The 922,746-nt window shown below is 54.6% G+C and carries 811 protein-coding genes, 12 tRNA genes, 5 pseudogenes and 2 riboswitches (2 of these 830 running past the window's edge); of the genes and pseudogenes, 331 read left to right on the top strand and 497 right to left on the bottom strand.

Features of this window, described 5'->3' with window-relative positions; translation table 11 throughout:
* Together RO22_RS07130 and RO22_RS07125 are read right to left on the bottom strand one after the other, a co-directional pair.
* On the bottom strand, positions 1–1,562 hold the 5' portion of the coding sequence (locus tag RO22_RS07130; protein ID WP_041157921.1) for a Tex family protein. The gene continues 808 nt to the left of window position 1, outside the view; the window shows 1,562 of its 2,370 coding nt (coding positions 1–1,562); it begins with the start codon at positions 1,560–1,562; its stop codon lies beyond the left edge, outside the window.
* Between the two features lie 80 nt (positions 1,563–1,642).
* A complete protein-coding gene (locus tag RO22_RS07125; RefSeq protein ID WP_084625263.1) occupies positions 1,643–1,885 on the bottom strand; it encodes a DUF1127 domain-containing protein in 243 nt (80 codons plus the stop codon).
* A gap of 121 nt (positions 1,886–2,006) precedes the next feature.
* On the opposite strand from RO22_RS07125, the gene RO22_RS07120 reads away from it, so the two are divergent.
* Positions 2,007–2,867, top strand: a complete 861-nt coding sequence (locus tag RO22_RS07120) for a LysR substrate-binding domain-containing protein (RefSeq protein WP_041157920.1) — start codon at positions 2,007–2,009, stop codon at positions 2,865–2,867.
* 240 nt (positions 2,868–3,107) lie between these two features.
* Here RO22_RS07120 and RO22_RS07115 read toward each other — a convergent pair whose 3' ends face one another.
* From RO22_RS07115 to yrfG, 6 genes are all read right to left on the bottom strand, one after another.
* Entirely contained in the window at positions 3,108–4,295 is a 1,188-nt protein-coding gene (locus RO22_RS07115; RefSeq protein WP_041157919.1) for an alpha-hydroxy acid oxidase, read from the bottom strand.
* A gap of 44 nt (positions 4,296–4,339) precedes the next feature.
* Positions 4,340–4,846, bottom strand: a complete 507-nt coding sequence (gene msrB / locus RO22_RS07110) for a peptide-methionine (R)-S-oxide reductase MsrB (RefSeq protein ID WP_022519711.1) — start codon at positions 4,844–4,846, stop codon at positions 4,340–4,342.
* Positions 4,847–5,070: 224 nt separating this feature from the next.
* Entirely contained in the window at positions 5,071–6,627 is a 1,557-nt protein-coding gene (locus tag RO22_RS07105; RefSeq protein WP_027958817.1) for a phosphoenolpyruvate carboxykinase, read from the bottom strand.
* 301 nt (positions 6,628–6,928) lie between these two features.
* Positions 6,929–7,804, bottom strand: a complete 876-nt coding sequence (gene hslO / locus RO22_RS07100; protein ID WP_022519713.1) for an Hsp33 family molecular chaperone HslO — start codon at positions 7,802–7,804, stop codon at positions 6,929–6,931.
* A gap of 50 nt (positions 7,805–7,854) precedes the next feature.
* Positions 7,855–8,244 carry an RNA-binding S4 domain-containing protein gene (locus RO22_RS07095; RefSeq protein WP_041157918.1) on the bottom strand — a complete coding sequence of 130 codons (390 nt, stop codon included), beginning with the start codon at positions 8,242–8,244 and terminating at the stop codon, positions 7,855–7,857.
* Complete coding sequence (gene yrfG, locus RO22_RS07090) at positions 8,241–8,933, bottom strand: GMP/IMP nucleotidase (RefSeq protein WP_027958816.1); 693 nt, start codon at positions 8,931–8,933, stop codon at positions 8,241–8,243. Before yrfG ends, RO22_RS07095 begins: the two co-directional genes overlap by 4 nt.
* A 77-nt stretch (positions 8,934–9,010) precedes the next feature.
* On the opposite strand from yrfG, the gene nudE reads away from it, so the two are divergent.
* On the top strand, positions 9,011–9,652 hold the full coding sequence (nudE, locus tag RO22_RS07085; protein ID WP_022519716.1) for an ADP compounds hydrolase NudE: 642 nt from the start codon (positions 9,011–9,013) through the stop codon (positions 9,650–9,652).
* A 208-nt stretch (positions 9,653–9,860) separates the two neighbouring features.
* On the opposite strand, the gene RO22_RS07080 is transcribed toward nudE, so the two are convergent.
* The 13 genes from RO22_RS07080 to nrdR form a co-directional block, all read right to left on the bottom strand.
* Positions 9,861–10,919, bottom strand: coding sequence for an oxidoreductase (locus tag RO22_RS07080; protein WP_041157917.1), 1,059 nt, complete (start codon positions 10,917–10,919; stop codon positions 9,861–9,863).
* 56 nt (positions 10,920–10,975) lie between these two features.
* On the bottom strand, positions 10,976–12,820 hold the full coding sequence (gene ilvD, locus RO22_RS07075) for a dihydroxy-acid dehydratase (protein WP_041157916.1): 1,845 nt from the start codon (positions 12,818–12,820) through the stop codon (positions 10,976–10,978).
* 208 nt (positions 12,821–13,028) lie between these two features.
* On the bottom strand, positions 13,029–15,203 hold the full coding sequence (locus RO22_RS07070) for a methyl-accepting chemotaxis protein (protein WP_041157915.1): 2,175 nt from the start codon (positions 15,201–15,203) through the stop codon (positions 13,029–13,031).
* A gap of 249 nt (positions 15,204–15,452) precedes the next feature.
* Positions 15,453–17,618 (bottom strand): PAS domain-containing methyl-accepting chemotaxis protein, encoded by a 2,166-nt coding sequence (locus tag RO22_RS07065; RefSeq protein WP_041157914.1) that lies wholly within the window; start codon positions 17,616–17,618, stop codon positions 15,453–15,455.
* 162 nt (positions 17,619–17,780) lie between these two features.
* Positions 17,781–20,333: an endopeptidase La gene (gene lon / locus RO22_RS07060; protein ID WP_027958812.1), complete on the bottom strand. Its 2,553-nt coding sequence runs from the start codon at positions 20,331–20,333 to the stop codon at positions 17,781–17,783.
* Positions 20,334–20,482: 149 nt separating this feature from the next.
* A complete protein-coding gene (locus tag RO22_RS07055) occupies positions 20,483–21,739 on the bottom strand; it encodes a DUF945 family protein (protein WP_027958811.1) in 1,257 nt (418 codons plus the stop codon).
* 109 nt (positions 21,740–21,848) lie between these two features.
* The gene (locus RO22_RS07050; RefSeq protein WP_041157913.1) at positions 21,849–22,322 is read right to left on the bottom strand and encodes a phosphatidylglycerophosphatase A; all 474 of its coding nucleotides are present in this window, start codon (positions 22,320–22,322) and stop codon (positions 21,849–21,851) included.
* Positions 22,319–23,320 (bottom strand): thiamine-phosphate kinase, encoded by a 1,002-nt coding sequence (thiL, locus tag RO22_RS07045; protein ID WP_027958810.1) that lies wholly within the window; start codon positions 23,318–23,320, stop codon positions 22,319–22,321. Before thiL ends, RO22_RS07050 begins: the two co-directional genes overlap by 4 nt.
* 36 nt (positions 23,321–23,356) lie before the next feature.
* Positions 23,357–23,851 (bottom strand): transcription antitermination factor NusB, encoded by a 495-nt coding sequence (nusB, locus tag RO22_RS07040; protein ID WP_007114491.1) that lies wholly within the window; start codon positions 23,849–23,851, stop codon positions 23,357–23,359.
* Positions 23,848–24,336, bottom strand: a complete 489-nt coding sequence (ribE, locus tag RO22_RS07035) for a 6,7-dimethyl-8-ribityllumazine synthase (RefSeq protein WP_007114490.1) — start codon at positions 24,334–24,336, stop codon at positions 23,848–23,850. The genes nusB and ribE overlap by 4 nt, the downstream gene beginning before the upstream one ends.
* A gap of 18 nt (positions 24,337–24,354) precedes the next feature.
* Entirely contained in the window at positions 24,355–25,521 is a 1,167-nt protein-coding gene (gene ribBA, locus RO22_RS07030) for a bifunctional 3,4-dihydroxy-2-butanone-4-phosphate synthase/GTP cyclohydrolase II (protein ID WP_027958809.1), read from the bottom strand.
* An 87-nt stretch (positions 25,522–25,608) separates the two neighbouring features.
* Complete coding sequence (ribD, locus tag RO22_RS07025; protein WP_039860600.1) at positions 25,609–26,784, bottom strand: bifunctional diaminohydroxyphosphoribosylaminopyrimidine deaminase/5-amino-6-(5-phosphoribosylamino)uracil reductase RibD; 1,176 nt, start codon at positions 26,782–26,784, stop codon at positions 25,609–25,611.
* Positions 26,781–27,272: a transcriptional regulator NrdR gene (gene nrdR / locus RO22_RS07020; protein WP_022519727.1), complete on the bottom strand. Its 492-nt coding sequence runs from the start codon at positions 27,270–27,272 to the stop codon at positions 26,781–26,783. The genes ribD and nrdR overlap by 4 nt, the downstream gene beginning before the upstream one ends.
* A 211-nt stretch (positions 27,273–27,483) precedes the next feature.
* On the opposite strand from nrdR, the gene RO22_RS07015 reads away from it, so the two are divergent.
* The 3 genes from RO22_RS07015 to RO22_RS24090 all read left to right on the top strand — a co-directional run bounded on the left by RO22_RS07015 (position 27,484) and on the right by RO22_RS24090 (position 30,938).
* The gene (locus RO22_RS07015) at positions 27,484–29,250 is read left to right on the top strand and encodes a sugar phosphorylase (protein WP_041157912.1); all 1,767 of its coding nucleotides are present in this window, start codon (positions 27,484–27,486) and stop codon (positions 29,248–29,250) included.
* 219 nt (positions 29,251–29,469) lie between these two features.
* Complete coding sequence (dsbG, locus tag RO22_RS07010) at positions 29,470–30,252, top strand: thiol:disulfide interchange protein DsbG (RefSeq protein ID WP_041157911.1); 783 nt, start codon at positions 29,470–29,472, stop codon at positions 30,250–30,252.
* 392 nt (positions 30,253–30,644) lie between these two features.
* Positions 30,645–30,938 carry a GIY-YIG nuclease family protein gene (locus RO22_RS24090; RefSeq protein ID WP_084625262.1) on the top strand — a complete coding sequence of 98 codons (294 nt, stop codon included), beginning with the start codon at positions 30,645–30,647 and terminating at the stop codon, positions 30,936–30,938.
* 878 nt (positions 30,939–31,816) lie between these two features.
* Here the strand turns inward: RO22_RS24090 and RO22_RS07005 are convergent.
* The 7 genes from RO22_RS07005 to RO22_RS06975 form a co-directional block, all read right to left on the bottom strand.
* Positions 31,817–32,833 (bottom strand): c-type cytochrome, encoded by a 1,017-nt coding sequence (locus tag RO22_RS07005; protein ID WP_041157910.1) that lies wholly within the window; start codon positions 32,831–32,833, stop codon positions 31,817–31,819.
* The gene (locus RO22_RS07000) at positions 32,830–33,495 is read right to left on the bottom strand and encodes a c-type cytochrome (RefSeq protein ID WP_027959595.1); all 666 of its coding nucleotides are present in this window, start codon (positions 33,493–33,495) and stop codon (positions 32,830–32,832) included. The genes RO22_RS07005 and RO22_RS07000 overlap by 4 nt, the downstream gene beginning before the upstream one ends.
* A gap of 27 nt (positions 33,496–33,522) precedes the next feature.
* On the bottom strand, positions 33,523–34,842 hold the full coding sequence (locus RO22_RS06995; RefSeq protein ID WP_041157909.1) for an ATP-binding protein: 1,320 nt from the start codon (positions 34,840–34,842) through the stop codon (positions 33,523–33,525).
* Positions 34,839–35,540: a response regulator transcription factor gene (locus RO22_RS06990; protein ID WP_041157908.1), complete on the bottom strand. Its 702-nt coding sequence runs from the start codon at positions 35,538–35,540 to the stop codon at positions 34,839–34,841. Before RO22_RS06990 ends, RO22_RS06995 begins: the two co-directional genes overlap by 4 nt.
* 127 nt (positions 35,541–35,667) lie before the next feature.
* On the bottom strand, positions 35,668–36,072 hold the full coding sequence (locus tag RO22_RS06985) for a DUF6691 family protein (RefSeq protein ID WP_027959597.1): 405 nt from the start codon (positions 36,070–36,072) through the stop codon (positions 35,668–35,670).
* Positions 36,073–36,095: 23 nt separating this feature from the next.
* On the bottom strand, positions 36,096–36,563 hold the full coding sequence (locus RO22_RS06980) for a YeeE/YedE family protein (RefSeq protein WP_041157907.1): 468 nt from the start codon (positions 36,561–36,563) through the stop codon (positions 36,096–36,098).
* A 29-nt stretch (positions 36,564–36,592) separates the two neighbouring features.
* On the bottom strand, positions 36,593–37,459 hold the full coding sequence (locus RO22_RS06975; RefSeq protein ID WP_041157906.1) for an MBL fold metallo-hydrolase: 867 nt from the start codon (positions 37,457–37,459) through the stop codon (positions 36,593–36,595).
* A 199-nt stretch (positions 37,460–37,658) separates the two neighbouring features.
* On the opposite strand from RO22_RS06975, the gene htc2 reads away from it, so the two are divergent.
* Both htc2 and RO22_RS06965 read left to right on the top strand, forming a co-directional pair.
* Positions 37,659–39,275 carry a methyl-accepting chemotaxis protein Htc2 gene (gene htc2 / locus RO22_RS06970; RefSeq protein ID WP_022519604.1) on the top strand — a complete coding sequence of 539 codons (1,617 nt, stop codon included), beginning with the start codon at positions 37,659–37,661 and terminating at the stop codon, positions 39,273–39,275.
* A 275-nt stretch (positions 39,276–39,550) separates the two neighbouring features.
* Positions 39,551–41,167 carry a methyl-accepting chemotaxis protein gene (locus RO22_RS06965; RefSeq protein ID WP_009288459.1) on the top strand — a complete coding sequence of 539 codons (1,617 nt, stop codon included), beginning with the start codon at positions 39,551–39,553 and terminating at the stop codon, positions 41,165–41,167.
* Positions 41,168–41,374: 207 nt separating this feature from the next.
* Here RO22_RS06965 and RO22_RS06960 read toward each other — a convergent pair whose 3' ends face one another.
* The 3 genes from RO22_RS06960 to RO22_RS06950 form a co-directional block, all read right to left on the bottom strand.
* Positions 41,375–42,655, bottom strand: a complete 1,281-nt coding sequence (locus tag RO22_RS06960) for a glycosyl transferase (RefSeq protein WP_200890228.1) — start codon at positions 42,653–42,655, stop codon at positions 41,375–41,377.
* 60 nt (positions 42,656–42,715) lie between these two features.
* The gene (locus RO22_RS06955; protein WP_041157905.1) at positions 42,716–43,633 is read right to left on the bottom strand and encodes an HAD-IIB family hydrolase; all 918 of its coding nucleotides are present in this window, start codon (positions 43,631–43,633) and stop codon (positions 42,716–42,718) included.
* A 651-nt stretch (positions 43,634–44,284) separates the two neighbouring features.
* Positions 44,285–45,295, bottom strand: a complete 1,011-nt coding sequence (locus RO22_RS06950; protein ID WP_318025894.1) for an OmpA family protein — start codon at positions 45,293–45,295, stop codon at positions 44,285–44,287.
* A 210-nt stretch (positions 45,296–45,505) separates the two neighbouring features.
* On the opposite strand from RO22_RS06950, the gene RO22_RS06945 reads away from it, so the two are divergent.
* The 3 genes from RO22_RS06945 (at position 45,506) to RO22_RS06935 (ending at position 47,352) form a co-directional block, all read left to right on the top strand.
* On the top strand, positions 45,506–46,171 hold the full coding sequence (locus RO22_RS06945; protein ID WP_411906215.1) for a hypothetical protein: 666 nt from the start codon (positions 45,506–45,508) through the stop codon (positions 46,169–46,171).
* Between the two features lie 64 nt (positions 46,172–46,235).
* A complete protein-coding gene (locus tag RO22_RS06940) occupies positions 46,236–46,766 on the top strand; it encodes a FlgO family outer membrane protein (protein ID WP_035538611.1) in 531 nt (176 codons plus the stop codon).
* A gap of 85 nt (positions 46,767–46,851) precedes the next feature.
* On the top strand, positions 46,852–47,352 hold the full coding sequence (locus RO22_RS06935) for a GNAT family N-acetyltransferase (protein ID WP_027959605.1): 501 nt from the start codon (positions 46,852–46,854) through the stop codon (positions 47,350–47,352).
* 20 nt (positions 47,353–47,372) lie between these two features.
* Here the strand turns inward: RO22_RS06935 and RO22_RS06930 are convergent, their stop codons facing one another.
* Both RO22_RS06930 and RO22_RS06925 read right to left on the bottom strand, forming a co-directional pair.
* Complete coding sequence (locus tag RO22_RS06930; protein ID WP_027959606.1) at positions 47,373–47,693, bottom strand: DUF6916 family protein; 321 nt, start codon at positions 47,691–47,693, stop codon at positions 47,373–47,375.
* Positions 47,694–47,759: 66 nt separating this feature from the next.
* The gene (locus tag RO22_RS06925) at positions 47,760–48,305 is read right to left on the bottom strand and encodes a phage tail protein (RefSeq protein WP_041157904.1); all 546 of its coding nucleotides are present in this window, start codon (positions 48,303–48,305) and stop codon (positions 47,760–47,762) included.
* A gap of 917 nt (positions 48,306–49,222) precedes the next feature.
* On the opposite strand from RO22_RS06925, the gene RO22_RS06915 reads away from it, so the two are divergent.
* Positions 49,223–55,135 (top strand): DUF4347 domain-containing protein, encoded by a 5,913-nt coding sequence (locus RO22_RS06915; protein ID WP_052475548.1) that lies wholly within the window; start codon positions 49,223–49,225, stop codon positions 55,133–55,135.
* A gap of 19 nt (positions 55,136–55,154) precedes the next feature.
* Positions 55,155–55,862: an outer membrane protein gene (locus tag RO22_RS06910; RefSeq protein WP_027959609.1), complete on the top strand. Its 708-nt coding sequence runs from the start codon at positions 55,155–55,157 to the stop codon at positions 55,860–55,862.
* A gap of 125 nt (positions 55,863–55,987) precedes the next feature.
* Here RO22_RS06910 and RO22_RS06905 read toward each other — a convergent pair whose 3' ends face one another.
* The 8 genes from RO22_RS06905 to RO22_RS06870 form a co-directional block, all read right to left on the bottom strand.
* Positions 55,988–56,971, bottom strand: a complete 984-nt coding sequence (locus tag RO22_RS06905) for an acyltransferase family protein (protein ID WP_027959610.1) — start codon at positions 56,969–56,971, stop codon at positions 55,988–55,990.
* Positions 56,972–57,091: 120 nt separating this feature from the next.
* Positions 57,092–58,387, bottom strand: coding sequence for a DUF6056 family protein (locus tag RO22_RS06900; protein ID WP_041157902.1), 1,296 nt, complete (start codon positions 58,385–58,387; stop codon positions 57,092–57,094).
* On the bottom strand, positions 58,377–59,306 hold the full coding sequence (locus tag RO22_RS06895; RefSeq protein WP_051430573.1) for a glycosyltransferase family 2 protein: 930 nt from the start codon (positions 59,304–59,306) through the stop codon (positions 58,377–58,379). The genes RO22_RS06900 and RO22_RS06895 overlap by 11 nt, the downstream gene beginning before the upstream one ends.
* Positions 59,307–59,311: 5 nt before the next feature.
* Positions 59,312–59,710: a GtrA family protein gene (locus RO22_RS06890; protein ID WP_051430539.1), complete on the bottom strand. Its 399-nt coding sequence runs from the start codon at positions 59,708–59,710 to the stop codon at positions 59,312–59,314.
* Between the two features lie 119 nt (positions 59,711–59,829).
* Positions 59,830–60,042 (bottom strand): DUF6447 family protein, encoded by a 213-nt coding sequence (locus RO22_RS06885; RefSeq protein WP_027959613.1) that lies wholly within the window; start codon positions 60,040–60,042, stop codon positions 59,830–59,832.
* Between the two features lie 110 nt (positions 60,043–60,152).
* Positions 60,153–60,755: a hypothetical protein gene (locus RO22_RS06880; RefSeq protein WP_041157901.1), complete on the bottom strand. Its 603-nt coding sequence runs from the start codon at positions 60,753–60,755 to the stop codon at positions 60,153–60,155.
* A 213-nt stretch (positions 60,756–60,968) separates the two neighbouring features.
* The gene (locus RO22_RS23805; protein ID WP_152618896.1) at positions 60,969–61,772 is read right to left on the bottom strand and encodes a SapC family protein; all 804 of its coding nucleotides are present in this window, start codon (positions 61,770–61,772) and stop codon (positions 60,969–60,971) included.
* 165 nt (positions 61,773–61,937) lie between these two features.
* On the bottom strand, positions 61,938–65,054 hold the full coding sequence (locus RO22_RS06870) for a hypothetical protein (protein WP_041157900.1): 3,117 nt from the start codon (positions 65,052–65,054) through the stop codon (positions 61,938–61,940).
* Between the two features lie 452 nt (positions 65,055–65,506).
* Between RO22_RS06870 and RO22_RS06865 the strand changes: the two genes are divergently transcribed.
* The 6 genes from RO22_RS06865 (at position 65,507) to RO22_RS06840 (ending at position 73,869) form a co-directional block, all read left to right on the top strand.
* Entirely contained in the window at positions 65,507–66,301 is a 795-nt protein-coding gene (locus RO22_RS06865; protein ID WP_052475546.1) for an ABC transporter permease, read from the top strand.
* Complete coding sequence (locus RO22_RS06860; protein ID WP_051430542.1) at positions 66,291–67,571, top strand: ABC transporter ATP-binding protein; 1,281 nt, start codon at positions 66,291–66,293, stop codon at positions 67,569–67,571. The genes RO22_RS06865 and RO22_RS06860 overlap by 11 nt, the downstream gene beginning before the upstream one ends.
* Complete coding sequence (locus tag RO22_RS06855; RefSeq protein ID WP_041157899.1) at positions 67,564–68,523, top strand: GNAT family N-acetyltransferase; 960 nt, start codon at positions 67,564–67,566, stop codon at positions 68,521–68,523. Before RO22_RS06860 ends, RO22_RS06855 begins: the two co-directional genes overlap by 8 nt.
* Positions 68,524–68,610: 87 nt before the next feature.
* A complete protein-coding gene (locus RO22_RS06850; protein ID WP_052475545.1) occupies positions 68,611–69,459 on the top strand; it encodes a PIG-L deacetylase family protein in 849 nt (282 codons plus the stop codon).
* 24 nt (positions 69,460–69,483) lie between these two features.
* On the top strand, positions 69,484–72,930 hold the full coding sequence (locus tag RO22_RS06845; RefSeq protein ID WP_052475544.1) for a glycosyltransferase: 3,447 nt from the start codon (positions 69,484–69,486) through the stop codon (positions 72,928–72,930).
* Between the two features lie 6 nt (positions 72,931–72,936).
* The gene (locus RO22_RS06840) at positions 72,937–73,869 is read left to right on the top strand and encodes a glycosyltransferase (RefSeq protein ID WP_027959619.1); all 933 of its coding nucleotides are present in this window, start codon (positions 72,937–72,939) and stop codon (positions 73,867–73,869) included.
* Between the two features lie 174 nt (positions 73,870–74,043).
* On the opposite strand, the gene RO22_RS06835 is transcribed toward RO22_RS06840, so the two are convergent.
* The 5 genes from RO22_RS06835 to glyA all read right to left on the bottom strand — a co-directional run bounded on the left by RO22_RS06835 (position 74,044) and on the right by glyA (position 81,800).
* Entirely contained in the window at positions 74,044–75,423 is a 1,380-nt protein-coding gene (locus RO22_RS06835) for an undecaprenyl-phosphate glucose phosphotransferase (RefSeq protein WP_027959620.1), read from the bottom strand.
* 13 nt (positions 75,424–75,436) lie between these two features.
* The gene (locus tag RO22_RS06830) at positions 75,437–76,891 is read right to left on the bottom strand and encodes a TolC family outer membrane protein (protein WP_027959621.1); all 1,455 of its coding nucleotides are present in this window, start codon (positions 76,889–76,891) and stop codon (positions 75,437–75,439) included.
* On the bottom strand, positions 76,891–78,270 hold the full coding sequence (locus RO22_RS06825; protein ID WP_041157898.1) for an HlyD family type I secretion periplasmic adaptor subunit: 1,380 nt from the start codon (positions 78,268–78,270) through the stop codon (positions 76,891–76,893). Before RO22_RS06825 ends, RO22_RS06830 begins: the two co-directional genes overlap by 1 nt.
* A gap of 1 nt (position 78,271) precedes the next feature.
* A complete protein-coding gene (locus RO22_RS06820; RefSeq protein ID WP_041157897.1) occupies positions 78,272–80,038 on the bottom strand; it encodes a type I secretion system permease/ATPase in 1,767 nt (588 codons plus the stop codon).
* Positions 80,039–80,534: 496 nt separating this feature from the next.
* Entirely contained in the window at positions 80,535–81,800 is a 1,266-nt protein-coding gene (glyA, locus tag RO22_RS06815) for a serine hydroxymethyltransferase (protein WP_041157896.1), read from the bottom strand.
* Positions 81,801–82,043: 243 nt separating this feature from the next.
* Between glyA and RO22_RS06810 the strand changes: the two genes are divergently transcribed.
* Positions 82,044–82,475, top strand: coding sequence for a LexA family protein (locus tag RO22_RS06810; RefSeq protein WP_022520377.1), 432 nt, complete (start codon positions 82,044–82,046; stop codon positions 82,473–82,475).
* On the top strand, positions 82,472–83,836 hold the full coding sequence (locus tag RO22_RS06805) for a Y-family DNA polymerase (protein ID WP_035538499.1): 1,365 nt from the start codon (positions 82,472–82,474) through the stop codon (positions 83,834–83,836). Before RO22_RS06810 ends, RO22_RS06805 begins: the two co-directional genes overlap by 4 nt.
* On the opposite strand, the gene RO22_RS06800 is transcribed toward RO22_RS06805, so the two are convergent.
* From RO22_RS06800 to RO22_RS06775, 6 genes are all read right to left on the bottom strand, one after another.
* Positions 83,798–85,261, bottom strand: a complete 1,464-nt coding sequence (locus RO22_RS06800; protein WP_041157895.1) for a sodium-dependent transporter — start codon at positions 85,259–85,261, stop codon at positions 83,798–83,800. The two genes, RO22_RS06805 and RO22_RS06800, sit on opposite strands and share 39 nt — an antisense overlap.
* 72 nt (positions 85,262–85,333) lie before the next feature.
* Positions 85,334–86,557, bottom strand: a complete 1,224-nt coding sequence (locus RO22_RS06795) for a YbfB/YjiJ family MFS transporter (RefSeq protein WP_041157894.1) — start codon at positions 86,555–86,557, stop codon at positions 85,334–85,336.
* A gap of 137 nt (positions 86,558–86,694) precedes the next feature.
* Complete coding sequence (locus RO22_RS06790; RefSeq protein ID WP_027959626.1) at positions 86,695–87,051, bottom strand: hypothetical protein; 357 nt, start codon at positions 87,049–87,051, stop codon at positions 86,695–86,697.
* Positions 87,038–88,444 carry an acyclic terpene utilization AtuA family protein gene (locus RO22_RS06785; RefSeq protein ID WP_041157893.1) on the bottom strand — a complete coding sequence of 469 codons (1,407 nt, stop codon included), beginning with the start codon at positions 88,442–88,444 and terminating at the stop codon, positions 87,038–87,040. The genes RO22_RS06790 and RO22_RS06785 overlap by 14 nt, the downstream gene beginning before the upstream one ends.
* Positions 88,441–90,351: a TRAP transporter permease gene (locus RO22_RS06780; RefSeq protein WP_235270473.1), complete on the bottom strand. Its 1,911-nt coding sequence runs from the start codon at positions 90,349–90,351 to the stop codon at positions 88,441–88,443. The genes RO22_RS06785 and RO22_RS06780 overlap by 4 nt, the downstream gene beginning before the upstream one ends.
* Before the next feature lie 21 nt (positions 90,352–90,372).
* The gene (locus RO22_RS06775) at positions 90,373–91,338 is read right to left on the bottom strand and encodes a TAXI family TRAP transporter solute-binding subunit (protein WP_041157891.1); all 966 of its coding nucleotides are present in this window, start codon (positions 91,336–91,338) and stop codon (positions 90,373–90,375) included.
* 157 nt (positions 91,339–91,495) lie between these two features.
* Between RO22_RS06775 and RO22_RS06770 the strand changes: the two genes are divergently transcribed.
* Positions 91,496–92,380, top strand: coding sequence for a LysR family transcriptional regulator (locus tag RO22_RS06770; RefSeq protein WP_041157890.1), 885 nt, complete (start codon positions 91,496–91,498; stop codon positions 92,378–92,380).
* Between the two features lie 81 nt (positions 92,381–92,461).
* Positions 92,462–93,793 (top strand): M20/M25/M40 family metallo-hydrolase, encoded by a 1,332-nt coding sequence (locus RO22_RS06765; RefSeq protein ID WP_009288081.1) that lies wholly within the window; start codon positions 92,462–92,464, stop codon positions 93,791–93,793.
* Positions 93,794–94,790: 997 nt separating this feature from the next.
* Here the strand turns inward: RO22_RS06765 and RO22_RS06755 are convergent.
* Positions 94,791–95,528, bottom strand: a complete 738-nt coding sequence (locus tag RO22_RS06755) for a glutaredoxin (RefSeq protein ID WP_039860162.1) — start codon at positions 95,526–95,528, stop codon at positions 94,791–94,793.
* A 173-nt stretch (positions 95,529–95,701) separates the two neighbouring features.
* Complete coding sequence (locus RO22_RS06750; RefSeq protein WP_009288080.1) at positions 95,702–96,388, bottom strand: type 1 glutamine amidotransferase domain-containing protein; 687 nt, start codon at positions 96,386–96,388, stop codon at positions 95,702–95,704.
* 93 nt (positions 96,389–96,481) lie between these two features.
* On the opposite strand from RO22_RS06750, the gene RO22_RS06745 reads away from it, so the two are divergent.
* Positions 96,482–97,270 carry a CLCA_X family protein gene (locus tag RO22_RS06745; protein WP_039860160.1) on the top strand — a complete coding sequence of 263 codons (789 nt, stop codon included), beginning with the start codon at positions 96,482–96,484 and terminating at the stop codon, positions 97,268–97,270.
* Here the strand turns inward: RO22_RS06745 and RO22_RS06740 are convergent.
* The gene (locus tag RO22_RS06740) at positions 97,259–97,648 is read right to left on the bottom strand and encodes a DUF86 domain-containing protein (protein WP_039860158.1); all 390 of its coding nucleotides are present in this window, start codon (positions 97,646–97,648) and stop codon (positions 97,259–97,261) included. The genes RO22_RS06745 and RO22_RS06740 overlap by 12 nt on opposite strands.
* Complete coding sequence (locus RO22_RS06735; RefSeq protein ID WP_039860157.1) at positions 97,641–97,931, bottom strand: nucleotidyltransferase family protein; 291 nt, start codon at positions 97,929–97,931, stop codon at positions 97,641–97,643. The genes RO22_RS06740 and RO22_RS06735 overlap by 8 nt, the downstream gene beginning before the upstream one ends.
* Positions 97,932–98,255: 324 nt before the next feature.
* Between RO22_RS06735 and RO22_RS24085 the strand changes: the two genes are divergently transcribed.
* Entirely contained in the window at positions 98,256–98,411 is a 156-nt protein-coding gene (locus RO22_RS24085; protein WP_200890227.1) for a metallothionein, read from the top strand.
* A 114-nt stretch (positions 98,412–98,525) separates the two neighbouring features.
* On the top strand, positions 98,526–98,681 hold the full coding sequence (locus RO22_RS24660) for a hypothetical protein (protein ID WP_161575197.1): 156 nt from the start codon (positions 98,526–98,528) through the stop codon (positions 98,679–98,681).
* Positions 98,682–98,772: 91 nt separating this feature from the next.
* On the opposite strand, the gene RO22_RS06725 is transcribed toward RO22_RS24660, so the two are convergent.
* The 12 genes from RO22_RS06725 to RO22_RS06670 form a co-directional block, all read right to left on the bottom strand.
* Positions 98,773–98,860, bottom strand: a tRNA-Ser gene (locus RO22_RS06725).
* 123 nt (positions 98,861–98,983) lie between these two features.
* Positions 98,984–99,493 carry a YiiD C-terminal domain-containing protein gene (locus RO22_RS06720; protein WP_041157889.1) on the bottom strand — a complete coding sequence of 170 codons (510 nt, stop codon included), beginning with the start codon at positions 99,491–99,493 and terminating at the stop codon, positions 98,984–98,986.
* Positions 99,494–99,495: 2 nt separating this feature from the next.
* Entirely contained in the window at positions 99,496–100,056 is a 561-nt protein-coding gene (locus RO22_RS06715) for a nitroreductase family protein (RefSeq protein ID WP_041157888.1), read from the bottom strand.
* A gap of 76 nt (positions 100,057–100,132) precedes the next feature.
* Complete coding sequence (queF, locus tag RO22_RS06710) at positions 100,133–100,966, bottom strand: NADPH-dependent 7-cyano-7-deazaguanine reductase QueF (RefSeq protein ID WP_041157887.1); 834 nt, start codon at positions 100,964–100,966, stop codon at positions 100,133–100,135.
* Positions 100,967–101,004: 38 nt separating this feature from the next.
* Complete coding sequence (locus tag RO22_RS06705) at positions 101,005–101,778, bottom strand: ABC transporter permease (RefSeq protein WP_027959666.1); 774 nt, start codon at positions 101,776–101,778, stop codon at positions 101,005–101,007.
* The gene (locus RO22_RS06700) at positions 101,775–102,743 is read right to left on the bottom strand and encodes an ABC transporter ATP-binding protein (protein ID WP_022520404.1); all 969 of its coding nucleotides are present in this window, start codon (positions 102,741–102,743) and stop codon (positions 101,775–101,777) included. The genes RO22_RS06705 and RO22_RS06700 overlap by 4 nt, the downstream gene beginning before the upstream one ends.
* A 197-nt stretch (positions 102,744–102,940) precedes the next feature.
* Positions 102,941–103,015, bottom strand: a tRNA-Gly gene (locus RO22_RS06695).
* Positions 103,016–103,035: 20 nt separating this feature from the next.
* Positions 103,036–103,111: transfer RNA gene (locus tag RO22_RS06690), tRNA-Glu, on the bottom strand.
* An 88-nt stretch (positions 103,112–103,199) separates the two neighbouring features.
* Positions 103,200–103,274 (bottom strand) — tRNA-Gly (locus RO22_RS06685).
* 41 nt (positions 103,275–103,315) lie between these two features.
* A tRNA-Glu gene (locus RO22_RS06680) sits at positions 103,316–103,391 on the bottom strand.
* Between the two features lie 21 nt (positions 103,392–103,412).
* A tRNA-Gly gene (locus RO22_RS06675) sits at positions 103,413–103,487 on the bottom strand.
* 54 nt (positions 103,488–103,541) lie between these two features.
* Positions 103,542–103,617 (bottom strand) — tRNA-Glu (locus tag RO22_RS06670).
* 334 nt (positions 103,618–103,951) lie between these two features.
* On the opposite strand from RO22_RS06670, the gene RO22_RS06665 reads away from it, so the two are divergent.
* The 8 genes from RO22_RS06665 to htpX all read left to right on the top strand — a co-directional run bounded on the left by RO22_RS06665 (position 103,952) and on the right by htpX (position 112,502).
* Positions 103,952–105,055, top strand: a complete 1,104-nt coding sequence (locus RO22_RS06665; RefSeq protein WP_041157886.1) for a TRAP transporter substrate-binding protein — start codon at positions 103,952–103,954, stop codon at positions 105,053–105,055.
* A gap of 1 nt (position 105,056) precedes the next feature.
* On the top strand, positions 105,057–105,566 hold the full coding sequence (locus tag RO22_RS06660; RefSeq protein WP_041157885.1) for a TRAP transporter small permease subunit: 510 nt from the start codon (positions 105,057–105,059) through the stop codon (positions 105,564–105,566).
* Between the two features lie 3 nt (positions 105,567–105,569).
* The gene (locus tag RO22_RS06655; protein ID WP_009288054.1) at positions 105,570–106,895 is read left to right on the top strand and encodes a TRAP transporter large permease subunit; all 1,326 of its coding nucleotides are present in this window, start codon (positions 105,570–105,572) and stop codon (positions 106,893–106,895) included.
* A 70-nt stretch (positions 106,896–106,965) separates the two neighbouring features.
* Positions 106,966–108,552 (top strand): gamma-glutamyltransferase family protein, encoded by a 1,587-nt coding sequence (locus RO22_RS06650; protein ID WP_041157884.1) that lies wholly within the window; start codon positions 106,966–106,968, stop codon positions 108,550–108,552.
* A gap of 137 nt (positions 108,553–108,689) precedes the next feature.
* A complete protein-coding gene (gene msrB / locus RO22_RS06645; RefSeq protein ID WP_022520408.1) occupies positions 108,690–109,088 on the top strand; it encodes a peptide-methionine (R)-S-oxide reductase MsrB in 399 nt (132 codons plus the stop codon).
* 103 nt (positions 109,089–109,191) lie between these two features.
* Complete coding sequence (gene ylqF / locus RO22_RS06640) at positions 109,192–110,148, top strand: ribosome biogenesis GTPase YlqF (protein ID WP_022520409.1); 957 nt, start codon at positions 109,192–109,194, stop codon at positions 110,146–110,148.
* 105 nt (positions 110,149–110,253) lie between these two features.
* The gene (locus RO22_RS06635; protein ID WP_022520410.1) at positions 110,254–111,501 is read left to right on the top strand and encodes a pyridoxal phosphate-dependent aminotransferase; all 1,248 of its coding nucleotides are present in this window, start codon (positions 110,254–110,256) and stop codon (positions 111,499–111,501) included.
* Between the two features lie 95 nt (positions 111,502–111,596).
* The gene (gene htpX, locus RO22_RS06630) at positions 111,597–112,502 is read left to right on the top strand and encodes a protease HtpX (protein ID WP_022520411.1); all 906 of its coding nucleotides are present in this window, start codon (positions 111,597–111,599) and stop codon (positions 112,500–112,502) included.
* Positions 112,503–112,573: 71 nt separating this feature from the next.
* On the opposite strand, the gene pdxB is transcribed toward htpX, so the two are convergent.
* Positions 112,574–113,737, bottom strand: a complete 1,164-nt coding sequence (pdxB, locus tag RO22_RS06625) for a 4-phosphoerythronate dehydrogenase PdxB (RefSeq protein ID WP_041157883.1) — start codon at positions 113,735–113,737, stop codon at positions 112,574–112,576.
* Positions 113,738–113,821: 84 nt separating this feature from the next.
* Between pdxB and RO22_RS06620 the strand changes: the two genes are divergently transcribed.
* Positions 113,822–114,103, top strand: a complete 282-nt coding sequence (locus RO22_RS06620) for a hypothetical protein (RefSeq protein ID WP_022520413.1) — start codon at positions 113,822–113,824, stop codon at positions 114,101–114,103.
* A 41-nt stretch (positions 114,104–114,144) separates the two neighbouring features.
* On the opposite strand, the gene RO22_RS06615 is transcribed toward RO22_RS06620, so the two are convergent.
* Together RO22_RS06615 and rlmKL are read right to left on the bottom strand one after the other, a co-directional pair.
* Positions 114,145–114,480 (bottom strand): glutaredoxin family protein, encoded by a 336-nt coding sequence (locus tag RO22_RS06615; RefSeq protein ID WP_039860145.1) that lies wholly within the window; start codon positions 114,478–114,480, stop codon positions 114,145–114,147.
* Between the two features lie 12 nt (positions 114,481–114,492).
* On the bottom strand, positions 114,493–116,730 hold the full coding sequence (rlmKL, locus tag RO22_RS06610) for a bifunctional 23S rRNA (guanine(2069)-N(7))-methyltransferase RlmK/23S rRNA (guanine(2445)-N(2))-methyltransferase RlmL (protein ID WP_009288048.1): 2,238 nt from the start codon (positions 116,728–116,730) through the stop codon (positions 114,493–114,495).
* A gap of 351 nt (positions 116,731–117,081) precedes the next feature.
* Between rlmKL and rmf the strand changes: the two genes are divergently transcribed.
* Complete coding sequence (gene rmf, locus RO22_RS06605; RefSeq protein WP_007111057.1) at positions 117,082–117,291, top strand: ribosome modulation factor; 210 nt, start codon at positions 117,082–117,084, stop codon at positions 117,289–117,291.
* Positions 117,292–117,415: 124 nt separating this feature from the next.
* Here rmf and RO22_RS06600 read toward each other — a convergent pair whose 3' ends face one another.
* The 5 genes from RO22_RS06600 to RO22_RS06580 all read right to left on the bottom strand — a co-directional run bounded on the left by RO22_RS06600 (position 117,416) and on the right by RO22_RS06580 (position 126,176).
* Positions 117,416–118,432 carry a quinone-dependent dihydroorotate dehydrogenase gene (locus tag RO22_RS06600; protein ID WP_022520416.1) on the bottom strand — a complete coding sequence of 339 codons (1,017 nt, stop codon included), beginning with the start codon at positions 118,430–118,432 and terminating at the stop codon, positions 117,416–117,418.
* Between the two features lie 107 nt (positions 118,433–118,539).
* A complete protein-coding gene (locus tag RO22_RS06595) occupies positions 118,540–123,363 on the bottom strand; it encodes an NAD-glutamate dehydrogenase (RefSeq protein ID WP_041157882.1) in 4,824 nt (1,607 codons plus the stop codon).
* 158 nt (positions 123,364–123,521) lie between these two features.
* Positions 123,522–124,646 (bottom strand): tRNA (uridine(54)-C5)-methyltransferase TrmA, encoded by a 1,125-nt coding sequence (trmA, locus tag RO22_RS06590; protein WP_041158130.1) that lies wholly within the window; start codon positions 124,644–124,646, stop codon positions 123,522–123,524.
* A gap of 46 nt (positions 124,647–124,692) precedes the next feature.
* Positions 124,693–125,544, bottom strand: a complete 852-nt coding sequence (locus RO22_RS06585; RefSeq protein ID WP_041157881.1) for a glutamate racemase — start codon at positions 125,542–125,544, stop codon at positions 124,693–124,695.
* Positions 125,545–125,630: 86 nt separating this feature from the next.
* The gene (locus RO22_RS06580; RefSeq protein WP_009288045.1) at positions 125,631–126,176 is read right to left on the bottom strand and encodes a hemerythrin domain-containing protein; all 546 of its coding nucleotides are present in this window, start codon (positions 126,174–126,176) and stop codon (positions 125,631–125,633) included.
* Positions 126,177–126,473: 297 nt separating this feature from the next.
* On the opposite strand from RO22_RS06580, the gene RO22_RS06575 reads away from it, so the two are divergent.
* The gene (locus RO22_RS06575) at positions 126,474–127,808 is read left to right on the top strand and encodes a replication-associated recombination protein A (protein ID WP_027959677.1); all 1,335 of its coding nucleotides are present in this window, start codon (positions 126,474–126,476) and stop codon (positions 127,806–127,808) included.
* A 64-nt stretch (positions 127,809–127,872) separates the two neighbouring features.
* On the opposite strand, the gene lolA is transcribed toward RO22_RS06575, so the two are convergent.
* Positions 127,873–128,538 carry an outer membrane lipoprotein chaperone LolA gene (lolA, locus tag RO22_RS06570; RefSeq protein ID WP_009288044.1) on the bottom strand — a complete coding sequence of 222 codons (666 nt, stop codon included), beginning with the start codon at positions 128,536–128,538 and terminating at the stop codon, positions 127,873–127,875.
* 191 nt (positions 128,539–128,729) lie between these two features.
* A complete protein-coding gene (locus RO22_RS06565; RefSeq protein ID WP_009288043.1) occupies positions 128,730–131,990 on the bottom strand; it encodes a DNA translocase FtsK in 3,261 nt (1,086 codons plus the stop codon).
* 131 nt (positions 131,991–132,121) lie between these two features.
* On the opposite strand from RO22_RS06565, the gene aat reads away from it, so the two are divergent.
* The 3 genes from aat to infA all read left to right on the top strand — a co-directional run bounded on the left by aat (position 132,122) and on the right by infA (position 134,016).
* Positions 132,122–132,868, top strand: a complete 747-nt coding sequence (aat, locus tag RO22_RS06560) for a leucyl/phenylalanyl-tRNA--protein transferase (protein WP_009288042.1) — start codon at positions 132,122–132,124, stop codon at positions 132,866–132,868.
* Positions 132,869–132,931: 63 nt separating this feature from the next.
* Entirely contained in the window at positions 132,932–133,666 is a 735-nt protein-coding gene (locus RO22_RS06555) for an arginyltransferase (protein WP_022520421.1), read from the top strand.
* Between the two features lie 131 nt (positions 133,667–133,797).
* Positions 133,798–134,016: a translation initiation factor IF-1 gene (infA, locus tag RO22_RS06550; protein ID WP_007111068.1), complete on the top strand. Its 219-nt coding sequence runs from the start codon at positions 133,798–133,800 to the stop codon at positions 134,014–134,016.
* Between the two features lie 191 nt (positions 134,017–134,207).
* On the opposite strand, the gene clpA is transcribed toward infA, so the two are convergent.
* The 3 genes from clpA to RO22_RS06535 all read right to left on the bottom strand — a co-directional run bounded on the left by clpA (position 134,208) and on the right by RO22_RS06535 (position 139,505).
* Positions 134,208–136,484, bottom strand: coding sequence for an ATP-dependent Clp protease ATP-binding subunit ClpA (gene clpA, locus RO22_RS06545; protein WP_022520422.1), 2,277 nt, complete (start codon positions 136,482–136,484; stop codon positions 134,208–134,210).
* A gap of 139 nt (positions 136,485–136,623) precedes the next feature.
* Complete coding sequence (clpS, locus tag RO22_RS06540) at positions 136,624–136,932, bottom strand: ATP-dependent Clp protease adapter ClpS (protein WP_035538640.1); 309 nt, start codon at positions 136,930–136,932, stop codon at positions 136,624–136,626.
* 338 nt (positions 136,933–137,270) lie between these two features.
* Positions 137,271–139,505 (bottom strand): NADP-dependent isocitrate dehydrogenase, encoded by a 2,235-nt coding sequence (locus RO22_RS06535; protein WP_041157880.1) that lies wholly within the window; start codon positions 139,503–139,505, stop codon positions 137,271–137,273.
* Between the two features lie 175 nt (positions 139,506–139,680).
* Between RO22_RS06535 and RO22_RS06530 the strand changes: the two genes are divergently transcribed.
* From RO22_RS06530 to RO22_RS06490, 9 genes are all read left to right on the top strand, one after another.
* Complete coding sequence (locus RO22_RS06530) at positions 139,681–140,316, top strand: pseudouridine synthase (RefSeq protein WP_041157879.1); 636 nt, start codon at positions 139,681–139,683, stop codon at positions 140,314–140,316.
* On the top strand, positions 140,316–140,756 hold the full coding sequence (locus tag RO22_RS06525) for an NUDIX hydrolase (protein ID WP_039860137.1): 441 nt from the start codon (positions 140,316–140,318) through the stop codon (positions 140,754–140,756). The genes RO22_RS06530 and RO22_RS06525 overlap by 1 nt, the downstream gene beginning before the upstream one ends.
* 82 nt (positions 140,757–140,838) lie before the next feature.
* A complete protein-coding gene (mnmA, locus tag RO22_RS06520; RefSeq protein WP_041157878.1) occupies positions 140,839–142,026 on the top strand; it encodes a tRNA 2-thiouridine(34) synthase MnmA in 1,188 nt (395 codons plus the stop codon).
* On the top strand, positions 142,023–142,661 hold the full coding sequence (gene hflD, locus RO22_RS06515) for a high frequency lysogenization protein HflD (protein ID WP_039860134.1): 639 nt from the start codon (positions 142,023–142,025) through the stop codon (positions 142,659–142,661). Before mnmA ends, hflD begins: the two co-directional genes overlap by 4 nt.
* 83 nt (positions 142,662–142,744) lie before the next feature.
* Complete coding sequence (gene purB / locus RO22_RS06510) at positions 142,745–144,130, top strand: adenylosuccinate lyase (RefSeq protein ID WP_041157877.1); 1,386 nt, start codon at positions 142,745–142,747, stop codon at positions 144,128–144,130.
* Between the two features lie 63 nt (positions 144,131–144,193).
* Entirely contained in the window at positions 144,194–145,384 is a 1,191-nt protein-coding gene (locus RO22_RS06505; protein ID WP_022520430.1) for a cupin domain-containing protein, read from the top strand.
* On the top strand, positions 145,384–145,809 hold the full coding sequence (locus tag RO22_RS06500) for a GNAT family N-acetyltransferase (protein ID WP_041157876.1): 426 nt from the start codon (positions 145,384–145,386) through the stop codon (positions 145,807–145,809). Before RO22_RS06505 ends, RO22_RS06500 begins: the two co-directional genes overlap by 1 nt.
* Positions 145,810–146,209: 400 nt before the next feature.
* Positions 146,210–147,808 (top strand): isocitrate lyase, encoded by a 1,599-nt coding sequence (locus RO22_RS06495; protein ID WP_041157875.1) that lies wholly within the window; start codon positions 146,210–146,212, stop codon positions 147,806–147,808.
* Positions 147,809–148,126: 318 nt separating this feature from the next.
* Positions 148,127–148,597: a glycine zipper 2TM domain-containing protein gene (locus RO22_RS06490; RefSeq protein ID WP_022520434.1), complete on the top strand. Its 471-nt coding sequence runs from the start codon at positions 148,127–148,129 to the stop codon at positions 148,595–148,597.
* A gap of 86 nt (positions 148,598–148,683) precedes the next feature.
* Here the strand turns inward: RO22_RS06490 and RO22_RS06485 are convergent, their stop codons facing one another.
* Entirely contained in the window at positions 148,684–148,965 is a 282-nt protein-coding gene (locus RO22_RS06485) for a hypothetical protein (protein WP_027959688.1), read from the bottom strand.
* 176 nt (positions 148,966–149,141) lie between these two features.
* Here RO22_RS06485 and RO22_RS06480 point away from each other — a divergent pair, with 176 nt between their 5' ends.
* Complete coding sequence (locus RO22_RS06480) at positions 149,142–149,624, top strand: peptidylprolyl isomerase (protein ID WP_022520436.1); 483 nt, start codon at positions 149,142–149,144, stop codon at positions 149,622–149,624.
* Between the two features lie 53 nt (positions 149,625–149,677).
* Here RO22_RS06480 and nikR read toward each other — a convergent pair whose 3' ends face one another.
* On the bottom strand, positions 149,678–150,079 hold the full coding sequence (gene nikR, locus RO22_RS06475) for a nickel-responsive transcriptional regulator NikR (RefSeq protein ID WP_027959689.1): 402 nt from the start codon (positions 150,077–150,079) through the stop codon (positions 149,678–149,680).
* A 107-nt stretch (positions 150,080–150,186) separates the two neighbouring features.
* On the opposite strand from nikR, the gene RO22_RS06470 reads away from it, so the two are divergent.
* The 5 genes from RO22_RS06470 (at position 150,187) to RO22_RS06450 (ending at position 155,039) form a co-directional block, all read left to right on the top strand.
* Complete coding sequence (locus RO22_RS06470; protein ID WP_041157874.1) at positions 150,187–151,776, top strand: ABC transporter substrate-binding protein; 1,590 nt, start codon at positions 150,187–150,189, stop codon at positions 151,774–151,776.
* Positions 151,767–152,747 (top strand): ABC transporter permease, encoded by a 981-nt coding sequence (locus RO22_RS06465; RefSeq protein WP_039859319.1) that lies wholly within the window; start codon positions 151,767–151,769, stop codon positions 152,745–152,747. Before RO22_RS06470 ends, RO22_RS06465 begins: the two co-directional genes overlap by 10 nt.
* Positions 152,744–153,544 (top strand): ABC transporter permease, encoded by an 801-nt coding sequence (locus tag RO22_RS06460; protein WP_009287317.1) that lies wholly within the window; start codon positions 152,744–152,746, stop codon positions 153,542–153,544. The genes RO22_RS06465 and RO22_RS06460 overlap by 4 nt, the downstream gene beginning before the upstream one ends.
* A gap of 63 nt (positions 153,545–153,607) precedes the next feature.
* Complete coding sequence (locus RO22_RS06455; protein WP_041157873.1) at positions 153,608–154,432, top strand: ATP-binding cassette domain-containing protein; 825 nt, start codon at positions 153,608–153,610, stop codon at positions 154,430–154,432.
* Positions 154,425–155,039: an ABC transporter ATP-binding protein gene (locus RO22_RS06450; protein ID WP_041157872.1), complete on the top strand. Its 615-nt coding sequence runs from the start codon at positions 154,425–154,427 to the stop codon at positions 155,037–155,039. The genes RO22_RS06455 and RO22_RS06450 overlap by 8 nt, the downstream gene beginning before the upstream one ends.
* Before the next feature lie 125 nt (positions 155,040–155,164).
* On the opposite strand, the gene RO22_RS06445 is transcribed toward RO22_RS06450, so the two are convergent.
* From RO22_RS06445 to RO22_RS06430, 4 genes are all read right to left on the bottom strand, one after another.
* Positions 155,165–156,355: an MFS transporter gene (locus RO22_RS06445; RefSeq protein WP_041157871.1), complete on the bottom strand. Its 1,191-nt coding sequence runs from the start codon at positions 156,353–156,355 to the stop codon at positions 155,165–155,167.
* Positions 156,356–156,382: 27 nt separating this feature from the next.
* Complete coding sequence (locus RO22_RS06440) at positions 156,383–157,015, bottom strand: C40 family peptidase (RefSeq protein ID WP_041157870.1); 633 nt, start codon at positions 157,013–157,015, stop codon at positions 156,383–156,385.
* Between the two features lie 95 nt (positions 157,016–157,110).
* Positions 157,111–159,588 (bottom strand): YbeU/YbeR family protein, encoded by a 2,478-nt coding sequence (locus RO22_RS06435; protein WP_041157869.1) that lies wholly within the window; start codon positions 159,586–159,588, stop codon positions 157,111–157,113.
* Positions 159,589–159,753: 165 nt separating this feature from the next.
* Positions 159,754–159,996 carry a GlsB/YeaQ/YmgE family stress response membrane protein gene (locus RO22_RS06430; RefSeq protein WP_008958536.1) on the bottom strand — a complete coding sequence of 81 codons (243 nt, stop codon included), beginning with the start codon at positions 159,994–159,996 and terminating at the stop codon, positions 159,754–159,756.
* Positions 159,997–160,134: 138 nt separating this feature from the next.
* Here RO22_RS06430 and RO22_RS06425 point away from each other — a divergent pair, with 138 nt between their 5' ends.
* From RO22_RS06425 to RO22_RS06405, 5 genes are all read left to right on the top strand, one after another.
* Positions 160,135–161,004 carry a D-hexose-6-phosphate mutarotase gene (locus RO22_RS06425; RefSeq protein ID WP_041157868.1) on the top strand — a complete coding sequence of 290 codons (870 nt, stop codon included), beginning with the start codon at positions 160,135–160,137 and terminating at the stop codon, positions 161,002–161,004.
* 61 nt (positions 161,005–161,065) lie between these two features.
* The gene (locus RO22_RS06420) at positions 161,066–161,257 is read left to right on the top strand and encodes a hypothetical protein (RefSeq protein ID WP_022520445.1); all 192 of its coding nucleotides are present in this window, start codon (positions 161,066–161,068) and stop codon (positions 161,255–161,257) included.
* Between the two features lie 188 nt (positions 161,258–161,445).
* Positions 161,446–162,849 carry a YcjX family protein gene (locus RO22_RS06415; RefSeq protein ID WP_039859315.1) on the top strand — a complete coding sequence of 468 codons (1,404 nt, stop codon included), beginning with the start codon at positions 161,446–161,448 and terminating at the stop codon, positions 162,847–162,849.
* Positions 162,846–163,883, top strand: a complete 1,038-nt coding sequence (locus tag RO22_RS06410; protein WP_009287311.1) for a YcjF family protein — start codon at positions 162,846–162,848, stop codon at positions 163,881–163,883. Before RO22_RS06415 ends, RO22_RS06410 begins: the two co-directional genes overlap by 4 nt.
* A gap of 109 nt (positions 163,884–163,992) precedes the next feature.
* Entirely contained in the window at positions 163,993–165,633 is a 1,641-nt protein-coding gene (locus RO22_RS06405; protein ID WP_022520448.1) for a BCCT family transporter, read from the top strand.
* A gap of 96 nt (positions 165,634–165,729) precedes the next feature.
* Here RO22_RS06405 and RO22_RS06400 read toward each other — a convergent pair whose 3' ends face one another.
* The 6 genes from RO22_RS06400 to RO22_RS06375 all read right to left on the bottom strand — a co-directional run bounded on the left by RO22_RS06400 (position 165,730) and on the right by RO22_RS06375 (position 172,528).
* Positions 165,730–166,851 carry an ABC transporter ATP-binding protein gene (locus tag RO22_RS06400; protein ID WP_022520449.1) on the bottom strand — a complete coding sequence of 374 codons (1,122 nt, stop codon included), beginning with the start codon at positions 166,849–166,851 and terminating at the stop codon, positions 165,730–165,732.
* 181 nt (positions 166,852–167,032) lie between these two features.
* The gene (locus RO22_RS06395) at positions 167,033–167,911 is read right to left on the bottom strand and encodes a carbohydrate ABC transporter permease (RefSeq protein ID WP_009287309.1); all 879 of its coding nucleotides are present in this window, start codon (positions 167,909–167,911) and stop codon (positions 167,033–167,035) included.
* On the bottom strand, positions 167,904–168,830 hold the full coding sequence (locus tag RO22_RS06390; RefSeq protein WP_041157867.1) for a carbohydrate ABC transporter permease: 927 nt from the start codon (positions 168,828–168,830) through the stop codon (positions 167,904–167,906). The genes RO22_RS06395 and RO22_RS06390 overlap by 8 nt, the downstream gene beginning before the upstream one ends.
* Positions 168,831–168,923: 93 nt before the next feature.
* Positions 168,924–170,183, bottom strand: coding sequence for an ABC transporter substrate-binding protein (locus tag RO22_RS06385; RefSeq protein WP_022520451.1), 1,260 nt, complete (start codon positions 170,181–170,183; stop codon positions 168,924–168,926).
* Positions 170,184–170,294: 111 nt separating this feature from the next.
* Positions 170,295–171,806, bottom strand: coding sequence for an ATP-binding protein (locus RO22_RS06380; RefSeq protein ID WP_022520452.1), 1,512 nt, complete (start codon positions 171,804–171,806; stop codon positions 170,295–170,297).
* Complete coding sequence (locus RO22_RS06375; protein WP_009287305.1) at positions 171,803–172,528, bottom strand: response regulator; 726 nt, start codon at positions 172,526–172,528, stop codon at positions 171,803–171,805. Before RO22_RS06375 ends, RO22_RS06380 begins: the two co-directional genes overlap by 4 nt.
* A 280-nt stretch (positions 172,529–172,808) precedes the next feature.
* Here RO22_RS06375 and RO22_RS06370 point away from each other — a divergent pair, with 280 nt between their 5' ends.
* Positions 172,809–173,591 carry a hypothetical protein gene (locus tag RO22_RS06370; protein ID WP_022520453.1) on the top strand — a complete coding sequence of 261 codons (783 nt, stop codon included), beginning with the start codon at positions 172,809–172,811 and terminating at the stop codon, positions 173,589–173,591.
* 194 nt (positions 173,592–173,785) lie between these two features.
* On the opposite strand, the pseudogene RO22_RS06365 reads toward RO22_RS06370, so the two are convergent.
* Positions 173,786–175,086, bottom strand: a pseudogene (locus tag RO22_RS06365) (IS1380 family transposase).
* Positions 175,087–175,215: 129 nt separating this feature from the next.
* Here RO22_RS06365 and RO22_RS24655 point away from each other — a divergent pair.
* Positions 175,216–175,356: a hypothetical protein gene (locus tag RO22_RS24655; RefSeq protein ID WP_158414233.1), complete on the top strand. Its 141-nt coding sequence runs from the start codon at positions 175,216–175,218 to the stop codon at positions 175,354–175,356.
* Between the two features lie 221 nt (positions 175,357–175,577).
* On the opposite strand, the gene RO22_RS06360 is transcribed toward RO22_RS24655, so the two are convergent.
* Positions 175,578–176,375, bottom strand: coding sequence for a Cof-type HAD-IIB family hydrolase (locus tag RO22_RS06360; protein ID WP_022520455.1), 798 nt, complete (start codon positions 176,373–176,375; stop codon positions 175,578–175,580).
* Between the two features lie 173 nt (positions 176,376–176,548).
* Between RO22_RS06360 and RO22_RS06355 the strand changes: the two genes are divergently transcribed.
* Complete coding sequence (locus tag RO22_RS06355; RefSeq protein WP_041157866.1) at positions 176,549–178,489, top strand: exoribonuclease II; 1,941 nt, start codon at positions 176,549–176,551, stop codon at positions 178,487–178,489.
* A gap of 108 nt (positions 178,490–178,597) precedes the next feature.
* Here RO22_RS06355 and rfbC read toward each other — a convergent pair whose 3' ends face one another.
* The 6 genes from rfbC to RO22_RS06320 form a co-directional block, all read right to left on the bottom strand.
* Complete coding sequence (rfbC, locus tag RO22_RS06350; RefSeq protein WP_041157865.1) at positions 178,598–179,146, bottom strand: dTDP-4-dehydrorhamnose 3,5-epimerase; 549 nt, start codon at positions 179,144–179,146, stop codon at positions 178,598–178,600.
* A gap of 3 nt (positions 179,147–179,149) precedes the next feature.
* Complete coding sequence (locus RO22_RS06345; RefSeq protein ID WP_041157864.1) at positions 179,150–180,496, bottom strand: NAD(P)H-dependent oxidoreductase; 1,347 nt, start codon at positions 180,494–180,496, stop codon at positions 179,150–179,152.
* Between the two features lie 7 nt (positions 180,497–180,503).
* Positions 180,504–181,280, bottom strand: a complete 777-nt coding sequence (rfbF, locus tag RO22_RS06340; protein WP_009287302.1) for a glucose-1-phosphate cytidylyltransferase — start codon at positions 181,278–181,280, stop codon at positions 180,504–180,506.
* A 15-nt stretch (positions 181,281–181,295) separates the two neighbouring features.
* Positions 181,296–182,396, bottom strand: a complete 1,101-nt coding sequence (locus tag RO22_RS06335) for an NAD-dependent epimerase/dehydratase family protein (protein WP_039859311.1) — start codon at positions 182,394–182,396, stop codon at positions 181,296–181,298.
* Between the two features lie 813 nt (positions 182,397–183,209).
* Positions 183,210–184,835, bottom strand: a complete 1,626-nt coding sequence (locus tag RO22_RS06325) for a methyl-accepting chemotaxis protein (RefSeq protein WP_039859310.1) — start codon at positions 184,833–184,835, stop codon at positions 183,210–183,212.
* Positions 184,836–185,152: 317 nt separating this feature from the next.
* The gene (locus RO22_RS06320) at positions 185,153–185,509 is read right to left on the bottom strand and encodes a PHB depolymerase family esterase (RefSeq protein ID WP_027959714.1); all 357 of its coding nucleotides are present in this window, start codon (positions 185,507–185,509) and stop codon (positions 185,153–185,155) included.
* Between the two features lie 115 nt (positions 185,510–185,624).
* Here RO22_RS06320 and RO22_RS06315 point away from each other — a divergent pair, with 115 nt between their 5' ends.
* Together RO22_RS06315 and RO22_RS06310 are read left to right on the top strand one after the other, a co-directional pair.
* The gene (locus tag RO22_RS06315) at positions 185,625–186,743 is read left to right on the top strand and encodes a glycosyltransferase (protein WP_035538532.1); all 1,119 of its coding nucleotides are present in this window, start codon (positions 185,625–185,627) and stop codon (positions 186,741–186,743) included.
* Positions 186,721–187,743: a YbhN family protein gene (locus RO22_RS06310; RefSeq protein WP_051052016.1), complete on the top strand. Its 1,023-nt coding sequence runs from the start codon at positions 186,721–186,723 to the stop codon at positions 187,741–187,743. The genes RO22_RS06315 and RO22_RS06310 overlap by 23 nt, the downstream gene beginning before the upstream one ends.
* A gap of 90 nt (positions 187,744–187,833) precedes the next feature.
* On the opposite strand, the gene sucD is transcribed toward RO22_RS06310, so the two are convergent.
* The 9 genes from sucD to sdhC form a co-directional block, all read right to left on the bottom strand.
* On the bottom strand, positions 187,834–188,706 hold the full coding sequence (sucD, locus tag RO22_RS06305; RefSeq protein ID WP_009287300.1) for a succinate--CoA ligase subunit alpha: 873 nt from the start codon (positions 188,704–188,706) through the stop codon (positions 187,834–187,836).
* On the bottom strand, positions 188,706–189,872 hold the full coding sequence (gene sucC, locus RO22_RS06300) for an ADP-forming succinate--CoA ligase subunit beta (protein ID WP_009287299.1): 1,167 nt from the start codon (positions 189,870–189,872) through the stop codon (positions 188,706–188,708). Before sucC ends, sucD begins: the two co-directional genes overlap by 1 nt.
* A gap of 146 nt (positions 189,873–190,018) precedes the next feature.
* Positions 190,019–191,458: a dihydrolipoyl dehydrogenase gene (gene lpdA / locus RO22_RS06295; protein WP_009287298.1), complete on the bottom strand. Its 1,440-nt coding sequence runs from the start codon at positions 191,456–191,458 to the stop codon at positions 190,019–190,021.
* A gap of 126 nt (positions 191,459–191,584) precedes the next feature.
* Complete coding sequence (odhB, locus tag RO22_RS06290) at positions 191,585–193,159, bottom strand: 2-oxoglutarate dehydrogenase complex dihydrolipoyllysine-residue succinyltransferase (RefSeq protein ID WP_039859309.1); 1,575 nt, start codon at positions 193,157–193,159, stop codon at positions 191,585–191,587.
* A gap of 38 nt (positions 193,160–193,197) precedes the next feature.
* Positions 193,198–196,032 carry a 2-oxoglutarate dehydrogenase E1 component gene (locus tag RO22_RS06285; protein WP_027959716.1) on the bottom strand — a complete coding sequence of 945 codons (2,835 nt, stop codon included), beginning with the start codon at positions 196,030–196,032 and terminating at the stop codon, positions 193,198–193,200.
* 388 nt (positions 196,033–196,420) lie between these two features.
* A complete protein-coding gene (locus tag RO22_RS06280; protein WP_009287296.1) occupies positions 196,421–197,131 on the bottom strand; it encodes a succinate dehydrogenase iron-sulfur subunit in 711 nt (236 codons plus the stop codon).
* Between the two features lie 27 nt (positions 197,132–197,158).
* Positions 197,159–198,931, bottom strand: coding sequence for a succinate dehydrogenase flavoprotein subunit (gene sdhA, locus RO22_RS06275; protein WP_022520468.1), 1,773 nt, complete (start codon positions 198,929–198,931; stop codon positions 197,159–197,161).
* Positions 198,932–198,935: 4 nt separating this feature from the next.
* The gene (gene sdhD / locus RO22_RS06270) at positions 198,936–199,283 is read right to left on the bottom strand and encodes a succinate dehydrogenase, hydrophobic membrane anchor protein (protein ID WP_022520469.1); all 348 of its coding nucleotides are present in this window, start codon (positions 199,281–199,283) and stop codon (positions 198,936–198,938) included.
* Positions 199,277–199,654 carry a succinate dehydrogenase, cytochrome b556 subunit gene (gene sdhC / locus RO22_RS06265; protein WP_196518187.1) on the bottom strand — a complete coding sequence of 126 codons (378 nt, stop codon included), beginning with the start codon at positions 199,652–199,654 and terminating at the stop codon, positions 199,277–199,279. Before sdhC ends, sdhD begins: the two co-directional genes overlap by 7 nt.
* A gap of 501 nt (positions 199,655–200,155) precedes the next feature.
* Between sdhC and gltA the strand changes: the two genes are divergently transcribed.
* On the top strand, positions 200,156–201,442 hold the full coding sequence (gltA, locus tag RO22_RS06260; protein WP_009287293.1) for a citrate synthase: 1,287 nt from the start codon (positions 200,156–200,158) through the stop codon (positions 201,440–201,442).
* A 620-nt stretch (positions 201,443–202,062) separates the two neighbouring features.
* Here the strand turns inward: gltA and RO22_RS06255 are convergent.
* The 3 genes from RO22_RS06255 to gltX form a co-directional block, all read right to left on the bottom strand.
* Positions 202,063–202,138: transfer RNA gene (locus RO22_RS06255), tRNA-Glu, on the bottom strand.
* 48 nt (positions 202,139–202,186) lie between these two features.
* Positions 202,187–202,262 (bottom strand) — tRNA-Ala (locus RO22_RS06250).
* A gap of 134 nt (positions 202,263–202,396) precedes the next feature.
* On the bottom strand, positions 202,397–203,881 hold the full coding sequence (gene gltX / locus RO22_RS06245) for a glutamate--tRNA ligase (RefSeq protein WP_009287292.1): 1,485 nt from the start codon (positions 203,879–203,881) through the stop codon (positions 202,397–202,399).
* Positions 203,882–204,181: 300 nt separating this feature from the next.
* Here gltX and RO22_RS06240 point away from each other — a divergent pair, with 300 nt between their 5' ends.
* Complete coding sequence (locus RO22_RS06240; RefSeq protein ID WP_176316289.1) at positions 204,182–204,706, top strand: helix-turn-helix domain-containing protein; 525 nt, start codon at positions 204,182–204,184, stop codon at positions 204,704–204,706.
* Positions 204,707–204,711: 5 nt separating this feature from the next.
* Here the strand turns inward: RO22_RS06240 and RO22_RS06235 are convergent, their stop codons facing one another.
* Positions 204,712–205,308 (bottom strand): hypothetical protein, encoded by a 597-nt coding sequence (locus tag RO22_RS06235; protein WP_041157863.1) that lies wholly within the window; start codon positions 205,306–205,308, stop codon positions 204,712–204,714.
* A gap of 221 nt (positions 205,309–205,529) precedes the next feature.
* On the opposite strand from RO22_RS06235, the gene RO22_RS06230 reads away from it, so the two are divergent.
* Both RO22_RS06230 and dusA read left to right on the top strand, forming a co-directional pair.
* Entirely contained in the window at positions 205,530–206,336 is an 807-nt protein-coding gene (locus tag RO22_RS06230) for a sulfite exporter TauE/SafE family protein (RefSeq protein ID WP_039859307.1), read from the top strand.
* Positions 206,337–206,534: 198 nt separating this feature from the next.
* Positions 206,535–207,608, top strand: coding sequence for a tRNA dihydrouridine(20/20a) synthase DusA (dusA, locus tag RO22_RS06225; RefSeq protein ID WP_041157862.1), 1,074 nt, complete (start codon positions 206,535–206,537; stop codon positions 207,606–207,608).
* A gap of 46 nt (positions 207,609–207,654) precedes the next feature.
* Here the strand turns inward: dusA and RO22_RS06220 are convergent, their stop codons facing one another.
* Both RO22_RS06220 and RO22_RS06215 read right to left on the bottom strand, forming a co-directional pair.
* Positions 207,655–209,109 carry a catalase gene (locus RO22_RS06220; RefSeq protein ID WP_009287288.1) on the bottom strand — a complete coding sequence of 485 codons (1,455 nt, stop codon included), beginning with the start codon at positions 209,107–209,109 and terminating at the stop codon, positions 207,655–207,657.
* A 208-nt stretch (positions 209,110–209,317) separates the two neighbouring features.
* Positions 209,318–210,349, bottom strand: coding sequence for a succinylglutamate desuccinylase/aspartoacylase family protein (locus RO22_RS06215; protein ID WP_009287287.1), 1,032 nt, complete (start codon positions 210,347–210,349; stop codon positions 209,318–209,320).
* Between the two features lie 206 nt (positions 210,350–210,555).
* Here RO22_RS06215 and RO22_RS06210 point away from each other — a divergent pair, with 206 nt between their 5' ends.
* Together RO22_RS06210 and RO22_RS06205 are read left to right on the top strand one after the other, a co-directional pair.
* On the top strand, positions 210,556–211,167 hold the full coding sequence (locus RO22_RS06210; protein ID WP_039859306.1) for a TetR family transcriptional regulator: 612 nt from the start codon (positions 210,556–210,558) through the stop codon (positions 211,165–211,167).
* 76 nt (positions 211,168–211,243) lie between these two features.
* Complete coding sequence (locus RO22_RS06205) at positions 211,244–212,173, top strand: alpha/beta fold hydrolase (protein ID WP_009287286.1); 930 nt, start codon at positions 211,244–211,246, stop codon at positions 212,171–212,173.
* A gap of 55 nt (positions 212,174–212,228) precedes the next feature.
* Here RO22_RS06205 and RO22_RS06200 read toward each other — a convergent pair whose 3' ends face one another.
* From RO22_RS06200 to RO22_RS06180, 5 genes are all read right to left on the bottom strand, one after another.
* Positions 212,229–212,915, bottom strand: coding sequence for a hypothetical protein (locus RO22_RS06200; protein ID WP_041157861.1), 687 nt, complete (start codon positions 212,913–212,915; stop codon positions 212,229–212,231).
* Between the two features lie 186 nt (positions 212,916–213,101).
* Positions 213,102–216,290, bottom strand: coding sequence for an efflux RND transporter permease subunit (locus tag RO22_RS06195; protein WP_027959768.1), 3,189 nt, complete (start codon positions 216,288–216,290; stop codon positions 213,102–213,104).
* Positions 216,290–217,561 carry an efflux RND transporter periplasmic adaptor subunit gene (locus RO22_RS06190; protein WP_027959769.1) on the bottom strand — a complete coding sequence of 424 codons (1,272 nt, stop codon included), beginning with the start codon at positions 217,559–217,561 and terminating at the stop codon, positions 216,290–216,292. Before RO22_RS06190 ends, RO22_RS06195 begins: the two co-directional genes overlap by 1 nt.
* Positions 217,562–217,638: 77 nt before the next feature.
* On the bottom strand, positions 217,639–219,102 hold the full coding sequence (locus RO22_RS06185; protein WP_009287284.1) for a TolC family outer membrane protein: 1,464 nt from the start codon (positions 219,100–219,102) through the stop codon (positions 217,639–217,641).
* 225 nt (positions 219,103–219,327) lie between these two features.
* Positions 219,328–221,259: a sigma 54-interacting transcriptional regulator gene (locus RO22_RS06180; RefSeq protein WP_052475543.1), complete on the bottom strand. Its 1,932-nt coding sequence runs from the start codon at positions 221,257–221,259 to the stop codon at positions 219,328–219,330.
* Positions 221,260–221,623: 364 nt separating this feature from the next.
* Between RO22_RS06180 and RO22_RS06175 the strand changes: the two genes are divergently transcribed.
* Both RO22_RS06175 and cynS read left to right on the top strand, forming a co-directional pair.
* A complete protein-coding gene (locus tag RO22_RS06175; RefSeq protein ID WP_009287282.1) occupies positions 221,624–222,436 on the top strand; it encodes a formate/nitrite transporter family protein in 813 nt (270 codons plus the stop codon).
* A gap of 59 nt (positions 222,437–222,495) precedes the next feature.
* Positions 222,496–222,936 carry a cyanase gene (cynS, locus tag RO22_RS06170; protein ID WP_041157860.1) on the top strand — a complete coding sequence of 147 codons (441 nt, stop codon included), beginning with the start codon at positions 222,496–222,498 and terminating at the stop codon, positions 222,934–222,936.
* Between the two features lie 18 nt (positions 222,937–222,954).
* Here cynS and RO22_RS06165 read toward each other — a convergent pair whose 3' ends face one another.
* The 12 genes from RO22_RS06165 to RO22_RS06110 all read right to left on the bottom strand — a co-directional run bounded on the left by RO22_RS06165 (position 222,955) and on the right by RO22_RS06110 (position 235,553).
* On the bottom strand, positions 222,955–223,797 hold the full coding sequence (locus RO22_RS06165; RefSeq protein ID WP_041157859.1) for a fructosamine kinase family protein: 843 nt from the start codon (positions 223,795–223,797) through the stop codon (positions 222,955–222,957).
* Between the two features lie 91 nt (positions 223,798–223,888).
* Entirely contained in the window at positions 223,889–224,842 is a 954-nt protein-coding gene (gene tal / locus RO22_RS06160) for a transaldolase (protein WP_041157858.1), read from the bottom strand.
* 20 nt (positions 224,843–224,862) lie between these two features.
* Complete coding sequence (xylB, locus tag RO22_RS06155) at positions 224,863–226,350, bottom strand: xylulokinase (RefSeq protein WP_041157857.1); 1,488 nt, start codon at positions 226,348–226,350, stop codon at positions 224,863–224,865.
* The gene (locus tag RO22_RS06150; protein WP_041157856.1) at positions 226,350–227,855 is read right to left on the bottom strand and encodes a mannitol dehydrogenase family protein; all 1,506 of its coding nucleotides are present in this window, start codon (positions 227,853–227,855) and stop codon (positions 226,350–226,352) included. The genes xylB and RO22_RS06150 overlap by 1 nt, the downstream gene beginning before the upstream one ends.
* A 107-nt stretch (positions 227,856–227,962) precedes the next feature.
* On the bottom strand, positions 227,963–228,583 hold the full coding sequence (locus RO22_RS06145) for a nucleoside triphosphate hydrolase (protein WP_039859344.1): 621 nt from the start codon (positions 228,581–228,583) through the stop codon (positions 227,963–227,965).
* 7 nt (positions 228,584–228,590) lie between these two features.
* Positions 228,591–229,376, bottom strand: coding sequence for an L-iditol 2-dehydrogenase (locus RO22_RS06140; RefSeq protein ID WP_039859303.1), 786 nt, complete (start codon positions 229,374–229,376; stop codon positions 228,591–228,593).
* Positions 229,377–229,389: 13 nt separating this feature from the next.
* Complete coding sequence (locus tag RO22_RS06135; RefSeq protein WP_039859302.1) at positions 229,390–230,073, bottom strand: HAD family hydrolase; 684 nt, start codon at positions 230,071–230,073, stop codon at positions 229,390–229,392.
* Positions 230,070–231,221: an ABC transporter ATP-binding protein gene (locus RO22_RS06130; protein ID WP_022520497.1), complete on the bottom strand. Its 1,152-nt coding sequence runs from the start codon at positions 231,219–231,221 to the stop codon at positions 230,070–230,072. The genes RO22_RS06135 and RO22_RS06130 overlap by 4 nt, the downstream gene beginning before the upstream one ends.
* A 12-nt stretch (positions 231,222–231,233) precedes the next feature.
* Positions 231,234–232,100 carry a carbohydrate ABC transporter permease gene (locus RO22_RS06125; RefSeq protein WP_039859301.1) on the bottom strand — a complete coding sequence of 289 codons (867 nt, stop codon included), beginning with the start codon at positions 232,098–232,100 and terminating at the stop codon, positions 231,234–231,236.
* A 29-nt stretch (positions 232,101–232,129) separates the two neighbouring features.
* Positions 232,130–233,020 (bottom strand): carbohydrate ABC transporter permease, encoded by an 891-nt coding sequence (locus tag RO22_RS06120; protein WP_009287276.1) that lies wholly within the window; start codon positions 233,018–233,020, stop codon positions 232,130–232,132.
* 70 nt (positions 233,021–233,090) lie between these two features.
* Positions 233,091–234,410 (bottom strand): ABC transporter substrate-binding protein, encoded by a 1,320-nt coding sequence (locus tag RO22_RS06115; RefSeq protein WP_041157855.1) that lies wholly within the window; start codon positions 234,408–234,410, stop codon positions 233,091–233,093.
* A gap of 192 nt (positions 234,411–234,602) precedes the next feature.
* Complete coding sequence (locus RO22_RS06110) at positions 234,603–235,553, bottom strand: sugar-binding transcriptional regulator (protein WP_022520500.1); 951 nt, start codon at positions 235,551–235,553, stop codon at positions 234,603–234,605.
* Between the two features lie 141 nt (positions 235,554–235,694).
* On the opposite strand from RO22_RS06110, the gene RO22_RS06105 reads away from it, so the two are divergent.
* Complete coding sequence (locus tag RO22_RS06105; RefSeq protein ID WP_022520501.1) at positions 235,695–236,006, top strand: hypothetical protein; 312 nt, start codon at positions 235,695–235,697, stop codon at positions 236,004–236,006.
* Between the two features lie 20 nt (positions 236,007–236,026).
* Here the strand turns inward: RO22_RS06105 and RO22_RS06100 are convergent, their stop codons facing one another.
* Positions 236,027–236,584, bottom strand: a complete 558-nt coding sequence (locus RO22_RS06100; protein ID WP_041157854.1) for an NUDIX hydrolase — start codon at positions 236,582–236,584, stop codon at positions 236,027–236,029.
* A gap of 94 nt (positions 236,585–236,678) precedes the next feature.
* Between RO22_RS06100 and RO22_RS06095 the strand changes: the two genes are divergently transcribed.
* A complete protein-coding gene (locus RO22_RS06095) occupies positions 236,679–237,350 on the top strand; it encodes a CoA pyrophosphatase (RefSeq protein WP_200890226.1) in 672 nt (223 codons plus the stop codon).
* Positions 237,347–238,015 (top strand): 2OG-Fe(II) oxygenase, encoded by a 669-nt coding sequence (locus RO22_RS06090; RefSeq protein ID WP_022520504.1) that lies wholly within the window; start codon positions 237,347–237,349, stop codon positions 238,013–238,015. The genes RO22_RS06095 and RO22_RS06090 overlap by 4 nt, the downstream gene beginning before the upstream one ends.
* 14 nt (positions 238,016–238,029) lie before the next feature.
* Here the strand turns inward: RO22_RS06090 and RO22_RS06085 are convergent, their stop codons facing one another.
* Positions 238,030–238,986, bottom strand: a complete 957-nt coding sequence (locus RO22_RS06085; RefSeq protein ID WP_041157852.1) for a L,D-transpeptidase family protein — start codon at positions 238,984–238,986, stop codon at positions 238,030–238,032.
* A 419-nt stretch (positions 238,987–239,405) separates the two neighbouring features.
* Between RO22_RS06085 and RO22_RS06080 the strand changes: the two genes are divergently transcribed.
* Positions 239,406–239,834 (top strand): PRC-barrel domain-containing protein, encoded by a 429-nt coding sequence (locus RO22_RS06080; protein ID WP_022520507.1) that lies wholly within the window; start codon positions 239,406–239,408, stop codon positions 239,832–239,834.
* 182 nt (positions 239,835–240,016) lie between these two features.
* Here the strand turns inward: RO22_RS06080 and RO22_RS06075 are convergent, their stop codons facing one another.
* Positions 240,017–240,439, bottom strand: a complete 423-nt coding sequence (locus RO22_RS06075; RefSeq protein WP_022520508.1) for an OsmC family protein — start codon at positions 240,437–240,439, stop codon at positions 240,017–240,019.
* Between the two features lie 204 nt (positions 240,440–240,643).
* Between RO22_RS06075 and RO22_RS06070 the strand changes: the two genes are divergently transcribed.
* Positions 240,644–241,549 (top strand): DMT family transporter, encoded by a 906-nt coding sequence (locus tag RO22_RS06070; protein WP_041157851.1) that lies wholly within the window; start codon positions 240,644–240,646, stop codon positions 241,547–241,549.
* On the opposite strand, the gene RO22_RS06065 is transcribed toward RO22_RS06070, so the two are convergent.
* The 6 genes from RO22_RS06065 to RO22_RS06040 form a co-directional block, all read right to left on the bottom strand.
* The gene (locus tag RO22_RS06065; RefSeq protein ID WP_041158127.1) at positions 241,503–242,351 is read right to left on the bottom strand and encodes an MOSC domain-containing protein; all 849 of its coding nucleotides are present in this window, start codon (positions 242,349–242,351) and stop codon (positions 241,503–241,505) included. The genes RO22_RS06070 and RO22_RS06065 overlap by 47 nt on opposite strands.
* Before the next feature lie 71 nt (positions 242,352–242,422).
* The gene (gene gntR, locus RO22_RS06060) at positions 242,423–243,418 is read right to left on the bottom strand and encodes a gluconate operon transcriptional repressor GntR (protein ID WP_022520511.1); all 996 of its coding nucleotides are present in this window, start codon (positions 243,416–243,418) and stop codon (positions 242,423–242,425) included.
* 86 nt (positions 243,419–243,504) lie between these two features.
* A complete protein-coding gene (locus RO22_RS06055; protein ID WP_022520512.1) occupies positions 243,505–244,032 on the bottom strand; it encodes a gluconokinase in 528 nt (175 codons plus the stop codon).
* 29 nt (positions 244,033–244,061) lie between these two features.
* Complete coding sequence (locus RO22_RS06050) at positions 244,062–245,342, bottom strand: TRAP transporter large permease (protein WP_009287268.1); 1,281 nt, start codon at positions 245,340–245,342, stop codon at positions 244,062–244,064.
* Between the two features lie 2 nt (positions 245,343–245,344).
* Positions 245,345–245,938: a TRAP transporter small permease gene (locus RO22_RS06045; protein ID WP_009287267.1), complete on the bottom strand. Its 594-nt coding sequence runs from the start codon at positions 245,936–245,938 to the stop codon at positions 245,345–245,347.
* Between the two features lie 70 nt (positions 245,939–246,008).
* Positions 246,009–247,082 (bottom strand): TRAP transporter substrate-binding protein, encoded by a 1,074-nt coding sequence (locus tag RO22_RS06040; protein ID WP_009287266.1) that lies wholly within the window; start codon positions 247,080–247,082, stop codon positions 246,009–246,011.
* A gap of 250 nt (positions 247,083–247,332) precedes the next feature.
* Here RO22_RS06040 and RO22_RS06035 point away from each other — a divergent pair, with 250 nt between their 5' ends.
* Together RO22_RS06035 and RO22_RS06030 are read left to right on the top strand one after the other, a co-directional pair.
* Complete coding sequence (locus tag RO22_RS06035) at positions 247,333–247,776, top strand: MarR family winged helix-turn-helix transcriptional regulator (protein WP_022520513.1); 444 nt, start codon at positions 247,333–247,335, stop codon at positions 247,774–247,776.
* A 118-nt stretch (positions 247,777–247,894) separates the two neighbouring features.
* Positions 247,895–248,326 (top strand): organic hydroperoxide resistance protein, encoded by a 432-nt coding sequence (locus RO22_RS06030; protein WP_022520514.1) that lies wholly within the window; start codon positions 247,895–247,897, stop codon positions 248,324–248,326.
* A gap of 15 nt (positions 248,327–248,341) precedes the next feature.
* On the opposite strand, the gene RO22_RS06025 is transcribed toward RO22_RS06030, so the two are convergent.
* Positions 248,342–249,037, bottom strand: coding sequence for an aspartate/glutamate racemase family protein (locus tag RO22_RS06025; protein ID WP_041157850.1), 696 nt, complete (start codon positions 249,035–249,037; stop codon positions 248,342–248,344).
* A gap of 106 nt (positions 249,038–249,143) precedes the next feature.
* Between RO22_RS06025 and yghU the strand changes: the two genes are divergently transcribed.
* Entirely contained in the window at positions 249,144–250,016 is an 873-nt protein-coding gene (gene yghU, locus RO22_RS06020) for a glutathione-dependent disulfide-bond oxidoreductase (RefSeq protein ID WP_022520516.1), read from the top strand.
* A 94-nt stretch (positions 250,017–250,110) separates the two neighbouring features.
* Here the strand turns inward: yghU and RO22_RS06015 are convergent, their stop codons facing one another.
* The 12 genes from RO22_RS06015 to RO22_RS05960 all read right to left on the bottom strand — a co-directional run bounded on the left by RO22_RS06015 (position 250,111) and on the right by RO22_RS05960 (position 261,881).
* Positions 250,111–250,434: a DUF6693 family protein gene (locus RO22_RS06015; protein ID WP_022520517.1), complete on the bottom strand. Its 324-nt coding sequence runs from the start codon at positions 250,432–250,434 to the stop codon at positions 250,111–250,113.
* A gap of 78 nt (positions 250,435–250,512) precedes the next feature.
* Positions 250,513–250,842 carry a hypothetical protein gene (locus RO22_RS06010; protein ID WP_022520518.1) on the bottom strand — a complete coding sequence of 110 codons (330 nt, stop codon included), beginning with the start codon at positions 250,840–250,842 and terminating at the stop codon, positions 250,513–250,515.
* A gap of 55 nt (positions 250,843–250,897) precedes the next feature.
* A complete protein-coding gene (locus RO22_RS06005; protein WP_041157849.1) occupies positions 250,898–251,887 on the bottom strand; it encodes a lipid A deacylase LpxR family protein in 990 nt (329 codons plus the stop codon).
* 264 nt (positions 251,888–252,151) lie between these two features.
* Positions 252,152–252,691, bottom strand: a complete 540-nt coding sequence (locus tag RO22_RS06000) for a YaeQ family protein (protein ID WP_041157848.1) — start codon at positions 252,689–252,691, stop codon at positions 252,152–252,154.
* A 69-nt stretch (positions 252,692–252,760) separates the two neighbouring features.
* Positions 252,761–253,462, bottom strand: a complete 702-nt coding sequence (locus tag RO22_RS05995; protein WP_041157847.1) for a glutathione S-transferase family protein — start codon at positions 253,460–253,462, stop codon at positions 252,761–252,763.
* Positions 253,463–253,514: 52 nt separating this feature from the next.
* Positions 253,515–254,132: a LysE family translocator gene (locus RO22_RS05990; protein WP_022520523.1), complete on the bottom strand. Its 618-nt coding sequence runs from the start codon at positions 254,130–254,132 to the stop codon at positions 253,515–253,517.
* Between the two features lie 100 nt (positions 254,133–254,232).
* Entirely contained in the window at positions 254,233–255,006 is a 774-nt protein-coding gene (locus RO22_RS05985; protein WP_027959793.1) for an enoyl-CoA hydratase-related protein, read from the bottom strand.
* Positions 255,007–255,123: 117 nt separating this feature from the next.
* A complete protein-coding gene (locus tag RO22_RS05980) occupies positions 255,124–255,972 on the bottom strand; it encodes a 3-hydroxybutyryl-CoA dehydrogenase (protein WP_022520525.1) in 849 nt (282 codons plus the stop codon).
* 39 nt (positions 255,973–256,011) lie between these two features.
* Positions 256,012–257,640 (bottom strand): acyl-CoA synthetase, encoded by a 1,629-nt coding sequence (locus RO22_RS05975; protein WP_041157846.1) that lies wholly within the window; start codon positions 257,638–257,640, stop codon positions 256,012–256,014.
* A 131-nt stretch (positions 257,641–257,771) separates the two neighbouring features.
* The gene (locus RO22_RS05970; protein ID WP_022520527.1) at positions 257,772–259,559 is read right to left on the bottom strand and encodes an acyl-CoA dehydrogenase; all 1,788 of its coding nucleotides are present in this window, start codon (positions 259,557–259,559) and stop codon (positions 257,772–257,774) included.
* Between the two features lie 123 nt (positions 259,560–259,682).
* Positions 259,683–261,056, bottom strand: coding sequence for an MFS transporter (locus RO22_RS05965; RefSeq protein WP_009287257.1), 1,374 nt, complete (start codon positions 261,054–261,056; stop codon positions 259,683–259,685).
* A 180-nt stretch (positions 261,057–261,236) separates the two neighbouring features.
* Positions 261,237–261,881: a class I SAM-dependent methyltransferase gene (locus tag RO22_RS05960; protein ID WP_039859295.1), complete on the bottom strand. Its 645-nt coding sequence runs from the start codon at positions 261,879–261,881 to the stop codon at positions 261,237–261,239.
* 40 nt (positions 261,882–261,921) lie between these two features.
* Here RO22_RS05960 and RO22_RS05955 point away from each other — a divergent pair, with 40 nt between their 5' ends.
* From RO22_RS05955 to RO22_RS05940, 4 genes are all read left to right on the top strand, one after another.
* Complete coding sequence (locus tag RO22_RS05955) at positions 261,922–262,305, top strand: VOC family protein (protein WP_022520529.1); 384 nt, start codon at positions 261,922–261,924, stop codon at positions 262,303–262,305.
* Positions 262,306–262,417: 112 nt separating this feature from the next.
* Positions 262,418–262,807, top strand: coding sequence for a DUF4870 family protein (locus tag RO22_RS05950; RefSeq protein WP_022520530.1), 390 nt, complete (start codon positions 262,418–262,420; stop codon positions 262,805–262,807).
* Positions 262,808–262,809: 2 nt separating this feature from the next.
* Positions 262,810–263,745: a lysophospholipid acyltransferase family protein gene (locus tag RO22_RS05945; protein WP_022520531.1), complete on the top strand. Its 936-nt coding sequence runs from the start codon at positions 262,810–262,812 to the stop codon at positions 263,743–263,745.
* 19 nt (positions 263,746–263,764) lie between these two features.
* Positions 263,765–264,115, top strand: coding sequence for a DUF4870 family protein (locus RO22_RS05940; protein WP_041157845.1), 351 nt, complete (start codon positions 263,765–263,767; stop codon positions 264,113–264,115).
* A gap of 8 nt (positions 264,116–264,123) precedes the next feature.
* On the opposite strand, the gene RO22_RS05935 is transcribed toward RO22_RS05940, so the two are convergent.
* Together RO22_RS05935 and RO22_RS05930 are read right to left on the bottom strand one after the other, a co-directional pair.
* On the bottom strand, positions 264,124–265,533 hold the full coding sequence (locus tag RO22_RS05935) for a mannose-1-phosphate guanylyltransferase/mannose-6-phosphate isomerase (protein WP_027959800.1): 1,410 nt from the start codon (positions 265,531–265,533) through the stop codon (positions 264,124–264,126).
* A complete protein-coding gene (locus tag RO22_RS05930) occupies positions 265,530–267,212 on the bottom strand; it encodes a sulfatase-like hydrolase/transferase (protein ID WP_084625259.1) in 1,683 nt (560 codons plus the stop codon). The genes RO22_RS05935 and RO22_RS05930 overlap by 4 nt, the downstream gene beginning before the upstream one ends.
* Positions 267,213–267,450: 238 nt before the next feature.
* Here RO22_RS05930 and RO22_RS05925 point away from each other — a divergent pair, with 238 nt between their 5' ends.
* From RO22_RS05925 to RO22_RS05915, 3 genes are all read left to right on the top strand, one after another.
* Positions 267,451–269,013 carry a glucan biosynthesis protein gene (locus RO22_RS05925; RefSeq protein ID WP_052475542.1) on the top strand — a complete coding sequence of 521 codons (1,563 nt, stop codon included), beginning with the start codon at positions 267,451–267,453 and terminating at the stop codon, positions 269,011–269,013.
* A gap of 72 nt (positions 269,014–269,085) precedes the next feature.
* Positions 269,086–269,868: an FkbM family methyltransferase gene (locus RO22_RS05920; protein ID WP_035538567.1), complete on the top strand. Its 783-nt coding sequence runs from the start codon at positions 269,086–269,088 to the stop codon at positions 269,866–269,868.
* 21 nt (positions 269,869–269,889) lie between these two features.
* Positions 269,890–270,693, top strand: coding sequence for a creatininase family protein (locus RO22_RS05915; RefSeq protein WP_041157843.1), 804 nt, complete (start codon positions 269,890–269,892; stop codon positions 270,691–270,693).
* An 18-nt stretch (positions 270,694–270,711) separates the two neighbouring features.
* Here the strand turns inward: RO22_RS05915 and ribA are convergent, their stop codons facing one another.
* On the bottom strand, positions 270,712–271,815 hold the full coding sequence (ribA, locus tag RO22_RS05910; RefSeq protein WP_009287250.1) for a GTP cyclohydrolase II RibA: 1,104 nt from the start codon (positions 271,813–271,815) through the stop codon (positions 270,712–270,714).
* Positions 271,816–271,927: 112 nt separating this feature from the next.
* Between ribA and RO22_RS24975 the strand changes: the two genes are divergently transcribed.
* A complete protein-coding gene (locus RO22_RS24975; protein WP_161793654.1) occupies positions 271,928–272,770 on the top strand; it encodes a RibD family protein in 843 nt (280 codons plus the stop codon).
* Positions 272,771–272,827: 57 nt separating this feature from the next.
* Here the strand turns inward: RO22_RS24975 and RO22_RS24970 are convergent.
* The 4 genes and pseudogenes from RO22_RS24970 to RO22_RS05890 all read right to left on the bottom strand — a co-directional run.
* A pseudogene (locus tag RO22_RS24970) lies at positions 272,828–273,736 on the bottom strand (lysylphosphatidylglycerol synthase transmembrane domain-containing protein); the annotation flags it as partial.
* A gap of 22 nt (positions 273,737–273,758) precedes the next feature.
* On the bottom strand, positions 273,759–275,711 hold the full coding sequence (locus RO22_RS05900; protein ID WP_041157842.1) for a glycosyltransferase: 1,953 nt from the start codon (positions 275,709–275,711) through the stop codon (positions 273,759–273,761).
* Positions 275,708–276,106, bottom strand: a complete 399-nt coding sequence (locus RO22_RS05895; RefSeq protein WP_027959807.1) for a 6-pyruvoyl trahydropterin synthase family protein — start codon at positions 276,104–276,106, stop codon at positions 275,708–275,710. Before RO22_RS05895 ends, RO22_RS05900 begins: the two co-directional genes overlap by 4 nt.
* Positions 276,107–276,257: 151 nt before the next feature.
* Positions 276,258–277,277, bottom strand: coding sequence for a zinc-dependent alcohol dehydrogenase (locus tag RO22_RS05890; protein ID WP_041157841.1), 1,020 nt, complete (start codon positions 277,275–277,277; stop codon positions 276,258–276,260).
* 360 nt (positions 277,278–277,637) lie between these two features.
* On the opposite strand from RO22_RS05890, the gene RO22_RS05885 reads away from it, so the two are divergent.
* Positions 277,638–278,366, top strand: a complete 729-nt coding sequence (locus tag RO22_RS05885) for a CDP-alcohol phosphatidyltransferase family protein (RefSeq protein ID WP_041157840.1) — start codon at positions 277,638–277,640, stop codon at positions 278,364–278,366.
* A 266-nt stretch (positions 278,367–278,632) separates the two neighbouring features.
* Positions 278,633–279,286: a phosphoribosyltransferase gene (locus RO22_RS05880; RefSeq protein WP_041157839.1), complete on the top strand. Its 654-nt coding sequence runs from the start codon at positions 278,633–278,635 to the stop codon at positions 279,284–279,286.
* A 92-nt stretch (positions 279,287–279,378) separates the two neighbouring features.
* Here the strand turns inward: RO22_RS05880 and RO22_RS05875 are convergent, their stop codons facing one another.
* From RO22_RS05875 to RO22_RS05865, 3 genes are all read right to left on the bottom strand, one after another.
* Positions 279,379–279,708, bottom strand: a complete 330-nt coding sequence (locus RO22_RS05875; protein WP_041157838.1) for a four-helix bundle copper-binding protein — start codon at positions 279,706–279,708, stop codon at positions 279,379–279,381.
* A 146-nt stretch (positions 279,709–279,854) separates the two neighbouring features.
* Positions 279,855–280,325, bottom strand: coding sequence for a GFA family protein (locus tag RO22_RS05870; protein ID WP_041157837.1), 471 nt, complete (start codon positions 280,323–280,325; stop codon positions 279,855–279,857).
* 193 nt (positions 280,326–280,518) lie between these two features.
* The gene (locus tag RO22_RS05865; RefSeq protein ID WP_233973754.1) at positions 280,519–281,478 is read right to left on the bottom strand and encodes a LysR family transcriptional regulator; all 960 of its coding nucleotides are present in this window, start codon (positions 281,476–281,478) and stop codon (positions 280,519–280,521) included.
* Between the two features lie 108 nt (positions 281,479–281,586).
* Here RO22_RS05865 and RO22_RS05860 point away from each other — a divergent pair, with 108 nt between their 5' ends.
* Complete coding sequence (locus tag RO22_RS05860; protein WP_027959812.1) at positions 281,587–282,546, top strand: sodium-dependent bicarbonate transport family permease; 960 nt, start codon at positions 281,587–281,589, stop codon at positions 282,544–282,546.
* Here RO22_RS05860 and RO22_RS05855 read toward each other — a convergent pair.
* Together RO22_RS05855 and RO22_RS05850 are read right to left on the bottom strand one after the other, a co-directional pair.
* Complete coding sequence (locus tag RO22_RS05855; protein WP_041157835.1) at positions 282,519–285,701, bottom strand: efflux RND transporter permease subunit; 3,183 nt, start codon at positions 285,699–285,701, stop codon at positions 282,519–282,521. The genes RO22_RS05860 and RO22_RS05855 overlap by 28 nt on opposite strands.
* A gap of 6 nt (positions 285,702–285,707) precedes the next feature.
* A complete protein-coding gene (locus tag RO22_RS05850) occupies positions 285,708–286,895 on the bottom strand; it encodes an efflux RND transporter periplasmic adaptor subunit (RefSeq protein ID WP_041157834.1) in 1,188 nt (395 codons plus the stop codon).
* A gap of 499 nt (positions 286,896–287,394) precedes the next feature.
* Between RO22_RS05850 and RO22_RS05845 the strand changes: the two genes are divergently transcribed.
* Together RO22_RS05845 and RO22_RS05840 are read left to right on the top strand one after the other, a co-directional pair.
* Entirely contained in the window at positions 287,395–288,354 is a 960-nt protein-coding gene (locus RO22_RS05845) for an AraC family transcriptional regulator (RefSeq protein ID WP_022520552.1), read from the top strand.
* Between the two features lie 443 nt (positions 288,355–288,797).
* Positions 288,798–289,364 (top strand): manganese efflux pump MntP family protein, encoded by a 567-nt coding sequence (locus RO22_RS05840; RefSeq protein ID WP_039859291.1) that lies wholly within the window; start codon positions 288,798–288,800, stop codon positions 289,362–289,364.
* Positions 289,365–289,485: 121 nt separating this feature from the next.
* Here the strand turns inward: RO22_RS05840 and RO22_RS05835 are convergent, their stop codons facing one another.
* The 4 genes from RO22_RS05835 to RO22_RS05820 form a co-directional block, all read right to left on the bottom strand.
* Complete coding sequence (locus RO22_RS05835) at positions 289,486–290,373, bottom strand: sigma-70 family RNA polymerase sigma factor (RefSeq protein WP_022520554.1); 888 nt, start codon at positions 290,371–290,373, stop codon at positions 289,486–289,488.
* A 15-nt stretch (positions 290,374–290,388) separates the two neighbouring features.
* On the bottom strand, positions 290,389–290,817 hold the full coding sequence (locus tag RO22_RS05830) for a RidA family protein (RefSeq protein WP_041157833.1): 429 nt from the start codon (positions 290,815–290,817) through the stop codon (positions 290,389–290,391).
* Positions 290,818–290,883: 66 nt separating this feature from the next.
* Complete coding sequence (locus RO22_RS05825) at positions 290,884–291,342, bottom strand: carboxymuconolactone decarboxylase family protein (protein WP_039859289.1); 459 nt, start codon at positions 291,340–291,342, stop codon at positions 290,884–290,886.
* A 205-nt stretch (positions 291,343–291,547) separates the two neighbouring features.
* Positions 291,548–293,113, bottom strand: coding sequence for an MFS transporter (locus RO22_RS05820; protein ID WP_084625257.1), 1,566 nt, complete (start codon positions 293,111–293,113; stop codon positions 291,548–291,550).
* A gap of 93 nt (positions 293,114–293,206) precedes the next feature.
* Between RO22_RS05820 and RO22_RS05815 the strand changes: the two genes are divergently transcribed.
* Entirely contained in the window at positions 293,207–293,995 is a 789-nt protein-coding gene (locus tag RO22_RS05815) for a helix-turn-helix transcriptional regulator (protein ID WP_041157832.1), read from the top strand.
* Between the two features lie 52 nt (positions 293,996–294,047).
* Here the strand turns inward: RO22_RS05815 and RO22_RS05810 are convergent, their stop codons facing one another.
* Positions 294,048–294,980: an AraC family transcriptional regulator gene (locus RO22_RS05810; RefSeq protein WP_022520559.1), complete on the bottom strand. Its 933-nt coding sequence runs from the start codon at positions 294,978–294,980 to the stop codon at positions 294,048–294,050.
* A 112-nt stretch (positions 294,981–295,092) separates the two neighbouring features.
* Between RO22_RS05810 and RO22_RS05805 the strand changes: the two genes are divergently transcribed.
* Positions 295,093–296,310, top strand: coding sequence for an MFS transporter (locus tag RO22_RS05805; RefSeq protein WP_041157831.1), 1,218 nt, complete (start codon positions 295,093–295,095; stop codon positions 296,308–296,310).
* A gap of 118 nt (positions 296,311–296,428) precedes the next feature.
* On the opposite strand, the gene RO22_RS05800 is transcribed toward RO22_RS05805, so the two are convergent.
* Positions 296,429–296,779: a MerR family transcriptional regulator gene (locus RO22_RS05800; protein ID WP_022520562.1), complete on the bottom strand. Its 351-nt coding sequence runs from the start codon at positions 296,777–296,779 to the stop codon at positions 296,429–296,431.
* Between the two features lie 80 nt (positions 296,780–296,859).
* Between RO22_RS05800 and RO22_RS05795 the strand changes: the two genes are divergently transcribed.
* Positions 296,860–297,675, top strand: a complete 816-nt coding sequence (locus tag RO22_RS05795; protein WP_041157830.1) for an aminotransferase class IV family protein — start codon at positions 296,860–296,862, stop codon at positions 297,673–297,675.
* A gap of 295 nt (positions 297,676–297,970) precedes the next feature.
* Here RO22_RS05795 and RO22_RS05790 read toward each other — a convergent pair whose 3' ends face one another.
* Positions 297,971–298,819, bottom strand: coding sequence for a LysR family transcriptional regulator (locus tag RO22_RS05790; RefSeq protein ID WP_041157829.1), 849 nt, complete (start codon positions 298,817–298,819; stop codon positions 297,971–297,973).
* A gap of 139 nt (positions 298,820–298,958) precedes the next feature.
* On the opposite strand from RO22_RS05790, the gene RO22_RS05785 reads away from it, so the two are divergent.
* Positions 298,959–299,627, top strand: coding sequence for an FMN-dependent NADH-azoreductase (locus tag RO22_RS05785; RefSeq protein WP_027959821.1), 669 nt, complete (start codon positions 298,959–298,961; stop codon positions 299,625–299,627).
* 86 nt (positions 299,628–299,713) lie between these two features.
* Here the strand turns inward: RO22_RS05785 and RO22_RS05780 are convergent, their stop codons facing one another.
* From RO22_RS05780 to RO22_RS05760, 5 genes are all read right to left on the bottom strand, one after another.
* Entirely contained in the window at positions 299,714–300,250 is a 537-nt protein-coding gene (locus RO22_RS05780; protein ID WP_027959822.1) for a YdeI/OmpD-associated family protein, read from the bottom strand.
* Positions 300,251–300,397: 147 nt separating this feature from the next.
* A complete protein-coding gene (locus RO22_RS05775; RefSeq protein ID WP_027959823.1) occupies positions 300,398–301,162 on the bottom strand; it encodes an SDR family oxidoreductase in 765 nt (254 codons plus the stop codon).
* A gap of 282 nt (positions 301,163–301,444) precedes the next feature.
* Positions 301,445–301,810 carry a TfoX/Sxy family protein gene (locus RO22_RS05770; RefSeq protein WP_027959824.1) on the bottom strand — a complete coding sequence of 122 codons (366 nt, stop codon included), beginning with the start codon at positions 301,808–301,810 and terminating at the stop codon, positions 301,445–301,447.
* Positions 301,811–302,124: 314 nt separating this feature from the next.
* Complete coding sequence (locus RO22_RS05765) at positions 302,125–302,805, bottom strand: glutathione S-transferase family protein (RefSeq protein ID WP_027959825.1); 681 nt, start codon at positions 302,803–302,805, stop codon at positions 302,125–302,127.
* Complete coding sequence (locus RO22_RS05760) at positions 302,802–303,230, bottom strand: DoxX family protein (protein WP_035538570.1); 429 nt, start codon at positions 303,228–303,230, stop codon at positions 302,802–302,804. The genes RO22_RS05765 and RO22_RS05760 overlap by 4 nt, the downstream gene beginning before the upstream one ends.
* Before the next feature lie 114 nt (positions 303,231–303,344).
* Here RO22_RS05760 and RO22_RS05755 point away from each other — a divergent pair, with 114 nt between their 5' ends.
* Positions 303,345–304,214 carry a LysR family transcriptional regulator gene (locus RO22_RS05755; RefSeq protein WP_039859285.1) on the top strand — a complete coding sequence of 290 codons (870 nt, stop codon included), beginning with the start codon at positions 303,345–303,347 and terminating at the stop codon, positions 304,212–304,214.
* On the opposite strand, the gene RO22_RS25295 is transcribed toward RO22_RS05755, so the two are convergent.
* Complete coding sequence (locus tag RO22_RS25295; RefSeq protein WP_400668711.1) at positions 304,125–304,370, bottom strand: GNAT family N-acetyltransferase; 246 nt, start codon at positions 304,368–304,370, stop codon at positions 304,125–304,127. The two genes, RO22_RS05755 and RO22_RS25295, sit on opposite strands and share 90 nt — an antisense overlap.
* 445 nt (positions 304,371–304,815) lie before the next feature.
* Positions 304,816–305,694, bottom strand: a complete 879-nt coding sequence (gene ilvY / locus RO22_RS05750) for an HTH-type transcriptional activator IlvY (RefSeq protein ID WP_009287237.1) — start codon at positions 305,692–305,694, stop codon at positions 304,816–304,818.
* 243 nt (positions 305,695–305,937) lie between these two features.
* Here ilvY and ilvC point away from each other — a divergent pair, with 243 nt between their 5' ends.
* Both ilvC and RO22_RS05740 read left to right on the top strand, forming a co-directional pair.
* Positions 305,938–307,410 carry a ketol-acid reductoisomerase gene (gene ilvC, locus RO22_RS05745; protein WP_041157828.1) on the top strand — a complete coding sequence of 491 codons (1,473 nt, stop codon included), beginning with the start codon at positions 305,938–305,940 and terminating at the stop codon, positions 307,408–307,410.
* A 119-nt stretch (positions 307,411–307,529) separates the two neighbouring features.
* Complete coding sequence (locus RO22_RS05740) at positions 307,530–309,047, top strand: ATP-binding cassette domain-containing protein (protein ID WP_041157827.1); 1,518 nt, start codon at positions 307,530–307,532, stop codon at positions 309,045–309,047.
* A gap of 49 nt (positions 309,048–309,096) precedes the next feature.
* On the opposite strand, the gene RO22_RS24775 is transcribed toward RO22_RS05740, so the two are convergent.
* Positions 309,097–309,267, bottom strand: coding sequence for a hypothetical protein (locus tag RO22_RS24775; protein WP_162836261.1), 171 nt, complete (start codon positions 309,265–309,267; stop codon positions 309,097–309,099).
* 571 nt (positions 309,268–309,838) lie between these two features.
* Between RO22_RS24775 and RO22_RS25175 the strand changes: the two genes are divergently transcribed.
* Positions 309,839–310,438, top strand: a complete 600-nt coding sequence (locus RO22_RS25175) for an AGE family epimerase/isomerase (RefSeq protein ID WP_268747786.1) — start codon at positions 309,839–309,841, stop codon at positions 310,436–310,438.
* The gene (locus RO22_RS25170; protein WP_200890234.1) at positions 310,336–310,893 is read left to right on the top strand and encodes an AGE family epimerase/isomerase; all 558 of its coding nucleotides are present in this window, start codon (positions 310,336–310,338) and stop codon (positions 310,891–310,893) included. Before RO22_RS25175 ends, RO22_RS25170 begins: the two co-directional genes overlap by 103 nt.
* Before the next feature lie 78 nt (positions 310,894–310,971).
* On the opposite strand, the gene RO22_RS05730 is transcribed toward RO22_RS25170, so the two are convergent.
* Positions 310,972–312,003: an aldo/keto reductase gene (locus RO22_RS05730; protein ID WP_041157826.1), complete on the bottom strand. Its 1,032-nt coding sequence runs from the start codon at positions 312,001–312,003 to the stop codon at positions 310,972–310,974.
* Positions 312,004–312,008: 5 nt separating this feature from the next.
* Positions 312,009–313,223 (bottom strand): MFS transporter, encoded by a 1,215-nt coding sequence (locus RO22_RS05725; protein ID WP_041157825.1) that lies wholly within the window; start codon positions 313,221–313,223, stop codon positions 312,009–312,011.
* A 109-nt stretch (positions 313,224–313,332) separates the two neighbouring features.
* Between RO22_RS05725 and RO22_RS05720 the strand changes: the two genes are divergently transcribed.
* Positions 313,333–314,256 (top strand): LysR family transcriptional regulator, encoded by a 924-nt coding sequence (locus tag RO22_RS05720; RefSeq protein WP_041157824.1) that lies wholly within the window; start codon positions 313,333–313,335, stop codon positions 314,254–314,256.
* A 422-nt stretch (positions 314,257–314,678) separates the two neighbouring features.
* Here RO22_RS05720 and RO22_RS05715 read toward each other — a convergent pair whose 3' ends face one another.
* The 6 genes from RO22_RS05715 to RO22_RS05690 form a co-directional block, all read right to left on the bottom strand.
* Positions 314,679–315,206 (bottom strand): GNAT family N-acetyltransferase, encoded by a 528-nt coding sequence (locus tag RO22_RS05715; RefSeq protein ID WP_009287232.1) that lies wholly within the window; start codon positions 315,204–315,206, stop codon positions 314,679–314,681.
* 183 nt (positions 315,207–315,389) lie between these two features.
* Positions 315,390–316,073, bottom strand: coding sequence for a DUF899 domain-containing protein (locus RO22_RS05710; RefSeq protein WP_027959834.1), 684 nt, complete (start codon positions 316,071–316,073; stop codon positions 315,390–315,392).
* Between the two features lie 136 nt (positions 316,074–316,209).
* Positions 316,210–316,980 carry an aminoglycoside nucleotidyltransferase ANT9 gene (locus RO22_RS05705; RefSeq protein WP_041157823.1) on the bottom strand — a complete coding sequence of 257 codons (771 nt, stop codon included), beginning with the start codon at positions 316,978–316,980 and terminating at the stop codon, positions 316,210–316,212.
* A gap of 531 nt (positions 316,981–317,511) precedes the next feature.
* The gene (locus RO22_RS05700) at positions 317,512–317,898 is read right to left on the bottom strand and encodes a DUF6559 family protein (protein WP_027959836.1); all 387 of its coding nucleotides are present in this window, start codon (positions 317,896–317,898) and stop codon (positions 317,512–317,514) included.
* 274 nt (positions 317,899–318,172) lie between these two features.
* Positions 318,173–318,766, bottom strand: coding sequence for a hypothetical protein (locus tag RO22_RS05695; protein ID WP_041157822.1), 594 nt, complete (start codon positions 318,764–318,766; stop codon positions 318,173–318,175).
* A gap of 161 nt (positions 318,767–318,927) precedes the next feature.
* Positions 318,928–319,266: a low molecular weight protein tyrosine phosphatase family protein gene (locus RO22_RS05690; RefSeq protein WP_041158123.1), complete on the bottom strand. Its 339-nt coding sequence runs from the start codon at positions 319,264–319,266 to the stop codon at positions 318,928–318,930.
* 226 nt (positions 319,267–319,492) lie between these two features.
* Between RO22_RS05690 and RO22_RS05685 the strand changes: the two genes are divergently transcribed.
* Positions 319,493–321,304 carry a DUF4153 domain-containing protein gene (locus RO22_RS05685; protein WP_041157821.1) on the top strand — a complete coding sequence of 604 codons (1,812 nt, stop codon included), beginning with the start codon at positions 319,493–319,495 and terminating at the stop codon, positions 321,302–321,304.
* A gap of 39 nt (positions 321,305–321,343) precedes the next feature.
* Here the strand turns inward: RO22_RS05685 and RO22_RS05680 are convergent, their stop codons facing one another.
* Genes RO22_RS05680 through RO22_RS05655 form a run of 6 tightly spaced genes read right to left on the bottom strand, consistent with a single transcriptional unit; the run spans position 321,344 to position 327,582 of the window.
* Positions 321,344–322,357 (bottom strand): aromatic ring-hydroxylating oxygenase subunit alpha, encoded by a 1,014-nt coding sequence (locus RO22_RS05680; RefSeq protein WP_052475540.1) that lies wholly within the window; start codon positions 322,355–322,357, stop codon positions 321,344–321,346.
* Positions 322,357–323,517 carry an ATP-grasp domain-containing protein gene (locus RO22_RS05675; RefSeq protein WP_041157820.1) on the bottom strand — a complete coding sequence of 387 codons (1,161 nt, stop codon included), beginning with the start codon at positions 323,515–323,517 and terminating at the stop codon, positions 322,357–322,359. The genes RO22_RS05680 and RO22_RS05675 overlap by 1 nt, the downstream gene beginning before the upstream one ends.
* Complete coding sequence (locus RO22_RS05670; protein ID WP_152618893.1) at positions 323,510–324,808, bottom strand: hypothetical protein; 1,299 nt, start codon at positions 324,806–324,808, stop codon at positions 323,510–323,512. Before RO22_RS05670 ends, RO22_RS05675 begins: the two co-directional genes overlap by 8 nt.
* Positions 324,735–325,583 (bottom strand): MBL fold metallo-hydrolase, encoded by an 849-nt coding sequence (locus RO22_RS05665; protein ID WP_041157819.1) that lies wholly within the window; start codon positions 325,581–325,583, stop codon positions 324,735–324,737. Before RO22_RS05665 ends, RO22_RS05670 begins: the two co-directional genes overlap by 74 nt.
* Complete coding sequence (locus tag RO22_RS05660; RefSeq protein ID WP_041157818.1) at positions 325,580–326,590, bottom strand: NAD-dependent epimerase/dehydratase family protein; 1,011 nt, start codon at positions 326,588–326,590, stop codon at positions 325,580–325,582. Before RO22_RS05660 ends, RO22_RS05665 begins: the two co-directional genes overlap by 4 nt.
* A complete protein-coding gene (locus RO22_RS05655; protein ID WP_041157817.1) occupies positions 326,587–327,582 on the bottom strand; it encodes a 3-oxoacyl-[acyl-carrier-protein] synthase III C-terminal domain-containing protein in 996 nt (331 codons plus the stop codon). The genes RO22_RS05660 and RO22_RS05655 overlap by 4 nt, the downstream gene beginning before the upstream one ends.
* A 213-nt stretch (positions 327,583–327,795) precedes the next feature.
* Between RO22_RS05655 and RO22_RS05650 the strand changes: the two genes are divergently transcribed.
* The 4 genes from RO22_RS05650 to RO22_RS24640 all read left to right on the top strand — a co-directional run bounded on the left by RO22_RS05650 (position 327,796) and on the right by RO22_RS24640 (position 330,924).
* Positions 327,796–329,043, top strand: coding sequence for an AGE family epimerase/isomerase (locus RO22_RS05650; protein WP_041157816.1), 1,248 nt, complete (start codon positions 327,796–327,798; stop codon positions 329,041–329,043).
* 381 nt (positions 329,044–329,424) lie between these two features.
* A complete protein-coding gene (locus RO22_RS05645) occupies positions 329,425–330,246 on the top strand; it encodes an aldo/keto reductase (RefSeq protein ID WP_022520595.1) in 822 nt (273 codons plus the stop codon).
* A gap of 37 nt (positions 330,247–330,283) precedes the next feature.
* A complete protein-coding gene (locus RO22_RS05640; RefSeq protein ID WP_041157815.1) occupies positions 330,284–330,697 on the top strand; it encodes a hypothetical protein in 414 nt (137 codons plus the stop codon).
* Entirely contained in the window at positions 330,694–330,924 is a 231-nt protein-coding gene (locus RO22_RS24640) for a hypothetical protein (protein WP_039859276.1), read from the top strand. The genes RO22_RS05640 and RO22_RS24640 overlap by 4 nt, the downstream gene beginning before the upstream one ends.
* A 107-nt stretch (positions 330,925–331,031) precedes the next feature.
* On the opposite strand, the gene RO22_RS05630 is transcribed toward RO22_RS24640, so the two are convergent.
* On the bottom strand, positions 331,032–331,928 hold the full coding sequence (locus RO22_RS05630) for a DMT family transporter (protein ID WP_009287227.1): 897 nt from the start codon (positions 331,926–331,928) through the stop codon (positions 331,032–331,034).
* 168 nt (positions 331,929–332,096) lie between these two features.
* On the opposite strand from RO22_RS05630, the gene RO22_RS05625 reads away from it, so the two are divergent.
* Positions 332,097–332,978, top strand: coding sequence for a helix-turn-helix domain-containing protein (locus RO22_RS05625; RefSeq protein ID WP_022520598.1), 882 nt, complete (start codon positions 332,097–332,099; stop codon positions 332,976–332,978).
* Between the two features lie 444 nt (positions 332,979–333,422).
* Here RO22_RS05625 and RO22_RS05620 read toward each other — a convergent pair whose 3' ends face one another.
* The 5 genes from RO22_RS05620 to RO22_RS05600 form a co-directional block, all read right to left on the bottom strand.
* Positions 333,423–333,905 (bottom strand): GNAT family N-acetyltransferase, encoded by a 483-nt coding sequence (locus RO22_RS05620; RefSeq protein WP_041157814.1) that lies wholly within the window; start codon positions 333,903–333,905, stop codon positions 333,423–333,425.
* Between the two features lie 76 nt (positions 333,906–333,981).
* The gene (locus tag RO22_RS05615; RefSeq protein WP_022520600.1) at positions 333,982–334,452 is read right to left on the bottom strand and encodes a GNAT family N-acetyltransferase; all 471 of its coding nucleotides are present in this window, start codon (positions 334,450–334,452) and stop codon (positions 333,982–333,984) included.
* Positions 334,453–334,514: 62 nt separating this feature from the next.
* Positions 334,515–335,042 carry a GNAT family N-acetyltransferase gene (locus RO22_RS05610; RefSeq protein WP_035538687.1) on the bottom strand — a complete coding sequence of 176 codons (528 nt, stop codon included), beginning with the start codon at positions 335,040–335,042 and terminating at the stop codon, positions 334,515–334,517.
* A gap of 206 nt (positions 335,043–335,248) precedes the next feature.
* Positions 335,249–336,130 (bottom strand): DMT family transporter, encoded by an 882-nt coding sequence (locus RO22_RS05605; RefSeq protein WP_041157813.1) that lies wholly within the window; start codon positions 336,128–336,130, stop codon positions 335,249–335,251.
* Between the two features lie 88 nt (positions 336,131–336,218).
* A complete protein-coding gene (locus RO22_RS05600) occupies positions 336,219–336,950 on the bottom strand; it encodes an AraC family transcriptional regulator (RefSeq protein ID WP_022520602.1) in 732 nt (243 codons plus the stop codon).
* On the opposite strand from RO22_RS05600, the gene RO22_RS24635 reads away from it, so the two are divergent.
* Positions 336,949–337,125, top strand: coding sequence for a hypothetical protein (locus tag RO22_RS24635; protein WP_155705713.1), 177 nt, complete (start codon positions 336,949–336,951; stop codon positions 337,123–337,125). The two genes, RO22_RS05600 and RO22_RS24635, sit on opposite strands and share 2 nt — an antisense overlap.
* A gap of 36 nt (positions 337,126–337,161) precedes the next feature.
* On the opposite strand, the gene RO22_RS05595 is transcribed toward RO22_RS24635, so the two are convergent.
* The 4 genes from RO22_RS05595 to RO22_RS05580 form a co-directional block, all read right to left on the bottom strand.
* Entirely contained in the window at positions 337,162–337,695 is a 534-nt protein-coding gene (locus RO22_RS05595; protein WP_041157812.1) for an AAA family ATPase, read from the bottom strand.
* A gap of 347 nt (positions 337,696–338,042) precedes the next feature.
* Positions 338,043–339,254 (bottom strand): DcaP family trimeric outer membrane transporter, encoded by a 1,212-nt coding sequence (locus RO22_RS05590; RefSeq protein ID WP_041157811.1) that lies wholly within the window; start codon positions 339,252–339,254, stop codon positions 338,043–338,045.
* Between the two features lie 38 nt (positions 339,255–339,292).
* Entirely contained in the window at positions 339,293–340,564 is a 1,272-nt protein-coding gene (locus RO22_RS05585; RefSeq protein ID WP_022520605.1) for an Nramp family divalent metal transporter, read from the bottom strand.
* A 101-nt stretch (positions 340,565–340,665) separates the two neighbouring features.
* On the bottom strand, positions 340,666–341,583 hold the full coding sequence (locus tag RO22_RS05580; RefSeq protein WP_041157810.1) for a dihydrodipicolinate synthase family protein: 918 nt from the start codon (positions 341,581–341,583) through the stop codon (positions 340,666–340,668).
* A 269-nt stretch (positions 341,584–341,852) separates the two neighbouring features.
* Between RO22_RS05580 and RO22_RS05575 the strand changes: the two genes are divergently transcribed.
* Together RO22_RS05575 and RO22_RS24075 are read left to right on the top strand one after the other, a co-directional pair.
* Entirely contained in the window at positions 341,853–342,857 is a 1,005-nt protein-coding gene (locus RO22_RS05575) for a LacI family DNA-binding transcriptional regulator (protein WP_041157809.1), read from the top strand.
* Between the two features lie 298 nt (positions 342,858–343,155).
* Entirely contained in the window at positions 343,156–343,344 is a 189-nt protein-coding gene (locus tag RO22_RS24075) for a manganese efflux pump MntP family protein (protein WP_230804532.1), read from the top strand.
* Positions 343,345–343,687: 343 nt separating this feature from the next.
* Here RO22_RS24075 and RO22_RS05570 read toward each other — a convergent pair whose 3' ends face one another.
* Both RO22_RS05570 and RO22_RS24960 read right to left on the bottom strand, forming a co-directional pair.
* Positions 343,688–344,380, bottom strand: coding sequence for a substrate binding domain-containing protein (locus RO22_RS05570; protein ID WP_235270483.1), 693 nt, complete (start codon positions 344,378–344,380; stop codon positions 343,688–343,690).
* 15 nt (positions 344,381–344,395) lie between these two features.
* Positions 344,396–344,590: pseudogene (locus tag RO22_RS24960) on the bottom strand (LysR family transcriptional regulator); the annotation flags it as partial.
* 89 nt (positions 344,591–344,679) lie between these two features.
* Between RO22_RS24960 and RO22_RS05565 the strand changes: the two are divergent.
* Positions 344,680–345,699, top strand: a complete 1,020-nt coding sequence (locus RO22_RS05565) for an NADP-dependent oxidoreductase (RefSeq protein ID WP_041157807.1) — start codon at positions 344,680–344,682, stop codon at positions 345,697–345,699.
* Here RO22_RS05565 and RO22_RS05560 read toward each other — a convergent pair.
* A complete protein-coding gene (locus RO22_RS05560) occupies positions 345,666–346,601 on the bottom strand; it encodes a LysR family transcriptional regulator (RefSeq protein ID WP_041157806.1) in 936 nt (311 codons plus the stop codon). The two genes, RO22_RS05565 and RO22_RS05560, sit on opposite strands and share 34 nt — an antisense overlap.
* Positions 346,602–346,761: 160 nt before the next feature.
* On the opposite strand from RO22_RS05560, the gene RO22_RS05555 reads away from it, so the two are divergent.
* From RO22_RS05555 to RO22_RS05545, 3 genes are all read left to right on the top strand, one after another.
* Entirely contained in the window at positions 346,762–347,001 is a 240-nt protein-coding gene (locus RO22_RS05555) for a hypothetical protein (RefSeq protein WP_041157805.1), read from the top strand.
* Positions 347,002–347,157: 156 nt separating this feature from the next.
* Complete coding sequence (locus RO22_RS05550; RefSeq protein ID WP_022520613.1) at positions 347,158–347,409, top strand: type II toxin-antitoxin system Phd/YefM family antitoxin; 252 nt, start codon at positions 347,158–347,160, stop codon at positions 347,407–347,409.
* Positions 347,406–347,660 (top strand): Txe/YoeB family addiction module toxin, encoded by a 255-nt coding sequence (locus RO22_RS05545; RefSeq protein WP_022520614.1) that lies wholly within the window; start codon positions 347,406–347,408, stop codon positions 347,658–347,660. The genes RO22_RS05550 and RO22_RS05545 overlap by 4 nt, the downstream gene beginning before the upstream one ends.
* A gap of 255 nt (positions 347,661–347,915) precedes the next feature.
* On the opposite strand, the gene RO22_RS05540 is transcribed toward RO22_RS05545, so the two are convergent.
* From RO22_RS05540 to RO22_RS05515, 6 genes are all read right to left on the bottom strand, one after another.
* The gene (locus RO22_RS05540) at positions 347,916–348,371 is read right to left on the bottom strand and encodes a GNAT family N-acetyltransferase (protein ID WP_027959860.1); all 456 of its coding nucleotides are present in this window, start codon (positions 348,369–348,371) and stop codon (positions 347,916–347,918) included.
* An 89-nt stretch (positions 348,372–348,460) separates the two neighbouring features.
* Positions 348,461–349,045: an HD domain-containing protein gene (locus tag RO22_RS05535; protein ID WP_041157804.1), complete on the bottom strand. Its 585-nt coding sequence runs from the start codon at positions 349,043–349,045 to the stop codon at positions 348,461–348,463.
* Positions 349,046–349,164: 119 nt separating this feature from the next.
* On the bottom strand, positions 349,165–349,527 hold the full coding sequence (locus tag RO22_RS05530; protein ID WP_041157803.1) for a DUF1304 domain-containing protein: 363 nt from the start codon (positions 349,525–349,527) through the stop codon (positions 349,165–349,167).
* A gap of 290 nt (positions 349,528–349,817) precedes the next feature.
* Complete coding sequence (locus tag RO22_RS24070) at positions 349,818–350,006, bottom strand: 2-hydroxymuconate tautomerase (protein WP_022520619.1); 189 nt, start codon at positions 350,004–350,006, stop codon at positions 349,818–349,820.
* A 206-nt stretch (positions 350,007–350,212) separates the two neighbouring features.
* Positions 350,213–350,356: riboswitch (TPP riboswitch) on the top strand.
* A 22-nt stretch (positions 350,357–350,378) separates the two neighbouring features.
* Positions 350,379–351,566: a pyridoxal phosphate-dependent aminotransferase gene (locus tag RO22_RS05520; RefSeq protein WP_039859267.1), complete on the bottom strand. Its 1,188-nt coding sequence runs from the start codon at positions 351,564–351,566 to the stop codon at positions 350,379–350,381.
* A gap of 10 nt (positions 351,567–351,576) precedes the next feature.
* Positions 351,577–352,254, bottom strand: a complete 678-nt coding sequence (locus RO22_RS05515; protein ID WP_041157801.1) for a TetR family transcriptional regulator C-terminal domain-containing protein — start codon at positions 352,252–352,254, stop codon at positions 351,577–351,579.
* 324 nt (positions 352,255–352,578) lie between these two features.
* Here RO22_RS05515 and RO22_RS05510 point away from each other — a divergent pair, with 324 nt between their 5' ends.
* The 4 genes from RO22_RS05510 to RO22_RS05495 all read left to right on the top strand — a co-directional run bounded on the left by RO22_RS05510 (position 352,579) and on the right by RO22_RS05495 (position 355,823).
* On the top strand, positions 352,579–353,349 hold the full coding sequence (locus RO22_RS05510) for an ABC transporter ATP-binding protein (RefSeq protein ID WP_027959865.1): 771 nt from the start codon (positions 352,579–352,581) through the stop codon (positions 353,347–353,349).
* A gap of 71 nt (positions 353,350–353,420) precedes the next feature.
* Entirely contained in the window at positions 353,421–354,197 is a 777-nt protein-coding gene (locus RO22_RS05505) for a transporter substrate-binding domain-containing protein (RefSeq protein ID WP_009287214.1), read from the top strand.
* A gap of 66 nt (positions 354,198–354,263) precedes the next feature.
* Positions 354,264–354,983 (top strand): ABC transporter permease, encoded by a 720-nt coding sequence (locus RO22_RS05500; RefSeq protein WP_027959867.1) that lies wholly within the window; start codon positions 354,264–354,266, stop codon positions 354,981–354,983.
* A gap of 9 nt (positions 354,984–354,992) precedes the next feature.
* Positions 354,993–355,823, top strand: coding sequence for an ABC transporter permease (locus RO22_RS05495; protein WP_041157800.1), 831 nt, complete (start codon positions 354,993–354,995; stop codon positions 355,821–355,823).
* 153 nt (positions 355,824–355,976) lie between these two features.
* On the opposite strand, the gene RO22_RS05490 is transcribed toward RO22_RS05495, so the two are convergent.
* Positions 355,977–356,744, bottom strand: a complete 768-nt coding sequence (locus RO22_RS05490; protein WP_052475537.1) for a class II aldolase/adducin family protein — start codon at positions 356,742–356,744, stop codon at positions 355,977–355,979.
* 53 nt (positions 356,745–356,797) lie between these two features.
* On the bottom strand, positions 356,798–357,754 hold the full coding sequence (locus RO22_RS05485) for an NAD(P)-dependent oxidoreductase (protein WP_041157799.1): 957 nt from the start codon (positions 357,752–357,754) through the stop codon (positions 356,798–356,800).
* A 213-nt stretch (positions 357,755–357,967) separates the two neighbouring features.
* Positions 357,968–358,130: riboswitch (TPP riboswitch) on the top strand.
* Between the two features lie 89 nt (positions 358,131–358,219).
* Here RO22_RS05485 and tenA point away from each other — a divergent pair.
* The 11 genes from tenA (at position 358,220) to RO22_RS05430 (ending at position 372,951) form a co-directional block, all read left to right on the top strand.
* A complete protein-coding gene (tenA, locus tag RO22_RS05480; RefSeq protein WP_009287211.1) occupies positions 358,220–358,903 on the top strand; it encodes a thiaminase II in 684 nt (227 codons plus the stop codon).
* Positions 358,904–358,934: 31 nt separating this feature from the next.
* Positions 358,935–360,854: a phosphomethylpyrimidine synthase ThiC gene (gene thiC / locus RO22_RS05475; protein WP_041157798.1), complete on the top strand. Its 1,920-nt coding sequence runs from the start codon at positions 358,935–358,937 to the stop codon at positions 360,852–360,854.
* Positions 360,855–361,272: 418 nt separating this feature from the next.
* Positions 361,273–362,349 carry an HlyD family secretion protein gene (locus RO22_RS05470; protein WP_041157797.1) on the top strand — a complete coding sequence of 359 codons (1,077 nt, stop codon included), beginning with the start codon at positions 361,273–361,275 and terminating at the stop codon, positions 362,347–362,349.
* Positions 362,346–365,114, top strand: coding sequence for a ribosome-associated ATPase/putative transporter RbbA (gene rbbA, locus RO22_RS05465; RefSeq protein WP_041157796.1), 2,769 nt, complete (start codon positions 362,346–362,348; stop codon positions 365,112–365,114). The genes RO22_RS05470 and rbbA overlap by 4 nt, the downstream gene beginning before the upstream one ends.
* A gap of 1 nt (position 365,115) precedes the next feature.
* Positions 365,116–366,240, top strand: coding sequence for an ABC transporter permease (locus RO22_RS05460; protein WP_035559367.1), 1,125 nt, complete (start codon positions 365,116–365,118; stop codon positions 366,238–366,240).
* A gap of 46 nt (positions 366,241–366,286) precedes the next feature.
* Positions 366,287–366,604, top strand: coding sequence for a hypothetical protein (locus RO22_RS05455; protein ID WP_041157795.1), 318 nt, complete (start codon positions 366,287–366,289; stop codon positions 366,602–366,604).
* Positions 366,605–366,608: 4 nt separating this feature from the next.
* Complete coding sequence (phbB, locus tag RO22_RS05450) at positions 366,609–367,355, top strand: acetoacetyl-CoA reductase (RefSeq protein WP_035559361.1); 747 nt, start codon at positions 366,609–366,611, stop codon at positions 367,353–367,355.
* Between the two features lie 79 nt (positions 367,356–367,434).
* Positions 367,435–369,726, top strand: coding sequence for a DUF3141 domain-containing protein (locus RO22_RS05445; protein WP_052475536.1), 2,292 nt, complete (start codon positions 367,435–367,437; stop codon positions 369,724–369,726).
* Positions 369,727–369,779: 53 nt separating this feature from the next.
* Positions 369,780–370,301 carry a universal stress protein gene (locus tag RO22_RS05440; protein WP_041157794.1) on the top strand — a complete coding sequence of 174 codons (522 nt, stop codon included), beginning with the start codon at positions 369,780–369,782 and terminating at the stop codon, positions 370,299–370,301.
* A gap of 61 nt (positions 370,302–370,362) precedes the next feature.
* Complete coding sequence (locus tag RO22_RS05435; protein ID WP_035559681.1) at positions 370,363–370,941, top strand: TetR/AcrR family transcriptional regulator; 579 nt, start codon at positions 370,363–370,365, stop codon at positions 370,939–370,941.
* Positions 370,942–371,043: 102 nt separating this feature from the next.
* Positions 371,044–372,951: an esterase/lipase family protein gene (locus RO22_RS05430; RefSeq protein WP_052475535.1), complete on the top strand. Its 1,908-nt coding sequence runs from the start codon at positions 371,044–371,046 to the stop codon at positions 372,949–372,951.
* 189 nt (positions 372,952–373,140) lie between these two features.
* On the opposite strand, the gene RO22_RS05425 is transcribed toward RO22_RS05430, so the two are convergent.
* Positions 373,141–374,220, bottom strand: a complete 1,080-nt coding sequence (locus RO22_RS05425; RefSeq protein ID WP_035559355.1) for an NAD(P)-dependent alcohol dehydrogenase — start codon at positions 374,218–374,220, stop codon at positions 373,141–373,143.
* Between the two features lie 205 nt (positions 374,221–374,425).
* Here RO22_RS05425 and RO22_RS05420 point away from each other — a divergent pair, with 205 nt between their 5' ends.
* Entirely contained in the window at positions 374,426–375,892 is a 1,467-nt protein-coding gene (locus RO22_RS05420) for a DASS family sodium-coupled anion symporter (protein ID WP_041157793.1), read from the top strand.
* Positions 375,893–376,016: 124 nt separating this feature from the next.
* Here RO22_RS05420 and RO22_RS05415 read toward each other — a convergent pair whose 3' ends face one another.
* From RO22_RS05415 to RO22_RS05395, 5 genes are all read right to left on the bottom strand, one after another.
* Entirely contained in the window at positions 376,017–376,202 is a 186-nt protein-coding gene (locus RO22_RS05415) for a CsbD family protein (RefSeq protein WP_041157792.1), read from the bottom strand.
* 137 nt (positions 376,203–376,339) lie between these two features.
* Positions 376,340–377,386, bottom strand: a complete 1,047-nt coding sequence (locus tag RO22_RS05410; RefSeq protein ID WP_041158117.1) for a DUF2955 domain-containing protein — start codon at positions 377,384–377,386, stop codon at positions 376,340–376,342.
* 31 nt (positions 377,387–377,417) lie between these two features.
* Entirely contained in the window at positions 377,418–378,479 is a 1,062-nt protein-coding gene (locus tag RO22_RS05405) for an HlyD family secretion protein (protein WP_041157791.1), read from the bottom strand.
* Between the two features lie 246 nt (positions 378,480–378,725).
* Entirely contained in the window at positions 378,726–379,235 is a 510-nt protein-coding gene (locus RO22_RS05400) for a porin family protein (RefSeq protein ID WP_041157790.1), read from the bottom strand.
* A 76-nt stretch (positions 379,236–379,311) separates the two neighbouring features.
* Positions 379,312–380,232 (bottom strand): EamA family transporter, encoded by a 921-nt coding sequence (locus RO22_RS05395; RefSeq protein ID WP_041157789.1) that lies wholly within the window; start codon positions 380,230–380,232, stop codon positions 379,312–379,314.
* A gap of 190 nt (positions 380,233–380,422) precedes the next feature.
* Here RO22_RS05395 and RO22_RS05390 point away from each other — a divergent pair, with 190 nt between their 5' ends.
* Together RO22_RS05390 and pta are read left to right on the top strand one after the other, a co-directional pair.
* Positions 380,423–381,607 (top strand): acetate/propionate family kinase, encoded by a 1,185-nt coding sequence (locus RO22_RS05390; protein WP_041157788.1) that lies wholly within the window; start codon positions 380,423–380,425, stop codon positions 381,605–381,607.
* Positions 381,604–383,784: a phosphate acetyltransferase gene (gene pta, locus RO22_RS05385; RefSeq protein WP_041157787.1), complete on the top strand. Its 2,181-nt coding sequence runs from the start codon at positions 381,604–381,606 to the stop codon at positions 383,782–383,784. The genes RO22_RS05390 and pta overlap by 4 nt, the downstream gene beginning before the upstream one ends.
* 88 nt (positions 383,785–383,872) lie before the next feature.
* Here the strand turns inward: pta and cyoE are convergent, their stop codons facing one another.
* From cyoE to RO22_RS05355, 6 genes are all read right to left on the bottom strand, one after another.
* The gene (gene cyoE / locus RO22_RS05380; RefSeq protein ID WP_009287204.1) at positions 383,873–384,796 is read right to left on the bottom strand and encodes a heme o synthase; all 924 of its coding nucleotides are present in this window, start codon (positions 384,794–384,796) and stop codon (positions 383,873–383,875) included.
* Positions 384,754–385,074 (bottom strand): cytochrome o ubiquinol oxidase subunit IV, encoded by a 321-nt coding sequence (cyoD, locus tag RO22_RS05375; RefSeq protein WP_022520636.1) that lies wholly within the window; start codon positions 385,072–385,074, stop codon positions 384,754–384,756. The genes cyoE and cyoD overlap by 43 nt, the downstream gene beginning before the upstream one ends.
* A 1-nt stretch (position 385,075) precedes the next feature.
* Entirely contained in the window at positions 385,076–385,696 is a 621-nt protein-coding gene (gene cyoC / locus RO22_RS05370; RefSeq protein WP_009287203.1) for a cytochrome o ubiquinol oxidase subunit III, read from the bottom strand.
* On the bottom strand, positions 385,696–387,672 hold the full coding sequence (gene cyoB, locus RO22_RS05365) for a cytochrome o ubiquinol oxidase subunit I (RefSeq protein WP_041157786.1): 1,977 nt from the start codon (positions 387,670–387,672) through the stop codon (positions 385,696–385,698). Before cyoB ends, cyoC begins: the two co-directional genes overlap by 1 nt.
* A 3-nt stretch (positions 387,673–387,675) precedes the next feature.
* The gene (gene cyoA / locus RO22_RS05360) at positions 387,676–388,683 is read right to left on the bottom strand and encodes a ubiquinol oxidase subunit II (protein ID WP_027959877.1); all 1,008 of its coding nucleotides are present in this window, start codon (positions 388,681–388,683) and stop codon (positions 387,676–387,678) included.
* A gap of 345 nt (positions 388,684–389,028) precedes the next feature.
* The gene (locus tag RO22_RS05355; protein WP_022520638.1) at positions 389,029–389,811 is read right to left on the bottom strand and encodes a DeoR/GlpR family DNA-binding transcription regulator; all 783 of its coding nucleotides are present in this window, start codon (positions 389,809–389,811) and stop codon (positions 389,029–389,031) included.
* A 310-nt stretch (positions 389,812–390,121) separates the two neighbouring features.
* On the opposite strand from RO22_RS05355, the gene RO22_RS05350 reads away from it, so the two are divergent.
* The 7 genes from RO22_RS05350 to cdd all read left to right on the top strand — a co-directional run bounded on the left by RO22_RS05350 (position 390,122) and on the right by cdd (position 396,954).
* A complete protein-coding gene (locus RO22_RS05350; RefSeq protein WP_022520639.1) occupies positions 390,122–390,967 on the top strand; it encodes an outer membrane protein OmpK in 846 nt (281 codons plus the stop codon).
* A gap of 36 nt (positions 390,968–391,003) precedes the next feature.
* Positions 391,004–392,287 carry a NupC/NupG family nucleoside CNT transporter gene (locus tag RO22_RS05345; RefSeq protein ID WP_009287198.1) on the top strand — a complete coding sequence of 428 codons (1,284 nt, stop codon included), beginning with the start codon at positions 391,004–391,006 and terminating at the stop codon, positions 392,285–392,287.
* An 85-nt stretch (positions 392,288–392,372) separates the two neighbouring features.
* Positions 392,373–393,167, top strand: coding sequence for a deoxyribose-phosphate aldolase (deoC, locus tag RO22_RS05340; RefSeq protein WP_009287197.1), 795 nt, complete (start codon positions 392,373–392,375; stop codon positions 393,165–393,167).
* Positions 393,167–394,522, top strand: coding sequence for a thymidine phosphorylase (gene deoA, locus RO22_RS05335; RefSeq protein WP_027959879.1), 1,356 nt, complete (start codon positions 393,167–393,169; stop codon positions 394,520–394,522). Before deoC ends, deoA begins: the two co-directional genes overlap by 1 nt.
* Entirely contained in the window at positions 394,519–395,763 is a 1,245-nt protein-coding gene (locus RO22_RS05330) for a phosphopentomutase (RefSeq protein ID WP_027959880.1), read from the top strand. The genes deoA and RO22_RS05330 overlap by 4 nt, the downstream gene beginning before the upstream one ends.
* 29 nt (positions 395,764–395,792) lie before the next feature.
* Positions 395,793–396,518, top strand: a complete 726-nt coding sequence (deoD, locus tag RO22_RS05325; RefSeq protein ID WP_027959881.1) for a purine-nucleoside phosphorylase — start codon at positions 395,793–395,795, stop codon at positions 396,516–396,518.
* A gap of 28 nt (positions 396,519–396,546) precedes the next feature.
* Positions 396,547–396,954: a cytidine deaminase gene (gene cdd / locus RO22_RS05320; RefSeq protein WP_027959882.1), complete on the top strand. Its 408-nt coding sequence runs from the start codon at positions 396,547–396,549 to the stop codon at positions 396,952–396,954.
* Between the two features lie 29 nt (positions 396,955–396,983).
* Here cdd and RO22_RS05315 read toward each other — a convergent pair whose 3' ends face one another.
* From RO22_RS05315 to RO22_RS05295, 5 genes are all read right to left on the bottom strand, one after another.
* Positions 396,984–397,544, bottom strand: a complete 561-nt coding sequence (locus RO22_RS05315) for a thioesterase family protein (RefSeq protein ID WP_197029740.1) — start codon at positions 397,542–397,544, stop codon at positions 396,984–396,986.
* Positions 397,525–397,941 carry a type II toxin-antitoxin system VapC family toxin gene (locus RO22_RS05310; RefSeq protein ID WP_196518226.1) on the bottom strand — a complete coding sequence of 139 codons (417 nt, stop codon included), beginning with the start codon at positions 397,939–397,941 and terminating at the stop codon, positions 397,525–397,527. The genes RO22_RS05315 and RO22_RS05310 overlap by 20 nt, the downstream gene beginning before the upstream one ends.
* A 93-nt stretch (positions 397,942–398,034) precedes the next feature.
* Entirely contained in the window at positions 398,035–399,024 is a 990-nt protein-coding gene (locus RO22_RS05305) for a LacI family DNA-binding transcriptional regulator (protein WP_027959885.1), read from the bottom strand.
* An 86-nt stretch (positions 399,025–399,110) separates the two neighbouring features.
* Entirely contained in the window at positions 399,111–400,160 is a 1,050-nt protein-coding gene (locus RO22_RS05300) for a Gfo/Idh/MocA family protein (RefSeq protein ID WP_027959886.1), read from the bottom strand.
* Complete coding sequence (locus RO22_RS05295) at positions 400,157–400,936, bottom strand: ThuA domain-containing protein (RefSeq protein WP_027959887.1); 780 nt, start codon at positions 400,934–400,936, stop codon at positions 400,157–400,159. Before RO22_RS05295 ends, RO22_RS05300 begins: the two co-directional genes overlap by 4 nt.
* Before the next feature lie 272 nt (positions 400,937–401,208).
* On the opposite strand from RO22_RS05295, the gene RO22_RS05290 reads away from it, so the two are divergent.
* Positions 401,209–402,333, top strand: coding sequence for an aminotransferase class V-fold PLP-dependent enzyme (locus RO22_RS05290; protein ID WP_027959888.1), 1,125 nt, complete (start codon positions 401,209–401,211; stop codon positions 402,331–402,333).
* A gap of 43 nt (positions 402,334–402,376) precedes the next feature.
* Here RO22_RS05290 and RO22_RS05285 read toward each other — a convergent pair whose 3' ends face one another.
* Both RO22_RS05285 and RO22_RS05280 read right to left on the bottom strand, forming a co-directional pair.
* Positions 402,377–403,066 carry a CBS domain-containing protein gene (locus RO22_RS05285; protein WP_027959889.1) on the bottom strand — a complete coding sequence of 230 codons (690 nt, stop codon included), beginning with the start codon at positions 403,064–403,066 and terminating at the stop codon, positions 402,377–402,379.
* 165 nt (positions 403,067–403,231) lie between these two features.
* The gene (locus RO22_RS05280) at positions 403,232–404,662 is read right to left on the bottom strand and encodes a hypothetical protein (RefSeq protein WP_027959890.1); all 1,431 of its coding nucleotides are present in this window, start codon (positions 404,660–404,662) and stop codon (positions 403,232–403,234) included.
* A gap of 112 nt (positions 404,663–404,774) precedes the next feature.
* On the opposite strand from RO22_RS05280, the gene RO22_RS05275 reads away from it, so the two are divergent.
* Entirely contained in the window at positions 404,775–405,794 is a 1,020-nt protein-coding gene (locus RO22_RS05275; RefSeq protein ID WP_027959891.1) for a J domain-containing protein, read from the top strand.
* A gap of 59 nt (positions 405,795–405,853) precedes the next feature.
* Positions 405,854–406,285 (top strand): hypothetical protein, encoded by a 432-nt coding sequence (locus tag RO22_RS05270; protein ID WP_022520651.1) that lies wholly within the window; start codon positions 405,854–405,856, stop codon positions 406,283–406,285.
* Here RO22_RS05270 and RO22_RS05265 read toward each other — a convergent pair.
* Positions 406,202–408,736, bottom strand: coding sequence for a mechanosensitive ion channel family protein (locus RO22_RS05265; protein ID WP_027959892.1), 2,535 nt, complete (start codon positions 408,734–408,736; stop codon positions 406,202–406,204). The genes RO22_RS05270 and RO22_RS05265 overlap by 84 nt on opposite strands.
* A gap of 133 nt (positions 408,737–408,869) precedes the next feature.
* Here RO22_RS05265 and RO22_RS05260 point away from each other — a divergent pair, with 133 nt between their 5' ends.
* Both RO22_RS05260 and RO22_RS05255 read left to right on the top strand, forming a co-directional pair.
* Positions 408,870–409,880, top strand: a complete 1,011-nt coding sequence (locus RO22_RS05260; RefSeq protein WP_027959893.1) for an amidoligase family protein — start codon at positions 408,870–408,872, stop codon at positions 409,878–409,880.
* A 74-nt stretch (positions 409,881–409,954) separates the two neighbouring features.
* Positions 409,955–410,638, top strand: coding sequence for a gamma-glutamyl-gamma-aminobutyrate hydrolase family protein (locus RO22_RS05255; RefSeq protein WP_035538585.1), 684 nt, complete (start codon positions 409,955–409,957; stop codon positions 410,636–410,638).
* Here RO22_RS05255 and tpx read toward each other — a convergent pair.
* Positions 410,635–411,135: a thiol peroxidase gene (gene tpx, locus RO22_RS05250; protein WP_022520654.1), complete on the bottom strand. Its 501-nt coding sequence runs from the start codon at positions 411,133–411,135 to the stop codon at positions 410,635–410,637. The genes RO22_RS05255 and tpx overlap by 4 nt on opposite strands.
* 136 nt (positions 411,136–411,271) lie before the next feature.
* Here tpx and RO22_RS05245 point away from each other — a divergent pair, with 136 nt between their 5' ends.
* On the top strand, positions 411,272–411,988 hold the full coding sequence (locus RO22_RS05245) for a glutamine amidotransferase (protein WP_027959895.1): 717 nt from the start codon (positions 411,272–411,274) through the stop codon (positions 411,986–411,988).
* A gap of 24 nt (positions 411,989–412,012) precedes the next feature.
* On the opposite strand, the gene nfi is transcribed toward RO22_RS05245, so the two are convergent.
* The 3 genes from nfi to RO22_RS24065 all read right to left on the bottom strand — a co-directional run bounded on the left by nfi (position 412,013) and on the right by RO22_RS24065 (position 414,830).
* The gene (nfi, locus tag RO22_RS05240; RefSeq protein ID WP_027959896.1) at positions 412,013–412,699 is read right to left on the bottom strand and encodes a deoxyribonuclease V; all 687 of its coding nucleotides are present in this window, start codon (positions 412,697–412,699) and stop codon (positions 412,013–412,015) included.
* A 135-nt stretch (positions 412,700–412,834) separates the two neighbouring features.
* Positions 412,835–414,550: a DEAD/DEAH box helicase gene (locus RO22_RS05235; RefSeq protein ID WP_027959897.1), complete on the bottom strand. Its 1,716-nt coding sequence runs from the start codon at positions 414,548–414,550 to the stop codon at positions 412,835–412,837.
* Between the two features lie 91 nt (positions 414,551–414,641).
* Positions 414,642–414,830: a hypothetical protein gene (locus RO22_RS24065; RefSeq protein WP_039859330.1), complete on the bottom strand. Its 189-nt coding sequence runs from the start codon at positions 414,828–414,830 to the stop codon at positions 414,642–414,644.
* A 253-nt stretch (positions 414,831–415,083) separates the two neighbouring features.
* Here RO22_RS24065 and RO22_RS05230 point away from each other — a divergent pair, with 253 nt between their 5' ends.
* On the top strand, positions 415,084–415,281 hold the full coding sequence (locus RO22_RS05230; protein ID WP_027959898.1) for a CsbD family protein: 198 nt from the start codon (positions 415,084–415,086) through the stop codon (positions 415,279–415,281).
* Between the two features lie 157 nt (positions 415,282–415,438).
* On the top strand, positions 415,439–415,927 hold the full coding sequence (locus RO22_RS05225; protein ID WP_027959899.1) for a PRC-barrel domain-containing protein: 489 nt from the start codon (positions 415,439–415,441) through the stop codon (positions 415,925–415,927).
* A gap of 123 nt (positions 415,928–416,050) precedes the next feature.
* On the opposite strand, the gene RO22_RS05220 is transcribed toward RO22_RS05225, so the two are convergent.
* Positions 416,051–417,043, bottom strand: a complete 993-nt coding sequence (locus RO22_RS05220; protein WP_027959900.1) for a glutathione S-transferase family protein — start codon at positions 417,041–417,043, stop codon at positions 416,051–416,053.
* An 89-nt stretch (positions 417,044–417,132) separates the two neighbouring features.
* Positions 417,133–418,056 (bottom strand): LysR family transcriptional regulator, encoded by a 924-nt coding sequence (locus tag RO22_RS05215; protein WP_027959901.1) that lies wholly within the window; start codon positions 418,054–418,056, stop codon positions 417,133–417,135.
* Between the two features lie 386 nt (positions 418,057–418,442).
* On the opposite strand from RO22_RS05215, the gene RO22_RS05210 reads away from it, so the two are divergent.
* On the top strand, positions 418,443–420,140 hold the full coding sequence (locus tag RO22_RS05210; RefSeq protein ID WP_022520662.1) for a peptidoglycan DD-metalloendopeptidase family protein: 1,698 nt from the start codon (positions 418,443–418,445) through the stop codon (positions 420,138–420,140).
* An 85-nt stretch (positions 420,141–420,225) separates the two neighbouring features.
* On the opposite strand, the gene RO22_RS05205 is transcribed toward RO22_RS05210, so the two are convergent.
* Positions 420,226–421,860, bottom strand: a complete 1,635-nt coding sequence (locus tag RO22_RS05205; protein ID WP_027959902.1) for a murein L,D-transpeptidase — start codon at positions 421,858–421,860, stop codon at positions 420,226–420,228.
* 105 nt (positions 421,861–421,965) lie between these two features.
* Here RO22_RS05205 and RO22_RS05200 point away from each other — a divergent pair, with 105 nt between their 5' ends.
* The 9 genes from RO22_RS05200 to RO22_RS05160 all read left to right on the top strand — a co-directional run bounded on the left by RO22_RS05200 (position 421,966) and on the right by RO22_RS05160 (position 432,600).
* Positions 421,966–422,688: a murein L,D-transpeptidase catalytic domain family protein gene (locus tag RO22_RS05200; protein WP_027959903.1), complete on the top strand. Its 723-nt coding sequence runs from the start codon at positions 421,966–421,968 to the stop codon at positions 422,686–422,688.
* A gap of 170 nt (positions 422,689–422,858) precedes the next feature.
* Positions 422,859–423,983, top strand: a complete 1,125-nt coding sequence (locus RO22_RS05195; protein WP_035538589.1) for a CZB domain-containing protein — start codon at positions 422,859–422,861, stop codon at positions 423,981–423,983.
* 103 nt (positions 423,984–424,086) lie between these two features.
* Positions 424,087–425,106, top strand: a complete 1,020-nt coding sequence (locus RO22_RS05190) for a patatin-like phospholipase family protein (protein ID WP_009287178.1) — start codon at positions 424,087–424,089, stop codon at positions 425,104–425,106.
* Between the two features lie 342 nt (positions 425,107–425,448).
* Positions 425,449–426,801 (top strand): NarK family nitrate/nitrite MFS transporter, encoded by a 1,353-nt coding sequence (locus tag RO22_RS05185; RefSeq protein ID WP_009287177.1) that lies wholly within the window; start codon positions 425,449–425,451, stop codon positions 426,799–426,801.
* 125 nt (positions 426,802–426,926) lie between these two features.
* Complete coding sequence (locus RO22_RS05180; protein ID WP_027959905.1) at positions 426,927–428,204, top strand: nitrate regulatory protein; 1,278 nt, start codon at positions 426,927–426,929, stop codon at positions 428,202–428,204.
* 130 nt (positions 428,205–428,334) lie between these two features.
* Positions 428,335–429,027, top strand: a complete 693-nt coding sequence (locus RO22_RS05175; protein ID WP_027959906.1) for an SDR family oxidoreductase — start codon at positions 428,335–428,337, stop codon at positions 429,025–429,027.
* A 141-nt stretch (positions 429,028–429,168) separates the two neighbouring features.
* On the top strand, positions 429,169–430,161 hold the full coding sequence (locus RO22_RS05170; RefSeq protein WP_027959907.1) for an LLM class flavin-dependent oxidoreductase: 993 nt from the start codon (positions 429,169–429,171) through the stop codon (positions 430,159–430,161).
* Between the two features lie 23 nt (positions 430,162–430,184).
* The gene (locus RO22_RS05165; protein WP_027959908.1) at positions 430,185–430,679 is read left to right on the top strand and encodes a GNAT family N-acetyltransferase; all 495 of its coding nucleotides are present in this window, start codon (positions 430,185–430,187) and stop codon (positions 430,677–430,679) included.
* Positions 430,680–430,935: 256 nt separating this feature from the next.
* Complete coding sequence (locus RO22_RS05160) at positions 430,936–432,600, top strand: methyl-accepting chemotaxis protein (protein WP_041157785.1); 1,665 nt, start codon at positions 430,936–430,938, stop codon at positions 432,598–432,600.
* Positions 432,601–432,768: 168 nt separating this feature from the next.
* Here the strand turns inward: RO22_RS05160 and RO22_RS05155 are convergent, their stop codons facing one another.
* Both RO22_RS05155 and RO22_RS05150 read right to left on the bottom strand, forming a co-directional pair.
* Positions 432,769–433,338 carry a DUF1415 domain-containing protein gene (locus tag RO22_RS05155; RefSeq protein ID WP_027959910.1) on the bottom strand — a complete coding sequence of 190 codons (570 nt, stop codon included), beginning with the start codon at positions 433,336–433,338 and terminating at the stop codon, positions 432,769–432,771.
* A 77-nt stretch (positions 433,339–433,415) separates the two neighbouring features.
* Positions 433,416–434,111, bottom strand: coding sequence for a GntR family transcriptional regulator (locus RO22_RS05150; RefSeq protein ID WP_022520673.1), 696 nt, complete (start codon positions 434,109–434,111; stop codon positions 433,416–433,418).
* A 178-nt stretch (positions 434,112–434,289) separates the two neighbouring features.
* On the opposite strand from RO22_RS05150, the gene RO22_RS05145 reads away from it, so the two are divergent.
* From RO22_RS05145 to RO22_RS05105, 9 genes are all read left to right on the top strand, one after another.
* Positions 434,290–434,859 carry a chromate transporter gene (locus RO22_RS05145; protein WP_041157784.1) on the top strand — a complete coding sequence of 190 codons (570 nt, stop codon included), beginning with the start codon at positions 434,290–434,292 and terminating at the stop codon, positions 434,857–434,859.
* On the top strand, positions 434,856–435,386 hold the full coding sequence (locus RO22_RS05140; protein WP_041157783.1) for a chromate transporter: 531 nt from the start codon (positions 434,856–434,858) through the stop codon (positions 435,384–435,386). Before RO22_RS05145 ends, RO22_RS05140 begins: the two co-directional genes overlap by 4 nt.
* An 87-nt stretch (positions 435,387–435,473) precedes the next feature.
* On the top strand, positions 435,474–436,424 hold the full coding sequence (locus RO22_RS05135) for a Bug family tripartite tricarboxylate transporter substrate binding protein (protein ID WP_027959913.1): 951 nt from the start codon (positions 435,474–435,476) through the stop codon (positions 436,422–436,424).
* A 27-nt stretch (positions 436,425–436,451) separates the two neighbouring features.
* Complete coding sequence (locus RO22_RS05130) at positions 436,452–436,949, top strand: tripartite tricarboxylate transporter TctB family protein (RefSeq protein ID WP_027959914.1); 498 nt, start codon at positions 436,452–436,454, stop codon at positions 436,947–436,949.
* A gap of 8 nt (positions 436,950–436,957) precedes the next feature.
* Positions 436,958–438,484 (top strand): tripartite tricarboxylate transporter permease, encoded by a 1,527-nt coding sequence (locus tag RO22_RS05125; protein WP_041157782.1) that lies wholly within the window; start codon positions 436,958–436,960, stop codon positions 438,482–438,484.
* A gap of 8 nt (positions 438,485–438,492) precedes the next feature.
* On the top strand, positions 438,493–440,100 hold the full coding sequence (locus tag RO22_RS05120) for a gamma-glutamyltransferase family protein (RefSeq protein ID WP_041157781.1): 1,608 nt from the start codon (positions 438,493–438,495) through the stop codon (positions 440,098–440,100).
* Positions 440,101–440,229: 129 nt separating this feature from the next.
* Positions 440,230–442,092: an ABC transporter ATP-binding protein gene (locus tag RO22_RS05115; RefSeq protein ID WP_039859327.1), complete on the top strand. Its 1,863-nt coding sequence runs from the start codon at positions 440,230–440,232 to the stop codon at positions 442,090–442,092.
* Between the two features lie 165 nt (positions 442,093–442,257).
* Positions 442,258–443,934: a methyl-accepting chemotaxis protein gene (locus RO22_RS05110; protein WP_035538592.1), complete on the top strand. Its 1,677-nt coding sequence runs from the start codon at positions 442,258–442,260 to the stop codon at positions 443,932–443,934.
* A gap of 140 nt (positions 443,935–444,074) precedes the next feature.
* Complete coding sequence (locus RO22_RS05105) at positions 444,075–445,241, top strand: EAL domain-containing protein (protein ID WP_041157780.1); 1,167 nt, start codon at positions 444,075–444,077, stop codon at positions 445,239–445,241.
* Between the two features lie 7 nt (positions 445,242–445,248).
* On the opposite strand, the gene RO22_RS05100 is transcribed toward RO22_RS05105, so the two are convergent.
* Together RO22_RS05100 and RO22_RS05095 are read right to left on the bottom strand one after the other, a co-directional pair.
* Complete coding sequence (locus tag RO22_RS05100; protein WP_041157779.1) at positions 445,249–447,489, bottom strand: ATP-binding protein; 2,241 nt, start codon at positions 447,487–447,489, stop codon at positions 445,249–445,251.
* 18 nt (positions 447,490–447,507) lie between these two features.
* A complete protein-coding gene (locus tag RO22_RS05095; protein ID WP_223828005.1) occupies positions 447,508–448,026 on the bottom strand; it encodes a molybdopterin-dependent oxidoreductase in 519 nt (172 codons plus the stop codon).
* A gap of 166 nt (positions 448,027–448,192) precedes the next feature.
* Between RO22_RS05095 and RO22_RS05090 the strand changes: the two genes are divergently transcribed.
* Positions 448,193–448,906: a response regulator transcription factor gene (locus tag RO22_RS05090; RefSeq protein ID WP_009287164.1), complete on the top strand. Its 714-nt coding sequence runs from the start codon at positions 448,193–448,195 to the stop codon at positions 448,904–448,906.
* Positions 448,907–449,202: 296 nt separating this feature from the next.
* Positions 449,203–449,451, top strand: coding sequence for a hypothetical protein (locus RO22_RS05085; protein ID WP_008957723.1), 249 nt, complete (start codon positions 449,203–449,205; stop codon positions 449,449–449,451).
* A gap of 166 nt (positions 449,452–449,617) precedes the next feature.
* Here RO22_RS05085 and arfA read toward each other — a convergent pair whose 3' ends face one another.
* The 6 genes from arfA to RO22_RS05060 form a co-directional block, all read right to left on the bottom strand.
* Complete coding sequence (gene arfA, locus RO22_RS24060; RefSeq protein WP_008957724.1) at positions 449,618–449,767, bottom strand: alternative ribosome rescue factor ArfA; 150 nt, start codon at positions 449,765–449,767, stop codon at positions 449,618–449,620.
* Between the two features lie 110 nt (positions 449,768–449,877).
* Positions 449,878–450,696: a 2,5-didehydrogluconate reductase DkgB gene (dkgB, locus tag RO22_RS05080; RefSeq protein ID WP_041157778.1), complete on the bottom strand. Its 819-nt coding sequence runs from the start codon at positions 450,694–450,696 to the stop codon at positions 449,878–449,880.
* Positions 450,697–450,789: 93 nt separating this feature from the next.
* Complete coding sequence (locus tag RO22_RS05075) at positions 450,790–452,505, bottom strand: bifunctional protein-serine/threonine kinase/phosphatase (protein WP_041157777.1); 1,716 nt, start codon at positions 452,503–452,505, stop codon at positions 450,790–450,792.
* A gap of 68 nt (positions 452,506–452,573) precedes the next feature.
* Positions 452,574–453,383, bottom strand: coding sequence for a formate/nitrite transporter family protein (locus RO22_RS05070; RefSeq protein ID WP_008957727.1), 810 nt, complete (start codon positions 453,381–453,383; stop codon positions 452,574–452,576).
* 77 nt (positions 453,384–453,460) lie between these two features.
* Positions 453,461–454,360 (bottom strand): uroporphyrinogen-III C-methyltransferase, encoded by a 900-nt coding sequence (gene cobA / locus RO22_RS05065; protein ID WP_041157776.1) that lies wholly within the window; start codon positions 454,358–454,360, stop codon positions 453,461–453,463.
* Entirely contained in the window at positions 454,320–457,085 is a 2,766-nt protein-coding gene (locus RO22_RS05060) for a nitrate reductase (protein WP_041157775.1), read from the bottom strand. The genes cobA and RO22_RS05060 overlap by 41 nt, the downstream gene beginning before the upstream one ends.
* 758 nt (positions 457,086–457,843) lie before the next feature.
* Between RO22_RS05060 and RO22_RS05055 the strand changes: the two genes are divergently transcribed.
* Genes RO22_RS05055 through nirD form a run of 3 tightly spaced genes read left to right on the top strand, consistent with a single transcriptional unit; the run spans position 457,844 to position 462,186 of the window.
* Complete coding sequence (locus RO22_RS05055) at positions 457,844–459,184, top strand: NAD(P)/FAD-dependent oxidoreductase (protein ID WP_041157774.1); 1,341 nt, start codon at positions 457,844–457,846, stop codon at positions 459,182–459,184.
* A complete protein-coding gene (gene nirB, locus RO22_RS05050; RefSeq protein WP_041157773.1) occupies positions 459,185–461,692 on the top strand; it encodes a nitrite reductase large subunit NirB in 2,508 nt (835 codons plus the stop codon).
* A 59-nt stretch (positions 461,693–461,751) separates the two neighbouring features.
* The gene (gene nirD, locus RO22_RS05045; protein ID WP_041157772.1) at positions 461,752–462,186 is read left to right on the top strand and encodes a nitrite reductase small subunit NirD; all 435 of its coding nucleotides are present in this window, start codon (positions 461,752–461,754) and stop codon (positions 462,184–462,186) included.
* Positions 462,187–462,356: 170 nt separating this feature from the next.
* On the opposite strand, the gene RO22_RS05040 is transcribed toward nirD, so the two are convergent.
* The 7 genes from RO22_RS05040 to RO22_RS05010 form a co-directional block, all read right to left on the bottom strand.
* The gene (locus RO22_RS05040) at positions 462,357–463,976 is read right to left on the bottom strand and encodes a hypothetical protein (protein WP_041157771.1); all 1,620 of its coding nucleotides are present in this window, start codon (positions 463,974–463,976) and stop codon (positions 462,357–462,359) included.
* A gap of 192 nt (positions 463,977–464,168) precedes the next feature.
* A complete protein-coding gene (locus RO22_RS05035; RefSeq protein ID WP_039859246.1) occupies positions 464,169–464,567 on the bottom strand; it encodes a hypothetical protein in 399 nt (132 codons plus the stop codon).
* A 22-nt stretch (positions 464,568–464,589) separates the two neighbouring features.
* Positions 464,590–465,486, bottom strand: coding sequence for a hypothetical protein (locus RO22_RS24955; protein ID WP_235270471.1), 897 nt, complete (start codon positions 465,484–465,486; stop codon positions 464,590–464,592).
* 342 nt (positions 465,487–465,828) lie between these two features.
* Positions 465,829–466,962 (bottom strand): hypothetical protein, encoded by a 1,134-nt coding sequence (locus RO22_RS24950; protein ID WP_041157770.1) that lies wholly within the window; start codon positions 466,960–466,962, stop codon positions 465,829–465,831.
* Positions 466,963–466,980: 18 nt separating this feature from the next.
* Positions 466,981–470,463, bottom strand: coding sequence for a toxin VasX (locus tag RO22_RS05020; RefSeq protein WP_041157769.1), 3,483 nt, complete (start codon positions 470,461–470,463; stop codon positions 466,981–466,983).
* Positions 470,464–470,474: 11 nt separating this feature from the next.
* Positions 470,475–471,398, bottom strand: coding sequence for a DUF4123 domain-containing protein (locus RO22_RS23795; RefSeq protein WP_052475534.1), 924 nt, complete (start codon positions 471,396–471,398; stop codon positions 470,475–470,477).
* Positions 471,399–471,400: 2 nt separating this feature from the next.
* On the bottom strand, positions 471,401–473,503 hold the full coding sequence (locus RO22_RS05010) for a type VI secretion system Vgr family protein (protein ID WP_041157768.1): 2,103 nt from the start codon (positions 473,501–473,503) through the stop codon (positions 471,401–471,403).
* Positions 473,504–473,747: 244 nt separating this feature from the next.
* Between RO22_RS05010 and RO22_RS05005 the strand changes: the two genes are divergently transcribed.
* On the top strand, positions 473,748–474,680 hold the full coding sequence (locus RO22_RS05005; RefSeq protein ID WP_041157767.1) for a cation diffusion facilitator family transporter: 933 nt from the start codon (positions 473,748–473,750) through the stop codon (positions 474,678–474,680).
* Positions 474,681–474,694: 14 nt separating this feature from the next.
* On the opposite strand, the gene RO22_RS05000 is transcribed toward RO22_RS05005, so the two are convergent.
* Entirely contained in the window at positions 474,695–475,852 is a 1,158-nt protein-coding gene (locus tag RO22_RS05000) for an MFS transporter (RefSeq protein WP_041157766.1), read from the bottom strand.
* Positions 475,853–476,109: 257 nt separating this feature from the next.
* On the opposite strand from RO22_RS05000, the gene RO22_RS04995 reads away from it, so the two are divergent.
* Positions 476,110–477,498 carry a PLP-dependent aminotransferase family protein gene (locus tag RO22_RS04995; protein WP_041157765.1) on the top strand — a complete coding sequence of 463 codons (1,389 nt, stop codon included), beginning with the start codon at positions 476,110–476,112 and terminating at the stop codon, positions 477,496–477,498.
* A gap of 53 nt (positions 477,499–477,551) precedes the next feature.
* Here the strand turns inward: RO22_RS04995 and RO22_RS04990 are convergent, their stop codons facing one another.
* Together RO22_RS04990 and RO22_RS04985 are read right to left on the bottom strand one after the other, a co-directional pair.
* Positions 477,552–479,126: an aldehyde dehydrogenase (NADP(+)) gene (locus tag RO22_RS04990; RefSeq protein ID WP_041157764.1), complete on the bottom strand. Its 1,575-nt coding sequence runs from the start codon at positions 479,124–479,126 to the stop codon at positions 477,552–477,554.
* 28 nt (positions 479,127–479,154) lie between these two features.
* Complete coding sequence (locus RO22_RS04985) at positions 479,155–479,910, bottom strand: FadR/GntR family transcriptional regulator (protein ID WP_052475533.1); 756 nt, start codon at positions 479,908–479,910, stop codon at positions 479,155–479,157.
* 497 nt (positions 479,911–480,407) lie between these two features.
* On the opposite strand from RO22_RS04985, the gene RO22_RS04980 reads away from it, so the two are divergent.
* Complete coding sequence (locus RO22_RS04980; RefSeq protein ID WP_022521774.1) at positions 480,408–480,725, top strand: NIPSNAP family protein; 318 nt, start codon at positions 480,408–480,410, stop codon at positions 480,723–480,725.
* 37 nt (positions 480,726–480,762) lie between these two features.
* Here the strand turns inward: RO22_RS04980 and RO22_RS04975 are convergent, their stop codons facing one another.
* From RO22_RS04975 to RO22_RS04900, 16 genes are all read right to left on the bottom strand, one after another.
* The gene (locus tag RO22_RS04975) at positions 480,763–482,448 is read right to left on the bottom strand and encodes a thiamine pyrophosphate-binding protein (protein ID WP_041157763.1); all 1,686 of its coding nucleotides are present in this window, start codon (positions 482,446–482,448) and stop codon (positions 480,763–480,765) included.
* Between the two features lie 113 nt (positions 482,449–482,561).
* Positions 482,562–484,079: a tripartite tricarboxylate transporter permease gene (locus tag RO22_RS04970; RefSeq protein WP_041157762.1), complete on the bottom strand. Its 1,518-nt coding sequence runs from the start codon at positions 484,077–484,079 to the stop codon at positions 482,562–482,564.
* A complete protein-coding gene (locus tag RO22_RS04965; protein WP_041157761.1) occupies positions 484,079–484,549 on the bottom strand; it encodes a tripartite tricarboxylate transporter TctB family protein in 471 nt (156 codons plus the stop codon). The genes RO22_RS04970 and RO22_RS04965 overlap by 1 nt, the downstream gene beginning before the upstream one ends.
* Before the next feature lie 69 nt (positions 484,550–484,618).
* Positions 484,619–485,602, bottom strand: a complete 984-nt coding sequence (locus tag RO22_RS04960) for a Bug family tripartite tricarboxylate transporter substrate binding protein (RefSeq protein WP_041157760.1) — start codon at positions 485,600–485,602, stop codon at positions 484,619–484,621.
* A gap of 204 nt (positions 485,603–485,806) precedes the next feature.
* Positions 485,807–487,132, bottom strand: coding sequence for an enolase C-terminal domain-like protein (locus RO22_RS04955; protein WP_041157759.1), 1,326 nt, complete (start codon positions 487,130–487,132; stop codon positions 485,807–485,809).
* A 52-nt stretch (positions 487,133–487,184) separates the two neighbouring features.
* The gene (gene garD / locus RO22_RS04950; protein WP_041157758.1) at positions 487,185–488,747 is read right to left on the bottom strand and encodes a galactarate dehydratase; all 1,563 of its coding nucleotides are present in this window, start codon (positions 488,745–488,747) and stop codon (positions 487,185–487,187) included.
* Complete coding sequence (locus tag RO22_RS04945) at positions 488,734–490,290, bottom strand: tripartite tricarboxylate transporter permease (protein ID WP_052475532.1); 1,557 nt, start codon at positions 490,288–490,290, stop codon at positions 488,734–488,736. The genes garD and RO22_RS04945 overlap by 14 nt, the downstream gene beginning before the upstream one ends.
* Positions 490,291–490,307: 17 nt before the next feature.
* A complete protein-coding gene (locus RO22_RS04940; RefSeq protein ID WP_041157756.1) occupies positions 490,308–490,751 on the bottom strand; it encodes a hypothetical protein in 444 nt (147 codons plus the stop codon).
* 118 nt (positions 490,752–490,869) lie between these two features.
* Positions 490,870–491,925, bottom strand: a complete 1,056-nt coding sequence (locus tag RO22_RS04935) for an ABC transporter substrate-binding protein (RefSeq protein ID WP_041157755.1) — start codon at positions 491,923–491,925, stop codon at positions 490,870–490,872.
* Between the two features lie 76 nt (positions 491,926–492,001).
* Positions 492,002–492,913: a 5-dehydro-4-deoxyglucarate dehydratase gene (kdgD, locus tag RO22_RS04930; RefSeq protein WP_027959951.1), complete on the bottom strand. Its 912-nt coding sequence runs from the start codon at positions 492,911–492,913 to the stop codon at positions 492,002–492,004.
* A gap of 191 nt (positions 492,914–493,104) precedes the next feature.
* Positions 493,105–494,115 (bottom strand): 3-dehydro-L-gulonate 2-dehydrogenase, encoded by a 1,011-nt coding sequence (gene yiaK, locus RO22_RS04925; protein ID WP_041157754.1) that lies wholly within the window; start codon positions 494,113–494,115, stop codon positions 493,105–493,107.
* An 80-nt stretch (positions 494,116–494,195) separates the two neighbouring features.
* A complete protein-coding gene (locus RO22_RS04920; protein WP_041157753.1) occupies positions 494,196–495,704 on the bottom strand; it encodes a tripartite tricarboxylate transporter permease in 1,509 nt (502 codons plus the stop codon).
* A gap of 15 nt (positions 495,705–495,719) precedes the next feature.
* Positions 495,720–496,235, bottom strand: a complete 516-nt coding sequence (locus RO22_RS04915) for a tripartite tricarboxylate transporter TctB family protein (protein WP_041157752.1) — start codon at positions 496,233–496,235, stop codon at positions 495,720–495,722.
* Positions 496,236–496,254: 19 nt separating this feature from the next.
* On the bottom strand, positions 496,255–497,199 hold the full coding sequence (locus tag RO22_RS04910) for a Bug family tripartite tricarboxylate transporter substrate binding protein (protein WP_052475531.1): 945 nt from the start codon (positions 497,197–497,199) through the stop codon (positions 496,255–496,257).
* Positions 497,200–497,235: 36 nt separating this feature from the next.
* Entirely contained in the window at positions 497,236–498,576 is a 1,341-nt protein-coding gene (locus tag RO22_RS04905) for an enolase C-terminal domain-like protein (protein ID WP_041157751.1), read from the bottom strand.
* 325 nt (positions 498,577–498,901) lie between these two features.
* Positions 498,902–499,663: a metallophosphoesterase gene (locus tag RO22_RS04900; protein ID WP_022521786.1), complete on the bottom strand. Its 762-nt coding sequence runs from the start codon at positions 499,661–499,663 to the stop codon at positions 498,902–498,904.
* Between the two features lie 1,200 nt (positions 499,664–500,863).
* Here RO22_RS04900 and RO22_RS04895 point away from each other — a divergent pair.
* Positions 500,864–501,625 (top strand): M48 family metalloprotease, encoded by a 762-nt coding sequence (locus tag RO22_RS04895; RefSeq protein ID WP_022521788.1) that lies wholly within the window; start codon positions 500,864–500,866, stop codon positions 501,623–501,625.
* Positions 501,626–501,716: 91 nt separating this feature from the next.
* Here the strand turns inward: RO22_RS04895 and speG are convergent, their stop codons facing one another.
* Both speG and RO22_RS04885 read right to left on the bottom strand, forming a co-directional pair.
* Positions 501,717–502,268 (bottom strand): spermidine N1-acetyltransferase, encoded by a 552-nt coding sequence (gene speG, locus RO22_RS04890; protein ID WP_041157750.1) that lies wholly within the window; start codon positions 502,266–502,268, stop codon positions 501,717–501,719.
* A 75-nt stretch (positions 502,269–502,343) separates the two neighbouring features.
* On the bottom strand, positions 502,344–503,564 hold the full coding sequence (locus RO22_RS04885; protein WP_041157749.1) for an NAD(P)/FAD-dependent oxidoreductase: 1,221 nt from the start codon (positions 503,562–503,564) through the stop codon (positions 502,344–502,346).
* 114 nt (positions 503,565–503,678) lie between these two features.
* Here RO22_RS04885 and ltaE point away from each other — a divergent pair, with 114 nt between their 5' ends.
* Entirely contained in the window at positions 503,679–504,686 is a 1,008-nt protein-coding gene (gene ltaE / locus RO22_RS04880) for a low-specificity L-threonine aldolase (protein ID WP_041157748.1), read from the top strand.
* 29 nt (positions 504,687–504,715) lie between these two features.
* On the opposite strand, the gene RO22_RS04875 is transcribed toward ltaE, so the two are convergent.
* The 5 genes from RO22_RS04875 to RO22_RS04855 form a co-directional block, all read right to left on the bottom strand.
* A complete protein-coding gene (locus RO22_RS04875) occupies positions 504,716–505,330 on the bottom strand; it encodes a LysE/ArgO family amino acid transporter (protein WP_022521792.1) in 615 nt (204 codons plus the stop codon).
* Positions 505,331–505,485: 155 nt separating this feature from the next.
* Positions 505,486–506,658, bottom strand: coding sequence for a mannonate dehydratase (gene uxuA / locus RO22_RS04870; protein ID WP_041157747.1), 1,173 nt, complete (start codon positions 506,656–506,658; stop codon positions 505,486–505,488).
* Positions 506,659–506,700: 42 nt separating this feature from the next.
* Positions 506,701–507,429 carry an FCD domain-containing protein gene (locus RO22_RS04865; protein WP_027959959.1) on the bottom strand — a complete coding sequence of 243 codons (729 nt, stop codon included), beginning with the start codon at positions 507,427–507,429 and terminating at the stop codon, positions 506,701–506,703.
* Between the two features lie 18 nt (positions 507,430–507,447).
* Entirely contained in the window at positions 507,448–509,277 is a 1,830-nt protein-coding gene (locus RO22_RS04860) for a glycoside hydrolase family 2 protein (RefSeq protein ID WP_041157746.1), read from the bottom strand.
* A gap of 25 nt (positions 509,278–509,302) precedes the next feature.
* Positions 509,303–510,349, bottom strand: coding sequence for a TRAP transporter substrate-binding protein (locus RO22_RS04855; protein ID WP_200890223.1), 1,047 nt, complete (start codon positions 510,347–510,349; stop codon positions 509,303–509,305).
* A gap of 172 nt (positions 510,350–510,521) precedes the next feature.
* Between RO22_RS04855 and RO22_RS04850 the strand changes: the two genes are divergently transcribed.
* From RO22_RS04850 to uxaC, 4 genes are all read left to right on the top strand, one after another.
* Entirely contained in the window at positions 510,522–511,046 is a 525-nt protein-coding gene (locus RO22_RS04850; RefSeq protein ID WP_009287128.1) for a TRAP transporter small permease, read from the top strand.
* A 1-nt stretch (position 511,047) separates the two neighbouring features.
* The gene (locus tag RO22_RS04845) at positions 511,048–512,346 is read left to right on the top strand and encodes a TRAP transporter large permease (protein ID WP_009287127.1); all 1,299 of its coding nucleotides are present in this window, start codon (positions 511,048–511,050) and stop codon (positions 512,344–512,346) included.
* A gap of 61 nt (positions 512,347–512,407) precedes the next feature.
* A complete protein-coding gene (locus RO22_RS04840) occupies positions 512,408–514,783 on the top strand; it encodes a TIM-barrel domain-containing protein (RefSeq protein ID WP_041157745.1) in 2,376 nt (791 codons plus the stop codon).
* 74 nt (positions 514,784–514,857) lie between these two features.
* On the top strand, positions 514,858–516,267 hold the full coding sequence (gene uxaC / locus RO22_RS04835) for a glucuronate isomerase (protein WP_041157744.1): 1,410 nt from the start codon (positions 514,858–514,860) through the stop codon (positions 516,265–516,267).
* Positions 516,268–516,318: 51 nt separating this feature from the next.
* Here uxaC and fhuF (RO22_RS04830) read toward each other — a convergent pair whose 3' ends face one another.
* The 15 genes from fhuF (RO22_RS04830) to RO22_RS04765 form a co-directional block, all read right to left on the bottom strand.
* Positions 516,319–517,113, bottom strand: a complete 795-nt coding sequence (gene fhuF, locus RO22_RS04830) for a siderophore-iron reductase FhuF (RefSeq protein ID WP_052475530.1) — start codon at positions 517,111–517,113, stop codon at positions 516,319–516,321.
* 105 nt (positions 517,114–517,218) lie between these two features.
* Positions 517,219–518,121, bottom strand: coding sequence for an ABC transporter substrate-binding protein (locus RO22_RS04825; RefSeq protein WP_084625251.1), 903 nt, complete (start codon positions 518,119–518,121; stop codon positions 517,219–517,221).
* A gap of 103 nt (positions 518,122–518,224) precedes the next feature.
* Positions 518,225–520,705 carry a TonB-dependent siderophore receptor gene (locus RO22_RS04820; RefSeq protein WP_052475529.1) on the bottom strand — a complete coding sequence of 827 codons (2,481 nt, stop codon included), beginning with the start codon at positions 520,703–520,705 and terminating at the stop codon, positions 518,225–518,227.
* Positions 520,706–520,790: 85 nt separating this feature from the next.
* Positions 520,791–521,777 (bottom strand): FecR domain-containing protein, encoded by a 987-nt coding sequence (locus RO22_RS04815; RefSeq protein ID WP_235270470.1) that lies wholly within the window; start codon positions 521,775–521,777, stop codon positions 520,791–520,793.
* 9 nt (positions 521,778–521,786) lie between these two features.
* On the bottom strand, positions 521,787–522,311 hold the full coding sequence (locus RO22_RS04810) for a sigma-70 family RNA polymerase sigma factor (RefSeq protein ID WP_041157742.1): 525 nt from the start codon (positions 522,309–522,311) through the stop codon (positions 521,787–521,789).
* Between the two features lie 133 nt (positions 522,312–522,444).
* Positions 522,445–523,308, bottom strand: coding sequence for an ABC transporter substrate-binding protein (locus RO22_RS04805; RefSeq protein ID WP_041157741.1), 864 nt, complete (start codon positions 523,306–523,308; stop codon positions 522,445–522,447).
* A gap of 63 nt (positions 523,309–523,371) precedes the next feature.
* Complete coding sequence (locus tag RO22_RS04800; RefSeq protein WP_084625250.1) at positions 523,372–525,834, bottom strand: TonB-dependent siderophore receptor; 2,463 nt, start codon at positions 525,832–525,834, stop codon at positions 523,372–523,374.
* 94 nt (positions 525,835–525,928) lie between these two features.
* Positions 525,929–526,954 (bottom strand): FecR domain-containing protein, encoded by a 1,026-nt coding sequence (locus tag RO22_RS04795; RefSeq protein WP_041157740.1) that lies wholly within the window; start codon positions 526,952–526,954, stop codon positions 525,929–525,931.
* Positions 526,955–527,509, bottom strand: a complete 555-nt coding sequence (locus tag RO22_RS04790; protein WP_041157739.1) for a sigma-70 family RNA polymerase sigma factor — start codon at positions 527,507–527,509, stop codon at positions 526,955–526,957. It abuts the gene before it with no gap.
* Between the two features lie 181 nt (positions 527,510–527,690).
* Entirely contained in the window at positions 527,691–527,885 is a 195-nt protein-coding gene (locus RO22_RS24630) for a hypothetical protein (protein WP_161575194.1), read from the bottom strand.
* Between the two features lie 260 nt (positions 527,886–528,145).
* Complete coding sequence (locus RO22_RS04785) at positions 528,146–529,087, bottom strand: dihydrodipicolinate synthase family protein (RefSeq protein WP_041157738.1); 942 nt, start codon at positions 529,085–529,087, stop codon at positions 528,146–528,148.
* Positions 529,084–530,082, bottom strand: coding sequence for a phosphoglycerate dehydrogenase (locus RO22_RS04780; protein WP_041157737.1), 999 nt, complete (start codon positions 530,080–530,082; stop codon positions 529,084–529,086). The genes RO22_RS04785 and RO22_RS04780 overlap by 4 nt, the downstream gene beginning before the upstream one ends.
* 3 nt (positions 530,083–530,085) lie before the next feature.
* Positions 530,086–531,363, bottom strand: a complete 1,278-nt coding sequence (locus RO22_RS04775; protein WP_052475527.1) for a TRAP transporter large permease — start codon at positions 531,361–531,363, stop codon at positions 530,086–530,088.
* Positions 531,360–531,875 (bottom strand): TRAP transporter small permease, encoded by a 516-nt coding sequence (locus RO22_RS04770; RefSeq protein ID WP_041157736.1) that lies wholly within the window; start codon positions 531,873–531,875, stop codon positions 531,360–531,362. The genes RO22_RS04775 and RO22_RS04770 overlap by 4 nt, the downstream gene beginning before the upstream one ends.
* A gap of 45 nt (positions 531,876–531,920) precedes the next feature.
* Entirely contained in the window at positions 531,921–532,949 is a 1,029-nt protein-coding gene (locus RO22_RS04765) for a TRAP transporter substrate-binding protein (RefSeq protein ID WP_041157735.1), read from the bottom strand.
* 134 nt (positions 532,950–533,083) lie between these two features.
* Between RO22_RS04765 and RO22_RS04760 the strand changes: the two genes are divergently transcribed.
* Positions 533,084–533,779 carry a GntR family transcriptional regulator gene (locus tag RO22_RS04760; RefSeq protein WP_084625248.1) on the top strand — a complete coding sequence of 232 codons (696 nt, stop codon included), beginning with the start codon at positions 533,084–533,086 and terminating at the stop codon, positions 533,777–533,779.
* Positions 533,780–534,119: 340 nt separating this feature from the next.
* On the opposite strand, the gene RO22_RS04755 is transcribed toward RO22_RS04760, so the two are convergent.
* Complete coding sequence (locus tag RO22_RS04755) at positions 534,120–535,151, bottom strand: methyltransferase (RefSeq protein ID WP_041157734.1); 1,032 nt, start codon at positions 535,149–535,151, stop codon at positions 534,120–534,122.
* A complete protein-coding gene (locus RO22_RS24835) occupies positions 535,148–535,459 on the bottom strand; it encodes a hypothetical protein (RefSeq protein ID WP_041157733.1) in 312 nt (103 codons plus the stop codon). Before RO22_RS24835 ends, RO22_RS04755 begins: the two co-directional genes overlap by 4 nt.
* Positions 535,460–535,532: 73 nt before the next feature.
* On the opposite strand from RO22_RS24835, the gene RO22_RS04745 reads away from it, so the two are divergent.
* From RO22_RS04745 to RO22_RS04735, 3 genes are all read left to right on the top strand, one after another.
* Positions 535,533–536,462, top strand: a complete 930-nt coding sequence (locus RO22_RS04745; RefSeq protein WP_052475526.1) for an AraC family transcriptional regulator — start codon at positions 535,533–535,535, stop codon at positions 536,460–536,462.
* 116 nt (positions 536,463–536,578) lie between these two features.
* Positions 536,579–536,860, top strand: a complete 282-nt coding sequence (locus RO22_RS04740; protein ID WP_041157732.1) for a type II toxin-antitoxin system RelE/ParE family toxin — start codon at positions 536,579–536,581, stop codon at positions 536,858–536,860.
* Between the two features lie 27 nt (positions 536,861–536,887).
* Positions 536,888–537,163: a HigA family addiction module antitoxin gene (locus tag RO22_RS04735; RefSeq protein ID WP_039860845.1), complete on the top strand. Its 276-nt coding sequence runs from the start codon at positions 536,888–536,890 to the stop codon at positions 537,161–537,163.
* Between the two features lie 46 nt (positions 537,164–537,209).
* On the opposite strand, the gene RO22_RS04730 is transcribed toward RO22_RS04735, so the two are convergent.
* Together RO22_RS04730 and fhuB are read right to left on the bottom strand one after the other, a co-directional pair.
* Positions 537,210–538,871, bottom strand: a complete 1,662-nt coding sequence (locus RO22_RS04730; RefSeq protein WP_041157731.1) for a multidrug ABC transporter permease/ATP-binding protein — start codon at positions 538,869–538,871, stop codon at positions 537,210–537,212.
* Positions 538,872–538,923: 52 nt separating this feature from the next.
* The gene (gene fhuB / locus RO22_RS04725) at positions 538,924–540,924 is read right to left on the bottom strand and encodes a Fe(3+)-hydroxamate ABC transporter permease FhuB (RefSeq protein WP_041157730.1); all 2,001 of its coding nucleotides are present in this window, start codon (positions 540,922–540,924) and stop codon (positions 538,924–538,926) included.
* Between the two features lie 189 nt (positions 540,925–541,113).
* Here fhuB and RO22_RS04720 point away from each other — a divergent pair, with 189 nt between their 5' ends.
* Together RO22_RS04720 and RO22_RS04715 are read left to right on the top strand one after the other, a co-directional pair.
* Positions 541,114–542,070 (top strand): siderophore-interacting protein, encoded by a 957-nt coding sequence (locus RO22_RS04720; RefSeq protein ID WP_041157729.1) that lies wholly within the window; start codon positions 541,114–541,116, stop codon positions 542,068–542,070.
* Positions 542,063–542,686 (top strand): cytochrome b, encoded by a 624-nt coding sequence (locus RO22_RS04715; protein ID WP_041157728.1) that lies wholly within the window; start codon positions 542,063–542,065, stop codon positions 542,684–542,686. Before RO22_RS04720 ends, RO22_RS04715 begins: the two co-directional genes overlap by 8 nt.
* Here the strand turns inward: RO22_RS04715 and RO22_RS04710 are convergent.
* Complete coding sequence (locus RO22_RS04710) at positions 542,672–544,318, bottom strand: cyclic peptide export ABC transporter (RefSeq protein WP_041157727.1); 1,647 nt, start codon at positions 544,316–544,318, stop codon at positions 542,672–542,674. The genes RO22_RS04715 and RO22_RS04710 overlap by 15 nt on opposite strands.
* Before the next feature lie 211 nt (positions 544,319–544,529).
* Between RO22_RS04710 and RO22_RS04705 the strand changes: the two genes are divergently transcribed.
* From RO22_RS04705 to RO22_RS04695, 3 genes are all read left to right on the top strand, one after another.
* Complete coding sequence (locus RO22_RS04705) at positions 544,530–545,642, top strand: GNAT family N-acetyltransferase (protein WP_041157726.1); 1,113 nt, start codon at positions 544,530–544,532, stop codon at positions 545,640–545,642.
* 23 nt (positions 545,643–545,665) lie between these two features.
* Complete coding sequence (locus RO22_RS04700; RefSeq protein WP_041157725.1) at positions 545,666–546,958, top strand: lysine N(6)-hydroxylase/L-ornithine N(5)-oxygenase family protein; 1,293 nt, start codon at positions 545,666–545,668, stop codon at positions 546,956–546,958.
* 174 nt (positions 546,959–547,132) lie between these two features.
* Positions 547,133–547,969 carry a formyltransferase family protein gene (locus RO22_RS04695; RefSeq protein ID WP_041157724.1) on the top strand — a complete coding sequence of 279 codons (837 nt, stop codon included), beginning with the start codon at positions 547,133–547,135 and terminating at the stop codon, positions 547,967–547,969.
* A 304-nt stretch (positions 547,970–548,273) separates the two neighbouring features.
* On the opposite strand, the gene RO22_RS24830 is transcribed toward RO22_RS04695, so the two are convergent.
* Positions 548,274–548,441, bottom strand: coding sequence for a hypothetical protein (locus RO22_RS24830; protein ID WP_200890221.1), 168 nt, complete (start codon positions 548,439–548,441; stop codon positions 548,274–548,276).
* A 166-nt stretch (positions 548,442–548,607) separates the two neighbouring features.
* Between RO22_RS24830 and RO22_RS04690 the strand changes: the two genes are divergently transcribed.
* The 4 genes from RO22_RS04690 (at position 548,608) to RO22_RS04675 (ending at position 554,199) form a co-directional block, all read left to right on the top strand.
* On the top strand, positions 548,608–549,903 hold the full coding sequence (locus RO22_RS04690) for a lysine N(6)-hydroxylase/L-ornithine N(5)-oxygenase family protein (protein ID WP_041157723.1): 1,296 nt from the start codon (positions 548,608–548,610) through the stop codon (positions 549,901–549,903).
* 65 nt (positions 549,904–549,968) lie between these two features.
* Positions 549,969–550,901, top strand: a complete 933-nt coding sequence (locus RO22_RS04685; protein ID WP_041157722.1) for an alpha/beta hydrolase — start codon at positions 549,969–549,971, stop codon at positions 550,899–550,901.
* Between the two features lie 164 nt (positions 550,902–551,065).
* Positions 551,066–553,240: a TonB-dependent siderophore receptor gene (locus RO22_RS04680; RefSeq protein ID WP_041157721.1), complete on the top strand. Its 2,175-nt coding sequence runs from the start codon at positions 551,066–551,068 to the stop codon at positions 553,238–553,240.
* A gap of 20 nt (positions 553,241–553,260) precedes the next feature.
* Positions 553,261–554,199 (top strand): ABC transporter substrate-binding protein, encoded by a 939-nt coding sequence (locus RO22_RS04675; protein ID WP_052475525.1) that lies wholly within the window; start codon positions 553,261–553,263, stop codon positions 554,197–554,199.
* Between the two features lie 211 nt (positions 554,200–554,410).
* Here RO22_RS04675 and RO22_RS25165 read toward each other — a convergent pair whose 3' ends face one another.
* The 11 genes and pseudogenes from RO22_RS25165 to RO22_RS04630 all read right to left on the bottom strand — a co-directional run bounded on the left by RO22_RS25165 (position 554,411) and on the right by RO22_RS04630 (position 575,623).
* Positions 554,411–558,892: a non-ribosomal peptide synthetase gene (locus RO22_RS25165; RefSeq protein ID WP_161793652.1), complete on the bottom strand. Its 4,482-nt coding sequence runs from the start codon at positions 558,890–558,892 to the stop codon at positions 554,411–554,413.
* Positions 558,870–559,934 (bottom strand): amino acid adenylation domain-containing protein, encoded by a 1,065-nt coding sequence (locus RO22_RS25160; RefSeq protein ID WP_052475524.1) that lies wholly within the window; start codon positions 559,932–559,934, stop codon positions 558,870–558,872. The genes RO22_RS25165 and RO22_RS25160 overlap by 23 nt, the downstream gene beginning before the upstream one ends.
* A complete protein-coding gene (locus RO22_RS25290) occupies positions 559,882–560,136 on the bottom strand; it encodes an AMP-binding protein (protein WP_084625246.1) in 255 nt (84 codons plus the stop codon). The genes RO22_RS25160 and RO22_RS25290 overlap by 53 nt, the downstream gene beginning before the upstream one ends.
* A 167-nt stretch (positions 560,137–560,303) precedes the next feature.
* Positions 560,304–561,929 (bottom strand): annotated as a pseudogene (locus tag RO22_RS25155) (condensation domain-containing protein); the annotation flags it as partial.
* Positions 561,926–571,753 carry a non-ribosomal peptide synthetase gene (locus RO22_RS04660; RefSeq protein ID WP_084625245.1) on the bottom strand — a complete coding sequence of 3,276 codons (9,828 nt, stop codon included), beginning with the start codon at positions 571,751–571,753 and terminating at the stop codon, positions 561,926–561,928. The gene RO22_RS04660 and the pseudogene RO22_RS25155, both read right to left, overlap by 4 nt.
* Positions 571,754–571,804: 51 nt before the next feature.
* Complete coding sequence (locus tag RO22_RS04655) at positions 571,805–572,806, bottom strand: TauD/TfdA family dioxygenase (protein ID WP_052475522.1); 1,002 nt, start codon at positions 572,804–572,806, stop codon at positions 571,805–571,807.
* A 10-nt stretch (positions 572,807–572,816) separates the two neighbouring features.
* Positions 572,817–573,557: a 4'-phosphopantetheinyl transferase family protein gene (locus RO22_RS04650; protein WP_052475521.1), complete on the bottom strand. Its 741-nt coding sequence runs from the start codon at positions 573,555–573,557 to the stop codon at positions 572,817–572,819.
* Positions 573,535–574,275: a thioesterase II family protein gene (locus tag RO22_RS04645; protein ID WP_039858929.1), complete on the bottom strand. Its 741-nt coding sequence runs from the start codon at positions 574,273–574,275 to the stop codon at positions 573,535–573,537. Before RO22_RS04645 ends, RO22_RS04650 begins: the two co-directional genes overlap by 23 nt.
* A complete protein-coding gene (locus RO22_RS04640; RefSeq protein ID WP_022522944.1) occupies positions 574,265–574,510 on the bottom strand; it encodes an MbtH family protein in 246 nt (81 codons plus the stop codon). Before RO22_RS04640 ends, RO22_RS04645 begins: the two co-directional genes overlap by 11 nt.
* Positions 574,511–574,765: 255 nt before the next feature.
* A complete protein-coding gene (locus RO22_RS04635; protein ID WP_230804654.1) occupies positions 574,766–574,984 on the bottom strand; it encodes a FecR/PupR family sigma factor regulator in 219 nt (72 codons plus the stop codon).
* A gap of 111 nt (positions 574,985–575,095) precedes the next feature.
* A complete protein-coding gene (locus RO22_RS04630; protein WP_041157719.1) occupies positions 575,096–575,623 on the bottom strand; it encodes an RNA polymerase factor sigma-70 in 528 nt (175 codons plus the stop codon).
* 254 nt (positions 575,624–575,877) lie between these two features.
* On the opposite strand from RO22_RS04630, the gene RO22_RS04625 reads away from it, so the two are divergent.
* From RO22_RS04625 to fhuF (RO22_RS04610), 4 genes are all read left to right on the top strand, one after another.
* Entirely contained in the window at positions 575,878–577,500 is a 1,623-nt protein-coding gene (locus RO22_RS04625; protein WP_084625243.1) for an ATP-binding protein, read from the top strand.
* 110 nt (positions 577,501–577,610) lie between these two features.
* A complete protein-coding gene (locus tag RO22_RS04620) occupies positions 577,611–578,408 on the top strand; it encodes an inositol monophosphatase family protein (protein WP_041157717.1) in 798 nt (265 codons plus the stop codon).
* 203 nt (positions 578,409–578,611) lie between these two features.
* Positions 578,612–579,379, top strand: coding sequence for an ATP-binding cassette domain-containing protein (locus tag RO22_RS04615; protein WP_041157716.1), 768 nt, complete (start codon positions 578,612–578,614; stop codon positions 579,377–579,379).
* 148 nt (positions 579,380–579,527) lie between these two features.
* Complete coding sequence (fhuF, locus tag RO22_RS04610; protein ID WP_041157715.1) at positions 579,528–580,316, top strand: siderophore-iron reductase FhuF; 789 nt, start codon at positions 579,528–579,530, stop codon at positions 580,314–580,316.
* 24 nt (positions 580,317–580,340) lie between these two features.
* Here fhuF (RO22_RS04610) and RO22_RS04605 read toward each other — a convergent pair whose 3' ends face one another.
* The 5 genes from RO22_RS04605 to RO22_RS04585 all read right to left on the bottom strand — a co-directional run bounded on the left by RO22_RS04605 (position 580,341) and on the right by RO22_RS04585 (position 587,242).
* Complete coding sequence (locus tag RO22_RS04605; protein WP_041157714.1) at positions 580,341–581,993, bottom strand: multidrug ABC transporter permease/ATP-binding protein; 1,653 nt, start codon at positions 581,991–581,993, stop codon at positions 580,341–580,343.
* Positions 581,994–582,241: 248 nt separating this feature from the next.
* Positions 582,242–583,330, bottom strand: coding sequence for a DUF1513 domain-containing protein (locus RO22_RS04600; RefSeq protein WP_041157713.1), 1,089 nt, complete (start codon positions 583,328–583,330; stop codon positions 582,242–582,244).
* 3 nt (positions 583,331–583,333) lie between these two features.
* Positions 583,334–584,359 carry an imelysin family protein gene (locus RO22_RS04595; protein WP_041157712.1) on the bottom strand — a complete coding sequence of 342 codons (1,026 nt, stop codon included), beginning with the start codon at positions 584,357–584,359 and terminating at the stop codon, positions 583,334–583,336.
* A gap of 23 nt (positions 584,360–584,382) precedes the next feature.
* Positions 584,383–585,852, bottom strand: coding sequence for a di-heme oxidoredictase family protein (locus RO22_RS04590; protein ID WP_084625242.1), 1,470 nt, complete (start codon positions 585,850–585,852; stop codon positions 584,383–584,385).
* Positions 585,853–585,943: 91 nt separating this feature from the next.
* Positions 585,944–587,242, bottom strand: coding sequence for an imelysin family protein (locus RO22_RS04585; RefSeq protein ID WP_200890220.1), 1,299 nt, complete (start codon positions 587,240–587,242; stop codon positions 585,944–585,946).
* A 208-nt stretch (positions 587,243–587,450) separates the two neighbouring features.
* Between RO22_RS04585 and RO22_RS04580 the strand changes: the two genes are divergently transcribed.
* Complete coding sequence (locus RO22_RS04580) at positions 587,451–588,317, top strand: LysR family transcriptional regulator ArgP (RefSeq protein ID WP_027957195.1); 867 nt, start codon at positions 587,451–587,453, stop codon at positions 588,315–588,317.
* Between the two features lie 206 nt (positions 588,318–588,523).
* Positions 588,524–590,329 (top strand): diguanylate cyclase, encoded by a 1,806-nt coding sequence (locus RO22_RS04575; protein WP_027957196.1) that lies wholly within the window; start codon positions 588,524–588,526, stop codon positions 590,327–590,329.
* Positions 590,330–590,345: 16 nt separating this feature from the next.
* On the opposite strand, the gene RO22_RS04570 is transcribed toward RO22_RS04575, so the two are convergent.
* Together RO22_RS04570 and RO22_RS04565 are read right to left on the bottom strand one after the other, a co-directional pair.
* Entirely contained in the window at positions 590,346–590,903 is a 558-nt protein-coding gene (locus RO22_RS04570) for a cytochrome b (RefSeq protein ID WP_009286892.1), read from the bottom strand.
* A 129-nt stretch (positions 590,904–591,032) separates the two neighbouring features.
* Positions 591,033–591,905 carry a LysR substrate-binding domain-containing protein gene (locus RO22_RS04565; RefSeq protein ID WP_009286891.1) on the bottom strand — a complete coding sequence of 291 codons (873 nt, stop codon included), beginning with the start codon at positions 591,903–591,905 and terminating at the stop codon, positions 591,033–591,035.
* Positions 591,906–592,006: 101 nt separating this feature from the next.
* Between RO22_RS04565 and RO22_RS04560 the strand changes: the two genes are divergently transcribed.
* Positions 592,007–592,885, top strand: a complete 879-nt coding sequence (locus RO22_RS04560; RefSeq protein ID WP_041157711.1) for a DMT family transporter — start codon at positions 592,007–592,009, stop codon at positions 592,883–592,885.
* 125 nt (positions 592,886–593,010) lie between these two features.
* Here RO22_RS04560 and RO22_RS04555 read toward each other — a convergent pair whose 3' ends face one another.
* Positions 593,011–594,456 (bottom strand): hypothetical protein, encoded by a 1,446-nt coding sequence (locus RO22_RS04555; protein WP_041157710.1) that lies wholly within the window; start codon positions 594,454–594,456, stop codon positions 593,011–593,013.
* A gap of 325 nt (positions 594,457–594,781) precedes the next feature.
* Here RO22_RS04555 and RO22_RS04550 point away from each other — a divergent pair, with 325 nt between their 5' ends.
* The 3 genes from RO22_RS04550 to RO22_RS04540 all read left to right on the top strand — a co-directional run bounded on the left by RO22_RS04550 (position 594,782) and on the right by RO22_RS04540 (position 599,205).
* The gene (locus tag RO22_RS04550; RefSeq protein WP_027957199.1) at positions 594,782–595,162 is read left to right on the top strand and encodes a septal ring lytic transglycosylase RlpA family protein; all 381 of its coding nucleotides are present in this window, start codon (positions 594,782–594,784) and stop codon (positions 595,160–595,162) included.
* A 227-nt stretch (positions 595,163–595,389) separates the two neighbouring features.
* On the top strand, positions 595,390–596,388 hold the full coding sequence (locus tag RO22_RS04545) for an NADP-dependent oxidoreductase (protein ID WP_009286888.1): 999 nt from the start codon (positions 595,390–595,392) through the stop codon (positions 596,386–596,388).
* Positions 596,389–596,649: 261 nt separating this feature from the next.
* Positions 596,650–599,205 (top strand): glucose/quinate/shikimate family membrane-bound PQQ-dependent dehydrogenase, encoded by a 2,556-nt coding sequence (locus RO22_RS04540; RefSeq protein WP_041157709.1) that lies wholly within the window; start codon positions 596,650–596,652, stop codon positions 599,203–599,205.
* 93 nt (positions 599,206–599,298) lie between these two features.
* On the opposite strand, the gene RO22_RS04535 is transcribed toward RO22_RS04540, so the two are convergent.
* Complete coding sequence (locus RO22_RS04535) at positions 599,299–601,362, bottom strand: TonB-dependent receptor family protein (protein WP_041157708.1); 2,064 nt, start codon at positions 601,360–601,362, stop codon at positions 599,299–599,301.
* Positions 601,363–601,517: 155 nt separating this feature from the next.
* On the opposite strand from RO22_RS04535, the gene RO22_RS24035 reads away from it, so the two are divergent.
* From RO22_RS24035 to RO22_RS04505, 6 genes are all read left to right on the top strand, one after another.
* Positions 601,518–601,691 carry a YqaE/Pmp3 family membrane protein gene (locus tag RO22_RS24035; RefSeq protein ID WP_035538925.1) on the top strand — a complete coding sequence of 58 codons (174 nt, stop codon included), beginning with the start codon at positions 601,518–601,520 and terminating at the stop codon, positions 601,689–601,691.
* 192 nt (positions 601,692–601,883) lie between these two features.
* Positions 601,884–602,861 carry a GlxA family transcriptional regulator gene (locus RO22_RS04525; RefSeq protein WP_035538928.1) on the top strand — a complete coding sequence of 326 codons (978 nt, stop codon included), beginning with the start codon at positions 601,884–601,886 and terminating at the stop codon, positions 602,859–602,861.
* 183 nt (positions 602,862–603,044) lie between these two features.
* Positions 603,045–604,031, top strand: a complete 987-nt coding sequence (locus RO22_RS04520) for a TRAP transporter substrate-binding protein (protein WP_027957202.1) — start codon at positions 603,045–603,047, stop codon at positions 604,029–604,031.
* 60 nt (positions 604,032–604,091) lie between these two features.
* Positions 604,092–604,589 (top strand): TRAP transporter small permease, encoded by a 498-nt coding sequence (locus tag RO22_RS04515; protein ID WP_027957203.1) that lies wholly within the window; start codon positions 604,092–604,094, stop codon positions 604,587–604,589.
* The gene (locus tag RO22_RS04510) at positions 604,586–605,866 is read left to right on the top strand and encodes a TRAP transporter large permease (protein ID WP_027957204.1); all 1,281 of its coding nucleotides are present in this window, start codon (positions 604,586–604,588) and stop codon (positions 605,864–605,866) included. Before RO22_RS04515 ends, RO22_RS04510 begins: the two co-directional genes overlap by 4 nt.
* A 46-nt stretch (positions 605,867–605,912) precedes the next feature.
* Positions 605,913–606,929 carry a proline racemase family protein gene (locus tag RO22_RS04505; protein ID WP_022523626.1) on the top strand — a complete coding sequence of 339 codons (1,017 nt, stop codon included), beginning with the start codon at positions 605,913–605,915 and terminating at the stop codon, positions 606,927–606,929.
* A 44-nt stretch (positions 606,930–606,973) separates the two neighbouring features.
* Here the strand turns inward: RO22_RS04505 and RO22_RS04500 are convergent, their stop codons facing one another.
* Both RO22_RS04500 and RO22_RS04495 read right to left on the bottom strand, forming a co-directional pair.
* Entirely contained in the window at positions 606,974–608,236 is a 1,263-nt protein-coding gene (locus RO22_RS04500) for a dicarboxylate/amino acid:cation symporter (protein ID WP_035538931.1), read from the bottom strand.
* A gap of 63 nt (positions 608,237–608,299) precedes the next feature.
* Positions 608,300–609,244: an AraC family transcriptional regulator gene (locus RO22_RS04495; protein ID WP_027957206.1), complete on the bottom strand. Its 945-nt coding sequence runs from the start codon at positions 609,242–609,244 to the stop codon at positions 608,300–608,302.
* A gap of 210 nt (positions 609,245–609,454) precedes the next feature.
* Between RO22_RS04495 and RO22_RS04490 the strand changes: the two genes are divergently transcribed.
* Positions 609,455–610,195, top strand: a complete 741-nt coding sequence (locus tag RO22_RS04490) for an SDR family oxidoreductase (RefSeq protein WP_022523629.1) — start codon at positions 609,455–609,457, stop codon at positions 610,193–610,195.
* Between the two features lie 404 nt (positions 610,196–610,599).
* Complete coding sequence (locus RO22_RS04485; protein ID WP_007111402.1) at positions 610,600–610,806, top strand: cold-shock protein; 207 nt, start codon at positions 610,600–610,602, stop codon at positions 610,804–610,806.
* A gap of 158 nt (positions 610,807–610,964) precedes the next feature.
* On the opposite strand, the gene RO22_RS04480 is transcribed toward RO22_RS04485, so the two are convergent.
* Both RO22_RS04480 and RO22_RS04475 read right to left on the bottom strand, forming a co-directional pair.
* Complete coding sequence (locus RO22_RS04480; RefSeq protein WP_041157707.1) at positions 610,965–611,831, bottom strand: putative RNA methyltransferase; 867 nt, start codon at positions 611,829–611,831, stop codon at positions 610,965–610,967.
* Positions 611,832–611,867: 36 nt separating this feature from the next.
* Positions 611,868–612,797, bottom strand: coding sequence for a DMT family transporter (locus RO22_RS04475; RefSeq protein WP_052475520.1), 930 nt, complete (start codon positions 612,795–612,797; stop codon positions 611,868–611,870).
* Between the two features lie 97 nt (positions 612,798–612,894).
* Between RO22_RS04475 and RO22_RS04470 the strand changes: the two genes are divergently transcribed.
* Entirely contained in the window at positions 612,895–613,830 is a 936-nt protein-coding gene (locus RO22_RS04470; protein ID WP_041157706.1) for a LysR substrate-binding domain-containing protein, read from the top strand.
* Here the strand turns inward: RO22_RS04470 and RO22_RS04465 are convergent.
* A complete protein-coding gene (locus tag RO22_RS04465; RefSeq protein ID WP_041157705.1) occupies positions 613,823–614,581 on the bottom strand; it encodes a helix-turn-helix domain-containing protein in 759 nt (252 codons plus the stop codon). The two genes, RO22_RS04470 and RO22_RS04465, sit on opposite strands and share 8 nt — an antisense overlap.
* A gap of 159 nt (positions 614,582–614,740) precedes the next feature.
* Here RO22_RS04465 and RO22_RS04460 point away from each other — a divergent pair, with 159 nt between their 5' ends.
* Together RO22_RS04460 and RO22_RS04455 are read left to right on the top strand one after the other, a co-directional pair.
* A complete protein-coding gene (locus RO22_RS04460; protein ID WP_041157704.1) occupies positions 614,741–618,214 on the top strand; it encodes an acyl-[ACP]--phospholipid O-acyltransferase in 3,474 nt (1,157 codons plus the stop codon).
* A 232-nt stretch (positions 618,215–618,446) separates the two neighbouring features.
* A complete protein-coding gene (locus RO22_RS04455) occupies positions 618,447–618,794 on the top strand; it encodes a DUF952 domain-containing protein (RefSeq protein ID WP_039858901.1) in 348 nt (115 codons plus the stop codon).
* A 1-nt stretch (position 618,795) separates the two neighbouring features.
* On the opposite strand, the gene RO22_RS04450 is transcribed toward RO22_RS04455, so the two are convergent.
* The gene (locus tag RO22_RS04450) at positions 618,796–619,551 is read right to left on the bottom strand and encodes an alpha/beta hydrolase family protein (RefSeq protein ID WP_041157703.1); all 756 of its coding nucleotides are present in this window, start codon (positions 619,549–619,551) and stop codon (positions 618,796–618,798) included.
* Positions 619,552–619,733: 182 nt separating this feature from the next.
* Here RO22_RS04450 and RO22_RS04445 point away from each other — a divergent pair, with 182 nt between their 5' ends.
* On the top strand, positions 619,734–620,510 hold the full coding sequence (locus RO22_RS04445) for a glutamate racemase (RefSeq protein WP_009286877.1): 777 nt from the start codon (positions 619,734–619,736) through the stop codon (positions 620,508–620,510).
* A gap of 16 nt (positions 620,511–620,526) precedes the next feature.
* Here the strand turns inward: RO22_RS04445 and RO22_RS04440 are convergent, their stop codons facing one another.
* The 6 genes from RO22_RS04440 to RO22_RS04415 form a co-directional block, all read right to left on the bottom strand.
* A complete protein-coding gene (locus RO22_RS04440; protein WP_022519612.1) occupies positions 620,527–620,958 on the bottom strand; it encodes a type II toxin-antitoxin system HigA family antitoxin in 432 nt (143 codons plus the stop codon).
* Positions 620,959–621,050: 92 nt separating this feature from the next.
* Complete coding sequence (locus tag RO22_RS04435; RefSeq protein WP_027957216.1) at positions 621,051–622,778, bottom strand: mechanosensitive ion channel family protein; 1,728 nt, start codon at positions 622,776–622,778, stop codon at positions 621,051–621,053.
* Between the two features lie 189 nt (positions 622,779–622,967).
* Complete coding sequence (locus tag RO22_RS04430; RefSeq protein WP_035538943.1) at positions 622,968–623,501, bottom strand: GDYXXLXY domain-containing protein; 534 nt, start codon at positions 623,499–623,501, stop codon at positions 622,968–622,970.
* Complete coding sequence (locus RO22_RS04425; protein ID WP_051430596.1) at positions 623,498–624,568, bottom strand: DUF4401 domain-containing protein; 1,071 nt, start codon at positions 624,566–624,568, stop codon at positions 623,498–623,500. Before RO22_RS04425 ends, RO22_RS04430 begins: the two co-directional genes overlap by 4 nt.
* The gene (locus RO22_RS04420) at positions 624,565–625,536 is read right to left on the bottom strand and encodes a DUF2157 domain-containing protein (protein ID WP_052475519.1); all 972 of its coding nucleotides are present in this window, start codon (positions 625,534–625,536) and stop codon (positions 624,565–624,567) included. The genes RO22_RS04425 and RO22_RS04420 overlap by 4 nt, the downstream gene beginning before the upstream one ends.
* A gap of 58 nt (positions 625,537–625,594) precedes the next feature.
* Positions 625,595–627,250, bottom strand: coding sequence for an FMN-binding glutamate synthase family protein (locus tag RO22_RS04415; protein WP_041157702.1), 1,656 nt, complete (start codon positions 627,248–627,250; stop codon positions 625,595–625,597).
* Between the two features lie 174 nt (positions 627,251–627,424).
* Here RO22_RS04415 and msrP point away from each other — a divergent pair, with 174 nt between their 5' ends.
* Both msrP and msrQ read left to right on the top strand, forming a co-directional pair.
* The gene (gene msrP, locus RO22_RS04410) at positions 627,425–628,441 is read left to right on the top strand and encodes a protein-methionine-sulfoxide reductase catalytic subunit MsrP (RefSeq protein ID WP_027957220.1); all 1,017 of its coding nucleotides are present in this window, start codon (positions 627,425–627,427) and stop codon (positions 628,439–628,441) included.
* The gene (msrQ, locus tag RO22_RS04405) at positions 628,441–629,061 is read left to right on the top strand and encodes a protein-methionine-sulfoxide reductase heme-binding subunit MsrQ (protein ID WP_027957221.1); all 621 of its coding nucleotides are present in this window, start codon (positions 628,441–628,443) and stop codon (positions 629,059–629,061) included. The genes msrP and msrQ overlap by 1 nt, the downstream gene beginning before the upstream one ends.
* A 29-nt stretch (positions 629,062–629,090) precedes the next feature.
* On the opposite strand, the gene RO22_RS04400 is transcribed toward msrQ, so the two are convergent.
* Complete coding sequence (locus RO22_RS04400) at positions 629,091–629,669, bottom strand: NAD(P)H-dependent oxidoreductase (RefSeq protein ID WP_041157701.1); 579 nt, start codon at positions 629,667–629,669, stop codon at positions 629,091–629,093.
* Between the two features lie 172 nt (positions 629,670–629,841).
* Between RO22_RS04400 and RO22_RS04395 the strand changes: the two genes are divergently transcribed.
* From RO22_RS04395 to RO22_RS04385, 3 genes are all read left to right on the top strand, one after another.
* Positions 629,842–630,756 carry a LysR family transcriptional regulator gene (locus RO22_RS04395; RefSeq protein ID WP_039858884.1) on the top strand — a complete coding sequence of 305 codons (915 nt, stop codon included), beginning with the start codon at positions 629,842–629,844 and terminating at the stop codon, positions 630,754–630,756.
* 214 nt (positions 630,757–630,970) lie between these two features.
* On the top strand, positions 630,971–632,335 hold the full coding sequence (locus RO22_RS04390; protein ID WP_235270469.1) for a metal-dependent hydrolase family protein: 1,365 nt from the start codon (positions 630,971–630,973) through the stop codon (positions 632,333–632,335).
* Between the two features lie 8 nt (positions 632,336–632,343).
* Positions 632,344–633,087, top strand: a complete 744-nt coding sequence (locus RO22_RS04385; RefSeq protein WP_052475518.1) for a hypothetical protein — start codon at positions 632,344–632,346, stop codon at positions 633,085–633,087.
* Between the two features lie 200 nt (positions 633,088–633,287).
* On the opposite strand, the gene RO22_RS04380 is transcribed toward RO22_RS04385, so the two are convergent.
* Positions 633,288–633,947 carry an NADPH-dependent F420 reductase gene (locus RO22_RS04380; RefSeq protein ID WP_041157700.1) on the bottom strand — a complete coding sequence of 220 codons (660 nt, stop codon included), beginning with the start codon at positions 633,945–633,947 and terminating at the stop codon, positions 633,288–633,290.
* A 100-nt stretch (positions 633,948–634,047) separates the two neighbouring features.
* Here RO22_RS04380 and RO22_RS04375 point away from each other — a divergent pair, with 100 nt between their 5' ends.
* Positions 634,048–634,941 carry a LysR family transcriptional regulator gene (locus RO22_RS04375; protein WP_022519631.1) on the top strand — a complete coding sequence of 298 codons (894 nt, stop codon included), beginning with the start codon at positions 634,048–634,050 and terminating at the stop codon, positions 634,939–634,941.
* 9 nt (positions 634,942–634,950) lie between these two features.
* Here the strand turns inward: RO22_RS04375 and RO22_RS04370 are convergent, their stop codons facing one another.
* Positions 634,951–635,805, bottom strand: a complete 855-nt coding sequence (locus tag RO22_RS04370; RefSeq protein ID WP_009286867.1) for a helix-turn-helix transcriptional regulator — start codon at positions 635,803–635,805, stop codon at positions 634,951–634,953.
* A gap of 143 nt (positions 635,806–635,948) precedes the next feature.
* Here RO22_RS04370 and RO22_RS04365 point away from each other — a divergent pair, with 143 nt between their 5' ends.
* Positions 635,949–637,115: an MFS transporter gene (locus RO22_RS04365; RefSeq protein ID WP_009286866.1), complete on the top strand. Its 1,167-nt coding sequence runs from the start codon at positions 635,949–635,951 to the stop codon at positions 637,113–637,115.
* Between the two features lie 68 nt (positions 637,116–637,183).
* Here RO22_RS04365 and RO22_RS04360 read toward each other — a convergent pair whose 3' ends face one another.
* Together RO22_RS04360 and RO22_RS04355 are read right to left on the bottom strand one after the other, a co-directional pair.
* On the bottom strand, positions 637,184–638,080 hold the full coding sequence (locus tag RO22_RS04360; protein ID WP_027957228.1) for an NAD(P)/FAD-dependent oxidoreductase: 897 nt from the start codon (positions 638,078–638,080) through the stop codon (positions 637,184–637,186).
* A 147-nt stretch (positions 638,081–638,227) separates the two neighbouring features.
* Positions 638,228–638,677 carry an Rrf2 family transcriptional regulator gene (locus RO22_RS04355; RefSeq protein WP_027957229.1) on the bottom strand — a complete coding sequence of 150 codons (450 nt, stop codon included), beginning with the start codon at positions 638,675–638,677 and terminating at the stop codon, positions 638,228–638,230.
* Positions 638,678–638,942: 265 nt separating this feature from the next.
* On the opposite strand from RO22_RS04355, the gene RO22_RS04350 reads away from it, so the two are divergent.
* From RO22_RS04350 to RO22_RS04340, 3 genes are read left to right on the top strand one after another with little or no spacing between them, the layout of a single operon-like run.
* Positions 638,943–639,161 carry a DUF1656 domain-containing protein gene (locus RO22_RS04350; RefSeq protein ID WP_022519635.1) on the top strand — a complete coding sequence of 73 codons (219 nt, stop codon included), beginning with the start codon at positions 638,943–638,945 and terminating at the stop codon, positions 639,159–639,161.
* A gap of 23 nt (positions 639,162–639,184) precedes the next feature.
* Complete coding sequence (locus tag RO22_RS04345) at positions 639,185–640,069, top strand: HlyD family secretion protein (RefSeq protein ID WP_027957230.1); 885 nt, start codon at positions 639,185–639,187, stop codon at positions 640,067–640,069.
* Between the two features lie 3 nt (positions 640,070–640,072).
* On the top strand, positions 640,073–642,148 hold the full coding sequence (locus RO22_RS04340) for an FUSC family protein (protein ID WP_052475517.1): 2,076 nt from the start codon (positions 640,073–640,075) through the stop codon (positions 642,146–642,148).
* A 56-nt stretch (positions 642,149–642,204) separates the two neighbouring features.
* On the opposite strand, the gene RO22_RS04335 is transcribed toward RO22_RS04340, so the two are convergent.
* Positions 642,205–643,131 carry a LysR family transcriptional regulator gene (locus tag RO22_RS04335; protein ID WP_027957231.1) on the bottom strand — a complete coding sequence of 309 codons (927 nt, stop codon included), beginning with the start codon at positions 643,129–643,131 and terminating at the stop codon, positions 642,205–642,207.
* A gap of 140 nt (positions 643,132–643,271) precedes the next feature.
* Between RO22_RS04335 and RO22_RS04330 the strand changes: the two genes are divergently transcribed.
* Positions 643,272–643,664, top strand: a complete 393-nt coding sequence (locus RO22_RS04330; RefSeq protein WP_027957232.1) for a RidA family protein — start codon at positions 643,272–643,274, stop codon at positions 643,662–643,664.
* A 59-nt stretch (positions 643,665–643,723) separates the two neighbouring features.
* On the opposite strand, the gene RO22_RS04325 is transcribed toward RO22_RS04330, so the two are convergent.
* Both RO22_RS04325 and RO22_RS24625 read right to left on the bottom strand, forming a co-directional pair.
* Complete coding sequence (locus tag RO22_RS04325; protein ID WP_027957233.1) at positions 643,724–644,290, bottom strand: sugar O-acetyltransferase; 567 nt, start codon at positions 644,288–644,290, stop codon at positions 643,724–643,726.
* Positions 644,291–644,318: 28 nt separating this feature from the next.
* Positions 644,319–644,492 carry a hypothetical protein gene (locus RO22_RS24625; RefSeq protein ID WP_155705694.1) on the bottom strand — a complete coding sequence of 58 codons (174 nt, stop codon included), beginning with the start codon at positions 644,490–644,492 and terminating at the stop codon, positions 644,319–644,321.
* Positions 644,493–644,552: 60 nt separating this feature from the next.
* Here RO22_RS24625 and RO22_RS04320 point away from each other — a divergent pair, with 60 nt between their 5' ends.
* The 3 genes from RO22_RS04320 (at position 644,553) to RO22_RS24735 (ending at position 646,525) form a co-directional block, all read left to right on the top strand.
* Positions 644,553–645,080, top strand: coding sequence for a TetR/AcrR family transcriptional regulator (locus RO22_RS04320; protein ID WP_027957234.1), 528 nt, complete (start codon positions 644,553–644,555; stop codon positions 645,078–645,080).
* Complete coding sequence (locus tag RO22_RS04315; RefSeq protein ID WP_041157699.1) at positions 645,077–646,225, top strand: MFS transporter; 1,149 nt, start codon at positions 645,077–645,079, stop codon at positions 646,223–646,225. Before RO22_RS04320 ends, RO22_RS04315 begins: the two co-directional genes overlap by 4 nt.
* A gap of 132 nt (positions 646,226–646,357) precedes the next feature.
* Positions 646,358–646,525: a hypothetical protein gene (locus RO22_RS24735; protein ID WP_155705692.1), complete on the top strand. Its 168-nt coding sequence runs from the start codon at positions 646,358–646,360 to the stop codon at positions 646,523–646,525.
* On the opposite strand, the gene RO22_RS04310 is transcribed toward RO22_RS24735, so the two are convergent.
* Entirely contained in the window at positions 646,506–647,510 is a 1,005-nt protein-coding gene (locus RO22_RS04310) for a hypothetical protein (RefSeq protein WP_027957236.1), read from the bottom strand. The two genes, RO22_RS24735 and RO22_RS04310, sit on opposite strands and share 20 nt — an antisense overlap.
* 89 nt (positions 647,511–647,599) lie before the next feature.
* On the opposite strand from RO22_RS04310, the gene RO22_RS04305 reads away from it, so the two are divergent.
* Positions 647,600–648,193 carry a TetR/AcrR family transcriptional regulator gene (locus RO22_RS04305; protein ID WP_027957237.1) on the top strand — a complete coding sequence of 198 codons (594 nt, stop codon included), beginning with the start codon at positions 647,600–647,602 and terminating at the stop codon, positions 648,191–648,193.
* A 6-nt stretch (positions 648,194–648,199) separates the two neighbouring features.
* Here the strand turns inward: RO22_RS04305 and RO22_RS04300 are convergent, their stop codons facing one another.
* Positions 648,200–649,093: a LysR family transcriptional regulator gene (locus tag RO22_RS04300; RefSeq protein WP_035538949.1), complete on the bottom strand. Its 894-nt coding sequence runs from the start codon at positions 649,091–649,093 to the stop codon at positions 648,200–648,202.
* Between the two features lie 109 nt (positions 649,094–649,202).
* Between RO22_RS04300 and RO22_RS04295 the strand changes: the two genes are divergently transcribed.
* Positions 649,203–650,039: an SDR family oxidoreductase gene (locus RO22_RS04295; RefSeq protein WP_027957239.1), complete on the top strand. Its 837-nt coding sequence runs from the start codon at positions 649,203–649,205 to the stop codon at positions 650,037–650,039.
* Between the two features lie 76 nt (positions 650,040–650,115).
* On the opposite strand, the gene aroQ is transcribed toward RO22_RS04295, so the two are convergent.
* Both aroQ and RO22_RS04285 read right to left on the bottom strand, forming a co-directional pair.
* Complete coding sequence (gene aroQ / locus RO22_RS04290; protein WP_027957240.1) at positions 650,116–650,742, bottom strand: gamma subclass chorismate mutase AroQ; 627 nt, start codon at positions 650,740–650,742, stop codon at positions 650,116–650,118.
* A gap of 110 nt (positions 650,743–650,852) precedes the next feature.
* Entirely contained in the window at positions 650,853–651,776 is a 924-nt protein-coding gene (locus RO22_RS04285) for an AraC family transcriptional regulator (protein ID WP_041158096.1), read from the bottom strand.
* A 222-nt stretch (positions 651,777–651,998) separates the two neighbouring features.
* On the opposite strand from RO22_RS04285, the gene RO22_RS04280 reads away from it, so the two are divergent.
* The gene (locus RO22_RS04280; RefSeq protein WP_235270468.1) at positions 651,999–652,688 is read left to right on the top strand and encodes an SDR family oxidoreductase; all 690 of its coding nucleotides are present in this window, start codon (positions 651,999–652,001) and stop codon (positions 652,686–652,688) included.
* 200 nt (positions 652,689–652,888) lie between these two features.
* Here the strand turns inward: RO22_RS04280 and RO22_RS04275 are convergent, their stop codons facing one another.
* Positions 652,889–653,545: an O-methyltransferase gene (locus RO22_RS04275; RefSeq protein WP_027957243.1), complete on the bottom strand. Its 657-nt coding sequence runs from the start codon at positions 653,543–653,545 to the stop codon at positions 652,889–652,891.
* A gap of 125 nt (positions 653,546–653,670) precedes the next feature.
* On the opposite strand from RO22_RS04275, the gene RO22_RS04270 reads away from it, so the two are divergent.
* The 9 genes from RO22_RS04270 (at position 653,671) to RO22_RS04235 (ending at position 663,213) form a co-directional block, all read left to right on the top strand.
* Entirely contained in the window at positions 653,671–654,324 is a 654-nt protein-coding gene (locus RO22_RS04270; protein WP_027957244.1) for a TetR family transcriptional regulator, read from the top strand.
* Between the two features lie 370 nt (positions 654,325–654,694).
* On the top strand, positions 654,695–655,561 hold the full coding sequence (locus RO22_RS04265) for an SDR family oxidoreductase (protein WP_041157698.1): 867 nt from the start codon (positions 654,695–654,697) through the stop codon (positions 655,559–655,561).
* Between the two features lie 98 nt (positions 655,562–655,659).
* Positions 655,660–656,742, top strand: coding sequence for a DUF3500 domain-containing protein (locus RO22_RS04260; RefSeq protein WP_101148386.1), 1,083 nt, complete (start codon positions 655,660–655,662; stop codon positions 656,740–656,742).
* Positions 656,743–656,772: 30 nt separating this feature from the next.
* A complete protein-coding gene (locus RO22_RS04255) occupies positions 656,773–657,513 on the top strand; it encodes an SDR family oxidoreductase (RefSeq protein WP_027957246.1) in 741 nt (246 codons plus the stop codon).
* A gap of 6 nt (positions 657,514–657,519) precedes the next feature.
* A complete protein-coding gene (locus tag RO22_RS25150; protein ID WP_268747782.1) occupies positions 657,520–657,645 on the top strand; it encodes an SDR family NAD(P)-dependent oxidoreductase in 126 nt (41 codons plus the stop codon).
* Positions 657,646–657,667: 22 nt separating this feature from the next.
* A complete protein-coding gene (locus RO22_RS04250; RefSeq protein ID WP_196518208.1) occupies positions 657,668–658,270 on the top strand; it encodes an SDR family oxidoreductase in 603 nt (200 codons plus the stop codon).
* Positions 658,271–659,420: 1,150 nt separating this feature from the next.
* Positions 659,421–660,077 (top strand): (2Fe-2S)-binding protein, encoded by a 657-nt coding sequence (locus RO22_RS04245; RefSeq protein ID WP_231500595.1) that lies wholly within the window; start codon positions 659,421–659,423, stop codon positions 660,075–660,077.
* Between the two features lie 2 nt (positions 660,078–660,079).
* On the top strand, positions 660,080–661,096 hold the full coding sequence (locus tag RO22_RS04240) for an FAD binding domain-containing protein (RefSeq protein WP_027957248.1): 1,017 nt from the start codon (positions 660,080–660,082) through the stop codon (positions 661,094–661,096).
* Positions 661,096–663,213: a xanthine dehydrogenase family protein molybdopterin-binding subunit gene (locus RO22_RS04235; RefSeq protein ID WP_041157697.1), complete on the top strand. Its 2,118-nt coding sequence runs from the start codon at positions 661,096–661,098 to the stop codon at positions 663,211–663,213. The genes RO22_RS04240 and RO22_RS04235 overlap by 1 nt, the downstream gene beginning before the upstream one ends.
* A 49-nt stretch (positions 663,214–663,262) precedes the next feature.
* Here the strand turns inward: RO22_RS04235 and RO22_RS04230 are convergent, their stop codons facing one another.
* The 4 genes from RO22_RS04230 to RO22_RS04215 form a co-directional block, all read right to left on the bottom strand.
* A complete protein-coding gene (locus RO22_RS04230) occupies positions 663,263–664,171 on the bottom strand; it encodes an AraC family transcriptional regulator (RefSeq protein ID WP_027957250.1) in 909 nt (302 codons plus the stop codon).
* 73 nt (positions 664,172–664,244) lie between these two features.
* Positions 664,245–664,652: a DoxX family protein gene (locus RO22_RS04225; RefSeq protein ID WP_022519649.1), complete on the bottom strand. Its 408-nt coding sequence runs from the start codon at positions 664,650–664,652 to the stop codon at positions 664,245–664,247.
* A gap of 216 nt (positions 664,653–664,868) precedes the next feature.
* Entirely contained in the window at positions 664,869–666,353 is a 1,485-nt protein-coding gene (locus RO22_RS04220) for an ATP-binding protein (protein WP_231500596.1), read from the bottom strand.
* Positions 666,354–666,373: 20 nt separating this feature from the next.
* Positions 666,374–667,093: a response regulator gene (locus RO22_RS04215; protein WP_027957253.1), complete on the bottom strand. Its 720-nt coding sequence runs from the start codon at positions 667,091–667,093 to the stop codon at positions 666,374–666,376.
* A 463-nt stretch (positions 667,094–667,556) separates the two neighbouring features.
* On the opposite strand from RO22_RS04215, the gene RO22_RS04210 reads away from it, so the two are divergent.
* From RO22_RS04210 to RO22_RS04195, 5 genes and pseudogenes are all read left to right on the top strand, one after another.
* Positions 667,557–668,819 carry a PQQ-dependent sugar dehydrogenase gene (locus tag RO22_RS04210; RefSeq protein ID WP_051430598.1) on the top strand — a complete coding sequence of 421 codons (1,263 nt, stop codon included), beginning with the start codon at positions 667,557–667,559 and terminating at the stop codon, positions 668,817–668,819.
* 270 nt (positions 668,820–669,089) lie between these two features.
* Entirely contained in the window at positions 669,090–669,539 is a 450-nt protein-coding gene (locus RO22_RS04205) for a (2Fe-2S)-binding protein (protein ID WP_052475516.1), read from the top strand.
* A 45-nt stretch (positions 669,540–669,584) separates the two neighbouring features.
* Positions 669,585–671,753: a xanthine dehydrogenase family protein molybdopterin-binding subunit gene (locus tag RO22_RS04200; RefSeq protein WP_052475515.1), complete on the top strand. Its 2,169-nt coding sequence runs from the start codon at positions 669,585–669,587 to the stop codon at positions 671,751–671,753.
* Positions 671,740–671,970, top strand: a pseudogene (locus RO22_RS25285) (XdhC family protein); the annotation flags it as partial. The gene RO22_RS04200 and the pseudogene RO22_RS25285, both read left to right, overlap by 14 nt.
* An 81-nt stretch (positions 671,971–672,051) precedes the next feature.
* Positions 672,052–672,798, top strand: coding sequence for an XdhC family protein (locus tag RO22_RS04195; RefSeq protein ID WP_161793650.1), 747 nt, complete (start codon positions 672,052–672,054; stop codon positions 672,796–672,798).
* 172 nt (positions 672,799–672,970) lie between these two features.
* Here RO22_RS04195 and RO22_RS04190 read toward each other — a convergent pair whose 3' ends face one another.
* The gene (locus RO22_RS04190) at positions 672,971–673,930 is read right to left on the bottom strand and encodes an AraC family transcriptional regulator (RefSeq protein WP_411906013.1); all 960 of its coding nucleotides are present in this window, start codon (positions 673,928–673,930) and stop codon (positions 672,971–672,973) included.
* A gap of 167 nt (positions 673,931–674,097) precedes the next feature.
* On the opposite strand from RO22_RS04190, the gene RO22_RS04185 reads away from it, so the two are divergent.
* From RO22_RS04185 to RO22_RS25280, 3 genes are read left to right on the top strand one after another with little or no spacing between them, the layout of a single operon-like run.
* Positions 674,098–675,156 carry an aldo/keto reductase gene (locus tag RO22_RS04185; protein ID WP_027957256.1) on the top strand — a complete coding sequence of 353 codons (1,059 nt, stop codon included), beginning with the start codon at positions 674,098–674,100 and terminating at the stop codon, positions 675,154–675,156.
* Between the two features lie 53 nt (positions 675,157–675,209).
* Positions 675,210–676,082, top strand: a complete 873-nt coding sequence (locus RO22_RS04180; protein ID WP_027957257.1) for an aldo/keto reductase family oxidoreductase — start codon at positions 675,210–675,212, stop codon at positions 676,080–676,082.
* 55 nt (positions 676,083–676,137) lie between these two features.
* Complete coding sequence (locus RO22_RS25280; RefSeq protein WP_027957258.1) at positions 676,138–676,359, top strand: SDR family NAD(P)-dependent oxidoreductase; 222 nt, start codon at positions 676,138–676,140, stop codon at positions 676,357–676,359.
* On the opposite strand, the gene RO22_RS04170 is transcribed toward RO22_RS25280, so the two are convergent.
* Positions 676,346–677,269 (bottom strand): NADP-dependent oxidoreductase, encoded by a 924-nt coding sequence (locus RO22_RS04170; RefSeq protein WP_027957259.1) that lies wholly within the window; start codon positions 677,267–677,269, stop codon positions 676,346–676,348. The two genes, RO22_RS25280 and RO22_RS04170, sit on opposite strands and share 14 nt — an antisense overlap.
* Positions 677,266–677,736: an ester cyclase gene (locus RO22_RS04165; protein ID WP_035538954.1), complete on the bottom strand. Its 471-nt coding sequence runs from the start codon at positions 677,734–677,736 to the stop codon at positions 677,266–677,268. Before RO22_RS04165 ends, RO22_RS04170 begins: the two co-directional genes overlap by 4 nt.
* Positions 677,737–677,840: 104 nt before the next feature.
* Here RO22_RS04165 and RO22_RS04160 point away from each other — a divergent pair, with 104 nt between their 5' ends.
* Entirely contained in the window at positions 677,841–678,746 is a 906-nt protein-coding gene (locus tag RO22_RS04160) for a LysR family transcriptional regulator (protein ID WP_027957261.1), read from the top strand.
* A 152-nt stretch (positions 678,747–678,898) separates the two neighbouring features.
* On the opposite strand, the gene RO22_RS25275 is transcribed toward RO22_RS04160, so the two are convergent.
* From RO22_RS25275 to RO22_RS04150, 3 genes are all read right to left on the bottom strand, one after another.
* Positions 678,899–678,973 (bottom strand): hypothetical protein, encoded by a 75-nt coding sequence (locus RO22_RS25275; RefSeq protein ID WP_411906209.1) that lies wholly within the window; start codon positions 678,971–678,973, stop codon positions 678,899–678,901.
* Positions 678,974–679,052: 79 nt separating this feature from the next.
* On the bottom strand, positions 679,053–682,091 hold the full coding sequence (locus RO22_RS04155) for an efflux RND transporter permease subunit (protein ID WP_041157694.1): 3,039 nt from the start codon (positions 682,089–682,091) through the stop codon (positions 679,053–679,055).
* Positions 682,088–683,242, bottom strand: a complete 1,155-nt coding sequence (locus RO22_RS04150) for an efflux RND transporter periplasmic adaptor subunit (protein WP_035538958.1) — start codon at positions 683,240–683,242, stop codon at positions 682,088–682,090. Before RO22_RS04150 ends, RO22_RS04155 begins: the two co-directional genes overlap by 4 nt.
* A 213-nt stretch (positions 683,243–683,455) precedes the next feature.
* Here RO22_RS04150 and RO22_RS04145 point away from each other — a divergent pair, with 213 nt between their 5' ends.
* From RO22_RS04145 to RO22_RS24375, 6 genes are all read left to right on the top strand, one after another.
* Complete coding sequence (locus RO22_RS04145; protein WP_027957264.1) at positions 683,456–684,271, top strand: MipA/OmpV family protein; 816 nt, start codon at positions 683,456–683,458, stop codon at positions 684,269–684,271.
* On the top strand, positions 684,271–684,957 hold the full coding sequence (locus tag RO22_RS04140; RefSeq protein WP_027957265.1) for a response regulator transcription factor: 687 nt from the start codon (positions 684,271–684,273) through the stop codon (positions 684,955–684,957). Before RO22_RS04145 ends, RO22_RS04140 begins: the two co-directional genes overlap by 1 nt.
* Complete coding sequence (locus RO22_RS04135) at positions 684,926–686,290, top strand: ATP-binding protein (RefSeq protein ID WP_027957266.1); 1,365 nt, start codon at positions 684,926–684,928, stop codon at positions 686,288–686,290. The genes RO22_RS04140 and RO22_RS04135 overlap by 32 nt, the downstream gene beginning before the upstream one ends.
* 49 nt (positions 686,291–686,339) lie before the next feature.
* A complete protein-coding gene (locus RO22_RS04130) occupies positions 686,340–686,765 on the top strand; it encodes a Rid family hydrolase (protein WP_027957267.1) in 426 nt (141 codons plus the stop codon).
* A gap of 130 nt (positions 686,766–686,895) precedes the next feature.
* Complete coding sequence (locus tag RO22_RS04125) at positions 686,896–688,047, top strand: alpha/beta hydrolase (RefSeq protein WP_051430601.1); 1,152 nt, start codon at positions 686,896–686,898, stop codon at positions 688,045–688,047.
* Positions 688,048–688,154: 107 nt separating this feature from the next.
* A complete protein-coding gene (locus RO22_RS24375; RefSeq protein WP_152618890.1) occupies positions 688,155–688,484 on the top strand; it encodes a hypothetical protein in 330 nt (109 codons plus the stop codon).
* A gap of 95 nt (positions 688,485–688,579) precedes the next feature.
* Here RO22_RS24375 and RO22_RS04115 read toward each other — a convergent pair whose 3' ends face one another.
* Positions 688,580–689,530, bottom strand: a complete 951-nt coding sequence (locus RO22_RS04115; protein ID WP_035538961.1) for an AraC family transcriptional regulator — start codon at positions 689,528–689,530, stop codon at positions 688,580–688,582.
* 441 nt (positions 689,531–689,971) lie between these two features.
* Between RO22_RS04115 and RO22_RS04110 the strand changes: the two genes are divergently transcribed.
* From RO22_RS04110 to RO22_RS04100, 3 genes are all read left to right on the top strand, one after another.
* Positions 689,972–690,508, top strand: coding sequence for a class I SAM-dependent methyltransferase (locus RO22_RS04110; RefSeq protein WP_231500598.1), 537 nt, complete (start codon positions 689,972–689,974; stop codon positions 690,506–690,508).
* Between the two features lie 91 nt (positions 690,509–690,599).
* Positions 690,600–691,697, top strand: a complete 1,098-nt coding sequence (locus RO22_RS04105; RefSeq protein ID WP_231500599.1) for an efflux RND transporter periplasmic adaptor subunit — start codon at positions 690,600–690,602, stop codon at positions 691,695–691,697.
* 3 nt (positions 691,698–691,700) lie between these two features.
* Complete coding sequence (locus RO22_RS04100; protein ID WP_027957271.1) at positions 691,701–694,856, top strand: efflux RND transporter permease subunit; 3,156 nt, start codon at positions 691,701–691,703, stop codon at positions 694,854–694,856.
* A 513-nt stretch (positions 694,857–695,369) separates the two neighbouring features.
* Here RO22_RS04100 and RO22_RS24770 read toward each other — a convergent pair.
* A complete protein-coding gene (locus tag RO22_RS24770; protein ID WP_162836259.1) occupies positions 695,370–695,540 on the bottom strand; it encodes a hypothetical protein in 171 nt (56 codons plus the stop codon).
* Between the two features lie 457 nt (positions 695,541–695,997).
* Between RO22_RS24770 and RO22_RS04095 the strand changes: the two genes are divergently transcribed.
* Positions 695,998–697,179, top strand: a complete 1,182-nt coding sequence (locus RO22_RS04095; protein ID WP_027957272.1) for an AAA family ATPase — start codon at positions 695,998–696,000, stop codon at positions 697,177–697,179.
* Positions 697,180–697,250: 71 nt separating this feature from the next.
* On the opposite strand, the gene RO22_RS04090 is transcribed toward RO22_RS04095, so the two are convergent.
* A complete protein-coding gene (locus RO22_RS04090) occupies positions 697,251–698,363 on the bottom strand; it encodes an MFS transporter (RefSeq protein ID WP_231500600.1) in 1,113 nt (370 codons plus the stop codon).
* A 586-nt stretch (positions 698,364–698,949) separates the two neighbouring features.
* Here RO22_RS04090 and RO22_RS04085 point away from each other — a divergent pair.
* Positions 698,950–699,504, top strand: a complete 555-nt coding sequence (locus RO22_RS04085) for a hypothetical protein (protein ID WP_051430603.1) — start codon at positions 698,950–698,952, stop codon at positions 699,502–699,504.
* Positions 699,505–699,872: 368 nt separating this feature from the next.
* Here the strand turns inward: RO22_RS04085 and RO22_RS04080 are convergent, their stop codons facing one another.
* The 4 genes from RO22_RS04080 to RO22_RS04070 all read right to left on the bottom strand — a co-directional run bounded on the left by RO22_RS04080 (position 699,873) and on the right by RO22_RS04070 (position 704,516).
* The gene (locus RO22_RS04080) at positions 699,873–701,624 is read right to left on the bottom strand and encodes a glycosyl hydrolase family 28-related protein (RefSeq protein WP_027957273.1); all 1,752 of its coding nucleotides are present in this window, start codon (positions 701,622–701,624) and stop codon (positions 699,873–699,875) included.
* Positions 701,625–701,874: 250 nt separating this feature from the next.
* Positions 701,875–702,018, bottom strand: coding sequence for a hypothetical protein (locus RO22_RS24620; protein ID WP_155830870.1), 144 nt, complete (start codon positions 702,016–702,018; stop codon positions 701,875–701,877).
* 1 nt (position 702,019) lies between these two features.
* Positions 702,020–703,093: a hypothetical protein gene (locus tag RO22_RS04075; RefSeq protein WP_027957274.1), complete on the bottom strand. Its 1,074-nt coding sequence runs from the start codon at positions 703,091–703,093 to the stop codon at positions 702,020–702,022.
* A 727-nt stretch (positions 703,094–703,820) separates the two neighbouring features.
* A complete protein-coding gene (locus RO22_RS04070) occupies positions 703,821–704,516 on the bottom strand; it encodes an XRE family transcriptional regulator (protein ID WP_041157692.1) in 696 nt (231 codons plus the stop codon).
* 474 nt (positions 704,517–704,990) lie between these two features.
* Between RO22_RS04070 and RO22_RS04065 the strand changes: the two genes are divergently transcribed.
* The 3 genes from RO22_RS04065 to RO22_RS23780 are packed head-to-tail and all read left to right on the top strand — an operon-like array spanning position 704,991 to position 706,305.
* Positions 704,991–705,539 carry a glycoside hydrolase family 104 protein gene (locus tag RO22_RS04065; protein ID WP_035538965.1) on the top strand — a complete coding sequence of 183 codons (549 nt, stop codon included), beginning with the start codon at positions 704,991–704,993 and terminating at the stop codon, positions 705,537–705,539.
* 17 nt (positions 705,540–705,556) lie between these two features.
* Positions 705,557–705,844: a hypothetical protein gene (locus RO22_RS04060; protein ID WP_138801304.1), complete on the top strand. Its 288-nt coding sequence runs from the start codon at positions 705,557–705,559 to the stop codon at positions 705,842–705,844.
* Positions 705,841–706,305, top strand: a complete 465-nt coding sequence (locus RO22_RS23780; RefSeq protein WP_051430604.1) for a 3TM-type holin — start codon at positions 705,841–705,843, stop codon at positions 706,303–706,305. The genes RO22_RS04060 and RO22_RS23780 overlap by 4 nt, the downstream gene beginning before the upstream one ends.
* A 331-nt stretch (positions 706,306–706,636) precedes the next feature.
* On the opposite strand, the gene RO22_RS04050 is transcribed toward RO22_RS23780, so the two are convergent.
* Complete coding sequence (locus tag RO22_RS04050; RefSeq protein WP_041157691.1) at positions 706,637–707,437, bottom strand: PhzF family phenazine biosynthesis protein; 801 nt, start codon at positions 707,435–707,437, stop codon at positions 706,637–706,639.
* 231 nt (positions 707,438–707,668) lie between these two features.
* On the opposite strand from RO22_RS04050, the gene RO22_RS04045 reads away from it, so the two are divergent.
* Positions 707,669–707,965, top strand: a complete 297-nt coding sequence (locus RO22_RS04045) for a DUF1330 domain-containing protein (protein WP_041157690.1) — start codon at positions 707,669–707,671, stop codon at positions 707,963–707,965.
* 80 nt (positions 707,966–708,045) lie between these two features.
* On the opposite strand, the gene RO22_RS04040 is transcribed toward RO22_RS04045, so the two are convergent.
* From RO22_RS04040 to RO22_RS04025, 4 genes are all read right to left on the bottom strand, one after another.
* Positions 708,046–710,172: a TonB-dependent siderophore receptor gene (locus RO22_RS04040; RefSeq protein WP_041157689.1), complete on the bottom strand. Its 2,127-nt coding sequence runs from the start codon at positions 710,170–710,172 to the stop codon at positions 708,046–708,048.
* A 268-nt stretch (positions 710,173–710,440) separates the two neighbouring features.
* Positions 710,441–711,814 (bottom strand): amidase, encoded by a 1,374-nt coding sequence (locus RO22_RS04035; RefSeq protein ID WP_041157688.1) that lies wholly within the window; start codon positions 711,812–711,814, stop codon positions 710,441–710,443.
* The gene (locus RO22_RS04030; protein ID WP_041157687.1) at positions 711,808–712,023 is read right to left on the bottom strand and encodes a hypothetical protein; all 216 of its coding nucleotides are present in this window, start codon (positions 712,021–712,023) and stop codon (positions 711,808–711,810) included. The genes RO22_RS04035 and RO22_RS04030 overlap by 7 nt, the downstream gene beginning before the upstream one ends.
* Positions 712,020–713,249 (bottom strand): MFS transporter, encoded by a 1,230-nt coding sequence (locus RO22_RS04025; protein ID WP_084625240.1) that lies wholly within the window; start codon positions 713,247–713,249, stop codon positions 712,020–712,022. Before RO22_RS04025 ends, RO22_RS04030 begins: the two co-directional genes overlap by 4 nt.
* A 121-nt stretch (positions 713,250–713,370) precedes the next feature.
* Between RO22_RS04025 and RO22_RS04020 the strand changes: the two genes are divergently transcribed.
* Positions 713,371–713,934: a TetR/AcrR family transcriptional regulator gene (locus tag RO22_RS04020; protein WP_041157686.1), complete on the top strand. Its 564-nt coding sequence runs from the start codon at positions 713,371–713,373 to the stop codon at positions 713,932–713,934.
* A gap of 58 nt (positions 713,935–713,992) precedes the next feature.
* Here RO22_RS04020 and RO22_RS04015 read toward each other — a convergent pair whose 3' ends face one another.
* Positions 713,993–715,192 (bottom strand): multidrug effflux MFS transporter, encoded by a 1,200-nt coding sequence (locus RO22_RS04015; RefSeq protein ID WP_041157685.1) that lies wholly within the window; start codon positions 715,190–715,192, stop codon positions 713,993–713,995.
* A gap of 210 nt (positions 715,193–715,402) precedes the next feature.
* On the opposite strand from RO22_RS04015, the gene RO22_RS04010 reads away from it, so the two are divergent.
* Both RO22_RS04010 and RO22_RS04005 read left to right on the top strand, forming a co-directional pair.
* Positions 715,403–715,921 (top strand): cupin domain-containing protein, encoded by a 519-nt coding sequence (locus RO22_RS04010; RefSeq protein ID WP_041157684.1) that lies wholly within the window; start codon positions 715,403–715,405, stop codon positions 715,919–715,921.
* 316 nt (positions 715,922–716,237) lie between these two features.
* Positions 716,238–717,167, top strand: a complete 930-nt coding sequence (locus RO22_RS04005) for a LysR family transcriptional regulator (RefSeq protein WP_052475513.1) — start codon at positions 716,238–716,240, stop codon at positions 717,165–717,167.
* On the opposite strand, the gene RO22_RS04000 is transcribed toward RO22_RS04005, so the two are convergent.
* The 4 genes from RO22_RS04000 to RO22_RS03985 form a co-directional block, all read right to left on the bottom strand.
* Positions 717,164–718,579, bottom strand: coding sequence for a YfcC family protein (locus RO22_RS04000; RefSeq protein WP_041157683.1), 1,416 nt, complete (start codon positions 718,577–718,579; stop codon positions 717,164–717,166). The two genes, RO22_RS04005 and RO22_RS04000, sit on opposite strands and share 4 nt — an antisense overlap.
* Positions 718,580–718,634: 55 nt before the next feature.
* Positions 718,635–719,816 (bottom strand): M24 family metallopeptidase, encoded by a 1,182-nt coding sequence (locus RO22_RS03995; protein ID WP_041157682.1) that lies wholly within the window; start codon positions 719,814–719,816, stop codon positions 718,635–718,637.
* Between the two features lie 188 nt (positions 719,817–720,004).
* Entirely contained in the window at positions 720,005–721,399 is a 1,395-nt protein-coding gene (locus RO22_RS03990) for a YfcC family protein (RefSeq protein ID WP_200890219.1), read from the bottom strand.
* Positions 721,400–721,469: 70 nt separating this feature from the next.
* Complete coding sequence (locus RO22_RS03985; RefSeq protein WP_027957287.1) at positions 721,470–722,594, bottom strand: M20 family metallopeptidase; 1,125 nt, start codon at positions 722,592–722,594, stop codon at positions 721,470–721,472.
* Between the two features lie 172 nt (positions 722,595–722,766).
* On the opposite strand from RO22_RS03985, the gene RO22_RS03980 reads away from it, so the two are divergent.
* Positions 722,767–723,702, top strand: a complete 936-nt coding sequence (locus tag RO22_RS03980) for a LysR family transcriptional regulator (RefSeq protein ID WP_035538973.1) — start codon at positions 722,767–722,769, stop codon at positions 723,700–723,702.
* A gap of 155 nt (positions 723,703–723,857) precedes the next feature.
* Here the strand turns inward: RO22_RS03980 and RO22_RS03975 are convergent, their stop codons facing one another.
* From RO22_RS03975 to RO22_RS03965, 3 genes are all read right to left on the bottom strand, one after another.
* Positions 723,858–725,372 carry an MFS transporter gene (locus RO22_RS03975; protein ID WP_027957289.1) on the bottom strand — a complete coding sequence of 505 codons (1,515 nt, stop codon included), beginning with the start codon at positions 725,370–725,372 and terminating at the stop codon, positions 723,858–723,860.
* Positions 725,373–725,488: 116 nt separating this feature from the next.
* Positions 725,489–728,635, bottom strand: coding sequence for a multidrug efflux RND transporter permease subunit (locus RO22_RS03970; RefSeq protein ID WP_041157680.1), 3,147 nt, complete (start codon positions 728,633–728,635; stop codon positions 725,489–725,491).
* A gap of 18 nt (positions 728,636–728,653) precedes the next feature.
* A complete protein-coding gene (locus RO22_RS03965) occupies positions 728,654–729,814 on the bottom strand; it encodes an efflux RND transporter periplasmic adaptor subunit (protein WP_041157679.1) in 1,161 nt (386 codons plus the stop codon).
* A gap of 169 nt (positions 729,815–729,983) precedes the next feature.
* On the opposite strand from RO22_RS03965, the gene RO22_RS03960 reads away from it, so the two are divergent.
* Both RO22_RS03960 and RO22_RS03955 read left to right on the top strand, forming a co-directional pair.
* Complete coding sequence (locus RO22_RS03960; RefSeq protein WP_041157678.1) at positions 729,984–730,718, top strand: response regulator; 735 nt, start codon at positions 729,984–729,986, stop codon at positions 730,716–730,718.
* A complete protein-coding gene (locus tag RO22_RS03955; protein ID WP_041157677.1) occupies positions 730,715–731,794 on the top strand; it encodes an ATP-binding protein in 1,080 nt (359 codons plus the stop codon). The genes RO22_RS03960 and RO22_RS03955 overlap by 4 nt, the downstream gene beginning before the upstream one ends.
* Before the next feature lie 148 nt (positions 731,795–731,942).
* Here the strand turns inward: RO22_RS03955 and RO22_RS03950 are convergent, their stop codons facing one another.
* Positions 731,943–732,752, bottom strand: coding sequence for a sulfite exporter TauE/SafE family protein (locus RO22_RS03950; RefSeq protein ID WP_041157676.1), 810 nt, complete (start codon positions 732,750–732,752; stop codon positions 731,943–731,945).
* 107 nt (positions 732,753–732,859) lie between these two features.
* Here RO22_RS03950 and RO22_RS03945 point away from each other — a divergent pair, with 107 nt between their 5' ends.
* Positions 732,860–733,642 (top strand): AraC family transcriptional regulator, encoded by a 783-nt coding sequence (locus RO22_RS03945; protein ID WP_041157675.1) that lies wholly within the window; start codon positions 732,860–732,862, stop codon positions 733,640–733,642.
* A 24-nt stretch (positions 733,643–733,666) separates the two neighbouring features.
* Here the strand turns inward: RO22_RS03945 and RO22_RS03940 are convergent, their stop codons facing one another.
* From RO22_RS03940 to RO22_RS24015, 6 genes are all read right to left on the bottom strand, one after another.
* Positions 733,667–734,461: a PhzF family phenazine biosynthesis protein gene (locus tag RO22_RS03940; RefSeq protein WP_041157674.1), complete on the bottom strand. Its 795-nt coding sequence runs from the start codon at positions 734,459–734,461 to the stop codon at positions 733,667–733,669.
* A 77-nt stretch (positions 734,462–734,538) separates the two neighbouring features.
* The gene (gene rhuM, locus RO22_RS25270) at positions 734,539–734,769 is read right to left on the bottom strand and encodes a RhuM family protein (RefSeq protein ID WP_200890231.1); all 231 of its coding nucleotides are present in this window, start codon (positions 734,767–734,769) and stop codon (positions 734,539–734,541) included.
* Positions 734,770–734,836: 67 nt separating this feature from the next.
* Positions 734,837–735,403 (bottom strand): DUF6933 domain-containing protein, encoded by a 567-nt coding sequence (locus RO22_RS03935; protein ID WP_041157673.1) that lies wholly within the window; start codon positions 735,401–735,403, stop codon positions 734,837–734,839.
* A gap of 272 nt (positions 735,404–735,675) precedes the next feature.
* Complete coding sequence (locus tag RO22_RS03930; protein WP_041157672.1) at positions 735,676–735,882, bottom strand: hypothetical protein; 207 nt, start codon at positions 735,880–735,882, stop codon at positions 735,676–735,678.
* A 34-nt stretch (positions 735,883–735,916) separates the two neighbouring features.
* Positions 735,917–736,441, bottom strand: a complete 525-nt coding sequence (locus RO22_RS03925) for a helix-turn-helix transcriptional regulator (protein ID WP_041157671.1) — start codon at positions 736,439–736,441, stop codon at positions 735,917–735,919.
* Between the two features lie 3 nt (positions 736,442–736,444).
* Positions 736,445–736,714 (bottom strand): hypothetical protein, encoded by a 270-nt coding sequence (locus RO22_RS24015; protein ID WP_084625239.1) that lies wholly within the window; start codon positions 736,712–736,714, stop codon positions 736,445–736,447.
* Positions 736,715–737,100: 386 nt separating this feature from the next.
* Between RO22_RS24015 and RO22_RS03920 the strand changes: the two genes are divergently transcribed.
* Positions 737,101–737,406 carry a hypothetical protein gene (locus tag RO22_RS03920; protein ID WP_041157670.1) on the top strand — a complete coding sequence of 102 codons (306 nt, stop codon included), beginning with the start codon at positions 737,101–737,103 and terminating at the stop codon, positions 737,404–737,406.
* A 168-nt stretch (positions 737,407–737,574) separates the two neighbouring features.
* On the opposite strand, the gene RO22_RS03915 is transcribed toward RO22_RS03920, so the two are convergent.
* Positions 737,575–738,483, bottom strand: a complete 909-nt coding sequence (locus tag RO22_RS03915) for a LysR substrate-binding domain-containing protein (protein ID WP_041157669.1) — start codon at positions 738,481–738,483, stop codon at positions 737,575–737,577.
* A gap of 93 nt (positions 738,484–738,576) precedes the next feature.
* Here RO22_RS03915 and RO22_RS03910 point away from each other — a divergent pair, with 93 nt between their 5' ends.
* Positions 738,577–739,497 (top strand): DMT family transporter, encoded by a 921-nt coding sequence (locus tag RO22_RS03910; protein ID WP_041157668.1) that lies wholly within the window; start codon positions 738,577–738,579, stop codon positions 739,495–739,497.
* Positions 739,498–739,573: 76 nt separating this feature from the next.
* Here the strand turns inward: RO22_RS03910 and RO22_RS03905 are convergent, their stop codons facing one another.
* On the bottom strand, positions 739,574–740,455 hold the full coding sequence (locus tag RO22_RS03905) for an alpha/beta fold hydrolase (RefSeq protein WP_052475512.1): 882 nt from the start codon (positions 740,453–740,455) through the stop codon (positions 739,574–739,576).
* A 297-nt stretch (positions 740,456–740,752) separates the two neighbouring features.
* Positions 740,753–741,661, bottom strand: a complete 909-nt coding sequence (locus RO22_RS03900) for a LysR family transcriptional regulator (protein ID WP_235270467.1) — start codon at positions 741,659–741,661, stop codon at positions 740,753–740,755.
* 160 nt (positions 741,662–741,821) lie between these two features.
* Here RO22_RS03900 and RO22_RS03895 point away from each other — a divergent pair, with 160 nt between their 5' ends.
* Genes RO22_RS03895 through RO22_RS03885 form a run of 3 tightly spaced genes read left to right on the top strand, consistent with a single transcriptional unit; the run spans position 741,822 to position 745,709 of the window.
* On the top strand, positions 741,822–743,003 hold the full coding sequence (locus tag RO22_RS03895) for a M20 family metallopeptidase (protein WP_052475511.1): 1,182 nt from the start codon (positions 741,822–741,824) through the stop codon (positions 743,001–743,003).
* Between the two features lie 3 nt (positions 743,004–743,006).
* A complete protein-coding gene (locus tag RO22_RS03890; RefSeq protein ID WP_084625238.1) occupies positions 743,007–744,203 on the top strand; it encodes a M24 family metallopeptidase in 1,197 nt (398 codons plus the stop codon).
* 30 nt (positions 744,204–744,233) lie between these two features.
* Entirely contained in the window at positions 744,234–745,709 is a 1,476-nt protein-coding gene (locus RO22_RS03885; protein WP_052475510.1) for a BCCT family transporter, read from the top strand.
* Between the two features lie 384 nt (positions 745,710–746,093).
* On the opposite strand, the gene RO22_RS03880 is transcribed toward RO22_RS03885, so the two are convergent.
* The gene (locus tag RO22_RS03880) at positions 746,094–747,044 is read right to left on the bottom strand and encodes a DUF808 domain-containing protein (protein ID WP_041158088.1); all 951 of its coding nucleotides are present in this window, start codon (positions 747,042–747,044) and stop codon (positions 746,094–746,096) included.
* A 441-nt stretch (positions 747,045–747,485) separates the two neighbouring features.
* Between RO22_RS03880 and cml the strand changes: the two genes are divergently transcribed.
* Positions 747,486–748,679, top strand: coding sequence for a CmlA/FloR family chloramphenicol efflux MFS transporter (cml, locus tag RO22_RS03875; protein ID WP_268747795.1), 1,194 nt, complete (start codon positions 747,486–747,488; stop codon positions 748,677–748,679).
* Between the two features lie 57 nt (positions 748,680–748,736).
* On the opposite strand, the gene RO22_RS03870 is transcribed toward cml, so the two are convergent.
* Positions 748,737–749,909 (bottom strand): MFS transporter, encoded by a 1,173-nt coding sequence (locus RO22_RS03870; RefSeq protein WP_041157664.1) that lies wholly within the window; start codon positions 749,907–749,909, stop codon positions 748,737–748,739.
* The gene (locus tag RO22_RS03865; protein ID WP_041157663.1) at positions 749,906–750,445 is read right to left on the bottom strand and encodes an NAD(P)H-dependent oxidoreductase; all 540 of its coding nucleotides are present in this window, start codon (positions 750,443–750,445) and stop codon (positions 749,906–749,908) included. Before RO22_RS03865 ends, RO22_RS03870 begins: the two co-directional genes overlap by 4 nt.
* A gap of 79 nt (positions 750,446–750,524) precedes the next feature.
* Here RO22_RS03865 and RO22_RS24615 point away from each other — a divergent pair, with 79 nt between their 5' ends.
* Positions 750,525–750,686 carry a hypothetical protein gene (locus RO22_RS24615; protein ID WP_161793649.1) on the top strand — a complete coding sequence of 54 codons (162 nt, stop codon included), beginning with the start codon at positions 750,525–750,527 and terminating at the stop codon, positions 750,684–750,686.
* A gap of 120 nt (positions 750,687–750,806) precedes the next feature.
* On the top strand, positions 750,807–751,196 hold the full coding sequence (locus RO22_RS03860) for an ArsR/SmtB family transcription factor (RefSeq protein WP_052475502.1): 390 nt from the start codon (positions 750,807–750,809) through the stop codon (positions 751,194–751,196).
* A 338-nt stretch (positions 751,197–751,534) separates the two neighbouring features.
* Here RO22_RS03860 and RO22_RS03850 read toward each other — a convergent pair whose 3' ends face one another.
* Positions 751,535–752,752: an MFS transporter gene (locus RO22_RS03850; RefSeq protein ID WP_235270466.1), complete on the bottom strand. Its 1,218-nt coding sequence runs from the start codon at positions 752,750–752,752 to the stop codon at positions 751,535–751,537.
* 150 nt (positions 752,753–752,902) lie between these two features.
* On the opposite strand from RO22_RS03850, the gene RO22_RS03845 reads away from it, so the two are divergent.
* Positions 752,903–753,790, top strand: a complete 888-nt coding sequence (locus tag RO22_RS03845) for a LysR family transcriptional regulator (RefSeq protein WP_041157660.1) — start codon at positions 752,903–752,905, stop codon at positions 753,788–753,790.
* A gap of 47 nt (positions 753,791–753,837) precedes the next feature.
* Here the strand turns inward: RO22_RS03845 and RO22_RS03840 are convergent, their stop codons facing one another.
* The 11 genes from RO22_RS03840 to RO22_RS03790 form a co-directional block, all read right to left on the bottom strand.
* Complete coding sequence (locus RO22_RS03840) at positions 753,838–754,701, bottom strand: DUF6282 family protein (protein ID WP_041157659.1); 864 nt, start codon at positions 754,699–754,701, stop codon at positions 753,838–753,840.
* The gene (locus tag RO22_RS03835; protein WP_041157658.1) at positions 754,698–755,474 is read right to left on the bottom strand and encodes an alpha/beta fold hydrolase; all 777 of its coding nucleotides are present in this window, start codon (positions 755,472–755,474) and stop codon (positions 754,698–754,700) included. The genes RO22_RS03840 and RO22_RS03835 overlap by 4 nt, the downstream gene beginning before the upstream one ends.
* A 20-nt stretch (positions 755,475–755,494) precedes the next feature.
* Positions 755,495–756,484, bottom strand: coding sequence for an NAD(P)H-dependent flavin oxidoreductase (locus RO22_RS03830; RefSeq protein ID WP_041157657.1), 990 nt, complete (start codon positions 756,482–756,484; stop codon positions 755,495–755,497).
* Between the two features lie 65 nt (positions 756,485–756,549).
* Positions 756,550–756,921 carry an antibiotic biosynthesis monooxygenase family protein gene (locus tag RO22_RS03825; protein WP_041157656.1) on the bottom strand — a complete coding sequence of 124 codons (372 nt, stop codon included), beginning with the start codon at positions 756,919–756,921 and terminating at the stop codon, positions 756,550–756,552.
* A gap of 33 nt (positions 756,922–756,954) precedes the next feature.
* The gene (locus tag RO22_RS03820; RefSeq protein WP_084625236.1) at positions 756,955–757,515 is read right to left on the bottom strand and encodes a flavin reductase family protein; all 561 of its coding nucleotides are present in this window, start codon (positions 757,513–757,515) and stop codon (positions 756,955–756,957) included.
* Positions 757,512–758,684 (bottom strand): LLM class flavin-dependent oxidoreductase, encoded by a 1,173-nt coding sequence (locus RO22_RS03815; RefSeq protein WP_041157655.1) that lies wholly within the window; start codon positions 758,682–758,684, stop codon positions 757,512–757,514. The genes RO22_RS03820 and RO22_RS03815 overlap by 4 nt, the downstream gene beginning before the upstream one ends.
* Before the next feature lie 36 nt (positions 758,685–758,720).
* Positions 758,721–759,425 carry an RraA family protein gene (locus RO22_RS03810; protein WP_041157654.1) on the bottom strand — a complete coding sequence of 235 codons (705 nt, stop codon included), beginning with the start codon at positions 759,423–759,425 and terminating at the stop codon, positions 758,721–758,723.
* A gap of 37 nt (positions 759,426–759,462) precedes the next feature.
* On the bottom strand, positions 759,463–760,590 hold the full coding sequence (locus RO22_RS03805) for an isocitrate/isopropylmalate dehydrogenase family protein (RefSeq protein WP_041157653.1): 1,128 nt from the start codon (positions 760,588–760,590) through the stop codon (positions 759,463–759,465).
* Positions 760,583–761,611, bottom strand: a complete 1,029-nt coding sequence (locus RO22_RS03800) for an aldolase catalytic domain-containing protein (RefSeq protein ID WP_041157652.1) — start codon at positions 761,609–761,611, stop codon at positions 760,583–760,585. Before RO22_RS03800 ends, RO22_RS03805 begins: the two co-directional genes overlap by 8 nt.
* A gap of 943 nt (positions 761,612–762,554) precedes the next feature.
* Entirely contained in the window at positions 762,555–763,214 is a 660-nt protein-coding gene (locus tag RO22_RS03795; RefSeq protein WP_041157651.1) for a hypothetical protein, read from the bottom strand.
* A 91-nt stretch (positions 763,215–763,305) separates the two neighbouring features.
* Complete coding sequence (locus RO22_RS03790) at positions 763,306–764,196, bottom strand: GIY-YIG nuclease family protein (RefSeq protein ID WP_041157650.1); 891 nt, start codon at positions 764,194–764,196, stop codon at positions 763,306–763,308.
* Between the two features lie 84 nt (positions 764,197–764,280).
* On the opposite strand from RO22_RS03790, the gene RO22_RS03785 reads away from it, so the two are divergent.
* The 4 genes from RO22_RS03785 to RO22_RS03770 are packed head-to-tail and all read left to right on the top strand — an operon-like array spanning position 764,281 to position 773,367.
* Positions 764,281–767,124, top strand: a complete 2,844-nt coding sequence (locus tag RO22_RS03785; RefSeq protein ID WP_084625235.1) for an SNF2-related protein — start codon at positions 764,281–764,283, stop codon at positions 767,122–767,124.
* Entirely contained in the window at positions 767,124–768,824 is a 1,701-nt protein-coding gene (locus RO22_RS03780) for an AIPR family protein (protein ID WP_041157648.1), read from the top strand. Before RO22_RS03785 ends, RO22_RS03780 begins: the two co-directional genes overlap by 1 nt.
* 13 nt (positions 768,825–768,837) lie before the next feature.
* Positions 768,838–770,625: a site-specific DNA-methyltransferase gene (locus tag RO22_RS03775; protein ID WP_041157647.1), complete on the top strand. Its 1,788-nt coding sequence runs from the start codon at positions 768,838–768,840 to the stop codon at positions 770,623–770,625.
* 12 nt (positions 770,626–770,637) lie between these two features.
* The gene (locus RO22_RS03770; protein WP_041157646.1) at positions 770,638–773,367 is read left to right on the top strand and encodes a DEAD/DEAH box helicase family protein; all 2,730 of its coding nucleotides are present in this window, start codon (positions 770,638–770,640) and stop codon (positions 773,365–773,367) included.
* A gap of 97 nt (positions 773,368–773,464) precedes the next feature.
* Here the strand turns inward: RO22_RS03770 and guaA are convergent, their stop codons facing one another.
* The gene (gene guaA, locus RO22_RS03765; protein WP_041157645.1) at positions 773,465–775,042 is read right to left on the bottom strand and encodes a glutamine-hydrolyzing GMP synthase; all 1,578 of its coding nucleotides are present in this window, start codon (positions 775,040–775,042) and stop codon (positions 773,465–773,467) included.
* Between the two features lie 240 nt (positions 775,043–775,282).
* Positions 775,283–776,752 carry an IMP dehydrogenase gene (guaB, locus tag RO22_RS03760; protein WP_041157644.1) on the bottom strand — a complete coding sequence of 490 codons (1,470 nt, stop codon included), beginning with the start codon at positions 776,750–776,752 and terminating at the stop codon, positions 775,283–775,285.
* Between the two features lie 170 nt (positions 776,753–776,922).
* On the opposite strand from guaB, the gene RO22_RS24010 reads away from it, so the two are divergent.
* The gene (locus RO22_RS24010) at positions 776,923–777,078 is read left to right on the top strand and encodes a DsbA family protein (protein WP_235270465.1); all 156 of its coding nucleotides are present in this window, start codon (positions 776,923–776,925) and stop codon (positions 777,076–777,078) included.
* Positions 777,079–777,214: 136 nt separating this feature from the next.
* The gene (locus RO22_RS03755) at positions 777,215–777,967 is read left to right on the top strand and encodes a hypothetical protein (RefSeq protein ID WP_022519928.1); all 753 of its coding nucleotides are present in this window, start codon (positions 777,215–777,217) and stop codon (positions 777,965–777,967) included.
* A gap of 20 nt (positions 777,968–777,987) precedes the next feature.
* Here RO22_RS03755 and RO22_RS03750 read toward each other — a convergent pair whose 3' ends face one another.
* Positions 777,988–778,500, bottom strand: a complete 513-nt coding sequence (locus RO22_RS03750; protein ID WP_052475501.1) for an opioid growth factor receptor-related protein — start codon at positions 778,498–778,500, stop codon at positions 777,988–777,990.
* Between the two features lie 162 nt (positions 778,501–778,662).
* The gene (locus RO22_RS03745; RefSeq protein ID WP_041157643.1) at positions 778,663–779,439 is read right to left on the bottom strand and encodes a DeoR/GlpR family DNA-binding transcription regulator; all 777 of its coding nucleotides are present in this window, start codon (positions 779,437–779,439) and stop codon (positions 778,663–778,665) included.
* Positions 779,440–779,550: 111 nt separating this feature from the next.
* Between RO22_RS03745 and RO22_RS03740 the strand changes: the two genes are divergently transcribed.
* The 7 genes from RO22_RS03740 to RO22_RS03710 all read left to right on the top strand — a co-directional run bounded on the left by RO22_RS03740 (position 779,551) and on the right by RO22_RS03710 (position 786,445).
* Entirely contained in the window at positions 779,551–780,198 is a 648-nt protein-coding gene (locus RO22_RS03740; protein WP_200890218.1) for a DNA-processing protein DprA, read from the top strand.
* Between the two features lie 68 nt (positions 780,199–780,266).
* Positions 780,267–781,058 carry an ABC transporter permease gene (locus tag RO22_RS03735; RefSeq protein ID WP_041157642.1) on the top strand — a complete coding sequence of 264 codons (792 nt, stop codon included), beginning with the start codon at positions 780,267–780,269 and terminating at the stop codon, positions 781,056–781,058.
* On the top strand, positions 781,055–782,083 hold the full coding sequence (locus RO22_RS03730) for an ABC transporter ATP-binding protein (protein WP_041157641.1): 1,029 nt from the start codon (positions 781,055–781,057) through the stop codon (positions 782,081–782,083). Before RO22_RS03735 ends, RO22_RS03730 begins: the two co-directional genes overlap by 4 nt.
* Before the next feature lie 9 nt (positions 782,084–782,092).
* Positions 782,093–783,157, top strand: a complete 1,065-nt coding sequence (locus RO22_RS03725; protein WP_152618889.1) for an extracellular solute-binding protein — start codon at positions 782,093–782,095, stop codon at positions 783,155–783,157.
* Between the two features lie 9 nt (positions 783,158–783,166).
* Positions 783,167–783,991, top strand: coding sequence for an ABC transporter permease (locus RO22_RS03720; RefSeq protein WP_009286803.1), 825 nt, complete (start codon positions 783,167–783,169; stop codon positions 783,989–783,991).
* A gap of 92 nt (positions 783,992–784,083) precedes the next feature.
* Positions 784,084–785,433 carry an exodeoxyribonuclease VII large subunit gene (xseA, locus tag RO22_RS03715; protein ID WP_041157639.1) on the top strand — a complete coding sequence of 450 codons (1,350 nt, stop codon included), beginning with the start codon at positions 784,084–784,086 and terminating at the stop codon, positions 785,431–785,433.
* A gap of 52 nt (positions 785,434–785,485) precedes the next feature.
* Positions 785,486–786,445 (top strand): hypothetical protein, encoded by a 960-nt coding sequence (locus tag RO22_RS03710; protein ID WP_041157638.1) that lies wholly within the window; start codon positions 785,486–785,488, stop codon positions 786,443–786,445.
* Positions 786,446–786,533: 88 nt separating this feature from the next.
* Here the strand turns inward: RO22_RS03710 and RO22_RS24765 are convergent, their stop codons facing one another.
* Positions 786,534–786,677 carry a hypothetical protein gene (locus tag RO22_RS24765; RefSeq protein ID WP_022519932.1) on the bottom strand — a complete coding sequence of 48 codons (144 nt, stop codon included), beginning with the start codon at positions 786,675–786,677 and terminating at the stop codon, positions 786,534–786,536.
* 425 nt (positions 786,678–787,102) lie between these two features.
* Here RO22_RS24765 and RO22_RS03705 point away from each other — a divergent pair, with 425 nt between their 5' ends.
* From RO22_RS03705 to RO22_RS03695, 3 genes are all read left to right on the top strand, one after another.
* Complete coding sequence (locus tag RO22_RS03705; protein WP_041157637.1) at positions 787,103–787,957, top strand: SDR family oxidoreductase; 855 nt, start codon at positions 787,103–787,105, stop codon at positions 787,955–787,957.
* A 229-nt stretch (positions 787,958–788,186) separates the two neighbouring features.
* The gene (locus tag RO22_RS03700; protein WP_041157636.1) at positions 788,187–788,441 is read left to right on the top strand and encodes a helix-turn-helix transcriptional regulator; all 255 of its coding nucleotides are present in this window, start codon (positions 788,187–788,189) and stop codon (positions 788,439–788,441) included.
* Positions 788,428–789,687 carry a type II toxin-antitoxin system HipA family toxin gene (locus RO22_RS03695; RefSeq protein ID WP_041157635.1) on the top strand — a complete coding sequence of 420 codons (1,260 nt, stop codon included), beginning with the start codon at positions 788,428–788,430 and terminating at the stop codon, positions 789,685–789,687. The genes RO22_RS03700 and RO22_RS03695 overlap by 14 nt, the downstream gene beginning before the upstream one ends.
* Before the next feature lie 43 nt (positions 789,688–789,730).
* On the opposite strand, the gene RO22_RS03690 is transcribed toward RO22_RS03695, so the two are convergent.
* Entirely contained in the window at positions 789,731–790,618 is an 888-nt protein-coding gene (locus RO22_RS03690) for a MurR/RpiR family transcriptional regulator (RefSeq protein ID WP_041157634.1), read from the bottom strand.
* 141 nt (positions 790,619–790,759) lie between these two features.
* Between RO22_RS03690 and RO22_RS03685 the strand changes: the two genes are divergently transcribed.
* Positions 790,760–792,085 carry an aspartate aminotransferase family protein gene (locus RO22_RS03685; protein WP_041157633.1) on the top strand — a complete coding sequence of 442 codons (1,326 nt, stop codon included), beginning with the start codon at positions 790,760–790,762 and terminating at the stop codon, positions 792,083–792,085.
* Positions 792,086–792,145: 60 nt separating this feature from the next.
* Positions 792,146–792,712, top strand: coding sequence for a carboxymuconolactone decarboxylase family protein (locus RO22_RS03680; protein ID WP_041157632.1), 567 nt, complete (start codon positions 792,146–792,148; stop codon positions 792,710–792,712).
* Between the two features lie 38 nt (positions 792,713–792,750).
* Here the strand turns inward: RO22_RS03680 and argA are convergent, their stop codons facing one another.
* The 3 genes from argA to RO22_RS03665 form a co-directional block, all read right to left on the bottom strand.
* Positions 792,751–794,064, bottom strand: coding sequence for an amino-acid N-acetyltransferase (gene argA / locus RO22_RS03675; RefSeq protein WP_041157631.1), 1,314 nt, complete (start codon positions 794,062–794,064; stop codon positions 792,751–792,753).
* A gap of 225 nt (positions 794,065–794,289) precedes the next feature.
* On the bottom strand, positions 794,290–795,555 hold the full coding sequence (locus RO22_RS03670; protein WP_027957338.1) for an inorganic phosphate transporter: 1,266 nt from the start codon (positions 795,553–795,555) through the stop codon (positions 794,290–794,292).
* A gap of 10 nt (positions 795,556–795,565) precedes the next feature.
* Entirely contained in the window at positions 795,566–796,246 is a 681-nt protein-coding gene (locus RO22_RS03665) for a TIGR00153 family protein (RefSeq protein ID WP_009286796.1), read from the bottom strand.
* Between the two features lie 137 nt (positions 796,247–796,383).
* On the opposite strand from RO22_RS03665, the gene RO22_RS03660 reads away from it, so the two are divergent.
* Together RO22_RS03660 and RO22_RS03655 are read left to right on the top strand one after the other, a co-directional pair.
* Positions 796,384–797,283, top strand: coding sequence for a CYTH domain-containing protein (locus RO22_RS03660; protein WP_041157630.1), 900 nt, complete (start codon positions 796,384–796,386; stop codon positions 797,281–797,283).
* A 51-nt stretch (positions 797,284–797,334) separates the two neighbouring features.
* The gene (locus RO22_RS03655) at positions 797,335–798,222 is read left to right on the top strand and encodes an ion transporter (protein ID WP_041157629.1); all 888 of its coding nucleotides are present in this window, start codon (positions 797,335–797,337) and stop codon (positions 798,220–798,222) included.
* Positions 798,223–798,288: 66 nt separating this feature from the next.
* Here RO22_RS03655 and RO22_RS03650 read toward each other — a convergent pair whose 3' ends face one another.
* The 3 genes from RO22_RS03650 to RO22_RS03640 all read right to left on the bottom strand — a co-directional run bounded on the left by RO22_RS03650 (position 798,289) and on the right by RO22_RS03640 (position 800,885).
* Positions 798,289–799,065, bottom strand: a complete 777-nt coding sequence (locus RO22_RS03650) for a 5'-nucleotidase, lipoprotein e(P4) family (RefSeq protein ID WP_022519942.1) — start codon at positions 799,063–799,065, stop codon at positions 798,289–798,291.
* Between the two features lie 188 nt (positions 799,066–799,253).
* Positions 799,254–799,877, bottom strand: a complete 624-nt coding sequence (locus RO22_RS03645) for an L-threonylcarbamoyladenylate synthase (protein ID WP_022519943.1) — start codon at positions 799,875–799,877, stop codon at positions 799,254–799,256.
* Positions 799,878–799,964: 87 nt separating this feature from the next.
* Positions 799,965–800,885, bottom strand: a complete 921-nt coding sequence (locus RO22_RS03640; RefSeq protein WP_041157628.1) for a PHP domain-containing protein — start codon at positions 800,883–800,885, stop codon at positions 799,965–799,967.
* A 144-nt stretch (positions 800,886–801,029) separates the two neighbouring features.
* Here RO22_RS03640 and RO22_RS03635 point away from each other — a divergent pair, with 144 nt between their 5' ends.
* Positions 801,030–801,329: a YciI family protein gene (locus tag RO22_RS03635; RefSeq protein ID WP_022519945.1), complete on the top strand. Its 300-nt coding sequence runs from the start codon at positions 801,030–801,032 to the stop codon at positions 801,327–801,329.
* Between the two features lie 158 nt (positions 801,330–801,487).
* Complete coding sequence (mnmC, locus tag RO22_RS03630) at positions 801,488–803,497, top strand: bifunctional tRNA (5-methylaminomethyl-2-thiouridine)(34)-methyltransferase MnmD/FAD-dependent 5-carboxymethylaminomethyl-2-thiouridine(34) oxidoreductase MnmC (RefSeq protein WP_041157627.1); 2,010 nt, start codon at positions 801,488–801,490, stop codon at positions 803,495–803,497.
* A 788-nt stretch (positions 803,498–804,285) separates the two neighbouring features.
* Here the strand turns inward: mnmC and RO22_RS03625 are convergent.
* The 13 genes from RO22_RS03625 to ccmA all read right to left on the bottom strand — a co-directional run bounded on the left by RO22_RS03625 (position 804,286) and on the right by ccmA (position 819,909).
* Positions 804,286–804,561 carry a YheU family protein gene (locus RO22_RS03625; RefSeq protein WP_022519947.1) on the bottom strand — a complete coding sequence of 92 codons (276 nt, stop codon included), beginning with the start codon at positions 804,559–804,561 and terminating at the stop codon, positions 804,286–804,288.
* Positions 804,561–806,594 (bottom strand): NAD-dependent DNA ligase LigA, encoded by a 2,034-nt coding sequence (ligA, locus tag RO22_RS03620; RefSeq protein ID WP_041157626.1) that lies wholly within the window; start codon positions 806,592–806,594, stop codon positions 804,561–804,563. Before ligA ends, RO22_RS03625 begins: the two co-directional genes overlap by 1 nt.
* 168 nt (positions 806,595–806,762) lie before the next feature.
* A complete protein-coding gene (gene zipA / locus RO22_RS03615; protein WP_041157625.1) occupies positions 806,763–808,586 on the bottom strand; it encodes a cell division protein ZipA in 1,824 nt (607 codons plus the stop codon).
* 640 nt (positions 808,587–809,226) lie between these two features.
* Positions 809,227–812,721: a chromosome segregation protein SMC gene (smc, locus tag RO22_RS03610; RefSeq protein WP_041157624.1), complete on the bottom strand. Its 3,495-nt coding sequence runs from the start codon at positions 812,719–812,721 to the stop codon at positions 809,227–809,229.
* A 24-nt stretch (positions 812,722–812,745) separates the two neighbouring features.
* Complete coding sequence (gene ccmI, locus RO22_RS03605) at positions 812,746–813,984, bottom strand: c-type cytochrome biogenesis protein CcmI (protein WP_041157623.1); 1,239 nt, start codon at positions 813,982–813,984, stop codon at positions 812,746–812,748.
* Complete coding sequence (locus tag RO22_RS03600; protein ID WP_039858734.1) at positions 813,981–814,451, bottom strand: cytochrome c-type biogenesis protein; 471 nt, start codon at positions 814,449–814,451, stop codon at positions 813,981–813,983. Before RO22_RS03600 ends, ccmI begins: the two co-directional genes overlap by 4 nt.
* Positions 814,442–814,969: a DsbE family thiol:disulfide interchange protein gene (locus RO22_RS03595; RefSeq protein WP_041157622.1), complete on the bottom strand. Its 528-nt coding sequence runs from the start codon at positions 814,967–814,969 to the stop codon at positions 814,442–814,444. The genes RO22_RS03600 and RO22_RS03595 overlap by 10 nt, the downstream gene beginning before the upstream one ends.
* On the bottom strand, positions 814,966–816,999 hold the full coding sequence (locus RO22_RS03590) for a heme lyase CcmF/NrfE family subunit (protein ID WP_022519954.1): 2,034 nt from the start codon (positions 816,997–816,999) through the stop codon (positions 814,966–814,968). The genes RO22_RS03595 and RO22_RS03590 overlap by 4 nt, the downstream gene beginning before the upstream one ends.
* Before the next feature lie 52 nt (positions 817,000–817,051).
* Positions 817,052–817,561, bottom strand: a complete 510-nt coding sequence (ccmE, locus tag RO22_RS03585; RefSeq protein WP_027957351.1) for a cytochrome c maturation protein CcmE — start codon at positions 817,559–817,561, stop codon at positions 817,052–817,054.
* On the bottom strand, positions 817,558–817,749 hold the full coding sequence (gene ccmD / locus RO22_RS03580; protein WP_022519956.1) for a heme exporter protein CcmD: 192 nt from the start codon (positions 817,747–817,749) through the stop codon (positions 817,558–817,560). Before ccmD ends, ccmE begins: the two co-directional genes overlap by 4 nt.
* On the bottom strand, positions 817,749–818,516 hold the full coding sequence (locus tag RO22_RS03575; protein WP_041157621.1) for a heme ABC transporter permease: 768 nt from the start codon (positions 818,514–818,516) through the stop codon (positions 817,749–817,751). Before RO22_RS03575 ends, ccmD begins: the two co-directional genes overlap by 1 nt.
* A gap of 14 nt (positions 818,517–818,530) precedes the next feature.
* Positions 818,531–819,199 (bottom strand): heme exporter protein CcmB, encoded by a 669-nt coding sequence (gene ccmB, locus RO22_RS03570; protein WP_223828158.1) that lies wholly within the window; start codon positions 819,197–819,199, stop codon positions 818,531–818,533.
* 89 nt (positions 819,200–819,288) lie between these two features.
* On the bottom strand, positions 819,289–819,909 hold the full coding sequence (ccmA, locus tag RO22_RS03565; protein ID WP_041157619.1) for a cytochrome c biogenesis heme-transporting ATPase CcmA: 621 nt from the start codon (positions 819,907–819,909) through the stop codon (positions 819,289–819,291).
* Between the two features lie 197 nt (positions 819,910–820,106).
* Between ccmA and RO22_RS03560 the strand changes: the two genes are divergently transcribed.
* A complete protein-coding gene (locus RO22_RS03560) occupies positions 820,107–820,487 on the top strand; it encodes a LexA family protein (RefSeq protein WP_027957354.1) in 381 nt (126 codons plus the stop codon).
* Positions 820,487–821,113 (top strand): IMPACT family protein, encoded by a 627-nt coding sequence (locus RO22_RS03555; protein ID WP_022519960.1) that lies wholly within the window; start codon positions 820,487–820,489, stop codon positions 821,111–821,113. The genes RO22_RS03560 and RO22_RS03555 overlap by 1 nt, the downstream gene beginning before the upstream one ends.
* 230 nt (positions 821,114–821,343) lie before the next feature.
* Here the strand turns inward: RO22_RS03555 and RO22_RS03550 are convergent, their stop codons facing one another.
* From RO22_RS03550 to RO22_RS03540, 3 genes are all read right to left on the bottom strand, one after another.
* On the bottom strand, positions 821,344–822,666 hold the full coding sequence (locus RO22_RS03550; RefSeq protein WP_009286784.1) for a sodium ion-translocating decarboxylase subunit beta: 1,323 nt from the start codon (positions 822,664–822,666) through the stop codon (positions 821,344–821,346).
* 10 nt (positions 822,667–822,676) lie between these two features.
* Positions 822,677–824,491, bottom strand: a complete 1,815-nt coding sequence (gene oadA, locus RO22_RS03545) for a sodium-extruding oxaloacetate decarboxylase subunit alpha (RefSeq protein WP_041157618.1) — start codon at positions 824,489–824,491, stop codon at positions 822,677–822,679.
* 91 nt (positions 824,492–824,582) lie between these two features.
* Positions 824,583–824,840, bottom strand: coding sequence for an OadG family protein (locus RO22_RS03540; RefSeq protein ID WP_022519963.1), 258 nt, complete (start codon positions 824,838–824,840; stop codon positions 824,583–824,585).
* 159 nt (positions 824,841–824,999) lie between these two features.
* On the opposite strand from RO22_RS03540, the gene RO22_RS03535 reads away from it, so the two are divergent.
* Positions 825,000–825,995 carry a tRNA dihydrouridine synthase gene (locus RO22_RS03535; RefSeq protein WP_223828023.1) on the top strand — a complete coding sequence of 332 codons (996 nt, stop codon included), beginning with the start codon at positions 825,000–825,002 and terminating at the stop codon, positions 825,993–825,995.
* A gap of 173 nt (positions 825,996–826,168) precedes the next feature.
* Here the strand turns inward: RO22_RS03535 and RO22_RS03530 are convergent.
* From RO22_RS03530 to RO22_RS03490, 9 genes are all read right to left on the bottom strand, one after another.
* A tRNA-Arg gene (locus RO22_RS03530) sits at positions 826,169–826,245 on the bottom strand.
* Positions 826,246–826,387: 142 nt separating this feature from the next.
* Positions 826,388–826,464 (bottom strand) — tRNA-Arg (locus RO22_RS03525).
* A gap of 56 nt (positions 826,465–826,520) precedes the next feature.
* Positions 826,521–826,613, bottom strand: a tRNA-Ser gene (locus tag RO22_RS03520).
* A gap of 133 nt (positions 826,614–826,746) precedes the next feature.
* Positions 826,747–826,935 carry a carbon storage regulator CsrA gene (gene csrA / locus RO22_RS03515; protein ID WP_007111501.1) on the bottom strand — a complete coding sequence of 63 codons (189 nt, stop codon included), beginning with the start codon at positions 826,933–826,935 and terminating at the stop codon, positions 826,747–826,749.
* A 194-nt stretch (positions 826,936–827,129) separates the two neighbouring features.
* The gene (locus tag RO22_RS03510; protein ID WP_009286781.1) at positions 827,130–828,380 is read right to left on the bottom strand and encodes an aspartate kinase; all 1,251 of its coding nucleotides are present in this window, start codon (positions 828,378–828,380) and stop codon (positions 827,130–827,132) included.
* 99 nt (positions 828,381–828,479) lie between these two features.
* Entirely contained in the window at positions 828,480–831,089 is a 2,610-nt protein-coding gene (gene alaS, locus RO22_RS03505) for an alanine--tRNA ligase (RefSeq protein WP_041157617.1), read from the bottom strand.
* Positions 831,090–831,303: 214 nt separating this feature from the next.
* Positions 831,304–831,768: a regulatory protein RecX gene (locus tag RO22_RS03500; RefSeq protein ID WP_022519966.1), complete on the bottom strand. Its 465-nt coding sequence runs from the start codon at positions 831,766–831,768 to the stop codon at positions 831,304–831,306.
* 24 nt (positions 831,769–831,792) lie between these two features.
* Positions 831,793–832,866 (bottom strand): recombinase RecA, encoded by a 1,074-nt coding sequence (recA, locus tag RO22_RS03495; RefSeq protein WP_027957359.1) that lies wholly within the window; start codon positions 832,864–832,866, stop codon positions 831,793–831,795.
* Positions 832,867–832,995: 129 nt separating this feature from the next.
* On the bottom strand, positions 832,996–833,535 hold the full coding sequence (locus RO22_RS03490) for a CinA family protein (protein ID WP_035538996.1): 540 nt from the start codon (positions 833,533–833,535) through the stop codon (positions 832,996–832,998).
* A gap of 83 nt (positions 833,536–833,618) precedes the next feature.
* On the opposite strand from RO22_RS03490, the gene mutS reads away from it, so the two are divergent.
* Entirely contained in the window at positions 833,619–836,180 is a 2,562-nt protein-coding gene (gene mutS, locus RO22_RS03485) for a DNA mismatch repair protein MutS (protein ID WP_027957360.1), read from the top strand.
* A 290-nt stretch (positions 836,181–836,470) separates the two neighbouring features.
* Complete coding sequence (fdxA, locus tag RO22_RS03480; RefSeq protein WP_007111508.1) at positions 836,471–836,794, top strand: ferredoxin FdxA; 324 nt, start codon at positions 836,471–836,473, stop codon at positions 836,792–836,794.
* Between the two features lie 565 nt (positions 836,795–837,359).
* Here the strand turns inward: fdxA and eno are convergent.
* From eno to pilM, 12 genes are all read right to left on the bottom strand, one after another.
* Positions 837,360–838,649 carry a phosphopyruvate hydratase gene (gene eno / locus RO22_RS03475; RefSeq protein WP_041157616.1) on the bottom strand — a complete coding sequence of 430 codons (1,290 nt, stop codon included), beginning with the start codon at positions 838,647–838,649 and terminating at the stop codon, positions 837,360–837,362.
* A gap of 66 nt (positions 838,650–838,715) precedes the next feature.
* On the bottom strand, positions 838,716–839,579 hold the full coding sequence (gene kdsA, locus RO22_RS03470; protein WP_022519970.1) for a 3-deoxy-8-phosphooctulonate synthase: 864 nt from the start codon (positions 839,577–839,579) through the stop codon (positions 838,716–838,718).
* Positions 839,580–839,591: 12 nt separating this feature from the next.
* Entirely contained in the window at positions 839,592–841,247 is a 1,656-nt protein-coding gene (locus tag RO22_RS03465; protein WP_022519971.1) for a CTP synthase, read from the bottom strand.
* A 446-nt stretch (positions 841,248–841,693) separates the two neighbouring features.
* Complete coding sequence (locus tag RO22_RS03460; RefSeq protein WP_009286775.1) at positions 841,694–843,112, bottom strand: FAD-dependent oxidoreductase; 1,419 nt, start codon at positions 843,110–843,112, stop codon at positions 841,694–841,696.
* Positions 843,113–843,148: 36 nt separating this feature from the next.
* On the bottom strand, positions 843,149–847,591 hold the full coding sequence (gene gltB, locus RO22_RS03455; RefSeq protein WP_041157615.1) for a glutamate synthase large subunit: 4,443 nt from the start codon (positions 847,589–847,591) through the stop codon (positions 843,149–843,151).
* A gap of 527 nt (positions 847,592–848,118) precedes the next feature.
* Positions 848,119–849,237 carry a 3-dehydroquinate synthase gene (gene aroB, locus RO22_RS03450; RefSeq protein WP_041157614.1) on the bottom strand — a complete coding sequence of 373 codons (1,119 nt, stop codon included), beginning with the start codon at positions 849,235–849,237 and terminating at the stop codon, positions 848,119–848,121.
* Positions 849,234–849,812, bottom strand: a complete 579-nt coding sequence (gene aroK / locus RO22_RS03445) for a shikimate kinase AroK (protein WP_009286772.1) — start codon at positions 849,810–849,812, stop codon at positions 849,234–849,236. The genes aroB and aroK overlap by 4 nt, the downstream gene beginning before the upstream one ends.
* Complete coding sequence (pilQ, locus tag RO22_RS03440) at positions 849,812–851,872, bottom strand: type IV pilus secretin PilQ (RefSeq protein ID WP_041157613.1); 2,061 nt, start codon at positions 851,870–851,872, stop codon at positions 849,812–849,814. The genes aroK and pilQ overlap by 1 nt, the downstream gene beginning before the upstream one ends.
* 13 nt (positions 851,873–851,885) lie before the next feature.
* Positions 851,886–852,452 (bottom strand): pilus assembly protein PilP, encoded by a 567-nt coding sequence (locus RO22_RS03435; RefSeq protein WP_041157612.1) that lies wholly within the window; start codon positions 852,450–852,452, stop codon positions 851,886–851,888.
* Positions 852,449–853,108: a type 4a pilus biogenesis protein PilO gene (locus tag RO22_RS03430; RefSeq protein ID WP_027957366.1), complete on the bottom strand. Its 660-nt coding sequence runs from the start codon at positions 853,106–853,108 to the stop codon at positions 852,449–852,451. Before RO22_RS03430 ends, RO22_RS03435 begins: the two co-directional genes overlap by 4 nt.
* Positions 853,105–853,677 carry a PilN domain-containing protein gene (locus tag RO22_RS03425; RefSeq protein WP_041157611.1) on the bottom strand — a complete coding sequence of 191 codons (573 nt, stop codon included), beginning with the start codon at positions 853,675–853,677 and terminating at the stop codon, positions 853,105–853,107. Before RO22_RS03425 ends, RO22_RS03430 begins: the two co-directional genes overlap by 4 nt.
* 10 nt (positions 853,678–853,687) lie before the next feature.
* On the bottom strand, positions 853,688–854,749 hold the full coding sequence (pilM, locus tag RO22_RS03420; protein ID WP_041157610.1) for a type IV pilus assembly protein PilM: 1,062 nt from the start codon (positions 854,747–854,749) through the stop codon (positions 853,688–853,690).
* 202 nt (positions 854,750–854,951) lie between these two features.
* Here pilM and RO22_RS03415 point away from each other — a divergent pair, with 202 nt between their 5' ends.
* Positions 854,952–857,477: a penicillin-binding protein 1A gene (locus RO22_RS03415; protein WP_027957369.1), complete on the top strand. Its 2,526-nt coding sequence runs from the start codon at positions 854,952–854,954 to the stop codon at positions 857,475–857,477.
* A 118-nt stretch (positions 857,478–857,595) separates the two neighbouring features.
* Here the strand turns inward: RO22_RS03415 and RO22_RS03410 are convergent, their stop codons facing one another.
* Genes RO22_RS03410 through RO22_RS03400 form a run of 3 tightly spaced genes read right to left on the bottom strand, consistent with a single transcriptional unit; the run spans position 857,596 to position 861,177 of the window.
* Entirely contained in the window at positions 857,596–859,614 is a 2,019-nt protein-coding gene (locus tag RO22_RS03410) for a TRAP transporter permease (RefSeq protein ID WP_041157609.1), read from the bottom strand.
* Positions 859,615–859,646: 32 nt separating this feature from the next.
* The gene (locus RO22_RS03405) at positions 859,647–860,159 is read right to left on the bottom strand and encodes a DUF1850 domain-containing protein (protein ID WP_009286764.1); all 513 of its coding nucleotides are present in this window, start codon (positions 860,157–860,159) and stop codon (positions 859,647–859,649) included.
* 46 nt (positions 860,160–860,205) lie between these two features.
* Positions 860,206–861,177 carry a TAXI family TRAP transporter solute-binding subunit gene (locus RO22_RS03400; RefSeq protein ID WP_027957372.1) on the bottom strand — a complete coding sequence of 324 codons (972 nt, stop codon included), beginning with the start codon at positions 861,175–861,177 and terminating at the stop codon, positions 860,206–860,208.
* Positions 861,178–861,538: 361 nt separating this feature from the next.
* On the opposite strand from RO22_RS03400, the gene csiR reads away from it, so the two are divergent.
* From csiR to gabT, 6 genes are all read left to right on the top strand, one after another.
* Positions 861,539–862,258, top strand: a complete 720-nt coding sequence (gene csiR, locus RO22_RS03395; protein WP_022520012.1) for a DNA-binding transcriptional regulator CsiR — start codon at positions 861,539–861,541, stop codon at positions 862,256–862,258.
* Between the two features lie 136 nt (positions 862,259–862,394).
* Positions 862,395–863,573 carry an acyl-CoA dehydrogenase gene (locus RO22_RS03390; RefSeq protein ID WP_022520013.1) on the top strand — a complete coding sequence of 393 codons (1,179 nt, stop codon included), beginning with the start codon at positions 862,395–862,397 and terminating at the stop codon, positions 863,571–863,573.
* A gap of 42 nt (positions 863,574–863,615) precedes the next feature.
* Complete coding sequence (locus RO22_RS03385) at positions 863,616–864,830, top strand: CaiB/BaiF CoA transferase family protein (protein ID WP_041157608.1); 1,215 nt, start codon at positions 863,616–863,618, stop codon at positions 864,828–864,830.
* A gap of 265 nt (positions 864,831–865,095) precedes the next feature.
* Positions 865,096–865,905: an EAL domain-containing protein gene (locus RO22_RS03380; RefSeq protein ID WP_027957375.1), complete on the top strand. Its 810-nt coding sequence runs from the start codon at positions 865,096–865,098 to the stop codon at positions 865,903–865,905.
* Positions 865,892–866,830 (top strand): GGDEF domain-containing protein, encoded by a 939-nt coding sequence (locus RO22_RS03375; RefSeq protein ID WP_041157607.1) that lies wholly within the window; start codon positions 865,892–865,894, stop codon positions 866,828–866,830. The genes RO22_RS03380 and RO22_RS03375 overlap by 14 nt, the downstream gene beginning before the upstream one ends.
* A gap of 94 nt (positions 866,831–866,924) precedes the next feature.
* Complete coding sequence (gene gabT / locus RO22_RS03370; protein WP_041157606.1) at positions 866,925–868,202, top strand: 4-aminobutyrate--2-oxoglutarate transaminase; 1,278 nt, start codon at positions 866,925–866,927, stop codon at positions 868,200–868,202.
* Positions 868,203–868,280: 78 nt separating this feature from the next.
* On the opposite strand, the gene RO22_RS03365 is transcribed toward gabT, so the two are convergent.
* The 8 genes from RO22_RS03365 to RO22_RS03330 form a co-directional block, all read right to left on the bottom strand.
* On the bottom strand, positions 868,281–869,585 hold the full coding sequence (locus RO22_RS03365) for a TRAP transporter large permease (protein WP_041157605.1): 1,305 nt from the start codon (positions 869,583–869,585) through the stop codon (positions 868,281–868,283).
* 25 nt (positions 869,586–869,610) lie between these two features.
* Positions 869,611–870,123: a TRAP transporter small permease gene (locus RO22_RS03360; protein ID WP_027957378.1), complete on the bottom strand. Its 513-nt coding sequence runs from the start codon at positions 870,121–870,123 to the stop codon at positions 869,611–869,613.
* Positions 870,120–871,139, bottom strand: coding sequence for a TRAP transporter substrate-binding protein (locus RO22_RS03355; protein ID WP_052475500.1), 1,020 nt, complete (start codon positions 871,137–871,139; stop codon positions 870,120–870,122). The genes RO22_RS03360 and RO22_RS03355 overlap by 4 nt, the downstream gene beginning before the upstream one ends.
* 133 nt (positions 871,140–871,272) lie before the next feature.
* The gene (locus RO22_RS03350) at positions 871,273–871,521 is read right to left on the bottom strand and encodes a YkoF family thiamine/hydroxymethylpyrimidine-binding protein (RefSeq protein ID WP_027957380.1); all 249 of its coding nucleotides are present in this window, start codon (positions 871,519–871,521) and stop codon (positions 871,273–871,275) included.
* Positions 871,522–871,530: 9 nt separating this feature from the next.
* The gene (locus tag RO22_RS03345) at positions 871,531–872,358 is read right to left on the bottom strand and encodes an alpha/beta fold hydrolase (protein WP_022520022.1); all 828 of its coding nucleotides are present in this window, start codon (positions 872,356–872,358) and stop codon (positions 871,531–871,533) included.
* Between the two features lie 131 nt (positions 872,359–872,489).
* Positions 872,490–873,536 carry a DNA polymerase IV gene (dinB, locus tag RO22_RS03340; protein ID WP_041157604.1) on the bottom strand — a complete coding sequence of 349 codons (1,047 nt, stop codon included), beginning with the start codon at positions 873,534–873,536 and terminating at the stop codon, positions 872,490–872,492.
* Positions 873,537–873,580: 44 nt separating this feature from the next.
* Positions 873,581–875,044 (bottom strand): protein adenylyltransferase SelO, encoded by a 1,464-nt coding sequence (locus RO22_RS03335; protein ID WP_200890217.1) that lies wholly within the window; start codon positions 875,042–875,044, stop codon positions 873,581–873,583.
* Between the two features lie 47 nt (positions 875,045–875,091).
* Entirely contained in the window at positions 875,092–875,958 is an 867-nt protein-coding gene (locus RO22_RS03330) for an NAD-dependent protein deacetylase (RefSeq protein WP_041157602.1), read from the bottom strand.
* A 106-nt stretch (positions 875,959–876,064) separates the two neighbouring features.
* On the opposite strand from RO22_RS03330, the gene RO22_RS03325 reads away from it, so the two are divergent.
* Positions 876,065–877,237, top strand: coding sequence for a UbiH/UbiF/VisC/COQ6 family ubiquinone biosynthesis hydroxylase (locus tag RO22_RS03325; RefSeq protein ID WP_041157601.1), 1,173 nt, complete (start codon positions 876,065–876,067; stop codon positions 877,235–877,237).
* Positions 877,238–877,363: 126 nt separating this feature from the next.
* Here RO22_RS03325 and RO22_RS03320 read toward each other — a convergent pair whose 3' ends face one another.
* From RO22_RS03320 to RO22_RS03305, 4 genes are all read right to left on the bottom strand, one after another.
* A complete protein-coding gene (locus RO22_RS03320; protein ID WP_039858695.1) occupies positions 877,364–878,137 on the bottom strand; it encodes an SDR family NAD(P)-dependent oxidoreductase in 774 nt (257 codons plus the stop codon).
* A 24-nt stretch (positions 878,138–878,161) separates the two neighbouring features.
* Positions 878,162–879,505 carry a TRAP transporter large permease gene (locus RO22_RS03315; protein WP_041157600.1) on the bottom strand — a complete coding sequence of 448 codons (1,344 nt, stop codon included), beginning with the start codon at positions 879,503–879,505 and terminating at the stop codon, positions 878,162–878,164.
* Positions 879,498–879,989, bottom strand: coding sequence for a TRAP transporter small permease (locus tag RO22_RS03310; protein ID WP_039858690.1), 492 nt, complete (start codon positions 879,987–879,989; stop codon positions 879,498–879,500). The genes RO22_RS03315 and RO22_RS03310 overlap by 8 nt, the downstream gene beginning before the upstream one ends.
* An 83-nt stretch (positions 879,990–880,072) precedes the next feature.
* Positions 880,073–881,080: a DctP family TRAP transporter solute-binding subunit gene (locus RO22_RS03305; protein ID WP_041157599.1), complete on the bottom strand. Its 1,008-nt coding sequence runs from the start codon at positions 881,078–881,080 to the stop codon at positions 880,073–880,075.
* Between the two features lie 38 nt (positions 881,081–881,118).
* On the opposite strand from RO22_RS03305, the gene RO22_RS03300 reads away from it, so the two are divergent.
* The 5 genes from RO22_RS03300 to RO22_RS03280 all read left to right on the top strand — a co-directional run bounded on the left by RO22_RS03300 (position 881,119) and on the right by RO22_RS03280 (position 887,034).
* Positions 881,119–882,084, top strand: a complete 966-nt coding sequence (locus RO22_RS03300) for an IclR family transcriptional regulator (RefSeq protein WP_200890215.1) — start codon at positions 881,119–881,121, stop codon at positions 882,082–882,084.
* Between the two features lie 13 nt (positions 882,085–882,097).
* On the top strand, positions 882,098–883,267 hold the full coding sequence (locus tag RO22_RS03295) for an acetyl-CoA acetyltransferase (RefSeq protein WP_041157598.1): 1,170 nt from the start codon (positions 882,098–882,100) through the stop codon (positions 883,265–883,267).
* Positions 883,264–884,865 (top strand): acyl-CoA synthetase, encoded by a 1,602-nt coding sequence (locus RO22_RS03290; RefSeq protein ID WP_009286748.1) that lies wholly within the window; start codon positions 883,264–883,266, stop codon positions 884,863–884,865. Before RO22_RS03295 ends, RO22_RS03290 begins: the two co-directional genes overlap by 4 nt.
* The gene (locus tag RO22_RS23775) at positions 884,862–885,749 is read left to right on the top strand and encodes a hypothetical protein (protein ID WP_052475499.1); all 888 of its coding nucleotides are present in this window, start codon (positions 884,862–884,864) and stop codon (positions 885,747–885,749) included. The genes RO22_RS03290 and RO22_RS23775 overlap by 4 nt, the downstream gene beginning before the upstream one ends.
* Positions 885,750–885,840: 91 nt before the next feature.
* The gene (locus RO22_RS03280) at positions 885,841–887,034 is read left to right on the top strand and encodes an E22 family MetX-like putative esterase (protein WP_041157597.1); all 1,194 of its coding nucleotides are present in this window, start codon (positions 885,841–885,843) and stop codon (positions 887,032–887,034) included.
* Between the two features lie 99 nt (positions 887,035–887,133).
* Here the strand turns inward: RO22_RS03280 and RO22_RS03275 are convergent, their stop codons facing one another.
* On the bottom strand, positions 887,134–887,787 hold the full coding sequence (locus RO22_RS03275; protein WP_041157596.1) for a DsbA family oxidoreductase: 654 nt from the start codon (positions 887,785–887,787) through the stop codon (positions 887,134–887,136).
* 664 nt (positions 887,788–888,451) lie between these two features.
* Here RO22_RS03275 and RO22_RS03270 point away from each other — a divergent pair.
* Entirely contained in the window at positions 888,452–888,973 is a 522-nt protein-coding gene (locus RO22_RS03270; RefSeq protein ID WP_041157595.1) for an NADPH-dependent FMN reductase, read from the top strand.
* Positions 888,974–889,240: 267 nt separating this feature from the next.
* Here RO22_RS03270 and RO22_RS03265 read toward each other — a convergent pair whose 3' ends face one another.
* The gene (locus tag RO22_RS03265; RefSeq protein WP_041157594.1) at positions 889,241–889,819 is read right to left on the bottom strand and encodes a class I SAM-dependent methyltransferase; all 579 of its coding nucleotides are present in this window, start codon (positions 889,817–889,819) and stop codon (positions 889,241–889,243) included.
* 267 nt (positions 889,820–890,086) lie between these two features.
* Here RO22_RS03265 and RO22_RS03260 point away from each other — a divergent pair, with 267 nt between their 5' ends.
* The gene (locus RO22_RS03260; RefSeq protein ID WP_041157593.1) at positions 890,087–890,506 is read left to right on the top strand and encodes a hypothetical protein; all 420 of its coding nucleotides are present in this window, start codon (positions 890,087–890,089) and stop codon (positions 890,504–890,506) included.
* Positions 890,507–890,611: 105 nt separating this feature from the next.
* Here RO22_RS03260 and RO22_RS03255 read toward each other — a convergent pair whose 3' ends face one another.
* The 17 genes from RO22_RS03255 to RO22_RS03175 form a co-directional block, all read right to left on the bottom strand.
* On the bottom strand, positions 890,612–890,899 hold the full coding sequence (locus RO22_RS03255; protein WP_022520034.1) for a HigA family addiction module antitoxin: 288 nt from the start codon (positions 890,897–890,899) through the stop codon (positions 890,612–890,614).
* Positions 890,900–890,980: 81 nt separating this feature from the next.
* On the bottom strand, positions 890,981–891,937 hold the full coding sequence (locus RO22_RS03250; RefSeq protein WP_041157592.1) for a ribonuclease Z: 957 nt from the start codon (positions 891,935–891,937) through the stop codon (positions 890,981–890,983).
* A 125-nt stretch (positions 891,938–892,062) separates the two neighbouring features.
* Positions 892,063–893,403, bottom strand: coding sequence for a hypothetical protein (locus RO22_RS03245; RefSeq protein ID WP_041157591.1), 1,341 nt, complete (start codon positions 893,401–893,403; stop codon positions 892,063–892,065).
* 144 nt (positions 893,404–893,547) lie between these two features.
* The gene (locus tag RO22_RS03240; protein WP_041157590.1) at positions 893,548–894,219 is read right to left on the bottom strand and encodes a DUF5677 domain-containing protein; all 672 of its coding nucleotides are present in this window, start codon (positions 894,217–894,219) and stop codon (positions 893,548–893,550) included.
* Between the two features lie 78 nt (positions 894,220–894,297).
* A complete protein-coding gene (locus RO22_RS03235) occupies positions 894,298–895,077 on the bottom strand; it encodes a hypothetical protein (RefSeq protein WP_041157589.1) in 780 nt (259 codons plus the stop codon).
* A 77-nt stretch (positions 895,078–895,154) separates the two neighbouring features.
* Entirely contained in the window at positions 895,155–895,715 is a 561-nt protein-coding gene (locus RO22_RS03230) for a hypothetical protein (protein ID WP_041157588.1), read from the bottom strand.
* Positions 895,716–895,807: 92 nt separating this feature from the next.
* Positions 895,808–896,431, bottom strand: coding sequence for a peptidase E (locus RO22_RS03225; protein WP_041157587.1), 624 nt, complete (start codon positions 896,429–896,431; stop codon positions 895,808–895,810).
* A 324-nt stretch (positions 896,432–896,755) separates the two neighbouring features.
* On the bottom strand, positions 896,756–897,625 hold the full coding sequence (locus tag RO22_RS03220; RefSeq protein ID WP_041157586.1) for a hypothetical protein: 870 nt from the start codon (positions 897,623–897,625) through the stop codon (positions 896,756–896,758).
* Positions 897,622–898,863 (bottom strand): hypothetical protein, encoded by a 1,242-nt coding sequence (locus RO22_RS03215; RefSeq protein ID WP_041157585.1) that lies wholly within the window; start codon positions 898,861–898,863, stop codon positions 897,622–897,624. Before RO22_RS03215 ends, RO22_RS03220 begins: the two co-directional genes overlap by 4 nt.
* The gene (locus RO22_RS03210) at positions 898,860–899,495 is read right to left on the bottom strand and encodes a hypothetical protein (protein WP_041157584.1); all 636 of its coding nucleotides are present in this window, start codon (positions 899,493–899,495) and stop codon (positions 898,860–898,862) included. The genes RO22_RS03215 and RO22_RS03210 overlap by 4 nt, the downstream gene beginning before the upstream one ends.
* Positions 899,492–903,157: an ATP-binding protein gene (locus RO22_RS03205; RefSeq protein ID WP_041157583.1), complete on the bottom strand. Its 3,666-nt coding sequence runs from the start codon at positions 903,155–903,157 to the stop codon at positions 899,492–899,494. Before RO22_RS03205 ends, RO22_RS03210 begins: the two co-directional genes overlap by 4 nt.
* A gap of 344 nt (positions 903,158–903,501) precedes the next feature.
* A complete protein-coding gene (locus RO22_RS03200) occupies positions 903,502–904,356 on the bottom strand; it encodes a glycine betaine ABC transporter substrate-binding protein (RefSeq protein ID WP_041157582.1) in 855 nt (284 codons plus the stop codon).
* A 61-nt stretch (positions 904,357–904,417) separates the two neighbouring features.
* Positions 904,418–905,686, bottom strand: coding sequence for a M24 family metallopeptidase (locus tag RO22_RS03195; protein WP_041157581.1), 1,269 nt, complete (start codon positions 905,684–905,686; stop codon positions 904,418–904,420).
* Positions 905,687–905,738: 52 nt separating this feature from the next.
* Positions 905,739–906,635 carry a hypothetical protein gene (locus tag RO22_RS03190; RefSeq protein WP_041157580.1) on the bottom strand — a complete coding sequence of 299 codons (897 nt, stop codon included), beginning with the start codon at positions 906,633–906,635 and terminating at the stop codon, positions 905,739–905,741.
* A 170-nt stretch (positions 906,636–906,805) separates the two neighbouring features.
* Positions 906,806–907,690, bottom strand: a complete 885-nt coding sequence (locus tag RO22_RS03185) for a LysR family transcriptional regulator (RefSeq protein WP_041157579.1) — start codon at positions 907,688–907,690, stop codon at positions 906,806–906,808.
* A 135-nt stretch (positions 907,691–907,825) separates the two neighbouring features.
* Positions 907,826–908,854, bottom strand: a complete 1,029-nt coding sequence (locus RO22_RS03180; protein ID WP_041157578.1) for a histone deacetylase family protein — start codon at positions 908,852–908,854, stop codon at positions 907,826–907,828.
* Entirely contained in the window at positions 908,832–909,557 is a 726-nt protein-coding gene (locus RO22_RS03175; RefSeq protein WP_041157577.1) for a GntR family transcriptional regulator, read from the bottom strand. The genes RO22_RS03180 and RO22_RS03175 overlap by 23 nt, the downstream gene beginning before the upstream one ends.
* Positions 909,558–909,767: 210 nt before the next feature.
* Between RO22_RS03175 and RO22_RS03170 the strand changes: the two genes are divergently transcribed.
* The 6 genes from RO22_RS03170 (at position 909,768) to RO22_RS03145 (ending at position 917,412) form a co-directional block, all read left to right on the top strand.
* Positions 909,768–911,324, top strand: coding sequence for an ABC transporter substrate-binding protein (locus tag RO22_RS03170; protein WP_041157576.1), 1,557 nt, complete (start codon positions 909,768–909,770; stop codon positions 911,322–911,324).
* Between the two features lie 77 nt (positions 911,325–911,401).
* Positions 911,402–912,382 carry an ABC transporter permease gene (locus RO22_RS03165; protein WP_027957406.1) on the top strand — a complete coding sequence of 327 codons (981 nt, stop codon included), beginning with the start codon at positions 911,402–911,404 and terminating at the stop codon, positions 912,380–912,382.
* Complete coding sequence (locus RO22_RS03160; RefSeq protein WP_027957407.1) at positions 912,379–913,212, top strand: ABC transporter permease; 834 nt, start codon at positions 912,379–912,381, stop codon at positions 913,210–913,212. The genes RO22_RS03165 and RO22_RS03160 overlap by 4 nt, the downstream gene beginning before the upstream one ends.
* 9 nt (positions 913,213–913,221) lie before the next feature.
* Positions 913,222–914,862: an ABC transporter ATP-binding protein gene (locus RO22_RS03155; RefSeq protein WP_041157575.1), complete on the top strand. Its 1,641-nt coding sequence runs from the start codon at positions 913,222–913,224 to the stop codon at positions 914,860–914,862.
* Between the two features lie 35 nt (positions 914,863–914,897).
* Positions 914,898–916,280, top strand: coding sequence for an FAD-binding oxidoreductase (locus RO22_RS03150; RefSeq protein ID WP_041157574.1), 1,383 nt, complete (start codon positions 914,898–914,900; stop codon positions 916,278–916,280).
* Between the two features lie 22 nt (positions 916,281–916,302).
* Positions 916,303–917,412, top strand: a complete 1,110-nt coding sequence (locus RO22_RS03145; protein ID WP_041157573.1) for a pyridoxal phosphate-dependent aminotransferase — start codon at positions 916,303–916,305, stop codon at positions 917,410–917,412.
* A 206-nt stretch (positions 917,413–917,618) separates the two neighbouring features.
* Here RO22_RS03145 and RO22_RS03140 read toward each other — a convergent pair whose 3' ends face one another.
* The 6 genes from RO22_RS03140 to dctP form a co-directional block, all read right to left on the bottom strand.
* Complete coding sequence (locus RO22_RS03140; protein ID WP_041157572.1) at positions 917,619–918,572, bottom strand: branched-chain amino acid transaminase; 954 nt, start codon at positions 918,570–918,572, stop codon at positions 917,619–917,621.
* Positions 918,569–919,675, bottom strand: a complete 1,107-nt coding sequence (locus tag RO22_RS03135) for a class II histone deacetylase (RefSeq protein WP_041157571.1) — start codon at positions 919,673–919,675, stop codon at positions 918,569–918,571. Before RO22_RS03135 ends, RO22_RS03140 begins: the two co-directional genes overlap by 4 nt.
* Positions 919,672–920,703, bottom strand: a complete 1,032-nt coding sequence (locus tag RO22_RS03130; RefSeq protein ID WP_041157570.1) for a histone deacetylase family protein — start codon at positions 920,701–920,703, stop codon at positions 919,672–919,674. The genes RO22_RS03135 and RO22_RS03130 overlap by 4 nt, the downstream gene beginning before the upstream one ends.
* A 21-nt stretch (positions 920,704–920,724) precedes the next feature.
* On the bottom strand, positions 920,725–921,999 hold the full coding sequence (locus tag RO22_RS03125; RefSeq protein ID WP_041157569.1) for a TRAP transporter large permease: 1,275 nt from the start codon (positions 921,997–921,999) through the stop codon (positions 920,725–920,727).
* Complete coding sequence (locus tag RO22_RS03120) at positions 921,996–922,541, bottom strand: TRAP transporter small permease (protein ID WP_027957415.1); 546 nt, start codon at positions 922,539–922,541, stop codon at positions 921,996–921,998. The genes RO22_RS03125 and RO22_RS03120 overlap by 4 nt, the downstream gene beginning before the upstream one ends.
* A gap of 99 nt (positions 922,542–922,640) precedes the next feature.
* A protein-coding gene (dctP, locus tag RO22_RS03115) for a TRAP transporter substrate-binding protein DctP (protein WP_027957416.1) crosses the window boundary here: on the bottom strand, positions 922,641–922,746 show its final stretch. 968 nt of this gene lie beyond the right edge of the window; the window shows 106 of its 1,074 coding nt (coding positions 969–1,074); its start codon lies off the right edge, out of view; it ends in the stop codon at positions 922,641–922,643.

Genomic DNA, 922,746 nt, shown 5'->3' with positions numbered 1-922,746 from the left:
GCAGCGCTCAGACCGGCTACCCGTGAAAGCAGTGCGCTGGAAGCGGTATTCAAGTCGACGCCCACGGCGTTAACACAGTCCTCAATGACGACTTCCAGACTGCGCGACAGCTGCACCTGGGAGACATCGTGCTGGTATTGGCCTACGCCAATCGACTTGGGCTCAATTTTAACCAGTTCGGCCAGCGGATCCTGCAGGCGGCGACCAATAGAGACGGCACCGCGCACGGTGACATCGAGATCGGGCATTTCCCGCGAAGCGTATTCAGAGGCGGAGTAGACCGAGGCGCCCGCTTCAGAGACCATCACTTTGCTTAACCGATGCGCTGGTGCCAGCGCTTTTAGCAGCTCGCCCGCGAGCTTGTCAGTTTCACGGCTGGCGGTGCCATTGCCCACCGCAATCAGCTCGACGCCGTGCTGTTTCACCAGCTTAGCCAGCACGCTCAAGGCTTCATTCCACTGGTTTTGCGGCGCATGGGGATAGATAGTGGTGTGATCGACAAATTGCCCAGTGGCATCGATCACCGCGACCTTACAGCCGGTGCGCTGGCCGGGGTCGATAGCCAGCGTCACTTTTTGCCCCGCCGGCGCAGCCAGCAGCAGGTCTTTTAGGTTGGCCGCAAACACTTCAATGGCGGTAAGCTCAGCCTGTTCGCGCAGGCGGCCCAGCAGCTCGGTCTCCAGAGCTGTATAGAGCTTCACCCGCCAGGTCCAGCGCACCACTTCGGCTAACCACTTATCCGCCGGGCGGCCCTGGTCGCTGATACCAAACTGCTTGGCAATCGCCAGTTGGGCGGGGTGAATGGGGGCTTCGTCTTCGCCGGGCAGTCGAATCGACAGGCTCAACACGCCTTCGTTACGCGCCCGGAACATTGCCAAAGCGCGGTGTGATGGCGCTTTGGCGAGTTTCTCATCGTGTTCGAAATAGTCGGAGAACTTGGCGCCCTCCTGCTGCTTACCCTCCAGCACCCGGGCGCTAAGCTCGCCCTCTTGCCACAGCCGTTCGCGCAGTTGGCCGATGAGCTCGGGATCCTCGGCGAAGCGCTCCATCAAGATCTGCTTGGCGCCATCCAGAGCGGCCTTGGCATCTTCGATGGCAGGAATATCGCCTTCTGCTGGGCGCAGATAGTTTTCCGCTTCGCTTTCCGGATTAAGCGTTGGATCGGCAAGCAGCGCATCCGCCAGCGGCTCAAGCCCTGCTTCGCGAGCGATTTGCGCTTTGGTGCGGCGTTTTTTCTTAAACGGCAGGTATAAATCTTCCAAGCGTTGCTTGGTCTCGGCAGCGTCGATGCTGGCTTTCAGCGTAGCATCGAGCTTGCCCTGCTCATCAATGGCGACAAGTACCGCGGCGCGGCGCTCTTCCAACTCACGCAGATAGCGAAGCCGTTCATCCAACTGGCGTAGCTGGATATCGTCCAGCGCGCCGGTGACTTCTTTACGGTAACGGGCAATGAAGGGCACGGTGGCGCCGCCATCCAGCAGCTCCACCGTGGCGGACACTTGCTCGGGACGCACACCAAGCTCAGTGGCCAGGCGGGAAATAATACGCTGATTGACATCCATAAATTGCAACTAACTCATGCAGCATTTTTTAGTGCCAACAAGGTATCACAAACGCGCCACGGCTGGCATGACTTGCGGCTTCAGCGTCGCCACCCGTGGTCATCCCAGAACGGGCGGCGTGACTCGCGCTGTACGTCATCGCGGCTGATGCCAATATCTTTCAGCATGTCATCGCTCAAATGGCGCAAGGAATCCCGCTCGCGACGCAATTGGTACCAGCGATAAATTCTTTCCCGCCAGGTGATGCTGAGTTGCTTCTCAGCAGATTGGCACTGTTGGTTCTGCAAGCGTTGGTTTTGCAAGCAGTGTAGCGAGCGCTCCATTTCAACCTCCCTTCGCCGCCAGCAACGGCGTGGTGAATAAGTGTTGAAGGAAGTATTGAACAACGCCTAAAATCAATCAAACGAATACTCCTTATGTTCAACATCAAAAAGATTGATAGCCATGGCCACACTACCCACCATCGATCATGAGCTGCTGCGCACCTTTGTGGCCATTGTCGACCAGGGCGGCTTCACCCGCGCCGCTCAGACGGTAAACCGCACTCAATCAGCCGTCAGCATGCAAATCAAGCGGCTGGAAGAGGATGTTATTCAGCGCCCACTGTTTGTGCGCCAGAATCGCCAGCTGCTGTTAACCAGCGAAGGGCATACGCTGCTGGGTTATGCACGCAAAATTCTTTCATTGCAGGGAGAAGCGCTGACGCTGCTGCGCCAGCCGGATATGGTGGGCCGTGTGCGCCTGGGGGTGCCGGATGACTATGTGATGCGTTTTCTGCCCGGCATTCTGAAAACCTTCTCCCAAGCCTGGCCGCTGGTGGATGTGGATGTGCACTGCGCCCCCTCGTCGGTACTCTCTCAGCAGCCGCAAGGGAGCCTAGACCTGATTATTATGACGCGGGAGATAGGCGACGAAGTTGGCACCATTTTAAGGCGTGAGGCTACCGTGTGGGTCTCAGCTGAGAGCCATTGCACACATTTACAGACACCAGTACCCCTTGCCATGTTTGAGGCACCCTGCTTTTGTCGGCGTCATGCCTGCAATGCACTGGATCGCGCAGGCCGAGCCTATCGAGTCGCTTACAGCAGCCCGAGCCTGGCGACGTTACAGGCGGTTGTGGGGGCGGGCTTGGCAGTGTCTGCCTGGATGCGCAGTTTAGTCACCGCCGACATGCAGATATTGGATAAAAAAGAAGGGTTTCCCGAACTGCCGGAAGCGTCCATCGTTTTGCAGCACACCTCCGCCACTCAATCACCGATTATCGATAGCCTGGCCGAGCATATTGTTGAAGGGTTTAGGCTTTGATGAGACAGATGCACATCCCGTAGCGCGTGGTAACGAGAACGCGAGTTCAGCGAGCGTTCGTAGGCACCCGCGGGAGGCATCGGCACGACGCCCAGTGGCACTTCAGCCATACCCGGCACCGCTTCGCGCTGCTTCCGCGGGTGCGCCTTAGGCTTACCACGCGCTACTAAATCTCGCATGCACATGGATGTGGGGATTCCAAGGGGATGTGCACGTTATGCACATGGCCGAGGCACGTAATCACACTGTTGATAGGTAGAGGCAGGAGCGGTCTAGCTGTGAGAGACTGGTCAGCCCTAGCAAAGCCATATTGCGCTCAATTTCACGCTGTAAAAGATCGGCGACATGCTCTACCCCGGCCTGCCCCGCGCAGGCGGCGGCGTAGTTGAAGGGGCGCCCCACAAAGACAAAATCAGCCCCCAATGCCAGCGCCTTGATCACATCGGAGCCACGCCGGAAGCCGCTGTCGATCATAATGGGGATATCACTAACGCGACGCTTGATCTCGGGCAGCACCTGGAGCGGGGAAATGGTGCAATCCAACTGGCGTGCGCCATGGTTTGAAAGAATAATGCCATCAACCCCTGCCTGCTGAGCACGTACTGCGTCTTCCGGGTTTAATATCCCTTTGACGATCAAGGTGTCGGGCCAGAGGCGCCGTACAAGATCGAGATAACCCCAGTCAAAATGGCGTCGCCCCGAAAAGTCCCGCGCTGCTTGGCGGGAGATAACGGGAGCGCCCCGCTCGGCATAGTTGTTTTCGAAATGCGGCATGCCGTGCTTCCACAAGGTGCGCAGGAAGGTATTGCATAGCCAACCAGGTCGTATCAGACCGTCAAATGCTAGGCGAAGGGTTGGCTCGAGAGGGGATGAAAACCCCGAACGGCGGAAATTGTCGGGGTTGGGCGGCACCGGGTAATCAAGCGTTACCACCAGCTTCTTGAAGCCGGCTCGCTTGATCCGCTCGAGCAGAGCCTCAATACCTTCTGGGGTACCGGGCAGGTAGGCCTGGAACCAGTCGGCCCCCTCCACCTTAGCCACCTCCTCCATGGGCACCAGCGATGAACCACTCATAACCATGGGCAGGTTGCGCTTCGCTGCTGCCAGCGCCAGCACTAAGTCGCCCTGGTAAGTTGACAGCGCACTAATGCCCATGGGAGCGATACCGAAAGGAACGGTATAGCGCTTGCCATAAAGCTCGGTGTGCAGATCAATCTGCGAGACGTTGACAAACGCCTTGGGCAAAAAGTGGTAATCATCAAAAGCGGTGAGGTTGGCTCGCTGGGTTCGCCCATCCTCGGCCACATGGTCGATATAGCCAAAAATAGGCCTGGGCAACACTTTTCGGGCCAGCCGCTCAACATCATGCAGGTTATGGATGCTGGCGAGTTTCTTTCGAGTCCATCGTTGTTGGAGCCAACCTTTCACGCAACACTCCTAATGATTGTTCTATCCTCCCCCCGCTCGGCAGCCTAGCTCGATTCAGCAGGCACGAAGCGCAAGGCAACGCCATTGTTGCACCAGCGCAGGCCGGTGGGTTCGGGGCCATCTTCGAAGACGTGGCCCTGATGGCCACCGCAGCGGGCGCAGTGGTATTCGGTACGGGGCCAAACCAGCTTGAAGTCCAGCTCGGTCAGCATATGCCCTTCCACGTGTTCGAAAAAGCTTGGCCAACCGGTACCGGAATCATATTTCATTTCACTGGTGAAGAGTAACAGATCGCAGCCAGCGCAGCGGTATTCACCATCCCCCCACTCCTTGTCCAACGGGCTTGAAAAGGCGGGTTCAGTGCCTGCCTTTCGGAGTACATCAAAGGCTTCATCGGAGAGTCGTTCACGCCATTCGGCTTCACTAAGCTCCAGTGGCTCCAGGCCTGGTGCAGCCTCCAGGTCAAGCCGTGGAAAGCCAAATGACAGTCCAGGTATCACCCCGACCGCGCCGGTTAGTCCGGCCAGGCCTAAAAATTGACGTCTTTTCATGAGAATCACTCCCCAGAAATTGGCAAGAAAAATAATCGGCCAGCAAAAGAGCCAATAAAAATGGGACAGTGCCGTGGCACTGTCCCATTCTGAGGTCGATCATTTCTGTGTAGTTTAGTCGCTACCGGGTGCGACTTACTTACACTGGCACGCTACTTTTTTCTGCTACTTTTCCTAGCGGCCTGACACGCTGGTCAACTGACGTCCAAGTCATCAACTGATGCTCAGGTCAGTTGGGGGCCTGCCTGGATAATGGCCTCATTGACGCCTTCGAATTTCTTGAAGTTATCGACGAATTTGGTTGCCAGATCTTTGAGGTGGCGGTCGTAGGCGTCACGGTCTTGCCAAGTTTCACGCGGGTCGAGCAGGCTGGAATCAACGCCCGGCACGGCAAGCGGCACTTGCAGATTGAGCCCATCGATGTGCTTGGTCTCGATGTCGCGCAGCACGCCAGACTGAATCGCGCTGATGATGGCCCGCGTGGTCGGAATGGAGAAGCGTGCGCCACCTTCGCCGTAAGCGCCGCCAGTCCAGCCGGTATTAACCAGATACACCTGGGCGTCTTTTTTCTCGACACGCTTGATCAATAGATCAGCGTACTCACGGGCAGGACGCGGGAAGAACGGTGCGCCAAAGCAGGTAGAGAATGTGGCGGCCAAGCCTTCAGAGGAGCCCATTTCAGTGGAACCCACTTTAGCGGTGTAGCCAGACAGAAAGTGATACGCCGCGGCTTCTTTGGAAAGAATCGACACTGGGGGCAGCACGCCGGACATATCGCAGGTCAGGAACACGATGGCATTCGGCTCGCCAGCCAGGTTTTCCGCTACGCGCTTCTCAACGTGCTCTAACGGGTACGCGGCACGGGAGTTTTGGGTCAGGCTATCGTCGGCGTAATCAGGCTCACGACGGTCGTCCAGCACCACGTTTTCCAGTACGGTGCCAAACTTGATGGCGTTCCAGATGACCGGCTCGTTCTTCTCGGAAAGATCGATACACTTGGCGTAGCAGCCACCTTCCATATTGAAGACGACCCCATCCCCCCAAGCGTGTTCGTCATCGCCGATCAAGAAGCGCGCCTGATCCGCCGAGAGCGTGGTTTTACCGGTGCCAGAGAGACCGAAGAAGAGACAGGTTTCGCCATCTTCACCCACGTTCGCCGAGCAGTGCATGGGCAGTACGTCGGCAGCTGGCAGCAGGAAGTTCTGCACCGAGAACATGGCTTTCTTCATTTCACCGGCGTAGCGCATACCCGCGATAAGCACTTTTTTCTCGGCGAAGTTGATGATCACGCAGCCGTCAGAGTTGGTGCCATCACGAGTAGGGTCACACTCAAAGCCTGCGGCGTTAAGAATCGTCCACTCGTCTTTAACTGCTTGGTTGTAGGCCTGAGGGCGTACAAACATGGTGCGGCCAAACAGGTTTTGCCAAGCGGTTTCGGTGGTGACGCGCACCGGCAGGTAGTGAGTGGAATCACTGCCCACGTGCAGCTCAGAGACAAAATGCTCTTGGCTGACCAGGTGGTCATTGACTCGATCCCACAGGGCGTTGAACTTGCCGGCGTCGAAGGGCTGGTTAACGTTGCCCCAATCGATTTGGCTGCTAGTGGAGGGCTCATCAACGATATAGCGGTCTTTCGGTGAGCGACCGGTACGCAGGCCGGTCTTGACTACCAAGGCGCCGTTGGCTGAGAGGCGGCCTTCGCCACGTGCCACTGCGCGCTCGACTAGTTCGGCGCTGCTGAGATTAACGTGGGATTGGGGAGCGGCTTGAGTCGTGGTCATTTCGATTCCTGGGCTTCTCTCGGTTTACCGGGCGTCACCGACGCCTTGATGTTCATCCCAACCACTGTGAAACCGGCTGGGCGCGCTGAAGTTCGGCGCATTATGGCAAAAAGAAAGCCCCCAGGAAACGGGGGCGCAGATCAAATATCTTGTAGTTAAACTACTACAAAGGCACTACATTTTGTGTTGCAGCGCAGTAAAAATTCAAACATCCGTTTGCACGAAATACCAAATTCATTGAATCCATTGGCGCTCCTAGCACTGCTGGTAAACACCCTGATATACGCTTTCGACTACACACTTAGTGAATCGTGGGCGGTGGCGCGTCAGGGTCGTCCAACAAAGTTTCAATATCCGCTGCTGTGTAGTGATATTTCGTGTGGCAAAAGTGGCATTGGGTATCAATAGCCCCCTGCTCGTGCAAAATATCCCGCAGTTCCTCTTTACCCAGAGAGTGCAACGCGTAGCTCATACGCTCACGGGAGCAGGTGCAGCCAAAGCGCAGTGCTTTGGGTTCAAAAACACGCACGGTCTCTTCGTGATAGAGACGATGCAGCACCTCGCGCTGCTCAAGGCCGAGCAGTTCTTCCGTTTTGATCGTATCGGCTAGCTGTACGCTGCGATCCCAGGCATCGACATCCTGGTTTTGTGACTCTTCTGGTAGCCGCTGCAGCAGTAACCCGCCCGCACGCTTCTCATCGGCGGCCAGCCAGAGGCGGGTTGGCAACTGCTCAGATTGGCTGAAATAGGCTTCCAGGCAGCCGCCCAGGGTCTCTTGATCCAACGCCACAATACCTTGATAGCGGTGGCCCTCACGGGGATCAAGGGTAATCACGATCTGGCCTTCTCCCACCAGTTCGCGGAAGCTGGCGTGCTCGCTGGGCAGTGCGGCGTCTTCTGCTATGCGGGCAATCGCGCGCAGTTCACCACCGGGGTTGGACTCGGCCATTAACAGTGACAGAACGCCGCGTCCACGTACCTCGATACTCAACGTGCCATCCAACTTCACGGTATCGGTAAGCAACGCCACGGCGGCTAATAGCTCGCCCAGCAGCTCATTCACCGCCGGAGGGTAGGCATGACGATCCAGCACTTCGTGGTAGGCGGCCGCCAGGGTGACGATCTCGCCGCGGACATTGGTGTGATCGAACATAAAACGTTGAATTTGATCGGACATAATTTGGCAACCTAAGTATTTAAGGACGGCTAGCGTTTAACAGCGAGGATCTACTCGCCCTGATGGCGCTGGAAGCGCTGGATATCGCGGCGCTGCTTTTTGTCGGGGCGCTTGAGCGGATGCTGCATCGCTTCGTTAGTGAGGCGTCTTGCTTCGGCCTCTTTAGCACGACGCTGCACGCTCTCTTCGGTTTCCGCATAGAGCGTGCGCGCTTCTGGTGCCCCGCGGCGTTGATCCGAAAGCGATAAGACCTCTACCTCCAATATCTCCCAGCCTTGAGGCACGCGAATAAGCGCACCGACTTCCACCTGCTTGCTGGTTTTAGCGCGACCGCCGTCGTAATTCACTTTCCCGCCCTCGATAGCTTTTTTAGCCAGTGCGCGGGTCTTAAAAAAGCGGGCGGCCCACAGCCATTTATCCAAGCGTACGCTGTCACTCATTTAGGCACTCCTTGGGTTGCTGACACCTGTTCAGGAAGCTGTTCGGGTAGCAGGTGGGCAAAGCGATCGAGGGCAATAAATTCTTGCAGCTCTTTTTCAGGCCGCTGGCTGTCGGGCTGTTTAATGCCCAGTAAATGCTTAATGCCAAACTCACGAGCGCTCTCGAGTACACGGGCGTTGTCGTCGATAAACAGCGTACGCGTGGGATCAAAGGCTTCGATGTCTTGTAGTGCAAACCAAAACGCCTGCTCCTCTTTGGCGGCTCCTACGTCCTCGGAAGAGACGATCGCGTCCAGGTAACTTTCCAAACCGGTGAGCGGCAGCTTCAGGGCAAGACTCGCACGATCCGCGTTAGTGGCGAGCACGACCCTCGGGTGGGCCTGTTTGAGCCATTTGAGGAAATCCAGAGCATCGCTACGCAGGCCTATCAAGTGCTGGACTTCGCGCTTCAGAGCGACGATATCCACGCCCAGCTCGCGGCTCCAGTACGCCAGGCTGTACCAGTTTAAGGTGCCCTGCTCGCCGATAATACGCGCGCGCAGCGCCTCCTGGGAGGCTTCATCCAGTTGGTGCAGTTCGCGGTAGCGCCGCGGCAGGTGCTCGAGCCAAAAGTGGCTGTCGAAGTGTAAATCCAGCAGCGTGCCGTCCATATCCAAGAGGACGGTGTCTATCTCGCGCCAATCAATCATTGCCGCTCCAGTCACGTTAGGAGTAAGCGTGCTATTGTAGCTTAACCGCCTTTTACCAGCCATGGAGGCCCACTTTTATGTCTACGCCCCCCCCAACTCGCGACACCTTCAATCACCCTGAAGGTGCCAGTGCTAAGCGTTCGGGCTACCAGCAAAAGCCGCAAATTTTGGCTCGCAAGAGCGTGGCCCAGAGCCGTTTATTCCAGATTGAGTCGCTTGATTTGCGTTTTTCTAACGGAGAAGAGCGCCAATTTGAGCGCTTGACCGGCGCTGACCGCGGCGCAGTGATGATGGTGGCGATGCCCGACCCAGACCACGTGCTGCTGATACGTGAATACGCCGCTGGATTTGAAGATTATGTGCTCACCCTGCCAAAGGGATTAGTCGACCCTGGCGAAGATATCATTACCGCGGCTAACCGCGAGTTGATGGAGGAGTGTGGCGTTGGCGCTCACCGCATTGAACCGCTGGTCGAGCTTTCGCTGGCACCCAACTATATGCGCCACCGTATGCAGGTACTCCTCGCCACCGACCTGTACCCCAAGCGCCTGCCAGGGGATGAGCCAGAGCCATTGATTGTGGAAACCCACGCCATCGAGGAGCTACCCGCCCTACTACTGCGCGAGGATTTTCACGAAGCCCGCGCTATCGCCGCGCTCTATATCGCCCGGGATAGGTTGCGGGAAGAGAAACGCAATAGTGCGACGGATTTGCTTTGAAGTATCTAAGTAGGCAGTAGCTTCGCTCGAGGTGGGTCGATGTCATCGTGAGCGAAGCTACCTCATTTTTGTCATTGCGAGCGAAGCGAAGCAATCTCGGGGTTATACTGCCGCCGCTGGTTGAGATTGCCGCGTCGCTACGCTCCTCGCAATGACATAATAAGAAGGCTCCTCACACGCAAAAGCGACTAATCCCCCGCCCCTCTCTCTAAAGATGATTTTTCAATGCGATCCAGCGGCGCTGGCGGTGGCTATCCAGCCCGGCTTCCAGCAAGGACATTGAGCGCAGGGCATCATCGGCGCTGACCGGTAGTGGCTCCTTATCGCGGATAGCGGCGGCTATACCTTGGTAATAGGCCAGGTAGTCGCCCGGCAGGGTAGGAAGCTCACGACGCGTTAGCGGTGCGTTATCCCCCTCCCCTTCGCGCAGTGTCAGGGTGCCATGTTGAGTATCTTCGCCCCACTGGGGTGTCGGCACTTCGCCTGCTTTTAAGCGATCCTCCTGAGGGTCTAAGCCGTATTTTATGAAGCTGCCTTGGGTGCCATTAATCCGGAAGCGCGGTGTCGGTTCGGCCACCAACGTGCCCGCCGCCAAGGTAACGCGAAAGCTTTCGTAATCGAGCAGCGCGAGGAAGTCATCATCAGCCTGGGCGCCATCTCGCAGCGTGCCGAGTTCCAGCAGAATAGCCTGGGGCATGCCAAACAGCTCGCAGGCTTGATCTAGCAAATGCGGCCCCAGATCAAACCAGATGCCGCCACCAGGGGTAGCCTTCTCGCGCCAGCGATCGCGCACTTCCGGGCGGAAACGATCGAAATGGGATTCAAAATTGACCAGTCGCCCTAGCGTCCCCGCCTCAAGTAGGGCCTTAACGGTCAAGAAATCGCTGTCCCAACGACGGTTGTGAAACACCGACAATAGACGCTCTTTATCATCCGCCAATTTTTTGAGCAGCTTTGCTTCTGACAGGGTCACCGTGAACGGCTTATCGACCACTACGTGCTTACCCGCCGAGAGAGCGGCTTTGGCGAGGGAAAAGTGGGTATCGTTAGGAGTGGGAATAACGATCAGGTCAATATCACTTCGCTGGCAAAGTGCTAATGCCTGAGCCTCTACCTCAACATCCGGCAGTGACGCCTGCACCTTGGCGGCATCGCTTGAAGAGACCGCGACCAAATCCAGGCCTTCCGTGGCCTGGATCAGCGGTGCGTGGAAGGTTTGGCTAGCGAAACCGTAGCCGACTAATCCAACGTTTATAATCGCCTTCATTTGATTCCTTACTCGGGCTTATTGCATGTTTCAGCTGCATGTTTCAGCTGCGTATATCAGTCGAGTTTGCTTAGATCCCGAACAGCCCCTTTGTCAGCGGAGGTCGCCAACAGCGCATAGGCTTTAAGTGCCGGAGTGATCTTGCGGGGACGCTGCTCGGCAGGCTTCCAGGCAGCGGCACCCTTGGCGTCCATTGCCTCGCGGCGGGCCGCCAGCTCGGCATCGGTCAGTTTGACGTTAATCGCCCGACTGGGGATATCGATGCGGATCAGGTCACCCTGCTCGATCAATCCAATCGCGCCGCCCGCCGCTGCTTCAGGGGAAACATGGCCAATAGAGAGTCCTGAAGTGCCGCCAGAGAAGCGCCCGTCAGTCAGCAGCGCGCAAGCTTTACCCAATCCTTTGGATTTGAGGTAGGAGGTCGGGTAGAGCATTTCCTGCATGCCGGGGCCGCCTTTCGGGCCTTCGTAGCGAATCACGACGACATCACCCTCTTTGACCTTATCCGCCAACACATCGGCGACTGCCTGATCCTGAGACTCCACCACATGGGCGGGGCCTTCAAAGACCAGGATCGAGTCATCGACCCCGGCGGTTTTGACCACGCAGCCATCCAGCGCGATATTGCCATAGAGCACGGCTAAGCCGCCCTGCTGAGAGAAGGCATGCTCAAGGTCTCGAATACAGCCGGTGGCACGGTCACCATCCAAACTCGGCCAGCGGGCACTTTGGGAAAATGCCACTTGGGTAGGGATGCCACCCGGCCCGGCTTTAAAGAACTCAACCACTTCCGCGCTTGGCGAGCGCATGATATCCCACTCTTCCAGCGCCGCTTTCAGGCTGTCGCCATACACGGTGGGCACCGAGGTATCCAGCACTCCGGCACGATCCAGTTCCCCCAGGATGGCCATAATGCCACCTGCACGGTGGACGTCTTCGATATGGTACTTCTGGGTATTGGGCGCCACTTTACAGAGTTGGGGCACTTCACGGGAGAGGCGGTCGATATCGGCCATGGTGAAGTCCACCTCGGCTTCCTGGGCCGCCGCCAGGAAGTGAAGAATAGTGTTGGTAGAGCCGCCCATGGCGATATCCAGGGTCATGGCGTTTTTGAACGCCGCCTTGGAGGCAATGGCACGCGGCAGCAGGTGGGCTTCTTCGCCTTCGTAATAGCGCTTGGCCAGCTCGACAATGCGATGGCCAGCGGTTTCAAACAGGCGACGACGATCCGAGTGAGTCGCCAAGACGGTACCGTTGCCGGGCAAGGCCAGACCCAGCGCTTCGGTTAAGCAGTTCATGGAGTTGGCGGTAAACATGCCCGAACAACTGCCGCAGGTGGGGCAGGCGCTGCGCTCTACTTCCGCCAGGGTGTCATCATCCACGCTGTCGTCGGCGGCCATCACCATGGCATCGACGAGATCCAGCCCGTGGTTGAGAAGCTTGGTTTTACCCGCTTCCATGGGGCCGCCGGAAACAAAGATAACCGGAATATTGAGGCGTAGAGCGGCCATCAGCATTCCTGGGGTGATTTTGTCGCAGTTGGAAATACATACCAGCGCATCGGCGCAGTGGGCGTTGCACATATACTCAACGCTATCAGCGATCAGGTCGCGGCTGGGCAGCGAGTAGAGCATGCCGTCGTGGCCCATGGCGATACCATCGTCCACCGCAATGGTGTTGAACTCTTTGGCGACGCCCCCGGCTTTCTCAATCTCCCGCGCCACCAGTTGGCCCATATCCTTTAAATGCACATGGCCCGGCACAAACTGGGTAAAGGAGTTGGCTACCGCGATAATCGGCTTTTGAAAGTCGCCGTCCTGCATACCCGTGGCACGCCACAGGGCGCGGGCACCGGCCATATTGCGGCCAGCGGTGGTGGTACGTGAGCGATACTCTGGCATGGTGTCCTCTACTCTCTAATAAATAGCTAGGCTCTATTTTTTATTAGCCCACAGCACGCAAGGCTGCAGGCTAGACTAATTCTGAAAAATATCAGTGGCTTTTGATTGTGGCATGAGCAATGCGCAGAGACTAGATGTGGAGGCTGGATGTAGAGGCTAAATCACGAGACCCGATAGGAAGTAAAGCGCCCTCCATGGCGCCGATTCATCAGAAGGTCGCCCACGCCTCTTCGGCTGGCTGGGCTTGGGCAGTACGCTGAGTCGGGGAGTTTTGAGGCGAGGCTAATGCGGGAGACGACGTTAATGAGGGCGTGGAGCCAAGCCCGGCTTGTTTAAGCAAGCGCTTGCGGGCAGTCTCACTGCTCTCTTCGGCAGCACCCTCTAAGCGAAAGGCGGCGATAACGTTGGCCAGGCTCAGCGCTTCGCGGGTGAGGTCTTGAGCAGCGCTGGAAATCGACTGTACCTTGGAGGCGTTCTGCTGGGTAACGTGATCCATCTCCGCGACCGCGGTATTGATTTGCGCGATACCGTTGCTCTGCTCATCGGAGGCGGTGCTGATCTCTTCCATGATATCGCTGACTCTCATTACCTGAGTCACTACCTGATCGATAGCGGCTTCGGCCTCCTTCACCGCCTGGGCACCGCCGCTAATCTCCTGGGAGGAAGAGTCGATTAAACGACGAATATCGCCAGCCGCATCAGCGCTACGCCCGGCCAAGCTACGCACCTCATTTGCCACAACTGCAAAACCACGCCCCTGCTCGCCAGCCCGAGCAGCTTCCACTGAGGCATTCAGCGCCAGAATATTGGTTTGAAAAGCGATGCCGTCGATGACGCTAATAATGTCGGTCATCTTATCGGCGCTGGCAGCGATGCGCTCCATGCGTTCGACTAGCGCCTGCATGCGCTCGCCGGTTTCGCGGCTGGTGGTGGCATTTTGCATGGCCAGTTGATTGGCCTGACGGGCGTTTTCGCTGTTTTGCTGCACGGTCGCCGTCATCTGATCCATGCTAGAGGCAGTTTGCTGAAGCGAGGAGGCCTGCTGCTCAGTGCGCGATGCCAGGTCTTCATTCTGCTGTTTGATATGTTCGGACGCAGGTGTCACCACATCAACTTTGTTGCCCACCTCGGTAATCAGCCCCGATAAGCTAGCGCGCATGGTTTCCAGCGAACTCAGCAACTCGCCTAACTCGTCATTACGCTTTAAAGTCACTAGGTTGGCGAGGTTACCCGCGGCAATTTGGAACGTTACCCGGCGGGCCTCGTTGAGTGATTTAATCAGCGATTTGAGTACCGCCATGCTCAGCCCCACCATTAACACAATACCCAGCAGCAGCACGCCCAACTGACCGTACAATAATACCTGTTGCTGCTGTTCAGCATTGTCCATCAGCGTATGCGCAGCCATGCGTTCCTGTTCAACCAATACATTGATAGTGGCACTAATACTTTCAGAGGTGGGCTGCACGTTGTCATTAAAGGCTTCAAAAGCAGCAAAGCCGTTACCATCGCGGATAGCCGTCAGGGTGGTATCGGCACTTTCAATAAAAGTGGTGAGATGTGCCGCTAGGCCCTCTTGCACACCGCCGGTTTCGCGCTCTGCAGTATAGCCTTGCCACGACTGCTCAATGTCGGCACTCATGGTGGTTAACTGGCTTTCAAGAGCATCAAGATCCGCCCGCCTCGGGTTGCGCACCGCCGGTTCTAACGCCTGAATGGCTTGGCTAACCCGCTGGCCTATCTGCTGAAGGTCGGTAATGCCTTCAAGGCCCGTTTGATTGAGAGTGCGTAAGCGTTCAGCGGAACTGGTTAAGCCATACACCCCCGCCGCCCCTGCGATGACTAGTAAAACCACCGAAGCCAGCACCATGCCCATTAGTTTGGCCTGCATACTGCTGAAACTAAAACGCTTTACCCATCCACGCAGACCGGTGTGACGTATTGCACCATAATGCAGCTTGAAACCACGTGTTTTGCCCTGTTGCATTGCAGCGTATACCCGCTCTGCCCGGGCAATGGCTCTATCCGCCGCTTTACGCCGGATAGAGGTATAGCCCACCACGCGGTTACCATCGAGCAGCGGCGCGATGGTGGTATGCATCCAATACGCTTCTCCCGTTTGGCGGCGATTCTTGATCAGCCCCTGCCAGGTTTTACCGGCTTCAATGGTTTCCCACAGGTTCTGAAAAACCGCCTTGGGCATGCTGTGGTGGCGGAACAGACTATGGGGTTCACCCATGATCTCGTCCAGCGTGTAACCACTCACCTCCACGAAGGTTTGGTTGGCGTAGGTGATTCTGCCCTGCAGATCCGAGCGTGAGATCAACACTTCGTCATCGGCTAATTCATAAATAGTGGATGCTGCTTGTGCGGCATTATGCATTGAGACCCCCTACTTTTTTATTGAAGGCTTGTGCCATCTTTAGGATTAGCGGTTCCCTAGGAGCCTGTCCGACTTAACACTGATCTACTGCGAATCTATGCTTCTCGCGACGATCGGCCAAGCCAGACAGGCTCCTAACGCTAAGCCTTTTCAATTAGAGGTAATGCATGAAATATGCCACCGCGAAGGGTGGCATGTCATAAAACCGAATAAAGGGAAATCAAGCACCTAACAGTGTCGTCTACCGGGCTAAAACGCTTCCCACTGGTCAGCACGAGGCTGTGTTGCGGGTGTCTTAGCACGCTGCTCTGAAGGGGCTGTCAATTGCTGAGTTGCTTTACTGAGTGCCTGGTTGGCGCGCTGTAACTTCGCCCGCGCCTCTTTGATGTTCTCGTCTTGAGCGCCTTCCAAACGGAATGCATCGACCACGTTAGCGAGTTCAAAGGCTTCGAGGGAGAGATTGTCCGCTGACGCCGCAATCGACTGAACTTTTGAAGCGTTCTGCTGGGTCACAAGATCCATTTCGGCAATCGCCGAGTTAATTTGACCGATCCCACTGCTCTGCTCGCTGGACGCAGTGCTGATCGACTCCATCAGCTCACTGACTCGACTCACCTGCTGAGAGACTTCCTCAATCGCCCGCTCCGCCTGCTCTACCGCACTACGACCACCGCTGACTTCCTGAGTAGTGCTATCAATCATCTTGCGAATTTCCTGGGCGGCATCTGCGCTGCGACCAGCTAGATTGCGCACTTCGCTGGCGACTACCGCAAAGCCGCGTCCATGTTCACCAGCACGCGCAGCCTCAACCGAGGCGTTGAGTGCCAAAATATTAGTTTGAAAGGCAATGCCGTCGATCACGCTGATCATCTCGGTCATCTTTTCAGCACTCTGGGCGATACGCTGCATGCGCTCCACCAGCTTTTGCATTTGCTGACCGGTTTCCTTGGTGCTGGCAGCGTTCTGCACTGCCAGATCAGTCGCCTGGCGGGCATTATCGGTGTTCTGCTGAACCGTCGAGGTCATCTCCTCCATACTCGAAGCGGTCTGCTGAAGCGACGACGCCTGCTGCTCAGTGCGCGAAGAGAGTTCCTCATTTTCAGCGGCTATCTGCTGAATCGCCGGAGTAACCACTGAGACACGATTCTCTACATCGCCCACGATGCTGGAGAGGCTAAAACGCATGGTGTCCAGGGAGTAGAGCAGCTCGCCCAACTCGTCGTTAGTTTGACGACGTTCACGGGCGGCCAAGTTACCCGCGGCAATTTGGAAAGTGATATACCGCGCGCCCGACAAGCTGCGAAACACGGATTTCAGAATCATTACACTCAAGCCGATCATGACTAAAAAGCCTACCGCCAGTAGCACCAGCTGCGCTATCAGCATTTGCTGACGCCCGCTTTGTGCCTCGGTCACCAGCAATTCGGCATCGGCACGCACCTGCTCAACCAAGGTGCTGTTCATCTCGCGCAGCGACTCTGTGGTCGGCACCACCACGTCATTCAAGGCCTCAAAGGCCGCGAACCCATTACCCTCTTCAATCGCCACAAGGGCGGTTTGCACCGCATCAATCCAGGTATTCAGAGCACTATCAAAAGCCTGGGCGGTCTCATCAGTGACCGTCGCATCCGCATAGTAGCCCGCCCACAGCGTCTGCATGGCATCGGTATACTGGCCAATGTCTGCGTTGACGGCCTCCAGGTCAGCCCGACGAGGGCTTCGTACCGCAGGTTCCAGCGTGCCAACCGTTTGACCAATATAGCGTTCGATATTCTGCAGCGAGGCGACATCGCTCAACCCTGAGCGATTAATGGTTTCCAGCCGCTCGCCGGAGAGTAACAGCGCAGAGACTCCCAACCCACCCGAAAGACAGAGTAGCAGCAGCGACGCCACCACCATACTGATGAGCTTGGCTTTCAGGCTAGTGAACTGAAAGCGCGACAGCATTCCGGTCAAGCCTTTACGCCGCAGCGTGCCATGGGCTAGTGCGTAGTGGCGGGATTTACCTTTTTCGCGAATCTCGGCATAGATTTTTTCTGCCTGGTTAATGGCTTTTTCTGACGCTTTGCGGCGCACGGAAGTGTAGCCGACGATGCGCTCACCGTCCCGCAGCGGCGCCACGGTGGCATTCACCCAGTAGTGATCGCCATTTTTACGCCGATTTTTAACCACGCCTTGCCAGGTTGTCCCCGCTTGGATGGTTTTCCAGAAATCCTTGTAAGCAGCTTCAGGCATATCAGGGTGACGAAGGAGGTTATGGGGAGAGCCAATGAGTTCTTCACGGCTATAGCCACTGACCTCAACAAAAGTAGGGTTGGCGTAGGTCACATTGCCCTTTAAATCCGAGCGGGAAATAAGCACCGCTTCCTCACTCAGAACATACTCACGCTGCGTCACGGGCTGGTTATTGCGCATTAGTTCTCCAAGAATTAGATATTCTTAATTTTTATAAAAGCAGAGGTCATTATCGCTATAGATCATCTCGGCAAACCAGTGAACAAATGTAAAAAAAGCGCCTTACTCTCGTAAGACGCTTTAAAAGGTTAAATAGCCATTGCTGCAAATAAAATCAACGCTCTATTTTCGGCCAAACACGACATCTGCCACATCACGGTAGCGCTTGGCAAAGTGCACCGTCATGCCCTCTTTCAGGTAGTCCGGCAACTCTTCGTAATCGCGCTTGTTGGCGTCGGGCAAAATCAATTCAAAAATATCGCTGCGTCGCGCGGCAATGACTTTCTCACGAATACCGCCAACGGGGAGCACTTGGCCGGTTAACGTTAGTTCGCCGGTCATCGCCAAAGGCCTATCGATCGCATGGTGCTTGGCCAGCGAGAGCAGCGCCGTGGTCATGGTGACACCCGCCGAAGGGCCATCTTTCGGCGTGGCGCCCTCGGGTACGTGCAAGTGTACAAACGCCGAGTCAAAGAAGTCGGTATCGGCACCATACTCCTGCAGGTGGCCCAGGGTATAGCTGTAAGCGATATTGGCGGACTCCTGCATCACTTCGCCTAACTTACCGGTCAGTTTAAAACCACGATCCAGTGAGTGTACTTTGCCTGCTTCGATGGGCAATGTTGCCCCCCCCATGGAAGTCCACGCCAGGCCGGTCACTACCCCTTCGCCGGTGAGCACTTTCTCCTTACGGAAAATCGGCGCACCTAAGAACTCCTCCAGGTTTTTAACTGATATCTTGACCGTTTCAGACTCCTCTTCGAGCAGTTTAACGGCCGATTTACGCACAATGCGGTGCAGTTGCTTCTCCAGCTGGCGCACTCCGGCTTCCCGGGCGTAGCCTTCAATGACCTGCTTTAAAGCCGCATCGGAGAGGCTGATCCTCTTTTTCGTCAGGTTGTCGCGCTTGAGCAGCTTCGGCCACAGGTGGTGCTTGGCAATCGCCAGCTTCTCTTCAGCGATATAACCGGAGAGGCGGATCTGCTCCATACGGTCAAGCAGCGGCCCTGGAATCGAATCAAGCGTGTTGGCAGTGCAGATAAACAGCACCTTGGAGAGGTCCATGCGCACATCAAGATAGTGATCAAGGAAATCGACGTTCTGTTCGGGATCAAGTACTTCCAGCAGCGCCGATGCTGGATCGCCCTGAAAGGACTGCCCGAGCTTATCGATTTCATCCAGCATGATAACGGGGTTTTCGACCTCGACCTCTTTAAAGGCTTGCACCAGTTTGCCGGGCATAGCGCCCACATAGGTACGCCGATGGCCTTTAATTTCCGCTTCATCGCGCATACCACCGACTGAGAAACGGTAAAACTGGCGCCCTAAGGCTTCGGCGATCGAACGTCCGATGGAGGTTTTGCCTACCCCAGGAGGGCCTACCAACAATACAATCGAGCCGCCTACGTCGCCTTTGAAAGTACCCTCGGCCAGAAATTCGATAATACGCTCTTTAACGTCTTTCAAACCGTCGTGGTCGCGATCCAGCACCTGGCGGGCATGGGGTAGATCCAACTGATCCTGGCTGGTCACTCCCCAGGGCAGCGAGGTTAACCAATCCAGGTAGTTACGCGTGGTGCCATACTCCGGCGAACCGGTTTCCAACACGCTGAGCTTATTAAGCTCATCGTCAATACGCGATTGAACACGCTCGGGCACTACCAGTGACTCCAAACGCGCTCTAAAGGTATCTACATCGTTTTCTCGATCACCTTTGGAGATACCCAATTCACGCTGGATGACCTTGAGCTGCTCGCGCAGGAAGAACTCGCGCTGGCGATCCTGCATTTGCGCGTTTACCTGCTCGCTGATCTCGCCCTGTAGCAACGCAACATCGATCTCTTTCCGCAGCAGCGGCAGCACTTTCTGCATCCGCTCTTCTACCGAAAGTGTTGCCAGCACATCCTGAAGTTCGGGGCCTTTGGCGGAGGTAATAGCGGCGGCAAAATCGGTCAACGGCCCCGGCTGATGAGGACTAAAGCGGTTGAGGTAGTGCTTGAGTTCTTCACCGTACAGCGGGTTAATCGGCAGCAGCTCTTTAATGCCGTTGATGATCGCCATGGCGTAGGCGCGGGTCTCTTCGTTCTCCGCATCAACCGGCTCTTTAGGGTAGGTCACCTCGACGAGGTAAGGCGGCTCTTTGGAGAGCCAGCGGGTAATTTTAAAGCGCTGAAGCCCTTGAGCGATAAACTGAATCTGATCGTCTTCGCCCTTAAGTTTGTGCACTTTGACCGCAGTACCGATCTCCGGGAAACCTTCGTGATCCAGGGAGGTGACACCCTGCTCGCCCACAAAGGCAACACCCAATGTGTGGTGCGGCGTGTTACCCACACGGCGCATGGTCTCTTCCCAGCGCTCACGATTAATCACCAGCGGCTGTACCTGGGCGGGGAAGAACGGCCGGTTATGAATAGGCAGGAGGTAAATGCGTTCGGGCAGCATTTCGCTAGCGGGCACCAGAGAGTTTACCCGCTCGCCGTCTGAGCGGTACTCACTTCCTCCCTGCTTACTATCGGGCTCTTGAGAGCTTTTTTCAGTCTGTTCGTTAGAGTGGTTTGCACCACTGTCTTCACTACTCTCTTCACTACCGGGGGTGTCATCAGTAGTGGATGACTGCTCATCATCAAGTTGCCAATCAAGATGTTCAGCGTCGTGTTCGTAATCCTGGTCGCTCATGCGTCCTCCAATGAACCGATACCGGCGGTGAGAACCGCCTAGTGTTGTCCATGGAATGCGGGCAGTGGGCCAAAACTTCAACCCTTCGCGAGTAGAACAGTCAGTTTAGCGGCGCTCCCTGCGACCGTAGGTAAACTTTTCTTTTAAAATTATTGAGGCCAAAGCTCGGGCATCGGGCGCCCATTGATACGCCAAACGCCACGCACCACATCAAACTGCAGCTCCCGAGTACCCAGGGGCAGGCCTAACCATAATGCGGCGACGGTAGGCGCATCGTGCCAGGTAAAGTCGCCATCAATGCGCTCCAGCCATTTCGCCTGCTCTTTCTTTTTGTCGAGGTTAACCACACTCAGCTCATCCAACTGGCGGGCATCAAAAAACAGCGCGCCATCCGCATCCAGGCGAATACCCAACAGCGGACTGTCGATGGCGATGGTCATGACATCTAAACGTGGCGAGTCGCTAAGCACTTTGCGCAGATCCGGCTCCAACCGGGCCAGCAACCCTTCGGCCATAGGTAGACTAGCGTCTCCCCAGGCGGCTTCCTGGCGCAAACGGCGAATCAAGTGGCGAACCGCATCGGCATTCAAACGCGAAAGCTCCATCTCTATGCGGCCATTGAGCAGCGGCATATCAGGCGCTTGAGAAGGCACCATCACATCGCCCACTTCAAGCTCGCCTTTGATACGGAGTTCGCTCTCATCCAGCACCATATGGCTGTTTAGATCGAGAGGTGAAAACTGGATATCGTAGGAGGGGTAGCTGAGCGTCAGCGTTTCAATATGCAGGTGATCGCGTTGAGCAAAGTGGTAAGCATCATCAATATAAGTATAGCGGCTTTCGAGCACCGTGGGGCCTATCGCAAGCTGGGCCATACCGTCGGTCAGGGTAAGTTGATCAAATAACGCGCGTAGTCGCCAATCGCCAAACACGCCTTCCAAGCGCAGCCGACCACCGCGGACGGCTAAATCGCGGCCATTTTGTTGAATCACAAAGGGGGCAAGGGCAAGGCGCAATTCGCTATGACCGCTAAGGGTGTGATAGCGCCCCTGCCAACGCGGCACAGAGGGGGCGGTGACCTCACCCACGGCTTGCTGCAGAACGGTATCGAGACGTGGTAGTACGGTGCCTTCGACATCCGTGCTTAAAATACCGTGCCGCGCGCTATACGTGAGCTCAAGGCGCCAGGGTCGACCCAAAAGCGGTGACAGTATCACCCTGCCTTGGGAGCTTAACCACCCTTGATGACTCTCAGTACGATTGACGCGCCACTCGCCCCGCGCCTCCAGATCTTCGAGCGCTTGGCGTAGACTGCGCTCAAACAGCACACTGGAGAGTAGCTGCGCTGCCATCCACACTACGGCTATAATCGCCAGCGTGGGGACAATCAGACGTTCCTTGCGCATGCTACCTCCTTGAAGCCAACGCCTTGCAGCCAATGCACTCGAAAAAAGTTATCAACCGCTCCTGATCTCTATTTACCACTTACCACTTACCACTTACCACTTACCAAGTTTAGTGTAGCCAGAACCACAGGTGCATAGTACTCCAGGCGTAGGCCCCTGCCATCACGTCATCGATCATAATACCAAAGCCGCCCGCCACGCGGCGGTCAGCCCAGCGAATCGGCCAGGGCTTAAAGACATCGAAGATGCGAAATACCACAAATCCCCATAGCGCAGCCTCCCACGAAAAAGGCACCGCCGCCATGGTTAGCCAGTAACCCACAAACTCGTCCCACACGATACCCGAGTGATCGTGTACCCCTAAATCGTGGGACGTTTTATCACATAGCCAAACGCCGACAATAAAGGCAACAAAACAAACACTCAGGTACCACCCCAGGGGCAGTTCCGCCATCATCCAGTAGAACGGAATGGCCGCTAGCGTGCCAAAGGTACCCGGCGCCCAAGGGACAGCACCGCTACCCAAGCCGAAGGCAAAAAAATGTGTTGGGCGACGCCAGACACTTTTAGGTGCATGATTCATGGCGCTTCCCCACTAAAATGCTGCCAGCCGGCATAGCCGCTGACATAACGACTCAGTTCACTCTGGCCAGAGGCAGTAACGCCTAACGCTTCACTGCAGTGGCCGATGACGGTCAGCGAGAGACCCAATGGCGCTAAACGTTGTTGCGCCTCTGCGACGTCGTCAGCGCCGAGGGTAACAAGCAGTTCGTAATCATCCCCGCCGGAAAGTGCCGCCTTTAGTGCAGCTTCCCGACCTAGGGAGCTTTCCAGTTCGTCCGCCAGTGGTAAGGCGTCTAGCGCGATGACGGCTCCGACCTGCGAAGCGTCGCGAATATGCGCCAAGTCGGCCAGTAGCCCATCGGAGATATCCAGTGCAGCGGTGGCTAAATCGCGCAACGCCAGGCCCGCCGCTAAGCGCGGTTGTGGCAATAGGTAGCGACTTAACAATGGATGCGCCAGATCGCGCTCGCCCTGCTGCCAAAGCGCCAGCCCGCCTGCCCCACCACCTAGTGCACCGGTGACAGCGATCAGATCTCCCGCCTGGGCACCGCTACGGGTCAAGGCTTCGCCCACCGGGAGTTCACCCATCACAGTAACGCCTATGGAAAGCGCACCGGAAGTGACATCGCCCCCCACCAGCGTGGTGGCGTGCTGCTGACAAAGCGTATGAAAGCCTCGCGCATAGTCTGTAAGCCAAGCATGGGTGGCTTCATCATTGGTAAACTGGCGCTGATCAAGGGTTAACGCCATCAAACACCAACGCGAAGTCGCCCCCATGGCGGCCAGATCGCTCAGCGCAACGGCCAAGGCACGGTGACCCACCGCAAATGCTGATGCTTCGCGGGGAAAGTGTACATCCACCACCGAAGTATCAACGCTCACGACCAACTGTTGGCCTGCTTGCGGCAACAGCAGCGTGGCGTCGTCTCCACATCCCAGTGTGACGCCATTTGACGCAGCCGACGCCTCCTGCGACGACATAAAGTAGCGTCGAATCAAATCAAATTCGGCAAGCACAAAGGCCCCTTAAACGCATTGTCATACCGCTCGCGTTCAGAGACGACGAGCGCTGACCTCGGCACTGCGCAAGCGAATAGCCAGCTTGTCGAGAATGCCGTTCACGTATTTATGGCCATCGGTGGCGCCAAATGACTTAGCCAGCTCAACGCCTTCGTTAATGACGACACGATAAGGTACTTCCATGCGGCGGGAAAGCTCGTAAGCGCCCAACCGTAGGATGGCCAACTCTACCGCATCGAGATCTTCTAAGCGGCGGTCTAGCAGGGGAGAGATTTCACGATCCAGTTCCGCTTTGAACCGCACGGTATTATGGAGTAACTCGTGAAACAGCGCCTTGTCGGCGATCTCCATCACCTTGACCCAATTTTCGTGATCTTCCAGGTCATCGTCGGCGACCTGGCTACGAAACTCGGCTTCAATGGTGGTAATGGATTTACCCGTCATGTGCCATTGATAAAGCCCCTGCACCGTTAATTCCCGCGCCGCGTGGCGGCCCTGCTGAGCGGCAGAGGGTTTACGCTCGCTCATTGGGTATCTCCTGACGGTAGCGCACGGAGCAGAGAGACCATTTCCATCGCGGCCATGGCAGCTTCGGTGCCTTTGTTACCGGCCTTGGTGCCTGCACGCTCAATCGCTTGCTCAATGGTTTCAACGGTTAACACACCATTAGCCACCGGGGTATCAAACTCAAGCTGTAAGTGATTAATCGCCGTATTACAGCCGCCCGCCACGTATTCAAAATGCGGTGTGCCACCGCGAATGACCGCGCCCAGGGCAATCACTGCGTCGGGTTTCATTACCTTCAACACGCGCTTCACCGCCAGCGGGAGTTCCCAGGCGCCCGGCACGTGAACAATGTGGATATGCTCGGCGTCGACACCGTGACGGGTCAAGCTGTCGACGGCGCCTTCCACCAGGCTATCGACCACGTGATGGTTAAAACGGCCGACCACGATGACATAGCGGCCATCGACATCAACAAACGTACCTTCAACTTGAGTGAGGGAGTGCATCAATTTATTCCTGCTGAATTAGTTCTGCTGAGAAGTTGGTTCATACGCCGTGTCATTAGGGCCCAGACGCTCTACAACTTCGAGGTCAAAGCCGGACAGCGCCGAAAACTTCCACGGTGAACTAAGTAATCGCATTTTACCCACGCCTAAATAGCGCAGAATCTGAGAACCGGTGCCGATGGTCAAGTAGTTACCGGCACCGTCGGAGTCGCTGGTACGCGGCTGGCGCACGCGATCCAAAAAGATATCCAGCTGGTCTTTCAAATCCTGGTGCGGGCGGCCGTCGTCAATCAAAACAAACACGCCTGGCGCGGCACTGGCAATCTCTTCCAGCGCGCGATGGGCATCCCAGCGGCACTGTTCGTCTTTCATCAAGCCCATTACATCGCGCAGCGTATCAGTCAGATGCACGCGCACCGTGGTGGCCTGTTCCGGTGTGGGCTGACCGTTCACCAACGCCAAATGGTGAGCGCCCTGGATACGATCACGGAACACGTGCAGCTCAAGCTCGCCATGGGAGGTCATGACCGTTGACGCTTCCAGATGATCGATGGTCTGTTCGTTAACGATACGGTAGTGAATCAGATCCGCGATGGTACCGATCTTAATACCGTGCTCCTGGGCGAAGGCTTCAAGCTCGGGGCGGCGCGCCATGCTGCCATCATCATTCATAATCTCGCAGATTACACCGCTAGGGTCACAGCCCGCCAGTGCCGCCAAATCACACGAAGCTTCCGTATGCCCGGCACGGCGCAGCACGCCGCCCGGCTCGGCCATCAGCGGAAAGATATGGCCTGGCTGAACGATATCAGAGGGCTTTGCATTGGGTGCCACCGCGGCTTGCACGGTACGCGCACGATCTGCAGCTGAAATACCCGTCGTGACGCCTTCGGTTGCCTCAATGGAGAGAGTAAACTTGGTGCCAAAACCGGAACCGTTATCACGCACCATTAGCGGCAGATTAAGCTGCTCACAGCGGGCGCGAGTCATCGGCATGCAGATCAAGCCGCGGGCGAAACGGGCCATAAAGTTGATATGCTCGGCCTGCACTTTTTCGGCGGCCATGATGATATCACCTTCATTTTCGCGATCCTCATCGTCCATGAGAATCACCATTTTGCCCTGGCGGATATCGTCCACCAGCTCGGCGATAGGGGCTAAGCCTCTAGAGGAGGGGTGCGCCATGGAATCTCCAATAAGTGTTGTCACGATAGCTTGTCAGGATAGGTTATCGAGAAAGAGTGTCGCGAGAGTGAGTCACGATTTTGCGCGTCAGGGTACCTTGCTCTCGCAAAATTCGCCAGATGCGCTAGTCGCTAGAGGGGATGCAATAATGCGCCAATCGCGCCCTACTGCTCGCATATCGTGAATGGTTAACCGCCGCTGATCGGCCATACGTGAGAGCCCTGGCAACGCAAAAAGGGGCCGCGCTTCGCCGCCTAACAGTGTGGGGGCAACAAACAGCTGTAGCTCATCGACCAACGCCGCATCGAGCATAGCGCCCGCCAATGTCGCTCCGGTTTCCACTAGCAGTTCATTAACCTGTTCATTTTCGGCTAACCACTGCAGCATTGCCACTAAATCGATACGGCCATCGCTACCGGCGGGCAACACCTGTACTTCAGCGCCCGCCTGAGTTAACCGTTCCCGCTTCTCTTCCAAGTGGTCTGATGTGGTGATCACTAGCGTACGCCCAGGCTCGCTTAAACAGGCTGCCGCCAGAGGTAGGCGCAAGTGGGTATCTAAAATCACCCGCAGGGGCTGGCGGCGAACCACTTCGTCTGCGTTGTTAAGCTGTAACTGCTCTGCTCGTAACGTCAGCCGAGAGTCGTCCATAATGAGCGACTCAACGCCGCTTAATATCGCGCTGGAGCGTGCCCGTAGCCGCTGCACCTGGGTGCGTGCTTCAGGCCCGGTGATCCACTGAGACTCCCCCGACCCCATGGCGGTACGACCATCTAGACTCATCGCCATTTTCAGGCGCACAAAGGGACGCTGCTGGGTCATGCGAGCAATAAAGCCGGGATTCAGAGCGCGCGCGTCACTCTCTAATAACCCCACCGCCACCTCAACACCCGCCTCTTCAAGCAGACGAATACCGCGGCCACTCACCTGCGGGTTCGGATCCACCATGGCAACCACTACCCGCGACACCTTCGCTTCCTGGAGCGCCACCGCGCAGGGGCCAGTGCGGCCGGTGTGGGAACAAGGCTCCAGGGTGACGTACGCGGTCGCGCCCAGGGTTTGCTCACCAGCATCATTCAACGCGTGAATTTCGGCGTGGGGTTCACCGGCACACAGGTGAAAGCCTTCACCGACAATCTGCTCGTCACGCACAATCACACAGCCGACCCGCGGGTTGGGATCCGTGGTGTATAAGCCTTTTTGCGCCAGTTGCAGCGCCCGCGCCATATAGCGGTGGTCGGCTTGGCTAAAGACAGCACTCATTTTGACGACTCGCTGCCATGGCCCAGTCGGGAAGAGGGCTCTTGGGACAGCCGGTCAATCTCAGCGCGAAATTCATCCAGATCCTGGAACTTGCGATATACCGAAGCAAAGCGGATATAGGCTACGTGATCGAGGGTTTTAAGCGCTTGCATGACCGACTCGCCAATATCACGGGCGTTGATTTCGCGATCGCCCCGGGCACGTAAGGTTTGGCGGATGCGCTCTACCGCCGCTTCAATGGCTTCTGCACTGACCGGACGCTTTTCCAGCGCACGCAACATACCTGCCCGCAGTTTGGCTTCATTAAAGCTCTCGCGGGAGCCGTCGGACTTCACCACCCGCGGCATTACCAATTCTGCGGTTTCGTAGGTGGTAAAGCGCTCTTGGCAGCTCGCACACTGGCGTCGACGGCGTACCTGATCACCATCCGCTACCAGGCGCGAATCAGTCACTCGAGTATCGTTTGCACCACAAAAAGGGCAATGCATGGCGGTCAACCTGTTGTCAGCTCGTGTCGGCGTACCGCACGAGTTAGCGTGTTATAACCTGTCAATGTGTGTGCTATTAATAGCGTTTTAGCAGTAGTAACTGCCACAAGCTAATGTATCTTAGCGTTTAAACGCGGTATCAACCTCGTATTGTAACGATTTGGCACACAAGCTGCAGCGTTTGTGGCAGATTGTTTATCAGGAGCTACCCATGCCCCCCTTTGAGCAGACCGTTAACGACTACCTCAGCCACCTTTATGGCCCCAGGGCGGGGGAAGTGCAGCGCCGTTTAAACCAGCGTCTAGCGCATTTTCAGTCGCTTGCCCCATTTTCATCCAGCTCCGGTAGAACCAGCACTAAAAACGCACCCTCTTGGAGCGAAAAAGATCAGTGGGTGATCAGCTACGGTGACTCGATTATTGAAGATAGTGTGCCGCCGTTGGCAGTGCTTAGCGATTTTCTTCAAGCGCGGTTGGGCGATCGCATCAGCGGTGTACATGTACTGCCCTTCTTTCCCTGGAGCAGCGACGACGGCTTTTCGGTGATCCACTACCGTGAAGTGAACCCCGATCTTGGTGATTGGTCGCACATCCGCGAACTCGCCAGCCATTACGACTTAATGGCCGACCTGGTGCTCAATCACGTCTCACGGGAGTCTCTCTGGTTTGTGGATTACCTGAGCGGCAGCCTGCCCGGCCGCGACTACTTTATCGAAGTCGATCCAGAGACCGATGTCTCCCAGGTGGTGCGCCCACGCAGCAGCCCGCTGCTGGTGCCCATTTCCACCCGGCGCGGCACCCGCTACCTGTGGGCGACGTTCTCCGAAGACCAGCTTGACCTGAACTTTGAAAATCCGGATGTGCTGCTGGAGTTCGTGGGTATTTTGCTGTTCTACCTGGAGCAAGGAACGCGGATTGTACGTTTGGATGCGGTGGCCTTTCTGTGGAAGCGGCTGGGTACTGCCTGCATTCACCTGCCGGAAACCCACACTGTGGTGCGGCTGCTACGAGCGATTGTGGATCACGTGGCCCCAGGTACCCTGTTAATCACCGAAACCAATGTGCCCCACCAGGAAAATATCAGTTATTTTGGCTTGGATCGGTTGCCAGCGGGGGGCCCCGACGAAGCCCATATGGTGTATCAGTTTGCCCTCCCCCCGCTGCTATTGCACACCCTCACCCGGGGCGAAGCGAGCACCTTACAAACCTGGCTTGCCAGCCTTCCGGTACTGCCCGACCAATGCACCTACCTCAACTTTACGGCCAGCCACGACGGCATTGGCGTGCGCCCCTTGGAAGGTTTATTGCCCGATCACGAGCGGGATGCGCTGCTGGAGCTGATGCACCGTTTCGGAGGCTTTGTCAGCATGCGTAGCAACCCCGATGGAAGCGATACGCCCTATGAGATCAATATCACCTGGTTTGAAGCCATGCGCGGCACCCGCCGCGGCCCCGACCCGTGGCAGGTAGCGCGTTTTCTATGCAGCCAAGCAATTATGCTGAGTTTGCAAGGTATCCCCGCGCTGTATATTCACACCCTAACTGGCACACTCAATGACGTGGAAGGCGTTGAGCGCAGTGGGCGGCTACGTTCGATCAACCGCCGGCGCTGGCAGCGTAGCGAGCTAGACCTGCTGTTAGATAGCCCTTCAACGCCCACCCACGATGTTTTTCACGCCTTAAACCGGCTATTAGACCAGCGCCGTCAAGAGCCCTGCTTTCACCCCAATGCCGCCCAGCGGGCGTTAGTCTCGGCACCGGAACTGCTGGCGGTAGAGCGCGGCCCACTGCACGATGGCCGCCGATTACTGGCGCTGTACAACGTCACCGATCTGCCGCTTCCCTTAGAAAACGTGGGCGAGGCAGTTACCCAGGCACTTGAAAAACACGCCTGGCAAGCGCTGGATCCCGCTAACCCCTGGGTCGCAGAAGGAGCGCTGCCGCCCTACGCGGTGCGTTGGCTGGTAGCGGATAGTTAACACCATTTCGTTAATACCATTGAGAAATCTAAAGTTTCAAAAATCGTAAGTTTCAAAAACCGTAAGTTGCGACATATTGCCCCAGTTATAAAGCGCATAATCCCTAAATAATGTTGTGCTGCGATAATCGCAACACGGCATTATTTTAGGGATTACCAGCACTAAGGCGGCGGTTATTAAATCTCTAGCCTCTCACTCTTATTCAAACAAGGCGCTGCAATGCACTTAAAACGTCACGCTGGCATAAGTGGTTTTCTCCTGCTGGCAGGATTGGTCGGCACCTCTGCGAGCTATGCCGATGAGCTCCCCGCCCCTATTCAGGCACTTGCCGACCAAGGCTTGGAAATTCATGGTCAATTCGATGCCCCCGGAGGGTTGCGCGGCTACGGCGCCAGCGTGCAGGGCCAGGACATGGCGATTTACCTGACGCCGGATGGCGAGCACGCCGTGGTGGGTACGCTAATGGATAATGAGGGGAATGACCTTACCGAAGCGCAACTGGATGAGCATGTACGTGCACCGCTAGAGGCACAAACATGGCAGCTATTAAGCGAAAGCCACTGGGTACAGGACGGCAATATGGATGCCCCCCGGGTGATTTACACCTTCACGGATGCCAACTGCCCCTACTGCCGTCAAATGTGGCAAGACGTTCGCCCCTGGGTGGAAGCAGGTGAGGTGCAGCTACGCCATATCATGGTAGGTATCTTAGCACCCGACAGCCCTGGAAAAGCAGCCGCTATTCTCGGCGCCGACGATCCAGCGGCGACACTGCATGCCCATGAAAGCGGCCAGCAGGAAATCGAAGCTAGTGCCCAACCGAGAGAAATTGAAGAGCAGGTGTACGCCAATAACCAGTTGTTCGAAGAGCTGGGCCTATATGCAACCCCCACTTCCGTTTTTCAGCGTGAAACAGAGAACGGGGCCGTGCGTCTTGACCGTATTCAGGGTATGCCCAGTGATGAGCGGCTGATCGAGATGATGGGCAGTGAAACACCTTGATGAACTTAGCCTGCCACCGCTAGCTGAGATTGCCGCGTCGCTGCGCTCCTCGCAAATCCGCTACCTGTCATTGCGAACGTAGTGAAGCAATCTCGGGGTTAATCTGCCACCGCCGCCAAAGATTGCCGCGTCGCTGCGCTCCTCGCAATGACATGAATAGGGCTACTCGCAATAGCATCTAATTTGTTATTGCGAGCAACCCGACATTGTGAGCCCGCCCCCTGTCATTGCGAGCGCAAGCGGAGCAATCTCTAGGTTAATCTACCACTGCAAGCTAAGGTCGTTTCACTTTTCATAGTCAAAATAAGGATACTGACTGCAATGATGCGCCCCTACCATTGCTAATAAAATGAAGTTAGATTAATAAAAATCCATCACCGAAAGGTCGGTTCATGTCGACAACAAACAATCTTTATTATGTTTATATTCTGACTAACCGCACTCACCGCGTTCTTTACATAGGAGTTACAAACAACTTGGAGCGCAGGCTTTATGAACACCGCCAAGGTTTAATGCCAGGATTCACCAAAAAGTACCGTTGCCACAAACTTGTATGGCTAGAGGAGTCAAATAGTATAGAAGATGCCATCAGGCGCGAAAAACAGCTTAAAGCGGGTTCACGTCAACGTAAAAATGCTCTAATTGACTCCCTTAATCCTGATTGGGTTGAGCTTGCCCCATACTAATATCATTCTGAGTGCCACACCCCTTATTATCGTGAGCCTCTCTTTCATTGTGGGCCCTCCCTGTCATTGAAATCCGCTACCTGTCATTGCGAACGTAGTGAAGCAATCTCGRGGTTAATCTGCCACCGCCGCCAAAGATTGCCGCGTCGCTGCGCTCCTCGCAATGACGTAGGTGATGTCATTGAAATCCTTCACCTGTCATTGCGAACGTGGGTTAATCTGCCACCGCCGCCAAAGATTGCCGCGTCGCTGCGCTCCTCGCAATGACGTAGGTGATGTCATTGAAATCCTTCACCTGTCATTGCGAACGTAGTGCAGCAATCTCGGGGTTAATCTGCCACTGCCAAAGATTGCCGCGTCGCTGCGCTCCTCGCAATGACGTAGGTGATGTCATTGAAATCCGCTACCTGTCATTGCGAACGTAGTGAAGCAATCTCGGGGTTAATCTGCCACGCTGCGCTCCTCGCAATGACGTAGGTGATGTCATTGAAATCCTTCACCTGTCATTGCGAACGTAGTGCAGCAATCTCGGGGTTAATCTGCCACCGCCAAAGATTGCCGCGTCGCTGCGCTCCTCGCAATGACGTAGGTGATGTCATTGAAATCCTTCACCTGTCATTGCGAACGTAGTGAAGCAATCTCGAGGTTAATCTGCCACCGCCGCCAAAGATTGCCGCGTCGCTGCGCTCCTCCCAATGACGTAGGTGATGTCATTGAAATCCTCTACCTGTCATTGCGAACGTAGTGAAGCAATCTCGGGGTTAATCTGCCACCGCCGCCAAAGATTGCTTCGTCGCAAGTTCCTCGCAATGACATAAAGAGGACTCCTCTCAATGACAAAAAATGAAAGTTCCTCATAATCACATTTCGTGACGGTATTACTCCTCGGAAAGGTTTTCAAACCTCGGCATCCCGACGTTCCAGGGTTTAAGGTCGCCCTTCTCCCCGAAGTTGTCGTGATCACCGAGTACATGGCCGTCGTGTTCGCGGGTTTGCCCGTACAGTGAGCGGTTATGGAAGGTCGGGCCAAAACGCTCGGCTGTCTCGGCGACATCGCCCGTGTAGCGAGGGTCTTGGGGTCGCTCTTGGCTGCTTATGAAGTAAGCAATATCCCAGGCGTCTTGATCGCTGAGTGACCGCGGCTGACCAAGCGGCATATTTTGGTAAATAAAGCCCGCCATGGTTTCTACTCGCGCGATCCCCGCGCCCCAATTATTAGAGCCGTCGCCCCAAGGGGCTGGAAATACGTATTCGCCGTTTTCATAGTGGCCCGATCCATCCTTTTGGTGGCAAATCGAACAATTTTGCTGGTAAGCCGCTTCGCCTCTAGCGTAGTCGGGCTCTTCAGCTGGCTCATCCGGCGCGGGGAAGCCACGCCCATAGATCGGTTTGTCTGGATACATCGGCGCACCGGTGGCCAGCCACTGATGGTAGGCGCTCAGCGCCAGCATTTCATCGCTGCCATACTCCGGTGGCACGCCGTTCATGGAGTAAGCAAAGCAGCCTGCGATACGCTCTTCCAAGTTATTCACATGCTGGTTCTTACCACGGAAGTCCGGCAGCGTGATAGCCGCGGCCCACACTGGCGCACTGAACGGCACCCGCCCTTCGCCCAAATGACAGCTAGAGCAGTTCATATCATTGAACACGTTCTCACCACGCAACTGCTGCGTATTGGTGAATAGATCATGCCCATAGCGGATGACTTTCTTCAGCTCCGGATGAAGTTCGGAATTCTCAAGGTCTTCCATGGTGGGGGGCTCGTGTACCAGCATATTCAGCGCAGCATCTGGACGCTCTTCTGGCTGGGCAAAAACCGTGGCTGTATAAACGGTACCGAACGCAAGCGAGCAGCCGGTCAGCGTTATGACGAGGGAGCGACGACAGATGATCATTGTGCTGTCTCCTGTTCTTCTGAACCGGGTTGCGTGGCATACCAGGCAGACACCGCCTGAATGTCGTTATCGCTCATGCGCTTGGCAATGGCCCCCATGAGATTCTGTGGGTCGTTGATGCGTGTCTCGTTTTTCCACGCCCTCAACTGAGCGCTGATATAGCCAGCATGCTGGCTGGCGACACCTGGGAAGGTGCTGCCAACGCCCGTACCACCGGGCCCGTGGCAGCTTTGGCAGGAAACAATGTAGGCGTTCCAATCGCCGCGTTCGGCAAGCTGTTGACCCCGCGCCAGCAGCGCTTCGTCGGCCTCATCGCCGCCTTGCCCCGGCGTTACCGGCATTTGGCTATAGTATTCGGCAACATCGGCTATTTGCTGATCGTCGAGCATATTGGCAAACGTCATCATGGTCGCATTTTGACGCTGCCCGGCTTTAAAGTCGTGCAACTGCTTAGCGATATAGTCCGCATTCAGCCCCGCTAAGCGCGGCCATGACTCACCATTGGGCACATTCATACCGCTGCCATCGGCCTGATGACAGGCTGTGCAGGTAGCCGCTGCAGCCTGGCCTCGCTCCGCGTCACCCTGCTGCGCCAGCGCGCCTCCAGTGACTAAGCTAATCCCTATCAGCAGGCCAAACCTGCTTAAGTATTTTTTATTCATCTCGGTTTCTCCCTTGCGTTATCGTTGTTAGCTACCCGCCACTGGCACCACCAGACGGGCGGTAAAACCACCTCCAGCAGGGCTGACAAACGTCACTTCGCCACCAAAACGTTCGGCGATAGCAGCCACAATGGCTAACCCCAGTCCACTGCCTTGCTGTTTACTGGCGCGCCAGAATCGTTGAGTTAATTGTTCAAGCGTCGCGCCATCAACACCTGGGCCTTGGTCGCTAACGCTAAAGGTAAGATGGCGCTCCCCTGGCTCCCACTGCGCATCAAAGTTAACGGGGGCACCGGCGGGCCCATGGTTAATAGCGTTATCGAGCAAATTACGCAGCGCGGTGATAGCCAATTCGCGGGGCATCGCAAGGGCGACATCGGGCCAATGGGGCGACACTACAAAGCGGGCTGATTTGTTGTGCTGGCTATCCGCCAGGGCGTGTTCGGCCACATCTGCGACGCGACTAGCCTCACCATCATCAAAGCGCACACGCCCCTCTACGCGAGCCAGCGTGAGCAGTTGGTCAAGGGTTGAGCTCAACCGCACCACTCCCTCTTCAGCATAGTTGAGCGATGTTATTGCGGCCTGACCTTCGACCCGGCGAGCCACTTGCAGGTGGGTTTTGATCGCAGTAAGCGGCGTGCGCAGTTCGTGGGCAGCGTCGTTGGTAAAGCGCTGCTCGCGGATAATGGTTTGCTGTACGCGCGCTAGAAGCGCATTGAGGGTCTCAATCAGCGGACGAATCTCTTTAGGCAGGCCATAGGTAGCGACAGGGGCCAGTGCATCGGGGTGGCGATTGGCCAGCGATTCGCGCAGCCGTGTTAGCGGTGCTAAGCCACGCCAAACCCCCAGCCAAAGCGCAAACATGCTGCCTACCAGCGCTACGATAAAGGGCACCACGGTCATGCGTATAACGCCGCCGAGCAGCATATCGCGCTCATCCATACGATCAGCGGTGGTAATCACGATGCCACCGCGCTCGTAGGTAAATACCCGCCAAGTCACGTCGCCTGCCTGGCGATAAGTGTGGCCGCCCTCTCCCGGGGCGAGAATAGCGTCCATATCGGCATGGGTGCGCGCCATGATTTCGCCTTGGGGCGAGTGCACTTGGCAGGCCAGACCTTCAATGGGTGGAATAGACAGCACTGGATGCTCGGCATCCTCCCATACGTCAAACGGCAGCTGCAGGACTAACCCGGCCACCATTCTTGCCGACTGCGCTAAGCGCTGATCCAGGGTTTCCACAAACTTCTCTTCCAGGTCGCGCATCAGCCACGCCGCCGCCACACCCCAGAGCAGTGCCAGCGTTAATCCCAGAGTCAGCAGCAAGCGCGCACGTAAACTCATAGCTGCCCCTTATAGGGCGTACCGGCCGCATGTACCGCCTCGGGTTTGCCCAACCGATAGCCAAGCCCGCGCACTGTTTCAATCACGCCGCTACCCAACTTGCGGCGCAGGTGGTGGATATGCACATTCAGCGCATTGCTCTCAACATCGTCGTTCATACCGTAAAGGCTATCTTTGAGCTGGTCGGCTGACAGGACGCTGCGTGGCGATTGCAGGAAGGTTTCAAGCAGCACCAGCTCCCGGCGAGACAGCATAATCAGCTGTTCATCGACGTAGACCTCCCTAGCCGTTGGATCTAAGCAGAGTGCGCCATGGGCAATCAGGCCGCTGCTGCGCCCTGCTACTCGGCGTAACAAGGCGTGCAAACGCGCTACCAACTCATCTAAATCGAAAGGTTTCACCAGATAGTCGTCGGCGCCGCCCTGCAGTCCATCCACTCGGTCACGCACCGCATCCCTAGCGGTTAACACCAGCACGGGAACGTCATTGCCCTGCTCGCGCCACTCGGCCAGCAATTGAAGACCATCGCCATCGGGCAATCCGCGATCAAGAATGACCACATCACTGACCACCGTTCGCATCGCCTGACGGGCAGCGCTCCCCGTGGAGACGTGATCGACCACAAAGTCGAAGGTCATTAATCCAGCGCGAATACCCGAAGCAACCAGCGGGTCATCTTCAATCAACAAGACGTGCATAGCGGTTTCCTATTTATTACCCATCAGCATGGCGGACGGGCATTAACCCAGCGTTAAGACAAATAAAAACGCCCTTGCTTTGATGGCAAGGGCGCGGGCATGGCAATCGCCGAATAAGGACGAATGGCTAGGCGAGACGCTTAGCAGCAAACCACCCCAACACCATTGTCACCAGCATGGCCAATAGCGGTAAGGAAAGACCGCCAATGGAGGCAATCGCTGGCCCTGGGCAGTAGCCGGAAAGCCCCCAGCCGATGCCGAACAGGGCAGCGCCCCCTAATAACTTCGCGTCTAACTCTCGTTTGGTCGGTAACTGAAAGACGCCACCCAACAATGGTGCAGTACGCTTGAATACCAGCCGATAGCCAACAAAGGTGGTGATGACGGCCCCGCCCAATACGAACATCAGCGTTGGATCCCAGGCGCCCGCTACGTCTAGAAACCCCACTACTCGCGCGGGGTCGGTCATGCCTGAAACAGCTAAGCCGATACCGAAAAGTAGCCCCGCCGCATAGCCTGCCGCTGTTTTCATCCAATGACTCTTGTTTGACTGACTCATACTCCACCGCCTAGGCCTAGCATGTGGCGCGAGATATAAACGGTCACTAGCGCCGTCAGCAAAAACATACCGGTGGCCGCCATGGAGCGTGGTGCCAAGCGCGCCAGCCCGCATACCCCATGGCCGCTGGTACAGCCACTGCCCAGCCCCGTGCCTACGCCCACTAACAGCCCAGCCACCAGCATTAACCCTACGCCTCCCACCGGCGCGCCAATCACCTCACCAGGGCTTCCGGCAACGTTGCCCAAACCACCACCTAACGCCATAAGCAGAAGCGGGCCGCTAATCAGCCCTAACAGAAAAGCCACTCGCCAAGCGCTATCGCCCTTGGGGCGCTGGGTTATCAAGTTACCCACGATGCCACTGATACCGGCGATACGCCCCAGCGTTGCCATCAGCCAGGTAGCGGAAAGCCCAATTAATACACCCCCAACCAGCCCTTGTAAGCCTGCTGTCCAATCCACTGATCACTCCTCAGCTCGCACTTAAACCGTTAGAAAAAATTAAGCGGCACTTTGAGATAGACAGTGCCGTTCTCTTCCGCCGGAGGCAGCTCCCCCGCACGCATATTGACCTGCACCGAAGGAATAATGAGCCGTGGCATGCCTAAGGTGGCGTCGCGCTCAGTGCGCATCTTCACGAACTCGTCTTCGCTGATACCTTCATGAACATGGACGTTCTCACTGCGCTGTTCCGCAACGCTGGTTTCATGCTGAAAGGTATCGCGACCGGGAGCTTTATAGTCGTGGCATAAGAACAGCCGCGTCTGCTCGGGAAGCGCCAATACTTTTTGGATAGAGTGATAAAGAGTGCGCGCATCTCCACCGGGAAAGTCGCACCGCGCGGTGCCATAATCCGGCATAAATAGCGTATCGCCTACAAAGGCGGCATCGCCTATTACGTAGGTTAAACAAGCGGGCGTATGTCCTGGGGTATGCAGCACCTGGCCCTGTAATTGGCCAACGGCGAACGTATCCCCTTCTTCAAACAGCGCATCAAACTGGCTGCCATCCCGAGCAAACTCACTGCCCGCATTGAATGCCTTACCGAATATCTCCTGCACCTTCACTATGTTGGCACCAATGCCGGTTTTACCCCCTAACTGTTCATGTAGGTATGGCGCTGCCGAGAGGTGGTCTGCATGTACATGGGTCTCCAAAATCCAGACTACATCGAGATCGTGTTCGCGAATAAAAGCGATGATGGTGTTAGCAGATCGCACGTCGGTTCGCCCAGCGGCATAATCAAAATCGAGTACCGAATCTATAATTGCGCAGGCACGGCTATCAGGGTCTTGGACGACATAGCTAAAGGTGTTCGTAGGCTCATCAAAAAAGTGCGTAACGATTGGGCGTTGCATCGTTGCCTCCCATAGGGGTGGTGATCTCAATCTCATGCTATAAAGACAGCATAGTGCATTTTAAGTTCTATATTTAGATTATTTTAGAATATAAGGGTGCTATATATCCCAAAAGAGTGTTCAAGACTATTTTTGCTAAGGTCTGCTCCATTTAGGCCGATAATGAAGGAGTTACTCAATTACAAAAATTAGGAAGAACATGACTCACTTAACAACGACACAAAAACTCTGGGGAACGCTGGGTATTATCTGGGTTGCCATGCTGCTATTGGTTGGCTGGCTTGCCTGGGAGAACCGCCAGACGATTGAGAGCGAACGCCGCGATAGCATTCAATACGTAGTGGAAAGCGTGCAAAACCAAATTGAAGCCCTGCAAGAACGGGTAGCCTCCGGTGAACTTAGCCTGGAAGAAGCGCAGCAGCGTGCGATCGATAATATGTCTAGCGTTAGCTTTGGGGCGGGCGAGTATATCTTTTCATTCAACGATGACTTACTGATTATATCGCATCCTAGCCGCACACCCGGCACTGACATGACCAATTATGAAGACGCCAGCGGGATGGCGCTGTACCCCGAGTTGCTGCGTGTCGCGCAAGCAGGTGGTGGTCACGTCAATTACTATTCTACCCGCGCGGGTGGCGACGAGCAGCTGCCGAAAACCAGTTATGTAGCGCACCTTCCCGAATGGGACTGGTCACTGGCGACCGGCGTTTATGTCGATGATATTAATGCCGCCTTTATTGCCGGTTTGATTCGCTCGATCGTGATACTACTGATCATTGGCCTGCCGGTAACGCTGCTGATGGGATGGGTTATTCGTGATGTTTCTCGTCGTTTAGGTGGAGACCCACGCTATGCAGCCAACGTAGTACGTCATATTGCCGACGGCGACCTGACCCAGGTCACACGGCTTTCGCCGAAGGATCAACAGAGCTTACTTTTTAATATCAACCGGATGCGTGAAGCTCTTGCCGAGACGATTGGTGACATCCACCACGGCGCAAGCCAGGTCAACAGTGGCGTAGAGCAGATCGTGGGCGTAAACGAAGAGCTTTCGACCCGCACCGAAGAGCAGGCAGCATCACTAGCTGAAACCGCTTCCAGTATGGAACAGCTCACCGCGACTGTTAAGCAAAATGCTGAACACGCTGACCATGCGCGTAAGCTTGCCACCAGAGCGGCCGATAGCGCTCAGCGCGGCAGCGACTCGATGTCGTCCGTCACGACCACTATGGCGACGATTAACGAAAGCGCCACACAGATGAGCAGCATCGTTAACACCATTGACGGTATCGCTTTCCAAACCAATATTTTGGCACTGAACGCGTCAGTTGAAGCCGCCCGAGCAGGTGATCAAGGGCGCGGCTTTGCGGTTGTCGCCAATGAGGTTCGTCAACTTGCCAGCCGCTCAGCTGCTGCGGCACAGGAGATTAAAACGCTGATCGAAGCGTCGGACAGCAAAGTAGTTGAAGGCAGCCGCCAAGTACGCGACACCGGTGATGTGATTAACAGCATGGTCGATGATATCAAACAGCTCAGTACGCTGGTTCAGGAAATTTCTGCGGCTACCATTGAACAGAGCAGCGGCATTGAGCAGGTCAACCAAGCGGTAACGCAAATGGATCAAATGACCCAGCAAAATGCCAGCTTGGTGCAAGAAAGCACTCACGCGACTCAAGCCCTGGCCCAGCTCAGCGCCCAACTGCGCCAACTGGTTGCCCACTTCCGCATTCACCAGAGCACGGAGCATACACAGGCAAGCTTACCCGCCTCCTCACCCGCCCCGCAGACCGCTCATCAGCATAGCGATTTTTGATGTTTTGTCATTGCGAGCGCAGTGAAGCAATCTCAGGGTTACCTGCCACCGCAGATCGAGATTGCCTCGTCGCTGCGCTCCTCGCAATGACATATGAGTAGGCTCCTCACAATGATCAACTGGGTGTCATTGCAAGCGATGTGAAACACATCTCAGAATATGCTGCCTCGGCAAGCGAAATTGCCGCGGCAGCATTTACTTTAAATTTTGCTAAGGTATTGGTGCCTTAGGCCGATAGGGAACAACGTTGCTTACTTACATCGGCTAGGAAAAAAATGACACGCTTAACGACGACGCAAAAACTCTGGGGAACGCTGGGTATTATCTGGGTTGCCATGCTACTGCTGGTAGGCTGGTTGGCCTGGGAGAATCGCCAGACGATTGAGAGTGAACGCCGAGACAGTATTCAATACGTAGTGGAAAGCGTACAGAGCCAAATTGAAGCGCTACAAGAGCGGGTAGTTGCTGGAGAGCTCAGCCTTGAAGAAGCCCAACAGCGTGCCATCGACAATATGTCTAGCGTCAGTTTTGGCGGTGGAGAATATATCTTCTCCTTCGATGATGACCTAAAGATCGTTTCCCACCCCAAGCGCCCCCGCGGTGAAGACATGAGCGCTTACCAGGATGCCAGCGGCATGGATCTTTACGCTGCTTTTCGAGAAGCAGCTCAAGCTGGCGGTGGGCACGTTGACTACTACTCCCGTCGTATCACTGGTGATGAGCAGGTACCGAAAATCAGTTACGTGGCCTATCTTCCCGAATGGCAGTGGTCGCTGGCCACGGGTGTTTATGTAGATGATATAAACGAAGCTTTTATTACACGTTTAATTTACTCGGTAATGGTACTGCTGATTATAGGCCTTCCTGTAACGCTGCTAATGGGCTGGGTCATTCGTGATGTTGCTCGCAGGCTGGGGGGCGACCCACGCTATGCAGCTAGCGTAGTACGCCATATTGCTGATGGAGATTTGACCCAAACCACTCAGCTTTCGCCGAAGGATCAGCAGAGCTTACTATTTGATATCAACCGGATGCGTGAAACCCTGGCCAATACCATTGGCGATATTCACCACGGCGCAAACCAGGTTAACAGTGGCGTAGAGCAGATTGTGGGTGTTAATGAAGAGCTTTCCACACGCACCGAAGAGCAGGCAGCGTCGTTGGCCGAAACGGCCTCCAGCATGGAGCAGCTTACCGCCACGGTTAAACAAAATGCCGAACATGCGGATCACGCGCGAACACTTGCCACACGCACCGCTGACAGCGCTCAACGCGGCAGTGACTCAATGTCCACGGTGATCTCCACCATGGCGACGATTAACGAAAGCGCCACCCAAATGAGCAGCATCGTTAACACCATTGACGGCATCGCCTTCCAAACCAATATTTTGGCTCTTAACGCCTCGGTGGAAGCCGCCCGAGCCGGCGAGCAGGGGCGCGGTTTTGCCGTTGTCGCCAATGAAGTTCGCCAACTAGCCAGCCGTTCGGCTGCTGCCGCCCAAGAGATCAAAACGCTGATCGAAGCGTCGGATAGCAAAGTGGTGGAAGGCAGCCGTCAAGTGCATGACACCGGCGATGAGATCAATGGCATGGTCGATGACATTAAACAGCTCAGTACACTGGTTCAGGAAATCTCTGCAGCCACCATTGAGCAGAGCAGCGGCATTGAGCAGGTCAATCAGGCGGTAACGCAGATGGATCAAATGACCCAGCAAAATGCCGGCCTGGTGCAAGAGAGTAACCACGCCACCCAAACGCTCGCACAGCTCAGTGCTCAGCTGCGTCAACTGGTTGCCCACTTCCGCATTAACCAGAGCACGGGACATGCACAAGCAAATTTACCCGCCTCGTCATCGGCTCCGCGTGCAGCCCTCCAGCACAGCGATTTTTGATGTCTTGTCATTGSGARCGCAGTGAAGCAATCTCGRGGTTACCTGCCATCGCAGATCGAGATTGCCGCGTCGCTGCGCTCCTCGCAATGACATATGAGTAGGCTCCTTGCAATGACGAGGTTACCTGCCATCGCAGATCGAGATTGCCGCGTCGCTGCGCTCCTCGCAATGACATATGAGTAGGCTCCTTGCAATGACAAATGGGTGTCATCGCGAGCGAAGCGTGGCGATCTCGGTGTTGTCATTGGGAACGCAGTGAAGCAATCTCGAAACCTTACCTTGGTTATCCAGCTCTACCGCTTCGTGCATACGCGTGAGCAGATCTGGCACCGCGGCCTGAACACGGTTCCAGCTGGGGATAAAGGGTCGCTCACGTGGGTTATCCATAAAAAGATTGCCCGCTTCGAGCAGGTTACTGGCAAACAGCTCCACGGCCTGCTCTTCGCTGTGGCGATCAAGGCTTAGGCCGTTCATCGTCGCATCGTGGTCGTAGGCTTCGATCAAATCCAGCGCAAAGCGGTAGTAGGTAGCTTTAAGCGTGCGGAAGTCTTCGCTGCTAAAGGTAACCCCCTGGGTGGCTAGTTTGCGATAGAGCGCTTTTGAAATATCCAGGCTCATGCGGTTTAAGCCGCTATCAGGATCATCTTCGCTAACCGGCTGATGCTTGTGGTCGTAGGCATCGGCAATATCTACCTGGCAGAGCTGGCGCAGGGAGTAGTTGCGTTGTAACTCCGACAAAACGCCAATTTCCAGCCCCCAATCCGCAGGCATACGAATCCCCTCAAGCACTTCGCTGCGCATCGCAAACTCACCTGACAGTGGGTAGCGAAAGCTATCCAGGTAATCAAGGTAGGGCATCGGCCCACAGACAGTTTTAAGCGCCCGCAGCAGCGGTGTGACTAACAGCCGTGAGACGCGCCCATTCAGTTTACCCTCGGCAATACGGGGGTAATAACCTTTGCAGAAGCTGTAATTGAAATTGGGGTGCGCCACCGGATACATCAAGCGCGCAAGCAGCCCACGCTCATAGGTCAAAATATCGCAGTCGTGAAGCCCTACCACCGTCGAGCGCCCTGACGACAGCATATAGCCTGCGCAATACCATACATTGCGCCCTTTCCCAGGCTCTAAAGCGCCTAAACCGTGCTCTTCCAGCTCCGCATCCAGGGCGCGCAGCCGTGGGCCATCGTTCCATAAGATGCGCGTGTGTTGCGGCAGGCGTGAGAAAAACTCCCGAGCATATAAAAATTGCTCGCGATCGGCTCTATCCAGGCCAATGACAATCTCGTTGAGATAAGGGACTTTAACCAGCTCATCGACGATCGCCGACAGCGCTGGCCCTTCCAGCTCCGAAAACAGCGACGGTAGAATCAGCCCCATTGGACGTCGTCGAGCAAACTGGCACAGCTCTTGTTCAAGCGCCTCCACCGAGCGCCGGGTAAGGTTGTGAAAGTCGGTAATAATTCCGTTTTGATGAAAGTCACTCATTCACTTACCTCCCTGGATTCATAGAACTGGACTCAAATAACTGGACTCAAATAACTGTACTCAAAGGACAGCGGCATCGCCCTTTTCCGCCGTCGCTAAACGGCGGTCATCTCGCCCCCACCAGTAGGCCACTCCCTCAGACCAGCCGGTTGGCCCTGTGGCATCCGTGCGATAGAGCGAAGCGTTGCGGGGTTCTACGGCTAAGTCGTGACAACCTCGTATCACGACCGCTTGATCCACTGCTTCGAGCATAGTGATATCGTTTGGCCCATCTCCCAAACCCAATGAAAGAGGCATTCGCCCTCTTAATGCCGTGAAGCGTTTAACCAGCCACTCGACGGCATTGCCCTTATCGGCGGAGCGCCCCATTACATGCCAAAAGCGCCCACCTTGAGTAAGCTGTAAGCCATCCCCCTCTAAAGCGGCGCGAAACGTCTCAAGGGCCACGGCCGAGTCTTCCCACAACAACGGTTCGCTACCTTCCCGCTGCCGAGCATCCCGGGCGCGAACTGCGTCGAGCCCGGTAAGCTCCATCACCTCAGCTACGCTCATCTCTCCCATGCGGGTAAAGCGAATATCCAAGCGTTCACGCCACACCTTTAATCGGGCACGTATAAAGCCAATATCCACACCAGGATGTTTGATAACGACACCATCACGGCCACTGCCTGGACGGTCTAAGCGTGCATGACACCAGCCAGGGGGGAGACCAATAACCGCACCATTTTCAGCAATAAATGGGGTTGCCGTGAGGCCCAGCGCTTCGCGCAGCGGTATCAGTTCGGCACGGGTTTTACTGGTCACCGGAACCACCGGCACCCCCATTTGCTTTAAGCGGGCAAGCCAGGGAGCAGCAGGGCTGAAGTCATAACTGTGATGGTCGAGCAGTGAGCCATCTAAATCGGTCAAGACAAGCCGCGGCTGCAGAGCCGGATCAACCGAAGGGGTTGACGCTGAAAGACGAGCGGGTTCAGGCATAGCACTACCTCTCTTCGGCCTTAACGCTTCGTTAAGACGTCATGTCTAGAACGCCTAAATAGCTATGGCCAGCTATTAACTACTATGACCAGCTATTAATTGCTACGTAAAGCATAGCAATTAATAAGCCAAAACAGAGAAGTGTCTATTCAACAGAGGGTTACGTGGCATTTGACGGGATAAATAAATCAGAGTACTTGCAAGCACCAAAAAGAGGCAGTTAAAACGCACCACAAAAGTGCATGAAGCAGATCGGTGCGCTTTGTACAGCCCCTTTCAGAATAAGCATTAGCGATAACTAAGATGATAAAAAGTAAAAAAAGCTTTACCGCACTTGGCAACGCTTAATAAATAGCTATACTGATATTGTACCCACTGGCAATCCTGTACACCCCCTCACCTGATGCCAGTGGACTGCAGTGAGCCAAGCCCTTTAATGCCCGCCTCCCCCGGCGGGCTTTTTTCTATGTCATTGCCCCTCTTATGTCATCGCGAGCGAAGCGTGGCGATCATGTTGCCGTCATTGCAAACATAGAGAAGCAATCTCGGGGTTAGCTATCACTGACAAATCAGATTGCCGCGTCGCTGCGCTTCTCGCAATGACATTTTCCTTATAGCTGAGCAGCTATTTACTCCTCTATTAACTGCCCCTTACTCCACATGAATCACCACCTCAACCCGCCGATTACGTGCACGCCCTTCCGCGGTGGCGTTGCTCTCTAGCGGTTTTGTTGCTGCCAAGCCGACTGCGCGAAGGCGTTCAGCATCCACGCCCGCCGCTTCCAGCGCTTCCACAATGGCAATGGCACGAGCACTCGACAGCGCCCAGTTAGATGAGAACTCCTCGGTGCTAATGGTCTGGCTGTCCGAATGGCCCTCCACCCACACTTCGCCATCGTAGCGCTGAATAGTCTCGAGCAAACTGCTCACTAGTGACGACCCATCGTTGGTTAGCTCAGCCGTGGCAGAGGGAAACAGCAGTTGATCCTGTACACGCAGGCTAATCCCCTCAGCCACCCGCGATACTTCAACACCCTCCAGGTCGGGCAAATAGGTAGACTCTTCAACGCGTTCCGAAAGCGCCTGATTTAGCGCAGTCGCCCCCGCTACTGACTCATCGCTCACCGCTTGTACATTTGCCGGGGGGTGGTCGGTTAGCACCACCATGTAGTCAGCTAAGGGCGATGTAAAATCATCGCTGCCCGCGGGCATCAGTAGTTTTGGTAAAGAAATAACCGGCTCAGCAGGCGGCAATGGTGCTGCCAAAAGCGGTGGAACACCGAAGCTGACTCGTCGAGGAAGATCGGCCAGCTTGGGCAGCCCTGCCACGCCAAGTGCCGCACTAATCGCCATGGGGTTCAATCCTGCACTGCTCCACCGGGCGACACTCTCACGCTTATGGCTTACCTGGGCCAATGCTTCAGGCAGGGGGACTCCCAAAGTAGGCGAGGATGTGCCCGCGTCCTCGCTCACACTATCCTTCTGGTTCAATTGAGGAATAACCGGCCCTGCAGCGGCGATAATGACCACGAACAGAGCCACCAACAAGGTCATGATATCGAGATAACTGATCATCCAACCGCTACCGCTATCACTTTCATGATAGGCCGACATCAGCGAATCATGGCGCGGACCGCCGCGGTGATCTTCAAGCATTGGCATTATCGCTCATTCAAGTTTTTAACCTCGTGGCCGATCTTGCTAGGTATGATGAATTAGATACGTCGAATTAGGCATGGCAAACTAAGCAAAGCACATAGTCTATCAAAAGCCGTTTTGTAGCGAAAAAGGAACCAGCAGGTGCGCACCCGTCCCCGATTATTTCCATTACCCTATTTCATACGTCCTGTTAGTTTGGGGCTGGCAAGCTTAATGCTTAGCGGCTGCTTTTATGCCAATACATCTCAAGCGCCGATCGCCACTACCTACCCCTATACCGAACAGCAACGTATGCAGGCAGCTCACCACTGGGATGTGCTGGCCCGCCATGAAGCTACCAGCATTTTACAACGCGAGCGCGTCCGCAATCGCGATTTACACATCAGCGAGTCAGATAGCGAAGCACTGCACGCCTACAGTGGCGGTGAATTTGGGCGTGGCTTTCGCGCACTGCTGACCAGCGAACTGGTGTCACGGGGCGCTAACCTTACCACCGCCCCCACTGCAAACAGCGCCAATATCACTATCGACGTCGAAGTTGTCGAGCACCGTGACCGCGGCTTTATCCGCCCACCGGTTGGCGCTTTTACCGCACTCACCGCGGGCATTGCGGTAGCCACGATTCCGTTTAATCAGTGGAGCGAACCTGCGCTGGGATTAATCCCCGCCGGCATGCTTGCCGATACCACCAGCGGTAGTTGGACATACACCGGTGACGAAGAGATCATCGTGACCACGCAAATTATCGATGGCGAACGAATTCTCTACTCTTCGTCCAACATTTACTACATCAATGCCGGTGACCGTCGTCAATATGCCCCCCATCGCGTGCCTCAGGCACCTACCACACCCTCCGTTTCCCTTACTGATACGTGGTAATTTCATGCTGATGACACTTTTCACTACTTGGCGCGCTCGCTCTATCGGCCATGCTACCCGTGGGATGACCATGGGCATAACGCTACTGTTACTGGCTGGTTGCAGCGCGCTGGGCAATGCTAACAATACGCCCGCCGAACCGGAACCCGATCTCTCTGAATTGGTTCATGCCGCTGCCGAGCAGATGGTTGCCAGCAATCCAGAGCTCACGCGCTATAGCCCCATGATTGCCGCCACTTTTGTGAGCATCGACAATCTAAGCCAGTCATCCACACTGGGGCGTATTAGCTCTGAAATTATGGCCTCCGCACTGGCCCGCCAGGGTATGCAGGTACGCGAAGTCAAAATGCGCGACAGCATGTTTATCGAAGAGAGCGTGGGGGAATTGATTCTATCACGGCAAGTTCAGCGTTTAACCGCTCAGCACAACGCCCGTTCAATTTTAATGGGCACCTATGCACAGGGCCAGGACTACGTCTATGTAAGTGCTAGGGTCGTGCGAGCAGGTGATGCCATGGTACTCGGCAGCGCCGATTTCCGCTTACCACTCAATAACAACACCCGAAGCTTGTTAGAGGGCCAAGGGGGTTGGTGAGCACTCACAATTTTTGACAAGCTCACGCTTATCTTGTAGTGGTGGGCGATTCAATCAACTTATACCCTTGGGCAATGGCAAACGAATGGCAGGTATTGGCGGGCACTTAAACGATGGGTTGCAACTTCGGCCCTCTAGAGATTCAGATCATCTTTTTCTTGAAGCGCTTTATCGAGATATCCGGCAAGACCTGCAACTAGCGCTGGCTGATCAAGACATGATTGAGGCGCTGCTTGAGATGCAGGTTAAGGCCCAAGCAATCGGTTATGGAACCGCCTACCCCAATGCCTTGTATTATATTGTCGAGAAACAGGGTGAGCGGATCGGCCGTGTGACGGTGGATTTCGGTGCTAATGAAGTGCATATTCTCGACCTCGCGCTGATCAAGGGGGCACGTAACAAGGGTTATGGGGCTGTTGTTCTTAGGGCAGTCCAGTCAGCAGGGGCTCAAGTTATGAGCCCCGTTTCCCTCTCCGTCGATCCATTTAATGTTTATGCCAAACAGCTTTACCAGCAGCTAGGGTTCCGTTTTGAAGGATTAATGGGGGCAGTAGAGCGCTGGGTCTGGTATCCGCAAACGCCCTAGTCAACTATTAGTTAAAACTATTAGTTAAAAACCAGTTGATACCAGGGCCGTGGGTCACCACCCATTGGGGGTAACACACGGTTAATGTAGACGCCTTCCAGCGTTGCCCCGTCGCCTAAGCGCAAGACCCCGGTGGCGCTGGTAAAATCAACCTCGTCTTGCTGCCCAGACAGAAGAACACCGAAAGGCTCTCGCGCTTCGTCTGCCCCAGGCACTTGGCAGTCGGGGCGGCTTGTTATTTGCTCGACCGTTAACTTCACCGAAAGCGCAGAGGTCGCCTCAAAGGTACACTCTTTTCCCTGTAGCGGCTGAAAGTCCGCCGCCGTAATGGTGCCTAACATCGTGACTCCTACGATAAGAGGCCGAACCTCCAAACGTTCGGCCACCATCACTTGTTGCCCTACCTATTATTGGCGGGATGGATAGATACCCTGCAATGCAATACTGAAGTTCAGGGCGAGATAAGGGTTCATAACGTTAAACGGTTGGCTCCCTCCGCTAATGCCCGTTTGGCCATTGCCTAACTCAACCGTGCCAGAGGGGGTGCCACGGAAGTAATTGTTCACAGAGCCACTAAGGCCCGTTTTTCCGCTGGCTAAATAATCTCCTGTGGCAGGCGTGTCTTCATTGGCGTCATCCGGCGTAGTCATTGCCCCTGCGGCATGGGTATGTTGAGGCATTTGATTGATAGTCAGTGTGCGGTTTTCCGCTCCAGCCAGTTCCCCGATATCGACATTTGCCATGCCCGCTCCCTGACCTTGCCCTCTGGGCATTCGCCCTCTCAGATCTGGCAGGTTAAAGGTGGTTTGGCCGTTGCCACCGTAAACAGTGCCGAGCAAAGAGTAGAGAGCCTGATACTGTGCAATAGATAGCTGGGTACCATTGCACAGAGCCCAGTCCACCGGTGCCCATGCAAAGCCTAGCATTTTGATTTCCCCAACAAATGGATCCATAAAGCACTCCTTGTTACTGTTGTAATAAAAATGCCTTTAATAAGGCATCACTTAATGCCTACGCTGGCTAACATTGTCCACTCGCTACTAGGCCACTAACCGCTGCGCGTTAGTAGTGGGCAACCCTGCTGCACGCTCTAGTAACATAGCCTCATTGAACCTAGCAGTAAATCTTGCATACACTTAGGCCAGCGACCATAATCTTAGTACTTATTTGGTAATTTCCTCAATAAACTTCAATTTACTGCTTAAACTGTTTTTCCGTAGTAAGAAACCTAAAAACTGTATAAGTAGTGAGTAGTGAGAAAATCTAAATAAGCATAAGCTAAACAAAAAAAATTAAATAAAAATTTAGGACACTTCACAAAGCAGCGGGGCCCTTTTGGTGTAGCGAAGAGCGCGATCACGTGTTCCTGAACCTGGGAAGATGGGCCTAATCGAGCGACCAGATCATCCAGCAATGTTGAAATAGGGAAATCCAATGTATGCATCTTTCACCCTGTGAGCGTCTTTACATCAATCGCAGGCAGTGTCGCTTACTCAGTGACGGCTGTCATACTCAGCATTTCAGCTTAGATGCCGCAGAATCACAGTATCAGTTGGGTATCACCGAAATCACTAGAACGGTCACACATAGCACAACGGATCACTTCAGTATCAACTTCTCGCAACCCCTTGTCAGCGACGTGCTCTCGAAAGATCCTAGAGTAAAGAACTGCACAAGGAGCGTTAAGATAAGTATTACAGCGCTTCGGGTCGCTATCATTGGCGGCGGCGTCTCTGGCCTGCCACCCGCCTACTACCGGGTCGACGCCGTATAAGAAAAGCCGTCTAGAAAAGCGATATAAAAAAGACGTAGAAAAAACCTAGACAACCATATAACCAAATCTCTACACAACTTAAAGAGTGTACTCTTTATGAATACTCCCACTCACCAAACGCACCCAAGCCAATCGACTGGTCGTAACGAAGTTATCTTCGTCGACCCCCGAGTTGACGATTATCAAACACTGCTTAACGGCGTGACTGACGATACCGAGGTCATACTGTTAGACCCCAGCGCTAACGGCGTTGAACAAATCGCCCAAGCGTTGGCACAACGCAGCGGGGTTGATGCGATTCACCTCGTTTCCCACGGCAACGAAGGGCGCCTAGCGTTGGGCAATAGCACACTGGATAGCGAGACGCTGCCGAGTTATGCCAGCTTCCTGGAACAATGGGGCGATGCATTAGAGCCAGGCGGAGACATCCTTATTTATGGCTGTGATGTTGGCGGGGGCGAGCAAGGGCAGCGGTTTGTAGAGGCGCTAGCACGGGTAACCGGGGCGGACGTAGCAGCTTCCGATGATCTAACCGGGGCCAGCAACCTTGGCGGGGATTGGGATCTGGAACACCAAACAGGCCTGATAGAAACAGCCGTTTTTACACCCGCGCCGGGGCTATTTCAGTCGACCTTGGCAATATCCAATGAGAATTTTGATGATGTAGGCCTTATCAATGAAAGTCCTGTTACATCAATAAACATTGGAGATTGGACGTTTGCAATGGATGGTGCTGATAGGATAGCTACCCCCAACTCTTCAGACTTCACGCTCAACTTGAATAATTCAGGGGATCCTAATGACCGAGTAATTTGGATGAACTTTGAGAATCCAAATATTCGTCAATTCACCTTTTCTTCGACCGATGGGTCTGAATTCGATCTCGGCTCCGTTGCCATTGGCATATCTGAGACAACAACTGACACTAATCCCGTGGCAACTATTCAGGGGTTCCGTGACGGTGCCGCAGTAACTTCTGCGGAATCACTTGACTTTACAGCCTCCGATACACAGGGAGACGCTTACTACACCTTCAACGAAATTACGGCGGGTGGTGCTTATGGCGCTATAGATTTTCAGTCTGGCTACGACAACGTTGATGAAGTCAGGATTACATTTAGCGACGTCGCCGTGCTCGAAATGGATGACCTTGTCGCGTCACCTGCTGTCACGAATAATAATCCCGTTTTTGAAAATACGGATCCAGGCGGCCTGGTCGTCGACGAAACGTCCACTGATACCACCTCCGTCATCCACGATGTCAATGCCAACGATGGCGATAGCAGTGGAACCGACTCTGTCACCTACTCGATCACCGCTGGCAACGTCGACGGCGCGTTTGAGATCGATAGCAATAACGGCGAGATTCGTCTAGCGGATCCTGACGCACTCGACTATGAAGCCACCGCAAGCTACACCCTTACTATCCAGGCCGATGACGGTGAAAGCAGCAACAACACGGCTACTCAAGACATCACCATTTCCGTCAACGATATCGCCCCGGCCATCACCACCGGCCAAGTCTTTAGCGTTAAAGAGAGCGATGATAACAGCACGGTACTGGGCACTGTCGCTACCACGGGCGACGATCCAGTGAACTACTCCATCAAGTCCGGCAACACTGGCAACGCCTTCACTATCGATGACTCCACGGGCGAGATCACCCTGAGCGATACCAGCCAGCTCGACGCCAGTGTGACCGGTAGCTATACGCTCAGCGTACAAGCCACCGATGGTACGACCCCCTCGACGGAAAATATTACTATTAATGTGGTCGATGACGTGGCCCCTAGCGTTACCAGTATTGCCCCCAGCGGCTCGCCCGGTGCCAACGCGACCTCAATGGATTTCACCGTTACCTTTAGCGAAAGCGTCAACAATGTCTCTGCCGATGATTTCACCCTTACCTCCACCGGCACCGCCTCTGGCACTATTAGTGCGGTTGCTGGCAGCGGTGACAGCTATACGGTCAGCGTTACCGGTATTAGCGGTGAAGGCGACCTGCGCCTTGATCTTAACAGTGGCACCGATATCGACGATGGGGCCACCAATGCCCCGGCAGGCTACACCAGCGGTACGGCTCACAGCGTTGATCTGGTCAAGCCGAGCGTCACCAACGTCACTTCGCCGACGGCCGACGGGACTTATAAAGCGGGTGACACCGTTGATATTACGCTGACCTTTAGTGAAGTTGTGACCGTAACCGGGACGCCGCAGCTAACGCTGGAAACCGGGGCAACTGACCGAGTCATTGATTACACGGCGGGCTCCGGTACAAACACGCTGACGTTTGCGTATACCGTTCAAGCAGGCGATGAAACCAGCGATCTGGCGCTGGCGGGCAGCGAGATCCTGCTCAATGGCGGCTCTATAAAGGACTCGGCAGGTAACGACATGGTGTTGGCCCTGCCCGCCTCAGGCGATGCTAACTCTTTGAGTAGCAATAAAGATATTGTGATCGATGCCATCGCCCCTAGCATTACGAGTATTGCGCCCAGTGGTTCACCTGCAGCCAATGCTTCCTCAGTGGATTACACCGTTACCTTTAGCGAAGACGTCGACGGTGTTTCTATTGATGACTTCCTACTCAACACCACCGGCAACGCTTCGGGTAATATCGCCTCCATTTCAGGCTCCGGCAGTAGCTACACCGTCACTGTGGATACCATTACTGGCGAAGGCGACTTGCGCCTTGACCTGAATGACGGCACCGACATCAATGATGGTGCAGGCAATGCCTCGGAGGGCTTCTCCAGCGGCACTGCGCATACCGTTGACGTGATGAACCCGAGTGTAACCAATGTCACCTCGACGAATGCCAACGGTACTTATAAAGCGGGCGACACCGTTAACATCACCCTAGCGTTCAGCGAAGCCGTGACGGTCAGCGGTACACCGCAGTTGACGCTGGAAACCGGGGCAACGGATCGCACCATAGATTACGTGGCTGGCTCAGGTACCGACGAGCTGACGTTTGCGTATACCGTCCAGGCGGGGGATGAGTCCAGTGATCTGGCGCTGACCAACGCTGGAATCATCCTCAATGGCGGCTCAATTCGCGATGCAGCAGGCAACGACAGCGAGCTCACCCTGCCCACACCGGGGACTGCCAACTCGCTCAGCGCCAACAAAGACATCGTCATTGATGCCGTAGCGCCCGTCATCACCAGCGTTTCTATACCGGATAGCAGTCATAAAATCGGCGATACCGTGACCGTCGCTATTACCGCGGGAGAGCCAGGCTTGTCGCTGGACGCCGGTACGGTGAACGGGGTAGCGGTCAGCGATTTTACCGATCAGGGCGGCGGCAGCTATACCGCCACTTACACGGTACAGGAGGGGGATACCTCCCGCGCCCTCGGCGACGATATTCCCGTTAACTTTGTGCTATCCGATGCGGCAGGCAATAGCTCCACTGCTTACACCACTGCTATCAGCCAGAGTGATGATGTCATCGACGCTGCTCGCCCCACCCTGGATGGCGCTATTGTACCGTCGCTCACCACCATTACTGACGACCAGATCGGCAGTGGCGGTTTTACCCTGACGCTGAACTTCAACGAAGCGATGAATACTGGCGTCGCGCCCACGATCACCTTCCCAACGGAAGATCCCAGCAACACTCTTACCTTTAACACCGGCAGTTGGACGGATGCCACGACCTATATCGCCACCTTTGACACTGCCGATGCCAATGAAGTGATCAATAACGTGGATGTGCGAGTCAGCGATGCTCAGGATGCGGCGGGCAATACGCTTGCCGCCGTAACGCAAAACGACCTCTTCAGTGTGGTGACCGCCACCAGCCCGGCGATTCAGGCGATTACCTCGCCCACCGCCGATGGCACCTTTGCGGTGGGCAGCAGCATTGATATCACCGTGACGTTCGATAAAGCGGTCGACTTTACTGCCAACGGCGGCGCGCTAACGGCTACACTCAACACCGGCGCAACGATCCTTCTCACCAATAGCGACGCCGCTAACCAAACGCAGTTTAGTGGCCGTTATACGGTGCAAGAGGGTGAGACGGACACCGATGGGCTTAACGTCGCCTCGCTAACCCTGACCGGCGGTGCCACGCTGGTCGCCCACGATAACGGCGTAGCGGCGGACCTTGATACGCTGCCCGGCAGTCAAAATCTGGCCGACAGCGCTGAGTTGGTGGTTGATGCTAACTCGCCCGCGGCTACCCCAGCACCCACATTAGCGGCTGATTCCGATAGCGGTGTGAGCGATAACGACAATATCACCAATAACAATACACCCACCCTCATCGGCACCGGGGCCGAGGCAGGCGCTACCGTGACGGTACGTGTCGACGGCATCAGCGTGGGTAGCGCCACCGCCAATGGCAGCGGTGACTGGGCCTTCACCTTGGCCGAAGGCGACCTGAGCGAAGGCCTCAACACGATCGATACGCTGGTTGGCGATAGCGCAGGTAATACCAGCAGCGCATCAGCGGGTCTTGCGCTAACCCTGGATAACACCGCGCCCACCGCCAATGACGATACAACGGCCACGGTACGTGAAGACGCGGGGGAGGCCCTGCTGACCAACGTTAACGGAGCCGGCGATAAGCTCACCGATAACGACACAGGCGCAGACGACACGGCCCCTATCACCGCTGTGAATGACCGTGCCGATGCCCTGAGTAGCGCGGTGGCGGGCAGCAACGGCGGGCGCTTTATTATCGAAGCCGATGGCACGGCTAGCTTCGACCCCAATGGTGAGTTTGAAGGCCTTGCCCACGGTGACACGCTTACCACCGATGTCACCGTCGACATTCAAGACACCGCAGGCAATACCAGCACGTCCACCCTTAGCGTGACAGTGGAAGGCGTCAATAATGCACCTACCATCGCCACCAACGCGGGCCCCAGCGTAAAAGCCGGCCGTAGCGTCACATTAACGACGGCCAACCTGAATGAAGGCGATCCGGATGATGCTGGCGATGAGCTCACTTATACACTGAACACCCTGCCAACGTCCGGTACGTTATTGCTCGATGGTACCGCCTTAGCCGCGAGAGAGACGTTTACCCAACAAGACATCGACAATGGCTTGGTGACATTTACCGCGGGCAGCAGTGCGGGCAATGCCAGCTTTGACTTTACCCTGGCTGATGGCGGCGAGGATGGTGTGGAAAGTGTCTCCGGCACTTTGACCCTTACAGTGGAAGCAGCACCGGTGCCGGAGCCCGAACCTGAGCCAGAACCTGAGCCAGAACCTGAGCCTGAACCCGAGCCAGAACCTGAGCCTGAACCCGAGCCAGAACCTGAGCCTGAACCCGAGCCAGAACCTGAGCCTGAACCCGAGCCAGATAGCGATAATGACGGCGTGTCCGACAATGACGAAGCTCGCGTACCTTCTTTAGGCGAAGGAACTGGCGACGGCAATGGCGATAGCATCGCTGATGTTGAGCAGGATAACGTTTCCTCGCTACCGTTTTTAAATTCACCGACCGCGATCACGAATCCGGCCGGAGCCCCTGAAATATTTATCACACTGGCCGCCAATAATACGATTGATAGCACTAGTGAGCTGGTGTTACGCAATATTCGCCAGTTGGATGCGCCGGAAGATAGGCCAGACGACCTTGATATGCCGTTGGGGCTACTCTCGTTCGAGGCTGAAACTGACACTATCGGCGGCATCAGTGAGTTTAGCCTATTCGTAGATGGCGACCTGGAAATCAATGGCTACTGGAAACAAAATGCTGCCGGAGAATGGGTCAACCTCGCCAGTGAAGCCTTCGGGGGCGGCCTAGAGCAGCTAGATGGCAAACTGCGGCTCGACTTTATACTGCAAGATGGCGGCGAATTTGATAGTGACGGCATCGCCGATGGTGTGATCGTTGATCCAGGCGCCCTGGGGTTTCGCCAAACGGCAACGCCTCCACCGGAGCCGCCAACTGAACCTGAACCAGCCCCACCCGAACCAGCAGCGCCTTTCAACCCGCAAACCCCTGGCCTAGAAGATTTTTCTTGGATCTGGAACGAGCTGGGCTAACATGCTAAGGAAACCTCTCATGCAAAAAACGCTTACTTTGTTACGCAACCTACCTCGTATTACTTGGCTCGCAGGCATCACTTGTGGTGTAGCCGTTGGCCAAGCGCATGCCAGCGGCTACCTATTGCTGGAAGGCGGCAAAAGCTACGCAGACCTCTCCACTCAACCCTTTGACCGCGCCGCTACGGCCTGGCTGGCCTCCCCCACTGCCAGCAGCGCCCAAGTGAATAGCGACGACAGCGATACCCTGTGGCGACTGGGGGTAGGCTATGCGCTCAGCAAACAATTTGCCGTCGAGTTCTACTACGAAGACCTTGGTGACTACCAAGCTACCATGAACCTGAATGGCACCAACGGACAAGGTGCCTCCGCGCAGCTAAATGCCACCGAAGCCGTCAAACTGAGTGGCTTAGGAGCACAGCTAGTAGGCCAGTGGCCGCTAACGTCCCACGTATCGCTGCTCGGCACGGCAGGGGTTGCGTATTTAGAAAATGAACGGCGTTACGATGCCACCGTGACCAATTTTAACGCCCCGATCCAAACAACAAATATCAATGATGACCGCCACACATGGGCCCCCACCCTGGGCGCAGGGGTGCAGTTCAGCGTCACCGAGGAGCTCTCCCTGCGCGGACGCTACACCCGCTACTTTGATGCCGGTGAAACAGACAACCTACCCGCGTTTGATCTGGATCTTATCAGTGCTGGACTCACTTGGCATTGGTAACGACAAAGCGTCTAAACATCTGCAGAGGAAAATGCACCACCGACCTACTCTTTCTCTGAAAGAGTAAGCTCAACCGGCAACTAGGCTAACAGGGAGCCACTCAATGGCGATAATGCCGTTTTTACTTAACGGTGCATGCGCGCAAGACGTGGCTTGCACCAGCGTTGAAACGGCGTTTCTACGAAATACCACGACAGCCAAGCTAGCAAAATTGAAGCTCCAAGCGAGAAAACCACTGCCACCTCGGCTGAAAAATACGCTTTTACCCAATACACGGGCAAATTATGAAATAAATAAACCCCGAAGCTGATAGTACCCAAAAATGCCAATATAGATGAATCACGCACCGCTAACCTGCTATGAATGACCATCCAGAAAAGCGCACTATATAAAAGCACCATCATCCCGCGATAGGCAAAGCTCTCACCCCAAAATAGAGTTTGAGTGATGGTTTGATAATAAACCCCGCAGATGATGATGCTCAGCGCCAGACCGAATGCTCCCCATGTACACCAAGGCTGTGTCACGACTGTTCGCTTGTGGGCCTGGTGTCCCAGCCACCCGCCTAACCAGAAGGCGTACAAATGTAGCGGCATCACCCACAACTCCGCATACCCTTCCCGCCACTGAGTAACATTCAACATAACCGCCACCGCTGCCATCAACATGAACGCGGCTACATGCCATAAACGAGGTATAAAACTGGGTAAAAAAGCAAGCAGGGCAAAGAAAGTAAAAAAAACCGGTAGCGACCAAAAAGGAGGATTCAGTGCAAATGCCGTCGCGCGGTCTGGGGTAGCCAACAAAAAAATCAAATGATGTGCTATCAACTCTGGCCACTCTTCCAATGGCACCTGCCGAACCAATAAATAAGCCAACACCGCCACTAGAAAAGCCGGGTATAAACGCGTTAGCCGCTTTGCTAAATAGTACCATCCACGGCTACGCTCCCAATTAAGTGCGTAGTATCCCGATACAACAAAAAAACAGCCAGTACCATAGCTATAAAACGGTGTATTGAAATACTGGCTTGCGTAATGCGATGCCACTACCAGGGCAGCACCAAACACTTTTATTAAGTTTAACGCATTGAATAGAGAAGGTGACATTGAGCCTTTCGCTTGCGGAAAAATTTGTTAGTGTAGCGCAATCACTATGATTTAACACCTCCACCGCAGCTAGCAAAACCAAACGGCCCCCCTTAGTGTTAACCAAGGGAAAAGCACACTTTAAGAATAGGTAAAAAAAGCGACAACGCTTGTCGCAGCAAGCAAGTGCCAGCTATACCGTGTTTTACCGGCAATGATAGCTATCAATAACAAAATGATGGCCGCCGATGCAAAAAGCACTCTTTCTTGAGAAACATACATGGTGGGCGAAAACCCCAACATACATGACGGTATAAAAGAAAGCACAAATAGCAATGCCGTATATACTTTAGACTTATTAAACTTCAGATTCTCCAAAAGAGCAAAGGTAAGCGCACCAGAGAAAAAAATCCCAAAAACCATTGCTCTGATAAAGTCATGAGAAAATGCTTCACGATAAGGTACTTGATACACCCCCCCTATAAAATCAATATTACCTGTCAACTCGGAAAAGTCAGAACTTGTATAGCCAAGTATATAACCAGACGTTAACATAATAAAAAGCAAGCTAACTGTCGCTATATATTTAGACAGCCTTGCATTATATCTTAACACTATAATGGCACAAAAAATGATGCTAACCCAGCTACCAATATAGAAAAACTGGTACAAACCCAAACTTATACCAAAATATGCTTTCTCTAAAACACTCATGTCCAAAAATTCAGGAAAGTAGTTCCTAGCGGAAAAAACCATCCTTCCAGCATTTCCATCGCACAATATAAAAAATGCAAAGCCAATAAAATTGGCCAGCAAACCAAATCCAATCATTTTATTATAAAAATACTCACGTCTTAATATAAAAAAGAGGAAAAAATGAACTACAAAGTTCACAACCGTAACTTGTTCATTAAAAGAACTAAAAACAGCAAGAATAAGACCAAGAGCAATAGTAGAAACACTCAGTTTCTGACCGATTATGCCGTACTTAACAACAGCCCAATAACATAACGAAGCCGTAACAGGCCACAAATAATTAATGGAACCTGTTACCCACCAGACACTCCAATGCATCATGTTAGCAGGGATTAGCCAGAAGCAAGCCATCACCAAAGCAGATATATTTAAACAAATTCGACTATCTTTGCTAGCTAAGGAGGAAATAGCAAAGCACATACTTGCAATAACGATGGCATTCAACAGCATCCACAACGTTGTATGCGTTACCAGAAGAATCGTTACAAGGTCAATTAAAGACCGGGAAGACCACGTCGAGTAGCGGTCTACAAGCCACGCAAAGATGTCGCCACTATTAGCGACAGCTGCATACATTTCATCATCAGAATTCAATGCGGGGCCAGCAGCAACCTGTATAAACAAAGCCGTCAACAGAAGCACCAAGTAGAGACAGCCTCTGCGCGTAACATTAATCTTCATCGCTGTCATCCGTCAGATACACAGGTCTTTCCTTACTTTCGATATAAAGTCGACCAACATACTCACCTAAAACACCTATCGAGATAAGCTGAACTGAACCAAAGAATAATATAGCTGACATGATAGACGCGTAGCCAGGCCAGTCGACCCCAAACATCAATGTACGAGCGATAATAAAGGTCATATATACTAGGCTCAGTAGCGCAATGCATATTCCCACATAGGACCAAACACGCAACGGCCATGTAGAAAAGCTAGTAAGGCCGTCGAGCGCAAAGTTCCATAGCTTCCAGGCATTCCACTTTGTCTGGCCTAGATGCCTTGCTGGACGGCTGTATTCTACTCCAATAGAGCGATATCCGGGCCAGGCAAAAAGTCCTTTCATAAACCGATTGCGCTCGGGCAATTTTTTAAGCGCATCGACTACACGCCGATTCATCAGCCGATAATCTCCCGCATTGGCCGGGATTTCGGTATGGGAAAGCCAATTAAAGATGCGATAAAATAGACCTGCTGAAGCACGCTTACCTGGCGAATCTTCATTTCTCTCCCGGCGCATGCCATATACCGTATCGTACCCTTCTTGCCATAACCTGAAGAACTCGTGGATCAGTTCTGGAGGATCTTGAAGGTCAACGTCCATCGGTATGACGGCATCACCGCTAGCATGATCCAGGCCCGCCGTCATTGCCGCCTCTTTGCCAAAGTTACGCGATAATTTAATATACCGAACCCGTGGATCAACACGTTGTGCACGCTTGATCTCCGCAATAGTCCGATCTGATGAGCCATCGTCGATGAACAGGATTTCAAGGATTGCAGGAAGCTCTGCTAAATGCCGATCAATCGCTTCCAGAAATGGTGCGATTGATTCTTCTTCGTTAAACACAGGTACGATAAGGGAAAGAGTGCTTTCCATAGGAATCATTTCTCTTCTGTCTTAAAGGCCCAAAGCGATGAGGCGAGGTAAGTCAACACAGGCACGCAAGCTGTTGCGATAATCACTGCGACAAGGCCATCAATGCCGAGTGCAAGGCATCCCGTAAGGATGGCATTATTTACCAAGAACCCCCCTACGGCCACCAGCAGAAAGCGTCGCATAGAGCCACGTGTCTGGAAGGTAATATGGCGATGACCGTAAAAAGAGACCAAAAAAGCCACCAGAAACGCGACAACATTGATGCTATAGGGCGAGGGATTATGAACGTAAGCGAAAAGTAACGCGGCTACCAGCATGTGAGTCACGGTAGCCGCCCCACCAACAATGAGAAACCGAAACAACCGGAACACATCACGGTTGAACAGTCGGACGAGTCGTCGCATCAAGCTTCTTCCAAAACAGCGAAGCTAAGACAAAGGGCTATGAATTGAGAAAACTACACAGCATGTCAAAGATAAACTAGAGCCTCTAATAACGACATTAGAGGCTCAGCAATTCAATTTTAGTGGGTGTTCTGCACAGGCAGTTCTTGCTTGAGGGCATTTGCATAAGCCGTGCGTGCGGTTTGAGCAATTGCCAGCTGTTGGTTCAGCCGCTGAACTTCCTGATCGGTCACACGTAAATTAACCAACTGGTTACGTGCGTTCTCAGATAAGTCGGCAAGGTTATACTCATGACCATCGATTGTTACCGTTTTTGGATCTTCTTTCGCCATGTGATAATGCTCCATTTATGAATAGTCGAGAAAGATATAGCATTGTAACAGCTATGATGGAAGGCTTTCGCCTGACACTGCCATTGATGCCTTTGCTACAAGGGCAGTGATTACTCACTTTCTAAAGGGATAAACGCCAGCGCTTTCAATACCCCATCAACATTAGCACCCACTGGCAAGCGCTGGGTGACACGTGTTGGGTGCCGTAAAGCGTACGGCTTCAACGCGCTAGCAGGTAACGCAGCAGATAATGAAGGCACGCAGCGGCGTAGCAATAGATATTGCTGAACCGTCGAGGCATCATCCTGTACCTCGCCCCAGCCCACGGCCCCGTACCCTTTTACATACAGTAAAACACGATCGCCAGCACGATACAGGTTGCTTGCATTGATTGTGTGCAAGTCGAGCTTCGAGGGGTCGGAAGGGAGAGTAGCCTCAGCGAACGCCTTAGGTACAATATGCCAGAAATATCGAATGCGGAGTGTACTCTTTCCTTGCTTTGGGCAGCGTGCAACCGGTTGGGGTAAGGCTTCGCGCAGTTGCGCTTGGCACAACTGACGCACAGAGGATTGATAGGCAAGCCGAACCTTCAGTTCTTCTATGTGCGCCTCCACCTGATTTAAATTAATGAGCTGTTTACGCGCATTTGTACCTAACGCCCAGGTTGGGAATCGGCGGCCTTCAATAACAACGCTTTTGGGCAGTTTTGGCATTACGTTTCACGCTCGTCACCTAAAAATAAATGCAACATTCTACTGAACTCATAGTCATCGGTAAAAATATTTCTGGTCTGACTATTGCTCAGGCTTGGAGCGATCAATACCGCACGCTCATTTTTATAAAAAGTAGCTAATTAATAACGCCACCAAAGAGGGCTACGGTAGGTGGCAACTAACACTCAACCAGCCCTCATTTAGGGGCCATTATTAATCATCAAACTCAAAACTAATGCTGTCATCACCGCTATCAAATAGCGACTCCAAGTCGACTTTTGACGGATCCTGCTGAGTCCAGTTTTTATGAAGCCCGTATAGGCGAATAAGCACATCAAGCCGATGTTGAGAAAACAGCTGCCCGTAAATGATTGGGAAAGCACTGACTTGGCGTAGAGCATCCAACCTATCGACTGGCAATTCCCTTAACGCCTGTTCATCTATGCGGTAGAGCCCTTCTAGAGCCTGGAGTGGCGCCCCCTCTTGTGTGGCCATGTTTATCTTCCAGGGCATAATCAGCCCTAAACTCGATAGCATATTGACCGCATTTTGCGTGGTACGCCGCTGTTGCTCATACTTAGTTAAAAACTTAATAAGTTGACCAAGCTGCTCTGCTGGCCGGCCTTTTTCATCAAAAAAGGGGTGACCTTGGTCACCTACGTTGTCAAGCACCAGACCGCTATCTTCATCGATCCCCAGCACATATTGTTTCTGCTCTTGATTATGTAGCAGCTGGAAAGGGTAGGCTCGCACCGAAGCTGGGCGATAGCTACCTATCCACCGCCCATCGGGATGAACAAATAAATTGCGCTGCTCATCTAATGAGCAAACTGCTACTAACTCGTAACTACCGTCTTGCTGTTGACGAAAACCAGTGGGCATGGTGGATAGTGCGTGGGGCAGCTCTTCAGCCACCAAGGGAATAGCGCTTTGCCCGGCGATGTAGCTGTGGTCAGCCGGCTTAAGCCAACCTTTACCTTGGTGAAGGTCACTGGAAAGAGGAATAAAGCGAGACATAATATCCTTAATAAAAACGAACAAGCATTCGTAGCAACGGGGCCTCACTGGGCTCAGCCAAGCTACTTCCACAATGATAAAGACAAAGAAAGGAGGTATTAGTTCTTTAAAACGAAAAACCCCCGGCAAAGCCGGGGGTTCTTTCGAGTAGCTATCAGCTATGCATTAAGCAAAGTTGGCAGCGTCGAAGGTCTGAGTTTCACCGAAGTCCAGGATGCCCAGCAGCTCGACATTGAAGTCTTCGCTGTTGGCAGCCGAGGAAAGGTGGAACGCTTTGTACTGACCAGTACCACCGCCATCTTGTACCAACAAGACGCTATCAGTGTCTCCAGCAGCAGTTGATTCGCCAGCGTAGTCTGCAGCGACATCTGCAGCATTCAGGTTGGCCCAAGTAACGCCATCACGATCATAGTTACCCGCAGTGTAGTTCTCAACTACTACGGCCTGATCAGTAGCTGCGATGCTCGCACCTAGAGATGCGCTGCCACCAAGGATGCTAGTGAAGTCAAGGATATCGTAGCCAGTGTTAGTAGCTTCATCACCAGACTCGAAGTTCACAATGCTGTTGCGATCAAATACGCCGTCGATCTTAACAGTATCGTTGCTGAACTCACCTGTGCCGAGAACGATAACATCGTTACCAGTACCAGCATTGATAACGTTGTCGCTTTCAACTTGGCTTGCTTCACCAGCTACTTCACCAACAACGCTATCAGCAGTGCCGATGTCATCAGTGTTGTAGCGAGCTTGGATATCGCCAAGCCCAGGAGCAGTTTCCTCAGCAGTTAGCTGCGGACGACCTGTCGGGTTATTAGCGCCGGCTGCCAGAGGCGGACGGAAGTCAATAGACAGATCCTCTAGATTATTATCATCAATCAGAGAAACGATATCCAGGATGTTACCGTTGCCATCATTGGCTTCAATCAGGTTCTGAAGAACTGCGTCGTTGTTGACCGCATCTTTAATAGCCTGATTGACTTGTAAAGCAGTAGTTTGGGTCTCGGAATGCGGGACATCAACCCATACAGACTCAAAGCCTTTGAAGCTTACTTGCACCTGCAGCTTGAAGGCATTATTAAATGTCTGAGGAGCACCGTTGGCATCGTTAGACAGGCCAGCATCGCTGTTAGAGACGCCTGTCGGCAGAGCGCCATTAGCTGTGGAGTTAAACTCCCAGCGAGTGACTTGCTCGATAGCATTGCCATTAATATCTGTTGAACCAGTTAATGGCGTTGAGCCATCTTCCAGGCTGATCAAACCAGAGTTGTCGGCGTAAATAACGTCGTTACCAGCATTAGTGTTGATGGTGGCATCGCCAGCACCCCAAGTGCGTACAACGTCGTCACCGGTACCCGTGCTAATGGTTACCTGCTTTTGACCAAAGTCCTGGTTAAGCTGCTGGTTAACAATAGGAGTCGGTACACCATTTGTATCAACAATGACGGTCTCAACAACGTTGTTACCATTGCCTGCATTGATGTTCAGCAGAGCGTCTTCACGCTGAAGCACGTCTTCCTGGATAACCAAAGAGATTTGGTCATCGCCATCGGCAGTCCGGTAGCTGTAGTCAACGTTATCGTCAGCAGGATTAGCCTGATCGTCCTGGGAATTCAGATCACGGGCGATAACGTCTTCAGTGATGTAGGCATTTAGCTTAACGTCACCGTCGAAGTCTAGGGAGTTGAATTTCTCAACGTCGACCAGACCAGTGATGGATCCCAAACCATTAACGCCGCTTTCGACAGAGTTATTAGCATTAACAGTCCAGGCGTTTAGCAGTTCAGCAACACCACGAACGCCTTCACCAGTAGCAGCTTGCTGACCAACATTGAAGAAGCCGCTGCCTGTCAGGTTGATCTCTTTCAAGTGCTGACGGTACTGACCGTTGTTGTCAGTATCACGTGATGCCAGTTGAGACAGCCATACGCCGTTTTCAGCGTCGACGTTGAACTCTTCAACACCTTTGTTGGAGTTAGACTGACCCGCTAAGTTAATAGTGGCGCCTTGCGAACCGTAACCAACGTTATCAAGATCAAGGTTGGTAGAGATCAGATCGCGAACAGACTCAGGTGCTTCGGTAGACAGGTCACCGTAAAGGGTGAAGCCGCCAGTTTCCTGATCGCTGTAGGTGAAAGAACCACCGGAAATCTCACGACCTTGAGCATCAGTCAGGATAATGGTGCTACCTACTGCGCCTGGGATCGGCTGACCACCGTCGGTTGCGGTGAAGCTAGAACCGATTTCTGCGGTAAAACCAGCGAGATCGCTGTCATCCGCAATTGCTTCACGGATAGCAGACAGCAGCTCTGGGTAGGTTTTAGCTTCGAAGATAGCGTCGGAGCGCAGTACAGTCGCTTCACCGTCAACATTGAAACGAATACCGTCGATCGGCAGGTTACCCAGCGGCTCAGCAGTACCTGCAGCACGGATATCCAGCAGCTCGATGAACAGCTGTGAGTTGGTGTTGCGTGACTCGGAAGTCAGCAGCGGGCTCAGGAACAAGCCTTGGTAAGTTTCTTCTTCACCCAGCTGATTGCTCAGGTTGAAGGTGTAGTCAGCAGAATTAGTCACCGGGCGACCGGCAGCATCCCACTCAGCTTTACCAACATTGGCAATATTCTGGATGTTATTAGTGCCGCCTACTTGGGGCACTAGCTCGCCATCAGCACCCACTTCGAAGTTATTGCCAGTTTGCTCGGCGGAGCTGTCAAAATTAACGTTGATAGTATTGCTGGGAACGTCCGGGCCTTCGCCTGCTTCTGCTTCAATAGCTTCAATCGCATCGTCTACAGACTGCTGGTCAGCTGTAACGTTTGCTAAAAGAGTAGGCAGAGTATCGCTGCTGTAACCTTCTACGCCGCTTTCCAGATAAGCTTCACTCACTGCGATTTTGTTGCGAAGAACGGCTGCTGCGCCTTCCAGGCCTTCAGGCGGCGTCTCTTGAAGCAGTTTTTCGCCGATTTCCATCAGCACTTGGCCTTCAGGAATGCCGTCGTCCAGACGCTGATTGATGAAGTCGGAACCACGCGTGTAACCCGCGCTACCTTCTTCCAAGCCCAAGCGGCCTAGAATCACATCAATTTTTTCTGCACGAGTGGCGCCTTCAGAGAACTGGCTGGTGTACGCTTCGGTGCGTGCCAGGTCAGTGCCTAAAGCATAAAAACTGGGATCGGCATCGATAATTGCTTCAAAGCGATCGAAAGATGCTTGATCTGGGGCAAAGTTGAACATGAAAGATGTAACACCTAACAGGTTCGTTTTTTGCTGTTCAGTAATAGCCATTGAGATAGAACTCCTTGCATTCTTGACAACGTTGTCGGGCTTCAGTCCTGAGCCACGCGAATAGACGTTAGCACAAGCTCAGATACCTCACCACTTTGCTGCTTGCGGTTTTGCGATATCGCAAGGCGATAATAGCAGCTTTTTGCTATTAGCCAATATTAATTGGCTAAATTCCCCAAGCCAGCATTTCGGTAATATGCCTATTAAGTTTGCTGCATGCAAGCACCCCAAGGCATACAAGGTGGTTGAAAGCTTTAATTTTTCGGCCTGGCTCTCTCCCGAATATCGGTTTTTTGCAGTCATTAAAAAAACATTGTTCGCTAACTTATTGTTCTGGCGCAGGCCAAACAGCGCAACTCGAACGACCACTGCTTTTTGGTTCTACCTGGCCTGGTTGGCACCCAGTAGCGCTAAGGGTAAGATAGCGCCCTTTGTTCACCTTGGAGCATGCTTTGGCTGCCGACCTTTTTTCACGTCATCTGCATTTACTATGGCAGTTCACACGCCGCGATGTGGCCGGGCGTTACCGCGGCTCGCTATTGGGCTTAGGCTGGACTCTGCTTTCACCTCTTATGATGTTGGCTGCCTTCACCTTGGTGTTTTACGGCTTTTTTGAATTGAAATGGCCAGTTGAGGCAACAGGCACGCCACAAATGGATTTTGCTTTACAGGTCTTTGTCGGCCTCCTGGCCTTCAACTGGTTCGCAGAAGTGGTCAACCGTGGCCCAGTGTTGATAACAGGCCAACCCAATTTGGTTACCAAGGTAGTGTTCCCTTTATCATTGCTAGCGTTTTCATCAGTATTGGCGGCGAGCTTTCAGGCTTTGATCAGCCTTGTACTACTAATGCTCATTACCGCTTTCTTGGTTGGGGGCAATATAACCTGGCTAGCGCTTCCTTTGGTGCTATTACCCTTTATGGCCTTATTGGTGGGTATTTCGCTATGGCTAGCAGCACTAGGCGTCTATTTGCGCGACCTAGGTCCCTTCATGGCGCTAGCGACGTCGGTGCTGATGTTTCTTTCACCTGTTTTTTACCCTCTTTCCAATGTGCCACCCGAGTGGCAAAGCCTTTATTTGCTCAACCCTTTGGCGTTACTGATTACCCAATTACGTGATGTGCTATTTATGGGCGCCTGGCCCAGCCTTAAAGTGATTACCGGTTTGGGGGTAGTCGCCACACTACTATTGACTAGTGGCTTTTGGGTATTTAATAAGCTACGCGGGGGGTTTGCTGATGTACTCTGATACCCCCAGTGCGACCGTAGCCCGCGCTGAAACAGCTATTGCTTTGGAGGGCGTAAGTAAAACCTTTTACCGCTATCAACGACCATTAGACCGGCTATTGCTACAATTCAAGGGTCTCGCCCGGTTCGCAAGATACGACACCATTAGTGGCCTAAAGCCCCTAGACTTAACCATTCAGCGCGGAGAGGTCGTTGGCTTAGTGGGCCGCAATGGGGCAGGCAAGTCGACGTTATTACAGTTAGTGTGCAACACCCTTTCCCCTAGCGGAGGAAGGCTGCAGGTCAATGGTAAAATTGCAGCGTTACTTGAGCTGGGGTCTGGCTTTAATCCGGAGTTTACTGGTCGCGAAAATGTATTTATGTCGGCCGCTATTTCTGGTTTGAGCCGTGCAGAAGTGCAGGCCAAATTTGCAGAAATTCATCAATTTTCTGGCATTGGCGATTTTATAGACCAGCCAGTTAAAACCTATTCCAGTGGTATGTATGTGCGCTTGGCATTCGCCGTGGCTACCAGCGTGGAGCCTGATATTTTAGTCGTCGATGAAGCGCTCTCGGTAGGTGATGGTGCCTTTGCGCGCAAGTCGTTCGACCGTATTATGGCGCTGCGCGATACTGGGGCTACTATTTTATTTTGTTCGCATTCGCTCTATCAGGTGGAGGCATTGTGTGATCGCGCTTTATGGATAGAAGGCGGAGAGGTGATTGCCGACGATTCGCCTTCGCTGGTGGTGCCTCGGTACGAGCAATTTTTAGCCGGCGACGAGCAAAAAGAGCGTGGGGTTCGTCAAAGCGCTGCTCAAGACCAGCGACGCGTTTCACCGCAAGGTAGCGCGCGCCTAGTAAGCACGCAAGTATCCATTGACGGCCAAACTGCTAATGCTCGCAACGCAGTGATTAGCGGAGAAAGCCAGCTTAGCGTCAAGATTCGTTTTGCCAGCGACCCGTTACTCCCCTGCCCTGGTATTGCGGTAACCATTTCAACAACATCTGGACAAATTGTTACTAGCGCGGGTAGCTGGGAAGCCGGTGTTGAGGTTCAGCGCAACCATCAGGGCGAGGGAAGCGTCGTGCTTGATTTTCCTCAGCTAGCGCTATTAAAAGGTGAGTACCATGTAGGTGCTTACCTGTTTTGCGAGCGCGGGCTGCACAGCTACGAGTGGGTTGACCCGGTCAGTAGCTTCCATGTTACGCAGACTGGAATCGCGCGGGGCGTAGTTCGCTTGCCCCACCGTTGGCACTCTGTACCCAATAGTGCAGACGACCATGTTTAACAACGAATGGCAAACGCGCTGGGCTGAACCTAGCGATTTACCGGTTTTGTTGGCGCTTTTTGAACGCGTATTTGGCCATGCTATGCCGCTTGAGATGTGGCAGTGGAAGTACAGGTTTGCCTCCTCACCCGGCGTAGTATGTGTACATAAAGGTGACATCATCGCTTTCAATGGAGGCATGCCACGCAAGGCACTGGTGAAAGGTCACCCCTGCTCTATCGTGCAGATGGGCGATGTGATGGTTGACCCCGCTTACCGGGGTATCTTGACGCGCCGGGGCCCATTTTACCGGGTAGTGCAGGCTTTTTTTGCCGAGCAAGTGGGTATAGACCGCCCTTACCGCTATGCTTTTGGCTTCCCCCATGCCCGCCATGCCCGTCTGGGTAAGACATTAAAGCTTTACTGTGCCACGGATCGCATAGATGAAGCTCACTGGCCTGCACGCGTTATACGCCGCTTTCGCAGTACAGCCACCCCAATTCAAGCTCATCATGCGTCGGTAGTCGATGCCCTTTGGGCTGATATGGTAAAGGGGTTAGGGGCATGCGCCGTCGCTATTCGTGACTGGTCTTGGCTATCGCATCGCTATCTTGATGTTCCCGAGCGTGGGTATCTTTGCTGGCTAATCAAAGAACGAATAACACAGCGCGCTTTAGGTGTGTGTGTGGTTCGTCAACATACTGCGGATACCGTCGAACTACTGGATATCATTGCCCCTCTAAGGGCTATGCCAGAAGTTGTTAAATGTACCCAGCACATTATATCCCGGCTGGGCGCTAAACATTTAAGCGCATGGCTGACCCCTTCTGTAGCGCAGCATCTTACCGACACCCAGCCACAATTAACATCTACCGAGGTAGTAGTGCCGGGTAGCCAGGTGAATGGGCTGACGCAGGGAATGGAAGTAGCTGAGTGCTGGTGGTTAATGGGCGGAGATACGGATTTTCGCTAGCCCTGAAAAGTGAACAATAAGGATATAGCGATGAGAGAAGCTTGGTACGTTCCCTACCATGCAAGCGCTCTGGTAGGAGAACGCGTAATGGTACTTGCCCCTCATCCAGATGATGAGGTATTTGGGTGTGGCGGCGCTTTAGCTCAATTGGTAGCTCAAGGCTCTGAGATTCAAGTGATTATTGCTACACAGGGGCCTCAGGCGGCACTTCGTTTATGTGAGTCTAAGAAGGCCGCCCGACTACTGGGTTACCCAGCGCCGGTTAATTGGGCGTTCATCGACCGTGGATTAGAAGAGGCGCGAGAAGCGCTAACCCAACAATTACTCGATGCGCTATTAGATTTTCAACCTGACTTGCTGCTGGCGCCTTCTTGCTGGGAGATGCATCCAGACCACCGGGCCGCCTGTGACGCGGCACTCCAAGCTGGCACGCGTTTTGTAGAACACAGCGACACCTTGTTAAAGATTGCCTTATACGAAATTGGGGTTCCCTTAAGTGCGAACCAATTGGTAGATATTTCATCTGTTAGCGCTTTGAAAGCAGAGGCCATGCAGTGCTTTGAATCCCAGCTAGCAGAGCAACGTTATGCTGAGCAAATCGCCGGCCTAAATCAGTATCGTAGTTATACACTGGGTCTTGGCGTGACTGCGGCAGAAGCCTTCCATATAGTGCCCGCCGATGCGGTGTCAGCCACTGTGGCACTACCCTCAGTCCAAGATCAGGCGCTTTTACGTTGCGAAAAAGCACTGCAACAGTCTGAGCTAGAATATACGCATCGCATTGACTCACTACAGAACGAAAAAGCGGTGCTTCAAAAGATGTTTAAGGATTGCCAGCATGCTCGCCAGGAGGCAGAGGGAACCTTGCAGGCTATTTATGCAACTCGTAGTTGGCGGTGGCTTTCACGGTTGAAATATTTATTAGGACGCGGGTAACCGCGTCGTGCTTTTAGGAAGTTTATGTCAACGCTTAGTCTAAATACTCCTGCCGTTAGCGTGCTTATCCGCAGCATGGATCGCGACCACCTTATTTCTGCGCTGGTTTCAGCCAACGCTCAAGACTACGCGCCTCTTCATATTGTGGTAGTCAATGCATCAGGACAGCCGCACCGCCCCCTGCCCAATTTAAAGGTCAGTTGCGAGCTGATTGATCCAGGCGTACAGTTGTCGCGGCCCGACGCTGCAAATATGTGCTTGCAGGCGGTTCAAACGCCTTTGGCGTTATTTCTTGACGATGATGACTTAATTGATCCTCATCATATACGTCGCTTGGTGGAAGCGTTGAACGACTATCCTGCTGCTCCTGCCGCCTATGGCGGTGTGCGGTTAGAGTCATCCGGTGGTGAGTTGCTAACCAGCATGGATTCCCCCTGGGTACCTGGTGAGCTCTTGGTTCATAACACATTACCTATCCATGCGGTGCTGTTTCGGATGGATGCTGTTCAAGCAGGGAGTTGCCAGTTTGATAAGCGCTTCTCTCATCTTGAGGATTGGGATTTTTGGCTGCAGCTTTCTCAACAAGGTGACTTTATACACGTACCTGGCAACAGCGCGACATATTGCATGGCGCTAGGCAATTCTGGTTTATCTCAACAGCGTGATATTGCCACCTATCAAGATGCAAGAAGTGCTGTGTGGGGCAAGTGGTTACCCAAGGTTAACTCTGACCACCTGGCTAAAGGCCTCGCTTCACTCATAGACCGCCTTGAGCAATTGGAGTGGGATACTGAGCAACTGCATGCCAGCGAAGCAAAGTTGCATCAGCAAAATCATGAGCGACTAGGGCAACTACAGGAGCTGCGTGAGCATTATGAAAAGCTGCAAGAGTTACACTCTTCTTTGCATAAAGAGCATAGTGCCATATGGGAACGCTTTAATGCTTTGCAGCGTGAGCATAAACGCTATATTGAGCCAGAACCAATCGCCTCCGACGCTGGAAAGAAGCATCAGACTCCCCAGCAAGAACATAGTTCATTACAACAAGAGTATGCTGCGCTCAAGCAAGCGCATGTAAATACGTTAAACCGGCTCAATACGCTGCAGAATGAAGTTAACGCCCTGCTTAACTCACGTTCTATGCGTATGACAGCACCTCTGCGCTGGATAATAAACAAGCTGCGTCAGATGCGTTCAGATTTTTCTGGGCGATCACTGCTCTCAGCAACTAAAACTGCGTCTAGCGCCCAACTGCCTATCGCGAGTGCTAAGCAAAAGCAGCCCGCCGGGCCCGTGGACATTATTGTTCCTGTTTATAAAGGATTAGAGGAGACACGCGCCTGCCTGGAAAGCGTTTGGGCTAGTGAGCCTTCTCACGCTTATCGACTCATCGTGATTAACGATGCCAGCCCTGAAGCAGCACTCACTGAGTGGTTGCGAGAAGCCTCAAAGGCACGGCCTATGGTGCTGTTAGAAAATGAGCAAAACCTAGGTTTTGTGGGAACCGTCAATCGTGGCATGGCTTACTCACACAATGCCGATGTTGTATTACTCAATAGCGATGCTGAAGTTGCCAATGATTGGCTAGATCGCTTGATTAAAGCAGCCTACCTGCCCACGACCCGTCCCGCGGCTAGCGTTACACCTTTTTCGAATAACGCCACTATTTGTAGTTATCCACGTTTCTGCGAAGACAACCTTTTAATCGAGGGGTATACGCTACCGGAACTGGATCAGCTTTTCGCTCAAACCAATGCTGGCCAAACGGTTGAGATACCCACGGGCATTGGTTTTTGTATGTATATCCGACGCGAAGCATTAGACGCAGTAGGACTATTTGACGAAGATAATTTTGGTAAAGGCTACGGTGAAGAAAATGACTTCTGCATGCGCACTTTAAAAGCAGGATGGTGTCATCTGCATGCACTGGATGTTTTTGCTTGGCATAAGGGGAGCGTTAGTTTTGGCGATAGCCAACCTGAACGAGTCACTAACGCGCTAGAGGTACTCCATACCTTACACCCAGATTATGAGGCGCGCGTTCATCAGTTCATTCAGCAAGATCCTGCTCAACAAGCACGTCTTGCCATTGATGTTGCCCGCTTGCGCAATAGCACTAAGCCACGCGTATTGATGATTAATCATCAGCGGGGTGGGGGAACAGAACGCCATTGCCGGGAGCTTGCAGACACACTAGTGAATGAGGTGGAGTGGTTAATGCTTCGTCCAAGCCCAGTAGGCGGAGCTAGGCTTTCTCTGCTAGACGAAGCAGAAGCGATGACGCTTGATTATGTACTGCCCGATGCTTTCGATGAAATGGTCGAAATGCTTAAAGCACTTGGGGTCGTGAGGGTTCACGTACACCATTGGCTGGGCTTCAATGACAGTATTCTAGAACTCGCTAAACGGTTAGGGGTGCCGCAAGATGTGACGCTGCATGATTATTACTCAGTGTGTCCGCAAATATCACTAACACGCGATGATAACCGCTATTGTGGAGAAGAAGGAATTCAACAATGCCAGCGCTGCTTGGCTCAGCAGCCAGCTCCTGATGGCAGTAGTATTACTGAATGGCGCGAGCGACATGCTGAGTGGCTACTTGCGAGTGATCGTGTCATTACCCCCAGCCAAGATACTTCAGCGCGGATAAAGCGCTACATTCCAAACCTGGATATAAAGGTTGCAGTCCACCCTGATCAAGAAAACGATACGTATCCCCCCCCTGCTTGGCAACCACCTGAAATGCACGAGCCGCTGCGGGTGGCCGTCATCGGCGCTCTTTCGGCTATTAAAGGTGCGGATGTATTAGAGGATGTTGCCGCTCAAGCAGCCAAACTGGGCTTAAGCGTTGAGTTCCGGCTCTTTGGTTTTGCTTATCGTGCCTTTAAACCACTCAAAAACCTCTCAGTAACAGGCGCTTACCAAGACGATGAATTACCTACATTACTGAATGAGTGGCGGCCACATATTGCTTGGTTTCCGCCTTTATGGCCGGAAACTTATAGCTACACACTGAGTACCTGCTTGGCGCTCGGCTTGCCCATTGTGGCTACCAATATTGGCGCTTTACCAGAGCGTCTGAACGCGCGTCCGCACTCGTGGCTACTGGAGTGGGATAGCACCCCTAACCAGTGGTGTCATTGGTTCTCTTCTTTTGCACAACGCCCCGAATGTGCCGTTGGCTCAACGGCAGCCGAACATACATCATGGCCTACTATTCCTACCCCTTTTTATGCACAACAATATGCTGTTGATATAGATGCTGCTATTCCAAATAACAAACTGCCCAGTTTGCCCTCTCAATGGCAAGCTCATGCCTCTCATCCTGATACTAAGGCTATGCGAGCACGCAAAGCCTTAGTATCCATGCTCTATTGGCTTAGGGCACAACCATTTTTACGAGAACTATCTCGACATGTGCCAGCGGGCTTGCAGCGCAAAGTTAAAAGCCGTCTGCTGAAAGAGTCATAAACCATCATGGCGGAAAAAAATTTATCTTGGGGTGTATGTGTGCCTACTCTGAACGCTGGTAAAGATTGGCGTGACTGGTTGGCTAAGACGAATGCAGCCTGTGGAATGGCTTGCAGAAAGCTAGTAATTGATTCAAGCTCAATTGACGGCACGCCGGCACTTGCTCATGAATATGGCTGGGAAGTTGTTCCTATTCAGCGCTGTGACTTTGACCATGGCGGCACCCGTCAGTGGGCTCTTAGTTATTTACGTGATTGTGATATTATTATTTTCCTTACCCAGGATGCACTAGTCGACGACCCCAGTGCGCTCATTCAGTTAGTAAAAGCTTTTGAGGATCCTTGTATCGGAGCGGCGTTTGGCCGGCAGTTACCCCATTTAGAGGCCACACCAATTGCAGCACACGCCCGCTATTTTAATTACCCTGCCCAATCGCGTGTGGTAGATAAAGGGGACATCCCTAATTTAGGTATTAAAGCAGCATTTTTATCTAACTCCTTTACCGCCTACCGACGTGATGCCTTACTAGCTGTTGATGGTTTCCCTGAAAAGACCATTCTGAGTGAAGATATGATTGCCGGCGCAAGATTATTAAAAGGGGGGTGGAAACTGGCCTACTGCTCTCAGGCCTGTGTCCTTCATTCCCATAACTACTCGTTGCTCGAAGAATTTCGTCGCTACTTCGATATTGGCGTTCTTCATCATCGTGAGGCGTGGCTATTAGAGTGGCTAGGGAACGCTGAAGGAGAAGGCATACGCTTTGTGGTGTCCGAGCTAGGTTATACTGCTAAAAAAGCATTCCACAGGCTGCCAGAAGTGATAGTGCGCACAAGTTTGAAATATCTCGGTTATCGTTTAGGGCGTCTAGAAAAACACCTACCTGCTTGGATTAAACCGATACTTTCAATGCATACTTCTTATTGGAACCCTAGGAACTAATCATCAAGCAGCGTTATCTTCTACCCCATGACTGGGGTACACCTTACTGTGCCAAGAGATAATGAATTTACCTTATATTCAACAAGTCTGAAACAAGACAAGTTCACAGCTTTTGATATCACTTTTTGCCAAGAAAAATTCATTTATGAAACTCACTAGCAATGGGCATATACCCTATGGCTTTTGGTTCACGAAACCTTTCAAAATCGTCATAGCCAAAATCTTTATATCTAATCCTAACGACCAATTATCAATATAGTAAAGATCGTACTCTACTCGCTTTTTCATATCATTGAGTTTTTCCGTATTACCCCGCCAACCATGAACCTGTGCCCATCCTGTAATTCCGGGTTTTACCCGGTGACGTTGCATATAGTCTTCTATGACATCTTTGTAATATTCGTTGTGATCCATGGCATGAGGGCGAGGGCCCACCAGCGACATACGACCTTGGAGTACGTTATAAAGCTGAGGTAACTCATCTAGACTAGTACTTCGCAAAAAAGCTCCTAATGGAGTAATCCGTGGGTCGCCATAACGTGCTTGTTGGGTGTGTTTGGCATGATGCAAGCTCATAGTGCGAAATTTATAAATTCGAAAACGCTTTCCATCAATGCCATGTCGGTACTGCTTGAAGAGTACAGGCCCTCCCATTTTCCACTTCACCAGCCCAGCAACAGCTAAGATTACCGGTAAAAATACAATAAATATGAGAGCACCTAGGAGATAATCTTCTATAGATTTCAATAGCCGCAGTGGTGCACTATCAAGCGGGCTGTAATTTAGTTCTAGGGAGTAAAGACCTACAACTTGCGCCATACGGTGATTCAGCAGACGTATATCTGTTAAATCAGGAAAGTAACGCACATTAACGGGTATACCAATCAAGCTTGCAGAAAGTCGCCTGACCTTTTCGCCATCACTCAGTGGGTAGCTGAGCCAAATCTCATCAAAATCACGCTCAAAGGCATATTGAGCAGTTAACGCCGTAATTGTGTCTATGAATGTGCTGCTATTATCGTCTTCGTAGGCATCTTTGATGCCATAACCGGCATAGGGCATGCTATGCAAACGGCTTTCTATTCGTTTGATATTGCTTTGGTGCCCAATCAGCAATACGCGTTTAATATTGGCGCCACGCGCTCTTAAACTGCGTAGATAGATATAAAGTGCCATGCGTGTGGTCATGCCTGACACTAAAACGCCCAATGCTGAGTTTCCCATCCACAAACGAGAAAAATATTGAGTGCTTTGCGTGGCAACTAATAAAAGGCTAATTAGCGCGATAGTCACCACCCAGCTTAAAGAATAGACTCCCAACATGGTGTATAGGCTTCTGCCACGCCAGGGATGGTAGAGACCTAGCAGTTCCCCCACCGCAGGCAGTAAAAGGCTACCAATTAGAATAAGAAACAGATAATCATGCCCATCCACACGGACATTAGGCATTAACCAGAGCGTGGCAAGCGAAATAATAATCGCTACAGCTGCATCAAAGCATCGCATTCCACGCCGTAACCATTCACTGCCTTGGCTTGTTTTTATAGCGGCCATAATAGTTGCTTGACTACTGCGCTACCTGCGATGAAGTAGACAACGACGCTAGTAGCTCCATGATATGATCTAGGTCGTCGCTCTCTAAACTGCCTACAGCAGTATGGAGTGCGAGCATATCAAGAGCGTAGTCGCCGACTGTGTCGACATACTTAATCCGCTGATCATAAAGACTTGCTCGTGCATCAAGCACATCCACCAGGTCTCTCAGCCCTAATTGCTCGCCGCGTTCAGCGGCTTCCAGGAATAGCTGGCTGGACGAAATAGCTTGATTTAGTGCTTCCAGGCGGCGTTCACCGCCATTAAGCGACCTTATCCGTTGGCGTACCTCTTGGACAGCGAGATTGCGCTCATTGTCAATGGCAGCCAACCCAGCTTCAATACGCTTTTCGCCTTGTCGAACGCTGGCATTAGTATAGCCGCCCCGATAAATAGGCACGCTAAGTTCAACGTTTGCCCTATAGTCTTCACTTTCCCGCAGTTCATCGTCACTGGTTCGGTCTGAATAGCTCAGACTCAGATTTACCTCAGGATAGTAGCCTGAACGCCTTACGCTTGTATCAGCTTGCGCGATTTCCTGCTCTTGCTGGGCCAACAGAACATTTAAATTTTGGCCAGTACGGGATATCCACTCATCAGGCTCACCAATATCGCCATTGAGGGTTACAGTGGTCAGCTCACCAGGGGCAGTGCCTTGAAACCTTGGCGTCACTCCGGTAAGTCGTTCTAATTCGCTAAGCGCGTTATCTAACTCATTCTCAGCTTCAACCGCGTCAGATACCGCTTGGTCATATCTCGACTGGGCTTCGAGCAAATCAACACGATTGCCAACGCCTAAGTCGAATGCTCGACTTGCTTGACGTACTTGCAGGTCGAGAGAATCTTGCTGAGATTCTAAGAGTCCTAATCGCTGCGCCGCTAAATAGGCTTTAATATAGGCTTCGCTAACTTGAAGCGCCATCTCTTGCTCAAGAACGGCTAGCTGTAACTCAGCAGCACTTACTTGGGCATCAGCAACTCCCATTTTACGCCAGCGTTCTAGGCTAAATAGCGGTTGCTGTAGCTGAACTTGGTAGTAAGTTTCGTCAATCTCCCCCGGACGCTGCGCAGGCTGATCTAAACCAAAATCGTCCGGTGAAGTTTGTATATTCGTTGAATCTTGCCATAAGTAGCCGCCTGAAGCGCTAATTCGCGGTAGCAGTTGGGAACGTGCCATAGGTATTTCTTCGCGAGTGGCATCGAGCTCATACCGCTGGCGCGTCAGATCTGAATCGTGGCGTAATGCCCTAACAAATAGGCCTGGTAGTGATGGTAAAACGTGGGGCTGCGCTTCTGCATTTGCCAGCGCCTGCAGCTCGGTTAGAGCCTGCTGATCAGCAGGCACATCGTTTTGTGCTAACGCAGATTGGCTTAAAAGCAAGACTGCAAGTGCCAGTGTACTTAGGGTAAAACATGGCGTCCGTATCATTAGTCCTCCCTGATAGCGCGGGCTAACATGTCGGTAACAGGCTTGGCGATGTAGCTAGCAAAAGTGCGTTCACCGGTACGAATCATGACCTCGGCCGGCATACCTGAAAGCAGATGCATTTGCTCGGTCATGTCTTCTTGCCCTTGTTCTGTTACACGTATACGCGTTTTATAATAACGCTGACCTGTTGCCTCATCCTCAAAACTATCGGCACTGATATGAATAATTTCACCGTCAATAATGCTTGTTAACCGCTGATTAAAAGCGGAAAACCGAATTTCAGCGAGCTGACCAATAAACAGGTTGTCTATATCGCGCGTGGGTACTCGGGCTTCAATTACAAAGCCGTCGCCGGAAGGTACTATCTCCATAATAGGATCACCGGCGCGAATAACGGCGCCGACCGTATGCACTTGACGTCCAACTACAGTGCCTGACACTGGAGCACTCACAACAGTACGGTTGACTTGGTCAGTCAGCGCTATAATACGTTCTTCTGCCTCTGCTATTTGTGCTTGGGCATCGCGTAGTTTCTCACCTACTTCGGCTTGAAACTCTTGCAAAGTAGTTTCTTTTTGCATGCGGTTTTCGCTGATTTGCGAACGAAGCTGAGCAATATTAGATTGAAACTCTGCATTCTCGCCTTCGTACTGTAATACTTGGCGCTCCAGCTCACGCAGACGCTGATTATCACCCAGTCCTTCCCGGTAGAGGGAGCGAAAATCTTCTGCCTCAGAACGTAGTGAGCCAATACGCTGATTATTGACACTTATCCGTGATTCAAGACCATCGATCTGCTCTCGCATTTGAATGATCTGTTGATCCATGGCGTTTAAGCTGCTTTGCAGCGATTGACGTCGCGCGTGGAATAGGCTTTGTTGAACAGCCGTCACTTGCTGGACTCTGTCATCGTCAATTGACATAAGCTCTTCCGGCAGTTCCAGTGTTTCGGTTCCTTGCTGTTCTGCCAGTAGACGCGCTTCCATCGCACGGTTGATATAGTATTGCGACTGTGCAATCTCCAACTGCGAGCGCACTTGAGTGTCGCTCAATACCACCAGAGGCTGACCAGCTTCTACTTTATCACCATCTTGCACCAACAGTTCCCGAACAATACCGCCCTCAAGATGCTGAACCGTGCGTTTAAAAGACTCCATGGAGACATTACCAGGGGCCACAACAGCCACAGCTAATGAAGCTGTCACAGACCAGAGAATAAACCCGCCAAGCGCTATACCTAAAATAGCGTAACCGAGCTTACGGTAGCCTTTATCACTAGTAGGCAGCTTTTCTTGAGCTTCTCCGTCAATGGTGGTTGGCCCCTGCGGCGTTACGTCGATTTCTTGCTTGGCTGGGAGCTGGCCTTTTTGATTGCTCATATTACGACTCCTCATTGCCATTTCCAGCACCACGACCGCCTGCTATGGCAGAAAGACGGGCAGCGCTTTGCTGGTTCACCTGGGGGCGTGATTTTTTAGCGAACTGGGCAAGCACTTCATCTCGAGGGCCAAACATATTCATTTGACCTTCTTTCATGACCAGTAGCTTATCCATATTTTTTAGTACGCTGGTTCGATGACTTATTACAAACAACGTTGTGCCTTCAGCCTTTAATTGAGCGATTGCCTGGCTTAGCGCTCGCTCACCAGCATCATCTAAGTTTGCATTGGGTTCATCTAAAACCACGAAGACAGGATTACCGTATAAAGCACGTGCTAAACCTAGGCGCTGACGCTGACCACCAGAGAGCGCCCCGCTGTTAGAACCAATAATGGTGTCGTAACCATTAGAGAGCTCCAATACCATTTCATGAACGCCCGCTTTTTTAGCAGCTGTAACAACTTTTCCTGGATCGACATTGCCAAAGCGGGCGATATTTTCACTGATAGTGCCATCAAACAGCTCGATATCTTGTGGTAGGTAACCAATAAAGGGGCCGAGCTCATCACGGTTATATTGATTAATTTCCCCACCATCAAGCCGTACATCGCCCACTTGAGTCGGCCATATGCCCAGCAATACACGAGCGAGCGTTGATTTGCCTGCAGCGCTGGGGCCGATAATGCCGATATGCTCACCTTTCGCGACACTAAAATTAATACCACGAATGGTCGCCATACGGCTTCCGGGAGGAGCAGCAGCAACGTTTTCAACATCCACAACCCCTTGGGGAGGCGGCAATGACATGTGGCGCTGTTCATCGGGTATTTGCGTCAGTAGCTCATTTAACCTGCTATAGGCACCACGCGCGGATACAAACCCCTTCCATCCGCCTATCATTTGGTCAATTGGAGCCAACGCCCGCCCCATAAGGATAGAACCTGCAATCATCATACCTGGGGACATTTCACCTTCGAGTACTAATAAAGCACCTAGACCAAGAATTAATGACTGAAACAGTAAGCGCATTACTTTAGACGTATTCGTCAATGCGCCTGCACGATCACTAGCTTGTGACTGTTTAGCAAGAAATTCATGGTGGCGCTTTGACCAACGCCCCATAATCCCAGGGAGCATGCCCATAGCATGCAGCACTTCTGAATTCCTTAAATTAGAATTAGCCAGATTTTGCGCTTGAATCTGCTCGCTATTAGCTTCAGCTAGCAGGTTCTTAGTAGATTTTTCGTTAGCCACCGCCAGCGCGAATAAAATAATGCCAGCACAAGTAGCAAATACCCCAAGCCATGGATGGAAAATAAACAAAATACCCAAATAAATGGGCACCCATGGGGCGTCAAAGAAAGCAAATAAACCGTTACCAGTTAGAAATTGCCTCAAACTAGTCAAATCATTGAGAGGCTGAGCGCTTTGGGATCCCTGCGCGACTAAACTGCGTCGGAACATGGCACTATAAAGCCGCTGGTTGATAGTGGTATCTAAGCGGTTACCAATCCTAACCAACATCCTTGACCTAACAAGTTCGAGCCCCCCCATCACCAAAAATAAGAACACGACGACGAGCGTCAACATAATCAGAGTGTCGAGACTTTGCGTGCTGAGGACGCGATCGTACACCTGGAGCATATACATCGGAGGAACAAGCATCAGCAGGTTAACAAACATGCTAAAAAAGCCCACCGATACAAACGAACCTTTACAGGCGCTTAATGCACGCTGCAGATCCGTTGCTTCCTGTTGCTTTGCCATGGAAGGGTCACCGTTGAATCAAAGAAGTCACGCGAAGATTAATCGCGGCAGCATAACAGAAACGCCCCTGTCTAGGGTAGGGGCGTTGAGAGCACTGGTCATGGGGATCAGGTAAGTCCATGATTATCCAACTAGTTTAGACCATTTAGTTAGCCAAGCAGCATCATACTCCCCCTAACCCTGCTAAGCCAATCAGAATGACATCCCGTTCTGGATCGCTTACTAACTCATTGAGCTAGCACAATAGGCCAGCCGAGCCTGAAGACCATTCGAGCACATTTGCGTAAGTCAAGTTCAACCAAGATATCAGACTGACCTGTGCACTCACACTTCTACAGTTTGTCCACATTTCAAGTACTAACCTCGACGCAAGCAAAGATTGGCAGCTCTCGGAAACCCTAGCTAGCATTACCGTTAAGCCACAAAAAAACGGGCGACCCTAACGGCCGCCCGTTCTTTGTGGCTATCCTTTGCCAAGGAGAATGGTTACAGCTGCTTATTTATAAACCGGAAGCCGCGCACAAACCTCGGCCACTTTATCCAACACCTGGGTTTCGATGGCGCTGGTGTCTTCACCCTTGGCCAGTACGTCCAGAATGTCACAGATCCAACCTGCCAACGTACTACACTCTTGTTCACTGAAACCGCGCGTGGTCACTGCCGGGGTGCCAATACGCAGGCCAGAGGTGACAAACGGGCTTTGCGGGTCGTTAGGAACGGCGTTCTTGTTCACGGTGATGTGGGCACGACCCAAAGCAGCATCGGCATCTTTGCCCGTTACGCCCTGCTTGATCAGCGAAAGCAGGAAGAGGTGGTCTTCGGTACCACCAGAGACGATGTCGTAACCGCGATCAATAAACACCTTGGCCATTGCCTGAGCGTTCTTAACTACCTGCTGCTGATAGGTTTTGAACTCGGGTTCCATAGCCTCTTTGAAACAGATCGCTTTGGCGGCGATTACGTGCATCAAGGGGCCACCCTGGCCGCCGGGGAAAACCGCTGATTGCAGCTTTTTCTCGATATCAGCGTCGTTTTCCGCTGAGAGAATCACGCCACTACGTGGGCCGCGTAGGGTTTTGTGGGTAGTGGAGGTGACCACGTGGGCATGGGGCAAGGGGCTAGGGTAAACGCCCGCCGCAACCAGACCAGAGACGTGGGCCATATCAACGAGTAAGTAAGCGCCTACTTCATCGGCGATTTCACGGAACTTGGCCCAATCAACAATTTGTGAATAGGCTGAGAAGCCGGCGATGATCATTTTGGGCTTGTGCTCGCGAGCAAGCTGGGCCACTTGAGCGTAATCAATTAACCCCTGCTCATCCAGACCGTACTGAATGGCGTTGTAGTGCTTGCCGGAAAAATTAGGCTTGGCACCATGGGTCAGGTGGCCGCCCGCATCCAGGCTCATGCCTAAAATGGTATCGCCTGGCTTAACCAGCGCTTGGAACACCGCGCTGTTGGCTTGCGAGCCTGAGTGGGGCTGAACATTAACGTAGGTGGCGCCGAACAGCTCTTTGGCGTAATCAATGGCCAGGTTTTCAGCGATATCGACGAACTCACAGCCGCCGTAGTAGCGCTTACCGGGGTAGCCCTCAGCGTATTTATTGGTCAGTTGGCTGCCCTGAGCTTCGAGTACGCGGGGGCTGGCGTAGTTTTCGGAAGCGATCAGTTCGATGTGGGCCTCTTGGCGCTCCACTTCTTTCTGCATGGCATCAAACAGCACATCATCAAATCCGGCAATTGTCATATCGCGGCTGAACATCGGCGGGAACCTCGTAACGAGAAAGGGTCATCATGGAAGAAGCGAGGGCGCTATCATAACGCAGCCTGACGCGACTTTCATCGCATCCTCGTCAGGTCTTGCATGAGCGTGATTCATGTAATGACAGAGGGAGTATCATCGCGAACACCGTGAAGCGATCTCAGGGGGCGTCAATTTGCGTTTTCCTTCGCCATGCAAAATACTGTATATTTATACAATATTTTAAGCACCAGGATGCCGACGATGCCGGGCCAGTCTTCTCACTTTACCCCTGCCTTGCCGTTAACCTCTCAGCCGCAGCCTTGTGGCCGCGCTGGTTTTAGTGGCTTTCCTTCGCCAGCCCAGGATTACGAGCCATGCACGCTGGATCTCAACACACGGCTGGTTAAAAACCCTACTGAGACGTTTTATGTCACCGCCACCGGCGACAGCATGGAGGGTTGGGGAATTTTTGAGGGTGATTTGCTGGTGGTTGATCGCAGTATTGAACCGCAACTGGGACATATTCTGGTCGCTATGCTAGAGGGCGAGGCGCTAATTAAACGCTATGCGCTCTATCGGGGAACGCCGCACCTGTGCTCAACACATCCTAACTATCCGCCACTGCCACTTGAAGGCAGCGACTGCCAGCTATGGGGGGTAGTGCGCGCCGTCGTGCACGAGTACTTGCGATGATCGGTCTAGTCGATGCCAACAACTTCTACGTCAGCTGCGAGCGGGTTTTTCAGCCCAAGCTGGAAGGTAGGCCCGTGGGGGTAATGTCGAACAACGACGGCTGTGTCATCGCCCGCTCCGCCGAGTTAAAAGCGCTGGGTATCCCTATGGGTGCGCCTGCCTTCAAGCTTGAAGAAATGCGTCAGCGCGGCGAGATCCACCTGCTGTCGTCTAACTATGAACTCTACGGAGATATGTCGGCACGGCTGACCCAACTACTACGCGATGCCTGCCCTGCAATTGCGCCCTACTCAATAGATGAAATGTTCGTCTACCTGGAAGGATTAACCACAGAGCAGTGTGAGAGGCTGGGGCGAGAATTGCACCATCGTATTCGCCGCCATTTAGGGTTACCGGTGTGTGTTGGGCTGGCACCCACCCACACGCTCGCCAAATTAGCCAATCACCTTGCCAAGCAAGACCCACATTACCAAGGCGTTTGCCTGCTTAATGGACAAGATCACACGACGCAGGCGCTGCTCAAACGTACGCCGGTGGGCAGCGTGTGGGGCGTCGGCCATCGGCTTGCCGGGCGCTTAGCGATTGGCGGCGTGACCACCGCTTGGGACTTGCGTCAAAGCGACGACAAGCAGTTGCGCAAGCGCTTCTCTGTGGTGCTGGCGCGCACCGCGCTCGAGCTGCGTGGCACGCCTTGTATGGAGATGAACGCCCTGGATCAACCGCGCCAACGCATTATGACCTCGCGCTCTTTCGGCCAGCCCACCGGCGTTTTTGCAGAAGTACATAATGCACTGCGGCGCCACGCCCAGCGCAGCGCTGAAAAACTTCGCGAGCAACGTAGCTTAGCTCGTGCGGTGATGGTATTTCTCAACACTAACCGTCATCGCCGCGATCAGTTGCAATACTTCCCGCAGGCGCTGATCGCCCTGCCCTCACCCAGCGACGATACCCGGGTGATCCTTGATGCCGTACGCCAAGGCCTTGAGCAGATTCATCGCCCCCGCTACCAGTTCATGAAAGCTGGCGTGATGCTGCTGGATTTAGTGGATGCAGAGCAGCACCAGCTTTCGCTGCTGCATCCGCCAGTCCGTGATCGCCATCCGTTTTTAATGGCAACCGTGGATCAGATCAACCAGCGCATGGGGCAAGGCACTATCAGCTTTGGTATGACGGATGCCCCTGCTGCTTGGCAACTGCGCTGCGCCCACCGCTCAGACCGCTATACCACGCGCTGGGACGAGTTGATGAAAGTGGGCACTCACCCCGGCGCAGTCGCCGCCGCCGAGGCAAAGCAGAAAGAGAAGCAGAAAAAACAGCAGGCGTTAACCAGCGCTAAGCGCAGTACGCAGCCGCGGGCTTAAGGTTTCTCCAAGCGCGACCATGGCAAACAGAATCCCCAGCAACCAGGGCCAGTGAGCCGCAAACGAGACCTGATAAACGCCCAGCGCGTCGACAAAAATCACCACAATGCCCAGCGGGCTAACGTAGCGCACCATGGTCAGCCACAGCGCATAAGGCAAGGGGGCAAGCCCCAGCTCGTCGCGGAAGGTCTCGCTTTTCAGCACAAACCCCGCTACCACTACCGTGCCCAGACCACCCAACGGCATCATCCAGCGCGAGGTTAAATAATCCAGCCAGTCAAAGAAGTTCTTACCGGCCAGTGTCCAATCCGCGCCCAGGTTAAACGACAGCATCGCCAGTGTGCTAATCAACCACAGCACAATACCGGTGCCCCAGGCGGCTGCCGAACGCGAGATACCTTTGTTGTCGCACAGCCAGGAAACCGTGGCTTCGACCATAGAGATCGAAGAGGTCAGCGCTGCCATAGAGAGCATCAGGAAGAAGAGAATGCCAAACAGGGTGCCCAGCGGCATCGCCTGGAAGGCCAACGGCAGGCTCATAAAAATTAGCCCAGGGCCTTCGCCGGGGTTCATGCCATTGGCGAAAATAACCGGGAAGATCGCAAGCCCCGCCATCAAGGCAACAACGGTATCCGCCACCGCCACACTCACCGTGGTGCGGCCAATAGAAGCGTCTTTAGGCAAGTAGCTGCCATAGGTCAGAATCGCCCCAGAGGCCAGCGAGAGGGTGAAAAACGCATGACCCAGCGCTGCCAGAAGACCTTCGCTAGAGAGGCTGCCCGCATTGAAGGAGAACAGAAAGTTAACCGCAGCGCCAAAGCCACCGGAAAACATACCAAAGCCAATCAACACCACCAGCATGATCACCAGCCCCGGCATCATCCAGCTAACGCTCTTCTCGATTCCCTGCTGCACGCCTTTACCCACGATCAACATGGTGGCCAGCGTAACCAGGGTGCTCCAGAAACCGAGGTTCAGCGGATTGGCGTTATTGGCCCCGAACACAGCGGCCATCTCATCAACGCTGCTGCCCGCGAGCCCCCCGGTCAGCATCTTCCACAGATACGAGAACGACCAGCCCGCCACCACCACGTAAAACGACAGGATCATAAAGCCGCAGAGCATGGCCATCCAACCAATCAACGACCAGGCCGATGAACGGCCAGACTCATTGACCACGCGCCGTATGGCATCCACCGGGCTACCACGCCCCCGCCGACCAAACGCGATTTCGACCATCATCACCGGCACACCCACGGCAAAGATGCACGTTAGATAGACCAGCACGAAGGCGCCGCCGCCAAACTCCCCAGTCATGTAGGGGAATTTCCAGATATTGCCTAGCCCCACCGCCGAACCGGTGGCCGCCAACATAAACCCCCAGCGGCCTAGCCATTGGGTGCGAGGTTGCCTAGAAGAGGTCATTTGCCCATATCCCGTAGAAAAAGGCGCTCATCCTAAAGGATTTCGAGGGTAATGCCCACTAGGCCCCAGTTCCTAGGCGTACACCATGGCTTTTGCGGCGGCATCCAGGCGTTGAGCGGTTTGATCGACCCGGCGCAAACAGGCCAGCAGCACCGCGCCAAGCGTTACAAAACCGCCCGCCAACCACAGCCCAACACCATAGTGGCCAGAGGTTTCAGCCAACATACCGGTTAATGCCGGGGCGCATATCTGGGCGGCGCCGTATGCCAGAGTCATCTGCCCCATTAGCCGCGCGGGGCTGGAAGGATAGAGCCTACCTGCCATGGTCAGCACAAGGCTGACGCAACCAAGGAAGGTACCGCCATAGAGCACCGCACTGAGCAGTACCACTGCTGAGTTCGCGGTAATCGCAGGCAGTACGATCCCCACTACCTGAATCCCCATGGCGAGAATCAGCGCCCCTAAATAGCCCACTCGACGGGCGACCAGATCCCACAGCATCACCGCTGGGGCGGCGGCTAAACCGGCCAGAGCGAACGTCCAGTTGCCCATCCCCGCCAGCAGCGGCTCACGCTCAACGATGGCAACTAAGAAGGTAGCGCTGATCACATAGCCATAACCGGCGCAAAAGTAGGCGGCGAGCATCCAGCGCATAAAAGTACGTGTTGGCGGCGTAGCGGTTCGGCTACTCGCCACGTGAGCCCCTTCTAGCGGCCTTTCCGGCCGCGGCAGCCAGCGCCAGGCAGGCACCAGCAGCACGGCACCCAGCAGGCTAAAGCCCCACCATTGGGTCTGCCAGCTAAAGGAAAACTGGAGCATCATCTCCACTGCCACCGCCGCGACAATCATGCCTAGCCCCAAACCGGCAAAATGAATTCCCAGCTCGCCGCGCTGGCGATGTTGGATTAACCAGTGAAGAATCAGCCCTGACGCTAATAGCATTGCAGCGCTGCTTGAAAGACCCGCCAGAAAACGCAACCCCGCCCAAACCCAGAAGTGATCGGTAAGCGCCATACCCGCAGTCGTGATTACCGCCAGGATTAACCCGCAGCGAAATAGCGTGTCTTTGATATAAATACTGTGAATAGAGGCGGCCAGCACGGCCCCCAGCATATAGCCCGCGTAGTTAACCGCAGCCAGCCAGCCGCCATCGGCATCACCCATCCAGGTCTGCTGCTGCATGACCGGTAGCAATGGGGTATAGGCAAAGCGCGCGATGCCAACACATAATATTTGGCTAAAAACGCCCGCCAACAGCACTTTGAAGCGCTGGGCACCTAGCGTTGCGACGGTCATGGGGCTACTCCTGAACGGCTCTTTAACGACGACTGAGCGGACGTTATGTTAATTAGCGTGCGTATTTTATCGTCATAGTAAGGCCTTTCAGGCAGCGGGTCATGACCACCTAAGTCGAGGAGCGAGGTTAAAAAGGCCTAGCTCGCATCAACCTCCATGCTTAACAGCAAAAACGATAGCGTCTTGCCATGCCCATCCAAGTTGAGCGCGCCATTAACGCCGCCCTGCAGCACGTCATCGATCACGAAGTTCATGCCCGCCAAATTAGGCAAAGGGTAACGCCGCACTCGGCTGGCACCACGATGAGCAAACAGCGCCAGCACCCGCTCCTCGGTTACCTGCTCCAGTAAGGTGGTGTAGTGGTCTGGGTCATAGGCAAATAACGCCACATTGAGCCGCTCGCCCTTATCACCTGCACGGGCATGGGCGAGTTGATGAAGGGTGACCGAGGAATGCGGGTGCACCGCCGTTTGCGTGGGTTCAGCTTGCAGCATAACGTTCACTCCTACGTTCGCCGAGGGGCGACGCTTCAAACAGGCTGGCATGGGCATGAACGTCGCTACGTTTGACCAAATATGAGGCCGTAAACACTCGCCGTTGAAACTGACGCCGCACGCCGCCGCCGCCCGCAGGCCCGGCACAATAAAGCGCCAATAGCTCCTGGGTGGCGCGGGCTACCCAGCGCCGCTCGCTGTGCTCGGCCGCCAGTCGCAGCCGATAATCGCCGCTGGCAGACGCTGAAGCGCTACGCTGCAGCTCACCGCTATCGCTATCGAATACGCTGGCCAAGCCAATGATATCCAAGCGGGTACGCAGCTCGGCAGGGGCTCGAAACACCAATCGTTCACGCAGTACCTGCGCTGCAAGCTGGGCTCGTGCCAAGGCGTTCGGGCCGGCATAGGAGATTTCCGCCTCGCCCTGCCAACCGCCTTCATAGCACACGGTGGTTTTTAGCCGCTCAGGCGCAGGCTTGCCGCGAATTCCTGTCACCGCCACGCGATTGGGTGACAACTGACGCACCTCTGCGTGGGAAAGATCCACCGTGACATCCGGAGTCAGATAATTCGCCGGGTCATGCACTTCGTAAAGCAGCTGTTCTTTCACCGTTTGCTCGGTAACACAGCCGCCGGTATTGGCAGGCTTGGAAATAATAAGGCTGCCATCCTGCTCCACTTCAATAATCGGATAACCCACAGTGGCGAGACCCGGCACGTCTTTAAAACCCGGATCGGCAAAGTAGCCGCCGCTTACCTGGGCGCCACACTCAGCCAAATGCCCCGCCATCATGCCGCAAGCCAGGCGATCCCAGTCGTCCCAACGCCAATCGAAGTGGTGCATCAGCGGCGCTAAAAACAGCGCCGGGTCGGCAACACGGCCTGTAACCACCACATCCGCCTGCATGGCCAACGCCTCAGCCAGCGCCTTGGCTCCCAGGTAGACATTGGCTGAAATCAGGGCGTCATCGCTAGGCATATCCAGCCGCTCGGCCTCCCAGCGCTGTAGGTCCAAGCTATGTAGCTGCTGACGGATATCGTCACCATGCACCTGGGCAATGCAGACATCCCCGCGCCCAAGCTGTGTCGCCAAGTCAGCAATTACCTGACAAGCACCACTGGGGTTCGCCGCACCAAAGTTGCCTAAAATCTTAATGTCGTGATCCAGGCAGTCGCGCAGCACCGGCGCCAGCAGCTCGTCTAACAGCGGTTCAAACCCGCTTTTGGGATCATCACGCATCGCGTGGTGGGCTGCCGCTAATGTCCGTTCACCCAGGGTTTCAAATACTAAAGCGGAGGGCTGCTGTCGCTTGATCAACTCTGCCACCACCGCCACGGCCGCATCGGTACGGTCGCCGGAAAAACCCGCCCCGCTGCCTAATAAAAAGCTCATAACTGTGTCTCCTTGGCCTGAAGAGAGTGGTGGTCGCCCACGACAGGCTCCTGCTCGTCTCTCAACAGCGAGCGGCGGCGTATAAATAGCCCAATGATCAGGGCTAGCGCCGCCAGCGTGGTCAGCCATCCAGGCGTCAGCGCCAGCCCAATTACCGCGATCAGCCCCACGACATCGATAACGCGCTTACCTGTCATGGCTACCCGGGACATCAGCGCAGCAAACGCCATTACGAACACGACCCCTTGGCAACTAGACAAGACGATCTCCAGAGCAGAACCAAACCCCGCCAAGGCCGGGTAGATCAGCAGTAGGAAGGGAATGACATAGATAGCCGCCGCCAAGCGCACTGATTCAACCGCCGCAGGCAGCCAGTTGGTGTCGGCAATGCCTGAGGCCACGAACACCGCAATACATACGGGCGGTGTAATCACAGACAGGGTGGCGAAGTAGAAAACGAACAGGTGGGCAATCAACGGCTCAACGCCGATGGTGGTGAGCGCAGGCGCCAGGACTGATGCCACCAGAACATACGCTGCCGTGGTCGGGATCCCCATGCCCAAAATCAGACACACGCCGCCGACGATAAAGGCGACCAGGAACAGCGACTCTCCGCCCACCGTGACGATCAAGCTGGCTAAGGTCACACCGATGCCGGTCATACCAATCATCGCCACCAGAATCTGCGCCCCGGCCAGCAGCACGCCAATAATCACCATGCCCTTGCCTGCATCGACCAGACCAGCCACCAGTTTGCCGAGGATCTCGCGCAGCGGCATCTTGGCCATCAGCGCAAAAGGCACGAACGTTAGCACGGTCATCAAGATGCCGTAGAACGCCGACATTTGAATCGAGCGGCCGCTAAGCACGCCGTAAAACAGCCCGCCTAATGCAGCCAGAATGGGAATGATACGTTCAGGGCGTATCACGTCTGACCAGCTTGGCAGCTCATCGTCAGGCACTACCTGCAGTTGGCGGCGCTTGGCGACGAGATGAATGGTGACAAACACCCCCAGGTAGAAAAGGATCGCGGGCAACAAAGCCGCCAAGGCGATACGCAGGTAACTCTCACCGAGGATTTCCGCCATGATAAATGCCGCAGCGCCCAGGATCGGCGGTGCGATTTGGCCGCCGGTCGAGGCCACCGCTTCTACCCCAGCCGCGAAGGGACGTGGGTAGTTCAAGCGCTTCATCATGGGAATGGTGAAGTTGCCCGTGGTGGCGACATTGGCCACCGCACTGCCGCTGACCATGCCGAATAGCCCAGAGGCCACGGTGGCCACTTTGGCAGCACCGCCCGGCGAGCGGCCGCTAATACGCAGCGCCAGATCCATAAAGGTATTACCGCCCCCCGTGTGCAGCAGCAAACAGCCGAACAGTACGAAAGCGGCAATGGTAGTCGCGGCGACACCCACCAGCATGCCCCACACGCCTAAATCGCCGAGGTAGATGGTTTCGGTCATGTAATACAGATCAAAACCACGGTGGCCGAGCGGCCCTGGAATGGCTGCTCCAAACCACGCATAGGCCAATCCCACTAACACCAACAGTGGAAAGATCACGCCGATGGCACGGCGTGACAGTTCCAAAATAGCCACTAGCAGTACGCCGGTCAGCAACATATCCCGAGGCGTTGCCCAGGGTAGTTCGACCAGAATTTGTTCGTAGTTAAGCGCCACATAGCTGCAGGCAACTACCACACCCACTGCCAGCACCACATCAATAGCGATACCCAGCGGGCGCCAGCGCTTGCCTGCGCCTAACGGATAAACGGCAAGCCCTAGCAGGATGACCAGCGCGAGAAAAATGCTCCGCTGAATCAAACTCTCGAAAGGCCCAGTGGCGGAGGTATACAGGATTAGCCCGCCCAACAGGAGTGCCAAGCCTTTGGTGAGTATCTCACGCATGATCATCTTCTCCGATTGGCCTTACTGGACTGGCTGCAAGGCATCGGGGATGTCATACCCCTGCTCTTCGAAATAGCGCGCAGCGCCAGCATGCAGTGGCACGGTGCCAACCTCCAGGGTCATCTTCGCCATATCCGCATCCTGCATGGCAGCGAAGGCGTTAACCTGCGGCTCTGGGTTTTCCATCACCGCTTTGACGATTTGATAGGCGGTTTCTTCATCCATATCCGGATGGGCATGCACGGCCACACCAAAGGCCCAAGTGGTGTAGGCAGGAATCCCCTCCGCAGCACCTTCAGGTACATCGACAATCGCCACATCGGGCATTTCGCTGCGCAGTGTGTCGGCCTGCTCTTGGTCAAGCGACAGCACGCTAATCGGTGTGAAAGTGGCGATATCCATGGAGGAGCCATCCAGGCGTTCTCCGACACCCGATTTTACCGACCCCATCACTCGGCCATCTTTCATGGCGTCGACCATATCGGTGGTGGATCCACGTACATAATCCGGTTCGATGCCAAGTGCGCGCATTACCGCTTCGGTGGTTTTCTCGGTGGCTGACCCCGTAATGCCTGGATTGAAGCGCACACCATTTAAGTCAGCGAAGGTTTCCACCCCTGCATCCTGGCGCATTACGGTATTCTGCGGTGCCACGGTGTAGACCCAGAGCAGGCGGTTATCGACGGGGCGGCCTTCAAAATCCTCCTCGCCCGCGTAGGCGTGATAACCCGTATTGGTGGTCACCAGGCCCATATCGATTTGGTTGCGGCCTAAACGGCGCAGGTTATCCACAGTGGCACCGGTTTCGGCAACCGAAGAACTGATCCCTTCGACTTGATTATTAATAATCTGATTGACTGCCACAAAATAGCTGTAGTGGCTGGAGGAGCTTGAGGTAGAGCCAATCAACAGGCGCTCATCAGCGTGAGTAGCAGCAGCGGCCAGCACCGTGGCACTGGCCACCATGGCAGTAAGTAGCGTTTTCATTGTGTCTCCGAAGCTCGCAAAGCGAGCTATTGTTATTGTAGAGCGGTTTTTATCTAAAACGGTGATCGCGACGCTGTTTGCATGCGATACAGCAAGCATGGTCTGCCAGTTTAATTTTGTATATTGAATAGTTTTTAATTTATGTTTTACTTTCTAAATGAATCCAAGCATCCAGCAGTTGCGTGTTTTTGTTGCCGTCGCCCACTCGCGCAGCCTTGCAGAGGCCAGCGAGCGCGTGCACCTTTCCCAACCGGCGATTTCGATCGCCCTGCGTAAACTTGAGGAGAACGTCGGTGGTGCACTGTTTGCCCGTACCACGCGGCAGCTCGCGTTAACACCGGAAGGCGAAGCCTTTCTGCCCGTTGCCGTGCGGCTCCTGAATGATTGGAACGAAGCCTTTGAGGATCTCAACGACCAATTTTCCAAACAGCGCGGAAAGGTAACCGTGGCCGCCCTCCCCACTCTGGCGGCAGGACTATTCCCGCGGGTCATTAAGCTTTTTCATGAAGCCTACCCACGTATTAACCTCAGCCTGCACGATGTGCTGGCCGATCAGATCAATCAAATGGTGCGCGAAGGCCGCGCCGACCTGGGTCTTTCCGTGCCGCCAAGCGACGCAGACGACTTAACGTTTGAACCCGTCCTCGAAGACAGCTATGTGGTCGTTTGCCCCTGCGGGCATCCATTGCTGGCGCAATCAGCCGTCGCCTGGAGCCAACTTGCGGCTTATCCGTTTATTGGTATCAACCGTCTTTCCAGCTCACGCCAGGATATTGACCGCATTATGCAGAGCGTAGGAGAACGGCTGGATATCTTGTGCGATGCGCGCCAGATCGCCACGGTAGGCCGCATGGTAGCTGCGGGGTTAGGTATTAGCGTGCTGCCCTCGCTCAGTTTTCGGCAAATTGCCGCCGATGGTATTGAGTACCGCCCGCTGGTGGAGCCGACCATTCGCCGTGAGCTGGGCATTATATTGAGCCGCCGTCACCCTCCTTCCGCCGCCACCAGCGCCCTGCGCGAGCTAATTCATCACTATGAATAAGCGGCTTTCTCTACACACAGTGCGGGAATCTGGCAGACTAGAGGTGATTAACATCCACCTAAAAATGAGTGAGCGACAACGATGAGCGATAGTGCAAAACCCTGGACACAACCAATGCCCGACGCGCAGTTCAAACTAATGCGCGATATTCTTGCCGCCCCTAGCCCCGTAGGCCTGGAAGCTGCCATGACCTACGGCGTGCTCAAGCCGCATTTTGAGAGCTTCGCGCCTAAAAGCTGGCACCTTCACCAGTTTAAGGGCAACGCGGGCGTTGTGCTGGACACTCACCCCGGCCGCGACGACATGTTCAAGGTCATGCTGATCGGCCATGCGGATAAAATCCGCATGCAGGTGCGCTCGATTGGCGAAGACGGCAAGATCTGGATCAACACTGATTCGTTTCTGCCCACTGTGCTGATCGGCCATGAAGTGAAGCTGTTTAGCGAAGACCCGGACGCCCCCGGTAGCTACCGCTGCATTGAAGGCGGCACGGTCGAGGCCCTGGGCGCGATTCACTTCTCCGATCCTGCCCAGCGCGATGGTAGCAAAGGCCTGAAAAAAGAGCAGATCTACCTGGATCTACAGATCCACGGCGAGAATAAAAAGCAGCAGGTGCTGAACCTGGGCGTACGGCCCGGCGATTCGATTATTTTCGACCGCCCTATCCGCCCCGGCTTCAGTCCCAATACCTTCTACGGCGCTTACCTGGATAACGGCCTAGGCTGCTTTGTGGCCGCCGAAGTGGCGCGTTTGATCGCCGAAGCAGGTGGCACCCAAAATGTGCGCGTGCTGTTTGCGATTGCCAGCTATGAAGAGATTGGCCGTTTCGGCAGCCGCGTGATGGCGGGCGAAATGAAGCCAGATGCGCTCATTGGTGTCGATGTAAATCATGACTATGTGGCTGCGCCCGGCATCGGCGACAAGCGTATGCAGCCGCTAGAGATGGGCAAAGGCTTCACCATGGCGGTGGGCTCTATTGCCAGTGAACAGCTCAACCGCATTATCGCCACGGCCGCGAAAGAGCAGGACATTCCGCTGCAGCGCGATATTGTCGGTGTGGATACGGGTACCGATGGCATGGCAGGCGTATTGGCGTCTATCGACAGTGCCGCTACCTCGATTGGTTTCCCCATCCGTAATATGCACACCATCTCAGAAACCGGTCATACCCAGGACGTGCTGGCGGCTATTCACGCCCTCACCCATACCCTGCAAGCCTTGGATGCCATACCTGACCTGCAGCGTGAATTCCTGGATAACCACCCGCGCTTAGACCAAGCGAGCCCGCTCACCCATCAAGGCGGCGACAAGCCTGACAGTGAGAAGGATGACAGCAAAGACGAGAGCAGCGAAGGCAAAACAGTTAGCCAAGGCAACGACAGTAAGAAAAGTAAGAAAAAGGCGAAGAAATAAAACAAGCGTATAAAAAAGAAGCCCCGGCCACTCCCTGGCTGGGGCTTTATCAAACCTTCCTTGATTCGTCTTCACAAACATCCTGTTTGTGCTTCCATGAGCGTAAGCTTTCCTAGCTTTATCTTCCCTGTTGCCACTTCCTTGTGCTGTGTACTCACAGTGAACCTTAAAACACTCTATTTATCTAACCTATGTTATTAAACCGGAAAAAATTTATCTTTTTTATTCAGATTAACTGCACCTATTTAAAGCACGCTTTTTTATATGGCACATATGCCTTGCAGCGCTATACTATTAAAAGTATCGGCAACGATACCACTCTACACGGACGTTACCACGCCTGAACCATCATCTAACCTAATGGTAGGAGGTCAGCGTGCGAGACATTATTATTAGCAGCAAAGTCAACGGGCTGGATGTCATCTGTCGGCATTGTGGTAACTCAGAGTCACCCAAAGACCCGTTTTTGAACCGCTTCCGTTTAGAAGGCACCGGTAAAGACAGTACCACCGTACGCTGCCTGAACTGTCAAACAGCGGTTGAAATACCCTTGAGTGAATTAAGCTCGCTTTATTATCACTATGCTTGTTAAAACAATCGCTTACCAACTTGAGAAATTATTATAAAAAAGGCTTATCTTTGTGACCGCTGCCTTTTTACTAGCAATAGCAATACATTATTAACAAAAGCGTCATAAGAGCTTAATTAAATTTTTATTTATTCCAGGGTAAAAAAAACCCGGCCACTCCTTGGCCGGGTTTTCATCTGTTCTTCCCTGATCTTGCACCACAAACATCCTGTTTGTGCATCCTTGTGCTACACAAGCAATCCTTGCTTGTTCTTCCCTGTCGCGAGTTCCCTTCGCTGTGTGCACACAGTGCGCTTTATAACAGCGGGTTTATCTAACCTGTGATATGTAGCGGCAAATAAATTGTTTTTTAACGGATTTTTGGATTTTAAATAGCATTTTAGCCAAGCAAGTTTTTGACGACGATTGTTATAGCAACATTTTCAGCGGCATCCATAGCCCCATCAGCACCATGGCGATATTTTCTGTCAGCGATACAAACCCTAGTGGCACATTGCTGCTTCCGCCAACGCAGGCACATTTCAACTCACGCTTATCCACGTACACGGCTTTAAAAACCGACACCGCGCCCACCGTGCCGATAAACAGCGCCAGCGGTGCTGCCAGCCAAAGCATGGCACCGGCCAGCATTAGTATCCCTGCCAGGGTTTCTGCGTAGGGGTACACATAGCTGTAAGGGACATAGCGCTGAGCCAGTAAGTCGTAGTTAAGGAACATCGAGCTAAAGCTCTCTACATCCTGCAGCTTCTGCAAACCCAGCAGCACCATGGCCGTGGCCACCGCATACTCAGGCATTCGTGCTGCCACTAAGGTGCCATTGGCAACCCAGCTAATCGCCAGACCGATGAGCAAAGCGGTAACAAAAATCGCGATCACTGGCCGATATGCGGTCTCTTTTGCACTCGGCACGCTCATGCCTAAATGCTCACGAACCTCTTCATAGCCGCCAATACGTTTATCACCTATATAGGTTTGCGGAGTGGTATCGACATTCTCCTGGGCCTTGAACGCTTCAATTTCATCTCGGGATGTAAGCGGATGGTCATCAACCTGATAGCCTTTGCGTTTTAACAAATCGACTGTTTTCATACCGAATGGGCAGAGATGTTCCGCGGTTTTCATCCGATAGACGCGTGCTGTCTCCATGTTAGTCGCCTCCTTGTTGCGCTGCTGAGAACTGCGCTGTTGAGAACATAGCTAATTAAAAATAAATAACCTATCTCCCTATAAGCATAGTCAGAATCTAATCGGCACCCAAAAATACAAACGGCGAGGAGAGCCTCGCCGTCGTCACCAAACCCGGTATTAATACCGGCGGGTTATTTCGTCAGCCACGCCATTAGCGTTTCAGCCGTGAGCGCTGAGGAAGGCGGGTTTTGCCCTGTGATCAGTTGGCCATCTTCACGTACGTAAGGAGTGAAATCATCCGCTTTGCTATAAATCCCGCCGCACTTTTGCAAGGCATCTTCAACGAGATGCGGCACGATATTGGTCAAGCCCACAGCCTCCTCTTCGCCGTTAGTAAAGCCCGTTACTTGGCGGCCTTTTACTAGCGGTTCACCAGCGCTGTCTTTAGCATTTACCAACACTATCGGCGCGTGACAAACCGTGGCAACCGGCTTGCCTTGGGCGATAAAGGTTTCGATCAAGCGAATCGAGTCCGCGTCGTCAACGAGATCCCATAGCGGGCCATGGCCTCCGGGGTAGAATACCGCATCGAAATCATCAGCCTTCATGTCGCTCAAGCGATGGGTAGCGGCAAGCTCCGCGTTAGCTTTTTCATCTTGCTTAAAGCGGCGCGTTTCATCGGTTTGGCTATCGTCTGCGTCACTTTTTGGGTCAAGCGGCGGCTGCCCACCCTTGGGCGATGCCAACGTTACTTCAGCACCCGCGTCTTTAAAGACATAATAAGGGGCTGCCAGCTCTTCGAGCCAAAAACCGGTTTTATTACCGGTATCACCCAACTGATCGTGAGACGTCAGTACCACTAAAATACGCTTGCTCATATCTCTCTCCTGGCGGTGGAAAATGAGGCAATTAAAATGCGTTACGGTTAGTTAGTGGGGGTCTGGATGGCGGAATGCAAGGAGAAACGACAAGTGAACATCGAAGCGCGGGATTTTTATCGCAGTGGTCCTGACCATCGCCAGGGGCAAGCCAGCAGTTTTGCCCTGATCCGGCGTCAGTTTGATTTTCGCTCCATTGAGATTGGACGCTGGGTAACCAACGCTGAGCGCGACCGTGCCGCGGAGCTGTTTCATGATGCACTGTGCGATCTTATGTTGATTTTACAGGGAACAGAGGCGTTGATTTCCCTACGCGGCTCAATCGCGCTGCAGTACGGCAGCGGTGGTCGACCGGGTGTTTCTGCCCACTATGACCCCAGCCAGCGCAGTTTTGCGCTGGCTAAAAACGCTGGCCCCGGCAGCATTGCCCACGAGTGGTTTCATGCTTTTGATCACTACATCGTCAGCAAGTGTTTTCGCGGCACACCCGTCGGTATGTTCGCCTCTACCGCTTGGCTAGCTGATGCAACGCCCATTGCACACCCTCTGAATCAATTATTGATGGACTGCTTCAAAGCTATTCTGCTGCAGCCAGCAGGCGATCAGCCTAGCGAGCTGTTTCAGCACTCGGTGCAGGTGGACAAAAAACTTGGACAGCTCTATTACAGTAAACCCGAAGAGCTCTGCGCACGCGCTTTTGAAGCGTTTGTGCAGGATGCGGCCACCACCAATCACTTCCTGGTCAAAGGCACCAAGGCCTCTCCTGAAGCGGAAAGAGGTCTTTACCCACGGGGTGCACAGCGGGAACAGATCAATGCAGCGTTCAGCGACTACTTTGGCAGGCTGGGGAAAGCGTTGGGTAGTGAAAATTTAGTCAAATAAATCATTTTCAGTACTGATATCTACCTTACTTTCATTGCGAATCGTTTTCAGATACTCAAGAAGCTCAGGTACATTGTCTTGAATAATGCTCCATACAGTATCTTCGTCAATACCCAAATATGCATGGATAAGTCTATTGCGTGTCGCAATGATCAAGCGCCAGGGCACTTCTGGATACCGTTGGCGCACTTCATCTGGAATTCTGGTGGCTGCTTCACCGATAAGCTCTAAATTACGCAACGTAGCATCGTAGATGAGATCATCATTGAGGAAACCAATTTGATCTAACCCATCTGTGTAGGAAAGCACTTTTTCACCAAAACCGACCATATCATCAATATAGAAGCGCCATTCACGCTCCAGGCCTTTCTCAGACATGTAGCGCCTCGCTCTCGATGTATGGCCTCAATTCATTCCGAAGGGCTTTATCTGTCACTAAATCGACTGGAGACCCAAGCAGATCTTCTAAATAAAATTGAAGACCAAAATAGCGTGCGGAGGTTGCTGGGCCATCGAAACTGACAAGAATATCAATATCGCTTGTATCTTTAGCGCTCCCACGGGCCATAGAGCCAAAAAGAGCAAGCTTCTTCACATCGAACTGCGAAGCCAATATCGGCTTGTGCTCATGTAATAGGCGCAATGTTTCGTCTCTGTTCATTTTGATCCTCTCCTTGCCATGGGCACACCATATATGACGCAGCCATATGTGCGCCTGCTTCCGTCTTACTTCAGCAAATTTTATATCATCAAATCCAGTATGGCATGCTTACAAAGGTTCTGGTTCAACTACTCATCCATATATCCAATGTTGCACTCCTAACAGGCAACAGGAGCAGGTTAATGCCGCGTTTTGCGACTATTTTAATGGACTAGGTATAAAGCTCTGGATCGTGAAAATTAGTAGTTTTGAGTTGATAAAATGCAATGACATCACATCTGGGGGGCAGGCCTACACTTTCAGCTCTAGCACAGGAGATTCATCATGGCTCAGCAAGAGTGTGCATGTCCCAAGTGTAAGTGCGCGGTCGATAGCAAAGCCGTAAAGAAAGACGGCAAGCTTTATCGCTGCGAGTACTGCGCTACCGGCCATGCCAATGGCTCCAGCGACTGCGGCCACGACTGTCAATGTGGAAAATAAGTCCGTTACTGGGGGGTTCTGCTGTTTTGTTAACGCTCGACAGCTTTTGATTTCAAACCTCGTTGTCGGGCTTTCTGGCAGGAACTTTTCTGCCACCATGGAAAGGTTACTCAGTTGTCGCCTACGTGCGAAATAGCGCTTTCGCGACTACGCTATAGCAACGCTCACTACTCAAAGGAAGAGAATATGTCTACTACCACTATCGTCGTTATCGTTGTGGTTATCGTTGCCGTGCTGGGTATTGGCTTCGGCGGAGTGCTGCCTTTTTAAACAGCTTTCTTTATTTTTCCCAAGACAACCCCTGAGAGCCAAAAACAAAAAAGGCCGTCGAGCTAATTGCTTGACGGCCTTTAAAATTCTGTGGCGGAGGGGGAGGGATTCGAACCCTCGAAGCCTTGCGGCTTACACACTTTCCAGGCGTGCTCCTTCGACCACTCGGACACCCCTCCGCGTTTTGGCGCTGTTGAAAGGCTGAACCTTTCGCGACAGAACGGCGCATATACTATTGGCTAAGCCTCGAAATAGCAAGCCTTTTCCGGCTGACGAACCTTTAGGTTAGTGGCATACCCCGGTTATCGTTCAGACAATACAGCGTAGCTGCCGTTGGCTTCCAGGCAGAGCGTCTCGCCACAATAGAGCTGCTGGGTTAGCGCTATGCGGCCTTTTCCTCGCTCAGCGAGCTTGTTGGCAAGCTGAGTAGGGCCTTCTGACACGGCTGGCGTACATACCAAGCGGTAGTCACTTGTTACCGGCGCCAGAAAACGCTGACGGGCCTCAGCAACGACGACATCGCGCGCAATGCCCCGCTCACGTAGCCATAGCGTTACCCAGCACCAGCCTTGTAGCGTCGTCTGCGCTGTCAGTGCGCCACCAAAGCCCGTGCCCTTATCGTTAAGGTTGGGCTCCAGCGCTAACTGCCAGGCTAGTGAATCACCCTGACGCGTCATTTCGCTAATACCTAACGCGCCCACCATGGGTATGGCATCGCTCAGCCACTGCTGAAAAACGGCCAGATTTTCCGGCTGGCCTTTTGGCAATGGCAATCGTGGATGAGGGATGCCTGGCTGACGAGGGAGACTCATCGCTAGTCCCAACGCTCCACGAAGTCAGCAACATTATGCTGTGGTACCGGTTTATGGCGCCCCCCCAGGGTGCCCAGGTAGATAAACGCGACGACTTCGTCATCTTCATCCAGATTCAGCCCTTTGCGAACTACGGGGTCGAAAGCGTACTTGCCGCTGCGCCACATTGTTCCCAACCCTAGGGCGTGGGCGGCTAGCAGTATGCCGTGGGCGGCGCACCCGGCGGAGATCACCTGCTCCATTTTGGGTACTTTTTCAAGTTTGGGCGTGACCTTGGCGATCACGGCGATAATCATCGGCGCCCGCAGCGGCTTTTTGCGCGCCGAGTTGAGCGTTTCGTCATCGGCGCTAGGATCTTCCTGAAACTCCGCCTCGGCGAATAGCTCGCCCAAGCGTTCTCGCCCTTCCCCGCTAAACTCGATAAAGCGCCAGGGGCGCAGCTCTTTATGATCCGGGGCACGTAGCGCGGCCTGATAAATGGCGCTGAGCTGTTCGCCGCTGGGCGCTGGCTCCATCAGCTTGCCCATTGAGCTACGCTCGTGAAGCAGCGTGAGTGCGTCCATTGATGACTCCAAGTCCAATTGTGTGAGGCTACTTTAGCACCGTCATTTATAGCATTGTCATTTATAACATTGCCGCTTACTGCCTTGCTAGGCGCAGTGGCGTGGGGGGCGTTAACCCTGGGGTTGCGCGCCAGGGACTGATATCCAACCCGCCGCGCCGCACATAGCGCGCCAGTACTAGCAGCTGCGTAGGCTTTGCCTGGGCCATTAAATCGCAGAAAATATGCTCAACGCAGTGCTCGTGAAAATCCTGGTGCTGGCGAAACCCAATCAGGTAACGCAGCAGCCCTTCGCGGTCGATTTTCGGGCCTTTATAACGAATCAGCACGCTGCCCCAGTCTGGCTGGCCGGTAACCGGGCAGTTGGATTTGAGCAGGTGGGAGTAGAGCGTCTCCTCGACGACCTCTTCCCCTACCGTGAGGTGGTCACTGCTAGGCGTATAGTCGCTTACTGCGATATCTAAATCGTCCAGGCATTCGCCCGGCAAGAGCTGTGGTGAAAGCTCTGAAGCATCCACATCAAACAGCTCGACACTCACCTCAGCCCCTGCCGCAACAGCAAGGTCATGGGCAAGCGTTTCCATCACTTCCTGACGACTATAGAAACGGGTTTGGTTGAAGCTATTGAGGTAGAGCTTCCAGGATTTGGACTCAATCAGATTGGGTGAGGCTGCTGGCAAGCGAAAGCGCGCCACGGCCACAATAGGCTTACCGCGGCTGTTCAGCCAGGAGACTTCAAAGGCGTGCCACTCATCTTCCCCCACAAACGGCAGAGCCCCCTCTTCGATCCCCAGCGGCACTCGATTAGCCGCGCGGGGAATGGGATATAACAGCCCCGCGTCATACTGCTCAGGGTAAGCGGAATCGCGCCCTAACGGCGCGTGCTCTAACGTGTCTGGGCGGTGTGCCATTGTATAAAAGCTCTCTCTTCTCAATCGGATTGATGCGTCTAGCTGCGGATACCTTTGCCGCGCTCTAACATCGCCAGTGCAATACTAAACAACACAATGATAAAGGCAAAAATGGCAGCGAGCGCCCAGCCAACGGGAATATCCGACACACCTAAGAAGCCATAACGGAAAACGTTGACCATGTACAAAATTGGATTGAGCATGGAAACACCCTGCCAGAAGTCAGGCAACATTGAGATCGAGTAGAACACCCCACCCAAATAGGTCAGCGGCGTAAGGATAAACGTCGGCACGATAGAAATATCGTCGAACTTATTGGCCAGTAACGCATTAATAAAGCCGCCAATAGAGAACAGCGCAGACGTGAGCACTACGACTAATACCGTGAGCAGCGGGTGTTCCATGGTTAGGCGGGTAAAGAACAGTGAAACGACCGTCACAATCAGCCCGACGCCCAACCCACGTGCCATACCGCCTAAAATAAAGCCGGCCAGTATCACCCAATTGGGCATGGGCGAAACCATCATCTCTTCGATCGAACGCTGAAACTTATTGGAGAAGAAACTCGACGCCACGTTGGAGTAGCTGTTGGTAATCACCGACATCATGATCAGCCCTGGAACAATAAAGTCCATGTAGCTGAAGCCGTCCATGTCACCAATCCGCGAACCGATTAGGTTGCCGAAGATAATAAAGTACATCGCCATGGTGATAGAGGGAGGCAGCAGCGTTTGTGGCCAAATGCGGGTGAAACGTTTGATCTCTTTTAGCACCAGCGTCCACAGGGCAATCAATGTTTGCGTAGCATTCATACGCGTTCCTCCGTCTTCTCAACACGCTGGTCTATCGCCCCTAGCCCACTACCTTCCACCATCGACACAAACATCTCCTCTAAGCGGTTAGCACGATTACGCATGGAAACCACCTGGATGCCCTGCTCACTCAACGCCTTGAAGACATCGTTTAAACGTTGCCCGCGATGCACCACGAGTGATAGCTGAGTAGACTCCAGCTGTTTTATCTCAAACCCGTCTATCTTGGGTATGTCTGTAATGGCTTCGGAGGTATCAATTAGGAAGGTCTCGGTATTCAGCTCAGCCAGCAGGCCTCGCACGCTAGTGTTCCGCACAATGTCGCCATTATTGATAATCGCCACATTACGGCACAGGCTCTCAGCCTCTTCCAGGTAGTGCGTCGTCAGGATGATGGTGGTGCCTTCGTCTTGGTTAATCCGCCGCATGTACTCCCACATACTGCGCCGCAGTTCGATATCCACCCCGGCGGTTGGCTCATCCAGAATCAGCAGTTTGGGGCGATGCATCAGCGCTCGAGCGATCATCAGGCGGCGTTTCATTCCACCTGACAGCATGCGCGCGCTGCCGTTGCGCTTTTCCCATAGGCCCAGATCGGTCAGTAGCTGTTTAGCTCGGGGCAAAGCCTCGCGACTGGTCATGCCGTAGTAACCTGCCTGGGCCAGTACGATATCGAGCACTTTCTCAAATTGATTGAAGTTGAACTCTTGAGGCACTACGCCTAGCTGGTACTTGGCTTTAGCGAAGTCTTTATCCACATCAATGCCGAATATGGAGACCTTGCCCGCCGTCTTTTGCACCAGCGAGCAGACCACCCCCAAGGTGGTGGACTTGCCGGCGCCATTGGGGCCCAATAAAGCAAAAAAATCGCCCTGCTGGACGTCGAGATCAATACCTTTGAGCGCCTGAAAGCCGTTGCCATACACTTTGGTAAGGCCACGGATCGACAATGCCGGTTCGGCCATGAACATGTCCTGTCAGCAAAATAAGAAGAGAAGGAGAAACATTAGGGCGCAAACGACTTTTTTCAAGGCGGGCACGACCACCAAGCGTCAGACACGCAAATAGTGATGCCCAGCAATTAGCCGATACATCATGGAAACAAAGGGAGGCCTAAACTTTTGAAGCTGGGAAATTGCAGAACTATCTGATCTTGTTTACATGGAGCGGGAAAGGAGATTCGAACTCCCGACCCTCGCCTTGGCAAGGCGATGCTCTACCACTGAGCTATTCCCGCAACGCAAACAACATACTAGATGGCGTCCCATAGGGGGTTCGAACCCCTGTTACCGCCGTGAAAGGGCGGTGTCCTAGGCCACTAGACGAATGGGACTAAATCAAACCTGGAGCGGGAAAGTAAATCGACCGGGCTGGCGTTCCAGCTCCCGACCCATCGCTTACCGATCCGGTACTACTAAAACTGGAGCGGGAAAGGAGATTCGAACTCCCGACCCTCGCCTTGGCAAGGCGATGCTCTACCACTGAGCTATTCCCGCTTATAGAACACTTACTTAGCTTTTACCTAACTTACCGGAAGTGGCGTCCCATAGGGGGTTCGAACCCCTGTTACCGCCGTGAAAGGGCGGTGTCCTAGACCACTAGACGAATGGGACACTATTAAGCACTTTAATGCTTGGAGCGGGAAAGGAGATTCGAACTCCCGACCCTCGCCTTGGCAAGGCGATGCTCTACCACTGAGCTATTCCCGCATTCCGATAACCCTGACGACCGCTTACTCTAGCTCTAGAAAGAAAAAGAATAAGTGGCGTCCCATAGGGGGTTCGAACCCCTGTTACCGCCGTGAAAGGGCGGTGTCCTAGACCACTAGACGAATGGGACGTTGCATTGCCTCGTCGAGGTGGCGCGTATGTTACTCAGACCTTATTGAGCTGTCAAGCTCCCTGCCATCACCAAACTAACTGGCCCGCTTTCAATCACCTACCCTCTACGTCCAACTTTTGCGAAGTCAGTATGCACACCGAGGGTGCCCTGGGCACTCATTAGGCGCCATAACGGTGCAAATGTTTATTTTTCTTATACTTAACCTTTTCATTAGAGACCGACAAAACCCTTAAAAATCTTTTATTTAAAATAAAATCGATTTTTATGGCACACCCCTTGCTACCTCATTGTGTTCCCAGGCTGACCAATTCCACCATTAATGAGGTGTGCTATGTCCTTATCCCGTCGCAAGTTTCTCACCACAGCTGTCGTCTCCTCCACGGCAGGCCTTGTATTGGGCGCCCCGTCTATCGCCCGTGCGCAGTCCGCTGAGAGCTTCAACTGGCGTATGACCAATGCTTACCCGCCCGGATCGCCCTTTTACGTGGAAGGCCCTGGCAGCCCCACTGACGTGATCGCCAAAATCAACGCCATGTCCGGCGGACGACTCAATATTCAGCATTTTTCATCCGGCGAGCTGATCCCAGCCTTTGAAGGCTTTGAAGCCGTTCAAAGCGGCACCATCGAGATGAATGCCGCCAATAGTTACTTCTGGTCAGGCACCACCTTTGCCGCTCAGTACTTCACTACTGTTCCATTTGGTATGAGCTTTATGGGCCATATGGCGTGGCTTTACCACGGCGGCGGCTTGGAGCTTTGGCACGAAGTGTATGAGCCCTACGGCATGGTCGCCTTCCCGCTGAACAATACCGGCGTGCAAATGACCGGCTGGTTCCGCGAACCGATCGAGGATATTAGCCAGCTCAACGGGCTGCGCATGCGCGTTCCTGGCTTGGCGGGCCAGGTTTACTCTTCGCTTGGCGTGGATGCCCGTGTACTGCCCGGTGGTGAAATCTTCCCCGCGCTGGAGCGTGGCGTGATTGATGCAGCTGAATTCGTAGGCCCCTTCCAAGACCGTCGCATGGGCCTGCATAACGCCGCCAAGTTCTACCACACTACAGGCTGGCACGAACCCTCGACCACGGGCGAACTGCTTATCTCGAAAACCCACTGGGATAGTCTGCCAGAAGATCTGCAGATGATTGTCAAAACCGCCTGTATGGCCGCCTGCTTAGAGAGTGTGACTTGGTCTGAAGCGGTCAATGGCGAAGCCATGACAGATCTAGTGGAGAACGAAGGCGTCACTGCCAGCATGCTTCCCGCACCCGTTATCGATGCGCTGCACGAAGCCACTCAAGATACCCTGGCAACAGAGGCCAACGCCGACCCTCTGGTACGCAAAGTGCACGATAGCTACATGGCGTTTAAAGCCAATCATGACCGCTGGGCGGGCGCCAGTGAGCGTGCCTGGTTAAACGACATTATCGGAGTCTGATATGCGCGCCGTGGCATTTTTTGTCCACGGAGTTGAGGCGGTGGTTCGGCTATTTGGCTGGATCGCCGCCTGGACCTGCGTGGTTTTAGTCGGGCTCGTCGCTGGCGACGTATTGATGCGCTATGTGTTCAGCATTGGCGCGATATGGCTGCAGGATCTGCAGTGGCACTTGATCTCACCTATTGCACTGTTTGGCATGTCGTATTTGCTATTGATGGGCGAGCAGGTGCGCGTCGATGTTTTCTACGAGCGCTTCCCTGTAGGCCTGCAACGGGTGATTGAAGTGATCGGCGGACTCTTGCTGCTGGTGATGGGGCTGTATATCGCCTGGCTGACGCTGCCCTGGATCGCCCAGTCGTTCGCCCGCGGCGAGGCGTCGCCCAACCCCGGCGGCCTGCCTCTGCGCTGGCTGCTCAAGTCGCTCATTCCATTCGGCTTTGTCCTTCTCGCGCTGCAAGGGCTGGCCCACGCGTTGCGTCAGGCTTTCGCCCTACCCACACGAGGTGAATAACGCATGTCTCCCAATGAATGGCTCGCGATCGGCATGATCGTGGCTTTTTTTGTGTTCCTGCTGATAGGTATTCCGGTAGGCATCAGTATCGCGGCGACGGCCTTTTTCTTTGGCTACGTTGGCTTTGGGCCAATGCTGTTTAATCTGCTGCCATCGCGTATTTACGGCGTAGTGACCAATTACACCTTTATGGCCATACCGCTATTTGTGTTTATGGGGGTGATGCTGGAGAAGTCGAAGCTGGCAGAGGAGTTGATCGATGTCATCGGCCACTTGTTCGGCGGCATTTCAGGCGGCATGGGCGTGGCGATCATCCTCGTGGGAGTGCTGTTAGGCGCCGCCACAGGCATTGTGGGCGCCACTATCGTTACCCTTGGCCTGCTCACGCTACCGACGCTGCTACGCCGCGGTTACCCTAAAACCCTGGCCACCGGGATGATCTGCGCATCCGGCACCCTGGGGCAGATTATTCCGCCCAGCCTGGTGCTGATTCTGCTGGCGGAAATTCTGGGTGAATCAGTCGGTACGATGTTCGCCGCCGCCATGGTGCCGGGACTAACCCTGGCGGCGGTGTATATTATTGCCATTCTGGTGATCGCCAAGCTCTACCCCAACTTAATGCCGCCTATTCCTGCCGAGGAGCGTGCAGAAATGGGCCGGGGTCAGTTGATACGCAAAGTGATTACCGTGGTAGGCCCGCCAGTGGGGTTGGTGTTTGCGGTATTAGGGTCGATTATTGGCGGCATTGCCGCGCCTACTGAAGCAGCCTCAATGGGTGCGCTAGGAGCATTGCTAATTGTAGCCTGCTCGGGGCGGTTAACCTTTGCGCTACTCAAAGAAGTTGCCAAGGCCACGCTGGTGATCTCGGCCATGGTGTTCTTTATTTTGATCAGCGCCCAGGTATTTGGCCTGGCATTTCGCGGATTGGGCGGCGAGCATTTGGTTGCCCGTATGTTCGACTGGGTGCCCGGCGGCGAATTAGGCGCGATGCTATTCATGCTGCTGCTGATGTTTGTGCTGGGTTTCTTCCTGGAGTGGATTGAGATCAGCTATATTGCCCTACCGTTATTTTTACCCTTCTTTGTGCAGATGGGCGTCGATATGGTGTGGCTGGGCATTCTGGTGGGGCTGGTGCTACAAACGTCGTTTCTTACCCCACCCTTTGGCTGGTCGCTGTTTTTCCTCAAGGGTGTAGCGCCGAAAGAAGTCTCGACGCTGGATATTTATAAAGGCGCCCTACCGTTTATCGGCTTACAGTTTGTCGCCGTCGCGCTGGTATTTATCTTTCCCAGCATTGCTACCTGGTTGCCCGAAGCCATTGGCTGGTAACGATCTGCCTTAGCATTTATTTAACAAATATTTACTTAATAATTATTTACTTAAAAACAAGGATTCAAAGATGCTCCACACCCAACGTAGTTACGGCGGCAGCTGCGTCGCCCCTCATCACCTAGCTGCCAGCGCCGGGCGCGATGTACTTAAACAGGGTGGTAACGCGGTGGAAGCCATGGTCGCTGCCGCCGCGGCCATTGCGGTGGTCTACCCGCATATGAACGCCCTGGGTGGCGATGGCTTCTGGTTAATTCATGAACCGGGCAAAGCGCCCATTGCCATTGACGCCTGCGGCCCTGCGGCGGGGCTTGCCAGCACAGACTTCTACGCCGGTGAAACGCAGATTCCCGAGCGCGGCCCCAAAGCCGCCCTCACCATGGCCGGTACCATTGGCGGCTGGCATGAAGCGCTGAACGTGGCGTCGGCATGGGGCAAGCAGTTGCCTCTCACCACACTACTGGCTGACGCCATTCATCATGCCGAGGGGGGTATTGCGGTCTCCCAGAGCCAGGAAGCGCTTACCGCCAAACACCTTGAGCGTTTAACCCAAAGCCCAGGCTTTAGTGACACCCTGCTGCTTAACGGCCAGGTACCCCGTGAAGGCGAACGGCTGCGCCAGCCGCGTTTGGCCGCCACACTCAAGCGTTTGGCAGAAGCAGGATTAGATGACTTCTACCGCGGCGAGCTGGCCGCCAGTATGGCGCGGGATTTAGAGGCCGTCGGCAGCCCACTGCGCCTGGCAGACTTTCACGCCTACCGCGCCCAGCGAGTCACACCGCTGGAAGTAACGCTTCAGGATGCCACGCTCTATAACCTGCCTGCGCCGACCCAAGGCATGGCCTCGTTAATGATTTTAGGTATCTACGAGCGCCTAAAAGCCGCCGAGCCCAACGGTTTTGGCCACCTGCATGGCCTGATTGAGGCCACCAAACGCGCCTTTATCCTGCGCGACCAAAACATCACTGACCCCGGCCGTGTGCCAACACCGCTGCAAGATTTGCTCAGCGAAGAGAACATTGGCTTAGAAGCGGCTCAGATCGACCCGCAGCACGCCCTACCCTGGCCCCACGAACCAGCGCCAGGCGACACCATTTGGATGGGCACCGTGGATAGCGAAGGACGTTCGGTGAGCTTTATTCAGAGCATCTACTGGGAGTTTGGCAGCGGCGTGGTGTTACCGAAAAGCGGCGTGCTGTGGCAAAACCGCGGCATCAGCTTCTCGCTTAACCCCGACGACCTGCGCGGCTTAGCCCCTGGTCGCAAACCCTTCCACACGTTGAACCCGGCGCTGGCCAAATTTAACGATGGCCGCACCATGGTTTACGGCACTATGGGCGGTGAAGGCCAGCCGCAAACCCAGGCAGCGGTATTTTCGCGCTACGCGCTGCATGGCATGCCGCTGCAGCAGGCGATTACGGCCCCCCGCTGGCTGCTGGGGCGCACCTGGGGCGAAACCAGCACTAACTTGAAACTCGAAGCGCGTTTTGACGACACCCTAGTCACCGCCCTGGCAACGGCAGGCCACGATGTGGAAGTGCTGCCCGAGGCATTCAGTGACACCATGGGCCATGCAGGCGGTATTGTGCACCATCCGGATGGGTTGATAGAGAGCGCCCACGACCCGCGCAGTAACGGCGGCGCGGCTAGCGTATAGCGCTTACACTGGCACAGCGATGTATAATCGCCCATGCTGAAACTCATGATGATCAAGTGGTGTCACTAGGCTAGTGAGTCCAAACAACACTTGGCCTCAGCGATGTAAGCGCAATGCATAAGGGAGAGGAACAGAGCATGGCGAAAATAGAAAAATCCCCTGACGAGTGGCAACAGCAGCTAACCCCAGAGCAGTACCGCGTAGCACGTGAGAAAGGCACAGAACGCCCATTCACTGGCGATTATCAGGTGCGTGATGCGCAGGGTATTTACCACTGCGTCTGCTGTCATGCGCCGCTGTTTGAGAATGAGCACAAATTCGATGCTGGCTGCGGTTGGCCAAGCTTTGATCGGCCACTGGGTAGCCGCTGCGTTGAGGAGCATACGGATACCACTCACGGCATGCAGCGCACGGAGGTAGTTTGTTCCCACTGCGATGCTCATCTGGGCCATGTGTTCCCCGACGGCCCACCGGAGACTACTGGGTTGCGCTACTGCATTAACTCAGTGTCGTTGGAATTTCACCCCGACGAGTAATCGCTGATAAATCCTCTCAAGGAAACCCAGCAAGGCGGGCGCCATCTGCTAGAATGGCAGCCCGCTTTTTTGTGCCGCTATTTTGTACTTGCAGGAGAAACCCATGCTCGGCTGGTTCCCCGGACATATGAACAAGGCCCGCCGCCAGATTAAGGAGGTGCTGCCTGAAATTGACGTAGTCATCGAGGTACTCGATGCGCGTCTGCCCTACTCCAGCGCCAACCCAATGCTGGCCGAGCTAACCCGCCATAAGCCGGTGCTGAAAATTCTCTCCCGGGCAGATCTCGCTGACCCGGAGCGAACGGCCGAATGGGTGGCTTATTTCGATGCCCAAGAGAATATGCGTGCCTTGGCAGTCACGACGACCAACACCCGCGAGCTAAAGAAAATTCCCAAGCTGTGCCATGAGCTGGCCGGTGCCGTTCGTGCTGACCGGGATGTGCGCGTGATGGTGATGGGTATTCCCAACGTGGGAAAATCCACGCTGATTAACGGCCTGGCCGGGCGAAAAATCGCTAAAACCGGCAATGAGCCAGCAGTCACCAAGCGCCAGCAAAAGGTGCGTATCGATGGGCGTGTGGCACTCACCGACACCCCGGGAGTGCTGTGGCCGAAGATTGAGGACCAGGCCAGCGCCTATCGGCTTGCCGCCACCGGCGCCATTCGCGATACCGCTATCGAGTACGCCGATGTAGCCATTGTTACCAGCGCAGAGCTGGCCAAACGCTACCCCGAAGCGCTCACCGAGCGTTATAAGCTCAAAGAGCTGCCCTCTTACACCGCGCCGGATATCCCCCATGACATTGATGCGGATGGCCCGAAAAAGCCCGACTTTCTCGCTATTGCTGGCTTCGACGGTAACGCCATCTTAAAAGATATCGCTGCCCGCCGAGGCGGCCTGCGTCCCGGCGGCGCCGTTGATCTGCACCGCGGCGCGGAAGTGCTGCTTCACGAACTGCGTGATGGCAAGCTGGGCAGGCTAACGCTTGAAACCCCGGCAGACATTCCTCCGCCGCCCGTGCAAAACGACGAAGACAATCAAGCACTTTCCGACGCATAATGGCCTAATAGCTCTATAGCCGACGATGGCTTGTGGACGCTGTTTTTAGTCACTCATGCTTTTTGGACACTTTTGGGCCTCTAGCTACTTTTGGACAGACACCTCATGGATACCCCGCAGTCGCACGAATCACAACCGTTAAAGAAATCTCATAAGCTGCACAATGTCTGCTACGACATTCGCGGCCCGGTACTCGACCACGCCAAGCGCTTGGAAGAGGAAGGTCAACGAATTCTCAAGCTAAACATTGGCAACCCTGCGCCCTTTGGTTTTGAGGCGCCGGAAGAGATTCTCCAGGATGTGATGCGCAACCTGCCCACGGCCCAGGGCTACTGCGACTCCAAAGGCCTCTACTCTGCCCGTAAAGCGATTATGCAGGAGTGCCAGCGCAAACAGATTCCCGGCGTAGGTATCGAAGATATCTTCATCGGCAACGGCGTCTCTGAGCTGATCGTGATGACCATGCAGGCGCTGCTCAACGACGGCGATGAAGTACTCATTCCCGCGCCGGACTACCCGCTCTGGACCGCCGCCGCCCACCTTTCCGGTGGTCACGCGGTGCACTACCTATGCGACGAGCAGGCGGACTGGACGCCTGACACAGCGGATATTCGCGCCAAGATCACCAGCCACACACGTGCCATTGTGCTGATCAACCCCAACAACCCCACCGGCGCGGTGTATCCACCCGCCGTGGTGAAAGAGGTATTGGCGATCGCCAAACAGCACAACCTGGTGGTGTTCTCAGACGAAATCTACGACAAGATCCTTTATGACGGCGTCGAACATACTGCCACGGGCGCACTAGCGGACGATGACCAACTGGTCATCACCATGAACGGTCTCTCCAAAAGCTATCGCTGTGCAGGCTTTCGCTCGGGCTGGATGACTATCTCCGGCACCTTGGCCAAGCTAAACGCTCAGGACTATATCCAGGGGCTGAATATGCTGGCCTCTATGCGACTGTGTGCCAACGTACCCGCCCAGCACGCGATTCAAACCGCGCTGGGGGGCTACCAGTCGATCAATGATTTAATCCTGCCCGGCGGGCGGCTGTTGGCCCAGCGAGACATCACGGTGGAGAAACTGAACGCAATCCCCGGCGTCTCCTGCGTAAAACCTAAAGGCGCGCTGTACGCCTTTCCACGGCTCGACCCCAAGGTCTTCAATATCAAAGACGACCAGCAGATGGTGCTGGATCTGCTGCTACAGGAAAAAATCTTACTGGTACAAGGCACGGCCTTTAACTGGCCAGAGCCGGATCATGTGCGCATCGTCACGCTGCCCTGGGCCGACCAATTAGGCGATGCACTCGACCGTTTTGCCAACTTCTTGTCACGCTATCGGCAGTAGCTTTTGTAGCCATGACTTGAAACTGCCATGAACAGCACGTATCTAAGCCATTAATCTAGTAATGCTTCGATGAACTTTAGGGGAGAACCTGCACCATGATGCGAATTCTGCTGTTTTTAGGCACCAATATAGCGGTCTTGCTGGTCGCCAGCATTACCCTGCGCCTGCTAGGCGTAGAGGGTTACCTGCGCGGCCAGGGCATCAACTTCACCAGCCTGCTGATTTTCTGCTTTATTTTCGGTATGGCGGGCTCCATTATCTCGCTGTTTATCTCCAAATGGATGGCTAAACGCAGCACCGGCACGGTGATTATCGAAACGCCCTCCAACTCTACCGAACAGTGGCTGTTGGACACAGTGGCTGAGCTCTCCCGCGAGGCGGGTATCAAAACCCCGGAAGTGGGTATTTTCCCGGCTCAGCAGTCAAACGCCTTTGCCACGGGTTGGAACAAAGACGATGCGCTGGTAGCCGTCTCGGCAGGCTTAATGAATCGCATGCGTCCAGAAGAGGTGCGTGCAGTACTGGCTCACGAAATTGGTCACGTCGCTAACGGTGATATGGTAACGCTGGCGCTGATTCAGGGCGTGGTGAACACCTTTGTGATGTTCTTTGCCCGGGTCGTGGCGCATCTAGTCGATAACTTCCTGCGCAGCCGCAGCGATGGCGAAGGCGGCCTGGGCTTTATGGGCTACTTTGCGGTGGTCATGGTCGCTGAAATTGTGTTTGGTATTCTGGCCTCGGCTATCGTCGCCTGGTTCTCGCGCTACCGCGAATACCGCGCCGACGAAGCCGGTGCGCGCTTAGCGGGCACCAACGCGATGGTCAGCGCCCTGGCACGCTTGAAAACCGAAACCGAACTGCCCGACCAAATGCCGGATACGCTGCGTGCCATGGCGATCACCAAAGGCCAAACACGCTCGCTGGTGGAAAAGCTATTTGCCAGCCACCCGCCGCTGGATGAGCGCATCCGGGCATTAAAAGAAGCCGCTTATCGTCAGTAAGTTTTCTCTGCTGTTTATACATTTAAGGCCCGCATCTGCGGGCCTTACTGTTTTTCACTACTTTTTTTTCACTACTTAGCTAGCGTTACTACAAACCCTGCCCCACGCAGCATGCCCTCTAGCGCTACCGCCTCCCCTGATAACTGCACATTGAGCGTGGCGAATTCACGCCGCAGCGGGTAGTTGGCGCGGCAGTCATCAAAGCCTTTACGCACTCCATAATTCAGCGTTTGGCGCTGGAGAGCATCGTGATCACGACGCACGTCATATACCGCTCTCATACAGAGCCGCAGGGCGTCTTCCGGGGGAAGTGCGTGCTGCAGATGCAGGGACGCCAGCGCAGGCGGCGGGCAAATATCAGCAAACGTGAGATCGCTTGACTGGCCGCAGTAGCGGGCTAGCGCCTGCTCAATCATCCAGGTACCGCGCAGCTTGCCATCTAGGCTATGCCCGGCAATATGCGGCGTTGCCAGAGAGACCAAATCACGCAAGCCAGCGTCAATATCGGGCTCTTCCTCCCACACATCCAGTATGGCACTGATATCGCCCTTGCCCGCAAGACGACTACGCAGCGCTAAACCATCCACACAGTCCCCACGCCCCGCATTCAGCACTACGCTACCTGGCGCCAGCTCATCGATACGCTGGGCGTTGAGTAGCTGATAAGTCGCGTGCGGGCCTTCACGGGTTAGTGGTGTATGCAGGCAGAGCACGTCACAGCGCTCGATCAGGGCGCCCAAGGAGTGAAAGCCTTGCTCAGGCTCCTCTTCGGCCCTCTCTACAGCTGCCTTGGGCGGGTCACAGGCCAGCGTTGCCACGCCCATGGCGGTTAGCCGCGCCTGCAGCCGGCTGCCGACATTGCCCGCCCCCACAATACCCACGGTACGCTCGCTAAGTACCCAGCCATCGCGTTCCGCCAGCGTTAGCAGGCCGCTTAGTACGTAATCAACCACCGCTTCAGCGTTGCAGCCTGGCGCACTGGCGAAGGCAATATCGCGCTGAACGAGCGCTGCCTGATCGATATGATCGGTGCCGATGGTGCAAGTACCAACAAAGCGCACGGGGCTATCGGCAAGCAACTGATCGTTGACCTGGGTAATGGAGCGGACGATGAGCGCATCGGCGTCCTGCAGGTGGGCGGCGTTTATCTCCCGCCCTGGCACGCGGATGAGCTTACCGAAATGGCCGAAACAGCGTTCGGCAGCGGGGATATTGGCGTCGACGACAAGTTTCATAGGCGTTTTGGTATCCGGGCTTTACAATACGCCCGCGACGGCTTGATGGGCAGGCGTGTTTAAAGGGTATTTAAGGAGAGTGTTGTGATCGTACGCTGGGAAACCAACCACGACTATGTGTTGGTTCATATTCACCAGGATATGTTTGGTGACTGGATTTTCAGCCGCGCCTGGGGCCAAATCGGCACTCAGTTTGGCGGTCTGAAACATCAGCTAGCCGATACGCTGGATCAAGCCCATATGTGGCTGGAGGACGAGACCACTATCCAGTCCTCACGAGGCTTTCGCAAGGTGCTGGAAGTGGCCGACCATACCCCCGAAGGCCAAGAAGCCATGCGTCAACTATCGCTACTGGACGTGATGTAAACCACTCGAACCCAGCCATGCACTTGTTAACCACGCACTTGTTAACCTAAGAAACGCCGCCCATGACGCTTATGGGCGCCTTTCGGCGGCGTAGTGTCTGGCGGTGCTGTGAACCCCGCCAGCGCGTCTTCATCCAGCCAGCCGCGCTCGCGCAACCATGCACTTAATCGCTCCAGCTCAAAGCCACGATCCAGCTCATTGCCGTCACCATCCACCAGCACCGGTATCCGCAGGCCGTAGCGCTCAACCAGGGCGTCGTCGTCGCTAATCTCGATGTGGTGCAGCCACACCTTTTGATTCGCTAGTGCCGCCACCAAAGCCTCTAACTGGCTGCATAGGTGGCAGCCCATCGTTGTGTAAAGCGATAGCTGAATCATGCAAAAGCTCTCTTATGACGCCTTATGACGAAGTAAAAACACGTGGTGCAGGTTGGTGCGCCGCTGGAAATCGGGGTCGAAGCTACGCCCGGTGATATCCTCAACAGCGTAATGCTCGCTAAGCGCTTCATCGAGTTTAAAGCGCCGCTGGTTATTAGAAAACACCAAGGTTCCACCGGGTGCCAAGCGCGCCATGGCGAGCTCCACAAGCCGCGGATGATCACGCTGCACGTCGAGGGTATCGCGCATTTTCTTCGAGTTAGAGAACGTCGGCGGATCCATAAAGATCAGGTCAAACTCAGCATCGGCGGTTTCCAGCCAGCGGAAACAGTCGTCGCGCACCACTCGGTGCAGTCGTGTATCGAGCTTATTCAGCGCAAAGTTGTCCTTGGCCCACTCCAGGTAGGTGTTGGACATATCCACGCTCACACTGTCGCTGGCGCCGCCTAAGGCGGCCTGCACCGTTGCTGTGGCGGTGTAACAGAACAGGTTTAAAAAGCGCTTGCCGCTGGCCATTTCGCCCAGCATCCGACGTACCGGGCGGTGGTCAAGGAATAACCCGGTATCCAGGTAGTCGCGCAGATTGATCCAGAGCCGTGCCTTGCCCTCTTGCACCTCAAAACGCTCGCCACTAGCGGCACGCTTCTGATACTGGGCGCTGCCGGTTTGGCGCTCGCGGCGCTTGATATAGATTTTACTGGCGTCAACGTTAAGCGCCTCGGGCATGACTTCCAAGGCATCGTACAAACGCTTCTGCGCTTGAGCCGGATTGATCGAACTGGGCGCCGCGTACTCTTGCACGTGCACGCGGTCACCGTAGCGATCTACCGCTAGTGCATACTCGGGCATATCGGCATCATACACACGATAGCTGGTCTCACCGCTCTGCTTCAGCCATTTCTTCAAGCGCTTCTGATTTTTGATCAGCCGATTGGCAAACATCTGGGCATTGTCTTGGTTTTTGTGAACAGCTTGCTCTTCGCTAGCCTCTTCACTAGGCGTCGCTCCTGCACTGTTCTCGTTCTGAACGGGCTTTGTATCGCTCGCGGCAGGCGGATGCTCGGCGCCACCAATCTCCATAAGCAGCAGCTTGGCCTCCAGGGCACCGTTTTTGAGTGCGTACTGTTTGTGCGCACGCATACCCAGCCGGTGGCCTAAATCCGGGTTGCCGGTAAACACCGCCAGGGTCCAGCCGGGAAACAACGCTTTGGCTTTATCACCTAGCTGGGCGTAGAGACGCACCAGTTCGGGCAGCTCGCCCAGCCGCTCGCCGTAAGGGGGATTGGTGATCAGCAGGCCGCTCTCAGCAGTCAATGTTTCGGGACGCGTCAACTGGCCAAGGCTCTGCCCATGCAGGGTAATCAAGGCTGGGATGCCTGCCCGCATAGCATTGGACTTCGCCGCCGTAAGCGCCGCGGGACTCTGGTCGAAGCCTAATAGCTGGGCTTTGCAGCGCTTGCGACCAATCGACGCGCGCGCTTCGGCTTCACGCTTCTGTTCCCGCCACGCTTCGTCATCGTGCCCTGCCCAGCCGTGAAAGCCGAACCGCTCGCGGTTCAGGTTAGGTGCTTGGTCAGCGGCCATCATGGCGGCTTCGATCAGTAGCGTGCCTGCACCACAAAGCGGATCAATCAGCGGTTCACCGGCTTTGAGGCGCTCAGGCCAGCCTGCGCGCACCAGCAGCGCGGCGGCCAGATTCTCTTTTAGCGGCGCATGGCCCACATCCCGGCGATAACCGCGACGGTGCAGGCTTTCACCAGAGAGATCCAACCCAATAGTCAGGTTCATCCGGTGGAGGTGGGCGTATATGCGCAAATGTGGGGTTTTAGTATCAACGTTGGGACGTTCCTGCCCTGCCAGTTGAAGGGCATCAACTACGCCGTCCTTAACGGTCTGGGCACCAAAACGGGTGTGGCGAATATGTTCGCTGCGGCCGTGGAAATCGACCGCCAAGGTGTTACCCGGCGCCAGGTGCTGCGTCCAGGCAATACGGGCAACCACATCGCGCACTTGCTCAGCGGTATCGATCATCGATTCGCGTACCAGGGTCAAAATGACCCGGTTAGCTAACCGCGACCACAGGCAGACACGATAAGCGATCGCTTGGCTGGCAGTGAAATAGACGCCCGCCACAGTGGTTTTACCCGGCGTGGCGCCCAATGCCACTAGTTCATCGTGAAGCAAGCCTTCAATGCCTTTCGGGCAAGTGGCTAGCAGACTCAAGGGGGCGTTTTGATTCAACTCGGTCATGATAATAACGGCGCGTAAAGGCGCAATATTCCTGTATATAACAAATGAGTTTACGTTTTATGACAAATTGGTAGTCGACAGATGACCCCATCATGGTCTAACAATAAGAGAGTAGCTACTGAAAAACGCATGCGTTTCTTGTCAGGGTCGGTTCAAGACCAGACCTATGGCGTATAAGTGTTCTTTGTAAGAGATTGCCGCTCGGCTCGTTCCGCCCGTGAGTGCCAAACAACAGGGCTGAAGCGGCGTCTCGCTCTTGAAGCAAGCTCTCGGAATAGTGGTTGTTGTTGATAACATAAGTCGATAACACCCTATTTCTTATCAAAGGCTTTCGTGAAAAGAGGTTAGCCAATGAAACGGCAAAAACGTGATCGCTTCCAGCGGGCTTATGTCCACGGCTACAAAGCGGGTGTATCGGGTCGTTCTCGTGACGACTGTCCCAGTCAAGATATCAATTTACGCGAATACTGGATGAGCGGTTGGCGTGAAGGTCGCGGCGACCAGTGGGATGGGATGACCGGCATCTCGGGCATCCACAAAAATCCCTTAGTCATGGCCTAACGTTTTATTTTTCAAGGTTTTAAAAGAAAAATTTTAAGCGAGAGGTTTTCAATGAGCCCACTTTTTCAAGTGGGCTTTTTAGTGCCCCTTTATGCCCACACTGCTTCGCTAATCATCTTCGCGCTCAACCTTTAGCTTTCAGTGCCCTCGCGCATTCACCGACCAGTTTAGGACCTTGATAGATCAACCCCGAGTAGAGTTGCACTAAATCAGCTCCCGCCGCGATTTTGGCCTGAGCAGCAGCAGCACTATCGATCCCACCGACACCTATGATAGGTAACGATGGTAGATGCTCACGCAGTTGGCGAATGACGCGATTGGATGCCTCGAAGACCGGTTTCCCAGAGAGCCCTCCAGCCTCCTCCGCTTGTGAGTCACCCTCTACCCCCGCGCGGGAAACCGTTGTATTGGTGGCAATCACGCCATCAAGTGCATTGCGCTGAATACTTTCTGCCATCAAGGCTACTTCTTCAGCGCTCATATCCGGGGCTATCTTAATCAGCAATGGTACGTTGCGGCCCGTTTGGTCATTGAGCTCTGAGGCTCGTGCTCGAATCGGCCCCAACAGCGCATCCAGCTGTTCGCCGAACTGTAGGCTGCGCAGCCCAGGGGTATTCGGTGAAGAGACGTTAACGGCAATGTAATCCGCATAAGAGTGCACCGCGTCTAAGCATACCAAGTAGTCATCCAGCGCGTGTTCTACTGACGTCGTCAGGTTTTTACCAATATTAATGCCCACAATGCCGCCGTAGTGGCGCTGTTTGACCTGCTGGATCAGGTGCTCAACCCCTTTGTTGTTAAAGCCAAAGCGGTTGATGATCGCCTCATGCTGCGCTAAGCGAAATAGCCGAGGCTTAGGATTGCCTGGCTGCGGCTTAGGCGTGACGGTACCCACTTCGACAAACCCAAACCCCAACGCGCCAAGGGCATCCAGGTGGTCGGCGTTCTTGTCCAACCCAGCGGCAAGACCCACCCGATTGGCAAATCGCAGCCCCATCAGCTCGATAGGATCATTCACCTGCTGACCAAACAGGCGTGCTACCCCACCCACCCGATGCAGTGCATCCAGAGCGCTCAAGGCCATCCCGTGAGAGGTCTCTGGGTCAACGCGAAAAAACAGTGAGCGAGCGAGGTTGTACATAGCGGATCTCTTGAAGCGGGGGCTGAAAACGGGCATCAGTATAACGCAATAAAGCGCGCCCTGGTGGAGAACCAGGGCGCGCTTTAATTAAGTGGATTAGGGTACGTCTACGCTTCGCTATCGCTCTCGGCAAGATCTACTAGCTCGCGTACCGCCACGGCGAAGAGCGCAAAGCCTCCTTCACTACCGCCGCGCACCTCTTCAATAAGGCGGCACCAGCGGCGATGCAGATCGGCGTGCTGATCCAACCACTGCGCAACCCGCTCTTGGGTATCGCGGCTGCCGGCGTCGAGCTTCAACACGCTGGTGGTCAGTGCCAACTGCTGACGCTCAATGTCGTCGCGGAAAGTCTCACGAGCCTGAGCCTGCCAGGCGTCGCGCACTTCCAGCTGGGTTACCTGCTGAATCATCCACGGTAGCTCCAGGCGGCTGCCAATTTCGTACAGCACTTCCGCCACCCGCTGGGGTTTTTCATTGGTCAGGCGCGCCGCCTGGATAATACCTAGCCCCGCATAAAGGCTTGATGACGCCGCCACACTGGATGCCAGTGAATCTGGCACACCCGCCTCCAACAACTCGTCACGACGCGAGTTCCAGGTGCCAAGCTCTTCACCACTGAGTAGCTCACCAATACCTTCCTGCAACTGCGCCAAGCGAGGAGCGAAGTACTCGATGGTATCTTGTGTCGAAAGCCCTAAGTGCTGACGCACAAACCAGCGCGTGGCACGACGAATCAAGCGCATCAGGTCAAGCATCATCGAGTACTGAATGCGGTTGGGCACCTGATTATCGAGGGCTTCAATTTGCGCCCATAGACTGGGCAAGTTAAAGCTATCACGGGCCACGATGTAGGCTCGCGCAATATCGGCACGTCCCGCTCCAGTGGAGTCCATCAGGCGGCGTACAAAGACGACCCCCATATGATCGACCAAGTCGTTGGCGACCTGTGTCGCAACGATTTCACGCTTCAGACGGTGCTCGTACATTTCGTCTTTAAAGCGCTCGACCAGCACTGATGGGAACAGCCGCTCCAGGTGGCGGTGAATATATTGATCGTCCGGTACGTCAGAGGTGATCAAGTCGCCTTTCAGGGTGCTCTTGGCGTAGGAGATCAGTACCGACAGCTCCGGCAGGCGCATCCCTTGATTGTTGCTGGCCCGCTCTTTGAGCACATCATCGGTAGGCAGGAATTCCAGCTCGCGGTCAATCTGTCCGGCAGCCTCCAGCTCGCTGATAAAACGGCGGTAAGGGCCCATTGACTGGTCGGAAAGGGTAGCCGATAGATCCAGCGCCTGACTTTGGCGGTAATTATCCAGGATCACCAGATCCGCCACCTCATTGGTCATTTCCGCCAACAGCTGATTGCGCTGTTTCTCGGTCATGTCGCCGCGCTTGACCACTTCATCGATCAAAATCTTGATATTGACCTCGTGGTCGGAGCAGTTCACCCCACCGGCGTTGTCAATAAAGTCAGTGTAAACGCGCACGCCTTTGGCGGCGGCTTCCATTCGTCCGCGCTGGGTCAAGCCGAGATTACCGCCCTCGCCGACCACACGGCAATTCAGGTCATTGCCGTTGATGCGCAGGGTGTCGTTGGCTTTATCGCCCACATCCGCATCGGTTTCGTCGGAACCCTTCACGTAGGTACCGATACCGCCGTTCCAGATCAAGTCCACCTTGGATTTGAGCATGGCGCGGATCAGTTCATTAGGCGACAGGCGCTCTTCCTTGATACCAAATACCTGCTGCATCTCCGGCGTGATGCTAATCGACTTGGCGCTACGGCTAAAGATGCCGCCCCCAGCGGAGATCAGCTCCTGGCTGTAGTCTTCCCAGCTGGAGCGTGGCAGAGCGAACAACCGCTTGCGCTCGGCAAAGGACGCCTCGGCGTCCGGGTTGGGGTCTACAAAGATATGCAGGTGGTTGAAGGCACCCACCAGTTGGATCTTGTCGGAAAGCAGCATGCCGTTGCCGAAGACATCGCCGGCCATATCGCCGATTCCCACCACGCTAAACAGGTCGCGCTGGGTGTCGAGATCCAGATTTTTGAAGTGGCGCTTAACTGATTCCCAGGCACCGCGAGCGGTGATGCCCATTTTCTTGTGGTCGTAGCCGTTAGCACCGCCAGAGGCAAAGGCATCACCCAGCCAGTGGCCATACTCAATGGAAATTTCGTTGGCGATATCTGAGAAGGTAGCGGTGCCTTTGTCGGCAGCTACCACGAGATAAGCGTCGTTCTCATCGTGGCGGACAACATTTTCCGGCGGCACAACATCGCCGCCCACCAGGTTATCAGTGACATCCAGCAGCGCACGGATAAAGATTTGGTAACAGGCAATGCCCTCTTTCTGGGCGACATCGCGACTGGCATTTTCCGGCATGCGCTTACAGACAAAACCGCCTTTAGCGCCAACCGGCACGATAACGGCGTTCTTAACCTGCTGCGCTTTCACCAGCCCCAACACTTCGGTACGGTAATCTTCAAAGCGATCCGACCAGCGCAGGCCACCGCGGGCCACTTTGCCGCCCCGCAGGTGGACACCTTCCACCCGCGGCGAGCAGACAAAAATTTCAAACATTGGTCGCGGCTTGGGCATGCCGGTAACCTTGGAGGGCTCCAGCTTATAGGCGATGTAATCTTTAAAGCGCCCACCCTCAGCCAGTTGGTAGTAGTTGGTACGTAGGGTGGCGAGGATCAGCTCCATAAAGCGGCGCAGTAGCTGGTCATCGTTAAGGCTGGCAACTCCTTCCAAGCGCTCATTTAAGCTCGCGATGCACTCGTCGGTGGCGTGGCTCTGCTGCTCAGGATCAAAACGCAGGCGGAATAATTCAACTAACTCACGGGTAATGGCAGGATAGTTGGCCAGCGTAGCAGCGATGTAATCCTGGGACATGCCGAAGCGGATCTGTTTGAGGTAGCGGGCGTAGCCGCGCAGCATGGCCACTTCGCGCCAATCCAGCCCAGCGCCGATAATCAGGCGGTTAAACGCATCGTTATCGGCCTCGCCGGTCCAGATGCGCTTGAAGGCTTCCGTGAATACATCACGCATATCGCCCAGGCTGACATCCGCACCGCTGTGCTCAAGCTCAAAATCGTGAATCCAGTAGCGCTGTTCAGGGGCGTTAATATCGTAGGGGCGTTCACCAATTACGCGCAGGCCAAGGTTTTCCATCATCGGCAGCACGTCAGAGAGCGGAATCTGCGATTCACGGTGGAACAGTTTCAGGTTAACGCCACCACCCTGTTCTTCTAGTGGCCGATAGAGCGACAGCGAGAGGTCGTTCTCGCTATCCAGTGTCAGCAGGTGCTGAACATCAAACACCGCGGTGCGCGCAGAGAAGTCTTCACGGTAGCTGGCCGAGAACGCCTCGCGGAACCGATCCATCAGGTTGTTGGCGCGCTCTTCACCGAAGCCTTCGATCATGGCGTTCTGCAGCTCGTCACGCCAGCTGCGCGCCAGCCGTGACACTTTGCTTTCCAAACGCTTGAGGTCATAGTCGCTGGGCGCGTCGCCATTAAAGCGTAAAATCAATTGAATACGCGCCAGCACCGACTCAGATAAATAGGTATTGAAGTCGCCAAAGTGGGCGTCTAACTCGTCGCACAACACGTTTTGAATCCGCTGACGCAGATCCGTGGAGAACACGTCCCGGGGGACAAACACCAGGCAAGAGTAGAACTTGCCGCTGATATCGGCGCGGATAAACAGCCGCACCTGGCGGCGCTCGCGAATATTGAGGATGCCCAGCGCAGTGCTGGCCAGTGACTCGGTATCGATCTGAAAAAGATCATCCCGGGGGTAAACTTCCAGCACCTGGAGCAATTGCTTGCCGTTGTGACCCTGGGGATTGAATCCGGCAATATCCATCACCGCTTTTAGCTTACGGCGCAGCAGCGGGATATTGCGTGGCGATTCGTTATACACCGTAGAGGTAAACAAACCAAAGAAGCGCCGCTCACCAATTACATTGCCGTCGTCGTCGTAGCGATCAACGGTAATGTAGTCAGGGTAGGTAGGACGGTGCACCCGAGAGTGATGGGCGCTTTTGGCAAACGATAGTAGCTGCGGCACCAGCACATAATCATTGTGCTCATCCACCCCCTCTTCGGTGCGAATACGCTCGCAGTAGCGCGGCTGATCCAGGCGGAAGACGCCCAGCACGCTATCTGCGTCGCGCTTTAACTCGCTGCCTTCCAGCAGGTACTCGTCGTAGCCCAGGAAAGTAAAGTTATCTTTGAGCATCCACTCTAAAAAGGCAATCGCCTCTTCGTGGTCGTCAGGATCGATCTGCGGCGGGCAGTTTTTCTCGAGTTCTTGAATCGAGGCGGTGATTTGCGAACACATGGCGTCGAAATCGCCCACAGCGGTACGTACATCGCGAAGCACGTCATTTAGGTTGCTTTCGATTTTCTCAAGCAACGCTACGTCGGTGTGCCGGTCTACTTCGATGACAATTAGCGACTCGCGCGCTTCTGGCGCGTTTTCTGCCCTGGGCGAGGCCAGCGCCTGCAACTGATGGCGCTCATCACGGGCGACCGCCAGCACGGCGTTTTGAATGGCGTGTACCGTCAAACCGCGGCGGTTGAGCTCGATACGCACCGAGTCGACCAAAAACGGCATATCTTCATGGAGAACGGCGACAAAAGTATGCGTCGACTGCCAGCCGTGCTCTTCAAAATCAGGGTTAAATACTCTTACCTTGGGACTTTGTGGGTCGTGATGCTGCAAAAACTGCCAGACCGACAGCGTTGCGCCATACAGATCGTCCAGGCGACGATCCACTAGGTCTTCCACCGGCACGGTGGCATAAAAGTGCCGAGCAAAAGCGTCCACAGTGGCGGCGCGAGCGGGGTCTAACCGCGCGTGTAGCCGCTCCTGGAGCTGCTTCAAAAGATCTTGCCGACTCTCTTCAATCGCAACGTAGTGCATCCATCACCTCGACTGCCTAGGCCATTAAACGGCCAAAAAACGAAGGACAATAGGCCTTTAGGCCAACATAACGGCTAGCTTACGCTACCTATCGTCGCGTCCCTAATCACTTGACGTGTTGTTCATGGCACATACCGTTTACGCATTAGGTCGTATGCTTACTCGCCTGTCCGCCGCTTCAACAGCACTCCACACTCACAGTGGTCGGTAAACGGAAACTGGTCAAATAGCGCAAAGCGCTCTATCTCATGGGTGTTGGTCAGTATGGTCAAGTTTTCAGCTAACGTGGCTGGGTTGCATGAAATATAGACGATCTGAGCGTACTCGCTGAGTTGCTCACAGCTCTGCTCGTCTAAACCAGCACGGGGCGGGTCGACCAGCACGGTGGAAAAATCGTACTCTTCCAACGCCATTTCCGCCACGCGACGCCCGGCTTTTTCGCCCTTCAGCGCCAGCGAAAACTCCTCCGCTGACATACGACCAATCTGCGCGTTCGTTACCCTATTGGCTTCCAGGTTTACGTTGGCGCTAGCCACTGACGTGCGGGAAATTTCTGTGGCCAGCACGCGGCGGAAGTTATCCGCCAGGGCAATGGTAAAATTGCCATTACCGCAATAGAGTTCGACCAGATCTTTCTTCGCATTACTCTCCTGCTGGCCAGCGGTGACTTCTCGCGCCCAGCTAAGCATTTTCTGGCAGATATGCGCATTGGGTTGGGTAAAGCTGTTTTCGACCTGCTGGTAGTGCAGCGTGCGGCCATCCACCTCTAGCCGCTCCCATACGTGGTCTCGGGTAAGTACGATACGCTGCTTGCGGGAGCGGCCAATAATCATAATACCCAGCTCAGCCTCCAGAGCGCGGGCTTCGCGCTCCCACTCATCGCCTAACGGGCGGTGGTAAATCAGCGTTATCAGCGCCTCACCTGACAGCGTGGTTAGAAACTCTACCTGGAACAGCCGCCGACGCAGCTCATCACAGCGAAGGCAAGCTTCGCGTAGCTGCGGCATTAGCTGATTGATTCGCTCACTGGCGACTGCGTACTGATCTAACCGAATCACCCGCTTGTTCTTCGGATTCTCAGGGTCTACCTCGAACATGGCGTAGAAGAGGTCGTCCTCTTCGTGCCATATGCGAAACTCGCAGCGCTGACGGTAATAGCCTGGCGGCGATTCAAACACTTCTAATGCCGGTGGTTGAAAAGCGGCAAAGGTACTTTCCAGATAGTCGCGTTTGGCGGCTAGCTGCTCAGCGTAGCGTTCAGGTTCTACAACGGGGATAGCCAAGGCTGCTCCTTTGAACAATTCGATCAGCAATAGTAGTAAATAGTGCTCAGTCGCCCACATTAAGCAATTGGGACGCCTTAAACCCATAGCGGGCTAGACCAGCGGTCAGATTGGCAGCAGGGGCAGTGGTAAAGCAGCGGCCATCCTGCTGATCACTGTTTAGCTCAGAAACGACTTGCGAAACCCGTCGGGCTATCGCATCGCCGGAGTCGACCCAATGTAGCGGCACGGGGGCCAGCTGCATCAGCCAGGGCTTTAGCAGCGGGAAATGAGTGCAGCCCAGTACCACTGTATCTAGCTCTGGGGTATCCAGCGCTTGATGAGCAGACGATAAACAATGCGCAGACGATGGAGATGCAACGGCGTGCCATAACGGCGCCAGCGCCGCCTGCATGCGATCAATATTGGGGGTGACACCAGCCAGGTATGCTTCCGCCTCGACCACCAAGGCATCGGCGGCGACGCGAGTAATCACACAGTCGCTGGCAAAACTATCAATCAAGCGCTGGGTGTAGGGCCGCCCTACCGTGGCCTTGGTGGCTAACAGCCCAATATGGCGTGTCTGGCTAATCGCTGCGGCAGGTTTGATAGCAGGTACGGTGCCCACGACAGGGATCGCCAACTGCTCGCGCAAGTTTTCCAGCGCCAGAGTGCTCGCGGTATTGCAGGCGACAACCAAAACACTCGGCTGGCACGCTTCCACAGCGGAACGACATACCGCCACAATGCGGTCGGTCAGGGCTGCATCTTCGCGCAGCCCATAGGGCAACCAAGCATTGTCGCAGGCATAGCACAGGGCAGCATCAGGGTAGTGTTGGCGCAGCGACTGCGCCACCGACAGGCCGCCGACACCGGAATCAAAAATTAACACGGGGCCTTTCCTGACTCTGCCTATCATGGCTCTGCCTAAAAAAAACGGAGCCGCTATTTTAGCATGCTCCGTCATTTTATTGATGCCCCGTAGCGGCCACTTGTCCGCTAGCGCTATACCACAGGCACGTCAGCACCACGCAGTTCAGCATAGAGCTCGGGATAAGCGTCCTGTAGGCGCTCTAGCTCTTTCTCTGCGCCTTCGGGGAGCGCCTGACGCAGCTCGTCCATATCTTCCTCGCTAAAGTGCTCGTCAATCAGCGGGAACAGCCCCTCGCGTTCGTGACGCAAATAGGCACGATGCGCTTCCAAATAATCTTTCAGGTCGTCGGCAAAACGATCCATCGGAATGATGTTATCCATTAACACCATGTCAATGTCGTTGGAGAGGCGCTGTAAGCGCGGCTTTAACTCACGATAGTCATTCGCCATCTGTTCGGTCAGGGCAACGTGCTCTGGGGCCTGGGTTTGCAATCGCTCCACGCAGACGCGTTCCAGAGGGGCTGCAAAACCATCCATATAGGACAAAATATAGTCGACGACCTCGCGCATAAGCTGGAAGTTGGGCCGCTCACCTTGGGCAAGGGTTTTCTGCTTAAGCTGCAGCACATGGAGTAATCTCGCCATGTTGGCATGATCTAGACGCAGTTGGTTTAACATCGAACTGTCTCCTTTATTGTGTCATGCCTACCGTCGAGCCTTCGTGATTGACGGCATGCGATAATAAGCGCGAGGTAACAAACATGTTGTGTCGCTAAAACATATCGTAACCTGAGCGTGTCGTAACTAACGGGGGTTATCAACAACAGTTATCATAAACAATGCCCCTCTCAAGCTATCCTCGCAAGTGTATCTTTCTGATAGGTTACGTCTAAGGTAGTTCTCTAAGACGCAGTTTACCACCTATACTTGTTGGCAATTTGTTGCTCAACGTACTGATTTATAACGGAAGCTTACATGGATCTTTTTGATAGCGCTCAGGCGACACCGGCTGACGATGCTCCGTTAGCCTTTCGTATGCGGCCACGCCAACTGGACGATTACGTGGGCCAGCAAGCGCTGGTGGGGCCAGATAAACCCCTACGTCGCATGGCGGAGTCAGGCATTGTGCGCTCAATGATTTTATGGGGGCCGCCAGGGGTTGGCAAAACCACGCTGGCAGAGCTGTTGGCCCGAGCCTCCCAGGCCCATCTGGAGCACCTCAGCGCGGTGATGGCCGGAGTAAAAGAGATTCGCGCTGTGGTGGAGCGGGCCCAACAGATGTCCTCCACGGTTATCCTCTTTTTAGATGAGATTCATCGCCTCAACAAGAGCCAGCAGGACGCATTATTGCCCCACGTGGAGTCGGGCCTGTTAACGTTGATTGGTGCCACCACCGAAAACCCCTCCTTCGAAGTCAACTCGGCGTTGCTATCCCGTGCGCGGGTATATGTGCTGAAATCGCTTACCCATGAGGAACTGATCACGGTGATGCGCCAGGCACTCAGCGACGTAGAGCGAGGGCTGGGCAAGCGTGACATTCAGGTTGATGACGAAGTATTAACTGCTCTGGCCCACGCTAGCGCTGGCGACGCACGACGGGCGCTGGGATTACTGGAAACCGCTTGCGATTTCGCTACTCAGGAAGCAAACGGCGAAGTACTGCATAAAGAGGTACTCGCCGATGTGATCGGCCATCAGGCCAGCGCCTTCGATAAGCAGGGGGACGCTTATTATGATCTACTTTCGGCCATTCATAAGTCGATACGCTCTTCACGCCCTAACGCAGCATTGCTGTATATGGCCCGCTTTATGCAGGGCGGCGGTGACCCGTTGGACGTAGTGCGCAGACTGACCGCGATTGCCTCAGAAGACGTCGGCAATGCTGACCCTCGCGCGCTACCGCTGGTGATTGCCGCCTGGGATGCTTATTTACGCCTGGGCGATTACGAAGGCCAGCGGGCAATTGCCCACGCGGCAATTCATTTAGCAGTGGCGCCCAAGAGTAACCGCATTGACCGCGCCTGGAGTGAAGCCAAGCAGTACGTACGCCAGCAGCCCCAGGTTGAGGTACCGACGTACCTGCGCAACGCGCCCACTAAGCTGATGGAGCAGTTGGGTCATGGCGAAGGCTATCGCTATGCGCATAACGAACCAGACGGCTACCCGGCGGGAAGCGCCCACGACTGCTGGCCTGAAGAGCTGCCTAAAGCCACCTTCTTCAAGCCAAGCGCCTTTGGTCAGGAGAAGCGCTTTGGGGAAATCATGGCATGGCGGGAAAATCTTGACCAGGAAGCAGATCAGGCGCCCTAAGGCGCCTGATGGTTATTACCTAACTACGAATCTCTATCAACCACTTACCACTAACCCTTCACCATTAAAGCTCTTCACGAATAACATCGGTGCCTTCGGGAATTTCGAAATCAAACATGTCCTCAGCAATCTCGCCATTGAGGGTAATATTGCTAAAGGTGATGGCGGTGCGCTGGCCGGTACTGTCCATCATCCACAGCTCGGTTAGCGTATCGGCATCGAACACCATGCTTAGCTCTTCGAACAGCGTATCGGCCGAGATAGGCACTAGGGTAAAGACATCTTCTCCCCCGTCCTGCTCGTAGAACACCTCATAGCTTTCGGTTAAATCGTCCACGCTTCCCGACAGCAGTAACGCAGGGGTATGGGTTACTCGATCGTCCATCTCTTGAACGGTGACTTGTTCAAGGTCGGGATCGTACATATACACATCATCGCCGTCAGAGACCACGGTTTGAGAGTAAGGCGCTTCCACTTCCCAACGCAGCATACCGGGGCGAGACAGCCACATCTCACCACGCGCGCTTTGGAGGCGCTCCCCGCTGCCATCAAGAATTTGCTGCTCAAAATCCGCTTGATAACGCTCAAGCGGATCCAGCCGTTCAGTCAAACGCTCGGCAGCATCGTCTGCCCAAGCGGGAGCACCAAAGGTTAAACCCAAGGCACTTGCCGCAAATGCCAGTGGCGAAGCGCCCATTGCTGAAGTGCGTTTTGTTTGCGTATCGCGCATATAATCTCCCTAGGCAACCGTTGCCCGGTAACTGTTGCTCAAAACTGTTGCTTAAAAATCAAGCAGTGAGGTCGGCTTAACCGGCCATGGCTAACTCAAAAACGTAACAATCAGACGAGAAAAACGCCGCAGGGTTTCACCCGCGGCGCTACTTTCACGCTTATTGCATAATTGTGGCTTTCATCAAGCGGTTAGTGGCCCACCGGAGGCGGGGCAAGCACTTCCCGAGCACCGTTAGAGCCCATAGAGGTCACCACACCGGCGCCCTCCATTGCCTCAACTAAGCGAGCGGCCCGGTTATAGCCAATTTTAAAGCGACGCTGCACGGCGGAAATCGAGGCTTTGCGCGTTTCAGTGACAAACTGCACGGCTTCATCGTAGAGCGCATCCTGCTCCGCATCGTCGCCATCCCCCCCCTCAGCCTCAAGACCCGTTAAGGCATCGGCGGATACGCCACCAGAAAGGATCTCTTCGATATACTCGGGTGCTCCACGGCGCTTCCAGTCATCGACCACGCGGTGTACTTCGTCATCGTCCACAAAGGCACCGTGGATGCGGTTAGGTGGTCCGGAACCTGCAGGCAGATAGAGCATGTCACCATGCCCCAACAGACTTTCAGCGCCGCCCTGATCCAGAATGGTGCGCGAATCAATTCTGGATGAGACCTGAAACGCCATCCGCGAAGGAATGTTGGCTTTGATCAAGCCAGTCACAACATCCACCGAGGGGCGCTGGGTAGCCAGAATCAAATGGATACCTGCGGCGCGTGCCTTTTGCGCCAAGCGCGCAATCAGCTCTTCGACTTTTTTGCCGACGATCATAAACATATCGGCAAACTCGTCGATCACCACGACGATGTAGGGCAGTTTCTCCAGCACTGGATGCGGCTGATGCACTTCCCAGGGCTGCGGTTCCCAGAGCGGGTCTGCCACTTGGGCACCGGCGCGCTCCGCTTCATCCAAACGGCCATTGAAGCCCGCGATGTTGCGCACACCCATGGCCGCCATGAGCTTGTAGCGGCGCTCCATCTCGGCCACGCACCAGCGCAGGCTGTTGGCCGCTTCTTTCATATCGGTGACCACGGGCGCCAGCAGATGGGGAATGCCGTCATATACCGACAGCTCCAACATTTTCGGGTCGACCATGATCAGCTTTAGCTCACTAGGCTTCGCTTTAAGCAGCATTGAGATCAGCATGGCGTTAACGCCCACCGACTTACCCGACCCGGTGGTACCGGCTACTAGCAAGTGGGGCATCTTGCCCAGGTTGGCGACCACAGGGCTGCCACCAATATCTTGGCCTAACGCCATGGTGAGTGGTGACGTCTCCTGCTGGTAACGGTCGGAGTCGATAACTTCGCGCAGGCGGATCATGGCCCGGTTGGGATTAGGTATTTCAATCCCCACCGTGGGACGCCCTGGAATAACCTCGACCACTCGCACACTTTTCACCATCAGGGAGCGCGCCAGGTCTTTGGCAAGGTTACTGATTTTAGACACTTTGACGCCCGCGGCGGGCTTGATCTCAAAGCGGGTAATCACCGGCCCAGGCCAGGTATCCACCACTTCCGCTTTCACACCGTATTCGCGCAGCCGCACTTCAAGCAGCTCAGCCATATCAGCCAACTGCTCGTCACTATAATTGGGTTGATACGGTTCTGCAGGTGTCAACAGCTGCAAGCTCGGCACGTCGCCCTCAGGTTCGTCCAGAGTTTCAAAAGCAGGCCGCTGGCTCTGCAAATGCTCCACGGTCCACAGGGCGGGGCCTTCATCCGCCTCTGGCGTGCTCTCTTCGGGCGCAAAGCTGGGTTCTTGGCGAGCTGCTGGGGTGGGCGTGGACGGAGGAGTAGTCGTTGAGTGCGCTCCTCCATCGCGGCCTTGGGCATACAGCTCATCATCCATCTCTTCATCGTCCCACACCGGCTCAGGCACTACTTCCGCGACACGTTCAGGTTTACGTGCAGGCTCAGGCGCGGTGACGCGCTCAGGGCTCCAGGCAGCATCAGTGTCACCAATATGTGGCTCACCAACACGTGGTTCAGCTTGGCTGCTGCTGGGATCAGCGGTGAGTGATGGCTCACTGCGACGCTCAACGGGCGCGGCATGAACAGTCTCTTTCTCGGCGGGCGCCTCATCGCTGGCAAAGAAGTTACTCCTGGCAGGCGCCGGAGGCTCTTCTTGACGAGTAGCACGCAGCGGGAAGGAAGTCTCGGCTTCTTTGGGTTCATCACCGGGCGCAGGTGCTTGAGTCTCAGGCGCTGCTGACGTTACCTCTGCCTGGACAAAGGCATTTTCCCGCGGCGCTGGGGGTGCCGCTGCTCCCTCCTCTTCTGCCGTTTTAGCCGCTGGCGTCACTGACGGGGCTGCCCCAGGCGCTGAAACCGTCGGCTCCGCGGTAGGTGTCGAAGAGATAGGCGCGGGTGTTTTAGCAGGCACATGCTTATTACTTGAAAACGCTGCGGCCTCCCAGGGAATCGAAGTATCCGTGGTTTCGTTGCTATTTGAAGGACTCGCTTCTGACGCATTGCTCTCTGAAGAGCTGTTCGCCTCACGACTGGAAAGTGGTACAGAGAAGCCTGGCTCACGGCGTTCGCGGCCACTGGGGCTTTTGCCTACTGGCTCTGCCGCAGGCTTTATCTCAGCGGGTGCAGCTTCAGGTTTAGCTTCTTGAGACTGCGCTTCAGGCGCTGCTTGAGGCTTGGCCGCAGTTTTGGCAGTTTTAGCAGCCGCTCGCTGAGCAGCGCGCATACGACGCGCTTGGCGTCGTGCCGATAACCAGCTACCCAACCGACATATGCGCTTGCCGAGCTCATCAGCCACTTGCAGCCACGACATACCACTAAACAGCGGAAAGCCGCTTAAAATTAACGCCGCAGCGATTAAACCAACGCCACCACTTCCCACTAAAGGCCTTAACGCACCGACCAAACCTTCGCCCAAAATACCGCCTGAGGCATAGGGCAGCATGCTATCAGGGTGATAAAAGTGCAGCGCCCCCAACATGGTAGTACCGAAAATAAGTAGCACTAAGCCACCCGCATGGACAGCAATTGCCACGGGGTCGAGTTCAAAACGTACCTGGCGTGAGCGAATCAGCCACCAAGCGGCAAAGCCGAACATACCCGGCCACCACAAAGCGCTGGCGCCAAGCAGTGAGTAGAGAACATCGGCCAGCCAAGCGCCAACCTGCCCCATCCAGTTACCCACATCTGTCTCAGGGCCCTGATAAGACCAGCCTGGGTCAGAGGGTTGGTAACTAAATAGCGCTAATAATAAGAAAACACACAGCGCCAGCAGGATCACCACTACGCCTTCGCGCACGGAGCCTTGTAAGCGCAGGCCAAAACGACGAGCCTTATCCTTTGCGGCGTTAACGCGCGCAGCTGAAGCCGATGATGGTGTTTGACGCGCGCTACGCTGCGTTCGCTTGTTTACTGCTTTATTCACTTTCAAGCGACTCTCCCTTTACACCTCAATGGCGTCTTTAATCCACTTGCGAGTTTGCATGATACCGAGCATCCTTCCGCCGTCACAGAGGCTATCGTAAAGCGCTCAGTACAAGAACGTCGTAACAGGAGCAAGTAATGCTACCTTGGCTTTCCTCGCCACATCCTAATTTTCCAACTACCTCCCAAGCGCTGGCCTCCCCCAATGGCCTACTGGCCGCCGGAGGGGAGCTCTCGCCCGCTTGGCTGGTAGAAGCCTATCGGCAGGGCATATTTCCCTGGTTCAGCGACGACGACCCCATTTTGTGGTGGAGTCCAGACCCGCGCATGATACTCCTACCTGAGCAATTTAAGCAGCGTCGTAGCCTCACCAAACGATTACGCCATGGTGGCTTTCATATCACCCTGGATCAACACTTCGATCAGGTGATTCAGGCCTGCGCCGCCCCGCGTGGTGAAGAGGCGGGCACCTGGATTACAGACGAAATGCGCGAGGCCTACGGGCTGCTGCACGCTCTAGGCATTGCTCATAGCATCGAAGTCCATCAACACGGCCAATTGGTGGGCGGGCTGTATGGCATCGCCATGGGGCCGGTGTTTTTTGGCGAGTCGATGTTCTCCCACGCCCCGGATGCTTCGAAGGTAGCGCTGGCCCATCTCGCCAGGGCCATGCGCGAACATGGCGGAAAACTCATCGACTGCCAAATGCACACGCCTCATCTGGCAAGCCTGGGCGCTATTACAGTCGCTCGCGAGGCATTCATCAACTATCTTAAAAACTGGTTACCCGATAAGGCATTTACGTTTACCACGTCACCCACTGAAACACCCACTGTTCCTGCATCGCTCTGGCTTAAGGCGATTGCCACCGAGGGTAATGCGTAGTGATGAACCATCGTGACGAACTTATTCTGTTCCAACCATTTTTTTACAATGAGGAGGCAGGCCGTGAGTAGTAACACTCCGCGTCGGCCGGTGCGGGATTTGCGCTTTTTCCTTACCGTGCCGCATGCCTGTAGCTATTTACCCGGCAAGGAAGCGACAACGCTGTTTCTCGACCCGCAGGAGTCGCCCGTTCCAGGTGTCTATGACTCGCTGGCGCTGCTAGGGTTTCGTCGCAGTGGGCGCCATCTTTACCGCCCTCACTGTGAGGGCTGCAACGCCTGCCGCTCGGTGCGTATTCCGGTTGACCAGTTTGCGGCTAACCGCACACAACGAAAAATTTGGCGCCGCAATGCCGATATAAACGTCCGCATTGTACCTGCTCACTTTGCGTCTACTCACTACTCGCTTTACGCGAATTACATTCGTCAGCGCCATGCTGACGGCGATATGTTCCCGCCCAGCCGCGAGCAGTACCGCACCTTCCTTACCCTTGATGAGTCCTATGCTCACCTGATGGAGATGTACCTCGACGAAGAGCTGGTTGGTGTGGCTGCATTCGACCAGTTGGAGCATGGGCTCTCGGCAATCTACACCTTCTTTGCCGTTAGCGAGACTCTGGACAAGCGCTCACTAGGCACTTTTGCCATTCTTCAGCTCATCGAGCTCAGCCGCGAAAAAGCGCTGCCGCACCTTTATTTAGGGTATTGGATCGAAGAGTGCCGTAAGATGCGCTACAAGCAGGCTTTCGCGCCATTGGAAATACTCGATGGACGCCATTGGCGGCCGCTGATTCGCTAAAAATGCCAGCTTTTTTGCCTTGACGACGGGCTTACGGCACAATATAGCGCTGTTTCTTGAGTGCCCACCTAGCGGCACTCAAATTCTGACCGATAATGACATTACTAACTCATCAGTGAGGACATGCCTATATGGCACGCGAAGATCATATTGAAATGGAAGGCGTTATCGTCGATACCCTTCCGAATACCATGTTTCGGGTTGAGCTGGAAAACGGTCACGTTGTTACCGCTCATATCTCCGGCAAAATGCGCAAAAACTATATCCGCATTCTGACCGGCGACAAGGTAAAAGTTGAGCTGACACCTTACGACCTGTCTAAAGGCCGTATCGTTTACCGCTCGCGCTAAGTCGTTACACCATTAACGCGCTCGGCTGATTTTAACTGCTCCAGCTAGACTGTCCTTTAACGACAGCGCCGATCAGCGTCAATGGCGGTTCACTAAAAACGACAACGCCCCGTCGATGACAGGGCGCTGCGTTTTTATGCATATAGCATGAGTATTAGAAAGATAGCTTTTAGCACGGCTTAGCGCCCTTTTCAGGGCGCATCTGCCATCTCAGTCTCTGTGGAAAGGTGCAACTCGCCCTCCTCCAGGCTAACGTGGACAATACCGCCCTGATCCGCCAGTTCTCCGAACAGAATCATTTCGGCTAATGGCTTCTTCAGCTTCTCTTGTATGAGGCGCGCCATTGGGCGTGCACCCATGTCAGGATCGTAGCCTTTATCGGCCAGCCAATCACGCGCCATGTCGTCTACATCCAGCTGAACACGCTTCTCATCCAACTGCGCCTGTAGCTCGATCAAGAACTTGTCGACCACATTGCGCACCACCGAGACCGGCAGCGAGTGGAACTGAATAATACCGTCCAGGCGGTTGCGGAACTCCGGTGAGAAGGTACGGCGGATCACTTCCATGGCATCGGTGGAGTGATCCTGGTGCTGGAAGCCAATGGAGCGACGCGACGCCTGCTCCGCACCAGCGTTAGAGGTCATAATCACGATAACGTGACGGAAGTCCGCTTCACGCCCGTTGTTGTCCGTTAAGCGGCCATGATCCATGACCTGCAGCAGCAGGTTAAAGACTTCCGGGTGCGCTTTCTCAATCTCATCCAACAACAACACGCAATGCGGCTGCTTGGTCACCGCTTCAGTCAGTAGACCACCCTGGTCGTAACCGACATAGCCTGGAGGCGCACCAATCAGGCGCGATACGGTATGGCGCTCCATATACTCGGACATATCAAAGCGCACCAGTTCAATGCCCATGATATGCGCCAGCTGTTTGGCCACTTCGGTTTTACCCACACCGGTGGGACCTGCAAACAGGAAGCTACCAACGGGCTTATCGGGAGATTTAAGCCCGGCCCGGGACAGCTTAATAGCCGCAGAGAGACTATCAATCGCCTCATCCTGACCGAACACCAGCATCTTCAGGTCACGATCCAGCTTCTCGAGCAGCTTGCGGTCGGAGCTTGAAACACTCTTCGGTGGGATACGTGCAATGGACGCTACCACGGCTTCCACTTGCTCGACATCGATTGTCTTGGCGCGCACTTCTGGCGGCAATAGACGCTGGTGAGCCCCTGCCTCGTCAATCACGTCAATCGCTTTGTCGGGCAGGAAGCGGTCATTGATGTAGCGATCCGCTAAGCGTGCGGCACTTTCAAGCGCACCATCGGTGTACTTAAGTTCGTGGTGCTCTTCAAAACGTGAACGCAACCCTTTGAGGATTTTGATGGTGTCTTCCACCGACGGTGCCATCACATCCACCTTCTGGAAGCGCCGTGCCAGAGCACGATCTTTCTCAAAGATGCCGCGGAACTCCTGGAACGTAGTCGAACCAATGCAGCGCAATTCGCCCGAAGAGAGCAGCGGCTTGAGCAGATTGGACGCATCCATCACGCCACCAGAGGCGGCACCTGCACCAATCACCGTGTGAATCTCATCAATGAATAGCACAGCGTTAGGCTGCTTGCGTAGTTCGCTCAGCAGGCTTTTGAGGCGTTTTTCAAAATCACCACGGTACTTGGTACCGGCCAGTAGCGCGCCCATGTCCAGCGAGTAGACCACTGCATCGGCAATAACATCGGGAACGTCTTCTTCGACGATACGCTTGGCAAGGCCTTCGGCCACGGCGGTTTTACCTACACCCGCCTCACCGACTAACAACGGGTTGTTTTTGCGCCGACGGGCCAGAATTTGTACCACGCGCTCAAGCTCGTGGTCGCGGCCAATCAGCGGATCAATTTTACCCAGCCGTGCCTGTTCATTGAGATTGGTAGCGTAACCAGTGAGCGGATGCGCAGCGCCCTCACTGCCACCCTCCTCCGCGTCTTCACTCTCAGGTGAAGAAGGCGAGGGAGACGGCCCGTGACCGGCCACTTTGGAGATACCATGGGCGATGTAGTTGACTGCATCGACCCGCGCAACGTTCTGCTGCTTAAGGAAGTATACCGCCTGACTCTCCTGCTCGGAAAAGATCGCCACCAACACATTGGCACCGGACACTTCGCTTTTGCCAGATGACTGAACGTGGAAGACCGCCCGTTGTAAAACACGCTGAAAACCAAGCGTGGGCTGGGTCTCACGATCACCCTGGCCTTCTGGAATCAGTGGCGTAGTCGAGTTAATAAAATCCTGCAGATCGGACCGCAGCTTGTCGAGGTTAGCCCCGCAGGCCTTCAGTACGTCTACCGCTGAGGCATTATCTAGCAACGCTAGCAGCAGGTGCTCAACGGTCATAAACTCATGGCGCTTTGAGCGCGCCACGGTGAAGGCCGTGTTCAGGGTCATTTCAAGTTCTTTGCTCAGCATGGCAGTCCCCTTTTCGCTACTACCTAGGGCGTGTCGCCACCTAGGGCTTGCGTCGGATCAATTTAGTCGACCGGCACTCTCAACATCGGGTACAAATGGCACGGTTGCAAGCCTCACCACCAATTATTTCTCAACGCTTTTAATTGGCGGCCTCAATATCACTTATCAACGGGTGCTCACACTCACGGGCATATTCATTTACCTGATAGCTTTTTGTTTCGGCTATATCGCGCGTAAACACGCCACAAGTGCCCTTTCCTTGGGTATGTACGGCGAGCATGACCTGAACGGCCGTCTCGCTGTCCATGTTAAAAAAATCTTGCAGCACTTCAATGACAAATTCCATCGGCGTGTAATCGTCGTTGTGAAGCACTACCTTATAAAGCGGTGGTTGCGCCAGCGCCGGTTCTGCTGACTGTACCGCTATATCACCATCTTCATCGGGCATATCTGGCCGCGTCATCCCCGCTTTTACGGGTAACACGGTCAAGTATGAACTATCTTGGTTGGGCATAAGCTGCACGGTTGGTTGTCTCGACACTGACCGATGGAAGCGTTTATCAGACCTCACATCGCCAATTCACTAGTGTAGTTTCTTAACTGTAGCCTCTTAACTACTATAATTTCTTAACTACTATAGCTTATTAGCCTAAACGTAAGACGCTTTCGATCAGCAAGGGTTCATGGAAAACTTAAAATATTACAGAGCGCAATAGCGAGTGCAATGCAAAACCCCCGCCCGCCAAGCGGACGGGGGTCATTCAGCCTAATCACAGGCGGTCTCTATTAGCCTTTTGCGACCATGGCAAGCGTTTCGTTGAGAGTCTGGCTGGGGCGCATCACCTTAGCCGTCAGCTCGTGATCCGGGTGGAAGTAGCCACCAATATCCGCAGGCTGGCCCTGAACGCTGTTCAATTCATCGACAATGGTCGCTTCTTTGGCCGTTAGCGCGTCAGCCAGGCGTCCGAACAGCGTCTGCATTTCGCTATCTTCGCTCTGCTCTGCCAACGCTTCAGCCCAGTATAGCGCCAAATAAAAGTGGCTGCCGCGATTGTCCAGCTCACCCACTTTGCGCGACGGCGACTTGTTGCTATCCAGGAACTTGCCGTTCGCCTGATCGAGCGCTTTGGCCAGCATTTTTGCCCGAGCGTTATCGAAGGTGCTGCCCAGGTGTTCAAGGGATGCCGCCAGGGCCAAAAACTCGCCCAGCGAATCCCAGCGCAGATGGTTCTCTTCCAGCAACTGCTGAACGTGCTTGGGAGCAGAGCCGCCAGCGCCGGTCTCAAACAGGCCACCGCCATTCATCAACGGTACGATTGAGAGCATCTTGGCGCTGGTGCCGAGCTCCATAATCGGGAACAGGTCAGTCAGATAGTCGCGCAGTACGTTACCGGTGACGGAGATAGTGTCTTCGCCCTTGCGGATACGCTCCAGAGAGAAGCGCATGGCCTCTTCTGGCGTCATGATACGAATATCCAGGCCAGCGGTATCGTGCTCTTTTAAGTAGCTCTCGACTTTCTTGATCAGTTGAGCATCGTGGGCGCGCTGGGCGTCCAGCCAGAAGATAGCCGGCGTTCCGCTTTCGCGGGCACGATTAACCGCCAATTTCACCCAATCGCGAACCGGAGCATCCTTGGTCTGGCACATCCGCCAAATGTCGCCCTGCTCAACTCTGTGCTCAAGCACTACATTGCCGCTGGTATCGGTGACACGTACGGTACCGTCGGTAGGAATCTGGAAGGTCTTATCGTGGGAGCCGTATTCTTCGGCTTTCTGGGCCATCAAGCCTACGTTGGGTACGCTGCCCATAGTCGTCGGATCAAAGGCACCGTGCTGTTTGCAGTCGTCGATGACCGTTTGATAGATACCGGCGTAGCAACGATCAGGAATGACGGCTTTGACGTCGTGCAGTTGGTCGTCGGCGCCCCACATTTTACCGGAATCGCGGATCATCGCCGGCATGGAAGCATCGATAATCACATCGCTGGGCACGTGCAGGTTGGTGATCCCTTTATGGGAGTTCACCATCGCCAAACGCGGGCGCTCGGCATAAAGTGCTTGAACCTCATCCTCAATCTGGGTCTGACGCTCTTCCGGCAGTGACTTAATGGCCGAATAGAGATCGCCGATACCGTTATTGGGGTCGAAGCCCGCCTGCTGGAGTTCATCCGCGTGCTTACTCAGCACGTCCTGATAAAACTCGCTGACCACCATACCGAACATGATCGGGTCAGAGACCTTCATCATGGTCGCTTTAAGGTGCAGCGAGAACAGCACGTCTTTGGCTTTTGCGTCAGCGACTTCGTCGGCCACAAAACGACGCAGCGCGTTACGGCTCATGACCGCAGCGTCGACGACTTCGCCTTCCAGTACCGAGGTTTTCTGCTTGAGCACCGTGGTGCTGCCGTCGTTAGCGACCAGCTCGATCTTAAGATCGGTGGCTTTTTCAATCAGCGCGGACTTCTCGCTGCCGTAGAAATCGCCTCCACTCATATGCGCCACATGGGACTTGGAGTCGCTGCTCCACTCACCCATGCGGTGGGGATATTTGCGGGCGTAATTCTTGACCGACAGCGGAGCGCGGCGATCCGAGTTACCTTCACGCAGCACCGGGTTAACGGCGCTGCCTTTAGTTTTGTCGTAGCGCGCCTGAATGTCTTTCTCTTCATCGCTCTGGGGCGCTTCAGGGTAGTCAGGAAGTTTGTAACCCTGCTGCTGCAACTCTTTAATCACCGCCTTTAGCTGAGGCAGAGAGGCACTAATGTTGGGCAATTTGATAATGTTAGCTTCTGGGGTCTTGGTCAGCTCGCCAAGCTCCGCCAGGTGATCGCCGATCCGTTGCTCTTCGCTCAGATAGTCAGGGAACTGAGCAATGATGCGAGCGGCCAGAGAAATATCGCGGGTCTCTACCTGAATGCCGGCAGAATCGGTAAAGGCATCGATAATCGGCAGTAGGGAGTGCGTCGCGAGTGCGGGCGCTTCGTCAGTGAGCGTATAGATGATCTTCGGCGTTTTGGTCATTTTTGCGTTAACCTCTCTCTTTTCGCTGCGATGGCAAGAAATCTTGAGCGGAGCGCGAGCTCAACGATGGGCGCCCCATCAGGTAGCCGGAGTATACCAGCGCTGCCCGCCGTGCGCATTGTCGACATACCTATTCCTGAGAGCGAATAGAAAGTAAAAAGGGCAACGAGAAGTCATGAGCAACCTTTATTTACTGCATAAGCCTTTCCAGGTACTGAGCCAATTCAGCGACCGTGAGGGGCGGCAAACCCTGGCGCATTATGTCGATGTGAAAGATATTTACCCCGCAGGACGACTTGACTACGACTCTGAAGGCCTACTGCTGCTCAGCGATGATGGCGAGCTGATTCACCGCATTTCTCATCCGCGCCATAAGCAGCCCAAAACCTACTGGGCCCAGGTGGAAGGGCAAATCGATGACACGGCATTGAAGGCATTGCGCCAAGGCATTGCGCTGAAAGATGGCCCAACGCAGCCGGCCAAAGCGCACAGAATAGATCCGCCTACGACCGCACCACGCCACCCTCCCATCGACCCCAAACGCCACCCCTCGACTAGCTGGCTGGAGCTAACCATAAGCGAAGGCCGTAACCGCCAGGTTCGCCGTATGACTGCTCATGTCGGCTACCCCACCCTGCGCTTGATTCGCGTAGCGATCGGCCCCTGGCGGCTGGATGGTTTGGCACCTGGCGAATGGCGCAAAGAAGCCCTACACGCGCCCAGACCGACGAATACACCCCCAAGTCAGCGACGAATAGCTCCGCAAAAAGATCAGCGTAGGCGGCCCACCACAAAACGCAGGAAACCCTGATGAGCCTTATTCGCAGCACGGCTGCCTGCGTCATCCAGCAGGGCGAGCGCTTTTTGATGGTAGAAGAGCAGCGTGGCGGCCCGCAAAGTGTGTTTAACCAACCCGCTGGGCATATTGAACCCGGCGAAGGTCCCATAGCGGCCATTCTACGCGAAGTAGTGGAAGAGACTGCTTGGCAGGTATCGCTCACCGGATATTTGGGTTTATACGTATTTCATACCGACGAAGGGCAAACGTTTCACAGCCACGGTTTTATTGCTGCGCCGCTTCATCAACTCGACCTTCCCCTCGACCCGGATATCTTCGCCACCCACTGGCTTACCATTGAGCAAATACGGTCGTTAGATCAGCAGGCGCGCCTACGCAGCCCGCTGGTACTCAAACGTATCGAGGATGCACTCAGCGGGCCTGGCTATCCCCTGTCGGTGATTCGCGAGTGAAGCACTCGAAGCCATTACCCCCCATCGTGTATAATCCTCGCCCAACTGCACACTGCTTATTTGCACCCTACTTCAACTGAGGATGCCCATGTCATCCACTGAACCAACTACGCCAGGCTCATCCACCACTGAGTCATCCGCCACAGCCGCTAATGGCAAAGTGATTGTCGGTATGTCCGGCGGCGTCGACTCGTCCGTTTCGGCCCTTCTCCTCATGCAACAAGGCTATGAGGTCGAAGGCCTGTTTATGAAAAACTGGGATGAAGACGACGGAACCGAATATTGCACGGCCAAAGAGGATCTCGCCGACGCCGAGGCGGTCTGCGCCAAACTGGGCATTAAACTGCACACCGCTAACTTTGCCGCCGAGTATTGGGATAATGTATTCGAGCACTTTTTAGCCGAATACAAAGCGGGCCGCACGCCCAACCCGGATATTCTGTGTAACCGGGAGATCAAATTTAAGGTCTTCCTTGAGTACGCTGAAATGCTCGGAGCCGACAAAATCGCCACCGGGCACTATGTTCGTAAAGGGCATGTTAGCCAAGGCGATGGCGATGTTCGCCCGCGCCTGCTGAAAGGCCTGGATAGCAATAAAGATCAAAGCTACTTCCTGCATGCAGTGCCAGAAGCCGCCATTGCCCGTACTCTGTTTCCCGTAGGTGAGCTGGAAAAGCCCGCCGTACGCGCGCTTGCAGAACAGCACGATTTGATCACCGCTAAGAAAAAAGACTCCACCGGCATCTGCTTTATCGGCGAGCGCCGGTTTCGCGATTTCCTCCAGCAGTACCTGCCCGCCCAGCCCGGTATCATTGAAACGCCGGATGGCGATGTCATCGGCAAACATATGGGGCTGATGTACTACACCCTGGGCCAGCGCCAGGGTCTAGGCATTGGCGGGCTTGCCAACTACTCCGAAGACCCCTGGTACGTGGCGGCAAAAGATCTTGATCGCAATGTACTGATCGCGGTGCAGGGTAAGCATGACCAGTTGCTCTACTCCGATACCTTGGTCACAGAGGCCATGGATTGGGTGGCGGGTGAGCCGCCGGTTCAGCAGGGGCGCTTTACCGCCAAGACGCGCTATCGGCAAAGCGACTGCAGCTGTGAAATGCGCGCGCTGCCCGACGGTGGCGTTGAGGTCACGTTTGACGACCCGCAGTGGGCGGTCACCCCTGGCCAGTCGTTGGTGCTTTACGATGGCGACATATGCTTGGGCGGCGGCGTTATTCGCGCTACCTGGAAGAAAGCCGCGGAGGCTGCTGCATGAATCCTACCCCGATTCATCGCGCCCCCGATTCTCCGGCAGTCCGCCAAGCACTTGCCCTTGCTGGCGTCTTTCAAGCCGCCAGCCTGGTCGATGAGCTGGCTCGCACCGGGCAGGTCGACACCCGCGCCTGGGAAACGCTTATTGAGGCCACTGTGGATACTAACCCGGAAAGCTTCGAGGCGATTTATGGCGGGCACCCCAATAATCTGCGCCGCGGCCTGGATACCTTAGAAGCCCTGGTGGGGCGTAAGCAGGCGAACCCGGTGGTGTTGCGCTACGGTTTTTCGCTGCTGATGCTAATGAATAAGCTGCGTACCAATAACGACATGATGGATTCACTGGGCCAAAAATTAACCCGCATTCAGGGTCAAGCCGAGCACTTTGGCACTACCCATGAAAACGTGGTGGCCAGTCTTGGGGAAGCGTACCAAGAGACGATATCCACCTTTAAAACCCGCATTGTGGTGCAAGGGGATCCATCACTGCTGCAGAGCCGCATGATGCCTGAGCGTGTACGCGCTTGCTTAATGGCGGGGATTCGCTTTGGATTATTGTGGCACCAGCAAGGCGGGCGCCGCTGGAAACTGGTATTCCAGCGTAAAGCGCTACGCCGGGCACTGGATAGCCTCGACTAGACGGCTACTCTGTTCTCGATCGACGTCTTTTCAATTAACTTGCTCTCGACTAATTTTCTTTCGAACCTCCTGGAAACGATGCCATGCAACTCTCCGCTTTGACCGCCCTCTCCCCCGTCGACGGCCGCTACGCCTCTAAAGCCGCCGCCCTGCGCGAACACTTCAGTGAATTCGGCCTTATTCGCGCCCGTGTGATTGTGGAGGTTCGCTGGCTACAGCGCCTGGCTGAGCATGCTCAGATTACCGAGGTACCGCGCTTATCTGCTGAGGCTACCGCGTTCCTTGAGCAATTGATTCGTGAGTTTTCTATCGCGGATGCCGAACGCATCAAAGAGATCGAGCGCACCACCAATCACGACGTCAAAGCAGTGGAGTATTTCCTCAAAGAGAAGATCGCAGGTCAGGCCGAGCTACATGCAGTGACCGAGTTCATTCACTTTGCCTGCACCAGCGAAGATATCAACAACCTCTCTTACGGCGTAATGCTCAGCGACGGCCTGAACGCCATGCTGCCCACCATGCACGAGGTTGCCGATGACATTGCCAAGCTAGCCATTGCCCACGCCGCCCAGCCGATGCTGTCGCGTACTCACGGTCAAACCGCCACCCCGACCACGCTGGGCAAAGAGATGGCCAACGTGGCGTACCGCCTTAAGCGTCAGTTGAAGCAGATCGAAGCGGTGGAAGTGCTCGGCAAAATCAATGGCGCTGTGGGCAACTATAACGCCCACCTGACCACCTACCCGGAGATCGATTGGGAAGCCAATGCCCGCACCTTTGTGGAAGGCTTAGGGCTGACTTTTAACCCTTACACTACCCAGATCGAGCCCCACGACTATATCGCCGAACTGTTTGACGCCATTTGCCGCTTCAATACGATCCTGATCGACTTCGATCGCGACGTTTGGGGCTATATCTCACTGGGCTACTTTAAGCAGCGCACGGTTGAGGGCGAAATTGGCTCCTCGACCATGCCACATAAAGTTAACCCGATTGATTTTGAAAACTCCGAGGGCAACCTGGGCCTGGCCAACGCTGTGCTTAGCCACCTTGCGCAAAAGCTGCCGATCTCCCGCTGGCAGCGCGACCTGACTGACTCCACCGTGCTGCGTAACCTTGGCGTAGGCTTGGCATATGGGTTGATTGCTTACCACGCCAGCCTCAAAGGCATCAGCAAGCTTGAAGCCAACCCTGAGCGTTTAGATGCTGATCTGGATAACAGCTGGGAAGTGCTCGCCGAGCCGATTCAAACGGTGATGCGCCGTTACGGTATTGAAAAGCCCTATGAAAAACTCAAGCAACTGACTCGTGGCAAACGTATTGACCAAGCAGGCTTTGCGGCGTTTATTGATACCCTTGAACTGCCCAGCGAGGTCAAAACCGAATTGAAGGCGCTCTCACCGGCCAACTATATTGGTAATGCCCAGGCGCAAGCCGAAGCACTGACACATCAGTTAAACTCTCTGTAACCCATTTGTTGTGACCAACTTGCTGTGACCAACGTTGCTGCGACCACTACACCAGGACACGCCATGAACCATCACGATAAGCCGCTAACACTGCTGGGCGATCTTACCGCTGCAGACTTTCTGGCCAATTATTGGCAGCAAAAGCCGCTGCTGATTCGTGGCGCCATGCCCGACTTCATCAGCCCGATTGAAGCCGATGAACTGGCTGGACTCGCCTGCGAGCCTGGCGTAGAAGCGCGTTTGGTTGAAGAGGAGGGCCCGGATGGCCCTTGGCAGGTCTCCCACGGCCCCTTCGATGAAGCCACTTTTGAACGGCTCCCAGAAAAAAACTGGAGCCTTCTGGTGCAAGCGGTTGACCACTATGTTCCATCGGTGGCAGCGCTAATGAATGAGTTTGACTTCCTGCCTCGTTGGCGGCTCGATGACGTGATGATCAGCTACGCGCCTCCTGGCGGAAATGTGGGTGCACATATCGATCAGTACGATGTCTTTTTACTCCAAGCCAGCGGCCACCGCCGCTGGCAGTTGGGCGGCAAGCTCACGGAAGATGCGCCGATCATCCAAGGTATCGATCTCCGCATCCTGAAAGAATTCACCGTAGAGCCCGACTCCGACTGGGTGCTTGACCCCGGCGACATGCTTTATCTCCCTCCCGGCTGGGCGCATCACGGCGTTAGCCAGAGCGATGACTGCATGACCATTTCAGTTGGCTTTCGTGCTCCTTCTGCCGATGAAGCGATCACCTCCTACGCCGACTATTTGGGCGAGCAGTTGCCTGCCTCTCAGCGTTACAGCGATGCGGGCATGGCGCCTGCTCAGCAGGTCGGTGAACTGGACGACGCAGCCGTTGAGCGTATGCGTCAGCTGATTATGTCGACGCTGGATAACCCTACTCAGATTGCCCAGTGGTTTGGCCGGGTGATGACTCAGCCAAAATATGTCGATCAAGTGGTACCGCTTGAAACACCGTTGGACGAAGAGGCGCTTGTTGCTCAACTACAAGAGGGGGAGCCGCTCTACCATATGCCTGGCTCACGCTTTGCCTGGCGTCGCGATGCCAGCGGTACCACGCTATTTGTGGATGGTGACGGCCACGCCTGTTCAACTGAATTAGCCAAACGCCTAGCCGACACCACCCCTCTCTACGCCGAAGACCTTGAGCTTGACGGCGCAACTGCGCTCATCACCCAGTTGGTCAATACCGGCAGCCTCGGCTTTATGAGTGATGAAGGTGATGACGACGAGGAGTATTAATGGCGATTACCCACATTAGCACTGGCAGTTGGGAAACGCTGGGCCCAACGGCCAGCGAGATCCGCCGCAAGGTATTTATTGAAGAACAGAGCGTGCCCCAGGATGAGGAGTGGGATGGCCTGGATCCGGCGTGCCAGCACTTTCTCGCCATGCTTGATCAGCAGCCGGTAGGCACCGCACGACTGCTGCCCGACGGGCATATAGGCCGCGTCGCCGTACTCGCTAATGCCCGCGGCACCGGTATTGGTGTACTGCTGATGCAGGCCGCGATTGAAGCGGCACGCTATGCGGGCCACTCCCAAGTGGCCCTGAGTGCCCAGGTACACGCACTGGCGTTCTATGAGCGTCTAGGCTTTATCGCCCATGGCGATGAGTTTCTGGATGCAGGCATCCCTCATCGAGAAATGACGCTTTCGCTCGATTAACAAGCCCTCTTGATTGATCTCTAGCACTGCCTCGGCAGTGCTTTTTTATGCGCTCTTGCCGCCATCTTGACGAAAAACGACTACACAAACCCTCCCTTCCTCTACCTCCCTGTCGTCGGGTTACAACGGCCTCTGCCCCCAAGTGTCAATTGTTGAAGGCGCCATCCTCGTGGATAGTTATTGCATTGCAGCGTTAAGCGGATTGGGTCAATCCATCAAGCTCAACGCTGTAGCTGAGGTCTCTAGCGTTACTGCTTCCAGCTTTCAAGACGTTTGCATGAGAGACGATTGACCTAGAGACACAATCACGAAAATCAATAATGCTAAATACAACTTCGCAGGTGCAGCATAAGCAAAAGCTGATTTGCGAAACACTATCCAGCCCGAAGAGGATAAGCTCATGACAGGACTGCTCGACGATATCAAAGCCATGGCCCAACTACGCGAAGCTCAAGGCGGCAAGTGGGAAACCATCAAACCTGAGTATGCCGCTCGCATGCGTGCACAGAACCGCTTTCACACCGGCCTGGATATTGCGCGTTACACCGCCAAGATCATGCGCGAAGATATGGCCGCCTATGATGCCGATACCGCCCAGTACACCCAGTCGCTAGGTTGCTGGCACGGCTTCATTGGTCAACAGAAGCTAATCTCGATCAAGAAGCACTTTGGCACCACCAAACGTAGCTACCTCTACCTTTCCGGCTGGATGGTTGCCGCGCTACGCTCCGAGTTCGGCCCGCTGCCCGACCAGTCGATGCACGAAAAAACCTCCGTCGCGAACCTGATCGAAGAGCTCTATACCTTTCTAAAACAAGCCGATGCCTGGGAGCTTAACCACTTGTTCCGCGCCCTTGATGAAGCCAAAGAGGCTGGCGACAAATCAAAAGAGCAGGAACTGATCGGTAAAATCGATAACTACGAAACTCATATCGTACCGATTATTGCTGATATCGACGCTGGCTTTGGTAATGCAGAAGCCACCTACCTGTTAGCCAAGAAGTTTATTCAAGCGGGCGCCTGCTGCATCCAGTTGGAAAACCAGGTCTCTGATGAGAAGCAGTGTGGTCACCAGGACGGTAAAGTTACTGTGCCCCACGAGGACTTCCTGGCCAAAATCAACGCCGTGCGTTACGCCTTTTTGGAACTCGGCATTGAAGATGGCGTTATCGTCGCGCGTACCGACTCACTCGGCGCAGGTTTGACGCAAAAAATTGCCGTTACCAACGAGCCAGGCGATCTCGGCGACCAGTACAACAGCTTTTTGGACGGCGATGTGATTGAAAACGCCGCCGATATCAACAACGGCGATGTGGTCATCAAGCAGAACGGCAAACTGGTTAAACCCAAGCGCCTCGCTTCGGGCCTCTACCAGTTTAAACCCGGCACCGGCGAAGACCGCGTTATACTGGACTGCATCACCAGCTTGCAAAACGGCGCCGACCTACTGTGGATCGAAACCGAGAAGCCCCACGTTGGCCAGATCGCCAGCATGGTCAACCGCATTCGCCAGGTCGTGCCGGATGCCAAACTGGTCTATAACAACTCTCCGTCGTTCAACTGGACGCTCAACTTCCGCCAGCAGGTGTTCGATGCATGGCAGGAAGAGGGTAAAGACGTTTCCGCTTACCAGCGTGACAAGCTGATGAGCGCAGAGTACGACGAGACCGAACTTGGCCAGCTGGCCGATGAGTGGACACGCAATTTCCAGCGCGACTCGTCTCGCGAAGCGGGCATCTTCCACCACCTGATCACGCTGCCAACTTACCACACGGCTGCCCTGTCTACCGACAACTTAGCGAAAGGCTACTTCGGCGATGAAGGGATGCTGGCTTACGTGAAAGGCGTACAGCGTCAGGAAATTCGCCAAGGGATTGCAACCGTTCGCCACCAGGATATGGCAGGCTCCAATATCGGTGATGACCATAAAGAGTTCTTCCACGGCGATGCCGCGCTCAAAGCCGGTGGCAAAGACAACACCATGAACCAGTTTGGCTAATTAGCAGGTTTCAACGCCATAGTTCACTATGTCCCCCTGCAACAGGAGGCCTTCGGGTCTCCTGTTTTTGCTTGGTTATACGTATTTGCACACTGTTTTCTTAATACGCTGTTAAACTCTCGGTTAAGCTTTTTTTGGCGACTGCTCTACCAACTTTGATCTTTTTTCATGAACGCTGGTCAAAGCCGTTAGCATCGGCTATCTTTAACGAACACTGTTCTATAACTAAATCTACTCTGTGCCTGCCCAGTTATGAGCGCTATATGGATAACAGGCCAATGGATGACAGTTATAAAAATAGACACTCTGGAGGTTTTAATGAAACGTCTTCTTCTACCTGTTGTCGCACTGAGCATTCTCACGCTGGCAGGCTGTGCCAATACGTCTGGTTACTCTGGTGATGTCTATCGCGGCAGCCAAGCCAAAACCGGTCAAAGTGTTACTTACGGCACTATCGTGGCGGTTCGCCCGGTGCAGATCCAAGCGGAAAGCCGTGCCGGCGGCCTTTTAGGTAGCGGCGGTGGCGCGGTTATCGGCGGTCTTCTGGGTAGCCAGGTCGGCGGTGGCTCTGGTCGTCAGTTGGCGACTGTGGCAGGCGCCCTGGGCGGCGCTGTGGCAGGTACGGCCGCTGAAGATGCGACTAACCGCGTTAATGCGCTGGAGATGGAAATTCGTCGCGATGACGGTACCGACGTGGTTGTCGTTCAGCGTGCGGATCGCCAGTTCCAAGCCGGCCAGCGTGTGCGTTTGATTGGCAATGGCGCCAACATGAGCGTGGCACCCTATTAATCGAGAGCGTTAATCTAGCGCTTAAGTATCAAAAAAGCCCGGCCATCAAATGAGAGGGCCGGGCTTTTTATTTTATCGCGAACAGCTTAGTGATGGGTTTTATTCCCAGCCCATTTAGCCAGCGCCATGATTGCCCAGCCAATCAGGGCAAGCAGGATGACGACCAGCAGCATTTCAACCGGCTGCACCAGGGTGGTGGCCCCCAACACTGCCAGCGTAATCACCCATAGATAGCGATTGTCGCCATGGCTTTTCAAAAAACCGGGCAACACCTTATCTAACCCCTCGCTAACGCCGCTATTCCAGCGCTGATAGACAAAATAAGCAATCAGGCAAAAAGCGATAAGCCAAATAATCAAGATCGTCATTACATGCTCCAAAAGTGATAGGGCAAAGGAAAAAATGATGGTTGTAGGGTATCCCTGGTCACCCTGACGCGCAATACCGCCGAAAGTGGTGAGTAGGAAAAAGCGTCGCTACCCCCTGACAAGCCAGCGCACACGCGTTACCATATTGGGACATGCACTCACCGAAAGGTTATTCCATGCAAATTGCGCAAAACTCGGTTGTCGCGTTTCACTACACCCTGACCAACGATGCAGGTGAAGTGCTAGACAGTTCCGAAGGCCGTGAGCCGCTTACCTACCTCCACGGCGCTGGTAACATTATTCCGGGTCTTGAAAAAGAGCTGGAAGGTCGTGCAGCAGGCGAGAAGCTGAACGTTGCCGTATCCCCTGAAGAGGGTTATGGCGAGCTGCAAGAGCAGCTGATGCAAGAAGTACCCCGCGATGCGTTCCAAGGCGTTGAAAGCATTGAGCCGGGTATGCAGTTCCAAGCCCAGACTCAAGGCGGCCCTCTGATGGTTACCGTCAAGAAAGTCGAAGGCGATACGGTCGTTGTCGATGGCAACCACCCGCTGGCCGGCCAGCAGCTCAACTTTGATGTTGAGATCGCTGAAGTACGTGAAGCAAGTGCTGAAGAAGTTGAGCACGGCCACGTGCACGGCGAAGGCGGCGTTGAGCACTAAGACGCTCGCGCTACCGATCAGAAAAGGTGACCTCAGGGTCACCTTTTTTATGCCTACTCGTCAGGTATCAGCACTAACTGCCCATGACGCACGCTGCGCGACGAAGTGACTTCAGCAGCAAACTGCTTGAGCGCCCGCCCCTGGCCTTTGAGCAGCGCCACTTCCAGGCAACTGTCATGGTTGATGTGCACATGCAAGGTCGAAAGCGTCAGGTCATGATGGTCATGGGAGTGGCGTGTTAAGCGCTTGGACAGCTCCCGAGCGGCATGATCATAGACATACACCAGCGCGCCCATGCAGGGCGAGTCAGGTGCAGCCTCTTCTCTCGCCTGTTTTAAGCCGCTGCGGGTCAAATCGCGAATCGCCTCTGAGCGGTTTTGATAGCCGCGCTCGCGCATCAACGCATCCACTTCTGCCACCAGCTCCTCATCAAGCGTTACCGTTACACGCTGCATTCACGCCCCCTGTACTGATTAACTTTGCATGCGCTGCCACCACCGGTAGTATGATGTTATTGTAAAAACATCATACTAGTGACGCTAACAGCATAAAGGATAAAGCGATGACTAAACCAACTCGCCCCATCTTACTGGGTATTGCGCTAAGTTGTTTAGTCGTAGCCACCACTGTGCAGGCAAAAGAACAGCTGGTACTTGCCATTGGCGGCGAACCCGAGCAGGGTTTCGACCCACTGTTGGGCTGGGGGCAGTATGGCAATCCACTGTTTCAGTCGACGCTACTTTCACGGGGCAAGGATCTTGCGCCGCAGCCAGAGCTGGCCACTGAGTGGTGGCTTTCTGAAGACCGCCTGACCTGGACACTCACACTTCGCGAGGACGCCCGCTTTGCCGACGGCACGCCGCTGACCGCTGAAGATGTGGCTTATACTTTTAATGCGGCGGCCCAGGCGGGCGGACGGGCGGATCTTAGCGCCCTGGCTGAAGCAACCGCGCTGGATAAGCACACTGTTTCGCTCCGCCTGAAGGCCCCGCGCATTACCTTTATTGATCAGCTGTTGACACTGGGCATTGTGCCCCGCGCCGAGCGTGATAACGGCTACAGTGATCAGTATGGTCGCCATCCCCTGGGGTCTGGCCCCTATCAGTTGGTAGAGTGGCAGGAAGGCGAGCAGTTAATTGTCGAGCGCAATCCTTACTTCTACGGCCCTACGCCTGCTTTTGAACGGCTGGTATTTCTCTTTACCGGTGAAGACGCCACTCTAAGTGCCGCCCATGCTGGCCAAGTGGATATCGCCTCGACGCCCCCTGCACTGGCGGCCAATGTGCCAGCACATATGCAGCGGGTGATTATGGAGAGTGTCGATAATCGCGGCATTCTTTTTCCCATGCAGCCTGCCAATGGCGAACACGCCGCCTCCGGCGCGCCGATTGGTAACAATGTGACGGCAGATATTGCTATACGTCAGGCGATCAACCTTGCGGTTGACCGCGATACGCTGGTGGAAGTGGCACTGCACGGTTATGGGCGCCCCGCCTTTGGCCCGGCGGACGGCCTCCCCTGGAGCGATAGCAATGAGCGCCTTACCGCTCCCGACCTTGACCGGGCGGAGGAGATACTCGACGCCGCAGGCTGGCAGCTACGCGATGATGGCCTGCGCTATAAAGATGGCCTGCCCGCTAGCTTTCGACTTACCTACCCCTCCAGCGATACTACCCGACAGCTGCTTGCGGAAGTCAGTGCTGAGATGGTGCGCCCATTGGGAATTGAGATACAACCCACCGGCCGCCACTGGGACGAAATCCAGCGCGAAGCGCTGCACCAGGATGCCATTATGTTCGGCTTTGGCAGCCATAGTCCCCAGGAGATTTACTACCTCTTCCACAGTCAGCATGCGGGCAACGGTTTCTACAACAGCGGTTTCTACGCTAATCCAGAGGTCGACGCCCACTTGGATGCCGCCCAGGCGGCGCCTAGCTTTGAGCAAGCCAACCGCGAGTGGCAGGCAGCGCAGTGGGACGGCACCACCGGCTACGGAGTACGCGGCGATAGTAGCTGGGCCTGGCTGGTCAATCTTGAGCATGTCTATTTTACCAATACCTGCTTAGATGTCGGAGATCTAGGTGTAGCGCCCCACGGCCACGGCTGGCCAATCACTGCCAACCTGCTTGAGTGGCGCTGGACGTGCGACTAATTGCGCCTATCGCCAAGCGCGTGGCTCGCCTGGCGCTGGTATTAACCTGCGTCGCCCTAGTGTCGTATGGGCTTATGATGGCCTCCCCCATTGACCCCGTTGATGCCTACCTAGGCCCACAAATGGCCCAAGTGAGCCCAGAGCAGCGCGCACTGATTGCCCAACGCTGGGGGTTTGATGAGTCAGTTGCCGTTCAGTTTGGCCACTGGCTGCGCCAGTTAGTCAGTGGTGACTTAGGCTGGAGCCACGTATACAACCAGCCGGTCAGTGAGGTAATCGCTCAGCGCTTTCAGCGCTCCATTGCGCTACTGGGCAGCGCCTGGCTCATTTCAGCGCTGGTGGGGTTTAGCCTGGGTGTGGTGGCGGGTGCCAAAGAGGGCTCCAAGCTGGATAACATCATCAGCACCTACGCCTTTATTACCGCCTCCACGCCCGCCTTTTGGCTGGCGATACTTGCGGTGCTGCTATTTTCGGTAACCCTGGGGTGGACACCCACCTGCTGCGCAGGCCCCGCCGGGGCGTTAAACCAGGAAGTCACCCTCGCCACACGGTTGCACCATTTACTGCTGCCAGTGGCGACCCTGGCACTGCTGGGCATCGCCAGTATCACCCTGCACACCCGCACCCGCATGCTTGAGCTAATGCGCTCAGACGTTGCTACTCACGCCTTTGCTCAGGGCGCCAGCCGTCTTGATGTGGCTTGGCGCCACGGTCTTCGCCACGCCAGTGTACCGGCGATTACGCTAGCGTTTGCCTCACTGGGCGAACTGTTTGGCGGCTCCATTTTAATCGAGCAGGTATTTGCTTACCCCGGCTTAGGTCAGGCTACAGTGGCAGCGGGCCTGCGCAGTGACGTCCCACTGCTGCTGGGCATCGCACTCTTTACCGCCCTGTTTGTCAGCGTCGGCAATATGATCGCCGATAGCCTGTATGGCGTTATTGACCCGCGCATTAAGGCAAGTGGTTTATGAGTCAGGCTCAACCGCGCCTTCGTGCCGCCTTCAGCCTGGGTGTCACCGCCCTGCTGGTCATGGGACTAGTCGCTAGCCAGTGGCTGCTGGGTGATTCACCGCAACAGATGCAGTTTGACGCCCGCCTGGCACCGCCCAGCGTTGACCACTGGTTGGGCACCGACGCGCTGGGCCGTGAACTCTGGGCGCGCACTCTGGCGGGGCTGGCACTAAGCTTCTGGGTGGGCTGCTTGGCGGCGCTACTGAGCACGCTGATTGCCTTGAGCCTGGCAGCGATAGCCACGCTGTCAGCGCGGCTGGATGCGCTGGTGAGTCTGCTGATTGATACGCTGCTTAGCGTGCCTCATTTGATTTTATTAATGCTGATCGCTTTTGCCCTGGGTGGCGGTACCCAGGCAGTGATTATTGCCGTTGCGGTGACCCACTGGCCAAGCCTAGCCCGGGTGCTGCGCGCCGAACTATGGCAGTTACGGCAGGCGCCCTATGTGCGCATCTCCCGCGCTCTAGGTAAATCGCGCTGGTTTGTGCTCCACGGCCATCTGCTTCCCCATCTTATTCCCCACTGCCTGGTTGGCGCGTTACTGCTGTTTCCCCACGCCATTCTCCACGAAGCCGCATTGACCTTTTTGGGCTTTGGCTTAAGCCCCAGCCAGCCCGCTATTGGCGTATTACTGGCCGATGCCATGCGCTACTTAAGCGGCGGTTACTGGTGGCTGGGGGTATTTCCCGGCTTGGGGCTGTTACTGATGGTGCTGGGTTTCGAGCGCCTCTCAAGCCACCTACGCCGTGCGCTTTAGCGCTTTTCAGAAAAATTGGCTGTAAAAACCACTGGCTGTAAAACTATTAATGGGAGGCCTGCCGTGTTAACGATTGATCAATTATCGCTACAGCTACCTCTGTATGCCTCCTGGTGGAAGCGCGACTGGGCCACCTGCCTGGATGAATTTTCACTAACGGTGTTCCCTGGCGAGGTTCATGCGGTGGTAGGCGCCTCCGGTGCCGGAAAAAGCCTATTGGCTTATGCCATTATGGGTTTACTGCCAACACCTGCACGCTTAAACGGTCAGCTTTACTATCAAGGCAAACCGCTTAACGCGTCACGCCAACGCCAGCTTCGCGGCCGTGAGCTGGCGCTGATCCCCCAATCGCTAAGCGCCTTAGATCCGCTGGTGCGTACTCAGCGCCAGGTGACCTGGGCAGCCCAGCGCGCAGGCCAGCCATCAGCACATGCTTGGCACGCCTCCCAACAAGCCCTTGATCACTATCAGCTAGATGCCCGTGCACAGCAGGCCTATGCCCATGAGCTATCCGGCGGCATGGCCCGGCGCGTGTTGACGGCCATGGCCCATGTCAGCCAAGCCAAGCTGGTGATTGCCGATGAACCCAGCGTAGGCCTTGACCCCCACCAGCGTCAGCGGGTGCTGGATGCGCTGCGCGAACTGGCCAACCAGGGCAAAAGCGTGATTCTGATTACCCATGACCTGCGCCATGCGCTGCCAATCGCCGACCGCGTCACCATTATGCGTGACGGCAAGCTGGTCGAAACTGCGCCCGCCTGCGCCTTTCAGGACAGCGGCGCTTCGCTTACCAACGCTTATTCACAGGCATTGTGGCTGGCGCTGCCGGACAACGCTTTTGCAACGACTGCCATAAGCCGGCGTGAACAGGAGGCGCACGTTGCTTAAAGCACGCCAACTGAGTTTTCACTTTGCCCCCAAGGTACCGCTACTTCAGGACATTTCGCTAACGCTGTGCGCGGGTCAGTGGCTAGGGTTAAGCGGCGACTCGGGGGCGGGTAAATCGACGCTAGGCCAACTGCTGGCGGGCTACTTAGCGCCCCAGGCAGGTGATGTCACCCTGGATGGCGAGGCGCTACCGAAAAGCGGTGTGCAGCCCGTGCAGTGGCTACCGCAATCGCCGGAGCTAGCGGTGAATCCACGCTGGCGGGTAGGTAAGATACTGCGTGAAGCCTGGACGCCTTCTGACGCACAGTGCCAAGCGTTTGGCGTGCAAGCAAAATGGCTGTCGCGCTTCCCTCAGTCGTTATCAGGGGGAGAGCTGCAGCGGGTATGCGTGTTGCGGGCGCTCACGCTGGGAGTACGCTTTCTCGTCGCCGATGAGATCTCCACCATGCTCGATCCAATTACCCAGGTTGAGCTTTGGCAAGCATTAAAACGGGAGGCGGAACAACGCCAGCTTGGCGTGCTGGTGATTAGCCACGACACCGCCCTACTGGAACGGCTTTGCCCACAGCGCTTGCACTTAAGCGAAGGGCATCTGAAGCCATGGTAGTTGATGCCAGGGCAGGTTGAAGCGAGGGTCTTTCGACATGGATGTCGAAAGTAGCGCCCAGGGAGGGGTTCACAGCGCCCTCGCGGAAACCTGCGCTCGGCATCGATACGTGCAACTGGTGAAGGTTAGCCAACCACTTGGCGACGCTCAAAGCGCCATAAGCCGAAAGCAATTATCAGCGTGATACTCAGCAGTAGCCACGAACCGACGCTCACGCCCGACCACCCGGCCCAGCGCCAGAACGGCTCCAGCCAGAAGCCGCCCAAACTGGCTCCCACGTAATAAAACACCAGGTAGAGCGCCGAAGCGCTGCCCCGCGCGCCCTGGGCATAGCGCCCTACCCAGCTGGAGGCCAACGAATGAGCCAGGAAAAAGCCAAAGGCATTAACGGTTAAACCGACAATAATTATCAGCAGCGAATCCGCTAAGGTAATCGCCGTACCCAGCATTAAAATCACCCCCCCCACCATCATGCACGCTGCGGGAGAAAACCGCCCAGCCAGACGCCCGGAAATCATCGAACCGAAGGTGCCGCCGAGATAGGTCAAAAAAATCAGCCCCAGACCACTGGCGGCTAATTGATACGGCGCTGCCGCCAACCGAAAGGTGATATAGCTGTATTGATTGATAAAAATCAGGAAGTTGATACCCCCCAGGCAATAAGCAGCGAGTAGCACCGGGTTACGCAAATGATTGACTAAATCGCTTGCCGCTTTGCGCAGCTCAAAGCGCTGGGGAGTAAAGGCGCGGCTATTGGGCAACAGGCGCCAAAACACTCCACAGCCAATTAGCGTCATAATGCCGACCGCTAGAAATGCCGCCGTGGGGCCGCCAATTTCAGCGGCGCCGCCACCGACGATACGCCCACTGATTCCGCCAAGTGAATTAGCACCAATATAGAGTCCTACAGCGCTTAACAGCGCAGGCTTCTCAAACTCATCGCCCATCCAGGCGATCGCCACCGCTGGCAGCCCGCCCAGCACAAAGCCCTGCACCAGGCGCAAAAACAGCAAGCTTTCAAAGGTGGGGGCGAATGCCAAGGCAATAGAACAACCGCCTGCAAGCAGCAGAGTAATGCGCATTATGCCTTCGCGACCAATGGCATCCGAGAGTGGCCCAAAGACCAACAGCGCAATGGCTAAGGAGAGAGTTGACACCGACATGAGCAGGCTGACACCTAAGGTCGAGACCTGATAGGTCTCCTTTAACCCCGGCAGCAGCGGCTGTGGTGCGTATAAATTGATAAAAACAAGAAATGAGCCGAGGCAAAGCGCCAAGGTGGCGCGCCACCAGGCGCGCGATTTGGCTTCAATCATGCCGTTCCTAAAACGTGTTCGATCTGGCTACTGGAAAACGCTGCCACCCAGCTGGGCCAGATGCGTTGGCTCCAGCGCGCGACGTGACTGCCAGTAGTAGCGCTGCCAGTAACTATTATTCAGGCTGGAGATAATGACCCCTTTTGAGGTCGAGGCGTGGAGAAAATACCCATCGCCCACGTAGATACCCACATGGTTATAACGACCCGGCGGTCGGAAGAACACCAGATCGCCCGCCTGCAGCTCTTGGCGGTCGATCGGGCGTCCCTCGTGTACTTGACCACGGGTGGAGCGCGGAAGCTCTAAATTAAAGGTGTCACGGTAAACATTACGAACCAAGGCCGAACAGTCGATGCCTCTTTCTGAGGTGCCGCCAATTCGGTAAGGCGTTCCTGCCCAGCGCTGGTGTTGCGCCATCAGCGCCTCGCGAACCACTGTTGGCGGTGGTACTTGCAAGCTGCGCAAATGCGCATCGATGGGATCAACCGGGGACATTTGCGGGTTCGCCCCCATTCCCGGCAACGTCATTGAAAAGTAATTCTCGGGGGCCTGAATATTGTTTTGTCGCGCTGAACCTGCACAGCCAGCGACCAATGTAACTAAAAAACAGACACTTACGACACGGACAGCGGTCACAGCGGGGCGTGGCGACGCAACCATGCGATTAACCTCGTGACATTAATAAGAGGGCGGTATGACAAAACTCATTTTTTCTAAGCACGACTATAAGCTAATTATCATATGTTTGGCGAGCATCAATGTAATGTGCGCTGATCGCCCGGTAAGGTATCAATATGCAGTGGCGCAAAATGGCGTGGTTTATTGCCTGGAAAATCCAAGCTCACCCATGGGCCAGCCAAGACCGGTGCACCGCATATCCAGGCCACCAGCGCCTGACGAAAACCAGCTAAAAAGCTTTCTCGCTCCGGGGTTTCGCCCATAAAAAACGAGAAGCCTGCGTACATCCCCATGGCGTACTCCTGCCATCCGGCATAGTGATCTGCCGCCAGTTGGTAAGCACGATCCAACACCTTAGCGAAAGCAGCGCTATCCAGCCAGTTTAACTGCCGCGCGGCAATGGCCAAATCAACCAGCTGGGCAATATCCCAGGCCGCCATATCCACCTCATTACAGCCATCTTCGTTGTCGCGCACACGACGTAAGCGAAGCAGGTGGTGGCGTTCATCTTCAGCACAGTCGCCGGATTCAAGAATGGCGATCTCAGCGCTTAAGCGTTCAGCATTGAGGGTATAGGGCGCGTAGTTAATCTGATACTCCTGGCGATCCCCCGATTCGAGCATGTAGGTCAAAAACTCCTGCATATCGCCTGCGTTGCTCAAGTGGTAGTGGCTCTCCACCCACTCGCGAATCTCGGCACACTCACGGGCACTCTCAGGCTGGGGCTCACTCCATACCGCACTGTTCAACGGGCCCACCAGCGACATAGCGGTGAAGTGACTTAAGGTGGGGCGGCTACCCGGTTCGCGCCAGGCGTCGTGACGCCAATCCAACCAGTGAAACAGACTGCCAGGATCTTCAATGTGCCAAATAATTTCATTCACCAGCGAGGCGTGCTCAGGCTCGGGCAGACAGCTCTCCCAAGCGAACCAGGCTTCTAACAACCGTTTGGCATTGGGATAAAAACGGCACAGGCAGCTTCGCAGTGCGCTGGCATACTCCATTAACGGCGCGCGATCGAATAAGCCGCTGTCGAGGGACATATGCAGATAGAAGGCGAATTTTTCGGCCATATGGATCGTCGCCGCATGGCGGCTTACCCCTTTAACCGCGTTGCGCTGCTTAAGCTCTTCCGGGGTCGGCTGACCAAACCAGCTTTGCGAGGGAGGCAAAACGCCATGCACGGCGTCGGCCGCCAACTGATTAAGATGGTGCGCCTGAGCGGGTAACCAGTAGCGCGCCAGTGCATGAGCGCCTTCATCGGCATGTAAGCCAAGTGACTCCTGCAAATAGAGCGCCGCATCGGCACGCTGCTCTTCCGGCAGCGCCGCGGAGGGGGCTATCTGGCGCAGCATGGCATCCGGTTCGCGTACGCTGGCCAGCGCCAACAACCAGTGATGGGGCGTATTGCGCCACTGCCGAATGCGCGCTTGAGATGCCTTGCGTGTAGGCTCATCCAATAGCTCCCCTGGGGAGCATTTCCAGGGGCTATTCCAAGGGCTATGGGCGCTGTGCAGCAACAACTGATGCCGCTCGCTGGGTGTTTTACCCCGCCGGTCAATGCCATCAAACAGACTCTGCCCGCGCCCGTACGCATTCAGCACGGCATACCAGTCGTGGTAGCGCCGACTGAGTAAATCAGCGGCGTGCCCCGCTAAGTCATCAGCCTCTTCCTGGCTCAGCAAGCCACAGCAGGCGCCAGCCCAGGCAAGTTCCACAATCCGTAGCCAATCCCAAGCCGCCCACTCCAGGGGCTCGCCTTGAGTGACGAACTTATTCAGCACCGGCGCATAGGGCGAATCTTCCACAACGCTACGCTGCCACTCCATGCGTTGGGCGTTGTCCATACTGAGCAATTCGCGTGCTTCGATATCCCAGCGCTGGCGCTCGCCTTGAGCGCCTAGCCAAAGCATCACGCCTATTAGCGCGTCACGGTCATGGACATCCCACACGTGGGCCAGCCACTCGGTGGCCTCGGGCCAGTCGGTTTGGCTGGCAGGATAGACAATAACCGGCCGGAACAGCGCGCATAGCCGCCAGCTCTGCGCTTCGGGCTGCTGGGGCCATAGCGAAGCGGGAGCCGGCAGTTCAGCCAGGGCATTTTCAAGCGTATCCCAGGTAACCCCCTCGCCATCGGTTTCAAGCTTGGCCAGCGCTTGGCAAGCGTCAATAAAACGGTCATCGGCCCCCACTTCCCAGCCCCGCGCGCCTAACGCACGGCGCAGGTCTGCTAGCCAGGCACGTAGGTCGCTGTAATCACTGGTGATGCGGCGGGTTAGGTGGTGCGCCCAATGACGGGCTTGGTCAGCCTCTAACCAGCCAGCCGCTCCCGCCAACGCGGCCCATTCCAAAGCGCCTAGCAAACGGTCAGCGCTACCTGCGGGAGCCCCCAGCCCGTGGAAGAGCTGTTCGGCCAGCTCGCCTCGATTGGTAATGCCCAGTTGTAGCAGGCGCTGCTCTGCCGCCCCTGCATCGACCGCCAGCGGATGAGGAGTAAACGCCCAATCACACAGCACCAGCTGTTGGGCCCACCAGGCATTTAACACGTCGATCAAGAGGCACCTCGAAAAAGCACAATAACACCAGCCAATAGCCGGAAGTAAAACTGCCTAGTGTAACGGAAAGTGGTGCGAACACCGATAGCCTTAGGCCTCGGTATGCATAAAACGACACCGCCCGGCAAAAGGCCGGGCGGTGACATACAGGTAGCAACTCAATCGCTACGCTTTTTTAACCTTACTGATTACCCAAAGAAGCACCACGGCACCCACGATCGCGGTGACTAGCGAACCGATAAAGCCACCGGACGAGAGGCCCAGAAGGCTAAACAAAAAACCACCTATAACCGCACCAACGATACCGACACCGATGTTACCCAGGATGCCAAAACCGCCGCCGCGCATGATGTTGCCAGCAATCCAACCAGCCAGGCCACCAATGATTAACCATGCAATAAAGCCCATATAGTCTCCTTACTATCTCGATTACGGGTTGCAGTTACGCGTTTTACCTTAGAGTCACGCTTGTTCTACCATAGCACACAGCGTTAGTGTTCGGCGCCTATTCGGTATCGATGCTTGGCAACTCTTAAAGGAAAATTCATGATCCCCGACTCGCTCAATCAACTGATTAAAAGCACTCAAGGACAGCATACGACACCGTGGGAAGGCCGCGACGTGGTGCTTTTCAATATGCCTTGGGGCGAGTTGGTGGTTAGTCTCCAGGGCGCTCAAGTGCTGCACTTCTGCCCTGCTGGTGATACCGGCTGGTTATGGCTGACGCCTACGCCCCAGGCGCTGCCAGGCGCTATCCGGGGTGGTATTCCGCTCTGCTGGCCGTGGTTTGCCGACGAGCGCTATGCCGATGAGAGCCCCAACCACAACGGCCCTTTCCATGGCCTTGCCCGCCATGCTGAGTGGCGTCTAGACGCTGTTGATGAGCACGCCGAGGGAATTGAGCTCCACCTCTCTCCAGCACAGCCCCTACATACACTGCTTACCGCTCGCCTGGTGGTACAAGCCAACGCCCAGCGCTTGAACGTTGAGCTGATTAGCGAAAACATCGGCGAAACGCCGATTAAAACCAGCGGTGCGCTGCATACCTATTTAGCCGTTGCCGATACCCACCAGTGTCGTCTGGAAGGCCTTTCCGGCGCGCGCTATCTTGACAAACTGCGCGACTTTGCGGAGAGCGAACAGCAAGGCACGTTGGCCGTTCAAGGCGCCGTTGACCGCATTTATCACACCAATGAAGCCGTGCTGCTCAACGATGGTGAGCGCAGCCTGCGCATCGGCAAGCAGTCCAGCGACTCCACGGTAGTGTGGCACCCCAACAATGACCTTCCCAGCGACACGCCCGTCGACGTAGCACGACATTTTATCTGCGTTGAAGCCGCCAATACACGCCTAGACCCAGTCTGGCTAGTGCCTGGCGCCCAGCACCTGTTAGGCACCACCCTCAGCCGCAGTTAATCTTCGGTTCATCAATGCTTTGCTATCATGTGCTCAATGGCATTAGAGCTAGGGAGATCCAATGGATCCGCAACAATGGCTAGAAGCCGCCACGCTGGCGTTTAATTTAATCGGTATGGTGGTGTGCTTAGTGGGCCTAACCTTGGCGCAGAAGATGACTCGGCGCTGGCCAGGCTACACACTGGCGGGGGTTGGCTTTTTGATCGCCACCCTACCGATGCTTTCGCAACTGGTATTAATGTTTAGCCAGTAAAGGCTAAGAGAGCCTGCCTGGCTTGGCCGATCGTCGCGAGAAGCACGGATTTTGAGCCAAATTTATCGATCGATTGAGGCGAATAGCGTGCTATTTAACGAAATTGATCGAATAAAGTTGGCCAAAATACCGGGATTCGCAGTAGATCAGTGTTAAGTCAGACAGGCTCCTACAAAGGGATCGAAAGGATGCGCCAGCCGTTAAGTCGCGAACTGAGCAATTTATTAGAGCGTGGGCGAGATCGCCAGCTGCGCTTGGCGGTCACCGGCCTTTCCCAAGCGGGGAAAACCGCGTTTTTGACGTCGTTGGTCAATCAACTGCGTCATGCGGGCGTTGAGGCGCAGCTCGATTTGCTACCCGCTGCCCGGGAAGGCCGCTTGCTGGGTGCCCAGCGGCTTAACCAGCCCGACTTAGGCGTGCCACGGTTTCCCTACGACCCCGGCATGGCTGCACTACGCGATACGCCGCCGCGCTGGCCGGAGCCCACCCGCGGCATCAGCGAGTTACGCTTACAGCTGCGCTACCGCCCTGCCCGCAGCGGCTGGCTAACCCCTGAAATCGCCCACCTTACCCTGGATCTATTCGACTACCCCGGCGAGTGGCTGCTCGATTTGCCGCTGCTGCAGCACGACTTTTATAGCTGGAGCCAGGCCCAGGCGTTACACGAGGGCGAACAGCGCCGCAGCCTGTTTAGCGAATGGCTTGCCGCAGTAGAACAGCTCGACCCCGCTGGCGAAGCGGATGAAGCCCAGCTTGCTGCTCTTGCCGAGGAGTACGCTCAAGGCCTTCGTCGCGCCAAAAAGGCCGGTTTTTCCGACCTGCAGCCAGGGCGTTTTTTACTGCCCGGCGAACTGGAAGGTGCGCCGGTGCTGCAGTTTTTTCCGCTACCGCAGCTCGACGCCTCTCAACTCAACACCTCTAGAGAAACGCTGGAGGCACTGCCTGCCAATAGCCTTTACGCTACCCTGGCGGCGCGCTTTCGCTACTACCAGCAGCAAGTGGTCAAGCCCTTTTATCGCGATCACTTCCGCCGCTTTGACCGCCAGATTGTACTGGTGGACGTGCTTGGCGCGCTCAATGCCGGGCCAGAACGCTTTGAAGACCTTTCCAGCGCGCTACGCCAGTTAATGCACAGCTTCGATTATGGCCAACGCAGTCTACTTACGCGCCTGTTCGCACCTAAAATTGACCGCCTGGCGATTGCCGCCACCAAAGCCGATCACGTCACTCCCGATCAACACGGCCACTTGGTACAGCTGTTGGAGGCCCTGCTGGCAGAGCCTCTCAAAGACCTTCGCTTTGCCAACGTGCCGGTTAAAGCGCTCTCGCTGGCGGCCATTCGTGCCACTGAAGCCCGTGAGGTAACCCATGAGGGTAAGCGTTCACCTGCACTGCGAGGCACCACACTAGAGGGCGAAGAGGTGCTGGTTTACCCCGGCGATGTGCCCGCCCGGCTGCCCGCTGCCGATTTCTGGCAGCAGCAGGGCTTCGACTTCCCCGCCTTTCGCCCGATGCCAACCAGCTCAGAAGCGTTGGATCATATCCGCATGGACGCCGCCATCGACTGGCTGATTGGAGATAAACTGACATGACCACCCCACAGCCACGCCGCCACTTCACGCTGGATGACCAGCCTGAAAAGGCCGCTGATGCAGAGACAGTCCTACGTCAGCGCGAAGCCTTTGCTGGCGCCAGCGAGCATCATCCATTGGCGCCCCTTCCCGAAGATAAAGCGCTGCCTGCTGCCAGTTTAGGTGCGCCGCGTAAACGCCGCTGGGGGCTGCTATTTGCCCTGGTGGGTGGTGCCGGGCTAGGCACGGCAGAACTGGTCACCGGCATTCCTGATGCGATGGCTCAGTCGCAGTGGCTAGCCATGGCCTGGCAGCTGTTCGGGGTCAGCCTGATTGGCTTGGGCGGCCTCTCCCTGCTCAAAGAGGTGGGCCGTTTGCGCCGTCTCAAGCGCCACGACAAACTGCGCGGCGATCTGGCCGAGCTGCCGCTACGCTCGCCCAAGCAGGCCCGGGCCATGGCCGAGCAGTTGAGGCGCCAACTTAAGCTCGCCGACGATGACCCGCACTGGCTAGCCTTTCAGCGCGCCAGCCAACCCCACCATAGTGGTGAGGAGATCCAGACGCTGCTGCGTTACCACCTGCTAGCGCCGCGTGACCGGGAAGCCCAGCGCCTGATTACGCGTATGTCCGGTGAAACCGCCATCATGGTCGCCATCAGCCCGCTAACACTGGTGGATATGGCGCTGGTGGCCTGGCGCAGCCTGGCGATGGTGGATCGACTCTGCCGCCTTTATGGGCTTGAGCTGGGCTACGCCAGCCGCCTGCGGCTGTTTCGTAACGTGCTGCACAACATGGCTTTTGCCGGTGCCAGCGAACTGGCCACCGACGCCAGTATGGATATGCTCTCGCTGGATTTAGCCAGCCGCCTTTCCGCCCGTGCGGGTCAAGGCCTCGCCACCGGGCTGCTTAGCGCGCGCCTTGGGTTACGCGCCCAGCGGCTCTGTCGTCCGGTGCCCTTCACTGCCGATGAGCAGCCCAAAATCGCCGATCTACGCCAAGACCTGTGGCGGCAAATCAAACGGCTCGATAAAGAAAAGGTGCCGCAGAATCGCTAAAGGGTTAAACGGCGGCACCCCTCCTTTTCGGCCACAAAATGGGATTCAACGCTGTTTATCCTCATGATGGGGGTTTGACATGGCATCTTCCACTGAGGAGACGTAGTGTATGAACCATCCCAATGATCCTGAGTCGCCTTCGGTAACGAGCGACATGCAGACCGACTATGTCGTCGGCCAGGACAATATCAAGGGGCAGCTTGGCCCCATCGGTTTCGACATCCACAACCGCGTTTTTGTGGTATCCGCGCTTGCTTCCGCTATCTTCATCGTCCTCACCCTGCTGTTTCCAGAGCGAGCGGGGAGCACTTTTCAGTCCATTGTTGCCTTCTCGACGGGAACGTTGGACTGGTATTTCATGATTCTGGTCGACTTCTTTATTCTGTTCTGCTTAGCGCTGGTGGTTCTGCCTTATGGCTCAGTCAGGCTGGGCGGGGCCGATGCGCGACCGGATCACAGCTATCTCTCCTGGTTCGCCATGCTGTTCACCGCGGGAATCGGCATCGGCCTGCTGTTCTTCGGCGTACTAGAACCGGTTTATCACGCCAATGTCTCGCTGCCTCTGGGCATCGCATCCCCCTTCGGCGCCGATGGGGCGCTGAATCCAGCCGCTGTTGATAACGCCAGCGCCATGGGCCTGGCGGGTACCTATCTCCATTGGGGTATCCATGGCTGGGCGGTGTATATAGTCATGGCGCTGGCGCTGGGTCTGTTTACCTATAACAAAGGCTTGCCGTTCTCGATTCGCTCGGCGTTTTTTCCCATTCTCGGTGAGCGCGTCTGGGGCTGGTGGGGCCATGTGATCGATATCCTGGCGGTGTTTTCCACCCTCTTCGGGCTGGCAACGTCCCTTGGGCTTGGGGCACAGCAGGCTAATGCGGGGATGAACTTTGTCTTCGGCCTGGAAGTAAGCACCTTGACCCAGGTCATCGTCATCATTCTGGTGACGGCGGTGGCGCTGGTGTCGGTTTGGCGCGGTCTTGAGGGCGGCTTGAAGAAGCTCTCAGAGATCAACATGATCCTGGCCGTTCTGTTCTTCTTTTTTGTGCTTTTCGCTGGCCCTACTCTGCTGGCCATGGCGGGTTTCTGGTCGGGACTTACCACCTATGTCACGGACTTTATTCCTCTGTCCGCGCCCTTTGGTCGTGAGGATGATGCCTACCGCCAGTCCTGGACGATTTTCTACTGGGCTTGGTGGATTAGCTGGGCACCTTTTGTGGGGATGTTTATCGCTCGGGTATCCCGGGGCCGCACGGTGCGTGAGTTTATACTCTGCGTGTTGCTGGTTCCCAGTCTGTTTATCTTTATCTGGATGGGCGTCTTTGGCTCAACCGCCCTTGAACAGCTCTATGCTGACCCGGTGGGCAGCCTGGTTAAAGAGTATGTAATCGACAACTACAGACCCGAGCTTTCGCTGTTCGGCATGCTGAACGAACTACCGTTGACGGGCCTGATGTCGACCCTGGGTATCGTCCTGGCGCTGATCTTCTTTGTCACCTCCTCGGATTCCGGCTCCCTGGTCATCGATACCATCACCGCCGGTGGTAAAATCGATGCTCCGCGGCCACAGCGTATGTTCTGGGCAGTCGTCGAGGGCCTCATCGCGATTGTGCTGCTTATCGGTGGTGGTCTGACCGCCCTTCAGGCCGGTGTTACCGCCACCGCTATTCCGTTCTCGATTGTGATGCTGCTGATGTGCTACTCGATCATCAAGGCGCTCAATGGCGAGCTACGGCTTATTCGTAAGTAATACCTGCAGTTGAAACCTTTAGGTAACTACAAAAGAGGCCCCCTGCTGAAACCAGCAGGGGGCCTACTATTTCACAACAGGTTCAAGTCAAACCGCTTACGCAATACGCTGCTCGGTCTCGGCATCAAATAGAATCGCTCTGCCCATATCAACACGTAGCGATAAGCGCTCCCCTGCAACCACTGCGCATTTAGGCCCAACACGGGCGGTAACTTCCTGTTCGCCCAGGGGTAAACGCAGCAAGATATCCGCCCCGGTAGGTTCTACCACCGCCACACTGGCGCTCAGCAGCGTTCCTTCGGCTTGGGACGTTAACCGCTCATCCTCTTCGCTGAAGTGCTCCGGACGCAGGCCAAGAATCACCGGCTGATTCAACCGCTCGGCCATATCTGGTGCGATGCGCTCCTCCGGCCAGGGTAGCACCAGCTCATCCTCACCTGGCGTGGCAATCCTCAGTTGATACCCACCGTTATCGTCCTCCAGTGTGGCGCGAATGAAGTTCATCGACGGCGAGCCCATAAAGCCAGCCACAAACATATCCACCGGGTTGTTGTAGACCTCATCCGGCGAGCCGAGCTGCAGAATATGGCCGTCGCGCATCACCGCAATGCAGTCGGCCAGGGTCATGGCTTCGACCTGGTCGTGGGTGACGTAAACAATGGTGGTGCCCAGGCGCTGGTGGAGCTTTTTGATCTCGGTGCGCATATCCACGCGCAGTTTGGCATCCAGATTAGAGAGCGGTTCGTCAAACAGGTACACCTTTGGCTCCCGAGCCAACGCACGTCCCATGGCTACACGCTGACGCTGCCCGCCGGAGAGCTGTGCAGGCTTGCGTTCCAGCAGGTGGGTAATTTGCAGTAGATCGGCTACCCGCTCCACCGCGGCTTCCCGCTCGGCTTTGGGCACCTTGCGCATCTCCAGCCCGAAGCTGATGTTCTGGCGTACAGTCATGCTGGGGTAAAGCGCGTAGGACTGAAATACCATGGCGATATCCCGATCCGCGGGGGTGCGCCAGGTTACGTCTTCACCATCGATATAAATATTGCCGGACGTCACTGGCTCAAGCCCGGCAATGGCGTTCATCAGCGTGGACTTACCGCAGCCTGACGGCCCAACCAGAATCAAAAACTCGCCGGAATCGATGGAGATACTAACGTCTTTGAGCACCCGCTCGCTGCCAAACTCTTTACGCACGTTGTGGATTTCTAACGCTGCCATAATGAAAATCCTATTCTAAAGCGACTGACAAACTCCATTCATCTGGGTTGGCCAGAAGCAGCCCTCCGCGGGGGCGCTGTGAACCCATCCCTGGGCGCTACTTTCGCCATCCCTGGCGAAAGACCCCCGCTACGGGCTGCTTCTGACCTTCTAGAAATGGTTGCCACTCACCTAGTTGTTATTAGCCTTTAACGGAACCGGCTGTCAGCCCGCGTACGAAGTATTTTCCCGCCAGCACGTACACCACCAGAGTGGGCAGCGCGGCAATCATCGCCGCCGCCATATCCACGTTGTACTCGCGAACGCCGGTGGAGGTATTCACTAGGTTGTTTAGCGCCACGGTAACGGGCTGGGTGTTGTGGGCTGAAAACGCCACGCCAAACAGGAAGTCGTTCCAGATTTGGGTGAACTGCCAAATCACTGAGACGACAATAATCGGAGCCGAAACCGGTAGTAGAATGCGCCAGAAGATGCGGAAAAAGCCCGCGCCATCCAACTTCGCCGCCGATACCAGCTCGTTGGGGATACCCACGTAGAAGTTGCGGAAAAACAGCGTGGTGAAAGCGATGCCAAAGACCACGTGAACCAGAATCAACCCGGCGCGGGAGCTGGAGATCCCCAGCCAGCCGAGGGTTTGCGCCATGGGCAACAGCACCACCTGGAAAGGAATAAAACAGCCAAACAGCATTAGCGCGAAGACTAATTCAGAGCCTTTGAAGCGCCATTTGGTCAGCGCATAGCCGTTAAGGGCTCCGATAGTGGTTGAGATCAGCACCGCTGGAATCACAATCGCAAAGGAGTTCCAGAAGTAGCCGCCAACGCCATCGCAGCGCATGCCGGTACAGGCTTCACCCCAGGCTTTTGTCCACGGCGCGAAAGTGGGATTTTGCGGAAACGAGAGCAGCGACCCGGCACTGATTTCGCTCAGCGGCTTCACCGAGGTCATCAGCATGACCACCAGCGGTAGAATATAGAACAGCGCGGCGAGTATCAGCACGCCATAGAGCAGGCCACGGCCCAGCCGCGCAGCGGGCGTCTGACGACGAATCACATTAGCCATGCTTGCGGCTCCTTAATTCGGAGTAGAGATAAGGAATCAAAATCGCCAACACGCCGCCCAACATCAGCATGGCGCTGGCAGAGCCCAAACCTATCTGCGCCCGGGTAAAGGCGTGGGCGTACATAAAGGTGGCGGGTAAATCGGTGGCATAGCCAGGCCCACCGCCGGTGAGCGCAACGACCAGGTCAAAGCTCTTAATGGCAATATGGGCCAAAATCATCACCGCGCTAAACACGACTGGGCGCAGGCAGGGCATCACTACGCGCCAATAAATGCGCGGCAGGCTAGCGCCATCTAGTTGCGCCGCTTTGATAATGCTGTCATCGATACCCCGTAAGCCAGCTAAAAACAGCGCCATCACAAAGCCTGACGCCTGCCATACGGCGGCAATCACCAGGGTATAAATCGCCATATCAGGATCGACAATCCAGTCAAAGCGAAACGACTCAAAGCCCCAGCCTTGAACCATCGCTTGAATGCCCAGCTGCGGGTTGAGTAGCCACTTCCACACTACCCCGGTAACAATAAATGACAGCGCCATGGGGTAAAGATAGATCGTACGCAGCGCGCCCTCTTGGCGAATTTTCTGATCAAGCAGTATCGCCAGCAGCGAGCCAATCGCCAGGCAAATCACCACGAACAGCACGCCAAAAATCATCAGGTTGGTCGAGGCGACCCACCAGCGCTCATTGGCCATCAGGCGTGCGTACTGACCAAAGCCGACAAAGTCATAGCTGGGCAGCATGCGCGAGCTGGTTAGCGAGAGTACGAACGTCCACAGCATGAAGCCGTAAACAAAGAACAGCGAAATTGCCACCGACGGTGCCAGCACCAGGCGAGGCAGCCACGCCTGCAAACCGCCGGATGGCGTCGACCGCTTAGCGCCAGCCCCTAAAGGCGTCGCAGAGGTATTTTTCATGGGGAGGGAATCTCTCATGGAGAAGTATCCTTGCCAAGCAACGAAGGCGCCGCCGTTGCAGCGGCGCCTGAAGAACGCTAACGCTAGAAAAGCCTAGAAAGAGGCCGCTTCGGCAGCGCTCACCATACGTTCTGCCGCTTCTTCAGCAGGCATATCGGCGTCGTTGAAGTAGTTGGTAACCACATCAAAAATGGCACCCTGTATATCCGCACGTACGGCCATACCGTGAGCCATACTGGGCACTAGGCCACCCTCTTCAGCGGTGCGCTGGAAATCAGCCAACGACTGCTGGGCACAGCTATCGAATTCGCTCATGTCCAGATCAGGCCGCGCAGGAATCGAGCCTTTGGCAAGGTTAAACGCTTCCTGGAAAGTAGGCTCAAGCACCAGGCGGGCTAACGCTTGCTGCGCTTCGCGCTCCTCGTCGTCGCTGACCCGGAACATGGCCAGACTATCGATATTGAAGGTGAACGCATCTTCGGTGCCCGGCGCTGCGGCACAGAGGTAATCTTCCCCGGCGGTCAGTCCGGCCGCAGTGAACTCCCCTTTGGCCCAATCGCCCATCAGCTGAAACCCAGCCACTCCTTCAATCACCATTGCCGTGGCAACATTCCAGTCACGCCCGGGCATGCCTTCATCCATCAGCTCGCGGGTACGCTTGAAGTCCTCAAGGGCATCGATCATTTGTTCGCCGCCCAGGGCTTCAGGGTCTAGTTCTACCAATGCCTGCTGATAAAACTCGCTACCCTGACCACCTAACAGTACGCTTTCGAAGACCGTAGCGTCCTGCCAGGATTGGCCGCCATGAGCCAGCGGTACGAAGCCCGCTTCTCGGATAGCCTCACCTGCCTCGAATAGTTCATCCAGCGTGGTGGGCATCTCTACCCCTGCCGCTTCGAGCACTTCGGGGTTGGCCCACAGCCAGTTTACCCGGTGCACGTTGACGGGTACCGCCACGTATTTGCCGTCGTGACGCATGATATCGGCCACGACTTCCGGCAGCAGTTCATCCCAACCTTCCGCATCGGCAACGCCGTTCAGGTCACCGAGCAAGCCAAGCTCACCCCACTCCTGAATTTCGGGGCCTTTGATTTGAGCTGCAGAGGGTGGGTTGCCCGACATGGCACGAGATTTAAGCACCGTCATGGCGGTTTCACCGCCGCCGCCTGCCACTGCAAAGTCCTGCCAACCGTAGCCTTCAGCTTCCATTAACTCTTTAAGCACGTTGGCAGCGCGAGCTTCACCACCGGAAGTCCACCAGTGCAGCACTTCAACTTCATTCGCTTGAGCGGTGGTGGCTAGCGTGGCACCTGCCAGAGCAAGCGCGAGGGTCGTCTTCTTAAGCGTCGACATGGAGTAACTCCTTATATTGTTATTGTCCTCTCGGACGTTCGACATCCAAGAGGTTACGCCAAGGCAAGCGTCAACGGGAGTTACCGAGTACTGCATAGTGTTGGGGTTTTATTACAAACCTGTAATAGTTTCCTGGCGGGGTAGCGAGAGAGTCACCACCAGCCCACCATCAGCATGGTTGGCGAGCGTGATATCGCCGCCATGGGCACGGGCAATATGCCGGGCAATGCCCAGCCCGAGGCCGCTACCACCCGTGTGTCGACTGCGTGAGGGCTCCAGGCGCACAAAGGGCGAAAACACCCGCCCCAATTGCTCTTCAGGTATACCTGGGCCGTGGTCACGAATACGCATGGTGACCGCGTTACCGTGATCTATTAGCTGCACATCGGCCTGCTTGCCATAGAACACCGCGTTCTCAAGCAGGTTTGCCAGGCAGCGTTTAAGCGCTACCGGTTTGACAATCAGCGGCGCGATAAGAGAACCACTTTTAATCTCGATAGTGACCTTACCACCCTGAAGGCTAAGCTCTTCGGCCAGCTCTTCGAGCAGGTGCGTTAGATCAACGGGCGCGGGTTCCTCATGCAGGTCTAAGCCTTTTACCGAGGCCAAGGCACCTTTAACCAAGCTATCCAGCTCATCCAATGAGGCGCAAAAACGCTCGCGCTGATAGTCGTCATCGAGCATCTCAGCGCGCAGGCGCATGCGGGTTAAGGGGGTCTTTAAATCATGGGAAATCGCTGAAAACAGCCGTTCGCGCTCCTCAATCTGCTCACGAATACGCCGCTGCATACGATTGAACGCCGCGGCGGTGGCGGCCACTTCTTTGGGGCCACTCTCCCGTAGTGGCGGCATATCCAAATCATCGCCCAACTGATTCGCTGCCCGTGAAAGCCGCGCCAGTGGCCGGGTCACGCTGGTAATACCCAATAGAGAAAGCGCCAGCACACTCAGCAGCACCAGTAACCCGACCAGCAAACGCTCTTCAGAAAGCCAGCGATAACCGCTGAAAATATCGGGTACGCCCAGCAGCGTGGCAACATAGAGCCAGGTGCCTGGGGCAAGCTCCAGTTGGACCACTAAAATCGGCGGCGAGAGTGGCTCCATCAGCAGGCTGTGCTGCCCCCAGCGGGGCGGTAGGTCGTAAAGCAGTACTTCGTTATTGAGCACACGCAGGTTTTCCGGGCGGGAGAACTCGACAATCACGTCGTCGATATTGAGCTGCTGGGTGAGCACCGAGCGCACATTGTTCACCACCACCTGTTTTTCCGGCCCGGAGCCGATATCGTCGATGGCCAGCCTGCGTTCGTTGACGCTAACAAAAAAGCGCGTGCCACCCATATTACGCAGCTGATCGAGCACAATATGGCGGTAATCAACGGGCAGTGAGCGGAAAAACTTCATGGTGGAGGCGATGCTAAACGCCATATTGGTGGACAGCTCATCAAGCTGTGCCAAGTGGCTGGAGCGCACCTGGGAAGTCCAGATGGCGTAGCTGGCCCCTTGGGCGACAAGCACTCCGGCGATCATGATGATCACGAAGCGCCCGCGCAGCGACGCCGGCAGCCAGCGGGCAGCTCGTCGGGATAAGCGTCGACGAATGGTTGCCCACTCCACGCGTCTCACGTTAATGCATCTACTTGGGCGGTTAACACATAGCCTGCCCCGCGCACCGTTCGAATCAACTGCGAGTGCTGGGCATCTTCACCCAGCCGTTGGCGCAGGCGGCAAACGTGGACATCAATGGAGCGATCAAGCGGCGGCGCGTCCCGCCCACGGGTAAGCGCGTATAGATCATCCCGAGTGAGCACCTTCGCCGGATGCTCTAAAAACACCTGCAATAGCTGAAAATCAGCCCCTGAAAGCGCGGCGCGCTCGCCCTGCAGGTCAATCAACTCGCGGGTCATGCGGTCGAGTTGCCAATTACCAAAACTGACCCAGCGCGCCTGCCCCGCAGGCAACTCTGGTGGAGCACTGCGGGTGCGTCGCAATACCGCTTTGACGCGCGCCAGCAATTCGCGGGGATTAAACGGCTTGCCCAAGTAGTCATCAGCACCCAGCTCCAGACCAAGAATGCGGTCGGTCTCATCGGCACTGGCGGTAAGCATGATTATCGGCACATCGCTGTGCTTTCGGACGTCACGGCAGATGGTAAAGCCGTCGTCACCGGGGAGCATTAAATCGACAATCAGCAAGTCGGGGGCGTGTTCTGCACGCAACGAATGCAGCGCTTGGGCACCGTCCGCTGTGAATACCCGATAGCCATGGCGCCCCAGGTAGTCCGCGAGCAGTTCACAAATCTCTGGGTCATCGTCGACCACAATCAAAGTAGCAGGGGTTGTCGTCATCTCAGCGGGTTCAGCCCTACGCTATTGTCGTTATTGGGCCTTGATGATGGTCGAGGAAACTGTGCACCTCAAGCCCCCTTCGACTAATGATGAAATCACCTGTGGCTACGCTATTTCTGTGTATTAATAAGAATGCTAACAAAAAAATACAATATTTACTTAATGCTTTTGTTTGCTTAGCCGATTAATAATGTAGATATAGAGCAATAACCAGCGCTTTCGTCACTATCATCGGCCACATATTGATAGCGATTAAGCAAAGCCACAAGGAGGTATTGCAATGACAATCGGTATCGGGCCATCCACTCCGGTAACCTCTCAATCTACATCGGGTAGCCGCACTCAGGGCGTATTAACAACAGGAACCGAAAAAGGCGAAAGCACGACATCGTCCTCTGGTTCATCGAAGCCATCAAGCCAACTTTCCACTTTGGCTCAGCAGTTAAGCGATAGTGCCCTGCGTGCCGAAGAGCGTGATGCCAGCCTGGATCGTAAAGCGTTAGGGCAAAAAGCCGATGCACTGCTCCAGCCAATAACTCGGGACTTTCATCTTCACCGTGCAAAATATGACGCTGAAGTACCTAACACCGATGATCCCGAGCTATTAGATAGAGCAAAACAAGCCACCTCCTTTGTCAGCGGAAGGGGCAGCAACCCCTTTAGCGGCCTGTCGCAAGATCAGCTTGCACTGATTATTTATGATGATAGCGGCACGTTTACGGCTAATGAGCGAAAAGCCGCCTGGAAAGAAGAGTATGACCAGGAAACAGCAAGGAGATTAGCGGTTATAGCTCGAGGTAAATTGGAGTATGAACAAACCGGCAAGATGACAGAATTCTTCAAAGAAGTGCTGGGTAATTACAACGAGCTGCCCCCTATCATGCAGGCACAATATCCCGACTTCTATGCCCCACGCCTTGAGCACCTGATCGAGATGGACTTCAACTTTATAACCCACCGCGCCGAAGGCAAAGGGGCACCTGAAGATATTTTTGACATACTGATGTCAAGTGACGACTTCGCCAACCTTGGTAAACGCTTTGCTAACTCAACGGTTAGTTGAAAAGAGATAATAGTAAATGCGAAGCAATTCTAGCCTGGATTTCTCATAGTACCTCAGCCAGTACCGCACTCAGGCTGTAACACCGCTAAACACCTACTGGCTCGACTTACATCGGCTACTTTTTAACCACTTTCCGTCCTTCAGACACACTTCCCCCTTTCCCCCATTGCGTCGGGCCGGGGGCGCCCGAGCAGTCAGTTCGGCACCAACCGCCTGACCAGATCGGATAGCGCCGTTTTATAGGGGTAGCTGTCACTCATCAACACCCGGATGCGGCGCGTATTGCGGAGGATGACCGCGCCTACTTTGATGAGCTTGAGCCTCAGGTTGCTTGGACTCATGCGCGCGAAGGGCGTGTGCTTCAGGTAAGTCCGTAACCGCTCGAACAGCGTATAAGCGAAGCCCGACAAGATCAGCCGCCACTGATTGGCCCACCAGTGCGTGCTGGAGGTCCGGTCAGCAAACAGGCTCAGTTGTTGATCCTTGATCCGGTTCTCCATGTCACCCCGGGCACAGTACTGCTCGTAGTAAAGCTTGAAGCCGTCATCGTAACGAGAGCTGATGATAAACCGGGGATTAGAGCCTAACTCACCTTCTTCTAGGCGGGCCACCACCCAGCGTGGGTATTTCCAGGAGCGGGCTTGATACTGGAAGCGGAACGTCCCCGCTACTTTCCCTCCCACCTGCCATTGGGTCTTGCGCACCAGCATCATGGGGACGTCCACTTCCTTGAGCAGCCGGCTGTTCTTTGCGATTCCCACGATGTAGTCGACGTGATGCCGATCACACCAGTTCAGCATCCGGGGACGACAAAAGTGGCTATCACTCGTAACACGATGCGCGTATCGGGCCAGTATTGACGGATAAAGCGTACCAGTAAGGCGAGGATCGCCCAGCTATGGCGGCTGTCGCTGCGGTCACTGGTGCGCAGATAGCTCACCAGTAAGTGGCGCCCACAGAAGACATACAGTGGGAAGTAGCAGTGGTGATCGTAATAACGGTTAAAGAACTTGCCGGGTTGCTCGCCATGCACGGGGATGTCGGTGCCATCAAAGTCCAGCACGATCTCCTTGGGTGGTTCGTCATGCTGTTCAATGAAGTGATGCCACAGCAACTCATGGGCCTTCACTATTGCTTGCCGATCGGCGTTCTGCTCCACCCGGCACAGCGTCGACTTGCCTGCCAGCGTATCCTCTTCACCGAGCGCTGTCTGAAGGGCCTGATCATAGCGCAGGGCCTCATGGTCGTTGAAATCTTCATAGCCAGCGGCGACACCGAACACCCGCTGACGAACCAACGTGTCGAGCTTATGACGAACCTGTTCCGGTGAGCGGGGATCATGAAGCACGGCGGCCAAGCGGCGTGTTAGGCGATGCTGTTTATCGACTTCACGAAGCAGGAGTAATCCGGCGTCCGACGTAATGTGGCCCCCGGAGAAGTCGGCTTCAATTTGGCGGCGAGAGAGTGGCGAGAAGGTCAGCTTTTCAGGTACCATTTTGGAAGCGGCTGTTGGTGTTGGTTTTTGGTGTAAGGCCCTGAAACGTTAACACTTTCAGCCGCTTTCTTTTATACCCTGTGAGAAATCCGGGCTAGCGCTGAGGAAGATATTTCACGCGAAGCGCTCATGGCCGACGCCAAAGCTCTCCCTCAACAGCTTAATCAAAGTCTGCTTGAGGCTTTTATTGGCAAGAACGATGAAAAACCCACTGAACGTAGCTTTATAATGAAATTGTTTGATTGGCTGAAACCACCAGCGAATAAATAAAGCGTAACGTCAGTTTTTGAACAGCTCATCAAGGGAGTTGGCGGTCAAGATCGCTCCAGACCACTCATCCAACTGCGCAGGCGTTGCTTGCTCCAGCCGCTGTTCTGCCCAAACAGGCAGCTCGCCAAATTTTAGGCCAAGCTGTTGAGCTGCTTCAGATTGACCTCAGCCCCAAGTCGCTGCAAGTGACGAAATTAAGAGCCACTAATTAATACGTAACCCTACAGCCCAAAGCGCTTTTTCAGCCATTGGGCAACGGCGGCTTCGCCATGGTGACCGATACGCTCAGCCCCGGTGACACGGTCAAATAGTGCCGGGTGAGCATTGCCCATTACCTGGGCCTCCCCGGCTAAATCGAGCATTTCGGTGTCGTTAAGATTATCGCCAAACGCTAGGCAATCGGCGGGCGTTAATCCTAACCGTTCCAGCAGTGATGACAGCGCCACGCCTTTGTTGACCCCACCGGCCATGATTTCCAGAGAATCAATCGTGGAGTAGGTGATATGAAACCCGTCGCCGTGGGCGTCTTGCGCCTGGGCTTCTAGCTGTTTTAGCGCATTTGGGTCGCCTAGATAGAGCACTTTGCCTACACCGTTAGTGTCCATTTGCGCGGGCGGCACAACTTCATAGCCAAAACCGGTAGAAGCGTGAAGTGATAATAAGTGCGGGGCCTCTGAATCAATATGCCAGCCGCTTTCGCGATAAAGGTTAAGCCGTACTTGAGGCGGGCGCGGCAGATTGATCAGCGTCTTTGCATGTTCAGGCTCAAGGTGATTAGCCGCCAGCAGAGTATCTTCGGGGTCATGAACATAGGCGCCGTTGGTGCTGATCAAGTGCGCAGGAATGTCCAACTGATCACGAAAGACCTTCATATCGTGGTAGTGGCGACCCGAGGCGAGCGCGACATGATGACCTTGCTTCACCAATGCTCTTAGCACCTCGATGGTGCTCTCGTGCAGGGTGTGGTCGCTTCCTAATAGGGTTCCATCCAGGTCAGAAACAATTAAGCGAGGTGTCATAGCGCGCTCCGTGAGTATGAATATTCAGCTTAACCGATTCCCTTGAGCGCATGTAAGCCTTTGACTCGCCATTACCAAAGCCAACATCAGGGCCAACATCGCATAGCGACAATTGGCGCAGCCTGCGGGAATCCGTATAGTGGCACCCTAACTCTCGCCAACTGATTGAGCTCATGCTTCAGAACAACGCCATGCTTGCCCAGCTCAAGCAACAGATTCGTCAAACCACCCCCCGCGCTGAAGGGGTGATCAAAGCTACTGACAAAGGTTTCGGGTTTCTCGAAACCGACGACGGTGAATCCTATTTCGTGCCGCCGCCCGCCATGAAGCAGGTGATTCACGGTGATCGCGTGGAAGGCGTGATTCACGAGAACGGTGACAAAAAGTCCATTGAGCCGGAAAAGCTGATTGAAGCGGGTCTTGATCGGTTTGTCGCCCGGGTGCAGAAGCGCGAAGGTCGCCTATCTGTCGTCCCCGACCATCCGTCGATTAAAAATATTATCAAGGCGCGGATAAAGAACAGCCTTGATGAGGACACCATTGCTGACGGCGACTGGGTCGTTGCCCGCTTGGTACGCCATCCGCTAAAAGCCGACGACCGCGCTTTCTTTGCCCAGATTGATGAGCTAGTCGCGAAAAGCGACGACCCAGCGGTGCCGTGGCGCGTCACACTTGCACGCCATGCGTTGGAGCAAGAGTGCCCCGATGCGGGCACCGACTGGCCGCTGATCGATGAAGGCCTGACTCGCGAAGATTTAACGCCCACGCCCTTCTTCACCATCGATGGTGAGAAGACCCGCGATATGGATGATGCGCTGCACGTGGCTACTCGTGCGGAAGGCGGCTGGCGGTTGAGCGTAGCGATTGCCGACCCCACCGCTTATGTGGAAGAGGGCCATGCGGCTGATTTAGAAGCCCGCACTCGCGCCTTTACCGTTTACCTGCCCGGCCAAAACGTCACTATGCTGCCAGAGCAGCTAGCGGATGACCTCTGCTCATTGTGGGAAGGCAAGGAGCGCCCTGCGCTGGCCTGTACGCTGGATATTAACGCCGACGGCAGCCTGGGCGATTACCGCTTTTTTGCGGCCAACGTTAAATCCCACGCCAAGCTCGTTTATGACAACGTATCTGATTGGATCGAAGGTCAAGGTGACTGGGCGCCCGCACAAGAAATCGCCGAGCAGCTCACCGCGCTGCGTGATTTGACCGAAGCGCGTACCGCCTGGCGTAACGAACACGCGCTGGTGTTTAAAGACCGCCCCGACTATGTGTTCGATCTCGATCCCGCCGGTAATGTCTTGGCGGTGCGCACCGAAGAGCGCCGGATTGCTAACCGCATGATCGAAGAGTCGATGATTGTGGCCAACGCCTGCTGCGCGGATTTCCTGGCCCAGCATATCGGCCACGGTATCTTTAACGTGCACCGTGCGTTCGAGCCGGAAAAAGCCGAAGCCGCCCAGGAGTTCCTGGCAGGTCAGGAAATTGTGGTCGAGCGTGAGGCGTTGACCGAGCTTGCCCGCTACACCGAGCTTAAGCGTGCACTGGAAAGCCGCGACGACGCCTGGCTGGATGCGCGCCTGCGGCGCTTCCAGGGTTTTACCAGCATGTCGGCCCAGCCCGGCCCACACTTTGGCCTGGGCCTAGCCGCCTACGCTACCTGGACGTCGCCAATTCGTAAGTATGGCGATATGGTCAACCACCGCCTGATCAAACGCGTGTTGAAAGGCGAACAGGCCCCCGCCGAAGCGACCCAGCAGCTCACCGAGCAACTGACGGAACGCCGCCGCCTGAACCGTATGGCCGAGCGCGACGTGAAAGACTGGCTCTACGTGCGTTACCTAACGCCCGCTGCGCAGAACCAGGATACGTTTGAGGCCGAAATCATGGCCATCAACCGTGGTGGTATGCGCGTTCGTCTGCTGGAAAATGGCGCGACGGCGTTTGTACCTGCTCCCTTGATGCACAGTGACCGCAGCAAAGTGGTCATTGATGATAAAGAGGGGCGTATTCAGATCGAGGGCGAAGAGCGTTATAAGCTTGGCGATCCGCTGCGCGTAGTGCTCACCGAAGCTCGCGAAGAGACTCGCTCGCTGGTGGCAAAGCCAGCTGATTGATAAGTCATCACTAGCTAGGTATTACCCAAAGGGGCAGCGATCACGCTGCCCCTTTTTTAGTGTGTGTTTGGTTGATACCTGGATTCGCTACTAGTTATTCGCCAATAACTAAAAAAGTGCTTCGTTTCGCTCACTGATTAAGGGCCAGCTAGCATCTTTTTCAGATACCACTGTGGGTGGAATCGGCCACTCAATTGCGAGACGTTCATCGTTATAGCGCAAACCACGTTCAGACTCAGGATGATAGGCCGCCGAGACCAGATAGCTGACTTCAACATCGTCGGTCAGTGTCTGAAAGGAGTGCGCAAAGCCTGGCGGGACATAAAGCTGATGCCGGTTTGCAGCGGTTAATTCAAACAACTGGTGCTGCAAGTAGGTTTCCGACTCTTCACGGATATCCACGATGACATCGACAATCGCGCCTCGAATGCAGCGCACCAGTTTGGCTTCGGCATGGGGCTGGCGCTGATAATGCAATCCCCTTAAGGTGCCTCGCTGAGCAGAAAAGGAGGTATTCTGCTGCACAAAATCACTCAGCAGGCCATGGCGCTCAAACTCCGCACGGCACATGGTGCGGGCAAAAAAACCGCGTTCATCACCATGTGGTTCAAGCTCTATCAGGCGGGCATCCTTGAGGTTCGTTTGATGAAAATGCATGTCTTACTCCGTGAAAGTGGCAGCAACGACCGACATCGGCTCCAGGGCAAACATAGCTTCCTGTTCAGCATATAGACGGTCGATCAGCCGCCCGGGCGGTATACGCACATCATCAAAGGTTAGCGCCGCATCCTTTTCCACATGCCTCACTACCTGGCAGCCAAGCGCTAGCCCGATAGGCAACAGCCGTTCCCTGCGTATTACCTCAATGTTTTCCGCCACACCATAGACTTCAAAACCGCCGAGTTCTTCTATTGTTTCCCCCTCTCGCAACGCTTTTTTGGCTATGGCGATAACGCCCACCCTCGGGCCCTCTAAGGGGGATAACACTGGATCACGGAACAGCACGGCGCGGGCAACGGACGTGGGCACTTCGAAATGGCACAGATGATAAGGCGTTGTGAAGCAGTAATACGGCCCCTCGCCCAACTTGTAGAGTTCGAGATAGTGGCGCTGGCGGGGGCTATCAATTGTCCCGAGCACAAATACGCCCGGCCCTGGCTGCGCTCCAACAACATAATCAACCAAACCCGGTTCCTCTGGGTTCAAGTAGGGCTCAAATGCCGACACCGCCTGTTCGATGGGCAGTAAAGGGCCACCGGCTACGCCACCGGAGAAATCAGGGCCCAACATACCGCGTTGCGCCACTTGCATACCGGTTCCATTGGCGACGATCGCCTGTTCGAACGATATCTTGGTGCCATCAGCAAAAGAGGCCACCATTGCCGGCTTTTGCCCCCAGCGTTTGGCAAAGCTTTCCTGGGTAGCCGGATTGCGATAAGGGTCATGCAAGCCTTTAATGTTGCCACACAGCACCGGCTTAATGCCTAGCCCGGCGACGAACCGATAGAGATTCATCTGTACACCAGGCTGGTCGCCATCAGCAAAGCTGTAGACAACCCCTGCCGCATCGGCTTTCACTTTCAAGATGGGGCCGATCGTGCCGTCGAGTTCCGCGTTCATTTGAATGACGTCTTTACCACTTTCCAGCGCCGCCAGGACGGCATGCGCCGCGAACTCCAACGAGCCAGTGACTTCAATAATTGCATCCAATCCCTCTGCGCGTGCCAGTGCCACGGCATCCTCGATGACTGCCGGTCGCCCAGCCGCAATCGCCGCTTCAAGTTCCTGCTGAGTCTCGCAGGCGACTGGCTCAATCCCGGTTTGCTGGAAGACTTTGATCGCTGCATCCAAATGACGATTGGCAATCGCACAAAGGCGCATCCCGGGCGTAGCGGTCATAATCTGCAGACCGATACCGCCCGCTTGGAACCCCGCCCCGACCATCCCCACTCGAATGGGATTACCCTGCGCCTCTCGTTGGGCAAGCGCCGTATCAACAATAATCATTGATGGTTCATTCCTTCCAGAGCTTCCAGGGGGCGCCTTCTGCCCAGGCGGTCTCGAGTACCATTCTGTCTCTCAGCGTATCCATGCTTTGCCAGTACCCGTTATGATGGAAGTAGCCCAATTTCCCCAGCTCGATCATCCGGTTCATGGGCTCGTTTTCCCATACGGTCTGGCTATCGTCGATCGTCTCGAACACTTCCGGATTACAGACGAAGAAGCCGCCATTGATCAGCCCTCCATCTATTTCGCCCTTTTCACGAAAGCCCTCTACCTGGCTGTTGCCCTCTTTCAAACGCAGGGCACCGTAGCGGCCCGGCTGCGTTACTGCCGTCAGGGTGCACCAATTTTTCGAGGCCAGATGTGAGTCGATCAAGGCATTGATATTCAGATCACTCAACCCATCGCCATAGGTCAAACAGAAAGGCTCATCTGCCAGGAGAGACATTGCCTTCTTGAGACGCCCTCCGGTCATGGCATCGGCGCCTGTATCCAGCACAGTGATTTTCCAATCATCATTAACGCTCTGAAGCCAGTCGACGTTACCTGTCTTCAGATCGATGGTGTAATCGGTTCGATTGCCGCGATAATTGAGGAAATAGTCACGGATGTACTCCACCTTATAGCCACCCAGGACGATAAACTCCTTTAAGCCATGATGGGCGTACATCTTCATGATATGCCAAAGGATCGGCCGACCACCCACTTCCACCATGGGCTTGGGGCGAATGGCTGTTTCTTCACTTAAGCGCGTTCCGAACCCTCCCGCGAAAATTGCGACTTTCATAGTCTAGCCTCCGTTTCAGGCCTCAAGGTTAATGTGGGTAGCAGCAGACAAAGCACTCGGGGTGACTGCATCACACATTTGCCAGCGCAGGTTTTCAGATAGACGGCGCGCAGTGATATGTGCCTGCAGCGCATGCAGACGCATATAGCGCGAGGCTCGGAACTGGGTATCGGAAAACTCCATGCTTTTGAGCCCATTGATCAATCCCATGATCGAATCTATTAGCGTCATTTGTGGTTGGTGCTCAGGTGCCAACTTGGCAAACAGGCTGAAATCCACTTGGTAGGAGCGACTGTCCGCCGGGGCTTGGGTATTGATACTCAGCGTGGTGCCGGGAACGGCTTTGGCCACTGCAGTGGCTAAGTCTCGCACTTGATGATTGCGTTCGTTCGATCCGGTATTGATATTGAGTATGCGCCCGCCGTTTTCAGGCTTGCGCTGTACTGCCCAATCGACAGCTCTGGCCATATCGGAGACGTCGATCAAGGGCCGCCAGGGAGACCCATCGCTAAGCACGGTAATATGCTGCTGACTTAGGGCACAGGCAACGAAATCATTGAGCACCAGATCCAGCCGTAAACGCTCTGACATTCCGCAAGCAGTCGCAAAGCGTAAACTGGTAATCACCATGTCGCCCCCAATGCCGGCTAACGCTTCTTCAGCTGCTATTTTCGAGCAGGCATAGGCGGTAACGGGAGCCACGGGATCCAACTCACTGCGCGGAGCCCCTAAAGCGATGCCATAAATGCTGCAACTTGAGGCAAAAACGAAGTTTTCTACCCCCGCCTGAGCCGCTGCCTTGGCAATCTCAACCGTCGCCTGCTGATTGACCTCAGCTGTCACTGCGGCGAAACGGTCTCCCATGGGGTCATTGGAAATCGCCGCCAGTTGAACTACAGCCGTATAACCTTCAAAAAAATCAGCCGGAATATCTCGCACATCCCCCATAAACTGCTGGTCGAGATAGCGCTCAGGAAGAAGTTCGGCATTCGTCAAACAGTGTGCGAAGTAGGCAGTGTCATACCCATGAAGAGTGGCGGATGGGTGACGTAAGGCTAGCTCCCGCACCACAACGGAGCCAACATAGCCCATGTTCCCTATGACCAAGATTTTCAAAATACCACCTCGCCATTATCGTCAATTAAACGAGTTTCCCTACGCTCTTATTTTCAAGCTTATTTAATTCCGATTTTTTTATTCATGCCTACTTGTTGCATTGCATATTTCTGGACTAAAAAGTGTATAGCAGGTAACACAAGGATACTTTAAAGAAATAAAAAAATTGCCACTTCCCAATCAGAAACACTTAAGCCGGACAATATGACTACTGCTTATATAAGTAAAAATCACATGTAAACTAACAACACTACACTCCTGCACTAGTTTTTTAATGTATTAAAAATCAATGTACTATGATCTTTATAATTAAATTTCTTCCGGTAGCCCTCATGAAAAGCCACACACCCACACACATTACAATAAGAAACATAAAAATTACCAAAGATTACATTTTAAAGATAAGTGACACCGCTTTTACTGTCAAGAATAGAGGCGGGTTAAAAATCTAGTCTGCAGTACTATTTTTTTCATGTAATAAAGCAAAAAAAAGAGTGCTTTTTTCAAACATTGCTTTTTATTTCTCTATATACTTTTTATAAAATCTGCCATCAATCAGTCTTACTAGCAGCTCACCCAGCCTATGATAAAGCCTCGGCGTTGATGCCAGTGGTGTTTGTTCCCATTGACTACGGCAGAGGAGTGATTGATGACAAAAAAGAGCGTACCCAGACCGAAGAATTAGAGTGTTATACGCTTGTCAGTTCGCTGCGCGAAGAGGACCACTTCCTGATGGCACAACCTAGTGAAAAACTTTATTAGCCCATTAAAAAGCAGCAGCGCCTTTGAGGCGCCACTGTTGTTATCAGATTATTAGAACTCTGCTTGTCTTGCAGCCGAGGATAAGGCCATTGCAGGCTTGTACTCTGTTGCTTTTTTCACAACAGCTTCATCTATTTGAAAGGCAGCTACCAGCTCGCGAAGTCGCCCAGCCTGATCTTCCAGGGAAAATGCTGCATTAGTCGACTGCTGAACCAAGGTGCTGTTTTGCTGAGTGGTAGAATCCATTTCAGTAATAGCAGTATTGATCTGCTCAATACCACTGCTTTGCTCCCGAGTGGCAGAGGAGACCTCGACCATCAGCATAGCGAGGCGCTGGATCACCGCTTCCGTCTCACCTATGGTCGCAGCGCCTCGCTCCGCTTGGTCAGAACATAGCTTTATTTTGCTACGCGTATCGTCGAGCATACTACGAATCTCACCTGCTGAAGCGGCACTGCGGCTTGCTAGCGCACGAACTTCTGTAGCGACCACTGCAAATCCACGGCCTTTATCACCAGCACGCGCCGCTTCAACGGAGGCGTTTAAAGCCAGGATATTGGTTTGAAATGCAATCGTATCGATGGCCTCAACGATCTTATCCATGCTTAGCGATGCGGCTGTCACTTCGCGCATTAATTCCACACTTCGGGAAACTTCTTCACCACTGCTTTGCATCTGTTGCGAAGCATTATGGGCCAGCGTATCAGCCTCTTTGGTTGAATCACTATTCTGGCGAACCGTTGCCGTCATCTCCTCCATACTTGAAGCCGTCTCCTGCAAGGCAGCTGCTTGCTGCTCAGTACGAGCGGCGAGCTCCTGCCCACCTTGGGCAATTTCATTGGCTCCGTTCAAGACATTCTCGCTAGAGTCACGTAGTGATGCGACCAAGGTAGTGAGCTCTTTACTCATTTCGGCCATGGAGGTTAATAACTGAGCCGTTTCATCACGTCCTGTGGTTACGATATCGTGTCGCAAATCTCCTTCCGCAACGCGCCTAGCAACCTCAACCGCTCTCCGCAAAGGCAATACAATGCTACGCGTAATAGCAATTGCCAGCGCCAGCGCCATCAACAACGCCACCCCCGCGAAAATACAAAGCTGCCAAATAGCCAAACGATACTCGGCATTTATCGCCTCGTTAGCCGTCTTGACCCCTTCAGCAGCCACTAGGCTAATTTCATCAGCCAACTCCTCAAGCTGGTAGATACTCTCTTTATGCTCACCGAAAGCCAGATTGGCTTGAGAGGTTTCGGTAATACTGCCTAGTTCAATTTGGCGATAGACTGACAAAAAACCCTCTTCATACCCCTGGAGGGCGCTTCCTGCCTGTTGGTACAAAGCATCGAGGCTATCTTTATCGGCAATTTGGCTACCCGCCTGGAAGGCGGCCTGTATTTCTTCGATGGTCGCCACCCAACTTTGCTGATAAGCCGCTACACGATCACGACTGTCAATATTGATGAAGATATCTTTTTCAAAGCGCCGCGCTTGCAATGCCAGACGCTGAATTTCAGCGGCATTGCTTGCGAGTGCTACGTCCGTGTCCAAGGTTTTTTGGGCAGTATCCTTGGTGAAGGTGATGCCCATAATTCCCGCTATTAAAGTGCCCAAAAGAAATAGCGAGACCAAGCCAAAAGCCAGTGCGAGCCGTGTACCGATCTTGAACCGTGAAAGCATTGCCAAATCCTAACAAGTGAAAGAGCTAGGATTTTAGGCAACAAGAATGAAAACTGTAACTCAACCTTTGCAAACTATTGTCAACTTTTATACATAATCAAAGAGTATCTACTATACCAGCGCGTCTCACCTGCGCTAACTTACTGACAGACTAGACATAACCTGAGCAGATATCGGCCAGTTCTATGACACTATCTGCCGATGCTGACAGAAGAACCGCAGCATTTCCCGGGCAGCGTCAGGGCCTTGAGGGTCGGTATAGCTGCCCTTTTTGCTACCTCCTGACCAAGCCATGCCCCCATGGATACGCCACTGCTCTAAGCATGGCTTACCCGAAGCATCACGGTGGGTGGTACAGGTGTAGCCGCGGCCCTTGGAACGTTGCCTTGCACTACCGTCGCTCCTGCTTGACGCGATGTGCTGTACTGGGCGGCCACGCGATCCGCGTTGCGGGGGAGCACGGTGGTGTCGCGGTCGCCATGAAACATAATCGCTGGCACATCCGACGCCCACCCGGCTCCTTTTGCTTTGTTACCGCCAGCGAGGGGCCCTGTGCCTCCCTGCATGACCCCCAAGGCATCGGGGAAACTCTTGACCACGCCGTGGAGCAGCCCAGAGTGCACGCCTACCGCCGCAAAGATATCGGGGTAGATCATCGCCAGAGTGGTCGCCATGGTGGCGCCTGCCGAGAGCCCTGCCACATAGACACAAACGGGCTCCGTTGTCTCTGAACTGACTTATTTCTCCTTTATGGTGAAACGATGACACTCTTTGGGGTTGGAGGTTAGCTTGCACATTGCCGATGTGACGATGTTTCATGCCCCCGCCAGCGGCGGTGTGCGTACCTATTTGCAGGCCAAACACCGTGTTTTCTCGCGTATTCCACAGCTGCGCACCAGCCTGCTGGTGCCGGGGGCGGAGCGGGATAGTCTTGGCGACCACCACACGCTACCGGCGTTACACCTTCCTTTGGGGCAAGGTTACCGCTTTCCGCTACGCGGTTCTCCGTGGCGTGATGCACTGATTGATCTGAAGCCCGATCTGATAGAGGCTGGCGACCCCTATGTAACGGCCTGGGCGGCGCTCGATGCGGGGCAACGCCTCGGCGTGCCTGTGGTGGGCTTTTATCACTCTGATCTTCCGCGCCTGATGGGTGATCGCTTTGGGCGCTACGTTGAGAAACGCTTAACCCACTATGTCACGACGCTTTATAGCCAGTTTGATAGCGTGCTGGCACCCTGTAACGCCATGGCGAATCGACTGAATGACTGGGGCGTCAATAACGTTCGCGTTCAGCCATTGGGCGTCGATTTGGCGCAATTCAATCCCCAGCAGTGTGACTCTGCGTTTCGCCAAACCATGGGTATACCCAGCGACAAAAAGCTGCTGATCTTTGTGGGCCGCAATTCCCGCGAGAAAAATATTGATGTGCTGCTTACGACGATGCGTCAGCTAGGCAGCGATTATCATTTGCTGCTGATGGGGCCCGGCATGCCACATCACGTACCCAGTAATGTCACCATCGTTGATCGCTGTTGTGGCGCCCACGAGGTCGCGAAGGCGCTAGCCAGTAGCGATGCGCTGTTACATGCGGGCACCCGAGAAACCTTCGGCTTAATTGCTCAGGAAGCGATGGCAAGCGGCATTCCAGTAATAGCAGCGAACGCAGGGGCGCTGGCAGAAAACGTGCCGCTGGGGGCGGGTATTTTATGCAAACCGCTCGACCCCGTTGCCATGGCGGAGGCGTGTGTGGCACTGTTCAGTAATGATGTCGCCGCCAGTGGGCGCTATGCGCGCCGCCATGTAGAGCGCCATTTCAACTGGGATGGTGTCATGCATTCCCTGCTGGAGCACTATCAGCAGCTTTGCCACGGCAGCCAACCGTATGCACTCCACCAACACCACTAGTCGCCGTCAGCTACTGAAATGGCGACCCATCCATGGTGTGATGATTGCCTTAGCGCTGATTGCACCACTAGTGCTCACTGCTTGGTTGGGTGGCGCTGAAGCACTGCAGCGCGTCAAACACTTCCCACTTGGGCTGCTGTTATTGATGCTGGTGATGGCCTTTCTGTGCTGGAACCTGAATGCAGCAAGGCTACGTTTGATGCTGGGTGGCCGTGCGGGCAGGCTCGGCCAGCGCGGCGCGCTGGGTATCGAGCTGGCGTCCAAGTTTGCCCTGTGCGCCACCCCAGGCGGCAGCGGTGGCCCAGCAACCCTGTTGTTGTTGCTTGCGCGGCGCGGTTTCCCGCCTGCCAAGGGCGCGGCGGTGTTCCTGATTGATCAAGGCTGCGATTTACTGTTCTTCCTGGCCATGCTGAGCGGCCTGGTGCTCTTTTCAATGCTAAGCGACACCCAATGGCCACATCAGTCGCTCGTGCAGTGGGCACTGGTAGGATTAGCGTTCATGGCAGCGCTGGTGATTGTCGTAATGCGTTATCTACCCAGCCTATTGCGTTCACCCGGCGTGAACACGCCATGGCCAAGCCGATATCAGCGACGCTGGCTCGTACGGCGCCTCTTGCGCTGTCGGCATGCGTTAAAGGTCACCCTTAAGCTCCCACGCAGTATACTGATCGCCATGCTAGCGCTGACGACGGCGCACTGGCTCATGCGCTACAGCTTGCTCTATTTGGCAGTACTGGGAGTAGGTGGCCATGCGGACTGGATGTGGACATTCTTGACCCAGATGCTGGCGATGGCAGCCAGCCAATTTAGTTTTCTGCCCGGCGGCGCGGGTGCTGCGGAGGTGGGCGTAGGAAGCCTGTTGTTACCGTTGATGGAGCGCGAGCAGGCCGCAGCAGCGGTACTGGTGTGGCGGTTGGTCAGCTACCATTTATATTTGGCGGCAGGCGCGCCGCTCTTTGTACTGTATAGCTATCGCATGCTGCGTCGCTCTGCGGCGTGATAGCAGATGTAATGGCGCAAGGGTAGAAACCAAAAACAGTAAGGGCGCCCCGAGAGGCGCCCTTATAGCGTGCAGCTAAACGTCAATGGCTTACCAGCCAGTCACTTCTTTCAGCGCATCACCGATTTCAGCCAAAGAGCGCACGGTTTTAACACCGGCGTCTTCTAGAGCAGCAAACTTCTCGTCAGCGGTGCCTTTACCGCCAGAGATGATCGCGCCCGCGTGGCCCATACGCTTGCCAGGAGGTGCAGTAACACCGGCAATGTAGGAAACCACGGGCTTGGAAACGTTGGCTTTGATGTAAGCCGCCGCTTCTTCTTCAGCCGTGCCACCGATTTCGCCGATCATGACGATAGCTTCGGTTTTCGGGTCTTTCTCGAACATCTCAAGGATGTCGATGAAGTTAGAGCCCGGAATCGGGTCGCCGCCGATGCCCACACAGGTAGACTGACCAAAACCGTGATCAGTGGTCTGCTTAACGGCTTCATAGGTCAAGGTACCAGAGCGCGATACGATACCGACACGGCCCGGCTGGTGAATGTGACCCGGCATGATGCCGATTTTGCATTCGCCTGGGGTGATAACACCTGGGCAGTTGGGGCCGATCAGACGTACACCCAGTTCGTCGCACTTCACTTTGGCTTCGAGCATGTCTAGCGTAGCGATGCCTTCAGTGATGCACACAATCAGCTTGATACCGGCATTCGCCGCTTCAAGAATCGAGTCTTTACAGAACGGCGCCGGTACGTAAATAACGCTGGCTTCCGCGCCGGTTTTCGCTACCGCTTCTTTCACGGTGTTGAAAACAGGCAGACCGAGGTGCTCCTGGCCGCCTTTACCCGGTGTAACACCACCGACCATTTGCGTACCGTAGGCAATCGCCTGCTCGGAGTGGAACGTGCCTTGGCCACCGGTAAAGCCCTGGCAGATGACCTTGGTGTTCTTATCGATCAGGATGCTCATTACTTGCCCTCCGCCGCTTTAACGACCTGCTGAGCCGCGTCGGTCAGACTGGTAGCCGCGATGATGTTCAAACCGCTAGATGCTAGTTTTTCAGCACCCAGCTCGGCGTTGTTACCTTCCAGACGTACGACAACCGGTACGTTGACACCCACTTGCTCAACGGCACCGATAATGCCTTCAGCAATCATGTCACAACGAACGATACCGCCGAAAATGTTAACCAGTACGGCTTTAACATTGTCGTCAGAGAGGATGATTTTGAACGCTTCTGCCACGCGCTCCTTGGTGGCGCCGCCGCCAACGTCCAAGAAGTTAGCGGGCTTGCCGCCGCTCAGGTTGACGATGTCCATGGTGCCCATGGCCAAACCTGCGCCGTTAACCATGCAGCCGATGTTGCCATCAAGCGCGACATAGTTAAGTTCCCACTTCGCCGCATCGGCTTCACGCTGATCTTCTTGCGAAGGGTCACGCATGGCCTGCAGGTCAGGGTGACGGTATAGAGCGTTGCTATCCAGACCCAGTTTGGCGTCGAGGCAGTGCAGATTGCCTTCTTCAGTGACGACCAGCGGGTTAATTTCCAACAGCGCCAGGTCTTTGTCGTGGAACAACTGAGACAGACCCAGGAAAATCTTGGTGAACTGCTTGATCTGGTCGCCCTTCAGGCCCAGCTCAAAGGCTAGCTCACGCGCTTGGTACGGCTGCGCGCCGACCAGCGGATCGATTTCGGCTTTGAGAATCTTTTCCGGCGTCTCTTCTGCAACCGTCTCGATCTCGACACCACCTTCGGTGGAGGCCATGAAGACCACACGACGGGTAGTACGGTCAACCACGGCACCGAGATACAGCTCATCGGCGATGTCAGTGCAGGTCTCAACCAAAATCTTGGCAACAGGCTGACCTTTTTCGTCAGTCTGGAAGGTTACCAGGTTTTTACCCAGCCACTGCTCTGCAAATGTTTTGGCTTCAGCCGGGTCTTTAATCAGCTTAACGCCACCCGCTTTACCACGGCCACCGGCGTGAACCTGGGCTTTAACCACCCACATGTCACCACCGATTTTTTTGCAAGCCTCTTCCGCTTCTTCGGGCGTGTCGACTGCAAAGCCTTTAGACACTGGTAGACCATAGTCGGCAAACAGCTGTTTACCTTGATACTCGTGAAGATTCATCGATTCATGCCATTGGTTGCATGTGACTCGAACGATGATCAGTTTCTAAAAAACTGGCCATCCCCGTTCTTTCGATCTTTGTGGATTAAGACAAAGCCGAAAGTTTGCGCCACCCTTAAAAGGTGGCGCTTCGTTGTTTAACTAAATTACTTACGCTTCTTGCGATTGGCCATATGAATCGCGTGACCATCTACCGCAAGCGCTGCTTCATGAATTGCTTCAGCAGTCGTTGGGTGCGCATAACACGTCAATGCCAAATCCTCAGCGCTGGAGCCGAACTCCATGGCAATCACACCCTGGGCAATCAATTCGCCAGCGTGTTGACCCACAATGTGCATACCGAGAATGCGGTCAGTTTCCGCATCAGCGATGATCTTAGCCATGCCATCTGAAGCGTTGTTGGCGAGCGCCCTACCGTTAGCTGCAAACGGGAAAGAACCCGTTTTAATCTCAATTCCAGCAGCCTTGGCTTCCTGCTCGTTAATACCGACCCAAGCCACTTCTGGTGCGGTATAGATCACGCTAGGAATAGCGTCATAATTCATCTCAGCCTTATGGCCAGCGATAATATCGGCCACCATAACGCCTTCTTCAGAGGCTTTATGCGCCAGCATCGGGCCGCGTACACAGTCGCCGATAGCATAAATGCCCGGGACGTTGGTACGGCACTGGTCATCGACAAAGATAAAGCCACGCTCATCCAACTCAACGCTAACGCCTTCGTCAATTACGCCTTTGGTGTAGGGGCGACGGCCAACACAAACGATGAGCTTGTCAAAGGTCATCTCTTGTTCGCCGTTGGCATCGCTGTACTTCACAACGACTTCTTCGCCTTTGACTTCCGAACCGGTCACACGAGCGCCGAGTTTGATATCCAGGCCCTGCTTCTTGAGTAGCTTCTGGGTCTCCTTGGCGATGGCGGTATCCACCATCGGCAGGAAGGTGTCCATGGCTTCAAGCATAGTGACTTCACTGCCCAGGCGACTCCACACACTGCCCAGTTCGAGACCGATGACGCCAGCCCCAATCACACCCAGACGCTTAGGTGCTTCGGTAAATTCAAGTGCACCACTAGAGTCAACGATCAAGCCTTCGGTCATCGGGGTCGGCGGAATCTCAACCGGCACAGAGCCCGCTGCGATAACAATGTTGTCAGCGTCATAGGTGGTTTTTTCACCATCATGGCCAGTAACTTCGACCTGCTTAGACGCGACTACTTTGCCGGTGCCTTCAAGGGCGGTAACACCATTGGCTTTGAACAGCGCGCTAATACCACCGACGTTCTTGGCGATGACCTGATCCTTGAACTCAAGCATCTTGGCAATGTTCGTTGACACATCGCTGATTTCAATACCAATCTCGGCGTAATGGTCACGGGCCTCAACAAACTTGTGCGAGGTTTCCAGCAAGGCCTTCGAGGGAATACAGCCCACGTTTAGGCAAGTGCCGCCGTGAACTGTTTTACCTTCCTTGTTAACCCATTTTTCGACACAGGCCGTTTTTAGGCCCATCTGTGCGGCACGAATGGCGGCGACGTAACCGCCAGGGCCGGCACCAATAACGATCACATCAAACTTATCAGCCATGTTGGCTCCTCTAGCTTGCTGGCCTTCCGCCCGCTTTAACTCGAACCGGGCGGAAGGCTGTGTACGATTGCAGATATATCCTGGTTAAGCAGAAGCGTACTAAATCAATATGACGCTTATGCTTTTTTAGATATCCAGCAGTAGACGTGCCGGGTCTTCCAGCAATTCTTTCAAGGTGACCAAGAATTGAACGGCGTCTTTGCCGTCGATCATACGGTGGTCATAAGAGAGCGCCAGATACATCATCGGGCGAATCTCGACCTTGCCGTTGATGGCCATCGGACGATCCTGGATTTTGTGCATGCCCAGAATGGCAGTTTGCGGCGGGTTGATGATCGGGGTGGACATCAACGAGCCAAAGGTACCGCCGTTGGTGATGGTAAAGGTGCCGCCGATCATGTCGTCCATGCCCAGCTTACCGTCACGACCACGCTTGCCGAAGTCGACAATCTTGCGCTCGACGTCAGCGATTTTCATGCTGTCGGTGTCACGCAGTACCGGTACAACCAAACCACGGTCAGTGGATACCGCAACGCCGATATCCTGATAACCGTGATAAACGATGTCGGTGCCGTCGATAGAGGCGTTAACGTCCGGGAACCGCTTGAGCGCTTCTGAAGCCGCTTTTACAAAGAAGCCCATAAAGCCCAGCTTAATGTCGTGAGCTTTTAAGAACGTCTCTTTGTACTGCGCACGGAGGGCCATGATCTCGGTCATGTCCACTTCGTTGTAGGTAGTCAGCATCGCCGCGGTTTGCTGCGCCTGAACCAGGCGCTTGGCGATGGTCTGACGCAGACGGCTCATCGGTACGCGCTTCTCGATGCGCTCACCTTCGGCAGTTGGTGCCGCGGCAGCTTTCGCTGGTGCAGACGATTTTGCTGCTTTCTTGGCAGAACCGTCTTTGACCGCTTTCTGAACGTCTTCTTTCAAGATGCGGCCACCTTTGCCGGTGCCTTCAATCTTGGCAACGTCCAGGTCATGCTCGGCAACCATTTTACGTGCGGCCGGAGCGAGGATTTTGTCACCGACTTTCTCGTCGGCGCCATCGCCATCGCTGCTGTCTGCTTTAGCGGACGCTGAATCGCCACCGCTTTCGCTTCCACTGTCGCCACCGGCCCCTTCGGTGAAGGTCGCAAGAATCGCTTCAGATTCAACCTGGCTACCCTCTTCGGCTTTAATTTCAGCCAGGGCGCCATCGGCCGGAGCGACCACTTCCAGCACAACCTTATCGGTTTCGATGTCGGCCAGCACGTCATCGCGCTTGACCGCTTCACCGACCTTTTTGTGCCAGGTCGCCACGGTGCCTTCCTGGATCGACTCAGGGAAGCTGGGGGCTTTTACGTCGTGTTGCTTGCCGCCACCGCTGGCTTTTTTCTCTTCTTTCTTACCTTCAGACTTCTCTTCGGATTTTTCAGCGCTGTCATCGCCCGAAGATTTCTCTTCTTTTTTGCTGCCAGACGCGCTGCCTTCGCCGATTTTGCCCAGCACCTGTTCTGACGCAACCGTATCGCCCTCTTCGGCCATTACGTCGGTCAGGGTTCCCGCTTCCGGTGCGACGACTTCCAGCACCACTTTGTCGGTTTCGATCTCAACAATCAGCTCGTCACGCTCAACGCTGTCACCCGGCTTTTTATGCCACGCCGCCACTGTGCCTTCGGCAACGGATTCCGGAAAGGTTGGCGCTTTGATCTCAGTAGCCATGTCGTTTCCCTTATATGTTCTCTAAATCCGGTGGTCGCTTATAAATTAAAAGCGTCTTCCACCAGCTGGCGCTGCTGTTCAGTGTGGACGGACATATAGCCAGCTGCTGGAGCAGCAGAGGCAGGACGTCCTGCAAATTTCAACTCGCGACCAAGGCCATCTTTCAGCATGTCGGCCACTGCACGCATATTGTGCTGGCTGGAGTACCAAGCGCCCTGATTAAGCGGCTCTTCCTGGCACCACACAATATCTTCTACGTTGGTATAGTCTTGCAGCGCTTCCAGAAGCTCTTCTTTCGGGAAGGGGTATAGCTGCTCAATACGCACAACTGCCGTGTCATGACGCTCATTCTCAGCGCGCCAAGCGGCTAAGTCGTAGTAGACCTTGCCAGCACATAGCACAACGCGTGTGACCTTCTTCGGCGCCAGATCTGCCTGGTCGGCGAGTACCATATGGAACTTACCGTGAGCGAGATCTTCAAGGCTCGAAATCGCTTCTTTATGACGCAGCAGCGATTTAGGTGTCATCACCACCAGCGGTTTGCGCAGCGGGCGAATCACCTGACGACGCAGTAGATGATAAATCTGTGCGGGCGTGGTGGGTACGCAGACCTGCATATTGTGCTCAGCACACATTTGCAGGAAGCGCTCCAAACGCGCCGAAGAGTGCTCCGGGCCCTGGCCTTCGTAGCCGTGTGGCAACAGCATGGTTAAACCACACACCCGGCCCCACTTCGTTTCACCCGACGAGATGAACTGATCCACGACCACCTGGGCGCCATTAAAGAAGTCACCAAACTGAGCTTCCCAGATCACCAAGTCATTCGGCGCAGTGGTTGAGTAGCCGTACTCAAATGCCAACACTGCTTCTTCCGAAAGGAAGGAGTCATGAATGGTGAAACGCGGCTGACCATCGGCCATATTCTGCAGCGGAACATAGGTAGTGCCATCTTTCTGATTATGCACCACCGCATGACGGTGGGAGAAAGTACCGCGCCCAACGTCTTGCCCGGTAATCCGGATCGGATGCCCCTGCTCTAGCAGCGTGGCGTAGGCTAGCGTTTCCGCAAAGCCCCAGTTAAGTGCCAAACCACCAGCCTGCATTTTACGCCGGTCTTCATAAATCTTGGCCACCTGACGCTGCACTTCGACGCCGTCCGGCACTTCACACATGCGAGCCGCTAACTGCTGCAGACGCTTCATATCAAACGTCGTGTCGGCATCACCAGACCATTCGTGACCCAGGTAAGGCGCCCAATCAACGAACAGAGAAGCGTTGGGCTCTTGCACCAGTGCATTGGCAACGTGGTTGCCTGCCACGAGATCATCACGATAGGTTTCGATCATCGCTTTAGCGGACTCTTCAGAGAGCACGCCCTGATCAACCAAGCGCTTGGCGTACAGCGAGCGCGCAGAAGGGTGATCTTTGATCTTGGAATACATCATCGGCTGCGTGCCTGACGGCTCGTCAGCTTCGTTGTGGCCACGGCGACGGTAGCAAACGAGATCGATCACCACATCTTTTTTGAACTGCTGGCGATAGTCGAGAGCGACTTGGGTGGCGTGCAGCACTGCGTCCGGGTCATCGCCATTGACATGAAAAATAGGCGCTTGAACCATCTTGGCAATATCAGTGCAGTATTCGGTAGAGCGTGCATCCAGCGGATGCGAGGTGGTGAAGCCCACTTGGTTGTTAATCACAATATGGACGGTGCCACCGGTTTTATAAGCACGGGTCTGAGACATCTGGAATGTCTCCATCACCACGCCTTGACCGGCAAACGCCGCATCACCGTGGACGTTGATCGGCAGTACTTTACTGCCCTCTTCGTCGTTACGGCGATCTTGGCGGGCACGCACCGAACCCTCTACGACAGGCGCGACAATTTCCAGGTGCGACGGGTTAAACGACATCGCCAAATGGACTTCGCCGCCCGGGGACATGACGTTCGAACTGAAACCCTGGTGGTACTTCACATCACCTGAGCCACGCTCGATGACTTTCTTGCCGTCGAACTCATCAATCAAGTCAGCTGGGTTTTTACCCAGAATATTGACTAGCAGATTGAGTCGACCACGGTGCGCCATACCGATGACCACTTCCTTGGTGCCATAACCGCCAGCACGCTGGATAAGCTCGTCCATCATCGGCACAAACGATTCGCCGCCTTCAAGACCGAAACGCTTGGTACCTGGATACTTGGATGCCAGGTAATTCTCCAAACCTTCGGCGGCCGTCAAACGCTCCAGCACGTGCTTGCGCACGTCGGCACTGAAATCAGGCGCACTGCGTACCGACTCAAAACGCCGTTGTAGCCAGCGTTTCTCTTCCGTATCGACGATATGCATGATCTCGCAGCCGATGGAGCGGCAGTAAGTACGCTCCAACGCATCTACGATGTCACGCAGTGGCGCTTTGTCGATACCTAAAAAGAAAGAACCGGTTTGGAACTCGGTATCCAGATCAGCTTTTGAAAGCTGATGAAAGGACAGATCGAGATCGGGGACGGGGGTGGGATTACGCAGCCCTAGCGGGTCGATATTGGCCTTTTGATGGCCACGGAAGCGGTAAGCGTTGATCAGTTGCAGGACTTTTACCTGCTTTTTGTTTTCACCGCTATCGGCAGCGGCGACTACCCGGCCCGGGCGACTTTCGCGCCCCAACTGGTAGAACTGATCACGCACGGGGCTAAGTGGAACATCGTGGGAGGCACTGCCCTCGGGACGCGGCAACTCATCAAAATAGCTGCGCCATTCGTCAGGGACAGACTCAGGATCGGCGAGGTACTGCTCGTAAAGCGCTTCCACGTAGTGAACATTGCCGCCACTAACGTGAGAGGAACGCCACATCAACTCCATTATGCCTTGTTGCATCTCTCGGTCACCCTGCACTGATGGGGTGGTATCGGTATCGTCGCAAACATGCGGCGACATCGCTATTGCCCTGCCGGCGGGGCGGGACATTTGCCGGCGGCGCCGGCCAACGGCCGGAAACCCTGTTCGTCTAGCTATTCTTCATCTAACACTTTATGTCGCATCTAGCGGTCATACTGTGCTTCTAGCGGTCATACGATGTTTCGTCTTCAGTTCATGCTCGAAAGCCGGTACCCCAGGCACCGGCTTTCAAACTTGTCTGATCAGCGGTGCGACGTGACGCCGCACCGCCTGACAAACCCTATGATAACAAGCGAAGCGCCATGATTTAAGTGGCATTATCACCCAACTTAAGTGGCAGGCGCTTTTTTACTAAGATGTCATAGGCTTAGGTAGCATCAGCGAGTAACATTTCGCGAATTTTACCAATTGCCCGGGTAGGGTTGAGCCCTTTTGGGCACACCGCTACACAGTTCATGATGCCACGGCAACGGAACACCGAGAACGGATCTTCCAGGTTGCTCAACCGTTCGCTGGTAGCCGTGTCACGTGAATCGGCCAGGAAGCGGTAAGACTGCAGCAAACCGGCCGGGCCGACAAACTTCTCGGGGTTCCACCAGAACGACGGGCAAGACGTTGAACAGCATGCACATAGAATACACTCATACAAGCCATCTAGCTTGTCGCGCTCTTCTGGCGACTGCAGACGCTCAATGGCCGGTGCAGGCGTATCGTTCTGCAGGTACGGCTGAATACGCTCGTACTGCTTATAGAACAGCCCCATATCCACGACCATATCGCGAATAACCGGCAGGCCCGGCAGCGGGCGCAGGGTCAGCTTGTTGTTTTTGACAACGTCTGACAGCGGCGTGATACATGCCAAGCCGTTTTTGCCGTTCATGTTCATGCCGTCTGAACCGCAGACGCCTTCACGGCAGCTGCGACGAAACGCCAAACCGCTGTCTTGTTCCTTCATCATATGAAGAACATCCAGCACCATCACATCGCGGCCTTTAGTATCGACCTGAAACTCCTGCATGTAAGGTGCGGAGTCGGTTTCCGGATTGTAGCGGTATACGGATACCTGAAGATTGGACATAGTGACTCCCTCTCGTCTATGCGGCGTTTAGTAGGTACGAACCTTAGGCTCGAACGTATCAACGGTTTTCGGCTTGAAGTTAACGTCGCGTTTTTTCAGCTCTTTCGTCGCTGGGAAGAAGAGCGAGTGCTTCAGCCAGTTGACGTCATCACGGTCTGGATAGTCGTAACGCGAGTGGGCGCCGCGGCTCTCTTTACGCTCTAGGGCAGCGATCGCCGTCGCTTCAGCCACTTCCATCAAGTTATCAAGTTCCAGTGCTTCTACACGGGCAGTGTTGAAGGCATTGGACTTGTCAGGCAAGTAGGCATTAGCGATGCGCTCGCGCAGCAGCGCTAGCTTGTCGACGCCTTCCAGCATGTTTTTCTCTTCGCGGAATACGCCGAAGGAGGTCTGCATGATTTCCTGAAGCTCAGCTTTCAGCTCAGGAATACTTTCACCACCCTCAGACTCATTCCAGCGCGTGATCCGCTTCATGGCCGACTCAATGTCAGACTCGGAAGCGTCCAGGTACTCAATGCCTTCGTTCAGCGCGCCTTCAATAAACATGCCTGCAGCACGACCGAAGACCACTAGATCAAGTAGCGAGTTACCGCCCAAGCGGTTAGCACCGTGAACAGAAACACACGCTGCTTCACCACAGGCAAACAGGCCGTTAACGATATGATCGTTACCGCTTTCGTCCATGGTAATCGCCTGACCATGAATATTGGTCGGAATACCGCCCATCATGTAATGGCAGGTCGGTACGACCGGGATCGGGTCTTTTGCCGGATCGATGTGAGCAAACGTCTTGGAGAGCTCAACGATACCAGGTAGGCGCTTACCAAGTACTTCTTCACCCAGGTGATCAAGCTTCAAGAAGACGTGATCGCCCTTCTCGCCACAGCCACGACCTTCCAGAATTTCCATGACCATCGAACGGGCGACAACGTCACGGCCCGCCAAATCTTTGGCATTCGGCGCATAACGCTCCATAAAGCGCTCGCCGTCTTTGTTGATCAGGTAGCCACCCTCACCGCGGCAGCCTTCTGTGACCAGCGTGCCCGCACCGTAAATACCGGTCGGGTGGAACTGCCACATTTCCATGTCTTGCATCGGGAAGCCCGCACGCAGCGCCATGCCAATACCGTCACCGGTGTTAATCAACGCATTGGTTGTGGAAGCATAAATACGGCCTGCTCCACCAGTAGCTAATACTGTGGCCTTGGACTTAATGTGAACCACTTCGCCCGTCTCGATACACATGGCGATACAGCCGACCACATCACCGCTGGCATTTTTGACCAAATCCACTGCATACCACTCATTGAGGAACACGGTATTGTTCTTCAAATTATTCTGGTAAAGGGTGTGCAACAGCGCGTGGCCGGTACGGTCAGCAGCGGCACAGGTACGAGCCGCCTGGCCACCTTCACCGAAGTTCTTCGACTGACCGCCAAACGGGCGCTGATAAATGCGACCGTTATCTAAACGCGAGAACGGCAGGCCCATATGCTCGAGCTCGAATACCGCTTTCGGGCCTTCAGAACACATATACTCCGCCGCGTCCTGGTCAGCGATATAGTCGCCGCCTTTAACGGTGTCGTACATATGCCAGCGCCAGTCATCATTCGGGTCATCGGACGCAATCGCGCAGGTAATACCACCCTGGGCAGAAACGGTGTGAGAGCGGGTCGGGAAAACTTTCGATAACACGGCCGTCTTTTTGCCGGACTTCGCCAGCTCCAGAGCGGCTCGCAGGCCAGAGCCACCGCCACCAATAATAATGGCGTCAAACGTCAGGCTACGCAGATTAGACATGTAATCAAGCTCCCCACAGAATTTGAATGCCCCACACCAAGTACACGAAAATGCCCAAGATGATGACAGCTTGGACACCCACGCGCAGGCGAGTGGACTTGAGATAGTCGGTGGTGACGGTCCACAGACCAATCCAGGCGTGTGCGGCTAAGGCGACGAACGCCAGTAGCGAGAAAATCCGCATCCACGTCTGGCTGAACAGACCGCTCCACGTGTAGTAATCGAGGTTCGGATTAAACAGCAGAAAGGCAACGATAAAGACCGTGTAGAGGGCCAAAATAACAGCAGAAACGCGCTGCATCAGCCAGTCAGAAAGCCCACTACGGCCAAAACTTGTAATGTTAGTTACCATACCCAAACTCCTGCCAGAATAATCAGAACAGCGCTGACCACGACGGTGATCTGCGCTTTTTTAACGCCACCCTCAAGGGTTACCCCAATATCGGCATCCATCAGCAGGTGCTTGATACCTGCTACAAAGTGGAATGCCAGTGCGGATAACAACCCCCAAGCAATCAACTTAGCCAAAAAATTATTGGCCAGTGCATCGCTAACGGCGTCGAAACCCGCAGGAGATGACAAGGACTTGCCCAGCGCCCAAAAAGCGAAAATCAGGCCAACGAACAGGATGACACCCGTGATGCGGTGTGTGATCGACGTCAGCGCCGGCAGTGGGAAATGTATCGTAGTAAGGTCTAGGTTTACGGGTCGTTTGCTATTCACGGCTTTGTACACACTCTCTTGGCCCGCTCTGCGACAGGTCGGGCATGGCCCGAGCGGGCGGTGGTTGCTGGAAGGGGCTCGGCCGTTGCCAAGTCGGGCACGACCACCTACCTGCCGGTCGCGCGCCGTGGATTATAAGAACCTTCGCCCTCGCTTACAAACCGAACTCAGCCCTAACTCGACTATGGTGCAAGAAAATTGTCCGCATCCTGAGTCGATTTTGCGCTGCAGCATGGTTATAGTGACAGTAGATTAGCAATTTGATAAGCCTGTTAACATATCATGTTAGCCTATCGTCAATCTTCTGACGCTTCGCCATAATGTAGGCTTTTTCATCGTATACAAAAACTATTCAAAGCAAAAATATTTGTACAACCTGCAGCTAGCGCTTAGGCTAATTGACAAAATGTCGCACACTTCTATAGTGGGCAAGCCTTTTCGCCGGCGCGGTATGCGCAGCAATGACTTTACGTCCCAACCCGAATTCGAAAGGAGGCCAGCATGGCTGACAGGAAAGCGACATTGACGGTAGACGGTCTGGATAAACCGATCGAGCTACCCATGTATTCCGGCACACTTGGCCCCGACGTCATCGACGTACGCGGTTTAGGCGCTGAAGGCCTGTTCACCTACGACCCCGGCTTTATGGCCACCTCTTCCTGCCAGTCTGCCATCACTTATATTGATGGCGGCAAGGGCGTGCTGCTACACCGCGGCTACCCGATTGATCAACTGGCCAAAGAGTCCAATTTCGTAGAAGTGTGCTACACCCTGCTGTTTGGTGAGTTACCCAACGACGAGCAGTACGCAGATTTTGAATCGCGCATTCGTAACCACACCATGGTTCACGATCAGATCAACAACTTCTTTAAAGGGTTCCGCCGCGATGCCCACCCGATGTCTATTTTGTGCGGTGTAGTGGGCGGCTTAGCGGCCTTCTATCACGACCACATGGACATCACTCAAGAGGAAGATCGCGTGATCAGCGCGATCCGCCTGATCGCCAAGATGCCTACCCTGGCGGCAATGTCCCATAAGTATAATGTGGGTCAGCCCTTTAACTACCCGCGCAACGATCTGACCTATGCAGAGAACTTCCTCTACATGATGTTCAGCAACCCTTGCGAAGAGTACAAAATCAACCCGGTATACGCGAAAGCCATGGATCGCATCTTCATGCTGCATGCGGATCACGAGCAGAACGCCTCTACCTCGACTGTACGCTTGGCAGGCTCCACGGGGGCCAACCCATTCGCTTGTATTAGCGCAGGTATCGCGGCACTTTGGGGCCCCGCTCACGGCGGCGCCAACGAAGCCGTGCTGGCTATGCTCGACGAAATCGGTGAAGACTCCGAAGAGAACATCCAGCGCTTTGTTGATAAAGCCAAGGATAAGGACGATCCGTTCAAGCTAATGGGCTTTGGTCACCGCGTGTATCGCAACTTTGACCCGCGCGCCAAGGTAATGAAAGAGACCTGCGACGAAGTACTTGCAGAGCTCGGCATGGCCGACGACCCTCAGCTTAAAATCGCCAAGCGTCTTGAGCAAATTGCCCTAGAAGACGAGTACTTCATCGAGCGGAAGCTGTACCCGAACGTTGATTTCTACTCAGGCATCATTTTGAAAGCCATGGGTATCCCCACCAATATGTTCACCGTGATCTTCGCGGTATCGCGCACTATTGGCTGGATCTCGCATTGGCACGAAATGCTCAGCGAAAGCTACAAAATCGGTCGTCCGCGCCAGCTCTATATTGGCCACGACCAGCGTGACTATCCGAAAAAATAAACCATCCCCGCTTGACAGTACGATCAAAGGCCACCTTCGGGTGGCCTTTTGCGTATGGGCTGATTAACGCTGGTTCATAGACCACCAACGCACCACCACATGCGCTCGCGACCATTCACTAACCTACCAGATGCCTTGAGCAAGCTCTCCCCTTAGAGACCACCCCTTGCCCCTTCTGAGCCTAGGACGCTGCGATAGCCGGATGCAACATTGAAGGACGTCAAAAACGCCTAATTCGACTCCATTATCGCTTGACTTTTTTGCTTCTGGATCCTGCTCAAGGTTTTCCACACTATCTGTGGATAACCCTGTTCACAACCACTTCAAAACGTCCCGAAATCGCCATGGGCAGTGGGCCAGCCTTAAATTGGTTATTTTTTAACCTTCTGTAAGTCATTGTTTTTTAAAGACTTAAGTTCTGTTAAAGATTTTTTGCGTCAACAACAAGGGGTTGTGCACAACCTTTAAGCCAGAATCGCAAAAGTGGACAAGTCAAGCACAAAATCGTCCAAAAATTGTCGATTTGTAGCTCTTTTGTGAACAGCGGGAATACAAAAAGCCAGCAAATGAGAAGACTCATTGCCAGAGAAATAAACGATTAGGGAGGGATGCTGAATTAGTGGCGTCCCATAGGGGGTTCGAACCCCTGTTACCGCCGTGAAAGGGCGGTGTCCTAGACCACTAGACGAATGGGACGTATATCGAGCTGCTTCGCGAAAGGTACTGATAACAAGTACTACTAATTGGTGGAGCCTAGCGGGATCGAACCGCTGACCTCAACACTGCCAGTGTTGCGCTCTCCCAGCTGAGCTAAGGCCCCACATGTCGCGAAGACGGAGCGTATAATACTGATTCCGCTGGCCTTCGTCAACAGAAAAAACGCCAATTTCCTAAGGATGAGAAATTGGCGCTAGCGCTATCTCATGCGCGGTTAGCTGATTTTACTAAACTATTTCACGAAGCGATCTCACGAAATTCTTTTTCAAAGCGCTTGGCCTGCTTTTTCGAGACGCCGCCCAATACCTCTATCGCACTACGCAGGCGTGCCCGGGTAACGTCTGAACCCAGAATCGCCATGGCGTCCATCACTGAGGTGCTGGACGCGCTGCCGGTAATGGCAATAAACACCGGCGCCAGAAAGGCTTTCATTTTCAAGTCAAAGTGCTCAGCCAGCGTTTTCACCTCGTTCAACAGCGCCTCTTTATGCCAAGCCGAAACGCCCTCGAATCGCCAAACAAGGAACTGAAGCAGCTTGACCAGTTCCTCTTCCTCGAGCTTCACGCTATCAAACGACGCTTTTGTTAGCGCCGGAAGGCCAGAGAAGAAGTGCCCTGCCAACGGCATTACCTGGGAGAGCGTCTCTACCCGTGGTCGCACCTGCGGCAGTATCTGCTTAACGTAAGCTTCATTGAAAGCCCAGTCACGCAGTGCGCTCAACAGTGCATCATCATCCAGGTCTTCACGGATATACACACCGTTTAACCAGGTCAGTTTCTCCAGATCAAATACAGGGCCACCTAACGAGACACGCTGAACGTCAAACTCCGCCATCATCTCTTGTAGACTGAATTTCTCGCGCTCATCAGGCATCGACCACCCCATCCGCCCCAAGTAGTTGGTAACGGCCTGGGGTAAAAAGCCCATCCGACGATAATAATTGATGGAGGTCGGGTTTTTGCGCTTAGAGAGTTTGGATTTATCGGGGTTGCGCAGCAACGGCATGTGACAAAGTTGCGGCATTTGCCAACCAAAATACTCATACAGCAGTTGGTGCTTTGGTGCGGAGTTAATCCACTCTTCCCCACGCAGCACATGGGTGATCGCCATTAGATGATCGTCGACCACATTGGCGAGGTGATAAGTGGGCATGCCGTCTGATTTAAGCAGAATTTGCGCGTCCACCTGCGCCCACTCCACTTCAATCGTACCGCGCAGCATATCGTTGACCACACAAACGCCTTCGGCAGGCACATTCATGCGCACTACATAAGGCCAGCCTTCCTGTTCACGGCGTGCTTGCTCCTGGCTCTCCAATGCTAAGTCAGCAGGCTTCAATGCCAGGTGCAAGCCCGCAGCCTTGCGGGTTTCACGCAGTTCATCAAGCTCTTCACTGGTGCGGTAACACTTAAATGCATGCCCGGCATCCAACAACTGCTGGGCGTATTGAGCATATATATCGCCACGCTCGCTTTGCCGATAAGGGCCGTGGGGGCCGCCAACATCCGGGCCTTCATCCCACTCAAGACCCAGCCAGCGCAGTGAATCGAGAATCATCTGCTCCGACTCAGGAGTAGAGCGCACCCGATCAGTGTCTTCAATACGAAGAATGAATTGGCCACCGTGCTGACGCGCAAAACATAGGTTAAAAAGCGCGATGTAGGCCGTGCCAACGTGGGGGTCTCCTGTGGGAGAAGGTGCAATGCGAGTACGTACGGTCATGAAAACGTCCTATTGGCAAAAATGCATGGCGATATTATACGCACCTTAGGCGCAACCAACAGCGTCGCGCAGGGAACGACTAGCGCAAGAAAGCGTCAGAGAAATTAACTCAACGTTATTTGTCCACTAATGCGCGCTAAAGCACAATCGCTTAGTATGGCACTGCAGCAACATCTTGGGTGCATACCCCAAGCTTGAGATAGACCAATAAAGTATGTTCATAGCTCCACTATCTATATTAGAGAAATTTATAGTGGAAGACATTCAACGAGCTTGTTAGCTCATCATCAGGAAGACGAAATGGAATCGCTAGGCTCACGTATCAAGCAACTGCGGCTTAGGGCCAAGCTCAACAAAGCTGCTCTCGCACGCAAAGTTGGCGTGTCAGATGTCACCATTTCTTATTGGGAATCTGGGGCGATCAAACAGATCGGTCACGAACGCCTTGTGGCGCTCGCTGATGCACTCGACTGCTCCCTGGCAACTCTATTGGAAGGTGATAGCGCCCCCGAGCTATTAACGTTGACCCATACTGGTCCCCTCCCCTGGGAACAGGTACAGGCAACGACCATTAAAGTGCCCAGTCACCTCCCGCTGAACATCGACTGGAAAGCACCGTGCGTAATGGCAACACCCGGCCCAGGTACAGATTTTTCACCCGTTAATGCTGGCGATCTTCTGCTACTCGGGCCGACCCATGTGTTTCACAAAGCGGGCCACTATGTAGTGCAACGCGACGATCGTTTCGTTATTGAGCACTTCACAAAAGCCCCAAGCGACACATCGATTCATGCAGTACTGCTAGCCCATTGGCATCCTGCCTAAAGCGTCTACCTCCCCGGACTCTCTAGCACCTCCACCTGGTCACGCGTTTGCCTTGGCTCACTCCCCACCAAGAAGCGTCGTGAGTAGGTGGCCACTTGGCCCAGCCCATGGCGGGATTGATTTACCAGCTCTCCCGCCAGGTGCTGGCCCTCGTGGCCAATACGCGCTTGAACGGCTTCCGGCTGCACACTGCCTTCGGAAACCTCAACCTGTACTATATAGCCACCATCGGGTAAGCCACTGCCAGGGCCAAATGGTCCCGCTGCGAACACGCCATTCTCTATACGCGTCCGCTCACGCCAACGCACGCTGCTGATCTCGCGTTCGACAATAATCTGTACCAGCGTTTCATCGGGCAAGTTGCTCTCGCCTTCCACCATTAAACGCCGATCACTGCGCAGCGATACATGCGCCATTATCTCGACGACAAGAGGCGCCACCTCTTCTGCCGCAGCCACGTCTATCTCAGCAGCTGTGGGCTCAGGGGCTGATGTTTGTTCTGCAGTTGATACCGACTCACTCGGCTCGTCTGTTTCGCCACAGCCTACCAGTAGCGCAACGGATATCATGAACACACCAACACTGCTTAATACATTGCGCATATGCACTCCAAAATATTGCCCCGGAGCCTGTCAGGCTTGACCGATCGTCGCGAAAAGCACACGAATTTGCAGTAGATCCGCATTCAGTCTGACAGGCTCCTAGCAGCTTACCACTGCATAGCCGCCACCACAGTGGAATACTTGTATTGGCCCCGCGACAGGCACCGCTTCAGGTACAATATGCTTATCATGCTAACAAGACACTTTTAGGAGCAGCGGCTTTGGACATCATTTGGTGGTTGGCCTATATAGCACTGGGCGGTTTTGTGGGCTTGATGGCGGGCTTATTGGGGATTGGTGGCGGCGGCATTATGGTGCCAATTCTGACGTCGCTTTTCGTACTCCAAGGCGTGCCCCACGAGCACCTTGCCCACTTGGCTTTAGGCACCGCCATGGCGGCCATCATTCCCGCCTCTACCGCTAGCCTGCTTTCCCACCATCGGCACGGAGCCGTTCGCTGGGACATCGTGCGCTTTATTACCCCTGGCATATTAATCGGCACCTTTTTGGCGACCTTTATCGCTGCGCTGCTGCCCACCCGCGGCCTTGCCATCTTTTTCGCCTGCTTTATGGTGCTAATGTCGCTCCAGATGCTGGCAAACATCAAGCCCAAACCGAGCCGCGGCTTACCCGGCCCTATCGGCGTAAGCGGTGTGGGGTTGGGCATCGGTGGCATTTCCGCGCTCGTTGCTATTGGCGGTGGCTCACTAACAGTGCCCTTCCTCACCTGGTGTAACGTCATGCTACCCCGAGCAATAGGCACCTCAGCAGCCGTAGGACTCCCTATCGCAGTTGCTGGTGCACTTGGCTACATAATCAACGGATGGTCTATCCAAGGACTGCCCAGTGCAGCGCTCGGCTACGTTTACCTGCCCGCGCTACTGCTCATGGCGCCCTTCAGTATCCTAACGGCTCCCATCGGAGCAAAATTAGCGCATAGGCTGCCCGTCAAACTTCTCAAACGAGTATTCGCGTTTATGCTGATGGGGCTGGCACTGCAGATGGTGTATGCGGTGTTTACTGCTTAAACCCAGGCTTTAGCGTAAGGTCCTTTCTCGGAATGCTAAAATGGGCAGTATATGAGAAACTGCCGTCCTTTTTACGGCGCTTGCGAATCGTTGCCATACTTGCCTCTCAGATGTACCAAATCAAAAGCGGCTCAAGTACCAAATATGTACCAACGAACCATGTAAAACGCCGCTTAACTACTGTAAATATGAACAGCTATGAATGATACCACAACCGCGCAAACCCGCATGAAGTCTGGCATTTTCCGCCCGGAGCTGGATAGAACTTTCTCCGTAGCGCCCATGATGGATTGGACAACCCGCGATTACAGAGCGCTAGCACGCACCTTAACCAAGCGTGCGCTGCTGTATACCGAGATGGTCACTACCGGTGCGATTTTGCACGGGACGCCCCGTGAGCGCTTTTTGGGCTATAACGAGGTGGAGCATCCGCTTGCACTGCAGTTAGGCGGCAGCGACGCCGGTGAGCTGGCTGAGTGCGCAGCGATTGCCGAAGCCTGGGGCTATGACGAGGTGAACCTGAACGTCGGCTGCCCGAGTGACCGCGTGCAGAACAACCTGATTGGCGCGTGCTTGATGGGCTACCCCGAAAAGGTGGCAGAGGCAGTGCGGGCAATGCAGGCTGCGGTGTCTATTCCGGTCACGGTGAAGTGCCGTATTGGTATTGATGACCAGGATGAGGACGCTGATCTTGAGCGGTTTATCGCTATCGTTGCTGACGCAGGCTGCGAGGTGTTTACCGTTCACGCCCGTAAGGCGTGGCTGCAGGGTTTGTCGCCCAAACAGAACCGCGATGTGCCGCCGCTTAACTACCCCCGTGTTCACCGTCTAAAGCAGAGCCGCCCTGAATTGCATATTGGCATTAACGGCGGGATTAAAACGCTGGCGGAGTGCCAAGCGCAGCTTACCCATGTGGATAGCGTGATGGTGGGGCGTGAGGCGTATCAAAACCCGTGGCTGCTCGCTGGTGTCGATGAACAGTTGTTTGGTGAGCAAGGCCCGGCAGAGAGCCGTTTGGATGCTGCGAACGCTTTCCGGCCGTATATTCAGCAGCGCTTGGATGAAGGCGCGAAGCTGAATCATATTACCCGCCACCTGCTGGGTTTATTCCAGGGTTGCCCCGGCGGCAGGCGCTTCCGGCGTCATTTGTCAGAACACGCCCATAAAGAAGGCGCAGGATTGCGCCTATTTGATGAAGCGTTAAGTTTAGTGCGTGAGCCAGAGGCTCAAGACACACAGCCCGCCGCCCTTTCTGCCCCCCTTCCCGCTTAAGCGTTGAAGGTGTGGACGGCGCGCCGTGTGCTTAAAAAGTCACGCGTTAGCCGCCTTTCACGCCTTTAGCGATGCGGTCGCCGACTTCCTGGTCAATATTGCGCCAATACTCAAACGCACGCTGAAGCACCGGCTCCGTAACACCATCCGATAGATGACCAACAACGTTCGACACCAAACGGTCACGCTGGGCGTCATCCATCACTTCACGCACCAGGGTATGGGCCTGCCCCCAATCGTCGTCATCGCGGCGCAGGGTGTAGGCGGTGCGCACAAAGTCACCACTCACTTCCCAGGTGTTATCCATAGGGTAGCGCTCAGCATCGGCAGAGGGGCCGCCTTTCGAGTTGGGTGCATAAACCGGGTCGGTGACATTTTGCACCCGCATCGCGCCATCTTTAGTGTAGCTGTGCACCGGCGACTTCGGCGAATTCACCGGGATCTGCTTATAGTTCACGCCAAGCCGCGCGCGGTGGGCATCGGCGTAGGAGAACCCACGCGCCAGCAGCATTTTATCAGGGCTTAAACCGGTACCTGGTACCATATTATTGGGCTCAAATGCCGCTTGCTCGATCTCGGTGTGATAATCCGTGGGATTACGATCCAAGATGAGTTTACCCACTTCAATCATCGGGTAGTCCGCATGGGGCCACACTTTGGTCAGATCGAAGGGGTTATAACGGTAGGTCTTCGCCTCTTCAAACGGCATGATCTGCACTTTCAGCGTCCAGCTGGGGTGATCGCCATTTTTAAGGGCTTGATAGAGGTCGCGGGTATGGTAGTCAGCGTCTGCGCCAGCCATTTTGTCCGCTTCTTCCTGGGTGAGGAAATCGATTCCCTGGTCGGTTTTAAAATGGTACTTGACCCAAAACCGCTCACCCTCTGCGTTGATCCACATATAAGTATGGCTGGAATAGCCGTTCATATGACGCCAGGTTTTCGGGATACCCCGATCCCCCATCAGCCAAGCCACTTGGTGAGCCGATTCAGGCGACAGCGTCCAGAAATCCCACTGCATATCATGGTCACGAAGATTGGTATCTGCGCGGCGCTTTTGCGAGCGGATAAAGTGCTGAAACTTCATCGGGTCGCGAATAAAGAACACCGGTGTATTGTTCCCCACCATGTCGAAGTTGCCTTCTGTGGTGTAGAACTTGATCGAGAACCCGCGCGGATCACGCCATGTGTCCGGGCTACCCCGTTCGCCGGCCACGGTTGAGAAGCGCATCAGTGTTTCAGTGGTCGTGCCCGGCTGGAACACGGCTGCCTTGGTGTACTTGCTGACATCATGAGTCACTTCAAAGCGCCCAAAACCGCCGCCACCTTTGGCGTGAGGCTGACGCTCGGGAATACGTTCACGGTTAAAGTTTGCCATCTGCTCAATCAAGTAGTGATCGTTGAGCAGAATCGGGCCGTTGGGTCCTATGGTAAGCGAGTGTTCGTCACTGGTGACCGGTATACCCGCATCTGTCGTGGTGTGATTAGGTTTATCGCTCGTCATCGCTTTTCCTCCATGTCACGGTAGACGTGGCGTTTGATCGCCACTCGTTCGAGTCCGATGAAAGCTTAGCTATTTGTTTTGGGTGTTATCATTTTGAGTAGCCGCTAACAAAGCCCGTCCTTAGGTATAGTCAAATGGCTACTGACTTGCCATTTATAGTAGCTAATCCTTAACTATTGAAGCGATAGCGTTGAGTTATGAACTACGATTAATAAAACGAATCAGGTGGCGGCACCAAGCTTGAGTTAAAGCTCTCAATAGCCGTTTCTGCCTCATCAATTTCATCAAAACGGGCAATATGGAATAGCGCCTCTCCTTCATTGGCCAGCGGCAAGCGACTCATGCCAATCACAATACCGTCGGCAGCGGCGCGCACTTCGCCTTCATCATTGCCAAAAGGGTCAGCGACTTTGCCCAGCACCTCGCCTTTCGCAACGCGGGCGCCTAGGCGCACCTTGGGGCGCAAAATGCCGTCGATAGGTGCCCGAGCCCAGCTTGACCCTTTGGCAAGCTCCGCGGGTGCTGGCGTGCGGCGGCGTTGTTCGCCGGTCAGCATGCCTAGTCGGCGCATGACTCGCAGCACACCGCGAACCCCTGGGGCAATCGCCCACTCGTCAAAACGCAGCGCCTCGCCGGCTTCATAGGTCAGCACTGGAATCCCGCGGTTCTGAGCGTAGTGGCGCAGGCTACCTTCACGCAGTTCCGCATTTAGCACTACGGGCGCACCGAAAGCATCGGCCATACGCTCGGTTTCGCTTCCAGGACGGAGCTGGGCACGAATTTGCGGCAGATTAGTGCGGTGGATTGCACCGGTATGTAGGTCAATAATATGGGTAGCGTGATCGACGATTTGTTCGCGAAACAGATTTGCAATACGGCCGCCAAGTGACCCCGACTCGCTGCCTGGAAAACAGCGATTTAGATCACGCCGATCAGGCAAATAGCGGGTTTGCTGCAAGAAACCAAGTACGTTTACAACCGGCACAGCGATCAAGGTACCGCGGATACTACTAATCGCTTTCGCGCGCAGTACCCGGCGGACAATCTCCACGCCGTTGATTTCATCGCCGTGAATGCCACCACATACCAACAGCACTGGTCCATCCTTACGGCCATGAACGACTTCGACAGGAATATGCAGGGGCGTATGGGTATATAAGCGCGCCACCGGCACATCAACTTGTAAGCGTTGGCCGGGCATAATGGTATGTTCGCCCAGCTGAAAAGGAGCTCGCGCCATGCTTTCTGTCCTGTTTTTTTAATTCGTTTTGCTCACGACATTAGGGCCAGTTTCATTGCCTGTTTATACGCTTTCAGTCGTGAAATGACGAATTTGTTAACCCACGTTATGAGATGGCTCATTTAACCATACAGTTTTGAATGTAAATGTTCTCCCTCTTAGGTTAAAATATGACCATACTGTGTCGATAATGAGGTTGCATTTCCATGGCAAGAAAGACCAAAGCAGAAGCGGCTGCTACACGAGAAGCACTGCTTGAAGCTGCTGAAGAGGTATTTTTTGCCAAGGGCGTGGCGCGCACCTCCTTAGAGCAAATTGCTCGCCATGCAGGCCTTACTCGCGGCGCCGTTTATTGGCACTTTAAAAACAAAGGCGACCTGTTCATGGCGCTGGTTGAACAGGTGCGTATGCCCTTCCAATCGCTGATGGATGAGGTCGACAAAGCCGACGCCGAATTATCACCATTGGAGTCTATACGACTGGCCTGCCATGCGGGTTTAGTGCGCCTTGAGCAACCTTCTTATCAGCGAATACTCTCCATCCTGCTGCATCGCTGCGAGTTCTTCAGCGATATTAACCCGCTCGACATGCAGGAGCAGATCGGCAACGAGTGTTTTGAAGAGATGCTGAATGTCTTTGTGCTCGCTGAGCAGCAACAATTGTTGCGCGAAGACCTTAGCCCCGAAATTGCAACGCGCTTGATGCAGTCCATGCTGGGAGGCCTGTTCCACGACTGGCTACGTAACCCCGGAGCTTTTTCGATTCGGGAACGCGGTGGCGAGCTGATTGATACCTCTATTCGCATGATGCAGCGTTAAACATTGCACCCACTCTCGCTGCAATGCAGCAAGTATGCTTATACTGGCCCCACTGTTCTAGCCGTGTGAGTACCCTATGGATGCCTTGGAGTTTGTTCGCATACGCGAATTAGAAGTCGCCGTACGCATTTGGAACCCTACTGCCCCCCGCACTTTGATCGCCTGGCATGGCTTTGCTCGTCACGGTGGCGACTTTAGCGCGCTGGCGCGGGAACTCGGCAGTGAATGGCGGATTATCGCCCCAGACACCCCGGGCCGCGGCTTATCAAGCTGGTCGCTTTTCCCTGCTCACGACTACCTTTATAGCCATTACGTGACAGTAGCAATCGCACTGCTTGACCACTTTGAACTCGATTACATCGATTGGCTGGGCACCTCGATGGGTGGCCTGCTAGGTATGTTGATCGCCGCTGACCCACAACACAGTGGGCGTATTTCCCGGCTGATTCTTAACGATGTGGGCCCCGAGCTGAACACGCAGGGTCTTATTGGTCTCTCCAGCTATTTCGGCGTTACCCACCGCTTCTCTAACTTCAGCGAACTCCAACAAGAGCTCAATCAGCACTACGCTAGTTTCGGTATTACCGGTGAATCCGCATGGCGCGAACTAGCGCTCAACAGTGCCCGTCGGTTACCGGATGGTAGTTGGACGTATCACTTTGATCCGCGCATCGGCGAGCAGTTTGTACACGATACGCCGCGCGACATGTGGGCAGACTGGGCGAACATTCGCTGCCCGACGATGGTGATACGCGGTGAGGAGTCCACACTTTTAGACCCGGAAACACTACCGCGGATGACCGCAGCACAGCCTAAGCTTGTGACGCTTACAGTGCCTGACTGTGGTCATGCGCCCATGCTGGATAAACCAGCACAGGTAGACCCCATTCACGACTTTTTAAACCGCCCCGCACCTCGTCCTACCTCCGTTGATAAGACGCAAAACGCCACTGTCTGGCAGCGTGCAGTGCAGTGGCTGACACAGCAGTGGCGGCGTTGGAAATAACCGGGATGCCTAGCATTTAGGCTTCCCGGTGACGCCCTTCAGATAGAACGTCGTATTAGTGGGAGGTGGAGTAATGGGTTGAGTGGCGATTTTTCTGGTTTAGCCGCAGTCTATTCAAACGAACTCGCGTTTCGAGATACGCCTTCTCAGAGACGCTGCGATAGGCGCCCTCTTCAGGTAAGTACTTCACCAGCACTCGGCGCTCCCCCTGTACAGGTAGGGCATCGTGCTTGCTCAGCAGTTTGACCCTGCTATTGGGCTCATTATCAATGACTGCGAACGCCTGCCCACCAGTACCTTCGCGCTCAGTCACCACCACCGTTTGCCCCAGTAAACAGCGGCGCGTGAAGGGGCGATAACGGTGCAGCCCACGGTGCAAGGCCTGGCAGAGCATAGCCGCCAAAGACGAAGCAACCACCAGCGTAGCCCATAGCACCAGCACCCCTACCGGTATACGTATCAAGCCAAGCGGTAGCCACCGCAATACCAGTAGTTCGATCACCAATGTAAGCACTGCTGCAATGGTCAGAATCACCGTCAAGGCCAGCGTCGCGGGAACCCCAGCGAAGCCTAGAGAAACCAGCGTGCTGGCGAGATGGTCTTCTTTGAGGCTATCGCGTTCAAACAGCTCCAGAGGGGCTAAACGGATAATCACTAACAGCCAGTAAAGAGCCAACAACCCGAGTAGCAACGTAAAGACGATGGTCGGAAACTGCGTAGCAGCGTGCAGTAGATCGTTCATGATGGCGCCTCCCCCGGTACTTAGCCGGTGATGTATTGTTACTTCCAGCTTAGTCCAGATTAGCTTTTGGGCGCCACCTCTACCTTGATCTTAGTCAGCTAGCTTGATTATCGTGACCGCAATAAAAAGCGGGTGCCATCCGAAGATAGCACCCGCCTGTTCTTGATGGTGGTTAATCGCTAAGGACTAGGCTTTGTCATGCTCAAGTGCCGACTGTGAGCTATCATGCCTATTCCCTTTCATCTTGCGACCTAGCCAATCAGAAACGGTTGCAATCATGGCGTAGAAGCTGGGAATAAACAGGCTGCCCAAGGTGGCAACTGAGAACATACCCATAGCGACCGTGGTACCAATGTGATGACTGCTCACGTCGCTGGCACCGGTCGCCAATGCGAGCGGTAAGGTACCAAAGATAAATGCCAGGGAGGTCATCACGATGGGACGAAAGCGCAGCTCTGCTGCTGTAATCGCCGCTTCACGGATTGATTTTCCCTGCTCCTTACGCTGCAGTTCGGCGAATTCGACAATCAGGATGGCATTCTTCGCCGCAAGCCCGACCACCACCAACATGCCGATCTGCACATACACACTGGTGTCCAGCCCGCGCAACGCGATACCCCCAATACCCCCCAGGAAAGCAAAAGGCGTTGCAGTCAATACCGCTAGCGGTAAAGACCAACTCTCATACTGAGCCGCCAGGATCAGGAAGACCATCAATAGGCCGAAGACAATCGCTAGCGTCGCGGCGCTGCCCATATTGGACTCTTGGTATGCGGTACCCGTCCAGCCCATGCCCCAGTTGCTGCCCAGCGCTTCCTCCACGACTTCGTTCATTGCTTCGATCGCCTGAGCTGAGCTATAACCAGCAGCTGGCTCACCCTGGAACATTGCACCGGCATAAACGCCGAAACGGGACACTACCGACGGACCGGTTTGGCGCTCAAGCTCGACAAATTCAGAGAGCGGAATACGTTCGCCATTTCCGCCACGCACGTAAACGCTGCTGACGTCTTCCGGCGTCTTCCGGAATTCATCTTCGTTTTGTAGATAGACCTGAAAATTACGGTTTTGATAGCTGAAGTAGTTCACAAAGCCGTTACCAAAGGTATTACCCAGAGCCGAGTTAATGTTCTCCAGCGCCACGCCGTAACTTAATGCTTTTTGCTGATCAATGTTGGCACGATAAGACGGGACATTAACGTTGAACGTTGTAAATACCCGGTTCAAGGCAGGATGCTGGTTAGCTTTCTGCATGATTTGCAGCGATGCTTCATACAGCTCACGTGCCGATGCACCATCAAAGGACTGCAAGTAGCCGGTAAAACCACCAGTGGTCGAAAGCCCCATGATAGGTGGCAAGTTAAAGGCCATCGCGGAACCACCATCAATACTTGCGCCCAACCCCATAATGCGCCCTACAAGTTCTGTGGCAGTCAAATCACGCTCAGACCAAGGGCTTAGATTGATAAACATTACCCCCCGAGCGGTATTCACGGAACTCGACAAAATGTCATAGCCCGCCACCGCGGAGGAGTATTCCACACCGGGAATATCTTCAATCGCTGCACTGAGTTTTGACATATAGCGCTGGGTGCGATCCAGCGACGCGGCGTCAGGAAGCGACACGCTGACCAGCACAACCCCCTGGTCGGTTTCCGGCACCAGCGTTGAAGGCGTATTGGCGTAGAGCCAGTAGGAACCAACCCCTGTCGCTACCGTGAGCGCTAATGCTAACACCCAAAACCGTACCAAGCCTTTTACGACCCACATATAGGCAGCGGTGATCCCCGCAAACAGTCGGTCAAACAGGCGTAGCGGTGTATTTAGGGCGCGTTTGAATTTGGACTGCCCGGCACCGGCGATTTTGTGCTTGATAAAAATCGCTGACAGAGCAGGGGTAAAGGTCAGCGCCATTAACGCCGAAATGGCCACCGAGATCGCCACGGTAATTGCAAACTGCTGGTAAATCTGCCCGGTAAAGCCGCCCAGGAAAGCCACGGGTACAAACACGGCTGCCATGATCAACGAGGTCGCAATCACCGGCCCGCCGACTTCTTTCATCGCCCGAATAGTCGCGTCGCGTACACTGATATCGTCCTCTTCACTCAGCACGCGCTCGACGTTTTCCACTACAAGAATGGCATCGTCGACCACTATCCCTATCGATAGCACCAAGGCAAATAGCGTCAGCAAGTTGATTGAAAAACCAAACATGTAGAAGCCTGCGAAGGTACCTACGACCGCAACCGGCACCACCGACATGGCAATCACGGTGAAACGCCAGTTCTGCAGGAAAATAAACAGAATGACGATAACGATCAGAAAGGCTTCAATAAAGGTGTGGAGCACCGTTTCCACGGAGGCATCAATAAACAGGGTGGTATCATAAGGGGCAACATACTCAAGCCCGGGCGGGAAGCGACCGGCTAGTTCCTCCATGGTATCCCGCACACCCTGCGCAGTTTCCAGCGCGTTAGCACCGGGCTGCTGGTTAATAATAATCGGCGTCATGGTTGAGCCGTTCAAACGCGCATCAACCCCGTAAAAAGATGCCCCAAGTTCAATACGCGCGACGTCTTCCAAGTGTAGCGAAGAGCCGTCGTTATTGGTGCGTAGGTAAATATTACGGAAGTCGTCGACATTATTAAGGCGGCCGCCAGCGGTAATCGTATAGGTGTACGCACGCGGCTCACTTTGCGGCGTCGATGCCAAATTGCCCGCAGGCACTTCAGTATTTTGTGCCCTAATCGCGCTGGCCACTTCACTGGGCGTCAGGTCGTACTGGGCCAACTTATCCGGATCCATCCAGATACGCATGGCAAACTCGCCGCCGCCCAACACCTCGGCATTACCCACACCCGGCACCTGGCGCAGTTCATCAAGCACGTTAAGGGTCGCGTAGTTCTGCATATAGATGTTGTCGTAGTCGCCATCAGGCGAGGTCAACGCGATAAACATCAAAATCGAGTCAGAGCGCAGCTCAACGGTGACACCTTGTGACTGCACGGCCTCAGGTAACTGCGAAAGCGCTCCCTGAACCCGGTTGTTGACGTTGATGGTGTTAATGTCGCCGTCGGTGCCGATGTCAAACGCCACGCTTAAGCTCATGAGGCCGTTATCGGCGCTGTTGGAGGTCATATAAAGCATGTTCTCAACGCCGTTAATGGCTTCGGCGATGGGAGCCGCCACCGTTTGCGCAACGGTTTCAGCGTCCGCCCCAGGGAACTGCGCTTGCACCGATACCGTCGGCGGCACCACGCTGGGGTACTGCTCAATCGGTAGAATACGCATGGACATCACGCCCACCAACGTCACGATAATCGCCAATACCGTGGCAAATATCGGGCGGCTGATGAAGAAGTTAGAGAAGTTCATTATTGCGCACCCTCTTCTCCTTCAGCGGGCTGGTCATCACCTGCCCCCTCTTCCATTGTCTCTGCCGCTTCAGACTGCTGTTGGGCCTCTTCTTGCTCCACATCTTCAACGATGTCCTCAGCGTTACCAGCAAACGGCTGAGGATCAATCACCATACCCGGCTCTAAACCAGCGGGGTCGCCGACCACTACACGCTCCCCCGGCTCAAGCCCCTCACGAATCAACTGCCATGGGCCAGCCACTTCGCCCAATGAAACAGTCCTTTCGCGGGCTTTGTCCTCGTCATCCAGGACAAACACTTGCGGGCCCATTAGCCCTTGGGTAACGGCAATTTCCGGGACTGCCATCACATCAAAACGCTTCAGGCCCTCGATGCGTACACGTACAAATTGGCCGGGCAGTACGGTCGCCTCAGGGTTTTCGAAGGTTGCGGATGCCTGCACGGTACTGGTGCCGCTATCGACTCGAGAGCCCAGGAAGTCCAAATGCCCTTCTAATTCGGAATCGCTGCCGCCACTCACGCCAGGAATGCTCAACCGCGCACGAATATCCGACGTATCACCGCCGTCACTCAACTGACGACGCAGCTCAAAGGCATCCCGCTGAGGCAGTTGGAAACGAACTTCCAGCGGATCCAGCGGGGTGATCGTAGCCAGCTCCGTACCCGAAGTCACCAAATTGCCCACGTTAACTTGGCTCAAACCGATCATGCCTGAGACAGGAGCCGTCACCTGGGAATAGCCTAAATCCAGGTTGGCACTGGTCAAAGCGGCTTCTGCTTGGGCGACGCTCGCCTGAGCTACTCGTTGGTCGGCCAACGCCTGATCATACTGCTGGCGACTCACTGAGTTTTGGCTTAATAACTGCTCGAAACGCTGGGCATCACGCTGGGCGCGGGCAAGCTCGGCACGAGCGCTCTGTAAATCGGCTTCACGCTGATTGACCGTGGCCTGGTAAAGATCGGGCTCGATGGTGTAAAGACGATCCCCCTCCTCCACCAACTGGCCGGGTTCAAAGTGGCGTTCCTCCAGAAACCCATTGACTCGGGCCACCAAAGTGACTTCATCATCACTGCGTAGCAGTGAGGGGTACGACTTATCCAACGGTATATCTTGACGCACCATTTCGGCCACTTCGACCTTATGAGGTGGAGCTTCTTGCTGGGCACCCTGTTGAGGCGCCTCGGCTTGTTCTTGACCGCAGGCTGAAAGTGCCAGCGCAGCTACTAGCGTCACCAGACTCGCTCGGCGTGAGTGAATCATCTTCTTCATACGTTGCATTCCCATATATCTTTTTTAAGGTGACCGATAGCACATGCGCACCTGAATCACTTCCAACCGACAAGCCATTACGTGCCAGGTTGGGGCGGTGCACCGATGTTGAGCGCGGACTCATAGCGGTCGTTGCCACCGCTTTCGGGCAAGGTGAAATTCACCTCATCGCCGGTTAACCACGCATTGACTTCTTCAATGGCGTCTACATCCAGGCGCCCGGCCTGCTGACGCAGTGAGAGCAGGTTAACGACATAGTCGTAGCGAGCCTCGGCGTAGTTGGCGATGGCGTTATACAAATTCTGCTCAGCGTTCAAAACGTCCACGATGTTACGGGTGCCGACTTCGTAACCGGCGCGCGTCGCTTCCAGCGCACTTTGGTTGGATACAATGGCCTGCTCGCGAGCCTCGACAGTTTCCACATCGTTGCTGACTTGAGTGTACAGAGAGCGAACCTGTTGAATTGACGAACGACGCTGGGACTCGAAATCATACTGGCTGCTTTCAAGTTGATAAGTCCCCTGGCGGATGCTGGCGCTGGTACTGCCGCCGGTGTAGACGGGTAAATTAGCGCGTATGCCTACTTGGCTAGAGGAGTCATTTCCAGTGGTGTTATCAATATCACTGTCGCCATACTGATAGTTGCCAAAGGCTGAAAGGGTGGGCAAACGACCCGCACGGGCAATTTCCACACCGCTGCGTGATACCTCAATCCCCGCCTGTTGCGCCAATACCTGAGGATTGCGCTCAATGGCTTGCTCTACCCAGTAGTCGCGGTTGCTGGGTTCCGGGAGGGCGATTGGCATACTGTCGCCCAACGCTTCAATACTGGCGTAGCGCTGGCCGGTCAGCTGCTCTAGTGCCTCAAATGCCACCTGCAGATTACTCTCTGCGGCAATGCGATCAGCACGGGACTGGTCAAAGGTAGCCCGGGCCTCTTCGACTTCGGTAATCGCAATCAAACCGACCTCAAACTGTTCGCCTGCCTGTTCAAGCTGACGGCCAATGGCTCGCTCTTGGGCAAAACGCGCTTCGAGGACTTCATAAGCCCGCAAAATATCAAAATAGGCGCTGGCCACGTCAATTAATAGCTGCTGTTCGGTAGCTGCCAGCAGGTATACCTGCTGGTCAATCTGCCGCTCGGCCTGAGTGACTTGGCGGCGCGTGACCTCATCATAAAGCGCTTGGGTGGCTTCGAGGGTGAGCGCTACGGTGTTGTAACGGTCATCACCAGCGCTCACATTACCCGTTCCAGCCCCTGTTCCCGCTCGGGATGAACCCTGACTTTCATATTGCTCGTTATGCGCCACGGTGCCCGAGGCGTTAATTTGGGGGAGTAACCCACCGCGGGCAACGTCTCTGCCTGCTTCAACACCCAAATACTCCGAGCGCGCCGAAGCAAGCTCAGCGTTATTATCCAACGCATCACGGGTAATCGTGATGAGGTCGGCGGCTTGAGCAGGCAATACAAAAGAAGCAGTAAATACCGCTAACAGTAGGGGTCGTAAAGGGGCATTGACTGCCCAGTGTGCCAGTCGCATGGGATTGCCTCTAGGTATCAGCGTCAGATGGTAAACGCGCTTAGTCTCTCAACCTGCTTGTCCTGCAGAAAATTAAGCCACTCGCACGTTAAGCCATTCAGAAAGATGAGCATTATAGTTACATTCATGTATGTATGCTAGCCTTGAACAATCTATAAATATGTGTGCAGCCTGTTGTCAAGTCGCATCCAACTTACCTTAGTCCAAAGCATGGTGGTTTGGCGATTAATGCGGCGCTCTTTTACGAAATTCCCGCGCATCGATACCCCATTTAGTTAGCCGCGAGGCCAGCGTAGTGGGTTTAATACCAAGCAGTTCTGCCGCGCCCCCGGTCCCAGAAATTTTACCTCTCGCCTGTTCCAGAGCGGCAATCGTGCTCGCCCGCCGACGTTGGCTCAGCGCCTGCTCAGTCAGCAGCGTTGCTTTACTTTGCTCTCCGCCGGTGTGGCGCAACGTCGGCATTGGTTGAGCACGCCCCATCGAGCGCGACGGCTCTCCCGATAGCAGGTCATCAAACATTAAGCGTCGATCCTGGGTCACGATGACTTGGCGCTCAATGATGTTTTCCAGTTCACGAATGTTGCCTGGCCATGGGTAGCGCTGCAGAATCTCCAACTGGGCGGGGGGAATGCGCACTCCCGGCTTATTAAATTTCAGGCAGGCACGCTGTAAAAAGTGCCGCGCCAGAAGCGGCACATCCTCAATCCGCTTGCGCAGTGGTACCGAGTCAATAGGAAACACATTGAGTCGAAAGTAGAGGTCTTCACGAAAGTGGCCTGCCTCAATCATGTCGCGCAGTTCGCGATTGGTGGCGGCAATCACCCGCACATCCACTTCGCGGGTACGGTTATCGCCTACGCGCTCAAACTGCTGATCCTGCAGCACCCGCAACAGCTTACTCTGCAGCTCCAGGGGGATTTCACCAACTTCATCCAAAAATAACGTGCCGCCGTGGGCAAGCTCAAAACGCCCTGGGCGATCCTGCACCGCGCCGGTAAAGGCCCCTTTTACATGGCCAAAAAACTCACTCTCAAACAGATCACGGGGAATAGCCGCACAGTTCACGCGGATCAGCGGTCGATCACTGCGCGTACTCCCCGCATGGATGGCGCGGGCAATCAGCTCTTTACCGGTGCCCGACTCGCCGCTAATCAACACGTTGGCGCTGGTGGGCGCAACCAGCTCAATCTGCTGAATCAGCTTGGCCACTGCCGGACTATTGCCGACAATATCGCGATGGTTTAGCTCCGCTTTTATCTCTTCCTGGAGGTACTCATTTTCCAGTTCGAGGCGCTGCTTGAGTGACTCCACCTCAGCAAGGGCATCACGCAACTGCTGCTCAGCACGCTTGCGCTCACGAATATCACGAAACAGCACCACCGCGCCGACCAAACGCCCCATTTCAAAAATCGGTGTACTCGTGTACTCAACGGGAATTGCCTCACCATTTTTGTGCCAGAACACCTCGTTATCGACGTGATGTACCTGACCGTCGCTAAACGAGGCGTGAATAGGGCACTGCTGCACCGGGAAGTGACTGCCATCGGCGTGGGTGTGGTGGAACATCAGGTGAGCGTCGTGGCCCACCATATCCTCGGTACTCCAGCCCAGAATTCGCTCGGCGGCAGGATTAACGAAGGTTGTTTTGCCTTCGGCATCCAGCCCGTAAATCCCCTCGCCCGCTGCGCCAAGAATCAGTTGGTTCTGCTTTTCAATCCGCTCGAATACCTGCTCGACCCGCTGCCAACCCACCTCACCCTGGCGGTGCTGGCGGCCTAATTCCGCTTTTGCTCGCCGCTGCTCAGCTTTATTGCGGTCTATAAGCGTCAGCAACAGCTGTGAAGAGTCGTCGATACGCCGAGCATAAACCTCAACTCGATACGGCTGGCGCAGCATATCTAACATCACCAGGTCATCCGACCAGGCCGCTTTGTGTGTTAGCGCTTCATCGGTGAAGCTCACCCATAGTGGCAGCGAAGCACCCAAGCGATGGCTAAACGGTGCCTCCAAAGGCATTGCTTCATCAATATTGAGCATCGCGCAAGCGGCATGATTCGCAGAGATCAGCTGGTCGGCAAACGGGTCGACCAAAATCATCGACAGGGGCGAAAAGCCACCCATCAACGCAAAAGCGTGATGACTTTCAGGCTCATCCATTAGTGTCGGTCTCAAATGAATTGTCCCATCACCATTCAATTACCGCGCCAGTTACGACATTTCGTCACTAAAACAACGAAATATCGTAATTTACGATATTTCGTAACACCTTAAACGCTCCAAAAACATCCTCTAAAAAACAAATTAATCCATTAAAAACAAAATATTATAAATAATATGCGCGAGTTGGCACACAAATAGCAACGGATGGGTGGATAGTGCGATAGCGCCACACGCTTAATCTCTTTTGCACCAGGACGGCGCAGCCATCGGTTTTATTGCTCCTATTTATTGCTCCTATCAGGGAACACTAAAACTCTTGGGTTAGGCGTTAATTAACCGAAATGACACAGGAGACATATTTATGTCTTATCTAATGCCCAGTGAATTTGTCACCAAGTTGGTGGATCAGGGTGAGTCAAAAGTCTATATGGGCACCCGGGATACGCTTATCCGCGCCTTTATGGCGGGAGCGACCCTGGCGTTGGCGGTTATTTTTGCCATCACCATCGCGACGCAAACCGGCCACTTTTTGATTGGGGCACTGCTCTTCCCCGTGGGCTTTGTGATGCTCTACCTGATGGGCTATGACCTGCTCACCGGGGTTTTTATGTTGGTGCCAATTGCATGGCTCGACAAAAGACCCGGTGTGACACTGCCGCGCATGCTGAAGTGCTGGGCACTGGTAGGGCTCGGCAACCTTGGGGGCGCCCTATTTATCGCCACCTTCGGCTACCTGAATTTCACCATGGGCGGCACCGAGGAGATCAACGCTGTCGGCCAAACGATGATGGCCGTTGGTGAAAGCCGCACGGTGGGTTATCAGGAGGCGGGGCTTGCCGGTTGGATTGTGCTCTTTCTGAGAGGCATGTTCTGCAACTGGATGGTCTCTATGGGCGTGGTAGGTGCCGCCATCTCCACAACGGTTTCCGGCAAAATCATGGCCATGTGGATGCCGATTATTGTTTTCTTCTACCTTGGTTTTGAGCACTCAGTGGTCAACATGTTTCTGTTCCCGATTGGCCTCATGCTGGGCGCTGACTTCACGCTGTATCAATACATTATGTGGAACGAAATCCCCACGGTACTGGGTAATCTGGTAGGCGGCCTAACCCTGGTTGGCTTGGTTCTCTATACCACCCACGTGCGTACTCAGCCCAAAAAAGTGCTGTCTTGATCACAGCCTAGGCCAAAGAAAAGGGCGTTACTCGTCCCCACTGTATAGGAGAAACCCTAATGGATAAACTCGAAATGCGTCACACCCTGCTCGCCGCCAAAGCGCGTAAAAAAATGAGCTGGGAAGATATTGGCAAAGCGGTAGGCATGTCGCCGGTATGGGTGGCTTCCACCTGCTACGGCATGAACAGCGCCAGCCAAGAGGTTGCCGCTAAGCTGTGTGACACCCTGGGCGTGGAGAGCGATGCGGCAGAGGCTTTAGTGGCCTTTCCCATTAAAGCCTGGGATGAAGCGATCCCCCAGGATCCATTTATCTACCGCCTCTATGAAGTTGTCGGTGTGTACGGTGAGACCCTAAAAGACGTGGTGCAGGAGAAATTTGGCGACGGCATTATGAGCGCCATCGATTTCACCATGGAGGTCGACAAAATCGAAGATCCCAAAGGCGACCGGGTACTATTAACCTTGAATGGTAAGTTTTTGCCCTATAAATCTTGGTAAAACGTAAGTTTTGGTAAGTCAGGCGAAGGACTCAAGCCTCGCCACGCAGCGTTCAACCGCAGAACGATAGCCGGCACCGAACAGCACCAGGTGATTCAACAGTGGGTAAAGCTGAAACAGAGCTTCACGCCTCGGCCAGCTGGTCGGGGCGTCGCCGTTCCAGTAGGCGTCAAAAAATGCCTCTCCCGGCGAGCCAAATAGCGTCAGCATCGCCACGTCCACTTCCGGGTAGTGGCGATACACTGCCGGATCGATGATCGCCGGCCCTTTTGTAGTGAAGAGCACATTCCCTGACCACAAATCACCGTGCAGCAAGCTGGGCGGCGCATCGGGCAGCCAGCGTTCCAAATCGTGGGCCAAGCGTTCGATACGGCCACGCAGCTCGCTGTCCAATAGCCCACGCTGGTGGCACGCCTCACACAGTGGGAGCAAGCGGCGCTCGCGCTGGAAAGCTCGACCATCGCTGAGCGGGGCATTCGGCTGGGGTGTGCGCCCACAAGCGTTATCCTGATGCCAGCCGTGGGCATCGCCAATCACGCTGTGCAAACCGCGCAGCCCTTCACCAAGCGCTGCTTCGCTCTTCTGCCCAGCGGGCACGGTGTCCAATGACTCAATGATCAGCCAGCCTTCTGCCAAACCTAACACCTCTGGCACTACCAGCGATGAACAGGCACCACGCAACGCACGCAGCCCTTCGGCTTCGCCACGCAGCCGCGCCGTATCGTCGTGTTTAATCACCACCTGCCCCTGACGGGTCTCCAGGCGGTATACAGCAGCAATGTCACCCCCACTGAGCGACTGCAAACCGCCGACGGGGGTTAATTCGATAGATTCCAACAGTTGGCTCAGGGTGGCATCCATAAGGCTTTCTCCCTGTACCCGAATGTATAACGGCGTCGGGGTTAGGGGGCCCCTAACCCCGACGCGCTTAAGCTATGGGCTAGCTTATATTTCAGCCTAACCGCTTATCGATCAGGCTCTCTAACTCAAGCTGGTCGTCGTGGAAGCGGCGGATGCCATCGGCCAGCTTGTCGTTGGCCATGGCATCTTGATTGTGGCCCCAGCGGAAAGCGGCTTCGTTCAATGGCTCGGTAGGCTTGCCACTGCCTTCACCCGCTTGGATTTGCGCAGCAACGCTGCCTTCGGTGGCATCCAGCTCTTCCAATAATGCAGGCGAAATGGTCAGCCGTGGGCAGCCTGCCAATGCAAGTACCTGCCCGGTATTACGGAAGCTTGCGCCCATTACCACGGTGTCGTAACCACCCTGGTTGGCACGTTGGCAAACGCCTTGCACGAACTGAACGCCTGGGTCGTTTTCCGACGTGTAGTCGTTGCCGGTCTCTTTTTTGTACCAATCGGTCACGCGGCCTACGAAGGGTGAAATCAGAAACACCCCGGCATCAAAACAGGCCTGGGCCTGGGCATCGCTGAACAGCAGCGTCAGGTTGCACTGAATACCTTCGCGTTCAAGCACCTCGGCGGCGCGAATGCCTTCCCAGGTAGACGCCAGCTTGATTAGCACGCGGTCACGTGACACGCCACGGGCATCGTACAGCTCGATTAACTCGTGGGCCTTGGCAATGCTGGCCTGGGTATCAAAAGACAAACGGGCCGCCACTTCGGTGGAAACACGCCCCGGTACAACGGCGGAAATTTCACTGCCCATGGCCACCGCCAAGCGGTCAACGGCATGCTTGACCTGCTCTTCACGGCTGCCAACCGAGGCTTTTACATTGCTCAGCTCTTCGTCGATCAGCGCTTGATAACCGGGCAGACTAAACGCCTTGAGCAGCAGTGACGGGTTAGTGGTGGCATCCTGCGGCTGATAGCGGCGAATAGCCTCAAGATCACCGGTGTCGGCGACGACAAGCGAATGTTGCTTTAACTGTTGCAGCTGGCTAATCATAAAATCTCCTTGGTATGCGTTTAAGCGCCGCCATGGCGTTGTTCAAGTGCTGCGCAGTAGCGCATATAAATCGGTTGGTACGCGGCCACTCGCTCAGGATGGGGGTCAGCAAGTGACTGCGCATCCAAGTGGACTAATCTTTCACACAGCGTTTCCAGGGTTACGCCCTCTGAACGCTGGTCGCACCAGGCCGCCTGTATTGCGGCGCCAAGCGCGGCCGCATCGGTAATCTCAGGACAAATCACCTGGGTACCGGTAATGTCCGCGACCATCTGGCGCCAAACGGGGCTGTTAGCGCCGCCACCGATCAAACGAATCTGGCTGGCGCCGGCGGTTAAATCACCCAACAATTCCAGCCCATAGCGTAGCCCGAAAGTGGCCCCCTCCACCACGGCCCGACACAAATTAGCCTGGGTGGTATTCAGACTGGTCAGGCCAAGAAAGTCCGCGGAGGCGTCGGGCAGCATCGGCACTCGCTCACCGTTGAAAAACGGCAATACGGTAACGCCCTCGGCGCCTATCGGCGCGCTGGCTACTTTTTCGCCAAAGGCTGCCAGATCCAAGCCAAACAGCTCGCGCACCCGCGTAGTGGCCGAAGTAACATTCATCGTGCAGATCAGCGGCAGCCAGCCACCGGTGCTGGAGCAGAAGTTGGCGACCATGGCGCTATCGCATTCAACAGGGTTAGCCGAGTAAGCGCAAACGGTGCCGGAGGTGCCCAAACTCAGCGTGATCAGCCCCGGGGTAATATTGCCGGTGCCAATGGCGCCCAACATATTGTCACCGCCGCCGGAGGAGACGACAACCTGGTCGCCAAGCCCAAGCTCGCGGGCCACGGCCGGGCGTACAAAGCCTACCGGTTCATGGGCTTCCAGCACCCGGGGCAATACCCGCGCCGGGTCTAATTCTGGGGCCATCTCGGCAAAAACATCCAGCTGCCAGCAACGCTTACGAGTATCGAAGTAGCCAGTACCGGAGGCGTCGCCCGCCTCAGTGACCCGTTCGCCGGTGAGCCAGAAATTAAGGTAGTCGTGGGGCAGCAGCAGGCTCTCGATGCGCCGATACGCATCCGGATGATGCTCGCGCAGCCAAACGATTTTAGACGCGGTATAGCCGGTTTGTAGCACCAGCCCCAGCTTCTCCAAACAGCCCGGCTCGCCGCCCAGGCGGGTAACTAAATCGGCATTCTGGGCGCTGGTCTCAGTATCGCACCACAGCTTGGCGGGATAGACCGGCACGCCTTCGCCATCGAGCGCGACCATGCCGTGCTGTTGGCCTGAGACACCAATGCCGCGCACTTGGCTAGCCGATACAGCGGCTTTATCCAACGCGGCAAAAAACGCCGCTTTCAATGCGGCTAACCACTCCGCAGGCGCCTGCTCCCGGCGGCCATTTTCGCCCTCTTCCAAGCGGTGAGGACGGCTTGCTTCAGCGAGAATCTTGCCTCGCTCAACGTCTACCACCACTACTTTGGTACTTTGGGTACCGCAATCCACCCCGATATACATCACACTGTTCCTTTGGACGACGCCAGACCCTCTAGCGTAGCGCGTGCGCCACGTTCGTGCAGTGAACTAAGGGCCGCTAAATAGGCTTCAACAAAGCGAGTGCTGTCGATTAAGTCACCAAACAGCTCGCGGTTTTCGATAAAGGCCGTTGGCCGTTGGCGGTTCTCGGCAGCAATCGCCATTAACGGCGCTTTCAAGCGATCGACGATATCAATGGACTGGCCCTGCTCGTCGACCCCTTCAGCGTAGCGCGCCCAGCTGGCCACCACGGCGGCGCTGCGCTCTATTTCTCCACCCTGGGCCAACTGTTGGCGAATCACCGGCACTAACCATTTAGGAATGCGGTCAGAGCTCTCGGCGCAAAGCCGTGCCAGGGTATCTTTGATTTGCGGGTTGGCGAAGCGCTCAATCAACGTTAATCGGTAGGTTTCCAAATCAACCCCCGGTACCGGCTCCAAGGTCGGCGTGCCCTCTTCGCGCATATAGCCCAGTAAAAAATCAACGAATAGCGGATCTTGGCACACCTCATGGGCGTAGCGGTATCCGGCTAAATAGCCAAAATAGGTCAATGCCTGGTGACTGGCGTTGAGCAGGCGCAGCTTCATCAGTTCGTAGGGTTCGACATCCTCCACGACTTGGACACCCACTTTATCAAACGCCGGACGCCCAAGGGGGAAGTGATCTTCCAACACCCACTGGGTGAAGGGTTCGCAGACTACCGGCCAGGCGTCCTCTACGCCAAAGCGCTGACTCAGTTCATCAATATCCGTGGGCGACGTCACCGGAGTAATGCGATCCACCATGGCGTTGGGAAACGCCACCTCACGGGCAAGCCAAGCGCCTAACTCGGCGTCCCGCGCCAGGGCATAGGCGCCAAACATGCGCTTGGCCACGTCGCCGTTGCCTTGAATATTATCGCAAGACATCACGGTAAATGGCGGGATACCCCGCGCACGGCGGCGGGCGAGCGCTTCCACCACCAGCCCGAAGCTGGTGGTGGGCTGGGTGGGGTTAGCAAGATCGGCGCGTACCTGGGGGTTATCGAGGTCGAATTCGCCGCTCACCGGGTGAAAATTGTAACCGCCTTCGGTCACCGTCAATGACACAATGCGAATCGCCGGATCAGCCATCTGCTCGATAACTGTCTCAGTGCCTTCCGGTGTAAACAGGTAATTCACCATACTACCAATGACCCGTGGCTCATACTGGCCATCGGGGTGTTTGACCACCAGGGTATAGAGATAGTCCTGCGCTGCCAGTGCCTGCTGCATGCGTTTGTCGCCGGGCATCACGCCCACACCAACAATGCCCCAATCCAGCGCTTCGCCCTGGTTCATCAATGCATCCAGATACATCGCTTGGTGGGCGCGGTGAAAGCCGCCTACCCCAATATGTACGATGCCGGGGGTGAGCGTCTTGCGGTCATATTGAGGTTTGGCAACGTAATTAGATTTGGCAACATCGTCGGTTAGCTTGCCCAGGTTGTGATTGTTAAGTCGGGTCATGGGACTCTCCAGCCAAGGCCTTCTTGGCGCGATGGGGTGAATAAAGGCAGGTAACAAGTGACGCTATCAATGGGTTAACACAAAGGGGCTAACACAAAGTACTAGTACTAGCGCCAGCGCTGGTCAGGCGTTAAACAGCAACTCTTCACTAATTGAGCATTAAGCATATCTTTGTGGTGGGTCCGCTCCAGCGCACCGGTGCGATCCTGGCCCATCTCAAGCCAGCGATTGATCAGTCGATCGACCAACACGACGTCATCAACGTCTAGATATAGCGTCCAATCGAACAGCGGTCGCAGCTCACGCCAGGGGGAGCGGTCAAGCAGCAAGTAGTTGCCCTCGACAATGACGATGCGCTGCTCAAGGGTGATTAGTCGTCCACCGGCACGGGCTAGATCCAACGGGCGGTCAAAAACCGGTACAGCTACCGGATGACCCCCTTGGCGGATGCGTTCGAGGTCACAGCGCAGCCCCTCTACATCGAAGGTATGGGGCGCGCCTTTTACCGGCACCTGCTGCTCGCCCAGCACAGCGTTATCGAAGTGGTAGCCATCCATGGGCACTAGCCCAGCTTGGCCCGGCAGGTGCTGATTAATGGCATCGCAGAGCTGAGCACTGCGATAGGATTTCCCCGCCCCCGGCGGCCCTGCCAGCGCGACCAGGTAGCGTGAGGCGCCTTCGGCGGCGCGAATAATCTGATGGGCTAAAGTATCAAGATCAGGGGTCATGGCCACCTCAGCTCATCCAGTTGCCGCCATCGACATTGAGTGTCTGGGCAACAACGTAATCACTGTCTTGGCTGGCCAAAAACAGCGCCGCACCGGTGTGGTCTTCGGGAAGCCCCATACGCCCAAACGGCACCGCCTCGCCCACCAAGCGCTTCTTCTCACCGAGCGGGCGGTTTTCAAAACGGGCAAACAGCGCGTCGACCTCTTCCCACATCGGCGTATCCACCACGCCCGGGGCGATGCCGTTGACGTTGATGCGGTGTTTGATGAGATCCAAACCACTGGATTGGGTAAGGCTGATGACAGCCGCTTTGCTGGCGCAGTAAACGCTTACCAGGGCTTCACCGCGGCGACCTGCCTGGGAGGCCATATTGATAATTTTGCCCCCCTGACCACGGGCCACCATCGAACGGGCAACCGCCTGCAGGGTAAAAAACATGCCTTTGGTATTGACCGCAAACTGCTTATCAAAGCTTTCCTCGGTCACCTCAAGCACCGGCGCCATATCAAAGATGGCAGCGTTGTTGACCAAAATATCGATACCACTGAAGCGCTCTATTACCGTTTTGACCATGGCGTCAATCGATGTCTGATCGCAGACGTTCAGCTCAACCCCCATCACTTTTTCGGCAGGCGCCTGTTGCTGCAGCGTCGCTAAAGCATCATCAATAGCGCCCCGATCGATATCCGCCACAACCACGCTGGCGCCTTCGCTTAAATAACGCTGGGCAATGGCTAGGCCGATGCCCCGCGCGCCACCGGTAATCACCGCGATTTTATTGGTTAGTTTCATCGTTATGCTCTCGTTAAGGCGAACAGCTGGAAGCCTTGGCTTGCCACTCGTCCACCAAGGCTTCCAGGCCGTGCATATGCTCTAAAATACGCCAGGCACCGACTTGAGTAAGGCGCGCCGCTTGATCAACATCCACATGGCTGGCGCCGACAAACCCAATCACGCACATACCTGCAGCACGGGCGGCCGTCACCCCGGCCACGCTATCTTCTACCACTAGACAGTCACGCGGCACTTGGCCTAAATGGGATGCCGCCAATCGGTAGAGTGCGGGGTCGGGCTTGGGATGCGCTACCTGATCAGCGGTAAAAATGGGCACCTCGCCAAACGCATCGGCCAACCCTGTGCTTGCCAGTGATGCCAATACGCGACTGCGTCGACTGTTGGAAACCACCGCCTTTTCCAAGGTAATGCCACGAATCGCCTTGTCGGCGCCGTCTATAGCTTTAAGCTCCTGCGCCAAGCGGGCCTCGATAGCGGTATCTACCTGTTCGGTGGCATCAGACGGCAGCGTGTGGGCGCTTAACGCTTCGAGATGAGCGAGAATAGCCGCCGTGGTCATCCCCAGCGCTTGGCCTAGTTCCTGGTCGATATTCAGATCGGGCAGCCAGCGGGAGAGATACTCCACCAGCGTACCTTCAGCCAGCGCCTCGCTGTCGACCAGCACGCCATCACAGTCAAAGATGAGTGTCCTCATGCAGGCTCCTCAGAAGGCGAACCGGGCGCGCGGTTATCGTGTCGGGTTAGCCCTGCCAAGGGGTGCTGTTGCAAGCTGGGCAAGGCCAGGCCGCCAGCGTCAAACAGGTGGGCGCGCTCGGGGGCAAAGCCGAAATGCACCGTATCGTTGACCCGATAGGCCACGTCGCCATCGGCCATAATCGTGATCAGTTCGTCGTCCATCTGGACATAGAGCGAGGTTTGGCCACCTAGCCGCTCCAGCACTTTGATCTCGCCGCTCAGGGGCCCCTGCTCTTCAAGCACTAAGTGTTCCGGGCGAACACCCAGCTCAAGGGGGGCGTTGGCCTCAAGGTGCTGACCGTCCACCGGCACGCTGCGTTCACCGCCGCCGGGCATACGAATCCCTACGCCTTCAGGCGAAACGCTGGTCAGCGTTACCGGCAGAAAGTTCATTTTCGGCGAGCCGATAAAACCTGCTACAAAGCGATTGCGCGGATGATGGTAGAGCGCCATGGGCGAGCCCACCTGCTCGACCACACCGTCGTGGAGCACGACGATTTTATCCGCCATGGTCATGGCTTCGATCTGGTCGTGGGTGACGTAGATCATGGTGGCGTCCAGCTCATCGTGCAGACGCGCCAGCTCGATACGCATCTGCACCCGCAGCGCGGCATCCAGGTTGGAGAGCGGCTCGTCGAACAGAAAGATGCTGGGGTTACGCACAATCGCCCGACCAATCGCCACCCGCTGGCGCTGACCGCCGGAGAGCGCTTTGGGCTTGCGGTCTAACAGCGGCTCCAGCTGCAGAATTTTGGCCGCCTCCAGCACCTTGGCGCGTCGCTCTTCCTTGGGCACCCCGGCCAGGCGCATGCTGAAGCCCATGTTGCCCTCGACCGTCATATGCGGGTAAAGCGCGTAGCTCTGAAACACCATGGCGAGGCCACGGTCGGCGGGGCCAACGTCATTGATGCGCTGTCCGTCGATCAAAATATCACCGTCGGTCGCACTTTCCAGCCCGGCGATCATACGCATCAGGGTCGATTTACCGCAGCCGGAGGGACCAACGAAGACCACAAACTCTCGGTCATTGACCTCAAGATCGATGCCCTTGATCACCTCGGTGTCGCCGAAACGCTTGGTAATATTGTTCAGTTGTAGTGTTGCCATGAGGAATATCCTTTACTTGACGGCACCAAAGGTCAGGCCACGTACCATTTGTTTTTGGGTCATCCAACCAAGTATCAAAATCGGCGCAATCGCCATGGTGGAAGCGGCGGACAATTTGGCCCAGAACAGCCCCTCAGGGCTTGAGAATGAGGCGATATAGGCGGTTAACGGCGCAGCACTTGAGGTCGTTAGGTTGAGACTCCAGAACGCCTCGTTCCAACTCAAAATGACCGATAGCAGGCCCGTTGAGGCGATACCCGGCAGCGTGAGTGGCAGCAGCAGAAAGAACACTTCCTGGAAGGTGGAGGCGCCGTCCATACGCCCTGCTTCAAGAATGTCTTTGGGCATATCCTTGAAGAAGGTGTAGAGCATCCACACCACAATCGGCAGGTTCATCAGGGTATAGATGATGATTAACCCGGTGCGGGTGTCGAGCAGCCCAACGTCACGGAAAATGAGATAAATCGGCACCAGCACACCCACCGAGGGCAGCATTTTGGTAGAGAGCATCCACAGCAGCGTGCCTTTGGTGCGTTTAGTGGGCAAAAAGGCCATGGCGTAAGCTGAAGGAATCGCAATCAGCAGCGCGAAGAACGTTGAGCCAAATGCCACCGCAACGCTGTTGAGCGCAAAGCGTGCATAGCCGGAACGCGCGTGCACATCCTGGTAGCTCTCTAAGGTGGGCGAAAAAATCAGCGAGGGGTCGGCAATCGCCGCTGTTTCCGTTTTAAAGCCAGTCAGGATCATCCAGAAAATCGGAAAGAAGATCACCAGCGCCACCGACCACCCCAAAAGTGTCAGCAAGATGCGCTTGCTTTGCGTCGACCGCCACCCTGACACCGAGCGTGGCGCTGCGGTTTTGGAACTTAATGTTGTCATCGAAGTACTCCCAAGACACAAGTGCCGGTCTAATCTTCCAGGTTCTTGGCTACCATACGAACCAGGAAGATCGCCACGATATTGGCGAGAATGATCGCAATCACCCCACCGGCGGAGGCAGTGCCTACGTCAAAATCCAGCAACGCACGAATGTAAATCAGGTAAGCCAGATTGGTCGTCGCCAAGCCAGGCCCACCGGAGGTGGTGACGAAAATTTCGGCAAAGATGGTCAGCAGGAAGATCATCTCAATCATGATCACCACGCTGATGGCACGCTTTAGATGCGGCAGAGTGATAAAGAAGAAAATCGCCACCGGCCCCGCGCCGTCCATCCGCGCCGCTTCCACCTGATCCTCATCCAGCGACTGCATAGCAGTGAGCAGAATCAGCAGTGCAAACGGCAGCCACTGCCATGCAACGATGATCACAATTGACGTTAGCGGCAGCGAGGAGAACCAATCGACAGCGGGCAGGCCAATGGACTCAGACAGCCACGCCAGCACCCCGTTAGAGGGATGCATCATCATGTTTTTCCACACCAGGGCACTCACGGTGGGCATTACAAAAAACGGTGAGATCGCCAGCACACGAGCGATCCCGCGCCCCGCAAACTCCTGCTGAAACAGCACCGCCAGCAGGGTACCGCCCACCACGGTAATCGCCAGTACCCATCCCACCAGCAGCAGCGTGTTGCCCATAGCGGCCCAAAGGGCAGGGTCGGTGAGAAGGTATTCATAGTTTTCCAACCCGGCAAAGCCAGTCATACCGGGCATTAGCAGGTTATAACGCTGGAAGGAGAACCATAGCGTCATACCCAGTGGCACAATCATCCAAAGCAATAGCAACGTTACAGCAGGCGCTTGAAGCGAAAGCGTCCGTAGCCCGCCGACCGTCCGGCCAGAAGCACGTGTTTTATTCATGGAAATACCTGCAGAAACAGTGTGGGGGCAATGCCTGCCGGGTTAGCCAAGGCAGGCACTGCGGGTCACATCAGTCTAGATAACCGGCACGCTGCATGGTGCGTTCGGTGGCACGCTGAGCACTGTCTAGCGCCTGCTCCACCGTGGTGTCACCGGTCAACGCCGCGGCAATGGTTTGGCCTACCTGAGTGCCGATCGACTGGAACTCTGGAATGCCCACAAACTGCACGCCCACATAGGGATTGGGTTCCAGGGTGGAGTCGGTAGGATCGGCGTCTTGAATAGCCTTCAGCACGAAGTCTGCAAAGGGGGCTGCTTCGGTGTACTGCTCATTGGCGTAGGTCGACTCACGAGTACCGGGGGGGACACTGGTCCAGCCTTCGGTTTCACCGACCAGCTCAATGTACTCTTGCGAGGTCGCCCAGGTAATAAACTCAAGCGCCGCTTCCTGATTCTCTGAAGAGGCTGGGATAGCTAGCGCCCAGGACCACAACCAGTGTGAGCCTTTGGGTGTTTCTGCCACGGGTGCAGGGGCAAAGCCTAAGCTGTCCGCCACATCGGACTCATTGCCGTCATACAGCTTGCCCGCGGCCGAGGTGGCATCTACCCACATCGCGCAATTACCGCGGGAGAACAGCGCCAGGTTTTCGTTAAAGCCGTTGGAGCTAGCGCCTGGCGGGCCGTAGTCGTTGAGCAGATCGACATAGAACTGGATAGCGTTGACCCAGGCTTCAGAGTTGAGTTCAGGGTTCCACTCTTCGTCAAACCAGCGACCGCCGTAGGTATTCACCAGGGTGGAAACAAAGGCCATGTTTTCGCCCCAACCTGGTTTACCACGCAGGCAGATCCCTGCTACCCCCTCTTCACTGCCGTGCAGCTCGCCCGCCCACTCACGCACCTCTTCCCAAGTGGGCTGATCGCTCATTTCAATACCCGCTTTCTCAAACAGATCCTGACGGTAGTACATCATTGAGCTTTCGGCGTAGAAAGGCAGCGCATGCAACGTGCCATCCAAGCTCAAACCATCGCGCACTGAGGTCAGTAGATCGTCTTCGTTATAGTCGTCGGGCAGGTTATCCAGGGGGGACAACCAACCACGCTCTGCCCAGATAGGCACTTCGTAAGTGCCGATGGTCATCACGTCGAACTGGCCGCCATCGGTGGCAATATCGGTGGTCATCCGCTGACGCAGCACGTTCTCCTCGAGCACCACCCAGTCCAGGGTGATATCGGGGTGAGCTTCTTCGAAAGCCTCGGTGAGGCTCTGCATGATCACCATATCGTTATTATTGACCGTAGCCACGGTAATTTCGGTTTGCGCCTGGGCATGGCCCGATATGACAATGGCGGCCGCTAGCGTGGTAACGGGCAAGTGACGTGCGAGTCGCATAAAGCACTCCTATGGGCTGGTATTGGCATTGTTGTCGCCTTGATCTTATTGATCATCTATCGAACAAATGATCGTACGTAAGCCCAAAAAAAGCAAAGCCGATTAGCTTAGACTTTACGCTAATTCATTACCCTTAACGCATGTTGCAGTGCACCCACTTAGGTTTTAAAGACCTAGAGCGGTTTGAAAGCCCTAGAGTGCTTCAACGATCTGCCGAGCAGCCACTTCGTCAGTCACCAAGCCCTTCAGCCAGCCGCCGCGCAACGCGGCGTGAATCGCCGGGGCTTTTTCGCGGCCACCGGCAATCGCCACCATATGATGCTTACCAAAACGTTCCAGGGGAAGGCTGGTAACTCGCCGCGTAATCGAACAGTCGATCACCTCGCCGTCACGGTTCAGCGGCCAGCCTAGCAACTCCCCTACCGCTTTCAGTCCCAGCAGTTCATCCAGCTCGCTTTCGCTAATAAAATGGTCTTGAAACAGCGTGGCCTGGCGGTCGATGCGCCCAACGCCGATAAAGGCAGCTTCTGACTGCCGCGCCACATCGGCAATCGCCGTAAAGAGACGCTGGGCCAGCATTGCCTCTTTTTCAGCCAGCGACTCTGCCACCACCGGCGCGGGCAGTAAAAAGCGCTCACCACCGGTTTTATCCGCCATCACCATTACTGCATCGTAGCGGTTGGCCGAACCATCTCGGGCGACATTACCCACCAGCGACACAAAGCGATGCTGGGGCCGCTCAACACGACTAAGTGCTTCCACCGCTGCCCGCACCGAACGCCCGGTGCCTAGCGACAGAGTCAACGGTTCGCTGCGTTCAACCAGCTGCGCAATGCGCTCGGCAGCGGCGACTGCCAGGTAGGAGGCGGCGCCGTCGGCTGCGTGGCTATCGGCAGGTACCACTTCACAGAAGGTCAAGCCAAAGTGATCACGCAGCGTGCTGCCCAGCGCCATACAGTTAGAGATAGGATGATCAATATGTACTTTGACTAACCCCTCCTGGCGAGCCAACGCCAATAAACGCTGCACACCGGGTCTTGAGACACCCAGTTGGCTGGCGATCTCATCCTGAGTCATTCCACCTACATAGGACATCCACGCGGCTCTGGCCGCCTGATCCAGCTTTACCTCAAATTTATCCATAGGATGGCTCATCTAACAGTCGTGGGTAAACGTCATAAAAGCATCATCATACAAAGCCAAGCCCGCGACCAGTAGTCGCCTATCCGCTAACATAGCCAGAGTTCAACGTTTCACACTGGATTGATCGTTTGGAGGTACAGTATGTATAAGCTCGCATTTTTTGTCCCCGTAGAAGATGCCGAAAGCGTTAAGCAGGCGGTATTCGAAGCCGGAGCCGGGCGTATAGGAGCGTACGAACACGCCTGTTTTCAAACCCGAGGCACGGGGCAGTTTCGCCCAACGGAAGGCGCCCACCCGCACATCGGCTCGGTGGGCAGCTTGGAAAAGGTCGAAGAGTTCAAAGTCGAACTGCTCTGCGATGAAGCGCACATTCACGGCGCCATCGCGGCCTTGAAGCTTGCCCACCCCTACGAAGAAGTCGCTTATGATGTGTGGCAACTCGCCGACCTATAACCAGACTTTTAAATAAAGTATTACGCACTACCAAAGTAACGCTCACGATCTTCTGGCGTTACCATGCTGATATGCAGCGGAAATTCATTGCGGGGGCGGTCGGCGTAAAAATGCTTGAGGGTGCGTTCAATCGTCATGAAGGCCAGCTCATCCCAAGGGATTTCATGCTCTTCGAACAGCGCGACTTCAAGGCTTTCCGACCCGGCGCTGAAGCCGCCGACTAGCTCGGCACGAAAAATCATATACACCTGATTGATATGCGGCAGGTCAATCAGGGTGTAGAGGTTGGCCAGTTCGACCTCGGCACAGGCCTCTTCACGGGTCTCTCTGGAAGCTGCCTGCTGGGTTGATTCGGCATTTTCCATATAGCCGGCGGGCAGTGTCCAGTAGCCTTTGCGCGGTGAAATCGCCCGCTTACAGAGCAGTACTTTACTACCGCTGACGGGCAGCGTGCCGGCCACGATGCGTGGGTTCTGGTAGTGAATCGTGCCGCAGGCATCGCACAAGTAGCGAGGCCGGTCATCGCCTTCCGGGACGGCAAAACGTACTTTATCACCACACTGGCTGCAAAAGTTCATCGCGTATTCTCAACGGCTAGTGAATAGAAGCCTCGACGCGCTTGACGTCAATGACCGCTGCTGGGTAAAAGAGAACAAAGTAACGGGATACCCCATGTTAGAGAAACTGCGTAAACAGCTGCAACAGCTGACTCCTCAACGCTTGGATCACATCGTGATGCCCGAGGCCGCCGTGCTGTTGCCGATTGTCGAGCGCCCAGCGCCTACCTTGCTGTTTACCCGGCGGGCCAGCCATTTGAGCACCCATAGCGGCCAAGTGGCGTTCCCAGGCGGCAAGCGCGAGCCCTTTGATAGCGACCTTTACGCCACGGCACTGCGCGAGGCAGAAGAGGAGATTGCCCTCGACCCCGCTCTGGTGCAACCCCTGGGGCGGCTGTCGGACGTTATTTCGCTGCACGGTATTCGCGTTACCCCCTGGGTGGGCATTATTCCGCCGGATTTACCGCTGATTGCCGACCCCGGCGAGCTAGACGCTATTTTTGAAGTGCCGCTAAGTCACTTTCTAGAAGATCACCGCACCCATACCGACGTGATTACCGTGGATGGCGTTGCCCACTACGTGCCCAGCTATCATTTGGACGGCCATGTGATCTGGGGATTATCTGCCATGATGCTGGTCGAGTTACTGGCCGAGGGCTTCGGTATGCCAATTGATTTATATCAGCGCCCCCAGGGGCCGCTGCGCCACCACCCTGAGCGCAAAAACCGCCTATCGACACCCTCGACAACCGTTTCCAGTTCGGCGCCATCGAGATCCAACCAATGACACCCAGTGTTGCTACATCTTCACCTGCGCTTCAGCCCACGACGCAGGTCGCTCTTGTGGATGCGCTGGTTGAACAGGGCTGGTATGTGGGCCGCGGGGTTATTGACCTGGAGCTATGCGGCGCGCTGAATAATGAGCTTCTACACCGGGCGGCCTATAACGGACTGGATGAAGCGGGCATTGGCCGCGGTCAACAGCACCTGCTGCGTAAAGATATCCGCGGTGACGCTATTCACTGGCTTGATCGAGAAAGCGCTGCCCAGCGGCGTTACTTAGACGCCATGAGCGAGCTACAGCAGGCGCTTAACCACGCGCTGTTTTTGGGCTTATTTGAGTACGAAGCCCACTTTGCCCACTATCCGCCGGGGGCTTTTTATCAGCGCCACCTGGATAGCTTTCGTGGTCGCGCTAACCGCGTGATATCCACGGTCGGCTATTTGACGCCGGACTGGCCCAGCGACGGTGGCGGTGAGATGGTGATCTACCATCCGGACGACCCCAGCCAAGAGGTCGCCCGGGTGGTACCCGAAGCGGGTACCTTCGCCTGCTTCTTGTCTGAGACCATTCCCCACGAAGTACTGCCTACTCGCTGCCCGCGTACCAGCATCGCGGGCTGGTTTCGGCGCAATGCATCGCTGGGTGGGGTGTTGGATCCAGCACGCTAGCGCTGCACGATCGTTTAGCTAATCGGCACAATCTGGCCATTCGCTCGCTCTAATATTTCACTTACCTGCTCGTAGTTGGCGCTGGAGGCACCAATACCGTCATGCTTTTCAATTAAGCCAACAACGTTTAACAGCGTTTCCATACCAAATACTTGCTCATCCGTCGCAGTGAAGGCTTGTATGTAACGCTTCCCCCCTTCACCCCAGCCGACTTTGATTGGTGAATCGATAATATTGACCTGGGTGCCTACCGGTACCCGCCAGAAGACCGACTCAATATCTTCCGGGTGCATTCGTATACAGCCACGGCTGGCACGCATACCAATGCCATCTGGCTGGTTAGTGCCATGGATCAGGTAACCGGGAATATCCAGCAAAATAGCGTATTCACCCAAGGGATTATCGGCGCCAGGGGGAACCACCGCAGGGGCTGGTTCGCCCCGCTCGGCGGCTTCACGACGAATCGACTCAGGTGGATACCAGGCCGGGTTTTCAAGCCGCATGGTGGTTTCGGTAATTCCCAGCGGGGTGTTATAAGCATCCCGCCCGATACCAATAGGGTATGTTTCGACCCGCGGCGTCTCGCCCTCTGCTACCTCGGGGTAGTAGTAAAGGCGTAGCTCTGCCACGTTAATCACAATGCCGCTACGCGTCTCATCGGGAAGAATATACTGCCCGGGGATCGTCACCTCGGTGCCTTCTCCCGGTACCCATAGGCTGGTATCCGGGTTGGCCATACGAATTTCTTCGTAGCCCACGTTGTGTGCCCGGGCAATATCCAGCAGCGTATCCTCTTCGGTCGCCGTGACGGTATACACCTGGCCCACCATATTGCCCTCTTCAGGCAGCAGAAAATGCCCTTTAGGCAGCTCGCTGCTATCGGCCACAGCACTTGAGGCTAATAGCCAAGCGCCTAGCGCAACGCTACTGACGCAGAGCTGCTTAATAATCTGCAAAGGGTGGGAAGTCATGGTCAGGATTCTCCTTTTTATGTGACCTCACTTTTATCAAACCAAGGATAAAAAGCGAGCCATTTGGAGACGAATATGAACACTGAGCGAAGGCGGGTCAACTCGACAGACTGCCGCACGAGGCGCGGTGTAGGCCCATGAGGGCGGAACAGCAGCGGTTATGTTACTTAAAAGTTTCACTTGAAAGGTTGTATTTTTGAACACAGCGACTAACCTGATAGTCGTCTTGGCGCAGTGAAGCGCAAGATAGCGTCAATTATCCTAGTGCATTAAATAACCAGGGTAATTAACACACTTAGGAATAATAGTATCGGCGTTGCTATCGCTTATTTTAGACGAAGCCAATACCGCCACTATTGATTTATTCGGGTTGTTACGCGGAGTCGTTAAGCCCAATAAAATCGCAAGGAGCAAGCAAAATGAAAACGATCAAACCCGCTATTCTAGGTACACTCATGGTTCCGGCCTTTATGTTTGCCGCTGGCAGTGTAAATGCTGAAGAGAGTACCACCACCATGGAAGCAACTTACCTGACGGAAACGCCAGAAAACACTTTCCATGCTGACGCTTTAACCGGCAACCAAGTCAAAAGCAGCGTCGAAGATGACGAAGATATCGGCACCATCACTGATCTGGTAATCGGTGAAGACGGCCAGATCAATGCTGTTGTTGTTGGCGTTGGTGGCTTCTTAGGTATGGGCGAGAAAAACGTCGCTATTAAATGGGACTCGCTTGAGCTGACCAAAAACGAAGATGACGATGATTATGTCATCACCGTTAATGCGTCAGAAGATGCGCTAGAAGCAGCTGAAGAGTACAATCGCAACGAAGACGAAGACAACAAATAAGCACCAGTCAGTAAATAAAAGCCTTGGCAATTGCCAAGGCTTTTTTAATGCCTATAACTTAAAAAAACACCTAAGAGGCTAAAATTAGTTTAGTCAACAAAATGGCTCGCGCACACTGTTTATACGCGAGCCATCTCTATTAAAAAACTATCTTCTTATAAGCAAATCACAGTCTAAAAAATTTAGGACTTCAGTTTAGCCGTCATGCTAATATCCGCATTAAGTACTTTGGAAACTGGGCAATTCGCTTTAGCCGTTTCCGCTGCTTCCTGGAATGCGGCGTCGTCAGCGCCACTGATCTCAGCCTCCACGTCCAGGTGAATTTTCGAGATACTGAACCCAGCATCGCTTTGGGAAAGAGTCACTTTGGCGCTGGTTTCGATGGCGTCAGCGGTATAGCCTTTCTCGCCCAAAATCATTGAGAGCGCCATTGAGAAACAGCTGGCGTGCGCTGCGCCAATCAGCTCTTCGGGGTTGGTACCTTTTTCATCTTCAAAGCGCTTGCTGAAGGAGTACTTGGCATCTAAAACGCCACTTTCGGTTGAAACGGTGCCTTTACCATCCTTGAGACCACCTTCCCAACGTGCGCTAGCTTTACGATCCATGAACAACTCCTTGTGTGTGCGATTATGCATAGACATGTTATCAGACAAGGCCTAACGGCAGTTGCCGCTCGACCACCTAACCAGCGTAGCTGATTTTCTCCTGTTCTGCCGAACCCGTGCTTCAATCACTTCCATCCCCTTCTATTCGGCCTTAAGCTAGTTAGCTACCTAACTGGATCACCTCTTGAACGTTAAGGACTCGCCATGTCGTCGGCTGATGCGCTGCGCTTGATACTGCTCTCTTCGCTATGGGGCCTGTCATTTATCTTTATGCGCGTGGCCGCCCCCGAATTCGGTGCAGTGCCTTTAGTGCTGGTGCGCATGGGCATTGGCGCGCTGCTATTGATGCCGCTGCTGATCAGCCTGCACTACCTGAGACTCATCTGGCAGCATAAGGGGCCGCTGCTGTTTTTAGGGGTAGTCAATCACGTACTGCCTTTTTCACTGCTGGCACTTGCCACCACGCGCCTTGAAGCGGGCTTTACCTCGCTGATTAATGCCACCACGCCGATTTTCACTGCACTAATTGGTGCGCTATTCTTCGCTACCGCGATACAGAGCCAGCAGTACCCAGGACTTGCCTTGGCACTCCTGGGTGTTTATGTGCTCTCTGCCGATCGGCTCGATTTTGCCCTGGGCGGCGACGGCTGGTTCATTTTGGCCGTTTTAGGCGCCACGTTTTGCTACGGTATTGCGGGCAACTACTCAAAAACACGCCTTGGCCATCTACCAACCCGTGTGCTGGCCGCAGGCAGCAGCGCCATGTCGGCGCTGGTGCTGATGATTCCCGGCATATTGCTGTGGCCAAGCGAACCCATTAGCCCACTGGCGTGGGGCAATGCCTTGGCCTTGGCTGCGTTTAGCACCACGCTGGCTTTTCTGCTCTACTTTGGCTTACTCGCCAGCGCGGGCGCTACTGCCACCTCAACGGTCACTTTTCTGGTGCCGGTGAGCGCGCTGATATGGGGCTATCTGCTGCTTGGCGAAACGCTCAACCTTCAGATTATCGCCGGTATGGTGATAACCCTTATCGGCACGGCGATTGCCACTAAGCTGCTGCGCATTAAGCGTCGCGAGTCGCCGCCGCCAGTCTATCCCCCACACGAATAACGCTGCCTGCGCCTTCAAGCAGCGTGGCATTTTGGCCAAAATGCGCGCCTTTAAGGTTGGGTTGCGTATTGAGTTCAATCAAGGTTTTTAGCGGTTCAGCAGGGGCAGGCACTGCCGCCGTATGCTGATCGATGGTGGTGATTTTGCAGCGCTTACAGGGCTTACGTAACGCTAGCTGAAAGGTGCCATTTTGCTCAGTCAACGTTGCCCAGCGATCTTCCGCCCACGCCTCGTCACTCTCTACGACGATATTGGGCCGAAAGCGGTTCATGGGCACAGGAGCATGCCCGCCTGCCACTAACGCTTGATTTAGAGCGTCTAACGACCCCGTAGTGGCAACCAAAAAAGGGTAACCGTCGGAAAAGTAGGTATGCGCCGCCCCGCCATCAAGGAAATCCTCTTCAACGGCACGGGTAAACTCGGTAGCAAAGCGCACCATGCTAAACCCCTGAACCTGCTCGCCTAGGGCGGCGACCAACCAGCGCGATACTTCATCGCTCTCCGGCAGAGCTTTGCAGTGGTCATTCCACACGCTGACCAGGCGCAAATTTCCCTCTGGCTCGGCCAGCGGTACGCTCATAGGCTCGACGTTAGGATGCGACAGCACCAAGTGCTCATCGGTCAGCGCGACCTCAACGGTGGCAAGCGCCGGGAGTTGGCGCTGGGTCACAAAACGCTGCTGCGCGTCTACCAGCATCCAGCGGCGATCCCAGGCTAGCCCGTGCTCTTGCAGCTCGCTTTGAGTCACGCTGATGCCTTTTAGCGATTTGACGGGGTAAATATTGAGTTGAGTAATCTGCACGACGGCCTCGCGACAAAAGTAAAAGGCTACTTTAGTCATTTACGCCGCTAACGGCTACTTGATAACGCGCTTTATAAGGTCATCCCCACTTCAATACGATAGCCCAAATCAACCACTTTTTGGGTCTGCTTCTCACCGCGAAGCCGCGCTAATAGCTCCCCCGCAGCCGCTTCACCGATGGCCTGACGGGGGGTGACCACACTGGCTAGGCGTGGTGTCATTACATGGCCTACATCGTGGCCGTGGAAGCCCGCCAGCGCCATCTGCCCTGGTACGTCAATGCCCCGCCGCTGACACTCGAAATAGGCCCCAACCGCGACGTCATCGTTGGTGCAGAACAGACCATCCGCCGTGGAGTAGTCAGTGATCACCTGTTGCAGCAGCGCCGCTCCCACACTGTAAGAGGAGCGCTGGGCGCTCTGCAGGGTAACGGGCGTCAAGCCGTGCTCTTCCATGGCGCGGCGATAGCCCTGTTCGCGCTGGCGAGTACGCTCATCCAAGCGTACCGCCAGATATATCACCTGGCGTCGACCCCGTAAGATCATCTCGCTGACCATGTCGTAGGCAGCTTGAACGTTGTCGTAGCCCACCGCCTGCTGTAGCGGAGGGCGGTGGGTGTCCATGATTTCTACAATCGGAATACCGGCGGTTTCCAGCATTCGCAGGCTGCGCGAAGTGTGGTCACGATCTGACAGAATGATGCCGTCGACATTATAGGAGAGCAGCGATGCCAGGCTGCGCTCTTCAAGCTCTGGGCTATAGCCATAGTGAGAAAGCATCAGGTGATACCCCGCCGGCTCCGTCAGCGTTTCGATACCGAGGATAACATCAGCGAATACCTGGTTGGTAAGCGATGGTACCAGCACCCCGATAGAGTGGCTGGTCGATCTGGAAAGCAGATCCGGCGCACGGTTGGGAATATAACCAATCTGTTCGGCAATCGAGAAGATGCGTTCGCGCAGGCCTTCCGAGACCGTTTCAGGGTCACGCAGGCAGCGGCTTACCGTCATTTTGGTAGCCCCTACGTGGTCGGCAATATCCTGCAGGGTGGGACGTTTTTTCTTCAAAAAGTAACTGCCTTATTCAAGGTGTAAGCATTGAGGTCTTCCCTAAAGCTGACCCCAATGCTTATTTTTCCTTTAACTTACTTCCTTTAAATGGGCGAGCGGCTGGGCGTCGGTAGCGTGGCAGCAAATTGCGTAATGATCGCTTGGGGCGATAAGGCAATCGAGGCATTGAAGGCCTCCTCTTCACTGGGCGGTTCCAGGTCGGCCAGTTGACTGGCCAACATGGTATCGCCTTTGAAGAAGTGTCCAGCCCGGGTTTCAAGCCGTTCAAGCAGTAGCTCCCGGCTGCCCTCTAAATAGAGAATCTGCAGCGCTGGGTCGCCTTGCCGCAGCCGATCACGGTAGCGCTTTTTTAATCCGGAGCAGGCAATCACCAGTGACTCACCCCTTGCCCGATACTCGGCAAACAGCGCCGCCAAGGTGTCCAACCACTCACTCCGATCATCGTCGTTGAGCGGCTTGCCACTGGCCATTTTGGCCACATTGGCGGGTGAGTGATAGTCATCGCCATCGATAAACGTGGCACCCAGAGTCAACGCCAACTGGTGACCAATGTGCGACTTTCCGGAGCCGGACACGCCCATCACCAAAATACGATGCGAGTGGGTCTTCACTGCGGCTCTCCTATTCATTACCAAGAACCTTAATTGCCGCGCACGGCGGTAAGATCAGGCAGCCAAGTCACGATGCCAGGGAAAGCGATCAGAATTACCAGCACGACTAAGAGCGCCACATAGTAAGGCAGCATGGCTTTGACTAACGACTCCATGGAGACTTTACCCACACCACAACCTACGTAAAGGCAGGTACCTACCGGCGGGGTTAGCAGCCCAATGCCCAATACAAACGCCATCAGTACGCCAAAGTAAGCGGCATCAACACCTACCGAAGTCACGATCGGTGCCAGCATGGGCGCCATGATGACCATGGCCGGCGTTAAGTCCATTACGAAACCTACCAACAGCAGCAAAGTCGCCACAATCAGCAGCAGCATAAACGGATCTTGAGTGATCGCTTGCACTTGGCTGACCAGGGTTTGTGGCACCATATTGATGGTAAGGAACCAAGCAATAACCGTCGCAAACGCTAGCAGCATCATCACCATGCCGGTCAAACGAGCAGTGCGAATCAGCATACCGCCGAGCTCTTTGATCTTGAACTCACGGTAAACCACCAGCGAAATAGCCAGCGCATAAAGCAGTGCCGCCACGGCCGCTTCGGTGGCGGTAAATACGCCGCCAATAATACCGCCAATCACGATGACCGGCAGAACAAGTGCAAGCCAAGCATCTTTGAAGGCTTTCCAGAGACGATCCCAGCGGAACTGCTGCACGCCGCCGCCATCCTTTTTGGCAAGAATATAGGTGGTCACCATCAGCGCAAAGCCAATCAACAGCCCTGGAATGATACCGGCTATAAACAGGCGGCTAATCGAGGTTTCAGTGACGATGCCGTACAGAATCAGCGGGATGGAGGGCGGAATAATAATTCCGATCACCGACGACACGGTATTGATTGCGGTAGCATTAGCTGCGGTGTAGCCCTGCTCTTTCATAGAGGGAATCATCATCGCACCAGTAGCGGCCGTATCGGCCACCGCTGACCCACTGATGCCGCCAAAGAACATCGAACCGGTAATGGCAACCTGCCCTAGCCCGCCGCGCATAAAGCCGACCATAGCGCCAGCCAGTTCCATCAAGCGACGAGCAATACCGCCATTACTCATCACCTCACCGACTAAAATAAAGAACGGAATGGCGAGCAGCGGAAAGCTGTTCACCCCACGAATCGACTGCTCGATCATAATCGACAGCGGAATATCTGAGAGTACCGCCATGACCAGCGCCGCCACGCCTAAACCAAAGGCAATGGGCAGCCCAATAACGATAGAGACCAATAAAATGGCCAGGAAAATCCATAGCATGATTAGCGCTCCCGCTCAGAGTGGCGAATAACGTTAAGGCTGACCCACATTCGCCACACCGCTACCACCGCAATAAAGATGACACACAGCACCAGAGAAAGGCTGATAAAACTCAATGGCACATCCATAATCGCTGAGCGCCCGCTTGAACGCGACAGCACTTGGTAGCCACCCCAAATCATTACCACCATTAGGCCGGTAATAATTAGGTGCTGCAGTAAATAGAGCATGTGTGCCAAGCGCAGCGGCAAGCGCCGTACTAAGGCATCAACGGCAATGTGCTCGTAACGGGAAAACGCCGCAGCGGCCCCGATAAACACCAGCCATATAAACAGCATGCGCGCCAGCTCATCGGCCCAGGGCAGTGAGTAATTAAACAGCGCGCGCCCTACCACGTTGCAAGAAACGGACACAATCAACGCCACTAAAATAACGCCGATAAGATACTCCATACCTAAGGTTAGCCAGCGGAACAGTGCAGGGCCTTGGCGGGTATCGGTATCGATTTCCAGCAACTTGCGATTGGGGTCATCCAGATACACCGATGGATCTTCAATCGGCGTGGGGGTATTTGGGGGTGTAGAGGAGAGTGACATAGGAGCTCCAGAAGCACTGACACGTTGGGCAGGCTCGATGGCCTGCCCAACGGTGCGCTAAACGTAAGGTTTAGTTGCTGCTCTCTTCAACGATCTTTTGAATGTCGGCGATCAGGTCTTCGCCAATACGCGGCGCCCACTCTTCATAAACCGGTTGAACGGCATCTTGGAACGCGGCTAACTGCTCGTCGTCCAGGCGAGTAATTTCCATTCCTCGCTCTGCTAGCTGATCCCGAGACCAGTCATCATACTCAGCAGACAGCTGAATTTCATATTCAGCGGACTGGCGAGCGGCTTCCAGCACCAACTCTTGATACTCAGGCGCCATGCGATCCCAAGTACGCTCGGAAAGCATCATGATAAAGGGAGTATAGACGTGGCGTGTTTCAGTGCCATAGTCCTGCACTTCGTTGAAGTTAGAGGTCAGGATGGTGCTCCAGGGGTTTTCCTGACCATCAACCACGCCCTGTTCCATGGCGGAGAACAGCTCACCAAAGGCCATTGGCGTGGGGTTGGCACCTAAGGCTTCCCAAATCGCTAGGTGTACCGGGTTTTCCATGGTACGAACGCTTAAACCGCGCACATCTAGACCTGCAACGTCATCAGGACTAGCCACCGGTCGAGCGCTGTTCGAAAGCTGACGATAGCCATTTTCAGAGAAAGCGAGTGCTTTCAGACCGGTGCCTTCAAAGGCGTCCAGCATGTCCTGGGCAACATCGCTCTGCATGACCGCTACAGCGGCTTCACGACTAGGTAGCAGGAAGGGCAGATCAAAAGCGGCCAGTTCTTCAACGTAACCAGTGGTGGCCGAGCTAGAGGGATAGGTCATATCCAGCGTACCGGTTTGCAGCATTTCCATCATTTGAACGTCGTCGCCTAACTGACTGTTAGGGAAAACGTTAACCGTAATGCGGCCGTCGGTGCGCTGCTCCAGAATCTCACCAAAGTATTGGCTGGATAGGTACTGCGGAGAGCTTTCCGCCAGGCCGATCCCCATGCGCAAAGTATGCGAGCCGTGGTCGCCGACTACCTCGCCTTCAATTTCAGGCGGATCAGAGAGCTCCGGGCTTTGGGCATGGGCCATACCAAATGTCAGGGTGGTCGCGCCGACTAAGGTCAGCGTGTTGCGCCAAATAGAGGTCATAGCGTTGTCTCCAAATACTCATTGTTGTTAATGACTGGGTTGTTAATAGCTGAGTCGTTAATAGCGATGTTGTTAATGGCCGATTCAATGAACGGCAATTTGTTACCGGTAACATTGAGTATGCGAAGGCTAGCTACCCGCCTTGTGCGTGTCAAAACAAAACTGCCAACTTACGACCAACGTCTAGGGATAGCCACTAACTGCTTCCCGCGCTACATTAGGCGATGTATCTCGGATCGGAACCATACTTGTGCAACCATCTTGTAGCGAATTAGAGCTCGATCACCAACTTTGCTTTGCGCTCTATTCAACCTCGTTGATGATGACCAAAGTTTATAAACCCTTGCTCAAAAAGCTGGGACTTACTTACCCGCAATACCTGGCGATGCTAGTGCTGTGGCAAAACGATGGCATCACGGTAGGCACAATGAGTAAGCGCCTACTAACCGATCCTGGCTCACTGACGCCACTGCTCAAGCGCCTTGAAGCCGATCAGTTGTTGAATCGCAAACGCAGCCACGAAGACGAACGCGTGGTCGAGCTTTATCTCACTGAAAAAGGCAAAGCGTTGCGCGAACAGGCGTGCCATATTCCAAGCTGTGTGGTGCATGCCAGCGAGCAATCGATCGAGGCACTGACCACGCTGAAAGAGGACTTAGTGCGGCTGCGTGATAGCCTGCAAAAGAACCAATAGCCTTCGCTTTCTAGCGCAGGGCATAGAGATTTATTTACCATTTATATTGCGCGCAAAATAAAGCTGCGCTAAGTTAATAGCGCAGATTCATAATGAAAACACCGACAGGAGATACAGAATGACGACCACTATTGAAAACGTTGTTTATCGTGCCCACGCCACTGCTACTGGCGGCCGTGAAGGCCAGGCCAAATCGTCCGATGGCGCGCTGGATGTTAAACTCAGCACGCCCAAAGAGCTGGGCGGCGCAGGCGGTGATGGCACCAATCCTGAGCAGCTATTTGCTGCTGGCTACTCGGCCTGCTTTTTAGGTGCGCTTAAGCATGTCGCTGGCCAGGAGAAAGTAAAGCTTCCTCAGGATACGAAAATTGATGGCCACGTAGGTATCGGCGCCATTCCTACCGGCTTTGGCATCGAAGTCGAGCTAAAAATCAGTCTGCCCGGCCTTGAGCAAGACGTTGCCCAGCAGTTGGTCGAGAAAGCCCATGTTGTCTGCCCCTATTCCAATGCCACCCGTGGCAATATTAATGTCACCCTGACACTGGTCTAAGCGTCGTTACCTAGATTAATCATTTAGTGCCCACGCCACCGCTCTCTGGGCATGCAGAGCGGTGGTGTCGTAAAGAGGTACTGTGGTATCACGCTGGTTCACCAGCATAGCGATTTCAGTACAGCCTAAAATCACCGCCTGGGCGCCATGAGCATGCAGGGAATCAATGATGGCCAGGTAGCGCTGCCGCGATACATCTTCTACTCGACCCTGGCAGAGTTCATCAAAGATCACCCGATGAATAGTGTCGCGCTCAGACTGATCGGGCACCACGACCTCAATACCGAACTGCTTTTCCAAGCGGCCGATATAAAAGTCCTGCTCCATGGTAAAGCGCGTTCCCAATAGGCCGACACGAGTGATTCCGTCAGCGGTAAGCTGTTCAGCGGTGGCATCAGCAATATGCAGTAGCGGAATCGTAATCGCCTGCTCAATAGCGGGCGCCACTTTATGCATGGTATTGGTGGCAATCAGCAGGCAGTCGGCGCCCGCGCGCTCAACACTTTGGGCAGCGTTGCCCAGTTGTTCACCAGCGGCGTGCCAATCGCCCTGCTGTTGCAGCGCTTCAATGTCGGCAAAGTCGACGCTAACCAGCACGATCTTAGCCGAATGAAATCCGCCCAGCGCTGCTTTTACGCCCTCGTTTAGGGCTCGGTAATAGCCTTGGGTCGACTCCCAGCTCATACCGCCCAACACACCAATAACACGCATCCGTCACCTCTGAAGAAAATGAGCTACTTTATTATCAGGCTAATCACCCTCTGCCACGAATAATAGCCGCAGCATTATCGATAAACCATTTATAGCGAGGAAACGAATGAGCGACAATACCTATACACCCCCGCGTGTTTGGAAGTGGGAACCTGGCAACGGCGGTAAATTTGCCAATATCAATCGCCCAATTGCAGGCCCTACCCATGACAAAGCGCTGCCGGTAGGCAAACACCCTCTTCAGCTCTACTCCCTGGCCACGCCTAACGGTGTCAAAGTCACCGTGATGCTTGAAGAGCTGTTGGAGAAAGGCGTAGCTGGTGCCGAATACGACGCTTACCTGATCCAAATTGGCGAAGGCGATCAGTTCAGCAGTGGCTTCGTCGAGGTGAATCCCAACTCCAAAATTCCCGCCCTAATGGATCACTCTACTAATCCCCCCCAGCGGGTGTTTGAGTCTGGCGCAATCCTGCTCTATTTGGCTGAAAAATTTGGCGAGTTCTTACCCAGCGACCCGGCGAAACGCACCGAGTGTCTCTCCTGGCTGTTCTGGCAAATGGGCAGCGCACCGATGTTAGGCGGTGGCTTTGGCCACTTTTACGCTTACGCACCGGAAAAGTATCAGTACCCGATTGACCGCTACACCATGGAAGTAAAACGCCAGCTTGATGTGCTTGACCGCCACTTGGCGGAAAACCGCTTTATGGCGGGTGATGAGTACACCATTGCCGATATGGCGATTCACCCTTGGTATGGCGCACTAGTGAAAAATCGCGTTTACGAAGCGGCTGAATTCTTGGAAGCCCATACCTACAAGAACGTTCTGCGCTGGACTGAAGAGATTGATGAACGTCCCGCCGTTAAACGTGGCCGTATGGTCAACCGCTCTTTTGGCGAGCCGCACGAGCAGTTGCATGAACGTCATGATGCCAGCGACTTTGAGCTTCGCACACAAGATAAGCTGGCTGATAGCGAGTAATTAGTCACCCAAAAAAGGGCCTACGCTTGAACTCTCAGCGTAGGCCCCGGTGCAGCATCAATACTCCAAGCCGAGTTCTGTTTAACGAGAAAAACTAAACTGACTCAATCCGCGAGTTATTCAACGCGTAATTCCAAACTCGATAGAAGTAGAAAATATACCCTAAACCAAAGGTGACCAGCGAAATCAACATCCATAGGATGATATGGCCGATATTGCTGAACAGGTTGATATCGCAAACCATTTTTCGCTCGACGCCAGTGCTGGCATCAACTAGCGATGTGCGATTGATGACAAACCGCGCAAACGAATAGGGAAAGAAAAATAACGCTATGCCAAACGTGATAATACTCAACACCACCCAGACAAGTAGATGGCCAATGATATCTAAAATGGAGAGGTCGGCTTTGATCTTCACAGGTTGCCCTTAGTATGCGTGGAAAGCGGCAGAGCGTAACACCGCAAGCCCCAACCGTGAATTATAAATTAATATAAATTAGGGGAGCTGCCGTTTACTCTCCCACCACTCGGCATAGGAACTGTTATGGGGCGCCAAACCGCCTTCATCGGGGGCGTCATCATCCCACCATACCGGGCCACGCTCGCCGAGGGCTTCTTTAGCGCTTTGCACCGCGTTGCGGGCTTGGCGCAGCGCGTCTTCATCGTCTTGCTGCTGGGCTGTTCTGACCGCCCTGCGGGCTTTCATCAATGCTTTGATATGGGTTCGCTTTTCGTCTTCATCTAAACGCGGGTCAGTGCAGCGCCAAAGCCGATTTTTGGCGACAAAATAGCGTCCATCGGGAGTGTGAGGATACTTGTTAGCCATAAGCAATACTCCTTTCCCGTTGGGCGCTTCTACTCACCTCATTTCACCTAACCGTTTAGAAGCGCTTAGATAGCGTGATAGAGCCGAATTTATCCTGCTCTTCCTGGCCGTCAAATTCACGTGAGCGCTGAACTGCCGCGTAAGTGACTTGCCAATCTTCCCAGGCCAGCGCCAGCCCTGCTGATACGTCGCCTACCCACTCTTTGCGATCAACCGAGTGGCTATTTCTAAACGTATTGCCGTCAAGCGTCAGGTTTTGCGCCATGTAGTAACCGTCTACGCTGGCAAACAGGTACCACTGCCACCCCTCTTTACCGGTCATGTGGTAGCGGCTACCAGGGCTTGGCGTTAGCGTAGGAATGCTAGGCGCCTCATCACCCCAGCGAACGCTATACCCGGCGCTTGCATAGGTGTAAAGGTTGCCCAAAGCGGCGCTAACGCTGGGGCCATGGGCAAACTGCTTACCCATCAAAGGGGAGCTATACCACCACTGGCGACGCATGGCGACGTTGACGATGGCTTCATCGCCAAGCTGGTTATCCCAACCGCTGGGGCGGTCGCTTTCGGTGATGCGGTGCACTTCGCGTTGAATGCTATCGGCAAGCGACGAAGGCCCTACCAAACCAATATCCAGGTGCAGGTCAGTCGCTTGGCGCCAATTGCCCATGGGCACGTCTTCGTAAAGTGAGATACCGCCGTAAACAATCCCAGCGTAGGGACGATCATCTTCAATCAGTCCACGCTGCTCAATATTGTTTGGCGTATAAATCTGATGCACCAAACGAAAAGCTGCCATATCAGCGCTGCCAATAAGGCTGTCGGGCAAAGCGGTGGCCAAGCGTTGCGTCCAGCTTTGTGCTTCAGGCTGAAACGTCCAATTGAGCTCAAAGCCACTGGTAAAGTGGCCATCATCGCTGCTGGCCATGCCATCATTTGCGTGCTTAATCGAGAGGACACTATCGTCGGCTTGTGCCAGCGTTGACAGCAGGGTTACTACAGCCACTAGCGGTAGCAGCTGCCATCGTAGAGGGGGGGTATCTTTCATTGCTCGTTCCTTGAGATTGTCCTGGGGAGTGTTTTTTGGGGCTGTGTTTTGAGGCCACTTTTGAAGAACATCAACAAACATTGTTGATTGTATGTAATTGTGCAAAAAGATAGCAAGCATACTTTTACTGTCTTCTACAGAAAAGAGCTAAGTCACTAACATCAAAGGTTGGCTCGTAGGCCATCCCTTCTGCTGTCATTTGTTTAGATTTATTAGCGTAGTCGACTAGACGAAAGTTGGTAGGCTAATGACTTAGTTGAATCACTATCTGTCGCGCAGCAGCCACTGCGGAGTGATTTCATGTTGGCCGTTTTCATCGGTAATAAACAGCGATCCTTCGCTGATCATTACTGCCCAGTTAATCGCCCGAGGCAGGTCTTTAGCGATAATCGCTAGGGCCTCTTGTGGAAGCCCCGCCACATGCACATTTTTCAGTGATGCCACGTTGGGCAACACTTTACTCTCCCATTGATCTACCCGGCCGTAAGCAAGTAGCGACACGCGCTCTGCCCTACGTGAGCACCAGGTAATCCGCTCGGCATCGGGCAAACCCACTTCGATCCAGTGCAGTAGGCGACCGTCTAGGCTTTTCTCCCACAGTGCCGGTTCGTCTACATCGGAAAGCCCACGCCCGAAGGCCAGCGTCTCGCTGTACCACAACACATAAGCAAGCAAGCGCGCGGTCATGCGCTCTTCGGTCTCTGACGGATGGCGAGCCACGGTAAAGCGCAGCGTTTCATACACCCCGCGATCCAGATCGGTCAGATTGATATCAACTTTGTAGGGCGTTGCGCTAAGAGCCATGGAAATGTCCAAACGAAATTTGCGTCAGTGTACCCGATGCCGGGTGTCTCTGGTGAATAGTCTGACAGGTTAAGCTTTGCGGTGATCGGCCGTTACGCTGCCGTTTTTCAGCGTATCGGCCTCGTGCATGGGCTCATGCCATGGCTCTTCGAGCGCGGCTTGATACCACGCTTGCATTGCTGGCAGCGCTAGCAAGCGCTCGACATATGCCTGGGATTTTTCATGAATCGGCAGGTTGAATGTCTGCACGCGAAACGCCACAGGCGCATAAAATGCATCTACTGCTGAGAAGTGCTCACCCGCTAAAAACGGCCCGCCAAAGCGCTCAATCCCCTGCTGCCATAGCACATCCAAGCGTGCCACATCGGCCTTAAGATTGGCCGATAAGCTATTCAATTCCACCCGCATACCGCAGTTCATTGGACACTCGTCGCGCAGGGCGCTAAAGCCGCTGTGCATCTCTGCTGTGGCTGAGCGCGCCCAGGCGCGGGCGGTTTTATCACTCGGCCAAACATTAGCGTGCTGCTCGGCCAGATACTCGATAATCGCCAGGGAGTCCCACACCGCCAGCTCGCCTTCATCCGTCACATCCACCAAGCAGGGCACCAAACCTGAAGGTGAGAAGCGAATGAAGGTGGCATGGCTTGCACCCAAACCACCCTCGAACGGCATCAGGTGTTCGTTAAACGGAATCTCCAGCGCTTTCATCAGCACCCAAGGGCGCAGCGACCAAGAAGAGTAATTCTTGTTGGCAATATAGAGATCAAACATGCAGCGCTCCTTATGTGGGAAATCGAATTAGCCGATCAATTAGGCAGCCACCTTAACGTGCTGCCTGAGCCAGTGTATTACCGCCTAATCCCATTAATACGCCACCGCCAATGCGCTGAATGAGCCGAGAGGAGCCATGGGATTTTTGTAACCACTCACGCAACGGGCTGGCCAGCAGCACCACCACAACATCCGCTGATGAGAACAGCACATTAGTGGCGATACCTAGCCAGAGCAGTTGCCACGCTACCGGCATAGCGCTCTCGGGCTGCACGAATTGAGGCAGAAACGCGACAAAGAAAAGCGCGGTTTTAGGGTTGAGCACCTCCACCAAAAAACTGTCGCGAAGCACGCGTTTAGTGGTTGCCAGCGGCACCTCATCATTATGGGCACGAATGCCCTGCTGCCATAGCCTCAGTCCCATCCAGAGTAAATAAAGCCCACCGATGATTTTCATGGCGATATAAGCAGGCGGAATCGCTGCAAACAGCAGCGCCAAGCCCAATGCGGCCGCCACCACATGAACGTAGCAGCCCATATGCACACCCATGACCGCTAACCATCCTGCTCGTCGGCCACGCCCCAGGGTTTGCGCTGCGGTATACAGCATTGCAGGCCCAGGAAGATAGGCAAAACCTAGTGCGGCGAGGATGAATGCGGCCCATTGCATATTGGCGATTCTCTTGAAGGTAATGGTTAGGTTTCGAGAATAAAACGGGGGTGACGTAAGCGCCACCCCCTAAATAAGTAAAGCTGGAATGAGGCGTGGTTTAGAAGTTAGGTTTACGCTTTTCAACAAAGGCTGACATGCCCTCTTTCTGCTCGTCACCGGCAAAGCAGAAGGCGAACAAGCTAGTTTCCAGTGCCAGTGCACTATCCAGATCCTGATCCATACCATCGTGAACGGCCTGCTTGGCACCACGCACTGATTGCGGGCCGTTGCCTTTCAGTTGCTTGGTGAGCTCTTCAGCGTAGCTTTCCAGCTCCGCTTGCGGCATCACGCGATTGACTAGGCCGATACGCAGCGCCTCTTGGGCATCGATTTTGCGCCCGGTAGTCACCAGGTCAATCGCCATGGCAGGGCCAACGCGACGTGGTAGGCGCTGGGTGCCACCAAAGCCGGGGATGACGCCCAGCAGTACTTCAGGCTGGCCGAATACGGCGTTGTCACTGGCTACGGCCCAGTCGCAGGCCAGCGCCAATTCGCAGCCGCCGCCAAGGCAAAACCCGTTCACCAGCGCGACCACCGGCACGGGGAGAGTCTCTAGGCGTTTAATAGTACGCAGCGCTTGGCTGGCGAAAGCTCGCGCTTCTTCGGGCGTTTTTTCACGCATTTCAGTGATATCAGCACCCGCGACGAAAGACTTCTCGCCCGCACCGGTAATCAGCACGGCGCGCAGGTTCGGGTGAGCTTCAAGCTCTACTAAGTGCGCTTCCAGTGCGGCAAGCACTTCGCTGTTTAACGCATTCAGTGCTTTGGGACGATTGATGGTCAGACGCACCATCCCGTCGTTATCAACCTTCTCGATGACTGCTTCGCTCATGGCGGACTCCTTATTTGATTTGTTATGGAACATTAAAGTGAACACCACTCAACCCTAGCGAACGCTTGGTTGAGTGGCAATCACTTCTTTACGCCGCACTCTTCCCTTCAGTACAAGCTAATCGTAAGAGTAGAAGCCGCGCCCACTTTTACGGCCTAGGTAGCCCGCTGCGACCATGCGCTTAAGCAGTGGACAGGGGCGATATTTGGGGTCGCCAAAGCCCTCTTGCAGCACGTCCATAATCGCCAGGCACACATCCAGCCCGATTAAATCCGCCAGTGCCAGCGGCCCCATGGGGTGAGCCGCTCCTAGTTTCATAGCGTTATCAACCGCTTCCGGCGTTGCGGTGCCCTCCTGCACGATAAACGCTGCCTCATTGATCATGGGCACCAGCAGGCGATTTACCGCAAAGCCCGGCGCGTCGCCTACCGGCACAGCAGTTTTACCCAACGCTTTAGCTAGGGTTTCAATCTCGGCCACGGTAGCGTCCGAGGTTTGTTCGGCACGAATCACTTCCACCAGTTTGAGCACTGGCACTGGGTTAAAGAAGTGCATGCCCACTACGCGCTCGGGGTGATCGCACACCGCTGCCAAGCGAGTGAGCGACAGCGACGAGGTGTTGGAGGCCAGAATAGCGGTGCTGCTCAAGCGGCTTAGATCGCGAAACAACTTCTCTTTGAGTTCAGGCTGTTCGGGTGCGGCCTCGATAATAATTGCGCAGTCGCCTAGGGCACTCAGCGTGGTTGTGGTAGATAGACGGGCTAGAGCGGCGCTTTTATCCGATTCGCTGATTTTCTCCTTAGCGACCAACTTACCCAAGCCTTTATCGATGTTCGTTTTGGCACGGCCAAGCTGCTCTTCGGCCACATCGTAAAGGCACACGTTAAAGCCACTAGCAGCCACTACCTGAGCGATCCCCTGCCCCATGGTACCGGCTCCTACAACGCCAACAAGTTGGTCACTCATGCACTCTCTCCTCTATCGATTATCGCTACACTAGGGTTATCAATGGTTTTTAGCTTCTTCACGCAGTACGAACTTTTGGATCTTGCCTGTCGAGGTTTTGGGTAGCTCGCTGAAAATAACCGTTTTGGGGACTTTGTAGCCCGCCAAATGTTCGCGGCAGTGAGCGATAATGTCAGCTTCGGTGACTTCGCCGTAACCGACTTTGAGCTTCACAAAGGCACAGGGCGTTTCACCCCACTTCTCGTCGGGCTTAGCGACCACCGCGGCCTCTTCAACGGCGGGATGGCCATAAATAGCGTCCTCCACCTCGATGGTGGAGATATTTTCACCGCCAGAAATAATGATGTCCTTGGAGCGGTCTTTAATCTCGATATAGCCATCCGGATGCCAAACCGCCAGGTCGCCGGTGTGGTACCAGCCGCCCTCCAGCGCCTGCTCGGTGGCTTCCGGGTTCTTTAAATAGCCCTTCATAACGTTATTGCCGCGCATGAGTATCTCACCCATGGTTTGGCCATCCTTGGGCACTGGCTCCATGGTGAGCGGATCAGCCACGCACAGCGCTTCGAGCATGTGGTAGCGCACCCCCTGGCGGGCTTTAATTTTGGCTCGTGCTTCCAGCGGCAATTCATCCCACGCTTCCCGCCATGCGCAGACGGTTACCGGCCCGTAGACTTCCGTCAGGCCATAAACGTGGGTTACCTCAATGCCCAGCTTCTCCACCCCGGCGATCACCGAGGCAGGCGGCGCGGCACCGGCGGTGGTGACTTTGACCGGATGATCGAACTGATGCTTATCTTCCGCAGGCAGGTTCACGAGGCCATTAAGAATAATCGGCGCCCCGCTGAAGTGGGTGACCTTCTCTTCGGCAATGAGCTGCATGATCTTTTTAGGATCGACGCGGCGCAGACACACGTTTACCCCGGCGTTGGCGGCAATCGTCCATGGGAAGCACCAGCCGTTGCAGTGGAACATCGGCAGCGTCCACAGGTAGATCGGGTGGTGGGGCATCGCCCACTCCATGATATTGCTCACCGCATTGAGGTAAGCGCCGCGGTGGTGGTAGACCACGCCCTTGGGTTTGCCGGTGGTGCCAGAGGTATAGTTGAGCGAGATCGCATCCCACTCATCGGCAGGAAGCTGGTAGGCAAAGTCAGCGTCGCCCTCTTGAAGCAGCGCTTCGTACTCCACTTCCCCAATGCTCGGGGTCTCACCAAGAAACTCCACATCGGTCACATCGATGATAAGCGGCTTGTGGGGTAGCTTGGCAACCGCTTGCTGGATGACCTCAGCAAACTCGGGGTCGACCAGAATGGCTTTGGCCTCGCCATGTTCCAGCATATAGCTGATCGCCTCAGCATCCAGGCGAATATTCAGCGTATTAAGCACGCAGCCGGCCAGCGGCACGCCAAAGTGTGCTTCAAACATGGCGGGGATATTGGGCAGCATCGCCGCCACTGTCTGGCCCGGCTGAATGCCCCGCTTTTCGAGCGCCGAGGCAAGCTGGCGGCAGCGCGACCAAGTTTCGCTCCAGGTGCGTCGCGTACTGCCATGTACCACCGCCGGGTAATCGGGATAGATCGACGCCGAGCGCTCGATAAAGGTCAGCGGTGAAAGCGGCACGTGGTTGGCAACAGTTTTGGGCAAGCCTTGCTCAAAGATAGCGGTCATGGTCGGCTCCTGACTTTTGTTGATGTTTTTGAAAGCGTTCGTTTTAAGAGTTTGTTTAAAATGGTTGTTTTGATCGCTTAGAAACAGCGCCGCCGCCTCAAGAGGCGGCGGCGTGAAGCTGCAAATTAGCGTTAGTGAACCTCAAAATCGCTTAAGCACTGCATACCCGCCTCAATCACCGTGCGCTGGGCGCGGCCTACCGGCAGCCATTGAGTGATGGCAAATTCGGCGCTGCGCATCTTGGCAGTATAGAAGGGATCATCACTGCCGTTGTTAAGGGCAGCATGGGCGCTGAGAGCCGCCAGCCCCATCTGCCAAGCACACAGCACGTGGCCCGCCAAGTTCAGGAACGGCGTTGCGTAAGCCTGCACCGCATCTGCGCCGATTTCAGGGTCACTGCCTTGTTCCTGCACAATTGTCTGGGCAGCTTTCAAATCCTCAAGCCCTGCGGCCAAACTACTGCCCAACGCTGACAAAGCGGGGTCGGCATTGAGTTGCTCCACGGTGGCGGAAACGTCGTGAAGCAGCGCAGCGAGCGCTTCGCCATTGTCACGCTGGAGTTTACGTCCCGCCAAGTCGAGTGCCTGAATACCGTTGGTGCCTTCGTAAATAGGCGCAATGCGAGCATCGCGCAGTAGCTGCGCTGCTCCGGTCTCTTCCACATAGCCCATCCCACCGTGCACCTGAATCCCCATGGAGGCGATATCCACTGCCTGATCGGTAGAGAAGCTTTTGATCACTGGAATCAAAATATCCGCGCGGGCCTGGGCGGTTTGGCGGGCTTCGTTACTTTCAGCGTGGCGGGCAGTATCCAACTCGGCAGCGCAGTAGAGCGCCAGCGCACGCAGTGCATCGGTACGTGAGCGCATGGAGAGCAGCATGCGGCGCACGTCTAAATGATCGCTGATACTGCATTCAGCGCCGCCACGGGTTTTGGGAGAGCGCCCTTGGTGACGCTCCAACGCATAGGCAAAGGCGTGCTGGCAGGCACGTTCGGCCACGCCAATACCCTGAATACCGACTTTGTGACGCGCCTCGTTCATCATGGTAAACATATGATTAAGGCCACGCCCTTCTTCGCCAACAAGGTAGCCAATCGCCCCGCCGTTTTCACCAAAGCTCAGGGTGCAGGTGGGCGAGCCATGAATGCCCAGTTTGTGCTCGATAGAGGCGCAGGTGACGTCGTTGCGCTCGCCCAAGGAGCCGTCTTCATTGATCAGGAACTTGGGTACCAGAAACAGGGAAATACCTTTGTTGCCTTCCGGCGCATCGGGTTTGCGGGCTAGCACAAGATGGATAATATTTTCGGCGGCATCGTGTTCGCCCCAGGTGATATAGATCTTCTGGCCGCTGATGCGGTAATGGTCGTTTTCAGGTACCGCGCGAGTGCGTACTTGGGAGAGATCCGAGCCCGCTTGGGATTCGGTCAGGTTCATAGTGCCCGTCCAGGTGCCTTCCACCAGTTTGGGCAAGTAGGTCGCTTTGAGCGCATCGCTACCGTGATGGGCCAGCGCTTCGATAGCGCCAGCGGTCAGCATGGGGCAGAGCCCCAGCGCCATATTGGCACCGTGAAGCATCTCCTGCACCGCACTGGCAACCACTTCTGGCAGGTTCTGACCACCTAGTGCTTCTGATACACCAATACCGTTCCAGCCACCCTCGACATAAGCCTGGTAAGCCGTCGCGAAGCCTTCTGGCGTCGTCACACTGCCATCGGAGTGGCGCTTGGCCCCTTGCTGATCACCAATCTTATTAAGCGGGCCCCAAATGTCACCGGCCAGTTTTGCGGCCTCTTCGAGTACCGCCTCGACCAAGTCTGGCGTGGCCTCTTCAAAGCCCGGCAGGCTAAGCGAACGGTGCGCTAGCAGCTCTTCAAGCACAAAGCGCAAATCGCGTACCGGTGCGGCGTAAACATTCATAGCGAACCTCGGGCTGAAAATTAAACAATTGTTTGAAAGTGTACCCTTGATAGTAGTAACACTCTCTTGCCCACACCATTAGCCCAAGGTATCACCCGCTATGATTAGCGTCCTCACCCGTCTTTACTTTCGCTCACTTGCTTGCTCCACATCATCATAATAAGTGATATGGCTCTCATCTTCCGCAGGCGGCCCTACCACTGGTTCAGCGGCGTCGACGTCCCATACGGCATCTGAGAGATCCTCCAAGTGCTCGTGCTCCAGTGCCCCCTGCATCAACTCCTCGGTGACCACCAGCTCAGCACCAGCAGCGGTCATTGGCGTAGTCGGCGTAAAGGGTGCCACAGGCACAGGCGCCGGGCGCACGCTACGCCGCCAGGAGAAGAACATAACAAAGAACAGACTTAGTGAGCCGAAGGCCCAAAACAGACCCGCATCGCCCATCGCGGTCATCACCGGAGAAATCATTAGCGGGCTGATCGTGGCGCCAATGGAGTTGATCAGCAACAGGCCCTGGCTCATACGCACCAGCGCCCCTGCGGGGGCGCGGTCGGCGGCGTGGCTCACCGCCACCGGGTAGAGCGCAAATACCCCACCGCCAAGCAAGAATAGCAGTACCGCTAACAGCGGCGTAGAGAGCGGCAGCCAAAGCATCGCCGCCGAGATCAGCACGCAGAAACCGCTAATGCCAATCAGTACCATTTGTCGGTCATGGCGATCCGACCAACGGCCAATCGGGTACTGCAGCAGCATCGCGCCCATAATCACCACCGCCATCATCTGCCCCACCTGACTGACACTCATGCCAATACGCTGTAAATAGAGCGGGAGCAGTGTGTACGCTGCAGCTACCACCATCCCAGAGCCTAAACTACCCATCACACCGGTAGGCGTCAGGGTGATCAAACGGTGCGGGGGAAGCGGTTCGGCGTGCTCCATAATCGGTGACACGCGAGGAATCATCGCCATAGGTAGCACAGAGAGCGAGGCCAGTAGCCCAATCACCATAAAGGGCGCAGTGACGCCCATGGCGTTGGTAACACCCAGCAGCAGTTGGCCCAATACACCGGCGGCGTAAAGTGAAATCATATAAAGCGCCAGCAGGCGGCCGCGAACCTTCTGGTCGCCTGACGTGAGCAGCCAGCTTTCGATAACCAGATAAACCCCAACCGTGGCCCAGCCGCCGATAAGGCGCAGTACAAACCAGGCCCAGGGGTCGAAGAACAAGCCTTGCAGCAGCACCGTGACGGCCACTAATGAGGCAAAACTGCCGTAAGCGCGAATATGGCCAATGCGCAGCAACAGGCGGTCATTCACCATTGCGCCCAACGCTAAACCGATAAAGTAAGCCGACGAGACAATACCGATGACCGTGGCCGACTCACCGGCAGCATCCAAGCGCACGGTAATTAAGGTGGCAAGAAAACCGTTGCCAATCCCGAGGATGAAGAGCCCTAACAGGGGCGCCAGCGCCATGGCTAGCAGTTGCCGCGACATGAAAACCTCGTCTTGCCTAAAAGTGGTGAAACAAAGGACTGAAAACAGGCGTAAAAACGCTACTAAGCGTGTTCACAGGAACCGTCATCTCACCTGGCACATCGAGTCAGGCCGGGATAGCGGCGCGCAATTATTACCCCAAAGGGGGCAAAGTCAATGCTTTTCTAACGTTATAATTATTCACGTTAGCGTTTTGTGTAGAATAACCGTGTCTGGCCCAGGAAATTCCACTACTAAACTATTCTTTTGTGCCCACCAACGGAAGGTCTCCTCACTAAAAAAGCTGATATGGGTGGGGTCGCTAATATAGTGCCAGCGGGCAAAAGCCTCCGGCGAAGTGACGCGCTTGGTCATTAAGCCCAGATAGCCACCTGGCGAGAGCTGAGCCGCCAACTGCGTAAGCACCTTGCCGGGCTGCGCCAAGTGCTCAACAACTTCTGTGGCGGTGATAAAATCATATATTTGTGTCAAAACTGAGGCATCGGGGGCGTAAAAAAGGTCGTAAATAGCCATCGAGTGCCCCTGCTCTGCGAACATAACCGACAGCGTCGGCCCTGGCCCTGAACCAAAATCAAGACCGCGGGCGTTGGGTTCGAGCTTAGCTAACAGCGGGGTAAATAAACGCCCTAAAAAGCGCCGGTATCCCGTATCATGCGGCGAGTTTTGATGTTTATCGTATTCGGCCTTTTCTGCAGCGGCGCTTAAATGCTGCTCGGGGGGGACAAATACCAGCTTGCACGTGGCACACTGGTAGTAGTCACGACGCCGATCCCGGTGGTAGGGCGCAGTAGTGGGCTCCACACAGAGCGGACAGCAGCGCATCATCGTATTCTCTGGCTTATCGTTACGTATTAAGGAAGGTGGCATGCTATCAGGTCTGGATCATCTTGTTGTAACCGTGACCGATATGGGTCGCGCAGTCGATTTTTACTCACGTGTTTTGGGCCTAGACGTGCGCTATCGCGATGCCCAACGGGTCGATTTAATGCTCGGTGATACGGCACTTCGCCTACATCAAACCGACACCGATATTGCCCCCATTTCAGCCACACCCACCCCTGGCAGCCTGGACTTATGCCTGCGCTGCCAGCTGCCGCTGGATGAGTTCAAGCAGCATTTAGATGCGCTGGCGATAGACGTAGAGCTAGGCCCCGTCGCCCGCCAAGGCGCCACAGGCCCGATTGAGTCGATTTATCTGCGTGACCCGGACGGTAACCTGCTAGAGATTTGCCGCCCCTCTTCGCGTTAATGCTAAGTCTAATGAATCAAGGTATTATATATCGCGCTTAAATAGCGCGCACTGATGTGCCAAGCACCATCACCCACTTCAGCATCTATACAATTGAATGAAAGGAAACGTTATGCTTGATAACGAAAGTGAATCCCCACTCGACGGCCAAGTCGTAAGCGAAGAGCAGAGCTCCCAGCCCGACACAACCATGGCAATGGTTATTTATGCGCTCTATCTGGCCAGTTTTATCCTTGGTTTTACGTCGATTATTGGTGTGGTCATTGCCTATGTCTATAAGGGCAAAGGCCCTACGTGGCTGGACGAGCACTACCGCTACCAGATCCGCACCTTCTGGATAGGATTGGTGTACGGCATTATTTTCTCGATATTGCTCTTTGCAGTGATCGGTTTCCCACTTTTGCTGGCGCTAGCCGTGTGGTTCATTATTCGCTGTGTTAAAGGTTTCAAAGGGCTGCAAGAGAAGCGCGCACCTTCCAATGTAGATACTTGGTTGATTTAACGATGACACCACAGGGGGCTAATAACGCTAGGCGTTTTTCCAAAGCCAGTGCGATCAGTTGGCTGTGGCGTCAACTGTCACGCTGGCCGCTTGCGCGCCTGTGGCGTATTTCTTCGGCGCTCGGCCCCCTGGTTTACCGCTTTAATAAGCGTGAGCGTTGGGTAACCGATCGCAACTTAGCGATCGTTTACCCAGACCTCTCCATTGCTGAACGTAAAACCCTTGGTCAGCACAGTTTACGCCACTCAACGGCTACGATGTTGGAGCTGGGCCACGCCTGGATGGCGGAACCAAACAAGGTAGAGACCAGCATTTTAGCGGTGCACGGTCGCGACAAGCTCGATAACGCCCGCACCGAAGGCCGCGGCGTGATTGTGCTTGCCCCGCACTTCGGCAACTGGGAGGTGCTTAACTTTTGGCTCTCGAGCCATTTCCCTTTCACCGCCATGTACGAGCCACCCAAAATCACCGCCCTCGATCCCGTCATTCGTCATGGCCGCGAGCGTATGGGGGCAAGTTTGGTTCCCACCAACCCCCGCGGCGTTGCGGCATTACTTAAAGCGCTTAAACGCAGCGAAGCGATTGGCATACTACCTGACCAGGAGCCCGACTGGGGCAGCGGCGTTTTTGCACCCTTCTTTGGTCGCGAGGCTTACACCGCCACCCTGCTGCCGAAATTGGTCGCCCGCACCCAGGCACGGGTAGTCACCGGCGTCGCGCTACGTATTCCTGGTAAAGGGTTTGAGATCCATTTTCTGGATGCCGACGAGCGGGTCTATAGCGACGATGATGTGCAGTCTGCCACAGGCGTCAATGCCAGCGTCGAGAGTGCGATTGCCTTGGAGCCTGCACAGTATCAATGGGAGTACAAGCGCTACCGTAAAGTAGTGCAGGAGCAGCAAAATCTAGCCAACTTCCGCGACTATCGTCTTTATTAGGCTGAAAAAGAGAGAACTGATGGCACACCCCCCTATACCCCGCGATGAGATACGCGCTCCGCAGATTATCTACGCGCTTTACTTAGCGGGTATTGTCACTGCCAATATCACCCTGCTGATTGGCGTAATCATCGCCTATGTTTATCGTAAAGAAGCGGCGCCCTGGCTGCAGCAGCACTACCGGTATCTGATCCGCACCTTCTGGATCGGCACGCTCTATGCCTGCATCGCCTTTTTGCTAAGCATTGTGGTAGTCGGCACCCTGCTCTGGCCGCTGCTAGCGGTATGGCTAGGCGTGCGCTGCGTACTCGGCTGGGTCGATGTTCGCAAAGGGCTAACACCGGCACGCCCTAATAGCTGGCTTTGGTGAGTTAGACGTCATTCACTGCTGCCACGGGCGTAAACATCATCTAAACGCTCAATATCGTCCTCGCCCAAATAACTCCCCGACTGCACTTCAATCAGTTCAAGGGGTATTTTGCCGGTATTTTCCAGCCGGTGCAGTGCCCCAATAGGTATATAGGTGGACTGGTTTTCAGTTACCAAAAAGCGACTCTCTTCTAGCGTTACCTGCGCTGTTCCCCTCACCACGATCCAGTGTTCAGCCCGGTGATGGTGGCGCTGCAGCGATAAACGCCCACCAGGCTTAACGGTAATGCGTTTGACCTGATAACGCTCGCCTCTGTCCATGGCCTGAAAGCTGCCCCAGGGACGCTGGATCTGGGCTGCCGTGCAGGGTTCGCTACGCCCCGCTTGGGTAAGCGATGTGACTAGCTGCTTTACCTGCTGCGCCTGATCACGGTGGGCCACTAGTACGCTATCCGATGTCTCCACGACAATCAGATTATTCACGCCCAGTGTGGCCACCAAGCGGTGCTCGCCAAACACCAACGAATCCTGCGTGTCGGTCAACCACGTATCGCCTTTGGTAGCATTACCCGCCGCGTCAGGCGTAACGGTTGACCACAGCGCATCGAAACTGCCGATATCGCTCCAAGCGGCAGCCAATGGCACTACCGCAGCACGATCGCAGTGCTCCATCACCGCGTAATCGATGGAGTCTGCAGGACAGCGATGAAACGCCGCTTCACCCAAACGTAGAAAATCCAAGTCATGATGCGCACTGCTAACCGCCTCTTCGCAGGCTTCCAGCATATTTGGCTGGAGCCGTTTTAGTTGACCTAAGTAACTTGAAGCGCGAAGTAGAAACATGCCGCTGTTCCATAGGTAATCGCCGCTGTCGACTAACGCTGTCGCCCGCTTGGCATCGGGTTTTTCAATAAAGGCCGCCAGATGATGGCCGCCTTCCAGCGGCTCCCCGCAAGCTATATAGCCGTAACCCGTTTCAGCCTGTGTGGGCACAACGCCAAAAGTTACGAGATAACCCGCTTCTGCTAACGACACAGCCAGTGAAACGCTATATTGAAACGCCTGGACATCACCAATCACATGATCAGCCGGGAGCACTAGCAGTAGCGGGTCATCGCCAGACTGGCGCGCCAATAGCGCCGCACAAGCAATTGCCGGAGCGGTATTGCGGCCTTCAGGTTCAAGCACCAGGGTAGCGGCTTGATCCATTTCGCGCAGCTGTTCGGCCATTAAAAAGCGGTGACTATGATGGCCCATCAGCATTGGTGCTGTGTCGGTTAGCCCGGCTAAGCGGCTTAGGGTTTGCTGGAGCAGACTCTGGGAGGAGGTTAAGCGCAAAAACTGTTTCGGCATCTGCTCTCGGGAAAGCGGCCAGAGCCGCGTGCCGCTGCCTCCGCTTAAAATCACTGGCTGAATCATTCCTGCGTCCTTGTCATTGTGTTTGAAACGGTGACTGGCCGTACATCAGAGGCAACACTTACCCCAGCAGTCATTCCTGTTGTCACATCAGTGGCTACATCCACCGCTAACTCTCCAAAATCGGCCTGTAGCCAGTGGCGTAATTGGCTCATTCTAGGTACGTCGCGCGACTCTTTGAGTGTAGGCAACGTGCCAGGAACAAAGCCACGCTTTATAAAGGGCGCCAATAATTCAGGGTCGCCACTAATAATATGCACCGGTACTGCCGCGCTGGCATCGTCACCGGTAATCAACGGCGCGGCTTGATGATCCCCCAGCACTATCATCAAGGTATTATCATCCACTACACGTTCAGCCCAGCGGCCGGTGACTTTCACAGCGTAGTCTACCGACCAGGCGTAGTGGTCACGAATGCGCTCAATGTCCTGCCACAGCACTTCTGGTGGGTCACCGGCATCCTCCCAGGGGGCAAAAATACGCCCATCGCCAATGGATGACCAATTGTCCAGTACCGGCAGAATCGGCGTCCATGGGGCATGGCTGGAGATCAGTGCCAATTGGGCAAACACCGGTGTCTCACCTAGCAAGTAGCGCTGGGTGTAATCGAGAGTGAATTGATCCGGCATGGTTACCCAGTTGAGAGTAGGCCCGGCGTAAGCGATATCTTTCGCTGCGGCAATTTCATCGAAACCGTAGGCCTCCCCTTCCGGCCACGCCAGGGTAATGGCGGGCATCACACTGAGGGTTCGCTGACCAGTGGCACGAAAATCATCGATCAAAGTGGAGTGGCCGCTGTCCAACATCAGCTGATACCACAGCTGGTTGTCGATCCAGCGGCCGCTGAGGGCTGTCGCGTGGGCTAGCCATGACTGCCCACCACGAATGGGTGAGGCCAACATGCCAGAGACCACGTGAAGGTTATGCTCCCCCAGGCGCTGTTGCATCTCGGCTAGAGTAGGCAGTAGAACGTCGGAGTAACGTGGGTTTTCCAGCGCCGAGATACCGTAGGACTCAATAAAGGTGAGCAGTACATTGCGCCCCGCCAATCCCGGCAGTGGTCGCGCCTCCATGGGTGCGGCCTCCAGCTGTGCAGTAAAGGCGAGGCGGGCGGCGTGGGTATCGGTAATTTGCTGCCACTGAAAACGCGTGGTGTCCACCGCTGGCAAGCGCGCGCTTTCTATCAGCCGTACTCCATTGAGTTCAAGCGCCGCGCCGGTAGTGGCAGTGACCAGCAGCGTTAACGCGACCACGCCAGGCAGGCGCTTAACAGAGTAGGCAACGGGTGGCATCATCAGGCGTGCCAAAACCAGAGTGATGGCTATCAGCAGGGCAACCCCCAGCAGCATTGCGCAAACTGCCAACAGTTGACCTACATTACCTACTAGCAGGTGATAAATTGAGCGCAGCAAAGGTATATCAAGATAAAGATTAAGTGGCCGGGCAAAGGCCATTTGGGTGGCGGCTGCGCCTAGATTCGCGGCGGTTGCCAACATCACCCAACTAACGAGTCCGATGGACACTATGCGGCGCGCTTGACCGACGGGAAGCAGCAACATGAGCGGCGCAATGATAAGCGCCTCCCAAGCGAGCAAATATGAGCTGATCTCGCCAAAACGCCACCAGAGCGGCGCGATGAGTAAGAAATTCAGCGTTAGAAGCATTAGTAATAATCGACTCATCGCATCCCCATAGGTGCCTACTTTAGCTTACAGTGTCAAAGGTACAGTCTGTCAGCGCTTGGTCTCGTTGAGTAGCTGTACCCAATCGCAAGATAAGAGAGCAAGGAATAAGGCTGCTGAAAAGCGCAATAATCATGTACTGTAATATTTTATCGTATAGTTGTTGTGTAAAAATTTCACGCTTTGCTTGGCTTTAGGCCATGCGCTTTGCAGGCCCTCACCGGAAAGGATTTCGCCCATGCGTTGTAATCAAGTTGGTAGGAAGCCGGTTGCCAAGTGGCGGCCTGGCAAATGGATAGTGTTAATTGGCTGCGCGCTGACCTTGCCAGCGTTGGCCGCAGACGATGCGCACTTCAGGCAGGTTATTGAACGCGCCAAACAGCTTGCTCAAGAAACCTACCAAGCCCCGGAAGAGACCTTACCAGAGGTATTGCGTGAGCTTGATTACGATACCTACCGGCAAATTCGCTTTGATCCCGAACACGCCTACTGGAAAGACGAGAGCCCTTTTAACCTACAGTTATTTCATAGCGGCTTTCTGTTTCAAACCCCGATTGCCTTGAACGTTATCGAAAACGACACGGTAACGCCCCTGCCCTTTTCAGCAGAGGACTACACCTACGATGGCAATGCCGCCGCACTGAAAGAGCAAGACTTAGCCGGCAGCGGCCATGCGGGGTTTCGCCTCCACTACCCTCTTAACAGCGATGACTACGCCGACGAATTTGGTGTATTTCTCGGTGCCAGCTACTTCCGCATTGTGGGGCGTGACCAGGCTTACGGACTCTCTACCCGCGGGCTGGCGATCGATACCGCCTCACCAGATGGCGAAGAGTTTCCGGCATTTCGCGAGTTTTGGCTCTATAAACCCGAGGCTGATGCCGAACAGATTGAACTGCTGGCGTTAATGGATAGCCCCTCGGTCAGCGGCGCCTATCGCTTTGTTATCCAACCCGGTGAGAATACTCAGGTCGAGGTCGAAGCGGAGCTGTTTGCCCGGCAAGATATTACCAAGCTGGGCGTTGCACCGCTCACCAGTATGTTCACTTATGGTGAGGCAAGCCGCGAGCGGCCGGACGATTTTCGTCCACAGGTGCACGACTCCGACGGCCTACTGATACATGCCGGTAGCGGTGAGTGGATCTGGCGCCCGCTGAGTAACCCATCTCACCTGCATACATCCGCCTTTGTAGACGACTCCCCTCAAGGCTTTGGATTAATGCAACGGGAACGGGATTTTAACCGCTATTTGGATACCGAAGCCCAGTATCACCGTCGCCCCAGCCAATGGGTTGTCCCGCTGGATGATTGGGGGCCGGGCCACGTGGAACTTGTCGAAATCCCTACCCCCGATGAGACTCACGACAATATAGTCGCCTACTGGGTGGCGGACGACACCCTGGATGCCGGCGAATCGCGCCGCCTGCACTATCTCACTCACACGCTGAACACTCAGCCTGATGCGCACAATCTTGGCCGCGCCATTCGCACTCGTCATGGCAATGCGGCGGTGCCGGGGCAAGCGGACTCTACCTCACAAGGCCAGCGCCAGTTTATTGTCGACTTTCAGGGAGGTGCCTTAGAGGAGCTCACCGCTGACCAGCCCGTCGAGTTAGATATTAGCGCCCAACACGGCGAGGTACTGCTCCCCCAGGTCACCGCGCTGCCCAACAATGGCTGGCGAGCCAGCTTCCGGCTACCCGCCAGCGATCAACCCAGCGATGTTCGCCTAAGGCTCACCTTAAACGGCGAACCAGTTAGCGAAACCTGGAATTACGTGTGGTATCCCGATGACGAATAGCACTTATCAAGCCAACCTTATCTCGCCAGCGCCTGTGTGGATCAAGGCACGTCCATTCAGAGAGCCCAACTAATGCGGCGCATGGCGCTACGACGACTGCGCAGCGCGGGTGGGCTAGCCCGCTCGCTGTTTATTTATTGGCGGCCTGGGCGTCAGCGTGGCCTGCAGCGCCTCTATCAGCCTTTCATACAACCCGGCACCGTTGCCTTTGATATTGGCGCGCATCTAGGCGACCGTAGCGCAGCTTTTCATGCGCTCGGCGCCAAGGTGGTGGCGCTGGAGCCCCAGCCCGACCTCGCCAAATGGTTTAAACGCCTGGTAAAACCGCCGACCATTACCCTGCTGCCGATGGCGGCGGGCCCTACGGTGGGCTTTGCCGAGATCGCGATCAGCCCCAGCAACCCGACCCTTTCCACCCTGGCCACCGAGTGGCGGGAGCAGATCGGCGAACGCAACGCAGGCTTTAGTCAGGTACGGTGGGAGCAGCGTTTACGGGTGCCAGTGACCACGCTGGATGCGTTAATTGACGAGTATGGCGAACCCAGCTTTATAAAAATCGACGTTGAAGGCTTTGAGGCGGAGGTTTTGGCGGGGCTAAATTGCCCGGTGGCCGCGCTGTCGGTGGAGTTTGTGGCAGGTGCCCTGGAAATAAACGACGCCTGCGTGAACCACTTAAGCCGCCTTGGCGAGTACCGCTACAACGTGGTAGCTGGTGAGCAGCGCCACTTTCGCTGGGCCGAGTGGCAAACGCCACAAGCGGTTAGCGAGTGGCTAAGCGCAGGGGCCGAAGGATTGCCTTCCGGTGACCTGTACGCCTGCCGCTCGGATCATCGATTACTTCTGAATGATGCTTAATACCTAAAGGCTTCTCATTTTATGATTCACCACTGGCAAACCCTAACCGCTCCGCAGTTAGCCGAGTTCGCCCAATGCGACCCGGTAGCGGTGCTGGTACTCGGCGCCATTGAACAACACGGCACTCACCTCCCCTTGGCCACCGACTTGACCATTGGCGAGGGCCTGCAAGCCGCGATGCTGGAGGCGCTTGATCCGAACCTTAATGTCATCTGCCTGCCCGCCATTGCCGTCGGAGCAAGCGATGAGCACGCCAGTTTCCCCGGCACGCTTAGCCTGCCAGCACCGCTGGCCATTGCCACATTAGAGGCTTATGGGGATAGCCTGGCTCGCGCCGGCATACGCCGACTGGTGCTGCTTAACAGCCATGGTGGCAATAAGGCGGTGATGGATTTGGCAGGCTTAACCCTACGGCGGCGGCATAGCATGCGCGTGGTAAAAGCGACCTATACCCGACTACCACCGTTAGAGGGTGCCATTAATGCGGAAGAGTTGCGCTACGGCTTACACGGCGGACTGCTCGAAACCGCTATGATGCTCTATTTAGCGCCAACGCTGGTGCAGTTGGACGGCTATCAGGCCACCCCGCCTGCAGCGCCCCAAGGCGATGCATTAGTGAGCGCAGAAGGTGCTGCGGCTTTTGCCTGGCTGGCGGAAGACTTAAGCACCCAAGGTGTCGCGGGCGATGCCAGCCAAGCCAGCGCTGAACTAGGCGAACGGCTGGTTCAGCACTATGCCCGCCAACTAGCGGCCGTAGTGACGGAAACCGCCCACCTACCACCGCTAACCAACCAAACTCGCTGCACAAGTGGGAGACAGCTTTAGCCCGCGACCGTTTTGCGTTTAACGCTGGCCACTGAGCACATCTTCCAAAAAGTGCCCACCTCGGGTCGCCTTGGCATTTAGATAGCGCTGGTTGTGGTCGGTAACGCTGCCGTACAGCGCCTGGCGTGATACCACTTCAATACCACCCTGGCGCAACGCTTCCATCTTCAAGGGGTTGTTGGTCAGCAGCTGCACCTGGTCGATGTTGAGCGCATTGAGCATATCCACCGCCACCGCATACTGGCGCTCATCGTCACCAAAACCGAGCACTTGATCCGCATCCACAGTATCCAGGCCACCATCCTGTAAGGTGTAGGCGCGTAGTTTATTGGCTAAGCCAATGCCCCGGCCCTCTTGAGCCAAATAGAGCAGCACACCGCCACCCATGGCTTGAATATCCGCCACGGCGTTGCGTAGCTGCTCGCCGCAATCGCAACGCAGACTGCCGAACAGGTCACCGGTTAAACACGCCGAGTGCAGGCGTAGCGGCACCGCGCCTTCCCAGCGCTCCGGTTTACCGATCACCACAGCAACGTGCTCACGCAGGCCGTCCGGCTCACGGAAAAGCACAAAGCGGCTGTCGGCAGCATCCTCGAGGGGGATATTCGCTTCGCTCACCCGCTTGAGCATGCCCGGCGCCCCGGCAAGGCATTGTGTAGCGTCTTCAGCGCTGACTTGCAGCAGGCGTCCTTCTGCCAACTGTTGCTCAATGGTCGCTGTAGCCTCTTGGCTAACAAAAGCGCAGAGCGCTGCGGGAATCAGCAGGGCTCTGCGCATCAGCGTCACGGCGCCTAGTTCGGCTATTCCGGCGGGCTTTAACCCGCTCAGTAACCCACCCGCAGGTTGTGAAAGCGTTTCCGCCGTGGCCAAGCCATTCAGCTCATTGGTGCTAATGTGAGCTACCAGCGGTAGGCTGGCGGCCTCGGCGGACAAGTTCATGCCCATCGCCGTCAGGCGGTGACGAGTAAGCACCAGCGAAGGCCGCTCGCCTGCTAGCAAAGCCAGCGCTTCGACCGATTCACTGCCTTCCAGCGCCTGCACGAGCAAACGCTGCCCACTGGCATTCACCACCACTGGCAATCCACGGCGGATGTCGAAAATAGCGCGTTCAATCTGGTACATGTAGGCCTCCTGGCTTCCTTACGAGGGGGATGGCGCATGCTTGCTCTAAACAACTTGCTCTCAACTGACGAGAGCCCGCATGATGAAGCGGATTTTCTAGCACGGAGGCGTCATGCCCGAATCCCATGTCAACATTATTGCGCTGTCCGATGCTTGGGAATGGCTGTTGGCGTTGCGTCATCGGCGCTCTTGCGATGTGGCGATCACCTTGGCGCCAACCGGCGAGTGGCAAACGGCTAAAGCGATCACCGCTGAGGCGCGAGAGCTGCTCGATTGCCTGACCCCGCTGGCCAGTCGACCGGCGTGGGTGGTGGCGCAGCTGGGACAGAGTATGGATGGCCGCATTGCCACGGAAAGCGGCCACTCCCACTACATCAACGGCCATGAAAGTTTGGTTCACCTGCATCGTCTGCGCGCTTTGGTCGACGCAGTGGTGGTCGGCGCGGGTACCGCCAGCGCCGATAACCCGCAGCTGACCGTGCGCCATGTTAGCGGCACTAACCCGACGCGGGTGGTGCTGGATCCACGCGGCCGCATTCCCAGCGACTTGGCACTGCTGAACACCGATAGCGCCCCGACGCTGCATATCGTGGGGTCTGACGTAAGGTCTGAGCTGCAGGCAACGACGAGCCTGGCCCACGTTGAACGTTGCGTACTGCCCCTGAACGCCAGCGGTCAGTTCGCTCCCCATGGTGTTGTCACCCTGCTGGCCAAGAAGGGCCTGCCGCGGGTGTTGATAGAAGGCGGCGGCATTACGGTGTCTCAGTTTATCGAAGCGGGAACCGTTGATCGACTGCATCTGTTGGTCGCCCCGCTGCTGATCGGCTCCGGTAGGCCAGGGCTGCAAATGACGCCTATTGAGACCCTTGAGAGTGCGCTGCGCCCGCCCATGCGGACTTTCCGCTGCGGTGACGACACGCTGTTCGACCTGCGACTGCGGGATACCACCACCTGAAGGCTGCGCTTTTTCACGACGACTCAGCGCCACCCAGATCCCCGGTAGACTCGCCAGCAACACCAGCACACCGTAGGCCAATGACACCGCCACGCCTTGGGCGGGTGGCAGGCCGACCAGCGCCCAGACCCCGGCAGCGGCGCCTTCACGCAGCCCCCAACCGGCTACCGAAAACGGAATCAGCATGGCCAGTAGCAGTACCGGCGTCAGCGCCAGCACTTGCAGCGACGGTAGCTCAACGCCAATCGCCCGAGCCGCACAGACCATTACCAGGCCATAGCTCAGCACAATCGCCAACGAAGACAGCAGTTGCTGGGGCCACACACCGCGCCGCAGCAAGCCACGCCTTACATCGCGAGCCAGGGCTTGGCACCAACTGGGCAGCCCTGCTAACCAAGGGCTAAAACGTTGGCGCAACAGTAGGCCGCTGACGATGATCGCCGCAAGAGCAGCTAATGCGCTTAAACCCACCGCAGTGATGACTGCCCCACCCAGCGCGGCATGCCAGAGCGGTGAGAAAAGCAGCGCAGTTAGCGTTAGCATCACCACGGCGACCTGCCCCGAGGCGCGCTCAATAATCACCGCTCGCCAGGCGCGTCCCCTAGACTGCGCTTGAGTGGCATGGCGGTGCGCCCGCCCGGCGTCGCCTAATACACCGCCGGGCAACAGCTGATTGACCAGTAGGGCCAGGTAGTACTCCCGTAGCGCGTAAGCAAACCGCAGCGGTACATCAATAAGACCCGCGGTAAACTGCCAGCGCCAGGCGCAAAGCATGATCTGTAGCGTGCTGATGGCTAACGCCAGCACGACCCACTCCGCGGAGAAACGTTGCACCTCCGCCACAATCGCCTGGGGCTCCACCCACATCGCCACCGCACCCAGCAACGCTAGGCTGACCACCACGCGGCGTAGCCATGGGCTTCTCCGCGCCAGCTTTTTAGAACAAGCACCCAGTCGAGTGAACATACCTTGATCAGGCCCCATAGGATTAGGCCTCTTCCCTGGGATTGGCAAACAGAGGCGTAGCAAACAGGTCGCGGTGCCCCACCCAAATACCCAGTTCGCCATTGGCCACCGCCTGCTGGCGCTGCTGTAACCAGGTGGCAATACGCGCCGCCGCTTCCGGGGCTTGCTCGGTGGCAGCTTCGGCCCAGCCTTCGAGTAGCGCCATCATTAACGGCTGCTGTTCTTGACTGCCAGCAGCGAGCTGCCACGGTGTTTCAGCTTGCTCAATGCGATAATCAGCCCTCTCTAACGCGGCAACTAATGCCCCGTGCGCCTGCCCGCCTAGTGCATCACCTAAACCTTTATCGCGCTGCTGGTGAGCCATAAACATCGCCTGCAGCCAGCGGTCTTCGTCATCCAGCACCGGCGCGCCTTGAGGGCCAATAAAGTGCCACTCACCGGTCACGCTTAGCGCTATCAGCAGCGCCTGCTGCTGCCCGGCAACACGGGTCACCAAGGCATCGATCCATTGTTGGGAGACCAGATCTAGCAGCGCCGATGCGGTGACGAGGTGCGTGTCGTCAAGTGGCACCTCGGCAAGCGCTTCCAGCGATATGCAGTGCGTCTCAATGGCCACGGGCTGCCCTTGGCTATTGCTTAATCTGGCAGCACACTGGCACGCCTGGGCTAACAAAATGGCGTCGTGATCGATCAGCTTCCAGCGCTGGTGGCCATTCAGGCGCGGCGCCAGAAAGCGCATATTACTGCCCCGACCACAGCCAAGATCCGCTATCAGCGGCGCCGGAGTACGCGCGCTCAGCCACTCCGCGGCAAGCTCAGCCAAAGGCTGGCTACGGGAATCGACATCAGCCGCCTCCCGCAGCGTCAGCCAGTCGGACGCAAACTGGCTGCCTGGGCGCAAATTTGGAGAATCGGCGGGCGCAGTTAACGCCGCGGTAAACTTGGCCCCCGCTTCTTGCCAGTCGCTTAACGCATCCCGGGCCTGGGCCGCTCCCTGGCGCAGTTGGTGGCGTAGTTTGTCGTCATGGCAAAAACGGCTGAGGGCATCTTGAAGCGCGTCGACGTCACCCGGTTCAACGCTCAAACCAGCGCCTGCAGGCAAGGTATCGCGAAGCGCACCACCGGTAGTGGTAATCACTGGCAGGCCGTGGGCCAGGGCTTCGGTGACCACCATGCCGTAGCCTTCATACCAAGAGGGCAGTACCAGCGCATGGGCGCTGCGATAGGCCGCTTCCAGCGTAGCGCCATCGCACTCGCCGTGAAGCCGTACGCTGTCTTGCAAGCCGTTCTGATCAATCAGTTGCTGTACACGCTGGGTAAAAGTGGCATCCCGGGCGCCACCGTAGCAGTCGCATTGCCAGTGATCGCCGCTAACGCCCGCCAATGCCTTTACCAGAATATCCTGCCCTTTGCGCGGCGTTAACGTTGCCACACATAGCAAACGTAGTAGCTCACCCGGTTCTGCTGCGGGGCTGATCGGCGCCTGGGCAACGCCCGGTTCAACCACAGTGACACTGGGATTGAGTGGCATTTCATAGTGAGCCGCCAGCTCAGGTAAGCGCCGGGCGGTAAAGTGACTGGTGACGATAATCCGCGCCACGTGGGCAAGCGCGTTTAACTCGCTGCGATGAAAGCGCTGCTGATCAGCCTCATCAAGGCCCAACTCATCGCCTAAGGGGTGGTGCAGCAACGCTGTGATTTCCAGCCGCTGGGCATGTTGGGCAACCACCTCCGGCAGCGCTCCCATGGCCAGGCCATCAATCACCACCGCCGCCTGATCGGGAAGCGACGCTAGGGCCTGAGTGAGCGCTTCTGCTGCCTCGGCATCCGCATCAGGAAACGTGCCAGCCAAGCCGACGACGTCAATTTCCCATCCCTGGTCACGCAGGGCCGAGACAATTTGGGCGTCGTAAATATAGCCGCCGGTACGCTGAGCAGGGTCACCGGCAACGATAAGGTTAAACCGCTTACTCATAGAGCGCCTTCATAGCTTGCCCAGGCTACATGGGATTCATGTAGCTTGATCTCCATATGGGTAATCCCTTTGGCGGTGATGCCCATTTTGCCCTCACCAATCGCCTTGGCGAGCTGGTCAAAGATCACCTTGGCCATAAACTCGGTGGTGGTATTTTTACCCGCGAACTCGGGCACTTCATCCAAATTACAGAAGTTGTAACCCGCCAGTACTGATTTTACCGTTTCGCTGGCAAGGCCGATATCGATCACCAGGCCGTCCTCATCCAGCTCGGGGCGCTGAAAAACCACATCGACAACATAGGTAGCGCCGTGGGTACGCTGGGCAGGGCCAAAGATCTCACCATTGAAACTGTGGGCGATCATAAAGTGGTCACGGACACATAAACGGAACATAGAGACTCCAAATGATAAGAAACCTCTGATTAACTATTGCGCTCGACCATACGGCGTTAAAAATCGCCTCAAAATGCTCATTTACAACCCGTAAACTCCGCTTTTTCGTTGATTTTTATTACGTTAATCAGAGGCTCCATAAGTAAATAGGTTATGAGGGGTAGCGCAGGCGGTGACAGAGCTCAACGCTACCACGGCCAAACAACTGAGAAGCAAGCGTGGGCAGTTGTGCAAAGTCGCTTTCACCGCTGATTAGCGCATCCAACCGCTCGTCTACCAGCAGGCTCAGTGCTAATTGAAGGCGGCGCTGGTAGTCCCAGCGTGGGCGTAACTTGGGCGGCAGTTGACCTACTTGGCTGGCCTTGAGCGTTAGCCGCTGGGAGTGAAAAGCTCCGCCCAATGGAATCGCAATATCCCCCTGGCCAAACCAGCTCATTTCGATAATGCGCCCTTCGCTGCCCGCTAACGCCAGTGCTTGGCGCAAGCCGGCGGACTGGCCGCTGGCGTGAATCACGCAATCTTGATTATGGAGAGCTTGTTCGGGAGTGCAGAAGGTGGCGCCCAACTGCTCGGCAAGCTGGCGACGCTCAGGGTTAATATCGACTAACTGAACGGTAACACCAGGCACCTGAGCGCACAGGTACGCTACCAGCGCACCGACGACACCGGCGCCCATAATAGTGATTCGCTCACCCAGCATCGGCTCGGCGTCCCACACGCCATTGATGGCGGTTTCCATATTGGCCGCCAAGACGGCACGTTTAGCAGGCACATTGGTGGGTACTTCCAGCACTGCCGAAGCAGGCACAATGTAGTGATCCTGGTGGGGAAACAGGCAAAAAACGGTTTTATCCAGGAGAACGCTTGGCCCCTGCTCAACGCGGCCAACGCTGCAGTAGCCATATTTGACCGGGGCAGGAAACTCACCCGACTGGAAGGGAGCCCGCATGCGCGAGAATTCGCTTTCAGGCACACGACCATTGAACACCAACGATTCGGTGCCGCGGCTGATACCACTGTATAAGGTACGTATACGCACCTCATCCTGGGCGGGAGGACTTAGTTGTTCACGCCTCATCTCGCCTTGTGCTGGGTTGGTCACCCAAAAGGCGGTGGCCCAGGTTTTTTTAGCGGCATTGGGAGCTTTGCCAACATCGTCAAGCGCCGACATGAGCGTTCCTTTTCGTTACGAGCCCACTTGATTCGGGCTCTCTTTCATTCCGTTGAATGTGGCGTGGCACCATTGCGCTGCAAGTTAGGGGTAAGAGACACGCCGTGTGTCTCAGCCCCCGAGTATAATGTGTGGCCATGCATTGCATGGCCTTAGGCAGAACAGTTTTCAATGGTTCACCATCTTCAGCGTAGCGGGTGAAAAGAATATATTCGATTAACCATTTGGAACAATTGAAACTAACCCGTCTATTTCTTGATCTTATGGACAACACTACCTTCTTCTACAAGAATGGTACATATAAAAATAGTTGCATCATTTATTTCAACTGCGGATAGCGACGCCGCTTCGTGAGCCACCATGCCGCTTTTTTCCAACGCTTCTTCTTACACCCTGCCTAAGCGTCTCTATGGCGCTGCAGAACTACTGCTGGGCAGCTTGCTGCTAATTGCTGTAGGCAAAGGCTTACCACTTTTAATGGCTACTCCGGCCAATTGGTGGGTGGCCTTTGCCTTCTACACGTTTATTTCCGCTCTGGTCATCATCTTCTGGCCCCACGGCGCACTGGGTTGGGCTAACCGGGTCACGTTGGTGCGTGCGGTTGTGGTTTCATTAGTGGCAGGTGCGCTCGCCGCCAATGCCTTTGTAGGGGCAATCTGGCAATGGCTGGCGATCGCGGTGATCGCCCTACTGCTGGATGGCGTTGACGGCTGGATAGCCAGGCGCACCAAAAGCCACACCCGATTCGGGGCGCGCTTTGATATGGAGTTGGATGCCCTGCTGATTTTGCTACTGTGCGCAGGTTTGTTGCGGCTGGAATCACTGGGGTTTTGGGTGCTGTTGATAGGCGCAATGCGCTACCTGTTTATCGCCGCCAGTTGGCAGTTCCCGTGGCTTTCAAAGCCGCTGTTTGCAAGCTTTCGCCGTAAAGCCGTTTGTGTCTGGCAGGCGGTGGCGCTACTGCTAGCATTAACGCCACTAACCTCCCACCTTGTTGCCAGCCTGCTGGCCATTAGTGCATTGATCTCATTGCTCTATTCGTTTGGTGTTGACGTGTGGTGGCTGTATCGAAAAACACAGCGCTCCTAGCCCACTGCATCTTGTTAGCAAGCCGCTTGGCGACTCAGGGAAATAACGGTTTGGATAAGCTGTTTCCTCCTGACTATAGTCATTGTTAGGCTATCTTTTCGCCTTTCGTGTACTGGGGAGACTCTTATGGATCACTCAGCAACAGTTCCCCACGGCCCTTCTGAATTCCGCCGCGCACGTGCCCCCATCACGCGATGACTTTGCTACTGTCGAGCGCTCCCCAGGGAGAGCTAGGCACTTATCCTCTTGGAGTTGAGAAGCCACACATGCACAAGCATCAAGAGCTTTTTGATGATCGACGCGCAGCAGGGCGAAAGCTTGCTTATGTATTATCCGACGCGCGTTATGACCTAGTGCTGGCATTACCTCGTGGGGGTGTACCAGTTGCTTACGAGGTAGCGGCAGCACTTAAACTTCCGCTTGATGTGGTCATCGTGCGTAAGATTGGTGCGCCTGGGCAACCCGAGATTGGGCTAGGCGCTGTCGTCGATGGCGCCCCACCTCAAGTGCTGTGGACACCGGATTTGCTGCAGATTTTTCAGCCTTCTGAAAGTTATCTGGAAGCTGAAGTACAGCGCCAACTAAGCGAGATAACCCGCCGTCGTCAGACTTATATTGGTAACCAGGCGCCCATTAACGTTAGCGAACGTCACATATTATTGGTGGATGATGGTATCGCCACCGGTGGAACAGCTAAAGCAGCCGCCAGAGCACTACGCCAAGCAGGAGCCGCTTCCGTTACCTTGGCAGTGCCTGTCGCCCCGCAGTCCACGCTGGATGAGTTGGCTACCGAGGTCGACGATTTGATCTGTTTAGCTACTCCCGAGCCATTTATTGCCGTTGGCCTTCACTATCAAGATTTTACCCAAACCAGCGATGACGAAGTGATCTCCCTATTGCAGAAGGCTCACTCTCTTTAACGCATTCTTTGATATAGATTAAAGTACAAAAAAGCCAGCTTTCATACGCAGTGAAAGCTGACTTGTTTAATTGTTGAGGCTTTTATGCGGCCTTAGGCAGCCATCGCAGCACACTCATTGGCGCAATGTTGGCACGCTTTGGCGCACTCCTGACAATGCTTAGCATCGTGTTTGGCACACTCATTTCCACACGCTTTACAAATATCAGCACATATCCGACAGATTTCCTTGGCGTATTCACTCCCCTGGGCCATGAAGGAGGCTGCCAAGCGGCATATCTGTGCACATTGACGATCTAAACGGATGCACTCAGCCATCATTTTTACATCATCTTCTTGCAAGCAGGCAGTGGCACAAGAATCACAGTAGATCGCGCAGATATTGCACGCTTCAATACATGGCTTATATTTTTCAAATTCCATCTTTCTACCCTCCTTGTCATCAAACGAGCACTCGGCCTACTCCTGCACAGGCGTGACAAGCCGTATGTTGAGTTCCTGAAGAACTCGTCTAATAGAGTAGAACAGAGAGCTTGCAACACAAGCGCAGCAAGCGGCGTCACTTAACTCTAACACTCCAACCTCAGGCGCTGGTGCCACTCAGCAAGGCTTTCATCGGGGTATTCGTCGAAGCATTTATCTTGGAACTGCCCATTGACCTCGACCCAGTCGGCCCGACTTCCCAGCATCATGTGCGTTTTCCGGGGAGGGGTCGGCAAGTCCGTATCAATCGCCGAAGCGAAAGGGTGTACCAGCTCGGGCCATTCGGGGTCATAAACCCACAGCGACGATGCACAGTGCTTGCAGAAATGCCGCTCTCCCGTGCTCTGCTCCCCCTTAATGAAGGCGCGGTAGACAGTAATATGCTCTTCGCCGCTAACGTTGAGCGTTTTGCTTTCTCCACTGAGGTTGATTGCGTACCCACCCCCGCCAGCCGTTTTGCGGCACACAGAACAGTAACAGCGATTAAAAGGATAGGGGTGGTTTGACTTCACACTGAACGTCACTGCCTGGCAGTGGCATGATCCTTTGAGCAGCATAGTTACCTCCGTTTGCAGCGGTTACCCAAGACAAATATCAAGGTGCGACTGCATGAACCGAGTGCGATCTTAAGTACTCTCTTTAGTACTCTCTTAAGTGCGCTCTCAGGCTCTATCTTAATATCTTAGCTTAGCGCATAGGATCTACGTCGCTTTCAACGGGGATAATTGACGCTGTTTGTGAGTCAATGCATCAGCGTTCAGGCTTTAAGGCTTGGAGCAATTCAGCCACGGCCATCTCCCCTTCGGGCTCGTCAAACGCTTGTGCCAGCGAAGCTTGTACATAGCTCAAAAAACGAATGGCGGCGGGGGGTAAGCGGCGTTGCCGTCTGACCACAAAGTGCCAACGACTTTTCAGCGGAAAGCCCGGCAACGGCAGCTCTTGGACGCCGTTGGGCGAATCTGCAACAACGTGGCGAGACAGCACCGCTAGGCCCATGTTTGACGCCACCGCTAGCCGAATAGCCTCGTTACTGGCGATCTGCTGGGTAGAGCGTAGCTCAATACCCGCACTGTACAGCCAGGCTTCAAAGGTATGCCGAGTCGCAGAGCCCGGTTCGCGCAGCAGAAATCGCTCCTCTTTGAGTGCGTCCATGCTGAGACCTTCTAGGCCTGCCCAGCGGCAATGCTGCGGCCCCACCACTACCAATGGATTGCTCAGAAAAGGCGCGGCTAACACATCGTCATCAATGGGCGGGTGGCTAAATACGTAGATATCATCCTCATGGCGCTCAAAACGATTGAGCATCTGCTGGCGATTACCTATCTCCACCGTGACATCTACCTGGGGGTTAGCCTGACCAAACGGCCCTAACAGCCGTGGCAGTACATATTGCGCGGTGTTCACCAAGCCGATACTGAAGTGTCCGCGCCCTCCGCTGTTGTACTCCTCCAGGTACTGACTAAACACATCAGCACGGCTAAGCAAGTCCTGGCTGAGTTGATAAAGCGCCTGACCAACCTCAGTGGGCACCAGGCGCCCTTCCTCGTGGCGCACAATCGGTTCACCGACAATTTCTCTCAGCCGCTTTAGCTGCTGAGACACCGTGGGTTGGGTCAGGTGGAGCCGATTTGCCGTGGCCGTCAGTGAGCCTGTGCGAACCACGTCGGCATAGACCTGTAGCAAGCGAAAAGTGAGTTGTCGTACTTTCATAGCCAGATCCATAGATAATCATCTATGACTATATAAATCTTATTTGTTTTCATCAATCTCTTTGGATCGCTAAAGTAACTGCTTTAAAACCCATCAAGGAGATTGTCCGTGCCGGATATTGTGGTGATGTTTTTTGTGCTAGGTGTGGTTGCCGGTGTGGTGCGCTCCGATCTCAGTATTCCCAAAGCCGCTTATGACATATTGAGCCTACTGCTGATGCTGACCATTGGCCTTAAAGGCGGCATGGCGCTGCATGGCAGTTTGAGCATATCGCTGTTGGTCGAGTTATCTGGCGTCACTCTGCTGGGGATCATCATTCCACTGCTTATCTTTCCGGTGGTTCACTATTTAGTACGGCTATCCATCGCCGACAGCGCCAGCCTTGCAGCCCACTACGGCTCCGTCAGCGCCGGTACGTTCGCCGTGGCCCTGGCGTATACCGAAGCGCATAGCCTAATAACAGGTGGGCAGGTGACGCTTTACCTGGTACTGCTCGAACTACCGGCCATCATGCTGGGCCTGTTGCTCTACCGGCGCTTCAGCCGTAAAAAGGCCGCTGACACAACGTCAGAGCCGATCAAAACTTCCGGGCTGTGGCACGAGACTCTGACCAATCGCGGTGTAATCCTGTTGGTGGGCGGTGTGCTTATTGGCTGGCTATACGGCCCAAATGCAGGTGAGTCAGTCACCGGGCTGTATACCAAAGCCTTCCATGGCATTCTGGCGCTGTTCCTGTTGGAGATGGGCTTGGTCGCGGCAGAAACACTGCGCAGCCTGCGCTGGGGGCACAGCCGTCTGATTATATTCGCGCTCGCGGCACCTATCGTGCTTTCCTGCTTTGGCCTGCTAATGGCGTACTGGCTAGGGCTACCCGCTGGCTCAGCGGTTATTCTAGCCAGCCTTTCCGCCAGTGCCTCTTACATTGCCGCCCCCGTTGCTATTCGCGCCGCCATTCCAGATGCCAACATTGGCCTTGCCATGCTGGCATCTTTGGGGCTTACCTTCCCTTTTAACGTGTTAATGGGCATTCCTCTCTATCATCAACTTTGGGCATGGCTGGTAGGATGAGGTGAAGTGTCCAACGTAGCGCTGTGATGGCTGACCAATGGGCCAGACAGTTTACGCAGCGCCACGTAGAACACCGGCGTAAGGAACAAACCAAACAGGGTGACGCCGATCATGCCAGCAAACACCGCAGTTCCCAGCGCCGCCCGCACCTCGGCGCCTGCGCCGGTGGCAACTACCGAAGGCAACACCGCCGCGGTGAAGGCAATCGAGGTCATGATGATCGGCCGCAGCCGCAGTCGGCAGGCTTCCAGGGCCGCTTCCACTACGCCCTTGCCCTGCAGTTCCAGCTCCCGGGCGAATTCCACGATCAGGATGGCATTCTTGCACGCCAAGCCAATCAGCACCACCAGCCCCACCTGCACGAAGATGTTGTTGTCACCCCCACCAAACCAGACACCAATCAACGCCGCCAGCATCGACATGGGCACAATCAGAATCACCGCCAGCGGTAGCGTCCAGCTCTCGTAGAGGGCCGCTAACACCAGAAATACCAGCAGAATCGACAGCGGGAAGACCACCAGCGCCGCATTCCCTTGAGTGGATTGCTGGTAGCTCAGGTCAGTCCACTCCAGCGCCATGCCCGGCGGCAGCACCTCTTCCGCCAGAGCGTTGATGGCGTCCATCGCCTGGGCGGAAGAAAGCACGCGGGGGTCAAATTCGCCGGCTAGGTCTGCTGCTGGGTAGCCGTTGTAGCGCAGCACCGGGTCTGGCCCAAAGGTTTGCGTGATGTTCACCATCGTGCCGATAGGCACCATTTCTCCCTGGTCGTTGCGGGTGCGCAGGCGGGCGATATCTTCCACGCTGCTCCGGTAGGGAGCGTCCGCCTGGGCGATCACCTGCCAAGTGCGCCCAAAGCGATTGAAGTCATTCACATAGGTCGAGCCAAGATAGGTCTGCAGAGTGTCGAACAGCTCGGTCAACGGCACGCCCTGAGCCTTGGCCCTCAGCCGATCCACCTCGGCATCCAGCTGCGGCACGTTGGATTGATAGCTGCTGATCGGAAAGCCCATTCCCGGCGTTTGCGAAATAGCCCCCTGGAGCTGGTTCACCGCCTGCTGCAGCGCCCCATAGCCAAGATTGCCGCGATCCTCGATGAACAGCTGGAAGCCCGACCCATTGCCTAGCCCCAGAATCGGCGGTGGCATGAAGGAGAATGCGAAGCCTTCTTTCAGGCAGCCAATGCCCTGATTAATGCGGGCGTTTATCTCCGCAGCGCTGAGGCTGCGCTCACCAAAGGCGCTGAGGGTTAGAAAGGCTACCCCGGTGTTGGAGGTATTAGTGAACTGCAGCGCGTTCAGGCCGGGAAAGGCGATGGCGTGCTCCACACCTTCGGTTTCCATGGCGATGTCCACGACGTCCTGAAGCATCTGGTCGGTTCGCTCCAGCGACGCCCCTTCCGGCAGGATGACGCCGGCAATCAAGTAGAGTTTGTCCTGCACCGGTATAAAACCCGGTGGCACCGCCTTGAACATCACGCCAGTGCCTAGTAACAGTAGTGCGTAGACCACAAAGACCGCACCACGATGCTTTAGGGAGCGGGCCACGCCTCCTTGGTATTTGTTGGAACTGGCATTAAAGAAACGGTTGAAAGGGCGGAAAATCCAGCCGAACAGCTTATCGATCACTCGGGTGAGGAGATCTTTAGGCGCGTCATGGGGCTTGAGTAGCATCGCTGCCAACGCAGGCGATAGGGTCAGCGAGTTGATGGTGGAGATCACCGTGGAGATGGCAATCGTCACCGCAAACTGACTATAGAATTGACCGGTCACCCCCGACAGAAAGGCCATGGGGATAAACACCGCGCACAGCACCAGCCCCACCGCGATGATAGGCCCGGAGACTTCTCTCATGGCCTGATGGGCGGCGGCCTGAGGTTTTAGGCCCTCCTCAATGTTCCGCTCCACGTTTTCCACCACCACGATGGCGTCGTCCACCACGATACCGATGGCCAACACCAGGCCAAACAGGGTCAGCGTGTTAATGGAGTAACCCAGTAGGTAGAGCGCGCCAAAGGTGCCTATCACCGAGACCGGTACCGCAAGCAATGGGATGATGGAAGCACGCCAGGTCTGCAGGAACAGCGTGACCACCAACACCACCAGCAGCACGGCTTCAAGTAAAGTGGCTATCACTGACTTTATAGAGTCATTAACAAAGATCGTAGTGTCGTAGACGGCTTCGTACTCAACACCTTCCGGGAACTGCTCGGACAGCTCCTCCATGGTAGCGATCACCTGCTCTCGGATATCCAGCGCATTGGCACCCGGTGCCTGGAATATTCCCACACCCACCGCGTTGTTGCCGTCCAACTGCGAGCGCAGCGTATAGTCCCCGGCGCCCATTTCCAGCCGGGCCACATCCGAAAGCCTGAGTATCTCGCCGCCCTCGCCGCGCTTCAGCACGATGTCGCCAAACTCCTCTACTGTTTCCAGCCGCCCTTGGGCGTTGATCAGGGTGAGGAAATCACTATCTTCAATGGGCTCAGCTCCCAACTGCCCGGCGGAGACCTGTACATTTTGTTCACGCATGGCCCCCACCACATCACTGGCCGTCAGGCCACGGGCAGCTATTCGATCAGGATCGAGCCACGCCCGCATGGCGTAGTCCCCTCCGCCGAAGATTTGCGCGTCCCCGATCCCTTCGAGCCGGGCCAGCCGGTCACGGACATTCAGTCGCACATAGTTGCGCAGGTAGAGGGTGTCGTATTCACCGCTGGGCGAGGTCAGGTGAACGACCATCAGAAACGTTGGCGACTGCTTCTGGGTGGTGACGCCTTGCCGACGCACGGCTTCCGGCAGTCGGGCTTCCGCTTGGCTGACGCGGTTCTGCACCCGAACGGCGGCCTGCTCAGCATCGGTACCAGGGCGGAAGGTGACGGTCATTTGCAGCACACCGTCAGAGCCCGCCACGGACTTGAGGTACATCATATCCTCAACGCCGTTGATGGCTTCTTCCAGTGGCGTGGCGACCGTTTCGGCGATCTCCTTCGGGTTAGCGCCGGGGTAGACCGTGCGAACGACCACTGATGGCGGCACCACGTCGGGGTACTCGCTAATGGGCAGGTTGGGTATGGAGATCAGCCCCACCGCTAGAATAATGATCGACAGCACCGCTGCAAAAATCGGTCGATCCACAAAGAAACGCGAGAAATTCATGGCGGTCTAGTCCTCCCTGGCAGCAATGGCGGGTTGGGCGTCAGCAGCCGGGGCGGCGGGCACCGTTTGGGGGCTCACTTCCATACCCGGCATGAAGACTTTTTGCACCCCGTTGACGATCACCCGGTCGCCGGCAGCAAGCCCTTCGCTGATGACCGTGCGTTCATCCACCCGGCGCCCTGTGTCGACCGGGCGACGCTGGGCGAGGTTGTTCTCATCCACCACGTAGACGTAGCGGCGATCCTGGTCGGTCAGGACCGCCTTGCCATCCACCAGCAACGCTTGGTCCAACCGCGCGACCGGCATTTCGACCCGCGCAAACTCCCCGGGCCGAATGCGGCCATCCGGGTTGTCCAGCACTGCCCTGAATTGCAGGGTACCGGTGTTGGGGTTCAAGCGGTTGTCGATAAAGTCCAGGGTGCCTTTGTACTGGCGCTGCGGGTCGCCGCCCAGCTCGATATTCAGGTTGTTCGATGCTTCACCGGTGAGAAGTGTCTGGCTGGCAAACGCGGCCTGCTCGTCGGCCTCGAAGTAGACGTGTATCGGATCGATGCTCACCAGCGTGGTCAGAAGGCTCTGGTCGGCGCTGGCCAGGTTACCGCGAGTGACCATCGCCCGACCGACGCGGCCACTGACCGGTGCTGTAATGCGGGTGTATTCAAGGTCAAGCTCGGCGGTCTGCAACGCTGCCTCGGCGGCATCGACCATGGCACGAGCGTTACTCAGGGCCGATTGACGCTGGTCATGCACTTCCTGGGAAATGGCCTGACGCCCCAGCAACACCCGGGCGCGTTCAGCTTCACTGCCAGCCTGAGCCTGCTGGCTCCTGGCCTGGGCAAGATCCGCTTGGGCGGCGTTAACACGGGCCTGGTATGGGCGTGGATCGATCAAGAACAGCAGATCTCCCAGCTCTACCAGCTCTCCCTCCTCGAAGGCAACTTCCTGGATATAGCCGCTGACTCGCGACCTTAATTCAACCGTTTCAGCCGCTTCCACCCGCCCGGTGAATGACTCACTCAACACCACCGGCTGAGCGGTCACTTCTGCCACCTCGACTTCTGGGGGTGGCGGGGGCGATGCAGAAGCCGCCTCCTCACTCTTGGCTTCACAGCCGGTAAGCAAGGCCATCAGCAGCAGGAACAGGAATATCGCCCGGCTGCTTGCAAAGCGGGTTCTTAGAGACAGACTTCCCATGATTACTTGCTCCAGTGGCTATCGGACGCCGATAGCAGCATTCGTTATATAACGCCTCACCGCGTTGGCGGTTGGCATTTAATTAGTCGGTTCAGCACGATCCATTTCGACATTGCCCTGCGGCTTCCACCGTGAGGGGGCGCCTCGCCTCAGATCGGCAGCGTTCTTGAAAGACGCTCTGGTCATACGGAGGACAGGCAAGCCCGCAGCACCAGGCTGCGGGCTTAGCGCCCATCAGACGCTACCTACAATAGGCGGTACGAGCGCGAGGGAGGTATCGTGTTCCTGCGGAAAGCTTGCCTGTTTCTGTCACGGGCAGAGAGCGGCCCAATCAAACAAACGAACGATTTTCGGACTTGCACAGCATGACGGTCAGGTGACAGCTGATGCGGGTTGTCGATTTCTACGGGGTACTTGCCTGATCCTGCAGAATCAAATGAAAAAGCCTACGATTTATAAATCGAAGGCATATACTGCGAACTAATAGGGAGGAAAGCCATTGACCACTATCTTGCCTGAGCAGATTGTCCAGCTCAGCGACAACCTGTCGCAACAGTTAATCAGCGTTGCCCGTCGCTGGAGCCCACTTGAAGAGCTTCAGGATACGGCGATTGCCGAAGTGCAACTGGTGCGCGCTGACGCCCCTACCAGCTTTCACTGTGCGGTATACGAGCCGTGCCTGTGTTTTGTCATTCAAGGCAGCAAGACCGTGCTACTAGGTGACAAGGAGATCGTCTACACCGGGCCCAGCTACATGGGTAGCGCCGTTTACCTACCGGTGGTAGGCAGGATTGACCATGCCACCCCGGAAAAGCCCTACTTGGCGGTAAAAGTCTCGGTGGATCCCCAGGAGGTAGCAGGACTGATACTGGAACTGGGCGACACAGCGCCGCCCGCGGGAAATGATACTATCTGCTCCGAGACGGACTGCGGATTAAAATCGGCCCCCATGGATGCACGCATGCAGGGTGCACTTTATCGATTGTTGAGCCTGCTCGACTCCCCGGAAGACATCAAGGTGCTTTCCCCCTTGGCCCGTCGGGAGTTGATCTATCGGGCACTCATGGGTGCCATGGGGCCTCACATGCGCCGGTTTGCCGCCTCCGACTCCCAGGCCAACCGGATTGCGCGGGTCATCTATGCGCTTAAAGAGCGCTACACGCAACCGCTCAAGATCCGTGAACTGGCAGCAACCGCCAACATGAGTGAATCGACGCTTTACCATAGCTTCCGGCAAGTCACACGCATGTCGCCCCTGCAGTACCAGAAGAAACTTCGCCTGCACGAGGCCCGACGACTCATGCTGGCCGAGGGGCTCGAGGCGGCTACCGCCAGCTACCGGGTGGGTTATGAAAGCCCTTCCCACTTTAGCCGCGAATACAGCCGCATGTTCGGTGCGCCACCCCGAGCTGATGTTATTCAACTGCGGGCAGCGGGAACAGCACCGCAGACTGCATGACTTCCAGTGTGATCGGCTTCTGGTTTTCCCGATGATTCTGATAACGGCTATTTAGTCTTTTATAACTTCAAGCCACTTAATATTGAATTATTGCAACTAAATCACCAGCAACAATAACGCTATAGATGACTATAAACCCTTAACCTTAAAAGCACATCACAATGTCATTAAACATGACAAACACAATAGGTTCACATCTTTCGCACAAGCCGCAAAAAGTATATTAAAAGCAAACAAAATCAGCTAACACACACATTGTTAGCCAAGGCTATATTAGTTCACTATTACAAACTTTATTTTTAAGACTCTGTCTTGTTTGTTTAATAAATCGTGGTAGGATTTATCGCTATTGAATACCCGACTTTTACACTCAAGCATAGTATTACTACTCTGCCACTGGGTAAATGTGCGCGGTACTTTTCCAGCGAGCGAGTTCACACTCCATGACACCGATTACCCTGCTGTTTCTGGCCGTATCCATGTCGGCGGATGCCTTCGCCGCCTCCATCAGCAAAGGCGCCGAGCTGCAAAAGCCACGGTATCGTCACGCCATCGGGATTGGCCTGGTCTTTGGTGTGATCGAAGCCATTACCCCGGTACTCGGCTGGGTAGCGGGCAAGGCATCTCAGCAGTATGTGCAAGCCTGGGATCACTGGGTGGCCTTTACCCTGCTGACGCTTATCGGCCTTCACATGATGCATGCCGGGCTCAAAAAGGAAGACAAGATAGAGCACCGCAAACAGACGCTCTGGTTATTGGTGTTGACCGCCACTGCTACCAGCATTGATGCCATGGCTGTGGGCGCCAGCCTCGCCTTTATCGATGCCAATATCATCGCCACCAGCCTAGCTATCGGCCTCGCTACTACGGTAATGGCCTCTGTAGGCACTTTTCTGGGCAATAAGCTTGGCAAGTTCGTCGGTCACTGGGCAGAACTTATCGGCGGTATTGTGCTAATCGGAATTGGCTTAGCAATATTGGCCGAGCACACAGCTTTTTTTAATGCTTAACCAGCAATTTATAACCTTGACCTCTTTTAAACCTGAAAGTCCTTCTTAAGCGATTGAGCTTTTACACATGAAGCTGCCGTAAAAGAAAAGCTTGAGAAAAATCTATTTACTTAACTAAAGACTAAAGCTGCGGTAGCTGGTCAGCCAAGTGGCGTAATTTATCCGGATTACGCACAACGTAAAGTGCCTGGATACGACTATCCACGACCTCCAGCGTCATGACCTGAGGTAGCCCATCGTGTTCGATCGTTAACCACCCCGGAAGCCCATTGACAATTACATGACTTACCCAGCAAGGGTTGGATGACGTCGACTTGTGGGCCAAGCCTGCAAAGAACCGGCTTATTTTATCTGCGCCGATAATGAGTCTGCGTACAGCAACTCTCTTGCCGCCTCCATCGGCATGCAGCGTCGCGCTGCCGCTCAACAAAGCCTTCAATTCGGTGACGTCGCCACTGCGTGCTGCTTCAAAGAAGCGTTGGGTCAGTTGGCTGTGCTCTCCAGCCGCCACCTGATAGCGCGGGCGTGCGGCCCGCACCTTTTTTCGAGCCCGGCTGGCAAGTTGGCGACAGCTTGTTTCACTACGTTCGAGGCTGATGGCGACCTGACCAAAATCCAGACCGAACACATCGTGCAGTAGGAACGCAGCCCGTTCCAAAGGCGACAGTCGCTCCAGCGCCAGCATCAGGGCGAAAGAGACATCGCTGGCTAGCGCCTCGGGGTCTACCGGAGTATCCAGCGTTTCCACCAGCGGTTCAGGCAACCAGGGGCCCACATAAACCTCACGTTGTCGATGAGCGACCCTAAGGCGATCAAGACAAAGCCGGCTGGTGACAGTGGTCAGGTAGGCACGCACATCGTTCACCGAAAGGTGGTCAGTATCATGCCAGCGCAGGTAGGCATCCTGTACCACATCTTCCGCTTCGCTCACCGACCCCAGCATTCGATAGGCGATACCGGTCAGATAACGGCGCCAGTGATTAAACTGGCGCGCAGACTGTTCCGTCATGGTGATTGGCTCCCGCTACTCAAGCACGGCGGTCGCGTCCACTTCAAACAGCATGCCATCCAGCGCTAACCGCGGTACCGGAACAAGTGTTTGCGCTGGTAGCGCATCACCAAAGGTCTCCTTCACATAGCGGGTCATAACTTCCAACATGGAAGGATCATAATTGACGACATAGGTGTTAATACGAGTAACCTGTTGCGGGCTCGCATCAAGTTCGTGCAACACAGTTCTAAGGTTGCGATAGGCTTGGGCAACCTGATCCACAAACGACTCAGGCAGTATTCCCTGACCATTTTCGCCTCCCTGACCGGCAATGTAGGCAACCCGGCTACCTCCACTGGCAACCACCGCGTGGCTATAGCCATTAGGTGCAGGATCATAAAGTTCATCAGGATTGACGATAGCCGTCGTTACCCCACCTGCGTGAGCTGTGTTCAGCGCCATAGCGATAATTCCCCATTTAAAGCGTTTTATGATGCAACAAAACATACCACTAACCCTCAGCTCTGATTACTGAAGGTTTTGGATTTCGTTCGGATGAACCGAACGAAAACCTACACTAATGCGGTTCCAGACGTTAATCGCCCCAATCAGTAATGTGAGGTCAACGAACTCTTTCTCGGTAAAATTCGCTAGGCCCTGCTCGTAATCCTTCGTTGGTGCGCCAGTGCCAGCCAACCTTGTCAACGCCTCGGTCCAGGCCAACGCCGCCCGTTCCCGTGGCGTATAGAGAGTGGACTCGCGCCAGGCAGACAGCAGGTAAAGGCGTGCCTCGCTCTCACCCGCTGCGCGGGCATCGCTGGTGTGCATATGCAGGCAAAATGCACAGCCATTGATCTGAGAGGCGCGTGTTTTAACTAGCTCAATCAGACTAAATTCCAGTCCACAGTGGCGAACGTACTCCTCTAGCTTAGTCATCGCGGTAATGCCCTCTGGAGAGGCTTTAAAGGCGTTCAGGCGTGTTTCCATTGTCTTGCTCCTCTGTTTTATATGGAGTGGAAAGCTATCCACCGGTCGTTCTACAGAGGTAGACGGAACAGCCTTAATGTTTGTGACATGGTGAGAAATAATTTAGAAAATAAAACGCCTGGGAGACGAGGAGTACGCCAAAGCATTGGCTAGTGGCCAGGGCATTTCGGATACTTATCGCTATCTCCCCTACCCTGTGGGCCACTCAATCACTCTCTTTTCCAACGGCTTTCACATGCCGTAGAGTAACGGCTGATATCAACGCAAGCGCCAAAAGGGTGGCGCCACTTACTGCGGCGGCCATATTCATACCTTGCGTAAACGCAGACTGGGCTTGCTCAAGTATCCCATCGGTAAGTCGTTCAGCAACTGACGTTGTTGCCCACAAGCTTTCTCCAAGGGCACGGGAGATATCGTCTGGCATCCCGTTAGGAATCGCACTGGCAATCTGCACGCGATACAACAGGGTCGCCATGCTGCCGAGAAGTGCTACGCCTAGTGCCACCCCCAACTCTTGAACCATCTCGGACATCGACGATGCAGACCCGGTTTTTTCCGGAGGTGCAGACCCTACCACCAAGTCTGTGCCCAGCGCGGCGATGGTACCCAGCCCCAGGTATACCAGTGAAAATCCGATTACGACCTGGAGTACCTGAACGGAGAGTGGGTCTACTTGAGCCAGAAAACCACAACCGATGCTTGAAAGCATAAGCGCTAAAGCAATAACAAACGCTGGCCGAATTCGGCGCGCAAAGATAGGGGCAAGGATACCGGCTAGTACCATCATCAGCGCTGGCGGCCCCATCCACAACCCAGCAATCAGCGGCGTGTAGCCCGCCACTAGCTGAAGATATTGGGTAACTAAGAACATCATTCCCGCCACGCCCACCAGCCCTATCAGGAGTATAAAAAGGGCGGCAGTGAAGGTTTTACTGGCAAACAGTTTGAGATCAAGCAGTGGATCGAGAAGCTGCTTTTGGCGACGCACAAAGAACAGTGTTCCCACTACGCCTAGTGCGAGAGTAACCAATACCAGTGGCGTCAATCCAGCTTTAGAGAACTCCTTTATGGCATAGATACTTGGCAAAATTGCTATCAACAGCAACAGGACACTCAAAAGATCCAGACGGCCTGCCTGTGGGTTACGGTACTCCGGCAGGAGTAATGGGGCAGTTAACAACAGTATGATGACGATGGGCACGGCAATTAGGAAAGCGGCTCCCCACCAAAAGGGTGCTAACAGCAACCCACCGACCACCGGGCCTAACGCCATACCCAGTGCGAACATGGTTGCCCATATACCGATCGCCAGTGCCCGCTGGTGCAAATCAAAAAACATATTGCTAATCAGGGCCAACGTAGAAGGCATCAGGGTTGCTCCGGCAATACCCAGTGCTGCCCGCGCCACAATGAGCCACTCGGCATTGGGTGCATAAGCTGCAAACACCGACGCGACCGCAAACGCAGAGGCTCCCATCATCAGTAGCCGACGTCGGCCAATCCGATCCCCTAGCGTGCCCATAGTGATCAGAAAACCGGCGATCATGAAGCCGTAGGCGTCCATAATCCACAGCGCCTGGGTACTGCTTGGCTGTAGCTCTACCGCCAGAGCTGGAAGCGCCAAGTAGAGAATAGTTACATCGAGCCCAAGCAGCATGGTGGGCAGTGCCAATACCGCAAGCCCCGCCCACTCTTTAAGGCCAGCCTTGTTATAAGGCCGTCCTCCTGCAACCGTATAGAGAGGGGTGTGAACATCACAATTGAATGACATGTAGCCTCCGACTTCATCATGGAAGCAGGCATTCTCAGACACTCAATATGGGGTTACAATATAGCCAATTATCCTATTACCAAAGGTAATAGCATGTCGAATCATAGGCTTGAACGAACACAGAGTGATCTCACCGAATTCATACTGCGGCATCGTCGCAAATTGACGCCCGCTGACGTCGGGCTTCCCACCAGCGGGCGAAGGCGTACGCCGGGCCTAAGGCGAGAAGAGGTTGCGGCGCTTGCTGGGGTAGGACTGACTTGGTACACGTGGTTTGAGCAGGGCCGTGACATTAAGGTCTCCGAACGCTTCCTGCTCAATATCTCCCGTGCCCTGAAATTGGATGACGCCGAGTGCTGTCATCTTTTTCTGTTGGCACACCGCCGAGCGCCGCCAGCAGAAGCGTATCAAGAGCAGAGCATATCTCCCCGGATACGATCGCTGATGGATGATCTCTCTCGCCCTAGCTACGTCATGAACCTGCGCTGGGATGTTATTGGCTGGAATGCGCAGGCCGATAAGCTACTTCAGTTCAGCAGCCGAGAGGCGTCTGAACGCAACCTGCTAAGGATGGTATTTACCGCCCCCGACCTACGCCGACGACTTCCTGACTGGCAACTGGATGCCTCGCATATGCTGGCGCAGTTTCGTTGTGACTTAGCTGTCGCCCCTGAAGACCCGATCATGCAAACGCTGATCGACGAGCTTTGTCAGTTATCTCCAGACTTTCGGCGCTGGTGGGAAGCTTCAAGTATGGAAGGCTACCATCGAGGAATCAGCAGCCTCCTCGATACAGAGGGCGGGCATCATACTTATACCCATGAGACGCTAATCGTTGATGAGCACCGTCATCTCAAGATGGTTGTTTACTTCGACAGCTAAATCGTTCCTATGCCATCTTCTTTCACGGAATATTGAAGAGAAGACTCAACCGTCACACGGTCTCTGCTTCACGTGCCTCACTCGGCGGGTGTCCAATAATGCGTTTGAACGCGCGACTGAATGAGGCTTCAGAGTCATAGCCAAGCCGGTTCGCGGCCACGGCGATGCGCATATTGTCCCGCGCTATCCACTGTCGAGCCTGAAACATCTTTACCCGCGCCACATACTTGGCGGGAGTCACCCCTAACATCCGGCTGAACTTATCGTTAAAGCTTGAGCGCGAAGCTCCCATGACATCCGCTAACTCGGCGACTGACCAATCGCGCTCCGGCTGCGTATGGATGGCTACCAGCACCTTGCCGAGTTGTGGGCAGCGCACGGCTGCAATCCAGCCGCTAGAGTCGCTGCAGGCACACTCAATCCAAGCACGAATAATAGTGGCGGCCAGCACATCGGCCAAACGGGCAAGTATGCCGCAGGCACCGATTCGATCCAGGCTAATTTCTCGCTCCATTGCCTCCAATAAGGCAGGTACCGAGGGATCACGTTTAGCCAAATCGCTAGCGCGCATCATGTCAGGCATTATCGCAATCAGAGGGTGTAGCGGGTCGAGATTGAAGTGCATGGCGCCACAAAAAAGCACATCCGGCTCAATATCACTCTCTTTTGACTCACTGTTCACCAGATAAATATTCTCGGAGACCGGCCTACGAGCCAACGTAGCCTTATCCACTGCAGGCACGTCCTGCGAGCTGGCCATTACGTAGGACGCTCCACGCGGAAAGAGCACCGCATCGCCAGCGTTCAGGTATGTCCACTCGGTTGTCTCGGTACGCAACCAACACCCGCCTTGAGCCACAAAAAGAAAAAGTGCTGCTGGCTGGGCAGAGGTTGCGACGGCCCAAGGGGCGCGCAGCAGGCAGCGCCCATACTCCACGCCCTCAAGGCGCAGGCCGAGCAGAATTTCAGTTAAGGTGTCGCGCATATTAATGAACCCGGTTTGGACAAATAGTCATGCTTTACGGATTTTATATCATAGAAAAGCCAAACCCTTAATTTTACACTGCAGCTTCAACTAACACTTTAGTAGGCCTGCAATGAACGACACTACTTGCTCCGCCAGCCCGTCATTACTAACGGCAACACCCACCGCTGAACCTACCTCAGCCAATTGGATGGGCATTGTCAGCCTCGCGCTGGGGGTTTTTGGTTTAGTGACTGCCGAATTTTTACCGGCCAGCCTGCTGACGGCCATGGCAGCGGATCTCAACATCTCCGTTGGCGCCGCGGGCCAAGCGGTCACTGCTACTGCTGCAGTGGCTGCGCTTGCCGCGCTAACAATCCCACTCCTGACCCGCAATTTTGATCGTAGGTTTGTGCTGCTTGGTTTATCGCTGCTGCTCGTCGTTTCCAACGTCCTGGCGGCAACGGCGAATAGCTTTTTTGTATTAATTATTGCTCGAGTGTTGCTGGGAATTGCCTTGGGAGGGTTCTGGTCGATGGCCGCCGCACTGGCAATGCGTATGGTGCCCGACAATCTGTTTGCACGCGCCATGTCTATTGTTCTGACGGGCGTATCTGTCGCTACTGTTTGTGCAGCCCCTCTGGGCGCCTATATTGGTGGTCTCTGGGGGTGGCGCAGTGCGTTTATTGCCGCTAGTTGCCTTAGTCTAGTGACGCTCGTGACTCAGCTTTTCGTCATTCCTGCCATGCCACCAAAAGATAACCCAAGCCTGCGCATTCTCGTCCAACTGCTCACCCGCACGCAGGTTCGCGTTGTGCTGCTAGCCGTAGTGCTGATGATTTCAGGCCATTTTGCCGGATTTACCTATATACGACCGCTCCTTGAAGAGGTAGCGCAACTATCCGTCAGTGCAATCTCTGCTGTACTACTCGGCTTTGGTATTGGTGGTTTTTTTGGCAATTTCGCCGGTGCATTTATTGCTGAGCGTAGCGAGCGCAACGCCATTATCTTTGGTGGGGCACTCATTATTGCGATCACCATTACGCTACTGTTCGCGGGTAGTTTGGCCAGCGTTACTGCCGTGTCTATCGCACTGTGGGGGTTTGCTTTCGGCGCTTTTCCCATCGGATTTCAAACCTGGATAGTTCGTGCCGCACCGGATCAAGTTGAAGCTGCAGGGGGCTTGATAGTTGCCGCCTTTCAGGTTGCTATCGCCAGTGGCGCTATAGGCGGCGGCATACTAGTGGATTACCTCGGCGCGCTGGGTGGGCCCCTATTAGCCCTGATCACTACCAGCCTGGGAACCCTGCTTGTGCTATCATTTGGGCCACGCTCACAAAGCCCGGCCTGATAGCAAGAGAGCCGGGAGTAGTGAAACTTCCCGGCTCCTCAGTTGACTAGACCACCCAGCGGAAATGCGGTGATTCAAGCGTTACATGCCTCTTGCAGTTCCCGTTACCCACGGTTCATCACCGTTCAATATCGCACAGGAAACTCTCCAGAATGGCACGGCTTTGGGCCAGTTTGGCTGCTTTCTGGTCGGCAAACTCAATTTGTTCGTGCAAGACATTGCGTAGTTCGTCACAGGGCTCGAAGACTGGGCCCTCCCCTCTCACACACGGTAGGAATTGCTTGATGGTTGCCAGAGTCATGCCTGCTGAACCGAGCAGTTTGATCCGCTCGACAGTGCGAATCTCACCCTGCCCGTAATGACGGTACCCATTGGTGGCGCGCGTTGGCTTAAGCAAACCTTCCGCTTCATAGTAGCGCAGCATGCGAATGCTTACTCCGGTGCGTTTTGCCAGCTCGCCTATTTTCATTTCACTCTATTGACTCTTACAGCGCTGTTAGGGTTTAGGGTAGTGACTCCTCACTGCAAGTTCAATCAGGAGTTAATGCCATGTTCACTAACACCAGCAATTTTCAGGCCCATATTAATGGGCAACCAGCCACTCTTTCAGAGCTGATACCCCTGGCCTTTGCAGGGTTTGCCCATTTCACGGCCATGCAAGTACGAGATCGAGAGATCAAAGGGCTAGATCTTCATCTTGCCCGCCTGCAGAAAGCGTCAAAAGAGTTTTTTGGAAAGATGCTTCCCGAGGAGCAACTGGTCTCCTACATCAAAACAGCTATTGATAAAGGCCCGAAAGACCAGTCATTAACGGTCACTCTCTTCTCCCGCCATGGCGAATTCACCGCGGCCAGCATGGATGCGGAGCCAGACGTGCTCGTCCGTAGCAGCGCACCGGCTAATGGCCCTAAAGGGCCGTTGAGGCTGAGTAGGGTAGATCACGAGCGACCTCTGGCTTCTATCAAGCACGTTGGTGAGGCGGGCAAAACCTACTATCTACATCAAGCTCTGCGCCAGGGTTTCGACGATGCAGCCTTTGTCGACCGCCATGGGCGATTGAGCGAGGCAACCATCTGGAACCTTGCCTTCTGGGACGGTGAGACGGTGATCTGGCCACAGGCAACGATATTGCAGGGCACCATGATGGGTATTGTTCAACGCCAACTGAACCGCCTCGGTATTGCCCAGCGCCACGAGGAGATCACCATTGAGCGTCTTCAGGAACTGCCCGGTGCCGCGGTGATGAATTCATGGACACCTGGGATCGCAGTCACTGCCATTGCTACCACTGCTTTTGCAGAAATAACCCCGTTCATCAGTCTGCTTCATAAAGCCTACCAAGCTGAGCCCAACAGTGTGTTGTAGGGGGTCTTTCCATATAGCGCGGAATCTGAGACAACACCATCGATTTTCCAGCGTTGTCTCAGCAAGCTCTTCGGCAAAGTGCATTGCACATTGCCCCCCGCCACCACAAGAGTGAACACGGCCTTTCCGTTCAAACGTTGCAATCAACAGACCAGTTGCTCGCTCAATGCTGGTAAGCGCACCTTTATTTAACAAAAGGCTTTCAAGGGCCTGCATGTAGGCTCGCTTGTATGTGTTGAATTGCCATGCCTTACTCACTCTTATAAGGGTAGATTTAGCAAACACAATGTGAAATTTAATTAACTTTAGACTTAAGCCAATCGACAAAGGCCTGCATTTTGGCGCTATGCTGCCAACTTTGGGTCGGGATGTAGTAACACAGCATTGAATCAACGCCTTGATACGACATTGGCTGCAATGTGTTAGCTTTCACAAAGTCAGAAACCAGAGTCTCTGAACAAAACACCAGCCCTTTCCCAGCAATAGCTTCATACACGCCATAGAGCTCCTGATCAAAATATCTTATTTCAAAGTTTGGAAGAGACTCCCCATTTTCCATTAACCAGCTTTCCCAAGGTGAATCCGGTAATTTACTATTCTTCCATTTAGTCAGGTAGACAATAGAAGGCTTATCCGCTGTGATAGAGTTGATAAAAGAAGAGCCTCCATACACGTTAAAACGTTCTTTTTTCAATAAGCTTGACTCATCAACACGGGTTACGTCTCCCAAACGGATAGAGAGGGCATTAATTTTAGATGCCACCACTTCACCTGTTGATATTTCAACATCAATATTTTGATAGATTTTATTGAAATCATGTAATAACGGAATTAACACCAGGGCAGCAAAGGATGAAGTGGTATCAACATTCAGTCGTGATGCCCCTGACTTTATATTATCTAGCGCAGTCTGAATTTTCTGCAGACCTGCTGTTGTTGCCTCAGCGAGCTGGTGCCCCTCTGAAGTTAATATCACTTTTCGGTTTTTTCGGTTAAACAGCCGCACTCCCAACCTACTCTCAAGGTTGCTGATGTGGTGCGACACACCTGCTGGCGTTATCGACAGCTCCTCAGCGGCATCTTTAAAGCTCCCCAGTCGAGCTGCTGCTTCAAACACCTTAATCGCTTGCAATGAAGCCTTCACCGCCAGCCTCCCATTTTGGACTCAAACTCGTTTCTCAATAGGTAAGTTTTACTCATCTATCGAGCCAGTTTATTCATTTGCCGCAGTATTGGCAAAAAGGCAGCATAGCCACTCCACATCACTATCCGTCGAGCCCACTATGCACACATTACTTCATATAGACGCCAGCGTACGCAAGACGTCCAACCCAAACCCCGACCACAACTCAATATCAAAGCGCATTGCTATGCAGTTTGTTGATAAATGGAGGTCTGCTAAAAGTACAGATAATTACATTTATCGTGATATTGGCTTAAATCCACCAGCTTTCATTGACCAAGACTGGATAGGCGCTGTGTTTACTCCGGATGACCGAAAAAGTTCTGAGCAACGCGAAAAACTGGCTTTATCAGATCAGCTATTTAACGAGTTATCTCAAGCGGATGTCATTTTAATATCTTCACCTATGTACAACTACGGCATGCCCGCCCCTCTTAAAGCATGGTTCGATCAGGTAATGCGTATAAATAAAACATTTAGCTTTGACTTGGCTCGTGGCGACCATCCTATAGAGCCACTTTTGTCTGGAAAAACACTTATTTTAGTGACCTCATGCGGAGAATTTGGGTTTGGGCCAGGAGGTGAACGTGAGCATATGAATCACCTCGGGCCACACATTAAAACATTGGGCAGATACTTGGGTGTCGAGTCATTTTATGAAATAACGTCAGAGTACCAAGAATTTGGGGACGAAAGGCATCAGGAATCAGTTGCTAATGCGCTTAAAAATGCAGGATTACTAGCGACTGATTTGGCTAGCAAAGCATAAATCCTTAAGCAGTAGTAGGGCAGTGCAATATGCGCTGCCCTGCTTAAAAGCTATTAATCTTGAACAGTAATACAGAAACTGCAACGCTAACCTGCCGTTTTAGGTGGGCTAAACGCTTTACTGTAATAGCCAGATGGATCGAAGCAGCAAACGCGGCGCTTTCCAGAAGCAAGCATGTCGCAAGCATCGAGAATCCGCTTCGCTCGAGTCTTGGACTGCTTGGCGGACGTAATCCAATGAATCCAGTCCAGGCGAGCAATCGTCGTGGTATCGCTCCAAACGGCTTGAGCTTCTGGAGACTCTGCAAGGGCATCCTGCAAATCAGCGGGCACCTCGGGTTCAGGCTCCTGCTCTACGGGCGTAATCTCAAAGGTGACATCGTCGCCACTGTTAACGCCTGCCGATTCAAGCAGCTCTTTACTTACCCGCAACCAATGGCTCAATTGGCCGTCCGGTTCAAGAGTAGCCTGGAAGGCATAAGTATTGAGAGTGCCCTCTACCGTTGTCCTGCCTCGCCGTGGGAGCTTCTCACTCACGCTTTTGGGCAGCACGACAAAAGCCCATGAATTATCGCTATCCTGCTTGGCGGGCCGAAGAAGCGTTGCTTTAAACTGAGATGTCATAGCTCTTTGTATCCTATTTTTAGTGTGGCAATTAACAGTACTCCAATCAAAAGGGGCAGCCCCTCCTTCAGAACGGGCTGCCTGTGGCATGCTGCTGCATAGCTCAAGGCCCCTAATCCTGATTATAGTCAGAGTGAGGCCCTATATTCAGACGCGATTTATTGATACTCCACCATCTGCCAATAGTGCCGTTCCGGTCGTAAAGCTGGATGCATCTGAAGCCAGGTAGAGTGCGGATTGAGCAATCTCTTCAGGCTTTGCCGTCCGCTTCATTGCATGTAGGTTGGCTACGAACGCTAATGCTTCGGGAGTGTTGGCAAACTCCCTGGCTGCAGCAGTATCCGTGCCTCCCGGTAGTAGCGCATTCACTCGAATGTTATCAGAGCCATATTCACAAGCGAGTACTTGCGTCAGCCCGATTAATCCCGCTTTACTGGCCGCATAAGCAGCCATGCCTGGCATTCCAGCGCTATAGCCAACAAATGTTGAAGTGAAAATTAACGAACCACCGCCACTCGTTAGCATGGCCGGCAGTTGATACTTAGCTGCCAGAAAAGCGCTCGTTAAATTGGTCGTGATCACCTGATTCCAATCGGCCAACGACATCTCGGGCACCGGCCCCATCGCACCTAAAATGCCTGCGTTGTTAAATGCCGCGTCCAATTGACCAAACCTCGCGAGCGTCTCGTCAACGAGCTTTCTGGCGAAATCCTCATCACCTACGTCGCCAGCAACCGCTAACGCTTGGCCACCCTCCTCTTTTATAGCGTCGACCAACGCATCCAGCTCTGCCTCTCTTCTGGCAGCTACCACTACAGTAGCCCCCTCCTTAGCGAAAAGTCGGGCAGTCGCATAACCGATGCCTGCGCTGGCACCAGTAACAATGGCGACTTTATTTTCGAGTACTTTCATCTTTGTGACCTCCATCACTGTTCAAAAGAAGGAACAACCCTCCACCAACAGCGAAGATCATAAGAGGTCGTTTACCCAGCGCCGACCCGAAACTTGCTATATTACGCGGGTACGCAGATGCTGATTACATCAGAGTCCTGTTATGGCGCAGCGAGCCGTTGCTTATACTGCTCCGGAATAAGTCCACGATGTAACTAAAAGGTGTCGGCTTATATGGGTCATTACAACGAAAATTTGGACGGATGTTTAGTCTATTCTACTCTTTGATAGAGATATAATTACCTATTTACTTTTCTTGACTCTGGCCTTACCCTTCAGGCGTTTCGCCCGCAATGCAGTTTCATAAGCACGATCGGCCCATTCCCTGGCATGAACTGGATTTTCAAAGATTTCCTCGGGTGCAGCGTAATAAGCCATTTTCACCCTTTTACCCCTCTTCTCGTATTCAAACTGCTCCATGCCCAATTCGATAAAGGAGCCTACCGAACTTTCATCCGCTTTGAGGTAAAGAACATCATCGGCGACGAGCGCAAACATAAGACCATCGCGATAAACGCCATATCCTCCAAACATGCGCTTAGTTTCTATTGCACCAAATAGCGCAAATACGTCGCTGAGGTTTGCGATAAATTCGCTGGTAGCTTTCATTACCCTAAAATCCGATTTCAGCCGCACTGCATAGCAGCATTGTATGGAATATTAAGACTGGAATGGACTGACTTCGCTTTAAACGAAAGTTGAGTCAAAATCATTCCAGCTCAGCAAGCCGAGCTATTACTAGATCTCTTAATAATTTTTCATCAACTTTCCAGTCACTAGGAATTTGAAATAATTTTTTCTTAACAACGTATTTCTAAGCCTGAGTGAAATCCAGAATTTCCTTTACCAATTCATCAGGCGTCTCTTCAATAATCAAGTGTCCGGCATTCTCAATATAGTCATAAGACCTGGCAAGTTCCCAATCACTCATGAGCCACGCCTGTTACCAGCGTGGACATATAGCTTCCCCGGTTCTGAATATAGGCCAACAGGCGCTCAGGGTAGTCAACGGTGACAGCCTGCCGGATAGACTCGCGAGATCGCAGATGGCCTTGCCAGCGCTGAACGTTCCCCGCTTCCCGAGACAAATCCAGCCCTATTACCGAATCAAATACGTCAAAATACCTGAAAATCGGGCCATAAACGGCATCGATGATCCGAAAGTTATGTCCGGAAAAATAGGGGCCATTGCCCAGCCGTTCATCCAGTTGTAAAAGCCGCTTCCGTAACATCGCGAGCGCGGCACTGAACCTCTCCTGTGTCGGGGCGTTATAGAGTTGAGCGATGCTGCTCAGCAGGCCGGATCCGAATTCGATCCAGGCGCGATGATCGGCACGCTCCAATGGATCTTCCGGATGCAGTGAGCCCGGAGTAACCTCATTCAGGTATTCGCAGATCACAGCAGACTCGAACAAGGACTGCCGTGCTCCGACCACCAGTACCGGCACCTTTCCCAGCGGGGAAATTTGCCGGAACCAATCCGGCTTGTCGGCCAGGTCGATGTCCGTGCGACGGTAAGGAATTTGTTTCTCATGCAGCACAATGACCGAGCGTTGTACGTAGGGGCAAAGTACATGGGTGATGAGTTCGAATTCTGGGCTCATTGGTGAGGCTCCTTGTGGTGAACAAAAGATTGTCGGGCGTTGAGCGCATATTGTCCGTCGCCCAGACACAGCTGAACCACGGCCATGGCGGTCAGAAACAACGGGTACTCCCAGCCACCTCCGGTATTGGTAAAAAGCCAGCCATTGCCGGCATGTACCCAGGTAGCGCCCAACAAGACGGGTATTACCGCTAATGCCCATACCCGGCTGTGCCAGCCTGCGATGAGGCCTGTTCCGGCCAGGACTTCGATCAGGAATACCCCGTACGCCAGCAGGCCAGGCAGGCCGACACTGTCAAAGAATTCGGCGGTACCGGGCAGAGTGAAGACCACCATTTTCAGATAGAGGCTGTGAGCCAGAAGCACCAACCCGAGTGATAGTCGCAGTATCAGGGCGGCCAGTTGGGGGGTTAATCTGTCTAACATCTGCGTTCTCCTTGGCATTGGTTTCGGGTTCAATATCGCTCTTGCATCTGGCGAATGGAATTCGCGATACCAGCAAGGTAAAATTGCATTTTTGCAAACACTGGGAAAACCCTGATGGACTGGAATGCACTGAAGATATTTCTCGCCATCGAACAGGCGGGGTCTCTGGCTGGCGCGGCTCGGGCGCTGGGTGTGAACCATTCGACCGTGTTTCGCCGGTTGAACACCCTCGAGAAGGATCTGGGCTCCCGTCTGTTCGAACGCCAGTCCGGCGGCTATGCGCTGACACCTCTGGGGGAGGAGCTGAGAGATATCGCCAATCGCGTCGATGGCGCCTTCAACGATATGGAGCGTCACATTGCGGGTCGCGACGTGCAGCCGAAAGGTAAAGTACGGATCACCGCGCCCAACAATCTCGCGTACAGGTACCTGCCGGATTATCTAGCCGACTTCAATCGGAGCTATCCGGATATCAAGGTCGAATTGTTGGTCAGTAATCTCGAGGTCAATATGAACAGTCGGCAAGCGGACATTGCAGTTCGCGTTACCGATGCTCCGCCAGAGCATCTAGTTGGCCGACAAGTGCGGTCTATAGGTTGGAGTGTTTACGGCAGTGCGGCCTACAGGGAAAAATACGGCTTTCCGGGCGACTTGGACGCTTTACAGCATCATCGCCTAATTGGTGCCAGCGGTGGTATGCAGCACTTACCGGCTTTCGTCTGGGTGGAACGCAATTTGGCGCAGTGTGTGTCGGCGCGCAGCGACGACCTGGTGGCTATGTCTTCACTAGCCCAGAGTGGCCACGGCCTGGCCCTGTTGCCGAACGATCAGCAGAGACCAGAACTGGAAGCCCTGTTCGCTTTACCGCCAGGCAAGACATCGAACCTGTGGCTGCTAACTCACCCGGACCTGCGCCAGGTGGAACGCATCAAGCTGGTGATGCGCCACCTGGCAGACGACTTTGCCGGAGACCATCGTCTGTAATCTCGCGGAAAAGCGAAGAGGGCCGAAGCGGCGTTGGGCAGGATGACGCCGGGGATCGATATTGATGGCCTTGAAATCGAGGTTGCGGGCTACCTTCTCAAGGGCAGAGGCCATACAGGCACCAATACCGTGGCGCCGGTACTGCGGTGCGACCATACCCCACTCACCCACGGCGAAAGATGTCTGTGTGTTGTGATGGACTCTGACTTAAGCGCTACAACACCGCAAGGTTCCGAGCCGACAAATGCCACGAGGACGACAGGCAATTGATTGCGGTTTGAATACGCCATAAAATCTCGGCGCGCATTACCGGGGCTACCTACGCCATAATATCCGGGCCATTCTGTTTGGAGCAGCCGCTCAAGGGCGAGCCCCATTGTTAATTGCTTTTGCTCTCAACGTGCTTCTTAACATTGTTAAGAATACCGAGCCAACCCTGCTTTTGCAGATCCGCTGAATATTCATCTTCAACTTCAAACGTTTCTATGAGCTAAACGCCATGCTGTGTTTCTATAAATTGCACCTCAATCGCTCGGCCATCTTCAAGCCTATAGTGAATCGATTTATAAGGGGGTTATTCTATGAATCCAGGCTTACAGGCCTACATCAAGCTCCAAAATGCATCGACCAGCGGGTTTTTTAAGTTTTTCTTTAACGTAAACAAGCCAATATCGTAGGGTTCCAGCTCAGGCTTCACATCAAGCACCCGAATACGATCCTTCAATGGGCTGTTATCGAGCACAATTTTTGGCACTACGCCAATGCCGAAGCCCAAGCTCACCATACTTACAATCGCCTCATTGCCCGTGACCTGTGCATAAATGCGCGGGGCAATATCGCGTTGGCGAAACCATTCGTCCACACGAGTTCTTGAGACACCGCTTTCAGATAAAATCATCGGGATATTCGCCCACTCTCCGGGTGCGGTTGGCGAGGTTGTGGGAATATTTGGCACTTGCTGCTCAAGTGGTGCGATAAATAACAAAGGCGACGTGGCAATGGGCTTGAATGCTAACCCGCGAGGTAAGTTTGCGGGGCGTGCCGCGATGCTGAGGTCTTCTTTACCGTCCAGAACATGCGCAATCGCGTGTTCTGGGTCCCCCGTGCGCAGCTTTATTTCAATCGCAGGATAGGCGATACGAAAGCGGCGCAGCAGCTCGTACAGAAAACTGTAGCTCGCGGTGACTGAACCGTACAAGCTGATTTCACCGCTTAATTGATCAGAGTTGTCAGTTAACTCATGGCGGATCAAGTTCCACTGGCTGCTGGTATCGCGCGCGTATTTAAGAAATTTCTGGCCTTCCTGAGTCAATGCCACGGTTCGATTGTCGCGATTAAACAGCGGTACACCCAGCTCGTCTTCTAAATGACGAATGTTGCGCGACAGCGCAGAAATGCTGATATGACACTCATCGCTGGCGCGTCCGAAATGCAGCGTTTCTGCCAGAGCAAGGAATTGTTTTAAAAGTTTAATATTCATAATAAGACCGACGCTCCGCGACTGCGCTTGTGGCGATGTCCGAATACTAACCGACAGTTGCGAAAAATGGGACGTGTTATTGCAAATATATCAATTTAAGAAAGAGTCACTCTTCTATACATTACCTCTCATCACATGCTCTTACTGACATGGCGCTAACGTTTACCCCTAGCGACGGTGTCACCTTTTTAATATCGGTGTACCTTACACCGACACATTGATCATAAAATTAGGATGCTAACGATGGCTAACTATTTCAATACGTTACCGCTACGCGAGCAATTGGCTCAGCTAGCGCAATGCCGCTTCATGCACACCGCTGAGTTTGCTGATGGAGTCGAAGCGCTAAAAGGCAAAAAAATGGTGGTTATCGGCTGTGGCGCACAAGGCCTTAACCAAGGTTTGAACCTACGTGACAGCGGCCTAGATGTTTCTTATGCACTGCGTCCTGAAGCCATTGAGCAAAAGCGCCAGTCCTGGAAAAACGCCACTGAAAACGGTTTTGTGGTAGGAACTTACGAAGAGTTGATCCCCACCGCAGACGTTGTTTTGAACCTCACCCCTGATAAGCAGCACACTTCAGTAGTGAACACAGTGATGCCGCTGATGAAGGAAGGCGCCTGCCTGTCTTACTCTCACGGTTTCAACATCGTAGAAGAAGGCATGAAAATTCGCGACGACTTAACCGTCATCATGGTGGCACCGAAGTGCCCTGGCTCTGAAGTTCGCGCTGAATACGTGCGTGGTTTCGGTGTTCCCACCTTGATCGCTGTTCACGAAGACAATGACCCCAAAGGCGAAGGCCTTGCGCTCGCCAAAGCTTACGCAGTAGGTACTGGCGGCCATAAAGCGGGCGTGCTGATGTCCTCTTTCATCGCGGAAGTGAAATCCGACCTGATGGGCGAGCAAACGATCCTTTGCGGCATGCTGCAAACGGGCTCCCTGCTTTGCTTCGACAAGATGGTCGAAGAAGGTATCGACCCGGGCTACGCCTCACGTTTGATTCAATACGGCTGGGAAACAGTCACCGAAGCACTGAAGTACGGCGGTGTGACGAACATGCTGGATCGTCTTTCTAACCCAGCGAAGATCAAAGCGTTCGATCTTTCTGAAGAGTTAAAAGACATCATACGTCCGCTGTACAACAAGCACCAAGACGACATCATGAGTGGCCACTTCTCTAAAACGATGATGGAAGACTGGGCGAACGATGATGCGAACCTTCTAAAATGGCGTGCAGAAACGGCTGAAACGAACTTCGAGAAAACACCCGCTGGCGATGTAGAAATCTCTGAGCAAGAGTTCTTCGACAACGGCATTTTGATGGTCGCTATGGTGAAAGCCGGTGTTGAGCTTGCTTTCGAAACCATGACAGCGGCGGGCATCATCGCTGAATCGGCTTACTACGAGTCGCTACACGAAACGCCGCTCATCGCGAACACCATCGCGCGTAAGAAATTGTACGAAATGAACGCGACTATCTCTGATACGGCGGAATACGGTTGCTACCTCTACAACCACGCCTGTGTGCCACTGTTGGCAGACTTTATGAAAGGCATCAAATCCGATGTGATCGGTAAAGGGCTTTCGCTAGACGACAACGGCGTTGATAACGCACGCCTGATCGAAGTTAACACTGCCCTTCGTTCACACCCCGTAGAAGCCGTTGGCTCGGTTCTTCGTGGCTACATGGCTGACATGAAAAAAATCGTTTAATCGCCTGATTAAACGATAGACGTTCAGGTCATCAAAACCTAAGCCGTCAAAAAAAGCCGAGATATCATCACGATATGCTCGGCTTTTTTGGTACCTCGAACAGCGTAAGGAAGAGAGTAATGGATTCGTTAACCCGCCTAGACAATATACGCCTATCAAAAGCGACGGTTAGCTTTGATGATCGTTTCACACTAAGCGAGATTGATTGGACCATTACGCCAGAACAGCATTGGGTTATCACTGGCCCCAATGGCGCAGGTAAATCCGCCCTTGCTGCTGCGCTCGCGGGCATTGGTGACATCCAGAGCGGAAGCATTCAAGGCCTTCCCAACAACGTGGAAATCGTCTCTTTTGAAGCACAGGCAGAGCTCATCGCCCAAGAGTTGAAAAAAGACGACGCCGACATTGTGGACGTCATTTCACTCGGCACTCCCGTCAGTGAAATGATTTTCGACCACTGCCAAGACACTGAACTTGCCCAATCCTTGGTCGAGAAATTTGGCCTAGGGAAACTGCTCGATCGCGCGTTTCGTAAACTTTCCACCGGTGAAACACGCAAAGTCATGCTGATTCGCGCGCTGGCCAACAAGCCTGATTTACTTATTTTAGACGAACCATTCGATGGCCTGGATGTAGACACGCTCGCCATGCTGCAAGCACATCTAGCCTCTATCATCGACACCGTTCCCATGGTCATGGTGCTGAATCGCTTTGATGAAATGCCCGACTTCATCACCCATGTGGCCTATCTAGATAAAGAACGTGAGGATAAAGAGCGTGGGGATAAAGACCGCTCGGATAAACACAGAGGGGATAAACAGAGTGGAGACATAGGCCGCTTGAAGCTCACGGTAGATCGTCTGGACGACGCCGCCTTTAATGAGCTCTACCAATTACTGCATTTGAAAACCACCGACCTAAGCGTGCCGGAGGCCGACCCCACCAATAAGCTACCCGCTCTCGACCCGAGCCAGCCATTAGTAAAACTAACGCAAGCGACCATCCAATACGGCGACACCGTGATTGTCGATAAGCTCGATTGGACGATAGAACGGGGCCAGCATTGGCAACTGAGTGGGCCTAACGGTAGCGGCAAAACCTGCGTTTTATCATTGATCACCGGCGATCATCCGCAGTGCTATACCAACGATATTTTCGTGTTTGGTTTCCAGCGCGGTAACGGCGAAAGCATCTGGCAGATTAAACAGTTTATCGGCTATGTATCCACTAACCTGCAGTGGGAATACCGGGTTAGCACCAGCTGCAAAAACGTGATTATTTCCGGTTTCTACGACAGCATCGGCATGTACACCAAGCCCACTGACAGCCAGAAAAAAATTGCCGACCAATGGCTCGAACTACTGGGCATGCAAGACCGCGCCAACCAGCCGTTTAACAAACTCTCGTACGGCGACCAGCGCCTGCTACTCATTGCCCGCGCCATGGTCAAACATCCGCCCCTGCTGATTCTAGATGAACCTTGCCTTGGCCTGGACGACATAAACCGCCAACTCGTCCTCGCCCTGATCGAGAAAATCTGCCAGGGCTCAGAAACCACCGTGCTCTACGTCAACCACCACGCGGAAGATCAGATAACAGGCATAGAGCATTATTTAGGACTGGAGAAAAATAACTAATTTTTCAAATAGTTAAGATCATTAACTATACTGAAAAATGGCCAGCCAGCTAGTCTTTTTTGTCTATCGTTACCTCAATCGATTTGCTATCGCCAGCAAACCATTTCTGAACATAAAGAGTGCCCACGATAGGCGCCGTTCCTTCATCAGGCACTTCTTTATAGCGAACGCTGTTTTTGGTTTCTTTCTCGTATTCAAACATAACTACTTTCTTCGACATGAAACATATCCAGTAAATAATAATTAGGACTTGGGCGACTAATGTCGCTCAACAGGCTTGTTAGGTTTTGGAATTAATCAGTCTCAAAGCGAACGGTTACTTTCGATCCGCACACCTGAGCGACGCAACGCGCATAGCCTTCAAGAGATCATCGACCTTGTGATGATATAGATCAAGGTCTACGTTGGATGCAGGCGCAGCCTGTTGCCGTGCCTTCACGCATCACACGGAGGTGAATATTGTTAGCAAGCTCAGGATCCACGCCCAGTCGCAGACACTGCCCGGTAGCAAGGCCGCCTTCGTCAGCGGCCAAACGATCCACCCCAACGGTGGCCCATCGTCAATGGCTGAGGCGAGCGCCCTCTTGATCACATAAAGATATGGATGCAATGAACCACGGCACAAAGCCCCATGACACCGATCAAAAGCCCCGGCGCTGGCTCGATAGCGCCACCCACCCTTCTGGCTGACCCGCGAAGGGCCCGCGCTGTTTGAGTTCCACCGCCAGGCGCGTCTGGACTCCGGCGGCTTCGCACCGCTCGATGGTGACGGGCGCATACCCGACGACGCCGTGGCCAACACCATGCTTACCGCGCGCATGACGCATAGTTGTGCCTTAGCAGCGCTACAGGGCGTGCCGGGCGCTGCCGCGCTGGCCGAGCATGCTATTCGCGCGTTGGAAGGTAAGCTGCACGACGAGCAACACGGCGGCTGGTTCGGGGCCGACCCCGCCACCAGCGACGACCGCACTAAGCAGTGCTATACCCATCACTTCGTCGCCCTCGGTGCCGCCACTGCGACCCACGCCGATATTCCCGGCGCGGCTGCTCTGCTCGAAGAGGCCATTGGGGTGATCGACACCCGCTTCTGGTCGATGGATGAGCAAGCTTTCGTCGAGAGTTTCAGCCAGGACTGGAGCGAACTGAGCGACTACCGCGGCGGTAACAGCAACATGCACGGCGTAGAGCTGTGCTTGGCCCTAGCCGATGTGCGCGACGAACCGCTGTGGCTTGATCGGGCGCTGGCCATCGTCGAACGACTGATTCACCGCCACGCGGCTCCCCGGGAATACCGCATCCTCGAGCATTTGAACACAACGCCGACCGCCCTGACGACGGCTTCTACCCCTATGGCGCTACGCCGGGGCACGGCTTTGAGTGGTCGCGTTTGATGCTGCACCTGGAAGCATCGCTGCAATCCCGCGGCCGAACGGTTCCTGCTTGGCTGTTCACCGACGCTGCGGCGCTATTTGACGCCAGCCTGCGCGACGGCTGGAATACCGACGGCGCCCCGGGGCTGGTATATACCGTCGATTGGGAGGGTAACCCGCACTCCCTGCGGCGACGCCACTGGACCCACGCCGAGGCGGCGGGCGCGGCGGCCGCGTTCCTACAGCGCACCGGCGAGGCCCACTACGAGCACTGGTATCGGCAACTCTGGGATGCGATCGACACTCTCTTTATCGATCGTAAACGGGGCGGCTGGCACCAGGAGCTCAACGGTGAGTTGCAGATCGACCCCGCCGAAGGCGACGTCAAACCCGATCTCTACCATGCCTACCAGTCCACCTTGCTGCCACGGTTGCCCTTAGCCCCCAACCTAGCGTTAACCGTCCACCGGTTGTAATAGTGCAACGTTCACCCGAGGTGGTCACCCCTCAGTCGCCGTGCCTGTCGTGGGCCCGGCTTTTTCAGTTTATTTCAGTCATACCAGTGGCGGATTACGCTCAGCGAACTGGCCGTTCCAATAGGGATAATAGGGGTAAGGCGGAGTTACCGCGCTCGCCTCGTCTAATCGTGCAACCTGAGACTCATCAAGGCGCCAGCCAACCGCACCGAGATTCTGCCGTAACTGGTTTTCGTCCCGGGCACCTATCAAAACCGATGACACCGTCGGACGGCGCAGCAACCAGTTAATCGCTACCTGGGGCACGCTCTTGCCGACTTCGTCAGCGATCTCGAATAGCACGTCCAGTACCCGGTACAGTCTTTCATTCGGCACAGGTGGCGCGAATCCTTCGGTCTCGTGAAGACGGCTCCCGGCGGGCAGTGGTTGGCCGCGACGAATCTTACCGGTCAGGCGGCCCCAGCCCAGCGGGCTCCACACCAGAGCACCCAGGCCTTGATCCTGCCCCAACGGCATCAGCTCCCACTCGTAATCCCTGCCCACCAGCGAGTAATACGTCTGGTTCGCCACGAAGCGCACATAGCCATAACGCTCGGCAACGCTCTGGGACTTCATCAACTGCCAACCAGAGAAGTTGGATGCCCCTAAGTAGCGAACCTTACCAGCCCGCACCAGATCATCCAGTGCGGACATCACCTCCTCCACCGGGGTCATGGCATCGAAGTGATGCAGTTGCAGCACATCGATATAATCGGTTTCCAGCCTTTTTAGTGCGCGCTCGGTGGCGCGGATCAAGTGGTGTCGAGAACTGCCCACGTCATTGGCGTCCTCCCCGCTGCGTAGTGACAGCTTCGTGGACACGATCACCCGGTCACGACGGCCTTTGATCGCCGCACCAAGAATCGCTTCCGATGCACCGTCAGAATAAACATCAGCGGAGTCGAACAGATTGACCCCAGCATCCAGACATATATCGATCAACCGCTTCGCTTGCTCAACATCGGTATTGCCCCAGGCACTGAACAGCGGCCCCTTGCCACCAAAGGTGCCGGCCCCGAAACCCAATGCAGGCACCTTGAAACCAGACCGCCCTAGATAACGATATTCCATCACACTCACTCCTGTTCGCAGGAAATTGCCGGGGCGGGCCGAAGGGACTCGCCATGCTCACGTTTGATTGCCCAAACGGCCACCGCCAGTCCGGTAAGAGCAACCAGTGCGGCGGCGCCAGGCACGGCGGTAAAGCTGCCGCTGCGCTCGATCACCACACCGCCCAAGCCCGCACCAATGGCATTGCCCAGATTGAACGCACCGATATTGAAACTGGACGCCAGGCTGGCCGCGCCTTCCGCCCGGTTAAGTACCCACAGCTGTAAGGGCGCCACCGTAGCGAAACCGGCCATGCCCAGCAGGCCGACGAAGACCACCGTTGTCCACTGATAGCCGAGCGCAAAAGGAAACAGGCCCAGCACCGCCGCCAGCACTGCCAATGTGATAATCAGGGCCGGTGCCAGCCCCCGATCCGCGAGACGCCCGCCGAGCAGGTTACCGACGATCATGCCAACGCCGAATACCAGCAGAATCAGCGACACCGCATCCTGGGAGAAACCGGCGATGCCGGTCAGCATCGGCTGGATGTAGGTAAACACGGTGAACACCCCGGCGATGCCAAGCGCTGTCATCAGCAACCCCAGCAACACCGTGGGTCGACCGATCGACGCCAGACTCTTTTGCCAACCCAATACCTCTCCGTCACCGCTGTCGCGAGGCACCATGAGGGCGATCACCAGGGTCGCCAGTACGCCCACACCGGTGATTGCCCAGAAGGTGGTGCGCCAGCCATATTCGTGCCCCAGCCAAGCGCCAGCGGGCACGCCCAGCAGCGTCGCCACGGTCAAGCCGGTGAACATCGTGGCGATGGCACTGGCCCGTTTGTCCGGCGCCACCAGGCCAGTGGCGACCACCGAACCGACGCCGAAAAAAGTGCCGTGTGCTAGGGAGGTCACCACCCGGGCAACCATCAGCATCGAGTAGTTCGGAGCCAGCGCACAGGCCAGGTTGCCGAGGGTAAAAATAACCATCAACGCCACCAGCACCTTCTTGCGAGGCCAGCGGGCACTGGCAATGGTGAGCAACGGCGCGCCCACGAACACACCCAAGGCATATCCGGAGATCAGTAGGCCCGCTTGGCGGATACTTACATCCATATCGGCGGCCACTTGCTCCAGCACCCCCATGATCACGAACTCGGTGGTGCCGATGCCGAAGGCACCAATGGTCAAAGCGTAGAGCGCCCAGGGGATCGGGCGCGAAGAGGTTGAAGCCATCATCAAAACGTCCATCAGGGAATGATGAGACGAATGCTAGACCTGCATCACCCTCCTTGATACCTTTAGGATCTTTAATGACTTTCAATATTTTATTGACAATGAGGCCATCATGGATCGTCTAAGCGACATCGCTCTCTTTCTGCGCGTGGTGGATCTGGGTACGATCAGCGCCGCCGCCCGCAGCCTTGACCTCTCGGTGGCCGTGGCCAGCCAACGTCTGCAGCGGTTGGAAAAGGGCCTCAATGTACGACTACTGCACCGCACAACCCGACGCCTTCACCCCACCCCCGAGGGGCTGGCACTGGCGGAACAGGGCCGCGATCTAGTGGAGGGGCTGGAAGCACTCACTCAGGATCTACGCAGCAGCGCCGACAACGTCACCGGCACCCTGAGAGTTACTCTGCCCCACTCCTTCGGGCGTCAGTACATTTCACCGCTGTTACCCGAGTTCCTTAACCGCTACCCCCGCTTGAACCTGGATGTCAGCCTGACTGACCAAGTAGTGGATCTGGTGGGCGAGGGCTACGATCTGGGCATTCGCATCGGCATTCTGGAAGATTCCAGTTTGGTGGCGCGACGCCTGGCCGACGACGAGCGGGTACTGTGCGCCTCTCCCGACTACCTGAAACGCCACGGCACCCCACAACACCCCGGCGACCTGGCCGATCACCAATGCCTGGTACTTTCCAGCAGTCGGCGTCGGCAGGACATCTGGCATCTCACCGACAAACAAGGGCAAAGCGAGGCGGTACAGGTAGGCGGCCGCATACGCAGCAATCAGGGTGAAATGCTCACCGAGGCGGTACTCGGCGGCCTGGGCATCGCACAGCACTCGGTGTGGCACATCCACGAATACCTGCGCAGCGGTCAATTGAGCGTGGTATTGCCGGATTACCGATTAACGGAAACCGGTATCTACGCGGTGATGCCCCAGCGGCAGCTGGTGCCGCCTCGGGTAAGGGCGTTTGTAGCGTTTCTGGAAGAGCGCCTAGCTGAACATCCTGTCTGGGCGTTGCGACGGGAAAATCAGTAAGTGTCAATAATCCGAAGAAGCCATTTCCGCGCCTCCGTTTCCTCCCTCAGTGCGATGGCTGCTAAAAATAACCACATGGTATGGAGGCTCGGGGGCGTTAGCATTTTTTGTCATAGCTCTCTTTAGACATTTTTAACCTGTCGAAAAGGCTTCAGTGAGACACGCCACAATTCGATCAGCGCACACTCCTAAGGAATCAAGATCGGGGTCATAGATGGTGACCTCCGTGCCAACGCATTTGGGTGATGAGAGAGGTTGCGTTAGGAGAGTGGTGATCACTATAAGCTATGGCCCTCCAGCAAACACTTGGCCCCCCCAAGCTACGGGTATTTATTGATATTATGGTTGAAGAGCTTTTTAAGGCTTAGTTTTTTCGGTTCCTTATAAGATTGCAAACCGAGGTGATCAGACTGAGCTTCAGGTTATACAGCTACTATAGATCTGCTTTGAAACGAAAGAAATTTACTGCCACCTAAGATGCGATCCTCGACATATTTCATACCAATTTTTTCGGCTACGCGAGCTGACGCAATATTCTGTGGGTCTATATCCGCAACTATGCGAGGAAGCCCAACGGTGTTGAGCCCATGCTCAAGAATAATCTTCGCTGCCTCTGTAGCGACCCCTTTACCCCACGCATCCCTGACTAAGCGCCAACCGATCTCTACTTCAGGCTTTAGCACATGGTAAGGAATTAAAAGAACCCAACCGTAGAATTTTTCTGTTTCACGATCACGGATCGTCCAATAGCCCAGCCCAGAGGGATACACTTGCTCAATCCGCTCAACCACAAAGCTTCTATGAGCGCTAGGCTTATGCCAAGGCCCCTGGACGAACCGCGTTACCTCTGGATCACGATCCATTCTCAAACACTCTTCGAGATCACTTAGCCTCCGTGGCCGGAGCGTTAGATGATTGGTGTTAAAGGAGGGTTGCGTATTACGCTGCATAACAAAGCTCTAGATAAAAGCGGCCCCGGGGCAATCCTCACTCCTCGATTTCATTTGGAGGGAAGGTGTTCTTAAATTGCCATTGATTGCAAACTAACGCTTGAACAGAACGGCCTTTGAAACACATGCACAATCTGCAAAAAAACGCCTCACTTCAATGGTTGTTTAGCTCACATATGAGTTTCAGCCGCCATACTCGTCGTGGCGGCGGTTCCACACATACGGCTTCGTCTGTGGCCAACCTTCCGGTGAGTCCTCCCAGGTTTCCTGGCGACCAAACGGCGTCAAATCCAGGTATGTCCAGTGGCTACCTAAATATTCGACGCCACGGGCACCGGTAAAGTAGGTACGATAAATGTCGTTTCCATCGCGGAGGAAGACACTCGCGCCATGCCTTTCGCCCTCCTCTGTCGTTGCGCCGACATCCTCGTTGAAGTCGCTTCCGTAAGAGGAGTACCAGGGAATCGTCCAGCCCATGCGCGTCTTATATTGATTGATTTTCTCTAGCGGAGCGCGTGACACCATGACCAGCGAAGTGTCACGTGCATGGAGGTGCGCCGGGTGCGTCATGGCATCGGCCACCCACGAGCACCCATCACACCCCGCCTTCCAATCGGGGGCAAACATGAAATGGTAAACAATCAGTTGACGTCGCCCAGCGAACAAGTCAAGGAAGGACACACTGCCCTCATCGCCCTGGAAGACATAAGGCTTTTCCATTTTCACCATGGGTAGCTTGCGCCGCTCAGCGCTCAAGGCATCGCGTGCCCGAGTGTGTTCTTTTTCTTTAATGAGCAATCGGTTGAGTGCCGCCTCCCACTCTTCAGGGGAGACAACTTGCGGTAAAGGGTGTTTAGTTGTTGGCATATTTGGCCCTTCTTCTTTAAAGCCCGTTTGTTCTCGCTCCGCAGAAAGATCTAATTCATGGGTTGATACCAATAGCCGACTCAGTGCTTGAGTAGCACCATAGTCACCTCCCTTTCGGTAAGGGTCAGCGCTTCTATCAATGCGGGGTGGCAAGGCACGTTTCGATGGATTGCCGCATGGAACAAATTAGCGCCTGGAACTCCCCCTGCTTCCCCTGCCATTGGTCGACGACCTTTCCGAGGTAGCCTTGCTTAGCGTAGTCCAATAAAGCCGCATCTTCCTTTGCCAGCTGTTCCTTTGCCCACTCTGCTGCCACATCTTTTGAAGCAATATCACCCGTTGCTACGGTCAGCCACATGCGAGACAAGGTTAAGAGCACATTGCGTTCATCACCTGCTGTCTCTGCCAGCAACGTAGGCAAGGAATCACGAATCGCTCTTTGGACATCAGCCATTGGCACTGGCTCAAACACCTCAGCGGCGTTGATCCCATATAGCGGCAGGCTGTTATCGATCACCTTTTTCAGCACAATCGCCAGATCAGGATCACAGGCTGGTTTCGGGATGTGCCCTGCCTCGAACTCATCCCGCAACCACTCACCGTATATAAGTTCCGCCCGCGGCGGGAACCGCCAGGGCACAACATCAGAGATCGTGATGACCGTCAGCTCTACTGGCCTGGTAGCTTGTGCATTGCCAATCGTGCCAGAGACCTTCATCAGCTGCGCAACCAGAGCCTCCCTCTGCTTACAGCTTGGTGAGTCGCTCACTGCCACCAGAACATCAACATCGCTGTTACGCTGTAAGCCATCGGCAACGGCAGAACCAAAAAGATAAATACCCACAATCGACTCGCCAAGCACGTCTTCCGCGATGGATTGCGCTTGTTGTGCTTCATATGGAATCACGGGTCACACCACTTTTGCTGGAATGTAGTTTCCTACACTGACGAAATGCGGCGATGGTAAAAATCGAACCAGATAGAGAGTGTTTTTGAGTTTTTAGGTGGCCCAATATCTTCATCAAACATAAGCTTATGACCTCGGGTGTTACTACCCCAAACTCATGCAGGCCCCACGGTTTATCAGTGATTCTCTAAAAGATATTAACTCCACGACGCTGATAGTCGTGAACAATCTCGGCGAAACCTTCACAATCTACATAGCCAAAGTAGGAATGTTCTCACGCATCACGAGCAGATAATTCATCAGGACAGTGGCCTAATGAAAAACAAGCTGGACAAGTTCATCGGCCACGGGACTGAGCTTATAGGCGGCTTTGTGATGACCAGCACTGGCTGCTTGATGCGGCAGCACACACGACTTTTCAAACAGCTTTAGCTTTTAAGATGGCTATCGGCTTGCTGGAACAATGCATTGGCAGCTTTAACATATTGGCTAAAACAGATGCAAGTAGCCTCGCCATGGGCTATTACTGGCTCACTGACCGCCGCCATCTCCTCCGCCGCCAGAGCAATCGATGCTAGACGCGTCACCTCCAAAACTCGCTGACGCTGCTATTACGCTTGAACAGTTGAACTCAGTACTACCCGAAAAGTAGGCACCGCCGACCTCTTCACGCAGTTTTTCATAGCTGAAATTTTCATGTATCTCGCTCTGATAAGCGACAAATTCTGGACGATTAGCATACATCGCCAGCGCGTAGTGCTGATGCTGGCTATTTAGCCCCGCACGCTCAATACTCCGCCTTACCTGCAGCTGTGTGTAATATTCCTGGCGGCCATAATCGTTGACCAAGACGTTAGGCAGTTTCTCTATGTAGCCTTTAATAGCACGCTTCTTCTTAAAGTTATCGAGTAGTCCCACCCTTAACCTCCGTTCTTTAATAAATACCAGGAAACCTCTGGTTAACTATTACGCTTGGCCATACTCTTATTAAAAATCGGCTCGTGCACGAGTCCAATCAAAGCACTCATTTACAACCCGTAAATTCGCACGCGAATCCGATTCTTTTTAATAGGCTGTGTCCTTACCTGGCCTGCGCACGCCGACTTTTCAGAAAAAGCCTAGGCATTAGTCAGACTCTGTAGGCAACTGTTTTTAAACTTCCCCTGTGAGCTCGTTAAGACGCTCTGTTTACTCATGGCCCAAACAAACCCTGTGACACCGCAAAGAGTACGAAGAGAGGAATCGCCACGACCGTTGCGGCCGCATCAAATGTAATGGCAACAGGCGTTGCGATAACACGCCCGGCTGTATCGATGGGGCCCCTGGGCATGCTCATACTGACTTGATACTCCTTTTCGAGCTTTTCAAGCGGCAAACTTCCTTCAATGGTATATCGCTCGCCTCTAATCTCCCGTATCAACTGGAAGCTATCGGTGACGGGGTTTTTCGTAAAGCCCAATGCGGTTAATTGACTGACAAGTTCGGCTGAAGGGTTCTGTTCATGCAGTGTAAGCTTAATGCTGCCGGTCACCACATTGGAGCTAGAGAGCGAGAAGCCGCTAAATTCGGGAAGAAACTCAACTTCTCGGCTAAGCATCAGCGCCTGGCCAAGTTGCTGCTGAGAGGGAAACAAAAAAGCTTCACGCCGCGTGGTGACCACTAAATCGTTCGTTTCTTTATTAACGTAGAAGCCGTTGACGGCCATCACTCTCTCTGGCTTGGGCTCCCAAAGTTTTGTGGTGCAGCCCGCTAAAAAAATACATAGAACGATCACTACTCGATACATGCTTCCCTCCTGGTTATGGCTCATGGCAGTCCAAGTAAACTTTACCTGACCAGAGCTTTAAAAAACCAAGTTTTTTATAAGTATAATTTCATATAAACCTGAAATGAGCGGAGAACGGCTCGTCAGCGCTATTATCAATCCTACGGCGCACCAGCTCCTCGCTATGTTTCGACTGCCGACAACCGCACATACTCAGGAACCCTTTCCTTGAGCAGGGTGATGAGTTCAGGCTGCATTAACTCGTAGTGGTCGGGAATATCCAGGCAGACTAATCTCTTCCCCTTGAGTAACTCCCAGTACGTCTTGGTGATTTCATCCCGATGGCTCTTTTCCATCACTAGGACGATGTCAGTCCACTCAATTAAGCGCCAAGAAACGGGCGTTTTAGCACTCGAACTTGTTCCAGCTCCGATTGCTTGAATACCGGGGTAAGCTGAAAAGACACGTTCAGCCGTCGGACTGCGGAGTCTATTTGCGCTGCATATAAACAGAAGATTCAAAACTCCTCCCTGGCCCGGCTTTACGACGTGCCTAAAGCACAGCATAATTAATTAGCAGTATTTCGTGCCGTCTACCTTTGCACTTTGCAACCTTTGTAACTTCCTCGCGTTATTATAGTTGCTTAGGGCTAGTTAATTACCTAGGGCCAGCTAGTTATTTAGAGCCCGTTAGCTGCTTAGAAGAATTACGGGCCTCACGCCGCCACTCAACCGTAGAAGAGCTGTCATGGACGATAATCGCCTAAATACCCTGGATCGGGCCACTAGCCTGGGCTTGATTTTTCTCGCCGTTGTACAGGGTTGCGCGCTCTATGCGCTGCATTTGGCTATCGACCATGAGTACTGGCTGGTCGCCGACCAGCGCTGGCTTAAGGCGCTCTACACCGTCGCGGTCGCCTTGCCAGCTTTTTATCTGATCAGCATCGTACGACTGCGTGATCGCATCAACTTCCTACCGCTGCTGCTAGCTCCCCTACTGTTTTGGCTGGGCTGGCACCTTGGCTGGGTCGAGCAGGTGCCCGAGCCACAGCAGTGGGGAGGTCACCCGTTTACCTTTGCCTTTTGCATGGCCGTAGGAGTTGCCTTGTTTATTCTTGCGCTGTTCTTTCGTAGCAGCGCCGCCAGTGGCACTTGGCCAAAAACCTATCAGCCCATGTTGGATTATTCATGGGAGCACGCCCTGACAATCGCCCAACTAGGCCTGTTCATTGGCGTTTTTTGGAGCTTGCTATCTTTGTGGGCAGCGCTCTTTTCAGCCATTGGCTTAGACTTTTTCAAAACATTGTTCCAAACACCCGCTTTTTTCTATCCAGTCACCTGGCTGGTGATTGGCATGGGGCTGGTGATGATCCGCAATCGCTTTCGTTTTATCGCGAGCGTAAGACTGATGTGCGAAGCGCTTATCAAGGCGCTACTGCCGCTGGTTGCCCTAATCATATTGATGTTCTTTGCCGTGCTGCCCTGGACCGGCCTGCAGCCGATATGGGATACCGGCAGAGCCGCGCAAATACTTATGGCGCTGATGTTGACCCTGCTGTTGTTCTTCAACGCCGTTTTCTATCAAACCGATAACAAGCTGCCCTATCCTATATGGTTACGCAGCGCCATTATGCTCGCCGTCGTATTGCTGCCGATAGGTAGCCTGCTGGCCGCCTGGGCGCTCTGGCTACGAATCGACCAATATGGACTCAGCTTGGATAGGCTCTGGGCGGCACTGCTGCAAGTGCTAACCGCGGCCTTTACCTTCAGCTATAGTTTGATTCTGCTTTGGCGACGGCAAGCAGCACTACCCAATCTACAGCGCGCCAATGTTGGCTTGGCCCTGCTGGTGGCCGGGGCGCTGATCGTGGTTAATACGCCGCTGGCGGATATGCGCCACTGGGTGGCCCAGCATCAGGTCAAGCGGTTGATAGACGGACGCACCACTGTGGATGCTTTCGACTACCGCTATCTACGCTTTCACCTCGGCCAGCCGGGCAGTTTGGCATTACAAGCACTTGCTGACAGCGAGTTTGCCCAATCGCGACCTGAGCTGATACGGCGTATTGATCTCTCGCTAAAGCAAACCAATCGCTGGAACCAGGATCCTCTCGTGGATACCCACAACCTGGATGATGTCGCCCAGCAGTTTAGCGTGAACCCTGAAGACGCCACGCTACCCGAGCCACTGCTCGCCTTGTTAATTGAGCAGGGCTCAGCCTGCCTAAGCCAAGTTGAACCCTGCCAAGCGTTTCAGGTAAGCAATGAGCATGAATTACAATGGCTTATCTACGCGTCCTACAGCTCGCATGGACAGGTCTATACCGAGCACAATGCAGGCTGGCAGCATCTAGGCACGCTGACTGAGTTAGGCGCAGCGCAGGATGAAAATGCTGACGGCTGTCGAAATACCAAACCGTCAACCGATTTACAGCCCATACCAGGGTCGTTAAACGCCTATCAGAGTGGTATCTGCCTATATAGCTTGCAGCCCAGCCTCGAAAGCGTCAGGCAACAAATACAAGCCCGCGCAGAGGCAAGCGATGTTCGGATTGATTAAGGTGGCTGCTCCCCGCATTGACTACGGTTTACGCGGGGGCTAAAGCCTTACCTCCACGGCTGGATCAGTGCCGGGCTCTAACTGCTCACCGACCCAGAGCCGATGCAATCGGGTTTTGAGAATATCGCCAGGCCCAGAGATGAATCTAGGTTGTCCGAAGTGAGTCATCACTTCGTGTTGGCGCTCTAGTGCACGACGATCCTGCGAGACCACTGGGGCCAGGAACAATCGTATGGCTGCTTGTTTGAGCCAGCTTGGCGCCAACCCCTTGGGTGTCGAAAAGCGCGCGAAAGGCGTGAAACTGTTTCCCGTCGCTGGCGTGAAAATGGCGGTGACACACAGGGTTAGCTTGGTCTCACCTTCCCACCGCGCTTGAACCGTAGTGGGCGGATAATAGCGCGATACGCTGCGCGAGCGATCACGCTCCAAAAAGCGCGACATCAGGCCATAATCGGGCTGGGTTTGCTCAATGGCCATATCGATCCCGTCGCCGTGGCTGGTAACAATCAGCTCCACTGGCAAGCGTCGATCCCGGCGACGAATAAAACCATGATGCAGATGATTGGTGTGGAACGGATCCATCACATTTTCAACCGCATCGTAGGCGCGACCCACCCAGGTGCCTTGTTGCCACCAGAAATGATCAAGTTCAGGGTTGCCAAAATCAGGCGGTAACACGGGCTCGGGCGGTGCCGCGTCAGAAAGCGCCACAAAGATCCCGCCGTGCCGTTCGACTACGCGCAGTGCGTCGGCCTTCAGCTTTTGATCATGGGCCGTATCGACCAAACAACCGGGCACTTCGATACAGGTTCCATCGCTTGCGAAGCGCCAGCCGTGGTAAGGGCACTCGAGTGCCCCCTTGTGCACACGCCCTTCAGAAAGTGGGTAATTGCGGTGCGGGCAGCGATCAACCAATGCGCCAATCCCCTCTTCGCTGCGAAAGAGTGCAATCGGTATATCGCAGCACATGACCTTTTGCGCTTTGCCGCGTTTCAGGTCTTTCGATAAGGCAACCATGTGCCAGGCATCACGGACTGACTGGGGGAATGTCATTAAGGCAGCTCCTCACCATTCCACTCGAGATCGTAAGTGGCGGCGGCATTCGTCGAGATATTGTGTTTGAAACCCGTCAGGGAGAAGGAGGCGGCGTCGCAAAGCGCACCAAGCAAAGGCCAGCGATCGCCAGGCCTAGACACCACGTCGCGCCCGGTAGCAACGCAGCGCCACCAATCGCGCATACGCGCACCACGCACCGCCTGCGGCAGGCCAAATACGACCATCGCCGGGCCAAGATAAAGAGTGCGTGGCGCGGCTTCAGGTGCGGCGATCCCGTCACCGATTGCATGGGCAAGATGACCGGCACCAGTGAGCAGATGCACACCGCTGGTCGCGCGCGGATTGCACTCAAGCAAGTAAGCAACGCCAGCTTCATCGAACATTGCATCGCAGGCGAACTGCCCATGAATGGCGGCACACTGCGCCAGGCGAACAGCTATTTTTCGTAGCGCTTCGCGATGCTGATCAGCGACAGGTTCGAAAGCATAGCCAGCCCCTCCGCCCAGGCGCCAGCTGGAACGGTAGGCAGCAAAGGCAACCAACTCTCCCCGATGCGCCACGCCGTGAAAGCAGACTTCTTCGCCGTAAATACGCGTTTGTGCCATCCAGGGGTTGTCGTGGCTGGGTGTAATAGCGGACAACGCACGCCGGCCTGGGGCGACCAGTGCGCTATCACCGAATCGGCTAAAACGCGGTTTGAACACCCACTCGCGACTTCTGCTAGCGAAGCGAGTCAAGTCTTCTACGGAGTCTATCGGATGGCTGTCCGGCACGGGCAGGCCCCATTCGCCACAGTGGCGCGCAAAGGCGAGCTTGTCGTGTAGTTGGCGCAACGTGGCAAGGTTAGGCACAAACAGGCACTCACCCAATCGGCACTGAAGGGCGGGCGCCGCAAGATGGAAAACCTCCTCGCAGGTCGGCACCACCCGCTCGAAACCGAAGGTATCGACTAGCTCGACAATACGCGCGCGAAAGGCTTCGCCCTGCTGCCGTGGCGCGGGATAGCGGTGAACCCGCGCAGGTGCTTTCGACCAGCGCGCCATGCGCACCGGTACGCTGTCAGCCAGATGCGGCTCCCATCCGGCCGCGGCGAAATCCCGGGCAATATCCAGCGCGGCAACCGCCCGGGCGCCGGTAATAAGCACGCGTCTAGCCATCACGCCACACCACTTTACGGCGCTTGGGGCCGCTCCACGCGCTCAGATCATGGGCGACTTCAACCGGCACCTGCAAAGCGCATGCCTGGCTCAGCGCCCGTGCAGCCGTAGTTGAAATCGCGGCTGGGCAAAGCGGCGACAGGTGTAGCACGACGCGCTCAGGCCCTGCTTCTGCCTGCCAGATTTTGTCGCCCCCCAGCACCGTCTCAAGCGCGGCTACCACTTGGGGTGGCGTAACGCTGCGATCTGCAAAGCGCCAGATATCGTTCACCCGGCCTTGAGGCGCATGGATGACGCGACCCGCAAAACCGCACGGGCAGGAACAACAGTCGAGCTCAAGATAATCGTCGCCGCGAACACGGACAATCGGTTGGCTGGTGCGGCGAAGGTCGGTAATGATCGGTCGATAGCCGGGCGTGCCGGGAACCGGCTCAAGCTCGATAGCCATCGCATGATCGTTGAGATGCAGCCTGCCGTTGGCACACTCAGCGGCCAGAAACCCTTCGGTCGCTTGGTATATTTGGCGTGGCCTTACCCCCAATCGCTCAGTAAAGTAGTGACGCTCCGCGTCACCGGCCGGTTCGCTGCCGCAAAACAGATACTGCAGCGAGGGGAAATGCGCCCCTGCTTCAGCGAAAGCGGCCAGCCGATGGGGCGGTGCGATCAGGATCGTCGGCGCGAATTGCGCCAAGCCCGCAATGCTCTGTTCAATCGACGCTTCGAGGGGGAAATGTGCAAACGTAAACCGCCCTCGCCCCACATCGCTGTAAAGCGCATTACTGGCGCGCAAATGCAGGGCGAGCCGCTGGCGCTTGAGCAAGGCACGCGCCGGTAGCAGTCGGGCCAGGCTCTGGCCGATGTAGTCGGCACGTTCTGCGGGGCTGGCGAGAAAGAGCCCTCGCGCACCGCCTCCCGTTCCGGTCGACCAGCCTGCCGACAGTTCGCCAACGGCTGTGTCTTGTTCCGCGGCGGCGGCCAACTCGCGCAGTTCCCCATCGCTCATATCTAGGCTGTTCCAGGCGCCGTAATCAGCACGAAGATCCGCGATTTCAGTGACTGGAAACTCAGCCAAATCACGACCGGCATAGCGTGCCCGTGCGGGCGTAAGGGCGATGACAGGCTGCAGCTTGCGCCACATGCTGGCTCGCCGCATAGCCAGTTGCCCCGGCGACATGCTCAGCGCACGCCGCGCTCGTATCCACGCGGCTAAGACCCGGTCAGTTCGCATCATGGCCGCCAAAAAGCTTGGCACTGGCAGCGCAATGTGAAGGCAGGATGACCAAGTCGCCATTGCAGCACGCCGCCTCGCTCAATAGGTTTAGCGTTGCGCGATAACGATGGGTATCGCCGAGAAGCGTGGTGGTAAGCCGCGGCGGCGGTCGGCGCTGCGTGATTGACTTGCCAAGCCACACCGCATCGGCAGCGAGCAAGACCTGGCGATCGTCGTTGGTGCGCAGTGCCAGCCCCCAGTGGCCGACGCAGTGGCCGGGCAGTTCGACGGCGATCAGGCTACCATCGCCCAGGATGTCACGACCTTCGTTAAAGGGCGCAAATCCGCTGGGTAGCGCCACTGCTGGAGCATCTTCGAAAAAGCGAGCATTGGCATCGGCCGCCTGAGGAACCAGTGCAGGCAGCAGGCCCTGGCACACGCGGCCAAAGCGACCCGGTCGGCGCAATTCGGACAGACCCGCACGGGCGCAATAGACCGGCCGCTGGGCAAGGTGGCACATCCCGGCGACATGATCGCCATGAAAATGCGAGATGATGGTGCCGGCAATCGCGCTATCTTCAATCCCATGGGTCGCGAGCCAGGCGCTCCACGCCTGCTGTGCATCAATTTTGACCGGCGTTGTCCAGCGATAGAACCGCTCGGGAAACGTCTCGGTTGCATTGATAAAAGCAGGATCATAGCCGGTATCGAACAACAAAATACCCCGCGTCGGGTGATCAATCACCCCCACCATGGCGGGAAAATCAACCGCACATAGGCTCCCACCTGAGAAAGTGGCGATCTCTGGATGGCGGCATAAACCGCGTTCAAGCCAGCGAAATCCGACGCGGATCATGGCTGCTTTTCCTGCATGGCAAGCTGCCGCGCTTCGGCCAGCAGGGTTGCCAGTGCATCATGCTGGGGTCGGTAGCCGAGTAGTCGCTGAGCAGGCTCAAGATCAAAGGTCTGAGAGTAGGCCAGCGTCGCCAGCTTGTAACGTGTCAGCATCGGCTCGCGGGCGGAGCGCATCAGCAGCGCAGCGTTTTCACTGAGCACAGCAATAGCGCGCGCCAAGCCAACCGGCAGTGAGACAAGTTGTGGTGTTTTTCCCAGCGCATCGGCGAGCTTACCAGCCACCTCTCGTACCGCAATGGGGCTACCTCCCGATATGTTGATTGCCCTTCCGGCAAGCCCGACTGCCTGCTCCTCAGCGGCGCAGATAGCCCATGCGGCGTCGCGCAGATCGGTCAACTCAATCAGCGCCCGGCCGCCACGCGGAAGCGGCATCCGCTCGCGCCCCGCCAGTTCGGCCAACTTGGGCAAGATCACCCGATCGCCCGGCCCCACCAGTGCGCGAGGGCGAATGGCGCAGCAGGCCATGGCGTCTTCCCGCGGCTCAAGCACGCGACGTTCCGCCGCGAGCTTGGTACGTGCGTAGTGGTTAAGTGGCTGAAGCGCGGGGCCGTCATATTCGCCGATGGCTATCCGGTCACGATACGCAGCAAAAATTGACGGCGAAGAAACAAACATGAAACGCTCAACGCTCGAGCAGCTGGCCGCTTCAAGCAGGCGTTCGGTCAGTTGAATGTTGTGGATCTCAAATGCTCGCCTGGGGCCCCAGCTGGCCGATAAGGCGGCGGCATGAATCACGCTATCGACATCCTTTAAGAGCCCGCGAAAATCAACTTCTGGCTGGGTAAGATCCGCCCTAACAAACTGCGCGCCGAGTGACGTAAGCGCCTCGCCCGCCGCCTGCGAACGCCCTGTGGCTCGCACAGCATGCCCGCGTTTTAGCGCCTCGCGCACCAGCGCCATGCCCAGCCCGCCGGTCGCCCCGGTGATAAGGATACGCCGTTGACTCATAGCTTGAGCACCATTGCACTGGCACTGATCCCCGCGGCAGTGCCCAACAGCAGGATATAGTCACCCGGCTTGGCGACCCCCGTCGTGAGTGCGTGGGCGAGCACGGTCGGGATTGAGGCGGCGATCTGGTTACCGGTATTCGGGAAGATATTGACCACGCGGTCACTGTTGGGCGCGAAAAGCCGCTTGATATGCTCGACCCCTGGCGCACTCGCCTGGTGGCAAATCACGCAGGCGAGATCATCCTTGCTTATTTCCGCCTGAGTGAGCGCACGCTCGATGACGCCAGGCAACGCTTTGGCAGCGGCCTTGAAGATGCCAAAGGCGTCCATCTCGAAATAGGAACCGGCGACCAGCGCCTGGTAACCTTCAGCGATGCGCAACTTTGTGCCGCCCGCGCGAAGCTGCGCTAGCGCATGGTGAGCACCATGGGTAACCGAAACGCTTGAACGCATTCCACACGTTGGGTCTGACGTCGCCTCAATCGCCAGTGCCGCTGCACCATCGCCAAAGATGGAGCGCGTTTTCGGCTCCTCAGGATTAAGCCCTGCCGACGCGATATCGCTCGCAAAGACAAGCGCGCGCCGCCAGCGTCCGCAGGCAATTCCCATGGCGGCGATATCCAGTGCCACCATAAAGGATAAACAGGTCTGGTTAACGTCAAAGCTAGGCACGCCGGACTGGCCAAAGCCGAGACGGTTCTGGACTAAAGCGGCTGTAGACGGAATCGGTTGCTCCATAACGCCACAACCGCCAATGATGACGTCGGGCGGTGTGCTGCCCCAGCCTGCGCGGTTCAGCGCCTCACGGGCTGCCTCAGTCGCCATCATCGAGGTGGTCTCCTCCTCGCTCGCGACATGGCGCGCGGCAATGCCAAACTGACGTTCAGTCCAGCCAGGCGGATGACCTTGGCGCTCGTCCATGACGCGCGAAGTTAGCAGGGTTCGAGGACGATAGCTGCCCCACCCGGCAATCGTAAAGTTGCTAATCATATGTCCAATTCTAATCGATTCGCTCTCATACTCTAATAAAGCTTAATATCAATCAATTAGAAATTAGACGGCGCGCAATTTATGGTTAACTTGGCGGATTGCGTAAAGGAGAGCCAATCACACGCTAAATATAGTCTTCCAGCTGTCAGACCGGCGGCACCATCGTCAATGGCTGAGGCAAGATCCCACTCGATCACATAAGGCATGGCTGCGATGAACCACGACACCGATCAAAAAAACCGGCGCTGGCTCAATAGTGTCACCCATCACCACTGGCTGACCCGCGAAGGGCTCGCATTGTTCGAATTCCATCGTCAGGCGCGTCTGGCCTCTGGCGGTTTCGCAGTACTCGATGGAGACGGGCGCATTCCCGACGGTGCCAGCGCCGACACCATGCTCACCGCACGCATGGCGCACAGCTGTGCCCTGGCGGCACTACAAGGCCTACCAGGTGCTGCAGCACTGGCCGAGCACGCCATTCGCGCGTTGTCTGGCAAGCTGCGCGACGAGCATCACGGAGGCTGGTTCGGGGCCGATCCCGCCACCAGCGACGACCGCACTAAGCAGTGCTATACCCATCACTTCGTCGCCCTCGGTGCCGCCACTGCGACCCACGCCGACATTCCCGGCGCGGCTGCTCTGCTCGAAGAGGCCATTGGGGTGATCGACACCCGCTTCTGGTCGATGGATGAGCAAGCTTTCGTCGAGAGTTTCAGCCAGGACTGGAGCGAACTGAGCGACTACCGCGGCGGTAACAGCAACATGCACGGCGTAGAGCTGTGCTTGGCGCTAGCCGATGTGCGCGACGAACCGCTATGGCTTGACCGGGCGCTAGCCATCGTTGAACGGCTGATTCACCACCACGCAGCTCCCCGGGATTACCGCATCCTCGAGCATTTTCATGGCGACTGGTCAGAATGGCCGGAGCACAACGCCGACTGCCCCGACGACGGGTTCTATCCCTATGGCGCCACGCCGGGTCACGGTTTCGAGTGGTCGCGGCTGATGCTGCAACTGGAGGCGGCGCTTGAATCTCGCGGCCGCGCAGCTCCTTCTTGGCTATTCGCTGACGCTGCGGCGCTATTTGACGCCAGCCTGCGTGACGGCTGGTCCACCGACGGCACCCCAGGGCTAGTGTATACCGTGGATTGGGAGGGTCGCCCAAACTCCCTGCGGCGTCGCCACTGGACTCACGCCGAAGCACTGGCCGCCGCTGCCGCGTTTCTACAACGCACCGATCAGGCCCACTACGAGCGCTGGTATCGGCGGCTTTGGGATTTCATCGACACCACCTTTATTGATCGCGCGCGGGGCGGCTGGTATCAGGAGCTCGACGGTAAGCTGCAGATCGACACTGCCGAAGGTGACATCAAGCCCGATCTCTACCACGCTTACCAGGCCACACTGATACCGCGGCTACCCTTGGCACTCAACTTGGCGTTGGCTGTCGAGAGGCTGTAGTAGCTCAACCTTTACCCGAACTGATCGTATTATGACCACCTGAGGTTAGCTGCCAGGGTAGTGGTCACTGTGGCTAACCTAGCTATTTTTCGACTGTCGCTAATCGTACATACTCTGGAACTCTTTCCTTGAATAATTTAATGAGTTCAAGCTGCATTAACTCATAGTGATCCGGAATAGATTCAAAGCTCCCCCTAGGCCCGGCTATACGGCCTGCCTGAAGCGCAGCGATGACTTTGACGTATCGAAGCGGAGGCATTCGAGTGACGCGCCTGGCTAGCTGCTCCTAAGCATGTACGCCCGATGCTTCCGCTCTTCTCGCATGATATAGAGGACGAGAACCCACCTCTCATCCATTTACCCAACAACCAGGAGGAGAACATGCAGACAATCAAACTAGGCGGAGAAAGCGTACCCCGTATAGGCCAGGGCACCTGGCATATGGGCGAGAATGCCGGACAACGGCAGGCTGAGGTCAGGGCGCTGCGTGAAGGTCTGGATCTGGGCATGATGCTGATCGATACCGCAGAGATGTATGCCGAGGGCGGTGCTGAAGAAGTCGTTGGCCAAGCAATCCGTGGCCGGCGCGATGAAGTGTATCTGGTCAGCAAGGTCTACCCGCACAACGCCAGCACCAAGGGTGTTCAGGCTGCCTGCGAGCGCAGCCTGCGCCGATTGGGCACCGACACTATCGATCTATACCTGCTGCACTGGCGCGGCCAGTACCCGCTGAGCGAAACAGTGGAAGCCTTCGAACGGCTGCGTGAGCAGGGCAAGATCCTGCGCTGGGGTGTGTCGAACTTCGACATTGACGACTTAGCAGAGCTCAACGAGCCAGCTTGCGCCACCAATCAGGTGCTCTACAATCCCGAAGCACGGGGCATTGAATACGACCTGCTGCCTTGGCAAGCACAACAAAACATGCCGCTCATGGCCTATTGCCCGATCGGGCAAGGCGGCGCGCTACTGCATGATGCCGCCCTGCAACGCATCGCCGGCAAACACAGCGCCACCACCGCGCAAGTCGCCCTCGCCTGGGCTCTGCGCCACCCTGGTGTGATTGCTATTCCTAAAGCCGTGAAACTGGATCACCTCAGACAGAACTTTGATGCAGATAACGTCAGACTCGACGAAGATGATCTGGCACAGATCGATGCCGCCTATCCTCGCCCAATGCGCAAGCAGTCTCTGAAGATGGTTTGAAGAAGAGTCATTAACGGCCCAGCACTGGAGTGATGTCATGTCACTGCCCGCCCCACAACCAAACGCCTGGATTCGCTTTCTCGCCCACCTGCTGTTTATTCTGGCGGCGTGGACGCTGTTCATTAAATACCTGTTTCCCATTGGGTACGGGCTGGCATACGGCGAGCCCTGGGCAAGGCATATCTATTGGGATCTATGGCCACTGGCGCACGTTTGGCTAGGTTGGGCGCTGCTCGAACGGCCTAGCTATACGCGTGCATTGGCGGTGGGCATGTCCGTCATTGAAATCCTCATCATCTGTACCCTGTTCGTCCGTTTTCTCGCCGACCCTGAGTGGTCGATCTGGCGTACCAACTGGTTTGTGAATAAGATATTTGTGCTGACATGCTTTGTGCTGGTGTTGGCTGCCACGGTGCCGGTTCAAAAAAACCTGAAGGAGCGACCGCTATGAAGCATCACATCAAGCATCGCATCACGCGCAGACAAAGCCTTACGCTCATCGGCACCACGCTCACCGCCATGACGCTCCCAACCGTATCACTTCTTGCCAACACGGGCGGGATGCAACAGAAGACCTTTGCGGGCACGGACAAAACGCTGCCATTATCGGCATGGGCACTTGGCGAACATTCAACGTTGGCAGTGATCCGAAGCTGCTCGATGTGCGTACCGAAGTAGTTAAGGCATTCTTCGAGCATGACGGCGGACTGATCGACTCTTCGCCCATGTATGGCTCGGCGCCTCCAACCACCGCAACTGAAATGCAGTGCCCTCTTTATTAGTCACTAAACAGGCTGCCGCCACCGCCAAACCAAACGATGGGCATTAAACATCAGCAGGTTGCCACTCACAATCATTGCTAACCCTATAAGTGCATCCGCATGCCACTGGTAACCCTCGAACACCGTTGACAGCGCCAGCGCAACCAAAGGAAACAATACCGTCGCATAAGCCGCCTTACCGGCACCAATACGGCCGACCAGCATAAAGTAGGCACCAAAGCCTCCCACCGATCCTATTACCGCCAAATAAACCAGGGCACCTAGATATCTCGGTTCCGCTGGCAGGCTGAAACTGGCTCCCTGAGCCCAGGCAATCAGCCCCATCAACATCCCCCCATACAGCATAGCAAAGGCGTTGGTGGTGTTGATTTTCAAGCCGCATCGCTGGTGCCTGACCGACACCATGTTACCCAGCGAAAACCCGTAGGTACCCAGCAACGTCAAACCAATGGCGCCCAGCAGTTCCCACGTAGCCTCAACTGTGACCAGATCCTGCCAGAAAATCAGCGCCATGCCCGGCAGACCAAGGGCCAAAGCCAGGTAAAATACCCGCGGAACCGGTGTGCGAAAGAACAGGTAGCCATTGGCCGCATTAAACAGTATCGACATAGAAAACAGGATGGCAATTAGGCCGCTGGGCAGATAACCCGCAGCGGTATAGAAGCAGTAGAAATTCAAACCAAAGACACAGCCCCCCTGCAACAGGCAGAAAAGATGGTCCCTGGTATGCAGAGCCTGGCGTCGGCGCAACAATGTAAGCCCGGCCAACAGCACCAGCGCGGCGATGAGAAAACGATAGAATACCGAGACCGGCACCGCCACCTCGCCCACTTGCCAAGCGATAGCCAGCCAGGTCGAGCCCCAGATAAGAACTGTTGAGATATACAGAAGGCTATTCATGGTTTGCCATTCCCAGAGTGGTTAGTGTCAGCCATAGTATCGGCTCACCCCAGCTGGCTGGCTTGCCTGCGTTTGCGCCAGTTTGTCTATTCTTGCGGTTGAATGATTCGCTGAATTGAGTTTCGTGCTGAGCCTGAGTACTGTTAACGCAGTTCCCAGGAGCCGCCCATGTTCACCGACACTTTGAGCCACTATCCCAGGATGAAACAGACGCAGGCGCGTCTAGTGAGTAGCACCCAGCTAAAAAATGGCATGGCGCTGGCCCGTTGGAGTAACCAAGAAGACCGTATTGAGAAAATTCACTCAAACCACCACACTCTGAGCGTTTATCTGAACGGCGCGGAGAACTCCCTACGCAGGCAGGGATCACAAACCATTGCCAGCGAGACCAGCAATAGCGTGTGTTTAATGCCCGCCAATCTGATCACAAGTTGGGACGTGCATGGGCCTATCTCACTACTGCATTTCTATTTCAGCGACACTCACCTGAGTCAGTTGATCGAACAGGTATGGGATAAAGATGGCCGAAGCGTGCAACTGGACGAAATCGACTTCGCCCAGGATGCCCTGCTCACTCAGCTGTTTTGCACCACCCTTGGCCAGAGCAACTGGCAAGACCCGCTGGATCAATTAGCGCTGGATTCCGCCACCCAAACGGCATTGATACACACCCTACGCCACTATAGCCAGCGCCGACTGCCAACTCTGCGCCCAACCGGTGGACTACCTGCGTGGCAATTAAAACGAGTGGTGGAGTTCATTGAGCATCACCTGAACCAACCCCTTACGCTGGCATGCATGGCGGGTATCACTGGCTTAAGTGACTACCACTTCGCCCGCATGTTCAAACAAGCCACTGGTTACCCACCACATCGCTATGTGCTGCACCGTCGTCTTATCCGGGCGCAATACTTGTTGGCGGAAACATCGCTAAATATGACTGAGATCGCACTACGCTGCGGTTTTGGCTCCAGCAGTCATTTCAGCAACCGCTTTCGCGCAGAGACAGGTGTCAGTCCTACTGAGTATCGGACGCAACAACGTAGCTAGGATTCTTACGAAGACTGCCTGCTACCCGCCCCGCTCTAGGACTTTGTCGCCGTCGCGTTTTTCTTTCAGCGCTATGCAGCGCTCAACTGGGCCGGGGGCTATATTGGAGACGCTTTCATTGCCCAGGCCATGCTGCTGGTATTGATGGCGTTAACGGGATGGGGAATGGATAACGCGCCACGCGCAACAAACTCACCAGTTGCTATAGGTATAGCCATCAGCATCTTCGGCCTGATCATAATGCCGCTGATGGCGCCGCTAAGCGGCGGCACCTGGCACCTGGCACCTGGCGGAAGTGTTCGGCATTCATGCCGCCCCCACAGCAGTTACCACGCTGGGCCTAGCCCTTATCATGTTCCAGGGTTTCGCCCTATGGAGTGGCGACGAAGAAGCCAAGGAAAGGGCGGCCACCAGACGCGAACTTCTGCGACTTGTTATATCTTGTTAACTAACTGCAAAGTCTTCAAGCGCTTTTCCTGTCAAACGGTAGCCTATCCATTCATTTTGCGGTTTTGCGCCTATTGACTCATAGAACTGGATCGCAGGTTCATTCCAGTCAAGTACGTTCCACTCGAAACGGCCGCATTTTTTCGATATTGCAATGTTAGCAAGATACTTCAAAAGTGCTTTGCCAGCCCCGACGCCACGATATTTTTGAGTAACGTACAAATCTTCAAGATATAGCCCATGCTTACCGAGCCATGTTGAGAAATTGAAGAAATAGACCGCAAAGCCAATAGGTTCGTTATTGAAATAACAGATAACGGCCTTAGTCGTCGTATTATCGCCAAACAAAGCGTTTTCTATATCCGCGACTGTCGCTAGCACTTCATGCTCTGCTTTTTCATAAGTCGCAAGTTCTATGACAAATTTATGGATTAAAGCCGAGTCTTCAATGGTAGCTTGCCGGATTTCCACTTCTGACATTACCTACCTCCGTATCTTGTAATAATGTTTGTGTTCCGCTTGCTGCGTCACCAATTCGCACGCAACCGCTCTCGCGCTACTCTACGCTGGCGTTATATAAGATCACCTCATCTCCAGCCCCATAGCCGCTAATCACGGCCGCGCGGGAGACTCCCAGCGTGGATTGATACAGCTTCTCTGCGAAGTTGCCTTCCGAAGTGGTCACCATCACCGCCCCCACATCGCAGCCCTGGCGACGCACGTGGGCCTTGAACGGCGCTAGCGACTCCACAATGAGCTGCTTACCCAGCCCCCTACCTGCTGCTTCCGGGTGAATGCCGATTTGCTCCAGCTCGATGATGCTTTTTTCCCGAAAGCCGTTCTTAACGCACCAAAGGATATAGCCACGCACCAGACCGTCCACCTCCACCACGTAGTAAACGCCCCGTGGATAGGTGTTAAACGACGACTCAATCCACAGCGCGTGATTTTTCTCACGGGGGAAACACGCCTGATACACCTCGGCGATGGCGGCAATATCGTTTTTTTCTGCTGCTCTTACGGTCATTCTAAAGTCCTTTTTTCTTTGAGAGCCCGTTGCTATCGGCTCATACCCGCCCTTTCTGGGGCTTACATCATGACTTTTTCGAATCCAAAAAACTCTAGCTTGTGTGCCTTACCGCCTGCCTCCTCATCATCCGGTAAGGGGTAATAGCGGTTGTAAAAGGAGACAATCTTAAAACCACACTTGTTGACATAAAAGTGGATGTTTCGCTTTTCGAAGTAAGGCGTATGGGTCATCCATACCCGCGTCTTGGGGTACGCCTGCTCGATGGCTTTCCACGCACGGTAGCCCACGCCACGCCCGTGGGTGCTGGGCAAGAGATAGAACAGATCCAACGAGTTGTGTTGAGTGGATTCGTCAATGACTACAATCGCGCCCCCCACTTTAACGCCATCTAAAAGGATGTGATGCACCATGGCATCTGGCGCATTAAGAGAGTTCTCGATATCTGCGTCAGAGGGAATCAAGCTCGGCTCCACCGCGCCAAAGGTCTCTTCTACCGCCACGCTAAACGAGGCTTTTAGCTCTTGCTTGAACGCATCAAATGCCGATGCGTCTGCCAACGCCAGCGTGACTGCGGATGAATGTTCCATGGCTGCGCCTATTTGCTCAATGAGCGTCATCAACAAACCGTTTAGGCTAACCGCTGCCATGACGTTTTGCTATACCACGCCCCTGCAACCAACTACTTATCCACTTGAACGCTGAATCTCGGTGACCACTTCTGCCTTAACGGAGTTGGCGATAACGCCAGCAAGTCGTCTTTTGCAGCACCAGCGTTATCAGTCTGCCATCATTTCTAGCGCTGCGCGCCCCGATGCTTCGCGCGACTTGCGATCAAAGAACCAATGACGATGAGCACGCTGGCACTCAATACGGCCACTGTGGCCTCGCCGTATCCCGCCAGGATCAGTAGCATCACCGAAATGAGTGGCGCGCTGTAGGCTAGGGTGCCAAGTAGCTGGATGTTCCCGTGTTTGACGCCATAGTCCCAGGTAAAAAATGCGATTCCAACCGGCCCGAGGCCCAGCCCAACCACGCCTACCCATTGCATCAAGCCATCCGGCCACACCGTCTTTTCCCACAGCATATGGCACCCTAAAGCCAGCAGCGCCGTCACGCCGCAGAACCAACCGACGGCATCGGTTGGCACTGAACGCACCAACCTGCTGAGCACGGAGTAAGAAGACCAAATCAATGCACACGCCAGCGCTACCAGATAACCGGGCAGTTTCTCCCAAGCAAATCCGCCTGCATTTCGGCTGATCAACAACCAACAACCCACCAGCGCCACCAAGGCGCCAACGATAGACTGAGCTCGCATCCTCTCGTCCGGTAACAGGGCAGACAGCAGAACGATCAGTAGCGGCCAGAGGTAAGCCAACAGGCTGACTTCCACCGCCGGTGCTAGCGTCATCGCCTTGAAATATGCAAAGTGATAACCGAATAACCCGACGATACCGATACACCAGGCAAACGGCGACTGGCGTATATACCGAACGCCCGTATGGCCAGCCAAGATCCAACGCCCACCCATCAACAGAAACGCAATGCCGAAAGTCATGGCCATCAGCTGGAACTCTGGAATATCTCCACCGGATAGCTTGGTCAGCAAAGCCAAAGTACCCCAAAGCAGAACGGAAATGGATCCGATCCAGGTAGCGGCATTCACGGTTGCCATGTCATTCTCCCCCGAGATTCTCATGCGTTAGCGGTTGCGGGAGAGCGTATCCATGGCATCAATGAGGATCTTTTGAATCCTGGCGGAATTATGTCGAGAGACGGCGGAAGTGGCTAGGCGGTTTGCCAAAGTGACGTCTGAAGCGGTCGCTGAAGGCCGATAACGACGAGTAGCCTACCGCATCAGCCACCCGCTGAACGCTGAGGCCTGACTGTTCCAGAAGCCGAAACGCCTCTTTCATTCGCACTTCTGTGAGGTATTGATGAGGCGTCATGCCCACCTGATGGCGAAAAAGATCGTTCAACTGCCGAATACTCAAATGGGCCACGTTAGCAGCCTCAGCCATGGAAATAGGTTGGTGGAAGTGATCATCCAGAAACTGTTTTGCCGCGTGAACCCTGCGATCCAGTTTCAATTGACTTCCATGGCGCTCCTGCAGCAGTTGTAACAGCAATAGCAGCATGTGATGCTGGGTAGCATCCGCTCCAGCCCCGCTCATGACCTGAGCATGTAGGAACTGGACGTAATGGCGCAAAGCCGAATCAAGCTCCACGAAACAAGGCAGCTTATCTAGCGCAGGAGCCAGCCCCTCAGGCAAATCAGCCACCAAAAACCGATTATCTTCTGTTGCAGCAAACCCATGGCCGCTTCCTGAAGGGATGATGGCCGCACGGTGCTGTACCACCTCCCCCGCCATGGAATCTACTGACAGAAACAGCGTGCCGACCAGGGGCAATACCAGTTGATGATGGTCATGGGAGTGACTTTTCACTTCATCATCATAGGTACGTATGTGCAGGCCGATCTCTGGATATTTCATGACCTTACTCAGCAGTCGTGGGCATATTCACTTCCTTGACCTGATTCCTCCAGCCTTAGGCTGTGCGTTTTTAGGCAACGCTCGCTTGGTGGATGGAGGTGGCATCCAGCGAGAGGATTCTCTTGGCTCGGCGCATATCGATAGTGATGATGCTGTAGTTCAGCAGTCTTGGTAAAGCGTGGGGAAGAAAACCGTCAACAACAATGACAATTTAAAGGCTATTTACATGCTGTAAAACGAACTTCACGCGCTCATCAATAGTGTCACGCGGCACTTCCAGCGTTTTGTAACCCCATTGCGAATACCAGCTTTTCATCCCCTCGAATACCTTGAGGGACTCCTCGAACGTTTGATCACGCTCTGAATCTGTACCGTAAATGTCTTCCCATGGCGGCAGAAGAAAAACAACGGGATTATAGGGGAACAGTTGAACATAGTTGGCGATGTCCGCCCGTGACAACGCGCTCTCCGCATCAAGCATGTACAGCGCATCCAGCACCCCACGATCAAAGAACGTGGCCTGCTCGCCAACAGCGACACGCCGGTACTTTTCAATATCGGATTTCAGAATATCCTGAGCGAAAGAGACCGGGTCTGGCCGAGGTGATAGCTCCGCCGCCAACCGTTCCTTGATGATGCTTCGGGCAGACTCCGGTATGACGCGATAGCCCCGTTTCTCTATGGCATCAAGGAGCGTGGTTTTGCCACCACCGGGGCCGCCGGTGAGTACGAATCGATGGTTCATATTATTAACGCCCTACAGCAGACAAGGAAAACGCTATTGAGTGAGATGCTGTCTCCCCCAACACAATAAAAGCTCAGGCTCCCCCATGATCTCATCTAGCTGCTCGCCCATTCGCACAAGACACCATGTTTCATAGGTGTACTCTGTTGGCGTAGATGTTAGATATTTATATCAACGCAGTGCTCCTTTTTAAAGACTTTTCTAGCCCACTTAACTAAAAAAAGCGTTAGCAAAAATGCTAACGCTTAAAACAACCTTACGATGAAGCAAGGTTCAGATCACTATCCGCACAACTAGCCATAGACATATAATCAAGTACAACTTTTTATTCAGGCCGAAGCCGCAGGTTAAAACCGATAGATAACACTCCCTTGTAGGCGATCGACACTTCCACTACGGCCATCCACAGTATGCCGTGCAGCATGAGCCAACTCAATTCCGTAGGTTATGTTATGACCAGGGCTCCATTGGTAATTAATATGCACAAGTTCACGCTCTTCATCATAAGCACTTATAAACTCACTTGAGCTACCAGTATTAACAAGAGACACGCCATCGCGCTCGGCATTATCCCAATCTGCATTAACAAGTGAGTATGAAACGTTGAAAGCACCAGGGCCTATATCGTGGCTAATGCCAATCGTTCCCCCCCATGCAAAGATGGTCTCTAGCTCGCTGCCTGCTCGATAAGCTGAGGGTGCCGGGTTTACTTTCATGTAAGCCCCAATCCCCTCACCGCCGGTTATTTGACCACGCAACGTCGTATTTGGCGTAAGAGCGTAATTAGCCGCGACAAAAGCTCCCCACCCGATCTTTGAGTCCTTTGCTGCACCATCGTCAAAGGCCACTTCTCGAATCATGGCAGCTGATGCCCAACGTAATGCACCAGCCAATGATTCGTACCGAAGCGTAATGTCTGGCAAGCCATCTTTACGATCAACATCAGTACCAGCAATGGATCTACCACCGGTTACTGCATCGTAGCCTCCGTCAAAAGAGTTGCCAGACATGGCACCGCTCGGATCCTCAATAGCAACATGAAAATCACCTACTGAATACCGCAGTTGTGCTTGTCGAAGGAATGCATCGCGACCTGCGGGGCCAGTAAAATCAAGCGTAGGAGTAGTGCTTATAAAGGTGTGAAAATTGCTCCACGTTTGTCCTGCCGTAATACCGTTCCATGAGCCATAGGCCTGACGCATTCGGAGATTACCGAAGAAAAAATCGCCTTCGATATTGGTAATCAAGTCACCTTTCTCTGTCGGCGTTGTAGTGCGGATACCCAGGCGTGACTCATTAGCATGCAGATTCGAATGCCCACTTGTGCTTGGTTGGCCATCCACAGCAATTTTAGAGAAGTTCACACTATCGCCCATGCCACTGCTATTTCCAGTCTTAATGTCGCCACTGTCATACATCACATCAAGCTTAGCGTAACCGTATAAAGAAACGTTGGTTCCATTCACATCATAATCAATTGCAAATACAGAAGGAGTAACGAATAGAAAAGAATAGCCTAAGAAAGGAAACACTCTGCACCACAACAAAAACTTATTCATATCTTTATCTCTATATTTGTAATACTTTTATTTTCAACTTAACCCAGGAGCCTAAAGACAAGCTGAGAAGACATTGCGAAAATGGTCACCAACCCCACTAGAGCAAGCGTGGTTTGTAGAGGGCCATTTTTTAGATCCCCCATCACATCTTCACGTCTTGTCAAAAGAAAGAGAATAATTCCCAAAAAAGGTGCTACTAGGACGGTTAAGGCTTGAGCGATAATAATTAGCTCAATGGGAGAACCTTTCGCCACCACAGCAACCGTAGCTCCCCAAGCCAACACCCCGTATACAAGCAGCTTGACTCTCCATCCGGATAAACTGCTGTTCCAGCCCAACGCATCCGCTAATAGCGTTCCTCCCGCAGAAGCGTTTGCCGCCATTGATGAAAAGGCTGCTGCAAAGAACCCAAGGCTGAACAGTACCGCCCCTACCTTTCCTGCCAGCGGCTCCAATACACTAGCCAGCTGTGGAAAAGTCGTTGCTACAGTACCAGTGGAGTGAAGTACCGCTGAGGCTACAATGATGATGAGCATCGCCATAAATGCGGTAGCCACATTCCCCGGAAGAGTATCCATTAACGTAATAGCTCGGTACTGCTGCCTATTCAGCTTTCTTTCATGGATGGCATAGCCAGTATAAAAAGCTGAGTTAATGGAGAAATTTGTACCGATCAAAGCAATTAAAAGAACGCTGGCCTCAGCAGGAAATTTGGGAATAAGACCTTGCGCAGCAGCCGCCCAATCTGGGTCACTCAGTATGGTTGATGCTAAAAAACCTACGGACATAAGCCCAATCAAAGCGACCAACAAGCGCTCCATCGCCTTATAAGTATTCCGCATGGCTATTAATAAGCCGACCGCTACTGTACTAGCGAGCGTCCAGCCTACTACCGAACCTCCTAAAAGCAGGCTTAGCGCTAAACCAGAGCCAACGGCATTGCCTACAGCAAACATCAAAGTGATAGAGAAAACACCGAAGCCAGCCATGACACCAATTGGCCGACCAAGTTTTTGCTTGGTGACTTTGACCACAGAGTCACCAGATGCAAGGCCCAACCGAACAGCCATATCATTAAACACAAACATTAGCACTGCAGACACAAGGATTACCCAAAGCAGCATGTAGCCATATTGGCTGCCTGCCTGCACAGCGGATGTCAGCGCACCGGGTCCGAAACGCCAAGCGCCAGCGACAAATGCAGGCCCCATTAACGCAAGCATTTGTGGCAACGTCAGAGAAAACCGAGATCGATGGTGGTTTGTCGCAGGGGGAAATGGCCCTGAATCATGTTTGGTATTCATACTCATCCTACGCTCCTATTAAATTTGTTATTTAGGATGCATACGGTGATGCCTCATTGGCATCACCGTTCGGGGACGCCCAGCGCCTAAGGAATAGTCAATCTCGGTTAGGCTAACCCGGCTTGTTTCATAGCAGCAGCAATTTCACGATCTGCGCCTTCGGCAAGCGGACGAAGCGGAGAGCGCACAGTAGCGTGATCAAGAATCCCCCGGGCTACTAGGGCCCACTTCAGAGCCACAGTTCCTTCCATATGCGAACCACGGTGATAGACATTCTTGGTGACTGGAAGGAGGCGATCATGTAATTCGCGCGCCTTAGCATAATCCTTGGCTTTTCCAGCTTTGATCAGTTCGATCAAAGGCTCCGGTGCAATACAGCCATAGCCAACTAGCGCACCATCGACATCAAACATGGTGTGAAGTAGGTACTCATCATGACAAGTCAGAATTTGTAGATCCGGATACTCAGCGCGAATGACAGGAATTTCAGTATCCCAGCGCTTCATATTGCGAACACCATTTTTCATCGCAAACACACCAGGTTGAGCCGCAATATCAAGCTGCGTCTGGAGGTTGTAAGTGGCTTTCGTATTGTCCGGATACTGGAAAAGAATCAGCGGTAGCCCACTCTCCTCATGAATGCGGCGATATCGCTCTTGAGGCGCTCCCTCCTGATAACCAAACCTTAGCCAGCCATGAGATGGGTAGACTAGACCAGCAGATGCGCCCGCCTCGACAGCCCGTTTTGCTTCTTCGGCTGCAACATGGTCGCCTTCGCGAGTGATGCCCGCAATAATTGGGATCTCACCTTTTACCGATTCAACAAATGCCTCAATAACACGCCTCTGCTCATCAGAGGTCATGAATGTACCTTCACCAGCGTGGCCAAGAACAACGAGACCTTTAACGCCGTCGATGCCGCCCAACCAAGAGCCAAGCTTCTTGATTGCAGCAAAATCAACCTCGCCATCGCGAGTGAAAGGAGTAACCGGCGCGGGGGTTAAACCTCGGAGATCGAGAGACATGATGATTCCTCTTATATGATTGTGTTATCGTTCCTGGGAACGATTGCAATCGTTTCACCAAATACACCACATCGAAAATTAGACGTTAGTCTACGACTCACAAATGATGTGTGGATACGGAAAGCAAACTAATAGTAAATCAGTGGGGTTAGCGTCATATCGCTTATAAGATCGCTGTAAAACCGATAGAATGGTTCGCCTAAATGCCTGTTTATGCGAGCCAACACAGAGGTTCAGTAATCCACCTCACGTCATGGAATAATATATTCATGCACGGTAAGCCTATAACTATGCAAGACGTTGCCAAAGCCGCGGGCGTCAGCACGTCTACAGTCTCTCGCGTTCTTGATGAGCGCCTTCCGCCTTCCAATAGCCCAGCCGCTCAACGGGTTAAAAAAACGGCGGAAGAACTCGGCTATAAGCGTGACATTCTTGCCTCCAGCTTGAGGCGAGGTGGTACAGGCACTATCGGTGTACTGGTGCCCCGACTGAGCGATACCGTCATGGCTCTTATCTACGAAGCGATCTCTAAAGTTGCTCAAGAACGTCACTATTTCGCTATCGTAGCAACCAGTGGTGACGATCCTGAAAGCGAGCGTCAAGCGGTTGAATTGCTTCTCAATCGACGTGTGGACGGCCTAATTTTGGCTACCAGCCGACTTGATGACCAATTACCATCTCAACTGCGTGACCGGGGAGTTCCGCACTCATTGGTGCTTCGTACCGATGGTAAAAGTCCTTCTGCCTTGGGTGACGATATTCAAGGTGGATACCTTGCTACTCGGCACCTCATCGACCTGGGGCACCGTGACATTGGCCTTGTTGCAGGCCCTAGCTTTACCTCTAGCGCTCGCGACCGACAAAAAGGCTTTCGCAAAGCCATGAGCGAATCAGGGATTCCTGTGCGTGAGCCATGGATTATCGAGTCAGGCTATGGAATCGAAGCTGGCGAGGAAGCAGGGCTGGCTCTGCTCTCACAGAATGAGAAACCAACAGCCATTTTTGCAGTCAACGATAACCTCGCTATTGGCGTGATGGCTGCTGCACATAGACTTGGCATTGAGGTGGGCAGAACGCTTTCATTAGTCGGATATAACGATATCCCTCTTGCCAGTCGTCTACCTGTGCCGCTCACGTCTGTATACATACCTTTTGACTATATTGCACAACAGGCTGTCGACTTACTGCTAAGCGATAAACACTCTGGCTCGCCGATCAATAGAGTGGCTATGCCTAGTTTGATCCCAAGATCATCATCAGTCCGACATATATAAAAAATCATGAGTACGCAGTATTAAGCTATTACTCTGAGAGCCCTCCTAATGCTAATCTAAATTATGGCAGAGGGCTATTCACTAGATACTCATTAGCAAATAGTATACGCCCTACATTTATAAAAATATTTACTTTTTCATTAACTGCTTATCATCAGAGAAGAACTTGATAGAATCCAGCGCTACTCAGCATCCTAACCTTACACTTAAGTAAGTTATTTTACGCACCTAGTTTAATCAAACGAGCTTTCCTACCATAACGTGTATTGCCCTGCATTCCATCACTGGCCTAGACGCCGTGAACATAGACACCAGCCTCGTATTCATTGATGTGAACATCATCACCGCCAGCCTCGCCATTGGCTTAGCCATCACAGTGATGGCCTCCATAGAAGCGCTACTAGACCACAAACTCGGTAAATATGTTGGGCCATTGGGCAAAACTCATTGGCGGCGTAGTGTTGATTGGGATGGCACTCAGTTTTAGTAATGCTGCCGTTTCTTGAGCTGTAGCCAAAGTTGCAATAGGCATTGCAACGACAGTTTTGCTTGGCGTGAGTCAGCCCCCACTGTTTCAGAGTATTTATAGATTCCCTTGGTCAGAAAGTTTTTCCCTCCTATGGATGGAGACTGGCAGGTAACCATCCGTTCGAACTGGCATTTGGTTTTGCGCCAGACCACAGGGCTATTGGCACTGTAGCGGCAAATTCCCAGGGTAGCTGTGCGTGGCTTGGATCGCTGACGCAAAGGAACGGAGAACGACAATCCTGGTGAGCTTTCGGCCAGTAGCCGCCGTCAAAATGGCGCTCACCGAAACGACACAAAGCTGTTCAAAGTCTTTCGATCAACATATCGATAAAGGCGCGTACAGCGGGGTTGGTGCTACGACTCTGTGGCCATAGCGCAACGATATTATGCCGCTCTACGCCGAAGTCGGACAGGATTGGTACCAGTTCCTTTCGCCTAACCCGCGGGGCAGCCATGAAACTTGCAGCCATCCCGATGCCTGCACCCGCGGTCATAGCGGCTATGACGGCTTCGCTTGAATCAACGACAACAGGGGAAGACGGCACTATCTCGATCTCTTTCTCGCCGATCCGGAACGGCCAGCGAAACATTTGTCCCGTGCTTTGGTAGCGCAAATTGATCGTTTCGTGCCCCACCAGTTCATCTGGATGCTCGGGAGCACCATACCTAGCCAGGTAGTCTGGCGAAGCGTAGCAAGAGAGCCTGTAAGGTGAGAGCCGCCTGGACAAAAGTGACGAATCCGCAAGGTCACCGATCCGCACTGCAAGATCAATGCTCTCTTCAACCATACCGACGATGTGGTCGCTCAGCCGCAGGTCGATCGTTACCTTCGGGTAGTGTCTTCGAAAATCCGTAATAGCAGGAGCAATCAGATGCAGACCCAGTGGAAGTGATGTCGCAATTCGTAATGTGCCTGCGGGCTCGGAACGAGCGGACTTCACTACCTGCTCTATCTCTTCTGCTTGGCGCAGCAGCTCTAGCACACGCCCATGCAAGTCGCGGCCCTCGGCCGTGAAAGACAGCGAGCGTGTCGTACGAGTGAAAAGAGAGACGCCGAAGTGACGCTCCAACCGCTGGATGCTTTTGCTTATCGCAGAGGGCGAAACAGACAGCGAGCGCGCCGCAGCGGTGTAGCTGCCTAAGGAGCCGGCGCGTGCAAATGCGATAAGCCCCGTGAGGCGTTCCAATCCGATTTGTTCCTTCATGGAATTATTAAAACGAATCTACGCACCATTATCAATGACAAGGAACTTCCTTACTATTTGCCATGTGACTATTCTTGAGTGAGGTTGTGATGAACGACATGATGAAAGCAGTGCAGCTGCATAGTTTCGGTGGCCCAGAGGTCTTGCTTTACGAAGATACGCCCCGACCCGAAGTACAAACCGGTGAAGTGCTTATCCAAGTTAATGCGGCAAGTCTTAACCCACCAGACCTTTACCTGCGCGACGGCTATCGGGCGCTACCTCCAGAATGGCAGCCTAGCCCACATTTCCCGTTGATATTGGGCACTGATGTGTCAGGGGTCGTTGCTGCCATTGGCGACGAGGTTTCCAAAGTCAGCGTAGGTGACCACGTCTTTGCAATGGTGCGTTTTCCCGAAGACCTGATGACGGGCAGCAGCACCTATGCCGAATATGTCAGCGTTCCTGAAAGCCACCTAGCGTTGAAGCCAAAGGGCATTTCTCATGTCGAGGCAGCAGGTGCCCCAATGTCACTGCTTACTGTCTGGCAGTTTCTGGTTGATCCTGGTAATGACCTACCCAATCCATTCCAGGCATTTCGGCATGTGCCTGTACCGCTCGAAGGCAAGACCGTCTTGATCAATGGAGCTGGCGGTGGCGTGGGGCATATAGCAGTTCAAGTCGCCAAATGGAAAGGGGCGCGTGTAATCGCGGTTGCTTCAGGTAAGCATGAAGAGCTTCTTCGCGAGCTGGGTGCTGACGACTTCATTGATTACACCAAGGCAGCCGCCGAAACGGTCGCTCATGATATGGATCTGGTGCTTGACGCTGTGGGTGGCCCGAACATGGAACGCTTCCTCAGCATTATTAAACCAAGCGGCTCGCTCTTTCTGGTCAACCCCTTGGGCTTTTCTGCCAGGAATGAAGCCGACAAGCTAGGGATTACGGTTTCCTCACTACAGGTGCACTCAAACGGAATGCTGCTGGCACAGGCCAGTCGCTTGCTCGACGACCGTACCATTCGGATCGTGATCGACAGTACCTATTCGTTGGCAGAAGCATCGGCTGCGCACCAGAGAGCTATGCAAGGCGGCGTTCAAGGTAAGGTCGTGCTTGTCGTTAAACAGTAACCGGCCAAGCGTTGTTTCTGAGCGCGAACCACTTCTGTCAGAAAATCCATCAAGGCATGAATCCTCACTACGCCTCGTAGATCCGGGTGCATCAGAAACCACAAGCCGTATTCCAGCTCGGGGATGGGATCAGTGAGCTGGATAATGTCTGGATCTTCGTCCGCCAAATAACAGGGCAGAACACCCAGCCCCATACCGGAGCTAACAGCGCTGAGTATATTGACCAGAGTATCGACACGGTAGACACAGGCCGCTTTCAGCGCGTTGTTGTCCATCCACTGATCCAGTGCTGAGTCCTGCAATCGCGGACCAGCACCAATCCAGGGCTGGCTAGCAAGAACCTTGATGGAAGCCCCCGGTGACAGATTGAAGCTTCGATGTCCGTAGACCGCCTGCCCTATGGCCGTCAGCGGTCGCCCAATCAGATTTTCAGGAGGAGCATTGGACGGGCGGATGGCGACGTCAGCTTCTCTGCGCGTCAGATTGAATAGCTGGTTGGATACGGCGACGTCCAACACGATGCCTGGATATTTATGCTGAAACTGCGTGAACAGAGGAGAGAGCAGCCCCATCAACAAAGAGTCCGTTGTGGTGAGCCAGATTTCCCCTCTCGGCTCCAAGTCGCGCCCAGCGACTTTACGTTCGGCGGCCAAGGCTGCTTCATCCATGATTCTGGCGGTTTCAGCGAGCTCTTCTCCAGCAAGCGTTGGCCGGTAACCGGTTCGGCTTCTTTCAAAAAGAGCAACACCAAGGCGCTGTTCGATATCACCCAGCCGTCGGAAAACCGTAGCATGACTGACGCCCAAGGCGCGTGAGGCACCCGACAGCGAACCTGCAGTTGCGATTGCCAGGACGACCTCAAAGTCGTTCCACGCTAGGTGACTCCTGGTTTTCTGTGTCATGGCAGAAGGTTGCCTGAGATTTTTACCTGTTCGTTTTTGCAAAGTTAATTCTCACTTTCATGGAATACCTTGCAGCTTAGAACAAGATTAGCATGCACCTGAACCCATGAGATAACCCAATCGCCCCCGGAACAGGGACGATATGACGGAGGTCAGGCGCATGATGAACTCAACAAAAGTGCAGAACTTTCACCACCACGGCTCGTTAACCCGCTGCGATAACGATGCCGTGCCAGAAGGAAGTGCCGGCAATTTGCTCAAGGGAAGCATCCCTTCCAGATACCGCGATGGGCGGGGAGGCGTTGATCTTGAGCGTGTGCGGCTGGATCAGCAAGAAGCTCGACGACAGGTAATCCAGGCGATGGTACGACGTATCGAAAAGCTATGGCGTCTGCGTTGAGACAACGCATTAGCAAACAAGCTGCCAACACGCGTAACTTTCCAATGGATTCGAATCCGCAAAGCGGCGGAAAACCGAGCGCTGTGCAGTTGATTGTCAAACCTCACTACGTACTATATCCTGTACATTAACAACATCCTGTACAGGAGCAACCTTATGGATGCTATCAGCTACACAGCCGCTAGAACCAATCTAGCAAAAACCATGGAGCAGGTCTGTGAAGACCATTCACCTATGATCATCACCCGAAGCAAGGCGCAATCCGTGGTAATGATCTCTCTCGAAGACTATGAGGCGCTGCAAGAGACAGCCTATCTTCTGCGCGCACCTAAGAACGCCCGCCGTTTGCTGGAATCCGTTGCCGAATTGGAACAAGGTGGTGGTCAGGAGAAGGAACTTCTTGAATGAAACTAATCTTCTCCGAGAGCGCCTGGGAAGACTATCTGTACTGGCAGAAAACCGACAAGAAGATTCTTAACCGAATTAACAAGTTAATCAAAGAGACCAAACGAGAGCCATTTGAAGGGGTCGGCAAACCAGAGCCTCTCAAACACAGTCTCGCCGGTTATTGGTCTCGGCGAATCAACGAAGAACACCGAATGGTTTACAAAGTCACGGATGACGCTTTGCTAATTGCCCAACTCCGATATCACTACTGATTTAACGCAGCATTAAGGTGTAAGCAACGCTGCCACCTAACCTAAAACATTGTGCCGTAAAAACGACACCCAGCCTTGAGCTGAAAATGCCAAGCGTTGCGATTCACTCTTAAACGCTTTGTTATGACGCTGAGCTTTGAGTCAGTTAATTTAATCGTGTGCCATAACGTTTTGTTAAGGGGTGGGCTTTAGCCCGTCCCAGCGAGCACAGCGAACGGTTTGAACCACTTGTTGGATGGTGCCAATATGACCTCACTATTTATTAGGGAAGTATTCAAGTATCTCATCTTCCGCATCATCAAATAGGCCAGTTGAACGCCAGCCTAGGTGTCGATAAAAGCCATATGAACGAGCTTTCGCATCGGATGAACACCCGAGGAAAAGTCGTTCAAACCCGAAAGAGTTGAAAGACTCAATCATTTTATTCAATAGTGCTTTGCCAACACCTTTACTTTCATATTCTGGCAATAGTGCCAAAACAACAATTTCTCCGGTTTCGCTATCACCGAAGCAATAGCCAATAATCTTTCCTTCACTAACACCAACGTAACCAGGTAAGGAGCCATCGCTAATTCCTGCTTTCCAGCTCTCTAAAGTAATACCGAGTTCTTCCAATTGTTCGACAGAGAAAGCGTTTTCTCTCGTCTTTCCTCTCAAGGCAATGCATTCGGCCGCATCGTCAGGTGTTGCCATCCTGTATGCAACTTTCATTAGGAGCTCCATTTTAGTGCTTGGTTGTAGATCTAACGCCGTTCAGCACGCGCGGCTACGAAATGAAGGCGTCGCCGTGACTGACCTGGTTAGGAGTTCTTTAGCCAGCCTTGATCCACGGCGTACTCAACCTTTGAAATAAACCAGTCGTATATTTCTGGGTTTTCCTGCTCTATGAACCCATGCATTTTCAGCACTTGGCTCTTCCGTATGCCATGGTCTCTCCAGGCACGACCCTCGCTCGTTACATTGTGCAGAAAGGGTAATAGACGGTCGATGACTTTCAGAAGCCTTGCTTCCTTAGTTTCCCCAGTCTCTTGCTCTTCCCAGAGCTCTGGAAGAGCTCCGATTGGGTTACCGGGATGAGAAGCCAGTTTCTCGATATATTTACGCTCTTCAATGTGGGCATCATTGCGGTTTGCGCTATAGAGAAATGTATCTCCTGCACCAATCTCACCAAGATCATGCACCAGGGCCAGTTTGAGTAATTTTAAGAGGTCAAAGTCTTCCTGTGACTGCTCCGCAAAAGCCCAGCAAGCCATCGCTAGGTGCCACGAATGTTCTGCTGAGTTCTCAGCTCGCTCTCCACCGTTGATGTAGGTTTTGCGGTTTACCGATTTTAACGCATCAAACTGAAGTAAAAATTCCGATATCTGAGTGACTTTTTTGGTCACGTACTCCTCCTAACTCCAAGCACAGCGGCGACCTTGGAATGGTGACGAAGGAGCCATGTAAAGGGTATCCGGCGGTCGCAGGCCGCGTACTGATGCGAATTGTTATGGCGAACCTGCACTTAATGATTAGCGAAAAGAACTAAAAGCAAGCCAATTGCGCCTGGCAATGCCTGCACAAATAGAATTTTCCGGCTTGCTGTTGCTGCACCGTAGATTCCGGCCACAACAACGCACGCCAAGAAATATAACTTGAAATCGTATCCTGCCGCACCTTGAAAGATACCAACCAAAAGACCGACTGCAATAAAACCGTTATAAAGACCTTGATTCGATGCCAAAACTTTTGTCGTTGCGGCTTGCTCTTTGGAATGACCAAAGACTTTAAGGCCCATCGGCTTATCCCAAAGAAACATCTCCAATATCAAGAAATATCCGTGGAGCAAAGCTACCAATAACACTACCAAATCAGTAATCATTGCCATGTGCACTTACCTACTTTTGAGACATAATTGAGCTTATGTAGCCACCAAAATTAACTCTACCCCATTGATTCTTCAGGTAGCAAAGAAAATTTCGGCAGTACACCCAAGATTCGGGTGCTTGCGTGTTTTGCTCAACTCGATAACGCTGTATATATAAGCACACATTTTGTAGGGAGCGGCCCCTATGAAACTGATGGAGCGGGTGAAGGCTACCCTCAGAATCAAACGCTATACGGATTCAATATCTCGACTTGCCCCACTGATCACCATTGTCCATTCGGGAAAGCTGCTCAGGAACGATCAGAATGTAGCTTCCCACCTTTGGCCCAATGCTCATCATCAAAATTTTGAAGGAAGATTGTTACTGCCTCAGGGCTGGTTCCATATGCTTCTGAAAATGCTTCGGTTATACGCTTAACTAAGAGCTCACGTTGCTCTTTAGTCCTGCCTGGAGACTGCTGAACGGTTACGATTGGCATATAGATCTCCTAATAAAATCAAAGATATATATAGGTTTAAATGAGGCACCCTGAGCAACCTTATTCAACCTGACGGCTCTTCCACTGAAGTTCTATCAACTATATTTTGACTCTACTCCACTCTTTCACAACCAAGCAAAGCCTAATTCGGCAGTATCAACCTTCCCCTTGCATTTCCCCCACCCGCCTCCTGCACTCCACCAACAAAAAGCTTGACGGGGTGCCAGTGATATCAGGCTGGGATCGCGCAAGGTGAGCATTTTGCTGCCAAGCGCTGATCCCGCTAAACCTGATCCGGCTAATGCACTGCCTGTGCAGACACCGGAGTAGGGGGTTAAATATCACAGTCAACGCATTCTTATATCTTGTCTGTTACGCCTCAAGGTGATGCCCTTCCAGGCTTCGACAAAGCGCTGCCAACCTGTCGACCGCCTGCATCAACACTTCATCCGGCACTGTCAGCGCCAGCCGAATTAGAGATGTAGCACTCTCGCCAAAGGAAGCGCCCGGCATCACCGCCACACCCTGCTCTTCGAGAAGGCGCCAAGCGAAGGCCTCGCCGTCCATACCTGTTTTGGAGATATCGATCATCAGGAACATGCCGCCCTGGGGCAGGCTTGAAGACAGCATGGGGATTTGGCTGATGGCTTCGTGCAGTAGTTTGGCGCGACGTCCCAGCGCTTCGCGCAGACGCTCGGCGGTATCGAAATGCTGGCGCAGGGCTACCTCGGTCATGTCAGCGATAAATGGCTGGTTGCCAAACAACATGGTTTCAGAGATGGGCAGCAAGCGGCGCGAGAACTCCACCGGCCCAATTGACCAACCACTACGGAAACCAGTTGCCGCATGGCTCTTGGAGATCGATGACACCACCACGGTTCGCTCTCGTAGGCTGTCGATTTCCAGCGGTGAGACAAAATCACCGTCGAAAATCAACGCTTCATAAACCTCATCACAGAGAATCCACAAATCGTGCTTGATACACAGCTCGCCCAGCTGCACCAAGGTCTTACGATCCAACACCGCGCCGGTAGGATTGTGCGGAGTATTGAGCATTAGCACCCGACTTTCCGGAGTAATAGCGTCGGCCAGATCATCGGGCTGCATGATAAAACTATTCGCCATACGCAGCGGTACCGGTTGTAAATGCGCACCTGCCGCGCGAATAACCCCTTCATAGGTGGCATAGTACGGGTCGCCACTCAACACACCATCGCCTTCACCGACCAGTGCCAGAATGACAGCGAACAATGCAGTTTGGGTGCCGGGAAAACACAGCACGTTCTCTTCGCTGATAGAAGGAAGGCGTGGTGCATAGGTGTCGATAAGCGCATCGACCAATCCCGGTTCACCACGCCCGTTAGAATAGCGCGTTCGCCCCGCCCGCAAAGCATTGATGCAGTGTTCGACAAGAGCCGGGTCTGTGGTGATATCCGGCTCACCGATGCTCAGCTCAATGACCTCTTTGCCTTTGGCTTGATGCGCTCTGGCGGCATTGTGCACCGCCCATTTGTCACCGCCAAGTTCATAAAGACGGTCGGTAATCGCTGCGTAGCGCATGAATAAATCCCTATTGTGTTGCGGGTTGAGAAGACGATTTGTCGACAGCGACATACTGCATCAGTGTGTTATTGGGCAGCGCTAGAATGCCTTCGGCGGCGCTCAACGCGATCTTAGGTAGCAACGCTGTGTCATATAGGCCGTGACCCAGCCCCCCTTCAAGCCACAGGCCATCAATCAGCGCATTCAGCGCAATAGCGTAGTGTTTACAGGTAACGGGGTCTGCCGGACGCTCCAGCGCTAAAAGTACCGGATGGATCAATGTTTCCAGCAAAGCCAGGAATTCTCGATAGCTTTCGCGGTGGATATCGGAATATTCCGGCTCGGTTCGCACGCGACCAATGAAGGTTGCCCACAGTGCGACCTTTCGAGACGAAAGGTTCGGCGAGGTTACGTTAGCGACGATAAAGCGTGCCAAGCGCCGCTCTGGCACTTCGCCCGCTTGCTCAGAAGATTCCTCGGCTTCACCCGTCAGTTGGCCAATCAGGTAGGCATAAGCAGCACTCACCATGGCATCTTTAGAGCCGAAGTAATGCCTAATCAGCCCAGCCGTTACCCCTGCACGTTCGGCCACACGACGCGCGCTGGCACCATTCATTCCGTGCTCAGCAATACATTGCAGCGTGGCTTCGAGTAAGCTGCGCCGCCGTGCATCCATAGACCAGCGCTGAAATGATTTCCTACTCATAATTCCCTTCGTTTCCGCTAAGAAACATCCGCCTAGGCATTTAATGCCACGTAAATTACTTCACAGGATCTACTTCGCATTGTTTCCAGCACATAAGTTAAGCAACTGAATAACCTTGTGAGATCAATACAAAACCTGCCTCAACAGTCGATCACCAACAGCAACCGACTCACCTTTCGTTGAACATTGATGCTTTGAATCTGACCGTACTTGGCTTACAGTTATACTGTCGTATAACAAGGAACTAATTGCAAGCGCCTGCTAAATGATGAAGATGTTTCCCCTCCGGGAGGCAGATGGGCGCCCCCAGAGACGAGACAATCAATGGCAAACGTACCTGCAATAGAGATCCGTGATCTTCACAAACAATTTGGCTCTCTCAAGGTCCTCAAGGGTATCTCCCTGACCGCACGCCAAGGCGATATCGTCGCCATCATTGGTGGATCAGGCTCGGGAAAGTCCACACTACTTCGCTGCATTAATCTGCTGGAGCGCCCGACCTCGGGCGAGATAGCTATCCAGGGTGAACCCTATCGCATGAAGGACGCCCGCCATGGCGGTCTTGAAATCGCAGACCGTCGCCAGGTTCAGCGTATTCGCGCTCACCTCGGCATGGTTTTCCAGAACTTCAACCTGTGGCCACACCGTACGGTTCTGGAAAACGTGATCGAGGTGCCTATTCATGTGTTGGGCATGAAGCGCGACGAGGCCATTCATCGCGCTGAGGAACTACTCAACCGAGTGGGACTTGGCAGCAAGAAAGACATATATCCGGCCGTCATGTCCGGCGGGCAACAGCAGCGCGCAGCGATTGCTCGCGTGTTGGCCGTCGACCCGCTGGCCATGCTGTTCGATGAGCCCACATCAGCACTCGACCCGGAGCTGGTCGGCGAAGTGCTAACCGTGATTCGTGACCTAGCAGCCGAGCATCGCACCATGCTGCTGGTGACTCACGAGATGGCGTTTGCGCGTGATGTGGCCACACATGTGGTGTTCCTGCGAGAGGGCATAATCGAAGAACAGGGCCCTCCTGATCAGATTTTTGGTGACCCTCGCTCACCGCATTTGAAGCAGTTCATCAGTTCGGTGGCCTGACCGCCACCGATATCCCACCACTCCTGCAAACAATCTGGAAGACAACCCCGAAAACAACAGAGGTAATCCCCATGTTCAAGACATTCACTGCTACCGCCGGCCTTATCGGCCTGAGCATTTTCGCTGCCCCTGTGTTGGCAGATAGCTACAAGATCGGGCTATCCGCAGAGCCTTATCCTCCCTTTTATGCACCAGATGCCAGCGGCAACTGGTCGGGCTGGGAAATCGATTTCATCGAGGAGCTGTGTGACCGCCTGGATGCCAAGTGCGAGATCAAGCCAGTGGCCTGGGAAGGCATCATTCCGGCCCTGAAAACCGGCAAGATTGACATGATCATCGGTTCAATGTCGATCACCCCTGAACGTGCCGAACAAATCGCTTTCTCGAATAAGTATTACTCCAGCCCCACCGGCATCCTGGCACGCAAGTCCACTGACATAGAGCCTACTCCCGAAGGCCTGGAAGGCGCCTACCTGGGCATTCAGTCGGGCACCAACCAAGAGCAGTATGCACGCAAGCATTTCGCGGATAGCGCCACCCTTAATGTCTATCAAACCCTCAACGAAGAGCTACAGGATCTGGTCGCTGGCCGTATTGATGCCATCGTCGCCGATACCCTGGCGGTACAGACCTTTATCAACTCTGAGACCGGCCAATCCTGCTGCGAATACCGCGGCGAGGTGGCCAGCGACCCTGAACTCATGAGCGAAGGCATGGGAGTAGGCCTGCGCCAGAGTGATACCGAACTTCGCGAACGGGTCAATTCAGCCATCGACGCGATGCGCGCCGATAGCACCTATGAAGAAATTAGCGCCCCTTACTTCGACTTTGATATCTACGGCAGCTAATCCCCACCAGCAAAGGCCGCCCACCCAGGCGGCCTTTGCTTTCCAATTTCACAAGGACAAGCCACTATGACGACTGTCTTCGATTTAAGCTTGTTGGCCTATGAGCCTCCCGGCTGGGGCAAGGTGTTGCTCGTCGGGTTCATGCGCTCGATCCAGCTGGCGGCGGGTGGCTATTTGCTGGGTATCCTGATCGGCATCGCAGGTGCCGCTGGCAAACTGTACGGCAACAAGGTCGTTCGCGACCTGTTTGAAATCTACACTGTGGTCATTCGTGCCGTGCCCGAATTGGTGCTGATGCTGCTGTTCTACTATGTTGGCACCGATCTTTTAAGCCGTGCTTCAACCGCCATGGGGTTTGGCAGCGTCGATATCGACGGCCTGACCGCCGGGATTCTGGTAATAGGCTTGGTACAGGGCGGCTATGCGACCGAAGTCTTTCGCGGGGCCATTCTCGCCGTCCCCCGCGGGCAGACCGAGGCGGCCCACGCCTTTGGCATGTCGCCCGCCCAGGTGCTGCGTCGGGTCACGCTGCCAGCAATGACACCACATGCCCTGCCCGGCATGGCCAACCTGTGGATGATTGCCACTAAAGACACCGCCCTGCTTGCCGTCATAGGCTTCAGCGAGCTCACACTGGTCACCCGGCAGGCCGCTGGCGCTACGCAGCATTACATTATGTTCTTTCTGGCCGCGGGCGTGCTGTATCTGGCGCTAACGCTGATATCAAACGTGGCCTTGCGCCGCTTCGAACGCTACGCACGGCGTGGTCTTGTCTCTACACGCTGAACTCAAGGAATGCCTGTGTCTGACCCTCAAACTCTGGCGTCGCTTACCCGCCCGTCGCGAACGCCCACGTTAACCAAACTGCCGGGCCTACTTGAGCCTCACCGTATTATCCTGCTTTTGATATTCATCGTCGGTCTGGTGGCCGCGATTCAACTGATGGACTGGAGCTGGCTACCCCGCTACTTGCCCAAGCTCTGGGAAGGCCTGCAGATGACTTTGATCATGCTGGTATCCAGCGTGGTGGTGGGCTTTCTGATTGCTTTGCCTTTAGGGCTTGCGCAGGTCAAAGGAGCGTGGCCGCTGCGATGGCTAGCCACCGGCTTCTGCACCGTCATCCGTGGCACGCCACTGCTACTGCAGCTGTGGCTGTTCTATTTCGGGCTGGGAGCGCTGTTCGGCCAGTTCCCGGAAATTCGTGACTCCTGGGCCTGGGACTACCTGCGCCAGGCCTGGCCCTATGGTTTTATTGCCCTCACGGTTTCATTCGCCGCCTATCAGGGTGAGGTTATGCGCGGTGCCTTTGCCGGTGTACCGCATGGCGAGCTGGAAGCCGCCAAGGCTTTCGGCATGTCGCGTCGCAAGGTTTTTAGCCGCGTATGGTTTCCGCGTGCTGTTCATCGTGCTCTACCAACGCTGACGGGCGAGATCATCCTGCAACTGAAATCCACACCGCTGGTTGCCACCATCACCGTGATGGACTTGTATGCCGTCATCACCCAGGTACGCCAGACCACTTACCTGACTTACGAACCGTTACTCTTCCTGGTCGCCGTCTACCTCTGCCTGAGCGGCGTCTTGATCGTTGGGCTGCGCTGGCTGGAAAACCGCGTACCACACTAACGGTCACTGGCCTGTGCGAGCATCACGTTTGTCAACGCTAATTCAGGACGTGGTATAACCGAAAAGGGGCCGTCCAGCAGCCCCTTTTTGCTTGTATTGATATTCGTATAGTTCTGATACTGGCTTGCTTGCCGTGCTGGCAACCGCGCCGATTTAGTCTTTATAGCTTGGATCCAGCGCCTCAAGCGTGCGCAGGTGCGCGGCCCATTCGAGTTCAAGATCGCCGTCTTCATGAATAGTCTGGTCGTATTGGCGCGCCACGTGGCGCGCCACCTCTTCTGGCACCAGCCGTAAGGGCTGGCCAGTAGACTGCGCCGCCACCTGTAGCTCACAGGCACGCTCAAGATAAAACATATTGTTGAACATCTCTGCAGCCGACGCACCGGTCGTCAGCAGGCCATGGTTACGCAACACCAATGCGGGGTTGTCGCCAAGGCTTGCCACTATTCGCTCACGCTCAGCCAGGTTCAGGGCAATGCCTTCATAATCGTGGTAAGACACCCGTTCGTGAAACTGCAGCGCAATCTGGTTAAGCCGTGTTTCAAGGCCCGACTCCAGCGACGACACCGCCACGCCAGCGCGCGTGTGAGTATGCATCACCCAGGCCGCATGGTGGCTAGCAGTATGAATCGCGGAATGGATGGTGAAACCAGCCGGATTCACTTGTTCTGGGCTGTTATCAATCTTATGGCCATCAACGTCAATCTTCACCAGCGAAGAAGCCGTAATCTCCTCCCAACGCCAACCGTAAGGGTTGATCAGGAAACGTCCCTTCTCACCAGGCACCCGCGCGGTAATATGGGTGTAGATCAGATCCGTCATGCGATAGTGGGCGGCCAGACGATAGCAGGCTGCCAGCGCGATGCGGGTTTCTTGTTCGGCGTTGCTCGTCGTGGTGCGTTGAGACTTATCGAGACTCATCAGGTGTTCCTTTGCAGCAAAGTGATTGTCATGCAACGTGGTTAGCGTTTACGTCAGTAACCGCGCGCCCGATCAACGCCCATGGCAAGCGGCTGCCCATCGCGAAGGGCGCGGGCGGTGTCGACAACCTGCCCTGCGACCACCTCTGGCAACGAATCACTAGCAATGTGTGGCGTGATGCGTAGGCACTCATGCTGCCAGAAGGGATGATCCGCAGGCAGCGGCTCTGCACGGAACACATCCAGGCTCGCCCCACCCAAATGGCCGTGTTCGAGCGCTAGGAGAAGATCGTCCTCGACCAAGTGCTCACCCCGACCGATCTGCACCAACCAAGCGTCTTTGGCGAGCTTCGCGAACAGCGCCTTGTTAAGCACGTTTTCAGTGGTAGCCGTCAGTGGCAGCACATTGATCAGATAATCGGCGCCATCCGCTGCCGCCATGACAGCCCCGTCACCTGTCAGATAGGTCACGCCTTCAACCGGGGCTTGTGGCTCGCTGCGGCAGGCTACGTGTACAGAAAAGCCAAGCGCGGCCACCGCTTTCACCACGGCGCGCCCCATGGTGCCGTGTCCCAGCACCGCCACCTTTCTTGATGCTGGCGCGCGCATCGTCAATGGCGCCCAATGCGCCTTGGCAGCATTTTGCTCCAGGGTGGTGAACTCACGCTCACGATGGAGCACCTCATGCGCGGCAAAACCCGCCATCAAGTCGGCCTGATGTGGATCCCGCACCCGGGCGATATGTACTTCATCGCTCAGGCCAGGATGCGCCAGCAGGGCATCAACACCGGCACCGATAGACATCGCCAGCTCAAGATTAGGATAGCTCTCGAAAGCCTCGTCATTGGGCAACCAGCAGATCGCAAAACGCACATCTTCGGGGTTATCGATCTCATGGGGATGGCGCAGGACGACATCACTCGCTTCATCGCGCAAGGCGTTACCATAAATGGCATCAAGGTCGAGCGAATCACTGAGATAGACGCCTAAAATCGAGTTCGTGTTGGTCATGCAACTTCCTACGGTTCACATTCGAAATAGCAGTGGCTGTAAAACAGCCACTTGTTACTCAACTGTATAATAATTCACGTACCGATGCCATGAAACGCCATTACAGCACCTAAACTCTCATCGCTGTAATGATGCTAATAAATTGTTTCCCGATAACTTTCCATGTCATACACCCTTGCATCTCCCTCACCCGCCTCCTACACTCCACCAACGAACAGCTTGACGGGGTGCCGGTGAAATCCGGCTGAGATGGCGCAGGGCGTAGCAATTAATGCTGCCGAGCGCTGATCCCGCAGAACCTGATCCGGCTAATGCGCTGCTACTTACACAAGTTCGCAGCGAGGGTACCGGCGTAGGGATCAAGCGATGGCCACGGCTGCTCTCTCACGATCGCACGCTGCCCTTCTGCGCCACTCCCTCGATCTTTTTCGCCCCCCCCTCCGGATCATTACCACCGGAGGCATCATGGGCTACCGCTTTACTGATCTCACTACCGCTTGCCAGAAAGATTGGCGCGCCTATATTGAGCACGATTTTGTGCGCCAGCTAGGCACCGCCACGCTGCCCGGGGCGTCGTTTCGCCACTATTTAAAGCAGGACTACCTGTTTTTGATTCACTTCGCCCGCGCCTATGCGCTGGCTGCCTACAAAAGCCCCACCCTCGCCGATCTTCGCCAAGCCCATGAAGGCTTGAAAGCCATTGTGGATGTGGAGCTGGGCCTGCACGTGGGCTTTTGTCAGGAGTGGGGGATTTCCGAGCAAGAACTGGAGGAGCTTCCCGAAGCCAGAGCGACGCTTGCCTACACCCGCTATGTGTTAGATACCGGCAACCGCGGCGACCTGCTGGATTTGCACGTGGCGTTGGCCCCCTGCCTGGTGGGCTACGGCGAAATCGCCAACTGGCTAAACGCCCAGCCTTCCACCCTGCGCGGCGCGCAAAACCCTTACGACGCCTGGATAGCCATGTACGAAGGCGAGGAGTTTCAGGCCGCCATGCAGGCGGAGCTTGAATGGCTGAATATCCGCCTTGCCGACATTACCCCCGCCCGCTTTGCCGAACTGAGCAAGATCTTCCGCGACGCCACCCGCCTGGAAATCGACTTCTGGCAGATGGGCCTAGAGCTGATAGACCAAGACCTCACCCACTAATTCAGCAAAACAACACAAGGAAACGACAGTAATGACTAAGACCGTAACAAGCAAAACCAGCCACTTTTTAGCCGAAACCGCCCAGGTCGATGCCGCCGCCATTGCGCCGCTGCCCGGCTCACGTAAGGTATATATCGAAGGTTCGCGCCCGGATATCCGTGTGCCGTTCCGGGAAATTTCACTGTCGCCGACCAAAACCACCGGCATTGATGAAGAGAACCCGCCACTGCTGGTGTACGACACTTCAGGCCCCTATAGCGATCCGGATGCTAACAATGACCTGCGCCGCGGTCTGCCGGAACTACGCCGAGCCTGGATTGAAGAGCGTGACGATACCGAATTTCTATCAGGCCCCACGTCTGATTACGGCAACCGCCGCGCCAACGACCCGACGCTTGCCCAGCTGCGCTTTGATCTAACCCGCACCCCGCGGCGTGCCCTCTCTACAAAAGACGGGCGGCCTGGAAACGTGACCCAGCTGCACTACGCCCGCCAGGGCATTATTACGCCGGAAATGGAGTTCATCGCCCTGCGGGAAAACCAGCGTCGCCAAACGTTAGGTACCGCTGAAGTAGAGCGGATTCTGGGCCACCAGCACAAAGGTCAGAGCTTTGGCGCCAGCTTGCCGGAGGAGATCACGCCAGAGTTTGTGCGCGATGAAGTCGCCCGAGGGCGGGCAATTATTCCTAACAACATCAACCACCCCGAAAGCGAGCCGATGATTATTGGCCGTAACTTCCTGGTCAAGATTAACGGTAATCTGGGTAACTCGGCGGTAACTTCTTCCATCGAGGAAGAGGTGGATAAGATGACCTGGGGTATCCGCTGGGGCGCGGACACCATTATGGATCTCTCCACTGGGCAGAACATCCACGAAACCCGCGAGTGGATTTTGCGCAACTCGCCGGTGCCGATTGGCACAGTGCCTATCTATCAGGCGCTGGAAAAGGTCAAAGGCGTGGCCGAAGACCTCACCTGGGAAGTCTTCCGTGATACGCTGATCGAGCAGGCCGAACAGGGCGTGGACTACTTCACCATTCACGCGGGCGTACTGCTGCGCTATGTGCCGCTCACCGCCAAGCGGGTCACCGGCATTGTCAGCCGCGGCGGCTCGATCATGGCCAAATGGTGTTTGTACCATCACCAGGAGAGCTTCTTGTACACCCACTTCGAGGAGATCTGCGAGATCTGCAAGCAGTACGATGTGGCGTTCTCCCTCGGTGATGGCCTGCGTCCTGGCTCAGTGGCCGATGCCAATGACGAAGCACAGATGGCGGAGCTAAAAACCTTGGGCGAGCTGACCCATATTGCCTGGAAGCACGATGTGCAGGTGATGATCGAAGGCCCCGGCCACGTGCCCATGCACCTGGTGAAAGAGAACATGGATAAGCAGTTGGAATACTGCGACGAAGCGCCCTTCTATACCTTAGGCCCGCTGGTAACCGATATAGCCCCCGGCTACGACCACATTACCTCGGGCATTGGGGCGGCGATGATCGGCTGGTTTGGCTGCGCCATGCTCTGCTACGTCACCCCCAAAGAGCACCTGGGCCTGCCCAATAAAGACGACGTCAAAACCGGCATCATTACCTACAAGATTGCTGCCCACGCGGCGGATCTCGCCAAGGGCCACCCGGCAGCGCAGCGGCGGGATAATGCACTCTCTAAGGCACGCTTCGAGTTCCGCTGGGAAGACCAGTTCAACCTGGGGCTAGACCCGGATACTGCCCGAGAGTACCACGACGAAACCCTGCCCAAAGACTCCGCCAAGGTGGCGCACTTCTGCTCCATGTGCGGACCAAAGTTCTGCTCCATGAAGATCAGCCAGGAGGTGCGTGATTACGCCAACGAACATGGCCTAAACGGCGATCAAGAAGCGGTGATGAAAGGCATGGAAGAGCAGGCAGAGAAGTTCCGCAACAAAGGCAGTGAGCTGTATCAGGAAGTTTAAATCTACCAACGCACGATAATTTACTGCTTGCTGCGGCTTTTCCCTGGGGAGCGCTAAAAAATGGCCGCAACCTCCCATCGCTTGTGTGCTCCTTTGTTTTCTAGCGCTGCCCCAAAAGTATGGCTTAACAGTAGTTTTGCGCAACGTAGCTCATTTAACATTTGAGAGTGACGAAAAAAACCTTGGTATAGCTACCCAGCTCATAGCAAATACTATCAATTAAATACCGACTAGTCGGTATTTAATTGACCTAAATCAAAATCACAATTAATAATAATAGGATAATAGAATCCGTTTATTACGTTCTGTGATGCGCCACCGCTGGCACAGAGCGACGAGCTTAAGCCCTTTGGCCCTGGCCCATCCTCTGAGCTGCTCATCAATCGTCTGGCCATCCGCCAACCGAGGATGCAACATTATGAAGTTCAGCAGTAAAAGACAGTGGTTCAAGGGCCTGGCAGCCATAGTTGTTATAGGCATCGCGGCCTGGTTGACCTGGTGGGAACTGCAGCCGGAGGGCCTAGGCGAGGGCATCACCCAAGGCAATGGGCGCATCGAAGCCACCGAGATCGACATCGCCACCCGGGTCGCTGGCCGCCTCGAGGAAGTACTGGTCGAGGAAGGTGAGTTCGTCGATCCAGGCCAAGTGGTCGCCCGTATGGATACCGCCACCCTGGAGGCTGAGCTGGCTCAGGCCAGCGCACAGTCCCGCCGGGCCGAAAACGCCCTGGAGACAGCTCGAGCCATGGTAGCCATGCGCCAGAGCGAGCTGGAAACCGCCAGAGCCATCGTCAACCAGCGCCAGGCAGAACTAAACGCCTCTCGCAAGCGCTACGAGCGTTCAGCCAGCCTAGTGGAGCGCAACGCCATCTCTCGCCAGCAGTTCGACGATAGCTTGGCCGACTACCAGAGCCAGCAGGCCGCCCTGGCCTCAGCCAATGCCCAAGTACTCTCCGCTCAGGCCGCCATCCGCGCTTCCGAATCCCAGGTCATTGAGGCCGAGTCAGAGATAGAAGCCACCCTTGCCGCGATCCAGCGCATTGAGGCCGACCTGGACGACAGCGAGCTCAAAGCCGACCGCTTGGCCCGTGTACAGCTCCGGGTGGCCGAACCGGGCGAGGTGCTCAGTGCCGGTGGCAAGGTACTCAACCTGATCGACCTCACCAAGGTCTACATGACCTTTTTTATGCCCACTCGAGATGCTGGTCGGGTGGGCATTGGTGACGAGGTACGCCTGGTGCTGGATGCTGCCCCTGACTTCGTGATCCCGGCACGGGTGAGTTTCGTGGCCAGCGTCGCCCAGTTCACCCCCAAGAGCGTGGAAACCGAGAGCGAACGCGAGAAACTGATGTTCCGCGTGCGCGCCCAGATCGATCCAAAGCTGCTGCTTGAGCATATCGAGCAGGTCAAAACAGGCCTGCCCGGCATGGCCTACCTGAAGCTCGAGGATGACGCCACCTGGCCCGACCACCTAGAGGTCAACGTCACCCCATGAGCGAGAAGACGCAACCCGTAGCCCAAGTCAGCGCGCTCACCTTACGCTACGGCCGCACCATAGCCCTGGACGCGCTGGATCTGGCACTGCCGTCCGGCTGTATGGTCGGGCTGATTGGCCCGGATGGCGTCGGCAAATCCAGCCTGCTGTCGCTGCTCGCTGGCGCTCGTGCCGTGCAACAGGGTGTGATCAAGGTGCTGGGCGGCGACATGAGCGACAAGCGCCACCGTAACTCAGTTGGCCCGCGCATCGCCTATATGCCACAAGGGCTAGGTAAGAACCTCTACCCTACGCTCTCGGTGGAGGAGAACCTGCAGTTCTTCGCCCGACTATTCGGCCACGGAGCCGGTGAACGCCGGCGGCGTATCGACGACCTGACCCGCAGCACCGGGCTATATACCTTCCTCGAGCGACCCGCTGGCAAACTCTCTGGCGGCATGAAGCAGAAGCTCGGACTCTGCTGCGCGCTGATTCACGACCCCGACCTGCTGATTCTCGACGAGCCCACGACCGGCGTGGACCCGCTGGCCCGCGCCCAATTCTGGGAGTTAATTGCAAGCATTCGTGTTGACCGCCCGCAGATGAGTGTGTTGGTCGCCACCGCGTACATGGACGAAGCCCAGCGTTTCGACTGGTTGGTGGCTATGGACGCCGGCAAAATACTTGCCACCGGCTCCCCGCAGGAACTACTTGCACGCACCCACAGCGACTCCCTGGAAATGGCGTTCATCGAGCTGTTGCCGGAAGAAAAAAAGCGCGGCTATGCGCCGGTGCACATCCCGCCGCTGGCGCAGGATGACAATGAAGTCGCCATCGAGGCCAAGGACCTCACCATGCGTTTTGGCGACTTCATCGCCGTCGACCATGTGAGCTTCCGCATCCGGCGTGGCGAGATCTTTGGCTTTCTCGGCTCCAACGGCTGCGGTAAGTCGACCACCATGAAGATGCTCACGGGGCTGCTACCCGCCAGCGAGGGCCAAGCCTGGCTGTTTGGCCAGGAAGTGGATCCCCGCGACATTAACACGCGTCGCCGGGTTGGCTACATGTCCCAGGCATTCTCGTTGTACGGCGAACTGACCGTACGTCAGAACCTGGTGCTGCATGCGCGCCTGTTCCAGATCGCAGAACATGACATATCGGCAAAGGTCGCCGAGATGGTCGAACGGTTCAGTCTCGAGCAGGCGCTCGACGCCCTGCCGGAGAGCCTGCCACTGGGCATCCGTCAGCGTCTCTCCCTGGCGGTGGCAATGGTCCATAAACCCGAGCTACTGATTCTTGACGAACCCACTTCCGGCGTGGACCCCATCGCCCGCGACGCCTTCTGGCGCCTGCTGATTGAGTTGTCGCGCCGCGACCGCGTGACGATCTTCATCTCCACCCACTTCATGAACGAAGCCGAGCGTTGCGACCGCATGTCGATGATGCACGCAGGGAAGGTGCTCGACAGCGATACCCCCTCAGCACTGGTAGCGAAACGCGGTGCGGCGACCCTGGAAGAAGCCTTCATCGGCTACCTGCTCGAAGCTGGCGCCGATCAGGAGAATTCCGCGCAGGAGACTTCACCACAAAAAGCCAGCGATGCCCCGGATACGCCGCTCGTCACCGCAGAGACTCATCACGACACAACACGCCATCGACGCTTCAGTCTCCAGCGGATGCTCAGCTACATGTGGCGCGAAACTCTCGAACTACGCCGCGATCCGGTGCGTGCGACCCTGGCGCTGGTTGGCTCGCTGATCCTGATGTTCGTTATGGGTTTTGGCATCAGCATGGACGTGGAGGAGCTCAGCTACGCCATCCTTGACCGCGACCAGACGTCGCTAAGTCAGAGCTACGCGCTGAACCTCTCGGGATCGCCCCATTACTTTAGAGAGCGCCCGCCTATCTCAGACTATGCCGCGTTGGATCGACGTATGCGCAGCGGGGAGCTGTCCCTGGCAATCGAAATTCCCCCCGGGTTTGGTCGTGATGTAAAGCGTGGCCACAATGTCGAGATCGGAGCATGGATCGACGGCGCCATGCCTCAACGCGCCGAAACCGTGCAAGGCTACGTACAGGGCATCCACCAGCAGTGGCTGCTGGCGCAAGCAAGGCAATCCGGAACCGCCGTCAGCGGAGCGGCAGCCAATATCGAGAACCGCTACCGCTACAATCCTGACATTCAGAGCCTGCCAGCAATGGTTCCTGCCGTGATTCCACTGCTGTTGCTGATGTTGCCAGCAATGCTCACGGCACTCTCGGTGGTGCGTGAAAAAGAGATGGGCTCAATCATCAACCTTTATGTCACCCCTGTCACCCGCGCCGAGTTTCTGATCGGCAAGCAAATTCCCTACATCGGCTTGGCAATGGTCAATTTTTTATTGATGACCGGGCTGGCGATCACATTGTTCGGCGTACCGATCACCGGTAGCTTCCCGACCCTAGCGCTGTCGGCCCTGGTATTTTCCATCATCGCCACCGGCATGGGCCTGCTGGCCTCGACCATCACCCACAGCCAGATCGCCGCTATGTTCTTCGCTATGATCGGTACGCTGATTCCCGCCATCCAATTTTCGGGCCTCACCGATCCGGTCTCGTCGCTGGAAGGCACCGGACGCTTCATCGGCAATATTTATCCAGCCAGCTACATGTTCACCATTAGCCGCGGCGTATTCAGCAAGTCCCTAGGGCTAGGTGACCTTATCGGGTCGTTCCTGCCGATGCTGCTGGCGGTACCGGTGATCATGGGCATGGCGATCGCCCTACTGAAAAAGCAGGAGAGCTGAGATGCGCAGGATTGCAAACATTTATCGCCTGGGCGTCAAAGAGTTCTGGAGTCTATTGCGTGACCCCATAATGCTGGTGCTGATCGTCTATGTGTTCACTGCTTCGGTCTACACTTCCGCGACGGCAATGCCCGAGACGCTGAACAACGCTCCTATCGCTATCGTCGACGAAGACGACTCACCGCTTTCCACGCGTATCGTATCGGCCTTCTACCCACCACAGTTCGTGCACCCGCAAATCATCACCTTCCAGGAAATGGATGCGGGTCTAGATGCCGGAGACTACACGTTCGTACTGGTTATTCCCGCCAACTTTCAGCGCGACGTGCTGGCCGGACGCGGCCCCGACATTCAGCTCAATATCGACGCCACGCGCATGAGCCAGGCCTTCTCGGGTAATAGTTATGTACAGCAGATCGTCATGGGCGAGATCAATGAGTTCGTAAGCCGCTACCGCGCAAGCACCATCCCACCAGTCAACTTGGCACTACGAGCGCGCTTCAATCCGGGCCTTGACCAAGCATGGTTTGGCTCACTGATGTCGATCATCGACAACGTGACCATGCTCTCAATCATCCTCACTGGCGCGGCACTAATTCGCGAGCGCGAGCACGGCACCATCGAGCACTTGCTGGTGATGCCAGTGACCCCTGCCGAAATCATGCTGGCCAAGGTGTGGTCGATGGGGGTTGTGGTGTTGCTAGCGGTGACGTTATCGCTGACTTTCGTCGTACGCGGCCTGCTTCAAGTGCCGATAGAGGGATCGGTTGCACTGTTTCTGGCTGGCGCGGCCCTGCACCTGTTTGCCACCACCTCAATGGGCATCTTCCTGGCGACGCTGGCCCGTAGCATGCCCCAGTTCGGCATGCTGATGATCCTGTTCCTGCTACCCCTACAGATGCTCTCAGGAAGCACCACGCCCCGCGAGAGCATGCCCGAGCTCGTCCAGAACCTTATGCTGCTGGCACCCACAACCCACTTCGTCGAGCTAAGCCAGGCCATTCTGTTTCGCGGTGCCGGCATCGACGTTGTATGGGGACAGTTTCTGACACTGTTAGTCATTGGCAGCGCTCTGTTCGCCATTTCGCTCTCTCGCTTTCGCAAGACCATCAGCCAGATGGCCTGATGCAACCCGCGCGCACATCGGCGCATCACACCAGAAGGAATATACAATGAACCACAATACCATCTTACCTCTGGCACTTTATCAAGCTAATCAGAACCTTTGCCAACAAACGATAGCGCTAGTGCAGAAAAGTCAGCAGACATGGTACGAATTGGGTACACAACCCTTCGCTGGCGGCCCCCCAATGCAGCAGATCTTTGATAATCAGAGCGCTCTGCTGCTTGGCCTCTTCGATACGATGCAAGCCTGGCAGGTACAAACGGGAAAAGCCTTGATTGAGACTGTCAGCGTTGTCTCCCCAGCACTCTACTGGTTAACCGCCAGTTCGCAAGACGATCCGGGTACAACAAATAAAGGAGATTGAACCGATGACTTATCAGCACACAGCTCTGGTCACCGGCGGTATGGGTGGCCTGGGTGAAAGCATCGCCCGAACTCTGCACGATGCAGGGCATAGCGTTCTCGTCACCCATTCGCCAAACAACGACCATGTCCAGACCTGGCTGCAGAAGCAGGCCAGTGAGGGCTACCACTTCTCTGCCTACTCTGTCGATGTGGCCGATTTTGACGACTGCCAGCGACTCGCAAACGATATCCAAGCCGAAGGCACCGTTGTCGACATATTGATCAATAACGCTGGCATCACTCGCGATACCACTTTCCGGAAGCTCTCCAAGGTCGACTGGGATGCAGTGATGCGAACTAATTTGGACTCGATGTTCCATGTAACCCAGCCGTTTTGCGAAGGTATGGTCGAGCGCAACTGGGGCCGTATCGTCAATATTTCTTCGATTAACGGCTCCAAGGGCCAGTTTGGCCAGACCAACTACGCCGCGGCGAAGGCCGGCATCCACGGTTTCACCAAGTCGCTGGCAATGGAAGTGGCAAAGCGGGGTGTCACTGTCAATACCGTCTCACCCGGCTACCTGGAGACCAAGATGGTGCTAGCGGTTCCTAAGGAGATACTGGAATCGAAGGTGATCTCGCAGATCCCGGTTGGGCGGTTAGGCAAACCAGACGAGTTAGCGGCGCTGGTCGCCTTCATCTGCAGCGAACAAGCCGGTTTCATGACCGGCAGCAACGTGGCAATGAATGGCGGCCAGCATATGTTTTGAACATGCGGCCTAGCGGGATGGGTGGCCATGTCGTCTATCCCGTCCGGTATTTTCTCGCACTCACGCAGGAGAAGTTCTCATGGCAAGCGAAGGTTCCAATGATCGCCCCTGGTATACGGACGCATGGCCACTATTGAGCATGGCTCAAGACTATGTAGCTGCCGCGCTAAGCTACACAACCGATGCATGGCAACGCTCGATACTCTACGCCGATGTGATGCGTCAGCGTGGTGATCAGTACCAAGCACACCTTGAGGATGACGCTCCTCACGTGCTCGACTTTCCCTATGAGGTAGTGATATCTGGCCATGAGCTGCCGCGCCCAGTCAACTATGGGCTGGCGCGCATTCTGCTGTCAGAGGGCTCTCCCCCCGCGCCAAGCACAAGCAAACGCCCCTTCGTCGTGGTTGACCCGCGTGCTGGCCATGGCCCCGGCATCGGCGGCTTTAAGGCCGAAAGCGAGGTTGGCGCTGCTCTCAGCGCAGGACATCCTTGCTATTTTATCGGTTTTGGCCCCGACCCTGAGCCCGGTCAGACAATAGAAGATGTGGTGCTCGCCGAAGTCGCTTTCCTTGAGAAAGTCATCGCACTTCATCCACACAGCGAGGGCAAGCCGGCAGTGGTCGCCAACTGCCAGGCTGGCTGGCAGATATTGATGGCCGCAGCCCTTCGCCCCGAGCTATTCGGGCCCATCATCGTGGCTGGTACGCCGGTGTCGTACTGGGCGGGTTGGCCAGGCAAAAATCCGATGCGCTACGCTGGCGGTCTGCTCGGCGGCAGTTGGCTAACCGCACTCGCTAGCGACCTGGGCAATGGCCGCTTCGATGGTGCTTACCTGGTTCAGAACTTCGAGAACCTCAATCCGGCCAACACACTATGGGGCAAGCAGTACAATCTGTATGCAAATGCCGACAGTGAGGCAACACGCTACTTGGGCTTCGAAAAATACTGGGGTGGCTACGTATTCCTCAACGATATAGAGATGCAATACATCGTCGACAACCTTTTCATCGGCAATCGGCTGTCAAGTTCCGAACTGATAACCTCCGAAGGTATTCGCCTGGACTTGCGCAATATCCGCTCGCCCATCGTGGTTTTTTGCTCCAACGGCGACAATATCTCGCCACCGCCGCAAGCAATGGGCTGGATCACCGACCTCTATCGCGACGATGATGAAGTACTCAGCCACGACCAAACCATTGTCTATGCCACGCACGATAACATTGGACATCTGGGCATCTTTGTTTCGGGCAGCGTCGGCCGCAAAGAGCACCGCGAATTCACCAACAATATCGACTTAATTGATGTGCTACCCGCCGGTATCTACCAGACGCAGATTCAGGATAAGCGAGTGGATATGCCCCTTGCGGAACTCGTCGAGGGTGACTATGTGATGTCGATCCAGCGGCGCAGCGTCGAGGATGTGAGCCAGATTGTGCAAGTGGATGCTGAGAACGACCGCAAATTCGCCGCAGTCAACCATATATCGCGAATTAACTTAGGTCTTTATCGCCAGTTCGTTCAGCCCTGGGTACGTACCTGGACTACTCCCGAATCGGCACGATGGCTGCAGAGCGTACATCCGTTGCGTCTCTCTTACGAACGCTGGTCGAGCCGCAACCCGATGGCTTTGACAGTGGCTGAATATGCACAGAAAATCCTCGCAGCACGCCAACCAGTAGCGGCAGACAATCCTTTCCTGCAGTGGCAACAAGCCTATTCCGATACCGTGATCTCTGCGTTGGATCATTGGAGGAAACGGCGCGATAACGCTTACGAACAAATATTCAACGTAGTCTATGGATCGCCGTGGGTACAAGCCATGGCAGGGCTATCTGCCGATGACTGCCCCCCGCGTACACATCCTGGGGTCTCGCCCGAGCATCTCACTTTCGTTGCTGAAGAAATTGAGCGGCTGCGCGCCGGAATTTATCAGGGAGGCCTGCTTGAAGCCAGTATCCGCGCGCTGCTCTACGTCAGCCGCTTTCGTGGCGAAGCCGACGAGCGCCGCTTTAATCTAGCGGCCAGCTTGCAACAGCCGGACTATCTAGTCCACTTAGATATGGCCTCATTCCGACAGCTAGTACGTCGCCAGGCCAACCTGATGCGCCTTGATCTTGATGCTGCAACCGCTGCCATCCCGCGACTGCTGGCGGACAGCGCCGCGAACGAGATACGCGATCAGGCGCGGCTTCTTGAGCAGATGCTGACCGCCACGGAAGCATTATTGCCAGAAGAAGAGGCAAGCTTAGCGCAAATGCTGAAGGTGTTCGACGATGCAGCCCATGAACAGGAAGCCATCATCACAGCAGGTAAACGCAGCCTAGGAAGGTCGAACGAAAATAACACTGCCAAGCCTGGAGAGCCATAACCGCCAAGCTTCGTGCCTGACTTATATTAGAAGTATTCACTTAGGAGTCATCCATGTACACCAAATTGCTGGTACCTATAGACGGCAGCTGCACCTCACTTTTAGCCTTGGCACAGGCAAGCTATTTAGCAAAGCTGACGGGAGCCAGCATCGAGCTACTACATGTGGTTAATGCAATGGAGTACTCCAATGGTTTCGAAAGCCCGCGCGCCTATATAAAAAAAGTCAGACCCTATTTTCTGAAAGTCGGCAATGATCTGCTCGACAACGCTCGGATACAGCTGGAAGCCCAAGAACTCAATGTCACCACAGTACTTGTCGAGGCCGAGGGCAAACGAGTATCAGAACACGTTGCGGATCACGCAGCTAAGTGTCAGTTCGATCTGATAATTCTAGGCACCCATGGCCGACGTGGCATGCAACGACTTCTCCTCGGCAGCGACGCCGAGCAAGTGGCACGTATTGCGCCGGTGCCCGTCATGCTGGTCAGAGACGTAAACACACAAGCAATTTCTCGTACTCTAGACAAAGAAATGATAAAAGGTGCCGCATTAAAGCAACCAACTGATGAGTAACTGCACCTTGCCTTCCTCTCCTACTAAACAAGCTCGCAAACATCGCCGACTCCCCCCCGATGTGCGTATAGAGCAGATCCTCTGTGCGGCTTTGTACGAGTTTTCGCAACACGGGTTCGCCTCTGCCCGCATGGAGGATATTGCTCAGCGGGCGGAACTCTCGAAAGGCGGCCTCTATGCTCACTTCAAGAGCAAGGAATCGATATTTGAAGCACTACTATTAAAACGCCTGACACCAAGGTTCAACAATCAGCAGTGGGTGCTCAGCGGCGGCGACTCTCTGAGCGAAGCTATCGAATCCTTTATTGATCACCTCTATAGCCAACTGAGTGATCCAGATGTCATAGCTATGCTGAAGCTGCTGATGACGGAAAGCCGACGCATCCCTCATCTTGTTGATTTTTGGCGCAGGGAGGTAATTGACAAATACCTCGCAGAACAACAGGCCATTTTGAAAACTGCAGCCGATAAAGGGCACCTTCGTCACAGCGCCTTCCTTGAAGACGCAGCGCTGCTAATGGCACCAGCGCTATATGGTGCCATTTGGCAAATGATTTTTGATGAAGCGACTGCCGCCGCCACCGTTGGCTCGCTGCGCCGAGCCCATTTGCGAATGCTGCATGAATTCTTAGCACCATGATCAACTGATGGTTGACTCCCAAATCACCGTTAACTGTAGGTAAAGTTCATTCACTAAAAATCGCCCCGAAAGCGCCACATGACCGATTAATAAGGTGTCGTTGTGAAACCAGCTAAGCTTATCACCTTACTCAACACGCTACTTATTATCCTAATAGTGAATGGTTGTGCCATGGTTGGCGTCTCTTCGCTTAGCCCTGGTGAGTATACCGCGCTTAAACGCGGAGACCTGCTTACCAGTGGCGAGCTAAGCGCAGCTACCCAGGAAACCATCAAAGTTATCGGGCTGGATGAAGGGAGATGTCGTGAGCACTCCCAAAACTGTATAGATATATTATCCAGCACCGCTGGCATAGCTGAAGAACGCAGACTTTCCGCACTGGCAGAACTGTGGCTTCAAGAAGCGATGTCAAAAGCAGGATCATCAAGTGATATCCCGAGTACCGAGGCTGACATTTACGCTTGGATTGAGGTTGCCAGACATACTTATGCTTACTTGTTTTTCTCCGAACGATCTCCTGGGGAACGCGCCTTCGAAGATCGTCAGATACAAGTACGCGACTATTATAACTATTCAGTTCAACAGATTGTTTCATGGCTTTTTCAACAGAATCTCTCAGCCATTGAAGATAAAAGCCGCTCCTATTCTTTGGATACGCCTAGGCTTTCTGGCTGGAAGGTTACAACCGACTTCACCGGCGTACGCTTCGCCGGCGACATCGACTTACCCGAGAACCTAGTTCCAGCATCTTCACTGGTCTTTTCCGGCTTGCGTAGCACTTATCGCCGTGACGGCTTTGGTGCCGAACTGGTCGCGGTAATAGACGATAGCCTCGCGCTTCATCGCGCTCGACCTTATAGCGAAATGCCTTTTCCGGCACTCACCGCACTAATCCATTTTTCCGGTGAGGATTTAGCTCAGGTGCTATCGACTCAATCACTAGAGGTGATCGTAAGAGACCCCTACCAAGACGCCAGCATACAGTTGCATGGGCAACAGATTCCCCTAGCCGCAAATTTCACTGCGGGCTATGGACTATGGCTGGCGCATTCAGGCTTTTCGCGTCAGGCCATACGCTCTCTGCTAGGCCACAGCCAAGGTATCAACCGACCACACCTTTATATGATGCAGCCCTTCGATCCTGAGCGACGCATCATCCTCATGCTGCATGGCCTTGGCAGTAGTCCCGAAGCCTGGGTAAATGTAGCTAATGAAGTGCTGGGCGATGAGAGCCTGCGGCAACATTTTCAGGTATGGCAAATCTACTACCCTACCAATATGCCACTGCCGATTAATCATACGGCGATACGACGCACTGTGAATGAAACACTACTGGAACTTGACCCCACCACAGAAACGCTGGCTTCACAAGGTATCGTTCTAATTGGCCATAGCATGGGGGGTGTATTGGCGCGCCTGATGGTCTCTTCTAGCCAAGGTAGGTTGTGGAGCGAATTCGTGGAACAACGCCAATTGCCAAAGGCACATAGGCAGCTCGCCCAACAACGCCTAGCCCCCCTACTACGTTTCGAATCGCTACCAGAGATAAAACGAGCAATTTTCATCGCAGCACCACATCGCGGCACACCGGTGGCCGGTAATCGTCTAGGGAGAGCAGTCGCTCGTTTCGTTCGTCTACCACTCACCCTGCTGGAAGAGTTCGACGATGTCATCAGGGCTCTGGCTAATACTGACGCCGAATCAGATGGGGCATACCTGCGCCTTCCCAACAGTATCGATAATTTGAGTGAGGCAGATCCGTTCATTAGAGCAACGGCCAATCTGCCTATCTCCCCTCAAGTTCACTACCATTCTATCATTGCCCAGCGTGACACCAGTGTACCGTTAGAGGTTTCAGATGATGGGATAGTGCCGTACGCCAGCGCACATTTGCCGGGAGCCATATCAGAAAAAGTGTTTATCGCTGGGCACAGCGTCCAGGAAACGGCCCAAGCGATTCTGGAAATCAGGCGTATCTTGCATCAAGACCTAACCGAATATAGTAATTGAAATTCAACCCAGCTGCGTCTTACCACCACTGCCTAGTGCTCTGCGCAGATAAGCAATGATGACAGGTATAAAAGAACGGGCGGAGAAATTTCGCCACAAAAGCAGAGTACTGTACCAGGAGGCGTGAGCTGAGCACACCTCCTACTGAAGAACAGCCTTGCTGCTGAACATCAATCTTAGCTTTGAACCTCAGGAGACCTCAAGCGCCACTTTCAATACGCCGTCTCGCTGGTGGGCGAAGAGATCGTAGGCTTCGACGATATTCTCCAGCGCATAGCGGTGGGTGACCATGGGCCCAAGATCCAACCGACCGGCGTCGATGATGCTCATCAGCCTGCGCATGCGCTCTTTACCACCGGGGCATAGCGAAGTGATAATCTTATGGTCGCCGAGGCCAGCACAGAAAGCGCTCAGCGGAATCGTTAGGTCTTGGGAGTAAACGCCCAGGCTGGAGAGCGTTCCGCCGGGTTTTAACACCCGCAGGGCGGATTCAAAGGTCTGTTGCAGGCCAAGCGCTTCAATCGCGGAGTCGACGCCGCGCCCGCCGGTGAGCTTGAGAATTTCCTCGACCACATCCACCTTGCGGAAATCCAGCGTTACGTCCGCGCCCATCTGCTTGGCCATGGCCAAACGCTCATCAACCCCGTCTACCGCAATGATCATCCCGGCCCCACGCAGCCGCGCCCCCGCCGTGGCGCATAGGCCAATCGGCCCTTGGGCGAAGACCACCACCGTGTCGCCGATTTTGATACCGGCGGCTTCGGCACCGGCAAAACCGGTGGACATAATGTCCGGGCACATCAGCACCTGTTCGTCGGTTAGGCCATCCGGCACTGGCGATAGGTTAGCCTGGGCATCCGGTACCAGCAGGTACTCGGCCTGGGCACCATCGATGGTGTTACCAAAGCGCCAGCCGCCCATCGGTTTATACCCGTGGCCGTGGTGGCCGCCATCTTGTGAGCAGCAATCATCCTGGCAGGCGTAAGAAGTAAAGCTGGGGCAAATGGCGCCAGCAATTACCCGCTGGCCTTCCTGGTAGCCTTTTACGTTGGCCCCCAGTTTTTCGATCACGCCCACGGGTTCATGGCCAATGGTCAGGCCACGCTCCACCGGGTACTCACCTTTCAGGATATGGATATCGGTGCCGCAGATCGTGGTGGTGGTCACGCGCATCAGGGCATCGTTGGGGCCAATCTCGGGGATGGGTTTATCGTCAATTTCGATACGGCCGGGTTCAACGAAGATGGCCGCTTTCATCATGGTAGGCATGGGTCGCTTCCTCAGTGAGGGGAGTCAATGGCACCTCACCATTAAGGCATAGTTGGAAGCGGAAATGATTGCGCTAGATCAAGCTTCGAATTGACGTGAGGCAAGTTGCCAAGCGCCCATCCGCTCTAGACTTAAGTAGCCACTCAAGCACTGCTTTATTGCCTGTGAGCGTACCGCAGCCACCTACTTACTATAGGGTTCCACGATGCCGACGCTACCTTTCAAGCCCTTGCCAACCGCTATTGCGGTGGCGATCACTCTACTGATATGGCTGGCTATTCCACTGCCGGAGGGTCTCACTTCGGACGCTTGGCTGATGCTGGCAATTTTCGTGGGGACGATTGCCGCGATTATTGGTAAGGCAATGCCCATAGGGGCCATCTCAATTATTGCCATTGCGATTGTGGCGGCGAGCGGGGTGACCAGCGACAACCCAGGTACCGCCATTAACGATGCTTTAAGCAGCTACTCCAACTCGCTGATCTGGTTAATTGCCATCTCGATTATGATCTCTCGGGGGCTAATCAAGACAGGGCTAGGAGCCCGCATCGGTTACTATTTTATCTCCATCTTCGGCAAGAAGACGCTGGGGATCGGCTATAGTTTGGCGTTTTCAGAGCTTTGCATTGCACCGGTTACTCCCAGCAATACCGCTCGCGGCGGCGGAATCATGCACCCCATCATGCGCTCTATTGCTAAAGGTTTTGACTCACGGCCGGAAGACGGCACTTCGAGCAAAATCGGCAAATATTTGGCACTGGTGAACTATCACAGCAACCCGATTACTTCAGCAATGTTTGTCACTGCCACTGCTCCCAACCCACTGACCGTGGAGCTAATTTCCATCGCTACAGGGGCGGAAATCCAACTGAGCTGGATGACCTGGGCGCTCGCCATGCTACTTCCTGGTTTGGTCGCCATTCTGGCCATGCCCTATATTCTTTACCTGCTTTATCCACCGGACATTAAACAGACTCCACACGCCACGCAGATGGCACGGGACAAACTTGCCGAAATGGGGAAGATCAGCCGGGATGAAGGCATTATGCTGTTTGTCTTCTTGGTACTATTGCTGCTGTGGGCAGATATACCGGCGCTATTTATGGGCGACTCGGTCACCCTCAATACCACCACCTCCGCGTTTATTGGGCTATCGATACTGCTGCTGACCGGCGTATTAACCTGGGATGATGTACTGGCAGAAAAGAACGCTTGGGATACCCTGCTCTGGTTCGGCGCCCTAATTATGATGGCGACCCAGCTCAACCAGACGGGCTTGATCGATTGGTTTTCCACCAATATGCAAGACTGGATCACCATGATGGGCATCGGCTGGATGGGAGCATCGGCCTTGCTAGTGCTGACTTTCCTCTACACTCACTACTTCTTTGCCAGCACCACCGCACATATTACTGCCATGATGGCGGCTTTTCTTACCGTTGGGTTAACACTCGGCGCACCGCCCATGCCGTTTGTGCTTATCATGGCCGCCACCTCCTCCATCATGATGACCTTAACTCACTACGCCACTGGCACGTCGCCCGTCATTTTTGGGTCGGGCTACCTAACGCTGGGCGAGTGGTGGAAAGCGGGCTTTATTATGAGCGTGGTCAATCTTGTGATCTGGGTAGTTGTCGGCGGTTTGTGGTGGAAATTACTGGGTCACTACTAAGGAAGGCTTTCAAAGCTATTGCCCAATGCTTCAGTACTGAAGGTGAGATACAGTAATTTCCGAGCTCATAAACACCAACAGGGGGCCGAAGCCCCCTGTTGGTATCAGTATTCCATAACTAGCACTAGCGCTGTTTTTTCTGGCTCTCCTTGGCATCGCCTTTGCCTTTTTGCAGTTCGCCTTTCGCCTGCTGGGCCTTACCTTTGGCTTCTGTTTTGCTGCTACCCGTTGCCTTGCCCGCGGCTTCTTTCACTTTGCCTGCTGCTTTATTGGCCGTTCCTTTCGCTTTATCTTCTTTACCAGTTGCCATGACGAACACCTCTAATCCGTTAGTAGGGAAAGCGCCGTATGAGAAAGGTGCCAATAGCACGGCTAATCACATGTCGGCACACTCATCAGAGTAGCCTGTATTAAAAAAGTTGCGCTGATTTATTGATGTCAGGATTTTTATGGCCGGCTGCTTACGGGTAACCGCGTTGGCGTCCAGCGGTTTAACACAACGTGTAAGCAAGCCATGGTCAGCAGTGTGAGGGTCAGTGCAACACTCATTGACGAGAACCGATAGAGCGCGCTGTACACCAGATCCTGCTGCGGGCCTAGCGACTGGCCAAACAAAATTCCCAGGGTGGTCAGCCCACCAAAGCCGATCCCCGAACCTCCCCCTTCATGAATATGCTCACGCGCGAAAAGCATTAACCCCAGCCAGTAGAGCAACACCACCAGCAAAAAATGGTGGCTCTGGGTATATAGCAGCAACTGCATGAGCAGCGCCAAATTGCACCCCAGTAGCGTTCCTACGGCGCGTTTGGCGGCGGATACTTTCGCTCCAGAGTACCCCAGCGTAAACAGCACCAGGATGGTGGCCATCTGCGCAGAAAGTGACCCTTGCAAGTCGAACATCTGAAACACCACAAACGAGAGCGTGGCGGTTAATCCTCCAATGAGGGTTTCATGGCGAATTTGCGAAGATGTCTTGGTGGCCCTCGGTGGTGGCTGACGGGCTTCTACATCGGCAAACAGCGTATGCATCAGCATGGCAATAAACACTGCTAAACCACTGGCAACCAGGTTACTGGCCAGTAAATCGCTCAAGTCCACATTAGGGTAGCTGGCGAAGTGCAGCAGAATACTGAGTGTCAGCACGCCATTGGCGCCAAACAGAAACAGCGGCCCTTTCGCCATCAGATTAAAGCGAAACAGAAAGATGCCCAGCACCACCAGGGTCATCACTACCGGCATATGTTTGAGTAACCCCACCACCAGGCTGACTTCGAGCACGTTGATCGATACATTGGCTAAAAACTGACGAATGATATGCCCATTGAGTACCGGCACCATACCCAGTAAAAACATCGGGAAAACGGTAAAAAACACACCGTAGTTCCAGCCCATCAGTTGGCTAACTATAAACCCCAGCGTACCGCCCCCGGCCACTCTAAGGCACTGACGCAAGCCATTCTTTGAGAGTTCGGGCTTGCGCTTGGTGGCCGCCATGCCAGGGGATCGCGAGCTGGCCAAGCTTTTTTTAATACACATAGTGCAACCAGCTAATGAGATGTGCCTGTAACCATACAAAAGGCTTGGCCAGGGCAGTATCACCGGGCTGAAGCTGTACCGTGGCACGGGCGCCGCTGGGTAATAAGTTCGCGATTGGCTGAGTGAGCGCCAGGTGTACGCGCATACGCTGGGCATCGCGCACCCAACGATCAGTGGTGGGAATATCGGCCAGTTGCCCATCGGCAGCCAACTGCCCTTCGCGGACACCGGCATCCATGGCGAGAACTTGGGCATCAAATACATGGCCGGGCCAGGCATCAAACACTATTTTTGCTGCATCGCCGGGCGCCACATGGCGCAAACTCTTTTCACGAAAATCGGCAATGATATCGACCGCATCCGCCACTACCGCTACCGCGGGCTGTCCCGCCTGAACATAGTCACCAACCTCTAGCTGCAGGTTGGAAACACTCCCGGCTTGTGCGGCGCGCACCTGAGTATGGGCAAGATCCAACTGCGCTTGGGAGAGCGCGTTTTCCGCTTGGCGCAAACGCAGGTTCGTTTCGCCGGCATCGCCCAATTGCACTTCCAGGCTGACTATTTTAGCCCTGGCTGCCGCCACACTGGCCTGTGCGGTACGCTCAGCAGCCACCTGCTGCTCATATTGTTGGCGCGATACGCTCTGCTGCGCCACCAGGGTTTCGGCACGACGTAGCTCGCCCCGACGTTCGGCTGCCGTCGCTTCAGCGGATGCCAGCTCCGCTTGGGCAGAGGTAAGCTCCGCTTCCAACTGGGCATTCTCTCGCTCGGCCTGTTCGCGATTAAGTTGCGCCTGCTCAACGGCTAAACGAAACGGCGTCGGGTCGATCTGAAACAGCACATCACCTTTAGCCACATGTTGGTGATCACGCACCAACACCTCGCTCACTGGGCCACTCAGTTCGGGCGCTATACGCGTTACCGGCCGCATCACCCGCGATTCGGGGGTCATGGGCATAAAGCTATCGGCCACCAGAAAATAGATAAAAAGCAGTACAAAGGCAGCAAGGGCTATTTTCACCCAGCGGGCAAATGTTTGATCAGGGGTCATGCAGAACTCACTTGTTAGCCACCAAGCAACTGCTTGGCCAGCGCCTCTATACGGGCGCGTATCATGTAGGAAATAGCATAGGGGACTTTAGTCTAACAATTAATTAGCTTGCTAACAATATATATGTACTTATTCACTGCATCAACGCGCCATAACAAGTTATAAAAACAAAAAACCCCATGGCATAAAGGCCACAGGGCTGAGTACTGAGTGCTTAGTGATTCGCTACACGTTCAAGCCAACGATTTAGAACCGATAACGTAGACCAACGCTGGCCGCATCAAAGGTGTAGTCAGACTTATCCAGGTAGCGCATGTAATCGGCATTCACCGACAAATTGGGAGCTACGTCCATTTCAGCGCCGCCACCGTAGGAGAAGTCACTCTCCCGGTTATTACTAACCTCAACTTCCGTGAAGCCTGCTAAACCGTATAACCGCACTTCAGGCGCCACCGGAAAAATCCCTTTTGCATAAGCGCCAGCTAAATGATTCAGATCAGCGCCACCATCTGAACCGCCCGTGCCTAAATGCCCTTCCAGCGCAAAGTAGTCATTAAATTGAGCGCCGCCACGCAGGCGTAAGCCCACGTCATCACGGGAAGGGCCTCTGTCTGGATCCAGGCTCCAGAACATGGCATCGCCACCCAAGTAAGCTTGCGGATAACCGAAGGACTGTTGTGCTTGAGCACTCGTTGCAAATGCGCCTGCACCTACCAGGAGTACCGCCGATGTAAGTGACAATAGAGACATCTTCATAGCTTGTACCTCAGTTAAAAAACAGTGTTTCCTTACACTTTTGTATTGTGATTCATAACGATGAAGAACGCAAACTTTACCGCCCCTTGGATAAACTCAGCACGACAATGCCGCCAACGACGACTGCCCCACCAACTAACTGGCCGGGGCTGAGCATCTGCCCCAACACAAAGTAACCCAACACCAGTGAGGCCACCGGTTCGATATTCATCACCGGCGCGTTGCGCGCCATATCGAGTCGCGGCACAAAAATAAACAGCGTTGAGAACGCCGAGCCATAGAGCAGCCCGAGCAGCGTGAGCCCCAGCCAGCCAGTGCTGTTATCCGGCAAGCTCATACCCCCAGGTACCACTCCGGCGATGCCACCAATGATCATGACGATAAACACCGTTTGCATGGTCAACAGGCTGCGCAGCGTACTTCCCACACCCGCCAGGCGGTGTTCGGTGACCCACAGCGCGCAGGCAAAGACGAAGGCCGCCATCAATCCAAACCCAATGCCCGCGATCCACCCTGGCCCCATGCCATCGGCGCTGGCGATCCATGAAGGGATATCCAGCACCACCAGTAAGCCGATTAGAATGGTGCCCATAATCAGGCAACTGCGCAGCGTCGGTCGCGGGCCGCCCAGCGCCCAACTGAGCAGTGCCAGCTGAATCGGAAAGGTATTGACCAGTAGCAGCGCAATCACCACCGGTAGCCTGGCCACGGCCGAGTAGAGACTAACGCTCTGGATCGCGATCAGTAGCCCCACCGTTAATTGCCAAGGCCAACTCCCCGCAGGCAGCCAGAGCCGTTTTTTCTGCACGATAACGAGGGCCACTAAAATCAAACAGGCCACCCCCGAGCGCGTTAATACCGCCAGTAATAGCCCGGTGCCATTATCAAACGCCAGCCGCGCCGAGACATGATTGGCGGCAAACATAGTGGCCACGGTCATCATTAACAGAATGGCCAGGTGACGCGGCAGTAGTTTCGGCAAAGGGGACGCTGACATAAGAACAGAACGGCTCATTAAGGGAGTAAGAAGGTGTAAGGTTAATACGAGGCGTGTAGCCATCAATAGCCCAGCATGCCTCGCTTTTACATAGAAGGCTAACGAAATTCAGGCGCTGCTTTTCCGCAGCGCAGCATGCTAAACTAAAGTCTATCTCTTTGCTCACTAACCTCCTAGCGAAAAGGTTTTTATGAACGCACCGGTGCTGGTAATTAACTGCGGTTCCTCTTCGATTAAATACGCGTTGATTGACTCAGACCCTCAGGCACCGCGACTCGAAGGCATAGCAGAGCGCTTAGGTAGCCAGGAAGCACGCTTCAAGGGCAAAAACAGTGCCGGTGAGCGTTTTACACAGCCACTTCCTGAGGCTGACCATACCCAAGCGCTTAACGCCATTCTTGAGCGTATGGAGGGACGATTACCAGCGGCGGTGGGCCATCGCATCGTGCATGGCGGCGAGCATTTCACCCAAGCTGCACTTATCGACGATAGCGTCATCGCGGCTATCCAAACCACCGCGGCGCTTGCCCCTCTGCATAACCCCGCGAATTTGGCGGGTATTGCAGCGACCCAGCACGTTTTTCCGGAGCTGCCCCAAGTGGCCGTGTTTGATACCGCTTTCCACCAAACCATGCCGCCGCGTGCTTACCGTTACGCTCTGCCTGAAAGACTCTACGCTGAGCATGGCATTCGCCGCTATGGCTTTCACGGCACCAGCCACGCTTACGTTAGCCAGCGTACCGGTGAACTGAGTAGCCGTGGTGCAGGCGGCTGGCTGACCGCTCACCTTGGCAATGGCTGCTCCACTAGCGCGGTTTGGAACAATCAAAGCCAGGATACCAGCATGGGCCTAACGCCACTGGAAGGCTTGGTGATGGGCACCCGCAGTGGCGATGTTGACCCTGGTCTGCACGCCCACCTGCACCGTCAACTAGGCTGGTCGTTAGACAAAATTGATGACGTGCTCAATAAAGAGAGCGGCCTACTGGGGCTTTCAGGCTTAACCAACGATATGCGCGAAATTGAGGAGGCCTCCGAACAGGGCCACGCCACTGCTCAGTTGGCAATAGAAGTATTCTGCTACCGGATCGCTAAATCTCTGGCGGGGCTCTCCTGCGCCCTGCCCCAGCTTGATGGGGTTATTTTCACCGGCGGTATCGGCGAAAACTCGCCGATTGTACGTCGCCGTGTGCTCGCCCTATTGCCCCACTTCGGCTTTGCGCTGGATAACGACGCTAACGAAGCGACTATCCGCGGCAAAGAGGGCAAGCTGGATAGTGCCAGCCATGAAGGCCCCCAGGTGTGGGTGATCCCTACCGATGAAGAAGGCCGCATTGCCATGGAAACCCGCCACTGCCTAGAGACACGTGTATGACTCACCCCGACCAGCCACAAGCGATTCTGTTAGTGCCTACCAGCCAGGGCGTCGGGCTTACCTCCGCCTGTCTGGGGTTAATTCAAGCGCTGGATACCATCGGTCTGAAAGCCGGGTTTTTAAAGCCGTTTATGCAGAACGAGCTGAACGGCCCAGGCCTGGATCGATCCACCGCATTGGTTTCCCGGGCACTCAATCAGCGCCCACCGTCACCGATTTCCCAGGCTCGCCTGGAGCGTTTGCTGCGCGACGACCAAATCGATGAACTGATGGAAAATGCCGTCGAGCTCTATGAACAGGTTGTTCAACAGGCCCACCGCGATGGCAGTACCCTAGACCTAGTCGTGGTAGAGGGCGTAGTGCCCACCCAGCACACCACCTACGCCACCCAAACCAACGCCCAGCTCGCCAATGCGCTTAATGCACGGATTATTCTTGTTGGATCGGGTGATTTAAACGAGCCCCAGGCGCTGGCCGAGCAGCTTGATATGCACGCCCGCAGCTTTGGTGGGGTTAGCTCCAGCCGCACGTTGGGCGGCATTTTGATGCGCATGAAAAATCTGCCCTACGCGCAGGAAGATGATCTTTCTGCAGCACCGGGCACCTTCAAACCGCAGTTGGAAGAGTCAGTGCTCGCTGAGCTGCGCCAGTACTCCCCCGCCCTGGCGACCGATAAATTCCACCTGATTGGTGTGGTGCCTTACAGCAAAACGCTTAGCGCCCCGCGCACCCTGGATGTGGCCCGGGCGCTTAATGCCAAGTTGTTGAACGAAGGCGAGTCGGCCAGCCGTCGGGTACTCTCCACCAGCCTCTGTGCCCGCAGTGCTGCCAACGCACTGCATATTTTCACCCCGGGTAGCCTGGTAGTGGCTTCCGGTGACCGCGATGATGTGGTGCTGGCCTCAGCGCTGGCGACCATGAACGGTATTCAGCTAGCGGGCGTACTGTTGACCAACGGCTTTATGCCCAACGACAGCATGATCGAGATGTGCCGCCCCGCGCTCAAAACGGGTCTACCGGTCTTGGCAGTAGAAACCGACAGCCTGACCACGGCACAGCACCTCAGCCAGCTAAGCAGTGAAATCCCTATGGACGATTTCGAGCGCGCCGAACAGGTGGCCCGTTACGTCGCAGCCCATATGGATCTTGAGTGGTTGAAAGCCCACCTGAGCAGCGGTTATACCCGCCGCCTTTCACCTTCAGCGTTTCGCCACCAGTTGGTTAAACTCGCCCAGCTGGCTAAAAAGCGCGTAGTTCTGCCGGAGGGGGATGAACCGCGCACCGTAGAAGCGGCAATAATCTGCCAGCGCCGCGGCATTGCCGACTGCGTACTGCTGGGTAAGCGCGACGATATCGAAAATGTAGCGCGCAACCGTGGGCTGACACTGCCAGAATCGCTGACGATTGTTGACCCTGAAAGCACCCGTGCGAACTATATTGGCCCGATGGTCGAGCGTCGTCGTGGCAAACTCAACGAGCTAACCGCCGAAGCGCAGTTGCAAGATAACGTGGTGCTCGGCACCATGATGCTGCAGTTAGATGAAGTCGACGGACTGGTTTCCGGCGCCGTACACACCACCGCCAACACCGTGCGGCCCGCCTTCCAGTTGATTAAAACCGCGCCGGAGTATAATCAAGTCTCGTCGATCTTCTTTATGCTGCTGCCCGAGCAGGTGGTGGTCTACGGCGACTGCGCGGTGAATCCCGACCCAGACGCTGAAACCCTGGCCGAAATCGCTCTACAAAGTGCCCGCTCCGCTGAAGCCTTCGGTATCGAGCCACGTGTCGCCATGATCAGCTACTCCACCGGCGACTCCGGCACCGGCGCGGATGTGGATAAAGTCCGCGAAGCCACCCGGATTGCTAAAGAACGCGCGCCGCACCTGGCCATCGACGGCCCGCTACAGTACGACGCCGCCGCTATCGAGAGCGTGGGCAAACAGAAAGCCCCCGACTCGCCAGTGGCAGGTAAAGCCACCGTGTTTGTGTTCCCCGACCTCAACACCGGCAATACCACCTACAAAGCAGTGCAGCGAAGTGCCCGCGTCGTGAGCGTTGGCCCCATGCTGCAAGGGTTGAACAAGCCAGTGAATGACCTTTCCCGCGGCGCACTGGTCGACGATATCGTTTACACCATTGCACTAACCGCCATTCAGGCCAGTCAGCGGGAAAGCTGAGTTACAGAAACTTTCCCTAGCCAATAAAAACGCCCCAAGCAGATAACTGCTTGGGGCGTTTTATTAACGGCTTAACGGTATGTGAGGGCTAAACCCACATCGGCACCATCGATTCCAGCACCATGACTAAACTCATCGCGGTGATGGTAAGGATAGAGACGCCAAACACCTTTTTGGCCCAGCGCACATCGTCATCTAAACGGTAGCCGCGCAGTGCCAAGTAGAGCCAGTAGCCGCCCATGGTCAGCGCCACGCACAGATATCCCGCGCCCGCTTGGCTGGCCAGCCCTAGCGCCAGCGAGGCGGGAATAAACGCCACAATGTAGCCAAGGATATGGTGTTTGGCCATTTTCACCCCGCGCACCACCGGCAGTACCGGAATCGATGCCCGTTGATAATCGGCGTAGCGGAAGATCGCAATCGCATAGGAGTGCGGCATCTGCCACAGGCAGAAAATCACCAGCAGCATAATGGCACCGCTGTCGAACTGACCGGTCACGGCGCAGTAGCCTACCACCGGCGGCATGGCGCCGGAGAGGCTGCCTACCAAGGTGCCGTACTCCGAGCGGCGCTTCATATAGAGGCTATAAAGCCCCACATAAACGCCCCAGCCAATGACCGCCAAGGCAACGGTTAACCCGTTGGTGCCCAGCGCCAGACACACCACCCCCGACACACCCAGCAGCGCCGAAACGCCCAGTGCCTGGGTAATAGAGATGCTGCCTCTTACCAGGGGGCGATGGCGCGTACGCGCCATCAATGCATCAATATCGCGGTCAATAACGTTGTTACACGCACAGCCTGACGCGATGATTAATGCAATCCCCACCATGACCGAGACAAAGCTGAGCCACTCGAACTGCCCCTGGGCGGCGAGAAAATAGCCCCCCAGGGTGGCAATCAGGTTGCCGCCGATAATGCCCGGCTTGGTCAGCTCGAGCAGATCCCGCCAGCGGCTGGGCGCTGAGATTAGCCGATCATCATGTTGAGATGCAGATGCTGCATGATCCACAGCGAGCCTCCTACCACTAGGACGAGAATCGTCAGTGTGAAGACGAAGGACATCAGATTCCAGCCTTCGTCGGCTTTGGTACTCATATGCATAAACATGACCAGTTGCACCAGTATCTGCAACACTGCGGTCACGGCTATCACAATCACGGTAGCCAACACGCTAAAAGCGCCACTCATCACCACCGCAAAAGGGATAATGGTCAGTATCAGCGACAATACCAGTCCTGTCACATACGACTTAACGCTGCCATGGGCATTGGTTGAACTTGCACTCATCTCACAACACTCCCATCAGATAGACGAATGAGAAGACACAGATCCAGACAATATCGAGGAAGTGCCAGAACAGGCTCAGGCACAAAATCCTCGGCCGGGTCATATCGTTCAACCCTTTGGTGTAAAGCTGTACCAACATCACCAAAATCCAGATCATGCCAAACGTAACGTGCAACCCGTGAGTACCGACTAGGGTAAAGAAGGCCGATAAAAAGCCGCTACGGTCCGGACCGTACCCTTCATGGATTAGATGCTGGAATTCATAGACTTCCATCCCCAGGAAGCACAAGCCCAGTAGAAAGGTAATAATCAGCCACACTTTCACTTGGCCAACACGGTTGGCATGCATTGCCAAAACGCCCATACCGAAAGTGAAACTACTGATCAGCAGTGCAAAGGTTCCGAAAAGGATCAAAGGTAATTCAAAGATATCAGCGCCAGTTGGCCCACCCGCCGTGCCCTTCATCAGCACGGCGTAAGTGGCGAACAGTGACCCGAAGATCACCAAATCGCTCATTAAGTAGACCCAGAAACCAAACAATTTCGTGCCCGAGGCATCGTGATGCTCTTCTTCGTGCTCTACCGGGTGGTGCGAGCTATGATTTAGCGTATCAGTCGACATTACGCTTGCGCCTCCACGCGTTGTTGATGCTCACGTTCGATTCGCTCAACTTCAGCAGCGGGAACGTAGTAGTCGATATCGTCGTTAAATACCCGTGCCATAAAGCTGATGAATACACCCACGGCGCCGACGCCGGCTAACCACCAGATATGCCACACCAGCGCAAAGCCGATGACCAGCGCAAAGAAGCTGATAACTGGCCCGGCCACGGTATTACGAGGCATATGAATATCGGTATAGGGGGCTTCTTCAAGCTGCTCTTCGCTACGCTGCTTTTGCGACCAGAAGCTGTCGATATCGCCCACTTCCGGCAGACGTGCAAAGTTGTAGAACGGCGCTGGAGAAGAGGTTGACCACTCCAAGGTGCGACCATTCCAGGGGTCGCCGGTGACATCAGCGTTCTGTTTGCGGTCGCGAATACTCACCCAGAACTGGATGATGGTGCAGATAATGCCCAGCATAATGATTACCGCGCCTACCCAGGCCAGAATCATCCACGGCTGCCATTCGGGGTTGGCGTAGGACTGCATGCGGCGCACGGCACCAAAGAAGGCCAGTACGTAAAGCGGCATAAAGGCGACGTAGAAGCCGATAAACCAGCACCAGAACGAACGCTTGCCCCACTTTTCGTTCAAAGTGAAACCGAACGCTTTGGGGAACCAATAGGTAAGCCCCGCCATCATGCCGAACACCACGCCGCCGATAATAACGTTGTGGAAGTGCGCAATAACGAACAGGCTGTTATGCAACACAAAGTTAGCCGCGGGCACCGCCAGCATAACGCCGGTCATACCGCCTAGGGTAAAGGTGATAATAAAGCCCAGCGTCCATAGCACCGGCGAAGTGAGTTCCAGGCTGCCGCGGAACATGGTGAACAGCCAGTTGAACACTTTCACCCCGGTAGGAATGGCGATGATCATTGTCATAATGCCGAAGAAGGCGTTGACGTTGGCGCCCGCCCCCATGGTGAAAAAGTGGTGCAACCAAACCACAAACGAGAGCAAGGTGATCGAAATGGTCGCCCACACCATGGTGGCGTAGCCGAACAGCCGCTTACGGGCAAAGGTCGCAATCACTTCAGAGAACACGCCGAAGGCTGGCAGAATCAGGATATAAACTTCCGGGTGGCCCCAGGCCCAGATGAGATTGACGTACATCATCATGTTGCCGCCAAAATCATTGGTAAAGAAGTGCATACCCAAATAGCGATCCAGCGTTAGCAGCGCGATGGTCGCGGTCAAAATTGGGAAGGAAGCAATGATCAGCACGTTGGCGCACAGCGAGGTCCAGGTGAAGATCGGCATGCGGAACATCGTCATGCCTTTGGTGCGCATTTTAATGATGGTCACGAAAAAGTTAATACCGGTCAGCGTGGTGCCTATACCGGATATCTGCAACGCCCATATCCAGTAGTCGACCCCCACCCCGGGACTAAACTCGATCCCCGATAACGGCGCGTAAGCGAGCCAGCCGGTTTTGGCGAATTCGCCCACCACCAGCGAGATATTGACCAGTATCGCGGAGACCGCAAACAGCCAAAAGCTTAAGTTATTCAGGAAAGGGAAAGCAACGTCGCGGGCACCAATTTGCAGCGGCACCACCAGGTTCATCAAGCCGATGACCATGGGCATGGCGACAAAGAAGATCATAATCACGCCGTGGGCGGTAAAGATCTGGTCGTAGTGTTCGGGGGGTAAATAGCCCGCTGCATCCCCGGCGGCCATCGCCAGCTGGGTGCGCATCATTATCGCATCCGAGAAGCCGCGCAGCAGCATCACCAGAGCGACGATGAAATACATAATGCCGAGCTTTTTATGGTCAACGGAGGTAAACCACTCGTTCCACAGCCAGCCCCACTTACGGTAATAGGTGATTAAACCAAACAGTGCGATCCCACCAATGGCCATAAAGGCCGCGACGACCATGATGATCGGCTCGTGGTAGGGAATTGACTCTAACGTGAGTTTTCCAAACACGGCTTAACCTCCCACTTCTACGCTAGAGGAGTGGCTGCGCATGGCATTATCCTGACTAGCATGGTTGTTAGTGACATGACCTGATTCGGCCGCGTGATCGGCAGTCTTCTCATTTTCACCATCGTAGGAGTCAGCATGATCGCCGCCCATCTGATGCTCGCCGCCGGTATGGAAGCTTCGTAAGATGCTTTCATACAGCGATGGTGAGATGGCTGAGAAGTACTCAACCGGATTCGATTCGCTAGGTTCCGCCAACGCTTCATAACCTTCTGGGTAGGTCAGCGTTTGTGGAGCAGCGCGTACCGTTTCCACCCAGGCGTCAAAATCCTCAGGGTTGGTCACCTTGGCTTCAAAGGTCATGCCAGAGAAGCCCGCGCCACTGTAGTTGGTGGAACGACCAGGGTAGCTACCAATCTCATCGGCGATGAGATGGACATCGTTATCCATGCCCGCCATGGCATAAATCTGGCTACCAAGATGGGGGATAAAGAAAGCGTTCATCACTGAGCCTGAGCTGACCCGAAAGCGCACCGGTGTATCTACCGGAAAGGCCACTTCGTTAACACTGGCAATACCCTGCTCGGGGTAGATAAACAGCCACTTCCAATCAAGCGCCACCGCCTGTATTTCGATCGGCGCCACATCGCTTTCCAGCGGTTTGTGGGGATCAAGGCTATGGGAGGTCTTCCAGGTCAACAGGGCGAGCACCGCGATAATCGCACAGGGCACGATCCACACCACCGCTTCAATCACGTTGGAGTGCGCCCAATCAGGCGTGTATTTAGCCAGGCTATTACTACGCCGGTAACGCCAGCCAAACAGCAGCGTCATGACAATCACAGGAATAACTACAATCAACATTAGGCCAAAGGCGGTCAGAATCAGTGTGCGCTGCTCAGCGCCAATCTGGCCTTTTGGGTCTAGCAGCGCTGAACTACAGCCTGCTAGAAACAGACACAGCGCAAGGAGCACTAGAGTGCCTCGCCTGCGCCAAAGTGAGCGTCGTTGCATGGTGTGATCTCGTCAGAGGTTGTTTAAAACACTAGCTAGCCATGTCGCCCTTCTACATAGCAGGCTAACTACCACCCCATACTCTTCCCAAAACATGCTCTGCATGGCGCTCTTGAAAACGTGCTAGGAAAACGCTCTCAAGGACAGTGCACACGTGACGCTGGGCGCCATTGCTCCGGGAAAAATATGCGTCGCCGGATGGGAATTGGCGACGAGCCTCGCTGGCCTAAGCACTAAAGGCTTAAGCAGTTAAGACTAAAGTATTTTCTATTGATCGAGATCATGAAAGAAGTGGCGCATTGCCGCACCCAAGGTATTGACTGGGATGAGCAAGGGGGAAATCGCTTACGCCACTGTGACGGTGGGAACCACTATCTCAGGTACAACGCGGCCATTTTTTTTAAGCAACTGCGGGGCGCCCTCTTCGTCGGTAACCACCACATCAAAATCGTCCAGAGCAGCGAAATAGGCCGGGCGAACTACGCTGAACTTACTGGCATCTACCACCAACAGGCGCTGCATAGCGGTGGCAATGGCAGCCTGTTTAGGCGCCACTTCGTGAAAGTGAAAGCAGCTAACACCACGCTCTAAATCCACCCCTGCAGCGGAGATCAGCGCCTTATTAATGCCTAACCGCTCGATAGCAGCAGTCATATTGTCGCTACCGAATGACTGCGAGGTGGCATAAAACAGCCCGCCTAGTAGCACCAAGCGCACGTTGGGCAGGGCGGCAACGGCATTGGCAACATTAAGCGCATAGGTCACTACCGTCAGCTCTCGGAAATGACTTAACTGGCTCAGCAGCGGCATTAGCGTTGAGCCGCAGTCGATAAACAGCGTATCGCCCTCTTCTATGTAAGCTAACGCCCGCTGACAAAGCCGATACTTGGCCTGGTAGTGGCTAGCCTGCTGTTCGGTCAAGTCATAAATAGGCGTTACGCCAGGGTAGTTTGCCATCACTAGGCGCCCACCCAGCAGGCTAATGGCAGTATCCTGAGTCGTCAGATCGCGACGGATGGTCATTTCGGAAACATCGCATAGCTCTGCGGCATCGCGCAGATGAAGAGTACCGCCACTGGCAAGCGCTTCCTGAAGCTTGGCAAGGCGCAGCGCACTACGGCCATTCATGGTGGGCATCTCCTGGCAAACCCCTCTTGTTGTGATTTTCGCAACGAGAGCATCGGTGTTGCGTCCATTTTCATTTCTATGCTGAGCGAGCGGCGGCGTAATTTCCACTGCTACGACGGCTATTGGTGCTATTAGTGCCACAATGAGAGCCATATGACATTTAAATAGCGTTGATGTGACAACTCTTGCAAATCAACGTTAGAAAAATAACACTAAATGTTATAATTTTAACATTAACGCCAGCCCGCACGACTACAACCTCGGATAGCCACACCCAAGTGGCTCCGCGACAACCAATGTTGAGGCTCTCATGACTGCTCGTACACACTCTCGCCCCCCTTCGTCTAAGATCGCGCTTGGCGCTGGCGTATTAGGGGCCATACTCACTACGCCGCTAATGGCAGACGAGGCTGCTCAGTCGCATCCTCTAGATCGACTGTGGTCATTCGCCAACGTTTCGGTTAACTACCTGGACTGGTCAAACGGCACCGAGGCGCGCACCGCTTCCAACGCGGCGAAAAGCGACTTTATGTTTCTCGAAATCGAAGGCGGCGCTGGCTTTAGCTGGGGCGAGTTCTACGGCTTCTTTGATTTCGAGAACCCCACCAACGACCAGTTCGATGAGTCCAGCGGTGGTAAAGACAACTTCCGCACCGCGGGTAAAGTGACCTCACACATTTACCTGGGTGACAGCTCGCTGTCGATTTACGCCCACCTGTATGACTTCCGTGATTACGGTTATGACAGCCGCGAGCAGGATCAGATTCTTGGTTTGGGTTACCGCACTACCTTCGACAATGGCCTGTGGTTCAAGCCCTTTATCGGTGCTGCGCGGGTACAAAGTAACAGCTATACCGGCATGAACGGCTATATGGCAGGCTGGGTCGCGGGTTATGATTTCACTGCACTCAACCAGGACTTCAGCGTCACCAACTGGCACGAACAGACCTTTGGTCGCGACGATGAGTATCTGGAGCAGAACTACGTGGGCGATACAGCGGGCAGTGTAGGCACCAACGGTGCACTGAGCCTATGGTGGCATCCGAGTGATTTGATCACCACTGGCATTCAGTATCGCTACTCTGACAATAAGTTGGGCACCCCCAACAATTATCAGAATGCGATGATCTACTCCGTCAAGCTCAACTTACTATAAACGCGCTTCTTACTCGCGGACTCGAAGGATCTCCTTATGACACTCCTTATGAGCTTGGTGGGTATGGTCACTCTGGTGGCCATTGCCCTGATCTTCTCCTACGACCGTAAATCGATCCGGCTACGTACCGTGCTGGGCGCCTTTGCTATACAAGCGGGGATTGGTGCCTTTGTACTTTATGTGCCGTTTGGCCAAGCGGTACTACAGGCCATCTCCTCCGGCGTTAGCCAAATTTTGGTGTATGCCAACGATGGTATCGGCTTTCTGTTCGGCGGCTTAGCCGATGTGGATAATGTCGGCTTTGTATTTGCGATCAAAGTACTCCCCGTCATTATCTTCTTCTCCTCGCTGATCGCCGTGCTCTACTACATCGGCATTATGCAGTGGGTGATTCGCATCCTCGGTGGTGCCCTGCAAAAAGCCCTGGGCACCTCTCGCACGGAGTCGCTTTCTGCAACGGCAAATATTTTCGTCGGCCAGACCGAAGCGCCGCTGGTGGTGCGCCCGTTTATCGCCCGCATGACGCCTTCGCAGCTGTTTGCCGTTATGTGTGGTGGTCTGGCGTCGGTCGCCGGTTCAGTATTGGCGGGCTACGCCGCGCTGGGTATTCCCATGGAGTACTTGGTAGCGGCCTCCTTTATGGCGGCGCCGGGCGGGTTGCTGTTCGCCAAGCTGATCATGCCGGAAACCCAAGACGTTACCGACAGCGACAGCGTTACCAAGGTGGAAGAAGAGATTGAAGCCCTGGAAGATAAACCTGCCAACGTCCTGGATGCTGCTGCATCGGGCGCTACCTCGGGTTTAATGCTGGCCGCCAACGTGGGCGCGATGCTGCTGGCATTTATCGCCCTGATTGCCCTGATCAACGGCATCCTGGGTGGCATTGGCGGCTGGGTGGGCTTTGACTCGCTGAGCCTGGAGCTGATCCTGGGCTGGCTGTTTGCCCCGCTGGCCTTCCTGTTGGGTGTACCCTGGGAAGAGGCGACGCTGGCTGGCTCATTCATTGGCCAAAAATTAGTGGTCAACGAGTTTGTCGCCTACATCAACCTAGCGCCTTACATTGATGGGGAACAGGTGGTAGCTGCGACGGGTCAGATGATGACACCGCACACCATGGCGATCCTCTCTTTTGCGCTGTGTGGCTTTGCGAACCTCTCCTCCATTGCGATTCTGCTGGGTGGCCTGGGTAGCATTGCCCCTACCCGCCGCAAAGAGATTGCTCGTTTTGGCGTCAAAGCCGTATTGGCCGGTACACTGTCCAACTTGATGTCGGCCTCGATTGCTGGCTTCTTTATCGCCCTAAGTAACGTCACTGCTTAACGCAGCGGGTTTTACTGAAGGTGGCGGGCACTGCGGCTTTATCCGCAGTGCCCGTTTTTATCTTTTACTGATTTGTGAGAATTCCATGACTGCGACCGCCTCTCCCCATATCGTCCAAGCCGCCCGCCAAGCACTCACCCTCATGGATCTGACGAGCCTGAACGACAACGACACGGACAGCACCATTGAAGCGCTCTGCCAGCAGGTAAAAACGCCCTTTGGCACCCCTGCCGCGGTCTGCGTATACCCACAGTTTATTGTCACCGCCCAGCGTGCCCTTACGGCTCACAAGCTAAACGAGCAGGTGAAGATCGCCACGGTCACCAATTTCCCTAATGGCGACGACGACATTATGGCCGCCGCCCGTGAAACCCGCGATGCGGTTGCCTCCGGCGCCCATGAAGTTGATGTGGTATTTCCCTACCGCGCGTTGATGGCAGGCGACGAAGAGACCGGCCTTGAGCTGGTAGAAATGTGCAAAGCCGCCTGCGCTGGTCAAGCACTGCTCAAAGTGATCATTGAGTCCGGCGAGCTCAAAGAACCTGCGCTGATCAAACGCGCCAGCGAACTGGCCATTGAAGGCGGTGCGGATTTCATTAAAACCTCGACCGGCAAAGTAGCTGTTAACGCTACACTGGAAGCCGCAGAAATTATGCTCAAAGCCATCAAGGCCAGTGGCCAAGACGTTGGTTTTAAAGCAGCAGGTGGCGTCAAAACCGCCGAAGACGCAGCAGAATATTTGGCTCTTGCTAACGATATTATGGGCTCAGGCTGGGCGACGCCCGCTCACTTCCGCTTTGGTGCCTCTAGCCTGCTGGGTAATCTGCTGGCTACGTTGACCGGCAACACCAACGCGGCCACCACTGACGGAGGTTACTAATGTCTGCCAACGCGACTAAACACACCCTTCTTCCCCAGGAGCTGATTCGCCTAAAGCGTGATAACCAGCCGCTGCCCGCGGAAGAGATTAAAGCCTTTGTGCAGGGCATTGCCGATGATCGCATCAGCGACGCCCAAATTGGCGCCTTCACCATGGCCGTGTTTCTCAACGGCATGAGCCGTGAAGAAGTCGTTGCGCTGACCACCGCCACCCGCGACTCTGGCCACGTGATGCAGTGGAGCGATCTAAACCTGCCCGGCCCGATCGTCGACAAGCACTCCACCGGCGGCGTGGGCGATTTGGTTTCGTTGGTGCTCGGCCCCTGGGTCGCCGCCTGCGGCGCCTTTGTACCGATGATCTCCGGTCGCGGCCTGGGCCACACCGGTGGCACCCTGGATAAGCTCGAATCGATCCCCGGCTACGACCCCTACCCTGCCCCTGAGCGCTTCCGCGAGGTGGTGAAAACCACCGGCGTAGCGATTATTGGCCAAACGGGTGATCTCGCCCCCGCCGACAAGCGCATCTACGGCGTGCGCGATGTGACCGCCACCGTGGAATCGATTCCGCTGATTACCGCCTCTATCTTGGGCAAGAAGCTGGCCTCCGGACTGGATGCGCTGGTAATGGACGTTAAAGTCGGCAGCGGCGCTTTTATGCCTACGCCGGAAAAATCCCGCGAACTGGCCAAAAGCATCGCCAATGTGGCCACCCAGGCAGGCACGCCCACCACCGCCCTGCTCACCGATATGAGTCAGCCGCTGGCGCCCTGCGCCGGTAACGCCGTAGAGATCGTTGAGACTCTGGCCCTGCTGCGTGGCGACCGCCCCAACAGCCGCGTGATGCAAGTCACCCGTGAACTGGCCGTGGAAATGCTGATCGCCGGCAGGCTCGCAGGCTCACGTGAAGAAGCGCTTACTCAGCTTGAGAAGGCGCTAACCTCTGGCGCAGCTGCTGAAGTATTCGCCCGCATGGTGCACGAACTCGGTGGCCCCAGCGACTTTATGAAACGCTCCGAACACTACCTAGCCAAGGCCGAGGTAATCAAGCCGGTATATGCCGAGCAATCGGGTATCGTGCAACGCATCGATACCCGTGCGGTGGGCATGAGCGTGGTGGAACTGGGTGGTGGCCGCCTGCGTAACGATGCCAGCGTCGATCACAGCGTCGGTTTCACCGACATCGTCGAAATCGGTGAGAGCGTGGATAGCCAGCGCCCCATTGCCATGGTGCACGCCCGCAGTGACGCCGCCGCCGAGCGCGCCGCCGAACAGCTGCGTGCAGCGTTTACAATTGGCGAAGGTACGGCCAGCGCCGACACCCTGCTACAAGACACTTTCCGTGGAGAAGCCTTATGAGCCGCGCGATTGTACTGGTACTTGACTCCTTTGGGATTGGCGCCGCCCCGGATGCCGCGACCTTCGGTGATGAAGGCTCCGACACCTTGGGTCATATAGCCGCCGCTTGCGCCCGTGGTGAGGCGGATAACGCCAACCGTTCTGGGCCACTCAAGCTGCCCAACATGGCCAAGCTGGGACTATTTCATGCCCACCGCGATGCCACGGGCAGCGTTGCCGAAGGTGTCACGCTGCCGGATAGTCTGGAAGGTGCTTACGCCCACGCCAAAGAAATTTCCAGCGGCAAAGATACCCCTTCCGGCCATTGGGAAATTGCCGGAGTCCCGGTACGCTTCGAGTGGGGTTACTTTCTAGATAAAACCGACAGTTTCCCCCTTGAGTTGCTCGACGCCATCGTGCAAGAAGCTAATCTCACCGGCGTGATTGGCAACTGCCACGCCTCCGGTACCGAGATCATCGCCCGCCTGGGTGAAGAGCACGTCGCCACCGGCAAGCCAATTGTTTACACCTCGGCGGATTCGGTCTTTCAGATCGCCGCTCACGAAGAGCATTTCGGCCTTGAGCGGCTTTATAAGCTGTGCGAAACCGTCCGCGAGCTGCTGGAGCCTTATAACATTGGCCGCGTCATTGCGCGTCCGTTTATTGGCGAAGACAGCACCACTTTCGCCCGCACCGGCAACCGCCGCGACTACAGCGTTGAGCCGCCCTCGCCCACCGTACTGCAAAAGCTCGCCGATGCCGGTGGCGAAGTGGTCTCGATTGGTAAAATCGCCGATATCTACGCCCACTGCGGCATTACCCACAAGGTAAAAGCCAGCGGCCATGACGCACTCATGGACGCCACCCTCAGAGAGATCGAGCGCACCAACCAACGCGACGAAGGCGAGCGCGCCATGATCATGACCAACTTTGTCGATTTTGACTCGGTCTATGGCCACCGCCGGGACGTGCCGGGCTATGCCGCCGCGCTGGAAGATTTCGATGCAAAGCTGCCTAATCTACTGGCTGCGCTAAGCGAAGATGATCTGCTGATTCTCACCGCCGATCACGGCTGCGACCCCAGTTGGCACGGCACCGAGCACACCCGCGAGTACATCCCCATTCTGGTACATGGCCCCGGCTTTACCCCCGGCCCGCTGGGCGAGCGCGGCACCTTTGCCGATATTGGCCAAACCCTGGCCGACTTTTTCCTGCTACCGGCCATGGCCGATGGCAAAAGCTTTCTACCCGACGCCGCTTAACGACTAGCGCCGCTTAAAGGAGACCTTTGATGGCAACCCCACATATTAACGCTGCTCCCGGTGATTTTGCCGATACCGTACTGATGCCCGGCGACCCGCTGCGCGCCAAATACATCGCCGATACTTACCTGGAGAATGTGCGTCAGGTCAACGACGTGCGCAACATGTTTGGTTATACCGGCACCTATAAAGGCCGCGAGATTTCCGTGATGGGCCACGGCATGGGCATTCCGTCGGTCTCCATCTATGCCAAAGAGCTGATCACCGACTACGGCGTAAAATCGCTAATTCGCGTGGGCTCCTGCGGCGCGGTACGCGACGACGTCAACGTCCGCGATGTGGTGATCGGCATGGGCGCCAGCACCGACTCCAAAGTCAATCGCATGCGCTTCAATGACCACGACTTCGCCGCGCTTGCGGATTTTGAACTCACCCAGCACGCAGTGGCCGCCGCCAAGGCCAAAAACGTGCCGGTCAAAGTGGGCAACATCTTCTCTGCAGACTTGTTCTACAACCCGCAAACCGAAATGGCTGAAATGCTCAAGCGCTACGGCATTGTCGGCGTCGAGATGGAAGCCGCAGGTCTTTACGGCGTCGCCGCTGAGTTTGGCGCCCGCGCCATGACCATCTGCACCGTGTCGGATCACATCCTGAAAGGCGACTCGCTCTCCAGCGCCGACCGTCAAACCACCTTCGACGATATGATGCTGATTGCACTGGACACAGTACTTCGCGACGACGCTGCCCGCGCTTAGGGCGTTGAAGCGGCCAAAAGGAAAAGTGATGGATCAAGTATTGGAAGAGATCGTTCAAAAGTTGTTAAACGCGCGGGCTAACGCTTATGTGCCCTACTCCGCGCATCCGGTGGCGTCGGTGATGGTGACTCCCGATGGTCAGCAGTTTGCCGGCACCAACGTGGAGGTGGCGCACTACAAAGGCTTGTGTGCTGAAGCCTCGGCCATTTCCGCCATGGTGACCGCAGGCCAACGCCAGCTGGCGACCGTCTACGTCATGGGCCCCGCTGATCACCTCTGTACGCCCTGCGGCGATTGTCGTCAGCGCATTCGCGAGTTCGCCACGCCAGAGACTCAGATCAAGGTGCTATCCGGCAGCGGAGAGCTGCTCAAAACCTACACCATGGAAGCACTGCTCCCCGACGCCTTCGGGCCGGAGCAGTTGCCACCGCGTTAATATTTCTACGCCAAAGAAGCCGTTTCGCTTTATTCAGCTGACGGCTTTTCCGTGGACAACTGTTGATACGCTTCCACAGCAGCCACCACTTCTTCGGGTGGAATGACGCCGTCTTTACCACGAATAACCGCACGCGAAACACCTTCAGCAACCGTGGCACCGCTGGGGTTGGTAAACCTGTGCCGCATGTAAAAGTACTTCTCGTCCCAATGCTCCATACTCATATTGCAACGATAACGCTGACCAAGCTTGAGTGACTTATAGTAGCTCATGTCATGGTAAGAGATGATGGGCATCCATTTTCGCCGAAGCATGATTCGAGCCAAGCCTGTGCGAATGAACAAGTCAATGCGGTTAAGATCGCAGACCGTCATGAACCGGCCATTGTTCATGTGGCCATTCACATCGATATCATTGAGTAAAACAATTCCCTCAAGGGTATTTTCAAGGGCATTCAGGCGCATCCAACCGCGTCGACGCTTCGTCGTCAGTAGTAGCCAGATCATTCGAAAATATAGATTCACTGTGTTGTCTCCATAAAACTGACTGTTCACGTAAAAATAGCCAGTGTTAATGAATCCAGTCTTCATAAACCAGCCCTGGTACATGGCTAAATTCACGCACGTTGTTGGTAACCAGGGTGCAAGTCGAGGCGATTGCATGCCCTGCAATGGCCGAGTCGTTTGAGCCAATAGGCGTGCCTGCTTTAGCTAACACCCGCGTTATCTCAACGGTTGCATCCACGGTTTGCTTATCCCAGGGCAATACGGCATCCAATCGCTTCACGAATTCATCAACAAGAGACTTGTGCTTAGCAGATGCTTTCTTACCGATTTGACCATAGCGCATTTCTGCATAGCGAATTTCGGCATAAGTCAGCGTCGATCCCACTATTCGATTCCCCTGCCCAACCTCAGTGGCTAGGCGACTGATAACCGATGCTCCTTGTTCGCACATAATGAATGAACAGATGCAGGTATCCAGCATATAGGTCGTCACAGATCGAACCTGCAGCCACCCAAGCTTGCATATGCAAGCACTGCTCCCCGACGCCTTTAGGCCGGAGCAGTTGCCGCCGTGCTAACTCGTTTCCCGTAGCACCAGCGCCACCGGCAACGATACGTGCCGGGGCGCTTCTCCCGCCCTTGCTTCTGCCAGTAGTGCCATGCTCGTCTCGGCTATCTCGGCAATATCCTGCCGTACGGTGGTGAGCCCAGTAGCGAGGGTGGGCAGGTCATCAAAGCCTGTCACCGCGACCTGAAAAGGCACTTCAATCCCGCGGTCTTCAAGCGCGGCCACACAGCCCAACGCTAGTTCGTCGGTGGCGCATACCAGCGCATCAAAAGGCAATGATTGAGTGCCCTCTTCGTCTAAATAGCGATTTAGATAGCGATAGCTGTTAAGGGAGTCTGACGCGAAGCGGTGCGGTAGGCTGATCAAGCGTTCAGCAAACCCAGCCTCTGCCAACGCCCGCCGGTAGCCCTCCAAACGGCTATGGGGACGCGGCACCTCTAGCTCGCCGCCCATAAACGCCAGCCGCCTGCGACCCTGGGTAATGAGGTGGTGGGTCATCTCATACAGCCCCTGCCGATCGTCCGGGGCGACGGAAAAGCCTTCCCCGGCATCACCTATGCGCACAAAAGGAATCGCAGCGGCCTTAAGCAGCGCTGGGCGCTCATCGCCTGGGGCTTCACCAAGCAAAATAGCTGCCCCCGCGCGTTCGGGTAATTCAGCGGTTTGTTGGTGATTAAAGAACACCGGCACTATACCCTGCTGATGAAGGGCCACGGTAAGGTGCTGGTAGAGCAAGATATAGTAAGGGCGCAGCTCGATATCCTGACGGCCGAGAGAGATGCCTACCACCGCCGTTTTACCGCTTATTAGCTGACGAGCCGCGGCGCTGGGTTGGTAGGCCACTTCTTGGCTAATCGCCAAAATTTTCTCACGCAGGGCATCACTGAGCCCTGGCTTGCCGTTCAGGGCCCGGCTCACCGAGGCAATCGATACCTCGGCCCGCCGGGCAATTTCTCGGATGGTGGCCGTTTGGGCGCTTTGCTTGCTCTTTATCACCGAATCTCTCACCGGCTATTTCCCGCCCTATTTTTCACCTGGAATGCCTCCAGTGTGCCGAAAAACACCCGGCGTTGCGACGCTGATTACACTGCAACTTCCAGGCTGCGATCTTCCTGACTGGAGATAACGCAGGCATCAAGAACGGTTTGGATCGCCGCCCCGCGGGCAAAGTCCGGCTGGTCGTTTTGACCACTGCGGATGCTTTCAACAAAACGCTGATAGATACTGGGTGTTGGCGGTGCCTTCACTGTGCTCCAGCGCGCCGGGTGAACGTCATCGTCCAAACACACCTGCACGTCGTCTTTTGAGGCGTCTAAATCGACGCGAATAGCACCTTTATCGCCGTGTACACTCAGGGTTAACGAGTTGTGATGCCCGGTCGCCCAGCGGGTGGCTTGAATGGTGCCCTTGGCCCCATTGGCAAACGTCACTCGCATTAGCGCGGTGTCGTTGGCATCCAACAAATAGTCACCAATCCGGTTGTCTGGAGCTTTTTCAAAACAGGTCAGTTCGCAGTTAACGCGAGTAATATCGCCGACCGGAAAGCTGGCAAAATCAACAATGTGAACGCCCACATCGCCCAGTACACCTTTGCTGCCATGGGCTTCCGAGAGCCGCCATAACCACTGGCTCTCCTGATCCCAGCGCCCCCACTCATTGCTGACCAGCCAACTTTGCCGGTAGCTGGCATCTACGTGGCGAACTTGACCAATCGCCCCAGCGGTAATCAGCGCACGAGCATGCTGAATGGCCGGGGCATCGCGATAGCTAAAATTGACCATATTGATGACCTTGGCGGCCTGCGCCGCTTGGGCCATTTCATGCGCATCATCCGCATTCGTCGCCAGCGGCTTTTCGCACAGAATGTGCTTACCTGCGGTGATCGCGGCCAGTGACGTGCGCTTATGAACACCATCCGGCGTGACGTTGCTAACGGCTTGGATATCCTCCCGCGCCAGCATAGCTTCCAGGTCGTCATACGCATCGGCGATACCAAAACGGCCAGCAAAGTCGCGGGCCTTGGCCAGCTCCATATCGCACACCGCCACTACTTCCACCCCCTCGATCCGGCTAAAGTGCTTGGCGTGTTCCCCCGCCATACTGCCAGCGCCAATTATCGCTAAACGGATCATTTGAAGCCCTCCTCGCCAGGTTTATGCAGCCCTTCGCCTTTGATTTCCACCGGGTTGGGGGCCTGGTCGGCAGGAACATTGGGGCAGCTATCGATCCAGCGGGAGCCTTCCGGGCGCGCCCATTTCACAGCGTTCTTCAGCACGGTTTTTACCTGTTCGTTGTAATAGATCGGATAGGTTTCGTGACCTGGGCGGAAGTAGAAAATCTTGCCGTTGCCGCGCTTGTAGGTCAGCCCTGAACGGAATACCTCACCACCCTCAAAGGCGCTGATAAAAATCACTTCATCGGGGTTTGGCACCGCAAATGGCTCACCGTACATTTCAGTATGCGGCAGTTCGATATAGTCGCCCAGGCCCTGAACGATAGGGTGACCAGGGTTAACGACCCACAGCCGCTCGCGCTCTCCCGCTTCCCGCCACTTAAGTGAGCAGGTCGTGCCCATCAGGCGTTTGAAGATTTTTGCGTAGTGCCCAGAATGCAGCACAATTAGCCCCATCCCCTGCAACACGCGCGCCTGCACGCGGTCGACAGTTTCCTCCAACACATCGCCATGGGCAGCGTGGCCCCACCACAGCAGCACGTCGGTATTTTCTAGGATCTCTTCACTTAGCCCCTGTTCAGTGTCTTGCAGAGTGACCGCACGGGCATCGAGCCCTTCAGCTTCGTTTAACCCTTTGGCGATGCAGTTATGCATACCTTCTGGATAAATTCGCGCCACGACTTCATTGGTTTGTTCGTGGACGTTTTCACCCCAAACGGTAACGTTAATGGTCATCTATTCTCCTTAGCCGTAGCTGGTTAACAGCACAAAAGCAGCTTAAAAGTGCTGCATAACCCACAAAGTAAACGTTTACCCCGTCGACGTAAACGTTTACTCGCGTGCAACTTTAGTCGCTATCCCGTTTATAGTGCCTAGACCATCATCATTGGCATCGCGACGAAGTTATCCGTATTCTGAAACGCAACCTCGCGCTTTAGCGTGACTCACGATGCGTGTTTAATGATTTGCTTCTAACAACAGGCTGTTTCTAAAAACAGGAGAACGCCATGGCTGGTTTACTACCCAACGTCGACCCCGACGGCTTGCTTGAATACTCGGTGGTCTACACAGACCGTTCGCTGAATCACATGTCACAGCAGTTTCAAGGTGTGATGCGGGATATTTCAGCCACGCTGAAAGAGGTGTACAACGCCCAAGCGGCCGTTATCGTGCCCGGTAGCGGCACCTTTGGCATGGAAGCGGTGGCGCGCCAGTTTGCCGTTGACCAGAAAACCTTGGTTATTCGTAACGGCTGGTTCAGCTACCGCTGGACGCAAATTATTGAGATGGGTCGCTTAACCGATCAGCACACGGTGCTTAAAGCACGGCGTCTAAAGGCCGATGAGCTTCGCTCGCCTTTTCAGCCAGTGCCCATTGAGGAGGCCGTCGCGCAGATTCGTAGCGAAAAACCTGCCGTCGTGTTCGCCCCGCAAGTCGAAACCTCTGCGGGCTTGCTACTTCCAGATGACTATATTCAAGCGCTCGCCGAAGCCACTCACGAGGTAGGTGGCCTGTTTGTACTGGATGCCATTGCCGCGGGCACTCTGTGGGTGGATATGCAGGCACTCGGCATTGATGTGGTGGTAAGCGCGCCGCAAAAGGGCTGGAGCGGTTCGCCCTGCTGCGCCATGGTAATGCTCTCAGAACGTGCCACGCAACGCTTGAGTGAGACCCAGAGCAACAGCTTTGCCTGCGATTTGGGCAAGTGGCACAGCATTATGCAGGCCTATGAAAATGGCGGGCACGCCTACCACGCCACCATGCCTACCGATGCACTGCGGCAATTACGGGACATTATGCAGGAAACCCGCGCTTACGGCTTTGCCAAGGTAAAAGAGGAGCAGCAGGCGATTGGCCGGGAAGTCCGCGCCATGCTTAAACGCCACGGTTTTGTGAGCGTTGCTGCGGAAGGTTTTGAAGCCCCAGGCGTAGTGGTGTGCTATAGCGACGATAGTGGCTTAGTGGGCAAACTTGCCCAGGCGGGCGTGCAAGTGGCGGGCGGCGTACCGCTAATGTGCGATGAAGGTGATAACTTCCAAACCTTCCGCATCGGTCTATTTGGCCTCGATAAGCTGCACCACACAGAGCGCAGCGTGAACAGCTTAGAGCAGGCGATTAAAGCAGTGGTGTAAGGTAAAGAAAGCAGAGCCCGCTATTTTAATAGCGGGCTTTAGGTCACATATAGCCCACGCCCCGCGGCATCATGCCCAGATGATTTTCGACTTGGGTAACCCCTGGCACGTTTTCCGCAGCAACGGTTACCGCCTGCTTCTGTTCAAGGGATTCGACCAGCCCCCATACCTCCACAGCGCCGCCATCCACAATCACGCTAATACCTTCAACTTGTACGCCGGTATTATTCTCAACTTCTTTGAGAATAGCCTCACGAATTTGGCGATCATCCGTGGGCGACTGGGTTGGCGCCACTGCGGCATTGGCGATACCCTGGAGCAAGTTAGCACGGCTAACAATACCCACTAACTTGCCATCACGTAGCACAGGCACCCGCTTGATATGATGTTTTTCCAGCATTCGCGCAATGGTATGCAGCGGCGTGTTCTCTTCCACGGTCATTGGATTCGGGGTCATGACCTCGTGGGCTTTACGACCATGGGACTTAACATAGTCGCCAGCATCCTTGCCGCCGGTAAACAGCGATAACCACCAGGAGTGTCCATGATCACTGTCACTTTTTACCCGGCGCATTAAATCACCTTCGCTGACAATGCCAATCACCCGCCGCTCACTATCTACGACAGGCACCGCACTAATACGGTGCTTGAGCAGCAGTTGCGCAATTTCACGTACTTCGGCGTCAGGCCCCACACTCACCACTTTGGGCGTCATAATATCGATAGCTTGCATTGTACTCCTCCTTGAGCTCAACCTTTAAAGACTGAGCCGCAGATGCAGATTATCCTGCTTGTTCTTTGAGCCTAGCTCGCTGCTGAAGATTTGCCCATGCTGGCTAGCGATCTCAAAGAACGCATTGAGGCTGCGTTGACCTGGCGCAGTTTATTGGCACTTTTGTTATTCGCTTTCCTTCACCACGCTGCTCTCTTCGACTTTCTCGACATCGACAATGCCCGAGCGGCTAACGACAACCTTCCAGCGGGCCAAGTAAGGGCTATCCTCACTGCCCGTCTCCCGAACCACTAAGTTAAACAGATGACGGCGCTCGACGCCCTCGCGAACTGCTTGGCCATCTTTTAAACGGTAGATGTGATGCTTGCCCTTACTCATTAGTCGCGTAAGCATGGAGATATCCAGATTGAGCGTTTCGCGGGTATGCTCGTAGCCGCTCAAAAAGCGCGTAGGCGACATACGTGAGCTTGAACGATAGTGCAGCACCACTTCTTCACGCTGGGCTACCGTACGGCGGCGCATCTGCTTGATATCATCGCCCAGCGATGCGTAGCGCTTGTAGTCAAACCACTCCAACTGGCGGCCCACCACGGCGTTGCGCGTGGGGTCTAAATACTGGCGCCGCCACTTGGGACGGCCTTTACGCAGCCAGCGCCACAGGGTATTGCGCAAATCATCCTTAAACACTTCGCGCAGGGCGTAGAGCAGCGCCATGGCTAATACGAACAGCGCGGTGATATCTCCCAGAGCATTACGCAACTGCAGCACGCCTAACGATACAAAGGCCATTACCACGGCGGTGGCAAGCGCTTTGACCGCTTTTTGCTCGCCGCCACCCAGCTCCAATGCCTCTTGTTTCAGGGTAATCGGGTGCTCAATCAGGCGCCGCAACAAGCGCATTTTATTCGACATCCGCGTGGGATCAGCCATCACGCGCTCGGCGTTGTACTGCTGTTCGCGGCGATACTCGCCCTCCCGGTGACACACGCTAATAAAACGTCGGCGAATATCGGTAAACTCTCCGCCGCGGGGCATGTGTGCCACCAGCGCCAGCAGCTGTTGTTCGGTAAACCAGGAGAGGTAGTTATCGATATTGGCAAAGTACTTATATAGACTTTCGTCATCAGGCTGGTGGCGACGCAGCCGCTTGAGAATACCATCGCTCAAGTCGATCATCTCATGCAGTTGGTCACGTAGGGCAACGGCACTCTCTTGCACCTCACTGTTCTCTTCGCGCTCCTCTTGGCGAGCATGGCGCAGCTTATTGGCATTCACCAACATTGCTCGAGTAGTGCGCTCCATCGCTTCCACGTATTGATAGGCGTAGAGACTCAAGCTCAACCGATACGAGTCGCTGCCGAGCCGATTACGGCTGGCCAGCCGACTGTGCACCAGCGGTAAGAGATACTCGTCACTGTAGTAGGTGCGCGAGACATTGATAGCGGCATGATAAAAGGCTTCTTCTGAGATAAGCTGGGTGCTTAATCCCAAATCGCCAGGCACAAAAAGATAGACGTCGAGGTTATGCGATGTCTCTTCCTTGAGCCGCCGGGTAAGACGCAGCTGAAAGCTGTTTTTACGCTCAACGTTGATCAACTCATCAATCTCCTACTCCTTTGCCTAACGCGATGATATACCATGGCTAACTTGATCATGGCGCTACCTAAAGCCACCCCTCTGCTCACCTCTTCACCTATGGAGCTAGGAAATGTCCATTGCCCGTTTTTCACCCTTTGAGCTGCTGCTATTAAAGAGCCGCAGCCAAGTGGATACGGCAACCCTGCTGCTGTTGGCCTGGGTGCTGGTGCACCGTCAACATGTTTCAGAGGGGCAGCGGCGCCGCCGCCTGGCTCAGGTGACCGCACAGTTTCGCCACGGGCATGAGCTGGGGCCAGTAATGAGTATTGCCCGTAGCCAAGACTTGCAAGCGATCCAACTAGCTGCCGAGGTGGTTCGCAAAGAATGCGGCACAGAACGCAGCCTGAGCGTTATTCATCAAGCGATTACCGTCGCCACTGACGACGGCGAGCTGTCCCTGGCCAACCACTATATTTTGCGTTTTTTGGCCGACCTGCTAAGTATCGCACCAATGACCTTGAATACTCTGTTTAAAGAGCTCACCGGCACACCCCTTGCCACACCCGAAGACCCCAGCCGTGATGCTTACTGGCAGGCACACGACCCAGATTATCATGCCCGAAAAGCACGCGAAGCCGAGGCCGCTGAGCAGTACCACCAACAGGCCAATGCTCGGGCCGAACAGCAGCAACAACAGAAAGAGCGACGCCACCAGCAAAAGCAACAAAAACAGCAGGAGAAACAGCAACGCCAGGAGCAGGCTCGCCAAGCCCGCGAACAGGAACAGCAGCGCCAGCGTGAACAGACGCGCCAACAGGAGCAGGAACGGCAACGGCAACAACAGCAGCGCGAACAGGCCGAGCGCGAACGGCGCCGCTCTCGCCAGCAAGATTCTCGTCACCAGCATCGCCAACAAGAGCATCGCCAGCAGCGCGCCTCACCGCCGCCCGATCGCACCACGCGGGCGCTTTCGGTGCTGGGACTTACCCCAGGTGCCACCCGGGTAGAGGTTCGCCACGCCTATCGGCGGATGGCGCAGCTCCACCATCCAGACCGCTTCTATTCGGAAAGTGAACAACAGGTCGCCTTGGCCTCAGCGCGGTTTCAGCGTATTAAAAACGCCTATGATTATTTGATGCAAACTTACTAAGACCATGTAACGCTAGACGTTTCGCAGGATGCACTGGCCCATGAGAATAAATTGACCCTATGCGCGATTTGTACCAGCGCCTCGCGGTTTCCCCCGAGGCCAACGAACAAGAAATCAGCCAAGCCGTGGCTAGCTGCCAGCATAGCGCGCTACGCCAGGATGCCGAGGCGGTGTTCGCGGTTGCCGAACGCCGCGAAACCTACGATACGCTGCACGACACCGTCAGCGATATCGGAAAGCTACGAGCGCGCCTGGGGCTCAGCCACGGCGCCCACTGGCAGGGCGATGTCGCCAACGACTTTTCGCTGCCGCCGGATCACGCCATTTCCCGTCACGACGAACTGGTCGACCGCGTTAGCCACGCGGTCTCGTTGTACAACCGTTGGCGCCGCTGGCGGGGCCCGTGGCTACTCATCGCCGTGTTCGCCACCGGGGCTGGCATAGGAATCGCTCTGGGGCTTGCCCTGTGCCTGGGGCTTTTGCCGATGTGACGCAGCACGATTATTCGTATTATCGTGCCTGCGTGCCTGTTCATCCTGGCGAATCTCAGCTTTTGTCGGACGCGGCGCGGGCTTCGGAGGTGTTGGTTTCTTATGCTCCTGTGGGTTGAAGTCACTTGCTTGCGTCGCGCTATGCTTGCCTTGTTCACTCTCAGGCGAAGTGTTTTCTTGCCCGGCTTGTTCTTGCGAGCCCTCTTCTAAAGAGAATGAAGTACCCGCGGTCGCCTCCATGCGGTCTTCAGCGCGTGCTTCCATACTGACACTAAGACGCGGCACGCCCAGGTCAATCTCTTGAGCTTCCATACGCTGCTTCAGCAACAGGTTAAACGCCCGCGAGACATCCCACTGCATCTCCGGCGCGGTGCGAAAGCGCATGCGTAAAATGGGGCAGCCATCTTCAAAGCCCTGAACGCCCTGCATCTCCAGCGGCGACCAGATGTAGTGGCGCATCATCGGATCACGGCGCAGCTCCTGGGCAGTCTCCTGCATCAGCGTAATCGCATCGTCGATTTTCATATCAAACGGAATGCGTATTCGCATCAGCGCGATGCCGAACTGGCGGGACATGTTATGAATCGACTCAATGCGGCTAAAGGTGATGATGTGCACAATGCCATCCAAATCGCGTAGCCGCACAGTGCGCAGCGTCAGCCCCTCGACCGTGCCCATATGGTTATTGATCTGCACGAAGTCATCGACCGCTAACGAATCTTCGATCAAGATAAAAATACCGGTAATCAAATCCTGCACTAACGTTTGCGCACCAAAACCGATCGCCAGACCGATCACACCAGCACCCGCCAGCAGCGGTGTGACGTTGACACCCAAATTAGCCAACCCGGCGATAACGGCAATAATCAGAATGGTTACAAAGATGACGTTGCGGATCATCGGCGTGATGGTTTGCGCCCGGGCCTGATTGACCCGCCGCCCACGTGAACGGGCTGACGATGTTAGCGCTCGCTGAATGGCGGTATCGGCAAATATCCATACCAGCCATGCAAGCAACACCGTGGCCCCCAAGCTAACCAGCGCTTGGCCAATCCGCGCGCTGGCCACGGCTTGTTGGCCCAAACCGAAGAACGAACTGCCCCACACCTGCATTGAGAGTTCGGCAAACACCATCCACGAGCAGATGTGCGCCAACACGAAGCCGAAGCGCTCTAAACGTTTACGATACTGGCTATAACGGCGGCGGTGGCGACGCTTACCCATCCGTTCCGCTTGGCGGCGCAGCAACCCGGTGACTACCAGTGTCAGTACCAGCAGGCTGGCGGAAATAATCGAGCGCGCCAGAGCAGTGCCCACATCGCCCACGGTGATAAAAATCGCCAGCAGCGAACCACTCACCAGCAGCAGCGCGGGTATGTGCCATAGCCCCCCCAGGGAGCGAATCATTTCGACCGCGGTGCTGGCGTCACGCCGCTGCTTGAAGGGCCGGTTGCAAATCAGGTGGCGCACGGGGCGCTTAAACTTGAGAATAAACCGCGCTGCAAGCAACGCCGCGAGCATATTGGAAAGCACAGAGGCTAGGCTCGACAGCTCGCTACCCAGCATTTCAACGAGACGAGTGGAGTTGACCGCGTCGCCAAGCGCAATCAAAGCACCAATCACAAACAGCCCGCGCAGCGCACGCTGTTGAAGCAGTTGAACCGCAGTAAAACGATGGCCACGGCTAAAGAACGCGATGACTGTTTCAAACACCACCGATAGCGCCCTGCCACACAGGCAGATATAGGCCACTACCAATACTAGCGTACGCCCAGGGCTATCGGGCAGCACCTGGCCAATCCCCAAGGTAATGGCAAACGACAGTGCCCAGGGCAGCATGCGACGCAAAAAGTGCACTGCCATCAGCCAGCCCTTGGGATCCCGAGGCAGATCCAACGGCCACTCACGCCGGGTAGCGATCATGCGCCCAAAGGCAATCATCAGCACCAACAGTACGCCCCAAACCAAGGCCAGCACCGCCCCTTCGGCAATCGCTCGAATCGCCTCCCCCTGGTCGGCATCATCGTTAAGCGCGCGCAAATCATCTACGCCCTGAACCAGCTGGCGTGACCACTGATCAACTGGCGAATCCCCCGCCTGGGCCTGATCACCCAGGTCACTTAAGGTATCGGCGAGAGCACCCAGTAATCCTTGGCGTACTACGCCCTCATCTGCGCTGGCAGCGTCTGCGGTTACTTGCAATTCGCGTAGCGATTTAAGCAACTCTGTGCGCCGCTCTTCGTTTTCAAGCATGGTGATGACGTCAGTGAGCGACTTCTGAAATTCTTCACCGCTAACGTCAGCGCTTTCCTCTTCGGAACCGCTGCTCAGGCCGGGCAGCGACACCGTTTGCGCCTGGGCCTGAGTGATTGCCATGCTCGTCATTGCTAGGCTTGCCAATACAAACAAGACAAAACCTATTAACGAATTGATTAACCAGTGCTGTCGCACGCCTTACTCCTGAAAATTAGCTTAGATGGCGTCCTGCTTATCATTTGCCGCCGCTATGGCCCGTCATACGCTCAGTCTCAACGCGTGACTATGATAGGCTGAAGACTTAAACGTTCACCTCAAGGACGCCGAGATGACGCTACAAGCTCCACCTAACCGCTTAAACAGCCAGGGGAAAATCCGGCACGTTGGCATTGAAATCGAGTTCGCTGGCCTGCCGCCCCGAGACACGGCGATGATCGTACGTGAACTGTTTGGCGGGGAGCTTAACGTGGTAAGCCCCCATCGGCTACTCGTTGAGGATACCCGCTGGGGCGAATTTGGTATCGAGCTCGACACCCAATACGCGCATCCCGACAAATCGCTGGCCGACGACCCTCACCCAGAAGATAGCGAGTGGGCGCGCCATCAGCATCAACGCCGGGTCGAGTTCCATCACAAAACCCGCGAGCTGATTGGCGACATGGTCACAGGCCTGGTGCCTACCGAAATCGTTTGCCCACCGATACCTTGGAATGAGCTGGAAGATTTAGACGCGCTGTTCGAGGCACTACGAGCACATGGCGCTAAAGGCACCGATGCCAGCCTGCTGTATGGGTTTGGCTTACACCTAAACCCTGAAGCGGAGCGTTTCGACGTTGACTACTTGCTAGCCATGCTGCGTGCGTACCTGCTGCTGGCTGGCTGGCTGCGCGACGAAATTAAAGTCGATATTACCCGTGAGATGCTGCCCCACGCGAATCCATTTCACAAAGCCTATGCGTTAAAAATACTGGATAGCCGCTATTCGCCTGATCTCGACACGCTGATTGACGACTACTTGCACCATAATCCCACGCGCAATCGCGAGCTGGATATGCTGCCGCTATTTGCCTACCTACGCCCCGATCACTCTCATGAATTGCTGCATACGCAGCTTACCAAGCCGCGCCCCACCTTTCACTACCGCTTACCCAACGCTCAGCTTTCCCAGCCGGGGTGGGGCTCAGTGACCGAGTGGAATCGCTGGGTGGAAGTTGAGAAACTTGCCGCTAATTCTGAGGTGTTACTCGCTCGCTGCGCTGAGTATATCGCCGACCATAACCGACCGATGCTGACCCGCATAAAAGAAAAACTAGTTCGTTTGCTTCGCCGCGAACACTGATTGTGTTGTAGAGCCCAGCTATATAAAACCCGTTTAGCATTCTTTATTTCCTGTCACAGTGAGTAACTATCCACATGACTCGGCCGCTTATCGGAATTACTACCTCTGACCAAAAAAGCCACTTAGCGTGGTGGTTTGATTGGTTCGCCGTCTGGCGGCATGGCGGCAAACCATTGCGGTTATCGCCTTCACGCCCGCAGCCGGAAAGCCTGGACGGCTTGATCATTGGTGGCGGCGACGATATTCAGGCCCACCTCTACGGCGGAGAAGTACAATTAGATGTTCGTTTAGACCCTGCAAGGGATGAACTGGAGCTAGCCCTGCTTGAACGTTTTATTCCGCTGCATACACCGGTGCTGGGTATTTGCCGAGGGGCACAATTAATCAACGTGCATCTTGGTGGCACACTGGATCCTGATATCTACACCACCCACGAAGGGCTAAAACGACGACGCACCGTTCTGCCGCGCAAAACCGTTGATATCGTGGGGGCAAGTAAGTTGCACCGCCTGCTAGGGGTTACCTGGTGTCGGGTTAACAGCCTGCATCATCAAGCCGTCTACCAGGCAGGCAGAGGAATTGAAATCGTTGCACGCGACCGGGATGGCTTGGTGCAGGGCATTGAGTCACCGGAGCACGACTTTTTGATTGGCGTGCAGTGGCACCCGGAGTGGCTGATTTTCAATCGCCCCCAGCAGCGCTTGATTCGCGCGCTGGTGAGGGCGTCAGAGCGGCATGCTACACGGCATACGAGCTAGCTCAGCACCGCCAAGGCAGCATCATAATCAGGCTCGTTCTTCAACTCGCTCACCAGCTCGCTGTGCAGCACTCGGTTATCGGTATCCAGTACGACGACTGCACGGGCGCAAAGGCCTTCCATGGAGTTGTTGCACAGTGCTACGCCCCAGGCTTCGCGAAACTCGGGGTGGCGGAAAGTAGACAGCGTTTCGACGTTATCCAATCCTTCCGCGCCACAAAAGCGTTTGGCTGCAAAGGGTAAATCCGCTGAGACGACCAATACCACGGTGTCGGCAAGGTTAGACGCCAGCTCGTTAAAGTGACGCGTGGACATGGCACAAGTGGGCGTATCCACACTGGGGATGATATTGAGCACTTTACGCTTTCCTGCGTACGTATCGAGCGTAACGTCTTGCAGATCGGTGTTGGTCAGCGTCATCGCCGGTGCCGCCTGCCCTTTTGCTGGCAATGTGCCAGCCACATCCAGTGGTTCGCCTGCGCGGGTAACCTGTTGCATTATTGTCTCCTTATGATGTTCATAATTAATGCGTTCTTACCATTTAAGCAGCCATGGTAGGCTATCTTCACGCCTTTGCGCTCTTCCTGAAAGGCCTTTGTTCAATGTTTGCGTTTCATCATACTGAGGGAGTGATATGGCCTGTGTATTGATCGTTAAAACCGGCGACGCTTTTCCGGAAGTCGTCGACCAGCACGGTGATTTTGAAACGCTATTTATAAAGCAGCTTAGCACCGCGCTGTCCGCGCATTTAGAACTACAGGTGTGGGATGCAACCCGCCAACCCAGTGCTCCTGAACTTAATACACTCGCGGGTATTGTGATTACAGGTTCGCACAGTATGGTCAGCGAGGCCGAACCCTGGAGCGAAGCACTGAAGCCGTGGCTGAAGGAGGCGCTGGCAAACGACATTCCCATGCTAGGCGTTTGCTATGGCCACCAGTTAATGGCCGCCGCTTTTGGTGGCGTGAGTGACTACCATCCGGCAGGCCGCGAATCCGGCACACGCACCGTGCGGCTCACTCAAGCAGGCCAACAAGACCCCCTGTTTAGCCAACTACCGGAGAGCTTTGCTGCCCACCTGACCCATGCCCAGTCGGTGATGCAGGCGCCCCAAGGTTGCACGGTGCTGGCCCATAACAGCCACGACGCCCACCAGGCGCTGCGCTACGGCCCGCGCCAGTGGAGCGTGCAGTTTCACCCGGAATTTACGGCACCGGTGATGCGCGCCTACCTTGAACGCCAACGCGCCGCCCTACGCGACCAAGGCGAAGAGCCCGACACCCTGCTGGCGAACATTACTGACTGCCAAGAGGCCTCCAGCCTACTGCGACGTTTTTTGGCGTTTGTATAGCCCTTAGCCATTGGCAATCAATGGCTACTTGCGCTGATCACGCCGTGAGGCCAGCCGATCCGCCAGACGCGTTGGCTCAGGTAGCTTGGTACGCCCTAAGCAGCGCAACACCCAGGTCAGTGAGGTTTCAAGAGTGATACGGTGCCCGGGCGACACATACACGGGTTTGACCTTGGTGCGGGAACGCAAAACGGCACCAATGGTCTCTTGCCCCGCGTAGAGCGGCACCCAGTCGCCGCGCTGCTCGCCCACCTCGGCGTGTTGGCCATATAGGCGTGACTTGGCAATACCGATGGTAGGTAGATCGAGCCATAGCCCTAGGTGAGCCGCCACGCCTAACCGGCGTGGGTGTGCAATCCCCTGGCCGTCGACCATCACCAGCTCAGGCATCACGCTGAGTTTTTCAAACGCGCCTAGCGCGGCAGGGATTTCTCGAAACGAAAGCAAGCCGGGGATGTACGGCATGCGGGTGGGCTCGCGATGAACTACCTGTTCCACCACGCTTAAATCGGGTGCGGTGGCAGGATCCCATTTCAATACCACCACCGCTGCCCGAGTGATTTCGCCGCCCTCTTCGAACCCAATATCCACCCCGGCGATATGCGTTATCGGCGCTAGGCGATCAGTAAGTTCCAATCGCCTCGCCAACTGCAACTGCAGCGCCATCGCTTCCTTGGGTGCCAGATTCCATTCGTGTAGTGGTGCGGACATGGTTTCCTCCTTGAAACGGTTAATGGTGAATAAGGTAGCAAAAAAACGCCCTCGCACCAGTAACGGTACGAGGGCGTCGAGATCTTCTCAGTTGCCGCTTGGCGGCAGCTGATTAATCCTTACAGTGGTGAAGACTTAGGCGCGTTCGCGACGACGAACCGGCGCATCGCCTTCGTCACGACGACGGCGGGGAGCGCGCTCAGCCGGTGCGCTGTCTTCGCTGATTTCCAACGGACGACCGGCCACACGGGCACGGGCCATCTTGGTCAGAATCGTCGAGGGCAAGCCGCTCGGCAGTTCGACCACAGAGAAAGCGTTGCGAATATCGATACGACCGATACGCGCGCCTTCAATGCCGCCTTCATTGGCGAGGGCACCGACTAGTTGGCCAGGCTTGACGCCATCTTTATGACCAACCGATACGCGGTAGCGCGTCATACCTTCAGTTGGCGCACCAGTGCGTTCGCGGCGTGCACCCGGCTTACCGCCAGACGCTCCATCACGCGAGGGCTTCTCTTTGCGCGGCGCCTGCAGGCGACCGATCGGCGCTTCGTCAGCACGCGCCATAGCGGCAAACGCACAAGTCAGCTCGACCGGGTCATGGCCTTCTTCGATCAGACGCTCAATCAGCGCACGCTGCTCTTCGGCGCCCTTCGTTAAGGAGGCGATAACACGCTGATAGAAGACGTCATCGCGATGGGCACGAATAGCGGCTTCATCAGGTAGCGGCATTTCGGTCATTTTCTGACCGGTTGCCTGCTCCATCCAGCCCACTTTGCGGCCTTCACGGAAGCCAGCAAAGGTAATCGCGATACCGCTACGGCCCGCACGACCGGTACGGCCAATACGGTGCGTATAAGCCTCTGCATCTTGAGGCAGATCGTAGTTGATAACGTGAGTGATACGCGACACGTCAAGACCACGGGCAGCTACATCGGTAGCGATCAGTACGTCGACTTTGCCACGCTTCAAGCGCGTAATAGTACGCTCACGCAGGCTCTGATCGAGATCACCCGACAAGCCTGCGGCGTTAACGCCACGTGCAGTCAGTTGCTCAACCAGCGTGGTACACGCAGCACGGGTACGCACAAAGACGATGGCCCCATCGACCGGCTCGACTTCAAGAATACGCGAAAGAGCTTCAAGCTTAGCGCCACCATCAACACGCACAATGCGCTGTTCGATGTTTTCGCCGGTCGTGGTGCCCGACTCAATCGCGACTTTCACTGGGTTAACCAAGTAACGGTTAACGATGCGTTCGATTTCAGTGGGCAGTGTCGCTGAGAAGAACACACGCTGAGCATCTTTCGGGGTATCGGCAACCACGCGTTTTACGTCGTCGATAAAGCCCATGCGCAACATTTCATCAGCTTCGTCCAGCACTAGGGCGGAGAGGCCATCAAGCTTCAGGCTACCGCGGTCCAGGTGGTCGATAATCCGGCCGGGGGTACCGACAACCACTTGCGCGCCACGCTTAAGGGCGCCCAGCTGTTCACGGTACTCTTGGCCACCACATAGGGTCGCAACTTCGAGACCTTTCAGGTTTTGGCCATATTTACTAAACGAGGCAGCTACTTGCTGAGCCAATTCGCGGGTTGGCGCCATAACCAACACTTGGGGCTCACGGCGAGTCAGCTCTAAACGTGACAGTAACGGTAATGCAAACGCTGCGGTTTTGCCGGTACCCGTCTGGGCCTGGCCCAGCATATCGCGGCCTTCAAGCAACGCAGGAATAGTTTGTGCCTGAATCGGCGAGGGAACGAGGTAGCCCTGTGATTCAACAGCAGACAGAACGGCAGGCAAAAGAGCCAGATCGCCGAAGCTCGGCGAGGCGACAGAAGTCGAGGTCATTAATCACACCTTGGTAGGCCGGCAAGTACCGGCAAAAAACATCATAAGCGTCTCTGACTCAGTCATCGCACAACGACATGAAGAATGGTCATTATCGATAACAGGCACCGCCGTAGCGGTCAAAGCCATCAGTGGAGTCGGAGACGCCGGTCGCACCTAGCATCCGGTTGGCAAACAACGCATTAGCGGGCCAACCGTTGTGGCGACCTTCTGCGCCGATTTCACCCGTTTGGTGAAATACTGGAGGCGCGCCATCTACACAGCAATGAACATCTAGCAATTGGCGAGATGTTCCCGCAAGCGACACTACAAATAACTATTAACATCTACCCATTAATAACTATGCAGTTAAACGCTTACCGTCGTGATGGAGGGGTCAACACATGCGAGGAGCGCGCATCCTACCATTGCATTTGGCGTCTGACCAGTACTTTTAACTTACACCACATTGAAACAAGGACTTGCGCTCATGCACATATGGTCTAACCTGAAAAAGTGCCTAATCAAGTTCACTATTCTCAAGGAGCGATGCAATGAACTGGGATCAAATTGAAGGCAAATGGAAAGAGATGAAGGGTAAGGCACGCTCAAGCTGGGGCGAGCTCACCGACGATGAGTTGGATCAGATCGGTGGTAAAAAGGATCAATTGGTAGGCAAGCTTCAGCAGAAGTACGGCCTAGAGCGCGAAGAAGCAGAGCGTCAAGCCGATGACTGGGCTGATAAGCAGTAATAGCATTATAAGCCCCCCCTTTAATTACACCATTTCCGTTTTGGTAGGTCGGTTTTTTTTAGCAACACTATGTGTTGGTGGTTCTAGTTACGTTATCCCCCAATACACCTACAAGCACACCGATCTATTATCTATCGTAGCCACATGGAGAGATGCTATGCGTAAGACAATCCTCACAACCCTTATCGGTACCGCCCTTATGGGCAGCGTTGCCATGAATGCTCACGCGCAGGATGAGCCCCAGGGCATGTATTCTGCCGACGACATTCTTGATGCAGAGGTCTATTTTGCCGGCGGTTCCGGTGAAGAGATTGGTGACGTCGATGACATCCTGTTTGATGAAGAGATGCGCATTACCGCGATTGTGATCGAAAGCGGTTCAGTACTGGGCCTCGGCGGCCGCGAGATCGTTGTTGATACCGACTACTTCACCCTCGAAACCGAAACGGACGCCGATGGTGATACAGAACATCGCATTATGGTCGAAGCCAGCCAGGAAGAAGTCGAAGCCTTCCCGGCTTACAATAACGAGTGGTGGGAGCAGACTAAAGCCAACGCTCGCGATGCCTGGCAAACTACCCAAGAGGGCGCTGAAAGCGCTTGGCAGCGTACCCGTGAAGCGTTAGATATCGATGATAATGGCTAACGCTTCCCCATTGTTTTTAATAGCAACGTTTTTAATAGCAACGAAACGCTAGCAGTAGAATCTCAGCATTAGAAAAAGGGCTGCCCAACTGGGCGGCCCTTTTTGCTAGTTAGCGATACGCATCTATTTACGCCGCACGCCCTGCCCCGGTAAACGCTCCCGGTCGTGAGACCGTTCAAGGTCGAGTAGTGGCCCAGCAGGTACGATTCGCGTTGGGTTAATCATGTCGTGACTATAATAGTAGTGGCGTTTGATGTGATCCATATTGACGGTCTCCGCCACTCCCGGCCACTGATAGATTTCCCTCACGTAATTGGAAAGATTGGGATAATCTTCAATGCGCTTAAAATTGCATTTGAAGTGGCCATAGTAAACCGCGTCAAACCGGATCAGCGTGGTAAAGAGACGAATATCCGCCTCGGTTAACCACTCCCCCGCCAAGTAACGATGCTCGGCCAAGCGTGCTTCCATACGCTCTAGACCGTCAAACAACGCCTTCACGTGCTTCTCATAAACCGCCTGTTCGGTGGCAAAGCCTGATTTATAAACGCCGTTATTGATGTGGTCGTAAACATCGGCGTTTACGTCATCAATGACACCGCGCAGATCTTCTGGGTAAAAATCCAGGTCGTTGCCGGTCAATTCATCGAACGCACGGTTAAAAATACGTAGCAAGTCTGCAGACTCATTATTAACGATGGCGCTGCGCTGTTTGTCCCATAGCACGGGCACGGTGACACGCCCGGTATAGTGGGGGTCGGTCATGGTATACAGCTGGTGATGGTAGTCGACGCCGTTAACGGGGTCGACACTGGCACCTTCGTCCTGACGGTACGTCCAGCCTTGGTCGAGCATCAAGGGGCTAACATGGGACGTGCCGATCAACGGCTCTAGCCCTTTCAACTTACGCATAATCAGCGTGCGATGCGCCCAGGGGCAGGCTAGCGAGACATATAAATGATAACGCTCTTTTTCCGCTGGGTAGCAGTCACCGTCAGTCTCCGGATGGCTGCCCACCCAGTCGCGAAGCTGAGCGGACTCACGAACAAATTCGCCGCCGTGTTTTTTAGTGTCATACCACTGGTCTTGCCACTTGCCATTTACCAGTAATCCCATTGGGCGTCTCCTGAAAGTCATTAGAGGTGCTAACAATTACGTTCTTTTCTTCAGCATACGCCCGCTTCAGGAACGCTCAAGCGGATGTTTTACGGCCTTTCATTCGAGTCAGTCGAATCATTCAGCGCGCATTCGCTCACCACGGCCTGTTTCAGTGCGGCGGCCATCGCATGAGCCGCTGGCCCTGCCCGGTCTCGGTCGCGAAAAATCATCTGAATCGGCACTTCACGAATACCGCCCGCGGGTAGTGGCAGCGGCTTTAATTGCCCGCTGTTTAACTCCTCCGCAATTCGTGTTTCCGGCATCCAGGCAAACCCCAAGCCACGCCTTAGCATATCCAGTGAGGTATTGAGGTGGCTGACGGTCCAACGCTGCTCGGCTTTCAACCAGCCAGCATTGGTTGATTGGCGCAGCGCTGAATCACGCACCACCAACTGCCGATACTGGGCTAGATCGCGTAGATCCAACGAGCGGCCCAATTGATGTAGCGCATGCTGGGGATGCGCCACGGCAACAAAGCGCACCGTGACCAACGGCTCGCCCAAGAAGCCCTGCGCCTCAATGCCGGAGACTACCAAGTCTGCGCGGCCATCATAGAGCATCTCAATGCCGCCATTGAGAACACTCTCGTGCAACTGAACGCGCACCTGCGGGTACGTTTCAGAGAATCGCTCTAGCGCTTTAGCTTGAGCAGCAGCGGGAAACACCTGATCGATTGCCACTACCACTTCCGCTTCTAAACCAGCGGCTAGCCGGGTGGCGACATCTTCAAGTGACGCTGCGCTCTCTATTAATTGACGCGCGCGCCGAAGCAGCAGCTCGCCCGCTTCGGTTAACCGTACTTGTCGGCCAATAGGCTCCAGCACCTGCACGCCTAGCTGCTCTTCTAATTTATGAACGGCATGGTTCAGCGTGGAGGGGCTTTTATGTACCGCCTCTGCCGCACGCGCAAATCCACCGTGGTCAACCACGGCGGCCAACATTTGCCATTGTGAAAGTGTTACCCGGGACATTTCGATTTCCTCAACGCAATACAGCGAAACAATGCGCTTAATGTTCGAAAAAACATGGCTAGAATGCCAGGAAACAGCTAACACTTCCGCCCATGCTTACAAAATGCTTGAGATTAACTGCTGGACGCAGGTAAAAGAGCACGTTATTTCTATCCAGCGGGAAAATATTTGACACAGATTATTTAGTTAGCACGCTTCACTGGTTACATTTGTTAGCAAACGCTGTTTATAAATAGTAATCTCTGTCTGTTAGTGCTATTTTTGTATTTAATTACGCTTTATGTATAGATATACAGTCTATGCACCCCTGCCTTCATGGGGTATGGTTTCCGGGTTTATTCGCTTAATAGTTACTTTTAATCACGAACTCGGCGGTCCATTTACCCATGTTGCGAATCCTCCATTCGCTGCCCCGTACGCACAAATTATTACTGTTACCCGTGGCCACAATGGTCACCGTGCTGGGCACACAAAAGTTATTGACGACATACCAAGATTTAACTCAACTAAACACACCGCTTGAAAGCGTGCTAGTACCGCTCCCAAGCGACTCTACTCCGGGTGTCCCTTCCCTGCATCAAGAACGCACCCCGGTAGCAGATGCGATCGATCGCGCCTCGCGCGCCCTCGACGCGACCCGCGAAAATATCCCCCTCAGTGAACTCACCGCAACCGAGATCGTTGATCTTGACGTCATTGCCAGCGCAGAGGCCGACATGGCGAACCAGCCGGCTTTGGGCGGCGACGTCACGGTACCGAATACCGCAGCACTGGAAAGCGGTGGTCTCGATGACGGTGCGCTGCATATGGCAATTGTGCTAGGCACATTGGCTAGCGGCATGCTGGATAATAATGTAGACAACAGCTCTTCCGTCGAAATTGCCGACGCTACCTCTTATGAGGATTATGGCGTTGAGCTATTCGATGATATCTCCTTTCTGGATTTAGAGCTGGCAGCTGAAGAGCCCTTTGTACCTGAGTGGGAAACCCACATTGTTGAATCCGGCGAAACTTTTGCCGTACTGGCACAAAACGAATTAGGCCTAGGCTATAGCGAAGTGATGGCTCTGCTGGAGGATTTACCTGACCCGCGCATGCTAACCAATTGGCGCGCCGGGCACAGCTTTGATTATCAGCTGGATGAAGATGGGCGTTTATTGTCGCTACGCATGATGAAAAACACCCGTGACGGCATACTGCTGGAGAAGGACGCAGACCACTTCGCCATCACCACGATTGAACGCCAAGGAGAACCTGTTCAGCGCCTCTATGCCGGTAGCGTCAGCGGTAGCTTTGCGCGCTCCGCCCAGGCGACAGGTTTGAACAGCGGCTCGGTAACAGAACTGACGAAACTACTCGAAAAGAAACTCGATTTTCGGCGTGACAGCCGCCGCGGCGATCGTTTCCAGGTACTGGTCGAGTCAGACATGATCGATGGTGAAACTTTAGATTCCCGTGTATTGGCTGTTCATTACAACGGCGAACGCATGGACTTAACCGTTGTGCGTAATGCCAGCGACGATAACTTCTATACACCTGAGGGTGGTAGCCTGGATCCTGCCTTTGCGCGCCACCCGTTTGAAGGCAACTACCGTTTAAGCTCCAGCTTCAATCCGCGCCGTAAGCATCCAGTAACCGGCCGCACTAGCCCGCATAACGGTACCGATTTTGCTATGCCGATTGGCACGCCGGTAACGGCTCCCGCTAACGGTGTTGTGGAACGAGTGAGCAACCATCGCGCCGCAGGACGCTATGTCGTCATCCGTCATGACAATGGCTACCGGACGCGCTACCTGCACCTCTCCCGGCCGCTGGTGAAGCAAGGTGAACGTGTAACAATGGGCGAGCGTATCGCGCTATCAGGCAATACAGGCCGCAGCACCGGCCCTCACCTGCACTACGAAGTCATCGTCAACAACTCACCGGTCAATGCGATGACGGTTCCCCTACCCGAAAACACCAGCTTGAGCGGCGATACGCTTATTGCGTTCCAGAATCAGGCAGCACCCATATTGGCGGCGCTGGAAAGCGGCGAAACAGGCCCGGTTAGCGTGGCTAATTATCGGCAGGAGAGCGACGACTAGCGACCGCTATATAGCTACCGTGTACTCAAACGCAAAACACCGCCACTGGGCGGTGTTTTGCGTTGGCTTACGTATTTTCAACTGTCTAGACTGACCGCTGCAGCGCGGCCAGTAGCGTTGCATCCCGGCGGTAGATATCAGGTCTAAACTCCACCTCGCCTTCGGCATTTGGCCACGCGGTCAAATAATGCAGCGCAATGGGAATACGCTGAGATAAGCTCACATTGCGATCACTCCCTCCTTTTAACAGCGTACTCATTTGATAACGACTGCCGGTGTCTTGCAGCAGCATTTGCGCCAGCTCAGTCACACCTTCAACCCGAATACAGCCTGAACTAAGTGCACGCTGATCACGCCGGAACAATCCACGCGCGGGGGTATCGTGCAAATAGATCATTTCATCGTTGGGAAACCGTACCACGACGCGACCTAGCGGGTTACCTGTACCCGCTACCTGACGCAACATAACGCCGCCAGGACGCTGCCAGTCGATCTCCTCCGCAGCAAGCGGTTCGCCCATGGGGCTAATCACCTGGATGTTTTTACGCGCCAAGTAGTCGATATCGGCACGCACCTGGGGCAACACATCCTCGCGCATGATCGTCGGCGGGATTGTCCAGGAAGGATTAATGGTTAAATGGCTGATCGTAGAGTGGATAATCGGCGTCTCGCGCCGCGGGGTTCCTACCACCACACGAGCGTCCCAGTGCTGGCCGTTAGGGCGCACGTAGTGCATCCGGTAGCCTGCAATATCAACCCATACTCGTGGCTCAGCAGATTGCATCGGACGGATCCACCGCGCGCGCTCTAAATTGACCCGCAGTTGGTCGATTCGCGACGCCACTGAGGTGTTCAACGCCAAGCGAGTTTGTTCGCCCACTACACCATCTTCCTGCAGCAAATGACGGCGCTGGAAACGCCTCACCGCGGCTTCCAGCGGTGCATCAAAGGCACGCCGATTCGACCCGGCTTGTACACCGATTAATGGATAGGCGCTGCTATCCGCCACCTGTAACTCAGCCTCTCCCCATAGTGCCAGGCGCTGGCGCAGCACGCTCACATCGTCGGCTTCATCGCCTGGCCGCAACGACTCTTCCCGCGCAGCCAAGTAGGGCACGCTGCCCAGGTTAGCCAGCTGATAATGCTGCTTCAAGGCATCGCGCAGTTGCTGATATTCAGCAGACGAGGGCCGAGCCAGCGCGATCGCGTTATCAAGCGAGCGGTCATCGACGGCATGCACCACACGCAGCAGTGAGTAGCGACGTTCAGGGCGCGGCGCATCCCACTGGGGTTCGACATCGCGCGGGTTCACCTTACCGCGCTCTAAATGATCCAGCGCCAGCAGCAACGCTCGAGTTGCTTTAATATCAAACGACGCCTGAGCGGCTTGACTGCTTGCCTGACTGCGCTGGAACTCATCAATCAGTGTATCAGCGTGGTAATCCTCGGGTGTTAGACCATCGGTTTCCAAGCTATTCAACGCAGCCACCAGTGACTCAACCGCCACGGCTGCCTGCCAGGCGGGCTGCCCATCGCGCAGTTGATAAAACTCAGCAACGGGTAGCCGCTGCACCTCCACCGCGCTTAATTGCTGGGCTAACGCCTGTTGTAACGGCGCTGAATCCGCATTCGCATAGCTAATGCCTAAAGGGCTGTGGGTAAGCGTGAGACAAAGAGCGACCCCTATCGCCCATTGTCTTAGTGGCTGTATCTCGTTCATCGCCCTCTCCTTGCGTTACTATAGTCTTCCACATCGCCGACCCTGTTTTTTATATTAGTCGGCTAATCTTTATAATGACTTATATTGCTCGTAGGATCGACTTTTATGGCTCTTCGTTTAAATGTTGCCACGTTATTATTTTCTCTCCCTTTTACATTATTTACATTACCGCTCCACGCTGCCAGTTTCTTCGCCCAAGTTGATTCAACGCCACCTCGCGGCATACTGCCTTTACACCATCAGTTGCTGCAGCTCGCCCCCCAGGCCTCGCCCGATGCGCTGCGTTTAGCCGCCCAAGCGCTTAACTGCGCCGAGCCTAATGCCGAGCGCTTGGCAGTGATCGATTACTCGCTGCCATCTACCGAGCCGCGCTTGTGGGTATTTGATTTGCGCCAGCATAAGCTACTCTTCGAAGAGCTGGTCTCCCACGGCCAGGGGTCTGGCGACGCCCAAGCAGAGACGTTTTCCAATACCCCCGATAGCCATCAATCCAGCATTGGCCTATTTCGCACTATGAACAGCTACTATGGGCGCAACGGCTATTCACTGCGCCTGGAGGGTCTGGAACCCAACGTCAATGACTTGGCGTTTGAGCGCGCTATTGTGATCCACGGCGCGGACTATGTAAGCGACGCCTTTATCACCCAAACGGGGCGGCTCGGTCGCAGCCATGGCTGCCCGGCGGTACGCGAAGACGTCACTTACCCGCTGATCGACAGTCTAAAAGAGGATCAGTATGTGTTCGCTTATTATCCCGATGCCGAGTGGCTGGCCACCTCCGCGTTTTTAGGCTGCACGGCCACCGCCGCACAGCTAGCCCGGCGCTAATGTTACCCAGAATCTTAATGAGGGGAACGTTAACAACCTCAGCCTTACAGGCAATCAGTAGCTGAATTTTATCATTTTCGGCCGCTAAATCAGGCGCACAGGGGAACCCTCTGCAATACTTTGTGACAAATTAACACAAAATATTGCTATCTGCCGTAGGTGTCTCTGCCATGTTCACCTTTATGCACCCGTACCAAAAAATTCGCCGCCTGGAACAGGAAGTTGCCGAGTTACGCACTCAGCTTGACGCTGCTACCCCCTCCCCCAGTTGCCGATTATTGAGCCTGATGAAACCGGCACAATCCATCGGCATGCTGCAGGCGAGAGGCGCGGATATGCTGGCTTCTCTCAATAGTGGCATACAGGAGTACGCGGATCAGCTTGCCGGCGAGCGGGCCACCCTAACGGAAACGGTTAATTTAATTGCCACCGCTGAACAGGCGGTCAGTAGCCTTGACCAACGTTGCCACGACACTGAACGTACCGAAGCGTTACCCCCATTAGTGTTAGCTAAAACTCTGCACGCCTTAAGCCAGCTACAGGTCGCTCTCGCCCGTAGTGCAGGCCACGCCCAGGCGTTAGCGGTAAGTACGGCCCTTGAAACGGCCCATAGCCAAGGTCTGCTTGGCAGCACCGATGCCGCTAGCCAGCAATCTCCAGGATTGGCAGCCATTGCAGACGATGTCCACCGCTTAGCGTTGACTATGCACAGCTTGAGCCATCAGCTCAGCCTACTGATGGAGCAAATTAATAGCCAGGTAAGAGAACACTCGCAGGCCGTAGTGAAAAAATGTCTGGCCGACGAGGAGATTACCCATTCCGCGCAAGCAGCCAAGCAGGCAGTGCATCAGCTTGCTGACCAAGCTCAGCATATGCACAAGGTGATTCATCACAATGCCACCGCTGCGTTTTTACACTCCGCGAAGCTTGATCATGCGGTGTGGAAGTGTCGGCTTTATAAGCAGCTCCTCTCTGCCAACACAGACACTCCCCTAGAAGACCATCACCAATGCCGTTTAGGGCGCTGGCATCAACATGGAGAAGGTCACCAACGTTACGCCCGCACTGAGGCCTATCGAGCGCTGGCGGCACCCCATCGCCGTATGCATGACAGTGGCGCGGAAGCACTTAAGTTTGCCCGCCTGGGCGACCGCAATGGTCAACTGGCCGCCTTGGGAGTCATGGAAGAAGCCAGCCAGCAGCTCGCCCTGCAGTTGGACAACCTCATGGAGCACGCCATGTATGAGGCGCCCTATTCAACCAATCATCACTCACCGCTTGCGGGCGCACCTTAAATAGCCGTTGTACGCTAAATAGCCTTTCGTCTTATCTAGCCGCCTATGCCATGCTGGTTGCAATAAAACCACTTTCCTCACCAGCAGCAATGGGAAAAAGCATATGGCACAGGTCAAAAAGCTAGATCTCGCGTTACAAGGCGGTGGCGCCCACGGGGCTTATACCTGGGGTGTCATTGATCGCCTACTGGCAGATGACCGCATTGAGATTGAGGGCATCAGCGGCACCAGCGCCGGGGCAATGAATGGCGTGGTAATGGCCGATGCGCTCACAAGAGGCGATAAAGAGACCGCTCGGCAAGCACTGCACGACTTTTGGCAAGCGGTGAGTCGCGCGGGTATGGCCAGCCCCATCCGCCGCTCTCCCTTGGACATATTGACCGGCAACTGGAGCCTGGATCACTCGCCCGGTTTTATTGCGATGGACCTATTAAGCCGTGTGGCCTCCCCCTACCAACTCAACCCACTCAATATAAATCCGCTGCGCGATATCGTGGCCGAACATATTGATTTCGAGCGGGTTAGGCAATGCCAACAGCTTAAGCTGTTTGTCGCGGCCACTAACGTACGCACGGGTAAACAGCGGGTGTTCCGCCGTGAAGAGATGAGCGTTGACGCGGTGATGGCCTCCGCTTGCTTGCCCTTTATATTCCAAGCAGTGGAGATCGACGGCGAAGCGTATTGGGATGGTGGCTACATGGGTAACCCCGCCCTGTTTCCTCTCATGGAGGAGTGCAGCGCACGGGATATTCTGCTGATACAAATCAACCCAATCAGCCGTAACGAAGTCCCCACCTCGGCATCGGCCATTATGAATCGCCTCAACGAGATCACCTTTAACTCAGCACTGATTAAAGAGATCCGTATGATTGCGCTGCTTAAGCATACCCTCGATGAGCAAGGCATTGAAAACTGCTACCAGCAGGCGTTGTTCCACCGCATTAGCGGCGAGCAGGCACTTGAGGGCCTCTCTGTCTCCAGCAAATCCAATTCTGAGTGGCCTTTTCTATGCCATCTTTTCGAGCAGGGACAAGCTGCCGCTGAACGTTGGTTAAGCGAACACTTTGAAGCGATTGGTAGCCACTCCACACTGGATATTGATGCCGTCTATTTACATGAATAATGGCTGCACGTTCAGTCCGCCCATTGCACCCTTCTAGCACCAAGATGCCGCAAAATCGGCGTTGCATGCCCAATCATGCAGCATAGACTTGATCACTCATCTCTAACACGCACAACAAAAATAAATTAAGATATTGATTTTTAGCAATAAATATTCAACTGGCAAACTACCTGCATAACTCCTACCAGTGGTGGTAGGCGTGGACCAGGCCCAGTCGGGTACGAGTGCGTCGAACCTGACCTTCAACGGTGAAGGCATGTTCTCGTCAATTGTTTGCGTAACGCGCTAACTTGTTTGCGTTGCGTAGCGACTAACTCGTTTTATGCCCCGTGAGGCCATCCCATGGACATACGCAACAAAGCCAACCGCATTCGGCTGCTTAACTTCTCGACTCCTCAGATGCGCGCTTTCCACTTTTCATGGTTCGCGTTTCATATCTGTTTCTTCGGCTGGTTCGGCATCGCCCCTCTTATGGCGATTGTTCGAGAAGACCTTTCACTGACTCAAACACAAATCGGCAATACGATTATCGCTTCGGTAGCGATTACGGTAATTGTGCGCCTTGCAATTGGCGTACTGTGTGACCGCATCGGCCCGCGTAAAACCTATACCGGGCTACTGATATTAGGCGCTATTCCGGTGATGGGCATTGGCTTGGCCGATAGCTTTGAAACCTTTCTATTGGCGCGCTTAGCCATTGGGGCCATTGGTGCCTCCTTCGTGATTACCCAGTACCACACCTCGATGATGTTCGCCCCCAATGTGGTCGGCACTGCCAACGCTACTAGCGCAGGTTGGGGAAACCTGGGTGGTGGCACCACGCAGATACTGATGCCACTAATCTTCTCGGGCATGCTGATGCTGGGCGTTAACGAAGCCTTTGGCTGGCGTTTAGCGATGATGGTGCCTGGTGTAGTGATGTTCTTTACCGGCATTGGCTACTGGTTCTTTACCCAGGATGCCCCCAACGGCAACTTCAGCGACCTGCGCGCACGCGGCGAATTGCCTGAAGCTTCAGGAGAAAATGGTGCCGCGCAAAGCTTTCTAGCCGCCGCCAAGGATATTCGTGTTTGGGCGCTGTTCGTTGTCTATGGCCTCTGCTTTGGCGTGGAACTGACGATCAACAATATTGCCGCCATCTACTTCTTTGATAAGTTTGATCTTACCCTGGCCACCGCGGGTCTGATTGCCGGTCTGTTTGGTTTAATGAATATTTTTGCGCGTACTTTAGGCGGCGTCTTCTCGGATCTTTTCGCTAAGCAAGGGGGCTTGAAAGGACGCGTTCGCTGGCTGTTTATTGCCTTGGTTTGCGAAGGTATTGCGTTGGTAGCGTTTTCGCAGATGCACGTATTAAGCCTAGCGATAGGTATCATGCTGGTGTTCAGCCTGTTTGTGCAGATGGCGGAAGGCGCTACTTTTGGCGTGGTGCCGTTTATCAACAAAAAGGCGCTGGGTGCCGTGGCGGGCATAGTCGGCGCTGGCGGTAATGTGGGCGCGGTAGGCGCTGCCTTTCTGTTCCGCAGCGAAAGCCTGACCTATCAGCAAGGTCTGTTCTATTTAGGCCTCACTGTACTGATCCTGGCTTCATGTGTGTTGGTGGTACGCTTTAGCGATGCTACCGAAGCAGAAGAGGCCAAAGCGTATAGCGACGCAGTAGGTGATGATGTAGGCGCGGGCGCTCTGTCGTTACGCTAAGCGCTTTCCAGTACACTCATACTTCCATAACGTTCCTGTTCACTCCCATACGCTTCGGCATGGTATGGGAGAATAACGGTATGGGAGTGTTCACATTTAGGCGGCGAGTCACCAAGGAAATTTCTATGTCTTCAGCGCAGCAACTGCTCTTAACCGCCATCCGTTGCGATATCGACAACCTTACCCACCTTGCCACCACCGCCGATATTGTCGGCGACATCAGCCGCTTTATTCATATGCTCCAGCGTGAACGGGGCGCATCGACGATTTACCTTGTTTCCCAGGGGCAGCGCTTCAAAACCCGCCGCGACACCTACCGGCAACACAGTCAGCAGGCCGAAACACTAATGCGCCAACGGCTGGAAGCGCTCAGTGAGGAGGCCCGCCCCCAGGCCGCCGCGCGCTTACTGCGCCGGATTGCCGCCGTCTGGTACGCGCTTGACGAACTTGGCGCGCTTCGTCAGGCCATTGATACCTTTGCTATCACCCCCGATGCAGCGACCCAGGCGTTTAACCAGTTGACCAGTGGCCTACTAGCCATTGTGTTTGAGGCCGCAGATACCTCTATCGATCCCGATATTACCCGCACGCTAGTAGCGATTTTCCACTTAATGCAAGGCAAAGAGCTGGCGGGCCAGGAGCGCGCCTGCGGCGCCTTTGGCTTTACCCATGGCCACTTCGACGAGCCCCATCGCGCGCTGCTCAATCAACTCATGGCAGATCAACAGCGCTGCTTCGACACCTTTGTAGAGTTTGCGACACCCGAAGCGCAGCAGGCATGGCAGAAGGAGCTTTCACCGCGCACGCTGTCGGGTATTTGCCATCTGCGCGATATCGCCTGCCAGCGCTCGTCGGCAAAACAATCACCACCCAAAGAGACACCCGATAAGCTGGGTGAAACCTGGTATGAACTCACCACGCTGCGCATCGACTCAATGAAAACGGTTGAAGATGCGCTGATTGAACAACTGAGCATGCTCTGCCACCGCAAAATCGGCCAGGCTGAGGAGGCTTTAGAAAAAGCCAAGGCACAGCCCTGCCACCCTACACCCGCCCCCTGCGAGCAGCTGCTGGCGCTGAATGGAGCGCAACCATTAGGTGACCTGACCGCCAACGCTCTCACCTCCCCCCTGGGCCGCTCGCTGATCGAGCTCACCCAAGCCCAGGCCAGCCGCTTACAAGGGCTCAGCGATGAGCTTGAAAATACCCGCAAAGCGCTACGAGAACGCAAACTGATTGAACGCGCCAAAGGTCTCATCATGGCCCACCAGGAGATGAACGAAGAGGAGGCCTACCGCTTTCTGCGGAAAACCTCAATGGATCAAAGCAAAAGCATGGCAGATATGGCTCAAGCGATACTGGATCTCTCAGCGATGCTAAAACGCAACGATGCTAAAACATAAAGTAGATGGGCTCCTCGTTAGCAGTCAGTTAGCAGCACAATACCAAGCTGCTTAAGCCTATATTTGCAGGATGCTGTCACCTTAGCCATGCTAAAAGCTCACTTGACTGACCAAGCAAGGAGCGCACCCCATGCAACACCGCGTGCTATTAATTACCGGCGCATCTAGCGGCATCGGTGCGGCCACCGCTCGCGCAGCTGCACGTGAAGGCTATAAGTTAGTACTCGCTGCACGTTCTAGCGACAAGCTCACCGCACTGGCGCAAGAGCTGGGGCCGGAAAACGTACTGACCTGTGAGCTGGACGTGACTAACATGGAACAGCAGCAGGCCATGGTTGAGCAGGCGCTGGAAACCTTTGGCCGCCTGGATGGCGTCTTTGCCAACGCTGGCCGTGGCGGTTCACCCGGCGGCTTTAGTGAAGCCGACCACGACGCATGGCGTGAGATGATTCTCACCAATATCTATGGAGTGGGCCTCACTATTCAAGCCTGTTTGCCCGCCCTTAAACGCAGCAAAGGCCATGTATTGCTCACCGGCTCAGCGGCAGGCCGCACGACTATTCCAGGCTCGATGTATAGCGCGACCAAGTGGGCGGTCACCGGAATTGGCTACAACTTACGTGAAGAGTTACGTGGCACCGGCATGCGTGTGACGCTAATTGAACCTGGAATGGTCGACACCCCCTTTTTTGATGAGCCGCCAACTCATGCCTTAGAAGATCGCGATATCGCCAATGCGGTAATTTACGCACTAGCGCAACCTGCCCATGTAGATGTGAATGAAATTCTTATTCGCCCCACTCCACCTTTAAGTGAGGAGTGAGGAGCCAACGAACCTGTATATCCGCCACCTGGATAGTCGACACCTTGCAATTCATCTGCAATGGCCGCATAACGTGTAATTACCAAGCGCGCTAAGTAATTTTTCACCCGACGCGCCCACGAATTAATTTGCAGGTGATCCATGAGCCAACTCGCTTCCACGGCACTTTCCGTTCTTGATCTGGCACCTATTCGCCAGGGCGGCAGTGCCGCAGAGACCTTTCGCGATAGTGTTGCCCTGGCGCAATTAACCGAGCGGCTAGGCTATACCCGTTACTGGCTTGCCGAGCACCACAATATTGCCGGTATCGCCAGTGCCGCAACCGCCGTGTTGATTGGTCATATAGCCGGGCAAACGTCCACCATCCGCGTGGGTAGCGGCGGCATTATGCTGCCTAACCATCCACCGCTGGTGATTGCCGAGCAGTTCGGCACACTGGAAACGCTCTACCCTGGCCGTATTGATCTGGGATTAGGCCGTGCGCCTGGCTCGGATGGTGCCACCATGCAGGCTATGCGCCGCAACGCCCACGCCGGGGTCGATGATTTTCCACAACTGCTGAATGAGCTGCGCAGCTACTTAGCCGATGCAGAGCCCCAGCAGCGAGTGAAAGCGGTGCCTGGCCAAGGTACCCATGTGCCTATTTGGTTGCTGGGTTCCAGCGGTTACAGCGCGCAGCTGGCAGCCAAACTGGGCTTACCCTTCGCGTTTGCGGCTCAGTTCGCGCCGGGCTATTTATTTGAAGCGCTGCGTTTGTACCGTGATAACTTCCGCCCTTCGGAGCACCTGGATAAGCCCCATGCGATGGTCGGCCTTCCCGTGATGGCCGCAGAGAGTGACGCGATGGCTCACTACCTGGCCACGACAGCGCAGCAGAAGTTTTTAAACCTTATTCGCGGCAAGCCGACTCAGTCACAACCGCCGGTTGAGCAGTTGGATTGGTCGCCGATGGAACAGGCCCAAGTCAGCCAATTTTTAGGCGCGGCGATTATTGGTGGGCCCGAGACAGTTAAAGCCGAGCTTGAGGAATTCCAAACACGCACTGGTGCCGATGAACTAATGATTAATAGCGATTTTTACAACCACGCCGACCGTCTACGCAGCTACGAAATTGTGGCTGAGGTCGCCCGATAAGCGCTTAGCTGCACAGGATAGTTATGACCACACTCGCTTTCTCTCCAATAACGGATGACGATTTTGCTGCTTTCTGGCCCACCTTCCAAGCCATTGTTGCAGCGCAAGAGACCTATGCGTTTGATCCCGATATCAGTTTTGAAGCTGCCCGTCAGTTATGGTGTAAAACGCCTAACGCCAGTGTGGTTGCCAAAGATGAAAACGGACAAGTGCTGGGCGCTTACTACTTAAAAACCAACGCGGCTGGCCCCGGCGATCATATATGTAACTGTGGTTATATGGTGCCCCCCGCCGCACGGGGCAAAGGCGTAGCGCGAGCCATGTGTGAGCACTCCCAGCAACAGGCCCGGGAACTAGGGTTTCTGGCCATGCAGTACAACGCCGTGGTGGCCACCAATGAGGTGGCTGTCGCGTTATGGCAGAAGCTTGGGTTTAGTATTGTGGGTACCGTTCCTAACGCCTACCGCCATGCGCGCTTCGGTTTTGTCGATACGCATGTGATGCATAAGACGCTTTAACAATCATCCATTTACCAAAGGGTTCTTTACCAGACGACTATTTACTAAGCAACTCTTTATCAAACAATTATTTTCCAAACAACTCTCAAACAAGTTTAAAAAAACATTTAATTATACGGCTTTATTATGATTTAGCATTTAACAATATAGAAAACTAACACCAACTTAATCAAATTATTATTTTAACGGAAAATTGATACCTTTTAAAACTCCTCATGCACCAATTCAGGTGCGGGGAGTATTAGGAGAAGTATCAATGCAAAACATATCAGTTAAGAGAATGATTGCTGGCGCACTGATTGTGCTTTTAGCCATGCTTATCATTTTGGGTAGCATGGGTGTCATGGCAGAACGCGAAGGTGCACAGCTGCTGGCAGAAATTAATGAAATCAGTGCTCAACAAGCGAGTGCTGCTAACCGTGCAGAAACCAATCTAATGGAAGTGCGGGTCAGGCTAGAGCGCATGTCACAGCACTACCGCAATGGCAACGAAAGTTACGCTGAGCGGGCGCTGGGAGAAGCGCTGGTGAGCCTGGAGAAATCTGACCAGCGTATTGCAGAACTCACTCGCCTTGAACTCCCGATTGATTCCGAGCGTCGCCCACTAATCGATGCAATTGTCGATAGTTACCACCTTATTGTCACTGACACCTTAAGAAGTGATTTAGCCAACGAGCGCTATGAGACACTGGACGAATACCGTGATCCCATTAATCAGAAGTTCTCTGGCTTTAGCACTGCGATCAGTAATTTCAATGATTATGCATTGAGCAGAGGCAACCAAGTTCACTCGGAAGCGCAGCGCGACAGCGTCATTTTTGGTATCACCGTAGGCGTTCTCATTTTAACCGCGATTGTACTCTATATTGTGGTACAAATAATGATTAATCGGCTCGTCATCAGTCCCCTACAGCGGGCAGTCAGCATTTGCGAAAACATTGCAAAGGGGGATTTGACCAGCCATATCGATGCCCTAGGGCGTAACGAGATTGGCCGCCTTTATAGTGCCATGGAGGATATGCAGGAGCGCCTGGAAGAGATAATCGGTACGCTCAATCAAAGTAGCGAAGCCGTCGCCTCCAGCTCTACGCAAATTGCCAGCGGCAGCCAGGATCTCGCTTCGCGTACAGAGCAACAAGCCGCAGCTTTGCAGCAAACCGCCGCGAGTATGGATGAAATTTCATCGATTGTGCAGCAAAACGCAGATACTGCCGGTCAAGCACAGCAATTGACCCAGGACGCCGCGCAACAGGCGAATAGTGGTAAGCAGGCATCTGAACGCACCAGCCTACTGATGCGGGAATTAGAAGAGACCTCGCACAAAGTCCATGACATTATTCAGGTGATTGACTCGATCGCCTTTCAAACCAATATCCTGGCGTTGAATGCATCGGTAGAAGCTGCCCGGGCTGGCGAGCACGGCAGAGGCTTTGCGGTGGTGGCCAGCGAAGTTCGTTCATTAGCAACAAAGACCTCCACCTCATCGAAAGAAATACGCACCATGATTGAAGATATCTCACAGCGTATTGTTGTCGGTGCGGAACAAGCAGCGAAAAATGGCCATGATATGGCGGAGATCAACGAAGCTATTCGTAAAGTGACGGAAATGATGCAAGAACTTGCTCTCGCCGCAAAGGAGCAGGAGTCGGGCATTAGCCAGGTCAGCACAGCGGTATCCCAGATGGACTCGGCGACCCAGGAAAATGTATCACTGGTTGAAGAGACCAGCACCGCGTCAGCCTCACTCCAGGATGAAGCGACTCGTTTGGCCGAGTTAGTCACGACCTTCAAACTTAAGCGCGTAGCGCACGGTGGCTCGGAAACCCCCAGCGCCTCTTCATCACCGCAGGCACTTGCAGCGTCTAACGCTTACTCAACTAGAAAACTGCCCAATGCCACACCTGATTGGGAAGAGTTTTAATTCATGTTTTTGGGCCAGCTTGACTGGCCCTTTTTCCATTGGTCTTCCGCTTCAGGTCATAAAAATTAGCGGCTCGTTAAATGCGAATATCGACATAATACAACTTGCGGATGGCGCCCTGTATGCCGCTAAAAGCAAAGGCAAGCATCAGCGAGCGATTCACAAACCTTAGTCGCTCACGTCAAAACAGTGCTGCAACTGCTGCTCAGCGACGTCGCTGCCCATCGCCGTTAACTTAGCGATATTGCGCTCAGGAATCGCGTCGGTATCGCCGTAAAACTCGATCGCCTTTTCAACACTCTCTTCACGTAGCAGATGCACCATGGCATAGGGAGAGCGATTGGTATAGTTGGCAGCGTCATCGGGCTCAGCCCCGTCGAAGCAGTAATCGGGATGAAAAGTAGCGAGCTGATAGACCCCTTCATATCCCTGATCGACCAAGATACTTTCGGCCAGCTCAACAAAATCCAGGTAGTGATCAAAGCTTTTAAAAAGCGTAGGAAATACCAGCAACGTCGTTTCAGTTTCAGGGTGTTCGTCCAGCCACGCTACCTCGACCATCAGCTCTTCAAGCGCCACTTCAATTTTTTTAGAGCGCACAACCTCAACGCGGATGGCTTCACGCGCTAGCTCCCGCTGAGCGAACGGGCAAATATCGTGGGCGACAATGAAGGTGCGCACCCAGTTCAGCGTTTGCGCGGCTACTTGGTCATCTGCGTGTTGGTTATCTGTGTGCATAGCACCCTCATGATCATGGTTAGGTCGGCGATGGCCGACGCTTTATGCGCAGCAGTTTACCAACTGTTCATGACCAACTACACGTGCTCTTGGTAGCGCTTCAGGGCGACTTCATAGGATTTATGGATATGGTCGTCCATTAATTCACGCGCTGCTTTAGCATCCCGCTGTAGCGCCAGCTCCACCAGCTGATGATGCTGCTCGTCCAGCTCTTGACGTATCGTCGGCATTTTTGGCCCCAAACGTCGGTAGCGATCGAACTGGTCGTGTAACTGCTCAATAAAACGCAATAACCAGACTGACCCACACGGCGCCACCAGGGTGCGGTGAAACTGTGTATGCAGATGCTCCCACTCTTCGCCTTTATCCAGGGTTATATCGGCCCGTTTCAGGCGATGTGCGGCGGCAAGCAAATCGGCCTCCCAAAGCGAGTCACCGTTAGCAATAGCTCGCTCTAGCGCCATCCCCTCCATTTCCAGGCGCATTTGGGCAATATCGTCCAGTTCATCCCGCGATAGCTTCGGCACCCGAAAGCCGCGCTGATTCTCCTGCACCAGCAACCCATAAGCCGCCAATCTATTGAGCGCTTCTCGCAGCGGGCTCAAACCGACTTGATAGCGCTCTTTGAGCGCATTGATAGCGAGCTTTTCACCGGCCACAAAACGCCCACCCACCAAATCCTTGCGTAAATGATCAAACACGCGACTTGATGCGGTACCCGCTGGCCCCACTGGCCCTACTGACTTGGCTGACGTAGGTAGAGAATTATTCATCACGATGTCCTTTGTTTATCTCAGTTCCCGCTGTCCATTCTGTTTTGACTGTTGACGTTGGGTCGGGCACTACCTATATTCTATTTTAGACAAGATAATCGATTTTTTAACCTACAAACGATAAATAAGGTCTAGGTATGCTTCTGATCTCCTCTTTGGCTTCGCGGGATATGCATCAATGACACCACCCGCCACCTCCTGGCAACTTTTCTGGGCCTTTTTCCGCATCGGCATCTTTGGTTTCGGTGGCGGCCCCGCCATGATCCCATTAGTGCGCGCCGAGGTCGTCACCCGTCACCATTGGTTAACCGATGAAGAGTTTGCCGATGTACTGGCGATTGGTAATACCTTACCCGGCCCCATTGCCACCAAGATGCCCGGCTATATTGGCTATCGTGTAGGTGGAGTCGTCGGCTGTATTGCGGCCGTCATTGCTATTATCGTCCCGATGATTGTGGCGATGATTGTCATGTTAGGCATTTTCAGCCGCTACCGCGATGTGGCATGGATTCGCGGTATGGGCCAAGCGGTAGTGCCGGTGGTCATGGTGATGATGGCGCAGCTCACCTGGGACTTTTTTGATAAATCCCAGGCCGCTCTTGGCTGGCTGGTCAGCATTGCAATGGCCATCATTGCCGCCGGGCTGATCTATTGGCTTGGCATTCACCCAGGCTGGGTGATTGGCGCCATTCTACTTGCCGCCCTCCTGCGTCCTGCCGGTAAGAAAAAAGCGGAGGAGGCGGCATGATTTATTGGGATCTCTTCTTAGCCTTTTTTATCCCAAACATTATCGGCTATGGCGGCGGCCCGGCCATTATTCCACTGATCGAAGCCGAAGTGGTTAGCCGTTATGGCTGGATGACCGCACAAACCTTCGCGGAAACATTAGCCCTCGGCAATGCATTACCTAGCCCTATCGCGACCAAAATGGCCGGCTATGTGGGCTATGAAGTAGCAGGTATTGGCGGTGCCTTCATTGCCGTAGCTGCCACAGTGATCCCTACGCTGCTACTCATGTTAGGCGCGTTAGGGTTGCTCTACCGTCATCGTGATTCCCCCCGGGTTAAGCGCATGAGCCAATGGGTGCGCCCTGTCATCGCCATGATGATGGCCTGGCTGACCTTGGGGTTTCTGCTCGAAAGCCTTAATACCAGCGGGACGATTCATACCCTGATCATTGGCATAGTCGCCGCTATAGCACTGATTCGTTTTAACACGCACCCCGCCTTTGTGGTTATGGGCGCCCTGGTTTATGGAGGGCTTATTATTCCGTAAAGATAACTCAAACTTTACAAAAACTTATAAGTAACACCACTCAACACGCCAAAACTCACAACAATTCATGGATCAATGGGGTAAACAATGACACTTAAATCGCTATTCACTACCACCGCCTTAGCAGCAGCACTTTCTATACCTGCCTTTGCAACAGCTGCTGATAATTATCCTGAAAAGCCAATCGAATTTATTGTGCCCTGGGGGCCAGGTGGCGGCAGCGACTTGCTAATGCGTTTGGTAAGCAAACATCTTGAAACAGAGTTAGGCCAAGCGGTGCCTGTGATTAATATGCCTGGAGCAAGTGGAACGGTAGGACTGCGTGAAGCCTCACGCCGAGATAGCGATGGATACACTATTTCGCAAATACATGAAGGTTTGCTGATCGCGCACCATTCGGGGGTGACAGACCTCAACTGGGACGATTTTGATGTCGTTTCCATGATGACCAGCGATAACTCGGTCATCGTAGTAAATGCCGATACTGGTTGGGAAACACTCGAAGACATGCTCGAAGATGTCACCTCAAACCCAGGTGAGTATCGGATGGGCGTTACATTAGGTGGTATTCCACACTTATGGGCAGTGCAATTTGAAGAATCCACAGGCACTCAGTTTGGCTATGTGGGGTATGAAGGGACTGGAGAAAGGTTACGTGCGCTCGCGGGTGGGCATATCACAGTGGCTATAGAGGACTATTACTCAGCACGCGCCTTCGTAGAAAATGGCGATTTGAACGTGTTAGCAGCGGCTACTTCTGAACGCATTGAAGAACTACCTGATACACCCACACTTAAAGAACTGGGGCATGATCTTGAGTTTTTAGTTACTCGTGGGGTTGTTGTGCCCAAAGGAACACCCGAGTCGGTCGTTTCAACACTGGAAAGTGCGCTTAAAAATGTCGCTAATAGTGAAGGGTTTAAAACCGACATTGAGAATGTAGGCGGCACAGTGCGTTACCTTAACAGAGAAGACTATACCGCTTATTTAGAGCGTAATAACGAGTTCATTGAAAACAACGCCCACCTCCTTAATTAAGGTAACGTTGTGCTTTAGGAGGTTTTTATGGAGCGCAGAAGCGCAGAGACAGCTCTAATCCCGGCGTTACAAGTGCTGTCTTACCTTATCATCGCCCTCGGTGCTTTATTCATGGCCTTCAAGGCCGGCTCATTGCCGGCCTCTCGTTGGGAACCCATGAGTGCAGGTACTTTCCCACAAATTATCTTTTTCAGTATTGCAATTTTATGCGGCATGGCAGTTATCTTTGAACTCTCCAAACACGGCTTACCGCGTACAACCTTTTGCATTGCCTGGAGAAGACTAACCGCACTTAAAGCCGTCATCATCAACCTGGTGCTATTTACTGTGTATATGATAGCAATGCCTATTGCGGGATTTATTATCAGCACTTTTGTATATCTGCTTACTACACAGCTTTACCTAGCCCCCAGGAAGGCTACTACCGTAGCGATTGCCATCTTCGTCGCCATTCTCTTTTCTGCTGGGCCTTACTATTTATTTTCTGAGGCCTTCAACATCTATCTTCCTCGTGCTCAATGGTAACGTAACCTATGACTGATGCTTTCCTCGTAGCGCTAGGGGGCGTGACCGAGCCCTATACGCTATTACTCATGGCAGTAGCGACTTTTGCAGGTATTGTTGCCGCCGCAATACCCGGCTTTACGATTACCATGGCCATAGTCCTTACGTTGCCTCTTACATTTGCCATGCCCCCCATGCAGGGCATTGCGGTCATGCTATCTGTCTACGTAGGTGGACTAAGCGGTGGCTTATTTAGTGCCGCTCTGCTGGGCATCCCAGGCACGCCCTCATCAGTTGCAACCACCTTTGATGCCTTCCCTATGGCTCGACAAGGTCATCCTGGGAAAGCACTATCCTTGGGATTATTTGCTTCATTCGTGGGCTCTATTATTTCTATTGCTGTGCTGATCGTGGCCGCGCCTCCACTCGCACTTCTAGCGGTTAAGTTAGGACCCTGGGAATATTTTGCGCTTATTATTTTTGCTTTGACTGTCATAGCAAGCCTAGTGGGTGACTCTCTTATCAGGGGGCTAATCGCGGGTCTAATCGGGATCGGCATCGCCACTATTGGGCCTGACCCACTCATGGGGCGCGAGCGTTTTACCTTTGGCTATGAAATCCTGACCGCGGGCATACCGTTCCTGGTTGTATTAATAGGCATGTACGCCATGAGCCAGCTACTCTCCGAATTAGAGCCTGCCGCCGGAGACAAACAGCCCTCTTCTGGCGCATTAATCAGTGGAGATATGCGCCCTCACCTTTGGCAAACCATAAAAGACATCTTATTGAAGCCCGCCAATGTTATACGCTCATCATTGCTCGGTGTGTTTATTGGTGCAGTACCCGGTGCAGGTAGCTCAATTTCTAATCTATTAGCTTACGACCAAGCTAAACGAGCGTCTAAGCACCCAGAAACTTTTGGTAAGGGTGAACCACAGGGCGTTGTTGCTTCTGAGTCAGGCAACTCATCAACGGTAGGCGGCAGCTTAATACCATTGATAGCGTTAGGCATACCAGGGTCTCCCGCCGATGCAGTTCTCATGGCAGCCATCATGGTACACGGCATCAGCATTGGCCCGCGCTTAATACTTGATCATCCCGACTTGGTTTACAACATGTTTATTGCCATGGCGATAGCTTCTGTCTTCATGCTGTTAATAGGCGTTATTTTAATGAGGGCTTTTTTACGCCTACTAAATGTACCTAAGTATATTGTTGTTCCCGTTGTATTAGCTTGCTGTGCAATTGGTACTTACACCCTGAACAACCGCTTATCCGACCTTTATCTACTTGCCTGCATTGGTGCAGTGGGATATCTGCTTAAAAAACTGGATTATCCGCTAGCACCTCTTGTACTTGGCGTTGTATTGGGCCCTATAGCAGAAACCAACTTAAGACGGGCCTTCCAGACAAGCACTGACTGGACGCTCTTCTTCACTCGGCCAATATCAGCGCTGCTGCTTACACTGGCGGTTGTTTCTGTGATTTACAGTATTTATAGCTATATGAAACAGCGCCGCCTAATGGCTCACCGTCTAGATGCCACATCTAAATAGGAATCACAATGCATACTGACCCACACTATTACCCTTCCGCCTCACGCCGTATGGTCACGTTTGGAAAACGTGGAATGGTCGCTACGTCTCAGTCGCTTGCTGCACAAGTCGGCATAGATATGTTACGAAAAGGTGGCAATGCCATTGATGCTGCCATTGCTACAGCTGCTGCTTTAACCGTCGTTGAGCCAACCTCTAATGGTATTGGTAGCGATGCTTTTGCTCTTGTGTGGGTAAAAGGTGAGCTACATGGCCTCAATGCTAGCGGCCCTGCGCCAAAGAGTATTTCATGTGATGCCGTCAAGGCCATGGGTCATGAGGAAATGCCCGCCCATGGATTAGTGCCAATCACAGTACCCGGTGCGCCAGGCGCCTGGGCTGCGCTTTCAGAGCGTTTTGGTAAACTGCCTTTTGAGCAGCTGTTAGCGCCAGCAATAGAATTAGCTGACGAAGGTTTTGCTGTATCAGCAGTAGCCAGCCAACTCTGGAAAAGTGCAGAAGAGCGTTATGGAAAATACGGGACAGATGAATTTGCCTCCTGGTTTACGCACTTCACTCCCAATGGGCAGGCTCCCAAAGCAGGTGACATTTGGCGCTCTCCTGATATGGCAAAAACGCTGCGTGAAATTGCCAATAGCCATGCGGATGCGTTTTATCAAGGCAGCCTAGCGGATGCGATGGATGCCTTTTCACGTCAGCATGGCGGCTTCTTACGCAAAGAAGATTTACAAGCTTTCAAACCAGAATGGGTCAAACCCATAAGTGTCCGATATCGCGGCCATGATATTTGGGAAATTCCTCCCAACGGCAGCGGATTAATTGTGCTTCAAGCCTTGGGTATTCTTGAATCTTTAGGCGAACAGTCAAATGATCAGATAGACACTATCCACCGCCGGATAGAGGCTACAAAACTTGGTTACGTAGACGGCTTAAACTACATTACTGAACGCTCATCTATGCAGCCGAGCGTTGAGCAGATGCTATCGAATGAGTACCTTTCGCAACGCGCAGAGCTTATTGGCCAAGACGCCATTGACCCCATTCATGGCAATCCATTAAGGGGGGGCACCGTTTACCTGGCAACCGCTGATGATGAAGGTAATATGGTGTCATTCATTCAAAGCAACTTTGAAGGCTTTGGCTCTGGCATCGTAGTACCGGGCACCGGCATTAGCCTGCAAAACCGTGGCTGGTCGTTCTCCCTCGACCCGCAGCACCCCAACGCACTAGCCCCTGGCAAGCGCACCTACCACACCATCATCCCAGGCTTTATCACCAAAGATAACCAAGCCGTTGGGCCGTTCGGTGTGATGGGTGGCTATATGCAGCCCCAGGGCCATGTGCAGGTGGTAACGGCGATGCTTGAGGATCAACTGAATCCTCAGGCAGCGCTCGATATGCCACGTTGGAAATGGACCAAAGGCAAAACCATCGAAGTTGAAGCCGACTTCCCCAATCACTTAGCGCTTGCCCTGGCACGCCGCGGCCACGACATCGTTAAAGTCGCCGATTCAATCAGCTTTGGCCGTGGCCAAATCATTCTGCGCGATCCTGACACCGGCGTACTCCAAGGTGGCACCGAGCCACGCACCGATGGGGCTGTGCTCCCCTGGTAATATCTCACCACTAAACTGGGTCTCCGCCGTGTTGCCGTTGAAGGCAACCGGCGGCTGAGCTGGCTATCCACGCTCAACCACCGCATCATGGCACTCTTTTATTCGTCGGTACTTTTTGCCAGCCTAACTATGTCTCCACCACCTTCTGAATCGACTTCCTCACCACTAAGCGGCTTTTTTGGCGTATTTCGCTATAGCCGACGTGCACTTGGCTTAGTCTGGGAAACCTCTCGCTGGATGATGCTTGGGCTGGCGCTGTGCACGCTGGTCGCAGGGGTTCTGCCTGCCGTGGCGGCCTGGGTGGGTCAATTGATTGTGGATGGGGTGGTAAGTGCCATGGAGGCCCATCAAGCAGCCACTGATCCCAATCTACTAGCGTCCATCACACCGGTGCTAACGCTGGTGGGGATCGAAGCCGTGATTATTGCGCTCATTGCCCTGGCCCAGCGCGGCCTCTCAGCCCAACAGTCACTGCTGCGTGCGCTGCTGGGGCAGAAGGTCAATGTGATGATTCTGGAGAAAGCGGGACAACTGTCACTTAGCCAGTTTGAAGATTCAGAGCTTTACGACCAGCTCACGCGAGCGCGCCGTGAAGCATCTACGCGCCCGCTTGCACTGGTGAATAAAACCTTTGGGCTGCTGCAAAACGCTATCTCGCTGGGTAGCTTCGGCGTGCTGCTGGTGCAGTTCTCCCCTTGGGCGCTGCTGATTTTGGTAGCAGGCGCCTTGCCGGTATTTATCTCAGAGGCCAAATTCTCGGGCGATGCTTTCAGGCTGTTTCGCTGGCGCTCGCCGCAAACCCGTATGCAGATCTATTTAGAGACGGTGCTGGCAAGGGAAGACAGCATTAAAGAGGTCAAACTGTTTGGCCTTGAAGGGCTGTTTCTCAAGCGCTATCGCGACATTTTTACCAAATTGTTTGCAGAGGATCGCCGCCTAACTTTGCGTCGTGAAAGCTGGGGGTTTCTGCTCGGCCTGCTTGGCACCTTAACCTTTTACGCCGCCTACGCCTGGGTGGTGATTGAAACGATTGCCGGGGCGCTGACCCTGGGTCAGATGACCATGTACCTGATGGTCTTCAAGCAGGGTCAGGCCGCGCTCTCCGCAAGCCTCACCGCGATCAGCGGCATGTACGAGGATAACCTCTACCTCTCCAATCTTTATGAGTATCTTGAGCAGCCAGTGGAGGGAGAGAGCGGTACACTCACTCAGGGGGCACTGCCCGGTGACGGGCTGCGCTTTGAGCACGTTAGCTTCTCCTACCCTGGCGGCGACTCTGTTCTCCAAGATCCGGTTCTTCACGATATCTCACTGCACCTCTGCCCTGGGCAGAGCCTGGCTTTGGTAGGCGAAAACGGCTCGGGTAAGACGACCCTTATCAAGCTGCTCACGCGGCTCTACCACCCAACCCAAGGCCGAATTCTGTTAGATGGTAGCGACCTGCGGGATTGGAGTACCCAAGCACTACGTGAACGCACCGGGGTGATTTTTCAGGACTTCGTGCGCTATCAGTTGCAGGTGGGCGAAAACCTTGGTGTCGGCGATACTCATGCCTTTAACGACCAAGAAAGGTGGCAGAACGCCGCTCGTCACGGTATGGCGGATGAGTTTATTACCCGCATGGCCAACGGCTACAAAACCCAGCTTGGCCGCTGGTTTAAAAATGGCCAAGAGCTCTCTGGTGGCCAGTGGCAGAAAATTGCCCTCTCCCGAGCGTATATGCGCGAAAACGCGGACATTTTGGTACTGGATGAACCTACCGCTGCCATGGATGCTGCCGCAGAAGCCGAAATATTTGCCCGCTTTCGCGAGCACAGCCGCGATAAAATGGCGATATTGATCTCTCACCGTTTTTCCACAGTACGCAGCGCTGATCTCATTCTGGTTATTGATCAAGGGCATATCGTTGAACGCGGCACCCATGAAGAACTCCTGGCCACTGCAGGCCGCTATGCGAAACTATTTCAACTCCAGGCAGCGGGTTATAAATAGCCACTAAAATATTAATAATTCTTATTATAATTATGTTTAAACTCTTACCACGCTAATTAAAACCTCGAACGTGAACAAACGTCACAAGCGTTACAAATCTGTCGACCGTTCTAACGCTTTAAAGGTAATGTGCTCTCATGGTTTGACACTACAGGAGTGGCACATATGAACCGTCTTCATCAGATAAGAGTTAAGTATGCTCTTGCCTTTATCAGCGTTGCGTTAGCACTACTGGTTATTGTGGTAGCCGATGCACTGCTGGTTAATATGGTAAAAAGCCGTTTAGATACGTTTATCACCAACTATATTCCGGCGACTTCAGCCACACTCAACGGCGACCGAGACCTTTATCAAGCACGCGTTGCTGAGATTGAGTATCTGTTATCTGACCCCAGCTCCGAGCGAGCAACAGCGTTAATCGCCGAGTTTGAAGAGAATGCTCAGCAGGCTTATGACCGCATGGGGCTCTACGCCGAACTAATGCAGAACTACCCAGAGCTAACCAAGCAACTAGCTAACTTTGAAACGCTGTATAGCGATTGGAAACAAGAGGCAACACGTGTTTTTGAGCTGCACCAAAGCGGTAATACCGCAGCAGCATTAACGATGCTATCCGGTTCATCATTAGACGACTTTAATGCACTGCGTGATATATATGATGTATCGGGAATAAATATTGAGACAGCCACTTATCAAGCAGAAGCAGCGGTGGTTGATAGAATCCAAGTGCAGCAAACATCCACTATTATTGTTGCTTTAATCATCTTTATTGCTGCAACGCTTATTGCGCTACTGGGGCCGCTAATGATGTCTCGGGCTATCCGTCAAATTAGTGGACGTATTAAAGAGATTACCGAAGGCGATGGCGATTTAACCGCGCGGATTGAGAGTCAACGCCGTGATGAAATTGGTGAATTGGCACAACAGTTCAATGCCTTTATTAAACGCATTGACGATACGCTTCAGTCAGTTAGCAGCAGTACCGTTAGCCTGCAGCATGCATCTACTGAAATTGCCAAAGGCAGTCAGGAGCTTGCGGCACGTACTGAGCAAGCTGCTGCGAATTTACAGCAAACCTCTGCTTCGATGGAGCAAATCGCAGCAGTGGTCAACAACGCCTCTGATTCTGCCCAGCAGGCTGACCAGTTGGCGCTTTCAACCCGGGATCTCGCTCAACAGGGTTTGCACTCCATGCACAGTGTTGAGCAGACAATGGATACGATTAACGACTCTTCCTCTGAAATCAGCAGCATCGTCAACCTTATTGATAGCATCGCTTTTCAAACCAATATCCTGGCGCTGAATGCGTCTGTAGAGGCCGCCCGCGCAGGCGAGCATGGCCGAGGCTTTGCGGTAGTTGCCCAAGAGGTACGTATATTGGCCAGCCGCTCAAGTGATGCATCCAAAAACATTGCCACTCTGATCAATACGTCGTTAAACCGCACAAAGGTGGGCGTTGACCAAGTGAAACAAACCGGCGTCACCATGCAGGAGATGGTAAAAAGCATCGAGCGTGTGGCGGACGTGATTGCTGAGATCAGTGCTGGTGCTAAAGAACAGAGTGTAGGTATCGGTCAAGTAAATGACGCAGTCAACGAGCTGGATAGCATGACCCAGCACAATGCCTCCATGGTAGAAGAGTCCAGCGCTGCGGCGGCGGAACTAAGAGAACAAGCCGACCGACTGGGCGTGCTAGTGGGAGGCTTCAAGCTCAGCAATGCTAACGCGCAACCAGCTCTTGGCAAAGCAGCGCTTGCCCCTACAGCTAATAAGCCCTCACCTACGCCTAATGTCCCGCGTCGTTTGGCGAGCTCACAGCAGCCTGAATGGGAGTCGTTTTAAGCAATCCCCCTTAGTTTTCTAAGTATCCTTGGACTTATACTGAGTCCAAGGAAGTTTCGTTACCGGCTTATATGCTCATCAATTTCAGCAAGCTCTTCGTCTAGCCGCAGCCGCTCATCGTAGTCATCAAAGGTATATGTATGCTGTCTGGTGCTTTAATTATTGATGATGATTGTAGTGTCCAACTATTGGGCAGAATGCTACTACGCCAGCACGGTTATCAGGTGGTGACGGCAAGCAGTTTTGGCGAGCTGGTGCGCCAACCCGACCTACTCAATGTCGAGCTGATCTTGCTTGATCTCGGGCTAGGTGAATTTACGAGCCTTGATATTCTGGAATATCTTTATGATTTACGCTTAAACGCTTCAATTTTATTAATTAGCAATTATACGGAAGAAACTGCCGCGCATGCGCTTGCTGCAGGTGAAGCAAAAGGCTTGAAAATGCTAGGTTTCCTACCTAAATCCAAGCTACTCACCGGTCTAACGACATTTTTGGGGCCATTAAAAAAAGCGCCCAAAGCGCCTACAAGCGTTGAATTGGCGAAGGCCATTCGTGAACAACAGCTTTTTCTAGCTTTTCAACCCCAAATAAGCCTGCAACAAGGCACTCAACAAGGGCAGGTTATTGGCGTTGAAGCGCTGGTACGCTGGCAAGACCCTCAACGCGGCGTGCTATACCCCGACAGTTTTATACCTCTAGCAGAGCAAAACGACCTGATGCTTCCACTCACTTGGTACGTTATTGAGCTTGCCATGAAGCAGCAAGCCCAATGGTTGTCACAAGGGTGGGACTTAGACGTCTCGATAAATATACCGGCGGCCTTTATTCAAGCAGAAGGCGTACTAGACGCGTTTGATCAACTCACCCAAGCGCATCATGCTGTGCTTAGCAAGATCACCCTGGAACTCACCGAAACAGCGGGGGTTGAGTGCTTGGGCTACGCTAGCTACGTGCTCAAAGCGTTGCGACAACGGGGCTGCAAACTGGCGTTAGATGACTTTGGTACCGGCCACTCTTCGCTGACACAGCTCTATCGGTTGCCTTTCAGCGAGCTCAAAATTGACCGTAGCTTTGTCTCACTGATCGATCAGGACAAAGAAGCACTGGTGATAACAGAGTCGATTGTCGACTTAGGCAAACGCCTGGGACTGACTGTTGTCGCCGAAGGTATCGAAACGTCGGCACAGTTCACTCGGCTTGTTGAAGCCGGGTGCACTGTTGGACAAGGCTACGGTATTGCACACCCGTTAACCGCCGACGCTTTCAACACCTGGTTACGCGAGTACTCACCGTCCGCCCCCTAATAACGCATCAAACGAACATGCTTTCTTGCTCCAAAGCCAGCTTAGTAGTGGCCTCAAGAGCAACTAAACGCTCCAGATAGATCATCAATTCGCTTAATGGGGCTTCTAGCGCTGCTTGCTCCAATTGGCTTGCTTGCTCAGCAATCGCAGCACAGCCTAGAGAGGAAGCGGCACCCTTTAGTGAATGGGCTTCTAGGCACAAGGCTTGTCGATCCTCTGACTGCCAGTAGGCATTCAAGCGAGCGATGCGCTCACCAAGCCGTGTTAAAAACGTGGTCAGCAGCGCATCCAGTGCCTTGGGTTCAAAGGTACTTTGCAGCTCTTCGCAAAGACGCTTATCGAGTACTTGAACTGCCCCAGCGCTATCACCCAGCGATTCGGGGCTTTTAATAGGAACGGTAGCGTGAATACTGACAGATTCAACGCTTTCATCATTTAACAGATAGCGGCCAATCACCTGATGCAACTCATCGCGCGTAAAAGGCTTGTGAATCATATCGTCCATGCCGCTTTGAATGCAGCGCTCTCGGTGCTCAGGCATCACATTGGCGGTCATCGCCACTATGGGCAACTTAGGCAGTTGATGCACAGCTTCATAATCGCGCCAGCGTTGGGTGGTTTCCGTGCCATCCAGCTTAGGCATCTGCATATCCATTAACACCAAATCAAATCGACCATGGTCTGCTTTCAACTGATCGAGCGCTTCCTGGCCGTTCTCTGCAACCGATACCTGCTGGCCAAGGCGCTCAAGCATGACGCGTGCCACCGTTTGATTTAGCGGGTTATCCTCTACCACCAAGATATGGTGATGGGAGGGCATTGCTGGCGGGTGTTCACCGCTTTGGTAAATGGCCAAAGGTTCGGTTTCCGGCAGGCTGACGGTGAACCAGAATCGACTGCCGAGCCCCTGCTGGCTGTTAACACCTATCTCGCCCTGCATGGCATCGACCAACCGCTTACAGATTGCGAGCCCAAGCCCCGTGCCTTCGTGACGACGCGCCATTGAGGTATCCACTTGCGAGAACGCCGAGAACAGCTGTGCTTGATCCGCTTCCGCGATACCACAGCCAGTATCGTGTACCTCCATAAGAATATTATCGTCTCCAAGAGGTTTTATCTGGCATTTGACGAACCCCTCTTCCGTGAACTTCAAGGCATTATTGATTAAGTTCATCATGACTTGGCGCAGCCGCGCGATGTCTCCCAGCACATAACGGGGCAGCGCCGGGTCGATAGCGTAACTAAAGGAGACCTTCGCCTTTGGTTCGCGGAGGGTATAGCTTTCACAAAGCTGGTCGATGCATTGGTGAAGATCAAACGGCTGGATATCCAGATCGAGGCGCCCCGACTCAATTTTGGTGTAGTCGAGAATATCGTTGATCACCGCGCGTAGACTCTCCGCACTGCGCTTAAGAGCGGCTAAATAAGTCTCAGCACTTGTTGTTTTAACCTCCTCGCTTAACAAATCCGCCATACCCACGACACCATTTAACGGGGTTCGAATTTCATGACTCATCACCGCCATAAACTCAGATTTTGCCAGACTCGCTTTCTCTGCTTGCCTAGCTACCTCATTTAGCTCTTGGCTCTTGGTTTCTAACGCCTGAGCCTTACGATGACTGGAGCGCCCTTCTAGAATCAGCGCGCGAACCAACATGCCACCTGAAAGCATTAACAGGACAATAAGCAACAGCACCAATCCGTTGAGACTTGTCAATGCGCGGTGTTCCTCACTATGCATATGGGAAACATGGGCGTTGGTTTCGATCAAAATGTTACCGCTGAGTTGCTGTAGCTCAGCCGTTTGCTGCAGGAGGATAGCCGTTAACTCGCTATTTAACTGGGTAGGGTGGTCCCATACCGTTTCGAGTAGGGTTTCCATCTCTAGAATGCGGATGTGAGCTTGTTGAATGACCGCCTCAATATCCTCGAGTTTCGCCACGACTTTTCCTATTTCACCTTGAAAAAAAAGTGATTGTCGGCTGAAGAGAATCTCAAAACGCAGCAACACATCATCAACCGTAGCCTTCCCAGCACTCGTTTCGAATAGCGACAAGCGCAATTCGCGCACCTCTCGATCAAACTGATACCCGGCCCATAACACATTTTCGAGCAACCGCTCCTCCTGCGCATGCTGACGGTTATAAATAACCCCACCGGTGGTTAGCGCTGAAAGAAAAAAAAGGATCGCCGAGAATGTAGCGACCCTGGTACGGCGGGAAAAATAGAACTTAAAAAAAGCCAGCATGATTGCTACTCGGTTATATTACTCAACGTCGATTCGTGTCACCTGCCACACAGAGCGCGAAAATATCTCTTCATCTAGCAGTTCGGGGTGCTGGTCAAAGGGATAAATGACAAATAGCGGCCCCTGATCACGAATTCGCAGCGCTTTGCCGTTTGCCTGCATAGCCAGAATGACATCGTAATTCTCAAAATCGCTGATAGGCACCGTCGCGGCGTACTCATTCAACGCTACCACACGAATATTCTCCCCCTCGGCACCGACGGCTTCCAGGATAGCTCGCCCCAATGGGCCAGAGAAGCGCATCACGCCGTCGTGCCAGGGCGTGCGGGTAATCGTTTCGTGCTGCGCCAAGCCTTCTAGCATCGCTTTATCAAAATGGGCTTCGTCACCCACATTCGTCTGCCCCACCTTTCCACTCACCACCAATATCACCGGGCCTTCAGGTACTTCCAGGGCGATAGTGTGGGTCGACAGCAAGGCAAGTCCTACCGCGACGATGAAAACCACGAATTTAACAACCATAGGGCGACGTATCATGCTGCACCTCGGTGCTGACCGTTGAAAGTGCAGAAATTGTATATCGGCCGTTGGCGGGCTAACTGTGAACCTTTGTGTCAACGCATCATCATCCACTAAACTTAACGCGTGAGCTTGCCGCCTCTACACGGGTGACATTTATAAGACGACAATAAGGGAAATTAGCATGCATATTGGCGTACTTGAAGATGACCTCGACCAACAGGCCTTTATTGAGCAGTGCCTACTAACGGCAGAACACCAAGTCTCGCTGTTTAGTCGCTCTAGCGAGCTTCGCCGGGCGACGCAGCAGCACACCTTTGACCTGCTCATTATCGATTGGCGCCTGCCCGACAGCGACGGCATGGATGTGGTTGCTCATCTTCGCCAGCACGACAGCTGGCATGGGCCAATCCTGTTTATTACCGCCAGCCAGGGCGAAGACGATGTTGTTAAAGCCCTGGAGCGAGGCGCCGATGATTTTCTCGCCAAGCCCCTTCGCCCCAGTGAGCTGATTGCCAGAGTGAGTGCGTTAGGTAGACGCTCTGGCTATGCCACATCGCGCCCTGCACCGGCCTGTCCCGAGATATTTACCCTGCATACCGATGAGCACTACATCAGCGTGGCGGGCGACGCCATTGATTTAACCGAACGTGAATACCGGTTAGCCACGCTGTTTTTCTCTAAAATGGGTGAGCTAATTACCCGTGCGCACTTACTAGAGCTGGTGTGGGGCATTAAAGGGGATATTTCGACGCGTACCGTTGACACCCACGTAAGCCGCCTACGCCGCAAGCTGGAACTGGATGGTCGGCATGGCCTGCGTCTACGTAGCGTTTACCAATCGGGGTATCGCATGGAAACTTGCCAGCCCCCCCACCTTGAACAAGTCGCTAAATAGATTGACGCTCATATAAGCATCGGTTAAAACATAAGAGCTCCCCTTTAAGGGGCAGTTCTTTTTTATTAACGAAACTTTTTCAGAGACCTTCTCATGCGCTGGCAAATCCCCGCGACACGAATGAATAAGCTGCATCGCATTATTAATAATGCGGTATCAGCTTATTATTGTCGCGCGCCAGAGATGTAAAGAGGAAATTGGCCGCGGCAAGTGTCGCGGCCATGTTGTTTTATCGTTACCTTTGAGACTCCCTGATCGCGATGTTGCCCGGCCTCCTAACCCAGGAGACCGACCCCATGGCAATCGCAACCATTACCCGCAAACTACTCAGCGCTTTCACCCACTATCGTACCCAGCGGCGCTTTTACGAAGACCCGCGCTTTCATGACCCGCACCTGTTAAAAGATATCGGTTTACGCTGGGAGCAGGGCCAGCTGGTATCCATTCATGGTGTAGAGGAACCAAGTCAGCGCAACCAACGCCATCAGGCTGAAACCCGCGATGCCTACGAAAAATGTCCACACTGTGGGAGTAGGTTGGCATAGCCAACGCCCCGGTCACAGGAAGTGGCCGGGGCGTTTTCAGTGGCGTGCCACGCCTGGCGCGCAATAAAAAAGCCGATCCATTGGATCGGCCAAGCTGATGGGATATTGCACAGCATGGGGAATACTGTGCAGAGATGCCTGGGGAAGGCATCGCCAAAACGCCGGGTTAGGCGGCTTGGCGATGCCCTCCCAAAGAGTTGCGTCCTTTCCGGGAGTAGCTGCCTTTACCTTTTTTCGGGGTTTGCTGCTGCATTTTAAACATCGGCGTTCGCAGCTGCGCTTTTAAAGCGTTGTCTTTTATCTTGCGCTGTTTCATCGTTTTCTCCATTCTTTTAAAGATGCCTGCCTGGGCAGGCACCCACTACGACACATACTATTAATTGAAGTTCATCGTTTAGCGTTTCAAGTCCTGGTTATTCATTCCTCTTACTCATCCCAGAGCGGCGCTATTTCAGGGTTGGCGATACGCTCTTTACGATCCAACTTGGCGATTTCCGTCATCTCGCTGTCGCTCAAGACTAAGTCAAAGGCGGCAATGTTGCTTTGAATATTTCGCGCCTTGGTCGATGAAGGAATCGTAATCATATTGCGCTGTTTTACCCAAGCAAGGGCAATTTGCGCGGGCGTGGCGTTATGCGCGTCGGCGATCTGCTTAAGGGTTGGGTCATCCATGACTTTACCCACGGCCAGGGGCATAAAGGCAGTAATTTGAATGCCATGCTGCTCGCAGTGATCGACCAGTTTACGGTTCTGTAAGAAAGGATGAACCTCGATCTGATTGGTGAGAATTTCACCTTTACCCAGAATGCTAACCGCTTCGTCCACCTGGGCGATGGTAAAGTTGGAAATGCCGATATTGCGCGCTTTACCCTCGGCTTTGACCTCTTTTAGCGCCGTCAGGTAATCGACCATCGGCACTTCATCCTCTGGGGACGGCCAGTGGATCAGCAGCAGGTCAACGTAATCGGTGCCTAATTTCTGCAGGCTTTCGTCCACGCTGGCTTTAAGCATTGTGGGCTCAAGATTATCGAACCACACCTTGGTGGTTAGGAAAATATCGCTGCGTGGCACGCTGCTGTCGCGAATCGCCTCCCCTACCCCTTTTTCATTGCCATAAAACTGTGCCGTGTCGATGTGTCGATACCCGACCTCAAGCGCTGTGTGGATACTCTGCTTGAGCGTATCGCCTTCCAGGCGAAAAGTACCGAAACCGGGGTTGGGTATCACAGTCTGCATCATTAACATCCTTTTCTATTGATAGCGTGTTAACTAATATGGGGTGGAGACCGCCCCACTTCAACCCCGTTGTTTATTGTTCCCTGATCAACAGTAGTGCCATCAACGCAATAAAAGAGCGATAACCACTACCGCCAACACTAGCGACACCCCCTTCCAGAACAGCACCGGATCACGTTCCAGCAGCGGTAACTGGGCGCGCTTCAGCATGTCTGGGCTTGGCGAGCGTAGCTCGAAGATAAACTCCGAAAGCGCCGGAAAGCGTTTGTGGGGAGTGGGATGTAATGCCTTTTTGAGCACCTCATCCACCCAGGCGGGCAGTTCACGGTTCTCGCTAAGCGCCGATTGGTAGGCAAGCTTATGCTGCGCTGCCCGAGTGCGAGTTTTGGCCACCTCGGTGCCATAGGGCAGCGTGCCGGTTAGCATCTGATAGGTAATCACTGCCAGTGAGTACTGATCCGAACGGGGCGTGCCTCCTTCACCCAGAAAATACTCCGGCGCGGTGTACTGGGCAGTGCCTAGAATATCGTCGCTAGCCGCCCCGACCTCTTCGGCAAGGCCCGCCACCTTGGCAGCGCCAAAATCGATCAGCTTCACCGTTCCGTGGCTATCGATCATGACGTTATCGGGGCGTAAATCCTGATGCAGCATTTCCAGGCGATGAAAGGCGCGTAGCCCCTTGGCAATCTGCTCGACGATGGGACGAACGCTGGCTAATTCGGCGTTGGGGTGGTCACGCATCCACTGGGTCAGGGTTTGCCCTTCGATATACGCCAGCACGGTGTAAAGGTAGCGGCGAGGGCGCTCTTGGGCGGGGGCTTTAAGCACGTGCTGATTATCGATGCGTCGGGCAATCCACTCTTCGCGCACAAACCGCTCGATACTCGCCGAGTCTTGGCTTAGCTCGGTTGAGAGGGTTTTAAGTGCCACCTTCTCGCCACTCGCTACCTCTTCCGCCAGGTAGACATGGCTGCGGCTGCTGGCATGCAGTTGACGCACAATGCGGTAGCCATCCAGCTCACTTCCTGCGCGCAATTCAGACGGTGACGGCAGTGTGCTCAGCGCCGCGTAGAGCTCATTAGCGTGGCGCTCAGGCAGCGAATCAATGCGCACAATTTGCACGGTGAGGTTGTCATCGCTGCCATGATCGATGGCAGCCGCGATTAGCGCCTCAGCCGCCGCATCGAGATCGCCCCAATGGGCGTGAATCAATGCGGCCATTTCAGCGCCGGTTAGCCACTCATAAACACCGTCGGTAGTGAGTACAAACACATCGCCCACACTCAGCGATACCGAGGAATAATCCAACTCCAGGTGCTGGCTGGCCCCCATGGCGCGGCTTAAATGACTGACTTCCCGGGATGCCCAAAAGCGATGATCCTCGGTCAGTGGCTCCAACGTATTGCCGGCGAGCTGACAGATACGGCTATCGCCAACGTGAAACAGGTGCGCAGTGGTAGATTTAATCACCATCGCGCTGAGGGTACACACATAGCCACGATCCAGGTTGTAGCGGTACTGGCTCTGCCGGGTTTGGGCATAAAGCCATGCATTGGTGGCCTGCAGTACCCGCTGGGCGGAGGTTTTAACCGCCCAGGTGGCGGGGGTGGCGTAGTAGTCTGTTAAGAAACCGCCCACTGCCGCCTCGCTCGCTTCCCGGCTCACTTCGCTGCTGCTGATCCCATCCGCTAACGCGATCGCAATCCCTTTGGTGGCGCGCTGGGAGTCGCTGGGTAAATAAGCGCCGTAAAAATCCTGATTACTGGGCTTGCGCCCTTTATCAGAGTGCTGGCCGAGCGAAATGGTCAGCGCTGCCATTATACTTCCCCTAAAAAAACCTCCGCCGGAGCGAAGGCTTGGTTAATGACAAACTGCTGCCTATCAGATCATAGGGCTTTTTGCGGCGCGGTACGCACGTGTGTGGTGTAGAGCGTCAGGCCAGTGAGCGCTAGGCCACCGATCAAGTTACCCAGCACTACCGGAATTTCGTTCCAGATTAGGTAATCCATAATCGAGAAGTTACCGCCCATCATCAGCCCGGATGGGAACAGGAACATGTTAACCACCGAATGCTCAAAGCCCATACCGAAGAACAGCATAATCGGCATCCACATGGCAATGACCTTACCGCTCACCGTGGTTGAGATCATCGCACCCACAACCCCCAGCGAGACCATCCAGTTGCACAATATGCCGCGAATAAAAATCGTCGCCATGCCGCCAGCGCCATACTCTTTATAACCAACCGTGCGCCCTTCGCCCACTTCACCAATGACCCGCCCCACTTCGCTGGGTTCGGTGCTAAAGCCGTAGGTGAACACAATCGCCATGAGAAAGGCGACCGTTAATGCCCCACCAAAATTACCGATAAATACAATGCCCCAGTGCTTTAGAATACGATTAATCGTCACCCCAGGCCGTTTATCTAGCCACGCCAGCGGCGTTAACACAAATACCCCGGTCAGCAGGTCAAAGCCCATTAGATAGAGTATCGAGAAGCCCACCGGAAACAGGATGGCGCCGATAATCGGGTAGCCGGTTTGCACCGCTACGGTCACCGCAAACACCGCCGCGATGGCCAAAATAGCCCCCGCCATAAAAGCGCGAATCAGCGCATCACGGGTAGACATGTGAAGCTTGGCTTCGCCAGCATCGACCATCTTGGTGGCAAATTCGGCAGGCAATAAGTAGGACATCGAGAGCGTTTCCTTTGTTGTGAGTTTTAAGGGAGAGAAGGGTCAGAAGAATAAAACGAGTACCGCGAACCCTGCCGTTAAGGCGTGGTTTGCTGTGTAGCGCAAAAATTGGTGGCTAGGGCAGCGGGCGTCGTGGCGACTCTTTGCACCACACTGCCCACCACAATCAAACAGGGTGACGGTAAGGGAGTTGCGGCGAGTTTTTCGGGCATATCCGCCAGCGAGCCCACCAGCGACTGCTGATCACTCTGGCTGGCGTTAGCCACCAGCATGACCGGCCACTCATCCGGCAGGCCTGCTTGGCGTAGGCCGTGGCAAATTGCACTCACTTTTGAAAGCCCCATATAAAACACCAGGGTTTCATCCTTGCGCGCCAGCGATGCCCAATCCGGCGTACCGTCTTCGCGGCATAGCTGGGCAGTCACAAAGCGCAGTTGCTGCGCATGACCGCGATCGGTGAGCGGAATGCCCATGCAGGCAGCGGCAGCAGAGGCCGCGGTAATCCCTGGCACAATGGCAGCGGGGATCTCTGCGGCGGCCAGGGCATCCAGCTCTTCGCCCATCCGCGCGAATACCGCCGGATCGCCGCCCTTCAGACGCACCACCGATTTACCTTCCCGGGCGAGTTTTACCATCAGCTCGCCGATCTCCGTTTGGGGTACACTGTGGTGGCCGCGGGCTTTGCCAACGTAGTAGCGTTCGCTGCCGCTAGGAATCAGCGCCAGAACGTCATCGCCCACCAAGCGGTCATATACCACAGCGTCCGCCTGCATAAGTAAGCGTGCGGCCTTGAGGGTTAACAGCTCCGCATCGCCGCTGCCTGCGCCAACCAGGTAAACCTGCCCGGCGCGGCACTCGCCACGCAGTGGCAAACGTATGTCTACAGCCTGCTGAACCAACGGCGTTAGCGCGCGGTGCGATAACCGCATAAAGGCGTTAAACCACTTCTGTAGCAAGGGGTTGCTTAGTGCGGGCATTGGGCCGCTCCTCTTCAATAAGTGATTTCAATTCGGGAATACAGCTACCGCACTGGGTGCCGCAGGCGAGCCTGGCGCCCAACGCTTCTACGCTGGTGTCGCCCTCGCGGATCGCATTGACGATGGTGGTTTGGCCTACTTGGTGGCAACTACATACCACCGGGCCGGTATCCGCAGCGCCGTCGTCGCAGCCGGCCAATAGGCGGCGGCGGTGGGTATCGCTCAGCGCCGCCTCGTTAAAACGCGCTTCCAGCCACGCCAACCCTGGCAACTCTTTGGGCGGGCCAACCATCAGCCACCAGCGCAATTGACCGTTTTCCACACAGGCGGCGCGCAGACGTCCGTTAGTGGGGTCTTGGCTGATAACCGATACATCGCCGGGCAGCCACGTTTTCAGCTGCGCCAACCAGTCATTAACCGACTGCGTATTGGCAAGCTGCCAGCGTTGGCAGCCGCGCATGGGAATACGTGTCCAGTAGGCACTGGTGCACCAAGGTGTTGATTCCGTTGCCCCTTCGGCAATCAGTAGAGTGGCCTGCCAATCAGTAGCAAGCGGCGCCAGCGCCACGGCGCCGTGCTTCGATTCTGGCTGCCCAGAGAGCGGATCGGTAATGCTGTCGATCAGCGCGCTACTTCTGGCCTGCTGGGTGAAGCAGTCAGTCCAGTGGATGGGCACGAAGACCTCACCACGGCGTTGAGCATTGGAGACCCGCACCCGGGCACGAAATTCACCTTTCTCGGCGGTTAACACTGCCAGCCCTTGATCCATAACACCGGCGGTGTGGGCATCCTCTGGGTGCACATCCATAAAGGGTTCGGCGCGGTGATTCATTAACCGCGGTGAGCGAGCGGTGCGGGTCATGGTGTGCCACTGATCACGAATCCGGCCGGTGTTCAGACGCAGTGGGTAGGCGGCACTCAGCGCCTGCTCAGGCCCTTGGGGCTTGATCGCCAGCAGCTTGGCGCGACCATTGGCGGTGGCAAACTCGCCATCCTCAAACAGCCGCGCAGTGCCATGGGGTGCGGCCTTTGTGACCGGCCATTGAATGGGGGCTAAGGCGTCGTAGCCATCCCGGCCCAGTCCCACCAAACCCGATATATCAAACAACCGCTGCGGGTTGCCGGGCACCGTGCTGTTATCAAAGCCGTTTTCAAACCCAGAGAGCTTGGCGTGCTCGTCGAAAATCTCCCAGGGGTGCGCGTAGTTAAACGCCTCAGCAAACCCCAACCGTTTCGCCACCTCACACATTATCCACCAGTCGTGGCGGGCTTCACCCGGGGGCGGCAGCATGCCCCGCTGGCGAGAAATGCGCCGCTCGGAGTTAGTCACGGTGCCATCTTTTTCCGACCACCCCGAGGCTGGCAGCACGATATCGGCATAAGGCAGCAGATCGGTATGGGCAGCGCACTCGGAAACAATCACCAGCGGACATTTTTCCAGCGCAGCACGCACCCGCGCAGCATCGGGAAGGCTAATCGCGGGATTGGTGGCCATCACCCACAGCGCTTTTATTTCGCCACGCTCAATGGCCTCAAACAGCTCCACTGCTTTATAACCGGGCCCTTCCGGCAGGATCGGTGTAAGGCTGTCGGTAGTCCAAAAGCGGCTGACTAGATCGAGGGCGCCTGGGGTGTGGTAATCCATATGCGCGGCTAGCTGGTTGGCCAGCCCGCCTACTTCGCGCCCACCCATGGCGTTGGGCTGGCCGGTAATCGAGAACGGCCCTGCCCCCGGTAAACCGATTTTGCCGCCGGCCAAGTGACAGTTAATAATCGCGTTGCACTTATCGGTACCACTGGCGGATTGATTAACGCCCTGAGAGTAGAGGGTAACCACATGCAGCTGGCTGGCAAACCAGTAGTAGAAGGTTTCCAGTCGCTCGGGGTCAACATCACAGGCCGCCGCTACCTCCGCCACCGAACCCGCGGTTTGCTGGGCCGCCGCCAGGGCATCGTCAAACCCTTCGGTGTGGCGCTCAAGGTAGAGGGTATCGAGCCTGTGGCGCTTTGCCATCCACGCCAGCAGGCCGTTAAACAGGTAAGCATCACTGCCTGGCTTAATCCCCAGGTAGAGATCAGCGATTTCGCAGCTGTCGGTGACGCGGGGGTCGATCACCACCAAACGCATCAATGGATTGCGCTCTTTATCCACTTTAATGCGCTGGTAAAGTACCGGGTGGTTCCAAGCCAAGTTGGAACCCACCAACACGATCAGTTCCGCCTCTTCCAAATCCTCGTAGTTACACGGCACCGCATCGGCACCGAAGGCGCGCTTGTAGCCAACCACCGCTGAGGCCATGCACAGCCGCGAATTAGTATCTAAATGGGGCGTGCCTAAAAAGCCTTTAAACAGCTTATTGGCTACGTAGTAGTCTTCGGTAAGCAGCTGACCGGATAGGTACGCGGCCACACTGTGGTTGCCATGCTCGGCCCGTAGGGTGTTTAAGCGTTCGGTAGTAGTGCTTAGGGCGGTGTCCCAGGAGACCTCAACACCATCAACGCGAGGGTGAGTCAGCCGCCCCTGTTGTCCCAAAGTTTCATGTAGCGCAGAACCTTTGACACACAGCCGCCCGAAGTTCGCCGGATGCTCGCGGTCGCCTTCTACAGCGCTCAGCGTGCCCGCTTCAACGGTTGCCGTTACACCACAGCCAACGCCGCAATAGGGGCAGGTGGTTTTGGCTTGCTGCGTCGTTGTGGACTGCTGCCCTGCTTTTGCCCCTCGCATAACACCTCCTCGGGTCGAACCTGAACGCCGTATATACGTATATAAATGCCGGGCATAAAAAAACGCCCAGTCCCATTCTCTAATGCGCTATATAAACGCATTAAGAGAAGAGGGCTGGACGTCGTTGCCACAGCGCACCTTCATCGGTGCATTACTCTTTACAATAGTCTCTTCAAACAAATGAAGATTTACTAACAGCTACACATTTTCTAACGGCTACTTATTTTTCTAACGGCTTTGGAATTGTTCGCTGCCATCGCCAAACAATGAGCGCTTATCCCTTGTTAACTTACTTATTGCCTTGGGAACTGCAAGAGCCAAGCCGACAACCGGCCATATAAAATTTAATCATTTAAAAACAGATGGTTAAAAAATAACAAATCATCACGCAACGCTCTTTTTCGCACTGTGTGCGCGCTAAATGGTGCTTGAGAGTGCAGGCCACCTCTCTTTTCGCACCATCACCGTGCAGTCTATCCGAAGAGCCTGGCCACCGTTTACCTATCACCTAAACATAAGCAGCTGAAGTTATTTAAAAAAATATGCTATACGGCCAGTTGGCTAGCTCCTTGCTTGTTACAGGGTAAGGTTTTTAATCAGCTGGCAGCCAATGGCGGTTGTCGCGTATTTAAAACGACGCTATCGGGCAACGACGCCCCTGTTACGCACGCTTTTGCGATTATTTGCAAAGAGGTGCGCGACAGGGGCGTTTTTTTGTTTGGTGCTCAAGCAGCCGCAAAGACACAGAGGAGCCCCCCATGGAAACTACTTCCCGGTGCTCATCCAACGACCATCTGGTGGTCATTGGCAATGGTATGGCAAGCCACCGCCTAATTGAGGCGTTGGTAAAACAGCCCACACGCCCCCAGCGCATCACGGTGATTGGCGCAGAGCCAACCCCTGCCTACAACCGTATTCTGCTTTCGCCACTGCTGGCCGGAGAGATGCAGCAGGAGGCGCTTACCCTGCGCGATACCCAGTGGTACGCCGAACAGGGCGTTACGCTGATACTGGGTGAAAAGGTCGAGACGCTTGATCGCTCACGCCAAACATTGACCACCGATAGCGGCCGAGCGCTTGATTACGATCATTTGGTCATCGCCACCGGCTCGCGCCCAGCGCTGCCCGATGTTCCCGGGATTGAGCTTGAGGGCGTACATGGCTTTCGCGACCTGCAAGATGCCGAATCACTAGAAGCCATTGCCCAGCGTGGCGGTGACGCTGTCGTGATTGGCGGCGGCCTGCTGGGTCTTGAAGCGGCTGAGGGGTTACGTAAACGCGGCAGCGACATCAACGTAAGCGTGCTCCAGCGCAGCGAGCGGTTGATGAACCGTCAGTTGGATACCACCGCCGCCCACCTGCTTAAAGACACCCTCACTCAACGCGGTCTACAGATCATCACCGGCGCGCAGTTAGCGAGGCTAGAGAGTGACGCCCAGGGTCGGGTCGCCAAGGTGCAGCTTGCCGATGGCCGCCAGTTGAACGTCTCCAGTGTGATCGTTGCCGCGGGCATTACCCCTAATGCGGAACTTGGCCGCCAGACAGGTCTGCGCACGGATCGAGCTATTGTGGTGGACGAATGGCTCACCACCAGCGACCCGGCGATCTCAGCACTGGGCGAGTGCTGCCAGTTCGATGGCACCACCTACGGCCTGGTGGAGCCGATCTGGCGTCAGGTAGAAGTGCTCGCCGCGACGCTGTGCGGCACGCATACCCAAGGCTACGCGGATGCTCCCAGCGCTACCAAACTCAAAATTAGCGGTGTAGCGCTCTACGCCTTTGGCCCCACCGAGGCCAGCGCCGAGCATGAAGTGCTGAATTACCACGACATTGAGCACGGCGACTACCGCCGCCTGCTGCTACGCGACGGCCAGATTGAAGGTGCGGTGCTTTACGGCGACACCAGCCAAGGCCCCTGGTACTTCGAACAGGCGCTCGCGGGTACCGATCTCAACGCTTACCGCCAAGCCTTGTTGTTTGGTGGTGCTGATGTCGAGGTGCTCCGCGAAGCATCTCAACACAGCCCTGATTCTTCTGAGCTCTCTTCAAAACAATCTTCTTCAAAACACTCTTCTCATACAACGTCGGAGGCGGCTTAAATGTCTACCCAACAGCAGCTTATTATTATTGGTAACGGCATGGTCGGCCACCACCTGGTCGAACAGTTAGTCGATAACGGCGCCCTTGAGCGCTATCAGGTCACCGTGTTTGGCGAAGAGCGCCACCGCGCCTACGACCGGGTGCATCTGTCTGAATACTTCAGCGGCCGCAATGCCGATTCGCTAGCGCTTTGCGAAGCGGATTACTACGCCACCAGCGGCGTGGAGCTGCGCACAAGCGAAGCCGTCATTGAGATCGACCGCAACTCACAAGAGGTGGTCACCGAACAAGGCCGTTACCCTTACGACCGCCTGGTGCTGGCTACCGGCTCCTTCCCCTTTGTGCCGCCGATTCCCGGTAATGACCGCGATGGTTGCTTGGTTTACCGCACCCTGGACGATTTAGACGCCATCCAGGCGGCCGCCGAAAACGCCACCACCGGCGTGGTCGTGGGTGGCGGTCTGCTTGGTTTGGAAGCAGCAAATGCCCTGCGCGGATTAAACCTGGATACCGCCGTGGTGGAGTTCGCCTCACGCCTAATGCCGATGCAGGTGGATAACGAGGGCGGCGAGCTACTGCGGGAAAAAATCGAAGCGCTGGGCGTACAGGTGCTTCTTGAACGGGCCACACAGCGTATTGAAGATGGCGAGGCAAGCCGCCACCGCATGGTCTTCCAAGACGACAAAGTGCTGGAAACCGACCTGATTGTGTTCTCAGCAGGCATCCGCCCCCGCGACCAGTTGGCCCGTGACTGCGGCCTGGAGATTGGTGAACGCGGCGGCGTGGTGGTGGATAACCAGTGCCTCACCAGCGACCCGGCCATTCTCGCAATTGGTGAAGTGGCGCTGTGGAATCAGAGCATTTTTGGCTTAGTCGCCCCCGGTTATCAAATGGCCAAGGCGGCGTTTTCGACGCTAACTGAAGGCGACACCCAGTTTGGCGGTGCGGATATGAGCACCAAGCTCAAACTGCTGGGCGTGGATGTGGGCTCGATTGGTGATGCCCACGGCAACCAAAACCCCAGCGCTCGCATGTTCCGCTACCTAGACCCCATCAAGCAGGAGTACCGCAAACTGGTGGTCTCCAGCGACGGTAAAAAGCTGCTCGGCGCCATGCTGGTGGGCAATAACAGCGTTTACGACACGCTGCTGCAGTACTACTCCAACGGCATTGAGTTGCCCGACGAGCCCGCCTCATTGATTCTGCCCCAAAGCAGCGGCGCCACGCCCACTCTCGGCCCCGGTGCGCTGCCGGAAACCGCCTCCATCTGCTCTTGTCACAACGTCACTAAAGGTGATATTTGCGCCACTATTGACGCTGGCGCAGTAGATCTAGGCGGTGTCAAAGCGGCCACCAAAGCCAGTACCGGCTGTGGCGGCTGCACAGCGCTGCTCAAAAGCGTGGTTGATCACGAGTTGGAAGCTCGCGGCGTCGAAGTCGATAAATCGATTTGCGAACACTTCGCCCATACCCGCCAGGAGCTTTACGATATTGTGCGCGTTGAAGGTATTAAAACCTTCACTGACTTGATTGAAAAACACGGCAACGCCGACACCCACCGCCTGGGCTGCGATATCTGCAAACCCGCCGTGGCATCAATTCTGGCCTCCTGCTTTAACGAGCCGATCACCGACGCGGCGCATATTCCCCTGCAGGACACCAACGACACCTTTATGGCCAACATGCAGAAAAACGGCACCTACTCAGTAGTGCCGCGTGTTGCCGGTGGCGAGATTACCCCGGACAAACTCATCGTGCTGGGTGAAGTGGCCAAAAAATACAGCCTCTACTCCAAGGTCACCGGCGGCCAGCGTATCGATCTGTTCGGCGCCCGCCTGGAAGACCTGCCGGATATCTGGGGCGAGCTGATTGCCGCAGGCTTCGAGACCGGACACGCCTACGGTAAATCGCTGCGCACGGTGAAATCCTGCGTAGGCAGCACCTGGTGCCGCTACGGCGTGCAGGATAGCGTCGGCATGGCGATTCAGTTAGAGAACCGCTACAAGGGCCTGCGCTCACCCCACAAGATCAAGTTTGGCGTTTCCGGCTGCACCCGCGAGTGCGCCGAAGCCCAGAGCAAAGACATCGGTATTATCGCTACCGAAAACGGCTGGAACCTCTACGTTTGCGGTAACGGCGGCATGCGCCCCCGCCACGCTGAACTGTTTGCCACCGACCTGGACGACGAGCAGCTCTACCGCACCATTGACCGCTTCTTGATGTTTTACGTGCGCACTGCCGACCGTTTGCAACGCACTTCGGTGTGGCGCGAAAACCTCGACGGCGGCCTGGAGTACCTCAAAGAGGTGATTCTGGAAGACAGCTTAGGCATCAACGACGAGCTAGAGCGCCAGATGCAAACCGTGGTGGATACCTACCAGTGTGAATGGGCCGACGCTATCAGCGACCCGGAGAAGCTCAAGCGCTTCCGCAGCTTCGTCAACGACGACCGCCCGGATCCGTCAATCATTATGACCTCCGAGCGCGGCCAGCTGCGCCCCGCTTAAGCGACGCTGGGCCCTGACACTGACAACGACACTGATTCTGAATAAAAACGAGGCAACCCATGACCGCAACGGCACTGAAAAAAGAGATGGATATGGCGGATGTGCACAATAGCGAGGCTTTTGAAAACCACGCTTCTCAAAACAACACGGCGTGGCAAAAAGTTTGTACCAAAGATGATCTGGTAGCGTTCTCTGGCATCGCCGCCTGGCTGGAAACCGCCGAAGGCCCCGCCCAGGTAGCTATTTTCTACTTGCCCGGGCTACGAGGAAAGGGCGATGAACTCTATGCTCTCGACCACCATGACCCCTTCTCAAACGCCAACGTGATCGCTCGTGGCATCGTTGGCGACCTTAAAGGTGCGGCGGTCGTCGCCTCGCCTATCTACAAGCAGCACTTCCGTCTTGAAGACGGCCAGTGTTTAGAGGATGAGGACGTTAAGCTACGTACCTGGAAGGTTGAATTTAAAGGTGATGAGGTGTGGGTTGAGGGGTGATAACGTTGCTTAACACTGTTAAGGACGGCCAGAACCGCTCTTAACATTATTGAAACACACCTCAATCTCAGCTTGCTTTAGAATCGACTGCATCTGGCTATCGAAAACCTGATTGCCTGATGCAGAATCTCCTTACGCTTAGGTGACGGAAGCTCTACTTTTGACGATCGTTATTTTTTTGAAGGGATTACCATACCGCACCATTTTAATATTTTCTTAAAAGAAAAACGTGAGAGTAGCGTCGTTGTTGAAGAGTGCTGAGTAGTGTCAGGATGACATAGCAACGTTTCACCTTGAATAACCGCGCAAGTTTTAGGCATTGGCTGCCCACCCTGCTCTGGCGGAAGGCTGATAACTTCATCCTCAATAAACGCTAACCACCACTGCTTCAGGCGGCGCCCAGGCTCACTGGTTAAGGGAAAGGCCTGTTCAACCAACAGCAGCTGAGAGGCAGCATGATCATACTCTGCATGATCCAATAAAAGGCTGTTTACCATAATAAAAAGCGTATGCCACGCTTGCAATTGGTCTTGTTCGGAGGGGCTCTGTTTCAGGTATTCGATAAATTCACTAAAGAAATTATTACTAAGCGCCATGGGGCTGCCTGCTTTTTCAAGGCGAGCATCATGTTGTCTAATATCGTTTAGGAAATCTTGTCGCCCTCCCCCTCTTTGCATAGAGCTAGGTTCATATTCATCGCTAGTCAATGGTGCAGTCATATACACATAGAGTTCTTGTATCAAACGTGCGCGACCCAACGCATCAGGCGCATCCAGAGCGACTTCTAACGCCAGGTTAACCAAGCGCTCGTTCAGTTCTTTGAAACAAGTGCAGATTGATGAACTAAGGTTTGCAGAACACTCTGAAACAAGCCACATTAAATGCTCATGGGGTACAAAACGACTGCCCGCTCGGTTATGAAATGCTACTAATGGCTGAGCAATAGACACCCAGTTACGGGCTTTATTTTCAGCGGTAGCGACATACTCAAAAAGCTCTTTTTCAGACTCACTTAGCTCATTCGACATTGTGTCCTCATAGGACAATCTTTTCTCTGAACTAACCGCTTGATAAATTTCAGTAGATATAGACTCAAGACCTTCTTCTAACTCTGCTAGCAAACCAGCAACATTTTCATGATACGTATCATATAAAAAAACGGCTAACTGATTGTTAGCAACATCAATTTTTTCATCTTTACTTATTGCCATTAAGGCACTGCCCAGCACAGAAGCACCGTGCGGTTCAAAGGCGTTCACTACAGCATGAGCAATGCGCTTTGCATGCCATTCCAGGGCGTATTCAAGCTCTATCATCGACACTTCACTGAAGTGCCCGGCACGCCGCTGCTGGTTAATACTATCTAATAAGGTAGATTTATTAAGTTTCTGCCACTCGTATAATACATTGTTAACCGTATCAGGATTTAATATACTTTCGGCTGTTAAATTGTGAACCGACGAGTTAAACCTAGCAAATGGTGGGCTCAGCGAATCCTCATCAAGCTGCCCCTCAACCGCTTGGAGGGCTTGGGTAAAACCAACACCTGGCAACCACGCCACCTCTGCTTTCAAACGCATAGCAGAGTCCACTAGAGCAGACTCGATCATGTTGGCCTCTTCGGCATTTAAGCAGGATTGCTGAACGTTATGCCGCAGCCGATGCTTTAAATCCGTATGGCTATTACTGGGCGAATAGTTTAAAAGGCAAAAAAGATTGTCATTTAATGAAAATGAGGAAATTTTCATTTCTCGAAGAGCGCTGACTTGCGCCTGCATACGGCCATTCATAGTACGTCCTAAATTAAAAGAGAGAAAACATTAACATCAAAAAATACAAAAACAACAACTCAGTAAAAGCACATCCTTAAATCCAACCACTTCTTTTTAAAATATGGTATAGGTTAAGAAACTGACTCCAAAACCCAGCCACACTTCTAATATCCTGATCAACCCTCTACCAAATAGACAAAATTACCATCATCAGGCTTTATTCAGACCAATTGTCAAATCAGCCTGGTTATCAACGAGCGCCTTCAGTAAACCAAAAATCCCCAGCCCGACGGGCATATAAAGAATAAACCCAAGTCCGCCAAAGTAGAGAGACACGATTAGTCCCCCGAGGGTGTAGAGCAGCATAAAAACAACCATCGCCTTCCCGAATCGCTCTCTTTTCTTCATAACACTCGCTAGGCGATCCTTGTCTTCAGTCCCAATCAGCAACTCACCTTCACAATTTGGGCAAGTAGCCTTATTGGCTTTCAAAAGGTCGGCAATCCATGGTGAATCTTCGCAGAAACAAGAGCTGCATGAGGGACACTCGAAATCAATGTTTTCAACTAAGGCTTTCTCTTCTTTTGTGCAGGCTTCTTTTTCACTCAATGCTGTACTCTCCAATACTGGGTTATTGATACACTATCGCTAAGCGACCTGGTTGCGCACCCACTCTCGGTTCTTCAGGCTGAGAGTAGCGTTTCCTCTGCATAAACCTCGGCGAAGATAGCCGTGATCGGCCGGTTTGGTGTTGCGCATGGCGCTGTTTGACTTCTTTTGATAAGCGCGTGAGCTCTTCACTGGGCTTTGCCCACTGTTCTTCGGGCAGGGGTTGCGACCATTCATCAAGACTCGCCGGTAGCGTCTTCTGTCCGGCCTTTTGGATAACGCGTATTTCCCATTCCGCCAGATGAAAAGGAATCGTCCATAGGTCGATAATGTGCCACAGGTACCACATCGTGACCTTGAACATGCCTATTTCGCCTTCGCGGTAGCGGCGGTGCAACCGGCGCCGGGCATTGTGGAAGGTATGCACACCCTCGTAGGGCGGATCGCCGGGGCGATACAGGCCGTGCGGGTCTTGGAGTTCCTCGCGAGTATTGACCTCGTACTCCATATAAGCCCGTACCGCTTCCCAAAGCCCCAATGCCAATGGCATGCCCGGCTGTGATAATTCCAGGAAGTGCTGCTGCCCTGTTTCAGGCTCGATAAAGCCTATCCCCAAGCCATGCTGACGCTGCACACCGTATTGCGTTACCCCTTGCGCCTGGGTCACCCAGGCTGCCACGTTTTCCCAGGGCACGATGATGGGCGGTTTTCCGCCACCCGGTGCAAAGGCGACCTCGCGGCGCTGGCGGTGAAAACGAGTGGGGACAGCCTCACGGAACTTAAAGTGGTAGTGGGCTTTGATAAACAAGGCGAGAATCAGTATCAAGGTGCAGATCACAGAGGCCTTGGCAAAGGCTTCATTAAAAAGCCCGGCAACCCCTACATAAAATAGGGCAATATCCTTTCCAATGAACCACATTAGCCCTCCCCCCAACATTGGAATAACAAAAACAAACATTAAAAAACTAATAAAAGGGCCTCCCAGTACTACTTGCCATGTAAATGGAGTAGGGAGACTTCCACCAAAGTCAAGATAAGCGTCGTTCACTTACCCAATAGCTTGGTTGAAATCCAAGGGGGCTACACCCGTAGGCAAGGGGACTGGCGACAGGTAAATAACCTTGCCACCTGGAAATGACTCAACATCACCAGCCCGGTGGGGCTGAAGGATATCCGGACGCGGCGTTGGGTGTTGCTTGGCCGACATAGGAGGTGCCTTAAAACAATTAAAAAAGAAGGGGGTCTATGTGCTGCCTACTCCTCAGGCTGAAATTGTCGTTTCCTCTGCATAAACCTCAGCAAAGATAGCCGTGATCGGCCGGTTTGGCTGCTGGGCATGACGTTGCCTGACTTCTTTTGATAGGCGCATGAGCTCTTCGCTGGGCTTGGCCCACTGTTCTTCGGGCAAGGGTTGCGACCACTCATCAAGGCTCGCAGGCAGGGTCTTCTGACCGGCTTTTTGGATGATGTTTATCTCCAATTCGGCAAGATGAAAAGGTATCGTCCATAGGTCGAGAATGTGCCACAAGTACCACATGGTGACCGCGAACAGGCCTATTTCGCCCTCGCGGTAGCGGCGATGCAACCGGCGCCGGGCATTATGGAAGGTGTGCACGCCCTCGTAGGGCGGATCACCGGGGCGATACAGGCCGTGCGGGTCTTGGAGTTCTTCGCGAGTATTGACCTCGTACTCCATATAAGCCCGCACCGCTTCCCAAAGCCCCAATGCCAATGGCATGCCCGGCTGTGATAATTCCAGGAAGTGCTGCTGCCCGGTTTCAGGCTCGATAAAGCCTATCCCCAAGCCATACTGACGCTGCACACCGTATTGTGTTACCCCCTGCGCCTGGGTCACCCAGGCCGCCACGTTCTCCCAGGGCACGATGATGGGCGGTTTTCCGCCACCCGGCGCAAAGGCCACCTCACGGCGCTGGCGATGAAAACGCGTAGGCACAGCCTCACGGAACTTAAAGTGATAGTGGGCTTTAATCGCTAAGGCTAATAGTAATACCAATGTCGAGAACACTACGGCCTGAGAAAACACCTCATCAAATACGAGTCCAGTAACCAGAAAAAATGCATCTACATCTTTTCCATATATCCCAATTGCCCCCCCTCCAATCAAGGGCAGAAGAAAAGCTAGCATTAAAAACCCTATAAAAGGTATGCCTAACGTAAACTGCCAAGTAAATGGCGTGGGAAGGCTGCCGCCGAAATCCAAGTAGGCATCGTTTACTTCCCCAATCGCCTGATTGAAATCCAAGGGCGCCGCTTCCGTGGGCAAGGGAGCAGGGGAAAGGTAGATAACCTTGCCACCTGGAAAGGGCTCGACATCTCCAGCCCGGTGGGGCTGGAGGATATCCGGGCGCGGCGTTGGGTGTTGCTTGGCCGACATAGGGGTGCCTTAAATCAATTAAAAAAGAAGAGGGTCGATGTATTGCCACGGGGCCTCTTGACCACGAATAGCAACATCCGATGGCGTGTAATCTCCGCTGCCTCCAGCAGGCGACAGGTAAATATGGTAATCGTTAGCCTGGTATTGGCCATCGCGGCCCAGCACTTCCAGCCGAACGGCAAAAACATTATGGGTGGGGCGTGCGGATATTGAGTTCAGCGGCTCGGGCTGAGGCAGGGCAAACGCGAGTGGCGCTTTATCCGCAAGGGACAAGCTTTCCACGATCTTATCGGTAGCCGTCACCCAACGTTCAGGCCGATAATCTCGGCCACCATCTTCAGGGTGCACCTGGTAGGCCCCCAGGGAAAGGCGCACCGGCGCCTTGCCGCCAAAGGGTGCTGTGAGGTCTTGAAGACTAATAGGCAAGGCGAGTTTAAAATCGACCGATATTGGCCCACTTATTTTCCTCTTCCACCAGCTGTCAGCCTCTTCAATCGTGACATTGATTTTGGGTGCCCGGGCGATCTCCTGTAACCGCAACTGATAGGCTTCAAGCGTATCATTACCGGCTTTAGAGGCATCCTGGCTCCAGGGGGTGGAAAGCAACCATTCGTCATGGCGACTAATACTGTAATAGTTAGTCAGCCAGCTCCCTCCCAGTTCAAGTATGCTAAACAAGCCCCCGGCGAGATTAAAGCGCCAAAACACCGTCCCCAGGCGTGTACCCGCCGCGGCCCACTCAGCGCCTCGGAATAACACCGAGAAACCTGTTTGTAGTGTATGGGTTAACCCATATATATTGGCGCCCAGCATGCCACCCGCACCTATTGTGCTCGCCATGGCAGCACTCTGAGCACTACGGTTACCGCTACGGACGGCTTCCTGCCATGTTCCGTGCCGGTTAGAAAAACTTGAATACGCTGCAAAAGATCCAAAGAAGTATGTAAAACCACCAAGGAAAACATGTAACCTTCCAAGTGAAGAGCTCACACTTTGAGCACCGGGCAGATTGAAGACACCGGCAAGCGTTTTCGTTCTAGCACCGAGGGCTGTATCCATAATTCCTTGAGCTGCGAGGAAGCCTGCACTTCCAGTCGCAGACAGGCTATTAACAAAAGCTAACACTTCAACGTCTTGCCCTGTATTTACCTGCCTCCACAAACCTCTTAAAGCCTCGCCAAACGTAGATAATTGAGCCGCAAACACCAAAAGCCCCAACCCATCCCCAGCTAGATTGACCCTCGGCGCTGCCGCAATCCCTTGACGTATATTGCTAATTAACCTGCCCACCTCAGCCTGCTGGGCGGCGGAAAATATCGCTGTCAGACCAATCCGTCCGGGTTTAGCCCCCGCGATACGAATGCTGTTCTCGGGAAGCTCTTCGATTGGGCTAATGGCTTTAGCAAGGGCGGGCTCATGCACCGTTTGTAGTTCATGGCGCAGGCGCTTGAATTCATTAAGCAGATCTTTAGCTTCAGGGGAGCGGTGCCCGGCGGTTTTTTTCACCTCGTTGCGGCGCTTGCGAATAATGTCAAGCTCCTCACGCAGCGTCAAAACACGCTGCACGGTGCGACGAAAATTCGCTAACTCCTCAGGCGATGCCACCACAAAGGTGGCACCCGTGCGTTGAGCAGCATCCAGAATTCTCGCTGGTAGAGCCTTGGGCAAGCGCCGGAATAGCTCCTCAATGTCAGGCATCGAGTGACGGTCGATACCCTGATAAAACTCTTCCATAACCTGGGCGATTCCCCGCGAGATAGCGGGCCCCAAGGTTTGATGAGCACTATCGGCAATAACCTGAGTATTATCAGGCAGTGTATCAATGGCAGGTAACTGCCCCGCCTCTAGGGACGTAAGCTCACTGCGTAAATCATCCAGTTTGAGCAAGGTACCGTAGCCAGCATTAGCAATAGTAGAGTACTGGCTGATGAAATCATTCTGGTCAGCAAGCGGCAGCGTATGGAACAGCGGTCGGTCGTAGTACGGCGCGCCCTCCAGCCAATCGGCTATCCGCTCCGTTACTTCATCGTTGCGGCAGATATCTTTCAAGCAGCCGTACTGGGCTTTGAAGCCTTCATGTACCTGTTCGTCAACCTGGGCATCAAAATACCAGGCAGCGTTATGGAAGCGTGTATTGCACAGCATATCGGCACGATCATCAGAGATAGTATCGAGCAAAGCATTCCAGCGCTGCAGGCGGGGACGCTGTTCAGCGAGGAAGTCATCCATGCGCCCCCGATCAATCAGGTCATTAATGCCTCGCTCTCCGATTTTACTGCCTTTTAGCAGAGCCTTGAGCCGCTCGTTGTGCTTCTGCTTCATCGAAAGCAGCGCCTCGCTGTGGCGATCTACAAAGTCTCTTCCTAAGCTGTCGCTAAGGCTCTCTTCAATGTAGTAGCGATGAACTTCGCTATTCAGCCGATCAGAGATTGCGCGCGAATTAGTGAGACTCGCATCGTCACGGATGTCGTCAAGGCGCTCTTTAAGATCTTCGGGTAAGTCCGGGTCGTAGGACTGTGGCAATCTACCGGTATTACTTTCCTGATTGAGAAAATCAAGCAGCTCCTGGCGAACCTCGCTTTGCCGAGGCTCCTCCATCGCGGCAACTTCATCCAACATCGCCTGAACGGCGGGATCATCGGACATCTGGCGCATGTCGTCCAATGACGCTTCGTTCAGTTGGGAGAGCGACTCTATATAGCAGGCCAGCATGTAATCCCGCTCGGTATGCCCCTCCTTCTCAGTGGCCCACTGCTCTATCCACCCCACGACTTCATCCTGGAACTGCGCTAAATCACGCATCACGCCAATATCATCGCGCGCAATCAGGCAAAGGCACTCGTCACGATCCTCCACCTCATGCTGAGCGAGCAGCTTGCCTAAACGCGTTTTGTGGTAGTAGTGATCATTTTCCCAGAGATAAGGCTCCGCCTCATGCTCGTAACCTTCTTCCGGCACCTCTAGCTCGACGTCTTCTGCAAATTCAGCCACCCACTCTTCTGCCTGGGCTGTCGTGATCAGATCCCTGCCTCCACCGGTAACCGGATTGGCACTGGCAAGACTGACCGCTTGCATAAAGGCATCGCGATCTTCTTCGCTTTCTTGCACCTGGGCGCGTTTTGCGCCCGTCCACTGGATCTCTGAAAAGCAGACGTAAAGCGTGCGGTCAGTCTCGTACTCGAGCTTGCCGCCATTGTGCCCCTTAAGGGTGTCCCCTTGATCGCGATACTCGTACTCGTGCAGTTCGTTGCTTTCACCATCCAATACATAGAGAAAGCCATTGCGCAGCAGGCGTATCCCTAGCGGGCGAGCTGTCAGTGAGTAAGGCATGCTTTTTTCTGGTTCAAGCTCTTCTACAATGCCGTAACGAAGCGGCACCAGCCTCACTTTGCCGGTGAAGAGAGGGCAAGTAGCGGCTTCTTCGCTATCCCGCGAAGAGAGTTCGTGGGCGGCAAATTCGGCATTGTCACGGTCATCTGAGGGACGTTCAAACGCAGACATCGTTAGCTTCCTTATATCGCCGCAGCGGCGGTGTTTGGTGACCCAGTTTTTGGTGAAGTAGTGGCTAGCGCTTGCTTTAGGCGCTGCAGGGCTGAATCGCTGCTGGCGATTAACAATGGATAAATCGAATGCTTTTCTAGCGCCTCCCAGGAGGTGAGGTTCAAACGAGCCATTAAGGTGCACAGCAGTGCCCACTCTTTAGGCGAGTTGAAACCGTAATGACGCGCATCTTCGACTAATAACGCGAGTAACCGAAAACGCTGTAGGGCTGAGTCGACACATGGCCATCCGTCATGAAGCTGTTCTACAAATGTCATCAGGTGGCGAATGTCGCGGCGTCTATTGCAGACCTGCAATCGTTGGTGCTGCTCTTCGCTCAATTGATAGCCGCTAACATCAATCATTAGCGGTGCCGTGGCGGAGTGCCCGGGCTCTGGATGCTGCCACGCGCTCTTCACTGCATCCGGCAAATGTAATTGCTGTATGGGCCCCCATGGGGCCGTGGCCGTTGAGCTATTATTCGGCAGCATGGCGGCAATAACAGCGGGGTCAGCCACTCTTAGCATCATGGGTGTTCCCAAGGGGTGTAACACGACCAATAGTTGGCGGTAGTGTTTTGCCACGTCGGTTAGAGAGGCGTCACTTTCGATTAAATAGCCCCACTCAGGCAGCGTTCCTTGAGCCAGATAGCTTTTCAATACCAAATCCTGGGGCCCCGAAAGCTGGATTAGCCATGGTGAAATGTCATTCAATGATGACAAGGGCGTGCCTGCATAAAGTAATTCAGCGTTTAGGTTGCCGTCTGACCAGGTATATAAGCGCTGTGCGATTTTTTTGACCCTTACGCCATCTAATATAAGAAAAACGTTTCGGTTACGCGGCCATTGCCAACTTGTGGCGTTGAGCAAGTGGGTAGGCTGATTAACAGTGGCCATGGTTACTTCGCCTCCTTACGAGGGGAGCACAGTGGGCATAACGCACTTTCTTGCAACAGCGCGGCGTATTGCGTAGCTGGCTCAATATCACTACTTAGCAACGGCGAATGCCCTATCGCTTCTGCCCGGTCATGATCTTTACCTTCTAACACCGGTGGCAGTTTGGGCGGCTCGGCGGCTTGCCCAGTGCCATTGCCGGGGCTGCCACCGGCGTTGATCTTGACCTGGGGGCCAACGATGGTGATACCGCTGGCGTCGAGCTTGATAAAGCTGCCGCCTACCTTGAGGGTGATTTCGCTACCGGCTTCGAGTACCGCTTTTTGGCCCGACTTGATATGCAGTTCCCGGCCACTTTCGCTTAGCCAGGCCTGCCCGGCACGCATATGCATAGTGCCTTCAACATTTAAATGTTGGGCGCCTTCGGTGTGCTCAAAGCGGTGGCGGTGCACCGTGTGGTGCTCGTCGTTGTCGATCTCGCTGATACGGTCATTGTGCACTTTGAGATGGCTATCGCGTTTGATCTCCTCGGTGCGGTCATTAAGGGTGAGCAGCTCCAGGTCTTTCTGAGCGTGGAGCCAGATCTGCTCCTCGCCAGTGGCATCCTCAAAGCGCAGTTCGTTAAAGCCTTCCGACTTATGGCTCTGGGTGCGGATCACCGTGCGGGTCTTGTTGGCCGGCAGTGGATAGGGCGGGGTATTCACCGCGTGGTAGGTGCGCCCGGTGACCAGCGGCTGATCGGGGTCGCCCTCTAAAAACGAGACAATGACCTCGTGGCCGATCCGGGGGATCGCCATACTGCCGTAGCCACCGCCTGCCCAACCCTGAGCCACCCGTACCCAACAGCTGGCGGTCTCGTTGGGCTCGGCATAACGATCCCAGGGAAACTGCACCTTGACCCGGCCGTGCTCGTCGCAGTAGATCTCTTCGCCTTCGGGGCCGACCACAAAGGCCACCTGGGGACCGTCAACGCGAGGTTTAGGGTTGGGCACCGGACGAAAGGTCTGATCCCGGGGCATGATCACCACGTCATTGTGGTAGCGGGTCATCAGCTCGCCTGACTGGGCACTGCTCCCGTTATTTCCCCGGGCCATACCGTCCTCTTCCAGCGCCTGGGGCTGCTCGCCGTGGTGTACGACTGAGACCACCTGCCAGGCACGGTTAAGGCTATCGATATCGTGGTCGGTGAGGGTAAAGCAGATGCCCGGGGCGAGTTCGGGCAGGTCACTCTCGGCCTCGGCGGTGGTGGCGTCAGCGCGCAGGGACTCTAAGCGGTGGCGGGTAAAGGGCTTGCCGGAAGCGTCCTTCTTATAGCGGCCGGGGTAATCAAAGTGCTCGTAATCCTCCCGCTGGGCATGCTCGCCCAATCCTGGCGCGAGGCGCTCGTGGATCTGCGCGTAGGGCGGGTTTTTAAAGGTGTAGTCCTTGAGCATGGCCGAGGCGGGGCGCACCCGGTTGGCCTGACGCAACTTACGCACATGGCGTCGGGGCGGTGTACCGCCGGCGCGGCCGTGGTAGGTACGCTCGCCCACGCTGGGCAGCACCACGGTGGCATCGGCAAACACCAGCTGGTGTTTGCCGCCTTCAGTGTTCTCAAACTCATGGAAATAGAAGCAGCCCTCTTCGGCGGCTAAACGCTCAATAAAGGCTAGGTCGGTCTCCCGGTACTGAACCAGAAACTCCCGATCAAGGGGCGTACGGGTGGTGGCAAAGCCGATATCGGTGAGGCTGCGCTCGTTAGCGAGGGTGGTGATGGCGTCAAAAGGTGAGGTGTCCTGAAAGATACGCGAATTATGGCGCAGCGATAACCGCCACAGCGCGGGGCGAATCTCCACCCGATAAAAGCTGCGCCGATGACCACGATCGCCGCGGTGTAGCTCTGAAATCATCCCATGGACACGACGTAGCGGCTCGCCGTCCTGCCAAATGGTCAGGGTGGCGTTTTGATCCAAGCAGTCGCTGGGCGACAGATTGTGGGTGCGGCTGGCAAACTCAACCGAGAGCGAAAACGGCTCAGAGAGAGCCTCACGATGGGTAAAGCGCACCACGGCGGTGTCATCGGCCCCGGGTAGGGTCAGGGTAAACTGTAGGCCCGTTTTGTCCGCCATCGCTCCGCTCCTTGGATCATCAACTGCTAATGAGAGGCAGTCAGGATAGCGAGCCAGGGGCAGAGGGCAACCCCTTGAGGGCACGAAGCGTCAATGTCTTACACGCTTGTAAGAGATCTCTTACAAAATAGGGCCGAAGACTCATCAAACAGGCAGCCAGCATTCAATAAGCCACTGACGTTGTGACCAACAAAGTTGCTATGCTTATTGGCTATTTTGACTATGTACACTGGAAGAAACCTTCGTGAAGACAGAATCAAGCACTCTAGCGTTCTCCGCTTTTATGGCGCTGTTAATTGGCTGTGCAGGCATTATTGCTACGTTAGCCTCCAACTCCCAGGCGATCCTACTGGATGGGCTGTTTAATCTGATCTATTTCAGTGTTGCCCTGGTGACGATCAAGGTGAGCAAGTTAGCCAGCCGCCCCGATAGCGAATCCTATCCGTTCGGCTATAGCTACTTTGAGTCGCTAGTAAATCTGTGCAAAGGGCTGCTTATTTTAGGCGTGTCTATTTTTGCCTTGGTCGACGCCATTGCCGCCCTACTCACCGGCGGCCGTGAGATCGCGGCAGGCTTGGCGGTGCTGTACGCGCTATTCGCCACCGCGGCTTGTTCACTCACCGCTTGGGTGATGCACCGCAGCCAGCGCCACGTAAGCAGCCCACTGGTGGCGGCAGACAAACTCAACTGGCTAGTCAACAGCGTTATCTCTGCCGCCGTGCTAGCCGCTTTCTGCCTGGTGATGCTGTTTGAGCGCCTAGGCTGGCAGACAATTCTGCCCTACGTGGATTCGGTGTTGGTCATTGCGGTGGTGTTGCTGTGTTTAGGCGTGCCGGTGCGGATGGCCTCCCAAGCCTTGAAGGAGCTGCTCAACAGAACCCCGGAAGAGGCTATCGCGGTGCCCGTTCGCCAAGCCGTGGCGAGTGCCCTGGCGGATACCGACACCCAAGAGGTGCGGGTGCGCATGGTTCGCCCTGGGCGCCTGCTATATGTGATAGTGCATGTGGTACTACCCGACGCATCCGATGTTTCGGTCTCCACCCAGGATTTACTCAGGGCACGCGTCGATGACGAGGTGCGCCGCTACTACTCTCCCGTGGTGTGTGATGTGGTGTTTACTGCCAACACCCGCTGGGCAGCGCCCTCCTGTGGTCTATTGGTAGAGAAGCAACCATAGATCAGCTGTCCAAGTTACCGAGCCTTGCGCAATAGAACTAGCGTGGCGATCACGCCCACCAGTAGCGCAAGGCCAAATAGCGTTAACGCCAAGGTATGCCCTACGGCATCAATGAGTACCCCAGTAGTGATCACCGGGATACTGAAGCCCAGATAGGCCATCAGGAAATAGCCCGCGCTGGCTTGGGTGGCTTGTTGACTAGCCGAGGTATTCGCAATCGCCAACACGCCGCTTAATCCCCCCAGGTAGATAAACCCATAGCAGGCGCTACTGGCTGCTACCGTGCCCAGCAGTACCGCCGCAAGATAACCTTGAACCGCTCCCAAGGCGATCAACCCGTAGGCAATCGGCAAAATCACCAGCCCCAGTTGGGTAGCGCTGCGCGGCGCAAGTCTTCTCGCCCAGGGCTGAAACAGCACCCCGCAGCTGCAGATACCGAAGGTGGCGAAGCCACTCCAGGCGGATAAACCGTGTTGGCTTAATGCCGAAGGCAGAATCGCAATCACTAGCCCCACCAACGCCCAGGCCAACAAAATCGCCACCCCATAGGAGATAGCCCCTTGGGGATAGCTGGGCAAACGCAGCATAGGACTTTTAGTGGTGCTCGGTGCACGATCCTTAAGCGTGGTGACCACCACCAGCGCCAACGAAGCGGTCGCCAAATAAATCCACAGGCTGGGTGGCGATACATTTGGGGTGTGGAAAACAAACAGGCTAGTCACCGCTGCTCCTAACCCAAACCCGAGCGCGGTACTGGCCGTCACATAGGTAGTCGCCACACGGTTATCCTGCCCACCCAACAGCATCTGCATATAAGCGGGCGCCACCGCTGACGTTAACCCCGTACTAATACCCAGCAGAAAGCGTGCAACTCCTAGCGCCAACAAACCGGGCGCTATTAGGGTAATCCCGGTCGCCAGGAGACATAACAGCAGCGCGGCAATGATTAGTGGCTTGCGCCCTACCCGGTCAGCCAAGCCATTTAAACCCAGCAGTACCGGCACAATACCCACCACATAGCAGGCAAAGGCGATGCTGGTGGCGCCAACGCCCAAACCATCCCGCGCCGCCAGCGCATCGTAAAGAGGGGCCTGTAAATTAACCGCCGTGGTAATCGTACATAGCGCAAACGCCAGGCAGGCTGCGCTCCTTTTATTGATAGCTAAATTCATAGTTGTGTCTCAATAATCACAAGTGCGAGGGCAGGTTGAAGCGAGGGTCTTTTGACAGGGATGTCAAAAGTAGCGCCCATGGATGGGTTTACAGCGCCCTCGCGGAAACCTGTCCTCAGCAGGCAGATAACCAGAGGCGATGGCGCTGAACCGCTACCCTCCCACGCTTACTGCGCAGCGGTAAGGTACACTTAACCCCCACTTTCCAGACACTGTTCCGCCCTTTTAGCGAACAGTTGAAAGCCATAGGGAACGTTATGAAACTAGAGGTTAATCGGCACGCCACAACGCCCATCGCCCAGCAGCTCGAAGCGGGTATTCGCGCTTGGATTGCAACTCACGGTGCCGGTGGTGGCCGTCGTTTACCCTCTATTCGTCGCTTAGCCGCCACCCACCACATCAGCCGTAATGCGGTGATTGAAGCCTACGAACGGCTTGTCGCTTCCGGCTTAGTGCGTTCACGACCCGGTTCAGGTTTTTATGTGGCGGATAGCGCGGTAGCACTGGTATCACAACCCGCAGCTACAAGTGGATTGGAAGAGGTCACCAACGGGCTATGGGGGCTTTTCAGTGCAAACGAGCACGCGCTCAAGCTGGGCTGCGGCTGGCTGCCCAGTGATTGGCGCGAAGGCGATGACCTAACTCACGCCATTCGCCAAGTGGCACGTAAAAGCCGTTCGGGAATTTTCGAGTACAGTACCCCTCAAGGGCCGCAGGATTTACGCGGTTTAATCCAGGAACGCCTGCGCCCAATGGCGATTACTGCGGACGCCCAGCAGATCGTGATGACCGGTGGCGGCAGCCATTCGCTGGATCTACTGGTGCGGATGCTTCTTGAGCCTGGCGATGTGGTCTTCGTGGAATCACCGGGCTATTACAATCTGTTCGGCCTGCTGCACTTACAGCGAATCCGCGTGATTGGCGTGCCGCGATTAGCCGATGGGCCTGATATCGAGCGCTTGGAGGTGTTGTTGGCCGAGCACCGCCCAAAGCTGTTCTACATTAACAGCGTTTTTCACAACCCCACGGGCAGCACGCTCACCCCGGCGGTGGCGCACCGAGTGTTACAGCTCGCCGAGCAACACGATTTTCAGATTATTGAAGACGATATCTACGCGGATTTTCAGCACACCCCCACCACCCGCTTGGCAGCGCTAGACGGTTTGAGCCGGGTGTTCTACCTGGGCAGCTTTTCGAAAAGCCTCTCCTCTTCACTGCGAGTAGGCTTTGTCGCCGCCCCCGTGGCTTGGGTGCAGCGCCTTGTGGATATCAAGATGTTGACCAGCATCTCCGCTTCGCGGTTTGCCGAGCAAGTGGTCACCACCCTGCTGCAAAACGGCAGCTACCGGAAGCTTACCGAACGGCTGCGCATCAAGCTCGCCAATCAAATGGCAATGGCACTAACGATGCTGAAAAATGCCGGCTGGGAGGTGTATACCCAACCGGCTGGTGGGATGTTTGTGTGGGCAAAACCACCGGTAGCCATCGCCCCTGAAACCCTGAGTGAACTGGCTAACCGGTGGGAAATCACGCTATCGCCGGGGCATCTGTTTTTCGCCGATCACCAGCCAACGCCCTGGCTCCGGCTTAATGTAGCCTATATACAAGATCCCAGAGCCAAAGGGTTTATTGAGGCGGCAAGTTAGGATTAAAGCGGCCCTTCTGATATCGCTGAAGGGGGCTGGTAACCCCCCGTTAATTACAGCTCGCGTTTGCCGTCAACTAACCGCGACACCTTCAGCGGGTTGCCCTCTTTCAGCGCATCGGGCAGTAAGCCTTCTGGCAGGGACTGGTAACAAACCGGACGTAAGAAGCGGTGAATGGCCGCCGAACCGACGGAGGTCGAGCGCGAATCAGAAGTGGCCGGGAACGGGCCACCGTGCACCATGGCATGGCACACCTCGACACCCGTGGGCCAACCATTGGCGAGAATACGCCCTGCCTTGCGCTCAAGCGTAGGCAGCAGCGCTTTAGCGGCATCCAAATCGGCGTCGTCCATATGCAGTGTGGCGGTGAGCTGGCCTTCCAGCTGTTCAGCAACACGTTTTACTTCCGACGCGTCTTCGCACTCAACAACCAGCGAGGTGGCGCCGAACACTTCCGCTTGCAGCGCTTTTGATGCAAGGAAATCGCTCGCTGAGGCAGCAAACAGGCCTGTCTGGCACTGGTAGTCGCTGCCGGTTTGGCCACGGGCGATTTCGCGCACTTTGGCTGCGCCGCTCAGACTGGTCACGCCCTCTTGATAGGCGCGGTGGATACCCGGCGTCAGCATTGTCTGCGCGCCGCTGGCTTCCACGGCGCCTCGCGCTGCCTCAATAAAGGCATCCAACTCAGGACCTTTTTCCGCAATGACCAAGCCAGGATTGGTGCAGAACTGGCCCGCGCCCATATTGAGTGAGCCAACAAAGGCTTCGCCCAGTGCTTTACCGCGCGCTTTAAGTGCCGCTGGTAGCAAGAACACAGGGTTAATACTGCTCATCTCAGCGTAGACTGGGATCGGCTGAGGCCTTGCTTGCGCCGTTTTCATCAGCGCCATACCGCCACTGCGCGAGCCGGTGAAACCAACCGCTTGAATACGCGGATCATCCACCAGCGCCTGGCCAATTTCGTTACCGGCACCAAACAGCAGCGAGAAAACGCCTTCCGGTAAATTGCAGGCTTTTACGGCTTTTTGAATCGCTTGCCCTACCAGCTCAGAAGTACCTGGATGCGCTGAGTGGCCTTTAACCACGACAGGACAACCAGCCGCTAGGGCCGAAGCGGTATCCCCCCCCGCAACCGAAAATGCTAGCGGAAAATTGCTGGCACCGAAGACAGCGACAGGCCCCAGGGCGATATGACGCTGACGCAGGTCAGCACGCGGCAGCGGTTGGCGATCCGGCATGGCCGGGTCGATGCGTATATCAAGCCATTCACCGGCACGCACTACTGAAGCGAACAGTCGCAGTTGCCCGCAGGTTCTGCCTCGCTCACCCTCGATGCGTGCCTGGGGCAGGCCCGTTTCAGCCATGGCACGCTCAATCAGCTCACTACCGATCGCTTCTATTTCACTGGCGATGGTTTCTAAAAACGTAGCGCGCTCTTCGAGAGACGTTTCGCGGTAGATGGCATAGGCCGTTTCAGCCAGCTCGCAGGCTTGTTCAACATGGGCTCGACTGCCGCCAGTATAGACAGGCTCTAGTTTTTCACCGGTGGCTGGGTTAACAGCTTGAATATTGGCTTGGGTGCCGGTCACTGATTGTTGACCTATCAGCATTTCGCCTCGAATCGTCATATGTTGCTCCTTATATGGGTCAGTGGTATCACTGGTCGCGATACTGGGCGTATGTATTGCGCGCCCGATTAAGGTGCTGGTACATGGTTTCGCGAGCTGCTTGAGCATCACGAGAAAGAATAGCTTCGAGAATGTAGGCGTGCTCTTCCTGAACTCGCTCTAAATAGCGCTCTGAGGAGATCGGGTTAATATCAATACTCAGCAGCTTGGCGCGGGGAATCACGCTCTGGCTCCACTGCTTGTAGAAAGATTGAAAGAAAGGATTTTTGGTCGCCGTGGCAATAGCAAAGTGAAACAAATAATCCTCTTCACGAGCTTGGTTTTTTGCAGCATACGCATTGCTAAAAGCAAGGTGCTGCGCTTCGAGCCGTTGACGATCTTCATCATCATGGCGCAAGGCAGCCAGTTCAGCTGCCGCTGGCTCTAAGGTTAGCCGCAGTTCCAGCAGGTGCAAGATATCTTCCACGGTGGTCGGGTTTATGCGCTCTGCAGGCCGCGCCTCTACCGTAGAAGAGCGCAGCACCGAAGTGCCTACACCACGTCGGGTCTCAACAAGCCCCAGGGATTTAAGGTGTGTGATGGCCTCACGTATGACTGTGCGGCTAACGCCAAAGGAGTCACAAAGACTGTTCTCAGTGGGCAGTTTTTCTCCCACACCTACTTTCCCCTGGGTGATCAACGCTTCCAACTGGTCGGCCACGTGCACGGACAAGCTTCCCTGCTGTGTCACTTTACTTATTTGAAGCGGTTTTAGGGCAGATGCCGTTGCGCTGGTTTTGACCATGGAAGCTATCCTTCATTAATATCCAAGTTGTATTATATCGTACAACCTAGATCTTGGAAGTGCCAATAAACGGCTTCTGAATGACCCCAGGCAGCCTGTTTTCTATTTTTAATGCCATCACGAGTAATAACAAATATTTTTTCATACCAGATATAACACATCATACAAGAAAAAAGGTAGGTCTGGTTATTGTGCCAAGCAAGCATAACTAACGAAATCTAAACCAAAGTTACAGTAGCACTTTGATAAAATCAGCTCATCAACATTACGGTCTCACATACCTTACCCCCCCTTGCTTATGGCGCAATCGGTGCATGCTTTTTGTTGCAGACTTGTATGATGTAATACAACATGTGGTTCATAGAGGAATCCAAAGGCGATAAGACTTAACACAACCCTCATACCGGCGAGATCACACAAGGTTCTTTACTTGCATAGCGCCACCTTGGGTGGATAACCCGCAGCCCTTAATAGAGTAATCATCAAGGAGTATCACCATGCTGTATGACCACCGTACCTATACCTGCACACCTGGCACGTTGAAGAAACAGATGGCGCTCTACGAAAAGCATGGCTGGGCCATCCAAAAACGTCACCTTGGCGAACCTCTGCTATATGGACCGGTAGAAACCGGCAATGTGAATTCCTATGTGCATATCTGGGTGTTTAAAGATGCCGCTGACCGTAGCCAGCGGCGCGCCGCCATGCAGAGTGACCCAGAGTGGGCCGCCTATCTCAAGAAAAGTGCCGAGGCGGGTTATCTAATTAGCCAGGAAAACAAGATTGTTGTCCCCGCCCCCTTCTTTAAAGACTGATTTCTTGATTAGCGGGTCTCTTCATGAAGTGGTTCCTTTATGAACGAGCTTTAGCTGAACGCAGTGCTGTGACGGTAGTGCGTGTTGAAATACGTTCCGGGTCAGTGACAAGCTCGATCACGGCAGGGCGACCCGAGGCCATGGCCCGCTCCAGAGCGGGCTTGAAACCAGCCGTATCGATAACACGTTCGAAATGCGCGCCAAGCCCTGCTGCCAATTGGCCGAAATCGGGATTCACCAGGTCGGTTCCCGAGACACGGCTGGGGTGCTCACGCTCCTGGTGCATGCGAATCGTGCCGTAAGTACCGTTGTTGAATAGCAGCACGATGGGCCGGCCACCATGCTGTACGGCGGTGGCAATCTCAATACCGCTCATCATAAAACCACCATCGCCGACAAACGCCAGCACACACTTATCGGGTTCACGTAAAGAGGCCGCCACGGCGGCAGGTACTGAATACCCCATCGCCCCGCAGGTTGAGCCGATGATCCGACCAGGCCTCTGATAGGCCAAAAAACGCTGCGCCCACCCGGTATGGTTTCCAGCGTCTAGCGTGACGATACACTCCTTCGGCAGGCTATCGCGCAACGCATGCATTGCCGCGCCCATATCGAGCGGGTAATCGTGTGACGGAGGCAAAATATCGGCAAGATACTCATCTCGCAACGTTTTGCACCACTCACTCCAGCGGCTGAGCTGCCCCCAGTCGTGAGTGGCTAACGCTGCAGCCAGCTTATCAGGGGCCGAAACAACGCCCAGCGCCGGGCTAAACACACGGCCTATCTCATCCGGGTCGATGTGTACGTGTATCAGTGTCTGGCTAGGGGTAGGAGAAGCCAGCGTAGTATACGTTCGGGTAGTCATCTCGCCGAGCCGGGCTCCGACGACCAACAGTAGGTCAGCCTCGGCAAGACGTTTAATCAATGAAGGCACCACAGCGGTACCGAAATCGCCCACATAGCAGTCTGAGGCGTTGTCCAAAAGATCCTGACGTCGAAACGAGCAGGCCACTGGAATACCGTTAGTTTCAGCGAAGGTGCGTATCTGCCCACAGGACTCATCCGTCCAGCCCGACCCGCCTACCAGCATTAACGGACGTTCGGCACGGGAGACCAGGGCAGCGATTTTCTCGATTTCCTCCACGGCAACGCCCGGCCTTGACGGCGTGTAGGGAACAGCGTCTTCGACTTCGACGATATCGGTTAGCATATCCTCAGGTAGGGCCAGCACCACCGGGCCTGGGCGGCCTGACGTCGCTACCCGGAAGGCGCGCGCCATGTATTCGGGAATTCGGTGAGCATCCTCTATCTGTGCCACCCACTTGGCCACACCGCCGAACATCACCCGATAGTCAATTTCCTGGAATGCTTCCCGATCCATCGAGCCACGGTCGACCTGACCTATTAGCAGGATCATTGGCGTCGAATCCTGCTGGGCAATATGAACGCCAATAGCGGCATGGCAAGCGCCAGGCCCGCGTGTCACCAAGCATATACCGGGGCGCCCTGTCAGCTTGCCATAGGCCTCGGCCATGTTCGCTGCCCCGGCCTCATGCCGGGCGTTATAGAGGGTGAAATGCTCACGCTGATCAAAAAGCGCATCGAGCACTTCCAGATAGCTCTCTCCGGGCACACAGTAGCCACTATCAGCCCCGTGGATCAGGAGTTGGTCAACCAGTACTTTTCCCCCGGTACGCGGTAGTGGGCGAGTTTTTGTTGTCATGTTGGCATCCTAATGGCAGAGAAGAGCGCCCCCAGCCGCTCATGATGAACAGCACTGGAGGCGCATAGCGAGTAACAGAATCCAATCTTGTTGTGTACAAATGTTTATTAAGATCACGGAATGGCATCAAGTTTCGGCTTCTTGCGCAGAATCAGATAGGCGAAAACAACGGTTAATGCCAGAAAAGCAAGGCTGTCCAAACTCGTCAGAAAGACTATCGGGTTACCGTCATTGAACGATAAGGAGCGTCGCAAATACTGCTCCAGATCCGGCCCCAAGATGAAGCCTAGCAACATGGCCACTACCGAGTAGTTATGTTTGCGCAGGAAGAAAGCCAACACACCAAACAATAGAGCTAAAAACATCTGAAAAATTGAGTAGGTCGCCACATAACTTCCAACGAGCGCTACCACGGCGATGGCGCTGTAGAGCAGACCACGGGAGATTGAGACGATGCGAATAAAGTATGGCCCGAACAGGAACAGCGTCAGCGGGATGAGGATCAAGGCGCTTACAAACAAAGAGGCAAACATGGGCGCTATTAGATCAGCCTGCTGCTCAATGAGACGTGGCCCTGGCTGTAAGCCATTGATAACCAAAACACCAAGTACAATAGCCGTGGTAGGGTCGCCCGGGATCCCGAACATCAGCATCGGCACAAAAGCACCGCCGCACATGGAGTTATTTGCCGATTCAGCCGCTGCAATACCTTCACGGCTGCCATTGCCATACTCTTCAGGCTTCTTCGAACTGCGCTTGGCATCAGCATAGGCCACGAAAGCCGCCATTGAGCCACCCGCGCCGGGCAAAATACCAATGGCATAGCCAATGAAAGCACTCTTAATATAGGTAAAGAACCCCACCTCACGAATTTCAGACCAAGGGGGAATAAAATCGCGTCGACGAATTTTTAAGCCTTTCGCCCGCTTCAGAGACCCCTCTAAAGAGAGGTTCCAATTCTGCGCCTGTACCAGTAGCTCACTGACCGCAAACGCACCGATGACCACCGGCATTAAACCGATACCTTCGACCAGCAGTTCAGTGCCAAACTCAAAGCGTGGAATCGGCTGGAGCACATCAATCCCCACGGTGGCCAGCATAATACCCAGCGTCGTAGCGACAATGCCCTTAGCAATGGCTCCCTTGTCGACAATGATGATCACCACTAGGGCAAAGAGTACAAGTGAGAACTTGCCGGGGGTGCGAATCAAAAGCGCCAGCTCACCTGCGATCGGCATGAACGCCATAAGCAATAAGGCACCGATTGAGCCACCAATCATTGAGCCTAGCGCCGCATGGCCTAGCGCATTGGCACCATGCCCTTTTAACATCAAGGCATTGCCTTCCACAGCGGTCATCATTGAAGAGGGGGCGCCGGGAATATTGATCGTCGTGGCCGTTATGCTGCCGGAGTACATACCCGCCATAAAGATAGATGCACACATGACCAGCGCGGGAACAACGTCAATAGTGTAAGTAATGGGTAATAGCAAGGCGATCGCCAGCACTGAGGTAAGACCAGGCATCGCACCGAAAAAGGTACCAATTAAGAAGCCGGCAATCATGAAGCCCAGCACTTGCCAACTCAGCAGTGCTTCAAAACCGCCCAGGAAACTAACAAAGGTCTCCATTAGAATCCTCCTAACATGGGAGGCAGACGCACCCCGAAAATACCGGCAAATAGTCCGTAAAAGAGCGCTGTAACAGCGATCACATAAAATATAAAGAAGGCGGGACGATGTTTCTCGAAGTCAAAGATAAGAAAGAGTGCTACCAGGAAACCCAGCGTAGCTGGCACGTACCCCAAGAGACGAAACACACCGATGTAGATACCTGTCGCCACTACAATCAGCAATGGCCTTAGCAAAGAGCCACCAGTGGTCGCCTCTGCTTCTTTGCGCCACTCCCCTACTATTACAACAACCAGCGCTACATACATGATGAAGGCCATCAGAATTGGCATGAAGCGCGGCCCCACGATGGTGTCACCACCAAACTGCGAGCGTATGCTTAAGGCTTCCGCCAGATAGATCGTGGTCAATATCAGCAAGAAAGCTGGAAACAGTACTGCCGATCTTCTGAAGCGTTCGACGTTGTTCATTGACTCAAAATCCTCCTATTGAGCTAGCCATGGCACCGGCTACCGGTGCCACGCTCTTTGAGCTGCGAGTTACTTGGACATCACGCCTGCTTCAACCAGCGCATCCATTTCGCTGAACAGTGACTCGGCCGTTTCATCAGCCCAAGTAGTCACCTCATCGGTACCCAGCCAGTTCGGTGTTACCCCGACATTGGCAACCCACTCTTGAAACTCGTCGCTGTCGTATGCCGTTTTGTAAGCGCTTTCAAGTGCGTTAATGGCTTCTTCCGGGGTATCTGCTGGTGCGGCGAAGACAATAAAGCTGCCAATCTGGAGGTCGATCCCCTCGTCAGCTGTGGTGGGCACATCGGGATACGTCGGGTTTTGCGTATCGGAAAACTCAACGAGACCGCGCACGGTGCCATCTTCCAGGAGATTGGAAAAATCGCCCAGGCTGGTAAGTGCCACATCGACCTCATCGGACAGAATGGCTTCTTTCTGCGGGGCGGCACCACCGGGATAAGAGACGATTCTGAACTCCGTGCCGGTCAACTCTTGAAGCTGCAGGATCGCCAGATGGATACGCCCGCCCAGATTCTGAATGGCAACGCGAATCTCGCCGGGATCAGCCTTAGCCGCCTCGATAAGGTCATGTATCGTTTGATAGTCGGAATCGGCGTCAACGACGATCGCATCAGGCTCGCTGGTAACCCGTGCAATTAGCTTCAACTTATCAACATCGTAACTGGGCAGCATGGCCTGCCAGGGCACGGTTACCAAGCTGTCGTAGGTTAACGCGCCGATGGTATAGCCGTCGGGCCGGGCGCTCATAAGCTGGCCAATACCGGTGGCACTAACGCCACCCTCGATGTTCTCTGCATACATGGCAACATCAAGATTTTCTTCCGCGATGGTAGTCAGTTTACGGACGATTCCATCGGTACCACCGCCGGCTCCCCAGGGTACAATGACGCGGATATCGCGCTCGGGGTAGTCAGCAAGCGCCACGCCAGTTAGTGAGGATAAAGCGACGGCAGCGGACAGTGTTAGCAGGGCTTTGTTGTTTTTGTACATTGTGTACTCCTTGGTTTAAAACCTATCAGCAAACTATTTCTTATGATCAGGTCATACATCATACAACCTGAAACTTAGTGTGTTCTTGTTAGCGCTACAATAGAGAGATGTAAAAACTAGACCAAAGTCGAGCGCTTACCTAACTGACCACATCTCTCTATCGGTAATACGTCTGGCTAAATCCATCATCATCGAGAAAGTACTTTAACGAACGAGTGCGGGACGCTTAGGATCAAACTCCCACCCAGGAATCAAAAACTGCATCGCCATGGCATCATTTCGCTGTGTGGTATCCAACGATTTATAAAGACTATGCGCCTCCATAAGCTTGTCTTCATCCAACTCAACGCCTAACCCTGGCGTGGTGGGCACTGTGAGTTTGCCATCGCGAATGAGCAAAGGGTCTTTAGTGATTCGTTGTCCATCTTGCCAGATCCAGTGAGTATCAATCGCGGTAATATCGCCCGGGCAGGCCGCAGCAACGTGGGTCATCATCGCAAGCGAAATATCAAAGTGGTTATTACTGTGAGAGCCCCAGGTCATACCCCACTCATTGCAAAGCTCACCCACTTTTACCGCACCTTGCATGGTCCAGAAATGGCAGTCTGCCAAAGGTATATCAACGGAATTGAGCTGGACGGCATACTGCAGCTGTTTAAAATCTGTCGCGATCATATTGGTAGCTGTAGGTAGGCCGGTGCGCTTCTTAAACTCAGCCATGGTCTCGCGTCCTGAGTAGCTCTCTTCCTGGCCACAGGGGTCTTCGGCGTAGCTAAGCAGGTGCTTGATAGGCTCCAGTACTCGCACTGCTTCATTGAGCGTCCAGGCACCGTTAGGGTCAAGCGTTAGTCGCGCCTCAGGGAATGCTTCATGAAGCGCTCGTATGCAATCAGCCTCCTCTTCCCCACGTAACACACCGCCCTTTAGCTTGAAGTCTTTAAACCCATAACGCTCATAGGCGGCTTTGGCTAAATTAGCGACGGCGTCGGGTGTCAGGGCCTCTTGGTAGCGGATTTCGTCCCAGGTATCTTGAGGGTTAAGCGCTTTAGGATACGGTAGGTCTGTCTTACCAGGATCACCCAATAAAAACAGGTAGCCCAACGCCTCGACTTCATCGCGTTGACGGCCATATTGACCGAGCAAGTCGGCTACGGGCATGTGTAGCGCCTGCCCATAGAGGTCTAACAGCGCGGACTCAATGCCTGTGATCACGTGTACCGCTACGCGCAGATCAAACGTCTGTCGGCCTCGCTCTTCGCGTCCGTTCTGGGCTAAACGCAGGCGAACCTGGTTGAGGGTGTGCTTAATATTATTGATCTGCGAGCCTTCTACCAGCTCACGGCACTGTTCCAGTCCTTTAAGAATACCGCCGCTGGAAGGAATCTCACCAACGCCCTGGTTACCCGCATCATCTTCAAGGATAACCACACAGCGAATAAACCAGGGCGCATGACCGCCACTAAGGTTAAGCAAAAAGCCGTCATAGCCTGCAACAGGGACCACTTTCATTGATTTAATCTTCGCAAACATATGTCGTAAACCTCTCTTATTATTGACCCAAGTCGAAAAACTATTTAGGGAATTAAGTCACTGGCGCAGGATTAAACAACACCAAATCGTTATGAATACCTAGCCGATCGGCGGCAGCCTGTTGGCGCCCGCTGGCCACCTCAAGAATCAGGTGGAAAAGCTCCCAGCCCACCTTTTCGATACTGGCATCGCCTGTGGCAATGCGGCCTGCATCCAAATCGATAATGTCGTGCCAGCGTTTTCCCAGCGTGGAGTTAGAGGAGACCTTGAGCACAGGCACCATGGCCAGGCCATATGGCGTCCCACGCCCCGTGGTAAACACCTGCAAGTTCATACCCGCCGCTAATTGAAGCGTGCCGCAAATAAAATCGCTGGCCGGAGTGGCCGCAAAGGTCAGGCCCTTGCGGCGCAGCCGTTCACCGGGGCCAATAACATCAACAATGGGTGAGTTGCCCGACTTAATCACCGACCCCAGCGCCTTCTCAACCACGTTGCTGAGCCCGCCTTTCTTGTTGCCTGGGGAGGGGTTGGCACTGCGATCCGCCTGTCCTTGAGATAGATAGTCGTCGTACCAGGCCATTTGCTCGATCAACGCCCGCCCCACCTGCTCATCAATTGCCCTGGGCGTCAGCAGATGGATGGCGTCCCGCACCTCGGTGACCTCCGAAAACATCACGCTGCCACCCGCCCGCACGATCAAATCGGTCGCAAAGCCCACCGCAGGGTTAGCCGTTACGCCAGAAAAAGCATCGCTGCCGCCACACTGCATACCGACCACTAGCTCGGACGCCGGGCAGGTTTCGCGCTGACGGCTATTGAGTCGTTCAAGATGGCGTTCGGCCATGGCCAGAATACCCTCGACCATCTCACCGAAGCCTTGAAAGGAGTCATCTTGAAGGCTCAGCACGTTGGCTTCTGGGTCGGCCGCCTGGGTGTTTTCGTAAACTCTTACTGGCCGATCAGTCAGCAGTGTCGAGGGTTGCAGTTTTTCACAACCCAGCCCGATCACCATTATCTCGTTGCCGAAGTTTGGATTCAGGGCGATATTTTTAAGCGTTCGAATCGGCACAATCGCCGCAGGTGCATTAATGGCGACGCCACAGCCATAAGAGTGATTAAGTCCCACAACATCGTCGACGTTGGGGAAGCGCGGCAGCAGCTCGCGTTTGATGCGCTGCACTACGTAATCGACAGTACCGGCGACACACTGAACGCTGGTGGTGATACCCAAGACGTTCTTGGTTCCCACGCTACCATCCGGATTGCGGAAGCCTTCAAAGGTGTACCCTTCCAGAGGCTCCATCGCGGGGATCTCACGCGTAGCCAAGGGTAACTCACCCAGCGCTGGTGCCGTGGGAAGGCGTACATTCGTCTCGTTCACGTGACTACCACAGGCAATGACCGTTAACGCCTGACCAATGACCTCGCCATAACGAACAACCTGAGCTCCTTCAGCGATGTCCTCTAGCGCCACCTTGTGGCCTTGCGGAATAGACATCGTGGTGGTGATGCCGCCCTCGATGACGGTGCCTTCAGCGAGGCCGCCCTGCTCGACCACAATGGCAACATTATCGTTGGGATGTACGCGAATCACGCGGGAATTAGTTTGTGTCATGACCCTTTCCTGAGGCTGTGTGTGTACTGCCAGTCACCTGGGTCAGCTCCATTTTTTGCCTGGCGCGGGACTTAACGCTCATGACGACCGCGAACATTACCGAGGCTGCAATCAATCCCCACAGCACCATGGCAATGGGGCTTTTGGTGAAAAAGATCGAGTAAGTGCCGAACGATTCCAGACTCTTGACGAAGTAGACCTCGGCCTGGCTCCCCAAGATGAAACCAATAATGAGCGGAGCCACTTCCAGACCAATCTTCTGCACCAGATAGCCTAAAACACCGAAAATCAGCAGCGTCCAGACATCAAACATGATGCCGTAGTTGATGGCATAGGCACCCACTACACACATCATCACAATGATGGGAAACAGGATGTGTTTGGGAACCATCACCACTTTGGCGATGTACTTAATGGCATAGAACATTAAGAAGAACATCACGATGTTGGCAAAAACCAGGGCCGTCATCATGACGTACCAAGTGTCGGTATTCTCAGGAATAAATAGCGGCCCTACCTGGATGCCCTGCAGCGTGAATGCACCGATCAACACAGCCGTAGTTGAGTCACCGGGGATACCCAGCGACAGCAGTGGGATCAATGCACCGCCGGTCAAGGCATTGTTGGCTGACTCCGAGGCAATAAGCCCCTGGGGCGCCCCTTTACCCATTTGCGATGAATCCCGCGTTAAGTTTTTTTCTTGGGTATAAGCCAACACGGAGGCGGCGCTACCACCGACCCCAGGCAGCATGCCGACGAAGGTGCCGATAAAGGATGAGCGCACCAGATTGGTCAGGCGCCCATTAAAGATTGAAAGCGAAAAGCCTCCTCCTTTGCTGATCTTTATGCGTTCGTTGACCAGCCCACTCTTTGCCCCCTTTTCCGCTTCAAGCAGAATCGTGGAAATACCAAAGACACCGATCAGCACCGGCAGCAGGGAAAACCCTTCAAATAAGTAGGGTTCCATAAAATCGAACATCAGTCGGGTCTTGCCATTGCCGCCATCCGAAATGCTGTAGTCACCGATCAGGCTCAGCCAGATGCCGATGACACCGCTAAAGATGCCAATCAGCATGCTGCTGGAGAGCGAAGCAATGACACTTAACGCTAACAAAATGATCAAAAACTTCTCCACATAGGAGAACTTGATCGAGAAATCGGCCAATAGTGGCGCAAACAGGAAGAGTATAGCGGCGCTGATAAGCCCCCCGACGACGGATGCGACAACGCATATTTTCAGCGCTTTCTCACCCTCGCCCTTTTGGGCCATCGGGTAGCCATCAAAGGTAGTGGTGATTGAAGACGGTGTGCCGGGAATATTAAGCAGCACCGCCGGCACCATCCCACCGGAAATACCCCCTACATAAAGACCCAGCAACAGCGCCAGGCCATGGTGTAATCCAAGTGCATAGGTCAGCGGCAGGCAAACAGCTACTGCCATGGTAGCGGTCATGCCGGGGATCGCGCCGAAGATGATGCCGATCAGAGCACCGAACCCGGCGAGTAAAAAAAACGTTATGTCGAGAAGTGAGAGAAATTCCATGGTGGCACTCGCTTCGGTCACGGTAAGGTGATAGTGAAAAGCTTGGCGAGAATGAACCAGGCCAGACTAGGTGCGACGATGGCATTGACCACCACGATGGTAAGGGCCTTTTTCGTCCAGTCATGCAAATAGAGCAGTGACATAAGGAATACGAAAGCTATCGAAACCATCAGAAAGCCATAGCCGGTGTAGGGGAATAGGTCACCCACCACTGCCATTAAATAAAAATACGCCGCGATCAAGACGAGAGTGCCGAAGAAACGGAAATTATCCCTAGCCTCACCCACAATGGGCAGTGTGCGCTCTCCTCGTTTCACTGATGCCATGAAGGGAGCTACCTTTGTCATTAAAATCAAGACAAAGAGTCCCGCCATGATCCAGTGAATAATCCTCGGGAAAAACAGGTGGGAGGTCTCGAAATCGATGGAGACACTAAGCAGACTTGAAAGACCTGATTCCATAACAGCTCCGGGCATTAGCAGCAGATACCCTGCTTACTATTGTTCTTTCTATAGCGGTTCTATAGCGGCTCACGCATAGGTGAGACACCCGCCACCCACGCAGCGAGTGCCATACCCTTTACTTGATGTTGCTGATGATTTCTTCGTAGCGAGCCATTTTATCGGCGAGATACTCAGAGGCTTCGTCAGAAGGCTTGAAGTTGGGGATAAAGAAAGCGTTCTTCTGAGTTTCCTGTATTTCACCTTCCGCATAGATATCCGCTAGCGCTTCATCGATTTGCTCAACAATCGCTGGATCCATGTCTTTGTTGTAGAGGAAGAAGAACTCCTTATCGAATGTAAAGCTCTCATCATCACCCATTGAGACGTGCACGTTTGGCTCTACATACTCCAACAGTTGCTCACGAGACGTTTGGCCAAGCCCCTCTTCCGGAGCCTGTTCAATGGTATCTTGACGTGCCGTCAACCAGACAAAACGCATCGCTTTCTGGTCGTCTTCAGGTAACCGCGTGTACTGCTCGTTAGCCTGCACGGTGCCATTAATCACATCGGCTTGGCCGTCAAAAAGTTGCTGGTTTTTGTCGGATTGAGAACCGGTATTGACAGCAACTAGGTTGTCTTCCTGACCAGGATGCTCAATAGCGATGGCATTTTTTAGGGCACTGAAACCAATCTCCGATACGCCACCCGGCTGGATAGCGACCCGCACAGTCTCACCATTGCCTACTGCAGCAATGATGTCATCAAGGGTCTGGTAAGGTGAATCTTTAGGCACCAGGTAGGCATTGCCTGGGTTGATTGCAAGCGTCGGCCCGACGGTATATTTCTCAAAAATATCGTCGTAGCCCTCAACCCCATACAGATGGCCAAGATAGGACTGATCGTGGAAGATCATCAGCGTATTGCCACGAGAGTCCCGATCAAGTGTGCGAAAAGCAGAGCTTGCACCAACGGCATCCACCTTCATGTTGAGATCCAGCCTTTCAGCTAGCTGATCCACCACAATAGTAGAGTTTTGATACGTATCCCCGCCGGTGGACGTTGAACCGATAACCACACGAATATTGCCCCGCAATGGGCCATCTTGGGCCATGGCTACGCCAGCGCTGACGCTCAATGCTGCCATCAGCGCTGCTGAACCGACACGTGTCATTAATCTATTGGAAATGCGCATACTTTCACCTCTTTCGCTCGTTGTTAAATTGTTATAGCTCAGTGGTTTAATGGCTTAGTGAGTTGGCGCTTTATTACTATTTAACGCGATCGATCAACTTTTTAAGCTCCTGACACTCCGCCTGGGTTGGCATTGTCAGCGGCGCGCGAACACTGCCGGCGGGACGGCCAACAATGTCTGCGCCTGCTTTGATCAGGCTAACGGCATAGCCCGCTTTTCGATCCCGGAGGTCTACGAAAGGAATAAAAAAGTCGTTAGTGATCTGTTTCACAACGTCTTTATTACCTTTGCGCAACTCCTTGTAGAACTTCACTGCCATCTCCGGCACGAAGTTGAAAACAGCCGATGAGTAGGTATTTACGCCAATGGAGACATAGGCCTCGGCAAAAATTTCAGCCGTGGGAACGCCGCCGATATACACCAAACGGTCACCCACAGTTTTGACGATTTTGTTAAGCGCCTGAATATCGCCTTTGCCATCTTTTAGCCCCACCAAGTTAGGGCAATGGTCGGCAAGCTGCTGAACAGAATGAGCATTCAGGATGCCATTACCGCGGTTGTAATAAATCACGTTGACTGACGTGGCATCACAAATCTGGCGGGCATACTCCACCAAGCCATCCTGCGGGCACTCGGTAAGGTATGGCGGCATCAGTAGAATGCCGTCAGCGCCCGCTTCTTCGGCCGCTTTTGCAAAGGCCTTGCCGGCTTCAACGCTTAAGCCCGCGCTAGCAATAACGGGCAAGCGACCGTCGATTACTTCGACGGCGACGCGAACAATCTCGCGGTATTCATCAAGTGACAGGTTAAAAAACTCCCCCGTGCCACCCGCGACGAAGACCGCCGAGATCTCGTGGCTGATGAACCACTCAAGCCGCTTGCGGTAGCTCGCTTCATCGAAACGACCTTGACTATCGAAATCGGTAATCGGGAACGATAGCAGACCATCGCCGATGGCTTTTGTTACTTCTTGTCTTGAAAACGTCACTTTGCGCCCTCTTTAAAATGTGTTGACCACTGAATGAGCAGACATCATTTGCTAGCCAACAACCTTATGTCATACATCATACAACTTAGAAGATAAGTATCCTGCTAGCAGGGTGCAAGCAGAACTATTGAAATTTAAACCAAAGTAGCAGCCATACCCTGTAAACCTGTTGAGGATTAAAACGCCTTTAACTAATCATCCGCCAGCTCGCAAACAGAGCGCCATAGCATGTCATCGACAACAATCGGCCTCTCTCCATATCGCTGATTAGCGGTCGACTCGCCCGGCCAGCGCACTGTGCGCCCCGGCTCGGCAGGAGTGGTTGCGGCCAGATGAGACTGAATGCCTTCAACAATGCTATCGCAAGCTTCGCGACCACCAAGCTGTTCAGGGTCAAACACCATAAACACCTGGCTGCAACCGCCGCCACTGCCACGCTGAACCTTATCAATAGCATGGCTAGGACGCCCTTGAGCGAGCAGTGCTGCTAACGCATCCAGTAGAATCGACAACCCAGAGCCTTTCCAGTACCCGGTCGGCAGCAAGCGCCGCGTCGCAGCGATCGCCGCAGGATCACGGCTCAACTCTCCACGCTCATCAAAACCGCCATCAACGGGCAAATGCTCGCCCTTCAGCTGAGTCGTCTGCAGCTTCCCATAGGAGAACTGAGACATCGCCATATCGAGCACCAGAGGCCCGGTGTTATGCGGTACGGCCATCACCAACGGGTTATTGCCAATCGATTGGGAAGCACCACCCCAGGCAGGCATGCACGACTCGGTATTGGTCCACATAATCGTAGCGAACCCCTGCCCAACCGCATGCCAGCCATAGCTTCCGCCCCGCATCCAGTGGGTTGTATCGCGCAACGCCACCAGCCCCATACCATGTTCACGCGCCAACGCCATGGCACGCTCTGTGGCATGAAGTGCATTGACCACACCTATTCCAAACCCTCCATCGAGCACCTCAATCGCGCCCAATCGCTGGACAAGGCTTGGCTTAGCGTCGATATCGACCCAGCCTTTCCCGACGTACTCAATGAAGCGTGGAACCCGCCCGATACCATGCGAATGTACGCCGTCGCGGGTACTTTCAGCATGGATTTGCGCGCAGGTCTCAGCATCAGAGGGCTTTAGCCCCGCCTTCAATAGTGATTTCTCAATCGTACTGCGCAACGTCTCAAAATCGATATTAGCCATCACTTACCCCCACCATTAAAAAAGCCCACTCCGCGAGTGGGCTTTAACACCCCAGCCGCCTCGAATGGCGGCCATGGACTTCAAGCAGCGTCAGACGCCGCGTTTTGTTGACGAGTACGGTAGTTCTGCCACAGTGTCAGCGCCAGCAACCCAAAGGCGATGACTAAAAAGGTAACGCTGATGGGCCGGGTGAAAAACGGTGTCCAATCACCACCGAAGGTCTGCAGCCCCCGTCTCAGATTAGATTCCGCTATAGGCCCCAGAATTAAACCCAGTATTACCGGAGCGGTTCCAAAGCCATATCGGTTGAGAAAATAGCCGAGCAATCCAAAAGCCAGCATTATGTAGAGGTTAAACACATCCCCATCAACTCCGTAAACACCGATAAAACAGAAAACAATGATAGCCGATATCAACTGTTTTCTTGGCACTAACAGTACACGAACAAACAGCTTGATACCTAAACACATGATGATAAGCATGAAGAAGTTAGCGACTAAGTACGCTAAAAATATGCCGTAAATGATGCCGCTCTGGCTTTCAAATAGCATCGGTCCCGGCGTAACGCCTTGAATCATTAAACCGCCCAATAGAACAGCAGTCGCGGCCTCGCCGGGGATGCCCAGCGCAAGCGTAGGAATTAACGCCCCACCTAACAAAGCATTGTTCGCACTCTCAACGGAGACAATGCCAGCACCATGCCCCTTACCAAATTTTTCAGGTGTTTTAGAAAAACGACGTGCTTGGTCATAGGCTACCAGTGAGGCGATACTGCCCCCAGCGCCAGGCACTGGGCCCACGACAGAACCAGACACGATACCGACGAGAAGGGCGCGCCAATTGCGCAGCGTTTCAATAAACCGCGGGCGTGCAATATCGACCTTATGGGGGCTATTCTGAAGTTTATTGGAGGGGTCATATTCGAAGGCATCTTTCAGCACTTGTGACACAGCGAATAACCCAATCAGCGCCGGTAAGAGGTTAATCCCGGTCAATAAAGAAAGCTGTCCAAACGTAAAACGGTCGACCCCCGCAATAGGATCTGTACCGATGGTAGAGCAAAAGAAACCTATCAGGCCTGCAATCAAACCTTTAAGGAGGGACTTGCCCGCAACAGAAGCAATAATGACTAGTCCGAAAATGCTCAGCGAAAAATACTCGGCAGCACCAAATCGCAATGCAAACTCAGCGATAGGTGGTGCGAGAAGACTTAACACCACCATACTAGCTACACCGCCAAAGAAAGAGGCTACAATTGCCAGCCCCAGGGCTCTCCCCGCCTCTCCCTTTTGAGCCATTGGGAAGCCATCGAACGTAGTCGCGACCGAGGATGGCGTTCCTGGAATATTCAACAATATGGCGGGTATAGAGCCACTGGCACCAGCACCACACAGCGTACCCAGCAGCATACCAATACCCATCACAGGCGGCATTCCAAAGGTTACCGGCAATAATAGAGCTATCGCCATGGCCGATGTTAGGCCTGGCAATACCCCCATGATAATGCCTAGGAAAGTCCCACCGGCAATCGCCAATAATGTACCCAACTGGAAGACCAGCCCCAAACCATCAATATAACCCGTTAGCATCTCACTTCTCCTTCCTCAATCCGGCAGTGGGATATTGAATAGTTCGGTAAATACATAATAGATAACCAATGATAAAGCGAACGCAAAAACTGTATACGCTGCTAGGTTTCGAAGTTTTCGGCTATTTCTTAATTTTTGAAATTCACCGCTAGTTATGACAAGGCAAACGACATTTAAAAAGCAAAATATCGCTGTGCTTGCGATATACCCCAGCCGCTCGAAAGAATTGATATAAACAATAATCAAAGCCACGATGGTCAGCCATTGCAAAATGCCTTTCTTCGGAGCAGTGGCATTAAGGGCTGTTGCGTCTTCCCGCACTCGCCTTGCAGCAAGCCATTCGTAAGAATCACGTATTAAGCAGGGCACAGCACACACAAAAATCAAGCCAGAAATCAACTTTGGAAAAGAAGCGGGGGAAAGCCCCCCCGCCATGCTGACGGCTGGCAGCGTAGTGGCCATATAAAACCCAATTGCCGATGCCACCACAAGAAACAGATCAAAGATCGGTTTACCTATATCCTTTGCCATCAGTCGCTAACTCCTTATTTTATTTAGCAGCTAAGTCGCCAGCACTGTCTTTCATCACTTCAGCAGATTCGGCGATAAACGCCTCTAACTCATCTCCATACAGCGGTACAATATCCAAGCCCAGATTCGAGGCAGTCTCTTCGAAGGATCCTTCTTCTACAATTTCTTTAATGGCGTTGACCCACGCTTCCTTAGCCTCTTCCGGAAGGCCATCAGGGCCCGCAATGCCGCGCCATACTGTCAGAGACAGGTTGTAGCCTTCCTCTTGGAAAGTAGGGACATCAGGCAGCGACTCGCTACGCTCTGCGTAGGACATACCCAAGGCTTTCAGACGACCTGACTCTAGCGCCGAGCGAAGTTCCGCCCCACCTAGCACCACGGCATCCACGTGCCCGCCCATAGCAGCGGAGATAGTCTCAGAACCGCCGGGATAGGGAATGAAGTTAAAATCGACTTCAGCGGTATCAGCAAAGGCCACCGCCGCGATGTGAGCTGATGATCCTACCCCCGAAACCCCAACTTGCACCGAGGTGCCTTCCTTTGCAGCCTCGACCATAGCGTCCAAGTCGGCGTATTCACTGTCTTCACCAACAGCGATGACGTAGGGCTCTTCAAGAATCTTGGCGACAAAATCAAAATCTTCGTAGGTAAAGTCAACATTACCCAACGCCTCCAAGGTCAGCAGTGCATTGCTGGCGGCAGCTAAGGTATAGCCATCTGAATCTGATGCCTGAGCACGCGTCAGCCCCACGGCTCCGCCGCCGCCCGAGATATTGCGAATGACCAAGTTGGTATCGAGTTTTTCTTCCAGAAGCGGCTGTAGTGCGCGGACGAAGGTGTCGTTGCCGCCACCGGCTGAGAAGGGCACGATCATATCGATGTTTTGCTCAGGATATTCAGCAAATGCACCAGCACTGGCCATCATTGCTGTTGCCACAGATAAGCTTAGCGCTAACTTTTTCATTGTAATGTCCTTCTTTGTCATGTTTAGAGTATTCACTCAGCGCACTAACGCTGGCTTTTTCGGATCAAACTTCCAATCATCTATCAAATATTGCATTGCCATCGCATCATCCCGAGCACCAGCAGGCAGTGAACGATAGAGCTTATTAGCCTCCTCTATGGCCTTCATATCGATGTCGACCCCAAGCCCCGGCGCATCGGTTACGGCCACTTTGCCACCCACAACCTCCGGCGGATTGCGAGTCAGGCGAGCATCGCCCTCCTGCCATATCCAGTGGGTATCAAGCGCGGTTGTGCGCCCCACGGCGGCGGCCCCCACCTGGGCGAACATGGCAAGCGAAATATCGAAATGGTTGTTGGAGTGCGAGCCCCAGGTCATACCATGATCCTGGCAGAGCTGGGAGACACGTACAGCACCGGAAAGTGTCCAGAAGTGCGGGTCGGCTAATGGAATATCGACTGAGCGCAGCATCAGCGCGTGGGCCATTTCCCGCCAGTTGGTGGCTACCATGTTGGTGGCGACAGGCAATCCGGTGGCATGGCGAAACTCAGCTAAAATCTCGCGACCGGAGAAGCCTTGTTCCGCCCCGCATGGATCCTCTGCGTAGGCAATCACACCGTGGAGATCCTTGCACAGCCGGACCGCCTCTTCTAGCGACCAAGCACCGTTAGGGTCAATGGTCGTGCGCGCATCCGGAAACGTATTGTGCAGCGCCGTGACGGCCGCTATTTCTTGCTCGCCAGCCAGAGCCCCGCCCTTTAACTTAAAGTCTTTAAAGCCATATCGATCATGCGCCGCCTGAGCTAGCTCAACAATGTGCTGAGGGGTCATGGCCGCCTCGTCGCGCAAACGGTACCAGTCGTGATCCAAGCCCCCGGTGCCACGTCGAAAATCCAACGGCGTAGCGTGCCCATCACCGATAAAGAATAAGTACCCCAGCACGTCAACGCTGTCACGCTGCTTGCCGTTGCCTAGGAGCTCTGCCACCGGCACTCCCAGAAACTTCCCCATCAAATCAAGTAACGCCGCTTCAAGCGCGGCAACTGCATTGATGCGTAGCTCAAATGTCCAGGATCCTTTACCGAAATCTTCAAAATCGGCACTCCGTCCGGCATTGTGCAACGACGCAATCATGGAGCGCATTTTTCCGATCGACTGACCGACCACCATCTCTCGCGACTGCTCAAGAGACGTTTGAATCGTCTCGCCACCGGGGGCTTCGCCCACCCCTACATTACCGTGACTATCCTTGAGGATAACCAGGTTGCGGGTAAAATACGGCGAGTGCGCTCCACCGATATTGAGTAACATGCTATCGCGCCCTGCCACGGGAATGACCTGCATATCGGTTATCGTGGGAGTGTCGTGACTCGACATAAAACAATTCTCCATATAGGCGGTGTTAGCGCGCAGATCAGCATCCCGCTCATTGCCGCATTAAAATAACGAAGGCGGACAAACGCAGCCCTTGTTGGTCAATCAAAGACTTTTAAACTCAAACCCACTCTTCGCTGCTTGGCATAGGCGATCTAATTATCCGGATCAATATGTCATACATCATACAAACAAGAAGATAAGTAGCATGACTTTCAGACGCAAGCAGCAGTAGTGAAAATTAAACCAAAGTAGCACTTGCTGGCATGACTGCCAGCAAGTGATTAACAACCTAAAAAAGACATTAAATAACTGATTTTATTTATTTTTATACTTCAACCACCCAGCCTGGCTTAAACACCGCTGGAGTAAACTCATCAGGGTATCCACCAGGGTTGGCAATGATACGCGTGCCGTTACGCAGAATATCCACGGGTTCGTGAACATGTCCGTGCACCCATACATCCATATTGCCCATTAAATGAGGCAAATTGGAGGCAAACGCGGGGGATAACGCGTCGCCCAGATATTGGCCTGGGATACAGTCGTGTAGCGGGGCATGATGGCTAACCACCACCTTAGGGCCATCAAACGGCTGGGACAGCTCTTTTTCGAGCCAAGCAAGCGCTTCAGCATGCACCTGCTGGCTTGCCTGAGGTGTGAATGTCTCCCCTGGCGAGGTTTGAACGATTTTAAAGTCGGGCATGTAGCGCAACGCCTTAGACTCAGTATCGGCGGGGTTTTGCGTTGGGTCACCGGCGTACAACGCAAAGTCAGTCCATAGCGTTGTACCGTAAAAGCGTACGCCATTGAAGGTGACAGCACGATTATCCAGAAGCTCAATGTCGAGCCGCTCGGCTTCGAGCGCCAGCTCATCACGCAGCAGCGGCATGCAGGTACCGTAGAACTCATGGTTGCCTGGTACATAGATAATCGGCGTGTCTGGAAACTGGTGGCGCGCCCAGGCAAGGCCTTCGCACTTACGGTGAATATCCCCCGCCAGAACCACTACATCTGCCTCCACCTCAGGCAGCTCGCGGTTCCCGTCAAAAAACTCCAGGTGCAGGTCAGACAAAATACGCAGACGCATAGGGCTCCTCGTAACAAATACCTATTTAAACGATCTTACCCGGCCTAGGACACGTTGTCGCAGGGCATCGGTGTCACGTCAAGGCATGCTGCATTGCAGCAAAAATAGGCTATAATAACGATGTAGTCCCAATAGGAGGACCGCACAATGACTTTTTTAATAACCCCCCCTGCACGCGATAATGAAGTTCTAGAGTTCTGGAGCTTGAATGCTCAATGGCATCGTGCCGCAGTTGAAGCGCTGAAAGCCTATTTAGGCTAATTCAGGTGCTTTTGCGCCCTTTAGACCAAAAGCTAATCACCGAAGCCGGAATATTTTCCGGCTTTTTTATGACTATGAAAACCTTTTCCATTCAAAGACCTAATATCGTCATTTCAGCATTTGTAAGCCATGGCTTACGAAAAATGGCAAAACACCTACATCGTTAGGACTAGCCCTTCGCAAAAAAAGCTCTTAGTATCCGACCACAGCTAAATTGCTGCTATGCACAACACAGGCTGTGTACAACATAAGCTTTCTACAACTTGAAGGCTTTACAACATAAGTTTTACAACAAGGTCTCATCGCATTCCCTGTCCCCTGAAAGAGGAGTGAACGCCATGCAACACTTAGTCACCCCAACACAAGCGTTGGAAGTAGATGTTATGGAAGTATGGGCACAGCGTGCCCGCCAACAACGTGCGGCACTTGACGCTATTAAAGCTTACCTGCGCTAAGTCCCCAAACGTCATATTGGTTCAACGCCGCTCAACGCCTCGTTTCAGCGAGGCGTTTTTTTACCTAGTTAAATGGACAAGCATCACTATCAGGTCTAAATATACGACCTCCAGACTATAACTATGCTTTACGCAGCCATGCATTACCCTGCAACATAGTCTCTTGACACAAGACGCCTGTATAAGATAACGCTCTTCTGCTTACCCGCACCCCTTACCAGATGAACCGCTTTAATGCTCGCTACCATTAAGCTTAATTATATTTGTCACCTCTTTAAAAAAACAAATAGTATTGCAATACCTAGTGGATTAATGATAACCACCTCGACGCTTCAGTATACATAGTCCCCCCAAATCATTTACTTCACGGCTGGGTATGGAGTTATATAAAGAAATAGTCTAATATTAATTCGGCTGATAAAGGCGCAATACTCAACGTGCAGACTCTTCTTGTTATGCACGCACATTGACGAAGGAACGGACGATGCAAACACCTTTTTTGGTTCGCAAAACATCTTATGCTTTAGGTTTAGTGGCGACACTCGCCCTTAGCGGCTGTCAATCAGGCGCTGATCTCGGAGGCTTAATGTCTGCGGGCTCCAGCTTAGCCGGCGCTGCCACGATGTCAGATCAGCAAATGCAACAACTAGGCGATCAAACCATCGCCCAGCTTGACTCCCAGAACCACCTTGTTGCAGACGATAGCCAGTATGCAAAACGCTTGGCCGAGTTAACCCAAGGCTGGGAAACAGTCGACGGCCATACGCTTGACTATAACGTTTATCGAATAGAAGAAATGAATGCTTTTGCGGTACCCAACGGATCCATTCGACTGCATAGCGGGCTGATGGATGAGATGACCGACGATGAAGTGCGTTACGTTATCGCCCACGAGATCGGCCACGTCTCGTTAGGACACTCCAAGCGTGCTTTCCAGGTTGCCTATGCTGCTTCCGCTGCACGTGAAGCAGCTGCGGCCAGCGGCAGTACTACCGCCGCCGCACTATCAAGCTCTGAGCTTGGTGACCTGGGCGAAAAACTGATCAATGCTCAGTTTTCTCAAAGCCAAGAGAGTGCAGCTGATGACTATGCCATTGAGCTAATGCAGCGCCACGACATGAATGCAGAGGCTTCAGTTGCAGCTCTACGCAAAATGGAAGCCAAATACGGCAACAACAGCAGCGTCTTCTCAAGCCACCCAGCAGCGGGTGATCGTGCAGAGCGCCTAGAAGCTTCGTTCCAGTAAAGCTCAGACACTGGTACTCCTGCCAAGTTAGTCTTGATAATGAATGGCAGGAGTATCGGTTGCTTAGGTTTACCGATTTTTCTTACCCCCACTAAGCCCACTCGCCACCCTCTTCTTGCTGTTCGGACAGTTGCGTCAGGTACGTGTCCTGCAAGATATACATTCGCTTTACATCGCGGTACTTGCCATTGATAAAGAACTCCTGCACCAAGTGGCCCTCTTCTATAAAGCCACTCTCCTCGTAAAGATGAATCGCTTTGACATTATCCACCGCCACAATGAGATATACCTTGTGCAGGTTTAGAATGGTGAACGAGTAATGCAGCGCTTGGCGAATTAACGTGCGCGCAAACCCTTTGCCCTGATGCTCCGGGGTAATAATGATTTGAAACTCGCCGCTGCGATGGATGTAGTCGATCTCGATCAGTTCCACCAGACCGATAGCATTTCCATGGCTATCTTCCGCAACAAAGCGCCGTTCGGCGTTGTCATGGATATGCTTGTTATACAGCTCCTCCAGCTCATCAAATGACTCGTAAGGCTCTTCAAACCAGTACGACATAATGCTCTGGTTATTATTTAGCTCATGAACAAAGCGCAGGTCGTTGCGCTCTAGTGCACGCAAATAAAGTGTGTGGCCCATTGCCCGCTTTCCTTATGAATATCCGTTAAGAATACTCGTTTTAAACTTGCCCGCCACTCGGTTCTTGCCTTTAGGTTAGGACATCTTGGCCAGGCGTCTAAATGAAAACAGCTCCGCCAAGGGGTGCTCTCTACCCTCTATAAGCGCGCGCAGCAGTTTGGCACCTATCATGCTATAGCTGATTCCGTTGCCGCCGTAGGCCATGGCAAAATGAACGCGTGGGCCTAGGGCGTCATGTGGGCCGAAAAAAGGCAGGCCGTCGTCGGTTTCAGCAAAGGTGCCACCCCAAGAGAACGTAGGGTTGATATCGAGTTTAGGCCATAGCGTTGCTATTTTAGCTGCCAGTCCTTCGGCCTTCTCTTCTACCCGCGCATCGCGGCGCTTGGGAATATCTTCATCGTCGTCGTCTCCCCCTACGAGAAGTCGTCCATCGCAGGTAGTGCGCATATACAGGTAGGGGCGCGATGATTCCCACATCATGGTGTGGCGCAGTTTGCCCAATGCCTCTGGCGGTAGTGGGTCGGTAATCAGCGCATAGCTACTGCGATTGACGGCCACCTTTTCTGGCAGCCAGGCTTGAGACTCATACCCTGCGGCCATCACTACGTACTGGCAACGCAGCTTGGCGCCATTGGCCAGAGTGAGCGTGACGCCTTGATCATCCGGCGTCATCGTCTCCATCTGTGTGCGGTCATATACTTCTCCCCCACGCGCAACCACTCTGGAAAACAGCTGATATGCCATGCGATAAGGATCAATAGTGGCGGCTAGCTGAGTAAGAATAGCGCCGGGTGCCTCAAAGCCGTACTCCGCCAAAATAGCCTTGCGCTCAAGCCACTCGGCTTCAAAACCGTGTTTTTGGCGCAGCGCCAATTCCTCCTGAAGCGATGCGACATCCTCTTCGCTACTGGCATAGTAAAGGCTTTGCTGACGCTCAAAGTCTACATCGCCCAGCCCTGCCGCCAGGGACTCAAGCTCGCCAATGGCCTCTGCACAGGCGCGGTAAGCACGCACTGCATCGGCTTCGCCATAGCGCTCGGCTAGTTCTGTCATATGGGTGTCAATTTCGTACTGCAGCAAAGCAGTACTGGCGGCTGAACTGCCCCACCCAACATCCCGGCGTTCAAGCACCACCACATAGTGGCCACTGCGGCTTAGCTCATCAGCAATCAACGCCCCCGTAATACCGCCACCAATCACAACAACCTCGCATTGGTGATCGCGAGTCAATTGAGGAAAGGTTTTCAACAGGCCATTTTTGACTGCCCAAAAGGGATAACCACTTTTCAGATCCATCTGTTTGCCTTTGCTTGAGAGACTTGCAGTATGCTGTTAACCATAGATGGTTCCCCAGAACTTGCTTGAGAAAACGCTTCCGAGTGATTGCTCCACACAATAAAGGAGATGCGCATGATTGATTTACGCAGTGATACGGTGACCCGTCCGACCTCTGCCATGAAAGACGCCATGATGGCCGCCCCGGTTGGCGATGATGTGTGGGGCGATGACCCAACGGTCAACGCGTTTCAAGCAAATCTGGCCGAACAGGCAGGCAAAGACGCGGCACTGCTGTTTCCTAGCGGCACACAAAGCAACCTAGTGGCGCTAATGGCCCATTGCGAGCGTGGCGATGAGTACATTGTTGGGCAGTCAGCCCACACTTATCGTTATGAAGGCGGTGGCGCAGCGGTGTTAGGCAGTATCCAGCCACAGCCCATCGAGAACGACTCCGATGGCACGCTGCCACTGGAAAAAATCAGTGCCGCGATTAAAGCCGACGATTTTCACTTTGCGCGTACTAAGCTGCTGGCATTAGAAAACACCATTGGCGGCAAAGTGCTGCCCGTAGACTACGTATTAAAAGCCACTGAGCTTGCTCGCGAGCGTGGTCTGGCAACGCATTTAGACGGCGCGCGCTTATTCAATGCCGCAGTCGCAACCGACACCTCGCTCAAGCAGCTGTGCCTGCCGTTCGATAGCGTGTCGCTGTGCTTCTCAAAAGGCCTGGGTACGCCAATAGGGTCGGCACTGGTAGGCCCACAAGCATTGATCGACCGCGCTCGGCGCTGGCGTAAAGTGGTGGGTGGTGGCATGCGCCAATCAGGTATTATCGCCGCCGCCTGCCAGTATGCGTTAGATCACCACGTGGCAGACTTAGCCGACGATCACCGCCGTGCAGAGCGCCTTGCAGCGGGCTTAGCAAAGCTGCCAGGAGTCGAGATCAGCGCTCAGGCAACCAATATGGTATTCGCGCATTTTCCCGATGCGCATGTAAAGCCACTCTCCGCCTGGCTAAAAGAGCACGGCATTTTGATTGAGCTGCTTTACGCCACGCGTTTCGTTACCCATCGTGATCTTGATGACGCAGATATCGACAAGGTCATCGCGGTGATGGAGGCCTATTTTAGTCGCCATTAAAAACGAGTCGTCATTAACCAGTAAATAGCTTAGCTAAGAGATGACGCCCCTAAAGCAAGATGTACAGCGATGCCTGCCATCATCAAGCCAATCAGGCCATCGATAATGCGCCATGCGATGGGTTTTGAAAGCCAAGGCGAAAGCGCAGCGCCGCCCCAGGCCAGCAGGCTGAACCAGAGGATGGAGGCAGTCGAGGCTCCCGCCACAAAAACACCGGCGCTCTCCTGCTGGGCGCCAATGGCGGGTATCAGCAGCAGCGTATCCAGATACACCTGAGGGTTAAGCACGGTGACGGCAAGGGTGGCGAAAATCACTTTGGTTAAGCTGCGCGCTTTGCCCGCTTCGGCACTTAACCCTTGCCGCCCGCTAAAGGCTCTAAACAGCGCCTGAGCCGCCAGCCAGCTTAAAAACACTACGCCCACCCAGCGCATTGCCTCCAATGCGTTGGGCATCGTCAGCAGAAAAGCACTCACCCCAAACATGCCCGCCGTGAGCAGGATAATATCCGCGCTGATGCACAACCCTGCCGACCACCAGTGGTACTCACGACGAATAGCCAGCCCTAGGATATAGGCGTTTTGCGCCCCAATCGCCATGATAATCCCGCCGCACACCACTAGCCCGGTGATATAACTTTCCCACATTGCCCTGCCCCCATTGCCGGAATTAGCGTCGCGTTAATTAATCTGGCAATAAAGTAACCGGGAATGCTGATTGCTAAAAATCATCCTGCTAATGGGGTATTAGTTTTTCTTATACTCACCCTCTTACACACAGCCTATCTATTTTGATTCCAAGGCTATGGTTTGTTGGAACGTTTGAACTGAAGCGCACGCTCAACACCACGAATTTCCGCCATGCCGCGCAAACGCCCGATTGCCGGGTAGCCAGGTTTAAAGTCGCTGCGCAAATCACTCAACATCGCATGACCATGGTCTGGACGGAAGGGAAGTTGTTCGCCCCTTTTTGCTTCAATGTCCAGAATGATATCGACCAGGCGAACCATATCGGTATCACCCTCTAAATGGGCATCTTCGTGGAAACTGGCCCCATCTGCTTCCAAGGTAGTATTTCGTAAGTGTAAAAAGTGCACTCTATCTGCCTGTTCTTGCAATATTGCAGGCACATCGTTATCAGCTCGTACGCCCAGTGATCCAGAGCAGAGCGTGAAACCATTTACCGGCGAATCGACCATATTCGCAATATCTCTTAAGTCCTGGGCGGTTGAGACCACTCTCGGCAGCCCGAACAGAGAATACGGTGGATCGTCTGGATGAATCGCTAATCGAACGCCTGTATGCGCTATCTTTGGAATGACTCTTGAGAGAAACGAAGCGAGGTTTTCTCTCAAAACCTCGGCGGTAATGTCTTTGTAGGCAGCGAGCCGCTCGCTGAAGCTATCGAGACTGTAGCTTTCTTCAGCACCTGGTAGGCCAGCAATAATAGTATTCGTTAATTCCTCAACCTGATCTGCGTTCATTTCAGATAGGCGAGCCCGGGCTGATTCCCGCGTTTTCTCGTCATAATCTGACGCTGCGCCGGGGCGCTGCAGTATAAGCAAATCAAAAACGACGACGCTAAGCGCGTCATACCTTAAGCATAAGGCCCCATCAGGTAACTCATGGCGCAAGGACGTCCTGGTCCAATCAAGAACCGGCATAAAGTTGTAACAGATGGTTTTTATGCCAGCCTCGGCAAGATTAATGGCACTTTCTGCCCAGGCATCAGCCAGTGTTTCCCAACCATGGGCGTGAGTCTTTATATCCTCATGTATCGGAATGCTTTCTGCCACTGTCCACTCAAGCCCAGCAGCTTCGATAATAGCTTTACGCTCCATGATTTCATTCAAGGGCCACACACAACCGTTCGGTAAGTGATGCAGAGCCGTCACAACACCAGTCGAGCCAGCTTGTCGTACATCCGACAAGCTGATTGGATCGTCCGGCCCAAACCAGCGCCATGTATGTTTCATCAACCTTCTCCCCCGTATTATTAGTGTTAAATAATGCTCTTATTAAATCGTGCTCTTGTTAAACAGATAACCGTCAAAATTCGGGTCTTCAACGTCGGAAAGCTCCATTAGGGTGTCTCGGACGTTATCTAAATGAACCCACATCGCCTTACGCGCCCCTTCGGCATCTTTTAGCTGCAGTGCAGAGAGAATATCCTGATGATCCTTTAGCCATTTTTCTCGGTAGTTGGTATCAAATATCCGCTCATGTAGTCTGGCCCACATCAAGCTCTGGTCTCTTTTGGCCCACAGTTCAGAGACCATATCGACCAATACACTGTTTTGCGTCGCCTCCGCTATCAGGCGATGGAATAGCTCATCACTGGAGTAGTCGTTATTCTTTTCTTCAATGCCCTTGCGCTCCATATCAAGCGCTTCCCGCATACGTACAATATCGTTTTTGGTGACTGACACCGCGGCAAAGCCGGCGATGCTGCTTTCCAAAAGCTGCCTTGCCTGTAACAGTTCAAACGGTCCTATATCATCCACAACAGGCTGTGCTACCGAGCGACTGTCGGAAAGCAAATAGATGCCAGACCCTTTTCTCACTTCAACCAGCTCTTCAATTTCAAGCATGAGTATGGCTTCGCGCGCTGCGGATCTGCCCACGTTTAAAGCCTCTGAAATCTGACGCTCAGTCATAATACGATCGCCGACTTTATACCCTTTCTGCTGAATCAAAATCTTCAAGTCGCGAGCCAGCTCCTGGTAACGCCGTAAACCTTTATGCATTAGATTTCATTTCCATTTTTAATCTTTTATAGAGTGGTAAAAAGAAGCTAGAACATTAAATGCTTCTTTTTTTGTAGATTTATCAGCAGCAATCAACCCTTTCCGGTTGAACCCTCTCTGAAAGATATTTTGTCTTCGCTCAACTCTAAAATCGTATAAAATCCAAGGCGACATGCCTTTGATGTACGCTAATTTTTGCAGCGTATCGATCTGCCGCCGGTACACATCCGCCATATATTTTTCGCTGAACAGGCCTTCAGACGGGCCTTGAGATGAGTTATCGCCATCCGCCCCTGTTTCAGAAATGACGACGGGACGATCAGGGTCGGAATTTTTTCCGATGGCGTACAGGTCGTCGAAGTTTTCATCGTACCAACCGTAGTACTCATTAATGCCTATAACGTCTAAATGGTCGACTAACCGATCCTCAATTTTTAATTTTGCATGATTAATTAGGCACGCTGCGGCGACTAAGCGCGTGGGGTCATATAGGCGTGCAGTTTCAGCCAGGTCACGCATAAAAGAGAGACGACTATCCGTATCTGGGTTCTCGTTGCCAATCGACCAAATAATGACGCTAGCTCTATTGCGATCACGCTTAATTAACTCAATGAGTTGGTTTTTAGCGTCTTTAAGCGTGTTGTGATTATCAAAGTCAATGGCCCAGTAAACGGGTATTTCTTGCCATAGTAAAAAGCCCATCTCATCGGCTAGTTCAGCTGCGCGTTCATGATGGGGGTAGTGCGCGAGGCGAAGAAAATTGCACCCAAGCTCTTTCGCATGAGCGAGCCGTCTGCGAATGTCTTCATCGGACGTCACTTTCCCTAGGATGTCATCGTCTTCATGGACAGAAATGCCACGTAGCCAGATAGGCTCACCGTTTAGGAGAATATCGACCCCTTGGCGAACGATGGAGCGGAATCCGACATTGTCAGTGATACGGTCTTCGCCAGCAGTCAGCACCACTTTATATAGGCGTGGGTTTTCAGGCGACCATCGCTCTGGCTCTGCTGCTATTCGGCAAGTACCTTTGCCATGTTCAATGTTAATCTTTTGAGCAATTCCTAATTCAGGTATCTCAAGGTGAGCATGGTGAATGCTGGGGCCATCAACAGCGCTATCAACAGCTCTATCAACAACTACATCAACCTCTATCGCCCTTCCATCCTGAGAAAGGCGAATGAACATATCGCGAATGAATTCTCTGGGTAAGCTAAAGAGCTCGACCTCGCGGTAAACGCCACCGTAATTAAACCAGTCTGTATTGCGCATCGGTACGCGATCCAGCGTACGGGTATTATTGACACAGAGCATCAGCCAATTGGTTTCTTCGGCAAGGTCATCCGTCAGCTCAACGTAGAAGGGAGTCGAGCCGCCATAGTGATTGCCTAGGAATTTTCCGTTAAGAAATACTTTACAGTCGTACTGAGCCGCACCGACCCTAAGGATGTAGCGTTGGTCTGATTCCGCGTCACTCTCTCGCTTTTTAAAAAGCTCTGGGGGCAGCTTTTTGGTGTACCAAGCACTGCCCTCAAAGAAGTACCATTTTTCCTTTAACATGGCCCAGTTTGAGGGCACCGGGATGGACTCACCCATAAATGGGTCGTAGTCCCAGGGTTCAACGCGATCGACAGGGTTGGCCGGCTGCATTTCATACCATTTTTGACGCAGACCTGTATCAAGCAAATCCACGCAAAAATTCCAACTGCCGTTAAGCGACGTTGACGTGCGACCTTTCGTGAACACCATGGTGGAGTGGTTCAGATTTTGCAGATTCAACGGCACGTCGTACTCTTCGTCATGTAACGACGTGAGGGCATTCTCAGCCAAGGATGATCGCTCTAGCATCTCTCCCACCTCCCCTGCAGCGGTTTTAGTTAGCCTCTGCCTTGATTCGACTGATTAGGTCGGCCAATTCAGCAGATTGGTTGGCCACCTCATCGTGCATAGGCATGACCGCTTCAATAAAGGGCGCTTTATCTACTTCATTAATCTCAACCCCCATCTCAGTCTCTGCGGTTTCCAATGCTGCCATTGCCGCTTTATTCCAGGAATCGGAATGAAATGCCTGAGCTTCTGATGCCGCCTGTCTCATCGCCGCTTGCTGATCCTCCGACATACGATCCCAGGCGCAGCTGGAGATGACGACCACGGATGGGATGATGGTATGTTCATCAAGCGAGAAATGGCTTGCTACCTCGCCATGACGCGCGTTCGTCAGGGCCGTTGGGTTATTTTCTGCCATCTCGACCACCCCTTGCTGCAGCGCACTGTAAAGCTCGCCCCAATCAATAGGTGTCGGATTGCCTCCCAACAGCTCAACCATTCTTACCGCTGATGGGCTTGGTTGTACTCTTACATTCAGACCCTCTAGGTCTGCTGGCGATTGAATGGCCCGGTCACCATAAAAGGAGCGAGCCCCCTCGGTTAAAAAGGCAACCCCTATGAATCCTTTATCACGTGACGCGTTAAGAATATCTTGGCCAATATCTCCGTTAATGACCCGTTCAAAATGCTCTTCGCTTTCAAAAATGAAAGGTAAATTCATGGCGCTGTACATTGGCTCGAATGCTTCCAGTTCGGCCGTATTGCTGCGCGCCATATCCAATGTACAGTTTTGTACCAACTCCATGGATTCACGCTGCGAGCCAAGCTGTGCGTTGGCATAAATGCGGATATCCAGTTCACCATCGGTGAGCTCTGAAAGACGTTCACTCATGTACTGCATGCTGACATGAGTAGGATGGTCTTCAGGATTATTGTGGTTCAGCCGCAGTGTCTGGGCTTGAGCTGAGGCCGCTGACATGAACAGCGCCGCACTGATTAGAGCCGTGTGTCGCAAGGCTTTTGTTGTCATCAGCTGTTTCTCCTGCTTGTTATGCTTGTTGTTGTGATTGTTGTCGTGAAAGCCGACTGTCATTGAGGCACTCACTTTCTAAGTTACAGATGCAAGATGGCTTACCGACTATATCATGTCAACCAATAAAACAAATTGGTTGACATCTTTTAGAGTAGAAGCGACTCTCTGCACAATGACTAGGGAGTAAGAAGCTAGTCACCAATACACAAAAATAAAACCAGAGGTCTTACGTATGAAACGCACAATGGACTATGTGCTTGGCACGTCTGTGTTTTTAATACTGTTGATCATCGTCGTCAGTGTGACGTGGCAAGTATTATCCCGGTACGTACTAGGCACCCCAAGCACAGCGACAAGTGAAATCGCTCGCTTGTTGTTCATGTGGTTAGCGCTACTTGGAGGTGCTTACACCTTTGGCCAAGCTCGACATCTCGCCATTGATATATTGCCTCTTGCCTTAAACGGCCGCTCACGTCAGTTACTTAATACACTCATACTGTTAATCGTGGCTGGCTTTGCCTTCTTTGTAATGGTTTGGGGTGGTTGGCAAATGGTCTCCCGAACGCTGGCATCGGGCCAAATCACCCCCACGTTGAGACTCCCCATGGGCTATGTATATGGTCCCATTCCAGCTTCCGGGCTAATCATCATTTTTTACTGTTTTATCTTTTTAGGGCGGGTTTGGCTTAACCCTAAGTCGGAAGGCGGCTTCACTATCGATCCGCAACAAGCACCTGCTCCACAAGAGAGAGATTAATATGAATATAACCGTCCTGGTGCTTTTTGGGTCGTTCGCGCTTTTAATGGTCTTAGGCATACCCATTGCGTTCGCGATTGGCGTATCTGCGACACTCACCTTCCTGCTATTCATGAGCGTCGACCAATCCCTCAGCATTGTTGCCCAGCAAATAGCGTCGGGGCTTGATAGCTTTACGTTAATAGCCATCCCCTTCTTCATTTTGGCTGGCAACATTATGAATCGAGGCGGCATCGCACTTCGCCTTATCGATTTAGCGAAAGTGCTTGCCGGAAGGCTTCCTGGCTCGCTTGCCCACGTCAATATCATTTCCAATATGCTGTTCGGCGCTTTATCCGGCTCAGCCGTTGCGTCAGCGGCGGCCGTTGGGGGCGTAATGGCTCCTATCCAGAAGCGGGAGGGTTATGATCCTGCTTTTTCGACAGCCGTTAACGTCACCTCTTGTCCTACGGGCCTGTTGATTCCTCCCAGCACAACACTCATTGTTTACTCGCTGATTACTGGCGGCACGTCGATAGCCGCGCTTTTTTTGGCGGGTTATATCCCCGGTATCATCATGGGCTTATCCCTGATGGTGGTGGCAGGGATCATATCTAAAAGAAAGGGCTACCCCGTCGCGGAGAAACCCTCCCTTGCTGAAGTTAAATCAGCAGTACGCCGGGCGATATTACCTTTAGGCCTTATTGTAGTGGTGATTGGCGGTATTATTAGTGGCGTATTTACGGCGACCGAAGCCTCAGCGATCGCAGTTGCTTATTCACTGTTCCTGTCTTTATGTTGGTACAGAGAAATAGGGGTAACGGATCTTCCCAAGATTTTTATCGACTCGGTCGTCACAACGTCTATCGTATTATTTTTAATCGGCTGCTCCATTGCCATGTCCCGCGCCATGGCGTTCGGCGACATACCTTTAACGATCTCTTCTTTTATGATCGGTATATCTGATAATCCGATCATCATTCTACTGTGCATTACCGCCGTACTGCTGGTGATTGGTACTTTTATGGATATGACACCAGCACTGCTTATCTTCACCCCTATCCTTATGCCAGTGATGCAGGATATCGGTATAGACCCGGTTCACTTCGGCATCATCATGACGATCAATCTCTGCGTCGGTATCTGTACCCCGCCAGTGGGCTCAGCACTGTTTGTCGGCTGCTCCATCAGTGGCGTGAGTATTGGTCAAGTGATGAAACCCATCCTGCCATTTTATTTAGTCTTGATAGCCATTGTTCTACTGGTGACCTTCGTTCCACAAATCAGCTTATTTTTGCCCCAGCTTATTTTAGGTTATTAACGAGTTGGTTCCAGGTGATGACCACCGTTAAATCCTGAATTCAGGAATCAAAGGATAAACAATGAAAACCTTAAAAAACTGGCGCCTGGAGCACCACGACGACACGACAGTGCAACTGAGAGTGCACGATAGACATTTAATCTGCATCAACATTCTAGACAACAAATTGTTCCGAGTGCGGCTGCTAAAAGATGGTGCATGGCGCCTTAACCGCTCATGGACGGTAAACCCGGATGGCCACACCTTACCAAAGGGGCGCTCACGTGATTCGGTGACGGGGTTCAGTTGTCCCCAGTACAAGCTTGGGTGGTCGGATGGGCAGTTGCAGATCGAGACCGATGCCTTACGGCTCATCGTCTCTCAGCCGCTGCATTTTAGGTGGGAAGCCTTCGTGGATGAGGGCTGGAAGTATTTAACTGAAGACAGACCCACCGGCGCTTATATGCTGGGCGTTAAGAACCATGCCCACGCCCACTATTTACGTCGGCACCCCGATGAGCGGGTTTATGGCTTGGGCGAAAAAGCCGGGCTGTTGGAGCGGACGGGGCGGCGTTTCGAAATGCGCAGTTTAGACGCTATGGGGTATGACGCAGAGCGCACCGACCCGCTGTATAAACACCTGCCGTTCACCCTTACCCAAACCGCGTCCACCGGTAGTTTTAGTATCTTCTACGACACTTTGAACACCTGTGTATTGAACATAGGGCAGGAGCTTGATAACTACCACGCCCCTTATCGCTCCTTTACCGCCGATGATGGCGACCTGGATTACTATTTCCGCTGGTCTCCACAGCTTCTAGACCTGGTGAAGAGCCAGTTGGCCTTAACCGGGGGGATGGCATTTCCGCCACGCTGGTCGCTGGGCTATTCCGGGTCAACCATGGCCTATACTGATGCACCCGACGCTCAGGATCAGCTCATCGGCTTTTTGCGAAAGCTGGAGAACGAGGCTATCCCCTGCGACAGCTTTCATCTTTCTTCGGGTTACACCTCCATTGAAGATAAGCGTTATGTGTTTCATTGGAATAACGACAAGGTGCCCAATCCAACCACGTTGACGAAAGCCTTTAATGATTCCGGGGTGCGATTGATCGCCAACATCAAGCCCTGCTTGTTAAGGAACCACCCGCGCTACGCAGAAGTGGCAAACAATAAATTATTTATCCAAGACAGTGAATCTGACACACCGGAGCTTTCAAGCTTCTGGGACGATGAAGGCTCTCATCTCGACTTCACCAATCCCGATACGCTCAGTTGGTGGAAAGAGAACGTCACTCAACAACTGCTGAACCTCGGCATCACTTCCACTTGGAATGATAACAACGAATTTGAAGTGTGGGATCATGGCGCTCGCTGCGTTGGCTTTGGTGAAGAGGTCGAGGTGGGGCTGATACGGCCCTTGCATTCGCTGTTAATGGTTCATGCTTCATGGGAGGCGCAGTCACAACATGCGCCTCAACATCGCCCATACGTGGTAACCCGGTCAGGCTGTGCTGGCCTACAACAGTTTGCCCAGACCTGGACGGGAGACAACAAAACCAGTTGGGAGAGCCTGCGTTGGAATATCCGCATGGGGCTGGGCCTGTCGCTTTCGGGAATCTACAACATTGGGCATGACGTCGGCGGGTTTGCTGGCCCCCAACCTGGCCCGGAGCTTTTACTCCGTTGGGTTCAGAACGGCATATTTCATCCCCGGTTCTCCATTCACAGTTGGAACAACGATGGCTCTGTGACCGAGCCTTGGACGCACCCCAGCGTTACCGAAGGCATCCGTGCCGCTATCCAATTCCGTTACCGCTTGTTGCCATATTTTTATACCTGCCTTTGGCAGGCGGTCAACAACCATGAACCCATGCTACGGCCCACTTTTCTCGATCACGAGAATGACGCACAGACCTATGCAGACACCGACGATTTCCTTCTAGGTCGAGACCTACTCGTAGCGTCTGTAGTTGAGCAAGGCGCAGATAAGCGGCGCATCTATCTGCCCGACAACCATGCAGGATGGTGGGACTACTGGACAGGCCAACTGCATGCCCCAGGAACATGGTTAGAGAAGCCGGTTTCATTGGCGGATATGCCGCTGTTTGTTAAGGCTGGATCAATACTGCCGCTTGCGAATGAGGCCATAAAAGCAACGCCGGAGGCGCAAGTTGGCCGAACGTTGGCACTGTTTCCACAGCCTGGATCGTTTTCCTGCACCTCACTGATTTACGATGATGACGGCGAGTCCAAAGATGGCCCGCACTGCATCACCACTCTGCTGCTTACCGGCGATGAGCATAGTTTGGAACTGCAAATCAGCCAGGCTGGGGATATGCCTTTTCCATTTAAACAGCTCAATATAGTGCTACCAGCAGGTGAAAATCGCCCCTTGCACTACGGTGGTCGCGTCATAGAGCATGGCGGGCTAATCACCGTGGGAGAAGCGTCGTGAGCAGCGATAACACATTACTTTGGCGCTTTTGCACGAGCCGCTATCGCTGAAATGGTAAACCAGAAGGCTTTTCTATGAATAATTACCTACACACTGATTTCTTGCTGGATACAGAAACAGCACGCCGCCTCTACCATGATGTAGCTGCGGACTTGCCGATTATTGACTACCACAACCATCTTCCGCCCGAAGAAGTGGCTCACAATCGCAGCTGGGACAACCTGGGCGATCTATGGCTGAGCCATGACCATTACAAGTGGCGTGTCATGCGCTGGGCGGGCGTCCCTGAATCTCACATTACCGGTAGCGCAACAGATAAAGAGAAGTTTCTGGCGTTTGCCCAGATTCTGCCTAAGGCAATTGGCAACCCCATGCACCACTGGAGCCATCTCGAACTGTGGCGCTACTTTGGTGATGAAGGCAAGTTGATCAACGGCGACAGCGCAGAGGAGATTTGGCAAAGCACGCAAGCAATGCTGAGCCAGCCTGAGTTCCGCGCCCAGGGTTTGCTAAAAAAGATGAAGGTCGAACTCATTGGCACCACCGATGACCCGCTCGACCGCCTTGAGCACCACCAAGCATTTGCTGCCTCGCCACACAAAGGTGAGCTTTCCATGGTGCCTACCTTTCGCCCGGATCGCGCGCTGGCAATCGAAGGCGCAGGTTTCAATAACTACCTTGAAAAACTGGAGACCCTGACCGGACAGCCCATCAGCACCTTCGAGCATCTGGTAAGCGCACTCACGGATCGCCTGGAGTACTTCATTGCCAACGGCTGCCGTGCCGCCGACCACGGTATTGGCCAGCTAGAACAGGCCGATGAGCTAAGCGCTAGCCAGCTTGACGCCATTCTTGGAAAAGGCCGCCAGGGCAAAGCCTTAGAGCCAAAGGAAGCAGAGAGCTTCCGTATGGCCGTATTGGTAGCACTTGGCCGTGCGTACGCGCGGGCTGACCTGGTGATGCAACTTCACATAGGGCCACTACGTAATAACAGTACGCAAATATTAACGGCGGCGGGCAGCGACTCAGGTGCTGATTCCATTCAAGATAAGCCCATTGCCGAGCCGTTAAACAAATTGCTGGATCGCATGGATAGCACCAATGAGCTACCGCGCACCATTCTTTATGCGCTGGATCCCAGTAAAAACCCCATCATCGTCACCACAGCGGGTAACTTTCAAAGCGGTGGCATAGCAGGCAAGGTACAGGCGGGGACTGCATGGTGGTTCAATGATCAAATTGACGGCATGGAAAACCAGATGAACCATCTGGCGCAAATGGGGCTGTTGTCCACCTTCACCGGCATGCTAACGGACAGTCGCTCCTTTTTGTCCTTTCCCCGACATGAATATTTCAGAAGGCTGCTTTGCCGTATCGTCGGCCGTTGGGTTTCTGAGGGGCTGGCACCGAATGATCACAAGATGCTTGATGAGATCATTGCGGATATCTGTTACCACAACGCCCGCCGCTGGTTCATTGAATGAACTCATTAAAAATCTTTTTAACACTCATGGATCCCTTGACCGAACAGTGATCTAGCTTAGTGGTGTGCTTTTTGACACAGGTAGACGCTTCTTTCGCTTGCGAAATTCAGGGGAAAGTGGACAGAGCCCGCAGTAACTGCCTCCTGGCAAAAGATAGTCAAGGCAGCAGTGCCGATGGAGCCGCACCGGCACTTCTCCCTCCTCTGTTATCCGCATCGTTTGACGTTTCGAGCCAAACATCGGGTTGCGTTTTTTACCGGGCCAAGTACGTTGCTCTAGCAGGTATGCTTTATCACTCGCAGCCCGCTGAGCAATATCAGGAGAAAATGAGTCCAGCTGTTGTGCAAGGGTAAGAAGTGTCTCTAATCGCCGCGCAACATTTCCCCACAATATCTTGGCCGGCACTTGAGTGCGCGAGGAAAGGTAGGTAATAAGCGGCTCCAAATGCTCTTTTATTAGAGGAGCATAGCGCCGCTGAGCGTCGAGCCCAGTAATGCTTTCGCCAAGATGAGGAATTACGAAAGCGACTGGTGTTGCATTTTCATCCAATATTACCGAAATATACTCCGGTTTAACGGGGAATCCATGCTGCAGTACTGTTGCGGCGGCGGCGATAGGAGGAATAAGAAGAGTGACGTATTTCAGCAGCCAGATAGATGCCACTGGCCGCAAGTCGTCAAAATCGTAAAAGCGAGCGCGACGTACCAAAATGTCATCGATCTTCCCTGGCTCATTTAGCAGGTCAGCAAGGAGATATGCATTGCTTCCCGCCGCCTCGCTACAGATCAGACCTTGGCCGTAGTGTGCCCAATCGCCTTGAAAGATGGGAGACAATAGTTTGATCATTAGATGGCGTCAGAATCCTAGGTTGATTGAACACTGTCTAGAGTGATCTATCACTCGTAGAGTCCGAAATACGAAGTAGTGCAATATTGCGGGAAATAAATGGCATCAAAGACCCTTTTGCGCTTCGAGGGCCTCAACAAGAGCTTCGGAGAAGACTAGGGCAGAAGGAAGAGCACCAAAATGATGAAAAGTCGCAGGCAAGTAGATCTCATCCCCGCGCTGCAAGCTGCGCATATGTTGCCAAGTACCCTGTGTGGAAAATTGCTCACGAACGGGGCTGTTAGCGTAGGGGCTTTCCAATAACACCAAGCGAGCATCAATATCGATCAATGCGTCGATACTGACAGTCGTAAACCCCCAGTGATTGCTTTCCCCTTGCCAGGCATTGGTCAGTTCCAACTGCTCCAAGGCACTTTGAAACATGCTGCTATTACCAAAGACACGAGCATGCCGGTTATCCATTAAGCGAATGATTAAAAGGGGCGGCTGGTTATCCGGGATACTCTCCCGCAATGCATGAAGATGCTGTTCAGTTTCGCGTATTAAGCGTTCCGCAGACCTCTCATCATCGATGTATTTGCCAAGCTCCCGAGTGAAAGATGTCAGCTGGTGCCAGGGGTCTGTCCCTGTTTCATTGTTATAGGGCGTTAGACTCGTCAATGAGGAAATACCAGATAACCGAGCAGAAATCTGAGCTAAATTCGGCGAAACCAAAATTTGCTGTGGTGAGACTTGGCTTAGCAGCTCCAAGTTAGGCTGAAAGCCTATGCCAAGGTTAAGAGAACCCGACAACCTAGAAGTAGAAAAGTATTGGGCCTTAGGTTCAGTCAGGTACATAGGTATTATATCCATTGCTACCAGTGTTTCGACGATACGGATATCGAGAGCGGCAATGGCGGAATTATTTGAAGACGCTAGGCTTTTAGTAGGCAGCGTTAAAACCGCAATGATGATAACCGCCACTACGCTATTAAATAAAAGCCTAAGGACGCTCGTTAAACCCAGCATGATAATCCCGTATAATCGCCTAAGGAGAGTAGTGATAGCAGCCAGGAAGAGGCTAAGCCCCTTCCTCTTTTTTAGGCTGGTGTTTTGAACATAGAGAGTTCAATCAGAACTCGAAGCGAACACCGCTATAGAATGTTCTGGGGTCACCCACGCTTATCCGAGTATTCCCCCCCGAGGCAACAATATACTCTTCATCGGTAACGTTCTTGACGCCCAAATCAAAACGAAAGCGATTGCCGTTACCGACAGGGAGGTAGTACCAGAGGCCGGCATCAACAACGGTATAGTCGCCAAGCTCAAAGCCATGAAGAGTCTCGCCAAGATTATTAACGTGGCCATTATCACCATAGCGGTTGCTAGCATAGGTAATGCCACTGCCGATACCTAGCCCCCGAAGAGCGCTTTCTGGATTCTGGAATTCGTAGCTTGCCCAAAGGCTGGCAGTCGTGTCAGGTACGTTACGCGGTTGATTGCCGTTCGTTGCTTCGTTATCGCTAACTATCTCAGCATCAAGCAACCCAATAGCGCCACGCAGATTGAAGCCATCGACAGGGTTAGCGGCTATGGAGACCTCTACGCCTTTAGAAGTGATGCCACCGGTTGGCACAGGTTCTCCGTTGATGGTTTCGACGACGTTGTCTTCGCGAAGATCAAAAACCGCGCCAGTAATAAAGTAGCGGTTATCGGCAGAACTCCATTTCATTCCCGCCTCTACCTGTTGTCCCTCACGAGGATCCTGCTCAAAGACTTCTTGATTTCCTACATATATATTTTGAGGCTCGAAGGTGTCTGCATAGCTGAGATATAGATTCAACCCCGGCATGGTTTCCCAAATTAGCCCGAGACCTTTTGTGAGCTTACTGCTGCTACCTGAGTCAATATCGGTTGAAGAGCCAGTTAAATAGTTGTCGTTATGATAGTTATTCTCGGATACTTCATATCTAAGTCCAAGGTCAAGCGTTACTGTTTCTGTAAGCGAAAACTCGGTAGACGAAAATACGCCATGTGATTTTTGGCTAACGTCGTAAAGTTGGTCGCTTCTGGGTGAGTCAAGATCATTGATAAGCGAAAAAGAATTAGGCGATGAGACAGTGCCCCCGATTTGAGGATTGCCGCTTAAATTATGCCATTCATGGCTAAACTCTCGATACTCAACCCCCGTTGCCACACGTATAGGTATCGCCGTATCGATTTCACCAATCAGCTGTGAGCGGGCAAATTTGTATGTGCGTACACTGTTCTGGTTGGCACCGACACGTCGGATTAGCGTATCTTCAGCAAACTCGCTGCTAACATCCGCTCCAACAGAAATGACTTCCGCACGAAGATCCTCTCCCCTTTCTCTAGAATAAAAGAGCTTATTATCGATTTCCCAGGCTGAATCTGCCAACGGAATGACAACGTCAAGCTCAGCAAGGTGGTATTCGCTGTTGCGCTCGTTGGGAATATTTCCATCGAAGCGAGTATCAAAAGGAACATCCGCTAGTCGGCGCTGCAAATCCCCCACTGGTACCGTAATTAATCCTCTATCTATTTCTCGGCGATCTTTAGAATACTCATGATTGAATCCTACGCTTGCACCCGAATCACCATGCCAGAGTAGCGCAGAAGATAAAAACTGCCGGTCAACGTTGGTATCACGAAATGTCTCGCTGTCCTCAAGCGAGCCCGTGATCCGATAGGCCAAGTTTTGGCTCTCACCGACGGGGCCCGTGAGATCGATGGTTCCACGTCGTTGCCCATGCTCATCGAAGGTTGTCGAAATGGAATGTTCGCGCTGGAACTGCGGCTGTTTGGTTTCTATATTGACGATGCCGCCTGGTGACATACGGCCGATATCGGCAACTGGCCCTTTGATTAGCTGAATGTTATCAATAGTGGCTGGATCAATACGGCTTTCATGGCTAAAAGGAACGCCATTACGATAGAAGTTATCGTTGCGGTTGAAGCCGCGAATCAATGAGTGCTCGCGGGTGCCACCATAGCCATCAGCCACAACCACATTGGGTGATAGGCGGAAGGCATCGGCCATTTCTCTTGCCTGCTGATCGAGCAGGAACTGTTCAGGAATGACGTCGATGGATCGAGGAACATCAATAATATCTTTGGGAATACGCAGCGAGGAGTCAGCGTAACGGCCTTCATAGCGGGCAGGTAGGGTGCCGTAGACCGAAACGGTTTCTAAGTTCTGAGCAGCACGCTCATTCAGGATCTCCAGCCGATAACTACCCTCAGCGCTGCGCACTGGTACAAGGCCGGTACCTGACAACAAGCGCTCCAAACCTTCGCTGACTCCATAGTTGCCCTGCAGCCCAGCGGTTTGCTTGCCAGCGGTCAAGGTGGCATCGAAGGCAATCTCGATGCCTGCACTGACCGCAAAACGGTTTAGGGCCGTGTCGAGCCGTCCTGCTTCAATGGAATAGCGTTGCGAAGCGGCGGCACTCTGCCCTGCGGCTTGCTGAGCAAGCGCCGTTGCGGGCAGGGCCACCAAGCAACTGGCGAGCAGGCCGTATTGAATGGCTCGTGGAATGGCGCGGGCCAAAGGCGTTCGAATAAAGCGTGAGTGCGCTTGCTGCGTCGTCATGAAGATCCCCGTTGATTTTTATGTCTACATCTTCTATTCCGAACGAGAACGAGAATCCCTCAATGTTTTCTGAAATTTTTTCTTTCTAGCTTTCGCCGTCGCTGCGCGGCATGACCGTGACCCAAAATGGCGTTCGGTAGACCACCTTTAATGACAGTGCATCGGCAAGGCTGGCCAGGGCGCGATCGGTGTCTTGCAGCGAAAACACCCCGCTCACCCGCCGGTCAGCTACCTCTGGTGCACAGCGCACCACACCATGGCGATAGCGGGCCAATATCTCGACCACCTCACTAACTCGCATGCCTTCGGCCACCAGCCGCCCCTGAAAACGGGCTAATCCAGCGGGTTCCAAGGCCGCAGGTGGCGATACCTCATCGGCGCTCATGTCAGCCTGCTGGCCAGCATCCAGCGTCGTCCGTTCATCGCTTCCACGCTGCTCCAGAGCCACCCGGCCTTCATAAACGGCCACTTGGGTGCTGTCAGTATTCTGCTGCACGCTGAAAAGGGTTCCCATCGGATAGGAAAGCCCTTCCTGGGTCATAACGCTGAATGCCCGGGCACCCGGTGTTTTTGCTGTAGTAATCAACACTCCACCACGTAGCAGGTGGAGCCGCCGTTGGTGGGCATCGAACCTTATGTCGATGGCGGTATCGGTATCCAACACCAGATGAGTGCCATCGCTCAGCGTCACTTCGCGGCTCTCACCAATACCAGTGGCGTAGTCAGCGAACTGACGCTGCCACTGGGGCGTGCGCGGTAGCCCAAATCCCAGTCCGCCTAGCAGCACGGCCAAGCCGCCCCACTGCAGCAAGCCCCGCCGGGAGACCTGGGAAGACGAAAACAGTTCGCTACGGGCAGCGTGACGCGGCAGCGCGGCCAACCGGCCATCAATCGCCTGCAACTGCTGCCAGGCGCGCTCATGTTCCGGCGACGCTTGTCGCCAGGCCAGGCAAGCCTCGCGCTGGGCCTCGCTGATGTCGTCACTCCATAGGCGCGCCATCCACAGGCTGGCCTGCTCCAGCACGGCAGGATCGATGGTCTCATGGGAGGCGTCGGCAGACATGCGGCTCATGGCATTCACTTAAGGTTGAGATTCGCTTATCGCGCGGTGGCAGGCCAGCAGCGCCCGGGCGATATATTTCTCTACCGAAGAGACAGAGACACTCAGCGTCTCGGCGATGTCTTGATAACTCTGGCCGTCCAGGCGACACATAAGAAAAGCTCGGCGAGGCTTGTCAGGAAGCTCATGGAGCAGCGTATCAATCTCTACCAGCGCTTCGATAGTGAGTGTTTGCTCCTCGGGAGAAGGCGCGTGTGTCTCTGGAAGCAGACTGAGAGTTTCCAAATAGGCAGTTTCGATTCGCCGACGGCGGTAATGGTCGACGACCACCCCTTTGGCGATCTGTGTCAAGAAACGGCGTGACTGTTCCGGCACTGGCGTAGTGCCCCGCGCCAGTATGCGTAGGTAGGTATCGTGCGCGAGATCGGCAGCAGTATGGGAACAGCCCAGCTTGGCGCCCAACCAGCGCCGCAGCCAGCTATGATGATTGTGATAGAGGGTGTCGAAAGGAACCTCGCTTCCGCCCTGTTGCTTTATCGATACCATCGCCCGTTGCCATTGATTGCCTGTGCCAAATGCCCCCAAAAAAGGGGCAAAACCAGACACAAACAATAAGTGATAATACTTATCATTACAAACAATATGGCGATGTAAAGCACCTGCAGATAACAGAATGGCGCTAGGGGGTGGTTGGCTCCTCCAGAGCCTCGACGAGGGATTCGGCGAAGCGGAGGGCTGAGGGGAGAGCACCAAAAACCCAAAAATCGCCCGGGATGTAACTGATTTTACCTTCTCGCTGGCTAATCAGCGTTTGCCAGATGTCACTACTTTCTAAGCTTTCACGGATCCACTCTTTGTAAGCTGGACTCTCTATAATAAATAAATGACCTTCTGCTCTAGCTAGCACATCAATAGTAACGACTGAAAGACCTGTAGCACTTGCTGATGGCTCCCACGCGTTGGTTAACCCTAACTGATCAATAACTCCATGTAATATATTGTTTTTCCCGTATACCCAAGCATGGCGATCATCTCTGAATTGAGCAATAAGAATGGGTGTTTCCTTGTTTTTTATTTGATCTCTTAAGATAGCTAACCGTTGGTTTGCTTGTGCAGTCACAATCTCAGCTTCTTCCTTAAGATTAAGCTGCTCTGCAATCTCAAAAGTAAAGTCAACAATTGCCCCCCATGGATCATGCTTAAAAGGGTAAAGTGAAGTGTCAATAGTGGGCGCTATTTTTGATACGTGCTGTAGCAAAATTGAATTTTCACCGAGCAAGAAGTCAGGCTCATAGCTTGAAATTAGTTCCATGTTCGGCATGGATTTTAAACCTACGTCAATGCCATCTTCCTTTTCTATAACTTCGTTTCCAGTCCACCCCTGGTAGTTTCGAAGCTGGGCAATAGCTATCGGTGAAACTCCTAGCATGCTAAGAGTTTCAGCGGCAGCCCAGTCAGATGTAACAATTGACAGTCTTTCATAACTTATCGCGTAGTTTGAGAAAAGAAAAAAAATGGATATTAATAAAATCTTATTTTCCATGGTCTTATTGAAGCCCAGAATATTAACTGAAAATCCCCTAAAGTTAACTTTAGGGGATTCATTCTACCAAGCGTAGGATATCGTTCCTATCACATTTCTTCCAACACCATACTTACACGAGTCACCGAAATATCCACAGTCACTTACGTACTCTTTGTCGGTGACATTATTTGCATTAACTTGTGCATGCCAGCCATCAAAGCTAGCATCGACTTTTGAAAAGTCATAGCTCAATGATGCGTCAAACAGTGTCGTAGAGGGAAGTGAGTTTTCGTTGGCACTATCGTAGTAGCTTGAGCCTATATAGCGTACGCCAGCCCCAAGGCCTAATCCACTTAACATGCCATTTTCGAACTGATAATTAGTCCATAAATTTGCCATATTCTCGGGCGTCCCCGTTGGCCTTTTTCCTAGATCATCTCCGTTGCTTTCGGTGACTTCTTGGTTGAGATAGGTATAGCTGGCAACTAAGTCTACGCCAACTGGTAGACTCGCTCTTGCCTCAAGTTCGAGGCCTCTGGAGCGCCACTCTCCTGTCTGCTGGTTAAAGCCGGGGTTATCTAAATCAGCCGTCGTAACATTCTGGCGCGTGAGGTCAAAAACTGAACCGGTAATAGATAGATTGCCATCACGAGAGAGGTACTTTATACCCGTTTCATATTGCTGAGCTGTTTCTGGCTCAAAAGTGGCACCCCCAGCACCTTGGCCTACCACTGGCAAGAATGATGTAGAGTAACCAATATAGGGCGTGAGGCCGTTATCTGCAGTGTAAGCGAGTCCTGCTCGATATGTGAATTCGTTGTCAGATACTTTATTTTTTGTATCTGCAGTCCGATCACGATTTGTTTGACTGCTCCAATCATGACGACCAGCAAGCGTCAAAGTCCAACGCTCATCAATTTTAATTTGATCTTGCAGATATATACCTGTTTGCTCAAGCTCTTGTGAAGCGTGAGCTGAAATTTCCTGTATGGGGATGCTAGCCCCATAGATAGGATTAAAAACATCTAATGGAGCAAGACCCTGAACGGAGTAATAGGTGAGATCATTGTTTGCTTTTTGCCAATCAACACCTACTAATACTTTATGGTCAACTCCTTGAGTATCTAAATCAAACTGTAGCTGGTTATCAGTTGTGATAGCGTCAATTTTTTCATCGCGTGCTAACCCAAAGCGGGGTATCGTGCGTAGGTCATCCATTATTTGGCCAGCATAGATATTTGTAATATTTGTTTCCGCTTCCCTATAACGTGTGTTTTGTCGAATTGTTACTGTATCGTTAAGCTCATGCTCGAATAAACTGGCTACCGAAAAATAATTTTGTTCAAAGTTGTCAGCACCAGGTTCACCGACATAACGTGAACGTGGAATTTGGCCATTAGGGTTACTGTCTAGTGTACCAACCCTAGGAAGTACGATATAAGAACCAACTGTATCTATTTCTTTATATTCTGCTAGTAATGTAAGAGATGTTTTATCATTTGGTATCCAAGAGAAGCTTGGTGCAAGATAAGTGCGATCGTTTTTTGTATAATCAATTTCTGCATTTGCATCTCTTAGCAAGCCTACAAAGCGATATTTAAGCTCCCCTTGATCATCTAGGTAACCGCTTACATCAGTATTGACTTGATGATGGTCGTTACCTCCTGTGGACACTCGTACTTCGCCTTGAGGTATTTCTGTAGGCTTTTTGCTGATCAGGTTGACAATCCCACCTGGGCCACCTTGCCCATAAAGAACTGATGAAGGCCCCCGCAGGACTTCAATGCGTTCAAACCCATAAGGTTCAGAGACGGTTCGACCCTGATTGTTAAACCCTGTGAGCCTTAAACCATCGCGATAAAAGTATTCTGTTCCGCCAAAACCGCGTATCGAAATAAAGTCACGTCGAGGGTCAAGCCCATTAGAATGACCAATCACCCCCGCTGTATAATTCAACGTATCACCGATTGATTGCGCGCCCCGCGCCTCAACTTCATCGCTGGTAATGACAGATATTGACTGTGGCACTTCGTTAAGGGGAGTGTCAGTTTTTGTGCCTGTTGCAGAGCGAGTCGCCACGTAGCCGTCTACAGGCCCTGTAGCTGTCTCTTGAACCCAGTCGGCTTCCACCCGCATCGTCGTCAACGCCACATCAGCCGCCCGTTCTTCCAACCGATAACTACCATCACTCTGCCGGGCTGCCGTTAAACCCGTTCCATCCAATAGCCGCTCCAGCCCTTCATCGACTCGATACTGGCCTTGCAGGCCGGGGCTTTGGCGCCCTTCCCCCAGCTCGCCAGCGCCGCTGATAAAAACTCCCGCTTCGGCGGCGAAGCGGTTGATGACGCTGCTTACCGGGCCGCTGGCAATGTCATAGTCGCGCGCTTGCTGCTGGGTGACTTGAGCTATGGCGGGCTGCGATAGCAGCGGCACGGTCAATAGCCCGGCGGAGGCAAAATGAACCGCCAGCGCCAAGGCGCGGCGGTTAAGCGGCGGTTGGTGCTTGGCAGTAAGCGGTTGAGGTGCAGTGCGCTGTTGGAGCATGTCGGTTCCCCTTACAGATACGTTTTAAGTGCTTATAAAGGGGAATCGAACCAGCGCGAAAAAGGGGAACCAGAAAAACCAATTTTTGCTCTTTTTATTCCTCGCTGGAGCTTGCTTCGCCTGCCTCTATTTTGATCCACCAGGGCATTACCCGGCGCACCTTCACCGGCAGCGTGGTCTCTACCATGTTCAGGGTGCGCTCTAGGTCATCGAGCGGGAAAGCGCCGAGCAGGGTGAGATCCGCCACCGCCGGGTCGACCTCAAGGCGGCCACGATGATGACGGCTAAGCGCCGCGGCGAAGGTTTTAAGCGACATGCTCTCGGCCAGCAGAATCCCGTTGGCCCAGGCTTCCCGACGGCCTTCGGCGGGGGTGAGTTCCCCGATGCGGTCAGCGGCGAAGTGGGCCTGCTGCCCCGCATTAACCACCTGTCGCTGGCTCGCATGCTGAGCATCGCCCAGGGTCTGGATGGCCACGGCACCGTCAAACACCGCCAGCAGTTCGCCTGATGGCTGCTCACCCACGCTAAAACGCGTGCCCAAGGGCGTTAGTCGCGCACTGCGGGTATCCAGGTAAAATGGTCTTTCGGTGTCTTTGCCGGTCTCTATCAGTATCTCGCCGGTCACCAGCGCCAAACGGCGCTGCTCTTGGTCGTAATCGACATTCAGCGCCGAGGCGCTGCTCAGCCAGACCTGAGTGCCATCCTCCAGCACGATGTGAGTGATTTCGCCGGTGGCGGTGTGATAATCAGCGCCCCACTGCTGTACTAGTCGTGGCAGTGGTGTGCTTTGCCAGAGCGCTGCGGTGAGTACAGAGACCAGCGCAAGGCTTGCCAGCCCACCCAAAAGGTGACGACGCCCCCGCCGTCGCTGGCGCGCCAGGCTAATCACGCTGTCAGCGGTTTGGCGTTCATCTTCGTCTAGATGCTCGGTGAAGCGGCGGCTTACGCCCTCCACCTGCTGCCAAGCCCAACGATGGGTGTCGTTGGCATCCCGCCATGCTTGCCAGCGTTGACGCTCGGTAGCCGACAGCTCCCCCGCTTGCCACTCAGCAAACCACTCAGCGGCCTCCGCCAACGCACGGCGTTTGGCGGCTTCCTCGGAGCTGGCGGCAGAGGCCATTTAGAGACTCGCCTCGAAGCCCGCTTTGATCAACGCGCACTGCAGCATGGCCTGAGCCATATATTTTTTGACCATGCGTTCGGAAACCCCCAGCTCCTCAGCAATCTGCCGATAGGGTTTGCCGTGCAGTTGGGAGGCCAAAAAGGCGCTAGCGACTTTCTCGGGCAACCGCGCCAGCATGCGGTCGATTTCGCACAGTGTTTCGATGACAATTTGCTGGTGTTCGGCAGAGGGCAAATGCGCCTCGGCGCTGGCCGCCAGGGCTTGCTGCCAGGCGCGCTCGATATCCTGCCGGCGCCAATGATCCACGCATAGCCCTTTGGCCATACGGCTGAGATAGGCTCTGGCACCTTCGAAACTATCCAGGTGGCGGGGCGTTTTCATCAATCGCACAAACGCATCCTGCGCCAGATCCGCCGCCGACTCACTGCACCCCAACCGCTGGCTGAGCAACTGCTGCAACCAAGGCTGATGGTGGTGATACAGCTCACCGAGGGAGTCTCGACAGCCGGTATGGTAAGCCGCAGGCTCGGCTGATCGGGGTGCCGCCGCCATATAAAAAGTGCCCCACTTCTACGAAAATGATTCTTATTCTTTTTCAAATACTCAGGCGTGTCAACGACTGTGCGCGTATCTCGACGCTGCATTTGACATAACGGCTATCAATAAAATAATGCAAATCAATCTCATTTATATGGCTATGGTGCCCTATGAACGCGGAACGCTCCCAACTGTATTACACATGCGTTTTCTGCACGTTTCCTTCCAGGCGATCCAGAACTCGGTCGCCACCTCGCCGAGGAGAGAGGACACGCCCTGCTGGCTGGATGCTCAGACGCTGTGCATGCTGCTCGGTGAGTGACAGCGCTGCCGCCAAGAGGCGGCGCCCTTCAAAGAGGTCAACCAGCCGTCGGACACCGCGATCTACCACTGTTGCCTACTTATGGCACAGTGCCCCGCCGCCCTCAATCGCCAGCTCTGTCAGCACCATCTCTCGGCGATCATGGCGCCGCTGAAGGAAGCCACCGCGCAACTTTCTATTTCTAGTAGCGCACAGCGAACCTACGCCGCCTCATCTCCTCGTGCGCGGCTGACTGGAATGGTAAAGACGCGATAGCGCTGTCTAGAGCCACTTGCTCCTCGGCCCTATGTGACGCCAGAGCTGGTTGGCAGACCCACGGGCCCAACGTTTCAGGCTGTCGCCATCAGCTCGCGAATCCGGGCACGATAGTGCTCGGTGCCCTGCAGCAGGCGGTCGATGACCGGCTCGACACCCCAGAACCGCTCGCGGATATCGAAGTCGATGACTCGCGAATGATCGCTATTCAGCGTCCCGATCCGTTGATGATAGCGTTTGGCCAGTTTGGGATAGCCCATCGGCTCGGTTTGCGCCGCCAGTACCAGGAAGGTAGCCAGCTCTTCGGCGAATGCCGGTTGCCGGTCGCCGTGGTCCGCCAACCAGCGGTAGAGATCGGGGTGGATGTTGTTGAATACCCCACAGAAGCCGGAAGCGCCGGCGCACAGGGCGGGCCAGGCAATTGCCGCGTTGGCATTATTGATGCCTAGTGGAGTGTCCTCGACCAGTGCGATGCGACGGGTGACCGTTTCCAGGTCGCAGGAGACGTCCTTGAGCAGCACGAACCTGCCGGTATCGGCACAGTAGCGCAGCTCGTCATCGCTGAGCAGGCGACGAAACGGCGCCGGGCATTCGTAGAGGCCCAGCGGCATCTCAGTCGGCAGGGCCACGAGCAGCGCATCCAGATGGTGGCGAAAGATCTCGGCCGAGTCGTCTTGCGTGGCCAGACGATTGGTCACCAGCACGATGCCATCGATACCGGTATCCACCAGTGCCGTGAGTTCGTGCCGCTGCGCGTCCAGCGAGTCAGAGACGTGACCGGAGGCGACCACCGGCACGCGGCCCTTTACACGCTCGGCGGTGAAGGTGGCCAGCGCGACACGCTCCTCAAGACTCAGGTACTGCATCTCCGAAGACTGACAGACCGCGAACAGCGCCTGGGCGCCATTGGCCAGGTACCACTCAATCAGCGCCTCATAGCCGTTCCAGTCGATTTCCCCGCGTTCGTTGAAGGGGGTCAACATGACCGGGATAATACCATTGATTGCACGCGTCATCGGGCAGCCGCCTCCAGCGTCTCGGGGTTGATGACATAGGGTGTGAGTGCGCTGACGTCGCCGCCCAGCCAGGCCAGGACGTTGTCGACGCAACGCCGGGTGACGCGCGCCTCGGCCATGCTGTCCATGCCCGATACGTGGGGGCTGAGGATGACGTTATCGAAGCGCCGGAGCGGGCTGGTCTCGGGCAGCGGCTCGACCTCGAAGACATCGAGTCCGGCGCCACCCAGATGGCCGCTCTCCAGCGCCTCGACGAGCGCCACTTCGTCTATCAGCGGCCCGCGTGAGGTGTTGATCACGATCGCACCGCGCTTCATGCCGGCAAACGCCCGGCGGTCCAGCAGGTGGCGGGTCGCCGGGGTCGATGGCGCATGCACCGACACTAGGTCAGCCTGCGACAATAGCGTCTCGAACGACACCTTGGTCACTCCTGCGGCCTCGGCCTGGGCATCGCTCAACGCCGGGTCACACACCAGTACCTGCATCCCCTGGCCGAGCAGGCGGCGCGCCATCGCGCCACCGATCCGGCCCAGGCCGACCAGCCCGGCGACACGCCCCCAAAGACCGGGATGGAAGCCGTCGAAGCACCACTCCCCGGCTTTGACCTGAGCGTCTCGCCGACCGATACCGCAGGCCAGCACCAGGGCCATGGCGTGCGCATACTCGGCCACGCTCTCGTGATTTTCACCGAAGGCCATGGCCACGGGTATGCCAGCTCGCGTCGCTGCTGCCACGTCTACCTTGTCGTAGCCCACTCCCCAGCGGGCAATGATCTTCAGGTCGCGGGCCGCGGCCAGTACCTCGGCAGTATAGGGCTCCCCACCGGCGATCGTCGCCACGACGTCTTGCGACAGCATCTGCCGCAGCTCCGTCGCATCCGGCAGGCGTCCGGTCTCGTTGACCTCGACTCGGTAGCCCGCCTCGCGCAGCGGATCAAACAGCGGACTGGCCTGGGTGAATTGCTCGGTCAGCACGAGCACCTTGTTTACGGTCATGACTCACTCAATCAGGTTGGGAAGGAAGGTAACCAGGTCGGGCCACAGAATCAGCAGCGAGATCGCCAGGATCTGCGCGGCCAAAAACGGCAGGATGGCGATGAACATGCGGCCGATACGTATCTCGCCGATCTGCGCCGCCACGAACAGGCAGATGCCTACCGGTGGTGTCATCAGACTAAGCGTACCCGAGAGCAGAAACACCATGGCGAACTGCATTTCTTCGATACCCAGAGCACGGGCGATGGGCAGCAGGATCGGCGCCAGCAGCAGTACCTGCACACCCGGCTCCAGAAAAAAACCGGCGATCAGCAACACCGCCAGCACGAAGAACAGAAAGATTGTCGGGTCGCCAGCGAACAGCACCGTCATCTCGCGCACGCCACTGATCGCTCCTGTCACCGTCAGCACGTAGGAGAGCACTGAGGCCCCCGCGATGATCAGATAGAGATTGGAGGTGGTACGGATCGCACTCTTCAGCGCCTCGATCACGCTCGGCCCAGAAAGCGTGCGCAACACGAAACGCCCCAGCACCAACGCGTAGACGCAAGCGATCCCCCCAGCCTCGGTGGCGGTGAAGGCCCCCGAGAGCGTTCCCCAGACGATGAACACCGGTATCGAGAACACCAGCAGGCTCTCGAGTACGAGCCGCCCGCCCGGCTTGCGCACGGCCGCGATCTCGCCCTTCGGCAAGCCCTTGCGGAGCCCGGTGAGAAATACCACCACGGCACAGGCGAGACCCAGCAGCAGCCCAGGCACGATGCCGGCGACGAAGAGCTTGATGATCGAGACCTGCGCCACCGAGGCGTAGACGATCATGATCACCGAGGGCGGAATGATCGGCCCGATCATTGAACTGGCCACAGTGACCGCCGCAGAGAACTCGCGGGTGTAACCCTGCTTCGGCATACCGATGATGAAGATCTTGCCCAGCGCAGCGGTATCGGCGATCGCCGTGCCAGAAATCCCGGCGAAGAACATCGAGGCCAGAATATTGGCGTAAGCCGCACCGCCCTTGACCCAGCGCGTCATCTTGGCAGCGAAGGTAATCAGCGTTTCGGTGATCCCGCCGCGGTTCATGAGTTCACCGGCGAAAATATAGAACGGCGCCGCCAGCAGCGCGAAGTTGTCCAGGGAGCTGAAGAAACGGGTCGGGATGAGCACCATCGGGAAGCCTGCGAGCCAGGCCGAGGCGGCACCGGTTAGCCCCAGCGCGATGGCGATCGGCGCCCCGACGAGTACCAAGGCGAAGAAGCTGGCGAATACAGCAGCGGGACTCACGTGTCGACCTCCAGAGATACACGCTGGGGCGGATCAATCCAGGCAGCGATGACCTGGATCGCGATCAGCAGATAGCCCACCACCACAGCGGCATAGGGAATCCACATCGGTAGGCGCATCGAAGGCGACACCTGTCCGGTATTCAGCAGGAAAGGTAACCCGAACCCCACTACCACGGCAGACAGCGCGAGTGTGGCGAGCAGTGACACCAGCGCCGCTGCTTCCCGCAGCATCCGCCAGGGCACCAGATCGATCAGATCAATCGCCATCTGCTCGCCGCGGCTGAAGATGCTACCGGCAGCTAGATAGACCGCCCAAACAATGGCGTAGCGCATGGCTTCCTCACTCCAGCCGAACGGCTCGCCAAGCAGATAGCGGGCCGCCACGGCCAGAAAATTGATTGCGATGATGAGCGCGAGTATTAGCGCAGCCAGATTCTCGCATGCAGTTGACAGCCGTCGGCTCGCGGAGATGAAGGCCTGGCAGCCGCGCCAGTTGGCGATAGACTTCATGAGTTCCCTTTGCGGCACGTTAGGTAGGTGGTCATCAAGCAAGCCTTATCGACTCTCGCCCCTGGTGTAGATCTCTTCCTCAATGTCGCGCACGCTGGCCACGAACGAATCGACATAGTCGGCACCGAGATTTTCCGACAGAAAGTCCAGCACCGGCTGCTGGGTCACTTCACGGAACTGGGCCTTCTCTTCGGGAGAGTTAATATGCACGTCGACCCCCATGTCACGGATCTTCTGGGTATCCTCAAGGTAGCCCACCCCCTTCTCAGCCAACATGATGGCTTCATAGAGCTGCACGCCGTCGATCACCGCAGCCCGGGCCTGGTCGCTCAGACCGTCGAGAAAATCGGGATTGGCATAGACGAATACGGCCGAGAAGATGTGTTCGTCCATCGACATGTACTCAATCACATCGGCCCAGCCGCCGTTGATGATCGTCGATGGCGGGTTTTCCCCACCGTCCACGACCCCCTGACGAATCGCCATGGCGCTCTCGGGGAAAGGAATCGGGGTCGGCGCGGCATCCAGGCTCTTCATCAGCGCCATCATCACTGGGCTCTCCATCGAGCGCAGCTTGAGCCCCTCCACGTCGGCGGGCATCTTGAGCGGGCGAACGTTGTTGACGAAGTTACGGAATCCGTCGGCGGCAAACCCCACGATGCGCAGCCCGGCTGTATCCTCCACGTCACGGACGAAGTCCTTCATGACCGCCGTCTCGTTCATGAAGGTGAGCGCCACCCGAGTCGAAGGAAAAAGATAGGGGATTGAGAACGCCTGTACCTTGGGGTAGAAGGGGGCGAGCGCGCCATCAGTGGTGGCCGTCATCTGGAAGATATTGTTGCGAACACTTTCCAATATCTCGCGGTCTCCGCCGACACCGCCGTGCAACAACTGAACCTCGACTTCGCCGTTGGAGTGAAAATCGACGTATTGCTTGAACGCCTGCATGGCGTGGGTTTCCGGGTTATCAGACTCGGGTAACGTAGTAGCGAAACGTAAGGTTTCCGCGCTGGCTGAGCTGGCGAAAACCATGCCCATCGCCGTGAGAATGACACCGCCAAGGATCTTGTTCATGGGTACTTCTCCTACACGTTACGTGGCCTATCGACTGTATCCATCCTATGACGACTAGGTGTAACATGTCAGATAGATGTTAGACAACTAGACTAAGGTGGGAGCCTTATCATCAACCGGGAAGACGCAGTACCATGACGGATCAGGAAAGCAAGGCCACTGACACACCGCAAGAGAAGCCATCACACTCGATGAGCCGCACGGCATACGAGCGCATAGAGACGCTGTTGAATTGCGGCACACTGCACCCGGGCCAGGTAGTGTCCCAGCGGGAACTGGTGGACATGACTGGCGCGACGCTGGGCTCGATCCGCATCGCCATCCCGCGGCTGGAAGCGGAGGGGCTGCTACAAACGCTGCCCAAACGAGGTTTGATGGTACCAAGTCTCGATGTGGCTTTCGTCCGCGACGCCTATCAACTCCGTCACATGATCGAAGTGGGCGCGATCGAATACGCCACGACATCGCTGCAGCCCAGCCAGATCGCTGCCTGGATCGAACGCCACGAGACGCTGCTAGACTCACTCGTGCAAGGCCACCACCGGGAGGTCAGCGACGAGCTACAAACCCTGGATTGGGCGATGCACGAAAGCATCGTGGCGGCGATGGGCAATAAGCTGATCGACAACACCTATCGCGTGACCTCGATCAAGACACGCATGGTCGTGCAATCGCGATTGCAAATCACATCGGGCAACGCACGTCGGGTGCTGGAGGAGCATCTGGCCTTTCTGCGCCCGTTGGCGAACAGAGACATCGATAGCGCGCGAGCCGCGCTGAGCCGGCACATAAGCAACTCGCTGGATCTGGCGCTGAGCGCAAGAAACTAAGTCGCGCTCCCGTGACATTCACAGCTGCCTCTATTCGTGAAAAGCCCAAGCCCTGCGCCGTACAGGGCTTAAACCTTGAGCGCCGGTTGCATTCAGAAATGCTTTGTCGACTATTGGACGGGTGATTTTCAGTTCATACGGAACCATGCGCAAATCCACGAGAGGTGTGGTAGCCTCCGCCCCCGAGGCGGCAACGTTCCACAGGAAGTGACACCACCAATTTGAGTATCGCGGGCAGACCTGCTAGCTGTAGCAAGAAGCCAATGTGTGTGCCGCTCACGCAGTGCCAGGGCGAAGTGGAGCCAGCTGAACGCCAGTTACTTAGCCATCAGAGAGCGGTTCATTTTACCCTTCTGCGTGCCACCAGGGCCGTGGCGGGCGCTATGGGAAGCGCAATCTGGCACTCCTCGCACACCTCAAAATCCTGCGCCAGCAGTGCCTGACGCAGCTCACCGGCCTGGGTCACCCGTCGCCCCTGCCACAGCAGCGGCAGGTAGTAGGACAGCATGCGGCGGGCCGCCTCGGGTTCTTCAGGAATTTCAGCGTGCACGCAGATCAACTCACCGCCGGGTTTCAGCGCGGCATGCAGTTTGGTCAGGCCAGCCGAGAGATCCGGCACGAAGTGCAGCACCGAGGAGCACCAGATCAGGTCGTATCCGGTGCCCAGGGCGCCCCTGACCAAGTCCCCGCCCCGCGCCTCGAGGCGTGATGCCAGACCAGCCTGGGCGATATGTTGCGCGGCGACATCGGCAGCTTCGGGTAATTCAAAGACCACACCGCTCATCTGCGGAAACGCCTTAGCCAGGGCTACGGCGACTAGCCCTGGGCCACCGCCCAGATCCAGCAACCGCCAGGCTGCGTCAGGCGCCATCCGTTGTGCCACCACTTCACAGGCTGAAGGCGCTGTCACCGCCATCTGCTCACGTGCCAGATGGCTACGTGCCGCCGCGGCCCAGCGCTCACCGCTGGCTAGCGGCACCGACTTCCCCTGTTCATGCAAACCATCGGTCAGCCCTGCGCCAAAGTCTCGCAGCGAGGCGAGTCGAAAGCACCAAGCCTCTCCACAGTATAACGGCGAAGAAGATGCCAGGTAGCGCTGTGCAACGTCAGTGCAGATATAGCGCCACTCACCTGGGGCATCTCGATGTCGGTCGATGAGGCGCATGCTCCACAGCAGGGTTAGCCAGTGTTCGACGCTCACTCGACGCCACCCTCTGGCGTTGGCCAAAGCTGCCGCCGAGTGAGGTTGCTGAAGCGTTTCGAAGAGCCCCTCTTCCAGCGCCAATTGCAGTGCTTCGCCCTGCACGGAGGCCAGCGCTAGATCCCAATAGGGTTGCAGTGCATGGGGGAGGAAGTCGTCGGCATGGTTCATAACGATACCCCCAAGCGCAGGCCAATCTCCCAGAGCGGGCTGTACTCCCGCACGCTGCCATTGAGCAGGACGACAGCGGCATTGGTGACCAGTACGCTGCCGGGTAGCCAGCGTAGACTCAGGCGCTGGCGGTCATCCGCTTCGTTCTCATGCGCTAGGCTCGACAGCACCTCCTCTTCGGCCTGGGCTACCTTATTAGCCGCCACGTTTACCACCGGCGGCCCTTCCCCTTGAGCGATGCTGCCCACGCTGCATCCCCCCAGCAGAAGCACCACCACTGCATTTCTTTTCAACCCCTTGCTCTGCATCGCCCACCCCCTTAGCGCTGTTTCTAGCTCCCCGACTAGCGTGGGAACATTCAAGTGAGTAGGCTAGCTATAAATGATAGCAATTATCATACTCATTCATATGCAAACCGATTCACTTCTTATGCGTAGCGACGCTTCACCTCCCATTAGCGACTCTCTGCAAGGTTCTCAATGCTGCGTGCTGGATGATGGCCTCTCGGTAGTGTTAACCCGCTACCGTGCTAAACAAGCGCTCGTCGAAGAGAGCCGCACACCCCATACGGGCGCAGGCGTGATTGTGACCTTTGGTCTACAAGGCCACTCTGATTACCGAGAGCGCTGGGGGCCGCGCATCGATTTCGGTCACGGTCACACCACGGTAACCACCTTTAACCACAGCCAGGGGGAGCGCCATATACCGGAAGGGGAAACAGTGCTTCAGTTACGCCTTGTCGCCAGTACTGGCTGGCTAACGCGCTACCTGGGCGAGCGATATCAAGCAGCACTCCCTGCCTCTGGGGGTATTCGACCGCTGGCTTTTCAGCCTACGTCGCCGGTCAGCCGGGCACATCTGCAGGCGCTCCAGGTATGCCTCCAAACAGGCAGCGCTCGGCTCCAGCAACACATTCACGCCTTGAGCTTATTGGGGGAACAACTTGAGATGCTGCTGCCGGAACCCTGCCCTACACAGACTATCGCCAGCGCAGACGCCGAGCGCATCGTTCAGACCCGTGAGATCCTTCTCAACGAACTGGATCGCCCCTTGCCCCTGGCCTATCTAGGAGCACGAGTGGGGCTAGGAGAGCAGAAGCTTAAGCAGGGATTTCGTCGCATGTTTGGCACGACGCCTCAGCACTTTCTTCATCAACAGCGCATGCGCCACGCCCATACGCTGCTGGAGAGCGGTCAACAGGTCGCTCAGGCCGCCTACGCCACGGGCTATCGGCACCCAAGTAACTTTAGCTTAGCCTTCACACGCTTCTTCGGTTATGCCCCTAAAGCCATCAAACAGCGCAAAAGTTGATAACAAGTATTGCGAGTACTGATGCAGCTGTCCGAGCGAGTTCCGGCGGAATTGCACACTGTCGCGCGACACACTACAATAAATAAAAGCCAGTTAGGCATAAGCCGGTACGATGGATGATTAAAAGCATCAAGCATAAGGGACTAAAACTGCTTTTTGAAAAAGGCAGCACCAAGGGCGTTCGTGCCGATCATGTCGACCGTCTCCGTGATCGTCTGACCGTACTGGACGCAGCCACAAGTCTCGACGATATAGCGGCTGGCAACTGGGGCCTTCACCCTCTAACTGGAAAACTGGACGGCCAGTATGCCATCAAGGTGTCGGGTAACTGGCGACTGTTCTTCGAGTTCCGAGACGGTAATGTTTACCTGCTGGACTATTTACCTTCTGAACCATGACGATTATCACTGATGGGAGAAGAAACAATGGCGATGTATAACCCCTCACATCCGGGTCGCATTATCCGGCAACGTCTGATTGAGGATGAAGACGGCCACAAGATTGGCAGCGTGGCATCGGTCGCTGAACAACTCGGCTGCCACCGTAACACCCTGAACCGGGTAATTAACGGCAGCGCCTCCGTCACACCTGAAATGGCATTGGCTCTAGAAAAATTGCATGCCGGAAGTGCCGAATTCTGGCTATCCATGCAAACCAATTATGACCTATTTCAGCTTCGCCATAACCAGGGCGCAGCTTAGCTAAGCGATATCACTCACTATAACTAATTATTCTAAGCGACTCACATCAATGACTACCCACCCGGGCCACCGCATCGCGGCTGGCGGCTTCTCGCTGTTCGCCGGTGAGCTCTACCAACTGCCCCTGTCGCATTTCCAGCAGCCGGTCGGCCTGGTCGAAGTAGTGGTCATCGTGGCTGATCACCACCAGCGTCTTGCCCAGCGCTCGCAACTGCGGCAAGAGCTCACGGTAAAAGACCCGGCGGAACTGGGGGTCTTGGTCGGCGGCCCACTCGTCTAGCAGCAATAGGTCGCGCTGTTCAGCGACCGCTAATAGCATCGCCAAGCGCTTGCGCTGGCCCTGGGAGAGGTTGACGTTGGTGATGCGATCGCCGTCGAAGTCGAGCTTGCTATGCATGCCCAGCGCGGCAAGCCACTCCTCCACCAGCGCCGGGTCGGGTGGCTCGCCCGCTGGGCCCATCAAACGATCAAACAGGTGCAGATCGGTGTAAATGGCCGAGAAGTGCTGGCGATAGCGTGTCCAGTCTTCCTCCTGCAGCGGCCTGCCATCGACCCGTACGCAGCCACTTTGGGGCTGGTAGAGCCCAGTCAGCAGCCTCGCCAAGGTCGATTTTCCGCTGCCGTTACCGCCGATCAGAAACACTACCTCGCCACGCATCAAGGTCAGGTCGATAGGGCCGATGGCAAAACCCGCCCGAGACTCCTCATCCGGGTAGCGATAGCTAACCTGCTCCAGGGTTAGCTCTTGCCAGTCGTGGCGCAGCGCAGAGTGGCCGAATGCCTCGCGATGCTCGGCCAGGTCTAAGCTGCTGATTTTTTCGAACGCCACTCGGGCGTTAATCAGCGTCGGAAAAGCGCCAATGGCCTGCATCAACGGCGCACGCAAAAACAGCAGCGTGAGTGAAAAAGTAGTGGCTACCTGCACCGATGCCCAACCCAGGCCGTTGGCCAAAAAGAACGCGACGCCGATGGCGCCCAGCATCATGATGTTGAACCAGTTCACTGCGCTGAGATGATAGGTATCACCAAGAATAAAATGACGCCGACAATCCTGTGCGTTAGGCGTATAGACATCGCGATACAGCCATTCGGCGCGGTCACGGTTGAGCGCCAACTCTTTGCGCCCCTCGATCACCGACTGGTAATCCGCGTAGAGACGATCCTGTATGTCGCGCAGTTTGGCCATATGCCCATAGACCCGAGCTACCAGACGTATGCCAATTAAAATAGTCACGATCACCCAGAGCGCGGTGACACCCAGCATGGCAGGCGAAAGCCACGCCAAGTAGAGCGTAGCGCCTATCGTCAGCACCCCGCCCTGCACCAGCTCCGGCAAGCGTATAAAAGCAACGGTCACTGAACTCACATCGGTGGAGAGGCTCGCCAGCAAACGCGCACTGCCAATCTGCTCGGTGCGTTCGATATCGGTATCCAGAATTCGCTTGATCAACTGCCCCCGCAGCCGGTAAACGAAATGGTGACCCAGCGTGGTCAGCGCTAACTGTGATGCCAGGGTAATGACCAGCAGCAGCGCGATCAGCCCCAGGAATTCGGGCAGGATACGCCAGGGGTCGGTAAAGGTGCCCAGCAGCCGTTGATTGATAAAGGCGATGACACCAATGCCCAAGCCAGCGCTTGTCAGGCTAAGCAGTACCACGGCCACAAACGGCCAGCGATAATCACGCCATACAATCCTCAACAGCTCCATGACCACAACTCCCCGGCATTCTGTTTTCTTTAACAGCTAAAAGCGTTGGTGATTACAAACGCCGCAGCCCCCACATAAAGTAGGCACCGCCAATCAGTGAAGCGACCAAGCCCGCCGGAATTTCATAGGGGAAAATAATCTGGCGCCCCACCCAGTCCGCCAGCACCATCAATAGCATGCCGATCAACGCAGCACCCAGCAGGTGCTGCCCTGCACGGGAGAAGCCGACCAAGCGCGCCATGTGCGGTGCTAACAAACCAATAAACGAAAGCGGCCCCACCACCAGAGTGGCACAGGCGGTTAACAGCGCCACCAGTAGCAGCAACGCCAAACGAGCACGATTGAGCGTTACCCCAAGCGCCTTGGCCGTCGGCGCGCCTAAGGGCAAGATATCCAACCAGCGGGTGAAGGGCAGCGTGATCAGCGCCAATACAGCGGCAATCCCCCCGACCACCACCGCATTGGTGATATCCACGTAATAGGTAGAGCCCGCCAGCCAAGCGATCACCTGCTGGCCACGAGGGTCGCCGCCTGCCAGCATTACGCTGCGCACCGCATCAAACAGCGCACTGACCGCCACCCCGGTAAGCAGCAAGCGCTCGGGGAGATAACCGCTCTTGCGGTTGATACCCACCAACACCAGCAGCGTCGCGAAAGCACCCAGGGTACCCACGCCAATCAGCATCATATTGGTGGGCGCAGGCAGCAGGAAAATCCCCAAAATCAGCGCAATGGCACAGCCACCACTGATACCCAGTACTTCGGGGCTGGCCATGGGGTTGGCGGAAAGGCGCTGGAGAATAGTCCCGGCAATCGCCAGCATTAACCCGCTGGCGGCTGCCGCCATCACCCGGGGCATGCGCCACTGCATGACATTCCAGTTATTGGGCGCCAGCCAGTACCAGCCATCTACACCCTGGCCAAACAGTAAGCCGAGAACCGTTGCCCCCAGTAACGCGAGGATTAAACCAGTGGCTAAACGTGAAGGCGCTGGGTGACGACGGGCGAAAACCCCCGCCCCTTTCGGCGGCTGGTCGCCCTGCAGTTTCAGGCGCAGAATCAGCCACATTAACAGCGGTGCCCCCAGGGCACCGGTAATCGCCCCGGTAGGAATAAAAGCTGCCACCATGCCACCGAACTGCTGCAGCAGCAGATCCGTGGTAGCCAGCAGCACGGCCCCTAATAGCGTCGACCAGATTAGCCGCGGCCCTAAGCGGCGCGCACCGGCCATGCGCACGATATTGGGTGCTGCCAAGCCGATAAAACCGATGATGCCCACCACGCTGACAATGCTGCCGGTGATGAATACCGCCAGCCCCATCCCCGCAAAGCGCAGATAGGTCAGCGAGACTCCCAAGCTCTTGGCGCTGGCGTCGTCCAGTTCCAGCACCGCCAAGGGCCGCAGCAAAAACCACGCGGCCACGCAGCTAATCGCCAGCCGAGGCCAGAGGATTGCAACGCCGTCCCAACCGTTTTGCGCCAGCGAGCCCGCGCCCCAAATCAGTAGCCCGGAGAGCGCCTCGTGGTTGAACAGCAGTAGCGCGGTGGAGAGTGCCCCCAGGTACAGATTGACCACCAGGCCCGCCAGCACCACCACGATCGGCGCCAGCCCGCGCCGCCAGGAGAGCAGAAACACTAATCCAACCGCTAGCGCGCCACCCAATAAGGCGACCCATTCGCGCCCGGCGACAAGCAGCCCCGGCGCCAGCAAGGTGGCGGTCATCAACGCCAGGTTAGCGCCCGATGCCACCCCTAGGGTGGTGGGTGAGGCCAAGGGATTGCGCAGCACCTGCTGCATAAGCACGCCTGCCAACCCCAAGCCGCCCCCGGCTAGCAGCGCGATCGAAAGGCGCGGCCACCAAGCGTAGTAAAGCAGTAGCTCGTCAACATTCTCAAAAGAGGGGGCCACTAATGCCTGCAGGCCCAGCGCGAAACCGCCTTGGCCCTCTAGGCCCACCCAAAACAGCACCACCATGGGCAGGCTAAGCAATAGGCAGGCTTTAGCGGGCGACATCCCCCCCATTCGCTGGGCAAATTGCGCGGCGCCTAACATAGCGAGCACCCTTTTGTGATAACCGGACAGTTCGCCAAAAGAGACGTGATAGGCAGCAGCGTCATTTTCTTAGCCTTACTATTTATGCAAACGAGTTTATGGAAATTAGCGATTGAATAACTAACAACGATTCTAAATGATAATAATTAGCACTACAATTGACTCCTTATATATAAAGGAGACATCAACATGGCAGCCAAACCGAGCTACCAGCTTTTCGATATCACCCTCGACCGGCGCACCCAAGTCAGCGCCTCATTAGTCAGGTTCACCTTTACTGGCCCAGAGGTCAGCCAAATGGCGACCTACGCACCGGATCAGCGCGTCAAGCTATTCTTTCCCGAAGGCGGTGGCAGTCTCGACCCGCTGTTTGAAATTGCCAAGCTGGAAGAACACGACTGGTACGGTGCCTACCGCGCGCTGCCGGATGCCCAAAGGCCCTCAGCGCGCACCTACACTATTCGCGCCCTCCGCCCGGAGCAGGCTGAGGTGGACGTTGAATTTGTACTCCACGGCGACAATGGCCCCGCGTCGCGCTGGGCAATGCACGCCCGCCCGGGTGACCGGCTAGCCATGACAGCCCCCGACGCTAACGCGGAAGGCCCAAAGTTGGGCTACGAGTGGAAGCCGCCCCAAGGCGTACGCCGTATTCTGATCATCGCCGATGAAACCGCCCTCCCCGCTGCCGCCGGTATTCTGGAAACCCTTGATGACCTACCGCTCAAACCCAAGGTCGAAGCGCTATTCGAAGTGCCTCGTGGCGACGACATTCAGCCTCTGCCCCAAGCCGCCAAGCTGCGCTGGCTGGCCCGCGACGCTGAGCCCGCCTGCCAACATGGTGAGCTACTAATGAGAGCGCTACGTGATATCGATTTACATAGGGAAATTCAAGCGCTAGGCGGCACGCCTGCTAACACCACTATCAGCACCACTACCAGCGCCACGACCAACGAAGAAAGCGACGATGAGGATGGCCCACTCTGGGAACCCGCCACCCTGGATGACAGTGCGCCCTTCTACGCATGGATCGCCGCTGAAACCAAGGTCGCCATGAAACTGCGCCGCTACTTAGTCAACGAGTGCGGGCTACCCAAGCAGTACGTTACCAGCATGGGCTACTGGCGACAGGGCAAGGCCAATGGTTAAAGGAACGGCAAACAACACGGCGTTAAACAGTAGCCACACAAGCGATCCAGCTCAAACGACTATTGGCTGGCGAGACAGCCCCAACTGCTATGGGCGGATCAGCCGTACACTTCACTGGTTGACCGCCGTGCTGGTCACGCTGCAATTTACCGTGTTGCTGGCCTGGAGAGGAATGGGCGAAAACGCTATCACGCTGTTCTTGGCGAGCATCGGGCCTCACGGCTCATTAGGATTTATGATTCTGATCGTGACGCTGGCTCGCCTTGGCTGGGCATGGATAAATCGCAAACAACGCCCGCCCCACACGCCAGGGCTAGGTGGGCGCTTGACGCGCTTTGTCCATATCACCTTTTATGGGCTACTAATGTGGTTGCCCGCTTTCGCTATTTTGCGCCAGTACGGCCGCGGCGGGGCGCTACGCTTTTATGGCATGGAGCTGCTGCCCGAAGCGGAACGCGAGATCACCTGGATGGTCGCCCCCGCCGAGCTCCTTCACGGCCCGCTCTCGTGGCTGCTATGTGGATTAGTCATCGGCCACATCATGATGGCGCTGACTCACCGCTTCTGGCTTAAAGACCGAGTACTGGCGCGTATGGTGGGGTCAAGTGGCCGATGAGGGTTCCGCTAGCGGCTCTTCGGCAGTCTCAGACTCAGCAGTCAACAGCTTGCCACTCTCTAGCCGCACCAATCGATCTGCGAGGTGGAAATAGCGGTCATCGTGGGTGATGACCAGCACCGCTTTGCCCATGCGTTTTAGCTCGGGCAACACCTCGCAGTAAAACACCTCTTTGAATAACGGATCCTGATCCGCCGCCCACTCGTCAAACACCAAGAAGGGCCGATCCTCAAGGTAGGCAACCACCAGAGCCAGACGCTTACGCTGGCCCTGGGAGAGTGCTTGGGTGGTGAACGCACCGTTTTCAACCCGCACCTTGTGCTGCAGGTGCAACTTGGCCAGCAGGCGGTTGCCTTCCTCGTCCAGACCATCACGCGGTGCCTCTAACAGGCGTTCAAAGAGATGGAAGTCCGAGAACACCACCGAGAAGAGCTGCCGGTAGGCATCCCAGCCATCCGCTTCGACCCGCTCGCCATTGAGCAATACCTCGCCACCTTCCGGCGGGTAAAGCCCCACCACTACTTTGGCCAGCGTGGTCTTACCGCTACCGTTGCCCCCCACCAGAAACACCACTTCCCCCGGCGTAAAGCTCAGATTAATCGGCCCCAACTCAAAGAAGTCATCGCTCTGCTCGTGGTAGTACTGATGGGTGACGTCGCGCAACTCAAGACGCTGCAAAGCAGGCACCTGAGGTGACGCTTGCCTCTCCTGCCCCTGGGGCATCTCTCGTGTGATGTCATCAATTCGGCTAGCGGCTACCCGCGCCATATTGATCCGCGGAATATTGATCAGCAATCCTTCAAGGGGGGTCACCATAAACACAAACACCAGGGCAAATCCGGTCATTACCTGGGTTTGATTAGGCCCATCGCCCGCCAACACAAACAATACCAGACCGATAAAGGCGTACATCAGGAACTGCCCCCAACTGGTCGAGATCACGAACAGCGACATGCCATAGGTGCGCAGCCGCCGCACGCCTTCAACCGACTCCCCCAGTATCTGATCCATAAAGACCCGGCTCTTGCGCTGGTGTAGGCGTAGCTCTTTTGCCCCATCGGTCAGCGCGCGGAAATGCCCAAACAAGCGATCCTGCTCTGACGAGGCATCCTGGAGGTAATGAATAGCGCGTAAGTGCACCAGGTGGTAACCGACAGCACCCAGCCCAATCACCCCCAGAGCAAACAAAAACACCTTCCATGAAAGCATTGCCAGATAGCCCAAGCACCCCACCACGATGACCGTATTGGTCAAAATCACCGGCAAGCTAACAAACAGCACCGCCACGTTGTTGCTGTGCTCGGTGAGTGCCGACTGGATCCGTGCACTGCCCACACGCTCGAACCGAGCAAAGGGGGTCTCGGCCACGCACTGGGCGACAAAACTGCGTAACTCGGCCAAAGCACGCTGCCCCAACCGCTCAAACAGCGCCGTCGACACCATCCGACAGACCATTAGGGCCACGGCGATACCCGCGAAAGCCCAGGCCGCACTGGCTCGGCTGGCGGAGTCGCTGGTTAACGCCGCATTAATTTGGGCAATCAGCAGCACGCTGAAAAGCCCCGAGAGAATACTGGCCAGCGCAGCGGCGGTCATCAACCCGCGGGTTCGACGAATCAGATAGGAAAGCACATTCACCTCATTGGAAAGCGATTGGAAAAAAGCTATTGGAAAGCGGCATCTACCCATAAGACGAACCAGCGCCACAAAAAGTTAGCCATCTTTTATGTAAACATGCCTCATTCTCATTCGTCTTTAGGTAGAGAAGTCAGTACGCCGCCCTTCGGTGGGGTGATTTTTTATTGCTGTTTTTTTGATTCGTTTTTTCGATAGGAGCTTAGCGGTGTCCAGTTCTGTCCAGGCACAACCACAGGTACACATACCCTCTGAAAGCCACACGGAGGCCTCGCTGCTCTCACGCCCTGAGGGGTGCACCTATCAAGTTACCTATGAGGTAACCACGCAGACACTTTATGTGGAAGGACATCAAGAGCGTCTTGAATGGTTGGTTGTAGACGATAACAGCACCTTGATGCTGCAGTGGTCACAGCGTTCAGCACCTCCTCTCCCGGCGTTACTGGCTGCTATCGAAGGGGCTTTCGCCTTTCACCCAGGGGCTGTAGCGCTTCGTTTACAGCTCCCCACGGTTTTACACCCCACTCTGTGCGCCAACGGAATCGCAGTTAAAGATTCCCATGGCAAACTCTGGGCCTATGCGGAGTTATTTTGGCAGTTGCCCACGCTTTGGCTCACCGCCCCTTCCATCTCCCCCTACCCGCAGCAGCCAATCTTGGAGAATGGAAAACGCCATCCACGCCGCCCGCCGCGCCCCAGTGGCACGGTGTATCAGCGCCATATTGCCTGGCTGAATGCCACCCTGAGTTTCCGAGTGCTTGACCTGGAGCTTGATCTTGAACGCTTCAACCGCTGGATGAACGACCCGGTTGTCGCCCACTTCTGGGAAGAGCAGGGCGATCTGCAACAGCACCGCGAACGGCTGGAGAGTACGTTGCAAAATCCCAGTGTGGTACCGCTGATTGGTTGTATCGACGGCGAGTCCTTCGGCTATTTCGAAACCTACTGGGCAAAAGAGGATCGCATTGGCGCTTATTACGATGCCAGTGACTTTGACCGTGGCTGGCACGTGCTTATCGGCGAAGCTGCTTTTCGCGGGCGGCCCTATGTCGCTGCCTGGATGCCCTCCATCTCGCACTACCTGTTTCTGGATGACTGCCGCACCCAACGCTTGGTGATTGAGCCCCGCGTAGATAACGCCAAGATGCTGCACAACCTTGCCCAGTGCGGTTATGCCCATGTTAAGGCGTTCGATTTCCCCCATAAGCGGGCCATGCTGGGCATGCAGCTACGCGAACACTTTTTTAACGAGCGCAGTTGGGTTCCGCTGCCTCCGCACCCTGGGTCAGCGCCACGACCCGACCCACGCTTCACCCTATAGACACGTCAGCCACGAGGACTCTTATGCATATTCATGACTTGATCGGCATCGGCTTCGGCCCTTCCAATATTGCCCTGGCCATTGCGCTTGATGAGCAACGCCAGGCAGGGCAAGCGCGGGATGCCCTCTTTATTGAACGCCAGCCCTGCTTTGCCTGGCACCCGCATATGCTGCTGGAAAATGCCCATATGCAGATCTCTTTTCTCAAAGATCTGGTCACGCCACGTAACCCGGGAAGCCGTTTCAGCTTTCTCAATTACCTCCACAGCAAAGGCCGCCTGCAAGACTTTATCAATCTGCAGACCTTTTTCCCCAGCCGCCACGAGTTCAATGACTACTTAAGCTGGACTGCCAGCCACTTTGAACACCAGTGCGCCTATGGAGAAGACGTATTTGAAGTACTGCCCGAAACGGACAACGACGAGGTCGCTTACCTCCGCGTGCGTTCACGCGATGAGAGCGGCGCGGTACAGGAAAGGCTCACCCGTTCACTGGTGATCAGCGTGGGCGGTGCGCCCAATGTGCCTGAATGCTTCGCTGGGCTAAAAGACGACTCGCGGGTATTCCACTCCAGCCACTACCTCAGAGAGCTGGCAAAGCAAGATGCCCCCAAACGCATCGCCGTGATCGGTGCGGGCCAGAGCGCCGCAGAGATATTCCTGGATCTGCACGGCCGCGAAGGCATTCAGGTGGATCTTATTAGCCGGGCATGGGCCTTTAAACCCTCGGACGATAGCCCTTTCGTCAATGAGATATTCAACCCCGAATACACCGACTACGTATTCAACAACCCCACCGGCCAGCGGGAAGCGCTGCTACAGGAGTACAAAAGCACCAACTACTCAGCCCCAGACTTGGCGCTGATTCAGGAGATTTACGATGTGTTCTATCAGCAAAAAGTAACCGGCCTGGCCCGCCACCGCTTCCGCCGCCGCCATGAGGTTATTGGCAGCGAAGCAGGCCCTGGAGGCGTTGAGCTACTTGTGCGCGATTTGGAGAGCGGCCATACAGAGTCCACTCGCTACGACGCAGTGGTATTAGCCACCGGCTATGTACGCGACACCCATAAACGGCTGCTGGCCCCCGTTGCGGACTACCTGCCTGATTTTGCCGTCAACCGCCACTATCAGCTCTACACCAAGCCTGAGTTCAAACCGGCTATTTTCCTGCAAGGCAGCTGCGAGCCCACCCATGGTTTAAGCGACACCCTGCTGTCGATTTTGGCGGCAAGGACAAGTGAGATTTGTGATGCACTAGATCAGACCACTGCCTTATATGCCCCTTCTCCCTGTAAGCAGGAGGTTACTATATCCTAGTTTTCATCAACTCACTTCCATAAATCATACCAGTGGTCAGGCCACTTCTTGGCCACTGGGCGTCGCAACTAGATGCTGTTCTTGAATACCGTTTCGGTTGAAGCACAGGCACTAAGTCAGCATGACTGATGAGCCTTAAAACTAACATCTACTATTCGAAAACATGGATAAAACATGTCTAAACTCAAACTAGCTTATATCCTGTCACTGAGAAATGCTGCAGCCGATAAAGCGGGGCAACACATTGAGTATAAGGGGGAGAAACAGTACATGATGGCCCCTCTTGAGTATCTGGTGACATCTCTCAACGAGACTCCGCTAGGTGATGCCTACTCTCTGGAGACTGTGATTTATGATGACGATGAAGGCTCAATAAAAGACCAAGAGAAGCTCAAAGACTATGGTTTCTGTCGTCAACTAGGAAAGCCATGGATCTTGCCACAAGAGTTCTTTGTGAAGGGATGCCACATTGATGATCTTTTCTGCTCTATACCATCCACTTACCGACGCTTACCAACCGACTCGCCCGATAGACTCCCTGCGAAATCGACTTTTGAAAAAAGCTTGCTAGAAAAGTTAGTGGCAGTCGGAGCAGACGTCGTCGTCCTTGACGGACTATTAGTCATTCTAGACGAGCTAATCCGCCCTCAGAGTCCTTTTTATCGCAAGATCGTCAATATCCATCCGGGACTTACGCGCCAAGACTCCCCATATCAAAGACGGGGTGCCTCTGCAACACTTGATGCACTGTACGGGGCTCAAGGAAAAAAGGTTATCAACTGGCAGACAATGGAGACCGAAAGCGTTCCTACTATCAACAAGACTGGCGCCTCACTCCATTATGTCGACAGTGGAATTGATTCTGGCGAAGTCATCTACGACCTATTGGAAACTCATATCGAACCAGGTGACTCCATCATTGAATTACGGTGGAGAAACTTTAATAAAAGCCTATTTCCCGCACTTCATAAAGGATTGGAATCTCTGAAAAACGACATCACCACTTCCTAATCATACTGAATCTATAGAATGGAGGTAGAATCTCATGCCCATTGGGCATTAGGAGCGGCTGTGAGCAGACAGTACCAAAATGAGAAGAAAGGGTATTTCTATGCAAAAGTTATGTGTCTCCAACAGCCTGAGACCAATGCCTCCGTTTTATATCCTTACCGCGAATATGGTCTGGTGAGCGCCGATTGGATCCGCGCGCAGCCAACACGCTCAAACTAAGCAAAAGGGGCAATGGCCACACACTGGGCAACAAAACTGCGCAACTCAGCTAGGGCACGCTGCCCGAGCCGCCCAAACAGCACTGTTAAACCAAGGCAACCCCTGCGAAAGCCCAAGCAGCGTAGGCACAACGGACGGCATCACTGTTTAACGCTCTATTAATTAGTAACACGCTGAAAAGCCCCGAGAGAATACTGGCCAGCGCAGCGGCGGCCATCAGCTCGCGGGTTCGACGAATCAAATAGAGAAGCACATTCACTTCATTGAAAATCGACGCCTACCTGTAAAGACGAACTGCTCGCGTAAAAGTTAAACAACATCTATGTAAAAAAACCTCATTCTCATTCGTCATTAAGCAAGGAAGCCAGTACGCCGCCTTTGGTGTTTTATTAATTGACACATCAGCCACTAGGACTCTTATGCATATTCACGATTTGATCGGCATCGGCTTTGGCCCCTCCAATATTGCCCTGGCCATAGCTCTCGACGAACAGCGCCAGGCAGGGCAAGCGAAGGATGCCTTGTTTATTGAGCGCCAGCCCTGCTTTGCTTGGCACCCGCATATGCTGCTAGAAAATGCCCATATGCAGATTTCCTTCCTCAAAGACCTGGTCACGCCGCGTAACCCGGGAAGCCGTTACAGCTTCCTCAATTACCTTCACAGCAAAGGCCGCTTACAAGACTTTATCAATCTGCAGACCTTCTTCCCCAGCCGTCACGAGTTCAATGACTACCTAAGCTGGACCGCCAGCCACTTTGAACACCAGTGCACCTATGGAGAGGATGTGTTTGAAGTGCTGCCCGAAACTGATAACGACGAGGTAGCCTACCTCCGCGTTCGTTCACGGGATGAGAGTGGCGCGGTGCAGGAAAGGCTCACCCGTTCATTGGTAATTAGCGTGGGTGGTGCGCCCAATGTGCCTGAATGCTTCGCCGGCCTAAAAGACAACCCACGGGTCTTCCACTCCAGCCACTACCTCCGGGAGTTGGCGAAGCAAGACGCCCCCAAACGCATCGCCGTGATCGGTGCGGGCCAGAGCGCCGCTGAGATATTCCTTGATCTACACGGCCGTGAAGGCATTCAGGTGGATCTTATTAGCCGGGCATGGGCCTTTAAACCCTCCGACGATAGCCCCTTCGTCAACGAGATTTTCAACCCCGAATACACCGACTACGTGTTCAACAACCCCACCGGCCAGCGGGAAGCACTGCTGCAGGAGTACAAAAGCACCAACTACTCAGCCCCTGACTTGGCGTTGATTCAGGAGATTTACGACGTGTTCTATCAGCAAAAAGTGACCGGCCAGGCCCGCCACCGCTTCCGTCGCCGCCATGAGGTTATCGGCAGTGAAGCAGGCCCTGAAGGCGTTGAGCTAAACGTGCGTGATTTGGAGACTGGCCATACGGATATCACCCGCTACGACGCAGTAGTGTTAGCCACCGGCTATGTACGCGACACCCATAAACAGCTACTGGCCCCCGTCGCGGACTACCTGCCTGAGTTTGCTGTCAATCGCCACTATCAGCTCTACACCAAGCCTGCGTTCAAACCGGCTATTTTCCTGCAAGGCAGCTGCGAGCCCACCCATGGTTTAAGCGACACCCTGCTGTCGATTTTGGCAGCACGGACAAGTGAGATCTGTGAAGTGCTTAATGAGGCACTGCCAACATCCTATTCAGGAGTATCAACTCCCTCACTAGTAGGTGCGGACTAACCAAGCACTATTAACGCATGGCCGCTCTCTCAGAGCGGCCCCTAATACCGAGATTCACGACCATCATGTCCCTACATCCTGATATCGCCGCTTTCTTAGACCTAGTCGCCGATAGTGGCAGCCCGCCTTTCCACTCTCTCTCACCACAACAGGCACGCACTGCTTACGAGGCATCATCGCAGATGCTTGATGAACCAGTATCGCACAATGCCGAAACGCTGAGCATTAAGTGCCGAGATGGTCACCAACTTGAGCTACGTCGCTATCAAGGTAAGGAAGCTATCTCGCCCACCCTTCTCTATTTCCATGGCGGCGGCTACTTATTAGGCAGCCTGGATTCGCACGATACGCTTTGTCAAAGCATTGCTCAGATGGCAGGTTATACAGTCCTCGCCGTCGACTATCGTTTGGCCCCGGAGCATAAATTCCCAACAGCCTTTCACGATGCTGAAGATGCCTATTGCTGGTTGCTAGAACATGGAGAAGGGATAGGTATCAATACCTCATGCATCGCTGTTGGTGGCGACAGCGTAGGGGGCACTCTGGCCACTGCGCTCTGCATGTCAGCACGCGATAATGACTGGGCCCCGCCGCGCTGCCAAATCCTTCTCTACCCCTGCACCAGCGCCTGGCAGGACAGCGAGTCTCATCGCCGATACGCACAAGGCTACCTGCTGGAAGCAGACACCCTGCAGTGGATGTTTAGCCACTATCTAAATAGCAGTGAGGAACGCCACGACTGGCGCTTCGCGCCGTTGGAGGCTGCGGAGCTCAAAAACCTACCGCCTGCGTTTATCGCCCTGGCCGAACATGATCCTCTAGTCGACGAAGGCATCTCCTACGTGAACCGCTTACAGGAAGCGAACGTGGATACCCAACTGACCATATACCCCGGCATGGTGCACGACTTCGCACGCCTGGGCAGCATCACGCCCGATGCCACCGGTCAGGTACGCGCAGATATTGCTAAGGCGCTACAGCACCATCTTGTTAACTAGCCAACTCGTAGGTCTGGCTGCCGCCCCATAGGTCATACATGTAGCGGCACTTACTACATGTACCGTTTTGGGCAACATGATGTTGCAAGTCAGCACAAATTCAGAACATAATACTAATAATAACAATTACCATTAACGTATAAGTATCATTCAAGGGGATTATCATGCATCAATTTCGTACCGGCCTGCGCAGGCAACTGCTCTCCGCGGCCATTGCCAATGCCTGCGCTGCGACGCTATTCGCGGCACCGGCGGCTCTTGCTCAAGGCGCTAATCTACAACCTAACGAAAGCAGCGATACAAGCACCACACTGCCTACCCTGCAAGTAACCGAAAGCCGTCTCTATGAAGAAGCAACGGGGCCAGTACAAGGTATTGCTGCCACCCGCAGCGCAACAGGCACCAAAACCGATACACCGATCATCGAGACCCCGCAGTCCATCTCAGTAGTTAGCAGTGAGGAGTTTCGAAATTATGGGGCCCGAAACTTCAATGAGGCGTTGGGTTACACAGCCGGTGTATCAAGGCAGGAAGGCGCTGATCGCACCACTGAAACACTCAGAATCCGCGGATTCACCGTTAATAGATCCTATCGTGACGGCAGTAAATACCAATCTAATCTTTATGATGGCCAGCAAGAGCTTTATGGTCTGGAACGATTGGAAGTATTAAAGGGCCCGTCCTCTATTCTTTATGGGGTGGCCTCCCCTGGTGGCATGATCAACGCTGTTAGTAAACGCCCTACCAGCGAGCCCCTGCGCGAGGTAAATATCGAGGCGGGCAGCTTTGATCGTCGCCAAATATCTGCTGATTTCTCCGATGCTCTGGATGAGGATGGCGTTTGGTCATACCGCCTGACCATGCTGCACCGGGATAGCGATAGCTTTATCGACCATGTGCCGGATGACCGCACCTATATTGCTCCAGCGTTGAAATGGCAGCCAAATGAGGATACCTCGCTCACTCTGCTGAGTGAGTATCAGCGTGATCAAACGGCCTATGTTTACGGGCTACCCACCAGCGGTACTATTCTTTCTAACCCGAATGGTCAAATTCCCCGCGAGCGATTTACTGGAGAGCCCGGCTATGATGAGTATGATAACGAGCGCTACTCGATTGGCTACTTGTTTGAGCATGATCTCTCTAACAGCCTCCACCTCCGCCATAGCCTGCGGACATTCCAAGCCGACCGGACTTACGATTCTATAAATATGGGACAGAGTAGCGACCAGCGAACCTATACAAGGATCGCTCAAGATCGCCACGATTCGTCAGCTGGCTTGACCTCAGATACCTCCTTGCAATACGACTGGGAGGCTGGTAATACCACCAACACCAGCTTGATCGGAATAGACTACATACGACAACGCCACGAAACCGAGCGCTACAACCGCACAGCGCCACCGCTTGACCTCTTTGATCCTGTTTACGGCAGTGGAGATTTCGGCGAACCGGTGCCTTTTGCATGGTCATCCAAGCAACGCAGCGAGCAGGTTGGCTTGTATGCTCAAAATCAGATGAAAATCGCCGACAAGTGGGTTCTCATGTTGGGAGGGCGGCAGGACTGGACTGAATCTGAGACCTCTCCCTACTTTGGCCCCACAGAGTGGAGTCGTGAAACGGATAATGCTTTCACTGGACGTGTAGGGGGTGTCTATCTTGCCGATAACGGTTTGGCGCCTTTCATTAGCTATAGCCAGTCGTTTGAACCTACCAGCGGCACCGACCGTAACGGTAATCAGTTCGAGCCCACGCGAGGAGAGCAATATGAACTGGGCGTTCGCTTTCAGCCGGAAGGGTGGGATACCATGCTCACCGCCACCGCCTATGAGCTGACACAGGAAAACGTCAGCGTCACCGATCCGGTGGACACCAGCTTCCAGACACAGATAGGGGAAGTACGTTCACGTGGTGTCGAATTGGAAGCGAAGACGGCACTAGGCCCCAACGCCAACTTGGTAGCAGCCTACACCTACACTGATGCGCGTACAACGAAAAGCAGCCCCGTTACGCCAGATCAGGTGGGCAGGAGAACGGCCAATACACCCTACAACCAATTCTCGCTATGGAGTGATTATCGCTTTGGCGATTTCGGCTTGCCGGGGTTGAAAGTAGGAGGTGGAGTTCGCTACGTAGGCCCAACCCGGGCGACTTGGGTAGCGGGAGAAGTGCCGTCGTTTACACTTGTCGATACACGAGTGAGTTATGAAACCGGATCTTGGGTGTATGCATTGAATGCCACCAATCTCACTGACAAAACCTATATCGAGTCCTGCACTTATGGATGCTTCTATGGTGAACCGAGAAGCATTGTAGGCTCAGTAAGTTATCAGTGGTAACCTCATTACCAAGAGAGACAATGGCAGGCGGCTTCACCGCCTGTCATTGTTTTATAAGAGCCAAAATAGAAAATATATTGATGATCTATATGGGTAATTTGCTACCATCAGGCCGTATAATTTTTCTCCTAGTTATATTTTTACCGCTACTCATCTCATTCGCTAACGCTGAAGAGCCCAAAAAGCTGGTCGCTTTTGACTATGCCATTGCAGATACACTTTCTGCTTTGCAACAGCCTCCTTTAGCGATGGCGGGCTTGGCACAATATAGGCGCTTCTACCGAGAGCCTTTACTACCTGATACCCAGGAGCTCGGGAATAGGTTTCAGCCCAATTTTGAATACCTAGCGTCGTTGGAGCCTGATGCTATTCTAATATCGCCACCGGCCCATTTGAATTTAGAGAATAAACTTTCCAGTATTGCTGATGTAATAAAAATCCCGCTATTTGGAGAAAACTTAAATATTTGGCAGAACCTTGAACAACTTACTAGAAAAGTAGGGGAGCTGAACAATCAGCAACAGCAGGCCCAAGAATTAATTGAATCTGCCCAAACTAGACTGGCAGTAATAGCGGCACAGATTGCAAGGCCTGTAGACCCCCTGTTGGTTGTAGAAATTCGAGACGACCGACATGTTCGCATTTATGGGCATGGAAGCCTGGAAGATATGGTTATCACTCAGTTGGGATTGGAAAATGCCTGGCAAGGCCCTACTAACGACTGGGGCTTCAGTACATTAACCATTTCAGAGGCGTTTCAATTAGAAGGTAGGTTCATTCTGCTTCACCCGACTTACTCTCAATACACAACTGATTCAGCCTTGCCAACGTCGGGGCTATGGCAGCATTGGTTGGATGATCCCCCAGTCAGTATAGACGTCAATTATTGGTCGTGGGGTGGGTTCTTCTCCGCCCTGCGCTTCGCTGAGTCACTCAAAGAAGCACTGGAGAACACTTAAGAAATCTCTGATCAACTATTTTTCGCTTGGCCATACTGCGTTAAAAATCGTCTCAAAATGCTCATTTACAACCTGTAAATTTCGTTTTTTCGTTGATTTTTGCCTTGTCTGGCCTGCGCTCATCACGTTAATCAGAGGCTCCTTAACTTCCCGACTGACTTCACTCTAGGCAGTCGAGAAGAGTTTAAGTATGCTTTTCAAAAACCGGCTCTTAGGCCGGTGAATTCTCCTCTACAAACTTCGATGGATGCGTCTCCTCTCGCACTTTTTCCACCAGCTGTAGCACCAGTGAATCACTGGCAACAATCGAGAAGTGATCCTCAGAAGTTTCAATAGCCCGACGTGGCGCTTGCCCCACTTGATGAGTTAGCGCTTGCCGCTCCTCTTGAGGACGCCCTTCTGACCACCAACAATCCGCTTCACAGCCCAACACTGGCAAGGCACCGGTCTGCAGAGAGAGCCTTTTCAGATGCCGCGCTACACAGAAGATTCGAGCTAGTTCCTCACCGCCCAGAGCGGCATAACCTTCCCGTCCGTAGGACTCATCCGACGCCAGCAGGCATTCTAGCATAATGGCCAGTTCCGCTTCACCCGGCTCTTCATGAGGTGTTGCGTTGTTAATATTGGCTACCATCTCGGACGGGATACCTGGCAAGATTACCGACGCATAAGCAGCAAAATCCTCCTGCCAGTTATCAACGCTCTTCTGGCCGCTACCGGGGATATAAGGATCCACCAGCGCCAACAGGCTCACCTCCTGGCCTTGCTTTTCAAGCCGTGCCGCAACCATTGCTGCCAAGGTACCACCTAGAGACCAGCCCAATATCCGGTAAGGCCCGTGAGGCTGCAAGCTACGGATAGTGGTTGCATAGTCATGAGCCATCGCTTCCAACGACGTATCACAATGCTGAGGATCTGTTAGCATCCGACACGGCAGCCCATATACCGTGCATACTCCCTGTAAACGCCGTGCCAGCGGCTGATAGTCGTAAAGGGTGCCCATACCAGCATGCACGCAAAACAGCGGTGACTGCCCCTGACTCTCACCATTGAGCATAACCACACCATCCAGCAAGGCATCCGATGATTCTCCCAGCCCCAACAAGCCTGAAATGGTCGGCTTCTGCATCAGGTCACGTAGTTTGAAATCAAGCGTAGTCTCCTTTAGGGCGCGCACTCGGCTCAACACCTTCAGGCTCAGCAGGGAGTCCCCACCCAGCTCGAAGAAGTTATCAGTTTCTCCGATCCGCTCGATACCCAATACTTCCTGCCATATCTCAGCTAGCTGGCGGGCTTCCGGTGTAGAAGGGGCCACGTGCTCCCGATTTTCATCCAGCCGTGGCTCGGGTAACGCCGACTGATCCAACTTACCATTGACCATACGTGGCAGGGCTGTCAGCACCATCATATGTGCTGGCACCATGTAGTCGGGCAGATGCGCTTCGAAGTGTCGGCGTGCAAGGCGCACTAATCGATCGTTATCTGCCTCCTCATCAGCTACCAAATAAGCAACCAATTGATGGCCATTCGAGGTTTCATGGGTAACGATGGCGACATCACTCACGCCAGGTATTTCACGGGCACGTGCCTCTATCTCACCCAGCTCAATACGGAAGCCACGTACCTTCACTTGGTGATCCGCCCGGCCCATATACTCCATATTGCCATCTTCTCTCCAGCGCACCAGATCCCCGGTGCGGTAGAGACGCCCCCCTAAAGTATCGAAGGGATCGGCCACAAAGCGCTCGGCGGTCAAGCCGGTACGCCCAAGATAGCCTCGCGCCAAACCATAGCCACCGATATACAACTCGCCCACAACGCCCTTGGGTACCGGCTGTAGGTTGTCATCCAACACGTAGAGCGACCGCTCGCCCACAGGGCGACCAATCGGTGCATAGGCACAGTCAAAGGTCTCTTCGGCGGGTGTCTTCCACAGCAGTGGCGTCACCACTGTTTCGGTGGGCCCATAGCCATTAATGAACCAGCGCGGCCGCAACGTGCGGCGCGCCTTGTCATAGGCTGTCTTGGGCATCGCTTCACCACCGAAAACGTATAACTCCACCGGTGGCGTATCATCTCGCCCTTCTGCCCAGTCAGCGACTTGATTCAAGTAGGCCGGCGGGAAAGCAACGTTCGCTGCACGATAGTGTTGCAAGGCCGTATAGGCTTGTTCCGCTGTCCATAGCTCTTCTTCCCGAATGGCTAGGCTCATCCCCGAGCACAGGGCTGTCAGCCAGCGCTCATGGGCACCATCGAAGGAGAATGACATGAAGTGTAACTCGCAGGAGTCTGGTTCCATATCATAGAGCTCGCTGATCGCTTGGCAATGCATCGCCAGCGGGCCATGAGCCACCGTAACGCCTTTAGGTGTACCTGTAGAACCCGAGGTATAAATCACGTAAGCCAGGGACTCTTCGTGCACGGCCACATCGGGATCAGCATCGTCATAACAGCTTAGATCGAGCGCCTCGCAATCCACATAAGGTATACCCTCCACCTTTGCCAAGCGCGGCAGTACCACGTGCTGCGTTAGTAGTAGGGCCATGCCACTATCTTTGATCATAAAACTCAGACGTTCGGGCGGATAGGTCGGATCGAGTGGCACATAAGCGCCGCCCGCTTTGAGTACAGCCAGTAGAGTGACAATGACTTGGGGTGAACGCTCCAGCGCCACGCCGACCCGCACATCGGGCCCCACACCTTGCTCGCACAGATAATGAGCCAAGCGGTTAGCCTGAGCGTTGAGTTGCGTATGACTGATCGACTGGTCACCCATACGAAGCGCCATGGTAGTTGCCCGTGTAACAGCATGCGCAGCGATGCGACGATGCACAGGCATGCGTGAGAAGCCACTACGGCCACTCTGACCCAACTTATTCAGCGCATCCCATCGAGTCGACTCAATCCATCCCAGCTCACCCACAGGCCGCTCAGGCGACTCTGCCATCTGACGAATGAGCAGCTCCATAGCACATTTCAGTTCATCAACGAACAGCTCCGGGAAGTCCCTTCGGCTGTAGCAGTACTCGATCTCCAGCTCATCGTCGATCACCACCTGCAGATCCATCGCGTAGCCAGTTATGCCCTCCCCGGCAACCTCACCAAAGCGCAGACCATGCCGCTGCTGATCACGCATTGTTCTATCGACGGGGAAGTTCTCAAATACAATGATGCTGTCGAACAGAGCGCGGCCCGATGATCCAGACCAGCGTTGGATATCTGCTAACGCGGCATGCTCATACTCGCGAATGCCCAGATTGGTCGCCTGCACGCTCTGCAAGTAAGCACCAACACTCTGCTCAGGCCGCGCCGTCAACGCCACAGGGATGGTGTTGATGAACAGACCGACCATCTCCTCAGCGCCTTGCAGGCTCGGTGGGCGACCGGATACCGTCGCGCCAAACACCACCCGTTCCTGATGACAGTAGCGCTGCAATAGCACACCCCAGGCTGCCTGTACCAAGGTATTTAGGGTCACTCGTTGCCGCTGAGCAGCAGCTTTTAGTAGCGCGGTATCTTGCCGTCCTAGACGGGTATATCGTTTGGCGAAGCCCTGGGCCTCATTCTCCTGACGGGCCGACTCTGCCAACAGTGTCGGCCCCTCTAGCCCCGCCAGTTCCGATGTCCAGAAGGCTTGGGTCAAAGCGGCATCCTGGCGCTGCAACCAGCGAATGTAGTCCCCGTAGGGCCGCCCAACGGCCGCCAAGGGCTCTTCCGAGTAGCTCGCCAGCCACTCATTAATTAGACGTGCTTCGGCCCAACCATCGGACAAGATATGGTGCCGAGTCCATATCAGTTGATAGCGGTCATCATCGAGTCGAATCAAATGTAACCAGGCTAATGGTGGTGTCAGCCAGTCAATCTGGTGCTTAATTACTTGCTCAGCATAGGTGGCGAGGGACTCTTCAAGCGCATCTTTCTTACCGCGCCAGTCCAGCTGCACTATCTCAGGCTCCACTTGTGTAAAGACGAGCTGTAGTGGACGCGCCATACCCGCCTGCCACAAGAACCCCGTTCTTAGAATGGCATGTCGCTCGACCATATTTTGCCAAGCCCTCACTAGCCTATCGGCATCCAGGCCACTGACGTCTACATTCAATTGATTGACGTAGAGCCCTGGCTCGTCCGCTTCAAGAGAGTGGAAGAACATCCCCTCTTGTGTGGGCGACAGGGGATAAACATCTTCGATATTGCCTTGGTCTAAGCCTAGGGCTTCGATCTGATCACCGCTTAGATAATCTGCCAATTCATTGAGCTTAATCTCACGTCTTGGCGCTTCCTCCTGTGCACCGGTCGCATTCAGCGCCAACTGGGCTATGCTCTGATGCTCAAAGACCTGCCGAGGAGTAACCGTCCAACCAGTCCGTTGCGACCGAGAGACGATCTGCAGGCTGAGGATCGAATCCCCGCCCAACTCAAAGAAGTTGTCATGGCGACCCACCTGTTCGACGCCAAGTATCTCTGACCAGATTTCCGCCAGCGCTTCTTCCACCTCACCCTGGGGCGGCTCGTACCGCGAGTTACTGGCCAAATCCGGCGCGGGCAGAGCCTTACGGTCGACCTTACCGTTCGGGGTTAGCGGCAGCGCCTCCAGAGTGACTATCACTCCAGGCACCATATAGTCCGGTAGCTTTTGTCCCAGCGTTTCGCGTAGCGAGGTGGTATCGAGTTCAACGTCGATTTGGGGAACCACATAAGCCACCAACNCCAGGCACCATATAGTCCGGTAGCTTTTGTCCCAGCGTTTCGCGTAGCGAGGTGGTATCGAGTTCAACGTCGATTTGGGGAACCACATAAGCCACCAACCTAGATCCGCTAAGCCCCTCTTGGGCAACCACCACTACCTCGCGTACCTCCGACAGGGCTAGCAGTTGGGCTTCAATCTCGCCTAGCTCAATACGGAAGCCGCGCACTTTGATCTGATGGTCAACCCGTCCCAAGTATTCAAGCTGACCATCCTCCCGCCAACGCACTAGATCACCCGTACGGTAGAGGCGTTCGCCCGCAGTAAAGGGGTCAGCCACAAAACGCTCTGTCGTCAGTTCAGCACGGCCCAGGTAGCCGCGCGCTAAGCCCACACCACCTAGATACAACTCCCCCGCCACGCCTAGGGGTGCCAAGTTGAGCGCACTATCCAAAACGTACAACTGCGTCGCCGCAATCGCCCTTCCCAGGAAAGCTTGGCAGCCCTTCACCTGATCCGTCGCTGACCAAATCGTGGTCTCAGTGGGGCCATACATGTTCCACAATTCGATCCCCTGAGTTTGCAGATCCTCAGCCAAATCAGGTGGCAAAGCCTCACCGCCACATAGCCCCTTAAAGCCTGCCGTTAGCGGAGCCGTCGTCCATGGCCAGCCTGACGAACGTAGCAACCGCCAGCCGGAGGGTGTCGCCTGCAGAACCGTCGCTTTCTCCTGATTGAGTAATTCACCCAAGGCCCTGCCATCTCGAGTCGTCTCGCGGCTCGCCAGCACCACCCTTGCGCCGCTGATCAATGGCAGATACAGCTCCAGGGCRGCAATATCGAACGATAGAGAGGTCACCGCCACCAGGATATCGTCTGGGCTTAGGCCAGGGGTTTCCTGCATGCTTAATAAGAAGTGGCTAAGGGCGTGATGACGCACCATCACCCCCTTGGGCCGACCAGTAGAGCCTGAGGTGTAAATGACATAGGCGAGATGTTCACTGTGCAGTGCCACCTCCGGGTTGGTTGACGCATGATGTGGTTGACGCATGATGAGTCACAGCCAAGCGATCCAGTTCAATAACGTTTAGCCCATCGGTCACTGGCAAGGTATCACTCAGATGTTGCTGGATAAGCAGCAGTTCAATGCCACTATCTTCGACCATATAGGCCAATCGCTCGGTGGGGTAATCCGGATCCAACGGCACATAAGCACCACCTGCCTTAAGAATCGCCAGCAGCCCCACCACCATCTCGATGGAGCGCTCAACGGCAATACCCACCCGGCACCACCTGCCTTAAGAATCGCCAGCAGCCCCACCACCATCTCGATGGAGCGCTCAACGGCAATACCCACCCGAGTTTCAGGTTTTACACCTAGACCGATCAGATAGTGGGCTAGGCGATTGGCACGGGTGTTAAGTTCGGTGTAGCTAAGTGACTGATTGCCGACTACCAGTGCCGTAGCCTCTGGAGTGGCCGCGGCATAGCGTTCGATCAGGTGGTGGATAGGCGAAGCATCGGGATACCGGTGAGAGCTTTTACCCCATCCCTGTAACTGAAGGTTCTCGTCTTTATCAAGCAACTCTATATCGTCCAGCGCTCGTTCCGGCATTTCTGCCAGCGCCTTTAAAATAGCGACATAGTACTGCGCTAGGCGCTCAATGATCGCTGAATCAAACAGCTCTTCTGCATAAACGAAACTTGCCTCCAGGCAACCATCTGTGCATTCCACCACATTTAGTGTCAGCTCGAACTGGGCCACTTTGTTCTCTAGTGTCCAAGCGTTAAGCTCCAGTCCCGGTAGCGTCTGCAACGCGCCATGATCCTGCCGCTGATGGTTGAACATCACCTGGAACAGCGGCGTATGGCTCAGACTGCGCTCCGGCTGCAGCGCTTCAACTAACTGTTCAAAAGGGAGATCCTGATATTCTTGAGCACCCAGCGTCACACGCTTCCTCTGCTCCAACGCCTCGGCTAGGCTTAAGCGGCCATTCAACTGGTTGCGCAGCACCTGAGTATTTACGAAGAAGCCAACCACTCTCTGTGTCTCCGTGCGATGACGGTTGGCGATCGGTACCCCGACCCGAATATCTTCCTGCCCGGTATAGCGATACAGCAACGCCTGGAAGCCTGTTAGTAGCGACATAAACAGGGTGGCCCCTTGCGCCTGGGCATGTTGACGCAATCCGCTCACTAGCGATTGCGGGAGAATCATTTGGTGGCGCGCAGAGTGATAATATCCATCGTTGCGACGCGGTCGATCGGTTGGTAGTTGCAGTACCGGATGTTCATCACCCAGTTCCGCCTGCCAGTAGGCGAGTTGGCGCTCCTTCTCGCCCGCGTCCATCCATTGACGCTGCCATAGCGCATAATCGGCATACTGAATAGGCAAGGCTGGCGGCTCCCAAGCCCCCCCCGTCACCCGAGAACGGTAGTCAGCGGCAAACTCATCAATGATCAACTGCATCGACCAACCATCGGAGACGATGTGGTGCATTACCACCACCAATAGATGCTCCTCTTCAGCTAATCGCAATAACCCCACCCGTAACAGAGGTCCCCGCTCTAAATCAAAGGGAACATCGCAGAGCTGTGTAACTTGATTCTCTTTTGCCGCTTCTCGTTCATCCTTCGGCATATGAACTAGATCAACTTCATGCAATACGAAGTTGCTCTCGGCCTGCAGCACTTGTATTGCACCACCCTCGCCATCGTCACGGAACACCGTGCGCAATGCTTCATGACGAGATATCAAGGCGGAGAAGCTACCCCGCAGTGCTTCAGTATCCAGCGAGCCCTTAAGGGTCAGAGCACCAGTAATATGGTAAGCGTTGCTTCGTGGATCCAAGCGCCACAGAAACCACTGGCGAAGTTGGGCATAGGAGGGTGAGCACGTCTTCTGTTGCAATGCCGGACGAGAAAGAATTGGGAACTGGCCAATGCCTAAACCCTGAGTACGAATCTTGTCGTAAACCACACGGCGCTGCTCTGTAGACAATCCGGCAAAGCGTTCCGCAATACGACGGGTATCAATGTTACTCATTGAACGGTATCCATGCTGTCGATGAAGGAATCAATGTCTGAGAGCGATTGCTCAAAGGAGTACCCACTGTTTAGCGTGGCAATGCATTCTGCTAAGTCACAAAGTAGTGGTTTTTTAAATATCTCGGATATTTTGAGCTCAACTTGCATATCAGCTTGAACACGAGCCACCATTTGCACAGCAAGTAATGAATGCCCGCCACGCTCAAAGAAGTTGTCACGACGCCCCACTTGATCCACGCCCAACACATCCATCCAGATCACCGCCAGTTCCTCTTCTACCTCGCCTTGAGGCGGCTCGTACTGCGAGCCACTGGCCAAATCCGGCTCGGGCAGGGCCTTACGATCCACCTTGCCGTTGGGGTTCAGTGGTAACGCATCGAGCGTAACCACGACTCCCGGCACCATATAGTCCGGCAGTCGTTGCCCCATCGCCTCACGCAGTGAACTGGTGTCGAGTTCACTGTCAGCCTGGGGCGCCACATAGGCCACCAGCCTCGAACCACTGGAACCTTCTTTGGCGACTACCACCGCCTCGCGAACCTCCGGCTGAGAGAGTAGTTCGGCTTCGATCTCGCCAAGCTCGATACGCAGGCCGCGGATCTTCACCTGGTAATCGAGGCGGCCCAGGTACTCGAGCTGACCATCTTCCCGCCAGCGCACTAGGTCGCCGGTGCGGTAGAGACATTCGCCCTGCGCAAATGGATCGGCGACAAAACGTTCTGCGGTAAGGTCAGGGCGGTGCAGATAGCCCCGTGCCAACCCAATGCCTCCGAGATAGAGCTCCCCCGCAACTCCCGGTGGCACTAAGTTAAGATCTCCATCCAGCACGTAGGTGCGGATACCGGCGATGGGTTGACCGATAGCTACGTGGTTGCGCCCATCGTCTTGGCAGGCCCAGTGAGTGACATCAATGGCCGCTTCGGTGGGGCCGTAGAGGTTGTAGAGCTCCGTATGAGGCAAGCGGGCAAATACCTGATTCTGCAGTTCGGCCGGCAGCGCCTCACCGCTGCATACCAAGCGTGTCAGACTGGTGCAGTCTTCAACCTTGCCATGAGCCAAGAAGGCCTGAAGCATTGAAGGTACAAAGTGCAGTGTAGTGATGTTATGGCTACGGATTAGCTCGACCAATTGTGCCGGTTCGCGATGGGCTCCCGGCGGCGCCATCACCAGCCGCGCCCCCTGCATCAGCGGCCAGAAAAACTCCCACACGGAAACATCGAAGCTGAATGGCGTTTTCTGCAGCACCGCATCGTCGGTCGTCAGCCCATAGGCGTCTTGCATCCACTGCAGGCGGTTGGTCAGCGCGTGATGACGGTTGGCCGCACCCTTAGGACGTCCGGTAGAACCCGAGGTGTAAATGACATAGGCGAGATGTTCACCGTGCAGTGCCACCTCCGGGTTGGTTGACGCATGATGCGCCACGTCCAATTGATCCAGCTCGATAACGCCAAGGCTCTCAGACACCGGCAACGTATTGCGAAGGTGCTGTTGGGTAAGCAGCAGCTCAATACCGCTGTCTTCAACCATATAGGCCAGACGTTCGCTGGGGTAATCCGGATCCAACGGTACATAGGCGCCCCCCGCTTTAAGAATGCTCAGCAGCCCCACCACCATCTCGATGGAGCGCTCAACAGCGATGCCTACTCGAGTCTCAGGTTGTACGCCTAAACCAATCAGATAGTGGGCCAAGCGATTGGCCCGGGTGTTAAGCTCGGCGTAGCTGAGATGCTGATCATCGAAAATGAGGGCTGTAGTTCCAGGCGCCATATCGGAACGACGCTCAATCAAACGATGGATCGGGGCTTCCCATTCGTAATGCTCATCATTGACGCTCCACGTCTCAAGCTGTTGCTGCTCAACGTCACTTAACCAGTCAATGTCACCGACTCGGCGAATAGCCGACTCACTCAACTGTTTCAGCACTCCCACCAGATGCTGGATCAATATCTCGGCAGCGGCATCATCTAACTGTGACCGTGAATAGCCGCAGCAAAGCTCCAACGCTTCCTTATGGAAGACGACCAGCGTGACGGGATAATTGGTTTGCTCGCGGTTATCCACTTCGCCGAACGTCAGCCCGCCTGGCAAATTCTGGTGTAACGCGGCATCAACGGGATAGTTCTCGAATACCACCAAGCTATCGAACAGTGCCTGGCCACCCTGCCCCGCCCAGCGTTGGATTTCGTATAGCGGCGTATGCTCATGCTCGCGACTCGCCAAGTTTTGTGCCTGTAACAGGCACAAACACTCGTTGACGCGAAGCGAGGGATCCAATGAACCAATGACTGGCAAGGTATTAATAAATGGGCCGATCAAGTTTTCTGCTGCCGGTAGCTCAGCGGGTCGTCCAGCCACGGTAGCTCCAAAGCAGATACTATCTTGTCCCGTATAACGTGCCAGCAGCAGCGCCCAGGCACCTTGCATTAAAGTATTGAGCGTTACACGAGTCGCTTTGGCGAAATCCTCCAACTGCTGAGTAGTCGTGCTATCTAGTGACAGGGATATCTCTCTGTACCCAGCTTGCGCCTCGTAAGGTCTAGGGGTGGTGCTCACTAGGTGCGTGGGTGCATCGAGACGCTGCAGCTGGTCACGCCAGTAAGTCTCACTGGCATTGGTGTCACGACGCTGTAACCATGCAATGTAATCACGATAGCGTCCTTCTGCAGATGGCAAGGCCTCTCCGGCGTAACAGCGCAACACCTCGCCCATCAGTTGCGACGTACTCCAGCCATCCAGCAGCAAATGGTGGCGCGTCCAGATAAAGCAGTATCGGGTTTCTGCAATTCGCACCAACGCCAAGCGCATCAGCGGCGGCGCCGTCATGTCGAACGGTTTCCGCTGCTCCTGGGCCAGTCTCTCAAGCGCCGCTTTTAGATCCACTCGTTCGCGCCAATCCACTTCAAACCACGGCAGATCAACGTTGCGCGCCACCCACTGCAACGGCATTCCAGCACTCTCCAGGAAGCCACTGCGCAGAACCTCATGGCGCGCGAGTACTGCTTGCCAAGCGAGCTGGAAGCGTTTGACATCCAGGTCGTCAATTTCTACCTGCAACTGGTTCAGATAGGCTGAATCTTGGTCATCGTAAAGGCTGTGGAACAGCATGCCCTGCTGCAACGGGGACAGTGGGTAGAGATCCGCCAGCTGGTCAGTGTCAACAGGCAAGCCGTCAAGCTGCTCTTGACTCAGCCCCGCCAGCGGGAAGTCCGAAGGTGTTGCGCCACGAACGCCACTAGCACAGTGCTCAATCAATACCTCTAGTTGCGCTTGGAAGCTTACTTGCAAGGCATGTATCGCTGCCTCGCTGTGAATCTCACGACTGTAATTCCAGTCGAAGCGCAGTTGGCCATCTTGAACCCAGGCCACCACCTCAATCCAGGTACGGCGCTTGCTTTGGGGCGCGCGAGCCTGCCCTGCATTCTCTTTAGCGAGCCGCCAGGCCCCATCGCCCTGTAGGGAGCGATCCAACTGGCCTAGATAATTGAAGGTGACCTGGGGGTAGGCACCACTAACCAGCGCGGGCTCTTCTTTCAAATAGCGCAGCACGCCGTAGCCGAGCCCCTTTTCAGGCACTTGGCGAAGTTGTTCCTTGATGGCTTTTAGGCTTGTACCGGGCTCCGCATTACCTGGGGTCAGGCGAACCGGGTAAAGCGAGGTGAACCAACCTACGCTGCGACTGAGATCGACACCCTCGAACAGGTCTTCGCGACCATGGCCTTCCAGTTCAATCAGTACGCTATCTCTCTCTGCCCATTGGCACAAGGCGCTCGATAGTGCAGTGAGGAGCAGGTCATCTACCTGGGTACGATAGGCTTTATGCACCGGCCCCAGCAGTTGCGTGGTGGCCTCGGTAGGCAAGCTGCCAACGAGCGATGCGGTATCGGCGACGGTGTTGCTGCCATGGGGATTCCGTGCCGGTAGGCTGGGCTCTGGCGCTGTGACGAGACTTTCCCAATAGGAGCATTGCTCAGCCAAAGCCTCCGATTTGACATAGTCGGCCAGGGCACGCGCCCACTCATCTAGCGAGGTGGTTGCCGGTGGTAGGTCGACTGTCTTTCCTGCATTTAACTGCGCGTAGGCCGTTTGCAGGTCGTCGAGGATCACGCGCCACGAGACGCCGTCCACCACCAGGTGGTGAGCCACTAGCAGCAATCGTCCGCCGCGCTCGCCTCCCAGTGCCATCCAGATAGCACGGAACGGCCGCGCCAAACTCAGACTGCGTTGCGCAGCATCGGCAGCCTGGGGGATGGCCTGCGCCGGATCCGCATGATCGCTTACGTCCACGTGCTCGAAGAGATCGTCGGCTAGCTTGCCATAGGCTTGTTGCCAGCTATCACCAACGCGCTCAAAGCGCAGCCGTAAGGCGCTATGGTGATCTACCACTGCCTCAATGGCACGCCGTAGCAGCGCGGTATCTACACCACTGTCCGCTTCCAGCATCAACGACTGATTCCAGTGGTGTGGCTCGGCAAAGTTCTGCTCGAAGAACCAGCGCTGTACCGGCAGCAGCGCAAAGGAAGCAGTCTTATTGGGCGCAGCCGCTTGTTTAGGAGCGGTAGCAGCCAAGGGCGTGGCCATCGCCGCCACTGCGGCAATGGTCTGCCCTTCCATCAACTGCTTGGGCGTTACCTTGTAGCCACGCTTGCGCGAGCGCGCGACGATCTGCAAGCTGAGGATAGAGTCACCACCCAGCTCGAAGAAGTTGTCGTTGCGCCCCACCTGCTCGCAGCCGATTACGTCGGCCCAGACTGCGGCTAGGGTTTCCTCCGCTGCTCCCTGGGGAGCTTCGAATGCTTTATCACCACCCGCTTGTACTGGATCGGGCAGCGCCTTGCGATCTAACTTGCCATTGGCGGTTAGCGGTAAGGCATCTAGCCGTACTATGGCACTGGGCACCATATAGTCCGGCACGCGTTCGCCAAGCTGCGCGAGTAACGCGGCGTAATCGACGTCGCTCCCGGCTGCCATAACCACGTAGGCGAATAGTTGCGCGCGGCCTTCCTCGTTTTCCCGCGCTACCACTTCGGCCTCTGCGATGCACGGTTGATCGCGCAGCAGGGTAGCGATTTCGCTCGGTTCAACCCGATAGCCGCGAATTTTGACCTGATCATCCACACGGCCAAGGAACTCCAGGCTACCATCGGCCAGTTGGCGCACACGATCACCGCTGCGATAGAGCCGCTCCCCCGCATGGAAGGGGCTGGCAACGAAACGTTCCGCCGTTTGCCCCAGCCGCTGTAGATAGCCTTGCGCCAGCCCTGGGCCGCCCAGGTAGAGCTCACCGGCAACACCCTTCGGCACCGGATTAAGCCAGGGATCGAGCACATAGGCCCGAGCATTGGCCAGCGGTGTGCCTATCGGCAGAGTGCTGGCAGCTCGATCGGCCATGTCGGCTTGCTGGGTGAGAATACCGACAGTGGTTTCCGTGGGGCCGTAGTGATTAAGCACTTGGCAGGTTGGCTTAAGCTCGGCGAGACGCTCCAGTAGCGCCCAGTCGGTAGCTTCGCCACCCAGAATCAAGCGCTCTTGCGGAAGTACATCCGCTGGGCTTGCGGCACTCAGCAGCGCCCGCAGGTGGCTGGGCACAATCTTGAGCACATCCACCTGCTGTTCCCGCATATAAGCCGCAAAGGCATCCGGGTCGAAGGCGCACTCGGGAGAAATGAGGTGCAAGGTGCGGCCGGTGCACAAGGCACCAAACAACACCGTATGCCCCAGATCCGCCGCCACCGTCGACACCATAGCCAGGTTGTGGGCATCCTCTGGTAGCGCCAGCGCCTCCAGAACGCCCTGCACATAATTGGCCAGAGCACCGTGACTCACCGCCACCCCCTTGGGCTTGCCCGTGGAACCAGAGGTATAGATCACATAGGCGGTCTGCTGGGGATGAATGACGGGCAGTTCGTGCTCTACGGCAGCCGGAATATCGTCGATAAACGCCAGCTCCATTACCGGAATGTCATCACTCCAGCCGCAAGGCGTGCTGCTCAGTAGTAAGCGAGCGCCACTGTCAGCCAATTGATAGGCCAAGCGGTCGCTCGGCAGTTGTGGATCAAACGGTACGAAAGCCCCGCCCGCTTTGAGTACGGCGAGAATGCCGAGCACGTACTCGCACGAACGCTCAGCGTGAATGGCAACACGCACCTCGGAACCAACGCCTTTTGCGATTAGTGCCTGTGCCAGATTCTGGGCTTGGGCATCCAGGCTGGCATAGGTATAACGGTACTGCCCGTCGTTTACGGCTAACTCATCAGCATGAGCTGCCACCACTTTCGACAGCAGGGTGGGTATAGCCTGAGTGAGAATCTCGCTTTGGTTTCCTTCCAGCACGGAGATAGGCTCAGGTAGCGGCAGCATCGCAGTGTGAGACCGCGGATCAGCTACGACCTGCTCGGCCAGGAATCGGAATGCCTGGCAGAAACGCTCGATCGTGGTGGCATCGAATAGCTCTGCGGAGTAAGCGAATAGACCTGCTATTCCCTCGGGCTCATCGCAAAAATCGAGACTCAGGTCGAAGTGAGCAATACCCGTGAATACCTGCTCGGCTTGAATGGCCAGGCCAGCCACGTGACGCTCCGCCTGCCACATTTCCTGCTGAGTACACTTCACCTGAAATAGCGGATGTACCCCCGGTTGCCGTTCTAGCTGTAGCGCCTCCACCACTTGATCGAAGGGGACATCCTGATGCAGCTGGGCATCGATCAGGGTAGCGCTCACCTCATCTAACAAACGTTCGAAATTTCCAGTGGGATCAATCTGAGTGCGCAACACAACGACATTGATAAGGTACCCAATTAAGCCCTGAAGCTCGGCTTTATGCCGATTGGCAATCGGCGCCCCTACCTTGATATCTGTCTCACCACTAAAGCGATACAACGTCTGCTTCAATAGCGCCAAGATCACGGCGTAGAGTGAAACGTTTCTTTCACGGGCTAGGCTACGTAGCTGCTCGCTCAACTCACCGGGAAGCGTAAAGCGCAGCTGGCCTTCGCTCGGTGCGGACATCGCTTGGCGTGGGCGATCCAAGGGCAACGCTAGCGGGGGATGATCCCCGGAGAGGCGTTCACACCAGTGAGCAAGTTGGCCCTGCCGCTCACTACTGTGCTGCTGACGCTGCTGCCAAACCGCATAATCTGCGAACTGTATTGGCAGTGGTGCAAGCTTGGCTTCTTGCTGTGTACACGCGCCTTCATAAAATGCGCATAGATCATCGATGAGCACCTGTACTGACCATCCATCCCCAGCAATGTGGTGCTGCACGACAGCTAACACATGGTGCCCCGTGGACAAGCGGTAGAGAGCGACGGTTAAGGGAGGTGCCTGATCCAAGGCAAAAGGCTGCCGGGCCAGTTTGGTGAGTGCGTCATGCAGTGCCTGCTCCCGTTCATCCACGGTATCACCGAGCATCTCGTTACAGATAAACTCAGGATGCCAATCCTGCGCTAGCCGCTGAACAGGTTCTCCCGCCTCATTCAAGGGGTAGTAAGTACGTAAAATATCATGTCGTTGTACGAGGGCCTCCAGCGCTGCATTGAGCGCTGTTGGTTCCAACACCCCCTTGAGATGCAGTGCCCCTGCCATATTGTAACCAGCGCTCTGGGGATCAAGTTGCCACGTCAGCCATAGGCTGCGCTGTCCTTCCGACAGCGGTATGTCGCCTTGGCGCTGATCATCTTCAAGACGGGGGATGGCCATCCCTCGTTGATCCGATGATGCCGCCAAACGTGCTTCGATAGCGTTAGCCATGGCAGACAAGCGCGGTTGCTCGAACAGCGAGTGCAGAGATAGCTCGACGCCCCAGTAATCACTGATGATGGCGGCTAGCCGCACCGCCGCCAGAGAATTACCACCGCTGGCGAAGAAATGAGCATCGCTGCCTAGCGGCTTACTTTGCGACTGGGTGTCGTCATCCCCCAGCACCTGGTGCCAGAGCTTCGCTAACGCTTGCTCCGTTTCGCTTCCAGCTTCCGCAGTAGAGTGCGATGACTTTCCACCACCAGCATCCTCATCGCTGCCGCCACTGACAAAACGCCCAAAGGCGTGAATGGCGTAGGCATCCAGGCTACCCGCCTCCCAGCCTTGGCGGCAGGTGCTGCGCTGCAATTTACCGCTGGAGGTTTTGGGAAGGCCACCTGGGTTGAGCAGTAGCACTACCGAAAGCGGCTCATGGCAAGTGCTCCCCACTGTCTCGCTTAGCGCTTCGACCAACTTCTCGGCGGGCACTAGCTTCTGTATGCCGCGGGAGACTTCTGCCGCAATGCCAATCCCTTCAGCGCCTTCCGGCGTGGTCACTGCAAAGGCCGCCACGCGCCCTTTGCGCACTGCTTCCACCTCGGCTTCGATAGCGCTCTCGATATCCTGTGGGTAGACGTTATGGCCGCGCAGAATGATCAGGTCTTTAATACGCCCAGCGATATACAGCTGCCCTTCGTGCAGAAAGCCCAGATCGCCGGTGCGCAACCAGCGATCATCGCGGGCGTCGTGGTTCTGTGCATCAGCATCATCGGTGCGCTGCCAACTGACCCCATCGCGGGTAACAAAGGCTTGCGCTGTTGCTTCTGGGTTCTGCCAATACCCGTGCGCCACGCTAGGCCCATTGACCCAGATCTCGCCGACTTCACCACTGGGCAGCGAGTGAAGCCCCTCAGGGTCGACAATATCGATAGCGTGACCGGGTTCCGGTGTACCGCAGCCCACCAGGGTGTTGCCTTCAACCGCTGAGGCAGCCTTTCCCTCGGCCAGCGACTGTTGAGAAAAAGCCGTGCCTACCACGCCCGTACCGCGCGAATTACAGCTAACCAATAGCGTCGCTTCGGCCAAGCCATAACAGGGTGCTGCGGTGTCAGCGGCAAAGCCCGCCGGGCGGAAGCGTTCGATAAAGCCAGTGAGGGTATCGTGGCGTACCGGCTCGGCGCCTGAGAACGCAACCCGCCAGCTGGATAAGTCGAGCGCCTCAAGCTGCTCGTCGCGGATACGCTCAAGACACAGCCGGTAGGCAAAATCAGGGCCACCGCTAATGGTGCCCCGGTGGCGGGAGATCGCTTCCAGCCAGCGTACCGGCCGCTGTAAAAAGAAGGTGGGGCTCATCAATACCGCAGGGATACCGCGATAGATGGGCTGCAGCAAGCCACCGATCAGCCCCATGTCGTGGTAAAGCGGCAGCCAACTGACGAAAACATCGTCGGCACCAATCGAGAAGCCCGTCTCAATAGCACGCTCGTTCGCCATCAGATTGCCATGGCTAACCATCACCCCTTTGGGAGTGGCCGTGGAACCTGAGGTGTACTGTAAAAAGGCGAGATCACCACGCTTTGGGCGATGCTCAATCCAGTGTTCAGCGCGGCTCTCATCTACGGCATCCACGGGGATCAGTTCGGCGCTGCCGAAGCCTTCGCTTGCAGATGCGACCACATCGATAATCGTTGTAGAGGTGAGCACACAGGCGGCCTGGGAGTCGGCGGCAATGGCGAGCAGACGTGCCAGATGTTGCTGCTTGGCCGACTCTGGAGGGAAGACCGGCACGGCAATCACCCCGGCATATAGGCAGGCGAAGAACGCCACCACATAGTGTTCATCGTTATCCAGCAGGATCAAGGCACGCTCACCAGCCGGGAACCGCTGCTGGAGCTCGCTGGCCAGGGCGCGGGAACGCCGCTCCAGGGTGGCGTAGTCAAGGGTGGTCTCACCTTGTGCGTTCACTACAATCAGCGCCCTGTCGCTGGGCCTTTCCCGGGCCAGGCGACTTAAATGCTCAACGAAGCTGTGGTTAACAACGTTATGGGACGGGTGGCTGTTCATCGTCTGGGCGTGCCTTATATTCATATGCGTACCTGCTGGAACTCCTGGCCGTGGCGTGGGATTGAGCCGTTGTATTCAGTCTTTGGAGAGGTTGCCGTGACCTTCCGCCATGGCGACGACGACTTTGCGCGGCCCTTTGAACGGCGTGCGTGCATGGGCGACCAGCATGTTGTCGAGCATTAGCACATCGCCTGCCTGCCAGGGGAACATCACCGTTTCGTCGGCCAGTACGCCGCGGATCTCATCGAAGATGGCATCGTCGATGGGGCTACCATCGGCAAAGAAGACGTTGCGCGGCATGTCTTCGGGGTCAAGCAGCTCTTCCAGCGACTCTCGTACTTCTGGCTGCAGGTTGGAGACATGGAAAAGATGGCCTTGGTTGAACCACACCTGCTCACCGGTGACAGGGTGAGTCTCTATGCTTTGGCACAGTTGGGTGGTACGCAGGTCGCCATCGGGCTTCCACTCACAGCGAATACCCGCGCGCTGGCAGAATGCCTCCACTTCAGCGCGGTCTTCGGTGTTAAACACCTTTTGCCAAGGCATATCGAAATCACCGTAGTTGCGTACGTAGAGAATGCCTGGAGCAAAGCGCTCACGAATCTCTACTGGCATACGGCGGTAAATAGCGCGGCTATCGGCTATCGGCGTCTCTCCCCCTTCGGGGGAAGCGGTGACACAGTGGAACCAGATTTTCATCGGCCACTCGCGGGTGTAGGCCTGCTCATTGTGGAGGGGAATATGTTGATGGGCGGGGTATTCGGTGGAGGTATAAATGCCTGACGAAACCGCTGAGCGTGGCGTAGAAGCGAACTCATAGCTCAGCAGAGGATGACCAAAGGCGGCAGCAAACTGCTGAAAATCGTCCACGGAGGGAACATCGAAGCCTCTTAGCAACACCCCGCCGACTCTGGCCACCAACGTCTCAATATCAGCACGCAAATCGCCAAAGGCTTCCAGCAGCGGCTGCCCTGGATAGGAGGGAGAAATCATAATGGGCAGCTCCGAATCAGCAGGCCCCTGACGTTTGGATATGGTGTTGGTTTGTTGCGTTGGTGTTGCGCTTTGGCTGTCCATTATTGATCTCCTAAAAATTCGTTGAGTAGCGTTCGCCCTGAGCGCTATGGGCATAGCAGGTGCAGTCCGAGTCGACATAGCTTTTGTCGACATAGCCCAGGGCAGCGGCATAGCCACTCGGCGCTGGCAGCGGCCATGCTTGCAAAGGTGATGAAATGGGAAGCGAGTGCTCAAGGTGATAGGTGCCTGGCGACCCTAAAGAGGAAGTGATCGAGAGCGCCTGCAAATGATCAGCGATGCCCAGGCCCAAGGCTTTGAGCACCGCCTCTTTAACCACCCAGCGCTCCATAAAGGGCAGTGCGATGCCGTCGCGTGCGTGGCCGAGCTGCTCACTCGGCGATAGCACCAGCCCTTGCAGCGGCGCCAGTTCGGCCTCGGGTCGGCAGCGCTCAATATCGACTCCCACCGCGCCGCCGGGAGCAAGCGCGATCAGGGCGACATGGCCAGAGTGGGAGACATTGAAAGCAGGCCCATCAGCGTTTTCCAACGCTGGTTTGCCGTAAGCGTTCTGAGTGAACACCAACTTTTCTGGCGCTATACCGGTGTGCGCTGATAGCAGTCGCCGTAGGGCCGCGCGAGTCGCCACGGCGCGTACGACATCGGCATGACGGCGAAGCCGCTGGGCGCGCTGCCACTCGGCTCGACTCAGCAACCGATCATCTTCGTCAGCCACCGGGGCGTTTAGACCGAGCGATAAGCGCCAGACTTCAAGCCCCTCAGGGGCCCCTTCAGCTAACTGCAGGCGCTGCATGGGGCACCTCCTCAAGCCGTCGAGTTAGCGCCCGTTCGATAGTCTCCAGCACTTGTGCTTGCTGCTGGCGAATAAAGAAGTGCCCTCCTTCGAACCAGTCCAACGAGAACGCCCCGCCCGCTTCTCGCTGCCACGCTTCTAAACGCTCTCTTTCGATATCGTCATCGCGCCCTGCGAGTACCTGTAAGGGATAACCAAACGGCGACCCGCCGCGATAGCGGAAACTGCGGCAGAGGCGATAGTCCGCCGCCAACACATCAAGAGTGAGGCGCAGCAGTTCCGGGCTTTCGAACACTTCCTCTGGGGTGCCGCCCTGCTGGCGTAGATCCGCAATCAGGGCCTTGTCGTTATCAAGGCCCGCCAAGCGGTCTGAGTCGCGCATTGAGGGCGCCGCGCTGCCTGAGGCGAACAGCATCCGCGGCTGAGGTCGCCCTACATCGCGCAAGCGAGCTGCCATGCCGTAGGCCAACAACGCCCCCATGCTGTGACCGAACAGGGCAAAGTCGCCGCGCATCCGCGTTGCTTGCTCTTCGCACAGCCGCACGACCTGGGACTCGAAGTCATCGATGAGCGACTCACCCAGGCGCTCACCACGCCCAGGCAGCTCGACGGGATATACCTCGATCCAGGCGGGCAACTGACGCTTCCAGCGCAGATACATGGTGGCGCTAGCCCCGGCACAGGGCAGGCAGAGCAGTCTTAAACGCTTAACCTGCATCCACCTGCTCCGCCTCAGCGTTAGCCTGCTCATCCATCCACTGGCGCAGCGAGAGTGGCCGCATATCAGTCCAGGTCTTTTCGACGTAGTCGAGGCAGGTTGGCTTATCGCCGAGTACGCCGGTATCGGTCCAGCCAGCGGGAATCGCTTTCCATTCTGGCCAGAGGGAGTACTGCTCTTCGTGGTTGACTAATACGCGGAAGACACCATCTTCACGATCAAAACAGCTTGTCATGGGACTAACCTCATCGTTGCCAAAGGAATGAGAAATAAAACGCAATTACTTCTCATTACTCAATGACGAGTGAGGCGTCAGAAAATTTAATGTTGGGGTAGGAAAATAGAAAAAATAAGGGGAGGGGCCGCTAGGGCGTAGGCATAGAATTACCTTTGCCAGACTAAGAATTGCACCAGTAGGAGGCAGCTTTAGCTCGCGACCATTTAGTTAGCCTGACAACCGAAGGAGGAGAGTAAAAAAAACAGTGACTGATCAGTTGCGCTCATCACCACTTGGAATCATCCCCGTTAGCAGCCATAGCTGTTCGGCTTCACGAAATACACGGCGGTGCTGAGAAGAAGCCGCTAACCACGCATGAAGCGCCTCGCGATCAGCGTCGCTCAACGTCTCTTCATGCTCGCGCATCAGCCAGTCTAGCGCCGTTTGCCAAACGGCATCATCGCCGCTGTCGTTATCCATCGTTACTGTCAAACCTCGCTACTGCTGCCTGCTGAACACCTGTCTCGGGAAGCGTGTAATATTATCAACGCTATTTGCTGACAGTGTAACAAAGCGACAACAAAGAAGGGACGGAACGTGGGCTTACCGATCTGGCAACGTCTGGCCTTGTAGCGACTGGCGGCAATGAGTCAATGCATCGCGAATCATAAAATTAACTAACGTGGTGGAAATACCTAACAAGTGGGCCACTTCCCGCTGCGTATGACTTCCCGAACGATAGAGCTCAAAAGCGCGACGCGTACGCTCGGGCAGCTCGTCCAGCGCGTCCACCACCTGTGCCAAGGCCTGGCGGTCAATCGCGATCACCTCTGGAGAGTGTGACGCGTAAGAGGCGGCCTCCCCTTCCTCTTCTTTTGCAAACAAAGTTGACTCAAACGCCGAACGGCGGCAGCGGTCAATGGCGAGGTTGCGCACCACACGTGACACGTAAGATATGGGCTGCTTCACCTCAAAAAGCGTGGTTGCTTCCGAAATTTTTAGATAGGCGTCCTGCACGACATCATCGGCTTGATCAGCATTGCCCAATACTCTTGCGGCGACACAGCAGAGCCGGGGCCGCTGATTAACGAAGATATCTTCTAACTCAGCGCTCCAGGTCTGGGTATCCACAGCTCGGCCTCCTGCCTTGATTAACACCACGGAATAAATGGCAATAATTATTATTTGCGTTAGAGCCTGACAAGTCAACTGGTGAGAGCTAACTCACTTTTTATAACGATATGCTTGTTGGCAGCACTACTTCATGAGATGTTTCTCGTCTCCCTCCAGCCCTTGTTACTTCGTTGCCACCAACGCCTTTACCTTAGCTGCGAACAACACTCGGCGCGCTGACGACTCGTGGCTAGGCATTTCAGCCCCTGAGCATGCTAAACTACTGCTGCTCGCATCGCTGTTTCTTGCTCTGGAGACCCACCGTGACGGATGCCCACCGCCGTAAGCTACCCATCGGGATTCAGACGTTCTCGGATATCCGCGAAGGGAACTATTACTACGTCGATAAGACACCGCACATTGAGCGTTTGGTTAACCAGAACAAATACTACTTCCTTTCGCGGCCACGCCGCTTCGGCAAAAGCCTGTTGCTGGACACCCTGCGTTGCCTGTTTGAAGGTCGCCAGGCGCTGTTCGAAGGGCTGTATCTCCACGACAAGTGGGACTGGCAACAGCGCTACCCGGTGATTCGTATTAGCTTTGCCGATGGCGTGATGCAGGGCCGTGAAGGGCTGGATGAGCGTATCCGTGAGCAGCTACGCGTTCAACGTGAGCAACTCGGCATTACCCACCACCATAAAACCGATATACCGGGTGAATTTTCTGCCCTCATTCGCGCCGCCCACCAGAAGAGTGGTCAGCGGGTGGTCATTCTGATTGACGAATACGACAAGCCGATTCTGGACAATATCCTGGTACCGGAGCGCGCCCGGGAACTGCGCGAGGGTTTGAAGAACCTTTACAGCGTGCTGAAAGACGCCGACCCGCACCTGCACTTCGTGCTGCTTACCGGTGTGTCCAAATTCAGCAAGGTCAGCCTGTTTTCGGGCTTGAACAATCTCCGCGATATTACCCTTTCGCCCGACTATGCAACCTTGTGTGGTTATACCGATGACGATATCGATACCGTATTTGAACCTGAACTTTCTGGGTTAGACCGTCAGGAAATCAAACAGTGGTATAACGGCTATCGCTGGGGTGGTCGTGAGGTTACCTCTGTCTACAATCCCTTCGATGTACTATTGCTGTTCCAAGAGCAAGAATTCGGCCCGTACTGGTTTGAGTCCGCGACGCCAACGTTTTTGGTCGATATTCTCAAACAACGCGGGGTGTTTACCCCTCGATTGGAGACCTTGCAGGCAAAAGCACAGTTGCTCGGCCGCTTTGATGTCGACGATATCACCACCGAAGGGCTGCTGTTCCAAACCGGCTACATCACCATTAAAGACGTGCAGGAACCCATGCTGGGTTATCGCCTCTATACGCTGGGCTTTCCGAACAGGGAGGTAGAAAGCAGCCTTAACGATTTATTGCTGCCAGTATTGGGTATTAACACAAGCGATGCGCAAACCTACCAACTGGCGTTATTTGACACTTTTCAGCGCCATGACCTTGCTGCGTTGGAAGCTCACTTAAAGGCGCTCTACGCCGGACTCCCCCATGACTTGTACCGCAACAACCCCATCGCCAAATACGAAGGGCATTATGCCAGTGTCTTTTACAGCCACTTTGCGGCCTTGGGGCTGGATGTAACCGTGGAAGACGCCAGCCACCACGGCAAGGTGGATATGAGCGTGGACTTTGGTGGGTATATCTACCTGTTTGAGTTCAAAGTGGTGGAACAACTGCCGGAAGGTAAAGCGCTGGAGCAGATCAAACATAAAGGCTATGCCGATAAGCACCGCGGTTCGGGCAAGCCCATCCACCTGATCGGCGTGGAGTTTTCCAGCGTTGAGCGCCAAATTGTGGCGTTTGAGGTGGAGACCTTGGCTTAGCTACCAATCTATCCGCCACTGTCATCTCCGCGTCATGAATGGCTAGTTACATTGAATGCATACAGTTTTTGCCATTCACTAAGGCACGATGAATGCCCAGGGGAAATACAATGCTCGATAGCAGTAACGACCTACTCGAAACGGTGAAGCAGGCGGCGTACGAGGCAGGTGCGCTGTTACGCGAGGGATATTCGCTAAAGGGCAGAATCGCCTTTGAGCAAAAGGGGGCGTCAGACTTTGTCAGCTACTACGATACGGCCGCAGAGAACATCATTATCGACTGTATCAATAGCGCCTTTCCCGATATCGCTTTCCTAGGTGAAGAGAGCGGGCTTACACCCACCGATAGTGACTATACCGTCATCATTGACCCTCTCGATGGCACCAGCAACTTTTTGCATGGGGTACCTCACTTCTCAGTCTCCATCGCGGTTACTAAGGGCGATGAGCTGATCATCGGCGTTGTCTATCAACCGCTGCTTGATGAAATGCTTTGGGCCAGCCTTGGCACCGGCGTCTTCCTCAACGACACGCCGCTCACTACGCCTGAACCTCGCCCACTGAACGAGATGCTTATAAGCACCTGCCTGCCCTACCACGCTAAAGGCGACTGTACGACGGCCCTAGATCAACTCGCTGCTCTAATGCCCCAGGTGGCCGGTATCCGCAGCCCAGGATCGGCGGCGCTGGAGATCGCCTACACCAGCCTGGGCCGGTTTGATGCTTTTTGGTCTCAAGGCGCTAAGCTCGACTTTTGGGATATCGCCGCCGGTATTGTGATTGCCCGAGAAGCGGGCTACACCGTCACGGATCTCACTGGCGAGCCGCATCCCGCTCAATGGAACAGTTTACTTGCGGCGCACCCTGAGCGGCATAGCCAATTGCTGGCATGCTTAAATGCCTGTTGATAAACGATCAACGCCACCTTTTAATCACATCGGTTAGCCACTCAAGCGGAGGCTAGCTGATGCAGACCTACTACCCCCTACCTGCTTTCCCCAAGCGGCGTTTGCCATCTATCACGTAAATCTTTTCATTTTTTTGTTAAAAATGAGAACCATTAGCACTAGAATGGAGGCATTATCATCAACCCTATCGCCAGGAGTCATTCATGTTCGAGGTCAAAGGCGCCACCTTTGAAATCAATGGTAAGCAGATTTTAAATCCCATTGACCACAGCTTTCATGAGGGCAAGGTTTATGGCCTGATTGGCCATAACGGCTCGGGCAAGTCGACGCTAATCAAGCTCATGGCCCAGCAGCAGCCGGTAAGCCAGGGGGAGATTCACTTTGATCAGCGCCCGCTGAGTGACTGGGGAAATCGTGAGTTCGCTCGTCAGGTGGCTTACCTGCCCCAGCATTTACCAAGTGCAGAAAGTCTTACCGGACGCGAGCTAGTCGCCTTTGGCCGCTACCCATGGCACGGGCTGCTGGGCCGCCATACCCAGAAAGACAAAGATGCCATTGATCGCGCCATTGCCCTGACCCACACAGAGTCCTTTGCCGACCGCTTGGTCGACACGCTCTCTGGTGGTGAACGCCAAAGGGTATGGCTGGCGATGCTACTCGCCCAGGGCAGCCGATTCCTGCTGTTGGATGAGCCGCTAGCGGCGCTGGATATCGCCCACCAAATCGAAGTGCTGGCGCTGATCCGTAAGCTGTGCGATGAGCTAAATCTTGGAGTCATTATTGTACTGCACGATATCAACATGGCCTCGCGCTACTGCGACGAGCTAATGGCGCTGCACAGCGGTCGCTTGCTGGCCCATGGCAGCCCGGATAATTTGATGTGCGGCAGCACCTTAGAGGCTATTTATGGCTTACCGATGCAGATCATGAAGCACCCCAACGGAGAGCACAATATCGCCGTGGCTCAATAGCGCTATTCTCCGAGGTCAGACACTTTTAAAAGCACTCATTCGCAATCAAACGCTTCAACTGATACGCATTATCGATTAAGCTGAATGCCATATTTTACCTGTGTGCTGTGTCAAAACCTTGTGTTAAAGCCCTGTGATGGAGCCCGCGATGCCCTCTGCTCTGCGTCAGCCACAACTGTTCGAGCCTTCGTTGGCCGCCTGCTACACCGGGCCGTTGGCGAACTTTACGCCGCCGTTAATAGGTGGAACGCCACCGCTGGAAGCGTTCAAAACAGCCCGTTGGCGGAATGCCGATTGGCTCAAAAAGGACCTCTCCCGTTTCACTGAACAGTACCCAGACGGAGACCAGCGGGCAGTGGTATCGATCTGGTCGAAGTGGCACTTGAGTGCGCTAACCGTTCCCACACTGACAGCCAACTTGCTGCTTAACCGTGACCTGCCGGTGGGGCTGGACGACATGCAGGTTATCTTTAACAACAAGGGCGCCACCTCGCGGCTGTGGTTACCCCACGAAGGCACGCCGATAACCACGCAAGATCCGTTTGAGCGTTTTGCTACCCTGATTGAGCAGCACTGGGCACCGTTGATTGAGCAATTAGCGGCTATCTCCGGCGCTGCACAGCGGGTGTTCTGGAGCAATGCCGGTGGCTACCTGGACTTTTACGTCAACGCGCTGGGCGAGCACCCGCTTGCCAATAGGCAGGCGTTTGAGGCCGCCAAGGCGTTGCTAGAAGCGCGCAACCTGCCCAACGGCAAGCGCAACCCGCTGTTTCAGCCGGTGCGTTACTTTACGCCCAAGGGTAGTAAGGAAGTTAAGCGGGTGCGCAAGCTTTGCTGCCTGCGCTATTTACTGGATGAGTTTGATACCTGCGGCACCTGCCCGCTAGAGGGCTGCGACCTGGAAGCGCGAAAGCGGGCCAAACAGGTCGCCCGTTAAAACGTGAGCTATTTTTAACACGGTTTAGATATTAATTTGCGCAACAGCATCTTCGCTTGCCCGCGCACGCTGCTCGCCTTTCAGCTCGCTAAGCTGCCCCTTCGACATCTCCAGCAACCGATCAGCGTGGACGAAGTAGCTGTCGTCATGACTGATAGCAAACACGGTTTTACCCATCGCTTTTAAGTGCGGTAACAGCTCGCGGTAGAACAGCCGGCGGAACTGCGGGTCTTGATCCGCCGCCCACTCGTCGAGCAGCAAGATATCGCGCTTTTCGGCAATCGCTAGTAGCAGTGCCAGGCGCTTACGCTGCCCTTGGGAGAGCTGGGTGTTGATGACACGATCACCCTCCCACTGCAATTTGTGCTGCATCTGCAATCGCTCAAGCCAGGTATCAACGACCTCTGGGTCAGCAGGCAGGCCTTCAGGGCCCATGGTCTGATCAAACTGATGAAAATCGGTAAACACGCTGGCAAAGCGAGCGCGGAACGCTTCCCACTGAGCAGCAGTGACCACCTCGCCATCAATCTTAATAGTGCCGCTTTGGGGGCGGTATAACCCCGAGAGCAATCTTGCCAGAGTCGACTTACCGCTGCCGTTGCCGCCGATCAGAAACACCTGCTCACCGCGCTCTAGGGTCATATTGAGTGGCCCCACCTGGAAGCCCTCGCCTTGAGCAGTGTCTGGGTAGTGGTAAGTGACCTCCTCTAGCTCCAGACGCTGCCAGTCGGCCAGCGTATCGTCGACGGCAAAGCTTGACTGGTACTCGGCTAGCTCCAGGCTGCTCAATTTATCAAAAGCGACCTGGGCACTGATCAGCGTTGGCCAAGCGCCCACCGCCTGAATCAGCGGCGTACGCAGGAACAGCAGCGTCAGCGCGAAGGTGGAAGCCACCGTGGTATTCGCCCAGCCCAATCCATTAGAGAGGAAAAACACCACCCCGATGGCACCCAACATCATAATGTTAGACCAGTTGTTAGCGCTTAAATGGTAGGTATCGGCGCGGATGATATGATGACGATAGTCACGGGCATTGGCGGTATAGCGCTCGTCATAAAAGCGCCGGGCACGGTCGCGGTTGAGCGCCAGTTCTTTGCGCCCTTCAATGGCCGCCTGGAAATCTTTATACAGACTGTCTTCGCTTTCACGCACGAGGCGAAAATGGCGATACACCCGCGACACCAACACCCACCCCACGCCCATGGTGAACGCGATCCACAGCACCGTGATCACCACCATTTGTGGCGACAGCCATGCCAAATAGGCCACCGAGGCGAGCGTTAGCACCACGCCCTGAATCAGCTCCGGCAGGCGCACAAAACCAATGGTGATGTTACGCACATCGCTGGACAAACTGGCAAGCAAGGTGGCGTTGCCCAACTGCTCCAACCGCTCAATATCGGTGTCGAGAATCCGCTTCACCAGCCGCGAGCGTAGGTCAAACACAAAGTGGTGCCCCAGCACGGTCAGCGCTAATTGCGTACTGAGTGTGACCGCCAGGAGCACCACCAGCAGGCCGAGAAATTGCGGCAGCGCCGCCATACTGCCTACTTCGATAAGCCGCTGATTGATAAACGCAATCACCCCGACCCCTAAGCCAGCGCTCAATAGGCTCAAAGCAATGGCGCCTAAAAAGGGCCAGCGGTAGTGATGAAATACTAAGCGCAGCAGTTCCATGGAGCTCCTTGCCTTCCTGTAAAGAGCGCTGAAGTCTAACAGCAGCGCCTCTCACCAAGAAGACGTCATTCATATTGGGTGGCAAACGAGCAGTGACAGAGGCCTGACAAAGAGTAGTCTGAACCGGAACGCTATTCCTAAGGGCTATTCCTAAGGGCTATTCCTAAGAGCTATTCCTAAGAGCTATTCCTAAGGACGATTCCGAAGGGCTATTCCTAAGAGCTATTCCTAAGGGCGATTCCGAAGGGCTATGTCAGATGGTTATCCCAGCGGAGTTCCAGACTGGCGACCAGTTGGGGTGTTGCCGAGCCAGGCGTTACTCGGTAGAGCCCGCCCTGGCCGGAGGAGACCAGAAAGCCGCCGTTGCCGTCGCAGCGGGCGCCGGCGGCGTCGGGTAGCGCTAGGCTGGCAACAAGCTTGCCTTGCGCGGCATCCAGCAGCAGTACCCGGTTGCCGCGAGGGGCAGTCACCAGGGCATTGCCAGAAACACGGCTAAACGCCACGCTGGCAGTGTAGTGCTTCAGACTGGCGGTGACTTCATCGGCTAGCGACAGTTCAGAAAAGTGTCCCTGGGCATCCAGGCGGCAGATCAGCGGGTGGGCCTCCCACTCGGGGCCTTCAAACTGGTAGCCAGCGATCACTGTACCGTCCGCCGCTACATCCAGATGACGGCAGCTGAGCTGGTGGTGCGAAGGTGCGTGACGGGCCAGTATCTCGCCGCTGTAGCGATCCAGCAGCATCAGCGCGGGTGCCATGGTGTCCAGGTTGAGCTTAACCCGACCATAGTCAGGATGAGTCTGAATGCCCCCCAAACCAATCACCAGTGTGTCACCATCCGGCATCAGCCTAAGCTCATGAGGCCCGATACCACCCAGCGGCATATCGCGCACATGGGCGTAGCCGTTGACAGCGTCGTAAACACGCACTAGCCCGGCGCTGTCCTCCAAACGATTGGCGGTGACATACAGATAGCGCCCGCTTAGATCGAACACGCCATGACCATAGAAGTGGTATCCCTCCCCGGCTGCAATGGTGTGAGCTAATTGACGGCTGGCGCCATCGATCACATGCATCCGTGTACCGGGACGGCGTGCAAACAATATCGCCTGGCGGGAATCGGGCCGTAAACAGCCGCCATGGCAGCGCTCCGGCACTTCGATCATAAAGCGGGTCTGACCATCCAGCGCTACCCCGGCGATGCAATGCGCCCCGCTGGGATCATCCACCGCGCTATACAGCCAAGCGGTCTCTTCCCGGGCGGGCAGTGCCCAGCTCAGCGGGGTCAGCGCCATGGCGAAGCTTCCCAACCCCACTTTGAGTAACTGCCGTCGATGCATGGCTCAATCCCCATCGCTGGAGTTAAAGCCTCGCACCAGCCCCAGTTCACCAGCGATCTCGTTACCCAGCAGATGGCGTAGCTGGCTGATGTCGAGGTAGAGCGACTGAAGACCGCGAAACGCCTCTTCGTCTTCAAGGGAAGGCACCAAGCCCGGTGGCAATTCGCTGACCTGAACGAGTGTCTTATCCAACTGGTCACGAAACGCCTCGGCAAGCGGCAGTGCATCGGCCTCGCGCAACAGCGCGGTGAGCCCCGGCAAAAAGCCGGTACGCAGACCCTCCAGGCTGCTCTCTACCAATCGAACCGTTTGTCCGCTTCGCCACGCTTCCGCCAAGTAGCCGTTGGCGGGTGCGCCTTTAAGGCCCATGGGCTCACCGAGCCGTTTATCTTCGAGTATTTCGAGAGCCTGGATGGCGCTCGCCAGCGTGGTCTCCGTGTAGTCAGGAGTCTCAAGATAGTGCTCGCCAAAGGCCTGCCAGTCGCGATGCAGCGCGCTTGTGGTATCAGCAAGATGCGTGGTGATGGCCTGCATCAGCGAGCAGGCTCCAGGGTCGCTCAGGGCCTGTTCGTCCATGGCGTCGTCATAAAGCAAGTATTCAAGGGCGGGAAAGCCTTGAATCGCCACGCTGTCACTGGCGATATCTTGGGCATCCGGGGCTTCGGCTGCCTTCAGCCAGCCGCGCACCTTGCTGCCCACCAGGTTTTTACGGTCTGGCCAGAATTGCAGTTGCCAGCCTCGGCTATTCTGCTCGACCGGGCCGAACTGAATAAAACGCACCGCCTGCCAAGCTTGATAGGCGCTCAGCCAGTCATTTTCCAGCCGCTGCCTGAGAGCTTCGTCGGGGCTCTGGCAAAAGCGTGCGGCGCTAGCTTCCAGGCGCTCGGAGGCGGCGCTCAGCTCAGCATACTGAAGTTCCACCGCGCCGTGCCACATTTCCCGCGGCGTAGGGGTGTCCGTAGCAAAAGAGAGCGGCGTCGCGAGTAGCGCGCAAGCCAGCAAACTCAGGCGGCGAAGAGATGCGATCACGTTAACTCCTTAACAGTAATGACTTACAGGGATTCAAGGAAACGTATAAGTTCCGCTCGATGGTCGGCGGGCAATGCGCGATAGCCCTGGGTGGCGCTTTCTGCCTCGCCACCGTGCCAGAGTATCGCCTCTTCCAGAGTGCGGGCGCGACCATCGTGGAGAAAACCAGCCCGGGGGTTAACCGTTTGCGCCAAGCCGATGCCCCACAGCGGCGGGGTGCGCCATTCTCGGCCATCGGCCTGGAACTCGCTGCGATGATCAGCCAGGGCATCGCCCAGATCGTGGAGCAGTAGGTCGCTATAGGGCCATATTTCCTGATTGGCTAGCGCCGGACGGGCAGTATCCGCAGCGGTGCGATGGCGCGGCGTATGGCAGCTCGCGCAGCCGAGCGCGTTAAATCTCTCAGCGCCCTGTTTCACCGCTGAGTCATCCATATTGCGTCGCATCGGTACCGCCAAGCTGGAGGCGTAGAAGGTCACGAAGTCGGCCACGTCATCGCTGACCTCAGGCGTGCCACCGTTAGGAAAATCATCGCACCCCTGGCTCTCCATGCAGTCGGTTTGTGGCACCAGACTGGAGGTCAGCCCCATATCCCCGGCGAAGGCATGCAGGCCCTGCTGCTCAATGCTGGGCTCTCCGGCTTTCCAGCCGAAACGCCCTAGCACCGTGGTGCCACTGCGCACATCCCACACTTGGTTGTAGCGGCCGGAAATTCCGTCGCCATCGTCGTCTGCAGGGTCTGCGGCAGCGATAAGGTCAGCTTCAGGAATCGCTTCTAGCAGGCCCAGGCCAATCATTGGCGGTGCCAGCCGTGGCGAGGTTTGCAGTGACTCCGGCAGCTCTCCATAAGCGGGCTCGACAATCGAGTAGAGCGGTTCCTGCAAGGTGACGCGGGTGCCATCGGTGAAACTCACTTCCCGAGGACGATACTCAATCACCAGCTTGGCCTCGGGCTTGGCACAGCTAATCGCCGCGGTTTGGAGCTGCAAACCGTAGTTAGGTACCGGAAGCGCCCCCCGCTGCTTCAGTGTTTCTGGATCCGCTTGGCTTGCGGGTAGCGAGAGGCGCAGAAACAGCGCGATGGGGTTTTCGTCGCCGGTGGGTGGGTGCCCCCGACCATCTTTAAGGTGGCACCCCTGGCAGCTATTGGTATTGAGCAGCGGCCCCAGGCCATCCCGGGCCTCGGTGCTGGCGGGCGCCGCCACCCAAGGGTTGCGAAAGAAGCTGTTACCGACGCTGAAATCCAGCCGCTTGGTCATCGACATATTACCCAACGGCAGCGAATAGGCGTTATGGTCAAACTGCTCCACCGAGCCATCGCCACCACTCATGGGCGTCGTTTGAATGGGATAATCTTGGCTAGGTGGCGCATTTTGTATAGGTGATTCGGCTGCCTGCAAGGGCACGGCCAACAAGAACAGTAAGAAACTGCTGTGGGCTAATGTGCTGGGCACCCACTTGGCTAGGACAATAAACCGGGGTAAGCGGTACATGGTGATACCTTGAGAAGGAAGATACTGACAAAACCAACAGAGCCGCGCGATAGCAACACTATCGGCGGCTCATGGTAGACGCTAGTCCGCTCTAGAACCGGTGACCGGCATCATCAGGCTGTAGGGAGGTCACGCCCAGTTCACCTGCGGCCTGTTCGATAGACCCTGTTTGCGCCACCAGGGAGAGAATCGCCTCGTTGATCAATTCACTGCCCTGCTCGTTACCCGGCGCAATCATCATATCGAATGCCATCGGCGAGCTTTCCGCTTCAGCCGCCTGCTTGATAGCATCAAGCCTCGCCATGGTGGCTTCAAGCTGCGCACCAAGGGTGTCGGCTAGCTCGCTATCTGCTTGAGACAGTAAGTCTTGCAGCGAAGGCCCCTCTACCACACTGCCATCAAGGCGCTGATAGCTGCCGGTGTAGATATTCTGAACACCCTGGCCGTTGTAGTAGTGGGAGTTGTGGGTATTGTCGCTGAAGCAGTCGTGCTCATCCTCAAAAGAGTTGGCTTCAAGGGCGACCTTTAAGCGCTCACCTGCCAGCTCACCCAGGGAGAGCGAGCCCATACCGAACAGCATACGACGCAGGCCCTCCTGATCGCTCTCGGCGAGCAGTTCCTGGCGATAGTTACCCTCGGTTTCCGGCGCCCACTGGGCCACCATCCACTCAAGGTCGTCAACGAGCAGGTCAGACACTGCGTCCAGATAGCTGCGGCGGCGATCGCAGGGGCCATGAGTGCAGTCATCGCCGGTTTGGTAATCACTCACCGGTCGTTCGCCGTTGCCTTCCTCAAAGCCATGCAGATCCTGCCCCCAGAGCAGAAACTCGATGGCGTGATAGCCGCTGGCGACGTTAGCCTCCGAGCCGCCGATTTCATTCAGGTCGGCGAGTAATTCTGGGGTAATATCGCTAACGTCCAGAGTTTCGCCGCCGACAGTGATTTGCTCGTTGGCAATGATATTGGCAGTGGCACCTTCGTTGCCCAGCTCATATTGGTAGTCATCGCCCTCGACATAATCGATCATGCCCTCATCAAGGGGCCAGGCGTTTAGCTGCCCTTCCCAGTTGTCCACCACCGCATTACCGAAACGAAACACTTCGCTCTGCTGATAAGGCACCCGCGCCTGCAGCCAGGCTTGCTTGGCTGCGCTCAGGGTTTCGGCCGTGGGATTGGCGAGCAATTCGTCGATACGCTCGTTCAATGCTTGGGCAGCATTCAGTGCATCGGCGTAATTGGCATGAGCCAGATCGGCGTAGTGTTTAACCACGGCGTCAGCGCTAACGGTGCCGTCAGCAGCAGCAGTGTCGACAGCAACTGGGGCAAAAGGCATCAGCGCGCTAAGCGCAACGATGCCAGCAAGAGGGCGACGGAGCATGATGGCGGGCATTACAGTGTCCTTTAGGCTGTGGCATTACAGAAACTACTCACATAAAGTGCTAGGCAACCCGAGAGGGTTTTGGTGCTCTAGCCCTGCCTGAAATGTAATTCATTGGCCTATGAGATTCAATCCTATTTGATCTTAAATAGAGAGCACTACGCCGTTTCATCACCATTTTTTGCTCTGTGTCACTTTTTGCTGCCTTGGGAAAACCGACATGCTGGATTATAAACTGCTTCATGCCTTGGCAATCGTGGTGGAGTGCGACGGTTTTGAGCGCGCAGGCGATGTACTGGGGCTTTCGCAGTCAGCTGTCTCCCAGCGCATTAAGGCACTGGAGGTTCGCCTTGGGCAGCCGGTGCTTATACGCTCTCCTCATCTAGCGCCGACCCCTGCGGGTCAGCGGCTGTTGACCCATTACCAGCAAGTACAGCTATTAGAGCGCGATCTCCGCGGCTCCCTACCCACGCTGGATGACCAGGCGCCGCGTCTGCGGATTGCTATCAATGCGGATAGCTTGGTCACTTGGTGGGCCGAGGCCGTTGCCACGATCTGCCAAGAGGAGGGTTTACTGCTGGATTTGGTGATTGAAGACCAGGATGTCGGACTCAAGCGCTTGCGCGATGGCGATGTAGCGGCCTGCCTGTGCGCCACACCACAACCGATAGCCGGTGCACGCAGTGTTGCGCTGGGAGAAATGCGCTACCACCCTTTGGCGACACCGGCTTATATCGAACGCTACTTTCCAGAAGGCCCTTGCAAAGAGAGCTTTCAATCCGCGCCAGCCATCGTCTTCGGCCCTCACGATCAGTTGCAGCATCGCTTTCTTGCTCAGTGCGGCTACCACGGCCACTTTCCTTATCACCTCTGCCCATCTTCAGAAGGGTTTGTGCGCTTAGCCACAGCCGGGGTCGGTTACGGCATGATGCCTCAGTTGCAGGTCGGCGAATTAATGGCCAGTGGCCAACTAGCCAGTGTTGCTCCCGGTCATTTTTTAGCAGTGCCCTTGTACTGGCATTTTTGGCGCCACAGCGGGCAACTCATTCAACGACTTACGCAACATTTAAGTCGTGCTATGACTTAAGCATGAGAGTTTTCAACGTTTCCTTTCACCAAAGCCAACTACACTCAAAGAGCTTATCGTACGGCACAAGGAAATTTGAGCTGCTTTTGAGCGGGGTGGCATGCAAACCGCATCTGAGCGCTATGCCGACGAATTAGCGGCCCCCGGCGGGTAAGGGAACCCAGGGAACAGCGAACGGGGTAAAAAAACGAAAAAAGCGATACCCTATGCATGCACAACGTTTAACAGCGGGTGTTTACACCGGCTTATTGCTGCTGCTTGCGGTTTGTTTTATGCCCTGGGCGCAGGCAAATACTCTCCTATCCGCATCGCCAAGCCAGGCGAGCTATTCACTTGCCCCTTATAACGAGTTCTGGCACGCCGACGAACAGTCTGTAACGCTTAACGATTTGCTCGCCCAATCGCGTACTTTTACACCCACGCACCAAGCCCAAGATTTAAATTTCGGCTATACCCGTGGTGATGTGTGGCTGCGCACTCAGGTGCGCAATGATTCGTCGGAACCCCAGCGTTGGATGGTGGAGTTTGAATACCCGTTCTTGGATTACGTTACCCTTTATACGCTTCGCCAACAGCTAAGCAGTGTGCAACGAAGCGGCAGCGCGGTTCCCGTTGAACAGCGTGCGCTTGCCCACCGTCAGGCAGTTTTTCCATTGGAGCTGGCCGCCTTTGAAACCGTCACGCTGTATACCCATGTGGCTGCCTCAGGCAGCAAGATGCTGAGCTACAACTTATTAACGCCAGAAGTGTTTTATACCCAAAATGATCGTCATAATTTTTGGCTGGCGACCTACTTTGGCATGCTGCTGGCGATGGGGTTATATAACTTACTGCTATTTTTCGGCTTAAAAGAGCGCATATTTCTTCACTACTCGCTATTTGTCGCAGGCTTTGGACTTGCCATTCTGGCGTTTAACGGCATTGGCACACTCATGTTTTGGAGTTTTCTGGGTGAGAACACGTCTCGCTTGGTGGCGCTCGGTTTCACCTTTGCCTCTACCATGGCCACACTGTTTGCGCAGAGCTTCCTAAACACAGAGACATATTGCCCACGCTGGCACCAGGTATTAAACACCTTTCGCAGCTACTGTTGGCTCGCCGTCATTGCCTCGCTGCTGCTGCCCATTCCTGCGGCCCTCCACCTAATGGATGTGACGGGGTTTATGGCCGCCTTACTGCTCCTGATATGCGGCAGCTACTGCAGCTTTCGACGCATACCCAGCGCTAGACTCTTCGTGTTTGCGTGGTCGATATTTCTGCTGGGTGCAGGTGTCTTTACACTCCGCAACCTGGGCATACTGCCGGCTAATTTTATTACCCTACACGGCATTCAAATTGGCTCGGCGCTAGAAATGTTACTGCTTTCGTTTGCACTGGCATCACGCTTTAACAAACTTAAACGGCAAAAAGAGCGCGCTCAAGCCGCTATGCTAGCTGCGCTAAAAAAGCAGGAAGCCGTGCTGGAACAAAAAGTCGCTGCCCGAACTAAAGCGCTAGAGCATTTAGCCAACGGCGATATGCTGACCGGTTTATTAAATCGCCATGGCCTGGCGCGCTGCGCCGCAGAAGCTCTGGAGCGTAATCGTCAAAACGGCCATCGCTTGGCGCTCCTGATGCTTGATCTGGATCGTTTCAAACCCATTAACGACTGCTACGGCCATGAGGCAGGTGATTTTGTCTTACAACAAATTGCCAAACGTATTGCCCATATGGCGCGTACCGGTGACCACTGTGCACGCTTTGGTGGTGATGAGTTTATTATTATCATGGAGAACATCGAACCTCACGATACGCTTGAGAATATACAGGCACGTATCGACGAAGCCATTCGCTCACCCATAAAACTCCCCTGCGGCGAGCGAGTTAGTGTTAGCGTGAGCATTGGGGTAAGCACTTGCCAGGGAACAGAGGGTGCCACTCTTGAGAGTTTACTGCGTGAAGCCGATAGCCATATGTACGCTGTCAAATCACGCCAAGCGGTAGAGTTCTATCGCTACGGCTCGGCGAGTTAGGTATTAACCTTGGTCATTAATCAAACAGGCTCATACGTTTCATAACGTTATCGCGTTTGATTTTCCAATGGAACATGGCACCGGCAACGTGCAGTACCACCAAACCTAAAATGGCCCACCCCAGGCGCCCATGCCACATAAAGAGTTGTTCAGATAGTTGCTCGCGCTCGCCAATCAGACCGGGTAAATGCCAGTGGAAAAACTCCACGGGAAAGCCGCCGCTTGCGGTAGCCGCCCAGCCCAATAAAGGCATAACGACCAACGCCAAGTAGAGCAAATGGTGAACGCTGGTACTCACCACCCTCTCGAAGGCATTTAGAGGCGGTTCATGGTCAGGCACCACAAAGGCCAGGCGGGTAATAATACGTAGCGTCATTAGCAATAGTATCAGCACACCCAGCGTCTTATGGCTGGTATACAGCAAGTTCGTCAACATATTGCCGACTAGAGCGAGAGTGCGTTCATAGCCCAAAAAGCCTAACGTTAAACCGCTGGCCAAGGAGAGCAGCACCGCGCCAGCCACCAGCCAGTGCAACACCCGATGCGGGTAGATATAGTGATCCAGTTCGTGCATGCAGTGCTCCTAACAGCCAATTCATTTGCTCTTCATTCTAGTCAGTAACGCTCCCTTACGCTGATTAAAGCACTACACGGCCATCAACGCTAAGCATTACCTAGGCTCTACTTGGTCTCAAAAGCCACTTTATAACGCTTGTTCGGGCACTGCCAGCTGATCGCGTATTAACTCTGCCAAACGGCGCGCAGGCTCCGAAGGTCGGTGCGGCGCCCGGTGCAGCGCCAACTCAATCATCGGCAGCGCAGGCAGCCCACTGCTCTCATCCAGCGGTCTCAGTGCAGGGGTTAGCATGCTGCGAGTCACCACCACGATGGCCAGCCCAGCGGTCACAATTGGCGCCAGCCCCGCCATGGATTGGCTGGTATAGGCCACGCGCCAGCTGCGCCCCGCCGATTGCAGCGCCTGCTCGGCCACTTCACGGAATACGTCAGCCCCCGGTGAGTAGAGCGCCAACGGCAACGGGTCGCTTAGCAGCGGCTGCTGGTTCATACCGACTGCCCACAACAGCGGTTCCCGGCGAATCACATCGCCGCCCGGCGAGTTGCGCTGCCGGGTCACCAGGGCTAGATCCAACTCTTTAGCTTTAACCTGCTCAACGAGATGCGCGCTAGTGCCGCAGATCACCTTTAACCCCACGGCGGGGTAGAGCTGATGAAAGTAGGCAAACACCGAAGGTAGCAACGAAGCGTAATCTTCAGGAATGCCGAGGGTAAGATCGCCTGTCACCTGGCGCGCCTGCATATCGCTCCACGCGTCATCGTTAAGTGCTAATAGCCGTCGGGCGTGGTTAAGCAAGCGTTCACCTTCTGAGGTAAAGCGTATTCGCCGCCCTTCCCGCTCGTGCAGCGTGAGCGAGAGCTGCGCTTCTAACCGCTGGAGCTGCATGCTCACAGTGGACTGGGTATACGCCAACCGTTTAGCAGCTGCGGTCACACTCCCAGTGTCCGCAATCGCCACCAGGGTGCGTAGCAGGGTTAGGTCTAACGTGGGGGCACGCATATATCACCAAGCTTGATGAAAACGATCACAAAAGATCGATATTGTGATGCATTGATGATGAGTATGCTGCTCGGTACATGCTCAAATCAAGGAGAACTCTTATGCATCCCGTTCACCCCCCTGCGTTATTCCCACGTTGGTACAGTGTTGGTGCGGCGCTGGTGGCCGTGATGCTTTGGAGTTCGGCACCGCTGCTGGCTGAGTTTGCCAAAGCGACACCGCCCTTGCAGTTAACTGCCGTTACCCTGTTAGCGGGATCATTGGCGACGCTACCATTAAGCCGCCGCATTAATGTCGCTGCCTGCGGCGCGGGTTGGCAACTCAGCGTTTGGGTGGGTATCCCACTGCTCATCTTTGGCGCCGTCAGCACCTACTTTATTGGTATGCGGCTAGCCCCCGCCGCCGAAGCAGCGTTAATTACCTACACTTGGCCCGTGCTGTTTGTGCTACTCAGCCAATGGAGTCGTTTTGGCCGCCTGCGCATCGCAGGGATGGTCGGCGCTCTGATTGCGTTTTCAGGCGCTGCGCTACTGCTGGTTCCTCAAGCCATCAGTGGAGGGCTGGGTGGTGCCACCACGGGCTACGCGCTAGCACTGCTGGCCGCCTGCTGCTGGGCGATCTATTCATGGTTAAGCCAAGCTGCACCAGTGGCCTTAACACCCCTGCTGCCGCGGCTACTGCTGATTGCCTGCGCTATTGCCGTGGCTGCCAGCTTAATACTGGAAGGCACCCTCGCCCTCCCCAGCGGTGAAGCGTTACTCGCGGGCATCGCACTGGGTTTAGGGCCTTACGGAGTAGCCATGGTGGCCTGGGATAAAGCATTGCGCTGGGGGCACGCGAGCCTTGTGGGCAGCTTGGCGTATGGCGTGCCGATTCTAGCCGCCCTACTGCTGGTGCTAGCAGGCATGAGCGTGCTCGACTGGCGCCTACCCGCCGCGACCGTGCTGGTAGTGGTAGGCTGCCTCAAAGCTGGCCGTTAACCTCCTCACGCCTAACTATTTACGCCTCACGCCTCACCATTTACTCCTCACCATCGACCAATAAACCAACGCCCCTATCACGATAAGCAACAGGGGCGCTGGGTATTATCGATTAACGCTAACAATTAAAGCTCTGGGGGAATGTCCGTCGGCTCCATGTCGAGGCTTAGTTCAAATAAGCCGCTACCGGTAGCGCTAAACCCGCGTGCGCTTACCGTGTAAGTGCCGGGCAGCAACTGCTCTTGAAGCCGTGAGTCGGTACCTCCCGCGCCGTCGTCATCGCTGGCGACAAAACCCTGACCACTGATCTCAATAAAGGTATCAAAATCGTCAGAGCGCATTTCCAACGTCACTAAAGAGCTCTCTTCTACTTCCAACTGATACGTCAGCGGTTCACCGCTATACCAACCGTTAAGCGCTTCACCAGGGGTAAGCGTGCCTTCATTACGCAGATTAACATCTGGCATATCACGCGGAGCCATGGAGAGCGTAAACATGCCACTGCTCTCGCCATAGGCAGTACGTGCCGTTAGCTGATACTCACCGGGAGCAAGAAAATCAGCGATGCTAGCATCCAGATTGCCGGCACTGTCATCATCTTCGCGGTAGTAACCGTTAGGCCCTTCAAGCACTAGGTAGGAATCGATATCGCTGGAGCGCATCTCAATTTGGTACATGCCTGCTTCTTCTACTTCTACTTGGTAACTAAGCCCCTGGCCACTAAACCAGCCGTTGAGAGAGTCATCGGGAGTGAGCGCTCCATCATTACGCAGCTCACCATCACCCGGTAACTCGTGAGGCTCTACTGAAAGCGTATAAACGCCATTGCCATCATCGTAGGCGCTACGTGCCGTCAGCGTATATTCACCGGGTTCAAGGAAATCAGCGATGCGCGCGTCTAAATCACCGGCGCTGTCGTCGTCTTCGCGGGCGTAACCGTTCGGCCCTTCAATCTCCAGGTAAGCGTCGAAGTCGTCAGAGCGCATTTCCAGTTGGTAGAGGCCTGCCTCTTCTATGTTCAAGGTGATTTCACGGGCATCCCCTTGCAGCCAACTATCGATGGGCTCGCCCACTGCCACTGTGTCAGCATCCGTCAGCTCAACGGTTCGGCTGACAACGGTAAACGGGCCATAACTGTGGGCATCGGCACCGCTAACCACCACTACATAGTCGCCGCTCTCTTCTATACGGTGACGAACGATAGGGGCATTATCGAGCAGCTGTAGCTGATCATCATAAAGCGCCACAACACCTTGCAAGGCTCCGTTGAGAGAAATCTCAACAATCTCATCCTCTTCCAGTGCGATGGCGTAGCGCATGAAGCGGCTGCCATCGTTACCGTTCAGCTCGCTGGCCGAGGTTATTTCGCCACGCATGCGCTCATCAAGCGTGAGCTTTTCAAGGCCAACAATAGCCTCGGCAACGGACGGCTGATCAGTTGTCTCAGCAGTTTCGGCAGGCGCTTCATCGGCGGTTTGCCCCGGTAAGGGAATAATTTGAGCAGCGAGAAAACCAACGGCTGCGCCACCGATCGCCACCAATACAAACGTAAACGAAGAAGATCTAGCCATGAGCGGTTCCTTGTTGAGTCGCAATGACAATCATTAATTAGATAAGTGTCAGTGATTATAAGATGCTTACTCAATTAAAGTGAGCGTTTCATGAAGAATGCTGCTTTGCACAAAGTGCTTTCTCTATTCATTTCATACCTGGGTTGATAAGTCACTGAAACCCAAGGCTACATAAGTAGAGATTTAAAAATCTTGAAATTGAACCTATTTGCATCGATCTTCTCAAAGCTTGCTGACTCGTTGCGACAAGGGTAGTATCGAAAAGCCTATTCAGGCACCTCATCAAGAGTGCGGGATTCGCAACAAGCAAAACCGAGGTACTCCCATGGGAGCCGAAAAACGACTGATCCGAACGATTTGTTTGGCAGCGATAGTGGTAAGTAGCGCTGCTAATAGTGCTTTTGCACATGAAACAGAAACGCAGGAAGGCGTCGCCTCCTTTTACAGTGACCGCTTTCAAGGAGCGACCACTGCCAGTGGAGAGCCCTTTGACCAGCAGGCGTTGACCGCCGCCCACCCGAGTTTGCCGTTTGGCACCAAGGTGTTGGTGACACGCCCGGACACGGGGCAAGAGGTAGAAGTACTGATCAATGATCGTGGCCCTTTCATTCAAGGACGCATTATTGATTTATCTAAACGCGCGGCAGCGAAGCTTGGCATGATTCGCCGCGGTACAGCTCCAGTGATGGTAACGCTGTTGGATTAACGGATAACACATCCTTGGTTGTTGTGTGATACCCATTAGCCTAATCAATGCGACAGCACACGAAGCATCGTTATCTTAAAGTAGTCAACAGACAGGGTGACCAGCAATGGTCACCCTGTTTCTTTATGTGGCTACTTTCCGATACATTAACGAACTTGCAAGCAGGCTAATGGTCTCTATGCTGCAAGGAGTTCGATACACGCCAAGTATTTGCAGGAGATACATCCATGCAGTCACAATTTTACACGCTTACCGATTATCCCAAAGGCCTGCCCGATCGCACGCTCTTCAAGCTAGAAACACAAACCCTACCCGACCTAGCCGAAGGCGAAGTGCGTATTCGCAACCGCTGGCTTTCCGTCGACCCTTATATGAGGGGGCGCATGAGCGGCATTCGCACCTATGTGGAGCCGTTTGAACTCGGCAAACCGATGGAAGGCGGCGCCATTGGCGAAGTCATCGAGACCAATGATTCAAGCTTAAAAGTGGGCGACAAAGTGAGCCATATGGGCGGTTGGCGGGATATTGCCCAACTGCCTGCGCAGGGCGTCACGCCGCTACCCGATATCGATGTTCCCGAACAAGCCTATCTGGGCGTACTCGGTATGCCTGGCATGACCGCCTGGACTGGCCTCAACCTGATTGCCGAATGCAAGCCGAGTGACAATGTGTTGGTTAGCGCGGCTAGCGGTGCCGTAGGCTCCCTGGCAGTGCAGTTGGCCAAAGCCAAAGGTTGTCATGTGGTCGGTATTGCCGGGGCTGCGAATAAGCTGGCCTGGCTTGAATCATTGGGCGTTGAACCGGTTAGCTATCGTGACCGTACCGCACAGGAGTTAAGCGACGCCATTAAGCTCGCCAGCCCCAACGGCATTGATGTGTATTTCGAAAACGTCGGCGGTATCTGCCTAGAAGCAGCATTGAACCAGCTAAATGAAGGTGCGCGGATTGCCGTATGCGGCATGATCGACAGCTACAATGCAAAAGAGCCTACCCCCGGCCCGAGCAATCTCTCTCAGTTGGTAGTGCGCAAGGCCAAAATGCAGGGCTTTATTGTGGCTGACCATTGGGCTAGCTACCCCTATTTCCTGAACGAAGTAGCCCCCCAAGTAGCGGAAGGTAAGCTGGTATATAAAGAGACAGTGAAAGAAGGCCTGGAGAACACCCCCGATGCATTCCTGGCCCTGTTTGACGGCGGCAATACCGGTAAAATGCTGGTCAAGCTATAAACCTCACGCCTTCTGGCTACCCCTACCGCGACATTAACTACCCTGGCGGTAGGGCACCCGCCTTAGAAAAAAACATCAAATCGTTAGACCAATAGCGAATTGATTATTAAAATCATCCACCATAGCGGTGTGTTTTAACCCATCGGCGCCGCCGATGGGTTAAAGCGCGTTGCGGGTTCGCCGCTTGGCACTTATTGCTTGAATTTAGGGTTTAAGCGGCATGCATTAACGTATTAAGTACGTTTCACTAGGGGAAATCTCATGGAAGAAAGCACGCGCGCTCACAGTAAATGGCCAGCTATTATAGTTGGCCTGCTACTATTTATTATCGGCTTGGTGCTTGCTTTTGGCGGCAGCAAGCTCGTCAGCGTAGGCGGCAGCGCCTACTACTTAATTGCCGGGCTTAGCATTATTGCTTGCGGCATTCTATTTGCCCTGCGCAAAGGCGCCGCTCTGTGGCTCTACGCGCTGATTCTTTTTGCCACATTAGTGTGGGCTCTGTGGGAGGTTGGTCTCGACTGGTGGCAGTTAGTGCCTCGCGTTGCCATTCTCTGTTTAATAGGTATTCTGCTGCTCCTGCCCTGGTGGCGTAAGCCACTACACTCAAAAGGCGGCAGTCTGGCGCTTGTTGGCAGCATTACTGCCGCTGTTATCGTGGCCATTGCCAGCCAGTTTAACGATCCCGGTACTATCGAAGGGTCGCTAGCCGCTAACAACCAATCAACGACCGATAGCGTAAACCCTGCCCAAGTGGCGGGCGATGATTGGCCCGCCTATGGCGGCACCAATGCAGGCACCCACTACTCTTCCCTTGATCAAATTACGCCGGAAAACATCGGCGAGCTTGAAGAGGTATGGCGGATTCAAACCGGTGACAAAGCGGGCCCCAATGCGCCCCCGGAGATCACCAATCAAAATACCCCGCTGAAAGTGAATGACAGTCTGTATATCTGTACGTCTCACAGCCGGGCGATGGCACTCTCCCCTGAAACCGGCGAAACCCTCTGGGCATTTGACCCCGAGATCAGCACCATGGGGGCGGATGACTTTTCTGGCTGGGCACATATGACCTGCCGCGGCCTCGCCTACTATGACGCCGCAAACTATTCTACTGACACTAATGACTCTGCAACCGATAGCACAGAAGTGACGAACAGTGACGCTGCCCCGAACAGTGCAACGGCACTCTCTTTTGATATCTTCGATGACAGCGATATTTTCAGTCTGGATCTCTCCTTCTTGTCACTGCTGTTTGGTGTTGAAGAAGAAAACGGCGCCCCGCAGCAACCCATGCTCAGCGAGACCGACGTCATGTGCCCACGCAGGCTCTACCTGCCCACGGCGGATGCACGCTTGATTGCGCTGAACGCCGACACGGGTGAGCGGTGCGCCAGCTTTGGCAATAACGGTGAAATTGATCTCACCAACAATATTGGCGATTTCTCACCAGGCGGTTACTACTCCACCTCCCCTGCAACGGTAACCGAAAATCTGGTTATTCTGGGTGGCCACGTCACCGACAACAGTTCCATTGACGAGCCCTCAGGCGTTATTCGTGCCTTTGATGTGCATACCGGCGAGCTGGTATGGAACTGGGATAGCGGTAATCCCGACGACACCGACCCGCTACCAGAAGGCGAAACCTACACCCGCGGCTCCCCCAACGTATGGGCACCGATCAGCGTTGACGAAGAGCTAGGCCTGGTTTACCTGCCAATGGGTAACGCCACGCCTGACCAGTATGGCGCTGACCGCACCGAGAACGATGAAACCTACAGCGCGGGTCTAGTGGCACTCAACCTGGAAGATGGTCAGGTTGAGTGGGTTTACCAGTTCGTACACCACGACCTATGGGATATGGACTCACCTGCGCAACCGGTACTGATTGACCTAGCCACTAGTGATGGCACCCAGCCCGCGGTTATTCAGCCGACCAAGCAGGGCAGCCTATATGTATTGAACCGTGAAACCGGTGAACCGATTGTGCCCATTGAAGAGGTTCCTGCACCTCAGGGCGCCGTGGAAGGTGACTGGACCGCCGAGACTCAGCCGCGTTCAGCGCTTAACCTGCTGCCACCGCCGCTCACCGAGCGCGACATGTGGGGCGCTTCACCGTTTGATCAAATGATGTGCCGCATTCAGTTCAACTCTTTGCGCTACGAGGGCCAATACACGCCACCTTCGCTGGAAGGCAGTATTGTTTATCCAGGTAATGTCGGTGTAATGAACTGGGGTGGTGTGGCCGTTGATCCCGAGCGCCAAGCGCTCTTCACCGGCGCTAAATACCTGGCGTTTGTGTCTACGTTAATTCCTCGTGAAGAGGTAGAAGAAGGCCAAGGCTCTGCCAGCGAACAGGGTTTACAAGCCAATGAAGGCGCACCTTATGCCGTTGAGCTTGGCCCGCTGCTTTCAGTGCTCGGCCTGCCCTGCCAAGCGCCCTCCTGGGGCGATGTAGCCGGTATCGATCTGCAAAGTAACGAGGTGGTGTGGAAGCACCGCAATGGCACCACACGCGACAGCATGCCGTTTGATCTACCGATTGGCTTGAACGTCGGCGTTCCTGCACTAGGCGGCCCGCTGACGACGGCTGGCGGGGTGTCGTTCTTAAGCGGCACGCTGGATCAGTACCTGCGCGGCTACGACATCACTACTGGCGAAGAGCTGTATAAAGCGCGCCTGCCAGCAGGTGGCCAAGCCACGCCGATGACCTACACCGGCCAGGATGGCCGTCAGTATGTGGTGGTCACGGCGGGTGGACACGGCACCTTTGGCACCAAGATGGGCGATTACGTGATTGGTTACGCTCTGCCTGAGTAAACGGCTAACTTAGCGTTATCACCCACGAGAACGGGCGGCCTCAGCAATAATGAATGAGCGCCGCCCGTTTTTATTTACTTGCAGTATTTCGACTTAAAAGCGTACTTCTAAACCGCCATACACACTGCGCCCCGGAGCAGGTTCATAGAAGCGACCAAAGGTGCCGTTCAAGCGCACGTTGGCGTAGTGCTCTTCATCTAAGAGATTGCGCACGCCCACATACGCATTTAGCCGTGTATCGCTTCCCAACCGCCAACCATCACCCACCCGCAGGTTCACTAGCCAGTAGCTATCGACTTCTGTCTCATTGGCGTTGTCCGCCACCATATCGCCCACGTACTGGGTTTCCAGCGTGGCAAAGCGCTCATCCAGACCCTGCCAAGTGAGTTGATTGACCCAGGTTTGCTCGGGCAGCCCAGGAATGCGATTCCCGCCAAAGCTTTCAGTTGGTGTAGCAAATTGATCAAACTCATAGCTCGCCAGCGTAACGGCGCTATTCAACCGCCATTGGTCGGCCAACTGCCAGCCCAGCGCCAGCTCGATACCGTCGCGGTCGGTGTCGCCTGCGTTTTGGTAGAAGGTGCGACCGCCGTCATCATACGGCACGAGCTCGTCACGCACGCGCACCGAAAATAGCGCCAGATCGTAATCCATGGCCAGTGGTTCAACGTAGCCCCGCAGCCCCACTTCACGATTCCAGGCTTTTTGCGGCGACACCGACGGGTTAAAACCACCGCCCGCCGGATTGGCAAACTCGGAGAACGTAGGCGTTTCAAACGCCGTACCGGTATTGATATAGGCTTGATGCTGCGGACGATAACGGTAACTTAACCCCGCCGAACCGCTCCACTCATTGAAGGTCTGGTCACCGCTTTGATCGCCATCGTCCTGATAGCGATCATCTACTTCTAGCTCCACTCGGTCAAAGCGTGCGCCAAGCGAGAGCGTTACCTGCTCGGTCAGCTCTAAATCGCCCTGGGCAAATACCCCAGCGGAGGTCGCCGTTTGGGTCTCTTCCGCCAGTTGCTCGCCGACCACGCCTTGGCCATTTACATCGTTCCTAAAGCGCTCGTCGTCTTGACGCGCCACATCGACACCGGTGATATAGCTCAGCGGCAGGCTGCCCAAGCTGACTTCATGGTGATACTCAGCACTCGCGCCCAGATAATCACGCTGGTAGCCGATACGGCTATCGCCCACATAGGGCAGTTGCTGCTCAAAATCGCGCTGCGCAACAAAGCCTTTTAAATAGAACTCACCAGGGCCAGCGGATAAATCTTCGTACTGTAAGCCAAGAAGCTGCTGATCTACGTTCTGTCCTGCATCCAACGCCAATGAGTTCGGCGCTGCTTGATCACGGCCACTGGCCACTTCACGCGCGTTCAGCGCGCCAGGATCTTCGGAACGGGGGTTGTCCAGCAGGTTGATAATCGCGGTTAACGCCCGATCACTGCCTAACTCTCTTCGCAGTTTGGCATTCAGCAGGTATTTCTCCGTAGAGCTCTGTTCCCGATAACCATCCACATTGAGTGCCGAGAAGCTCACATGGTGCGACCAATCACCCTGGGCTCCACCGGTTTGTACGACCGCCTTACGGTAGCCATCACTGCCCACCTCGGTTCGCACGCTTGAGCCAGGGTTATCGCGGCCATCGGCGGTGGTCACATCAATTACCCCACCCGCCGCGTTGCCGTAAAGTACCGAAGAGGGCCCACGGATAACTTCGATGCGCTCAGCGCTGTCCAGATCAATGGCATCTAACTGTGCCTGACCATCGGGTAACGTATACGGAATGCCATCCACCATCACGGTAATACCGCGAACGCCAAACGGCGCCCGAGCGCCGAAGCCGCGAATGGAGATTCGCTGGCCTTGGGCAAAGTTATCGCGGTTTTGCAAAAACATGCCAGGCACGCGCACTAACGCCTCATCCAGCCGTGTGCGCTGCTGCCCCTGAGCAATCGCCTCACGGTCGAGCGTTGAAACCGCAGCGGGCGTGGCGTAAAGCTCTCGCGATAGTCGTGGCGCCGTCACTTGAAGTGTGGCCAGCGTGTTGTCAGTTGACGGACTCTCTTGTGCCCAACTCTGGCCATCGCCAAGACAACTTAATAAACAAAAAGACGTGGTGGTTACTTTTAATGGCACTTTGATGAACACGGAGTCCCTCCCAAACAGCGTAGAGCGGAAATAAATGGCGGAATTGAACGATTGCCTACTCGGCTAGTCACAGGGAATTAGCCAAGGCATGGATAAAGTAGGTTGATCGTGCCTACACTTGTACAAGTTACACCAATGAAAGCAAAGGAGGCTTCATGGCGTTTACAGCGACTGATCCAATCAAAATGATTTTTGCCGTAATACTTCCCCCGCTCGGCGTATTTTTTGAGGTCGGTTTTAAAGGGCATTTCTGGCTGAATATTATTCTAACGCTATTTGGCTTCATACCGGGCATCATTCATGCGTTTTATGTGATATTGAAGCACTGATACCCGAGAGCAGTAGATAGCTTTAACTAAACAGGCGCCTCTCTTTAGGGGCGCCTGTTTGGGTTCAAATGGGATCGTTATCGATGACTACTATGCGTATGGATATGCGTAAAGTCCGGCCATGGCACCTTAGGCTGGCTCAGGGCATACTCTAAGGAGTCGTGCCTACCCACCATCAAGAGCCTCCCCCCTATGCCATTGGGCCATCAACCGCCTCTGCGCGTCGGATTTATCCTACTCCCGCTATTTACCATGAATGCCTTTGCAGGGTTCATCGATTCATTGCGCTTGGCTGCCGACAAGGGTGGCCGAAGCCGACAAATCCACTGTAGCTGGCAGATCATGGGCCCCGGTCCAATCACCTCCAGCTGCGGCTTGGAGGCCCACCCACAAACACCATATCGTGAACCGAGTGAATTCACTCATATTGCCGTTTGTGGTGGTAATAATTATCTCAATCCCCACGAAGATCAGGCACTGAGTCAATATCTCAAGGAAGCGCATAGCAAAGGAGTGAAACTTGTCGGTGTATGTACTGGCACGTTTGCTATTGCCCGTGCAGGCCTGCTGAGAGGCCAACGGGTATGTGTGCACTGGAACGTAATCAATGATTTTCGCCAACAGTTTCCCAAAATCGACGCCACTCCCGATCGAATATTTCTGGAATCCGCCAGGGTAATCACTTGTGCAGGCTCGTCAGGTGCAACGGATATGGCCCTGCACCTGATTCATCGCACATGTGGCCCCGAGAAGGCCCAGCAGGCGGTTCGTCACATGATCTTAAACGGCATGCGTACGTCCAACTCTCCACAAACACACTTTTTTGAAGCCATCCATGAAATTCGCGATGAGCGAGTCCGGGTAGCCGTACTCACCATGGAGCAATCGCTGAATACCCGTCTAAGTGCTTGTGACCTGGCCAAGCGGATCAATTTAAGCCCCCGACAGCTTGATCGACTCTTTCGTCAAGAACTGGGAATCACACCTATGCGCTACTTCAAAATCATGCGCCTGCGCTATGCAGACTGGCTACTCCACCATACCGACAGCTCAATTGCCGATATTGCCGCTGACTGCGGTTTCTCCGATGCCGCTCATCTCGCCCGAGACTTTCATACGCATTTCGCTTGTAGCCCAGGCCAGTCACGCCGTCAGGAAAAACGTTTGTAGCTCTTCGTTAGCCGCCTGCTGTCATGATTTTCAAACAGTTACTACGTGCGCAATCCGTCCAAAAAATTCAATTTTCTGTCTCTTTTATTCTATAAATCATGGTGGCGCAGACCTACTCTAGAGACACGTGATCGTAAAGGTCCGTGACATGACTCCCGCAAAAACAACCTCCGGAGCGTCACCATGAAAGCACTTTCCTCCGTACGATATATTGCTTCCTTCGCCCTAGGGCTCGGTTTGGCAGGCCAGGTAGCTGCCGCCGAGCTAGAGCTTCGAGCGGCGACCATTGGAAGCCAGCAAGGCATCCAGATGGCGGGGTTGAATGCCCTAGCCGCACACGTGGCAGAAGCGACCAATAACAGTGCCGACATAAAACTTTTTCATTCTGGTTCACTTGGCGATCAAGTCAGCAATATAGAAGCAATAGATACACGCTTGTTAGATATCGCCACTATTGAAACGCCGATTACTACCATTGATGAAGATATGGGTATTCTTTCACTTCCCTATCTATTTCGAGACAGGGAGCATGTGAGCAATGTCCTGAGCGGTGAAATCGGTCAAGAATTAAAAGACAAGCTTCAAAAGCAAGGCTACCGTGTTATCGGTTTTTATGAAGGAGGTTTCCGTCATATTACCAACAATAGTCATGCCATTGAAAAACCTGAGGATCTTGACGGGTTAAGAATCCGTACCCCTGGCAGCCGCCAGCGTGTCGAGATGTTTAATGCCTATGGCGCTAACGCTTCCCCGCTGCCTTATCCAGAACTTTACTCCGCCCTTCAGACCGGTGTCTTCGATGGCCAAGAAAATCCTCTCGTCGAAGTAGAGGCCAGCCGCTTTTACGAAGTACAGGATTACCTCTCACTCTCTGGGCATGTTTACACCGTCGGCTTCCTGCTGATGAACGAGTCACGTTTCCAGGATCTTGATGCCAGCGTTCAGCAAGCTCTACTCGAGGGTGGCGAACAGGCCTTCGAGGCAACGGTTAACTTTGGAGAACAAGCGGATCAGAGCGTCGTGGAGCTTGTAAAAGAGAACGGCATGGAAGTGAACGAGGTAGACACTGACACCTTCATAGCAGCCTCTCAACCTCTATGGGACTCCTTTACCGAAGGACTGTCACAAGAGGCACGTGACATGGTGCAACGCATCGCCGACCTCCCCTAACGACAGAGCACACTTCCCGGCGGGCACTTCCTGCCCGTCGCTACTCCCGGGAGTACTACCATGCTTGATCGTTTTTTTGAAGCGGTCGCGGCACTGCTGTTGGCTGCCATTACTCTCCTGGCAATAGCGGCAGTGGCTGCGCGCTACATCCTGAATGCCTCGCTATCGTGGAGCGCCGAAGTCTTAGTGGGTCTGCTGGTCTACATTACCTTTTTCTGCGGTTATCTGGCACTCAGGCAAGGCGCTCATCTACGTATTGATGTTATCGCTGCCTTACTTCCCTATCGCGGTCAATGGGTATTGTTCTTTATCAACCAGGCACTGATAGGGCTGGTCTGCGTCATCATGATCGTGTGGGGCTTGGAACAAACACTCACCTTTTCCAACCGTACAACGCTTATGCTAGGTGCACCTCAGTGGCTTTTCTACTCCGCCGTGCCTATCTCCGGCGCGGGCATGTTGCTGGAATTGGTTCGCCAGTGTGTCGTTGCCGCCAAGGCAAAGATACCGCCCTATGAAGCTGCTCGAAGAGCCGCTCTGGAGGAGTCAGAGCTATGATTCTACTCGTCATACTACTTGCACTTCTGGCTCTGATTGGGCTGGCCATGCCAATCGCCTTCGCTTTGACACTTGTTTCTATCGGCGTACTCGCTTTTTCCGGTGTCGATATGCTCGTGCTGGTACAGCGCCTATACCGAGGTACCGAGTCCTTTCCGCTATTGGCTGTTCCGCTGTTCATTCTAGCGGGCCAGATAATGAACCACAGCGGTATTTCAGCACGGCTTGTCGATCTGGCTCGTTCCATGGTGGGGGCCATACGGGGTGGGCTGGCGGCGGTCAATATCTTGACCTCCATGTTCTTTGCAGGCATGAGCGGCACCTCCATGTCAGATACGGCCGCCGTGGGCGGTGTGATGATCCCCCAGATGGTCAAACGGGGTTACTCCGCCCCCTTTACTGCCGCCGTGACTGCCTCCTCCTCCACTATTGGCATCATCATTCCTCCCAGCGTGCCCATGGTGTTATTGAGTGCCTATATGGGACTTTCGACAGGGGCGTTATTTGCTGCCGGTCTAGTCTCAGGGCTACTCATTGCCATAGGACTCATGCTTATGGCGTGGTGGATATCGGTGAAACGCCAATATCCTATCGAAGCTGCATTTTCGATCAGGCAACTGGGCAGTAGCTTGGTCAGTGCATTCCCGGCCCTGCTAATGCCAGTCATCATCCTCGGCGGTATCCTCGGCGGCATTTTCACACCGACCGAAGCCTCCGCCGTGGCAGTCGCTTATGGCATCTTCGCTGGCATGGTGCTTTATCGTTCGCTTTCACTACGTGCGCTTTATCGTGCCCTGGTTGAGAGTGCCGTGTTGACCGGTGCGGTCATGTTTGTGACGGCAGCGGCACATACACTCGGCTACACCTTCACTTACCAAAGTCTCGGGCAGCTAGTTCTCGGGCCGATCGCAGCTCTGGATATGGGCCCCATCGGCTTTCTACTGATTTTGAGCATCGTCTTGATTATTGCCGGTACCTTCCTCGATGGCATCGCGATGATGTTCATAGTGGTGCCACTGTTCCTGCCCAGTGTTCAATTGCTAGGCATAGACCCTCTCCAGTTCGCCATGGTGGTCATTCTTTGCTGGGGTATTGGCCAGCAGACGCCACCGGTCGGGGCCGCCTTGTTTATTACGAGCGTGATTTCACGTGTCGATATCATCCGCATTACCTACGCCAACCTACCGTTCATTGCCGTGATGTTGGCAGTGCTGCTCGCCGTGATTGTCTGGCCTGCTGGCATGGTCATGAGCGTACCCCGCTGGTTTGGTCTTTAACCCAAGACTAATAACCCAACCGCACAGCCCACAGGAAGAAGCAACCATGAAAAACCAACAGTTCCTTGACGTTATCTATACCCATACGGAAGGCGAGCCAACCTGCATCGTGCATGCTGGCATTCCCTACCCGTATGGCAGCAACATTCTATCCAAACGCGCTTATTTGAAAGAGCATCACGACCATGTCCGCACTAGCCTGATGCGTGAGCCCCGCGGCCACCAGCACATGTTTGGTGTTTTTCTAACCCCACCTTCCGATGAGCATCATGACGCTGGCATGCTATGGATGGATGGCGAACAGTTCGTCGACATGTGTGGTCACGGCACCATAGCCCTTTCCATGGCGATGGTTTCTCACCGCTTGGCGCCACCAGCACAAGAAGACGGCATGACACGCATCCGTTTTGAAACTACCGCTGGCACCGTCGTCTCGGAGGTCAAAGCCGATGCCGACAAAGTGCATTGGACTCGCTTTGAAAATGTGCCCGCCTTCGTGATGGAGCAGGACATTCCTGTTGACGTTCCGGGGCTGGGTACACTAAAGGCTGACCTGGTATTTGGTGGCAACTTCTTCGCTATCATTCGCATTCCATCTGACAAGCAACCCATCTGCCCCGAAAATGGCAGTTATTTTTCGATGGCGGGAGAGGCGGTCAAGGCAGAATTGAATAAACGCATGACGATTCGTCACCCCGTACATGCTCACATCAATGGTCTAAATTTCGTTACGTTCTGGCATGAGGGAACGCAGCCAGATTCACTTTACCGCAACGTCCATGTGTTCTCAGGCGGCAAGCTGGATCGCTCGCCTGGTGGCACTGGAACCAGCGCCATGATGGCCATGTTTCACGCACGAAATGAACTGGAAGAGAACAAGGAAATCTACTCGGAAGGCCTGCTGGGAAGCGGCCGTTTCACGGGCAAAATATTGGGTAAAACCGAAATTGGTGGTTATTCTGCCATTCGTCCAAGCGTGCAAGGTACCGCTGAACTGATCGGTTATGCCAAATGGCTGATTGATGAGAGAGACCCCGTGGGTCGCGGCTTTATGATTGGTTAACGCGATCTCCCCCCTAAGTCGTTCTCAGGGGGGAGATAAACGCACTACCCTCTTACTGCCAAGCCCGCGTCTTCGACGGGCTCCTCTTGCAACTCCTCGCCTTCACTACGGGCTATCACGGAGGTGCCGACCAAGTCGCCTGTCACGTTCAGCGCAGTACACCCCATTCCCACCAGTGCATCGATAGCGGTGAGCAACGCGACGGTTTCAATTGGCAGGCCCACCTGAGCAAACACCGTGGCAATCATTATGATACCGGCCCCCGGCACCCCTGCCGTGCCCACCGACACTAGCGTGCCGATCAACACTATTTGCACCATGCTGATGAAATCCAGCGGTGCACCAATCACGTTGGCGGCAAACACCGCCGAGATGGCGATACGAATCGCCGCTCCATCCATATTTAAAGTAGCCCCTAACGGCAGACTAAAACCATAGATGCTTTTGGGAATTCCTAAGCGGTGGGCAGCATTAACCGTTAGCGGTAACGTACCCGAGCTACTCTGGGTAGCAAACGCCGTGGCCATGGGCGTACGGGCTTCGCGAAAAAAGGTGCGCAGCTTCACGCCAAACAGCCGCATGATGCCGCAATAAATCAGCAGTTGGGTTGCCAGGGCGATATAAAGCACAACCACCATATCGCCCAATGAGAGCAGCGTTGCCAAACCCTGCTGACTCACCGTTTCGGCGACAATCGCAAACACGCCGATGGGCACGTAGTGCAATACCCCCGACATTACTTTTAGAGTGACCTCGTTTAGCGCTTCAATCACCCCATAAAGGCGTTCACCCATGGCATGCTGGCGCTCCGACTGGCGCATTTTTAGCAATGCGATGCCAAACACCAGCGCCGTAAAAATAATGCCCAACATGTTGAGTTCGGCAAACGCACCAATAATATTATCCGGCACTATATTCAGCAGCGTATCGACAACGCCTGGATTCTCGGGCACCGAGAAACTGGCACTCTCATCCAACGTCATACCGCTGCCGGGACTAAACAACGTGGCAACCGCTAAGCCCACCATGATCGCCAGCGCTGAAGAAGTAAGGTAATAACCAAACACCTTGCCGCCCACGCGGCCAGCTCTTCCCTCCCGGGACTGATTCACCCCCACCATCAGCGTAAACAGTACAATGGGGACAATCAGAAAAGTAAGCAGCCGTAGCAGCAGGTCACCCAGCGGCGCTAGCCAGGCAGCCACTGCCTCACCACCAATAAGCCCAACGACAACGCCCAGAACAAGCGCAACAGTGACGCGTAAAATCAACGATGCCTGAGCATAGGCCTTCCATATACGAGTCATTTGCGTCCCTACAGATTTGAAGAAGTTGGTAGGTCTAATTTGATAAGCGTACATCACACTCTATTAGTGTGGCACAGCGATATCTACCAGGTGAGTAGGCGGCAATAAATCAAGGCTTGCCTTCATGGTACGCACCTCCTCCGCTGGTGGGCGGCCAAAGAAGCGCTTGAATTCACGACTAAACTGGGAGGGGCTTTCATAGCCCACTCGGCTAGCGGCCGCGGCAGCCGTCAACCCATCACGTATCATTAACAGCCGAGCATGGTGCAAGCGGGTGGATTTAATGTACTGGATAGGTGAGGTCTGGGTGACCGCCTTGAAGTGTACGTGAAAGGCTGGCGCACTCATGCCAGCTTCATTCGCCAGGCTTGCTACTTCCAGCGCATCGGCATAGTTAGCATGAATACGATTGAGCGCCTTAGCAATTTTACCAAATTGCCCATAATGGGAGAGCGCTGTTCGAACACTGCCGCCCTGCTCTCCCGTCAATACCCGATAGCAGATCTCCCTGACAATAAAAGGGGCAAGAATATGCGCATCCGTTGGTGAGGTAAGCGCATTCAATAAACGTAATGTCGCATCTGCCAGCGGCTCTTCCAGCGGGCTTGAAAGCATGCCGCGCGGCGCCTCAAACCCATACTCGCCTGACGCCTCCAACATCGTCACCAATTCGGCGATTACCACCGCATCCAGGCGGATAGCAATACCCAGCATTGGCTCGTCAGGGCTGGCTTCTGTTTCCGAAGTAAACGGCAAGGGTACTGATAGCACCAAATAGCGCTGCGCATCGTAGATATACACCTCATCTCCCAAATAGCCACGCTTTCGGCCTTGGCAGATGATGACGATACTCGGCTCGTAGAGCACAGAGGTGTTTTTAAGCGGGCGGTTAGAACGCATAAAGCGTACGCCATCCAGTAACGACTGGGTATATCCCTCGTGTGGTGCGAGTTGGTATAAGCATTCGACGATATTGCTGTAAACCACAGAATCGCTCTTCAGTGTCATGTTAACCACCTTGGTCATGCGTGCCGCACCTGAACCAACCCTAAGAGCCAATAACACCATAAGAGCAATATACATGCTGTGTTGCTTGCCTCGCCGCCCACCTTTAACAAACAAATAGGATTAGGCAAGCATGCAATAGGATCGCCTATACAGATGCCAGCCGCAGCAGCTTAATCTTCTCTGGGTACCCACCACCCTGAGGATTATCCAATGACTGCTTTAACAACCCCATCTTCCAAAGTCGTTTTACTGACCGGTGCCAGCAGCGGCATCGGTGAAGCCACTGCTCGCTGGCTTGCAGGTCAAGGGCACCGTTTGATTATTGGCGCACGCCGAACTGATCGGTTGGAAGCATTGACCCACTCCCTTCGCGAAGAGGGCGGCAGCGTGGATTTCCAGGCGCTGGATGTCACCGACCTTAAAGACATGCAGGCGTTTGCGGATTTCGCGATCAAAACCCACGGCCGCATAGATGTCATCGTCAACAACGCGGGCGTCATGCCCCTATCGCCTTTGGCAGCGCTCAAAGTAGATGAGTGGAACCGCATGATCGATGTCAACATTCGCGGCGTACTCAATGGTATCGCCGCTGTTCTGCCTACTATGCAGGCCCAGGAAAGTGGCCAGGTGATCAACATCTCCTCCATCGGTGGCCTCACTGTTATGCCCACCGCAGCAGTCTACTGCGCCACTAAATATGCGGTGCGCGCTATTTCCGATGGGCTACGCCAGGAAACCGACAAGATACGCGTGACCTGTGTCTACCCCGGGGTAGTGGAATCAGAGCTGGCCAATACCATCACCGACTCTGAAACCGCAAAGGCAATCGACCTTTTCCGCCAAATTGCCCTCAAGCCCGAAGCGATCGCCTCCGCCATTGCGCATGCCATCAACCAGCCCGATGACGTAGATACCAGCGATATCGTCGTACGGCCTACAGCGAGTCACTAACTGCGCGCCAGGTGCTGTCCGAGCTTTTGGCCAAACGTAAACATTAGCACGAGCGATATTCATGTAAGAAAACAAGCTTCCCATTTACTGGAAACGTGCCCTGATGGTCGCTGGCATTATCACTACTTTCCAGCGACCACCTCTAATAGAGGCTCTCACTGCGCCCCATAGGCAAGACAATCCAGAAAGGCTTTGACACGCGCTACAATTCATGACAATGTAGCGCCAGTTGGTTAGCAAGCAAGCATGGTTTCAGAAGTGTACGAAAAAGATTTAGAAATGTACGAGATAGACGTGTACAAAATCTTTCGGCAAGACTGTAATTGTATTCCTTGTTTTATCCGCTATTAATCTGGGTGATACCAGGAACTTTACAAAGCGCTTTGCGCGAAAGGATTTTTACTATGTCTACTGGCACAGTTAAGTGGTTCAACGATACTAAAGGCTTCGGTTTTATTGCTCCTTCTGACGGCGGCGATGACCTGTTTGCCCATTTCTCTGAAATTCAAGCAGACGGCTTCAAAACCCTGCAAGAAGGCGCTAACGTTTCTTTTGACGTTACCCAGGGTAAGAAAGGCCTTCAAGCTTCAAACATCAAGCAAATTTCCTAAGCCTAAGCTTTTTGAGACTAAGTCTCTAAGACATAGCGCTTTAGAATTTGCTCGAACCTTCTAAGGTTCGGATAACAAGGCCCGCTTATGCGGGCCTTGTTGTGTTTGGCTGTACAGAAGTTGCGCTAGAAGTGTGTGAACGCTGCGTTTGAAAGCGCCTAAAGACGTCGCCACTGCACCACCCGCACATCCACCGTCACCACCAGCACCTCAAGTGCCGCTGCTCGATCACGCCCCTCAGCGCTGGCTCGGTAAAGATGCGGCGTCATCGCCAACAGATCGGCAATTTCCTCACTTCCATTTAGTGCAATTGAGTAGCTTACCCTCTCGCTGCCATGGTGAATAAAGCCATCGGGCACTACCGTCTCACTCGCACGTTCAGCTTTTAACGTGGGGTAGATAATCTCCCGCAGCTCCCTCAAGTGATTAGGCCCCGCTTCAACCTGCAGTAGTACGCCACCGGTTTTCAACACACGAGCAAACTCGCTTACCACTGGAAAGCCAAACATGCACAGCACGCTATCCAACGTTCCCGTCTGCACCGGCAAGTGTGCATTACTCCCCACGACCCAGCTGCTTAGCGGTGCCTGCTTAGCATCCTGTTTTGCTGCGGCCAATACCGCCCATTTAGAGATATCCAGCCCCATCAGTGAAAGTGGCTGCGCGTTAGTCGCCGCGTCAGCTAATTGGCGAAGGTAATAACCTTCACCGCAGCCCGCATCCAGGCAGCTAAAAGGCAGTCTGTCTGCCTTTTGAACCTCGGCATGGCCCAACACAGCATGACTGACTGCCTCCGCAATGGGTTGATAGTACCCCGCGTTAAGAAAACGCTGGCGAGCAGCTACCATCGCCTTGCTATCCCCCGGATCGTGGGAACGCTTTTGCTGCACAGGCAGTAAATTAACGTAGCCCTGCTTAGCAATATCAAAGCTGTGGCCATCAGAGCATCGCCAAACACTAGCCGACCAACTGAGTGGTTTTCCGTCTAGCGGGCACGCCAGTGCTTGAAAAGGGGTGATGCTCATATCGGTGTCTTCGCAAAGGTAGATGGGTGCATGCGTTTAGCGAGTCACCAGAATGATGCCAACTAAAATAACGCCACCGCCGATTATAAAATTAATACTCAGCGGCTCATTGAGCAGCAGTGTACCAAACAGAATACCGAAAAGCGGCGCCAAGAAAGAAAACACGCCTAACTGCGAAGCGCGGTAGCGGCGCAGCAAGGTAAACCATAACAGCAGCGCAGCAAACGAAATGATCAGCGTCTGAAAACCAAGGCTGGCTAACGCCATTGGGGTAAACTGCGCGCTCATTAGCTGCCCGGATATAGCCGCCACCGGCAGGAGCAACAACGCCGTCACGCTCAGTTGATAGCTCAGAGTGAGCTCTGCTGGCGCCTCAGAAAGCGAAGTCTTGCGGATCACGACGGTCGTGGCCGCCCATGAGAGGCCAGCGAGCAAGCCCAGCGTATCCCCAATAAGAATCTCGGTGCTGTAAGCACCGCTTGGCGCCATGGCAACCACCATTCCCAGAAATGCCAAGCCAACGCCCCACCACTGGCGAATGGAGAGCTGCTCGCCAGGTACCCAAAGATGCAAACCCAGGGCAGCGAAGATGGGCGCAGTATACAGAAAGACCGACATGTGGGACGCCAAGGTATAGGTTAATCCCCAGGCGATAAAAGCGAACTCAGCCGCAAACCCCAGGCCCACCAGCAACCCAGGGCCCCAATGATGACCCACATCCGCCCAGCGAATACCGCGCCAAGAAGCCAGCCCGCCGACCAGACACACCGCCAAAGCTGAGCGCAGGGCCATCTGCACCACGGGTGAGATATCCTCAGCCACACCCTTGATCGCCACCTGCTGAAAACCCAACACCAGGCAAAATAGCAGCATCAACGATGCTGCCGTTGCGTCCACTGACTTTCGCTGCGATCGACCAACCATGCAGACAGTGTGGTTGTTGGAGGCTATTCTTTGATTACTCATTGCGGGCTCCTATAACATATAGGTGCCCATTGCAGCAGTAAGCGTCATTGCATACAAACGATTACTTATCGACCCTAGGCTTATGAAAACTCACTCTATGAGAATAGAAAGGCTACCGCTGAATGCATTGCGCGCGTTTGCCGAGGCCGTGCGAGAAAATAGCTTCAAAGCCGCCGCTTATCGCCTCGGGGTGACGCCTGGCGCCGTTAGCCGACAGGTCAAACAGTTGGAAGGCCACTTAGGCGTGGTGCTGTTTGAGCGTCATGCCAATGGGGTATGCGTTACCGAAGCAGGCCGGGTACTGGCTGAAGATGTGCAGGCAGGCCTTTTGCGCATCGCCAGCGGTGTACAGAACGTCACCGAGCGCTCAGAAGAGGCTTTTCGATTGTTACTGAGTGCACCGCCCTCCTTTCTACAACTCTGGCTACTCCCCCGCTTACCCCGCTTTGAAGCTAATGAACGGCAAATAGAAATCTCTCTGGATGCCGAGGCGCGCTTAACGCCACCGCTGTGGTTGCCCAACAGGGCACGCTTATCATTGCGCTATGGCCAGGGCCCTTGGCCCGGTGTCACCAGCCTGCGCCTGTTTGAAGACACGTTATTTCCGGTTTGTTCGCCCTCTCTATTAGCGCAGGCAAACATGCAAACCCCCGACGATTTGCTGGCACAGACACTGCTCACCGTGGATTGGTGCAGCCACGCAGGCCACCCCATTCCAAGCTGGAGCGATTGGTTTAAAAGCGCCAGCGTAGAGCTAAACAAGATGCCCAACCAGCGGCAATACTCGCTTTACAGCTTGGCTCTCGATCAGGCCATTGCCGGGCAAGGCGTGGTACTCGCCAGCTACCCATTGGTGGCTGACCGGCTAGCGAGCGGTGTTTTGGTACGCCCCTTCGCGGAACACTATCCACTCGCTTCTCCGTTCGCCTACGAACTGATTCTGCCTAGTGATGGAGAAACGCCACCAGCGGTAGCACGCTTCGTCGAGTGGCTAGAACAAGAGGCCACTCTCTTCCGGAACACATCTACGTAGCGTTGGGAACTACTTGGCCTCCCCGCTTGTAACCCTGAAACAGCCCATACTGCCACTGCCGTACCGCCAGCACCGAAGTCGTGCCAAACCGCTGATGAATGGGTAGCCCGCTCTCTCGTTCGCATAGCGCATGAAACTCTTTCGCCAGGCGCTGCATGGTCTGCTGCCATTCAGCATTACCCGCAGAGGATAATAGGCCATTGAGGACAATGAGCTTTTCGCTGTCACTATCAAAACGGGAACGGAAAAACTCGTTGGCGATATGCTGCTGAAAGAAACGCTGTATCGGCCCGTCCGCCCGCCAGCGGAAATTGGCGGCTACCCTACGTCTGATCCGGTTATCGGGAAGTAGATCAATAAGCTTAAGCCGCTCAAGCTTCAGTAACTGCCGGATACACTCTGCTTCACTTAGCTGGTACTGGTGATGAATTTCGTCGAAGCTATAGCCATTGATGACGCAGACAGCCACCAGAAACAGCTCACGATCATCCACAATACTCTGCTCTTGGGCATGGGTTAGCGCCTGCAAACGCTGCTCGTCAGCTTGCATGGTCTGCACCAGCTCGGCGAATTCGATATTCAACTGGTCACAGATGCACTCCAGCCGCGATAGCGTAAAGTGCTTCTCTGCGAACAGCCGCTTCACGGAGGCCTCGCTCAGCGCCAGCCACTCTGCGACATCAGCATAGGTTTTACCCTGAGCGCGAAGCTGGCGCTTTAGCGTTTCAATCAGCGAATCGGCTTGGGACATAGTAACCTCTAAAGCGGCATGAAAAGACATCACACACAAAAGTATTAAATAATGATACCAAACAGCACCTATGACACAACTTTGTGCAAATGAGTTGCAACCAGTAAGCCTCACAGAGAAAGTGCTACGACTTCCAGGGATTAAGAAGGCTAAACAACGATGCATCGACTACTGCACTTGAAGGGCGCTTTGCCCTATTTGATCGCTATTTTCCTCAATGCCTTTGTGGATCTGGGCCACAAGATCGTCATTCAGAACACGATCTTCAAAAGTTACGATGGCGAAGCACAGGTCGTGCTCACCGCACTGGTCAATGGACTTATCCTGCTGCCGTTTATTTTACTGTTCAGCCCGGCGGGCCATGTAGCTGACAGCTACCCCAAGGTACGCATTCTGCGTACATCGGCCTGGGCCGCCGTCGTGGTCTCACTGGGCATCACCGCCGCTTACTACCAGGGCTGGTTCTGGTTGGCTTTTTCCATGACGCTGCTGCTGGCGATTCAATCAGCCTTTTACTCACCGGCCAAATACGGCCTGGTAAAAGGGCTATTCGGCAAGCCGCGCTTGGCGGAAGCCAACGGGCTGATCCAGGCCGTCACGATTGGAGCCATTCTGGCGGGCACCGTGGCGTTTACCGCGCTGTTTGAAACCTGGATTACCCCTGATGATCAAACCCCAGCGCAGCTGTTGCGCCAAATAGCCCCTCTGGGCTGGCTGCTGGTGCTCAATAGCGCCATCCAGGTGGTGGCGCTTTACCGCCTTCCGCTTGATAACACCACTCGGTCAGATATACCGCTGACCTGGCAGCGCTACATCAAGGGCACTGCCCTAAAAGACAATCTGAGGATTATCGCTCGCCAGCCTGTCATCAGGCTCTCCATTATCGGCCTTGCCACCTTTTGGTCAGTGGGCCAAGTGCTGCTGGCGGCCTTTCCTGCTTATGCCAAAGATGCCCTGAGTATCGATAACACCTTAGTGCTTCAGGGAATTCTCGCCGCTAGCGGCATCGGAATTGCGCTTGGCTCGCTATTCGCCAGCAAACTTTCCCACAACCGTATTGAAACCGGCTTGATCCCCGTAGGCGCTATTGGGGTGGCCGTGGGTTTATGGTGCTTGCCGCTGTTGACCACACCCGTTGGCCAAGCGCTGAACTTTGTGTTCATCGGCATCATGGGTGGGCTGTTCATCGTGCCGCTCAATGCGCTGATTCAGTTTCACGCCGCCGACAACGAGCTAGGCACCGTACTGGCCGCCAACAACTGGATTCAAAACATCGCCATGCTGGGCTTTTTGGTGCTCACGGCGCTGTTCGCGTTGGCGGGAGTGAATAGCCACTACCTGCTGCTACTTATCGCTACCGTGGCCATGGTGGGCGGTGGTTACACCATTGTTAAGCTACCCCAAAGCTTGGTGCGCTTTCTGTTGAGCTTCCTGCTGACACGCCGCTATCGCGTAGACGTCCATGGCTTGCAGAACCTGCCCGCCCAGGGCGGCGTGCTGCTATTGGGCAACCATATCAGCTGGGTGGATTGGGCCATGGTACAGATCGCCAGCCCTCGACCGGTGCGTTTCGTGATGCTCAGATCGGTTTACCAGCGTTGGTACCTGCGCTGGTTCTTCAAAGCCTTGGGCTGTATTCCCATCGAGCGTGGCAGCGGTGCCGAAAAGGCCCTAGCCGGTGTTGCTGAACAGCTCAACGCAGGCGAAGTGGTGTGCCTGTTTCCTGAAGGGGCGATCAGCCGCACTGGTCAACTGGGCGAATTCCGCCGCGGTTACGAGCGTGCCTGTGACATGGCAAATCCAGACGTCAAAATTGTGCCCTTCTACCTGCGAGGCCTGTGGGGCAGCCAGTTCTCCCGATCTTCCAGCAAGCTTAAAGAGCTGCGTAATGCGCCTCTGCATCGCTCGGTAGTGGTCGCCTTTGGCAAGCCGCTGCCCAAGGACMCCCCCGCCGATGTGCTCAAACGACGTATTTTTGAGCAGGCTACCCGCTCTTGGCAGCGGGCCATGGGCGAGCTCCCGAGCCTGCCTAACGCCTGGATTCAAAGCGTTAAGCGCCGCCCTAGCGACCTTGCCCTGGCCGATACGCTGGGCCGCTCACTCAGCGCAAGCCAAGCGCTCACTGCCAGCCTGCTGATGGCAAAACGACTTCGCAAGCTCAACCCAGGGCAGAACGTTGGCTTACTGCTACCTACCAGCAGTGCCGGGGTTATCGCCAATATGGCCACGCTGCTAGCGGGTAAAACGGTGGTGAATCTTAATTACACCGCCGACCACGAGGCGCTGACCTCTGCCCTTTCCCAGGCGGAAATCGCTACCGTCTTCACCTCACAGCGCTTTGTGAAGAAGCTCGAGCAGCGCGGGCTCGACGTTAGCCAATTGCTTCGCGCGAAGCAGGTGGTTCTTTTAGAAGACCTGCAGGCCACGATTGGCCGTGGCGAACGTTTGAGTACCTGGCTGGCGGTGAGAATACTGCCGACTTGGCTGCTACAGCGCTGCTTCTGCCACGGCCACGATGCCGACGCCACCGCCGCCATCCTGTTCTCCAGCGGAAGTGAAGGCGAACCCAAGGGCGTGATGTTGAGCCACCGCAACCTGATGGCCAATATCAAGCAGACCTCTGACGTGCTCAACACCCAGAGCAACGACGTTGTAATGGGCTCACTGCCGCTGTTCCACGCCTTTGGCCTTACAGTGACTCAACTGCTACCGCTGATTGAAGGGCTGCCACTGGTGTGCCACGCCGACCCCACCGATGCCCCCGGCATTGCAGGCGCTATTGCCAAGCACAAAGCCACTATCATGTTCGGCACCTCCAGCTTTTTAAGGCTGTTTGTGCGCAGCTCAAAAGTGCATCCGTTAATGCTGGAAAGCTTGAGGGTGGTGGTTGCCGGAGCTGAAAAGCTCGACGAAAACGTGCGTAATAGCTTTGCGCTGAAATTCCACAAGCCTATTTATGAAGGCTACGGTGCCACGGAAATCGCCCCAGTCGCCTCAGTGAATCTGCCCGACGCCATGGGCGTTCACTATCAACAGGTGCAGCGGGGCAGCAAAGCAGGCACCGTCGGTATGCCGTTACCCGGCACCAGCTTCAAAATCGTCGACCCTGACAGCTTTGAAGAGCTGCCGACCGGTGAGGCCGGTATGATATTGATTAGCGGCCCGCAAATAATGCAGGGCTATCTCAATGACCCCAACCGCACAGCCAAGGCGCTCCATGTGATCGATGGCCACCGCTGGTACATAACGGGGGATAAAGGCTTTATCGATGAAGATGGCTTCTTAACCCTGATTGACCGCTACGCCCGCTTTGCCAAAATAGGCGGTGAAATGATCAGTCTCAGCGCCGTTGAGGCAGCAGTTAAAGCGGCTCTGGAGGATACAGACACCGCACTGATGGCGGTGAATATTCCCGATAGCCGCAAGGGCGAGCGCATTGTGCTGCTTTCAGAAACAGCGTTAGACGCCAAAACCGTCAAAGCCACTATGCTCGCTAACGGTACGCCACCCATGATGATCCCCAGCCATTGGTTTACGGTAGAGACCATCCCTCACCTTGGCTCTGGAAAAGCGGACTTTGCAGGGGCGAAACGTTTGGCCCAAGCACTAATAGAGGAAGAACTGAAGCATTAAAAGCTAGTGTTGGAGTGAGATACTGTACAGCAAAGCCCAAACTCAATATGCGCTGTGCAGTATCGAGCTCTTCTTAATAAATCAGTTCTAAAATCAGCAGGCCGCTTAGCTTAGCCATTGCTCAATCAGCAGCATGACTTCATACCTGATATTACATCTTCAGCGCCACTTGACCTCAAGTTAACTTTAGGTTTTAGGCTACCTTAGTCGGAAAAAAACCACTGGAGCTCTTATGCGCTTATTCAGAGTCGTTAGTAAAACTATTTGGGATCAAACTCAGCAACTTGGCTATGTACCCCGCTGCGGAAACGATCATAAGCTCGACTGCGTTCATTTGAATGTTGAAGAAGCTGTTCTTTTTATCGCCAACAAATACTTCGTCTATGCAGAAGCACCGTTGGTGTTAGAGATTGATGATGCGCTATTTAACGACCGTATTGAGTGGTTGCCACCCAGTGATGAGCAGCCCTGGCTGCAACCGAGAGCGCATATCGACAACCTGCCCCAAGCAGCCATCATCACCGCCATACCTCTTAGCTACCGAGATGGGCTTTTTGGATGGAAAAATGAGGAACAGTGACTTACAGGTGTTTTGAAAAGAAATCTAGCAGCAGCCCATAGTGCTTATTCTGCCCTGAGCTACTAGGTATATGATCTTCACCTTCGTAGTAGTGAACTTCTGGGGAGCGGCCATGCTCGCGCAGGCGTTGTTCCAGGCGTTTGGTCATTTCCACCGACCACATTCGGTCTTTGGTGCCATGGGAAAGTAGTAGCGGCCCAGGGTAGCGTTCGATTTCGATCGGCGTGGTCGGTAGCAAGCTTTCGTGACTGTCACGCCATGTCCAGGCGCGTTTGCTGACGTCCCAGGCTTGCCAGCCTGGATCCCCTACATCGCGAAAACTACGTGCATCAAAGGCCCCGCACACAACATCCGGCGGGCTATGCGCAGCGATGGCATCAGGTGCGCCCTTGATCTTATCTCTTGCCATTAGGGAAGCGAGCAATAACGCATGCTCGGCACCGCGTGAAATACCATAAAGCCCTACCCGCTCATCAGCGAACTGGAATTCTCGTAGGGCTTTAAATGCCTCCACGCTGCGATCCAGTGGGTAATCGATAATATGCCCCGCATTCCATGCATTACCGCCGCTTGAGTAGCCATAAGGGAACGCCAAGAAGCCATGGGCGGCGAATAGCATCGCATCACGATGGCTCCACCCCGCCCATGCGCCTTCAGAACCATGCAACAACATGACGGCTGGAAAAGAGTCATGGCCCGGTGGGCCATAAGTAACGCCCCAGCCGGGTAGCAAACGCTGCACAATATTTAACGACATTTAGACAACCACTCATTCACCATAAATTTCTCTGCCATCACCATGCTATTCATTTCGAATTTATGCGATGCCGTGCCCCAGCATCGTATAAAGTTTAACTAGCATAGTAGCTAAAAATGACGCTTCCATCGCATTAGAATATTATGGATCATTAGACTTTAGCCGACACCCAGGATATTACTATGCACCAGCCAATCGCTGTTTTCGACGCTGGCATTGGTAGCTATGCCATTGTTGCCGAGATACATAAGCGCCTTCCCAAACAGGATATTGTTTATTTCGCTGATCGGGCGAGCTTTCCTTATGGGAGCAAAGGGCGTGAAGAGCTACTCGCTGTCATGCATCGCACACTGCGTTTTCTTGAGGGCTATGCACCCTCTGCCATCGTCATCGCATCGAACGCACCGTCTATCATGGTGCTGGATGACGTTCGCCAAAGCACCTTGGTGCCATTGTTCGGCGTCTACCCGCCCATCGAAGAAGCACTCGCTATGTCGGCGAGCGGCAAGATCGGCATCATGGGGGTGCATTCACTCATCGAAAGCTCGCCGCTCAAGCAGTTCATAGCTCGCCATGCACCCCACCCGGAGAATGTCAGCCTGATCAATGCTTCGTCCATGGTGGAGCTTGTCGAGAATGGCTCCTTTCTCTTCGACCCAAAAGCGACGCAGAAAGCGGTCACTGCTTTTATCGACAGCGTCTTCCGGCAGCACCCCGATATCGACACGCTGACACTTTCCAGCACGCATTTACCATGGCTTCGCTCCTTCTTCGAAGCGGCGAGACCCAGTTGCCGATTCCTCGACCCCGCCGAATCGATTGTCGCTGGATTAGGCGATGGCACGCCGGGCACAGGCCAAATTCAAGGTCTGGTGACAGAAAGCGAGGCCTATGATGTTGAGACATTCCGACGTATGTTGCAGCAGTTCGGCGTCGATATACCGCTAGAGGTAGTCTAAGCGCCATAAGGCTTTATCAGGTCAAAACGCGTAGTTTTTCCCTGGGTTCTTTAAACGAGTCGGTAGCGATGCCAAACCGTTCCGAAAGCTCGCAGATTTGGCGCCAGTTCAGCTTGCGGCGCCCACTGAGAACTTCAGACACCACTGATTGAGCGCCAACTTCAGGTAGCTCGCTCTGCGCTATCCCATGCTCTTGCATAAGGTAGCGAAGTACCTCACTTCCAGACACCTCAGGCATCGGGCGATGTGCTTCATCATAGGACTCAATGATATCACCCAAGCGATTCGCCAGGCCGACAAGTGGGTGTGTCTCATCGTCACCGACAAGATCAAGAATTTCATCAAGCGCCTCGACCCGGGCATCGTATTCAGCTTCGGAATGTGGATCGCTAAGAAGAGGGGCAAGATAAACCCAGTGTTCCGTCGCTTGCTCAACGAGTGCGTGCATAGTCACTCCTTTTTCCACTTACCCTTGTCATAACAAGACTACTCTATGGATAAAATACGCAAAAGCGTTATCTTCCGCTGCACAATCCCCCTTTATTCAGATGGTTTCACCTCAACACTATCCATTTCCCCCGAGCTTTTCCCTTGCGACCCGCGGGCGATATCGTTGTGACTGATAACCACAATTTCACGTGGCCACCACTCTGGATGGTTATCGCGGATAAACGCCAACAGCTTCTCGCGCACATTCATTTCCGCTGTCCAACCCGCCAAAGGGTCTGAGGTCATGAGGTAACAGGTGACGGTTTGCGCCGTTCCTGTTTGTGCCGTTACGTAGCAGAGCAGCTTATGGTGTTCGATAACGCTGTCTTCTTCTTTGGCGACCTCGAGAAATTTCTCTCTTAACAGTCCTATATCGGCGCTTAAGTGAAGCGTCAGCGTCAATGACCGGTACATCTTGGTACTTTTTACCGACAAATTGTCGAATGGCTTAGAAGTAAAATAGGTAACGGGCACAATCAAACGCCGCTCATCCCATGACCTCAACCGGATAAAGGTATAAAAAATACCTTCGACATAGCACCACTCGTCTTCAAAGATCACCAAATCGCCAATGCGAATGGGTTTAGCAAACGATAACTGAAATGAAGCGAGGATATTGCCAAGTACCGTTTGGCCCGCCACACCCACTAATACGGCCAATACACTGGCAGACGCCAGAATCGATAAGCCAAGAGTTTCGAAAAGCTGAACCTGACCCAGTATGTAGATGGATACGCCAGTAACGGTGATCAGAATAATGACCCGGCGCAACGCGTAGAGCGACGTTAGCAGTCTGCGTTCGTCTCTGGGCTTGGTATCATCGATTTCCCCCACAATACGCCGCGTTAAACGCAGCATAATGGTATCCACTAAGCGCAACGCAACCGTGCCGACTCCCCAGGCCAAAATACTGATGAGTAAAACTCGGAAGGTCGTCGTGGCAACCGCTGAAAACGACACTACATAATCCAGTACCATCTGGGTAACCAGCGACATCGCAATCAGCGCTCCAGGCATACCGATTTGGCTGGCAAAAATGCTCGACACCCCTGAAGGTAACCATTTCGACATCAAGCCGATCAGACGGTGAACTCCCCACCCTACGAGCCCGATGAATAGCACAAACAAGGGAATCGCGATCCATTCCCAAATTCTCAGGATGCCAAACGAGGCCTGGAAGCGTTCGGGAATATAGCCTTCCAACGCTGAGGGGCCGTACTGCTCATAAAGCGCCGGAATATAAGACACACTGATAGGCATGATCAGCCAGACTGGTTCCTGCTCCCCCACGCGGTAGCGACCCAAGCGAATATCGTAGGTTTCCCCGTCGGCTTTTAAAGAGGAGACCTCAACGTTGCGACGTGTCTCGCCAACACGGGGGTTTTGGCCTGCGGGATCTTCAATCACCGCGTCTTCGCGACCGGGCAGATCGGAAACGCTCAACCAATCGCCGCGTTGAAAAACCTCTGCCAGTTGCCGGGCGAGTTCACTCCCCTGCTCGCGTTGTTCATCCTCTGAGAACTCGGAAAGGTTGAGCATATGGGCAGCGGCCTCATACTCCTCCTGATCCGTTAGCTTCAGAAAACTCCTGATCGATTCTCGCGGTGTTACTCGGTTTGCCTCTTCGGGAGGTTCACCAAGCCCCGTATTTAACGCATCGATGGTAAACCACCGCTCACTTTCGCTCTCTCCTCCTTGAGTTTGTGCCGCGCATAGGTTGGAAAAGGTCAGTGCCATCACCAACAAAACCCATGCGAGCCACGAGCTGTTTGCTTTCATAAATGCCTTATTCATTGAAGTGGGTCAGTTTGACTACCCACCGACCGGCCCTATCGAGCCAGTCCAGCGTCATTACTGGACTATCCATGTCAGTGGAGGAACAAAGTACAGCCTACCTTACTGAATGAAGCAAGACAGAATGCAATAGTGAAAAGTGGGATGAGAACAGCTCGCCAGATAAAGTAAATTTTACTTAACGCTTTCGCCTAACTTAGTTAATTCTGCATTGTATAAAGCCACCAGCAAGGGCTCGCCCTTGGTATTCACCCTAAACTGACCATAACGCGCTGGCTCATAGCGCTCGCCGTGCCCCTCCTGAAAGAAGAACGCATCGGTGGCAAAGCGTACCTGACCATTGCGCAGCCGGTAGCGAAGGCGCCGTTCGTCGTCGCGTAAAGAAGTACCTTCATCCAAGCGCTGAAAGTGAGCGATACGCTGTTCATCCAAACGCACCACTACATAGCCGTTAAGAGCTTTCAGCGAGTCTTCATCACGCTCACTCTGATAAAGCGCGCTTTGAATTTGGTTACCCAGCGCAAAGTTTAGCGCCATATAGTCGCCCTGCATCAATGAGCGCGGGTCGACGGGCGCCAGCTCCAGGTAAACAATTTCTCCCTCGGATAAATGACGCTCTTTCTGCCAAACGGCCCAGTTCACCGTCACCAACACAACGACGGTGGTTAACACTATGATCCAGCGATTTCGCTTGGCTTTCAGCATCATTTCCCATGTCCTTCCACAGAGGTCGACGGACTATTTTCCGCTACGCTCAACCACTTGAGCAGCGTCCAACGTAGCGCCAGCAGCCCTCCCCCCAACACCAGCAACGTTAGAGCCTTGGTTAACAGTGTTGCGTCCAGCCAGTAGTAATAGCTGCCAATGCCCATCAGCAGAGAAAGCACTCCAAGCCCCAGCACTAGGCGATGCCCGATCGCGAACCCTAACAGTACGACGACCAAACCTTGGCCCACACTCGGTGCATAAAATGAGACCAACAGCAGCGCTAAAGGACTGAGATACAACCCCCAATGGGTTTTGGAATGAGGGATGGTATAGAGCAGCAACGCCAGAGAGAGTGCCACGAACACGGCGTTCAACCAGGGTGCTGACCATGCAAAAGCGTTAGTGCTCTGTGCGTCAAACCAGAAGGCAAAGGAGTGGCCGCTATGCGCTAATCCCTGCATCACCAAGAGGCCTATCAACAGGCCGTAGCCCCATGCTTGCACATCTTGAATACGGCCAGGACAGCGAAACTCATTCAGCCAGAGCAGCGCCAATGCCAACAGCACCAATCCACCCGCTGCTGGCGCCATAGCGTTCACTGCCAAAGCCATATAGAGCGCCAAGCTGGCGGCAAAGGCTGAAAAGGTGCGATGTACCTGGCTTGGCATTACCAGCGCCAGTGCGCACTGTAAGGCCAGCAGCGACCACCACAAATAAGTGGACACATTCCAGAACTCGACCAGCGCCCACGCTATTAGCAGTTGCCCGGCTAAGCTAACCGCAAGCGCCAAGTGCTCGAGCACATCACCGCGAGCTTTGCAAAACAGCCCATAAGCCGCACCGATCATCACAAGCCCCAGGCCCAACGACGCGGCGGGGCTCTCCACCACGAACACCACGCCCATGGCGATAAAGCCGAGCAGAAATAGCGCCGCTAACCAGCCTGAAAAGGCCTGCAGCGCACGTACAAACCAAGGCGTTTGCAACTGCGCTGGGGAGGTAGGCTCGTTTAACGGAATACCCGCTTGGCTCAGCCTAACGCTTAAATCATTAACGTTGTTCGTCACTGGGAAATCTCCCGATGTAGACGCTTTAGCCATACCACGGCCCCAGCGCCCATCGCCAGTACCGCGATGGTGATCAGCAGCAGACTTCCCTCCTGCCAATCGCCTTCCCAGAGCAACAGCCTGGCAAGCAGCAGTGTGGTCACCGTTAACGCCGAGACACAGCCGCCCGCGATCATAAACAGGTCAGGCCGCCAATAGCGATAAACGCCATACAGCACCGCCAGCCAGAGTGAGTAAATCGCCAGCATTGGCGACCATACGAGGCCTGCATCGACTATCAACCTCATCGTTAACAGCGTCATAGGCACCCCGCTACCCACCGCCAGCAAGCGTAGTGCCCACTGCCGTGACCAGTTCCGGCAACGAGCCCCCCATTCCCATGTCGCCAAGGCAAGGGTATTGAGCCCAAACAGCCCCCAAAGCGCGGCATCGCTACTGACCAAAACGCCAAACGGCCCGCCCCAGGTACGAAAATAGAGCCCGACGGCCAAATTAAGTAACCCCAGCCACAACACCCAGAGCAGCTCAAAACGCGCCACCCAGACCCAGGGCAACGTGAGCACCGCCCAAGTAAAAAACAGTTGCCACGGATCGGCACCGGTCTGGTACACCTGCCCGAACAGCGCTAACAGCACCCCCAACAATAATGTGGCCGAGGTTAGCGCCACACGCTGAACCATCGGGCTGTACTTGGGCCAAATGGCGACAACTACCGCCAGCACCATCGCTGCCTGCACCACGCCAAAGCGCAGCCAACGGCCCATCTCAGCCCAGTTATAAGCGATGAAAAACAGCACCGCGAAGGCCAGCGCCAGTCCGCCTAGCCACAGCAGTAAGCGATCAATAAACAGAGCCCAAGCGCGAGGCGAAGGGTGCAGCCCAGAAGCTTGCACTGCGCGCGTCACCTGTTCAGGCGGTATCACGCCCTGCTCAATCAGTGGTATCAGTTCACGGCGGATAGATGCCATGGGGGCTCCCTTCTAAACGGCGCAGTGGAAACACAGGAATCTAGGCTAAGCGCCACGATCACTCCAACTTAGTAAAGCGCAACCGAGCAACCTGCGCAGGCGGCTGGAAGGAGTCGGCTCGGGCATTTTCCCAATAGTGCTTGAATACCGTGTGCTCGCACTTTGCATTGAGCAGTTCATTGGGTTTTAAGAAAGTGAATATCTGATCGTAGGACTGAATCTCGTTTTCCGAGACACGCCGGATAATGTGCTCGGGCCCCAGCTCACTAGGGTGGCTAAGCCCTGCGGCCCCCAGCATTTCCGCCAGCGCTTTTAAGGTATTGCGGTGGAAGTGGTAGACCCGCGCTGTTTTATCGGCAATGTCCAAATGGCGGCTGCGGTTAGGGTCTTGAGTAGCCACGCCGCTGGGGCATTTGTCGGAATGGCAGTTAAGCGCCTGAATACACCCTAATGAAAACATAAAGCCCCTGGCCGAATTGCACCAATCAGCCCCTAGTGCCATGGTTCGGGCAATGTGAAAACCGGACATAATCTTACCCGCCGCGCCGATACGAATCTCCTCGCGCAGCCCGGCCCCCACCAGGGTATTGTGCACCAGCGTAACGGCTTCTGTTAAAGGCACACCTATACGATTGATAAACTCCAGCGGTGCCGCACCGGTTCCTCCTTCGCCACCGTCCACCACTATAAAGTCAGGCCGCTCGCCGGTTTCTAGCATCGCCTTAACGATCGCAAACCACTCCCAGGGGTGGCCAATCGCCAGCTTGAAGCCGATCGGTTTACCCCCAGAAAGCGAACGCAGGCGGGCAATGAATGCCATCAGTTCCAGCGGCGTCGAGAAAGCTGAATGGGCAGCGGGTGAAATCACGTCCTGGCCCATGGGGACTTCTCGCGCTTCGGCAATCTCGGCAGTTACCTTGGCCGCTGGCAATATGCCACCATGTCCCGGTTTGGCGCCCTGGGAAAGCTTGATTTCGATCATTTTCACCTGATCGACACTGGCGTTAGCTGCAAAGCGCTCCGCATTAAACGAGCCATCGTCGTTGCGGCAGCCAAAGTAACCAGAGCCTATTTCCCAGACGAGATCACCTCCATGCTTGCGGTGATAGCCGGAAATAGAGCCTTCACCAGTATCGTGATAGAAACCGCCTTTACCAGCGCCCGCATTCAGCGCCTCGATAGCGTTGCCCGAAAGCGAACCGAAACTCATTGCCGAAATATTGAAAACACTCGCCAGGTAGGGTTGGCTGCAGCGGCTACCGCCCACCCGAATCCTGAAGTCACTGTTTTCGATAGCCCGGGGAAGTAGCGAGTGGTTGATCCACTCATGCCCCGACTGATACATATCCAGCAGGGAGCCAAAAGGCTTTTTATCACTCTCATTTTTAGAACGCTGATAGACCACAGCGCGCTGCTCGCGGGAAAATGGTCGTTCGTCAAGATCGGACTGGATAAAATACTGACGTATTTCCGGCCCAATAGACTCTAGAACATAGCGAAAATGGGCCAGAACAGGATAGTTACGGCTCACCGTTCGCCGCGTTTGGCGTAGATCATAAAGCCCCAGCCCAGCGAGCATGCCAAAAATCGCCACGCCCCAAAGCCATGCTAAAGAAAACACCACCCCCACCAGCGAAACCAACAGCAGAATCAGGCAGGCAACAAAGACGGCATTACGCAGAGGAATACGGGTCAATCCCCGGGCTTCGATCATCTGAACACGAACTCCTTATCAACAGTTCACCACAGGGGCGACCAGCTACCCCGACAGGCTCAATTTAAATCGTAAGGGTTTTGTGTAAGTTTTGGCGAACTTACTACACCCATTAATATCGAATGCTGCACTCACCTCGTATGCTACCCACAAAGGCCTTAGTGGAGACACCCAATGCTAATAAAGATTGCCAAACCGAGTGATTTACACGAATCCGATGTCACGCCGGAATCTATCTACCTCTCCCGGCGGCGCTTTATGGGCGGTATCGCAGGCCTAGGTGCAGGGCTCGCCCTATCCGGCCACGTCCGCGCTAACGACAACTACTCCGATGTACCCGAAGGCGATTCACCAGCGTGGTTAAAGGAGAAAATCAGCGAAACCCAGTGGCGAGCCGTCACCCCTAGCGATCCTGACAAAGATAAAATTGCCCCCTTTGATGACGCCAGTGGCTACAACAACTTTTTCGAATTCGGCACCGACAAGGGTGATCCTGCCCGCCATGCGGGCAGCCTGGAAACCCAGCCCTGGAGCGTGGTGGTCGATGGTGAGGTCAATAACGGCGGGCGCTTTGCCCTGGAGGGCTTCGCCAAGCCCTCGCAGTTTGAAGAGCGCATTTACCGCCTGCGCTGCGTTGAGGCATGGTCGATGGTCATTCCCTGGCTGGGTATTCCGCTGGCCGATATCATCAAACGCGCCGCCCCCACCAGCAAAGCCAAATACGTACGTTTTGAAACCCTGGTGGATCCAGAGCAAATGCGCGGGCAGCGCTCCTCGTTTTCGATCATTGATTGGCCCTACGTGGAAGGCCTACGCCTGGACGAAGCCATGCACCCGCTGACGATACTGGCCATGGGTATGTACGGCCGGGAATTGCCCAATCAAAACGGCGCCCCTCTGAGGCTGGTCGTGCCGTGGAAATACGGCTTCAAGAGCATCAAGTCGATTGTGCGGATATCGCTGACGGAAGAACAGCCGGTGAATTCCTGGCAGAAGATCGCCGCCGACGAGTACGGCTTTTACGCCAACGTGAATCCCAACGTCGACCACCCCCGCTGGAGCCAGGCCACCGAGCGCCGGCTGCCCAACAGCCTGTTCAACCCCAACACCATTGATACCCTGATGTTTAACGGTTACGCCGATGAAGTCGCCGAGCTCTATGCGGGTATGGATTTAAAGGAAAATTATTAATGGCCAGCCCACGTATATGGTTAGCATGGCGCGTGGGCGTGTTTCTGGCCGCGCTAGCACCGCTGCTGTTTTGGAGCTGGCAGGTGGCAAATAACGCCGCAGGCCCCGAACCGGGGCGCTACCTGCTGCTGAATATCGGCATCGGCGGGCTGTGGATGCTGCTGCTCACGCTCAGCCTTACCCCACTTACCAAGCTCACCCGTTGGAAAGGCTTTGCACTGATCCGGCGCCAACTGGGCCTATGGACACTCGCCTACGCCACCCTGCATATGCTCAGCTACGCGCTGTTTATTCTGGGGCTTAACTGGGCACTGCTTGGCAGCGAGATCATCAAACGCCCCTACATCATCGTCGGCATGATCGCGCTGATCGGCCTTGCTGTGCTGGGTGCCACGTCCAACCGCTGGGCAATGAAGCGCCTGGGCAAACGCTGGAAACCGCTGCACAAATTTTCCTACGCCATTTTAGGGCTGGTACTGCTGCACTTCTTCTGGGTGGTGCGCGCGGATATGCAGGAGTGGGCCATGTATGCCGCCATTGCGGCGCTCATCATGTCCACTCGCCTGTCCCCAGTTGCCCGTACTCTGCCTAAACTACGCCATCGATTGAGTCGTACTTAGGGCTTGTAAGAGATATCAACCGACGAAGCCTAGCCAAGTACGCAGCGCAGATGCTTACGATAAGCCGCTTTATCGCGATCGACATCCGGCATCTTCATTACATCGTTGGCGATAAAGGTCGGCAGCGCTTCTAAGCCGATAAATTCCTGAGATTTGTGGAACGGGAAGTAGACACCATCCACACCGCGCCCTTCGAAGAAGTTGTCAGGCTCATCGAACGCTTCCAAAGGCGCGTTCCAGGTCAGTGATAGCATATAGCGACGGCCCTGCAGCAGGCCACCACTGCCGTACTGCTTGGTCGGGTCTTGGCGGCTGCGGCCATCGCTGGCGTAAAGCGAACCGTGGCCTTCTGTAAACACCTCATCAATGTAACGTTTGACGATCCATGGCGCGCCCATCCACCAGCCAGGCATCTGATACACAATCGTGTCCGCCCACAGGTAGTTCTGCACCTCAATATCAAGATCATAGCCCTGATCAATCACCGTCTCGCGCACTTCATAGCCCATTTCCTGCGACGTACTCACCGCCACACCGTGCAACGTATTATTGAGTTCACCGCCAGAGTGTGCAAACGCTTTACCGCCATTAATCAGCAGAATTTTCATTAATAAAACCTCTCATTATAGCCTGACATCCATGCTTATATTCTTTGGCATGGCGTTTAATGGGCGGTATTGTGGATTCAAAGCATGCGGAAAAATAGCGACGTTTCAGCAAGACACTTTTGATTTAAAATCAATAGTCCTGATATTTACTATTAAGGCAACCAGTAATGTTATGAAAAGCACCCTTGAAGAACAGCAGGCCTTTGTGACGGTCGTCGATAGCGGCTCAATCACCGGTGCCGCCGAACGGCTTGGCATTACCGTTTCTGGGGTTAGCCGTGCGCTCAACCGCCTGGAGCAAAAACTCGGCGCTACCCTGCTACGTAGAACCACGCGTCGCCTGGAGTTGACCGAGGAGGGAGAAACATTCCTAAACCATTGCCGCCGTATTCTTGCAGCCGTGGAAGAAGCCGAAGAGGCGATGCTGGATCGCCACAATCAGCCTCAAGGCAGGTTACGGATCAACGCCGCTCCCAGCTTTATGCAGTTCGTGATTGTGCCGGTGATTGGCGAGTTCCGCGCACGCTACCCTGGTATTACGCTGGAACTCGACACCCACGACCGCTTTGTCGACCTGTTGGAACAGCGGGTTGATTTGGCCATCCGCATTGGCAAGCTTGAAGATTCATCGCTGCACGCCCGCCTCCTTGGCTATAGCCCGCTGCGCCTTCTGGCCAGCCCCGCCTACCTTGAACGCCACGGTACGCCGGAAAGCATCGACGACCTTCAAGATCACAGCTTGCTAGGCTTCAGCCAGCTCGATCATCTCAACCGCTGGCCACTGCGCCGCGCCGATGGCCAGCCCTTACATATTACCCCAACGCTGGCGGCCTCCAGCGGAAGTACGCTAATAGAACTGGCCATGGCAGGAGAAGGCATCGTTTGCCTTGCCGACTTTATGACCATCACTCCCCGTCACAACGGCACACTGGTGGATGTACTACCCGACTGCACAGAAATGCAGACCCAAGCTGTGAACGCCGTGTACTACCGCCAAACCACGCTTTCACAGCGTACCCGACTGTTTATGGAGTTTTTAGCAGAACAGTTACAGGGGCAACTGCATGGAAGCTTATCCAATCACTGATTACAGCTTGCGCGATTCACTCCCTCATTCTAATTTACTTATATGCAAGGCTATTCAACGTCGCTCCAGATGTCACTTACCACATCGCTACTGAGATAAGGTGCCGCCTATGCCTCCCGCCGCCGCCCACTCTTTATTGCAGTCGCCACTAAATCACTCACACGGGGCTTGCTGTTGCGGTTCACCGTTACTACAACGCTTTCATGAGCGTGTGATGGCAGATATTACCCGCCGCCAATTCATGGGAGGAGCCGCTGCAGTAATGGCACTTTTCTCTGGTCTGCGCGCACCCACCGCCATAAGCGCTCAACCTAAACGGGCTGATGGCCCACTATTATTGACCAATCTAAGGCTATTCGACGGCAGCGGCGCGGCGTTACGCGACAACGTTTCAGTACGTATTGAAGAGCAGCGTATCCAGGCTATTTTGCCTGGTGATGCCGCACCTGAAGGCGCAGAAATCATCGACTGTGGTGGTAGCGTATTAATGCCAGGCTTGATTGATGCCCATTGGCACACGACGCTGGCGGCTATTAGCCAAGTAGACGCCATGACCGCCGATCTAGGCTATATCCATCTAGTGGCGGCTCAGGAAGCAGAGAGAACGCTGATGCGTGGCGTTACTTCAGTGCGAGATGCGGGCGGGCCATCCTTTGCACTGAAGCGTGCTATTGATGAAGGAATTGTGGCTGGACCGCGCATACTTCCAGCAGGAGCCATGATCTCCCAAACCTCCGGCCATGGTGATTTTCGAATGCGCTACGAAATCCCACGGGCCAACAACGCACCGCTTAGTGAACAGGAACGCCAAGGCGTAGCCGTCATTGCCGATGGGGAAGCAGAAGTATTACGACGTACCCGTGAACAACTCATGCTAGGAGCTTCACAGATCAAATTGATGGCAGGTGGCGGCGTGGCGTCTACCTATGACCCATTGGATAGCACCCAATTCAGCGAGCGCGAGCTGCGCGCAGCGGTGGATGCAGCAGAAGACTGGGGTACCTATGTCATGGTGCATGTTTATACCTCCCGAGGTATTCAGCGTGCATTAAGGGCAGGCGCTAAATCCATCGAACACGGGCAGCTCGCCGATGAAGAAACCGTAAGGATGATGGCAGGGGAAGGCGCATGGTGGAGCCTTCAGCCTTTCTTGCAAGATGAAGATGCAAATGTTTATCCCGATGCCGCTCGCCGCGAAGCACAACAACAAGTAGCCGAAGGCACCGTGCAGGCCTACGAGCTAGCCCAACGTTTTGATATCAAGACAGCCTGGGGCACTGATATTTTATTTACCCCGCAAAATACCCCCAACCAGCTGCGTCAATTAGTCAAGCTGACTCGCTTTTATGACCCACTTACCGTGTTGGCCATGGCGACTGGCCGCAATGGTGAGCTTCTTTCACTATCAGGATCACGCAACCCCTACCCTGGCACGCTCGGTAAAATAGAGCCGGGCGCGATGGCCGATCTACTTTTAGTAAACGGTGACCCTAGTAAGAATCTTGATTTCCTTCATGACCCTGAACGCAATCTGCGACTGATCATGAAGGGCGGACGCATCTATAAAGACAATGTATAAGGATTTCTGTGATAGCCAAATTACGCCCATTTATCACTGCCTTCAGCATCTTAGCGATAGGCTTTGCAACGAATGCCAATGCCCAAGAGGATGCTTGGCGTTTCCAGCTTACCCCTTATGTCTGGATGACGGGTTTAGCTGGCGATGTGCGTCCACTGGCGACTGCTCCTACCATTAGTACATCGCGCTCATTTAACAATGTACTTGATGATCTTGATGGTGCCTTTTTCATGGCTGGTAGCGCACGCCGCGACCGCCTAGTGCTGTTTGGTGACATTACCTGGGCATCGCTTAGCCACGAGAGCACGCTGCTTCCTGGCGTTGCTATAGAGGGCAAGCTGCGCCAACGCTCTTTAACTGCAGCAGCAGGTTATCAAGTGGTCAATACTTCGAGCCAATACTTAGATTTACTGGCGGGCGCTCGCGCTTGGCGGATCGAGGCGGAAGTGGATGTGCCCGCGCTGGGAGTTGGTGCAAGCGAGACCGAACGTTGGCTCGACCCGATTTTAGCCGCTCGACTGCGTTCCACCTGGAGCCCCCAGTGGTCAACATTAGTGCATGCCGATATTGGTGGCTTCGGAGTTGGTTCTGATAGCACCTGGCAGGTAGTGGCTACCGCTAATTACCAAATCAATAAGGCGCTCCACTTATCAGCAGGCTATCGCCATTTGGCAGTGGATAGAGACGAACCGGGTACACGCATCGATATATCGATGAGCGGTCCTTTGCTGGGTGTTACTTGGCGCTTTTGAGTAGGCCAATTCTTCCCTCTTAAACCTCAGAATCATCTCTCCTGCCATAGTCCACCCACACCCGTCGGGCAATGGTGGTCAGAACGCTACGCGGCTCATGAAGTTTGCTAAAGGAAGGTGTCCTGAGCCAGATCAGCCGCCTGCTTTCACCTCCAGTCTTTGGATTTCAATACACAGCCAATTTTCTCATTATTTGCCTTTTACCGACGCCATGATCCTTCCGGCATATCAATGTCACGTTGAGCCTCATCAAGCGCCTGACGCAACCCCTCCCGATCAAACGGTATACAGTAAGCTGGTTTGGCGCGCTCAAAACGCCAGCTTTCCGCCAGCGACCCAGCATCGACAACGTCGAAGCCGAACTGTCGCACCAACCTTGCGACGCTCTCCTTAGCCGCATCGTCATCTCCCGCTATCGGTAGGGCGCGCCGGTTTCCCGAAGGCAGCGTCTGCCCACCCTTCTCCAGATCGGAGGCCAGAATCGCGTTGAATGCCTTCACGAGACGGGAGCCTGTCAAATGCTGCGCCAGCAGTCCACTCGTCGTCGCCCTGCGCTCATCCAGTTCGGGGATCGATCCATCTCGATCTGGATAGTAGTTATTGGCGTCCAGCACTATCTTGTCACGCAGTGGCTCAACCGGAAGAGTGGCATATTGATGAAAAGGAATGGCGATCAGTATAATTTCGCCGAAGCCTATGGCTTCATGCAGGGTGCCAATTTGTGCTCCAATTTTCGGCGGAATGCTGCTGAGTGTCTGCGGCCCCCGCGAGTTGCTGATCATGACGTCATGGCCTGCCGCAATCACCTGGCGTGCAAAGGCTTGTCCGATAAAGCCCGCACCAATAACCCCAATCCGCATGTCTTTCTCCCGACCGTTTTAAGATAAGCAGTACTTTATTGCGTTACTCAAACGTGATAAACAGGTCTTTATTGACTTAATAATCCACTGAGAGTTGATAATGCTGGATCGGTTAACGAGCATGGCTATTTTTGTGAGGGTTGCCGATCTTGGCTCTTTCACAGCCACCGCCGCAGAATTCGGCCTATCGACGCAGATGGTTTCCAAACACATCATGGCCCTGGAGCAGCTGCTTGGGTCGCGGCTCTTGCACCGCACCACGCGCAAACAGAGCCTGACCGAGATCGGACATCTCTATCACGAACGATGTCAGGTTATCCTTGCAGAAGTCGAGGCGGCCGAAGCGCTGACGGAACAGGCCCGGGCCGTTCCACGGGGTCGCCTCAGAATCAACGCGCCCGTCACATTTGGCAGTCAAAGCCTGGTGCCTCTTGTCACCCGCTACCTTCGTAAGTACCCAGAGGTGGAGGTCGACCTCACCTTGTCGGATCGTCTGGTCGATCCTATCGAGGAAGGTTACGAAGCTGTCATTCGCCTCGGGCCCATCAGCGACAGCACCACATTGGTGGCACGTCCGCTTGCCCCCTACCAGCTCATCGCCTGCGCCTCGCCTGCCTACTTAGCGAAGCATGGAGAGCCGGAGACGCCTGCGGATCTGGTTGAGCATGAGTGTCTGGGGTTCGCCTATTGGTTCGGCACCTTGGGCAGGCAGTGGCGCTTCAGTCGCGACAACTGCAATTTCGACGCTTCCGTGAACGGGCGGCTACAAATCAACGACTGGAAGGGGCTGCTTCGCGCAGCATTGGAAGGATTCGGCATTACATTGGGCTACGAAGCTGCATTGACGGAGGCGTTATCCACTGGGCGGCTGGTACGCATCTTGCCAGACTATGCTGGGCCATCAAGACCAATGCACCTGCTCTACGCCGCCGATCAACGCATGACGCCGAAACTACGTCATTTCATAGACGACGTTGTGGCCACGTTCGCTTAACTTCCACCGTTACCTCGCGCCTTTGTCGTCACTCACCCAGCGGGTAAAAGCAGCGACCTGAGGATCCGCCTCCTTTACGGCATAATAAACCAACCGTAGGTGGCGCTCTTCATCAACGGTTAACGTCGTGTGCTCGAACGCTACCTCGCCTAACTCCTCAAGGTGAAGATGACGTACTCCCTGGCAAGGGGCGTTGACCTCCTGGGTTTTCCACAACTGCTTAAACTCAGGCGAGACCTTGGTTAACTCTTCGACAAGCTCATCAATGGTGGGGTCTTGCGCCGCTCGGGCAAAGTCGCGGCGAAAACTGGATAGCATTTGGCTGACCTGCGTTTCCCAGGGTGACAAGCGCTGACGCATGGCAGGGTCGGTAAATAACAACCACAGCATGTTGCGACGCTCTGGTGCATGGCAAGAGAAGTTGAACAGCTTATTGGCCGCGCTGTTCCACGCCAGCACATCCCAGCGCAAGTTCAGGATATACGCAGGTCGCGTAGGCAGGTCGTCCATCAACCTTTGAACCAGCGGCGGCACGCTGCACCAGGTTTTGCCTAGCTCAGAGGGTAAGCGCTGATGGGTAAGCAAGAATAGATGTCGGCGCTCAGCCGCATCCAGCTTGAGCGCTTTGGATAGATTGTCCAGAAAAGTGGCCGATACGCTGATATCGCGACCCTGCTCCAACCAAGTATACCAAGTCAGCCCCACGCCTGCTAAAGCGGCGACTTCTTCACGCCTTAACCCCGGCGTACGCCTTCGGCGGCCACGAGGAAGCCCCACCTCTTCTGGTGCGATTTTCTCTCGGTGCATGCGTAGAAACTCAGCTAGGTCTTCCCGCGTTCGAGTCAGCGTCCGTGGAGCGGTCATTTTATTACCTTGAATAACTTATCACTTTTAGTAATAGCATAAATAGTTAAATTGTACCCCCTTTAAAGCCTCTCCAGAATAGCCCTTCGCTGGCAAAACAGCGCTGGCGGATTCTTTTCTAATGCTTATGCCTGGAGTGCGTTATGGCTGACCAATCTCGTCTATCGGTATATCTCGTGGCACTGGGTGCGTTTGCACTTGGGATGGCCTCTTATGTGACTGCGGGGCTAATTCCCCTCATCGAAGACGCCTTTAGTGTCTCTGCGGCCACGGCTGCTCAGTTAGTCACGGCATTCACCTTAGCCTATGGCTTAGGCTCGCCTGTCGTCGTTGCGCTACTACCTGGCAAGCACCAACGCCTGGGTTTACTACTAGCGTTAGCCGTTTTTATTGTGGCAAATATCGCCAGCGCACTAGCCAACAGTTTTATATCACTCTCGATATGGCGGGCGGTCGCTGGCGTTGGCGCAGGGGTTTACCTTGCCATGGGCATTGCCGCCTCAGCCGCCATAACGGCTGAGGCCCACCGCGGTAAAGCGATTGCCATCATTATGGGCGGTATGGCGAGCGGCACGGTACTGGGGGTGCCTATCAGCCTGTTGCTAGCAGAGCGTTTAGGTTGGGAGTCAGCGATGTGGCTTATTTCAGCACTTGGGTTAATCGCCTACGCGGGGCTACAGGTAAAACTACCTGCTCTTCCATCCGCACCAACGCTTTCACTTGTTCGCAAGCTCGCTATTTTGCGAAGCCCTCATGCCATGGCCATTCTGGCGGTTTCCTTATTGGGCGCTGTGGCCAGTTTGGGGATGTATACCTTTATTGCCCCGTTTATGGCGGCCACCGAGTCAGGTGCTGTTCAGTCAATTACCGGCTATTTATGGGTGTGGGGGATTGGCGGCGTCGTGGGCAGTTTTCTGATTGGGCCTCTGGTGGACAGGTTTATCGGCCCTGTGATTACCCTGGCGATTATGTTGCTGCTCTTTTTGGCGCTCATTGCTCTACCTTTCACGGCGTCGGTTCACCCACTGCTGACGTTACTTCCAATTGCGCTTTGGGGTGCTGTGGGCTGGGCGCTTCAAGTGCCACAAAACAATGAACTCGTTCGTGCACGCCAAGCCCACGGCGACGGTAACCTGGCGGTCGCACTCAATGAATCAGCGCTCTATTTAGGCAGTGCGATAGGCGCGGCGTTCGGGGGCGTTTTGCTGGCTTTCCACCTTCCCGTTTCGACATTAGCCATTGGCGCGGGGGTTATTGCCGCTGCAGGTGCAGCAACACAGCTAATCATCGTCATGCGCATGAAGCGCTAGATCAGTTAGTGCACGCCAAGTGGCACTCTTCATGCCCCTTGGCGGCTCTACATAGATCAGTCTTTTGCTTAACACCCAAACATCAGCGACCGGTGTGTAGAAAGCCCGGCCATGGCGCCATCAGCCACGGCAAAGGTGACCGACCCTGCGGCGCGGGCTACATCACCGCAGGCGAAAACACCGGGGATTGAAGTGGCCTGCATTGCATCGGTTTTAACAATGCAGCCCATGGGAGACTCCTCTAGCTCGCATCCCAATTGAGCTGCTAACGGGCTAAGGTGAATGCGCGGCGCGACAAATAAGCCCACCAATGGAAACACCCGACCATCCTGCATTACCAGCTCAACGCCAATCTCTGTTTGGGAGACTAGCCGTGCCGCTGCGCCATATTCGATATGAGTACCGCGCGCCTTAAGCTGAGCCAGTTGCTCAGCAGTGGGTTCAAAGGCATCGTTAACAAACAGCGTGGTTGCGCCCCAGTCGGGCAGCATCAAACCATGGTGCATCGCGAGTTCTGAGGTTGCCAGCACACCGATACCCTCTTTGCCCAGCTCATAGCCGTGGCAGTACGGGCAGTGGAAAACGCATTTTCCCCACTGCTCGGCGAGCCCCGGTAAGCCTGGAAGCTCATCGGTAACACCCGCGGCCAGAATAATGCGCCGTGCCTGATAGGTGCTGCCATCGGCCAGCGCCACCAAGAAATTATCAGCCGTCCCCGTTACTGCCTCCACCCGCCCCGTGCGCCACTCAACCGTTGGGTACTCCATCAGTTGGCTACGGGCCTCTGCTGCTATCTCTGCGGGTGGTGCACCATCCTGGGTTAAAAAACCATGGGAGTGAGAAGCAAAACGGTTACGGGGTTGTCCCGCATCTATCAGTAATATTTTCCGCCTTGCTCGGGCTAGCTGTAGCCCTGCCGCCATGCCTGCGTAGCTGCCACCGATAATCACTGCATCAAAGCTCATTGCCCTTCCTCCGTGTACACCCAGTCTTTTAAGCCCATGGTGAATAAACTCATTTCATGTATCTTTTATTGATACATTAAAAAGCGTACAGAGGTCAATGGCAATGTTGAGAATGCCGATTAACGCTAATCGGGTTGGTGGTGAAGATTAAGGCGTCGGCAGCTGGTAGCCTTTGCGCGTCGCAATATCGTCAAACTGAGTGGCTAGTTCCGCCAGCGTGACCGCTCCCAAGCGGTCGATCAGTAGCGCTTCTGCTTCGCGCATGGCATCAAAAAGCGCCGCATTAACCACCTGCTCTACCGCGCAGTCCGGGTTATCACGGTCGGTGCCGATGGCGAAAATGCGCGGTCCGCCTACGGCGTTGTGTATATCCAGCAGCGTTACGCTGTGCAAATCACAGGCGATGCGCCAGCCGCCGTTGTGCCCCTTTTCAGACTTTACATAGCCCGCCTTACGAAGGCCCGCCATAGTGCGCCGCACCACGGCAGCATTGGTGCCCAGCATGGCGCCAATCTGCTCTGAAGTAATCGGTTGGGATTCCCGCGCGATGTGCAGCAGCACATGCAGCATACGAGAGAGGCGGCTATCTGTTCTCACGGGCAACAGTCAACTATTCAGAGGATAAACAAAGGAAAACAACGAAGCTGCACTTTAGCACACCCGCGAGCGGGGCTGGGAATGAACCCAACCAGGGCCACCGCACACGAACCTACACCTCGTTCGCCGTTATAAGGCAAACTATGCTCTCGCTCTCTATACTGGTGCTGAATCACTTTCACTGGCAGGGGATAAATGTCTGGCACGTCATTAGCCCCATTTAGCGCCTCCCATTGTCGTTACTTCCAGGCCACTTAAGGATGTTATGGGTCTTCACGAAATCGCTGTCGGTGGCATCTACTTAAGCCCTCTGTTGATCTACGCGCTGATCGGCTTTGTGGCTACGCTGACCATTCGTTCACTACTGCACTGGGTGGTCGGCGAGTACGCGCTCTGGTACGAGGCGTGGTTCGACATTTCATTATTTGTCATCCTCACCGCTGCCACCACGTTCATTTTTACTGTTTTGCTTCAAAGCCCTTAAGACAGCCCTTGAGAGAATCGCCGATGCGCCCTTCGCTCCGTATTTTGCTCACCCTCGTTATTGTCGCCATTGCCGTTGCCGCCGGTGCATGGCTATGGCACTACTACCTCTATACCCCCTGGACTCGTGACGCTCGGGTTCATGCGGAAGTGGTGACGATTGCCCCCGATGTCTCTGGCTGGGTACGCACACTTGAAGTCGTGGACACCGACCATGTTGCCCAAGGCGATACGCTGTTTGAGATCGATAACACGCGTTACCAAGCGGCGGTGGACAGCGCCCAGGCCACGGTTGACCATCGCCAGGCAACCCTGGAGCTAAGCCGCGCCGAGGAGAGTCGACGTAACCAGTTGAGCAACAATCGTGCGATTAGCGCAGAAAACCAGCAGATTGCCCAGATCAACTCGCGCATTGCCGCCGCCGATTTACAGCAGGCTCAGGCGGAGCTGGCCAGTGCCCAGCTTGATTTAGCGCGCACCCAAATAACCGCGCCGGTAAGCGGCCATATCCTCAATGTCCACCTTACCGCTGGCACTTACGCTAATCGCGGCACGCCGGTAATGGCGCTAATCGCGGATAATTCCTTCTATGTCGTGGGTTATTTCGAAGAGACCAAAATGACGTCGATCGACATGGGCGATCCGGTGGATGTGATTCTGATGAACGGCGACACCCATCTGGAGGGCCGAGTGGTGGGTATTGGCCGAGGCATTGCCGATAGCAACACAACCCTTAACCAGCAGTTGCTACCGCAAGTGGAGCCCACCTTTAGCTGGGTGCGCCTGGCTCAGCGTATTCCGGTGCGCATTGCACTAGAAGACGTTCCTGATGACACCCTCCTGAGCGTCGGCATGACCGCAACCGTGCGTGTCCGCCCTGCTAAAAACGCTGCCGAGCAGCCTGAGTAAGCCATGTCGCCGTTTGTTAGCACCTACCTGACACCCAACGCTACGGCGGTCAAGTTTGCGATCAAGACCACCCTGGCGATGATGCTCGCGCTCTATATCGCGCTTATGTTCGACTTGGAGCGCCCCTACTGGGCGCTGATCTCGGCGGCATTTCTGCAGATTCGCCCTATGAGTGGCATGGTGGTTGAGAAAGGCATCTGCCAGCTTGGCGGCACCTTGATTGGCGCCGTGGCGGGCATCACGATCATGGCCCTATTCGCCCAGGCCCGCGTACCTGCGCTTATCGTGCTTACCGCTTGGATTATGCTATGCACTTACGTGGGCTCGCTGTGGCGTAATAACTACACCTACGGCTGTCTGATGGCCTCCGTAACGGCCATGCTGATCGTGGTCATCTCCAGCGGTAGCACGCCCGCTGGGATCTTCGATATCGCCGTGGCGCGCCTTACCGAACTGGGGCTGGGCGCCATCTGCGCCATGCTGGTCAGCTCGCTGCTCTGGCCGTCCCATGTGGGCGCCCACCTTGCCACCCAGGCCGACAGCGTGATCAACGAAGCCTTCGAGCATGCCGCCCTGCGTTTGGAAGCCAGCGACGATATCCCGGCGATGCAGAAAGCCCTGCGCAGCAGCCTCGTGCCGTTAACCCTGCTGGAAACCGATAGCCAGGCCGCCCGCTTTGAAGGCCCGGTAGGCCCCGGCCGAGTTCGGGCAGCCCATGTACTAACCCGCCGCACGCTGCGCTTTTTCGCCAACCTGCAGGCGCTGCACCAACTGATGCACGACCACGCTGACCGACTCGCTCCGCAAAGTATCGAACTCGCGGGCGAGGTCGCAAAAGGCTTTCGCGATGCTGAACACGTCAAAGGGGTCATTGAGGCCAGAAAAGCTCTCCAGTCGCTACGCCACCGGGTTCATGAAAGCGAGGAAGAGGCCAGCTTAGCTCCCCTCGATCGACGTCTGCGGTTGGGGCTACGTGAATCGATCGGCCACGCCATGATCATGCTCGATGCCCGGGAGGCGATTGCCTCGCCGGAGAGCCATAAACTGCGCTCATCGCCACTGGCCTGGCACCGCGATCACCTCGCCGCCGGTATTAACGCCATTCGCTCAGGGCTAGTATTTTCGCTACTGGCGACTTTCTGGATCGTCACCGCCTGGCAGAGCGCCATGATCGCGATGATGCTGGGCACACTGTTTTCCGCCTTTTTCGCCAGCCGTGACAATCCCCTCGCCATCACCATGATGTTTTATAAAGGTATGCTGGCGGCGATTCCTAGCGCTTTTCTGTTCGGCCATGTATTGCTCTCCCAGGCCAACGGTTTTCCGATGCTAGCAATGCTGTTTGGTACACCGCTGTTCTTAGGACTATTAGGTGCCACTAACCTAGCCACCATGGGCTACTGCCTAGCCTTCACTATCTTCAATATTCTGCTAACCATGCCCGGCAACGGCATGGATTTCTCGTTCGACAGTTTTGCCAACCGGGTGGTGGCCGTAGTGATTGGGCTAAGCTGCGTGGTAATGGGCTTTCGTCTACTGCCGGGGCTGGGCACCCGACTTCGGCGGCGACGTTTAATCAATGCGATTTCCACCGATATCCATGAGCTAAGCCAGCGCTCGATTCGCGACGCCGAAACCCGCTTCAGCGGCCACATGGCGGATCGGCTTCTGCAACTGGCGCAGCATGACGACATGCTACCCGAAGACCAACGCCACCTGTTTATTCTTGGTTTGACCGGGTTGGATGTTGGCACCGCTACGCTGCGCCTGCGTGATCGGCTTGATGATGCACCGCACCCGCGAATTCGCGAGGCGCATCGCCACCTACTAGACACGCTAGCTGGCGGGTTTGAAGAGAGCGCCAACGGGTGCCAGCCACAAGGAATTCGCGAAGCAGGCCAGCAGTTGGAAGAGGCAATAGAGGCTTACGGTGACGTGCCCGCTGACCGCCGTGTACTGTTGGAAGGCTTGGTTGAGCGGCTCGAATTGGCTCTGGAGCGCCTGGGGCGCATCATGGTGGAGCGGCCACAGATTAAGTCTATGCATAAAGCCCCGAACGCTCCCGTGCTAAAAAAATAAGTGTCCGTTCATGGAATTACCAGAGTAAAGCGCTAGTGAACTAGCTACTTGTATCGCTACTGCCCCCGTCGATCAACCATGGGCGCATGCTGAGCCATCAACTCCACAACCCAATCGATAAACACGCGCAGCTTGGCGCTTACGTGCCGATTCGGTGGAAAAGCGACGTACATCGGCATTGGGTCGAGATGCCAGCCATCAAATAGGCGAACCAGCTCCCCGCGAGATACGTGCTCACTGACCATGTAGTCAGGAAGCCACACTACGCCGAGCCCCGCTATGCCTGCCGCAAGACCGGCATTACCGTCATCGACCGAAATCACATAGCGCCCTTGTACGGTAACGCGCTCTCCGTTGCGGTACATGGCGTAGGGAGAAGACGCCCCGGCACGGGCCCATCGGAACCCTACAATGTAGTGAGGGGGAGCTGAGAGTTCTTGCGGGTGCAAAGGCAAACCAGCGCTTTCCAGATAGCTCGGCGCGGCGTAAATACCGATCTTCAGGTCGCCTACGCGGCGCGCCACTAACGATAAATCCGTGAGTTCTCCGCCGCGCACCACACAGTCCACGCTTTCACCGATCAGATCCACCATGCGGTCACTCGCCCCCATATCAATTTGAATATCGGGGTATTGAGCGTGGAAAGCAGGCAAAGCTGGTATCAAGATCATGCGCGCGAAAGGGCTGGGCACGTCCACCCTTAGTCGACCGCGAGGCAACACCGAAGCGTTGGACAGGCTGGTTTCAGCATCATCCATATCGGCTAATAGCTTTATAACGCGCTCGTAATAGGCGGCGCCGTCAGCCGTTACGTTCACCTTGCGCGTGGTGCGGTTGAGCAGCTTTACCCGTAGCCGTGCCTCTAGTTGTTGCACGAGTTGCGTCACGCTGGTTTTGCTCATGTGAAGTGTTTCAGCTGCCTTGGTAAAGCTGCCCGTCTCCACGACCCGAGCAAAAGCCTGCATTGCGTTAAAACGATCCATGAGGGCGCCAAACACCTTTGATTGTTTGAAATATACAAACAATGTTGAACAGAATTCGCCGTTTATCCACCTCTACTGACGGCTTAAAGTGACGCCATCGTAGATAAAGGGTCGGCTTCGACCTATTGATGGAGATTCACATGACTCAACGTGACGTTGTTTCCCCCCCAGGCCGTCAGGCGCTTTATGAACAGAACGCCTACTCCGCTGCCATTCGCTCTGGCGACCTCCTGTTCGTGTCGGGCCAGGTCGGCAGCCGTGAAGACGGCTCGCCCGAGCCGGACTTCGCTGCCCAGGTACAGCTCGCTTTCGACAATCTGAAGAGTGTCTTGGAAGCAGCGGGCGCAAGCTTCGAAGATATCGTCGACGTGACGACCTTCCATACTGATCCCGAAGCCCAATTCACCACCATCATGGAAGCCAAGGCACGCGCATTCCCGGAAAAGCCCTACCCTAACTGGACGGCGGCCGGCGTGACATGGCTGGCGGGATTCGACTTTGAAATCAAGGTCATTGCCAGACTACCCGAGTAAACAGCAGTACTTTTCTGCACGGTTCAACCACTGGCATAGCAGTGCTCGCAATCGGCGAATTAATCCTCATCAACGTCTATTTTTTTGATTATCCTGGCGGGGTTGCCGGCTACTACAACACTATTTGGCACATCTTTAGTAATGACAGCCCCAGATGCAATGACAACATTATTGCCGACTGTTACTCCTGGGTTAATGATGGCGCCGCCACCAATCCAGACGTTATTTCCAAACGTAATCGGCTTTGCGTACTCTTTGCCCGAATTACGCTCACGCGGATCCAAGGGATGCGTGGCCGTATAAATCTGCACATTCGGCCCAAGCATGCAGTTATCACCAAATCGTATTTCACAAACATCCAGCAGGGTGCAATCGAAGTTGGCAAAGAAGTTTTCACCGACATGGATATTATATCCATAATCCAGTCGAATATTTGGCTCTACATGAAGGCACTTCCCCGTAGAGCCAAATAAATCTTTTAACACTTTCAAGCGCTGAGCATCGGTTTCCAACACTTGATTGTATTGCCAAACCTTGCGCTTTGTTTCCTCATGCTCTTTTCGCAATACCGGATCAGCAGGGTTATAGAGCTCTCCTGCTAGCATCTTGTCTTTTTCCGATCGCATTATTCGCCTTCCTTGCTAGAACTCTATGTTAATCACTCCCAACCGGTATTGTCTCGCTCCGGTTCGGAATCAAGCGGTGCAGCCAGTTCAAGATATCATCGACACCACTGTAGACAATGGGAATCACCAACAGACTCAAAAACATCAACGTGACCAGCCCACCAATGACCGCGACGGCCAGGGTGCCCAGAAGCTGGATCACCCTCCTCCCTTGAGCTCAGTGAGAGTTGAGCATGTAAAATGATCGTTTTACACTACTCACATGGATACTAAAACAAAGCTTATTTCAGCAGCAGAGCAGCTATTCGACCGGCACGGCTTTACCGCCACCGGGATGGACAAGCTAACCAAGGCGGCTGGCATGTCGAGCCGAACGCTCTACAAGCATGCGGGTAGTAAAACGGCGCTAATAACGGATGTGCTCAAAGAGCGCCATCGACGATTCCTGCCGCTCATCGAAGTAGACAGCGTTGATGCGCTCTTCGACGCGCTGGAAGAATGGATAAGGAGCGAGAGCGCAAGAGGATGCCTTTTTCTGCGCGCTTACGGCGAAACCGGCGGCGACACGCCGGCAATCACTGAGGCCGTGCTGGCTCACAAGGCAAGGCTTTATGAGAAGATCCAGGACATTGTCGCGATAGAAACCGATGGCCAGGAGATGCCAGAACTCGCCGAGCAGATCCTTATTCTGTACGAAGGCGCCACCGCGGCCGCGATTTACCGTGGCTCGGAGGCGATAGCCTCGGCACACAAAGCCGCATTAGCACTGCTCAAGCGGGCACGATCATGAGCCCCAGCGTGTACCTCGGTGCGGCGGGGTTTGGCCTGATTGCGGTGTGCTATGGTTTTGCACGCTTCGCCTTCGGGCTCTTTCTGCCCCAGATCGACACTGACCTTACTCTTACGCCCACCTTGAGTGGCTTTATCTCAGGTGGGTCTTTTCTGGGCTACTGTGTCGCCATCATTTTATCGGCGTACCTGACCGAACGGATCGGCGCCCGCGCCGTTGCCATCGGGGCGGCGCTGGTCGCGACCGTCGGCATGGCAAGCATCGCCATGGCCCCCTCCCCCATATTGCTCGCCAGTGCGGTCATGCTGGCAGGCTCCAGTACGGGGCTAGCATCGCCGCCCATGGCAGCAGCGGTGGCCGTCGCCGTCCGCCCTGGACGGCAAAGTGCCACCAACACGATCATTAATGCCGGAACGAGTGCCGGTGTGGTGCTTTCCGGGCCGGTCGCGTTACTGATGGGAGGTCAATGGCGGTTAGCGTTCGCGTGTTTTGCAGTGGCGGCTTTTGTGATGGCAGTAGTCGCCGCGCTCAGCGTACCCAGCGGCACCAAAGCGACCCAGACCTCGGGAGGCTTACCACCCTTTAACAGCGTTGTTATGCACTTGATCGCGGCTGCTTTTCTGATGGGCGCGTCCAGCACTGCTATTTGGTCTTTCGGCGGCAAACTCGTCGCGCTGCAACTTGGCTGGGGCAATACTGGCGCAGGGCTGCTTTGGATCGCTATCGGCGCTGCCGGTATTGTGGGCGCAGGCGCAGGCACGTTAGTGGCACGCTTCGGGATCGACCGGGTGCATTGGCTTTTTCTGGGGGCATTGGCAGCAGGCATTCTTTTGGTTGGTACCAGCGCCACCACTCCCCTACTGGCAATCGTCGGCGGCATGCTATTCGGTGCTGCTTACATCATGGTGACAGGTGTCTATCTGGTATGGGGCGTCACGGCATTGCCCGACCGGCCTGCCACAGGTCTGATGATTGGCTTCCTGACCATCGCGATCGGCCAGACGGCTGGCGCCCCACTCTTTGGTTTTTTGATGGATCGGCTGACCCCCGACTACGCTGTGCTGGTCTTCGCATGCCTTGCCTTTACCGCGGGGCTGGCAAGGGCCGGCAGCGCCATACCCAAGCCCGCCCCAAAAGCCACCTAGTCAGCACAAGAGGTCAGTCACCTAATAGCGGGGTTACTGGCCATACATTGACAATAACGAGGCAGTGTTAACGCTCCTGACACAACACGTTGAAGCAGCCAAAACGATACAGGAGCGGCACCAGGCATTGCCGTGGCAGGCGGTATCAGCTACACCGCCATGAAGATGATGGGCAACCGTCATATCGAAGACTGCTACCAGATTGCCCTGGCAACGCTGGAAAATGACCAAGAACTCGTTGTCGTTGCCGACTACTCGACAACCCCTCTGAGCCACGATGCTAGCCCTCCAGCGTCATGACGCTTCCACCGGCTTGCTTCAAGCGGTCAAAATAGGTGGAAGTTTCTAGCAGTTGGTAGGGAAAGTAGAGGCCAGGTGGCGTCGCCGGGTTACCATCCAATCCGGTAAGCCTCTCAAGAACCAGGGCCACACCGAGCCCTGTCAGAGGCATCTGCCCTTGCGGATGAACGATGGCATGGCGAGTACACAGCGCTTGACCGTTATGATCCTCACCCTCAAGTTCGATAATAATCTCGGTCGATATCGGCTCGCCGCAACGGCGACTGGAGCTCTCTCCAATCGCGAGGTTGAATTGCACATTGGGTGTATCGAGTACAGTCGCCAAGCCGACAACATCATTCGGCGATAGCGCAGACGCTTCCATTTCTGTGCCATCCACAGCACGGAAACGGGCCATGGCATCAGCATCTCTGCGCCAGTAAAAGACGCCGTCACGACGGGCAAGCGCGACGGGCATCGCTTTCGTTTGCCGCTCCAGATCAACTTCTGCGGCCGGACCAAAATCATCTCGCTCATCAAGCAGTGCGCCAATAACGACGTTATGGACACGGCGGAACCTCTTGGCAAATTCGAGCGTAGGCACGGTGGTAGCACCCACCAGCCACTCGGTACCGAGAACCACAGGAGCAGTGCTTGGGTTGTGCATATAGGCGGCGACTTCGGGGCCTAACTCAAAGATACCCGGTGAAATGCTAATATGCGGCACACAGCGTGACTGGGCGAAACGAAGTGCGGCGACCCGGTCATCCATAAAAAGCGTAGCAACAGCACTGATGCTGCGATCCCCCAGCCCAAGATCAGAAGTGGACAAATCAACTTTCAAGCCCTGCGCATTGCCCAATTCGGCCGCCCATTCCTGGGCCTTAGCAAGGTTGCGTCCGCCAATCAGTAACGGTACATCAGGGTAAGCAGAGCGCAGGAATTGCGACGTCCACCGACCGACAATGCCATAACCGCCTATAAGCAAAATAGAATCCTGTAGCATGGATACACTCCCTAACCTAAACCTACCAATAGTAGGTTATACCTACCAACGGTAGTCTTCAACTAAAAATCGATACAGAGAACCGCGTCATGCAAGGCAAATCAGGTGAAACAAAAACACGTAGGCTTTCCAAAGCAGAGCGTCGGCACCAGTTGCTCGACACGGCAATCACGATTGTTCGTGAAGAAGGCGCTGATAGCTTGACGCTGGGACATTTGGCCAAGCGAGCCGACATCTCCAAGCCCGTCGCTTACGAGCATTTCGGTACGCGGTCGACGCTTTTGATCGAACTCTACAGATCAATCGACGCAGAGCAGGCAAACGCGCTCCGCGCAGCGTTGACTACCGGTGAGCGAAGCTTTGCAGAAACGGCTGACGTTCTGGCAAGCACCTACATCCATTGCTATGCCGACACCAGCGGTGAATGGCACGCAGTGGGTGCCGCATTGGCAGGTAGTGAGGAAAAGGAAGCCGTATACCAGGAACTGCTCGACGGGTATGTTCAACTATTCGCTGCCATACTTAAGCCACACAGTGCTTTACCGCTAGAAACGTTAAAACAACGCTGCATTGGGCTGATCGGCGCGGGCGAGGCCCTTTCTTCCGCCATGGTACGCGGCAACTGCAGCGAAGCTGAAGCGGCCCAGACGTTCGCTGCGCTTATTCAGGGCGGGTTGCGCTAATACAGCCTAACCCCGCAACTCTCGCAGCAGGTCGATAAAAGCCCGCAGGCTGGGCGGTACATGCCGGTTATTGGGGTAGTAAAGAAACAGCCCAGGAATGTTTGGGCACCATTCTTCTAGCACGGTGACCAGCCTTCCATCCCTCAGATAGACTTGGGCATATGACTCTGGCACGTAGGCAATACCCAACCCATCCGCTGCGGCCTCCACCATTAGTTGGCTACTGTCCAAGGTCAGCGCACCTGGCACATCAACTGCCATGTCCTGGCCGTGCTGCTGAAATTCCCAGCGGTAGAGTTTGCCACTCGGCAGCCTTTGCCTGATGCACTGGTGTGAGAAAAGATCGTCCGGCGTCTTTGGTGCCGTTCGGCCGCGCAGGTAGTCAGGGGAGGCTACGGCAAGAAAGCGCATATCGTGCCCCACTGGGATGGCGATCATATCCTGAGGAACTGCCTCTCTAAGCCTTACGCCTGCATCAAATCCCTGCCCGACAATATCGACAAGTCGCCCCTCTGCCACGAGATCAAGCTCAACGCCATCATGAAGGGCGAGAAAACGCGGTACTACGGTTTGCAGTAACAGCCGCACGGCCCCTTCACTGCCATTGATACGCAGCCGCCCCGTGATCTTTCCTTCGGCGCTGGAAGCATCCTCCAGAATCGACTCCAAGTCGCGCAATAGCGGGCTCAGCCGCGATAACAGCCGCTCGCCGCTCTCGGTCAGCGAGACGCTACGTGTGGTTCGGTGCAGCAGCCTTGTACCCATCCGTTGCTCAAGCGTGCGCACAGTATGGCTGAGTGAAGAGCGGCTCACTCCCATCAGGTCAGCTGCTCGGCGAAAGCTGCGATGTTCCGCCACGGCCTGAAACGCCTTGAGGTCGGTTAAGGTTGGCTTACTCATTGGTGAAATACTTTCACCTCCTCATGCCAATTGATGAGTATTCTCTTACCAGTGTTACTGCCCTAGCCTTTGTCTTGCAACACTTGATGAATGACTTAGGAGATATCTCATGGCTAAAACCTGGCTTATCACAGGGACATCCACCGGCCTTGGCCGACTACTCACTGAACGGCTGCTTGAACGCGGCGACCGCGTTATAGCAACGCTACGCCGCAAGGGTTCGCTAGACGACTTGCTCGCCTTGCATGGTGAACGCTTGCAGATACTGACCTTCGACGTGACGGATACACAGACGATGAGAGATGCCGTTTCGCAAGCGTTCGCAAAACTCGGTCGAATCGATGTGGTGGTCAGCAATGCGGGGTATGGGCTCTTTGGCGCTGCCGAAGAAGCCAGCGACGAACAGATTGAGCGGCAAATAGCGACCAATCTCACAGGCTCTATCCAGTTCCTGCGTGCCGTACTGCCCCATTTACGCGAGCAAGGGGGTGGTCGGATTGTTCAAGTATCGTCAGAGGGCGGCCAGATCGCCTATCCAAGCTTCAGCCTCTACCATGCCACAAAGTGGGGGGTTGAGGGGTTCGTCGAATCAGTAGCGAAGGAAGTCGCACCTTTTGGTATTGATTTCATTATCGCTGAGCCGGGCCCCACTGCTACGCACTTTGCTGAGGGGCTGGATCGCACACCCTCGACGCCGACCTATGAAGACACCCCAGCGGGAGAGCTGCGTAGGGCCCTGGCGTCAGGTGACTTGGCCATTAAAGGCGATGCAGGCAATACCGTTGATGCCATCATTAAAATAACGGACATGCCGAACCCACCACTCCGTATTACGTTAGGCAGCACGGCCTATGACTCCATTAGCCATGCGCTAAAAGAGCGGCTTGAGTCGCTCGAAGCATACAAGGAGGTGGCGCTATCTGCGGACACAGATGAAGCAAGTTGATAGGCGCAGATACCGTAGGATCCAGCCAAGCCGAATCCAAAGTAGATACTCGCCCCTTTCTTGCCTAACGCTGAGCTTATTGCACGTCCACATTTGCAGTGTCGGTGGCTTCGTAAAGTGGGCGTAATGCCTCTTCCCGGGCTACACCTCCTACACCGTCATTCACCAAGGTTTCGGCATTATTTTCAAGATATTGTCTAACTCCTTCGCTTTCAGCAACACGCTGAAAGTCGCGAAGTGAAGCCATCAGTTGTGGTGTCAATTGGTCAAGTTGGGGGCGAATATCTTCGGCAAGGTCCGGCGGGGATTCAAAGGGAGGCTGCTCTGTTTGCCTCCATTGTTCATGGAGCCGATGCTGGATAACCTTGCTTGCCTCAAACTGATGTTTGAAAAACGTCTGGGCAAAGGCTTCATCGATACCCGCCCGCGTGGCTTCAGCCACGACCCTCTCTAGAATTTGCGCTTCTCGTGCGGGAGCATCAATAGGATCACCAGAGTTCCATTTAGCCTTTGCAACATCGGGTGCAATAGCAAGCCGCTCATGAACCAACCGGAGCAGTTGATCCACCGTCTGTCTGGCGTCATTGGAAGGCTCGGCGGCACGGGCCTGATACCCAACACCGAGCACCAGTGCCACCAGGAGAATGGCACACAACATGACACGCTGGGAAGCAAGAGAGATCGTTCTTGAAGTGACCATCATGACCGTCCATAGCTAGTTAGAGTGAATTCAATTTTTCTGTTTGCGACGCGCCAAAATTTAGCAAAAGGCATACTGACCAACACGCTTACGTATTCAATGGGGCGCAAAGATCACGCTGTGGTAACCGTTAACGGCGATACTCTATGTTCAATAGATCTTCGAGCTCGCAGAGCGTCCTGCTTCGGTGGCTTCTGGAACAGCCGCCCATATTCGCGAGTGAACTGAGAAACGCTTTCGTACCCCACCTCGAAGGCAGCATTGCTCGCGGAACACCCTTCGTCAAGCATCAAGCGGCGCGCCTCAATCAGACGAAGTCGCTTTTGGTACTGCCCCGGTGTGAGCGATGTCATGTGCTTAAAATGCTTGTGAAACGAGGTGCCACTCATTCCCGCTTCTGCCGCGAGTCGCTCAACGGGCACACGCGACTGATACTCAGCTCTGAGGATCGCGATGGCGTCGGCGAGGCGGCTCGCGTAGCTATCCGGATCTGCAATATTCCGCAAGGCGGTGCCATGAGGGCCTGATAGCAGCCAATAATGCAGCTCCTGCATGATACCTGGGCGTAGGAGCGGCGCTGATTCGGGGCGATCCAGCAGTTTCATCAGCCGTAATACGCAGTCAATCAACTCAGCCTCGGTGTCTTCGGCAAATAGTGTCTGCGTCTCGGATGAGCGCTGGGCGCAGGCACTCCCCATGTGAGCGGCCAACTCGCGCAAGATAACCATGTCCAGTTCGACGGCGACCGCTAGATAAGGCTCGCCCACTCTTGCCTGCACGATCCGACCAACCACCGGCATATCAGCGCTCACGATGGCCGACTGACCGGCGGATAATACTCTCTTCTGGTTACCCACAAGAATACGCTTTGCGCCCTGAAGAACCAGGCAAACCAACGGTTTATAGACCGAATGCAGGTCACCAGCCGGTGCCTCGACGCACATCATGTGTAGGCCCGGCACGGGTGTGAACGCCAAGCCATCGCTGTTGACGTGGCGCTTGGCGTAAGTCTCGACAGCCTGTTTAAGTGAGTTCATCTGCTTTTTCTCCAGCATTTCGACTCAAATTTAGCATGACCGAAAAGGCGTTTCTCCATGCCTGCAGGATCAGGCAAGTTTTGCGCAGGTGCTGGCAAGCCCCGCTGCCACCGAATTGTTAAAAAGTTAGTGGCATTCGCCACTAAAAATAGACGGAGAGTTAAACCATGAACATGTCAGGTAATACCATACTAATAACCGGCGGTGGCTCCGGGATTGGCCGTGAACTTGCCCTTACGCTTCAATGCGCTTGGCAACACCGTGATCGTCGCCGGGCGGCGCATGGAAACGCTGAAAGAAACCATTGCGGGTCATCGCGACATGCACGCGATGATCCTTGACGTCGAGGACCCAACGGCCATCCAGGCTTTCGCTGAGCGGGTCATCGCCGAGCATCCCAACCTCAACGTGCTGATTAACAATGCAGGTATCATGCGAAGCGAAGATTTATCCAGCACCAGTAGCCTGATTGACGCCGAACAGACGGTCGTCACCAATCTACTCGGGCCAATCCGGCTGACTAATGCACTGATCGACCATCTAGTAAACCAGCCAGACGCGGCGATTGTGAACGTCTCCTCCGGCCTTGCATTCGTTCCGAAAAGCGGCACACCCACCTATAGCGCCACCAAGGCAGCCATCCACTCCTATACGATATCCATGCGCGAACAGCTCAAAGGCAAGGTCGAACTCATTGAGCTGGCACCTCCTGCGGTTCAGACGGAACTGACACCAGGCCAATCGACCCGCAGTGGTTTTATGCCGCTCAATGACTACATTGAAGAGGTCATGACGCTGTTTCAAGAGCAACCTACACCCAAGGAAATCTTGGTGGAGAAAGTAATGTTTCAGCGCTGGGCAGAGCGTGACGGGCACTTCGATCAAGCGGTCGAGATTCTCAGCAAGATGTGAGTATCCTCGACGACTACCACGCATAAGTTACAATTGGTGGCACATTATGGTCGCCAGACTCTTTAGCCATGGATATCAACAAGCTTATTTCGGCACCACACGTCCAAACGTAGTGGTACTTATTTCTGCGTCGACAATAATATGCATGCCAACGCGTAAGACATTGTCGTAACGTTTGGCTAGAAGACTTGGTTGCTTTTTTATCCCAACCGCATGGATAGCTCAACATCCTCGCCAACAGGTATTGATAGGTAGCCTGAAGCTGGCGACTTTATATGCAAAAGATAGTCGGGGCTCATGTCAGCGTCATCGGCGAGAATAAGCGAGCCAGGGCGAAGCCGGTCTTCGAGCAGTGCCAGAATCTCCTGATAGAGCCCTTTGGCACCGTCGAGCAACAACAAATCTATGGTGTTAGGGAGATCGCTCTTCAGCGTCTGAAGAGCGTCACCTTCTCGAATCTCGACGAGATCGCTCAAACCACTTTCTTCGATGTGATCGCGAGCACGAGCAACTTTGGAAGGTTCGAATTCAGTGGTGATCAGCCGACCACCACCATTATCTTTCAGTGCGGCAGCAAGATGTATGGTCGAGAGCCCAAAGGAAGTGCCGAACTCAACAATCGATTTGGCGTTACTGCTACGCGCCAGCAGATAGAGCAACTTGCCGGTCTCCCGCGAAACAGGCAGCCAGAGATCTTTGAGTTGTCCATAGAACTGGAGATAGCCAGTCTTGCTTTGTAACAAACGCATTCGATCTTCTTCGGAGATTTCATCCAGCACAGGACTAATCGCCTGATCGGCCTGAGCAAACAGTCGATCCAACAGAGGGCCCACCGGGGCCGACATTAAAGTGTTCATGTATCGTTCCTTGCTTGAAAGCTGTTTTCACAAAAGCGTGTTTATCGACTTAAGTGCGTCGGCTGAAGCACCAGATTAGGATGTAACGAATTCATCGCATTTTCTATTCGCATTGTGAGACGCTCATGCCAGAAATTCTTAACCACCAGATTTCATTGAGAAAAAACCCCACACAAGCCCGATCTACGGAGTCGATGGAAGCTATACTGGAAGCGGCTATTCAAGTTTTGACATCAGAAGGGGTCGCAAGATTTACAACGGCTCGGGTGGCGGAGCGAGCAGGCGTCAGTATTGGCTCGCTGTATCAGTATTTTCCCAACAAGGCATCAATTCTGTTCCAGCTTCAACGTCGGGAGTGGGGACTAACGATAACGCTGTTGCGTGGATTGCTTGAGGATGAATCAAGACCGCCACCGGCCCGGCTGAGGCGGCTGGTTCATGCCTTCATTCAATCGGAGTGCGAGGAGGCCGAGATTCGTCTGGCGCTGGTTGCTGCTGTGCCACTCTACAGCAAGTCGAAAGAAGCAAGTGAAGGGAAAGCAGCGGGCAAGCGCATGTTCGAAACATTCATGGCGGAAGCACTACCCAAGGTAACAGAAGAACAGCGTGCTCTGGCAACGGATTTGTTTACCACCACACTGAGCGCTGGCGGCGCAGAATTCTCGCAAGAGCCACGAACGGCCGAAGAAATCAATGCCTACTCGGAGGCCATGGCCGATATGCTTTGTGCGTACCTTTCCATTCTTTCAGAGAGTGAATTCACACAGGCTGATGAATGACATAGACACCAATACTAGAACGTTACGATGCGAATAAACATCGCTGAACCGCCAACCGGTTGCGCCCCTGCATGTTCTACTTGATGTTGAAAACATCGCGCGCTGCGGCTGCCAACGAGGCAACCCCCCATCTTTTATCTTTTCAACGGCCCCATGATGTAAGGCAGATAAGAGGCTTTAGGGCGAAAGCAAGTCTGAGAACGGATCCACAATATCTCCTGGACGATTGCAAAAGTAAACAGGACTTTATCGCATAGATGGGACAGGCATAGACCCCTAAAGTTCTTGTAGTCGGCGCGGGGCTGGTCACGCCTGCAATGGCGACCGTGAGCCTAGCGTCAATCATGCAACGACAATGAGGGATCAGCACATGCGCGTATTCGTGACTGGGGCCACGGGCTGGGTTGGCTCAGCCGTGGTGGATGACTTGATAGCTGCGAGACACCAGGTGAAGGGCCTTGTCCGCGACGGTGATAAGGCCACGATTCTTGCTACGAAAAGCGCCGGGGTGGTACGAGGCACTTTGGATGATCTCGATATAATTTATGAGGCCGCACGCACCGTCGATGCGGTGATACATACCGCGTTCAACCATGACTTCTCGAAATTCCAGGAAAGCGCCGCACAGGATCAGCGCGTGATCGAAGCATTAGGGAGTTCACTGGAGGGATCCGACCGTCCTCTGGTCGTGACGTCCGGCCTTTCCGGAATACCTTGTGGCGGAGTAGAAACGGACTCTCCCCATCCGGCAGTGCCGAGAAAGTCGGAAGTAGCGGCTCAATCCTTGGCCGAACGTGGTGTGCGCGTTGCAACGGTACGACTAGCGCCTTCAGTGCACGGCTCTGGTGATCATGGCTTCATCCCGCTCGTTATCCGCAAGGCGCGCGAGACCGGCGTATCGGCCTTTATCGGCGAGGGTTTGAATCTTTGGTCAGGCGTACACCGACTCGACGCCGCGCGCCTGTACCGACTGGTGCTTGAGAGCGGCGTCACTGAGTCCGTCTATCACGCAGTGGCCGACGAAAGCGTTCCCTTCAAACGGATCGCCGAAGTCATCGGCACCCATTTGGGGCTACCCATAGTGTCGCGGACAGAAGAGCACTTTGGCTGGTTTGCCACCATGGTCGGCGCGAACATGACAGTTTCGAGTGAGCGGACGCGTGAATTGCTCGATTGGAGGCCTACTGGCCCGGATCTCTTGAGCGACCTCAAACAGCCTAGTTACTACACAGGCTGAAAAGCGCGCAAGTAGCCCGACCGGTTTCGCTTGGTTTATGAGCGCCAAGTCAGGTTGCGCTTCTCGCCGACCAGACTACCGAATTCGGAGGATTTTTTATGAAGTATGCTGCTCGCCCATCGCACATTCTCCACTTCGGTGGAGCTGTGCTTCTCAGCTCGACGCTGACGGGATATGCGTCGACTGAAGCGTCATCGGAGTGGAATAAAAATAATGAAGCGATCACAGCCAACGGAAACCTTGTCCTGGAGCGCGCTCTGGCGTTCGCCGGAGCACTTTCGGAAACTCAACGCGAAAACCTCTTTCAGGCGTACTCGTTCTCCAATGCATCACGCTGGCACACATATCCGCAGGCTGATATGTATTCTGGGCACCGCATTGGGCTGCCCTTGGAAACGCTCTCATCAGAGCAATGGCGTCGACTGGAAGCATTGCTTGCGGCTGCGAGCGGCAGTAGCCCGAATGAAGGTAGCGACGAAATCCGACAACACCTGAACGCCGAGGATTATCTGCGGCAGATCGGTAAGGGTGATGCTTACGGAAGAGGTGAGTTCTACGTCGCATTTCTCGGCAGACCTTCACCTGGAAACCTCTGGCAGTTGCAGTTCGGAGGGCACCATTTTGCGCTGTCTAACACCTATCGAGATGGAATTCTGATCGGAGCCACGCCTTCTTTCCGGGGCATGGAACCGGCCGGGCCTTTCGATTACAACGGTGTAACGAACGCACCCCAGCTTCAAGAGATGGGCGCATTCCGCGAACTCCTGGCTTCGTTCGACGAGCTCCAACTGTCGGCCGCAAAGCTTTCAAGCCAATTTCGAGACGTGGTAATGGGCCCAGGCAGGGACTGGAGCTTTCCGACACAGGCGGCAGGGATACCTGCTGCATCATTGGACGACCGCCAACGCACCCTTCTACTAGCGGTGATCGCCACCTACGTGGGTGATGTCGACGACGCGAACGCCGCCGCCTACATGGCGAAATACGAAAGAGAGCTGGCGACGACACGCGTTGGATACTCGGGTACAACATCGCTATCGCGGGCAGGAGACTATGTTCGGATCGACGGGCCATCCGTGTGGATCGAGCTGTCTTTGAACCATGGCTACAACTTTTCTGATCCGCACCCTCACTCGGTCTGGCGCGACAAGGTCACGGATTACGGTGGGCTTCGGCCTTAATATCTATTGTGGTTAAAGAGAACATGACACATGAAATCAAACAATATTAGAACTGCAATCGTAACCGGAGCATCGCGGGGCATAGGCGCGGCACTTGCTAGACGACTTGCTGCTGACGGATTTCAGGTAATCGTCAACTACGCATCAAGCCATGCCAATGCGGATAATGTTGTAGCTGCAATCACATCAGCAGGCGGGCGGGCGAAGGCAATCCAGGCCGACATTGCCGACCCCACGGAGGTTCGTGCGCTATTCGATCAGGCGGAAGCCGAATATGGGCCGGTTGATGTATTAGTGAATAATGCAGGAATCATCGCGCTATCGCCGCTAGCACAAGTCACGGACGAGGACTTCCAGCGTCTTATCGCCGTCAACCTCACCGGCACGTTTAATGGCATGCGCGAGGGAGCGCGACGCATTCGCGACGGTGGACACATTATCAACGTGTCGTCAGGACTGGTCGGCACCTACCTCCCCAACCATTCCATCTATGTAGCTACCAAAGCGGCAGTTGAAGGAATGACACATGTACTCGCGAAGGAACTCGGCGGCCGATGTGTCACCGTTAATGCGGTCGCGCCCGGCCCGGTTGCAACCGACCTGTTTTACGCTGGCAGGTCCGCAGACATTATTCAGCGTTTAGTAAATGAAACTCCCCTCGGGCGTCTGGGTGAGCCGGATGACATAGCCCATGTCGTTTCATTTTTGGCCAGCGTGGAAAGCGACTGGATTAATGGTCAGGTCATCAAGGTCAACGGTGGCCGAAACTGAGATCGAATGTTCATGAAACTAATTGGCAATACAACCCTGATCACCGGCGCCACCAGTGGCATCGGCCGCGCGCTTGCTGAAGCCTTCCATGACCGCGGTAACCGCGTCATAGTTACGGGGCGGCGACAATGAAGTCACAGCCTCCCGACCAGGGCTGGTTGGGATATCGCTCGATATCAACGATCCTGATTCGTTAGCCAGCCTCGCCGATAACGTACGGGCACAGTTCCCTGAGCTCAATGTACTGATCGCTAATGCAGGGATTTCACGACCGGAGAACATGACGTCTGAGGATTGGGACGTTTCTATAGCGCAGTCGATCATAAATACCAACATCATGGGCGTACTGCACGCGACGGCAGCATTCCTGCCGATCCTAAAAAGCCAATCCGAAGCGACCATTCTGGTGACCAGTTCTGCCTTGGCCTTTGTACCACTGGCTAATTTCCCGACCTACTGCGCCGGCAAAGCGTTTCTCCACTCCTGGCTTACCTCTCTGCGGCATCAGTTGCGCACAGTCCCAGTGGAGGTACTCGAGCTTTCACCACCGTACGTGCAGACAGACCTCACTAGGGCGGAGCAGGCTTTCGACCCGCGTGCTATGTCACTCGAAGCATATATCAAAGAAGTAATACAGTTGCTAGAGCGCGGTGATCACCCTCGTGGTGAAATTCTTCTTGAGCGCGACCAGGCTCGCCGCTGGGCCGAGCGTGACGATCGCTACGAAGAAATATTTGCGGCTATGAATCCAGGCTAACGGTGCTTCGATTAGGCGAAGTCATTTCAGTTATTGCCACCAGCGTCCACGCAGCCGTGGGCTTAACGTGTTTGTAAAACGAGTAGAAGATCACTTCTGCTTCCGCCGCGAGTCGCACTATAAACACTAGCGTGGGACATGAGCTTCGCCCGCCTGTTTAAGCGAGCTCATCTGCATCACTCCTGCCTTCGGCCTGAACTCAGCATGACGAAAAAGGCTTTTCACGCACACTGCAGGAAAAGGCAAGGTTTGCGCAGGTGCTGGCAAGTATTGTTTCCATCAACTTATTAAAAAAGATAACGCAAACTGCTGCCTCTAAGGCAATCGAGAAGAGCCAACGACCCTGCCATGTTACGACCCGAAATGAGGCCAAGGAGAAGCAGTCATGACAGCATTCACGATCGCCTGGCACACCGCTTCTCTGGGTAATCCGGGAGCAATTGAAACTCACCGGTACCAAGTTCGGTTGCGGTGGTGCGCAATCCGCGCCCTACCGATGCGCACATACACCGTGTCGCCGAAAGCTAACCGGCGCCATGTTCCCTCAAGGCTTATGGAAAGGACAGGTCAACAATGAAAACACATCATTTATCCTTTAGCCGTCACGCCTTTCTAGGCGGCACTTTAGTGGCGGGCGCCGCGCTCATCATTCCCCTTCGTCTACCCACGGCCTGGGCACGAGAGGACCTTTCGCACGCTTATATCCGCATTGACACAAGCGGCCTGGTAACCTTCCTGCCACCCACTTTTCTGAAGGACTGGATCGCACACCCACGACGCCGATCTACGAAGACACCCAGCAGGAGAGCTGCGTAGGGCACTGACTCCAGGCGCCCTGGCCATTAAAGGCGATGCAGGCAACACTTCTTGCCTAACGCTAAGCTTATTGCACGTCCACATTTGCAGGCCTCGGTTTCAAGCCGCAACCTTATATCTCTCCTGATCGTCTGTTAATCCCAGAGCGTCGCGTTTTAACGACGGCAACCGTGCATATTCACGAATGAACAGTGATCCCTCCCATTGCCCACCCCAAAAACAGTAAATAGCGCAGGAACAGGCAAGTTTTACAGACTGGATGGCAAGCTCTTTCGCGGCTGAATTGTTAAAAACTCATTGTTAACGCTTCTATTGCAATAAAGGAGAGATGACAGTGGCGGATTCAGTTAAGGGCCCGAATGCCAACAGCGATACCCTACCCCAGGTGAGTCGCCGCACGGTACTCGGTGTTGGCGCTGGCGTAACGGCTGCCAGCCTGGCACCTCTTCGAGCGACCGGCCTGGTCCCTCTTCAGGCTGAAGCTCAGAAGCGACTTCCCGTTCCAAGCCCCGAAAACGGTATGACAACCCACATCGCATTTCAGGTAAATAGCGAGCCGATCGCCATGGAGATAGATGCGCGAGCGTCACTACTGGACCTTCTGCGTGATCGCTTGGCGTTGACCGGAACCAAAAAGGGCTGCGACCACGGCCAATGTGGCACCTGCACCGTTCATCTGGACGGGCGTCCCGTTGCCTCCTGCCTCACCATGGCGGCCAAAATCGATGGACGGCAGGTCACCACGATCGAAGGGCTTGTGAGAGGTGAGGAACTGCACCCTATTCAACAGGCTTTCATCGACCACGATGCGCTTCAATGCGGGTACTGCACTCCCGGGCAGATCATGTCGGCTGTCGCCTGTGTCACCCAGGGGGAGGCAACCGACCCCGACGCGATCCGCGAATTCATGAGCGGGAACATCTGCCGTTGCGGCGCTTATGTCGGCATTCTCGCAGCCGTCGCGCAAGCCGCCGAAACGATGGAGGGCTGACCGTGCGGGAATTGAATTACACCATCGCTGAGTCGGCGGATGCAGCAGTCGCGCAGTTCGTCCAGGCTGACGGTGCCGCCCGCTATATTGCGGGCGGCACCAATATCTACGACCTCATGAAGCTGGGTATCGAGCACCCGGCGCACCTGATCGATGTGAGCCGCATCGAAGGGCTGGACGCGATTGAAACGGATGGCGATGTCCTGCGATTCGGTGGCGGCGCTCTGATGTCGGATGTGGCGCGTACGCCGGTGGTGCGCGATGAGTATCCGGTCCTGGCCGAAAGCCTGCTCAAGGCCGCCTCGCAGCAATTGCGCAACATGGCCACGGTGGGCGGCAATCTGCTGCAGCGCACCCGCTGCATGTATTTCCGCAATGGCGCGGGGTCATCTTCCATGGTGGGTGTCTATCCTTGCAACAAGCGAGAACCCGGATCCGGCTGTGCCGCTATCGAGGGGCTCGACCGTACCCAAGCCGTACTCGGCACCAGCCGGGCATGTACCGCAGTGGCGCCCGGGGACTGGCCGGTGGCGCTGACCGCACTGGACGCCGTGATAGAGGTTTTCGGGCCAGATGGTACGCGCAACATCCCGATCGCAGGCTTCTATCGGCTGCCTGGGGAGACGCCTCACAGGGAATTCAATCTCGAGCCGGGCGAGTTGGTAACAGCCATCACCGTGCATAAAACCCCGGCGGGGCGCGCATCCACCTACCACAAGATTCGTGACCGCGAGAGCTATGCCTTTGCACTGGTTTCCGCCGCTGTCGCGGTCGAGATGGAGGGAAACACCGCCCGCAGCGCTCGCATTGCCTTGGGCGGTGTCGCCACCACGCCATGGCGGGCCAGCGCCGCGGAGCGAATTGTGAGCGGTGCGTCCCTGACCCCCGAACGGGCACTCGAGGCCGGGCGTGCCGCCTTCGCCGAGGCCAGCCCCGGCCGACACAATGCCTTCAAGATGGACCTCGGTGCCAGAGTCGTCGCCGATGCGCTCATCACTGCTGCGGAAAGGAGTGCGTAATGCCTGCAAAAGTATTTTCCGACATCGCCCGGACCGATGCCAGAGGCAAGGTGCTTGGTCAGACGCCGTTCGGGGCCGATATGATTTTCCCCGACATCCTCCACGCCATGCTCGTCCCAGCCACGATTGCCAAAGGGACGGTAAGCCATATCGATATCACGCCGGCGGCTGAAATCAGCGGGGTGGTACAGATCCTATCCCTGGGGGATTTTCCAACGCTTTCTCCCCAAATCAATTATCTGGGCCAACCCATCGCGATGGTGATTGCCGAGACGCTCGAGGCTGCCATCGAGGGAGCAGAGGCCGTCACCGCAACCTATGAGGCCGCGTCTTTCGTTCCGCTGATGGATAGCCCTAACGCCTCGGTCGTTTCCTCCGAGGGTTTTGAAACGGGCGATGTCGATACCGAATTCCGGCACGCCGTCGAGATCGTCGAGGGCACCTTCGAAACGCCGGTCCAGCACCACAATGCCATGGAATTGTTCGGCACTGTCGCGCGGTGGTCCGGGGGACGGCTGACGATTTACGAGGGTTGCCAGAATTCCGCGAGCGCCAGAAATGCCCTCGCGGAAGCCTTGGGAATCTCCAGTGAGGCCATCACCATCAGATCCGACTATGTCGGCGGTGGCTTTGGGCAGAAGTCCCCGCCTAAACTGCAGACGGCTCTGGTCGCCGAAGCCGCAAGGTTAACCAGGCGTCCGGTCAAGCTCGTTACGCCACGCGGGCAGCTTTTTCATATCGCCACCTTCCGGCCACGCAGCATCCACCACATCCGACTTGCCGCCAACAGCGAAGGGCGCCTCACCGCGCTTAACTACGATGTGGTGCAGGAGAACTGGCCCGACGGCGGCTTCCGGTCGAGCGGCTATCATGAGGATATCGCCCGACTCTACGCCATCGAAAACCTTCGCGCGACGGCTGGGGATGTCCATATCGACCGTAACATGCCACGTCATACCCGGGGAACACACCCATTTTCGGCCGGGTTCGCCTTGGAAAGCGCGATCGATGAAATGGCCTACAGACTGGGCGTGGATCCGGTACAGCTGCGTCTCGACCATGAGGCCACGACTGACATTATCGCCGGGCAGCCGCTCGCGCCGCATTTTCTGAACGACTGTCTCAGGGAGGGCGCGCGCCGCTTCGACTGGAGCCGGCGCACCCCAAAACCCGGCTCGATGCGGCTGGAAGATGGCACTCTGGTGGGATTCGGTGTCGCCTGCGGTATCTTCGGAGCATCAGGATCCGCTGCAGAGACAACACTCAGGGTCCGGGCGGATGGCACGACTCGGATCACCAGTTCGGGCCATGAAATGGGGCAAGGGATTCGCACCGCCGTCGCGAATACGATCCTCCAAGGGCTTGACGTCAACCCGGATAGGATCGAGATCCTGATGGGAGATACATCGGTGGGGCCGCAGATGGCCACGGTCGGAGAGCGCGGCACAGCCAGCATTATCCCGGCGACGATAAAGGCTGTAGAGGCCCTGCGGGTCCGCTTCGAGAAGTTACTGGCGGGATCGCCCCCGCCGGCGGGTAATCTGCACGAGCAGCTGTCGCGTCTGAAACGCCCATACATCGAGGTGACCGCATCGCAGCTCGCCCCTGGGCAGGACGCCTCCGCCCTCGAAGCCTTCAGAACCGGCAACCGAGCGGGGGCGGGTTCGGAATATCCCGGCTTCACCTCTATGAGCTATATCGCGCAGTTCGTCGAGATCCATATCGACCCGCGAACGCGGCATCTGCGTATGCCACGCGCCGTAAGCATCGCCGACGTCGGACGGGTCGTCAGCCCCAGGACCGCGAAAGGTCAGATGCATGGCGGCGTGGTCTGGGGCTTCAGTACTGCCCTCCGGGAGCAGAGCGAGATCGATCCGCGTTATGCCGGATATCTCAATGACGACCTTGCTGATTACGTCATGGCGGTGAATGCCGACATCGGCGAGATCGATGTCGGTCTGATCGACAAGCCCGATACGCTGGTCAACTCGGTCGGCGTCAAGGGAATGGGCGAACTCGTCATGCTCGGAACGGCACCCGCGATCGCCAACGCGATTTACCACGCAACCGGCAAGCGCATACGGAAACTGCCCATCCGCATCGAAGACGTGCTTTGAAAGAGTGACGGAGGTGGTGGCACCAGTCGCGCTGGGAGAAGACCGTAGATCACACCGTTGGGACTTGACGTTCCGTAGCGCTTCGGCCGCGCAGCACGTCGCGCTTCGGCGGCACTTGGAACAGGTGGCCGTAGTCGCGGGTGAACTGCGAGGCACTCTCGTAGCCCACTTCGAAGGCGGCTTTGCTGGCTGAGGAACCTTCCTCTAGCATCAGGCGGCGCGCTTCGACCAGGCGCAGCCGCTTCTGGTATTGTCCGGGCGTCAGCGAGGTCATGTATTTGAAGTGCTTGTGAAATGACGAGAGGCTCATGCTAGCTTCCGCCGCCAGCCGCTCCACGGATAAGCGCGAGCGGTACTCGGCCCTGAGGATCGATATGGCGTCGGCGAGACGGCTCGCGTGGCTGTCCGGGTCTGCCAGCGTCCGCAAAGCATTACTGTGAGGCCCAGACAGGAGCCAATAGTGCAGCTCCCGCATGATTCCTGGGCTCAAGAGCGGCGCCGCTTCGGGGCGATCCAACAGGTGCATCAGCCGTGATGCGCAATCGAGCAGTGCGGCTTCGGTGTCGACGGCGAATAGCGTAGGCATCTCTGAAGAGCGCTGCGGGCGGGGGGTATCGATATGGGCCGTGAGTTCGCGCAAGAGCGCTACCTCCAGTTCGACTGCGATCGCCAGATAGGGCTCGCTCTGGCTTGCTTGCACGACCCGTCCGATGACCGGCATGTCAGCACTAACGAGGACGGACTGCCCGCTAGAAAAAACCCGTTCCTCATTCCCCACTATCAAGCGCTTCGCACCCTGCAGAACCAGGCATATCAGCGGCCTGTAAACCGAATGCAGGTCGCCAGATGGCGCCTTGAGGCACATCATTCGTAACCCCGGCACCGGGGTTAGCGCCATACCACGGTTGTCGGCGTAGCGGCTGGTATAAGCCCGGACAGCCTGTTTGAGCGAGTTCATAGGATTCCTCCCGCATTTCAGCTGGAACTTATCATGAAGGGATGGCATGAGGGGATGGTTTCAAACAGCGGTCTCACCCCACCCGACTTTGCGCTCGCGAAGCATCAAAGCTCCAAACGCCTGGGCCTGCGGCACTAATATAGAGAAAGATGAAGCAATAAAGCATGGCCGCTTCACCGTGGTTGAGAACAGGAAAGAAGCTGTTCGAGCTGTGCGCGATAAAGTAGGCAAATGCCATTAAACCAGAAAGTAAGAAGGCCGTTGGTCGCGAGAACAGACCCATTAATAGCAACAACCCGCCCACTACCTCCAGGATGCCTGCGGTATAAAGCATGGGGTTAAGGGGATACTCGAAAGGAGCAGGCCAGCTGAAAAGCTTCATCGTCCCATGTGTCAGGAAAGACCCAGCGGCAAAGATTCGCAGAACGCTGAGAAAGTACGGAGCCAATTTGCTCAAGCGGTGCATTGGTAGTGTCGGCATGTTGTCCTCGCTCTATGCTAGAGATTACGGTGCCGAGCTAACTAAGCTCTGCAGCGACAACGAGGATGGTAGGTGATGGTTGTGTCCATGATATGCCGTAGTTTTGGTTATTTTGTAGCAAACTGTGCCACTAACGCTAAATCACAATAAACAATGTGATGAGTTTGCCTTGCCATATTGGGCATGGGTTACTGGAGTGTCAGGGCAAGAAACAGGCTATTTCGGTGAGTGAGCACTTTGCACGGATCGTGAAGTTTTTTTGAGTCGCCAGATACGCTCTTTTCGCACTGGCGCTGCGTCTACACTGCCTTCCCTGGGAAGCGAGATGATGGCTTGCATACCGGCTTCGCCATTGAAAAACGAGATATCTCCCCCGTGCTGCCGCGCGACTGCGCGCACTATCGAGAGGCCGAGACCGATGCCTCCGGTCTGTCTGTTTCGCGACGTTTCAAGCCGGACAAAAGGTGCGAAAACCTTCTCTTTCATGTCGTCCGGAATCCCCGGCCCACGGTCTTCAACGACGATATCAACCGTGGAAGGAGTCTCCCGAAGAGACACTTTTGCCTCCCCCCCATAACGCACCGCGTTCTCGACCAGATTTCTTAACGCGCGGCGAAGGCTATCTGGTCGACAACGGTACTTCATCTTAACGCTCTCGACATGGGTGACCGGATGTCCCAGATCAGCGTGGTCGTCACAAATACTCCCCACAAGCGCTTCCAGATCAATGGTGCGCGTTTCCTCTTTAATCGACTCTCCACGCGCAAACGAAATCGCGGCTTCCGTCATCGACTGTAGCTCGTCAATCGTCACTATCATTTTGCGCTGGATATCTTCGTCGTTGACGAATTCGGCTCTTAACCGAAGCGAGGTCAGCGGCGTCCGTAAATCATGGCCAATCGCTGCAAGCATCTTCGTCCGATCCTCTACGAAACGATGTAGACGGCTTTGCATCTTATTGAAGGATTGAGCTGTGCGCCTGATCTCTTCTGGCCCCTCTTCCAACAATGGCGGCAGGTTTTGCCCTCGACCTAAAGCTTCAGCGGCTGTGGCCAGATTTCGTAGTGGTTGGGCGATACGGCTTGCTATAAAAATGCTGATCAAAGCGAGCATGATAGCAGTAAGCCCAAGCGAAATCAGAGGCTTGGATGTCCACAAACTACCTTTATCGTGCTGGTAAAAGGCCGCATTCAACCAACGCCCGTCACCCAGTTGCGCCTTGTACCCATACCCAAGACTGCCTGAAAACTGGAGCACCTTGGTTGGCTGCGACAGCATCCACAAATAGGGCGTTGGAGTCCACCATGGGTCATCGGCGTTTGCAGTGACCACTTCGTCGACGTTTGGTAATTTCGGATGGGGAGACCCAGCCCATCCTAATGTTCCGTTTGGATCGACGGCGCTATCCAAAGGCCGGGAAAGCTGGGAGAGGGCCACCAATCTCCAGGCATTAGGATCCGCAGGGTCGCTGTCGGTCAACCAGTATCTTAAATAACTGCCTTCACTTGCGCGCAGAGCCTGCTCTCTCAATGGCGGCGATAGCGATTCCACCAAGCGGGTCACGGATGACGCTCGGCTGATAAATTCAGCTTTTACCCCTGCATCGAACTTTTTGGTGTACTCATCCATGGAAATAAGGAAGGTAAACGCCTGGGAGACGATTAACGCCGCTAGCGTTAGCCCGATGATTTGTATAGCCAAGCTTTTACGCCAAAGACGAATCATTCGAACACGACCTCAGTACACAGGCTGTAGCCACCGCCCCAATGGGTTTTGATGATCGACGGATTCTTGGCATTCTCCTCAATCTTCTTCCGCAGACGGCTAACTTGGTTATCAATGCTGCGGTCAAAGATGTCGGCTGTCCTCCCAACCGTCAGATCAAGAAGCTGCTCTCGGCTGAGTATTAACCCAGGTCGCTCAATGAAAACCTTGAGAAGACGAAATTCTGCTGTACTGAGAGGAACGCCAACACCATCGTCACCGAAGATCTCCTGGCGCCCTAAATCGAGTTTCCAATGTCCGATGCGCACTATCCTACGATTGAAAATAGTACCCGTCGGCGTAGAGCTGGTGGCACGACGGAGGACGGCTCTAATTCGAGCAAGAAGCTCACGCGGATTGAATGGCTTAACCAAGTAATCGTCCGCGCCAAGCTCAAGACCGACGATACGATCTGTATCTTCGGCCATCGCAGTCAGAAATATGATAGGAATATCTCCGGATGCCCGAACCTCCCGGCATAGCGAGATACCGTCCTCACCGGGCATCATGACATCGAGAATGATCAGGTCGACCGTCTGTCGCGCGAGGATTCGCCGTAGGGTCGCCCCCCCTTCCGCTACGCTGACCTTGTAACCTTGATACTCAAGATACTCCCGCACCAGATCCCGTATATCATTATGATCGTCAACGACGACTACATGTGTGGCGTCTTGCATTCCCCTACCCTCCGCCGAAAAGGCTGAATCTTACCTCAGTCGACACTCTGGCCTGTCCTCTTGGCTAGCTCATCGTAGCGTTGCGAAGCCACATCAGGAGTCATTCTCGTAGATTGGTCTTCGCTTACCCCGGCGTCAACTTGGACGTTGATGGGCCCATCGTCGCCTCACCTTGCCGTCGGGTCAGCCACGGCATGCTGTAGCGGGAGCACGACGATCAAGGCCAGCCTGGAGAGTTCCGAGTGAGACGCGATGCGGGGCACTATTAATACGATAGATTTGTCGCGTAAGTGTGCCGCGTTGGTAGCAAATTGTCACAAGGCTTTCTCCGCGGTAGCTGACGTTGCGAGCGAAATATCACAGGGCGCCACACGTTGCGACGAACTGATACGGGTACGACACACCAGTAAGACAAAGCCGCGGTAAAGTGCGACCAATTCGCACCGAGACGGGAGTGTCGACTATGAAGTTTCAATATTTCGACAATAGAAGCATTGCTGCTTCCATGCGGTATGAAATGTTCGGTAGAAGCACGCTAGTGGCAACTGCAGTTCGCTTTTCCATGATCGTTCTGATGTTCATCCTACTCGCTGCCATAGCGTTCGTGGCCTCGTTCAGCGCTCATGCCCAAGCGCCGAACTCGACCGGTTCTCCGGTAACAGGTGTATTGCCTGTGGGTACGCCTCTCGAGATTGCCTCGGGGCTCAATATGCCCTGGTCCGCCGTACCCGTGGGCCACGAGGTACTCATCAGCCAGCGTGACGATGGGGAGATTGTCGCTTTGCAGCCAGACGGGGCGCTGCGATCTGCCGGTATCGTGCCCAACGTAGTAGCCAGAGGGGATGGCGGAATGCTGGGGCTCGCAGTGCTCAAAGAAGGCGCAGACGTATGGGTTTACGCTTACCATAGTACGGCCTCAGGCAATCGCATCGTGCGGATGCGGTATGCCGCGGGAGTACTCGCTGATAACCAGATCGTCCTTGATGGATTGCCCGGCGGACGCAGCCACAACGGTGGACGAATCGCGTTTGGACCGGATGGAATGCTCTATGCCACAGTGGGCGATACACGCAATCCCAATCTCCCCCAGAATCCCAACTCGCTCGGCGGCAAGATCCTGCGTATGACGCCGACCGGCAGTATCCCGACCGACAATCCAATCGAAGGCTCCCATGTCTATTCACTTGGACACCGCAATCCTCAGGGGCTGGCGTGGGATGAAAACGGGCAGCTATGGGCAACCGAATTCGGGGATGATGCCTGGGATGAGCTCAATCGAATTGAGCCGGGTGGAAACTACGGTTGGCCGTTCGTCGAGGGCCGAGGGGAACAGCTGGCATACATCGACCCAGTCGTCCAATGGCGTACGCAGGAAATGGGCCCGAGTGGACTTACCTACATTGACGGCACCTTTTTCATTGCCGGGCTGACTGGCCAGCGGTTGTGGTCGGTGATCAACGATGCCGAGGGTAATCCCGTAGCCACCGCGCACTACACCGGCGAGTACGGCCGTATTCGCCATGTGTTCGAGGGCAGCGACGGTAACCTGTGGTTCCTGACGAATGGACAACGTGGCAAACCGGGCGGACAAATCCTGTCTGTTCCGCTTGCGCCCAATGCACGGGCGACAGTAGCACGTGCCGAAACGCCCCTGATGGATCACCAGACCCATGCCAACGCCCTCCCCATGACGCTTGGAACAGGCGTCGTCACGTTCGACTTCTAAGTGGGAAAGCTTTCAGTGAGCGGGTTTGCGTTTTGTGATTCTCGAACCTGTGGGGTGAATACCCCTCATTTGGTCTACCCTTCGGCCTGAACTCAGCATGACGAAAAAGGCTTTTCACGAACGCTGCAGGAAAAGGCAAGGTTTGCGCAGGCACTGGCAAGCCTTGTCTCCAGCAAGTTGTTAAAAAGATAACGCAGCCATGGTCGAAGCCAACTGCTGCCTCTAAGGCAATCGAGAAGAGCCAACGACCCTGCCATGTTACGACCCGAAATGAGGCCAAGGAGAAGCAGTCATGACAGCATTCACGATCCCGCCGAGCCGGATACACCGCTTCTCTGGGTGATCCGGGAGCAACTAAAACTCACCGGCACCAAGTTCGGTTGCGGCGTCGCGCAATGCGGTGCGTGCATGCTGCATGTGGATGGTGAGCCGGTGCGTGCCTGTGTTTTCCCGTTATCTGGCGCCGAAGGCAGATCCATCACCACGATCGAAGGGTTGTCCGAAGATGGCTCACACCCCGTCCAGCAGGCCTGGGTGGAGCTTGACGTCCCGCAATGCGGCTACTGCCAGTCGGGTCAGATCATGAGCGCCGCTGCGCTTCTGGCGCGTAATCCGCGCCCTACCGATGCGCAGATCGATGACGCAATGAGCGGCAATCTTTGCCGTTGCGGCACCTATGTGCGCATCCGGGCGGCCATACACCGTGTCACCGAAAGCTAACCGGCGCCGTGTTCCCTCAAGGCTTATGGAAAGGACAGGTCAACAATGAAAACACATCATTTATCCTTTAGCCGTCGCGCCTTTCTAGGCGGTACCTTAGTGGCAGGCGCCGCGCTCATCATTCCCCTTCGTCTACCCACAGCCTGGGCACAAGAGGAAGAGGATTCACTCCTTTCGCACGCTTATATCCGCATCGACACGAGCGGCCAGGTGACCTTCCTGCTACCCACGAGCGAAATGGGCCAGGGCACCCACACGGGCCAGGCCCAGATTCTCGCCGAGGAGTTGGGCGCCGATTGGTCGAGTATTACTGTCGGCATGCCGAATAAGCTCTCCGACGACTACAGAATTCCATTCATCGGCCAGATGCGTTCTGTGGGTTCGTTCGGCATCCGTTTCTGGCACGACCCGCTGCGCCGCGCGGCCGCCCAGGCACGGCAAATGCTGACCCAGGCGGCGGCCGAGCGTCTAGACGTAGCAGCGGCAGCCTTGCACGCCGAGAACGGCTTCATTGTCCACGCCGACAGCGGCCGAAGGATTCCCTTCGGTGACCTGGTGGAAGACGCCATGGCGCTGCCGATGCCTGAGGATCCAACCCTCCGACCCGATAGCGAACGCACGCTGACCGGGCGCAAGGTAGCGCGTCTCGATACCCCGGCAAAGGTGACAGGCAAAGCCGTATACGGGATAGACGTCGAGCGCGAAGGCATGCTGTATGGCGCCGTCAGACTCGCCCCGGTCTTTTCCGCCGATGTCGAGACATTCGATGAGAGCAGCGTCTCCGGGATGCCGGGCGTTGTCGCCGTGGTTAGCGTGCCACGCGGCATGGTGGTGGTTGCCGACTCCTGGTGGCAGGCCAAACAAGCAGCCGATGCCCTGGATATCACCTTCACACGAACACCGGCGGATACGCTTTCCTCCGATGAGATAAATGCAATGCTTCGCCAGGGACTGGATCGAACCGATGTCCCTATCACCACGCTGCGGGGCGAGGCCGAGGCAACCCTGTCGGACGACGGTCAGGTCGTCGAGGCCGAATACTCGGTGCCGTTTCTGACTCATGCCAGCATGGAGCCGATCAACTGCACGGCCGAGTCCACCGAGGAACGAACAGAACTATGGATCGGCACGCAGGGCCAGGACATCGTGCGCATGACGCTCGAGAATGCGATGCAGATACCGGCTGACCAGTTTTTCATCAATACCACCTATTTGGGTGGTGGCTTCGGGCGCAAGACCCACGGCGAGATCGCCCTTCAGGCAGCGCTTGCCAGCCGCGCCGTCGATGGTCGGCCGGTCAAGGTGCTATGGGCGCGCGAGGATGATGTTCAGCAGGGCCAGTATCGCCAGACGATGATGTGTCGCTTCCGGGCGGTTCTGAACGAGGCCGGCCAGATCACCGGCATGCGCATTCGCGTCTCCGGGCCGCAAATGGGCCGCGAATACGGCATTGATCCGGAGCAGCGGGCGCAGTCGACGGGCAATCTCGCCAACTTCGATCCCTTCTCGCTCGGCGGCCTGTCGGACATGCGCTACGTCATCCCCAATTTTGTCGTGGATCATGCCGTGGTCGACCTGCCAATCCCGCTTTGCCCCTGGCGTTCGATCGCCCACTCCTTCAACGGCTTCTTCTTTGAAAGCTTCATGGACGAATGCGCTGCAGCAGCGGGCCGCGATCCGCTGGAGTTTCGCAGAAGCCACTGCACCGATCAGGCGAGGATGCTCGCCGTCCTTGACCGGGTCGCCGAGATGTCGCATTGGCACGAGCCTGCGGCAGAGGGAATCTCGCGCGGCTTGGCCGTGGTAGAAAGCTACGGCTCCTATGTTGCCCAGGTAGTCGAGGCTCGGGCTGACGATGAAGGTATTCAGGTGGAACGTGTCCATGCCGCTATCGACTGCGGACGCGCGATCAATCCGGGCCAGGTGGAAGCGCAACTACAGGGCGCCGTCATCGATGCGCTCGGAGCAGCCATGAGGCAGAAGGTGACGATCCGTGACGGCCACGCCGAGCAGTCGAACTTTCACGACTATCCGTTGCTCCGCATCGGGGAGGCACCAGCCGTGACGGTGAGCATCGTCGATATCGGCTCGCCGCTAGGCGGCGTGGGTGAGCCGGGCACTCCCCCGCTCGCCCCGGCGCTGGCCAACGCGCTATTTGCCGCTACGCAGCAACGAATCCGCCACCTGCCGCTTTCCGATCATGTTCAGGGTTAGCGCAGCCGACCACAGATTGATGAGGCCTACCATGTACCTGGAACACGCACAGGATGTCCTTGGACAGTGGCTCGATTGGCGCAGAGAAAGCAAGACAGCTCTCGTTATCGTGACCGCGACGGAAGGTGGCGCCGTGCGCATGCCGGGCGCCCTGATGGCCGTGTCCGCCACGGGTGGCCGTTGCGGCTACATTTCAGGCGGGTGCATCGACGCGGATGTGGCCAATCATGCGCGGCAAGCGCTTAGCACGGGGCGGGTCAAACGCCTGAGGTACGGCAAGGGCTCACCGTTCATCGATTTGCCGCTACCCTGCGGTGGTGCCATTGATGTTTGCGTACTTCCCAACACCCAGGCCAGTGTTCTGCGTGCCTGCCATGATCAGCTCGCCTCGCGCCAGCCGGTATCGATCACGCTTTCTGACTCGGGCTCGCTCGGATTGGGACATCTTCCCACCCCAGGTGCTCTGTCTTTTCAGTACATACCCAAGCTCCGACTGCGCATCGCCGGGCGCGGCGCCGATAGTCTAGCGCTTGCCCGGCTGGCGACGGCAAGCGGCATCCACACCGAGCTGCAACTCCGCGATGCTGCCGAAGCCCAGGATGCCCAACGGTTAGGAATCGAGCGCGTTACGACGCTGACGGTTCCTTCGGCGCTTCCCAAGCTGGACGATGATCCATGGACGGCGTTTCTGCTCGCCGTCCATGACGTGGACTGGGAGGAAACGCTCCTCGCCCAAGCGCTCATAGGCCCCGCCTTCTATATTGGCGCCATTGGCAGCAAAGCTACCCATGCGCGGCGCTGTGAGAGGCTTCAGACAATCGGTTTTACCAAGAGACAAACTCACCGCATCCGCGGGCCCGTCGGATTGATACCTTCCATGCGCGATGCTTCATCGCTTGCCGTGTCCGTGCTCGCCGAGATCGTAGAAGCCTATCAACGCAAGGTACGATATCCCTTGAGCTCGACCGCGCTTGCGCTGCTCGCCGATATGCCGAACGTTCCAGACACACACCTTTTTCAATCTTCGTCATGCACTAACGCCTGAGCGCTCCGCGGTCATATCCGTTGGAGGGGGAACCCATCTGCCATCTGCCACCTTCGCTAGCACAAGCTGAATTAGATCATTTAGTCGAAGCAACTCGAGTCGATGGTGGATTGGGATCCTAAAGGTGAAAGCTCAGCCGACCGCCCGCGATTGCTTGCCTGAGAGTTTCGGCTCAAGCAATGGATCCGGTCTCCGGTGAGCTATCGGCTTCGACCTGTAGCAGCCTGTCAAACGAAGTGTCCCGAGCATAGCGGGCAGGCGGAAGCCCAACATGACGGCCGAAGGCGACACTAAAGGTGCTGGCGGAGCTGTAGCCAACCCGTTCGGCGACGTCAGCGATACTGGCTTTTTCTCTGCGCAGCAAATCCTTGGCTAACGCCATGCGCCAGGCGAGCAGGTACTCCATTGGCGCCATGCCCACCGCGCGACCAAACCGTTCGTAAAACGCGGAGCGGGAGAGTGTCGCTTCGTTTGCAAGCTGTGCAACCGTCCAGGGGCGGTCGGGACTCTCATGTATCCGGCGGATTGCAATCGCAATCCGCTCGTCGGTAAGGCCGCGCAGTAGCCCAGGCGAGGTGTCCGTCTTACCGTCAGAGCGAAGGGCCTCGATGAGCAGGACTTCCAGCAGGCGTTCCAGAACCACATCCCGCGCCGGCCGTTGCGCACGCGCTTCATCGCCGACGAGTTGCATGAGAGTGGCCAGCCGATCCACTCCCCGAACGTGTACAAGCTTGGGGAGCAGCGACGAAAGCAGAGCCGCATCCGGGGAGCGAAAGACACAGTAACCCACCAGAAAGCGGACATCGGGAGAGTCGTTTGGGTTGCCGACCCTGTGTTCGCCATCGGGTAACACGATGGAGGTATGAACGATGTCTTCGGGGGTCGTGGGCGAGTGGCTCGACATTGAAAAGTTATAGGCGGAGGGGAGGAGCACGAAATCCCCCTCTTCGAGGGCGATCTCGTCGTGCCCGTCGGCTTTGAGACGGCATGCTCCCTCAAGAATGGCGCAATAGAAAGGGCGCCCGACCTCTGTGCGGAGAACTCTCCAACGACCGGCGCCGCTACCCCGTTTCGAAAACGGGGTAGCGGGTTGAAGGAGCGTGACTACCTGGGCAAGCGGATCGAGCAACACAGGACACCTGCAAACTAAATACGGACGATTTATTGTAGTGCATCCTGTTTCGGCTTGCCATACTCGACTCATGGCAGATGCCAGAGGCGCTCTGCAGCGGGGATCTCTCCCGCGACTGTTGTGAACATGATTCACCTGCACCGTTGCCATCATACGAGGAGAACACCATGCAATATCGTCAACTTGGCCGTACCGGCATCCAGGTCAGCCCCTACTGCCTGGGCACGATGATGTTCGGGGGAATCGCCAATGCCGATCACGATGAATGCGTCGGCATGATCCACAAGGCACTCGATTTCGGCATCAATTTTATCGACACCGCCGACGCTTATCACCAGGGCGAGTCCGAGGAAATCGTCGGCAAGGCACTGAAGGGGCGGCGAGACGATGTCGTCCTTGCCACCAAGGCGTCTCTCCCGATGGGGGACGACCCCAACCGCCGGGGTGGCTCGCGGCGTTGGCTGACCCGCGCGGTCGAAGACTCGCTGCGCCGCCTGCAGACCGACCATATCGACCTTTATCAGATTCATCGGCTGGCGCCGGATACCGACATCGAGGAAACGCTGTCGGTTCTCACCGACCTGATGCGCGAGGGTAAGGTGCGAGCCATCGGTGCCTCGACCGTTCCTGCTTCCGCCATCGTGGAGGCGCAATGGGTCGCCGAGCGACGCGGGCTGGCACGTTTCCGCACTGAGCAGCCGCCCTATTCTATTCTCAACCGTTCGATCGAGCGGGAGGTGCTGCCCATCTGCCAGCGTTATGGCATGGGAGCGATGGCTTGGAGCCCGCTGGCTAAGGGTATGCTCACAGGCAAATACCGCAAGGGTGGAGAGCAACCGGACTCGCTGCGCACGAAATATTTCCCCAAGGCGATGTCCGACGAAGCCAGCCTCAACGCTGTCGAGCAGCTCATCCCGCTGGCCGAAAATGCAGGCCTGTCGTTGACCCACATGGCACTGGCTTTCGTCGTGACGCATCCGGCGATTACATCCGCTCTCATCGGCCCCCGCACGCCCAAGCAACTCGACGACCTGCTCGCCGGCGCGGAGGTGCATTTGAGCGATGAAATCCTCGACCGGATCGACGAGATAGTCCCACCGGGCGTTGATGTGGCGCCGCTGGAGGGAGCGGCCTATGTCCCGCTGGCGATCGCCCAGACATCCCTGCGACGGCGTAATCCCCAGGAGCGGGCGGCCATTGTGCGTGGTGAGCAAGGAGAAAGCTGAAGGCAGTGCCGTGTTTATGCCCTTGTGACGGAAATCAAAAACAGGAGACTTTCATGAACGACATCGAACAGGTAGGCACCTTTAAATTAGGTGATCGGCAGATCAAGCGCATGGGATATGGCGCAATGCAACTGGCCGGCCCCGGCGTATTTGGCCCGCCGAAGGACAAAGAGAGCGCCATTGCCCTACTTAGAGCAGCCGTGGAATACGGTGTGGATCATATTGATACGTCCGACTTCTATGGCCCCCACATCACCAACCGAATCATTCGGGAGGCCTTGCATCCCTATCCCAAGGAGTTAACGCTTGTCACAAAAATCGGCGCCCGGCGTGACGACAAAGGTGACTGGCTTCCGGCCTTCTCTAAGGCTGAGCTTACCCAGGCAGTCCACGACAACCTGATTAATCTAGGCTTGGAGCAGATAGAGGTGGTGAACTTGCGGGCAATGTTTTCTGCGCACGGTCCGGCTGAAGGTTCCATCTCTGAACCCTTTTCAGTACTTGCAGAACTACAGCAAGAAGGGCTTATTCGCCATTTGGGTGTCAGCAATGTTACCGAAAAGCAAATCGAAGAGGCCCGCGCCATTGCGCCTATCGTCTGTGTGCAGAACCATTACAACCTTGCCCACAGACATGACGATGCTCTCATCGAGCAGCTTGCACAGGATGGAATTGCCTATGTCCCTTTCTTCCCCTTAGGAGGCTTTACACCGCTGCAGTCTACAATTCTGCAACAAGAAGCAGAAACGTTGCAGGCATCGCCTTTGCAGGTTGCTCTTGCCTGGCTGTTACAGAGATCCCCAAACATCCTGTTAATCCCTGGAACATCATCCATAGTACATCTACAGGAAAATTTGGCTGCCGCACAGTTGGTTTTGCCGGAAGAATCAATCAACAATCTCAATCGCATTGCCAGCGAAGCTTGAGTGGAAGCAACACGGGTAATACCGCAAGCGCCCCCGAGGTAAGGGGCCCATCCATGTGCACGGACGTGATACGTTACGCGGAGCGGCCGTTGTCCATGCCGTCGAACAGGCCGGAGGAACCGCCCGGTTCTTCGAGGCGGACTTCGCCTCTCTTGGCGACGTGTATAGACTCGCTGATGCGGTTCACGCGGAATGCTCCCATCTTGACGCTCTCGTCAATAATGCCGGAATCTCGAAGCTGGGGCTGGCGGCTGCGGTCAAGCTCAATCGAATATGATGATGATTTTGCCCTGTGCACGTCCTGAGGCCTGATGTCGGAATGCTGGAATGAACTCTGTAAACGGTACCGTTCGATCCACAAGGATCCGTAGTCCGTACTGGTCGATAGCTTTCGATACTCGCGCCAAGCGCTGGCCGTCGGAAGCATGGAATACGAAACCTGCAGTGACGTTATGAGCGGCTGCCAAAGTGTCATCAGGTGGCATGACGGTCGACAACAAATGCCCTCCCGTCCGCAGCACGTCGAAAGAGCGTTGCTGGGTTTCGCCGCCCAACGTATCGAGGACGACGTCAATGTCGGATAGCTGCCGAGTGAAGTCCTCGCGGCGGTAATCAATGCCCATGTCAGCGCCAAGTAGACGGATGATATCTAGACCGCTGCCCGAGGCCGTTGCGATGACCTTTGCTGCGACACGATGAGCGAGCTGAATGGCAAAGCTTCCGACGCCACCCGTGCCGGCATGGATCAATACTTTCTGTCCCTCAGTAAGCTCGAAGGACTCGAACAAGGCTTGCCAGGCCGTTCCGGCAGCTGTCGGAATGCCGGCTGCTTCATTGAACGGTAGAGTACTAGGCGCCTTCGCAAGGAACTCCTTCGGCACCAGGGCGTATTCTGCAAAAGCACCTCCGGCGGTCGGGTTGGTTCTGGCGACCACCTGGTCGCCGAGAGCCCACCCTTCGACATCCGTCCCCAACTGCTCAATGACACCGGCGAGATCGGTCCCTAGCGTGTAGGGAAAGGTCAGGGGAAAGAACTGTTCCATGTAGCCACGTTGCAGCTTGACGTCGAGTGGGTTGAGACTAGCGGCCCGGACTCGAACCAATACCTGACCGCTAGCCGGCACTGGCTTGGAGACGTCATCAAGGTGCGGCTCGGCCTCATAGCCGGTGATACGGATGACTTTCATCGTGTGTTCTCCTGCTGAATCGCAGGCCAGGCGCCGACCTGATTGAGCCATCCAAACCAGTCTTCAAGGTGCCAGGTATGGGTCAACCTGCCGTTAGCGATATGGTGGAATTCGTGAATCGCGAGCTGGCAGGTCTTGCCGGTCGGTGCAATGCCAAACCACTCGCCTTCATGTGTGCCTGAGATCACGGCTCGCACGGCGGCCCGGCCAGGAGCGCTGATGATCTCGTGGATAGTAACCTTCGCATCGGGAAACGCAGCTCTGAAGTCGGCAATGAGCGGTTTCATTCCGTCTCGACCTGCTATTTGACCAGGAGCGAGCGGTATATCCTGCCAATCGGCCGCGACAGCATCGTCGAGCAGTTCCGGCTTTTCTTCAAAGGCGCGATAGAATGTTTCGATAGCCTTGAGTTCTTCAGCGGGTAGGCTCGCTACTTTGGCCTTGTGTTGAGTGGTTGAATCAATCATGGAAGGTTCTCGCTTTGAAGGTTCTCGTTGTGAGGGTTTTCATAGCTTAGGGCTGCAAAGAACATACTTGAAATCGATTTTTGATATGCATTAACATCCATCTCATGAATCTACACGGCATAGATCTCAACCTGCTCGTCGCTTTCGATGCCTTAATGGTGGAGCGAAGCGTCACGCGAGCAGGGATACGGATCGGACGCACGCAGCCCGCAATGAGCGCTGCGCTCTCAAGGCTTCGTGCTCTGCTCCGGGATGAGTTGTTCGTACGCGGAACCAACGGTCTACAGCCGACCCCACGGGCACTCGAATTGGCCGAACCGATTAGCCATGCGCTGGCGGAAATCCAGCGCACGCTGAATTTCACACAAGAGTTCGATCCTTCTTCATCCACCGTCGCTCTTTCTATCGGCCTGTCCGACCACCCGGCGTTCAGGTTTTTGCCGCGGCTGGTGGCGAAGCTGCGCGAGGCAGCTCCGGGCATAACGCTAGCTGTACGGAATTTCACCAGTCGGGATGATGCCATCTCAATGCTTGATGCCGGGGAAGTGGAAATGACTATCGGCGTCCCGCCCACATCAACTGGCCGCATTCTTAGCGCTCCCCTGTTTGAAGAGCGCTTTGTCTGCATCCTGCGTAAAGATCACCCGGCCATTCGTCAGGGTCTGAACCTCGAAACATTCCTGTCCCTGACGCATCTTCTCGTATCTCCAGAGAACGACCGTTTCGGCGTTGTGGATACAGCCTTGGCAAAGCAGGGGCTGAAGCGGCAACTCGCTTTGACCCTTCCGCAGCTCTACGCCGCTCCGGCTCTTGTCGCCTCGTCGGATATGATCGCGACGATTCTCGAAGGGGTGGTGGAAGCTTCCGGTCAAACGGAACGTCTCTATGTGGGAAGCCCACCTATCGAACTCGACCCGGTTCCTTTCACGCTATCCTGGCATCGCCGCAACGATACTCACCCTGCACAGCGCTGGTTCCGTGAACGGGTTATTGAGGTATTTAGTGTCTGAACTTGCTTAAGCGATGCCACCATTCGCACGTATAACTTGACCGTTGATCCAGCCCGCCTCCGGCACACGAGGAAGACGATGACCTCTGCGATATCGTTGGGGTGACCCAAACGTCCGGCGGGCGCCAGCGAGGCCATACGCTGAACATCGGCTTAGCTCTTGCCGCCCAGGAACAGCTCTGTCTCGACGGGTCCAGGCGCAACGGCGTTCACCGTAATACCGTGCATCCCAAACTCCTTGGCGAGAACGCACGTAAAGCCTTCGACAGCGCCGGGCCTTCCGCAGGCTACATCAACGGAAAAACCATCAACGTTGCCGGAGGTTTCGGTATTTAAGCGCATGCACTCCGTCGTCCACGTAGCTATACACCACCGGAATAACCAACAGGCTTAAAAGCGTCGACGTGATCAGCCCACCAATGACCACGAAGGCCATGGGGGCCCGGAAACTGGGATCGCCTGCCCACCCCAAAGCAATGGGCACCATGCCTGCTCCCATGGCAATGGTGGTCATTACAATCGGCCGGACACGCTTCTTGCAGGCATCGAGGATGGCGTCTGCGCGTTCTATTCCATGCGCCTGACGGGCGATGATGATGTAGTCGACTAGTAGGATCGAATTCTTCGTCGCAATCCCCATTAGCATGATCAATCCGATCATGGCCGGCAGCGATACAGGCGATTGGGTCAGGAACAACGCCAGGAAAGCCCCGGGGATGGAGAGTACCAGTGCCACCAGAATAGTGACCGGCTGCATGAAATCCTTGAGCAGCAGCACCAGTACCATGTAGATACACAGCACGCCGGTCAGCATGGCAATCCCGAAGCTTGTGGCAAGTTCAGCCATTTCCTCTGCATCACCCGCCGTAGTCTGGTAAACGCCGCGCGGCAACTCACGCAAGCTGGGCAATGTCTGCACGAACTGCTCGATCTCCCCCAAAGGCCGCCCCTGCAGGCTCACCTCGAAATTGACGTTGCGTAGACGGTCGTGTCGGGTGATTTCCGAAGGGCCGCTGCTCCACTCGAAGGAGGTCACACTTTCGAGTGGCACCATCCCATTAGCACCAGGGACAGGCAGTCGTTTTATGGTCGCCATATCCTCCCGAGCGGCATCCGCCAGCCGCACCATCACCGGCACCTGGCGCGAGCTGAAGTTCAACTTAGGGAGATCCTCTGCGCTGTCGCCCACGGTCGCGATGCGCACTGTATCGGCAATGGCTTGGGCCGAGACCCCAAGGTCAGCAGCGCGAGCAAAATCAAGCCGTACGATGAGTTCAGGCCTAGCCAAGCTGGCCGTCGAACTCACCGCACCGAGGCCGGGAATGGCACGCAGTTCCCGATCGACCTGGCGGGCATGCAGCTCCAGCACCCGGCTGTCCTCGCCAGCGAGCACAAGCTCATAGGTGTCTCCCTCGGTGCCTACTCGGCTTCGCACGCCGGGAAGCGTCGCAAGCGCAACGCGCAACTGCTGCTCAATCTCCTGCTGTTTGACACCTGCGCGAGTCGCACGGTCTGCCAAACTCACGGTCAGCACCACCGAGGTCACCGCTCCATCACTGCTGCCGGAGCCCTCACCGACAGCCGCAAAGACGCTGACGACATGGCGTTGCGTCGCAAGTCTTGAGCGTGACTGCTCGGCAAGTACCGCCGCTTCAGACAACGTGCTGCCGGGCGGCAAGGTGAGCGTCGCCTGCGTCAGGGAGTTATCATCGGGAGGGATGAAGGAGCCCGGCAGGGTTGATGCCAGCCAGGCTCCTCCCGCAAAGCAGGCTGCCGCCGCGAAGAGCGTTGTCTTGCGGTGCCGCAGGCACCAACGTGCAACAACCAGATAGTAGCTGATCCACGCTGGATCGCGAGGGTGTTGATGGGGTTTGCGCAGCAGATACGCAGCCAGCATGGGCGTTAGCAGACGCGCCACCAGCAGCGAAAACAACACCGCCACCGAGGCAGTCCAACCGAACTGAACGAAGAATTGCCCGACGGTGCCGCTCATAAATGCCGTGGGCAGAAAAACGGCAATCAACGTAAAGGTGGTGGCGACCACAGCCAAGCCGATTTCTGCCGCCGCATCCATGGCGGCCTGGCGCGGGGGCTTGCCCATTAGCAGATGCCGTTCGATATTTTCGATCTCGACAATGGCATCGTCCACCAACACCCCGATCACCAGCGAGAGCGCCAGCAACGTCACGGTATTGAGCGAGAAGCCCATCAGGTGCATAAAAGCGAAGGTGGGGATGATCGACAGCGGAAGCGTAACCGCCGCAATCAGTGTCGCCCGCCAATTGCGCAGGAAGCAGAACACCACCAACACAGCCAGTGCCATGCCCTCGAACAGGATGTGCATGGAGCCCTGATAGTTCTCTTGCACCGGCCCAACAAAATTGAAGGCTTCTTCGACCTCGACATGGGGATATTGCACCTGCAACGCCGCGAGCGCAGACTGCACGCCCTCGGCCACATCCACCTCGCCGTATCCCTCGGCACGGGTCATCTCGAAGCCAACGACGGGCACGCCATTAAGCAATGCCATCGAGCGCCGCTCGGCCACGGTATCGGTAACCGTCGCCACCTCATCAAGGCGAATACGGCGGCCATCGCTGAGTGCCAGCTCCATCTTCGCCAGCTCGGCTGCGGATTCAGCGTTGGCGATGATGCGCACTGCCTGTTCGACCCCGCCGACATCCACACGGCCGCCGGGCGCCTCCAACTGCGCCTGACGCAGCTGGCGTGAGATATCCAGCGCTGTCGTGTTCATCGCCAGCAGACGATCCGGATCCAATGCCACGCGGACTTCGCGATCGACCCCGCCGATACGCCGAACCGAACTAACGCCCGGCACCACCAAGACGGCCTTGGTCATTTTGTCATCGACGAACCAGGAGAGTGCCTCATCGTCTAGAACGGAGGAGGTCACCGCGTAGCGTACAATCGGCTCACTGGAAAACTCACTCTTCCGAATCACTGGATCACGTAGGTCGGCGGGTAGATCCGAGCGGATGCGGGAAACAGCGTCACGCACGTCCTCAACAGCCTCTTGCAAGGACTTTTCCAGCCTGAATTCGATAGCAATGTCGGCGTTGCCATCCGTCAGCGTTGTGGTGATATGTTTGACGCCGGAGACGGTGGCGATGGCGTCCTCGATCTTGCGGGCGACCTCGTTCTCCATTAGAGCGGGGGCCGCCCCCGGCAACGAGGCGGAGACCTCCACGCGGGGTAATTGCACATCCGGCAAATCCTGAATAAACAAGCCTCTGAAGGAGATGAGCCCCCAGAAGGTCAATAGGATGAAGAGCAGAACAACCGGAATAGGATTGCGAATCGCCCAGGATGAGGTATTGAGCGTCATACCCCCTCCTCGGCGTCGGTATCGTTCGTTTGGGGTGAATGAACTGGCTCTCCCTCAATCACCCGCACCTGATCACCGTTGCCAAGAAAAGCACCGCCCGAGGCGACCACTCGGGCATCGGGTTCAAGCCCGGCGCGAATTTCGATTCGATCCTCCGTGTGCTGGCCCAAGGCAACTTTCAGCTCCGTTATTTGGCCTTCATCGCTGACGCGATGGACGTAGCCAAAGCCATCGCGTAGCTGCACAGCGGCGCGGGGTAGCGTCATCACTGGACGTGTGCCCAGTTCAAATTCGCCCCGCGCAAACATTCCCGCCCGAGCCACGCCACTTTCCGGGAGGTCGACATAGACCAGGCCATTGCGGGTAGAGGGATTCACTAGCGGCGCGATGGTGCGCAAACGCCCTTCGAGTTCGTATCCGCCCGCTAGGGTAATCCTGGCAGTCTGACCGGATCGCAGCTTCTCCAGATCAGAAGCGGCGACCTCGGCCCGCCACTCCAGCCGACCGTGGCGCGTCAATCGGAACAGTTCCTGATCGGCGCCTGTAACAGCGCCAACAGTGGCCGTGCGGGAGGTAATCAAACCGTCGTCCGGGGCGACTACCTGCGTCTGAGCCAAACGCAGCGCTTGGGCTTCATTCTGTGCTTGCGCAACGCCTAGCCGCGCCCTGGCGGTGAGTTCGGCAGTTTCGTATTGCTGAATCTGCTGCTCTGAAAGCGATCCCGTGGTTTTCAAACTTCGGGCACGCTGGGCATTGGCGTTCGCTTCCGCAAGCGTTGCTTCGGCTTCCGCCACGGCGGCGCGGCTCCTAGCCAGCTCTGCGCGCACTGTCGTGTCGTTATAAACGGCCAACACCTGCCCTTCCGTGACCTCGTCACCCACCTCTACTTTGACGTCGACCAGCCGCAGGCCACCGATTTCGGTGCCGATACTGATCTCCTGCCACGCGGCGATATCCCCATTGGCCGACAGCGTGTTCGTAAGCACCCGAGGTTCCAGCGTGGTCACGTTGACCGAGAGGGATGGCTGCCTCGTAGGCGCCTCAGCCGCATCACTTTCAGACGACACCACCTGTATGCACACTAGCGCGGTGGCGCCAGCAACCACAGCAATTAACATGCCGAAATAACGTTTTCGTATTGGAGGTGACATCGTCCAGGCCTGCTTCCAAGGGTTCAATTCATTGATGAAAAAGAAAATTCAAGAATTTCAGTTGATCCACTATCGGCCTGCCTTCCTTTCTCATTTCTTACTGACGTAACGTTTTAAATAAATCGGGCACCAGTAAGAAACGCGTAAGATAGCGCACCTGATGATGGCACTTTCAAATCATGCTCACTTTCACACCATGATAGGAGTGCCACCATGGGGTCTCATCAGTCGCTCTCTCAGACCGTTCAGCTCACCACCAGAGGGTTGGCGACCGCCGCGCTCATAAGCGGTTTTGTTATTGTTTCTCCGTTGGCATTTGCCGACGACGCAAGCGCAAATAAAACCACTTGGGGATTAGGGATAGGCGCAATAAGCAAGCAGGAACCCTATGCCGGTATCGATCGGGATAACAGCGCACTGCCCTTACTCCAGGTCGAGAACCGGTACTTTCGTGTCTTCGGTCCGGGAATCGAATTTAAACTGCCGAGTATTAATATCAGCGACTCGCAACAACTCAATTTCGGTATCGTCGGCCAGTACGATGGTAGCGGCTACGAAGAAAACGACGCCCCCATTCTCAACGGCATGGGTGAGCGCGAGGGCGGCTTTTGGGCGGGGGCCAAAATGGAGTGGAACAGCAACCTCGTTGATGTCGACGCCGAATGGCTCACCGACGTCTCCGGCAACAGCGACGGGCAGCGCTTCAATCTTGGCCTGGAGAGAACGTGGCAAATCGGCGAACATGTACTGCTAACCCCACGCGTAGGGGCATCCTGGCAGGACGACAAGAACGTCGATTACTATTTCGGTGTTCGCGATAGCGAGATTCGCTTCGATCGCCCTGCCTATTCAGGGGAATCGGCTATCAATATCAAGGCGGGGGTGCGCGGCGTGTATCAGTTTGATCAACATCACTCTGTGCTGATGGGTGTTGAGGTCACGAGCCTGGCGGACGAAATCAAAGATAGTCCGCTGGTGGATCGTTCGACCCAAAATGCCGTGTTCGTTGGCTATCTTTACACTTTCTGATGAGCCGCATACTGCTGATCGAAGATCACGACCGGCTAGCCCATTTGATGTGCAAAGGGCTGGTGAACGCCGGTATCGGCGTTGATGTGGTCGGACGCATTGATGCGGCATGGGCTGCCGTCCAGCAGTTGCCCTATCAGGCACTGGTGCTTGATCGCGGCTTGCCGGATGGGGATGGGCTGCTATTGCTGAAGAAGCTTCGCAACGCGGGCCTTAGCGTTCCCTGCCTGGTGTTGACGGCGCGCGATGCGCTACATGACCGGCTAGAAGGCCTAGAAGCCGGTGCCGATGACTACCTGCCCAAGCCATTTGCCATGGACGAAATGGTGGCACGGGTTAGGGCCTTGCTGCGCCGCCCTGTGGAGTTCCACCCTATCGATCCCAGTCATGGCGACCTGAGACTGCATACTGAAAGCGGCGTTCTGTTCAGCGGGAACGAGAGCATTACCCTTGCCCCGGCGGAGCTACACATTATGCAGTTGCTGTTATACAAGCACGATGAGGTAGTTCGCCGCAGCGCGCTAGAAGCGGCGGCCTGGGGCCTAAGCGAGGCTGTAACACCGAACGCTTTGGATGTCGCCCTGTACCGTTTACGCCGCAAGCTGCTTGCCATCGGATCGCGCCATCGGATCGTCAACATCAGAGGAATGGGGTATGCGCTTCGTCAAGCGGATGACGCTAAATAGCCTGAGGCTGAAAGTGCTGTTGGCCTATGTGGCAGGGATGGTGCTGAGTATCATGCTGCTGGTGATCGCGGCGACAGTGTTGCTTCAGAGCGATTTACTAGCTCGCATGGATCTAGCCGACGCCGCCGAGGGGCTAGCCGATAACATCGTTTTCGATAGTAGTGGAGTACCTATAGGTTTCGACTCAGGCATGGATGACCGCGCCTGGTTATACGAAGGGCCACAGAGCGAGACAGCGTACCGAATTCTAGATAACACTGGGAACGTGGCGGCCTTTTCGAGTAGCAGCGAAGAATTCTGGCCAGCCAACGGCGCCACCCATCAATTAGCCCGCGGTAACTTTACCTTCGAGCACAATGGCAAGACCTTTTATGGCGCTACGCAGCCCCTGGAGCACAATGGGAGAACGTGGTATTTGCAGTTCGTGGCCAGCGCAAGGTTCGTGGACATTCTTCATAAAGTTGCCTTCCCACAGGTGGTCGCTGGCGTGCTGCTGTTCGGCTTCGTCTTGTTTATCGCCTTTGGTCTATGTGCCTTCGTCACCTTGCGCTACACCCTTAAACCGCTGCGCGATGTATCAGATTCCGCAGCGGCTATTTCACCGCGCTCCATTGACGCCCGACTAAATACGGAAGCGGTTCCCGTGGAGATTGCGCCACTGGTGGATAGCTTCAATCACGCCCTGGAGCGCCTTGAGCGGGGTTATCGCCTTCAGCAGGAGTTTCTCGGCCACGCGGCCCACGAATTGAAAACGCCACTGGCGCTGATCCGCGGGCAGGTTGAGTTGCTTGAGGAAGGGCGAAATGACCGCGAAGCGCTATTGAGCGATGTCGAGTATATGACCCGCCAGGTGCAACAGCTGTTGCTTCTGGCAGAAGCAAGCGAGGCGCATAACTACCAGTTTAGCGTTGTTCGAATGCACGACATCGCCCACGAAGCTTCTACCTACTTGCAGCGCATGGCGGAGTCCGCGGATGTGCATTTAACGGTGCTTGCCGCGGATCAAGGGGTGACATGGAAGGCTGATCACGGGGCATGCTTCACCCTGCTCAAGAACTTGCTGGAGAACGCCATCCAGCATGCCCCCGAGCAGACCGTCGTCAGCATGGAGATCCAGAGCAATATGATAACCGTGCGTGACCGGGGGCCTGGCGTCGAGCCTGAACAGCTGTCTCTGCTGTTCTCTCGTTTCTGGCGTGGTGCACATCGGCGCGACCATGGTGCTGGTTTGGGGCTGGCCATCTGCCAGGAAATCGCCATGGCACACGGCTGGGTGCTTTCGGCTCACAACGCCCATCCCGGGTTGATCATGAAGCTATGCAAAGAAGCCTAGGGTTAATCCCTGCAAACAGCGCCCTACATCACTTATCAACGAGGTGGTCATGCAAATTTTAAGACGCAAGCCCCTAAATCCGCCCAACCTGCCCGATACCTTGATCGAAGGTCACAGCCAAGCCGTATTAGTTCAGGGGGGCTCCCGGGTGCTGATGTCCAGCCAGGTAGGGGTCGATACCGAAGGCCATTTAGCGGGCCCCGAACTTCCCGAGCAGACCGAAGCAGCGCTGAACAATATCGAACGATTGCTATCAAGCCTCGGCGGCGATCTCTTGCGTGTGGTGATGTTGAGAATCTACTTAGCCGAATCCGCTCGCTACGACCAGCAAGTGGTAATGGAGGCGCTGAAGCATCGTTTCCCCATCGCCCCGCCGGCTGCTACTTGGTTGATTGTGTACGGCCTTGCCGAACCGGAATGGTTAATCGCTATCGAGGCCGAGGCAGTGCTGCCGGGGTTTGCCTTAAACAGCTAAATAACCGTAACAGTCAAAATAATCACGCTGCTCGTTAAACACTACACAGCCCGCCTGCACGATCATTCTAAATAAGGGGGAGCACATTTGTGGCTCTCTGTTAGAGGCAAGCATCTACAGAGAGGGTTTCATGATTAGCCGCCTGAACGTTCTACTTTTCACACTTTTCTTGCTGGCTTCCTGCACCATGCCACCGGATTCGCCGGGTTTTCAACCCTCAGAAAACCTGCCTCGCTATGATCAGGAGAGTTTCGATCAATATGTGCGCGAAACACGTGCATGGATTGCTGATAATCGCGCTTTCATCAGTGAGAACCGCGACCTTGAAATACAGCTCAATACGCCGTTTGAAATCCGCCCTGATAAACCGGCGAAACGCGGTATTCTGTTAGTGCATGGACTGGGCACAAGCCCGTGGTATTTCATCGATATCGCCAACGCTATGGCGAATGACGGCTGGCTGGTTCGCTCCATCCTCCTGCCCGGCCACGGTACACGTCCAGCCGATCTGATGCTGCCTGATAATGATGATTGGGAAAACATCATTGCCCATCACGCCAAACTGCTTGCAGCCGAGGTCGATGAACTTTGGCTTGGCGGTTTCTCAACCGGAGGTAATCTAGTCACCTCTCATGCGTTCACAGACGACAATGTCGATGGCCTGCTGCTTTTTTCCCCTGGATTTTACCCCGATACCCACTATCTATTTCTCGCCCCGGCCATTTCCTATTTTTGGGACTGGCTCGATATCGATGATGAAGACAATATTGTCACTTACCAATCACTTCCTGTACGCGGGGCCTCGCTCTATTATCGCTCGGTCAGTGCCGTGCAAAAAAACCTCGCAGCCGAGCGCTTCGATAAACCCGTGCTGATGACCATGAGCCAGCACGACAGCGTCCTTGACCCCGACGCGACGCTCACTGCCTTTCAAAACCGCTTTCCCAATCTACAATCGCGTTTCGTCTGGTACGGCGATCCACCACAGCACCGTGACGATCCCCGCGTCACCGCCCTGACCAGCCACCTTCCCGACCGGCGAATCAGCAACTTTTCCCACATGAATGTGCTGTTTGCACCCGAGAATACCTATTACGGTCAAGCGGGTAGCTACCTCATGCTGGAAAACGGCCAGGACGGCCTCGCGCCGCCCGACGACCCGGATGCCCTGTGGTTCGGCGCATGGGGTCAGAGCGACGCGGAAAAATACCACGCTCGCCTGACTTGGAATCCCTATTTTGACGACCTCCTCGATGGTATTCGCGAGGTAACAGGAGACTAATCGACGTCCCTCCCCGACTGAGCTTTTCGGGACTCATGGAGAATAGGTGCAATAAGATGGTTATATCTATATTTTCACTATCCAAGTGTTTTCTTGTAACGCTATGCATGGAAGAGAAAACGTTATTCTCAAATGCTTGGCTATCAGAAACTCCTGGAACTTTAAGTCATTCACAGTGCTTTGCTTTACGCATTACAATAACTTTAACTGCCTTTTTAGCGTTACCCATGATACTTCTTGATGCAGGATCAATTGAAAACATCATTGCCGTCTTCAGCGTTGAAGCTAGCACTGCAGCCTTAATCTTTTCCAAAATAAAATCAAAAAGCACTACAGCTTGGCTACTGAATGATATTGAGGATGAGATACTAGAGTTCACCAATACAATAGGGATGGCAGGTGCAGGAACACTAGTCATTATATATTTTTTGGCCTGATCTATTGCTCAATTATCGTTTTGAAGGCCAGATAGTTAACTGAACGTTTATAACGACTTAGGCGCAGAATCTGAGAGCCACTTCCAAAAAATCTGCTAAGCAGTTCTTCCACTCACTAAACCGTGCTCAGAATTGAAGAGCGTGCCACGATACTGCCGTGGCGAAGCTCCCATGACACGTTTGAAAGCGGTGCTGAACGCGCTTTCGGACTCGTAGCCGAGGGAGAATGATATAACGGAAACAGGATCACTGGAATTCTCTAACCTATCCACCGCAAGAAGCATACGCCATCGCGTCACGTATTCCATGGGTGACGAACCAATTGTCTCTTTGAATTTTTGGGCAAAGGCCGAACGGGACATGCAGGCGCGCTCGGCCAGTGACTGTAGTGTCCAGCGATATGCAGGCTCAGCATGGATTGCATTAATAGCTGGCCCCAACTGCTTGTCTGCTACACCAAAAAGCCATCCCGCCTCCTTCGCTTGCGTCGCTTCTGTCACATGCAACCTGAGTGCCTGAACCAGCATCATATGCGCGAGGTGCTGGGCAACGAGGGCGCTACCGGCCTGCGGTTCGCGTAGTTCCTGCATCATCCTTTCCACCGACCAGCGCAGCGCAGCCTGTTCCGACTCGTTGTGAATGTGCACGATGGGCGGCAGCATGCCCATCAGTATATCGGCATGCCCACCGCTGACGCCAAAACGACTTCCGACAAGAAAGCAACCGCCCCCATCGTTAATGGTGACGACAGTTCCCGGATGCGGGGGCGGAAAATACGTGCTGGAAGGAACAGTCGGCAGCGCCATATCGCTCGCAAGACGGAAAGGACGTCCACTCGGCAAGACAAAGCAATCTCCCTTCTTCAAGTGAGCCGCCTCAGGAACCCCCTCGACCGCCAGCCAGCATTCGCCCGACACCACTGCGTAGCATTTAATCAGTTTATTCTGATCCGGATACTGGATTGACCATTCGCCACCGGCATCTACTCCGGCGGATACGTAGCTGCGTGGCTTCAGCAGCGAGAGTACGTCTGAAAGTGGATCCATGCATTCTCCTGGACGATGGCGAAGATAGACTGGACTTTAGCGCATAGATCAGACAGCCCCAAGCACCTATGGTTGCAGTCATGATGTTCCGGATACCGCTGAGCACGAACCATATCCACCTCTACCGCGCTTTAGTTGTCTTGGTGCACCTTGCTACAAAATAACCAATCTTTGACACACCGTGGGCACAACCATGGCCTACTTTTTATTCCCAGCAGACAGCTTTGATAGCCCAGCTCGGTAAGCAGAGATAATCACATATAGAGATTAGCGAAGTATTAATAGTAGGCAGGGTCTTGGTAACAATCGATAGCCTTCGCAGATGCTGCCGTCTTCGATCCTTTGGAAGAGTTTAGAAAAGCTATGGAACTTAGAAACCTGTCCGACACACTCTTATTCTTCAAGGCTTGGCTCTTTAACCCACTGAGTATTGGTGCGCTCATGCCTTCCGGTCGAGCGCTGGCCAACCTTATTACCTCGGAAATATCTACGGATACGGGTCTGATCATCGAGCTTGGGCCGGGGACGGGGGTCTTTACACACGCACTCATTGAGCGTGGTATCGACCAGAAAAACATAGCATTAATCGAGAATGACGCGGCATTCGTTACCCGGCTACAGCATCGCTTCGGGCATGCGCACACGTTTTGTATTGATGCTTCAAGGCTACACGAAGTTAAGTTTTTCGACGGGGCGCATGCTGGTGCTGTCGTCAGTGGGTTGCCCATGCTGTCAATGTCTCCACGTAAGATGATCGCCATTCTGGACGGCGCTTTTGCCAAAATGCGGCCCGAAGGATCTTTTTATCAGTTCACTTATGGCCCGAGCTGCCCTATACCCCGAGCGCTGCTCGACCGCCTTGGGCTTAAGGCAACGCGTATTGGTCGCATACTCGTAAATGTCCCTCCCGCCACCGTCTACCGCATCGTCCGACGTAAGCCTCGTCCTGCCGCTAGCGGTGAGCGCATCGGCGTGTGATGACGGAGTGTCATCTGCACTACTCCATTCACAGTAATCGAAACCCACTGATGGCTTTTCTCCTAGCAGAGGATGGCCGGAGAGGATGACTATGACCATCAAATTCTGGCTTTCTGGATTCGCCTGTTTTCTTCTGACCGCCTGTGGCACCCCTGCTGACGATAATATAAGTGACAATGAGCGTGCTGCCGTACCTGTCTCAGCGGTACCAGCGGAACTGGCGACGTTAGGCGAGCAGTTGTCACTTACGGGTACCCTAACCGCTGAGCGCCAGACACGCCTCTCCCCTCGCGCGGACGGGCTCGTGGCACACGTGCATGTTGAAGCGGGTGATCATGTTAAGACCGGACAGTTACTGCTCGAACTCGACCCGGCCCTTGCACAACAGGCGCTCATGCGTGCTCGCGCTCAGGAGGAAGAGGCAAACGCCTCGGTGCGAGAGGCTGAACGCTTGGTAAATGAGGCACAGCGGCTTGCTGAACGTCAGGCCATCCCCGCAACAGAGGTCGCATCGCGTGTTGCCGCGCTAAATCTAGCACGGGCATCGGCAGCCTCCGCTCAAGCAGCCACACGAGAGCAGGAAGAACTGGTTGAACGGCACAGTTTGCCAGCCCCCTTCCCAGGCGTCGTCGCCGAAAAACTCACCGAAGTTGGCGAATGGGTGCAACGGGGAACGCCGGTGTTATCGTTAGTCACGATTGATCGTATACGTCTGGATGTGCAAGTGCCCCAAGAGCGATTTGGGCAGCTAGATGAGCAGGCACAAGCGCAAGTATATGCCGATACGCTGGATGACACCCCATTGCCAGCGCAGATCATTGCACGGGTTCCCGTCACCGACCCCGAGGCGAGAACCTTTCTACTTCGCCTACTGGTAAACGATCCACAGGGTCGATTACTTCCTGGCACCTCCGCCCGGGCAGAAATTTCTTTACCCCCGCAAGCAACCGATACATTGGCCATTAGTCGCGATGCGTTGCTGCGCCAACCGGATGGTAGCCACAGCGTCTACATCGTCGATAACACAAACAATGAACGCATCGCCCGCCGGCGCCAGGTGCAAATTCTGTATGAACAGGGCGGTCAGGTCGCCGTCGCGGGTGACACCCTGCGCCAGGGCGATCAGGTCGTCACCCGAGGCAACGAGGCCCTGACCGACGGTCAGCCCGTGGAAGTGGTGGAGCGCTAACACATGGATTTCGGACGCGTTATTCACCACAGCACCCTGATTGCCGTCGCAGTTCTGATCCTTTGCTTACTGGGGATCACTGCTGCACTGCGGGTACCGGTTCAGATGATCCCCGACCTGGAAGTACGCACCATCAGCGTGGAGACAAGCTGGCCTGGGGCGTCTCCCCGTGACGTGGAGCAAGAGATTCTTATCGAGCAGGAACAATACCTCCGCACCTTGCCCAATCTCCAACGAATGGTTTCCACCGCCAGCATCGGCCAAGCCAGTATTGAGCTGGAGTTTCCCTTCGGCGTCGACATTAATGAAGCGCTGATACGCACCAACAACGCGCTTAGCCAAGTATCCAGCTACCCTGAAAATGTCGATGCCCCCGCCCTGACGACAGTCTCTTCCTCGGACGAACCCTTCATGTATTTCCGCATCGGGCCACGTGCGGAAAGTGGAGAAAACCTCGATCTGGAGATGATGCGTAACTTTCTGGAGGATGAGGTGCGCCCCCGCCTGGAGCGCGTCAATGGTGTTTCGCTCGTGGAAATATGGGGCGCGGAAGCACGGCAGGTGCGCGTAGAAATCGATCCGTACCGTTTGGCCGAACGCGGGCTCGACATGACCGATGTGCGCAATGCACTGCAGACCCGTAACGTCGACAGTTCAGCGGGCGACCTGGACAGTGGAAAGCGCAGTGTGATGGCACGCACGATCGGCCGCTTCCGTGAGCCCAGCGATATGGGTGAGTTGATTATTGCCGAGCGCCAGGGCGCCTTGATGCGGCTCTCCGAACTGGCCAATATCCGGCTCAGTCACCATGAAATGCGTACCCAGGCATTCTATAACGGCCTGCCTTCACTGATCCTGGCGGTGCGCCGCGAAACGGGATCGAATGTCGTCCAGACCAAGTATGCTGTACTGCCGGAAGTCGAGACGATCAGCGACGAGCTTCTGGCGCCGTTGGGTCTTGAAATGACGCTGATCAACGAAGATGCGCGCTACGTTGAAGACTCGGTCGCCAACGTCTGGAATAACCTTTTACTCGGGACACTGCTGGCAACACTGATAATGTTTGCCTTCCTGCGTTCGGCGCGCAGCACCTTTGTCGGGGTGATCGCAATCCCGGTCTGTACGATCGCCGCCTTTATCGGCCTGCTACTCGCAGGCCGAACGCTGAACGTTATCTCATTGGCCGGCGTGGCGTTTGCCATTGGCATGACACTGGATAACACCATCGTTGTCCTCGAAAGCATCGATCAAGCACGACGACGCGGCCTGAAACCCTTCGATGCCGCAGTGGCGGGTGTGCGCCGGGTCTGGACGGCGGTCATGGCGAGCACGCTTACGTCAGTCCTGGTATTTGCCCCCACGCTGTTCATTCAGGAGGAAGCCGGACAGCTCTATTCGGATATCGCGATTGCGATTTCCTCTTCTATTCTTGCGTCGATGGCCGTTGCGGTGACCGTGCTACCGGCGATGGCGGCACGACTGCTACCGGCAATCCAGCCAGGAGTTACCGTCGAGGACGGCGCCTTTGACCGCATCGGCCGCTGGATCACCCGCGCCTATCGCCATCCGATACGGCGCGTGATGATTCTACTCGGCACGCTTGGCTTGTCGGCATGGGTCGTGGTGTGGCTAACCCCTCCGGCGGAGTACTTGCCGGAAGGCGAAGAGGCGCGCATCTTCTCTAACATGATCGCACCGCCGGGCTACAACCTGACGGAGATGGAATCCATCGCGCAGGAGCTAATCCCGGAGCTGCAGCAGCGTCTTGATGACGAACCGGCACGCTTCCACCGTGGCGAAACGAATATGCCCGCACTGCGCTTCTTCGCCATGTTCGTCGATGCCCAGGGCATTCGTGTCATTACCGATCCGAAAGATCCAACCGATCTGGAAGCATTAATGGGCGCCCTCGAGGCACGCTTTACGGCCTGGCCGGGCATGCGCGCATTCGCCTCACGGGGCTCCATCATCTCCACCAACGATGGCGGTACGCGCAGTATCAACATGGACATTTCCGGCTCTGATCTTGCCGAGATCTATCAGGTTGCGAGCCTTGCCTATGCCCGCGCAGGAGCACTGTTCGACGACGCGCAGATTGGTTCCGAACCCAGCTCACTCAGCCTGGATCAGTTATTGCTGGAGATCCAGCCTCGGTGGGAGCGTCTGGTGGAAGTCGGGCTCGACGCTGAGCGCTTTGGCTATTCCGTGGCGGCGCTAAGCGATGGTGCGTTTGCCGACCAAATGATCCTGGATGACCGTCGGGTCGACATCTACCTATTCAGCAGCGCGGGTAGCGATCAGCGGGCAGAGCGCCTGGGTGACCTGCCCATTGCCACACCTTCTGGCGACGTGCTGCCACTTTCTGCATTGGCCGATTTGAACGAGTCCGTCGATACGGACAGCATTCGACGGCTGGACGGGCGCCGCACGGTGACGCTGAATATCGTGCCGCCGCGCTCGGTGGCGCTGGAAACGGGCGTCGAACGCGTGCAAAACGAGCTGATCGGGGCCATGCGCAGTGACGGTGAGATCCCGCACGGCGTCTCGATAGATATCACCGGTGCCAGCGACCAGTTGCAAGCCACCCGCGAAGCAGTCTCGGGTAATTTCATGATCGCGGTGCTGTTGTGCTATCTGATGCTCGTGGCGATTTTCCGCCACTGGGGGCGGCCGTTATTCGTCATGGCCACGATTCCTTTGGGGCTCGCGGGCGGGATTCTTGGCCTGGCGATACTCAACGGCCTCGGCGCTCCGTTTGGCATCCACCAGCCTTTCGATATGATCACGCTACTCGGCTTTCTGGTATTGCTCGGCTCCGTCGTCAACAACCCGATCCTGATCGTTCAGGAAGCCTACAAGCGGCTGGAAGAAGGCGCGGAATCCATCGTCGCGGCAGTTGATGATGCGGTCAATATCCGTCTGCGCGCGATCCTGATGTCCAGCCTGACCACCATCTTCGGTCTCGCCCCTCTGGTACTGATCCCTGGGGCGGGCACCGAACTCTACCGTGGCCTGGGCGCCATCGTGATGTTTGGCATCGCGTTCTCCACGCTCATCACGCTGACTTTCCTGCCCAGTTTGATGGTAGCCGCCATGAGCGGGCAACAGCGTATTGCCGGGTGGGTATCATTGCGTAGGGCTCAACGCTCAACACCATGAAAGGCGCGGGGCTGGACAAAGCAACACTTCACCTAATGGGGTAAATGTTGTGCTTGGCTATTGAGACTGCAGCCCTAGGAGGTAGCGTAAAATCTCAACCTTACTGAATCAAATGGAAGCCTGAAAATAAACGGGCGGGCCTAAAATGACTAGGCCCGCCCGGCATTATTGCCTACATCAAAATTAATAATTCGCTTTAAGGTTTATAACCAGCGTGTCAGATAATAACAAACTTCTTTCGCTTGCTGCGAAGACATTGACTCGATATAAGCAATCTCTCTATCTTTATCGGAACCTCTCTCAACGGATGTTTCACCTGATAAAAGTACTAATACAATCATTTAGGCTGCATGTAAAATCTTCATAATTTACTCCTTACCCTTAAATAACTAGCCATCACTCGACCAACCCTGTGACATGTGATTAATTTAAAATCTACATGCCACCGAGCAGTTTTAATGACTTTACGTTACTTCAAAACACACTACCTACAACTGACCTACTTAGCTCTGTTCAAGGGTTGTCAGCAAGCACCTGGGAGGCTGGAATATTCTGAGTACCGCTATCTGTAGACGTCGAATCAGAATAAACAATCCTGTTATCTTCATCCGAGCCTTTTTCCGCAAGCGCCACGCCTGAAGAAAGCATTAATGCAATGATTAAGGCCGCATTTAAAAGTTTCATGATTTACTCCTTACGTTAACTATCTATTCAACCTACCGAGCTGAAAAAGAACTTCATGGATCGCTTCCTCTCTCATTTCCCACCTGTGATTTAATCATCTTCTTTAGAGAAGGAGGCTTGGTTTTCTAGTCTCTTTATCAGCACATGAATGATAGATTCAAAATGAACGGATCAGAATGCCAAATACTCTTTGTTTCTTGCCTGATCCGGTCTTTCTATATATTTCCGAGGATATTTTAATATTGAGAAGAAGTGATGCCCGCCTGACACTCTCGCCAGACAGCTCGTACAGAATAAAGGCAACTGCCGACCAAAACCCTCGCCGTAATCGCGGACATGAGCATCCTGCCCCTCAATCGACACTTAAAATCTCCAGCTATCGATGTCTTCTAGTGAGGGGGCACTTGGGGCTAAACTGGTATTTTCACGATGCCAAGAGCAGCCAGTCCCCAACGCTATGATCAGCACCTTTGCCGTATCCAACTACCGCAGCCTGAAAAACGTTGTCTCTCCCTTGTCGAGTCTCAATGTAGTGACTGGGCCCAACGGGTGCGGCAAATCCAATTTATACAAGGCGCTGCGGTTACTGGCGGAGACCACCAAAGGCAATCTTATCTCCTCGATTGCTCAAGAAGGTGGGCTTGATTACACCTTCTGGGCAGGTCCAGAAAAACTCACCAGAGGCATGAGAGACGGCTCCAATCCCATCGAGGGCACTGCCAAGAGAAACAGTTCTCGGCTTAGGCTGGGTTTTGTGGGTGAAGATTTCGGCTACGCCATTTCATTGGGGATGCCCGCACCTCAGGGCTTTGCGGGCTACCAAGACCCGTCCATGTTCCAGTTCGACCCCGAAATAAAACGTGAATGCATTTGGGCAGGCAATGTTTGCCGACCCAGCAGCTGTTTGATCGACCGAGTTGGGTCTGTGGTCAAAGTGCGTGCAGGTCGTAAATGGCAGGTTTACGATGCCCACCTTAATAGCTACGAAAGCATTCTGAACGAAATCAGTGATCCGGTCGCCGTGCCTGAAGTCCATGCTGTTCGGCAAGCCATTCGTCATTGGCGCTTCTACGATCAGTTCCGAACCGACCCACACTCCCTCATCCGCACACCGCAAATCGGTACCCGCACCCCGGTGCTGGATCACGATGGCCACAGCCTAGTGGCCGCATTGCGCACCATACACGAGATTGGCGACCGAAAGGCCTTGTATGAGGCAATTGAAGACGCCTTCCCCGGCGCAACGATTGATTTTGGGGCCGATGCGGGTAACCGCTTTGTACTACAGTTTCGACAGAAAGGCCTGTTGCGCCCCTTAAATCAGTCGGAACTATCAGACGGCACACTTCGCTACCTATTGCTGGTGGCGGCACTGCTCACACCCAGGCCGCCTTCCTTGCTAGTGCTAAATGAGCCGGAAACCAGCCTACACCCGGATTTGCTGCCCGCCCTGGGGCGCCTGATTATCCGTGCATCGCGGGAAACCCAGGTGTGGGTGGTCTCCCACGCGCCGCGCCTAGTGGCGACACTGGAGCAAGATCAGGCCTGTAACTCTATCGCGCTGGATAAAGAGTTTGGCGAGACGGTTATCTTGGGTCAGGGATGGCTGGACGAGCCGCCCTGGCAGTGGGCGGATTAAACAGAACGCTAACGAACCGAGGGCACTAGCGTTTCGTCTTTTCCGTTTAGATTGCCGAGAAGCCCTTTTCGCTAACTAAAGTGTAGCTGTTGGGGTGCTTTAGATTGATCAAAACGTAGGCTCATCACTATCAGCCCTATAAAAACCACCCCAAGCATAAGCCATGCCTGCTCAAACCCTCCCAGTAAGTCTTTTATCAACCCCGCCGCGATAGGTGCTAAAGAGGCGATGATATAGCCGATCCCTTGTACCCAAGCAGCAAGCTGGCCCGCTAGCACGGGGTCGTCTGAGTGATCCATAGTGATGATCAAGCTTAAGGGAAAAAGGCCTCCAATTCCTAACCCCAGCAGCGCGGTTGCCAACCAAGCCATTGTTTTAGGCATTAGCCCAAGAAGCAAAAAGCCCGCCACCGATAACAGAAGCACCAGCAATAACACCGGGCGACGGTCTTTCATCTGTTGAGCCAGTATGGGAAACGTTAGGCCAGCCATCACCTCAATGGCAGTTAGCCAACTAAGCGCCAGCCCCGCTTGCGTTTGAGACCAGCCTAAATTGATAAAGGTGGGCGGAATCCAAGCCAGAAGGCAGGTATAACCCGCCGTACCTAAACCAAAGAAAATCGCCAACGACCAAAACCGAGGCTGCCGAGCCATCGCTGAAAAAGCGATGCTAACACTGTTGTTTTGACTAGGGGCTGGCAGTACTCGCCTGCGCATCACCCAGCAAACGAGCCCTGCAAGTGCTAAAAGTCCCCATAACGCCAAGGCGCTCTGCCAGCCAATATAATCACTCACCACAGGTGTAATGGCAGAAGCGAGAGCCGCGCCCCCCATGATGGAGGCAATGTAGAACCCCATCACCATCGGGGTTTTCTCGCCTGCCGCCTGTTTTATCACCGCAGGAAGTGCCGCCTGGATAAAGGCTATGCCAATGCCGGCGCCCAGCGCGGCTGCCCATAAGCCTGTATACCCGAAGCCAAACCAGTGTAACGCGTCCGATAAAGCAATCGACGCAAGCGCCAGGGTAATCACGCTATTAAAGCCGATCCGCTTTGCAAGCAATGCGCTAACAAAACACCCTAACCCCATCGCTAGTACCGGTAACGTGGTTAAAAGCGACAGCTGTGTAAATGAAAGACTCACATCATACCGGATTGCCTCAACCAGCGGGCCAATAGCCGCCATGGATGGCCTCAGGTTGAGCCCAATCAGAATGATCAGAAGGATCGTTCTTACCAACGGTATTGATCTCGAATTGCCATTGCACATACCCACTGCCCACCCTTTATCGGCCATTGCTAAAATAAGAATCGGCGCTTACTTTAAAACCTCAGGTTAACTTGAGGTCAAGAGAAATGGAGGGTCGTCGCATAGTCCTTGGGAAGAGAGCATTGAGTGTGGACGAAGAAGAGAAAGAGCCGCTGAATGCCCTACCCCAACAAAGCCCCCCTTCTCAACAGGATTGGCAGGCGCTATAACTTGGCTAGGTATGGCTATGGTATTAATGGCGGGTTTGATGGTATTGCGTCAAAACCGTCCCTAAAGAAACGACAGCGATTTATCATCGCATTGCCTATTCGCGTTGGATAACCGCCTGCCGATAACGTCGCTTAGTCCGGTAGCGGCGCTTAGGGCAAGATACGGAGGGTCAACTATACTCCGCCCTAACGTACATGATGTCGTTCCCTTGACTGGTTTGTTCAGCCTGCCTAAGTAAATCAATGAGTTGGGCCGCATAAGGAGCTTGCCGTTCGTGAATAAAGGATCTTATATGATCGAGTCACTAGAAGAGCTCGAAGCCATTAAACAGTCATGCCGTTCGATGGTAACGAAGAGTTCAAGCCTGTCAGCTGGCACTGCGGTTATACCCATACCAGGCTTAGATATTGGCTCAGACGTCGCCATATTGATGCGGTTAATTCCCAAAATTAATGAAAAATTTGGGTTAACGCCTGAACAGATCGACAGCCTGGATACAGAATCCAAGCTTTTTGTGATGACGGTCATTTCAAATACCGGCAGCAAGATGGCGGGAAAATACATTACAAAAGCACTTATTATGACGCTGCTCAGCAGAATGGGTGTCAAGGTTGCTTCCAAAGGCGTTGCTAAGTTCGTCCCCTTCGTAGGTAGCGCTGTGGCAGGCAGCATTAGCTTCGCCGCCATGAAATACATGGGTAACAGCCATATCGACGATTGTTATGAAATAGCCTTGGCGGCACTGGAAAAACATTGGCTGGAAACCGAGGTAGTCATTGAGCCCGAGCCTGAAATCGCTAAGAAAGGCACCCACAACATACCCGACGACTCTACAAACAACGCTTAGTAAACAATATTTATACTTGTGATAAACTGCCGGTTAACCCTCGGCAGCTGTTGCATTCTTACACACACTTATTTTCAACCCAGTATGTTTTATTTCAAAAATACCATAAACTTTTTAAACACTCCCCTACAACTTACCATTTAATCAACACATTCTGCATCACTCTTTCTCATCGACATCATAGCTCTCTCCTTTATATAAATCTAAATTTACAACCCTGCCAACAAGAACAACTACTACAGCTAGAGCTTATCAGTGAAGCAATCTCCGCATCGGATCTATAGTTGAGTTAGCAGGGTTATAAAACTTGATAGTACGAATATTTAATTTCCAGTCAGTTGCTTTAAAACTACTAACTAGAAGCCCATTTAGGCTTGTGAGCCGACTACTACACCAGCATTGGCTGAAGCCGGAGGCCCATAGCTAATACGTAATCGACTGCTGGCGTCTACCCATAGGTAGTGATTATTCAGCACCAGAGTGCTGTCGAACGTACCTTTACCAACCGTAACATGACCGCCGTAGGGATTAACCTGTAAGATACGGTGTGAAATGCCTGCTTCTATAGCTTGAATGCGTGCCATATTGGCAGTATCGTCATACTCAAAAGAAAGACGTTTTGAATTGGAACTCTCTGGGCTAATAGCAAATTGGCCAGCGTTTCCAGTATCACCTAACTTACCAGCCATTTTCTTTCCAGCAACATGAAAGCCAGAAGCTTCTGGTTCTGTAGTGCCAGACCCCATATTGCCATTGTTGGACATAAGCGAACCAATCTTAGAATTGGCGCCATCATTAAGGACGTTAGCGATCAAGCCTTCATAACGACCACCAATCAGCGTCGGTGTCGCCTTAGTTACACCCGAAGGAATGTAAAAACCCACTTTGTGATTCTGGAAAGCCATACAACCAAGAAATGTAACAAATGCCTTGTTTCTCGGGCCACCAATTAGATAACCAACACCGAAAGCTTCAGGGTCTTGACTATTAGCTTTTGCAACGCAGGATGTGAAAGTGGCAAAGTCATTGTCAATACGGTAACCGTGACGCTTACAGCCATAAGACATCAAGTTAGTGCCGGAAGTGTAAGAAGCAATTGCATCGAACCAAAAGCCATCATTCTCACAGAAGAAAGCTTGGCAATTGACTATGTGGCTATCTGATCCTCCAATGTAAAAACCTGTACCTGACTCAGTTGTACCGATCCAGTCATAGTCACGCTTAGTAGCATAGGCAATACAGTTACTGAATACTGCTTGGGCGCCAGCACCTAAATCTAGAATGAAACCAATATAAGAGCCTTCATCTAAGCAGTCAGAAACGATGCAGTTATTGCCTGAACCAATATCGACCGCCGCGCCAAGGCGACCACGAGGCGTTGGCACACCATCAATGAGCTCTTTCAAGCCAGTTGCGCAGCCGCAGTTAGAACCGCGACAACCAGTAACTCGCACCATACGCGGCGCGCCAGCAATAATAGTATCATTTTCAATACGGCAAACTGCGATACCATTATCCGCACCGTTAAGAACAGTAACGTTACGAGCTTCGCACTCATCAGCCTCCATGAAGATAGCAGAAGCCCAAATTAGGTGTCCACCACGGTCGTTAATAGGGCCATGATTCTGACCATTGTGATTAACTGCACGTACACATAAAATAGCCTTATCAGCGCCCTTGGCTAAGTAAACAGCTGGTCGTGAGGGTTCGTTATTGGCAATTTTAAAATTAATAATACCATTGCCACCGAAACGCTGGTTAGGCGTTATCATGCTCAGAGTGTCAGAAATAAGATACGTTTTACCGGAAGAAAGGTATACATCTTCACCACTATCTAACGCAAGTTGCAAGCTAGCAGTATCGTCAGTAACGTTGTCACCTACTGCACCGAAGTTTTCTACGTACATAGCTTCAGCTAATTGCTCATCAAGTGGGCGGGGGAATTCACCTCCTTTAACTAGCACATTCCACCGGGCATCTAATGCTTCAAGAACTGTTTGAGTACCAGTAGACGTAGTAACTTCTGCAGAGCTAATACTATCCGCCAAGTTGCTAACACCTCTAGTCGTGGCGCCATTCAATGTTTCAGGCGCATTATCGCGAAACTTGCTATTATTCATCGTTTCTCCTTCATGTATTATGTTAATAATGATAGTTTTTCGACTAAAAAAGACAGCAGCATTATAAAAAGTCTCAACAAACTGGCTAAAACATAAACTTACGGTGTACTTAAATTACACAGAATTAAAGTCATAGCCAATCATGTAAGCTGCTTTATCCCATAGGCCATATGGCCTATATTCTTTTATATCTTCTAGTTAGCCTCAGCAGCTAACAAAAGCCACCTCAAGACGTCCTTACTTATACGTCTTACTCTTCATTCATTGCTGATTTTTTTTCAGACAGTTCGTTCAGGTACTGCATGACTTCGTTGAAGTAAGGTACTTCGTGTCCCTTCAAATCACAGCGCATCAGGAACTCACTTGCTGAGCGTATCTTCTCTACCTCGTTCATATTAAGCTCCAATTAAACCATGACCTGTCAGGTCTTCAATTAGGGCCTTAACTCGCTCAGCCAATTGAGAGGTTGTGACATTCGATGTATTAAATTGCGCTCGACTAGTGGTACCGCTTACACCTCCCCAGCCTCCTTTGCGTTGGCCCAGTACTTTAGTACCGGCTATTTGTAATCCCGTGTCACTTACCGGATTGGCAATATTAAGGGCTCCGCCGGTAATGCTGAGGGTAGTATTGCCCCCCACCAAGCTAACTCGACGGGCTCCGTTGGAGTACCAGGAAAGACGCTGTGTGACGCCAAGACGCCCGACTTCATTGTCAGCGAAAACCGCTTCGTCTGTTTTGAAGGCATACTTGAATACACCACCGTGCGAGGTATGAGCTCGGGCGAAGCGAAGGCCACCAATGCTTCCAGAGGAACTAATTGGCGCATCTACACGGATGGCCTCTCCATCATTTCCAGTGTTGCGTACGATGGAACCAGCTTCAAATCGGAGCCCGGTATGAAATCCGTTGTTATCTCCACCTTTAGTATTTCGGCCTACAGTTAGGGCGCTACCGAATCGGTTAGTGTCAGCTGATCGATCAGCCATGCATACCCGGACAAGCTGGTGGTTAGAGCCATATCCAGGATCATAGGTTACATTGGCATTAAGCTCAGCTGCATGGCTAGCTTCACTACTCTGCACTTGGCCGGAAAAATAACCCCAAAGAGCATACCCGCGACCACCTGGGGTTACCCGAGAACAGCGAGCATGAATCCCGATGGAGTCTCCGGATCCACCAGTGGCTCGGGCATTTCCAGTGATTGCTGCGCCGTATGCGTTACCGGTGACCTTAGTTAACTGTGAGTACAGCCCACCTTGTTCCCATTCCGATGAATTCTGGTTGCGGTTAGCAGACGAGTACTTCTGAAGAAATAAAATGGGGTTAGGGTCAGTGGTTGGCTGATTACGTAGCCCTCCCTGTATCAGCTGATACAGCGGGCTGTTGTAATTGCCGTAAATGTTGTCAGGCAGGTCTGTAATGGCGCCGGAAAGAGGCTGGGTTTCGTTAATACGAACTACGCTCATAAAATTCTCCTATTGCTTAGGTTTAGTATTACTTAGGTATAGATAGATTCAGTGTTTATGCATTCCCCGGTTTAAAATAAACGCGGAATCGAATAGTAGTCTTTATTCAATTGATTACATGCGTGGGCTAGGCTCAGGGGGCTATCACCTCCTTATCTTGGCTCGGTTTGATTTGTCATCGTAAGATGCTGTTTTGAGAGAAACTGTATGGTGAGCAGATAGGTTAAATAGGAATTTCTTCTTCAAGATCGTTATATTGCTGCGGATCAGGCGTGACTTACTGCTGTTGATTCGGCAGCCCCTGCAGTGGAGGCTGGTTTAGCGTTGACTGCTAACTGGGCTGGTTTGCCAAGTCTGTCCCTATTGCGGTCGACAGTCCGCGCTATTCTCTGCCGAGTGGGCGGACATATGCCCCACTGCGCAGTCAGCGCGGCCTTTCAGCATTCCCAGCATTTCGACAGCCCTGGGCGGCGTATTCCTAGCAACCTCTTGTGAGATGCAATCCCCTACGGGCGGCTAGGATTATCGAATTGTTAAAGAGCATCCACGTTTCCCGGTGGTGCGGGTAATGCTGCTTGCAATGAATCCAAACATACAAGATAAAGTTGTAATAGCAAGCACAAAACAAGTTTTATCAGGTATTATTACAAGAAATAGATGTAACCAACTGAATTGCAGGCGAAAAAAAACCGCCTCAAAAAGGCGGTTTTCTTACAAAAAAGACTTGTTACGAAAAAGTTTCCCACCAGAATACACGCCCAATTATCTTCGGTGCTTCTGGATCGCCAATCGAATACACTTCCTCCGGAAATTCCTCGTGATTTTCGCTGACTACGCGCATGCGGTTAAGTGGTAATCGGTAGAGCTTCTTGACCCGAAGCATGCCGTCATGGTCTAGCGCGTATATCTTCCCATCAATTATGTGGCGGCAGCCTTTATCGATACCGATAGGCGAGCCATCTATAATTATAGGCTCCATAGAATTACCGGTAACCGTGGCGCAACCAGCGTTACAAGGCTGGACATTTGCCCTGGCCAAACGTTGAAGGCTAAATCGCATTGTGCGACCGTGATTTTCTATTACCTGGGTTCTTCCGCTTCCTGCTGCCATTTCAACCTCACGAAAAAAAGGCACCTCAATCTCATCGGGCGGTATTTCACCCTCTTCTTCGTATAGCTCCGTCTTGTGTAGAACCACCTCATCTTGCACACCCTCTACCATGGGGCCTTGCTCCAGGATAAGCCACTGCGGTCTCACATTTAACTGCTTCGCCAATGAGTCTATGCGCTTGTGGCGGGGCATCGTACCACCTGATTCCCACTGTTGAACCGACTGCGCAGAAACGCCAAGCATCTCGCCAAGCTGGGTCTGGGTAAGACCACGTCTTTCACGGGCTATTTTAAGTCGTTCTGAAAATTCCATTGGTTTGCTCAAAGCGCTTTTGACTGAATGATATAAATTTTCAGCAGTGTACAAGGCAAGCTTGTGACAAGCTAAACAAGATATACTTGTAATTAAAAAATTACAGGCTTACTCTGATTACAGGAAATACTTGTGCACTGAGCTGAGATGCCGAAAAGGCACTCGAACAGGCAACCACGACCTTGACCGGGGATTGCGGTGTTTCTCAGCAGTAGCGCGAGTCAGGAAATATTCCTCCTGCCTACGTTCAGGTGGACATTTCTACGTGTACTGGCGCCGCAACCTCGCCCGATCATCGCCCTAGTATTTTTTTTGGAACACTCAGTTACCCGGGTGCTAACCCAAAGTGGACGTGATGTTTGAGATAGAAATATTCAGATGAAGCAAAAACCTTAGCATTGCGTATTAATGAGATAGGTTCGACCTATGATGAAACAACTCATAATTTCACATCGTGAGGCGTTGGAGACCTACATGCCCCGAATTACTCCCCAAGCCACTGACGGCAAGAATGTATGCGCATTTCTCGACGTGCTGGCGTTTGCTGAGATAGGCAAGCCCATGCTTCAAGACCCCCGCACTGATAACGGCTACCGAGTGATTGTCGGCTCTATCCCAAGCAAGTTGATCCTAATGGATCACTACACCGACCACCCTCGCCAAAGCGTGAAAGTGCGTAAAGGGCTGTATTCTACAGCTGCTGGCCGATACCAGCAGTTGAGCCGCTTTTGGCCTCACTACCGCATCAAGCTTAACTTGCCCGACTTCGGGCCAATTAGCCAAGACCGTTGTGCAATTCAGCAAATCCGTGAACAGCACGCCTTGCGCTTAATTCAGGCGGGCGAGATCGCCGAGGCCATTCACCGCTGCAGGAATATTTGGGCGTCGCTGCCAGGGGCTGGGTACGGCCAGCATGAGTATTCGCTTGAGCGCCTGCTGCTGGAGTTCAAACGCGCCCACGGTGAGCTGTGCACTAACGACCAAACTTGGTACGAGCGCATCAAGCTTCGGAGAGTGGCGTAATGACTCAGGAACGCAATGTGAAACCTTCAATATTTGAGCGCCATATGCAGACAGGAATCCAGGTGCTGTTAGTAACGCTGATCATTTGGGCTGGCTCTGAACTGGTGAAACTCGGCCAGCAGTCGGTAGTATTAGAAGAGCGCCTGACTATGCAGGACTTGATGCTTCAGGAAATGCGCCATGAGCTGAAAAGCTGGGGCGATACGTACTACCGCACAGTGGATGCGCGCCGTGAGCTTGATAATATCGAGGGGCGTATCAATAACCTAAATAGCCGAGTGTCAGCGCTGGAGGGCTTGCGATGAACATAGCGACTAAAGCGTTATCTGTTATCACTGGCCCGCTGTTTAGCGTGATCGACAAGACGTTGACCGACAAAGATGAAGCGGCGCGGCTTAAGCACGAGATACAAACTCAATTGATCGATGCGGAAAACAGCGCTCTCAAAAGCCAGATGCAAGTCGTGCTTGTTGAGGCTGAAGGCGAAAGCTGGCTGCAACGCAACTGGCGTCCCATCTTAATGCTTACTATCGTAGCGATCGTCGCTAATAACTATCTGATCGCGCCTTACCTATCCGCCATGTTTGGCGTGGGCCTGACGCTGCCATTGCCCGAAGCACTCTGGAACCTGATGACGCTTGGCGTCGGTGGTTATATCGCGGGACAGACTGCCGAGCGCGGCATATCGACATGGCAAAACGGGCAAGTAGCTCAAGAGCAGGCAAAAGCTCAGCACAGCATTTACCAACAGATTCCAAAGCAGTAAAGAGTTTCGCTGCCCGGCAATGCTGCCAAGCTGTGATATATCGCTTGGGCCATGCCGTGAGGCACAGCCAAAAAACCGCCCAACACATTGTCTTTCAGTTTTATAAGTGGATATAGGGCATTGAACAATTAGTTGAGTATGTGTGTTACGTATTACAGCTGGCTCGTATACGGGTTGGATGAAACTACCAACAATCAAAACCGATAACGGCGCTAGCTCATTTGCTTCTACAGAGCAGTCCAAAGTGCTGAAGCTACTCTATTAACCCTGGATCACGGCTCGCCAGTATTGAAGAACCTTTCCTTCAGTTTTTGAGTGGTGAGGAGCCGGATCATGCTAACGAATTACTTGGCAGAGTGATTACCCCTTTCATGTAAGGCGCCACACGGCCTTTAATCACTACCCGCTCTCCTGCCACTACGCAGCGAAGTTCATCTTTTCGGGCACCACCCTGGCGCGCCGTTAGCTCACATTTGCCCAGCCGTTTCGCCCAATAAGGTGCAAGCGAGGTGTGCGCCGAGCCGGTAACGGGGTCTTCTTCCACGCCTACTTTGGGGCCGAACCAACGGGAGACAAAGTCTACATCGCTGCCTTTCGCAGTAACGACAATGCCGCGCCCTGGAAGGCGCTTCAATTGCTGCATATCCGGCGTTAGCGATTCGATCAACTGCGCATCGTTGATCACCACCACAATATCGTCGGATATCAGCAGTTCATTGATCTCGCTAAGCCCAAGCGCTGCCATTACCTCGACTTTCATCGCCAACGACTCCAGCGCCTTCGCGGGAAAATTCATGGCAAGTTCGTCGTTTTCACGCTGCACTAAAAGCTGACCGCTACGCGTCTCAAAATGCAGTGTTTGGGCGGTATCGCCCAGCGCATTAAAAATCACCCACGCCGCTGCAAGCGTGGCGTGGCCACATAAATCGACTTCAACAGAAGGGGTAAACCAGCGCAGATGGTAGCCCGTTTCGGCAGGTACAAAAAAGGCCGTTTCAGAGAGATTGTTCTCCGTGGCGATAGCCTGCAACAACTCATCGTCAAGCCACGCATCTAGTGGGCAAACCGCCGCAGGGTTGCCTTCAAAAGGCTTGGATGCAAAGGCATCCAACTGGTAGAGATCGAGTTTCATGGTATGACTCGGCTTGTTATTAAATAAAGAAAGCAAAAACGATAACGTGCAGCGCTGTGGACACCAAGCGATGTTAGCTAATTAACCGTAAGCTAATCCTATGCCCCCGTCACCAGCCATACCCGGCAGTGCAGTCTGTACACCGAGCGGGGTATCATCAGTGACACCCTGCCCATTCCCTAAACGAACAGCTTTTAATAACGTTCCTGATAAACAAGTAAGGAGAATTTAATGCCCGCTTATATCGTAATGACCCGCGAACATACCCACGACGCCCAGGAAATGGAGCGCTACAGCGAGAAGGCAAAAGCCGCTCGCGCAGGCCACGATCCGCAACCGCTCGCTTTTTATGGTGGTTTTGAAGTGCTCGAAGGTAGCGCTATGGAAGGTGCGGTGATTCTGCGCTTCCCGGATATGGCTGCCGCCCGCGCCTGGTACCAAAGCCCCGCCTACCAGGAAGCCCGCAAGCACCGCTTCCAGGGTGCCGACTACCGCGTGTTTATCGTTGATGGTCTAACAGAAGCCTAAATACCAAAACGCCCCGCCTTTAATGTTCAAGTCGGGGCGTTTTGCCGTTGCTTTACCTCTGGGATATAGGCGGAATTACATCACCAGCGATAGCTCACTTTCGCGCTGATTTCGCGACCCGGATTATAGTAATCGGCCGTGCTTGAACCGACCACGTGCTGCTCGTCGAGCAAGTTGCTGACGTTGACGGCTAGGTCGGCGTCTTTAGTGAGCTGGTAGCTGAAGGCCGCGTCAAACAGCGTTGCCGCACTGCTCTTTGACGTATTGGCGACATCAAAGTAGTAGGAGCCAATGTAACGGGCGCCGAGGCCTACACTCATATCCTGGCTTGGCAAGGTATAGTAGCCCCACAGCGACGCCGTATGTTTGGGTGCTGCGGTGAACTCCTTACCCTCTCTGGCTGCGTTGCTGTCGCGTACCACTTCCGACTCCATATAGGAGTAACCACCGGCCACGCTAAAGCTATCGGTCAACTCAGCCTTCGCTTCCAGATCAAGACCCCGTACGCGGGACTCACCCACGGTTTCCCGCTCGATAACGCCATTGTCCTGTACAACCGAGATGGTGACGTCGTCCCTGGTTAGGTCATAGATGGCCGCCGAAAACAGCGCATTCGTACCAAAGGGAGAATATTTCGCACCAATTTCGTACTGCTCGCCCCGTTCGGGATCGACACCAATCGTGGGCGGTGCGACCGACTCCACCATGCTGACATAGGTAGAGATTTCGTCGGTGACCCGATAGGTCAGCGCACCGCGAAGTGAGGTCTCAGAGAAGTCATCGGAATCGGTAACGCCCGCCATGTTGGTGCTTGAGACATCCATCGAGTCGTTGCGCACACCCGCTGTCACGATGAATCGGTCATAGAAGGACAAATTCTGGGTCAGGAAAACCGACTCGGTGGTGAAGTCCTGCTTGTTGCGGCTATAGACGTTCGGGCTACTCGGGGCACCGCTAAAGACAGGATTTGCGATATCAATGGAGGTCGCATCCCCGTAAAACGAACGGTCTTCGGTGGAAGCATCGCGATACTCGACACCCACGAGCGTGCTGCTATCGACCTGATCAAAGCGGGCGTCGTATTGCAGGATAGCGTTGCCGATCAACTCCTGGGCTTCGTTGTCCGTTCCAAAATAGTCGCGATCCACCACGCTGCCAACTCGCGCCGCGGAGTCAGTGATATAAACGTAGCCGAAGTCATCAGTCAGGTCGCTGTAGCGCAGATTACCCCGCAGCGTCAGGCCGTTGTTGAAATCATGGGTGAGCTGCCCGGTGAGGCTGGTACGCTCAACATCGTGATAATTAAAACCAGGCTCACCAAAGAACTCGCTGCGATCGTACCCCCGGTCGAGCGGATAACCACCGCTGTTGGGGGTGTCATCACGCTTCAAGTAATCGAAGATAACACTCGCTGAGGTGTAATCTGTCGGCTCCCAGGCCAAGCCACCCATCAGGAAACCATTGTTGTCTTTGGAGTGATCGTATTCGCGGTCGCTGTCTCGGAGGGTGCCGGTAAAGCGGTAGGCCACTGTCTCGTCAGCGTTCAGCGTGTCACCCACATCAACACCGGCTTCTTTTGCGTCAAATGAACCGTAGGAGAGATACCCCTCTCCAAAACGCTCAAAGCGTGGCCGTTTGCTCACGAAGTTGACCGAGCCACCCGGATCCGCCGGGCCAAACAGGGTGGAGTTGGCGCCGCGCAATACTTCAACGCGCTCGTAGGCGTAAGGCTCTTCGCGTACACCGCGCATTGAGCCTAGCGTCAGCCCGTCACGGTAAGTGGTGGCCTCGAATCCGCGAATTTTAAAATAGTCGTTACGGTCATCGGTGCCGTAATAATCAGTGAGCACGCCTGGCGTATATTGCAGCACTTCCTCGGTGGTAGAGGCGTTGCGCTGCTCAATCTCCTTCTCAGTGACGACCGACACTGAAGCGGGGGTATCAAGGATACTGGTAGCCACCTTACCGCCGCCCCATAGCTCTTGGGCCACTATCGAATTGGCATCATCATCAGCGTAGGCCTGAGCATTGACGATAATGGGAGCAAGGCGATAGCCCTCATTATCTTCACTGCTCTCGCCGGTTTCCTGGGCGTTCCCAATCATGGGAATAGTCACCAGCGTCGTGCCGCACAGAATGGCGGTAGTGGTCTGCTGCCACCGTAACCAACTTGCGTTGCGCCGGACTGTGCTACTGCTATCAGTCATGTTGAAGACCCCTTGAAATGAATAAACCTGCCCTGCTCGCCTTATGGTTTTCTTTTAAAAGGCCGGAAGAGTATCCAAAGGGGGTAGCGTGGAGTCAATAGTGCTAATGCCAATCATAATCATTTATTTTGAACTATTGCTCATAATCGCAATACCCGACGACGCTGAACCACCCCGCCTATCGGCGGAACCAACTTTATCAACGACTTAAGCTTTTGGAGGAAGCGATAGCGCTGTTGATGATACCGCTCGGGCGAAATGGGCCAAGTTAAGCAATGGAAAGAGGCCGCTCAATGGCACGCCCAACCTGTAGTACCTTGGCATCATCAAATGCTTTTCCCATGATTTGGACGCCTATCGGTAGCCCTTGATGATCCTTACCGAACGGCACGGTCAGCGCGGGCAGCCCGGTCACATTGGCGGGTGCACATAAGCGCACATACGCCTCGGCAACACTCTCTTGACTGCCGTCCTCCCAGGTAAAGGTTTCCTGCTCTATACGCGCTGCTGTCTGAGGCACGGTTGGCGCCAGTAGAACGTCGACTTCTGCAAACAGGAAACCCCAGCGCTGTGCAATCAGGTGCCGGGCACGCTGTGCCTTCAGATAGTCTCCGGCAGGAAGCAGTTGTCCGGCTTCGAGCAGAGTACGTACATCATCACCGTATAGCGATGCCGATTGGCGTATGTCCTTGGCGTGTACAGATGCCGCCTCAGCCACCATCAGGCCCCACTGGGTCGGAATGAGGTAGTCAGCCAGCGGAATATCCACCTCCACCAGCACAGCTCCCTGCTGTTCCAGATGCGCTGCCGCACGCCTAACAGCCGCGGCGACTGGCTCCGCAACGTGGTCAAAGTAATAGTTGCGCGGGATACCAACACGCAGCCCTTGTACACCCGACTCTGCGTTGGTACCGAAAGAGGCAGGCGGAGTACGGCTAGCGGGGTCGCGCGCATCAAAGCCCATCACTGCCTGCAATAACAGGCCAACATCCTCTACCGTGCGTGCCATAGGGCCCGCATGATCGAGTGACCAGGCCAGGGGCGTAGTGCCGTGGCGGGAGACCAAGCCATACGTTGGCTTGAACCCGACTAACCCACAAAGTGCTGCGGGCACTCGAATCGAGCCACCGGTGTCTGTTCCCATGGCTGCCCAGGCACCACCATAGGCAACCGCTGCTGCAGAACCCCCACTGGAGCCCCCCGACGTGCGCTGGGGATCAAGCGGATTGCGCGTTTGAGGTGTGGTCAGGCCGAAAGCGAACTCATGCAAATGGGTCTTGCCCAGGAGTATGGCGCCGCCACGCAGCAAGGCATCCGTAACCGCGCTGTTGGCCTCTGCCCGATGCCCGTCCCGAACACGGGAGCTGGCAGTGGTGGGTTGGTCAGCAACATCGAACAGGTCTTTCAGCGCGATAGGAATGCCATGCAGCGGGCCACGGTAACGGCCATGTTGAATGTCTCGTTCGGCCTCAAGTGCCTGCTCACGGGCGGTTTCTTCCCATACAGATACAAAAGCGTTGATCTCTGACTCTCGTGCACCAATACGCTCCACGGCCACATCCACCAACTCTACTGGCGACAATTCGCGTGCCGCGATGGCAGCACTGGCTTGGGCCAGCGTCAGGTTTAATGGGTTTAGCATGGGTTGTTCTCCTGACTGGCATCAAAGGCAAATGAAGGAGGGTATGATTCATCGTTAGGTAATTCGTCGAGCCGGGCAATTACCGTGTGTATGTGATGCAGTACGCCGGCAATCAGTGGCGCACGTTCAGAGGCCAGGGGCAGTCCCAAACTGGTAGCCAGAGCCTGGGTTTCCTCGGCGGACATAGGAGTGGGATTTTGAACAGTCATGCTTGATTTCCTTTCTTCATTGAGGTGCGCGCTTGCATAAGCAGCAGGGTAATGGCCAGCAAGGCCAGTGCTGTGACTACCGCACCATAGACATTGACCGCGGCCAGCAAGCCGGCCTTCTGGGCCAAGTAGCCGACAGCCATCGTGGGCACGCTGTGGGCCAGATAACTTTCGATATAGAACACGCCCATCAGCGCGGCACGTTCATGGGGCTCGGCCAACGGTAGGACACTGCGCACAGCCCCAAGAAAGCTCGCGCCAAATCCAAAACCCGCAATGACCGACCCGACCAACAGCAAGACAGCGTGCCCCTGGTTAGCCCCGATCAGAATGACGACCAGCCCTGCGACTAAGGCAAGTTCGCCAGACAAAAGGGTTGTAAAAGAACTCAGCTTGCGAGCCGCCAGAACCGCGGTAGCGCCAGTGAGCGTTAGCGCTGCGACGACAAGACCACCAAGCCATGGCGTGTTCACATGTGTGACGTCAACGATCAGCGATGGCATAAGCGATAGATAAAAACCACCTAGCATCCACACTGCCATGTTCGCAGGGGTGACAGATAACAACGTCTTGCGCGCTTGCAACGGCACGGCAATGCGTGGTTTCAGGCTTGCCCAGGCACCCGGACGAGATGTCGCCGTCTCCGGCGCCAGCAAAATCAAGGCCAACATCACCAGAAAAACAGCCAGCAGCAACACGTACACCATGTGCAGCGGATCAGGCGCCAACACGACCAACGAGGTACTGCCTAGCGCGCCGGCTGCCATACCCAGCAGCGGTGAGATGCTGTTGATCACGGCCCCCCGCTCCCGACTAAAATCGAGTATCGCCGCTCCGACTGCCGCAGTGGCCATACCAGTGGCAAAGCCTTGCAGAGCGCGCGCAGCAATCAGCCAACCCGGCCCGGCAGCACCTAAAAAGCCCACCATAGCGATGATCTGTAGCGACAAAGCCAGGGCAATAACCGGACGTCGGCCAATATGATCTGACAGCCTCCCCGCCACCAGCAGTGCCAGAAGCAGAGCCAGCGCGTAAGTGGCAAAAACCACGGTCAGCAGTGTTGCGCTAAAGCTCCATTGCTGCTGATAAAGTTGGTACAGCGGGGTAGGCGCACTCGATGCTGCCAAAAAGGCAATCATTATCGCTGCGTGCAGGAAAACGGCACTGGAGGAAGACAGTCGCCAGCTCGAAGAACGGCGGGCGGTATCAGAAACGTTGATGGACATGATCCCTCTCAAAAGGCAAAATATTAGCTTTAAGGATCATAAGCCCAATAACTCACTAAAGCAAATATTTTGCTTTAGTGAGTTATTCCACCGTACCGATGAATAAGCACAGAAGGAACACATGACCAACAAACCCACTCCCCGTCCAGGGGGCCGCAGCGCTCGTATTCAGGCTGCCGTTCATCAGGCCGTTCAAGAGCTGCAACAAGAACAAGGGCGAACCGGGCTTACGGTGCCCGCTATCGCCGCACGTGCAGAAGTCACCCCCTCTACGATCTACCGTCGCTGGGGTGATCTTGCCCAGTTACTGGCCGACGTTGCCGTCGAGCAACTACAGCCGGAACAGCCGCCAGCCGATACAGGGAGTTTGCGTAGCGACTTGTTAGCTTGGCTTGTTGAATACTTCGAAGAAATGTCATCAGCCCCAGGACGGGCGATGCTCCGCGATGTGCTAGGTACAGAAGGCCACGCCTGCGCGGGGAAATGTGATGGCTTCTTGCGTCAGCAGATCGAAGTCATAAACGAACGCGCCCTCGCCAGAGGCGAGCAACCGATTGAAACAGGCCTAGTCATCCGAATAGTGGTGGCGCCTCTGATGTACCGCATCTTGTTTGCCAACGAAACGCCGACTGCGCAGGCCATAGAAGCACTTTTTGAACAGTTAGTAAGCTCAACAGATGCTTGATAAAAAAGCCCCGTGTTTTGGATAACACGAGGCTTTTAGCAAGAGCGCGCCGCCTGACCTAGGGTGCCTCGACAGCGGCACGCCCTTTGATGATAGAGCGGGCAAGCATCAGATACGCCACCGAGCCACAGGCGGCCATGGCCAGAATGACCGCTTCAAGCGTATGCGGCAACATGGCGGACAATGCGCTCAGCAGCCCGGCGACACCGAACTGTGCTGCGCCCAGAAGCGCTGCGGCCGTCCCGCCACTGGTGGGAAAGAACTCCAAAAAGCAGGCCTGAATATTCGGAGAGATCGCCCCCACCGCGCCGATGGTCAGCATCATGGCGGCGAGGAAGGCGTAAAGCGACCAATCCATAAAGGCAGCCATCACCAGCAATACTATACCCACTGCCTGACAGCCCGTTGCCAACTGCAGGATACGCAGTGACGGTAGCCTGGAAAGCAACACTCGATTGAGAATATTGAAGATAAGCATCGCGGCGATATTCGCCGCAAATAGCATTGAAAAGCTTGAAGGCGACTGGCCGAAATGCCCCTGATAGATAAATGACGCATAGGTGATGAACATCATCAAGGTAGAAAAAGAGGCAGCCTGCCAAACGATGAACGGCAGGGCCGGCTTTGTCGACAGCACCAGTTTATAACGCGCCAGCAGGCTCATCTTAGGGCTCTTCGCGCGGGATACCTTGCCCGTACCGGTAAACAGCACCCGCACCAGCAACGGCACCAGCAGTAACGCGTATACCGCCAAGGCGAAAAAGATATAGTGCCAGGAACCCAGCGCCAGAATCGCGCTGCCTACGCTCGGAGCGATCCCAGGCGCCAGCACCATGATAAAACCCATCATCGAGAACAGTTTCGCGGCGTCGCGCCCCGCCACCCGGTCACGCACTAACGCCGGTACCGAAACCAGAGTCAAGCCGGCGCCAATGGCCTGAATTGCCCGCCCGCCGAGCAGGGTGTTCAAGGAATCCGCCATACCAATGACAATGCTTGAGAGCGCAAAAATCGCCAGCCCACTCATCAATACCCGCTGGCGCCCGAAGCGGTCTGAAAGCGCGCCGCCGATTAACTGACCCAACGCCAACGCAAATACATACACCGAAACACTTAACGATACCGCCTGCTGAGAAATTCCCAGCGATTCACCAATGACCGGAAAGGCCGGCAGGTACGTATCCATGGAAAACGGGCCCAGCATCATGGTCATTGCCAGACTCAGCACCACAATGAAGGGCGTTTTAGATTGGGTCATAGAAGCTCGCGGTAAAAGGGCGTAATGATGGACAACATCAACGATATGATACCGACTGATGCTATCAAGGCAATCGAACAGAAGATGAGGGATACGCTGCCGGGCGGTAATTGACAAAACACACAGCCAGTTTGTTATCAGTTAGCGCGGCTATGCAAAAGAGTGTGCTCAAAGCTATTTTATAAACACACCCCCAACGAGGAGACCAGGATGTCTACCCCTCAGCCAGAACGACTCCATCTCGACAGCGATGCAGCGACCGGCTACCCCAACTCCCCTCTACCAGTGCTGGTTTATCGCCAGGTTCTCGATATCAGCAATGCAGAGGAACGGGCCGATGCCTTTGAAAGTATGTTCAAACGCCACGGTTGGCCGCCTGCGTGGCGCTACCACCTATATGACTTTGACCACTTTCACTCCACCGCCCATGAAGCACTGAGCATCTTCCGCGGGCAGGCCCGGGCGCGGCTGGGTGGCCCTAACGGTCAGGAGTTGATGCTTTACCCAGGCGATGTGCTGGTTCTGCCCGCCGGGGTTGGACATGCCAGCCTAGAGGCGGACGATGATTTCTGCATGGTAGGCGCCTACCCACCAGGCCAAAAGCCGGAAATAGAGCGCGGCGACCCAGCACAGCTTGCGGCAGCACAAGCCCGAGTTGCTGCCGTTGCCTTACCCGAGGACTCCCCGGTAGGAGGTTCATTAGCGGAGCTGTGGCGGGAAGGCTCTTAGCAGCTGGAAGGCAACTGGCAAACTCGTCGATTGATTAGCTTTTCGACTAACCGGAGCAGTTTTTAACTATTTATGCATAATCTGGCGCTACACCTGAAGCGTTTTAACAGTGTAAGTAATCTCTTTTGGAAACGACCAATGTAATGTGTGAAATATCACTAAAAAGGTCGTCGAAAAAAGAGCACTCTATAGCACCATATATTGCTAACATGGTTTATACTCTGAATTTATACTATTCTTTCCATATAAAATCGTGGTTTCTTTCCCAATACAACAGCCTACTTAAACAAATCAAAACCAGCACTAAAGGGAGCTCATGGAACTCAGACACTTAAGATATTACATTATCGTCGCCGAGCAACTTCACTTCGGGCGCGCGGCTAAATTACTTAATATATCGCAACCACCCCTAAGTAATCAGATAAAAAACCTTGAAGAAGAAATCGGCGTTCAGCTTCTTATTAGGAATAACAAGGAAGTCCGCATCACGCCAGCGGGTCAGCATTTTCTCGAAGCGGCAAGAACGTGCATTGCGACATTGGATAAGGAAATAGCCTTTACTCAAAGAATAGCACAAGGCAAGGAGGGGTCTATTTCAATCGGATTTAGCGGCACTATGTCGTTTCACTTGATTCCATCTATCGTTAAAGACTTTAAAAGAAGCCATCCAGGTATCGACATACGTTTGCAACAACTTACCACTCACAATCAGATTGTCGGCTTGATACATGGGACAATTGATGTCGGATTTCTTGTCTCTCCTGTCTCAGACAAACGAATAGACAATATCACGATACTAGAAGAGCACTTCGTTGCCTGTCTTCCTAAAAGCCATTCACTAGCGACCACTAACCAGGAGGTCGACGTAAGTAAACTCAGTAATGAAAACTGGGTGATGACACCCCGAGAAGCAGGGCACGGTTACTATGATGCGATAATGGCTCTGTGTAAAGAACATGGCTTCAAGCCCAATGTCATTCAGACAGCTCAGGAGCAGCAAACACTGGTGGCACTCGTGGCCGCCGAAATGGGCGTTACGCTACTTCCCCACTCGGCCACCTACATAAAAAATAACCATGTGGTGTACAAGTCGATTAATTCAGATGTGCAAAAGGTCAGCTCGATGGCGTGGAATTCCAATTTATTGACTGATACGGCACGTTTCTTTATTCAGTATATTGAATCGAAGATAAATGAAGGCACGATCGAAAAGCCGATCGTGCCTAAAACTTATCTGCTTTCTTAAAAAGGGCCTAGGTTGATGGCCACCGCAATGCTTAGCGCCGCAGCCCCAATGGCTATCCAGATTAATAGCAAAGGGATCACGAACTTAAGCCATTTAAGCCATGGAACCCCACCGATCGCAATACTGGCCATTAAAATTCCCGACGTAGGGGTAATAATGTTAGTAAAACCATCACCAAAGTTATAAGCCAGCACGGCAACTTGCCGGGTCAAACCGATAGTGTCTGCTAATGGCGCCATCACGGGGACAACAATCGCCGCCTGACCGCTGGCAGAACTAATGATGATATTGAACGCCAGATTGAACCCGTACATACCTAGTGCCGCCAACACATTAGGTAATGGCTGAAGTACCATCGCAATCGAGTTAACAATGGTGTCCAGAACGTAAGCGTTTTCGAGCACGACCACAATTGCCCTGGCAAGGCCCACAATTAATGCTGCGTACAGCATTCCTTGCGCACCTCTGATGAACAGATTCACATACTGGTTTGCGGGTACCTTTTCAATCGCCGCCGTTCCCAGGCTTATTACCAAGAACAGCGCGGCCATTTCATGCAACCCCCATCCTAAGTTAAAAACGCCCACTACGTAGCCAATCATACAGGTCGAAAAGTATCCCAATATCACCTTATGTTTCCGAGTAAACTCGGCGGGGATTGTGTTAGCGTTTTCAACCTCTGTGGGGAAAGGTGTAGCGCCCAGCACAGATTTACTTTGATCTTTTGAAACTTTGGAAATGTAATGACAAAGATAGGCGATCGTCGACGCTAAAATGCAGAGGTAGACGGCAAAACGAAACCATAGGCCGCTGAAAATGGGGAGCCCCGCGATCTCTTGACCAAACCCGGTGGTAATCGGATCCAAACCGCCAATCGTGTAGCCTGCATATGCTCCCAGGTAAATAATCGCCACGCCTGCTACCGCATCTAGCTTAAAGGCTCTGGCGATAATGATGCCGATGGGGATAAATGCAATAACAGCCGTTTGTAACGCGCCAATAAACCCCGCTGCCGAAAAAGCGATAGACACCGCCACTATCAACGCATATTTTTTATCCTGCGTTTTCTTGATCAGCTTCATAATGCCAGCCTGAATGGCTCCTGTGTGATCCAGGATGGCGAACGAGCCGCCAATGGTCAGCACAAGAAAGATAATGCTGGCAGAATCGATCAAACCAGACTGTATCGAAAGAAAAAAATCATAGAGCGTGGTGGGACTTGCAGGCAACGCTTCATAGCTACCTGGCACCACCATAGCAGTGCCACTTTCTGTTGTACGCTCAAAGCTGCCTGCTGGAATGAACCACGTCGCTATTGATGCAATCATTAGCATCGCGAACAGGATGACATAGGAGTCAGGTATATTTTTCTTCTTTTTAACAGCTGAGGTATTCGGGTCTATTTTTTTCATTTTTACCTCTCTAAAACTTATAAGGGCAAGGTCAAAGGCCTCACCCTATTGTGAATTAACCAATGATTAGCGACTCGAAGTCTCTGGGAAAGTAAGTGATCATATCCATACCCTTTTCCGTTACCACGATAGTGTCGGAGTGTCGGAAAGCGCCCAGGCCATCGACATACAGCCCCGGCTCAACGGAAAAGACCATGCCTGGTTCAAGCAGAGTGTGATCTCCCAGGTCGAAAAATGGGGCCTCGTGGTTTAAAAGTCCCATGTTATGGCCGGTATGATGTTTAACGTATTGCGTTAAGCCATTATCCTTAAAGTATCGTTGCACCTCTTCCTCTACTTTAGAAGCGGGAATACCTGGTTTAATAGTTCTAAAAGCTACTTCCTGCGCTTCATACATATGATTGAAGAATATTTCCTGTTCTTTTGTTGCTTCTTCAATAAACATGGTACGTTCTAGCTCGCTCTTGTAGCCCCAAACATCGCAGGCCGCCTGCGAGACAACATTGAACCCTTTCTTGAACATGGCGTTTTGGTTTTGCGAATGAGGGAAAGCCGAATGCGGGCCAATCTGACCGCGATAGAATGCATGCGCTGGCGATCCATAGGAACGATAACCTGCGCCCAGGGTTTCGAACATCGCCTTGGTCGCTTCCTGGGTAGCGCGGCTTTCCGCCTCCATTTCACGGCCACCCGCATGGGTATACTTAGTCAGCAGGTTGTGCGCCAAATTACCCCATCGGGCAGACTCTTTAATCAGCTCTATTTCCGTCGATGATTTAATATAACGCTGCTCTTCAACGAGCCCTTTGATAAGCACCTTATCGGCAAAAGTGATCAGTGAAGTAATTGCCGGCCCCGCATAGCCCTTTGCTGACCCATACCCCTCGGCATCAATGCCAACACTTAAAGAACCAAAGTTCTTATCCTGAAGTACCTTTTTGAGATACTCCATCGGATGAGTAGTGCCAGGGTATTCAGGGTAATCGTAAGAAGTACTTATAACGGCGTATTCTTGTGCATGCTCTACCTCCATGCGGGGCACAAATAAACTGAAAAAGCCCTGTGCATCCACAATAAGAGCAATCGGCCTTTCTGAAGGGCGGAAGTGAAATCCTGTAAGATAGAAGATATCGGTAACACTAAAAAGCAACGCTGCGTCGCAGTGCTTATTTTTAAGATTAGTTAAAAAAATTTCTTGCCTTGCTTTAATTTCTGAAACAGAAATTTTCAAAATCATGTTGCTAGCTCCTGAGTTAACCACCTCAGGAAGCTATCAGTGCCCTCACGTGAGGGTAAAATACTATATAAATGTCATTCGATATCTTATAAATATCATTAATGGAGAACCAAACCGCTCAACTTGAGCGGTTTGGTTGTTTATTTCCAATGTATTGCAATACTGACCGAGCGTATTCTTACGCTTGATTAGAAAGGCCCGTAGTTAATCAACACAGCGGTAACTACAAAGGCGATGCCCACTAGCGTCCAGAGGCATACCAACGGAAACGCGAAACGTACCCAGTTACTCCATGGCACTCCGCCCACGGCAAGCACAGACATCAACACCCCCGATGTCGGCGTAATAATATTGGTGATCCCATCACCAAGCTTGAATGCAATCACCGCCGTTTGCCGAGTGATATCAAGCATATCCGCAAGCGGCGTCAAAATCGGCATCACTACAGCTGCCTGACCGCTACCAGAAGGCACCAGGAAGTTGAAAAAGAGGTTGAATACAAAAACAGCGAGCGCACCCAACATGGAGGGAAGCGTACTCAAGGGCACAAAAATTGAATTCACTACCGTATCGAGAATCATCCCCTCGGCCATTAGCACCGTAATGCCTTTGGCAATGCCAATAATAAAGGCACCATATAGCATACCTTTGGCCCCCTTCATGAACATCTGCACAAACTCATTAGGCGAGAAACGAGCGAGTGCAGCGCTTCCTATCCCATTGATCATAAAGATGGCAGAAAGCTCATTAACGCCCCACCCCAACCCTAAAGAGCCATAAATAAACACCGCAAGGCAGGCAACAAAGAAGCTTAAAATGACCAGATGCCGACGCGTAAACGTTAAGTTCTCATCATCGGACCCAATGGCTTCAGTGCTAAAGGGCTGATTCCCCATCAAACTACGGGCGGGATCGTCGCTAATGCGTTTGATATACCGACACACATAAGCAATTGTCACTGCCAATAGCACGAAAAATAGCGCCACCCTAAGCGGCGCGCCAGAAAATAGCGGCAGCCCTGCTATGGATTGCGCAATCCCCAGCGTAATAGGATCGAAAACAGCAGCCGCTGAGCCCGAAAAATAGCCCAAATAGACAATGGCGATCCCCGCGATCGCATCTAACTTAAGCGCTCGTGCCAACACGATACCCAACGGAATAAAGGCAATAACGGCATTCGACCCAACGCCAATGGCAGATACCACGCCAAATACAAAAGACACCACAATCGCGAGCAGATATTTACGCCCCCGGGCTTTATCAACCAGGCTTTTGATACCTGCATTGATCGCACCAGTAGACTCCACCACTGCAATCGCACCGCCCATTACCAGAACTAAAGCAATGAGGTTTGCTGAGCTGATAAAACCGTTTTGAATAGAAAGAAAAATATCGAAAAAATTAAGGCCGCTAGACTCCACCAGATGAAAACTGCCGGGAATAACCGTAGGACGCCCCTCTGTGGTTCGCTCAAACTGGCCCGAGGGAATAAAGAAACTCAATAACCAAGCCACCAGTAATAACCCAAACAGAATCACAAAGGCATCGGGCATGGCCATTCTTTGTATTGATCTAGTTTTCACGTTGAAATTTCCTGAATATTTTTTCATATAGTTATTTATTTAACGCACTGACAAACGGCTGAATGGCGTATCAGGCCTGCCGTATCAACGCCGCCAGGATCGCCGCACGCGGTACAATTGAGGCTATTTCAATGTGCTCATATTCCGCATGGGGGGCAGCGCCGGTTGCACCCAGCCCATCAAGGGTGGGAATACCTTTGGCTGCAGCGAAATTGCCGTCGCTTCCTCCACCTACCGAGGCTTCCGTAAGCTCAATGCCGAATGCACCGGCAGCGTGCTGGGCAAGTTCAAACAGACGAGCCGTAGCATGTGTTCGCTCCATCGGCGGGCGCGTCATGTCACCGCTAACGGTTAGCATTACGCTGGGATGAAATGGGGTACTTTGATAAATGGCATTGTAGAGCCGCCCGGCTTCTTCCAGCGTCGTTACCCGAACATCAATACCTAACTCAGCTTCCTCCGGCACGACATTAAGTGGGCCACCGCCACGTACCATCCCAACATTCACTGTGGTTCCCAGGCCGGGGTCGGCCAGGCTATGTAAGTACTGAATCTGGTGGGACAACTCCTCAATCGCACTCACCCCTTCTTCAGGGTTATTGCCCGCATGAGCTGCTTTACCCGTTATATGCATGTAAAAGCGTCCAGAGCCTTTACGTGCCGTTTTCAAAGCGCTGCCATTAGCCGTGGCAGGTTCAACAACCAGCACCACATCGCTCGCAACCGACTCCTCCTCAATTCGTTGTCGCGAAGTAGGGCTACCTAACTCCTCATCACTGGTACATAGAAAACGAATACGGGCATTGGGAAGCGCATCGAGTTCAACGAGTGCTTTGACAGCCCAAATGGCTTGAACAATACCTGCTTTCATATCCAAAATGCCGGGACCGTAAAACTTGTCCGTCTCACGGCGGATAGCGAGCCGGCCGATATCCCAAACCGTGTCGAAATGCCCCAAAATAAGAATCTGACGATCCCCCTCTCCTAGCGTGAAGCCAAGATGATCGCCTTTTTCAGTTTGTGGAAACGTTTCCGCCTGACATTGGAGCCGGTCTTGAAATAACTGGCGCAACATTTGACCACAGGCGTCCACTGCGGCTTTATCATTGGATGGCGATTCAGCACGTACCAACGCTTCAATATCATCGAGAATAGAACGCTGATGCTCTTGCAGATAAGTGTGAAGGGTATTCATATAGCCTCTCGAGTAAGAATGACAGCCTCTAAACAGCAGCAACTCAGAACAGCGTTGTGCTATTAGGCGCACGGTCAGTATGTGAGGGGCGTAACAAGGAAAGAATAAGAAGCACGCAGCCGAATCGTTGCGTTCAAAGCAACGGTTAAGAAGCCGGTGAAGGATAGAGAGAATGGTGCAACAACGCATAGACCAGGGAATTACCGAACATCGACTGGCTTACCTTTACGAGGTTGCCATGCAAGGAGGTGTTAGAGCGGCTGCCGAGTCAGTCGGCGTTAACCCTTCGGCCATTAGCCGGCAAATAGCACTGCTTGAGCGCCATCTGCAAATTCCCTTGCTCGAAAAACAGGGAAGGAACGTCACGGTGACCCAGGCGGGAAAGCTACTGATCGAGCACCACCGGGAAATGCTGTATCGGCGGCGTCAGTTAGCCGAGACACTGCAGGATATGCGCCACTTGCGTCGAGGCAGTGTTAGCCTACGAGTCGGGCAGGGTATGATCAGTGAATTTGTGGAAGGGCCTCTCCAACAGTTCAGTGCAGATTACCCTGATGTGTTTGTCGATATTCACTCTGGCAACATGAGTGAAACAATCAACATGATGCTGCGGGGCAAAGTGGACATGGCGATCAGCTTTGGTCCATTAGGCGATCCTCCGGTCATGGTTCGCAGTTTTAACCGCGGCCCCATTTGCGCCATAGTGCCGCCACATCACGCTTTGGCAGGCCTTGAAGCCATTACGCTTGAAACCCTGGCCTCCCAGCGGTTGATCTTTATGGCAGAACAATTCGGCATCCAACAGTACATCAATGAAATGTTCAGCAGCCAACACCTAGCCCCTCTGCCCGCTTACCAGTGCAATCATTTTTCAACGGCTATTGCGCTCGCAATATCAGGGCTAGGTATTGCCTTCATGACGCGGCAGTCTGCCCGCCCATTGGTGGATCGTGGTGATATCGTTGCGATCCCTGTCGAGCACTCTTTATCGCATACCGCTACCTGCCATCTCATCCGTAGCCAAGGAAGAAGGTTCACTCCTGCCGCTGAACACCTATGGAAAGTACTCGCGAGCTCAATGCAATCACAGTCTGCCGGGAAGCGCTGAGCTTAAATCAGGTAGCGCTTTTACTCGTTAAAGTTGGGGAGTAATTCGCGTCCAGTAATGCCCCCATATGAGGCAGCCAAGGCAACCCGCCACGCTTACCTTAACAGCTAACACCGGGGCTAAAACCGCATGGATGTGCCAGTGCACGACCAGCATCACTCGTGCGCCCCCACCTTTTCTGGGTGGCTACCCAGCATCAGAAAAACCACCACCGACAGCAAGGCGATGAGAATCGCAGCAGCTGTTAGCAAGATCGAATGCGTGGTGGAGAATGCTGCCTTCGCGGCCATGATGAGTGCATCCGCCTGATCTGCAGCCAGCCCTTGTGCCACAACGATGCTGTCGCTCATTGAGCGCGCTGCCTGTGCACCGAGGGCTGGCTCCAAGTGTGGCGGCAGTACAATAGTGCTGGTATAGACGCTCGCCATGAAAACCCCAAACAGGGTGATGCCGAGCCCACTGCCCAATTCGTAGCCGGTGGCTTCCAAAGAGCCTGCAGCCCCTCCTTTACTGGCGTCCACTGCCCCCATAATGGCAATTGAGGAAGCGGTCAGGCCGATGCTTAGGGTGAGCCCCAGCACGGCCAAGGCTGTTGGCACTGTCCAGTCAGGCGCGTGGAAGTCAGCATGCGCCAGATAGGCCAAAGCGGCTGCCGCAATCGCCATCGACATGCTGGCAACCAACCGTAAGCCGAACCGGTTGGACAGGTAGCCTGCAACGGGGCCACCAACTGCAGCGGCCGCCATGATCGGCACCATAACAAGGCCGGCCTGCAGCGGCGTCTTGTCCAGCACATATTGCAGCTCTTGCGCCAGCGTCAGCTCGACACCTGCCAGTGCACCGGAAGCCACTAGCGCCATCACCATGCCAGCGACAATGGCCGGATGGCGAAATAGCGATAAGTCCAGCATCGGCTCCACCGAACGCAACTGGATACGTGCAAACCAGGTCAGCATCGCTAGCCCCAGGAAGAGCACCAACCCTGCACGCCACAGCGGCTGCCCCGCTCCCACCCCAGACTTGACGCCGTAAACCACCGAGATGATACCAACAAGCAAAATCAAGGCCTGACCGAAAGCCCATTTACCTGGCGTCGTCGCCTCGCGGCGGGGCAGCAGCGCATAGGCGACCGGCGCCACCACTAGCATGATGGGAACATTGATGAGGAATACCGAGCCCCACCAGTAATGTTCCAACAAGACACCACCAATCAATGGGCCAACTGCCGCGCCTGCGGCCCCAACCGTTCCCCATAGGCCAAGCGCCATCGCACGCTCGCGCTCGTCCTCGAAGGTTTTGCGGATGACACCCAGAACACAGGGCATGATCATCGACCCGCCAATGGCGAGCAGCACTCGAGCACCGATCAACATGACGGGTGTCGTCGAGAATGCCGCCAGTAGTGACGCCACCCCGAACACCAAGAGTCCGGTCAGCAGCACACGACGCGTACCGATTCGGTCAGCCAGCGTGCCCATCGGCACCAGCAGGCCCGCCATCAGCAGCGGATAAATATCGATGATCCACAGCACTTCGGTGCCAGTGGCACCTAGCGCCGGCGTCAGTACAGGTATAGCGACGTGCAGGATCGTCATGTCGATGACAACGGGCAGGAACGCCAGCATTACAGCAAACAGAACTAGCCAACGTTGTGGGATAGCAGAAAGCATTAGCCACTTAACTCCTAGATAATGATGTCACTTCCAACGCTGCCACTGAAAAGGTGTCTGACACAGGGGACGCCAACAGCGTTAGCACGATAGGCGGAATCAGTCGGCGCATGGCATTAATGCTCTATATCGTTATCGGGTTGTAATGATGAAAGGCGACGAGCCGTACGCCTGCCACTAACGCGCTCCTGAAGACCTATCACGAAAACGAAGAACACCGGGACGAAGAGAATCACCAGAAGCGTTCCGCTAACCATGCCGCCGAAAACGCCCGTGCCTATCGCATGCTGGGTTTTGGCACTGGCGCCAAACGCAACCATCAACGGCACCACTCCCAAGCCGAAAGCGAGTGAGGTCATAAGAATCGGACGCAGGCGCAGACTGGCGGCTTCCACCGCGGCCTCCATCAGCCCCTTACCTTGCTCACGCAACTGTTTTGCGAACTCAACGATCAGGATCGCGTTTTTCGCCGACAACCCGATCACGGTGACCATACCGACTTTGAAGAAAACATCGTTAGGCAGGTCACGCAGCAACATGGCCGCCACCGCCCCCAGCAACCCCAGCGGCACAACCAGGATGACCGACAACGGAATGGACCAGCTCTCGTAGAGAGCGGCTAACACCAGAAACACCGCCAGGATGGATAGCGCAACCAGCATGGGTGCCTGGGCAGCGGACTGGCGTTCCTGAAGGGACTGCCCCGTCCAGGCCACTGCGAAACCGGGCGGAAGTTGCTGCGCCAGACGCTCCATTTCAGCCATGGCATCACCAGTGGAAGCCCCCTTCGCCGCACTGCCGGAAATGCTGGTGGCGGGATAGCCCAGGTAGCGCACCATTTGTAGCGGTGTTTCGTCCCACACCGGAGTCACCACCTCTGACAGGGAAACCATGCCCCCCCTGCTATTTCGCACATGCAGCTTGAGCACGTCGTCGACCTGCATGCGTGCCGACGCATCCGCTTGCATAATCACCTGCTGCATCCGGCCCTCATTCGGGAAATCGTTGATGTAGGACGACCCCATCGCGGTAGACAGGATTTCGCTAATGTTGGCGAACGACACGCCGAGCGCTTCGGCTTTCTGGCGATCGATGTCAAGACGAATGCTCGCCCCTTCCGGAAGGCCGTCGGAATAGACGTCACTAACTACCTTGCTCTGCGCCGCCAGTTCCAGCAGCGTTGTCTCGGCAGCCTTAAGGGCCGCCGGCCCCTGGTTGCGTCGATCCTGCAAGAACATCGTAAAGCCGGACTTGGTGCCCAATTCATCAATGGCCGGCGGCAACATACTCATCACCGTCCCTTCGTTCAATTGACTCATGGCTGCCTGAGCTCCTTCCGCTTCACTCGCCGCCGTGGCACCGTCGCGCTTCCCCCACTCCTTTAGCGTGGTGAACGTCAGCGCTGTATTCGCGCCAGACCCAGAGAACCCGAAGCCCAAAATAGACATATTGCCGTCCACTGCAGGGCGCGCCATGACGTACTCCTCATACGCCTTGACGACATCCAAGGTACGCTCGGTTGTCGCATTGGCAGGTAGCTGGATACTGGTCATGAAATAGCCTTGATCCTCTTCCGGTAGAAAAGCCGAAGGCAACTGGCGGAAGGCGAACACCAGCACGCCTGCGATGACCACAAACACCAGCATGACCCGACCGCTGCGGGCGACCAGTCTCCCCACACGCGATTCGTAACGGGCGGTCATACGTTTAAGCGACCGGTTGAACCAGCCGAAGAAACCGCCTTTGTCGTGGTGCCCCGGTTTAATGGGCTTGAGAAGGGTTGCGCATAGCGCCGGTGTCAGCGTCAACGCCAGAAACGCCGAGAACAGAATCGAGACCACCATCGCCAGCGCGAATTGCTGGTAGATCACACCGACCGAGCCACTCGAGAAGGCCATCGGGATAAACACCACCGTCAATACCAGGGTGATGCCCACCACCGCACCAGTAATTTCCTTCATCGCCTTGATGGTGGCGTCCTTTGGCGACAATCCCTCTTTGGCCATGATGCGCTCAACGTTCTCGACCACCACGATAGCGTCATCGACGATGATGCCAATCGCCAACACCATGCCAAACATCGTCAGCACGTTGATTGAGAAACCTGCCAGCAGCATCACCGTGAAGGTCCCCAACAACGCAATCGGCGCGACCAGTGCGGGAATCAGCGTGTAACGGATGTTCTGTAGAAACAGCAGCATCACCAGGAACACCAATACCATCGCCTCGATAAGGGTATGGATGACCTTCTCGATAGAAACCTTAACGAACGGGGCCGTATTAAAGGGGATCGATGAGCTCATGCCCGCGGGTAGCGCCTGGTTTAACTCAGCCAAACGCGCCTGCACACTCTCCGACGTGCGGACAGCATTGGCGCCGGGTGCCAGCTGTATGGCTGCCGCCGTCGCTGGCTGGCCATTCTCACGATTGGAGAAGCCGTAGGATTGGGCCCCCAACTCGACTCGCGCCACATCGCCCAACACCACGCTGGAGCCGTCGACATTGGCGCGAAGCACGATAGCAGCGAACTCTTCCGGCGTGCTCAACTGCCCCTGTGTTGTCAACAGTGAGGACACCTTTTGGCCGGGTAAGGCCGGCGACGCGCCGATGCTGCCCGGCACAATCGGTGCGTTCTGCTCCGTGATCGCGGTCGAGAGATCATTCACCGACAAGCCGAAAGCAATCAGCTTCTCCGGCTCTATCCAGATGCGCATTGCCTGCTCAGCACCGAACAGCTGCACACGGCCGACGCCGTCAATGCGGCGCAGCTCCTCAACGATATTGCGCGCCATATAGTCGTTCAGGGCGATCTCATCAAAGCGCCCATCCTCGGAATTCAGACCCACGATCATCAGAAAACTGGATGACGCTGACTCTACGCTCAGCCCATCCTGACGAACCGCCTGGGGTAACCGGGGTTCGACTGCCTTGAGTCTATTCTGCACATCCACTTGGGCCAGTTCCGGATTTGTCCCTGGTTTGAAGGTGGCGGTGACAGACGCCGACCCCGAAGAGTCCGCCGACGACTCGAAGTACAGCAGGTTCTTGACGCTGGACAGTTCTCGTTCGATGAGACTGAGCACGGCGTCATTCATAGTCTGCGGTGTGGCGCCGGGGTAAGTCGCAGTGATGGTCACCGAAGGGGGCGCGACCGAGGGGTAGTGAGAGACCGGCAACTGCGGAATGGCGATCACTCCTAGCAGGATGATAAACAGCGCGACCACCCACGCGAAGACCGGGCGCTGGATGAAGAACTGAGGCATTGCGGAGACTCCTGAAGCTTAATAAGAAGATGCCACTGAAGCCTCAAGAGGCGATGACCTATGCCAATCAGTCGCGCTGACGTCGACACCATCAGCCAATCGTTCTATACCCTCGACGACGACCCTCTGCCCCTCTGTCACCCCCGTTTGAATCCGATAATTACCGTTCGCCAATTCACCAAGCTCCACTGAGACCATCACCGCCTTGTCGCTGTCACCAATCAACCAAACGTAGGGCTTCCCGCCGATGCGCACCACGGACTGTTGCGGCACCGTCAAGGCATTGTCATAGCGTGCATAGGGCACGCGAGCGCGCACAAACATGCCGGGCAGCAGGCGTCGATTGGGATTGTCCACGAGTACACGCAGTAAAAGATCACCCGTGCTGGCATCCACATTGATGCCCGAAAAAAGAATGCGTCCGGTGACATCGTAGGGTGTACCGTTGCTGCCGAGGATGGTGACCGGTAAGCCACTGTCTAGCGAAGGTTGCGCCGCCATCGCATCTTGAAGCGATTCGAGCGAGGAAGCCGAGCGCCGAACATCGACATAGACCTTATCGATCTGCTGAACACGGGCCATGGGCGTGCTATCGCTGCTGCCGACAAGCGCTCCCTCCGTTACCAACGCCTGATCAATTCGGCCTGAAATGGGGGACACCACCGTGGAAAATTCCAAGTCAAGGCGGCGGCGCGACAGCGTGGCACGCGCTTGGGCTACCTCAGCGGCAGCTTGCTGGCTGCTGGAGACGGCATCGTCATACGCTTGGCGGCTCACCGACTGCCCTCTGACCAGCGACTCCAACCGGGCCGACTGCGAACGGGCATGCGCCAGCTCGGCTTCGGCCTTCTGCAAAGCGGCTTCTGCCGTTTCCACTTCCGCTCGAAACGGCGCTGGGTTGATTTCGAATAATGGCTGCCCCGCACTCACGTCGGTTCCCTGTTCGAAAAGTCGACGTTGGACAATTCCGCTGACCTGCGGACGAATTTCCGCCACTTGAAAAGGAGCGACCCGGGCCGGTAAGTCTTCGGTCAGCTCCAATCTAACGGGTTCCAAGGTAACGACAGACACTCGGGCAGGAGACGGCGTTACTTCTTGCTCAACTGGCCCGCAGGCGGTTAGCACGCTTAGCAGCAAGGCACAGAGGCCACCATTGCGGTAAATATGTCGGATCGTCATGCATCTTCCCTTCAGGCATCGTTCTTTCAGACCTAGCTCATTGAGAAATAGGTAAACATTTGCCTAGCAATAAAATTGAAGGGGACTATATCGCTATAGCGTGGTATTAACGTCGACGGTATGTGTAGATATGATGGAGAACACAATTAATGTTTCATTAGGCACTTTTATGTCCACGACTCAACAGTCGCCAAATTCTTCTTCTGGCCTGCAAGCACTGGTTCTCATCGCCGAAGACGAGCCTGAGATCGCTGATATTCTTCAGGCTTATCTGAGACGTGAGGGCCTTCGAACTATCCACGCAGAAGATGGACGCAAGGCATTGGAAATGCATTTGTCGATGAAGCCCGATCTCGTCTTACTTGATGTAAAGATGCCTAAAATGGATGGTTGGCAGGTGCTGTCGGAGGTTCGCCATCGTGGTGAGACGCCCGTCATCATGTTGACCGCGATGGATCAGGACATCGATAAACTCATGGGCTTGCGTTTTGGTGCCGACGACTACGTCGTCAAGCCGTTTAACCCTGCTGAGGTTGTCGCACGCACTCAGGCAGTGTTAAGGCGCACCATGGCTGATGCTAGCCATCAACCCCGTGTCCTCCGGGTGCCGCCCTTTGAGATCGACCTGGAACAACACGAAGCCTTTGTTCAGGTAGGAGGAGACTCGCATAGCCTTGCGTTGACGCTCACCGAATTCAGGTTGTTGACGCACCTTGCACGCGCGCCCAAAAAAGTTTGCACCCGCGCAGAGTTATTGGCCGCCTGCCTGCCCGAGGGCGAGGCGCTTGAGCGCACTGTCGACAGCCATATCAGCAAGCTGCGTAAAAAACTGGAAGATGTCGATGTAATAGGTATGCCCGTAGGCATACGCGGCGTTGGGTATCGCCTATGGGGGGCAGAATGAAGCTCATTGGGCTAAGCCGCACAATCGCATTGACAATGGCAGCGATGGCGTTTGGCATAACGCTGTTAGTCGTGGTGACCTCTTATGTGTTCTATTTCATTACCTTCCGTTTTTGGCAGGAGTCGATTAACGAACCCAACATGTTCCCGTCGGGGCTAGAGTGGGCTTGGCTCGTTAGCACTACGCTGGTTGGTCTGGCGTTCGCCGTGATAGTGGGCGTTCACTTGGCCCGTCGCATTCTGGTACCCCTCAACTCCGTCACAGACAGCATGCGTCGCGTCGCGCAAGGCGACCTGGACGCACGCGCCACGACGGGTGATCGCTCTTTAGGCGAGGCCGCCGTTTTGGCAAACGACTTCAATGCCCTGGCAGACCAATTACAGCGTATGTCCAAGGAAATGACGTTCTGGAATGCGGCGATTGCCCATGAGCTGCGTACGCCCGTTACTATTTTACGCGGACGCCTGCAAGGCTTGGCAGAAGGCGTATTCCCCCCCGAAAAACCCCAGTTTCAAAGCCTCCTTACCCAAATCGACGGCATGGCACAACTGATTGAAGACCTTCGCGCCGTAAGCTTGGCCGAAAGCGGCCATCTGAACCTTGAGATCAAGCAATGTGATCTTTCTGCTGAAATTGAATTAGTCGTTGAATTTTGTAGGCATGCCCTAAATGCATCAAATCATTATCCAACCCTTGATCTGCAATCTGGCGCCGTGTATTGCGATCCTGTCCGTATTCGCCAGGCATTGCTTGCGTTGCTGGAAAACGCTCGCCAGCATGCATCCCCAGGGTCACTCATCATCCAAACGCGCCAGAACGACGGCTGGTGTGTTTTACGTGTTAGAGATGCTGGCCCAGGCATTCCTCAGGAATATGCTTCGCAGATTTTCACGGCATTCCGGCATGCGCGGGATGCTGGCAGTAATATGCCAGGAGACAAGCAAGGAAGTGGGCTCGGATTGGCGGTAGTCGCGGCGATTGCAAGAGCCCATGGTGGCGAGGCTAAATGCTACCCCTCTGATGAGGGTGGCTCTTGTTTCGAGTTGCGCTGGCCTACTCAATCACATAGGGCGTGATGACATAGTACGTGATCACATAGCGCGTGATCACATAGCGCGTGATCACATAGCGCGTGATTGCTGAATGAATCAACTTTACGTCTTTAAACCCTGCACCCCATAAAGAGCCGCTCTACAAAACAGGCATCTCCCAAGCAAGCAACACTCAACGCACAAAAACCATCACCACAAGCACCATGGTCAGCAATAGCAAGTACACCCTGGCATGAAGACGGTCAGGGATGCGCCCGATCCAGGTCGATGCCAGGCGGATTCCGAGCCATGAGCCCACTGCGAGTACCAGCAAGGCGCGCAGATCCACATAACCGGCATACCAGTCCCCCACCGCTGGGTGATTTGCCGACAGCAACACATACGTCACGGTGCCACTCACCGCCATAGGCAACGACAACGGATTGGCCATGGCTGTGGCTGCCGTCATACTCGCGCCTCTACGGCGCATGAGCGGTACGGTCATCACGCTGCCGCCAACGCCCAGCAAGGCGGCCACCGCACCAATCAATGTCCCCGTCATCGCCGTTACCCCACGCCCCATAGGACGCACATCACTCCCTGACTGATGCAGAAAACCAGGCCGCAGAATGGCATCCGCAATCGTGATGCTCAGATAGCCGATAAACGCCCAGCGCACCCACTCGCCACTTAACGACACGGCAACCGTCGCACCAAGCACAGCGCCCACGGCGATATAGCCCACCAGCGGACGCACCAGGTGCCATTGCACGGTTTGCCTTAGATGGTGGCGCCATGTGGATAGGGAAGCAGCAAAGACCATCAATGCCGTCGAGGTGGCCACCGCGATATGCATGGCCGTCTGCCCGATACCACTATCCGACCCATGGACGGAAATCAGCAGGGTATACAGCAAGGGAACCACCACAAACCCACCACCGAAACCGAACAATACGGTGGTCACTCCCGCCACCCCGCCACAAAGTAGCAATACGCTATACACCGGCACTCTCCTGATGAAACCAAACAGCAGGCACTATATGCTGGTGGACGTTGGCCGACATTCGTCATTCGGACAACCATCAACGCGTTTCAGCCAGGTTAACGCTAATGCTCAATACACCTCTTTCAGATGTGGATCATGTAGCAAGGCCCGTGGTGGCCATCGGCACTGACTACCGCCCCGGCACCCTCCTCGACTTTCATACCCATCGACGTGCCCAGTTTCTCTATGGCATGACCGGCGTGATGGAAGTTAATACGGATGACGGTACCTGGATGGTGCCGCCCTACAGCGGCGTCTGGCTGCCTGCGGGCAAACGCCACCAAGTGTGCATGAACGGGGTGAGCACCCGAAGCCTGTATATCGAGCCCCACGTTGCGCCACGCACATCGCACAACTGCGAGGTGCTGGTCGTGACGCCTCTCCTGCATCACCTGCTGCTGGCTTCCGCCCACATCCCCGCGCTCTATAACGAAAACGGCCGCGACGGTGCCCTGGCTAAACTACTCCTATACGAACTGGAACAGGCTCAGCCCCTGCCACTGTTTGCGCCCCTGCCCCATGACCTTCCCCTCGCCCGCCTGTGCAGAGAGTTCCTCGGCCAGCCAAACATTCACACCCTTCCCGAGGAGTGGGCCCATCAGTTGCATTGCAGTCAGCGCACCTTCAATCGCCTGTTCCGTCAGCAGACCGGACTCTCCTTTGGCGTATGGCGCCAACAGGCCTGCCTGATGGCGGCTATTCCCAGGCTACTCTCGGGCAGTTCCGTTACCCAAACCGCGCTGGAACTCGGCTACGATAGCCCGGCCGCTTTCTCTAGCATGTTTCGCAAGGTACTCGGCCAGTCTCCCAGCGCTTTCGTCCGGGAGGCTAGTCGCCAAAAGGAATAACTGCCTCAACATACCTAGCTTTTTTCACTTACTCTTCGGCAAGGTGATAACCCCTTTCAGATAAGGGGCCACGCGGCCTTTGATAATCACGCGCTCGCCTTCCACGACGCAGTTGAGCGCGCCTTTTCGGGCGCCGCCCTGGCGTGCGGTTAGCGTTTGCTTGCCTAACCGCTTAGACCAGTAAGGTGCAAGCGACGTATGGGCCGAGCCTGTCACTGGATCTTCTTCAACGCCTACCTTGGGGCCAAACCAACGGGAAACAAAGTCCACATCATGGCCTTTAGCGGTGACCGCCATCCCCCGCCCCGGTAGCTGTTTAAGATGCTGCATATCCGGCGCTAACGACTCAATCAATCGCGCATCATTAACCACCACCACGATATCGTCAGAGATCAGCAGTTCCTCAATGTCGATACCGCCGAACGCCGCCGCTACCTCAGCGTGCATTGCCAAGGGTTCTAGCGTTTTCGCGGGAAAATCCATCGCCAGCTCGTCACCCTCACGCTTTACCAATAACTGCCCACTGCGGGTCTGAAATTGCAGAGTTTCTGAGCTATCACCTAGTGCATTAAAAATTACCCACGCCGCCGCCAAAGTGGCATGGCCACACAAATCAACTTCCACTGCAGGGGTAAACCAGCGCAGGTGATAGCCGGATTCAGTCGACACAAAAAAGGCCGTTTCAGACAGGTTGTTCTCCGTGGCAATGGCTTGTAGCAGCGCATCATCCAGCCACGCTTCCAGCGGGCAAACCGCCGCGGGATTGCCCTCAAAGGGCTTAGAGGCAAACGCATCTACTTGGTAAAGATCAATGTTCATTACAGCTAGCCTTATCTCACTTCAGATATCACTTCGGGGGCGGCGCTAAACCTGTTAACGATGATACCAAGTCTTGATTAGTTAAGGTTCGGCTGAGCAAACTCACCGCCTGCTCGAACTCTATACCACGCTCGGTTAAGCGCCGCTGGTATAGGGTGTAGCACCTGAGTAACCCGCTTGCGGAAATGCACGGCGCGATGGGACTTTAATCGGGAACCAACTGAAACAATGGAATACAAGCTGTAATGCTGAGTTTCACCCTGAACCTGACGTTTACTCGCTTGGAAAATGAACAGGAATTTCCGGATAGTTTCCTCCCTCTCTAGCTGTGCCTCTTGGTTGGCGAACTACCAAGAAATTCTTAGCAGTTGCTATTTACTCACGACTCGCCAATCTCGACAGTAAGCCCATCATCTCTTTATGTGGCCATAGATACCCTCGGCCTTTTACCGTGCGCGGCGACTCTGCCAGCCAAGCACCCGCGTTATAGCCTGTTATTTCAGCCACATTCAGTTGGTCATAATGCAAGAGGTGGTCAAACTCCTCCTTCATTCGGTTAAGCGTGCCTTGTACAGAGCGGCTGCACTGGGTATCCACCTGTAAAGGACGTAAATAACGGTGGGCAGTCTCCATATGACTCCCCTCCGCACCAAATTTGAGCAAAGTGTTCATCAGTGCATCATCAAAACGGTCATTTAGCTCCACGAAATCAGGTTTTGTAAGCGCAGGCAATACCAATGGGAAGCGAGTTTCATCGTGTACCAGTAGTACGCAATTGCGCCGCTGCAACGTTACTAAATTCCCATGCCAATGGCTTAACGGGTTGATATCTAGCAGCGGTTGCTTGTAAATCCATTCCGTTCGTGGCGTTACATTAAACTGACCGTCACTAGTTAGCGGTAAGCGCTCGTATAGTTTATGTGTTGCTTGGAGTTGAATCACAGCACTCACCTTGGTAAGCAGATAATTTTATCTGCGTCTGTGTGTCCGGGAAACTATAACCACTTCATTAGTCACACCAGCTTCTTTGCTAAACGGGCACTACTGATACACACCAAGCGGCTATGTATTACTGAGTATGACCCATGGCATCAGGTTCTTTCATGGCATGGGGAATGTCTACCATCCTCAGCAGCCAAATACAGAAAGGGCAGTCACTTGGACTGCCCTTTCGTTTTATGTGTGAAGCGGGAATACATAAATGAGAGCAAGGATCAGCGCTTACCTTCAAGGCGCAATTTAACCACTTCATTTAGCGCCAAGCCGGTCGCTTCAGCAATCTGCTCATCACTCAGCACTCCCAGCTTGAGCAGATTACGGGCTGTTTTCTCGATGCCCAGCTTTTCACCTTTCACAATACCCAGCTTTTCGCCTTCCTGGCGTTCTTGCTGAGCCCAGTTTTCCAGATTTTCTGCCAACATGTCTTTATCCTCCACCAAACTGTTGAACTGTTGGCTACGCGGTCAGCAACTCCATTTCCTCGCGGCTACGAACCGGATGGCGGATCGCCTCTTTGGCTATATTCACTTCTAATGCTACTTTCGCAATATCCAGCACGCCAACATCAATATGGTAGCCCCCTCGGGTCATCAACCAGTCAAGCACCTCCGCCAGGTGCCAGATTGAGGCACTGCCTTCGTGAACCGGCACAGGAAACGTCGCTCGGTGGGTGAGCATCAGCTTTCGCATTGCCTGTCGCGAAACGCCCACAACGTCTGCTACATCCGTCAGGCCAACAAGATCCGGCGAAGCCTCGATCAGCCGCGCGGAAGGGATCGCTTTTTTTACGTCAACCAGGGCACTGTGAACCGCTTCCGCGGCGCTGTCCGCTTCACGAGAGAATTCCAGCGCCAAGCGGCCCGGCTGCCCCACACCCACCAGAGCATCATCGCAACCGGCAGCGCCCAAACGCTCCACTAGCGCATCTAGGTCGGAGTCACTATCAGCCATTTGGTATTTCAGCGTAAAAACATATTCCATTCTTCAATCCTCCGGCTCCGCTTCGTCTCGACGCTTGTGGGTCGAGCACTTGTCCACCACTCTCCGAATTGCCAGGGCGTGGCTGCCGGGATTTCTCGGCGTGCTCCACACACTTGCTATACAGAACTCACCGCAGCGACATTCATTGTCATTGTAGGGGCAGTAGATCTTGCCCCAGGCATGACTCCCACCCACCTCGACTCGCCAGCCCTCCGCTTCCGCATGCTTGAGGGCAGTTTCGATCTCTTTTTTCGGATGTGCTGGACGAGTCATTATTTGCCTCTGAGTATGAAGCCCCCACCAAGGGTTGTCAATTGACAACCCTTGAGGCAGCCATTCATATGCTTGCCGACGTTCATCTAAATAGATAGACCCAAGTGTCTCTTTTAATTCCCTAATAAAATTTAAGAAAGAATATCAGTAGGTGCAACACTTAACCTGACGCTGGGGGATTCCATGGCATGGGGAATGTCTGCCATCCTCAGCAGCCAAATAGCGCCACTGGGTGTCGTAAGGTTGGCGCGGATCCTTATGTAAACCAATTACCCGCCAACCAATGAAATGGGATGAGCAAAAAGTTATTATCCCGCTAAATAATTTTTCTGCCGCTAATTTTGCGGCTGCATCATGCGCTTTTATATTTCCTCACTGGATACGCTATGCATAATTTATGGATTCCCGTCGTCGCCATTTTCGTCGTTGCCGGCCTGGTATTCGGTAGCCAGGCCTATTCCGAGGCCCAGCGTGATGCCCACATCGCCGCGACGATAGCTGAACGCCTCGACAGTCAGGCGCCGGCCGAGATCTCCCACTTAACGCAAGTCAACAAGGGCTATGGGATGTGCGGCGACTATGCGCTTTCACGCGAGTCCGGTCGCTTCTACTACAATCACGCCACCAAGCGCCTAGCGTTGGGCACCGATGCCCCGCTGTATCACGACAACTGCGAGGGCGTCTCTGACTGACGCCTTAGGCTTTGTACGAAAAGTCTGCGTGCGAAGGTAAAACAAGACAAAAACGGTGAAAAGACGGGGCGAACTCGCGTGTGAGTTTACGTGGTGTAAATGAGTACGTTGAGCCGATTGTAAACACCGTAGGGTCGAGCGCAGCCAGTTTTCAGGCAGAGCCTAGCGCTATTGTTCACTCAACACCTCACGCAGCCAACCCAATAACGCTTCGCTGCCAGGGCGTTGAGGCGCACCCTGGCGTGTGTATAGGGCGATGGCATCGTGCTGAGGCAAGCTCTCTGCCACCGGGCGGATCAGTTCGCCATTTTCAATTAAGCGCTGCGTTGTGCGCCGCCAGCCCAAGGCAATGCCGTGCCCCGCAACAGCCGCTTGCAGTAGCAGTGGATAGCTGTCGAAAACAGCACTCTCCACTGCTGGGAGTTCAAAGTGCCCCATGGCACGAAACCAGTCATCCCACTCCAGCCAATCCGCCGGGTCAGCGTGGTGGTGCAGTAGCCGCTGGTTAAGTAACGCATTGAGACTCAACGGCGTAGTGACCCCTTTCAGGTACGCTGGGCTGCAGACCGGAAATATCTCGTCCTCGGCGGTAAACACCAATCGATGGCTCCCGCTAGGCCTACCGTTGGTTTGCAGCGCAATGTCGAAGCTGCCACTAAATTCGGTAATCGGCCTTGTCGACGTCGCCAGTTGTATCTCAATTGCAGGATAGCGACGATTAAAGTCAGCCAGCTGTGGCATCAGCCAATAGAACGCTTCGCATAACTGGCAGAACAACACGACGCGCTTATCATTTGGGTCGCCGCGCAGCGCCTGAGCCCCCGTAGCAATACTTTCCAACGCCTGGGAGACCGTACGGCCAAATTCGCGCCCTTCACGGGTAAGAAACACACTGCGATGACGGCGCTCGAAAAGCATCACGCCAAGGTCTTCCTCCAGCGCACGGATCTGTCGGCTGATAGCCGCCTGGGTCAGGTGAAGTTCTTCGGCCGCGCGCGTAAAGCTTTCCAGCCTGGCAGCAGCCTCAAAGGGTCGTAGCGTCGCCAGTGATGGAAGAGACTTGATGAAGTTATCCATAATCTGAGCTCATGCATTGTGACGCAGAAGTCGTTTGAAGCACTGCTAGAGGCAGCGGCATTCTAGAGCGGAATTAATCACTGGAACGCTGCAATGAAGGCCACTGCTAAACCACAAGATAATATCCTACAGGGCATAAGCCTTATCGTGGGGGCTGTCTTTCTGCTGGCATTGACCGACGCCCTGGTTAAGTATCTAAGCGCCAGTATGTCGCTATGGCAACTCTATGTCATCGGGTCATCAGTATCGCTGCCGATACTGTTAGGGTTAATCATTGGACATGCAGGCCCCCGCCCCAAGGTAAAATCACGCCGCTGGGTGACGATAAGAAGCCTGCTTCTGTTGCTGATGTGGATAGCCTACTATGCAGCACTACCGCTAATTCCGCTTTCGGTGGCAGCGGTCGCCATTTACACCACACCGCTGTTTATTGCCGTGCTGGCTGCTTTTGGGGCGGGCGAGCATCTTTCACGCCAGGCCTGGCTAGGCATTCTCTGCGGTTTCCTGGGCGTGGTGGTGGTGTTGCGCCCTGGCGGCGACACCTTCACACCTGCCACACTGCTACCCGTGCTTGCCGCCCTCTTTTATGCGCTAGCCATGCTGGTCACTCGCCACCACTGCCAAAGAGAACACCCCCTACTTCTCACCCTGGGATTAAATCTAGCCTTCCTGGCAGCAGGCAGTCTTTTCAGCGTGCTGGTGGCAATCAACAGCACAGCAACGCTTGCCGAACGCGCGCCGTTCCTGTTCGCCGGTTGGCAACCGCTAGACGCCACAGCGTTATTGATCGTGGGCGCCTACGCCCTACTGCTGATCATTGTGAATACCGGGGTGGCAAGGGCCTATCAAATAGCCCCTTCGGCGTTGATCGGCACCTTTGATTACGCCTACCTCATCTTTGCCAGCCTTTGGGGCTACCTGCTATTCAGCGAAGTGCCCGATGCCATGACTTGGCTGGGTATGGGCATGATCTTAATCGCGGGGGCGATGGTGTTACGGCAACGGCGTATTTAAACTGCAAAAAGAATTGCATCGTCAGTCGGTCATTGCATCCACACAGAACTCGATAGGAACACAGTAGACATACTATTCACCCACTAAAAAATTTGATCATTTTAGCGGCGATTTCGTCCGGTTGTTCCTCAGGCATGTAATGACCGCAATTCTGAATGACCCCACCTTCCACATGGGTCGCTAATGGTTTTATAGCGTCATAAATATCAGGCGACATGCCGAAATCACCGCCCAAAGCCAAGATTGGCGTCTCAATTTTTTTGGCCGCTAATGACGTATTCTGCTCGGCGTCATCAAGCACTGCACGATAATAAGCCAGTGCCCCACGTAGGTTTCCGGGTTGCTTATAGACGCGCTCATATTCATCTATATCAGCTGTTGAGAAAGTACCGGCGGGATTAAAAGTTTTCCGCTGAAAGAACCACTCGATATAACTTCTCTCCCGACCAGTGATTAAAAACTCAGGGACATCCGGTACTTGGTGAAAAAAGAAGTGCCATGACTTCCAGGTGTTTGGCCCCACCTCAACTGTTGGCTTAAGCGTCACGCCTGGGATATTAGCGTCAAGCAAAACTAGCCGACCTACTTCATCGGCGAATCGCACCACAAAGGGGTAAGCGACCCACGAACCAATATCATGCGCACCAATGTGATAGCGCTCGAAACCAAGCTCCTTAACTAGCGCATGGATACGATCGCCAGCCGTTTGTGTATCATAGCCATCTACCGGTTTGTCGGAATCACCTTGCCCAGGTAAGTCTATTGCGACTACGTAAAAATGGTCAGCAAGTATCGGCATAATACGACGCCACGCATACCAGCTTTGTGGGAAGCCTGCCATCAGCAAAACGGGAAAGCCTTTGCCACCTGATACAGTGTGCAAACGGACATCTCCAGCATCTACCATGGCATGCTTGAAACGCTTACCGCCAAGTTCAATTTCGTCATTTCCAGGCATTAGTTCCCCCTCCTTTTCAACAGAGTATAGTCGATATTTCTACCGCTCTTTACGAGGTAATACAAGAACACTGCTATAAGATATAGCCGTATTATAGCGCGGCGCAAAGAATAATTTTGAATCTCTAAACTTACAAAAAAATAACGTCCTTTGACAACCTAGCGAGACATAAAATTTAGGTTAATTAAAACCCAGCAACATTCCTTATCAATACAGAGTTACGATACGATCTATTCTTATACGTTTAATAAACTCCTCTCAAATATTTATATACAAAACATATAAACAGCAATTCGTTTATGACTTGCATTCTTTCAATAATTTTATTCCTATTTTATTGAGCGGCTGCTTTTTTGGCCAAAAGCCAATCAGGTTCCGGTCGCGTCGAGGAGATAACGGTCGAATGACCACTTTGGCCGTTGGCATATTAATTAATGCCAATGTCGGCACCAAGCTTACACCGACATCTCCAGCGACCATCTGTAATAACGTTTGCGTATCGCGTACCCACAAATCCACCTGGAAGGTATCAACCTCCTCCAACGAGTGGGCAAATATCTGCTGTATAAGTGCTTCACAACCGCCTGATGACATTATAAGGGGATGCTCCGCTAGTTCCGCCACCGTCACATTGCCTTGTTTGCTGAGCTGGTGGTTTACGGGCAGCACGGCCACAATCTCATCCTTTTTTAATAGCTGCCAATCGAAGTGCTCACGCCAGTAGGTGAGATTAAGCTGCGTGACATCTGTTGTGACACCCATGTTGATCACACCGCTTTCCACCCACTCCTTTATCTCTTCTTCCATGCCTTCCAGTACAAGGCTAATGGCTTCTGGGTAGCGGCTCGTAAAGCTCGCAAGCAGGGGCGACAGCCAACCAGATAATGCGCTAGGAATAACGCCTATTTTCAACGTTTCATCTACTTCATTATGGAACTGGGCCACTTGCTGGCTCAATATCTGAAGCTCTCCCACAACCTTCTTGGCGCTAGTAAGCACTAACTCTCCTAAAGCAGTCAGTTCCCACCCTTCCGCCGCTTTTGTGATAAGTGGGCCACCCACCAGCTTCTCCAACGCCTGCATTGAGTGACTTACGCCAGATTGGCTAACGCCAAGTCGCGCCGCCGCACGGGTATAGGATTGCTCTTCCGCGACCACAAGCAGCACACGCAGTTGGGCAATAGAGATATCCGAACCTTTGATCATCAAATTACCTCATGAACCATATGAGTCAGATAGATTTTACGTCGATGCTATTTAAAAATACTCTAAAAAAAATCTTCTATCATTAAAAAAACAAACGATCAAAGTTAGCAGGAAAACAATTAAACCCCTACATATCAAAAATTGAAGGTTAAGAATGAGCATGGAAATATTAAAAAAAATAGAGCGCGAGGTTATAGAATTACGTCATTCAATTCATAAAGAACCTGAATTATCAGGACAAGAGAGTGAAACAAGAAAAAAAATAATTCGCTTCCTTGACACTTTTGAAATACATGAAATAAAAAAAGGCCATGCAGGATCTTTAATAGTTGACATAACTTCCTCGCACAATGACTCATCTGACCTTGTCATCGGCATTCGGGGGGATATGGACGCATTACCTATTAACGAAGAGCGTGATGACCTTTCATACCAGTCTCAAAACAACGGGGTTATGCATGCTTGTGGGCATGATACGCATACAGCAATTGCAGCTGGTGTAGCTGCATATTTTAATAATAAAAAGGATTTAAATGGTGCTATTCGTATAATCTTTCAGCCTTCAGAGGAGTGTGAGCCACTTGGAGGTCGAGAAGTTGTTAAAGAAGGTTGGATTGACAATGTGGATATAATGCTTGGCATTCATGCCTACCCATCTTTGCCATCGGGAACGGTAGGTATAATTAACAACCACGTAACTGCTTCAGCCGATACTTTCAGCATTATATTTTCAGGACAAAGTGCTCATGGTGCATTCCCTCATGAAGGAACCGACACCATTTTTATAGCCTCAGCCTTTATCCAACTCCTTCAAGGGTTAGTGACTAGGCAAACTGATGCTAATGAAAACTCAATTGTTAGTATCGGAGTAATTTCAGGAGGTACAGCTGAGAATATTGTATGTGATCGTACAGAAATCAAAGGAACTATACGTACCCACTCAACTCAAGGAAGGTATAGATTACAAAATAAAATTAAAAACTTAGCACACGATTTAGCAAAATCACACGGTGCTAAGTCAACATTTACATTACTCGAGGGTGAACCTGCGGTTTTTAATGATCCAAAATTGTTAGAGAGTTTCAAAACAAGTACAGAGAAAATTATTGGAAAAAATAACGTTAAGCAATTACCTCCCCTCATGGGAAGCGATGACTTTGGATTTTATTCACAAAAAACTAAAAGTCTCTACTTTTTTTATGGCACTCACAATCTTCAATGCGGACATACTCATCCGTTACACACTTCAAAATTTGGTGTGGCGGATCAAGACATGATCTTAGGGCTAAAGCTTGTTATTTCAGCTGCTGAAGAATTCTTAAAATCTCAGAAAAAAGGATAAAAGATGATGATTATCGATAACAGTAACAACTCACCCTTTAGCAAGAGCGAGCATGACAACAGGTTAAATAAAATAAAAAAAGAAATGACCCTAAAGAATATTGAGGTTCTACTTGATTCAGACCCTGCTAATATTTACTATACTACGGGCTACGACGCTGTATCTTATTACACTCCACAAATAATGATTATATCCATTTATCATTCTGAACCAATTCTCCTGGTCAGAGATATAGATGTTCTCGCTGTTAAAATAAGAACCGAGCTAAGCAGTGATAGCATACATGGTTGGAATGACAGTTTTGTTGACAATGAAACCAGCCACCCTTTCGAGAAAGCAGTTGAATTAATTATTGAGCTAGAACTAAAACAATGTCAAATAGGCATTGAAATTGATGCTGGAATGACAACCTTTGATGATATTAATTTTCTAAAAAAGCACCTAAAAAACAAAATCACTGAATGCCGTAGATTAATAAATTTTGTGCGCATAGTGAAGTCAGACAATGAAATTAAATATATGCGTCAAGCGGGTAAGATTACAGAACATGCCATGCAGGCTGGATTTAGTGCAATGTCAGAGGGAGTAAGAGAAAGCGACGTAATTGCAAAAATATACCATGCTTTTATTACTGGAACAGAAGAGTATGGTGGTGACTACCCATCAAACCCACCAGTTATGCCAACCGGCAATAGAAGCGCTACTCCACATTTGACTTGGAGTGACGAAGCATTAATTAAGGATCAGAACTTAACTCTTGAACTTTCAGGAGCTAGACACCGTTACCATTGCCCGCTTGCACGTACAGTATATATTGGAAAGACTCCTCCAAAAGATTTGGTTGATGCCACTAAATATGCGATTGAAGGTATTCACGAAACATTAGAAGCTATTGCACCTGGGATGTCTTTATCTGAAGTCCATATGGCATGGGATAAAGTAAATAAAAATCGAAATTTAGGAAAAACATCACGGCTTGGATATTCTGTTGGTTGCTCATTTCCACCATCTTGGTTAGAGCGGACAGCTTCAATTCGTGCTGAAGACAAAACAACTCTAGAACCAAATATGACATTTCATCTCATTGCTGGAATTTGGAAAAACAAGTGGGGAGCTGAAGTCAGTGAAACATTCCAAGTAACAAATCTAGGCGCTAGTCTTTTATGCAATCTTAGTCAGGAAATTCATCACATAAAATAAATCTTAAAAATTTACCAAATGGGATGCAAAATGAACAAACAAAAAACCAACAAGGTATATATACCTTCATTAGTTATTGCTTTTATCTTAGCATTATCTGGCGCCATCTTCTCAACCCAAATCAATGAAATAAGTGGTAAAATACTACTTATAGTCAGTAATCTATTTGGCTGGCTTTACCTATTATCTGTTTTTATTTTTTGTATCTTTTTATTCGTAATCGCTATTTCAAAATACGGCAAAATGACACTGGGAGGAAGTAAGTCAGTAGCACAATATAACATATTGACTTGGTTATGCATGCTCCTAGCTACTGGTTTTGGCGTAGGGCTAGTTTTTTATGGAGTGGCCGAACCAATATTTCATTATATACAACCACCATTTGACGATATGTCTCCTAAAACCACTGAGGCAGCTCGTCACGCCATGCAATATAGCTTTTTTAACTGGGGGATACATCAATGGGCGGCATCCGCTGTCGTAGGATTAATCATTGCATATTTTCAGTACAATCACGAAAAAAGGGGTCTTATTTCATCAACTCTAACCACATCAAACTCTAGATCAAATCATTTATACCTCTTGGACATAATTGCCATCTTAGTAACCATTGTAGGTATCGCCACATCATTAGGTCTTGGTGTTATTCAAATAAGTGGAGAAGCACAAAAGCTAACAGGATTAGCTGACAAGGATATGTGGAGCATAGTTACTCTAGGGGTAATATTTTTTTCTTATATGATTTCCACATACTCCGGCATAGATAGAGGCATAAAGTATTTATCTATTATATGCATGCTTTCTTGCATTACTTTAATGATATACATTTTAATTTCCGGCCCTACACTTTTCATTATTAACACTATTCTATTAGGGTTAGCTGACTATTTTCAAAACTTTATCGGAATGAGTTTGCGTACCTCTCCTTTTACAGAAAACAGTTGGGCAGGATCATGGACAATTTTTTACTGGGCTTGGACTATCGCATGGTCTCCTTTCGTCGGCACATTTATTGCCAGAATATCAAGGGGCAGGACAATTAGGGAGTTTGTATTTGGTGTTTTATTTATTCCTTTATTAGTCGCATGCCTTTGGATAGGCGTGATGGGTAGTTCAGCTCTGCACCTAGACTTTTACTCTGAAGCAGGCCTTTCTGAATTAGTGCTTATCGATTCTTCTGCTACTATTTTCGAAATGTACAATTCAATGCCACATCCAGCTATTTTATCTACAGCCACACTCCTACTGCTTTTTTTCTTTCTAGTCACATCAATAGACTCTGCCACTTATGTTGTTTCACAAATATCTGACAATGGTTCTCAATCTCCGGCTATTTATAAACGAATCACTTGGGGGATATTGATATCTATAACTTGCTGGATACTACTATCCTTTGGTGGTTTGCACGGCTTACAATCAGCATCTATTATTGCAGCCTTACCACTTACACTAATAATTCTATTAATGATTAGAAACTTTATAAAAAAATTAAAAGAAGACTATTAACCACCTATTCGAAAACCCTAGCTATAAACAACCTCTTATCTTACTACTTATAATTTTATTATCACGTTCTTCCATTGGCAACAGCTCCAATCGAACTAACCATTGGAGCTGTTGCCTTCCAACACACCTAGCACACTGGTCTCTTTTAAAAGCAGTCGCTGCTCGCGCATGTAGCCATGAGTAAATATCGTTCCATCTGCGCAAGTGAGAGATCATTTAAACACCATGGAGCCCCCGGCCATGTCTCCGCCAGCGTCTCTAGTTCCACATTCATGTAGATAAAGCGTGAACGGTGGGTGGTGCTGTTTGTGCGGTAGTGTCTTGACTGCACACAAATGCACCAATGCTCAGCAGTGGAAAAATCACCAGCGTCTCGGCTAAAAATTATTCAGCGTGCGCTTTCTTGGTGGGCATGAGGTTCAGCAGTCCCACCACAACCGAGCCCACCAAGAAGCCAATCACCGCAGAACACAGCGTATTGAAGCTCCAGCCCAGCGTGCCACCCAAGGCACCGGTTGCCTCGCTAATGCCTTGCTCAATATGGTGTACCCACTCATAGGGAGCGTTGAACCAACCCGTTCCATCGGCACCAAGATTGGCCATCAGGATATGCCCACCCACCCAGAGCATGGCGACGGTTCCCACGACCGAAATGGTCGCTAGCACCTTGGGCATGGCCGTCACCAGACCACGGCCCAGTGTCTGCATGCTCGAACTATCCCGCTGGGCGAGCTTCAGGCCGATATCATCCATCCTGATCAACAGCGCGACCACGCCATACACCAAAATAGTGATGACAAACGCGACCACCACCAGGCTAACCATCTGCGACCAGAACCCTTGATGGGACACTGTTGAAAGCGCGATCACCATGATTTCGGCGGACAGAATCAGGTCGGTACGAATGGCACCACTCACGATCTTTTTCTCGGCTTCCGGCCCCTTCTCTACCGCTGGTTTGTCGTCATCATGTTTGCCGGAGAGCTTGTGCCAGACCTTCTCAGCGCCCTCAAAGGCCAGGTAGGTGCCGCCCACCATCAGGATGATCGGCAATAGCGCGGGCAAAAAGTGATTCAGCAGCAGCGCCACCGGCAGGATAAAAAGCAGCTTGTTGCGAATCGACCCCAGCGCGATCTTCTTCACAATCGCCAGTTCCCGCTCCGCTGTTACCCCCTGCAAATATTGCGGCGTCACCGCTGTATCATCGACCACCACCCCGGCCGCCTTCGCCGTCGCACGCCCAGCGGCGGCACTCACATCGTCCAATGATGCTGCGGTCAACTTCGCCAATGCGGCAATGTCATCCAGTAATCCTATCAAGCCGCCTATGGCCATGAATGCTTCCTCCGTGAATAACAGTTGCAGATAGTAAAGCATACGGCGCGTTGGACGGGCCGCCTCATTTGCCTCATAGGGCAGCGCTAACAATTCCTCGCCAGTGTTTTTATCGCCAAAGCATGGGAGGCATTGCGCTAGCTAGTATCAGCAGCAGGTTTAATTGACTCTCATTTTGATCACTCATAGTGACGAAAAGACATTTTTTATAAACCTCCGCCGCCCATCTATGTACCCGAATGGCCTTATGCTCCTTGGGTCTGATACGCTAATAGAGCCAAAGGCACATTTCTGAAGAGCAAACGTATGGGTTCAAAAAAGTCAGACTATTAAGCCGCAACAACTTTCCTTTCTCGTTGTTGCGGCTGCCTGCTTAAACCACTTCCTCAAATGTAGGCCGCCGCCAAATAATCTTATTTGCGCGGAGACTTTATCGTGCCTATTAAAAATCCTCAGCTGTGGACTTACAGCCTGCCGATAGCACTGATGCTACTGGCTCCCTTTAATATTCTAGCGTCGCTGGGTATGGATATTTACCTGCCTATAGTGCCCGCGATGCCGAAAATTCTCGGAACGACGCCCGAGATCGTGCAGCTAACCCTTACCCTCTACATGATTATGCTTGGCGTAGGTCAAATCATCTTTGGGCCGCTTTCAGATCGTTTTGGTCGGCGCCCGATTCTGATTGGCGGGATATTAGTATTCGCTGTAACTTCATTGGCACTCGCGATGACCACTTCAGCTTGGCTTTTCGTTTTGCTACGACTGATGCAAGCAACCGGGGCAGCCGCAATGTTGGTAGCAGTCTTCGCAACAGTGCGCGACGTTTATGCGGATACTCCCGAGAGTGCGGTCATCTATAGCCTAATGAACGCGATGTTGGCTTTCGTTCCAGCCCTTGGGCCGATTGCCGGAGCCTTAATTGCGAGTTATCTCGGCTGGGGAGCCATATTTCTTGCCCTGTGTATCTCAGCACTCATAGCACTCCCCTTCGTATTACCGAAATGGCATGAGACACGACAAAGTAGGGAACACTCAAGCAGTGCTGACTTTGGTTTAGTGCTTAGGAGCCCTTACTTCTGGGTTTATACGCTGGCTTTCGGCACTGTGATGGGGTCTTTCTTCGTGTTTTTCTCCACGGCACCTCGGGTACTCATCGCGGGAGCTGGCTTATCTGAGCTGGGTTTTAGCGTTGCCTTTGCCACGGTAGCTGTCGTGATGATTGCCACAACGCGCTTCGCAAAGCGCTTCGTGGCCCGCTGGGAGATTGACGGCTGCGTGATTCGCGGCATGCTGATACTACTTTTCAGCGCGAGCTTGCTTGGGTTGGGCGAGATATTCCTGACACCCAGCTTCTGGTCTTTCGTGTTACCCATGTGGCTGGTTGCGGTCGGTATTGTGTTAACAACCTCCGTTACAACCAATGGTGCACTTCAGGAATTCAGTGCGATGGCAGGCACTGCCGTCGCACTGCACTTCTGCGTTCAGAGCTTGATCGTCGGCGTTATAGGTACCGGTGTAGTGATAGCTCTGGATGGTGGCACCGCTTGGCCACTTATTGCCTATACAGGCGGTATGGCAGCGATTACGTTGGCTGCGCTTATAGGACTAAGGCGGTATAAACAGCAGAAGTAGTTAACTCGATACTTTTTTCAGTGGCGATCCGGCCTATGCCTTTCCTCCGCCGATGGTTCAGTCGCTTGCTTGCCGCGTGGCCCAGATGCCGCCGACAAGCGCAGTGACCGTAAGCACTAGTGCGAACAGTGTGGCCCCCGATGCCAATCCCACCGCATCCATCAGATAGCCTGTCGCTACCGGCAGCAAGCCAGCCGGGATGTAGCCACCTATGTTGAGAACGGCGTTGGCTTGCGCGCGATGGCTGTCCGGTACATGCAGGCCGATTAGTGTCAAGCCGCCCAGTTGACCCAGCCCTTGACCGGCGCCTGCGAGCAGTGCGGACGCGACCAACGCCGGTACCAGCGAGGCATGGATGGCCAACACCAACCCAACCATCGACAGCACCGTCGCCGCTGCACTCGCGGCGAAGGTGCGGCGTATCGGCCAATGCTTTACTGCGAACTGCACGCCGGTGGCGGTCAGGAACATCGCGCATGCCATTCCACCAGCCAGCAGTGGACTGCGCACGTCCAGCAGATGTGACAGCAGCGAAGGCCCCAGCGCCAATACGAAAGACGTGGCGGTGATGCCGGGACCGAAGGTGACAATGCCACAGGCGACCTGGCGACGGTTGGCCTGCGGCACCGTGGGCAGACGCAGCCGTGCGGGGCCAGACGTGATCGGACGGCGTAGCGGCAACCACCACACGATGCCCAGTGCACTGAGCAGTACCAGTGCCTCGATACTGAAAATCGGAAGCACCGGCTGCGCCAGACTTTGTGCAAGCCCCCCAGACAGCAAAGGCCCAAGCCCAGCGCCCAGCACCATCGCAACCGAAGCCAAGAGCGCCGCCAGTCGCTTGTGTTCGGAGCCGCCCACATCAACCACCGCAGCCATGCCCGCCGATACGATCACGCCCACGGCGATCCCGGCCAAGAACCTGCCGATCGCCAGCATCATGATCGAGGTGGCTGAAGCGAACAGCAAACACGCCACCAAGGCCGCCAACAGCCCTGGGATAAGGACGAGCTTGCGCCCGTAGCGATCGGATAGCTGACCAGCGATCAGCAGCGTCCCCAGCAAACCCGCGATGTAGAGCGCAAAGATGACCGTCAGCACGCCTGACGAAAACCCAAGCTGCTGCTGCCAATGTACATACAGCGGCGTTGGCGAATTGGATAGCATGAAGACGGCCGTCACCACCCAGGCGGCGGCCCAGAGGTTAGTTGGTGCAGGTGTGGCTTTCATTGGGAAGCCCTCTCACCTTGCCGCACATAAGCGCGATACTTCAAAGCATTGACGGCCAGTTGCTGGTCATCGATATCGCCCACGCCATTGAGGAAGAATCCCGGCAGATAACGCATGCCCATGCGCAGGGCGGTGACCTCGAACGGGCTGGTCAGCTCGTCCATCTTCCGTCCATAGCGGCCATCCTTCCGGTAGTCCTCTGGCTTGGACCAGGTGGAAACCGCGATGCCTAGCTGCTTCCCCTTTAGTGCATCCGCACCGGGGCCGTAGGCCCAGCCGTGCTCGAGTACAACATCCAGCCACTTCTTCAACAGCGGCGGGCAGTTGTACCAATGGAAAGGAAACTGCAAGACGATGCGCCAATGTGATAACAGCTGTTGTTGTTCGGCCTGTACGTCGATCACCTCATTGGGATAGCAACCATACAAGTCATGCACCGCGATGCTCGGCTCCTGCCGCAATGCGGCAATCCACGCGGCATTGATACGCGACTGCGAAAGGTCGGGATGGGCAACGACTACCAGCGAGTTGGACATAACAGGCTCCTGTACGACATTTATCGAACTAAATCATAGTACGATAAAATACGTACAGCAACAAAACTTAGTACTGATATTGACCCACTGTCCCAGTTCGCTCTCGGAAGCACCGTCGCGACGCTTGCCGTACCTGCTCGCCATCAATGGGCAGCACTGCTGGCCATTGATGGCGGGAACACTGCCGAACCTCAATACGCTGCCACTGATGCTGATCGACAATCCGGTCGCCATTGACTGACCGTGAACCGATACAGCTTCACGCCCATGCCTCCGATACCGAAGCGCACTATCAAGACTCCGGGCACGAATGTGGGACAAACCTATTCGATAAATCTCGTATAGTTGCTACAATCAATCCATGAGCACTGTCAGAAAAACCGAATCGATTGCGGTTGGCGGCGAACCCGCCAACCTGCCCGCCCCATTGCCGGAGCCGGCTATTGCAGACCTGCGCCTTGAGGCCATTTTTGGCGCACTGTCCGATCCCCTGCGCCTGACCATCGTGCGCAAGCTGATGCTGGAAGCGCAGGAATATGATCATCCATGCGGCTGGTTCGGGTTCGACCGCCCCAAATCATCGCTAACCCACCACTTCAAGGCACTGCGCGAAGCGGGGGTGATCCGCCAGCGGCAGTATGGGCTGGAGCGACGCAGCCGACTACGCAACGAAGACCTCGAAGCGCGCTTTCCGGGACTGCTTGCTCTGGTTGCCAGTTGGCAGCCTCCATCTAGCAGTAAACATCAGTAGCCAATCCCGATATTCCAGTAGCTTATGCGCAGTGACGGCTCCAGTGACAGCAATGGGAGAATCTCTACCAGCAGTTGTACTCGGTCGGTATAGCGTTTATCCCAAGTGCTCATCCAAGTCCCTTGGTAGCGTGATTTGATAAATCGGGTGCAAATACCCACCAGGCACCAGAGCGCGTTTTCCACTTCCACCTTATCCAACGATAGGCGGCGCAACCATGCATGCTGGTAGCGATCCTCCAAGGCAAGAATTACGATGACAAAGGCTCGAATTATTTTTCGGCTTCTCTGCGCTAATGGGTATGAAAAGCTCTCCCCCGATAATAAGAGATTCTTCTACTAGAATTTTGAAGCTGAGAAACCATGTAGCCGTGCCGACCATACAACTAACAAGGTTCCTATGAGTAGGATAAGTAGTGCGGGGGGGAATGAAACAGCACCAAAATAATCCAACAATAGACCACCAACGATTCCGCCACCTGCGATAGCCAAGTTCCAGGCTGTAACTAACATGGACTGTGCAACGTCTGCCGCTTCACCAGCGGTTTTGGCGAGAGCTGTTTGAAACAAAGTCGCTGCTCCGCCGAATGAGAGCCCCCATGCACCGACTGCAACATACACTGCGATTGGCACATCACCAGCTACTCCAAGCACCAGCGCTGCCAATCCGAATAAAAAAGTACTGGCTAAAGTCAGTTTGCGAAGATACCGATCAATCAAAACACCGATGACCCAGATGCCGATCAGCGCAGAAATACCAAAGACAAGCAGAACCAGATCAGTTCGTTCGGCCAAATTAGCATTAGCCAAAAAAGGTGCGATATAAGTGTAAAGAATGTTATGCGCTAGCACGAAAACAAGGACTACGAACAATACAGGACGAATACCAGGCATAGTGAATACCTGTCTCAGCGTGAATCTTTTACCCGCAGACTGGCCTGCAAAATCAGGTACTTTTACACGAACCCAAACGATTAGTACTAGCGCCATAACGCTCATTATTCCGAAGCAAGCACGCCAACCTACCAGCGTCCCGAGAAACGTGCCCGCCGGGACACCTAAAGATAGGGCCAATGGTGTGCCCACCATTGCAATCGCGATGGCACGCCCTTTTAGATGTTCAGGAACCATTCGAGCGGCATAGCCTGCCAAGAGCGCCCACAACAGCCCTGCCGCTACGCCAGCAAGGAAGCGGGCAACCATGGTCAAGATGTAACTCGTTGAGATTGTCGTGACCGTATTGGCGATAGCAAAACCTACGATAGCGGCCAGCAGTAAGGGACGGCGCCGAACCCCCTGGGTAGCAGCCACCAACGGAATGGCAGCAACAAGGGAGCCGATGGCATAGATGGTAACAAGCTGGCCAGCAAGTGAGTCTGAAACCCCCAGCCCCGCTCCGATCTGGGGCAACAAACCAGCTGGCAAAGCCTCAGTTAATATTGTAACAAACCCCGCTAATGCAAGTGCTAGCAATGCCGTAATCGGAAGACGATCCGATTGAGCTGTTTTACTGCACTCCATATTTAAGTTGCTTGTTTCTGATGTGCTCATAATCATTGAACCCGTTAAAAGCGAAGGTATCTTGCTATTAATTAGCGTTTACCTTTCGCATGTGAGAGTAGATGATTACTTTAAGTATATTGAAAAAAGAGGACAATAAAGCTAGAGTTCAAAACATATCGGACAAAAATTCCTTAATGGTGAAATATGGACGCTCTAAGTGGAATTGACTACTTCGTACAAGCGGCAGAGACCCGAAGCTTTTCAGAGGCTGGACGCAATCTTGGTGTATCTTCATCTGCGGTTGGCAAAAGCGTAGCTCGATTAGAAGCCCGTTTGGGAGTCCGTTTGCTTCATCGAAGTACCCGCAGCATCACACTGACGGCAGAGGGAAGACTATTTCTTGAGCGATGCCGTCGTATATTGTGTGAAGTCGAAGCAGCAGAACTCGAGTTATCAGAGATCCATAAGGAACCCAAAGGTAAACTTCATGTAAGTCTACCGCTGGTGGGCAGTTTGGTCATGCCAGTGCTTACTTCATTTATGCATCAATACCCGTTAATTGAGTTAGATGTCGACTTTTCGGATCGAATGGTGGATGTCGTTGAAGAAGGGTTCGATGCTGTTATCCGCACCGGTGAGCCAACAGACTCAAGACTAATGTCTAGATCTCTTGGAACATATCGCTTGTTGCTTGTCGCTTCACCGGACTACATATCCAAGTATGGTAAGCCTGAGACCCCTGCCGAGCTGAGCGATCATGCTTGCTTGCAGCATAAATTTCCCAGCACAGGTAAATACGAATCTTGGCCGTTGATTCGAACTAATACAGAATCAGAATCCATGATACATGCAGCTATGGTATGCAATACTTCTGAAGCGCTGCTTGATGTGGCAATATCTGGTTTAGGAATCGCCTGCTTACCTGACTTTATGGTGCGAGAAACCATAAACGGGGGTGAACTAACTACCTTATTGGACGACTATATTGAGCATCAAGGAGCGTTTCGTATGTTGTGGCCTACCAGCAAATATATGGCCCCTAAACTACGTGTATTCATTGACTTTATGGCTGAAGAGCTATTCAAATATTAACAAAAACCGGCCTTCCCTTAAAATGCTATAAAAAAACAATATTGCATTTACTCTTTTAACATCTGATAGCAGCATTCGCGTCTAACAAAGTCAATACGATTACTACTCAGATTCATTAGCTCAAACCATTTTTCGCTTTGCCCAAGCCATTGTTCAATATCTGGTTGTGTCGGCTGTCCTAAATCAGAGCTATAGAGTGCTCTTGGCACACTTTTAAGCACCATTAAAAAATCTTCCCATACCTGGTAGCCAAGCAAATAAGTCAAGGCTGTTTGCTCAGTATAGACCATCGGTGCTTGCGATAGCTTAAGTAGTGCTTCAGCATCGAAACCTGTCAATGGATTCGCGGGCTGATTAAGCATAAGCTTAGGAACTCCATAACGTACTGCTGCTTCAATTAGCATATGAATTTCCTCGGCATTGGCGTGCCCAGTCGACACAACAATAGGATAGTCACGCGACATTCGCAGAATATCAATTGTTTGCTTCGTCAACTTTCCCTCTCGACTGACGGTTAACGGTTGAATTGGATGGCTTTTGAGTATCGAGTGGGCTGTTTGGCGCTTCAGTTTGGATTGGTGATTGCGCCCAGTAACAGTTGGCAAATGTACAAGTAACCGGGCTTCACTTTCTCCATGGTGAATTAAAGAGCGTTGCACGACTCGATAGTCAATCCCCCCAGCAATTTCGTTGAGTACAACCGAGCCCGAAACAGGAAAACCCGCTTGACGAGCTTCCCATGCTTGGGCAGCAGTGCAGCCAAGATGGTTTTTGAGTACAACCCAACCATTAACTTTTGCGTATTGCCTACCTGTTTCCATAACATTATGGCGGCGAATGAATGCGTCAGGCCCAGCATGGTAATGAACATCTATGAACTCACAATCGCTTAAACTTGCTGAAGCTTTCATTTCAGTTCTCCAAGAGTAAGGCCTAAATGATTATTTACAGCCGAAATGACCATTTGTGGAGCGTCTATCAGCGGACGCATTCCGCCATTTGGGATTTCCAAAAGGTATTGGTTCTTGTGTTCATTTATCTGTATATTAACCTTACGAACTAGCTGCGAAACTTCCCCATATATGCTCAGCAGCGGGGCTGAATAAGCATCGAGTGCGCCCTTTAAATCTAGATTACAAAGCAGGCGGAATCCTCTATGCAAGCGTTCAGCCTGCAGCTTAACTGTTTGGTCCTCAATGAACAGTGGAGGGGGCGCAACAATCTGATTCGCTGGCTGCACCAGCCTGTCGAGTAATTGTAATGCTTCAAGTAGATCTCCTTTAGCAGCAAGATCTGCCAAGTGCCCCAGCCGAGTATTTAGAACATCGTCAGCCCTCGCAGGTGACGAGATTAGCAATGCCATTGCAACTTGTGGCCTCAAGGACTTGTTAAGCAAAGACTGTACTACTGCACCTCCAAGCGCTACACCAGCCAACAGATCAATACTCCCTAAAGGCAATAATACTTTTTGCCATCTATCGGAGAATTGGTCGAGTGACTCATTCTCTTGAGGGAGCAGTGATAGCGTGTCGAACGTAATGACGCTGAAACCGGCCTGTACCAAAAGATTAATCATCGGCTGGAAGAACAACCCTTGATCCCAAGTTGGCATCACTGGTGCCATAACAACAGCTGTTCGAGTTCCAGAACCATATATATGACTTATGGCATGCATTTCATTCATTTTCTTAACTCCAGTAGCTGTTAAGTAGTTTCTGGAGATGAATGAAGTCGGTGGACTTGGCGGATAACGCGCAAGGTGTCACTTACGATATGTTCGACCAATTGGGCGGCTGGACGCACATCTTCGATCATGTCAAGCACTTCGCCTGCCCAGATCACTCGGCTATTAAGGTCATCTTCTTCTACCGCCTTTTCGTAGCTCTCACGAACAAAATCGGGTGCTTGGAGTAATTCCTGATCACGACCCATCCAAGTTTCGGAGAAATGGTTGGCAATAGCACGTCCGCTGTACTCAGCAGGCCATTCAATTCCACGAACGAGGTCGAAGATTCGTGTACGAACAGTGTTAGCTGTGGCGGAACGAACTAGACGCTGCTTATATGCTGCAGAAGGCAATGCTTCTTCAGATGCCAAAAAGCGAGTCCCTAGCATTGCTCCATCAGCACCCAGCGTTATTGCGGCAGCCATTCCCCTACCGTCGGCGATGCCACCCGCCGCAATCAATGGGTAAGTTTCACCGACCATATCGCGTACGGCTGGCAGCAAGGGCATCAAGCCACGGCGATAGCTATGCCCCCCAGCTTCGGCACCTTGTACAATCAGCGCGTCAGCTCCAGCATCAATAGCTGCCTTGGCTTGATCCAGTTCATGGATTTGTACAATCACTTTCGCCCCGCTTTCATGAATCAGGGGTACAAAAGGCCGAGCGTCCCCGAAGGATAAAGCTATTACACTTGGCTCATATGTTAGAGCCAGATCTAGTAACCCCATATTTTTGGCTACAGTAAACATAACCAGTCCTACACCCCATGGCTCACTGATTTTGCGCATAGGCTCGAGCTCTGTGCGCATCCACTGCTCATCGCCATAGCTGGCTCCGACAAGTCCCAAACCACCTGCTTGTGATACCGCACTGGCAAGTTTTGCCCCCGATGCCCCACCCATGGGAGCGAGAATCAGCGGATGACGGAGATTGAGGAGATCGGTGATGTTGGTATGGATAGTCTTCATATATAGTTGCTCCAGTCTTTACTGGTCAGACGGGGACGCCGATCTGTCCACCACTAAAAGGCTCCTCAGTTTTGAACCGTAACCGAGTTGAATGCCTGGGGAATAAAATCCGTTACGTTATAGAGATGAAATTCCCATGTTCCAGTTTCCTTGAGCCTGGAATAACGCGACAAGAACTCAGAGTCTTCAAATAATGATTCAAACTCTTCTCTGCTACTCCACTGCGCTTGATTGATAACGGTCTGACCATCAATACTTTTAAACAAGCGACTCCATTTAAAACAAGGATAAGTGCGAGCGACATACTCCACGGCAGAACGCAGTATTTCCAACGCAGCATCTTGCTTTCCTGGCTCAATATGAACCACATTCACCAGAAAAATATCGTTTATCTCATCAGAGTGAGGAGTCAGAAATGGCTTTTTTTCAGAAGTCATTGTGCTTTTCCTAAAGTGAAGTAATTAAAAGGATCATTGCGGTATTTGTTTGGAGCTAGCGGGTTGTCCGTTTTCCCACAACAACGGACTGACTTTCTCTAAGAACTGCACCGATTGAACTCGCCCAATAATCAAATCATGACTACCGTAGCTTGTGAGTTTGTCCAGAATGCAGATTAGGTTCGACTGAGCTCCCTGAAGAAGCGGCAGGCCATCGACGTCCTTCCATTGCCCATACTCAAAGCGAGCACTACCCTTAACTCGTCCTGCAAAGATTGGTATCAGATCGGCTTGAGTAGTACTCAGTAAATTTACACTGAAGCGCCGTTGTTGTAGCAAAGGGGCATGCAAGCTAGCTGAGCGGTTAACGCAGATAAGCAATGCAGGTGGTGCTGTGCTGACCGATATTACCGCCGTGGCAACCATTCCTGCTGAAACATTCCCCTCACTAGTTGCTATGATTGCAACACTAGAGGTCAGCCTGCGCATTGCACCTTTGAACTGATCGGATAGTTCGGCAGATTTGCTATCTGAAGAATTATCTATTGCTGGTTTTTTTTCGGTATTCGTGGAGGTCGAGGCTTGGATATTCATACAAGCTCCTCCGTTTTTACTAATTGAGGGGTGTACGCAGCGCGTTGACCAGCATTCTCCATCAGTGGCAACACTTCCTTGATGAATCGATCTAATCCGTTGCGGTAATCCAGCCAAGCTAGATTTATGCCGTCCACTCCAAGCTCTGACCAGCGCTGCATCTGTTCTACGATCATCTCGGAGGTTCCAACAAGAGGAACTCCTGCAAATCCAGCCTTGAAGTGGAAGCGGAACCGCTCAGCGTCGGCAGTATCCTTGAAAATGCCACTTTGAATGCCAATTTCACGCGTGACGTTATCCAGCGCAGAATCATCACCATGCTGATTCACGTAGTAGTCGAGCTTTTTATGGGCATCCTCAAGGGTATTCTCATGCACCACGTAAGCGTAAATCCATATCTGTAGTTCTCGACCAAATTCCAATCGAGCTTGATCACGGTAAGAATTAATTTGCGAACGAATTACCTCATCATCGTCTTCGTGTTTGAGGATCAAAAAAGCTGCATCACAATTTTGGGTACAGAAGCGGCGACCTCTTGTTGAACCACCTGCATTCATCAGGAAAGGGCGATTGATAGGCTTGGGCTGCGAGTAACCCTGTACGATATTGAAGAACTCACCATTAAAGTCGAAATAGGATGATTCCTGCCACGCGGATTGAGCAATGTGTAGCCATTCATCCGCGTGATCATAACGACGGTCATGATCAAGTTGGCTCTCGCCGAACATACCCATTTCTTTACCGAACCAACCACAGATAATGTTGAGGCCAAACCGACCTCCGCTAATGTGATCTATAGTCGCTGCTTGCTTCGCAGCAAAAAGGGGGTGAACGGTAGATAGATGAGAAGTAGTGAATAGAGCGATCTGATCGGTCGCCGATGCCAAACCCGCAGCCCACGTGTAGGTTTCAAAAGACTCACCCATAGGGTTGCTTTTGCCATCCCAGCCCCGCCAGCGGCCAACAGGAAGCAACATCTCCAAACCAGCACGATCAGCCATAGTGGCAATGGCTAGGTTGTTATGCCAGTCTGCGGCTTGATGGCGTTCAGGTACACTTGTTAGGGTACATCCCCCTTCGATATTGAATCCAAAAACTCCAAGCTTGATCCGGTTTTTGCTCTCGCGGACGGGGTTGGGTTTATGAGAAAAAACTTCTCTAGTTGTCATGCTGAATCTCCTTGCCTCAATGATATGAATAGCGGTTCAGGACTCGGCTAGCTTCTCCTGAGTTGAAAGCCAAGGCTGATCGTAGCGGTGAAGTTCACGAGCCTCCTCAAGCGAGGCCCCCCGGTTGATACTGTCAATTATTTTGTGCTCAGTTTGTTCAACGGCCTGAGCACGCTGGATCACTTGCTCAGCTCTGTCTCGTGGTATGACTAAACAGCCGCTGCTATCGCATACCACCAAATCACCAGGAGAGACCGTGACTCCTGAAATTTCTATGGGTATTTGTGTGGCTTTGAGCTGAACCCGGTTTTTGGCGGACTGCATGAAGCGAGTGCGGCTGAATAGGGGGTAGTTGAGACGCTGAACTGTATCAATGTCGCGTGCTGCACCATCAATCAGCGTGCCTCGGATCTTCTTGCTGATAGCGACATAAGTGAGAATATCTCCCCAGGTTGTGCAGTCGGCACGCTCGGGGTTGCTAGAAACAATGACTGAATTGGCGGGAACGTCATCAATATAGTTGGCGGCGTTCTTAAATCCCCTCTGCTCGTACACGGGTTCATACAAGACTGTGTAGGCAAAGCCAGCACATCGCGTACCTGACACTTGCTGATTGAGCCCAGCAATCCCGCCCGCGATGTTCAAACTGTCCAGCGCGTCAGAAAGCGAGGCAGTGTCCAATTTTTGGCAAGATTCTAAGAGGATGCTGTCGCTAGCTGGATAATTATTTGCAATGCTCATGAGGTTTCTCCTGTGAGAACTACGCGATAACCTTCACTTAAAGCAGACGCTCAGCGTGCGCCACAGTCTGGCTCACTATGGCCGATGCCATTTCAGAAGTACTGGCGGTACCGTTGAGATCGGATGTTCGGCTTTCGCTTCGGGCGACGTGTGTCACTGCACGTCGAACTGCATCGGCTGAGGAGTGATGGCCTAAGTGCTCCAACAGCAGAGCAACTGTCAGAAACATGGCGCAAGGATTGACACGATTTTGTCCCGTGTATTTCGGCGCGCTACCATGAACGGGTTCAAAATAGGCGCCTTGAGCACCAATATTCGCGCTTGGTGCTAAACCTAAGCCGCCCATTACACCCGCACCCAAATCGGAAAGAATATCGCCAAACATATTCTCGGCGACAATGACCCCAAAGCGTTCTGGCCGACGAACCATCCACAATGCGACAGCATCAACGTTTTCAATTTGGGCACTAATATCTGGGAAGTCCGCAGCAACTGTTTCGAGAAGATCCCGTGCAAATGCGCCACTGTGACGGAGCACGTTGGGTTTATCGGCAAGCGTTACTCGCTTGAAGCCCTGACGCTGCGCATAATCGAATGCAAACCGGAATAAACGTGTTAGGCCAGCGCTTGTCTGCAAACGAACACTCATCGATGCGTCTTTAGAGCCTTGGCGTTTCCATACCGCACCATTTTGCTCATGCCGGGCTAGTACTGGCTCAAACTCAGCCGGTATTGAATCAAAATCAAGCCCTGCGTAAAGACCTTCAGTGTTCTCGCGAATCACCGTGAACTGATAACGCTTGTCCCCCAAAATATCTGTGATAGGTCGGACATTTGCGAATAATTCAAGCTTTTGACGAAGTTGTATTACAGGAGAAACGTATGATAAACGGGAGCCTCGTAAACTGAATCGCAACTCTTCCTCAGCTTCACGCAAAGGCTTGCTGGTGACAGCTCCCAATAGGGTTGCATCACAACTGGAGATTATTTCCCAAGTTTGTGCAGGAACTGGATCGCCATATTTTCGCCAGCAATCCCAACCAATCTGGCCGAACTTTAAATCAATGGGTAAACGCAGAGCTTCAAAAATTGGCAACACTGCTTCAGTTACTTCAATACCCACGCCATCACCAGGTAATACGCAAATTTGTTGACGACTATTCATGACAGCCCCTCTGCGCAGCAGAAGAAATGGGCGCTATGTGAGCAACACTTTTTGAAACCCTCTCTTGTTTGCGTTTACTTTGGTCATGTATGGCCTGAAGAGCGTGGAAGACCGACGGCATTTCATTCTCTATCATGAACTCATCTATTTTTTGCTGGATATCAAAAGACAAGTTATAGGATCCCATCATGACATCCGGTAAAGGTGCGGGTAGACTACTCGACGGCACGCTTTCGGCGGTTAGTTGAGAAAGTTGCAATGCGCTGATCATGTCATAGTCATTATCAATGCCTATACGATGAAGATAAGCAATAAGCATGCTCAGATGCAGATTTCCTGCGCCTTTACCCATGCCGCAAATCGAAGTATCAATATATTTGGCTCCGGCTTCGATTGCTGATATTGAGTTTGAAAGTGCAAGCGATAGGTTGTTATGGGCATGAAAGCCTAAAGGAATAAGCACTCGGTTAGAAATGCGGCTAATTAATCGGTATACGTCGGTCGGTATCATGTTGCCATTGGAATCTGCAAATACCAGGAAGTCAGCACCAGCGGCCTCGGCGCGCAAACACATACTGGAGATGTCACTAGGATTTAAAGTTGTAATATGTGTAATATTAGCACTAACTTCAAAACCGAAAGACTTTGCGAGCGCTATAGTAGCCAAGCCTTCGTCAGTATGATTTCTGTGCAAACAAACTCTGATTAAAGATACACCCTGTTCTCGTAAAACTTCAAAATCAGAAGCATCGACATTATGAGGATGAACCATGACACACAAGCCGATACGCTCTGCTGCTGCATCTCGTAGAGCACTGATATAATCCGCTGCAACAGAGCTGGTTAGGCCATGTTCTTGCTTTCTTCTAAATGAGCCATTTCGATAACCAATTTCACAATACTGAACCCCAGTTTTTGCAAGCTGTGCTATGGCTGTTTGGGCATATTCAGTAGTGAAGTTAAAATTATTTCTATAGCCACCATCTCTTAAGGTAACATCAACAATTTTTATCTGGTTCATTGCACACCCCCTTAGTCTTTAAAATATCAAATGAGTAGCTTTAACATATGATGCTATAGCTGCATCTCTTGAGATTCACAATAGAACAATGTTCAGCAGCTAAAAAGGGGCTATTCTTCCTATGACTAGTGCCTATTTGTCCGTAATTCAAAAAAACCAAACACAGTGCAAACAACATTTCTTTACTAATCGGATTACATTGCAATGTAATAACATTAGAAAATGCTTTTAAAACTTCATCAACTAATGCCAAACAACATTGTTTTTATTAATAATATCTAATATCAACGAAAATTGAACGCATCAACACAGTATCTATCAAACGCCATATTAATTCACAAATCTCTACAAAGAATGGATAATACATAGCTTAACCAGCTTCAAATATGAAAGCGGCACTTTAAATTATTAAGGGTTGGTAGCTTTCCAAACTTGCGCGTGCGGGCTACTACCTGTTCTATAACGAGTCTCCGACTACACCATTTTGCCCCGTACCATCCATTAGTTAAGCGGAGCTTCTGCAGCAACGTGTACTTGATATGCCCCCCCACCTGAAGCCCACTAACTTTGACTTGATGTCCGGACGTGCGGCTGGGAGTGGGCTAGTTTCGTTATTTTTGGCTTGTGCAATGCGCAGTCTGGCATAGGCGAGACATTCGATACGTTCGATGACGCATTGAGCATTCTTGGCAGTAGCTCAACCGGTTATCTCCCCCGCTATGTATATGTGGTCGCCATTGAGAACGAACCCTATGCACTTGAATTAAAGAAAAGGCTACGGGAGCACTACTCAAGCAGGGGTGGCGTCGGCTCATAAAGGAACCGGGCAAGCATTATTAGAGCGACTCAAGCAGAGGCTGTTAGGCAACTGTAGGAAAATGCCGCAGCGGTGGGCCAGCAACTCAAAATCATGAAGCCAACCAGTTACTCCCCACAAAAAAGACTAATGGCTTCGGATTTCTGAAAGATAATGAATAAAGCGCTCCTTGCCCGTCCCATGTTTCGAAGCCCTATACCACCAAGCGCAAGCAGGATGGGGCACCCCTCTTGACTCAACTTCAAGGTGCTTTGTCAAGTGTCTTTTCGCTTTCGAGGAAACGAAAATCACGCAATCCGGCTCAATGATATCGACCACACCATTGAGTGTTTGTGTAGCAACCTCAAGATCTTCCCGTTGGACGTTGAGGCTTTTTCCTTCAATAGCTGGCCGTTGGAAGCCATTCATGAACGCGACGTATCTGAACAGGTTGCCGCCTCCCAAATACCCCACTTCACTCAGGGCTCGATTCAAGCGCCGGTAGATCTCGTGCCCCCTAGCGCTCCACTTGCCGTCTTTTTTATCGATGATTTGGCGAGTGTGTATCCAACCTGGTTCATCTTCAGTTCCAAAATTCTTTTCAGAACCCGCATACCAGCATTGTGCATCAAGGTGAAGCGATCTTCCCTCTGGCAGGTAATGGCTTTCAGCGACCAATAGGATTTTTGGGTCATACTGGCCATAAAGGCGCCCGATGAAAGGACGCATACGCGGGTAGGCTTGATAATGTCGCAATTGATCGAAAGCGTCATCGAACTCTTGCAAGTAGTGATGAATTTCAGACATATAAACTTACTCTGAGCTTAGAGAACCACTCGGCCAACACGAGGCAATTCTGTGATTTTCGTGACAGACGAAAATATCGTAACGCCTATAATCATTTTTTCAGTTTTTCCAATCTCGCTTCTTGAATAGCCTTCAGTGTTTTACCGCTCGCATCTTTCCAGGCAATCCGCCCGTTTGAAGCGCCACCGACCAACACACCCGCCGCGGTTGATGGCGACGAAAAACGAAAATCTTGGGTGAAGACCAGCTTTCCATCTAGCGGCGCCAATACGCCCCGCTCTTGCAGAAGCTGGCGCTGCTCGCGCATGTAATCGTGAATAGAAACCGTCTCTTCGGCGCGAGCCTGGGAGCCTTTTAACACCACAAAGCCATCGGCTACTTCTCTACCGGTGCCTTCAGCTCCACGCTCATTTAGATAAAGCGCTAACGACGGCTCAGCCTTTTCTGTTTGCGTGGTAGCGGCCTGATTGCTGGCAGATTCAAACGCATCAATGCCTAGCAGAGGAAAAATCACCAGCATCTCGGCTAAAAACCACTCGGCATCGGCACGGTCGGCTTCAGAAAGCGGAGGCGGCGCGGGGAAAGTTCCGTTATCCAGCGCCCACTGATTAGCGGTCTTCGCAAGAGCCAGTAAACTTGCTTCCAGGTAACGCACGTTAGCTTTGTTCAAGCCTTCGTTGGTGCTAGTGAAGGCTACCATCCGCGTCCAAAACTCCTTACCCGACACATGCTGCTTAATACGTTCCCCTAGAGCATCTGCTTCGCCTACGTACAACTTGGCCGCACCATCTTCTGTTTGCCCAGTGAGCACATACACGCCCGGCTGCGCCATTTCGCTTCTAGCCAGCGCACGCTCAAGCTGTGAGCGGTTAGCCACCACCGCCCTGCCCGTCCAGTTGGATTTCTCCACAATTCGCAAACCTTCAGGAGTGCCATCAGCAAGGAAGATACGAATGGACGTTGGGCGAGGTTGAACAGACATCAGGCCAATGTTCCTTTAAAGTAGTTACTTTCAAAATCATACGATGCCTAAGCCTAGCGCACCATAGAACCTATGAGCCAGACAATGTATAGCCAGCATCAAGCACAGTATTTCGCGTGGCAACTTACGCGTCGCTTAGACAGCGAAAATGAGGACAAGCTGACCGGCGCAATCATGGATGCGCAGATAGACCTGAACCCCCATCAAGTGGACGCTGCATTGTTTGCTTTTCGGAACCCTCTATCCAATGGAGTTTTACTGGCAGATGAAGTGGGTCTAGGGAAAACAATCGAGGCCGGCCTTGTTATTGCTCAGAAGTGGGCCGAACGTAGGCGCCGTATCCTTATTATTGTTCCAGCCAATCTTCGTAAACAGTGGCACCAGGAGCTTCAAGAGAAGTTTGGTGTGGAAGGACTGATTTTGGAGGGAGACAGTTATAAAAAGGCCAAGAAAGAAGGCGTCAAGAATCCCTTCGACGTTGGCGAAAGGATTGTCATTTGCTCCTACCAATTCGCCAAAACTAAAGCTGAAGACATCCAGATGGTTCCTTGGGATCTTGCGGTAATAGATGAGGCGCACAGGCTCAGGAATGTCTATAAAAGAGGCAACAAAATAGCAGCTGCAATTCGTGATGCACTAGGAAGTACGTTCAAAGTCATGCTTACGGCGACACCGCTCCAAAACTCATTGCTGGAGCTGTTTGGCATGGTCAGCATTATTGACGAGAAAGTATTTGGAGACCTAGATAGCTTCCGTATCAAATACGGTCGTCTAAACGACAACCTCTCCTTTAATGAGCTTCGTCAGCGGATCAAACCAGTATGCAAACGCACATTAAGAAAAGATGTCGAAGCTTACGTTCCTTACACTAAGCGAATCGCAATGGTGGAAGAATTTACTCCCTCAAGCGATGAGCAAAAGCTTTATAAACTGGTGTCAGGCTATCTGCAGCGACCTAACCTCAATGCGCTACCAAGCGGCCAAAGGCAACTAATTTCCATGGTGATGTGGAAGCTTTTGGCATCGTCATCCTTTGCAATAGCCGGAGCACTGAACTCGATAATTACTCGTCTGGAAGATGATTTAAAGAGCGATGATGCTGAAGCCGGCGTTTTTCACGATCTTAATGCCGATTATGAATCTCTAGTTGAAACTGCTGAGGAATGGCCTGATGATGAGGCAAGTTCAGGTCGCGTAGGAAATCCTAAGCGTCAATCCATTATTGACGAAATCAATGAACTCAAGTCGTTTAAAGAGCTTGCCAAGAATATAAGGAATAACTCTAAAGGAGAGGCCCTGCTCAAAGCCTTGAAAATTGCTTTTGAGAAGCTTAAAGAGCTTGGAGCAGCAGAAAAAGCCATTATTTTTACCGAATCTAGAAAAACACAAGATTATCTGCTTGAACTACTAGCGAGCAGTGAATACAAAGGTGGCATAGTACTTTTCAACGGCACCAACAATGACGCACAAGCAAAAGAAATCTACAAAAGTTGGCTGGCCAAGCACGAAGGCAGTGACAAAATCACCGGTTCTAAAACCTCGGATACACGAGCTGCATTGGTAGAGTATTTTAAGGAAAAAGGCAAAATCATGATCGCTACTGAGGCGGCGGCTGAGGGTGTAAACCTTCAGTTCTGTTCGTTGGTTATAAACTATGATCTGCCTTGGAATCCACAGCGAATTGAGCAGCGCATCGGCCGTTGCCATCGTTACGGGCAGCAGCACGATGTCGTTGTTCTTAATTTTATTGATTCGACTAATGCAGCAGATAAACGGGTTCATGAGCTCTTAAAGTTGAAATTCAAAATATTTGATGGTGTCTTTGGAGCTTCAGATGAAGTACTGGGTGCCATCGAAAATGGGGTGGATTTCGAGCGCCGGATAAAAAAAATCTATGACACTTGCCGTGATCCGGACGAAATAAAAAGTGCGTTCGATAAGCTCCAACAAGATCTGGCACACGAAATCAACACGCAGATGGTTAATACGCGCGAGCAGCTGTTTGAACACTTTGATGAAGACGTATTACAGCGCCTAAAAATCAATACTGAAGCATCTCTCGATAAATACGAACAGATGCTACTAGCATTAACACAAACAGAGCTTTCAAACCATTTTCAACTTGTTGATGGAGGCTTTGTTATTAAGTCATTGCCCGCGGGAGCACCTGATGATATCCCAACGGGAGAGTATGAACTGCCACGGCGAGACGGAGACTGTCACCTATACCGCCTTAAGCACCCGCTGGCTCAGTGGGCTATTAATACTTCCAAAACCAAGAACTTGGAGCAGGCTCACCTTGTATTTAATACTAGTGCCAGAGACACCAAGGTATCTGTTGTTGAAGAATTAAGGGGGCAAACAGGTCAACTACAAATTTGCAAAATTACAGTTGAATCCATGGAACGAGCCGAAGATCATTTGGCGGTAGTTGGTATCAACACCAAGGGTGAAGTCGTACATTCTGAGGTTTTAGAAAAGCTGCTTTCATACCCGATCCAAAGCGAGTCCCAAACCACATTCGCTCTCAACCATACCGTTGAGAAGGAACTGTCTCGAAATAAACAGGTATTACTCAGCGATATCAGTCAGCGCAATCTCAAATACTTTGAAGTAGAAGTTGAAAAGCTGGATGCCTGGGCCGATGATCTTAAAGTGGTATTAGAGCAGGACATTAAAGAAATCGATCGTGAAATTCGCGAGGTACGTAGAACCGCGAAACTCGCACCCGACCTCCATGAGAAGCTGCACTGGCAGAAACAGCAAAAAGAACTCGAAAAGCTTCGTAATAAAAAGCGCCGTGACCTCTTTGATCGACAAGACGAAGTCGACGAACGTCGCGAAGAGCTAATTACCGAATTGGAAGGTAAAATGAGCCAAACTGTAGAAGAACAAGTACTGTTCAGTATTACTTGGGAGGTTGTTTAATGGCTGATGGTGTTAAGCCTCACGAGTTGATCCAGCTATGTGAGTTACTGGGTGCTCGATTTGGGGGAAAGATTACGGGTACTGGCCCCGATGCAAATGCCAAACAACGGAATTTCTACACAAAAGCACTAGCCGCTTATTTTCTAACACAAGAGGCTGGCGCCACCGATGAGGATGCCATACACGCATCCATTGATGGCGGGCAGGATCACGGCATAGACTCAGTTTATGTAGACTCCACCCAAACTGTTTGGCTTATCCAGTCAAAATACAAAGACTCAGGTACAGGCGAAGTTGAACTCGCAGAGGTTGGCAAATTTGTAGATGGTGTTAAGGATTTAGCCAAGCAGAAATATGAGCGTTTCAATGAGCATCTGCAGGCGAAAATCCCAGCATTGAATTCCGCATTTGATTCAGGTGTGGCAAAGGTTAAAGCCGTATTGACGTATACAGGCAGCGCCCTAGGCGATGATAAAAGGCGGGTAATGTCAGATTTAGAGGATGCACTCAACCTGCCTGCGGATCCCAGTTTTTTACGCTTTATCAATTTTGGCTTGGCCTCCTTTCACCGTATCCAGCTGGGTGAGCACTTGCCAGCCCCGATAACGGCAGAGGTAACCCTGGAAAATTATGGTCATATTGACGCCCCCTATTTATGCTGCTTCGGCAGCATTACCGGCGTACAGTTAAAGTCCTTAAAAATTGAGTATGGCGAGAAGTTATTTGATGCGAATATCCGCCATTTTCAAGGTGATACAGTCGTCAATCAGGATATTTCAGAAACGATCAAGAACAACCCGGAGCACTTTTTCTACTTTAACAACGGGGTGACGTTTACCTGTGATGTAATTCGCCCAATTGGTCCACGTGACGATACACGCTCTACGGGTAAATTTAGGGTTGAGAACCTTTCTGTTATCAATGGTGCACAGACAGTCAGTAGCTTGGCGATCGATTTGGATAACGAGTGCCAGGAGCGAGATGTGAAGGTATTAGCTACCTTTATAGCTCTTGACGGAGATCTGGAAGAATTCGGCAGCAAAGTTACTCGTTTTCGCAATAATCAAAATGCCGTGTCCGATATTGATTTTGCAGCTTTGGATGAAAACCAAATTCAGTGGGCGCAAACACTTCAACAATCCGGTGTTTCCTATCGCTACAAATCTGGCGAACTAGATCAAGCTGACTTTGATGTTGAAACTGCAGCCAAAGCACTAGCCTGCTGGGCCAGTGATAGTGAGTGCAACTTAGTTGCCCAAGCTAAAAAGGATGCCAAAAAGTTATTTTCGCGGGTTTCTGGTGAAGAATTGCATAGCTCTACCTACCATTATTTGTTCAAAGATAGCCTGCAGGCTCGACAGCTATGTCGGATTGTTCAAATTCATCAATTGATACGTGATTCACTTAGATCGGATGCAAGACAGGCTACAGGTATGGACAAGGAGATTGCCGCTAATTCTCTGATGTTGTTATCTCACATCGTCTATCTGAAGACCAAACAGTACATTGATTATAACGATTTAAAGCTATCACTAGCGCACAGTAATATCGTTCGCACAACAGCACAGACGATCACGCAAACTATTATTGATGAATATAAAAAGGTCACTTGGGGAAAAACTCCCCCTTCTGTATTTAAGAACGCATCGGATCTAAAAACACTAAAAGGTGCCGTTATGGCCGCACTGGCTAATACATAGGAATTTATAAAACATGAGCAATAAAGCAAAAGCAAGACTTGAATTAACTTGGGTCGGCAAAGATAAGCGGACAAAAGTTGAGCCTCGCATTTTGATGGAAGAGCAAAGCAAATCTTATCACGCAAGTCATAAATTATCTAAAAATGATATCTTTGACAATAAACTTATAAATGGTGACAATCTTTTAGCTCTAAAAGCCCTTGAGCAGGAGTATAGTGGAAAAGTAAAGTGTGTTTATATTGACCCTCCTTTTAATACAGGCCAAGCTTTTGATCTTTATGATGATGGACTTGAACATTCTATATGGCTTGATCTAATGTACCAAAGATTAATTATTATTTATCGCTTACTTTCTAGCGACGGTCTACTATGGGTACATTTAGATGATTCAGAAGTTCATTATTTAAAGGTTATGCTTGACGAAATTTTTGGTCGAGGGTGTTTTGTTTCTCATATTTCATATGAGCGCTCTGCTGCGGCAGGTATCGGTCAGGGCGGTTTTTTAGTAGACACATCAGAGCATATCATTTGTTACAAAAAAGAAAATCTAAAAGAACACAATGTCAAGAACGCCGTCCCCTTAGAGCTAAAAACCATCAAAAGATATAACAAATATCTTTCAAATATTGGAGAAAAAAAATTAGTACGAGAATTCCCATCTAGGTCGAATGGCGAATCTGTCAAGGTATACGAATACGATTTTTTTGACATTAACAAGATATCATTAAGAGACTACGAAAAAAGGAAGAACGAAGTTGACTTACAACTAATAGAAAACTTCAATACTCTTTTTCGAACCAATCAGATTCAAAAAGAAAACTCTTTCCAAAAAGACTTAGTGTCTGAAATGGATAAAAAAAAGCTCTACTCTGTAGAATACACGCCCAGCAGAGGAAAACATGAAGGCAAAAAAACAGAACTATTTTACTATAACGCAGAGCTTTTTTCATGGTTAAAAGATACAGCAGAAGTAAAAGATGGAGTCATTGTCAAGTTCTCTAATTTAACAAACTTTTGGCGTCATGAAGATATTCCAAAAGCAGATATAGCGAATGAAGGCGGTGTTAAATTTCCTAGAGGTAAAAAACCAGAGCAGTTACTTAAACGAATTTTAGAGATATCAACAAATCCGGGTGATCTAGTTTTAGATTCGTTTGGCGGTTCAGGAACGACAGCTGCTACTGCACACAAGATGGGAAGAAGATGGATATTAGTCGAGCTTGGTGAGCAATGTAATACACACATCTTGCCACGGCTGAAAAATGTTATAAATGGCTCTGATCAAACCGGTATATCTAAAGCGGTAAATTGGCAAGGAGGCGGTGGCTTCCGCTATTACGAACTAGCCCCTTCGCTGCTTGAGCAGGATCGCTGGGGGCGCTGGGTGATCAGCAAGGCATATGACGCTGCCATGCTGGCCGAAGCAATATGTAAGCTTGAAGGCTTTACTTATGCACCTTCCGATACTGAGTGGTGGAATCATGGTTACTCTACAGAGCAGGATTATATCTATGTCACCACGCAAACTCTATCTGCTGAGCAGTTGCAGGCACTGAGTGAGGAAGTAGGCGAAGATCGTACATTGCTAGTGTGCTGTAGCGCTTTCCGCTGCAACACTGATCGTTTTCCGAACTTGACACTTAAGAAGATTCCAAAAATGGTGTTGTCTCGCTGTGAATGGGGCCACGATGACTATAGCCTTAACGTAGAAAATCTACCTATGAAAGAAGAAGTAAAAAACGATCCTCCAGCAATGCAAAGGCAGACAGGTTTATTCGACGACAACGACCATCAGGGTTAAGGGAAGCATAGAATGACTTCAAATAATACGAACCATACCAACAAGTCTCGAATCCTGAATGCCATCAATGGTCGTTTGAGTCTTCGTAAGCCCCAGGAACATTCACTTCACGCACTCGCCAAGGCAATTGAGTCGGCGCCTGACATGCTGTCTCCCACACAAAATGTTCCTGCGCTGTTAAAAACCTTGAGTGCTGAATTCCCAACCCTGGGTAATTTTGAGCGTGACTTTCCCTCATTATGTTTTGCTTTGGCGACTGGTGTGGGCAAAACACGCTTGATGGGTGCATTCATCACCTACCTTCATTTAGCGTACGGCATTAAGAATTTTTTTGTATTAGCACCGAACCTAACCATTTATAACAAGTTGATTACCGACTTTACTCCAAATACTCCCAAGTATGTATTTACAGGTATTGCTGAGTTTTCGGCGTATCCGCCAGAGATTATTACTGGCGATAACTATGAAGAACGTGGCCGAAATCTGGGCATACTAAGCCCAGTTACTATCAATATTTTTAATATCTCTAAGATTGTGTCGGAGGTACGAGGTGGTAAAGCGCCTCGGATTAAGCGTTTATCTGAGTATCTTGGGGATAGTTACTTCAGTTATCTGGCGGAGTTAGATGATCTGGTGCTGCTTATGGACGAATCCCATCGCTATCGAGCTAGTGCCGGTATGCGGGCTATTAACGAGCTTAAACCTCGCTTGGGATTGGAGCTAACCGCTACTCCTTTCACAGAATCAAATAGAGGCCCTGTGCCATTCGAAAATGTGATTGTTGATTACCCACTGGCTCGTGCGATGGATGATGGTTTTGTGAAAGAGCCGGCAGTGGTTACTCAGCGCAATTTTGACCCCAAGCAATACAGCCAAGATCAACTGGAGCGTGTAAAGCTAGAAGATGGGGTTAGACTACACGAGGCAACCAAATTAGAGCTTTTTACCTATGCTAAACAGCATAGCGTGAAGCAAGTTAAGCCCTTTATGCTCGTGATCGCTCGCGACACCACCCATGCTGCACAGTTGTTGCAGCTTATTGAATCGGAAAACTTCTTCAGTGGACGCTACAAAGGCAAAGCCATTCAGGTTGATAGCTCCAAGAGTGGTGCCGCAGAAGAAGAAATGATTTTGCGCTTGCTAGCCGTTGAAAGCGTCGATGAGCCTACTGAAATTGTCATACACGTCAATATGCTTAAAGAAGGTTGGGACGTGACCAACCTCTATACCATTGTGCCCCTTCGAGCTGCAAACGCACGCACCCTAATCGAGCAATCTATTGGCCGAGGCCTCCGACTCCCTTATGGGAAACGTACCGGCGTTGACTCGGTCGATAGACTTAACATTGTTGCTCATGACCGCTTTCAGGAGATTGTTGACGAAGCCAATAGTCCGAACAATCCGTTACGCATGAGACAGGTTATCCTGGAAAAGAATGATGGCGAGCAACCTAAAGACAGTGTGGCCGTAACTTCTAAACTTGATGCAATGATATCTGGGGAACCACTACAAAGCGCTACAGGCCATCAATACCATGTAGGAGGCGACAAAGAACGCGAGAAGCCGCTATTTACTGGTGTTGCAGAGAAGGATGCAGCGATGGTAGCTTTGCGTGTGCTCCAAAGTTACCAGAATAAACCCAATGTGGCTCCCACAAGTAAGTCCCTGCTTAACGAAGACATTCAGCAGCAAGCCTATAAAGAAGTTTCAGAGCACCTGAGCGGCAAACAGCAATCACTGCTGGAGGAAGAGGAAAAAATTAACCTGCATGAGCTGATTACTAAGACCACTCAGCTTGTGATAGAGCAAACCATTGATATCCCGAGGATCATGGTAGTGCCATCGGGAGAGATTACTTATGGGTACACCCCATTTCTGCTTGATATGGGTAACCTTAACCTTCAGCCATCTAATAGAGACCTGATTATCAGAAGCTTGCAAACGGATGAGCAAGTGAGCCTATCAAATCAATTGAGCCATAAGTATCAAAGGCTGGAAGATTATGTCGTAGAGCATCTGATTGACTATGATGATATTTCCTATGACGAGCATGCCGAGCTTATTTATGACTTGGCAGCTCAAGTTGTAAACTACTTCCGAGATGCCCACGAGTACTCAGAAGATGAACTCCACAACATATTCTTTGGTTTTGGTAAACGGATCGCAGACAACATTCACGCACAAATGGCAGAGCATTACTGGGAAAAAGCCAGCTCCTACGAAGTAACAGTCACCTCTGGTTTTATCGCACTCAAGGATGCGGCCTATACCACGAGTGATAAAGAGATCCATAACGTGCGCTCAACCGTGCTAGATAAAGGAAAAATCAAAAAGATGCTTTTTGGAGGGTTCAAACGCTGCCTATACGATGTGCAGAAATTCGACTCCGATACCGAGCGTACTTTTGCCTTGATACTAGAGCGCGAGTCTGAAAAATGGTTCAAGCCGGTCAGTGGCCAGTTTCAGATTTTCTACAAGGATGGTGTCAACCAACGGGAGTATCAACCCGACTTTGTGGCAGAGCTAAACGATAAGGTCATTATGGTAGAAACCAAAGCGCGTGGCGATCTTAAAGATGCGGTTGTGGTAGCCAAAGCAGAAGCGGCCAAAAAATGGTGCTACAACGCCTCAGGGTACCTTGATAAACACGGGGGTAAGTCTTGGTCATACTATTTAATTCCCCATGATTTAGTACATGAGAACATATCGTTGTCTCAGTTATCTAATCTTAGTGAAGCTTAGTAGTCCGATTTGGCAGATAAAAACTAACCGTAATTAAAAAGCCACCCTTGTAGGGTGGCTTCAATTAGTTAGTTATAGCTTCACTTCAGAGCAAACCTCACTCCCACTCAATAGTAGCAGGCGGCTTGCTGGAGACATCATAGGTCACCCGAGACACCCCTTCCAACTCATTGATAATCCGGTTGGAAGCCTTCTCCAGCAGCTCATAGGGCAGGTGCGCCCAGCGGGCGGTCATGAAGTCGATGGTTTCTACCGCGCGTAGCGCGATGACCCATTCGTAGCGGCGGCCGTCACCGACTACGCCTACGGATTTCACCGGCAGGAATACGGCAAAGGCTTGACTGGTTTTTTCGTACCAGCCAGAGGCGCGTAGTTCTTCGATGAAGATAGCGTCGGCATCGCGGAGAATGTCGGCGTACTCTTTCTTCACTTCACCCAGAATACGCACGCCCAGGCCGGGGCCGGGGAACGGGTGGCGGTAGACCATATCGTAGGGCAAGCCGAGTTCGAGGCCGAGTTTGCGCACTTCGTCTTTAAACAGTTCGCGCAGCGGCTCAACCAGCTTGAGCTTCATGGTTTCCGGCAGGCCACCTACGTTGTGGTGGGATTTGATCACGTGCGCTTTGCCGGTTTTAGAGGCGGCGGATTCGATCACGTCCGGGTAGATAGTGCCTTGGGCCAGGAACTCGACACCGTCGATTTTGCTGGCCTCTTCATCGAATACGTCGATAAAGGTGTTGCCGATGATTTTGCGCTTGGCTTCCGGGTCTTTCTCGCCCTTTAGCTTGCCGAGGAACAGGTCTTCGGCGTCTACGCGGATCACCTTAACGCCCATATGCTTGGCGAAGGTTTCCATGACCTGGTCGCCTTCCGCTTTACGCAGCAGGCCGTTGTCGACGAATACGCAGGTCAGTTGGGTGCCAATGGCCTTGTGCAGCAGCGCGGCCACAACAGAGGAATCCACACCGCCGGAAAGGCCGAGGAGTACGTGGCGGTCGCCCACTTGCTCACGCACGCGCTGAACCTGGTCTTCGATGATTTGTGCAGGCGTCCACAGCTTTTCGGCTTTACAGATATCCAGCACGAAGTGCTCAAGAATGCGCTGGCCCTGCAGGGTGTGGGTTACTTCCGGGTGGAACTGTACGCCGTAAAACTGCTTCTCTTCCCAGGCCATGGCGGCAATCGGGCAGCTCGGCGTGGACGCGGTCACGGTGAACTCGGCAGGCGCTTCGGCGACCTTGTCGCCGTGGCTCATCCATACGTCCAGCAGGGTTTTGCCGCTTTTCGCGTCCACATGGTCTTTGATGTCTTTGAACAGCGCGTTGTCTTCGTCGATCTGAATCTGCGCGTAGCCGAATTCGCGCTGGTTCGAGCCTTCTACCTTACCGCCCAACTGCTCGGCCATGGTCTGCATGCCATAGCAGATACCAAACACCGGCAGGCCCATTTCAAACACGCACTGGGGCGCACGCGGGGAGTCCAGTTCCGTCACGGATTCCGGGCCACCGGCCATGATAATGCCGTTGGGGTTGTACTCGCGGATCTCTTCTTCGGTGATATCAAACGCGCGGACTTCGGAATAAACGCCGATCTCACGAACGCGGCGGGCGATCAGTTGGGTGTACTGGGAGCCGAAATCGAGAATCAGAATCTTATGGGCGTGAATGTCACTCATGGCGGGGTCTCGGTTAAGCGGTGTGGGTGCCGCTGGTAAGGCCAAAAAGCAAGCGGCGAGCTTTGCCCGCCGCCGTTTTAACGTAGAAGCCTCTGATTAACTATTGCGCTTGACCATACTGCGTTAAAAATCGCCTCAAAATGCTCATTTACAGCTTGTAAACTCCGCTTTCTCGTTGATTTTTGCCTTGTCTGGTCTGCGCTCATTACGTTAATCAAAGGCTTCAAAATCATCTACTGGTTAGCTCACCCGATAGTTGGGAGCTTCTTTGGTGATCTGCACGTTGTGAACGTGGGATTCGTTAAAGCCAGCGCCGGTAATCTGGACAAACTCCGGCTTGGTGCGCATTTCCTGAATATCGCGGCAGCCGGTGTAGCCCATGGAGGCGCGCAGCCCGCCCATCAGTTGGTGAACGATGGCGCTCATCATGCCTTTATAGGGAACGCGGCCTTCAATGCCTTCCGGCACCAGCTTCTCGGCGCCTTCGCTTTTATCCTGGAAGTAGCGGTCGGCGCTGCCCTGGTTCTGGGACATGGCGCCCATGGAGCCCATGCCCCGGTAGGCTTTGTAGGTACGGCCCTGATAGAGTTCGACTTCACCGGGGGCTTCTTCGGTACCGGCCAGCAGGCCGCCAACCATCACGGCGCTGGCACCAGCGGCAATCGCCTTGGCCAGATCACCGGAGTAGCGCACGCCGCCATCGGCAATCAGCGGAATGTCGTACTCTTTGAGCGCTTCGGCCACGTTGGAAACCGCGGTGATTTGCGGTACGCCAACGCCGGCTACAATGCGCGTGGTGCAGATCGAGCCAGGGCCGATACCCACTTTAACGGCATCCGCGCCTGCTTCGGCCAGCGCCCGGGCAGCACCGGCGGTGGCGATGTTGCCGCCAATCACCTGAATCTGCGGGAAGTGCTCTTTGATCCAGCGAACGCGGTCGAGAACGCCTTGGGAGTGGCCATGGGCGGTATCGACAATGATCACATCGACGCCTGCTTCGGCCAGGGCTGCTACGCGATCCGGGGTTTCCGGGCCGGTGCCTACCGCCGCGCCGACTAACAATCGGCCGTCGCTGTCTTTGGCGGCCATTGGGTAAGTGCGGGCTTTTTCGATATCCTGGAAGGTGACCAGGCCGCGCAGGTGGAACTCGTCATCAACAATCAGCATTTTCTCGATGCGGTGTTCGCGCATTTTGGCTTTGCTGGTTTCGAGGTCGGTACCTTCTTTGACGGTAACCAGCCGGTCGCGCGGCGTCATGATCGCTTCAACGCTGTCGCCATGGTTGGGCTGGAAGCGCATGTCGCGTTCGGTCACGATACCCACCAGGGTTTCGCCTTCTACCACGGGGAAACCGGAGAAGCCGTATTCACGGGCCATGGCGAGCAGGTCTTCGAGCTTGGCTTTAGGGCTAACGGTGACCGGATCTTTCACAATCACGCTTTCGTGCTTTTTGACCTTGCGCACCTCAGCGGCTTGCTGGGTCATGGCCATGCTCTTATGGATGATGCCGATGCCGCCTTCCTGGGCCATCGCAATCGCTAGACGCGCTTCGGTAACGGTGTCCATCGCGGCAGAGAGGAGCGGAATATTGAGCGAAAGATTACGGGTCAGGCGGGTTTTGAGGCTGACATCCTTGGGAAGGACATCGGAGAAGCCGGGAACGAGGAGAACGTCATCGAACGTTAGTGCTTCTTGGGCCATACGTAGCATAGCGGCAACACCCTGATTGAGAGGAAGTGGGGCGTGAAAGGTTAATCGCCTATTATAGCGTTTTGAGGGCCTTTCCAGCAATGCAGTCAGGCTTTTGTGCTTATACCAAATGCTAATGACGTATGCTGTTAGGCTGATAGCTGGCCATTTTTAGCCTTCAAGGGGGCTTTTTGTCTCAACAGATTATTGTTTACACCGATTACGTTTGCCCCTTCTGCCTGCTAGCCGAAGAGGCCATTGTTCAGGCAACCGACGGTATGGATGTGGAAATCCGCTGGCGGCCCTTTGAGCTGCGCCCTGCCCCGGTGCCCTTAAACGTTTTCTGATCGAGCGCGGGTAATTTTATGGCCTCCCCCACTCCCTAGGCACTCTCCGTCAACCAGCGCGCCAAGCAACCCCTTAAGCGAATAGTATGGCTAAGAGGTGTATCATGCTGTTTATTATTAATAAAAGGGAACAAGGATGGCAGACCAACCTAGGCAGCTCTACTACAGCAATCCGGATAACATCACGGGGGCACGTGTTTCGCGCGATATGATGGTGACGTTATGCAGTGCTTTGGGGGAAGCGCTTGACGATCCAGATACGCGTCATTTCATTCGCAATACACGTATTCCCAATGAGCGGGAACTCTACGGTACCTTTATCAAGGCGCTGCTCAGTGATGGCTTTAATAGCCAGATTGGCCACATTGCCACTGAAGTACAGGTATCTCGTCAGACAGATGAAGCCAGCGGCAAAGGCCGAGTGGATATCATTTTCGACTATCGCAGCACCAGCTTTCTCGTCGAACTAAAAGTCATTCGTGCTTCTGTGAATGGTCGTCAACTTGGTGAAGAATACACAACAACGACACAGCGACTCGTTCGCCCGTGGCAGAAAGCCGTCAATCAGCTCATCGAGCTTGATGAAACAAGCCTGGGAAAAGCACTAAAGAAGAAGGTTATCAAGCTCCCTATCGCCCTCTACCTGCATGTGGATAACAGACAGAAGGGCAATACAGATCAATGGGAAGCGCTCAGCGCTGCAACACACGAAAGGATCGTATCTCAGTTAAATACCGATGTGAATAACGATGACCCAGCGAGCCACCACTTCAGCTATTTCCAGCCACTGACAGACCCGGTGACCACATCACGCCGAAGAGGCTGCCTCGTAGAGGGAACGCCAGACGTTAGGCTTTACGGCTTTTCTATTATTGCGGCATGCCAGTAACAACATCCGAATAATACAGGCTACTCTTTATGCGCCTCGCTCCAATACTGGATCGAGGCATCCGAAACGATGCCCTGCTCGGTACCAATACGTATCACCGCTTCCTGTAAAGCCAGCGCCAGATCGTACTGGTGACAAAGTGCCAACGAACGAATCATCCGCGAAATACGCAGGTGATTATGCCCACCTGCTTTGAGCCAAATATGCTCGCGGATATTAAGGCTCGGCTGGGCAGTAATGGTGAGCCCATCCCGAGTTAAACCCAAAAAACTCAGCATGACATCCAGCGAGACTCGCTGTTGTTCACGTAACGCGCTATCGTCTTGAAATACTTCACGCTCGACATCAGTCAGTCGTGGGGCAAAATGGTTAAAGCGGCCAACCTCAGGAATGGGAAAAAGCCATTGAATATAATCGTGGGTATGCTCTAGCCAGAAGTGAGATAAGGCCCAGATGGCATTGATATAGCGCCCTTTATGATCCGGTGCCTCGCCACGGTAAAAAGCGATCAGCGGTGTTGGGTGGTGGCCCATAGCATTTCCTCGTGATTCCCTCGGTAATACAATGATACTTTGAAGTAACGACACCACTTTACTCGACTAGCCGTAAAGATTCCCAGATTCCCTAAAGCAAGGGACAGCAATGAACGCACCAACGCCCGCTACACTCTCCGTCAGCCAACTCAACCAGCGAGCCTATAAAGCTTCTTGCCAACGTTCGGGGTAGGTCATGAGCGTTTGGATTTCTTCGGGTGCAGGTACATCACAAATCACTTGATCAAACTCATCAAGATGAGCAACACGCTGGATACCGCGCTGACATAATTTCGCTGATCCCATCAGCAGCACTTTACGGCCTGCGTGGCGCATCATGGTCTGCTTTACTTGTATTTTTTCACTGTCGAAATCGAGCAGGTAACCCTCTGCATCTATGCCTGAAACGGAAATCATCGCCACATCCAGCCGATAGCTGGTCAGTTCTTTGATGGTGCGCGACCCAGTCAGCGCCCCATCCCGCCCCGCCACCTTTCCGCCCACCACATGAATATCCAACAACTGATGCTGGGCAGCGAGCGTCAGCGCGGCCGTTAGGTTATGAGTGACCACGTGCAGCCTTTTACGGTAGTTCAACAGTTCGCGGGCAACATGATCGCAGGTTGTGCCCGTATCCAGAAACAGCGCCTCGCCTTCCTGCAACTGCGATACCGCCAGGGTCGCCATACGCCCCTTCTCTACCTGCTGCGAATCCTGTTTGGTGGCGTAGCCAAGCCTCACCTGGGGTTTTTCGATCCGAGCCCCGCCCCGAAAACGCTGGAGTACGTTGGCGTCACACAGTTTACGAATGTCGCGCCGCACGGTTTGAGCGGAACAGTTGAGCCGCTGGGCAAGAAATTCGATCGAGGCATGCCCATGCAATTCAACCAAAGCAATTAACTCGCGATGGCGTGGGTTCAAATGCGCTAGGTCAGTCATCGGTAACAAACAATCCCCTGATAAAAAAATCCGGCCTTGCGACCGTCCGTCATCAAATTGACACAGCGGGGCGCGACCATAACGATCAAATTCTTACATTTTGATCAAAACATGACTCAGACATTACAAATTTATCTTGATGAATGCCAGCGTATCATGACGCACGCAGATGAGCCTCTGTCACCCAAAATGCGTCCGCTTGGCGAGGCCGACTGGCCAGCCGTACTGCAATCCCCCTGCCAGCCCCGCGAAGCGCTGATTGCATTAAAGCGCAGTAACACGCCGATGCAGCGGCCTCCGGTGGGCGTGATTGGGCCTCGCGAGGCCACCCAGCGCCAGCTTGAAATAGCCTATGCCTTAGGCTCGGGGCTGGCCGAGCTGGGCATTCCGCTGTTATGCGGTGGCCGGGGCGGCGTTATGGAAGCGGCCAGCAAGGGAGCCGCACTTCAAGGAGGCGAGGTCATCGGCCTGCTTCCCGATACCCACGCAGAGGCTGCCAACCCTTGGGTTACCCTACCTATTGCCAGCGGCTTGGGCGAGGCACGCAACGTGCTTATCGCCCGAGCCAGTGTGCTGCTGATCGCCGTTGGCGGAAGCTTGGGCACCCACACCGAGGTGGTCTTTGGCCGCCATTTTGATAAGCCTGTACTCACCTTCCCGGACGCCCCCACTGCTGAAGGCATTACACCTGTCAGCAGCGTAGAGGAAGCCCTGCACCTCACGGCTGCCCACCTATGGGGAGTCACACAACCGTCATGAATACATCAACAAACGATCAAAATCTTACATTATGGTCATTTATATTTAATCGTGGTTAGGGGCCCGACATGCGATTGATCACTTATGGTTACTTGGTTTACTTGCTGGCCCCTATCGTACTCCTGCTTATAGGCGCTTTCGGTGACCATTGGAGTAACACGCTGCTACCTGAGGGGCTAACTTGGCGTTGGTTTATCACGGTATGGGAAGACGCCACCTATCGAAATGCGATGGTAACGACCTTCAAGCTGGCCTTGACCACCTGCCTGATCAATATATTACTCGTCGTACCACTGGTGTATGGCGTCACGCTCAAGTTCCCTGCCGTGGCGCAGAGCATCACGCGTCTTTTGGTCATGCTGCCAGTAGCCGTTCCCCAATTGGTCATAGGCTTTGCTTTTATTTTGGCCTTTAGTACCGCCATGCTGCCCTGGCTGGGTAGCCCCTGGCTGCTGGTAGCAGGCCATGTGGTGGTTACCTTCCCCTACCTTTTCTACACCGTATATGCCGATATCGAGGCCTCTCCCCTCAAGGCGTATGAACGCATGGCCCAGTCCCTTGGGGCAGCCGAGTGGCAACGTTTTGTGCACCTCTATTTGCCACTGGTATATCGCTCGGTATTCACCGGCAGCTTAACGGTTGCGGCGCTGTCCATTGGCGAGTTTGAGCTGAGCAACCTGATTTCAGGTTTTATGACCCAGCCCTACCCAGTGGTGTTGATCCAAGCGTTTTACCGCACGACGGGCTTCGCCTGCGCCGCAACGCTTTTCCTGCTTTCACTCGCACTGCTGTTCTCGCTGTTTTCCACCCTGGTGCAGTGGCGGCTGGGCCGATCCGCTTCCCGGGAGTTACCGCAATGATTGCGCTAGAAAACATCCAGTTCCACTACCCCCATAGCAGCGTGGGTGTTCACGACATCAACCTGCAGGTAGAAACGGGCGAATTTCTTGTGGTGGTGGGTGCCAGCGGATCGGGAAAAAGTACGCTTTTACAGCTTATCGCGGGCTTCCTCACCCCGCTTCAAGGGCGCGTTCTACTTGATCATCAGGATGTTACCCAGCTCTCATGCGGCGAGCGCGGGCTGGGAATCGTGCTGCAGGATTATGTGCTTTTCAACCATATGACAGTGCTTGGCAACGTCGCCTACCCGCTTAAGGTTAAAGGTGTTCGCCAGGGAGAGCGCCACCGACGCGCCCGCAAGATCCTCCATGATGTAGGCCTTGAGGCGCTGGAACATTGCTATCCTTCCCAACTTTCCGGTGGCCAGCAGCAGCGAGTAGCCATTGCCCGCGCGCTGGTATTCGAGCCCCGCGCCCTTCTGCTCGATGAACCGTTTTCAGCGCTCGACGCCTCCCGCCGCGAGTCGATGCGCCAGGAGCTCAAGCATATACAGCGTCAATTCGGCGTCACCACGCTGATGATCACCCACGATCAGGAAGAGGCGCTGATGCTGGGCGATCACGTTGCCGTGCTTGAGCAGGGCGAACTCCTTCAACACAGCGCGCCCCACCAGCTTTACACGCAGCCTGTTAGTGAAGCCGTGGCACGTTTCATTGGTCGCACCAACTTTATCGACGCTCAGGTACTTGATTCACAGCGCATTCAAACCGCCGACCTGGGCATCTTAGAAGTGGCACCACACGCCTTCACGACGGGGCAGACCGTACGCGCCATGATTCGTCCCGAAGCCATTATTGCCAACCCAGCTAGCGATATCGCTAACCAGGCGCCTGCCACGGTGATAGAGAGGCAGTTTCTGGGCGCCCAGCAACGTCAGTATCTTCTCTGCGGCACTACCACGTTGTCGCTTGAGTCGGCTTCAATGCCGGATCACATCACTCACGTGGCGCTCCCCCCCACTCACATTCATCTCTTCAACCGCTGAGGTACCATCATGCAACGCTCTTTCGCTTATTGCCTATTGTCGGCCATCAGCCTGCTGCCTTTATCGGCGTATGCGGCCAACACGCTGGATTCGGAGTTCTACGATGGCGAACAAGAACTCTACGAAGCGGCTCAGGAAGAGGGGTTGGTTGTATCGTTTGATACCGGCCCAACTTGGGCCAATTGGCAAAGCCAGTTCAACCGTTTCACGGAGCGCTACCCCGGCGTTCAGATTGTCTTTAACGACCTGGGCTCGGGTGCCACCGTGGTCGCATTGGAGCAGGCCCGCAACCGCCCCCAGGCCGATACCGCCTACTACTACGCTTCTTCCGCCATTAATGCCTATGAAAAAGAGCTGTTAAGCCCCTTTACCCCCATCAATTTCGACAGCATTCCCGATGTCTTCAAAGCAGACGCGGGTGAGTGGTTCACGATTCACTCTTTGAACGTGGCCTTTATCGTTAATACGCAGCTAGTTGATGAAGTGCCGCAAAGCTGGGAAGACCTGCTCGATGAGCAGTACCGTAACAGCATTGTGTACCTTGACCCGCGCTCGACCGGGCAAGGCCAAGTCCTCACTCTGGCGGCCAACTATGCAATGGGGGGCGATCTCGATAATTTAACGCCGGGCATCGATTATCTTGCGGAATTGAGCCGCATCGGTAATGTTGCCCGTGTGGTCGGTACCACGCCCTACGCGCAGTTCGTACGCGGTGAAATTCCTATCTGGATCGGCTATGAAAACGACGGTCTAAAAGCCAGCATTACCGATGGCATGGGCGACAACGCTGCGGTGGTGATCCCCGAAGAGGCGTCGGTCGCAGCGCCGTACGCTATTTCACTGGTCAAGAACGGGCCAAACCCGAATGCCGGACGCCTATGGCTCAACTATGTCATGTCGGACGAGGGTCAACGTACCTTTGCGGAAGGATTTGTTCGCCCTGTCAACGGAGATATCGAGCTGCCCGACACGCTGGTAGAGGCGCCGCAGATTCGCCCGCTGGATGTGCAAAAAGCCTCGAGCATTAGCGCTGACCTCAGCCACCAGTGGACTCAGCACGTCCTTAATCAATAAGGCCACGCCATGCCTCGCCTGCGCTTTTTTAGCGTTTTGCCGCTGGTTCTACCCAGCGGCATTATTTACACGCTGTTTTTTATGGTGCCGCTGACACTGCTGATCATTGCAGCGCTTGAGTCACCTTTGGTCACGGGTGCTCGTCTTCTTGACGAAGGGCTGGTGTTTAAAAGCTTAATAACCAGCGTTGCTTTATCCATTAGCACTGCGCTCTTGTCGGTCATCGTTGGTGTCGTGATTGCTGAGTTTCTCTATCATCAGCCGGAACGGCGACGCTTTTTTCTTCTTTGGCTGATCTCTCTCCCGCTGATTTTCAGCGGCTTGATTGTGGCATATGGTTTTATCCTCTTGTTGGGGCGGGCAGGCTTTATCACACTGTCCCTGGCATCGCTGGGCGTAGACCCGGCATGGTTTGGCCGCTTTGTGTATACCCCACAGGGATTGGTGTTGGTGTATGCCTACTTCTTGGTGCCCCGCGTGGTGTTACTGATGCTGCCGGTGGTTCAAGGGCTTGACCGCCGCCAACTGGTGATGGCCGAAAGCTTTGGTGCCTCTCGGTGGCAGCAAATTCGTGACGTGTACCTACCGCCGTTACTGCCTGCGTTGATCTCCTCCTGGAGCCTTTGTGCTGCCGTAGCTTTTGGCGCCTATGGTACGGCCCTGGCGCTTACCGGTTCACAGATCAACCTGCTACCGCTCCTGCTTTACAGCAATATTTCCGACGCAGGGTCTGATATGGCCTCTGTTGCTCTTCTTGCGCTGCTAATGATGTGTTGCTGCTTGTTGCTAACCCTTCCCGGCGAATGGATTCGTCGACGTTCTCAGCATCGATAGCGCTTGCGGGGCAACGAATTTGCCCCGCTCTATATTCGATGAGCGCTAGTATTTGATGCTAGGCTACAGTGCCCTGCATTCAGATATCCGCCATGACCCAAACACCCGCCCAAACACTCACCGTCAGCCAACTCAACCAGCGCGCCAAGCAAACCCTTGAGCGCGATGTGGGCGAAGTGTGGGTGGAGGGCGAGCTCTCTAACGTTTCCCGCCCGGCGTCGGGGCATGTTTATTTCACCTTGAAGGATGATCGGGCGCAGATCCGCTGCGCGCTGTTTCGTCAGCGGGCGCGGTTTGTTTCGGCGCCGATGCGCGATGGTGATCAGGTCAAGCTGCGCGGGCGGGTGTCGCTGTTCGAGCCCCGCGGCGACTACCAACTCATTGCCGAGGCCGTTCAGGCGGCGGGCCTGGGGGAACTGCTGGCAGCCTTTGAGCGTTTAAAAGCGCAATTAGAAGGTGAAGGTGTGTTTGCCAACGCCCGGCCGCTGCCCTTCCCGCCCCGCAAGCTGCTGATTTTGAGCTCCGCCACCGGGGCGGCCATTCGCGATGTGTTGGCGGTGCTGGAAGCACGCTGGCCACTGGCGGACGTGACGTTGATTCCGGTGCCCGTTCAAGGTGCCGAAGCCGCCCCAGCGATGATCTCGGCGCTGGCATTGCTTAACCGTCAGGCGCGGCTAGACCCTGAGCGGGACGTGATTCTGATCACTCGTGGTGGCGGTAGCCTGGAAGACCTCTGGGCGTTTAATAACGAACACCTGGCGCGGGCGATTTTTCACTCCCGGCTGCCGGTGATGTCGGCGGTAGGTCACGAGGTAGATATTACCCTGGCGGATTTTGCCGCAGACATGCGCGCGCCCACCCCATCGGCCGCCGCCGAACGCTTGGTTCCCGACCAAAACACCCTCAAGCGCCAGTTGGAGCATCAACACAGCCGTTTGCAGCGGGCCATGCAGGCGCGTCTGGAACGCGACAGCCAGCGGCTGGATACCCTGCGCGCCAAGCTGCGTCATCCCGGCGAGCAGCTCAACCGTCAGCGCCAGCACTTAACCGCCCTTGATCAGCGCTTGAATCGCGCCATGCAGTTAACGCTCGGCCAGCAGAAAGCCCAGGTGACACAGCTGAGCAGGCGCTTGGCCAGCCAGGATATGGCGCGGTTGCACCGTGCAGAAAGCGAGCGTGTGAGCCAGTTACAGCGCCGTTTGGGGAGTGCGATGCAGCGCCAGTTGGAGAGCCGACAGGCACGCTTGAAAGCCGCCGCACGGGAGTTAAACGCGGTCAGTCCGCTAGCGGTGCTGGGGCGTGGCTATGCAATTGCCCAGGATGAGCAGGGCCAGGTCATTCGCCGCGCGGAAGATACCCAGCCCGGCCAGAAGCTGAAACTGAAGCTAGGTGAAGGCAGGCTAAGCGTGGAAGTTAAGCGGCGTTTAAAGTCCGGGGGTTAAAGACCTAAGTTAAATGGCCGATATCTTCTAACAATGAGGAGAGGATACCGCCATGAAGATTGGATTTTCGTCATTTACACTAATTAACCAGCGCCAAGATAAGCCGCAGTTTTTAACGCCTACCCGCGTCGCCCCCCAAAAGAGCGAGCCTGCTGAAGACGACCCGTTCACAAAGCGTCTTAAAAAGCAGCAGGAAGCGCTGGAAAGCTTGGCGTCGCTACCTACTCCAAAGGAAGCCTCCCAGCAGCAGGCCACCGATAAAGTGGGCTTCCTGCGTCAGCGGATTGAAATGCTGAAAGCCATGATGGCCTTCGCCTCTCCTGAACAGCTTAAAAACATGGCCAAGGAGCTCAAGAGCATCGCCCGTGAGCTTGCCGGTGCAGCTAAGCTGTTGAACAACCAAGGTGGCGGTGGTGCAGGCATGACCGCTATCCCGTCCGTGGTTGCAACGCCAGCAGTTCCCACGACAGCAGCTCAACCGGCCGTGGCTCAAACCAGCGGAGCCGAATCAGCGGGGGCCCCGGCGGGTGGCGATGAGAGCGCTCAGGCAACGGTTTCCAGTGACGCGCAGCAAGCCGAAGCCAGTGCGCAAACAGCCGAAGATGATGCTGAAAAGGCTGCTGAGCAAGAGGCCGAGAAGGCAGCGGGCGAGCCTGAAAGCGATGAATCCACCGAGCTCGGCGTATTACCAAGCCTACCTAACCTCATTCAGAATGAAGACAACCGCTCGAAATCCAATGGCCCCAGCGCTAGTGAACACGCACTCCGCGGCGTACTGACTGACGCTCAGAAAGCGCTGCGCGAAGCAGTTAACGAACTTAAGGTTCGGCTGAATGAAGAAGATAAAGAAGCTCGTCGTGAGCTAAAGAAAGCTGAAGAAGCCATGGAAAAGACGGATCGAGCGGTTGCAGCATCCACTTCTGAAGCCCTCTACTCCTCATTGGGGCAGTTACTGCCTGCCTCGCTAGGTGACGTTTCCGTATCAACGTCCTCTATCAACATAGAGGTTTAGCGCTGATAGAAAAGGCGCTACCGGAAGTAGCGCCTTTGTTGTTTTGCGTTGGCCTAAACAATTCTGCATAGAAACAGTGTTGCATAGCTTATTTCTTGGTATCCCTGCCTGACTTTTTATCGTCATCGGACTCCGGGTTTACATGATGAGTATCCGGCATCGGATTGGCCTCATCATGGTGGTCATCCTTCTCTTTAGGGGCTTTCTGGTCTTTATCGGGAACTTGAGTCATCGCTTCTTCCTTACCGTAGTGGGTGAGCGAAAGAGTGGGAGGCGTTCGTGGTGCCTCCTATCCCTGGCTGACTTAACTGTAGCCCTTCCCCTTCAACTTGCAATTCACCCTCATAAGCACCCACGACATAACTGCAATTAAACAATATTTAAAACAAACACTTAAAACAAGTAAATAGCTTTATAGCAGCTACATTAGCAATATTGATAGCATCAATAACCTGCCACTATCATTTCTCTGCATGACCAACCGTTTTATTGCTCAGCGTTCGCTTCCTGGTTTGCCGTTGTTACTACCTTGGTCTACGTTTACAGCGTGTAAGGTACTCGAGGATACGAGGGCCTGAACAGTGGTTAGTAAGTGATGTTTTACGATAACTAACCGTATGTGCAAACCAAATTGTGCCAACAATGGAGTGACCGCACATGAGTGATCAACACCAACCACCCCAGCATCAGGATAAACAGCCTGGTGATGAATACGCCATGCGCCCGGAGCCCGAATACATTCGTGAAAGTTACCGGGGCGCCGATAAGTTACTGGACAAGGTCGCGATTATTACCGGTGGCGACAGTGGCATAGGGCGTTCAGTCGCCGTTCACTATGCCCGCGAAGGTGCCGACAGCGTGATCGTGCACCTTAAAGAAACCAAAGATGCAGAAGAGACCAAGCGGCTGGTGGAAGCCGAAGGCCGTCGCTGTTTGGTTTTGAAAGGCGATGTGGCAGCGCCGGCGTTTTGCCGTGAGATCGTTAAGCGCACCCTCGACCACTTCGGTAAGATCAATATCGTCATCAATAACGCCGCCGAGCAGTACGACTGGGACGACATTACCGAGATCCCCGATGATCAACTGCTGCGCACCTTCCAGACCAATATTTTCAGCCACTTCTATCTCACCAAATCAGCCCTGCCGCATCTCAGCGAAGGTGACACCATTATTGCCACATCATCGATCAATGCCTTTAAGGGCAACGACACGCTGATCGATTACACCGCCACCAAGGGCGCTATTCAGGGGCTGGTGCGTTCGTTGGCGATGTCGCTGATGGATCGTGGCATTCGCGTGAATGCCGTAGCGCCAGGGCCGGTATGGACCCCGCTGATTCCCGCCAGCTTTGAAGATGAGAAGGTAGCGTCATTCGGCGGCCAGGTGCCCATGAAACGCGCCGGGCAGCCCAGCGAAATGGGCCCTGCCTATGTCTATTTGGCCTGCGAGGAGTCCTCTTACATGAGTGGCCAGACCATGCACCTGAATGGCGGGGTTATCTTAAATACTTAAGTGTTTCTTACATAAGATATAACGCGCATTCCCAGGGTGGCTTTGAGCCACCCTTTTGTTAGAACACTGTTCATACAATCACGGCAACGCCAAAATATTCCCGCTCGGGAATATTTCCTTCCAGAAAGCCTCTCTAATCACTGAAAATTACCGATCGGGAAGAATCATAGCGTTTTGATCACTAATATGGTCTATCATTACCGTACGGTAATTTTATTGGACAGTCGCTATGACCTCCCAGATAGAAAGCGCAAAACGTATTCGCAACAGTGAAGAGCTGGGCAAGCTAGTTCAACAAACCCGGCGTGATCAATCATTGCTGCAAAGTGATATTGCCGGGCTTGCGGGTACAGGCAACCGCTTTATCGTCGATCTTGAGCGCGGCAAGCCAACTCTGCAGCTACAAAAAGTACTCGATGTTTTGGATCTAATGGGATTGGAAGTGATTATACAGCGCAAAGGGAATCACCATGGTCGCCCATAGCGAAGCGCTTGACCTGTTCTGGGGGGAACTGCATGTCGGGCGTTTGCATAACACTCAGCCGTTGCGGTTTGACTATACTCAGGAGTGGCTAGCCAATAACCAAGCGAATAGCCTTTCGCCCCAGCTACCGCTGACTCAACAACGACATAGCGGCGATAGTGTGCTGGCATACTTCGAAAACCTACTGCCTGAGGGCGAACTACGTCGCTATATTGAGCTACGCCACCACACCACCACTGTTTTTGGTCTTTTAAAGTCGATTGGCGGTGATACGGCGAGTGGCTACACCCTACTCCCGCAAGGTGAAACGCCTCGACCAGCCAGCTATCGCAAGACGAATTGGGAAGCTATAAACGACTTTCTGCATAATGAAACCCAGGGTGAATTAACCGGGCAACTTGCTCCCCAAGCGCGAATTTCATTAGCGGGCGCTCAAAATAAACTGCTGCTAATGGTACTCGCTGATGGCAGCCCGGCGCTGCCTGAAGGGGCCGCGCCTTCAAGCCATATTTTGAAACCGGATATCCGTGGTTTGAAAGGCGTGTGGTGTTCTGCACTTAATGAAACGCTCTGTATGCAACTAGCCGCCGCGTTAGCGCTAGGGGTAGCTGAAGCTACCTTCCAGCCTCAAACACGCGCCTGTTTAGTTAAGCGCTATGACCGGTTTTATGATGAGCACGGCAACTTACAGCGTTATCACCAGCTAGATATTTGCCAATTAGCAGGGACACCTTCCACCCTCAAATACGAAAGCGACGGAGGGCCTGGTCTCATTGAGTGTCGACAGTTACTTCAGGCGGCGGGTGTTCCCGCAAAAGACCTGCTGCGTTTTTCGCAGTGGTTTTTTTTCAACCTGTTTATTGGTAACAATGACAGCCACGCCAAAAACCTCTCTATATTGCAAACGCCGCAGGGCGTTCAACTAGCCCCGTTTTACGATCTCATGTGCACAACGCTCTATAGCGGCCTCTCGAACCGCTTTGCATTTCGAGTGTCAGGCATTGATCAGCCAGGCAGTATCGAACGCTCACACCTTGCGTCTCTCGCCCAGGCGCTGGGATTTAAACCTGCTTACTTCATGAGTTTAGGCGCACGTCTCGCCGATGAGATTCTCAGCGTTTTGCCCTCTGTGATGGAGGCCCTACAGGAGGTCGCAACGCCAGGTACAGAGCATGTATTGTTAGAGCGCCTGTCTCGGCGCATTAAACAAAACTGCCAAAAAATGACAAAACGCTGGTCGGCTTAAGTAATGATCTACCCAGAACGATATGCCTGACTGGCCTCGCTTCTCACTGCCGCCTGGGGATAGCCGTCGCATACGTATTGAGATGCGAGAGGTGTTCATCCGCTTGCTGTAAAGCGTCTAGCGTCTTAGGCCTATCGAATTCTGCCAATAAGCTGCACAGCACTTCGGAAATGGCTAATGCCGGGGTTAGCGTGTGAAAAAAGCTATCGGTTTCCGTGGGGCATAGAATCGTCTGCTCTGACATCCCCACCAGCGGCGACACTTCACTATCGGTGATAGAAACAACGCCTACCCCCTTATCTTTTGCCAGTTGGGCCAGTTCCAGCGTCCCTGTTGCATAAGGTTTGATGGAGATAACGAGCAATACATCCTCAGATGTGGCACGAATTAGCCCATCTCCGCCGGTTCCTCCAGGCCCATCCAGGTGAACCGAGCGCTCGCCCAGCAGGGTCATCACGTAATGGAAATGCCAGGCAACGGCATGGCAGGAACGTAACCCCAGCACGTATACCTTTCTCGCTGATCCCAGCCTAGTGGCGGTGGCTTCCAGCTGCCGTAGTGAATCGGGCTCGCAAAGCTTAGCAAGCTGGGCACTCAGCCCCTGAAGCATATGCGAGGCGGTATCGCTTGCTCCCCTTTCACTGCCTTCATCTACCCGCTGGCGAACCTTGGCCGCAAAGCCATCGCCCCCCTGACGTAACACCGCTGCATACTGCGCCCGAAGTTCGTCGTAGCCTGGCAACCCCAAGAATTTGGCAAGCCGTGTCATGGTGGCGGGTTGCACACCCGCTAGGCGCGCTACCTCGCGCATGGACACCAGCGCCACTTCCTCTGGATGCTCAAGCACGTAGCGAGCGGCCTGCTGCAGCTGCGCAGACATGGCATCGTACTGGGCAATCATCTGCTCTCTCAGCGAATCGCTCGGCTGCATCGTGGTGGGCTCTTTTAGAGAAAATGATCCATATGTTTCATACTATATTTTAATGATTTACTTGTTGCAAACATCTTTACGAGTGTGCCAATCTCACTGTCATATGAATGGTTCACCGTTTGATAATGAGGGAAAGAGGCTATGACGCGTATTCTTCACCGCGGTATCGGGGCGCAGCTACCTCATGCTGCGTCGGCACAGGGCGTCTATATCACGGATACTACGGGGCGTCGCTACCTGGATGGGTCGGGAGGCGCTGCGGTCACCAGCGTCGGGCACGCCCACCCGGAAGTGCTGGCCGCCATGCGCACGCAGATCAATAGCCTCTGTTACGCCCACACCTCATTTTTCACTACCGATGCCGCCGAAGCACTTGCCGAAAAGCTTGTGGATTTAGCCCCCGCAGGGCTGGATTACGTCTACTTGGTATCGGGTGGTTCAGAGGCCGTTGAAGCGGCGCTTAAAATGGCCCGGCAGTACTTTGTAGAGATTAATCAGCCCCAGCGGCGGCATATCATTGCCAGACGCCAGAGCTACCACGGCAATACCATTGGCGCGTTGGCAACCGGTGGCAATGCCATGCGGCGCCAGCAGTTTCAGCCCATCCTGCCAGAAACCCACCATGTATCGCCCTGCTATGCGTATCGCGACAAGGGCACCGACGAGACGCCCGAGGCCTACGCGGCACGGCTTGCCGAGGAGCTTGAGGCAAAGATTCTGGAACTTGGCCCTGAAGAGGTAATGGCCTTCGTTGCCGAACCCGTCGTTGGTGCCACCTTAGGGGCGGTCGCCTCTGAGGCGGATTACTTCAAACGCGTTCGTGCCATTTGCGATAAATACGGCGTCCTTCTGATCCTCGACGAAGTGATGTGCGGCATGGGAAGAACCGGCACCGTCTTCGCCTGCGAACAAGATGGAGTAGTCCCAGATATCGTCACGATCGCCAAGGGTTTGGGCGGCGGCTATCAGCCTATCGGCGCAGTGATGCTATCGGCCAACATCTACGCCAGTTTCGCCAATGGGTCTGGGCTGTTTCAGCATGGTCATACCTATCTTGGGCACCCTGTGGCCGCCGCGGCCGCTAACAAAGTGGTTGAAATCATCGCACGGCCGGAGACGCTGGCGAACGTCAATGCCATGGGCACGAGGTTACAGAGCGGCCTTGAAGCGGAGCTCGGCGCATCCCCCCATGTGGGCGATATTCGCGGCAGGGGCTTGTTTCGCGGTATCGAGATTGTCGCGGACAGGGAGAGCAAAACGCCTTTCGATCCGGCTAGAAAGATTTACGCCAAGATCAAGCGGCAGGCCATGGCGCGCGGCCTGATCAGCTACCCGATGGGCGGCACCATTGATGGCATTAACGGTGACCACATCTTACTGGCACCGCCCTATATCATTGAGCCTGGCGAAGTCGATTTGATCATTGAGCGTATTGCCGAGGCCATAACCGCCGCCATCGCAGAGTGATGACACACTCAACAACGAACTGAATTACGACCTGAATAACTATCTGAAAGGAGACCACCCATGCCCTCTTCTCCCTGCCCGCCTATTTCCGACGCCGAATGGCCCGAGGAGATCACTGATTTACGCGAGGGCTTTGCTGGCGCACTCAACGTTTATCGCACTATGGCCAATCACCCGGCCTTGCTTAGAGCGTGGGCGCCCTTGCGCCAACACGTTGTTAAGGAGAATGCGTTAGGCCCTGAACTGACCGAAGTGGTGATTTTACGCGCGGGTTTACGTATGGGCTCTGCCTACGAGTGGGCCCATCATGTTAGTCGTGCACTCGCCCTGGGATTCTCCGAACACCGGATCACGGCTATTCGCGGTACTCCCGAAGGAGTTGACGGTCTTATCGTCAATGCCGTGGATGCGTTATTCGATGAGCGCATGCTGGCCAAGGAGCAGGAAGCAGAACTTGCCGAGGCGATCGGACGCAAAGCAGTGATCGACCTGATCGCCATGGTGGGTTTTTATTCGGTGCTGGGCTATCTGCTCAAAACCTACGACACACCGATTGACGACACTATTCAACAAGAAGCGCAAAAACAGCCGGCGCTGTTTTCAATAGCGCCGTGTTCCACCTCATAAATCAGCGGTGCTAACGGTTGTCTCTTTTAAAAAGCGGGTTACGCCAGTTGCTTAACCAACACCTTCGATTTGCGGGCGTGGTTGTAGGTTTCGCGTTTCAGTGGCGGTAGGTCTTCCAGACTGGCGGCGCGGAAGCCATGTTCCACAAACCAGTGGGCGGTGTGGGTGGTCAGCACGAAGATTTCAGTTAAGCCGCGCTGGCGGGCGCGGCGCTCCATGGCCTCCACCAGGCGCTCGCCCCGCTCGCCGCCGCGGTAGCTGTCGTGCACTGCCACGCAGGCGAGTTCGGCAATGGTGGTATCCGTAAATACATGCAGCGCGGCGCAGCCGATCACCATGCCGTCACGCTCAATCACCATGTAGTCATCGATTTCGTGCTCCAGGCGTTCACGGGAGCGCGCTACCAGCATGCCCCGGCGCTCTAGCGGTTCCAGAAGTTCCAGCAGACCCGCTACATCGTTGAGCGTGGCTGGGCGCAGCTGTTCATAGCGGTGCTGGGTAATCATGGTGCCCACGCCGTCCCGGGTGAACAGCTCACCCAACAGGGCGTCATGGTTGCGCCAGGAGAGCAAGTGCGTACGCGCCACGCCTTCCCGTGCGGCGGTGCAGGCGGCCTGTAAGTGGCGGGCTAGCTCGCTGCCTGGCACTGCGGCGCTTAAACGCGGCTCGGCCTCCGCTGGCGAAAGCTGGCGCAGCAGTGCGCCCTGCTCATCTTCCAAGCCTTCGGATTCCCCTAGCAAAATCAGCTTATCGGCTTTCAGCGCCACAGCGGCGTGTTGAGCAACTTCAGAGGCGTCCAGATCGAACACCTCACCTGTACTGGAGAACCCGAGCGGTGGCAGTAGCACCAGCGAGCCTTTTTCCAGCAGGCCTTCAATGGCGCTGGCACGCACCCGGCGTACTTCGCCGCTGTGGTCGAAATCCACCCCTTCGCGCACGCCTAGGGGCTTGGCGGTGACTAGATTTCCAGAGATGACGCTGAGCTCTACGCCGTGCAGCGGCGTGCTAGGCAAGCCCAGCGAAAGCCGCGCTTCCAGCCATAGCCGCTGATGGGCGGCGACCTGCTCCACATGGGCCATCACCGCACGGTCGGCGACCCAGCGGCCATCGATACGCGTGGGCTCAACGCCTGCAGCCGTTAGCGCTTCATGCACCTGAGGACGAATGCCAAAGACCACGACCAGCCGCACGCCTAGCGTATGCAGCAGCGCCAAATCCTGAATCAGTTGCTCCCCTCGGCCAGACGCCATGGCTTCGCCTTCAATTAAGATGACAAAGGTTCGCCCCCGGTGGGCATTGATGTAGGGGGAAGCGTTACGAAACCAATCAACAAAGGGGAAGCGCGTATCCAAGGGCCGCTCTCCGGCAGCAGGTGAAAGAAACAATCTCAAAAACAATCTCAAAAACAATCTCCAGTTACTTTACCAGAGCACGAAAAACAGCGGCACCTTCAAATGCAAATCTGCTCGATCTAATGCAGATAAACATGAAGATGCCGCTGTGATTTTATCGCTCAGATGCTTCTAAAGCCTTTCGAGCCTTGGCGTACTATGTTTACAAGTGCTGTTTATTATTCGTTAGCCGAACATGCCCTTGAACATGAAGAAGAACAGAATCGCCAGGCCAGCGCCTGCTGGTAGTGTGATCAGCCACGACATGGCAATCGTGCCGATGACCCGCAGGTTCAATGCCGCCATGCCGCGTGCCAGCCCCACCCCAAGAATCGCGCCGACCAGGGTGTGGGTGGTGGAAATCGGCAGGCCAGTGCCCGAGGCCAGCACCACCGTGGTGGCTGCCGCCAGGGTAGCGGCAAAGCCACGGCTGGGGGTCAGTTCCGTAATTCCAGTGCCCACAGTAGCGATGACCTTATGGCCATAGGTGACCAAACCCACCACGATGCCGCTGCCGCCAAGTACCAGCACCCACCAGGGCACCAGTGCAGAGCCGCCAATTTCACCGCCGGTTTGCACCACGCTGATGACTGCCGCCAGTGGGCCAACCGCATTCGCCACATCGTTGGAGCCGTGGGCAAAGGCCATGGCGCAGGCGGTGAAGATCATCAGCACGCCGAACACACGCTCAACATTGGCATAGCCGAAGTGGTCGTTGGTATTGTGCTCGAACTTGATACGCCGCTGCATGATCAGGCCAATACCCATGATCACCAGGCCCAGCAGGATCGACAGCAACAGGCTCTGATTGAAGGTTAGATCCAACCCCACATGAGATAACCCTTTGGTCAGCGTGACCATCGAAACGATGAAGCCCACCAGAAACACATAGCCGGGTACGTAGCGTTTGGCGGCCGTGAACGGGTTGGCGTCCTCGAAAATCAGGTGGTGTACCGATTTAAATAGCACGAAACCGATGGTACCTGCCAACAAGGGGGAGACCACCCAACTGGCGGCAATCTTGCCTACCGCACCCCAATCCACAGTGGCAGGGCCTAGCCCTGCGACCGCAAAGCCTACGATCGCGCCGACAATCGAGTGCGTCGTGGAAACCGGCCAGCCTTTCATGGAGGCCACCAGCAGCCATGTTCCCGCCGCCAGCAGTGCTGCCAGCATGCCGTAGACCAGCAATTGTGGGTCGTCCTGTAGCAGTTCGGGGTCGATAATACCTTTACGGATCGTATTGGTAACTTCGCCACCGGCTAGCCAGGCACCCAGGAATTCAAAAATGACCGCAATCAGGATAGCCTGTTTGATGGTGATCGCTTTCGACCCCACCGAGGTTCCCATGGCATTGGCCACGTCGTTGGCGCCAACGCCCCAGGCCATGAAAAAGCCAAACAAACAGGCCAGGATGATAAAAATTTCACCGTGCTGGGCAATAATCAGCATGAAAGTCCCCTTAGCGGGCAGTCAGGATCTGCAGACGGCTACCCACGCGCTCGGCGCGGTCGGATAGTTCGCCAACCCATTCAATGATCTTGTAGAGAAAGATCACGTCCACTGGCGGTAGCTGGCTCTCAAGCTTGAACAGCTGGCGGCGAATAGTGATCTGTTGGTCGTCGGCTTGGTGTTCGAGGGTGTGCAGCTCACGGATCATCTTCTGCATCACATCCGAGACGTTTTTGCCAAAGCCGGACTCGAGTAGATCCTTGAGCTCTTCTAGCGCTTGACGCGCTTGCGCCACGCAGGCAACGCTGGTTCGAATGTAGTCGCGCATCGGCGCGGCCAGCTCATCCGGCACGCGCATTTTACGCCCCAGCATAATGCCGGTAATGTCACGCACCTTGTTGGCGATCTTGTCCTGTACGCTGATCAGATCAAGCAGATCGGAGCGCGACACCGGAAGAAACATGGTGTTGGGCAGGTTCAACCGCAGCTCTGTTTTCAGCGTATCGGCGTCATGCTCTAGGCGGGTGACGTTTTCGCGCAGCTCAGCCGCTTTGTCCCAGTCATCAACCAGGGTTGCTTCAAAAAACGGCAACAGCTGATCGGCACACTCATTCGTCTTGACGATATGGGCCAATAACGGCTGGAATGGCGAGCGGCCAAACATCGAAGAAAAAGGATTGGAGGTAACCATAATGCCTTTTAGCCTGTTTTCGGGGAGCCTGGAAATGGCGGCGCCAGTATAAAGAGTGCGCCTGCCGCCGTCATGAAAAGTTCACAAATGTAATCAAATATTCATTTAAATGTCACGATAACGAGGTGGCTAGCGTCATGAAAAGCCCAAACCCCATGGAAGTGGAACTTAAACTGGCCCTTGCCCCGACAGGGCCTGCGGCGCTGACTCAACACCCGTATCTCGCTTCACACGCCGTGCGTAAACAAACGCTGACAAATACCTACTTTGATACCCCTCAGGGTGATCTGGCGAAAGCACATATTGCGCTGCGACTTCGCCAGGTAGACGGCCAGGTGCTGCAAACGGTGAAAACCGCTGGCCAAGGTGGTGGCGGGCTTTCCCAGCGCGAAGAGTGGGAGTGGCAGATTGCTGGCCCGCAGTTGGATCTCGCTTCAATTGCCAAGCTCCCCCCTTTTCAAGGCGAACTTAGCGGTGTGCTAGATGCCCTCGCCCCCCAACTCAGCACCGATTTCACACGGCGTAGCTGGCAGCTAAAAGAGGGCGGACAAGGTCAGGAAAGCCATATCGAGCTGGTATTGGATGAAGGCGAAATTATTAGCGGTGGCTACCGCACGCCGATTCGCGAAGCAGAGCTCGAATTAAAAGGCGGCGAGCCTGAAGCTCTGTGGGCACTGGCATTAACCCTTGCTGAACAGGTAGCGCTGCGGCCCTCGGACAGTAGCAAGGCGGCCCGTGGCAATGCGCTTAGTACCCAACACTGGCCGCTCCCCGAAGCGCACTCCCCGGCAGAGTGGCTGCACCGTGCCACGCTGGCGCTGGACGCCTACCACGACAGCCAACAAGCCAGCTTTTTAAACGATGCCCAGCAGGCGCTGGCCACTCTCGCCGAACATCCCGAACTGGATGCCACCGCACGCGCTTATGCCCAGGCGCTGCCTGGCGCGCTCGATGCGGACGGCCAGCCCAATGCAGCCTACGGTAAAGCGGCGTTAGCGCTCGCCCATCGCTTGGCGTACCAAACCGCGCTACGCTAGGTCCTAGCGCACTTTTCAGGACGGCATTGAGGTCCACTTCAGGATGATGCAATGAATTTAAACTTAACCCCCGGCGCGGAAGGCCTACGCACCCGCCTGTTTCATATCATATTTGAGTCTGACACGCCGGGAGCAAAAGCTTTTGATATCGCCTTGATTGTGGCGATTCTACTCAGCGTTGCGGTCATTATGCTGGGCAGTATCGAGACTTATGCCGAGCGGTACGGTGAGCTATTCTTCTATCTTGAGTGGGTCTTCACGCTATTGTTCAGCATTGAGCTGATCTTGCGCATTTACTGCCTGGAAAAGCCGACGCTCTATTTAAGAAGCTTTTACGGGATCGTCGACTTGATTGCCGTGTTGCCCCCATGGCTAGTGCTTTTGGTACCCGGCGCCCATGGATTGGTGATCGTTCGTCTGCTGCGAGTACTGCGCATTTTTCGTATTCTGCGCCTGATGGAGTTTGTCGGCGAGGCGCGTCTTTTAATGGATGCCCTTAAACGCAGCATGCGCCAGATATTGCTGTTTTTTAGCGCCATATTAATGGTGATTACCCTGTTCGCGGCGCTGATGTACACCATCGAATCCTCTGAGGCGGGCTTCACCAGTATTCCGATGTCGATGTACTGGGCCATTGTCAGCATGACCACCGTCGGCTATGGCGACATCGTCCCCGCTACTGCGCTGGGTAAATCGATTACGGTGGTACTCATGCTGCTCGGCTACTCGATCATTGCCGTGCCCACCGGGGTGTTTTCCGCTCAGGTGATTCGCTCGATCCGTGAAGAGCGTTACTCCGAAGAAGCCTGCCCCGGCTGCGGTCACGAACGCCATGAAAAACGCGCCCGCTACTGCCTACGCTGCGGCACCTGGCTCGACGAGGACAGCGAAGACCCGCGGAAGAAAGACGCAGACAAAAACGCGCCCCAGGACAGCTAAACCAAATAGCCAAATCTGGGGCGCGCAGCGTTCATTTAGTGCGGGATAGAGTGATTATCTCACCGATCACTCTACTTCGTGCGGGGCTTCCCAAGCATCTAGCTCGGCCTCGCTCCAGGCACCGTAAGTAGCGTTGGGGAACACGATCCAATCGTTGCCAAAACGCTCGGCATTCTCTTCAACAAGCGCATGCTGCTGGTCAAGGTCGGCGCCCGCGAAGTCACCCGCGAAATCGTGAAGGGAATCACCCAGCTGCATCACCAGCGTGTGGTTATCCACCACTTCCGCGCGGCGTTCTGCCTTGGCAGGCCCCAGCAACATCACGCTCTGTTCAGAGACTTGGGGTAGCTCTAGCGCTTCCAAGGTGGCGATAGTGTCGGCCTCGTTCTCCTGATAGCGATCAGAGACGTAAAAAATGGCCACGCCCTGCTCATCCGCGTAATCCAGGAACGCTTTGGCACCCGGCATCAAACGCGGCTCGCCTTCACGCTCCCAATGCTTCCATGTGTCCCAGGTGGTGTAGTCGTGGCATGCCTGCATGTCGCGAACCAACAGCGCACTATTATCCAGCACCGTTTCATCCAGGTCGGTAATGATCGCCAAGTCGTCGCTGCCACCATGCGCCTCAATCTGATCCTCAAGCCGGTAGGTGGCGAGGGCAAAACCCTGACGCTGCAGAGCAGCGGCTTCAGCAGACTGCTGTTGATAGCGCAGGCCCATTGCATAAGCTTCCTGGGCACATATTTCTGCGTCATCACTATTTGCATGGCTGGTCAGCGGTAAAGCGGTGAGGCTGGCTAGAGCAGCAAGGGTGCAGAGGCGAGAAGGGAATGGCTTCGTCATTGAATGATCTCCTGGGCTAGGCGATCTCAAAAAGACGAGGCGATTCCTCGCCTTAAAGGATCACGATTTATTATCGAAAAGAACCGTTAGGATCATATTTTATTTTCATTGAACATTCAAATAATGAAAAATAGACAAATTCCCTGCTCATTAAAGCTAAAAGCAGGGATTTGCTCTGAAAAGTGTTTTTAGACGACGAAAGGAGAAATATCGCCGCGCCCTTCACGGATGATTTTCGGCGGCAGTTCGCGCAGGTCGATGACGCTGGTGGGGTCTAAATGGCAGGCGCCGCCGTCGATAATGGCATCCAGGTGGGCGCCAAAACGCTCGCGGATCTCTTCCGGGTCGTTCATGGGCAGGTCATCGCCCACCGGAATCAACGTTACGCTCATCAACGGCTCGCCTAATGCGGCCAGTAACGCGTGGGTAATGCGGTGATCCGGTACGCGCACGCCAATGGAGCGCCGCTTGGGATGCAGTAGCAGGCGCGGCACTTCTGAAGTGGCATCCAGAATATAAGTATAAGGGCCTGGGGTATGGGCTTTCAGCAACCGAAATACATCGTTATCCACCTTGGCGTAGGTGCCAATTTCCGAGAGATCGGAGCACACCAGGGTGAAGTTGTGTTTATCGTCCAGTGAACGTAACCATTTTATCTTCTCAATGGCTTTCTTCTCACCCAGATGGCAGCCAAGGGCATAGCCCGAATCAGTGGGGTAAGCAACCACACCGCCTTTACGAATGATCGCAATCGACTGATCGATGAGGCGTTTCTGAGGGTTTTCCGGGTGAATCTGAAAATATTGGCTCATTGGTAACTCCTGTCCGTAGGCACTGCCTATACAGCATAGCCGACTTGGCTTTTAACTGACCGGGCTTGGCAATGACCCGGCTGTGATTTAACCGACCGCCAGCAGGCCGGGTGACGCATCGCGCAGGTGCAGCAGCCGGGGATGCTGCCATATGGGGGGCGCCGCAGTGCGCGGCACTAGGCTCATGCTGCCGGGGGCCGCATGACTGCCGGGGAAGTGAAAATCGCTGCCCATAGAGGCGTAAAGGTCGCGCTCCACTAGCTGACGCGCCAGATCGCGGGTGCTATCCGGGTTCTGCTGGCCGCTGACCAGTTCAACCGCCTGGCCGCCCGCCGCTTGGAAGGTATCCATCAACAGGCCTCGCTTGCGCCGGGTTAAGCCGTGGCGCAGTGGATGGGCAATCACGGCCACACCACCGGAATCGACAATCCAGCTCACGGCTTCGCTGATTTCCGGCCAGTGGGCTTTAACATCGCCCTTTTTGCCGCTGCCCAGATAGCGCTTGAAGGCGCTGGCCCAGTCGGGCACCACGCCTTCCGCTACCAGCGCGCGGGCAAAGTCCGGGCGGCCTAGCGGGCGGTCACTGCCGGCGTGCAGGCGCGCTTTTTCCAGCGCGTTGGATAAACCGACTTTTTCCAGCCTTTCGGCGATCACTGCTGCACGCTGTATCCGCGCTTCACGCTGCTGAATCAGGCCTTCCACCATTGACCCCTGCAAGCCACCGGGCATCAGCGCCACCACATGGATATTGACGCCCTGCCAGCGTGTGGATAACTCACAGCCGGGGATAAGACACAGCCCTGCTTGCTCCGCCGCGCGGCCCGCTTCTTCAATGCCGTCCATGGTATCGTGATCGGTGAGCGACATGTGCGTCAGCCCGCGTTCGGCACACAGGGTTACCAGCTCGGTGGGCGTTAACGCGCCATCGGAAGCGGTTGAGTGCATGTGCAAATCAACTGGGTAGCGCTGATCGGCATCAAAGGTATAGGGAAGTCGAGGCATAAGCATGACGCCGTGTGGCCAGTTTGTCAGAATGCGCTTTTCAGCTGTGAATGAACCCTTCGCAATGGGTAAGATATGGTGCGCGCTTATGCCAGTGCGGTCAATTAACGGTCACTTTGCATCCTCGTCTTATCAAGGAGTTATACCCAAATGCTGTATGCCATTATGAGTGAAGATGTACCCAATAGCTTAGAGCGCCGCTTAGCGGCCCGGCCAGACCACTTGGCACGCCTGGAAGCGCTGCGCGATGAAGGCCGCCTGGTACTGGCTGGCCCTCACCCTGCCATCGACGCTGAAAATCCTGGCGATGCAGGCTTTTCCGGCAGCTTGGTGGTAGCGGAATTCGACAGCCTGGAAGACGCCAAGGCGTGGGCCGACGCTGACCCATACATTATTGCAGGGGTGTATGCCAAGGTAATTGTTAAGCCGTTCAAGAAAGTTATGCCTTGACGCCAATAGGCAAGTATGGAGGGTTCGTCGGCTTTTTCACAGAGCCTGTGGAAAACTCTGTGCAAACCCGGCGGACGCTTTGCGCTAAGCCAGAGATAACGCCAGCGCTAACAAATTGATCATTTTTTAACCACCTATTCATCAATACGGATACCTGCGTGACCCAACGTTCAAACGCTTTGCCACCGCTTGCGGCATTAACGACGCCAACCCTTACCTGGAACGAGGGAGCCCCCCACGCAACAGCGTTTGATGACATCTATTTCACCCGTGGCGATGGGCGCGCAGAGACCGAACATGTATTTCTGGGTGCCAACCACCTGCCCGAACGCTTTACCGCCTGGGAAGCCGCGCGGCCCTTTGTGATTGGCGAAACCGGCTTTGGCACCGGGCTCAATATGCTCTGCGCCTGGGCCTGTTTTGAACAACATGCCCCTTCTTCTGCACGACTGCACCTGTTATCCACAGAGAAGTTTCCCCTTGAGCTAGTTGCCCTTGAACAAGCATTAGCTAGCTGGCCCTCGCTGGCGACTTATACACAGGCGCTCTGTGCCCAGTGGCCCGCCGCGGTTAGCGGTATTCACCGCCTGCACTTAACCGATCGCGTCACCCTTGATCTGCATTTCGGCGATACCACTGAGCGCCTGGAGCAATTGGATGGTCAGGTCGACGCCTGGTTTTTAGACGGCTTTGCGCCTTCTAAAAACCCCGATATGTGGCAGCCTGAATTGTTTAACGCCATGGCCGCCCGTTCACGCCCCGGCGCGACTTTCGCCACTTTTACCTGCGCAGGCATCGTTAAGCGGGGCCTGAAAGCGGCGGGCTTTAACTGGAAGAAAGTGCCGGGCTATGGCCGCAAGCGGGAAATGCTAGCGGGCAGTATCGAAGCTCCACCAGCGGATCACCGCCGCCAGGCCACTCCCTGGTTTATCCCACCGCCTGCGACACCGGCCAAGCACGTTGTGATAGTCGGCGCCGGGTTGGCGGGAAGCAGCGTAGCGGCAGCGCTGGCACGGCGGGGCGTTAAGGTGACAGTGGTGGAGCGCGAAGCACCCGGTGCGGGCGGTTCGGGTAATCGCCAGGGCGCGCTATATGTAAAGCTTGCCGCCGAGACCAATCACCAAAGCCGGGTTTATCTTGCCGGGCTGTTGTACAGCCAGCGCTGGTTAACGCAGCAAAATTCCCCCCAAAGCTTATGGCAGCCCTGCGGCGTGGTGCAGTTGGCAAGCAGTGATAAAGAGGCACGCCGCCAGCAGCGTTTTATCGAGCAACACCCGCTGCCACCTGAAGTCGTCACGGGCATGGAGAACCCGGCGTTAACCGAAACGGCAGCAATCACCCTCACTGCCCCCCACGGGCTTTATTATCCACAGGCGGGGTGGGTAAGGCCTAAGGCGCTGTGTGAGTACTTGCTTAGCCAACCAGGCATTAGCTTGCAGCAAGGCAACGTTCGCTCCCTTACCCAACTAGAAAACGGCTGGCAACTGAACTTGGCCGATGGCAGTACGTTGCGGGCGGATCAGGTGGTGATTGCCAGCGCGCATTTGGCTAACCGCTTTACGCAAACGGCGGAATTACCGCTACAGTCGGTGCGCGGCCAGATTAGCGAGATAACGCTACCCGATGAGGTGGCGGGCCCTAAACGCGTCGTCTGTGCTGGCGGCTATGTGGCGCCCGCTTTAGAGGGTGTGCTGACCTTCGGGGCTAGCTTTGTACCCAACAATGCGACAACTGATGTGACGGATGACGACCATCAGCGCAATATCGATGAGCTGCGCCAGACGCTGCCCGCGCTGGTAGAGGCGTTGGAAAAGGCAGGCATTGAGCTGAGCCCTGAGAACCTTAAGGGCCGTGCCGCCGTGCGTGCAGCAAGCCCCGACAAAACCCCTTACGCTGGGCCGGTGCCGGTGGCAGAAGCATGGCGAACGGATTATTCGCTGCTGAGCAAAGATGCCACCCGCGTGGCGGAGATACCTGGCAGGCACCATCCAGGCCTGTGGATATCCACCGCCCACGGCTCAAGGGGGCTCGCCAGCGCGCCGCTTTGTGCCGAGGTAATCGCCTCACGAATCTGCGATGAACCAATGCCACTGGAAGCGCCGCTGGTCGATCATCTGCATCCGGGGCGGCGGATTATTAGTGGGATTATTCGTGGCGAGAATGCTTAATAGAAAACCGGGTAACAGCTCTTTTTTGTCACTGCGAAGTACTCCGCCTCATTATATGGGGTGCCATTGCAAACGCAGTGAAGCAAACTGGGGTGGGAGCCCCGACAGGTTGAGATTGCTTCGTCGTTTCACTCTCGCCATGACACATTGGCTGGGCGCCTGGCTACAACATTCTTTTGTCATCGCGAGCGAAGCGCGGCGATCTCGGGTTTGCCTGCCAATGCCAGCAAAGATTGCTTCGTCGTTTCACTCCTCGCAATGACACATAGGCGTCATTGCGAACGAAGTGAAGCAATCTGGGGTGGGTGCCCCGACAGGCTGAGATTGCTTNGATTGCTTCGTCGTTTCACTCCTCGCAATGACACATAGGCGTCATTGCGAACGAAGTGAAGCAATCTGGGGTGGGTGCCCCGACAGGCTGAGATTGCTTCGTCGTTTCACTCTCGCCATGACACATTGGCTAGGTGCCTGGCTACAACATTCTTTTGTCATCGCGAGCGAAGCGCGGCGATCTCGGGTTTGCCTGCCAATGCCAGCAACGATTGCTTCGTCGTTTCACTCCTCGCAATGACACATAGGCGTCATTGCGAACGAAGTGAAGCAATCTGGGGTGGGTGCCCCGACAGGCTGAGATTGCTTNTGCTTCGTCGTTTCACTCCTCGCAATGACACATAGGCGTCATTGCGAACGAAGTGAAGCAATCTGGGGTGGGTGCCCCGACAGGCTGAGATTGCCGCGTCGCTGCGCTCCTCGCAACGACATATTGGGAGGTTTTTCGCAAGATGAGGCTAAATATCGCCCTCTTCTTCGTCGTCGGCGACATCGCGCCCAAACGAGCGCCACTGAGCCAGGGTCATCACTTCGGTCATCTCTAATTCAAGGTCGTGGGCGATAATCAGCTCATTGCGCTCAAGCTGCTTTTTCAGTTCGGCTACCCAGCCGTGCATGCCCTCGCCCGTGGTATCGGTGGTGTCGTAGCCCTGGCGGGTCACAAACGCCTCCAGCAGGGCATTGAGGGTGTCCGGCGGCAGCATTCGGGCGGGTACTTCAATAAAACGGCTCATTAACGCTGCTCCCACTCAGCCAAACGTTCGATAAAGGTGGCTTCGTCCACGACTTCCACGCCCATCTGTTCAGCTTTGGTAAGTTTACTGCCCGCCGCTTCGCCTGCGACCAGGCAGGTAGTCTTCTTCGATACACTACCCGCCACCTTAGCACCCAACGCCTGCAAACGTGCTTTGCCCTCATCCCGGGTCATACTCTCCAATGAGCCGGTGAGCACCCAGGTCTGGCCTTCCAGCGGCGTAGGGCCTTGAGTGACTTCCGCCTCCTGCCAGGTAATGCCCGCATCAATCAGCGCGGCAATGGTTTCCTGGTTGTGCGGTTGGCGGAAGAAAGTATGCACATGGGCGGCCACTATCGGGCCGACATCGTTGACCGCTTCCAGCGCTTCCAACTCAGCGGCTTGAATGGCCTCAAGGGTACCAAAGTGGTTGGCGAGATTGGCCGCCGTCGCCTCGCCTACTTCACGAATGCCTAAGGCGTAAATAAACCGCGCCAGCGTAGTCGATTTGGCAGCTTCAAGTGCGTTGACCAAGTTGGTGGCTGATTTCTCGCCCATACGCGGCAGGCTTTGAAGCTGTTCGACAGACAAGTGAAACAGCGCCGCCGGCGTTTCTACCCAGCCCAAATCAACTAACTGCACGATCAACTTTTCGCCCAAGCCGTCAATATCCAGAGCTTTGCGACTGGCGAAATGCTTGAGCGCTTCTTTACGCTGCGCCGCACAGTAAAGGCCCCCCGAACAGCGAGCGACCGCTTCACCTTCAATACGCTCGATATCCGAACCGCACACCGGGCAATGTTCGGGAAAAATGATCTCCCTTGCATCCGCTGGTCGCAGCTCGGTATGCACGCTCACCACTTGAGGAATCACATCACCGGCCCGGCGAATCGACACCGTATCGCCGATCATGACATCCAAGCGTTTGATCTCATCGGCGTTGTGCAGCGTCGCGTTAGACACCGTTACCCCGGCCACGGTGACTGGTTCCAGGCGCGCCACGGGCGTAATCGCCCCGGTTCGGCCGACCTGGAACTCCACATCGTTAAGCGTGGTGACCTCTTCCTGAGCCGGATACTTGAACGCCACCGCCCAGCGCGGCGCGCGGGCAACAAAGCCAAGTTCACGCTGGTAGCGCAGGTCGTTCACCTTGATCACCACGCCGTCGATATCGAAACCTAAATCGTCTCGCCTTTCTCCTAACTGGTCACAGTAATCGGCAACGGCCTGCGGGCCTTTGACCACCTTCAATTCTGAACTGGCGCGAAAGCCTAACGTGGACAAACGCTGCATTAGTTCGCTGTGCGCAGTATCCCCTAAGTCTGGCTCCAAGCGCGCAGCCTGATAAGCATGAAACTCTAGCGGGCGCTTTGCCGTGATGCGTGGATCCAGCTGGCGCAGGCTGCCTGCCGCCGCGTTGCGGGGGTTGGCAAAGACCTTGCTGCCCTCTTCCCGGGCGCGCTCGTTCAGGGCTTCAAAACCCGCATGGCGCATAATGACCTCACCCCGTACTTCTAACAGCGCAGGCACGTTTTTACCCATCAGCTTGAGCGGTACCGAGCGCAGCGTGCGCAGATTAGAGGTAATGCCTTCGCCGGTGCGACCATCACCTCGAGTCGCACCGCTCACCAGCATGCCCTGCTCATAAACTAACGAGACGGCCGCGCCGTCCAACTTTGGCTCGCAGGTAAACTCAAGACCGTCTGCCGTGCATTCGAGGCGTTCGGCCACCCGTTCAGCAAAGGCGAGGATATCGTCACGGCTAAAGGCGTTATCCAGCGACAGCATGGGGATAGCGTGGGCCACCGATGGAAAGCCATCCGCAGGGGCAGCGCCCACACGCTGAGTGGGTGAATCGGGAGTGACCAACTCCGGATGCTCAGCCTCCAACTGCTGTAAACGCTGAAATTTACGATCATAGTCGGCATCCGTCAGCGTCGGTTCATCCAGCACGTAGTAACGGTAGTTGGCCTCGTCCAGGGCGGCCCGCAGTTGGTTAATCTCTTCCAGAGATTGAGAATCAGACTGACTCATTGGGGTGGGTTCCAGTACTAGCTAAAATCGGCAGCGAAAACGCAAAAGCTAAATTTCAAAAACATAAAAAATGACAAAACGACAGCGTATTGAACAGAAACACCCGCCTCCTGGCAAGAAGGCGGGTGTTTCACAGCAAGTGCTGCTTCGTCGGTTAGTAGGCGACGATTAGCGGGCTTGCAGTTGACGATGCAGGCGATGGCGGCGCTCAAACTCACGCACCCGCTGGCGGGCAAATTCGATCGTTTGTGCGGTCATCACGCTGCGGTTTTCGTCTTTTAGCTCGCCGCCCATATGGCGAACCACCACCATGGCGGTTTCTACCATCGCCTCAAAGGCAGCGGCACTATCGATGGCGCCAGGTAGCGGCATCAACAGCGTGATACCGGGCGTCATAAACTCACCCATCTCTTCAATGGGGAAAGTACCCGGTTTAACCACATTCACCATCGAGAACTGAAGCTCACTAGCATCGCTCTCGGTTTCAAAGCGGTGGAAAACACCCATTTCACTGCTGTAGCGCAAACCGCACACCATCATCAGCTCAAGTAGTTTGGTGCCATCGAAGCCTTCTGGATCACGGGACAGAACGCTAATCACCACGACTTCTTCGGCATTGGACAGCGTCTCTTTAGCGTGTTCACCGTTCACATCATGGCGCAGAGCTTTTTCTAACGTTGGGTGTACGCGGACTCGCTCGTTCATCCCACGCTCGCCGGCCGTTTGGCCGTCATAAGCGTCTGCCTCGAAGCTTTCTTCAAAACCTTCTTCGTGGGCTGCATACTCATGGCTTGCGTAGCGACGCGCCTCTTCATCGGCAGCATGCTGCTGGGCGGCTAGCCTTTCGGCGGCAGCCGCTTCTTCACGAGCTTGGGCCTGCTCTTGAGCAAGGCGGGCACGCTCTGCGTCAGCGGCTTCTTTGGCTTCACGCTTCTGCTCTGCTTCCAGCGCTTTGCGCTCGGCCTTCTGTTGGGCCAAGGCTTGATCACGCACCGCTTTCTCAGCTTTTTTGCGCTGCTTCTCTTTACGCCGCGCAATCAAACGACGCTTCAGCGAGCGCCCCATGCCTTCAAAGTCGACCAGGCGATACTCATCAACTTCGTCATCATCCAACTCGTCGTATTCGCCCGCTGTATCAGAACGCAACTGACGCCGTTTCGGCGAATGCTCATTGGCGTGTTTAGCAAATACTGCATCTTCTGGCTCAGCCCGCAGCACAGGCTCCTGGGTGTGCTCTGGTTCCTGCTGAGTGCGAGGCTGTGCCGCCATTTCGCTGTCTGTTTCAGTGGCAGCTGCGTCACTGGCGGTGAACGAGATAGCATCTGAAGCAGCAGGTTGAGACGCTTCAACGTTCTCTTCTGCCACCGGAGAGCTAGGCGTTGCAGCAGAATACGCAGGCTGCTCACTTTGTGGTTCCGGCTGCGAAGGTACTGTCGCCTTGACCTGCGGCCTCTCAGTTTGAGGAGAGCCAGTTTGTGCAGAGTCAGTCATTGAGATACTGGGCTCGCGGCGCTCATGTTCAGTGGGCGCATTGTGGGCAGCATAACTAGCAGAAGACGTCGCCGCAGAAGTGACTGGCGGCTCTGTCTTAACGGCTACGCTTGGTGCTGGCTTAGCAACTGATGCTGCTTTATCGAGTTTATCTGCCTTATCAGCTTTGCGCTTGGCGGCTTTAGCAGAGGCGGAACGTCTAAACTCTGAAAGCACTCTAGAAGGCCCAGGATGCTCTTGACGTTCTAACTTTGGTTTATTACCTAAGCCACTATAGTCTGCGGGTTTAACAACTCGAGCACCGCCATTTGGAAGTTCCCAATTGATCTCCGCAGCTTTAGCAGCCTCCTCGGGATCATCTAGCGAACTCCCGGATAGGTCTTTCTCCGCCTGATCCAGACGGGGTACACGACGCTGCCGTTGAAGTCTTCGCACACCGTCAATAACGATGAGCGATACCAACGCCAGCCCTAAAATGATTAGCCACTCTCTTAGTTCCATGTCGAACGTTCCATGGTCGTCTTGCCGGTTGCTAAGGCACGGTGTCTAAAATGTCATGCCTGAATATAGGTAACGGCTATTGAATAATTACCTGCTATCAATAAAGCCAAGCATAGCGCGATTACTACCAAAAGGGCCAATTTTTGCTGCATTTAACGCGATTTTCACGCCATGGCAGAATTCTGCCTCTCTTTAGGCCAGAGAAATCTGACCTTAACTTCAAACAAAAGTGCCGCAATCATTAGATCTAACATCTATAAATAGCTTTATAAAGGAATCCGAGAAGCAAGAAAAGCCGTTTTGACAACCGACACACCCGCCATTGCGTATTGCCTCTATAAGCCGTTTAACCATCTCAAGCGCGCTATTAGTAGGGTTAATATAGTTAAGAAGAACGCTTTAGGACATTTTTTTACGCATTTTTCCAACAAAAAGTTTATCTACTTGGCGTTTGCCGCTTCAGCTTTGCTCACTCTACTATCGCCAATAGTGCTTTCGCTAACTCTGCTTTCGACAATAGCCTCCTTGGAAAAACGCTCTCAACAGAAGTGCTCTTCCAAGAACTCTGCTGCTTAGTCTTCGTTCTCCCAGGTCTCAATCAGAATGCTTTCACTGCTGCTTGGTAGGATAGGGAGTTAGTTTAATCGACCAGCGCCGCCGCTTCTTCAATACCCACCGAGACTAACCGCGATACGCCGGGCTCTTGCATGGTGACACCCATCAAGCGCTCGGCGGCTTCCATGGCAATCTTGTTGTGGGTGATGTAGATAAACTGAACGTTTTCAGACATCTCTTTCACCAGCCTGGCGTAACGGCCCACGTTGGCGTCATCCAAGGGGGCATCGACTTCATCCAGCATACAGAACGGCGCGGGGTTAAGCTGAAAGATCGCAAATACCAGCGACAGCGCAGTCAGCGCCTTCTCGCCGCCCGAGAGCAGATGAATGGTGCTGTTCTTCTTACCCGGCGGGCGGGCCATAATCGCCACGCCGGTTTCCAACAGATCATCGCCGGTTAGCGTTAGCCATGCAGCACCGCCGCCGAATACGCGAGGGAAAAGGGTTTGTAGCCCAGTGTTCACCTGATCAAAGGTTTCGCGGAAACGCACACGGGTTTCTTGATCGATACGCTTAATCGCCCTTTCGAGGGTTTCCAGCGCTTCGGTCAGCTCAGCATGCTGCGCTTCCAGATAATTTCGCCGCTCGGCCTGCTGGTCGTACTCCTCAATGGCAGCGAGGTTGATCGCCCCCAAGCGGCGAATTTTATCCGTGGTGCTTTCCAGGCGTTCCTGCCAACGGGTTTCCGTCGCTTCCTGAGGTAACTGTTCGGCAAGAGTCTCGACGTTATGACCAAGCTCAGCTAGCTGCTCATCCTGGGTGGTGGCTTTAAGTGCCAGCGCCTGCACGTCCATGCGCCGCTGCTGGAGCTGCTCGCGGCTCTGTTCCAGGTTGCGCTCGTGCTGCTGGCGGGCAAGTTCATCGTTACGCAGCTGTTCTGCCAGTGCCTGAGCCTGCTGACGAGTGGCGTTTAAGCGCCCTTCCTGCTGCTCGCGCTGATGAAGCAGCTCTTCAAGCTCTTCACCGGCCAGCTCGTTGGGTTCGATCAGCATTTCCCGTGACTCTTCCAGCTCGGCAATCCGCAGCGAGAGCCGCTCTTCAGAGTCACTTGAACGCGCCTGCTGTGAGCGCAGACTATCGCGCTCGGCACTCAAGCGTTCACGCTCCAGCGCCAGCGCCTGCTGCTGCGCTTTGAGCGGGGCGTGCTGCTGGGTCAACTGGTCACGCGCTTCACGCTGCCGGTTGCGCTGTTCGGCGCTGGTTTCCCGCGCTTGCGCCGCGCTTTCCAACTGTTCCATCGCCACATGCCAGCGGGCACGCTGCTCGTCGATGGTAAGCGCTAACTCCGCCTCATCTTCTTGCAGCTGGGCAAGCTCTTCATCGAGTTCAGTGGCGCGACTCTCCAGATGTTCCAAGCGCTGGGCCAGGCTGCGCTCTTTTACCGCCAGCTGTTGCAGGGTGGCGGCGTGGGCGCGCTCCTGTTCGGCCTGCTGTTCACGGGCCTGTTCCAGGGTTTCAATGGTTTCACTGGCCGCTTCACACTGCGCTTCTGCCAGCGCCAGCGCTTCTTCTTCGCTTTCGCGCTGGGCGGTCAGTTCGGCGTAGCGGCGGCGCGTTAATAGCAGCCCGTCGATACCTTCGCCGTTGGCCTGCTGGTTCAGCCAGCCGCGGCCCAGCCAAACGCCATCCTGGCTTACCACGCTTTCGCCAGGTGCGAGGTGCGCTACCTGCGCCTCCGCTTGTTCTGCCGTTTGCGTATAGTGAATGCTCGCTAACCATTCACCCAACGCACCGGCGCCTTTGACCAAGCTGTCTAATCGCTGGCCAGAGGTTGAGGCGGCGGGTGGTGTTTGATCAATCAGCCGCCACTCCGTGGCTAAGGCTTCAGGTAAAGCGGCCAGTTGGTGGCGGTTCACCAGGCGGGCATTGAGCCAAGGCGCGAGCAGCCAGGACACCAGCGTTTCCCAGCCGGGTTCAACCTGCAGTGCTTCACCCAGTTGGGGGGCATCCGCTAAACCATACGCTTCTAAGGTCGTGCCAATAGCAGGATCGTGATCCACCAGGGCGGCATCAATCAACGCTTGAAGTGAGGCCAACTCACCCTGGCGCTGACTGAGTTCAGCGCGCTGATTGTCCCGCGTCTGAGTGGCCTGCTGGTAGGCTGCTTTAGCATCGCCGTAGCGCTGCTGCCATTGATCCCGCTGGGTTTGAAAACCTTCCGACTGCTCCTCGGCCTCGGTCAACTGCGCCTGGCACACAGCGTGCTCTTCACGCAGCGCGGTGAGATCGGCTACCTCGCTGCGCTGCTGACGGCGGCGCTGATTTTCCGCTTGTAAACGCTGAATACGCTGTTCAAGGTCGCGTAACTGATCCTGGCTGCGATCCGCATCGCGGCTGGCATCCCGCCAGCGGGTTTCGGCATCGGCCCACTGCTGCTCGGCGGCTTCCAGCGCGGGAGATGCGTCGGCCAACGCCTGCTCCAGGCTTTCGAGCTGCTCCTCCAGCGCTTCGTGTTCGGGGAGCAGATCCTCAAAGCGCTCGTCAATGGCGGCTAAACGCTCCTGATCGCCTTCGCTAACGCGACGCTGCTCGTCCAATTCGCGCCGAGCCGTGGCGATGTCGCTGGCCAGTTGGGTTTCACGGCTACGCCGGTGGGCCTGATCCTGTTCTAAACGGGCGATGCGCGTAGTGGTTTCAAAGAACTGCTGCTGATGGCGATCGAGCACCTCAGAAAGTTCGTCGTGCTGCTCCCGGGCCTGCTCCAGGCGGGTTTCGCACTGGCGGACACCAAAGACATCTTTTTCTACCGCTATTTCCAATTCGCGAACGCGGCTCTCTTGATGCGATTGCTCGGCACGCAGGGCGCGCCCGCGCAGCAGCGCCAGCTCGCCCTTGAGCCGATACTCCTGCTCCTTGAGATCCTGATAGCGTTTGGCGGCTTCGGCCTGACGCTTGAGGCGCTCTAGCTGCTTATCCAGCTCTTCGCGAATATCGTCCAGTCGCTCCAGATTCTCCTGGGTTCGCCGCATGCGGTTTTCGGTTTCCCGGCGGCGCTCTTTGTACTTGGAGATACCCGCGGCCTCTTCAAGCGTTGAGCGCAGATCGTCGGGGCGGGCTTCGATCAGCCGCGAGATCATCCCCTGGCCGATAATCGCGTAGGAGCGCGGCCCCAGACCGGTACCCATAAACAGGTCGGCGATATCGCGCCGACGGCATTTCTGGCCGTTAAAGAAGTAGTTGGATTGTCCGTCGCGGGTGACTAGACGCTTAACGGCAATTTCCGCGTACTGGGCGTAAACGCCGCCCATGCTGCCATCGCGGTTGTCGAACTTGAGTTCTATGGACGCCTGGCTGATTGGTTTACGGCCGGTGGAGCCGTTAAAGATAACGTCGGCCATGGATTCGCCGCGCAGGGTTTTGGCGGATGACTCCCCCATTACCCAGCGCACGGCGTCGATAATATTGGATTTACCGCAGCCGTTGGGACCTACGATGGCGGTCATATTGCCATCAAAGGGCACCGTGACAGGATCCACAAAGGACTTAAACCCGACTAAGCGAATCGACGTTAAGCGCATACCGAAGCGGCGTTCCTGTTGCGATTATTCAAAGACACGGTTAATCACCACTTCGGCCGCTTCGTCGTCTTCAATTGGCCCGATGCTGACGCTCTCAAGGTCACCAAACAGATCCCCGGGCTGGGGCGCTGCTTGGCCAGAAGGAGAAACACGCACCACTAAACGGGCTTCCTGTACCTGGGATATTTGCGCCTGGGGAGACATCGCGACACTGTTATCTAGCGTCACGGTCATAGGCAGCTCGGATACCTGTGCCCGCACCACGGCCAGGGGCGGTAACTCGCCCTCAATATCGCGGGCGGTAATAAAGACGCTGGCATCGCCATCTACGCGCCCGACGAGCTCCTCATCCAGCGAGACACGCACACGAATGCCGGTGCCCTCGGTGACGGCTTCTTCGGGTTCAATACCCAATCGCTCCTGAGCCACGCGAATGCCGTCGCGTAGCGAGGACACAGTGTTGGGATCCTCGATATTGGCAATCGCCCGGCGCCAGTGGTCAATAGCCTGCTCGTAATCGCCGTTGTCGAAGGCATTAATGCCCAGCAAGCCCAGCACGGTAGGCTGGCGGGGATCCTGCTCCAACGTCTCGTCGACCAACGCTTGTACTTCGTCGGTAAGCTCGCGCTCAGCCATAAAGAAACGAATTTGCGCCAACTGCGCAAGCAGCGGTGGAATGCGCCCTTCAATCTCGATCAGGCGCTCCAGGGCGTCCACGGCCTTGGGCATTTGTCCGGTTTCACGGTAGAGCGGAAACAGCTCGCTCCACACATTAGGGTTATCCGGCTGGCGTTCGGCCTGCTCCTCCATGCGCTCGATATACATGGCAAGCGATCCATCAGGATCGTTCTGCACTTCTTGCTGCACGGCCAGTAGCACCAGGTCGCCCTCAGCGCCCTTTTGCTGATACCAAATAACGCTAACAGCGACCACAGCGAGCATCACCACAGGCACGACAATACGGCCGGCGCTGGCAGCCTTTAGCGGCCGACGCTCGCGAAAAGCAGTGTCTTCCAGCAGGCTGCGCTCGAGTTCCAGCCGGTCTTCCTCAAAGCGTGCGGCATCTATGTCGCCGCGTTCAAGAGCCGCTTCCAGTGACGCCAAGCGGCGCTTGAAAATCGCCACGTTCTGCTCGGCGGAGGTGTCGTTGACTTCAAAATCGCGCTGCTGGTCATGCAGGGCACGCGCGTTTCTTAGCGGCGAAACCAGCAGCCACAGCGCGGGGAGCAGTAGAATGGCAATGGCTATCCAGAGCAGCGTCATGAAGACCCCTTACGGTTAGTCAGCGCGTCTATGCGCTGGCGTTCTTCGGCGCTCAACGCTTTAGCAGAGGCGTTACGGCGGGCGCGAATCATCAGCACAACCACCATCGCACCTAGCAACACCAGGGCGATGGGCAAGCCCCAAAGCAGGTAGGTACGGCTCTCTAAACGCGGGTTGTAGAGAATATATTCACCAAACCGCTGCACCATATGGTTGATAATTTCGATATCCGACTGCCCGTCTTGCAACAGTTGATAAACCCGCTCACGCATATCTGCCGAAATGGGTGCATCGGAATCGTTTATGGCTTGGTTTTCACACAGTGGGCAGCGCATGGAGGCGGTTAAATCGTGATAGCGCTTCTCCATGACCGGGTCGTCAAATTCGCGCAGTTCGATACCACCTGCCGCTGCACCAAACGCTATGACCAGCAGTAGTAGCGCTGCCATGGTTCGCATTAGCGCCATTTTTCCACCTCCGGAAGAATTCGCTCGCGCACGTCTTGCGGTGATACGTAGCCTTTATGGTGATAGCGAATGACCCCGTCGGCATCGACCAGGAATGTCTCCGGGGCGCCGTAGACGCCAAGATCAAACCCTAGCTCGCCTTCCGGATCAAAAATATTAACTTCAAACGGATCGCCAAATTCGCTGAGAAACTGCATGCCTTTCTCGCGGGTATCGCGGTAGTTGACCCCGACCATGCGAATGTCGTTATCAGCCAGTTCCAGCAGTTGCGGCATCTCCTGCTTACAGGCCGGACACCACTCGCCCCACACATTCACCAACGTCACCTCACCCTTTAACAGCGTTTGGTCAACGCGGCGATTCTCATCACGCAGCGTGCTGGCTTCAAAGGTCGGGAACTCCCGCGCCATCAGCGCTGAATCCCGCTGGGAGGGGTCCAGCGAGAGGCCTTGGTAAAAGAACAGCGCCAGGGCTAAAAAACACACCGGCAACAGTAATAGCAGTAGCCGTCGCTTCATGCCGTGGCCTCCCGTGCGCCATTTTGAGTACTGTTCTGAGTACTATCATCCTGGCTAGCCACTTTGGGCGCTTCACGGGTGGATGCGGTACGGCGGTAGCGCTTGTCGAGCACCGCCAATACACCGCCAAACGCCATTAGCAGTGCGCCCAGCCAGAGCCAACGGACGAACGGCTTATACTGCACCCGCATTGCCCAACTGCCATCGCCCAGGTTCTCACCCATGGCGACATAGAGGTCGCGGAACAGCCCTGGGCGCAGGGCCACTTGCGTCATCGGCATACCGGTGGCCAGGTAGAGACGCTTTTCGGGCCGCATGGTAAAGCTGCTGCCTGAGTCGCCGCGCTGCACTTGTAGAATCGAGGTGTCCGCCAGGAAGTTAGCGCCACGACGCTCGGTTAACTCGGTCATGGTGAACTGATAGCCCGCGACTTCGACCGTGGTGCCCGGCGACATGCGCACGTTGCGCTCAATGTTGTAGTTGGACACTACCGTCACGCCGACGATAGTGACCGCAACACCTACGTGCCCCAGCACCATGCCCCAATAAGCCAGGGAGAGCTTACGAACACCGGCCAAAAACGAACTGGCGTGGCGGGTTTTATCGAATACATCGCGCACCATCGGCAGCACAATCCAGAGTGCAGAGACAATGCCCAGGGAGACAAACAGGTTCCACTCGCCACGGTACAGCAGCGGCATTAATATGCCGATCACCAATGCGGCCACACCGGCTAACCACAGTTTACGAATCAGATCCCGTGCCGCCATGCTCTTCCAGCGCGTTACCGAGCCAAGCCCCATAAAGATACACATCAACACGGTAAGCGGCACAAACAGGGTATTAAAGTAAGGCGGGCCCACGCTGATTTTCCCCAGCCCCAGAGAATCCAGAATCAGCGGATAGACGGTACCCAGTAGCACGGTGACGGTCATAATCACCAGAAAGATATTATTAACCAGCAGCAGCGCATCCCGGGAGAGCCAGTTAAACCCCACCTTATGACTTACCCGCGGAGCGCGTAGCGCAAACACCAGCAGCGACAGCGTTACCGTAATGGCCAGCAGCATCAGGATAAAGAAACCGCGGGCCGGGTCGTTGGCGAACGCATGCACCGAGGTCAGCACCCCAGAGCGCACCAGAAAAGTGCCCATTAGCGACAGCGAGAAGGTCGAGATCGCCAACAGCACGGTCCAGCTTTTAAACGAGCCGCGCTTCTCGGTGACCGCGAGTGAGTGAACCAGTGCGGTTCCCGTCAGCCAGGGCAGCAGTGAAGCGTTTTCGACCGGATCCCAGAACCACCAGCCACCCCAGCCAAGCTCGTAATAGGCCCACCAACTGCCTAACGCGATACCCACGGTCAGGAATGCCCAGGCCAGATTCGTCCAGGGCCTTGCCCAGCGCGTCCAGGCCGCGTCTAAACGACCGCCCATCAGCGCTGCAATGGCAAATGCAAAGACCACGGAAAAGCCCACATAGCCCATGTAGAGCATCGGCGGATGCACCACTAGCCCGAAGTCTTGCAACAGCGGGTTAAGGTCGGCGCCATCCTGGGGCATACCGGGCAGTAGCCGCTCGAAGGGGTTCGATGTCATCAGAATAAACAGTAAGAAGCCGACGCAAACCATACCCATCACGCCCATTACTCGCGCGACCATATCCCGCGGCAGGTTGCCGGTAAACAGGCTGGCCGCACACCCCCAGCCCGCGAGCATAAAGCTCCACAGCAGCACCGACCCTTCATGGTTGCCCCACACCGCGCTGAACTTGTAGTACCAGGGCAGCAGCGAGTTGGAGTTGTTGGCCACGTTCGCCACGCTAAAGTCGTCCAGCATATAGCTGGCGGTCAAACAGGCGTAGGCAATGGCAATGAACACAAACTGCCCCACCGCCATGGGCTGACCATAGGCCATCCACAGCGGGCGCCGGGTGGCCGCACCGGCCAGCGGCATCACGGCCTGCACCGCCGCCATCAGCAGCGCGATAATGAGGGCAAAGTGGCCAATTTCAGGAATCATTTTGATAAACATGTGCGCTCCGAACCAGCACTGGCGGTAAGGCAAGGCGGTTAAACTGTGGGTCTTAGTATTCGCTTGCTTGGGGTACGCCTTCTTCGTCCAGGCGTTTACCCACTTCCGCGGCTTTGGCCTGGTAGTCGGCTGGCGAATAGCCCGCCTCTTCAAGTGCCTGGGCAACTTCAGGGGGCATATAGTTCTCATCGTGGCGCGCAAGCACTTTATCGGCGTACAAACGACCATCGGACTGAAGCTCTCCGATCACTACCACGCCTTGGCCTTCGCGGAACAAGTCGGGCAGGATGCCGCTGTAGTAGACCTCCAGGTCATCAACGTAATCGGTGACGACAAACTCGACGTCCAGGCTCTCGGGGTCACGGGATACTGAACCCTCTTTCACCATGCCACCGGCGCGAATCTGCCGCTCCATGGGCGCGTCGCCCTGGGCGATCTGTACCGGGCTGAAAAACAGATTGATGTTAGCGCGCAGCGCGTACAGGGTCAGCCCCACGGCAATCGCGGCCAGCGACACAAGGCCCAGGATAATAAAGAGTTTCTGTTTACGTTTAGGCGTCATTGGGCGTTTCCCCTTGCGCTGTTTGCGCGTCTTGCACGGCGTTTCAAGCCTTTGATCAATTGGCGCTGTTCAGCACGCGCATGCCATACGGTGGCGAGCAGCAGTAGCGCTGTCACGCCCCAGGCAGACCACACATAAGGCGCGTGACCACCCATGGCGAGAAATTCGGAAAATGAGTCAAACGCCATTAGCGAGCCTCCTCTGCCGGTACTTTCACCACTTGGCCGGTCACCAATTCCTGTACCCACCGTTTGTTAGCTTCGCGGCGCAAAATTTCACTGCGTGTGCGCATCAGCGTTAAGGCAATGAAAAAGCAGTAGAAACCCAGCACCATAATGACCAGAGGCAGCCACATTTCAGTAGGCATGGCCGGGCGCGAGGTCAGCGTAAATGAAGCGGGCTGGTGCAGGGTGTACCACCAGTCCACCGAGTATTTGATGATGGGAATATTGATCACCCCCACCATGGCCAGCACCGAGGCTGCCCGTGAGGCGCTATCGCGGCCGGTAAAAGCCCCACGCAGAGCAATTACGCCCAAGTACAAAAACAGCAAGATCAGCATTGACGTTAGCCGTGCATCCCACATCCACCAGGTTCCCCAAGTGGGCACACCCCATACGGCACCGGAAAACAGCGCGACAAAGGTCATAGCTGCGCCAAGAGGCGCCATCACCGCCGCCGCCATATCGGCGACTTTAATTTTCCAGACCATAAACACCAGGCCGGAAACCGCCATGGCAATGAAGATAGACTGAGCCAAAAAGGCCGCCGGCACATGGACGTAAATAATTCGGAAGCTATTACCCTGCTGGTAATCCGCTGGCGCAAACGCCAACCCCCACAGCGAGCCAGTGACGATCAACAGCGCCGCCGCGGCCCAAAACCAGGGCTGTAATTTGGCACTAATGCCGTAGAACCACTTGGGTGATCCCAGCTTGTGTATAAAGGCCCACATAGCGTGTCCCGTCCTTAACCGTTAATACTGATACGCAGCGATGCGGCAATCGCCCACGGCGCCAACATGAGTGAGGCGGCGAGCAGCGCGCCCAGGATAGCCAGGTGTGCGGAGACACCCTCTCCAAAAATGGCCGCCTGCACCGCGCCTGCGCCAAAAATGAGTACCGGGATATACAACGGCAGCACCAGTAGCGAGAGCAGCACTCCGCCCCGTGCCAAGCCAACGGTTAACGCCGCACCGATGGCGCCAATCAAACTCAAGCTTGCCGTACCCAATGCAAGCGACAGCGCCAGCACGGCGTAGCTACCCGCCGGCAGCGCCAGCATAATACCCAATATCGGCGCCATCAGCGCCAACGGTAGGCCTGTCAGCAGCCAGTGTACGGCCACTTTGGCCAAACTTAGCGCGACTAACGGCTGCGGCGCCAATAGCAGTTGCTCCAGACTACCGTCGTCATAATCGCTGCGAAACAGGCTGTCTAATGAAAGCAGCGCGGCTAACAAAGCTGCGACCCACAGCAAACCTGGAGCAATCACCGCTAACAGCTCAGGGTCGGGCGAAATAGCGATCGGGAACAGCGTGATCACCAGGGCAAAAAACACCAGTGGGTTGAGCACTTCGCCACGGCGTCTCAGCAATAGCGTTAAGTCACGCACTAGCGTGGCCTTCACTGCGGTCATTAACCCACCACTATGCTCACGCAGTGGCACTGCTGAAACCTGTTGAGCGGTCTCCGAACTTTGTGAAGAGCTGTGCAACCCTTTCTCCTTTACCCTAGGGATATCCGTCTGAGCAACGGTGAAGCGGTTAACTCGTGGTGTGTCGTTACTAACACACAGCCCCCCGCCTGAGCGTGGGCAACCAGCTGTTTCTCTAGATCAGCGACGCCGTGGCGATCAATCGCGGTGAAAGGCTCATCCAGTACCCATAGGGCGCGCGGCGTTAACGTTAAGCGCGCCAGGGCAACACGGCGCTGTTGCCCTGCTGAGAGTTGCCCTGCGGGCACATCTTCAAAGCCTGCCAACCCAACCCGTTCAAGAGCTTCCAGGCGCTGATCTTCATTACCACTTTCCCCGCTTAACGCCTGATACCAGGCTAAATTTTCTAACGGGGAAAGCCCTGACTTAATGCCCGGTGCATGTCCTAAATAGAGCAAATTCGCGAGAAAATGTTCACGTGCTTCGTTCATCGCAGCGCCATTCCAGAACAGTTCGCCCTGGTAGTCACTGAGCTGGCCGGAGAGAATTTTCAGAAGGCTGGTTTTACCACTACCATTGGGCCCTTCAATTCGCACTATCTCGCCGCTGCGAACCTCCAGATCTAACCCTTGAAACAGCCAGCGGTCATCGCGTTCACAGGCAAGCTGGCGGGCTTGTAGACACAGGCTCAAGCGTCTCTCCTGGCATATTGATTTCGCGTCGAACTCTACACGTAAAGCCCCTTTCTCGCCACTCACACAATGCGGCGCTGGGTCGCAGCGTGATCTTCATCAATATGTCGTGAGAGCAATTATCTCTGGCACTGTATGCAAAAACAGGTCTACAATGAAAACCACTGTATGAAAGAACATGCAATGGAGATTCTTTGATGACCCTATCGATGGCAGCACCTACCGTTACGTTTGGCCGTAGACAACCGGCACCGCGCCCTTACGCAATGGCGCCTAGCATTACCCGACGCAATACCTATGCACTCAAAGTGCGTGGCAATGCACTGTGTGATTGCAACTTGTTCGATGGCGATGTCATTATTATCCGGCGCTATCAACACGATACCCAGACAGAAACTGCCGTTGCCGAAATAAACCAGCAAACGATCGCCTTGAGGCAGCTCTCTATCAGCCGCTTTGGCGTAGAGCTATGGCCAGAAGATACTTTGCAGCCAGCGCTATTTTTGCACAACCGGGATATTCAGGTACTCGGCATGGTAATGGGTGTGAAAAGTGAGACTACCTTTACGGAGCATTAATGCGCTATCGGGTTCCCGAGTTACCCACAGGGTCATGGCACACGGCTGACATTGAAGTAGAAAAGAGCCAATTTATCACCTGGATCTGCCACGCTCCCGATATCAACGCATTCACTACTCTGCTGAATGCGGCGAAAACCGCGCATCCTAATGCCAGCCACCACTGCACTGCCTACATTGCCGGGCCACCCGGCGAGCAAAATCTGATTGGCTTTTCCGATGATGGCGAGCCTGGCGGCACCGCTGGCCGCCCCATGTATCAGGTTCTCCAGGGGAGCCAACTGGGCCAGATTGGCTGTGTGGTCATTCGTTATTTTGGCGGTACAAAGCTCGGCACCGGTGGCTTAGCCCGCGCCTACGCTCAGGCGGTTAGCCATGCCCTTGAGACACTCGCTACCCGGGAAGTGGTTGAGCGCGACACCTACACCCTGCGCCTTACTTTTGCCAATGAAGCGATTGCCCGCGCCTGGTGCGAAGAGCACGACATCCCTATTGAGCAAGCCGACTACGATGGTGATGGCGTTCGCCTGACCATTGGCTGGCCACGGGACTGCCCGCTTGACCTTGCCCCGCTAGAAAACCGCTTGAAGAGTGCTATTGAGGTTCTCTCTGCACCAAAGGCATAACGCAGCAGATGAAAGGGCCCCATATGTCATTGCGAGGAGCTTGCGACGCGGCAATCTCGTTCTGCGGGGGCAAACAAACCGAGATCGCCGCGCTTCGCTCGCGATGACACTCACCGGCCATTGCGAGGAGCCTGCGACGAAGCAATCTCAAGCCTACCCTGAGAACCAACCCCAGATTGCTTCACTGCGTTCGCAATGACACCCCTATGTCGTTGATGGCAGAGGACTAGTTAACCCAGGTATTTAATCATTACCCCGGCCGCGACTGCCGACCCAATAACACCCGCCACGTTGGGGCCCATGGCATGCATCAGCAGGAAGTTATGTGGGTTGGACTCCAGCCCCACCTTATTCGCCACCCGCGCTGCCATAGGCACGGCGGAAACGCCCGCGGCACCGATCAATGGGTTGATGGGCATTTTGCTCACCAGGTTCATCAGCTTGGCCATCAATACCCCAGCGGCCGTGCCGATACCAAAGGCGACAATACCCAGACCTAATATCCCCAGCGTCTCAAATGCCAGGAAACTCTCGGCCATCAGTTTGGAGCCTACCGACAGTCCCAGGATAATCGTGACGATATTGATCAAGGCGTTTTGCGCGGTATCCGACAAGCGCTCGACTACGCCACACTCACGCATCAGATTACCGAAGCAGAACATACCGAGTAGCGGTGCCGCATCGGGCAGAAACAGCGCGACCAGAATCAGCAGCATCAGCGGGAAGATGATTTTTTCCAGCTTGGAGACCGGCCGCAACTGGGTCATCTTGATTTGACGCTCTTTATCGGTGGTCAGCAGACGCATGATGGGCGGCTGTATCAGCGGTACCAACGCCATATAGGCGTAGGCAGCCACCGCGATAGCACCCAGCAGCTCCGGCGCCAGCACGCTGGAGACGTAGATGGAGGTCGGGCCATCCGCCCCGCCAATAATACCAATGGCGGCGGCCTGATTGAGCGAGAAATCCATGATGCCCATCGAGGTGAGCGCCACGGCACCAAACAAAGTGGCAAAAATGCCAAACTGAGCGGCCGCACCTAAAAACAGCGTGCGCGGATTGGCCAGCAGCGGACCGAAGTCGGTCATGGCGCCCACACCCATAAAGATAATCAGCGGGGCGATACCTGAACCAATTGCTACTTTATAGAAGTTGTAAAGCATGCCATCGCTATAGCCGACGCCCACGGCGATATCACGTGCGGCACGCACCTGATCCGGTGCGACGCCATCGTGGGCTATCACTTTTAACGATTCACGCCAGGCTTCCGCATTCGCTAACGGATCCAGCGTCGCGCCCAGCGCTGCCGCCATCTGCTGAAGCACTGCGGGTTTCGCCACCTCGATCGCTTGGTCTAGCGCTGAAATCGCCAACCCTGCTTCGGGAATATTGGCCAGAATGCCGCCAAAGCCAATCGGCACCAGCAGCAGCGGCTCAAACTTCTTATAAATGGCCAGGTAAAGCAGCAGTAGCCCCACCATGATCATGACGGCTTGGCCAAGCTCAAGGTTATATAGCCCAGAGCCTTCCCATAACGTTACTAATTTATCCATTACTGGGCCCTTAGAGCTCGATCAGCGCATCGCCTACGGCTACGCTGTCGCCCTCGCTGACGTTAACCTTAGACACAGTGCCTGCGATGCTGGCACGCACTTCGGTTTCCATTTTCATCGCTTCAAGAATGATCACCACATCACCTTCAGCGACTTTATCGCCAGGGCGGACATTAACCTTGAAGATATTGCCGGCCAGCGGCGCATCGATGCTCTCACCAGTGGGTGCAGACACTTCCTCTTTTGGGGCGCCAGTGCTGGCCGCCGTTTGCTCCTGCACTTCGCCCAGTTCACCACCTTCAGACACTTCCACCACGAAGGCTTTACCGTTGAGCTTAACGGTATAGGTTTCCGGGCCACTGCTAGCCACCGGCGCTTTGCTTTCCACCTTGACCGGTGTCTTTTCAGCACTTGCGTCAGTTGCCTGGGGGGCAGGTTCAAAGGCGTCGGGATTGTCGCGGTTTTTAAGGAACTTCAAGCCGATCTGCGGAAACAGCGCGTAGGTCAGAACGTCATCCACTTCGCGCTTGCCTTCGGCCAAGCGAATGCCTTCAGCGCTAGCCTTCTCTTTCAGCTCGGCCGCCAATCTATCCATTTCCGGTGAGAGGTTATCCGCCGGGCGACAGGTAATCGGCTCGCCGCCTTCCAACACGCGCTTTTGCAATTCGGCGTTGAAGGGCGCTGGGGCAGCACCATATTCACCTTTGAGCAGCGCCTGAACCTCCTTGGAGATCGACTTGTAGCGCTCGCCCATCATCACGTTCATGACCGCCTGGGTGCCGACGATTTGCGAGGTGGGCGTCACCAGCGGAATAAAGCCCAGATCTTCGCGCACGCGGGGAATCTCGCTGAGCACGTCGTCCAGCTTATCGCCCGCGCCCTGCTCTTTGAGCTGGCCTTCCATGTTGGTCAGCATACCGCCGGGCACCTGAGCAATCAGGATGCGCGAATCAATACCACGCAGCGAACCTTCAAAGGCGGCGTACTTCTTACGTACTTCGCGGAAGTAACCGGCAATATCTTCCAGCAGCTCAAGATCCAGACCGGTATCGCGGCCGGTGTCTTTCAGCATTGCCACCACTGACTCGGTGGGGCTGTGACCGTAGGTCATCGACATGGACGAAATCGAGGTATCGACGTTATCAATGCCTGCTTCCACTGCCTTCAAAATGGTTGAGGTAGAGAGGCCGGTGGTGGCGTGGCAGTGCAGGTGCACCGGAATCGATAGCTCTTTCTTGAGCCGGGTGACCAGATCGAATGCCGTATAGGGCGTCAGTAGCCCCGCCATATCCTTGATAGCCAATGAATCTGCGCCTAAGCCAGCAATGGTTTTGGCGAGATCAACCCAGCTATCCAGGGTATGTACCGGGCTCACGGTGTAAGAGATGGTGCCCTGGGCGTGACCTTCGACGTTACGCACCGCCTGAATGGCGCGCTCTAAATTGCGCGGGTCATTCATGGCATCGAAAACACGGAAGACATCAACGCCGTTGGTTTTCGCCCGCTCGACAAACTTATCGACAACGTCATCGGCGTAGTGGCGGTAGCCCAGCAGGTTCTGACCACGTAGCAACATGGCCTGAGGTGTATTGGGCATAGCCTCTTTTAATGCACGAATGCGCTCCCACGGATCTTCGCCCAAATAGCGGATACAGGCGTCATAAGTGGCCCCACCCCAGGTTTCCAGCGACCAATAGCCAACGCGATCCAGTTTTTCGGCGATCGGCAGCATATCGTCCAGCCGCATACGTGTAGCGAATAGCGATTGATGGGCATCGCGCAGCACGACATCAGTAATGCCTAGAGGGCGTTTTATTTCGTTCATTGTCATGGCTCACAGTAGAGAGTTGTAAGTTTGTAGTAAAAATAACAAAAAAATAGCCACAAGAGGGCCAAAATGAAAAAAATCGAGAAAGTTAACGACGCCGGCTTGAGCGATAACGATGCACTGCAGCACTGATCACCGCCATGACCTCGTCATTTTGCGCAGAGGAACCCGAAGATGGCGACGATTTATTGCCCGTATTAACAGCCACAGGGGCGGGCTGAAAACGCCCAACAAGCTTCGACATCAGCGTAACGCTAATGACCAAAACAGTAAGAAAAACAAACACTACGCCCATACCGAGCGCCATCAACGCCAGCCCTTCTTGCAATAGTTCTAGATCCTGCATAAAGCGATCTCCTTGAAGCCCGGTGTCTTGAAGCACAGCTCAAGTACCATTTTTACGCACATCATGACGCCAATACGGTGAAAGGCGCTTGGCGCAGTAAGGGGAATGCACTAACCTGCCACACCCAGAATAGAATGCAATGGCGCGATAGTGGAAGTCATGGTTGTTAATTTACTACAAAACGGCAGAATCGGCCTAGCCCCGATGGAAGGGGTAATCGACGCCCTGACTCGTGATCTGCTGACCCGGCATGCCGGGTTCGACTGGACAGTCACCGAGTTTGTACGTGTGGTCGATGCGCGCCTGCCGCCAAGAGTGTTTTATAAACACTGCCCCGAGCTTGCGCAACCGCCTGTGGCCACACCAAGCGGCATTCCCGTGCATTTACAGTTACTGGGCTCTGACCCAGTCGCCCTGGCGGCTAACGCGCGCCAGGCGCTTAGCCTGGGCGCGGTGAGCGTCGATCTTAATTTCGGCTGCCCTGCCAAACTGGTTAACCGGCACGATGGCGGCGCCTCGCTGTTACGCCAGCCTGATCGCGTCTATAAGGCGGTTAAAGCCGTTCACGACGCTTTAGAGGGGGAAATCCCGGTGACCGCCAAGATTCGCCTGGGCTTCGCTAATCGCCGTTTAGCGGTGGCCTGCGCCCAAGCCACCGAAGCGGGCGGAGCAGCACAGCTGGTCGTTCATGCACGCACCCGAGACGAGGGCTACCGCCCACCGGCACACTGGGAGTGGATCGGCAAAATTCGCCGCCAAGTGAGCATCCCCGTGGTCGCCAACGGCGATATCTGGACACTGGAAGATTACTGGAAAGCCCGCACCCTGTCAGGGTGTCGCGACGTGATGCTGGGACGGAGCGCCCTGGCCGATCCTTGGCTGGCGCCACGCATTCGCCACTGGCTGCAAACCGGCGAGCGGCTACCTGAGAGTAGCTGGGCGATGCGCGCCAACGTGCTCAAAGAATACGCCGCTCTACAGCGTCAAAAGCTACCCGACCGCGTCGTGGTCTCTCTGGTAAAGCAGTGGCTTGCCCAAATGCGTCAAGGCAGCAGTGAAGCTGAACAGAATTTTCAGCGCGTAAAGCGCATCACCGAGTTAGACCAACTGCTCGACAGCCTTGTTGTCGACGAACAGCAAGCTGCAATGGCTTAGCCCTTCTTTCGCACCACCCCTTTAACAGGCAAAAAAAAGCGCCCTACCGCAAAGTGGGGGCGCTACAAACGATCGCAAGACCGGGGCGCGAGCGACTTCCGGTCAGGCTAGAAACTGGCGGTCAGACTGGAAACAGAAAACCCGCTCTCAATAAGAGAGCGGGTTTTGGAATCTGGCGCGCCCGGGAGGATTCGAACCTCCGACCCCCTGATTCGTAGTCAGGTACTCTATCCAGCTGAGCTACGGGCGCGTAACGTTTTACTAACGTTTACTTTTACTGCGACCAAGACTATTACAAATACTGATTAATGCAATTAGCCTCTGGTACAACTAACTTTAAATACAGCTAATCTCAAATACGATTAACCATAAATGCAGTCAGCATAAAAAGGTGGCGCGCCCGGGAGGATTCGAACCTCCGACCCCCTGATTCGTAGTCAGGTACTCTATCCAGCTGAGCTACGGGCGCATACCTTGTGACCATGCACTTTTTAACAAAGTAAAAGCACTTACTGGCCATGCGATTGGCGGAGAGAGAGGGATTCGAACCCTCGATAGGGCTATAAACCCTATACTCCCTTAGCAGGGGAGCGCCTTCAGCCACTCGGCCACCTCTCCTCAACGGCACGGCGCGAATATTACCGATTTAGTCTTCTTGTGTCTAGTCTTCTACGGATTTTTTTCGCACCGGCCATATCTTACATATAAGCTTACGCTTTAAGCATCGTTTCATCATGCGAGCTCGCAAGGCTTATTCCACTTCATTTTCACTGTTTCGTTCACGCTGAATACGCTGGTAAATCTCTTCACGGTGAACTGCCACATCTTTAGGCGCATTTACGCCGATACGTACTTGATTGCCTTTCACACCTAGCACGGTGACGGTGATTTCATCACCGATCATCAGCGTTTCGCCAACACGGCGAGTTAGGATGAGCATGGCTGATCTCCTTTTCAGACGTTTTATGCAACGGGATATGTCAGCCGGAGGCAACACCATGCCATTATGCGACATAGTGTTCCCTGTCACCAATGACTCCGGCTCCATGACACCTTATACCTCCCGTTGAAAGAAAGCTCACCACCACACGGCAGTAAGTACCCCTTCAGCGTAGAAGGTTTAAGGTATTAATGTTATTCAGATTCGATATCTGCCTTATCTAAACCAAAAGCTTTGTGTAATGCATTAACAGCAAGCTCCATATGCTTCTCATCAATCACGACCGAGATTTTAATCTCAGAGGTGGAGACCATACGGATATTGACGTTTTCGTCGGCTAGCACACGGAACATTTTCGACGCCACACCGGCGTGAGAACGCATACCGACACCCACTAAAGAGACCTTAGCAATATTGTCGTCGCCACGCAGCTCACCGCCGCCCAAATCAGGAATCACCGTCTCTTCAAGCAGCTTCTTAGTGGCTTTGTAATCGCCCTTAGCAACCGTAAAGGTAAAGTCGGTATAGTCTCCGGCCGGCGCCACGTTCTGCACGATCATGTCCACTTCGATATTGGCATCGGCAATGGGGCCTAGAATGCGTGACGCCACACCCGGCACGTCCGGTGTATTCAGCAGGGTTAATTTTGCTTCATTTTTGGTGAAAGCGATACCGGAGATCAGTGGTTCTTCCATAGCGTCCTCGTCTTGGTCGGCTTCTGCAACAATTAGGGTACCGGGGCCGTCTTCAAAGCTCGACAGCACCCGCAGGGGTACGTTGTACTTTCCGGCAAACTCTACCGCGCGGATCTGCAGCACTTTAGAGCCGAGACTGGCCAGTTCCAGCATCTCTTCCACGGTAATGCTCGTTAAGCGCTGGGCTTTGGAGCAGACGCGAGGGTCGGTGGTGTATACCCCGTCAACATCGGTGTAAATCTGGCACTCATCGGCACCTAGCGCAGCGGCTAGCGCCACCCCTGTGGTGTCAGAACCACCACGGCCCAGGGTGGTGATATTGCCGTCTTCATCGACCCCTTGGAACCCGGCCACAACAACTACCTGACCAGCGTCCAGATCGGCCTTGAGGTCTTCGGTTTCAATGCGCTGGATACGCGCCTTGGTATAGGCACTATCGGTATGAATGCCTACCTGGGCGCCTGTGTGCGAAGTGGCTGGCACACCGATTTGCTGAAGCGCCATGGCGAGCAGTGAAATAGTTACCTGCTCGCCGGTCGATAGCAGCATATCCATCTCGCGCGGTGCGGGATCGTCGTTAAGCGCCTGTGCCATGTCCGTCAGGCGGTTGGTTTCGCCGCTCATGGCGGAGACCACGACCACTACCTGATGGCCTTGATCGCGGAAGCCCTTAACCTTTTCCGCTACGGCCTTGATACGCTCGACAGAGCCCACCGAAGTGCCGCCGAACTTCTGTACGTATAGTGCCATATGCCGTTTTTCCTATGCGTTCGGGAATGGAGGGTGAAAGTGTCACAAGTTTTAAATAAATAATAAGGCCGGTGACAATAATGCCACCGGCCCAGAGGTTTAGCTAAGAACGTTTTCCAACCATGCTGGTACGCTCTTCAACGCATCCGGCAGGGCGTCGGGTTGACTACCTCCCGCTTGGGCCATGTCGGGGCGGCCACCGCCCTTCCCTCCTACCTGGGAGGCAACATGGTTCACCAGCTCACCGGCTTTCACTCGGCCGCTCAGATCCTGGGTGACCCCAGCGATCAGACTCACTTTGCCCGCCGCCTGGTCGGCAACGCCGAGGATAATCACTCCAGAGCTTAGCTTGTTCTTAAGCTGGTCAAGGATGCCGCGTAAATCTTTGCCTGACACACCATCCAGCTGCGTCGCCAGCAGCTTCACGCCATTGACCTCCTGCACCTGGCTGAGCATATCGCTACCCGCTGCACTGGCTAGTTTGGCCTTGAGCTGCTCAAGCTCTTTTTCCAGGCTACGGTTGCGCTCAACCAGTGATTCTACCCGCGCTTCGACCTGTTCAGGCTTGGTCTTCAAGCGCTCACCCAATCGCTCGAGGCGGGCTTCCTGCTCGCGGAAGTGAGCCAGCGCATTTTCGCCGGTGATCGCTTCGATGCGGCGCACACCAGAAGCAATGCCCACTTCGCTCATCACATGGCAGCAGCCAATATCACCGCTGCGTGCCACGTGGGTACCACCGCATAACTCGATCGAGAAATCGTCGGCACCAATGGTCAGCACGCGCACGTTCTCGGCGTATTTGGCCTCAAACAGCGCTGCTGCGCCCTTGGCCTTGGCTTGGTCCAGGCTCATCTTCTCGATCTTGGTCGGCGCATTAGCCAGAATCTGCTCATTGACCAGCCGTTCGACTTCCGCCAGTTGCTCGGCGGTCACCGGCTCGAAGTGGCTAAAGTCGAAGCGCAGGCGCTCGGCGTTCACCAGCGAGCCTTTCTGCTGTACGTGATCACCCAGCACCATGCGCAGCGCTTTATGCAGCAGGTGGGTGGCTGAGTGATTGCGAATGGTGGCTGTGCGCAGGCTGGCATCCACTTCACCACGCACGCTTGCGCCAACGCTTAGCGAGCCTTCTACCATCATGCCCTGGTGAAGATGATGACCGCTCTGCTTTTGGGTATCAGTGACCTGGAAACGGCCACCGTCGACATACAGGTAGCCGGTATCGCCCACCTGGCCGCCTGACTCGCCGTAAAACGGCGTGCGGTCTAGTACCACGACACCCTTCTGCCCCGCTTCCAGCGCTGCCAGTGGATTGCCCTCGCTGTCGACCAGCGCGGTTACCTTGGCCTGATCTTCCAAGCGGTCGTAGCCGGTAAAGGCAGTTTCGCCCTCCAACTCGATGGAGGCGCTGTAGTCGGCGCCAAATTGGCTGGCCGCCCGTGCGCGTTCACGCTGGGCCTCTAACGCCTGCTGAAAGCCATCTTCGTCCAGGCTAACGCCACGCTCACGACAGACGTCGGCGGTAAGGTCGAAGGGAAAGCCGTAGGTGTCATAAAGCTTAAACACCGTCTCACCCGGCAGTACCTTGCCATCCAACTCGGCCAGTGCCGCATTCAAGAGCCCCATACCGTGATCCAGGGTGCGTGCGAACTGCTCTTCTTCTTTCAGCAGTACACGGGCAATTTGATCGCTCGCTTCACGCAGTTCCGGATAGGCATCGCCCATCTCCGCATCCAGCGCCTCCACCAGCTTGTGGAAGAACGGCTCAACCGCGCCCAGCTTGTGGCCGTGACGAATTGCACGGCGAATGATCCGACGCAGGACATAGCCGCGCCCTTCGTTGGAAGGCAGCACGCCATCGGCAATCAGGAAGGCACAGGAACGGATATGGTCGGCAATTACGCGCAACGAAGGCGTAGCAGTATCAGGGTGCCCGGTCGCTTTCGCAGCGGCTTGCAGCAGGTTCTGGAACAGGTCGATCTCATAGTTGGAGTGGACGCCCTGCATGACAGCGGCGACACGCTCCAGCCCCATACCGGTATCGATGGAGGGCTTGGGCAGCGGGTTGAGCGTGCCCTGGGCATCGCGATCAAACTGCATGAACACCAGGTTCCAGATTTCGATATAGCGATCGCCATCCTCTTCCGGGCTGCCCGGCGGGCCACCCCAAACCTCAGGGCCGTGATCAAAGAAGATTTCCGAACTGGGGCCGCAGGGGCCGGTGTCGCCCATCTGCCAGAAGTTATCTTCATCCAGCTTGGAGAAGCGCTCAGGGTCGATGCCAATCTCATCTTTCCAGATGCGCTCAGCTTCGTCATCGCTGATGTGTACCGTTACCCACAGCTTGTCTTTGGGGAGTCCCAGCGTTTCGGTTAAAAACACCCAGGCAAAGCGAATGGCGTCGCGCTTGAAGTAGTCGCCAAAGCTGAAGTTACCCAGCATCTCAAAGAAGGTGTGGTGGCGTGCGGTATAGCCGACGTTGTCTAAATCATTATGCTTACCGCCCGCGCGAACGCAGCGCTGCGCAGAGGTGGCGCGCACGTAAGGGCGCGGATCGCGGCCTAGAAACACATCTTTAAACGGCACCATGCCGGCATTGGTAAACAGCAGCGTCGGGTCGTTGCCCGGCACTAATGAGCTGGTGGGTACAATCGTATGCCCCTGCTCTTCGAAGAAGGTGAGAAAGGCCTGTCTAATCTCTGCGCTTTTCATAGGGTATCCGTAACAAGAAAGCGTGATGTCCCAGGGCGCTGTTGCCGCTACCCTCAGGGGTCGCAAAGCAGCCATTATAGCGCAGTTGTCAAACGACTAAAGCCGCACTTAGTGGCAGAAAGGCAAACAGCCACGTAAACAACTGGATGAACAAGCGTATTAGAGCGCTACTAGAAATGTAAGAGGGGGTATTGTATAGGCTGGGGAAAACGTATTACAGACAGGAGAGCGCGTAGCGAATTTGTTCAAAATCGAAGCCGCGACTGGCGAGAAAACGTTCACGCCTAGCGCGCTCTTTGGGGGTCTCACCAGGGCTATCAAAACGCCGCGCCAGGGTTTCCCGGGCTAGCTCAAACCAGTCGACCTGCTCGCCCCCCTCCACTTCTTCAAAAGCGGTGGCAAGGGTTTCCTGGTCTATGCCGCGCTGGCGCAACTCGCCTTTAATACGAATCACGCCTTGGCCACGCAGTATGCGCGAGCGCACGAAACTGGCCGCAAAGCGCGCGTCAGACTGCAGCCCTTGTTCAACCAAGGCGTCCAGGCACTCATCAATAGCGGCATCGTCGAAAGACTTTTTCTTCAGACGCTGAGCAAGCTCGGCGCGGGAGTATTCGCGCCGAGCCAGTAAACCAATGGCGATATCACGGGGCGTAGCATCACGCTGGGAGGTGAATGCCATCAGCTTATCTTAGCGAGAGTCGTCTTAAAGCAGATCGTCATCACCCGCATCCAATTCTGCCGCTGCTTCGGCAGGTGCATCTTCCTTCTCCTTTTTAGGATCGGGCTTGGCCAAGAGCTGCTCACGAATCTGCGTTTCGATTTCGAGCATAATTTCCGGGTGCTCTTCCAGATACAGCGCTGAATTGGCTTTACCTTGACCGATTTTCTTACCTTTATAGCTGTACCAGGCACCGGCTTTGTCGACTAGGTTGCACTGCACGCCCAGGTCGATGACCTCACCGGCGTGGTAGATACCCTTGCCGTAAAGAATCTGGAATTCAGCCTGACGGAATGGCGGTGCTACCTTGTTTTTGACTACTTTCACGCGGGTTTCGTTACCGGTGACTTCATCACCCACTTTCACCGAGCCGGTACGACGAATATCCAGACGCACGCTGGCATAGAACTTCAGCGCGTTACCACCAGTGGTGGTTTCGGGGCTACCAAACATGACGCCGATCTTCATGCGGATCTGGTTGATGAAGATCACCAAGCAGTTGGCGTTTTTGATATTACCGGTGATTTTACGCAGTGCCTGAGACATCAAACGCGCCTGTAGGCCAACGTGGGAATCACCCATTTCGCCTTCGATTTCAGCGCGCGGGGTCAACGCAGCGACCGAGTCGATAACAATCACGTCAACACCGCCAGAGCGTACCAGCATGTCGGTAATTTCCAGCGCCTGCTCACCGGTGTCCGGCTGGGAAATCAGTAGATCATCCAGGTTGACGCCTAGTTTTTCTGCGTAGCTGGGGTCAAGCGCATGCTCGGCATCGACGAAGGCACACACTTTGCCTTGCTTTTGCGCTTGCGCAATCACCGAAAGGGTCAGTGTCGTTTTACCCGAGGACTCTGGACCAAAAATTTCAGCCACGCGGCCAAACGGCAGCCCGCCGATGCCGAGGGCGATATCCAGACCCAATGAACCGGTGGAAACCGACGGCATGACGACACGCGGTGCGTCGCCTAGACGCATGACGGTGCCCTTGCCGAACTGACGGTCGATTTGGGTGAGTGCAGCGTTTAGCGCTTTAGTGCGGTTGTCATCCTGAGCCATTCAGAGATTCCTCATAACAAGCTGTATAATTAGCCAGTAGTATGCCAAAGATTGCGCCGTAAACAAATCCTTGATCGCGCTTTCTCTCATCTATTTTATCAACAGCCTTTTTGCATATGCGCCTTTTTCTTACGGCTGGTTCGTCTTGCTCGCCTTCTCGCGCTCATTCAGGCGCGCCACCAGCCCAACCAAGGCCTGACGCACGGCCTGCTCTCGCACCGACTGACGGTCACCTGGAAAGTGAAAGCATTCAGCTTCCTGGGCAGCAGCATCTCCCCAGGCCAACCAAACCGTACCCACCGGCTTTTCAGCGCTCCCCCCCTCTGGGCCTGCAACACCGCTAACGGCAACAGCTAAGCCCGCGCCACTTTCATTACAGGCACCCAGCACCATGGCTTTGACGACCTCCTTGCTGACAGCACCGTGCTCGGCCAGCGTGGTCTCAGGCACCCCCAATAAGCGCGTTTTAGCAGCATTCGCATAGGTCACATAGCCCGTCGTAAAGTAAGCAGAGCTACCCGCCACCTCGGTAATGGCGCTGGCAATGCCGCCCCCCGTACATGACTCAGCGGCGGTCACTTCTACATTCAACTGCTTACACAGCCGCCCCAGCCGCTGAGCTAACAGGGTTAAATCAAGATTTTTCAGGCTAGTTTCGCTGGGCACTATGGTCGCTCCTTCAAGTGAGTCGTCTATTCAGCGTAGAATACTGCGTTTAGCTTTCTCAAAGAAATTGCTCAATCAGGACGCCCATGTCACAGGCCATTCCCCCTAACACGCCCATGATCACGCAATATTTAAAGATCAAGCGCGAGCACCCCGAGGTACTGCTGTTCTACCGCATGGGGGATTTTTATGAACTGTTTTTCGACGACGCCAAGCGCGCCGCCGCACTGCTGGATATTACCCTTACCCAGCGTGGGCAGTCAGGCGGCAAGCCTATCCCGATGGCGGGCGTCCCCTATCACAGCGCTGAGGGCTATCTGGCCCGCCTCGTCGCTGGCGGCGAGTCGGTCGCTATTTGTGAGCAAATTGGCGACCCCGCGACCAGCAAAGGGCCCGTTGAGCGCCAAGTGGTGCGTATCGTCACCCCTGGCACACTCCACGATGAAGCGCTGCTCGATGCCCGCCGCGACAACGTCCTGGTGTCCGTTTCTCCCGGAAAAGAGAGCTGGGGCCTTGCCTGGCTGGAGCTCTCCAGTGGTCGCTTCAACGTACTGGAAGTAGACAGCGAAGCCGAAATGCTCGCCGAGCTGACGCGTCTCTCCCCGGCCGAGCTGCTGGTACCCGAAAGCTTAACGCTACCCGAGGCCTGGTCGCAGAAACGCAGCCTGCGCCGCCAGGGCGAGTGGCTGTTTGATTTGGAAAGCGCTACCCGTAGCCTCTGCGACCAGTTCGAAGTGCAGGATTTACGTGGCTTTGGCTGTGCGCACTTAACCTCTGCGCTAATTGCTGCCGGGGTATTGATCGATTATGCCCGGGACACTCAGCGCTCGCGCCTGCCCCACGTGACCGCCATCAGCGTTGAGAACCGCGACGACGCGGTGGTGATCGACGCTGCCAGCCGCCGTAATCTGGAAATTGATATCAACCTGGGCGGCAGCAGCGACAACACCCTGGCCAGCGTGCTGGATACCTGTACCACCGCCATGGGTTCACGGCTACTCAAACGCTGGCTTAATCGGCCACTGCGTCAACGCGAGATTGTCCAGGCCCGTCATGCGGGTGTGGCGCTGCTAAGCCTGGATGCCGCCTATATGCCGCTGCGCGAGACGTTGAGCGCGGTGGGCGACGTGGAGCGCATTCTGGCCCGGGTGGCGCTGTATAGCGCCCGCCCGCGCGATTTGGCACGGCTGCGGGATGCACTGGTAACGCTTCCGGAACTGGAGCAACAGCTTAGCGAGGTTGAGAGCGGCAGTGCGCTGGATAACCTGCGCCCGCATATTCGCCCCTACCCAGAAATGGCCGATATGCTCAGCCGGGCGCTGGTAGAAAATCCGCCGGTGGTGATCCGCGATGGCGGGGTGATTGCCGATGGCTTTGATTCAGAGCTCGATGAGCACCGTGGCATGGCCGAAAACGCGGGCGACTATCTTATTCAGCTCGAGCTTCGCGAGCGCGAGCGCACGGGGCTAGCCAATCTCAAAGTGGGCTACAACCGGGTGCACGGCTACTTTATTGAGCTACCGCGTTCACAAGCCCAGCAGGCGCCCGCCGACTATATTCGCCGCCAGACACTTAAAAATGCCGAGCGGTTCATTATCCCCGAGCTCAAAGAGTTTGAAGATAAGGCACTCTCCGCTAAATCTCGCGCGTTGACGCGTGAAAAATGGCTCTACGATCGCCTGCTTGGCGATCTCAACGCAAGCCTTCACGCGCTGCAGAGCACCTCGCAAGCCTTGGCGGAACTGGACGTACTGTGCGCCTTTGCCGAGCGCGCCGAGGCGCTGAACTGGGTGCGTCCAACACTCAGCGAAACCACCGGGATTCAAATTGACGCGGGACGACATCCGGTGGTCGAGCAGGTGAGCGAGACACCCTTTGTGCCCAACGACGTGACGCTCAATCCTGACCAGCACATGCTGATTATTACCGGCCCTAACATGGGCGGTAAATCGACCTATATGCGTCAGACGGCGCTCATCGCCCTTCTCGCTCACTGCGGCAGTTTTGTGCCCGCCGATGCCGCCGAGATCGGCCCGCTGGATCGAATATTCACCCGCATTGGCTCATCGGATGACTTGGCCGGCGGGCGCTCTACCTTTATGGTCGAGATGACTGAAACCGCCAACATTCTCCACAATGCCACCCAGCAAAGCTTGATCCTGATGGATGAAATTGGCCGCGGCACCAGTACCTTTGACGGTCTGTCGCTCGCCTGGGCAAGCGCTGAACATTTGGCAAAAGGACGCGCGCTAACGCTGTTTGCGACCCACTACTTTGAAATGACGGCGCTGCCTGAGCATATGGAAGGGGTGGCCAATATCCACCTAACGGCGACCGAGCATGGCGACAGCATTGTGTTTATGCACCGCATCGAAGCGGGCCCGGCCAGCCAGAGCTATGGTTTACAGGTGGCGCAATTAGCGGGTGTGCCCAACCATGTGATTAAACGTGCCCGCGAGAAGCTGATAAGTTTGGAGCAGCGCGATGTGGATAACACGGCGCAGGCGCCGCGAACCGCACCGCAGCAAAACGATCTGTTCGCCGCTGCACCGCATCCGGTGGTCGAGGCGTTGGAAAACGTCGATATGGATGGTTTAACACCGCGGGAAGCGCTATCACTATTGTATCAGTGGCGAGACCTGATCTAATGGTGCTTATAGCATGAAAGGCGATAAGTTAGATTCAGGTGCCAGGGCAGGTTGAAGCGAGGGTCTTTCGACAGGGATGTCGAAAGTAGCGCCCAAGGACGGGTTCACAGCGCCCTCGCGGAAACCTGTACTGGCATTGCTACCAACTGGGATCATATGGCGCTTGCCGCCAGGTATGCGCACCTCTAGAATGTCGTTCAAACTTTTAGCTTATAAAAAACGGCTGATTTATAACCATTCACGATTGACCATGGCTGGGAGTTACCCGGCCCTGCAAGAGGGATAGCAAGATGACGTTTGTCGTTACCGAGAACTGCATCCAGTGCAAATACACCGACTGTGTGGAAGTCTGCCCGGTCGACTGTTTTTACGAGGGCCCGAACTTCCTGGTCATTCATCCTGACGAGTGTATCGACTGCGCGCTGTGTGAGCCCGAGTGCCCCGCCGAGGCGATATTCTCCGAGGATGAGCTGCCGGATGGACAGGAGGCCTTTATCGAGATTAACGCTGAGATGGCCGAAGTATGGCCCAACATCGCCGAAAGAAAAGACCCGCTGCCGGACGCCGAAGAGTGGGATGGCAAGCCCGGCAAGCTTGAGAAACTAGAGCGCTAAACGCTGTGACGGTTTAAAAATCAGCACATAGCTCTTTTTAAAGGCTCTCTTTAAAAATTCTCTTTAAACCAGCGCTGGTTGTTAAAAACAGCGCTGGTTTTTTTGTGTTTTCAAAAGTGTATCGTCAAAAATGTGCTGCCAAATTGCGGGCAAAAAAAGGCGACCCGTAGGCCGCCCGCTCCAAGCACTTCCTCTGACCACTCCCTGGATCAACCTCCTCAGATGACGTCCTTGCCAGGGCTCACCTCACTGTATCACCCGGCGCATCTGACCTACATCCCGCTGCATCCTGACTGAAGCGTCCTTGCCTCCCCTTGTCCTGTGTATATTGTGTCAGATCATGGCCGCTTCTCAACAAAGCCAAAATGCAAAAGGGCGAGTCGCTGCGACTCGCCCTTTTTAAAAAACTACTTATTAAACAATATCTTAAACTTTACTTAGTGGCAAAGTAAGCTATTTCTTACCCTAAACCGAGCGATTCTCGTCGGTATTTGTAAGATATCTCTTACAAAATTTTGAGACATCTCTTACAAGCACCTCTAAAAATTCGCTCGATATTGGCATTTTACTGCCCTTTAATGGCTTTCAAACCTGGGTAGGTCACATCACCCAGCTCTGCTTCAATCACCAGCAAACGGTTGTACTTGGCAACCCGATCAGAGCGGCAAAGTGAGCCCGTTTTGATCTGACCGGCACAGGTACCCACCGCCAAATCGGCAATGGTGGTATCTTCGGTTTCACCGGAGCGATGAGAAATAACCGCCGTAAAGCCAGCATCCTGCGCCATCTTAATCGCGTCCAGCGTCTCGGAGAGCGAGCCGATCTGGTTGAACTTGATCAGGATAGAGTTACCGATCTGCTCATCGATACCGCGCTTGAGAATCTTGGTATTGGTCACGAATAGGTCATCGCCCACCAGCTGCACTTTATCGCCCAGCTTATCGGTCAGCGCTTTCCAACCCGCCCAATCCGATTCATCCATGCCGTCTTCGATAGACACAATCGGGTAATCGGCACACAGGCCTGCCAGGTAATCGGTAAAGCCTTGGGCGTCGTAGCTTTTGCCTTCACCGGAAAGGTTGTACTGACCGTCTTTGTAAAACTCAGACGAAGCACAATCCAGCGCCAGCGTGACGTCTTTACCCAGCTCATAGCCAGCATCGGCAACGGCTTGTTTAATCACCGCTAGCGCATCAGCGTTAGACGCCAGGTTAGGCGCAAAGCCGCCCTCGTCACCGACGGATGTAGAGAGCCCTTTCGCGGAGAGCACTTTCTTCAGCGCGTGGAAAATTTCCGCGCCCATGCGCAGCCCTTCGCGGAAGTTAGGCGCGCCCACTGGCTGCACCATAAATTCCTGGATATCGACGTTGTTATCCGCGTGCTCGCCGCCGTTGATGATGTTCATCATCGGCACCGGCATGCTGTACTGGCCAGGTTGACCGTAGAGCTCGGCAATGTGGGCGTAGAGCGGTACGCCTTTGGCGTTAGCAGCTGCTTTAGCCGCCGCCAGCGAAACGGCTAGGATGGCATTCGCCCCCAGATTCGCTTTGTTTTCAGTGTCGTCCAGCGCCAACATGGCATCGTCCAAGCCGCGCTGATCACGCGCATCCATGCCCATCAGCGCTTCACGAATTTTGCCATTGACCGCATCGACTGCTTTCAGCACGCCTTTGCCCAGGTAGCGCGACTTATCGCCGTCACGCAGCTCTAACGCTTCCCGGGAGCCGGTTGAGGCACCGCTGGGGGCACAGGCTTCGCCGACAGCACCGCTGGCTAGGCGGACGTGCGCTTGCACGGTCGGGTTACCACGGGAATCCAGCACTTCCAACGCACTGATAGCAACAATTTTGGTCATGGCAGTATCCTTTCCTGTTAGTCAGATAAAATTATTAATATAACGACCTGATTAGCTAAATACAGCTTAGCGAATCGTTAGCGGCTCAAACCCTTTGACCAGCGCATCCAACTGGGCAAGCTGAGTCAAGAACGGCTCTAATTGATCCAGCGGCAATGCACAGGGACCATCGCATTTGGCGTTGTCTGGGTCAGGGTGGGCTTCCAAAAACAGCCCGGCAAGGCCGACAGCCACGCCTGCACGCGCTAACTCAGCCACCTGGGCACGGCGCCCATCAGCACTATCGGCACGCCCACCGGGGCGCTGCAGCGCGTGGGTCACATCGAAAAATACCGGGTAGCCGGTTTGCTTCATATCACCAAAGCCCAGCATATCAACAATCAGATTGTTGTAACCAAAGCTTGAGCCGCGCTCGCAGAGCATCAACTGGTCGTTACCCGCTTCCTGGAACTTGCTGAGGATATGACGCATTTCATGGGGCGCCAAAAACTGCGGCTTTTTGATATTGATAACCGCGCCGGTTTTGGCCATGGCGACCACCAAATCAGTTTGGCGAGCCAAAAAGGCCGGCAGTTGGATAATGTCAGCGACTTCAGCGGCTGCTTGCGCCTGCCAAGGCTCGTGAACGTCAGTGATGATCGGCACGTTGTGGCGAGCTTTGATATCGGCCAGTATCTGCAGCCCTTTCTCGATACCCGGGCCGCGGTAGGAGTGAATCGAACTGCGATTGGCTTTGTCAAAGCTGGCCTTAAAAACGTAGGGCATACCCAGCTTCTGGGTCACCGTGACGTAGGCTTGAGCGACTTCGTCGGCAAGATCGGCCGACTCCAGTACGTTCATGCCACCCAGCAGCATAAGCGGCAAGGAGTTACCGGCGGTTAAGCCGGCAACGTTAATATGACGCTCTTGAGATCGGTCTTGAGAAGCCATGCTTCTGCCCTCTTATTCCTGCGAGTTCGCGTGGGCGCGACTGCGCGCTGTTTTGTAATCCAAGGCGGCGTTCACAAAGCCAGAGAACAGCGGGTGACCATCACGGGGAGTAGAAGTGAACTCCGGGTGGAACTGGCAGGCTACGTACCAAGGGTGGTCAGCCAGCTCGATGACTTCAACCAGCGATTGGTCGACGCTCTTGCCTGAGATAACCAAGCCCGCCTTTTCAAGCTCATCGATAAACTGGTTATTGACCTCGAAGCGGTGACGGTGGCGCTCGACAATCTCATCCGAGCCGTAGGCTTCGCGTGCTTTGGTTCCCGATGCCAAATGGCATACCTGGCCACCTAAGCGCATGGTGCCACCTAAATCAGACGCTGCATCACGCAGCTCGACTTTGCCTTCTGGGCTTAGCCATTCGGTGATCAAACCTACTACCGGGTGCTGGGTGTCGTGGGTGAACTCGGTAGAGTTGGCGTCGTTCCAGCCTGCCACATTACGGGCAAACTCAATCACCGCCACCTGCATACCCAGGCAAATACCCAGATATGGCACGTTGTTTTCGCGGGCGAATTGAGCGGTCATAATCTTGCCTTCTACGCCACGTTCGCCAAAGCCGCCGGGCACCAGAATAGCGTCTTTACCCGCCAAGCGCTCGGTGCCATGACGCTCAATGTCTTCGGAGTCAATATAGTCGACATTGACCTTGATACGACCCTGGATACCGGCATGAATCAGCGCTTCGTTGAGCGACTTGTAGGCATCCAGCAGCTCCATGTATTTACCGACCATGGCAATACTGACGGATTTGAGCGGGTTGAGCTTGGCATCAAGTACCTTCACCCACTCGGATAAATCTGCTTCCGGGGCTTCCAGGCGCAGCTTATCGCAAACGATCTCGTCCAGACCGTGTTCATGGAGCATCAGCGGAATGCGATAGATCGTATCGGCATCCTGCAGCGGTACCACGGCACGCTCTTCGACGTTGGTGAACAGAGCGATTTTGCGGCGCTCGCTCTCTTCCAGCTCAACTTCGCTGCGGCAAATCAGAATATCCGGCTGGATACCGATAGAGCGCAGCTCTTTAACGCTGTGCTGGGTCGGCTTGGTTTTGGTCTCACCCGCCGTTTTGATGTAGGGCACCAGGGTCAGGTGCATAAACAGCGCGCGGTTGGCGCCCTGCTCACTACGAATTTGGCGGATCGACTCCAGGAAAGGCAGTGATTCGATATCACCAACCGTGCCGCCGATCTCTACCAGCGCCACATCAAAACCTTCACCGCCCGCGTAAACGCGCTCTTTAATCTCGTCGGTGATATGCGGAATGACCTGGACGGTGCCACCGAGATAGTCGCCCCGACGCTCTTTACGCAGCACGTGCTCGTAAACACGGCCGGTCGTAAAGTTGTTGCGCTGGGTCATTTTGGTGCGAATAAAGCGCTCGTAATGCCCGAGATCAAGATCGGTTTCGGCGCCATCTTCTGTGACGAACACCTCACCGTGCTGGAAGGGGCTCATGGTGCCCGGATCCACGTTGATGTACGGGTCGAGCTTGAGCATGGTGACCTTAAGGCCGCGGGCCTCTAAAATCGCCGCAAGCGAGGCGGAGGCGATGCCCTTGCCAAGAGAGGACACAACGCCGCCGGTCACGAAGATATATCGTGTCATGGATAACCTGTCGAAACGTGATCAGAAGGCACGGCAGAAAGCCACGCCAGGATGGGTCGACAGACTAGCAGATTACGACCTAAGGCTCAATTTGAACTGCACTGCTTAAAGTACGCACTGTCATTCTGAAGCATCGCATCTTGTCATTGCGAGGAGCGCAGCGACGCGGCAATCTAACCCAGATCGCCACGCTTCGCTCGCGATGACATTATGCTAAATATGCGCTGTAATTGTGAAGCATCGCGCCCTGTCATTGCGAGGAGCGCAGCGACGCGGCAATCTAACCCAGATCGCCACGCTTCGCTCGCGATGACATGAAGCTAAATACGCGCTGTAAATTGTGAAGCATCGCGCCCTGTCATTGCGAGGAGCGCAGCGACGCGGCAATCTAACCCAGATCGCCACGCTTCGCTCGCGATGACATTAAGCCTATAAAGGCACTTCTTTCACACGCCCAGGTAATCCAGAATACCTTCTGCAGCCTGGCGACCTTCGTAAATCGCCGTGACCACCAAATCAGAACCGCGCACCATATCGCCACCGGCAAAGATTTTTTCGTTGCTGGTTTGGAAGGCGTACTGGCCGTGCTCCGGCGCGGTGACGCGATCGCGCTCGTCCACCTGAATATTGGCGCTATCGAACCACGGTGCAGGGCTTGCCTGGAAACCGAAGGCGATAACCACGGCATCCGCCGCAATGATCTCTTCAGAACCGGGCACTACTTCAGGACGCTGACGGCCGTTTTCATCAGGTTCACCCAAGCGTGTGCGCACAACCTTCACGCCCTCGACCTTCTCTTCACCGACGACCGCCACCGGCTGACGGTTGAACAGAAACTCAACGCCCTCTTCACGAGCATTGGAGACTTCACGGCGCGACCCCGGCATGTTGCCTTCGTCACGACGGTACGCACAGGTCACGCTGGTAGCGTTTTGACGAATCGAGGTACGGTTACAGTCCATCGCCGTATCACCGCCGCCCAGCACTACCACACGCTTGCCTTCCATAGAGATATAGTCGTTGGGATCTTTTTCAAAGCCCAGGCAGCGGTTGACGTTGGCAATCAGGAAATCGAGGGCCTTGTACACGCCCGGCAGATCTTCACCGGGGAAGCCGCCTTCCATGTATTTATAAGTCCCCATCCCCAGGAAGACCGCGTCGTACTCCTGCATCAAGGTCTCAAACTCGATATCGGTGCCAATCTCGGTATTCAGGCGGAACTCGACGCCCATCTCTTCAAAGACTGCCCGGCGGCGCTCCATCACGCTCTTTTCCAGTTTGAACTCGGGAATACCAAAGGTCAGCAGGCCACCGATTTCCGGGTACTTGTCGAACACCACCGGCTTGACGCCGTTACGGGCCAAAATATCCGCACAGCCCAGGCCCGCGGGGCCTGCGCCAATGATGGCGACTTTTTTATCCGTCCAGGTAACGTGGGACATATCCGGACGCCAGCCCATGGCAAACGCCGTATCGGTGATGTACTTCTCCACCGAGCCGATGGTGACGGCACCAAAGCCGTCATTCAGCGTGCAGTCGCCTTCGCACAGACGATCCTGCGGGCACACGCGACCACATACTTCGGGCAGCGAGTTGGTTTTGTGCGACAGCTCAGCGGCTTCAATAATGTTGCCTTCCACCACCAGCTGTAGCCAGTTGGGAATATAGTTGTGCACCGGGCACTTCCACTCACAGTACGGGTTACCGCAGTGCAGGCAGCGATGCGCCTGGCTCGCCGCATCGGTGGGCTTGTAAGGTTCGTAAATTTCCGCAAACTCTTTGGCACGGGCACGGGCGTCTTTCTTCTGTGGATCCTGACGACCCACATCAACAAACTGAAAATCGTTATTTAAACGGTTAGCCATGATCTCTCTCCTGTCAGCGTGAGGGGCATAAACGGGTTATTGCGGCTGACGCCGAGACTGATCCAGCAAACTACCCAAGCTGGCCGCTTTTGGCTTAACCAGCCAGAAGTGGCGCGCATAGTCGCTGAAGTCTTCCAGAATAGCCGCCCCACGCGCGGAACCCGTCGCGGCCACATAGGCTTCGATCATTTCACGCAGGTGACGACGATACGCCTCCATGGCCTCTGTGTTAACGCGGTGAATCTCGACCAGTTCGTGGTTGTACTTATCCACGAAGGTGCGCTCTTCATCCAACACATAGGCAAACCCACCGGTCATGCCCGCGCCGAAGTTGACTCCGGTCTCACCGAGCACGCAGACCAAACCGCCGGTCATATATTCGCAACAGTGGTCGCCAGCGCCCTCGATCACCGCTGAGGCACCAGAGTTACGTACTGCAAAGCGCTCGCCCGCGGTACCGGCGGCGAATAGCGTTCCGCCGGTGGCACCGTAAAGGCAGGTGTTGCCGATAATGGCCGTTTTATGACTCTCAAACTGGCTGACTTTGGGCGGCACAATCACGATACTGCCGCCATTCATACCCTTGCCGACGTAGTCGTTGGCGTCGCCTTCCAGGAAGAGATTCAGACCCCGAGCATTCCACACCCCGAAGCTCTGCCCCGCCACGCCAACGAAATTGGCCGTGACCGGCGCCGCTTCTAGCCCCTCTTCACCATAGCGTTTGGCAATGGCACCAGAGGTGAGTGCGCCCACGCTGCGGTCACAGTTGGTGATGGTGAAGTGGAATTCACCGCCCGACTGGCTTTCGATAGCATCTTTCAGCGCCGCCAGCACTTCCTGGTTTTTAGCGCCCGGATCGTGGGGCACGTTACGGCTAACCCTGCAGAACTGCGGCGCATCTTTGGGTACAAAATCATTGGCCAGCAGCGGCGTTAGATCGAGCTTACGCTGGGAAGCCGTATCGCCTTCAAGTACTTCCAAAAGGTCGGTACGCCCGATCAAATCAGTGAGCTTGCACACACCGAGCATGGCCATCAGCTCACGCACTTCTTCGGCGATAAAGCGGAAGTAGTTCTTGACCATATCCACGGTGCCGCGGAAGTGCTCGCCGCGCAGGAAGTCATCCTGAGTCGCGACCCCAGTGGCACAGTTGTTGAGGTGACAGATGCGCAGGTACTTACAGCCCAACGCCACCATGGGCGCGGTGCCGAAACCGAAGCTCTCGGCGCCAAGAATCGCCGCTTTGACAACATCCAGACCGGTTTTCAGGCCGCCATCGGTCTGCAGGCGAATCTTGTCGCGCAGCCCGTTGATGCGCAGCGCCTGATGCACTTCCGGCAGCCCCAGCTCCCAGGGTGAACCGGCGTGTTTGATCGAGGTCAGCGGGCTTGCCGCTGTACCGCCGTCGTAGCCTGATACGGTAATCAAATCCGCGTAGGCCTTGGCCACACCGGTGGCGATCGTGCCGATCCCCGGCTCGGAAACCAACTTCACCGACACCTGAGCCTCAGGATTGACCTGCTTGAGGTCAAAAATCAGCTGGGCCAAATCCTCGATAGAGTAAATATCGTGGTGCGGGGGCGGCGAAATCAGCGTGACGCCAGGGACTGCGTAGCGCAGCCGAGCAATCAGTTGGTTTACCTTGCCGCCAGGTAGCTGACCGCCCTCACCTGGCTTGGCACCTTGGGCGACTTTGATCTGCAGCACTTCCGCATTGACCAGATACGCCGGGGTCACGCCAAAGCGGCCTGAAGCAATCTGCTTGATCTTGGAGCTGCGAATGGTGCCGTAGCGGGCTGGATCTTCACCGCCCTCACCGGAGTTGGAACGCCCGCCGGCTTCGTTCATGGCCTGGGCCAGCGCTTCGTGGGCTTCCGGCGATAGCGCACCCAGTGACATACCGGCGCTATCAAAGCGCGGCAATAAATCTTCAACCGGCTCTACGTCTTCCAGCGCAATCGGTGTTTCCGCAGGCTTGAGCTTGAGCAAGTCACGAATAGTGGCCACAGGCCGCTCGTTCACCAATTGAGCAAACTTTTTCCACTTGGTATAGCTGCCTTCCTGAACCGCCGCCTGTAGTGACATCACCACATCGGGGTTGTAGGCGTGGTACTCGTGGCCGTGCACATACTTGAACATGCCGCCCTGGGAGATGCCTTTACGGGGAATCCAGGCATCTTTCGCCAGCAGCGCTTGCTGCATCTGAAGCTCGGCAAAACCGGCGCCTTGAATGCGCGACGCCATACCGACAAAGCAGAGATCCATTACTTCATCTGCCAAGCCCACGGCTTCAAACAGCATCGAGCCGCGGTAGGAAGCCAACGTCGAGATACCCATTTTAGACAGGATCTTGAACAGGCCTTTCTGCAGCCCTTTACGGTAGTTCTCACGACCGTCAGCCGGGTTGCCGGTCAGCTCGCCCGTGCGGTGCATATCCGCCATGACCTGATAAGCGAGCCATGGATAAACCGCCGTAGCGCCCACGCCAAACAGCACCGCCATTTGGTGGGCGTCGCGAGCGTAGCCGGTTTCTATCACGATGTTGGCGTTGGGGCGCAGCGCCAACCGGCCTAAGTGAGAGTGCACGGCACCCACGGCCAGGGCAGCCTGAATGGGGATCAGCCCTTTCGTCAGCTCCGCATCGGTGAGCACCAAAATGACCTTACCGGCGCGGACTTGAGCTTCGGCCTCTTCACATAAAGCCTTAAGCGCTTGATGCAAGCTCTGCTGTTCGGGATCGTAACCCAACGACAGTGTATAGCTGGCAAACGCAGGATCGTCCTGGCTAACCAGAGCGGTAAACTTGCGTGGGGACAGTACCGGCGTGGTCAAGATCAAGCGGTGCGCGTGCTCAGGCGTCGCTTTAAAGACGTTAAGCTCAGCGCCACAGCAGGTTTCCAGCGACATCACGATCGCTTCGCGCAGCGGGTCGATGGGCGGATTGGTGACCTGGGCAAACTTCTGACGGAAGAAGTCAGTTAGCAGGCGCGGGCGGCTCGACAGCACCGCCATGGGCGTATCGTCGCCCATGGAGCCAACGGCTTCCTGACCACTCTCTGCCAGCGGGCGCAGCACCTGGTCACGCTCTTCGAAGCTAACCTGGAACAACTTCTGCTGAACGTTGAGCGAATCGGCATCCATGGTTTGGAAACGCGCAAGCTCGGTCAGTGCCGACTCTAAATAGTTCGCCTCCTGCTTAAGCCAACGCTTATAGGGGTAGGCGGATTTCAGCCGCTCATCGATATCGGTGGTGTGCAGCACTTCGCCGGTTTCGGTATCCACGGCGAGCATTTGACCAGGGCCAACGCGGCCTTTAGCGACCACGTCTTCCGGCTTATAGTCGTAGGTGCCAATTTCAGAGGCCAGGGTAATATAGCCATTCTTGGTCATTACCCAGCGCGCCGGACGCAGGCCGTTACGGTCAAGCATACACACCGCTTGGCGGCCGTCGGTCATCACTACGCCCGCCGGGCCGTCCCACGGCTCCATGTGCATGGAGTTGTATTCGTAGAAGGCGCGCAGCTCGGCGTCCATGGTCTCTACGTTCTGCCAGGCGGGCGGCACCATCATGCGTACCGCGCGATGCAGCTCCATACCGCCGGTCAGCAACACTTCCAGCATGTTGTCCATACTGGAGGAGTCGGAGCCGGTGGTGTTAACGATCTCGTCCAGCTCGGTGATATCCGGCAGACGCTCGTTAACGAAGTTGGCTTTACGCGAGTTCGCCCAGCCGCGGTTGGCCTCAATGGTGTTGATCTCGCCGTTATGGGCCAATAGACGGAACGGCTGTGCCAACGGCCAGCGCGGCGCGGTATTGGTCGAGAAGCGCTGGTGAAACACGCAGATGGCGGTTTCCAGGCGCGGGTCATTCAAGTCCTGATAAAACGCCGGTAGGTCTTCCGGCATCACCAGGCCTTTATAGGAGACCACTTCTGACGAGAGCGAGGCGACGTAGAAGTCTTCTTCACCGCGTAGCGCCTGCTCGGCACGGCGGCGGGCCATAAACAGGTCAACATCGAAGTGTTCACCCTGGCCTGGCTGCACAAACAGCTGACGAATACGTGGCAGGCAGTCCAGCGCCATGGGGCCGCAAACGCTGGAATCGGTGGGCACATCGCGCCAGCCAACCACGTTCAGCCCACGTGCTTCCAGCTCGCCAGTCAGGGTATCGCGGGCATGCGCTTCACGGGCATCATCGTTGGGTAGAAACACCACACCCACGGCAAAGCGTTCGCCCAGCTCAGCATCAAACGCCTCTTTGGCCAGCGCCTGCATAAACGGGGTCGGCATTTTCAACAGCAGACCGCAGCCATCGCCGGTTTTGCCGTCGGCAGCGATACCACCCCGGTGGGTCATGCAAGTCAGGGATTCAATGGCAGTTTTCAGCAAATCGTGGCTAGCCTGGCCTTCCATATGGGCAATCAGGCCAAAACCACAGTTATCGCGAAACTCGCCAGGCTGGTGAAGACCTCTATTCATGGGCGTGCCTCTACTAGTCAGCGTATTTTTTTAGCAGCGTGCTTATGGTATAAAGGACGGTTTCGCTTTTTTTATAGTGCTTATAACCTGCCCAGAATGGGGTACTTCCCAAGTTCGCTGCCGCAACAAAATGGCCGGTCAGCATAGCGATTGCTAGCCACTTTGCGCAATCTCTTGGCGCCCACATTGTTAGAGAAACTCTTTTCAAATCCTGTATTTGCATCCTCATTCAAGGAAAAAATACATATACTTCAACCACTTGTAACAAGGTAAAACGCTATTTTAACGCTCTTTATTTTCCATTAAACTTTAGTCTAAACAGCGCCCAAAAACCCATGCCGATAGCGCATAAGGCATACGGATTATATAAAACAGCGTTCGACAAATGGGCTCACGATGTAGCCGAGCGAATAAAAAACCGCCCAATGAAAACCACTCTACGTAAGGAGCGATCCATTGGGCGGGTAGGATATAGCTGGCCAGTTTTTGGAATGAATAAGTTTTGAAATGACTAGCTTGTGAAAGGATTACTTTTCCACTGGACAGCGCGGGTAATCATCGAGCAGCGTGCGAAGGACATCAACGGGCGTGGCATCGCTAACACAAGCATCGCCCAGGGCGTTAAGCAGCACCAATCGCAGCCGCGTATCGATATTTTTCTTATCCAGCCGCATGCGGGTTAAAAAGTCATCGCTGGTCATATTCGCCGGTGCCGCTAACGGTAGCTCGGCGCTCTCGATCACCGCCAGGCTGCGTGCTAGCGCCGCATCGGTGAGCCAGCCCAAGCGTCGGGAAAGCGTTGCCGCCATGGCCATGCCAGCGCCCACGGCTTCGCCGTGTAGCCAGTTGCCGTAGCCCTGATGCGCCTCAATGGCATGACCAAAGGTGTGGCCCAGGTTGAGCAGCGCGCGGACGCCCTGTTCCGTCTCATCTTCGGCAACAATGTCTGCTTTGATTTGGCAACTGCGCGCAATGGCGTCTGCGACGACCTCAGGCTCCACATCAAGTAGTGCGGGCATGTTGGCTTCCAGCCAGCTTAAAAACGCTTCGTCGCGGATCAGGCCGTACTTGATAACCTCGGCCAGCCCGGCGGAGAGTTCGCGACGGGGCAGACTCTTGAGCGTATCAATATCCACCAGCACCGCTTTGGGCTGCCAGAAGGCGCCAATCATGTTTTTCCCCAGCGGATGGTTAACGCCGGTTTTACCCCCCACCGACGAATCCACCTGGGAAAGCAGCGTGGTGGGCACTTGGATAAACGCTACACCTCGCTGATAGGAAGCGGCGGCGTAGCCGACCATATCGCCGATCACTCCACCGCCTAAAGCAATTAGCGTGCAGCGGCGGTTAAAACCGGCCTCTAGCAGCGCGTCCCAAATACGGCTGACCTGTTCGATGGTTTTGTATTGCTCGCCATCGGGGAGTATGACCGTGCGCACTTCCAGATGATCCGGCAGGCTAGCGCAAAGCGTGTCCAGGTAGAGCGGCGCGATAGTCTCGTTAGTGACGACCATCACCTGCTGGCCGGCCAGATAAGGCGTTAGCATATCGGCACGCCCCATCAGCTCGGTGCCAATATGAATCGGATAGCTGCGCTCGTCTAAAGCAACATGAAGGGTGCGTTGCGCGCTGGCTGTCGAGTTCATGGCGATACCTTATGGTTAAGCGTTTTAGCCGACGATGATGAGGGCTCGAGTGGATCTACCAGCCGATGCACCCGGCGCAGGATTTCATTGACCACCGCTCGCGGGCTGCGCCGGTCGGTGCGCACGGCAATATCCGAGGTGGCGCGATAAAGCGGGTCGCGCTGGGCAAACATATCGTTGAGCACCTGCTCGCGGTTGGCGCACTGCAGCAGTGGCCGGTTGCGATCTTTCGCTGTCCGTTTGAGCTGCTGGTCGACGGTGGTCAGCAGATAAACCACCGTGCCACGCTCGCGAAGTGCGCGGCGATTCTCTTCGCGCAGCACCGCACCGCCGCCTGTGGCGACGACGACCGGAGAGAGCCGGGTTAGCTCATCAATCATATGAATTTCCCGCAGGCGAAAGCCTTGTTCGCCCTCGACATCAAAAATCCACGGGATATCTGCCCCGCAGCGGTCTTGGATGGCGTGGTCACTGTCGTAAAACGGGCGCGCAAGCTCGGCCGCCAATAGGCGACCAATGGTGCTTTTGCCAGCCCCCATGGGGCCTATGAGAAATAAATTGGGTAAATCCTGCATCAGCGAACCGTTAAGCCATCGTCTAGGAGTCGTGGAGTAATAAAGACTAACAACTCTACCTTTTCATTGCTCTCTTCGGTATAGCGAAACAGTCTACCGAGCAAAGGAATATCACCCAAAAGCGGTGTTTTGGCGATTTGGCGCAGCTCTTCGGTGGTCAAAATTCCGCCTAACACCACCGTTTGGCCGTTATCTACCAGCACTTGGGTCTCAATTTGGTTGGTATCAATCGGCGGTTCACCGCCAAACGCCGATTCACGAAAGCTGTCATTTTTAATCACCAGATCCATAATAATGCGGTTATCCGGGGTAATCTGCGGGGTGACTTCCAATGAAAGCTCGGCTTCTTTGAATTCGGTATCCGGATTGTCGTTGCCATCCACACTCTGGAAGGCACGCTCTTCACCCTGGCTAATTTTGGCGGTACGTTGATTGGCGGTAATAATTCTAGGCTGAGAAATAGTCTGGCTTTTCCCTTCACTTTCCAGTGCGCGCAGCTCCAAATCCAACAGGATATCACCGGATAAGTAGCCAAAGCTAAAACCGGTGCCCGGCCCAGTGGCAGCACCTAAATCCACAGCCAAGCCGCCCTGTGCCCGGTTGATGCCATCAGGGTTGATATCCCGTCGGCTGAAGGTGCCATCTTCCCCCTCCTGAAAGCCGCGGGTACTCGACATCCCCCAGTTAACTCCCAGTTCACGGGAAGCAGTGTCCCTTGCAATGACAATGCGCGCCTCAATCTGTACCTGCCGAACAGCCACATCCAGGCGGTCAATGGTGCGGGCAATATCGCGCACTTGATCAGCGGTATCTTGCACCAGCAGTGTATTGGTGCGGTTATCAATGCTGACGCGTCCCCGCTCGGTAAGCAAACCAAAGCCGTCATCGCCACCTCCGCGTAGCAACTGAGCTAAATCTTTGGCCCGCGCATACTTGATCTCGATAAACTCGGTAACCAACGGCGAGAGTGTTTCGCGCTGATTGCGTGCCTCTAGTTCCTGGCGTTCCAAATCGGCCAATTCACTAGCGGGCGCTACCACGATCACATTGCCCTGCTCACGGCTCGATAGCCTCTTGCTTTGCAGAATCAGTTCGAGCGCCTGATCCCAGGGCACATCATTTAAATTGAGCGTTACACGCCCCGATACGCTATCGCTGGCGACTAAATTTAGCCCGGTAAATTCGGCCAGTTTCGCTAGCACCGAGCGTACTTCTATATCCTGAAAATTAAGACTCAACCGTTCGCCGGTGAAGCGTTCACCTGTCGTCTGGGAGGGTTGCGCCTTCTGACTGGCGGGCTGGACTTCCACAGTCAGCGTGCGGCCATTTTGCGTGGAGATCATCGCATAAGCGCCCTGCGTGGCGATCGCTAACTGGGTGGCGTCCTGGCTGGTGCGGGGCGTAATCCGTGTTATGGGAGTGGCGAAATCGGTGACATCGTAGATTTGGTTAAGCGAGTCTGGCATCGCCACATCGCGCAGATCCACCATCACTTGATCGGGGCCGCCTTCCCGTACATTCGCCTCGACGCCTTCGCGATCAAAGGTGACTATCAACCGTCCGGCACCATCTGCACCGCGACGAAAGTCAATATTCTCAACCTGCGGCCCTTCATCGGTTTCAAGCCCCGCTGAAGCGATGCTGGGCGAAGGGCTAGGCAAGCGGCTGGCACCTGAAGCAAAGGTAATGCGTAGGCGATCATCCATTACCCGTGATGTGAACGCCTGCGACTCGCTCAGATTGACCACCAAACGCGTGCGGCCATTGCCCTCCAGCGCGGTAATCTGTTCGATACCGTTACGATTAACGTTGATGCGCCGATCAGTGAGACCACTTTGGGTTGCTGCCAAATCCAGCGTCACTCGGGGAGGAGAGTCTAAGCGGTAGCTGCGTAGTTCAGGCATATCACCGGTAAAACGCAGGTCAAGATGGGTTCCACCGTTCTTAGCGGGTTGAACCTCAATACCGGTCAGCACCGAGGCAGCTGCCAATGAGGGCAACAGTAAGCATAGTGCGGCCATGGCCATGTAGAGAGTGATTCGCCAAGCTGTAACTGCCATGAGCTGTATCCGCTTACTCGCTGTTTTCGTTGATGACTAGTGACACTTGCCGCTCCTGCCACCCTTCAGGCTGAGTGAACACCCGTTCGGTAACGCGTATTTCTTGGGCGTTGATCTGGGAGATACGCCCATAGTCGGTGCCCATATAGTTACCCTCTTTGACGCTGATCACGTTGCCATCCGGCGATGCAATCAACGCCACTTGTCGCTCTCCCATACGCATAGTACCGACCAATCGCAGCTCTTGCAGTGAGAAGCGCTCCAGCGGCTCTGGCGCGCGCTGCCGGTCGGGAGCGAGCGCAACTTCGCCTCGATCAGCGCTATCCTGAGCAATCTCGTCGGGAGGCAAAAAAGGGCTACGCCCGTCGCTATACAAGTAGGATAAATCTTGGTTTTCGGGCAGCGCGACAGCCATAACCGGCGGTTGCCCGCCAGGGGACTGACGAATATCGGCCAGCGTGCCTTCAAGCTGAGCCAAGTCGGCGTCTGCACAGCCGGTGAGCACCACCGCGGAGACCGTCAAGGTGACGGCCGAGGTTGCCCTTCTTGTTGCTACAAAAAGCAGTTGTTCAGCTCTCATGGCGCCTGCGCCCCCTCTGTGGAGGTTTGGTCGCTCTCCTCCACATAGCGGTAGGTGCGGGCCAAGAGCGAAAGACGCAGCGCTTCGCCGCGGCCATCGGCGGGTTCCAGGTTAAAATCGTGCTGGGTCACCATGCGGGGTAGCGAGGCGATATCGGCACTAAAGCGCGCTAACTGGTGATAGCCGCCACGCACCTGTATATCCAGCGGCTGCTCGACATAATGGGCCTGGGCTTGCGCTGGGCGCAGCCGAATCGTTTCAATGGTCAGGCGGTTATCGGCGGCGGCATCGCTAATGCTATCCAGCAGCGAGGGGATTTCTGCATCGGTAGGGAGCATGGTACGCAAGCGCCCCACCTGCCCTTCCAGGGTCGCCAACTGATCGCGCATTTCCGGCAGGAAGGCCGCTTGCGAGGCTTTGCTGCGGTATTCGCTCAGCAGCCTGGCTTCTTGGCGCTGGGCGACCATCAAGGCCTCGCGCTGTTCACTCACCACTAGCCACAGCATGACGCTCAATGCTGCCAGCAGCGCCAAGCAGCAGCACAGCACTTTTAATAGCCACGGCCAGCCGCCGGCCTCTTTAACGTCTAGATCCCGCCAGTCGACATCCCACAGGCGCTGCCACTCAATAGCCCACTGCTCGCGGTTAAGCGTCATGGAAGCGCCTCCTCAGCACCTTGCGGCAGCGCTGCGGTGGCCTGTTCCACATCAAAACGAAATACCCGGCCTGAGCCGTTTTGCTCACTCTCTACCGCCAATAACGAGGGCACAGCCAACCCCGGCAGAGCGGCAATGCGGCGCAGTTGCTCGGAAACCTGGCGCTCACTGTCTGCCACCGCAGTGATACTGACGTTATTACCGTTCTTCGATAAGCGTTGATAAATGACGCCATTGGCCACGCTCTCTGCCACATCATTCAACAGCTGCACAGCATCCGTTCGCTCGGTCTGCAGCGCCTGAAACACCGCGATCTGCTCGCCTAATCGCTCGGCGTCGCTGGCGTAGCGTGAGACGCTCTCGATATCGGCATTAAGACGCTCAATGTGGCTACTAATGTAAGCATTACGTTGCTGCTGGGCTGCCAGCTTGAGCTGGTAAAAATGCGAGATCAGCAGGCCAAGTACAACACCCACCACCAGCATGCCTGCCACCACGACGTAGAATTTGCGGGTTCGCCGTTCACGTTGCGCTTCACGCCAGGGCAGTAGGTTAATGGTCATGCTCATTGGCGAACCCTCATTGACTCACCCTCATGGCCAAGCCACCCGCTGTGAGCATCGCTGGGGCATCGCTAGTCAACGCCTGAAGGTTCAAGCGCTTGTCCACCCGCATGCGCTGGAAGGGGTTGGCAATGGTCACCGACATACCGCTATCTTCAGCAATGCGCTCGGCAAGCCCTGGAATCACACTCGAACCGCCCGCTAATACGATGTGCTGCACTTTTTGCTGACGCCCGGCGGTGTAATAGAGCTGCAGGGAACGCCCCACCTGCTGCACCACGGTTTCCAAAAAAGGGTTGAGCACACGCTCATGGTAATCATCGGGTAGCCCGCCGCGCTCTTTGGCGAAACCCGCTTCCTCCATGCTTAAACCGTAGCGGTCGCGAATCGCATCGGTGAGCTGACGACCACCAAACACCGTATCGCGGGTATAAACGATATGCCCACCGCGGACGACGTGGAAAGCATTCATATTGGCACCAATGTCCACCAGACCAACACAGGCGGTAGGGTCACTCTCCACCTTAAGCTGGCGCCGCAGCTCGGCAAGTGAACGCTCCATGGCGAAGGTCTCCACGTCCACTGCCGCGGGCTCTAAACCTGCCTGTTCTAGCGTGTCGGTAAGCTGCGTCACATCCTGCTGCCGACAGGCGACCAACACTACCTGCTGGTGCTCATCGTCAAAGGGTGCGGGGCCAAGGCACTCAAAATCAAATGCCACTTCATTGAACGGAAATGGAATATGGCGGTCGGATTCGGCCACGATGCGCTCTTCGATCTCCTCATCGCTTAGCCCGATAGGGAAGCTCAGCGTTTTGGTAATCGCGGCGCTAGCGGGAACAGCCACTGCGGCTTTACGGGTAGAGGGTTTAGCGTGCTCCACGGCACGGCTAAGCACACTGGCAACGTCATCGATATCGCGAATTCGACGCTCCACAACCGCCCCTTCGCGAAGTGGCCGCACGGCATAGCTTTCTACCTGGTAATTATCGTGGCATTGTTTTAGCTCAAGCAGTTTGACGGTCGCCGAGGTAATATCGACGCCAATCAACCCTTTACCAGGTTTTAGAAAGCGCATATTGGGTCTGGCTCCACCTGCTTGTCGCCCGTTTTCACATGTGATTTGAGGTTACATGATTTTTAGTTCCGTCACACGCGAACCCACTTAGCGCATATCAACACTGGTGGCCGCCGCTTCAGGTTCCTATAATGGCTGCCAATTGCATGATACGGCTGTTTAGATGCCGATCTTTTCATTCTTCCCAGGGTGCTCTTCGTACATGACGTTTCTTCGAACCCTTATTGTGTCGCTGTTTTTCCTCATCGTCTCGTTGGTGGGCGCCACTGCCTTAGCCGTGGTGGGGGCCGCCATTTACTTTGCCCCAGGGCTGCCCGACGTCCGCCAACTGCAGGACTTCGAACTGCACACACCGCTACGTATTTTCACCCAAGACGGTAAATTGATTGGCGAGTTCGGCGAAGAGCGCCGCATGGCGATCAATTTTGATGAAATTCCGCAGGATATGATCAATGCCTTGATCGCCGCCGAAGATGCCAGCTATTTTGACCACGCAGGTGTCGACCCGCGGGGCTTGGCGCGGGCGGTGGTTCAACTTGCGATGAGTGGCGATATCCAATCGGGCGGCTCGACGATCACCATGCAGGTCGCGCGTAACTATATGCTGACACTCGATCAGACGTTTACGCGTAAAATTCGTGAAATCCTGCTGGCACTACAAATGGAGCAGATACTCGATAAAGAGGAAATCTTCGAACTTTACGTGAACAAGATTTTCCTGGGTAATCGCGCCTACGGTATCGCTGCCGCCGCCGAAACCTATTACGACAAGCCCCTCGCCGAGCTTAGCCTAGCGCAAACGGCCATGATTGCGGGGCTGCCCAAGGCACCTTCTGCCTTTAACCCGCTGGCTAACTCCGAGCGTTCGCTGATTCGTCGCAACTGGATTCTGTTCCGTATGCGCGAACTCGGCTACATCGATGATGCCACCTATCAGACAGCGGTTCAGGATCCTGTAACGGCCCGCCGCCACTATACCCAAGCTGAAGTCGATGCCGCCTATGTCTCCGAAATGGCACGTCAGTATGCCGTGGAACGCTTTGGCGATGACGCTTACACCGGTGGCTATCGTATTTACACTACGATTGATAGCGAGCTGCAGCCCTTTGCCCGCCAAGCGCTGGCCAACGGCCTGACGGCCTATGACCTTCGCCATGGCTGGCGCGGGCCGGAGCAGCGTGAGATCGCGGCAAGCCTTGTCGAGGCCCAGGAGCAAACCGCGACCCAAGGCCTGGAGGAGGAGCTTTCTGAGTCTCCCGAAATTCGCCAAACCGCACGCCAAGCCGCCCAGCGCAGCCAAACGGAAGTCGAAGGGATCGAGGGCGACGTCAGCAACTGGGTTCAGGTGCTTGAGCGCACGCCCAATTATGGCCTGCTTCAGCCCGCCATCGTGGTAGAAAGTAGCGGCCGCGAAATGCAGGTGCTAACTCGCAACGATGGTCTACAGACGATCGGCTGGGAAGGTTTGAACTGGGCACGCCCTTACCTGAGCCCGCGGAGCCGCGGAGCTGCACCCAGCTCGGCTGAGGAGATTGCTGTACGGGGTGATATGGTGCGCGTCATTGAGAATGAAGACGGTTCGCTACGCCTCTCTCAACAGCCGGATACCGAAGGCTCGCTGGTCGCTCAAGACCCTCAAACGGGTGCTATCCTGGCACTCCAGGGCGGTTTCGACTTTAACGCCAGCAAGTTCAATCGTGCTGTACAGGCACGACGCCAATCAGGCTCTATCTTCAAGCCGTTTATTTACTTAGCGGCCCTTGAGGATGGAGAGATGAACGCCGCCAGCGTCGTTAATGATTCGCCCGTGGTGCTCGACGATGGCAGTAACTCATTGTGGCGGCCGGTCAACTCCAGCCGTGACTTCCAAGGCCCTATGCGCTTACGTCCAGCCCTTGCCCGTTCGCGCAACCTGGTCACTATTCGCGTTCTACAAACCATGGGGCTGGATTACACGATTAACTTTTTGGAGGGCTTCGGCTTCTCTCCCGCCCAGCTCCCTCGTGGCTTATCATTAGCGCTAGGCAGCGCGAGCTTAACGCCGATGGAAATGACCAACGCTTACGCGGTGCTCGCCAACGGTGGTTTCCAGGTGTCGCCCTGGTTTATTGAGCGGGTTACCCGTGACGACGACAATGAGCTGATTGATGAAGCCACGCCGCAGGTTGCCTGCCCCAGCTGTGCCGAAGACCAGGAGACGGTGGAAATTGATGGCCGCGAATACCCGATCGCCAAACGGGTAGCCGACCCAGCCGCTGTCTACATTCTACGCGATATGCTACGTGACGTTATCACCTCGGGCACTGGCCGCGGCGCACTGAGCCTTAACCGTGAGGATATCGTCGGCAAGACTGGTACCACCAACAGCCAGCGTGACGCCTGGTTTGCGGGCTTTAACAGCGATCTAGTCACTACGGTATGGGTCGGTAAGGACAGCAACGAGACCATTTCTGAGTATGGTTCTCAGGCCGCGCTACCCATTTGGGTAGAGTTTATGGGGGATGCCCTGGAAGGTACGCCAAACGCCGTGCCCGAGCGCCCCGCGACGATTGTCACTGCGCGCGTAGACCCAACGACAGGCCAACGTTTATCTGACGGCCAGTCTGGAGGTATCACTGAACTGTTCCATAAGGATCACTTGCCGGATTACCAGCAGCGCCGTATCAGCCGCGAGCTGGAAGAAGCCAGTGGTTCTGAGGGTTCAGGCACCGCTGAGTCGATCTTCTAACTCGATCTTCTAAACCAGTCAATCCTGTAGCACACCAAGCAAAAGGCCCGGAGATTATCTCTCCGGGCCTTTTCTGTTACTGGCTACCTTTGGGTCTGTATATAGGGTCGCCTAACGTTTAACCACTAACGGGGGTCGCAGGTGCTTCGCGCTTACTGGCCAACCAGTTAGCACCAATGGCGACGATCATGACCGCGACACCAGCAATTTCGGTCATCAGATTAGGATAGAACACCCCAAAGATCGCGGCGGTAATCGCGATGCGCGGTAGCCACGACATTTTGGTAAACAGATAGCCTTCCAGCGCCGCGGCAAAGGCACCTAATGCCAGAATGGCAATCACCCCATTCCAGATGACCACCGGCACCGGGCCACCAATGATAATCTCAGGGTTGAAGACCATAAACAGTGGGATCAGGTAGAGCCCTTTGGCAAATTTCCACGCCTGGAAGCTGGTTTCCATCGGCTTACTGCCCGCAATCGCCGCCCCGGCAAAGCCTGCCAAGGCGATGGGAGGCGTCACGTTGGAATCCTGGGAGTACCAGAACACGACCAGGTGGGCGACCAGCAGCGGCACACCAAACTCGGCTGTCAGTGCAGGGCCGACGAGGACGATGAGCACGATATAGCTGGCGGTAACGGGCAGCCCCATCCCCAGTACTAAGCTTGCCAACAGTACCATCACCAGCGCCAATACCAGGTTGCCGCCGGAGAAAGCCAGCATCATGGAGGAGAATTTCAGTCCCAAGCCGGTTAAACCCACGACCCCAACGATAATCCCGGCGACTGCACAGGCCATGGAAACCGCTACCGCATTGCGAGCACCTAGTTCCAAGCCCTCGATCAGCTTGGCAAAGCCTGTACGTACCACGTCTTTAACGGCCGTTGCGGTCACTGGCTGGCCCTGCCTGGGCGCCACAAAGAAGAACCACAGCACATAGCGCAATACCGCTACCGCCAAAATGGTGATCACTGCGTAGTAGCCTACCCGCATGGGCGACATACTCATCGCCAGCAGCCAGACCAGCACCGCCAACGGCAGCAGGAAGTGCCAGCCATCCTTCATGACCTGGCGCATCTGCGGCAGTTCATCCTTGGGTAGCCCCTGCATGCCCTGCTTGAGAGCGATGATATGCACAAACAGGTACACCGTCGCGAAATACATGATCGCTGGCAGGATACTGACCTTGACGATGTCCAGGTACGGCGTATTGGTGTACTCAGCAATCAGGAACGCCCCGGCCCCCATTAACGGCGGCATGATTTGCCCGCCGGTCGAGGCCGCCGCTTCGATACCACCTGCCTGCTTGGCTTTGTAGCCCAGCCGCTTCATCAATGGAATGGTAAAAGCACCGGTGGTGACCACGTTGGCAATCGCGCTGCCAGAAATCGAGCCCATGCCCGCCGACGCCAATACCGCCGCCTTGGCTGGCCCGCCACGCTGGCGGCCGGTCGCCGCATAGGCCATATCGATAAAGAATTTACCCGCCCCGGTGCACTCCAAAAAAGCACCAAAGAGGACAAAAATAAAGATATAGGTCGCCGCAACGCCTAGCGGCAGGCCGAAAATACCCTCTTGCCCCAAGTAGAGTTGACCGGCAACTCGATCAATGGTGTATCCGCGGTGTTCCAGAATGCCCGGCATCCACTCGCCAAGCCACGGCAGCTCGCCCCGCGGCCCCGCAAAGGCATACACAATCGCCAAGAGGCCAATCACGGTCATACCAAAACCTACCGCGCGACGGCTGGCTTCCAGTACCGTCACCGTGGCAATACAGGCGACCAGAATATCGGTCTCATTCCAGAACCCTGCACGGCTAAAAATCTCATCCAGGTTGAGTACCAAGTAACCACCGGTGAGAATCGCCCCGGCAAAAAACACTAGATCAAGCCCCCAGCCCAATACACCACGTTTGCGAGTGGGCCCAAAGGCTGGAAACATTAGAAATGCCAGCACCATAATCAGTGCCAGGTGAATACTGCGCTGATAAAAAAGCCCTAAGGGCTGAATACCGGCAGAGTAGAGCTGAAACAGGGAAAGACCCACCGCCACAATGGTGATCGACCACAGCACCATGCGGGGTTGAATCACATTACCGCCGGGCACCACGCTCGACGGTTGATTGGATTCGCTCATGAAGTCCTCGGAAGCGTTAACTAATGTCGTTTTTATTCACGCGGGGATGCGTGAGGGTCTATCAACTGAATGGTCACGCGTTGTCCAGCGGCGTGCTCACTGAGGCTCACTGGCGCATGCTCACCGCCAGGCCACACCACACGATGATTAACAGCCGGTGAACCTACCCTCAACACATAACGGTTATTGGCTACAGGCTCGTTAATGGCATTAATCCAGTAACCGCCCTCACCGTCTGATACCTGCTCGCCGCGGCCAAAAATATGCCCAAGCCCTGCGGCGAAATCGGGTTGATGGCTACGCTCCAATTGCATGACGCCCGCTACATTACGATAGCAGTCCAGCACCGTGAAATGTTCAACGGAGTGCTGCCACTTAATACACCAGCGACCGTCAGCCGGCACCGCTTCATCCACTAGCGTGTCGCCTTGTTCGGTCACCACGGCTAGGCGCATAAACGCCGACGCCGAAGCGGGGGAAGCCCCCACTTCGGCGAACGGACAACATGCAATCAGTAGCGCCATCAGTCGTCGCTGCCACTGCATGGCAATGTCCTTATGGCAATCTGATTATGAAAATATCATTACACGACTAAGGACGCAGACGATCCGGGATTTCAGCACCGACTTCTTCGAAATAGCGCAGTGCGCCCGGGTGCAGCGGCACGGGGGTCGACTCCATAGTGAACTCAACGGTGGTGTCGTTAGCCGCCGGGTGAACCGCAATCAGCTCATCGGTGTTTTCAAACAACAGTTGGGTGAGTTGATAAGCCAGCTCTTCGTCCATATCGGCATTAACGACCAGCACGTTGGGGATACCGATGGTCTGAACGGCTTCGTCCATACCGTCGTACATACCCGCAGCAAGCTGGTAGGGAGCAAATACCGCTTCTTCTTCCTGGGCATTGGCTACCTCTTCATCAGACAAGCCAATCAGGCGAATATCGCGGGTGGCTGCCAGGTTGAGAATCGAGCTGGTGGGTGGCCCAACGCTCCAGAAGCCGGCGTCGATATCACCGTCGCGAATGGCATCAGCGGTTTCGTTGAAGTTAAGGCGCTGGGGAGTGAAGTCTTCATAGCTAATGCCATTGGCTTCAAGCAATGCACGGGCGTTCAGCTCGGTGCCGCTACCCGGTGCACCGACGGAAACGCGCTTACCCGCTAGATCAGCAATCGATTCGATATCCGACTCGGCCAGGGTCACCAGCTGTACCGCGTTGGGATAAACCGACGCCAGTGCGCGAGTATTTTCAATCTGGCGACCTTCAAAATCATCCGTGCCGGTATAGGCTTGATAGACCGTATCGGCCAGAGCCAGGGCGAGATCCGCGTCACCGCGCATGATCAGGCCCATATTTTCAACCGAGGCACCGGTCACTTCAGCAGTCGCCTGAGCGCCTTCGATATGGTTGTTGATCATTTCGGCAAAACCACCGCCGATAGGGTAGTAAACGCCACCAGTACCGCCAGTCGCGATTGAGAGTTGTTGAGCGCTTGCTGGAAGTGCAACCGCGAGCATAGAAGCGGCAGCGGCTGTGGCGTATAGAGAGCGTAGAGTTTTCATGAGCATTTCCTCCGTCCTGCTTGGACTTATAGGTATGGTTGACGATAAAAAGGAGGTGTTGAAGCCCCAGCTTCTGGCTGCCGTCACGACGAACCGGAAGCGGTGGAGGTGAAGTTAGCACGGCTTATGCGTTGGATGCTAATAGGGCGTTATCAGCGCAGCAGTGCCTTTACCTCATACAGCCATGAGTGCCTCAGAAGGTGTAACCGCCCAGCAGCTGGATCGAATAGCCAGCTATTAAAATCCTGAAATCCCGCATAAATGTCTTATTTTATGCCGAATTGTTATTATTTATTGATAATGGCCGTCAATTTCGCCCACCCCACCGTTATTATTGATTCAGGATAGGAGCCACACTGCTATGGAGCCCGGTTTTAAAGAGGACAATAGTCGGGATAAAGGCGCGCCGCGGCAGAACCTCGCCATTAGTGCTTACCGCCAACTCAAGCACGACATTATTCGTGGCCGCTATGCGCCTGAGCAGAAGCTGCTGATGAGCAGGCTCAAAGAGCAGTACGGCGCCAGCACCGGGCCGCTACGGGAAGCGCTATCGCAGTTAGTCTCTGACCGCCTTGTGGTCGCGATAAGCCAGCGCGGCTACCGGGTAGCACCCATGTCGCTGGCCGAACTCAACGATATTTACGACGCCCGGGCTCAGCTTGAAGGGCTGATCCTGCGCTTGGCTATAGAGCGCGGCGACGACGATTGGGAAGCCACGGTGCTGGCTACCGCACATCGGCTGGCCAAGGTCACCGACATCAACACCCCCAACGACCTGCTCGACATCTGGGATCAGCGCCACAAAGCCTTCCATACCGCCATTGCCAGCGGCTGCAACTCCCCTCACCTACTGCAAATGCGCAACACCCTGTTTGACCAGGTAGAGCGCTACCGCCACCTGTGGTTGCAGGAAACCGTGATGTCGTCCCAGGCGCTGGAGCTTAAGCGCCAGGAGCACGCTGCGCTGGTCGATGTCATTCTGGCGCGCGATACCGCCGAAGCCGACACCCTGATGCGCGATCACCTGATGACCCCCGTACCGATCATTACCCGCGTCCTTCAAGAGCGCGGCATCGGCTGAGCTTTTCGCTTCGGCTCTTCGTCCCAGACCAAAGTTCTACGTTTTAAAAAAATGTAGATATTTTAAAAAAACGGCGATACATTGGCTGCAAGCTATTTTGCATCTATTCCTTCCCACTATCCGAGGAATCTACGCCATGACGCATTTCAACTGGGACGACCCGCTACTTCTGGAACAACAGCTCACTGATGAAGAGCGCCAGATCCGCGATGCGGCCTACGACTACTGCCAGGAAAACCTTCAGCCCCGCGTGCTAACCGCCTTCCGTGAAGAGCGCTTTGACCGCGAGATCATGACCGAAATGGGTGAGCTTGGCCTGCTGGGCGCCACCGTTTCCCCCGAGTACGGCGGCGCAGGCGTTAACCACGTAGCCTACGGTTTGATTGCCCGCGAAGTGGAGCGCGTAGACTCCGGCTACCGTTCGGCCATGAGTGTGCAGTCATCGTTGGTAATGTACCCCATCGAGACCTATGGCTCTGAAGAGCAGAAGCACAAGTACCTGCCTAAGCTTGCCAGCGGTGAAATGGTTGGCTGTTTTGGCTTGACCGAACCCGACCACGGCTCTGATCCGGGTGGCATGATTACCCGCGCGGAAAAAGTCGACGGCGGCTACCGCCTGACTGGCGCAAAAATGTGGATCACCAATAGCCCAATTGCCGATATCGCGGTGGTATGGGCGAAATCAGCGGCTCACGACAATCAGATTAAAGGCTTTATTGTCGAGCGCGGCACCGAAGGTTTCACCACGCCCAAAATCGAAGGCAAAGTCTCTTTGCGCGCATCGATTACCGGTGAGATCGTGCTGGATAACGCCTTTGTTCCCGAAGAGAACCTGCTGCCAAACGTCAGTGGCCTGAAAGGCCCCTTCGGCTGCCTCAACAAAGCCCGCTACGGCATCGCCTGGGGTGTGATGGGCACGGCAGAGTTCTGCTGGCACGCAGCGCGCCAATATACCCTCGACCGCAAGCAGTTTGGCCGCCCGCTGGCCGCCAACCAACTGATCCAGAAAAAGCTCGCCGATATGCAGACCGAGATCACCCTTGGCTTGCAGGCAGCCCTGCAGGTGGGCCGGCTAATGGATAGCGGCAACTGGGCACCGGAAATGGTCTCGCTGATCAAGCGCAACAACTGCGGCAAAGCGCTGGATATCGCCCGCCAGTCTCGCGATATGCACGGCGGTAACGGCGTCTCCGACGAATACGGTGTTATTCGCCATATGGTCAATCTGGAGTCGGTAAACACCTACGAAGGCACCCACGATGTACACGCTCTGATTCTGGGTCGCGCCCAGACAGGCATTCAGTCGTTCTTTTAATCACCGCACCTTGATCACTTGTCATTTATTAACGGAGCCTCTATGAACGAGCCAACCAAACCACTGGCCGGTATAAAAGTACTCGATATTTCCCGCGTACTGGCCGGGCCTTGGTGCGGACAAATGCTCGCGGATATGGGGGCAGATGTGATTAAGGTAGAGCGCCCCGGTAGCGGCGATGACACCCGCCACTGGGGCCCTCCTTGGCTGGCGGGCAGCGAAGAGTCGGCGTACTACCTGTGCGCTAACCGAGGTAAACGCTCGCTGACGGTCGATATGGCCAAGCCCGAAGGCCAGGCAGTGATCAAGCAGCTAGTCGCTAACTCTGACGTGCTGATAGAGAACTTTAAAGTTGGCGGCCTGAAACGCTACGGGCTGGATTACGCCAGCTTAAAGGCGCTCAACCCTAGGTTGATCTACTGTTCGATTACCGGTTTCGGCCAGGAGAGCCCTTACGCTCACCGCGCCGGTTATGACTTTATGATCCAAGCCATGGGCGGGATCATGAGCCTAACTGGCAAGCCCGACAGTGAACCCGGCGGTGGCCCGGTAAAAAGTGGCGTCGCCTTTACCGATATATTCACCGGGTTATATGCCGCTAATGCAATTTTAGCGGCGCTTTATCAGCGCCGTGATAGCGGCGAGGGTTGCCATATCGATATGGCATTAATGGATGTGCAGGTAGGCGTACTCGCCAATCAGGCACTCAATTACCTCACCTCCGGCAATGTGCCCCAGCGATTGGGTAACGCTCACCCCAACATCGTGCCTTATCAGGCGTTTGCCACCCAGGATGGCCATATGATTATGGCTGTCGGCAACGACGAGCAGTTCAAGCGTTTTTGCGCGGTGCTGTCACTACCGGCTTTGGCGGAAGATCCACGCTTTGCCACCAATGGAGCCAGGGTAAACAATCGTGCTCTACTCGTTCCGCAGCTGGAAGCGGCGTTGGCCCAGCGCAGCACTGATGAATGGCTAGCCGCTTTTGAAGCCGTAGGCGTTCCCTGCGGGCCGATCAATACGCTGGATCGGGTGTTCGACGACCCCCATGTGAAAGCCCGCGGACTTAAGCAGACCCTGCCCCACGACCAAGCAGGTCAGGTGGATCTGGTCGCTAACCCTATCCGTTTTAACGGTGCCCAAATGAGCGCCACTACGGCGCCGCCCCACTTAGGCCAACATACGGAAAGCGTGCTGGAAGAACTTGGTATTAGCTTGGAGCAGCGCACTGCGCTTCGCGCAGCAGGCATCATTTAATAGCACTAATGGTTTATACACTTCCCTCTTATAGGCGCCTACTTGGCGCCTTTTTTTAAGCCAAAAGAACCGACCAATATTGCAAGCCAAGAAGCAGGCACCTGGCTAATGCTTCGCAACCCATGGTTGTACAAAAGCTATACAAAACGTATATTAAGACCTAAAGTTAAGAGCGTTGAATGCTTCAACATAGGCTATAGGCATTAATCTATCTAATGTTATGGCATTAACAGCGCCATCCAACACCCATCCCTCAGGAGCAGCTATGAGCCAGTGCGCACGCGTCAATGGCAGTTGCAAACGCTGTGAAGGCGACTTGCCCTTTGAGTTCACCATGGCCTTTCAGCCAATCGTGGATCTATCGCTGGCCCAAATCGTCACCTATGAAGCACTGGTTCGTGGGCCGTGCGGTGAATCCGCTTGGAGCGTCATTTCGCAAGTGACTGATGAGCTCCTCTACCGTTTTGATCAGGCCTGCCGGGTAAAAGCAATCGAAATGGCCAGCGCACTGGATATGCAAACCGACCTTTCGATCAACTTTCTGCCCAACGCCGTTTATGAGCCCGAAGCCTGCATCCAGGCAACGTTAGCGGTATCAAAACGGGTGGGTTGGCCAACTCATCGGCTAATTTTTGAAATCACCGAAACCGAGCGCGTCCGCGACCGGCAGCACCTGTGCAATATCATCGATGCTTACCGCTCCATGGGCTTTAAAACGGCGCTGGATGATTTTGGTAATGGGTACGCCAATTTGGACTTATTGACCGATTTGACACCTGACAAGCTCAAAATCGACCGTGAGCTGGTGATGAATTGCGATAATGATCTTCGCCGCCAAGCGTTGTTAAACGCGATTATCCTGCTTGCCCAAGAGCTCGATATGACTCTTATCGCCGAAGGTGTCGAGACTCGTGCCGAAGCCTTATGGCTCGCCCGCGCGGGGATTGTTCATCAGCAGGGTTTCTACTACGCAAAACCGGCGATTAACACTTTGTGCACCAATATTGTTCCGCTATTAGTGGGGTTAAAAAATGAAGTAGATAGCAGCTCAGGAGCGGTGTATGAAAGAGATTAGTCTCGACAGACTCTACCAGTTATTTAACCGCTCAAAGCGCAATACCGAAAACGTTATCAAAGCGGCACCGATTGGAATCTGTATTACAACCCCTTCGGGTCACTTTGAAATGGTCAATCCAGCTTACTGTGAATTTTATGGCTACCGGCAGGAAGAGCTTTTAGGCCAGCACCTTACCCACGTAGTGCCCGAAGAGAACCATGCGATTTTATCAGCGCTGCATACTGAGTTTATGCAGGGCAACGAGGATCAAGAGCTGCGCCAAGAGTGGGATGTGGTTCTCAAAAACGGCGGAAGACGCACCATCATCGCCGAAGCTGCGCGTATTGAGGCTGACGACGGCGAACCGCGTAAAGTCACTTTCATAATCGACATTACCCAGCGCAAACAGCTAGAAGAGCGGCTCAAGCAGGCTAATGAGCGCTTGGATCATTTGGCTCACCACGATGAGCTAACGGAGCTGCTCAACCGTCGTGCCGGTTTGCAGCGCCTGGATGAAGAGATCAAGCGCTGCGAGCGGTATGGAACACCTTTCAGCATCGCGATCTATGACCTGGATGACTTCAAAGCGATCAACGATACCTATGGGCACAGCGCGGGCGATAGCGTTTTACAACAGATCACCTCCTTAGTGAGTGCTGTACTGCGCGATACCGATTTGCACATACGATTGGGCGGTGAAGAGTTTTTAATCATTATGCCAGGCGTAAATTCTGAAGAAGCCTACCAAGGCATGGAACGCATTCGTGAAAGCGTCGCGCAACAAACGTTTACTAAGCACCAATTAACGGTGACGCTCTCATCGGGGATTGCCAGCTACGTTGAAGCCTCGGGCAAACGGCTACTTGATCGTGCTGATAAAGCTATGTACCAAGCTAAACAGACGGGGCGTAATCGTGTTGTCATTGCCTCGTCATTCATGTAAGCAACGCTTTTAAACTTCACAATCAGGCCCCTATCAGGCACCCCTATTAAGCACTATGCTAAAAGATCAATCCTCATCAATTAGGAAGTAAGCCATGAGCAGCAATGCCGAACTAAACGAGCTAAAACATAAATACGTCGCTGCTGGCGCTGCAAGCCCCGCAACGGCGTTCGCCGACCACGCTGAAAACGCTGAAATCTGGGACGCGGACGGCAACCGCTTTATCGACTTCGCAGGCGGCATTGGCGTACTCAACGTAGGTCACCGTCACCCCAAAGTGGTCGCAGCGGTAAAAGCCCAGCTCGATAAGCTGATGCATACCTGCCAAACGGTCATGCCTTATGAAGGCTACGTGAAAGTCGCGGAAAAACTCAGTCACATCGTGCCCGTTCGTGGCCATGCCAAAGTCATGCTGGCCAACTCGGGTGCGGAAGCGCTGGAAAATGCGGTCAAGATCGCCCGCGCCGCCACTGGCCGTTCTAACGTTATCTGCTTCGATGGCGGCTACCACGGCCGTACCTTCTTCACCATGGCCATGAACGGCAAGGTGGCGCCTTACCAGAGCGACTTCGGCCCCATGCCGGGCACCGTTTTCCGTGCGCCCTACCCGGTGCCTTACCACGGCGTTAGCGAAGACGAAGCCATTCGCGGCCTGAAAATGACGCTGAAAACCGATGCCAACCCCAAAGATACCGCGGCCATCGTGCTCGAACCGGTGCTTGGCGAAGGCGGTTTCTACCCGGCCTCTACCAGCTTCCTGACCAAGGTTCGCGAAATCTGCGATGAGCACGGCATGCTGATGATAGTCGATGAAGTGCAGTCAGGCTTTGGCCGTACCGGCAAAATGTTTGCCATCGAGCATAGCGGCGTTGAGCCGGACATTATGACCATGGCCAAGAGTATGGCCGACGGCATGCCGATCTCCGCCATTGTAGGTACTGACAAGGTGATGGATGCTTCAGGCCCTAACTCATTGGGCGGCACCTACACCGGCAGCCCTACCGCCTGTGCGGCCGCGTTGGCGGTCATGGAAGTGTTTGAAGAAGAGAGCATCCTGGAGAAGAGCCAGGCTTTGGGCGACAAGTTGGCCAAGCGCTTCAACGTTTGGGCAGATAAGTTTGATTGCATCGACCACGTGCGCAACATGGGCGCCATGGCTGCCTTTGAACTGGTGTCGAACAAAGCCGATCACACGCCTAACCCAGAACTAGCGGCCGCGCTATGCAAGAAAGCCCGCGAAGAGGGTTTGATCCTTCTTTCCTGCGGCATGTACGGCAACACCATCCGCTTCCTAATGCCCGTCACCATTCAAGATGACGTGCTCAATGAAGGCCTGGATATTATTGAGTCCTGCCTGGATTCGCTGGTGTAATTAAGCGTTAGTCAGCAAGAACCAAACCGCCGCCCAAATTTGGGGCGGCGTTTTTACTTGTGTGGATACCTAACCTGCTTATTCCGCCATAAAGCGAGGCAGCCACAAGGCAATATCCGGCCATAAGCTGATGATCAAGGCCGCCACGCACATCAGCAGGAAGAAAGGTAGCGCTGCCAGGGCCACCCGGCTGATGCTTTCCCCCGTCAGGCTTTGCAGCACAAACAGGTTGAATCCGACTGGAGGCGTTATCTGGCCAAGCTCGATCATGATGATCAGGAAGATGCCAAACCAGATGGGATCGAACCCCGCCAGCAGTACGATCGGCAGCGTAATCGGCAGGCTCATCACGGTGATCGAAATACCGTCCAGGAAAAGCCCCAGCACCACATAGAAAACCGCCAGCGCCAGCAACAACGACATCGGGGTAAAGTTTTGCGCGGCGATCCACTCCGCAAGCTCCCGGGGCAGGAGCAGGTAGCCCATCGCCGTGGAGAGCAACGTGGCGGTAATCAACAGGCTGCACACCATGATACTGGTGATTAACGTGCCTCTGAACGCCTCGATAAACAGCCGCGCCGAAAGCTGGCGCTCGACGCCAAGCAGCACCAGCGTTGCGGCCACGCCCACCGCCGCCGCCTCTGAGGGTGTGGCAATACCGCTATAGATAGAGCCAATCACGATGCTGATCAACACCAGCACGGGCAGCAGAAGCAGAATGGATTGCCCTACGCTCTGGTCAGTCGCCGCCTGTTTGGGTGCCAACGACGGCGACAAATAGGTCCTCGCGCCGATATACACGCTATACAGCAGCGCAATTAACAGGCCCGGCACTMCCCCCGCCATGAACAGCTGGCTAATAGAGACTTCCGCCTGAACGCCATAGACGATCATCACGATCGAAGGCGGAATCAACAGCCCCAGGCTACCGGCGCCCGCCAGCGAACCGATCGATAGGTTGCGATCGTACCCCCTCGTTTTCAGCTCCTGGGTGGTGATTTTGCCAATCGTCGCGGTCGTCGCCGCGCTGGAGCCGCTCACCGCCGCAAACAGCGTACAGCCAAGCACGTTGGTGTGGAGAATGCCGCCCGGCAAATGGCGGGTGATCGGCACCAGCCCTTTGAAAAGCCGCTCGGAAATATTGGAGCGAAAAATCAGCTCGCCCATCAATATAAACAGCGGGATAGCCGATAACTCCCAGCTATTACTGGCACGATAGAGAATTCGCGAAAAAATCAGACCGATACGATCAGCACCGAAGTCGCCAAACAGCCAAAGCGAGCCAATGGACACGGCCAGCATGGATGCAAAAATCCAGGTGCCCATCGACAAAAAGAACAACAGCAGTACGCCGACCCCGACGGCCGACCAAAAAATATCCATAACGCCTTTCCTATTAGTCGCTGCTTCAATTGACGCTAGACGAGTAGCCTGAACGCAGAGCCATTATTTTTAGGGCTCTGACTAACAGCGTGATGGAAATTAACCACATGCCCACGAGGATGGCGCTCTCCGGCAGCCAAATAGGCGTCTCTGCCATGGTTTCACTGACGGTGCCGCGGCTGTAGCTACGCAGAACATTCTGAAACCAGAAGGTCGAGAGCCACACAAAGCAGCCTGCCGTTACCAAGCTGCTGAATAGCTCCAGCGGCCAGCGCCTGGTTTCAGGAAAGCGTTCCAGAAGCAGAGAGACACGGATCAGCCCGCCCTTCTCCAGCACATAAGGCAGGCCTAAAAATGACATCGTAGCCACGGCATAACCGATATACTCATCGAGGATAAATGTCGAGTGGCCAAACAGCCTCAGCGCTATCTCTAACAGGATATGGCCGAGCATATAAATAATGAGCAGCACGGCAATGACAGCACCGACCCTATTGAGCAGTTGAGAGATACGCTCAAGGATGTTGAGCGCCCTCATTCAGCGCCTCGGAACTCGCTCAGGATTGACTCGCCGTCATCACCGGTATTCTCCAGCCAGCTCTCGACCACGCCACTGGCGGCTTCTTTGAGAGGCGTCAGCAGCTCGTCCGAAACGGGATCACTGATCACGACGTCGTGCTCACCCAGCGTCTGGTAATTCTCTTCGGTACGCGTTTCAACCGCTCCCCAGTTATGTTGGTCGGTCTGGCTGGCCGCTTCCATGACCGCATCCTGTTGAGCGTCGGTAAGCGATTCGAACGCATCGCGATTCATGTGCACCATGTTAAGAGGAATGGCGTACTGAACCCCGGCAAAGTAATTCTGGTGCTCCCAAAAGCTGGCATTGGCCCCCGCTTCGGCGGACGTTAACACCGCCTCGATACCGCCGGTGGCCAGTTGGGGTACCACATCGGCCCAGGACAGGCTGACCGGCGAGGCACCTACATTTCTAAATGTCTCGGTACCGTTACGGTCAAAGGTGCGAATCTTCAGGCTCTCAAGATCGTCCTGGCTCGCGACCTCGTCTTCCGACCAGATACCGCTCGGCGGCCAGGGCGAGGCATACAGCAGCACCTGGTTATTATCGGCGAACACCTCTTCGTAATAGGGTTTCGCTATGTCATAAAGTCGCCGCGCATCGGCAACGTCGTCGACAATAAAGGGGAGCGAAGAGAGTAGAAATAGCGAATCGATGCCGCTCATGGTGCCCGAGAGGGTATCAGCTATCTCGACGGCGCCATCGGCCACGCCATAAAAATGATCACCGGAATTAAAGCCGAGCGAGCCCCCCGTATGCAGCGTGATATCAATATCGCCATCGGTTAATTCGGCAAGCTTATCAATAAAATAGGCATCGCCCTGAGCATGAATGGAGGAAGCATTATACTCATTGGAGAAGTCCATACTGACCGACTGGGAATGCGCATAGCCACTGACGAGTAGCGCCCCTAGCGCTATCGAGAGCTTTTTACCCGCATGAGGGAATTTGTTATTTAAATCAGCAGGATGGAACATTCTTTTAACCCCTATTTTGATTGGTATAGGGATTAAACTACAGTCATTTGGGAACCATTTATGTCCCATAGCGACGCGAACGGACCAGACAACGACACGCCGACCAGTGGGCGGCGTTGCCTATGCTGCGTGATTAGCGTGGCCGACGATCGCCTTCGAGGAAGTTAGCCGTGAAGACCGCTTTGCCGTGGGTTTCGAACGACCACTTCATCACCTCGCTCAGTCCCGCCATGACCGCATCGAACTCGCCAAATACCTGGGTGCTCATGCGATTCGGGTGTACTTCCAACCCTGTCGCCTCAAGGCGTTTCACCACCTCTTTGACCACCGGCTTGAAGTCATCGGCCAACGGGTAATAGCTAAGCTGTACGGAAAGATACATAACGCCTCCTTACGCTGTGTTTTGGGGCTGACGGACGCTGGATAAACGCTGCCAGGCAGCCAAAATAGCGGCACGGGTCTCGTCCGGATGCTCCATCGGGAACATATGCGTACCGGGGACTTCACTCACCGATAGCCCTCTACGCTTCAAGCGTTTTATACGTGAAGCGGTCAATAGGTGGGACTCTTTGCCCGCCACCAGTTCTAACGGCACGCCCAAACGCTGCGGCAGGCGCGAGAGGTGATCCGGCAGGTGGCGGAAAATTTCCACCTCAATACCAGGATCAAAGGTCAGTTCTGCACTGCCATCGTTTAGCAAACGCGTCCCTGCTTCAATGTAGTCGTTGAGCGCCTCCGGGGTAAAGCGACGAAACAGCCCCCGGCGACCCAGCGAGCTTGCCATCGCTTCGCGACTCGGCCACACGGTGCGCCGCCCCAAGGTTTTTCCAGCAGGAGTAACCCGATCCACAAAGCCAAACCGCTTGGCGGCTTTCATTGCCCAGGCGTCCTTCCCCAGCATCAAAGGGGGATCAAGCATAATCACCCCGCAGAAGCGCTCGGGCTGCTTATCCGCGGCCATGGCCATTAGCGTGCCACCCAAAGAGTGCCCCACGCCCAGAAGCGGCGTATCCGTCTCGGGTAGATAGCTCAGCAGCTCATCCACCAAGTTGCCCCAGTTATGATTAACGGGGTAGTCAGGGTGGTGACCCAGGCGATCCAGAGGGTGCAGATCAAAGGTCTCTGCCAGTGGGTTCAGCAGGCTGCGATAGCTTAAGCCCGGAAAACCATTGGCATGGGCAAACACTAAACGGGGACGTTGGGCAGCATTAGCAGACATGGCAAGGCTCGCGCGTTAAAAAAGGCAGGAAGACGGCTAATGTGAAACATGGTTATTTATGCCGCCTATCATACATCTGTTTTAACGCGCTACTGCATGAGCGTCAATCGACAAAAGGATTAACAGGCTAATTAAAACAACGACAGCTGATGCTCCTGGCTGTTGTCCGCCAGCCGATACCCCACGCCAAGCAGACGCACGGGGCGCTCGCCGCGTGCCCAGCCAACGTTAAGCAGGCTTTCAAACTGTTCAAGGTTAGGCGCGGGGTCGGCGTGTTCGACGGTGGTTTGAGTAAAGTCGTTGAACTTCACTTTTACGATTAGCCCGCGCACCGCCAGTGGCGGGTCAAGCCGTGCATAGCGGCGCTCTAAATCTTCGATCAGCGCGGGGAGCTCTTGGCGGCAGGCATTAAGAGAGGGTAAATCCTGAGAGTAGGTCTGCTCGGTACTAATCGATTTGCGCTCCCGGTGGGTTTTCACTGGGCGCTCGTCCCGCCCCCAGCTTAGCTCATGCAGCCGCCGTCCAAAACGGCCAAAGTGCTCGACCAGGTCGGTTAGCGTGCGGGTACGCAGGTCAGCGCAGGTGTGAATATCCAGCCCCGCCAGTTTCTCGGCCGTGCGCGGTCCTACCCCGTGGATTTTCTTGACCGGCAACTGTTGTACGAAGCTATCGACCTTATCCGGCGTAATCACGCACAGGCCGTCGGGTTTGTTCCAGTCGCTGGCAATTTTGGCCAGAAACTTGTTGGGCGCTACGCCCGCCGAAACGGTGATCCCCACTTCGCGGCTGACCCGTTCACGGATCGCTTCAGCCATTAGCGTCGCGCTGCCGTGATGCTGGGTGACCTCCGAGACATCCAGAAAGGCCTCATCCAGGGAGAGCGGTTCGATCAGTTCAGTCACATCGCGATAAATGGCGAAGACCTGGCGGGCAACTTCTTTGTATTTGGCCATCTCACCGCGGATCACGGTGAGATGCGGGCAGCGCTTGAGTGCCTGAGCCATCGGCATGGCCGAGTGAATGCCAAATTCGCGGGCGGGATAGTTGCAGGTGGCGACCACCCCGCGCTGCTCGACGCTGCCGCCAATCGCAATCGGTATATCCCGCAGCGCGGGATTATCGCGCATTTCCACTGCTGCATAAAAGCAGTCACAGTCGCAGTGAATGATTTTGCGCACCGGCTAGCCTTCCAACTGTAAAAAAACACAGTCTAGCATAGGCGTTATGTGCCACAGAAGGTTCTTAGCACCTGCTCATTTTCCGTGGCGGGCGCCGCTAAACGGCGCGCTTCAACAGATTCATCGAACGGCTTAGTCACCACTGCCAATAAGGTGTGGAAAGGCGCAAAATCACCGTCGTAAGCGGCATCAATGACCTCTTGAACCCGGTGGTTACGGGGAATAATGACCGGGTTGGCGCTTCGCATGGCCGCAAAACGCTCACTATCTTGGCTGGCTATCTGCGCTTGCTGCCAGGTATCCAGCCACGCGGTCAACTCGCCAGGCTGAGTCGTCAGCGCCAGCAGTGCCTCACGGCTCTCATCACTCGGCGAGGCAGTGTATTGCGTGAGCGCGTCAAAGGTGGCGGTCATGTCCATCCGCCCCTGGTGCATCTGGCTTTCGAGGCCTTCCATTAGCGCTTCGGCTTGGGGGCTTTCCGCCGCTAAACCGAGCTTATCGGCATGCAGGCGGACTTGCTCGGCGCTGAACAGTGATTCAAAGCGCCGGATGGCGTCAGTGGCCTGCTCCACGACCGCGTCGCCCTCTTCCCGCATCAACGGCAGCAGCGTTTCGGCAAAGCGGGCCAGATTCCACTGAGCAATCGCTGGCTGGTTGGCAAAGGCGTAGCGTCGGCCTTGATCGATGGAACTGTACACCTTCTGCGGATCGAACTGCTCCATAAAGGCGCAGGGGCCGTAATCGATGGTTTCGCCGGCGATGCTGCAGTTATCGGTATTCATCACGCCGTGAATAAAGCCGACGCTGATCCAGCGGGCAATCAGCACCGCCTGACGAGCGACCACCGCTTCCAGCAGCGCCATATAGGGATCTTCTGCGTTGGCGGCATCCGGGTAGTGGCGCGCAATCACATGATCCGCCAGGGCTTTGAGCAATGCTTCATCCCGCTGTGCAGCGGCAAACTGAAAGGTGCCCACGCGAATATGGCTACTCGCCACGCGGGTAAAGACGGCGCCAGGCTCAGCCATTTGCCGGACCACTCGCTCGCCGCTCGCCACGGCCGCAAGGGCACGGGTGGTGGGAATCCCCATGGCGGCCATGAACTCGCTGACCAGGTACTCACGCAGCACCGGCCCTAACGGCGAACGACCATCGCCACCACGGGAAAACGGTGTGCGGCCGCTGCCTTTTAGCTGCACATCGCGGCGAACGCCATTCTGATCGATCACTTCGCCCAGCAACAGCGCACGGCCATCGCCCAGTTGCGGCACAAAGTTGCCGAACTGATGCCCGGCGTAACCTAAGGCGCCCGGCTTGGCATCCGGCATGGGCTGGTTGCCGCTAAACCAATCGGCAAGCGTTGTTGAGTCAGGTATCTCTTTGGCCCCCAGTTCATGGGCAAGCGGCGCATTGAACGCAATCAGCTCCGGGCTGGCCACAGGCGTTGCTTGGGTGGCGACCCAGAGGGGTTCAGGCAAGGTGGAATAGAGATGTTCGAATGGCAGCACGATAGGCTCCGCTATTGATGGCGATATCTACCTAATACCCTAGCACTTTAGTCAAGTAAACGCCGCTGCAAACAGCTCACAGCCTGCTCGAGCACCGGCGTCAACGGCGCCCGCCACTGGTAGGTTAACAGCGCATCCGCACGGGTCACGCCGAGCGATAGCGATGCTAGCGGCATGCCCCGCTCATGGGCGGCGCGGCAGAAACGGTAGCCGGAAAACACCATCAATGAGGTGCCCACTGCCAGCACCGCATTCGACTCGGCCAGCGCCACCTGCGCTGCCAGCCGCCGTTCGGCGGGCACCACATCGCCGTAGAACACCACATCGGGCTTCAGGATGCCGCTGCAGCGTGGGCAGTCGAAAATGCGAAAGGTGCTGAAGTCGGTTTCCAGGTCGGCATCGCCATCCGGAGCGTGCCCCGCCTGCAAACCAGTAAAGCTCGGATTCATGCGCGCCATTTCGGCATGCATGGCGTGGCGCATCATTTGGTAGTCGCACACCATGCACTTCACCATGTCCGCCCGGCCATGGAGGTCGATCACCCGGCGGGAACCGGCGCGCTGATGTAAGCGGTCAACGTTTTGAGTCACCAACTGCTGGATATAACCCTGTGACTCCAGCGCGGCCAACGCACGGTGTGCGCCGCTGGCTTGGGCTTCGCGCATGGCGCTAAAACCGATCAGCGCGCGGGCCCAGTAGCGCTGGCGAACGTGATGAGAACTCATAAAATCGCCATGCTGCACTGGGGGTGGCCGCTTCCACTGGCCATCCGCGTCACGATAGTCCGGAATGCCACTGTCGGTACTCACACCGGCACCGGTAATCACCCACAGTTTGGGGTGCCGCTGAATAAAATCAGCCAGTTCCTCGCCCGCCTGGGCAACGCTTTCTGCAATTTCCACGGCCTGCGTCAATCGTTCACCTCTAGGCAATGTGGCTCAAACTCAACGATACTGTATAGCAACAGCGGGCCATGCAACGCGCCCTTTAACGGTTATTGTGCACCCAGGAGATACTCTTATGCAGCACGATCATGACATTATTATTGTCGGTGGCGGCATGGTGGGCGCCGCCCTGGCGGCCCGCGTGGGTCATGCGGGCTTCTCCGTAGGGCTGGTGGAGCACGGCGATTCCCCTACTCCCCCTAGCGGTGACTATGACCTGCGTATTTCCTCGCTGAATGCGCGCTCGTTAGCGTTCGTTAAGGCCAGCGGCACGACGTTACCTGAGGAGCGTTGCTGCCCTTTTCGGCATATCGATGTCTCCAACCAGGACGGCACCGGCCATTCGCTGTTTTCCGCTCAGGATAGTGGCATGGATGACTTCGGCATCTTTATCGAAAACCGCACGTTGCAGTACGCGCTATGGCAACGGCTAGAACAACTGCCCAGCGTCACCTGCTACACCCAAAGCGCGCCGTTAAGCACGATCACCTCAAGCACTGGCCGTCTGCTGGAGCTGGATAATGGCAAAACTCTAAGCGCCCGTTTGATCGTCGGCGCCGACGGCGCGCAATCGACCCTACGTGAGCTAGCGGGGATCAACGTTAGTAGCCACGACTACCATCAGCGGGCGATGATCATTAACGTGGAAACCGAGCTGCCCCAGCAGGATGTCAGTTGGCAGGTTTTCACCCCCACGGGCCCCATCGCCATGCTGCCATTGCCCGGCCATCGCGCTTCCTTGGTGTGGTACGACACAGATAACACCACCCAAGCCCGCGAACAGCTGGACGATGAGGCACTTAAAGCAGCCATCGAAATGGCCTTCCCTAAACGCCTGGGCAACCTCATCCGCATCGTCGCCCGGGCCAGCTTCCCCATCAAGCGCCAACATGCCCACCGCTATATCGGAAAGCGCCTGGCACTCATTGGCGACGCGGCCCATGTGGTGCACCCGCTGGCAGGCCAGGGGTTAAATATCGGCCTGCACGACGCCGACACCCTTGCCGAGATCATTATCCAGGGCCGCGACCCCGGCGACTATGTCAACCTACTCCGCTTTGAGTGCCAGCGCCGCGCGGCCAACCAAGCGATGATCGCCGCCACCGACAGCTTTCACCACCTGTTTACCGGCGCCAAGCCGCTGCGCCAACTAGGCGATCTAAGCCTGCAAATAGCCGAGCGCTTCCCGTTCGCCAAACGCATGATGATGCAGCAAGCTAATGGGCTGAATCCGTTTAAGATGTGGTAACACCAGCGGTGGTGGAAACACTCACAATGATGAGAGGCTGGCTTCTTTCAAAGAGCCAGCACTATTTTCATGAAGAGCAAGTAGCAGGTACTTTTATCGTAAAAAAATCTACGACCTAATGGAACTTCAGGCTTTTACTGAGAGGTTTCGGAGGGCTGGCAAACCAACCCCAGTTGACTGAAACCCACCATCCACGGCAATGACTTGCCCGGTAACATAACCACTTTTCTCAGAGCAAAGAAATACAATCATCTCAGCAATTTCTCGCTCACTGCCGTAGCGATTTAAGGGAATAGCGTCATGATAAGCAGCGCGAATTTCAGGAGTGTGGACAGCCAGCGCAAGCTTGGTATCTACTGGACCTGGCGCCACACAATTAGCCCTGATGCCATGTTCGCCTAGCTCGGCTGCCTGTTGTTGAGTCAAATGAATGACGGCCGCTTTGGAAGTACCATAAGCCACACGCAATGTACTGGCCCTTAGACCCGAGATAGAGGCAATATTAACAATCGCACCTTTGGCCGCCTTGAGCAGAGGTAATAGTGACTGCGTAGTAAGAAAAATACCATCCAGATTAGTCGCCATAACCCGTCGCCATATTTCGTAAGTGGTTTCTTCTAACGGGCGAAAATCGGCAACACCGGCATTATTGACCAATGCATCAACTCGTCCGTATTGATTCTCCACCTCTTGCGCTAAATGAGCGATATCATCTGGCTCCGATATGTCATATACCCACGCATAGGCGTTTTCCAGCTTAGCGGCAACCTTCTCAAGTTCTGGTGCATCACGGTCAACCATAAGCACTTCATAACCCTGTTCCAAAAAGAGCTGAGTCGTTGCCAGTCCAATACCACGTGCAGCACCTGTTACTACTGCAATACGCTTTGTTGTTATCATCACTATAGCCTTAGTAAAAGTTAGTTAACGAAATATTTCTATGAGCATTAAAGAAAGGGTTGGGAAAGCGGCAACGATTACGAGCCCTAGCAAGCAGGTAAATACAAAAGGTAGTGCTCCTTTTGCTACGCTCTCAATTGATAATTTGGTCACATTGGCAGCCACATAAAGATTAATTCCTACCGGCGGTGTAATCAGGCCTATCGAAAGGTTGATCATTAACAGCACGCCAAACCATATAGGATCCCACCCCATTTCATGGACAACCGGCATAAAAATTGGCAAAGAAATGAACATGACGGTGACCGCATCCATGAACATCCCCACAATAAGCAAGATCAACATTATTACTAGTAGAATGACCCACTCGTTACTGCTAAGACCAAGTAGCAGTCCAGAGTAGGTTCCGACAAGGTCATCAACGGTCACCACCCAACCGAACAAACTGGCATACGCAACTACCAACATAACAACAGATGATGATGCAGCTGCATCGCTTAGCGCCTCATATAACTTTTTTAAGGTTAATGTGCGGTAAGCAAGTCCACCCACAAACAACGCATAGACGGTAGCCACCAGCGCTGCTTCTGTTGGTGTAAAGGCCCCAGAGTATATTCCGCCCAAAATAACGACAGGCGTTAGTAGCCCCCAAAAAGAGTCACGAAATGTGCTCCAAAGTCTTTTTTTATAAGAGAGGTTCGTATCAACAAGGTCACCCATGGTTGCCAGGCACAGCTCATCAACCTTGCCAGTCTTAGCGCCTTTATCACGTCCTAGCGGCAGGGTTAATATCATGATGCCCCCCATCAATAGGCCAGGAATAATGGCCGCAAGAAAAAGCTTGGAAATGGAGGTCTCTGCAATCACTCCATAAATGACCAGTCCTATTGAGGGTGGAATCACTATCGAGAGAGCCGCTCCCGTGCACACTAAACCTGCAGCATAAGCCTTACGATAGCCATCTTCTTCCATCCCTTTAATAATCATGGGGCCAATTGCAGCCACAGATGCAGGCCCCGAACCACTGACGGCACCCCAGAAAAGACAAACCACTGTTCCCACGACCCCCATTCCGCCAGGCAAACCGCCAACGAGAACTCTAAAAAAAAGCACCATGCGTTCGGCAATTCCCAGCACTCCCATCAAGGTACCGGCCAGGATGAAAAATGGGATTGCAAGTAGAGAGAACTTGGTTATCCCGGTAGCAATCAGGTCACCTACCATATCTAGCCCAAAACCCATATGCCACATAGCATAAATAGCAGAGAGACCCAGCGAGAAAGCCACCGGCACACGCAATAGTAAGAGTAGAAAAAACACCAGAATCATCTGAGAACCTGAAGAGAGTGTGGCGAATACCTCAAACATTCGCACCTCCCACGCACTCACTATCACGATTTCGCTGCTCATCCCATAGCCGCTGCAGATAGCGAACTATGATCAGTGCAAAACCGAAAGGAATAGCCACATGATAATACCAAGCAGGCAACCCCAACCCGTAAGAACGCATGCCTGAACTTAGCTGATTCATCAGCACTTCCCATGAAAAGTAAGCAGATAGTGCCAACAATGCGACTGAAAAAAGACCAGACAGCAGAAAAACGATTTTACGTAGGCTGGCCGGTAATAAATCGTAGAAAAGCGAAACGGCTAAGTGTTCTCCCCTTCGCGCCGCGATAGCCGCACCAAAAATAGTCAGAATCAAAAAACCATTTGTCAGTAGCTCTTCTGTAGCAGCCAGAGAATAGTTAGTCCCATAGCGAACAACGACATTGGCAAACCCCAACAGGGTCATGCCCATAAAAAGCACTGCACAGAATATTTTTTCTGCCTCTCGCAGCATAAATTTCATGTTACGGCACCTCTATCAATTGCGGATAAAGCTCCAATAAATTACTTGGAGCGTTATCCAGACCAAGCATGAAACAGCTGGGATCAGTTACCGTTCTCTTCCACCGCATTAACAAAGGCCGACACAATCTCAGGGCCTATTTTCTCAGCCCACAGGTCAAAAGCCGGTACCGTTTCAGCACGAAACGCCGCAATTTCATCCTCTGACAGCTCAGTAATTTGCATGCCTTGTTCGCTCAGAAACTCCAAACCATCAGCGGTACTTTCTCGAGTTACCTCTATCTGGTAGGCCATTGCCTGCTCTGCAGCAAGCTGGATTATCTCTTGAGTCTTTTCGTCGAATCCTTCCCAACGTTGCTTAGATATGCCCAAAAACAGGGGATCATAAGAGTAGTGCCAAGTAGTCAAATAATCCTGCACTTCATAAATTTGCTGAGGGATAATAACAGCCCCAATGGGGTTCTCTTGTGCATCCACCACGCCTTGCTGCAAGGCGGTCATCGTTTCCGTCCACTGCATTTGTTGGGGATTAGCCCCAAGTTCATTCAAGACATCGACATACATGGGGCCTGCAACACGTATATTGAGCCCACGGATATCCTCTGGGGTACGAATAGGTCGTACACTATTGGTTAACTCCCTAAAACCATTCTCCCCCCAAGCCAGCACCACAATTCCCTTCTCTTCCATTATGGCTTCAAGCAACTCAACAGGTTCACCCTGGGTTGTGGCATCAACCTGGTCGTAATTTGCATAGAGATACGGTAGCGAGAAAACCGCCATTTCCGGCACGAGAGGAGTGACATTGATAGCAGACGTGATGAGCAGATCAAGCGCACCACGGCCCACCATCTCAGCTTGGCGCATTTGATCACCGCCCGAAAGCTGTGCATTGGGGAAAACCCGCACATTTAGCTCACCTTCGGAAGCTTCGTCTAATAACTGAGCAAACCGCTCTGCCCCCAAGTGCCACGAAGTGGCATCTCCCGTGTTATGAGAAAGCCGCAATGTCTCAGCAGATGCAGTACTGGCGAGCACCAGTCCAGCAGCGGAAGCAGCCCATACAAGCTTACGAAAACTAAAGTATTTCATTGTGTTGTATTCCTTCTGACGTGCTTGTGCTGTCGCACTTGATTATTATTGATCCACAATATGGAACGCATTTTGTATTAACGACAATAAAAATTTGCCAAAGGCATTTCAAAAAGTCAAATTATCTGCAAAATAAGCTTTACAGGCGAAACAGAAAACAAAAGATGGTTCATAATATGGAACTAAAAGCTTTATCAAATGGAAGCACGACGGCTGGTGCGCAAAGTGTTGATCGTGCGCTCAGTTTATTAAGCCTAATTGCTCGACAAGCAGATAAGGGTAGCTCGCTTACTGATTTAACCAAGTCCTGTGGCTTGAATAAGCCCACGGTGAGGCGCTTACTGCTTGCGTTGATCAATGCAGGGATGGTTGAGCAGTCGCCCGCCAATCAGCATTACCACTTAGGCCCGGAGGCTTACTTACTGGGACAAAGAGCCTCAGAGCTACATAACTTGACGCGCCTCGCTACTCGCAATGTCGCGCGCTTGGCGCTATCAACCGAAGATGCCGCTTGCCTTTCCATTCGCAGAGGCCACCATTCGCTGTGCTTATACCGTGAGGATGGTGCTTACCCCATTCGCACCCATGCCCTGACACAAGGTGCGTACCATCCTTTAGGGGTCGGGGCAGGCTCACTTGCCATGCTGGCGGCTCTTCCTGACCGTGAAATCACCCAAATTTTAGACGCGCAACGCCCCCTCCTCGAACAGCAATACCCTCGGCTAATCCCGAGCCGTATGTTAAGCCTGGTTGACGAAACCCGGTCCCAGGGTTACGCAATTAACCCTGGTTTGGTATTTCCTGACTCCTGGGGCATTGGCATTGCCTTACGCTGGCCCGATGGCGTACTGGCGGGCTCACTCTCTCTGGCCGCGATACAGAGCCGCATGCAGGAACCGAGAAGATCGCAAAACCTTGTGCCGCGATTACAAGAAGAAGCTCTCGCGATTGAAGATCTGTTAGCCGCTGAATTTTTAAGATATCAAACACCCGCAACCCCTTAGCTAGGAGCACATAATGACAAAAGCGCATATCGTCGGCTGGGGCCATTCCCCTTTCGGAAAACTGCCCGAACCCAACACCGAAACCCTTATGCAGGGCGTAATTCAGGAGGCTCTGCTTCACGCTGGAGTTGCCCACGAAGCCATTGATGGCATTTTCGTCGGAGTCTACAACAATGGCTTTTCTGCCCAGGACTTCCAGGCAGCTCTTGTGGCCATGGGCGATGAACGCTTTGCGCACACCCCTGCAACGCGTTACGAAAATGCCTGCGCAACGGGAAGCGCAGCGCTGCATGGCGCACTCGATTTTATTGAATCAGGACGCGGGCGTATTGCATTAGTCGTTGGCGCCGAAAAAATGACGGCGACTCCCACCGCCGACGTGGGCAATATTCTGTTGAGTGCCAGCTACCATCAGGAAGAAGCTCACATCGCAGGAGGCTTTGCGGGCGTGTTCGGCGAAATAGCCACAAGCTACTTTCAGAAGTATGGTGACCGCTCATACGAACTCGCCATGATTGCCGCCAAAAATCATGCCAATGGTGTTGCTAATCCCTGGGCGCAAATGCGCAAGGATATCGGCACCGACTTCTGCGCCACCATTTCAGAGCGCAACCCTACGGTAGCTGGCCCTTTACGGCGTACCGACTGCTCTCTCATATCAGACGGCGCCGCAGCCCTGGTTATTGCGGATGCTGAAACCGCCGCTCAGTTAGAGCGTGCTATTGCTTTTCGAGCGCGCACACAAGCGAATGATCTCATGGCACTTTCCCGACGAGACGTTCTGGCTTTCCGAGGCGCCTCTATCGCCTGGAAACAAGCGTTAGAAGCCTCGGGCCTCAGCCTTTCAGACCTATCTCTCGTAGAAACCCACGACTGCTTCACCATCGCCGAGCTACTGGAGTATGAGGCTATGGGACTAGCCGCCCCCGGCGAAGGCTATCGTGTCATTAGGGAAGGTATTACCCATAAAGATGGCGCCTTACCCGTCAACCCTTCGGGAGGCCTCAAATCCAAAGGCCACCCCATCGGCGCCACCGGCGTTTCCATGCATGTCATGGCTGCCATGCAACTAATGGAAGAGGCAGGCGACATGCAAATACCCAATGCCCACATAGCAGGTGTCTTCAACATGGGTGGGGCTGCGGTGACCAATTATGTCTCTATTTTGGAGCGTATGAAATGAGCCAATCACTAGAGCACGGCGTGACACCGGTCTCAACAAAAGTCATGAATCTGTCTCATTTCCTGACCAATAGCGCACGCCGCCTAGCCAATGAGATCGGCTTTGTATGGGGAACGCGCACCTGGCGCTGGCAGGAAATGGAAGCGCGCTCCATGGCGTTTGCCTACGCACTCGACAAACAGATGGGACTACGCAAAGGCGATCGGTTACTTGTTCAATCCTCCAACTGTCACCAAATGTTTGAAGCGATGTTCGCCTGCTGGAGAATTGGCGCCATTTGGGTGCCCGCCAATTATCGCCAGTCACCGGAAGAAATCGCTTGGTTAGCGGAGTCATCAGGGGCAAAAGGGTTGCTCTGCGGCGCCCAATTTTCTGACCATGCAACCGCCTGCGCCCCAGTCGTCGACTTTACTGTCTCCATTGGACAAAGCAACTTTGCTGATGATTACGACACTCTTGTTGAGCGCTTCATAGGTGAAGAGATTGCAACCTGCGAGGTCAACCGAGATGACCCCGCCTGGTTATTTTTCACCTCTGGGACGACCGGAAAACCCAAGGCCGCTATTTTGACCCACGGGCAAATGGCCTTTGTGGTGACTAACCATTTATGCGACCTGATGCCAGGAACAAACGCTGATGACGCCTCGATTGTGGTAGCACCGCTCTCGCATGGCGCTGGTGTTCATCAACTTGCACAAGTTGCAAGCGGAGTGAAAACGATTCTCCCAGCGGAGGATAAATTCAATCCCGAATCCATATGGGCATTGGTGGAGAAATGGAATGTCACCAACCTGTTTACGGTTCCCACTATTGTCAAAATGCTGATCGAACACCCTAGTGTCGATCAATATAACCATGCATCACTGCGTTATGTGGTCTATGCCGGTGCACCCATGTATCGGGCCGACCAAGTGAAAGCACTGGAAAAACTCGGGCCTGTGTTAGTGCAATATTTCGGGCTTGGTGAGGTGACAGGCAACATTACTGTGCTACCACCTACTTTTCACCATGTTGAGGATCAGCACATGAAAACAGGCAGCTGTGGCTTCACGCGCACAGGCATGCAGGTTCAGATCCAAAACAGTGAAGGCCGTGAAGTTCCTGCCAATGAAACCGGGGAAATCGCCGTGATAGGCCCTGCCGTTTTTGCCGGCTACTTCGACAACCCGGAAGCCAACCGGAAAAGCTTTCGCAACGGCTGGTTCTTAACGGGCGATTTAGGGCATATGGACGAAGAGGGATTTGTTTATTTAACCGGGCGTGTTTCTGATATGTACATATCCGGTGGCTCTAACATCTATCCAAGAGAAATCGAAGAGAAACTACTCACTCACCCCCTCGTTTCAGAAGCGGCCGTATTAGGAGTACCTGACCCCACTTGGGGTGAAGTCGGTATGGCTGTTTGTGTACCTTATCCTGGGAAACAGCTTGATACAGAGTCTTTGAATCAATGGCTTAGCGAGAAAATTTCTCGCTATAAAGTGCCCAAAAACTATGTCGTTTGGGATGAGATGCCTAAAACAGCCTATGGGAAAATAACTAAAAAACTTATTCGAGAGACTCTAGTGGCACGCGGTGAAATAAAGGAGTCGTCATGAGCTTATCACAACTAAAAGATTCACAGATGGGGGCTATCCAGCACCCAGGCCACCCTATAACTCAGAGGCATCAGGCCCAGCTTTGCCACACAACACCCATCCCCCTCCTTTTAAAAGGAGGGCAAAGCTTACACGATGCTATTATCAAAGAGTTAAGCGTACATAATATTACATCGGCTTATATCACCCTTAACAACGCGCAAATGGATACCCTGCGCTACGTGATACCGGGAGACGACCCCAAAGGTGAGCACGCGGCCTGGTATAGCGATACTTTTCACTTAGGTGCACCGGCTCAAATTTTAACGGCAGGCATTCATGTAGGCCGCCGCGAGGGCAAACCTTTCATGCACTGTCACGGAACCTGGAGTGGGGTAAGTGGTAAGGATAAAGGCAAAGAGGAACGTGATCAGGTGGTCGCTGGGCACTTACTCGCGCCTGAATCATACTTAGCCGAGGATATACAGGTCGACTGTATTGCGATAGAGGGCGCATGTCTGGATGTTCATTACGATGAAGAAACTCGGTTTCCGCTATTTTCACCCAGCACGACTTTAAGCAACATCAATAAAAAGAATGCGCTATTACTGACCTTGCGACCAAATCAGGACCTTCAAACCGCGCTTGCTTCTATAGCAAACGATTATCGGGTCGAAACCGCTCAGATACTGGGTATTGGTAGTTTAATCAAGACATGCTTTAACGATGGCAAGCAACTGCTTACCCACGCTAATGAAATATTGATCTTGAATGGGGAATTAAAGGATCACCAAGCGACTATCCAAGCAGTCTCCATCGGCATTGGTGGTGAGCAACACCAAGGGCAATTGGCCCCAGGGAAAAATGCCATCTGCGTCACTTGCGAGCTACTGCTTGTATTTTAGGTTGAAATAAAACCAACTATGCAAAAAGGCAAGCCAATGCCCGTGGCCTAAAACAATCACAACTATCCCTCTCTTAAGGTAAGTCAACCCTATGGCATCTACACGATACGCGCTGTTCACGGCAACGCTCTGTTCCGGCCTTGGCCTCCTTCTGGCTTCTCCCCTGTGGGCCTGGGATGGCGTCGTCGAGAAGCAGACCTTTGAAATGGACAGCTTCACTACCCATGGCGGCGAGACGATCCCCAACGTCACGGTGGGTTGGGAAGCCTACGGCGAGCTCAATGACGCCCGCGATAACGTCATTCTGATCACCCACTTCTTCTCTGGCACCAGTCATGCGGCAGGCCGCTATGAGGTAGATGGGCAGCCGACCGGCTACTGGGATGCCATCATTGGCCCCGGCAAGCCACTCGATACCGATGAGTACTACATCATCTCCTCGGATACGCTGGTTAACCTGAATGCCAATGACCCCAACGTCACCACCACCGGGCCCGCCTCCATCAACCCTGACACCGGCGAGCCCTGGGGCATGGACTTCCCGGTCGTCACCATCCGCGACTTTGTCGAGGTACAGCGCGAGCTACTCGAAGGCCAAGGCATTGAATCACTGCATGCGGTGATGGGTGCCTCAATGGGCGCGCTACAGGCCTTCGAGTGGGCCAGCGCCTATCCTGACCGAGTAGAACGGCTAATCTCAGTGATTGGCGGCGGCGTTGCCGACCCTTGGCTGCTGGCAACCCTAAGCGCCTGGGCCGCGCCGATTCGTTTAGACGCCAACTGGAACGAGGGTAACTACTACAACGGCGAACCGCCTATCGACGGGCTAAAAGAAGCGCTGAAACTGGTGACACTCAACGCCAACCACTGGCAGTGGGCTAACGAAACCTTTAACCGCGATTGGGCCGACGAAGAACGCGACCCAGCCCAGGATATCAACGCCCGCTACGCGATTGAGAAAACGCTGGATGACATCGCCGCCGCCCGTGCGGCCACCTCCGATGCCAACCATCTGCTCTATCTGGTGCGCGCCAACCAAACCTTTATGGCAGGCCACGGCGACTCGCTAGAGGAAGGACTTGCCGCCATCGAAGCACCGACACTGATGCTGTATAGCGAAAACGACCTCGTCTTCGCGCCTGAAGGTGTGCGTCGAACCGCCGAGCTAATTGAGGCAGATGGCACTGAGGTGACGCTTGAAACCCTGGAAGGCGATCGAGGCCATTTGGATGGCGTTGTTTCCATCGACCAAGCTAGCGATACATTGCGGGCGTTTTTGCAGTAAGGGATTGAGCGCTGACTTTGAGTCTTAAACCCAGCGCTGAAGAAGTTGCAATATGAGCCAGCCTTACCAGCCGCATCTCAGGCCAGAGCCTCTAAAACATTAGCGGCTGGCGTTCTCTTCGGCCACCTGACGAAGCGCATCGACAAACACTTCAGCTGGCTGGGCGCCCGAAATCAGGTAGCGCCCGTCGAGGATGAATCCCGGCACGGCAGTGACCCCTGCTTCCATGAATCGCTGTTCTGCCGCTCGAACTTCGTCTGCGTACTGATCAGACCGGGCGATGGACTCAGCAACGTCACCGTCAAGCCCGACCTCAATGGCCTTCTCGCGTAGAACCTCTGGGTCTGAAGGGTTTTTCGCCTCACCAAAGTAGGCATCAAACAGTGCCAATTGCAGGGGCGTCTCTAGGTTCTGCGTTGCAGCCCACGCAAGCACGCGGTGGGCATCGAACGTATTGTTCGCTCGACGCTCCTGGGCACCACGAAAATTTAACCCAAGCTCTTCGGCCACCGCCATAATCTCACGCTGGGACTGCGCCATGCTGGCAGCATCCTTGCCGTATTTGCGGCACAAGTGCTCCAGGATCGGCTCGCCCTCAGGCGGCATGTCAGGGTTGAGTTCAAAGGGCTGCCAGAAGAGCTCAACGTCGATCTCACCATCAAGGGTTTCTAGCGCTTGTTCCAAGCGCCGATAGCCGATCGCGCACCATGGGCAGGCTACATCGGACACTAGGTCAATTCTCAACTTCTGCATGATGGATCTCCTCGTTGGGTTCGGTCATCAGCGCACAAACTGCGCTAAGCCTTGGCTTTTATCAAGCAACACCTAAGCGCAACCCGCCTAGTCGGTTGTGCACTTTTTCCAACCCATTGACGGCGTTGGTAAGCAAAAGCCTCTTACTCACGGCTTAGCATCTTACTGGCTCCGACGCTGGGGGTTGAACTGGTAACGAGGACTAAAGTTCGTCAGCACCAGGTGGGCAGCTCTGTTGATTTGTCAAACGCGGCGATCACGACTTTCCCTGGTTTGTGTTTGAAGATTAAGGAGTCATGGCTTTCAAGAATGTAGCTTGCACCTTATCAAGAGAAAGGCAACCACACCCGATGCAGTCTGTCATCATATCTCTCAGTTCAATTAACTACGTTATCTTCCTGTTTAGCTCGCCTCGCCACCTAGAGCCCAATTTGTCCCAATCAACAAGAGTGACACGGGTATGATTCGGAAGCTCTTCAAGCTCAAATAAAATGCCTATAAGTTTATTTTTCGCCCCCTCTTGACCTCAACCTTAGTTGAGGTTTCAGAATAGCCCTACGTCAAAGCCAACTCAATCTTATCGCTTCAGATAACATTTTTATTAAAAACGTGTAACTAAAACCAAACCAACACCCTTGAAAAAATCAACTCAGAGGATTTTAAAATGAAAGTACTTGCCTTCGGCGCTAGCAACAGCAAAAGCTCCATTAACAAAAAGCTGGCTTTTTATGCAGCACAACAAGTCAGCGATGCAGATATTTCGTTAATCGATCTTAACGACTTTGAAATGCCAATATTTAGCGAAGAAAGAGAAAAAGAGTCTGGCATCCCTGAATTGGCGCATGCTTTTTACAACGATATCGGTGAAGCAGATGTCATCGTAATGTCATTCGCGGAACACAATGGGACTTATACGTCAGCCTATAAAAATCTATTTGACTGGACATCACGAATAGATATGAAAGTATTTCAAAATAAACCCGTTCTTATGTTATCTACCTCACCTGGTCAAGGTGGGGCACAAAGTGTCTTAGCTTCCGCACAAGCGTCAGCTCCCTATTTTTCAGCAACCGTTATAGGCGCGCTTTCCTTACCAAGCTTTTTCGAAAATTTTGACTTAAAGCAGAGTGTTGTCACCAACCAGCAGTTTAACCGGGATTTACTTGGAATATTAAGTAACATTTAAATTTGTCTATTTGGGAAATCGTCTGCAGTCTGCCATCGCAGGCGCTATAGAAACTTATAGCGCCTGCCATCACCAGTGGCAAAACCGCTGCGACTCGAAGGATATGACACCTGGATAATGACCTGGTTATGTGCTATTTCAGACCATAACAAGCTTCTTCACGTTAAGCTCTTCGCAATATGGGTCAGCATACCAAAGCGCATACTGGAACTGATGATTCAGCCAGCTCTCTGCCGAGATATCAAAAACAGTAGTCCGTTTAACTCGTTAGACGTCTTTGACTAGAATAGCTTCCCATATCGATTTTGGCATTGCGTACTTGTGCGTGATCATTTCTTCTAAACTGAGCATATTCCAGCCGCTTTGGAAAAGGTGCTCGATGGAGCTTCGATCAAAAAAACGCTTGGGCTCGCCATGAACGGAGTAGTAGTTTTTATCGATCAAGGGGTGTCCCGAGGCGCCAAAGTTATAATCGTTTGTCGAGTTCAACCTACAAAGGAGAATGCCGCTATCGGTCAGAGTGTCACGTATACGAGTGACAAGACGCAGCGTCTCAACCCAAGGGAAATAGTGCAACGATAGGCTTGCAACGACCACGCTGGCTTTTTCACTCTCAAGCGGGAAAGGATCGCGAAGGTCTTGAACAAAAAATCTCGCGCGTGGTACGCGGCCTCTAGCAGTTGTTACGGACTCTTCAGATAAGTCGAGTGCGACAAGGTCAACGCCGGCCCCAACAAGGATTGCGCTATCTTCACCGGCACCACAGCCAAGCTCTAGGACTGGCCCGCAGTCAGCTCGATCAGTGATAAGAGGTAACCAGCGTTGAAGCCAGGTGTCTGAATACATGGGAAATCCTGAAGATATCTAGTTAACAGTGATTTCATAAATTAATTTAACTCTACCCATTGATTCCCTCACGCGCAAAAGTAAATTCAGCAGTGTTTGAAGCAACCACCGGGCGTACTCCTGTTCATAATCAGCAAGCCGGTGTGTAACTTTTTAAAACACCTCAGCAGCACATAGCCCATCGACATATACCAAAATACGTTCAAACTGATGAAAGTACATTTCGTCCTATACTGAGCAACACCCAGTAATGATAAGGAGCCAGCTATGAAAAAAGCATTATTAGCGCTAATCGCTACGATGCTGATAAGCGGGTGTAGCAACAGCAACACCACCGCATCAAACGCGCCCGCTTCAGATACTGCAACCGAGCAAAACCAGCCCCACCATCAGGTTACCGATCAATGGGTCGGCCGATGGATTGGCGTTGAAGGTTTATTCCTGGAAATCAGTAAGGACGAGCCTGAAGGCCCGGGACATTATCGCCTTCACATGCGCTACGGCCTGGATGCCGACCAAATCGGCACTTTCGAAGGTCAGGCCACCGCCGAGGGCATTAGCTTCAACCGCGGGGACGGCCCGCAGTTGCTTCGTGCGGGCGACGGCGAAGCCACCGGCATGAAGTGGCTATTGGAAAAGGAATACTGTCTGGTAGTCGCAACAGGTGAAGGCTATTGCCGCGACTGACCTGCGCGGCAAGCACTCAAGGGGCGGAGGGATGAAAGCAGTTATTCAGCCGCTAGTTCAGCAAAGTGGCCCGCTTAATCCAGGGTTACTTAAACCACCGCTGCTTTAAGCGGCAACCAGCCTCTTTACTTTAAGCTCTTTGCGATGCTGTTCGGCATGCCAAAGCTCGTATTGGGACTGCTGGTTCAACCAGCTTTCCGCAGAAGTATCAAACGCAATAGAAAGCCGCACAGCCATTTCAGGGCTAATACCCGCCTTGCCGTTCAGCACGGCACTGAGCGTTTTACGGCTTACACCCAGCGCTTCGGCAGCAGCTGTCACAGTTAAGCCTAGGGGCTCCAAACAAAGCTCGCGTAATACTTCACCAGGGTGGGGTGGATTGTGCATCAACATTGGCGCTACCTCAGTGGTAATCTTCGTAATTCACTATCTCGGCATTAGTATGGTACACATCAAAAAGAGTTGAGAAACTTGCTATGCCAGTTCAGCAAAGTGACCCGATTTATCCAGGATGTATTCGCTAAAATCCCGCGCCAGGTAAAGCGAGCCCGAGTAGACGCGCAAGGCCTCTTGACGGATCTCCTCAATGGAAGGCGACGCATGGGGGTTGAGCTGGTAACGCGGGCTAAAGTGCGTCAGCACCAGGTTGGGCAGTTGTACCAATTCGGCAAACGCGGCGACAAGCTTGGCGTAGCTATGCCCTACATCACCGGCCTTCTGGGCCATCTCTTCGGTGTAGGTGGCTTCATGCACCAGCACCTGTGCCCCCGCGCACGCTTCAAGCAACAATTCAGGCTGGTCATTGTCTCCTGCGATCACCACTTTTCTCGGCTTGTGCTTGAAGATTAAGAAGTCATGGCTTTTTAACCGCTCCCCCTCAAACTCAACGTCAAACCCTTGCTTCAACTGCCCCCACAACGGCCCTCTCGGAATGCCCTTTTGCGCTAGCTTATCCACGTCCAAGGCGGCATCGACCTTTGTCTCCGTAAACCCATAAGCATAGGACGGCGCCCTGTGTGAAAGCCTGAACGTGGACACCGCAATGCTCTCAAACTCAACGCTGGGCAGCTCGTCCGAGTCGATAAATTCCAGGGCGAAGGGCAAGCATAGCTGTGTAGCCTCACAGGTGGCCTCCAACCACGCCTTGATGCCTGCGGGCGCCACAATGGTCAGCGGCGCTGTCCGACCGCCCATTCCCGCACTAGCCAGTATGCCCGGCAGCCCATAGCAGTGGTCGCCGTGCACGTGGGTAATCAAGATGGCTTTCAAAGAATGGAACGACAGCTTGGTATGCAATACCTGATGCTGGGTGCCCTCACCACAATCGATCAGGTACCAGCTCTTCCCCTTGCTTTCTCGCAAAGCGACCCCGGAGACGTTTCTTTGCTTGGTGGGTACACCAGCTGAGGTGCCTAGAAAGAGTAGATTCATGGTTTTTGCTGCGTGGTCGTTCGCAAAGGAATGACTATTCTAGAATGATAGCTATAACGCCAATTATCAGCGGCGCGATTACAGCGTCCGCTGGTTGGCTTGGTTAGGCCCTGCAAGCTAAATAATCAATCGAGATCATTGATTTCGCAAACAAGTTGCCTATAAAAATACCTTCTCAACAGAAAGCCAGTATACTCATGTATGTTATAATAATAATTTGGCAATTCGCTTTGATACCGTTTTCCTCTCAATATGAGCGGGCGATTTGGCCTTAAAGAATATAACGTATGAAGGTTGATGCCAGTATGAACAAACATTGACCTGTCATTATATAAATCCTTAAAAGCACTGATCAACACTTGATTACTTTCGGTATTCTTTTCTACAAATTGCCTGAATTTTTCACTAATTTTCCGGTCTTCTTTATATACTGTCGCTCCGCATGAAGGGCAGGCCACTTCAGTTTTCTGTGTCTCTGTATCCAAACAAGCCTCAACAGCTGCCACATATGCAACCAGTTCATAAGCGGCGTAATAAATTGAGCTTGAAGTACGCTTTGTTTGGTTTCTAAACATTAACCCTTCATGAAATCGACGACTTGCCTGTTGTAGTCTATAATTTTTGCCGACAATATCTATTAAAATATCTGTTCGCTCGGGTATTCTTAACTCACCATTAACAATGCAATCTCCTTTTTCTATTATTTCTTTTCTTGCCTGAGGGTCATTACCTATGTAACGCACGCTTTCGCTTGAAACCTTTTCATCGTCAAAAATTAATCCGCTATCAGGAAAATATTTTCCATTAAATTTCGCATTGGAAACCAATTCATAATAATCACTATTTTCCATAAACTTCCATTCGACAAATTCATTAACAGTGAATAAGTTTTGCGTTAGCAATGAAAGGATGGCAGCCAAATTAACTGATGCGGTCTGCGTTTCAAACGTTAATTCATAAGAATTACTATTAAATACTGGAAATACCATATTAAAATCAGCTTCGTCAGTTTTTATCAATAATATCCCAGAAAATTCAAACAAATAACTGCCTGACAGAGTGTTTTCCGATCGCACAGGAACCGACATATAGCCAGAAGGCTGCTTATCAGCTATCCCAAATCGTCTTTTAGAACATCTTATTATTGCATTTTTTATTACTTGATGGTATTCAGGATCGTGTAACCTTGATTCAAAATCCAATGTTTCAAGTAAAACAAAAATCAAACCTTTGGCAGTATGATTAAAAAATGATAGCTCAGCTATAAATGGCAATTCATTTGATGCCCAGCAAATATTGTACTCGAACACCTCATTACTCTTTTTGATGTAGGAATGCTGGCAACTTACGCGCCCAATAGTCTCAGCAAAGACATCCCAGAGCTCCGATAAAAAATCATTCACGTCCTTCTGCGGGATAGACAAGGGTATTTTTTCAAAATCTGCATCAAGAAGGTGTCGTGGCATTTTTACTATATCCCAATTTCGAAAACACTCGTCGGCAGACCGCGCACGGCTTAACGAGGCTGTAGAAAAACCCGATTTCGAGTCGTCTCAACCACCTCTCGTCCTAATTTACTTACTCAGCCAGTTATCTGGCTGAGTACCGTGTCATGAGTTATCTAGCTCCTGCAATCTAAGAAGTGTATCTGCCGCGTAGAGCTGCGTGTGGAGCTGCATGGGAGTACGATACATTGGAAGGTCAATATGATCCCTCTTCCTTAAGACAAACCATGCCGATGCATGAACATATTTGGAATATATTCCATACATCGATTCATACTCATCCTTTAGTCCGATTTCTTTCGCCATCTGATACAGCGACGTTCTTTCAGGTTTCAAGCTTCGACCATGCTTCTGTAAGGTACTCCTAATATTATTGATGTGCTGATCAAGAAGCGCGATATCTTTCGGATCGGTATTGCCGTCTGCAAGTCCCTTGATGGATTTGTAGATCGATATTTCATCTGTTCCTGCCTGATCTGCGTATGCGTCAAGGCGCTCTGTTGAGGACAGGCAGTAGCGAAGCACCACATTAATCTCGAATACAGTGCGACACACATTCGCAGTAACTTCAATTGGCTCCTCAAGAAGTTTACCGAATAGTTGTAGCTGTTCAGCAGTAGACCGGCCAATCTCAGGGTATACTCGGCACCCAACACCGAGATCATGGCGGTTTAGGAGAACCTGGCCAGCCTTCTGAAGTTTGCTCGAAAGATCATCAAGACTGGCTCGCACGTCGAAAACTGTGCCAATCTTCGCGTAGTCTCTGATACGTTTCATTTCTTCCTCGAACCCGTCATAACTTGCCAACTGAAGCGCAGCGTAAGCTGTTCAAATTGATGGCATTTTTTAATGCTATTATTCACAATCTATGAATACAATTTTTTCTTTATCCCATAATTCCTCTTCGGAACCTACCCCATTCATTTGCAGGATAGCTTCTGGGTAACCAAATGTTTGCATTACTTGCCATTTTAAATCGTCAGTTACAATTTCAGCACGTTGAGGACACCCATATCCCCTCATTCGCTCTTGTGCCTGCTTCATGAGAACGGCATCTGAATTAGGAAAAAGCAATTCATTATCTTGAAACATTACATAGCCGGCAAAACTCAAAGAACCTATCGCTGCCACTACGCCAAATACTGCAGCAAAGATTGATAAAATATAAGTCCTGAAGAAAGAAGGGTACTTTTTATAAAAACCAAACCTTTCCATTAGCTGACTTAACTCTCTATTCTCAACTAATATCTGCGGTTTTTTTTTAAAATTATCGATACTATCTATTTCCGGAAAAAATGTAGTTCTTACAGATTCACCAGGGTCAATTTTATTTACCATTAACTCGTAAGATTGCTTAACATATTTGTATTCGATCTCTCCGTGAGCCTTATTAGTTCTAACGATTGGCTCGTATTTAGTCGGAGATGATAAGTTAATTCTTACATCCTTAAGAGCTCTATTTGATAGGCTTTCTATCCATAATTGTGCAGTATAAAATCCGTCAGCTTTCGCCTTTTTATGTAGTTCCACTGGCAAAAGGTTTGGTGATGGAGGTTCATACTGCACATTTATAGGATCAGGAGCGTCCTTTATAACGGTATATATTAATGAAAGTAATGAAAATGGATTGAACACCAGAATATCCTTATATATTTAACGCCTTGGGTAAGCTGCCGGTGCGGAGCGTAGTACCGGTCAGATTCACCCACTTGTTACGCTTTTTGATGGAGGCAAGCTCTTCGTTTCTCGCCAAAACTCCTGAACTCAGTTCTTAGCTTCTGGGCTCGCCTTTTAACTCGCCATCTACCGATGACACTTGGAGGAAGACCGCGTTTGTAGCAATCAAGGATTATCAGATCGATCAATTCCCCAAGCTTGTCCCCATGTTCAAGTAGCTTTTTAGTAACATCTGGATGCTTACGCGCATTTTTGATCCAGTTCGGTAGGCGCGTTAATGTCTGTAAACCAATATCAACGCCCCAAAGAGGATAACGCAGCTCTGTTCTAATGCTTTTTAACTGGCTTTGCGATTCTGCAGCCCTATCGTTCCACCTCTTCACGCTTTCATCGCTTTTCGCTCTCGATATCATGTCACTACAAGCAATGATTTGATGCAGTTCTTTGGATAGAGTCGACATGTAAGGGGCTAATAAATCTCTATGTGCATTCCTTTGCAGAGACGTCCAATTAAAAACCGTTGTAATCACTAGCGAAAGCACACCTGAAAATGCTGCAACAACTGCTGCGACTAAGGTTGCTACACCCGTATCCATCTATCTTCCTTTTTCTTTGAGCATTACGCAAAGCACAGCGGCGCGTGTTTACGAGCGTCCGGCGGCCGTAGGCCGCGAACTGCTGCGTCTTGTTAAGTTTCGGCGGTCCAGACTTCAAACCCACCACCATTTACTATAATTACTTGTGCATTACTAATTGGGCAAAGATCTATCTTTCCACTATAGCTAGTGATTATGCACTCAACGGATTCTTTGAATGGAAAGTTTGTATGATGTGGAACAGGATAAAAATCAACCATGCCTAGTGATGAAAAAGAGTCTATATTAGGTGCTGCCGTAAAATCGTCCATATCCTTTACATACTCAATGTTCCGCGACATAGCAATAGAACCGGCCGACTCTCCGATATATATTTTTCCCGAATTTACTTGCTCCTTAATGATTTTGTCTGCCCCAGTTCTTTTCAACTCCTGAAGTAAAAAGAAAGTATTTCCGCCAGTGATATAAATGTAATCATTTTTTTGAAGCTTGCTGTCTATCTCTTCTCTTGACGCAGTTGAAATCTCAAGTTCATCAACAATTAGCCCGCGGTGTTCGAGGGCTTCTTTACCTGCTGCCACATAAAATTTGACCTCTTCTACGAGGCTTGCAGTGGGAATGAATGTAACGGTTTTTCCTGCACATTTTCCGCCGGTAAATTTCACAAATAAATCTGCAACATCCACGAAAGATGACGCTAAAAACATTTTTTTCATTCAAACTCCTTGCTGCCTAAGTGCTGTCGCTATAGAAACTTAACAGTGATTATACAGAAGGCTGCATAACCTCAATAAACGTGTGCGCTCATCCATTCAGGTTATGTAACCAGCTCATTTGACTCTATCCCACTGACTCGCCAGAAGGCAAAGAAAAAATAGGCGGAATATCCCAAAGTCGCGTGCTTGCTCGTTTTGCTCTGCTTAATCATACAGCCCAGAGAAGCACTACTACGCTGTGGGCATCAAGTCTACGATGCTGATGAATCCTACGAAGGCAAAGAGTGAAAAGCAGGCTTGAGCGGCAGCCTTTCGATCCGGCTTTTAGCTAAGCCCCACACACACCATCTCCCCACCAAACCACTGCTGCTTTAACCCCCGCTGCTTTTCCAACAATAGCGCTAGATACTCACGCAATGGATGGGCGGAGGGCAGCGCTGCAAGATGCTTACGAAGCCTGCGTTGGAAAGGAAATTGTTCAGCAGGCACATGCAGCGGCGTGGCGTTTTGGGTGAGCCACTCGATGGTGGGTAGGAGCAAGTGAGTGGCGTTGCTGTCCAGCGCTAGCGTGACGCCTTTTACATCGAAATCACCGGCGTAAATATGTGTTCGGCGGGTTTTGTGCCACGCCTCGGCGAGTAAGGCGAAGCCGCCGCCGTAGTGGCTGTCGCCGCGGTAGACGACTAGCGGGTTAGCGTAACCGCTTAGCGCTGGTTGTTCCGGCGAAAACTCATAGAAGCTGTCCAGGTTTTCGACCTGAATCAGGGCGCTGAACGCGCTCAGCTTTAGCCCCAGAACATCTACATCGCGAATAGCGCGTGGTTCATTGGCAAGCCCCGCTATTGGTTGCGGCGGAAAGCTTGCGAGCACCCTTCGTGCGCGGGGGCTTGCCCGGGTTGCTTTGTCTTCTTCTACGCCCTCTTTCGCTTGGGCGCTGCTGGTAAGACCGCTGAGTGAGCGGCCCAGTGGCGCTATGCGGGAGCTTTCTAACACGTCATTGATCTGCGCCAGCAAGGCGGCGTCAAAACGCAGCGCTTTACTGTTGATTCGCGTGGCCAGGTCGATGTCGTGCTGGTGGCACCAGGCCACCACGTCGTTTACCCATTGGCCACGGGGCTTTTCTACTATGGGCTTGCGGAGCAGTTCGCGGGCGACGCCGTTTAGCCCATTGCGGGCCCGACCGGGTAGGTTCATACGGCCAGCTGCAGTTCTACATCGTGGATCAGGCGCAAGTGATTGAATTGGCTGGCCTGGCTCTCCTGCTGTTTGAGCCGAAACGCCTTCTGGTCGCTGCGCGGCAGGCCCTGGTATTCGGAAATCACCTGGAAGAGCCAGATTTCATCCGGCCACTCCAGCGGGCTTGCGCGCAGGTACTCAAGGGCGCTGACCGGCTCCGCCTGGGGCTGATCAATCACGCTTAAATAGAAGTGTTCCACATCCTGCTTGAGCGCCTGCTGGCGGGCGGCGGCGAGGCTGCTTTCTTGCGCTTGGGCAGGGGCCGCCGCTTCTACGGTTTGCGTGGTGTGGCGCGGCTGGGGTAGCTGGTGCAGCAAGTCGGCGAGCAACCGGCTGTCCAGATTGCGATCCAGCGCCGGGGCGGCCGCCGCGCTTAGCGGGGCGGCTTGATTGACCAGCCCTGGTACCTCGCTGCGCCGTGCGTAGTTGCCGGGCACAAAGCCGGGGTGTTCTCGCATAAAGGCGGCCATGCCGCTGATCAGGCGACTGCGCGCCTGCTGCTTACGAAAGCGCGCCATCAGTTCGATCAAGCGCCGCTGCACTTCGCGCAGGCTGGTGTAATGGTGGCTTAACTGCTGCTGTAGCTGGCTGATCAATAGCTTGCGCAGGCCGCCGTCGCTGCCCACCAGCTCGATCAGCTCGTCGAAGTCGATCAGCGCCAGGCCATCCAGCAGCCTTGCGATCTGCTTCTGGGCGCGGTCGTTTTCGCGGATCTTGTCGTTGAGCTGACTGACGAAACCGAAATCGCTATTTAGCCGCTGCCATAAGCTGTCGATGGCATCGGCAAAGCGCCCGTTCAGGTCGTCGACTTCCTGGCGCAGGCGCATCAACTGCTGCTCCAGCCGCCAGTGTTCGCCGCGGCTGCGCGCCTCCCGGTAGCTGTGTACCAGCGCGCGAATCAGCTCCAGGGTTTCCGCGACATCGGCATTCACATGGCGGCGGGTCTCGTCGGCGAGCATCTCGGCAATCAGTTCGCGCACCTTGGGTGCCAGCTTCACACCGCTCTGCTCATCCGGCCGCCACAGGATGCGTGCCGCCAGCAGCTTGCGTAGCGCGCTGTCGCTAAGCGACTCCAGCGGCACTTCATCACGGGTGTAGGCCTGCATCAACACATCGGCGTGCTTGCCGAGCAGCGCCAGCCGTTCACTGCCGGTTTTCAACAAGCGGCTTTCTAGTGCATGCTCACCGGCACTCACAGAAGGGCCTCCTGAGCGCCAGAGCCCTCCTCGCTACCCTCTTCAATGGGCAGATTCTCTTCATCGCGAATAAAGCGCACCAGATCCACCAGGTAGTCGATCTTACCGGTGACCACGAATACCTGCCGTTCGGCGTGGGGCTGGAGCAGGTAGCCGTGCTCTTTCAGGCGCTTGAAAACCTGCTTTACCTGGGCATCGAGCTGGTCACTTTGCGAGCCAAAAAAGCTGTCGGTGGCCAGGCGTTCCAGGCGTTCGCGTAGGCTTTGGTTGTCTTCGCACTTGGCGCTGAACTCGGCGGGTTTGAGTACGTCGCCGGGGGCGGCCAGGGTATCGCGGCCCAGGGCCTCTTGAACCAGCTGCAGCCACTCCAGCAGCGGCAGCAGGCTATTGAGGGTATCGCCGAGCTGGCGGGAGAGCTGATCCCGGGCGTTGTCGTTGAGTTGACGCCAGGCTAGAAAGTAGACGCTGCCATCCTCATTGCTGGCCAGTCGGCGGTTAAGCGGCCGCAGGTAGGTATCGATCTCCTCGCGGGTATCTTCATTGGTGAGATGACGATAGCCGCTCTCATCACTGACCGGGCAGACAAACTCTCCGGCCAGCAGGCGCTCTAGCAGTGGGCCATGTTCGATCATACCGTCACCTCCTGCTGACGTTCCTGGAGCCGTTCGGCCAGGCGGCTTAGCCGTGGCTCGATGCGTTTTAACACTCGCTTGTTGGGGTTGGCCTCATCGCGGTCGATCAGGTAGCGGTTGGCGAACAGCAGCAGCACGTCAGACTCGGGGTTGGGAAACGCGCCGACGATATGAATGCGGTTGCTGTCGCAGGCGTCGAACAGTTTTTCGACGTTGTGGTACGCCAAGGTGCCGATCTCATCGATGGGCCAGTGGATAGAGATCTCCGCATCGCCGCGCAGCAAACGGGTAAAGGCGAGCAGGAACTTGCACAGAATCAAATACGCCATGCCGTGGCTTGAGGATTCCAGCAGCTGGCGGTCGTTCTTGATCACCAGATCGGTGCCGCCTTCGTTCAGGTGCAGCTCCAGGCGCAGCAGGCTTTCGAAACTGTACTGCTGGTCGCTGCGTAACAAATCGACCACGTCCGCCAGGGCGTTGAGGTAGTCATCGCTGGGTAGCGTCTGGCCGGATTCCCGCCACTCTTTATAGCGCTGGGCAAACAGCTTCAGCGGCTCCCAGAAGCCGAGTTCATCGATGGTGGACTGGATGCGCACTTCGGCCTTGGTGATGCCTTCCAGGCGCAGGTCATCGGCGACTTCTTCAGAGAGCCGGCGGCTTTGAGCGCTGATGCGCCGGTTCAAATCGCGGAACACGGTAAAGAACTTATCCAGGTCGTCGCTCAGGTTGCGGCCTTCCTGAATCAGCTGCTGCTGTTGATCTTCGAGCAGTTTGAGCATATCGCGCAGTAGCGGCAGCTGTAGGCGTGGGTTGTCACTTTGTAGCTTGCTACGCTCGCTCTCCAGCGCTTCGGCGAAGCCACTGCTGGCGTCCTTGATCAGTTGGCTTTCGACCTCCAGGCAGCCACGGCGCAGCTGCTCGATGAGCTGGTGGCGATTGCCCAGCGCTTGGCGGGCGCGCTCGATGCGCTCGTCCACATCGCCCAGTGGCGTGCCGGGCGCTTGGCCGTCGGGCTCGATGACAAGGCTTTCCAACTGGGTGAGCAGCGGCTTCAAGGCTTCCAGGCAGGCGTATTCGCTCTCCCGCTGGGTTTTCAGCGTGCTGACCGTGCTTTGGTGGGTTTTGCGCGCGGCCTGGAAGTCATTTTTCAGGTGCTCTTTATCGCGCTGCAGCTTTTGCTCCGTCTGCTCCAGCTCTGCCTCCTGAGCGACCAGCTGCGGCTTGTGCTGGCCCCACTCGACGCGCATAAAGCGGGTGTATTCGGTGAGTTCATCCTGACGGGCGGCGGTGACGCGGATGCGTTCATCCTGGCTTGCCAGCCGCTCCTTGGTATCTTTTAGCTTGGCGGGGTCAACGCCCTGCTCGGCCAGTTCCTGGCTAAAGGCCTCTTCCAGTTCCGCACGCTGGCGCTTGTGTTCGGCATTGGCGTCGCTCAACTGCTGCTTATACTGGCGCAGTTGGGCATCCAGGCTATCCACCTGGCTCTGGCCGTCGGCCTTGAGCTCCAGCAGTTGGCTTTGGTGGGTCTCGCTAAGGGCGGCGAGCGCCTGCTGCTTCTCTTCCCGCAGCTCCTTTTGCGCCTGCTCCTGACTGGCTAACGCAGTTTGATGGGCAGTGCGACGCTCCTGCTGGCGCTTGGTATGGCGCTCTTGCTGCTGGCGGCGGGCCTCTATCGCAAACTCGACTTCCTGCTCGGCGCGCTTGTGGGCCATGCGGCCCTGGTCTTGGGCTTCATCGGCCTGCTGCACCCGCTCGTTATGCTGCTTGAGGGATTTCTCGGCGGCCTGGCTCTCCGTTTGCACCCGGCGTTTGGCGGTGTCGGCCTCTTCGATGGCGGCCAGCAGGCTGGCTTCATCCTGGGCGTAATCCGGCAAAGCAATGGCGGAAAGATCTAGCGCCAGCCCGAACAGGTCATCGCTTGCGCCTTCGGTCAACTGCGGGGCGAGGTCACGCCGCTCCAGCAGCTCTGGCGCAATCACCTTGCCTAACTGCTGCTCCCAACCGGGGCGGTGATAGCGCAGGAAATGGCGCAGGCTGCCCTGCTCCGGGTCGCGCTGCTGATAGAGCGCGAAGCAGCGCTGCTCGGCACGCTCCAGCTGTTGGCGAAGTTGCACCAGCTGCTGTTCGGCACTGTCGCGCTCGCGTTTGCGGCTTTCAAACTCCCGGCGCAGGCCATCCAGGGTAGCGGCCGATGCGTTGCGCTCCTGCTGGGCCTGATCCAGGCGCGCCTGGGCAAGCTCCGCCTCGGAAGCCTCTTCGGCGGTCTGGGTCGAAAGCGAGAGCTGCGCTTTTAGTTCGGCTAGCTGTTCGACGCCGAGTTCCAACTGCGCCTGGTACTCGCCCTCCAGGCGTTGGCGCTCCTGCTGGTAGCGCTCGTTGAGCTGCTGTTCGGATTCCCACTGCTGCTCCCGGCGCAAGGCTTTCTCTTCGACCAGGGCGTCGATCAGTTCCTGGGATTCACGGGTCTGGCGGGCCAATGCTTCGGAAAGTTCGCGCAGCCGACCGTCCAGGCGCGCCTGGCTCTCTTTTACCGCGTCCTGCATCACGTTCAGGTGGGCGCGCAGCTGGTCGCGCTGTTCCCGCCACTGGGGCAGCGCGTTGATGTTGCGCTCCAGGGCGGGCATGTCTGCATCAGCGTATTGCTCGTACTGGGTTTGCAGGTCGTTGAGGCGGCGCTGGGTCTGCTGCAAATCGCTGACCACTTCGCTGTGGCGGTCGTTCAGCGCGTCCCGCGCCTCACTATAGTCGCTCTCCCGCTGCTGGAATTCGCGCTGGTGGCGGGCAAGCTCAGCATCCACATCGGCCAGGCGGCGCTCTGCCTTCTGGCGGTCGTCTTCCAACTGGGGCTTCAGTTGCCACAGCGTGGCATCCAGGTCGGCGAGTTCACGGTCGATACCGGCGAGCCGGGCCAGCGATGCCTGCAGCGGTTCCAGGCGCATGGATTGGCGCATTTGGGCAATCCATTCCCGCGCCTTGGTGTTGCGAATCCGCGTCACCGGCAGTTCAACGCCATCCTCTTCGAAAATCGCCGCTAGCATGGTTTTGAGGGTGTCCATCTTGCCCTCTTTGGCATGCACTGCTGACACCAGCTTTTCGATATGGCGGATGCGTCGCTCGGGTTTCACCAGGCTGAACTGCGACGCGATCTGGCGCAGCTTGAGGCCATCGCGGCTGTTGCCATGCAGTTGGGTAAAGTCGTTCTGGATCACCGAGCGGAATTCAGAGGTAGCGCCCAGCTTGGGCGACACCGGCGTGCCGTTGCGCCGCAGGCCGCTGGCCCACTGGGTGTAGTCCAGTGCCGCCACGCCCGCGTCGCTTTCCACCAGATAGTCTTCCGGCTGGTAGGGTGCGCCGACAAAGCGGTATTCCACCCCGCCCTCGGCCTTGCGGGTCAGCACCGCCTGGCAGATGTTGCCCGCTTCGCGGCGGTATTCGTACACCAGGTAGCTGTTGCGGTGGGGCAGGTAGAACGCGTCGAACTTCATGCGCGTCTTGGGCACGACCTTGTTGGGTAATTCACCGTAGAACACCGGTACCAGGCGCTGTAGCGTGGTTTTGCCGGAGGCGTTGGTGCCGCAAATATTGGTGTGACCGTCCACACTCAGTTCGACCACGCCTTCCAGGTGGCCGTGAATCATCACGATGCGTAGCAGGTGGGCCATGCCGTGTCCTTTCGATGACTATTTCAATGGCTGTCTCAATGACTATCCGGATCGTTTTGCTGATCGCTGAAAGTGGCTATAGTGCCAGACACAGACCAAGGTGGCATCCGTTGAGTCCCAAACATCAATTCCAGTACCCCAATGACAAACCTTTAGAACAACCCGGGCTAACGGCTGGCCTTTTACGATTTTCCGGCGACTCACATATTGACTGGCCAAGCGCTAAGTCGCTCGCGATAGCCAACCCTACTACCTATGGTGTGTTGGCTGGATCAGAGGGGGACGGTAGAAAAAGCGGCAAGCTATGGAGATGGACCGGCACTGACAGCCGGCCCGGGGTGGGATCAGCCCTCGGCGAGCCAGCCGTCGATGAGATCGCGATGTTCCTCGATCCACTGCTTGGCGCCTTGCGTGGGGTCGCCGAGGTTTTCGATGGTCAGCATGAGATCGGCCAACTGGCCGTGGCTCATGTGCCAGGTGTCAAGCATTTGGGTGACCTCGGGATGCTCCTCGCCAAACCCTTTGGGCGACATCCACATGATATCGTCACCACCCCCATAACTCTTCTTGGGATCTTCTAGCGCCTTCAGGTCGTACTGCGCGTAGGCCCAGTGGGGCTGCCAGAGTGTGACGGCGATGGGTGCTTCATTGGCATAGGCTTCCTCAAGGGCCGCGAGCATGGCGGGGCCGGAGCTGTTCAACTGGCGAAACGGAAGGTTGTAACTCTTGATGGCGTTTTCGGTCTCGCCGGAGATAGCCGAGCCCGATTCGATGCCAAGGATGGTCGGCTCGCCCTGATAGTCGAAGCGCTCGGCGTTGTCTTTGAGGTCACTGATGCTATTGATGTCTTCCATGTAAGCGGGCACCACCAGTTCGTCCTGTGCGCCGTCGAACCAGGCATCGTGAACGTCGATGCGATCCTTGTAGGGCTCGATGTACTGGGCGTCGCCATGCGGGAGCCAGACTTCCAGCGAGATATCCAGGTCGCCGTTTGCGAGCCCGCTGAAGAGCACACTCTTGCCGGTGGTGGTCAGCTCGACGTCGTAGCCCTGCTCTTCAAGCAGTTGCTGCCACATGTGCGATACAGCAATGTTTTCCGCCCAATTGTTGGTACCGATGGTCAGCGTGTCGTTGGCCGAGGCGGTTATCGAGAGACCGGCCAGGCCGCAGGCGATAAAAAGGGGTGTCAACGGTTTCATACGCGTCCTTTTTTTATGTTCGTTAATCGAAAGGGATGAGAAAGAGTGATGCGCTACGTCGTCATTCTTCCATCAGCATGTCGGAATAGCCGTAGGTCGAGAGGCGTTCGATGCCATCTTCGGTGATCAGCACCTGCTCTTCCAGCTTGACGCCTTCGGTGCCGTCTCGGTGGCCGATATAGGCCTCGACGCAGAGCGTCATGCCGGGTTCGATGGTGCCGTCGTAGCCGACGTCGTCCCAGTCCATGTCGTGGGCGATCAGCGGCCACTCGCCGGTCATACCGCAGCCGTGAACAATATCCAGGTAACGGTTTTCGCGATAACCATCGGGTATCGGCCACGCTTGTTGCGAGTAGTCACGAAAGCTCATGCCCGGGCGCAGCAGGGCAATGTTGCGCTCGAGCTGGTCGGCGGCCATGCGATAGAGCGCCTTTTGCTCGGTGCTGGGCTCGCCTGCGCCGGGCACATGGAAGGTTCGCGAGAAATCGGTGTAGTAGCCGAAGCAACCCACGATGTCAGTATCGAAGGCCACCAGCTCGCCTGGAGCGATGATTTTGTCCGAACATTCCTGGAACCACGGATTGGTGCGTGCACCGGAGGTTAGAAGTCGAGTTTCGGCGTATTCACCGCCGGTGGCCAGCACGTGCTGGTTGAAGATCGACCATAGCTCGTTTTCGTTCATGCCGGGGCGAATGGCGGCTTCCATACGCGTCATGGCGGCTTCGGTCAGGGTCACCGAGCGGTGAATGAGGGCCAGCTCGTCGAGGCTCTTGATCGACTTAGCGCCCTCGACCACGGTGGCGGCGTCGGTCAACTGGAAGCCAGCCAGGCCCAGCGCCTCGATGGCGCCGGTGGGTGCGGACTCGATGCCTAGACGCTGCCCCTGGGTATGCGAACGCTCGAACAGGCTGCGGATGTCATCGACGAAGGCCTGGGTATGTGCTGCGCAGCGAGGACCGCTGTACTGCGGCATCACCGCCCGGGCGGGATGCACCTCGTCGAGTAGCTCGGCGTTGGCCGCCAGGTGCAGGCAGGCGCTGAATTCAAACAGCACCACTGGGCCATCCGCCGCCACGTAGAGATAGCGCGCAGGGTTACGCTGCGAGTAGACCTGCATGTTGCGCACGCCGCAGGCATAGCGAATGTTGATGGGATCGAACAGGATCACCGCATCCAGTTGGTGATGCTTCATCTGCTGGCGCAGGCGTTGCAGCCGGTAGCGCTCGACGCGCGACAGCAGCGCGGCGTCGAGCGTGGCATGGCGGAAGCTCCCGCCGGCATAGGGGCCGCCCGTGGGAACTGATCCGGCGAGTGACACGATATTGCCCATGGCAAGGCATCCTTTTGTGAAGTGGGGAAATAAGGGTCGCGTTCAGTAGCACCTAGCCCATGAGCGCGTCGTGACGGCGCTGGTTATCGGCGTCGATGTGTTGCTGCGTAACGCGGCCGTAAATCCGCTTGGTGTGCTCCAGGCTACCCATCATGTCAGGCGTTTTGGCGTACCCTAGTAGCGTGCAGAGGCGCTGGCCCTTGGCGGCGGCGACGCGGTGCATGGAATAACGCCCTTTGAAGAGCTGCAGGTCGCCGGTTTTGAGCGTCAACGATTCGACGTCGGTGTGGTCACCCTCAAGTACGCGCTGCACGGCAGCGAAGTTTTCCTCGCCGGGACGGCGGATATTGGGCGCGTACTGGAATTCGCCGCCTTCATTGGGACGCCGCGTCATCAGGCTGACGATGAATTCGTTGGTGTCGAAGTGCCAGGGCAGCTCGGTGTCGTCGGGCATCACGTTGATCACCAGCCCCGCGATAGGATCGGCGAACTCGTAAATCACCGGTTCTTCGAGGCAGTCGGCAACGAAGCGCTGGAAGTCAGGGTCGCGATAAAGCTGCTGGACAATGGCGTCCTCGGGGATCAGGTCACGCGCCACGAAGCCATTGGTGTAGTGCTGGAAGAAGCGTGCAGGGTGATCCTCGGGCAGAGACGGATCGTCCGGCGTGACGTAAGGGTTAACGTTGTTGTCCGAGTAGAACGCCTTTGGCGCCAGGGCCTCACTTTCCTCGCGCAGTGGTTCGATAAGATCTTTGCGGATGAAGCTCGATAGCAGAGCACAGCCGTCGGTACGCAATTGTTGACGAACGCGTTCGACCGCCGATTGGTAGGCGTCGCTATCGCGCTGCAGGATCGGGTAGCGTTCAAGATCGATGAAACGCGCTAATGGATGGCGGTCATTGGTGGCGTCTTGCGAGGCCGATTGGGTGCCGAGCGTAGCTTGTGACATATATTGCCTCTCCTGATAGTTCGTGAATGATCAGTTGTTGCTAGCAGATCGTTGCTAGGGAGTGGCAATACAGTAAAAGTGTGGGGACGGGGATACTAATGAGAATGTCCGACCATCTGCGACGAGATTTTTATCGTTCCAGCTCGCGCCGAGGTGGATACGGCCTTATCTCACACGTCGGTGCGGTAGAGATGGCGGAGCGTGGCCGCCAGCGGCTCGGCGACGGCGGTGATACGTGGCGTTTGCGCATAGGCCAAATACCAAGGAATGCGCAGTAAGTTACCCGCCAATGGCCGCATGACGACGCGACCGGCGTGATGTGCATCCTGAACGGCCCAGCGCGATAGGATGCTCACACCCTTGCCAGCAGCGACGAGCTCAAGGATCAGGGCGACCGACTCAATCTGAACCATATGCGACGGGTAGACGCCGGCTGGCTGGAAGAAATGCTCGAACTCATGGCCGGACTCGGGGGTGATGCTGTAGGTAAAGTGCCGCCCCTGATCGAATACCTCGGCGGGCACCGCGTCGCTTTGCGCATAGGGGTGCTCGGGCGGCAAAACGGCCACCAGTGGCTCCTCGAACAATAACTGGTGGGCAATGCCACGCTGCGAGGGCACCTCAATCATGCAGATCATGTCGACGCGACTGGTGAGTAACGCCGTGGTCATGTCTGCCATGGACAGGCGTACCAGGTCGATGTCACGCTCATGCTGGTCGTAGAGATGCGGAATCGCCCTCGAGAAGGTGTCGTAAGGGCCGATGCCCAGTCGCAAAGCGGGTTCGGTCCGGCGTGCCAGTTGCCACGCCTCGAGCTCGGCGCTGCGCAGTCGAGGGAGCACGTCATGTGCAGTCTCAAGCAGTCGCTCGCCTGAGGCGGAAAGCGTCAGTCGGCGTCCTTCACGGTGAAAAAGCGCCACACCCAGGCGGCGTTCCATTTCACGAATGCGATGCGTAGCCGCGGGCTGAGTAATGCCGATAGCGGCAGCAGCACCGTGCACCGTGCCGTGAGTGGCAATGGCGTCTATCAATACGTAATACTTGATATCCAGCATGGGACTCTGGGTCTCTTTGGGAGGTGACGCGTCGCGTGAAGCGACATGCTAGCACCGGCCAGTTTCTTTTGAATACGCCGTGTTCCATACATTACCTAGCCCTCTTCATAAGGCTTGGAAATACTGGCTTAATCGTCAGGGCGTTTTGTTGCCAAGCAGCCCCTCGAAGAAACTCACCGCGTTGGCTTCCAGTCCTTCCAGATAGTAACCGCCTTCCTGCACCACCAGCGTGGGTACGTTCAGGCCCGCTACCCTGCGGCCAAGCTCAGCAAACCCCGCGGTAGAAACGGCGACCTTGGCCTGGGGGTCAAGCTCATAGATATCAAACCCCAGCGCCAGCACGATGGCATCAGGCTCGAACAGGCGAATGGCTTGGCAGGCTTGCTCCAGTCGGTCAAAGAACACCGACTCCTGTGATCCATGGGGCATCGGCAGGTTGAGGTTATAGCCCAGCCCGACCCCCTGCCCGCGCTCGTCTTCAAAGCCAGTCACTGCTGGGTAGAAGTTGGTGGTATCGCCGTGGATCGAGATATACAGCACATCGTCGCGCTGGTAGAAAATTTCCTGAATACCCTGCCCATGGTGCATATCGGGGTCTAACACGACGATGCGCGGGTAGTGCGAGGTGAGGTGCTGCGCGGCAATGGCGGCATTATTGAGAAAGCAGAAGCCACCGGCGGAATCGATGCCCGCGTGGTGGCCCGGCGGGCGCGATAACGCATAGGCAAATCGCTCCCCGGCTAATAAAGCCTCAGCCCCGGCGACCGCACTCTGCGCCGACCAATAAGCAGACTGCCAAGTGTGCTGGCCCACGGGAGCGCTACCGTCAGCCAAGTAACGCCCGGCTTCCGCCAAGATGCCGCGCAGAGCATTGGGCGAACGCACAAAAATATTGGAGATAACCTCTTCACCCCAATCCTCGCCAAGGGCATGCCAGCGCCGATGGGCACTTTCGAGAAAGCGCAAATAGGCCAGCGAATGCACCGCCCTTAACGGCGCCACGCCATGATCCGCGGGAGCCTGAATATCAAACCCTAGCTGCTTGGCGGCTGCCAGCAGGTGCGTGGCGCGTTCAGGCACTTCCTGGGGTGTTCGCATCTTGCCACGGGAGAAGTAGGTTTGCGGCTGATGAAGCAGTTGGTCAGCGTGGAAGAACGTCTTCATCGGCACTATCTTCATCAGAACTATCTCCGGTTTCGCCCACACCCTTGACTACGAAATCGCGGGCAACGCCGATATGGTAGTCAATCGCCTCACGGCAGGCAGCAGGGCTGCCACTATCCAGCGCGTCGAGCAACTTAAAGTGGCTGGTGGCAATGGTGTCGGGGGCTTCATGGGTTTTGGTAATTAGGGTGATGCAGAGGCGCAGCTCATGGGACAGGTCGTCAAAGGCGCGCAGCAGACGCTCGTTACCTGCGTAATGCAGCATCAGTCGATGAAACTGCAAATCCTCCTCGATGCGGCGGGTGCCATCGTTACCGGCTGCCGCTTCACATAGCACCTCTACTTGCTGCTTGAGAGCGCGCTGGGCATCGGCGGTATAGCGTTCTGCCAGGCGTTCGATCCCATGGCGCTCAAGACAGAGCCGCAAATCAAACACATCTTCGAGTTCAACGGCATTCAACGCGCGAACGAAGAAGCCTCGGCGCGGTTTCGAGATCAATAAACCACGGCTTTCCAGCAAACGAGCGGCCTCGCGAACCGGTGCGCGGCTAACACCCAAGTCGCGGGAAAGCTGCACTTCCGAGAGCCGTTCTCCGGGTAAAAAGTGTTGCTGAATAATCGCTTGGGTTAAATAGTCAGCCACCTGTTCGACCAGGTTCTGCTGCTGGATAAAGGCCCTGGGAGCCGCCGTTGGTGAGGCCATCGCATTCACTCATAGGATATGACGTGTTCTTCCCAGTATGACGAAAAAAAGCCACTTGTCGACGAACGATTGCCGACTGTCGACAGTTTTACCAAGTGCTGCTATGGTCAAAACAGATCCCTAACAAACATCACAACAGGGTCTGACACGCCTCGCTCGCCTAACGACTACGTAACCTCATTACGTGCTAATAACCGAGGAGCAGGAAACATGAAAAAACCTTTAGCTTTGGCTATTTCCGCTGCAGCACTCGCTTTTACCTCCGCCGCTATGGCAGACGACCCTAAAGAAGGGGGCGTCGTTAACACCATCATTCAGCCCGAGCCGCCAGGCCTGGTGCTGGGCATGATTCAAAACGCCCCTACCCGCACCGTGGCAGGCAATATCTACGAAGGGTTGTTGCGCTATACCACCGACCTAGAGCCCATGCCGCAACTGGCGGAGTCATGGGAGGTCAGCGAGGATGGTCGCACCTACACTTTCCATCTGCGTGAAGGCGTTACCTGGCACGATGGTGAAGCCTTTACCGCCGATGACGTCGTGTTCTCCGCCGATGTCTTCCACCGCGAGTTGAACCCCAGTGCCCGAGCCGTGCTGCAGCACGTGGAGAGTATCGAAGCCACCGACGACCACACCGTGGTGTTTACCCTGACTCAACCCTTCGGCCCTTTCCTGCTCTCCTTTGAAGCAGGCACTTTCACCATGGTGCCCGAGCACCTCTACGCGGGTACCGACTTCCGCGATAACGAGCACAATGACCACCCCATTGGCACCGGCCCGTTTAAGTTCTCCAACTGGGAGCGCGGCACGGTGATAGAATTGGTTAAAAACGAAGAGTATTACGAAGAGGGCCTGCCCTACCTGGATGGCGTCAATTGGCACATCATTCCTGACGGCGCTTCCCGTGCGGTGGCGTTCGAAAATGAAACCATTGACGTGCTGCCGAGCGGTACCGTCGAGAACTTCGATATTCCCCGCCTGGCCGAGATGGATAATGTCTGCATGACCGAAGAGGGCCACGAGTACTTCAGCCCCTTTGCCATGCTGTGGATGAACAACCGCGAAGGCCCCACGGCGGATAAACGTTTCCGTCAGGCGGTGATGTACGCCATGGATCGCGAGTTCGCCAAAGACGTACTGTGGAACGGCCTGGGCAATGTGCCGCTCTCCGCCTTTGGCTCCAATGCGCGCTTCCAGAACGACGACCTGGAACCCTACGATCACAACCCCGAACGCGCCCGTGAGTTGCTGGATGAAATGGGCTACGACGGCGAAGAGATCACCATTCTGCCGCTGCCCTATGGGGAAACCTGGACCCGCTGGGCCGAAGCCGTACAGCAGAACCTGCGCGAAGTGGGTATTAACGTTGAAACCCAAGCCACCGATGTGGGCGGCTGGAACCAGCGCCTGGGCGATTGGGATTACGACCTCGCCTTTACCTACCTATACCAGTACGGCGACCCGGCACTGGGTATTTCACGCACCTACCTTTCCGACAATATTGCCAAGGGTTCGCCCTGGAATAACGTGGAAGGCTACGAAAACGAGCGCGTCGACGAGCTGTTTAACGAGGCCGCCACGGCTTTCCCCGACGAAGAGCGCGAAAAACTTTACCGCGAAGTACAGGAAATCCTCCATGAAGACGTGCCCGTTGGCTGGCTGATGGAACTGGGCTTCCCGACCCTGTATCGCTGCGATGTGCAGAACCTGGTTACTTCCGGCGTGGGTGTTAACGACGGCTTTAAAGATGCTTGGCTAGATCGCTAAACCCAAGCCACCCAGGTAGCGCGAGCTACCTGGTTTTTTTAGCTATGTCTTGAAGGTATTAGTCAGGAAAACGACTTATGGTTTACGCGCGCCTCATTCTGATGCGGCTATTTAAAGCCGTGATTGTGCTGTTTTTAATCGTTATTTTTAACTTCCTGCTGATTCAACTGGCCCCAGGTGACCCGGCCGCCATTCTGGCCGGTGAAGCAGGTGCTGCCGACCAGGAGTTTCTCAACCAGTTGCGCGAGCGCTTTGGGCTCGACCAGCCGATGTATGTGCAGCTGTGGCGTTATGTGTCGGGCATTGCCATGCTCGATTTCGGCTACTCCTACCGGTTGGGCGTCCCTGTCTTTGACCTTATTATGGCGCGCCTGCCCGCCACCCTGCTGCTCACCGGCACCGCCTTTGTGCTTTCGCTGGTACTGGGCATCGTGGCGGGTTCCATGGCCGCGGCACGGGTCAAGAAACCCTCTGGCTCACTGATTATGGCCCTGGCGCTGGTGTTCTACGCCACGCCGCTGTTCTGGGTCGCGCTGATGTCAGTGGTGGTGTTCTCCGTCTACCTGGGTTGGCTGCCCGCCTACGGCCTCTACACCGTGGGGGCAGGCCATACCGGGTTTGCGCTGGTGCTCGACGTTGCCAAGCATCTGGTGCTACCCGCGACCACCTTAGCGCTGTTTTTTATGGCGATTTACACCCGCATGACGCGCACGTCGATGCTGGATGCCGCGCAGCAGGATTACGTCAAAACCGCCCGCGCCAAAGGTTTGAAGCCCAGCATTATCCAGCGCCGCCATGTGTTGCGTAACGCCCTGCTGCCGATCATCACATTAGCGGGCCTGCAGGCGGGGCAGATGGTCGGCGGGGCGATCCTGACCGAAACGGTGTTTGCCTGGCCCGGCATCGGGCGGCTGATGTTCGAAGCGCTACAGCAGCGCGACTACAACCTGCTGCTGGGCATTTTCTTCTTCTCGGCGGCCTTGGTCATCGTCTTCAATATCATCACCGATTTGGTCTACAGCCTGGCTGATCCACGCATCAAGAAGGGGGCCGCATGAGCTTTTTCGCACGCTTCGCGCAAAACCGTGGCGCCCTCGTCGGCCTGATCATCCTGCTGCTGATTATCGCCATGGCCATACTGGCGCCGCTACTGTTTCCTGAATCGCCCTGGCGCATGGTGCAGCGGCCCTTTTTGCCGCCGCTCTCGCAAGATGGCTTTCCCCTAGGCACCGACACCATGGGCCGCAACGTGGCCTCAGGCTTAATGCATGGCGCCTGGGTATCGCTGTTGATCGGGCTGGTATCCACCAGCGTGGCGCTGCTGATTGGCGTTCCCTTGGGGGCCATTGCAGGCTACTACGGCGGCCTCATTGACGACATATTGATGCGCTTTACCGAGTTCTTCCAGACCATCCCCAACTTCGCCCTGGCGATTGTGCTGGTAGCCATCATGCAGCCCAGCATCACCTCGATCGTGCTGGCGATTGCGATTGTCAGCTGGCCGCCGGTGGCCCGTTTGGTGCGCGCCGAGTTTATGTCGCTGCGTAACCGCGAGTATGTCGAAGCCGCGCGCTTGGTCGGCCAGTCCAATAGCACGATCATTCTGCGTCAGATTCTGCCCAATACGCTGTCGCCGATTATCGTGCTGGCCTCGCTAATGGTGGCCACCGCGATTTTGCTGGAGTCGGCGCTGTCTTTTCTCGGCCTGGGCGACCCGAACGTGATGTCCTGGGGCTATATGATAGGCGCTGCGCGCACGGTGATTCGCCAGGCGTGGTGGCTGAGTTTCTTCCCTGGCGTGGCGATTTTGCTGACGGTACTGGCGTTAAACCTGGTGGGTGAAGGTTTAGACGACGCACTGAACCCCAAACTATCACGCGAGCGCTAAGGACTTTATATGCCTATTACAGAGAATCAATCGGCTGACACCGTCCTCAGCATTCGCGACCTCAACATTGCGCTCCCAAAAGGGGCGGATCGCGCCCTGGCGGTGGAAGACGTTAGCTACGAGGTGAAGCGCGGCGAAATCATGTGCGTGGTGGGTGAGTCCGGCTCCGGTAAATCGATGGCCGCCAACGCCGTGATGGGGCTGCTGCCCAAGGGCGTGAACGCCACTCAGGGCGAGATACTCTTTGAAGGGCAGGATTTACTTGCCCTGACGGAAAAGCAGCACCGCGCCCTGCGCGGGCTAAAAATTGGCATGATCTTCCAGGAGCCGATGACCGCCCTTAACCCACTGATGCGGGTAGGCGCGCAAATTGCCGAAGTGTTCGAAGCCCACGGCCAGTTCAACCCCAAAGAGCGCCAGGCCCGCGCGCTGGAGCTGTTGATCGAAGTGGGTATTCCCCAGCCGGAGAAGGCCATTCGCGCCTATCCGTTTGAGCTTTCCGGCGGCCAGCGCCAGCGGGTCATGATCGCTATGGCGCTGGCGCTGGAACCCATTCTGCTGATTGCCGACGAGCCCACCACCGCGCTGGATGTCACCACCCAGGCGCAGATTCTGGAGCTGATTCGCGACCTGCAGCAGCGGCGCGGGATGTCGGTGATGTTTATCACCCACGACTTTGGCGTGGTGGCCGAAATCGCCAACCGCGTCTGCGTCATGCGCCACGGCAAGATCGTCGAGCTGGGTGACGCCAAGTCGGTGCTTGAAAATCCTCAAGACGCCTACACTCAAGCGCTGATTGCAGCGATTCCCAGCAATGCGGTGCCGCCCCACCGTGAAACCAGCCAAGTCGCTCCGCTGCTGGAGATCAAGCAGCTCAATAAGATCTTTCGCTCCCGGGGCGGATTCCTTAAACCTTCCCGCGAAGTGCGTGCCCTTGAGGATGTCTCGCTCACTCTAGCACGGGGAGAAACGGTGGGGATTGTAGGCGAATCCGGTTCGGGCAAGTCCACCCTTGGGCGCTGCGTGGTACGTTTGGAGCACCCCGACAGCGGCGAGCTGCTGCTGGATGGCGTGAATCTTTCCCAACTCAAAGGCGATGCGCTACGCCGTGAACGCCACCGGGTGCAGATGATCTTCCAAGACCCTTACGCCTCGCTCAACCCACGCACCAAAGTGGGCATGGCGATAGCCCAGGGGCCGATTGCCAACGGCACGCCCAAAGCCGCGGCGCTCAAGCAGGCGGGCGAGCTGCTCGACATGGTGGGCTTAGGCGCCAGCGCCGTGGAACGTTTCCCCCACGAGTTTTCCGGCGGCCAGCGTCAGCGTATCGGCATTGCCCGAGCGCTGGCGCTCAACCCCGAGCTGATCGTGGCGGACGAAGCCGTCTCGGCGTTGGATGTTTCGATTCAAGCCCAGGTACTGGAACTGCTGGAAGAGTTGAAGCAGCGGCTGTCGCTTTCGCTGCTGTTTATTACCCACGACCTGCGCGTCGCCGCGCATATCTGCGACCGTATAGTGGTGATGCAGCACGGCCGCATCGTCGAGCAAGGCAGCGCCGAGCAGATCTTCCTCGCCCCAAAAGAGGCGTATACCCAGGATCTGCTCAAGGCAATTCCCGGCCGCGAAGCGCCCGTGGCAGCGACAGCGTAATTTATCGGATAGGAAAGACAAGCTAAGGAAGACACATGCAAATAACCCTGGAGGCGCTGCGCGCCATTGTTGGCCCTGGCCATGTATTGACCGGCGATGATGTGCACAGCCGCCGCGTGGATTGGATGACCGGCGCCCCCTGCCAGGCTGGGGCGATTGTTCGCCCGGCGGATACCGAGCAGCTTTCCACAGTGATGCGCGCCTGCTATGAGTTGCAGCAGCCGGTGGTCACCCACGGCGGATTAACCGGGTTGGTACACGGCGCAGAAGCTAGCCCGGATGAGCTGGTGATTTCCCTGGAACGCATGACCGCGATCGAAGCGATTGACCAGGTGGGCGGCACCCTCACCGTGCAGGCGGGGGCACCGCTGCAGCGGGTTCAAGAAGCCGCGAAAGAGGTCGGTCTGCAGTTCCCGCTGGATCTCGGCGCTCGGGGCAGTTGCACCATTGGCGGCAATATCGCCACCAACGCCGGTGGCGTGCGGGTGATTCGCTACGGCATGATGCGCCAGCAGGTGCTCGGCCTGGAAGCGGTCATGGCCGATGGCCGAGTGGTTAGCTCCATGAACCACATGCTGAAAAATAACGCCGGTTTCGATTTGAAGCAGCTGTTTATCGGTAGCGAAGGCACCCTGGGGATTGTGACCCGCGCGGTACTGCGCCTGCAGCCACCTACCCCCAGCGAGCAAACGGCGATGGTGGCCTGCCCCTCGTTTGAGGCACTCACCGGGCTGCTCAGCCATATGGGCAAAGCGCTTGGCGGCAGCCTGGGAGCCTTTGAAGTGATGTGGCAAAACCACTACCGCCTGCTCACCGAAACGCTGGGGCGTCATACCCCACCTATTGCTACCGAGCACCCGTTTTATGTGATTATTGAGTCCCTGGGCAGCGACGCCGAGCGCAATGCCACTCAGTTCAGCGAAGCATTAGAAAGTGCGTTAGAGAGCGAGCTGATTGTCGATGCGGTGATTGCGCAGTCAAGCATCCAGCGCGATGGGCTATGGGCGATTCGTGAAGATATTGAGGGGTTGGTCAAAGGCCTTGCGCCGGTACTCACCTTCGACGTCAGCCTGCCGATTGCCGATATGCAGCGCTACACCAATGCCTTGGAAGCACAGCTAACCCAGCGCTGGGCAGAGGCGAAACTGGTGGTATTTGGTCATCTCGGCGATGGCAACCTTCATATTTCCGTTAGCGTGGGGAGCGCTGAGATCGAAGTGCGGCGAGAGGTTGAAGCCATGGTTTACCAGCCGCTGGCAACGCTGGGCGGCTCAGTTTCCGCCGAGCATGGCATTGGCCTGGAGAAGCGCCCCTGGCTCGCCACTTGCCGCTCCAGCGCCGAGATTGAATTGATGCATACGCTCAAGCAGGCGCTAGACCCACATCGCCTTCTCAATCGCGGTAAAATATTGAGTTAATAATTGTTTTTAGGATATCAACATGCCCCGCTACCCCAACCACTTACTGAGTGAAGGCCCTGCTAATCCATTTCCGGGCATTAAGGTGCTAGAACGCCGACTTGGCAAGGTAATCCCCCATCGGCTGGGCTCTAACGAAGGCCTGGATATGCCTCACCGCGCCCTGCGCGATCACTTTGGCGATGCGCTGGTCGAACACGTTTACTGCTACGGCGACGCCGAGGCGCTGGGTGTTCGCAAACGTATTAGCGAACAACAGGGTATGGCGCTTGAAACCCTGCTGGTAGATGCCGGTGCCGATAGTTTGATTGCCCTGGCCCTGCGCACCACCTGCGAACCGGGTGAAACCGTGGTGAGCACCGCAGGCACTTACCCCACCTTGGGTTATTTTGCCAAAGGCCAGGGCTGTAACCTGGTAGAGCCCAGCTATTATGAAGCGCCCGGCGTGCTGGCCCCCGACCTGGAAGCTCTGGCCGCCGCTGCCCATCAGGAAAACGCACGACTGGTGTATCTGGCCAACCCGGATAACCCCAGCGGCCACTTACACAGCGACAGCGCCATTCTCAAACTGCGCGAGGAGCTGCCCGACACCTGCTGGCTGCTGCTGGATGAAGCCTATGGGGATTTTCGTGATGACGCGGGCAGCGAGTTCGCTGCCAAAGCAATACCGGGAGTGATTCGCCTACGCACGCTTTCCAAGGCTCACGGCTTGGCGGGCCTGCGCATTGGCTACGCCATCGCCGACCCTGACGTGCTGGCGATGATGATGAAGGTGCGTATTCACTACGCAGTATCGTCATTGACCCTGGCCGCTGCGGAAGTGGTGCTTGATCACCCTGACGAAGTTCACCAACACGTCGCTGATGTAAAAGCCCGGCGTGAGCAGTTGGCTGAGCACTTTCGCGCACTTGGTGCCGACGTACTCCCCAGCGCCACCAACTTTATCGGCATTCGCCTGCCCAGCGCCGACCTCGCCGCTGAGGTTCACCAGCAACTGCTAGACAAAGGCGTATTAGTTGCTCGCTTGGCGCATCCAGAGCTTGCCAATGTAATACGCATTACCGCCGTGCAAGCTGCGCTAGAGCCAGGAAGATTGGATGCTCTCGAACAGGCTATTAAAGAACACGCATGATTAAATGGGTAAATCTGCTCAGTAGGTGCGAGGGCAGGTTGGAGCGAGGGTCTTTTTCCAGGGCCGGAAAATGTTCCCGACAATTCCGGCATTTCCGCCATCCATGGCGGTCAGATGGCGAAAGTAGCGCCCATGGACGGGTTCACAGCGCCCTCGCGGAAACCTGCCCTCGCACCGGGGCATGCTGATTGCCTACCACAATAGCCCTACGGCATTAACCAATGCCTGAAGTCATCCAGTTCGCCCCGCACCGCCTGGCGATATAGGCCCTGCAGTTGCGCCGTCACGCTGTCGGGGCTGATGGGTTCATTGACGGGTGGTGCGCCAACACGTCCACCAATGCGACGCCCATCCAGCTCGCGAAGCGGAAGTATTTCGGCAGCGGTGCCGGTTAAGAACGCCTCATCGGCAGTGTAGAGCTCATCACGAGTGATCCGCCGCTCGCGCACTTCAATACCCAGCACTTTTTGCGCCAGCTGAATCACGCTATCCCGGGTGATACCTTGCAGGCAGGACGTCACTTCCGGGGTGTGTAGCACGCCATCGCGGAGCAAGAAGACGTTAGCCGCCGAGGCTTCAGCCACATAGCCTTCCGGGTCGAGCATGATGGTTTCATCGAACCCAGCCTTGATCGCCGTATTCAGCGCCAGTATCGAGTTGACGTAGTGGCCGTTGGTTTTTGCCCGACACAGGCTGATATTGACATGATGGCGCGCCCAGGAAGAGGTCAGCGCGCGCAAACCGTGGGTGGCGGCCTGGGGTGAAATGTAGGGCCCCAAATCCCAGGCGGCCACCATGACGTGGGTAGTCAGCCCCTGGGCGCGTAGTCCTAAACCTTCCGCACCAAAAAACACGGTAGGTTTCAGGTAGGCATTGCTCAGGCCATTTTTGGTCAGGCACTCGCGCTGGGCATCAATCAGCTCCGCTTCACTAAACGGTAGCGGCATATCCAGCGAATGGGCACTTTCTGCCAAGCGGCGGGTATGTTCAGCAGCACGAAATAGATACGTGCCGCTGGGGCCAGCGTAGGCGCGCACTCCCTCAAAACAGCCCATGCCGTAATGTAGCGTATGGGTAAAGAGGTGCACTTTGGCGTCCCGCCAGGCGCGCCACTCGCCGTCCTGCCAAATCCAGCCATCGCGATCATAAAGCGGTGTCATCGGTTTGCTTGCTCCCACTGTTGGCTCCAGCTATCCATCAAGGCCTGCTGGTGCGGTTGCAGGGCCTGATAGCCCCAAGCGGCAATTTCATCGTTTTGCGGGTCGGGTACGGCAGTGGCGCTGCCTGCCAGGGTTTGGATCACCGCGTGGCCGCAGAGCGGCACATAGCCTTCCGAATAGCCGCCTTCGTGAATAAATACCAGTTTGCCTCCACAGCAGCGCTCGGCCAGCGCTTTAAGCTGAGCGGTCATGGTGGCGAATGCTTGGCTATTGAGCAGCATTTTGCCTAAGGGATCTTTAGCGCAGGCGTCGTAACCACAGGCCACCAGGATTAGCTCGGGGTTAAAGGCTTCCAGCGCAGGCAGCACCAGTTTTTCCATGGCGTAGGCATAGGCGCCTAGCCCGCAGCCCGGTGGCAGCGGCAGATTGAGGTTGGCACCCAGGCCAGCGCCTTCGCCCTGCTCGTCAAAGCTGCCGGTTTCCAGCGGGTAGTTCGCCGCTTGATGGAGTGAAACGGTCAACACATTGGGCTCGCCATAAAACGCCGCCTGCTGACCGTTGCCGTGGTGAACATCCCAATCGAGTATCGCCACACGGATAACCTGCCCCAAGGCCCGGGCGCGCATTACCGCCACGGGGATATTGCCCAGAAGGCAGAACCCACGGCCCTGGTCGGCTTCGGCATGGTGCCCCGGCGGGCGGCATAGGGCGTAGGCGTTGCTCACCTCGCCCTGCGCCACAGCCTCAACGGCGGCAATGGCCAGCCCAGCGGACTGCGTGGCTGCCGCCCAACTGCCGGGCATGTAAGGTGCGCAGTCGCCGCCGTTGCCGCCCCGGGCTTTATCCCCTGTCTGCAGTTCATCCAAATAGCGTGGGGTATGAAAACGCAGCAGATCTTCCATCGCAGCGGCAGGAGGTTTAACCACGCTCAGCTCGTCAATCAGCCCACTGACTTCAAGAATATTTTTCAGCCGTCGTTTGCTTTCCGGGCTTTCCGAGGCGGCTTGGGGCTGTAAAAATTCACCGGGCGCGGAAAATACCCCAATCGCGCCCAGATCATGCCAAAAGCAGCGTTCGTGCCAATAGAAACCGGTTCTGCTCATGCCGTGAAGCCCTGCATAAAAGCGGTCAGGTTGGCGCTTAGGTGCTCGGTGGGATAGCCTCCCTCCTGAACAATCACCATGGGTAACGAGAGCGCTGCCAAGCGTTTACCCACTTCGATAAATGCTTCGGTCTCTACCGTAAGCCCCGCTAGCGGGTCATCTTTGTGGGCATCCAAGCCTAACGCTACCACCACGGCATCGGGCTCATAGCGCTGTAGGTGATCAATCAGAATCGCCAGGGCATCGAGATAAACCTCCCCGTCGCTGCCTACCGGTAAGGGCAGATTAACGTTAGCACCTACGCCCTCATCAAAGCCCTCTTCATCAGCACCGCCCCAAAAAAACGGGTAGAAATCACTAGGGTCAGCGTGCAGCGAGCCCGTCCAGACATCGCTGCGGTGATAGAAAATATCCTGGGTGCCGTTGCCGTGATGCAGATCCACATCGATGATCGCTACTTTGGCGAAGCGTTCACGCAGCACCGTGGCGGCCAGCGCTGAATTGTTCAGTAGGCAAAAGCCCCCAGCGCGCTCCGGCCCGGCATGGTGACCCGGCGGGCGGCACAATGCGTAGGCTGTAGACGCGCCATTAAGCACCTCTTCTGCTGCAGCTTCAGCGCTAGCGGCCGAGGCCAGCGCGCCTTGAAAACTGGTCGCGCTTAGCGGGCAGGCCATATCGTGCAAATGCCATCCCGCTTGCCCGATCGGGTGGCGCGGGTAGTGGTGGCCGCCACCGCAGGGGTGAATGTTGGGCGCAACCACTTCCGCCGCATTCGGCAGCGCCTGCCAGCGAGCGTAAATGGTGTCCAAAAACGTCAGGTAGCGCGGCGTATGAATCTGTTCCAGGCGCTTGCGCAGCTTAGGCGAATCCGCCTCGGCAGGTGTGGACAGGGTCAGCCCTGCCGTTGCCAGCCCTTGGGTAAGCAGTTCAGCGCGCACCGGGCCTTCCGGCGAAGGCGCAGGTTGGCCGCGCAGCAGAAAGGTCGGCGGCGCATGCAACGCCTGATCAGGGTGATAAAAACACTTCATGGGTCGCAGTCCTTAGCTAAATTACAGCAGTGACGGAATCCAGGTAGAGAGCGCCGGAAACGCCGCCAGCAACACAATCACCACCAGGAACGACACGTAAAACGGCAGCGATGCCACGATTGCCCGTTCATAAGGCACCTCGGCTATTCGCGCGGCGGTCATCAGCGTCATCCCCACTGGCGGTGTCACGTTGGAGATATTGAGCACCACGATCATCAGGATCGCGAAGTGGAGCGGGTCAAAGCCCAGCTGGATCATCGCTGGCACCAACACCGGGGCAATCACCACCAGTGCGGGCAGCACATCCATCACCGTGCCAATCACCAAGAGTAGCAGACACACCAGCATCAGTTGCACAAAGGCCGCATCGCTGAAAGTGGTGATCATGCTGGCCGCATCCCTGGCGATGCCCGAGCGGGTGACGAACCAGCCCAATACCGCCGAGGTTGCCAGTAGAAAAAACACCACGCCGGAGAAGCGCACCGTGGTCACCAGCGCATCCCAAATTTTGCGCCAGGTAAGATTACGGTAGAAGACCACGCCAATCACGATGGCGTAAACCGCCGCAAAGCCCGAGGCTTCGGTAATCGTGGTGAGCCCCGAGAGAATCCCCCCAAGAATAATCAGCGGCACCACCATGGCAGGCAGCGCGACTAACAGTGCAATGATGGCCGCCTTAAAGGGTGTAGGAGCCTGTTTCGGGTAGTTGCGCTTCCAGGCCAGGAAGAAGCTGACGCCCAGCAGCGCCAGCGCCATCAACAGGCCAGGAATAATGCCTCCGGCAAACAGGTCAATTACCGAAATATCCCGCAGCAGTGTTGCGTATACCACCATCACCACGCTTGGGGGAATAATCGGCCCGATGATGGAGGAACAGGCGGTAACCGCAGCGGCGTATTCGGCATCGTAGCCCTGATTTTTCATCTCGGGAATCATGATCTTGCCGATGGCGACGGTATCGGTGACCGCCGCGCCGGTGAGTCCCGCAAAGAACACCGAGACCGAGATATTCACATGGGAGAGTGACCCGCGCACCCGGCCAAACAGCGCATTGTTGAAGGCGATCAGCTTGTGGGTCAGCCCGCCCTGGTTCATCAGCTCAGCGGTAAAAATAAAGTAGGGCACGGCGATCAGCAGAAAGCCGGAGACGCCGGAGAACATGCGGTCGGCAATGATGCCGAGCATGCGCTCGCCGCCGATGGCAAAACCACCCGCCAACCCCGACATGGCCATCACCACCGCTACCGGCGCGCCGATAAACAGCAGCACGACAAACGCAATAATTGCAGGAGTCATGAGCGGTGCTCCCCGTCAGAGGTGTCGATGAGTTCGCTAATCACGTCCTGCTCATCAATGAAGTGCTCCAGCAGGGCAAAGCCATGCACCAGATGCAGCAGCATGAGGACGCCACTGAGAGGCACCACGATAGCGGTCACCTTGCTGGGAATACGAATTTGATCAGAGACCATGTAAACCTGGGTGGCACTGGCGAAGTAATCCCAGCCGTACCATGTCAGCATCAGTGCAAACAGGCCAATCACCGCCAGGCAGAGCCCGGCAGCCACTTGCACCATTACTCTGGGCAAGCTGCGAACCAGCAGGGTCATGGCGACGTGCTCGCCATAGCGCAGCGAAATCGTCATGGAGAGAAAGCCGATCCAGGGCAGAAACAGCCGTGCCAGCGAGTAGGTCCAGCTAAGCGTGCTGCCAGTGATCAGCTTGTAGAGAAACGCAGTGAACGATATGCCCAGCATCGCCAGGATACAGCCCACACACACCACGATGGCCACCTGATTGACGAGATCGCTCAAGCGGCGCAAAGGAGTTAAAACGCCCATGGTTTTTCCTCACGCTGGGGCCTCACATTGCCCCAGCGTATATCGTTCGCTAACCGTTATTGGCCTTGTTTTTTTGACCCAGCTTTATTGGCCTAGGTTTTATTGGCCATAAATGCGGTAGTCGTCTTCTGCCAACTGCTGGCCGACGCGCTCGACTTCGTCAAGCAGCCCCTGTACGCGGGCTTCGTCCATGCCGAAGTCATCG

Origin of the sequence: Halomonas sp. KHS3, from assembly GCF_000830495.1 — a bacterium.
Taxonomy (GTDB): Bacteria; Pseudomonadota; Gammaproteobacteria; order Pseudomonadales; family Halomonadaceae; genus Vreelandella; species Vreelandella titanicae.
This window is presented reverse-complemented; position numbering and strand designations above follow the sequence as displayed.

Bases quoted from the DNA above. Each gene is read 5' to 3' on its own strand.
- RO22_RS07125 (WP_084625263.1), bottom strand. From the start codon at position 1,885: ATGGAGCGCTCGCTACACTGCTTGCAAAACCAACGCTTGCAGAACCAA.
- RO22_RS07120 (WP_041157920.1), top strand. From the start codon at position 2,007: ATGGCCACACTACCCACCATCGATCATGAGCTGCTGCGCACCTTTGTG.
- msrB (WP_022519711.1), bottom strand. From the start codon at position 4,846: ATGAAAAGACGTCAATTTTTAGGCCTGGCCGGACTAACCGGCGCGGTC.
- RO22_RS07105 (WP_027958817.1), bottom strand. From the start codon at position 6,627: ATGACCACGACTCAAGCCGCTCCCCAATCCCACGTTAATCTCAGCAGC.
- hslO (WP_022519713.1), bottom strand. From the start codon at position 7,804: ATGTCCGATCAAATTCAACGTTTTATGTTCGATCACACCAATGTCCGC.
- RO22_RS07095 (WP_041157918.1), bottom strand. From the start codon at position 8,244: ATGAGTGACAGCGTACGCTTGGATAAATGGCTGTGGGCCGCCCGCTTT.
- yrfG (WP_027958816.1), bottom strand. From the start codon at position 8,933: ATGATTGATTGGCGCGAGATAGACACCGTCCTCTTGGATATGGACGGC.
- nudE (WP_022519716.1), top strand. From the start codon at position 9,011: ATGTCTACGCCCCCCCCAACTCGCGACACCTTCAATCACCCTGAAGGT.
- RO22_RS07080 (WP_041157917.1), bottom strand. From the start codon at position 10,919: ATGAAGGCGATTATAAACGTTGGATTAGTCGGCTACGGTTTCGCTAGC.
- ilvD (WP_041157916.1), bottom strand. From the start codon at position 12,820: ATGCCAGAGTATCGCTCACGTACCACCACCGCTGGCCGCAATATGGCC.
- RO22_RS07070 (WP_041157915.1), bottom strand. From the start codon at position 15,203: ATGCATAATGCCGCACAAGCAGCATCCACTATTTATGAATTAGCCGAT.
- RO22_RS07065 (WP_041157914.1), bottom strand. From the start codon at position 17,618: ATGCGCAATAACCAGCCCGTGACGCAGCGTGAGTATGTTCTGAGTGAG.
- lon (WP_027958812.1), bottom strand. From the start codon at position 20,333: ATGAGCGACCAGGATTACGAACACGACGCTGAACATCTTGATTGGCAA.
- RO22_RS07055 (WP_027958811.1), bottom strand. From the start codon at position 21,739: ATGCGCAAGGAACGTCTGATTGTCCCCACGCTGGCGATTATAGCCGTA.
- RO22_RS07050 (WP_041157913.1), bottom strand. From the start codon at position 22,322: ATGAATCATGCACCTAAAAGTGTCTGGCGTCGCCCAACACATTTTTTT.
- nusB (WP_007114491.1), bottom strand. From the start codon at position 23,851: ATGAGCGAGCGTAAACCCTCTGCCGCTCAGCAGGGCCGCCACGCGGCG.
- ribE (WP_007114490.1), bottom strand. From the start codon at position 24,336: ATGCACTCCCTCACTCAAGTTGAAGGTACGTTTGTTGATGTCGATGGC.
- ribBA (WP_027958809.1), bottom strand. From the start codon at position 25,521: ATGGCGCACCCCTCCTCTAGAGGCTTAGCCCCTATCGCCGAGCTGGTG.
- ribD (WP_039860600.1), bottom strand. From the start codon at position 26,784: ATGAGTGCTGTCTTTAGCCAAGCCGACCACCGCTATATGGCGCGGGCG.
- nrdR (WP_022519727.1), bottom strand. From the start codon at position 27,272: ATGCATTGCCCTTTTTGTGGTGCAAACGATACTCGAGTGACTGATTCG.
- RO22_RS07015 (WP_041157912.1), top strand. From the start codon at position 27,484: ATGCCCCCCTTTGAGCAGACCGTTAACGACTACCTCAGCCACCTTTAT.
- dsbG (WP_041157911.1), top strand. From the start codon at position 29,470: ATGCACTTAAAACGTCACGCTGGCATAAGTGGTTTTCTCCTGCTGGCA.
- RO22_RS24090 (WP_084625262.1), top strand. From the start codon at position 30,645: ATGTCGACAACAAACAATCTTTATTATGTTTATATTCTGACTAACCGC.
- RO22_RS07005 (WP_041157910.1), bottom strand. From the start codon at position 32,833: ATGATCATCTGTCGTCGCTCCCTCGTCATAACGCTGACCGGCTGCTCG.
- RO22_RS07000 (WP_027959595.1), bottom strand. From the start codon at position 33,495: ATGAATAAAAAATACTTAAGCAGGTTTGGCCTGCTGATAGGGATTAGC.
- RO22_RS06995 (WP_041157909.1), bottom strand. From the start codon at position 34,842: ATGAGTTTACGTGCGCGCTTGCTGCTGACTCTGGGATTAACGCTGGCA.
- RO22_RS06990 (WP_041157908.1), bottom strand. From the start codon at position 35,540: ATGCACGTCTTGTTGATTGAAGATGACCCGCTGGTTGCTTCGGGTATT.
- RO22_RS06985 (WP_027959597.1), bottom strand. From the start codon at position 36,072: ATGAAAACAGCGGCAGGCTATGCGGCGGGGCTACTTTTCGGTATCGGC.
- RO22_RS06975 (WP_041157906.1), bottom strand. From the start codon at position 37,459: ATGCAACGCCCAATCGTTACGCACTTTTTTGATGAGCCTACGAACACC.
- htc2 (WP_022519604.1), top strand. From the start codon at position 37,659: ATGACTCACTTAACAACGACACAAAAACTCTGGGGAACGCTGGGTATT.
- RO22_RS06965 (WP_009288459.1), top strand. From the start codon at position 39,551: ATGACACGCTTAACGACGACGCAAAAACTCTGGGGAACGCTGGGTATT.
- RO22_RS06960 (WP_200890228.1), bottom strand. From the start codon at position 42,655: ATGAGTGACTTTCATCAAAACGGAATTATTACCGACTTTCACAACCTT.
- RO22_RS06955 (WP_041157905.1), bottom strand. From the start codon at position 43,633: ATGCCTGAACCCGCTCGTCTTTCAGCGTCAACCCCTTCGGTTGATCCG.
- RO22_RS06950 (WP_318025894.1), bottom strand. From the start codon at position 45,295: ATGCCAATGCTTGAAGATCACCGCGGCGGTCCGCGCCATGATTCGCTG.
- RO22_RS06945 (WP_411906215.1), top strand. From the start codon at position 45,506: ATGCTTAGCGGCTGCTTTTATGCCAATACATCTCAAGCGCCGATCGCC.
- RO22_RS06940 (WP_035538611.1), top strand. From the start codon at position 46,236: ATGACCATGGGCATAACGCTACTGTTACTGGCTGGTTGCAGCGCGCTG.
- RO22_RS06935 (WP_027959605.1), top strand. From the start codon at position 46,852: ATGGCAGGTATTGGCGGGCACTTAAACGATGGGTTGCAACTTCGGCCC.
- RO22_RS06930 (WP_027959606.1), bottom strand. From the start codon at position 47,693: ATGTTAGGCACCATTACGGCGGCGGACTTTCAGCCGCTACAGGGAAAA.
- RO22_RS06925 (WP_041157904.1), bottom strand. From the start codon at position 48,305: ATGGATCCATTTGTTGGGGAAATCAAAATGCTAGGCTTTGCATGGGCA.
- RO22_RS06915 (WP_052475548.1), top strand. From the start codon at position 49,223: ATGAATACTCCCACTCACCAAACGCACCCAAGCCAATCGACTGGTCGT.
- RO22_RS06910 (WP_027959609.1), top strand. From the start codon at position 55,155: ATGCAAAAAACGCTTACTTTGTTACGCAACCTACCTCGTATTACTTGG.
- RO22_RS06905 (WP_027959610.1), bottom strand. From the start codon at position 56,971: ATGTCACCTTCTCTATTCAATGCGTTAAACTTAATAAAAGTGTTTGGT.
- RO22_RS06900 (WP_041157902.1), bottom strand. From the start codon at position 58,387: ATGAAGATTAATGTTACGCGCAGAGGCTGTCTCTACTTGGTGCTTCTG.
- RO22_RS06895 (WP_051430573.1), bottom strand. From the start codon at position 59,306: ATGGAAAGCACTCTTTCCCTTATCGTACCTGTGTTTAACGAAGAAGAA.
- RO22_RS06890 (WP_051430539.1), bottom strand. From the start codon at position 59,710: ATGCGACGACTCGTCCGACTGTTCAACCGTGATGTGTTCCGGTTGTTT.
- RO22_RS06885 (WP_027959613.1), bottom strand. From the start codon at position 60,042: ATGGCGAAAGAAGATCCAAAAACGGTAACAATCGATGGTCATGAGTAT.
- RO22_RS06880 (WP_041157901.1), bottom strand. From the start codon at position 60,755: ATGCCAAAACTGCCCAAAAGCGTTGTTATTGAAGGCCGCCGATTCCCA.
- RO22_RS23805 (WP_152618896.1), bottom strand. From the start codon at position 61,772: ATGTCTCGCTTTATTCCTCTTTCCAGTGACCTTCACCAAGGTAAAGGT.
- RO22_RS06870 (WP_041157900.1), bottom strand. From the start codon at position 65,054: ATGGCTATTACTGAACAGCAAAAAACGAACCTGTTAGGTGTTACATCT.
- RO22_RS06860 (WP_051430542.1), top strand. From the start codon at position 66,291: ATGTACTCTGATACCCCCAGTGCGACCGTAGCCCGCGCTGAAACAGCT.
- RO22_RS06855 (WP_041157899.1), top strand. From the start codon at position 67,564: ATGTTTAACAACGAATGGCAAACGCGCTGGGCTGAACCTAGCGATTTA.
- RO22_RS06850 (WP_052475545.1), top strand. From the start codon at position 68,611: ATGGTACTTGCCCCTCATCCAGATGATGAGGTATTTGGGTGTGGCGGC.
- RO22_RS06845 (WP_052475544.1), top strand. From the start codon at position 69,484: ATGTCAACGCTTAGTCTAAATACTCCTGCCGTTAGCGTGCTTATCCGC.
- RO22_RS06840 (WP_027959619.1), top strand. From the start codon at position 72,937: ATGGCGGAAAAAAATTTATCTTGGGGTGTATGTGTGCCTACTCTGAAC.
- RO22_RS06835 (WP_027959620.1), bottom strand. From the start codon at position 75,423: ATGGCCGCTATAAAAACAAGCCAAGGCAGTGAATGGTTACGGCGTGGA.
- RO22_RS06830 (WP_027959621.1), bottom strand. From the start codon at position 76,891: ATGATACGGACGCCATGTTTTACCCTAAGTACACTGGCACTTGCAGTC.
- RO22_RS06825 (WP_041157898.1), bottom strand. From the start codon at position 78,270: ATGAGCAATCAAAAAGGCCAGCTCCCAGCCAAGCAAGAAATCGACGTA.
- RO22_RS06820 (WP_041157897.1), bottom strand. From the start codon at position 80,038: ATGGCAAAGCAACAGGAAGCAACGGATCTGCAGCGTGCATTAAGCGCC.
- glyA (WP_041157896.1), bottom strand. From the start codon at position 81,800: ATGTTCAGCCGCGATATGACAATTGCCGGATTTGATGATGTGCTGTTT.
- RO22_RS06810 (WP_022520377.1), top strand. From the start codon at position 82,044: ATGCCGGGCCAGTCTTCTCACTTTACCCCTGCCTTGCCGTTAACCTCT.
- RO22_RS06805 (WP_035538499.1), top strand. From the start codon at position 82,472: ATGATCGGTCTAGTCGATGCCAACAACTTCTACGTCAGCTGCGAGCGG.
- RO22_RS06800 (WP_041157895.1), bottom strand. From the start codon at position 85,261: ATGACCTCTTCTAGGCAACCTCGCACCCAATGGCTAGGCCGCTGGGGG.
- RO22_RS06795 (WP_041157894.1), bottom strand. From the start codon at position 86,557: ATGACCGTCGCAACGCTAGGTGCCCAGCGCTTCAAAGTGCTGTTGGCG.
- RO22_RS06790 (WP_027959626.1), bottom strand. From the start codon at position 87,051: ATGCTGCAAGCTGAACCCACGCAAACGGCGGTGCACCCGCATTCCTCG.
- RO22_RS06785 (WP_041157893.1), bottom strand. From the start codon at position 88,444: ATGAGCTTTTTATTAGGCAGCGGGGCGGGTTTTTCCGGCGACCGTACC.
- RO22_RS06780 (WP_235270473.1), bottom strand. From the start codon at position 90,351: ATGCGTGAGATACTCACCAAAGGCTTGGCACTCCTGTTGGGCGGGCTA.
- RO22_RS06775 (WP_041157891.1), bottom strand. From the start codon at position 91,338: ATGAAAACGCTACTTACTGCCATGGTGGCCAGTGCCACGGTGCTGGCC.
- RO22_RS06770 (WP_041157890.1), top strand. From the start codon at position 91,496: ATGAATCCAAGCATCCAGCAGTTGCGTGTTTTTGTTGCCGTCGCCCAC.
- RO22_RS06765 (WP_009288081.1), top strand. From the start codon at position 92,462: ATGAGCGATAGTGCAAAACCCTGGACACAACCAATGCCCGACGCGCAG.
- RO22_RS06755 (WP_039860162.1), bottom strand. From the start codon at position 95,528: ATGGAGACAGCACGCGTCTATCGGATGAAAACCGCGGAACATCTCTGC.
- RO22_RS06750 (WP_009288080.1), bottom strand. From the start codon at position 96,388: ATGAGCAAGCGTATTTTAGTGGTACTGACGTCTCACGATCAGTTGGGT.
- RO22_RS06740 (WP_039860158.1), bottom strand. From the start codon at position 97,648: ATGTCTGAGAAAGGCCTGGAGCGTGAATGGCGCTTCTATATTGATGAT.
- RO22_RS06735 (WP_039860157.1), bottom strand. From the start codon at position 97,931: ATGAACAGAGACGAAACATTGCGCCTATTACATGAGCACAAGCCGATA.
- RO22_RS24085 (WP_200890227.1), top strand. From the start codon at position 98,256: ATGGCTCAGCAAGAGTGTGCATGTCCCAAGTGTAAGTGCGCGGTCGAT.
- RO22_RS06720 (WP_041157889.1), bottom strand. From the start codon at position 99,493: ATGAGTCTCCCTCGTCAGCCAGGCATCCCTCATCCACGATTGCCATTG.
- RO22_RS06715 (WP_041157888.1), bottom strand. From the start codon at position 100,056: ATGGACGCACTCACGCTGCTTCACGAGCGTAGCTCAATGGGCAAGCTG.
- queF (WP_041157887.1), bottom strand. From the start codon at position 100,966: ATGGCACACCGCCCAGACACGTTAGAGCACGCGCCGTTAGGGCGCGAT.
- RO22_RS06705 (WP_027959666.1), bottom strand. From the start codon at position 101,778: ATGAATGCTACGCAAACATTGATTGCCCTGTGGACGCTGGTGCTAAAA.
- RO22_RS06700 (WP_022520404.1), bottom strand. From the start codon at position 102,743: ATGGCCGAACCGGCATTGTCGATCCGTGGCCTTACCAAAGTGTATGGC.
- RO22_RS06665 (WP_041157886.1), top strand. From the start codon at position 103,952: ATGTCCTTATCCCGTCGCAAGTTTCTCACCACAGCTGTCGTCTCCTCC.
- RO22_RS06660 (WP_041157885.1), top strand. From the start codon at position 105,057: ATGCGCGCCGTGGCATTTTTTGTCCACGGAGTTGAGGCGGTGGTTCGG.
- RO22_RS06655 (WP_009288054.1), top strand. From the start codon at position 105,570: ATGTCTCCCAATGAATGGCTCGCGATCGGCATGATCGTGGCTTTTTTT.
- RO22_RS06650 (WP_041157884.1), top strand. From the start codon at position 106,966: ATGCTCCACACCCAACGTAGTTACGGCGGCAGCTGCGTCGCCCCTCAT.
- msrB (WP_022520408.1), top strand. From the start codon at position 108,690: ATGGCGAAAATAGAAAAATCCCCTGACGAGTGGCAACAGCAGCTAACC.
- ylqF (WP_022520409.1), top strand. From the start codon at position 109,192: ATGCTCGGCTGGTTCCCCGGACATATGAACAAGGCCCGCCGCCAGATT.
- RO22_RS06635 (WP_022520410.1), top strand. From the start codon at position 110,254: ATGGATACCCCGCAGTCGCACGAATCACAACCGTTAAAGAAATCTCAT.
- htpX (WP_022520411.1), top strand. From the start codon at position 111,597: ATGATGCGAATTCTGCTGTTTTTAGGCACCAATATAGCGGTCTTGCTG.
- pdxB (WP_041157883.1), bottom strand. From the start codon at position 113,737: ATGAAACTTGTCGTCGACGCCAATATCCCCGCTGCCGAACGCTGTTTC.
- RO22_RS06615 (WP_039860145.1), bottom strand. From the start codon at position 114,480: ATGATTCAGCTATCGCTTTACACAACGATGGGCTGCCACCTATGCAGC.
- rlmKL (WP_009288048.1), bottom strand. From the start codon at position 116,730: ATGACCGAGTTGAATCAAAACGCCCCCTTGAGTCTGCTAGCCACTTGC.
- rmf (WP_007111057.1), top strand. From the start codon at position 117,082: ATGAAACGGCAAAAACGTGATCGCTTCCAGCGGGCTTATGTCCACGGC.
- RO22_RS06600 (WP_022520416.1), bottom strand. From the start codon at position 118,432: ATGTACAACCTCGCTCGCTCACTGTTTTTTCGCGTTGACCCAGAGACC.
- RO22_RS06595 (WP_041157882.1), bottom strand. From the start codon at position 123,363: ATGCACTACGTTGCGATTGAAGAGAGTCGGCAAGATCTTTTGAAGCAG.
- RO22_RS06585 (WP_041157881.1), bottom strand. From the start codon at position 125,544: ATGATAGGCAGAGTCAGGAAAGGCCCCGTGTTAATTTTTGATTCCGGT.
- RO22_RS06580 (WP_009288045.1), bottom strand. From the start codon at position 126,176: ATGTTAAACCAACTGCGTCTAGATCATGCCAACATGGCGAGATTACTC.
- RO22_RS06575 (WP_027959677.1), top strand. From the start codon at position 126,474: ATGGATCTTTTTGATAGCGCTCAGGCGACACCGGCTGACGATGCTCCG.
- lolA (WP_009288044.1), bottom strand. From the start codon at position 128,538: ATGCGCGATACGCAAACAAAACGCACTTCAGCAATGGGCGCTTCGCCA.
- aat (WP_009288042.1), top strand. From the start codon at position 132,122: ATGCTACCTTGGCTTTCCTCGCCACATCCTAATTTTCCAACTACCTCC.
- infA (WP_007111068.1), top strand. From the start codon at position 133,798: ATGGCACGCGAAGATCATATTGAAATGGAAGGCGTTATCGTCGATACC.
- clpA (WP_022520422.1), bottom strand. From the start codon at position 136,484: ATGCTGAGCAAAGAACTTGAAATGACCCTGAACACGGCCTTCACCGTG.
- clpS (WP_035538640.1), bottom strand. From the start codon at position 136,932: ATGCCCGATGAAGATGGTGATATAGCGGTACAGTCAGCAGAACCGGCG.
- RO22_RS06535 (WP_041157880.1), bottom strand. From the start codon at position 139,505: ATGACCAAAACGCCGAAGATCATCTATACGCTCACTGACGAAGCGCCC.
- RO22_RS06530 (WP_041157879.1), top strand. From the start codon at position 139,681: ATGAGCAACCTTTATTTACTGCATAAGCCTTTCCAGGTACTGAGCCAA.
- RO22_RS06525 (WP_039860137.1), top strand. From the start codon at position 140,316: ATGAGCCTTATTCGCAGCACGGCTGCCTGCGTCATCCAGCAGGGCGAG.
- mnmA (WP_041157878.1), top strand. From the start codon at position 140,839: ATGCCCATGTCATCCACTGAACCAACTACGCCAGGCTCATCCACCACT.
- hflD (WP_039860134.1), top strand. From the start codon at position 142,023: ATGAATCCTACCCCGATTCATCGCGCCCCCGATTCTCCGGCAGTCCGC.
- purB (WP_041157877.1), top strand. From the start codon at position 142,745: ATGCAACTCTCCGCTTTGACCGCCCTCTCCCCCGTCGACGGCCGCTAC.
- RO22_RS06505 (WP_022520430.1), top strand. From the start codon at position 144,194: ATGAACCATCACGATAAGCCGCTAACACTGCTGGGCGATCTTACCGCT.
- RO22_RS06500 (WP_041157876.1), top strand. From the start codon at position 145,384: ATGGCGATTACCCACATTAGCACTGGCAGTTGGGAAACGCTGGGCCCA.
- RO22_RS06495 (WP_041157875.1), top strand. From the start codon at position 146,210: ATGACAGGACTGCTCGACGATATCAAAGCCATGGCCCAACTACGCGAA.
- RO22_RS06490 (WP_022520434.1), top strand. From the start codon at position 148,127: ATGAAACGTCTTCTTCTACCTGTTGTCGCACTGAGCATTCTCACGCTG.
- RO22_RS06485 (WP_027959688.1), bottom strand. From the start codon at position 148,965: ATGACGATCTTGATTATTTGGCTTATCGCTTTTTGCCTGATTGCTTAT.
- RO22_RS06480 (WP_022520436.1), top strand. From the start codon at position 149,142: ATGCAAATTGCGCAAAACTCGGTTGTCGCGTTTCACTACACCCTGACC.
- nikR (WP_027959689.1), bottom strand. From the start codon at position 150,079: ATGCAGCGTGTAACGGTAACGCTTGATGAGGAGCTGGTGGCAGAAGTG.
- RO22_RS06470 (WP_041157874.1), top strand. From the start codon at position 150,187: ATGACTAAACCAACTCGCCCCATCTTACTGGGTATTGCGCTAAGTTGT.
- RO22_RS06460 (WP_009287317.1), top strand. From the start codon at position 152,744: ATGAGTCAGGCTCAACCGCGCCTTCGTGCCGCCTTCAGCCTGGGTGTC.
- RO22_RS06445 (WP_041157871.1), bottom strand. From the start codon at position 156,355: ATGATTGAAGCCAAATCGCGCGCCTGGTGGCGCGCCACCTTGGCGCTT.
- RO22_RS06440 (WP_041157870.1), bottom strand. From the start codon at position 157,015: ATGGTTGCGTCGCCACGCCCCGCTGTGACCGCTGTCCGTGTCGTAAGT.
- RO22_RS06430 (WP_008958536.1), bottom strand. From the start codon at position 159,996: ATGGGCTTTATTGCATGGTTAATCATTGGTGGCCTGGCTGGTTGGATT.
- RO22_RS06425 (WP_041157868.1), top strand. From the start codon at position 160,135: ATGATCCCCGACTCGCTCAATCAACTGATTAAAAGCACTCAAGGACAG.
- RO22_RS06420 (WP_022520445.1), top strand. From the start codon at position 161,066: ATGGATCCGCAACAATGGCTAGAAGCCGCCACGCTGGCGTTTAATTTA.
- RO22_RS06415 (WP_039859315.1), top strand. From the start codon at position 161,446: ATGCGCCAGCCGTTAAGTCGCGAACTGAGCAATTTATTAGAGCGTGGG.
- RO22_RS06410 (WP_009287311.1), top strand. From the start codon at position 162,846: ATGACCACCCCACAGCCACGCCGCCACTTCACGCTGGATGACCAGCCT.
- RO22_RS06405 (WP_022520448.1), top strand. From the start codon at position 163,993: ATGAACCATCCCAATGATCCTGAGTCGCCTTCGGTAACGAGCGACATG.
- RO22_RS06400 (WP_022520449.1), bottom strand. From the start codon at position 166,851: ATGGCAGCGTTAGAAATCCACAACGTGCGTAAAGAGTTTGGCAGCGAG.
- RO22_RS06395 (WP_009287309.1), bottom strand. From the start codon at position 167,911: ATGGCTAATGTGATTCGTCGTCAGACGCCCGCTGCGCGGCTGGGCCGT.
- RO22_RS06390 (WP_041157867.1), bottom strand. From the start codon at position 168,830: ATGAAAAATACCTCTGCGACGCCTTTAGGGGCTGGCGCTAAGCGGTCG.
- RO22_RS06385 (WP_022520451.1), bottom strand. From the start codon at position 170,183: ATGTCGACGCTTAAGAAGACGACCCTCGCGCTTGCTCTGGCAGGTGCC.
- RO22_RS06375 (WP_009287305.1), bottom strand. From the start codon at position 172,528: ATGACGACAACCCCTGCTACTTTGATTGTGGTCGACGATGACCCAGAG.
- RO22_RS06370 (WP_022520453.1), top strand. From the start codon at position 172,809: ATGACAATCGGTATCGGGCCATCCACTCCGGTAACCTCTCAATCTACA.
- RO22_RS24655 (WP_158414233.1), top strand. From the start codon at position 175,216: ATGGCCGACGCCAAAGCTCTCCCTCAACAGCTTAATCAAAGTCTGCTT.
- RO22_RS06360 (WP_022520455.1), bottom strand. From the start codon at position 176,375: ATGACACCTCGCTTAATTGTTTCTGACCTGGATGGAACCCTATTAGGA.
- RO22_RS06355 (WP_041157866.1), top strand. From the start codon at position 176,549: ATGCTTCAGAACAACGCCATGCTTGCCCAGCTCAAGCAACAGATTCGT.
- rfbC (WP_041157865.1), bottom strand. From the start codon at position 179,146: ATGCATTTTCATCAAACGAACCTCAAGGATGCCCGCCTGATAGAGCTT.
- RO22_RS06345 (WP_041157864.1), bottom strand. From the start codon at position 180,496: ATGATTATTGTTGATACGGCGCTTGCCCAACGAGAGGCGCAGGGTAAT.
- rfbF (WP_009287302.1), bottom strand. From the start codon at position 181,280: ATGAAAGTCGCAATTTTCGCGGGAGGGTTCGGAACGCGCTTAAGTGAA.
- RO22_RS06325 (WP_039859310.1), bottom strand. From the start codon at position 184,835: ATGCTTTCACGGTTCAAGATCGGTACACGGCTCGCACTGGCTTTTGGC.
- RO22_RS06320 (WP_027959714.1), bottom strand. From the start codon at position 185,509: ATGGCGACCACTCTGGCGATGATCTACCCCGATATCTTTGCGGCGGTA.
- RO22_RS06310 (WP_051052016.1), top strand. From the start codon at position 186,721: ATGCACTCCACCAACACCACTAGTCGCCGTCAGCTACTGAAATGGCGA.
- sucD (WP_009287300.1), bottom strand. From the start codon at position 188,706: ATGAGCATCCTGATCGATAAGAACACCAAGGTCATCTGCCAGGGCTTT.
- sucC (WP_009287299.1), bottom strand. From the start codon at position 189,872: ATGAATCTTCACGAGTATCAAGGTAAACAGCTGTTTGCCGACTATGGT.
- lpdA (WP_009287298.1), bottom strand. From the start codon at position 191,458: ATGGCTGATAAGTTTGATGTGATCGTTATTGGTGCCGGCCCTGGCGGT.
- odhB (WP_039859309.1), bottom strand. From the start codon at position 193,159: ATGGCTACTGAGATCAAAGCGCCAACCTTTCCGGAATCCGTTGCCGAA.
- RO22_RS06285 (WP_027959716.1), bottom strand. From the start codon at position 196,032: ATGCAACAAGGCATAATGGAGTTGATGTGGCGTTCCTCTCACGTTAGT.
- RO22_RS06280 (WP_009287296.1), bottom strand. From the start codon at position 197,131: ATGTCCAATCTTCAGGTATCCGTATACCGCTACAATCCGGAAACCGAC.
- sdhA (WP_022520468.1), bottom strand. From the start codon at position 198,931: ATGTCTAATCTGCGTAGCCTGACGTTTGACGCCATTATTATTGGTGGC.
- sdhD (WP_022520469.1), bottom strand. From the start codon at position 199,283: ATGGTAACTAACATTACAAGTTTTGGCCGTAGTGGGCTTTCTGACTGG.
- gltA (WP_009287293.1), top strand. From the start codon at position 200,156: ATGGCTGACAGGAAAGCGACATTGACGGTAGACGGTCTGGATAAACCG.
- gltX (WP_009287292.1), bottom strand. From the start codon at position 203,881: ATGACCGTACGTACTCGCATTGCACCTTCTCCCACAGGAGACCCCCAC.
- RO22_RS06240 (WP_176316289.1), top strand. From the start codon at position 204,182: ATGGAATCGCTAGGCTCACGTATCAAGCAACTGCGGCTTAGGGCCAAG.
- RO22_RS06235 (WP_041157863.1), bottom strand. From the start codon at position 205,308: ATGCGCAATGTATTAAGCAGTGTTGGTGTGTTCATGATATCCGTTGCG.
- dusA (WP_041157862.1), top strand. From the start codon at position 206,535: ATGAATGATACCACAACCGCGCAAACCCGCATGAAGTCTGGCATTTTC.
- RO22_RS06220 (WP_009287288.1), bottom strand. From the start codon at position 209,109: ATGACGAGCGATAAACCTAATCACACCACGACAGATGCGGGTATACCG.
- RO22_RS06215 (WP_009287287.1), bottom strand. From the start codon at position 210,349: ATGGCGCGAGCTCCTTTTCAGCTGGGCGAACATACCATTATGCCCGGC.
- RO22_RS06210 (WP_039859306.1), top strand. From the start codon at position 210,556: ATGGCAAGAAAGACCAAAGCAGAAGCGGCTGCTACACGAGAAGCACTG.
- RO22_RS06205 (WP_009287286.1), top strand. From the start codon at position 211,244: ATGGATGCCTTGGAGTTTGTTCGCATACGCGAATTAGAAGTCGCCGTA.
- RO22_RS06200 (WP_041157861.1), bottom strand. From the start codon at position 212,915: ATGAACGATCTACTGCACGCTGCTACGCAGTTTCCGACCATCGTCTTT.
- RO22_RS06195 (WP_027959768.1), bottom strand. From the start codon at position 216,290: ATGAACTTCTCTAACTTCTTCATCAGCCGCCCGATATTTGCCACGGTA.
- RO22_RS06190 (WP_027959769.1), bottom strand. From the start codon at position 217,561: ATGAAGAAGATGATTCACTCACGCCGAGCGAGTCTGGTGACGCTAGTA.
- RO22_RS06185 (WP_009287284.1), bottom strand. From the start codon at position 219,102: ATGCGACTGGCACACTGGGCAGTCAATGCCCCTTTACGACCCCTACTG.
- RO22_RS06180 (WP_052475543.1), bottom strand. From the start codon at position 221,259: ATGGATGAGCCTGAAAGTCATCACGCTTTTGCGTTGATGGGTGGCTTT.
- RO22_RS06175 (WP_009287282.1), top strand. From the start codon at position 221,624: ATGTCTTATCTAATGCCCAGTGAATTTGTCACCAAGTTGGTGGATCAG.
- cynS (WP_041157860.1), top strand. From the start codon at position 222,496: ATGGATAAACTCGAAATGCGTCACACCCTGCTCGCCGCCAAAGCGCGT.
- RO22_RS06165 (WP_041157859.1), bottom strand. From the start codon at position 223,797: ATGGATGCCACCCTGAGCCAACTGTTGGAATCTATCGAATTAACCCCC.
- tal (WP_041157858.1), bottom strand. From the start codon at position 224,842: ATGATTAGCCAGCTGCAACAGTTAAAGCAACATTCGCTTGTCGTCGCC.
- xylB (WP_041157857.1), bottom strand. From the start codon at position 226,350: ATGTATATCGGGGTGGATTGCGGTACCCAAAGTACCAAAGTAGTGGTG.
- RO22_RS06150 (WP_041157856.1), bottom strand. From the start codon at position 227,855: ATGACCCGACTTAACAATCACAACCTGGGCAAGCTAACCGACGATGTT.
- RO22_RS06145 (WP_039859344.1), bottom strand. From the start codon at position 228,583: ATGACCCCTGATCTTGATACTTTAGCCCATCAGATTATTCGCGCCGCC.
- RO22_RS06140 (WP_039859303.1), bottom strand. From the start codon at position 229,376: ATGAAACTAACCAATAAAATCGCGGTGATTACCGGTGGCGCGCGGGGC.
- RO22_RS06135 (WP_039859302.1), bottom strand. From the start codon at position 230,073: ATGAGGACACTCATCTTTGACTGTGATGGCGTGCTGGTCGACAGCGAG.
- RO22_RS06130 (WP_022520497.1), bottom strand. From the start codon at position 231,221: ATGGCAACACTACAACTGAACAATATTACCAAGCGTTTCGGCGACACC.
- RO22_RS06125 (WP_039859301.1), bottom strand. From the start codon at position 232,100: ATGACAACATTAAGTTCCAAAACCGCAGCGCCACGCTCGGTGTCAGGG.
- RO22_RS06120 (WP_009287276.1), bottom strand. From the start codon at position 233,020: ATGAATAAAACACGTGCTTCTGGCCGGACGGTCGGCGGGCTACGGACG.
- RO22_RS06115 (WP_041157855.1), bottom strand. From the start codon at position 234,410: ATGCGACTCGCACGTCACTTGCCCGTTACCACGCTAGCGGCCGCCATT.
- RO22_RS06110 (WP_022520500.1), bottom strand. From the start codon at position 235,553: ATGGATAAATTTGAGGTAAAGCTGGATCAGGCGGCCAGAGCCGCGTGG.
- RO22_RS06105 (WP_022520501.1), top strand. From the start codon at position 235,695: ATGTATAAGCTCGCATTTTTTGTCCCCGTAGAAGATGCCGAAAGCGTT.
- RO22_RS06100 (WP_041157854.1), bottom strand. From the start codon at position 236,584: ATGAACTTTTGCAGCCAGTGTGGTGATAAAGTACGTTTTGCCGTCCCG.
- RO22_RS06095 (WP_200890226.1), top strand. From the start codon at position 236,679: ATGTTAGAGAAACTGCGTAAACAGCTGCAACAGCTGACTCCTCAACGC.
- RO22_RS06090 (WP_022520504.1), top strand. From the start codon at position 237,347: ATGACACCCAGTGTTGCTACATCTTCACCTGCGCTTCAGCCCACGACG.
- RO22_RS06085 (WP_041157852.1), bottom strand. From the start codon at position 238,986: ATGACTTCCCACCCTTTGCAGATTATTAAGCAGCTCTGCGTCAGTAGC.
- RO22_RS06080 (WP_022520507.1), top strand. From the start codon at position 239,406: ATGAAAACGATCAAACCCGCTATTCTAGGTACACTCATGGTTCCGGCC.
- RO22_RS06075 (WP_022520508.1), bottom strand. From the start codon at position 240,439: ATGGATCGTAAAGCTAGCGCACGTTGGGAAGGTGGTCTCAAGGATGGT.
- RO22_RS06070 (WP_041157851.1), top strand. From the start codon at position 240,644: ATGTCGTCGGCTGATGCGCTGCGCTTGATACTGCTCTCTTCGCTATGG.
- RO22_RS06050 (WP_009287268.1), bottom strand. From the start codon at position 245,342: ATGCTATGGATTTTCCTGGCCATTTTATTGGTCTCTATCGTTATTGGG.
- RO22_RS06045 (WP_009287267.1), bottom strand. From the start codon at position 245,938: ATGTCACTCTCCTCTACACCCCCAAATACCCCCACGCCGATTGAAGAT.
- RO22_RS06040 (WP_009287266.1), bottom strand. From the start codon at position 247,082: ATGACCTCTATTTGGCGCAACACGCTGACCTTAGTCGGCGCGACCACC.
- RO22_RS06030 (WP_022520514.1), top strand. From the start codon at position 247,895: ATGACGACCACTATTGAAAACGTTGTTTATCGTGCCCACGCCACTGCT.
- RO22_RS06025 (WP_041157850.1), bottom strand. From the start codon at position 249,037: ATGCGTGTTATTGGTGTGTTGGGCGGTATGAGCTGGGAGTCGACCCAA.
- yghU (WP_022520516.1), top strand. From the start codon at position 249,144: ATGAGCGACAATACCTATACACCCCCGCGTGTTTGGAAGTGGGAACCT.
- RO22_RS06010 (WP_022520518.1), bottom strand. From the start codon at position 250,842: ATGGCTAACAAGTATCCTCACACTCCCGATGGACGCTATTTTGTCGCC.
- RO22_RS06005 (WP_041157849.1), bottom strand. From the start codon at position 251,887: ATGAAAGATACCCCCCCTCTACGATGGCAGCTGCTACCGCTAGTGGCT.
- RO22_RS06000 (WP_041157848.1), bottom strand. From the start codon at position 252,691: ATGGCTCTTAGCGCAACGCCCTACAAAGTTGATATCAATCTGACCGAT.
- RO22_RS05995 (WP_041157847.1), bottom strand. From the start codon at position 253,462: ATGTTTGATCTCTATATTGCCAACAAGAATTACTCTTCTTGGTCGCTG.
- RO22_RS05990 (WP_022520523.1), bottom strand. From the start codon at position 254,132: ATGCAATGGGCCGCATTCATCCTCGCCGCACTAGGTTTTGCCTATCTT.
- RO22_RS05985 (WP_027959793.1), bottom strand. From the start codon at position 255,006: ATGAGCGAAGCAGTCATCGAGAAGGTTGATAACGACGGGATGGTGCGT.
- RO22_RS05980 (WP_022520525.1), bottom strand. From the start codon at position 255,972: ATGAGTGACCAACTTGTTGGCGTTGTAGGAGCCGGTACCATGGGGCAG.
- RO22_RS05975 (WP_041157846.1), bottom strand. From the start codon at position 257,640: ATGACCGCTATCTTTGAGCAAGGCTTGCCCAAAACTGTTGCCAACCAC.
- RO22_RS05970 (WP_022520527.1), bottom strand. From the start codon at position 259,559: ATGAATGTTTACGCCGCACCGGTACGCGATTTGCGCTTTGTGCTTGAA.
- RO22_RS05965 (WP_009287257.1), bottom strand. From the start codon at position 261,056: ATGTCGCGGCAACTGCTAGCCATGGCGCTGGCGCCCCTGTTAGGGCTC.
- RO22_RS05960 (WP_039859295.1), bottom strand. From the start codon at position 261,881: ATGATGCGCTGCTGTCCGCTCTGTGTGGAGCCCACTACTGCGCCCTAC.
- RO22_RS05955 (WP_022520529.1), top strand. From the start codon at position 261,922: ATGCTATCAGGTCTGGATCATCTTGTTGTAACCGTGACCGATATGGGT.
- RO22_RS05950 (WP_022520530.1), top strand. From the start codon at position 262,418: ATGCTTGATAACGAAAGTGAATCCCCACTCGACGGCCAAGTCGTAAGC.
- RO22_RS05945 (WP_022520531.1), top strand. From the start codon at position 262,810: ATGACACCACAGGGGGCTAATAACGCTAGGCGTTTTTCCAAAGCCAGT.
- RO22_RS05940 (WP_041157845.1), top strand. From the start codon at position 263,765: ATGGCACACCCCCCTATACCCCGCGATGAGATACGCGCTCCGCAGATT.
- RO22_RS05935 (WP_027959800.1), bottom strand. From the start codon at position 265,533: ATGATTCAGCCAGTGATTTTAAGCGGAGGCAGCGGCACGCGGCTCTGG.
- RO22_RS05930 (WP_084625259.1), bottom strand. From the start codon at position 267,212: ATGAGTCGATTATTACTAATGCTTCTAACGCTGAATTTCTTACTCATC.
- RO22_RS05925 (WP_052475542.1), top strand. From the start codon at position 267,451: ATGCGTTGTAATCAAGTTGGTAGGAAGCCGGTTGCCAAGTGGCGGCCT.
- RO22_RS05920 (WP_035538567.1), top strand. From the start codon at position 269,086: ATGCGGCGCATGGCGCTACGACGACTGCGCAGCGCGGGTGGGCTAGCC.
- RO22_RS05915 (WP_041157843.1), top strand. From the start codon at position 269,890: ATGATTCACCACTGGCAAACCCTAACCGCTCCGCAGTTAGCCGAGTTC.
- ribA (WP_009287250.1), bottom strand. From the start codon at position 271,815: ATGTACCAGATTGAACGCGCTATTTTCGACATCCGCCGTGGATTGCCA.
- RO22_RS24975 (WP_161793654.1), top strand. From the start codon at position 271,928: ATGCCCGAATCCCATGTCAACATTATTGCGCTGTCCGATGCTTGGGAA.
- RO22_RS05900 (WP_041157842.1), bottom strand. From the start codon at position 275,711: ATGAGTAAGCGGTTTAACCTTATCGTTGCCGGTGACCCTGCTCAGCGT.
- RO22_RS05895 (WP_027959807.1), bottom strand. From the start codon at position 276,106: ATGTTCCGTTTATGTGTCCGTGACCACTTTATGATCGCCCACAGTTTC.
- RO22_RS05890 (WP_041157841.1), bottom strand. From the start codon at position 277,277: ATGTCGGCGCTTGACGATGTTGGCAAAGCTCCCAATGCCGCTAAAAAA.
- RO22_RS05885 (WP_041157840.1), top strand. From the start codon at position 277,638: ATGCCGCTTTTTTCCAACGCTTCTTCTTACACCCTGCCTAAGCGTCTC.
- RO22_RS05880 (WP_041157839.1), top strand. From the start codon at position 278,633: ATGCACAAGCATCAAGAGCTTTTTGATGATCGACGCGCAGCAGGGCGA.
- RO22_RS05875 (WP_041157838.1), bottom strand. From the start codon at position 279,708: ATGGAATTTGAAAAATATAAGCCATGTATTGAAGCGTGCAATATCTGC.
- RO22_RS05870 (WP_041157837.1), bottom strand. From the start codon at position 280,325: ATGCTGCTCAAAGGATCATGCCACTGCCAGGCAGTGACGTTCAGTGTG.
- RO22_RS05865 (WP_233973754.1), bottom strand. From the start codon at position 281,478: ATGAAAGTACGACAACTCACTTTTCGCTTGCTACAGGTCTATGCCGAC.
- RO22_RS05855 (WP_041157835.1), bottom strand. From the start codon at position 285,701: ATGAATTTCTCGCGTTTCTTTGTGGATCGACCGATTTTTGCAGCGGTG.
- RO22_RS05850 (WP_041157834.1), bottom strand. From the start codon at position 286,895: ATGGGAAGTCTGTCTCTAAGAACCCGCTTTGCAAGCAGCCGGGCGATA.
- RO22_RS05840 (WP_039859291.1), top strand. From the start codon at position 288,798: ATGACACCGATTACCCTGCTGTTTCTGGCCGTATCCATGTCGGCGGAT.
- RO22_RS05835 (WP_022520554.1), bottom strand. From the start codon at position 290,373: ATGACGGAACAGTCTGCGCGCCAGTTTAATCACTGGCGCCGTTATCTG.
- RO22_RS05830 (WP_041157833.1), bottom strand. From the start codon at position 290,817: ATGGCGCTGAACACAGCTCACGCAGGTGGGGTAACGACGGCTATCGTC.
- RO22_RS05825 (WP_039859289.1), bottom strand. From the start codon at position 291,342: ATGGAAACACGCCTGAACGCCTTTAAAGCCTCTCCAGAGGGCATTACC.
- RO22_RS05820 (WP_084625257.1), bottom strand. From the start codon at position 293,113: ATGTCATTCAATTGTGATGTTCACACCCCTCTCTATACGGTTGCAGGA.
- RO22_RS05815 (WP_041157832.1), top strand. From the start codon at position 293,207: ATGTCGAATCATAGGCTTGAACGAACACAGAGTGATCTCACCGAATTC.
- RO22_RS05810 (WP_022520559.1), bottom strand. From the start codon at position 294,980: ATGCGCGACACCTTAACTGAAATTCTGCTCGGCCTGCGCCTTGAGGGC.
- RO22_RS05805 (WP_041157831.1), top strand. From the start codon at position 295,093: ATGAACGACACTACTTGCTCCGCCAGCCCGTCATTACTAACGGCAACA.
- RO22_RS05800 (WP_022520562.1), bottom strand. From the start codon at position 296,779: ATGAAAATAGGCGAGCTGGCAAAACGCACCGGAGTAAGCATTCGCATG.
- RO22_RS05795 (WP_041157830.1), top strand. From the start codon at position 296,860: ATGTTCACTAACACCAGCAATTTTCAGGCCCATATTAATGGGCAACCA.
- RO22_RS05785 (WP_027959821.1), top strand. From the start codon at position 298,959: ATGCACACATTACTTCATATAGACGCCAGCGTACGCAAGACGTCCAAC.
- RO22_RS05780 (WP_027959822.1), bottom strand. From the start codon at position 300,250: ATGACATCTCAGTTTAAAGCAACGCTTCTTCGGCCCGCCAAGCAGGAT.
- RO22_RS05775 (WP_027959823.1), bottom strand. From the start codon at position 301,162: ATGAAAGTACTCGAAAATAAAGTCGCCATTGTTACTGGTGCCAGCGCA.
- RO22_RS05770 (WP_027959824.1), bottom strand. From the start codon at position 301,810: ATGAAAGCTACCAGCGAATTTATCGCAAACCTCAGCGACGTATTTGCG.
- RO22_RS05765 (WP_027959825.1), bottom strand. From the start codon at position 302,805: ATGAGCCCAGAATTCGAACTCATCACCCATGTACTTTGCCCCTACGTA.
- RO22_RS05760 (WP_035538570.1), bottom strand. From the start codon at position 303,230: ATGTTAGACAGATTAACCCCCCAACTGGCCGCCCTGATACTGCGACTA.
- RO22_RS05755 (WP_039859285.1), top strand. From the start codon at position 303,345: ATGGACTGGAATGCACTGAAGATATTTCTCGCCATCGAACAGGCGGGG.
- RO22_RS25295 (WP_400668711.1), bottom strand. From the start codon at position 304,370: ATGGTCGCACCGCAGTACCGGCGCCACGGTATTGGTGCCTGTATGGCC.
- ilvY (WP_009287237.1), bottom strand. From the start codon at position 305,694: ATGAATATTAAACTTTTAAAACAATTCCTTGCTCTGGCAGAAACGCTG.
- ilvC (WP_041157828.1), top strand. From the start codon at position 305,938: ATGGCTAACTATTTCAATACGTTACCGCTACGCGAGCAATTGGCTCAG.
- RO22_RS05740 (WP_041157827.1), top strand. From the start codon at position 307,530: ATGGATTCGTTAACCCGCCTAGACAATATACGCCTATCAAAAGCGACG.
- RO22_RS24775 (WP_162836261.1), bottom strand. From the start codon at position 309,267: ATGTCGAAGAAAGTAGTTATGTTTGAATACGAGAAAGAAACCAAAAAC.
- RO22_RS05730 (WP_041157826.1), bottom strand. From the start codon at position 312,003: ATGGAATATCGTTATCTAGGGCGGTCTGGTTTCAAGGTGCCTGCATTG.
- RO22_RS05725 (WP_041157825.1), bottom strand. From the start codon at position 313,223: ATGATGGCTTCAACCTCTTCGCGCCCGATCCCCTGGGCGCTCTACGCT.
- RO22_RS05720 (WP_041157824.1), top strand. From the start codon at position 313,333: ATGGATCGTCTAAGCGACATCGCTCTCTTTCTGCGCGTGGTGGATCTG.
- RO22_RS05715 (WP_009287232.1), bottom strand. From the start codon at position 315,206: ATGCAGCGTAATACGCAACCCTCCTTTAACACCAATCATCTAACGCTC.
- RO22_RS05710 (WP_027959834.1), bottom strand. From the start codon at position 316,073: ATGCCAACAACTAAACACCCTTTACCGCAAGTTGTCTCCCCTGAAGAG.
- RO22_RS05695 (WP_041157822.1), bottom strand. From the start codon at position 318,766: ATGTATCGAGTAGTGATCGTTCTATGTATTTTTTTAGCGGGCTGCACC.
- RO22_RS05685 (WP_041157821.1), top strand. From the start codon at position 319,493: ATGGACGATAATCGCCTAAATACCCTGGATCGGGCCACTAGCCTGGGC.
- RO22_RS05680 (WP_052475540.1), bottom strand. From the start codon at position 322,357: ATGACATTCCCCCAGTCAGTCCGTGATGCCTGGCACATGGTTGCCTTA.
- RO22_RS05675 (WP_041157820.1), bottom strand. From the start codon at position 323,517: ATGGCTAGACGCGTGCTTATTACCGGCGCCCGGGCGGTTGCCGCGCTG.
- RO22_RS05670 (WP_152618893.1), bottom strand. From the start codon at position 324,808: ATGGCGACTTGGTCATCCTGCCTTCACATTGCGCTGCCAGTGCCAAGC.
- RO22_RS05665 (WP_041157819.1), bottom strand. From the start codon at position 325,583: ATGATCCGCGTCGGATTTCGCTGGCTTGAACGCGGTTTATGCCGCCAT.
- RO22_RS05660 (WP_041157818.1), bottom strand. From the start codon at position 326,590: ATGAGTCAACGGCGTATCCTTATCACCGGGGCGACCGGCGGGCTGGGC.
- RO22_RS05655 (WP_041157817.1), bottom strand. From the start codon at position 327,582: ATGATTAGCAACTTTACGATTGCCGGGTGGGGCAGCTATCGTCCTCGA.
- RO22_RS05650 (WP_041157816.1), top strand. From the start codon at position 327,796: ATGAACCACGACACCGATCAAAAAAACCGGCGCTGGCTCAATAGTGTC.
- RO22_RS05645 (WP_022520595.1), top strand. From the start codon at position 329,425: ATGCAGACAATCAAACTAGGCGGAGAAAGCGTACCCCGTATAGGCCAG.
- RO22_RS05640 (WP_041157815.1), top strand. From the start codon at position 330,284: ATGTCACTGCCCGCCCCACAACCAAACGCCTGGATTCGCTTTCTCGCC.
- RO22_RS24640 (WP_039859276.1), top strand. From the start codon at position 330,694: ATGAAGCATCACATCAAGCATCGCATCACGCGCAGACAAAGCCTTACG.
- RO22_RS05630 (WP_009287227.1), bottom strand. From the start codon at position 331,928: ATGAATAGCCTTCTGTATATCTCAACAGTTCTTATCTGGGGCTCGACC.
- RO22_RS05625 (WP_022520598.1), top strand. From the start codon at position 332,097: ATGTTCACCGACACTTTGAGCCACTATCCCAGGATGAAACAGACGCAG.
- RO22_RS05620 (WP_041157814.1), bottom strand. From the start codon at position 333,905: ATGTCAGAAGTGGAAATCCGGCAAGCTACCATTGAAGACTCGGCTTTA.
- RO22_RS05615 (WP_022520600.1), bottom strand. From the start codon at position 334,452: ATGACCGTAAGAGCAGCAGAAAAAAACGATATTGCCGCCATCGCCGAG.
- RO22_RS05610 (WP_035538687.1), bottom strand. From the start codon at position 335,042: ATGGAACATTCATCCGCAGTCACGCTGGCGTTGGCAGACGCATCGGCA.
- RO22_RS05605 (WP_041157813.1), bottom strand. From the start codon at position 336,130: ATGGCAACCGTGAATGCCGCTACCTGGATCGGATCCATTTCCGTTCTG.
- RO22_RS24635 (WP_155705713.1), top strand. From the start codon at position 336,949: ATGACCTTACTCAGCAGTCGTGGGCATATTCACTTCCTTGACCTGATT.
- RO22_RS05600 (WP_022520602.1), bottom strand. From the start codon at position 336,950: ATGAAATATCCAGAGATCGGCCTGCACATACGTACCTATGATGATGAA.
- RO22_RS05595 (WP_041157812.1), bottom strand. From the start codon at position 337,695: ATGAACCATCGATTCGTACTCACCGGCGGCCCCGGTGGTGGCAAAACC.
- RO22_RS05590 (WP_041157811.1), bottom strand. From the start codon at position 339,254: ATGAATAAGTTTTTGTTGTGGTGCAGAGTGTTTCCTTTCTTAGGCTAT.
- RO22_RS05585 (WP_022520605.1), bottom strand. From the start codon at position 340,564: ATGAGTATGAATACCAAACATGATTCAGGGCCATTTCCCCCTGCGACA.
- RO22_RS05580 (WP_041157810.1), bottom strand. From the start codon at position 341,583: ATGTCTCTCGATCTCCGAGGTTTAACCCCCGCGCCGGTTACTCCTTTC.
- RO22_RS05575 (WP_041157809.1), top strand. From the start codon at position 341,853: ATGCACGGTAAGCCTATAACTATGCAAGACGTTGCCAAAGCCGCGGGC.
- RO22_RS05565 (WP_041157807.1), top strand. From the start codon at position 344,680: ATGAACGACATGATGAAAGCAGTGCAGCTGCATAGTTTCGGTGGCCCA.
- RO22_RS05560 (WP_041157806.1), bottom strand. From the start codon at position 346,601: ATGACACAGAAAACCAGGAGTCACCTAGCGTGGAACGACTTTGAGGTC.
- RO22_RS05555 (WP_041157805.1), top strand. From the start codon at position 346,762: ATGATGAACTCAACAAAAGTGCAGAACTTTCACCACCACGGCTCGTTA.
- RO22_RS05550 (WP_022520613.1), top strand. From the start codon at position 347,158: ATGGATGCTATCAGCTACACAGCCGCTAGAACCAATCTAGCAAAAACC.
- RO22_RS05545 (WP_022520614.1), top strand. From the start codon at position 347,406: ATGAAACTAATCTTCTCCGAGAGCGCCTGGGAAGACTATCTGTACTGG.
- RO22_RS05540 (WP_027959860.1), bottom strand. From the start codon at position 348,371: ATGAAAGTTGCATACAGGATGGCAACACCTGACGATGCGGCCGAATGC.
- RO22_RS05530 (WP_041157803.1), bottom strand. From the start codon at position 349,527: ATGGCAATGATTACTGATTTGGTAGTGTTATTGGTAGCTTTGCTCCAC.
- RO22_RS24070 (WP_022520619.1), bottom strand. From the start codon at position 350,006: ATGCCAATCGTAACCGTTCAGCAGTCTCCAGGCAGGACTAAAGAGCAA.
- RO22_RS05520 (WP_039859267.1), bottom strand. From the start codon at position 351,566: ATGCGCTACGCAGCGATTACCGACCGTCTTTATGAACTTGGCGGTGAC.
- RO22_RS05515 (WP_041157801.1), bottom strand. From the start codon at position 352,254: ATGAGTAGGAAATCATTTCAGCGCTGGTCTATGGATGCACGGCGGCGC.
- RO22_RS05510 (WP_027959865.1), top strand. From the start codon at position 352,579: ATGGCAAACGTACCTGCAATAGAGATCCGTGATCTTCACAAACAATTT.
- RO22_RS05505 (WP_009287214.1), top strand. From the start codon at position 353,421: ATGTTCAAGACATTCACTGCTACCGCCGGCCTTATCGGCCTGAGCATT.
- RO22_RS05500 (WP_027959867.1), top strand. From the start codon at position 354,264: ATGACGACTGTCTTCGATTTAAGCTTGTTGGCCTATGAGCCTCCCGGC.
- RO22_RS05495 (WP_041157800.1), top strand. From the start codon at position 354,993: ATGCCTGTGTCTGACCCTCAAACTCTGGCGTCGCTTACCCGCCCGTCG.
- RO22_RS05490 (WP_052475537.1), bottom strand. From the start codon at position 356,744: ATGAGTCTCGATAAGTCTCAACGCACCACGACGAGCAACGCCGAACAA.
- RO22_RS05485 (WP_041157799.1), bottom strand. From the start codon at position 357,754: ATGACCAACACGAACTCGATTTTAGGCGTCTATCTCAGTGATTCGCTC.
- tenA (WP_009287211.1), top strand. From the start codon at position 358,220: ATGGGCTACCGCTTTACTGATCTCACTACCGCTTGCCAGAAAGATTGG.
- thiC (WP_041157798.1), top strand. From the start codon at position 358,935: ATGACTAAGACCGTAACAAGCAAAACCAGCCACTTTTTAGCCGAAACC.
- RO22_RS05470 (WP_041157797.1), top strand. From the start codon at position 361,273: ATGAAGTTCAGCAGTAAAAGACAGTGGTTCAAGGGCCTGGCAGCCATA.
- rbbA (WP_041157796.1), top strand. From the start codon at position 362,346: ATGAGCGAGAAGACGCAACCCGTAGCCCAAGTCAGCGCGCTCACCTTA.
- RO22_RS05460 (WP_035559367.1), top strand. From the start codon at position 365,116: ATGCGCAGGATTGCAAACATTTATCGCCTGGGCGTCAAAGAGTTCTGG.
- RO22_RS05455 (WP_041157795.1), top strand. From the start codon at position 366,287: ATGAACCACAATACCATCTTACCTCTGGCACTTTATCAAGCTAATCAG.
- phbB (WP_035559361.1), top strand. From the start codon at position 366,609: ATGACTTATCAGCACACAGCTCTGGTCACCGGCGGTATGGGTGGCCTG.
- RO22_RS05445 (WP_052475536.1), top strand. From the start codon at position 367,435: ATGGCAAGCGAAGGTTCCAATGATCGCCCCTGGTATACGGACGCATGG.
- RO22_RS05440 (WP_041157794.1), top strand. From the start codon at position 369,780: ATGTACACCAAATTGCTGGTACCTATAGACGGCAGCTGCACCTCACTT.
- RO22_RS05425 (WP_035559355.1), bottom strand. From the start codon at position 374,220: ATGCCTACCATGATGAAAGCGGCCATCTTCGTTGAACCCGGCCGTATC.
- RO22_RS05420 (WP_041157793.1), top strand. From the start codon at position 374,426: ATGCCGACGCTACCTTTCAAGCCCTTGCCAACCGCTATTGCGGTGGCG.
- RO22_RS05415 (WP_041157792.1), bottom strand. From the start codon at position 376,202: ATGGCAACTGGTAAAGAAGATAAAGCGAAAGGAACGGCCAATAAAGCA.
- RO22_RS05410 (WP_041158117.1), bottom strand. From the start codon at position 377,386: ATGGCGGCCACCAAGCGCAAGCCCGAACTCTCAAAGAATGGCTTGCGT.
- RO22_RS05405 (WP_041157791.1), bottom strand. From the start codon at position 378,479: ATGACCCCTGATCAAACATTTGCCCGCTGGGTGAAAATAGCCCTTGCT.
- RO22_RS05400 (WP_041157790.1), bottom strand. From the start codon at position 379,235: ATGAAGATGTCTCTATTGTCACTTACATCGGCGGTACTCCTGGTAGGT.
- RO22_RS05395 (WP_041157789.1), bottom strand. From the start codon at position 380,232: ATGTCAGCGTCCCCTTTGCCGAAACTACTGCCGCGTCACCTGGCCATT.
- RO22_RS05390 (WP_041157788.1), top strand. From the start codon at position 380,423: ATGAACGCACCGGTGCTGGTAATTAACTGCGGTTCCTCTTCGATTAAA.
- pta (WP_041157787.1), top strand. From the start codon at position 381,604: ATGACTCACCCCGACCAGCCACAAGCGATTCTGTTAGTGCCTACCAGC.
- cyoD (WP_022520636.1), bottom strand. From the start codon at position 385,074: ATGAGTGCAAGTTCAACCAATGCCCATGGCAGCGTTAAGTCGTATGTG.
- cyoC (WP_009287203.1), bottom strand. From the start codon at position 385,696: ATGTCGACTGATACGCTAAATCATAGCTCGCACCACCCGGTAGAGCAC.
- cyoA (WP_027959877.1), bottom strand. From the start codon at position 388,683: ATGCAACGACGCTCACTTTGGCGCAGGCGAGGCACTCTAGTGCTCCTT.
- RO22_RS05355 (WP_022520638.1), bottom strand. From the start codon at position 389,811: ATGAATGGCCGTAGTGCGCTGCGCCTTGCCAAGCTTCAGGAAGCGCTT.
- RO22_RS05350 (WP_022520639.1), top strand. From the start codon at position 390,122: ATGACTGCTCGTACACACTCTCGCCCCCCTTCGTCTAAGATCGCGCTT.
- RO22_RS05345 (WP_009287198.1), top strand. From the start codon at position 391,004: ATGACACTCCTTATGAGCTTGGTGGGTATGGTCACTCTGGTGGCCATT.
- deoC (WP_009287197.1), top strand. From the start codon at position 392,373: ATGACTGCGACCGCCTCTCCCCATATCGTCCAAGCCGCCCGCCAAGCA.
- deoA (WP_027959879.1), top strand. From the start codon at position 393,167: ATGTCTGCCAACGCGACTAAACACACCCTTCTTCCCCAGGAGCTGATT.
- RO22_RS05330 (WP_027959880.1), top strand. From the start codon at position 394,519: ATGAGCCGCGCGATTGTACTGGTACTTGACTCCTTTGGGATTGGCGCC.
- deoD (WP_027959881.1), top strand. From the start codon at position 395,793: ATGGCAACCCCACATATTAACGCTGCTCCCGGTGATTTTGCCGATACC.
- cdd (WP_027959882.1), top strand. From the start codon at position 396,547: ATGGATCAAGTATTGGAAGAGATCGTTCAAAAGTTGTTAAACGCGCGG.
- RO22_RS05315 (WP_197029740.1), bottom strand. From the start codon at position 397,544: ATGAAGACTGGATTCATTAACACTGGCTATTTTTACGTGAACAGTCAG.
- RO22_RS05310 (WP_196518226.1), bottom strand. From the start codon at position 397,941: ATGCTGGATACCTGCATCTGTTCATTCATTATGTGCGAACAAGGAGCA.
- RO22_RS05300 (WP_027959886.1), bottom strand. From the start codon at position 400,160: ATGATCCGTTTAGCGATAATTGGCGCTGGCAGTATGGCGGGGGAACAC.
- RO22_RS05295 (WP_027959887.1), bottom strand. From the start codon at position 400,936: ATGACCATTAACGTTACCGTTTGGGGTGAAAACGTCCACGAACAAACC.
- RO22_RS05290 (WP_027959888.1), top strand. From the start codon at position 401,209: ATGGCTGGTTTACTACCCAACGTCGACCCCGACGGCTTGCTTGAATAC.
- RO22_RS05285 (WP_027959889.1), bottom strand. From the start codon at position 403,066: ATGCAAGCTATCGATATTATGACGCCCAAAGTGGTGAGTGTGGGGCCT.
- RO22_RS05275 (WP_027959891.1), top strand. From the start codon at position 404,775: ATGTCCATTGCCCGTTTTTCACCCTTTGAGCTGCTGCTATTAAAGAGC.
- RO22_RS05270 (WP_022520651.1), top strand. From the start codon at position 405,854: ATGCGCGATTTGTACCAGCGCCTCGCGGTTTCCCCCGAGGCCAACGAA.
- RO22_RS05260 (WP_027959893.1), top strand. From the start codon at position 408,870: ATGACGCTACAAGCTCCACCTAACCGCTTAAACAGCCAGGGGAAAATC.
- RO22_RS05255 (WP_035538585.1), top strand. From the start codon at position 409,955: ATGACTCGGCCGCTTATCGGAATTACTACCTCTGACCAAAAAAGCCAC.
- tpx (WP_022520654.1), bottom strand. From the start codon at position 411,135: ATGCAACAGGTTACCCGCGCAGGCGAACCACTGGATGTGGCTGGCACA.
- RO22_RS05245 (WP_027959895.1), top strand. From the start codon at position 411,272: ATGGCCTGTGTATTGATCGTTAAAACCGGCGACGCTTTTCCGGAAGTC.
- nfi (WP_027959896.1), bottom strand. From the start codon at position 412,699: ATGTCCGCACCACTACACGAATGGAATCTGGCACCCAAGGAAGCGATG.
- RO22_RS05235 (WP_027959897.1), bottom strand. From the start codon at position 414,550: ATGACCTCGACTTCTGTCGCCTCGCCGAGCTTCGGCGATCTGGCTCTT.
- RO22_RS05230 (WP_027959898.1), top strand. From the start codon at position 415,084: ATGAACTGGGATCAAATTGAAGGCAAATGGAAAGAGATGAAGGGTAAG.
- RO22_RS05225 (WP_027959899.1), top strand. From the start codon at position 415,439: ATGCGTAAGACAATCCTCACAACCCTTATCGGTACCGCCCTTATGGGC.
- RO22_RS05220 (WP_027959900.1), bottom strand. From the start codon at position 417,043: ATGGGATTACTGGTAAATGGCAAGTGGCAAGACCAGTGGTATGACACT.
- RO22_RS05215 (WP_027959901.1), bottom strand. From the start codon at position 418,056: ATGTCCCGGGTAACACTTTCACAATGGCAAATGTTGGCCGCCGTGGTT.
- RO22_RS05210 (WP_022520662.1), top strand. From the start codon at position 418,443: ATGTTGCGAATCCTCCATTCGCTGCCCCGTACGCACAAATTATTACTG.
- RO22_RS05205 (WP_027959902.1), bottom strand. From the start codon at position 421,860: ATGAACGAGATACAGCCACTAAGACAATGGGCGATAGGGGTCGCTCTT.
- RO22_RS05200 (WP_027959903.1), top strand. From the start codon at position 421,966: ATGGCTCTTCGTTTAAATGTTGCCACGTTATTATTTTCTCTCCCTTTT.
- RO22_RS05195 (WP_035538589.1), top strand. From the start codon at position 422,859: ATGTTCACCTTTATGCACCCGTACCAAAAAATTCGCCGCCTGGAACAG.
- RO22_RS05190 (WP_009287178.1), top strand. From the start codon at position 424,087: ATGGCACAGGTCAAAAAGCTAGATCTCGCGTTACAAGGCGGTGGCGCC.
- RO22_RS05185 (WP_009287177.1), top strand. From the start codon at position 425,449: ATGGACATACGCAACAAAGCCAACCGCATTCGGCTGCTTAACTTCTCG.
- RO22_RS05180 (WP_027959905.1), top strand. From the start codon at position 426,927: ATGTCTTCAGCGCAGCAACTGCTCTTAACCGCCATCCGTTGCGATATC.
- RO22_RS05175 (WP_027959906.1), top strand. From the start codon at position 428,335: ATGCAACACCGCGTGCTATTAATTACCGGCGCATCTAGCGGCATCGGT.
- RO22_RS05170 (WP_027959907.1), top strand. From the start codon at position 429,169: ATGAGCCAACTCGCTTCCACGGCACTTTCCGTTCTTGATCTGGCACCT.
- RO22_RS05165 (WP_027959908.1), top strand. From the start codon at position 430,185: ATGACCACACTCGCTTTCTCTCCAATAACGGATGACGATTTTGCTGCT.
- RO22_RS05160 (WP_041157785.1), top strand. From the start codon at position 430,936: ATGCAAAACATATCAGTTAAGAGAATGATTGCTGGCGCACTGATTGTG.
- RO22_RS05155 (WP_027959910.1), bottom strand. From the start codon at position 433,338: ATGCACACAGATAACCAACACGCAGATGACCAAGTAGCCGCGCAAACG.
- RO22_RS05150 (WP_022520673.1), bottom strand. From the start codon at position 434,111: ATGAATAATTCTCTACCTACGTCAGCCAAGTCAGTAGGGCCAGTGGGG.
- RO22_RS05145 (WP_041157784.1), top strand. From the start codon at position 434,290: ATGACACCACCCGCCACCTCCTGGCAACTTTTCTGGGCCTTTTTCCGC.
- RO22_RS05140 (WP_041157783.1), top strand. From the start codon at position 434,856: ATGATTTATTGGGATCTCTTCTTAGCCTTTTTTATCCCAAACATTATC.
- RO22_RS05135 (WP_027959913.1), top strand. From the start codon at position 435,474: ATGACACTTAAATCGCTATTCACTACCACCGCCTTAGCAGCAGCACTT.
- RO22_RS05130 (WP_027959914.1), top strand. From the start codon at position 436,452: ATGGAGCGCAGAAGCGCAGAGACAGCTCTAATCCCGGCGTTACAAGTG.
- RO22_RS05125 (WP_041157782.1), top strand. From the start codon at position 436,958: ATGACTGATGCTTTCCTCGTAGCGCTAGGGGGCGTGACCGAGCCCTAT.
- RO22_RS05120 (WP_041157781.1), top strand. From the start codon at position 438,493: ATGCATACTGACCCACACTATTACCCTTCCGCCTCACGCCGTATGGTC.
- RO22_RS05115 (WP_039859327.1), top strand. From the start codon at position 440,230: ATGTCTCCACCACCTTCTGAATCGACTTCCTCACCACTAAGCGGCTTT.
- RO22_RS05110 (WP_035538592.1), top strand. From the start codon at position 442,258: ATGAACCGTCTTCATCAGATAAGAGTTAAGTATGCTCTTGCCTTTATC.
- RO22_RS05105 (WP_041157780.1), top strand. From the start codon at position 444,075: ATGCTGTCTGGTGCTTTAATTATTGATGATGATTGTAGTGTCCAACTA.
- RO22_RS05100 (WP_041157779.1), bottom strand. From the start codon at position 447,489: ATGCTGGCTTTTTTTAAGTTCTATTTTTCCCGCCGTACCAGGGTCGCT.
- RO22_RS05095 (WP_223828005.1), bottom strand. From the start codon at position 448,026: ATGATACGTCGCCCTATGGTTGTTAAATTCGTGGTTTTCATCGTCGCG.
- RO22_RS05090 (WP_009287164.1), top strand. From the start codon at position 448,193: ATGCATATTGGCGTACTTGAAGATGACCTCGACCAACAGGCCTTTATT.
- RO22_RS05085 (WP_008957723.1), top strand. From the start codon at position 449,203: ATGGCAATCGCAACCATTACCCGCAAACTACTCAGCGCTTTCACCCAC.
- arfA (WP_008957724.1), bottom strand. From the start codon at position 449,767: ATGAAACAGCGCAAGATAAAAGACAACGCTTTAAAAGCGCAGCTGCGA.
- dkgB (WP_041157778.1), bottom strand. From the start codon at position 450,696: ATGTTAATGATGCAGACTGTGATACCCAACCCCGGTTTCGGTACTTTT.
- RO22_RS05075 (WP_041157777.1), bottom strand. From the start codon at position 452,505: ATGGCAGCGCTGACCATTTCGCTCGGCCAGCACTCTGATAAAGGGCGC.
- RO22_RS05070 (WP_008957727.1), bottom strand. From the start codon at position 453,383: ATGTCCTACTTATTGCCTGCCGAATTTGCCACCAAGATGGTCGATGCT.
- cobA (WP_041157776.1), bottom strand. From the start codon at position 454,360: ATGCCCGCACTAAGCAACCCCTTGCTACAGAAGTGGTTTAACGCCTTT.
- RO22_RS05060 (WP_041157775.1), bottom strand. From the start codon at position 457,085: ATGCGAGGGGCAAAAGCAGGGCAGCAGTCCACAACGACGCAGCAAGCC.
- RO22_RS05055 (WP_041157774.1), top strand. From the start codon at position 457,844: ATGGAAACTACTTCCCGGTGCTCATCCAACGACCATCTGGTGGTCATT.
- nirB (WP_041157773.1), top strand. From the start codon at position 459,185: ATGTCTACCCAACAGCAGCTTATTATTATTGGTAACGGCATGGTCGGC.
- nirD (WP_041157772.1), top strand. From the start codon at position 461,752: ATGACCGCAACGGCACTGAAAAAAGAGATGGATATGGCGGATGTGCAC.
- RO22_RS05040 (WP_041157771.1), bottom strand. From the start codon at position 463,976: ATGAATGGCCGTATGCAGGCGCAAGTCAGCGCTCTTCGAGAAATGAAA.
- RO22_RS24955 (WP_235270471.1), bottom strand. From the start codon at position 465,486: ATGTGGTTCATTGGAAAGGATATTGCCCTATTTTATGTAGGGGTTGCC.
- RO22_RS24950 (WP_041157770.1), bottom strand. From the start codon at position 466,962: ATGTCGGCCAAGCAACACCCAACGCCGCGCCCGGATATCCTCCAGCCC.
- RO22_RS05020 (WP_041157769.1), bottom strand. From the start codon at position 470,463: ATGTCTGCGTTTGAACGTCCCTCAGATGACCGTGACAATGCCGAATTT.
- RO22_RS23795 (WP_052475534.1), bottom strand. From the start codon at position 471,398: ATGGCCACTGTTAATCAGCCTACCCACTTGCTCAACGCCACAAGTTGG.
- RO22_RS05010 (WP_041157768.1), bottom strand. From the start codon at position 473,503: ATGGCGGACAAAACGGGCCTACAGTTTACCCTGACCCTACCCGGGGCC.
- RO22_RS05000 (WP_041157766.1), bottom strand. From the start codon at position 475,852: ATGAATTTAGCTATCAATAAAAGGAGCGCAGCCTGCCTGGCGTTTGCG.
- RO22_RS04995 (WP_041157765.1), top strand. From the start codon at position 476,110: ATGAAACTAGAGGTTAATCGGCACGCCACAACGCCCATCGCCCAGCAG.
- RO22_RS04990 (WP_041157764.1), bottom strand. From the start codon at position 479,126: ATGACGATTCGAGGCGAAATGCTGATAGGTCAACAATCAGTGACCGGC.
- RO22_RS04985 (WP_052475533.1), bottom strand. From the start codon at position 479,910: ATGGTCAAAACCAGCGCAACGGCATCTGCCCTAAAACCGCTTCAAATA.
- RO22_RS04980 (WP_022521774.1), top strand. From the start codon at position 480,408: ATGCTGTATGACCACCGTACCTATACCTGCACACCTGGCACGTTGAAG.
- RO22_RS04975 (WP_041157763.1), bottom strand. From the start codon at position 482,448: ATGACAACAAAAACTCGCCCACTACCGCGTACCGGGGGAAAAGTACTG.
- RO22_RS04970 (WP_041157762.1), bottom strand. From the start codon at position 484,079: ATGGAGACCTTTGTTAGTTTCCTGGGCGGTTTTGAAGCACTGCTGAGT.
- RO22_RS04965 (WP_041157761.1), bottom strand. From the start codon at position 484,549: ATGAACAACGTCGAACGCTTCAGAAGATCGGCAGTACTGTTTCCAGCT.
- RO22_RS04960 (WP_041157760.1), bottom strand. From the start codon at position 485,602: ATGTACAAAAACAACAAAGCCCTGCTAACACTGTCCGCTGCCGTCGCT.
- RO22_RS04955 (WP_041157759.1), bottom strand. From the start codon at position 487,132: ATGTTTGCGAAGATTAAATCAATGAAAGTGGTCCCTGTTGCAGGCTAT.
- garD (WP_041157758.1), bottom strand. From the start codon at position 488,747: ATGACACAAACTAATTCCCGCGTGATTCGCGTACATCCCAACGATAAT.
- RO22_RS04945 (WP_052475532.1), bottom strand. From the start codon at position 490,290: ATGGAATTTCTCTCACTTCTCGACATAACGTTTTTTTTACTCGCCGGG.
- RO22_RS04940 (WP_041157756.1), bottom strand. From the start codon at position 490,751: ATGGAATCAGGTCTTTCAAGTCTGCTTAGTGTCTCCATCGATTTCGAG.
- RO22_RS04935 (WP_041157755.1), bottom strand. From the start codon at position 491,925: ATGCGCATTTCCAATAGATTAATGACACGTGTCGGTTCAGCAGCGCTG.
- yiaK (WP_041157754.1), bottom strand. From the start codon at position 494,115: ATGGCTAATATCGATTTTGAGACGTTGCGCAGTACGATTGAGAAATCA.
- RO22_RS04920 (WP_041157753.1), bottom strand. From the start codon at position 495,704: ATGCTAACGGGTTATATTGATGGTTTGGGGCTGGTCTTCCAGTTGGGT.
- RO22_RS04915 (WP_041157752.1), bottom strand. From the start codon at position 496,235: ATGGCAAAGGATATAGGTAAACCGATCTTTGATCTGTTTCTTGTGGTG.
- RO22_RS04910 (WP_052475531.1), bottom strand. From the start codon at position 497,199: ATGAAAAAGTTAGCGCTAAGCTTATCTGTGGCAACAGCAATGATGGCC.
- RO22_RS04905 (WP_041157751.1), bottom strand. From the start codon at position 498,576: ATGTCGAGTCACGACACTCCCACGATAACCGATATGCAGGTCATTCCC.
- RO22_RS04900 (WP_022521786.1), bottom strand. From the start codon at position 499,663: ATGCGTCTGCGTATTTTGTCTGACCTGCACCTGGAGTTTTTTGACGGG.
- RO22_RS04895 (WP_022521788.1), top strand. From the start codon at position 500,864: ATGCAAACACCTTTTTTGGTTCGCAAAACATCTTATGCTTTAGGTTTA.
- speG (WP_041157750.1), bottom strand. From the start codon at position 502,268: ATGGGCCACACACTTTATTTGCGTGCACTAGAGCGCAACGACCTGCGC.
- RO22_RS04885 (WP_041157749.1), bottom strand. From the start codon at position 503,564: ATGGATCTGAAAAGTGGTTATCCCTTTTGGGCAGTCAAAAATGGCCTG.
- ltaE (WP_041157748.1), top strand. From the start codon at position 503,679: ATGATTGATTTACGCAGTGATACGGTGACCCGTCCGACCTCTGCCATG.
- RO22_RS04875 (WP_022521792.1), bottom strand. From the start codon at position 505,330: ATGTGGGAAAGTTATATCACCGGGCTAGTGGTGTGCGGCGGGATTATC.
- uxuA (WP_041157747.1), bottom strand. From the start codon at position 506,658: ATGAAACATACATGGCGCTGGTTTGGGCCGGACGATCCAATCAGCTTG.
- RO22_RS04865 (WP_027959959.1), bottom strand. From the start codon at position 507,429: ATGCATAAAGGTTTACGGCGTTACCAGGAGCTGGCTCGCGACTTGAAG.
- RO22_RS04860 (WP_041157746.1), bottom strand. From the start codon at position 509,277: ATGCTAGAGCGATCATCCTTGGCTGAGAATGCCCTCACGTCGTTACAT.
- RO22_RS04855 (WP_200890223.1), bottom strand. From the start codon at position 510,349: ATGACAGTCGGCTTTCACGACAACAATCACAACAACAAGCATAACAAG.
- RO22_RS04850 (WP_009287128.1), top strand. From the start codon at position 510,522: ATGAAACGCACAATGGACTATGTGCTTGGCACGTCTGTGTTTTTAATA.
- RO22_RS04845 (WP_009287127.1), top strand. From the start codon at position 511,048: ATGAATATAACCGTCCTGGTGCTTTTTGGGTCGTTCGCGCTTTTAATG.
- RO22_RS04840 (WP_041157745.1), top strand. From the start codon at position 512,408: ATGAAAACCTTAAAAAACTGGCGCCTGGAGCACCACGACGACACGACA.
- uxaC (WP_041157744.1), top strand. From the start codon at position 514,858: ATGAATAATTACCTACACACTGATTTCTTGCTGGATACAGAAACAGCA.
- fhuF (WP_052475530.1), bottom strand. From the start codon at position 517,113: ATGATCAAACTATTGTCTCCCATCTTTCAAGGCGATTGGGCACACTAC.
- RO22_RS04825 (WP_084625251.1), bottom strand. From the start codon at position 518,121: ATGCTGGGTTTAACGAGCGTCCTTAGGCTTTTATTTAATAGCGTAGTG.
- RO22_RS04820 (WP_052475529.1), bottom strand. From the start codon at position 520,705: ATGACGACGCAGCAAGCGCACTCACGCTTTATTCGAACGCCTTTGGCC.
- RO22_RS04815 (WP_235270470.1), bottom strand. From the start codon at position 521,777: ATGAGCCGCATGTCTGCCGACGCCTCCCATGAGACCATCGATCCTGCC.
- RO22_RS04810 (WP_041157742.1), bottom strand. From the start codon at position 522,311: ATGGTATCGATAAAGCAACAGGGCGGAAGCGAGGTTCCTTTCGACACC.
- RO22_RS04805 (WP_041157741.1), bottom strand. From the start codon at position 523,308: ATGGAAAATAAGATTTTATTAATATCCATTTTTTTTCTTTTCTCAAAC.
- RO22_RS04800 (WP_084625250.1), bottom strand. From the start codon at position 525,834: ATGCTCCAACAGCGCACTGCACCTCAACCGCTTACTGCCAAGCACCAA.
- RO22_RS04795 (WP_041157740.1), bottom strand. From the start codon at position 526,954: ATGGCCTCTGCCGCCAGCTCCGAGGAAGCCGCCAAACGCCGTGCGTTG.
- RO22_RS04790 (WP_041157739.1), bottom strand. From the start codon at position 527,509: ATGGCGGCGGCACCCCGATCAGCCGAGCCTGCGGCTTACCATACCGGC.
- RO22_RS04785 (WP_041157738.1), bottom strand. From the start codon at position 529,087: ATGACGCGTGCAATCAATGGTATTATCCCGGTCATGTTGACCCCCTTC.
- RO22_RS04780 (WP_041157737.1), bottom strand. From the start codon at position 530,082: ATGACCGTAAACAAGGTGCTCGTGCTGACCGAGCAATTCACCCAGGCC.
- RO22_RS04770 (WP_041157736.1), bottom strand. From the start codon at position 531,875: ATGAAGTCTATCGCCAACTGGCGCGGCTGCCAGGCCTTCATCTCCGCG.
- RO22_RS04765 (WP_041157735.1), bottom strand. From the start codon at position 532,949: ATGAACAAGATCCTTGGCGGTGTCATTCTCACGGCGATGGGCATGGTT.
- RO22_RS04760 (WP_084625248.1), top strand. From the start codon at position 533,084: ATGACGGATCAGGAAAGCAAGGCCACTGACACACCGCAAGAGAAGCCA.
- RO22_RS04755 (WP_041157734.1), bottom strand. From the start codon at position 535,151: ATGAACCATGCCGACGACTTCCTCCCCCATGCACTGCAACCCTATTGG.
- RO22_RS24835 (WP_041157733.1), bottom strand. From the start codon at position 535,459: ATGCAGAGCAAGGGGTTGAAAAGAAATGCAGTGGTGGTGCTTCTGCTG.
- RO22_RS04745 (WP_052475526.1), top strand. From the start codon at position 535,533: ATGATAGCAATTATCATACTCATTCATATGCAAACCGATTCACTTCTT.
- RO22_RS04740 (WP_041157732.1), top strand. From the start codon at position 536,579: ATGATTAAAAGCATCAAGCATAAGGGACTAAAACTGCTTTTTGAAAAA.
- RO22_RS04735 (WP_039860845.1), top strand. From the start codon at position 536,888: ATGGCGATGTATAACCCCTCACATCCGGGTCGCATTATCCGGCAACGT.
- RO22_RS04730 (WP_041157731.1), bottom strand. From the start codon at position 538,871: ATGGAGCTGTTGAGGATTGTATGGCGTGATTATCGCTGGCCGTTTGTG.
- fhuB (WP_041157730.1), bottom strand. From the start codon at position 540,924: ATGTTAGGCGCCGCGCAATTTGCCCAGCGAATGGGGGGGATGTCGCCC.
- RO22_RS04720 (WP_041157729.1), top strand. From the start codon at position 541,114: ATGGCAGCCAAACCGAGCTACCAGCTTTTCGATATCACCCTCGACCGG.
- RO22_RS04715 (WP_041157728.1), top strand. From the start codon at position 542,063: ATGGTTAAAGGAACGGCAAACAACACGGCGTTAAACAGTAGCCACACA.
- RO22_RS04700 (WP_041157725.1), top strand. From the start codon at position 545,666: ATGCATATTCATGACTTGATCGGCATCGGCTTCGGCCCTTCCAATATT.
- RO22_RS04695 (WP_041157724.1), top strand. From the start codon at position 547,133: ATGTCTAAACTCAAACTAGCTTATATCCTGTCACTGAGAAATGCTGCA.
- RO22_RS04690 (WP_041157723.1), top strand. From the start codon at position 548,608: ATGCATATTCACGATTTGATCGGCATCGGCTTTGGCCCCTCCAATATT.
- RO22_RS04685 (WP_041157722.1), top strand. From the start codon at position 549,969: ATGTCCCTACATCCTGATATCGCCGCTTTCTTAGACCTAGTCGCCGAT.
- RO22_RS04680 (WP_041157721.1), top strand. From the start codon at position 551,066: ATGCATCAATTTCGTACCGGCCTGCGCAGGCAACTGCTCTCCGCGGCC.
- RO22_RS04675 (WP_052475525.1), top strand. From the start codon at position 553,261: ATGGCAGGCGGCTTCACCGCCTGTCATTGTTTTATAAGAGCCAAAATA.
- RO22_RS25290 (WP_084625246.1), bottom strand. From the start codon at position 560,136: ATGGTGGTGGGGCTGCTGGCGATTCTTAAGGCAGGTGGTGCTTATGTG.
- RO22_RS04660 (WP_084625245.1), bottom strand. From the start codon at position 571,753: ATGAATATAAGGCACGCCCAGACGATGAACAGCCACCCGTCCCATAAC.
- RO22_RS04655 (WP_052475522.1), bottom strand. From the start codon at position 572,806: ATGGACAGCCAAAGCGCAACACCAACGCAACAAACCAACACCATATCC.
- RO22_RS04650 (WP_052475521.1), bottom strand. From the start codon at position 573,557: ATGCAGCGCCTGCAGTTAGCTGAAGGGGCCCCTGAGGGGCTTGAAGTC.
- RO22_RS04645 (WP_039858929.1), bottom strand. From the start codon at position 574,275: ATGCAGGTTAAGCGTTTAAGACTGCTCTGCCTGCCCTGTGCCGGGGCT.
- RO22_RS04640 (WP_022522944.1), bottom strand. From the start codon at position 574,510: ATGACAAGCTGTTTTGATCGTGAAGATGGTGTCTTCCGCGTATTAGTC.
- RO22_RS04625 (WP_084625243.1), top strand. From the start codon at position 575,878: ATGCTAAACTACTGCTGCTCGCATCGCTGTTTCTTGCTCTGGAGACCC.
- RO22_RS04620 (WP_041157717.1), top strand. From the start codon at position 577,611: ATGCTCGATAGCAGTAACGACCTACTCGAAACGGTGAAGCAGGCGGCG.
- RO22_RS04615 (WP_041157716.1), top strand. From the start codon at position 578,612: ATGTTCGAGGTCAAAGGCGCCACCTTTGAAATCAATGGTAAGCAGATT.
- fhuF (WP_041157715.1), top strand. From the start codon at position 579,528: ATGCCCTCTGCTCTGCGTCAGCCACAACTGTTCGAGCCTTCGTTGGCC.
- RO22_RS04605 (WP_041157714.1), bottom strand. From the start codon at position 581,993: ATGGAACTGCTGCGCTTAGTATTTCATCACTACCGCTGGCCCTTTTTA.
- RO22_RS04600 (WP_041157713.1), bottom strand. From the start codon at position 583,330: ATGCATCGACGGCAGTTACTCAAAGTGGGGTTGGGAAGCTTCGCCATG.
- RO22_RS04590 (WP_084625242.1), bottom strand. From the start codon at position 585,852: ATGTACCGCTTACCCCGGTTTATTGTCCTAGCCAAGTGGGTGCCCAGC.
- RO22_RS04585 (WP_200890220.1), bottom strand. From the start codon at position 587,242: ATGCCCGCCATCATGCTCCGTCGCCCTCTTGCTGGCATCGTTGCGCTT.
- RO22_RS04580 (WP_027957195.1), top strand. From the start codon at position 587,451: ATGCTGGATTATAAACTGCTTCATGCCTTGGCAATCGTGGTGGAGTGC.
- RO22_RS04575 (WP_027957196.1), top strand. From the start codon at position 588,524: ATGCATGCACAACGTTTAACAGCGGGTGTTTACACCGGCTTATTGCTG.
- RO22_RS04570 (WP_009286892.1), bottom strand. From the start codon at position 590,903: ATGCACGAACTGGATCACTATATCTACCCGCATCGGGTGTTGCACTGG.
- RO22_RS04565 (WP_009286891.1), bottom strand. From the start codon at position 591,905: ATGCGTGCCCCCACGTTAGACCTAACCCTGCTACGCACCCTGGTGGCG.
- RO22_RS04560 (WP_041157711.1), top strand. From the start codon at position 592,007: ATGCATCCCGTTCACCCCCCTGCGTTATTCCCACGTTGGTACAGTGTT.
- RO22_RS04555 (WP_041157710.1), bottom strand. From the start codon at position 594,456: ATGGCTAGATCTTCTTCGTTTACGTTTGTATTGGTGGCGATCGGTGGC.
- RO22_RS04550 (WP_027957199.1), top strand. From the start codon at position 594,782: ATGGGAGCCGAAAAACGACTGATCCGAACGATTTGTTTGGCAGCGATA.
- RO22_RS04545 (WP_009286888.1), top strand. From the start codon at position 595,390: ATGCAGTCACAATTTTACACGCTTACCGATTATCCCAAAGGCCTGCCC.
- RO22_RS04540 (WP_041157709.1), top strand. From the start codon at position 596,650: ATGGAAGAAAGCACGCGCGCTCACAGTAAATGGCCAGCTATTATAGTT.
- RO22_RS24035 (WP_035538925.1), top strand. From the start codon at position 601,518: ATGGCGTTTACAGCGACTGATCCAATCAAAATGATTTTTGCCGTAATA.
- RO22_RS04525 (WP_035538928.1), top strand. From the start codon at position 601,884: ATGCCATTGGGCCATCAACCGCCTCTGCGCGTCGGATTTATCCTACTC.
- RO22_RS04520 (WP_027957202.1), top strand. From the start codon at position 603,045: ATGAAAGCACTTTCCTCCGTACGATATATTGCTTCCTTCGCCCTAGGG.
- RO22_RS04515 (WP_027957203.1), top strand. From the start codon at position 604,092: ATGCTTGATCGTTTTTTTGAAGCGGTCGCGGCACTGCTGTTGGCTGCC.
- RO22_RS04510 (WP_027957204.1), top strand. From the start codon at position 604,586: ATGATTCTACTCGTCATACTACTTGCACTTCTGGCTCTGATTGGGCTG.
- RO22_RS04505 (WP_022523626.1), top strand. From the start codon at position 605,913: ATGAAAAACCAACAGTTCCTTGACGTTATCTATACCCATACGGAAGGC.
- RO22_RS04500 (WP_035538931.1), bottom strand. From the start codon at position 608,236: ATGACTCGTATATGGAAGGCCTATGCTCAGGCATCGTTGATTTTACGC.
- RO22_RS04495 (WP_027957206.1), bottom strand. From the start codon at position 609,244: ATGACACTGAAGAGCGATTCTGTGGTTTACAGCAATATCGTCGAATGC.
- RO22_RS04490 (WP_022523629.1), top strand. From the start codon at position 609,455: ATGACTGCTTTAACAACCCCATCTTCCAAAGTCGTTTTACTGACCGGT.
- RO22_RS04485 (WP_007111402.1), top strand. From the start codon at position 610,600: ATGTCTACTGGCACAGTTAAGTGGTTCAACGATACTAAAGGCTTCGGT.
- RO22_RS04480 (WP_041157707.1), bottom strand. From the start codon at position 611,831: ATGAGCATCACCCCTTTTCAAGCACTGGCGTGCCCGCTAGACGGAAAA.
- RO22_RS04475 (WP_052475520.1), bottom strand. From the start codon at position 612,797: ATGAGTAATCAAAGAATAGCCTCCAACAACCACACTGTCTGCATGGTT.
- RO22_RS04470 (WP_041157706.1), top strand. From the start codon at position 612,895: ATGAGAATAGAAAGGCTACCGCTGAATGCATTGCGCGCGTTTGCCGAG.
- RO22_RS04465 (WP_041157705.1), bottom strand. From the start codon at position 614,581: ATGTCCCAAGCCGATTCGCTGATTGAAACGCTAAAGCGCCAGCTTCGC.
- RO22_RS04455 (WP_039858901.1), top strand. From the start codon at position 618,447: ATGCGCTTATTCAGAGTCGTTAGTAAAACTATTTGGGATCAAACTCAG.
- RO22_RS04450 (WP_041157703.1), bottom strand. From the start codon at position 619,551: ATGTCGTTAAATATTGTGCAGCGTTTGCTACCCGGCTGGGGCGTTACT.
- RO22_RS04445 (WP_009286877.1), top strand. From the start codon at position 619,734: ATGCACCAGCCAATCGCTGTTTTCGACGCTGGCATTGGTAGCTATGCC.
- RO22_RS04440 (WP_022519612.1), bottom strand. From the start codon at position 620,958: ATGCACGCACTCGTTGAGCAAGCGACGGAACACTGGGTTTATCTTGCC.
- RO22_RS04435 (WP_027957216.1), bottom strand. From the start codon at position 622,778: ATGAAAGCAAACAGCTCGTGGCTCGCATGGGTTTTGTTGGTGATGGCA.
- RO22_RS04430 (WP_035538943.1), bottom strand. From the start codon at position 623,501: ATGATGCTGAAAGCCAAGCGAAATCGCTGGATCATAGTGTTAACCACC.
- RO22_RS04420 (WP_052475519.1), bottom strand. From the start codon at position 625,536: ATGGCATCTATCCGCCGTGAACTGATACCACTGATTGAGCAGGGCGTG.
- RO22_RS04415 (WP_041157702.1), bottom strand. From the start codon at position 627,250: ATGATCGAAGCCCGGGGATTGACCCGTATTCCTCTGCGTAATGCCGTC.
- msrP (WP_027957220.1), top strand. From the start codon at position 627,425: ATGCTAATAAAGATTGCCAAACCGAGTGATTTACACGAATCCGATGTC.
- msrQ (WP_027957221.1), top strand. From the start codon at position 628,441: ATGGCCAGCCCACGTATATGGTTAGCATGGCGCGTGGGCGTGTTTCTG.
- RO22_RS04400 (WP_041157701.1), bottom strand. From the start codon at position 629,669: ATGAAAATTCTGCTGATTAATGGCGGTAAAGCGTTTGCACACTCTGGC.
- RO22_RS04395 (WP_039858884.1), top strand. From the start codon at position 629,842: ATGAAAAGCACCCTTGAAGAACAGCAGGCCTTTGTGACGGTCGTCGAT.
- RO22_RS04390 (WP_235270469.1), top strand. From the start codon at position 630,971: ATGGCAGATATTACCCGCCGCCAATTCATGGGAGGAGCCGCTGCAGTA.
- RO22_RS04380 (WP_041157700.1), bottom strand. From the start codon at position 633,947: ATGCGGATTGGGGTTATTGGTGCGGGCTTTATCGGACAAGCCTTTGCA.
- RO22_RS04375 (WP_022519631.1), top strand. From the start codon at position 634,048: ATGCTGGATCGGTTAACGAGCATGGCTATTTTTGTGAGGGTTGCCGAT.
- RO22_RS04370 (WP_009286867.1), bottom strand. From the start codon at position 635,805: ATGACCGCTCCACGGACGCTGACTCGAACGCGGGAAGACCTAGCTGAG.
- RO22_RS04365 (WP_009286866.1), top strand. From the start codon at position 635,949: ATGGCTGACCAATCTCGTCTATCGGTATATCTCGTGGCACTGGGTGCG.
- RO22_RS04360 (WP_027957228.1), bottom strand. From the start codon at position 638,080: ATGAGCTTTGATGCAGTGATTATCGGTGGCAGCTACGCAGGCATGGCG.
- RO22_RS04350 (WP_022519635.1), top strand. From the start codon at position 638,943: ATGGGTCTTCACGAAATCGCTGTCGGTGGCATCTACTTAAGCCCTCTG.
- RO22_RS04345 (WP_027957230.1), top strand. From the start codon at position 639,185: ATGCGCCCTTCGCTCCGTATTTTGCTCACCCTCGTTATTGTCGCCATT.
- RO22_RS04340 (WP_052475517.1), top strand. From the start codon at position 640,073: ATGTCGCCGTTTGTTAGCACCTACCTGACACCCAACGCTACGGCGGTC.
- RO22_RS04335 (WP_027957231.1), bottom strand. From the start codon at position 643,131: ATGGATCGTTTTAACGCAATGCAGGCTTTTGCTCGGGTCGTGGAGACG.
- RO22_RS04330 (WP_027957232.1), top strand. From the start codon at position 643,272: ATGACTCAACGTGACGTTGTTTCCCCCCCAGGCCGTCAGGCGCTTTAT.
- RO22_RS04325 (WP_027957233.1), bottom strand. From the start codon at position 644,290: ATGCGATCGGAAAAAGACAAGATGCTAGCAGGAGAGCTCTATAACCCT.
- RO22_RS04320 (WP_027957234.1), top strand. From the start codon at position 644,553: ATGGATACTAAAACAAAGCTTATTTCAGCAGCAGAGCAGCTATTCGAC.
- RO22_RS04315 (WP_041157699.1), top strand. From the start codon at position 645,077: ATGAGCCCCAGCGTGTACCTCGGTGCGGCGGGGTTTGGCCTGATTGCG.
- RO22_RS04310 (WP_027957236.1), bottom strand. From the start codon at position 647,510: ATGCTACAGGATTCTATTTTGCTTATAGGCGGTTATGGCATTGTCGGT.
- RO22_RS04305 (WP_027957237.1), top strand. From the start codon at position 647,600: ATGCAAGGCAAATCAGGTGAAACAAAAACACGTAGGCTTTCCAAAGCA.
- RO22_RS04300 (WP_035538949.1), bottom strand. From the start codon at position 649,093: ATGAGTAAGCCAACCTTAACCGACCTCAAGGCGTTTCAGGCCGTGGCG.
- RO22_RS04295 (WP_027957239.1), top strand. From the start codon at position 649,203: ATGGCTAAAACCTGGCTTATCACAGGGACATCCACCGGCCTTGGCCGA.
- aroQ (WP_027957240.1), bottom strand. From the start codon at position 650,742: ATGATGGTCACTTCAAGAACGATCTCTCTTGCTTCCCAGCGTGTCATG.
- RO22_RS04285 (WP_041158096.1), bottom strand. From the start codon at position 651,776: ATGAACTCACTTAAACAGGCTGTCGAGACTTACGCCAAGCGCCACGTC.
- RO22_RS04275 (WP_027957243.1), bottom strand. From the start codon at position 653,545: ATGAACACTTTAATGTCGGCCCCGGTGGGCCCTCTGTTGGATCGACTG.
- RO22_RS04270 (WP_027957244.1), top strand. From the start codon at position 653,671: ATGCCAGAAATTCTTAACCACCAGATTTCATTGAGAAAAAACCCCACA.
- RO22_RS04265 (WP_041157698.1), top strand. From the start codon at position 654,695: ATGCGCGTATTCGTGACTGGGGCCACGGGCTGGGTTGGCTCAGCCGTG.
- RO22_RS04260 (WP_101148386.1), top strand. From the start codon at position 655,660: ATGAAGTATGCTGCTCGCCCATCGCACATTCTCCACTTCGGTGGAGCT.
- RO22_RS04255 (WP_027957246.1), top strand. From the start codon at position 656,773: ATGAAATCAAACAATATTAGAACTGCAATCGTAACCGGAGCATCGCGG.
- RO22_RS25150 (WP_268747782.1), top strand. From the start codon at position 657,520: ATGTTCATGAAACTAATTGGCAATACAACCCTGATCACCGGCGCCACC.
- RO22_RS04235 (WP_041157697.1), top strand. From the start codon at position 661,096: ATGCCTGCAAAAGTATTTTCCGACATCGCCCGGACCGATGCCAGAGGC.
- RO22_RS04230 (WP_027957250.1), bottom strand. From the start codon at position 664,171: ATGAACTCGCTCAAACAGGCTGTCCGGGCTTATACCAGCCGCTACGCC.
- RO22_RS04225 (WP_022519649.1), bottom strand. From the start codon at position 664,652: ATGCCGACACTACCAATGCACCGCTTGAGCAAATTGGCTCCGTACTTT.
- RO22_RS04215 (WP_027957253.1), bottom strand. From the start codon at position 667,093: ATGCAAGACGCCACACATGTAGTCGTCGTTGACGATCATAATGATATA.
- RO22_RS04210 (WP_051430598.1), top strand. From the start codon at position 667,557: ATGAAGTTTCAATATTTCGACAATAGAAGCATTGCTGCTTCCATGCGG.
- RO22_RS04205 (WP_052475516.1), top strand. From the start codon at position 669,090: ATGAGGCCAAGGAGAAGCAGTCATGACAGCATTCACGATCCCGCCGAG.
- RO22_RS04200 (WP_052475515.1), top strand. From the start codon at position 669,585: ATGAAAACACATCATTTATCCTTTAGCCGTCGCGCCTTTCTAGGCGGT.
- RO22_RS04185 (WP_027957256.1), top strand. From the start codon at position 674,098: ATGCAATATCGTCAACTTGGCCGTACCGGCATCCAGGTCAGCCCCTAC.
- RO22_RS04180 (WP_027957257.1), top strand. From the start codon at position 675,210: ATGAACGACATCGAACAGGTAGGCACCTTTAAATTAGGTGATCGGCAG.
- RO22_RS04170 (WP_027957259.1), bottom strand. From the start codon at position 677,269: ATGAAAGTCATCCGTATCACCGGCTATGAGGCCGAGCCGCACCTTGAT.
- RO22_RS04165 (WP_035538954.1), bottom strand. From the start codon at position 677,736: ATGATTGATTCAACCACTCAACACAAGGCCAAAGTAGCGAGCCTACCC.
- RO22_RS04160 (WP_027957261.1), top strand. From the start codon at position 677,841: ATGAATCTACACGGCATAGATCTCAACCTGCTCGTCGCTTTCGATGCC.
- RO22_RS04155 (WP_041157694.1), bottom strand. From the start codon at position 682,091: ATGACGCTCAATACCTCATCCTGGGCGATTCGCAATCCTATTCCGGTT.
- RO22_RS04150 (WP_035538958.1), bottom strand. From the start codon at position 683,242: ATGTCACCTCCAATACGAAAACGTTATTTCGGCATGTTAATTGCTGTG.
- RO22_RS04145 (WP_027957264.1), top strand. From the start codon at position 683,456: ATGGGGTCTCATCAGTCGCTCTCTCAGACCGTTCAGCTCACCACCAGA.
- RO22_RS04140 (WP_027957265.1), top strand. From the start codon at position 684,271: ATGAGCCGCATACTGCTGATCGAAGATCACGACCGGCTAGCCCATTTG.
- RO22_RS04135 (WP_027957266.1), top strand. From the start codon at position 684,926: ATGCGCTTCGTCAAGCGGATGACGCTAAATAGCCTGAGGCTGAAAGTG.
- RO22_RS04130 (WP_027957267.1), top strand. From the start codon at position 686,340: ATGCAAATTTTAAGACGCAAGCCCCTAAATCCGCCCAACCTGCCCGAT.
- RO22_RS04125 (WP_051430601.1), top strand. From the start codon at position 686,896: ATGATTAGCCGCCTGAACGTTCTACTTTTCACACTTTTCTTGCTGGCT.
- RO22_RS24375 (WP_152618890.1), top strand. From the start codon at position 688,155: ATGGAAGAGAAAACGTTATTCTCAAATGCTTGGCTATCAGAAACTCCT.
- RO22_RS04115 (WP_035538961.1), bottom strand. From the start codon at position 689,530: ATGGATCCACTTTCAGACGTACTCTCGCTGCTGAAGCCACGCAGCTAC.
- RO22_RS04110 (WP_231500598.1), top strand. From the start codon at position 689,972: ATGCCTTCCGGTCGAGCGCTGGCCAACCTTATTACCTCGGAAATATCT.
- RO22_RS04105 (WP_231500599.1), top strand. From the start codon at position 690,600: ATGACCATCAAATTCTGGCTTTCTGGATTCGCCTGTTTTCTTCTGACC.
- RO22_RS04100 (WP_027957271.1), top strand. From the start codon at position 691,701: ATGGATTTCGGACGCGTTATTCACCACAGCACCCTGATTGCCGTCGCA.
- RO22_RS24770 (WP_162836259.1), bottom strand. From the start codon at position 695,540: ATGAAACTTTTAAATGCGGCCTTAATCATTGCATTAATGCTTTCTTCA.
- RO22_RS04095 (WP_027957272.1), top strand. From the start codon at position 695,998: ATGATCAGCACCTTTGCCGTATCCAACTACCGCAGCCTGAAAAACGTT.
- RO22_RS04090 (WP_231500600.1), bottom strand. From the start codon at position 698,363: ATGGCGGCTATTGGCCCGCTGGTTGAGGCAATCCGGTATGATGTGAGT.
- RO22_RS04085 (WP_051430603.1), top strand. From the start codon at position 698,950: ATGATCGAGTCACTAGAAGAGCTCGAAGCCATTAAACAGTCATGCCGT.
- RO22_RS04080 (WP_027957273.1), bottom strand. From the start codon at position 701,624: ATGAATAATAGCAAGTTTCGCGATAATGCGCCTGAAACATTGAATGGC.
- RO22_RS24620 (WP_155830870.1), bottom strand. From the start codon at position 702,018: ATGAACGAGGTAGAGAAGATACGCTCAGCAAGTGAGTTCCTGATGCGC.
- RO22_RS04075 (WP_027957274.1), bottom strand. From the start codon at position 703,093: ATGAGCGTAGTTCGTATTAACGAAACCCAGCCTCTTTCCGGCGCCATT.
- RO22_RS04070 (WP_041157692.1), bottom strand. From the start codon at position 704,516: ATGGAATTTTCAGAACGACTTAAAATAGCCCGTGAAAGACGTGGTCTT.
- RO22_RS04065 (WP_035538965.1), top strand. From the start codon at position 704,991: ATGCCCCGAATTACTCCCCAAGCCACTGACGGCAAGAATGTATGCGCA.
- RO22_RS23780 (WP_051430604.1), top strand. From the start codon at position 705,841: ATGAACATAGCGACTAAAGCGTTATCTGTTATCACTGGCCCGCTGTTT.
- RO22_RS04050 (WP_041157691.1), bottom strand. From the start codon at position 707,437: ATGAAACTCGATCTCTACCAGTTGGATGCCTTTGCATCCAAGCCTTTT.
- RO22_RS04045 (WP_041157690.1), top strand. From the start codon at position 707,669: ATGCCCGCTTATATCGTAATGACCCGCGAACATACCCACGACGCCCAG.
- RO22_RS04040 (WP_041157689.1), bottom strand. From the start codon at position 710,172: ATGACTGATAGCAGTAGCACAGTCCGGCGCAACGCAAGTTGGTTACGG.
- RO22_RS04035 (WP_041157688.1), bottom strand. From the start codon at position 711,814: ATGCTAAACCCATTAAACCTGACGCTGGCCCAAGCCAGTGCTGCCATC.
- RO22_RS04030 (WP_041157687.1), bottom strand. From the start codon at position 712,023: ATGACTGTTCAAAATCCCACTCCTATGTCCGCCGAGGAAACCCAGGCT.
- RO22_RS04025 (WP_084625240.1), bottom strand. From the start codon at position 713,249: ATGTCCATCAACGTTTCTGATACCGCCCGCCGTTCTTCGAGCTGGCGA.
- RO22_RS04020 (WP_041157686.1), top strand. From the start codon at position 713,371: ATGACCAACAAACCCACTCCCCGTCCAGGGGGCCGCAGCGCTCGTATT.
- RO22_RS04015 (WP_041157685.1), bottom strand. From the start codon at position 715,192: ATGACCCAATCTAAAACGCCCTTCATTGTGGTGCTGAGTCTGGCAATG.
- RO22_RS04010 (WP_041157684.1), top strand. From the start codon at position 715,403: ATGTCTACCCCTCAGCCAGAACGACTCCATCTCGACAGCGATGCAGCG.
- RO22_RS04005 (WP_052475513.1), top strand. From the start codon at position 716,238: ATGGAACTCAGACACTTAAGATATTACATTATCGTCGCCGAGCAACTT.
- RO22_RS04000 (WP_041157683.1), bottom strand. From the start codon at position 718,579: ATGAAAAAAATAGACCCGAATACCTCAGCTGTTAAAAAGAAGAAAAAT.
- RO22_RS03995 (WP_041157682.1), bottom strand. From the start codon at position 719,816: ATGATTTTGAAAATTTCTGTTTCAGAAATTAAAGCAAGGCAAGAAATT.
- RO22_RS03985 (WP_027957287.1), bottom strand. From the start codon at position 722,594: ATGAATACCCTTCACACTTATCTGCAAGAGCATCAGCGTTCTATTCTC.
- RO22_RS03980 (WP_035538973.1), top strand. From the start codon at position 722,767: ATGGTGCAACAACGCATAGACCAGGGAATTACCGAACATCGACTGGCT.
- RO22_RS03975 (WP_027957289.1), bottom strand. From the start codon at position 725,372: ATGCTTTCTGCTATCCCACAACGTTGGCTAGTTCTGTTTGCTGTAATG.
- RO22_RS03970 (WP_041157680.1), bottom strand. From the start codon at position 728,635: ATGCCTCAGTTCTTCATCCAGCGCCCGGTCTTCGCGTGGGTGGTCGCG.
- RO22_RS03965 (WP_041157679.1), bottom strand. From the start codon at position 729,814: ATGACGATCCGACATATTTACCGCAATGGTGGCCTCTGTGCCTTGCTG.
- RO22_RS03960 (WP_041157678.1), top strand. From the start codon at position 729,984: ATGTCCACGACTCAACAGTCGCCAAATTCTTCTTCTGGCCTGCAAGCA.
- RO22_RS03955 (WP_041157677.1), top strand. From the start codon at position 730,715: ATGAAGCTCATTGGGCTAAGCCGCACAATCGCATTGACAATGGCAGCG.
- RO22_RS03945 (WP_041157675.1), top strand. From the start codon at position 732,860: ATGCTCAATACACCTCTTTCAGATGTGGATCATGTAGCAAGGCCCGTG.
- RO22_RS03940 (WP_041157674.1), bottom strand. From the start codon at position 734,461: ATGAACATTGATCTTTACCAAGTAGATGCGTTTGCCTCTAAGCCCTTT.
- RO22_RS03930 (WP_041157672.1), bottom strand. From the start codon at position 735,882: ATGTTGGCAGAAAATCTGGAAAACTGGGCTCAGCAAGAACGCCAGGAA.
- RO22_RS03925 (WP_041157671.1), bottom strand. From the start codon at position 736,441: ATGGAATATGTTTTTACGCTGAAATACCAAATGGCTGATAGTGACTCC.
- RO22_RS24015 (WP_084625239.1), bottom strand. From the start codon at position 736,714: ATGACTCGTCCAGCACATCCGAAAAAAGAGATCGAAACTGCCCTCAAG.
- RO22_RS03920 (WP_041157670.1), top strand. From the start codon at position 737,101: ATGCATAATTTATGGATTCCCGTCGTCGCCATTTTCGTCGTTGCCGGC.
- RO22_RS03915 (WP_041157669.1), bottom strand. From the start codon at position 738,483: ATGGATAACTTCATCAAGTCTCTTCCATCACTGGCGACGCTACGACCC.
- RO22_RS03910 (WP_041157668.1), top strand. From the start codon at position 738,577: ATGAAGGCCACTGCTAAACCACAAGATAATATCCTACAGGGCATAAGC.
- RO22_RS03905 (WP_052475512.1), bottom strand. From the start codon at position 740,455: ATGCCTGGAAATGACGAAATTGAACTTGGCGGTAAGCGTTTCAAGCAT.
- RO22_RS03900 (WP_235270467.1), bottom strand. From the start codon at position 741,661: ATGATCAAAGGTTCGGATATCTCTATTGCCCAACTGCGTGTGCTGCTT.
- RO22_RS03895 (WP_052475511.1), top strand. From the start codon at position 741,822: ATGGAAATATTAAAAAAAATAGAGCGCGAGGTTATAGAATTACGTCAT.
- RO22_RS03890 (WP_084625238.1), top strand. From the start codon at position 743,007: ATGATGATTATCGATAACAGTAACAACTCACCCTTTAGCAAGAGCGAG.
- RO22_RS03885 (WP_052475510.1), top strand. From the start codon at position 744,234: ATGAACAAACAAAAAACCAACAAGGTATATATACCTTCATTAGTTATT.
- RO22_RS03880 (WP_041158088.1), bottom strand. From the start codon at position 747,044: ATGGCCATAGGCGGCTTGATAGGATTACTGGATGACATTGCCGCATTG.
- RO22_RS03870 (WP_041157664.1), bottom strand. From the start codon at position 749,909: ATGAAAGCCACACCTGCACCAACTAACCTCTGGGCCGCCGCCTGGGTG.
- RO22_RS03865 (WP_041157663.1), bottom strand. From the start codon at position 750,445: ATGTCCAACTCGCTGGTAGTCGTTGCCCATCCCGACCTTTCGCAGTCG.
- RO22_RS03860 (WP_052475502.1), top strand. From the start codon at position 750,807: ATGAGCACTGTCAGAAAAACCGAATCGATTGCGGTTGGCGGCGAACCC.
- RO22_RS03850 (WP_235270466.1), bottom strand. From the start codon at position 752,752: ATGATTATGAGCACATCAGAAACAAGCAACTTAAATATGGAGTGCAGT.
- RO22_RS03845 (WP_041157660.1), top strand. From the start codon at position 752,903: ATGGACGCTCTAAGTGGAATTGACTACTTCGTACAAGCGGCAGAGACC.
- RO22_RS03840 (WP_041157659.1), bottom strand. From the start codon at position 754,701: ATGAAAGCTTCAGCAAGTTTAAGCGATTGTGAGTTCATAGATGTTCAT.
- RO22_RS03835 (WP_041157658.1), bottom strand. From the start codon at position 755,474: ATGAATGAAATGCATGCCATAAGTCATATATATGGTTCTGGAACTCGA.
- RO22_RS03830 (WP_041157657.1), bottom strand. From the start codon at position 756,484: ATGAAGACTATCCATACCAACATCACCGATCTCCTCAATCTCCGTCAT.
- RO22_RS03825 (WP_041157656.1), bottom strand. From the start codon at position 756,921: ATGACTTCTGAAAAAAAGCCATTTCTGACTCCTCACTCTGATGAGATA.
- RO22_RS03820 (WP_084625236.1), bottom strand. From the start codon at position 757,515: ATGAATATCCAAGCCTCGACCTCCACGAATACCGAAAAAAAACCAGCA.
- RO22_RS03815 (WP_041157655.1), bottom strand. From the start codon at position 758,684: ATGACAACTAGAGAAGTTTTTTCTCATAAACCCAACCCCGTCCGCGAG.
- RO22_RS03810 (WP_041157654.1), bottom strand. From the start codon at position 759,425: ATGAGCATTGCAAATAATTATCCAGCTAGCGACAGCATCCTCTTAGAA.
- RO22_RS03805 (WP_041157653.1), bottom strand. From the start codon at position 760,590: ATGAATAGTCGTCAACAAATTTGCGTATTACCTGGTGATGGCGTGGGT.
- RO22_RS03800 (WP_041157652.1), bottom strand. From the start codon at position 761,611: ATGAACCAGATAAAAATTGTTGATGTTACCTTAAGAGATGGTGGCTAT.
- RO22_RS03795 (WP_041157651.1), bottom strand. From the start codon at position 763,214: ATGTCTGAAATTCATCACTACTTGCAAGAGTTCGATGACGCTTTCGAT.
- RO22_RS03790 (WP_041157650.1), bottom strand. From the start codon at position 764,196: ATGTCTGTTCAACCTCGCCCAACGTCCATTCGTATCTTCCTTGCTGAT.
- RO22_RS03785 (WP_084625235.1), top strand. From the start codon at position 764,281: ATGTATAGCCAGCATCAAGCACAGTATTTCGCGTGGCAACTTACGCGT.
- RO22_RS03780 (WP_041157648.1), top strand. From the start codon at position 767,124: ATGGCTGATGGTGTTAAGCCTCACGAGTTGATCCAGCTATGTGAGTTA.
- RO22_RS03775 (WP_041157647.1), top strand. From the start codon at position 768,838: ATGAGCAATAAAGCAAAAGCAAGACTTGAATTAACTTGGGTCGGCAAA.
- RO22_RS03770 (WP_041157646.1), top strand. From the start codon at position 770,638: ATGACTTCAAATAATACGAACCATACCAACAAGTCTCGAATCCTGAAT.
- guaA (WP_041157645.1), bottom strand. From the start codon at position 775,042: ATGAGTGACATTCACGCCCATAAGATTCTGATTCTCGATTTCGGCTCC.
- guaB (WP_041157644.1), bottom strand. From the start codon at position 776,752: ATGCTACGTATGGCCCAAGAAGCACTAACGTTCGATGACGTTCTCCTC.
- RO22_RS03755 (WP_022519928.1), top strand. From the start codon at position 777,215: ATGGCAGACCAACCTAGGCAGCTCTACTACAGCAATCCGGATAACATC.
- RO22_RS03750 (WP_052475501.1), bottom strand. From the start codon at position 778,500: ATGGGCCACCACCCAACACCGCTGATCGCTTTTTACCGTGGCGAGGCA.
- RO22_RS03745 (WP_041157643.1), bottom strand. From the start codon at position 779,439: ATGACTGACCTAGCGCATTTGAACCCACGCCATCGCGAGTTAATTGCT.
- RO22_RS03740 (WP_200890218.1), top strand. From the start codon at position 779,551: ATGACTCAGACATTACAAATTTATCTTGATGAATGCCAGCGTATCATG.
- RO22_RS03735 (WP_041157642.1), top strand. From the start codon at position 780,267: ATGCGATTGATCACTTATGGTTACTTGGTTTACTTGCTGGCCCCTATC.
- RO22_RS03730 (WP_041157641.1), top strand. From the start codon at position 781,055: ATGATTGCGCTAGAAAACATCCAGTTCCACTACCCCCATAGCAGCGTG.
- RO22_RS03725 (WP_152618889.1), top strand. From the start codon at position 782,093: ATGCAACGCTCTTTCGCTTATTGCCTATTGTCGGCCATCAGCCTGCTG.
- RO22_RS03720 (WP_009286803.1), top strand. From the start codon at position 783,167: ATGCCTCGCCTGCGCTTTTTTAGCGTTTTGCCGCTGGTTCTACCCAGC.
- xseA (WP_041157639.1), top strand. From the start codon at position 784,084: ATGACCCAAACACCCGCCCAAACACTCACCGTCAGCCAACTCAACCAG.
- RO22_RS03710 (WP_041157638.1), top strand. From the start codon at position 785,486: ATGAAGATTGGATTTTCGTCATTTACACTAATTAACCAGCGCCAAGAT.
- RO22_RS24765 (WP_022519932.1), bottom strand. From the start codon at position 786,677: ATGACTCAAGTTCCCGATAAAGACCAGAAAGCCCCTAAAGAGAAGGAT.
- RO22_RS03705 (WP_041157637.1), top strand. From the start codon at position 787,103: ATGAGTGATCAACACCAACCACCCCAGCATCAGGATAAACAGCCTGGT.
- RO22_RS03700 (WP_041157636.1), top strand. From the start codon at position 788,187: ATGACCTCCCAGATAGAAAGCGCAAAACGTATTCGCAACAGTGAAGAG.
- RO22_RS03695 (WP_041157635.1), top strand. From the start codon at position 788,428: ATGGTCGCCCATAGCGAAGCGCTTGACCTGTTCTGGGGGGAACTGCAT.
- RO22_RS03690 (WP_041157634.1), bottom strand. From the start codon at position 790,618: ATGCAGCCGAGCGATTCGCTGAGAGAGCAGATGATTGCCCAGTACGAT.
- RO22_RS03685 (WP_041157633.1), top strand. From the start codon at position 790,760: ATGACGCGTATTCTTCACCGCGGTATCGGGGCGCAGCTACCTCATGCT.
- RO22_RS03680 (WP_041157632.1), top strand. From the start codon at position 792,146: ATGCCCTCTTCTCCCTGCCCGCCTATTTCCGACGCCGAATGGCCCGAG.
- RO22_RS03670 (WP_027957338.1), bottom strand. From the start codon at position 795,555: ATGCTGATTATTGCCCAGCACGGTGAAATTTTTATCATCCTGGCCTGT.
- RO22_RS03665 (WP_009286796.1), bottom strand. From the start codon at position 796,246: ATGGTTACCTCCAATCCTTTTTCTTCGATGTTTGGCCGCTCGCCATTC.
- RO22_RS03660 (WP_041157630.1), top strand. From the start codon at position 796,384: ATGAAAAGCCCAAACCCCATGGAAGTGGAACTTAAACTGGCCCTTGCC.
- RO22_RS03655 (WP_041157629.1), top strand. From the start codon at position 797,335: ATGAATTTAAACTTAACCCCCGGCGCGGAAGGCCTACGCACCCGCCTG.
- RO22_RS03650 (WP_022519942.1), bottom strand. From the start codon at position 799,065: ATGACGAAGCCATTCCCTTCTCGCCTCTGCACCCTTGCTGCTCTAGCC.
- RO22_RS03645 (WP_022519943.1), bottom strand. From the start codon at position 799,877: ATGAGCCAATATTTTCAGATTCACCCGGAAAACCCTCAGAAACGCCTC.
- RO22_RS03640 (WP_041157628.1), bottom strand. From the start codon at position 800,885: ATGCTTATGCCTCGACTTCCCTATACCTTTGATGCCGATCAGCGCTAC.
- RO22_RS03635 (WP_022519945.1), top strand. From the start codon at position 801,030: ATGCTGTATGCCATTATGAGTGAAGATGTACCCAATAGCTTAGAGCGC.
- RO22_RS03625 (WP_022519947.1), bottom strand. From the start codon at position 804,561: ATGAGCCGTTTTATTGAAGTACCCGCCCGAATGCTGCCGCCGGACACC.
- ligA (WP_041157626.1), bottom strand. From the start codon at position 806,594: ATGAGTCAGTCTGATTCTCAATCTCTGGAAGAGATTAACCAACTGCGG.
- zipA (WP_041157625.1), bottom strand. From the start codon at position 808,586: ATGGAACTAAGAGAGTGGCTAATCATTTTAGGGCTGGCGTTGGTATCG.
- smc (WP_041157624.1), bottom strand. From the start codon at position 812,721: ATGCGCTTAACGTCGATTCGCTTAGTCGGGTTTAAGTCCTTTGTGGAT.
- ccmI (WP_041157623.1), bottom strand. From the start codon at position 813,984: ATGACGCTGCTCTGGATAGCCATTGCCATTCTACTGCTCCCCGCGCTG.
- RO22_RS03600 (WP_039858734.1), bottom strand. From the start codon at position 814,451: ATGGCGCTAATGCGAACCATGGCAGCGCTACTACTGCTGGTCATAGCG.
- RO22_RS03595 (WP_041157622.1), bottom strand. From the start codon at position 814,969: ATGAAGCGACGGCTACTGCTATTACTGTTGCCGGTGTGTTTTTTAGCC.
- RO22_RS03590 (WP_022519954.1), bottom strand. From the start codon at position 816,999: ATGTTTATCAAAATGATTCCTGAAATTGGCCACTTTGCCCTCATTATC.
- ccmE (WP_027957351.1), bottom strand. From the start codon at position 817,561: ATGACGCCTAAACGTAAACAGAAACTCTTTATTATCCTGGGCCTTGTG.
- ccmD (WP_022519956.1), bottom strand. From the start codon at position 817,749: ATGGCGTTTGACTCATTTTCCGAATTTCTCGCCATGGGTGGTCACGCG.
- RO22_RS03575 (WP_041157621.1), bottom strand. From the start codon at position 818,516: ATGTGGGCCTTTATACACAAGCTGGGATCACCCAAGTGGTTCTACGGC.
- ccmB (WP_223828158.1), bottom strand. From the start codon at position 819,199: ATGACCGCAGTGAAGGCCACGCTAGTGCGTGACTTAACGCTATTGCTG.
- RO22_RS03560 (WP_027957354.1), top strand. From the start codon at position 820,107: ATGACCCTATCGATGGCAGCACCTACCGTTACGTTTGGCCGTAGACAA.
- RO22_RS03555 (WP_022519960.1), top strand. From the start codon at position 820,487: ATGCGCTATCGGGTTCCCGAGTTACCCACAGGGTCATGGCACACGGCT.
- RO22_RS03550 (WP_009286784.1), bottom strand. From the start codon at position 822,666: ATGGATAAATTAGTAACGTTATGGGAAGGCTCTGGGCTATATAACCTT.
- oadA (WP_041157618.1), bottom strand. From the start codon at position 824,491: ATGAACGAAATAAAACGCCCTCTAGGCATTACTGATGTCGTGCTGCGC.
- RO22_RS03540 (WP_022519963.1), bottom strand. From the start codon at position 824,840: ATGCAGGATCTAGAACTATTGCAAGAAGGGCTGGCGTTGATGGCGCTC.
- RO22_RS03535 (WP_223828023.1), top strand. From the start codon at position 825,000: ATGGTTGTTAATTTACTACAAAACGGCAGAATCGGCCTAGCCCCGATG.
- csrA (WP_007111501.1), bottom strand. From the start codon at position 826,935: ATGCTCATCCTAACTCGCCGTGTTGGCGAAACGCTGATGATCGGTGAT.
- RO22_RS03510 (WP_009286781.1), bottom strand. From the start codon at position 828,380: ATGGCACTATACGTACAGAAGTTCGGCGGCACTTCGGTGGGCTCTGTC.
- alaS (WP_041157617.1), bottom strand. From the start codon at position 831,089: ATGAAAAGCGCAGAGATTAGACAGGCCTTTCTCACCTTCTTCGAAGAG.
- RO22_RS03500 (WP_022519966.1), bottom strand. From the start codon at position 831,768: ATGGCATTCACCTCCCAGCGTGATGCTACGCCCCGTGATATCGCCATT.
- recA (WP_027957359.1), bottom strand. From the start codon at position 832,866: ATGGCTCAGGATGACAACCGCACTAAAGCGCTAAACGCTGCACTCACC.
- mutS (WP_027957360.1), top strand. From the start codon at position 833,619: ATGTCACAGGCCATTCCCCCTAACACGCCCATGATCACGCAATATTTA.
- fdxA (WP_007111508.1), top strand. From the start codon at position 836,471: ATGACGTTTGTCGTTACCGAGAACTGCATCCAGTGCAAATACACCGAC.
- eno (WP_041157616.1), bottom strand. From the start codon at position 838,649: ATGACCAAAATTGTTGCTATCAGTGCGTTGGAAGTGCTGGATTCCCGT.
- kdsA (WP_022519970.1), bottom strand. From the start codon at position 839,579: ATGGCTTCTCAAGACCGATCTCAAGAGCGTCATATTAACGTTGCCGGC.
- RO22_RS03465 (WP_022519971.1), bottom strand. From the start codon at position 841,247: ATGACACGATATATCTTCGTGACCGGCGGCGTTGTGTCCTCTCTTGGC.
- RO22_RS03460 (WP_009286775.1), bottom strand. From the start codon at position 843,112: ATGGCTAACCGTTTAAATAACGATTTTCAGTTTGTTGATGTGGGTCGT.
- gltB (WP_041157615.1), bottom strand. From the start codon at position 847,591: ATGAATAGAGGTCTTCACCAGCCTGGCGAGTTTCGCGATAACTGTGGT.
- aroB (WP_041157614.1), bottom strand. From the start codon at position 849,237: ATGAACTCGACAGCCAGCGCGCAACGCACCCTTCATGTTGCTTTAGAC.
- aroK (WP_009286772.1), bottom strand. From the start codon at position 849,812: ATGCAGGATTTACCCAATTTATTTCTCATAGGCCCCATGGGGGCTGGC.
- pilQ (WP_041157613.1), bottom strand. From the start codon at position 851,872: ATGGCAGTTACAGCTTGGCGAATCACTCTCTACATGGCCATGGCCGCA.
- RO22_RS03435 (WP_041157612.1), bottom strand. From the start codon at position 852,452: ATGAGAGCTGAACAACTGCTTTTTGTAGCAACAAGAAGGGCAACCTCG.
- RO22_RS03430 (WP_027957366.1), bottom strand. From the start codon at position 853,108: ATGACGCTTAACCGCGAGCAGTGGGCTATTGAGTGGCAGCGCCTGTGG.
- RO22_RS03425 (WP_041157611.1), bottom strand. From the start codon at position 853,677: ATGAGCATGACCATTAACCTACTGCCCTGGCGTGAAGCGCAACGTGAA.
- pilM (WP_041157610.1), bottom strand. From the start codon at position 854,749: ATGCGCTTTCTAAAACCTGGTAAAGGGTTGATTGGCGTCGATATTACC.
- RO22_RS03415 (WP_027957369.1), top strand. From the start codon at position 854,952: ATGACGTTTCTTCGAACCCTTATTGTGTCGCTGTTTTTCCTCATCGTC.
- RO22_RS03410 (WP_041157609.1), bottom strand. From the start codon at position 859,614: ATGAGCGAATCCAATCAACCGTCGAGCGTGGTGCCCGGCGGTAATGTG.
- RO22_RS03405 (WP_009286764.1), bottom strand. From the start codon at position 860,159: ATGCAGTGGCAGCGACGACTGATGGCGCTACTGATTGCATGTTGTCCG.
- RO22_RS03400 (WP_027957372.1), bottom strand. From the start codon at position 861,177: ATGAAAACTCTACGCTCTCTATACGCCACAGCCGCTGCCGCTTCTATG.
- csiR (WP_022520012.1), top strand. From the start codon at position 861,539: ATGGAGCCCGGTTTTAAAGAGGACAATAGTCGGGATAAAGGCGCGCCG.
- RO22_RS03390 (WP_022520013.1), top strand. From the start codon at position 862,395: ATGACGCATTTCAACTGGGACGACCCGCTACTTCTGGAACAACAGCTC.
- RO22_RS03385 (WP_041157608.1), top strand. From the start codon at position 863,616: ATGAACGAGCCAACCAAACCACTGGCCGGTATAAAAGTACTCGATATT.
- RO22_RS03380 (WP_027957375.1), top strand. From the start codon at position 865,096: ATGAGCCAGTGCGCACGCGTCAATGGCAGTTGCAAACGCTGTGAAGGC.
- RO22_RS03375 (WP_041157607.1), top strand. From the start codon at position 865,892: ATGAAAGAGATTAGTCTCGACAGACTCTACCAGTTATTTAACCGCTCA.
- gabT (WP_041157606.1), top strand. From the start codon at position 866,925: ATGAGCAGCAATGCCGAACTAAACGAGCTAAAACATAAATACGTCGCT.
- RO22_RS03360 (WP_027957378.1), bottom strand. From the start codon at position 870,123: ATGAGGGCGCTCAACATCCTTGAGCGTATCTCTCAACTGCTCAATAGG.
- RO22_RS03355 (WP_052475500.1), bottom strand. From the start codon at position 871,139: ATGTTCCATCCTGCTGATTTAAATAACAAATTCCCTCATGCGGGTAAA.
- RO22_RS03350 (WP_027957380.1), bottom strand. From the start codon at position 871,521: ATGTATCTTTCCGTACAGCTTAGCTATTACCCGTTGGCCGATGACTTC.
- RO22_RS03345 (WP_022520022.1), bottom strand. From the start codon at position 872,358: ATGTCTGCTAATGCTGCCCAACGTCCCCGTTTAGTGTTTGCCCATGCC.
- RO22_RS03325 (WP_041157601.1), top strand. From the start codon at position 876,065: ATGCAGCACGATCATGACATTATTATTGTCGGTGGCGGCATGGTGGGC.
- RO22_RS03320 (WP_039858695.1), bottom strand. From the start codon at position 878,137: ATGATAACAACAAAGCGTATTGCAGTAGTAACAGGTGCTGCACGTGGT.
- RO22_RS03315 (WP_041157600.1), bottom strand. From the start codon at position 879,505: ATGTTTGAGGTATTCGCCACACTCTCTTCAGGTTCTCAGATGATTCTG.
- RO22_RS03310 (WP_039858690.1), bottom strand. From the start codon at position 879,989: ATGAAATTTATGCTGCGAGAGGCAGAAAAAATATTCTGTGCAGTGCTT.
- RO22_RS03305 (WP_041157599.1), bottom strand. From the start codon at position 881,080: ATGAAATACTTTAGTTTTCGTAAGCTTGTATGGGCTGCTTCCGCTGCT.
- RO22_RS03295 (WP_041157598.1), top strand. From the start codon at position 882,098: ATGACAAAAGCGCATATCGTCGGCTGGGGCCATTCCCCTTTCGGAAAA.
- RO22_RS03290 (WP_009286748.1), top strand. From the start codon at position 883,264: ATGAGCCAATCACTAGAGCACGGCGTGACACCGGTCTCAACAAAAGTC.
- RO22_RS23775 (WP_052475499.1), top strand. From the start codon at position 884,862: ATGAGCTTATCACAACTAAAAGATTCACAGATGGGGGCTATCCAGCAC.
- RO22_RS03280 (WP_041157597.1), top strand. From the start codon at position 885,841: ATGGCATCTACACGATACGCGCTGTTCACGGCAACGCTCTGTTCCGGC.
- RO22_RS03275 (WP_041157596.1), bottom strand. From the start codon at position 887,787: ATGCAGAAGTTGAGAATTGACCTAGTGTCCGATGTAGCCTGCCCATGG.
- RO22_RS03270 (WP_041157595.1), top strand. From the start codon at position 888,452: ATGAAAGTACTTGCCTTCGGCGCTAGCAACAGCAAAAGCTCCATTAAC.
- RO22_RS03265 (WP_041157594.1), bottom strand. From the start codon at position 889,819: ATGTATTCAGACACCTGGCTTCAACGCTGGTTACCTCTTATCACTGAT.
- RO22_RS03260 (WP_041157593.1), top strand. From the start codon at position 890,087: ATGAAAAAAGCATTATTAGCGCTAATCGCTACGATGCTGATAAGCGGG.
- RO22_RS03255 (WP_022520034.1), bottom strand. From the start codon at position 890,899: ATGTTGATGCACAATCCACCCCACCCTGGTGAAGTATTACGCGAGCTT.
- RO22_RS03250 (WP_041157592.1), bottom strand. From the start codon at position 891,937: ATGAATCTACTCTTTCTAGGCACCTCAGCTGGTGTACCCACCAAGCAA.
- RO22_RS03245 (WP_041157591.1), bottom strand. From the start codon at position 893,403: ATGCCACGACACCTTCTTGATGCAGATTTTGAAAAAATACCCTTGTCT.
- RO22_RS03240 (WP_041157590.1), bottom strand. From the start codon at position 894,219: ATGAAACGTATCAGAGACTACGCGAAGATTGGCACAGTTTTCGACGTG.
- RO22_RS03230 (WP_041157588.1), bottom strand. From the start codon at position 895,715: ATGGATACGGGTGTAGCAACCTTAGTCGCAGCAGTTGTTGCAGCATTT.
- RO22_RS03225 (WP_041157587.1), bottom strand. From the start codon at position 896,431: ATGAAAAAAATGTTTTTAGCGTCATCTTTCGTGGATGTTGCAGATTTA.
- RO22_RS03220 (WP_041157586.1), bottom strand. From the start codon at position 897,625: ATGAACCTACCCGGTCGGGCCCGCAATGGGCTAAACGGCGTCGCCCGC.
- RO22_RS03210 (WP_041157584.1), bottom strand. From the start codon at position 899,495: ATGATCGAACATGGCCCACTGCTAGAGCGCCTGCTGGCCGGAGAGTTT.
- RO22_RS03205 (WP_041157583.1), bottom strand. From the start codon at position 903,157: ATGGCCCACCTGCTACGCATCGTGATGATTCACGGCCACCTGGAAGGC.
- RO22_RS03200 (WP_041157582.1), bottom strand. From the start codon at position 904,356: ATGAAACCGTTGACACCCCTTTTTATCGCCTGCGGCCTGGCCGGTCTC.
- RO22_RS03195 (WP_041157581.1), bottom strand. From the start codon at position 905,686: ATGGGCAATATCGTGTCACTCGCCGGATCAGTTCCCACGGGCGGCCCC.
- RO22_RS03190 (WP_041157580.1), bottom strand. From the start codon at position 906,635: ATGTCACAAGCTACGCTCGGCACCCAATCGGCCTCGCAAGACGCCACC.
- RO22_RS03185 (WP_041157579.1), bottom strand. From the start codon at position 907,690: ATGCTGGATATCAAGTATTACGTATTGATAGACGCCATTGCCACTCAC.
- RO22_RS03180 (WP_041157578.1), bottom strand. From the start codon at position 908,854: ATGAAGACGTTCTTCCACGCTGACCAACTGCTTCATCAGCCGCAAACC.
- RO22_RS03175 (WP_041157577.1), bottom strand. From the start codon at position 909,557: ATGGCCTCACCAACGGCGGCTCCCAGGGCCTTTATCCAGCAGCAGAAC.
- RO22_RS03170 (WP_041157576.1), top strand. From the start codon at position 909,768: ATGAAAAAACCTTTAGCTTTGGCTATTTCCGCTGCAGCACTCGCTTTT.
- RO22_RS03165 (WP_027957406.1), top strand. From the start codon at position 911,402: ATGGTTTACGCGCGCCTCATTCTGATGCGGCTATTTAAAGCCGTGATT.
- RO22_RS03160 (WP_027957407.1), top strand. From the start codon at position 912,379: ATGAGCTTTTTCGCACGCTTCGCGCAAAACCGTGGCGCCCTCGTCGGC.
- RO22_RS03155 (WP_041157575.1), top strand. From the start codon at position 913,222: ATGCCTATTACAGAGAATCAATCGGCTGACACCGTCCTCAGCATTCGC.
- RO22_RS03150 (WP_041157574.1), top strand. From the start codon at position 914,898: ATGCAAATAACCCTGGAGGCGCTGCGCGCCATTGTTGGCCCTGGCCAT.
- RO22_RS03145 (WP_041157573.1), top strand. From the start codon at position 916,303: ATGCCCCGCTACCCCAACCACTTACTGAGTGAAGGCCCTGCTAATCCA.
- RO22_RS03140 (WP_041157572.1), bottom strand. From the start codon at position 918,572: ATGACACCGCTTTATGATCGCGATGGCTGGATTTGGCAGGACGGCGAG.
- RO22_RS03135 (WP_041157571.1), bottom strand. From the start codon at position 919,675: ATGAGCAGAACCGGTTTCTATTGGCACGAACGCTGCTTTTGGCATGAT.
- RO22_RS03130 (WP_041157570.1), bottom strand. From the start codon at position 920,703: ATGAAGTGTTTTTATCACCCTGATCAGGCGTTGCATGCGCCGCCGACC.
- RO22_RS03125 (WP_041157569.1), bottom strand. From the start codon at position 921,999: ATGACTCCTGCAATTATTGCGTTTGTCGTGCTGCTGTTTATCGGCGCG.
- RO22_RS03120 (WP_027957415.1), bottom strand. From the start codon at position 922,541: ATGGGCGTTTTAACTCCTTTGCGCCGCTTGAGCGATCTCGTCAATCAG.